This is a genomic window from Haladaptatus paucihalophilus DX253, assembly GCF_000376445.1.
In the GTDB taxonomy this organism is placed as follows: Archaea; Halobacteriota; Halobacteria; order Halobacteriales; family Haladaptataceae; genus Haladaptatus; species Haladaptatus paucihalophilus.
This window is the reverse complement of the sequence record NZ_AQXI01000001.1, coordinates 1,164,576-2,059,673: the sequence shown is the minus strand read 5'-3', so window position 1 is coordinate 2,059,673 and position 895,098 is coordinate 1,164,576. Positions and strand designations below refer to the sequence as shown.

Sequence of the window (895,098 nt, the reverse complement as noted above, 5' to 3'; positions counted from 1 at the left end):
CATCGGGATGATTTCCATCGTCTGCATGTCCATCCCGTGGCGTTCGACCGCGATACCGGCCTTGAACGCGGTGTCGCGGTCCGGCGCTTCGAAGATGAGCAGGAAATCGTACTCGCCGAGCACGGCAAAGCTTCCATCCAGTTCGACGCCGAACTCCTCGAATTCGAGGCGGATGTCGCCCCACGTCGAAACGAGGTCTTGGGCGTTCTGAACGCTCGTTCGAATGTCTACGAGTGCAACGTACTTCGCCATGAATAACGAATCGAGACGCAACGGGAAAACGGTTGTAGCCACCTTCTTAAAACAGTCGTCCGCGACGGCGGACGGGTCAGTCGCCGAGCATCGCCATCGGCTCACGGTCGCCGCTCCGGACCTCCGCCGCGACCGTGCTCACGTCCGCGAACTCGACGCCCGGTTTCGCCCGCATGTGCCCTATCAACTCCTCCAACCGGGTCGTTCGCGGTGGTTGCCCGATGACTTGCGGGTGCATCGCCAGCGTGAAAATTCCGTTTTCCACGTGTTCGTACATCCAATCGAACTGCGCCCGCCAGAGGTCGAACACCGACCGCTCGTCGGCGAAACCCCACAGAATCGACTGCTCCCAGACGAACATCAGCGCCGGGAAGTCCGCCCGTTTCCACGATATCGGCACCTCCACGATGTCGCTCTTCTCACCGATTTCGTAGGGCTTGTCCTGCGGTGCGCTCCAGTTCTTCCGGAGGTAGTACGGCCGGAAGTCGTTGCCCATCTGGCTCGAATCCCACTCGAAGCCCAGTTCGTCGAGGATGTCGAGCGTGTGCGTCGAGAACTCCCACGCGGGGGACCGAAAGCCGACCGGGGGACTACCGGTGATGTCCTCGATGTTCGTCATCGCGCGTTCGTACTCGGCCTTTTCGTCCTCTTTGCTGTCGAACGTGCTCGGGTTGACGTGCCGCCAGCCGTGACACTGGATGTCGTAGCCGCGGTCGTGGACCTCGCCGACGCGCTCGGGGAAGCTCTCGATGGTGTGGCCGGGGACGAACCACGTCGCCGGAATCCCGTGTCTGTCGTGCAGGTCGAGGAGTCGGGGTGCGCCGACCCACGCGCCGTACACCCCCCGGGACAGTTGCGTCGGTGCGTTCCCGACCTCGAAGGTGTGAATCCACACCGACACCGCGTCGAAGTCGTAGGTTAAACAGACGGTCGCGTCACTCATCGAGAACCGTGACAACGGGGAGCGGCTTACCTGTAGCTCATTGGTACAGTTCCGAGAGGAGTTGGATTACGGGTACCCGGCGGGAACCCGTCGAAGCGACGTCCCGCACCCGCACACCATGTCCACAAACCACACCCGCACAAGATATATATATCGTCCCGCGAGTACGGTTGGATGAGCAACACGATGCTAGGTGACTGCTTTACACGCCGGGTTCTCGCCCGCTAATCTAGTCACCACCATCGTCGTTTTCCCGCCCGCTTCCGACACGGAGAGCCACGCGTATCGAAGGGATAGCAGCGGCGCGAACGGGCGTTCGCGCCGCGCGCGACGGCATCCGGTCGAAGCGGGAGAGCGCTCCATCGAAATCAGAAATCACCAGTCACAACCATGAGCCAGCAATCTCAGAACGGAGTAATCGTATCGCTTCCCGACGGGTCGAAACGCGAGTTCGACGGCCCCGTTTCGGTCTCGGACGTCGCCTACGACATCGGGCCGGGACTCGGCGAGGATTGTCTCGCCGGAATCGTGGACGGCAACCTCGTCGCCCCGGAGTATCGAATCGGGTCGAACTCCGACCTCCGAATCGTCACGCCGGGCAGCGAGGACGCCGTGCGCGTCCTCCGCCATTCCGCCGCGCACGTCCTCGCACAGGCCGTCTCGCGGCTGTTCCCGGACGCGAAACTCGCCATCGGCCCGCCGACGGACGAGGGGTTCTACTACGACTTCGACGGCCTCGACATCGACGAAGACGACCTCGCGGACATCGAAGCAGAGATGCGGGACATCGTGTCGGCGGACTACGACATCGTGCGCGAGGAGGTATCCCCCGAGGAGGCGCGCGAGCGCCTCGCCGACCAACCGTACAAACTCGAACTGCTCGACGACATCGCGGCGGACGAACCGGTCACGTTCTACCGACAAGGGGAGTTCGAAGACCTCTGTGCCGGGCCGCACGTCGCATCGACGGGCGAGGTCGGTGCTCTCTCGCTCCTCGAAATAGCGGGGGCCTACTGGCGCGGCGACGAGGACGAGGCGATGCTCACGCGGATGTACGGCACGGCGTTCGAGCGCGAATCCGAACTGGAATCGTTCCTCGAACGGCGGGAGGAAGCCGCGAAGCGCGACCACCGCAAAATCGGGCGCGAGATGGACCTGTTCTCGGTGCCCGACCACTCGCCGGGATGCGTCAACTTCCACCCGAACGGAATGGCGATTCGGCGCGAACTGGAGGAGTACGTCCGCGAGAAGAACGCCGAACTGGGTTACGAGGAGGTGAAGACGCCCGAACTCAACCACACGGAACTCTGGAAGAAGTCGGGCCACTACGACCACTTCAAGGAGGAAGGCGAGATGTTCGCGTGGGAGCAAAACGGACACGAGTACGGCCTAAAACCCATGAACTGTGCAAACCACGCTCACATCTACGACGACCAGCGTCGGTCCTATCGTGACCTGCCGCTTCGGTTCTCGGAGTTCGGCATGTGCTATCGAAACGAGCAGTCCGGCGAACTCTCGGGGATGTTGCGGGTGCGCGGATTCACGCAGGACGACGGCCACGCCTTCGTCCGTCCCGAAGGGATTCGGGAGGAAATCGCCCGCACGCTGTCGGTCATCGACGGCATGTACGAGGCCTTCGGCTTGGACGCCCACCTCGTACTGGAGACGAAACCCGACGACGCCATCGGCGACGACGAACTCTGGGAAAGAGCACACGAGGCGCTCCGGAACGCGCTGGAGGACGAGGGGTTGGAGTACGACGTGGCCGAGGGCGAAGGCGCGTTTTACGGGCCGAAAATCGCCATCAACGTCGAGGACGCCATCGGGCGCGAGTGGACCATCGGAACGGTGCAGTTGGACTTCGTGCAACCCGAGCGCCTCGACATCAGCTACGTCGGCGAGGACAACGAGGAACACCGGCCTGTGATGATTCACCGCGCCCTGCTCGGGTCGATGGAGCGCTTCATGGGCGTGTTCATCGAGCACGTCGCGGGGAAGTTCCCGTTCTGGCTGGCACCGGAGCAGGTCCGAATCCTCCCCATCACGGACGACGAATCGGGCTACGCCGAGGAAATCGCGGACGAACTCGGGTCGTTCCGCGTCGAGGTGGACGACCGGGACTGGACGCTCGGGAAGAAAATCCGCGCGGGCCACGACGACCGCGTACCGTACATGATAATCGTCGGTAGCGACGAAGCCGAATCGGGAACGATTTCGGTGCGCGACCGTGAGGAGAGACAGGAGGGCGGCGTCGAACGCGACGACTTCCGACGCCATCTGGAGGCCGAGTACGGCGAAAAGCGCCTCCACCCGGACTTCCTCGACTGACCCGCGTCACGAACCGAATCCACATAGTTGTGACTAGACGAACCGAATCCAGCATCGAAGTGTTCAAGGTTGCACGATGATGAGTAGCGGGGTATGAACCGAGCAGAGAAGGCCAATCTCCAACTACAGGCCGTCTCCGTCCTTCGAATGCTCAAGGAGACTCGAACCTACGACGAACTCGCCGAGGTGACCGACCTCCCGGCGGGCGACCTGAATCGTTACGTGAACGGACACGTCCTCCCCAGTCCCGACCGCGCGGAAGCGGTCGTGGAAGGGGTCGGACGCGAGCAACTCGCGGAAGAACTGCAGGCCCGGACCCGCCTCGACCCGGAAGGGTACGTGGACAACTCCGGGGTCGTCTTCGACCAGTCGTTCCTCGACCTCGTTGCCCCCGTCGCCGTCGAGACGTTCGACTTCGACCTCCCCGACGTCGTGCTGACTGCCGCGACGGACGGCATCACGCTCGCCGCCGCGATGGCGAGTTACTTCGGCGCGCGCTGTGCCTACGCCAAGAAGTCGAAGGAAACCGCCGTCGAGGAGTTTATCGAGGCCCGCCAGCGACTCGCCTCGGGTATCGAACTCACCTACTACCTGCCCGCCTCGGCCATCGCGCCCGGCGAAACAGTGCTGGTCGTGGACGACCTCATCCGTTCGGGCGAGACGCAGGAACTCCTCTTGGACATCGCCGAGGACGCGGACGCGAACGTCGGCGGCGTCTTCGCCCTCATCGCGGCCGGAACGGAGGGAATCGAACGAGCGAAAGGACGGACGGACGCCCCCGTCGGCGCGCTTGCGTCGTTCGAATAACGTCTCGGTAGCACGCGGTAATGAGCATCGTCATGTAAATTTTGCTCGAATGTGGGCGAAGGATTCCCCGACATATACATAATTACGTATTGGTGCCTAGATTCGATGAGAACTGTTAAGTAGGTATTCGCGTTTATGCTCACTCGTGAATCATGGGGCTAAAAGACATCAACGGTAATCGGCAGGAATCGGGCGTATCCGGCATGCTAGCTGACTACTTCGGTTTCGAGGAGCACGACACGACCCTCGGGACGGAGATCATGGCAGGGATAACAACGTTCCTGACGATGAGTTACATCGTCGTCGTGAACCCGTCCATCCTCGCGGACAACCCGCAGATACCGATTCAGGACGGTATCAACCTCGCGGGCTACTCGTACAACCAGACGGTGGCGATGCTCGCGGTCGTGACCATCATCGCCGCCGCGGTTGCGACGTTGACGATGGCGTTCTACGCGAACAGACCGTTCGCACAGGCACCGGGTCTGGGCCTGAACGCCTTCTTCGCGTTCACCGTCGTCGGAACGCTCGGCGTCTCGTGGCAGACGGCGCTCGCCGCCGTCGTCGTGGAAGGTGTGCTGTTCATCCTCCTGACCGCTATCGGCGCACGAAAATACATCATTCGCCTGTTCCCCGAACCCGTGAAGTTCGCGGTCGGAACGGGTATCGGACTGTTCCTCGCCATCATCGGACTCGAAGCGATGAACGTCGTCGTCGCCGACTCGGCGACCCTCGTCACGCTCGGCCCGGTCGCCTCCGACCCCACAGCGATCCTCTCCGTTCTCGGTCTCTTCCTCACGTTCGCACTCTACTCCCGCGGAATTCCGGGTTCCATCATCATCGGCATCGCCGCGACCACCATCGCCGGTTACGCCGCCGAGTTCTTCGGTCTCGTCGGCGCGGGAACCCTCACCCCGGCGATGACGGGTGCGACTTACGACATCTCTCCCGTCGCCGGTGCGTTCGTGAGCGGCCTCGGAGCCCACGGACTGACCACGCTCGACGGACTGTTCTCGTTCGGCCTCATCGTGTTCACGTTCTTCTTCGTGGACTTCTTCGACACCGCCGGAACGCTCGTCGGCGTCGGACAGGTCGGCGGCTTCCTCAACGACGAGGGGAACCTCCCCGAAGTCGAGAAACCGCTGATGGCCGACGCCATCGGTACCACGGTCGGCGGTATGCTCGGCACCTCGACGGTGACGACGTACATCGAATCCGCCTCGGGCGTCGAGGAAGGAGGCCGAACCGGGATGACGGCGCTCGTCATCGGCGTCCTGTTCCTGCTCTCGCTCGTGTTCGTTCCCTTGGCGGCCGCGGTGCCCCAGTACGCCTCGCACATCGCGCTGGTCGTCATCGGCGTCGTCATGCTGGGCAACGTCGTTGACATCGCGTGGGACGACATCACCAACACCGTCCCTGCCGGAATGACCATCCTCGTCATGCCCTTCACCTACTCCATCGCCTACGGCATCGCCGCGGGCATCGTCTCCTACCCCATCGTCAAACTCGCCGCCGGAAAGCGCGATGATATCCGCCTCGGTCACTGGGCGCTCGCCGCGGCGTTCGTCCTCTACTTCTTCGTCCGCACGAGCGGCGTCCTGCAAGGGAACGTCTGAACGCCACCCCACTCCGCTCCGCTGTTCGAAAACCAGCGGGGTTTCTCATCGCCGGACGGATTCCTTTCGTCACTCGAAATCCGGCGGAATTCCTCGCGAACAGCACACTCTTATTTCTCACTTCCCTATGCGCTCGTATGTCGAACATCGAACTGTACGAACTCAGAGGGTGCCCGTTCTGTTCGAAGGTGACGTCCAAGTTGGACGAACTCGGGCTGGACTACGAGACGCACTCCGTTCCCCGAAGGCACTCGCAGCGAACCGAAGTGAAAGAAATCAGCGGGCAAACCGGCGTGCCGGTGCTGGTCGATACGGAACACGGCATCGAAGGGATGCCCGAGAGCGACGACATCAACGAGTATCTGGAGACAACGTACGGCGAGTAACGATGCCGAGTCGAAGCGTTCGGTGCGGAATTCCGACGTTCGGTTTCGTCCTCGTGGCGAAAATGAACGGAAAACCGGGCTGACGGGAAAACCGGGGCGACGATTTCAGGCCTCGGCGCGTTCCCGAATCAGCTTTTGCAGTTCGTCCGCGTCGTCGATTCCTTCGATTTCTTCGCGTTCGACCAGCGCGGTTCCGTCAACCGTTTCGCGCCGCGCTTCGTCCACGAAGTACACGGAGCGGGTGCGAGCGACGCGGCTGATGGAACTCATGATTCGAGCGCGCTTCTCGGCGGTTCGGGTGAACGCCGAGTGACTCGTCAGGACGCGGTCCTCGCGGTCGTCCTCGCTGACCGTCCTGAACGGGGCGCGGTTCGTCGGATGGACGGTGAACCCGACGCGGGTGAGCGCGGAGAACATGTCCTTGTCGTCGGGTTCGGCTTCCGGTTCGTCCGGTTCGTCGGCGTCCGTCAACTCCTCGGCACCGTCGAACACCTCGACCGGACTCGTCAGCTCGCGGTCGAAGAGCGCTTCGAGTTCGACCGCCACCTCGACGCTGGCGTTCATGCCGCCCTCGTACTTCGAGACGGTGCGGCGGGAGACGCCGAGTTCGGACGCCAACTGCCCGAGACTCCAGCCTCGGTCTTGGCGCTCGTCGCGGAGGATGTCGCCGTCGATGTTGACGTACAGGCCGCCGGGCGCGGCGTACACGAGCGGCGGAACGCCCTCCACGAACAGATCGACCGCCGTATCCGGGCTGAACACGGGGACGCCGTGGCGGAAGTACACCACGCCGGTTTCGAGGTCCTGATTTCGCGTCCGGAGGCCGAGCACCAACGGCGTCGCGTCGAGATACGTGCCGAGACGCCGCATCTCGACACCAGTCTGGGCGTCGAACGCGTCGATATTGCCGAGGATCTTCAACAGCAGGAGGTCTGGTCCTCGTCGCGCTGCCACGTCGAAACTCTTTGGTCGGATAGCACACCGGTCGCTGACTACGAATCCAGCGTCCTCTAACATCGCAGTCACGTTTCCGACCAGTGCAGACCGGGACATGGTGGCAGGTAAGTGATTCCAGTATAAAGGCGTTTTGGCGCGCCACATCGGCGCTGTCTTGCGATTGTCAAAATTGCCGGCGATAGATTCATATACGTTAGATTTCTTCGAAAGCGGTTAGTTCGCCACGCCGTAACCACCGGACGTGACGGTTATCGGTCTCGACGACACCGACTCCCGAAACCGGGGCATGTGTACGACCTACCTCGCGGCGCGACTCGCTGAACGGATTCGAGACGCCGGGGGGACCGTGGAGCGACTGCTCCTCGTCCGACTCAACCCCGCCGTGAAACACAAGACGCGGGGCAACGCCGCGCTGGCGATTCACACCGATTTCGACGCCGACCGGGCGTTCGAACTCGCCCGCGAAGAGTTGTCCGCCGCCGAGACCGACGACCCGAGGACGAATCCCGGCCTCGTCGTCGCTCCCCACGTCCCCGACGAGGCACCCGACGAAATCGCCGACTTCGCGCGGCGCGCCGTTCGGGAACTGCTCTCCCGCGAGGAGGCCGAACGGCGAATCGAGGCCGCGGGCTATCGCCACGCGGGATGGAAGAACGGCCGCGGGAAAATCGGCGCGGTGGCGGCCGTCGGCGCGCACGCCGCCTTCTCCGAGTGGACCTACGAACACATCTCCTACCGCGAACCCGAGCGGTGGGGCACCCCCCGCGAGGTGAACTTCGACTCGGCCTTCGCCGCCGCCGATTCGGGCTACCCGGACGTGTGGGACACCGTTGACCGCGGCACCGGCGAGGCGGTCTGCGTCCCCCACACGCCCTGCCCTATCCTCCACGGGATTCGCGGCGACGATCCGGAGGCCGTCCGGCGCGTCTCGAAGGGCATCGACGGCGAACCCGTCGCCCGAACCGCGCTGTTCGTGACGAATCAGGGAACCGACGCCCACCTGCAGGACGCCGCCCTGCACGAGGTCGAAGACGACAGCGCCTACCGGGTGACGGGGACCGTCGCCTCGGACCCGGAGACGCGGCGCGGCGGCCACGTCTTCTTCGCCGTGACAGACGGCGAGACCGAACTCCCGTGTGCCGCCTTCGAACCCACGAAGCGCTTCCGCGACCACGTTCGAAACCTCCGCCCCGGCGACCGAATCACGGTCTGCGGCGAGGTGACGAAGGGAACCCTGAAACTGGAGAAATTCGCGGTGCGGTCGCTCGACGTGACGGAACTCGTGACGCCGAACTGCCCCGACTGCGGCCGCTCGATGAAGAGCGCGGGGGCCGGACAGGGCTACCGCTGTCGGCGGTGCGGAACCGACGCGGCGGGCAAAGTCGAGCGCGAACTCGACCGCAACCTCGAAATCGGGTGGTACGAAGTCCCGCCGGAAGCGCGCCGCCACATCGCAAAACCCCTCGTCCGGGGCGGTTTCGACGCCCCGACGCATCCGGAGCAGTGACCGGTTCGAGGCGGGGGATTTCCGCGACTTTTTCTGGCGGGTCGTTCGACCGCCGCAACCTCTCAAACCAATAGAATTAACTCACCAGCGTTTGATATGTCGAGCGAAGCAACAGGGTTTCGCCGAAAGGCAGGTGATAGGCCACCTACCCTGCTTGCTTCGAGGATATCGAAGCATGTCGAACAACGAACCTTCTTCGGAAAAGCGTATCGCCACCGAACAGACGCTCCTCCGACTCGGCGGGGTTTCCCCCGAAGACGTGAATCAGGAGCTATTGGTCGATATTCACGACCTGTTCGAGGACCACAACATTCCCATGCACAGCGTTTCGGTCGAACGCTGGCGCACCGGCTACATCTGTTAGCTGGATAGGGTGATTCGGGAATTTTTTCGAGCAGATTCGATACGGCGTGGTGTCGTTGTGAACGACTGAATCGTAACTGCTGCGACGTGGACCTCAAAAGCCCCCGCCTGTTCGCTACGAGTTGGTGGTTTTTCTGTGACTGCAACATGAGTTGGTGGTACTCCTGTGACTGCTACACGAGTTGATGGTGCTTCTGTGACTACAACTACAGACGTCAATGAAACCGCACCCGCACAGCACCGCACCACTCCCTCCCCAACCGATTCCGTTCCTCACTTCGTTGCGGTACTCATCCCTCGCGTGATAACCAATCAACCCCTCGGACGGGGCGTCCTCGGGGTTGTTGGTGCACGCGCCGGGAGAGTCGATTCAGCTTCACGCTACTGAATTTCCATCGTGGCGCGCGCTGGCGAGGCGACGCGGCCATGCTCGGCCGCGTCGTCTCGGAAAAACGTGCGAAGGATGAGGCTTGCGAGACGCGTCACGTCTCGCTGACCTGCGGCCGCGGCCCGCAGGTACCGGAGGCCGAAGGCCGAGAAACGCAATCGGTTGGGGAGGGTGTGGCTGATACGGTGCGGGTGCGGTTTCATTGACGTCTGTAATAGCAATCACAGAAAAACCAACAACTCGTGTTGCAGTCACAGCAAAACCAGCATCACCTCGTAGCGAGCGTGGCGGGGGCTTTCGGGGACTGCCTCGTAGCGAGTGCAATCACACCAAAACCAGAACCCGCTCGTAACAGGAGAATTCGAAAACAGTACGCCAGCGGTTACGACGTCACCGAAGTCACATTTCGACGTCACCAAATCGACAGTACGACATCACGAAAACCGCTATCCGGTCGCCAGTTACGCTTTCAGTCCGCTGCCCGTGAGCGGGACCACCACGTCGGCGTCGTCCGCCAAACTCCCCCGGTCGCGGTACGCCGTCAGACCGGCCGCGGCGACGGCGCTGGTCGGTTCGACGTAGAAGCCGGTTCGATGGAGTTTCTCCAGGGCCGCTTCCGTGGAACCCGCGTCCAGCGCGATGGCGTCGCCGTCCGTCGCGTCGATGGCCCTCACGATCTGGTCGCGGCGGGCGGGATGCGTTATCTGAATCCCGTCCGCGACGTCGTTGCGCGCGTCGGCGTGGCCGTCGGCGTGGATGCCGTCTGCGATGGGGGAGACGCCCGCGGCCTGCACGCCGAGGAGTCGCGGCATCGAGTCGGTCCACCCCGCGTCGAGCAGGGCGCGGAAGCCGCGGTACGCGCCGAGGAAGAGCGTTCCGTGCCCGAGCGGCGTCACGACGGCATCCGGGACGTTCCAGTCGCGTTGGGCGGCGAGTTCCAGCGCGAACGTCATCGTCCCCGCGAAGAAGGCCGGGTTCCAGGCGTGGCTGGCGTACCACCCGTCGCCGTTCTCGACGGCTTCGATGCACGCGTCGGTCACGTCCTGCCTGCTCCCCTCGATTCGGACCGGGGTCGCACCGGCACACTCGATGGCCTTTAGTTTCGAAGCCTTCGCGTCCGCCGGGACGTAGATTTCGGCGTCGATACCCGCCCGAGCGGCGTACTGGGCGATGGCCGCGCCCGCGTTGCCCGAGGAGTCTTCGAGCACCGTCTCGACGCCGAGTTCGGCGGCGCGCGAGAGGGTCGTCGTCGCGCCGCGGTCCTTGAAACTGCCCGATGGGAAGACGCAATCCAGCTTGAACTGGGCGTTCCAGTCGTCGGCATCGACGAGCGGCGTGAACCCCTCGCCGAGGGTCGCCACGCGCCGGACGGGGAGAAACTCCTCGAAGGCCCACAGGCCGTCCCGCGTGTCGATGTCGGTGAACTCGGGCGCGGGACCGTCGGGAAGCGGTTGCTCGGAGAAATCCAACGGATGGCCGCACTCACAGCGCCACGGCTCGTCCGCCCCGGCGGCGTATTCGTTCCCGCAAGCCGAACAGGAGAGGGTAGTAACCATGTGTTGGTCAGTAGCGGCTGACGTCGATGCCCACCGAACAGACGTATTCGCCAGTAGCGACTTGCGGCAGGCGACGCGAGCGCCAGAAGATGCCGTTGCGGTCGGCGGTGACTTCGGCTTTCAGTCTGCCGAACACGTCGGTGATGGTGAACAGCGTCTCGCCCGGCGACACGTCGTCGCCGAGGTCCTTCTGGAAGGTGACGAGACCGCCGCTCGGCGCACCGTAACGGTCGAACCCGGTCGCTCGCGTCTGGGTGTTCACCGTCACGTCCTCGTCGAGGAAGCCGTAGTAGCGCAGGACGTTGAACACGCCGTCGACGCCGTACTGGATGCTCTCTTCGTCCCAGCCGACACAGCCGCCGAGTTCCGGGTCGATGGTCGGGACCCCCTCGTCCGGCGCGGCGCGGGCGAGTTGTCCGTCCGGTCCCTTCTGGTCGAGGACGTAGCCGCAGTCGAACACCTTGGCGAGTTCGAGACACTCGTCGTGCAGTCGGTGGCGCGGGCCACAGCGGACGCGAGCCTCGTTTATCATCCGGCTGGTCGAACCCTGGTGCAGGTCGAGCACGAGGTCGGCGCGCATCGCGGCCTCGAAGGTCGCCGCCGCGATTCGCTCGCTCGACGTTCCCGACTCGTTGCCGGGGTACGTCCGGTTCATCTTCGTGTCGTCGATGGGATTCCTGTGTTCCGCCACCTGAAAACCGTGGTAGTTGACGAGACCGGTGATGAGAATCGTTCCCGAGAGTTCCTCGGGGTCGAGTTGCGGGACGACTCGGTTGACGACACCGAGTCCGTTGAGTTCGTCGCCGTCGCTGACGGCCTGGATATAGAGCGTCTTTCCGTCGTCCGCGCCGTTGATAACGGCAACCGGGAGGCCGAACTGGCTCCCGTCGCGAGTTTCACCGACCGGGAGGCGGCCCGTGTCCATCTCCCCAGGGGCCGCGCTCGCCGTTCCGAGCGTTGTCATTACCGAAACACCGTCGCCGAAAACCCTTAGCAGTTCGGTATTCCTGTTGCCAGGTTCGGCACAGCACGTCGTTTCCGGGTGAAAATCGGTCGGCGATGCGAACGGACGATTTTTGATTGGAGGACGGCTGTCCTCTCCATGAACCGAGAAAAGATATCGCGCGGAACCGAGTGGGAAGGACGCGTCGGCTACTCGCGTGCGGTTCGCGTTGGAAACGAAGTCCGGGTCTCCGGGACCACCGCCACCGACGACGATGGGACCATCGTCGGCGAGGGAGACGCGTATCGCCAGACGAAACGGACGCTCGAAAACGTCGAATCCGCGCTCGACGAAGCGGGGGCGAGCCTCGACGACGTGGTTCGAACGCGCATGTACGTCACCGACATCGAGAACTGGGAACCGGTCGGCGAGGCGCACGCCGAATTCTTCGGCGACGTGCGACCCGCCACCAGCATGGTGGAGGTCAGCAGGCTCATCGACTCCGAGATGCTGGTCGAAATCGAAGCCGACGCCATCGTCACGGCGTGACCGACGCACCTTTTATTCGGCCGTTCCAACCACCGAGCGTGCAAGAAGAGATTCCCGAACGCCCGCCGACATCGAACCTCATCGAGGCGCTGAACGTCCGCCGAAACGCCGCGTTCGGCTTCACGATGAGCATCGTGTTCACCGCGCTCGTCTACGTCTATCGAGTCGTCCTCGTCGGGCACGTCAGGGGACAGGCGGGAACGCCGACCGCGTATCTCGCGCTCGGATTCGTGCTGGCGTTCACGCTCGGCGCGCTGTTGACGGCGGCGTTGACGCTCGTTTCGGCGCGGCGGCTCGCGCGCGACCTCGACTGACCGACTTCGGCCCGCTGACCCACCTCACACGCCGCGCGCCACACCACCCACGTCACGCTATCCGCGCCGCGCCATCCGCACCACGCCGCGCGCCTCACTCTATCCGTTCCCCACCGGACAGTTCGGTGAGCCGTTCTGCACCCAATCGCGTTCCCTTCGCCAACAGCACGTCGCCCGCGTGAACCTCGGTTTCCGGGCCGGGCGAAATCACCCAGTCGTCCGGCGGCCGCCGAACCGCGATGACGCGCATTCCCGTCTCGGTTTCGACCTGTTCCTCGCCGAGCGTCGTGTCGTCGAACGCGCTCCCGTGCGCGACGGTGACGCGAACGATGACCTCGTCGCTCTCCTGTACCGCGTGTTCGACCACCGGATGGGTTCCGAGTCCGCGGAGAACGCCCTCACTGATTTCGACGGCGGCGTCGCTGATGACCTCCGTGCTGTTGGCGAGGTGGACGAGTCCGCGCAAGGAAACGGGGTCGTCCGCGTGCGCCGCCGCCTGCAACGTCCACGCCTCGAAGCGCGACTGAAGCGCGTCCACTTCGGCTTCGAGTTCCACCACCTCTTCGGCCACGTCCGTGCTGTCGAACAGGACGCTCCCGTAGGCCAAATCGACCGCGAGTTCGCTCATGTTCTTCATCAGAACGATGGAATCGACCGCGCGTTCGAGGTCGGTGTCGTCCGCCTCCGGGGGTTCGGGTGGTCGGTACTCCCGACCGGTCGCCTCCTCGTACACGTCGGCGATGCCCTCCTCCGGCCCGCGCAACAGGAGTCGGTCGTCCACCCGGAGGTCGGTGTCGCGGTGGGGGTTCAGAATCCAGTCGCCGCCGCGATGGATGGCGATGACGCGAACTCCGGTCTCGGTTTCGAGATTCAACGCGCCGAGCGTCCCCCCGGCGAGCGGCGACGACTCCGCTATCGTGGCGTGGACGAGCGTCTCTATCGCCTCGGGAAGCGTCGCGCGCATCGCCTGCGGAAGGCCGATGTCCTCCAAGACGACCTTGGCGATGTCGCCCGCCGCGTCGGCGATTTTCTCGGCCGCGCCGACGACGCCGAGGACGGGCGCGAGTTCTTCCGCATCCTCCGGGCTTCTGGCGGCCATGAGCAGGCTCATTCTGGCCTGCATCTGGAGCACGTCCATCTTCCCTTCGAGGGCGATTACCTCCTCGGCGATGTCGTCGCTGCCGTGGAGGACGGCCGAGTACGAGAGGTCGATGAGCAGTTCCGCGGTGTCTTTCATCTCCGCCAAGACCTCCTTCACGCTCCGAGGTTCGTACTCGACGTCGCCGCTCGCGGGTTCCATACGCCGACGTTGGTCACTCTCGCGTAAAAACGTTCGCGGGTCGTTGGGGAACGACCACGAAAGATAATCCTTTTGCGGCTACCCCGTGAATCGTCCGAACATGGCAGACGAGGTTAAAAAAGGCTTAGAGGGCGTTGTAGTCGCGGAGTCGGCACTGAGCCACATCGATGGCGACGAGGGAAAACTCATCTATCGCGGATACACGATAGAAGACCTCGCTCGTGGCGCGAGTTACGAGGAAGTGTTGTACCTCCTCTGGCACGGTGAGCTGCCGAATCGTGACGAACTCGAGGCCTTCAGCGACTCCATGACGGAGGAGCGCGAGGTGGACGATGGCGTCATGGACACCGTGCGCGAACTCGCCGAATCCGATTCCGAACCGATGGCGGCGCTCCGCACCGCCGTCTCCATGCTGGCGACGTACGACCCCGACGACTCCGACACCGACCCCTCGGACCGCGAGGCGAACCTCCGAAAGGGTCGCCGCATCACCGCGAAGATTCCGACCATCCTCGCGGCGTTCACACGCATTCGGAACGGCGACGAACCCGTCGAACCGCGAGCTGACCTCGGTCACGCCGCCAACTTCCTCTACATGCTCAACGACGAGGAACCGGACGACGTGCTCGCGGACGTGTTCGACCAAGCGCTCGTGCTCCACGCGGACCACGGCCTGAACGCCTCGACGTTCTCGGCGATGGTCACGTCGAGCACCCTCGCCGACCTGCACGGCGCAGTGACGAGTGCTATCGGCACGCTCTCCGGGTCGCTGCACGGCGGCGCGAACGCCAACGTCATGCGGATGCTGAAAGAAGTGGACGACAGCGACCAGGACCCCGTGGAGTGGGTGCAGAACGCGCTCGACGAGGGGCGACGCGTCGCTGGCTTCGGCCACCGCGTCTACAACGTGAAGGACCCGCGGGCGAAAATCCTCAGCGAACAGAGCGAGGAACTCGGCGAGGCCGCGGGCGACACGAAGTGGTACGAGATGTCCGTCTCCATCGAGAACTACATGAAAGAGGAGAAGGGTCTCGCACCCAACGTGGACTTCTACTCCGCCTCGACCTACTACCAGATGGGAATCCCCATCGACATCTACACGCCCATCTTCGCGCTCTCGCGCGTCGGCGGTTGGATAGCGCACGTGCTCGAACAGTACGACGACAACCGCCTCATCCGCCCGCGCGCCAAGTACATCGGCGACGAGGACGTCGAGTTCGTCCCCATCGACGAGCGATAAGAGGATTCGCGTTCGATTTTCGATTCCAATCTTCGATTTTCGTTTTCAAGCGATTACTCCGACAGGAGGTCGTCCACCATTCCATCGACGTGTGCGATTTCTTCCTGCACGACCCCGTGGGCCATCCCCTCGAATATCCGTTCGGTGACCGAGCCGTCCAGTTCCGTCAGGACCGCCTCCGTCTCGTGGACGCGTTCGACGGGGATGTGCGGGTCGCGGTTGCCACACCCGAGGTACACCGGCGTTCCGTCGAGCGACCCCTCGTACTCGCGCGGCGTTCCCTCGGGACCGATGAGACCGCCGCTGAACGCCGCGACGCCGCCGTATTTTTGGGCGTTCCGCGCGACGAATTCGGTCGTCAGACACGCACCCTGTGAGAAGCCGAGCAGGAAAACGCGTTCCGGCGGGATACCGACCGATTCGAGGTCGGAGACGAGCGTTTCGAGGAGCGAGAGCGCGGACGAGAGGTACGGTTGGTTCGCATCGAGCGGCGCGAGAAACGACTGCGGGTACCACGTGTTTCGCGCCGCCTGTGGCGCGAGGAAGGCGACTTCCTCGCGTCGAAACTCGTCGGCGAGGTCGAGGATGCTCTGTGCGGTCGCACCGCGGCCGTGCACCAACACCATGGCCGCCGACGCCTCGTCCGGCGACGCGCCGGACGTGACGATGGGTTGTCCCGCGTGCGGGCCGTCGATGTCGCTCGTCTCGAAGTTCGAGTCGGTCATAACCGAGGAATGGGTCCCGTGTTGCCTACCACTTTCTCTCGCGGGGGAACTCTCCGGCTTTCGGCGCGGGAGGAAATCCCGAAATAGCTAGGTGCCGTCCGAACTCCCCCGCTCCTCCATCATCGCCGCGGCGCGGGTCGCCCAGTTGCCGCGATAGAATCCCATGCCGACGACGGCCAGCGCCCACACGTAGTAGAGGATGATTCCGGCGTACACGCCGACGATGCCGTACTGGAAGTGAACGCCGACAACCCACGAAAAGCCGACCATGAACACGAACATTCCCGACGTTCGGGCGATGAAGGGCGTCTTGGTGTCGCTTCCGCCCTGCAGCGCACCGGCGAGAACGACGAAGGAGACGAGGAACGGCGCGGCGAGCCCGTACACCCGGGCGAAATCTGCGGCGTAACGGAGCGTCGCCGGGTCCGAGGTGAAGATGCGCGCCAAGGGTTCGGCGGCGAGAAAGAGGACGACGCCGATGCCGCCGACTGTCAGGAGACCGAGCGCAGTCGTTGCCCACCCCTCGAACCGGGCGCGGTCCGGGTCGCCGTCACCGAGCGCCTGCCCGACGACGACGCTGGAGGCGACGCTGTACCCCCGCGAGAGCGGACCCGTCACCTGTTGGTACACCCGTCGGCCGATCTGGAACGCCGCGTTCACGTCGGTGCCGAAGGAGAGCAGAATCGCGTTGAACGGGAACTCCGCGGCGGTCGCCGCGAATCCCTCGCCGATTCGCGGGGCGCTGACGGCGAGCAACTGCTTCGTGATGGTTCGATTCCGGGGCCGCGTGAACGACGTTCGCGTCACGCCGAACGCGATAGCCAGCACGAGCACGACCGCGGTGAACAGGTTTCCGACCGCGGTGGCCACGCCGACGCCGACGATTCGCAACTCCGGGAACGGGCCGAGACCGAGCCCCAATCCGACCGTCCCGCCGATGTTGAGCACGTTGGAGACCACGTTGACGTACATCGGCGTTCGCGTGTCCCCCGTCCCCTGCAAGGAGCGAGCGGCCACCAGCGAGACGTGGCGAGCGGGCGCGGTGAGAAAGATGACGGTGAGATACGAGCCGCCCATCCGCGCGACGTTTTCGGGTGCGCCGAGCAGCGCGATTGCGGGTTCGGCGACCAGCAGACCGAAGAGGACGAACGGAACGCCGGAAACCGCACCGACGAGGATGGCTTGCGTCACCGCCTCGTCGCGGTTGGCCGTCGCACCGCCGCCCGTGTCCTGACTGGAGAGGGCAATCGCGCCGCCGCCGAGTCCGAGTCCGATTCGGAGCGGCAACCGCGCGTAGAGGTCCGCGAGACCGATCGCCGCGACGGCGGCGGGCGAAAACAGCCCGGTGACGATGATGTCGGTCGTCCGCATCATCGTTCGGAGCACCTGCTCGGCCATGACGGGCCACGAAAGCCCGAGGACCCGCCGCCAAACGGCGACGAACCGCGAACGTCCTGTCACGCGACGGAATCGTTTCCGACGGGGTTTGGCTGTATCGGAACGGGCAACCGACGCGCCGGACGTCCCCACCCGGTAGGGCTAACTGGCCGTCGTTCGTGTGGCAGGTCACATGCTGGTGTTCGTCTACGGTACCCTGACCGACCCTGAGCGCGTCGCGTCCGTCGTCGAGACGTTCGAATTCGTCGGCGACGCGACGCTCGTCGGATTGCATCGCGTCGATGGCCGCTATCCGACGCTCGCACCGGGCGGCCACACCGAAGGCAGGTTGCTCGAAACACCCGATATGGGCGCACTCGACTCGTACGAAGGCGTCGAACGGGGGCTCTACAGCAGAGTCCCGATTCCCGGGGACGGCACCTCCGAGGACGAAATCGCAGTGTACGTCGGCGACCCGACCAAACTCGACGCGACGGAATCGATTTCGTGGCCCGGAGACGGACCGCTCGAAAGTCGAATATACCAATATATTGAAAATGGCATGGTTCGGGTTAGAACGAACGATTAATTTATGTATGACATCCGTCTGACCTCGAACGTCTGCCTTCCGTCTGACACCGGTTCTACCCTCCCGCTTGCTATCGATTTTACTTTCACTCCGCCCCCCGTGCGCTTAAGTAGTACGGCGCGCTGGTTCAAAACGCGGTCACACGCTCCGCGCTCCCATTCTTTCCCCCTTTTGCAATATGAGTGATAACAATAGAGGGTAGTCGAACGAGTATCGAAACGAGTACCGGAACGGATCAGTCGTCAACGGAACTGTTGGCGCTCCGCGACGCGCGCCGGGTCATTCCGTCGCTCACTTGGAAGTAGTAGTAGATACCGAAACCGACGGCAGCCACGCAGTTCGAAAGGGTAACAGCCCAGAAGACGGCGTGAACGTCGTATCCGAGCCACAACACACCGACAGCTGCGATTGGGAGTCGAATTCCCCAATATTTCACCATATCCGCGACCATCGTCGTCTTGGTCCGGCTTGCACCGTTGAACCCGGCACCGAGGAGGTACATCACTCCGATTCCCCAGTAACCGTAGGCGAGGATGCGGAGATAATCGACCGTGAGGTCGTACGTAGCCTGCGAAACATTAGGAACGAATAGGTTCGTCAACATGCCGGGAATAAACCACTGAATGACGCCGATGACCGAGAGACCGACTGCCGCGATGGCGACGCCGACCCACGTCGTCCTACTCGCTCGCATCGGATTTTCGGCACCGATGTTCTGCCCGATGACGCTCTGTGCGGCGCTTTGAAGGCCGCTCGCGGGAATGAAAGCGATGCTGGCGACGCTCGCACCGATGGTGTACGCGGAGACGGCAGCAGGGCCGCCAGCGGCCGTCACGACGGCGATAATGAGGACGCGGACGGATTGTGCAGCAGCGCGCTGGCCGAACATCGGAAAGCCGATGTCGAACAGTTCACGGAAATCGCTCAGCCGGAACGTCATCGCCTCCCGCGTGAGGGTAAAGCCGTCCCGACCGCGAATCATCATTCCGAGGCCGAACAGGGACGAACAACCGTACCCGAGTATCGTAGCGAGGGCGGCACCCGCGATGCCGAACCCTTCGAATCCGGGGATACCAAGTCCGAAGATGAGAATCGGGTCGAGAACGATGTTGATACCGACCGCCACGACGTTGATGTAGAGGGCGGCACGCGAGTCACCCCAACCAACGAATCCCATCTCGATTGCATCGCCCATTCCCAAGATGGGAAAGCCGAGTGAGTAGGTAACCAGATAGGTGACGGCGGCAGACGCGACGGCGGATTCGGCACCGAACAGCGCGATGATATCCCGCCCGAAAACAAAGACGAGAACGGTCATCGTTATCCCGAGCGCGAACGCGAGCGACATCCCATGAAACACCGCTCGTCGAGCACGAGATAACTCGTCCGCGCCGACGCGCTGAGAGACGAGAACTTGTGTTCCGGTCACGGTAATCATGAAAACCGAGAAGATGAGCGACGTTAGGGGGATATTGACACCGACTGCGGCAACCGCGGTTTCACCGAGTCGACCGAGCCAGAAGATATCGACGATTTGTTGGGCGACTTGTACGAGATTTTGGGCGACGAGCGGTACAGCGAGAAGGACGAGAGCACGCACTAACGACCCGTTAGTGATTTCGTCCCGTGAGACATCGAGCATGGTTTTTGCCGTTACATGCGTTATAAAATCGTGATAGTATTTATAGATATGGCAATGAAGATGTGAGAAACAAGAACACGGAGATGAGAAGGAATCACTCGGTCCGTCGCGGTTCCGTCTGTTGTGCCGCCTGCTGTCGTGTCTGTCGGCTCGCACGACCGATTTTGTAACTGGTGTAGATGAAGTACAGTCCCGCCAGACCGACGAGAACGTAGATGAGGTCCGTGACTACTTGTGCGACGTTGGGGAGGAACAGGAGTCCCGCCACCTGCCGGACGACGTTGACTCGCCCGCCGGTCAGGTCGGTGATGCCGAGAATCCCCCAGTTGAGCGCACCGATGATGATGAGAAGCATGCTGAACCAGTCCAGTCCGTTCGTCCGAATGCCGTCGGACGACTCCGTGTTACGATTCGTAGCCATGGGACGGAACTAGGGAAACCACCCGTATTGTTATTTGCCAGTTGTACACGGACCGGCGCGAGTATTCGACCGTTTCCATCCCGAAACGGAAATTATGGACGAACGTGGAGCGGAACCGGACGGAGCACTTCGGACAATACCCTATCCTTTTGTCGTGGCGGGCCGAAAGCGTCGGTAATGAGTGGGCGGCGCAAACCCGACTGGTTGAAGATGCGACCCCCGTCGGGACAGGAGTTTACGGGTATCAAGCAGACGCTCCGAGAGCACGACCTCAATACGGTTTGTGAGGAGGCCAACTGTCCGAACCTCGGAGAGTGCTGGAGCGGGAGAGGTGACGACGGCGGCGGGACGGCCACCTTCATGCTGATGGGACACAAGTGTACGCGAAGCTGTGGCTTTTGCGACGTCGATACCGGCGGCGGCGAACCGCTCGACCCCGACGAACCGGTGAACGTGGCCAGCGCCATCGCCGAAATCGGCCTCGACTACGTGGTGCTCACGTCGGTTGACCGCGACGACCTCGAAGGACAGGGTGCCGAACACTTCGCGCAGACGATTCGGGAGATAAAGAAGCGCCACCCCGGAATTCTCGTGGAAGTATTGATTCCCGACTTCCAAGGCGACGAAACGCTCGTTCGGAAGATAATCGACGCGGACCCGGACGTCATCGCGCACAACGTCGAGACGGTCGAACGCCTCCAAGGGCACGTCCGCGACCCGCGAGCGGGCTACGAACAGAGCCTCGGCGTTCTCGAGCAGGTCACGCGCGAATCGGACATCTACACGAAGACGAGCCTGATGTTGGGCCTCGGCGAGTACGACCACGAGGTGTATCAGGCGCTTTCGGACCTCCGGGAGACGGACGTGGACATCGTGACGCTCGGCCAGTATCTCCAGCCGTCGCGGATGCACCTCGACGTCGAGGAGTACGTCCACCCGGCGAAATACCGAACGTGGCAGGAAGTCGCCGAAGAGGAACTGGGATTCCTCTACTGTGCGAGCGGGCCGATGGTTCGGTCGTCGTACAAGGCGGGCGAGCTGTTCGTCGATGCCATCCTCCGGGATGGGAAGACGGTCGAGCAAGCGAGACGCGAGGCGCGACGCGCCTCGGTCTGAGCGAACGGCGAAGCCGTGAGCCACGAGGCCCGGAGGGTCTCCGTATAGTGATCAGGGAGGGACGACCCGCGAGCCGCGACCCGCGAGCCGTGAGGCGTCGCGCGCGACACGCTTCGTCATAGCAAACAGGGGGTACGAGCCGCGAGAAGGGAAATTCGGCGGATTTTCTGTTTGAACGAACGGTGAAATGAGCTGAATGATGTACAACTCTGTCCGAACATATATACAATAGAATTACCGGTAAATTTCGACAGTAACCGATACGTCCATCATTCAACTGCTATTCGGCGAATAACTTTACATTGGAAAGTTATATTCGGTTTTGGATGACGATTCTGTGAAAATCGTGTGAGAGACAATTCCTATGGGAAGTTAATTACGAAAACCCTATAATGCGCGCGAGAGTTTTTTCGTGTATGTCAGGATGGGTTCGATCGTGAGCATCGTACACCAAGACCCCCAGGACCGAGTACAGATACTGGATGAAGACGGGACGGTGCTGGACGGAATGGAAGTGCCGGACCTCTCCGACGAGGAACTGGTGGACATGTACCGCCAGATGCGTCTCGCCCGCCACTTCGACGAGCGAGCGGTGAGCCTCAACCGGCAGGGACGGATGGGGACCTACCCGCCGCTCTCCGGGCAGGAAGGCGCACAAATCGGAAGCGTCTACGCGCTCTCCGACGACGATTGGATGTTCCCGAGCTACCGCGAACACGGTGCGGCACTCGTCCGCGGTCTCTCGCTCAAACGGACCATGCTCTACTGGATGGGCCACGAGGCAGGGAACGACATCCCGGACGACTCGAACATCTTCACCGTCGCGGTCCCCATCGCGACCCAGATTCCGCACGCGACCGGCGCGGCGTGGGCGTCGAAGCTCAAGGGCGAGGACAAGGCGTTCCTCTGCTACTTCGGCGACGGTGCGACGAGCGAGGGCGACTTCCACGAAGGGCTGAACTTCGCGGGCGTCTTCGACACGCCGTCCGTCTTCTTCTGTAACAACAACCAGTGGGCTATTTCGGTGCCGCGCGAGCGCCAGACGGCCAGCGCCACCATCGCCCAGAAGGCACAGGCCTACGGCTTCGAAGGCGTGCAGGTCGATGGGATGGACCCCCTCGCCGTGTATCAGGTGACGAAGGAAGCCGTCGAGAAGGCGAAAGACCCCGCGGAGGACGAGCAGCGTCCGACGCTCATCGAGGCGGTCCAGTACCGCTTCGGTGCACACACCACCGCCGACGACCCGACCGTCTACCGCGACGACGACAAGGTCGCAGAGTGGAAACAGAAGGACCCCATCCCGCGGATGGAGAAGTTCCTCCTGAATACGGGCCGACTGGACGAAGAGGACGTGGAGGAAATCGGCGAAGAGGTCAAAGAGGCCGTCGCCGACGCGATCGATGCCGCCGAGGCCGTCGAACGACCAGACGCCAAGGAAATATTCAACAATGTGTACGCGGAAATGCCGTCACGGCTCCGCGAACAGATGGAATCGTTCGAGCACCTCCGCGAGCAGTACGGTGACGAAACGCTTCTAGAGGAGTAACTATGAGTCAGGCAACTACCGAATCGGAAAATCTCACGCTCGTGCAGGCAGTCCGTGACGGACTGTACACTGAAATGAAACAGGACGAGGACGTCGTCGTGATGGGCGAGGACGTCGGCAAGAACGGTGGCGTGTTCCGCGCCACGGAAGGACTCTACGAGGAGTTCGGCGACGACCGCGTCATCGACACGCCACTCGCGGAGTCGGGCATCATCGGAACTGCCATCGGGATGGCCGCCTACGGACTGAAGCCGGTCCCCGAGATGCAGTTCTCCGGGTTCATGTACCCGGCGTTCGACCAAATCGTCTCGCACGCCGCGCGTCTCCGAACCCGCTCGCGCGGCCGTTTCACCTGCCCGATGGTCGTCCGTGCGCCGTACGGCGGCGGCATCCGAGCACCGGAACACCACTCCGAGTCGATGGAGGCGTTCTACTCCCACCAGCCCGGTCTGAAGGTCGTCATGCCGAGCACGCCCTACGACACGAAGGGCCTGCTCACCTCGGCCATCCGCGACCCGGACCCGGTCATCTTCCTCGAACCGAAACTCATCTACCGCGCGTTCCGTGACGAAGTTCCGACGGAATCCTACGAGGTTCCGTTGGGCGAGGCCGCGGTGCGCCGCGAGGGGACGGACATCTCCGTGTTCACGTGGGGTGCGATGACGCGACCGACGATGGAAGCCGCCGAGGAACTGGCGGACGAAATCGACGTGGAAGTCGTGGACCTCCGCACCGTCTCGCCGCTCGACACGGACACCATCATCGAGTCGTTCAAGAAGACCGGCCGCGCGGCGGTCGTCCACGAGGCGCCCAAGACGGGCGGCCTCGCCGGAGAAATCGCGGCGACGATTCAGGAGGAGGCGCTCCTCTACCAGGAGGCACCCGTCGAGCGAATCACCGGATTCGACACGCCGTTCCCGCTGTACAGCCTCGAAGACTACTACCTGCCCGAGCCGACCCGCATCAAAGAGGGCATCCGCGACGCGGTGAACTTCTAACATGGTACGCGAATTCAAGCTACCCGACGTCGGCGAAGGCGTCGCCGAGGGTGAACTCGTCAGCTGGCAGGTCGAGGAAGGCGACACCGTCACCGAAGACCAGGCGGTCGCGGAGGTCGAGACGGACAAGGCAATCGTCGAGATTCCCTCGCCGGTCAACGGAACCGTCCGCGAACTACTCGCCGAGGAGGGCGAAGTCGTCCCGGTCGGCAACGTGCTCCTCACGTTCAACGTGGAAGGTGAGGAAGCGGAACCCGAGGAGGAGGCGACCGAGAGCGCCGAAGCCTCGACGGATTCGCAAGAAGCGGCCGCCGAGGAATCGAGCACGTCCGCGGACGCGGAGGAAACCGAGACGCCCGAGGGTCGCGTCTTCGCGGCACCGAGCGCTCGCCGACTCGCGCGCGAACTCGGCGTGGACATCGCGTCCGTCGAGGGCACCGGCCCGAGCGGTCGCGTGAGCGAACACGACGTTCGCGCGGCGGCCGAGAGCGCGACGGAATCGGAAGCCGAGGAGGAATCCGAAGCCGTCGAAAGCGAACCCGCGGACTCCGGACCGGCGACCGAAACCGGAACGGCGGGCGGGACTGGCGCAACCACCGCGGCCGCCCCGGCACAGGTCGAATCGGCCGACCGCGAGCGGACGCTGGCCGCACCCGCGACGCGCCGTCTCGCCGACGAGCAGGGCATCGACATCAACGCCGTGCCGTCCACCGAAGAGCGCGACGGACAGGCGTTCGTCACGCCCGAAGCGGTTCGTGAGTACGCCGAGGCACAGCAGCAGGCGCAGGCCGCCGACGCCGCCGCGGTTGCGACCGGCGAAACCGGCCCGCGCGAGGAGCGCATTCCGTATCGCGGCATTCGACGCACCATCGGCAAGCAGATGCAGAAGTCGAAGTTCACCGCGCCCCACGTCACCCACCACGATTCCATCGACGTGACGGAACTGGTCGAGACGCGCGCCGAACTCAAGGAAATCGCCGAGGAGCGCGGCATCAAGCTGACCTACATGCCGTTCGTGCTGAAGGCCATCGTGGCCGCGCTGAAGGACTACCCGTACCTCAACAGCGCGCTGGACGAGGAGAACGACGAAATCGTCGTCAAGAACTACTACAACATCGGCATCGCGGTGGCGACCGACGACGGCCTGATGGTTCCCGTCCTGAAGGACGTGGACAAGAAGGACATGCTCCAGATATCCTCGGAGATGAACGAACTGGTCGAGAAGGCCCGCGACCGCACCATCTCGCGCGAGGAGATGCAGGGCGGCACGTTCACCATCACGAACTTCGGTGCCATCGGCGGCGAGTACGCGACGCCCATCATCAACCACCCCGAGGTCGGTATCCTCGGTCTGGGCGAGCTGAAGAAGCGGCCGGTCGTCGTGGACGACGAAGTGGAAGCGCGCTACACGCTCCCGATTTCGATGTCCATCGACCACCGCATCATCGACGGTGCGGTCGTGGCGTCGTTCGCCAACCAACTGCTCGAATACCTGCACAACCCGCGACTGCTCCTGCTGGAGTAGTCCGACGCGTCGCAGGGTGACTTTTTTCGCGTCGAAACTATCGAATTCGAACAGGAGTCTCTCCCCACAACCAGTCGGTAAGCCACGTCGCGGCACCGATGAGGGCTAGTAGAAACCGGATGAACCCGATGATGTTCACATCGGAGACGGGCTACAACGAGGGGTCCCTGCCGTGTTCGAACGCGATTCCGGAGACGAAGCCGAACCCTGCTAGTCCGTACCCGAGCACCGCCACGCCGAAGTTCGGCGACGGAGCGACGCCGTTCAACAGACTCAGACACCCGAACGTCATAACCCCGGCGAACGCGCCGGTGACCCATTTCGGACCGTCTTTGCTCCGGAGAATCGGCCAATATCGAAGTGCGACCGCCGTCCCGACGCCGTACACGAGTGCGATTCCGAGAAGGAGCTGAAGGGATTCGCCGGTCGGGGATTCGAAGAACGCGATGCCAGCAGTGACGACGCTCGCGACGAGGAGGCCGGTGGCGTACCGCGAAAGACGGTTCATGGTTCTAACAGATGTGGTCGAAGGATAATGGTTTCCACGCACTGTCAGACTGAGTTTGAAATCGTGGCAGTTGTTGACAATCGTCTACTTGTCAGGGCGTAATCCACCTGATTTTTTACCCGGTAGCTACTCTAGTCGCCCAATGGTCGTCGGAGATATCTCGACTGGAACTGAGGTGCTGGTTATCGGCGCGGGACCGGGCGGTTACGTCGCCGCCATCCGCGCGGGGCAACTTGGACTCGACGTAACGCTCGTGGAAAAGGACGCCTACGGCGGCACCTGCCTGAACTACGGCTGCATCCCGTCGAAGGCGATGATTACGGCGTCGGATTTGGCCTACGACGCCAGTCACGCCGAGGACATGGGCATCTACACGAAACTCGACGTGAACTACGGCGAGATGGTCGAGTGGAAGGACGGCGTGGTGTCGCAACTGACCGGCGGCGTCGAAAAGCTCTGTAAGGCCAACGGCGTCACGCTGATGGAAGGCCGCGCGGAGTTCGCGGACGAGAACTCGGTTCGCGTCGTCCACGAGGGCGAGGGACAGGGTTCGGAGACGGTCGAATTCGAACAGGCCATCATCTCGACCGGAAGCCGACCCATCGAAATTCCCGGCTTCGAGTTCGACGGCGAACACGTCCTCGACTCGCGGCAGGCACTCGCCATGGAGGACGTCCCGGAGAGCATCGTCATCGTCGGTGCGGGCTACATCGGCATGGAGTTGGCGGGCGTCTTCGCCAAACTCGGCTCCGACGTGACCGTCGTCGAGATGCTCGATTCGGTGCTCCCGGCCTACGAGGACGACCTCGCGCGACCGGTCAAGAAGAAGGCCGACGAACTCGGCATCGACTTCCACTTCGGACAGGCCGCGAAGGAGTGGGAGGAGTCCGGCGACGGCATCACCGTCATGACCGAGGACGAGGACGGCGAGGTCTCGGAGTTCGGTGCCGAGAAAGTCCTCGTGGCGGTCGGTCGCCAACCCGTCACGGACACGCTCAACCTCGAAGACGCAGGCATCGAAACCGACGAGATGGGCTTCATCGAGACGGACGACCGTGCGCGGACCGAGAAGGACCACATCTACGCCATCGGTGACGTCGCGGGCGAACCGATGCTGGCCCACAAGGCGAGCAAGGAAGGACAGGTCGCCGCGGAGGTCATCGCCGGGGAACCCTCGGCGCTCGACTATCAGGCCATGCCCGCCGCGGTCTTCACCGACCCCGAAATCGGCACCGTGGGTCTGACCGAGGACGAAGCTGAAGAACAGGGCTTCGAACCCGTCGTGGGTCGATTCCCGTTCCAAGCGAGCGGCCGTGCACTCACGACGGGCCACGCCGAGGGCTTCGTCCGCATCGTCGCCGACGAACCGAGCGGGTTCGTCCTCGGCGCACAGATCGTCGGCCCCGAGGCCTCGGAACTCGTCGCCGAACTCGGTCTGGCCATCGAGATGGGCGCGACGCTGGAAGACGTGGCCGCCACGGTTCACACCCATCCGACGCTCTCGGAGGCCGTGATGGAGTGTGCTGAAAACGCGCTCGGCCACGCGATTCACACGCTGAACCGGTAACGTAAGCGAGGTCCTACTTTTTCGTCGATATCGGCACGTAAGCGCTCGGAAACGAGGATAGGTTCCGGGGGAAGGTTGCGATGAGGAATTCGTGAGCCGACGTTAGCAGCCGTCCGAAAGCGTGATTTCCGCGTCGTCCACGACGGCCTTTCCGTCCATCGTGTACGGGCCGTCCGTCTCCCCCTCGGACGTGAGGAAGTCGTAGGACCCGTTGTCGTCGCTGTCGAAGTGCGGCATGGCGATGAGCGTGGCGTCTCCCTCCAGCATCGACATCTCGTAGTCGCCGCCGGAGACGCCCTCGTACAGCGAAATCTCGATGTCCTCGTGGGTTCCCGCGTCGAGCGCGCCGGAGACGCCGATAACGCTGTCGAACACTTTGCCGTCGAGGAGGCTCGCGTCGTGGATGGTGACGAAGCCGCCGTCCGAGAGGGTCGCCCTGTTGACCCAGACGCTCTCGCCGTCGGACTTCTGGTCGCGGAAGCAGACGTCCGCGGTCGGTTTCGAGTCCATCCCGATGGAGACCATCGCGTCGTCCACGACGGCTTCCCCGTCCGCCGTGTACGGGCCGTCCGTTTGTCCGTCGGAAGAGACGAATTCGTACTCCTCGTTGCCGTTCGAGTCCACGTGAGGCATGGCGATGAGCGTGGCATCCTCCTCGAGCATCTTCGAGTCGAACTCCGTTCCCTTCACGTCGAACAGTTCGACATCGACGGTTTCGTGTGTGCCCGCATCGAGCGCGTCGGAGACGCCGATGACGCTCTCCAGCGCCTTCCCGTCGAGGAGGCGGTCGTCGTGGATGGCGATAAAACCGCCTTTCGGGAGCGTCGCCGACGCGACGCTGACCGACGTGCCGCCCGTGGTCTGGTCGTCGAACGTGACCGACGCCGACGACTGCATCGCAATCGCGGTGCTACTGAGCGCGAGGGCCGATCCCGTTACAGCGGCACCCGCGAGAAACCGCCGACGGGAAGTCGAGTTCGAATCGCCCGGTTGGGTCGTATCGTCCGAGAGGTCTGGTACAGTCATGATAACCGACGATAGCTATTTCCGAATGTGAACGGAAGTACATTTTCGCAAATCTCACCCAAATTCATCTATATTCTACCAATCCACCGATGGCAGTTTGAGAACGCATCTGTAAGTGCGGAATCGGATTTCGGTGTTTGAAATTCGAGGCACGGCAATTTCAACCGACGAGCCACGTTCGGTTCGAAGTTTTTGGCGAGGTACTCTGGAAATCAACCCCACCATTTCGACTGGAAAACGGATAGCAGGAGCCGACTTCAACTCAGACGAACTTTCGAACGGTCACGTCGAGCGTGTCCAAATCGACGATGGGGGCGAATCCGGAGTCGGGGTCGATGTTCACGCTCTTCTGGAAATCCGTCTGGGCCTGCCAACAGCCGGAGTTCATGGCGAGGACGTTGTGGTACTTGCCGAAACCGAGTTTGTGAACGTGGCCGGTGTGGAAGATGTCGGGCACCTCGTCGATGACGAGGTAGTCTTTCTCCTCCGGCGCGACGCGGGTGTGGCCCCCGTACTGCGGCGCGACGTGGCGTTTTTTGAGGAGTTGATACATCGCCTTGTGCGGTTCCTCGTAACTCGCCTTCTCCGCGGGCAGTTCGGCGATAACTTCGTCCAGCGAAACGCCGTGGTACATCAGCACCGAGACCCCCTCAATCGTCACCGTGGAGGGGTTGCTCGTGATCTTCGCGTCGTGGACGTCCATGATGGAGCGGAGTTCGTCGTCGAATCCCGGTTGCGGTTCGGCGAGTCGAACCGCGTCGTGGTTGCCGGGAATCATGACGATCTCCAAGTCGCCCGGCACCTCCTTCAGGTACTCCGAGAACTCCTCGTACTGCTCGAAGATGTCGATGATGTCGAGTTCCTCGTCCTGATTCGGGTAGATACCGACGCCCTCGACCATATCGCCGCAGATGAGGAGGTATTCGACGTGTTCGGCCTCCTCCGTGTGAAGCCAGTTGGCGAACCGATGCCACGCGTCGGCCATGAACTCCTGACTGCCGACGTGCACGTCGCTGATGAGCGCGGCCTGCACGTGGCGGTCGGCGGTCGACGGTCGGTAGGTCCGTGGCACGTCGGGGAAGTGAAGCGAGTCCACGAACAGGATGCCTGCGTCGTCGGAGAGCGTTCCCTCGACGGCGATGGTTTCGTCCAACAGGAGCTCGTCAACGACGCTGGCGAACTCTCGGTCCTTCATAATGAGACACGGGAAGGTCCCGTTCGTGTCTTCGAGTTCGACGAGCCAGTGCCCGCTCGCCGTGGAGCGAATGTCGCTTATCATGCCGACGATGGCGGCGTCGCTTCCGCCGGGCATGCTGGCGACGGCGTTCGTCGGACGGGTGTTCACCCGGCCACGAAGTTTGCCCGAAAGGCGCTGGAACCGATCGCGGAACACCGTGACGAAATCGTCGTATTCGCCGGTCCCAGTGCTCGCGCCGGTCATGTCGTTGAGGATGTCCACCGATTGTTCGGTGGGACTTCGTGACACAGACCCCTTCGTTTCAACTGGAGATGAAGTCGCGTCTGCTGTCGATTTCGCGGCAGAAACTCCACCTGAAGCGGAGGGGTCACGCGCCCCGTCCGAGGAATCATTGAGAACCGTTCGCACGTGTTCGACGGAGAGTTTCAGGGCGTCCTCGGGGGCGGATTCGACTGCACGTTCGAGCGCCGTTCCGGGGTCAGGGGCGGACGCGAGGAGCGTCACGGCCTCGCGGTCGGCGTTGTACCCGCGACTCGTGAGTTCTCTGACGATTCGAGCCGGGGTTTCGAGTGGCACATCTCTTCAGAGACGCGGATAGGCAAAAAGGCTAGCGAACCAACCCAGAAGGTTGACAACGCGGGGAAGATTACGTAACCGTAATGAGTCCCCCAGACGAGTCGTCGTCGGACGGTATACGGGACACCGGACCCGATGGCTCCGGTCCGGTCGCGTGGATTCGTTGGTTCCGACACACCGACAACGGGACAGTCGTGTTCGTCCGTGAGATGCTGGAGAGCGCCGCCGTCGTCGTCGCAATCGGTCTCATCCTCTTCGCCGTCAGCGGCGTGTGGCCACCGATGGTGGCCGTCGAGAGCGGGAGCATGCAACCCCAGATGTATCGAGGCGACCTCATCTTCATCATGGACCAGCACCGCTTCCCGCCGGACGCCGCCCACGGCGACACCGGCGTCGTCACCTATCAGGAGGGAAAGGACACCGGCTACAAGAAGTTCAACGATTACGGTGACGTGGTAATCTACCTGCGCTACGGGAGGAGCGACGAAACGCCCGTCATCCACCGTGCTCGCTTCTGGGTAGACGAGGGAGAGAACTGGTACGACAAAGCGAACAAGGATTACATCCTCGGTGCGGAAAACTGCCAGGAGCTACCCAACTGCCCCGCACCGCACGCCGGATTCATCACCAAGGGCGACAACAACGGCGAGTACGACCAAGTGGTCCGTATCAGCGACCCCGTGAAACCGGAGTGGATTCGCGGCACCGCCGAGTTGAAGATACCGTGGCTTGGCCACGTCCGCCTGTTCTTCTCCAAGGCGGCCGTCATCGGTCCGACCGTCACGCAACAGGACGGAACCAGCTATTCGGCCGTCCCGCCGGTACAACAGACACACCCGACAGCGGACACGTCCCGATCCGCGGCCACCGTCTGATTTCCGCGTCGTTTTATGTATTTTGCGTCACATTGAGCCTTCATGAGTGACGAGAGCGACCCCGACCCTTGTGATGACTGTCAGGAACCGGTACAGAACGCGCTGGCCCGGACGATTCGATTGACCGTGGACCGCTCACAGATAGACAGCCAGCGACTCTGCCCGGAGTGTTTCGCCGATTGGATAGACCGATACGACAGCGAGATGAAACCGACCGCCGACGCCGAGAGCACGAGTTCCGAAATCATCGTCGATTGAACCCCCTTCTTTCGAGTAGAAAACGGGACACGGAAGCGGAAGACCCGCCGCTCGACCCGCTACCGAAACCGTCCCCTGAAACGGTATGGAGCCGTCAGTAGCCGAACCGAGACGGCAGACAAAACTCGGTCGCGTTCGATGGCCCAAGGTGACATAGTTCGGATACGAAACCGCTCACCAACCCCTTCGTTTCCAGTGAAAAATCGGCCACAGGCGGCGGAATTTCGGACGAACCGACCCCGGACGAAACGTACCTCCCCACGACAATAGTTGTCGTTGTCCGGCCGTGGCATTCTGGTCCACCGCGTCGTTCGTGGTCCGCGACGATCTCTCGCGTCCTACTCCTCGGTTTCGTCGTCCTCGTCGTCCTCGTTCGCGGACAATCCGTCGTCGCCGCGGTCCAGTGCCTTCGGCACGTCGCGGTGGTCGGAGTAGCCGTCGAACCAGCGGACGATACGCTCCAGTCGGTCCACGACGTGTCCCGGTTCGCCGCTCCGGGAAAGTTCGTGGCCTTCGCGGGGATAGCGCACGAGGCGCGTCTCCACGTCGTTTTTCTTGAGGAGGAGGTACAACATCTCGGCGTTGTTCACCGGGACGCGGAAGTCGTTGTCGCTGTGGATGAGCAGCGTCGGCGTCGTCACGTCCTCGACGTACGCGGTCGGCGAGCGCTCCCAGAGGAACTCCGGTTCCTCCCACGGCGTCGTATCGAAGTCCCACTCGATGAGTTTGAAGGCGTCCGTCGAACCGTAAAAGCTGCTGAGTTCGTACACGCCGCGCTGGCTCACCGCGCCCTTGAACCGATCTGTGTGGCCGACGATCCACGCGGTCATGTAGCCGCCGAAGCTCCCACCGGTGACGAACATGTCGTCTTCGTCGATGTAATCGCGCTCCGCAACGAGGTCCACACCCGCCATCACGTCGGTCATGGTCGTATCGCCCCAATCGCGTCCGATGGCGGCCATGTGTTCCTCGCCGTAGCCGGTCGAACCGCGCGGGTTGGACCAGAAGACGACGTAGCCTTCCGCGGCGAGCGTCTGGAACTCGTGCCACATCGTGCCGCTCGTGGACCACATCGCGTGCGGTCCGCCGTGGATTTCGACGACGAGCGGATACTGCTCGTCCGCATCGAAGTCCGGCGGCGTGAGGAGCCACCCCTGAATTTCGACTCCCTCGTCGGATTCGAACCGGAGTTCTTCCGGTTGTCCCACCGCGCGGTCGTTCAGGTACTCCGCGTTAGCGCGGGTGAGTCGATGCGTTTCGGCCCCCCCGGGCGTCGAAACGAACAGATCGCCCGGATGGTCCCACTCGGATTTCACGTAGGCGACGGCATCGGCACCGACCGAGAAATCGGTGATGTGCCCGTCGCCGACGACCCGCTGTAGCTCCTCGCTCCCGTCGCCCCGAGCGCGCCAAATCACTTGGTCGCCTTCGTCGGGTGTGCCGAAGTACACCCGCTCCTCCTCGGGGTCCCACTCCGGAGCGATTGCAACCGTTCTGTCGAGCGTTTCGGTGAGCGTCACCGTCTCGCCCGTGCCCCGGTCGAAGACCTTGAGGTCGGCCTGTCGGAGCGTGGCGTTCTCCTCGGGTGAGTAGATGTAGGCGATTCGGCCGTCCTCCGTCGCCGCTAACGACGCGCCCCACGCACTCGTCTGGAAGAGCGTTTCCTCCTCGTCCGCGTCGATGTCGTAGGCGACGACATCGACGATGATGTTGTCGTCCGGGTCATCTTCGCGTTCGGCACCGAAGTAGAGCGTCGTCTCATCACCCCAGTCGGGTGCCGCGAAGTCGAAATCGCCGTCCGTCAGTCGTTCGACGGAATCGTCGTCCAAATCGGCGAGGTAGACGTGGCTCCGTTTCCCGTCGAAATAGCTCGTGCCCGCCCGGTAGATTTTACGGTCGATAACGCGCGGGTCCGGCGTTTCCGGTTCGTACTCTTCGCCGTCGAGGGAGACGTCCCGCTCCTCGTCCCGGTCGTCCTCGGTGCTCGACTGGACGAACGCGATTTTCGTCCCATCGGGAGACCACGCCAACTGTGAGACGCCGCCGGCCACGTCCGTCACCTGTCGTGCCTCGCCGCCCGCCGTGGGCATGACCCACAGTTGCGGTCGGTCGTCGTCCGCTCCTCGAGTGCTCACGAACGCGAGTCGGTCCCCGCTCGGACTCCACCGCGGGCTGCTGTCCACGCCCTCGCTGATGGTGAACTGCTTCGGTTCGTCGCCACCCAGCGGAACGACGTACACCGTCGCCTCGTACTTCTCGTCGTCCTTCGGAACCGAGCGGACGAACGCCACTCGCTCGCCGTCCGGCGAGACTTGCGGGTCGGTCACGCTAACGAGGTCGTGATACTCGTTGGCACGTATCGTCTCCATATCCCTTCACTCGAAACGCGAGCCAAATATACTTTCGATTCGAAATATTCCATCGAACCAATTTATCGACAGTTACTGATGAGACATCACTCTCCTGTCACTGTGTTAGAATGAAAGTGCGCCCACGTGGCGCTCGTAGCATGGCACGCGACAAACGGTACGCGGGCGCGAGTAGAACTACGCTTTCAGCACTGTTAGGTCTATCGCCATGGTAGGATGACGATGATTTCAACCGGGTCCCCGCCTCACTCGGAGAGTTTCAAATTGGTCGACAGTTGTCGGGTTTGTGGTCAGAATCGAACAGTGGGGAGAAAGTGGCAATAAAATATAAATTTCGGAGGTCGATTCTGGGACCCGCCTACGTTCAGAAGAACTTCGAAATCGCATCCAAGAGTATCGCGAACGCTCTCGGGCCGAAAATTGCGAGGAGCGTTTCGAACGAGAGCGAACCGAGCGCGGAGAGGATGATGAAGTTTCTGTCCTTCATCTCACCGAAACCGGCCGGGACGGTCAACATCCCGCGAGTGAACGGGAGCGTGTTGCTAAGCGGAATGGCGAGCGGACCCCACCGTTCGAGCCAGTGGTCGAACCGGTCCAGCGACGAGTCGTCGATTCGGAACCACGGTTTTTCGAGGAGGTACTCACGCCCGCCGCGCTTCGCCAGCAGGAACAGCGCGTACTGTCCGGCCGTCGAAGCGATGACGGCGACGACGACGATGACTGCTATCGTCCGATAATCGCTGGGCGACTTCGCTAAGACGGTGACGCCGACCGGGACGACGGTCTCGCTCGGCGCGAAGTACAGCATCATCGCGCCTTCGAGGATGAAGATGAAAAACAGGGCGAACAAGCCGTACTGGTCGAGCCACTGTTTTGCGAGCGTTTCGTCGCCGAACAGGAAGAGGAGAATACCGGCGACGGCCACGAGCGCGACGCTGCCCGCGAGCACGAAAACGCCGTAGTTCGCGACGAACGTTCGAATCGAGCGAGAGTTCGGGGCAAACGACAGAATCGCCAACCCGAAAACTGAGAAGGTGAGGAGGGTCGGTATGGTCGTCTCGACCGCAACGAGCGAGGCGATGTGCATCAGATACGGATATTGACGGGACGGGCTAAATGCGTTGTGACCCATCCCCGGAGCGACGCGGTTTTGGGGATTCCGCGGGTAGCAGTGATATGAACTTCACCGAGCGTCCACGTCGGCTTCGTCGTGACGGAATCAGAGAGTTAGTCAGCGAGACGACCCTCGATGCGACCGACCTCATCGCACCCGTGTTCGTCGATGCCACGACGGGCGAACGGGTCGAGATCGAATCGATGCCCGGACACGAGCGCGTTCCGATAGACGAGAGCGTCGCACGTGTGCGGGAAGTGCTGGAAACGGGCGTCGGGGCCGTGATGCTGTTCGGCATCCCCGAATCGAAGGACGAACGAGGCAGTCGGGCGTGGGCCGAAGACGGCGTAGTACAGGAAGCGACGCGTCGAATCACGGCCGAGACGGACGCCACGGTCATCACCGACGTCTGTCTCTGTGAGTACACCGAGCACGGCCACTGCGGAATCGTCGAGGACGAGGCCGCGGACGACCCGCGACTCACGGTGAAAAACGACGAAACGCTCGACCTGCTGCAGAAAATCGCCGTCTCCCACGCCGAGGCAGGTGCGGAGATGGTCGCGCCGAGCAGCATGACGGACGGCATGGTAGAAGCGATTCGCACCGGACTGGACGAAGCGGGCTATTCCGACGTGCCCATCATGAGCTACGCCGCGAAGTACGAATCGGCGTTCTACGGCCCGTTCCGGGACGCGGCGGACGGCGCACCCGCCTTCGGCGACCGACGACACTACCAGATGGACCCGGCCAACGCGCGCGAAGCGATGCACGAAGTCGAACTGGACGTTGAGCAGGGTGCAGACATACTGATGGTCAAACCGGCACTGCCGTACCTCGACATCGTGCGGGACATCCGGGAGGAGTACGACCACCCGATTGCCGCCTACAACGTCTCCGGCGAATACGCGATGTTGCACGCCGCGAGCGAAAAGGGATGGCTCGACCTGCGGGAGACGGCGCTCGAATCCCTGCTGTCCATCAAGCGGGCGGGTGCGGACCTGATCTTGACCTACTTCGCTGAAGACATCGCCGAGGACCTCGCGTAAACCGACGACTTCGTGAGATAGAAATTCGTGAGACGGCAAAAGAAAGGCTCTATCGACGAACTCGTGCCGTTCTCACGCGCGCCGAATCAGCAGGGAACGTCGCGGACGCCGAGGCGTCACGAAACGTTCGTCCAGAGATGAGTCACTGAAGAGCGGTTTTCCGCCCACATTACAACCTTAAACGGATTGTATCTGATAATAAATCGGATGTTCATACAGTTGTGAGTCGAATAAATGAAAAACATTGACAGGTAGGGTTATATGCGACAGCACTGTTCTGGTTTACCATGGCACAAGATACGGGCACGGACAACTATTCGATATACCTCGACAGCCAACCCGACGACCTCGTGATCGTCCCGACAGAAGGAGACGGCGAGTGAGAAGATAGAGCGGAGCGAGGATAGAACGAGCGTGTGTAGCGACTGAGGATAGAACGGAGCGTGTGTAGTGAGTGGGGATAGAACGGGGCCGGACGGTGTTATTCCGAATTCGAATCAGAACTGGTAGCCGAATCAGAATCCGAGTTCGAATTCGAATCCGAACCCACATCGAGCGAACCAAGCGTCTTTTCGGCCCATTTGATGGCGTAGCCGACGCCGTGGTCGCGGTAGGCCTGCGTGTCGAGTGCAGAAAACGGCGCTGGCGGTTCGATACCGTGTTTGATGGCGCTACAGGCGAACTCGGTGGCGTCGGGGAAGTCGGAAGTTCCGGTCACGACTTCCCGGGTGATGCCGTCCACCCGCGGTTCGATTCGTTGACCCGCGTCCCGCCACGCCTCGAACAGCCGAGGATGCGTTCCCTGCCAGTCGGCGAACACCTCGCGTGTGTACAGCCCTTTGTACGCGTCACACAGGGCGACGGCGAGTTGGTACGTGGCCGCGGGTCCGAGCGGAACGACCTCGGCGAACTCCCGGTATCGACCCTCGAAGAATTCGAGGAAGTGTTCGGGAAGGTCGAGTCCGACCTCGACGAGCGCTTCCGCGACCAGAAAGTCGATGAACGACTCGGGCGACCCCTGGACGCGCGCTTTCACGAAGAGGACGGGTGGGTCGGTTTGGTGAGTCCACGCCACGCTACCGTCTCCCGGCATCCCGACAACGAGGTCGGTCCCGGCGAAGCGTCGGAGGAGTTCCGGAGCGTCGCTAGGTAGCCACTCGTCGGGTGCCGAAAACGGGCGGAGTTCGTCCGTCAGGAGTGCGAGGTCGTCGCGCGCCGGAATCGGGAGCGTCTCGAAATCGCGTTCGCAATCCAAGACGAGCGCGTCCGGCGCGTGGTCGTCTCGGACCGCCGCCACGTCGTCCGGCACAGACCGTTGGCGAAACATCAGGCGATGAGCCAAGCGTTCATGATGACTGCAAGTACGGCCACCATCGTCAGTACGACCGTCCCGATGACGATTTTCGTCGGAGTGTTCATACCCATTCGTTCCCACTCGATTGCTTAAAATCTGCCTACTCGGGTCGAAACCCCTTCGTTTCCACTCCAGATTGACCGTTGTTCACCAGTCGGCACGTTTGGCCACCCGGTAGGTACCGACACCGGCGGCATCGAACGTCGAGATGACGAGACGGGCGAAGTCAGAACAGAGGTAGCGAAACCGAAACAAAAGCGGCAAGAACCGAAACGGAATCAGCTATCGGCCGCACCAGTCCACGAATCGGGGACCTGAATGACGTATCGACCGTTCTCACGCATGGCGATGATGTACTCGTCGCGTTCGTACAACTCCATCAGGTTGAGTTCGTACTGCCCAGGTTCGACCACCTTGATGCTCTCGAACTGGCTGTTGAGCTCCTCGCGGAGTTCGTCGAGACTCGGCTGGTTGTCTTCGGGCGGTTTGATAACCGTACCTGTTCCCTCGTTGTCCGGCCGTTCCGGGAGTTCGTCGTCCGGGACGATTTCCGAGCGAGCGCTCGCCTGTGCGCGGTCCTCAGTCGATTCGATGCTGGGTTCCGCCGTCGGTTTTCGAGTCGGCTTCGACTGAGCCGCTTCGTTCGCCACCGCCGACTCGTTCGCCTCTGCCCGCTCGCTCGCTTTTGGTGGTTGTTCGCGGCGGTTTGTCGGTTGGGTAGGCTTCTGCGCGGGTTCGTTACGGTCCGAGTTCGTGGATTCCGATTCCGAACGACCACGCGACCCGACCCATCCTTTGACCGTATTCGCCGCTCGACCTACCGTCCCGGACCCGCCTGCACTGTCAGCGGTCGGTGCAGCGTTCGCGCTCGCACCCGCGGATTCGGTGGCCTTCGTTTCGTCTTGAGATGAACCGGACGGTCGGAATTGGAACTTGTTACCGCCACAGTCGGGACATCCCGAAAGCATCTCCTTCGACCCGTCCGCGAACGTCCGTCCACAGTTCGTACACTCGTGGGGCATTATTTGTGGGAAATGAGGGCGCTGATGAGGTTCTCGTCCTTGTGGAGCGTCTCGATTTGGTTCGCCGGACCGATGACGGTAAGTTTCGAACCGGTGGACTCACGACCCATCAATCGACCGAGGAGACTGCTGTCGGACGTCTTCGAACGGGGATACGTTTCGATTTCGATACCACTGAACTCGTCGGGGCTGATTTCGGTCATCGTCACCTCGATGAGCTTGCTCTCCTCGTCGGGGGACAACCCTTCTTCGAGAATGACAATGTTGCCGTCACGGACACCATCGAGTATCATCCGAATTTTTTCCATGCTGGTCTTCCCAGCCATCCGTTCACCACCGATGAGGTCAACTTGAACGCCGTCGTCTGAATTTTTCACTTCCGGCATTGGAATCACCCGAAGTACTCCGCGATTTTCGTGTACACTTCATCCATGTTGTCACCCTCCAGCGCAGAGAGTGGAATCGTCTCGTGTTGCGGATACGCGTTACGAATCCGCTGGACGCTCGAATCGTCGAGATCGGTTTTGTTCGCGAGGATAAGTACCGGTAGGTCCTGACTCTCGATGATGCCGATGAGCATGGTGTTCACTTGCGTGAACGGGTCGGTCGAGCTATCGAGAACGTAGATGACGCCATCGACGTCTTCACGGAGCCAGTGCATCGCTTCCGCGACACCCTCCGTGGCCTCGCGGGAGCGGCGAACGGCGTCCTCCTTGTCCATATCGTGGTCGAGGAACTCCTCGTAATCGACTTTCGTCGTGACACCCGGCGTGTCAACGATATCGATGGTGACTTTCCGTCCGTCGCGTTCGATTTCGACGTTTTCCTTCCTACGCGCGCGGCGTGTTTCGTGTGGAACGTGGCTCTCTGGACCAACGGCGTCACCCGTCCAATCACGAGCGATGCGATTGGCGAGCGTCGTCTTCCCAGCGTTCGGGGGCCCATAGATGCCGATTCGTTTCGGCTCTTCCGACGAGAAGAGCTTGTCGGTCACACGTGCAATACTTTGCCTGAGACCAGTAAACAATCCCATCCTTTTTCCTCCCAGACCCCAGTGTCGGATAATCACTCTAGACAACCGGTTGTCGAGATGAGCCGGACGTGCGGGGCTGTTGCGCGTACAAATTTACGCCATTCACTTAAACCTATGTCAGACAACTCTTGACGCAATTCCCATGCGGCAGTGGGAAAGAAATAGCGTAAGACTAACTCGAAGAAAACGAGGAACGAACTCGAAGAAAACACGAGCCGGACTCAAAGTGAACACGAGACAGGCTCCAAGAAAACACGAGACGGACCTCAAGAAAGGAACACGAAAAGGACCGGTTCGGACCCCGGTCGATGGTCGAACTGGGAGGTACTTTCGTTGCTCCTGGTCCGTCTTTTTCTCGCCGCATCGAATTTTTGTTCAACGGCCGTGCTCGGGGAACGACTTCCACTGGAAACGAAGGGGTTATCGGGTTACGTGGGCGAAAACGACTGGACGATTCTCACGCAACGGATGGAAAATAGAGACGTAAATGAAAGGAAAGAGAACGGTAGAGAACTACCGACACCCCGTGTTCTACGGTGTCAGTGAGCACGTGAAGAGATAACACGAGAAGGTGTTGCTCCAACGTTGGACTTGAGATGACTCGTTGGTGGAGACGGGTGGATGTGTTGTTGTTTTTACTCGTTGTGACACACCCCCACCCCTTCGTTTCGGGTGGAAACGGTGAAAGGTGGGGTGTGGGGTGTCGGTTGGAGGTAACTTACAGGATACACCCCACTCTAGAAAAGAAATGACTCTAGTTTGCAGATATTGTTAGCTAGATTGTGTAATAAAGGTTCCCGTCCTAGACTAGCCCCCTCCCCCCACCACACTGTTCCCGCGTTCCACCCGAAACGAAGGGGTGGGGGGGTTCAGAGACACGTGGTAACATTCAACATAGCGTCCCCCGCCACCGACTCACCCACCGACTCACCCACCGACTCACCCACCGACTCACCCACCGACTTGCTCATCGACTTGTCAATTCCGAACGGCGTCATCTCGGATAGACAACATTCCGGGTATGGTTCCAAATGAACTTCCCTTTCTCCCCTCTGACAATTCCAACTATGGCGATAGTTTGTACGTGTTCCACCCGAAATTGGGGGGTTCGGATCATATCGTCTCGGCCCCTCTTTTTCGATTCCACCCGAAATGCACGGGTTAAATCGGCTTAAACTCGAACGAAACGGACGGTTGAACCAGTCGGCCTCCGTTCCCGGTACCACCGTCTTGAATTCCCTCGCGTGCTTTCAAAATCATCTTTCGACAATTTTGACGACGGCTCTCCAACGGCTCTCGACGGAACCGCTCGAAAATCTCTCGAAAATCGATCCCTCCCAAAATCCGTGTCCAAAATTCGCGTTCAAAATTCGCGTTCAAAACCGCCACTGAATCATCAATTTTTCACAACTTCTTTTCTTTCGTTCGACCCGAAACGGTGCTCTTTCAGCGTGAAACCGGGAAAAAACCGTTTTTCGTCCATCATTCGACCGATGAGAAAGATTTTAGTACTGTGCTGTACCTCTTTTTCATCTGCATCAACTGGACGCGCTGTCGCTTCTTTGGGACGAAAATCGTGACGTTATTCCCGGTTTTCTCCCGTCTCTCTCCGCACGGCGTGCCAACTCCAGTCGAAACGAAGGGGTACCAAGCCGACGTATGTCAGACGAAAATACCGACCCGCCGAACGAACGAACCGGCCACATGAACCGTGGCTTCGAGGGCATCGATTTGGACGATGTCGTCTTGGACGACTCGGACGAGGAGGGCAATCACGGGTTGTTCGACGATCTGCTCAGCGGCGAGCCGATCTTCGAGAACAAGGAAGTGCTTCGTCCCTCGTACACGCCACACGAACTCCCCCACAGGAAGGAGCAGATCAACCGGATGGCGACCATCCTCGTCGCCGCACTACGCGGCGAAACGCCGTCGAACATCCTCATTTACGGGAAGACGGGGACCGGGAAGACGGCGAGCGCCAAGTTCGTGAGTCAGGAACTCGAACGAACCTCGCTGAAGTACGAAGTCCCGTGCGAGGTCGAGTACATCAACTGCGAGATAACGGACACGCAGTACCGCGTGCTCGCGCAACTCGCCAACAAGTTCATCGAGAACAATTTGTCCGACATCGAAAATCGAATCGAGGAACTGAAAGACATCCGCGAGGGCGTGACTGCCGAATCCGAACAGTTGGCGAACGTCGATTTTGCCTCCGTTCAGGAGATCGACGAGCGAATCGAGGAACTCGAAGCTGATTCGGAAGAGATAGAACCGGTTCCGATGACCGGGTGGCCGACCGACCGCGTGTACAATACCTTTTTCGAGGCCGTCGATTATCAGGAACGCGTCGTCGTCATCATGCTGGACGAAATCGACAAACTGGTCGAGAAATCCGGCGACGACACGCTCTATAACCTCTCGCGGATGAACTCCGAACTCGACAACTCGCGCGTGTCTATCATGGGCATCAGCAACGACCTGAAGTTCACCGATTTCCTCGACCCCCGCGTCAAGTCCAGTTTGGGAGAAGAGGAAATCGTCTTCCCGCCCTACGACGCGAACCAACTCCGGGACATCCTTCAGCACCGCGCCGAGGTGGCGTTCAAGGAGGACGCCCTTTCCGACGACGTGATTCCGCTGTGTGCCGCCTTCGCTGCACAGGAACACGGTGACGCTCGACGGGCGCTCGACTTGCTTCGGACGGCGGGCGAACTCGCCGAACGCGACCAAGCCGAACGCGTCGAGGAGGGCCACGTCCGAAAGGCACAGGACAAAATCGAACTCGACCGCGTGGTCGAAGTCGTCCGCACGCTCCCCACGCAATCCAAACTCGTCCTGTTTTCGACCATCTCGCTTGAGAAAAACGGCGTCCACAACATCAACACGGGCGAGGTGTACAACGTCTACAAACACCTCTGTGAGGAGATCGACGCGGATATCCTTACCCAACGCCGCGTCACCGACCTCATCAGCGAACTCGACATGCTCGGCATCGTCAACGCCGTCGTCGTCTCGAAGGGCCGCTACGGGCGCACGAAAGAGATCAGCCTCTCGGTACCCATCGAGGAGACCGAGGCAGTCCTCCAATCCGACTCACGGCTCGGCGACATCGACGATATTCAACCGTTCATGCAACAGGCGCGGTTCGACAGTTGACCATCGGACACGATTCGGTAGTTGACCATCGGACACGATTCGGTAGTTGACCATCGGACACGATTCGGTAGTTGAACAATAGCTACGGTTCGACGTCGGAATCCTTCGACTGCCCATCTGTCCCGTATCCGCCGTACGGTTTCCACTCGAAATATTCCCCCTCGTCGATTCGTCTTCCGAACAATCCGTAGTATTCTGTAATTTTTAGTGCAATACAGTGTAATTCAGTATTCTACAGTATACACTCCAGTACAATACAGTGAGTTCAGCGTAATTCCGATTTATTTCCCGTTAGACTATCTGTTCGCCGTCGTCGTCGTACACTTTAATCGCGTCCACGGGACAGACGCGGGCGGCCATCTCGGCGTCGAACTCTTCCCCTTCGGGAACTTCGCGGACGAAGATTCCCTCCTCGACCTCCTCGCCCTCCAGCAGGTCGGCCTTGCCTTCCTCGCGGTTTTCGACGAATTTCTCCCACTCCGCGGTGCACTGGAACATCCCCGTGCAGGTGTTCCGGTCGTATTCTATCTTCATAGCTACCACTCTGCCGTGTGCCCTCAAATGGATGACGGAGCGAAGTGGCCGATAACCAAACGATGAACCTCACGAAACGTACGTTCGAAGCGCCGCGACCGTCGGGCCCAGCATCGACGGGAGCGAGGACCGTTCGTCCGAATTCGGCACCCAGTCGTCCGCCGTGAGATAGTCGCCGATTTGGTGGACGACACCCGCATCTACGCCGCGATACTCGGCGACAGCCAGCAGAGCCGCTTCCGCCATGCCGAGCGAGAGGACGCCTTCGTTCGCGTAGTGTTCGATTTCGGGTTCCGTCTCGCGGTACATCGCTCCCATCGACCACGTCGGACCGCGGTGCGTGCCGATTCCGGTATCCGAAAGCGCCGATTCAAGATGGTCCGTTACCGCTGGCGTCGATGTCACCGTCTCCTCCGGTGGGAGATAGTGCTGTGAAATTCCGTCGTCGCGGACCGCTCGCGTCGGGAGAATCGCATCCGAGAGCGGGACGTCCGTCTGCAATCCGGCACAGCCACAGAGAACACAAACCACCTCCGCGCCCGCCGCAATCGCGTTCTCCGCGACGATTGCGGTGACGGTCGGTCCGATGCCGAAGTCGCCGATGAAGCCGACCTCCTCGGAGAGCAACCGGACCGTCTGATTTCGAACGTAGTTCACGCTCTCCGTCGCTCGCTCGTCCACCGCTTCGAACAGTTCGTCCTCGAAGCCGAGGATGACCGCTTTCGGCATCTCGGGAAGCGCGCCGCCGTGAGCGCCCACGGCTTCCTCCGGCGAGAACAACGCTGGAGCGTCGTATTTGTCGCCGTACTTTGGAATCGGCATACTCGAACATCACAATCGTCTGGAAAATAGCTTTCCTCGGCGGCCACCCGACAGTTTAAACGGGAAGACGCGCCAAACGAGGGTAATGACCGGAATCGCACCGCGCACGCAAGGTGAGCGTGCGTGAACGTCGCCGACTTGACGGGCTTGCCGGACGGCGTTCCCGAACACTTCCACGCGCAGGGAATCGAGGAACTCTACCCGCCCCAAGCGGAAGCGGTCGAAGCGGGAATCACCGAGGGTGAGAGCGTCGTCGCCAGCATTCCGACGGCGAGCGGAAAGACGTTCATCGCGGAACTCGCAATGCTGTCCAGCGTCGCCCGTGGTGGCAAAGCCCTCTACATCGTCCCCCTCCGGGCGCTCGCCAGCGAGAAGAAAGAGGAGTTCGAGGAGTTCGAACAGTACGGCGTCTCCATCGGCGTCTCGACCGGAAACTACGAGAGCGACGGGGATTGGCTCGCTTCGAGAGACATCATCGTCGCCACGAGCGAGAAGGTGGACTCGCTCGTCCGAAACGGCGCGAAGTGGATCGACGACCTCTCCTGTGTCGTCGCCGACGAAGTTCACCTCGTCAACGACGCGCACCGTGGTCCGACGCTCGAAGTGACGCTCGCCAAACTACGTCGCGTCAACCCGGACCTCCAGACCGTGGCGCTGTCGGCGACCGTCGGCAACGCGGGCGAGATGGCCGACTGGCTCGACGCCACCCTCGTCGATTCGACGTGGCGACCCATCGACCTCAGGAAGGGCGTTCTCTACGGGCAGGCGCTCCACTTCGACGACGGGACACAGCAGGAACTCGCCCGCGGAAACGAGAAGGAAACCGCCGCGCTCGTTCGCGATACGCTCGAAGACGGCGGGTCGTCGCTCGTGTTCGTCAACTCCCGCCGCCACGCGGAGGCCGCGGCGAAGCGACTCGCGGACGTGACGAAGACACACCTCACGGACGACGAACGTCGGGATCTGCTCGACATCGCCGACCAAATCCGGGACGTGAGCGACACCGAAACGAGCGACGACCTCGCGACGGCCATCGAAAAGGGAGCCGCGTTTCACCACGCGGGTCTCGCCAGTGACCATCGGTCGCTGGTGGAGGACGCCTTCCGCGACAAACTCATCAAAGTCATCAGCGCGACGCCGACGCTCGCGGCGGGCGTGAACACGCCGAGTCGACGGGTCATCGTCCGCGACTGGCGGCGCTACGACGGCGATATCGGCGGTATGCAACCGCTCGACGTGCTCGAAGTGCACCAGATGTTCGGGCGGGCCGGACGTCCCGGTCTCGACCCGCACGGCGAGGCCGTGCTCATCGCCAAGAGCCACGACGAACTGCAGGAACTGTTCGACCAATACGTCTGGGCCGACCCGGAACCGGTCCACTCGAAACTCGCCGCCGAACCCGCGCTCCGAACGCACATCCTCGCCACCGTCGCGTCCGGGTTCGCGGGGACCGAGGAGGAACTCCTCGACTTCCTCGAACGGACGCTGTACGCGACCCAGACCGACGAAACGGGGCGACTCGAAACCGTCACCCAACACGTCCTCGATTACCTCGACCGGAACGGGTTCCTCGAACGGGACGACCGATTGCGCGCCACCGGTCTCGGCCACCGCGTCTCGCAACTCTACCTCGACCCGATGAGCGCCGCCGAAATCATCGACGGACTGCGCGATGCGGACGGGAAACCGACCGCGCTCGGACTGTACCACCTCGTCTCGCGCACGCCGGACATGTATCAACTCTACCTCCGGTCGGGCGACCGCGAACGATACACGGAGATAGCCTACGAGCGCGAACCCGAGTTCCTCGGTCACATGCCCTCGGAGTTCGAGGACAACGCGTTCGAAGACTGGCTCTCCGCGTTGAAGACCGCCCGCCTGCTCGAAGACTGGGCGAGCGAACTCGACGAAGATCGCATCACCGAACGGTACGCCATCGGCCCCGGCGACATCCGCGGGAAGGTCGAAACGGCACAGTGGTTGCTCAACGCGGCCGAACGGCTCGCAGCCGAACTCCAGCGTGACGACGCCGAGGGAATTCCGTCGGCGACCACCACGGCCGTCCGGGAAGCACGGAAACGGGTCGAGTACGGCGTCGAGGAGGAACTGCTCGACCTCGCGGGCGTTCGGAACGTCGGTCGAAAACGCGCCCGTCGGTTGTACGAAGCCGGTATCGAATCCCGGGCCGACCTCCGCGAAGCCGACAAATCCGTCGTTCTCGGTGCGCTCCGCGGCCGGAAAAAGACGGCCGAAAACATCCTCGAAAACGTCGGGCGGCAGGACCCGTCGCTCGATGACGTCGAGGCGGACGCCGAGACGGCGGCGACGAGCGCCCGAGCGACGAACGACGGGGGACAACAGAGCCTCGGTGATTTCGAATGAAACTGGTCGAAGGGACCGCAACTGTCGCCGACGTGAACGAGTTCGTGGGTCGCCTCGGCAATATCGGCGACGAGTTCGACTGTGCGATACAGGCGTTCGACGCCGACTACGTGGCCGGACGGGAGCATCTCGAATCGGCGGTGGAGCACGCGAACCGGGCGTTCGAGCGCGGCGAAAACGTCGCCCGCGACCGCGCCGTCGAAATCCTCCTGTACGCGGCGGGTCGCCGTCAGATCAATCAGGCGTTGGAGATGGGCGTCTCGGAGGGAGAACGGGATGTCGTCGTCGTCGTGGACGGCGAACGGGAGACCCCCGCGAGCGAAGCCGTCGCCGATGTTCTGACGCCCGGCGGTACGCTCGACACTCCGGACCGCGAATCGGTCTTCGAGTTCTTCTCCGTCTCGGAACGCGAACTGGCGGCGACGACCGCCGACCTCACCGATATCGTCTGTGAACGCGTCGCCTTGCTCGAAGTCGAGAAGTGAGGGATGGTGGTGCGAACCGGCGAGAGTGAGAGAGAGCGAGATGTGAAGAAATGGTGGTGCGCGGAGAAGACAACGGTGAGACGGCGACCGCTGCCGCTCCGTTCGATGGCCAGTATGAATTTCAGACGGCATCGTGTAACTTGGGACAGAACCATGTCCGACGAGCATCACGACGCCGAACGCGTGCAGGAAAACGCACGGAAACGACAACGTGATCGGGCGGAACGAGTCGAAGACGCGCTCGGCGATGCGGGTCGGATGCTGGGCGAGCACAAGTATCCGACGACGAGCGAGGAGTTGGCGACGGAGTACGGCGACCAGCCACTCGACTTGCCGAACGAAACCGAGACACTGGGAAGCGTCTTCGACCGTCTCGTGGACGAACGCTACGAATCTCCCGAGGAGGCTCGGGAAGCAGTGTACAACGAGATTTCCGGCAAAGCTGGCGGCACGGCCGAGTACAACGACGAGCGGGAAGTGCGCGAGTTAGACGAAGAAGAAACCGACGCCGAGTCGGAGACGAACTGGCAGTAGGCGGTCGAATCTTCCAGTTGAAATGCAGGGGGTCCGAGGGACTGGTGTCTGTAATTCGTCCGTCACGGAACGTTCGCCGTCTTTCGGTCGAAGAGAGCCGTTCGTTTTGCTACCGCGTTTATTAGGACACCGATGCCTCCGTAGCGCCATCTATTTATTGTTATTCTGTCATATGGTCGTATTCGATAACTCGGCCGTACCGAACGCTCCAGCGGTAATTATCTGGAGACGGTAAACTGGGTTGTCGAATGACAACTTCGCGCATGGACCTATAAATCGTGCATTACCACGGTCTTCAGCAATCATTTGCTATAATATTGTATTCTATGTGGTAATATTAAGATTCACTCCTACGAATGGTCTCTTCTTCGGAAGAAATATTGTTTGTACACGAATGTTTATATGACATTGTGGTATTCCATAATCTGCATTGAAGAAAAGGAATTCTGCGAAGAATGTCTGCCGATCTGTCTCCTCTCATAGGGGTCGGATAGCGGAGGAGAAGCTCCTCGCAGAACTTCAACTAATCGCGAATCGGCTTGACGGAACTCCGAGTATGCGGGAAATGGAAATTCACGGAGCGTACTCGCCCAGCACGTACCAGTCCCGATTCGGTTCCTGGAACGACGCAATCTGTCAGGCCGGTCTCACCCCTAACTCCCGTACTCGACCCAAGTATTCGGACGCGGAACTCCTCTCGGATATTCAAACGCTTGCAAATTCGCTAGGTCGGACGCCGACGCGAGAGGATATGCGGGAACGTGGTACGCATTCTCCGTCAACGTATCTCGAACGGTTCGGCTCGTGGCAGACGGCGGTGAAAGAGGCCGGATTGACGCCGCGAACACGGGGTGTGAAAGTCTCCGAAGACGAATTGCTTCGAGCCCTCTCGGAATTGGCGGAATCACTCGATCGAATCCCGACATCGACCGAAATGGCCGAACAAGGTCGGTTTTCTCCATCGACGTACCGACGTCGATTCGGTTCGTGGAACGAAGCGATAGAGAGAGCAGAGCTTTCGGAGACGTTCGACAAGTCCACCCCCCGACGGTTTTCGAATCAGGAAATGCGTGACGAAATCCGGCGGATGGCCGGGGTTCTCGGCCGCTCACCGACATCGACCGAAATGGACGAGCTCGGTGAGTATAGCGCTGCTACCTACCGGCGCCGATTTGGTTCCTGGGTAAATGCTCTCGCCGATGCCGGATTGTGTCAGGACCGTCTCAAACGGAGTGACAGCGCTAGAATCGACGAACGGACGCTTCTGGACGAATTACGCCATCTCGCTACGGAACTGGAACACTCTCCCACCGCCGAAGAAATGTGGAAACGAGGGTCTCACAGCCCGAAGACGTATCTCGATAGATACGGCACTTGGAACGCTGCGCTGGAGGCAGCGGGATTGGAAACCCGTCACTCCCGACGAGATGGAATCGAGAATCGGGAGCTGGTACTCGGATTACGACGGCTCGCGAAGATTCTCAGTCACGTTCCTCAACGAAAGGAAATGGAAGAACAGGGCCCGTTCTCCGGGATGACGTACTACAACCATTTCGGTTCGTGGCAAAACGCCGTCGACGTCGCCGGACTCGACGCCGGTACTGGACGGAACGAGCCGACGATTCGTGCCTACTGTAACGTCTGTTGTCGTGCCCTCTCCCAACCGCTCGCCCGAATCGAGGCGAACGGAAAAATCACCTGCAGTAGCGATTGTGGTGCTATCTGTGGCGAATCGACGATTCGGTTCGACACCGACGTTCTCGGTCGAACGGAATCCCGTGACGACACGTTCAGTCGATTAGCTGCACTGATAGACTCCGACACGATTTCCGTCCCGGACGTGCTATTGTACCTCCGACATTCGATAGATATCGTCCGCTCCGGATTCAATTCGGCTGTACACGGGAACCACTACGTGACTGTAAACGGCGATTTGATCGAAGTCAAATCACAAAACTCATCGAGACGGTTCTTGGTAAAAACCGGTACCGTCGATGAACTCGTAGACCAAATCGAAACAGTGCAGCGACGGTCGATTGCGAGCTTCGACGGGACGAATCCGACGGAAGACGACCACGCGAACTCGACAAACGGATGATATACGCTGTCCGTTCCGCGACCTGGGCGATTTCTACGAGAGTCAGAAAATTTCTGATAGTCCCACACGGATTACCGAACATACCTTTGTAATCCCTGACTGCGAGACTGTCAGATAGATGGTTGATTTCGACGAAGTACAGGGCTACGGCAGGAAGTTCGAGAACCAATTGGCGAAGCTCCGCGAGGCCTCCATTTCCGATGCAGATAGAGCCGCCATCATCGCCTTCATCCAGCACGAGGAAGCGCAGGGAAAGGTGAACACCGGTACGATGGTCAACCACATCAACCGGCTCCGTCTCGCCGCTGAACGGTCTGACATTTCGCTCACTGAGATGCAGGACAAGACCGCCGTCGATGGATTGCTGTTCTCCCTGAAACATGACCACGGACTCGCTGAAGGAACGCTTCGAAACTACCGGAAAGCTCTCCGGAAGTTCTTCCGCTACCGCGACCGAGATTGGGCAGACGACATCAAAATCGGTGTCAGTCCGGAGCGGACCGTTGATCCGAACGACTTGCTCACCGACGAGGAAATCGAGGACCTGCTCGAAGCCGCGAGTCACCCGCGGGACAAGGCGCTCGTCTCGCTCATCGCGGACACCGGCCTCCGAATCGGAGCCATCGCGAGCCTTCGAATTCACGACGTCGACCTGACCAACCGCGCCGGGACGGTCAGCATCAACGAAGAAGCGAACGTGAAAGGTGCCACTGGCACCGTCCCGCTCACTTGGTCGAGGGGCTACGTCGCCAACTGGCTCGACGTCCATCCCCGAAGCGACGAGGAGGAAGCCGCGTTGTTCCACAAGGTTCGGTTCGTCGAGGACGGGGAGGACGGCGCGATGTCCTACCAGTACCTCGGTCGACGTATCAAGTGGATCGCCGACGAAGCCGGAATCGACCGGGACCGGGTGAACACCCACAACTTCCGAAAGACGGCCATCAGCCGATGGATTCGGGAAGGCTTGAACGAGCAGGCCATCAAGCATCGTGCGACGTGGGTCAAGGACTCCTCGCAGTTCGAAGTGTACTCCGGGGTGCGCGACGAGGAGTTGAACGAATCGATCCTCGCACACTACGATCTCGTCGACGAGGACGAAGAATCGTCCCGTCCCAACCTCGAAGCGTGCCCGCAGTGCCGAACGCCGCTCCGTCAGCATTCGCGGTTCTGCCCCGGCTGCGGTGCGCCACTGACGCAAGGCGCGGCGGAAACCGTCACCGACGCCGAGGACGACCTGTTTGGAGACGTGTCTTCGGGCCTCAACCCCGGGAGTCGAGCGACGATCAGGGAGTTGCATACCGCGCTTCAGGACGATCCCGGACTGCGCGACCTCCTGTTGGACTGAACTCGCGCTCATTGCCAGTCCTCCGTGTACGCGCGGAGCAGTTTCTTCGCTATCCAATCCGATCTGAAATCACCGTTTGCTATCACTTCTAGTTCCTCCTGTTTGTCTTGGACGTACTCTTCGAGGGTGTCGTACTGCGCGAGCACTTCCTTCGGGTCGTGGTCGTCGAGCCGCTGCACTCCGTGGCTCATCGGCGGTCCTCCCGTTCCTGCTCGAACTTCCAGTCGTCTATCCGCGTGAAGAACGACGTTGGCGACTGTTCGTCCTCGTCGAGAACCCACGCCAGATGGGTGAGTATCGCGTTCTGGCGTTCGAGAATCCGGTTCTGGTCGCGGATGGCCGTGATAAGATCGTCACTCATCGCCTTCACCTCCCGGCGAGCTGGCCGCGCCGCCGTCCGCCTTCAGGTCGCGTAGACCGGTGGACGGGAAGTGCGCACCGCAGGTCTGGCAGTAGTAGGAATCGGTGCCGCGATAGTATTCGATAGACGAGTGTCCGTTGGGACAGCGATAGCGCCACGGGTCGTCGTTCCATTCGTTTTTTGCCGATTCGGTACTTTTAGCTTGTTTGACGTTCTCCGAAATCATGTCTGTCTCGCGGTGGCTTTCGACCGCTTCGGGTCGAGTCGCGGTGACAGACACGCTCCCGACGTCTCTCCCGTCGGGACGTTTCACGCGCGACTCTAAGGTAATATTTCTGTCAGTGCTGGTATAAGGCTCAGCATGATGCACACTGAAAGTGAAAGTGGTGCTCGGGCGGGCGTTCGTTTCGGCGATACTAACGACGGAACCGTTATACGGCGGTGTTGCGTTGGTTTGCATGGCTTTCGGTCCTAGGAAGCCCAGAACAGACCCGTGGAACAGCACGGGTCTGACTAATCCTTTCAGTACAAATTTTGACTAGTCAGAGTTCTGTTTCGCTTCCTTGCGAGTCTAGAATAGAGCACATAAGATATATCTTTCCTAGCACGACAAGAAGCAGATTCTACTGTCATTACGAGATTCATTGGGGATATCTTCCTATGTTGTCCATATCTCATATGCGCTACTCTGGGGATTGGATGTCTCTTGTTGATGATCGCGTTCTAGAATATATCCGGGAACACGGCTCTGGCTCTCCAAAGAAGATGCAAGAGAAAGGGAAGATACGCTATTCACCTCAGTATGTTGCGGAGCGATGTCGAGTCCTTTCGGAATACGGCCTTCTAACTCATCTAGGGAACGGTGTCTACGTAATTACTGAGAGCGGAGAGCGGTATCTTGATGGAGAACTTGACACACAGGAACTTAAGGAAAGTAAATAAAAGAATAGGATGAAATAATCAAACTATTTATTTGATATCCACTCTATAGCAATCTATGGCCTCCGAAATCAATTTTAAGTATACGACAAACCACCGGATGAAAAATACATATATTGGATGTGATGACCTGATTGGGAAAACAATCGGTAGTGGCACTTGTTCTTTTTGTAAAAATGATGCCACATTTACCCAAATGAGTCCTCGTACTGCAAGCTCAATTTATGGGTATATGATCCCTGTCCGATGTAATGGTTGCGAGTCTATTCTGTCAGTAGATATCTCCGAAAGAAAGATCCTGCCAGTTGGTGGCATCGAAGGCCTTGAGGATTTGCCCGATGAAATCGACGAGTACTATCAAGAAGCTTTGAGGTGTATTTCAGCTGACGCCCCAAGTGGTGCAGTCACTCTATTCAGGAAAACGATTCACGCTCTAGCAATGCACTATGAAATCGCTGATATGAATTCTAATAAATCAATCTATGGTATGGTAAAGAAATTGAATGAAGAAGGGCACATACCTGCAAAACTACGCAGGTCTCTCCTCACGGTGAAAGACATCGGGAACGACGGTGCGCATATCAATGAGAATGAACCAGATCGCGAGCAAGCAGAGGCAATTAAGGGACTAATTGACGCGGTTCTTTCTGCAACCGTTCTTACGGACCAACAAATTGAATTTGCCCGAGAAAAGCATCCAAATCCCCACGCAGAAGACAACTAAATTCCTTCAGAGATAGTAGTTTAACAGCGTTGCCCGAATATAATCCGCTGTCGTATCATCAACTTGCTCATAGGGTGACGTAACAATTGCTTTGTCGCCATAGAATTCGACAGACCGCTCTTCCTGCTCTCCCTTGAGCAGTAAACTTGCCTCGAAGCGTTGCTCCTCCATCCAATCATCAAGCGTGAGATCGTTGTCGAGTGAGCCGATGGCGAGTTGACTGTTCGTGTAGTTCCTAATGTCGAACTCTTGGACTAGTCCTCTTCTTAGGAAATCGGCGAAATTGTTCAAGTCCATTAGTACACCCTTCAGCTCGTGAAATGCGAACTCGAACCGAACACTGATACCGATGCTTTCAAGCTTTGCATCGGAAACCGTGTTAACTTCAGCATCCAGAAGGGAGGCATTATTCTGTATAAGATCCAGCGTTACTTCAAAAGGTTCGTTATCGAGATACTCGACCGTCACCTTGGCTGTGTGATCATCAGTCCAGTTTACTGAGCCAAATTTGGTATTATCTTTGCTGAATCTCTCACAGTGGCTTGGAACTCTCTCTATGGCCTCCTTGGCGTCCTTAATGGATATCTCAGTGCGGGTATATGCAGTGAAGTTGAAGTCTGCTTTAATCGTCTTGAATCGTGTGTACTGAGCTTTGATTTTCTTTTTTATCGTGTTCCATGCTCGGTCGATGACTTTCTCCCCTGCGAGACGGACGAAAATAGCATCGGAGATTTTCTTTCCCGCCCAGAGCAACACCAGAGCTAATGAGAAGTCCGAGACTCCAACTAGTGGTAGGACTGGTATGGGGTTCATCTGATTTTTACCTTAATATCTTGCGTCTACTTATTGGATTTGGCTCAATTTCCACCGAAATTCGAGATTGTTGACTGTGACGTGATGTGTGGGAGAATATAGTCCCTTATCATACTTAGATATGAGCGTAGCGTCATATTCGAATAACTCCTAACAAGACCATCATCAGAGATACTCACCACTTTTTCACTCCCATCTCCTACTTTGGATATCGCCATCATGTGCGCATGAACTGCTCCTCGCCGCTTTTCTTCCTCATATTCTGGTTCGTTCTGGTAGCCACGTCCAGTAATACGCTTCTTGTTGATTGACGGTTGTGGATAGTCTCGGAATGTCGTATCCATCAACTCATCAGCAAGGTGATCCGCTACAGCTTCGATATCTCTTGAGTCTAGTTCTGGAATTGGGTCAATAGAGAGCTCAATTTCATCAAATTCATTGGCAACAACGTCTATAACATGTTGAACAAGATTTCGCCCAGCAATCAGAATCACATAAAAGATATCTGCATCCTCGAAAATTGCAAAATTGACCGTTTCTGTATCTAGAATTAGAACTTGTTGTTCACGAAATATCACGGAACCCGTTTCGTCCAACACAATACTTCCAGTGAGTGCTTCGAATTCAGAGGTCTCTACGTGGCGAACCTCTTCTATAGTCGTGACGATTTTTATATCGCCAGACTCATCGGTGAATACTCTTGGTACTTCCAAGTCCTCCTTGTCCAGATAGTCGTCAGGTGGGTCGAGGTGGATTGTCCTGTTGGTAAGATGCTCTTTGAGAAGGTCAAAGTTTAACTCCTCGCTAGTACTGGCGAGTTGGAAAATTTTCCCAGAATAGGTATCTTTCACAGACAAAGGATTGTCGTGTTCTTCAGCATCGTTTTCAGACATCGTTATAATTGCTTATAAAGTCATAATCCAAAACAGATATAACTAACTAAGTAGGAGATATGTCTTCTCTAAATCGACTGAAATTAGCGATTCATTGGCCACATGGGGTGAAGGCAAGCACAGGAAAACAGCTCTCACTACCAATGAATAAATGAATACACAAAGTCTCTTCTATCTCACGAAGGAATTCGAGAAATGAATCGTCCTCGTCCATCTCAAATAACTAATTTAAAGGGAAATACTCAAGTCCTTATCCTGACATATACAATCAGATGAGCAATCCCGAGGAAGTTATAGAGTCGATTTTCGTCTTAGCTGTCGGCTTGGTCGTGCTTGTTTCCTTATATAAATCCTTCTATGGGGGCGGTCTGGGTGATTTTACACTGCTCGTTGGTGATCTCGCCATACCTTTTGTTGTTGTTTTAATAGGGTTATATTTTGTATTTCGTATTAAGGAGGCAGTGTAGACACTTATGGATAGCACCGAGACAGATATTGCTGAGTCGAAAACTCGGTTGTTCGATGATAGCTCCTTGAGAATCATTCTTGCAATGATAGTCATTGCTACAGTTGTACCACCGATTGGATACAAATATTTGAATTTAGGCGAAGGATACGCAAATATTCTTCTCGGAAGTACACAGACTATGGCTTCTATAATCTTGATCCTAGTAACTTGGAAATATACACAATCAACACGAGAAAGTGTTGACATACTGTATAAGCAGCATAGGCACAAGCAGCAACAAGAACATACAGAGATACTCCGCAAGAGGGTGGAACACTGGCTGGGTGATCGAAATGAGAAAATGGCAAGAGCAGAGCGTATTCCTGATTCTGGAACTCTCCCTCGCGTTACGACGACGTCTATTGAATCAGCGAAAGGTGAGTCATTATACGGGCATGATAGCATATTCAGGGCAGCACCTCGTTTCCTTGAAGAGGACCGTTATTTCCAAGATTTGCTTGACTATCATGCATCAGATCTGAGAGAGCTAAAAGATGAAATAGAGGAAAAACACGAGAAATTTGATACACTTCGTCAACAGTTTGAGGCGGAAATTATAAATGACAAAGTATGTGAAATACTTCCATCAGGTGTTCAACCAGCTCGTAACTTTGGAGAGTGGGCATTTTGCAAAGTACTTGCTATTGAACGGTCTAACAATGATGCATCCTATTATGCAGATATTGCAAAATCTGTTGCAGAGAATAAATACCATATAAATGACCATAAGGACAAAGAAGTCTGGTATTTCTCCGGGGACAATAGCACAGAATTAGTAGTAAAATGGAATCGACCTTCTAACCCGAAAATTGGAAAACCAAATGTGGGACCGTCGTTAGAAAATATTGTTCTAAGTTTGGATGAACATCCATCATATTCTACTGGTAAGGAAGCTGCAACGATAATGGATAGTATAGCCGAGGATTGCAAGGAACTAGAAGAAACCCTGATCGAGTACAGGGGAAGGATGGTATACCCCGGCGACTGTAAATATCTTGAAGAAAGCTCTCTTTCCTAACGACATGGTTTAGTCCAACGCCGGAAACTCCTCTGGATTCGGCTTTTTCACTTCCCACGTCCCCGGCCCGGTTCGCTTTACCAACATTTGCTGCTCGACCGCCTTGCCGTCCTCGTCGATCAACCCATCAGCTCGGAGCTCGCTCTTGTCGATGGTCACTCCGACGCTGGTGCCGCCGATATCGGTCAGTTTTCGAAAGGGCATGGTGTTCTGTTCATCTACTAGACTGACATACCAATTAAATATTCCCTTCAATACCACATGACTATAGTCTGATTCCAATTTTACAGATCAATTTAATAATCCCGTGTCTCCGTCCGTTCGTATGCCAAACCAACACGAGAACCGGAACGACACCAATTCGTTGCTCGAAGTCGCCGACAGGCTACTGACCGGCGCACTCCTCGGCGCCGGGGTCATATTCACCACGCGACTTCTCGACCCTTCGACGCCCTCCAAGTCCACCGTCTACCCCCAACAGGTTGGTGACTTCTCCCTATTCCGCGGTGATTTCTACCACCTCGGATGGACTGACGAGGATACCCTGTTGTGGCACGTTCGCCGCGATGACGACCGGTGGATCGTCCACAGGAAGAACATGGACTACGACGTCGCTCCGCTCGGCTACGCCGACACTGACGTCGGCGGCTGGTCGGAGAACACCATCGAACACATCACGCCAGACAAGCGGACCGCCATTCGGGTCGCCATCACCGGGATGCTCGACGATTCCCGCAACTCGACGTCCAATCCCGGATGGGAGTCCACCGACACCGACGAGGAGGGCGCCCGATGGAACTAAAACGGACATCTGGTCCGGACGGGAGCGGCTTTCTCGCCACTTCGAACCCACCCGGAGACGACCGGTATCGGTACTATCTCGATATCGAACGGCACCCGACGGACGACACGGACGGTCGGCTGCGTGTCACGAAACGCGAGAAAACGGACGAAGACGGCTTCTGGACCGACCTGACTCCGAAGAAGACCGACGACCTCGAAGCCGAGTTCGCGGGGTTGAACTTCGAGGTGGTCGTGTGAACCACGATCTCGAAAACGACCGGCTCGCGGTGCAGCCGACAAACGAGGACGAAAAACGGTTTCTCGTCTTCGCTGGCAAGGTGGTGGAGGACGCTGACGTGGACGCGCTCGTGTTCTGGACGTACGATTGTCCCGAGTATCCCGGCCTCGACGACGAACTGTGGGAACGAGTGTCCGCAGATGACCCGGCCGCACAGGCGCTCGTCATCGACTACGATGGCGTGGTAGCATGACGAAGTGGAACGCCCTCGCCCGGTCGCCGTTCGGGCGGAAAACGCACGTCGCCGCCGCCGAAAACGGCGAGATTCGGGACGTCGCGTGCAACCACCACGCGTTCGACGAAACCGACTGGGAACTTCTCGGACCGACCAATCACGAGAACCACCGCTTGTGCGGTGTCTGCGTCAATTATTTGGCGCAAGTCGCGGGCGTCGAGGCCGTGTCGCGCTTCTCGGTCGCCATCACCGACCCGGAACGGTACGCCGCCGCACTGGGTGTGGACGTGGACGCGCCACCAACTCTAGGGGTCGCCTGATGCCTAACCACAGCATGCCCGTCATCGCCGCTACCAGCGGACTGCTGCTTGCGAGCGTAGGCGCAGTTGCCCTCGGCCGTCGCAACCGTCGTGACGATCAGGAGGAGTACGTTGACATCGAGGTGACGGAACCGTGACCGACCTCGAACTCACGGTTCCGAGCGGCAACCTTCGCGATCTCGCCCGTGCTGAAGACGTCCTGCGAACGGCGGGCGTCTCATTCACCGCCTCGACCGAGACGGAAACCCCGGCGCGTGTTCGTCGACGCTGGCACCTCGGGAAACCGACCCAGAACGTCGAACTGGTCGGTCGAACTGCGCAATCGTGCCAGTTGGAGCAGGTCTATCGGGACCGGAATCTACTGGCACTGACGAGTGCGAGACTCGCGGAGGTGGTTCGTCGACGTGGACACGTCGCGCCACACGCCGGGTGGCGCTCGCCGACCGACGACGACGATCCGGCAGGTGACGACTGGGCGGTCGTCTATCTCCAACTCCCGTCGGGGCAAGCCAGTTGGCACGTCCCGCGAACACTCGCGTCGGAATCCAGTCTCACGCCGGACGTCCGGCCGTGGGACGGGCACGACCGAGAGACGAAGAACGACCGGCTCAGGACCTTCGTCGAGACGGACCTGCTGAAGGCTCGACAGCCCCGTCTTCTTGACTAATTCTCTGACTAACTATCGGCTCTCGTCTGTCGATTTCTCACTTTCACTAATTCCCTTCGTACTGGCCGTTGTATCGTTTTCATGTATGTCTAACTCTGGCTACAATCCATCTGATTTTACCGACGGTCGACGACGGCAGTCGACACTCGACGTCGGTGCCGATGCGAATCAAACCAAACACCGCGAGAGTCGCATCGATACCGGTTCCGAGTTCGTCGATACGCGTACCGATGACGACCCGAGCGTCTCTGCACAAGCCGATATGACCGGGACGGTCCAGTGGCCGTCGCACGCGAAGCGGTGGCTCTCGACGACCGACTCGTCCGGCGATGGTATCTATCTCCGTCTCACCAAGACTGACGCCGACTCACAACGTCCGTACCGACTTGTCTTCGAAGACAAGGACTCGGACGAGAAACACCCGGTCGGGGAAGCGCTCACCGAACAGGCAGGTGAGGCCGTGCTTGAGCGAATCGAAACGGAGCTGTCACCGACCGATTTCCCGACGATCTACGACGACTCTGCTCAGTCGGCGGTTCGGCAGATCGTTCTCGACGTGAACGAAGACGTCACCGATACTGACGGTTTTGACGCGTTCACGGCCGACGGGGACGACGACCGCGATCCCGGCGAACGACCCGGCCCGAATGGTGAGACGGGACATCTTGGCTACGTTTCGGACGATGAGGACGAACCAGTCGACCGGACGGAAGATAGGGTCGAAATCACCTTCGAACGCCTCGACGCGGCGAACGACTGGCGTGATGACCATCCTGACGCCCTCGGCCCGTCCGATACCCGTCGGACGAAGACGGTGACGCTCCGCGCCGACGTGGACGACCGAACCCGCGAATCCGCCGAAGATTCCGCGTTCGTCTCGCAAAACACCGGGAAATCCTACGGCCAGATGACGCTCACGGATGCCGAGCGCGACCGCCTCGACGACAGGTCCGATTGGACGTGGGGAACGAAGGGGTTCCACGCGATGGCGTCGAAGGCCGTCCTCGTCGAGGAAGGCGCGGACAATTGGTTGGACCACTACCATCCCGACCTCGAATCTATCGAACACGCCAGCGTCATCGAGAGCGGCAAGGACGACGCCGCCCGACTCGGCCTCGCCGGTCCCGGTGAGACGGGCGAAATCGATGATTCGGACGTCGATTTGAACGACCTCGCTCGCCAGCACGACAAGGGACTCGGCGAAGCGTGTCAGCAGGCCCGTGACTACTGCGAGGAGGGCGATACGGACGCCTGCCACCATCTTCAGAAGGAATGCGACTATTCCGACGAGGATATCGACGACGTGAGGGAGGCGTTCAACCGGGTCGATGAACCGCACGATTTCGTCCTCGACCCGGGTGTGTACGACCCGATGAATGGTGAGATGGTCGAACACGTCGAAGCCGACGTCCCGAGTCAGCCGTTTGATGAGTGGGCGACCGCCCACGAACCCGATGCGGAGCGACCCAGTGACGAGGAGTTGGCCCAACTCGCACCAACTCCGACCGATGACCCCGCAGCGATGCACGAGCAGTTACCCGGCCCGGCGCTGCGGGCGCTGCGGAAAGCGTGGGGTGGCTATCGGGCAGCGCGCGCGAACGAACGGAACGCCGTCGAGAAGGCCGAACACTACGCCGAGATAATCAATGGCATCCGCGCCGTGAACGGCCAAGACCCGCTGTCGTTTGAGCGACTGGACGGCTGGGCCGGTGGTGATCCGCTCCCCGACGATCCGACCGAGACATTCCCCGGCCCAGACGGTGAGGAAACCATCGAAGAGGCAGTGATGAAAGGACGTATCTCATCGACAGTAGAGTCGCCTCTCAGTTTGCTTGGAGATGTATATGATCCCTCTATCGGAGAAAACAGTTAACACGACAGAGTATCCAAATAATAAATCATATCCATGCAATTAATATTTTCCTACATTTAATGTTGTTACTATTCCATAATTTATAAATGATGGTTGTTCGACATCATAGATATGTCTGAGAAAGACAAAAATAAACCGAACAGAAGAATATTTTTGCAATCAGTTGGTGTTGGTGCCATCGGTACTACCATTGGGACAGGTACTGTTAGCGGCTCCAGTAGTAGCTCAGAAACAACTTCGATTACAGTAGATCAGTACGAATTACTACAGACTGATGAGGTTCAGTCTGTTCTCGCTACGCTTGGTAATCCGTCTATGCAACTTGAGAAGGCGAATGCATCAGCAATTACCTTTGACTCGGGGGAGTCGTTTAAGATGGTTGAAATCCCCACTGACTTTGGGACTCTCTTCATCGGGTCGCAAGGGAGTTCTTACACTGAAGCAACAATTTTACTTAACAACCGTGCTCATCGGGCATTTAACAATCCAAATTCGAAGGCCGGTAATGGAGTTTCGTTCGGATGGAATGGGAATGCGGAAGCTCTTGCTACTAATACCGGTGATGGGGTTTCTTTCGTCCGTGAAGCAAATAAAGGAGAACAACAGCGTCTCGCTCGCATCCTTGATCAGTCCCCCAAAGACATTATTGCACTTCGAAACTCCGAGTATGACGCGTTTCTCGTAACGGAACAAGGGAAAACGAACGGTGCACGTGGACAGGTTAGTGCTGCATCCGAAGATGCAAGCCAATTCTGGGTCGATCTTTCTGAAGAGAAAATCATCGGAGAGCGGACGACCGGTGAGTCTGGAGATGTTTCGACACAGCTCAGTAAAGCAGAATGTCTCATCAGCTTCGGCTCGTGTGCAGCAGATCTTGCGTTCCCCAGCGCATGTAGTTACTGCGGTCTGGTTTGTAAATCAAGTAAACTCACCGGGTGGGCAGGTTATGCAGCCTGTTTCATCTGTATCTCACATATCTGTGGTGGAGAAGCATTCAAGTACTTCATGGATTGTGGAACAGTTGTACAGTGTATCGATAAGTACATCGTAGACGTTCCATTCGTCTAGAGTTCACAGATTACCGAAACAGCAATTATTTGGTCTCTTTTGAACAACAAATAAAACAACGAAAATGGCTATGGATACAAACCGGAAGACCGACTCGGGACGCGTCCACTGGGGAATCGAATTCGATTCATGGAGTGCTCTTCGAGTATTTACGTACGTAAAATTGTTCGGAGTGTATGGCTTCGTAGTATTTGTCCTCTCTAATATTCCACTTTTAGCAGTCGCCCCGTCTTCTGGCCGTCTCATCTCTGAACCGTGGCGTTATGTTGGATTATCTGCCGTTTCGTCGCTTGGAATCGTTGCTATCGCATTGGCGGTCTACAAATACAGCGGTTCGCAATCCTCCGGACGAGTTATTACTGTTATAGGTACTGAAATAAGTATCTCCGAATCTATCGGTATCGTCCCGCTTTCTTTTACAGTACTGCTTGGAGCGTGGGCTGCGGCGGTTCTCGTAGTATTCCTCCCAAGCGGGCTGTTTGGAATGGCAGTCATTCTCGTCCCGGTGGTTATCAAAATGACTGACACGATAGCCTCACTAGTGGTTCCACTCTCCGGGTCCGTAGACACTACGAATAAGATATATCAAGCTGATAGTTCGGAACGATCATACGATCTCTCGATAGCGAACGTAGTCGCTTCAGTTGGGATTGGTGGTGTAACTGTATTTTGTGTTCGTGCTAAAGGCGGCCCCCCACACATCCTAGTTCTGCCGACAGAATTGTATGAGAGTATCTACGAAATTTAAAAAACGAGAGGTGGGAATTCACCAGTTGTTCGTGAAAATCAAAGCTATACGGGAAGAGCTTCGTCCACAATCCCGTCATCCGAGGCGTGATGCGGACGAATTCGCGTGAGATCGTTCGTGTCGACCTGCTTCGACTCACCTGAATTCTTGTTCTCGACGATACATCGTCGCTCCCCCAGATGTTCGAGTTGGTTCGCGTCGAAACTCGTCATGTTCTGGAGCTTCTTGATGTCGTTCTCCTCGATAATCTGGAAGTAAACGCGCTTCTCTGCCTGTGAGATACACGTCTTATGGAGCAACTGCGGGCGCTGGCTGATATGCAGACATTCAACGTGGTGTTTCCGACCGCCGGTGATCATCCGCTCGACCCGCTCGTCCGGGTCGCCGCCGTTCGGCACGACGTTGTGCCCCTCGTCACAGCTGACGAAACACGACCGTTCGAATTCCTTGCCGAGCGCCATCGCCGCCGCCGCACACCGTCCATAGAGTTCTCGACACTCCGCTTTCGTCAGACCATCGGGTACGACGCGGACAGCACCGACTCGGTGAACGATACGAAGGAGGTTGATGCCCCGGTCGAAGCGCTCCTTCGTGACGTACAGCGTCTTGTAAAGCGGGTCGTGGTCCGCGTCGGACAGGCCGGTTTCCTCGTCCTCCAAATCGAAGTGAATCGCGTGGTCGAAGTTGGGGACGACCTGTTCGAGCAGCGTGCCGACGTACCAACTCTTCCCGGTCCCAGAGCGACCGAGCACGACAACACGGGCCATCTACGCCTCCGTGTCGTCGGTTTCGATGTCGATGTTCGTCCAGACCTTCTCCGCCTTGGCCTCGACGAACCGCTGATACTGCTCGTCGGTCAGCGCCTCTCGAAGCACGCGGTCGCGGCGGTTCGCTTCCTCGTTGAACGCTTCGATGAGTCCGGCCCCACCGTCGCTGAGACTTCCGGCGAGGAGTTTGCTGGCCGTCTCCGGGGTCATCCGCTCCATCCCCATGTCGATTCCCTGTGTCGCTGCCAGCGCTCGCATATCGAGGCGTTGGACGTTGAACACGTCGGCGAAGATTTCGGCGACCGAGTAGTCCATGTCGTTGTCTTCGTCCTTCTTTTGGAGCAGCTTTGCGAGTTTTTCGGGGTCGCGGACGAACGACGCGAGCTCGCGGAGCGAGAATCGTTTGCCGAACAAGTTGACAGCCATCAGGCGTCACCTCCCGTCCCGAGCAGGCCACGCACCGCGCTCGTGAGGTTCGAAAATTGTTCGTCGCTGTCGGGGCGCATCCACGCCCCGAACGCCGTACAGACGCACACGGACGCCAAGAGCGCCCACTTCGGGTCGATGTCCTCGCCGGGCGAGAACAGGTATTCGTCAGCAAACGACGAGGCGGCCGACCCGAGACGGAACGCCGCGAACACTTCCGCAAATTCTTGTTCCAACTCCGCTTTCCTCTCCTCATCGTCCAACCCCGTCACCAACAGCCGGGCGTAGCCTTCGTTGACGGCGGTTTCGATGGTTTCGGACTTTTCGCCCGACACCTCCATCGGCGACGACCCGGACGCAGACGTCTGCGTCTCACCCTCGGTGGTCGCCTCATCACCGTCCGCCTCGTCCTGTCCGTCGGTGTCGTCCCCTTCGAAGCCGAAATCCATCGACGACAGATCAACCTCGTCGATGGTCGGGTCTTCCTCGTCGACTTCCTCCTCAGCGGCTTCTTCGACGTCGGCTTCTGATTGGACGTCCACTTCGGGCGAATCGTCCTCGTCGAGGTCGGTCGAGCCATCGATGGTCGGGTCGCCCGGTTCGGGACTCTCGCGGCGGGCGTCCGTGTCGGCGTCAGCGTCCGGCGGGACGGTTTCGACCGGTGTTACCGCCATCAGTCACCACCACCGGTGAGCTTCCCAGCGTCTTGGAGGACGCGCGCCACCGCTTCGTCTTGTTCGTGCGGCTGGCCGTTCTGCGGGATGGTGTCCGCGGGCGTCTGGTTCGTCTCGATGACGGCTTCGTTCGTCATGTCCTGTACCTTCGCAAACTCCTCGTTCTCGGGGGACGGTTTGGGGTTGGTATCGGTCACATCGTCGATGTCGCTCGACGACCGTCGACGATAGAGGAGAACGACGGCGACGATAACGAGGACCGCCATTCCGAGCGTGGCGGCCGAGGGACGCGGCAGCGAGAACCCGGACTGTGGCTCTCTGGGGTCCACGCCGGTCGGAACATCCGCCGGTGTCTCCGTCGTCGTGCCGGACGTCTCTTCCTCCTTGAGGTCCTGTACGGTGTCCGCGTAGTTTTCGGGGGTATCGACATCAGACATGGGCGTCCTCCCGGTCGTCGGCGCTGGCGTCTGCTCCCCAGCGGAAGAGCGCATCACAGTTCGGACAGCGCTCGGGGTAGCCCGTCACCGCTTCCTCACAGTGGTCGCATCGGAAGCGGTTGACCGCCACCGCGCCCGTCTCCGGTTCGGGTGAGTCGTTGCCGTCAGCGGCGTCCGTGTCGTCGTTGGATCGGTTGAGGCGGTCCTGAATCGCCTTGAGTCGGTCGGCGTATTCGTCGTCCGGGTCGTCGTACTCATCGAGCGGGACGAGTGCGGCCGGATCGTCGGGGTCTTCGTCGGCCGGGAGAACGTGCGGGAGCGGATGGGCGTCGAAGTAGTCCTTCGACGTCATCGGGTTCCACGCCTCACAGTCCGGGTTGAGGCATTTCCGCCGGTATTTGTTGCCGGGTACGGTCCCGGTGCCGATGCGTTGGTCGAGCACGACGCCAACCGCCTGTTCTTCACAGTAGCGACAGGCTTCGATGTCGTGGCCGTCCTCGACGAGTCGAGAGAGAGTGTCGAGAGAGTCCATAGTCTAATCAGTCTGGATTGTAGAGAGTCAGTCGAGAGCGACGGAGTGTATCGATATCCGCGCTCACTCGTCTGTTGGGTCCGTTTCCTGATAACTGTGCGGAGGGGGTGGATACTAATTCACCAATTCGACCCCCAATTCGGCCGCCAATCCACTAATTCACCAACTAATTAGACCGAATTTATCACCGGCATCCGTACTGGGGGATGTATCATGTCCGAACTAGCAGTTTTCGACTCGCTGTCGGCACTCGTTGACGGCGACTATCTGATCGCGTTCGCGGAAATTCTACTCGGCGCACTCGTCATGGAGTTCGCCACCGGCTATCTCCGCGAAAAACTCTACGACGTCCAAATGAAGGGCGGAGACGCTATCTACGGCGTGCTCGCGGCGGTAATGGTGCTTCTCGTCCCTGTGCCCGATGGCATGGAAATCCACCAGCGAAACGTCGCGCTCGGCTGTCTCGTCTCGGGCGGCCGTGTCTTCCTCTCCGAAGTGGGGGGTATCTAGATGACGGTCACGCTCGGCAACAACGAGGAAGGCGAAATCAGCATCGACAAGGACAAGAAGTTCGTCACGGCACAGGACGTCCCGGCTGACGACGGCGACACCCCGGCGTTCATCATCGAAGGCCCGGAGAACTACGTCGTCACCGTCCTCGCCGGGACCGTCATCGCACCGGAGTTCCGGGACGCGAACGGCAACAAACTCGACAAGGACACCCGCGTTATCGTCCAGAAGTGCGACAAGAGAGGGAACCGCCTCGGTGGGTTCGTCGTCTTCAACGGCACGCTCGGGAACTTCGACTACGACAAGATGCGCAAAGACCCGGACTTCATGCGCCACACCAAGCAGACGGTGGTCCTCAAGGAGAATCAGCGTCTTCACGTCTTCGTCGAAATTCCATCCGGTGCGGCGGGCTTCTCGGCGGAGAAGTCGCGCCTCACGATTGGGGATGAAACGTCTGACTTCGGCGAACCGGTCGAAATTCTCGCGTGGGACTCGCTCGCGGCCCCCGAACAGCAGGCCGTCAGCGCGATGACGCAGGGGGCGAACTGATGCCCGGAAGTAGCGTCGAACGCACGTCCATCTCCCACACCGGGACGACCTACGGTGCAGAGCACGTCACGCTGGGACAGAACCAGCCGGACAAGATGTCCACGGTCTGTACGTGGGAACACTCCCGGCAGTACGAAGGCACCGAGATGGTTGGTAAGCGCGATGCGACGCGCTTCGTTCCGCGAACCCGGCAGAAGCTCACCGGGACGGCAGCGGACGATACGGTCGTCGTCCTCGACTCGGACATCATGCCGGTCGCTGGCAAGCACGACCTCGACAAGCAGGACTACCCGGCGGTCATCGCAATGAACGCGACCACGGATACGGAGATCGCCATCGACGCCATCGACTACGGCACGAACGAAGTCACGCTGGCCGATGACCCGGCCGATGGGGACGAGGTGTACCTGTACCCGATTCTCGCCGAGGGGAGCGTCCAATTCCGGGCGCGCAACAGCATCGGACAGGTCGAGGGTGCGGTCTACAAGTGGCCGATTCCCATCTATCGGTTCCACGACTTCCCGCAACTGGCGCGCGGGACCGAGATCAACCTGCACGGCTCCGTGACGTTCGAGGAACACGACGAGTTGGAGTTCCGCATCGACTCCCCACACCAACTCTGGTGGGAGGACAACTACTTCCCACTGGGACAGTACATCTCATCGCTCGAACAGCAAGTCGAGTTGACCTACTGATGCCGTAGAGACGGGCACCCGTCTCGATTTCTCACTTTCACTATGACATCTGATTCACCTACGAGAACACAAGCACTGGTTCGCTCGCACCCCGAGTACAACAAACTCGTGCAAGCGATGGAGGGCACGAGTGGTACGGCCGCGACCGACGGGGCGAGGACGACCGCGACGGAGGGCGCACCGACGTCCAGTCCGTCGACGGCCACCTCCACCCCCGGCCTCACGATTGAAAAGAGCGACCTCGACTTCATCGTGAACGTCGTTCAACTGCTCGTCCTGCTGCTCATCCTTGCGAGGGTCGGCCAATGATGCTCGGCCCCCGTCTCGAATCGGGCGGCAGTGGCGGCGGCCCTGTCGTCGAGGACGAGAAGAAAAAGAAGAAAGAGAAGGACAAGGAGCAGAACGACAGCGGCTCGACGCCGACGTTTTCGGATGATCGGCGACGGAACGTCGATGGTTCGGGCGAGTCGTTCGACCATCCGCAAGCCGAAGACTACCGGAGTCGGGCCGGATACGGCCACGGAGCGAAGACGAAGGTCGTCGCTGACTCCGAGTCCCAGAAGGAAAAGAATCGCAACAAGCAGAAGCAGAAAGAGCACGACGCCCACGAAGCCGAACAGAATCGCTCGGGAGCGGGTTACGGCAACGGGGCGAAGACGAAGGTCGTCGCGGATTCCAAGTCCCAGAAGGAGAAGAACCGCGAAAAGAAGAAGAGCGATGGCGTTCTCGCGGGCATCTCGCACGCTATCGACAATCCGGGCGAGACGGCCTCGGACACCGTGAAGGGTGCCCAAGAGACGTGGCACGGCGTGGACGAAGGCACGAAGGAGGTCGTCGATACCACGCTAGACAACGACACCTTCTCGGTACAGGACACGATTCGCGGCAGTGCACAGTACGCCCTCGGCTACGACGACAAACAGCAGTTCGCCCGCGAAGTGTCGAACCTTGCTGGCGTGCTCAAGGACCACACCCAAGGGAAGGTCGCGGCCGGAACGCCGCTCGACAATCCGATTACGAGCGGCGTCGTCGATGCGGGCACCTTCCTCGGCGAGAGTCTGGTCGCTGACCCGGCCAAAACCGTCGTCACGGGGTTGACTGGCCTCGACGTGGACAAGGGGACAGCCGAAGGAGAAGTCGGTGCCGCGGGGCTCGCGGACGTGGCGCTCTCGGTCGTCGGCGAGAAAGCCGCGATGAGTGGCCTGCGCGGTGCGAAGTACATCGCTGGCTCCGACGAAGCCGCCCGTGTCGCGGAGAAAATCGGCCTGAAGTACGGCGACGACGGGGTTCGCGTGCTGGACGATGCAATCAACCTCTCGGAGGACGCGCTGAAGAGCAGCGACGAGGTAGGTGACGTGGCCCGTACCGCCGAGAAGACGGGGCTGAAAAGCAGTGATAACCTCGCTGCGAATGCGGCCGAAAACTCCCGGACGGAATCGCGCCTTGCGAAGGAGATCGAGAACTACAAGAAGACCATCACCGGTGGGAGCGACGAAACCGCTGAAGCGGCGGTGAAGTCCACCGACGACGCCGTGAAAACGGCCGAGAAATCGGCCGACGACATCGCGGAAGCGACCGCGAAGTCCAGCGATGATCTCTCACGCACCGAACGGGTGGTCAAGGGTCTCACGAAAACTCGCGGCCGGAAGGCCGTCACCGCGGCGACCGCGGCCGGTGGGACGGCCGTCCTCGGCGGCACGCTCTACAGCGCTGGCGGCGGGTTCGAAACGTCCGATACCGGAACCGGTGACGGGAGCGGTAGCACGGGGACGGGTGGGAACGGTAACAGCGGGTCCGACGGGTCCGGCACCTCGGATACCGGCGGATCCGGATCTGGCGGTGCGACGTGGGGACAGTTGCGAAAGGCCGAAGTCCTCGAAAGCGGGTGGGTACTCGGCTACCAGCAGGTCTTCTCGGGGTCGCGTCGACGGTGGTTCGTGACGGGTATCATGGAGAAGGGCGGCCCGCTCTTGGCGCTCACCGCGTCCGGGACGTCCACTGAAGTACCGAAAGACGGCGAACGGTATCTCCTGAACGAAGCGCCGTCGTTCGAGACGGAAACGGCCGCCCGGAACGCGAACAAGAAGTGGATGAAAAACCGCGAGTACAACGACGGAATCCCGGACGGCACCAATGGCAACGACGACGCCGACGGGAACGGGAACGGCAACCAGCCCGGCAGTGGAAACTCCCAGTGGGGCGACTGGCATCAGATGCAGCAGGTGATGATGTGGAACATCTGGGGACGCTCGCACGTCGATGGCAAGCAAGTCCAACTGCTCGCCAGCGGCTCGCTCCCGGACCAGACGACGATCTACCTCACGGCCGACGGGATGACCAGCCAGACGCCGGTGCTGTTCGACTCGGCCGACGCGTTGCAGTCCGCGCTCGACGCCTACGCGACGAACGTCCAGAACGGGACGATTTCGAAAGATCAGCAACCGACCGGCTCCGGGCCGAACCGCGAGGAAATCTCGAAGACGGTCCGCGAGTCCCATCAAACCCAGTCGAATTCGAAATCGACGGTCGAGAAACTGATGGGGAAGAAGATCGCGCTGGCGGCGGTCGGCGTCGCGGGTGTCGCGGTTCTCGCGGCCGGTGGCGGTGACGGCGGTGCACCGGGAGGTGTCGCCTGATGGGGAAACTCGAAGTCGCAATGAAACTCTCGGACGAACTCGGCGTTACGGCCGCGAAGGCCATGCGCTACATCGACGACGTGGGGCTGAGCACGGCCGCGAAGTCGCTGGACGAGGCGGCGAAACTCGGAGACGAGGCGGTCGAAATCGGTTGGAAACCCATCGCGGCCGTCGGCTCCGTCGGAGCCATCGGCAGCGGGGCGCTCATCTGGCAGCATCAAGACGTCCAGAAGGCGAAGGCCATCGCAGGCCAGAAACAGGCCGCGAGTGACACGCTCTCGAACATCGTCGATTCGGACCTGCCGCCGTCGCTGAAACAGGAGATGGCGAACCAGTTCCTCAAGACGCAAACCCCCGATTCGAACGACTCGAACGGGGCTTCGGGCGGCCTGTTCGACGACATGCAGACGACAATCGTCGCGCTCGTCGTGCTGGCGTTCGTGCTCAAGTTCACACTGGGGGACGAGTAGATGGGCTTCACCATTCCCGACGTCTTCGACGACATCCTTGCCGAGCTACGCACGATTCGAACCCTTGTCGCCAACGACGTCGGCGCGAGCGACGCGAGCGTCGACGGGACCACGAGCGTTCACTGGTTCTCGACCGGGACCGACCGCAAGCCGCTCGACGACGAGTACACCGAGGAGAAGGGGACGTGGGAACCCATCGAGTTCGGCTTTCGGGCGAAGACGGTGACGGTCCGAACGACCGACGACGTGAATATCTGCCCGGTCGACCCGTCCGGTTCGACGCAGGGGGCGAAGATTCGGCCGGATGAGCAGGAGTCGCCCTACTCGCTGGGTGGCGACAACGGTATCGACACGGAAACGATTTGGATTCAGGCCGCCGCGAGCGCGACGAACACCCCGAAAATCGAGGTGCAGGCGTTCGCCTAACGGCGGCTTTCTCTCTTAGACCTATGACCTTTGACGACGCAATTCAGGCGGATTACGGAACGATGCTGGCCGACGTGCGCGATAAAGTCGGCGGGCAGGCGAACTGGACGATTAAAGACGATTCGAGTGGTGGCGCAGCCCAACTCGCCAAGGGCGACTACTTCGTCCTGACGAGTTCGACCCCGACCGAGGACATCTACATCGGCGTAGAGTCGGACCTCGGCGGACTGGTGCTTCAGCACGGGCCAGCGTGGGACGCCGCGAACGAACAGTGGACGGACCGCTATCAGTTCGACCCGGCACAGACCGGGCAGAACTATCCGACGTACACCACCGACTTCGCGGAAAGTGCGGTCGCCTACCCGAAGACGAATGTCGACGTGGATTTCGCCATGCAGATGGCGGATTCCGGGTCCTACTGGCTGGACTACACTGACGAGAAGGGTTTTCAGCTCTACTGGCAGCGCGAAATCGCCGACGGTGACGACGGCGAGCTCTTCCTCGGTGTCGGTAAGGTGAACCGTGCATGGGATTACACGGCCGCGGACGAACGGGAAGCCGGATGGGCGCTTGGCTTCGGTGATACCAACAACGGGCTCAAAGCCGTCCATATGTCGGCGTCTGGCTGGTTCAACAATAACTCGAACTACAACGGTAACAACCGGTACGAACACCACGTCGGGAACAACGACCAACCCGCTCACGGGCACGTCAATCCCGATGCGGCGTTCGACAACTACCCACTGACGAACTCGGTCGTTTCCTCGCGCCAGTATCGGAACGTCGAGGGCGAAGACACGGTGATCGGCGACTTCGATAATTGGGTCGAGGACCGGTCGGGCAGTTCGACGGGACACAAGGACGAGGTGCAGGACGCGGGCGGTGCGGGCGTCTATACCGTCCTGAAACGGCATAGCAACCTCTCTATCGCCTTACGGATGGACTGACCCCGCTCTGTGTTCCATCTATGACGGCACCACCAGCAGACGGTGCGGTGATCAGTGGGAATACGCTGAGTGACGACTTCGATGATGGGAATCTCGATGGCTGGACGACTGATAGCGCTGAGAAGGGAAGCGTCACCAACCCCGGTACCGAAATGCGGGTTCATGATTACAAATGTCACTGGGCGAAAGCCCGGCGTAATCTTGGCAACCAGCGCGGTCAGGTGACGTTCTCATTTGATTGGCGTACTGAAACCGATTACTGGTACGAAAGGCCGAGATTTGCGGTTTACGTCGATGATGTTGAAACCTACCTTTATGAGATTCCGAGAGGGAAAGCTACGACGAAAAGCGGATCGACCACGAAGTCGCTTGATGTCTCCGGGACGGTCGAAGTCGAATTTCGGGTGGACCCATCTGGTCCGTGCGGGTCTGGCGACCACGGTAAAACAGACCTCTTCATCGACAATTTCACCTTCTCGTGGCCGGTCGTTGACGACTCAATCGGACCGTATCAGCAGGCCCGAACAGTCGGTACACCGCACGCCTACGCGACGACCACTACCGCTACACACACCGACCAACCAACGATCAGTTCGCCGAACGTCGAAGCAACAACGACACCGGACCGGTACACTTCAGCGAAGCTCACAAGCAAACCAAGCAGTGAAGCAACGGCAACTTCGGAGCAGCAGATCGGTAATCCAATTAGGGATGTCGTATCCGTCCTCGATCTCGTGCGCTTAATGCCGATTGCCTCTGTAGACAGCAAGCCACGTACCCTTGGTGTGCACCAACAGCAGGTCTTCAACGGCGCTATCGAACACAACGACGCGGCCCGTCGGGAGGCGTTCGACATCGAGCGCACCGTTTTCCCCGGTTCGGCCCGTCGCGTTCCGTCCTCACCGGACATCCGTCTGAGGAAGTTCGAGACGGTCACGACGGGGGCACATCGCCAAACGACGCTTCCCGCGTCTCTTGTCGAACTAGCCCGCCTCACGACTGGAACACACATGGCGGCTCACCTCTCTCCCAAGATCGGGGCGCTGGTCGCAATGGATGCACGCTATCCACTCAGCCGGACCGACATCACGACTGCCGCGTTCGAGCCGATGGATTCGACGTATCTCGCGGCGCTCGAACAGCCAGTTTCGACCGCGGTATCGACCTTGACGAACGACACCTATCGATCCGTGGCTCCAGTGGTCGAGTTGTTCGCACCGTACTGGCCGATAGGAAACAGTGTGTACTCCCTGACGACGCCGGACAGTACGACGATGACCGCAACGGACGTTGGGAAGACGATGACGGGAGCAAAAGCACAGGCGGCCGTCGACGGCCGTCCGACGAAGCGGGCGACAGTCCGGCGGTTGCGAGAGGCTGGCGTGCCCCCGCTGGCGCTCGTGCTCGACGCGCGGACGCCATACCCGATGGTGCTGGTCGCGGCCGACATCTTCGGCGAGGAGAGCGGTGGGACGACGCTTCGGCCACACGATGCAGGACTGGGCGGTTTGGATACGACTGAGGACGTAATCTTCGGCAGTAGAACAAACGGTTTCTCGATGCAATGACTTCTGACTCTCCCAACTCGGAACGGAGCGGTACTGAATCGACGATGATCAACCCCGGAATCCCCTCGAACACGCAACTCGCCGAACGGATGGCGCGGGTCGAGGAGAAACTAGACCACACAACCGACGTCCTCGAACGTATCGACACGTCGTTAAACGAAGAGATGGACGATATCGAGTCCCGGGTCGAGGAGATCGAGCCGTGGTCGATACGTTTTCGTTTCCTCTATCGTGGCGGGAAATGGGTGGTGGGGCTACTCGCGGGGAGTAGTGCTGTTGGGAAAGTCTTAGGTTTGTTCTAGCCCCTATTAATTCTGTTACAGAAACTAGTTGGCATGAATTCATCATTCTGTCCTTTTATCCAAAATTGTAGGAGGATGTTGTTCGATATTCCATAATCATAATTTATTTAATATAAATATTATATAAACATAATTATTTAGTAAATTGGAACTTATAGATTAGAGTGTATTTTTAGAGTACATGGTCGAGATTAACGATGTAGATGCGTTTATGTTCATTGAGTAGCTATTGGCATAGTAATGCCCTTCCAGCGCCGAAATTTCATGAAAACTCTTCTGCCTTTTGGAGCTACTTTTATACTTACTGGATGCTCTCAGACTACACCTAACAACGGGGTCCGTCTAACTCGTATAAGACTAGTAAGCCTAAAAGAATTTGATAACACGGATGTTAGATTGACACTGAAATATGATGGGGATGAGATCATAAATAAAGTATATACCGTAAAGCATGAAGACGGCGTAAAAGCTCAACCAACGGTAATTACAGACCTACCTAAGAAACCAGGTGATTATGAACTCACTATAGAAAATGTAGAGAACGGCAATAAATCTGCAGTAAATGTTGGAAAACTATCTCCTACGAAGTGCTCCTATGTTGATGTTCTCATTCATGACTCCAATGAAACCAGTATTTATGTTGAGAAATGTGGTGAGTGAACTATAGTTCTTCTATCTTTACAGTTGGATTTCTTGCAATGTATACTGGTTCGTCAGGGTCAAGTTCCTGATCAGATAGCATAGCTGCCCTTGATTTTGCTGCAGGAACTTTTTCGACCCCGTATTTTTTCTGCTCAGATGTAGACATATTATTTGGACTTGAATTGATATACATTGACAATCCGAAAGTTTTCACATAATTATCTATCTGATTCATATTGTTATTTTGGGAATTCCTTATTGTTGAATCAAAGTAATCCTTCCCATACTCTTCTCTTGGAGGGACTTTGTGCGTATATTCGACGTAGTGTCCAAGTGAATCGGTCTTGGCACCGCTGGGATCCCAGAAGTTCCAGTAGTTTCCGACGACATCTGCATGTGATCCAGTAGGCTTTGCAGCTTCCTTCCAATAATTGACAATCTGAGCAGCAGTAGCTATTGCTCCTACAGCTGGGCTAAAGTAGGAAATTAGTGCTGTTATGGTATTTTTGGCGGCATTACTCCAATTATTATTGTAGTTATTTGGGGATTTCACACCGAGTCCCCAATCTGCATTTCCAGAAATGGAAGTACTAACCTGTCGAGGATTATCTAATTCTTTTATTGTGAATCCTTCACCGCCGGTTATAACTCCTGCTTTTTTAGACTCATCAGTGCTTGGTTTATGATCAATGGAGTATGTAGCGGCACTTGTCCTATAGACAAAATTCCACTTTCCAGCTAAGAAAGTAGAATCAACGAATTCAACGCGTGATCCTGTATCGACAATGCGCTCATCATAATAATAATGGCTTCCTAGGTCACGTGTCTGGTGTGTTGAGTGTGCTTTTGGGTCATCTGGTCCAATTGGTCTAGCTATAGAAATTCCACTTAGCCCTACCACTCCTGTTGAAATCGTTGCTCCCAATGTTCCTGTCTTCTTAAGAAATTGCCTCCTTCCTTCTGCTCTACTGGATGTATTACCTTCCGATTCTGTTTTTTTTCTAGGCATACACTCTTCACTCAGGTATAGACATCTTAAATCTTACCCATTGAAAATTTGTCAGAGACAATATTTATAGTACTAATTATTTTATATGTAAACATTATAAATCAATAGATACAGCTACTTCAAGTACCAGTTATGAAAATCAGATCCTATATTTTGAAAGACAACTACTACAAAACTCGCAGGAATTATTGGATGATTATCATTTATTGGTTGCTTCAAAACTAATGGTGGGTAAAATGTAAGAATGATGAACTTTAATCTTCTTTATTACCTATGTGATTTGTTTTTATATATAACTTAGTTTTCATCTCCAAGAGGACAATTTACGCGAGACTACTCCCGGTTTCACGCCGACGAAAATCGATTCCTCGAATTGCACATCAGAGAGCGAAGGCAATGTGCAAAATTCGTCGGTCGAGAACAGAGTGAGTCGCGGAGTATACCTGTGAGAAATCCCAAATCCACTTCCCCATATATACTGACGCGGTTTCAGTACCCCCAGCAGAACGTCTTTGTCACCCCGATGTGCAATATCAGCTATGCGAATCAAGTCGGATGGAAAGTACGAGTATCGGAAAGATCTCTACGACCAAGCTGGTGAATTACTCGGCGAATCGACGAGGAGCAAAGGCCTCGATGCGAGTGCGGAGTTTACCCGACGGATGATGAAGAATCTCGAACGAGCTGCCGACCACCCAGATATGACGGCAGAACTAGCGGAGATTCTGAGTACACCACGGGTAACGCTCGAATACCGGGTCGAATCGAGAGTACAAGTCAACGAGTGAGTCTACGGTCTGCAATAGACTTTTTGACTACGAAAGATAATCTTCTGTTATGGCAAGCAACCAAGTCACCGACGAGACCACGGTTAATGACGGTCATTCGGTGACCGTGCCGTCCCAGATTCGGGACGCACTGGACATCGAACCCGGCGATAAACTTCGATGGCGACTCGACGACGAGGAAAACCTGACTGTCGAAGTGGTAAAGCAGCGATTTGGAGCGTTTGATGACCTCGAACCGGTAGACATCGGCGAAGAGACGAATGCAGTCGAATTGGAGAAGGAGTTCGGGGCGTTCTAATGCCGGTTGTCGTCGATTCGAATATTCTCATCGGACAGCGATTAGCCCGCGACCAATACCACGACCGAGCAAACGAAATTGTCCGGGCCATCGACCACGGCGACCTTCCGGTGGCTCACGTCACGGACTACGTTCTCGGTGAAGTCTTGAACATTCTCGGACGGCGTGCAGGACACGATGCCGCTATCGCTACGCTCGACACTCTCATCGAGAGCGCGGGATTCGAAATCGTTCGCTCGCCAAAAGCGGATTTCACGAGCGGTCAAGCGCTCTACCGACAGTATCCGTCACTCACGTTCGTCGATGCTCTGACGACGGCCTATATGCAACGCGAGGGTATCGAGTACGTCTACAGTTTCGACGACGACTTCGATGTGGTCGAAGACATTCGACGACTCAATACCGCGAGCGACCCGTTTTGAAGATACTACTCGAGAACTGTTGAAATTCGTCGAGCGATTATAACGTTGTAAGAACACGAGGAACGTCCAGTTATCTCTCGTTCACACCGCAGAAACACCGCAGAAACAACCGCACTCAGCAGTAGTCGATAGATGCTTACAGAGGGTGGCTAGCGTGAATGTTTTAGCCTGTGGTTGGTGTGGTGTGGCTCACGGGGGGTCCGCCGGGACCCCCCGTATTATGATATCCTAGTCTATCCCTCCCGGTGAGCGCGGACCCACCCGCGGAGGTCGGGGTGGTTCCACTCGACGCGGATGCTCTTCTCCTTGATTTTCGTCGTCGGGTCGATCTCCGGGTTAGCGAGGTGGCCGTCGACGTAGTGAACGCCCGGCACTCGTTCGTCCATTTCCTCCATCACGCGGTACCCATCCGTGTTGTACGCACAGCCGTAGTGTGTCGCTACCTCGCGGTAGTTCAGATACACGACGTCCTCACCCGACTCCTGTGCTTTCTCCTCCGCTCGACCGAGGACGTTCAGATATTTTTCCTGAACTGTTGCCGACTCGGGACGCTTCGTCTTGAAGTTCAGCAGTCCGGCGTTCTCCTTCGACCGCTCGATGCAGTCGTACAGCTCTCCGCCGACGTTCGCCGCTTCCGCCACGAGGTTCGGCGAAGTTGCGTCGACGCTGCTCCCGTCCTCCGACGAATACTCGCGGACGTCGTTGATGATACGCGAAACTGACGCGCGCACGCGTTGGTTCTGTTCTTCCTGTTCGTCGAGTTTCGCGCGGAGCTGTTCGTTCTCGTCTTCGAGTTCCTCGACGCGTGCTTCGAGGCGGTCGCCTCGCTCCTCCTGCGCTTCGACCTTCGCTTCGAGGTCGGCGACGCGTTCCGCGAGCTGTTCGAGCAGTACCTCACCGCCCATTGCCGTCACCTCCTTTCCCGGCGAGGTCCGCACCGCATTCCGAACACCGATAGCAACACGAGGATAGCTCTCCACACGTCGAACACAGCGTTCCGGACATCACTCCTCACCTCCTTGTAGCTGGTCGGGAGCAACGGTACAGCCGCACGGATGGACGTGAGCGGTACTCGGACCACTGACTATCGTCCATGTGATTCGTCCGCCGCACCGTGGACAGGTGCGGCTCATGCAGCACCACCTCCGCGAGAGAAGCCACTATATCTCGGAGGGATTAGTGTAAAATTTCTGATAGTCCCACACGGATTACCGAACATACCTTTGTAATCCCTGACTGCGAGACTGTCAGATAGATGGTTGATTTCGACGAAGTACAGGGCTACGGCAGGAAGTTCGAGAACCAATTGGCGAAGCTCCGCGAGGCCTCCATTTCCGATGCAGATAGAGCCGCCATCATCGCCTTCATCCAGCACGAGGAAGCGCAGGGAAAGGTGAACACCGGTACGATGGTCAACCACATCAACCGGCTCCGTCTCGCCGCTGAACGGTCTGACATTTCGCTCACTGAGATGCAGGACAAGACCGCCGTCGATGGATTGCTGTTCTCCCTGAAACATGACCACGGACTCGCTGAAGGAACGCTTCGAAACTACCGGAAAGCTCTCCGGAAGTTCTTCCGCTACCGCGACCGAGATTGGGCAGACGACATCAAAATCGGTGTCAGTCCGGAGCGGACCGTTGATCCGAACGACTTGCTCACCGACGAGGAAATCGAGGACCTGCTCGAAGCCGCGAGTCACCCGCGGGACAAGGCGCTCGTCTCGCTCATCGCGGACACCGGCCTCCGAATCGGAGCCATCGCGAGCCTTCGAATTCACGACGTCGACCTGACCAACCGCGCCGGGACGGTCAGCATCAACGAAGAAGCGAACGTGAAAGGTGCCACTGGCACCGTCCCGCTCACTTGGTCGAGGGGCTACGTCGCCAACTGGCTCGACGTCCATCCCCGAAGCGACGAGGAGGAAGCCGCGTTGTTCCACAAGGTTCGGTTCGTCGAGGACGGGGAGGACGGCGCGATGTCCTACCAGTACCTCGGTCGACGTATCAAGTGGATCGCCGACGAAGCCGGAATCGACCGGGACCGGGTGAACACCCACAACTTCCGAAAGACGGCCATCAGCCGATGGATTCGGGAAGGCTTGAACGAGCAGGCCATCAAGCATCGTGCGACGTGGGTCAAGGACTCCTCGCAGTTCGAAGTGTACTCCGGGGTGCGCGACGAGGAGTTGAACGAATCGATCCTCGCACACTACGATCTCGTCGACGAGGACGAAGAATCGTCCCGTCCCAACCTCGAAGCGTGCCCGCAGTGCCGAACGCCGCTCCGTCAGCATTCGCGGTTCTGCCCCGGCTGCGGTGCGCCACTGACGCAAGGCGCGGCGGAAACCGTCACCGACGCCGAGGACGACCTGTTTGGAGACGTGTCTTCGGGCCTCAACCCCGGGAGTCGAGCGACGATCAGGGAGTTGCATACCGCGCTTCAGGACGATCCCGGACTGCGCGACCTCCTGTTGGACTGAACTCGCGCTCATTGCCAGTCCTCCGTGTACGCGCGGAGCAGTTTCTTCGCTATCCAATCCGATCTGAAATCACCGTTTGCTATCACTTCTAGTTCCTCCTGTTTGTCTTGGACGTACTCTTCGAGGGTGTCGTACTGCGCGAGCACTTCCTTCGGGTCGTGGTCGTCGAGCCGCTGCACTCCGTGGCTCATCGGCGGTCCTCCCGTTCCTGCTCGAACTTCCAGTCGTCTATCCGCGTGAAGAACGACGTTGGCGACTGTTCGTCCTCGTCGAGAACCCACGCCAGATGGGTGAGTATCGCGTTCTGGCGTTCGAGAATCCGGTTCTGGTCGCGGATGGCCGTGATAAGATCGTCACTCATCGCCTTCACCTCCCGGCGAGCTGGCCGCGCCGCCGTCCGCCTTCAGGTCGCGTAGACCGGTGGACGGGAAGTGCGCACCGCAGGTCTGGCAGTAGTAGGAATCGGTGCCGCGATAGTATTCGATAGACGAGTGTCCGTTGGGACAGCGATAGCGCCACGGGTCGTCGTTCCATTCGTTTTTTGCCGATTCGGTACTTTTAGCTTGTTTGACGTTCTCCGAAATCATGTCTGTCTCGCGGTGGCTTTCGACCGCTTCGGGTCGAGTCGCGGTGACAGACACGCTCCCGACGTCTCTCCCGTCGGGACGTTTCACGCGCGACTCTAAGGTAATATTTCTGTCAGTGCTGGTATAAGGCTCAGCATGATGCACACTGAAAGTGAAAGTGGTGCTCGGGCGGGCGTTCGTTTCGGCGATACTAACGACGGAACCGTTATACGGCGGTGTTGCGTTGGTTTGCATGGCTTTCGGTCCTAGGAAGCCCAGAACAGACCCGTGGAACAGCACGGGTCTGACTAATCCTTTCAGTACAAATTTTGACTAGTCAGAGTTCTGTTTCGCTTCCTTGCGAGTCTAGAATAGAGCACATAAGATATATCTTTCCTAGCACGACAAGAAGCAGATTCTACTGTCATTACGAGATTCATTGGGGATATCTTCCTATGTTGTCCATATCTCATATGCGCTACTCTGGGGATTGGATGTCTCTTGTTGATGATCGCGTTCTAGAATATATCCGGGAACACGGCTCTGGCTCTCCAAAGAAGATGCAAGAGAAAGGGAAGATACGCTATTCACCTCAGTATGTTGCGGAGCGATGTCGAGTCCTTTCGGAATACGGCCTTCTAACTCATCTAGGGAACGGTGTCTACGTAATTACTGAGAGCGGAGAGCGGTATCTTGATGGAGAACTTGACACACAGGAACTTAAGGAAAGTAAATAAAAGAATAGGATGAAATAATCAAACTATTTATTTGATATCCACTCTATAGCAATCTATGGCCTCCGAAATCAATTTTAAGTATACGACAAACCACCGGATGAAAAATACATATATTGGATGTGATGACCTGATTGGGAAAACAATCGGTAGTGGCACTTGTTCTTTTTGTAAAAATGATGCCACATTTACCCAAATGAGTCCTCGTACTGCAAGCTCAATTTATGGGTATATGATCCCTGTCCGATGTAATGGTTGCGAGTCTATTCTGTCAGTAGATATCTCCGAAAGAAAGATCCTGCCAGTTGGTGGCATCGAAGGCCTTGAGGATTTGCCCGATGAAATCGACGAGTACTATCAAGAAGCTTTGAGGTGTATTTCAGCTGACGCCCCAAGTGGTGCAGTCACTCTATTCAGGAAAACGATTCACGCTCTAGCAATGCACTATGAAATCGCTGATATGAATTCTAATAAATCAATCTATGGTATGGTAAAGAAATTGAATGAAGAAGGGCACATACCTGCAAAACTACGCAGGTCTCTCCTCACGGTGAAAGACATCGGGAACGACGGTGCGCATATCAATGAGAATGAACCAGATCGCGAGCAAGCAGAGGCAATTAAGGGACTAATTGACGCGGTTCTTTCTGCAACCGTTCTTACGGACCAACAAATTGAATTTGCCCGAGAAAAGCATCCAAATCCCCACGCAGAAGACAACTAAATTCCTTCAGAGATAGTAGTTTAACAGCGTTGCCCGAATATAATCCGCTGTCGTATCATCAACTTGCTCATAGGGTGACGTAACAATTGCTTTGTCGCCATAGAATTCGACAGACCGCTCTTCCTGCTCTCCCTTGAGCAGTAAACTTGCCTCGAAGCGTTGCTCCTCCATCCAATCATCAAGCGTGAGATCGTTGTCGAGTGAGCCGATGGCGAGTTGACTGTTCGTGTAGTTCCTAATGTCGAACTCTTGGACTAGTCCTCTTCTTAGGAAATCGGCGAAATTGTTCAAGTCCATTAGTACACCCTTCAGCTCGTGAAATGCGAACTCGAACCGAACACTGATACCGATGCTTTCAAGCTTTGCATCGGAAACCGTGTTAACTTCAGCATCCAGAAGGGAGGCATTATTCTGTATAAGATCCAGCGTTACTTCAAAAGGTTCGTTATCGAGATACTCGACCGTCACCTTGGCTGTGTGATCATCAGTCCAGTTTACTGAGCCAAATTTGGTATTATCTTTGCTGAATCTCTCACAGTGGCTTGGAACTCTCTCTATGGCCTCCTTGGCGTCCTTAATGGATATCTCAGTGCGGGTATATGCAGTGAAGTTGAAGTCTGCTTTAATCGTCTTGAATCGTGTGTACTGAGCTTTGATTTTCTTTTTTATCGTGTTCCATGCTCGGTCGATGACTTTCTCCCCTGCGAGACGGACGAAAATAGCATCGGAGATTTTCTTTCCCGCCCAGAGCAACACCAGAGCTAATGAGAAGTCCGAGACTCCAACTAGTGGTAGGACTGGTATGGGGTTCATCTGATTTTTACCTTAATATCTTGCGTCTACTTATTGGATTTGGCTCAATTTCCACCGAAATTCGAGATTGTTGACTGTGACGTGATGTGTGGGAGAATATAGTCCCTTATCATACTTAGATATGAGCGTAGCGTCATATTCGAATAACTCCTAACAAGACCATCATCAGAGATACTCACCACTTTTTCACTCCCATCTCCTACTTTGGATATCGCCATCATGTGCGCATGAACTGCTCCTCGCCGCTTTTCTTCCTCATATTCTGGTTCGTTCTGGTAGCCACGTCCAGTAATACGCTTCTTGTTGATTGACGGTTGTGGATAGTCTCGGAATGTCGTATCCATCAACTCATCAGCAAGGTGATCCGCTACAGCTTCGATATCTCTTGAGTCTAGTTCTGGAATTGGGTCAATAGAGAGCTCAATTTCATCAAATTCATTGGCAACAACGTCTATAACATGTTGAACAAGATTTCGCCCAGCAATCAGAATCACATAAAAGATATCTGCATCCTCGAAAATTGCAAAATTGACCGTTTCTGTATCTAGAATTAGAACTTGTTGTTCACGAAATATCACGGAACCCGTTTCGTCCAACACAATACTTCCAGTGAGTGCTTCGAATTCAGAGGTCTCTACGTGGCGAACCTCTTCTATAGTCGTGACGATTTTTATATCGCCAGACTCATCGGTGAATACTCTTGGTACTTCCAAGTCCTCCTTGTCCAGATAGTCGTCAGGTGGGTCGAGGTGGATTGTCCTGTTGGTAAGATGCTCTTTGAGAAGGTCAAAGTTTAACTCCTCGCTAGTACTGGCGAGTTGGAAAATTTTCCCAGAATAGGTATCTTTCACAGACAAAGGATTGTCGTGTTCTTCAGCATCGTTTTCAGACATCGTTATAATTGCTTATAAAGTCATAATCCAAAACAGATATAACTAACTAAGTAGGAGATATGTCTTCTCTAAATCGACTGAAATTAGCGATTCATTGGCCACATGGGGTGAAGGCAAGCACAGGAAAACAGCTCTCACTACCAATGAATAAATGAATACACAAAGTCTCTTCTATCTCACGAAGGAATTCGAGAAATGAATCGTCCTCGTCCATCTCAAATAACTAATTTAAAGGGAAATACTCAAGTCCTTATCCTGACATATACAATCAGATGAGCAATCCCGAGGAAGTTATAGAGTCGATTTTCGTCTTAGCTGTCGGCTTGGTCGTGCTTGTTTCCTTATATAAATCCTTCTATGGGGGCGGTCTGGGTGATTTTACACTGCTCGTTGGTGATCTCGCCATACCTTTTGTTGTTGTTTTAATAGGGTTATATTTTGTATTTCGTATTAAGGAGGCAGTGTAGACACTTATGGATAGCACCGAGACAGATATTGCTGAGTCGAAAACTCGGTTGTTCGATGATAGCTCCTTGAGAATCATTCTTGCAATGATAGTCATTGCTACAGTTGTACCACCGATTGGATACAAATATTTGAATTTAGGCGAAGGATACGCAAATATTCTTCTCGGAAGTACACAGACTATGGCTTCTATAATCTTGATCCTAGTAACTTGGAAATATACACAATCAACACGAGAAAGTGTTGACATACTGTATAAGCAGCATAGGCACAAGCAGCAACAAGAACATACAGAGATACTCCGCAAGAGGGTGGAACACTGGCTGGGTGATCGAAATGAGAAAATGGCAAGAGCAGAGCGTATTCCTGATTCTGGAACTCTCCCTCGCGTTACGACGACGTCTATTGAATCAGCGAAAGGTGAGTCATTATACGGGCATGATAGCATATTCAGGGCAGCACCTCGTTTCCTTGAAGAGGACCGTTATTTCCAAGATTTGCTTGACTATCATGCATCAGATCTGAGAGAGCTAAAAGATGAAATAGAGGAAAAACACGAGAAATTTGATACACTTCGTCAACAGTTTGAGGCGGAAATTATAAATGACAAAGTATGTGAAATACTTCCATCAGGTGTTCAACCAGCTCGTAACTTTGGAGAGTGGGCATTTTGCAAAGTACTTGCTATTGAACGGTCTAACAATGATGCATCCTATTATGCAGATATTGCAAAATCTGTTGCAGAGAATAAATACCATATAAATGACCATAAGGACAAAGAAGTCTGGTATTTCTCCGGGGACAATAGCACAGAATTAGTAGTAAAATGGAATCGACCTTCTAACCCGAAAATTGGAAAACCAAATGTGGGACCGTCGTTAGAAAATATTGTTCTAAGTTTGGATGAACATCCATCATATTCTACTGGTAAGGAAGCTGCAACGATAATGGATAGTATAGCCGAGGATTGCAAGGAACTAGAAGAAACCCTGATCGAGTACAGGGGAAGGATGGTATACCCCGGCGACTGTAAATATCTTGAAGAAAGCTCTCTTTCCTAACGACATGGTTTAGTCCAACGCCGGAAACTCCTCTGGATTCGGCTTTTTCACTTCCCACGTCCCCGGCCCGGTTCGCTTTACCAACATTTGCTGCTCGACCGCCTTGCCGTCCTCGTCGATCAACCCATCAGCTCGGAGCTCGCTCTTGTCGATGGTCACTCCGACGCTGGTGCCGCCGATATCGGTCAGTTTTCGAAAGGGCATGGTGTTCTGTTCATCTACTAGACTGACATACCAATTAAATATTCCCTTCAATACCACATGACTATAGTCTGATTCCAATTTTACAGATCAATTTAATAATCCCGTGTCTCCGTCCGTTCGTATGCCAAACCAACACGAGAACCGGAACGACACCAATTCGTTGCTCGAAGTCGCCGACAGGCTACTGACCGGCGCACTCCTCGGCGCCGGGGTCATATTCACCACGCGACTTCTCGACCCTTCGACGCCCTCCAAGTCCACCGTCTACCCCCAACAGGTTGGTGACTTCTCCCTATTCCGCGGTGATTTCTACCACCTCGGATGGACTGACGAGGATACCCTGTTGTGGCACGTTCGCCGCGATGACGACCGGTGGATCGTCCACAGGAAGAACATGGACTACGACGTCGCTCCGCTCGGCTACGCCGACACTGACGTCGGCGGCTGGTCGGAGAACACCATCGAACACATCACGCCAGACAAGCGGACCGCCATTCGGGTCGCCATCACCGGGATGCTCGACGATTCCCGCAACTCGACGTCCAATCCCGGATGGGAGTCCACCGACACCGACGAGGAGGGCGCCCGATGGAACTAAAACGGACATCTGGTCCGGACGGGAGCGGCTTTCTCGCCACTTCGAACCCACCCGGAGACGACCGGTATCGGTACTATCTCGATATCGAACGGCACCCGACGGACGACACGGACGGTCGGCTGCGTGTCACGAAACGCGAGAAAACGGACGAAGACGGCTTCTGGACCGACCTGACTCCGAAGAAGACCGACGACCTCGAAGCCGAGTTCGCGGGGTTGAACTTCGAGGTGGTCGTGTGAACCACGATCTCGAAAACGACCGGCTCGCGGTGCAGCCGACAAACGAGGACGAAAAACGGTTTCTCGTCTTCGCTGGCAAGGTGGTGGAGGACGCTGACGTGGACGCGCTCGTGTTCTGGACGTACGATTGTCCCGAGTATCCCGGCCTCGACGACGAACTGTGGGAACGAGTGTCCGCAGATGACCCGGCCGCACAGGCGCTCGTCATCGACTACGATGGCGTGGTAGCATGACGAAGTGGAACGCCCTCGCCCGGTCGCCGTTCGGGCGGAAAACGCACGTCGCCGCCGCCGAAAACGGCGAGATTCGGGACGTCGCGTGCAACCACCACGCGTTCGACGAAACCGACTGGGAACTTCTCGGACCGACCAATCACGAGAACCACCGCTTGTGCGGTGTCTGCGTCAATTATTTGGCGCAAGTCGCGGGCGTCGAGGCCGTGTCGCGCTTCTCGGTCGCCATCACCGACCCGGAACGGTACGCCGCCGCACTGGGTGTGGACGTGGACGCGCCACCAACTCTAGGGGTCGCCTGATGCCTAACCACAGCATGCCCGTCATCGCCGCTACCAGCGGACTGCTGCTTGCGAGCGTAGGCGCAGTTGCCCTCGGCCGTCGCAACCGTCGTGACGATCAGGAGGAGTACGTTGACATCGAGGTGACGGAACCGTGACCGACCTCGAACTCACGGTTCCGAGCGGCAACCTTCGCGATCTCGCCCGTGCTGAAGACGTCCTGCGAACGGCGGGCGTCTCATTCACCGCCTCGACCGAGACGGAAACCCCGGCGCGTGTTCGTCGACGCTGGCACCTCGGGAAACCGACCCAGAACGTCGAACTGGTCGGTCGAACTGCGCAATCGTGCCAGTTGGAGCAGGTCTATCGGGACCGGAATCTACTGGCACTGACGAGTGCGAGACTCGCGGAGGTGGTTCGTCGACGTGGACACGTCGCGCCATACGCCGGGTGGTGGTCGCCGACCGACGACGACGATCCGGCAGGTGACGACTGGGCGGTCGTCTATCTCCAACTCCCGTCGGGGCAAGCCAGTTGGCACGTCCCGCGAACACTCGCGTCGGAATCCAGTCTCACGCCGGACGTCCGGCCGTGGGACGGGCACGACCGAGAGACGAAGAACGACCGGCTCAGGACCTTCGTCGAGACGGACCTGCTGAAGGCTCGACAGCCCCGTCTTCTTGACTAATTCTCTGACTAACTATCGGCTCTCGTCTGTCGATTTCTCACTTTCACTAATTCCCTTCGTACTGGCCGTTGTATCGTTTTCATGTATGTCTAACTCTGGCTACAATCCATCTGATTTTACCGACGGTCGACGACGGCAGTCGACACTCGACGTCGGTGCCGATGCGAATCAAACCAAACACCGCGAGAGTCGCATCGATACCGGTTCCGAGTTCGTCGATACGCGTACCGATGACGACCCGAGCGTCTCTGCACAAGCCGATATGACCGGGACGGTCCAGTGGCCGTCGCACGCGAAGCGGTGGCTCTCGACGACCGACTCGTCCGGCGATGGTATCTATCTCCGTCTCACCAAGACTGACGCCGACTCACAACGTCCGTACCGACTTGTCTTCGAAGACAAGGACTCGGACGAGAAACACCCGGTCGGGGAAGCGCTCACCGAACAGGCAGGTGAGGCCGTGCTTGAGCGAATCGAAACGGAGCTGTCACCGACCGATTTCCCGACGATCTACGACGACTCTGCTCAGTCGGCGGTTCGGCAGATCGTTCTCGACGTGAACGAAGACGTCACCGATACTGACGGTTTTGACGCGTTCACGGCCGACGGGGACGACGACCGCGATCCCGGCGAACGACCCGGCCCGAATGGTGAGACGGGACATCTTGGCTACGTTTCGGACGATGAGGACGAACCAGTCGACCGGACGGAAGATAGGGTCGAAATCACCTTCGAACGCCTCGACGCGGCGAACGACTGGCGTGATGACCATCCTGACGCCCTCGGCCCGTCCGATACCCGTCGGACGAAGACGGTGACGCTCCGCGCCGACGTGGACGACCGAACCCGCGAATCCGCCGAAGATTCCGCGTTCGTCTCGCAAAACACCGGGAAATCCTACGGCCAGATGACGCTCACGGATGCCGAGCGCGACCGCCTCGACGACAGGTCCGATTGGACGTGGGGAACGAAGGGGTTCCACGCGATGGCGTCGAAGGCCGTCCTCGTCGAGGAAGGCGCGGACAATTGGTTGGACCACTACCATCCCGACCTCGAATCTATCGAACACGCCAGCGTCATCGAGAGCGGCAAGGACGACGCCGCCCGACTCGGCCTCGCCGGTCCCGGTGAGACGGGCGAAATCGATGATTCGGACGTCGATTTGAACGACCTCGCTCGCCAGCACGACAAGGGACTCGGCGAAGCGTGTCAGCAGGCCCGTGACTACTGCGAGGAGGGCGATACGGACGCCTGCCACCATCTTCAGAAGGAATGCGACTATTCCGACGAGGATATCGACGACGTGAGGGAGGCGTTCAACCGGGTCGATGAACCGCACGATTTCGTCCTCGACCCGGGTGTGTACGACCCGATGAATGGTGAGATGGTCGAACACGTCGAAGCCGACGTCCCGAGTCAGCCGTTTGATGAGTGGGCGACCGCCCACGAACCCGATGCGGAGCGACCCAGTGACGAGGAGTTGGCCCAACTCGCACCAACTCCGACCGATGACCCCGCAGCGATGCACGAGCAGTTACCCGGCCCGGCGCTGCGGGCGCTGCGGAAAGCGTGGGGTGGCTATCGGGCAGCGCGCGCGAACGAACGGAACGCCGTCGAGAAGGCCGAACACTACGCCGAGATAATCAATGGCATCCGCGCCGTGAACGGCCAAGACCCGCTGTCGTTTGAGCGACTGGACGGCTGGGCCGGTGGTGATCCGCTCCCCGACGATCCGACCGAGACATTCCCCGGCCCAGACGGTGAGGAAACCATCGAAGAGGCAGTGATGAAAGGACGTATCTCATCGACAGTAGAGTCGCCTCTCAGTTTGCTTGGAGATGTATATGATCCCTCTATCGGAGAAAACAGTTAACACGACAGAGTATCCAAATAATAAATCATATCCATGCAATTAATATTTTCCTACATTTAATGTTGTTACTATTCCATAATTTATAAATGATGGTTGTTCGACATCATAGATATGTCTGAGAAAGACAAAAATAAACCGAACAGAAGAATATTTTTGCAATCAGTTGGTGTTGGTGCCATCGGTACTACCATTGGGACAGGTACTGTTAGCGGCTCCAGTAGTAGCTCAGAAACAACTTCGATTACAGTAGATCAGTACGAATTACTACAGACTGATGAGGTTCAGTCTGTTCTCGCTACGCTTGGTAATCCGTCTATGCAACTTGAGAAGGCGAATGCATCAGCAATTACCTTTGACTCGGGGGAGTCGTTTAAGATGGTTGAAATCCCCACTGACTTTGGGACTCTCTTCATCGGGTCGCAAGGGAGTTCTTACACTGAAGCAACAATTTTACTTAACAACCGTGCTCATCGGGCATTTAACAATCCAAATTCGAAGGCCGGTAATGGAGTTTCGTTCGGATGGAATGGGAATGCGGAAGCTCTTGCTACTAATACCGGTGATGGGGTTTCTTTCGTCCGTGAAGCAAATAAAGGAGAACAACAGCGTCTCGCTCGCATCCTTGATCAGTCCCCCAAAGACATTATTGCACTTCGAAACTCCGAGTATGACGCGTTTCTCGTAACGGAACAAGGGAAAACGAACGGTGCACGTGGACAGGTTAGTGCTGCATCCGAAGATGCAAGCCAATTCTGGGTCGATCTTTCTGAAGAGAAAATCATCGGAGAGCGGACGACCGGTGAGTCTGGAGATGTTTCGACACAGCTCAGTAAAGCAGAATGTCTCATCAGCTTCGGCTCGTGTGCAGCAGATCTTGCGTTCCCCAGCGCATGTAGTTACTGCGGTCTGGTTTGTAAATCAAGTAAACTCACCGGGTGGGCAGGTTATGCAGCCTGTTTCATCTGTATCTCACATATCTGTGGTGGAGAAGCATTCAAGTACTTCATGGATTGTGGAACAGTTGTACAGTGTATCGATAAGTACATCGTAGACGTTCCATTCGTCTAGAGTTCACAGATTACCGAAACAGCAATTATTTGGTCTCTTTTGAACAACAAATAAAACAACGAAAATGGCTATGGATACAAACCGGAAGACCGACTCGGGACGCGTCCACTGGGGAATCGAATTCGATTCATGGAGTGCTCTTCGAGTATTTACGTACGTAAAATTGTTCGGAGTGTATGGCTTCGTAGTATTTGTCCTCTCTAATATTCCACTTTTAGCAGTCGCCCCGTCTTCTGGCCGTCTCATCTCTGAACCGTGGCGTTATGTTGGATTATCTGCCGTTTCGTCGCTTGGAATCGTTGCTATCGCATTGGCGGTCTACAAATACAGCGGTTCGCAATCCTCCGGACGAGTTATTACTGTTATAGGTACTGAAATAAGTATCTCCGAATCTATCGGTATCGTCCCGCTTTCTTTTACAGTACTGCTTGGAGCGTGGGCTGCGGCGGTTCTCGTAGTATTCCTCCCAAGCGGGCTGTTTGGAATGGCAGTCATTCTCGTCCCGGTGGTTATCAAAATGACTGACACGATAGCCTCACTAGTGGTTCCACTCTCCGGGTCCGTAGACACTACGAATAAGATATATCAAGCTGATAGTTCGGAACGATCATACGATCTCTCGATAGCGAACGTAGTCGCTTCAGTTGGGATTGGTGGTGTAACTGTATTTTGTGTTCGTGCTAAAGGCGGCCCCCCACACATCCTAGTTCTGCCGACAGAATTGTATGAGAGTATCTACGAAATTTAAAAAACGAGAGGTGGGAATTCACCAGTTGTTCGTGAAAATCAAAGCTATACGGGAAGAGCTTCGTCCACAATCCCGTCATCCGAGGCGTGATGCGGACGAATTCGCGTGAGATCGTTCGTGTCGACCTGCTTCGACTCACCTGAATTCTTGTTCTCGACGATACATCGTCGCTCCCCCAGATGTTCGAGTTGGTTCGCGTCGAAACTCGTCATGTTCTGGAGCTTCTTGATGTCGTTCTCCTCGATAATCTGGAAGTAAACGCGCTTCTCTGCCTGTGAGATACACGTCTTATGGAGCAACTGCGGGCGCTGGCTGATATGCAGACATTCAACGTGGTGTTTCCGACCGCCGGTGATCATCCGCTCGACCCGCTCGTCCGGGTCGCCGCCGTTCGGCACGACGTTGTGCCCCTCGTCACAGCTGACGAAACACGACCGTTCGAATTCCTTGCCGAGCGCCATCGCCGCCGCCGCACACCGTCCATAGAGTTCTCGACACTCCGCTTTCGTCAGACCATCGGGTACGACGCGGACAGCACCGACTCGGTGAACGATACGAAGGAGGTTGATGCCCCGGTCGAAGCGCTCCTTCGTGACGTACAGCGTCTTGTAAAGCGGGTCGTGGTCCGCGTCGGACAGGCCGGTTTCCTCGTCCTCCAAATCGAAGTGAATCGCGTGGTCGAAGTTGGGGACGACCTGTTCGAGCAGCGTGCCGACGTACCAACTCTTCCCGGTCCCAGAGCGACCGAGCACGACAACACGGGCCATCTACGCCTCCGTGTCGTCGGTTTCGATGTCGATGTTCGTCCAGACCTTCTCCGCCTTGGCCTCGACGAACCGCTGATACTGCTCGTCGGTCAGCGCCTCTCGAAGCACGCGGTCGCGGCGGTTCGCTTCCTCGTTGAACGCTTCGATGAGTCCGGCCCCACCGTCGCTGAGACTTCCGGCGAGGAGTTTGCTGGCCGTCTCCGGGGTCATCCGCTCCATCCCCATGTCGATTCCCTGTGTCGCTGCCAGCGCTCGCATATCGAGGCGTTGGACGTTGAACACGTCGGCGAAGATTTCGGCGACCGAGTAGTCCATGTCGTTGTCTTCGTCCTTCTTTTGGAGCAGCTTTGCGAGTTTTTCGGGGTCGCGGACGAACGACGCGAGCTCGCGGAGCGAGAATCGTTTGCCGAACAAGTTGACAGCCATCAGGCGTCACCTCCCGTCCCGAGCAGGCCACGCACCGCGCTCGTGAGGTTCGAAAATTGTTCGTCGCTGTCGGGGCGCATCCACGCCCCGAACGCCGTACAGACGCACACGGACGCCAAGAGCGCCCACTTCGGGTCGATGTCCTCGCCGGGCGAGAACAGGTATTCGTCAGCAAACGACGAGGCGGCCGACCCGAGACGGAACGCCGCGAACACTTCCGCAAATTCTTGTTCCAACTCCGCTTTCCTCTCCTCATCGTCCAACCCCGTCACCAACAGCCGGGCGTAGCCTTCGTTGACGGCGGTTTCGATGGTTTCGGACTTTTCGCCCGACACCTCCATCGGCGACGACCCGGACGCAGACGTCTGCGTCTCACCCTCGGTGGTCGCCTCATCACCGTCCGCCTCGTCCTGTCCGTCGGTGTCGTCCCCTTCGAAGCCGAAATCCATCGACGACAGATCAACCTCGTCGATGGTCGGGTCTTCCTCGTCGACTTCCTCCTCAGCGGCTTCTTCGACGTCGGCTTCTGATTGGACGTCCACTTCGGGCGAATCGTCCTCGTCGAGGTCGGTCGAGCCATCGATGGTCGGGTCGCCCGGTTCGGGACTCTCGCGGCGGGCGTCCGTGTCGGCGTCAGCGTCCGGCGGGACGGTTTCGACCGGTGTTACCGCCATCAGTCACCACCACCGGTGAGCTTCCCAGCGTCTTGGAGGACGCGCGCCACCGCTTCGTCTTGTTCGTGCGGCTGGCCGTTCTGCGGGATGGTGTCCGCGGGCGTCTGGTTCGTCTCGATGACGGCTTCGTTCGTCATGTCCTGTACCTTCGCAAACTCCTCGTTCTCGGGGGACGGTTTGGGGTTGGTATCGGTCACATCGTCGATGTCGCTCGACGACCGTCGACGATAGAGGAGAACGACGGCGACGATAACGAGGACCGCCATTCCGAGCGTGGCGGCCGAGGGACGCGGCAGCGAGAACCCGGACTGTGGCTCTCTGGGGTCCACGCCGGTCGGAACATCCGCCGGTGTCTCCGTCGTCGTGCCGGACGTCTCTTCCTCCTTGAGGTCCTGTACGGTGTCCGCGTAGTTTTCGGGGGTATCGACATCAGACATGGGCGTCCTCCCGGTCGTCGGCGCTGGCGTCTGCTCCCCAGCGGAAGAGCGCATCACAGTTCGGACAGCGCTCGGGGTAGCCCGTCACCGCTTCCTCACAGTGGTCGCATCGGAAGCGGTTGACCGCCACCGCGCCCGTCTCCGGTTCGGGTGAGTCGTTGCCGTCAGCGGCGTCCGTGTCGTCGTTGGATCGGTTGAGGCGGTCCTGAATCGCCTTGAGTCGGTCGGCGTATTCGTCGTCCGGGTCGTCGTACTCATCGAGCGGGACGAGTGCGGCCGGATCGTCGGGGTCTTCGTCGGCCGGGAGAACGTGCGGGAGCGGATGGGCGTCGAAGTAGTCCTTCGACGTCATCGGGTTCCACGCCTCACAGTCCGGGTTGAGGCATTTCCGCCGGTATTTGTTGCCGGGTACGGTCCCGGTGCCGATGCGTTGGTCGAGCACGGCGACAACCGCCTGTTCTTCACAGTAGCGACAGGCTTCGATGTCGTGGCCGTCCTCGACGAGTCGAGAGAGAGTGTCGAGAGAGTCCATAGTCTAATCAGTCTGGATTGTAGAGAGTCAGTCGAGAGCGACGGAGTGTATCGATATCCGCGCTCACTCGTCTGTTGGGTCCGTTTCCTGATAACTGTGCGGAGGGGGTGGATACTAATTCACCAATTCGACCCCCAATTCGGCCGCCAATCCACTAATTCACCAACTAATTAGACCGAATTTATCACCGGCATCCGTACTGGGGGATGTATCATGTCCGAACTAGCAGTTTTCGACTCGCTGTCGGCACTCGTTGACGGCGACTATCTGATCGCGTTCGCGGAAATTCTACTCGGCGCACTCGTCATGGAGTTCGCCACCGGCTATCTCCGCGAAAAACTCTACGACGTCCAAATGAAGGGCGGAGACGCTATCTACGGCGTGCTCGCGGCGGTAATGGTGCTTCTCGTCCCTGTGCCCGATGGCATGGAAATCCACCAGCGAAACGTCGCGCTCGGCTGTCTCGTCTCGGGCGGCCGTGTCTTCCTCTCCGAAGTGGGGGGTATCTAGATGACGGTCACGCTCGGCAACAACGAGGAAGGCGAAATCAGCATCGACAAGGACAAGAAGTTCGTCACGGCACAGGACGTCCCGGCTGACGACGGCGACACCCCGGCGTTCATCATCGAAGGCCCGGAGAACTACGTCGTCACCGTCCTCGCCGGGACCGTCATCGCACCGGAGTTCCGGGACGCGAACGGCAACAAACTCGACAAGGACACCCGCGTTATCGTCCAGAAGTGCGACAAGAGAGGGAACCGCCTCGGTGGGTTCGTCGTCTTCAACGGCACGCTCGGGAACTTCGACTACGACAAGATGCGCAAAGACCCGGACTTCATGCGCCACACCAAGCAGACGGTGGTCCTCAAGGAGAATCAGCGTCTTCACGTCTTCGTCGAAATTCCATCCGGTGCGGCGGGCTTCTCGGCGGAGAAGTCGCGCCTCACGATTGGGGATGAAACGTCTGACTTCGGCGAACCGGTCGAAATTCTCGCGTGGGACTCGCTCGCGGCCCCCGAACAGCAGGCCGTCAGCGCGATGACGCAGGGGGCGAACTGATGCCCGGAAGTAGCGTCGAACGCACGTCCATCTCCCACACCGGGACGACCTACGGTGCAGAGCACGTCACGCTGGGACAGAACCAGCCGGACAAGATGTCCACGGTCTGTACGTGGGAACACTCCCGGCAGTACGAAGGCACCGAGATGGTTGGTAAGCGCGATGCGACGCGCTTCGTTCCGCGAACCCGGCAGAAGCTCACCGGGACGGCAGCGGACGATACGGTCGTCGTCCTCGACTCGGACATCATGCCGGTCGCTGGCAAGCACGACCTCGACAAGCAGGACTACCCGGCGGTCATCGCAATGAACGCGACCACGGATACGGAGATCGCCATCGACGCCATCGACTACGGCACGAACGAAGTCACGCTGGCCGATGACCCGGCCGATGGGGACGAGGTGTACCTGTACCCGATTCTCGCCGAGGGGAGCGTCCAATTCCGGGCGCGCAACAGCATCGGACAGGTCGAGGGTGCGGTCTACAAGTGGCCGATTCCCATCTATCGGTTCCACGACTTCCCGCAACTGGCGCGCGGGACCGAGATCAACCTGCACGGCTCCGTGACGTTCGAGGAACACGACGAGTTGGAGTTCCGCATCGACTCCCCACACCAACTCTGGTGGGAGGACAACTACTTCCCACAGGGACAGTACATCTCATCGCTCGAACAGCAAGTCGAGTTGACCTACTGATGCCGTAGAGACGGGCACCCGTCTCGATTTCTCACTTTCACTATGACATCTGATTCACCTACGAGAACACAAGCACTGGTTCGCTCGCACCCCGAGTACAACAAACTCGTGCAAGCGATGGAGGGCACGAGTGGTACGGCCGCGACCGACGGGGCGAGGACGACCGCGACGGAGGGCGCACCGACGTCCAGTCCGTCGACGGCCACCTCCACCCCCGGCCTCACGATTGAAAAGAGCGACCTCGACTTCATCGTGAACGTCGTTCAACTGCTCGTCCTGCTGCTCATCCTTGCGAGGGTCGGCCAATGATGCTCGGCCCCCGTCTCGAATCGGGCGGCAGTGGCGGCGGCCCTGTCGTCGAGGACGAGAAGAAAAAGAAGAAAGAGAAGGACAAGGAGCAGAACGACAGCGGCTCGACGCCGACGTTTTCGGATGATCGGCGACGGAACGTCGATGGTTCGGGCGAGTCGTTCGACCATCCGCAAGCCGAAGACTACCGGAGTCGGGCCGGATACGGCCACGGAGCGAAGACGAAGGTCGTCGCTGACTCCGAGTCCCAGAAGGAAAAGAATCGCAACAAGCAGAAGCAGAAAGAGCACGACGCCCACGAAGCCGAACAGAATCGCTCGGGAGCGGGTTACGGCAACGGGGCGAAGACGAAGGTCGTCGCGGATTCCAAGTCCCAGAAGGAGAAGAACCGCGAAAAGAAGAAGAGCGATGGCGTTCTCGCGGGCATCTCGCACGCTATCGACAATCCGGGCGAGACGGCCTCGGACACCGTGAAGGGTGCCCAAGAGACGTGGCACGGCGTGGACGAAGGCACGAAGGAGGTCGTCGATACCACGCTAGACAACGACACCTTCTCGGTACAGGACACGATTCGCGGCAGTGCACAGTACGCCCTCGGCTACGACGACAAACAGCAGTTCGCCCGCGAAGTGTCGAACCTTGCTGGCGTGCTCAAGGACCACACCCAAGGGAAGGTCGCGGCCGGAACGCCGCTCGACAATCCGATTACGAGCGGCGTCGTCGATGCGGGCACCTTCCTCGGCGAGAGTCTGGTCGCTGACCCGGCCAAAACCGTCGTCACGGGGTTGACTGGCCTCGACGTGGACAAGGGGACAGCCGAAGGAGAAGTCGGTGCCGCGGGGCTCGCGGACGTGGCGCTCTCGGTCGTCGGCGAGAAAGCCGCGATGAGTGGCCTGCGCGGTGCGAAGTACATCGCTGGCTCCGACGAAGCCGCCCGTGTCGCGGAGAAAATCGGCCTGAAGTACGGCGACGACGGGGTTCGCGTGCTGGACGATGCAATCAACCTCTCGGAGGACGCGCTGAAGAGCAGCGACGAGGTAGGTGACGTGGCCCGTACCGCCGAGAAGACGGGGCTGAAAAGCAGTGATAACCTCGCTGCGAATGCGGCCGAAAACTCCCGGACGGAATCGCGCCTTGCGAAGGAGATCGAGAACTACAAGAAGACCATCACCGGTGGGAGCGACGAAACCGCTGAAGCGGCGGTGAAGTCCACCGACGACGCCGTGAAAACGGCCGAGAAATCGGCCGACGACATCGCGGAAGCGACCGCGAAGTCCAGCGATGATCTCTCACGCACCGAACGGGTGGTCAAGGGTCTCACGAAAACTCGCGGCCGGAAGGCCGTCACCGCGGCGACCGCGGCCGGTGGGACGGCCGTCCTCGGCGGCACGCTCTACAGCGCTGGCGGCGGGTTCGAAACGTCCGATACCGGAACCGGTGACGGGAGCGGTAGCACGGGGACGGGTGGGAACGGTAACAGCGGGTCCGACGGGTCCGGCACCTCGGATACCGGCGGATCCGGATCTGGCGGTGCGACGTGGGGACAGTTGCGAAAGGCCGAAGTCCTCGAAAGCGGGTGGGTACTCGGCTACCAGCAGGTCTTCTCGGGGTCGCGTCGACGGTGGTTCGTGACGGGTATCATGGAGAAGGGCGGCCCGCTCTTGGCGCTCACCGCGTCCGGGACGTCCACTGAAGTACCGAAAGACGGCGAACGGTATCTCCTGAACGAAGCGCCGTCGTTCGAGACGGAAACGGCCGCCCGGAACGCGAACAAGAAGTGGATGAAAAACCGCGAGTACAACGACGGAATCCCGGACGGCACCAATGGCAACGACGACGCCGACGGGAACGGGAACGGCAACCAGCCCGGCAGTGGAAACTCCCAGTGGGGCGACTGGCATCAGATGCAGCAGGTGATGATGTGGAACATCTGGGGACGCTCGCACGTCGATGGCAAGCAAGTCCAACTGCTCGCCAGCGGCTCGCTCCCGGACCAGACGACGATCTACCTCACGGCCGACGGGATGACCAGCCAGACGCCGGTGCTGTTCGACTCGGCCGACGCGTTGCAGTCCGCGCTCGACGCCTACGCGACGAACGTCCAGAACGGGACGATTTCGAAAGATCAGCAACCGACCGGCTCCGGGCCGAACCGCGAGGAAATCTCGAAGACGGTCCGCGAGTCCCATCAAACCCAGTCGAATTCGAAATCGACGGTCGAGAAACTGATGGGGAAGAAGATCGCGCTGGCGGCGGTCGGCGTCGCGGGTGTCGCGGTTCTCGCGGCCGGTGGCGGTGACGGCGGTGCACCGGGAGGTGTCGCCTGATGGGGAAACTCGAAGTCGCAATGAAACTCTCGGACGAACTCGGCGTTACGGCCGCGAAGGCCATGCGCTACATCGACGACGTGGGGCTGAGCACGGCCGCGAAGTCGCTGGACGAGGCGGCGAAACTCGGAGACGAGGCGGTCGAAATCGGTTGGAAACCCATCGCGGCCGTCGGCTCCGTCGGAGCCATCGGCAGCGGGGCGCTCATCTGGCAGCATCAAGACGTCCAGAAGGCGAAGGCCATCGCAGGCCAGAAACAGGCCGCGAGTGACACGCTCTCGAACATCGTCGATTCGGACCTGCCGCCGTCGCTGAAACAGGAGATGGCGAACCAGTTCCTCAAGACGCAAACCCCCGATTCGAACGACTCGAACGGGGCTTCGGGCGGCCTGTTCGACGACATGCAGACGACAATCGTCGCGCTCGTCGTGCTGGCGTTCGTGCTCAAGTTCACACTGGGGGACGAGTAGATGGGCTTCACCATTCCCGACGTCTTCGACGACATCCTTGCCGAGCTACGCACGATTCGAACCCTTGTCGCCAACGACGTCGGCGCGAGCGACGCGAGCGTCGACGGGACCACGAGCGTTCACTGGTTCTCGACCGGGACCGACCGCAAGCCGCTCGACGACGAGTACACCGAGGAGAAGGGGACGTGGGAACCCATCGAGTTCGGCTTTCGGGCGAAGACGGTGACGGTCCGAACGACCGACGACGTGAATATCTGCCCGGTCGACCCGTCCGGTTCGACGCAGGGGGCGAAGATTCGGCCGGATGAGCAGGAGTCGCCCTACTCGCTGGGTGGCGACAACGGTATCGACACGGAAACGATTTGGATTCAGGCCGCCGCGAGCGCGACGAACACCCCGAAAATCGAGGTGCAGGCGTTCGCCTAACGGCGGCTTTCTCTCTTAGACCTATGACCTTTGACGACGCAATTCAGGCGGATTACGGAACGATGCTGGCCGACGTGCGCGATAAAGTCGGCGGGCAGGCGAACTGGACGATTAAAGACGATTCGAGTGGTGGCGCAGCCCAACTCGCCAAGGGCGACTACTTCGTCCTGACGAGTTCGACCCCGACCGAGGACATCTACATCGGCGTAGAGTCGGACCTCGGCGGACTGGTGCTTCAGCACGGGCCAGCGTGGGACGCCGCGAACGAACAGTGGACGGACCGCTATCAGTTCGACCCGGCACAGACCGGGCAGAACTATCCGACGTACACCACCGACTTCGCGGAAAGTGCGGTCGCCTACCCGAAGACGAATGTCGACGTGGATTTCGCCATGCAGATGGCGGATTCCGGGTCCTACTGGCTGGACTACACTGACGAGAAGGGTTTTCAGCTCTACTGGCAGCGCGAAATCGCCGACGGTGACGACGGCGAGCTCTTCCTCGGTGTCGGTAAGGTGAACCGTGCATGGGATTACACGGCCGCGGACGAACGGGAAGCCGGATGGGCGCTTGGCTTCGGTGATACCAACAACGGGCTCAAAGCCGTCCATATGTCGGCGTCTGGCTGGTTCAACAATAACTCGAACTACAACGGTAACAACCGGTACGAACACCACGTCGGGAACAACGACCAACCCGCTCACGGGCACGTCAATCCCGATGCGGCGTTCGACAACTACCCACTGACGAACTCGGTCGTTTCCTCGCGCCAGTATCGGAACGTCGAGGGCGAAGACACGGTGATCGGCGACTTCGATAATTGGGTCGAGGACCGGTCGGGCAGTTCGACGGGACACAAGGACGAGGTGCAGGACGCGGGCGGTGCGGGCGTCTATACCGTCCTGAAACGGCATAGCAACCTCTCTATCGCCTTACGGATGGACTGACCCCGCTCTGTGTTCCATCTATGACGGCACCACCAGCAGACGGTGCGGTGATCAGTGGGAATACGCTGAGTGACGACTTCGATGATGGGAATCTCGATGGCTGGACGACTGATAGCGCTGAGAAGGGAAGCGTCACCAACCCCGGTACCGAAATGCGGGTTCATGATTACAAATGTCACTGGGCGAAAGCCCGGCGTAATCTTGGCAACCAGCGCGGTCAGGTGACGTTCTCATTTGATTGGCGTACTGAAACCGATTACTGGTACGAAAGGCCGAGATTTGCGGTTTACGTCGATGATGTTGAAACCTACCTTTATGAGATTCCGAGAGGGAAAGCTACGACGAAAAGCGGATCGACCACGAAGTCGCTTGATGTCTCCGGGACGGTCGAAGTCGAATTTCGGGTGGACCCATCTGGTCCGTGCGGGTCTGGCGACCACGGTAAAACAGACCTCTTCATCGACAATTTCACCTTCTCGTGGCCGGTCGTTGACGACTCAATCGGACCGTATCAGCAGGCCCGAACAGTCGGTACACCGCACGCCTACGCGACGACCACTACCGCTACACACACCGACCAACCAACGATCAGTTCGCCGAACGTCGAAGCAACAACGACACCGGACCGGTACACTTCAGCGAAGCTCACAAGCAAACCAAGCAGTGAAGCAACGGCAACTTCGGAGCAGCAGATCGGTAATCCAATTAGGGATGTCGTATCCGTCCTCGATCTCGTGCGCTTAATGCCGATTGCCTCTGTAGACAGCAAGCCACGTACCCTTGGTGTGCACCAACAGCAGGTCTTCAACGGCGCTATCGAACACAACGACGCGGCCCGTCGGGAGGCGTTCGACATCGAGCGCACCGTTTTCCCCGGTTCGGCCCGTCGCGTTCCGTCCTCACCGGACATCCGTCTGAGGAAGTTCGAGACGGTCACGACGGGGGCACATCGCCAAACGACGCTTCCCGCGTCTCTTGTCGAACTAGCCCGCCTCACGACTGGAACACACATGGCGGCTCACCTCTCTCCCAAGATCGGGGCGCTGGTCGCAATGGATGCACGCTATCCACTCAGCCGGACCGACATCACGACTGCCGCGTTCGAGCCGATGGATTCGACGTATCTCGCGGCGCTCGAACAGCCAGTTTCGACCGCGGTATCGACCTTGACGAACGACACCTATCGATCCGTGGCTCCAGTGGTCGAGTTGTTCGCACCGTACTGGCCGATAGGAAACAGTGTGTACTCCCTGACGACGCCGGACAGTACGACGATGACCGCAACGGACGTTGGGAAGACGATGACGGGAGCAAAAGCACAGGCGGCCGTCGACGGCCGTCCGACGAAGCGGGCGACAGTCCGGCGGTTGCGAGAGGCTGGCGTGCCCCCGCTGGCGCTCGTGCTCGACGCGCGGACGCCATACCCGATGGTGCTGGTCGCGGCCGACATCTTCGGCGAGGAGAGCGGTGGGACGACGCTTCGGCCACACGATGCAGGACTGGGCGGTTTGGATACGACTGAGGACGTAATCTTCGGCAGTAGAACAAACGGTTTCTCGATGCAATGACTTCTGACTCTCCCAACTCGGAACGGAGCGGTACTGAATCGACGATGATCAACCCCGGAATCCCCTCGAACACGCAACTCGCCGAACGGATGGCGCGGGTCGAGGAGAAACTAGACCACACAACCGACGTCCTCGAACGTATCGACACGTCGTTAAACGAAGAGATGGACGATATCGAGTCCCGGGTCGAGGAGATCGAGCCGTGGTCGATACGTTTTCGTTTCCTCTATCGTGGCGGGAAATGGGTGGTGGGGCTACTCGCGGGGAGTAGTGCTGTTGGGAAAGTCTTAGGTTTGTTCTAGCCCCTATTAATTCTGTTACAGAAACTAGTTGGCATGAATTCATCATTCTGTCCTTTTATCCAAAATTGTAGGAGGATGTTGTTCGATATTCCATAATCATAATTTATTTAATATAAATATTATATAAACATAATTATTTAGTAAATTGGAACTTATAGATTAGAGTGTATTTTTAGAGTACATGGTCGAGATTAACGATGTAGATGCGTTTATGTTCATTGAGTAGCTATTGGCATAGTAATGCCCTTCCAGCGCCGAAATTTCATGAAAACTCTTCTGCCTTTTGGAGCTACTTTTATACTTACTGGATGCTCTCAGACTACACCTAACAACGGGGTCCGTCTAACTCGTATAAGACTAGTAAGCCTAAAAGAATTTGATAACACGGATGTTAGATTGACACTGAAATATGATGGGGATGAGATCATAAATAAAGTATATACCGTAAAGCATGAAGACGGCGTAAAAGCTCAACCAACGGTAATTACAGACCTACCTAAGAAACCAGGTGATTATGAACTCACTATAGAAAATGTAGAGAACGGCAATAAATCTGCAGTAAATGTTGGAAAACTATCTCCTACGAAGTGCTCCTATGTTGATGTTCTCATTCATGACTCCAATGAAACCAGTATTTATGTTGAGAAATGTGGTGAGTGAACTATAGTTCTTCTATCTTTACAGTTGGATTTCTTGCAATGTATACTGGTTCGTCAGGGTCAAGTTCCTGATCAGATAGCATAGCTGCCCTTGATTTTGCTGCAGGAACTTTTTCGACCCCGTATTTTTTCTGCTCAGATGTAGACATATTATTTGGACTTGAATTGATATACATTGACAATCCGAAAGTTTTCACATAATTATCTATCTGATTCATATTGTTATTTTGGGAATTCCTTATTGTTGAATCAAAGTAATCCTTCCCATACTCTTCTCTTGGAGGGACTTTGTGCGTATATTCGACGTAGTGTCCAAGTGAATCGGTCTTGGCACCGCTGGGATCCCAGAAGTTCCAGTAGTTTCCGACGACATCTGCATGTGATCCAGTAGGCTTTGCAGCTTCCTTCCAATAATTGACAATCTGAGCAGCAGTAGCTATTGCTCCTACAGCTGGGCTAAAGTAGGAAATTAGTGCTGTTATGGTATTTTTGGCGGCATTACTCCAATTATTATTGTAGTTATTTGGGGATTTCACACCGAGTCCCCAATCTGCATTTCCAGAAATGGAAGTACTAACCTGTCGAGGATTATCTAATTCTTTTATTGTGAATCCTTCACCGCCGGTTATAACTCCTGCTTTTTTAGACTCATCAGTGCTTGGTTTATGATCAATGGAGTATGTAGCGGCACTTGTCCTATAGACAAAATTCCACTTTCCAGCTAAGAAAGTAGAATCAACGAATTCAACGCGTGATCCTGTATCGACAATGCGCTCATCATAATAATAATGGCTTCCTAGGTCACGTGTCTGGTGTGTTGAGTGTGCTTTTGGGTCATCTGGTCCAATTGGTCTAGCTATAGAAATTCCACTTAGCCCTACCACTCCTGTTGAAATCGTTGCTCCCAATGTTCCTGTCTTCTTAAGAAATTGCCTCCTTCCTTCTGCTCTACTGGATGTATTACCTTCCGATTCTGTTTTTTTTCTAGGCATACACTCTTCACTCAGGTATAGACATCTTAAATCTTACCCATTGAAAATTTGTCAGAGACAATATTTATAGTACTAATTATTTTATATGTAAACATTATAAATCAATAGATACAGCTACTTCAAGTACCAGTTATGAAAATCAGATCCTATATTTTGAAAGACAACTACTACAAAACTCGCAGGAATTATTGGATGATTATCATTTATTGGTTGCTTCAAAACTAATGGTGGGTAAAATGTAAGAATGATGAACTTTAATCTTCTTTATTACCTATGTGATTTGTTTTTATATATAACTTAGTTTTCATCTCCAAGAGGACAATTTACGCGAGACTACTCCCGGTTTCACGCCGACGAAAATCGATTCCTCGAATTGCACATCAGAGAGCGAAGGCAATGTGCAAAATTCGTCGGTCGAGAACAGAGTGAGTCGCGGAGTATACCTGTGAGAAATCCCAAATCCACTTCCCCATATATACTGACGCGGTTTCAGTACCCCCAGCAGAACGTCTTTGTCACCCCGATGTGCAATATCAGCTATGCGAATCAAGTCGGATGGAAAGTACGAGTATCGGAAAGATCTCTACGACCAAGCTGGTGAATTACTCGGCGAATCGACGAGGAGCAAAGGCCTCGATGCGAGTGCGGAGTTTACCCGACGGATGATGAAGAATCTCGAACGAGCTGCCGACCACCCAGATATGACGGCAGAACTAGCGGAGATTCTGAGTACACCACGGGTAACGCTCGAATACCGGGTCGAATCGAGAGTACAAGTCAACGAGTGAGTCTACGGTCTGCAATAGACTTTTTGACTACGAAAGATAATCTTCTGTTATGGCAAGCAACCAAGTCACCGACGAGACCACGGTTAATGACGGTCATTCGGTGACCGTGCCGTCCCAGATTCGGGAAGCAGTGTACAACGAACCCGGCGATAAACTTCGATGGCGACTCGACGACGAGGAAAACCTGACTGTCGAAGTGGTAAAGCAGCGATTTGGAGCGTTTGATGACCTCGAACCGGTAGACATCGGCGAAGAGACGAATGCAGTCGAATTGGAGAAGGAGTTCGGGGCGTTCTAATGCCGGTTGTCGTCGATTCGAATATTCTCATCGGACAGCGATTAGCCCGCGACCAATACCACGACCGAGCAAACGAAATTGTCCGGGCCATCGACCACGGCGACCTTCCGGTGGCTCACGTCACGGACTACGTTCTCGGTGAAGTCTTGAACATTCTCGGACGGCGTGCAGGACACGATGCCGCTATCGCTACGCTCGACACTCTCATCGAGAGCGCGGGATTCGAAATCGTTCGCTCGCCAAAAGCGGATTTCACGAGCGGTCAAGCGCTCTACCGACAGTATCCGTCACTCACGTTCGTCGATGCTCTGACGACGGCCTATATGCAACGCGAGGGTATCGAGTACGTCTACAGTTTCGACGACGACTTCGATGTGGTCGAAGACATTCGACGACTCAATACCGCGAGCGACCCGTTTTGAAGATACTACTCGAGAACTGTTGAAATTCGTCGAGCGATTATAACGTTGTAAGAACACGAGGAACGTCCAGTTATCTCTCGTTCACACCGCAGAAACACCGCAGAAACAACCGCACTCAGCAGTAGTCGATAGATGCTTACAGAGGGTGGCTAGCGTGAATGTTTTAGCCTGTGGTTGGTGTGGTGTGGCTCACGGGGGGTCCGCCGGGACCCCCCGTATTATGATATCCTAGTCTATCCCTCCCGGTGAGCGCGGACCCACCCGCGGAGGTCGGGGTGGTTCCACTCGACGCGGATGCTCTTCTCCTTGATTTTCGTCGTCGGGTCGATCTCCGGGTTAGCGAGGTGGCCGTCGACGTAGTGAACGCCCGGCACTCGTTCGTCCATTTCCTCCATCACGCGGTACCCATCCGTGTTGTACGCACAGCCGTAGTGTGTCGCTACCTCGCGGTAGTTCAGATACACGACGTCCTCACCCGACTCCTGTGCTTTCTCCTCCGCTCGACCGAGGACGTTCAGATATTTTTCCTGAACTGTTGCCGACTCGGGACGCTTCGTCTTGAAGTTCAGCAGTCCGGCGTTCTCCTTCGACCGCTCGATGCAGTCGTACAGCTCTCCGCCGACGTTCGCCGCTTCCGCCACGAGGTTCGGCGAAGTTGCGTCGACGCTGCTCCCGTCCTCCGACGAATACTCGCGGACGTCGTTGATGATACGCGAAACTGACGCGCGCACGCGTTGGTTCTGTTCTTCCTGTTCGTCGAGTTTCGCGCGGAGCTGTTCGTTCTCGTCTTCGAGTTCCTCGACGCGTGCTTCGAGGCGGTCGCCTCGCTCCTCCTGCGCTTCGACCTTCGCTTCGAGGTCGGCGACGCGTTCCGCGAGCTGTTCGAGCAGTACCTCACCGCCCATTGCCGTCACCTCCTTTCCCGGCGAGGTCCGCACCGCATTCCGAACACCGATAGCAACACGAGGATAGCTCTCCACACGTCGAACACAGCGTTCCGGACATCACTCCTCACCTCCTTGTAGCTGGTCGGGAGCAACGGTACAGCCGCACGGATGGACGTGAGCGGTACTCGGACCACTGACTATCGTCCATGTGATTCGTCCGCCGCACCGTGGACAGGTGCGGCTCATGCAGCACCACCTCCGCGAGAGAAGCCACTATATCTCGGAGGGATTAGTGTAAAATTTCTGATAGTCCCACACGGATTCGAACCGCGGTCGTTGCCCCCAGAAGGCAACAGGATTGGCCACTACCCCATGGGACTGTTATGCTTCAGCGATTCGATTCGCTGAATCTGCATTCAACGGTAGCACAGTTCCGTATTTCAGTGTTTCGAACCCGACCGACCCTTGCATCCCGGTATCACGGTCACGCATTCGGCTGTGAATCTATCCGTTCGGGGTCGAAAGCGCCGATATTAGCTCGATTTCGATGCGTTGTAACTGTTTGCTGACGGTTCCGGGGGCGACCGACAGTTCGTCGGCGATTTCCCGATGCGTCGTCTCGCGGGGAATCTCGTAGTACCCCTTCCGAACTGCCACCGCCAACACCTCCCGTTGGCGGTCGGTGAGCGTCGCAACCGGGTCGGAAATCCGCGACGAATAGTCGCCCATCCGTTCGAGTTCGATTCCGAAGTCGTCCGGAACGTCGCCGAGCGCTTCGCTCAAGGCCCGCTCCGTTCCGAGAAACGTCACTCGAACCCCGCGGCCGGTCGCGGTATCGACGAACTCGACCGGCCATTCGAGAACGATTTCGTGGTCGAAAAGCACCCCGAGCATCGCGTCCATGAGCGGGGCGGATTCGTAGTGGGTGTACGTGATCCCCTCGCTTCCGGACGGAACGTCGTAGTCTAACACCTCCGGTGTCGCCTGTAACACCGCTCGTATCCGAGCTGGCTCCCCACGAATTCGACTCAGTTCGGCGTACGTCCCGTCACGAACCGGATTGATGTAGTACGTCAACTCGATGGAAACGTCCGGTGCGCGCGCCACTGCATCGTCGAGCGGGTGAAGCTCCCCCTCGTCCCAGCGGACTGTGACCGTTGCGTACCTCATGTTTTCGTGACCTCCGTGGCGGACCGACGCCGGAGTGATAATCGATTATCGCCGGCAATCTCTAATAAATACCTGTGGCATGCTAGAGGATAGAGCAACGAATCTCCCTTTTGTACACGCAGCTACGATGACGACTACTATTCGATACGGGAACGATATGCGGATTCTCGTGGTCGGCGGCGGCATCGCCGGGTTGACGCTTGCGGGCCTGCTGGAACAGCGCGGATTCTCACCCGACGTGGTGGAGAAATCGAGCAACTACGGCGGCCTCGGCTACACCCTTAGCCTGTGGCCCGCGGGGTCGAACATCCTGAAGGGACTCGGCAAGTACGACGAACTCCTCGATAACGCGGACCAGTTCGAGGAGTACCACGTTCTCGACCACGACGGAACACACCTACACGGCTACGACATGGGCAGCCTCGCCGACGAGTACGGCGAGACGTATCTCATCTGGCGACCGAATCTCGTCGACGTGTTGCAGGAAACCATCTCCGAGGAGAATCTCCGGATGGGAACGACCGTCACCGAAATCGACCAACACTCGGACGAAGTTGACGTCACTTTCACCGACGGCACGACGGCCACCTACGACCTCGTTGTCGGCGCGGACGGCATCCACTCGAAGGTTCGGGACCTCGTGTTTGGCGAGGTGGAGTTGACGTATCACGACATGACCGGGTGGGCGTTCTGGGTGGACCCTTCGTTGGCGACGTCGGGCGAAGTGCAGGAGCACTGGGGCGCGGGACGGTTCGCCGGTCTGTACCCGACGGAGGACAAGTTGGCGTGTTTCCTCGCCGCGACCGCGCCCGAAGGAGCCCCCGACCCCGTGGACGAGCGCCTCGACCGCGTTCGTGAGACGTTCGACGACATGGGTGGGTTGGTCCCGGACATCCTCGGCGAGATGGACGACCCGGCGGAGATGTGGCACGACGACTTCTACGACCTGCACATGGACGAGTGGACGAAGGGCCGCGTCGTTCTCATCGGGGACGCCGGACACGCGATACTGCCGACCGGCGGTGTCGGTGCGTCGATGGCGATGGAATCGGCGGCAGTCCTCGCGGACGAACTGACCCGAACCGATTCGAAGTACCTCGAACAGGGGCTCGAACACTACGTGTCCCGTCGCCGTGACCGGGTTGATACGGTGCAGAAGAAATCGCGTCGGCTCGGTTCGTTCGTCATGGTCCAAAACCACCTGCTCGCGGAACTCCGCGACAAGAGCGTCAAGTTCTACTCCCAAGAACGGATGGAGGAGTACTTCCGGGACTTCCTTTCGAGCAAAATCTGAGACGACACCGTAACCGTGCACAAACCAGCACGTATTTCAGTCCCAATTACGCATGTTTGTGTATGTACATCGGACGCTTCATCGTCGTCGGTCCAGACGTCGGCGCCTACCGAGTTTCCTCGCGGTCGTTCCCCAACCGAAAAGCGGTCGCTCACGGTGAGACCGTCACCGTCGGCCCGACCGACGACGCACCGGAGACGGACAACCCCTACATCGCGTACAACTGCGCCCGCGTCGTCGGCGACACGGCGGTCATCGGCAACGGCTCGCAAGTGGACCCCATCGCCGAGAAGATAGAACTCGGATACCCCGCGCGTGACGCCCTCGCGGAGAGTCTTCTCGCGCTCGATTACGAAAAGGACGACTACGACACGCCGCGAATCGCGGGAACCGTCGGCGAGGAATCCTACATCGGTATCGTCCGCCGCGACGCCCTGCTCGTGAAGGAGGTCACGGAACCGACGCTCGTGGCGACCTACGAGAAGGACACGCCCGAGGCCTTCGACTTCGATGCCGCGGACGCCGAAACCGCGGCGAGTGCGGCCTACGACCTTGATTTCGAACACCCCGTCTGCGGCGTCGGCGTCGCTCGAAACGACGAGAACGACTTTTCGCTCGCGGTCGAGAACGGGAATTAAGGCTTTCCCGAACGTATCGACCGACATGAAGGTCGGTATCATCTCGGACGTTCACTCGAACCGCGTCGCGCTCGATGCCGTTCTCGACGACATGCCGCCCGTCGAGGAACTCCTCTGTGCGGGCGATGTGGTCGGCTACAACCCGTGGCCGAGCGAGTGCGTCGACAGCCTCCGCGACCGCGTTTCGGCGAGCGTGATGGGAAATCACGACCGGGCGGTCGTCACCGGCACCGCCTTCCGATTCAACAGCATGGCGGCCGCGGGCGTCGAGCACGCCCGCGATGAACTCAACGACCTACAGATCGACTGGCTCTCTCACCGCCCGGATTCGCGTCTCGCGTGCGACGGTCGAGTCAGAATCGTCCACGGCCACCCCGACGACCCCGACCACTACACCTATCCCGAGGAATTTGACCCCGACCAACTGGGTGACGAGGACGTCCTCGTCATGGGTCACACACACGTCCAACACCACGAAACGTACGACGAGGGCGTCGTGATGAATCCCGGAAGCGTCGGTCAACCGCGGGACGGCGACCCTCGCGCCGCCTACGCGATTCTCGACTTCGACGATATGAGCGTCGAGGAGCGACGCGTGGAGTACGACATCGAAGCGGTACAGGAGGCGGTGCGGGAGGCGGGACTGCCGGACAAAATCGGCGCGCGATTGACGAAAGGGCGGTAGGGCCGGAGAGACGTTTCGACCGTCGGCTCGCTTCTGACGATACCGTCGGCTCGCTACGACGGTCGCGTCGAAAAAATCGGTTGAAACTAGAAATCGCTCGGAAACGCGCTTACTCTATCTTCTCGTACTGCTCTGCGAGCTTGTCCGCCGCTTCGCCGAGCTGTTCGCGCTCGAACTCGGTGAGGTCCCACTCGACGACTTCTTCGACGCCGTTCGCGCCGAGTTTGACGGGGACGCCGAGCGCGACGCCTTCGTGGCCGTACTCGCCTTCGAGTTTGATGGAACCGGGGAGCACTTCGCCCGTGTCGCGGATGACGGCCTCGACCATGTGGCCGACGCCCGTGGCCGGGCCCCACTGGGTCGCGCCCTTCTTCTCGATGACGTTCATCGCGCTCTCTTTGAGCTCGCCGAGGATTTCTTCTTTCTCGTCGTCCGAGAACTCGGGGTCCGCGCCGTCGATGCGAACCTTGGAGAAGACGGGTACCTGTGCGTCGCCGTGTTCGCCCATGATGGTCGCTTCGACGTTCTGGACCGGCGCGTCGAAGCGTTGGCTCAGGACGTAGCGGAATCGCGCGCTATCGAGGCGGCCACCGAAGCCGATAACTTTCTCCCGTGCGCGGTCACCCGTCTCGTACAGGTGGCGGTTCAGGAGGTCGACTGGGTTGGACGTCGTGATCGTCACGAAGTCACCGTCGTTGTGCTCGGCGATCGAGTCCCCGATGTCCTCCATGATGGGCGCGTTGTCGCCCGCGAGGTCGATACGCGTCTGTCCCGGCTGACGCGGAATCCCGGCCGTGATGACGACGACGTCGGACCCGGCGGTGTCCTCGTAGGTCCCCTGTCGGACGACCGTGTTCGAGTCGTAGGCGGCCCCGTGGTTCACGTCCGCGGCCTGCCCGACCGTCTTGTCTTCCATGTCCGGAATGTCAACGAGAACGAGTTCGTCCGCGACATCACGCAGTGCGATGTTGTAGCCTGCGGCGGCCCCGACAGTGCCTGCCGCGCCAACTACGCTTACTTTCACCATGTCACCTAAAAGACGCCCTGCTGTTTGGTTAAATCCTCCGGTAGCGTGTGCTATTGCCCCGAATCGTCGCTTCGGCTGAATCCCCCAGAATCGACAGTTTGTCGGGTCGTTCCACCCGAAACGAAGGGGTTACGGCGCGACGCCGACGGTCAGCAGGGTGCCGAACTCGCGGTAGCGTTCGACCATCGCCTCGCGCGTCTCCCAGTTATCCGTCGGAAACGCGTCTTCCGCGGGTATCTCCGTCTCGCGGTCCGGTACGTTGTCCTGTTCGGCGACGTACAACCCCGCCTCATGGAACGCGTCGCGGTACTCCTCGCGGCTCCAGCGCGTCATCTCGACCGAAATCGAGTCCTGCCACGCGTGGGAGTGGACGTTCTCCTCGTAGTAGTTCACGGCGCAGAAGAACGTGCCGCCGGGACGAAGTATCCGCCGCACCTCCCGAAGCGTCTCGTGGGGGTCGTTCGCGTAGTAGAACGCTTCCATGGTGAACACGTGGTCGATGCTGTCGTCGGCGAACGGTAGGTGGTCGAAGTCGCCGACGAGGTACGAGACGTTCGAGTCGTCGGTGTACCCCCGCGCGTTGCGCGCCATCTCGGGCGAACCGTCGAGTCCGTACACCCGTCCCGCTCCCTTCGTATCGCGCACGGCACGTCCGGCGTATCCGCTTCCGCATCCCAAATCGAGGACCGTGTCGCCGTCTTCGACCGGCATCCGGGCGAGAACGTGTTTCGCCGTGTGCCAGTGTCGCTCTTCCATTCCCTTGTCGCGGCCATCCGCCGCCCAGTCGTCGAACTCCTCGCGGACGCTCATGCACGATGGAACGGCCGTCCCCGACAAAACCCGTTCGGAACGCACAGGGCTTTATTTCTCGGCCCCTTCTCGGGGATATGGTCGGTTCGAGAAAACGATTCGCCCTCGCCGATACGGCCCAGCAGGTGCTCGGCGGCTTCCTCCTCGCTGGTCCGTTCGTCGTCACGCAGGAGGTCTGGGACATCGCGGGAAACATGTCCACCATCCACGCGCTTGCGACCGTCTGTATCGTCTTCGGAATCGGATACGGCGCGCTCTACAAGGCGGACCACGAGCGCGACCCCGACCGCGAGGCGGACGTGGCCGGTGTCCCGACCCGCTTCATCTCGTTGATGGTGGTCTCCTTCGGGTCCGTCGCCATCCTCGCCGTGGTGTTCGCCGCGCCGGAGACGTTCCTTCACGACGGTTTGTTCGACGGCCACACGTCCGGGCAGGCGCTCTTCACGACGGTCAAGGCCGTCAGCGTGGGGTCCGTGTTCAGCGTCGTCGGCGCGGCCACCGCCGACAGCGTGTTCTGACGGAATCCGTCGTTCGGAAGCAAACCCCCGCCCGAATGTGTCAGAATATTATATCAGTAACAAAAATGTTAATAATAGAGAATAGTAACGTTTCCTCGATGGCAAACTCACGACTATCGTTCGGAGCACGGCTGCGCCTCGTTATCGGCGGATTGTTGTTGTTGGTTTTCGGCGCCTTCATGTCGTTCGGTCCGCTGGACTCCCTTCTGTTCGGCGGGTTGACCGCCTTCGCTGGCGTTGCGTTCGTGGTGGTTTCGTACAAGGGCCGAACTATCCAGTCGCACCTTTGAGATAGTCTGCAAACTGACTATTGACCGAACGTATCGTGGCACCAACCGGTGTTTTTGGTGACGAAACGGTCCGGTTCACCGGTTGAACAGCCACGTCTCCCTCGGACGTGTTCGGTGCTAACGTGGTGTTCCGACCCGCATTCCCGTATATTTTAAGTCGCTTCCGCTAGTTACCGGATGATATGGATTACCAACTCGATATAGAGAACACGCCAAATTCGATACCGGGCGGCACTGGCGTCCTCCTTTTACATCCGAGCACGGGAGAAACCGACCGAATCGACACCGACTTTTTGAAAACGGATACCGACCGCTTCCTCGTCATTTCGACACGGACGACGGCCCGCGAGGTAAAACAGAAACTCGACCACTACGACGTAGACGAGAACAAGGCCGACATTCTCGACACGTTGAGCATCGAACGCGGCTACTCCCGCCGAAGCACGAACGACGTTCACTACGTCTCCGCCCCTGACGACCTCGAAGGAATCCTCTCGGTCACCGAACAGTTCCTGACGAAGACCGACGGCAAACGCCGCATCAGCTTCGACTCCATCACCGAGATGGCTTACTACGCGGACGAACAGCGGGTGTACAACACCGTCGAGCAGGTGCTCGAACTGCTCGAAGAACACGATGCCGTCGGACTGTTCCACCTCTCGAAGGGGGTTCACGACGAAGTGCAGATAGAGCGATTCTTCGGTCTGTTCGACGCCGTGGTCGACTTGGACCGGGACGGCAACGTCGATACCGATTTCTCGAAACTGGACTGAAACGTCAGTTGACTTCAGCGACGCCTGTCGAAGGCGTACCGTTTCCACCCGAAACGGTGCCCTTCTCGATAGCGGCAGCGATGCCGACCGTCATCCCGGCGTATCCGATGCCGCTGAGCAACGCGCCGACCATTGACCCGACGAGTTCACCGACTACCCATCGTGTGATGGTGTCCAAACTTTCCGAACCGACCCGCGCGACGAAAACACTACGGGGAGCCAACGCTTTTGCTGACCGACGCCGTACTTACCGAAAATGGGGGGAACGAGTGACTATCGTATCGCTGTGGCGGTGGCCGACCCCGAAAACGCCGCCCAGTTGACCCGAACCGCGGTCGATATCGCACGCGAACGGGACGGTGACGTCCTCGTCTTGCGCGTTCTCGTGACCGAGCGCCAGTCGCCGTTCGCACTCTACACCGACGAGGTGATAATCCGCGAGTTCGGTGGCGAAGAACAGGAAATCCTCGACCGAGTTGTCGAAACCGCACAGGGGGCGGTTCCGGTGAGCGGGCAGTTGCTCGTCTCGTACGACGTCGCCCGCGCGCTCACGAACGCCGTTGTCGAGTTCGACTGTGACGCCCTCGTCGTCGGGTGGCAGGCGCGCGAACACCCGAGCGAAATCGTCCTCGGAAGTAACATCGACCGCATCGTGGCGCGCGCACCGTGTGACGTTCTCGTGGAGAAAATCGGCCCGGCGGAGACGGCGGACACCATTCTCGTCCCCGTCGCCGAGGGTCCTCACGCGGAACTCGCGGCAGACGTCGCGCGCGCGATTGCACTGGCGAACGATTCCGAAATCAACTTGCTCCGGGTGGGGGAGGACGACGCCACCACCGAACGGCTGCTCGCCAGCATCGCGGCTCGCGTTGCTCCCGCGACCGTCGAACAGGAGGTCAGAAGCGGCTCCGTCACCGAAACCGTCGTCGAGCGAGCGTCGGACCACGACATCACGGTCCTCGGTTCGACCCGACAGGGGATGCTCCGACGACAACTCGTCGGGTCGGTCCCACAGGCGGTCGGACGGCGCGCGGATACGACCGTCATCATCACTCGTCGGGAGGTCGGAATTCGGCCGCGGCTCACCCGATTCGTTCGGGAAACGCTGTGAGCGTGACAATCAGATGGTCGCCAGGCCGAGGACCGACAGCGCCCCCGACAGCAGGTCGCCGTACCCGACCGCGATGACCATCCCGAGGAACATCGGAACGATAAACGGGATTCCCGGCGACACCCACACTTCGTCTTTCGTCACCAGCACGTCCAGTCCCTCGCGGAGCTGTGTCGGCGTCGTCCCGTAGGCACCGCGGTCGATGCTGTCGAGGAACTGTGCGGCCCCCCACGGGTCCTCGTATCCCGTCGATTCCGTCGCCGACCGTTGTGCGACGACCGCTCCGCCGTCCGTCACCATCCCGTCCGTCGGCGAATTCGGCGTTTCGGGCAGGCTCTCCGGGTCGCGCAGGTCGGTTGCCCGCGCTCGAAGTTCGGCCAGTGTCGTCCCTCGCCATCGGAGATACATCCGAAGCGCGTCCAAATCCACGCCGTTGCGGGCCACCCCGTCGGGAGTTTCGAGCAGTCGCCCGTGGGCCGTCGGAACGGCGTCCCAGTTGATGACCCGACCGACGAACATCACCGACGAAATCCGTCCGGTGAGGAGATTCCTCACCAACAGCGCGGCGGGATAGAGCGCGCCGAGCAGGACCGTGTTGGTCAGAATCGTCAGCGAGAACACGCCCAAAACGGTTCCCTGTATCGGCAACGCCCATTCTCCGAGGTGATAGGTCGGATAGGACGGGAACAGGAGAGCGATGACGAGAAACGCCTTCGCGTCCGCGCCGCCGAACGCCCGGAACCACCAGAAGGCGATGACGAGCGGCGCGACGAACCCGAGACTCACCGCGACGTGAAAGAGGAACAACTTGCGTTGCAGCGGCGGTGCCCCCATCGCGGTCACGCCGTCCCAAACGAGCAGAACGACGGCGAGCGCCGCCAGTGGATACCACGTCTTGTTAGGCACTCGCCGAGTCTTCACGTCACGCCACGCGGCCCATCCGAAGACGGGCAGGGCAAGCAGTCGGAGGAGGTCGGGAATCGAAGTATGCACCAAACGGTAGCCCTCGGTGAGATGTTTTAGCTGTTGCGATATATGTGATGGAAATTGGAAGTTTTACATAAATTTTATTTTGACCCTATGTGTTCACAGAAGATATGAGTACGCAGGACGTCGCCCTCGTGAAGATACGAGGCGCTACCTTCATCCCGTCGGCGTGGATTTCGCGTCCCAGCGACGGCGACGGAACGCTCGAATACAAGGGCGATGCCCGCGAGTTTACGCCCCACGCCGTCAACACCGGTCGCTGTCGCGTCGAACAGGAAGCGGTCGTCGATTTCACGGACGACAGTCTCGTCTCCTACGCCGACACGGGTACGTCGGTCGAACGAATCACGGACCCCGACGGAACCGTGAACCTTCGTCGCGGCAAGGCATCGTGTGACGACATCGCCTGTACCGACCCGCTTTGGCACGACGAATACGTCGAATTCGACATGCACGCGAGCGCGAGCAATCCGCTGTCGTCGCACGCGGACCCGGTTGACTACCACCTCGAAGCCACCGTGTGGCGCGACGGAGCGGTGGATATCCGTGGCCGCCACGATGGGTTCCCGTGTTTCGAGTTCTACGTCCAGACGGATTTCGGTGACTTCCGGCCGCTGTACCGTCACGACTTCCGTGAAACCGGCGACGAACCGCTCGCGTTGGCCGGGCCGATGGACTACGAGTTCGAGCGACGCCTCTGAGCGACTGGCAATTCCACGAGGATTAGTCGGCGAACGCACCGCTTTTCGGCGTGTGGAAACCCCTAAAACCCCAGATTCGATTATATAACGCGGTTCTGCAGGTAGTCGAGGTGCTTGGCGTTGTAGACGATTTTAACTTCGTCCGTCGCCGCGCTACCGATGCAGGTGAGGCGGACGTTCTTGTCTTCCACTTCCTCGTCGCTGAGGATCTGCTGCATGTCCATGTCGATTTCGCCTTCCTTGACGATGGCGGCGCAGTTCGCACAGGCACCCGCGCGGCACGAGAAGGGCCAGTCGTAGCCCTGTGCCTCGGCGGACTCGAGGATGTATTCGCCTTCGTTGACGTCGAGCGAGCCGTAGTCTTCGCTGTCGAGACCGGCGTCTTCGGCCTTCTCGAACAGGTCGTCGTCGTCCATATCCCAGCCCTGGTCGTCCAGCACTTCGTAGTTGAGGTATTCTACGGTAGGCATCACTCGGGGTTTCGTCCGGGGGATGGTTAGTAGTTGTTGTTTCGTCCGCCTATAGTGATGAATCGGGAACGATTTGGCCTGCTGACCGAGATTAACGTCGTCAGGCGGGTGAAAGCGGGACGAAGGCGAACAGGAGATACGACGCGACGGCGGAGATAGAGGGCGTCAGAATCCAGAGGACGATGACGCGGCCGGTCGTGGACGGATCGAACAGGTCCCTCGCTTTCAAGGTCTGTGGCTCTTCCTCACCGATTTTCGCCACTTCCTCTTGCTCCTCCGGAAGGACGTTAACCGCCATTTCCGAATGCTTTTCTCCGTCGTCGCCGCGGACCGCGGCGGCGGCCGCATCGGAGATTCGAACGGTTCGCGTCGCCCGTCCCCAGCCGAGTCCGACGATGCACATCGTCGCACTCACCGCGAGACTGGCGGGGATGCCGATCGCGGAGAGGAACGTGATGAGACTCGCGCTGACGACTTCGACGATGAGCGCCGCCAACAGGGGCAGGTCCGTCAGGTCGTTTCCGACGGTATCGAGCGTTCGGCGGGCGATGGTGAACGCTCCGAGTGCGATAGCGACGCCCGCGAGCAGGACGCCTTCGCTCCCCGTAATCACGTCGCTTCCGACGAGCGGCGCGACCGCGTTGGCGACGTTCGACGCACCCGCCGAGAAGGCCATGTAACAGCCGATGCCGACGACGAGAATGGTGACCAAGACTTCCTTCGCCGACGCGTTCGCGGAGACGGTCGGGTACGGCACCGAACCGACGCGATTGAATTCGAACAGCGGCCCTTCCGACTGTTCGAGATGGAACCACACGTCGAGATACGGGTAGAGATACCGTCCGACGACGGCACAAATCCAGAAGGCGGTGATGGGGGCGAGGAGCCACGCCGAGACGATTCGAAACATGACCGCCTCATCGAGGGTTCCCGTTGCCACTCCGAGTCCCGCGATTGCGCCGACGGCCGTCATCGAGGTGGAGGCGGGCACGCCGAACAGGTTCGAGATGAGCAGCGCTAACCCGACGAAAAAGAGGACGCCGACGCTGGCGGCGAGCGTGAACTGCGAACTCGGGACGATCTCCCCACCCATCGTTTTGATGACGTTCCGACCGACCGTCCACCCGCCGAGGAGCGCAAAGGCCGTCATCAACCCGGCCGCACCGAGTTTGGAGACGGTGTTACTCCCGACCGCGGGACCGAACGCGACGCCGGTCGAAGAACCGCCGATATTGAAACCGACAAACATCGCCACGGCCAGACCGACGAGGAGTAAAATCGCGACCATACACGTACATTCGTCTGAACGTCTTAAACGGTACCGACTCGTTGGGTTTAGACACCACCCCGCCTAAAGCAGAGTATGTTCCCGACGTTCGAAGTCGTCCCGGCGGTGGATATGCAGGATGGCGAAGTCGTTCAACTCGTTCAGGGCGAGATAGGCACGGAAACGACCTACGGCGACCCCGTGGACGCCGCGGAAAAATGGGTCGAGGGCGGCGCGGAAACCCTCCATCTCGTCGATTTGGACGGCGCGTTCGACGGCGAGCGAAAGAACGCGGCCGCCGTCGAATCGATTTTGGGTGCGGTCGACGTCGAGGTGCAACTCGGCGGCGGCATTCGCACCGCCACCGATGCCACCGACCTCCTGTCGCGCGGCGTCGACCGCGTTATCCTCGGCACCGCCGCGATAGAAAATCCGGATATCGTCGCCGAAATCAGCGAGGAATACCCCGGCTCGGTTATGGTGAGTCTCGACGCCAAAGACGGGGAAGTTCTCGTCTCGGGGTGGACGGAATCGACCGGACTCGACCCGGCCGAGGCCGCGACCAGATACGAGGAACTCGGCGCTGGCGCTATCCTGTTCACCGACGTCGACGTGGAGGGTCGGATGGAGGGGGTTCAGACTGGTCCTGTTCGGCGAGTCGCCGAGGCAGTCGAAATACCGGTCGTGGCGAGCGGTGGTGTCGCGTCCGTGGACGACATTCGGACGCTCCGCGATGCGGGTGCGAGCGCCGTGGTCGTCGGGAGTGCGCTCTATCAGGGCGCGTTCTCGCTGTCGGAGGCAGTGGACGCGCTCGATTAGCGGGTCTGTCCGGCGAGGTGACCAAGCACGTCCGGCGTATCGCCGAGTCGGGGGTCTACGATGGCGTAGGCCCCGAGAGCGGCCATGGGGGCGCCGATGACGAGACCGGGCACCGTCCCGGAGAGGAGGACCCCGATGGCGACCAACAGGACGCTGAGCATATCTCGTTTTAACACATGTTCTCTTTGGAGCTCGAGGTAAATATAACTGCGTCAGACACCTGTCTAGCTTCCCGACCGGAACCACCCTGTAGCTCCCTGAACGGAACCACCTTGTAGCTCCGGCCGAATTACCCCGATATGAGCGACCGCACCGCCGCCGTGACGCGCGAGACGGCGGAGACGACCATCGAGGTGACGCTCGACGTGGACGGCGACGGCGAGTCCACCGTCGAGACGGGTATCGGCTTTTTCGACCACATGCTGGACAGCTTCGCCCGCCACGGCCTGTTCGACCTGACCGTCAGGGCCGACGGCGACCTGCACATCGACGACCACCACACCGTCGAGGACGTGGCCATCACCCTCGGCGAGGCGTTCGACGAGGCCCTCGGCGACCGCCGGGCAATCCAGCGATTCGCCGACCGAAAGGTCCCGCTGGACGAGGCCGTCGGCGACATCGTCGTGGACGTGAGCGGCCGTCCGCTCTTCCGGTTTGACGGCGAGTTCTCACAGGAGCGCGTCGGTGACATGACCAGCCACATGGCGAAACACTTCCTCCGCTCGCTGGCGATGAACGCCGGATTGACGCTTCACGCGGGCGTCGTCGGCGAGAACGCCCACCACGAAATCGAGGCGCTGTTCAAGGCCACCGCGCGAGCGATGGACGACGCGACGCAAATCGATGAGAGGAGGAGCGACGTGGCGAGTACGAAAGAGTCGTTGTAATTTCGACGGGGAATCGAACCGGTGTCGCCGTCGTTCCCGCGATTTACACTCTCTCGAAAGCAATTCTCTTCCGTCGAATCCCGTTCGGTCTATTTCACCAGTTGCCAGACCTGAACCCCGTCCCCGTCCGTGAGCGACTCCCCGTCGAACCCGCCCGAAACCGACCATCGGTCGAACGGGGAGTGGCGCGCAAGCAACTCGACTTGTTGTGGCGGGAGATGTGAGAGGACGAACTCGTCGCGGGTCAGGACGTCACCGTCCGAGTCTACGAGTTCTTGTTCCGTACTGTAGGTCTGCTTCACTTGGTCCTCGATGGTCGCTCGGGACCGTCCTCTCAGTTGCCTCCCTTCGTACTCCACTTCCCGGACCGATTGCCACTCGCCGAACGATTCGGCGATAGTGTCGTACCGCGGAACGTACACGTCGAACAGGAGACGGCCGCCGGAATCGAGGACGCCGTAAAGGGCTTCGAGTGCCGCGAGTTGGTCATCGACTCTGCGAAGATTACAGAACGAGTTGTACGGGACTATTGCCAACGAGTAGGTTCTGTCAGCGCCGATAGACCGAAGGTCGGCTTCCCAAACCGTCGGCTCCACATCCTCGGTAGCGGCCTTTTCGCGGAGGATGTCCAGCATCGCGGGTGAGACGTCGAATCCGTCGGCATCGACGCCTCGACGGAGGAGTTCGAGGTAAAGCCGTCCCGCGCCACACGCACCTTCCAGCACTGCCCCGTCCGCACCCATCGCCGCTTCGAGATAGAACGATTCGTCGCCGATATCACCGAACTCGTGAGACGCGTCGTAAAAGGCCGCTACCTCGTCCGAAAACCGATTGGCATCGTTCATATCCGTTGTCACTCCGTTCGTGTCAAAAATACTTCGGATGTATTCTCTAGCACCGAGCGGTCCCGACCACCGTTCCGTCGGCGTCGAATTCCTCCGCGAACCCGACCGTGAGGTGCGCTCCCGACGGCATCCACCGATTCCCTAACGGCGTGTCGTTCCGTGGCTTTGCGTCACCGTGTGGCGTGATGAACCCTCTCGTCCCGAGACGAACCCCAACAGGACTAAACCGTCGGGCACGTCTATCCGACAAGGATGTTCGACAGAATCATGCAGAAGTTCGAGGGCAGTCCGAGCCAACAACAGGTCATCAGACTCCTCCTCGAACGCGGGTTCTCGGTGAGTGACGAGGGACGCGTCGTCTCCGGGAGCATCGAGATTCCCAACACGCAGATCGCCCGCGAAATCGGCGTGGACCGGCGGGTGGTCGATTCGACCACGGACGCGATTCTGAAGGACGAGGAACTGCGTCGCATCTTCCAGAACATCTCCTCGATTCCGAGCCTGATGGATTTGGCCCCTGTCCTCGACCTGTCCGTTCTGACCGTCGAAGTGCGCGACGCGGACGTTCCGGGCATCGTGGCGACCGTCACGTCGCTGTTGGCGGACAACGACATCTCCATCCGCCAAACCATCAGCGAGGACCCGGAGTTCACCGACGACCCGCGGCTCTACCTCGTTACGGACGAGGACGTACCGGGCGACGTGCTCAACGAACTGAAGAACTTGGAGTTCGTTCACCGCATCCAACTCAGCTGAATCTCCCTCGTTCTCTCGTCGCGGCAAATCCACGCCTTTTCGGTGCTCCCCATCGAATCTCGACCAATGGGTGGTACGACGTATCGAACCGTGGCTGGTCGGGGCGAGTCGGCGTTCGAAGTTCGCGGTTCGGAGTTCATCGGGTACGTCGCGCCTGCAGAGAGCGTCGAAGCGGCCGAGTCGTTCATCGCCGAAATCGAAGACCTACACGCGGATGCGACCCACAACGTGCCCGCCTACCGCGTGCAGGATGGTCGAACTGCCACTTCTGAGGGGAGCGCTGACGTCGGCGGGTTCGTCCGAGAATGGTCGAGCGACGACGGCGAACCGACGAGCAGCGCGGGGAAACCCGCCCTGAACGTCCTCCAACAGCGCGACATCGAGAACGTGGTCGCCGTCGTCACGCGGTACTACGGCGGAACGAACCTCGGCGTCGGCGGCCTCGTCCGGGCGTACTCCCGCGCGGTCAAGGAAGCGGTGGACGAGGCGGGCGTCGTCGAGGAACGGCCGCACCGCCGTCTCGCCATCGCCGTCGAATACGACGACTCGGGGACTGTCAGGGGGATTTTGGAGAGCGAAGGTGTCGAGTTCGACGCCGACTACGGCGAAACCGTCGGCTTTTCGGTTCGCGTACCGGTCGAGGAAACCGACGCGCTGTGCGACCGACTTCGGAGCGCGACGAGTGGTCGGGCCGACATCGAAGACGGGTAAGTCGCGTATTCAGAGCACGGCGTCGACGGCGGTGAAGACGCCGTATCCGACGCCGAGCGCGAGCGCCAACGAGAGCACCCACGCGAGGATGGTGTAAATCATCTTTTTGCCGCTGACGCCGCCACCGCTCGCGGCGTAGCCGCTCCCGATGATGGTGCTCACGATGATTTCGTTGAACGAGACGGGGATACCGAAGAAGACGGCGCTCTGTGCGATGGCGAACGCCGGGATGAGCGCGGCGATGGACCGGCGCGGTCCGAGCGCCGAGTAGTCCTGTGCGAGCGCCTTTATCATCCGCGGTGCACCCGTCCACGACCCGGCGAGCAGGCCGAGGCCGCCGCCGATGAGCACCGGAACCACGGGTATCGAATAGGGGTCCAACAGCGGGAGCAGCGGCCCGATTGCGAGACCGACCTGACTCCCACCGGCCGAGAACGCCACGAGTCCGCCGAGCGCGAGCAGAAACCGACGCTGGCCGCGGCTCACGTCGGCGTCGAGTTCCCGCTTGAGTGCGACGGCGACCAGACCGGCCAGAACGAGCGAGGTAACGACGACGCCGAGGTCGAGACCGGCGACGGCGGGAAGCGACAGGTGCTCGCCGACGCTCTGTGCGATGGAGGCGCTCTGATGGGGCGGTCCGAGGAAGACGAACCCGACGTTGGCGATGATGAGGCCGACGAGTCCGGCGAGAAGCGGAATCGAGGTTTCCTCCGCCACGTCGTCGCGCCGGAGCACGCGAGCGGTCGCGTAGGCGATGCCGCCGCCGATGAACGGCGTGAGTATCCAGAGGGAGACTATCTGCTGGTATTTCGGCCACGCGGGGGTTCCACCGAGCGCCAACCCGACGCCGACGATGGCCCCCGTTACGGTGAACGCCGTGGCGATGGGATACCCCGTAAACACGCCGATTGCCACCAGTATCGCCGCCGTGAGGAGTCCCGTGGTCGCGGCGAGGGGCGACAGTTGGACGCCGTGAATCAGCTCCCGTCCCACCGCTTGCGAGACGTTCGCGCCTTGGAGCGCCGCCCCTAAAAATCCGAGAATGCCCACGAGAAACCCCGCACGCATCACCGAGAGGGCGTTCGCACCCACGGCTGGGGCGAACGGAGTTGACCCACTCGACCCCGCGCCGATGGCCCACGCCATGAACAGACTCGCGACCCCGGCGATAATCACCGTCAGCAACCCTCCAGCCATATCTATCCGGTATACCGTCTCACGCCAATAGTGTACCGACTCGAAAGCAAACGACTGGTCACGTCCTGTCGGCCCGCGGACCGCCGCTCCGTTTCGGCGGTTCCACGCCTTCTGCCGCTTCGACCGTCTCGGTTTCCTTCTCCGTCTCGACGTGCCAGCGGTCGATTTCGTCCTCGTAGGACGTGAGCGACTCCGACACTTCTCCTTTCAACTCGTCGTCGTTGACGTTCACCTCGAAAATGAATCCCTCCTCGCCGTCCTCCATCCGACTCGTCTGCTGGATGTTGGCACTAACGAGTTCGTTGTCGAAGTAGTACGGTGCGAGTTGCGTCATCACCTTCTGATACACCGTATCCTCGACCTTCCTGATGGCCTTCCGCCCCGCCGAGTCGGCGGCCCGAGCGACGTAGTTCACCGAGTCCTGCCACCTGTCTACGGCACCTTCCGTGTCGTCCTCTTCCAGTTTCTCGTACGATTCGGTCAGTTTTTCGCCCGCTGTTCGGAGGTCGTCGTCGGGGGACTCGCCCGCTTGCTCGCCTTTCCCTTCGCTGACGTGGGCCTGTTCCGCGGTCTTCTCAGCCACGTCTTCGCCGAGCCGTTCGTGCGATTTCGGCCGCCACTCGTCCCATTCCTCGAACGCGCTACCCGACACGTTCGCCTCACGGAGCGCTTGCGTGATGCGCTCTCCGTGCTCGACGATATCTCCCCAGCTACCTCGAAGTTTGAAGCCAGAGATGCTCTCTTCCATTCGATTACTCGCTCGTAAGTTCCACAGGGTTTTATCTTTTACCGCTAATGTCCGTGACAGCGGCTCCCATGCGCCTTTTCTCGGGGGTTACCGTTTCGAGCGTAGAATTATTAGTCTCCAATGTTTCCGTACGTTACCCGCTCCGCGAACGCGTTCAGTCGGTCTTTCGCGCGCCCGAGCAGTTCGACGTGTCCGCTCACCGACCGCATCTCGTCCTCGGACACCTCGATTCGGTCGTCGCCGTAGATGTCACGCGTCTCACCGTCACTGGTCGCGTCGACGACGGTCGAAAGACCGCACCGACCACACGCTTCCGTCCGTTTGCCACCCATGTTACGGCGTACGGACGCATCCATGTTATGTGTTACCCCGAAATACTAGCCTCCCACTCTCACCGTGTTTCCTTTCGAAGGACGGCTTTGTAGAATCCCTCTCTCGACTGAACCTCGGCGACGTGCCACGGCGTTCCGACGGTTACGTCCCGCAGTCGCTCGGGCGAAAAGAGGACGAAGTGGAGGGTTCGTCCGACCTCCCGTTCGCCGTCCCGGTCGTACTCGAAGTGAAACGTTCGGTGGGCGATTCCGCGGCGCGGGTCGGACCCGTAGCCGAGCAAGTCGTCCGGAGCGAGGTCCGTCGGGTCGTAGTTGTCCACGACGGCGACGCCCTCCTCGTCCGTGATTCGAGCGAGTTCCGAGAGGAATCGACGTACCCCGGCGAGGGAGTGTGCGAGTCCGAGTTGGGTCCCGCTCAGGAGGGCGGAACGGAATCTGTCCGGTCGGAAGTCCATCTCGAACATGTCCATCACGCGAACGTCCTCGACGCCGCGGTTACGGGTGGCTTCGACTGCGCCCGGACTCACGTCGATGGCGACGACTTCGCCTCGCTCTTGGAGAAATTCGGCGTGCTGTCCCGAGCCACAGCCGATATCGACGACGGGTGGTTCGAGCGACGCGAGGAGGGTTCGCCACTCGTCACGCCAGTCCTCCCGTGAGGCGAAGTAGTGCCCTTCGATATTTCCGTCCCGCGTCTCCGCGCCGTCCCGGTACACACAGTCACCGCGCAGTCCGCCGCGCTGGTAATCGAGTATCGCTCGACCGAGTGGGTCTGCCTCTATCACACTCTGTCACAGTGTATCAAATGTAATAAAATGATAACGAGGCTCGGTACCGACTCCCGTGCCAACAACGGATATTTATCGCTCGCTCACAACCGAATCAGTATGGATAGCGGTATCGAGTCTCACGACTCGGAACGACAATCGAATCCCGTCCCGGACTGGGACGACGAGTACGTAGACCGGGTGAGCGACCGCCTCTTCGTCAACTACGACCTCGAAAAGGAGTACGCCACTCGCGGCGAATCGTTCACGCTCTACGGACGGCTGTTGATAGAGACACAGAAGCAGTTCCTCCACCGCTCCATCAACTACGCCAACCACAGCGCCGAAGAGCACCTGTTCGTCCGGCGCGCGAATTCGGTCCGCGTCAGCGACCTCGAAGCGCTCGTCGACCTCGGCCACGAACTCGCCGACGACTGGATAGAGGCCGACGAGGAACACTTCGGAACGACGTTCACCTTCGTCGTCATCGCCCCCGACGTCCCGACCGAAGTGGACGAGTTCGTCTCCGATTTCAGCGACCGAACGCTCCTCAAATACGGACTGCACGGTCAGTACGAAGTCAACCTCGCCGTCGTCGCCCCGGAGAACGAAACGCTCGCAGCCAGCGAGAACGCCGACGTCGGAAAGGCGTTCGCTCTCTGGCAACCGTTGGTGTCCGAAAAATCGGGATTGCTACACCGCGTCGTGCGGCGACTCAAACCTTAGTCGTCCGATTCACCGCCGTCCGTCACCGGTGTGCCACCCGGTTCGCTCCGCGCCGACGTGATATTTTCGTATCCGATACGAACCAGCGAGAGCGCGAGGGCGATGAGTACCAAGGCGATTACCGTCTGTACCCCCGCGGACAGCGCGCTGCCGAGCGCCATATCCCCACCCTTGACGAACTTCTGCCAGACGTTCTGGTAGAGCGCGAGATACAGCAGGCCGAGGATGGTGACGAACGTCATCAGCGCCATCGGGACGCCCGTGCTGATGAGCTGTTTGCTCTTGTTCCAGTTCGCCAGCCAGACCGTCGCGGTCAGCAGCGCCAGCGCCGCGAGCAGTTGGTTCGCGCCGCCGAACAGCGGCCAGAGGTCCGACCACGTGCCGGACGCGACCAGCGCGTACGCGATTCCGCACTGGACGAACGCGTTGAAATACCGGTTCGACGCGACGCTCTGCACTTGCGTTTCGGGCGTTCCGACGATTTCTTCGAACATGTAGCGACCGAGGCGAAGCGCCGTGTCGGTCGAGGTGAGCAGGAAACTCACCATGACGAGCGCCATGAACGGACCGCCAAAGCCGGGGTCGATACCGAAGCTCGTGAGCATGATGCCGCCACCCTCCGCGAAGTTGGGAAGCGCTTGGCCGACACCGCCGCCAGCCTTGGTGAATCCGACCAGTGCGACGGTCGAGAGTGCGAGCGTTGCGAGAAGGCCCTCACCGAGCATGCCACCGTAGCCGATGACTCGTGCGTCCGATTCCCGGTTGAGCTGTTTCGAAGTCGTCCCGGACGAGACGAGCGAGTGGAAGCCGCTGATGGTACCACACGCGATGGTGATGAACAGCAGCGGGAAGAGGGGTTGGCCGGTAACGCCCATGAATCCGTTGTAGCCGGAAATGTTCACGGTGAGCGGTTCCGCCGGCGTGATCGCGCCGATACCGAGCCAGCCACCGACGGTTCCGACGATGACCGCCAACAGCGCGCCGCCGACGCCCGCGTACAGCAGGAACGACGATAGGTAGTCACGCGGTTGCAGGAGCGTCCACACCGGCAGGACGCTGGCGATGAACGCGTAGACCAAAATGATGGGTACCCACGTTTCCGCCGTAAGCTCGAGCGGATACGCCTGCCCGACGAAGACGCTGGCGAACACGCCGATGACGAAGACGACGGTTCCCGGCCCGAAGGGTAGGTTGAGTTGGTACAGGTACACCCCGAACACGACGGCCAGCGCGATGTACAGGATGCTCGCCGTCGCGGCGCTCGGGTACGCCTCGAACACGACGCCGACGACGAACGCGAATACGCCGACGACGAGGATGATGGTCAGGAACGCGAACCACAGCAACATGTTCTTGCCGCGCTCGCCGACGTACTCCCCGATGATGTACCCGATGGACTTCCCCTCGTGGCGGAGACTGCTCGACAACGCGATGAAGTCGTGCGTCGCGCCGAGCAGCGGATTCCCGATGGCGATCCACAACAACGCCGGAATCCAACCCCAAATCACGCCCGCCGTTATCGGCCCGACGATTGGTGCGCCTCCTGCAATACTGGAATAGTGATGCCCTAACAACACGGGCTTCTTCGCGGGCACGTATTCCTGCCCGTCTTCGTATTTGTGCGCCGGTGTCTCCCGGCTGTCATCCAATTCTACGAACTGTGCGAGATATCGTGAATAGGTTAGATACCCTATGCTGAAAAGTACCAGTACGCCGAGTACTAGCCATATGATTGCAGTCGCCATGGTATTGTGCCTCATAACAAATGGATTGATGATGCACAATAAGTGTTCCTTTACTCTCGGCGGTGTGGTACGCCTCAAATCGTCGTTTTCGGAACGATGTATCGTTGTTTTTGACAGGTGAAATTTCGATTATTCGGCCGCCGCCGCTTCGACCTCGACGTTCAATTCGTCCGCGACCTCTTCCAACAGCGTTCCTTTCACTTCCGACACCCTCGATTCGATAACCGCGACCACCGGTTCGTCGAACGACTCGCGGATGTGTTCGATTCGTTCACGTTCGGTCCGACAGCGGTCGCGGAGATACGTCGCGCCCCGTCCCGTCTCGTCCTCGTCCGGTTCCGGCGTCACCTTGTTGATGACGAGTCCCGACACGGGCAACCCGGATTCCGTCAGTTCCTCGACCGCCCTGCCGGTCTCTCGAATCGACAACTCGTCGGGATTGAGGACGAGGAAGAACGCCGCGTCGTTTCGCAACACCTCGCCCGCGAACTCGAAGCTCTCCTTTCGCTCCTGCAGGCGGGCGATGATGGGGTCGCCCTCCGCCACTCGGCGGGGTTCCCGGTCGCCGATGGCGGCCTTCTCGAACAGGTCGATGCTCCGCCGTCGTTTGTGAAGCAGACGGTCTATCCACCCTTCGAGGAACTCGGGAAGCGAGAGGAGGCGGAGCGTTCCGCCGGTCGGCGAGGTGTCGAAGACCACGCGGTCGTAGTCGTCCGAGTTCCGCATCACGTCGATGAACCGGTCGAACAGCGCCGACTCGTGGGCACCCGGTGTCTGGTGGGCCATCTCGACCTGCCGGTCGATGGCGTTCACCAACCCCGCGCTCACGTGGTCGCCCAGCGAGCGTTTTATCTCCATCAGGTGGTTTTCGACCTCCGTCTCGGGGTCGATTTCCATCGCCCAGAGGTTCTCGATGCCGTCCACGGACCGCGGGTCGTCGTCGAACTGCTGGTCGAACACGTCCGACGTGCTGTGTGCCGGGTCGGTCGAAACGACGAGCGTCCTCAGCCCCGAACGGGCGCATTTCAGGCTGTACGCGCTGGAAACCGTGGTTTTTCCCACGCCGCCTTTGCCGCCGAAAAACACGAACTTTCGCATGTTAGAAGTGGTACTGTTGGCCCTTGCGTTCGACGAGCGATTCGCGGTCCCACATCCGACGCTCCCACGCCTCGAACTCGTCGGTCAAGTAGGGGAGCAGTTCGGCGGTGTAGTACGAAACGGGACTCGGCACCCCGAAGACGTCGGGGAAGCACGCGAGCATGAATTCGTCCTCCAAATCCTCGGCCTCCTTCTCTATCAGTTCGTACGCGGGATGCGAAATCATCCCGTGATAGAGCCCCCGAAGCCACTCCTCGACGGAGCGACGGAACGTCTCGATTTGGTCCGCGAGAGACATACCCACACAGTGACGTCCTCGCTATTTAAGCGGGGCGGTCAGCCCGCGGTTCGATTGTGGCCACTTAACACGCTGGAATGTCTGTGCCACGATAACGAATGAATCAGGGGTCCATTCCGGTCACGATTCTGAGCGGCAACCTCGGTGCGGGCAAGACGACGACGCTCAACCACCTCCTCCGCGAGAGCGACGACATGGACATCGCAGTGCTCGTCAACGACATGGGTGAGATAAACATCGACGCCGAACTCCTCCAGGGCGGGACGGAACTCGTCGCCGACGAGGGCGTCGCGGAGCTCTCGAACGGGTGCATCTGCTGTGAACTACAGGACGACCTCCGAACCGAAGTCACCCGCCTCGCGCGCGAATGGGAGTTCGACACGCTCGTCGTGGAGTCCTCGGGCATCAGCGAACCCGCTCCCATCGCCCGACTGTTTACGACCGAATCCCGCGTCGCGGCGCGCTACGACGTCGATACGACCGTCACCGTCGTCAGCGCGCGGCAGTTCGACGAGTTCTTCGCCGACGGAGCGCCGGTCGAGCGCACGGAAACCGAGGACGGCGATACGCGCCCCCTCTCGGACCTCGTTATCGAACAGATAGAGTTCTGTGACGTGCTGTTGCTCAACAAATGCGACCTCGTGGACGCGGACCGTCTGGACGAAATCGAGGCCACCTTACGCGCACTGCAACCGCGCGCGGAACTGATTCGAACCGAACACGGTAGGGTATCCCCCGACCGCATCCTCGACCGCGGACTGTTCGACCTCGGCGACGTGACCGACTCCGCCGGATGGAAACGGGCGATGGACCACGCCGACCACGACGAACACGGGACTCACGCCCACGACGTTCACGACCATTCCGACCACCGTCATCCGCAGGAGGCCTACGGTATCTCGTCGGTCTCGTACCGAAGCCCCCGACCGCTTCATCCCGCTCGACTTCACGACTTCTTCGAGTCGCTCCCGAACGGCATCGTCCGCGCCAAGGGAACGTTCTGGGTCGCCGGACGGGACGACGTGAAACTGGAGTACGGACAGGCCGGGGCCGCCGCCCGCGTGGAAGTCGCGGGGCCGTGGATCGCCAGCCTTCCCGAAATCGACCAGGACCTCTACCGGAGCAACCGCTCTGCGACCTACTGGGACGAGGAGTGGGGCGACCGCCGGACCCAACTCGTTTTCATCGGAAGCGACGTGGACGAGGCGGCCATCACCGCCGCACTCGACGACTGCGTGCTGACCGACGCGGAGATGGACGAGGACTGGGACACGTTCGACAACCCGTTTCCCGAGGACGAGGGCGGACTGTTGATAGTCGGCGAATAGTCGCGTTTCGATGCCCCAGCGAGGCCTGTCACCGCGTCCCGCGGCTTCGCTCGTATCGTTAGCTTATAGCCCCTTCCCGCGCACGAATCGCATATGACTATCGAAAAACGAGGTGACGCCCACCTCATCACGCACGCGATGGCGAAGGACACCCTCTCGAAGATTCGGGACGAGGAGACCGAACAAGTCGGTTTCCGCAAGGGACTCGTAAAACTCGGCCGCATCTGTGGTTACGAAATCATCGACGGCGCGATGGACACCGAGTACGTCTCCATCGATACGCCGCTGACCGAGACGACGGGCGAGCGCGTCAAAGGGTTGGACGACGTGGTTATCATCAACGTGCTTCGCGCCGCGACGCCGTTCGTGGAGGGTCTGCTGAAGGCGTTCCCCCGCGCCAAACAGGGCGTCATCAGCGCCGGACGCGACGAGGAAGCCGGAATGAACGACGACGGCGAGTTCCCCATCACCATCGATTACGTCAAACTCCCCGAAATCACGGAGGAGGATACCGTCATCGTCGCCGACCCGATGCTCGCGACGGGTAGCACCATGTGCGCCGTCCTCGACGAGGTGCTCAACGAGCAACCGAACCCGGAGAACTTCTTCGTCCTCTCGGCCGTCAGCGCACCCGACGGCCTGCTTCACGTCCACGACCAGTTCCCCGAGGCCGACCTCCTGACGGTCAGCATCGACGACCACCTGAACGACGACGGCTTCATCGTCCCCGGTCTGGGCGACGCTGGCGACCGCGCCTTCCGAACGACGTAACGTCCCGGTCGCGTCCTTTTACAGCAGAACTCGAAGCACCCCGATGGCTAACCCCGCGCCCACGAGGCCCGCCCCCCAGAGCGTCGAACTCCCGGGGGCGACGCCGATGAGAAACGAAACGATACCAGAGACGATGAGCGAGATGCTTGCGTGGCTTCGAAGCGACATGGTATTTCATCGGCGATAGCCGTAAAAAATCGGCTGGCACAACACGAAAGCAATTCAAGTGGCACCCCGAACGCGGCGGACCGTCCGCCCCGAGCCATCACTCGTCGGCGTCGTTCTCGGCGAGGAGGTCGGAGGCCGAAAGCAGCGCCTCCATCTCGACGTCGGCGTCGGCCAGATTCTCGCGGCCGCCCTCCTCTCGGTCCACGACGACGAAGATTTTGTTCACGTCCGCACCCGCGTCGCGGAGGGCCTCCACCGCGTCCACCGCACTCTGTCCGGTCGTCACGATGTCTTCGAGGACGATGACCTCCTCGCCGTCGTCGAGTCGTCCCTCGATGAGGTTCGCCGTCCCGTACTCCTTCTGTTGCTTCCGCGCGATGACGTAGGGCGTCTCGGTCTCGACGCTCGTCACCGCGACGAGGGGAACCGCACCGAGGGCCACGCCCGCTAGCTTCGTCCCGTCCAACCGCTCCGCGAACGCTTCCGCGATGAGCGACAGACAGTGCGGGTCCGTCTCGAAGAGGTATTTGTCCACGTAGTAGTCGCTCGTCCCACCGTGGGAGAGTTCGAATTCGCCGTACTGGACGGCATCCGCCGCGCGCAAGGCCTCGATGAGTTCCTGATTCGCCATGTGCGAGTCGGGGTGGCGAGGCGGGTTAAAAGTAGTTCTTTGCCGCCGGTACCGCGGCGTTCTACCACGGTTCGTTCTTGAGTCCGAGGACGTACGCGATGACGTTCGTCACGATGTGCAGGAGGGGCGTCACCACGAGCACGACGACGACGACCGGCAGCTCGAACGTCTCGAGCGTCCACCCCGGCGCGGCGAGCAGGGTGAGCAGGAGCGACATCACGACGAAATCGAGTTGGTCGATGCCGGGAAACGCCGCGCCGCGCTCCCGGCCGGTGCGCCGCTTCAGGAACGAGGCGGTCATGTCGCCGAGCATCGCGCCCGCCGGCAGGGTGAAAACCACGATGGCGGGAAACGGGTCGGGAAGCGTGACGCCCAGCGCGCCCGCCGCCGTCGGACGAATCGCGTTCAGTAGCAGGGCCAGTATCGCTCCGGCCAGAATTCCGGCCGCCGTCCCGCGCCACGTCTTCCCGTCACCGAGAATGCGCTTGCCGTTCCACGTCCGTCCGCCGTCTATCGGCGTGCCGCCCCCCGCGAGCACCGCGAAATTGTTCGGGACGTACGCGGGCAACATCGCCCACACCGCGACGGCCACGGTTTCGAACACGTCCGCACCGAGAAGATTCATATGGGGATAGATACCCTCCGGGTCTTAAGACCCAGCGGTCTGGCCCGGAATATATGCCGATGACTGTCACGGGTGCAATATACAATGATAAGACGCGGGAGTGTGAAAGAAGATGCATGATACCACCGATTGCCAGTCGGTTCGTCGCGGGTGAAACCCCGGCGGAAGCGCTCGAGTACACGCGGGATTTGAACCAACGCAACGTCAACGTCATCCTCAACCTTCTCGGCGAGCATTACCACGAGCGAGGACCGGCAGACGAGGACGCCGAGGTGTACCTTCGGTTGCTCGAAGACATCGAGCGCTCCGACCTCTCGGCGTGCGTCTCGGTGAAACCCTCACAGGTCGGCTTGGACGTGGGCACGCACGTTTACCGCGATAACATGGAGCGAATCGCGGACGCGGCCGACGACACCTTCGTCTGGATCGACATGGAGGACCACACGACGACCGACGCGACCCTCGACCTCTTCGAACAACTCACCCTCGAACACGACGGCGGCGTCGGCGTCTGCGTCCAAGCGAACCTCAAGCGCACGAAAGAGGACCTCGAACGACTCGCCGACCTCCCCGGCAAGGTTAGACTGGTAAAAGGTGCCTACGACGAACCCCCGGAACTCGCGTACAAGGAAAAAGAGCGCGTCAACGCCGCCTACCGTGAGTATCTCGAATTCATGTTTGAGGAGTTCGACGGCGGTATCGCGGTCGGCAGCCACGACCCGGCGATGATAGAGTACGCGACGGAACTCCACGACGAGTACGGAACCGACTTCGAAATCCAGATGCTGATGGGCGTCCGCGAGGACGCACAGATGGAACTGGCGGAGGAGTACGAAGTCTGGCAGTACGTCCCCTACGGCGGCAAGTGGATGTCGTACTTCTATCGTCGCGCGATGGAGCGCAAGGAGAACCTCCTCTTCGCGGCCCGCGCCGTCCTCGGCAGGTAGCAAAAATATTGCAACTAGTTTATATTCCTGCAACCAGACGCTACACCTAAATGTCTTCGTGGAAACGCGATGCTGGAAGCGGTCTCATCGTTTTGGCCCCTCTACTGGTTACTGCGTACATCATCGCGTGGTTGTTCCTCAAAATCGCCGGGCTGCCGTTCTTGGAGGACCTGCCGAAATACGTCCTCTTCGGCGGACTGATCACAATCCCCGCCGCTCTCATCCGCGTCGGTATCGTCCTCGCGGTGTTCACCGCGCTCGTCTTCAGCATCGGCTACCTCATGCGGACGACGCTCGGCAGCGTCGTCGAGAACGCCATCGACGGGTCCATGAACCGATTGCCCGGCCTTCGAATCGTGTACAACGCGTCGAAGATGGCCGCGGAAACCGCCCTCTCCGACACCAACCAACTCCAGAAGCCCGTCAAAATCGAGACGTGGAACGGCCTTCGGATGACCGCCTTCAAAACCGGCAAGCAGGCCGAGGACGGCCGCGAACTTCTCTTTTTGCCGACCGCACCGAACATCACCACCGGATTCGTCATCGAAGTCGAATCGGACGACATAACGGAAACCGACGAGAGCGTCGAAGACGCCTTGACCCGAATCCTCAGCGCCGGGTTCGGTGAGAGCGACCAGGAAGGGATTCCCATCAACGTCACCGACGAGGCGGACGACCGCACGGAAACGCCGCCATCGACCTGAGTTCCCGCCCGCTGCTGACGAAACTATACCATCTTTTTGAGGCTTGCGCCGCTCTACTTTCGTATGGAATGTCCCGAATGCGGCGGCGAACGACGGACGTTCGCCGTTCCGTCCGAACTCCGTGCGGACGTCCCGGACCGACCGTCGTCGATTCTCCTCTGCACGCGGTGTCTCGCCTTCGAACCGGTGGAGAACCCGGACGTCGAACCGTCGAACTTCGCCACGATAAGCGACGCACTCCCGGACGAACCGGACGCCGCCGCCGGGATGGTTCTCGCCACCGCGCTCCTCTCGTCGCTCGCGCTCTATCGCCAACACGTCGATGCGCTGTTCGATCGCGTCGAAGCGGCCGGAGTCGACCCCCTGCTCGTTCTCGACCGATTGGCCGCCGACCCGAACCTCGACCCGAATTTTGACATCGAATCGCGGCGACGGCAACTGCTCCAACTGCGCGATTGATTTCGAAAGTCCCCCCTCGAACTACCGCGGGACCCTCAACTTTCATCTGGGAGTCGCACGATTACACTGACATGCCGAACGACTGCATCTTCTGTCAAATCGTTGCCGGAGACATCCCGAGCAAAACGGTCTACGAGGACGAAAGCGTCCTCGCCTTCCTCGACGTGAACCCGCTCGCGCCGGGTCACACGCTCGTCATCTCGAAGGACCACCACGAAACGCTGGACGACCTCCCGGACGACGCCGCGGCGGACCTGTTCTCGGTCCTGCACGGCCTCACGCCCGCCGTCGAAACCGCGGTGGATGCCGACGCGAGCAACGTCGCGTTCAACAACGGCGGGGCTGCCGGACAGGAAGTCCCGCACGTTCACGGCCACATCATCCCCCGTTTCGACGGCGACGGCGGCCATCCGATTCACGCCATCGCGGGGGACCGTCCCGACCTCTCGGACGAGGAACTGGACGCGATTGCGGACGACATCCGCGACGGTCGATAACTGTATATTTTTATACCAGAACGAATCTATTTAGATTCGAACACGTGAAACGAACTGCCGCACTCGTCGGTGCGACCGGCGGGGCCGGAACGACGCGCCTCTGTCTCGAAACCGCCGCCGTGCTCTCTCACGTCGGGCGTGACGTGGCGATTTTGGACGCCGCTTTCGCTACACAAGGGTTGGCGCGCCACGTTCCGGGCCGCATCGACACCGACATCACCGCACTGCTCACCGACGAGGACGACCTCGCCGACGCGCTCCTCGAACATCCGGTCCCAACCCCCGGACGGCTTTCGCTTTGTCCCGCGTACGCTCCCTTCGAGCGCCTCGCACGGGCGAAAACCGCAACTGCCGCAGAAGCCTTCGAGCGGCTCGTGGAACGAACCGCGGACGAGTTCGACCACGTTCTCATCGACGCGCCGCCCGTCGCCGCGAATCAGGCCGTCGCTGCCGTCCACGCCGCGGACACGGTGACGTTGGTCGCACCGGCCTCCCGTCTCGGTGCCGACGCCGTACAGGGAATGCGCGGCCGCCTCGCCGACCTCGGAACGGACGCGGACACCGTTCTCGCCAATCGCGCGAACGGTGAGCATCCGCTGGAGGACGCGGTACCGATTCCGACGAGCGACGAGACTGCCGTCGAGGACGTCCCGGCGAGCGCACCCGAACTCGACGCGTCGTTTTCTCCCGCCATCGTCGCCGCCGTCGAAACTGTGTTCGACGTTTCGCTCGACGTCGAGTTTCCGGAGGAGCGGTTCTTGGATATCGACCCGGAGGAGTACCTTCCCGACGACTATCTGCCGGAGTCGCTTCGAAGCTGATTTTCCCTGCGTTTCGAAATTCGCTACAATAGGTCGCCCACGTCGCTCATCGTCTCCGCCAGCGCGTCTCGCTTTTCGACGGCAGCGTCCCCGTTCATCGCCAACGCGCTTTCGAGCACTTCGGCCGCACCGTCCAGCGGCTCGTGCGTTTCGATGAACGTCGCCAGCGCGAACTCGATTTCGTTCGCGCCGGACAGCGCGAGCGCTTCGGACCGCGAGCAGTTCGCGGAGAGCCAGTCCTCGATAAGTTCGTGACCGATGGACGAAAGCGGCGAGATACCGCGCACACCCAGCAGGTGGAGCGTCTTCGCGGCCGTCATCGGTGCGACGCCTGCACGGCGGGCGCTTTCGCCGACCGAAGTCCCGGACGCGTGCGTCTCGACTATCGTTACCGCGGCGTCCGTTTCGCAGGGTAACGCGTCGCCGAACGGTGCGAGCCGTTCGCGGAGGTCCCGTCCGGTATCGTCCACGGTTGCGACACCGTACTCTTGCTGTTCGGCCGTCACCTCCAATCCGGCCGCGATATCCGACAGCGCCATGTGTTCTGCTTGTCTCCCCACTGACTTTAATCTTCTAGACAAGTATCATAGTTGGTAATTAGACGACGGCTAGAACGTACCGGTTACCGGTACGCTCGTCACTCGTAACACCGGCTCGTTTTTCGATTTCGGCGCTCGTTTAAATACCATCTCGGACGAAGTTTCAATTGTAATGAGTGCGATACAAAACTCAACCGAAACGTGTCCCGAATGCCGCGGTCGTGTTCGCACACGCGGCACCGAAGCAGTCTGTACCGAGTGCGGGTTGGTCGTCGCGGAAGACGGCTTGGACCGCGGCCCGGAGTGGCGGTCGTTCAGCGACGACGACACCGACCGTAAGCGAACTGGTGCACCACTGACGCGTTCGCGCCACGACCGCGGGTTGACGACCGAAATCGGCTACAAGAACAGCACCGTTCGACTCACGGGCCGGAAACGACGCCGCGTGATGCGGATGCGCCGCCAACACAACCGCGCTAGACTCTCGTCCAAGGCGGAACGAAATCGCGTGTACGGCTTCACCGAGATTCGCCGTCTCGTCGGCGCGCTTCAACTGCCCGAAAACGTCCGCGACCGGGCGTGCGTGCTGTTCGAATCCGCACAGTCGGAGGACCTCCTTCGCGGACGGTCGATAGAGGGATTCGCCGCGGCGGCGGTGTACGCCACTTGCCGGGCATCGGCCGTCTCCCGAACGCTCGACGAAATCGTCGAACGCGCTCGCGCCGAGCGCGCCGAACTGACGGCCGCCTACGACGCAGTGAACCGCGAACTCGGCCTTCCCATCGGTCCCATCGACCCGCGGGAGTACCTTCCCCGGTTCGCCAGCCGACTCGACCTCTCGATGGCGACCGAACGACGTGCCAAACGGTTCGTCGAACGGGCGGAGGAGAAAAACCTCGTCAGCGGCCGCAACCCCAGCGGCGTCGCCGCCGCGTGTCTCTACGCGGCGGCCCGCGACTGCGACGAACGCGTCACCCAACGCGCCGCCGCCGAAGTCGCTGACGTCACCCCCGTGACGCTCCGCTCGACGTATCACGACCTGCAGGAGTAAACCGCCCGCCCGAGTTCCGAAAACTGTTCTCTCGCCTCGCTCTCCGGTGCCAGCGTCGCGACTGGACACCCGTTCCGCTGTGCGTCGGCAATCGTCGTCGATTCCGGTAGCGTCGTCACCGGTGCCCCGAGCGTCCGCTCCACGGTTTCGACCGGCGGGTCCTCGCGGACCCGGTTCAGTACCACTCGACACAATCCCGCATCGAGTCGCCGTGCGAGCGCCTTCGTCCGCACCGCGTCCGCAAGCGCGAACGGCCGCGGAATCGTCACGAGGACGTAGCTGTCTGCCGCAACCAGCGGGAGTCCCGCATCGGCCGCCATCCCCGCCGGGCAGTCGATGACCACGTGGTCGTACTCCGACGCAACCCGCGCTATCGCATCGGCGAACTCGGTCACGTCACACGCCCGCGCACCGGCTAACGTGCGGCCGCACGGCAGCATCAGCACGTCTCCGACGCTCGAAACGGCTTCGATCGCATCCGCTCGTCCGGCGAGTACGTCGTGTAAATCGGGTCCGTGCGACCTCGGCAGGTCCGCCATTGCGAGGTCCGCATCCACGACGACGCCGCCGAGTTCCGCCCCGAGATTGAGCGCAACGGTCGATTTTCCGACGCCACCTTTCCCACCCGTAACGGCCACGATCATTTCGTTCTCCCGACCGCGTTCGATTTCTCCGTCGATTCGACCCGCTCTCGTACTCGTTGCACCCGGTTTGCAACCGCTTCGAGCGTCCGTTCGTCCGCCGCGATTCTCCGTCGCAACTCCTGTTCTTCCGCTTGCTCGGCGACCGTCCGTTTTTCCGGCCTACCGCTTCCCATCTCTTCGCACTTCCTTTCTCCCATCTTTTCTCCTCCCATCTCTCCCCCTCTCGTCTCTTTGTCCCCCGTCTCGTACCGCTCGATTCGCGTCTCGACGGCCGATAGCCACGACTTTACCGCATCGGGTATCTCCACCCGGTCGGGTGTCGGAACCGCGTCCACCGGTGGCCGGGCGTCTCCCAACGCTCGAACGACACCCGCGGTCGTCGGTTCGATGTCGAGTCCGGTGGGAGAATCGTGCCGAGTCGCACCGCCGACCGACGATTCTTCCGTCTCCGGTGCTCGTTCGGTCCAGACGATTTCGGCGGGCGGCGATTCGGTCTCGTCGGCCGCAACCGCATAGCCGAGCGAGCGTCGTTCACCCGCGCCGACGACGCCCTCGAATCCCCCTTCGTCCCATCCCGCTTCCGTGAGTCCGTGCCGCCGCGGTACCCGGAGTTCGCCGTTGAGTCGGTTTCCGACCCGAATCCTGACGGGCATCGCCGCAGAATTTTCGACCACCAGCGCGACCAACGTGACGGTCTCGACCGCCCCCGTCCGTTCGTCCGTCGTCCAGTGCAGTGTCACCATGCCCCGGGTTGGGCTCGTCTTCCGTCTTAAACCTGTAGCACGGGTGCGTTCAAGCAATCGACGGCGGCACACGGCGTCTCGAATCGCTCACACGCCAGCACGACCGGCGCTCGACCCCGCGCCAAACGAGCGATTGCGAGCGCCGCGGTCGTCGAATCGCCTTCGAACGTCCCCGGTTCCGGGACTCGTCCGCGACCCGGCACCGCTTCGACCGCCGCGACGAACCTCGCGTGCACCTGTCGAGCTAAATAGTCGCGCGCTGTTCGTTCGAGGTTCTCCTTCCGGTCACGCAGTCGTAACCGTCGCTCTCGGTCATTCCTCGCCGACCGTTGGCGTTTTCGCGCCGCTTCCAACGCTTGCTCCGCGGCGATTCGTTCCGTCTCCCTCTCGGCCAACTCCCGCGTTGCGCTCCGTAGTTTCGACTCGGCATCTTCTACGTACCCTCCCGAGTCCCGGATTGCCTGTACCCTGCCACGTAGTGCCGCGACTTCCTCCCGAAGTTCCGTTTCCGACCCGCTCACCTCGGCCACGCGCCGCCGCTCCGAACGAATCGAAATCGCTTCCACGTCGAGCGACCGCAACGATACCTCTAGGTTCGCTATTTCCTCGTCCTGCGGTGCGTCCATCCCGAGCGACCGCGCGGCGGCGGCCACTGCCGCGCGGACACGAACGGACGTCTCCGACTCGATGTATCCCACGTAGTCGTGAACCGGGTGCGGGTCGGCACACTCGATATCGAGCGCGCTCGATTCGGCGTCCGACCGAATCGCTGCGACAACATCTGCCGCCGCAACTGACTCCTCACGCAGGTCGATTGCGCGCCCCCGAAACGTCTTTTCTCGCGTTTTTACCTTCATAAATCCGCGTTTCGCATCGAATCCGGTGCCGGGTGGTTCGTCCCCACGGCGAACTTGTCGTAGGGCGTGCTCGGCCGTTCACGGTTCTCGTACGCTTTTGCGGCCTCCCGAACCGCATCCGGTACGTCACGGAACTCGTTCAGCGGTTCGGTGCGTTCGAGTTGCACGTCTGCTCCGTGTTTCTCGTAGAGACGAAGCGCGAGAAACGCACCCAGTTCCGTCTGCTGCAGCAAGGCGGCCCGTCCGAACCGTCGAACGACACACTCCTCGTGTGTCGTGCAGATGTTCCGAAGCGTCTGTCGGGCACCGCTGGAGTAGGTGATTATCAACAGCACAGACGTTCGTTCGAAACGATGTATTTTAAAATTAATTACCGCGTTTTCACGTTCCACTCGTTCCCGTCGAACTCGGCAACAGCGTCGAACAGCGTTTTGAGGGTGTTGATAGTTTGTGAGTCGTGTGCTTCGGGGTCGAGATGGAAGTGTGCGGTCACGTCGGCGGTAGTAAAGCGTCCGGTGAGGACGTGCAGGAACTTATAGACGGTCTGGACGTCCGAGTATTGGAGTAGCGCGGTCAACGAGTGGAAACACGCGACGGTTCGGTTGCCGTTTCCGTGCCACTGTTGTAACACTTCGCTGATTTTGATTCCGAGCCCCGTCAAATCGCCGGGATTCGAGAGCGTATCGACGACGGCATCCGTCGATGTCTCCTGCATCGGTGCCGATGTCGCCACCGACCGAACCGTCTCACCGACACTGATGAATCGCAAGTTCGCTGGCCGACCGTTCGCATGCGCGAGCCAATCTTGAATACACGCGTCCGGCGACCGCGTAAACGTCACCCATAGTACGTTTTCCTCCGCTGGTGGTGAATCCGTCAACATACCGACGCACGCCTCGTCGGTTTCCGAACTCATAGAAGGCGAGAGAACGAGAACGCTAGATTCGCCGTCGAGAGCCGCCGAAAGACCGCTCATCTCGGTCGTCCCTCGGCAACGTCGCACGTGCTCGCTGTGTCGTCCATCCCGTACCATCCCTCGTGTATCATTTAGCCACCTGCATTATTATGGGCCTGATAAATCCCGGAGGTTTTGTCGGCTTTGTCGCATTTGATACACCTACGCACGCTGTCGTTATACTTCTACTCTATTCCGGGCATGTTTATCTAGTTTTCCATCTCCAGAATGCTGTCATTTACTGATGTTCTCGACGTGAAATTCTACCGCTTCATCGCCGAGCAATTCGATGACCCGTCCACGCGCGTCCTCCGCCGACTCCGCGACGACGACGATACCTTCCGCCCGCTCATCTCCATATGCTCGGTAGGCGAACAAGTCACGCTCGGTTTCGAACTCGGTGGCGTACGTCTGTAGCACCGTCAACACTCGACGTTGTGTCTCTCGTAGCTCGTCCGCTCCCGACTCGAAGTCCGAGAGGGCGTCCTCGATGTTTCTGAGTGCGGAAATTCGGTCCATCTCAGGTGGTTCGAAGATGGTTTGTCGACGGCTCGTACACCTCGCCTTTCTGTTTCAGCTTGTCGATTTCGTGTTCGGCTTTCGAGGGGTCCGTGCCGATCTCGTCCGCTCGGTCGAGGACGACTTCCACGGGCGCACCGTCGTCGTACTCCTCCTCGATGTCCGCGATGAGTTGTTTGATGTTCTTGATGCGGTCTCGTTGGGACTTCGAGGTCCCCGTTTCCACCACGTCGGCGTCGAACTGTCCGGTCTCCGGGTCCACGCCGATGTCCTGTAGACACGACCGAACGATTTCGATAACGCGGTCCGCATCCTTCCGTTCGACCGTATCCGACAGTCGAACGCGAGCGCTCGCTTCGGCGAGACGAACGAGCGCCTCCAGCTTCCGGGCCGTGACCGGAATCGGGGCGTCCTCGTCCGTCCCCTTCGAGCGCAAATCGACGTAGAAATCACGAATCGCCTCGCGGGCTTCCTCGGTCATCGTCGGATAGACGTTCGATTTCGCGTAGGCGATGTACTTCCGGAGGAGTTCGGCATCTATCGCCGGTGCCACCTCCTCCGTCTGGCTGTTGACCTGTTCTTCCGTGATGTTCGGCGCGTTGATTTCCGTCCGCTGCGTGTTCAACTCGCCCGCGAAGTTGGTCTGGAGGATGTGTTCTGCCAGTTGCGAGTCGTGATCCGGGTCCGGTTTGTCCGTCACGGTGAAAATGAGGTCGAATCGGGAGATCAGCGCGGGTTCGAGGTTGATCTGCTCGCCGATGGACTCGTACTGGTCGAATCGCCCGTACTTCGGGTTCGCCGCGCCGAGAAGCGAACAGCGGGACTTTAACGTCGCGTTGATCCCCGCTTTGCTCACGCTGATTTTCTGCTGTTCCAGCCCCTCGTGCATGGCGGACCGGTCCTCCGGACTCATCTTGTCCAGTTCGTCCACCGCCGCGATACCCTTGTCCGCGAGCACCAACGCACCCGCTTCGAGCGTCCACTGCTGCCCGTCGCCGAAGTCGTCGCGTACCGCCGCAGCCGTCAGCCCTGCGGAGGAGGACCCTTTCCCGGAGGTGTAGACGGACCGCGGCGCAATATGTTGTATATAGGACAGCATCTGGGACTTACCCGTACCCGGATCCCCGATCAGGAGCATGTGCAGGTCGCCGCGAATCCGCGACCCGTCCGGGAGGTGTTTCGTCACGCCGGAGAACAACTGCAGAATCATCGCCAGTTTCTCCTGGTCGTAGCCGTAGATGGCCGGGGCGATGGAATCGACCATCTGTTCGTAGATGTTCCCCTCGTTCGAGAGTTCGATAATTTGCTCTTTGTCCTCGTCCGTGATGTCCATGTCCTCGAACTCCTCGTCCTCGATTTCCACGGACACGCCCTCCATGTACACGTCGAAGACGGCGGATTTCTCCTGGCCGCTCCCTTGCTGTTCGAGGTGGAGGACGCCCGTCACGGTCACGTGGTCGCCGGGCGAGACGTGGCCGGTGATGTCGTCCTCGATGTGCACGTCGATACTCTGTGGCGTCTCGCCGCCGCGGAGTCCCTCGGGACTCTCCTGTACGCGGAGCTTCTGTGAGTCGATGAACTCCGACTGGTCGAAGTTGATGCGGAACGGTCCCTGTCGCTCACAGCCCTGACACTCGTGGGGTTCCTGAAAATCCCCGCCCGACTGCGGAATGTAAGTCAAGGTTCCACAGCGCTGGCATTCGAACGCCGCCTCCTGAATCTTCGGTCGCACGCCGGTCGCCTTGCGGATGATCCCCTGCACGCTCACCATCGTGTTGACGTGCCGGGCACGGATCGCGCGGATATCCGTGTGCTCCGGCAGGTTCTGTAGACGGACGTGAGCCTGCCCAAGGCTCACGTCCACGGGGAGGTCGTACAGGCGGAGCGCCTCCTCGGCGTACTCCTGTAACTGCTGTGGTTGCGCGAGATAATCGTCCGCGATGTCCGCGTCGTACTGATACAGGTCGTTCCAGTTGATGTACAGCGACCGCTTTTCGTTCGGGTAGCTTTGGGCGAGCTCCCCGATTTCGTTTCGGTAATAGTTCCGATAGAACTGCTCGAACCTGTCTATCAGTTCCGTGTTTTCCGCGCGAGCCATTCATGGGTCATTGGTTCCCGATCAGGTAAGAACTTTCGCAAAGCGTCCAGACCCTCGCGCCACCGAACGCGATTCCCCGCTGCTTTCGATTTCCACCCACACGGTAGAATAAACGACTTGCACCTGCAACCACATCCCGGACATCCCCGTGAACGCAATACCCACAGGCATGTTCGGACCACTCGGACCACTCACGGTCGGCAAAAAGGCCGCGAAGGTCGGCTACCGGCGCTTCGGCAAAGCCGGGGCCGTCGCGTTCGGCATCGGTGCCGTCGGCGGCTACGTCGTGCTGAGAAAGAAAGTGAAGTCGATGATGGCGGGCGATACCGACGACAGTTCGTCGGATGACGGGACCGCGGAAGGCGACGAAGCGGCGTAAGTTCTCTCCTTCGATTTTTGTTTGCACGCGCTGTGTGCCGCTGACGCGTCGCTCGCGGTGTAGTCGTCCAAGAATGAAATCGCCCGGATTGTGAACCCCGCCGAGACGCAAGCGCCTCGATGCGAACGGCGAAGCCGTGAGCACCGCGAGGCGCTTGCGTCTCGTCTGATTCAAATTCGAGCTCAGAATAGATTTGCGACTCACGAGGATGTTCGTCGCAAAATCTATGGGATCGCTCGGATTTGAACCGAGGTTATCGGCACCCAAGGCCGAAAGGATACCAAGCTACCCCACGATCCCGTACACTTCAGTAGCGCACTCCCCGTGTAAAACGTTTCGTTTGCTCGGTACCCGTGTCACTCGTCCTCGCCGAACAGTTCGAGGTCCGCGACGATTTCGAACGGGTCCTTGTCCTTCCGGATGCCGTCCAAAATCCGGAACGCCTCGTCCGGCGCGAGGAAGTGACTCGTGACGACGCGCCCGAGGTGCGTCGGCGAGAAGCCGTGGATGAACTCGTATTCGAGCAGTTTGCCGAGCGCGTGTTTCGTCGGCACGTCGCCTATCATCCGGTCGTTCAGGCGCTTCGCGGCCTTCCCACCGACGGTGATGTTCGCCAGCGTCTCCTCGATGGCGGCGCTCTCGTCGTAGAGGGTTCGAACGTCCTCCATCTCGCCTTTGAGGAGTTTGAACGCCACCTCGTCCTCCGACATTTCCATGCTGTTGTGATAGCTGCCGTCGGGTTCGACGAGGACGTACACCTTCCCGCGGTCGTGGTAGTCGGGCCGACCCGCGCGGCCGAGCATCTGGTGGAACTCCTGTACGGTCAGCCACTCGATGCCCATCGCCAGCGAGTCGAAGATGACCTGCGAGGCCGGGAAGTCAACCCCGGCGGCGAGTGCGGCGGTCGTGACGACCGCCGCGAGGTCCTGCTCGGCGAACATGCGTTCGACCTTCTTTCGCCGTCCGTAGTCCAACCCAGCGTGGTACGGCGCGGAGTTGTACTCCAGTTTTCTGGAAATCTCGTGACAGCGCCGCCGCGAGTTGGTGAAGATGATGGTCTGGCCGCGATACCCCTTCGAGGATTCGCGGTCGAACTCGCGTTTGACGAGTTTGTTCTCCGTCACGGGCTTTTCGTGCCCCTCGGCGAAGGTGACGTGGCGCTCCAGTGCGACGGGTCGCTCCTCGAACTCCACGAGATTCGCCTCCAGCGACTGCGCCAAATCCTTCGGATTCCCGACGGTCGCGGAGAGGTACACCCACTGTGCGCCGCCGTACTCGTTCCGCTCTTTGGCGCGCTCCTCGCAGTAGTATTTTAGCCGCGAGATGAGGCCGTCGAGGCGGTGGCCACGCTCCTGTTCTTGCAGGGTGTGAACCTCGTCGATGACGACCGTTCCGATATCGCCCAAATCGCGCCCCGTCCTGAGCGCGTGGTCGATACCCTCGTAGGTCCCGACGATGATGTCCGCGTTCGGGTCGAAGTGATTGCCGTCGTCGCGGACCCGACTCGCACCGACGCGAATGGTGACGTTTGCGAGGTCACCGTACTCTTCCTCGAAATCCTCGTGCTTCTGGTTCGCCAGCGCCACGAGGGGAACGAGAAAGAGCATCTTCCCCTTCCCGTTCAGCATTCGGTCCAGCCCCGTCATCTCGCCGACGAGCGTCTTCCCGGTCGCCGTCGCGCTGACGACGAGTTGGTCGTCACCGTCGAGGAGACCGTTTTGTACCGCGAGGCTCTGTACGGGGAGCAGGGTATCGAACCGCGATTCCAGCAGGTTCTGGATTCCGGGGTGGAGGTTCAGCGAATCCACCCGCTCCATCTCGATGTCCTCGACGTTCGCGCTGATTTCGTCGAACTTCGTCAGGTCGGGGTCGAGTCGCCCCTTGAGCAGGTTCGTGATTCGCTTCAAATCCTGTACTTCCAGCAGGAGGTCTTCGAGTCGGTCCTGGGCGGCGCTCGTCAGGTTACCCCTGAACGAGAGTTCCCGCTCCAGTTCCCGCGTCGCACAGTCGGGACAGATGTACTCGTCGCCCGTATCGATGGCCGTGTCGCCGTTGATGGGCGAATACCGTCCCTTGTTAGCGCACAACCGACACGTCCGAACCGTTTTCGCGTCGAGTTGGTAGCCGTCGAGCATCTCCTTCAGCTCTTCGCGCGCCTCGGGCGAGGTCTGCTGCGAGATTCGAATCCGCTTCGCGTTCCGTGCGAGTTCGACGAACTCGTCGGGACTGCGCGGTTTCTCGCTCGACCCGTCCTTCAACAGAAACCGTCCCGGTCGCGGTCCGGCGTCCGTCTCCTTTAATTCGAGGATGGCACGGAACTGCCGCTCACCGCCCCGCTGGGCGGCGACCTGATAGCCCCTGTCCGTTTCGTGGCAGAAGAGCGTCTCCACCTGCTGGGCCTGCTTCGACACGAGACGTGCTACACACCGGAGCTATTTCAGCGATTCGAACGAGACGGTGGTGAATCGCCACTTTTCGACCGTGGTAGGTGATGTCACCGTTCGTGGAAAGCCGACGTTGAAAAACGGAAATCTCGGCCTAACACCTTCGAGCGGTCGTTATTCCGCCACTACCGCTCCGCAACCGGCACATAACAAAGCCGGTTCGACCGCTAGCGGTGGACAGCGCACGGTAGCGCTGCATGGTGGCATAATGAAAGGCACGCAAGAAGAAGACCTTCCACGGCGCTTCGACGACAACGTTATCCTCGAAATCGAGGACGGGTCCGACCGAGACCGACCGCTCGTTCGAATCACCGATACCCGCGAAGACGCGGCGTGGGTTTCCTCGTCTATCGACTCCGTTGTCTCGCTCTCCGAGTGTCGTTAGACGAGCTGAATCTCGTCGTCCCCGTTCGGCACCGCACAGATGAACGCTCCCGGTTCGTCGCTCTCGTTTCGATACCAGTGAACCGTTCCCGCCGGAATCAACAGTGAATCGCCAGCGCTGACTTCGTACTCCTCGTCGCCGATGCCGACGACGTACTCGCCTTCGAGCACGAACTGCTCGTGTTCGACTTCGTTCGTGTGTTCGGGCACCGTCGCGCCGGGGTCGAGCGTGAATCGACGGATGGCGAAGTTCGGCGCGTCCTGTTCGTCGCCGATGAGAACCCCTTTCGCCATGCCGTCGGCCGCTCCGACGGCCTCGTATTCGATGTCGTCCGCGTTTCGTACGATTGGTTTGGACATACGTTTCCATTCGAAGCCGACGTGCTAAGGTTTTCCCACCGCTTCGAGTTCTTCGTTCGGGACGAACTCCCCGTCCGGCGTCACCCGCCCGGAACCGAGCGCGCAGTATTTCGCACCGACGCCCCGCGACGACAGCGGCCCGCGCCGGATACAGCGGAACCCGACGTTCTTTGCCGCGTTGTAATCGTCGTTGGCCTCGCTGCCGCATTTCAGACATTCGAACCGGTTGTTCTCCACGTCCCGATTCTGCGGATGCGTGAACCCACACGACGTACAGCGCTGGCTCGTGTACTCAGGGTTCACCTGTACCACCGTGATATCCCGCTCGGCCGCCCGATACGCGACGAACTCGAACAATCGCTTGAACGCTTGCCCGTGGAACGGGGCCGCTTCCGTGAGCATCTCCTGTACGCCTTCGAGTTCGCCGAACGCGATGACGGAACAGCCGTGTCGCTCCGCTTCCGAGACGATTCCACCGGCAACTTCGTGGAGGGTATTGCGGGTGAAATTCTCGATTCGTTCCCCGGCTTGCCGCAGCGTTCGTCGTGCGCTCCGGGTGTTCGTCTCGCGGAGGTCCTCGCGGAGGTCGGCGAACTCGGCGTGTCGGTGGGTGAGTTCCGCGCCGGAGAAAAAGCGGGCCGTGCTCGTCACGGCGAGGTTTTCGACGCCGAGCGAGACGCCGAGGACGGTGGCGTCTTCGGTCGGAAGGTCCACGTCCGGGCGGGGGCGTCGAAATCCGAGATGGAAGTGAAACTCGCCGTCACGGTAGTGCAGCGTGCTCTTCGCTGGCTCCCAGCGGTCGTCGTCCAGATACCGCGATTGGTAGCCGTGGTCGGGAAACACGAGACGACAGCGAACCCGGTCGCCGGTCGTCGTCAGGCTGATGTTCCGATGGTCAAACAGCGTTAGCGTGCGACTGTCGTAGACCACGGTCGGACTGGTGAACTCTGGTTTTGCCGCATCGTCGTCCCGTTCCAGGGCACGTTTTATCGCTTCGGCGGCGCGGTGCGTGGCGAGAACGGCGTGCTGGCTTCCGAGGCTGGTACGCTCGCGCAACTTCTCGTACGCCAGTTTTTGCACCTCGTTTCGGGTGTGACAGACACCCCACGCGGCGTTGACCGCGATTTGGCACCCGCGTTTCCACTCGCGTACCATGGACAGCAGCCGCTCGTGGTCCTCGTCCTCCACCGCCAGGCGCGTCACCGCCGTCCGTCTGAAATATTCGGGACCGCTCACGCTATTTTCTCCCCAGAGCGCCCCCTTGAATACTTCGGGACGCCGCTCACCGCGACGAGGTTTAAGGCGGTTCCGGTGCTACAGCTAACCATGCGAAGCTTCAAAATCGGGAGCGTGCTCGGCATCCCGATAAAACTCGACCTCACTTTCCTGTTCATTCTGCCCGTGTTTGCGTGGCTCATCGGAACGCAGGTCGAACAATGGGTCCAGATAATGAACGATCTCTGGGGTCTCGGGTTAGATGCCGGTCCCCTCTCGTCGGGGATGATGCCGCTCTATCTCGGTGCCGCCGCTGCCATCGGATTGTTCGTCGGTGTCGTCCTCCACGAACTCGGCCACTCCGTCGTTTCGATGCATTTCGGCTTCCCCATCGACTCCATCACGCTGTGGATATTCGGCGGCATCGCTCGCCTCACCGACCAGCCGGAGGAGTGGTCCGAGGAACTCCTCATCGCCGTCGCGGGTCCCGTCGTCAGTATCGTCCTCGGCGTTCTCTCGTTCGCCGTGCTCTTCGTCGTCCCGACGAACCTGCAGGCCGTTCGGTTCGTCTTCGGCTACCTCGCCCTGATGAACCTCGTCCTCGCCGCGTTCAACCTCCTCCCCGGCTTCCCGATGGACGGGGGGCGCGTCCTCCGGGCGCTCCTCGCCCGGACGCGCCCGTTCGCGCAAGCCACCCAGACCGCCGCCGAGGTCGGTAAAGTGTTCGCCATCCTCCTGGGGCTGTTCGGCCTCCTCGGCGGCAACTTGTTGCTCATCGGTATCGCCTTCTTCATCTACATCGGCGCGAGCAGCGAGGCCCAACAGTCGGTCCTCTCGGCGACCTTCCGAAACGTCCGCGTCCGGGACGTGATGACCGGTGCCGAGGATTTACACACCGTCTCGTCGGACATGTCCATTGCCGACCTCCTCGAAACCATGTTCCGACAGCGCCACACCGGCTATCCCGTGATCGACGACGGCGAACTCGTCGGCATGATAACGCTGGACGACGCTCGGAGCGTCAGGCAGGTCGAACGCGACGCCTACACCGTCCGGGAAGTGATGTCCACCGACGTCAAGACGATTCCCGCCGACAGCGACGCGATGGACGCGCTCGAAACGATTCAACAACACAACATCGGCCGTCTCCCGGTCATCGATGCCGACGGGAACGTCACGGGCATCATCTCCCGCACCGACCTGATGACGGCGTTCAACATCATCAACAGCAGCGGGCGCACGGAAGACGAACTCGCCCCGCACGAACAGCCGTCGTAAACAGGTCGCAATCCGAAGGTACCTCCGATTTGCTCTGTCGGTACCTCCGACTTCCCAGTGGAGACCTCCGATTCCGACCCGTCGAACCCGTTTGCCCTCGCGTTTATTCCTCTTCGTCGCGGAGTATCGAGTATGTGTGGCCGCCTTTCGCTCTTCGCACCGCAGGACGAACTCACCGACCGGTTCGACGCCGAACCGGTCCGTCCGCTTCGTCCGCGGTACAACGTCGCGCCCGGTCAGGAACACCCGGTCGTTCGCAACGACGCGCCCGAGGAGATTCGCTTCCCGACGTGGGGACTCGTCCCCCACTGGGCCGACGAGTTCGGCGGCGGGCACATCAACGCCCGCGCCGAGACGCTGGCCGACAAGCCGAGCTTTCGGGACGCCTACCGCGACCGCCGGTGTCTCGTCCTCGCGGACGGCTTTTACGACTGGAAGAAGACCCCGACGGGTAAACAGCCCTACCGGATGACCAGAACGGACGGCGAGCCGTTCGCCATGGCTGGCCTGTGGGAACCGTGGCAGAACGGGGAGCGGAAAACGTCGTTCACCGTGGTCACCACCGAACCCAACGACGTCGTCGGCGAGATTCACCACCGGATGCCCGTCATCCTCGACCCCGACGAGGAGACGACGTGGCTCACGGGCGACGCGGACGAACGACGGGCCGTGCTCGACCCGTTCCCCGCAGGAGAAATGCGAGCCTATCCGGTTTCGACGAAAGTGAACAGCCCGGACAACGATTCCCCCGAAATCGTCGCGGAAGTCGCCGCCGAAGAGGATACACAGACGGGACTCGGCGACTTCTCGTGAACGACGGCGGTTTTCGACCGGACTTCGGTAGGCGGGAATCCGAACGTTTTCCCCGAGTTGCGTCCTTCACTCGTGTATGACCACCATCGACGAGAAGCGAGTCTACAGCGACCGGGAGGGAACGACGACGGTCTTCGTCGCCACCGAACTGGGCGTCGCTCGCGTCGAAGTCTCCGGTGACATCATCGGCGAGTTCTCGCTGGCCCACCGCTGTGCCGCCCGCGACATCGCCGCGATCGACGGAACCCTCGCCGTTGCGACCGACGAGGACGTGCTCGACGCGGCGTTTTCGCCGCTCGAATTCGGCCCCGCCGTCACCGTCGGATTCGACGGCGACGACCTTCTCGCGGCGGGGGAGGACGGCCGACTCGCGCGTTACAACGGTGAGTGGCACGAATTGGCGACGCTCGACGCCGTGCGAGCCATCGACGGCAATCTGGTCGCCACCGCCGAGGGCGTCTACCGCGTTTCGTCTGAAGGTGTGCAACACGCCGGGTTGACCGACGTTCGGGACGTCTCCGCGTCGGGTGTTCCGCTCGCCGCGACCGCCGACGGTCTCTATCGACTCGGCAACGGCTGGATGGACGTCTTGGCGGGCGATTTCCGCGTCGTGAGCGCGACGGACGGGGATGCGTACGCCGCAACCGCCGACCAAGTGGTTTCCCGAGCGGGCAACGAGTGGACGGACGTTTCGCTTCCGGTCGATGACCCTATCGCGGACATCGCGTTCGGCGACGGCGTGTACGCCGCGACCGAATCCGGGACCGTTCTGGCGACCGTCGGAGACGGCTGGCGGAGTCGCCATCTCGGGTTGACGGGCGTGACGGGGCTTTCCGTCCGCTAGTCCACGTCGAGTTCGTACAGCCCCCGATACCGCCGTCGAACGAGGCCGAGACGGGTGAGTTCGTGGAGCCGATTTTTCACCCATTCTTGCGTCACGTCGAGTTCTTGCGCGAGGTATGCGGGTATCGCTCTGCCTTCGGCGAGCAGATTCAAAATACCCCGCTCGGTCGGCCTGAATTGGTCGTCGTCGAACGGGACGTCGAAGAGAACCGCCTCCGTATTTCGATACTTTTCGTGGTCCGTTTCTTCCCCGACCTGTAACTCGTAGAGACCACGGTACGGTTTCCCGACGATATCGACATCGCGGAACCCGTCGAGAACCGACCGCGCCGTGTCCGCTCCGATAGCCAGTTCGCTACCGACGTACGCTGGCGTGCACCGACCTTCCGCGAGGAGATTCAGGACCCCCTTTTCCGCGGGGGTCAACTCGTTTTCGTCTACCGGAAGCGATGTCTCGATGCTCAACCGGGTTACCGAAACCATTGTGTGACACTACCATTTCATTGTATAAATAAAATAGTATATTGGAATATGGTGAATTCATACGTATATTTAGAATCGTGAACCGTTCTCGACGACTCCCGACCGATGCTTCCGTTTCCTTCCCGCCGTGCCCCAATCATCGGCGAGCGACGTTCGAAATCGGCGTGGTTGACGGGTGACTGTGAGGGCTTGACTCGGCACACGTGCCGACGAGTGAAAACCGGTTTAACCCGGCATATCCAGTGTCCGCGTATGATACTCAGTGGGTCCGCCTCGCAATCTCTGGCGGCCACTCTCGCCGACGAATCGAACGAACCTCTCGGGTTCGTGGAGTACGAATCGTTCCCGGACGGCGAACTGCTCGCAACCGCTCCCGAATTCGAGGGTGGTCGTGCCGTCGTCGTCGCCTCGACCGTCTCCAGCGACGCCCACCTCGAACTGCTCCAACTGCAGGACGCCGCCCGCGAGTGGGGTGCCGAGGAGGTCGTCACCGTCCTCCCCTACATGGGCTACGCACGGCAGGACAGGGCGTTCGACCGCGGCCACCCCATCTCCGCCCGAGCGGTCGCTCGCGCCATCAGCACCGGAACCGACCGCGTGCTCACGGTCAACCCGCACGAGGAGGCCATCTGTGACTTCTTCGACGTTCCCGCCGAATCTATCGACGCCGCAGGTCGTCTCGCGGAACCTCTCCCGGACGACTTGACCGACCCCGTTTTCCTCTCCCCGGACGACGGCGCGCTCGACATCGCCGAAACGGTCCGTGACACGTACGGCGACGGCGTTATCGACTACTTCGAGAAGAAACGCATCTCCGGCTCCGAGGTCGAAATCACGCCCAGCGATACCGACGTCACCGGCCGCGACGTGGTCGTCACAGACGACATCATCGCCACCGGTTCGACCATGAGCGAGGCCGTTTCCCTCCTCCAGGAGCGCGACGTGGGCCGCGTCTTCGTCACCTGCGTCCACCCGATGCTCGCGCGGAACGCACGAACGAAACTCGCACAGGCGGGCGTCGAAGCGGTGTTCGGCACCGACACCATCGAGCGGGCGGTCAGTCAGGTGTCCGTCGCGCCGACGATTGCCGACGCGCTGTAAATCCGCTCGCTCCGAACACACTCTCTAATCACGTCCCCCCTTTTATTACGTGTCCGCCGAAGGGACGCGTATGTCAATCGTGAACCGTTCGATGCGAAAACTCGACTGCGGTGATGCGGTCGCCGGTGCGTGGCTTCTGTCGGGGAGCACGCGAGCGGCGGAGGTACTCTCCCGAACGTCGGTCGATTGGGTCGCTATCGACACCGAACACGCACCCCACTCGCCCGAACGCGTGGAAGCGCTCGTTCGAGCGGTCGAACCACACGCCACGCCGCTCGTTCGACTTCCGTCCGTCGAAACAGCCGTTTCGGGCGGCGCGAAACACGCCCTCGACTCCGGCGCGAAAGGCGTCATCGTCCCCGGCGTGGAGACGCCCGAAGACGCGGATTCCGTCGTCCGAGCGACCCACTTCCCACCAGTCGGGGAGCGCGGCGTCGCTGGCACTACGCGGGCCAACACGTACGGCGAGGAGTTCGACGACTACGTGACCACGGCGAACGAGGAAACGCTCCTCACCGTCCAAATCGAATCGCCGGCGGCCGTCGAGCGAGTCGAGGAGATACTCGCAGTCGATGGCATCGACGTCGCGTTCATCGGCGAGAACGACTTGTCCGCGGCGTACGGCCATCCGGGCGAGAAGGACCATCCCGACGTGACGACGGCAGTCGAGCGAGTGTTCGAGGCGGCGAAAGCCAACGACGTGTATCCGGGAATCGCGGGACGGACACCGGAAATCAAATCCGAGCGAACCGAGCGCGGCTTTCGGTTCTTCCTCCTCGGTGCCGATTTGAGTTTCATGCGCACCGGCGTCGAGGATTTCCTGAACGATTCGTCGGCGTAACTACGTTCGACCTTTTAGGGCACCTCTATCTTTCCGGTCACCTTCGACTTCCGCGGTCGGTTTCCTCTCTTTCGCCGCCGGTAATCGCAGTCCAGTTTTCGCCACCGACGGAGCCGACGTGCCGCGACGATGTGACTACAGTAACTCCGTAACTTCTTCCGCCGACAGTTCGTCGCTCCAGTACAGTTCGCCGTCGATTTCGACCGGTGACCGCTCCATTGCGAAATATTCTTCCAACCGGTCCGGAGTGAACTCGAATGTCCCCACTTTGCCGGCTAAAAGATGATACCGGGATGCATTTTCTGCCGCGGTCTCCAAAATCGTACCTCGATGGGTGTTCCTTGTCGGATGTATATCCACTTCAATTTTAAATATTCCCGAATCGACGTCTTTGACCCGGATAACGGGAGTTACAATACTCTCACTTTGACACAGCGTTTTACTGCTGTCCCCGAGAGCTATATATCGGTAACCTGTCAATTTCACCCGGTTTAGCACCGTTAGCGCGGTCTGGAGCTGAAACCCGATGCTCAGCAACTGAACGAGTGACCGACCGATGTCCGTCGCGGTCGTGTTGCTGACCTTGGAGAGGGTGGCGATACCCGCCGTCGAGCCACGCTCGATGAGTGCAGTTCCCTGTCTGTAAGAATTGCACGCGTTGAGCAGAAACGTCGTCGCGTTTACCTCAGAGAAACCCCTTGCATCGAGATAGCCGTCCTCACACTGTATTCCGTCATCCGAAATATGGCCGATGTAGTGGAAAAAGTCGGATTGCTCGGTGAGGTGTTTTTCCAGCTCAGCTTTCGTCGTTCGGTGATGAACGGAGATGTCGAACCGTGGCAGTTCGCGGAGGTCGTAGTAGCGAACGACATCGCTTTCATCCTGCATCGCGGTGTCGTTGCAGACGATAGTGACATCGATAGTTGGGGTAGATGCGTTCTCAGTCGTCTTATTTCGGGTCGCTTCCGCGTGCAGCCCATCGTACGTCAACTTGCTCCACCGAAGCGGGTACCCCGGGCCGACCCATGCACGCTCTATCGTGTCCGGTTCGCCCTTCAACTCGAATATCTCCGGTCGCGTCTTCGATTCGATGTCCGTACTGATGGGTGAATCCGTGACCCCGGCCCGATAAAATTCGTGCATTAGCTCCGGCGATTTCTCCGTCGCTTCGGATGGCAACCGTGCCGTCCGAACGAATGCGAGCTTGTTGGCCAGAAACGGGAGATACTCGACGTTGTGCTCGGACGGCACCATATCGACGGCGAGATGCCACGGCGAAATCGCGGGTTCGAGCGTCTCGAACGGCACACCGAGATACGCCGGGAGGCGCTCTGCCACCGGTGCGTCGAAGAGCGCATCCAAATCGATGTCGAGCCGCGGTTCGACCACCTCCCGCTCGTGGAGCTGAACCGAATAAAACCCGTTCGTCCGCGTGAGACAATCGAGAAAGAACACCTGCCGAAGGACGCGTTCGACCGTCGCCTCGTAGCCATCGTCACCGTCCAACTCGTACTCGAAGCTATCGGCAACGAGGCGCGGCTGTTTTCCGGGGACGACCGACGAATTGAGATAGTAGGCGAGCGAGGTCGCCGGATAGAGATACTCCCGCTCCGGCGGAAGCACGAGCGTGGTCTCCGTCGCCGATGACGGTATCGAGGACGACACGTGGAACTCCTCGCCGCGTTCGATGAGCGGCGGATGTCCGCGGAGCGTCGGATACGACCGTTCCGGACTCGTGGTTTTCAACGCCGACCCGAACACCGACATCGCTCGCATGATGTCGTCGGCATCGTCGGTCACCGTGATGGTTCCTGGCGGCTTCTGAAACTGTGAGCGAGCGCCGATAACGATACGACGCTCACGCTCGAACGAGAACGTCGACTCCGAATGGTTTCGCTCGAACGATACCGACCCGGAAACTGAAAAGTACACTTTCATCGGCGCGTTGCTGATCTCGACTACGTAGTCGTCGCTCGGCAACCTTGCTCCATCGCTATTTTCGCCGCTCTCGAAACGAAGCCGTCCGTCGAAATCCCGAACGAAGATTCCGCGACTCAACGGTATTTCGATGGCCGAGGTCCGAATTTCGACCGCCGTTTCGACGGGGAAGTCGAGGTCGTCGACCGCCACGTCCGCAGGTGACACCCGCGTCGGCGTACGGATCGGGAATCGTGTCTTTTCGACCGGATCCGTGATTTCGATTCCCTTCGAATCCGAAAACGCTTCCAGTATCATGATTGTGAGAACTGTGTTCCGTTCTATAGCTCCGTCTGACGAACGTTGCTACTCACTTCTCGGTAATAGCTTTGGTCACTTCTCACCGTGAAATATCTCGAACGAGAGGTGCATCGAACCGGGGGGCCGTCTGTGCGAATCCCACCGTTCCGCTCCCTTGTCGCCCGAATTTCGAGGCGCTTCGCGCCTCGCACCGTTCGCGGCTCGGTGTTCTACGCTTCCGCTTCCGCCAACGGCGAGATTGCAATCCACCTTTTACTGCACTCGCTCACCGTCGTTCACTCGCTGGTAAAAGCTGGACCAAAAGCACGTCGTCACCCCCGTCCGTCGTGCCTTCGGCACTCCGTCGGGGGTTCCTCGCCCCGCTCACTCACCGAGGCGCTTCGCGCCTCGCACCGTTCGCGGTTCGGTGTTCTACGCTTCCGCTTCCGCCAACGGCGAGATGGCGATTTCCATCTCCACGCCTTCCACGTCCCACGTCTTGCGGTAGCCGTCCTCGACCTCGCCGACGCTCTCCGCGCGGACCTCCTCTTTCACGAGGTCCATGTGGCGCTCGACCAACTCGGCGACGCGTTCGTCACGCACGTCCAGTTCGAGGTCGATAGTCTCCTCGATGTCGAGGTCCTCTTCCTTTCGCATCTCCTGTACGCGGCGGATGACTTCGCGGGCGTAGCCCTCGCTCTCGATGTCCTCGGTGAGGGCGGTATCGACGTAGACGACGCCGAGGTCCGTCCCTTCGACGTCGAACGTCGCGCCGGACACGTCGTCGGGCGTCTTCGTGACGAACTCGACCATCTCGTCGGCGAGTTCCACGTCCTCGCCGAGCGCATCCGAAACCGCGTCTTCGAGCGCGGACAGGTTCTGTTCCGTGACGCGCGCCTCGTTGAGCGCGTTCATGACCCGCCCCGCGTCGCCGCCGAATGCGGGTCCGAGGACGCTCATGTCCGCCTCGGCGCTGTAGGCGAGTTCGCCCCACCCCTCGTCGGGCGAGACCAACTCGACCTCCCGGGCGTTCAGGCGGTCGGCCAGCAGGTCGCCGTGGTTCTCGACGGCGTGGACGACCGAATCGTCGCGCGCGTCCACGACGATTCGTGAGACGGGCCAGCGGAGCTTTCGCTCGGCCTGCTGGCGGGCGTTCGCACCCGCTTCCTCGACGGCGCGGAGAACGGCAACGTCTTCTTCCAACTGCTCGTCCTGCCAGAACTCGTCGGCTTCGGGCCAGTCGAGCATGTGGACACTCTCCTCGCCCTCGTCGCCCGTGAGGTTCTGGTAGATGTCCTCGCTCACGAACGGCGCGAACGGCGCGAGCAGGGCGACCAGTTCCTTCAGGACGTGGTAAAACGTCGCGTAGGCGGCCTGTTTGCTCGCGCTGTCGGCCTCGTCCCACATGCGCTCGCGGACGACCTGGATGTAGAACCGGGAGACGTCCTCGACCACGAAGTCGAGCAGCGTGCGGAGCGCCTTGTCCTGCCGGAAGTCGTCCCAGTCCTCGGTCATCTCGGTCGTCACGGTCTGCAACCGCGACAGCAACCACTCGTCCACGAGTTCTGTCTCGGCATCCTGCACGTCCACCTCATCCGGGTCGAATCCATCGAGGCGCATGTACGGCAGCGGGAACCGGAACACGTTCCAGAGGATGTTCAGGCTCCGTTGCATGTTCTGCATCTCGTCCCACGAGAAGCGCATGTCTTCGCCCTGCGGGTTTTGCGAGAGCAGGAACAGGCGCATCGGGTCCGCGCCGTGGCGCTCGATGGCCTCTTCGGGCGAGACGATGTTCCCGATGGATTTCGACATCTTGCGGCCGTCCTCGGCGAGCGCCCACCCGTGCATCAGCACCTCGTCGTACGGCACTTCGTCCAGTGCGGCGGTTCCCATGCCGAGTTGCGACCAGAACCACCCGCGCGTCTGGTCGTGGGCCTCCATGATGAGGTCGGCGGGCCACAGTTCCTCGAAGTCGTCCGGGTTGCTCGGGTAGTCGAGCGTGCCCCACGACGCCACGGAGGAGTCGAGCCACACGTCGAACACGTCCGGAACGCGGGTGTACGTCGTCCCGTCCTTCGTGATGGTCAGGTCGTCCACCGTCGGACGGTGCAGGTCCACGTCTTCGGGGTCAACGTCCTGATCGACCGCCTCGGCGAGTTCCTCGCGCGTGCCGACGACGACCACGTCGTCCATGCTCCCATCCCAATTTTCGGGTGTCCAGATGGGTATCGGAACTCCCCAGTAGCGCTGACGCGAGACGTTCCAGTCCGGCGAGTTCTCCACGAAGTTGCGGAAGCGCTCGTCGCGGGCCTCCTGCGGATGCCACTCGCTGTCGTCGATGTTGTCGAGCAGTTCCTCCTTGATGTCCGTGACCGTGATGAACCACTGGTCGGTGACGATTTGCAGGATGCCGGTGTCACACCGCCAACAGTGGCCGTAGCTGTGGTGGACGGTGCCGGACGCGAGCAGGTGCCCGCTCGCTTCGAGGTCGGCCATGATATCATCGTCCGCGTCCTTGACGAACTGCCCCTCGTACTTGCCCGCTTCCTGGCTGTACGTGCCGTCGCCGCCGACGGGGCAGAAGATGTCGAGACCGAGTTCTCGACCCCGGTTGAAGTCCTCCTCACCGTGTCCGGGCGCGGAGTGGACGAGTCCGGTACCGTCTCCCTCGACGTCCACGTAGTCGGCCTCGTAGACCTGTAGCGTCCCGTCGCCGCTCGGGTGGTTCGGCACCTCGTCGTCGAGCGGGTGTTCGTACTCCCAGCCGAGCATCTCCTCGCCGGTCAGCTCCGCGACGACTTCGTAGTCGTCGTAGCGACCTTCCTTCAGGACTTCCTCGACTTTCGGCGCGCCGACGTAGAGCGTCTCGGTCTCGCCGTCCTTCGTCGCTCGAACTTCGGCGTACTCCCCGTCGGCATCGACGGCGACGAACGTGTTCGCCGGAACGGTCCACGGCGTCGTCGTCCATGCAACTAAGCTTCCCTCTCGGTCGCGCAAGGGGAATTTCACGTAGATGGACGGGTCGTCCACGTCCTCGTACTCGACTTCGTTGTTGGCGATGGCCGTCTCACAGCGCGGACACTGGCTGATGGAGCGCATGCCCTGTTCCACGAGTCCGCGTTCGTGAGCGCGCTGGAAGCCCCACCACGCCGCCTCCATGTACTCGGGGCTGAGCGTCTTGTACGGGTTGTCCCAGTCCATCCAGACGCCGAAGGACTTGAAGTCCTCGTCCATCGCATCGAGTTGGTCGTTGGCGAACTCCTTGCACTCCTCGATGAAGTTCTCCATTCCGAACTCCTCGATGTCCTTCTTGTTCTCGAAGCCCAGTCGCTCCTCGACCTTGGTCTCGATGGGCAGGCCGTGCATGTCGTATCCCGGTCGGTCGGTCACGTCGTAGCCCCGCATCCGTTTGTAGCGGATGTAGGTGTCCTTCAGCGACTTGTTCCACGTCGTGCCCATGTGCGCCGCCCCGGAGGTGTACGGGGGCCCGTCCACGAAGAAGAACCGCTCTGCGCCCTCTCGCGCCTGCTTCGTCTTCTCGTAGGCGTTCACGTCGTCCCAGTAGTCGAACACCCGGTCTTCCACCGAGTGCGGTTCGTACTGGTCGTCTACTTCGGCGAACCTGCTCATGTGCGATGTGAGTGCTCCCGGCAATAAAGTGAGTTCGGTTGTGCAGTCCGACCAGTACGACCCGTCCGGCGGGGATTGCTCGACGAGCGTCGTCCTTGGCTTGCCAGTTATCGTAAACAACGGCAGAAAATATTTGTATTCCAACGTGAATCGATGGTTATGTCTATTCCCATTGTTACCTATCTCGCCTCCATCCCCATTCTGCTGGTAATCCTCTTCGGAATCGTGTCGTTTTCGTACTGGATGCGAAGTGACGCGACCGCCCGCGGCAGTTCATCCCCTTCCTATTGGGCGGTTTTGGGACCGATATTCTGGCCTGCCGCCCTCTACTACTTCCTCGTCGTTCGACGGGCGAACGAGCGACGATACCCACCGACGCCGTGGCAGGGTCTCGCGGCAACCTTCACCATCAGCTATGTCGGCGCGATGGTTCTCGGATTCGTACTCGGACCCCCCGACGTGTTCACGCAAATCCTCTACACACCTGTCTACTTCGTGATTCTACTTTTCATCACGTATCTCCTCGTTTACCGACGCCGATACGGACGACTTCCGGAGATTGCATGAATCGGCCGTCTCGTATCTCGAACTTCGGGCGCGCCGTGCGACCGCAGAGTGAGAATCGGTACGGAAGTAATGGAACCTAACCCGCCCCGACCGTTCGCTACTAGCGACTGCGTTTATCCCCGTGCGTGTCGGAACCCGTACTCCCGGAACGACCGTCCTTCCGAGACGGCTTGCCGTCCAACAGGTGATACACCATGTCAACCGACTTCGCCGACCTTTCGAACCGGCTGGGACAGTCCATCGAGGAGTTCGACGACGAGAACTCCCGAACGAAACTCACGACGCGGATACAGCGGGCGCTGGCGCGACTCGAAGACGCCTTCGAATCGGCCGACTCCTTCGAGGAGGTTTCCGAGCGAGCCGACACTCTCTGGACCCTCCTCGACGAAGCGGAGGACGTGTTCGACGGCTTCGACGCCGACCCGTTCCTGAAAACCGTCGATGTCGGGCAGTTACCGAACGCAATCGAGTTCGAAAACGTCCCGGATGCGGTCGAAAGCGGAAATCTGCGGGACGCGCTCGACTCGACGGAACTCGTGAAGGCCGTCAACTTCCGCGAGTTCTGGAGTTCCGAGGAAATGCAGAGCCTGTGGGAAGAGGGAACGGAATTGACGGACGCCATCGATTCCCTCTCCGACAGCGATTCCGACGACGACGAAGACGGTTCGGGCCTCGGAGATATGACCGGCGACACGGCCGAGATGGCCTCGAAGGCGACGGAAGGAAAACTCCAGTCCGAACTGGAGGAGAACGCAGAGCAGTTCCGGGAGCAAATCGACGCCGCCCGCGACCGGTTAAAGGACCAAATCGCCCAAAGCGAGCTAGGTTCCGGTGGCGAGCGGGGAGACGACAGTGCCGGGGGCGGACCGGGAGACCGCCCGGACATGAAGGTCACGTTTTCGTACTCCACGATGCCGGACGACAGACCCGACATCGACGCCACGCCGCACTACTCGACGATGCCGAAACGGGACGAAGAGTAGCGAAGAACAATCGAGAAGACAGCAGCAACGGACCCGACGGTTTACACGCCGGTCGAGTAGCGGAGGATGCCAGCGACGCCGCCGAACGCGTTCATCAGTTGTTCTCCCTTCTCGAAGTCGGTGCTGATGAACTTGGTCTCGGTGCCGCGCTGTTCGGCGATGTTCATGAGGAACTCGATGGCGTCCTCGCGCTCGGTCATCTCAGCCTCGGAACCGTTCTCGCAGGTGTGTTCCGGGTCGCCCTTTCGGCGGTCGATGAACTCGTACTCCTCCTTGTCGCCGCACTCGAAGACGGCGACGTCCTTGCGGAGGTCCTCGGAGAGGAGCAGGCGGTCCACGGACCCCATGACGAGGTTCCGGCGCGTGGGTTCGAACCCGTAGGTCGCGAGGTCGCCCTCGTGGAGTTCGCGGAAGAACTCGTTCATCTCCCGCTTGTCCTTCATGACCTCCGCGTCGGCGAGCGTGTCCTCCGCCGCGTTCACGAGGTCGTACAGGCCGGACTCGTCGGTGTAAGCGATGTCGAACTTCCCGAGTACCTTCCCGTCGAGTTCGTGGTGGAGGTAGTCTCCGTCGAGGAACTCGTCCTTCGTCGGCGACGGACCGCCGACGAGCACGCCGTCCAACTCGTGTCGCTTCGGGACGAACAGGTCGTCCGCCATCCCCGCGACCTCCTGATAGAAGTTGTCGATGGCTTCGAGGCGCAGTCGGTGAAAACGCTGGGCGGACTGACCACCTTTGCGCTGTTTGCCGGGGACGAGCGACGAGGCGGATTTGACCGGCTCGATTCGCTTGCCCTTCAACCACCCGACGGTCGCCTCGCGTCGGTCGAGGACGATGAGACCGTACAGCCCCTTGTCGCCGAGCATCTCCTCCAGCGGTTCCGTGAGGAACTGGGAGTCACAGTGGTAGCGGAACGACTCCACCGGGTCCGGCGGGCTTTCGAGCACCTTCGTCACCATGTCGGTCTGGCCGCCGCCGGTGTCGATGGCTCCGCTGAAGATGACGATTCCCCGCTCCGGCGGGAAGGTGTCGTAGTAACGCAGCCGGTCCTTGATGGACGTGAGCGCGTCCTGCACGTTAGTTCGCGTCTGCTTCGACTTGATATTGCTCGCTTCGCTGTGCTCTTGGGTGACGTGCGCAACCACGTCGCTTATCTGCTTGTCCTCCGGGATGTAGATGGTGACGAGTTGGGTCCCCGAGCCTTCGTACTGCTTCAAGTCCTCGATGACCTTCTGGAACTCGTACTTTTTCCTGTCGGACTGTTCTCCGTCCTGCTGGCTCATTACTCCCTTCTAGCCGCTCCAACTGGTAAGTAACCTTTGACCTCGCTTGCGGCGTGTTAGCGCGACATTTCGCCGTCCCGAAGCATCACGCCATCGCCGAAAGCAGGTCGTCGGTCCCGACGACCGCCGCGAACTCGCCGTCGAGGTGTGCGAGCGCGACGCGGTGGTTCGTCTCGGCCGATATTTCCGTTCCATCGGGTGCTATCCGGTCGAACGTCGCCGTCGCGTCCGAGACGAGGACGGGGCGGAAGCCGAGGTTCTCGGCCATCCGCGTCGTGGTCGAAACGCAGTGGTCCGTGGTCAATCCGACGACGACGACCGTTTCGTACCCGCCGTCGCGGAGCCACGTCTCCAGTTCCGTCCCGATGAAGCCGCTGTTGACGCGCTTTTCGAAGACCGTTTCGTCGTCGGTCGGTTCCAGCTCCGGGATGAACGCGAAGCCGTCCGAATCGCCGCGGAGTGGCGAGTTCTCCTCCGTCGAATTATGTCGAACGTGAACGACGGGGCGGTCCGCCTCGCGCCACGCGCGGAGGAGTTCTTCCGCCCGTTCCTCGGCGTCGGGGTTGTTGCGCTCGCCCCACGCGGGGTCGGAAAAGCCCTGCTGGAAGTCGATTGCCAGCAGTACGGCGTCGGTCGGGAGGTCGAAGTCGGACGTCATGCGTCGATGAGAATCGTGCTCTTCGGGTGTTCGCGGGTGGTTCGAATCGGGCACTCGTCCGGTGCCTGCTCCTCGTCCTCGGAAAACAGGTACTGGGGCCACTCGCGGTCGCCTTCGACGCCCCAGTCGCCGAGCTGTGCGTGCGGGCACACGCCGTCGTACTCCTCCAGTCGCCCCTGAATGATTTCGCGGGCCCGCTGTCCGCGCTCCGTGTCCGCCGTAACGCCCTCGAACAGGGCACGCGGTTGGAACGTGATTTCGAGGCCGACGGGACAGTAGCGGCTCTTCCTGTCCTCGTAAAACGGCGCGCGACAGGTCGGAAACATCGGCTCGCCGTTGAAACAGAACTCCCACTCGTTGTCGTCCGGGTCGGTCGGGATATCCTCCGGCCACGGTTCCGGGTCGTGGACGTGGAGGAACTGCAGAATGTGCCACATCGCCTCGTGATACTCGACTTCCGTGACCGTCTCCGCCGACGGCTTGAAGAACACGGTCAGCGGCGCGCGTTCGCTGTGGTCCTCGTAGACTTCGTGGTACTCCAGGAGGGTTTCACCGAGCGAGAGCAGCGCGTCCTTGTCCGTCATCGACGGACAGAAGGTGTACAACGAGTCACCTCGCTGTTCTGTTTCGATGCCGAAGTAACACGGAAACGGGGTGTCGTTTCGCTCTCCGAGCAGGCCGTTCCGAAAGCTCTCGTAGTGTTCGACGCCCCAGTCCGGCACTACACCGGAGTCAATGCGACGCCTGATGGTGGTTTGGTCCATCAGCACGTCGATACCCGGTTCGTTCATGATGCGCCCTTAGGACCGATTCGTACTATCAGTTGTGACCCGCGATTTCCCTGCTGGACGGACTAACTTTATATACGTGCTGTTGTTCGGTTTGACACAACAACCATGACTGGGACAGTATTCGCGGTTGCAAGCGGGAAGGGAGGTGTGGGGAAGACGACGACCGCAATCAACCTCGGGGCGATGCTTGCGGCGGCGGACCACGAGGTAATCGTCGTGGACACGGACCTCGGGATGGCGAACGTCGGCGGCTACCTCGACTTCGAGGTGGACGGTGCGACGCTCCACGAAGTTCTCTCCGGCGACGCGGACGTCGAGGACGCGGTGTACCACGCGCCGGGTGACATCGACGTCCTTCCGAGCAGCACCGACATCTACACGTTCGCACAATCACAGACGGCACAGTTGCAGCGGGTTGTCGCCGACCTCACGGAAGACTACGAGTACGTCTTGCTCGACACCGGCGCGGGTATCAGCTACGACACCATCCTCCCGCTCTCGCTCGCGGACGAGGTGCTGCTCGTCACCACGCCCGACGTGGCCGCGGTGCGCGACACCGCCAAAACCGCGGAACTAACCGACCGCGTCGAGGGAACGGTCGGCGGTGCCGTGCTCACCCAGCGCGGAAACGACATCCTGAACGCGGACAACGTGGAGGGAACGCTCGACGCCGAGGTCCTCACCGTCGTCCCGGACGACGAAACCGTTCCGATGGGAATCGACGCCGGTCGGCCGCTGGCCGCCTTCTCGCCGAACAGCCCCGCCGCGACGGCCTACCGCGAACTCGCGAATATCCTCACCGGAGAGACCGAAACCCCGGAACTGTCCGGCGAACCCAGCACCGCCGAGGCCGCCGTCCCATCGCTCGCCGACGCCGAATTCGAACTCGGAACCGCCCCCGATGAAGAGCCGTCGGCCGCGGCGTCGAATCCCGGCCCGGAAACGTCGTCGGAGGAGGCCGACGAAGCGACCCCGTGGAACGCGGACTCGTCGAAATCGGACCCGGCCAAACCGGACCCGCCGAGCGCGGAATCCGACCCTACTGCCGAATCCGACTCGGACGCGACGCCTGCTTCGCACGCTACATCCACCTCCCCCGACGCTCCCGTCTCGAACGACGACCCCGACACCGACTTCGAGCCACCGGTCGAACCCGACCTGAAGGCCGCCGAGTTGGGGATGGACGTTTCGACCGACGAACGCGAATCGTCATCCTCGGATTCCGGACCCGCCGCCGACTCCGACTCCCGTTCCGATTCCCGACCGGAACCCGCGGCGTCCGAGTCCGCCTCCGAATCCACGGCGTCCGATTCAACCCTCGAACCCGAACCCGAATCTACACCGTCCGATTCCGGACCCGAACCCACGGAATCGAGTTCCGAAACGTCCGCTCCCGAAACCGACCCTGTTCACGACCTCATCGACCGACGGGTCATCAAAACCGGCGACGACCCGCTCGAACCCGCGAACGGGGAAAACGGTCCCGCGGCGGACGACGCGACCCCGGCGGACCCCGGTGCCGCGGACGCTACTACGGAAGATTCCACCACGGCGGATTCCACCACAACGGACCGTGACGGTTCGAACGAGTTCGATACCGTCCTTTCCGACCACGATGAGACGCGAGCCGAAACGACGAGCAAGGACGCCGCACAATCGTCGCCCGACCTGCCGGACGAAATCGTCGAAGCCGAACCGAACGATGATGACGAGGTGGAGGCCGTCCCGTTTCAGGGCGAGCCTGTTCGCCCGGACTTGAACGACGACGTCGACGAGGACGAGGGTAACGAGGACGAGGACGCCGATAAGGAAACGAACGGCCTGTTCGGTCGAATCGGTTCCCTGTTCCGGTAGTCACCTTTCGAATCCCGATTTTCCCCTCGTCCCGCGCGTGCTGTCCCTATCGTCTCGAATTCATTCATAACGCGGCCAATAACCAAGTAGCCAGCGGTGGTCCCTAGTACGAAATGGCGGATGGTAATTCGGTTCCGTTCTGGTGGATCGTCCTGTTCCTGCTCGTCGCGCTCGGGTTGGCGTACGCCGGGATACTGTACGTCGGCGGAAGCCTCTCCGGAGCGGCGGGGGCCGCCTACATCGACTCCGGCGCTTCGATGCCGATGACGCCCAACGCGTTCGCGATGGTGTGCTTCGCGGCGGCGACCAACGCGAGCCGGGCGTCGCGGACCTCCTCGTCCTCGGCGGTCAGGACGGGACACTCGCGGTAGAACGCATTGAACGTCTCCGCGAACTCGCGGGTGTAGGTGGCGACCGCGTGCGGTTCGAGGTCGTCCGCGGCCTCCTCGATGACGTTCGGGAAGCGAGCGATGACCTCGATGAGGTCGCGCTCGGATTCGGAATCGAGGAGGGACGGGTCGATATCGGTCGGAATCTCCCCATCCCCTTCCGCGAGAATTCCACAACAGCGCGCGTGGACGTACTGGACGTAGGGAGCGCTCTGGGCCTCGAAATCCAGCGCGCGCTCCCACTCGAACGTGATGGTCTTCGTCGGCTGTTTCGAGATGATGTCGTAGCGGACCGCGCCGATGCCGACCTGCCGGGCGATGCGGTCTACGTCCGCCTCGGTGAGGTCGTCGTCGCGGATGCGGTCGTCCATCCGACTCTCGACTTCCTCGCGGGCGCGTTTCTCGGCCTCGTCGAGCAGGTCGTCCATGTCGATGCCCGTCCCTTCACGCGTGCTCATGCCACCTTCGGGGAGGTTGACCCACGAGTAGTGGAACGAGGTCAGTTTGTCCGTGTCGTTCCCGAGGATTTCGAGGGCTTGAGCGAGTTGGTCGGCCTGTAGCTTGTGGTCCTCGCCGATGACCGTCACGGCGCGGTCGTAGTTGTCGAGTTTCCACTCGTGGTGGGCCAAGTCGCGGGTCGTATAGAGGCTCGTCCCGTCCGAACGGAGGAAGACGAGGTTCTTCTCGAAGCCGAACTCCGAGAGGTCGAGTTGCCACGCGTCCTCCTCGTAGACGGCGTGTTCGTCCTCCTTGAGGCGCGACACCACGTCGTCGGTGCTGCCGTCGAACATGAACTGCGTCTCTTTGACGAACTCGTCGAACTCGGCCGGGAGGCGGTCCAACGTGACGCGCATGCCGGAGAGGACGGTATCGACGACTTCGCTGACGCGCTCGTAGGTCTCCTCGTCGTTCTCTTCGAGGCCTTGCAGGATTGCCGCGATTTTCGTCTCGGCCTCGTCCGCGTCCTCCGGGTCGGCCTCTTCGAGGTAGGCGTTCCCCTTGCGGTAGTAGCGCACGAGGTCGTAGTCGGCGCGTTCGCGCTCGGGTTTCGGTAGGTCCTCCTCGTCGAACGTCTCGTAGGCCCAGGTGAACACCGCGATTTGGCGACCCGCGTCGTTGACGTAGTAGTGACGGTCCACGTCGTTGCCCGCGAAGTCCAGAATGCGCGCGATGGCGTCGCCGGTAATCGGGTTGCGAGCGCGGCCGACGTGCACCGGGCCGGTCGGATTCGCGCTCGTGTGCTCGACCACGACGTTCTCGCCGGTGGGTTCGAGGCGGCCGTACTCCTCGTCCTGTGCCGTCTCGACAGTCTCGTCGTAGTAGGTGTCGCTGGGGAGGAAGTTGACGTACGGCCCCTGTCCCACCGCGGCCGCGAGGTGGTCGTAGCCGTCGGCGTCGATTTCGTCCGCGATGTCGGCCGCGATTTTCGGTGGCGGTGCGCCGACTTCCCCCGCGAGTCGGAACGCCGCGCTGGAAGCGAGTACGGCGTCCACGCCTTCCGGGGGCGTCTCGATTCCGAGGTCGTCGGTCGGAAGGTCGAGGGCGGAAAGCGCCGCGAGAAGGGCGTCCTCGACTTCTTCCCTGAACGTCAGGAACATACCCGTTCGTTCCGGGGCGGTCGGTAAAGGGGTTTCTGAACGATTCCGGTCGCGGTCCGGACGCCCTACGTCGCCACGCGACGCAACCGCTCGCCGAGCGAATCGACCCAGAGCACGGCCAACCCGAACCAGTAGGCGACCATCACCGCGGTTCCGACGAACAGCATCAACAACAGCCCACCCGGAAGCACCGCCGCGACGACCAGCACGCCGATGGAAACCTCACGCCAGCGCCGCCGCATCGTCCGGTAGGAAACGACGTCGCCGTGATGGAACAACAGCATCGTCACCGGGATTTCGGCCAGCAGTCCGACCCCGACGGTCAGCGCGAACACCAACCAGAAGAACGCCCCCGTGCGGTAGGCGATTATCATGTCCGCGGCGCGGGCGTCGGCTACGAGATAGGACATCACTTCCGGCGCGACGTAGCGGTAGCCGACGAAACTCCCGCCGAACAGCCCCACCGCCAGCGCGCCGCCCCAAACGAGGAACACGTTTCGGTCGGCATGCGCGTCCAGTCGAGTTTCGACGGCGGGCCACGCGTAGTACAGCACCAGCGGCATCACCGCCACCGCACCCGCGATGAGGCTCACCTTCATCTCGAACGCGAGGGCTTCGACCGGATGCAGGAGGACGATGTTCAACGCCTCGGGATTCACGCCTTCGGGAAGCTTCGTCAGGAAATCCCGCTTTATCGCGCCGATGCCGCCCCCGTAGAGGAACGTGAACGTCAGCGCGACGACGGACATGAACACCCCCGCGAGGCGGAACGATTTGCTCCGAAGGCTTCCGAGGACGAACCGCAGGTCGTAGTAGTAGCCGCCGATGTCGTCCTCGGTTTTCTCCTCTTCCGTGAACACCGACGCCATCCGGGCCGTGGTTCCCTCCACCGCAGTCGTCAGGCCGTTCCCGTCGTCGGCTTCGCTTTCGGAGGTTCGTTCCTCCGCTTCGTCGTCCCCGTTGTCGTTCGCGGCGTCAAAGCGGTCGAGGATGGCCGCCGCTCGCTCGTGGTCGCCCGAATCGAGCGCCGTATCCGCCAGTTCGAGCGCCTCGTGTTCCGCGAGCGAATCGAACGTTTCGGGCGGCGCGGAGCGAATCCCGGACGCGTCGAGGGACGAAAGGTCGATTTCACCCGGACGGTCTACCCCGATGCCGGTTCGACTCCCGCCGCTCCCGCGGTCCACGAGTCGCGCACAGCCGAGTCCCACGAAGTAGAGCGTCGTCATCGGTATCGCCACGAGCGACATGGAAAACGGGTCCGGCGAACCGTTCACCATCGAACTGATAACGACGATGCCGAAGACGGCGTAGCGCCATCGGTCACGGAACAGGTCGTAGGGAACGATGTCGGCGTACACCAATCCGCCCATGAGCAACGGCAGTTCGGCGGTGAACCCCAACACGATGGTCAGCAGGAGCACGAACTGCGTCCACTCCACGATGGAGTAGGTCGGTTGAAATCCGGACCGAATCGCGTTGTCGACGAGGAAATCGAACAGCAACGGGAGGAAGACGAGGTACGCGTAGGCCACGCCGCCGCCGAACAGGACGACCACCAGACCCGTGACCAGCAGTCGCGTCCGTCTCGTTCCCGGCATCGAGAGGTCCCCACCTCGCTCCGTCCGCCGTGTTCGATAGAGGAGAAAGACCGCGGCCATCAGCAGGCCAGTGATGAGTCCTATCTTCGCCTGTAGCAGGACGACATCGAACGGCGTCACCGCGACGACGATAGCCTTCGACTCCAGCAGCCGCCGCGCCAACGCGGGCCATATCCAATAGCGAAGCGCGTAGAACGTCGCCAGAAATCCCCCCACGAAGACGACGAACGCCAGCCGTAGCTCGGAGCGTACCCTCCGAAGCGCGATACCCGCCACTCCTCCCAATCTGTCGTATCCAAGTGCCCCCACGCGAACTCCCCCAATCGCATCCCTAGTAACGCCTCGCTCGGCTATCAACGTTGCTCGCCGGAATTCGTGGTTCGGCGCTAGCGGGCGGTTGTGGTTCGGCGCTAGCGGTTGCGGGCCGCCCAGCGGAGCATGTCGGCGAATGCCAGCGCGGATTCGTAGCGTTCGTCCGGGTCGGACGCGGCGGCCCGTTCCAGCACGTCCCGAAGCGGTTCGGACGGCTCGTCGGAGAGGAGCGACCGGACGAGTCCCCCGAGGCGACGAACGTCCGCGGGGACGCTCCGTTCCCTTCCATCCCCGGTCCCGGTAAACCGCCAGTCAGTGACCACCACGCCCGAATCCGTTACCACCACGTTCTCCGGCGAGAGCGATTCGTGAAACACTCCCCGTTTGTGCGCGAGATGGACGATTTCGGCCGCCCGTCCGACGACATCCACGGCGTTCCCCTCGTCGAGCGTTGCAGCGATTTCGGAGGCCGTTCGTCCGTTCACGCGTTCTACCGCTACCCACGGCTCCGGGCCGATGCCCCAGCCGAGCACCTGCTGGACGCCATCGACACCGAGCTTTTTCCACTCCTTCGCGTCTCGCTCGAATGTTTCCGGCGGATCGGTGAATCGCCGTAGGAGAACGGTATCGCCGTCCATCGTTCGAGCGAGATGCGTTTCGGCGTCCAATCGCTCGTGGAGTTCGTAGCCGTTCCACGTCGGATACTCGGGTTCGTCGGCAGACTCCCTCATCTCCCCCTCCGTCTCGTCGCCCGATGAATGGAGTTTCCACACCGCACCGGCAAGTGCCGTGCTTCCGACGACTGCGCCGAAGACGGGTATCCAATCGAGCGATTTTGCGACCTGTATCGCTCCAAATATCGGTGCTGATTCGGCCGTCCCGAGGGCGTGAATGGTCCCATCACCCGTAAGCACGTAGACGAAATCGTTCGCTACGCTCGGAGGACAGCACGGTGGACTTTCGAACCGCCGCTTCCAGCGAAGCTCTCCACTTGCGTCCAACGCGTCCAATTCCTTCCCCTGCCACGCGATAGGGCGGCCGTAATCGTCGGTTCTGCTCCTCGTTGTTCCGTCTTCTTCCGTGCCGAAGCTCCACCGTTGCGTCCCGTTTTTCCGGGCGAAACTATAGACCTCCCCACCGGTCGTTCCGACGAACACGCTGAACCCGTCGGAGTGGATGCTCCCGGATATTTCATCTGGAAGCGTGACGTGCCACCGTTCGTCTCCGGTGGCTGGCGAGAGTACGTGTAGCCGCCGACCGGCGGCGACGTAAATCCGCCCTCCAGCCATGGTTATCGTTGCGTTCGACGCTTTTCGTCCGTCGTTCGCCATGAATCGCCACCGCAGACGGCCTGTGTCCGCCGCACAGGCGGACACGCTCCCGTACGTCGAATCCCACACGAGTACGCTTCCGGTCGAATGCGTCGTGTCGTATTCCGGGATGACCCCTGCGACTGCTATGGATTGCGACGAGGAGCGATTCGGATTCTCGCTGTTGTGGAACGCATTCCATCGTTCGCTCCCGTCTTCCGTGGAAACCGCGTACAGTCCTCCACTGTTGTCCGAGACGTACACCGTTTCGTCGTGTACTACCGGTTTCCGATGTATCGGCTCGTCACCGGCGAACCGCCAGCGAAGTTTCCCGTTCCACGAAGAACGCGCATCCAGCGTTCCCGCGCCCAGATACACCATCTCTTCCGTCGTTGCGATACGGTCGCCTCCTCGGGCGCGCCAGCGTTCGTTTCCGAATGTTCCGGTCGATTCAGTCGAATTCAGGGCGTGGACGACATCGCCGTCGCTCGCATAGACGGTGCCGTCCCTGACGGCAACCGGAGTAATTCCGCCCGTATCGAAGGCGGTTTCCCATCGTCGGTCACCTGTCACCACAGAATGGCCGGCCAACCTGTCGTTCGTCGCCACGTAAACGGTCGCCCCGTCGAGAAGGAGTGATCCCGATTTCGGTTCCTCTTCCAATTCGAACGTCCACCGAACGTTCGGTTCCGGTGCGAAAGAGCGTGTGATGTCCATGCTCGGAACCCAAGCAAAGGGCGCCAGACCGACCGTGGCTAGAAATTCACGTCGATTCGAGGACCCATCTCGCATTTCTCGTCCTATTCATAACGACAATCCTACATCTTCTTTCCGATGTTCCCCTTGCCGCCAGCGTTCATCTTTCTCCGAAAATGGAGAACGATTAATGTGATTCGGAAGCTACGTGTTCCGTATGCAGCTCCGCCCTCCCCGGTTTCGCCCGTTTAGCGTCGCGCTCGGCCTCTTCGTCGGAACTGCCGTCGCGGCCGCCCTCCCGTGGCTGTGGCCCGATGCGCCCGCGAACGAAATCGAAATCGGTCTCCTCGTCACCCTCCTCGGGTGGACCGCCGCCGAGCAGTTCCGCGACGAACTCGACCGCGCGGTCTGTTCCCGCCTCCATCGGTCGCTCGCCGTCGCGGGCGTCCTCCCCTTCGCGGGCGTCTTCCTCGCCGAGGTGTTCACGGACTACGACCCCACGGCCGGAATCATCCTCCGCTTATCCGTGTTTACAGTCGTCGCGCTCGTCGCAACCTCCCTCGGTTCGGGTCGCCACGCGGAGATACTGTACCAAACCCGGTCGGTCCGGGCGAACGTCATCGGTACCAAATCGCGGCGCTACGAACTGCCGCTCACCCTGGTTTCCAGCGCAATCGGAATCGCCGTGGTCAAACTGATACTCGGCGAGTTCGTCACAGTCCAATTCCTCTCCACGACACTCATTGGGACGCTCATCGGGACGACCATCGGGACGCTGTTGACCGGCAAACAGGAGGTCGGACTCGTCGCACTGGACGACGGGTTGCTCGTCCGACCGAACAAAGAAAGCGGCGGGTCCCTCGTCCCGTGGCGGCGCATCCGCGACGTTCGAATCGACGGCGACACGTTGCGAGTTACCCGCGGTTTCCCGTGGCCGATGGTGTACGAAGCGGACCTCTCGTCGGCCATCCACCCCGAGGCGGCCCCGGAGGCGTTTCGGTCCAAGGTGCGCTCGCCGTGACGAATCGGGCCTTCGCTACGACTCGTCTATCGTCTCGATGACTCGCTGGGAGAAATCGACCTCCGATAGCTCCTCGTCCTCCAACGCTCGAAGCCACTCGGCTTCGGCACGCCACCGACCGACCGCTTCGTCGTCGAGGTCGGTCACGGACCCGTGAACGTCCCGCGGCGTCTCGGCGAGGTCCCGGACAACGTTGATAACGCGGCCGACCTCCCGGTGCGGAACCGCGTTCGTTTTCCCGGCGGCGATGGATTCGTACTCGATGTCGATTCTCCCCTCGTCCACGTCGAGTTCGGTGACGTAGACGCCGTGCGTCATCAGTCGCGCTTCGAGTTGATCCGGGTCGAGTTTCATAGCAAAAGGGCCGTCGGCGACGCCTAAAGGGATTGTGTCGAGTCGAGCGGTAACGCCCCGTCAAAGAGCGAACCGTATCGAATCGAAATTCGAATGAGTATGCTGTCGGCTCGCAAACCGACCGAGAGGAAAGAACGTTTTACCTATGGACGACATTAATCCGCCAATGAGCGAATCGGATACCGTCGAGGAGACTTCGGCGAGCAATCGGGACGCGTCGGATTCCGATGACGGACCGAAACAGGTCTCCTCCCCGAACTACCACAGCGAGAACCACACCGCCGCCCAGACCTGCGGCTGGACGGCGAACGCGCTTCGCGGGGAAGGAAAATGCTACAAGAACATCTTCTACGGCATCGAATCCCACCGCTGTATCCAGATGACGCCGGTCGTGAAGTGTAACGAACGCTGTGTCTTCTGCTGGCGCGACCACCGCGGGCACTCCTACGAACTCGGCGACGTGGAGTGGGACGACCCCGAAGCGGTCGTGGACGCGAGCATCCGCCTCCAGCGCAAACTCCTGTCGGGATTCGGCGGTAACGACGAGGTGCCCCGAGAAATTTTCGAAGAGTCGATGGAACCGCGCCACGTCGCCATTTCGCTCGATGGCGAACCGACGCTGTATCCCTACCTTCCGGAACTCATCGAGGCGTTCCACGACCGGGACATCACCACGTTCCTCGTGAGCAACGGGACGAACCCCGAGATGCTGGAACGGTGCGACCCGACGCAACTCTACGTCAGCGTGGACGCCGCGGACCGCGCCACCTTCGACCACGTGGTCCGGGCCGTGGACGACGACGCGTGGGAGAAACTCATCGACACGATGGACGTGCTGGCCGAGAAGGACGACACGCGAACCGTCATCCGAACCACGCTCGTCGGCGGGGAGAACGTCGCTAACCCCGACTGGTACGCCGCCTTCTACGAGCGCGCCGACCCGGATTTCGTCGAACTGAAGGCGTACATGCACGTCGGCCACTCGCGCGGCCGTCTCGACCGCACGTCCATGCTCGACCACGAGGAGGTCGTCGAGTTCACCGAACGGGTGGGCGAACACATGCCCGACCACGACGTGCTGAAGCAGGTTCCCGCCTCGCGGGTCGCACTGCTCTCGAAAACGGAGGATACGTGGGTGCCGAAACTGAAGAAGGACAGCGAGTTCTGGGAACGCGATTCGACGACGTGGACGCGTCTGGGCGAGTAGACGGTCTACCCGCGGTCGGTTCGCTACACCTCTTCGAGGTCCGTCTTCGTCAGCTCGCTCTCGACGTTGCCGGTGTTCGTCGTTCCCGCCGGTTCGAACAGGAGTACTTCGGCTTCCTCATCGGCGACCGGTCGGTGTTCGACGCCCCGCGGAACGACGACGAATTCGCCTTCGTCCAGCACCACGTCCTCTTCCTCCCGAAACTCGATGCGGAGTTGACCCCTCGTCACGAGGAACATCTCGTCAGCGTCGTCGTGGCGGTGCCAGACGAACTCGCCCTCCAGTTTGGCGAGTTTGACGGCTTGCCCGTTCAGTTCGGCCGCGAGTCGGGGTGACCAGTGTTCGTCGAAGGTGTCGAACGCGGCGTCGAGCGTGACTTTCTCCATGCGTAGTCGAGCGTTCCCGGCGCGGAACGGTATATCCGCGGGAAGGGGCGATTTTCGTCGCGCTCAGTTCGGCGCGTAGAACACCCAGCCTTCCGACGGGACCGTGATATCGACCCACCCGCTCCCGTCCGTGGTCACGTCGCCGGACGTGCCGCTGTAGTCGTGGAGGGTCGTGTTCGTCCACGAGGTGTACACCGACTGGGTGCGATTGCTTCCCCCGTTGTTGATGCCGACCAGCAGGTTGTTGTACCGCTCGTAGACTCCGAGGTCGCTGTCCGCGTGTCGCCAGTACGTCTCGCCCCCGGCGAGGTTCGTTTTCACCCAGACCATGTTGTTGATGTCGCTGTCGTCGAGGATGGCGTTCGGGTAGAGGTTGTAAATCATCGGGACGCCCTCGCTGGTGAGGACGAACGCGTGTGCGAGGTGGTACTGCGATGGCGCATCCGCGTCGTGGTTCTGGACGAACGGGTGGGCGTGGAACGGGTCTTGCCCGATGAGACCCGCGCCTTGCAGTTGGCTCATGTCGCCGCCGGAGAACACGTCACCGAGGGTGTAGTACAGGGGGTAGTCGAACGCGTCCATTCCGGTATCGACGTAGCCCTGTACGTAATCGATGCTGCCGCTGTACACCTCGCCGATTCTACTCATGCCGAGGTCGTCCGCCTTCGGGTTCGCGTAATCGCTCCAGTACTTCTCCTCGACGTGTTTGACCGCATCGTAGCGGTAGCCGTCCGCACCCATGGACGCTATCTTCTCCATGTAGTTCATCAACTCGCCGCGGACGTACTCCGAGGTGGACGATTCGTACTGCGCGAGGTCGGGGAGTCCGAGGAGTTCGCCGTGTTCGACCTGATGGTCGTCGCTCCAGTCGTCGATGGACCCGACGTCGTGGTGGAAGTCGTTGTACGAAAAGCGCGGGAAGTCGTAGTCGTATCCCGTCGCCATGTGGTTCATCACGCAATCGACGAACACCTCCAGCCCTTGCGTGTGCGCCTCGTCGATGAGTGCTTGGAGTTCCGCCTCCGTCCCGAACTCGCTATCGAACACGGTGTAGTCCACCGGTTGATAGCCGAGCGGCGGGTCGTTGCGTCCGCTCTGGTCGCTCCACGTCAGGTCGCTCTTCTGGGGTGCCTGTATCCACACCGCGTCGTACCCCCTGTCGGCGACCGTCGAGAGGTTGTCCGTGATGGTCGGCCACGTCTCGTGGAAGTACTGGAAGTGCACCGGTTCACCCGCCGCCGCCGCACGGTCCGAGAGTGCGGGCAGTCCCGCCCCCAAACCGACGACGGACAGGCCGCCGACGAACGCCCGGCGCGTCAGGTCCGCTCGTCTGGCCCTCCCTTCGTCCGCTGCTTCTGCTCTCTCGTTTCTCCCTTCGTCCGCCGCTGATTGCCCTTCTCGACCGTTTTCTGTGTGAGTTACGTTATCTTCTGCCACCATGCATTTGTTACGCATTATCACAACACACTTTAATCTAGCCACTAATCAACTAAATTTCAACTACAATTCAGACTCCAAATCTGGGAGAATAGCGGAGAATGCCTTCAACTTCGATTCGAGGGTTGGTGTGGCTTCGAGTCTCGTGATACATCGGTGCGTTCCCCGCCGAAAATCAGCACACTTAGATGTTGTCGCACTCTATCTTCTGCCCCAGCGGTTCATCCGCACCCACGCCATAACATTTCTGTTACGCATCTCATTTCCGGTATGCTTAAAGGACCGAAGCACGGAGTATCACGTATGTCAGCGACATCGCTCGTGGTTGGGTACGACGAACTCGCCGCGTTGAAACTGCTCGCCCTCGACGGGGCGCTCGAAAGCGAGGTCAAAGTCTCGTGTGCCGACCTCGCCGACCGCCTCGACGCGTCCAATCAGACGGCATCGCGCCGTCTCCAGCGCTTGGACGATGCGGGTCTCATCACGCGCGAAATCGTCAGCAACGGGCAGTGGGTCGCCATCACCGACGACGGCGAGTGGGAACTGAAACGCGAGTACGAGGATTACCGCAGAATCTTCGAGGACCTCTCCGGCGTCGACCTCTCGGGAACCGTCACCGGCGGGATGGGCGAAGGGAAACACTACATCTCGCTGTCGGGCTACATGGAACAGTTCATCGACCGGCTGGGCTACGAACCGTATCCGGGAACGCTGAACGTCGAACTCTCCGCCGAAAGCGTCCGCGCTCGCTCGGCGATGGACGCGCTCGACCCCGTCTCCATCGACGCGTGGGAGGACGGCGACCGAACCTACGGTCCCGCCGTCTGCTATCCCGCCGCCATCGAAGCGACGGACGGCGAGTCGTACGAACCCGTTCACGTCATCGCTCCCGAACGAACCCATCACGACGAGGACCAGTTGGAACTCATCGCGGCGACGAAACTCCGCGACGAACTCGGTCTGGAAGACGGTGACCACGTTACGGTCCACATCGAGGAGAGACAATGAGCCAAACAACCGCCGCGGCGGTCGAAGCGGCAATCTCCGCGTTCCGTGAGGGTTCGCCCGTCCTCGTCCACGACGCGGCCGACCGCGAAGGCGAGACCGACCTCATCTATCCCGCCGGTGCGGTTACCCCGGATGCCGTTTCACGACTTCGAAACGATGCCGGTGGACTGGTCTGTGTCGCCCTCTCACACGACGTCGCCGAAACCTTCGACCTCGATTACATGGACGACATCATCGACCACCCCGCGAGCGAGGGCCACGAACTCGGCTACGATTCGCGCTCGTCGTTCTCGTTGACCGTGAACCACCGCGATACCTACACCGGTATCACGGACGACGACCGTTCATTGACGATTCGGGAACTCGCAAACGTGGCCGCGACCCCCGCCGAAATCGACTTCGCCTCCGAGTTCCGTGCACCGGGACACGTCCACTTGCTCAAGGCCGCCCCCGAACTACTCGCCGAGCGACAGGGCCACACCGAACTCGGTATCGCCCTCGCGGGCGCGGCCGACCGCGCCCCCGCCGTCGTCGTCTGTGAGATGTTGGACGACGAAACCGGCGGTGCACTGTCCCCCGCGGACGCACGCGCATACGCCGAGCGCCACGAGTTCCCCTACCTCGAAGGGTCGGAGATAATCGAATCGCTCGACTGACGCTTTTCACCCGTCTTCCCGGCGAGACGGTAAGACTCCCTTTTACTAACGAAATTTCCGCCCCGAATTGCGATAATATCGGAATAGGTATCTATATTATAAAAAATGTTCATATTTCTGGGGGTCAATATGCTACGTATGGACTTCAAAGCAAAAGCTATCGCATACGGAATCGTCGCAACCATCATCGTCGGCCTCCTCAGTGGTGCTGGCATCCCGTTCACGGACATGACGCTACCGGTCGTCGGTGCTGGCCTGACTGGCATCATCGGTGGACTGGTGGCAGGGTACGTCTCCGGAACGAAACTCGACGACGGCGCGCTCAACGGCGGCGTCGCAACTGCCGCGGGGGCCATCGTCGCGCTCGTCATTCTGACTATCGGCGGACTGCTCGCCGGTCCGGTCCCGGCGATGGGCCTGTTCGCCTTCGGCGTGCTGTTCGTCGTCGTCGCGGCAATCCCCGGCATCGTCGGCGGCGCGCTCGGCTCGTGGCTCAACGGTCGCTCGGAACGGCGCGCCGCGGCGCGGCCCGCCTGATACCACCGACCCATTTTCACACCCGACTCATTTTTGCCGGCGTAAACGGTTCGAGAACGCTTTTCTGATGCCTCGCTCCGGCGAGCACCATCGATTCACGGTTCCCATGGATTACTCTTAGATGAGTAATCCTACACAATCGTCCAAAGACAATCGCCAAAACTCATTACCGTGGCCTTCGTTGGGGCGGACGTATGAGCTTTGACGAAATGGACGTGGACACTATCTGGATGGACGGCGAATTCGTCGATTGGGACGATGCGAAAATCCACGTTCTCACGCACGGACTGCACTACGGAACGGGTGTCTTCGAAGGAGTCCGATGTTACGATACTGAAAAGGGACCTGCGATTTTCCGCTGGGAGGACCACCTCCAGCGTTTCTACGACTCGTGTAAACCCTACGACATGGAGATCGAGTACAGCCCGGAGGAGCTCACGGAGGCGACCCTCGAACTCATCGACCGCCAAGACCTCCGCTCCTGTTACGTCCGGCCCATCGCCTACTACGGCTACGACAGCCTCGGCGTCAGCCCCGGCGACTGCCCGACCGACGTCACCATCGCCGCGTGGCCGTGGGGCGCGTACCTCGGCGAGGACGCCCTCGAAAACGGCGTCGAAGTGATGGTTTCCTCGTGGCGCAAGCACGCCTCCAGCCAGATTCCGACGAACGCCAAGACGACCGGCCTGTACGTCAACAGCCTCCTCGCCGGTGAGGAAGCCCGACGCAACGGCTACGTCGAAGCCATCGTCCTGAACAAGGAAGGCAACGTCGCGGAAGGTCCCGGCGAGAACATCTTCATGGTCCGCGACGGTGAAATCTTCACCCCCGGTCTCTCCCAGAGCATCCTCGACGGCATCACCCGCAACAGCGTCATCACGATGGCCGAGGAGATGGGCTACACGGTCCACGACGACGCGACCATCAGTCGCGGCGAACTCAACACCGCCGACGAACTGTTCTTCACCGGCAGCGCGGCGGAAGTCACGCCCATCCGGCAGGTCGATAACGTCGAAATCGGCAACGGCAGTCGCGGTCCCGTGACCGAAGAACTCCAATCCGCCTTCTTCGACCTCGTGAACCGTCGCACCGACGACCACGACGAGTGGTTCACGTACGTCGGGGAGTAATCCGTTCCGCGAGCGTTCTCGATTCAGAGACTCGCAACCGTTCGAGAACAGGACATCGGTCGCGTTTTCGCTTCGGCTATTTCTCTCGACGACACGACAGCTTCCAACGCTTCGCGTGACCTTCGTATCGGTACGTCACTTTTTGAAGCTGAAATTCGAATCGCGTTCGGTTTCCCTCAGACTTCCGTCTCTCCAAGGGCGTCGTTTCGGATGGAGAGTCGGGGATGCCGTGACCTTCGACGTCCACTTCATCGACTCGAAACGCACCGCTTTCTACTTCCCCAAACCGCAGCAAGAAAATATTGGTGTTAGCTCGTGACGACGACTTCGCCTTCCGCCATCTCCGGTTCGCGGGCTTCCTTCTCGGCCCGCTCTTCTTCTTCCTTCTTGGCCTTGATCTTCTTCATTCGGAAGATCTCTTCTCGCTCCTGTTCTTCGAGTTTCTGCTCGATGTAGTCCTGGGCTTCGTGGAGTTCCGGGAGCAGTTTGAATTCGAGCGCGTTGACACGCCGCTTCGTCGTCTCGATTTCGGTCAGCATCTTCTTCATCGCGGTTTCGACTTCCGCGGCGAGGATGATGCTTTCGAGCAGTTCCTCGTAGGCGTCCGCGGTCTCGTCGATGCGCGCGCTCGTTCCGAGGACACCGTAGCCCCGCTCGTCGAGTGACTTTTTGACCTTCGAGGACTCGATTTGCGGGACGACGACGCCCATGATGTTCTTCGACTCGGTCGTGATTTCGGGGTGTTCCTGCAGCGCGGCGGCGGCACCGCGAACTGCGACGTCGCCCTCCATCGCGCGGGCCATGTTGATGGTCTGTTGTGCGCGCTGGTAATCCTCTTCCAGCCCGGAGCGTACGTCCTGTGCCTGGTCGAGGATGTCCATGAACTCCATGATGAGGCCGTCACGCTTCTTCTCCAGCGTGTCGTGGCCCCGTTCGGAGAGGTCGATGCGGTCCTCAATCGCCATGAGGTTCTTCCGAGTGGGTTTGACGTCCTTGGCCATGTTGGTTGATGCTAGAAACTCGAAGGGGATAATTCTTTACAGTCGAACGCTGCTCTGCGGGGACGGCTCGGGTACTGAGAACCGGAATACTCGCGTCGCTCGTGTCGATTACGCGCGTGAGAAACAAAAATCGAAGCGGAAATCGCGTTAGTCAGCCGTGACTTCTTCCGCCTGCTCTTCGGGGTAGTACTCCTCGATGAACTCCTCGTCGATACGGTTGAGTTCCTCTTTCGGCAGCATCGAGAGGAGGTCCCAGCCGATGGTGAGCGTCTCTTCGATGCTGCGGTTCGTGTCGAATCCCTGGTCGAGGAACTCGGTCTCGAACTGATCTGCGAAGTCGAGGTACTGGTTGTCCCGCTCGCTCAGCGCTTCACGACCGACGATGTTCACGAGGTCGCGCAGGTCCTCACCTTGCGCGTACGCCGCGTACATCTGGTCGGAGACGCCGGAGTGGTCGGCACGGGTGAGTCCCTCGCCGATACCGTCGTCCATCAGCCGCGAGAGGCTCGGAAGCGGGTTGATCGGCGGTTGGATACCCTGCGAATTCAGGTCGCGGTCGATGTAGATCTGTCCCTCGGTGATGTACCCGGTCAGGTCGGGAATCGGGTGCGTGTCGTCGTCACCCGGCATCGTGAGGATGGGAATCTGCGTGACGGACCCATCACGACCCTCGATACGACCCGCGCGCTCGTACAGTTGCGCAAGGTCAGTGTACATGTATCCGGGGTAGCCACGGCGACCCGGCACCTCTTCACGCGCGGCACCGATTTCGCGCAGCGCCTCGCAGTAGTTCGTCATGTCCGTCAGGATGACCAGCACGTGGTAATCCTTCTCGAACGCGAGGTACTCCGCCGTCGTCAGCGCGAGACGCGGGGTGACCGTCCGCTCGACCGCGGGGTCGTCCGCGAGGTTCATGAAGACCACGGAGCGCTCCAGTGCACCGGTGCGCTCGAAGTCCTCCATGAACTCGTTCGCCTCTTCTGCCGTGATGCCCATCGCGCCGAACACCACTGCGAACTCGCTCTCTTCGCCTTCTTCCTCGTCTTCGAGCACGCTCGCCTGTCGCGCAATCTGGAGCGCGAGGTCGTTGTGCGGAAGCCCGGACGCGGAGAAGATGGGCAGTTTCTGTCCACGAACCAGCGTGTTCATGCCGTCGATGGCGGACACACCGGTCTGGATGAACTCTTCGGGGTACTCGCGTGCGTAGGGGTTGATCGCCGCGCCGATGATGTCGTCACGTCGGTCCGGAACGATTTCCGGTCCGCCGTCGATGGGCTGTCCCGACCCGTCGAGCACGCGCCCGAGCAGGTCTTCGGTGACGGGCATCTTCATCGTCTCTCCGAGGAATCGAACCGAGGACTCTCGGTTGATTCCTTCCGTTCCCTCGAACACCTGAATCGAGACGAGGCCGTCGCTCGATTCGAGTACCTGTCCGCGCAGCGTCTCGCCGTCCGGCGTCTCGATTTCGACGATTTCGTCGTATCCGATCGGCTCGTCGACTTCGGCGAACACCAGCGGACCGCTGATTTCCGTAATGGTCTGGTATTCTTTCATTAGTACTTCTCCCTGAGCTCGTCTTTGATCTCTTCTTCGATTTCGCCGATGAAGTCGTCCCAGTCCTCGGCCGTTCCCATGCGGTTCAGGCGCGGGGCGGCGTCGATGGCCGTGATTTCGTCCACCGGAACGCCGGCTTCGAGTGCGTTGAACGCCTCGTCGTTGAACGTCTGGATGGCTTCGAGCATCCGGTAGGTCTTCTTCGGCTCACAGAACATGTCCACGTCGTGGAACGCGTTCTGCTGGAGCCACCCTTCGCGGAGGTAGCGCGCGACTTCGAGCGTCAACTGCTGGTCTTCCGGCAGCGCGTCCTTACCGACGAGCTGAACGATTTCCTGCAGTTCGCCCTCCTCGTCGAGCACGTCAGTCGCCCACTGGCGCTTCTCCGGGAAGTCGGGTTCGACGTTCTGTTCGTACCACGGGTCGAGCTGGTCCTTGTACAGCGAGTAGGACTCGTCCCAGTTGATGGCCGGGAAGTGCCGCCGTTCCGCGAGGTCGGCGTCCAGCGCCCAGAACGTCTTCACGATACGCAGGGTGTTCTGCGTGACCGGCTCGGAGAAGTCGCCGCCCGGGGGCGACACTGCACCGATGACCGACACCGAACCCTCCGTGCCGTTGATGTTCTCGAACTTACCTGCGCGCTCGTAGAACTCCGCGAGACGGGCGGCGAGGTACGCCGGGTACCCTTCCTCGCCGGGCATCTCCTCGAGACGCGAGGAAATCTCACGCATCGCCTCCGCCCACCGCGAGGTGGAGTCGGCCATGAGCGCGACGTCGTATCCCATGTCGCGGTAGTACTCCGCGATGGTGATTCCCGTGTAAATGCACGACTCACGTGCTGCCACGGGCATGTTCGACGTGTTCGCGATGAGGCACGTCCGCGACATGAGCGGTTTGCCCGTTCGCGGGTCCTCGAGTTCCGGGAAGTCCTCGATAACTTCCGTCATCTCGTTGCCACGCTCACCACAGCCGACGTAGACGACGATGTCCGCGTCGGCCCACTTGGCGAGCGAGTGCTGGGTCACGGTCTTTCCGGAGCCGAACGGTCCCGGAATCGCGGCCGTCCCACCCTTTGCGATGGGGAACAGGCCGTCGAGGATACGCTGGCCGGACACGAGCGGCGTCCGGGGCGTCTGTTTGTCGACGGAGGGCCGTGCTTCACGGACCGGCCACTCCTGTTGCATTGCGACCTCTTCGCCGTTGTCGAGTTCGACGACGGTTTCGGTCACGTCGTAGTTGCCCTCCTTCGTGGCAACCACTTCGCCGCCCTCGTAGTCCGGCGGCACCATCACTTTGTGTTCGATGCTCTCGGTTTCGGGAACGGTCCCGACGACGTCGCCGGGTTCCACCACGTCGCCTTCGCTGACGGTCGGGGTGAACTCCCACGTCTTCCCCTGGTCGATACCGGGAGCGTCGACACCACGGTCGAGGAACGCGCCCATCTTGTCTTCGAGCACGTCGAGCGGGCGCTGCACACCGTCGTAGATGGAGTACAGCATTCCCGGTCCGAGGTCGACCGACAGCGGTTCGCCCGTGTTCTCGACGGGTTCACCGGGGGCGACGTTCGAGGTTTCCTCGTACACCTGAATGGTGGTTTGGTTTCCTTCGATTTCGATGACCTCTCCCATCAGCCCTTCTTCACCGACGTACACAACGTCGTTCATCCGGGCGCCGAGGTCCGTGGCGGTAACGACAGGTCCGCTCACGCTCTGAATGACGCCGTCCTCACGAACGACGTCGCTGTCTGTTGCCTGGCTCATTCGTTATCACCTTGTTCGTCTTCGTCCATAAGGTCGATACCGATTGCGCGCTTGATTTTGTCGCGGAGTCCGCCGCTTCCCGCGCCACCACCCAGCGTCACAAGGGTGGGTTCCACACTCGTCTCGACGTCGTTTCGGACGTTCCGCGAGAGGTGCGTGAGGTCGTCGTCGTGCATCACGATGATGCCCACGTCGTCGTCTTCCAGCGTCCGAGAAACAGCGTCGTCCAAGTTCGCATCCTTTTCGTCGTCCGGAACGTTCGCAAACTTCCGGACGCCTGCGAGTCTGAATCCGGTCGTAAAGTCCGGACTTCCGATGACGGCGATTTCTTGGCTCATAGTACCACCAGTTCCTCTTCGATTCGGTCTTCGGACAGTCCCGCTTCGCGTCCACGCGCGATGGCACGGATGTTATCGACTTCGCGCTGTTTGGCGAGAACGTAAGCGAGCACCGGACACACGGATAACGGGTACACGTGTGAAAGGTGGTCGGAGTATTCGAGTAGCGCGATATCCAATGCGTGCTCGAATCCGATGAGGCTGTCGGCTCGCTCAAGCTCGTCCAGCGCTTCGTCAAGTTCGTCACCGTAGGTGCTGTCCCGGACCTTCGCGATCAGGTCGTCGGCATTGCCGACGAGTTGGCTCAACTCGTTCGCGCTGAATATGCGACCCCCTGAGATGTAGTACTCCGAAGGGTCGATGTCCGCACCGCTTCGACTGATTCGAAGCACGTTGCGGATGTTTCGGAAGTCAATCTCCGCCTGTAGGAACTCGATGTACAATCGGTTCGCACGGTTTGCCGTCTTCGACAGTCCGTCCATCAGCCTGTCGTAATAGGCTAGATCGACCGCGTTTTCCAACGGAATCAACAGTCCAGTCGATTCGTAATCCTCGTACGCGGCTTCGAGATGCTCACCGAAAATCGTCCCGTCCAGCATCTCGACGACATCCTCGATGGTGTTCGCTTCGGCCAACCGGTTGAGGAACGCCTCCTCGAACTCTCCGGCGTGAATCAAGTCGTCGCGCACGGACTGCCTGTCGGTATCCGCGTAAATTCCCCGAAGCACCGTCTTGATGTTCCACGAATCGAACTTCCGAAGGTACCGGGCGATGAGGCCGTACAGCTTTCCGTCGGCCCAATCCAACAGGTCGTTGAAGTGCTTCGCGAGGTTGCGGTTCAGCGCGTACTCTACGAGATCGACCCCGTCGTAGCGCGCACCGAGTGCGTTCACCTCGGACTCGTATTCGGTCTCCTCCATGTAGCGGGCGATTTCGCCCGGACCCATTCGCAGGAGCTTCCGATAGTCCTCCTCGTCGAACAGGGCGGCTTTGCGCGCCCTGACTCGCGCGGTGACGTACTCGTAATTCGATGTTCCTTCGGTCGTGTTCATTGCTCGAACAACCGCGAACTGATCTGTTGGAGGTTGTCCTCCCACACGTCTTCCAGAATCGAGTCGAACGTGTTGTTCACGCGAACGCGGGAAGCTTCGCTCTCGGCGACGATGCCGCCGAGACAGTCGTACTCACCCGCGTACTCGAAGTCGTCGTAATCCGCGACGATATCGGTGAGGAGATCCTCGTCGTCGGGTCGTCCGTAGATTCGAACGGTGTTCCCCGATTCGTACTCCTCCGCGGCCGCGTCGAGCAGGGAGCGCGTCAGTTCTTCGCGCTCGTCGCCACCGAGGGTGGCGATGCTCTCTTCAGCGTCGGCGCGCACTTCCTGTAGCACGTCGCGGCGGGCTTCGAGCCGTTTCTGCTTGGCTTCGAGTTTCGCGCTGGAGAGTTTCTGCTCTCGTTCTCGCTCGATTCGGTTTGCAACCTCCTGTTCTTTCTCCGCGAGTATCTCCTCGGCTTCCGACTCCGCCTCGTCGACAATCTCGTTCGCGCGGGTTTCGCCTTCCGTGCGAATCTCTTCCGCGCGCTCGCGGGCCTCGTTTCTAATATCCTCAACTACCGTTTCCAAGCTCATTGATGAAGAGGGAAGGGGTGTGTTTAGACGAACACGACGACGAGTGCCAGAATCACGAGCGTCTCCGGCAGAACCGTCAGGATGAGACCCGTACCGAACAGGTCCTGGTCTTCCGTGACGGCACCGACTGCGGCGGCACCGATACCCCGCTCCGCGTATCCCGCACCGAGTGCGGCGAGACCGACTGCGAGGGCGGAGGCTGCGTCTGCCGGGATTGCGGGCGAAGAGGCCGCCTGAGCGGCATTTTCCTGCAGGAGCGGTGCAACTGTGCTGACGAATGCGAATATAGCTTCGAACATTGATTTGATCCTCTTGTAGGCTCTCTATAGCCGAACAAGTCGTAGTTCGAGTCACTGGATTCTTAAAACTTCCCAAAGCGTTTTGCCCGATTCGCTTGTATCGAGGGCTGTACCCGCTAAATCATGGTACCATATGCCAGTGTCCAGGGCGAAAAGAGGCCAGTCTGGTCGTGAAAGAAGAAAAACGACGGACGGAAACCGTTAGTCCTGCGTCGTGTACGATCGGTCGTAGCCGAACGGTTCGTACTTTTCGCCGCCGCCCTCGTAGAACTTGCCGAAGAACTCCACGTACTCGAGACGCACCGCCTGCAGTCCGGCGCTCGTAATACCGAGTGCCAGCACTAGAAGGTGTCCAAGGAGCAGAACGACCAGTCCACCGATGATTCCCGCGACGCCGGAGTGAACGAGTCCGGGGAACATGATGGCTGTGACTTCGTGGCCGTGAGCCATGTCACCGAGATGCGGCATGTGACCGAGCCCGAAGTGCCACGCTTCTAGCGTCTCTCCGCCGTGATGCTCTTCCGTCACGTACACGCCGAAGAACAGCATGTTAACCACGAACGCCATCGCGGCCTTCGCGAGCAGCACTGCCGCAAGACGGGTGTACGAGAGGACGTTCACGAGCACGTTGAGGAACTCGACCGCCTCGATGGGTTCGCCCACGACGAGCAGGACGAGTCCGAGGAAGAATATCCCCAGCCACAGTGAGAAGGGGAATCCGAGTACTGGTATCGTGAACAAGTTGAATGCTGGGAAACCGGTGAACCCGAACGGGAATGGGTTCCCGTTGAAGACGCTCTCGGCGCCGTAGAGAAGGCCGGGAGCGCTTCCACCTGCACCCGAGAAAATCCACGCCCAGAGGCCGAACATCATCATGATCCACGACCCGCTCTCGGTCACGGCGTCCGTGAAGCTGTGTTCCAAGTTCTCAACGAAGTCGAAGCCCCATCCGATGGTGAGGTGGGCGATACCGGCCAGCAGGCTCAGCACGAGCCAACCAACGGCGAACTCGCCTTCGACGGGCTGGAGCCCCTTGTGGAGCGGCGGCCCGTTGCTGTAGATGGTCTCTCCGAGGATGTGTAACCCGAAGACTTCACCGTACAGAACACCAAACAGCATCGTGAACGCGCCCGCCCAGATGGCGATTCCGCCGAGGCTCTTGACGGCCTCGTTGTCGAACTTGGTGTAGATGAAGTACCCGATGAGCGTGTATAGCGTCCCGTAACCGAAGTCCCCGATCATGAACCCGAAGAACAGCGGGAACGTGAGGAACAGGATGACCGTCGGGTCGAACTCGAAGTACTTCGGCCGGTTGATGGTCTGGACCAGCACTTCGAACGGTTTGACCGCGCCGGGGTTCTTCTGGACGACCGGCGGGTTTTCTCCCTCCGTGACGTGGCCGCCGTCCGTGGCGATGCCCGTCTCTTCAGCCTTTTCGAGCGGCGCGTGGTGGCCGCCCTTTTCCTCGTAGGACGCCCGTTCGAGCTCGTCCACTTCGACGTGCTCGCCGACGGCGCTGTCGAGGTTGCTCTTCAGTTCCGCGTACTTTTCCGTCGGAATCCAGCCTTCCGCGACGAAGGCGTTCTCCGTCGTCGCAAACTGGAGCGGCGCTTCCGCCTTCTGGACCTCGATGGCGAGTTTCTCCTCGGCCGCGAGGAGGAATCCCGCGGCGTCGAGCTTCACGTCGTTCAGCTCGTTTTCGACGCCGTTGAGCTTCGATTCGAGCTTCTGCTTGTCGTGTTTGAGCTCCGCGACGTACTCCTCGGGGCTGCCGGACGCGTCGGGGATTTCGAGCGACGCGAAATCGGCGCCGACGAGCGCATCGTCGAGCGCGTCGTCGTCCGCTTCACCCGTCGGATACACGAAGACGGCGACCGTTTGCCCTTGCGTGAACAGTTCGTACTCCTGAACGGCCCCGGAATCCGCGAGCGCGCGCTCGATTTCGTCCGCGTTTCCTTCGCCGACCGCGACCTGTAGATGGTCGTAGCCGGATAGCAGGTCGAGGTCGATACCGAGCGTGGCGAACGGCTCCATCGAGTCGATTCGGTCCTCGACGCTTCGAAGCTTCTCGCCGAGTTCGTTTCGGCGGTCGTCGAGTTCGTTTACCTGCGCTCGGATGTCCTCCAGTTCGTCTTCCAGCGCTTCGCCGGTGACGATTCGCTGCGGTCCGGCGTCCTCCGCGTCCACACCGAGAATGCTCTCGATGGAACGGACGGTGACGAGTTTATCGGATGCTTCGTCCGCACCGCTGACCGGGTTCCCGGGGTCGAACCCGTCCCACGACCCGTCGTAGTTCGACAGGTGGACGAGGTTCAACTCGTGGATGGTCTCGATGACGTCGGACATGACGGTGCGCGAGCCGGTCACCGAGATTTTGCTCATCTGTTCAGGTCTGAGCATGCACCGCCTCCCTGAACCTGTCGAGGACGAACTCTATCGCGTCATCGACGTTTTCCTCGGCGCGCGTTTCGAGTGTTTCGCGCTCCTCCTCGCCCTCCGCGAGGAGCTTTTTGCGCTTGGATTCGATGTCGTCCCGTGCGTTTTCGAGTTTTCTCTGCTCCAGTTCTTCGGCCTCTTCGTGGGCTTCCGAGCGGATCTCCTCCGCTTTCGTGCGCGCCTCGGAAATCCGCTCTTCGCGGGCTTCCTTAGCGTCCGCAACGATGTCGTCAGCCTCCGTTTCGGCCTCCTTTATTCGTTCGAGAACCTCTGGCCTCGGCATATACTGTAATCACGCGGAAGGTTGCGCGAGTGGCTATAAACTACTTGCGGAACCATCTCGACCCCTCCACGGGCGAAAATGGTGGGGATTCATCATCGCTCGGTCCCAACCGCCGGATAATGGGTATCCTCGAAGACAAACGTCGAGCACGAATCTTCTACAAGTACCTCTCGAAGGTGTACGACCAAGTGAATCCGTTCATCTGGGACGAGGAGATGCGTGACGAGGCCCTGTCGATGCTCGACATCGACGAGGATGATACGGTGCTCGATGTCGGCTGTGGCACCGGGTTCGGAACCGAAGGACTGCTCCAACACACCGAGAACGTGCACGGTCTCGACCAGAGCGTCCATCAACTCGAAAAGGCGTGGGAAAAACTCGGCAAATACGACCCCGTGAGCTTCTATCGCGGCGACGCCGAACGGTTGCCGTTCACAGACGACTCCTTCGATATCGTCTGGTCGTCCGGGTCCATCGAGTACTGGCCCGAACCCGTCGAAACTCTCCGAGACATCCGTCGCGTCACGAAACCCGGTGGGGAGGTCTTGGTCGTCGGTCCGAACTACCCCGGAACGAGCATCATGCAGAAAGTCGCGGACACCATCATGCTCTTTTACGACCGCGAGGAGGCGGACCGGATGTTCCGAGAGGCGGGATACGAGGACATCCGCCACCGGGAGATGGGACCGACGTACGACCCCGATATCGCCATCACGACCGTCGCGCGCGTGCCAGAGAAATAAAACCCCGAGAACGGCGCGGAAATAATAGGCACGACGGTACGAAAACGGGGAACCCCGATGTCACCGCACGGTCGTTTCGATTTCGGCGATCAGCGTCTCGTTCTCCACGATTCGAACGTCTATCTCGTCCCCCGATTCGAGCAGCGGCGCGTTCGTTCCAGCCAGTTCGAGACTTGCGACCTCCCCGGCGCTCCACGTCGAATCCGCCGCGCTGTTGAACGGTCCCGTCGGCCCCGCCCGAAATCCGTCCGCCGAAAAAAACGGGACCGGTGGCTGCTCCTTCAATGGCTCGCCGTTCACGCTAATCTCGATATCGAGTTCATCGACGTCGAGTGATTCTCCCGCGCGATGCGTGAACGTCACTCGATTCGTCGTCGCACTGGCGGACACTCCGATGGCGGCGTGCTCCGGTGCCTCCAGCGACAGTGAATGTACCGCAACAGCTCCGATTGTTCCTGCTACAACGAGCGTAACGACGAGAAGGAGGACGGTTGCGACGACGGGTGAGAGCGCGCGATTCGACACGCCGAGGAGTGGTTCGGTGTTGGTATTTCAACCTTGGCCCTACCCGGCGATGTCTTGCGGCGGCCCGTTCGTCGCGTTCGTTCGGGTAACACCGTACGGGGTTACTGTTACGTTTACCCTCTCGGAGCCGTGTCTCGCCGAGACGGTGAACGTCCGCCGCGGGGAAACCGTTAACAGAATTCCGTCTGAATCGGTCTCTCCGACCTCGTTTTCCCCGATTTCGATAGTGGACTGAACCGGGTCACCGTTCGCGTCGGTCAGGTTTATCCGCAGTGGTCCGCCCGGATACGTTCGATTGACGGCGAGGTGGAGATCGGTGCTGTTGTTCCGTATGGCCGTGCCGTAGGGTGTGTGGTTGTCTCCGGTGAGGAGCTTGTACTGTATCTCTCGATAGATTTTCTCCGTCCCGCTGTCGAGATACGCCGTGATGACGCCCTGTGGATAGACCATCTTGGTTTCCGACACGCCTTTCTTGTACTGTATGTTCGAAGACGTTCCGGGATTCTTCTCTTTTACCCACGGATAGCTGTTCACTGTGATATTGGTCTTCTCCCGCCCCGTGAGGTAACTATCCAAACTGCTGTTTCGGTAATCGGATCGATACGCTTCTCGAACGTATTTGTTGCCGAGTACGGTCGACAACACGGTTCCATCGCTCGTCGTCGCTACGTAGACGTACTTCGAACCGGTTCCACTGCGAACGCTCTCGACCACGTTGTTGCGAACCTCTCCACGGAGGGGTATCAAATCCGCTCGAAGTTCGTACTCGTGTGGCGCGAATTGGATGACGCTTTTCCCCTTCGTTTTCATGTGATCGATCGCGCGGTTTACATCGTCCGCCCTGCTATCGAGCATGGCAAGCCGTTCAACATATTCGCGTACTCCAATCTCCTGATTGTTGAACTGCTTGCTCGCGCTCCGTTCTTTGTTTTTTAGCGACGATAGTTCCAATTCGAGATCGGTTCTAAACCGAGTAAGGAGCTGATATCTCTCCTCATCGTCGTCCGCATTCGATAGTTTCTCGTCGAGCGTGTACATCTTCTGCTGCGACTGAACCTTGTTCCTGTCCATTTCGAGCGTGGTGCTGAGGCTCAGTGATGAGGTGTACGTCTCGCTCCGTTCCGGCGTTCCGAGGCTCAGGTGGGAGGATGTCTCGTTGAACCCCGGCGGTTTCGCGGGATTGTTCGCACTCGGCTGCGTCGAAGATGCGGGTTGCGAGCCGACTCCGAACGCAGCGGCAGGCGAACAGAAGAGGAGGAGGGCTACTAGCAGGATAGAGGACACCCGGCTCATATCGTTGATTACGTAACTACTCATTAAAATACGTACGGGATTCCGCGTTATTCGATGACCGGACGAAATCGCGCGAGACCTTTTAAATCGTCCCCTGACCTTTTATCGCATAGATGGAAAGTATTTTCTTGTCTGCTTAACCACAGTGGGATATGCGGTCACATTTCGCCCTCCTCGTGGTCCTCCTTTCCCTTTTAGCCTCGGGAACCGCCCTTGCGGCGGGTGATGTGCAGACTCATCCGGCTGCTACCGATTTCGTAGTGGGAGACCGCAGTGCGGTCAACGAAACGCCGACGAACGGGACGACGATACAGATTACGCCACGGGCCAATGGCGACGCTCACTGGAACGTTTCGATGGATTTCTCGCTTCACGACGAAAACGAAACGGAGGCGTTCAAGCGCTTGGGGCGTGATTTCAAGCAAGGCGACAGCAGTGTCGGCTTTTCGGCGGAAACGTTCCGAGAAATCGCAAAACGCGAGCAGGCCGAAACCGGTCGCGAGATGAAAATACGGAGCGTCAACCGCGATTACACCGTGAGCAACGAAACCGGTATGCTGACTCTCTCGTTCATCTGGACGAATTTCACCCGTGTGAACGGCGATAAAATCTATCTTGGGGACGCGTTCTTGCTCGACGACGGGGAGTCCACGTGGTTCCGTTCGCTGTCCGCGAACCAAAATCTCTTCATTCACTCCCCCGACGAGTACGAGATTCAAAACTCGAATTTCGGTCACAACAACGGGACGATTACCCTCAGTGGCCCGATGACGATTCGTTCCCCGACCGGCGGTGGTCGCTTTATTCGAGTGACGTACGCCGAAGATTCCCGCCCGGTCGAGCAATCGACTCCACTATTGGCGTATATCGCCGGATTCGTGATCCTCGTGGGAATCGTCGGTGCTGGCGTCTACGCGTTCACCCAACGAGATAGGGACGGACCGGGAACCGATTCCGAACACACGGACGAGGAACCCATCCCATCGACGACACCTGACACCGACCCCGAACCGGAAGACGACGAACCGAACCTCGAACTCCTCTCCGACGAGGAGCGCGTCGAGCATCTACTGAAACGGAACGGCGGTCGGATGAAACAGGCGACCATCGTCAAGGAGACGAACTGGTCGAACGCGAAGGTGTCCCAACTCCTCTCGGCGATGAGCGATTCCGACCGAATCGACAAACTCCGTATCGGTCGGGAGAACCTCATCACGCTTCCCGGCGAGGACGTGACCGACTTCGACGACGAGTAAGCGCTCGAACGCCGGAATTGGTAAGATTCTCGATTAGTACGGCACGTGCATTGTCGAGCGTTTCGAAAACGTTTACCCGCTACCCGGAAAGGAATTGATTATGAAGGTCCTTGTAACGGTAAAAGAAGTCGCCGAACTCGCGGATGACTTCGAAGTGGACGGGACCGAGGTAGACGACCGCTACCTCGAATATGACCTGAACGAGTGGGACGACTACGCCGTCGAGGAAGGCGTCCAGATGAACGAAGCGGGCGTCGCCGACGAAGTGGTGACCGTCACCATCGGCCCGGAACGCGCCGAGGAGACGATTCGGATGGCGCTCGCCAAGGGCGCTGACCGCTCGATTCGCGTGTGGGACGAGGCGCTCGAAGACCCCGACCTGCTCGACGTGGAGACGAAAACCAAAATCCTCTCCGCCGTCGTCGCGGAGGAGGACCCGGACCTCGTGCTGACCGGTGTGCAAGCCGGAGATGACGCGTTCGGTGCGACCGGTGTTGCACTCGCGGACGAGATCGACTTCGAGTGGGGTGCGGTCGTCAACGCGCTCGACATGGACGCCGATGAAGGCGTCGCGCACGTCCACCGCGAACTCGAGGGTGGCGTCGAGGAGTTGACGGACATCGAACTCCCCGCCGTGCTGACCATCCAGACGGGTATCAACGAACCGCGATACGCCAGTCTGCGCGGCATCCGACAGGCACAGTCGAAGGAAATCGCGCCCAAGACGCTCGACGACCTCGGCCTCGACGCCGACGCCGTTGAGAGCGACCTGAAACTGACGGACATGTACGAACCCGAGAGCGAGAGCGACGCGGAAATATTCGAAGGTGACGCCGGGGAGACGGCCGGGAAACTTGCTGACGTTCTCCGCGAGAAGGGGGTCGTCCAATGAGCGACGTCCTCGCGGTCACGGAACACCGCCGCGGCGAACTCCGCGACGAGAGCTTCGAAGTCATCTCCGCCGGGCGCGAACTCGCCGACGACGCGGGCGGCGACCTGCACCTCGCCGTCATCAGCGGCGACGTCGATTCTTACGCCGACACGCTGAACCGCGACGGTGTGGACACGATTCACACCGTCGAATACGGCGAGGAGTTCAACCACGACGTGTACGCGCAGGCCATCGAGGCGCTGTTCGCCGACCTCGAACCGACGTTCGTCCTCATGCCCAACAGCGTGAACGGACTCGACTACGCGCCCGCGGTCGCCAACAGCCTCGACCTGCCGCTCGTAACCGACGTCATCGGCTTCGAGTACGATGGCGGGCTCACGGCGACGCGCGAGATGTACGGGTCGAAAGTCGAGACCACGGTCGAAGTCGAAGGGGACCAGTTCGCCCTCACGACCCGTGGCGCGGAGTGGCCGGAAGCGGAGGGCGTCGGTGAAGCCGACGTGTCCGCGTTCGACTTCGACCCCGACGAGGATGCCATTCGCTCGACGGTCACCGGTTTCGAGGAAGTCGGCGCTGGCGACGTGGACATCAGCGAGGCCGAGTTCCTCGTCAGCATCGGTCGCGGTATCGAGGAGGAGGACAACCTCCCGCTCATCGAGGACCTCGTGGAAGCGACCGGCGCGACGCTCTCGTCGTCGCGTCCCATCGTGGACAACGGCTGGCTCCCGAAGAACCGACAGGTCGGCCAGTCCGGTTCGCAGGTGACACCGACGGTGTACCTCGCTATCGGTATCTCCGGTGCGGTTCAGCACGTCGCCGGGATGAAGGGGTCGGACACCATCATCGCCATCAACAACGACCCGAACGCGCCCATCTTCGACATCGCCGACTATGGTATCGTGGGCGACCTGTTCGACGTGGTGCCGGAACTCATCGAGCAGTTCGAATAACGACCGTTTTCTTTTCCGCTTCGGAGTCCGGTGTATGACCGACGAGCGAGAGCGTTCGAACGCGTCTCACGCGAACCGACGTTTCTGTCGGTTCGGGCGGTGATGACAGCGGACTGAACCCGTCACGTATTTGCGTCCGCCGTCCTGAAGCACAGACGAATGGAGTACCTGATGGCCCGCAGGACGCTCGTCGAAGACCGGTTGGAGGAGGTCGTCGAGCGGGTCGAACCACGCGAACTGTCGGAGCAGTTGGCCCACACGGCACTCTCGGGTGGCAAACGGGTTCGGCCGACCGTCGCCATGCTGGCCTGTGAGGCCGCGGGTGGCGATGCCGAGAACGCCGTCGATTTCGGCGTCGGTATCGAATTGGTTCACGACGCGTCGCTCGTCGTGGACGACATCATCGACCGGTCGGACGTGCGGCGCGGGACGGAGAGCGCGTGGGCTGAGTACGGTTACGGCCGGGCCATCATCGCCAGCGACGGGATGCTCGGCGAGGCGTTCGAACTGTTTTCCTCGGACCCCCGCGCGATGGAAGTCGTCGCGGAGTCGATGATTGAACTCGGGATGGGCGAGGCGTCTGAACTCGTCGCCACGCCGTCGAACCAGTCCGAGTACATGGAACTCGCCCGCCGGAAGACGGGCGCGCTGTTTCGTGCCGCCGCCGAACTCGGTGCCATCGCGGCCGACGCCGACCCGGAAACTATCGACGCCTTCGGCGAGTACGCCGAGCGCGTCGGCATCGCCTTCCAGATCCGGGACGACGTGCTCGACGCCACGGCGGACCCAGACGACCTCGGCAAACCCACAGGTCAAGACGAAGAAATCGGCCGCCCCTCCATCGTCCAAGTGACCGACCTCAGCGCGGAGGAGGCCAACGAACTCGCGCACAAACAGTCCGACGCGGCGCTGGCCGCCCTCGATAGAGTTGACGCACCCGATTCCGCCGCGCTGGACTACTTGCGCGACTTCGCCGAGTTCGTCGTCACGCGCGAACACTGAACCGAAGCAGCCGAAAGCCGAAGCTGATTTTCTCCCGTTTCTCGCATTTTCTCACCCGCTTTCAGGACGCGCGATTCGGACAGGTCGCGCGGATGGCGCGACCTGTCCGTATGCCCGGGGAGGAATGGGGACCCCGAGGGCGGTTCGCGCAATCCGCGCGAACCGCCCGAATGCGGTACGGTCATTTTCCCTAGCAACTGTCGTCGTGTCCATCGCTGTTGTCACCGCGGTCGTCGCTGTTGTCGTCGTGGTCGTCACTGCTGTCACCGCGGTCGTCGCTGTTGTCGTCGTATTCGCCGCTGTTATCGCCGTTTTCACTGTTTCCACACGTACTGCCGATACGGTATCGTCCGCGTTTCCCCTTCGTTGACGACACCCTTATCCGAACTCACCGAATAGAAATCCAACAAGCGTGGCTATCACGGACAAAATCTACGTCAAAAACCATCGGCAGATTTCCTCGCAACTGGAGACGAACATCCCGAAAGGGGCGTTCAAGGGCGCGACCCTCGACATCCTGTTTCAGGGTGACGGTCTCCAGAAACTCGACGAGGCGACGCGGGACCGCGTGCTCGACTTCGCCGAGGACTTTCTGGATTGTGACTGCCAGAGCAACCCCTACTGTGGCTGCCCGGAGCGGAAGTTCATGCGTTACCTCCTCGAACTCCGGGAGGGCGGCCTCGGCCCCGACGCCATCGTGGACGTGATGACCGACGACTATCTGGTGTACGCCTATCCGGGCGACATCCTCTCCTTTTTGGACGACTCGGTTCGGACGCTCGAAGCCGTCGAGGAACTCGCCCGCGTCGAGGGCGACGACTCGATGGAATCACGGTCGCGGCAGAAGAAACACTCGCTGTCGGGCTGAGTTCGGAACCCAACTACCCCAATCGGAACGGTTCGTCGCTCTCCAGTTCGTCGTCCAACTCCTCCAGTTGGATGACTTCCTCGTCTTCCTCGTCGCCGACCTTCGTCTGGAGGTGGCGGACGTACTCCTTGTGTTCCTGTAGCTGTTCGCGGAGGTGTTCGGCTTCCAGTTCGAGGCGCTCGTGTTCGCGGACGAAGCTCTTCGGGACCTCGACTTTCGGCGGGAACGAACTCTCGTCGCTTTCCTCCCCGATCTGATTTTCCGGAACGACTTTGACTTTCCCGTCATGGGCGACCAGCAGATCCACGTAGTCACGGAACACTGCCGACAGCGAAATGTCGCGCTTTTCGGCGATCTCCCGCAGGGTTTCGAACGCGTCCTCGTTCACCCGGAAGGAAATCGTCTTGTTTTTGTTGCCCATCCTAGCGTATATTAGCACCGTGGCGCTACTTAAGGTTTCGTCAGACGTTGCCACGGCCGCCGTAGAACGACACCATTCCGCCGACTATCTTGTTCTCCGCCCGTCGCAGGTGCTCCTCCAGTGTCCGCCGCTCGACGCCCATCTCCGCCGCGATTTCGCTCGTCGTGGTCTCGCGCGGAATCCGATAGTACCCCATCTCGACCGCCAACACCAACGCTTCCTGCTGACGCGACGAAAGGTCGGGTAACGCGGTTTCCGGCGTGAGAAGCGGTCTGTCACCCGAAACAGCCCTGATTTCGCGCTTCGATTCTATCGTCACCGGAAACGTCGTTACGAGGTCGCGGTACAGCGCTGTCAGGTTCGCCGAATCGAGCGCCAGTATCCGACACCACTTCTCACCGGCGACGTACCGCAACGGCGGGACGAGCAGGCAGTTGTGGCGGGCGAGAAACGACTCCACGGTGTCGGATTCGTGCTCTTTCAGACACGCTTCGGTCATCGCCACCCGTTCGTCGCCCTCGACCAGTAGTTCCTGCACGCCGACGAGCCGTTCGATGCGTTCGAGGACGGCTTCCCCGTCCGGGCCGCTGAGGTGCAACAGGTCACAGTGGTCGTTACACCACAACTCGACCGCCGTTTCGGTTCCCGCCGTCGCTTCCGCCGGAACGCTCGGCTGTTCGATTCGCATCACGACCTCGTGCATCACCGGGAATTCTCGCCGGAAATATTTAAAGAACCCTCCGAGAGGAGGGTCGTGGGTATTTGCGCCTCGCGTTCATACTACAAGCTAGAAACCGCATGAACGACTCATCGGACCCCGATCACGACATCGGCGACCCGAGCGCCCAGTGGCGCGACTATCAGGGTGCGCCCACCGGGACGGACATCGAGTGCAAGGGCTGGCGGCAGGAGGCGGCCCTCCGCATGCTGAACAACAACCTCGACCCGGACGTCGGCGAGAACCCCGAGGAACTCGTCGTCTACGGCGGGACGGGGCGGGCGGCCCGCTCGTGGGACGCCTACGACGCCATCATGGCCGAACTGCGCGAACTGGACGACGACGAGACGCTGCTCGTCCAGTCCGGCAAACCCGTCGGGCGATTCACGACGCACGAACGCGCGCCCCGCGTCCTCATCGCCAACTCCAACCTCGTCGGCAAGTGGGACGACTGGGAGCACTTCCACGAACTCGAAGCGAAGGGTCTCATCATGTACGGCCAGATGACGGCGGGGTCGTGGGCCTACATCGGTACGCAGGGAATCATCCAGGGGACCTACGAGACGCTGGCCGCGCTCGCCGACGAGCACTACGACGGCGACCTCTCCGGTAAAATCGTCGTCACGGGCGGTCTCGGCGGGATGGGCGGTGCCCAACCGCTCGCCGTCACGATGAACCACGGAGTCTGCATCGCGGCCGAGGTGGACGAGGGCCGAATCGACCGCCGCATCGAAACCGGCTACTGCATGGAAAAGACCGACGACTTGGACGACGCCATCGAGAAGGCGACGGAAGCCGCCGAGAACGGCGAACCGTACTCCGTCGGCGTCCACATCAACGCCGCCGACATGCTGGAGGGGATGCTCGACAGGGGATTCGTCCCGGACGTCATCACCGACCAGACGAGCGCCCACGACGAACTGGAGGGCTACTATCCGTCGGGCTATTCCGTCGAAGAAGCCGACCACCTCCGCGAGGAGGACCCCGAAACGTACGTCGAGGAGAGTCTGGACACGATGGCTCGCCACGTCCGAGGCATCCTCGACATTCAGGACGCGGGTGCTATCGCCTTCGAGTACGGCAACAACATCCGCGGACAGGTGAAAGAACACCGCGACATGCAACACGCGTTCGATTTCCCCGGATTCGTCCCCGCCTACATCCGCCCGCTGTTCTGTCAGGGCAAGGGTCCTTTCCGCTGGGCCGCGCTCTCCGGCAACCCCGAGGACATCCACCGCACCGACGAGGCCGTCGTGGACCTGTTTCCCGAGAAGGAGCAACTCCACCGCTGGATAGACCTCGCACAGGAGCAGGTCGAGTTTCAGGGACTTCCCTCGCGGGTCTGTTGGCTCGGCTACGCTACGGATGACGACGGCCTCACCGAACGCGCTCGCTTCGCCCTCCGAATCAACGAACTCGTCGCGGACGGTGAAATCGAGGCCCCCATCGTCGTCACCCGCGACCACCTCGACGCCGGGTCCGTCGCCAGCCCCAACCGCGAGACGGAAGCCATGCGCGACGACTCGGACGCCATCGCCGACTGGCCGATTCTCAACGCCCTGCTCAACTGCGCGGCGGGCGCGGACATCGTGTCCGTCCACGACGGCGGCGGCGTCGGCATCGGCAACGCGCTTCACGCGAACAACCACGTCGTCCTCGACGGCTCCGAGTTGGCCGCCGAGAAGGCCCGCCGTGTGTTCACCACCGACCCGGGAATGGGCGTGATTCGCCACGCCGACGCGGGCTACGACGAGGCGATAGAACAGGCCGAGAAATCGAACGTCGCGGTTCCGATGCGTGACCGACCATGACCGGACTGAACCCACCGTCCGAATGGCGCGGCACGTCGTCCGATCCGAACGACGAACAGTTCGGCGATGTCGTAGAACCCATCTCGGAACTGGACGACGACCGCCTTTCCGAGTTCGACGCGGTACTCCTCGGCGAACCGTTCGACCACGCCGTCATCGGCCGAAAAGGCGCGGCGGACGGCCCGGCGGCGCTCCGCGAGAGCCTCGCCGGTGTGAAAACCCACCACTTCGACGCCGGACCGGTCGGCAACGTCGGCGACGCTGGCGACCTGATGCTCATGCTCGACTCGGACGAACCGAACGAGGTCACGACTCGACTGCTCCAGCAGGAGGCCCGCATCCTCACGAACCGACTCCACGACGCCGACGCGCTCCCCGTCTTCCTCGGCGGCGACAACTCCTTCACCTATCCGAACGCCGCACCGCTCCTCGAAGATGGTTCGCTCGGCGTTGTCAACTTCGACGCGCATCTCGACGTGCGCGAAGTGCGCGACGACCCGACCAGCGGCACGCCGTACCGTCAGCTGTTCGACGCGGGCCTCGACGCCTACGCCTGCGTCGGCGCGCGCCACTTCGAGACGAGTTCGAGGTACGCCGATACCGTCCGCGAATCGGGCGGCGAAGTCGTCACGGCCGAAGAGGTCGGCGACGATGCCGTCTCCGCCATCGACACCGCGCTGGAGTCGCTGGACGACGTTGACGCGATATACGTGAGCGTCGATTTGGACGTGCTCGACGCCGCGTTCGCACCCGGCGTCAGCGCGCCGACGCCGGGCGGCATCTCCCCCCGCGAACTGTTCCGCATGCTCCGGCTCGCCGCCAGCGACGACCGCGTTGCTGGTTTCGAAGTCGTGGAATGCGCCCCGTCGCTCGACCGCGACGACCGAACGGTGAACGCCGGTGCGCGGGCGATTGCCCACTTCCTCTCCGCCGTCGGAGGTGGCCAATGACCGACTCGGAACCGAACGAAAACGACCTCACCGCCCTCGTCCACGACGCGAAACAGGTCGTCACGGTCGAAGACGACGGGTCCCTCGGAATCTACGAGGACGCCGCAATCGCGGTGGTTGACGGCGATGTCGCGCGTATCGGCGCGACGGGTCCCGTCACCCGCGAGTTCCCGCCGGAGAACGCGACCCACGTCGTCGATGCGAGCGGCAAAGCGGTGATTCCGGGGTTCGTTGACCCGCACACCCACGCGCTGTTCGCCGGGGACCGCTCGGACGAGTTCGAGGCGAAACTGCAGGGGAAGACGTATGGGGAAATCCTCTCCGACGGCGGCGGTATCCTCCGAACCGTCCGCGCGGTGCGGAAGGCGAGCGACGAGGAACTCCTCTCGAACCTGCTCTCGCACCTCGATACGATGCTCGCCCACGGGACGACGACGGTCGAGGTGAAATCCGGCTACGGGCTGGACACCGAAACCGAACTCAGAATGCTCGACGTCATCGCTCGGGCCGACGACCACCACGCGGTCGATGTCGTCCCGACCTTCATGGGGGCCCACGCGATTCCGGAAGGCCGGGACGCGGACGACTACGTGGATGAAGTCGTCGAGAAACAGATTCCGGCCGTCGTGGAACAGGGCGTCGCGGAGTTCTGCGACGTGTTTTGCGAGGAAGGCGTCTTCACAGTCCCGCAGTCCCGCCGCGTCCTGAAAACCGGCGAGGAGCAGGGATTGACCCCGAAGGTCCACGCCGAGGAACTCGCGCACATCGGCGGTTCGCAACTCGCCGCGAATCTCGGGGCGACGAGCGCGGACCACCTTCTCTACGCGACGGATGACGACATCGCCGCCCTGACCGACGCCGGTGTCGTCCCCGTCCTCCTGCCGGGAACCGCCTTCGGCCTCGGCGCGGAGTTCGCCGACGCCCGCGCGTTCCTCGATGCGGGCGCACCGGTGGCGATAGCGACGGACTTCAACCCGAACTGCCACTCCCAGAGCATGGGCTTCGCCTCGTCGCTCGCCTGCGTGGAGATGGGCATGACGCCCGCCGAGGCGCTGGTCGCCGGGACGAAACACGCCGCGATGGCGCTCGATATCGGAGACGGAACCGGGACGCTTCAACCGGGTACCCCGGCCGACATCGCGGTCATCGACGCACCGAGCTACGTTCACGTCCCGTACAACTTCGGCGTGAACACGGTCGAGACGGTGCTGAAGAACGGCGAGGTGGTCCATCATGAGTGAAATCGAAATCGACGGCGAATCGCTAACGCCCGAGGACGTCGAACGCGTCGCGCGCGACGACGCGACCGTCTTCGTCCCCGAGGACGTCCGCGAACGGGTCAGAACCGCACGGAAACGCGTCGAACAGGTCGTCGAGAGCGGCGAGGCCGTCTACGGCGTCAACACCGGCTTCGGCGAACTCGTGGACGAACGAATCCCGCGCGAGGACATCGAGACGCTCCAGACCAACCTCATCAGGAGCCACGCCGCGGGTGCGGGCAGGGAACTGCGCCGCGAGGAGGTCCGGGCCATGATGCTCGGCCGGGTCAACGCGCTCGTCAAGGGCTACTCCGGCATCCGCGAACTCGTCGTGGACCAACTCGTCACGATGCTGAACGAGGGCGTCCATCCGGTCGTCAAATCGCGCGGCAGCCTCGGCGCGAGCGGCGACCTCGCGCCGCTCGCGCACCTCGCGCTGGTCATCATGGGCGAGGGAACCGCAACGGTGGACGGCGAACGACTCGACGGTGCCGACGCGCTCGAAACCGCCGGACTCGAACCGGTGACGCTCGCGGCCAAGGAGGGGTTGGCGCTCATCAACGGCACGCAGCTCTCTGTCGGTCTCGCCGCCCTCGCCGTGCGCGACGCCGAACGAGCGATTCGAGCGGCCGACGTCGCCGGGGCGCTCACGACCGAGGTGACGATGGGAACCACCGCCTCCGCCGACCCCGTAATCGCCGACGTCCGTCCTCACGACGGCCACGCGAAGAGCGCGCGGAACGTAAAGCGCCTCACCGCCGACTCCGAAATCGTCGAGTCCCATCGCAACTGCGACCGCGTGCAGGACGCCTACTCGCTTCGTTGCCTGCCGCAAGTCCACGGTGCGGTCCGGGACGCCGTTGCCCACCTCCGCGGCGTCGTCGAAATCGAACTCAACAGCGCGACCGACAATCCGCTCATCTTCCCCGCAGATACGGTAAACAGTCGGGCCAGCGGTGCGGGCGACGCGGCTGTCCTCTCCGGCGGCAACTTCCACGGCGACCCGCTCGCGCTCCCGCTCGACTACCTGACGAACGCTGTCACGGAACTCGCGGCCATCTCGGAACGCCGGGTGGACCGCATGCTCAACCCGAACACGCAGGAACCACACCTGCCGCCGTTCCTCACCGAACACAGCGGGCTGCGCTCGGGCTACATGATCGCCCAGTACACCGCCGCCGCGCTGTTGAACGAAAATCGCTCCATCGGGCGCGCCTCGATGGACAACACGCCAGTCAGCGGGAATCAGGAGGACCACGTGAGTATGAGTGCCCAGAGCGCGTACAACGCCCGCCGTGCCGTGGCGAACGCGCTTTCCATCGTCGGTATCGAACTCCTCTGCGGCGCGCAAGCCGCGGAGTTCGTCTCCGACGACCTCTCCCACGGTGTCGGTACCGCGGCCGCCTACGAGGCTGTCCGCGAAGTCGTCCCGCCGCTCGTTGAGGACCGCCCCATTCACGAGGACATTTCAGCGGCCGAGACGCTGGTGTGGTCCGGCTTGCTCGAAGAGCGCGTTCGAGACGCGCTCTCCGAATCCCTCGACTAATCGGCCATCGTCCGATTCGAGTCCGTCGCCGTCCCGATTCGCGGCTTCCCAGTTCTGTCGAGCGCCCACACGCCGTGTTCCTCGCACTCGAACACGCGATGAAAGACGCACGCGGACTCCGCACCGCATTTCGGGCACGGGTGAACCGGCCCTTCCGCCGACGTGTCCGCCCCCATCTCCGCGTACACGTCCCGCCAATCACCGCTCGGTGAGGTTCGTTCGTCGGGCATGGGTCGGTGTGGTGTCGGTTTTATCTCCGCTCGTTTCGTCCGTAATCGAGAGCCGTCGCTCTTCGCGTCGTCTACCCGGCCCCTTCGAAATCGTATCCGCGGTCGAAAGGGTGCTCGTGGAGTTCGCTACTGTGGCGTCGTTTCGCCCTCGGTAGCCGCTCCCTCGTCCGCTTCGTCGCCGCCGTCGTCACCCGCTCCATCGACGGTGGCGAGGCTTTCGAGCGCCCGAATCGCGTTGTCGCGGTAGGTGTCGATGGGTCGCTCGTACTCCTCTTTCGCCATCGCGGCGTAGCGGTTCGTCTCGTCGTCGAACGCCTCGATGCGTTCGAGAGTTCGCTCGGCGGTTTCGACCACCCAGCGGTCCCGCGTCGATTCGTCCACCACCGTGATGGACTCCGGTCGAAGCGAGACGTTCACCGTTCCGTCGTCCATCTCGAACGTCCGGGGTTTCCCGGCGATGGCGACGTAGGCCGGTGCTTCGAGTTCTCGAAGCATGGCCGCGGCGTCCGGCTGGTACTGCCCGGCGTAGACGAAGAACGTGTCCCCGTTCGGGTCCACGACCCGTCCGCGCCAGTATTCGCTGTCCTCACCGACGTCTTCCTTCTCGGTCAGCGTTCCGACAACGAAGACTCGGTTCGCTCGCTCGCCCGTGGGGAGGAGCAAGTAGACCGGTGCGCGCTCGTCGTCCGACTCTTTGAACGTGTAACTCGCGTCGTTGAACTCCGCCGCGAAGGTGCGGCGTGCGACCTCTCGTGTTGGTGCGTTGCTCATGTTACATCGACCTCGCTTTGATAAGCGCCGCTTCGGCATCCACCGGCCCGGAGAGCAGCTCGACATCGTTCGCGAGCAGGTACCGACCCATCGTCGGTCCCGTCACGCGGTAGTAGTGACCGAGCGTCTTCTCGCGCATCTCGTCGGCCACGACCGTCGTGTCGAGCGCGTCCATCGCCATCTGCTTCGCTTCCTCCAGTTCGATGCCGGTCAGGTTCTCGGTCGATTCCTGATTGAAGATGACCTCGTGTACGTCGAGACCGTCGTCCAAGACGCCCTTGATTCGGAGGTCGAATTCGCCTTCCTGCTCGCCGTGCTCCGAACAGCGGCCGTTTTGCAGGACGCGCGTGCAGTCTTCCTTCGGACACCGCTTGATGAGCCCGCTGCCGGACTGGATGTCCACCAGCGCGCCCTCCATCTCGGTGCTGTTGTCGCCGACCTCGATGTCGGCGTCGAGTTCCTCGATGGTGGTCGTGCGGTTGAGTTTCACCGAATAGCGGCCCTGATACTCGTCCGTAACGACGTTACCGAGCGAGTAGACCGTCCCTTCCTCCAGTTCGGGGAGGTCGGATTTGGCCCACTTGGTGAACTTGATGGTGCCCGTCTCGTCGCCGAGGAGGCCGACCTGGCCCACGGCGTCGCTTCGCGGTTCCCAAAGGTCGACGACCTTCGCGGTGAGGTTCACCCACTCTTCGTCGGTTTCGATGTCCTCGACGTTCACGTCGCTGGTCCCGCCGGTTCGAATGTCGTCGCGTTCCAATCCGGCTTCGTCGAGATAATGGCTGGTGACGCTTCGTCGCGCCTCCTCCATCGGCACTTTGTACTCGTTGACGAGGCTGTCGAGACGCGAGGCTACGTCGTCTACGGTCACGTCGAGATGGTCGGAGAACTGTTCGTGTATTTCCTCTGCGTGCTGTCGCACATCGGTCATGGTTGCTCCGTCTCCACTTCGTTTTCTATGGGAGACATGCCGTGGTTGGTTCGCAATAGTATAAAAGGTTACGTGGGAGCAGAGCGGAAGTGAAAACGGCTCGTTCGGGTCGCTAGACGCGCTATTGGTGGGATTTCAACCGTCACGAACTCACCGTCTTCCTCTCGGCGGTTGTTTTGCTCCACCGAATCGGGTTAACCTTTCATTCCCCCACCACCAAGAGGGAGGTATGGACGACCGCCTCGACCGTTTCCTCCGCGTCAAACTCCGGAAGGTGGGAAAGAAGTACGCCGAAACCCGTCAATCGGCGAACCGCCAGATAGAGGAGGCGAAGGATGCGTACCGGAACGCTCACGATACCGTCCTCGCCGATTTGCCGCGGGACGAACACGGCCGGGCCAAAATCGTCTGCCGAAGGCACGTCGACCGTCGGGCAGCGCCGATAGACCAGGAGGGACGGCCGAAGTGTTTCGACCCGGACCATCCCGCGTGCGAGGGATGTGTCGAAGACATCCGCGAAGGGACCATCGAGACGTGGTGAGACGACCGATGATGCGACGGTCGTTGAACGGACGGTTCGATTTCGGAATCAAAGGCTACGTTGAAACGGTCAGATAGCAGGGGAAAAGTCGAAATCGGGACCCGAAAAGATGTGATATTTGCCAGATAATTAAAAGTTCTGCCATATTCTACGGATTCGGATTCGGTGGGTAAAACGCTTCTAACTCTTTCAATCAGGCGAAATAGGTCTGACGCTTGGAATTTCCTTCAAATAGCCAACACAATTTATATGGTTAGCTATCGAATATGTATTCGGTGAAGTTCAAATGAGCACTGAAGTACAAAGCGGTGCGGAAATGGTATCGGAGACCACCGAACAATCGTGGCGTGCTTCGATGGGGGCCGGGGCTATTATCGCCGTAATCGGCGTACTCGCCATCTTAGCGCCGTTCGCGGCCGGTGTTTCGCTATCGATTCTACTCGGAGCGTTGCTGGTCGTCGGGGCGCTGGTTCACATCGCACGCGCCTTCTCGGGTGGCTGGAAGCGGTTCTTCGTGCAGGGACTGCTCGCGGTCATCTACGCCATCGCCGGAATTTCGCTCCTGGCGAACCCGGTCATCGGACTGACGACGCTGACCATCCTGCTGGTCGCGTTCCTCGTCGTCGATGGCGTCCTCGAAATCGTCATGGGGTTCCAGGCCCGCGGCAACCGGGGCTGGGGCGCACTCGTCGTGAGCGGCGTTCTCGCGCTGGTGATTGCGGGGCTGATCTGGGCCGGATGGCCCGCAACCGCCGTCTGGGCGGTCGGCCTCCTCTTCGGCGTGAACCTCCTCGTCAGCGGCGTGTCGATGATGTTCATGGCGCAGGGCACCCGAACCGAAGCCCGCGAGGGGACGACCCCGGAAACGGAACCCCGCGGCGCGGCCTAAACACGCTTTTTTACGAACGAGAACTCGACCCCGACGTTCCGATGAGAGGAATTTAAACGCCGGAGGGTCCTGCGCAGGATATGGACCGCCCGCTCGTCGCACTGATTATGGCTGGGGGTACCGGTACCCGACTCTATCCCGCGAGTCGAAGCGACCGACCGAAACAGTTCTTGTCCCTCCTCGGAGACGATTCGTTGCTCTCCCAAACCGTGAACCGCGCCGGTTTTGCCGACGAAATCTTCGTCTGCACCGCAGAGACGCACGCCGACCTCGTTCGCGAACACGCACCCGAAGCAGGCGTGCTCGTCGAGCCCGAGCCGAAGGATACCGGTCCGGCGCTCGTCTACGCCACGCACCGAATCCGCGAGCAAGTCGGCGACTGCGTGCTCCTCTGCTTGCCGAGCGACCACTACATTACGGGCGACTTCGAGACGACCGCTCGCCGTGCCGCGTTAACTGCAGTCGAAACGGAGGGGGTCGTAACGGTCGGAATCGAACCAACTCGTCCCGCGACAGGATACGGATATATCGAACCGGGACACGATTACGGAAGCTATTTTGACGTTTCCCAGTTCAGAGAGAAACCCGACAAATCGACCGCCGAACGCTTCGTCGATGAGGGTTTCTACTGGAATGCCGGTCTGTTCGCGTGGACGCCGGACGCGTTCCTCCGGGCCGCCCGCGACTCCTCCCTCGAACCCCTCGTCTCCGCGCTCGAAGACGGCGACCCCGCCCCCGGATTCGACGCCGTATCTCCCACGAGCGTGGATTACGCCGTGATGGAGCGCACCGACGACGCCTTCGTCGTTCCCGCCGCGTTCGAGTGGGACGACCTCGGTTCGTGGGACGCGTTCGACCGGTTCGATTCGTCCACGAACGTCGTCCTCGGCGACGCGTTGACCATCGACGCCACGGGGAATATCGTGGCCGGAGACAAACACGTGAGCCTCGTCGGCGTTGACGACCTCGTGGTCGCGGCCTACGACGCCCGCGTGTTAGTCGTGCCGAAATCGGAGGCCCAGCGCGTGCGCGAAGTCGTCACGAAACTGCGCGACGACGACCGTTTTTGATCGGCCGTCAGATTTCTGCATTCGCGTCCCGAATCCGGCACGCTATGGCCGACACGCTACGCGTCAAGTCCGTCGAAACGACGGACGAGTACATCCACGTTCGATTCCGCGACCCGGACGTCTTCGACACGATTCGAACCCCCGATTGGGCCGCCGACATCGCACGGGACATTTCGAACGGGGCAGAGGTTCGAACCGGCAAACGAATCGGCAGTGACGAGTGGGAAGTCCAGAGCGTCCTCATCGAAAAGCAAGCGGGCACCGAGAAAGCCCGTGACGAAGCGAAGGAAATCGCGCAGGAAATCGAGTCTTAGTACAAATCGCAGTAGTGGAACTCGCCGTCACCCACCGCTCGGGTAACCGTCTCGCCGACGTCGACCGAGAGCGGCGAGTCGAACGTCGGCCCGTCCCAAACGAACGTGTGAAACTCGCCGTTTTCGCCGCAGGGGTCGACTTCTTCGGGAAGGTCGGCGAGGAACGCCTCGTCCAACTCCCGTCCCGCAAACGATGCGTCGAGCGTGCCGCCATCGACCGTAACGACCGTCGCGCGGAACCCGGCGTCGAGGAACGACCGAATCTGCTCGTCGGTATCGGGATTCCAAACCGGCCAACAGCCCTCGATGGTCGTTTCCGCCAGTCGCTCTTTTCGATACGCGCGGATATCTTCGAGATAGAGGTCCGCGAAGGCGATGCGCTCGATTCCGCGCGCTTCGTACTCGTCTACCACGCTCGCCATCCGTGCGGCGTACTCCTCGTTCGAACACTCCATCGGGAGTTCGACGTATCGAATCGGAATCCCGAGCGCCTCGGCTTGCGCGTCGTACAACTCCCGGCGCACGCCGTGCATGCTGCTCCTGCCGTTCTCCGAAACCGTCGTGAGCAGTTCGGTGACGTGCGGCAGTTCCAACAGGGCGTAGGCGGCGTCCTTGCCGCCGCTCCACGAGAGCACCGTGTTCTGTTGCGCCGTCATTAGCTTCGGAGTCGTCCGCCGTCGATGGGAAGCGCGACGCCGTTCACGAAACTCGCCCGCTCGCTGGAGAGGAACGCCACGGTGTCTCCGAGTTCCATCGGGTCGCCCACGCGACCCATCGGGATGTCGCTCGCCCAGTCCGCCAACCCTTCCTCGTAGCTGTCGTACTCGCCGCGTTCGAGGGCGGCCTCCACGAGGTCCTGAATCCGCGGCGTTTCGTGCGCGCCCGGAAGCACGGCATTGACGCGGACGTCGGGCGCGAACTCCCGGGCTTGCGTCTGCATCAACCCGATGACGCCCCGCCGAACCGCGTTCGAGAGGACGAGTCCGTCGATGGCCTCCCGAACGCTCGTCGAGGTGATGTTCACGACCGTTCCCGCGTCGCTTTCTACGAGGTGCGGATGTGCCCGTTTCGTCAGCCACACCACGCTCATCACCAGCAGGTCGTAGGCGGCGTACCAATCGCGCTCTAAGGTGTCGAGAAACGGCCCGCTCGGCGGCCCGCCCGCCGAGGTGACGAGGTGGTCGAGTCCGCCGAACTCCTCGACGGTCGCCTCGACCAGCGCCTCGATTTCGTCCGGGTCGGTGATGTCCGTCGGCACCGCGAGCACGTCGCCGCCGCCGAGGTCGGCGATTTCTTCCTCCGCGCTCGCCAGTCCGTCCTCGCTCCGCGCGCAGATGACGACGTTGGCTCCTTCCCGCGCCAACGCCTTCGCGCTCGCCAAGCCGAGGCCGCTCGAACTCGCCGTTACCAGTGCCGTATTACCCTCCAGTCCGAGGTCCATACGTTCGCATCCGTGGGAACCGCTAAAACTCCTCGGGACCCGGCCGTCTGACCGCTACCTCGCCGTCGTGCGTCACGCCGATGAGCAGGGCCGTTCGAATCGTCCGCCCTTTCACCGCCTCGCCCGCCTCGTCGCTGATTCGCTTCATGAGTTCGGGAGCCGCGTGGTTCACCTTTACCCCCGCCTCGTCGCACGCTTCGTACACCCGCGACGGAACGTCGTAGAGGTCGCTGTCGGATTCGACTTCGATTCGAACCGGCGCGCGGAGCGCCTCCGCGAACGCCACCGTTTCGCGCGCCTTGCTGATGTTCTCCCGAGCGCTGGCTTCGATGCTCGACACGTTCGCCCGCGAGGTACCCAGCCGGTCCGCGATGGCCGCCTGTGCGGTGTCGCGCTCGCGGAGCGCGAGCACTTCCGCTTGTCGTCGGGTCAGAACACTCGTCTCCGCGTCGAATCCCGCCCGTCGGAGAATCTCATTCACGTCCAGTTGCTCACTCATTTCGTACCTCCGACATATATCGGCTTACGCCCCCTACCCGCAAATGACTGTCCACTCGTTGGTTTATCCGCCCCAGAAGTTGTCTCGACTTCCAAGGTGTTGTCGCCGTTCCGCTTTCCTGTCGTCTTTCGTCTCGGCATCGCCGTCCGCGGCTTCCTCGCCGCCTTTGTCCGTTTCCTCCGGCTCCATTGGCAGCCGTTCGATGGGGTCCGCGAGCGCGTGGTTTCCCTTCACGTTCGTGATCTTCACCTTGGCGCGGGCGTCGGGAAGAATCCCGTCGACGAGAACGATGAACCCGTCTTCGGTTCGACCGACGCCGGAGCCGCTTTCGTGAATGTCGTCGATATCCACGACGACTTCCTCGCCCGGCTGGACCGGGGCGGTCTTCAACTCGCGGATCGGTTGGTTGTAGTGATTGCACCATTCCGCGCCGCCGCGGTCGCCGTAGTGATGACATCCCATCCCGTTGATTCGTTCTTCGAAACTGGGGCAGTCATCGGCGAGTGGACAGTCCGGCATGCTACAGGCTATAGCGGCGCGTGCCTAAACACTTCCGCAACCTTTTCTTGCGGTCGGGAACCGAATCCGGTGCAAACCGCGCCGGATTCGGTCTACCTCCCTGAGAAAAGGTTGATCAAAAGCACCGGAAGACGTTCCGGCTCACTTCGTTCGCGGGCTGCGACTTCCGAGCCTTCGTTCGCGCTGCTCACGAAGACCCTCCTCACCCCCTCCCGTCGCGTCCGAAGACTCGCGTTCGCTCGTCTTCGACGCGCCTTCGAGGGGTTCGTCGGCCCGGAAAATCGGAGATTTTCCGGAAGAGTCGCTAGTGACTAGCGGCTGTGTCACCGGTCGATTCCGGTGGTTGCGTTACCCACCGTTGCTCTCGTGTTCTTCGTGTCCGTCGCGTATCTCGAAAATAGCTACAAAAATCGCTCGCGGAACTCAGGCCAACGGCGTCCGCTCGACCACTTGCCCGTCGTAGGTCGGATACTGCTCGACGATTTCGCCTTTCTCCACGTCGCCCTCCTCTATCATCTCCTCCAGCAGCCACCACGCGACTTCGATGTGGTTCGATTTGACGGTGTAGAACTCCTCGGGGACGCCGAGTTCGGCGAACCGCTTCTCGTCGGCCCACGTCTTCCCGTAAATCAGGGTACCGTCGTCCGTCACGTCGTCGAACTCGCGGCGAATCTGTCGGGCCATCCGCTTCAGGCGGTTGCGGTGCTGGGCGGCGTCCTTGAACACCGAGGTACAGAAGTACGTTCGCGGGTGGTCACCCATCACGTCGAGGATGTCCTCCTTGGACCCATCGACGGCGGACATGTGACCCTCTTGGAGTTCGAATCCCTCGGCCTGCATCCGACGGTAGTTGCCCTGGGACATCTCGAACTCGTTGATGTTACAGAACTCCGCCGCGCCCTCGTCGAGGAAGTCGAGGAACTCCTCTTCGGCGCGGATACCCGGAATCTCGAACGCGGGGGTGAGTCCTTCCTCGCGGGCGATGTAGAGGATGTCCTCCCACTCGGTCCCGTGAAGTTCTCCCCACTGTTCGTACGGCGGATGGAAGCGAATCTCGTCCAACCCGGCCTCCGACAGTCGTCGCATGTTCTCCCGCCCGCCCGTGATACCGGTGTAGAGGTGCGTGTGGTGGTCCTCGCCGAACTCGTCTTTGAGAAGCGAGAGGTACCGACAGGTCTTGTTCATCGCCTCCTGCGGTTCGCCACCCGTGATGGACGTGCCGAGCGCGTTCATGCGCTTTGCCTCCGTAATCACGTCCTCGTCGTCCTCGACGAGGCGCTCGTTGGCGTACACGTCGGTGACGTTCTTCCGGTTCTCACCGAGGGGGCAGTAAAAACAGTCGCGCTGGTCGCAGTAGCCGTAGACGAAGAGAACCATCTTCCCTCCTTCAGCACACTGTTCACAGCCCTTGGAAATCATTCGTTGTACCGTTTTGCCCGTCGAGCCTCAAAAAGCGTGCGAATCTCGCTTTCCTCACCCGCAGACCGTCCGCAGCAGGCCGTTCATCATCGACCACATCGCGTCGGAGCTCGATTCGAACACGCGTTGGCCGTGCGCGCTTCCATCGACGGTTTCCAATCGCTTGGGGTTCGAAGCGGCGTCGCGCATCCGCTTCGTCGTTTGCACGGACTTTTCGTCGCCGCGACTCACGACGAACAGCTTCCAGCCCTGCATCTCGGCGGCGGAATCCACGCCCGCTTCCGGTGAGACGACGAGCGTCCCGTCCACCGTCCCCGACTTCGCCTGTGCGTTCGCGCGAACGACGGCGCTCGCGCCCGCACCGGCACCGACGAGGAGGACGCTTTCCACGCCGACCCGACGACGAAGGTAGCGCACCGCCGCGAGAACGTACTCCGGTGCTGCGTCCCCGTCCAGATTCAGGTCGATGGGGAGGCAAGTGTGACCGTCCTCGGCGAGTCGCTTCGCTTGGGGGAGCCAACTCTTCCTGTCGAATCCCTTTCCGTGTGCGAAGACGACGCCGCACTCGCCGTCGCCGAGCAGCGTCCCGCGAACAGTCGCCCCGCCTTCGGTCACGAACTGAACGTCGCCACCGTCCGCTGGCGGCGCGGTTCCGGTCGTGGTTTCGTTGGTCGTCGTCTCGTCTCCAGTTGTCGTTTCTGTCGTCGTCTCCCCCGCGTCGGTCGTCCCATCGGCGGTCGTCGTTCCGGTCGTCGTTCCACCCCCCGTCGTCGTCCCGCTTCCCGTCGTCGTTTCTGTCCCTGTCGGTTCGTCGTCACCGGTGGACGAACAACCTGCGAGCGTTGCCGTCGCTGCGACCCCGACCGCGTGGAGGAGGCGGCGGCGTGTCGGCGTTCGAGTCATCGGTCGAAAACTCCCGTATGAGGCCATTATTATACGCGGGCTAATGTCGGTCGAACGACGGCAAACGCACCGTTTAGACCGTTTATTCCCCCACCAATCCTATTTTATTACTTAACACTGTGTCTATTTCACATCGTGCGCTCTTCGTCTGTTCCACTGGACCACCTCTGCACCTCGGGCCCTCACTCCCGAAAACAGTTAACCATCCGCCGCGTACGCACCGCCAATGCTGCTGGTGTTGTGCGTGGACCTCGACGACGACCTCGGCCGGAAGACCCACTTCGACACGCCGGTCGTCGGTCGGGATAACGTCGAGGCCGCCGCCGTCGCGCTCGCCACCGCGGACCCGGAGGACAGCGACGTCAACGTCATGTTCGAGGGAGTCCACCTCTACGACCGAATCCGGTTCGACGAGAGCGTCGAAGTCGCCATCGTCACCGGAAACGACGGAAGCGACATCGGCGCCAACCGGGAGGTCGGCGAGGAGGTGGACACGGTGCTCGCCAGCCTCAGCACCAGCGAGGAGATAACGACCGTCATCGTTACCGACGGCGCACAGGACGAGAGCGTCATCCCCGTCATCCGCTCGCGCATCCCCGTCGATGGCGTCCGCCGGGTCGTCGTCCGGCAGGCACAGGACTTGGAGTCGATGTACTACACCATCAAGCAGGTTCTCGACGACCCCGAAACCCGCGGCACGATTCTCGTCCCGCTCGGCATCCTGATACTCATCTATCCGCTCGCGCTCGCCGCCGACCGGCTCGGCATGCCCGGTGGTGCCGTCTTCGGTGGCCTCTCCGGCCTCCTCGGCTTGTACGTCCTCTTTCGCGGCCTCGGCCTCGAACGCGTCGTGGACCGCCTCGCCGAGAAGACCCGTCGGAGCCTCTACTCCGGTCGCGTGACGCTTATCACCTACGTCGTCGCCGCCGCCCTCCTCGTCATCGGCGGCGTCAGCGGCGTCGATACCCTCGAAGCCATCCGCCAGCAGAACGACGGCCGGAGTCTCGGCGCGCTTCGCGTCCTCGCGGCACTCATCTACGGTGCCGTCGTGTGGTTTTCCGCGGCGGGCATCACCTCCAGCCTCGGTCAAATCACCGACGAGTACCTCGCCGACGAGTTCCGGTGGCGCTACCTGAACGCGCCGTTCTACGTCCTCGCCATCGGCGGCGTCCTCTACGCCGTCAGCGCCTACTTCCTGAGCCGCGCGTCGCTCGAATTCCTCGCCGGAATGCTCACGGCCGGAACCCTGCTCGGCTTGACGAGCACGCTCGTGTTCGCCATCGCCGAATCCCGCTATTCGAGGTCAGGACAGGCGCGAGCGAGCTAGAAATATTGTTTCCGCGTCCCAACTTTCCGGGCGGCGCGCGCTGACGAGGCGACGTGGCCTCTCTCAGCCACGTCGCCTCGGTGAAGTCGTGCGAGGGATGACGGAGGGAGCGTTAGCGACCGGAGAAATCGGTTGGGGAGGGTGTGGCGTGCGAGGGTTCGGAGAACCCTCGAAAACGAACGGCAACGCCGTGAGCACGCGGTGCGGTTGCGGTTTCAGTGACATCTGTACTTGCGGTCCCATGCAAATCAAATACGATTCGCCGGTTCCGGTGAGTTACATGAAGTCCGCGATTCCGGACTGCTTGTTCTTATCATTTTCAAACACGCTCTCCAACGAGCGCTCCAGAATCTGAAGCCGCTGTTTCGTGTACTCGCGGCAGTCGTACTCGTCGGCGACCTGAATCGCGGTGTCCATGTACTTGTTCACCGAGCCTTGATGAACCGTCAGGTTCACCCGGCCGCCACACTCCCGGCAATCGCCCGAGAGCGGCATCCGGCGGTACTTCACGCCGCAGTCCAGACAGCGGGTTTCCTGGCGCGAGAACGCGCGCAGGTTCCCGATGAGGTCCGGCAGGAAGTGCCCCTCGATGACGCGCTCGGCCACGTCGGTCTGGTCCACCGCGCGGGTCTTCCGGGCCAGTTCCAACTGGGCGTTCATCTTGTCCATCATCGACCCGAGGGTCTTGTACGCCGAGAGGTCCGGCCCGAGCGCGATGTTCGAGGTGTCGTGGGTGTGCCGGAACCCGGTGTACTCGCGGTCGGTGCCCAGATACTCCTCCGCGATGGTGATGTCCACGTCCTCCGGGTCCACCATCTCCAGCGTCGCCTCGTAAAACTCGCGGGGATACCGGTCCACGATGTCCATGTTGTGCGCCTCGTCGTCGATTTCCGAGGGGTCGATGCGCGAGGACATCACCAGCGGCGCGTCCATCTGCCCGCCGCGCTTGTCCGGCAGGAACTCCTTCGAGAAGTTGAGCAGGCCGTCCATGAGGAGCATCACGCAATCTTCGTCGCCGTCGCACTGCTTCGTCGCTATTCCGTTTGCGACGAGGTTGTGCGTGTCTCGAACGGTGACACAGTACGTGTTCGAAATCTCGGACTGAACGATTTCGACTCGCGTTACTTCGTCGCGCTCGAAGGAACCACCGTCCGCAACTGCTCCTGAACTCGTGTCTCCCTCCGAGAATCTGGAACCTGCTTCTCCGAGGAAACCGGGAACCGAAGCGCCGGCTTTCAGTTCTCGCGCTTCGATTTCTTCGGGGCCGTTTCCGCTCCACCGAAGCATCGAATGGTCCGGCGTCACCGTAATTTCCCGCCCGCTTCGCGTTTCGATTTCGACCAAGTGATTCGGAGCCGGATGTTTTGAAACCGCTTCGATGGGTTTTCGAACGACGTTCCCATCCTCGTCTATCGACGGCACCAAAACCTCGCAATCGAGTTCTTGGACGAGTGCACCCAAATCATCCTCTCTCGGGTTTTCCAACCGCTCTTCGACCAACTGTCGAATTTCGTCATACCGCCACTCGTCGTCCTGGTCCCGATACCACACCTTCGTCTCCGGATGGAAGCAATTCCGCCGTTTCGCCGCGTGGAAGTACGGATGTGCGTATCCCACCGCCGCGCTCGTGAAGCCGATGACGCGGCCGACGACGGCGGCGGAGGTGTGGGGTGCCATCCCGAAGACGAGTTCCCCGACCAAATCGTCGCGCTCGTCCATGTCGTAGAACGGTTCGAGGCCGTAGTAATCCTCCAGCAACTGGTCCACGAAGTCGGCGGTTTTGAGCAGGTGGGTGGCCGCGCCGTCCGAGAGCACGATGTCCTGTACCCGGAGTTCTACGAGTTGGTCGTCGTGCTGGAGTGGTTCGCCGTGGATGTCCTCCTCGTAGCCGAGCGCGCGGAGTTGCCCCGGTTCCACGTCCAGTTCGGACGCCCTGACCGAGGTGACGGGAAGGTCGGTCATGTCGTAGCGAATCGTCCCGTCCTTGAACGCGCTGACGCCGTGTTTGGCGCGGAGAACGCCCTTCTCGATGGGTTCGGGCGTCTTGTGCGCCGAGGTGAGTCCCTTGACGCCTTTGAGCGTATCGAAGACGTTCGGGCGCTCGCCGACCGATTCGAGCGCGCCCCGGAACTCGTCGTTCATCTCTATCGTCTGCCACTCGACGCTCGTGGCGGGGACCTCGCAGCGGGGGCACTCCGCCCGTCCCGCTTGGTCCGGTTCGACGCGGGTTTCACAGTCGGGACAGCGGTACACGGGATAGGTGTTGCCGCCGCACTCCGGGCACAGGCATTTGAACGTCTCGTGCCCGCACTCTTCGCACTCTCGACGTCCGATTTGGACCTCGATTTGCCCGCGCTTCCCGGACATGCCTTCGGTGTGGGCGGCGGCTTTCGCCACGTCGCGCTGATCGCCGCCCGCTTCGCCGAGCGGGAAGAGGGTGTGTACCGCGGGACTCATCTCGCGCTTTTCCGACTTCTCCGGCCGTCCCATCCGGTTCCCGATTCGCGTCGGTGCGCGCTCCCGGACGGAAAACGGTGCGACTTCGTTGACCGCTTTCACGGCGTTGTCCCCGGGTTCGTTCTCTCCCCACTCGCGCGCCTCGTCTGATAGTGATTCCCACGCGCGCGTGAGATCCGCGTCGAATCCGAGCGACCGAATGAGGGGTTCCCAGTCCGGTATCTCCAGGACCTCGCCCTGTCTGTGTTCGACGAGAAGGTGTTCGAGCGCCGTTCGTACCGTCTCGGTGTTCGAAAGGACGAGTCGCCCGTCGCGGACCTCTCCCGACTCGACGGCTTCGGCCAGCGCTTCGAAGTCCGTCACCGAAATATCGTGCCAGAGGTAGGTGTACTTCGGATGCAGCGGCGCGTCGTACTCCGTCGCCCACGCTAACGCCTCCGCTGCCGAGGGGTCTTCGAGGTCGATGTGGGGGTCGTCGCGCATGGCCTGCACGTCCGCACCGGCGTGTTCGAAGTCCTGAACCCACCACTCGAACACGTAGGATGCGGGCGGGAGCGGGTGGTTGTTCTCCACGAACTCGCCGTAGTTGACGAGGTATTCGCCGAGGTCGAGAATCTCCTCGACGCCGTTCCTGATTTCGAGCGCCTCGTCGGTGTCGTCGATGCGGCGCACGTCCCCGTTCGCCAACCTGACGGTCGGCCCCTCGATGGTATCGACGGGGATGACGCCGCCCGCTTTCCCGGGCCGCTCGGTCTTGATTTGCGTTCCGGTCGCGAGGAAGTCGTCCACGAGGTGCATCGTCGCGGGTTGGACGCCCGCGGTCGCAAAGCCGTGGTTTCGCGCCCGTCCGTAGCGAAGGCGGAACCCGCCGGGACGGCAGGGATGGGTAAAGACGGGACGCCCGGCGATGAGGTCGCGGAGGAACTTCGTCGCCTCTTCGACGCGGGGCGGACCGTGTAACTTGTGGTCGCCCTCGGCCTCGCTTTCCGCTCCCTCTTCCTCCTCATCGTCGTCGGCGTCGTCGTCCGCGTTCGCGTTGTCTTCTTTCGATTTGCCGTCGTCCTTTCCGATGGTGCCGTCGATGAGGTCCTGCAACCACGGCCAGTCGATTTCGTCCAGATTCCGCGTGTATCGCTGAATTTTCGGCGCTTTAAGCGCGATACCCTCCGCGAGAACGAGACACATTCCGCCCCGGGCGCTGTTGGTATCCACGCGGTCCAGGTCGCGGAACCCCGAAACCTCCTCGTCGCCCGTCGCTTCCCCGTCCAGCATGACGGGCATGTTCTTGGCGATGAACTTCGACTCTTTGTCCTTCGGGGAGTACTGCAATCCGGTCTCGGAATCGTAGAGGTTTATCTCCTCGGCGTACCGCTCTATCTCGTCGTCACGCGCCTTGTACTCGCCCAGTCCGATGAGCGCCCGCGTGTAGTCCGCGACGAGGACCGAAAGCGCTTGTGCGGTCCCCCCCGCGGAGCGAATCGGACCGGCGTAGTAGACGTTGACGAACTCCGTTCCGTCGTCGTTTTCGAGGAGTTCCACCCGGTCGATTCCCTCGATAGGTGCGGCGACGACACCCTCGGTCAACAGCGCGACTGCCGTTCGAACCGCGCCCTCGATTTTCCCGGCGCGCGTCTCGTAATCACCGACGTTGCCGTCCGCGAAGTCCTTCGCCAGTTCGAGGGCGGCCTCTTCGCGTGACATCTCGCCTTCGAGTTCGCGGACGCGTTCCGCGACGTTCTCGATTCCGAGGATGTTCTCCACGCGGTCGGCCATGTCCTGTGCGACCGGTATCTCGACTTCCGGTTGCGGGTCGCCGCTGCGCTCTTTAGCCGCCTCCGCGACGTCGAACGCCTCGTCGAGCCGCGACTCCAGTCGCTCGAAATACTGCCGGTCTTCGTCCCGCATGTTAGAGCCAGAGGTCGAGGTCGGTCGGCTCGTCGTGTTCCCGGACGAGCGGTTCCTCGAACGTCCGCATGTACAGCTCCCCAGCGAACACCGTCGCCGAGTCGAGGTGTCCGGCGACCGCTTGTCCCGACCGACGAGAGAGAACCGCGTGCGTGTGCGCGAACGGCTCACCGTCGAGCAGGGAGACGTTGCCTACGCACGAGGCGACTTCCAGCGGTTCGTCGAATCGGACCTCGCGGTACTCCGTTTCGTCTTGGTCGTAGAACCAAACGTCGGCGTCCTGTACCGCGCCCATCGCGACGAACCACGCCGCGTCCACGTCCTCGTCGTCGGCCAGTGATTCGATCTCTTCGCGCCAATCCGCTCCGTGTCCGAGTCGGGCAACGAACTCCTGTTCCCCGGCGACCTCCCGATAGTCCATGTCTGCATGGAACTTCGTCCGGGGACAAAAAAGGTTAGTATCGCCCCGTCAGTTCTCCGTTCCAACGAACGTATGCATCGCTTTCCCGAGTACGGTGCTCCTTTCTTGTCAGTCTTATAATTGGTTCTGACGATGGCTCACCGAGGAGTGAAAAACGTGGAGTCGTGGTGAGAGGGCTGTTCGCGGACCGCGGCGGTATGGGGGACTATCGCCAGTTCGGGAGTGCGGCAGTGTCCGATACTCGCATGCAAATCCACGCGTCGTCGCGTGACACATCCGCGATGACGAGTCGTTCCGTCTCTCCGTCATCGTCCACCGAGGCCATGACCTCGGAGTCGTTTGCAAGCGACACCGACACTGCTGCCGTATCCGGCGTCATACTTTGAGAATGAGTACCAAGGGATATAAGGCCACCGAAACGATGATACCTACTCTCGTGATGCTGTGATTTTCCTGAAAAATCGGGTAAAATCGGCGACAATGATGTATTTCACGAAAATAGCACCACGTTACCCGGTCGATTTTGCCAACGTATCACTTTCTCCAGACTTTATTCTATTTTAATTCTCTGTAAAATAACTTGGTGATATAAAAGGAGAATCGACCTCGGACTGCAATAAACCTCCTGTTTAAGACCGTAACGATGCCATTCTCAAGCGGTAAGTTTATCCGCTGTGATACACAAGCCGAGTGTGGATGACAGATACTGACAACCTGACCCGTCGGCGGTTCCTACAGGCAACTGGGGGTGCGGCATCCGCTGTCGCACTTGCTGGCTGTACTGGTGGCGGTGACGATGACAACGGTAACGGCGACGGTAACGGCGACGGTAACAACAGTGGCGGCAACAAGCTGCAACTCATCAACTCGACGATGACCACGCTGGACCCGGTCAAGGCGGCCGACACGGCGTCCGGAACGGTTATTCAGCAGGTCTTCGACTCCTTGATGAACTACCCGAACTCGGAGATTGCCGTCGAGAAACAACTCGCTAAAGGTCACGAGGTTTCCGACGACCAGAAGACCTACACCTTCCACCTCAAAGAGGGCGTTAAATTCCACAACGACAAGGAAGTCACGGCGAAAGACATCGTTTACTCGTGGCGCCGTCTCGCCGAATCGAAGAACTCCCGTCGGCAGTACTTTATTCTGAGTTCCATCGGCGTCAAACACGAGACGACGACGAAGACGTACAAGGACGACGAGGGCGAACACGAACTGACCGTTGCAAAAGCGAACTCGCTGGCGCTCAAGGCGAAGGACGACTACACGCTCGAGATGACGCTCGAAAAGCCGTTCCACGCCACGCTCGAGATGCTCGCCTACACGTCCTTCGCGGCAATCCCCGAAGGTATCGTCGGCGACATCGATGGCTACGACGGCGAGATGAAACAGAGCAAGTTCGCCACGAAGAACCCGATCGGTGCCGGTCCGTTCAAGTTCGACCACTGGAAATCCGACGTTTCCGCGGAAGTCACCAAGTTCGAGGATTACCACGGTGACGTGCCCAAGGTCGATGGCGTCCACTGGAAGATCTCTTCGAACTCCGAGGAGATGTACACCTACGGTGTCATGAACCAGAACGCGGACATGGGGTACGGGAGCAACTTCATCCCCACCTCGAAATACGACCCCGGCAAAGTCAGTGACACCAGCACCGACGACCTCGGTCGAACCGTCGGTAAGTACGGTCCCATCCAAGGGAACACGTTCGATTACCTCGGTGTCTCGACCATCAACACGTACTACATGGGCTTCAACACGGAAGCGGTTCCGAAGCCCGTCCGACAGGCTATCGCCTACGCTGCCAACCAGGAAACCATCGTCGAAGAAGTGTTCAAGGGCCGCGGTGCACCGGCGTACCACCTCACGCCTCCGATGATCTACCCCGGCGGCGCGAAGAAGTACGAGAGCCACGCCAAGAACAAGTATCCGTACAGCTACGACGAGTCCGACCGTGACAAAGCGAAGCAGATCATGGAGGATGCTGGCTACAACGAGAACAACAAGTTCAAGTTCACCTTCACGGTCTACAAGTCCTCCTCGACGTGGCCCAAGCTGGGCAAGCGCCTCCGCGCCCAGCTTCAGGCGGCACACATCGAGATGGAGATCCAGAGGACGCCGTTCTCGACGCTGCTCCAGCAGGGTCGTCAGGGTAAGCTCGAGGCCTACTCGCTCGGTTGGGTCATGGACTGGCCCAAGCCGGACAACTTCCTCGGTCTGCTCTACCCGCCGCTGACCGACACGTCCAAGGACTCGCCGCAGTCGTACACCAACTGGTCCGGAACGCCAGCAGCGAAGAAGGCGACGAACGCGTGGGATACGATCCAGAACAACACCGGTCCGACGGACAAAGAACAGACGGCTCGCGAGGAGGCTTACATCAAGATGGAGGAGGCCAACTGGGAGGACGTCACCTTCCTCAACATGTACCACGGTCTCTCCGAGCGCTTCTCCTACGAATGGGTCGACGCACCCAAGTACGGTGGCGCTGACTACAGCCGTCAGATGTACAACAAAGTCAAACTTAGCGAACGGAAATAATCAGGACAGTTCGGCGTTCATTTTTCTTTAAACGTCCCGTTAGCGGCGTCTATGTCCAAAAATTCGGGGTAATGGTATCGCAAGACATAATGAGAGGAACGCGAAATACGTACCCGTATCAGCCATGAACGCGGTTACCATTGGGTGCAACCTACCGCACGACACGACCACGCTTGAACAGGAGGTGAACTGACAGTATGAGCCGATGGCGCTACCTCGGTCGCCGTCTGTTACTGTCCATTCCGATCCTGATATTCGGGATGACGATTACGTTCGTCGCCCTCCGTATGGGTCCGATCGACCCCGTTGGGACCATTCTCGGTCCGACAGGCGACCCACAGGCATATCAGCAGATCAGGAATCAACTCGGCCTTAACAAGCCGTTATGGGCACAGTACATCGACTACATGATCAACATGGCCACCTTTAACCTGGGCAAATCGTGGGTGCTTCAACCCGACGTGAGTGCGTACTCGATCATTCTGGACTACGCACCGCGAACCATCTGGTTGGGTTTCTGGTCGGTGCTCATCGCCGTCTTCGTGGGTATTCCCCTCGGATTCTACGCCGGACTGAACCCGAACTCGTGGAGCGACTACGTCGCTTCGTTCGGTGGTATCGTCTGGCGTGCGATGCCGAACTTCTGGTTGGCGATCATCTTCATGTCGGTTCTGTCCCTCTCCGAACAGGTGCTGTTCGGCTTCGACTGGCAGAATTGGATCGTCCATACGAACGTCACCGGCGTTCCGTTTCAGGATCCCAGTAACTTGACCAACCCGCACGACCTGCTCGCGGCGATCAAGAAGATCGCACCGGCGGCCATCGTCCTCGGTTCCGCGTCGATGGGGAACGAGATGCGTATCGGTCGGACCGCCGTGTTGGAGACGGTGAACTCCAACTTCATCGAGACGGCACGCGCGAAGGGCGTCCCTCCGCGCTCGCTCGTCTGGAAACACATCTTCAGGAACGCGCTCATCCCGCTCGTTCCCATCATCACGAGCGAGGCGTTCCTGCTCATCGGTGGTTCGGTTCTCGTCGAGTCGGTGTTCGGCATCAGCGGTATCGGGCAACTGTTCTTCGATGCGATTGAAGGCGGTGACCTACCGCTCGTGGGAGCGCTGATGTTCATCTTCATCCTGCTCGTCGTGATAATCAACATCGTACAGGACATCCTGTACACCCTCATCGACCCCCGCGTCGGCTACGATGGAGGCGCGTAATATGAGTTCAAATTCGACCATTCGAGAAGAACGTCCCCTCCGCGAACGAATCGCAGACAACCCACAACCGGCCACGCTGTGGCTCGCCGGATTCCTACTGCTGATCGCGGTCGAATTCGGTGCGCTCTCGGGCATGATAATGTCGTTCCCGTGGGCGGCGCTGATGGACAAACTGCCCTTCCTCAAACCGGTCGCCGCGCCGTTTGCGACCCTCGGCGACGCGCTGGCGAACCTGCCGACGCTCCTTTCGAGGGAGATATTCGACAACACCGGATGGCAATCGCCACAGGGCGGTTGGAAGGGAACGTTCCTCGGACTCTCCCCGGCCATCGTTTGGACGATTCGGGTTACGCTCATCTACGCCTATTCGCTCGTCTTCCTGTACTGGATTTGGCGTGGCTACCTCACGTTCCGGAAGCACTATCGATACGCCGACTGGACTCCCCGTGACGACATGGTGAACCGATTCCGCGGTCACACGTGGGGTCTGTTCGGGTTCGTCATCGTCTTCATGTTCGTCGTGATGGCGATTTTCGCACCCGCACTCGGAACGACGACGGTCGAGCGCAACATCAAAAACCCGTACTCCTACGAGGTTAACTATCTCAACAAGGACACCGGGCAGGTCGAGAAAGTCAATATCGGTGACGCTAATGCGGGTTCGACATCGGAAGGTCCGAGCGGAAACGTCGCTCCGATGACCTACGACGACTACGGCCGATGGCACCCGTTCGGGACGTTACCGTTGGGGTCGGACATGTTCACCTTCATGGTACACGGTGCTCGCGTGTCGATGTTCATCGGTGTCACCGCTATCTTGGTGAGCGGACTCATCGCGACGGCGTTCGCGCTCCTGACGGCGTACTACAAGGGTCTCGTCGACCTCGGTGCCGTCATCATCGGTGACTCCATCATGTCGATTCCCCGTCTCCTGTTCCTCATCTTGCTCTCGTACGTGTTAGCGGACACCTGGATTGCGCGCATATATAACGGCGGTTTCCTGCTCGCCTTACTGTTCGCCGGGACGGGATGGCCGTATCTCTGGCGTGCGGTGCGCGGTCCCGCGTTCCAAGTGTCCGAACAGGAGTGGATCGACGCGGCGAGGAGCTTCGGACAGAGCCCCGTTACGACCATGAAAAAGCACATGGCACCGTACATCCTCGGCTACCTGCTCGTCTACTCCTCGATGACCCTCGGCGGCATCATCATCGGGGTTGCGGGACTGTCGTTCCTCGGCCTCGGTATCAACGCCCCGACGCCCGAGTGGGGTCGTGCGGTAAGTATGGGACAGGGCTACGTGGCGGGTCCATCGTGGCACATCTCGTTCATTCCGGGTGTGCTCATCGTGCTCGTCGTCACCGCCTTCAACGCGCTCGGCGACGGCATCCGCGACGCGGTTGACCCGCAGAGCGAGACTGGCGAAGACGCCGGTGCCGAAGTCGCGGCGACGGGAGGTGGCGCATAATGGCATCGAGTCAACACCCCTCGTCGATCGCCGACAGGGAACCGATGCTTCGCGTCGAGAACCTTCAGACGGCCTTCTTCACCGACAAGGAAGTCATCCGCGCCTGTGACGGCGTTTCGTTCGACATCAAACCCGGTGAGACGGTCGGCGTCGTCGGCGAATCCGGGTCCGGAAAGAGCGTCACCGCACGCTCCATCATGGGACTCATCAAGTCGCCGGGCCGCATCCTCGATGGAAGTATCCAATTCAAGGGCGAGGAACTGACGACGAAGAGCGAAAAGGAGTACCGACAGATTCGCGGCGGCGACATCGCGATGGTGTTCCAGGACCCCCTGACGAGTCTGAATCCCGTGTACTCCGTCGGAAATCAGATCAAGGAGGCGCTTCGCCTCCACCAAGGGCTGACGGGAACGGAAGCGACCAAGGAGGCCATCAACCTCCTCGAAGCGGTCGGAATCCCGGACGCCGGACGACGGGTCCGCGAGTACCCACACGAGTTCTCGGGTGGGATGCGCCAGCGGGCGGTTATCGCCATGGCGCTCGCGTGCGACCCCGAACTGCTCATCTGTGACGAGCCGACGACGGCGCTCGACGTGACGATTCAGGCCCAAATCCTCGAACTCCTCGACGAGCTTCAGGAGGAGCGCGACCTCGCCATCATGTTCATCACCCACGACATGGGTGTCATCGCGGAAATCGCTGACCGCGTGAACGTGATGTACGCGGGCGAAATCGTCGAGAGCGCTCCCGTCGTGGAACTGTTCGAAAATCCACGACACCCCTACACTCGGGGGCTTCTTCGAAGCATTCCGGGGAACAACCCGGACGCGGACCGCCTCGTCACCATCGAGGGCGACGTTCCGACGCCGAACGAACCGGCGACGTACTGCCGGTTCGCCCCCCGGTGTCCCGAAGCGTTCGATTCGTGCGACAAAGTGCATCCGGTACCCGTCGCGGTCAACGACGATTCGGAGGACCACGCCGCGGCGTGCTTGCTGTATCCGGAAGACGTATCCCAATCAGAGGCCATCGACGTGCACCGAAATGCGGCAACCGAAAGTGAGGATGAACTATGAGCGAAGTACAGCAGAGTAAATCCACCTCTGTCTCGGAAGGCGAGACGCTCGTTGAAATCAACGACCTGAAGACCTACTACGGCGACGGCGGTCTCATCGATTCGACCCCCGTGAAGGCGGTCGACGGCGTTTCGCTCGAAATCAAACGCGGCGAAACGCTCGGGCTGGTCGGCGAATCCGGCTGTGGCAAATCGACGCTCGGACGGACGCTCATCCAGTTGGAGGAAGCGACGTCCGGTGAGGTGCTGTTCGACGGCACCGACATTACCGAACTGTCGGGACAGGAACTCAAAAACTGGCGACGGAACAGCCAGATGGTCTTCCAGGACCCCGAATCCAGCCTCAACGACCGGATGACGGTCGGGGAGATCATCCGCGAACCGCTCGACGTTCACGATTGGAAGACGCCGCGCGAGCGCCGGGAACACGTTCGAGAACTGCTCGACGTGGTTGGGTTGCAACCCGAGCACTACTACCGCTATCCGCACCAGTTCTCGGGTGGGCAGCGCCAGCGCATCGGCATCGCCCGCGCGCTCGCGCTCGAACCCGAGTTCATCGTGCTGGACGAACCCGTCTCGGCGCTGGACGTGTCCGTGCAGGCCCAGATTCTCAACCTGCTCGAAGACCTGCAGGAGGAGTTCGGCCTGACGTACCTGTTCATCGCCCACGACCTCTCGGTCGTTCGGCACATCTGTGACCGCGTGGCGGTGATGTATCTCGGTCACATCATGGAACTCGGTCCGTCGGACGAACTGTTCGAAGAACCGAAAAATCCCTACACGATTTCGCTCCTGTCGGCGATCCCCGACCCCGACCCGACGAGCAGTCGGGAGCGCATCACGCTTCGGGGAACGCCACCGAGTCCCCGCGACCCGCCGAAGGGATGTCCGTTCAGCACGCGCTGTCCGATGAAGATTCGGCCGGAGGAGTTCCGGGACGCGGACGACGACCTCTGGCTCAACATCGAGATCTTCCGCGAAGTCGTGCGCGCACGAACCCGCGCGGACCGGTCGGTGACCGACCAGGTGAAGGAACTGCTCGGCATGGAGACGCGCTTTTCGGACATCGGCGAGATTCAACAGGAGTTGTTCGCCGATATCGACATCCCGCGCGACATCGAACAGCACATCGACGAGGCGACGGGCTACATCGAGAACAACGACGACCAGCAGGCCCGCGAGTATCTCCGCGACGTGTTCGGAAGCGTCTGTGACTCCGACTCGCCCGGCGACAACGTGGTGAGCAATTCCGGTCGCTTTAGTCACTGTCACCGCCACCTCGACGAGTACGACGAACCGGACGAGTTCACGCCCTACGCGAATCGGTAATGGCTGCACCGGACCGGTCTCCACGGCGGGCACGACAGGCGCTCGACGCACTCGTCTACGCCATCGCAGTGACCGGTGTGGCGTTCGTCGGCGGCGGCCTGGTAAGCTTCCCGCTCGGCGGCGGGCTGGTCGGCGTGAAGTACTTTCTGTTTCTGATCGGCTTCCTGCTGTTCGGATACGGTGCGTGGCAGTTACGACCCGACCGTCCGTGGGACGTGGATAAATCCGACGGCGAGATAGAGATCGTGCGAAACGATACCCGGGGCGAGGTCATCGGTTCGCGCGAGGAGACGCGGTTTCAAGCTACCGTGCAGCGACTGCCGCCGCTGTCGTGGTATTCGATTCCGCCCGAGGAGCGGTTTTCTCCCGGTGCGAAGCTGTTTCTGGCGAGCATCGCGATTCTCCTCGCTTCGTTCCTCATGGAAGCCGTGTTCGGCGTTGGCGCGTAGCAACAGTTTTTACCGCTTCCGCGCCTGAAGTCGCTGTATGCCAGAAACCGGCGACGAGGAAGGCAACTACGCCGAGCGAATCGCGGCGAACGCCGATGCCGAGAAGGATGCGTGGGGGATGACGCTCGAAGACATGAACGCGATGGCGGACGACCTCGAATCGGAGGGGTGGGACGTCGTTACCGTCCCCGCCAGCCACACCGCACCGGAAAACCCGGACGCGGGCGACACCGACCGGTTCGGTTTCGTTTACGTCATCCCGGACAACTACGCCGAGGACTTCAGTGAAGCGGTCGAAGCGGGGACGTTCCCGAAATATCAAGTTTTCCGCAAGGAAGTCGGCTCCCGCGTGTTCCAGCTCACGCAGTTCCTCGACCCCGACACCGAAACCGCGATTCTCATCGCGGGCTCCTACGAGATGATGCACGCGCCGCCGCTCGTCAAAACGGCGATGGAAGAAGACGAGATGTTCAGTCACGTCCAGACGCTGGACGGGACGGTTCACGGGTCGTTCCGGCACGACGACTACACGAAATTCTTCCCGGAGCCGGAAAAGTACGAAGACTACGTTGTGGAAGCGAACGTCGGAACCGACGACGAATAGTCACCGTTCGTCGGTGTCCCTCTGTCTCACCTCGATTTTGCATCCGCGCATCCGCTTCTCGTCCCCCCGCGCTTCGTAGGGTACAAGAAGGGTGAAGCCGTATCCGGCGGATATGAACGTTGCCGAAGCGATGACACCCCGGTCAGACGTGGTTACTGTCGAGCTTCCGGGCACGCGCGACGATGTGCTCGAATACTTGCAGGAACGCTCGTTTTCCTCCGTTCCGGTCGTCAAGCAGACTGACGACGGCGAGCAGTACCGCGGTCTCATCTCGCGCGATGACCTCATCGAGAACCCCGACGAAGACCAACTTGCGATGCTCATGCGCGACGTCGCGACGACGACGCAGGACGCATCCGTCGAAGACGTCGCCAAATTGATGTTGGACGAACGAACCCGCCGCGTTCCCGTCGTCGACGGCGAACTCGAAGGAATCGTCACCGTCACGGACGTCGTTCGAGCGATAGCCGAAGGCGAAGCCGATGGCGACACGGATGTCGGCGAACTGGCGAGTCCGGACGTCAACACCTGTTACGTCGACACGCCGCTGAGCGTCGCCGAACGCGAAATCTACTACGCGAACGTCCCGTACGCTGTCACGCTCGGCGAGGACGGCGAGATGAGCGGCATCCTCACCGAAGTCGATATCATCGACGTCGCCCACGTGGTCGAGGGCGAGGACGACACCGGCGGCAGTATCGCAAACGAGGACGATGCGTGGATGTGGGAGGGAATCAAATCGGTCGGCAACAGTTACATCCCGACGCGAAACGTCCAGATTCCGTCCGCCCCGGTCAGCGAGTACATGACCGACGACGTGGTGAGGGTTTCGAAACACAAGACCGCGCGCGAGGTCGCACAGATGATGCTGACGAACGACATCGAACAGGTTCCCCTCGTTAGCGGCGACCTCCTCGTCGGCATCGTGCGCGACGTGAACCTGTTGGAGGCGCTTAAATGACCGGCGAGTTGGTCGAACTCGCCAAGCGTCGTGGTTTCTTCTTCCAATCGTCGGAAGCATACGGCGGCGTGTCCGGCTTCTACGTCTACGGCCCGCAAGGTGCGGCGCTGAAGCGAAACATCGAGGACTCGTGGCGCGACCGCTTTCAGGTACAGGAGGGCCACCGGGAGATAGAAGCACCGACGGTGATGCCGGAACCCGTCTTCGAGGCGTCGGGCCACCTCGACACTTTCGACGACATGCTGGTCGAATGCCCCGAATGCGGCGAGAGCCACCGCGCAGACCATCTCATCGAGGACAACACGGACATCGAGGACGCGGAAGCCATGCCGCTTTCGGAAGTCGGCGACCTCATCGCCGAGTACGACCTCCACTGTCCGAGCTGTGAGACGCCGCTGGCGGGCGAGCCGGTCGAAGACTTCAACCTCATGTTCGAGACGGACATCGGTCCCGGCTCCGGCCACCCCGGCTATCTCCGCCCTGAGACGGCACAGGGCATCTTCGTCGAGTTCCCGCGACTCAAGGAGTACGCCCGCAATCAACTCCCGTTCGGTATCACCCAAATCGGCACGGCCTACCGGAACGAGATCAGCCCGCGGAAATCCATCATCCGCGTCCGCGAGTTCACGCAGGCGGAACTCGAACACTTCATCGACCCCGAAACCGACGAACCGCCGCTTCACCGCGTCGAGGACGTCGAAGTGACGCTGTACTCCGCCGTCGAACAGAACGACGATGACGGCGACTACCTCCGAACGACCATCGGTGAGGCGGTCGAGGAGGGCATCATCGCCAGCGACTGGGTTGCCTACTACCTCGGCGTCGGTCAGGAGTGGTACGAACGAATCGGCGTGGACATGGACCGTTTCCGCTTCCGACAGCACCTCGCGGGCGAGCGCGCCCACTACGCGAGCGACTGTTGGGACGCCGAAGCCGAAATCGACGGCGACTGGATAGAGATTACCGGCTACGCCTACCGGAGCGACTACGACCTCTCGAAGCACGACAAATACTCCGACGAGGATTTCACCATCTTCCGGCAGTACGACGAACCGAAAGTGGTCGAACGGGCGACGGTCGACCCCGACATGAGCTATCTCGGTCCGGAGTTCGGCGGCGCGGCCGCCGACATCGCCGAGGCGCTCCAGACGCTCGCGGAGCGCGACCGCACCGCCTTCGACGGCGACGTGGTGACCGTGGAAGCCGACGGCGACACCTACGCGATTCCGGTCGAGAAGACCGGTTTCAGCGTCGAGGAAGTCAAGGAGTCGGGCGAACACATCGTTCCGCACGTCGTCGAACCGTCCATCGGTATCGGCCGCGTTCTTTACACCGTCCTCGACCACGCCTACGACACGGACGAAATCGAGGGCGAAACGCGAACCCGGCTGTCGCTCGACCCCGAAATCGCGCCGACGACGGTCGGCGTCTTCCCGCTCATGGACAAGGACGACATGGGCGAGACGGCCAGAGACATCGCGGCCGAACTCCGAAGCCACGGCCTCGATGTGGTCTACGACGACTCCGGGAACATCGGCCGTCGATACCGGCGACAGGATGAAGTCGGCACGCCGTTCTGCGTCACCGTCGATTACGAGGGTCTCGAAGACGACACGGTGACGCTCCGCGAGCGAGACTCAACCGAACAAGTTCGCGTCGCCGTCGACGACCTCCCGAACCTCATCGCCGACCTTCGGAGCGGCGAGCGCGCCTTCTCCGAACTCTAACCGTGGCGGGTGAAGTCAAGCGCAGGCTGGTACACGTCAGCGGAACCGGATTTCCGGCGCTGTACCTACTGGGGTTGCTGACGTGGGAGCAGTTGCGCTGCCTTCTTCTCCTCGGTTCCGCGGTCGCGCTCGCACTCGAAATCATCCGTCTGTTCGTCGGCCTCGACTGGAAGATATACGACGAACTCACGCGGAGTTACGAACAGGACAACCTCGCGGGTTACGCCCTCTACTTCTTCGGCATGACCGCGACGGCGTGGGTGTTCGAACCGCGAATCGCCGTTCCCGCGATGCTCATGCTGACCATCGCCGACCCCATCAGCGGCCTCATCGGGTCGGGCGAACTCGGCATCAAGGCGGCCCACACTTTGCTGGTGACTTTCGCGGTCTGTCTTCTCATCGCATCCGCCTTCGGCCTCCCGCTTCCCGCCGCCGTGTTCGGTGCCGTCGCTGCGACGCTCGCCGACGGCGTGAAACCCGTCATCGCGGGCTACGTCATCGACGACAATCTCACGATTCCCATCGGTGCCGCCGTGGCTATCTTCGTCGGGTTGCGGTATCTGCCGATACTCGTTTGATCATCCGTAGCCGTACTTCGGGAGATCGCCATCGCGCTGCACCTGACCATTCTCTCCCTTGGCGAGTTCGATACTCTGACCGGTTTGGAGACGACGAACTGTCGAACACTTCCGTCGAACGATCGCTCTCAGACAGAGGAACAGCATCCGAACGACGTAGCGGAGGTGCTTTACCATTCGATTGGCGGGTTTGGTCCCGTTTTGTCTTATAAACCTTCGCCGACCACTTTCACTCCGCCACACGAATCCTTTAACCGAATGACGACCAAACTCACGACGAATGGCGACCACGGACGCTGCAACGAACTACGTGGAACACCCCTATCTCTCGCCCTCGTTCATCGAGCGGCGACTCTATCAGATTCAACTGGCCGGGACCGCGCGGAACGACCACACGCTCGTCTGCCTCCCGACCGGACTGGGAAAGACGACGGTCAGCCTGCTCGTGACGGCCGAACGATTCGACGACGTGGGCGGGAAATCGCTCCTTCTCGCGCCGACGAAACCGCTGGTGAACCAGCACGCCGACTTCTATCGGGAAGCCCTCTCGATTCCGGACGAGGACATCGTGGTGTTCACCGGCGAGGTCCGCCCCGACGAACGCTCGGAGCTTTGGAAATCGTCGAAAGTCATCATCGCCACGCCGCAAGTCGTTGAAAACGACATCGTGGGCGGGCGCATCGACCTCGGACCGGTGACGCACGTCACCTTCGACGAGTGTCACCGCGCGACCGGCGACTACGCGTACAACTACATCGCGGAGCGCTACCACGCGGACGCGGACGACCCGCTCGTTACCGGAATGAGCGCGTCGCCGGGTGGCGACAAGGAGTCGATTCTGGAGGTCTGTGAGAATCTCGGACTGCACGAAGTCGAAGTGATGACGGAGGAGGACAGCGACGTCTCGACGTACACCCACGACACCGAAGTCGAGTGGGTTCGCGTGCAACTCCCCGACGAAATCATCGAGATTCGGGACGCCCTGAACGAGGTCATCTCCGACAGACTGGAGCGCCTGAAGGACCTCGGCGTCATCAACACGACGCGCCCCGACGTCTCCCAGAAGGACCTGAACAAGGTCCGGGGTCAGTTGCAGAAACTCATCGACAACGACCAGTCGGAGGGGTACCAGGGCATGTCCGCGCACGCCGAGGTGATGAAACTCCGCCGGGCGGTCGAACTCGCGGAAACCCAGAGCGTCGAATCTCTCCGTCGGTATTTCGAACGCCAGCGCAACTCCGCCCGCTCGTCGGGCGCGTCGAAGGCGAGCCAGCGCATGGTTTCCGAGCCGAAAGTGCAGGAAGCGATGCGCAAGGCGGTCCAGTACGAGGGTCGGCATCCGAAGTTTCAGAAGGTCAGGACCTACGTCGCCGAAACGCTGGGACTGAACGACGGGGAGCGTATCATCGTCTTCACCGAATCACGCGACACGGCGGAGACGCTGACGGACTTCTTCAACGACGAACTCGGAAGCCAGTTGACCGCCCGGCGGTTCGTCGGGCAGGGCGACAAGGACGGCAGCGACGGAATGACCCAGAAGGAACAGCAGGAAACGCTCGACAAGTTCCGGGCGGGCGAGTTCGAGGTGCTCGTCTCCACCTCCGTCGCCGAGGAGGGGTTGGACGTTCCCGAAGTCGATTTGGTACTCTTCTACGAACCCGTTCCGACGGCGGTGCGGTCGATTCAGCGGAAAGGACGGACCGGCCGACAGGCACAGGGGCAAGTCGTCGTCCTTCTCGCCGAGGATACCCGCGACGAGGCGTACTTCTGGATTTCGAAGCGTCGGGAGGACGAGATGGAAGAAGAGCTACGGAAGCTCAAAGGCGTCGCCAAGGAAGTCGAGGAGGAACTGGACGACTCACAACAGACGCTCGGGTCGTTCGGCGGCGACGGTGACGGCGGCGGAAAGACGAGCGAGGTGGGCCACGGCTTACAGGAGTTCGAGACGGGGGCGGCGGGCGACACGGACGATGCCGAGGACGGTGCGGGCGACGGGGGGTCGGAACCGGATGGCGTCGTTGCGACGGCGCGCAAACGCGATAACTCCGATGCCGTCGAAATCGTCGCCGACCAGCGCGAACTCGACGCGAACATCGCCCGCGACCTCTCCGCGCGCGAAGGCGTCGATGTCCGCCTCGAAACGCTCGCGGTCGGCGACTACGTTCTGAGCGACCGAGTTGCCGTCGAGCGAAAGTCGGTGAGCGACTTCCTCGATACGCTCGTCGGAAGCGACCGCTCGATGTTCGAGCAGGTGGGGGACATGAACCGCCACTACGCCCGCCCGGTCGTCATCATCGAGGGCGACGGACTCTACGAGGAGCGAAACGTCCACCCGAACGCGATTCGGGGTGCGGTTTCGTCCCTCGCCGTCGATTTCGGTGCGAGCGTCCTCCGAACCGAGGACGAGGCGGACACGACGGACCTGCTCGAAGTCATCGCCACCCGCGAACAGGAGGTCGCACAGCGCGAGGTCTCCGTGCACGGTGACAAGCACGCGAAGACGCTCGCGGAGCAACAGGAGTACGTCGTGGCCTCTATCGCGGACATCGGGCCGGTGACCGCTCGGGCGTTGCTCTCCGAGTTCGAGACGGTTCAAGCCGTCATGACCGCCTCGAAAGACGACCTTATGGAGACCGAGGGGGTCGGCGAGATAACCGCCGACAGAATCCGCGAGGTCGTTTCGAACGAGTACGATCCGTAAGGCTGGCTTACCGCAGGACAGGAGTGGTGTTTGATACCTAATGGCACACTGTCGGTCATCACGGCCTAAATCCGCTCTTTCGACGCTCGTACGGTGACGATGACGGCGGATAAACGGGGTGAACGGTCGGGACACGTTAAACCCTCCCTGCCGTTTACCCGGATGAGAGTAAACTATGTTACCTCGCCTCATGGGGCAGGATGACGATGAGGAGCGGACAGTCGAACAGTGGTACGGAAAGCCACAGCACGAGATGGCCCCTTCGACCAGCGAACAGGAACTGTACGGTGACCCGCAGCACGACGTAGCAGACGGAGGCTCCCCGTCGGATTTCGACTTGGACCTCGGATACACGTTAAACTGGTTCGACCTCTCCGAGGAGTTGGACGCCGACGTCGAACGCCAGTTGCTTACGGAACGATAGTCACCGGCACCGCCTCGGAGCGAACTATCTTTTCGGCGGCGCTACCGAGAATTGCCCGGTCGACGGTTCCCGACCCGTGATGGCTCATGATGACGTGCTCGTAACCGTTCTCCGTCACCAGTTCGAGGACGTTCTCGCCGACTCGCTCTGCCGGTCGGAACTCCAGTCGCATATCGGTCGAGAGTTTCGGCTCCGACTCGATGTCCGCCGACTCGAGGACGTCACGAGCACGTGAGAGTATCTCGTCGGTTGCGGATGTCGCCTCGTCGGAGAAGTGCACGACGTGGAGCGTGGCGTCGAACTTCCGAACGAACTCCGCGGCGAACACGAGCGCGCGAAAACTCCCGTCGGAGCCGTCGATAGGAACCAGTACGTCCATGGGGTGACTGTCGGCCGGTTTCGGCTTAACGATTCGCCCGGTCGAGCGCGGCGAGCGCCTCCGCCGCCTCACGCGTCGCGGCCAGCAGTTCCCGCGAATAGCCGACGTCGTTCGTCCCTTCCGCCTCCCGCGCAAGGGCCGTCAGTTTCCGCACCAACGCCTCCCGCGCCGCCGAAAGGTCATCCGTTCCCGACTCCGCGGCCGTCCGCGTTCCCGCCGCTCGCGTCTCGGGTTGTCGTGCCCGTTCGCTTCGATTTTCCCCTCCCGTCTGGCTCGGGGGTACACGCCGAGACTGACGCGGAACGCTTTGCGGTGGCGTCGGCGACTGTGCGCGGTTCGGTTCCCGCGACTGACCCATCCCTGTCGATTCCGTCTGTGCGTCCTCCTCGCCGTGTCCGGGCGATTCGACCGAAATCTCGCTGGGCTCTCCGGCGGTTTCGGTTTCAGCACTCGCGTCGCTCTCGACCGTCTCCGGCGTTTCCGCCTCCGTGGTTTCTGCCTTCGACGCTTCGTTCCCGGCACCTTGGCAGGTCGGGCAGAACTCCGTCCCGTTCATTCGGAAAATAGGGTCGCCGCAGGTGTCGCAGTGTTTCCCCGTCATCGTCGCGCCCTGCAACAGCAGTTCGCTCATCCGCTGGGTCGATTTTCGCTCCTCCTTTTCGTTCTCGTACTGCTGGCGGAGCTTTTCCCGCTCCGCTTCCTTATCGAAATCGCTCATGAACGGACAGAGACCGTCCAGACTCTTGCCCCTTTCCCTCGTCTTTCGCCCCGAGATATATATACCAAATCGCGGCCAGAACCACCGTGTCGAAGATACCGTTCACCGAACTCGAAACCGTGGCGTACTGCCCACGGAAGGGCTACTACCGGCGACAGGACGACATCGAAATCCCGGACCTCGTTACCGAACGGCGACGACTCGCGTTCGAATACGACCGCCTCCTCGATGCCCCCGATTCGGAACTCGCCGACCGTCCATTGGAAGTCCCACCCGCCCGATTTCGCGCGAATCTCGAACGCGCCACCGAGTTCGATGCGTGGGACCACCTCCGCTCGCCCGAGACACGCGACAGACTGGTCGAAGGGAAGGACTGTCGCGGCATCGTCCACAAAATCCTCGACCGTGACCCGCCGATTCCGTCGATGGTGTTCACCGGAACCCCACCAGAGACCGGCGTCTGGGAATCCCAAAGCGTCCGCGCGGTCGCAGCCGCGAAGGCGCTCTCGTGGGAACACGAGCAACCTATCGAACACGCCTTTGTGGAGTATCCGGCGTGCGGCGTCGTTCGGAAGCTTCGCCTCTCGACGCGACGGAAGGCGACGTATCGACGCGCCCTCCGAACCGCTCGCGCGCTCGACGGGCCGCCGCCGCGGTTGACCAACCGGTCGAAATGCGACGCCTGCGAGTACCGCGCCGAGTGCGGCGTGAAAACCCGAACGCTTCGCTCGCTACTCGGCGGCTAGCCACGCTTCGATTTCGTCCGCGTTCTCCCCGCGCCGGAGGATTTCACCCTGCTTTACGTTCACCACGGTGCTTCCGGTTCCGCCGGTTTCGCCGCCGTCGATGACGCATTCGGCGGCGTCCCGTATCTCGTCGTCGAGGTCGTCGATGCACGTCACGCTCCCTCGGCCGCTCACGTTGGCGCTCGTGCTGGTGATGGGCGCAACGTGCCGGAGAAGGGACAGCGCGACCGGTTGGTCGGGAATTCGAACGCCGACGCGCGACCGTCCTCCGGTGAGTACGTCGGGAACGATGTCGCGTTTCTCACAGAGCACGGTGACCGGCCCAGGGAGAAACGCCTCCATGAATGCCAGTTCCCGCTCGGTCGGACGAACGTAGTTCCGCGCGGTTTCGACGTCGGGAACCGCGAGCGATATCGGCTTATCGCGCGCTCTTCCCTTCGCGTCGAACACCCGCTCTATCGCCGTCGGGTCGAGCGCGTCGGCACCGAGACCGTACACCGTCTCGGTCGGATAGACGACGAGGTGACCGTCCCGCATCGCCGTTGCCGCGCGTTCGAGTTCGTCTTCGCTCACGCCGTTTCCATCGCTCGCGTCTTCCATAACCGGGTGTTGTGGCTCCACGCGAAAAAAGCGTCGCGTCGTCCTCGATTACTCGCTCCAGTCCGCTAGCGCCTGCTTCACTTCGTCGTAGTCCGGGAAGTCGGGCCACTCCGCGGCGACCCACGCGTACTCGACCGTCCGGTCTTCGTCCAGCAGGAACATCGCCGGTCGCGGTTCGCTGATGCCTTCCATTCCGTCCAACTCGTGTTCGATGCCGTACGATTTTCCGACGTCGTTCGCCGGGTCGCTGAACAGTCGGTACTCCATCTCGCGCTCCTCGATGAACGTCTTGTGCTCGTACGGCGTCGAAATCGAGACGCCGACGATTTGCACGTCGTACTCGTCGTCCCACGCGCGGTCTCGCAGTTCGTTCCACACGTAGGTCGCCGGGAACGCGCCGTCCATACCGTGAAAGACGAGCAGCGTCCGTCCGTCGTCCGTGATGTCGGACAGAGAGACGTCCTCCCAGAGTTCGGCATCCACGAGCGGACGCGTGAAGTCCGGTGCCGTTTCGCCCACCTCGGGATGGTCCGACGGTGGCAGTTCCACGACCTCGAAATCGACCATTATTCGTCCCCTCCGTAGGTGTTCTCGATGTACTGGACGATGTTCGCGCTCTCGCTCATCGTGACGCCCGTGTTTTCGTCGACGATGGCCGGGACGGTCCGCTTGCCGCTGATGCGCTTGACGACGTTGCGGTCCGAGTGCATGGGTTCGACGAATCGCGACTGGTAGGTGATGTCGTGGTCTTGGAGTTTGCGGACGACGCGCTCACAGAACGGACACGCCTGCAATCGGTACAGCGTGAGGTCCGGTTCTGTCGTCTCGGTGCTCATATTCCTCGATTGGGACGAAACGTTCGTAAGGTCTTCGTTCTCGGCAGTTTCGCTCAAAATTTGGAACAGCACAAGAATAAAGAGTTAATCCCGCTGACGCTCAAGGTGGGTTATTGAATGACACTCTCCCCGACACTCATCGCACTTTCACAAACTGCGCCGCTGAATAGTCTGTTCAGCATCAACCCCTCCGGACAGTTGACCCTGTGGGGTGGGATCGCCTCCGTTCTCCTCCTTCTCGTACTCTCCGCGTTCTTCTCCTCCTCCGAAATCGCGATGTTCTCGCTCGCCAAACACCGCGTGGAAGCGCTCGTGGACGAGGGCGTCGACGGCGCGAAGACAGTCGATTCGCTCAAGAGCGACCCGCACCGCCTGCTCGTGACGATTCTCGTCGGTAACAACATCGTCAACATCGCGATGTCCTCGCTCACGACGGCGCTCGTTGGCATCTACTTCGACAACCCCGGCGCGACCGTCCTCATCTCGACGTTCGGCATCACCTCGCTCGTCTTGCTGTTCGGCGAGAGCGCGCCGAAATCCTACGCCGTCGAGAACACGGAATCGTGGGCACTCAAAATCGCAAAGCCGCTCAAATACTCCGAGTATCTTCTCCTGCCGCTGGTCGTCACCTTCGACTACCTGACGCGGGCGGTCAACCGCGTCACGGGTGGTCGCTCCGCCATCGAAACCTCGTACGTCACGCGCGACGAGATTCAGGACATGATCCAGACCGGCGAGCGCGAGGGCGTCATCGAGGAGGACGAACGCGAGATGCTCCAGCGCATCTTCCGGTTCAACAATACCATCGCCAAGGAGGTCATGACGCCGCGCCTCGACATGACCGCCGTTCCGCAGGACGCGAGCATCGACGAGGCCATCGAGACGCTCGTTCAGTCGGGTCACGAGCGCGTCCCCGTCTACGAGGGAAGTCTGGACAACGTCATCGGTATCGTCACGGTGCGCGACCTCGTGCGCGAGAAGAACTACGGCGAGACGAAGACCGACGGCCTGAAACTGAGCAACCTGATTCAGCCGACGCTTCACGTCCCCGAGAGCAAGAACGTGGACGAACTGCTGACCGAGATGCGCGAAAACCGGATGCAGATGGTCATCGTCATCGACGAGTTCGGAACGACGGAAGGGTTAGTGACGATGGAGGATATGGTCGAGGAAATCGTCGGTGAAATCCTCGACGGCGAGGAAGAGGAACCGATAGAGCGCGTCGACGAGGACACCGTTATCGTTCGCGGCGAAGTCAACATCGACGAAGTGAACGAAGCCATGAAAATCGAGCTCCCCGAGGGCGAAGAGTTCGAAACCATCGCCGGGTTCATCTTCAACCGTGCGGGCAGACTCGTGGAGGAGGGCGAGGACATCGACTACGAGGGCGTCCGCCTTCACGTCGAACAGGTCGAAAATACCCGCATCATGAAGGCTCGAATCACGCGGTTGGACGAGGAGGTCGAGCCGAACACGATAGAGGAAGGCGTCGAATCCGGCGCGGAATAGCGGTCGCTGTTCCGTTTTCGGTCGGTACGAAACACCGTGCGTTTCGGTTGGTGCGAAAAATCGGCGCGCGGACTCTCGAACGACAGTCAACAGTCTAACAGGATAGTCAAAACGAGACGTTCGTTTCCATCCCGTCCGTCGCGTCGTCCAACCCGTCCTGTTGGATGTCACTTGTCATTCTATCGGATATCTCTCTGTCTTGTAGAATGTTCTCGAACTCGTTGATATACTGTTGGTTCACTGTTCGCGCCTCGTCTTTCGCCTCGATAACGCGACGGTAGCGCCGAACGGTCGATTCGTCGGTATCGAGTTCCGCCGCGCAGTCGGCGGTCGTCGCGCCGTCCCGGACGAGCGTCCGAAGCGTCTCGATTTCGAACGGTGCGTCGGTGTCCGATGGTCGAAAAAGATGGAGGTCGATTCGGGCGCTGGCGACGTCTTCTTTGAGCGATTCGTCCCCGAGTTCGTCGGCGATTCCGTCGTCGCCGTCCCCGGCGTAAAATCGTCGAACGACCGTCCGTAGCTCCTCGTCGGTGAGCGGGGTATCGAAGTCGTATCGCTCGCGCATCTCCGCCACGACGGCGAGCAACTGCTCCTCGACTCTTTCTTCCGTTCCGAGCGAGCCGTGCGTCTCTTCCTGTTTTTCCGTGACTGTCTCCTCGTCGGTCATATCGAGGAACATGTCACGGAGTTCTTCGGTCTTCTTATTCATAGCGCGTACCTCATGCCGGGAGTCTATAAAAACCTGTTGGGCGGTGGGTGAAATTTCGTTCCGACGATTGAAACAAGCCCCGCCGTCAACCGAAGTCATCATGGTGGTTGACGAGCGACCCTGTTCCATGTCCACCGAAACCGGCTCCGTCGAACTGGTTGGCGAGCAAACCGTCGGAAACATCGCACGAACCGCGCTGTTCGCCGCCATCGTCGGCGCGTTCGCGCAAGTCTCGTTTCCGAATCCGCTCGCTCCCGCCATCCCCGTCACGCTCCAAGTGCTCGGCGTCTTTCTCGCTGGAATCTTCCTCGGACCGCTCTGGGGGTCCGCGTCGCTCGTTCTCTACCTCGTCGCCGGTGCGGTCGGCGCGCCCGTCTTCGCCGGTGGATCCGCCGGACTGGTCGATATTTTCGGCCGATTGACGAGCGGCTACCTGCTCTCGTATCCCTTCGCCGCGTTCGCCATCGGCGCAATCGTCCACGACGGACTGACGCTCCGTGACCCGAAGCGCGCGGGTCTCGTTCGTCTCGTCGGCGGAATGGTCGTCGGTACCGTCATCATCTACGCCTTCGGGACCGTCGGATTCTCCTACTTCGGCAACTACGGACTCACCGAGGCGTTCATGCTCTCGGCGGTCGCTTTCATCCCATTCGAGGCGTTCAAAATCGCCGCCGCGGTCGGCATCGTTCGGAGCGACCGCGTTACGGCCGAATGAAACTCGAACACTGACCGAATGATAACGACGCAAAATATCGTCCACCGCTTCGGCGACGCAGTGGCGCTCTCCGGCGTCTCGCTCACGATTCCCGACGGGGAGTTCGTCGTGATTTCCGGCCCGAACGGGAGCGGTAAGACGACGCTCGTCCGGCACTTCAACGGCCTCCTCTCGGCCGACGAGGGGACCGTTTTGGTGGACGAGACGCCGGTCGAGGAGAACCTCGTGGCCGCCCGAACTCGCGTCGGCATGGTGTTCCAACACCCGCGAGACACCTTCGTCTCCGCGACCGTCGGCGCTGACGTGGCGTTCGGTCCGGAGAACCTCGGCCTCCCGCGCGAGGAAATCGACCGTCGCGTCGAAACGTCCCTGTCCGCGGTCGGAATGGCCGACCGCAGGGACGCGCGCATCGACACGCTCTCGGGTGGCGAGTGCCAGCGCGTCGCCATCGCGGGCGCGCTGGCGATGGAACCCGCCCATCTCGTGCTGGACGAACCGTTCACCGGACTGGACGGCCCGGCCCGCGAATCCGTGGTGTCCCACCTCGAAACGCTCTCGACGTCGGGGACGGGCATCATCGTCGTCACTCACGACTTGCGGGACGTCTGGTCGCTCGCGGACCGCGCGGTCGCGCTTCGTGACGGGAAAATCGCGGTCGATGGGTCGCCCGAGGAGACGGCATCCGAACTCGCACGCATCGGCATCCGGACGCCATGACGCTCGCCTACCGTTCGACGGGGGCGTTCGCGGAACGACTCGACCCCCGCGTGAAACTCCTGTTTCAAGCGGTCTTCGCGGCCGTCGCGCTCGCGCACACGACCCCCGTCGGACTCGCAACTCTGACGCTGGTGGTCGCAGCGGTGTTCTTCGGGGCGGCCACGTCTCCCGTGTGGGTGCTCCGCGAGTTCCGCTACCTGTTCCCGTTCCTCGTCGGTGGCCCCGCGTTCGCCGCGCTCACGCTCGGCCCGCCGTGGGTGGTGCCAGGGGATGCCGTCGCGCCCGCGCTTGCGAGCTATCGCGTGCTCCTCGTCCTCTGTGTCAGCGCGGCCTACGTTCGGACGACGCCTGTCCGCGAGTCGCGCGCGGCGATTCAGTGGCTCGTTCCCGGTCGCGTCGGCCAGTTTCTCGGGATGGGCGTCGCCTTCGTCTTTCGCTTTTTTCCGGTTCTACAGGCGGATTTGCGGTCGATTCGGGACGCGATGGCCGCCCGACTCGGCGACGAGCGTTCGCTGACCGACCGGATGGAACTCGTCGGCGCGGCGGGGCTGTCGCGGGCGTTCTCCCGCGCCGATACGTTCTCGCTTGCCCTCCGCGCTCGCTGTTTCGCGTGGAACCCGACGCTTCCCCGTCTTGCGGTTTCGTCCGCGGACGTGCCCGCCATGTTTCTGACCGCGGCGCTCCTCGTCTGGGGGGTCATTTAAACTACAAACAGATTTTTTATTCTCGCACGACGGCGGCGGGACGGGTGGGTGGCAAGATTTAAGCAATTCGTCTCCTCCTGATAAAACATGGCAATCTTCGCGCTCGCGGAGGCGGCGGGTACGACGCGCCCGACGTTCTGGAGAATCGGTCTGACGGGCGAGGCGATATTCTATTACCTCGCCGCCGTGACCGTCCTCTTTTTCGTCTACGGCGTCTACAACCGCTTCGCGCGGTACACCGACGGCGAGGAGGACTGGTTCGACCGGTTGGACGACCTACCGGGACGGATGACTCGTGCGGCGAAAACCGTCATCACGAACGAGAAGCAGTTCAACCGCGACCTGTACGGCGGGTTGATGCATTCGTTCATCCTGTGGGGCTTTTTGACCTTGCTCATCGGGACGACCATCCTCGCAATCGACATGGACGGCTATCGAAAGTTCACCCACTACTTCCTCGGCGGCGAGAAATCCTTCTTCGTCGGGAGTTTCTACCTCGCGTACTCGCTCGTGATGGACGCGATGGGACTGCTGTTCGTCGTCGGCATCTCGATGGCGCTCTACCGGCGCTACTGGGTCCGTAACGAACGGCTCTGGGGCAAACACACCGGCCGCGAGGACGACCTGTTCATCTGGACGCTGTTCCTGCTCGGCGTCGGCGGCTACCTCACCGAAGGCGTTCGGATCCTCGGCACCAGCGCGGTCCGAAACGTCGATTTCGAGACGGTCAGCTTCGTCGGCTGGTTCGTCAAGGACCTGCTCTCGGCGGCGGGCGTCACCCCCGAGATGGCGATGACGTGGTACCCCGTCACGTGGTGGGCGCACGCGCTCATCGCGCTCGTCTTCGTCGCGGCGATTCCGTACGCCAAACCGTTCCACATGCTGTCGTCGTACGCCAACGTCGTCACCCGCGACGAGAAGGCGGGCAAGCGACTGCCCGGCGTCCCCTCGGACGCCAGCCCCGACGAAATCGGCGCGAGCTCCATCGACGACTTCTCGTGGAAACAGCTGCTCGACCAGGACGCTTGTACGAAGTGCGGCCGCTGTTCGTCGGTCTGTCCCGCAAAGGCGTCCGGCCGCCCGCTCGACCCGCGCGACGTGATTCTCGACCTGAAACAGTACCGCGAGAACCTCGACATGGGCGGCGACGAAAAGCCCATCATCGCCGACGGCGGTTCCAGCGTCATCGACAGCAGCACGATGGAGTCCTGCATGGCCTGTATGGCCTGCATGGACGCCTGCCCGGTCGAAATCGAACACCTCTCCTCGTTCACGGAGATGAACCGTCGGCTTACCGAATCCGGCCAGATGGACGTCAACGTGCAGGACGCGATGATGAACGTCTTCCAGAACGGCAACGCGTTCGGCGACCCCGAGCGCCGCCGTCCCGAGTGGACCGAGGAACTCGACTTCGAAATTCCCGACGCCCGCGACGAGGACGTGGAGTTCCTCTGGTACGTCGGCGACTACCCGTCCTACGACGAGCGCAACCGCCGCGTCGCCCGCTCCTTGGCGACCATCTTCCACGAGACGGGCGTCTCGTACGGCATCCTCTACGAGGACGAACAGAACGACGGCAACGACGTGCGTCGCGTCGGCGAGGAAGGGCTGTACGAGATGCTGGTCGAGGACAACGTGGCCGCCTTCGAGGAGTGCGACTACGACAAAATCGTCTGCACCGACCCGCACAGCTACAACACGTTCAAAAACGAGTACCCGGAGATGGACGAGGACTTCGACTCTCCGGTGTACCACTACACGCAGGTCGTCGAGGAACTGTTCCAGTCCGGTCGTATGGGCCTCTCGGGTACCGAACTCGACTACACGGTCACCTACCACGACCCGTGCCACCTCGGGCGCTACAACGACGAGTACGAAGCACCCCGCGAAATCGTGAAAGGAACCGGCTGTACGCTGGACGAGATGCCGCGCAACCGCGCCAACTCCTTCTGCTGTGGCGGCGGCGGCGGCGGCCTCTGGATGGACTTCGAGGAGGACTCGAAACCCAGCGAGGAGCGCATCCGCGAGGCGCTCGAAGACACCGACGCCGGGTCCGGCGTCGAGAAGTTCGTCGTCGCCTGCCCGATGTGCATGACGATGTACGAGGACGGCCGGAAAACCGGCGGCTACGAGGACGACATCGAAATCGTGGACGTGGCCGAACTCGTCGTCGAAGCCCTCGGCGCTGAAGAGAAGATCAAAGTCTCGAACTGAGCTTTCCGTTCTCGATTTCTGTTTTGCTCGTCGATTTTCCCGACAGTCAGCAGGCCGACCAACCGGCAGGACGCGCAGGTCAGTCGATTCGCACCGCTCGTGCGAATCGACCGAGCGCCCGGGGAGGTATGGGGACTCCGAGGGCGGGCGAGGTTGCGGAGCAACCTCGAAAGCGAACGGTGAAATTGCCGAGCGTTGCTCGGCAGTCAGCCGGACAAGTCCGGCGAAACCGTGAGCAGTGGCGGTCGTGCGGTTCCGGCCGCCCGTCCGCACGCGGTGCGGTCGTTTTCCCCAGCAACTGTCGTCCCGATATCCGTTCCAACAACCCTCGAATCTCTCCCCGAAGAACGCTGAATCCTGACGACAACCGACTTTCATTCTTCTTCAAACGATTGGAACCCTAACAACTATCCGAAGCGAATCCGATTGTGCGAGCGATGAACCCCCTCCTCGTCGGCGTGGCGGTGTTCAGTTTCGTCTCGCACGTCGTCACGCTCTACGTTTGGTATCTCCGAGACAAACCGCCAATCGCCCTCATCACGTGGGCCGCATACGCGCTGTTCTGGGCATACCTCGCCGTCACCGAGTTCTTCGAACTGGAGTTCGCCACCATCGGATTGGCGGTCCTCCTCGTGGTCGTTCTCTCGCTTTCGGCCGTTCTCCTCCATCGTCAGTGGGGGAGCAACAGCACACAGTCCGCCTGACGCAACGACTCCGACCGGCTACTGTTTCCTATCACTTGGCTACTGCTTCCTATCGATTGTTCCTATATCCTCCCTCAAAGTACTATTTCGAATGAAATTCTACTGAATTCTACTGAATTATACTGCTCTTTCACCGTCCCACGATAGCGACACGGTGTTTCCGCTTCCCGTCATTCCCTTTCGCCGTCGCGTTCCCGCGCCGCGCCGACGGCACGCGCGATGAGACCGGCCTGTCCGCCCGCCACGAAGCCCGCGTCGATGTTCACGGTGGAGAGCACCGTACACGACTGCAACATCCCCGAGAGCGCCGCCTCGCCGTCGCTCGCGTGGCCGTAGCCGTTCGACACCGGTAGGCCGATAACGGGGGTGTCCACGAGTCCGGCGATGACCGTGGGGAGCGCGCCCTCGCGCCCCGCGGCGACGACGAGGGCGTCCGCCGCGCGGAGGGCGTCCACCTCGTCCAGCACGCGGACCAGGGAGGCGACGCCCACGTCGTGAATCTCCTCGACGGTCGCGCCCATCTCCGACGCGATGACCGCGGCTTCCCCGGCGGGAATCGCGTCGCTCGTGCCCGCGCTGACGATGCCGACCGTCGCGTTCACCTCGGGCGGTTCGAAGGTCGGCGCGTGGGCGACGAGGACGTTCGCTCGCGTTCGAACCCGAACGTCCGCGTCCGGGTGGTCGGCGTCGAGCCTCCGCTGGACCGCCCCCGCGTGGTCGTCGTCCACCCGCGTGACTATCGCTCTGCCCGCGGTTTCGACGGCCGTGGTTGCGAGTTCCGCGACTTCGCTCGGCGTCTTTCCGTCGGCGAGTATCGCCTCCGGGACGCCGCGACGCCGCTCGCGGGCCGCATCGAACCGTCCGGCCCCGTTCGTCGCGTATCCAGATAACATCGCCTCCGCTTCGGCGACGCTGGTTTCCCCGTTCGCCACCGATTCGAGTAGTTCGCGCATATTCGCCACTCTGTGGCCCTCCTACTCCTGTCTGTCGTCCGCGGTCAATCTACTTTACTTCACTTAAAGCTTTTGGCGGCATCGACAGAGTAGGTCACATTCTTCGACTCGTGGCTGTTCACCGCATAATTTGGGAAGCTTTATTAAGCGCGCTACGGAACGTCAATCCTGTATGGCAGACCTTATTGTCAAAGCGGCTGTGAAAGAAGCGCTCGACGACAAAAACGTTGCCTCGGACTTCTACGACGCACTCGACGTTGAAGTCGAGGAACTCCTCGAGGACGCTGCACGACGCGCAGAAGAGAACGACCGAAAGACGGTCCAGCCGCGCGACCTGTAAAAACGGAACTCCCTTCATTTATTTTTTCGCCGTCCAGCGACAGCGTTCGACGCACCAGCGGTCGTCTCGGCGGGTCTGACGACCCCCCAACGGCGTTTTCCAGCTTTCTCGGGCGCGTTCCGACGCTCTTCGTTACACTCGTCTCACGTCTACACCGTCGTCGTTCCCGGCGTGTATCTCGTCGGCCATCCCGACGAACAGTCCGTGTTCCACCACGCCCGGAATCGCCGAGAAGTCGGCCGCGAGGTCCCCGGGCGAGTCGATTTCTCCGAACTCACAGTCGAGGACGAGGTTTCCGTTGTCGGTCACGACCGGCCCGTCCTTTCGCTCCGCGTCGCGCAACGTCGGGTTCCCGCCGAGACGGCGAACGTCGTCGGCCACCGTCGTCCGCGCGGCGGGTAGCACCTCGACCGGAACCGGATGGTGCAGCCGTTCTGCCGCTTTGCTCGGGTCCACGACGACGAGAAACCGGTCCGCCGCTCCGTCCACGATTTTCTCCCGAGCGTGCGCCGCTCCGCCGCCCTTGATGAGGTCGCCCCCGGCGAACTGGTCCGCGCCGTCGATGGCCACGTCGATTCTCGACACGGTATCGAGGTCGGTGAGTGGAATCCCCTCCTGCTGTGCCAGTTGCCGCGATTGGAACGACGTCGGCACCCCGCGTACGTCGAGGCCCGAATCGACCATCCGACCGAGTGCTCGAATCGCGTGAGCCGTCGTACTCCCCGTTCCAAGTCCGACTACCATGCCGTCTTCGACCGCCTCCGCCGCGCTTTCGCCCGCGTTTCGCTTCGCCTCGTCGCTTCCACCCGTCGTTTTCATGTTCGTGGAAATCGGTGCGGCCCGGAAAAAGGTTGCTAGCGCGTCCGCGAAACTTCCCCCGATAAATAAACTGGACGTTCGAACCGACAGCTACAGGCCCGCTTCCTCGTTACGTCCATTCGGATGTGGTTCCCCACATTCGGGAGGATGGGGTTCGGTTCCTCTTGTAGCCTTTCGCCCGATTCAATCCTCGAACGGGAGGGTTCCGGGCTCCTCGACGACTACCCACCAGTGGTAGTCGGCTTTGGGATGTCGCCGCTCCACGTGTTCTCGCAACTCCTCGCCCTGTTCGAAGTCGCGCCCACAGAGGTTGCACCGGTGATGTCGTTTTCGAGCCATGGGGCTAGAACGCCGTTGAACCGCTAAAACTCGTCGTCCGTTCGCGCGTCGGTAACCGTCGTTTTCTGCACCGCCCATAGCACTATTTCGCTCGCTGTCGTAGCCCCGGCCATGACACGCGAACAACTGGTACACGCGGCGGAGGAACTGAAACAGGCCAGCGCCGATACCACCGGCGAGGTCAAAGAACGTCTCGAATCGCAGGCTGACTCCCTCCACTCGCTCGCCGAGGCCGACCACGGCCCGGACCACGGCCGACTCGACCGCATCATGCACGCCCTCTCGGAACTCGAAAGCGACGTGGACGAAGAAACCGCGAAACGTATCGACAGCGCCTACGACCACGTGAAGGCCCACCGCGAAACCGTCAGCGGCGTTTAAAACTCTCTCGCTCAGCAGACCGGTTTCGGATTGACGCCCATCGACTCCAGCGAGTCGGTGTACTCCTCGTAGGCGGCGGTAATCGCGCCCTCGGCGGCCTCTTTTGCTGTCTCCCAGTCCTCGTCCGAGTCACAACGCTCGCCGAGGAGCGCGAGCGTGTCGTCCAACTGGTCGCCGAGGTCGCCTTTCAGGTCGCGGAACAACTGAGCCGTCATCGGGTCGGCCTGTCCCGTGAAAAAGCCCGTCATCTGCTTTTTCGATTTCTCGCTCGCCAGCGTCCGCCCGACAAATCCGCCGAGGCGCGCGGTGGTGTCGTCCAGTCCGCGGAGGTACTCGTGGAGCGCGGGCACGTCTCCGACGTCGTGGTCGTCCACCTTCCCGGACACACGCTCGTAGTGGTCGTTCTCTACGTCCGCGATACCCGCGAACAGTTCGCTCGCGTCGGTGTCGTCCTCGTCGTCTGCCCACCCTTCGAACGTTCGGGCGGCCGCGTGTTCGGAGTCGGCGGCGGCGCGGAACACTTCGTCGGCGTCCATCTCTCCGTTCGTCGCGGCGTACAGCGACTTCGAGGAGCCGAGGCGCGAGAGGGCGGTTTCGTTTTCCTTGCGGACGACTTCGAGAAATTCCTCCGAGTTCATGCGCCACGGTACGAAGCCGTTCGGCTTGTAATCACCGACGTCGGAAACGCTTGGTCTACCGCATGTCGTCCAACTCGACGAAAACATCCGCGTCCGCGGTTATCCAGCTCGCCATGCGTTCGAGGCGGGTGGCTTCCGTCGGGTAAATTGTACACCGGTTCGGTTTGCCGTCGTACTCGACCACGACGGAGGACAACTCGAAGGACTGCGGGGCGGCGACGTTCTGTTCCGGTTCGGACGGCTTGTCGACGGTATGGAAATGTCCGGTCATGGTGTCCTCGTGGGGGCGTCCCGACGACGCCGTACTATTGAGATTCGCCCCGCTCTCAATAATCCCTGCTAGTTGTTCTCCATAGCCCTCGATAGCGGTCGGTATCTATCGATCGTGTGGGTTATCGGCCGTCTGTGCTATTGACCGTCTGGGTTATCGGTGTCTGGGCTATCGGCCGCTTGGGATGTTACTGCCATGGGGTGTATCGGCTCGAAGAAAAACGGGTCGGTCGTTTCGGTCGTTGTGGTCAGTTTCCGGTTTCGATGGGCGCGTCCACGAGGTTGCCCCACTCGGTCCACGACCCGTCGTAGTTGGCGACGTTGTCGTAACCGAGCAGTTCCGAGAGTGCGAACCACGCGATGGACGAGCGCTCACCGATACGGCAGTAGGCAACGACCTGCTGGTCGTTGGTGACGCCTTCACTCTCGTACAGGTCGCGGAGTTCTTCGGCGGACTTGAACGTCCCGTCGTCGTTCACGGTGGCCGCCCACGAGATGTTCGATGCACCGGGGACGTGGCCACCGCGCTGGGCCGTCTCCTGCAGTCCCGGGGGCGCGAGGATTTCGCCGCTGAACTCCTCGGGCGACCGAACGTCCACGAGGGGGACGCCGCGGTCGATGGCTTTCTCCACGTCGTCGCGGTACGCGCGGATTCCCTCGAAGGGACCGCGGGCGTCGTAGTCGACTTCGGGGTACGACGGTACCTCGTCCGTCGTCGGGAAGCCGTTTTCGAGCCAGTAGTCGCGCCCGCCGTCGAGGAGGCGCACGTCGCGGTGGCCGTAGTACGTGAACTGCCAGTAGGCGTAGGCGGCGAACCAGTTGGAGTTGTCGCCGTACAGGACGACCGTGGTGTCCTCGGCGATTCCGTGTCCGCCGAGCAGGTCCTCGAAGTCGTCCTTTTCGAGGATGTCGCGCGTGGTCTGGTCCTGCAGTTGCGTTTCCCAGTTGATTCCGATTGCACCCGGCGCGTGGGCGGCGTCGTAGGCTTCGGTGTCGACGTCGACCTCTACGAGTCGATAGTTCGGTTCGTCACTTTGGAACTCGTCGAGGTGGTCTTCCACCCACTCGGCGCTGACGAGAACGTCCTTGGCGTAGTCGCTGTCGCTCATGCGTCCCCTTCTTCCCGTGCTCCGGTTATATTCTTGTTACTGCCGGAAGGTTCCGCCTTCTGTCGAGCTTCCCGGCAAAAATCTCCGCAAGTTCGGAGCGGATTCCCGACTACCCGGTCCCCGGTGGGTGGTGAACCGGACGCGACGACCAACTATCGGCAATATCAGCCGGTATCTGCAGTCAGAAGCCGGATTCGACGGTACCCGGAGGGCTAAGACGCTGGACTCGGTACCGAGGACCGATGCACGAGAACGTCGTCGTCTCGGCGGAATGGCTCGCCGACCGACTTGACGAGGTACGAGTCGTTGACGTCCGCGACGCGTGGGAGTACGACGGAATCGGCCACCTCCCCGGCGCGGTCAACATCCCGTTCGACGCCTTCCGCTCGTCCGACGCGGACGACGCCGGAATGCTCCCCGGTGTCGAGGCGTGGGAGGACCTCCTCGGAAGCGCCGGTATCGACGAAGACGACACCATCGTCGCCTACGACGACATGCACGGCGTGTTCGCGGCGCGGTTCCTCGTCACCGCCGAACTGTACGGTCACGACCGACTCCACCTGCTCGACGGCGACTTCAGTTCGTGGCAACGCGACCACGAGACGACGACCAACGCGCCGTCGCCCGACCCCGTTTCCTACTCGGCCCGTGACTCCGAGGGCACCACGCTCGTCGGACGCGAGGCGGTCGAAGCCGCCATCGACGACCTTGACGCCGTGCTGGTGGACACCCGCGACCCGGCGGAGTTCGCCGACGGTCACCTCCCGGGTGCCGTCAACGTGGACTGGCTCGACCTCGTTGACGACGAGAGCCGCGGTCTGAAATCCCCCGACGAACTTCGTGAAATCCTCGAATCCAACGGTGTCATCCCCGAAAAACGCGTCATCCTCTACTGCAACACCGCCCGGCGGATTAGCCACACCTACGTCGTCCTCTCTTCGCTCGGCTACGACGACCTCGGATTTTACGAGGGGAGTCTCACCGACTGGACCGCGGCCGACGGCGAACTCGAACGCGAGTGAGAGCGGTCCAAGTGGGAACGCGATGGCGCTTCCCCGTTCTCTTTTTCGCTCGTTTTGTCTATTTGCCAGTCAGAAAACGGTCCGCGACGAACGAAGCCCGGTTCAGTTTCCACCGCGGTAACGGGCATGGAATCCCCCGTAACCGCCAATACCGAACGGTATCGTGTACGCCCTCGTGGTGAGCCGTGATTGCCCGTCTGACCCTAACGACGATAGTTTTCCATTGGTCACTGAAACAGTCGCGGCCATTTATCTTCGGTTCCGGCCTATAGCCTGTCGCCCCGGGAGGGGGGAAAAGGGATGACTGTGAGAGAACAACAAGACGCAGAAAACGTCGAATCAGAAGAACGTCGCTCGTTTATGAAGAAAGGTGCGCTCGCAACGGGCGCACTCGCGTTGGGCTTAGGTAGCGCCGGGAGCGCCTCGGCGCAGGGCCGAAACGTGCTGGTGTACACCTACGACTACCACCCGCAAGTGGAGTTCCGGGTCGTCAACTCGTTGGAGCAAGCCACTACGGTTCGCCTGCTCCAGCGCCCTGGCGGCGGCAACGTGCCGGAGATCAGCCAGCCGGACGACTACGACGGCTACATCATCCGCTACCTGCTCGGTGGCGGTGGCGGTGACGGTCGAGGTCAGATCACCACGTTCGTCTTCGGCCGCAACCTCTCGCTGAGTCAGGGTGACACGCGTCAGTTCAGCGGTGACGCGTCGATCTTCAGCAGCACGCTCAACCTGCTCAGCACCAGCCTCCGAAGCAGCTAATCGATTCGACGTCGCATTGGGGGGTAACAACGACGCGGTTCCGTACCCATTTTTTGGCCGTCCGTCGGAGCCGACGGTACTGTTACGGACAACACGACAGATTTCGATACCTCGGAGCACACATGAGAGACGAATTCGATACCGAGCCGCCGTCGACGGACCGCTCAGCCGATTTCAGTGCCCTCGTTCGACCGTCCGCCCAGCCATCCGGGAGCGTGCTGGTGTTCACCCGCGATTTCTATCCGAACGTCCCGTTCCGAATCGTCTCCCAACTGCCCGCGTTCATCACGGTGTCCATCCTCGACGAACCGCCCGACGATGTGCAGGTAATCTCGCAACCGGACGAGTACAACGGCTACGTCATCACCTACGAGTTCTACGAGACGCCCGTCTTCGTCTTTCTGTTCTCCCGTCGCTACCTTCCGACGGGAGGCCGATTTCGATTCGCGGACGACGCCACGTACTTCAGCGCCAATTTGGACCTCCTCGAAGTGTCCGTGACGAGGGTAGAGTGAGAGGACACTTCTTGGCGTACTTCGGAACGCGATGGTTGAGGGGCCGTATCGGATTTCATATAGCACCATTTGATTCATCCGCGGGTTTCACCCGCGTTCCCTGTCCGGATGGATGATGCGCTCTTCCCGACATCACGTCCGTTAAGTACCACCGACTACAACCACCGAGTAATGAAACGACGAACCTTCCTTACGGCGAGCGCGACGGGACTCGCCGGACTCGCTGGCTGCCTCGGGAACTCCGACGATGCTGGTTCCGGCGGTGCGGGTTCGACCGGCGACCCGACCGCGACGACCACGGCACAGACCGAACTGAGCGGCACGCTGAACGTCGCAACGTACAGCGCGCTCGTGGACGCACCCAGTTCGTCGCCCGGCGCGTGGTTGAAAAAGGAGTTCGAGAAGGAGTACCCGAAAGCCACCCTCCAGTGGCAGACCCCGGAAAACGAGGTCAACTACTTCATCCAGCGGAAGGCACAGGGCGTCGGCATCGACGCGGACGTGTACGTCGGCCTAAACGTGGACCAACTCATCACCATCGACGACAAACTCGGCGGGAAACAGCTGTTCACCCCCATCGCCGACTCCCTCTCTAACTACGGCCACGTCAAAGAGGGATTGACGTTCGACCCGAAAAACCGGGCCGTCCCGTACGACACGGGCTACGTCAGCCTCGTCTACGACGAGACGAAGGTCGACGGCCCCGGAACGTTCGACGCGCTCACGAAACCGAAGTTCGAGGGGACGCTGTTGACCGAGAACGCCCAGCAAGCCGCGACCGGGCGGGCCTTCCTCCTCTGGACGATTCACCAGATGGGCGAGGATAACTACCTCGACTACTGGAAGCGACTCTCGAACAACGACGTGCAGATTCTCGGCTCGTGGGACGCGGCCTACACCGCCTTCTCGAACGGCGAACGACCCATCGTGGTCTCTTACTCCACCGACCAGGTGTACGCCCACCGCGACGGTGCGAACCTGAAGAAACACCAAATCGGCTTCCTAAACGGACAGGGCTACGCCAACCCCGAGGGGATGGCGAAGTTCGCTGACACGGACAACTCGAAACTCGCCGACGCCTTCCTCGACTTCATGCTCTCGAAGAAAGCCCAGTCGAAGATTCCGACGCTCAACGTCTCGTTCCCGGCGACCGACTGGGCCGAACCGGGCGCGGAGTTCGAGAAGTACGCCAAAGCCCCGGAAAAACCCGTCACCTACTCCTACGACCAACTAAAGGGCAACGTGGAAGGATGGGTTGATGAGTGGGCGCGCCAGATTGCGAGCAAGTAGATGAACCCCGGGCGCTGGCTCGAACGACACACACTCTCCCTCCTCGGCATCGTCACCAGCGCCGTGCTCGTCGTCTTGTTCTACTACCCCGTCGCCATCGTCTTCGCTGACGCGGGGGGACTCGACGCCTTTCTCGACGTGCTGACCGACCGATTCTACCTCTTCGACATCTTCGGCTTCACGGCGTATCAGGCCCTCCTCTCCACGCTCGCCAGCGTCGCCCTCGGTCTCCCAGGCGCGTACATCCTCGCGCGCTACGAGTTTCCGGGCCGTCGCACCATTCGTTCGCTGACCATCCTCCCGTTCGTCATGCCGTCCATCCTCGTCGCCATCGGATTCGTGGCGATGTTCGGGCAGAACGGCCTGTTCAACGACGTGGTTGGCGTTATCGGCCTCGGCCCGTACTCGCTGCTGTACAATCTCCCCGCCATCGTCGCGGCCCACGCCTTCTACAACGCGCCGCTCGTCGCTCGCGTGACGAACGCGGCGTGGGAGAGCGTGGACGCCCGCGAGGTCGAAACCGCGCGAAGCCTCGGTGCCGGACGGTTTCGCGCCTTCCGAGACGTGCTCGTCCCCCAACTGCTCCCCGCGATTCTCACCGGCGCGCTCCTCACGTTCATCTTCACGTTCATGTCGTTCCCCATCGTTCTCGCGCTGGGCGGATTCCAGTACCAGACCGTCGAGGTCTGGGTGTACGCGCTCGTCCAGCGCCTCGATTACTCCGAGGCGGCGGTCCTCGCCGTCCTCGAAACCACTCTCTCGCTCGCGCTGACCTACGGCTACCTCCGGTACGAGGCCCGCCAGAGCGCCGTCTCTCGGGCCAGTAGACCCCTCCCGCGGAAACGCCTCTTTTCGGGCGACGGCGGTCTCGCCGAGACCCTCGAACGGGCGGGCGTCGCGGTGTACCTGTTCGTCGTCCTCGTCCTCTTTCTCGGCCCGCTCGTGAGCACCGTCCTCGAAAGTTTCACCGGGCCGTCCGGGTTCACCCTGCGATACTACGAGTTCCTCGTGACGCGGCAGGTGTCCGGCGCGTCGTTCCAGACGAAACCCGGCGTCGCGGTCCAGAACTCCTTGCTTTTCGGCGTCGGAACGCTCCTCGTCGCGCTCCCGATGGGCGTCGTCATCGCCGTCCTGACGCGGGCACGGAAGAGCCGCATCGTGGAAGCCGTGGCGATGGCCCCCCTCGCCGTGAGCGGCGTCATGGTCGGATTGGGCATGCTCCGCGGCCTCGTCTTCGGGATTCCCATCGCCGGAACGCGGATACGGGTCGGCGGCGCGGTGGCGATCGTCGCGGCCCACGCCGTCGCGGCCTATCCCTTCGTCACGCGCAACGTCTCGCCCATGCTCGCCGGAATCGACCGGCGAACCGTCGAATCGGCGCGGGCGCTCGGCGCGACCCGCGTCCGCACGCTGGTCGATATCGAACTGCCGCTCGTGGCGGTCGGTCTCGCCGCCGGAGCAGCCTTCGCGTTCGCCATCAGCATCGGCGAGTTCGACTCGACAGTTATTCTTGCTACGGGGAGTAGCAGTTACACGATGCCGGTCGCAGTCGAACGCTTCCTCGGCAAGCAGACCCTCGGGCCAGCCACGGCCATGGGCACCGTCCTGCTCGTCGTCACCGCCGTCAGTTTCGTCATCATCGACCGCCTCGGCGGGAGGTGGGAAGGTGGTTGAACTCCGCCTCTCCGGCGTCCGCAAGGAGTACGACGGCGTGACCGCCCTGAACGACGTGTCGCTTCGCGTCGCCGACGGCGAGTTCTTCACCCTCGTCGGCCCGTCCGGATGCGGCAAGACGACGACGCTTCGTGCCATCGCTGGCTTCGAGGACCTCACCGCCGGAACGGTTCGGTTCGGCGACCGCGAGATGGCTGGCGTGCCGCCCGAAGAGCGCGGCGTCGGTTTGGTGTTCCAGAACTACGCCCTGTTTCCGCACATGACCGTCGCGGAAAACGTCGGCTACGGCCTCCGCTTCCGCGACCCGCCGGGTGCGATGACGGACGAGGAGCGCGTCCTCGACCTGCTCGAACTGGTCGACTTGGACGGGTTCGAGGGCCGCGACCCGGACGAGCTATCCGGCGGCCAGCAACAGCGCGTCGCCCTCGCCCGCGCACTCGCTCCCGGTCCCGACCTGCTCCTGCTGGACGAACCGATGAGCGCGCTGGACGCCCGCCTCCGCGACGACCTCCGCACGCAAGTCTCCCGCATCCAATCCGACCTCGGAATCACGACGGTGTACGTCACGCACGACCAAGAGGAGGCGCTCGCCATCAGCGACCGCGTGGCCGTGATGAACGACGGGCGAATCGAGCAGGTCGGCCGCCCCGAGGACGTGTACCGCCGTCCGGAATCCCGCTTCGTCGCGGAGTTCGTCGGCGAGAACAACCTCTTCTCGGGCGAGACCCGCGCACACGAAACGAGGGGGTCGCTGGTCGCCGTCCGCGGCCACGAGTTCCTCGTCCCCGGTTCGACCGCCGACTCGGTGACGTTCTGCGTTCGCCCCGAGGCGCTCCGTCTGGGCGGCGGCGAGAACGCCTTTTCGGCGACCGTCGAAACCGTCGAGTTCCTCGGCGAGGCGTTCCGCGTCCACCTCGATTGGGACGGGAAACCGATCACGCTTCGCGTGCCCGAGGCTCCGGACGACGAGGGCGTTCGCGTCGGCTTCGACCCCGACGACGTGCACGTCATCGACGGCGGGACGGCGGACATCGTAGAGCAGCGATAGCCACACGACGGTCGTCCCGTACGAGGATTGTCCCCGGTTTTCGAGCGTCCCGTCGCCGTCGAGGTCCCATTCGTAGGACACGACCTGGCCGTCCGGGTCGGTCGAGTTCGCGGCGTTATCGACTCGTCGTTTCGGTGGTATCGGTGGTGAACGTGCCGTCGGTGGTGTCGCTCGTAAACGTCCCATCGGTCGTATCGGTCGTGAATCTGCCATCCGTCGTAAACGTCCCGTCGGTCGTCTCCGTGGTGAACGTCCCACCGGTTGTTTCCGTGTCGAAGGTCCCTTCTGTCGTCTCCGTCCCGGTCGTTCCAGTGGTGAACGTCCCGCCGCCACCGCCGAACCGCCCCGACCTATCGATGTCCCCGCGCATGCTGTCGGGATGGTACCGGCAGCGGTACCGCCGAATCCGATCTGTCGGCTCGAACGTCAACGTCCGCGTTTCCCCTCGTTTCGACGACGAGTCCGTTCGGTAGATTACTTGGCCGAAATCGCCGTTTTTCTGGCCGAGTATCTGGAACTCGTGTCGCTTTCCGTCGAGGTTGATCCAGATGACTTTGTATCGCTCGGTCGGAATGAACCCCAGCGTCGGGTTGCGCCGTCCTTCGATGACCTTCGGTGCCAATCCGAGCCAGTGACCGACCCGTGCCCCGAGGATGATGGTTCGACGGGACTCCTGTCCCCCGTTGCCATCCGACTGGTTCGTCGTGCTCGTCGTATTCGACGTCCCGTTCGTGGTCGTCGTTCCCGAATCGGTGGTGTCCTGTGCGGTCGTCAGTCGTCCGAGAACGCCGAGTCCCGTCAGCGCACCCGCCGTTTTCAGGAGCGTCCGGCGTTGTGATTTGGGTGTCCCTGTCATATGTCTCTCCGAACGAGGGACACCGCCTCGACGCAAAAAGCGCGCACACCGTTCGAACCTACAACTCGAACTTATCTCCTCGAAACGGTCGTTATTCTCCTCAATTCCTGTCCCAGAACCGCTCCAAGCCGAACGAGAGCATGTCCGGACTGACCGGCTGGAACTCCTCGCGCTCCGTTTCCGGGAAGAACTCCCGAACGCTGTCCCACGACTCGCGGGCGTAGCGGCTGTCCACCAGCACGCGAATCCCCCGTTCGTCCGATCCGCGGATGACTCTGCCGAGCGCCTGTCGCGCCTTCCTGACCGCCGGGACGGTCAGCGCGTAGGTGAAGCCGTCGCCGAACTTCCGCTCGTAGGCGGTTCGCACCGCACGCGTCCGCGGACTGGCGGTGTTGATGATGGGAACCCCGCAGACGACTGCCGCGCGGAGTCGGTCCCCGCGATAATCGACCCCCTCCGTCAGCGTTCCGCGAAGGCTCGTCACGAGCACCTTCGACTCGCCGCCGAAGAACTCGTCCTTCAAATCCTCCGTCGCCTCGTCCGCGCTGCTCTCGTCCAACAGCACCGGTTTGTCCACGACGCCCCGAAGGTGCTCTGCGGCCCACGTCGCCTCCGCGTAGTTCGGCATGCCGACGAGGACGTTGCCCGGCGAGCGCGCCACGTCCCGAATCGCGTCCGCGTACACCTGCCGTTCCGGGGTTTCCTCGCCCGGTGCGCCCCGGTTGTCGTAGGTGAACTTCGGGGCGTCCACCGCGAAGCTCTCGCGGTTCGACTCGGGGAAGTTCAGGCCGAAGGTCCGCTCCACGACGGGCCTACCGTCGGCTTCGAGATGGCCGAGTCCGGACACCTCCTCGAAGATTTCGAGCGGTTCGAGCGTCGCGCTCATCAAAATCCCGCCGCCGAACTCCCCGAGTTGTTCGCCGATGGCACCGCTCGGCACGCAGTTCTGCATGGCGAGTTGCGCGTTGTACGCTCGTCGCCACGAATCGTCGGGTTCGCGGTCGTTCCACGTTCGTTCGAGGACGATTTCGCGGAAGTACTCCTCGTGGTCGTTGCGGTACCACTCGCCGAGCACGCGCCCGGCGGGGAGCGCGGCGCGCTCTCTGTCCTCGTCCTCCGCTTCGTTGAGGATTCGCGCCACAATCGCGCCGACCGCCTCCGCGCGAGCCCACGTCCCGCCGTCGTAGCCTGCGTCCGCCGCCCATTCGGAAATCTCGTCGGGTTGCGGGACGGTCGGGTCGCGGAGCGGTATCTCCTCGTCCGGCAGGTCGGTGAGATTCGTCTTCCACCCGCGGTGTTCGCGCTCCAGATGGGCCGTCACGCGCCGGTCGAGTTCGTCGCGTAAATCGCGGATAAAATCGCGGGTGTCCTCCAGTTCGCGGAGCGTGACGTTCGCGTCCTCCAGTTCCGTCCGAACCAACTCCGCGTCGGCGGTGGTGTGTTTCGCGTCCCGGTCATCGAATTTGACGGGTTGGATGACGCGCGTGAGTTCCGATTCGGCGTCGCGGAGCGTCGAATCGCCGACCGACTGGCTCACGAGGTCGCGGACGCGCGGTTCCAGCATGTGGGCTTCGTCACAGACGAGGAAGGTGGAGTCGTCCACCAGCGCGCCCGTGAACGTCGCCGTCGTCACCGGGTCGAAGGCGTGGTAGTAATTACCGACGACGACCTCCACATGGCCGAGGAGCGCCCCCATCATCGAGTGCGGGCAGGTGCCCCACTGGACCGAATTGGCGACGAGATCGGCGGGTTCGATGAGTCCCATGTCGTCGAAATCGAACGGAACGGCCTCTATCGGGTCGCCGTCCTCCGGCATGTCGTCCAAAAACTGCGCGTAGAACGGGCAGTACTCCACGTCGTTGTACTCGGGCATCTCGGGTGGGTACGGCGTCGGCTCGCCCGCCGTTTCGAGGAACGACGCGCCGCTTCTCCGTTTTCCTGAATCTGCCAACCCCGTCTGCTGGCTTCGGGCTTGGGACGCGAGGTTCTGGGCCGTCACCGCGCCGCCCTCGCCGGTCAGGTCCCGGGTGCGCTCCCGAAGTCCCTCACAGCGGTCGTACACCGTCTCATCGTCGATGTCCCCCGCGTTCTCGCGGCTGTAGGGGCAGACGTCCGCCTTCCCGACGAGCGTCATCGCGGAGATGGGTTTCCAATCGTCGGGGAGGTTCGCGTTGATGGTCTTCAGGTCGGTTTCGAACTGGCGGAGTTGCTGTTTGACGCTCGTGAGGACGAACACGCGTTCGTACTGACTGTCCGGGTCACGTACGAGGTCGAGACCGGCCGTCAGCGCCAGCATAGTCTTGCCAGTCCCGCAGGCACCTTCGATGACGGTGAAGCCGTCGTCGCGGGCGGTTTCGATGGCCGTCTCGATACCGTCCCGCTGCTCGTCGTAGGGCGCGTCGTGTCCGAATATCGTCCGCCAGTCCGGCATCATTCTGTTTCTGTTTCCCCCCTGCTTAGGGCTGTTGACCTGAGGTGGTCCCGTCTCGGTATTTAAACCTAAGCACGCGGCGGAAGTGATAGGGGAAAAAGGGACGAATTGGTGTGCATAGGTAGCGACGCGACGACCTTAGCCGAGAAGTAGGCCGAGACCGATGACGGTGAGGATGACGCCCATCACCCGCGTCCACAGTACTTTCCATTCCGCCGGTTCGACTTCCGATGAGCGTCGTTTGCTTCCGATGGCGTCCATCTGTTCCTGAAATCGCGCAAATCCGTACGGTTTTGCGGCCTGTGCGATACCGAGGAGGGCGATAAAGAGTCCAAGTGGATTTCCCATACGTCCTCCCGGTTCGCGTTCTCGGGTAAATTCTTTGTGGAGAATTGATGTTTTTCCCCTCGATCTCCCGCTCCCGGCGCGACTGGCGAAGGACGGAGCGTTTACCCGCCGCGAACGAGTACGCCACGGTATGACCGAGTTCGAGACCACGGAGACCGACTGGCGCGAGGAACTGCTCTCCACCCGGGCAGAGAAAGACGACTTCTTCGGGAGTCACCCGCAGTCACCGATTCCGCCGGGGGAACGAGACGATTTCGACGGCCTGTCGTACTTCGACCCGGATGCCGACTATCGCGTGACGGCGACGGTCGAGCGACACGACGACCCCGAACCCCTCGACCTCGAAACGACCGCCGGGCCGTCACAGCGCTACCTGCGGACCATGACGCTCCACCTCGACGTGGACGGCGAGGAGGCCTCGCTCGCGGTGTACCAGCAGGAGGGGCAGGACTCGCTGTTCGTTCCGTTTCGAGACAAGACGACGGGGCAACAGAGCTACGAGAACGGGCGCTATCTCGAACTGTACCCCGACCGCGAACCGGCCGACGGAGACGAGATCGTCGTGGACTTCAACCTCGCGTACTCCCCCTTCTGTGCCTACAGCGAGACGTTCTCGTGTCCGCTCCCGCCCGAGGAGAACTGGTTGGACCTGCTGATTCCCGCGGGCGAAAAGACGTGGGACGACCACTGAGCGTAGCACGACGACCTGAGAACCGACGTTCTCCACCGGAAATGAGGGGGGTCGCCGAACCGCGTTTTCCGATTCACAAAACGAATCTGTTCACACGCAATCGAACAGTGTTGTTTGAGCATATTGTTGTGAAATCGGTGAACAAATCTTTGCCATCGACGAATTTGGGTCTGATTTTGGAAAGCATATTTATGCGCTCACCGAGAAGGTTCAGTTGCCGACGAGGTAATCGTCGGCTGACAGCATGCCAAACTGTGACCACTGTGGCGCGCACGTCTCGGAACGATTTGCGCGCGTCTTCGCTGACGAATCCGGTTACATCCGCGCTTGCCCTGCTTGCTCGGCGAACGCAGGTATCGCCGAGGTGGCACGAGAGCGTGCGCAAAAAGTATAGCCCGCTGTGGCTGAACGGGGGCGGAACCGACAGGACAAAGACGAACCACGCGAAGCCTGTCAGGTGTGACCGACCACTGGGTTTACGTCGTCGAATGCAGTGACGGCACTTTTTACACCGGCTACACGACCGACGTCGACCGCCGGGTGGCGGAACACGACGCCGGAAACGGGGCGAAATACACCCGCGGCAGGACGCCCGTTACGTTGCGCCACACCGAGCGATTCGAGTCGAAATCCGCCGCGATGTCCCGCGAATACGAGATAAAACAGCTGCGCCGCGCGGAAAAGGAACGTCTTATCGACTGAGAGGTCTTATCGACTGAGAGTTTTTCGAAACCGGTTTCAGTCGTCCGCCGCCGCTTCCCCCGCCTCCGTCTCGTCGGCTTCCGCCGAGGTGACGTCGGGCGTGATGAAGGCGTATTTCGCGGCCTGTTCGCCGAGTTTTCGCGTTCGCTCTTCCAAATCCTCGTCCTTGAACTCGCCGTTCTCGAACTGGTCGTAGGCCTTCCGAATCCCGACTTGGTGTGGGAGCACCCACCCGTGGACGCCGCGAACGGTGATTCGCATGTGGTCCAGCGTGCTGCCGTAGGAGCCACCACCGGCCACCGCGAGCAGACCGACGGTGGTATCCTCGAACTCGTCGAAGCTACAGTAGTCGTGGACGTTGCGGAAGGCGGAAGTGTACGACCCGTGGTACACCGGACTGCCGAGCACGACGGAATCCGCTTCTCGAATCTTCCGCGTTATCTCCTCCGCATCCTCCGGCATCTCCTCGTCGGGGTCGAATATCGGGAGGTCGTACTCCCGAACGTCGATGAGTTCCGTCTCGGCCCCTGCTTCCGCGGCGGCGTCGAGGACGTGTTTCAGGGCTGTCCGCGTGTGACTTCCGTCGCGCATGCTGCCGCATACCGCGACGACTGTCGGTTTGGGTTGCATTATTCACCTCGTTGGTGCCGCGAACGTTTAACGGGCTTGTTCCGTCCTGGCCGTCGTTGGTATCGTTTGAACTGTCCCGTATTCCAGTAGCACGTCGATGCGGATACCGCTCGTCTTCGTCTCATGAGCGGGAATTCACGTCGAGTTCACAAAACGGTTCCCGAAAGCGCGCTTTGGTTGGGTGTTCTATACTTCTCTGGGACCACGCCACACGGTGGTTTTTTCGACCCCGGCGGTGACGAACGATGTATGGATACGCCGATTTCGTTCGGAACCGACGGCTGGCGGGCGACGCTCGACGAGTTCACGTCGCCACGAGTGCAAATCGTAGGCCAAGCGGTCGCCGACTACCTCCGCGAAGTCGAGGACCGTGCGGGCGAGACGGTCGCCGTGAGCTACGACGCACGCGAAACGTCGCGCGGATTCGCGGAGGACCTCTGTCGCGTCCTCGCCGCGAACGGGTTCGACGTGCTCATCCCCGAGCGGGACACCCCGACGCCGATTCTCGCGTGGACGCTCGTGGACCGCGACCTCGCGGGCGGACTGATGATAACCGCCTCGCACAACCCGCCGGAGTACAACGGCGTGAAGTTCATCCCGTCCGACGGCGCGCCCGCCCTCCCCGAAGTGACCGACGAGATAATGGCCCGACTCGCCGAACCCGACCCGTTGCCGGAGTCCGAACACGGCCGGGTCAGCGAGGAGGACTTGGTTGCCCCGTACGCCGACCACGCCTTCGACCTCGTGGACGCCGACTTCGAGGATCTCTCGGTCGTCTACGACGCCATGCACGGGAGCGGCCGCGGCGTCACCGACGAACTCCTCGAAGAAGCGGGTGCGAGCGTCGAATGCCTCCGCTGTGAACGGGACCCGGAATTCGGCGGGTCGTCGCCGGAACCGAGCGAGGAGAATCTTCAAGAACTCGTCGCAGCGGTCGAGGACGGCGACGCCGACCTCGGAATAGCGAACGACGGCGACGCCGACCGCATCGCCGTCGTCACGCCCGAACGCGGCTTCTTGGACGAGAACCTCTTTTTCGCCGCGCTGTACGAGTACCTCCTCGAAGCCGACTCGGGGTCGGCGATTCGCACAGTCTCGACCACGTTCCTCATCGACCGCATCGCCGAGAAACACGGCGAGGAGGTCCACGAGACGCCGGTCGGGTTCAAGTGGGTCGCACAGGCCATCGCGGACCACGACGCGCTCGTCGGCGGCGAGGAGAGCGGCGGGTTCACGATTCGCGGCCACATCCGCGAGAAGGACGGCGTGCTCATGGCGCTCCTCGCCGCGGCAATCGCGGCCGAACGCCCCTTCGACGACCGCGTGGACGACCTGCTCGCCGAGTTCGGCGAGATACACCAGAACAAAATCAGCCTCGACTGTCCGGACGACGAAAAGGAGCGCGTCCTCGCCGACCTCGAAGCCGAACTCCCCGACGAGGTTGCGGGTCACGACGTGGCCGACGTGGTGACGAAGGACGGCTTCAAAATCCTCCTCGACGACGGGTCGTGGCTCCTCGTCCGCCCGAGTGGAACGGAACCTGCGATGCGAATTTACGCCGAGGGAGAGAGCGACGACCGCGTTCGTGACCTCCTCGACGCCGGGACGGAACTGGTCGAACCGCTGATTTAGGCCTTCATCGACTTACTTTCGGACGACGCGAAGCGCCGACTCGATGGCGTCGGCGAACGTCGTCACCGCCCCCTCGCGCGTATCGAGGCTCAGATACGGCTCGATGAGTTCGAGTTCCATCAGGTGGAACTCGCCGGTCTGCTCGTCGTCACCGCCGTCCCTGTTGTCACCTCCGACCCTGTTGTCACCGCCCTCCCCGTCGTCACCGCCCCGTTCGAGACCGTCCACGCGAGCGTACGGGAGGGAAACGGGGTCGATGTCCAGAATTTCGCACGCAGTTTCGAGCACGTCTCGCGCCTGCTCGACGGGTTTTCGCGGCGGGTCGTAGGCCTCTCCCGTCCCGCCGTACCTGTTGTGGGCGCGGAAGTCCCCGTCGGCGGGATAGCGCCGCCGCGCGTGGCTGAACTCGCCGCCGAAGAAGACGAGCGACCGCTCCCCGTCAGCGATTTCCGGCGCGAACTGCTGGACGAGCACGCCTCGGTCGGCCACGAGCGTCTCGAACTCCTCTTGCCGGTCTGCCGCCTCGTCAACCGACGTGCGCCACGCGTTCGCCGAACTCGTCCCGATGGCCGGTTTCACCACGGCTTCCTGCCAGCCGTTTTCCCGAAGCACCGTCCGAAGGTTTCCGTCGCTCCCCCGCTCCACCCACGCCGTCGGAAGGATATCGACGCCCTCCGCGGCGAGTTCGCGGAGGTAGAACTTGTGCATGTTCCAGCGAACGACCTCCCCCGGATTGAGTAGCGTCACCCCCGCCTCCTCGACTATTTCCGTCCACTCGCGGAAGGCGTCCGGTCGGATGTGATAGTTCCAGCACGAGCGGACGAGCGCGACGTCGAAGCGCGACCAATCGATATCCTCGTCCATCCAGATGACGGGTTCCGCCGCCCAGCCACGGTCGCGTAACTCGGCCTGCACGGAACGTCCGTTTTCCGACAGTTCCGGTGCCCGCTCTCCCGTGACGATGCCGAGGGAGCGTGACTCCTGTCTGACCATTACGTCGAACTACCGAACGAACACAGTAAAGCGCTCCCGAAACTACATTTTTGTAACAATTGTCTCACTTGGGATTCGGGAGGACGCCGACATCGCAACCTCCCACCGACCTCCGCCGCTCCCGTTCAGTTGAACGACAGCACGTCGCCGGGATTGAAGTAGTAGAGCGCGGCCAGTCCGACGCCGAACAGGGCGACAAGAAGGCTCAATAACTCGCCGGTCGCGGCGTCGAACCCGTCAGCGAGCGCATAGTACCCCATCGCCAGCGCGAACGCCATCCAGATGAGCGAGAGACGGCGGCGTTTCGTCTCGTCCATGGTCGTCGTTGGCGAACTCGCGGTATCAGTCTTCGCTTTCGAACCGTCCCCACAACCGTCCGTCCCCTTCGGGTCCCCCGTCTGGCTTGTCCTCGTTTCGCTCCGCCATCTCCTCGATTTCGAACCCCAACGACTCGTAGAACGGCCGCACCTTCGGCGCGAAATCGGCCGTCAGCGCTCCCTCGCGTTCGACGGCGGCCGCTATCAGTTCGCCGCCGATTCCCTGCCCCCGACGCGCTCGTCGCACCGCGATTGCCCCGATGTGGGTCGGTCGGTCCGCCGCGGCGTCGAGCACCGCCGCGCCGAGGAGTCGCCCTTCGTCTTCCGCTACCAGCACGTCCCCGGACTCGATTTTCTGCTCGACTGCCGCGGCGTCGATTTCGAGCATCGCGCCGTTCACGATTCGCAACACGTCGAGGTGGTCGTCCCCGGTCGCGGCCCGGACGGTCATCCGCCCTTGATGAGCCGGAGGATTTTCACGTGTTCCGCTTCGACCGGTTGGTCCTCCGGAACCGGCCGCCCGTCCACCATCACGGACACCTCGTGTGGGCTCAGGTCCACTTTCGACACCAAGTCGGCGTAGGTTTCGTCGTCCACGTCGAACTCGTGGCTCCCCTCGCCGACCACCTCGACGGTCACGTTCATTGCCGTGTCTTACCGTTCTCGGCCCTTGAGCGTGTCGAAGACGACGACTTCGAGTTGGTTTCGCCGAAACCGTGACGACCTCGATGAGGACTTCGAAAGCCCCCGCCCGCTCGCGGTGGGGTGTCGTTAGTTTTTCTATGACTGCAACGACAGACGTCACTGAAACCGCCACCGCACAGCACCGCACCGCACCGCACCGCGTGCTCACGGCGTTGCCGTCGTCCTGCCAGCGTGCGCCGGTGTCGTTCGTTTCGATTTCGATGAGTAGCACCGCGTCGGCTCTCGAACAATAGATTGGTCAGTCGGCTGGCGTCTCCTCGTCGGTTCCCCTGCGCGTCGTTTCGACGTACTCCGGCGTGCTCCGCCGTCCGCGGTAGTGCGCCCGGAGCGCCATCGCCAGCGCGCCGAGTCCCAGCAGGAGGACGACGAACTGGACGATGCCGCCGACGATGGGTATCCGGTCGAGGACGGCGATGACGAACAGGCCGAGCACCAAGCCGATCCACCGACTTCCCTCGTCCGCCAGCGAGAGCAGCCAGACGCCGACGGTGAACGACCCGTACACCGTGGCGATCCAGAGGAAGATGGCGAAGATGATTGCGCCGAGAATCGAGATGGGGATGCCGATGAGGGTCACGGCGAAGACGAGGAGCACGATGGGGATGAGGACGAGCAGGAGGAGGCCGACTCCGACCGAAAGCACCGGGTCGGCTCGCCCCCGGTCGGCGACGCCCTCGGAGAAGCCGGGGAACGCCGCCAACAGCACGATACCCAAGAGGAGATTGACGAAGAAGCCGTACACTGCGCCGACCCAGTTGGGCACTTGCGGCACGGGTGCGGGACCCGCGTCACCCAGCGATTCGTCCTGTCGGACCGTCCCGCTGACGGTCGCCCCCTGTTGGCGGTTGAACGTTTCCGTGTCGTAGACGAGGTTGCCGCCGACGTTCGCCGTGTTGGCGAGCGTGAGCGTCTCGCTCGCAACCCGCGCGTTCCCTTCGACGGTGCCCGCGATCAGGGTGTAGCCCGCCGCGCCTTCGAGGGACCCGACGGTGGCCGACTGGGCGATGGCGAGGTTGCCGGTCTGTGCGTCGACGGTTCCGGTGACCGTCCCCTCGATTCGGACGTTCCCGGCGACCGCCGACACGTCGCCGTTGACCCGGCCGCTTTGGGCGACGAGGACGTTTCCGGAGAAGGCGCTCAGGTCGCCATCGACCGTCCCGCGAATCACGACGGTTCCGCCGGTGGCGGTGAGACCGTCGCGGACGGTTTCGCCCTGTTCGACGACGACCGTTCCGCCGGTTCGTGTCTGTTCTGCCGCCGCCGTCGCGGGCATGATGGCGAGCAGTAGCACCACGACGAGGATACTCACGTGTGCACGCATGGGCCGGTTGTCGGCGTCCGACAGGATAGTAATTGAGTCGTTGTCGCGGAGAATCGTGCGTTGTTCGCCGGAATCGCTGGCCTAACCGGCCGTTCTCCCGACGGGAAATCGTGAAGCGCGGGCGCGGAGTCTCGGGGACTTTAAGAACGATAGGTGCCTCTGCTGGACCATGAGCGAGGCCGACGCGGAAACCGTCCCCGGACGTGGAACTATCTGGGTCGAGAAGTACCGGCCCCAAACCCTCGACGACGTGGCGGGCCACGACGACATCACGGCTCGACTGAAAAGCTATATCGAGCGGAACGACCTGCCTAACCTGCTGTTCTCCGGGCAGGCGGGCATCGGGAAGACGACCTGTGCGGTCGCCATCGCCAAGGAACTGTACGGCGATAGCTGGCAGAGCCACTTCCTCGAACTGAACGCCTCCGACGAGCGCGGTATCGACGTGGTGCGCGACCAGATCAAGAACTTCGCCCGCCACGACCCCGGAGCGGTCGATTTCCAGATCATCTTCCTGGACGAGGCGGACTCCCTGACGAGCGACGCGCAGGCCGCCCTCCGCCGCACGATGGAGCAGTTCTCGGACAAGACGCGCTTTATCATGTCGTGCAACTACTCCTCGAAAATCATCGACCCCATCCAGTCCCGGTGTGCGGTGTTCCGCTTCGGCCCGATTCCCGACGATGCGGTCGCCGGGTACGTCCAGTACGTCGCCGACGAGGAGGGTATCGAAACCACCGACGACGGTATCGAGGCGCTCGTCTACGCCGCCGACGGCGACATGCGCAAAGCCATCAACGCCCTGCAAGCCGCCGCCGTCATGGGCGAGCAGGTGGACGAGGAGAGCGTCTTCGTCATCACCAGCACCGCCCGACCCGAGGACATCAAGGAGATGGTTCGACACGCCATCGACGGCGATTTCACCCGTTCCCGTTCCATCCTCGACGAACTGCTCACCGAGCGCGGCATGGCCGGTGGCGACATCATCGACCAACTCCACCGCTCGATTTGGGAGTTCGACTTGGACGACGACGACGCGGTGCGCGTCCTCGAACGCGTCGGCGAAGCCGACTTCCGCATCACGGAAGGTGCGAACGAGCGCGTGCAACTCGAAGCGATGCTGGCGTCGCTGGCGCTCGATAACTGATTCCTCGTCGCCATCTTGTCACCTTTCTATTACAAAACTAGCTGACCCTTTCAGTCGGATTTTTTACGTCTCGGTACACTCCACGGAGTATGGTTCGCACAGTCCCCACGAGCGTTGCTCTCCAATTCGAACTCGAACGGCCGGAGGGCAGTCGATGAGGCCCGCCATCGAGACGGACGGACTGACGAAGCGATTCGACGACACGACGGTCGTTTCGAACCTCGAACTGACCGTTCCGTCCGAATCCGTCTACGGCTTCCTCGGCCCGAACGGTGCGGGGAAGACGACGACGATGCGGATGCTGACGACGCTGACGCCGCCGACGAGCGGCACCGCACGCGTCGCGGGCCACTCCATCGCCGACCGGGACGCCGTCGTTCCGCACATCGGCTACATGCCCGAGGAACCGCCGCTGTACGACGAACTCACGGCCCGCGAGCAGTTGCAGTACATCGCCGGGCTTCGTAACGTTGAGGCCGACGACCGAATCGAGACACTCCTCCGTCGCTTCGACCTCCTCGACGACGCGGACGAGCGCGTCGGCACCTACTCGAAGGGGATGAAACAGAAGACGGCGCTGATTCAGACCGTCCTTCACGAACCCGACGTCGTCTTCCTCGACGAGCCAACGTCGGGTCTCGACCCGCGTGCCGCCCGCACCGTGCGCGAACTCATCTCCGAACTCACCGCCGACGGCATGACCGTCTTCCTCTCGACGCACATCCTCCCCGTGGTCGAAGAGCTCGCCGATACCGTCGGCGTGCTGTACGACGGGTCGCTCGTCGCCGAGGACTCGCCGGAGCGACTCACCCACCGCGCCGAGAAAGAACAGACGCTCGAAGACGTGTTCCTCGACGTGACGAGCGAGGAACCCGCTCCGGCACCGGTGGAACGATGAACTGGAGCCCCGGGCGGAGCGTTCGAATCGCCCGCATGGAGTACCGCCGGAGCGTCCGTGCCATCGGAAAGAAGCCGATTCAGATGCTCGCCTTCGGGCTGTTCTCCCTCATCTTCATCGGCGTTCCGACCGTCGCCGGTTCGTACCTCGCGTACAAATTCGGCGGCGAACTCGCCACGACGGACCTCCCGCTGTTGGTGGGTGCGCGCGGCGGTATCGCCGTCTCGTGGCTCATGGTCACCGTGATGATAGCCTCGCGCGTCATCGGCAAAACAGGCCGTATCGACCAGGAAGCGGGCATGTTGACGACCGTTCCCGCCCGCGACGTGGTTGGCGGACTGCTCGGCGCGGAACTCGCCCGCGTGGTCTCCATCGCGGCGATACCGCTGCTGTCGATAACCGCGGCGTTGAGTCTCTCCCTCGGCACGCCGCTCCCGCTCGTTACCGTCGTCCTCGCCCTGCTCGGACTCGTCACGACGGCCCTTCTCGCTGGTCACATTCTCGGCCTGCTCATCAAAATCGCGCTCGAACGGTCGGAACTCCTCGCCCAGTACAAATCCGTCCTCGCGGTGCTCGCGTTCGGCATCTACATGGCCGCGGTCATGAGCAACGCGCTCGGGACGGTCATGGCCTCGCTCGCCGAGGTGTTGCAGAACGCCCCGACCGCGTGGCTCGGCGACGTGCTCGTTCTCGGAATACCCGGCACGTCGCCGTCGCTCGCGCGGCTCGGCGGCGCGGTCGCCCTCGTCGTCGTCGGCCTGCCGGTCCTGTTCGCGCTCGACGTTCGGTTGGCGACGCGACTCTGGTACGGCGACCGGGTGCAACCCGAAAACAAACAGTACGACTCCAGCGAGTCGAACGCCGACTTCCTCGCGGCCATCGCGTCCAAACCGACGCGCTCCGTGGTCGCCAACGTCTGGCGGCGAACGAAACGCTCGCCGATTCGACTCCTCTACGTCGTGTACCCGGTGTTTCTCGTCTCCGGTCCGATTCAGGAGGCGGTCCAGGCGGGTCACGTCACCGAATCGTTACCGGTCGTCGTCTCGCTGTACGGCGCGTGGGCCATGGGCGGCGCGACGCTGAACCCCCTCGGCGACGAAGGTTCGATGCTGCCGGTAACGCTCATCTCGTCCATCCGCGGCAGGGAGTTCGTCAAGGGACACGTTCTCGCCGTGACCGTCGTCGGTCTTCCCATCGTCGTCCTCGCCACCGCGATTACCGGATTTTTGAGCCCCCTCGAACTGACGAGGTGGCTTTCCTTGACCGGTCTGAGCGCCCTCCTCGGACTCGCGGGGGCGGTCGTCGCCATCGGAATCGGGACCATGTTCCCGCGGTTCGGCGAAGTCAACGTCACCAAGAGTCGGACGGCCGTCGTCCCGAGCAAGACGGCGTTCGCGACGTACTCGCTCGTGGTGCTCCTCGGCTACGGCGGTGCCGTCACCGCCATCACGCCCGGCACGGCGGCGGGCGTTTCGAGCATGTTCGAGTTCATCACGGGATTCCTCGGGTACGCCGTGGCGATTTCGCCGCCCACGGTCCGCCTCATCGGCGGCCTCATCGCGGTGCTCCTCGGCGTCGTCGCGCCTCCGGCCGCCTACCGCTACTCGGTTCGACGGTTCGAATCGTACGCGCTCGACGCCGACGATTCGGGCTTCGCCGTCTTCGAGTCCGTCGGCGAACTGTTCTGACCCGTTCGACTCTTTCGCCCGTTCCCCGGCATCGCTTCCCTCGCGGGTTCGGAGCGACGACGGACGCGTTCCCCGCTTCTGACGGATGTCTCGCCCGGCCTGAACGTGCTTGCGGAACTGTTTTACGCACCGATGGGTGACAAACTACCAAGAATGAGCGAACTCGAGGAGGAGTATCGCCTCGATTATTTCGAGGAAAACGACTTCGTGCGAAAAGAGTGCTCCGAGTGTGGAGCGCACTTCTGGACGCGCGACCACGACCGACAGACGTGCGGGGAACCGCCGTGTGCGGAGTACGGGTTCATCGACGACCCCGGCTTCGAGGAGGAGTATTCCCTATCGGAGATGCGGGAGGTGTTCCTCTCGTTCTTCGAGGAACACGACCACGAACGAATCGACCCCTACCCGGTCGCGGCGAATCGCTGGCGTGACGACGTGCTACTGACACAGGCATCCATCTACGACTTCCAGCCCCTCGTCACCAGCGGGAAGACGCCGCCACCGGCCAACCCGCTGACCATCAGCCAACCCTGCATCCGCATGCAGGACATCGACAACGTTGGCAAGACGGGACGGCACACGATGGCCTTCGAGATGATGGCCCATCACGCCTTCAACGTCCGCGAGGACGCCGAGGAGGAGTACGCCTACGACGGCGAAGTCTACTGGAAGGACGAAACCGTGGCTTACTGCGACCAACTGTTCGAGTCCGTCGGCGCGGACTTGGACGAAATCACCTACATCGAGGACCCGTGGGTCGGCGGCGGCAACGCCGGCCCCGCTATCGAAGTCATCTACAAGGGTGCGGAACTCGCCACCCTCGTCTTCATGTCGATGGAGCAGGACCCCGACGGCGAGTACGAGATGAAGGACGGCAACCGGTACAGCCCGATGGACACGTACATCGTGGACACCGGGTACGGCCTGGAACGCTGGACGTGGATGAGTCAGGGAACCCCGACCGTCTACGAGGCCGTCTATCCCGACATGATCGCCTTCCTCAAGGAGAACGCCGACATAAATCTCTCCGAGGAGGAAGAGGAACTCGTCCACCGCGCCGCGAAGCTCGCGGGTCACATGGACATCGACGAGGCCGAGGACATGGACGCCGCCCGCGACAACATCGCGGAGAAGGTCGGCGTCTCGACGACGGAACTCGTCGAACTGATGGAGCCGCTCGAAACCATCTACGCCATCGCCGACCACAGCAGGGCCCTCGCCTACATGTTCGGCGACGGCATCGTCCCGAGCAACGTCGCCACCGGCTATCTCGCCCGCATGGTGCTCCGCCGGACGAAGCGCCTCTGTGATACCGTCGGCGTCGATGCGCCGCTGGACGAACTCGTGGACATGCAGGCCGAACGCCTCGGCTACGAGAACCGCGACACCATCCGCGACATCGTTCGGACGGAGGTCGAAAAGTACCGCGAGACGCTCGAACAGGGCGGCCGCCGGGTTCGTCGCCTCGCCAAGCGACACGCCGAGGAAGGCAAACCCATCCCGACCGAGACGCTCGTCGAGTTGTACGACTCGCACGGCCTACAGCCCGATATGGTCGAGGAAATCGCCGACGAGTTCGGTGCCTCGGTGTCGGTCCCGGACGACTTCTACAGCCTCGTCGCCGAGCGCCACGACGGCGGACAGGCGTTCGAGGAGGAGGAATCCGAGGACGACCGTTTCACCGACCTCCCCAAGACCGAACGCCTCTACTACGAGGACCAGTACCGGACCGATTTCGAAGCCGTCGTCCTCGACGTGTTCGACCGCGAGGAGGGCTACGACGTCGTGCTCGACCAGACGATGTTCTACCCGGAGGGCGGTGGCCAACCCGGCGACCACGGAACGCTCTCGACCGACGAGAAGACGGTGAAGGTCACGGACACCCAAATCGACGACGGCGTGGTGCTCCACCACACCGACGACCCCGTCGATAAGGGCTCCATCGTCCGCGGACAGATAGACGCTCAGCGTCGCCGTCGCCTGATGCGCCACCACACGGCGACCCACATCGTCGTCCACGCGGCGCGCCAGATTCTCGGCGACCACATTCGGCAGGCAGGTGCCCAGAAGGGAACCGACAGTTCGCGCATCGACGTGCGCCACTACGAGCGCATCGACCGCGAGACGGCGAAGCAAATCGAACTGCTGGCCAACGAAATCGTCATGGAGAACACGACGGTCCAGCAGGAGTGGCCCAACCGCCACGAGGCCGAGGAGGAGTTCGGCTTCGACCTCTATCAGGGTGGGATTCCCGCCGGGACGAACATCCGACTCATCCACGTCGCCGAGGACGTGCAGGCCTGCGGTGGCACTCACGTCCGCCGAACCGGTGACGTCGGCTGTATCAAACTCCTCAACACCGAGCGCGTGCAGGACGGCGTGGAACGTCTCACCTTCGCCGCCGGTGACGCCGCCATCGAGGCGACACAGGAGACCGAGGACTATCTCGGTGCCGCCGCCGACACCCTCGACGTTTCGCCGTCGGAGGTTCCGGAAACGGCCGACCGCTTCTTCGAAGAGTGGAAGGCCCGCGGCAAGCAGATAGAGGACCTCAAAGAGCAACTCGCCGAGGCCCGCGCCAGCGGTGCGGGCGGCGGCGAGGAAATCGAAGTCGGCGACACGACCGCCGTCATCCAGCGCATCGACACCGACATGGAGGAACTCCGCGCCACGGCCAACGCCATGGCCGAGGACGGTAAAATCGCCGTCATCGGCAGCGGTGCCGACGGCGCGCAGTTCGTCGTCGCCATCCCGGACGGCTCGTCGGTGAACGCCGGGTCGGTCGTCGGCGAACTCGCCTCCTTCGTCGGCGGTGGCGGCGGCGGCCCCGCCGACTTCGCCCAGGGCGGCGGTCCCGACGCCGACAAACTGGACGAGGCGTTGGAGAGCGCGCCCGACGTGCTCAAGCAAGTCGAGAACGCTTGAATTTCGACTTCTGAACTCTCCTCGTTTTTGCATTTTCCGAACTCCGGAGCGACATCTCCGATATTCGTCTGCTCGCATCAACAGCACGGAGTACCGGTAGCGCGAACGGGTTAATAAATGCAGAGTATAGAATAACAACTCCTATTAACTAGTTGTTCTAGATTGTTAAACCGGCATGGACACGATATCACGACGCGGACTGTTGGCAGCGACGGGAGCGGGAATGGCGGGGCTCGCGGGTTGTACCCTCGGAGGGAGCGGTAAGACGGAATCCCTCCACGTCGGGTGGGTTCCGATTTATTCGAACATCCAACACTTCGTGATGAGCGAACGCGGGTATTACGACGAACTCGACGTGAAGCTCTCGACGACGAAGTTTTCGTCCGGCCCCGCCGCCGTCAAGGCGTTCGCCGCTGGCGACATCGACGTCGGTCTCTTCGGCATCACGCCCGCGATGGTCCTGACCGACAAGGGTGTGGACGCGGACATCCTCGTGGCGAACTCGCGGAACGGATTCAAGATGGTTGCAACCGACGACTTCGCGGACCGCTACGACGAGGAAGGGAACGGAGCCTTCCAGTCGTACAGGGACGACCGCGGTTCGAAACCGGTCTGGGGGACCGCACCCGACGGTTCCGTTCCCGATATCCTCACCCGATATTGGCTCGAAGAGCACCTCGAAGCCGGTGAGACGGCAAACGTGATCAACAAGCCGAAAGTGCCGCCCGCGAAGGCTCCACAGGCGGCGCAATCGGGTGACATCGTTGGCACGACCGTTCAAGAGCCGTACGCGACTCTCGTCGAGCAACTCGACGGGTATCGGGAGATAGAGTGGTCCGGAACCGTTCTTCCGGACCATCCCGTCACCGTCGCGTTCGTTTCGAACACGATTTCGGACTCGTTGAAGCGGCAGTTCGTGGACGGACACGTTCGGGCAACGAACGCGGTTCACGACGACCCGATGGGGGCGGCGGCGGACGCCGCGACCGTTCTCGACCTCGATGAAGACCTCGCCGAGCGTGCCATGGGTTCGAAGGCGTCGGATTTCCTCTCGAATCCGAACGATATCGCGTCACAGTCCGAAACGATGTCGAAATTTGTCGCCGAAGTCGGCAACATCGGCGGGGAGATGAGTGCGGACGAACTGTTCGACGTTTCGGTGTACGAGGATGTGGCATGAGCCTCGAAACGAAACTGTCCCGTACTCCGGGCCGAACCGCCGACTCGACGGATATCGATCGAACCGTGGCGGGTACGCTGGGCATCGCCTGTTTCCTCGGCGTTTGGTCCGCGCTGGCGACGCTCGTTCATCCGGAATATCTCCTCCCGGGGCCGCTTCCGGTCCTGTCCGCACTCGGAGCCGAGTTCACCACTAGCGCGCCGTTCGTCCTCCCGGTCGTTGGCGTCCCCGTCGAGCTTCCGCGCGCACTGACGCGGCTCGCTCAGACGTCGCTCCATCTCGTCCCCGGCTTGGTTATCGGTGCGTTCGTCGGAAACGCGGTCGGCCTGTTAGTCGGCTACTCCCGTCGCATCGACGCGACCGTGACCCCCGCCATCCGCGTGCTTCGTCCGATTCCCGAACTCGCGTGGATAGCCTTCGCTATCGTCTGGTTCGGCATCGGCCACGCCGGTGCGGCGTTCATCGTCGCAATCGGCGCGCTGTGGATCAACTATTACGGCGCGTACTCGGGCGTTCACGGCGTCCGCGACGGCTACAAGGAAGTCGCAACCAGCCTCGGCGTTCGCACGCACTTGGGGATGCTCCGTCACGTGGTCCTCCCCGCCGCGTCGCCGTCGATGGTCAACGGCTTTCGAACGAGTATTGGTCGCTGTCTCATGATCGTCGTCGGCGCGGAGCTGTTCGGCGCGCCCGGCGTCGGCTACGAGATTATCAACGCGTCCAACAACCTCGACATGGCGCGAAGCATGGCCTACATGCTCCTGATCAGTGCCGTCTACATTTGCGTTGACTCGGCGTACGCGATGGTCGAAACGAGGTGGTTCGCGTGGCGTCCTTGAACGAGGGCTACGAGTCGAAGACGAACGCACCCGTCATCGAGGTCGATGGTGTTTCGAAACGGTACGATGCTCGTACGACCGTCCAGGCGCTTCGAGACGTATCACTGACGGTCGCGGACGGGGAGTTCGTCTGCCTCGTCGGACCCTCTGGGTGCGGAAAGACGACGCTTTTCCGCCTCGTCGCCGGACTCGAATCCCCGACCGACGGCGAAATTTTCGTGTCCGGCGCTCGGGTCACCGGTCCGGGAATCGACCGGGGAATGGTCTTTCAGGAGTACAATCTCTTCCCGTGGAAGACGGTCGAGGGGAACGTTCGATTCGGTCTGGACCGCCCCGCCTGTGAGTGCTCGGACTGTACGTCGCGGGTCGAGGAACTCGTCGATTTGGTCGGACTGACCGGCTTCGAAGACGCCCACCCGAAGGACTTGTCCGGGGGCATGAAACAGCGCGTCGCCGTCGCCCGCGCGCTCGCCGTGGATCCGGAAATTCTCCTCATGGACGAGCCGTTCGGAAGCATCGACGCACAGACGCGGGACCGGCTACAGCACGAATTGCTCGACATCTGGCAACGAACCGGAAAGACAGTGCTGTTCGTTACGCACGAAATCGAAGAGGCCGTCACCCTCGCCGACCGAATCGTCGTGTTCGGTCGCAATCCCGGACACGTCGTCACGACTATCGACGTGGACATGGAACGGCCGCGTGAGCGAACGGATCGGGAATTCGTGGCCGCTGTCGAGCGGATTCGAAAACGAATCGAATAACGGGGCCTCCGGAACCGTTCGGTAGCCGAAACCGACGGCCCACGTAATTCCGGTAGTCACGGTAGAACGGTCACCGTAGCAAAAATAAATCGCATATTGCGATATGAAATCGGTCGAGTTCGGAAACAAGGATTTCGATACTGATGCGAGCGCTGACTTCCCACCGCAAAATCCGTGGTAGCTCTCACGACCAACTCGGTTCGGTCAGAACGCGTCGAGAACGACGAACGAGAGATACAACTGCCCGATACCGGCCAGTATCATTAGCCCGCCCGCGACGCGTTCCAAGGCGTACGAATACCTGCCCAGTTCGCGCCACCAATCGACGCCCGCCGCCATCAGTAGCGTCACGCCGCTCAAGGGAATCACGACGCCCAGCGCGTAGCTTCCGAACGAGAGGATGCGGCCCGAGAGCGGGAGCGTGAGCGTCTGGGCGACGACGCCGAGGAAGACCGGTGCGACACAGCCCGCCGCGGCGAGCGCGTACCCGCCGCCGAAGAGGACGAATCCGGTGGTCGACGCGGGGCGTTCCGGGAGCGGAACGCGAACCGTCGGTCGTTTGCCCGCGACGACGAGCAGTCCGACGACGAGCAGGACGACGCCCGCCAGCGGTTCGAACCACTGGAGGTACCGAACGAGTTCCTGTCCAGCCACGAAGACGGCGACGCCGACCGCACCGAGAGTGGCGAGCGCCCCGACCGCGGCACCGGCGGCGGGTAAGAGTGCAGACGAAACCGTTTCGTCGTCCTGATGTTGCAGGTAGTAGCCGATGTACCCGGGAAGCAACGGAAACGCACACGGCGCAAAGAACGTGGCAATTCCCGCGCTCGCGGCGAACGCGACCGTCGGCAGGAGGGTTGACGCGCTCATTCGTTTTTGGCCGCCGTAATCTGCTCGCGGAGCGTGTCGATGCCCGCCACGCCGTGGTGCGTCCACGTGACCGTTCCGTCCGGTGCCGCGACGCCGACGAACGGGAGGCCGCCCGCGTTCAGCGCGGCCATCACCGACGAATCCGGGTCGAGACCGAGCGTCCACTTCCCGTCGTTTTCGTTCCACCACGAGCGGATGTCGTCTTTCGTCAGCGTGCCGCCGATGCGCTCGTTCGTGATGGAGACGAATCGAACCTCGTCGCCGTATTCGTCGTGCAGTTTCGTCAGCGCCTCCATCTGCTCTTGACACGGCATACACCACGTGGCGAAGAGGTCGATGACGGTGACGGTTTCGGGAGTCGGAACCTGCACCGTCCCGGCGGTCGAACCTTCCGCACGCATCGTCTCGACGCGTTTCGGCAGTCCGCCGTCGTCCGACAGGCCGTTCAGCGCGACCCACGCGCTACCGCCGGTGATGCCGAGTCCCGCGAGTCCGGTGAGGAGGCGACGTCGATTCATCCGCGGACGGTTTCGAGGTCGTCGATTATCTGCTGTTGCTTCGGCGACGTGCCGTGGTACGCCCGTTCGACGTATCCCTTTTCGTTGACGAGCAGGATGAGTGCCGAGTGGGAGAACATGTAGTCGTCCTTCGATTTCTGTTTCGTCTTCTCGAACTGGACGCCGAACGTGTCGGTGATGACGTGTTTCGCCCGCTCTTCCGATTTCGGCCGGAGGAAGCTCCAGTCGTCGATGGACTGGTCCACGTTCATCTTGTCCGTGTACGCCCGCAACTGCTCTGCGTCGTCCCGCTGGGGGTCGAACGTCGTCGGCAGAAATGTCACGTCCTTCGCGTACCCGTTCTTGGTCGCGTGCGTCTGGACGTTGCGAAGCGTCGAGATGAGCACCGGACAGATCGTCATACAGTGGGTGTAGAAGAACGTGACGATGCTCGGCGTCTCGACGTCCCGAAACGAGACGGTCCGGTCTTCGAGCGGTGCGGGAATCGTCACGTCGGGGATCTTCTCGCCCCACGCCGGGTACGGGAGATCCGAACTTTCGACGTTCCTGTCGGGTTCGCTTAGCGCCACGTTCGGGTTCGAGTCGCCGAGCGACCCCAGACAGCCCGCCGCCGAGACCGCCGCTCCCGTCGCCGCAACGGAGCGGAGGTACGTCCGTCGATGCATGTCCGTGATTTTCGACGGAAGAGCCAAATGCAATCTGGTTCATTCCTCGAAGGCGAGAATGGGGTCGTTCGAACGGCTATCCGTTCCTCACACGCTGGCGCTGGTCGCCCGTCTGAGGACGACCAACGCGATGCCGGTCAGCACGAGGTCGAGCGCGACGAGGATGGCGATGGACGGCAGAATCGTGTTCCACTCCCAGCCGGTGATGACGAGCGCCCGTGCAGCATCGACCCCGTAGGTGATGGGGTTGACGGCGCTGATGTACTGAATCCACTGCGGCAGTCGGTCCACCGGGAGGAACGCGCTGGAGACGAACAACAGCGGGAGTTGCAGGAAGTTCACCGCGATGATGGTCGATTCCGTGTCGCCGGTCTGGATGCCGACGACGTTCGAGAGCGCCGTGAACCAGATGGAAAACAGGATGCCGATGAGCATCAGCGCGAGCACGCCGAGGAAGCCGGTGGCGATGTTCGCACCGAGGAGGACGCCAACCACGACGACGATTATTATCTGGACGCAGATGCGTGCGACCTCGGCGAGTGTCTTTCCGAGGAACACCGCGCCGCGGTTCATCGGCGAGACGAGCGCCTTGGCGAACATCCCCGTCTCGATGTCGTTGACCAACCCGATGCCGGAACTCGCCGCCGCGACGAGCGACACCTGAATGATGATGGCGGGAAGGAGGAAACTGATGTACTCGACGTTTTGCCCGGGACCGCCGATAGCGCCGCCGGTGACCTGCCCGAACACCTGCGAGAACAGGACGAGGAAGATGAGCGGTTGGACGATGGAGGAGGTGACGATGAACGGGTTTCGCACCGACTTGAGCAGCCAGCGGCGCATGTTCACCCACGTGTCGCCGAGGAAGCCGTTCCCCGGCGCGAGCGTTCGGTCCTCGCTCGCCCCCAAATCGGTGCTCACGCGGCCACCTCCGTATCCGACGCCGCTTCCTTGTCGTCTTCGACGCCCTCTCCGGTGACCGCGAGGAACACGTCGTCGAGCGTCGGCGACCGCACGTCGAAGCCGTCCACCGCGACGCCCGCGTCGCGGAGTTCGGCGAAGTAGTCCGCTCCGTGCGTTCGAATCGTCGTCGCACCGACCGAAATTCCGGTGTCCGTTTCGGTCACGACGGCATCGTGGAACACGTCGCCCGATTCGGCGAGGCGCGTCGCCACGTCGACGTCCGACGGCGCGATTTCGAGTTCGAGGATGTCGCCGCCGACCTCGTTTTTGAGTTCGTCCGGGGAACCGGTCAGCGCGATTTCGCCGTCCTTGATGAGCGAGATGCGGTCACAGAGCTGGTCGGCCTCCTCCAGATACTGCGTCGTCAGGAACACGGTGGTTCCCTCGCGGTTTATCTCGCGGAAGTAGTCCCAGAGGCGGTTTCGCGCCTTCGGGTCGAGTCCCGTCGTCGGTTCGTCGAGGAAGACGACCGGGGGATGGTGGACCAGCGCGGTGACGGCATCGAGCCGCTTTTTCATCCCTCCGGAGAACGTCTTCGCCGACTTGTCGGCCACGTCGAGCAGGTCCGCGAGGTTGAGGAGTTCGTCGGCGCGCTCGGCGCGCTCCGACTTCGGAATCCCGTACGCCGCCGCCATGTATTCGACGTTCTCGCGCGCGGTCAACTCCTCGTCGATGCTCGTCTCCTGTGCCATGTAACCGACGGAGCGGCGCACGCTCTCCGGGTCGTCGCCGACGTCGTAGCCGTTCACCGTGACGGACCCGTCGGTCGGCCGCAACAGCGTCACGAGCGTTCGGATGGTCGTGGTCTTTCCGGCACCGTTCGGGCCGAGGAAGCCGAAGAATTCTCCCTCCGGCACGCGGAGGTCGACCCCGTTGACGGCGCGGGTGCCGTCCGGATAGACCACGCGCACGTCGTCGGCGCGTATCGCGTCGGTCATTGCTGTCCCTCCGCCATCTCTCGGAACTTGAATATGAGGGTGTGAGTCACACCCTTACTTTCGCTTCTGTAGCTAAATACTATCAAGTCAGTAGTCGTGTATCGACTACAGAAATTGTAGTAGTGGCGTTGTCTGGTGTTTAATCGTTCTCGTTCGGTACACCGATCTCACCATAGAGGTCGTACACTGACGCCCACTCATACAGGTGGATGAACACGGGTGCGAGACCGTTGGCCGCGTCGGTCGGTTCGTACTCGACTCGCGGAGGTATCTCGTCGTACGACCGTCGCGTCAGCAACCCCGCCTCGGTGAGTTCGGAGAGACGTTTCGAGAGCGTCGTTGGCGATACGTCGAGTCGGTCTTCGATATCCGAGAACCGGAGCGGTCCCTCGTTCATCGAAAAGAGGTGGAGAACGGGGAGGGCGTAGGCCCGGCCGAGCAGCGTGAATAGTTCCGTAACCGTCTCTTTTTGCTGGTTTTCCCCATACTCATCGAGTCGGTCCCGATACCGCCGTCCGCGTTCGATTACCGCCTCCGGGTCGGGAAACTCGTCGCCGCTCATGGTGACACTTCGTATTCCGTAGTAATAGCGTTCCCGCCCCGTTGCGAGCGAAATCCGGGGTCGAGCGCCGTGCTCTTCCGTTAAAATTCTCGGAAAGTAGAGACGTAACGGAAACGGGCGTCTTCCGCTCCCCTTCCCGTTCCTCCGCTCCAATTGTAGAACCTCATCACCGATTTGATATCGCAGAATTTGATTTATGTCTCCTTCACGCGAAGCTACTCTTCGTTTCGTAGAATCGAACGAAACGGCCGATAACCTACCGTAGAAGCGATATTGTGGGCGTTCGTCGTTCAGTGAACCAGTCCGAGCACCGACGTCGCCGCTTTCTCCACCGCATCCGTGACCGCCTCGGGTGCGTAGACGCCCAACCGCCACTGGGTTCGTTGAGAGGCTTGCAGTCCCTGGACCAGCGGCGATTGGTCCGCCAACCGCCTGATTTCTCCGTTGACGACGACGCGACTGGACGATTCGGGGATGCTCGGTTCGCCGGGTGTGTCGAGCAGGACGTGTTCCGGTTCTACTCCCGCCTTCGCCGCGATGTCTCGTTCGAACTCGCGGACGTCGGCGTGGTCAGCCGCGACCACTTCGCCGGGTACCGACTCCCACTCCGCCCACACCGCCCGCTTGAACAGGTTCCGCTCGGCGATTCGGTTCGCCATCGGTCGGGTTTCCTCGTGGTTGCGAAGCGCGGCGAGCAGTTCGGCGTCGGTGAATCGCTGGAACTCCGCGGCGCTCACGTCGCTGGAATCGAGGAGGCGCTCGCTCGTCCGCTCCAACATCGCGCCAGCGATTCTGGAGACGTGGTGGCGATACACCGTCGCGTTCATCAGCGCGCGGGCGACGAGCAGGCTTTCCGCCGTCTGGACGTTCCCCTCGGCTAGTACGAGTGTTCCGTCCGTGAACCGGAGCGCCGCGAGCAGGCGGCCGTAATCGACCGTTCCGTACGGAACGCCGGTGTGGTGGGCGTCCCGGACGAGGTAGTCCATCCGGTCCACGTCGAGTTCTCCGGCGACGATTTGCCCGAGTTCGCCCTCTCCCGCGACCAACGCGGCGATTTCGTCGGGTTCGAGGTCGTGGCGTTCGAGCGTGGCCGCGAGTTCGCCGCGGTCGAGCAGGTCCCCAACCTCGTCGTGGTGTCGGCCCAGTCGCCGCTCGATGATACCCTCGGTCTGGTGGCCGTAGGGACCGTGGCCCACGTCGTGGAGGAGCGCGGCGGCCTGCACTCCTTTCGCCCGCCGGTCGTCGATGCCGAGACGGTCGAGCGCCCGTCCCGCGAGGTGGGCGACGCCGATGCTGTGTTCGAAGCGGGTGTGGTTCGCCGACGGGTAGACGAGTCGAACCGTGCTCAACTGCTTGATGTGTCGGAGCCGCTGAACCGGTGCCGTGTCCAGCAGTTCGGCGGCGACCGGCGGGAGTTCCACGTAGTCGTGGACGCTATCCTTGATGGCCTGCATGAGGTGTGGGTCTTTCGGCGGCGAGGGGTAAAGTGACTAGATTTCCGACGGAAATCTCGAATCTCCTCGGTCGGTTTCACGCATTCGAATATCTGTTGTGGCGTGCGCTGGCGGGACGACGCGGCCACTCTCGGCCGCGTCGTCGTGCTGTAGCGTGCGAGGTCTTCGTGAGTGACAACGGAACGAGCGAATGGCTCGTCAGAGCGTTGCTCTGACGGTGGATGAGCATCACAGCGAAGCGAGAAGCGCAATCGGTTGGGGAGGGTGTGGCTGATGCGGTTTGCGGTTGCGGTTTCAATGACGTCTGCATTTGAGGTCACGGAAAAATATCAACAACTCGCAACGAGTGGACGGGGGCTTTCGAAAACTACACCTTGGAAGTTTCAACGGCACCACTATCAACGTCGTTCCATCCCGACCCATGTCGAGTTCGAAACGCACGATTTGAAACACTCCCGTGCCCTACCCCTCGCCAAGGATGCCTTTCGCTGACAACGACGGACTCTCGATATACTACGAAACGGACGGCTCGGCGAACCACGACACGGTGACGTTCATCGGGGACGCGGCCTTCGGCGCGTGGCAGTGGGGCTGGCAGCACGCGGCGGTGGCCGGTCCGTTCGAGTCGCTGGTGTGGGACAACCGCGGAACCGGGCGCTCGGACGCGCCGGAAGGTCCGTATTCGGTCGCGGCGATGGCGGGCGACCTGGAGGCGGTGCTGGCCGACTACGGGGTCAGGAAGGCCCATCTCGTCGGTGCCGGACTGGGCGGGATGGTCGCGCTCCACTACGCGAAGCAGTTCTCGCGGGCGAAGACGCTGACGCTCATCGGGACGGCGGCGAGCGGGTCCCGAATCGACCCGGCGGTTCGGGAGGAACTGCTCGCCGAGAAGACCCCCGACGCGCTCCACGAGTCGCTCCGCCCGGTCGTGAGCGAGGCGGCGTTCGCCGCCGGATTGGAGGACGTGGTGGAGTGGCGGCTCGACGACGACGCCGAACTCCCGGCCCAACGCGCCCAGTTCGCGGCGCTGGACGGGTTCGACGTGAGCGACAGCCTGTACGAAATCACGACCCCGGCGCTGGTGCTCCACGGCACCGACGACCGCGTGGTTCCCGTCGATGCCGGAACGGAACTCGCTAACGGACTGCCGCGCGGCGAGTTACGGACGTTCGAGGACGCACCCCACCTCGTGCACGTCGAGCGGTCGAAGGAAGTGAACGACGAACTGCTCGACTTCATCGCCGCGAACGCGGAGAACGCGTTCGACTGACGTCCGAACGCTCGGTTGAGTCCTCAAAATAGGAAGCGGCAACGCGTTTTTCACACGGCAACTCGGACACGAAAGGACCGCTATGAAATGACCGCTGTGCAAGCGACGCGTGAACTATCCGTCTCGACACTTCACGCACACGCCGTTTTCGAGGTACACGCTCAGCGTCGTTCGTCCACACTGGTTACACTCGTCGAGTACTTCGTCCGGCTCTGGTTCGTTCTCGGTCACTGTGCGTCACCCTGTTGTGACGTTGTGGTGCTTGCACATCAAACTATTTTATATATCGATATAGGATGACGGACGGAGGACAATTGGCGCACGGCGTTCCCCCTACCGCGTCCCCGAACTGCTAACCGCTCTCGCGTCGCAGACGGTGTATGTCACTCTTCTCGGAGCGACACGCCGACCGCTGGGGGGACCGGACGGCAATCGTGGACGGAGGCGAGCGCCTCTCCTACGCCGACCTCGACGACCGAATCACGACCGCGGCGGGGCGACTCGCAACGCTCGGTATCGACGAGGGAAATTCGGTCGCTCTCGTCTCGCGGAATCGCATCGAGGTGCTGGTCTCCATGCTCGCCGTCTGGCGCGTCGGCGGCGTGTTCGCACCCGTTTCGCATCGACTGACGCCCGCCACCGTCTCGCGGCCGATGGAGCAAATCGACCCCGACCTCGTGCTATTCGAGTCGGCACAGCGGGACCTCGTTCGGCAGTTCGACGCCCGCTCGTTCGAGGAGTTCGAACACGTCACGCCCGCCGATTTCTCAGCCGTCGAGCGCGCCGACGCGGACACGCAGCTGCTCGTCCACACCGAGGACGGCGAACGGGTCGTGGAACTGTCGAAGCGGGCCGTCGAGTGGAACTGCCGAACCGCAACCGCCGGGTGGGGTCTCGGGAGGAACGATTGCACCATCGCCCTGTTGCCGCTGTCGCGCCCGGACTGCTTGCTCGGGTTCGCGCTTCCGCTTCTCGCCGTCGGCGGTCGAGTCGTACTGCGGCGCGCGTTCGACCCGGACGACGCCGTGACCGCAATCGAAGAACGCGGCGTGACCTGTCTCGTCGCCGCTCCGACCGAGTTCCGCGAACTGGCCGACGCCGGGTTCGAAGGGTCCGCTCCGGCGCTCGATTGGCTCGCCGCTCGCGGCCGCGTTCCGCCGGAGGTGCGCGAGGGGCTTCCGATTCCGCCCGTTCACGTCTACGGCCGCGCGGAAACCGGCGTCAATGTGCTCCGCGAAACGCCGGGGTCGGGCGCGGTCGCGTACCCGTTTCCGAACTGTGGGGTCCGAATCGAGGGCGAGGGGTCGGGCGACTTGCTCGTTCGCGGTCCGACGACCGCGACGGGCTATCTCGACGGAGAGGCGTTCGAAGAGTGGGTGTCGATGGGGGACGTGTTCCGGCACGAATCGTCCGCTAGACCCGACGCGACCGATTCGCGTGGGTTCGTTCCCGTCGGTGACGGCGACGACGATGCGTCCGAAACCGGCGGTCAGCGGGTCCATCCGCGAGCGGTCGAAACCGTGCTCGAATCGCATCCGGACGTACGGGAGGTCGGCATCGTCGAAGCCGTCGCGGAGACGGGCGGAACGGCACCGAAGGCGGTGGTCGTCGGCGACGTGCCGCCGGGCGCACTCCGCGAGTTCGCGGAGGAACGACTCGAACCGCACGAGGTGCCGCGGGCTATCGAACCGGCCGCGTCGCTTCCGCGACGCCCCTCCGGCGAACTCGACCGGGCGGCACTGCGCGAGCGGTTCATGACATGGGAGTGAGCGATGAATACGACGGATGGAACTCACGTGACGTCGCGGAATCGGCGGCTAAATCCCCTGTAGCGAAACTCATTTGATGACTCGCGTCGCTAGTGTCACCCGAATGAGTCGGCTCAGAATCGCATTTTTGAACGCCGCACACGGCGACGAAAACACGCGGCGAAATTTCCGGCGCGAACTCGACGCGGACCTCGTGGAGTTCGACGCGACCGAACGCCACCTCCCCGAACACTTCGACTTCGACGCGGCCGTCATCACCGGCTCGCGGTCGTCCGTCTACTGGGACGAAAGTTGGATTCCACCCCTCAAATCGTGGGTCGGGGACGCCATCGAAACCGGGATGCCCATGCTCGGTATCTGCTACGGCCATCAACTGCTGGCGGACGTTCTCGGCGGCGACGTTCGTGACATGGGCGAGTACGAAATCGGTTACCGGACGGTCGAACACTCCGGCGATTCCGTGCTGTTCGAAGGGGTTGACCGACGGTTTACCGCGTTCACGACCCACTCGGATGAAGTCGCGGAGCTCCCGCCCGGCGCGGAACCCATCGCGGAAAACGACTATTCGAACCACGGCTTCCGCAAGGGGGACGTGTTCGGCGTCCAGTTCCATCCCGAGTACGATACGAGGACGGCGGAGGCCGTCACCCGCGGCAAGGACCTCGGGGAAGCGCGTCTCACGGAGGTCTTGGACGGCATCAACGAGGAGAACTACGCGGCGGCGTGCGAGGCGAAAGCCGTGTTCGAGAACTTCACCGAATACGTCCGAACGGTGCGGAATCCAGCTGCCGACTGACACGAAATTCCGATAGTGTGATAAATAACCTGAATACTGAACCACCAGAGTCACCCCCGTAGGACGAGTGGTTTCACTCCATGGCAGACCAGACGACAAACGACGACGGTGGTTCGTCACGCGCCACCGCTTCGCCGACCGGGCCGAGTGCCGACGTCCCCCCGCTTTCACAGGACGCGCTCTTCGACGCCCTCTCGTCCCGCCGAAGCCGATACATCCTCCACGAGTTGCGGACCGAAGACACGCCGGTCACGCTCGAAACCCTCGTTGACACCGTTGCCGCGTGGGAGACGGACAAATCCATCGACCTCGTGTCCGACGAACACCGCCGCAACGTCCTCATGTCGCTCCAGCACACGCAACTCCCGAAACTGGCGATGGCCGGACTCGTCCAGTACGACGACGATAGACGGCTCGTCGATACGGGCATCCATTCCGACCAAGCCGACGCCTATCTCGACATCGCAATCGCGCGCGACGATGCGGTTCCGACCTCCGAGTAACGCTATTTTGCGGTCGAGTCCGAAGAGTCGGTAGCGATGCGTACGGTGCTACATCCTCGTCTCGGTTTCCTCGCTCGTAGCGTCTCTTTCGTCGCTCCCGTTCTCCGCAGTAGGAGGGCTTTTTAACATCCCCTCCGGAGAGTTTTGCATGCTCGATTACGTGGATTTGGAGGCAGACCTCGGACAGGAAGAGCGGATGGTTCGGGACACCGCCCGCGAGTTCGTCGAAGAGCACGTCAAACCCGACATCGGAGACCACTACGAAGCGGGGACGTTCCCGGAGGAAATCATCCCCGAGATGGGGGAACTCGGGTTCTACGCGCCGAACCTCGACGGCTACGGCCTGCCGAACCTGAGCGAGACGGCCTACGGCCTGCTGATGCAGGAACTCGAAGCCTGCGACTCCGGCCTGCGCTCGATGGCGAGCGTGCAGGGCGCGCTCGTGATGTATCCCATCCACGCCTACGGGTCCGAGGAGCAGAAAGAACGCTGGCTTCCCGACCTCGGCGAGGGCAAGGCGGTCGGTTGTTTCGGCCTGACGGAACCCGAACACGGGTCGAACCCGTCGGGGATGGAAACCTACGCGGAAAAGGAGGGCGACGAGTACGTCCTCAACGGCTCGAAGACGTGGATTACGAACTCCCCCATCTCGGACGTGGCGGTCGTCTGGGCGCGTGACCGCTCCGCCGAGGACTCGCCGGTTCGCGGCTTCCTCGTGGAGACCGACCGCGACGGCGTGACGACGAACCAGATACACGACAAACTCTCGCTTCGCGCGTCCATCACGGGCGAAATCAGCCTCCAGAACGTCACGGTTCCGGAGGACGCCGTTCTGCCCGGCGTCGAGGGGATGAAGGGACCGCTCTCCTGTCTCACGCAGGCCCGCTACGGCATCGCGTGGGGTGCGGTCGGCGCGGCCCGCGACTGCTTCGAGACGGCCCGCGACTACGCCACCGAACGCGACCAGTTCGGCGGCCCCATCGCGCGGTTCCAACTCCAGCAGGACAAACTGGCCGAGATGGCGACCCAGATTACGACCTCGCAACTGCTCGTCCACCGTCTCGCCGACTTGAAAGAACGCGGCGACCTCCGCCCGCAGCACGTCTCGATGGCGAAGCGGAACAACGTTCGGATGGCCCGCGACCAAGCCCGCGTCGCCCGCGAGATGCTCGGCGGCAACGGCATCACGACGGACTACCCGCCGATGCGCCACATGGCGAACATGGAGACGGTGTACACCTACGAGGGAACCCACGACATCCACACGTTGGTTCTGGGGCAGGATCTCACTGGCATCGCCGCCTTCGAGTGAGTGACGAAGGAGCGAAGTCGAGCCTGCGGGAACTCTGTTCCCGCAACGTTCGAGTAGTACCTTTTTCCTTCGGGTCCTCCTCGATGCGCTTCACGCATCTCGTCGAACCGCTCGCAAAAATCTACGCTAAAAAGGCCGTCAGCGAAGTGCTGCTTCGCTGACGGTGAACCGCGCTCGCTGCGTTCGCGCGGATGCTAGTTCCGATGTTTCATTTGTCCTCGGAGTGGGTGGCCAATTCATCTGTCGAAATCTCACACCTCTCACCATGCACTCCGTCGTTGCAGGTAGAGAAACAGCAGACCGACGAGGAAGAGTGCGACGAGAAATGCGATAATCCCGCCCATCGTAGTGATGAGGCTCTGAGGACCTTCACCAGTGGTCATGAGTATCCCGAAAACGGTCAGGCCGAGGGCCGTCCCGAAGATGATTCGCAAGTCCGTCAGCGTGATTTCGGTCATGGTTCGGACAATGGTTGGAAAAGTATTAAGTCAACCCGTGTCCCTCTTGAGGTCGTCCACTCTTTTCGGTCGGAGCGACAGCGCCCGCGCTCGAAGCGGTCCTTCGTCCCGACCGGTCGTCGCACGTGACGCGACGCAACTATGAAAGAAGACGAACGAGCGGTACGCGAGCGACTCGAATCGCATACGAACGACTACGAAGTGGGACGAAAACTGCACGACGTGCCGCCGCACGTCACGCACGAAGTTCGACTGGACGGGAGGCGGGCGGTCTGCAAACGTGCGACGAGCGACGAGGGTGACCCGGCGATGGAAGCCCGAGTCATGCAGCACCTCGAAACGAACACGTCGGTTCCGGTGCCGCACGTCCTCGTGCTCGGAGACGACTACTTCGTCGCGGAGTGGTGCGACGAGATTCCCGCGGACGGGAGCGTGGACGAGGCGAGCGCGCGAACGATGGGTGCCGGACTGGCGACCTTGCACGCCGAGACGACGTTCGAGTCGTACGGCTTCTTGGGAGCGCGGGACGGCGAACTGGTCCTCGACGCGCGGGAATCGTGGCACGGGACCGTCCGCGACTTCCTCGCCGACCGACGCGATTTCTTGCGAGACGGCGGGTTCGTCGCGGACGCCAAGGCGGCGGCCGACGCGCTGACGTTCGTCCGTGAGTGCCCGGACCTGTTCCGCGACGTCGGTGAACCGGTTCTCTGTCACGGTAACTACCTCCCCGACCACGTTGGACGCGATGGGGGTGATGTGACGACCGTCATCGACTTCGAACACGCGCTCGTCGGACCGGGAGAGTACGACTACTGGCGCACGGCGATTCCGCTTTGCGCCGGGCCGGGCGGCGTGGACGAGACGGTGGCCGAGGCGTTCCGAGCGGGCTACGAATCGGTTCGGGAACTCCCGCCGGGATTCGACCGCCGGGGCGACGTGTATCGATTGATAGTCGTCGTCTCCTTCTTCCGGTCGCTTCGCCTCCAACGTCAGCAAACCGGTGCGGAAGCAACTCGAACCGCGCGCCGTTTCCGGGAACTCGTTTCCGGGACCATCGAGTCGATACGGGAGGACTGTGACGACTGGTAACGACGCACACTGTCTACCAGATTTTATGCCACCCGAACGCAATCGACGTGCATGAACGGAACGGGAGAAATCGAGGCGATTCACGTCGCCGACGAGGCGGAAACCGAACCGGAAGGAGTCGCGGAAGTGGAGGCGGTCGCAGGGCGCGGACTGCGCGGCGACCGCTATTTCACCGACGACGGAACGTTTTCGGGCGACGACATCACGTTCATCGAAGCGGAGGCGCTCGACGCTATCGAGGAGGAGGCGGGAATCGCGCTCGAACCGGGTGCCCACCGCCGAAACGTGACGACGCGAAACGCGGCGCTGAACCACCTCGTCGGCGAACGGTTTCGCGTCGGCGAAGCGGTTTGTGAGGGGGTCGAACTCTGTGAACCGTGCTCGCATCTGGAGTCGCTGACCGAGAAGGGAACGCTTTCCGCGCTGGTTCACCGGGGCGGCCTTCGCGCCAGTATCGTCGAATCCGGCGAGATTCACGTCGGCGACGGCATCGAACAACTGTAGAGGATGGCGATTGAGACTGCTCGGCGAACACGCCGGTAGGCGGTTCCTACACCGTAACCTGCCGTCGATTACGTCGAAACGTTTTCCGTGAACCGTTCGAAGGTCTCGCGTACTCGAACGTAAAAACGAGTCAACGACAGAGTGTTTATTTCCACTCTCGTACGTAAATTACCCATGCGCCGTAGAAGATTTCTGCTGACGTCCGGAGCGACACTCGCCGGGGGGGCCCTGGCGGGGTGTACCGGTTCCGAACCGAAGAACGGCGGGAATGGGGACGATTCGACTACGAACGAAACGAGCGGGTCGGGGATGTCGAACGAGACGACCACGAGCGGAGGTGGTGGCGGTGGCAAAACGACCGTCGATGGCTTCCAACTCGTTTCGACCGACGTGCCGAAGCAGGTCACGATGGGACAGCAGTTCTCGCTCTCGCTCACGCTCAAAAACGTCGGCGACGAGCCGAAAGCGTTCCAGTCCTCGGTTCAGGTGGACGGCAACTCGCCGGGGGCACAGCAGACGGGGCAGATGCAGACCGACAAAATCGACCCCGGAAAGACGACGAAGTGGTCCACCACGCTCACGTACCCGTACGTGGCGAAGGTCAACTATCGAATCGAGAAGTTGGACGAGACGTTCACCATCGATATCGTCGGCGAGAAACTCTCGTTCGGCGAGACGTTCCGTAGTCCGACTGAAGTCGCCATGACGATACAGGACATCACGCTCACCGACCATTACCGATACGAACCGAGCGGTGGGGGGTCCGAGAACGTGGAAGCGAGCGACGGCCGACAGTGGGCCTTCGTCACCGTCAAAGCCGAGAACAAGTTCCGTATGAAACAGACCCTTCCGAAGGGCGAGCAGATTCACCTGATAGTCGGCGGCGACAAGGTTTCGATGGCGGACATCGCCAAGGAAGACGGGAAGTACGAGGTCAACCGGTTCGGCGACCGAACCGTCGCGTCCGGTGAAAGCCTGACCGGCTGGCTCGCCTACGAAATCTCCGCCGATACGTCGGTGGACGACTTAACTGTCGAGTGGAAAGGCAGCGACGGTAACGGGTCGTGGTGGGCGCGCTGGAGTCAGTAGTTCAGTTCCACGCGGCCCCGTCCGGGTCGATGAGTCGCTCTTCGTTGTCGATGGCGGCGATTACCTCCATGTCCTCGTCGGCCAGTTCGGGGGCAGAGAGGTTTTCTCGGAGATGACTCTCTCCCGTGGCTTTTGGGATGGGGACGACGTTCTCTAGCCCCTGCAACCACGCGATGCTGATTTGGGTCGGCGTCGCGTCGTACTTCGCCGCGATGTCGCGGAGTTCGGGCACGTCGTCGGCGTCGCCCCGCAGTATCGGTGCGTAGGCGACGAGCGTGATGTCGTGTTCCGTGGCGTACTCGTGGAGTTCGTCCTGCTGGAGCAGCGGGTGCATCTCGACTTGGTTGGCGACGACGGGGGCATCGAGCAGGTCGCGCGCCTCGTCCAGCAGTTCGGGCGTGAAGTTGCTCACCGCCACGTTCCGTGCCGTTCCGTCGTCGTACAACGTGTCGAAGGCCGGAAGGGTGTCTTCCGCGTCGTAGGCCTTCATGGGCCAGTGGACGTAGAGCAGGTCGATGTAGTCGGTACCGAGTCTGTCGAGGCTTTCCGCCGTGCTCTCCAGCACGTCGTCGTGTGCGAGGTTGTCCGGGAGGACCTTCGTGGCGAGGAACACCTCCTCGCGGGGAACGTCCGCGGCGGCGATTCCGTCGCCCACCCCCGATTCGTTGTCGTACATCTGCGCGGTGTCGATGTGTCGATAGCCGAGCGAGAGCGCGGTCCGAACCGTCTCGGCACACTGTTCGGGGTCTTTGTTGCCGGACGTTCCCAAGCCGGGCGATGGAATCTCCGTCATGGCGTCGAGGACGGACGCGATGGCGAAAAAGGTCCGTATCGCGGAAGCGGTGGCCCGTTCGAGCGGCGGCGATGGGTTGTTACCGTCACACCCGCCGCTTTCGCGGCCGGTCATATCGACTTTCTTCGCGCCGACTTTCGTCCCGAACTCGCCACGCTTCCACTGGAAACGGTGGGGTCCTCGATGTGCCACCAACCCGCACGTCTGACGTGTGTCTGTCGCTCGGCACCCTATCCCGAACGTTCCCCTTTCGATGGTCGGCGTTCGACCACCTGGATGCGGTTTGTGAATCCTTCTCTAACCCCTCCGTTTCCGGTGGAAAAGTTATGCCGGGGTTTCGAGGGGGTTGTGTCTCGCGCGGAAACGCGCGTCAGCGGCCGGTGGCCATCGTTTCCTGTGGAACTTCGAGACGGTAGGTGCGGTCGTTCGGGCGGTCCGTTCCCGGGCGTGGTGGTCCGTGGTCGCTCAGTAGTCCCCGGCGATGACGTACGGGTTGCTCCACAGCGTCACCTGCAGGACGACCGCCTTGAACCACGCGTCGTGCATCTTTTCGACGGTTTCCTCGTCGTGGTCGCCGTTTTCGAGGAACGGCCGCATCGTCGCGGTGATGGGGTAGATGAACGCCGACATGTAGCGGAAGGGAATGTGGTTGACCGAATTCACGTCGTCGGTTTGGTTCTTCTTTCGGCGGGTGTGACGCAGGCCTATCTCCTGTTGGTACCGGAGCCAATCGTCGTCGTAGGGCGGGTTGCAGGTGTCCCGTATCCACTGGCCGAACCGGGCCCGCACCCGCTCCAGATACTCCTCGATGGGTTCGCCGCCGGGAGTGCTGAAATACTGCATCAGATGGGGGTGGTCGGCGACGAACCCGTACCACGTGTCGAGTACGTCGTCGATTTGTCCGTCGAGGACCTCGCCCGCCAGTCGAAGGTGCTCTTCGTCCTCCTCGGTGAACATCACGGTCTCCTTGAGCAGGTCGAAATCCTCGCGGTCGATGGGTGAGTCGGGAACGGACTCCTCACCGTAGGTGTAGCCGGGGATGTCTTCGTGACTCATGGGAGTTCGGACCGAGTAACGACCCCCGAGTCGATAATCGTGATGGCCGTCACGATGGTCACGCAACCGCCCTCAGTCCATCGTTCCGGTGACTGTATCGCAGGTGAGACAGTACACTTCCACTTCGTCCCCATCGTCCGTCATCCGCATCCAGTGTTGGGTCTGCGCGCCGCATTCGGGACAGTCCCTGAGGAGTTCGCCGTCCTCGCTCTCGCCCGGTGCACCGAGTGCGAGGGCGACGACACGCTCGTCGCCGTCGTTTTTGCCCATCTGGTAGTCGCCCGGCGCGAACAGGACGATTTCGCCAGCCTCGACCACCACGCTGCCGTTTTTCGTCTCGAACGTCGCGGTGCCGGATTGGACGTAAAAGACCTCCTCTTGGTCGAAGTGGGTGTGGAGGCCGGGGGAGAAGGTGTCGCCGGGCGCGAGTTCGTAGTAGTTGATGGCCATGTCTTCGGTGCCGAGTGCGTCGCCGACCGGTCGGGTCAGGTCCGCCGAACTGATGCGTCCGTCAACGTCGTCGATGGTGACTTTCTCCATACTCCCCGTCCGATGGCCGGTCGGAAAACGGTGTTCCCAACGGGGACCCACTCGGTCGAAGCGGTTCAGTCGAAGCGGCCGGTTTCCGCGCCGCAGTCCAGACAGGAGGTGACGAGTTCGTCTCGGCTGTCGGCCATCTCGATTTTGTTCCGGGTTCGCTCCCCGCACTCCTCGCAGTGGCGGTACATCTCTATCTCCTCGGTGTCGCGGGGCGCGCCGAGTGCGAGGGCGACGACGCGTTCTTCGCCCTCGTTGACGCCGCGCTGAAACTCGTCGGGCGCGAACCGAATCAGTTCGCCCGCCGAGACGACGACATCCTCGTCGTCCGTCTCGAACGTCACGGTGCCGGATTGGACGTAAAAGACCTCTTCTTGGTCTCCGTGTGCGTGGTAGCCGAACGCGAAACTGTCACCGGGCGCGAGTTCGTAGTAGTTGATGGCCATGTCCTCGGTGCCGAGCGCCTTCGAAACCGGGCGTCGAACGTCGGCCGCGCTCATCTGTCCGTCAACGTCGTCGATGGTGACTTTCTCCATGAGGGTTCCTTCGGAGGAGGCGCCCTAAAACCTCCCACCGATTCGCGTCGATATTTAAAGCTACCGTCGGGCGAAAAACCCACTCCCGGTTTTCCGGGCTTCTTCCGCTTGTTTTTAGCCCAGCCTAAAAAATCTCGTCCGCACGAAGTTTTAAGTGATGTACTGGGATTTAAGTACTACTTTCGCGTCTACCCGATAGGTGAGAGACCGATGGCTATTGACCCACAATTTCACGAAAACCGCGAGAAAGTAGACGACCACGAGGGCCACGACGTGTGGGGTCCGGTGGACGAACCCGACAAACTCGGCATCCACGGCACCCACGTCGCGGTCGACTTCGACCTCTGTATCGCCGATGGGGCGTGCCTCGAAGACTGCCCGGTCGACGTGTTCGAATGGGTGGACACCCCGGGCCACCCCGAGAGCGAGGAGAAGGCAGACCCGGCCAACGAAGCCCAGTGCATCGACTGCATGCTCTGCGTGGACGTGTGCCCGGTCGATGCCATCGACGTGGACGCTGGCCGCGCCTGAGCGGAAGCGAAAATCCTCTTTTGTGTTATCCGCGGTTATTTATATATCGGCTCACAACTAGCTGTATGAATCTTCGAAGCCCTCCAACCTCCGTGGGGCGGTGGTAGCCGTGGGTCCGACTATCGGAAGAGAGGAAGACGACGTTCTCGACCTCGACCTCGACGACGTTGAGGTTCCGTTCGAACCCGTTGACGTCCTCGGCACGGAACACGAGGACGACACGCTCACCGTCTACACCGTCACCGGCGGCGGCGCATCGCTCGTTCTGTCCGTCGAAGAACCCTCCCGAACGCGTTCGACGCCGGTGGCCGATACGGACCTGACGGCACCGCTCAGAACGGGACTTTCCTATCTCTTTCGGGACGGTATTCGAACGGTTCGCGTCCGAATCCCCCCTGAATCGGCTACCGACGCGCTCTCGTCGCTCGGCACCGCTTCCTCGTATCGATACGACGAACTCTCGTTTACCGCGAGCGTCGAAAACTAACGTTCGTCCGCGCCGTCCGACCCGTCTACTCCGTCAATTCCGTCTACTCCGTCTACGCCGAGTTCTCGCTGCAAGTTTTCCATCACGTCCGACTCCGAGAGCGATTCGAACTGCTCTCGAAAGTGGTCGTCGCAGAGGCCGACCACCACGCCGTCCATCTCGGGTTCGAACGTCGCTTCCCGATCACAGTAGTGACACCGCATGGGACTGGCTATGGGTTCCACGAAATTGAACCCACCGCTCCGGGACGCCGAACCGACGTCAGAGCGTCACTGCGCTTCTGAAATGACGATACTCTTCCTTCGAAAGTCCCGCTTTCCCGAGCACGTCCTCGTGAGCGTCGCTTCCGCCAGTCGGTACGAGGTTGTTGTCGGCGATGGCGCGTTCTATCGGTCGCGTGTCCACCTCGCGTCCGTAGGGATAGTATCGCTCCACGGCGTCCAACTCGCTCGTCAGGTCGAGCGCCGACCGCGGGTCGTCGTACCGGTACGGGTGGGCCAGTCCGACGAGGCCGCTCGCTTCCGAGAGGAGTTCGACGCCGCGCTCGAAACTCGACACGTCTCGGGCGACGTAACACGGCCTATCGGTTCCGATTAGTTCCTCGAATGCGTCGGAGAAACCGTACTTCGTCTCCGGATGCGCGGCGATGGCTCGGGCGATGTGCGGCCGTCCCAACCCCTCGCGCGATTCGAGGTCGAGGGAAATCCCGAGACGGTCCTCGACGCAATCGATGATGGCTTGGCCGCGCTGTTTTCGGTCGGTCTGCAGACGCTCCAACTCGTCGGCGAGTTCCGGCGTCGGATAGACGCCGTAGCCGAGCAGGTCGAGGTGCTGTCCGTCCGGTGCTTCGACCCGGAGTTCGATGCCGTGGACGACCGTGATGCCGTCCACGACGGAGACCGGCGTCGGCAGGTCGGGGTGAAGTCTATCGTGGTCGGTGATTGCGACGACCGAGACGCCCGCCGACCGGGCGGCCGACGGAACCTCGGATAATTCCATCGCGCCGTCGGAGTTGGTCGTGTGGACGTGAAGGTCCGCGAAAACGCTCATACTCCCTGTCGGGCGGCTCCGACGAAGGTGTTTGTGGTTCGGTCACCGTCTTTAACCCACCGTCTTCCATGATAAAAACCCGAGACGCCCCCGAGTTTATACTGATTGTACATCCTTATATTCTCCTATGACCCTTGCCGACAAAGTTTATAATGAACTTTACTGTATGACCTCTCGTAATGACGCTGAAACAGGCAAGCCAACTGCTCGACTCACACCAGTATCCGACCGACACGGAGCGGTTGATCGCGTCCCACGGCGACTACACTATCGACCTCCCCAACGGCACCGAAACGCTCGAAGAGGTGTTCAACCGCGTCGGGAACGAGACGTACGAATCGTCACAGCAGGCACAAGAAGCGATGTACAACGGTCTGAGTAGCAAAGCGATTGGCCGCCGCCACTACAGCGACCGCGACCCCACGACGATGGGGACGTTCGGGCCCGACCAGATCTCCTTCTAACCTGTCAGACCCATTCGAGGGCCCGATTCAGTGAGAGCGGAACCGACCCTTTTTCGTAGGCCTCGATGTGCCCGGACGGTCGAGCGCGGAAGACGACTGCCGGTCGGTGGCGAACACCGGGTTGTTCGCCGACGACGGCGGCCCACTCGTCGTCCCGGAAACCGGTGCAATCGACGAACAACACAGCACCGCCGCCGTGTTCGCTCAACTGCCCGTTCGTCTTCGTTTCGGCCGTCTCGCGCACCGCCGCGACGGGTGTATCGGCGGCCCGCCGCGTGGGTGGACGCGGACGGGTCACTTCGACCAACGAGGACTGGTCGCCGTCCCGCGGGTCGGCGCGAAAGTCGAGCGAGTGGCCGGTCGTCACTTCGATTTCGGGCTCCACGTCGTATCCGGCGTCGGTCAACACCTTCGCCACGGTGAACTCGCTCATCGTGGAACTCATTCGGTTCTCGTCGAAGTACTCGCTCGTCCCGAGTTTCGAGGCCATCGTGTACCGATAGTCGTCCAACGCGCCGGTGCTGAGGAACCGTTCGTAAAACGAGAGCGCCTCGTCGCGCGTCGCGTCGGGGAATCCCGCCGCGTACTTGCGGAAGAACGCCCGCGAGGTTTCCCGCCCGTCCTTCGAGAAGAAGACGGGAAGGAAGAACCACGAGAGGTAATCGTACTCGGCCAGCCACGGCGATTCGACGGCCAAATCTGCGAGGAGTTCGCGTTGACTCCATCGCGCGATGGGGTACGGAACCTCGTCGAAGGTGTGCTTGTTCGTTCGCCACAGCGCGGGCGGCGTCTCGGTGTTCCCGAGCCAATAGGCGAGGTCGTCGTTCCAGACGAACAGCGCCACGTCGCCGTTGTCCATCTCGAAGCGTCGCGCCTCGAAGCCGTTCGGTTCGACGTAGTGGGGCGTCGTCGAACGCGCCCCGAGGTTCGAGTCGAGGTGCGAATACAACTCCGTCGTTATGCGGTCGTCGTCCCACCGCTCCGTAGAGCGGCGAAAGCGGAGCGGGCTTGCCACGTTGACACCTAGTAACCGAGAATGTTTACGTGTTGTGCACCTCGTGGGATTCTCCCGCCTCCCTTTTCCGTCGTTTTCGCCGTCGTCCCGTTCGGTCCATTTTTCCTGATTCCCCCTTCCGTCTGACGATGTTCCATCGTGAAGGTATAATGTGATTATCCGTTACATTAATAACTGACCCTCGCCAAGTATGAGTGTGGTTGTCATGTCAATGGGTGCCTATGACGAAGAAGAACACGAACGTCGTGAGCGGAAGAACAGTACCGTCGATGCGGCTTTCGACGACGAACGGTCGCAGTATCACGGGACTGTCGAGTACGACTCCGGCGATTCGGCCGAAGACCTTCTCAAGCAGTTCGAGAAGATGAAGTCCGAGTAGCACGTTCCTTCTTCGCGCTTCGTTCACCAACCGGGAGGCGATGGTGCACCGGCTCCCGGTTCGATTCGCTCCGCGACCGACGGGTCCGGAACTCCGGTTTTTGTTTGCGACATCGCTTCCCACGCACGAATCGACCGACCGACCCACGAGTCGGTCTCGCGTACCGTCGCTAACACCGTTTCGTACGTTTCACGGTTGATGCTCGTCGTCCCAGGTCGATTAGCCGCGGCAGTGGCGACGAACCGTGCGCGGTCCTCGTCGGTTAGCTCGCCCGCACGCATGCGCTCGACGACTCCCGCCAGTTCGTCGGGTTCGGGATGGACGAAAACTTTTTCGCCGACGGCTTGCGGTCCGAGCAGGAGTCCCGAGAGCGCGTCCGGCGGTTCGTCGTCCACCAGTCGGTCTCCGTCGAACGCCGCCTCGACTCGTTCACACTCCGTCTCTTGTCCCAACTTCAGGTTGTGACCGGGGTACTCCGAACACTCCAGCGGATACAGGTCGTCGTCGTGAATCCGGCACTGGAGCGTTTTCGGGTCGAGAAACGCACAGGTCGGGAGCCATCTCGGTTCCTCGCTGTCGAACGGCTCGACCGGCTTGAGCGGTTTGCGAAGGCCGAGAAAGAACGCGGGCTTTCCCTCGATGGCGGCCAGTTTCACGCCGCCGACGTCCGTCCCCGAATCGTCCTGCCAGAGCCGCGGCGTCAATGCGTCGGCGAGTCCCGCTTCGACGAACGCCACCACTTCCTCGCGCATGAGCGGGACGAAATTGTGGGCGTCGTCCAACGGCTTTCGTGCGCCGCGTCGTTCGTGGTCCGGGATTTCGGGTGCGATGTCGCGCCAATCGATACAACAACCCGCACATCCCTCACAGTTCACCTCCATACCGACCGAAGTACGGTAGTCGTTCGCATAAACGGTCGGGTGGAACTATCCCGTTGTGGAACCAATCGTGCGTATGGACGACGATACCGACGTGCGCGTCTGGTTGGTCGAACGGACGTATTCGGACGACGAACAGAACCTCATCATCCTCGTCTACGCGACCCCCGACGGGTCGCGCTACTTCCGGAAGGAGCGTGCACTCACGAGTTTTACCGGTGCCGCGCGGGAAACGACCGCCGCACTCGACGTGTCGCCGAACCAACTCGGGGCGGTCGATGACCCGGAGACGCGCGAGCGATACGCGACTGAAGCCGAACGTATGGCGGACGAATACGACCCCGCGGAGTCCGTGTGAACTATTGTGCTACGGACGGATATTTTCTACAAATATCTAAATATATGAGGGCGTAGAAGATTAAATACTAAGATAAAACAGAATAATTTATATCTTACTAGCTGTATTTTCGAAGCGATGCGAAGACGAACGTTCATGTCAGCGCTCGCGGCGGCAACCGCAACGGGACCGATCACCACAACCCTCAGCTCCGAAGTACGCGCCGCTTCGGGCGATATTCCACCCCTCGTCTGTCACTCGACGTCGAGTTTCCTCGACGCCAGCGGCGGCGAGTTGACCGACAGTTCCATTATCGCGGTGTGGGCGGAGGACACCGCCACGAATCACGACGCCGACTCGAACGGCGACGCGACACTCTACAGCAGCGGAACGCCCATCCCGCTGGTCGTCTCCGACTCGAACGTCGTCGCGTTCGGGTCGATGCTGGTCGAGGACGGCACGAACTGGCAACAGGGCAACGAGGAGTTCGTCCTCAACGCGTGGGACGCCGAACTCGGCGGGTCAGGTACCGTCCTCTTCGACGAAGGTCACGGCCAGTACTACGACCTCGCGTCGTTCTCCAAGTTCGAGAGCTACGCCGAGAACAACGGCTACACGGTCACGGCCACCTCGAACCTCTCGGCCGAACTCGGGAGCGCCGACGCGGCGGTCATCACGTCGCCGAGCACCGCGTTCTCCAGTTCGGAACTCGACGACCTCGCCACCTTCGTCGCGGGCGGCGGTACGCTGTTCGTCCACGACCAATCCGACTACAACGACAACGATACCACGGCCAACCTGAACGACTTCGCCAGCTATCTGGGTCTTTCCTTCCGATTCAACGACGACGAGGTGCTCGACACCTCGAACAACGGCGGCGCGGATTACAAACCGCTCACCAGCCAGTTCAACACCGCGTTCGACTACTTCACCGACCGCGACGGGTTGGGACTGGACAAGAGCAAGACCTACACCGTCGACGTCACCAAAGTCTCGGACGGCGACACGGTGACGGTGCAGTTCGCGGACGGTTCGACCGAGAGCATCCGAATCCTCGGCATCGACACGCCGGAGAAGGCGTCGAACAGCTCCGCCGAGCGGATTCAGGAGTGGGAAGGCATCGAATCGATGACCTACCTCCAGACGTGGGGATCGAACGCCACCGACTTCGGCAAGAGCGAACTGGGCGGCGCGACCGTCGAACTCTCGTTCGACCAGAACGAACCGCTCCGCGACACCTACGGCCGCGTGCTCGGTTACATCCACTACGACGCCACGGGCGACGGCACCCGCGACGACTTCTACAACCTCCGCGCCGTCGAAACCGGTAACGCCCGCGTGTACGGTTCCGGTTCCTCGTACCACGACGACATTTGGCGCGCGGAAGACACCGCGCAGTCGAACGGCACGGGCGTCTGGGGACAGAGCGACCCCGACGCCTCCTCGGAAATCCGAAACCGGGCGGTGAACGACCTCTTCCTCCCGCAAGCCGCCAGCGTCAAGACCCCCTCCGGCGGCGTGAGCGATTCCCGCGTCCCGATTTACGCGGAGAGCACCGCTACCCAGTCCGGCGGCTACACCTATAGCGGCGACATCCCGCTCGCGGCGGTGGACGACGCCGCCAACGTGGCCGTGGTCGGTAGTCCGCTCATCGACGAGAGCTACGAGAGCTCCGAAGGTTTCGCCGTCGATACGTCGGACTACGAGAACTTCGTCTTCCTCACGAACCTCATCGACTACGTGAGCGACCGAAGCGGGGACATCCTCATCGACGGTGGCCACGGTCAGTTCGACGCGAGCTACGCCGTCTCCAACGACGACGCGGCGTACTACCAGCGCTACCTCGAAGGCGTGGACCTCTCGTTCGACCAGGCGAACGACCTCGACACCTTCGACCTCTCGCGCTGGCAGGCCATCGTCGTCACCACGCCCGCCGACGCGTTCACCAGCGCCGAAATCGACGCGCTCACCTCGTTCGTCGCGGACGGCGGCGCGGTGGTCCTCGTCGGCGCTGGCACGGCACCGTCGGGTGCACGCACCAACCTGAACGACCTCGCGTCCGCGCTCGGAACCGACCTCCGAATCAACGGCGACCACGTGACCGACGGCACGAACAACGTCAACGGCGATTCGGGCATCCCGACGACGACGGTCTTCGACACCTCTTTCCCGCTGTTCGACGCCTACGACGGCTCGACCGGCGGCGGCGACGGCGGTAGCGGCAGCGGCGACCTCTCCATCGCTCAAATCCACGAGGACGCGGCGGGCAACGACAACAACAACCTCAACGACGAGTACGTCGTCTTCGAGAATCCCGGAACTGGTTCCATCGACCTCTCGGGGTGGACCGTCGAGGACGAAGCCGCCCACACCTACGCCTTCCCGAGCGGCTTCACGCTCGACGCGGGCGCGCAGGTGACGCTTCACACCGGAACCGGTTCGGACACGAGTTCCGACCTCTACTGGGGCAACACCGGTACCGCGATCTGGAATAACGGCGGCGACACGGTGTCCGTCTACGACGACAGCGGCGCGCTCTACACGAGCGAGTCGTACTGAAACGGACGACGCGAACGACTTTTGCGGCTTTTTTGACTTGCACCGTTCCCGAGCGATTGCACCGATTTCGGATGGAACGGCCGTCTACGGACGGATATCTGTGTGCGGTCCGAATCCAGGGATGTATCGGATAGTGCTATACGAAATGATCCACCTCGTTCGATTGTCGATACCGCTTCGAAACGGCGTCCGGGTCGAGACCCGTGTCACTCCCCGTGACGGTCAGACGCGACCGTCACGTCGAACGCCGCCGGGTCGGCGTCCGCGACGGCGGGGAGATTTCGGAGCCGCGGTCGTAGAAGTACGTACAGTCCCGTGAACCCGAAGCCGAACGCGGCGAGTCCCATCGTCGTCGTCGTTCCCAGCACCTCGGCGACGACGCCGCCGACGAGCGAACCGAGCGGCAGCGTAGCTCCCGAGGCGGTTCCCTTGATGGACGACACGCGGGCGAGGCGGTCGGCCGGAAACACGGTCTGGTTCAGCGTCGCCGTGAGCACGCCGCTGATGCCCGCTGGCACCCACGCGAGTCCGAAGAGAACGACGGTGAGCGTCGTCTTCGGCGCGTACACCGCTGCGAGCCAGCAGCACGCGGCCACCGAGTGGCCGACCATGAGCAGCCGTCCGTACGAAACGCGTTCGAGATAAGGCGCGAGGAGCGAGCCGACCAGTCGGCCGATGCCGAGCGCACCGAGCAGCAGGCCGTAGACGGCGGGGCCGCCGAGCGCGTCGCCGAAGGCCGGGAGAATCGCGAGCGTCACCCCGGTCGCCAAGTTGGCCACCGCCGTGGTGAGTACCAGTTCGACGAAGACGCTCCCGCGGAGCACGTCCGCTCCGTCCCGTAGGTCGCCGACGTACGAGTCGAGTATCGACTCGTCGGTCCGCTCCGCTTTGTCGCCTCTCTCGCCGACCTTCGGGACGGCGATACCGGCGAACAACAGTCCCGCGACGGCGAACGTGGCCGAGTCGAACAGGAACAGCGTCGTCGCGCCGAAGACGGCGATGAACGCGCCTCCGAGCGCGTCGAACACCATGTCGAGTCCGAGCGTGACGGTTGCGAGCGCGGAGTTCGCCCGCGAAAGCCGCGAATCGGACACGATGCGAGGGACGAGCGTCGTCTGCATCGGTGCCATCAGCAGCGTCGCCAGCGTCAGTATCGGGACCACGGCGAGCAGGACGCCGACGCTCATCCACCCCGTCGCCGCGGCGAGCGGGAGTGCGAGAACGACGACGCCTTGGAGGACTTGTGCCCCCACGAGCACCGGTTTGAGCGGGAGTCTGTCCACGACCGGTCCGGCGAGTATCTGTAAGAGCCACGGGAGCAACAACAGCGAGTTGGCGATTCCCGTGAGGACCGTCGAGCCGCTGAGGTCGAAGACGAGCCACAGGACGGCGACGGTGTAGAGGCTGTCCCCGGCGTTCGTCACGAACTCCCCGGCGAAGAACCGCCGGAAGTCGCGGTTTCGCCACAGCGATGGCGCGGTCCCGTCCGCGTCGGCCGTGGTCATTCACGACCACCTCCGGCGGTTTCGGCGGTCGTCGGCCGTAGTTCGAGCGGTCGCCACGGCCGCGAGCGATGCGTCTGTCGTTCGAAAAGCGATGCGTTCACTGGTGAGTCGCGGCTGTGTGCCCGCGACTCGGCGGATATCGGCATATGCGTGTGTGTTCGGTCGAGAAAGTGCGGCTACGGAACGTAGCGGAACGAAACCCGAGTGCTGCGGCTATCGGGCCCCGCTCCTGGGCGTGAGCGCGAGGGGTTCGAACACCGGACGATACGCGTGCCGGCGGGTCATAGAACGGTTCGTACGGAACGTGTGTCGTATGATATATAGATTTGATGGTGCTATGCCACGGGATCGCAAACCGCTAGCCGCCCGTCCGGTGGGACTCCTCCTCGACCGTCCGCTCCCGCGAACGCGCCGAACGTTCTTTGTCCGTGACCCACCAACTCCCACCGATGAGCACCGAGAAGTGCGACGGTTGTGGGGCGGACGTACCCATCGCGGGCGGTATCGCCAACCTCTGGAGTTCGAACCCGCAAACGACGGGCGGAATGACGCTAGAGTTCGAGGACGGGAGCGAGCATTTCCTCTGCTATGCCTGCATCGAGCAGTTACCGGACCATCCGTCGGCCGCGGACGTGGCGGCGCTCGAACGGAGCGAGTAGTCGAGTCGCTCGTTCCCGCCGGTTCGGACGTTTCGACGTTAATCGTACCGCCGTCGTTCGCTGTACCATCCGCCGAAGAACCCACAGGTTTTACGCGTTCGCCGTCGTTATCACGGATAGTGAATCCCGAGCGGATTTTCGACGAGTTCCCCGCACCTTCCTTCCGTGGCAACCAGCGGGAGGCGCTATCGGACATTCGGGAAGCGTTCGAGGGGGACAACGACGTGGTGTTGGTTCGCGCACCGACGGGGAGCGGTAAGTCCCTGCTCGCTCGGGCGATTGCGGGGTGTGCCCGTCGGGTGGACGAGGCCGCCCCGACCGATTCGACGGGGGCGTACTACACCACGCCGCAGGTATCCCAGTTGGACGACGTGGCCGAGGACGCCCTGCTGGACGACCTCAAGATAATCCGAGGGAAGCGAAACTACTCCTGCATCCTGCCGGGCGAGCACGACACCCCCGTGAACCGAGCACCTTGTGCCCGCGAGAAGGGCTACGACTGCTCGGTCAGACACCGGTGTCCGTACTTCTCCGACCGCGCCATCGCCAGCAACCGCGAAATCGCGGCGATGACCTTGGCGTACTTCATGCGAACCGCCGGGTCGGAGGTGTTCCGCAAGCGGGACGCGGTGGTCATCGACGAGGCCCACGGACTCGCCGAGTGGGCCGAGATGTACGCGGCCATCGACCTGAATCCGCGCACGGTGCCCATCTGGGACGACCTGAAGATTCCCGAGATAACCGGACTCGACAGGGCGGTCGACTACGCGGACCGACTCGTCGGCACCTGCAAGCGACGGAAGGACGACCTCATCGCGCAGCCCGAACTCACGGCCGCCGAGGTCGCCCGACGGGACCGGTTTCAGGAACTCATCTCCGAGTTGGACTGGTTCGTGGACGACTACCGCGACCCGGACAGCGCGACGGAGTGGGTGGTGGACCAACCGGACGGCGCGGGCGGGCCGATAACCATCAAGCCGATGAACCCCGAGCGCTACCTCGCCCACACCGTCTGGGAACGCGGGAACAAATTCGCGCTCCTCTCGGCGACGATTTTGAACAAGGAGGCGTTCTGTCGGCAGGTCGGCCTCGACCCCGAACGCGTCGCCCTCGTGGACGTCGGCCACACCTTCCCGGTCGAAAACCGGCCGCTGTACGACGTGACGCAGGGGAAGATGACCTACGAGCACCGCGAGGAAACCCTGCCGAAAATCGCGCGGACGGTCGTCAGAATCATGCAGGAACACCCGGACGAGAAGGGTATCGTCCACGCCCACTCCTACCACATCCAGAAAAAGCTCGCGGAGCAGTTGGAGGCGTTCGGCGTCGGCGGGCGGGTGCGCGCCCACGGCCGCGATTCGCGCGACGCCGACCTCGATTCGTGGAAAGCGACCGACGACCCGGACGTGTTCCTCTCGGTGAAGATGGAGGAGGCGCTCGACTTGAAGGGCGACCTCGCGCGCTGGCAGGTGCTCTGTAAGGCTCCCTTCTTGAACACGAGCGACTCGCGGGTCGCCCACCGACTCGAACACGGGCAGTGGGCGTGGTACTACCGCGCCGCGCTCCGAACCGTCATTCAGGCCTGCGGGCGGGTGATTCGCGCGCCGGACGATTACGGCGCGACGTATCTCGCGGATTCCAGCCTCCTGCAACTGTTCGACCGCGCTCGCACCGACATGCCCGACTGGTTCGCAGAGCAGGTGGACCGCATGGCGCACCCCGACCTGCCGGAGTTCGACCCGCGTTCGGCGGGCGGTTCTGGCGGCAGCATCGGCTACGGCGATACCCGGCAGTTCGATGGTAACACCAGTGGCAACAGCGGACGCAACGATTCGTCCGACGGAAACGAGTCGGGAGGCACCGATTCCGGTTCGAACTCGCGCCGGAATTCACGTTCGCGGCGCTCCCGGAAGAAGAGTCCCATGGCGGACGTGTGGGACACGGAGTAGCCGCGATTCTTGTCGAGTCCGTCAGATGAACGTGACGGTGTAGGCCACCGCCGAACTCAACATCAGGAGCACGAAAAACAGCGAGATGAGTTTCTGTCTATCCATGCGAAAAGCGAACAGTTCTCGGGTGATAAGTATTTTCCACGACCGATGTTTCGTCACTCCACCCGAGCGTCAACCACGACGTGCCACACGCCCTCGCTGTGGCTCTTGACGCGGCGCGTATCCAGAATCTCCACGTCCCGTCCGTGCTCGTGGGCCGCCGATTCAAGCCGCGAAACCGGGCGCTCCCACAGCCGATTTTCGGGCGTCGTCTCGTGCATGTGGACGACGCCGCCGGGTTCGAGGGCGGCCAGTGCCGTGTCGAGGTACTCGTGTGCGTCGTAGTAACCCATGACGACGCGTTCGACGCGCACGTCCGCCATCTCCCGGCAGTCGGCGCGGTAGGCGTCGATGCGGTCGGGGACGTCGTTCAGCATCGCGTTCTCCACGAGGAACTTGAACGACGCCGGGTTGCGCTCAACCGCGGTCACGTTCGCCCCGGCGCGGGCCATCGGGAGCGTGAAGTAGCCGATTCCGGCGAACATGTCGAAGACGCGTTCGTCCGGCGAAACGACGTCGCCCATCCGGGAGCGCTCGCGTTGGTTTCCGGGGGCGAACATCACCTCTCGGAGGTCGAGGGCGTACTTCGTCCCGTGCTCCGTGTGGACGGTCTCGGTATCGCCAGACCCCGCGACGACGCTCACGTCGGGTTCCCGGTGCTCGCCGGAGATTCCGCCGCGGGAAAGGACGGTTTCGGCTTCGCCGTGGAGGGCGAGCAGTTCCTCGCCGACCTCCTCGGGTCGCGGACAGTCGTCGAACTGGACGAGAATCACGCTTCCGACGACGGCCCACGACTTCGGTGCGCGGTCGATGTCGTCGTCCGACCACCCGCGCTCCCGAAGCAGGGAGTCGAGGTCCGTGTGTCGAATCTCGGGGTCAGACTGTTCGACGATTTCCTCGAACCGCGTTTCGGTCGGCCGCGCGGTCACGGGCAGTTCGACCAGTTCGTCGTCGTGTTCGCTGACTTTTCTGGCGTCGTCGTAAACGCCTTCCGCCTCCAGTTCCGCGATGGTCGCTTCGGCCCGCGGTTTCGCCACGAGGACGGCGAGGTTACGCATCCGGAACCACGTACAGCCCGTTTCGACTCTTGAACACGGGGACCGTCTCCGCGTCCTCGTCCATGTACGACGGCTTGGAAATCGTCTTCGTCTGGTAGGTTTCCGGGTCGAGCACCTGCACCGCGCGCTCGTCGGTCACCGCGACGAGCGTCGTCTCCTCGGCGTCGTCGATGGTGCCCAACTTGCGCGCGTCCGAGGCGTCCTCGTCTCCGAACTGCGCCTCGTACTCGTCGCCGGTCGTGATTCGCTTGCCTTTCAGGTTTCCGCGCACGCTCCGAACGAGCACCGGCCCGTCGTCGTCCGGGCTGATGATGTCGCCGGGCGTGAACGGCGGCAGGCGGACGGAGTAGGTGACGCGATACACCTCGTTGCCGTCCTCGTCCTCCGTGACGAGGGTTTCCGAGTCGGTGAAGCTCCCGCCGAACTCCTCGACCAGTTTGTTCGAAATCTTCTTGCCGATGTTGTTGGTCGAGACCTTGATGTTCAGGCCGTCGGGCGTCGCGTCCATGTCGGTGACGAAGGCGTTTCTGTCGCCCGTCGCCTCCATGTCCGCGACGATTTCGTTGGCGATTTCGCGGGCGCGCTTCTCCTCTTCCGGCGTCGGCGTCCGGTCCACGCCGCGTACTTGCACGATGCTCGCGTAGTAGTCGCCCGCGATTCGCCCACAGCGGGTACACGTCTGGCGGGCGATCATCACGGGGACCATGATCTCCTCCTCGACCAGCGTGTCGCGGACGACGCCGGAGAAGTAACAGTGCATCCGAATCGTGTTCGGGTCTATCTGTTCGGGTTCCACCTGCCACGACACGTCGCGGGCATCGACGTGGACCGCGAGCGCTTCGCTCACTTCCTCGATGGCGATGTCGGTGTAGTCCCGCGCGCCCACGTCCACCCAGCGTCGGCCGCGGTAGACGGCACCGCACTGTGCACACACTCGGACTTCGATTCGCTCCGGGGCGTCCACGAGGTCGAATCGGTCGAAATAACACGCGTCACAGAGCTTTCGCTCGCGTGGAGAGGCGGAGGTCGGATAGTCCCGTTCCGTGATATCGACCTCGATGGGGTCGCCACAGTTCGGGCAGAATTCGCCAGAATCGGTCATTGACGGTTCTATGTCGTTCGCGCTTTTAAGCCTGTAGAAGGCTCACGGCAGGACGAACTCGTCATCGTCCACGGCATCGCGCCACGAGTGGGTCGGTTCCCAGCCGAGCATCGACTCGGCTTTCGCGGTCGAGAAGGCCGAGTCGGTCCCGGCGATATCACACCGCTCCGGGACTCCACCGAAGAACTCGACGAGGGCGTCTTCGATGGGTTCGTCGAGGTAGTTGTCGGCCGCCGAGACGATGAAGGGTTCGTGACCATCGAAGTCCGCCGTGATGGCGCGTTCGATGGCCGTCACGACGTCCCGAACGTCCACGTAGGACCAGAAGTTCCCCGCGCCCGTTGCGAGGTTGGTCCGCGCGTCGAGACAGTCGTACTCGTCGGGAAACTGCACCCACGACCCGCGCATCGACGCGACCGGAACGTCGTATCGACGGGCGACCATGCCCCCGATTTGTTCGCCGACGACTTTCGAGGTCCCGTACGGGTCTTCGGGTCGAAGCGGGTGTTCTTCGTCCAGCGGCAAGTACTCGGGGAGGGTCGGTTCGCCCGCGAGTTGGAAGCCGTAGGCGCTCTCGTTCGACGCCCACGCGATTCGGGCGTTCGTTCGCCCCGCCGCGGTGAACACGTTGTAGGCCCCGACGACGTTGTTTTCGAAGATGCGCATCCCCGCGTGGCGCTCCGGCGACGGCAGCGTCGCCCAGTGAACGACCGCATCGGGATTCTCCGTCGAAATCGCCTCCGCGGTTTCGACCTGATCAGTCAAATCCGCCGCACGAAACGAGAGCCCCCGATATCCCCCGAGTTCCCAGTTCGACCGAGAAAGACCGAGACAAGTGACGTCCCACCCTCGTTCGGCGAGGTGTTTGGCGAGCCATCGGCCAGAACGGTTGAGACTACCGGCTAAGACGACCGTACCGGTCATCGAGATACCCTCGCCGGTTCAAACGAGAACATACGCCCCTTATTCCGCCTCCGGGGGTAAGCGTTCCGGCCTCAGCGAAACTGAAATTTCAATTTTCGTTATGTTTCTCACCGGTCGGAGAAAACTCCCCCTTCCCGCTTGCTACTTATCCGCACACGACGACGAATCTTTAAACGGTCGGAATCCCTAGACTGAAGCATGAAATGGAAGGCAGATTGGGGACTTCGAGCCAGGATGGGCTTTACGATGTTCCTCCTGTTCGCCCTGTACCTCGTATTCGCCGTGATATTAACCGAGTCACTCGGTTATGCAAGCCAGTTGGTCTTCTTAGTTATGGGTGCGGTCGCATTCAGCCAGCTCTTCTTCAGCGACAAACTCGCGCTGTGGAGCATGGGCGCACACGAGGTCAGCGAGGACGAGTATCCCGACCTCCACGCGACCATCAGCCGACTCTCCCAGCAGGCCGACCTGCCGAAGCCGAAAGTCGCCGTCGCGCAAACTCGCGTCCCGAACGCGTTTGCGACCGGGCGCTCCCAGAAGAACTCCGCCGTCTGCGTGACGACGGGACTCCTCCAGACGCTGAATCAGGAGGAGTTGGAGGGCGTGCTCGCTCACGAACTCGCCCACGTCAAGAATCGCGACGTGATGGTCATGACCATCGCGTCGTTCCTCTCGACCATCGCGTTCATGATCGTTCGCTGGGGCTGGCTGTTCAGCGGCGGGCGCGACAGCCGGGACGGGAATCAGGTTCCCGTCTTCGTCGCCATCCTCGCGTCGCTCGTGGTGTGGATTATCAGTTACTTCCTCATCCGCGCGCTCTCGCGCTACCGCGAGTTCGCCGCGGACCGCGGCGGGGCGACGATTACGGGCAAGCCGTCCGCGCTCGCGTCCGCCCTGCTGACCATCGACGGCGGGATGGACCGGGTGCCACAGGAGGACCTGCGCGAGACGTCGGAGATGAACGCGTTCTTCATCATCCCCGCAAAAGCAGGCTTCATCAGCAAGCTGTTCAGCACGCACCCCAGCACCGAGGCGCGGGTCGAGCGACTCCGCGATATGGAACGCGAGATGGAGTCCTACTGACGCTACGGCGTCTTGATGTAGGCGTATCCCTCTTTGGCCTGTAGTTTCGTGAGTTCACCGACGCCCGCGGGGACGACTTCGACTCCTTCGAGGAGGTCCTCTTTCGTGTAGTTGAGCTTGTTCATGCTGTTGTGACACGCCTTTAACTTCACGCCCTTCTTTGCGAGCGATTTCACTGTCTCGGCTTGGGTGGAGTCGGTCGAGAGGAGTTTGACGCCCACGCCGTTGGCGACGAGCGCGATGGTCTCCGTGTCGGTCGAGTCGTCGTTCAACAGGTTGGCGACGTTCGCCACCGCGTGTTTCTGGTGGTCGTCCCCCTCGCTGAAGTGGAATACTGAACTCATTGTGATGTCGTTGGAAGCGTCTTCCGTGGTTTCCTCGTCAGTCTCGGTCGTCTCCGTCGTCTCGGTTTCCGTCGTGGAGGTGTCGGCACCTTCGGCGTCGCTCGGGCCGCTCGAACACCCCGCGAGCGCGACGGCGGTGCCAGCACCTGCCAGTTCGAGAAACCGGCGTCGGGAATGCGTTCCCATCGGTTTTACGGACGGGCTCGATACCCTTTATTAACTGCCACATAAGTATCGCCTCCCTTTTTCCGCACCGACTTCGTACACCTCGGTATGGGATTATTCGACGGCATCCGTGAGGTGCTCGGCATCCGCGCCGAGACGGACGCGGGACGCGAGGCCGACCCCGAAGACCTCTTCGGGATGAGCACGGCCTACGTCACGATGGAAGCCGACCTCGGCTACGAATCGGTCGGGCAGGCGGCGCTCTGTTTTTCGGAGGTCGATAGCACCGACTTTCAGGACGCGGTGGACGAAGTGCACGCCATCCTCGAAGCCGGAAAGGAGGAGACCGGCACCGAAGCGACCGCGCACGTGGACAATCACGGCTACTCGTGGTTCGTCCTCGAAGACGACGACCCCGAAGACCTCGTGACGAGCCTCCACTTCGCGGCGGACACGTTCGTCGAGGAGGGCTACGGGTCGCGTCTCCTCGCCGCTATTTTCGGCTTCCAGCGGGACGGCAACTACGTCTACTGGGTGTACTCCTTCCGCCGCGGGGCCTACTATCCCTTCGCGCCGAAGCGCGGCCACGAGCGCGACTCGGCGGCCGAGTTCAAACTCCGGAGCAACATGGACGGCGAACTCGAAATCGAGTCCGACGAACAGTACTGGTATCCGCTCTGGCCGGACCACACGAGCAAACATCCGTGGGAATAACTTCCACGCGATTTCCTTTTCGTATCTAAAGGCTTCCCTTCCTATTCTGATATCCCGACACCGCCCGCCAGTTTCACTTTCACTCCGCTGTTAACGGAGGTTTATATGATGACGGGAACAAGGCAAGAGTACAATGGCAGACGTAGACCTCGAAGCACTCCCCGGCGTTGGTCCAGCGACAGCAGAAAAACTCCGTGACGCGGGATTCGATTCCTATCAGAGCCTCGCGGTTGCGAGTCCCGGCGAACTCAGCAACACCGCCGACGTCGGCGAGAGCACGTCCGCCGACATCATTCAGGCCGCCCGAAAGGAGGCCGACATCGGCGGGTTCGAGACCGGTTCGCAGGTTCTCGAACGACGCGAGCGAATCGGCAAGCTCAGCTGGCAGATAGACGAAGTGGACGAGTTGCTCGGCGGCGGCGTCGAGACCCAATCCATCACCGAAGTGTACGGCGAGTTCGGTGCGGGGAAATCCCAGATCACCCACCAGCTTTCGGTGAACGTCCAACTGCCGCCCGAACAGGGCGGTCTCCACGGCAGCGTCATCTTCATCGACTCCGAAGACACGTTCCGCCCCGAACGTATCGACGACATGGTTCGCGGCCTGCCGGACGAGGCCATTCAGGCCACGATGGACGACCGCGAAATCGACGGTTCCCCGGACGACGAGGAAGCGATGGAGGAACTCGTCGCCGACATCCTCGACAAGATTCACGTCGCAAAGGCGTTCAACTCCAACCACCAGATGCTCCTCGCGGAGAAGGCACAGGAACTCGCGGGCGAACACGAGGACAGCGACTGGCCCGTCCGACTGGTCTGTATCGACAGCCTCACCGCCCACTTCCGCGCCGAATACGTCGGTCGTGGACAGCTCGCCACCCGTCAGCAGAAACTCAACAAACACCTCCACGACATCGACAAGGTGGGTAACCTGTACAACACGGCCGTCGTCGTGACGAATCAGGTTTCGTCCAACCCCGACTCGTTCTTCGGCGACCCGACCCAGCCCATCGGTGGCAACATCCTCGGCCACAAATCGACGTTCCGGATGTACCTCCGAAAATCGAAGGGCGACAAGCGTATCGTCCGACTCGTGGACGCGCCGAACCTCGCCGACGGTGAGGCCGTCATGCGCGTGCAGGACGGCGGTCTGAAGCCGGAATAATCGCCGACTATTTTGAGTTTTTCTCGCAATATCGAATATCGAGTGAGCGGCTGAAATCATCCGAGCGCAGTTCGATGATATCGACTGCCCCGAGTTCACCCGTCTTCACCGTTTCTCTCTGGTTTATTCCATTCCGTCCTCATATTGTTCGTGAACATGTCTTCGAATCTAGTTCTCATGCTCTTGGAATAGCATCACAATATTATGCCTGTGCGTCGCGTCTCTTCAGGTGTGATGAGCACATGAACGGCTATGCAATCGTCCTCGCGTCCGAGGACATCGAAAAAATTCAGGCGGCGAGCATGATCGGGTCCATCGCCGCGGCGTCCGACATTCCGGTCGAGGTTTTCGTAACGATGAACGCGCTCAACGCGTTCGAAACGGAGACCGTCGAACGGAACGACTTCAAAGGCGGCCGCGTCGCCGAGGCGATGATGAGCGCTTCGGACGTTCAGGTTCCCCTGTTCACCGACCAACTCGAACAGGCGAAGGACCTCGGCCCGATGACGGTGTACGCCTGCACGATGGCGATGGACCTGCTCGGAAACACGCTCGACGACTACGTGGACGTCTTCGACGACGAACTCGGCGTCGCCGGATTCCTCGAACGAGCACAGGACAAGAACGTCATATTCGTCTAAACTGGTGATTACAATGAGCGAAACAGAAATCGAACCCGACGTAACGATCGACGCGCGCGGTGCGACCTGCCCCGGCCCCCTGATGGACCTCATCGGGAAGATAAAGAGCGTGGACTCGGGCACCGTCGTCGAACTGCAAACGGAAGACAGCGGCTCGAAAAAGGACGTCCCGGAGTGGGTGGACAAGGCCGGACACGAACACCTCGATACCGTCGACCACGACGACTACTGGAGCCTCTACGTGAAGAAAGCATGAAACGAATCGCAATCGTCGGTGGCGGGACCGGCGGGACGGTCCTCGCCAATCGACTCGCCGACGAACTCGCGCCGGAGATAGACGCGGGCGACGTCGAGGTCACGCTCGTCACCGACGACCCGGACCACGTGTACAAGCCGCTCTACCTCTACGTGGCCTTCGGTGAACGAGAGGCTCAGGAAGCCCGGCGACCGATTTCGGAACTCCTCGACAGCCGCGTCGAACTCCGAATCAATCGGGTCGTCTCCATAGACACCGACGAGAAACGGCTCTCGTGTCAGGACGGGGGGACGACGCTCGACTACGACTACCTCGTCCTTTCGACCGGCGCGAAACTCACGCCGGAGGATGTCCCCGGCCTGAAGGAGGGCGGACACCACTTCTACGGTCCCGACGGGGCCGAGGCGTTGCGCGACGACTTGGCCGAGTTCACCGGCGGGCACCTCGTGCTCTCGGTCATCGGCGTCCCGCACATGTGCCCGGCCGCGCCGCTGGAGTTCGTCTTCATGGCCGACGACTGGCTCCGCGAACGGGGACGGCGCGATGACGTCGAAATCACGTACACGTACCCCATCGGACGCGCCCACGGACTCGAATCCATCGCCGAGTGGGCGACGCCGGAACTCGAAAAGCGGGACATCAACGTCGAGACGTTCTTCAACGCGGATGAGGTCGACCCGGAGGAGAAGGTCATCCGGACGATGGAGGGCACGGAGATGGATTACGACCTCTTGGTCGCCATTCCGCCCCACAGCGGCGACGACCTTATCAAGGAGTCCGGTCTCGGCGACGACGGCTGGGTGCCGGTCGATAAGGAGACGCTCGAAGCGGACGCTGCGGCGGACGTCTACGCCATCGGCGACACCGCCGACGTGCCGACGAGCAAGGCGGGTAGCGTCGCCCACTACGAGGCGGGCGTCGTCGCCGACCGCCTCGCCAGTCGGGTCCGCGGCCACACCCCGACGGCCATATTCGACGGCAAGACGGTCTGTTTCATCGAATCGGGCATGGACGAGGCGACGTTCGTGGAGTTCGAGTACGGCCGACAGCCGACGGTCCGCGACCCGTCGAAGTTCGTCCACTGGGCGAAGCTCTCGTACAACGAGTCCTACTGGCTGACCGCACGGGGACTCCTGTGAGGTGACCGAGATGGTAGAACAGACAACGCAGGACGATGCCCGGGACGCCCTCGAAACGGCGATAGATGAGAACCCGGAGGAAGTCGCCCGCCTGATGGAACGACTCGGGCTGGTAAACGGCGTCCTCGATGCGGTCGAGGTCGGGACGTCCGCCCTCGACGACCGGATGGTCGCGGAACTGGCCGGGACGGGTGAAACCCTCGCCGAGGCCGCGGACGGTCTCGCAACGAAGGAAACCGTGGAGCTGTCCGAATCGGTCGGCGCGAACGGGGCGGAACTCACAGAGGCGCTGGAGACGCTGGTACGACTACAAAAGAGCGGTACGTTGGACGAACTCGCCGCGCTCGCCGACCTCCTTCCGTTGGCGTCGGGCGCTCTGGACGACGAGATGATATCCACGCTCGTCGATGCCGGGAGTTCGCTGGGCGAGGTCGCGGATACGGCGTCCGACCCCGACACGGTTCGGGGCATGGAGACGGTGTTGCAGGCGGTCGGCGACGCCAGCGACGCCGAATCGCCGCCGGAGCGCGTCGGCGTTGTCGGCCTGCTTCGTGCGACCCGCGACCCGGAGGTGCAGGCGGGCTTAGGCTTCGTGCTCGCCATCGCAAAAGCTCTCGGCCGGGAGACGCGCCGGGAACCGGCGAGAAAGTAGTCGATGGGTCACACCATCGACCCGATTCTGGGTAGAAAACCAGTTAGTCTTCGGTCGTCGTGCGCTCTTCGTCCTTTTCGCCTTCGTAAATCTCCGCTCCGTCTTGGACGACTTTCTCGGCCAAAACGGCGCATTTCACGCGCATCGGGCTGATTTCGACGCCCAGCATGTCGATAACGTCGTCACGGTCCATCGCCGCCACTTCGTCCAGACTCATTCCGGGGAGCTTCTGGGAGAGCATGCTGGCGCTGGCTTGGCTGATGGCACAACCGTCGCCGCGGAACGCGACGCGTTCGATGGTTTCGCCGTCGTCTTCGAGGGAAACGTCGAACTCCAGTTCGTCGCCACAGGACGGATTGACCCCCTCGTGGCTGAACTGGGCGTCGGCCAACTCCCCGTAGTTTCGCGGGTTCCGATAATGGTCGAGAATCTGCTGCCGGTACATGTCCGAACCCATGCTCATAGTTGAATCTGGGTAAGAGAGAGTCACCTAAAAGGATTCCGACGATTCGGCCCCTGTTGCGGTCGTGAGGCCGTACTTCTCGGCGTCCAACTCGTCGGCCTTTGCGATGTCTCGGAGCAGCGGGTGTGCCACCCAACAGAACGCGATGCACAGGAACCCGAACCCGGCAGTCGTCATGACCGGTGCGGTCCCGAGAACGTCACCGCCGACGCCGCCGAGGAGGGACCCGAGCGGCATCGCGCCGACGGATGCGCTCGACAGGACCGACGACACGCGGCCCATGAGTTCCTCGGGGACGACGGACTGTATCATCGCCGCGAAGATGACGTTCGTCGCGCCGACCGGAATCCACGCGAGGAAGAACAGGGCCATCGTCGCCGGAAACCAGCCGATGAGGACCGCGGCGAGCCACGTGATTCCGCTGAAGATGAACCCGCCGATGCTCAGTTTGGCGAGCGAAAACCGCTTGAGCGGCGTCGCGGCGAGCGACCCGACGAGCATCCCGCCGACCACCGTGGCGAGGAGGAAGCCGTACGCGTCCGACCCGCCGTTGGCCTGCGCGTAGGCGGGCAGCACTGCGAGGGTGCTGCCGATGGTCGCGTTGACGACGAGGCTCCCGGCGAGTATCCAGACGAGCACCGACCCGCGAACGTACTGGATGCCGTCGAGGAGTTGGCTTCGGTACGCCGCGACGGCGGCGGTGATACCCTCGGATCGAGTGGGATTCGTATCTCCAGCCGAATTTGCGCCCGTCTTCGTCTCCCCATCCGAATCCGCGTCTGTCTCCGGTTCGGAATCGGTTTCCGCGGGCGGGATTCGAACGCCGAGGAAGACGAGCGTCGCGGCGAGGAAGGTCACGGAGTCGAGGACGTAGAGCGCGATCGCGCCGACCAGCGCGACGACGATGCCGCCGAGCGCGGTGAAGGCGAAATCGACGCCCTGGTAGGCGAACGAGAACGCCGAGTTGGCTTCCACGAGGTCCTCCTTCTCGACGACGCGCGGGAGGGCGGCCTGCTGTGCCGGGTAGACGAACTGGTTGATGAGCGAGACGACGGGCATCACGACGAGGACGACCCAGACCGAGAGCCACCCCATCACGTACGCGACGGGGACACAGAGAACGAGGATGCCCTCCGCGACTTGCGTGGCGACCAGAATCCGGCGGATTCGCCACCGGTCGACCAGCGGTCCGGCGAGGAACTGGAGCGTCTGTGGCAGCATGGTGAGAAACCCGGCCAGTCCGGTGTAAAACGACGACCCGCCGAGTTGGAAGGCGAGCCACATCGCCGCGACGGCGTACGCGCTGTCCCCCGCGTTCGTTATCAACCGACCGACGAACAGCCGAGTGAAGGTCCGATTTCTGAATAGGGAACGCATGAACCGAGACAGGAGCGGCGGACGGATATATGATTTCAGAATTACATTTCTGTTGCCGAAACGACCGAAAACAGGTTCTGTTGGGAATGTGGTCTATTCGACGCTGACGGCCAACTCCTCATCGACGCTCAGCCTGAGTTCGTCGCCGTCGAGTTCGATGACGCATTCGACCAGCAACGGGTCTTCGGAGATGATTCGGGCGTTCTCGGGACGTGGCCATTCGAGTTCCCACACGGGGTAGTCCGTGAGGTCGATACCGTGGTCGTAGTGGAACGCGACGACCGCCGGATGCTCCAAGAGGTACGTTCCGAGGTTGCCGACGGCGTAGTCCCCACAGCGCTCACAGCGGAATTCGATGCCCGCTTCCTGCTCGTCGGCGAAGTACTCGGACTCGGTGACGAGCGACCCGACCGTCTTCCCGGAGCAGTTCAGACACATGCCGTCGGCCATGAGCGAGAACACGTTGAGGAGCCAGCGCTCGAACGTCTGCCGCAACTCCGTCTCGTTTCTCCCCTCGAACGCCCCCGGCGGCAACCCGAACGTCGAGCGGTTCCGCTCGCACGTCTCACAGCGGACCCGAACCGTCTCCTCCTCGTACTCCGCGATGAGTTCCGTTCCGCAGTCGGGACAGTACGTATCGAGCGCGAACGTCTCGGCTTCGGCGCGCTGGGTGTAGGTTCCCGAGAGAATCGCACCCATGATTCGAAACCCAGCGTAGGTGAGTTCGTACTTCTCGTCCGTCTGCCGGACGAACAGGCCGACGAGTTTGTTCAGATGGTAGTTGAACTGTCCGCTGTCTCGAATTCCCACTCGGTCGTGCAGTTCCGAGAACGACAGCGGGTCGTCAGCGTCCCAGAGGGCTTGAATGATCTCGATTCGTGTGTCGTTCCCGAGCAGAGAGAAGGCTTTCTCGGGGGACACGTCCCGTTCATCCGCGTCCATGCCCGGTGATGGGAGGGACGTGTGAAATAGCTTTCAGCACGTGTTCGATTTTCGTTCGGTTTTCATCCCCTTTCTCCGCTTCTGTTTCCGTCCGCTTCCGTTCGCCTCTGTCCGCTTCCGTTCTCCTGTATCCGCTCCCGTCTCTATCCGCTTCCGTCCGCTTTCGGTCCCGAAGACTGACGTCTCAGCGCTCGCCCGCGGCTTCCGCTTCGAACCGCTCGACGAACGCCTCCACGAACGTCCGGCGCTCTTCGGCCATGCGTTTGCCTGCGTCGGTGTACATCCGCTCCGGGAGTCGGAGGATTTTCTTGTGGAAGTGGTTCACCGACGTCGCACCCGAACGTGTCTTGTCGGCCTCGACGGGCACGTCGGGGTCGTGCATGGGTTGGTCGTGTTCCGCGCCGTAGCAGAAGACGCGCCCGATTCCGACGGCACCGAGAGCGTCGAGGTTGTCGGCATCGGACAGCAGTTTCGCCTCCAACGTCTCGGCGTCCACGTCGTTCGAGAAGCGGTGTGCCCGAATGCAGTGCTGGACGGCCTCGATTTCCGAATCCGTCACGTCGAATCCGCCGAGGAGTTCGCCCGCCTCTTCGGCACCCCACTCGGCGTGGTCGTCGATTTCGCCGCGGTCCTCGCGCCCCCGGCCGATGTCGTGCAACCACACCGCGGAAAAGAGGATTCGCTCGTCGGGGTCGTACTCGGCGGCGAGCGTTTCGGCGAGGGCGGCGACCCGCTGGACGTGGTGCCAGTCGTGTGCGGGTGCGACGTTTTCGAAGTACTCCTCGGCGTGCGGTCGAATCTCGTCCGGGAGGGTTCGCGGTGACATGTCGTTTCCGAAGTGTTTCGATGGCGTCGATAAAAACGATGTGAAGGACGACTTCGAGGGTGAAACGGCCGGATTCGTTTCCTTCGTTTCGGTGCGTCATTCCTCGCGGAGTTCGTGATTTCGACTGCTAGGGTCCATACCGCATGCGGACGGTTCGCGCGAGTTGCGCGAACCGCCCTCGGCGTCCCCTGACCTCCCCGGGCACGCGGACACCTGCGCCGACCGCTGGCGCAGGTGTCCGCGTCGCGCGTCCAGAAAGCGGGTGCGTCGCCGTCGCTCTCCGGGATGTGCGTTGAAAACCTCGAAAGACGAAATGACGCCGCTTACTGAGCGAACAACTGCCGGGCGTCGTCCACGGCATCGACCAGTTTGTCGATTTCCTCGCGGGTGTTGTAGATGTAGAAGGAAGCCCGCGCGGAGGCCGCGATGCCGAGTTTGTCGTGGAGCGGTTGCGTACAGTGGTCGCCCGCACGGATTGCGACGGCGTGGTCGTTGAGGATGCTGGAGAGGTCGTGGGCGTGGACGCCATCGACGTTGAACGAGACGAGGCCGCCGCGGTCGTCGGCCGGGGGTCCGTAAATCTCCACGTCGCCCTCCTCGGTCAGGCGGTCGTAGGCGTATTCGGCGAGTTGCTCCTCGTGGCGCTGGACGCGCTCCATGCCGATGTCCTCCAGATAGTCCACGGCGGCCGCGAGCGCGATGCCCTGTGCGATGTTCGGCGTTCCGGCCTCGAACTTCCACGGCAGGTCCTCCCACGTCGAATCGTCGTAGGTCACCTTGCGAATCATGTCGCCGCCGTAGAGGTACGGCTCCATCTCCTCCAGAACGTGTTCCTTGCCGTACAGGCCGCCGATGCCGGTCGGCCCGACCATCTTGTGGCCCGAGAAGGCGTAGAAGTCGGCGTCGATGGCCTGCACGTCCACGGGACGGTTCGGCACCGCCTGTGCGCCGTCCACGAAGATGTAGGAATCGTGGTCGTGCGCGATGTCCGCGAGTTCGCCCACCGGGTTCGTCGTCCCGAGCGTGTTCGAGACGTGGACGACGCTGACCATCTTGGTATCGTCCGTGATGAGCTTCTCCGCGGCCTCCATGTCGAGGTAGCCCTCGTCGGTCACGGGGATGTACTTCACGTCCGCCCCGGTCTTCTTGCCGAGCTGTTGCCACGTCACGAGCGACGCGTGGTGTTCCATCTCGCTCAGGACGACCTCATCGCCCGGACCGAGTTCGTTGAGTCCCCACGCGTAGGCGACGAGGTTTTCGGATTCGGTCGTGTTCTTCGTGAACACCATCTCCTCGCGGCCGTTCGCGCCGATGAACTCGGCGAGTTTGTCGTGGGCCTCCTCGTAGGCGATGGAGGCCTCCTGGCTCAACTGGTGGATGCCGCGGTGGACGTTCGCGTTGTAGTTCCGGTAGTAGTCGCTGATGCTCTCGATGACGGGTTCGGGCGTCTGGGTGGTCGCCGCGTTGTCGAGGTACACCACCTGATTGCCGTTGAACTCCCGCTGAAGAATCGGGAAATCCTCACGGATGCGTTCCACATCCAGCGCGTCGGATTGCTGTGATTCCATTGCGTAGGAATTGGGTTTCGAGTGGGAACACTTCTTCGGTCTTCACAGGCCGTCGAAACCGTATTTGGTTACGAGAACGATGGTGTGGATTAAGTCGCTTCGACCCCACCGTTTCGGCATGGTTTCGAAACGACGGCTCGGCGCGAGCATGATATTTCTCGGCCTCACGTTCGTCGGCGTGTTCCACGCGTTCGCCGCCATCGCGTTTCATACCGGACTGCTGTCGGTCGCGGTCGGAACGGTCGTCGGGTCCCTGCTCTGTCTGGTCGCGGTGAACGTCCCGGCGTACCTCGATTGACTACATCCGCAAGAACTGCGCGTGCCGGGTCGAATCCAGTTCGAGGACGTTCGCCTCGTTCACGAACCCGGCTTCGACCGCGAGCGCCACGGCGTCGGTGCCGACGATGTTCGCCACGTCGGCGCGGTTGAGGCTGTGGACAACTTCGTCCTCGTCGGCCTCGTCGCCGCCGTAGAACTCCTCCGTCACGGTAAACGACATCTCGCCCGTCTCGAACGTCTCGCCGAGCACGTCGTCGTCGCAGACCGCGACCAACAGTCCCTCTCCGGTCTCGCGCTCCTTGAGTATCATTCCTGGACCAGCTCTTCCTCCGCCTCCTTGCGCATTTCTTTCGCCTCCTCGGCGAGTCGCTCTGCTTCCTCGTCCTCGCCTAGTTCCTCCAGCGCGCGCGCCTTCTCCTCGATGACGTGCGCGTTCCGGAAGCCGAGTCGAATCGCGTTGTCGAAGCAGTTCACCGCGTCCTCCACGAGGCCGCGTTCGAGCAGGAAGAACCCGCGGTTGAACCACGCCTGCGGGAAGCGCTGGTCGATTTCGACCGCGCGCTCCGAGTGTTCGAGCGCCTGCTCGGTTCGTCCCGACTCCCAAAGTGCGTACGCGAGGTTGGTCTCCGCCGTCGCGGCGTGTTCGCTGTCGTCGTCGATGTGGATGGATTCGCGGTACGCGCTGATGGCTTCGTCCCACTCTTCGAGTTCGGCGTGCGCGACGCCCTTGTTCGTCCACGCCTCCTGTTCCTCGCGCGACCCATCGTCGGCGAAACGCGCCGCGCGCTCGAACGTTTCCGTCGCCTCTTCGAAGCGATTTATCCGCGTGTAGCTCAGACCGACCTCGATGAGGTCGCCCACTGACACCTTGTCGCGCGGAATCGACTGCTGGTCGAGGAGGTCGGTGACGACGCGGGAGTCAACCGGGTCCACCTCTTCCGGGTTCACTTCGAGTTCCGGCGGGTCCAAATCGAACCCTTCGTACGGGTCGTCAAAGCCTGTCCCCTCCGAGAATTTATGACTTCGCTCGTCGCTCATTACCCGCCGATTGGGGCGGCGCACTGTTAAGGTCTGCGCCATGGAATATCGACGGGATTCGATTCGAAATACGGAAAACCCGACTAATAAACCTCCTACATCAGGATTTCGTTCGTCGGTCGCTCATAAAGGCCGATTTCGTCGTGTCAGTCTGGACTACCAACCTTTATAAACCTTAAATACGTCATTTAAGTCGCGCTATGACCGACCCCAAGGAAACCATCAACATTGAAAACGTGGTCGCCTCGACGGGCATCGGGCAGGAACTCGACCTCCAAAGCGTCGCTATGGACTTGGAGGGCGCGGATTACGACCCCGAGCAGTTCCCCGGTCTCGTCTACCGTACCCAGAACCCCAAATCGGCCGCACTCATCTTCCGCTCCGGCAAAATCGTCTGTACCGGCGCGAAGAGCACGGCCGACGTCCACGAGAGTCTCGAAATCGTCTTCGACAAGCTTCGTGAACTCAACATTCAGGTCAACGACGACCCCGAAATCGTCGTCCAGAACATCGTCACGAGCGCGGACCTCGGACGCAACCTGAACCTCAACGCCATCGCCATCGGTCTCGGCTTGGAGAACATCGAGTACGAACCCGAGCAGTTCCCCGGCCTCGTCTACCGTCTCGACGAACCCGAAGTCGTCGCTCTGCTGTTCGGCTCCGGCAAACTCGTCATCACCGGCGGCAAGAAGCCCGAGGACGCCGAACAGGCAGTCGATAAAATCGTCTCCCGTCTCGAAGAACTCGGTCTGCTGGAATAACGTCTCATCTCCTTTCCTTTCGCGGTCCATCGTTCCGGAGTGACATCGCCATACACAAGCCGATTCGGTCCGGAACCACGGGTATGGCACTGCTGGGTGACTTGACGCCGCTCGTCGGAACGTACCTCCTGTTGGCGGGGTTCCTCTCGTTGACGGGGTTCATCGCCGCGCGAAACGTCCTCGGGAGCATCCCGTTCAGGCGCGCGCTCGTCGTCGGCCCGCCGATAGCCGCCCTGCCGTTTCTCCTCCAACAGTACTTCCCGCCGCTCGTGGTCCTCATCGCGCTCGCGCTGGACGTCTCTCTGTTCCACATCGTCTTCCGCCTGAAGTGGCGCACGGCCGGGTTCGTCACCTTCATTCACGTCGTCGTCACCATGCTCGGCGGTATCGTCATCGGCGGACTCGCCTACCTCATCTCCATCGGGCCACCGTCGCCCCAGTGAGCGGGGAAGAAAGCATTTATTCTCAGACTGACAACCATACGGTATGTCCCTCCCTCGCCGCCTCGAACAGGTCGGCATCGTCGTCGGCAGCGTGCTGATGCTCACGCTTCCGTTTTCCGTTCTCTGGGCCGTCTTCCTCAGTGGCCCCGGTTTGGTGGACAACCTTCTCGTGTACGTTCCGGGCCTCATCGTCGGCGTGCTCGTCGCTCTCCGGATGCTTCCGGTTTCGTACGGACAGGTGTGGCTGTTCGGAATCGCCAGTTGGTTGGCAACCTTCTCCCTCTGGTGGGTTCTCGGGGCCGCAGACGTTGCGAAAAATCAACCGACGCTACTCGGCACGTGGGTCCTCGCCCTTCTCGTCGGCGCGGTCGTCGCGTGGGCGAAACCGAAACTCCGGTGGCGCGGAAGCGAGGCGTAGATGGGCACGCTCACCGACCCTTTTTGGTACTACAGCGGAACCGGGTGGGCTCTCACGGTTCCGACCTTCGGTGTCGTCGGAATCGATAGTCCGTACTACGATACGCTGTTCTTTCTCGGATTCGGCGCGACACTTTTGATGACGTGGCTGTGTCTGTCCTACCGCCCCGAAAAACCGAAACGGATCGCGCTGTTCGGCTTGCTGACCATCGTCGGAACGGCGGTTCTCGGCATCGTCACCGGCACCGACGGCGTTCGAGCGCCCGTTCCGACGCTCGCAAAGTGGGTCGTCGCCATGCTGTTCGCGGCCGCCGTCGTGCGGTTTCGAATCGACAAAAAACTCCGTGCGGCGATTCCTCACCGCTCGTAGCGAACGAAATCCAATTCCTCGCGCTCGTCGCGCTCGACTTCCGTCCACTCTTTCGGGTCCCACTCCGGGAAGTGGGTATCACCCTCGTACTCGTCGTGAATCTCGGTCAGAATCAGTTCGTCCGCGTGCGGGAGGAACTGCTCGTACACCGTCGCACCGCCGATGACGAAGGCTGTGTCGTCCAGTTCTTCGACCGTCTCTATCGCCTCCTCGACGCTGTGGACGAGGACGACTTCCTCGGGCAGGTCGGGATTCGACCGACTCAGGACGACGTTGGTTCGACCCGGAAGCGGGCCGTCGAGTTGCCCCGCGATGCTCTCGTAGGTCGTCCGCCCCATGACGACCGGATGGCCCATCGTGGTCTCCTTGAAGTGGCGCAAGTCGGCCGAGTAGTGCCACGGCATGTCGCCGTCGCGTCCGATGACGCCGTTTTCGGCGACCGCGGCGATGCAGACGAGACGGGTCATTCGGCCACGCTGAATTTGATGCCGGGGTGGGCGTCGTACTCCCGGAGCACGATGTCGTCGTAGGTCAACTCGTCGATGGAATCCGCCGCCACCTCGATTTCGGGCCGAGATTTCGGGGTGCGCGAGAGTTGGGTCAGCAGCCCCGGCACGTGGTCCATCGCCTCCGTCTCCTCCTCGGGGGCTTCGGATTCGAGCCACTCACGGACCTCCTCGTACTCGGATTTTTGGGTAACGTCGGCGAGACGCGTCTGGAGGTCTTCGAGGTTGTCGCGGTACCACTCCCCGCGGTCGCCTTCGCCGCAGTAGACGTGCGCGTCCACGATGGTGTGGGCGAACTTCCCGACCTCGAAGCCGGTCTGGCGGGCGAGCACCGTCGCCAGCAGGGCGTAGGCCGCGACGTTGAACGGGATGCCGAGCGCCACGTCGCCCGAGCGCTGGGTGAGGTGGAGGTTCAGTGTGTCGCCCTGCACGTTGACGACGAAGGTGTAGTGACACGGCGGGAGCGTCGAGACGGCCGCGTTCGCGGGATGCCACGCGGAGACGACGAAGCGACGGGAGTTCGGATTCTCGTCGAGGCCGTCGATGAGGTACTGAATCTGGTCGAACGTTCCGTCCTCGTTCATCCAGCGGTGGTCCGCCTCGGGCCACGATTCGCCCGGCAGTCCCTCCTCGGGGACCGGGAACCGTCGCCAAAATCGGCCGTAGGCCGTGTCGAGGGTGCCGTCCTCGTCGGCCCACTCGTTCCAGATGCCGGTCTTCTCGCGGAGGTTCCGGATGTGCTCCTCGCCGGAGAGATACCAGAGGAGTTCGTGGAGCATCGAGTCCCAGCGGAACCCGTCCATCTTCTTCGTGGTCAGCAAGGGGTACCCCTCGCGCAGGTCCACCTCGTAGTGCTGGCTGAAGGTCGAAATCGTGTCCACGCCGGTTCGATTGGGCTTGTACGTCCCGTCCCGGAGGACGTCCTCGACGAGTCCGAGGTACTGCTTCATGGGTGGGTGTCCCCCCTACGAGTTTGAAAAGATATTGATGCCCGACCCGTCTCACCGCTACTTCTCTGACTCCCCTGTCACCTTACTCGCCGACCGTGACCCGATACTCCGAACCGACGAACCGCGGGTTCTCCTCCGACATCGGGGACAGCTGGAAGTCGTCGAGGTCCTTTTTCACCCCGAAGGCGTTCTTCGGCTGGTATATCGGCAGGTGCACGCGGTCCTCCAGCAGGGTCGTGATGGTCTCCTCGTAGAGTTTCCTCCGCTTCGCGTGCACGTCCGATTTCCGCGCGTTCAGTATCTTCTCCATCACGTCGTCGTTCTTGTAGAACACGCCGTTCGTCTCGCCCTCCGCCCGCTGGTGGAACAGGGGATAGACGTAGGCGTCCGGGTCGGGAAACGCCGACCACTCCGTGACGAACATGTGGTAGTCGCTCGGCGACCCCGAGACGATTTTGTCGTGGAACACCGACCACGAGTACTTCTCGACGCTGGCCTGCTGGAACCCGGCGAGCGTCAGCCCCTGCTTTACGGCGTTCGCCATCATCATCAGCAGCTCGTCGCCGGAACTCTTCGACGCCGGAACGGCTATCTTCGGTGCCCACGCCTCGACGCCCGCGTCGCGGAACAGCGTTCGCGCTTTCTCGATGTTCCGCTCGTTGGGTATCCGCTTCCACTCGTTGACGGGCATGTCCCACTCCTCGGCCAACTGGTGTGGAAGCGGGCTGTACGTGCGCTCGCCCGCCGGACGGAGGATGTTCTCCACCATCTCGTCGAAGTTGACGCAGTAATCGACCGCCTTCCGGACTTTCTCCTCCGAGGTCGGCCCGCCGTTGCAGTTGAAGCCGAGGAACGTGTAATCGTAGCTCTCGCTGGATTTCACGGTCGCGTTCGGTTGGTCGTTCGTCGCCTTCCAGAGGTGGGGCTCTACCTCCTCGACTAGCTGGTTTTGCCCCGTCTTCAGGCTCATCGTCCGCGACAGCCCCGAGTACTCCGAGACGAACTTCAACCGGTCGATTGCGGCCTTCGGCGAGTCCCAGTAGTCGTCCCAGCGCGTCAGAATCGCGTACTTCTGGGGCACGAACCGGTCCACCTGAAACGGCCCGGAGCCGACCGGGTTTTTGGCGAACGTCTCGGGGTCGGGGTCGCGGGCCGATTTGGGGACGACGGCCCGGGTGAGCACCTCGTGGAAGGCGTCGTACGGGTACGACAGTTCGAACCGCACCGTGTGGTCGTCGGGCGTCTCGATGGTGTCTATCATGTCCACCTCCCACTTGTTCGGCGTCCCCCGCCGCCACGACGTGTTCCCGTCCCGGTGGCTCGGCGCTTCGAACGAGTATTTCACGTCCTCCGCCGTGACTGGGTTTCCGTTTTGGAACCGCGGTTCCGACTTCAGCGACACCTCGTACCGCGTCCCGCCGTGGCTCACCTTCGGTTCGCCGTCGGCGAGTTCGGGTTCCAACGTCGTCCCCTCGCCGTAGGTGTACAGGCCTTCGAACACCTGCGTGGCTACCTGCGCCGACGGCACGCTTTCGATGACCACGGGGTCGAGGACCGTGGCCGTGAGCGGTTGGGCGATTCGGAGTTGCGAGCCGTTTCCGCCGGACACCCGTTCGATGGCCGAACAGCCCGACAGGGCGCCCGCGCCCGCAATTCCGAGCGATGCAAGCAGTTTCCGTCGCGTCAGTCCGTTTTCCTCGTGTTTCGTCATGATTGCGCACCTCCGGTCTGCGCACCGGCGAATTTGAAGTACACCAGTTCGGAGCCGACCACGAGCAGGCCGATGACGACGACCAGCCAGAACGTGGACGAACTGTGCACGTACAGGTCGTACAGCAACACCGGGAAGAAGAGCGTACAACCGACGGTGCCCACGACGGGTATCGTCGGATGGATGTCGAGGTTGTCACGTTCCCGGTATGCGACGTAGCTCACGCCGCCGAAGACGGCGATGAACGCGAGCGACGCGAACGTCGTGATGCTCATCAGGCTCCCGTACACCGCGAACGCCATCGACAGCACGCCGAGACCGATGACGATTCCCGAGGGAATCTGATTCCCGTCGCTGTCGCTGCTTTCGTCGCTGTTTCCGTCGTCGCTGTTACTGTTGCTGTTGCTGCTGTCATTACTGCTATCGCTGTTGCTGCCGTCGCTGTCACTGCTATCGCTCCCGTCACTGCCGTCACTTCCGCTCTCGCTACTGCTCCCGTCTCCGCCGTCGCTTTCCACGCCGGTCAGGTCCGGGAGGACGCCGATTTCGATGAGTTCCCGGGAGAACTGCGCGCTGCTGAATAGCGTCGCGTTGACCGCGCTCGCGGTCGAAAACAGCGCGGAGAACCCGATGAGGAGCGCTCCGAGCTGTCCCGCGAACGGCAGCGCGGCGTACAGCAGCGACGTTTCCGGGCTGACCATGATGACGGGCAGTTCGAGGATGCTCGTCGTCGTGAACGCGACGAGGACGTACAGCAGGGTCGCCACCGGGATGGCGATGTAGATGGCTTTCCGAATCGTCTCTTCCGGGTTGCTGAACTTATCTTGGTCGTACAGCAACAACTGCCAGCCCTGAAACGCCACGAACGACATCGCCGCGCCGAGGAACGGGTCCGCGATGCCGATGGTCGGGTTGAGCATGAACTCGTAGAATCCCGGCTGGAAGATGTTGCCCGTGACGGCGAAGTAAACGCCCCAGATTCCGAAGCCGCCGATGACGGCGACTTTGAAGAACGTGAGGAAGTCCTCGGCTTTGCCGGTCGAACCGGCTCCCATCAGGTTGAGTCCGACGAACGCCCCGATGACGAGGATGGAAATCAGATTTGCGATGGGTATCTGATTGAACGCGAGCCGACCGAACAGCTTCGTGAAGAACGACGAGAACGCGTAGGCGTACAGCGCCATCGAGACGATGTATCCGAACAGGAGCGTCCACCCCACCATCCCCGTCAGCATCGTGTCGCCGAACAGGTCGTGAAAATAGGTCGGCGCGCCGCCGCGGTCGCCGACGTACTGGTTCATCTTGATGTAACTGTACCCCGCGCTGAGTGCCACGATTCCGGCGAGCAGGAACGCGATCCACGATAAGCGTCCCGAGATGGAGACGACGAGGCCGAAGGCGGAGTAGATACCACCTCCGATCATCCCGCCGACAGCCATCGCTACTGCCTCTTTGAGACCGAGCTTTCCCATGCTGTTTCCCCGTAAGCCGACTTTCAGCAAACATCCATTGCTTGCTACAGCAACCATCAAATCCCCGCCACGACGCGCTCGATATCACCGCCGTTCCCCCGGAACGAAAGCATGCCATGGCAAGCAGGGAGACTAACACGTCCTTCGGCGAAGCTATCGTGTCCATGTCAACGCAAACGTCACTTCGCGTCGAGGGACGAACCGACACCGGCATCGGGATACTGCTCAGCGGGGGCATCGCCGGACTCGTCGCCGCCGCCGTGATGGCTCCCGTTTGGATATACTTCCGCCCGTTCATCGTCACGAACGCGGCCGCGGCGCTCTACAACCTTCAGGGGTCGCTCATGGGGTGGGTCGTCCACCTCGTTCACGGAACCGTTTTCGGCGTGCTGTTCGCGTTCCTCGTCACGAAATCCCCGCTCGGGACGAAAGTCGGCGGTGTTTCCCGGAGCGTCGCCTCCGGCATGGCATACAGCCTCGTGCTCTGGGTCGTCGGCGCGGGAATCGTCCTCCCGCTCGGATTGATGATTTCCGACGTTCCGGCGGCACCGCTCGTGCCGAATCTCCATCCGTCGGGATTGTTGGCCCACCTCGTCTACGGTGCCGTCCTCGGTCTTCTCGTCCCGCCGCTGCTGTCGGCGACGGGCAAAATGAGCTGAACTCGACGCCTTCTCAGCGCGAGAGCACCACGACGTACCGCGTCAGCGACCGATGCACTCGCCGCTCGAACTGGTTTTCGACGTTCCACCCCGCGTCGGTCGCTTCGTTCGCCCACGAGCGGTCGCCGACGACGACGGCGCGGGAGGCGACTCGTCGCGCCTCCGCGAGCGCACCGGCAACGAGGTCGTCGAGGTCGAGGTTCGCTATCTTCGACTGCCTGCCGTAGGGCGCGTCGAACACCACGCCGTCGATGGCGTCGTCGGGGAACGGCAGGTGCGTCGCGTCGCCGCGAACCGTGGCCGCGGCGGCGTCCGGTGCGTAGTGGTCGAGGTTTTCGGCTGCCCCGCGGACCATCTTCTCCTGTGCGTCGGCACCGAGCGGCCGCGCACCGACCAGCGCGGCCTCGATGAGCACGCCGCCCGTCCCGCACATCGGGTCGAGGAGCGTCGTTCCCGCTCTTGCTCCGGCGATGTTCACCAACGCGCGTGCGAGCAACGGGTCCATACTTCCGGGCTGGAAAAACGGCCGGTCGGTCGGTTTGCGCGTGCCGTAGTCGCGCACGCTCTCGGTTTCCAGCCACCCCAGCGCACACAGGTCCCCGGAGAACGTCGCTCGGAGTTCGTGGTCGGGGTCGTCCAAGTCCACGGCGAAGCCGCGGTCCACGAGCACCTGCCCCAACTCGCGTTCGGCCTGCTGGGTGCTGACGTCGGCCGTCTCGCGGACCGCGCGCGCACGCACCGCAACCGTCCCCTCGCGCTCTATCGGCGCGGCGGAGAGCAACGTTCGGGCGCTCGCCACGTCGGCGTCTGTCGTTCCGACCAACTCGCTCGCGCGGTGGGTGTACGCGAGGCTGGAAACGCGCTCCGTAATCGTCGCCGCGCGCGCGAGGCCGGGCGCGACGAGTTCCACCCCGCTCGCCGCGCTCGCCGCTTCGCACGCCGCGAATTCGTCGTCTTGTCCGCCGAGTTCCAGTACGTACACGATATTTCTCCGTCGTCCGGTTTCGTTCGAGGGGAGTGGGGCCGTCGTCTTGGGGATTGCGAATCACGACGGGGACGAGGAAGTGCTCGTTCGGGGTTTGGTGGTGGTTCCGTCACTACTCCAGCGCCGTTCGATTTGGCGATCTAGACCGCAGCGACTAGGCACAATGAACGACCGCAACCGCATGCGGACGGGTGGCCGGAACCGCACGGCCACCCGCCCTCGGCGTCCCCTTACCTCCCCGGGCACGGGAACGATTCGCGCGATTGGCGCGAATCGTTCGCCATCGCGCGTCCCGAAAGCGGTTGTGTCGCCACTCTCGAACACTGCTGTCGAAAAAATCCGGAGTCGATTACTCCTCTTCTTCCTCGTCGCCGAGCAGTCGTTCGACCATCCGTTCGGGGTCGAACTGCTCGATGTCGTCGTAGCCCTGTCCGGTTCCGAGGAACAGGATGGGCTTGCCCGTGACGTGCGAGATGGAGATGGCGGCACCGCCCTTCGAGTCGGCGTCGGCCTTCGTCAGAATCGAGCCGTCGATTTCGGCGGCCTCGTCGAACTCCTTCGCGCGCTGCACGGCGTCCTGCCCGGCCACGGCCTCGTCCACGAAGATGGTCATGTCGGGGTCCACGACGCGGCCGATTTTCTCCAACTGGTCCATCAGGCCTTCGCTGGTGTGCAGGCGACCTGCAGTGTCGCCCAGCACGATGTCGATGTCGTGGGCGTCGGCGTACTCCACCGCGTCGTAGATGACGGCGGCGGGGTCGCCTCCCTGCTCGTGGGCGATGAGTTTCGTGTCGAGCGCGTCCGCGTGCTCCCGAATCTGCTGGTTCGCACCGGCGCGGTAGGTGTCGCCGTTCGCCATCACCGAGGAGTAGCCGCGCTCCTCGAAGTACCGCGATAGCTTGGCGATGCTCGTCGTCTTCCCGACGCCGTTGACGCCGGTGAAGATGATGACGAGCGGTTTGTCCGCCTCGGCGACGCGCTGGTCGAAGTCGAACTGCCCGACGCTGATGACCGACAGCAGGGAATCGCGTAGGGCGTCCTCGACGACATCACCCGTTTCGGCGCTGAACTTGCGGGTCGCGCCGACCAGGTCGTTGCGGATGCCGTCGAGCATCTCCTGTGCGACGCTCATCTCGACGTCGCTTTCGAGCAGCGCCATTTCGAGTTCCCAGAGCGGGTCCTCGACGTCCTGCTCCTCGATGACGATTTCACCGCGAGCGAACGATTTGGCCTTCTGGGCGAAACCGCCGCGCCCGTTGCCGGACTCTTCGTCCTTCGAGTCGGAGTCGTCCGTCGATTCCGGCTCGGGTGTCGTCTCCGTCTCCGCGGGTTCCGTTTCGACCGTTTCCTCGACCGCTTCAGCGTCCGCGTCGGCGTCCGCTTCGTCGGCCTCCTCGGCCTTCTCCTCGGTCGTCTCCTCGACGTCCTTACGGAACCCGCTCAGCTTATCCTTCAGACTGTCGAACATCGCCGGTTATTCGTCCTCGTCTTCCTGCTGCTGTTGCATCTGCTGCATCTGCTGTTGCATCTGCTGCTGTTGCATCTGCTGTGCTTTCTGCTCGAGCTGGTCGCTCTCGGCTTCGACCTCGCCGATTTCTTCCTGTAGGTCGGCGATCTGGTCGTCGAGAAGGTCCTTGCGGCTCTTCAGCGACGCGATTGCGCCCTCCTGGTCGCGCTCCGCGGCGTAGCCGCCGCCGAGTTCGACGACGATTTCGTCGATGTCCTCGACGTTCGTGCGGATGTACGCGCCGCCGCCGAGCGGAACCTGGACGACAGAGCCGGTGTCGAGCGATTCGATTGCCTCGATGGCCTCGTCGACTTCACCTTTCTCGTTGCGCAGGTCTTCGACTTCGCCGTTCAGTTCTTCCTTCTCAGCTTCCAACTGCTGGAGCTGCTGTTGCATCTGCTGCATCTGTTGATTGCCGCCGCCCATCATCGTGCTTCACACTCCGTTCCGCGAGTAATCGTGCTCATGTCCACACGTGCGTGAGCAAGCGGGAAGAATGTTGCTAACTCGGACCGAAAACGTAACGAGCCGAAAATCAGTCGATATAGCCCAGCGCGTCCTCGATACGGCCGAGTTCGGGACCGGTCGTCTCCTCTCCGACCACGTAGCCGTGGGCGTTGGCGAGGAGTCCGGACCCGACCAGCGGCCCACCGTAGTTGATGGTGCCGATGTCGGCCGGGACGCCGAGGATTTCCTCGATAGCGTCGAGTTCCGAGTCGGTGGCTTTCGGGTGGCAGAGAACACCTCTGTTCGTCGCCACTCCGGCCGTTCCGACCGTTTGAACGCCAGCGATGGTGCCGCGTTCGACCGGAACGTCGAGCCCGTCCGAAACCGCTTGCACGGCCTCCCGAGGGAGGTCCGGGTGGACGTAGGCCCCGGTGTCGTTCGCGAGCACGACGTTTCCGGCGGCGTTGATACGCCCCGGGAACTTCGTGAGCGGAACGTCCACGACGGCCTCGATTCGCTCGCGCTCGTGGTCGGTGATGCGACCGCTGACGAGCAAACCGTTCTCGTTGCCCGCCACCAGCGCGCCGACGGTGGACGAGCCACCAAGCGTGGTTCCGACGACATCGACTTCCAGCTCCTTGCGGAGGGAGTCGAGGAGTTCGTCGTCCAAATCCGGGCGGACGAGCAGATACTCGTCAGTCGCACGTGCGAAGACGCCGATGTACGCCGAGCCGTTGAACGCGGTACGAAGCACCGCTCTACTCTTCGTACTCCGCCTCGACGACGGACTCGCCCTCTTCTTCGAAGCGGGCGGCGTGAACGCGGAGCTTTCGCGGCGGGTTCTTTCGACCGCGCGACCAGATCGCCTCGTTGATGGAGGGGTCGAGACGCACGTCGTCCTCGTCCACCTTGAAGTGCTGGGCGAGGTGCCCGCGCACCAGTTTCATCGCCTTGTTCGCTCGCTTGTGCTTTGCCTCTGCTTTCACGTCTCGGAGCGGAACCGTCACGACTCGCTCCTCGAAATCACTTGCGCTCATTATTCGTCAGTGTCGCTACGCCGCCAGCTGCGGCGCTTCGGGTTTCGCATTACGTCGCGGTCCGTCTTCATGATGACCCACGCCGGGATGCGGCTGTTCTGCCGTTCCAGCTTGGCCAGTCGCTTCTTCTTGGCCTTCGACTTCTTGCCCATAGTGGTTGCCACTTTTCCGCCGTCGCATAAAATCTTGTTCCTTTCAAGCGGCCTCACAGGGGGAACGCCGCGACGGTCGAATAGCTCGGCCCGTTCGCGCCCAGTTCGCTCTTCGTCAGCCTGACCTCCGAAACGTCCATCCGACCGACCGTCGGGTCGAGTTCGCGGACGTTCCGCTGAACGAGCTCCTTTCCCCCCGCGTGCTTCATTCTGGCGATGGTGATGTGCGGGACGAACTCGTCGTCGTCCGGCGCGAAGCCGAGGTCGTACAACCGCGACTCGACGGCATCGTTGAGCAGGACCATCTCCTCCGCGCCGTCCCCGGCGCCGACCCACACGACCCTGATGTACTCCAAACTCGGAAAGACGCCCAAGCCGCAGACCTCGGCCTCGAACGGTCCGAAGTCGATGTCGTCATCGACGGCCGATTCGAGCGCGTCTTCGACGACGGGTACGCGGTCGTCGTCCACCTCGCCGAGGAACGAGAGCGTGACGTGGGCCTGTCTCGGATCCGTAAACGAGAGCCCGTCGGCGTCGCGGAACCTGTCTTGAACGCCGTCCACGCTTTCCGCGAGGTCGTCGGGCAGGTCGATGCTCACGAACAGTCGCATACGCGACCCTTCGTCGCCAGCGGGCTTGAACGTTGACGCCGGTGACCGGTTCGACCCGACCGCAGGGGAAGAGGATTTATGCGCTCCATTTCCTACCACTCACATGTGGACTCCCCGTTCAGCGTTCTCGGACTCGATTCGGATGCGGATGACGAGGAAGTCGTCGAGGCGTATCGACGACGGATAAAGGAGGCCCACCCGGACCACGGTGGGTCCCACCGCGAATTCCAGCGGGTCCGAGCGGCGTATCAGGCGATTCAATCGGGAGACCTCGGCGGCGAGAAAGACGAGAAAGCCGCCGACGAAGAACGCGTCGAGGAGCGGGACCGAACGCCGAAGCATCCGATGGTCGAATTTCTCAACTACGAGGTCATCGACGACTACGACTGGAACGTGGACGACGACGGACTGTTCGACAAGGCCGCCGCCATGGGGCTGGACGCCGAGGATTACGGGCAGTTCTACGTTCTCAACAACGAAACGCTTCTCGAAGCGGCGGAAAACAGGGGGTACGAGTGGCCGTTCGCCTGTCGCGGCGGGGCGTGTGCGAACTGCGCGGTTGCGGTCGTGGACGGGGAGATGGACATGCCATCGAATCACGTCCTCTCGTCCGAGATGCTGGACCGCGGGTTCCGACTCTCCTGTATCAGCGCGCCCATTACGGACCACATGCAGGTCATCTACAACATCAAGCATCTGCCGGGTCTCGACGAACTCCGACTGCCGCCCCAGCAGTTCGGGCAGGCACGCTCCGGTGACTGACGCCGACGGACTAGAAAAAGCCTTTAAACGACTACGAACCCAAGGAAGCACAACGATGGTGCTCGACAATCTCGGCAGTTCTCTTCGCGGCTCACTCGACAAGCTGAGTGGGAAATCGCGCGTCAGCGAAGACGACGTCGAGGAAATTGTAAAGGAAATCCAGCGTTCCCTTCTGCAGGCCGACGTGGACGTGAGTCTCGTGATGGACCTCTCCTCGTCCATCAAGGAGCGCGCGCTGGAGGAGGAACCGCCGGGCGGGACGACGGCCCGCGACCACGTGCTGAGTATCGTTTACGAGGAACTCGTCGGCCTCGTCGGCGAGAGCACGGAAATCCCGCTCGAAAACCAGACCATTCTCCTCGCCGGATTGCAGGGGTCGGGGAAGACGACCACCTCCGCCAAGATGGCGTGGTGGTTCTCGAAGAAGGGGCTTCGCCCCGCCGTCATCCAGACGGACACCTTCCGACCCGGCGCGTACGACCAGGCGAAGGAGATGTGCTCCCGCGCGGAAGTCGATTTCTACGGTGACCCGGACAACGAGGACCCCGTGGACATCGCGCGGAAAGGACTCGAAGAGACGGCCGACGCCGATATCCACATCGTGGACACGGCGGGCCGCCACGCGCTCGAAGACGACCTCATCGACGAAATCGAGGAAATCGAGTCCGTCGTTGACCCCGACCGGAACCTGCTCGTCCTCGACGCGGCTATCGGACAGGGTGCGAAAGACCAAGCCCAGCAGTTCGACGAGTCCATCGGCATCGACGGCGTCGTCATCACGAAACTCGACGGGACCGCGAAGGGTGGCGGTGCCTTGACGGCGGTCAACGAGACGGACTCGTCCATCGCCTTCCTCGGGTCCGGTGAGACGGTCCAAGACGTGGAGCGCTTCGAGCCGAACGGCTTCATCTCGCGCCTGCTCGGCATGGGCGACCTGAAACAGCTCACCGAGCGCGTCGAGCGCGCCATGTCCGAGACGGAGGAGGAAGAGGACTGGGACCCCGAGGACATGATGAAGGGGTCGTTCACCCTGAACGACATGCGCCATCAGATGAACGCGATGAACAAGATGGGGCCGCTCGAACAGGTCATGGACATGATTCCCGGCTTCGGCGGCGGAATCATGGACGAACTCCCGGACGACGCGATGGACGTGACGAAAGACCGGATGCGGAGTTTCGAGATCATCATGGACTCGATGACGGACAAGGAACTCGAAAACCCGCGGTCCATCGGCGCGAGCCAGATTCGCCGCATCGCTCGCGGGAGCGGGCAGGACGAGGAACGCATCCGCGAACTCCTCCAGCAGCACAAGATGATGTCCCAGACGCTCAAACAGTTCCAAGGGATGGGACAGGGCGGCGACATGGAGCGCATGATGAAGAAGATGCAGGGCGGTGGCGGCGGTGGCGGCGGTGGCGGTATGGGCGGCATGGGGCCGTTCGGATAGTCGTCTCTCTCTTCGATTTCGTCCGACCAGAACTATCGGCGCAAGCGGAACCGCGACACACCGCTTTTTTGTCCCGTGCCCGTGTCCACAGCAGTAGATGACCGTCCGGGAAGTCGCCGCCGAGGCGTACCGCGAAGCGCTCCCCGCCCTCGCCGCGAGCATGGTCGGTGGGCTGTTCGCGGGCGTCGTCCTCAGCGGAATGCGCGCCGAACTCCGTCAGGTGGCGGGGTTGCTCGTCCTCGTCCCCGCCCTCCTCGCTACCCGCGGGAACGTCTACGGGTCGCTCGGCGCGCGCCTCGCGTCCGGACTGCACCAAGGACTGGTCGAACCGTCGTTCGTCCCGGACGACGACCGGGTGTGGGCGGCCATCGTCGCCTCGCTGGCGAACGGCATCCTCGCCAGCCTGTTCGCGTCGGTGGTCGCGTTCGTCGTTCTGAAGGCGCTCTCGGATTCGGTCGCGCCGCTTCCGACTCTGCTCGCAATCGCGCTCATCGCGGGATTGCTCTCGGGTGTCGCCTTGACAGTGGCCGTCGTCCTTGTCGTCTTCGCGGGGTATCGCCGCGGGAAAAACCCGGACACGCTGGTCGGTCCGCTCGTGACGACGACGGGCGACGTGTTCGGCATCTCGTTCCTCCTGCTCGCCGTCCGAATCGTCATCGCGCTCGGGGGTGGCTAGATGCCGACGCGCTGGACGGTTCGCTCTATCATGCGAGCGATGCTCCCGGTGTTGCTCGTCCTCACGATGGTCGAAATCGGAAGCGGCCTCGTCCTCGGGTCGTTCGAGAGCACCCTGCTACAGTATCCGACGCTCCTCGCGTTGGTACCGGTAACTATCGGCACGGCGGGTAACCTCGGAAGCATCCTCGCCGCCAGACTCTCGACCGCGTTTCACCTCGGGACGCTCTCGTTCGGTCGGGGGGACGAGGTGCTCGCGGGGAACGCCGTCGCCACGGTCCTCCTCGCGGTCACGATTTTCCCGGTGGTCGGGTTCGGCGCGTGGACGCTGACGTGGCTCATCGGCGAGACGCAACTCGGCCTCTTCATCGTCGTCCTCGTCTCGCTGGTCAGCGGCATCGTGTTAGCGTTCGTCGCCATTCTCGTGACCCTCGTCGCCACGTACGTCGCCTATCGGTTCGAACTCGACCCCGACGACGTGGTGATTCCGGTCGTGACGAACGCCTGCGACGTGCTGGGCGTCATCGTGCTGTTCGTCGTGGTGCAACTGTTGGTGTAAAAACGAGCGCCGCTACTGCCCTTCGTCGGTGTCAATGGGTTTTCCGTCCTCGGTCGGCGGTGCGACGTAATCGACGAACTCCTCGACGGTCGGGTCGGTGACCCGCATGCGAACGTGGAGTTCGCCAAGTTCGTCGGGGTTGCCGACGGCGAAGTTGACCACGCCCTGAAACGCGGCCTGTTTTTTCAGGTCGAACGAGAGCGTGTCGCCGTCCCGTCCCGAGAAGAACTCGCCGCGCGCCGTGTCGAGGATTTCCTGTCGGTGGAGCAGTTCGGAGAAGTGCTCGACGCTGTGCGCTTCGGCGACGACTTCGCTCGCCTTCGATTCTGTCTCCGCGCCGGGAAAGACGTTCTCGATGGCGTCCGTGACCCGCGCTTCGATTTCGGTGTCGTTTACGGGTGCCGTGATTCGGATATCGACGCTGTATATCATCGGTTTTCACCCGCCTCTACGCTCTCCAACCCCGAAAGTCCGTCTTCGAGGAGCGCGCGAATCCGGCGGCGGAAGCCGTCGAGCGTTCCGGTGTTGTCGATGACGGCATCGGCCCGTGCCATCGCTCGGTCGAGGCCGAACCCGAGTTCACGTTCGTCGCGCTTTCGAAGGCGCGCTTCGTCGGCGTCCGAGTGGTCGCGTCCCCGCTCGCTCAACCGGTCGGCGCGGACCTCGAACGGGGCTTCGATGCTCACCAGTACGAAATCGTCGCCGAAGGCGTCCTCGAACCGTTCGACCTCGACGCCCGAGCGAATTCCATCTACGAGGACGGTTTCCGAGGTGGTCAGCGCCGCGTCGATTTGTGGGAGTGACGCCTGTGCGATGGCGTCCGGGCCGTTCTCCTCGCGGAGTGCTTTGGCGATTTCGCCGTGGTGCTCCGCCGGGTCGAGGCCCCGTTCGCGGCACGCCGCGCGGATGACGTCGCCCATCGTGACGACGGGGATTCCCATCTCCTCGGCGACGGTGGCGGCCTCGCCTTTTCCGCTCCCCGGGAGGCCGACGGTTCCGATTACTCGCATCGTCTTCGTTTTCTCGTGAACCGTGCTTAAGGGCTGTGTTTGCGGGGGAGAATCCCAACCCCTTATGAAGGCGCACCGATAATGCGGTACCGAGGGCACGTAGCTCAGTCTGGATAGAGCGTCGGACTTCTAATCCGACGGCCGTGGGTTCGAATCCCATCGTGCTCGTTCGTTAGGAACGGACGTGACGAGCGACGAGCACAGGATTCGAAGCCTGCAAGTCGCACGCCCGCGCAACGAACGGAGTGAGTGAGCAGGACCGTCTTGCTTCGGTTCGAATCCCATCGTGCTCGCTCGACTTCGCTTCCGCTCGTTTCGCTCGCACGATGTAGTCACCCTCGCTCCGCAAGAGTAACGCTCTTGCTTGCTCTCGTTCGCTCCTTTCAGTCGCTCACGAGAACACCGCTCGCGGTTCTACTTCTGGACGGCATACCGCACCGCAACCGCCAACGAATCGCTTGTGAATTCCGCTCCGGCATTCAACCGGGAGCCCATCACCGAAAAAGCAGGTCACGAACTGGGGAGGAGGCCGGGAGGGCTATCCGTCGCGGCGTCGTGGGCTAGTCGAGCATGGAGTACGAAATCACGAACCAGCCAGCGTTCGCCGAACTCCTCCTCACGCTGGACGCGGACGAGGAGATTCGGGTCGAGGCGGGGTCGCTGGTCAGCCATTCGGCGGGAGTCGAAGTGCCACCGGATTCGGAAGCACTACTCGAACGCTCCGTTCTCGGTGAGGAGACGCCGTTTTCGACGACGTTCGCCGCGGACCACCCCGGAACCATTCGGCTCGCGCCGCCGTTTCCGGGCGATATCTTTCACTACGAACTCCGGGACGAAACGCTGTACGTCCAGTCCTGTGCGTTCCTCGCGGCGGAGTCGGGTATCGATTTCGAGGAAAAAGGAAGCTTCGTGGAGTGTGCGGGGGACTTCCTTCTCGAACTCTCCGGGTCGGGTCTCGCGTTTCTTTCGAGCTACGGGGCCGTCTCGATAGTGAGCCTCGACCCCGGCGAGCGATACATTCTGGACACCGGCCACGTCGTCGCGTTCGAGGGGTCCGTGGACTTCGAGGTGACGCGCGTCGATACCGTTCACTCACATGCTGGCGGGCGGGGCGGCCTCGTCTGCGAACTCGAAGGCCCGGGGACGATTTGGACGCAATCCCGAAGCCCGGTCGCGCTTCTCTCGTGGATTGCGCCGAATCTGCCGGACGGCGAGTAGGCTCGTTATCGTTCGGCGTGGGGGCGACACCGCCCGCGGATTACTTAGGTATCGAATGATGCCTTCGGACAAGAGGCGGAATTTGCGCCCCGCACGACGCTTATTTAGGGGGAGGTAGAACGGGTGTGTATGCGAGAGGATTTTCTCCTACTCAATCCGGGTCCGGTACCCCTCGCGCGCGACGTTCGACAGGCGATGAGCGAGCCGATGGTATCGCACCGCTCCGCGGAGTTCGAGTCGGTGTACGAAAACGCACAGGACGGTCTCGATTACATCTTCGAGCGCTCCTCGCTCGACGGAACGCCGACGACGAGCGGCGGTACCAGCCTCATCTTCAACGGGACGGCGACGATGGCGATGGAGGCCGCCGTCGCCAACCTCGCCGGTGAGGACGACGAAGTGGTCGCCGTCGTGAACGGCAAGTTCGGGCGGCGGTTCAAGCGCATCGCCGACCGCTACGCGAACGTGACGCCGGTCGCGTTCGACTGGGGCCAGTCCATCGACCCCGAGGCGGTCGCGGAGGCCGTGACGGACGAGACGAAAGTCGTGACGATGGTCCACAACGAGACGAGTACGGGACTCCTCAATCCCGTCGCCGAAGTCGGCGAAATTGCGGCGGACCACGACGCCTACTTCGTCGTGGACGGCGTGACCTCCCTCGGCGGCGACGAGTTCCTCGTTGACGAGTGGAACGTCGACGTCGCGGTGACGGACGCCCAGAAGGCCCTCGCGGCCCCGCCGGGGACGAGCGCCATGTACGCCACGCCCCGCGCACAGGAGGCTTTCGACGGCGAGAGCGCACCGTTCTACGAGGATTTGGACTGGCACCTTCGCAAGGCCGACTCCCACCAGACGCCGTTCACGAGCGCCGTGCCGCTCTTCCGCGGCCTCGCGCTCGCCGTCGGCCACATCGAAGAGGAGGGTATGCCCGAGCGCATCGCCCGCCATCGCCGTCAGTCCGCCGCGTTCCGGTCGGCGTTCACCGCGATGGGGCTGTCGCTGTTCCCCGAGCGAAACGACGCCTCGGAGTACTCGAACACCCTGACGGCGGTTTCGCTCCCCGCCAGTGTCCGCGAGACTCCGACCGAATTCTTCGACGCCGTGACCGAGCGCGGCGCGAGCATCAGCGGCGGGCAGGCCCACCTCGGCGGCGAAATATTCCGCGTGAGCAACATGGGCAACCTCTCGTCCGAGCAGATTCTGCGCGGCGTTCGCACCATCGGCGAGGCGTTCCTCGACGTCGGCGAGGACGTGGACTTGGAGGCCGGAATGGCCGCCGCACGCGAACAGTTGCGATAACGCTGAAAAAGCGAGATTCGGGTTTCTTTTTTCGAAGTAGTGAGGTGCTGGTGTTCAGCCTGAGTAGTGGTATTTAGTATCTTTTAGTAAAATCCAGTAGAAGATAGTATTTCATCGTGGGGATTCGTTTTCGACCGTGAAATCCGCTCGGTGGCGGGATATTGACGGACGGTAGCACCGTCAGAGCGTTGCTCTGATGAGCTGCTTGCGAACGCTTCGCGTTTGCACATCGAGAAAATCTTCGATTTTCGGGACTTCGTTCACTCCGGAAGACGCGGAGCGTCTTTCGTGTCCTCGTTCGTTGCACTCACGAGGACACCGTTCGCAAGACCTCGAACGCTATCAGCACACCCCTTCGGACGATGGCTCGCGGCGGCGCCGCTCGCTGTCCTCAGGGCTGTGCCAGCGCGCGCCGGGGACGTTTGTGTGGCTTCACGCGACCCTCGTGCGAAATCGTCCACCGATGAGAGCTCCAAAACGGCGTCCGTTCGAATGGTCCTACTCGTCCGGGAAGGGAACGTCGATGAGGTCGCCGTCGTCGGGGGCGAAGACCTCGCCGTCGAACTCCTCGCGGGCCTCTTTCAGGTGCTCGGAGACGTTTCCGGCGTAGCGCGAGGAGACGTGCGTGATGGCGAGGCGAGCCGCATCGGCGCGCCGGGCGACGTTCCCGGCCTGTCTCGCGGTCGAGTGGGCGGTCTTCCTCGCGCGGTCCTTCCGGTCGTCGGCGAACGTCGCGTCGTGGACGAGCAAGTCGGCGTTTTCCGCCTCGGAGACGACTTGCTCGGTGGGACGGGTGTCGCCGGTGTAGACGAACCGGCGACCGGGTCGCGGTTCGCCGACGACTTGCTCGGGGCGGACGACGGTGCCGTCGTCGAGTTCGACGGGGTTTCCGGCGTGGAGTTGCTGGAACTTCGGACCGACGGGGACGCCGAGTTCCTCCGCCCGCTCGCGGTCGAAGCGGCCCTTCCGTTCGTCCTCGACCAACGCGTAGCCGAGCGAGTTCGCGTCGTGGTCGGTGCGGAAGGTGCGGACCTCGTACTCGTCGCGTCGGATGGCGACCTCGCCGGGCGCGACTTCGGTGATGTGGATGGGAAACGACGGTTGGTGACCCGCCGTGCGAACGAGCGCGTCGATGTCGTCGCCGGTTCCGCGCGGCGTGTATATCATGAGCGGGTCGTCGCGGTCGTTGAAATCCCACGTTTGCACCAGTCCGGGGATTCCGAGGATGTGGTCGCCGTGGAGGTGCGTGATGAAGAGGTCGGAGACGGTAAAGCCGGTGCCAAAGCGCATCATCTGGCGCTGGGTTCCCTCACCGGCGTCGAAGAGCAGGCGGTCGCCTTCCCGGTTGACGAGGATAGAACTCGGGTTTCGGTCCGTCGTCGGCACTGCCCCGCTGGTTCCGAGGAAGGTAACGCGCATCGACATTGACCCCAAATCGATGGCCGACGATTAAACAGCCTTCGAAAGCGTCGCTGTGGCGGTCGGAAATCGTCGGTTGTTCGTCCCGCCGCGTGTCCGCGCCGTCCGGGGAAGGAGCGACCTAACCCGACGAATCGGCGTCTTAACCTGTGAACGGTGGACGGCGTTTATCGGTCGCCTCGTCGTCGCATCGTTCGCGGAATGGGAGAGATATGACACGAATCCCGAGAACAGTAAGTGCTGTACTCGTGTCCCTTCTCGTCGTCTTCGCCGGCGGTGTTGCGACATCGCTAGCGACTTCGGGAGGGTCAAGTACGGCATCGGAAACGCAAGTTACGAACCTGAACGATGTGACACAGATGAACACATCGCAGGCAAACGTAACGATAAACGACCAACAAAGTGACGGCGAGACCATCGTCATCTCGTCCGTGACCATGCAAGAGGGTGGCTTCGTCGCCATCCACGACCAGAGCCTGCTCGACGGGAACGTCGTCGGCAGCGTGTTGGGCAACTCCGTGTATCTCGAACCGGGAACGCACGAGAACGTCACCGTGACGCTCGCGCGACCCATCAACGAGACGGAGACGCTCATCGCGATGCCGCACATGGACACGAACTCGAACCAAGTGTACGACTTCGTTATCGGTAACGGCACCGTCGACGGACCGTACACGGCGAACGGCGAGGCCGTCGTCGACGACGCTCAAATTTCGGTGGGCCAGCAAGGCCCCACGATGGGGAACGAGACGAATCAGACGGGACAGCAGTTCGTGTTCCGCATCGAATCGCTTTCCATCGCCGAGTGGTCGTTCGTGGTGGGTGACAGCACCCAGCCCGACCGCACCGAAGTCATCAGCGGCGTCGACCTGAAGGACGAGACGGTTCGCATCAACACGACGGCGCTGCTCCAGAACGGCTCGGCGGAGGAGGTCGTCCAGCGCGGACCGAGCGTCTCGCAGAGCGACGTGGACAAGGTCTCGGAGCAAGCCAACGCGGCGGCGACGACGGGCGACCTCGATACCGTCCGCGTGGTGCTCCGCGACATCACGATACAGAACACGACGCTCATCGTGGATGCGCCGCAGAACGTGACCCTTCCGCAGATGCCGGGCCAGCCCGGCGTCCCGGAACAGCCGACCCAGCAACCGCTGGACGCGAACGTCACGTTCGACAACCAGACCAGTGACGGGCAGACCGTCACGGTCGATTCCGTCACCATGTCGGAGGGTGGCTTCGTCGCCATTCACGACACGAGCCTGCTCGACGGGAACGTCGTCGGCAGCGTCGTCGGCGCTTCGGAGTACCTCGAGCCGGGAACGCACGAGAACGTCACCGTGACGCTCGATAAGCCGTTGACGGAGAGCCAGACGCTCATCGCGATGGCGCATCTCGACACCAACGACAATCAGGTGTACGACTTCGTGACGTCGGGTGGCAGCGCGGACCTGCCGTACGTGGTCGATAACAACATCGTCGTCGACCCGGCCTACGTGACCGTCGAGAACGGCGGCGGTGCGACGACTACGACGACCACGACGCCGGAAACGACGACCGCGACCGCCACCGAAACGCCGACCACCACGTCCACGACGACGGGTGCGGCGACCACGACGGCGGCAGCGACCACGACCGCACAACCGACGACTACGACGACTACGACGCAGGCCGGTGGAACGACCACCACCTCGACCGGAACGAGCGAATGTGGGTGTGTGAAGACGACGACGGAACAGCCGACCACGACGGCGGCAGAGACGACGACCACGACGCCCGAAACGACGGCGGAAATGACGACCACGACGGCAGAGACGACCACCACGACCCAAGCGGAAAGCGGTTCCGTGGAGAACGTCTCTGACCTCGGTCCGTCGTTCGAGGTGAGCAACCTCGAAGCGCCGTCGAACGCGACCATCGGGGAGACGATCTCCGTGAGCGCGACCATCAGCAACCCGACCGACCAGCAACTCACGCAACCCGTGGACTTTCGGTTGGAGGGTAACGTGGTTCAGCGCAAGAACGTCACCTTGGACTCCGGTCAGAGCACGGACGTGAACTTCGAGATAGATACCAGCGGTGCAAACCCTGGAACGTTCACTCACGGCGTGTACACCCGTAACTTCGGTGAAATCGCGTCGATAACGCTCGAAGCGGCTGGCAACGAGACGACCACGACGGCGGCAACGACGACGGAACAGCCGACGACGACAGAGACGATGACGGCGGAAACGACGACGCAGACTGGTACGGCGACCGCACAGCCGACCACGACGGCCGCTCCGGCGACGACCGCACAGGAGACCACGACGGCGCAAGCCGCGACGACGACCAGCGCAGGAAACGAAACGATGGCCGGGACTGAAACGACCAGTGCCGGAACCACGACGACGCAGGCAGGGACGACGACTAGCGCGGGAACCGACACGACGAACGCGAGCGTCTTCGCGTCGGTCTTCGACGCGTTCGGGGACCTCTTGTAACGTCCTCGGTTGTTTCTTTCGTCGAGCGTGTTCATCGGCTGCTATTTTTCGCCGCGCGACGCAACCGACCGATTCTTGTCCGGCGACTCCCTACCGATTCCCAATGGAGTCGCCGCTGTGGACCCAAACGCACGCGCCCGACCTCGCCGACCTGCCCCAACCGGAGGTACGCGACTATCTGGAGCGGGCGGTGAACGAGCCGATAAACCTCGTTCTTCACGGCCCGGAAGGGAGCGGGAAGACCGCCGCCGTGCGTGCATTGGCACGCGAGGCACACGACGACCCGGACAACGACCTCGTGGAGATCAACGTCGCGGACTTCTTCGACCGGACGAAAAAGGAGATTCGGGAGGACCCCCGATTTTCCAACTTCCTGCAGGGCCAAACCGAGTTCTCGAAACAGTACCGGCAGGGCTCGGGCAAGAAGAAGTACAAGCGCAACTGGTCGAAGCGTGAGATGATAAACCACGTCCTCAAGGAGTACGCGGGCTACGCGCCATCGACGGGTTCGTACAAGACCATCGTCCTCGACAACGCCGAATCCATCCGCGAGGACTTCCAACAGGCGCTCCGCCGCGTGATGGAGCAGTACCACGAGACGACCCAGTTCGTCATCATCACGCGCCAACCGACGAAACTCATTCCGCCCATCAAATCTCGCTGTTTCCCCGTCTCGATGCGCAAACCGACCGGTGGCGAAATCGAAACCGTCCTCCGGTCGATTCTGGACGACGAAGGGGTCGAGTACGACGAAGACGGGATTCAGTTCATCTCCGCCTACGTGAAAGGCGACGTGCGGAAGGCCATCCTGTACGCGCAATTGCTGTACGAACAGGAGGGTCGGGTTCACAGCGACGACTACGAAGTCATCCGCGAGTTCGGTATCAGCGGGCGCATCGGCGACATGCTCGACAAGGCCGAGCGCGGCGATTTCAACGACGCCCGCAAGGACTTGGACGACCTGCTCGTGGACGACGGCTACAGCGGCGAGGAAGTGCTCGAAGCCATCATGGACGCGTTCCGGCAAAACCGCTATTCGGGCGACGAACTCGCCGAACTGGTCGTCCTCGCGGCGGAAATCGACATGGACTTGGCGCGAGGAACGAGCGACCGGTTACAGCTTTCCCATCTACTGGCCGAGTTGGGCGCGTAGAAATCGGGTCGTCCTGTCCGCTTCTCCTCTGTTCGTTCTCTCCACTTTCCTCCGGTCGTTCTCTCTGCTTCTTTCCAGTCGTTCTCCTCACTACGTGTTTCGCGGACGCGAGAAAGATGGCAAAATCGCCGTCGAACTGAAACGGTCGTCAGTCCACGAGCCGTTCGATTTCCGTCACGAGGATGCCGCTGGCACCGAGTTGCTTGACCTCGTTGATGGTCTCGAACACGTCCTGCTCGTCGACAACGGTATGGACGGCGACCTTGCCGTTCCCGGCGATGTCCATGACCGTCGGCCCGCCGAGACCGGGAATCACGTCCCGAATCTCGTCGAGTTTGTCCTCGGGTGCGTTCATCATGAGGTAGCGTTTGCCCTCCGCGGAGATGACCGACTGGAGCGCCATCATCACCTGTTCGACCTTATCGTCGCCCACCACGTCCTCGCGGGCGAACAGCCGAACCGAACTCGACAGCACCTCGTCGATGATGCCGAGGCGGTTTACCTTGAGCGTCGTTCCGGTGCTCGTGATGTCGATGATGGCATCGGCCATATCGACGTGCGGGGTGAGCTCCGTCGCACCCGAGACCTCCACGATTTCGGGCGATACTTCGGTTTCGGCGAAGTACTGCTCCGCGACGTTTGGAAACTCGGTGGCGACGGTTTTACCCGCGAGGTCGGTGACTTCGTTAATGTCTCCCTCCTCGGGTGCTGCCAACACGAGCCGACACTGGCCGTAGCCCAAATCGAGGAGGTCCGAAACGTTGCCGGGGTTCGCCTCCCGCATCTGGTCGAGACCGGTGATGCCGATGTCGGCGGCGCCGTCGCTCACGTACTCCGGGATGTCGGCGGCTCGGGCGAACAACAGCGTCACGTCCGGGTCGACGGTGTTCGCGTACAGCTTGCGGTCCGCACCGTCCACGACATGCAGCCCGGCGTGTTCGAGCAATTCCATCGACGGGTCGTGCAACCTGCCCTTGTTAGGGACCGCGATTCGCATTATCTCGGGTTCGGTCGGCCAGACGGATTACTCTTGCTTTCCCGGTTCAAACTGCAAACCGTGATAAAACGTACCGTATCGCGGACTCCAATCCACCAGAGTCGTGTCGCGGACTCCAATCCACCAGAGTCATGCGAGAGCGACGACAACCCCGAGCCATGACGACGCTCCGAATCGCCGGGGGGCAGGTACTGGGACCGGACATGACCGTCGAACGAGCCGACGTACTGATAGACCAGGACGACGGGACGATTCTCGCCGTCGGCGACGTCGCGGACGCCGACGAGACGCTCGACGCCAGCGACGGCCTCGTGATTCCGGGCCTCGTGAACGCCCACTGTCACGCCGCGATGACGCTCCTTCGCGGGTATGCGGACGATAAACCGCTCGATTCGTGGCTCCGCGAGGACGTGTGGCCGGTCGAGGCCGCCCTGACGCCGGAGGACGTGCGTGCCGGAACCGAACTCGGCATGCTGGAGATGATAAAATCCGGGACGACCGGCTTCGCGGACATGTACTTCGAGGTCGACGAGGTTGCCGAAGCCGTCGAGGAGGCGGGGCTTCGCGCCCGAATCGGCCACGGCGTGGTGACCATCGGCAAGGACGAGGAAGTCGCCCGCGAGGACTTCGAGACGAGCCTCGCCATCGCCGAGGAGTTCGACGGCGCGGCGGACGGCCGCATCAAAACGGCCGTGATGCCACACAGCCTCACGACGGTCGGCGAGGAGTATCTGGACGACTACATCTCCCGAACGCGTGACCTCGGCGTCCCGCTCCACTACCACGCCAACGAAACCCGCGACGAGGTTGCCCCCATCGTCGAGGAGCGGGGAAAACGACCGCTCGAATACGCCCGCGAGAAGGGTATGACCGGCGAGTCCGATTTCGTCGCCCACGGCGTCCACGTCAACACGACGGAAATCGACCTGCTGGCGGAGACGGGCACGGGCGTCATCCACTGTCCGGCCTCGAACATGAAACTCGCCAGCGGGATGGCCCCCGTGCAGGCGATGTTGGACGCGGGCGTCACGGTCGGACTCGGGACGGACGGCGCGGCGTCGAACAACGACCTCGACATGTTCGGCGAGATGCGAGACGCGGCCATGCTCGGGAAACTCGCCGCGAACGACGCCAGCGCGGTCGCCGCCGAGTCGGTCGTGGAGATGGCGACACGCGGAAGCGCGACCGCCCTCGGGTTCGACAGCGGCCGCATCGAGGAGGGTGCGAACGCCGACCTCGCCGTAATCGACCTGTCGTCGGCCCACCTCGTTCCCCATCACGACCTCGTGAGCCACCTCGCCTACGCCGCGCGCGGCAGCGACGTGAGGCATACGATTTGTGATGGGACTGTTCTAATGGCAGATAGAGAACCACTCACGTTGGACGAAGATTCGGTGATGGAGAACGCAGAAAAGCGGGCGAAGGAACTCGTCGAACGCGCTATCGAGTAGATAGCTGCGGCTCACTTACGAGGGGTATTTCACGCCTGAGAATACATACTCTGTAGTTGTCACCAACGGTAAATTGAACGATTATATCGGTTTTTAAACTCTCTAGCGTTCTCTGAACTATTTATGTACAAATATAACGATGCCAAACGGGAATCGGGGTTTATGGGGGTATCCCCGGTGGAAGAAATCGCATGACAGCAAAACGATTTGCGATACTGCTCGCGGCGGCGGTGCTGCTCTCCGTCGCCGCGCCCGCCTTTGCAACGACTGGCACTGACGGACTGACGGTCGGTGTCTCCCAAAACGAGAGCGTCGTCGTGACTGTGACCACGAACGGAACGGCGGCCGAGAACGCCTCGGTCTCCGTCGAGGCGCTCAACAACTCCACCTACGCGGGTGCCGGGAGTTACACCACCGACGAAAGCGGAACCATTGCACTACCGACTCCTGCGAACAACACCACTATCCACGTCGTGGCGACGAAAGGGAACCTGACCGATTCGACGACCGTCGCGCTGGTCGCGCCCGCGAACGAGGACGTCGAATCCGACGACTCCTTCGGTCACGGTGTCTCCTCGTTCGTCCACAAACTGCTCTCGGGCGAGGACGTGAAACACCCGGGGAGAGTCATCTCGACGTGGGTGACGTCCCACAACCCCGGTGCACAGAAGAAAGCCGACCACGCGAAGTCGAGCCACGACGCCGACGACCATCCCGGAAACGGTCACGGTGCGGAACACGAACAGGGACACGGAGCAGACGGTGACCATCCCGGTAACGGCCACGACGACCACCCCGGAAACGGCCGTGACAACGGCCACAAACAGGGACACGACAAGGGGAAGAAGGGCCACGACGACCGCGGTGACGACTCCGACGACGAATAGGCGTTGACCGCCTTCGGTACCGTTTTGAACGCGCTCGCCCATCTCGAACGTATGGGAACCTATCCGCCGATAAGCGAGCAGTTGGACGACGTTGAGTCCGCTCGCGCCGAGGGGCACCGCAAGATGGACTGGGCGCGCCAGCACATGCCGATAATGACGACGATTCAGGAGGAGTTCGTCGCCGACAAACCGCTGGAGGGCCAGCGAATCGGCATGGCGATGCACGTCGAGGCGAAGACCGCAGTTCTCGTCGAGACGCTCGCGGAGGGTGGCGCGGAAGTCGCCGTCACCGGGTGCAACCCGCTCTCGACGCACGACGACGTGAGCGCCGCGCTGGACGAACACCCGAACATCACCAGCTACGCGAAGCGTGGTGTGGACGACGAGGGCTACTACGAGGCCATCGAGTCCGTCATCGACCTCGAACCCACCATCACGGTGGACGACGGCATGGACATGGTGGCGGCCATCCACGAGGACCATCCCGAACTCATCGAAACCGTCGTCGGCGGCTGTGAGGAGACGACGACCGGCGTGCACCGACTCCGCGCGATGGACGAGGACGGCGCGCTCGACTACCCCGTCTTCGCCGTCAACGACACGCCGATGAAGCGCCTGTTCGACAACGTACACGGCACCGGCGAGTCGTCGCTGGCGACCATCGCCATGACGACCAACCTCTCGTGGGCCGGGAAGAACGTCGTCGTCGGCGGCTACGGCTACTGTGGCAAGGGCGTCGCGAAGAAGGCGGCGGGCCAGAACGCGAACGTCATCGTCACGGAAGTCGAACCGCGCCGCGCGCTCGAAGCCCACATGGAAGGCTACGACGTGATGCCGATGGCCGAGGCCGCCGAAGTCGGCGACGTGTTCATCACGACGACGGGTAACCGCGACGTCATCACGAAAGAACACTTCGAGGTCATGAAGGACGGCGTTCTCCTCGCCAACGCGGGGCACTTCGACGTGGAGGTCAATCTGAACGACCTCGCGGACCTCGCGGTCGCCGAGCGCGACGCCCGCGACGGCGTTCACGAGTACGAGATGGAGGACGGCCGCCGACTCAACGTCATCGCCGAGGGTCGCCTCGTCAACCTCGCCGCGCCCATCGCGCTGGGCCACCCGGTCGAAGTCATGGACCAGAGCTTCGGCGTGCAGTCCGTCTGCGTCCGCGAGATGGTCGAGAACGGTGAGAAATACGACGCCGGGGTCCACGAGGTGCCCGACGAACTCGACAAGGAGATTGCGGAAATCAAACTCGACGCGGACGGCGTGGAGTTCGACTCCCTCTCGGACGACCAGAAAGAGTACATGGGTAGCTGGCAGCACGGGACGTAGGGGACGTATCGCAGTTACACCGTTCTCACACGGTGGGGAACTGACCTTACAGAAAATAATCCTTATCAAATCGACACTTCTGGGCGGCTGGCAACGGAAACGACCACCCACATTTCTCCTTCACCGTGCTATCGGCCGTTTTATTGCCCGCCACCGCCGACAATCGACCGAATGTGTGCGAATCGGAAAGGTGACAGGCGGGAGCGCGAACTCGTCAACAGGCTCGACGACACGGGATTCGCGGTCATGCGCGCTCCCGCGAGCGGGGGGGCAACGCAGCGCGAACTGCCGGACGTGCTGGCCGGAAACGGGAACGCGTTCTACGCCATCGAGGCGAAATCGAGCGCGGGCGACCCCATCTATCTGACGGGCGAGGAGGTCGAAGCGCTGGTGTACTTCTCACAGAACTTCGGTGCAAAGCCGAAAATCGGCGTCCGCTTCGACCGGGAGGACTGGTACTTCTTCCACCCGGCGGACGTCCACCAGACGAAGGGCGGGAACTACCGGGTCAAGAAGGAGACCGCGCTGGACGAGGGTGAAACGATGGACGAGTTGTGGAAAGACGACGAGGACGAGGCGTCGAAACACAGCGTCTCGGACGTTCTCCACGCGGTCGAACAGGGGGTCCTCTCGGTGGACGAGGCGACGGAGATTTTGGAGTAGCCGTCGCTCCGCGGTCGGGGGTGAAAAACCGAAAAACCGGTTCAACTACTTCGGTTCCGGGAAGTCGGACAGTTCCGACTGGTTTCCCGGACGCCCGGGGCGTTGGAGCCGCGAACGCGGGAACGAGTAGCGCCGCACGTGACGCGGCTCGACCTGTTCGGGGCGAAGCCCCGACGGAATCGGGTAGAGCACTTCGACCACCGGGTCGTCCGCCGGGTAGCCCTCGTTCGTCGGGTACTCCGCGACGGTGCAGTCGCGGCCCGGAACCTCGACTTGGTTGGCCCGGTAGTCGGTCATGGCGACGACGACCAACAGGTCGCCGGTCGCGCGGTCGACTACGGGTTCCCCGGGTTCCAGTCGGCAGCGGTCGCAGAAGTGCGGCCCGGCGGCCGCCGTCTTCTCGTCCACGAAGACGACCGACTCGCATCTCGCGCACTCGACCGCCTCTTTTCCCGGCGGCGGGACGCGACCTTCGTTGATCTCGATTGCGACCCGGCGGATGTGTTTGCACCGGACGCCCCGCATCATGTGGTCGGGGCAGGTGCAGCGACTCCCGAGCAGGTCCACGAAGTACGTGTTGTCGCTCTGGCTTTCGACTTCGTACAGTCCGCCACCGAGCGGCGTGACGGACATGCGCTCCGCTCTGGCGCGTTGGGACCGCGGATCGGTCTCCTCGGTCTCGGCCAGCGGCGTCAGCGATACTTTTCCGGAAGCGGCTGTGTCTATCATGGGTGCTTCCTCCGACGTGAAACCTGACGACGAAAATCGGCGCGTTCCGACCACACAGCGGTGGTTTCGACGTATTATCGTACGTGCCGAACGACCCTAAGGCTTTCACCTGTCAGCGCAAGTATCGAACGCGTTCTCCCGTTCGCACCGCGTGGTGTCACGAAATAACGACGATTCCCGACACCGACTTCGAAACGGAGAACTTTTGATGTAACCCCCGGAAATCCAGAACATGGATATCGAGGGCGATACGCTCCGCGACATCGTCGTCTCCGTCGTGTCAGTTGGCTTCTTTATCGTAGCGATGTTTATCGTCGGCTCGCAGTTCGAGGCCGGCGGCATCACGGGAGCGGGTGCGCTCGAAATGGTCGGCGTCATCACGCTCTTCGTTCTCGTCATGACGGGCGTCGGTTTCTGGCTGGCCAACCAACACTAACGGTCGCGCCAATCGGTCACGGTACCGCTTTCGTCCAGCGCATCCTCGTAATACACGAGCGGATGCGTCACCGTCTCACATCGTTCGTCCTTGTTCACACAGTCCCCGTACGCTTGGAGCGTCGCGCAACTCGGCGGCGCGAACTGCGTCGTCCGTTCGTCCCGAAGCCGTTCTATTCGGGCGCGTAACCGGTCTGCGCGTCCCGACGACCGAACTTCACAGAGCGAGAGGATTTCGTCCGCGTCGAGTCCGATGCTCGTGAGAAACGAGACGAGCGTGAACTCGGAGTGTGCGGGAAGCGACTCCGCGTCACGAGCGCGTGCGAGCAGTGCCGACATACACGGCGGGAACAGTTCCGGGGCGAGCGTGTCGATGTCGTGGGAGAAATCGGCGTCGGTGAACGACGACTCCAGTTCCGACAGTTCGTCGGCGAGCGCCACGCCGATTTCGTCGGGGACGGGAAGGGGAAGGTCGTCGGCGATGCGTATTTCGACCGCCGTCCGAAGCAGTTCGTGTAGCTCCGCCTGCGAGACGACCACGACGCCATCGTCGAGTTGACGCGTAACGAGTCGCCACTCGTCGCCGAACTCCCGGGCGAGCGAGATGTAGGTCGAGACGGCCACGCCGAACCCGTCACGACGGGTCACTACGTCGTCGTCGAGGTCGAAATCGGCGAGAAACGTTTCGAGCGTGAGCGACGTGCCCCGCGTGCTTTTCAGTCCATCATCCGGCGTCTCGAAGTCGGCGGTGAACCGCTCGTAGGCCGTCGTCGCCTCGGCGTTGGCGTACTTCTCGACCGCTCCCGGCGCGTCGAGGAGCGACACCAACATCCGGGCGATGGGGTACGAAAGCACCTCCGCCGACGTCGACCAGCGTCGCCCGTCGTCCGGCGCGCGCACGGTCCCGTCGAGGAGCGCCCGTCGCACGCGCTCCACGCCGCGCTCGACTGCCGGGTGGCGGTCGCCCTCCCCCGCGATGACTGCCGCGAGGTCGAGGTTCGCGTCCCGAACCGCCTCGCGAGCGGACGCGAGAAACGGGTATCGGGCATGGAGCGAATTCATTAATCGCCTTTTCGAGCGGTGCCCGATAAACGCGACGGTCGCGCGGTAACGCGAGATTTCCCCGACTCGACCCCCGCGGAAATCCCGCGTTTCCCCGGTTCGGTCGAATCCAATCACCTATTACCGGGGCGTGAGAAGCGGGGTTCGTGCCACGCTTCGCCTATCCGTGCCCCGACTGTCGAACGACGACGAACCTCCACGGCCCGGACTGCCGGTTCGACGGGGAGCCGTGGACGGACATCGAGAAAGCGTATACCGACATCATCGCGGTGCTCTCGGCCGATTCGGTGACGGAGGAGGAACTCCGCGACGCGGTTCACGGCCGTTGGAACGCCACGCACGTGGCGGCGCTCGACCGCCTTCGTCACGAAAAGCGGGTCGTGGAGAGCGACGGAACCTTACGCCTCCTCACCGCCGACGAGTTCCGGGAGACCGTCTCGGAGCCGAGCTTCGAGCCGATGCGGACGATTTACGAGAAGGGAAGCGTTCCGGGCTGTCACGACAACGCCGTCTTCGCCATGATCGCGTGGTACGAGATGGTCGGCCTGTCGTGGCCCGAGACGCGCGAGAACGTCGTCGAGTGGCTCCACAAGAGCGGAACGTGGGGACGCGGCGGGTTCGAGGAGTCCACGCCGGAGGAACTGGTCGAAACCAAGCGTCACGTCTACGAGGCCGGGTACGGGTGGAAAGAGAAGGCCCAGTCGGCGAAGGCGGTCATCGACCGGAACCTGTAGAAGCGAAAATCGAATCGAGTCGTTTTTCCTCAGTCGCTCTGGATACGCGGCGCGAGCATGTAGGTCACGTCACCCATGCCTTCCGCGATTTCGAAGTGAAGCTTGACGGGGAACTCCTCGCCGAGGTCGATGGACACTTCGCCGTCGTTCGGGATCGCCTTGTTCATGTCTTTGAGATAGTCGAGGCTGAACAGGGAGTGGGCGGGACCGGTCGTGAGGTCGATGAGGTCGTCGCGGTCGAGTTTCAGGTCGACGTTGTCGGTGTCGCCTTCGGCTTCGACGTAGAATATCTCGTCGTCCTCGTTCACGCCGAGGGCGATGTGGTCGGAAACCATGTCGGCGGCTTTGACCGCGCGGTCGATGTCGGACCCTTCGACGACGATGGTCGCCGAGAGGTCGAGGTCCGGGATGTCGGGTTCTTGGCGGATGGAATCGGGGTCGATGAGCGCGAGGGTGTATTCGAGTCCGTCGATCTTGATGTGGAGTTTGCGCGTCTCTTCGTCCAACTCCATCTCGATGAGTTGGTCGGAGCTGGCCATGCCAGCGATGCTTTCGAGACGGTCGAGGTTGACGCCGAGGACGCCCCCGTCAGCCTCGTAGGATTCGAATGCTTCGGAATCGAGTTGGAGGTCCACCATTCCGACGTTGGCCGGGTCCACTGCCTTGATGGTGAGGCCATCCTCCTCGAGGTGGATCTTGCATTCATCCACCAGAACGCCCACGGAATCGATCGTCGTCCGGAGCGTATCCGCGCTCACGATAGCCTTGAACATGTTGGTGATTCCTATGAAAGGGTGGCATAAAAAGTCACCCGTTCGCGCGCGCGAGGTGCCGTGCAGAAACAACGGACATCGGATAGGAACCGGGAGCGGCCAGAGTTTAACTCACCGCAGTCTCCCTATTATTACAGTAGATAATATAAAGATTTTTGATAAACGTTTTACGCTAGAAGGTATTCTGAACGTATATGTCGCAGGAGTGGCGGCCGGAAGAATACACGCTCGACGAAGACGACCCTCGATGGGGAGTCTGTAATTACTGTAAGAAGAAGGTCTTCGTCGGTGGCAAGAACAAATCGGATCTCATTCGGCATCAGGCCGAATGTGAGTATCGAGACGGGTAGTTTCCCGTCGGCGAATCATTCATTTTGGTCGTAACGGCCAGCGGCGGGGCGACGAACGAAGGGCGTAAACATCCGCGTAGACAACCGTCTCACAACGAATGGCCCGTAAAGACCACTACTACAACAAATCCAAGCAGCAAGGCTACCGCTCGCGGGCGGCCTACAAACTCAAGCAGTTGGACGAATCCGCACACCTCCTCCACGAGGGCGAGACGGTCGTGGACCTCGGGGCGGCCCCCGGCGGTTGGCTCCAAGTCGCCGCCGAGGAAGTCGGCGACACCGGCACCGTCATCGGGGTCGACCTGCAGCGAATCAAGGACATCGACGGCGTGGAAACCATCCGCGGCGACATGACCGAGGAGGAAACCCAAGAGGAGGTCATCGACGTCGCCGGGTCCGCCGACGTCGTTCTCTCGGACATGGCACCGAACATGACCGGCGAGTACAGCCTCGACCACGCTCGCTCGGTGTACCTCGCCCGACAGGCGTTCGAGACGGCGCTCGAACTCCTCGATTCCGGCGGCGACTTCGTGGTCAAGGTGTTCCAAGGCCCGGACTTGGACGACCTGCGCGAGGACATGGAACCCGAGTTCGAGTACGTTCGAACCATGAGTCCCGACGCCTCGCGCGACGAGTCCTCCGAGGTCTACCTCGTCGCCCGGAAACGCCTCACCGCGCCCGTCAGACCCGGCGACACCCTCGAAGTGACCATCGAAGGCGTGGGGAGCGAAGGCGACGGCGTGGCGAAAGTCGAGGAGTACACGTTGTTCGTTCCGAACACCGAGGAGGGAGAGACGGTCGAAATCCGCGTCGATGACGTGAAACCGAAGTTCGGCTTCGCACAGCGATTGGACCGAGACTGAAGTCCGCGTTCAGTCGGCCGAACTCGGCACCCTACTTGCGGACGTTTGCGACCGGAGAAACCCGACGACGGCGTAGACGAACGGCGTGTCGAGCAGCGCGACGAACAGTTTGAAGACGTACTGGCCGACGATGAGCGAGAGGATGACGTTCTCCGGGAGTATCGGCCCGATACCGGCGAAGCGCGGGAGCGCGTAGAACGCGACGCCGACGAAGATGACGGTATCGATTGCCTGACTGCTCGCCGTGGACCCGATGTTGCGAGCCCAGAGGTGGTCGCCGTCGGTGAGGTCGCGGATTCGGTGGAAGACGATGACGTCCCAGTTCTGACTGACGACGTAGGCACAGAGGCTTCCGACGACGATGTTCGTGCTCGCGCTGAGGACGGTGCGGAACTTGGCGGGGTCCACGCTGTTCTGCGCGGCGGGCGCTTCGATGGTGGACCAGACGAGCACCAGCATGGCGAATATCATGACGAAGGCGACGTTGACCAGTCGCTGGGCCGCCTTTCGTCCGTACACCTCGGCGTAGCAGTCGGAGGCGAAGAAGGTCAGCGCGTAGGCCAGCGCCGCCCCCGGAAGGACGAGCGCGTCGCCCGTAATCGGCAGGGTGAGCGGAATGGTGAACTGGAGCACCTTCGCCGCCGTGAGCTGTGCCGTCACGAGCGCCGTCACGAACAGCGCGGTGAGGCCGAGTTGCCCGGTGGCCAGTACCGAGTGAGCGTCCCGCCGCTCAGTCATCTTCAAGTCTCCCGTGGCGTTCGTCGATCTCGTCCAGAATGTCCAGCATCTTTCGAATCGAAGCGCGAATCGCCTCGCTCCTGTTGACGAACTTCCCGTCGTCGCCCACGTGGTCGTCCAAATCCGAGAGGAGTTCGTCGGGCACTTCGACGCTTATCTTGGTCATACCAGGATATTCCGGGAGGAATACTTAAGCCCAGCGTCAGGCGCGTCGTCCGCCGAGCGTCCCTATCCAGAGGACGCTCAGTCCGAAGATGTACGCGACGGAGACGGGGATGGCGACGAGGAACATCGTGTAGAGGCTGTCGGGGGTCACCAGTGCGGCGACGGCGAAGACACCGATGACGACGCCGCGCCAGTATTCGAACATCGACTCGAACGGGACGATTCCGGCCCAGTGGAACAGGAACATCGTCACCGGTACGTCGGCGAGCAACCCGATGCCGACCGTGGTGAGGAACACGAGCCAGAAGAACGCCTTCACTCGGTAGTAGATGAGCATGTCGGCGTTGTGGGCGTCGGTGACGAGCCACGAGATGATGTTCGGGGCGACGATGGTGTAGCCGACGTAGCTCCCGACGATGAGTCCGACGAACAGCGTGCCGCCCCACAGGAAGAACACGTTGCGGTTGCCCCTGACGAGTTTGCGCTCCTTCATCGCGGGCCAACTGTAGTAGAGCACCATCGGGAGCACCGACACGGCGGCGAGCAGGGTGCTTATCTTCACCTCGAAGATGAGCGCCTCGACCGGGTGCAGGGTGACGACGTTGAGCTGTTGACCGTTCGCCAGTATCGACTGTGGCACACGGCTCGTGAAGTCGCTGTTGATGTCGCCGATGCCGCCCTGGTACAGGTAGACGAACACGCTGGCGAGCACGAGCATGAACACGCCGACGATGCGGAAGAACTTCGACGTGAGACTCTGGAGGATGAACGCGAAGTCGTAGTAGTAGCCGCCGATGTCGTCCTCGGTCGTCTCGTCTTCCGTGAACGCGTTCGTCACGCCCGCGGCGGTGCGCTGGAGGACGTTGCCCTCTTCTCGGGCCTCTTGGCTCGGTTGCTGGGCGACGTCCTCGGCGAGCGGTGCGCCCTCGGCCTCGCGGACCTCCGGGTCCGATTCCGCGGCTTCCTCTTCTTCTTCCTCTTCGGCGTTCGCTTCGTCGAAACGGTCGAAGATGGCCTGCGCCTTCTCGGGTTGGTCGGCCTCCATCGCGGCGCGGGCGTAGTCGAGCGATTCGCCCTCGTCCATCTCGGTGAACACTTCGGGCGGAGCGGCCCGAACCCCGGCGGCGTCGAGCTGTTCGATGTCGATCGCGGCCGGTGCGCCACCGCGCTGCTGGCCGACTGCGGCGTTCGCTTCGAGCGAGACGAACAGGTAGTAGAGAGCGGCGACGACGAGGGCGACCAGCCCGACCGCTCCGGCGACGAGGAGGATGGCCGTTCCGCGCGGCATGCCCAGCGCCTCCTCGATGGGGGAGAACGCCGCGGGTCGGAACCCGGCCGGAAGTGCCGGGAGCAGTTGGCTGTTCACGTAGCTGACCCCGGCTCGGCTGAAGAAGAGGTACGTCGCGCCACCGGCGATGAGTGCGATACCGAGGAGGTAGTTCCACCGCTCCGCCACCGATTTTCTGATGCTCACCTTGCTGCTCCCGCGCTTGATGGTGACGAGGATTTTCGACAGATAGAGACTGAATCCGTAGAGGATGACGAGCGGAATCGCCCACATGACCTGCGTGAACGGGTCCGGCGGGGACGCTACCGCGCCGAAGACGAAGATGGTGAGGATTGCGTAGCGCCACTTGTCGCGGAACGTCTCGTATTTGACGATGCCCGAGTAGCTGAGGCCGCTCATGATGAGCGGCAGTTCCGCGGCCAGACCGAACGAAAGCGAGATAATGAGGACGAACTCGGTCCACTGCACGATACCGTACTTCGGGCTCAGGTTCGCCTGCACCGCGTTCTTGGCGAGGAACTGGAACATCAGCGGGAGATAGACGGAGTACCCGTAGGCCAGTCCGCCGATGAACAGGGCCGCCGCGAGGCCGACCAGCGGGATTATCTTCCAATAGGAGATGGAGAACTCGGGATACCATTCGCGTTGCCGAATCGAATCACGGCCGAGATAGAGCAAAACGGGGATAGCGAGAATAATACCGGAGAACATCGCTATTTTCGCTTGGAGGAGAATGACGTCGAACGGCGTCACCGCGACGATTTCGACGTGTTTCATCACTGTCTGTGACATCCCGGAGGTCGTCACGTCGCGCAGGAACGGCCACACCACCATCGACATGGCGTAGAACATGCCGATGAAGCCGAGAACGAATACGATGAAGACTTTCTGAAGGTGTGTCTGTGCCGTCGAAAGCATCGCTCCGATGGTTTCACGTCCGGAAGCGACGGTGTTGGCGGTATCCTCGTCGATGAGACTGTTCCCCGAGGTAGACATTGCTTGGGAATGGTAACCCCCTGCCAGTTATCAATCTTCCCGTCTCGCAAGATGAAGAAAGCCTATAATAACTCGGCTGCTTATCCCCGGGTGAATGGGCGAAGAATCGGAGGCGACGGCAGGCAGTAATATATCGAAGGTCCCGGCGTCGGAAGAAGCGCCGGAGCCGCCGGACGAGAACCTGTACGCGCCCGAGGACCCGGAGCCAGCAGTCGAGCGGCCGAGCCAGCCGATGGACGACGAGGAGATGCCGCTCGCCGACCACGTAGAGGAGATGATAAAACGGCTCGCCATCGTCCTCGTCATCGCTGGCGTCGTGAGTCTCATCACCCTCCCGTTCGCGGATCACGTCATCAACTTCCTCTGGAATCAAATTCTGCCGGTCGGTCCCGAAACCCGACCACGGCTCTACGCGCCGCTGGCACTCGTGATGACGAAACTCAAGGTCGCCAGCCTCGCGGGTCTCATTATCGCCCTCCCCGTCATGGTGTACGAGACGTACCTCTTCATGCGCCCCGGTCTCTACCCGCACGAGCGTCGATACTACCTCGCGGCGGTGCCGACGAGCCTCGTCCTCGCGTTCGTGGGCGTCAGCTTCGCGTACTTCCTCATCCTCCCCGCCATCTTCACTTACTTCCTGTCGTACACACAGAGCGCGAACGTCGCCGTCGCGTTCGGTCTGACGAAGACGTTCAACCTCATTCTGATGATGATGGGCGTGTTGGCCGTCGTCTTCCAGATTCCGCTCCTCATCATGCTCGCCATCATGATGGGCCTGACGACGCGCCAGTGGATGGCCAACCGACGGCTGTACTTCTGGGGTGCGTTCGCCGGGTTCGCGTTCCTGTTCAGCCCCGACCCGACCGGGATGGCTCCGTTCCTCGTCGCCATCACGATGGTCGGCCTGTTCGAAGGCACCTTGCTCCTCCTGAAGTGGACGGGCAAGTGACGGTTTTGAACCGTTCTCCCGTCCTCCTCGGATATTCGGAATCACGCAATGGCACCTTTCGACGTTCGTAACCGGGTTATAACTAAGGGAGTTTATCTCCAACGGAGCGGTAGCGTTCGTGCCTACCCTTAGCTCGCGTGCCAGCAGCTACAGACCGCAGTTCGCGTGCCAGCAGACTGCCACCCTTCGGGTGCGAACGCCCGACGCTGCTTTCTACTGACCACCGGTCGGATACTCCGTGCTGAACACGTCTTCGACCAGCGGTTCGCCTTGCGGTCCCGACTCGCTCGCATCGCCGTCGGCTTGCTCGCGGGTCGTCCCTCCCCGCTCGCCGTTCGATGCCCGCTCGTCTATCGACTCGCGCGCATCGCCTTCCGGACTTACACTCCCGGTTCGATAGCCGTGCAGGTCGAGCGTGACGTGTTCGAATCCGAGGTCCGTCAGGTGGTCCCGTGCGGCGCGAACGAACTCCTCGTCCAGCGCCCGCGACAGTTCGTCCTCGCCGATTTCGATGCGCGCCAGTCCGTCGTGGTCGCGGACGCGGAACTGGGTGAACCCCCACTGGCGGAGTACCGTTTCGGCGCGTTCGATTCGGGAGAGGCGTTCCTCGGTCACTTCCAAACCGGTCGGGATGCGCGAGGAGAGACATGCCATCGCGGGTTTGTCGGCGACGGAGAGGTCGTACGCTTCCGCGATTTCCCTGACCTCGGCCTTCGAGATGTCGTGTTGGAGGAGCGGCGAGTAGGCGTCCAACTCCTCGACGGCGCGGAGACCGGGGCGGTGCCCTGCGGATACGTCGTCGGCGTTCGTCCCGTCGCAGACGATATCGATGTCGAGTTCGGCCGCCTTGTCGAACATCGCACCGAGGCGCATCGTCCGGCAGTGATAACAGCGGTCGTCGCCGTTCTCGACGAAGTTCGGGTCGTCCAACTCGCTGAACTCGGCGACGACGTGGCGGATTCCGATTTCGTCGGCGACACGATTCGCGTCCCCGAGTTCGGCCTCGGGTAGGGTTTCGCTCTTCGCGGTGCATGCGACGGCATCGTCCCCCAGCGCATCGTGGGCGATAGCGGCGACGACGCTCGAATCGACCCCACCGCTGAACGCGACGAGCACGCCGTCGCGCTCCGCGAGGTCTGCCTTCGCGGCGGCCAGTTTCTCCTCGACGGTTGGCATACCTCGTGATTGTTGCGAACGGGCAAAAGCGCCTCGTCACGCGTCCGTGTCGTCGCAGTTCGATTCGATTTCGACGCTCCACTTCGGGTGCGGAACCGTCTTTTCACCGATGCACGTCGGGAACGTTTTTTATGTATGACGCAATATCACGGAGCGAATGGACCTTGAGGCGGTACCCGGCGTCGGTGCGAAGACCGCGGACGCGCTCGCGGAACTCGACGACGCCGAGCGAGCGTTGGAAACCGGCGATGTCGCCACGTTGGCGCGAGCGCCGGGAATCACGGAAGGGCGGGCCGCTGCCATCGCGCGCGGTGCCATCAGGATTCGACACGACGACGACGGCGGCTTTCTCGCCACCGACAGGGCGCGGGAGTTGTACCGAGACGCCCTCTCGCTCGTGAAAGCGCGGGCCGTCACGACGTACGCGAAAAAGCGTCTCGAAACGCTGTATCCCAGTTCCGCCGCATCCAGAATCGAAGAGGTACAGGCGTTCACGCGCGCGTCGATGGAACGAACGCCGACGGCGGACGTTCGGGCGGCGTTGGCCGACGTCGAACCGCTCTCGGCCCCGCAAGGCGTTCGGGTCACCGACCGCTGTCTGGCGACGACCGACGCCGAGCGGTACGCGAAAGCGCGCGAGGTGATTCCCGAACTGCCGGTCGAAGTCGTGGAGGACACGCGGGAACTGGCGGAACTCGCGCGCGGGTACTCCACCGTCGTCGCGCTGGACGAGGCGTTCGCGGGCGTCACCATCGACGGTGACGTTCGCGTCGAACCGGGTGCGCTGGAAACCCCTGCGGAACTCGTCCCCGAGCGTCCGCTCGCCTTCTTCGCCGCGAATCGGGACACCCTGCTCGCCGCCGCCGAAGTCCACCGCGTCGCGGGGATGGACGCGCTGCTCGACATCGACGGATTGGAGTCCGCACTCGCCCGCGTCACCGCGGATGGCGGGGTGACGGGCGACGACGAACTCGCTCGGTTGACGGACGCCATCGCCGACTTGGACGCCGCCGTCTCGATGGCCGAAAACGTCGCCAACGACCGACTTCGGGAGGCGATTCGGGAGCGGGACGTGACCATCGAAGGCTCCGACCTGCTCTCGCTGGTCGAGCGCGGTGCGGGCGTCGATTCGCTCCTTTCGCGCGAGTTGGGCGACGAGTACGACGCCGCCGTCGAGGCCGCCCGCGAGCATTTGGTCGAGACGCTGGCGCTGGACGCAGGTGAAACCGAACTCGCGCGGCAGGCGTTCCCGGAGGACCCGACGTTTCCCGTGGAGCACGACGAGAGCGTGATTTCGCGGCTCCGAGAACAACTGGAAGCCGAAAAGTCGCGGCGGGCGGCGCGACACAAGCGCGAACTCGCCCGCGAACTCGCGGACGAGCGCGAGGCGGCGGAAGAACTCGTTCGCGCCGCGCTCGAACTGGACGTGGAACTCGCCGTCGCCCGGTTCGCCAGCGACTTCGAGTGCGTCATGCCCGACTTCGACGGCGACGGCTTCGACATCGCGGCCGGGCGCTCCCCGTTGCTCGACGTGGAGTTCGCCGCCGTCGAACCGGTCGATTACGGCGTCTCGGGCGTGGCCCTCCTCTCGGGAGTCAACAGCGGCGGGAAGACGTCGACGCTCGACCTCGTGGCGCTCGTCGTCATCCTCGCCCACATGGGCCTGCCGGTTCCGGCGGACTCGGTTCGCTTGCGACGGTTCGAGGAACTGCACTACCACGGCAAGACGCAGGGAACTCTCGACGCGGGGGCGTTCGAGAGCACGCTCCGGGAGTTCGCGGCCCTCGCCGACGGGCAGGCGGGCCGCCTCGTGCTCGTGGACGAACTCGAAAGCATCACCGAACCCGGCGCGAGCGCGAAAATCATCGCGGGGATTCTGGAGGAGTTGGGCGAGCGCGACGTGACCGGCGTCTTCGTCTCCCACCTCGCCGACGAGATTCGGGACGTGGCGCGGTACGACGTGGCGGTCGATGGCATCGAAGCCAAAGGACTGGTCGACGGCGAACTCGTGGTCGAACGCTCCCCGGTGAAAGACCACCTCGCTCGTTCGACGCCCGAACTCATCGTGGAGAAACTGGCCGACGGGGGAGAAAACGGGTTTTACGACCGACTGCTGGCGAAGTTCGAGTAGCCCGACAGCCAGAACTGTTACCTACGAGGCTGTCGTTCCCGTTTGTGCCCCGTCGGGGGGAGGAGAGATATAATATGGCACACCAGTTCGAATGTACGCAACAGGATTGTGACTTTATGGTACGAGCCGACGACGAGCAAGAAATCGTCGATATGGTGCAGGAACACGCTCGAGAAAAGCACGGTATGTCGATGGACCGAAACGACGTCCAAGGCGCGATAGAGCAAAGCTAGTCGCTCAAACGACCGTTCATCGGCTCTTTTGTCTCTGGCGAAGGATTAAGTAGCTACGCGAGCGTGGTGAAAGTGATGGCAGACGACCCCGAGGAGGGGATGTTGTCGTGGGACGAGTCGGTGTTCCGCGAGGAGCACGTCTTCGAAATCGACTACGTTCCGGAGACGTTCAAACACCGCGAATCCCAGACACAGAGCCTTCAATACGCGCTTCGGCCAGCAGTTCGCGGGTCGCGCCCACTCAACGTCATGGCGCGCGGACCGCCGGGGACTGGCAAGACGACTTCCGTACAGAAACTGTTCGACGAACTGTCGGCCCAAACCGACGTTCGGACGGTTCGCGTCAACTGTCAGGTGGATTCGACGCGGTACGCCATTTTCTCGCGCATCTTCGAGGGGATATTCGATTACGAACCGCCGTCCAGCGGTATCTCGTTCAAGAAGCTGTTCCGCCAAATCACGGACAAACTGGTCGAGGAGGACGAGGTGCTCGTCGTCGCGCTGGACGATGTGAACTACCTGTTCTACGAGGGGGAAGCCTCCGATACGCTCTATTCGCTCCTCCGCGCTCACGAGGCCCACAGCGGGGCGAAAATCGGCGTCATCGTCGTCTCCTCCGACCTCAACCTCGACGTCATCGAGGAACTCGATACCCGCGTCCAGAGCGTCTTTCGACCCGAGGACGTGTACTTCCCGGTCTACGACCGACAGGAGATCGTCGATATCCTCGGCGAGCGCGTCAAGCGCGGCTTCCACGAGGGCGTCATCGGCCCGGACGTGCTGGAGCGCGTCGCCGAACTCACCGCCGAGAGCGGCGACCTTCGCGTCGGCATCGACCTCCTCCGGCGCGCGGGCCTGAACGCCGAGATGCGCGCCAGCCGAACCGTGAGCCTGCAGGACGTGGAGGACGCCTACGAGAAATCCAAGTTCGTCCACCTCTCCCATAGCCTGCACGCCTTGAGCGAAAACGAGGTCGCGCTCGTCCGCGTCATCGCCGAACACGACGGCGAGCAGGCGGGCGAGGTGTACGACGTCTTCCACGAGGAGACCGACTTGGGTTACACCCGATATTCCGAAATCATCAACAAGGTGGACCAACTCGGCATCATCGACGCCACCTACACCAACGTCGATGGTCGCGGACGGTCGCGGTCGCTGTCGCTGCGATACGACCCCGAAGCCGTGTTGGCGCGGTTGGACGACTGAGACATCGGCCGATTGGTTCTTTTTTCGGTGTGTTTCGACTGTCGTAGAACCGTCGGGTATCATGCAAGCGACCTTCTCAAGTACCTCGAATCCTTACGAAAGATACCATGAGCGACACCCAGTCCGGCCCGCTTCGACCGGACAACCCGGACGCCGAAACCGACTTTCGAGTTGACGCGCCGTTCGACCCGGCGGGGGACCAACCCGAGGCCATCGAGCAGTTGGCCGAGGGGTTCGACGAAGGGATGGAGAAACAGACCCTGCTCGGCGTCACGGGGTCGGGGAAGACGAACACGGTTTCGTGGACCATCGAGGAGGTCCAGAAACCGACGCTCGTCATCGCGCACAACAAGACGCTGGCGGCGCAGTTGTACGAGGAGTTCCGGAACCTCTTTCCGGACAACGCGGTGGAGTACTTCGTCTCCTACTACGACTACTACCAACCGGAGGCCTACGTCGAGCAGACGGACACCTACATCGACAAGGACGCGTCCATCAACGAGGAGATAGACCGGCTTCGACACTCCGCGACGCGCTCCCTGCTCACTCGGGACGACGTTATCGTGGTGGCGTCCGTGTCGGCGATTTACGGCTTGGGTGACCCGCAAAACTACGAGGACATGCGCCTGCGACTGGAAGTCGGCGAGGAAATCGGACGTGACGAACTCCTCGCCCGTCTCGTGGACTTGAACTACGACCGGAACGACATGGACTTCACCCAAGGTACCTTCCGCGTCCGGGGCGATACCGTCGAAATCTTCCCGATGTACGGGCGCTACGCGGTTCGCGTCGAACTCTGGGGCGACGAAATCGACCGAATAGTGAAGATAGACCCGCTCGAAGGAGAAGTCAAATCACAGGAACCCGCCGTACTCGTTCACCCGGCGGAACACTACTCGATTCCCGAGGAGACGATGGCGGAGGCAATCGCCGAAATCGAGGAGGATTTGGAGCGCCGAATCCGCTACTTCGAGCGAAACGGGGACTTGGTGGCCGCCCAACGAATCGAGGAGCGGACCACGTTCGACCTCGAAATGATGAAGGAGGCGGGCTACTGTTCCGGCATCGAGAACTACTCGGTGTACTTCACCGAGCGCGAGGTCGGCGACGCGCCGTACACGCTTCTCGATTACTTCCCCGACGACTTCCTCTGCGTCATCGACGAATCCCACCAGACGGTGCCCCAGATTCGGGGGCAGTTCGCGGGCGACAAGTCGCGCAAGGATTCGCTCGTGGAGAACGGCTTCCGACTCCCGACGGCCTACGACAACCGTCCGCTCACATTCGAGGAGTTCGAGGAGAAGAGCGCGAAGACGCTCTACATCTCGGCGACGCCCGCGGACTACGAACGCGAGCAGAGCGAGCAAATCGTCGAACAGATCGTTCGCCCGACGCACCTCGTGGACCCGAAGGTCGAAGTCGCCGACGCCTCCGGTCAAATCGACGACCTGATGGCGCGCATCGACGACCGAATCGAGCGCGACGAGCGCGTCCTCGTCACGACGCTGACGAAGCGGATGGCCGAGGACTTGACCGAGTATCTGGAGGAGGCGGGCGTCGCGGTCGAGTACATGCACGACGAGACGGACACGCTCGAACGCCACGAACTCGTTCGCGGACTCCGGTTGGGCGAGTTCGACGTGCTCGTCGGCATCAACCTGCTCCGCGAGGGGTTGGACATCCCGGAGGTGTCGATGGTCGCCATCCTCGACGCCGATCAGCAAGGGTTCCTCCGCTCGGAAACCGCGCTCGTCCAGACGATGGGCCGCGCGGCCCGGAACGTCAACGGCGAGGTGGTCCTCTACGCCGACGAGGTGACGGACGCGATGGAGAGCGCGATGGACGAAACCGGACGGCGGCGTCGGATTCAACGGGAGTTCAACGAGGAGCACGGCTACGAACCACAGACCATCGAAAAAGCGGTTTCCGAGGCGAACCTGCCGGGAAGCAAGACCGACACCGGCGGCGTCACCCGCAACTCGCCGGAGACGGACGAGGAGGCGCTCGAACAGATTTCCCGACTCGAAGACCGGATGGAGGAGGCCGCCAACAATCTGGAGTTCGAACTCGCGGCCGACATCCGCGACCGGATTCGTGAGTTGCGCGAGGAGTTCGACGTGGAGACGGAGATCGGCGGCGTCGAACCGGAGCGTGGGGAGTTCTAATCCGGAATTCTGCCTCATCGTTCCTCGATATTTTCCCGAACATCAACCTTTTTCAGTGTAACTGTGCGTGTAGCAGTCACGATGTCACGATTACATGGAGCGACCGCACCGTGTCGGTTTTCGGATATTTCCGGCGAGACCAACCGCGTTCGATACGCGCCGTTCCCGAACGAGGGTGTTAGCTGAGGATGTCGCTTCCGCTAGGATTCTCGCCGACCGGGTTGGCTTTCTTCGTCCTATTGACTTTCCTCATTGCGACGACGGTCAACACGTTCGCCATGGAAGCGGCGGTACTGTTCACGCCCGCGTTCCTGTTCGTCTATCCGGAACTGGTTCCGGCGTTCCCCGACCTCGCGTTGCAGGGTGCTATCGGTCTCGCGCTGTTCGTCGAACTGTTCGGGTACACGAGTAGCGTTTCGGCCTACTGGTTCCGCGGACAGGTGGATTGGACCGTCGCCAAAGCCGTCCTCGCGGTCAGCGTGCCGGTCGCAATCGTCGCCAGAGCGGTGTCCTACTTCGTCCCGTCCACCGCGCTCAAAGTACTGTTCGGCGGGATGTTGCTCGTGCTCTCTTTCGTCCTCTATCTCTCGCATCGGGACGGAAAATCGCTCGGCGACTTGGTTGACGCGAGCCGACTCTTTGGAGATTCGTCCCGAATACGGACGGACGGTGGAACACCGGACACCACCCAGTTCGACCGGTTCGACCGCACAATCGCGGGCGTCGGCGGGGCGATGGCTGGCCTGGTCGGTATCGCCATCGGCGAACTCGCACAGACCCTGTTGACGGTCCGAAAGAACGTGTCCATCCGCATCTCCACGGGGACGAGCGCGCTCATCCTGCACGGAACCATCGTGTCCGCGCTCGTTGCGAACCTCCTTCTCCTGCGCTACGCGCCCGAATCGTTCAGCGGCCACGACTTCACCGTCCCGTTCGAGTTCGGCCTCGTCGCCGGGGTGACCTGCGCTGTCGGCGGTCAGACGGGTGCGTTCCTCAACAGCCGCGTTCCGGAACACCGGACCGTGCAGACGATGACGGTCGTCTACTCCCTCGTCGGCGTGTTCACCCTCGTCCGCGTGTTCGCCCTCGGCTGACGCCCTTCGAAGGGAATTTCGGTCGAATCAGTTCGATTCCGGTTCGACCTTTTCACCGATACTCGCGGTTTCGACCGCCTCGGTGTCGATTTCGGAAAGCGTCTCCTCGATGTCGTCCAACCCGAGTAGTTCGCGCGTCTCGGGGTCGAATTCGTTCGATTCGAGGAACTCCGCGCCGTCGCGCACGTCGCTGCCGGTGAGGTGCTTGCCGTAGCGGCCGACGAGCGAGGAGAGTTCCTGCGGCAGGACGAACGTCGTGGATTCTCCCTCGCCGATGGTTTGGAGCGTCTCCATCCCCTTCTCGACGATGGCGCGTTCGCCCATCGACTGGGCCGACTTCGCGCGGAGAACTATCGACACCGCATCCCCTTGCGCTTCCAGAATCTGGCTCTGTTTCTCACCTTGCGCGCGGATAACGTTCGACGCCTTCTCGCCTTCCGCCCGCTCGACGGCACCGCGGCGTTCACCTTGCGCTTCGAGAATCATGGCGCGGCGTTTCCGCTCGGCGCTGGTCTGCTGTTCCATCGCGTTGACGACGGCGCGGCTCGGCATCACTTCCTGCACTTCGACGCTCTCGACGCGAATGCCCCACTCGTCCGTCGGCGGGTCTATCTCCTCGCGGATTCGCCGGTTGATGACGTCACGGCGCGAAAGCGTCTCGTCGAGTTTCATGTCGCCGATGACGGCCCGGAGCGTCGTCTGTCCGAGGTTGGCGACGGCGCGTTCGTAGTTGTCAACGCCGAGAAACGCCCGCTCGGGGTCCATCACGCGAACGTAGAGGACGGCATCCGCGATGACGGGCGAGTTGTCTTGCGTGATCGCTTCCTGTTTCGGCACGTCGAACACCCGGGTTCGCATGTCGAATCGCCGCGTGGCGCTCACGAACGGTGGGATGAAATGGATACCGGGGTCGAGCAGTTTGCGGTACTCCCCGAAAACGGTCAACGCGCGCTTTTCGTACGGACCGACGATTTCCACGGCGCTGTTCACCGTGGCAATCGCAAGGGCGAGCAGGAGGAGCCCCGCTATCGCCATCGTGTCGAGAAACGGGAGGGCGAGAAAGAAGAAGACGGCGAAACCGATGGCGAAGAGGGCTTTCCCTGCATTCATCCTCGACGTCGCCTTGCCGAGGGTGTAGAAGGGATTGTCCATACTACCCGATAGTTGTTCAGTTCGCATAACAGTTCCCACCGCGTCCGTCCCGAATCGAAGTATATAATCGGATTTGGATTATACCAAATCGATTTCGAGAGATAGAGTTAAACCCGGAACCGGCGCAGTATCCGGTGCATGATAGTCGTCGAAAACAGATTGTTCGTCGCCGAAGAGTACGCGGACCAGTTCGTCGAGCGGTTCCGAAACAGTATGGGTGAAGTGGAGTCCCAGCCCGGTTTCGTCAAGTTCGAGTTGCTGACTCCCGCTCGCCCCGACACGGATTCCTACGTCGCACAGACGTACTGGGAGTCGATGGCTGACTTCGAGGCGTGGACCGACACCGACGCGTTCCGCGAGGCGCACGCCGACCGACCGCCGAGGGAGATGTTCACCGACAAGAACCAACTGGAAGTGCACGAAGTCGCGTTCGAGCGGACGGGCGAGTAGTCGAGGCTCGTCTCTTCTGACGCTCTTTTCCGCCCGACGCACGTCTCACGGCCAGCGCTCGACCCTCTCGACGTTCGACTCACAAGCGGCGTCGTAACGCCGTCACCGTTTTTTCACCGATACCGTCCACGTCCCGGAGTTCGGCGTCGGAGGCCGCGCGAATCCCGTCCAGACTCCCGAACCGTCGGAACAGTTTTCGACGCGTCTGGGGTCCGACGCCGGACACGTCGTCCAAGGCCGTCGAAACGTCGTCGCGGAGCGTCTGGTGGTACTGCACCGCGAATCGGTGCGCCTCGTCGCGCACCCGCTGGAGGACGTGGAGGTGTGGCGCGTCGTTCGGCCAGTTGTAGGTGCCGTTCGGCGTGACGACGATTTCCTCGGCTTTGGCGAGTCCGACGGCGGGGACGTCCCAGCCGATGTCCGTCAGCGCTTCGCGCGCGGCGTCGAGTTGGCCCTCCCCGCCGTCGATGAGGAGCAGGTCGGGGTCCGGTCGTTCGTCGCGGCCTTCGACGGCCCGTTTCGCCCGCCAGCGAACGAGGTCGTGCATGTTCGCGTAGTCGTCGTTCTTCTCGGTCAGCTTCTTCCGACGGTAGTCGCGCTTCTCGGGCGACCCGCCGACGAGGACGACGTTGCTCCCGACCACCGACGACCCCTGCGCGTGGCTCACGTCGAAGCCCTCGATTCGCTCGGCGGACGGGAGGGAGAGCGCGTCCGCCAGCGCCCGGAGTTCGTCCGGGTTGCCCGCCCCTCTGCGGGCGTTTTTCAGCGCCAAATCCACGAGCGTCGCCTCCCGACCGGCACCCGGAACGCGAGTTCCGACGCCCTCCGCGTCCAACCAGTCGAGCACGTCCGCGTCGTCCGGTCGTTCGGAGAGCAACAGCGCGTCGGGCAACTCGCGTTCGGCGTAGAACTGCGGGATGAACCCGCCCAGTACCGCCGCCGCGTCGTCGCCGTCCGGCACCGACAGCGAGTGGTGGTCGCGGTCCACGAGTTGGCCGCGTTCGCTGTGCAACCGGGCGACGGTCGCCCGTTCTCCCTCGACTGCGGCACCGAGCACGTCCACGGTTCGCTCGTCCGTCCGTGACGAAATCGCGCCCGCATCTCCACCGTGGAACGATTCGACGGCTTCGAGTCGGTCCCGGAGGTTGGCCGCCCGTTCGAACTCGCGGTTCTGGGCGGCGGCCTCCATCTCGCGGCGGAGCGGGCGCGCCAACACGTCCACCTCGCCGCCCAGGAACCGCTCGACGCTCTCCACGTCGCCGAGGTACGCTTCCCGGCCGATTTCGTTCGTGCACGGCGCGGTACAGAGGCCGATGTCGTGGTCGAGGCACGGTCGGTCGCGGTTGGCGAACTTGTGGTCCGAACAGCCGCGGATGCCGTACGTCTCCCGGAGCGCCTTGACGACCGTTTCGACCGTCGATTTGTTCGTGAACGGGCCGAACACCGTCGCCCCCGTGCGGTCGGGGTCACGGGTGATCTCTATTTGCGGAAATTCGTGGCCCGTCACCTGCACCAGCGGGTAGGATTTGTCGTCCTTCAGGCGGACGTTGTACCGCGGCTGGTAGCGTTTGATGAGGTTCGCTTCCAACAGGAGCGCCTGCGTCTCCGTGTCCGTGACGGCGAAATCGAGCGCGTCGGCGCGTTCGACCATCCGTCCGATGCGGTCGCTCCGCGGGTCCGCGTACGACCGAACCCGTGCTCGGAGGTCGACGGCCTTCCCGACGTACCGAACCGTTTCGTCTTCCAAAAACTGATACACGCCGGATTCGCGCGGTAGTTCGCCCGCACGCTCCCGAACGGTGGCCGCGTCCATCGATTTCGACTAATCGGCGCTCGGCTTTGAACTTGTCCCTACCGCCGCTCGAATCCGACGGGCGGCGTCTTTCGCCTCGTCGCCATTTACGGGTACGCGAATCGGGTCCCGACCCGCACGTTCGATTATCAGTTCCTCCGACCGAGTAGTGACGTAGAGGGCGCCGAAGACGGCGGCGGCGAGCAACAACACCCCGCCGACCGGTAGTAACACGCTCGTGAGTAGGGTGAACGCGCTCACCATCATGCCGACCATCTGCTGGAGACCGAGAATAACGCCTCCCTCGGTCGGTGTCGTTCCGTCGAGGTTCGTGAGCAGACCGCTGCTGTTGAGCAGGTAGCCGCAGCCAACGAGAAGTAGGCCGTAAACGAAACTCCTGACGCTCCACGAGAGGTAGTCGGGCTTTCCGGCGGCTTGGGCGCGAGCGTCGAGAACGTTCGGTCGGTCTTCGTGGTCGAACCGTCTCTCACCCCCTTCGGGCATGAACGCGAGTAAACGATGGCTCGTCACCGCGATTCGTGCACCTTCCAACTCTATTTCCTCCTCTATTTCTTCACCCGCAAAGAGCATGTCGAGCAGGCGGTCGTCGGACGCCTGTGACAGCGGGGACTGTTCCATCGTTTACCGGGACAATCACTGCGATAAATAAGGTTGTGGCTGGGAACTCGCTCGCCAGATACAAATTCGAGACTCGCAAACGTCCCGTCATGGACGACGTTCGAGTGTGGTTGGTCGAGCGAACGTACAGCGACCGCGACCTACTGACGCTGGTGTACGCGACACCCGACGGCGAGCGATACCTCAGGAAGGAACGGGCGGGACGACTCGGCGGCGAGACGACCGCCGCAATCGACGTCGATGGTGAGCGGCTCTCCCCCGTTTCCGACGAGGACGACCAGGAGCGATACGCCGCCGAAGCGACTCGAATGAAGCGAAAACGCGACCCGAACGACACTGTGTGACACAGAACAACAATGTTATATGTTCGTTACCGAAAGCTGAAACTATGACCGCCATTCGACTCGACGGCGTGACGAAACGGTACGGTGACGTCACGGCCGTTAACGACCTCTCTCTCGACGTGAAAGAGGGGGAGGTGTTCGGCTTTCTCGGGCCGAACGGTGCGGGGAAATCGACGACCATCGACCTCGTTCTCGATTTCATTCGTCCGACGAGCGGCACCGTCACCGTCCTCGGGCACGACGCACAGGCAGAAAGCATCGAAATTCGGAATCGGACCGGCGTGTTGCCCGAGGGGTTCTCGGTCTACGACCGCTTGACCGGCATGCAGCACCTCGAATTCGCTATCGAAGCGAAGGACGCCGACGACGACCCGGCGGAACTTCTCGACAGGGTAGACATCCTCGACGCCGCGGACCGCAAGGCGGGCGGCTATTCGAAGGGGATGGCCCAACGCCTCGGGCTTGCCATGGCGCTCGTGGGCACGCCGGACCTGCTCATCCTCGACGAACCCTCGTCCGGGTTGGACCCCACGGGTGCCCGCGAGATGCGAGAAATCATCCGCGAGGAACAAGAGCGCGGGGCGACCGTGTTCTTCTCCAGTCACATTCTCGGCCAAGTCGAAGCCGTTTGTGACCGCGTGGGTATTCTCCGCGATGGCGAACTCGTCGCAGAGGACTCCATCGAAGGGCTTCGAGCGAACGTCGGCGACGGCACGACCCTTCGGGTCGAAACCACCTCGCTTCCGTCGGCGGCAGTCCAGCAGGTACGAGACATCGACGGCGTGGGGGGCGTCGAACGCGACGGCGAAACGCTCACCGTCGATTGTGATCGGAACGTCAAGACGACGGTCATCACCACCCTCGAAAACGCGGGTGCAACTGTCGCGGACTTCGACACGGAGGAAGCCTCGCTCGAAGACCTCTTCGTGGCCTACACCAGAGGCGGGGTGACGGCATGACGTGGCAATCAGTCGCACGAAAGGATTTCCGCGACTCCCTTCGGTCACGGTGGCTGTGGGTGTTGACGGCGCTGTTCGTCGTCCTCTTCGCCGTCCCACCGATTCTGGCCTTTTTGATAGAGAACGGGTCGATACAGGGTTCCGCCGGACAGAGTACGGACCAGTATCTCTACCTGATGAAACAGGAGACCGCCGTCCTCATTCCCCTCATCTCCATCGTCATCGGCTACGCCGCCATCACCGGCGAACGCGAGTCGGGAACGCTCAAGCTCATGCTTTCCCTGCCCCACTCGCGGACCGACGTGGTGCTCGGCAAGGTCCTCGGTCGAAGTAGCGTCGTCGGAATCTCCACCGTTCTCGGGTTCGTCGTCGCCGCTATCATCCTCCTGGTGACCTCTCTCACGTTCAAATTCGTCAACTACGTCCTCTTTGCCTCGCTCACGCTCCTACTCGGACTCGTGTTCGTCGGCTTGGCGGTCGGCATCTCGGCGGCCGCGAAAACCGGCCGTCGAGCGATGGTCACGACGATATCGTTCTACATCGTCTTCCTCGTGCTCTGGAGCGGGCTGGCCAAACGGGTGGCTAGCCTCCTCGGACGGTACGCCGGTGTGGGAACTGCCGGACAGATTTCGACGATTCTGTTCATCCGACTCCTGAACCCGATGACGGCCTACAAGACGTTGGTCGATACGATACTCCTGTCCAGCCAGCTCGATGCACGGGTCTTGCTGTTCAACCGCTACCTCCAGAGCACCGTCGCCACCATCCTCGGCAAACCCATTCCGATATACTTCAGCGACGCCTTCGTCATCGTCTACCTGCTGTTCTGGCTGTTCGTCCCCGTCGCGGTCGGCTACTACGTCTTCGACCGGGCGGACCTCTAACGGTCGATACCCGCCTCTTCCAACAGGTTCCAGAACTCGTCTTCGGACAGTATCGGTACGTCGTTTTCGTCCGCGTCGTTCGGCTTCGACTCCCCCGGATTCTCGCCGACGACGAGGTAATCCGTGTTGCCGGAGACGCTCCCCGTCGCGTTCGCGCCGTGATTTTCGACGAGTTCGGAGATGTCCGACCGCGGTTCCGAGAGCGACCCCGTGAACACGAACGTCAGGTCGGCGAGCTCGTCGCCGCCTGCCACCTCCTCCCGTTCGGGTTCGACGTGTTTCAACAGTTGCTCGACGACGGACCGGTTCCGTTCCGAGTCGAAGAACTCCCGAATCCCTGCGGCGACCTTCGGCCCGATGTCCGGAACGGCTTCCAGTTCGTCGCTATCGGCGTTCATCACGTCGTCCATCGATTCGAACGTCCGCGCCAACTCACGGGCCGTCTCGGTGCCGACGCGGGGAATTCCGATAGCCGAGAGGAAATCCGCGAGCGAAGGGCGTTTCGACTTCTCGATTTCGGCGAGTAGATTCTCGGCGCTCTTCTCGCCCCACCCTTCCAGTTCGAGCAGTTCCTTCTCGTCGAGTTCGTAAAGGTCGGGCAGGGATTCGAGCAGTCCCGCGTCGATGAGTTGGTTCACCCGCTCCTCGCCCAACCCGTCGATATCGAGCCCGTCGTCGCTTCCGTAGTACGCCACGGCCTGCCGAAGCTGTGCGGTACAGGCGAGTCCGCCGGTACAGTAGGCAATTGGCCCGTCGCGCTCGACCGGACTCCCACAGACGGGGCACCGGTCCGGCAGTTCGTAGTGTCCCTCGCTGTGCTTCTCGACGACTTCGGAGACGTAGGGAATCACGTCCCCCGCGCGTTTCACCTGCACCTCGTCGCCGACGTTGATGTCCTTCTCGGCGATTTCGTCTGGGTTGTGGAGACTGGCGCGCGAGACGGTGACGCCGCCGACATCGACGGGTTCGAGCAGTGCGACGGGGGTCAGCCGTCCCGTTCGTCCGACCTGCACCGTCACGTCCATGATGCTCGTTCGCTCCGAGCGAGCCGGGAACTTGTAGGCGTACGCCCAGCGGTACGAGCGCGCGGTCGTGCCGAGTTCCGCGCATTTCTCCCGGTCGTTCACCTTGATGACCGTCCCGTCGATTTCGTAGTTCAGGTCCGCGCGGTCGGCCATCAACTCGTCACGATATTCGATGCAGTCCTCGATGTCGTCCACCCGTTCGGTTCGGTCGTTCACCTTCAGACCGAACTCGGGTAACGCTTCGTACTCCGACCAGTGAGTCGGGAACTCCTCGCTCGCGGCGAGCACGTCGTAGAAGAAACAGTCGAGCGGACGTTCGGCCGTCACCGACGGATCGAGTTGTCGAAGCGACCCCGCGGCCGCGTTTCGCGGATTGGCGAACGGGTCTTCTCCCTGTTCGACTCGCTCGCGGTTGAATTCGGTGAACGCGTCCAGCGGAAGGTACACCTCTCCGCGAACCGCGAGATAGTCCGGGTAGTCGCCGCGGAGGTGGTGGGGAATGCTGGCGATGGTACGCACGTTCTCGGTGACGTCTTCGCCCGTCTCGCCGTCGCCGCGCGTGGCGGCGCGAACGAACTCCCCGTCCTCGTAGACGACTTCCAGTGATAGTCCATCGAACTTCGGATCACAGACGTACTCGACGTCCCCGACTTCCCGGTGAATTCGGTCGTCGAATCCACGGACGTCCTCGGCTTCGCCGCTCGAATCGATGGAGAGCATGGGTGCGACGTGCTCGACGCTTTCGAGTTCGTCCAGCGGTTCGCCGCCCACCCGCCGAGTGGGACTGTCCGGCGTTTGGACGTCGAATGCCTCCTCTAACTCCTGTAGCCGCGTGAAGAGTGCGTCGTACGTCCGGTCGCCGATTCGCGGGTCGTTTTCGACGTAGTAACGGTAGTCGTGATGGCGAATCGCCTCCCGGAGCAGTTCGGCTTGTTCGCTCGCTCCGGCTTCGTCCATCTCGGCTACGGGTTCGAAATCGGTGTCCGGCTCTTCGACGTACGGGTTCTCGTCCGCGCTCACCTCTGCCATCGTTCGGGCATTGTTCGTCGTCGGGTAAATATCTCGGTACCGCTGGTGCGCGGGAAACAAACCCCTGCAGTAGCAACCCCAGCGTTCACACCGCTTCCTGTTGGAATACCGCTTGATGACGGAGTACAGCGTTCACGAGCCGACGTTCAACGGAACGACCGACGACGATTGGAGTGCGCCCGAGGAGAAGGACTTCGACACGAACGACCTCTCGGACATCGCGAGCCACTTCGTCCTCTCCTCGTCCGGGTTCGATGACCCGGACCGGTACACCGACCTGACGCTCCCCGTCGTCGGCCCGGACGGACAGTTGAACAAGCACGCGGTCGAAACCGCCTACAGTGGTGCCCATAGCGTCGAACGGGTGGACGATATCGACGATGACACGAAATCGGACGCGAAGGACGTTCTCTCCGACCTCGCCGATAACTTCGACGACCTCGATGTGAACGACTGACGCGTTCGTGAGTGTCGTTGGGATTCGGTGACTGTTCCTGCGACTGGTCGCTATCGAACTGACGACGAGTAACGATGTGCGATATCGACCGTCCACTGTCGCTTCACTGCTGCTCGATAGAACGTCTCAAAGAACAGTTACAGCAGCTCAGCGACGTTCTCGATGGCGTTCCGGCAGAACGGACAGCGGTAGTTCGTCGAGAAGCCACTGGACTGAGCAATGGTTCTGGTTTCCAGTTCGTGGAACGCGATGTTCCGTCGACAGTCTGGACAGGCTACTTTTGACACGATTGTTGGTTTTCGACTGGACCCACTTAACTCCCGGGGGCCACAACAAATATATACTAACTCGTCGTTGGGCGTTGTCCTACGTGGCACTAGGATCGTCCGCAGGTACTCGAATCCGCGGCGAACGTCGAGACGACGACCCGTTCTCCCCGAATGTGTCTCTATGATTTGTCGAACTGAATGCGAACAGGCGGCACAACCGGTTTCGCGCGAGGGACGGCCACGCACCCGCCTCGACCGCTCGCGCGCCGACGATCAGGTCATGCCGGGGTTGGTCCCGGCACGGTATATAAACCCTTGCTGTGCTCCCTCGTGGACCTATCCCTCGAAGCCGTCTTCGAATTTGAAGGTCCGCATTCCACGTTTTTACGTCGTCGGGTCGGCTTCGCCGACCACTCCTCGCAAAAACCTGGACTAAAAACTCCCGCTCGGTCACGGTGCTCCCTCGCGGACCTATCCCTCGAAGCCGTCTTCGAATTTGAAGGTCCCGTTGCGCTGGACGATTTCTCCGTCCACCTCGATGAACGAGTCCTCGCTCATATCGACGATGATGTCCACGTGCACCGCGCTCTCGTTTTGCTCTCGCTCGTCGGGAACACAGATGTCGTAGGCCATGCCGACGGCGAGGTGAACGGTGTCTCCCATCTTCTCGTCGAAGAGCATGTTGTAGGTGAAGCGGTCGATGTCGCGGTTCATGCCGATGCCGAGTTCGCCGAGTCGCCGTGCGCCCTCGTCGGTGTCGAGCACGCCAGCGAGGACCTCCTCGTTCTTCTCGGCGCTGAAATCGACGACCTCGCCGTCCTCGAATTCGAGCCAGACGTTCTCCACGATGTTGCCCTGATGGACGAGTGGTTTGTCGAAGAGCACTTCACCCTCGACCGAATCGGGGACGGGTGCGGTGAACACTTCCCCGCCCGGAAGGTTGTTCTTCCCTTCGTCGTTGATGGTCTTCATTCCCGACACGGACATCGTGAGGTCGGTGGTGTCGCCGGAAACGATGCGCACCTCGTCGGCCGGGTCGAGAAGTTCGACCATCTGCTGTTGGAACTCGCGCTGTTCGTCCCAATCCTTGTTCATCGCGCTGTAGACGAACTCCTCGTAGGCTTCCGTGCTCATCTCGGCGAGTTGCGCGCTGCCGGGCGACGGGTACTGCGTGAGACACCAGCGCGACGAGAGGATTTCCTGCTGTATCGGCTGATACGCCTGATTGTACGCCGCGTGCGTTTCGGCGTCCACGTCGCTCATGTCCGAGGCGTTCTCGTGCGCTCGAACGTGGACGATGGCGTCCGCGGCCTCGAAGAGCGCCCGCTCGTGTTCGGGGGTTTCGAGGTCGTCCGGGTCGATGGCGCGAAGGAAGGCCGCCCGCTTTCTGTCTCGCCGACCCGCGGTGACGAGCGGAAACGCACCGCGTTCCCCGAGGAGTTCGGAGAGCGCAACCGCGAGGTCGTCCGCGACCGTCGGTGCGCGAACGACGACAGTATCGCCCGCTTCGACGTCGATGGAATGGTCAACTATCGTCTCGGCGTGGTCCCGAATTCGTTGGTCCATGGTGGAAAATTTTGCTGATACTGGGAACCACTTTCGATGTAATTTCTCCGGGAGCACCCTGCTCTTACCCTCGACTATTTGTCCGCCGGTGCGAAAGGAGCGCACATGCTAGACCTTCGGAGCGACACGGTAACGAAACCGAGCGAAGCGATGCGGGACGCGGCCACCGACGCCGACGTGGGCGACGACGTGTACGGCGAGGACCCGACCGTAAACGAACTGGAATCCGTCGCCGCGGAGCTGATGGGGATGGAAGCGGCCCTCTACGTTCCGACCGGGACGATGGGCAACCAGATAGCGGCGCGCGTCCACACCGAGCGCGGACAGGAGGTGCTGGTCGAGCGCGAGAGCCACATCTACAAGTGGGAACTCGGCGGACTGGCCCAGCACTCGGCGCTTCAGGTGCGAACGCTGGACGGCGGCGACCGCGGGATTCCGACGCCGGAACAGGTCCGTGACGGCTACGTCGAGGAGGACGCTCACCGACCCGGAACCGGGCTGTTGACGCTCGAAAACACGCACAACAGTAAGGGCGGCGTCGCCATCGCCCCCGAGAAGATAGACGCCGCGGCGGAAGCGGCCCACGACCTCGGCCTTCCGGTCCATCTCGACGGTGCGCGCGTGTGCAACGCGGCGGTCGCGCTCGACGTCTCGCCGTCTCGCATCACCGAGAACGTCGATTCCGTGATGTTCTGCCTCTCGAAGGGGTTGGGTGCGCCGGTGGGGTCGGTTCTCGCCGGTGACGAGGAGTTCATCGCTCGCGCACGACGCGTGCGGAAGTTGCTCGGCGGCGGCATGCGACAGGTAGGCGTGCTGGCCGGGCCGGGCCTGCTCGCGCTGGACAACGTGTCCCGACTCGAAGCGGACCACGAGAACGCCCGCGTTCTCGCGGAACTCCTCGCCGACGTGGACGGCCTCTCCGTCCAGTCGCCCGAGACGAACATCGTCCTCGTGAACACCGAAGACGCCGGACTCACCGCCGGAGAACTCCTCGACGCGTGCGAAGAACGCGGCGTTCTCGGGTCGGAATTCGGAACGCACGTCGTTCGGTTCTGCACCCACTGGGACGTGGACCGCGAGGATGTCGAAACCGCCGCAGAGCGGGTTCGAGACGCGCTCTAACTCGACAGGAGAGATTTACCGTCCGATTTGGGCGCCAGTGTACGCGAACGTCCGACTAGCTCTTGCTCGGAATCCTGTCGTCCCCGTTCGGCGGAATCGCGCTTATCCGAAACGTCGTCCTTCCTCGTCCTTCCGTACGAACGGGCGAAAGCGACGATGTGCAGTACTGTTTTCCGACCACTGTGTAGCGGCGATCTATCGAGCGACCAGGACGACACCAATAACCGCGAACGCGATACCGGCAAATTTGGTCATCGTAACCTCGTCTCCGAGGGCGACCATACCGATGATGGCTGCGACGACGAAGTACATGGCACCGAGAGTTGAGACGACCGTCGTTGACCCTTGTGCTAATCCGAAGTACATCGAGATAAGGCCGATTCCGGTGAACAATCCGGCCATGCCAGCAAGCAACCCTCCTCTCGCGGTAATGGCGATGGATGCGTCTGAAACGAGGATGAATCCGAGTGCGAGGAGTCCCGCTGTGAGATACGAGATGGCGGCTGCAGTCCTGGGGTCGATGGATTCCGACGCGGCGTTACCCAAGACGATCCAGATTCCCCACGTCACCATCGTAATCAAGCCGAACAAAACGGCCGAATCCGCTTCGATGAATTCCATTGGTGAGCGTCTCGTGTCTCCCCCCTAAGTAATCTCGTCCTCGTAATCACAGATTATTAAGTACCCTCTGCTACAGCGATATCCTCCTCGCCGTGAACGGCGTGGCTTGAGAACCGAGAAACAGCACGGCGGGCCAGCACGATAGCACGTTCGACGAACCAGCGGCGTCGTGACTTCGGCAAGGTATCGATTTCACCCCGCGCTACTCACTCGTCATGTTTCTCAGCAATGGTTTCGACAACGCCAAAATAGCGTACTATCTCGATGTCGGCTATCGCTGCCCCTTCTGCACTCCTTCCTGAAACCCCGTCAGCGTTCGGCGGATGAACAGATAGACGAAGAAGACGAAGCCGAGCATGATGACGAGAAGCGCGACGAATAGGGGGTCGTTGAGGAAGTTTTCGAAGATTCCGAGTGGTTCCATACCCAGTCTATCAGTCCACGAACCAAATTCGTTTCGCCGTTCTAGTGACAAAGTTGATTGACGAGCGGTTTCATACGGTCACTTATGGCTGATCTCTTGCCCTCCAGTTCCGACGTGGAACCCCCTTCGGGCGGCACTCCTCGGGTGCTCGGGGTGGACAGTGACGACGCCGACGATCTACTCGGGGCGCTCTCGTCCGAAACCGCACGCAGTCTTCTCTCCGAACTTCACGACCAACCGGCGACCGCTTCTGAACTGAGCGACCGCGCCGACACTTCGCTTCAGAACGCCCAGTACCACCTGAAGAAGTTGGAAGATGCGGACCTTATCTCCTCCGTCGATACCATCTACTCCGAAAAGGGCCGGGAAATGAAAGTGTACGCGCCGACGGACGGCCCGCTCATCCTCTTCGCGGGCACGGAAGAGCAGACGACCGGACTGAAAGACGCGCTCTCCCGCGTCCTCGGCGTTGCCGTCCTGCTCGGTCTCGTCAGCGCCGCGATTCAGTACGCCGTCTCCGAAGGGCTGTTACAAATCGGCAAGAGGGCCGCGGAAACGGCATCCGGCGGCGGGCAGATGGGGACGTTTTCGACCGAATCGACGGCGGACGCCGCCGGAAATGTACTGGCGACGATTCCGCCGGGAGCGTTGTTTTTCGCGGGCGGTGCGCTCGTTCTCGCCCTCGGTGCGGCGGTATATTTCGTTCGAAATCGATAACTAAAACGCTCTTTTGAGCTTACCAAGGGTACATTATGTCCCTCCGCATAGGATGAAATGGAGCCGCCTTGCTTCGGCCCTCCACTGGTACGCCATCAACTTTCCAGCCCTCCAACGGGAATCTCCCCCATGATTTTCCCGTCCTGCCTGTAAATCCTCCCAGCGAAGCCCTTCTCCCTCGGTTCGAGTTCGATGTGTGTCGGATGGTTCCCCCGCGGCTGTGCGTAGCTCCCCGGATTCAACAGCAACACCTCGCCAGCGCGCTCGGCGAGGTGTCGGTGCGTGTGCCCGAACACGACCACGTCCGCCTCTCGCTCCCGGCCGAACAGGGACAGTGCCGTGCTGCCCCCTCGTTTCCGGTGCGTGAGAGCGAACCGAATCCCGTTTTCCTCGAACGTGCGCACCTCCGGAAGCCGGTCGGCGACCGCTTCGGTCGCGTTGTTGCCGCGAACCGCCACCAACCGCGAGCTTTCCGCTTCGAACGCGTCGAGCGCCGCCGCGGTCGTAAAGTCCCCCGCGTGGACGACGAGTTCGGCGTTTCGCACGGCGTCGAGCGTTCGTCCCGAAAGCTCGTGACCGGTCGTGCTGTGGGTGTCCGAAACGATGGTTATCATGCTCCGACGTTGGTAGCCCCTCGTTTTCCGTCTTACGTCGGGTCGCGCTCGATTCTCACGGGTCGGTTCCGCGGTGTCGTCGGACTTCCGTTCGGCCCTCCGTCGTAAGGACTTTGACACCTCCTCGCCGCTAGTGGCATAATGGCGAATAGCAAGTCCGTCGTGATTGCCGCCCTCGTCGCAAACGCGGCGATTGCCGTGATGAAGTTCGTCGGTTTCGTCCTCACCCAGAGTCCGGCCATGCTCTCCGAGACGTTTCACTCCATCTCCGACACCGGGAATCAGGTGTTCCTCCTCATCGGTATCTGGTTCGGCGGGCGGAAACCGACGCGCGCTCATCCGTTCGGCTACGGCAAGGCACAGTTCTTCTACAGCTTTCTGGTCAGCGTCCTCCTCTTCGGCATCGCCGGGTGGGAGAGCGCGAAACACGGGTACGAAGCCCTGCTCCACCACGAGACGGTCAACGGTGAGGCGGTCCATTTCCTCGGACAAACGTTCCCGCCCGTCTACGTGAACTACGCGGTCCTCATCGGTGCTATCGTCTTCGAGAGCTACGCCTTCAGCAAGGCGTACCGCGCGACGAAACTCGAAATCGACCGCCGAAACTGGAGCGGATTCCGCGAGGCGTTCCACAAGACGAGCGACGTTTCGACGTTGACGGCGCTCACCGAGGACACGGTTTCCGTCAGCGGTGCCGGGTTCGCGCTGTTCGGCATCTGGCTGTCGCAAATCACCGGGAACCCGATTTACGACGCCGCCGCGGCGCTCCTCATCGGGCTTCTCCTGATGGGCTTCGCCGTCGCGCTCGCGTGGGAGAACAAGCGCCTCTTGCTCGGCGAAAGCCTGCCCAAGGAAGAGGAGGACCTCCTCCGGTCCAAGCTCGACGGCTGGGAGGGCGTCACCGAGATAATCGACTTCCGCACGGTCTACTTCGGCCCCAACCGCATCATCGTCACCGCCGACGTGGCGTTCGACCCGACGCTCGACACCGGCGAAATCGACGAACACATCACCGACATCGAAAACGAACTGTTCGAGACCAACGACAGCGTGAAGAAGGTGTACATCGAGCCGGAAGTGCAGGAGACGGCATCGGAATCGGTCGTCTAATCGCAGCACTCGAAACCGGTCCGCATCGGGTGCAAAACACGCGTTTCTCTCACGTAGGCAAGGGTTTTTGAACCAAGCCGCGAATATCCCGTATCGTGTCCACGACGAACGAGTACATGCGGTTCTTCCCGTACGATTCTCCCTACGAGAACCAACGGGAGGCGATGGACCGCATCTACAACGGATTGACGCGCGGGCAGGACGTGCTCTTCGAAGGCGCGTGCGGGACGGGCAAGACGCTCTCGTCGCTCGTCCCCGCGCTGGAGTTCGCGCGCGAGGAGGACAAGACGGTCGTCATCACGACCAACGTCCACCAGCAGATGCGCCAGTTCGTCACGGAGGCGCGCGAGATAACGCGAAAGGAACCGCTCCGCGCCGTCGTCTTCCGGGGGAAGGGGTCGATGTGCCACATCGACGTGGATTATCAGGAGTGTCAGGTGCTCCGGGACAACACCTACGAGGTCGTCGATAAAGAACGCGACAAGCGGGAACTCGAACAGCGCCAGAGCGAACTGCTCTCCGATATGCAGGAGGGCGATTCGAACGCCGCCGAGGCGCGCAGCGCGGTGATGGACGAACTCGAACAGATTCAGGACGAGGTGGAGAATCTGAAGGAGAAGAACGTCTGTGAGTACTACTACAACAACCTCACGGGGAACACCGAGGAGTTCTATCAGTGGCTCTACGACGGCGTTCGGACGCCCGACGACATCTACGAGTACGCCGAGCAACAGCACATGTGCGGCTACGAACTGCTGAAGGACGGAATGGAGGGCGTGGATTTGGTCGTCTGCAACTATCACCACCTCCTCGACCCGATGATACGCGAGCAGTTCTTCCGGTGGTTGGGCCGCGACCCGGAGGACGTCATCACCATCTTCGACGAGGCGCACAACATCGAGGGGACGGCCCGCGACCACGCCTCGCGCACGCTGACCGAGAACACCATCGACAGCGCGCTGGACGAACTCCAGGAGAGCGACGACTTCCGGAGCGAGGCGGGATTCAACGTCCTCGCCGCATTCCAGCGCGCGCTGAAAGCCACCTACGAGGATTCGTTCGGCTTCGGCGAGCGCGAAGCGGTCGGCGAGAACTGGCAGGACGTGGCCGTCGCGAACGAGAACAAACGCGACGACCTGACGCTGAACTTCTTGCAGGAGTACTCCGGGAAGGGCATCGACGCGGAGTTGGACGACGCGCTCTCGCTCGCCAAGGAACTCGACCAGAAGTACGAGGACGCCTACAAGGAGGGCGACGCGACGACGCGAAAGGAGTGCCAGACGTTGCAGGCCGCGGCGTTTGTCAAGTCCTATATGGACGAGGGGGCGGAACTCGGACAGTATCCGGTCGTCGCGGTGCGGCGCGACGAGGGAACCGACCAAGTGTACGGACGAGCGGAACTGTACACCTGCATCCCGCGCGAGGTGACGCAGGCCCTGTTCGACGAGGTGTACGCGACGGTGCTGATGAGCGCGACGCTTCGCCCGTTCGACGTGCTGTCGGACGTGCTGGGGCTCTCGGAACCCGTCACGCTGGCCTACGGACTCCAGTTCCCCGAAGAGAACCGTCGCACTTTCGCGGCCGAGACCCCGGCGTTGTTCGCCAGCGAGCGAAGCGACCCGGAGACGCAGGAGACCATCGCCGAGGCGTTGACCGACGCGGTTCGGTTCACCGCCGGGAACACGCTCGTCTTCTTCCCGAGTTACGCCGAGGCGGAGCGCTACCGCGACCTCGTTCGGAACCGCGTCGATGCGACCCTCTACTTCGACGAGGCCGGAACCCCCGTCGAGGAACTCCGCCAGCAGTTCACGTCGGACGGCAACGGCGTGCTCTTCACCTCGCTGTGGGGGACGTTGGCAGAGGGCGTCAGTTTCGACGGCGACGACGCGCGGACCGTCGTCGTGGTCGGCGTCCCGTACCCGCATCTCGACGACCGAATGGATGCGGTGCAGGACGCCTACGATACGGTGTTCGCGGACCGCTCCGGCCGGAATTCGGGCTGGGAGTACGCCGTGGAGATTCCGACGATTCGGAAGACTCGGCAGGCGCTCGGGCGGGTGATTCGCTCGCCCGAGGACTTCGGCGTTCGCATCCTCCTCGACAAACGCTACACCGAGAAGAGCGTCCGTGAGATGGGAAAGTACAGTGTTCGGGAGACGTTCCCCCCCGAGGAACGCGGGGAGACCATCGACATCGCGCCGGAAAAGCTCAAGTTCGCCATGCTGAACTTCTTCACGGACAAGGACGCGTGGGACGGCGACCCGCCGAAACCGCAGTAAAAACGGAACCGAGAGCGAATCAGACGGGAAGCGAGAGTCTGGCGGCGGTTTCCTCGTACTTTGCATCCCAGAGGTGGAGTTCCGTGACGCTCCACGAAATCGAATCGATATCGCGTTGGGCGAGTTGTCGCGCCGTCTCCACGTCCCCGCCGCGCGCCAGCGTGACGTGCGGAACGTAATCCTCGCCTTCCAACCCCTCGATGGTCCCGAACTCCTCGGTCAGTTCGTCGTGGAGGCGCTGCAGGCCGGGGCTTTCGACGCCGAGATAGACGACGGGACCCGCGCCGCGCGTCGGCGTTTCGAAGTAGTCGATGTCCGAAACTTTCGCCTCGAACGCGGGCGTTCCGACGAGCGCGGTTCGGACCCGCATCTCCAGTCGGTCGTAGCCCCCGTCGTTTCCGAAGCGCTTGACGACGAGCGTCCGTCGGTCACGAACCTTGTCGAACCCGTAGAGGGAGGGGCGTAGCTCCTCCGCGAGTCGAGCGATGTCGCCGGGAACCGGGACGTTGAGGCTGAACACTGTTCGCTTCGAGCAGTGGGAGGAATATCAGGGTGGCGTTTGTCTGTCGAGACCGGCTGAACTCATGCGGTGCTGTTGCTGTCGTTCCGTATCGCGGAACCCAAAATCGAAACCCGCCACCTCTCCGTTCGGAGGCCGATACCCGACGCCCATTTGGTGTGGTTTATCGCCGGGTTGATCGACGACGGATGGTTGATCGTCGCGTTTCCAGTGATACGGTAGGAATGTCCTTCTGTGTCTTCGAGGGAGGTGACGGTGATGTGGGCAGCGTCACCCTTTTCGAGCGATTTGGGGAGCTGAACCGTTCCCGAACCGAAGATGGTATCGTTCGAAACGGACACCCTCACATTCGTTCCTGCCGGAATACGTTTCCCGCCGTGGTGTTCCACGGTGACCTCGCTCTCGTTCCGTTGAACGGTCAATCGCGGACGGTCGTCCATCCACTTCGGGGGCGTGGGCGGGTTCGAAACCAACTCGTGCTGATAGTCGAACTCGACGGTCGCGGAGCGTGTTCCCGTCGTTTGAACCGTTCCGGATAGGTCGTGGATGATGCCGCGTTCGTCGACGAGTGCGGTCGCGGAGAGCGTCTCGACGCCCTCCAGCGTCGAGGACCCCGAGGCCTCGTATCGGTACAACTTCGTTCCGTTGCGAACCGTCGTTCCGTTCGCGAGGAAGTCCGCGCTGGAGAGGATGGTTTTCATTCGTGGAGCAACGGATCCGATGCGTTGTCGGATGAAATTGGAGTCCCACCCGGAATTAACTCGGCAGGTGTCGTCCGCGAGTCGACACCATGCTACGCTATCGTTCCACGTGTATCCTCGATACGGGTTCCCCATTTTGTTCACTACCACTCCCTCACCCGTCTCCCGTATTCCCGCGCGGCCACCTCCTACGTGCGCGGTGAGGGTCGAGTTCATCCAGTTTCTCGACCCGACGTCCTGTCTCGGGCGGATACGAACGGTCATTCGATAGGGCTCCGATTCGAGCGCCGACTCGTGGGCGGACACCAACCGCTCGGCGTCGACTATCCACTCTCCGTTCGCGCCGGGCGGCGGTGACAGCGAACCGGTCGAAGTCGCGGTCGGTGTTTCTTCACCGGAACCGGAGTCGGTCCACGGGAGAAACCCCGAACAGCCGGAGGTCAGGACGAGGAGGGCCAACAGGAGGGCGGGTAGCCGTCGCATTCCACGACGTTACCGTCGGAACACAATAAAATCTATCTACGAAGGGAACCGCTGGCAATCGTTGCCGTGCCGAAAGGCTTTAAGGGGTGAGCGACGGAAAGACTCGATAATGTCGCGGACTCGCGTTACCGGGGTCGCCCCTCTGGTGAGCGACGAGTCCGTCCGTGACTCCTTCTGCGTGCGACGACGACCGGGGCTTTTCTAGTCCCAATAATACCTATTCCACTCCGTTCCGATGTTCGTTCAAAACGCACTCACCTGTGATTAACTCGTCTTTAGTCTGCTCTCCGATTTTATTTCTCAAATACTTGAGAAGAATTTAAGTAGGTGTAGCCCCTGGCGACTCGTACAATGAAAACGGTTGCACTCGCCTTCTCGGGCGGACTCGACACGACAGTATGCGTCCCACTCCTCGAAGAGGAGTACGGCTACGACGACGTTATCGGCGTCACTGTCGACGTGGGTCAACCCGAAGAGGAGTTTGCAGAAGCGGAGGAAACAGCGGAGGCATTGGATTTGGACCACTACGTCGTGGACGCCAAGGACGCGTTCGCGGAGCAGTGTCTCGACGCGGTGAAGGCGAACGCCACGTATCAGAGCTATCCCCTCGGCACCGCGCTCGCCCGCCCCGTCATCGCCGAAGCGATTCTCGACGTGGCGAAGGAAAACGACTGTGACGCCGTGGCCCACGGCTGTACCGGCAAAGGGAACGACCAGTTGCGCTTCGAGGCCGTCTGGCGCGCCTCCGACTTGGAGGTCATCGCTCCCGTGCGCGAGATGGGCCTCACCCGCGAATGGGAGATGGGCTACGCAGACGAACACGACCTGCCCGTCGAGGGCGGCAACGAGGGCGTCTGGAGTATCGACACGAATCTCTGGAGCCGCTCCGTCGAAGGCGGCAATCTCGAAGACCCCGGCTACGTCCCGCCGGAGGACATCTACGAGTGGACCCTCGCACCCGGCGCGGAAACCGAACTCGTCGAAATCGAGTTCGAGGCTGGAAAACCGGTCGCGGTTGACGGCGAAGCGATGGACGCGGTGTCGCTCATCGAGTACCTCAACGAACTCGCCGGAAAACACGGCGTCGGTCGCACCGATCTGATGGAAGACCGCATGCTCGGCCTGAAGGTCCGCGAGAACTACGAACACCCCGCCGCGACGACGCTCCTCAACGCTCACGAGGCGCTCGAAGGATTGGTGTTGACGAAGGAGGAGCGCTCGTTCAAGACGAGTATCGACCAGCAGTGGGCCGAGAAGGCCTACGAGGGACTGCTCTCCGCGCCGCTCGTGGACGCCCTCGACGGCTTCATCGACACCACGCAGGAGAAGGTGACCGGCACTGTCACCATCAAATTCCAGGGCGGGCAGGCCCGCGCGGTCGCCCGCGAGAGCGAACACGCCGTCTACTCCGAGGACGCCGCCTCGTTCAACACCGAGACGGTCGGCAAAATCGAGCAGGCCGACGCGACAGGGGTCGCGAAATACCACGGCTATCAATCACGCCTCGCGAACGATGAGTGACGGCGGACACGCGGCGAGCGAGGACGACTTCGGGGACGGAGACGTCGTTCGCGGCGACCGCTTCAGCGGCGGTCCCGCCCGCGGGTTTCTCTCGTCGCTCGCGGCCGACGAGCGCATCTTCGCGGCGGACCTCGAAATCGACCGCGCCCACGTCGTGATGCTGGCCGAAAAGGGCATCATCGACGACGAGGTAGCGGGCGAAATCCTCACCGCGCTGAACGTGGTCGAAGTCGAAGGCCACGAGACGCTCCCCGAGGGCGAGGACGTTCACGCCGCCATCGAAACGGCGGTCGTCGGACGGGTCGGCCACGACGGCGGGAAGATGCACACCGCCCGCAGTCGGAACGACGAGGTGGCGACCTGCATCCGCTATCGCCTCCGCGAGGACGTTCTCTCGCTCCTCGAAACCACGACGGCGCTCCGCTCGGCCCTGCTCGACGCCGCGGAATCGCACGCAGAGACGGTGATGCCGGGATACACCCACCTTCAGCCCGCGCAACCGACGACCGTCGGGCACTTCCTCGCCTCCTACGAGCAGGCCGTCGCCCGCGATGCGGCGCGCCTGCTCGACGCTTACGGGAGAATCAACCAGTGTCCGCTCGGCGCGGCGGCGTTCGCCGGAACGCCCTTCGACGTGAACCGCGAGCGCGTGGCGGAACTGCTCGGCTTCGACGGCGTTCTGGATAACTCGATGGACGCGGTTTCGACCCGCGACTTTTTGGTCGAGACGGTCGCCGCCGCGGCGAACCTCGCCACGACGGTCTCCGGTGTCTCCGAGGACCTCGTGATTTACTCGAACCGCGGCTTCGTGGAACTCTCGGACGATTACGCGTCCACGTCGTCCATCATGCCACAGAAGAAGAATCCCGATACGCTTGAACTGGCTCGCGCGGTCGCGGGCGACGCTCACTCCGGACTGTCGGGGCTGCTCACCACGCTGAAGGGACTGCCCCGCGCGTACAACCGTGACCTGCAACGCGCGACGCCGCACGCGTGGGACGCCATCGACGCCGTGACCGACGCGACCGAAGTCGCGGCTGGTGCGGTGGCGACCGCGACGTGGAACGACGACGCGCTCGCGGACGCGGCCGGAGAGGGATTTTCGACCGCAACGGGCGTCGCCGACCTGCTGGCGATGTGCGGCGTTCCGTTCCGCACGGCCCACGAAGTCGTTGCGACGGCGGGCGAAGCGGACTACGACGCTCTGGACTCGGCGGCCGAGGAGGTCCTCGGCGCACCGCTCTCGGAGTTCGTCGCCCCCGAGGAAGTCGAATCAGCGCTCGACGCGGCGACGAGCGTCGCCATGCGCGATTCGGTCGGCGGTCCGGCGAGCGAGTCGCTGGCCGACTCGCTCGCCGACGCGGAAGCGACGCTCGTGGACGACGAAACGACGACGACCGAACTCGCCGAGTCGCTCGAAGCGGCCGGTGAAACGCTCCAGACGGAGGTAAACGACTATGCCTGAACTACCGCGACCCCCGCGTGGGGCACTACTTGATTACTAACGTCGAAACCGCGGTATCCGCCTTCTAACGCCGTTAGACGGCAGTCTACGCTTTTATTTCATAATTAATAACGATGGATTTAAGTTCGATAGGGCGATACGGGAGAGTACAATGGCAGAATGCGTTGAGTGCGGAGCCGACGTGGCTTTGCACGACGATTTGGAAGCGGGCGAAATCATCGACTGTGGAACCTGCGGTGTCGAACTGGAAGTCATCGACGTGAACCCGCCAGTCCTCGACCGAGCGCCGGAGCTCGAAGAGGACTGGGGGGAGTAAATTGCACAGCACAGACGTTCAGAGCTTGCTGGCTCACGCTCGCACCCAGAGTGGGGTGCTCGCATGAAGATAGGAATCCTCTACTCCAGGATTCGCCGCGACGAAAAGCTCCTCCTCGCGGAGCTCCGCGAGCGCGGACACGAGGTAACGAAGATCGACGTGCGCAAGCAGACGTTCGATCTGACCGAGCCACCTGCGGCCTTCGAGGGGCTCGACCTCGTCGTGGACCGCTGTCTGGCGACGAGCCGGAGCCTCTACGCCACGCAGTTCTGCGAGGCGTACGGGGTTCCCGTCGTCAACAGCCACGAAACCGCGGAGGTGTGTTCGGACAAGGCGAAGAACAGCCTCGCGCTCGCGGGCGCTGGCGTCCCCACGCCCGAGACGAAGGTCGCCTTCACGACCGACAGCGCGATGGAGGCCATCGAAAGCTTCGGCTACCCGTGCGTCCTCAAACCCGTCGTCGGGTCGTGGGGTCGCCTGATGGCGAAAATCGACTCGCGCAGTGCGGCGGAGGCGATTCTGGAACACAAGGCCACGCTCGGCCACTACGAGCACAAGGTGTTCTACGTGCAGGAGTTCGTGGACAAGCCGGAGCGCGACATCCGCGTCGTCGCATTGGACGGGAAGCCGGTCGCCGCGATGGTCCGCCATTCGGACCACTGGCTCACGAACGCCGCGAAAGGTGCTGAGACGGACGAGTTCGAACTCGACGCGGAAGCGAAATCGCTCGTGAAGAAAGCCAGCGATGCGGTCGGCGGCGGTCTCCTCGGCGTCGACTTGATGGAGACCGAGTCGGGCTACACGGTCCACGAAGTGAACCACACGGTCGAGTTCAAGGCGCTGAACGAGGCGGTCGAAACGGACGTTCCCGCCGCCGTCGTGGACTGGCTTGAAACGAAGGTTCCGGCGGAGGTGGTGGCCTGATGGCTACCGCGACCGACGCGGAGACGGATACGAGCGCCGAGACGCTCTCGGCGACCGTCATCGGAGCCAGCGGGTTCACCGGCGGAGAGCTGCTCCGCCTGCTCGCCGGACATCCGAACTTCGAACTCGCACAGGCGACCAGCAGGGAATACGCGAACAAGACGCTCGGCTCCGTCCACCCGAATTTACGTGGGTCCGACCTTCGCTTCTCGGAGCCTTCGGACCTCGAATCGGTGGACGTGCTGTTCGCCGCGACGCCACACGGCGTCTCGATGGAACACATCGACTCGTTCCGCGAGGCCGCCGACACGGTGGTCGATTTGAGCGCGGACTTCCGCCTCGACACGGAAGCCGAGTACGACGAGTGGTACGACGGACACAGTTGTCCCGAATATCTGGACGAGGCGGTGTACGCCCTGCCGGAACTGACGCGCGAGGAACTTCCCGGTGCGGACCTCATCGCCGCGGGTGGCTGTAACGCCACCGCGACGCTGCTCGGCCTGTCGCCGCTGTTCGACGCGGGAATCCTCTTCGGGAGCGAGCAGGTCGTCGTGGACGTGAAGGTCGGATCCTCCGAGGGTGGTGCCTCGCCGAGCAAGGCGAGCAGCCACGTCGAGCGCTCGGGTATCGTTCGCCCCTACGCGCCGACGGGCCACCGCCACGAGGCCGAAATCGAGGGGATTCTCGGAACGAGCGTGTCGTTCAGTGCACACGCCGTGGACATGGTTCGCGGAGCCTCCGCGACCTGTCACGTGTTCCCCGACTCGCCCGTCTCGAAGGGAGACCTCTGGAAAGCGTATCGGGAGGCCTACGAGGACGAATCGTTCGTCCGCCTCGTCGCGGGGGGCGGCGGCGTCTATCGCTACCCGGAACCCAAGGCGGTCGCCGGGACGAACTACGCCGAGGTCGGGTTCGAACTCGACCCGACCAATAAACGCATCGTCGTCTTCAGCGCCATCGACAACCTGATGAAAGGGTCGGCGGGACAGGCGGTCCACGCCGCCAACCTTGCGCTGGGATTCGAGGAAACAGCCGGATTGGAATTCGAGGGACTACATCCCGTGGGAAGCCCATGACTGACGAATACAGCCGCGAGGAACTGCTGGCCGCACACGACCAACTCATCGACAACGACAACGACGACGGGCTTCGAGCGGACGGCGGGGTCGTCGAGGACGACACCGCCCCCGTGGTCGTCAAAATCGGCGGCGCGCGGGCGGTGAATCCCGACGGCGCGCTGTCGGACGTGGCGCACCTCACCGCAAACGGACAGGACGTCGTGGTCGTCCACGGCGGTTCGACGGCGGTGGACGACACGCTCCACGAACTCGGCGAGGAACCCGAGTACGTCGAGTCCACCAGCGGTGTCATGGGCCGGTTCACCGACGAGAAGACGATGGAGGTCTTCGAGATGGTGATGCCGGGCAAACTCAACACCGAGTTGACGGCTAATCTGCAGAACGAAGGCGTCCGCTCCATCGGACTGTCCGGCGTGGACGGCGCGCTCCTGACCGGGCCGCGCAAGTCGGCCGTCAGGGTGGTCGAGAACGGCAAGAAGAAGATACGTCGCGGCGACCACTCCGGCAAAATCGAGGACGTGAACGCCGACCTCCTCGAAACGCTCCTCGACGGCGGATACACGCCGGTCGTGACGGTTCCCATGCTGGCCGACGACGGAACGCCGGTCAACGCGGACGCGGACCGCGCGGCGGCGGCCATCGCCGGCGCACTCGGCGGCGAACTCGTCGTTCTGACGGACGTGCCGGGTCTCCTCGAAGACCCCGACGACGAGACGACGCTCATCGAGCAAGTGGACACTCCCGAGGAGATGGAAACCGCGAAATCGGCCGCTGAAGGGTTCATGACGAAGAAGGTCATGGCCGCGACGGAGGCGCTCGAAGGCGGTGCGGAATCCGTCGTCGTCGCGGACGCGAACAACCACGACCCGATTACGACGGCCCGGAAGGGGCACGGAACTCGCTTTACGCCCGCCTCGCTGGGGGTGTCGCCATGAGCGGTTTCGTCTACAACGAGAAGCCGATTCGAATCGCGAGCGGCGAGGGACCGTACCTCTACGCGGAGGACGGAACCGAATACCTCGACTTCGGCGCGAGTTACGCGGTCACACCGGTCGGCCACTGCCACCCGGACGTGGTTTCCGCCGTCCAAGAACAGGCCGCGGAACTGCTGTTCGTCCACGCGTCGTATCCCACCGACGCCCGCGACGACCTCTACGCGAAACTGGCCGCCGTCGCACCCGAGGGCCTCGAAAACGTCTGGCTCAACAACTCGGGAACCGAAGCGAACGAGGCGGCGCTGAAGTTCGCCCGGAGCGCGACCGGGAAGTCGAAACTCGTCGCCGCGAAGCGCGGCTTCCACGGCCGGACCATGGGGTCGCTGTCGGTGACGTGGAAGAAGAAGTTCCGCGCGCCGTTCGAACCCCTCGTGGACGACGTGGAGTTCGTCACCTACGGCGACGAGGAGGAACTGGCCGACGTCATCGACGACGACACGGCGGCCGTCATCCTCGAACCCGTACAGGGCGAGGGCGGCGTCAATCCCGCCACGAAGACGTACCTTCAGGCCGCCCGCGAGTTGACCGAGGACGCTGGAACGGCCCTGATATTCGACGAGGTGCAGACAGGCCTCGGCCGGACGGGTGCCTTCTGGGCGTGCGAACACGCCGACGTCACCCCCGACGTGCTCACGACGGCGAAGGGGTTGGCGAGCGGCCTGCCCATCGGCGCGACGCTCTGTGCCGACTGGATAGCCGAGTCCGCGGGGTCGCACGGTTCGACCTTCAGCGGCAGTCCGGTCGTCAGCGCGGCGGCGGAGGCGACGCTCTCGGTACTCGTGGAGGAGAACTTGCCGGAGCACGCCGCCGAGATGGGCGAGTACCTCCGTTCCGAACTCGAAGCCGCCGACCTGCCCGTCCGCGAGGTTCGCGGCCACGGCCTGCTCGTGGGTATCGAGGTCAAACGCGGAGCGAACCGCGTGTTGAAGGAGCTGGCGCTGTCACACGGCGTTCTCGCGCTTCCGGCGGGACGGAGCGTCGTCCGCCTCCTCCCGCCGCTGACGGTGGACACGGAACACGTCGATACCGTCGTTTCCGCGCTGGCCGACGTGCTGGGAGGGAACGAATGATAGGAACGATGATGGATTCTACTTCTGTATCACAAGCCGACGCGCACGATTTGCTGGTCGAACTGGTCGAAACGCCCTCGGTTTCGGGCGAGGAAGGGGACTGTGCCGAACGACTCGCTGCCTTCCTCGAAGCGAACGGGCGCGACGTCTGGATAGACGACGTTGGCAACGTCCGCGCCCCCGGAAACGGGGTGCTCCTCACTTCGCACATCGACACCGTGCCCGGCGACGTCCCGGTCGAACTGGACGACGGAATCCTCCACGGTCGCGGAAGCGTGGACGCGAAGGGGCCGCTCGCCGCGATGGCGGTCGCGGCGGTCGAAACCGGCGCGAGCTTCGTCGGCGTCGTCGGCGAGGAGACGAACTCGCGCGGCGCGCGCCACCTCGTTTCCGACGTGGACGAACCCGAATTCGTCGTCAACGGCGAACCCAGCGGCTGGGACGCCCTGACGCTCGGCTACCGCGGCTACCTGACTGGTACCTACTCGGTCACGGTCGATTCCGTGCACACCTCCCGCCCGGAACCGAACGCGATTCAGTACGCGACGGAGTGGCTGACGAGCGTCGAATCGGCGTTCGACACGGCGGCGTCGGACGCCGACGAATCCTCGACGGCGACCTCGGTGACGGTAAAGCCCGTCGAGTTCGACGGCGGTCTGACCCCGGACGGCTTCGCCACGGAGGCGACGGTCGAAATCCAGTTCCGCATTCCGTCGGGTACGACGGCCGAAGAGATTCGGTCGGTCGCCGAAGCCGAACTCGATGCCGGTAAGCTATCGTGGAACACCCCGATTCCGCCGACGCTCTCCAGCCCGCGGACGGAGTTGGGTCGTGCGTTCCGCGTCGCCATCCGCGAGGAGGGCGGCGACCCCTCCCTGCTCCGGAAGACGGGAACGAGCGACGCGAACCTCTACGCCGAGGCCTGGGACTGTCCGGTCGTCACGTACGGACCGGGCGACTCCTCGCTCGACCACACGCCCGAAGAGCACATCGAACTGGCCGAGTTCGACAGGTCGATTTCTGTGTTGACTGCCGTCTGCGAGAAACTGGAGGTGGATGCATGACGCGTCACTTCCTCGACGTGGACGACCTGTCGCCGGAGGAGGTGGCGGAGGTGCTGGCGCTCGCGTCCGAATACAAGGAGAGCGGGTCGCCGCACGTACTTTCCGGCCAGACGCTCGCCATGCTGTTCGAGAAGCCGAGCACGCGCACCCGCATCTCGTTCGAGACGGGGATGACGGACCTCGGCGGGCACGCCATCTTCCTCGGGCCGAACGACACGCAACTCAACAGGGGCGAACCACTCTCCGACACGGGGCGGGTGCTCTCGGGCTACGTGGACGCCGTGATGGCCCGCGTGTTCGACCACGACAGTCTGGTCGAGATGGCCGAACACGCCACAATTCCGATAATCAACGGGCTTTCCGACGTGGCGCATCCGTGTCAGGCGCTCGCCGACCTCCAGACGATTCGGGAGCACTTCGGCGGGTTCGAGGACCTCACGGTCGCGTGGGTCGGCGACGGTAACAACGTCGTCAACTCCTTCGCCATCGCGGCCGCGACGGTCGGTATCGACCTGACCATCGCAACTCCCGAGGGGTACGAACCCTCGACCGATGCCATCTCGACGGCGGCCGCCCGCGGACCGAAGCCGACGGTGACGAACGACCCGGACGCGGCGGTCGCGGACGCAGATGTCGTCTACACCGACGTCTGGGTCAGCATGGGCGAGGAGGACGAACGCGAGTCGAAACTGGCCGCGTTCGACGGCTTCCAACTGAACGAGGAGTTGCTCCCCGATTCGATGCCGGTCATGCACTGTCTGCCCGCCCACCGCGGCGAGGAGATTACCGGTAACGTCCTCGAAAGCGACCGCTCGCTGTCGTGGGACCAAGCGGAGAACAGGCTTCACGCACAGAAGGCGCTCCTCGCGTTCCTCGCGGGAAAACGGTGAGTCAGCGCCGGTAGGCGATGGCGAACACCGCACCCAACAGGACGCCGTAGACGACGTGGCCGACGAGGCTCACGACGTCGAACGTCGGGACGGCGAGCGTCATGCCGACCGCGCCGAGCCAGAACGGCATGACGAAACTCGCGGCGACGACCCACAACACGATTCCGTACGCCACGCCGATTCCGGCCGTCGGGCCGGGGCGGTCGGCGTACGCTCGAAGTCGCGTCATCGTCATCACGGCCCCGAAGACGAGACCGAACACGACGCTGTTGAACAGGTGGGCGACCCACCCCATCGTCGTCCCGTCGAGTCCGTACAACGCCGCGACGGTCGGCAGCACCCCCATCGACTGCAGCAGCAGGCCGAACACGATGCCGCCGACCAGCCCCCCGAGTATCGAACTCGACCACGTTCTGTTGATAACCCCGCGCTCTCTGATTCGCTCGCCGATGGTTTCGCTCCGTTCTTGTGCCATATGTGAACGTAGGCCACGGTGGTTGATGTGGGTTTCCGCAGGAACCGAACAGGACGGTTTCCTGCCCGATTGCCGTCTCACGAGCGAGTAGCCTTTTGCCGGTGTCACGCTACCTCTAGGTGGGTGAGAAAGGGGGATGACTCGACTCGGTTTTACGGGGGACGTGATGCTCGGGCGGTTGATAAACGAACGACAGCAACGGCGGAGCGTCTCGGGGGTTTGGGGCAACGTTGAAGGGACCCTCCGCGCGCTCGACGGTCTGTTCATCAATCTCGAATGCTGTCTCTCCGCGGGTGGTACGCTGTGGACGGACACGTATCGTCCGTTTCACTTCCGGGCCGACCCGGACTGGGCGATTCCGGCGCTCGAATCGGTGGGCGTCGAGTGGGCGAATCTGGCGAACAATCACGTGCTGGACTACGGCCCGGACGCGCTCGCGGACACGGTGGGTCACCTCGACGACGCCGAAATCCGCCATTCGGGTGCGGGGGCCGATTTGGAAGCGGCCTGTTCCCCCGCGTTCGTCACCGTGGACGGGTTGGAGGTCGCGTTCGTCTCGTTCACCGACAACACGCCGGAGTTCGCGGCGAAGTCGGACAAAGCCGGGACGGCGTACGTGAACTTCGACGTCACCCACCCGCAAGCGGTGCGACGCGTCGGGCGGTCCCTCGCCCGCGCTCGAACGGAGGACCCCGACCTGCTCGTGGCGTCGCTTCACTGGGGTCCGAACATGCGAACCGAACCCACCGTCGAGTTTCGGGAGTTCGCTCGCTGGTTGGCGGAGGAGGGCGTGGACATCGTGCACGGTCACAGCGCGCACGTCTTTCAGGGCGTCGAAGTCATCGACGATACGCTCGTGCTCTACGACACGGGGGATTTCGTGGACGATTACGCGACCGATTCGGAACGCCACAACGACCGGGGTTTTCTCTTCGAAGTGACCGTCTCGGACGGTGAACTCTCGGAGCTTCGACTCCGCCCGACGGAGATTTACGACCTCGCGGTCCACGAGGCGGAACACTACGCGGGAACGTGGAGCGTCCAGCGGATGGACGCGCTTTCGTCGGCGTTCGGTACCGAGCTCCAGCGCGATAACGACGACCTCGTGCTCTCGCTTTCGTCGTAGCGTTGCCGTCGTTCGCGGCGTTTTCACGGGTCGGCGCGGTGCTTCCGACGGCCGCTGCCAGCGTTGCCACCGTCCGCGCCTTTTTCACCTCGGAACCCATCCACCCGCTCAATGAACCTGACGCTCTCGAATCCGACCGCACCCGAACCCGACGGTGCGGACGACGGCGTATGGCTCGCCTGTATCGACTGCGAGTGGACCGGCGCACCCTTCGACGAGATTCGCTACCGCTGTCCCGACTGTGACGGACTGCTCGAAGTCCGCTACGCCGACCACCCGACGTTCGACGACTTCGAGGGGAGCGGCGTCTGGCGCTACGCCGACGCCCTTCCCGTCGAGTCCGGCGTGAGCATCGAAGAGGGGAACACCCCGCTCTACGAGGTGCCGACCATCGAGGAGGAAGTCGGCGTCGACGCGCTCCGCGTCAAACACGAGGGGATGAACCCGACCGGGAGTTTCAAGGACCGCGGCATGACGCTGGGCGTCAAGGTCGCCGAAGAGTTGGGCGTCTCCCGCCTCGCCTGTGCGAGCACCGGGAACACCAGCGCGGCGCTCGCCTGCTACGGCGCACGGGCCGGAACCGAAGTGCTCGTGCTCCTCCCCGCCGGGAAAGTCGCCGCCGGAAAGGTCGCACAGGCCAGCCTCCACGGCGCGCGAATCCTCGAAGTGGACGGCAACTTCGACGACTGCCTCGACATCGTTTCCGACCTCGCAAATCGGGGCGAAGCCTATCTGCTCAACTCGCTCAACCCCTTCCGACTGGAGGGGCAGAAGACCATCGGCCTCGAAATGATAGAGCAGTTCCGCGACCAGACGGGCGAACTGCCCGACCGAATCGTCCTCCCCGTCGGCAACGCCGGAAACACCAGCGCGCTGTTCAAGGCGTTCCGCGAACTCGTCGCCGCCGGGGAACTCACGCCCGAGGAGGTGCCCGTCCTGACCGGCGTGCAGGCCGAAGGCGCGGCCCCGATGGTCGAAGCCGTCGAGAACGACGCCGAGGAAGTCCGTCGCTGGGACGAGGTGGAGACCATCGCAACCGCCATCCGCATCGGCAATCCCGTCAACGCCCCGAAGGCGCTCCCAGCGATTCGGGAGACGGGCGGCACTGCCGTCGCCGTCACCGACGAGGAAATCACCGACGCCCAGCGCGCGTTGGCGCGGGATGGCGTCGGCGTCGAACCCGCGAGCGCGGCGAGCGTCGCCGGATTGCGAAAACTCCGCGAGTCGGGTGAAATCTCGCCGGGCGAAAACGTCGTCTGCCTGACGACGGGCCACCTCCTGAAAGACCCCGACGCGGCGGCCGCGGCGGGCGTCGAGCCGGAACCGGTTCCGGCGGACACGGACGATGTGCTCGACGTGCTCAGTCAGTAGCCGAGCGTATCACGTCGAAACGTCGCTCGGTAGCCGCCCGACTGACGACGAGTCGATAGAATCCATCCGAACGTTCGATATTTTCATTATGACAATCGCAACAATATTCTCCGTCTCTCGAAAACATCATAGATATGATGGTTCGGAACCAGATATTGCAGTGGGATGATTTATCAGTCTCGATACGAAATCTGGAACGCAAAGCGATATCGAAATGCAAGTCACACCGTCCGCGACCCTCTCGGTCGTTTCGACTCTCGTCATCCTCGGCGTTACCGCGTTCATATGGCGCTATCGCTCTCGTCCGGGTGCGACGCCGTTAGTCGGATTCACGACAGCCGCGGCCGTTTGGACGGCCGGAAACGCGCTGCAGATAGCGAGCACGTCGCTCGCTGGGAAACTGTTCTGGGTCAACGTTCAGTACTTCGGCATCGTCGCAATTCCGATAACGTGGTTCGTCTTCGCGTGTGAATACACGGGCCACGATGAGTGGCTGACGCGGCGGACGTTCTCGATACTCTTCTTGTATGCTGGCGGTACGCTGGTGCTCGTCTGGACCAATCCTGTCCACCACCTCGTTCGAACGTCGAGCGAACTCGTCGTCACCGACGGCGTGGTTCGGTTGGACCGAACGTTCGGCCCGTGGTTCTGGACGAGCGTCGTCTACTCGAATCTCGTGGACGGTCTCGGGACGCTGTTGCTCCTTCGAGGATTGATACGAGCGCGCCGGTTCTTCCGGGGACAGGCGACCGCGCTGATAGTCGGGACGATGATTCCGTGGACGGCTTCCGCGCTGTTCTACAACGGGCTGTTGGGAATCGAACCGGAGGTGTTTTTCGCCGCCACGGCCATCGCGTTCGCCTACGCTATCTGGCACCACCGGTTGTTCGATCTGGTTCCGGTCGGACGCTCCGCGGTCGTGGACGAGATGACCGATGCCGTCATCGTCACCGACGACAGCGGCCGCTTGGTGGATACGAATCCCGCGGCAAACCGACTGCTCGACGTTTCGTCCGACGATATCGGCCGACGGTTCGATGACGTCTGTGCGGCGTTCCCCGAACTCGTGGAGTGTTTCCGTGCACGGCGGGTTCCCGAAACGCCCATCGTCAGCGACGTCGGTGGCGACCTTCGGTACCTCGACGTCCACTGTTCGAAGGTGTCCGACTCGGGGACGAAGCTTTCGGGGACGATACTCATCGTTCGAGACGTGACCGAGTTCGAGCGGAAAAAGCGGGCCGTAGAGCGGCACAACGAGCGACTGGAGCGGGTCGGGCACACCATCGCCCACGACCTTCGCAATCCCCTCAACGTCGCCGAAGGGTACCTCGGACTCGAACGCGAGCGCTCCGACGGCGAGTACTTCGATAACGTCGAACGCGCCCACGACCGCATGGAGGAGATAATCGATGACGTCCTTTCGATGGCACGTCACGAGCGCTCGGAACGGTTCGAATCCCTCGATCTCGAACGACTCGCCGAGCGGGCGTGGGAGAACGTCGAGACGGACGCCGCCACGGTCTCCATCGAAACCGGTCCCGTCGTCGTTCGAGCGAACGAGGGACAGTTGTCGAGCGTGTTCGAGAACCTGTTTCGAAACGCGGTCGAACACGCTGGACCGACCGTGGCCGTCGAGGTCGGGTGGAAAGAGGACGAGAACGAACAGCGGAGTGGAACGATATACGTCGGTGACGACGGGCCGGGCATCCCGCCGACCGAACAGGGTCGCGTCTTCGACCACGGCTATTCGACCCGAACCGACGGGACGGGTGCGGGACTCTCCATCGTCGCCGGTATCGCCGAACGACACGGCTGGGAGGTGAACGCGACGGACAACACTCGTCGCGGAGCACGCTTCGACATCAGCGGCGTACAGACTTCATCGCCGGGTCGAGAACTCGATTGACGGTCGCTCACCGTCGTGGTTTCCGATTTCTGGCGGCTCACGGCGCGACCCCCCGTTTCACGGTGTCACCCCGACCGCGACCACCGCGCCAGCGCGAACACGATGCTCGCGCTGACGATGAGACACGCGAGCAGTCCGGTGAACGCCGTCTCGTATCCCGACTGCCCCGCGACGTACCCGACGTACGTCGTCCCGAGGCTGCCGAAACCGATGTAGACCGTTCGCGTCGCGCCGAGGTCGCCGCCCATGCTCCCGTCGGGAAACACGTCCATCAGGTGCGCCTGCATGGCTGGCGGATAGGCCATCAACCCCGCTGCGAACAGGGCGACGCTTCCGGCGACGGCCAGCGTCCCGCTCGCCAGTACGAGCGCGGCGAGGGCGACCGTCGCCAGCACGAGCGACCCGGCGGCGACGACCGGGCGCGATATCCGGTCGCCGAGCGCGCCCGAAACCGGTTTCACCAGCGTTCCGACGATGAACAGCGCCGCGAACGCGCTTCCCGCGAGTTCGGGCGAAAAGTCCTTCGACTCCTGGAGGAACGACGGGAGGAACCCGGCGACGGACTGCCAGACGAACGCGTAGAGCGAATAGGCCACGAGGAGCGCCACGGTTCGGCGGTTGCCGAAGCGCCGCGCCGTCGCTCTGACGTCCGCGATGACCGCTCGTCTCGCGTCCGCGTCGATGGTCGGTCGGGTGTAGGCCTCTCGACTCCAGCGGTGGAGGAAAACGAGTACCAACACGGTTACCAGCACGACGGGAACGAACGCGGCCCGCCAGACGGCGACGGCGAGGACGGCGACCGCCAGCCCCGCCGCTATCACTCCGCCCGTGTCCCCCGACGCGCCGTGAAGGCCGAACGCTTGCCCTCGACGGGAGACGAACAGGTCGGAGACGAGCGCCCGCGCCGGTGTCGGATACAGTCCGGCACCGCACCCGACGACGGCCGCGCCGAGCAGAAAGACGGCGTAGGTCGGCGCGGCCGCGAGGACCGTGAATCCGACCGCGAGGAGCGAAAGCCCGGACACGAGCAGGCTTTTGCGCGAGAAGCGGTCGGACAGCCTGCCGCTCGGATACTGACCGAGCGCGTACAAGCCCCAAAGCAGGGTGAACGCGACGCCCGCCTGAAGCTCCGTGATGTGGAGGTCCTCCATCACGGCCGGGAGCATTGGCGAGAGGACGAGCCGTCCGGCCTGAATCATCATCCATCCGAGCGAGACGACGAGGAGCAGTCGCCCGGAATACCCCGTCACGAGCCGCTCCTCGCGTCCGGGTCGTTCGTCGCCGCGGTTGGATTCGACCGACGTCACGATTCGACGGTGGCGTGGCGGCTACTTGAGTCCCGCTTTCGCGGCAGGGCAAGCGGTCAAAGATTCGTTCGACTGGTCCTCACACCGACTGCTGGCCTCGTTTCCGTATAAAAAGGTTCGTCGCCCGCGGGTCGATTTTCAGTTCCCGTTCAGCGCGATGTTCCGCACTTCGATGATGCGCTCGTCCGCTTCGAGCGCTTCCTTCGCGGCCGTACTGACTTCGCTGTCCAGATTGTAGACCGACAGCGCCTCGCCGCCGTCGGTTTCGCGGGCGTTGAACATGCCCGCGATGTTGGTGTCGTGTTCGCCGAGGACGGTTCCGATGAATCCGATGACGCCGGGCTTGTCCTGATTGCGAGCCACGAGCATGTGGCCGTGGGGGATGGCGTCCACGCGGTAGCCGTCGATGCGGACGATGCGCGGGTCGTCGTCCGCGAAGAGGGTTCCTTCGACCGTTATCTCCCCGTCGTCGCTTTCGACCGTGACCGTGATGAGGCTCTGGAAGTCGGCGGCCTGCCGGGTCTTGCTCTCGGTCACTTCGACGCCGCGCTCCTCCGCGATTTGGGGGGCGTTGACGGCGTTGACCTGCCATTCGAGCGGCTGGAAGACGCCCTTCTGGGCGCTGGCGGTCACGAGGTCGACTTCCTCCTCGGCGATGTCTCCCTCGTAGTTCACCTCGATGCGCTCGATGCGCTCGTCCAGCAGTTGCGTGGCGATTTTGCCCGCGGTTTCGGCGAGTTCGATGTAGGGTCGAACGCGGGGGAACGCACTCTCCTCGACGGACGGCGCGTTGAGCGCGTTGATGACGGGTTCCTCGCGGAGCGCGGCGACCACTTGATCCGCGGTGCTGGTCGCCACGTTCTCCTGTGCGGCCTCCGTGCTCGCGCCGAGGTGAGGCGTGAGGATAACGTCGTCCACGTCGAGCAGCGGGTTGTCCTTGGGGAGCGGTTCCTCCGCGAACACGTCCACCGCTGCACCCGCCAGCACGCCGTCGGCGACCGCTTCGGCGAGCGCATCCTCGTCGATGACGCCGCCGCGGGCGCAGTTGACGATGTACCCGCCTTCGACCTGCGCGAGTTCCTCGGTGCTGATGAGCCCCTCGGTTTCGGGCGTGAGCGGGGTGTGCACCGTCAGGAAGTCGGCTTGTTCGAGACAGTCGTCCAGTTCGACCAGTTCCGCGCCGAGTTGCCTGGCGAGGTCCTCGCTGATGTACGGGTCGTACGCGACGAGGTTCATGCCGAGGCTGTCGAGTTTCTTTGCGACCTCCTGCCCGACGCGGCCGAGGCCGACGATGCCGAGCGTCTTACCGTTCAGTTCCGTTCCGAGGTAGTCGCCCTTGGCCCACTCGCCGCCCTTGAGTCGGGCGTGTGCCTGCGGGATGGAGCGCGCGGCGGCGAACGCCATCGCGACCGTGTGCTCCGCGGCGGCGCGAACGTTGCCTTCCGGCGCGTTCGCCACGATGACGCCGTTTTCGGTCGCGGCCTCGATGTCGATGTTGTCCACGCCGATACCCGCACGTCCGACGATAACGAGGTCGGACGCCGCTTCGAACACGTCTCGGTTGACGTCCGTCCCCGAGCGAACGATGAGTCCGTTCGCATCGGAAACCGCGTTCAAAAGTGCATCGCCCTCTACGTCGTATGCCGTTTCTACCTCGTATCCGCTTTCACGAAGTCGCTCGAGACCCGCGTCCGCGATGGGGTCCGTGACGAGAACCTTCATTGCTGGAGAGAATGCACCCCCCACCCGTTAACCCTTTCTCTCACAGCGAAGATTGCCAATATATTTTCGTATTCTATATTCTAAAAATATGTTGTCATTGGGGGGACTGCTACGGTCGGTGGCTACTGATTCCGCTCACGTCGGTCGGAGGACTGCCGTTCCGTCTCGTCTTTTTCGTGGGCTTCGACCGCTTCGTCGCTCGCATCGCTTCCATCGTTTTCGTTCCCATCCGACTCGGCCGCGAAACACTCACGACAGTAGTCGTTGCTCCCGCTTTCGACCAGCGCAATCGGGACGCCATCGACGACGAGTTCCTTCACGAACCGCCGTCGAACGCCGTTCCCGCCGTGCGTGCCACAGACGCCACACTCCCCGTCACCGAGCGCAATTCGCTCGGTGACGACGCGACGGCCGACGCCGTACCGCCCGCGGTCGTAGGCGCGTTCCGCCCGACTGAGACGATAGGAGAGGAGCACCGCCGGGACGAGAACGACGAGCAACAGGAGGAACGCCTTCCAACTCACCAACGACCGGACGACGACGCCGAGGAGCACCGCGAGCGAGGCGAATCCGACCGCGACGAGGACCCACTTCGTCAATCGGGCCGTGGCGTCGTTCGTCATCAGGCCGACGCGTTCGTCGAGTTGGTGGACGTCCGCGACGGCGAATCGCCGTTCGACCCGTCGATGTTTCGCACGAACTGCGGGTAGCCGTCACCGCCGACCGGAATGTAAACCGTATCCGTGTCGTCGAGTTTGTCGATGTACTGCTGTGTGAGAACCTTCTGGTCGAGCGATTCGCTCAGGATGCGGTTCGCTTCCGCCTCCCCGTTCGCCTCGATTTTCTTTCGGTCGGCTTCGAGTTTCTCGACTTCGAGTTCGTTCTCCTTCTGCTGTCGGCGCTGTTTCGTGATTTCCTTCTGTTCGACCGCCTGCTCGTACTGTTTCGGAAGGTTGACCTTCCGAATCTGGACCGCTTCGAGGATGAGGGCGTCGCGGGCGAAATCCTTCTTCAGGGCGCTCTGGGCGGCCTGTTTCAATTCCGTCTGGCCCTTTCCGGTGTATATTTCGGTCACGGGGAGGGCACCCGCCTCGGTGCGGAGCACGGAGCGAATGCTCGGGCGGATGAGTCGCTGCTCCGCGGACCCGAGCGTCCGGTAGTTCTTGTAGAATTTCACGGCCTGTCCCGCATCCACGCGATACCGCACGGTGATGTCGATGTCCACCCGGAGTCCGTCCTCCGTCAGGACGGTGATGGAGTCGTCTGTACCCGCCTTGTTTCCTTCGCCCTGTTGACTGGACATGGTGTAAGACTGGGGTCGCGTGGAGAGCGACACGGTGTCCTGCGAAACCGGGTTGATGAAGTGGGCTCCCGGTTCGAACACCGTTCCCGTCGCGGCACCCCACTTTTTGACCACTTGGACGTTCCCCTCGTCGACGGGCGTCCACGAGAGGAACCCGATTACCGGGGCGACGATGAGGACGATGACGAGGACGATGAGGAGGGTGTTGCCGAAGATGCTTCGGAGGTCGATATCGGGAATGTTCGGTCCCGAGGAACCGTCGGGGTCTATCGGAATGTCACTATCGGAACTCATTCAGGTACGACCACATGTCTCGAGAGACATGTTATATCTCTTGGCGTTTGTCGCCGACGTGCATCGAACTTTATACCGTTGGGTTGTGAACCACGACTCGAATGACGTTAGTCGCGTTCGATTTCGACGGAACGCTTTCGGATTCGGAGATGACCGTGCTCCTCGGGAAACAGGTCGGCGTGGCCGACGAGATGGCCGACATCACCGCCCGAGCGATGAACGACGAACTCAGCTACGCGGAGAGCCTGCGCGACCGCGCGGCCTTGCTCGACGGGTTGTCACTCGCGGGTGCCGAGGACGCCTTCTCCGAGGTGACGCTCCGCCCCGGGGCGGCGGAAATCCTCGACGAACTTTCGGCGAAGGGAACCCACGTCGCCATCCTCACCGGCGGGTTCGAGCGCGGGGTACAGGCCGCGCTCGACCGCGAGGGCGTCTCGGTGGACACCATCGTCGCCAACCGACTGCTCGACGACGGGGAGGAACTGACGGGCGAGGTCGAGGGGCCGCTCATCGAGGGGACGAAGGACGACGCGCTCGAAGCGCTCGCGGAAGAACAGGGCGTCGACATGGTGAACACCGTCGCGGTCGGCGACGGCGCGAACGACCTGCCGATGCTCGAAGTCGCGGGCTTGGCCGTCGGGTTCGACCCGAAACCCGCCGTCGCGCCCGCCTGTGACACCATCGTCACGCACATGGACGAACTGGACGACGTGCTGGGACGGAAGAACGCGATTTGAGCGTTCGCCGTCATTTCATATCGGGGATGTGGTGGTAGGGCGCTGAGACACGTGATATTCCGCATCTCGCTATCTTTAATATCTCAGCGAGCGTCTAATACATTCGGTGATTGTCATGGAACGATACACCCCCTTCGAGGACATGGACCGAATGTTCGAACAGATGCGTTCCCGCATGTGGGGGACGAACGCCCCGCGGAGCGAACTCCGAGGAGCATCCCACGGGACGCACGTGGACCTGAAAGAACGCGACGGCGAGTTCGTCCTCGTCGCCGACCTCCCCGGATTCGAGAAGGAGGAGATAGAACTCGCGTTCGCGGACGACACGCTGACCGTCGCCGCGAAACACGAGGTGTCCGGCGACGACTTCAGCCGCGCCCGCGAACTCTCGGAGCGCGTGACGATGCCCAAGCCGGTCGAGAAGGACGGAATCGAGGCGACCTACCGCAACGGCGTCCTCGAAGTTCGGCTTCCCATCAGCGAGGTGGAGACCGACGACGGCGACCGCATCGAGATTTCGGACTGATTTTTTTGGCGCGACCCGTCGACCAGCGACGGCACCGTCTCGCGGAGCGCGCTCGCTGGAATCGCAAAGCCGAGGTTCTCTCCGCCGACGATTCCCGCCGTGTTGACGCCGACGACGCGTCCGTTGCAGTTCACGAGCGGTCCGCCGCTGTTGCCCGGATTGATGGCCGCGTCGGTCTGCACGACGCCGGAAATCGTCGCCCCGTGCTGGGACGGCAGCGTCCGGTTGACCCCGCTGACGACACCCTGCGTGATGGTCCCCTGTAGACCGAGCGGACTGCCGAGGGCGGCGACTGACTGTCCCGGTTCCGCCCGCTGCTCCGCGAGCGAGAGCGACTCGACGTAGGACGGGACGTTTTGCACGCGGAGGACCGCGAGGTCGCGTTTCGGCGCGGCCCCGACGACCGTCGCACGTCGCCATTGACCGCGGTCGAACTGGACGCGGAGTCGAGTTGCCTGCGCGACGACGTGCTGGTTCGTGACGACGTAGCCGACCCCCTCGGTCAGTTCGTAGACGAACCCCGACCCTTCGCCTTCGCTCCGGGGCGTTTCGACGCCGACCGAGACGACGGAATCGATGCTCCGGTCGTAGAGGCTCGAAAAGTCGCACGTCGATTGCTCCGCTCCTTGTGTGCCCTGTGCTCGGACGGTTCCGTTCGACGCGACGGTCCCCCACGACGGGACGACCCCCCAACTCGCGGTGACGAGAAGAACGGCAGCCACGGAGACGATGGCGACGGTGAGCGTGCGAGACGGCGGAAGCGGTCGAGTTCCCATCTCGCACTCTGGACGTCACGCGCGCTAATCAGTGCCACGGCCGAACGACGGGGACGGCGGCGTTCACGACTGAACGACGGGGACGGTGGCGCGACGGGAACTACTGTGCGAACAGGCTGGCGTGAACGGGCGCGAAGTCGCTCGAATCGGACGAGAGGAACCGGCGAATCGGCGGGCCGACCAGTTCGGGTTCGGTGAGAAACGCGTCGTGCCCGTGGTCGCTGTGGAGGGAGCGGTGCGTCGCTTCGACGCCCGCCCGTTCGAACGATTCCATGAGGTGATTCGACTGCTCGACGGTGAAATGCCAGTCACCAGAAATCGAGATGAGGAGCGCCTCGCCGTCGAAGTCGGCGAGCGCCTCGGCGTCCGAGTCGCAGTTCGCGGCGAGGTCGTAGTTCTCCATGGCGTGCGTGAGGTGGAGGTAGCTGTTCGCGTCGAACCGCCGGACGAACTTCTCGGCCTGATAATCGAGGTAGCTCTCCACGTCGCGGTAGGAATCGGGGCCGAATCCGGCGATTCGGTCGTCCGCTCCTCGGCCGTTCGACGGAAACGTCCCCGGCGCGCTGTCGGCGAAGTCCCGGCCGAACTTCTCGCCCATCGACTCCTTCGAGAGGTACGTGATGTGGCCGAGTTGGCGGGCGAGCGCCAGTCCGCTGTCCGGGTGGTCGGGGTAGTAATCGCCGCCCTGCCACGCCGGGTCGGAGGTAATCGCCCGCCGCGCAACCGCCGACAGGGCGAGCAGTTGCGGGTCGAGTCGGGGACCGGTGGCGACGGGAATCACGCGTTCGACCATCTCCGGGTATCGCTTCGCCCATTCGAGCGCGTTCATCCCGCCGACGCTGCCGCCGACGACGGCCCGCAGTCGGTCGATTCCGAGGTCGTCGAGGAGTCGTCTCTGGACGCGAACCCAGTCGCCGACAGTCACGGCGGGGAAGTCGGAGCCGTACGGGTCGCCCGTCTCGGGGTTCGTGCTGGCCGGGCCGGTGGTCCCGTAGCACGACCCCGGCACGTTCGCGGCGACGACGAACTGCTCGTGTGTGTCGATGGCTTTGCCGGGGCCGACGATTTGGTCCCACCAGCCTTCGCCCTGCCCGTCGGCGGCCCCCGTCACGTGGTGGCTTCCGGTCAGCGCGTGACAGACGAGAATCGCGTTGTCGCCGGTGAACTCGCCGTAGGTCTCGTAGGCGACTTCCAGTTCGGGAATCTCCTCCCCGCACTCGAACTCGAACGGACCGAGCGAGAGCGAGGAATCGACGGTGGCGTCGGTCGGTTCGGTCATCGTGTCGAGTCCTCTGTTCGTGTCACCCCGTTTTTCGTCGCGGCGGCCGCCTCGTCCGTCGCCGACTCGATGGCGTTCTCGATGTCGGCAAGGATGTCCGCGGGGTCCTCGATTCCCACCGACAGGCGAATCAGGTCGCGCGTGACGCCCGCCGCCCGCTGTTCGTCGGGAGAGAGTTGTGCGTGCGTCGTGCTCGCGGGGTGGATGACGAGCGTCTTCGCGTCGCCGATGTTGGCGAGGAAGGACGCGAGGTCCACGTCCTCGCAGAACGCCTTGCTCGCCTCGAACTCCCCGAGGCCGAAGGCGATCATGCCGCCGTAGCCCCCCGACAGGTACCGACTCGCGCTGTCGTGCGTCCGGTGGTCGTCGAGGCCGGGATACGCGACCCACGCCACCTCGTCGTGGTCCGCGAGGTACTCCGCCACGATGGCGGCGTTCTCGCAGTGGCGGTCCATCCGAAGCGGCAGCGTCTCGATTCCTTGGAGGGTCTGCCACGCGTCGAACGGGGACTGTTGGTTGCCGAGGCTTCGAACCGACCGAAGCCTCGCGGCGGCGGCCAGCGGCGCGTCCGAGAAGTCTTTCGAGAAGTTCACGCCGTGGTAGGCCGGGTTCTCGCCGCCGATTTCGGGGTAGTCGCTCCAGTCGAAATCACCGCCGTCGACGAGGACCCCGCCGACCGTGGTGCCGCTCCCGTGGAGCCACTTCGTCGTGGACTCCCAGACGGCATCCGCGCCGTGTTCGAGCGGGCGACAGAGCGCGGGCGTGGCGAACGTGTTGTCCACGACGAGCGGAACGCCGTGGTCGTGGGCGATGGCCGCCACGCGCTCGAAGTCGGGCGTGACGAGCGACGGGTTGCCGACGGTTTCGACGTGAACGAAGGCCGTGTCGTCGTCGATTTCCTCCTCGTAGGCGTCGTAGTCGAGCGTTTCCACGAGACGGGCGTCGATTCCCCGGCGGGTCGCGGTGTGGGCGAAGTAGGCCGTCGTGCCGCCGTAGGTGTCGGTCGAGAGGACGACGTTATCGCCCGATTCGGCGAGGACGAGCGTGAGGGCGTCAAGCGCGGCCATGCCGCTGGCGGTGGCGACCGCATCCGTCCCGCCTTCGAGCGAGGCGATGCGGTCTTCCAGCATCTCGACGGTCGGGTTGCTCAAGCGCGAGTAGATATGGCCGTCGGCCTCCAACGCGTACAGATCTGCCGCGTGGTCGGCGTCCTCGAACGCGTAGGACGTGGTTTGGTAGAGAGGTGGGGCGACCGCCCCCGTCGCGGGGTCCGGCTCCTGTCCCGCGTGAACGCTTCGAGTATCGAATCGGGACCCGTCGTTGCTCATGTGTAATACGCATATTCTCCCAGAATTTTATAACCAGCAGTTACGGCAACGTTTGCTGTCCGTGGGGTTCCGTGTCACGGGTTTCGTGCCTGCTACTCACAGTTCACCGTCACGGCCGTGAACACCACCGCTAGAACGAGGAACACGACGCCGAGAGTGACGGTGAAAAACCAGCCGTCCCCTCTCACGCTGATACTCCCGCCGAGCGTGCGGAGGATTTCGATGGCGAAGAGGAGGAGCACCGCCACGGAGAGCCAATTCAGTTTCCGATTTACCGCCGCGAGGTTGGGGTCCGTCGTATGAAACCACTGTCAACTTTGATTCGTATCCCTTTCGAACCGCCGCTTTCGTTTCGGTCACGTGGCAAGCGGTACGAAACAGCGAAGCCTTCCGGACGCGTTTTCATCGCAATGACCGCCCCGTCTCCTCCCGCCGGATACCGTCCTCCCGAACGGTTCCGCTACTCCTCTGCCTTTCTCGCCCTCGCGTCGCTCGTCGCGTTCGTCGTCTCCGTCGTCGGCTTCGGTGCCCTCCTCTGGTTCCTGCAGGGAACCCCCGAGGGCGGGTCCGTCTCGTTCGGCTTCGCGGGAGTCGTCGCCGTCTTCCTCGTCTGTCTCGCCACGCTGGTCGTCCACGAGGCGATACACGGCCTCGTCTTTCGGTGGCTGGGCTATCGCGTCTCGTTCGGCTTCGCACCGCACGTTCCCGCCCTCTACACCGCCGCGTTCGGGCAGTTCGTCACCCGTCGGGACAATCTCCTCACCGGAGTCGCACCGCTCGTCGTCATCACCGCCGTCGCGGTTCCGCTGTTGGCAGCGCCGCTCCCCGTCGCGTCGGTGGCGTATCTCGTCCTCCTCGTCAACACCTCTGGTGCGGTGGGGGACGTCTACATGTCGTGGCGACTGTGGCGACTGCCACCCGAGACGCTGTTTTACGACGTGGATATCGAGCACAGCTACGCCTTCGAACCCGCGAACGACACCGCTATAGGTGCCGAGTAACTCGCCACAATCGATGCAAAAGCGCACGTTCACGCTCCTCGGACTCGGTGCGTTCGGCCTCACCGTCATCAGTTTCGTCCTCCTCGGGTTCGGCCGCCTCGTTCTCTCCTACCGGACGGCGCGCTATCTCTCCGCCCCGACGATGTTCCTCTCCTTCGCGCTCCTCGTCGGTCTGTTCGTCTACTCCGTGCTCGTCTACGTCGGCGTCGCGGAACTGGAGTGAGGGGAGGCGGAGTGGGGACCGTCTACCTTGCGTCGCCGATTTCCTCCACGCGACACGCTACCACCCGCGCCGGATTTATATTTCGACGGGTCCTACCACGGACCGTGAGCGAGCGCACGAGTGCCCTTGACACCCTCGTTTTCGGTGTCGATATCCAAAGCGGGGACGTTCGGGGTGATTCTCCCTCTTACGCACTGGTCGTCTACGACGGCGAGGAGTTGGACCGCGACGTCGTCTCCTACCGCAAACTCCGTCGGCTCATCGACCGCGACGAACCGACGTTCGTGGCGACGGACAACATGTACGAACTCGCGGCCGACAAGAACGCCCTCGTCCACTTCCTCGGTAGCCTGCCGGACGAAACCCGCCTCGTGCAGGTGACTGGCGCGGAACGACCCGAACCGCTTTCACGGGTCGCGTCTCGCCACGGCGTTCCCTACGGGAAGAAACCGATGCGCGAAGCGGAGGCCGCGGCCCGCCTCGCCGCGATGAACGTCGGGCAGGTCGTGTCGGCGTTCACGGACACGACGCGCGTCAAGGTCTCCCGCGGGCGCTCGACCGGAAAAGGCGGCTGGAGCGAGGACCGCTACACCCGCCGGATTCACGGGTCGGTGAAAGAACACTCTCGGACGGTCGAATCCGAACTCCGGAGCGCCGGACTCGACTACGAGCGCGAGGTGACGGAGAAGTACGGCGGCTACTCCAACGCGACGTTCGACGTGGACGCCCGTCCGGGCGACATTCCCGTCTCGTCCCGGCGCTCCGGCGATATCCGGGTCGAAATCGAGCGGCTCCGCCGCGACGGAATCGAGTTCGAACCCCTCGCAAAGCGCCGCGACCACGTTATCGTCGGTATCGACCCCGGTACCACGACGGCGGTGGCGATGACCGACTTGGACGGGACCCTCCTCGACGTGTTGAGCACGCGAACCGCCGACACCGCCGACGTCATCGAGTGGATAATCGAGCGGGGCCGACCGGTCATCGTCGCGGCGGACGTGACGCCGATGCCGGAAACCGTGGAGAAGTTCCGCCGGAGCTTCGACGCCGCCGGGTGGACGCCCGAACGCGACCTGCCGGTGGACGAAAAGCAACACCGGACGCGGGAGGACGGCTACGACAACGACCACCAGCGCGACGCGATGGCCGCCGCGTTCTTCGCGTTCGACAGCCACGAGGACCAGTTCCGGCGAATCGCCCGCAAGGTGCCGCCGGGAATCAGTCGCGGGGAAGTCACCGCCCGGGTCGTGGCGAACGACGAGAGCGTCGAGAGCGTCCTCCGGGACCTTTCGGACGACCCGGAACCGGAAGCGGAGGAATCCGAACACACGGTCCGCGAACTCTCGGCCGAGGAGAAGCGCATCAAGCAACTCGAATCGCAGGTCGAGCGCTTGCAGTCGCACACGGCGGAGTTGAACGAGACCGTCGAGAAGAAGGACGAGCGAATCGAGGAGCTGGAAACCGAACTCTCGGACACGCGTCGAAAGGAGCGCCAGAACGCCCGCGAACGTCGGGACATCTCGCGTCTCCGGCGTGAGAACAACCGACTGGAGGACGAACTCGACGACCGCGACGACAGAATCGAGGAGTTGGAGGGCAAACTCACCCGACTCAAGAAGTTGTGGAAACTCGACCATTCGAACTTCAGCGACGTGTCCGAGAAGAAGGCCGGACTCGTCGCCGTCAAACCGGTCGAGAAGTTCACCAACGACGCCATCGACGCCGCCCACGAGAGCTACGGACTCGCCGAAGGCGACGTGATATTCCTCCGCGACGCGAGCGGGGCGGGTCGTTCGACCGCCGAGCGACTGGCCGACATCGGGCCGCGCGTCGTGCTCAAGGCGGGCGGGATTTCGGATGCGGCCGACGAGGTGCTGTTCGAACACGAGATTCCCGTCGGCCCCGCCGACGAGGTGACGATTCAGGAGATAGACGAACTCGCCGTGGCGCGCGAGTCGGAAGTCGAAGCCGTCATCGACGACTGGCACGACCGCGCCGAGGAGCGACAGAAAGAGGAGAAGGCCGAGCAACTCGACCAACTCATCAGCGAACACCGGGCGGAGCGACGGGCGGACGGCCGCGGGTCGTCGTCCTCGTTCGGCAACTAACCGCTCTCGTTCTCTCTCACCTTTGCTACGTCGTCCACTCTGCCGTCAGCGTTCGGAGGACGCTCAATCCCCAGATGGCGATGCCGAACCCGACCGCCAGCAGGGCGGCGTAGAGAAAGACGTACTCGGGAAGCGTCGTCGAGACGCCCTCCTGCAGGTGAATGGCGGGATACAACGCGAGTCCACCGACGACGGCCAACCAGAGGCCGATTCGTGTTCCGTTCATACCCTCGCATTTCGACCCGGACGACTTGGCTGTTGGGACGTGCGATTCCCGGTAACACGATGACGCAACCCTAAAGCCGGTCAACACTCTTTTTCCGGGCATGGACGCCTACGAGCTAATCTCACGGAACGCCGAGGAGTTGGTAACCGAAGCGGAAGTGCGCGAACTCGCGGAGGACCCCGAGGGCAAGCGCGCCTACGTCGGCTACGAACCCTCCGGCGTGCTCCACATCGGGCACATGCTCACCGCGAACAAACTCATCGACTTGCAGGAAGCGGGCTTCGAAGTCGTCATCCTGCTCGCCGACGTGCACGCCTACCTGAACGACAAGGGCTCCTTCGAGGAGATTCGGGAGACGGCGGAACGGATGAAAGAGCAGTTCATCGCCTACGGGCTGGACGAGGAGAACACCGAGTTCCGGTTCGGCTCCGAGTTCCAGATGGACGACGACTACGTGCTTGACCTCCACGCGCTCGAACTGGAAACCACGCTCAACCGCGCGAGCAGAGCGATGTCGGAAATCCAGAGCGGCGAGTCCACGAAGGTCTCACAGGCGGTTTACCCCCTCATGCAGTCGCTCGACATCGAGTACCTCGATTTGGACCTCGCCATCGGCGGCATGGAACAGCGCAAGGTCCACATGCTCGCCCGCGACACGCTCCCGAGCATCGGCTACGAGTCGCCGACTTGCCTGCACACGCCGCTCATCGCCGAACTCTCCTCGGGCGAGGGAAAGATGTCTTCCAGCAAGGGCGTCACCATCTCGATGGAGGATTCGACCGAGGACATCGAGGAGAAGGTCAACGGCGCGTTCTGCCCGCCGACCCGCGACCCCGACGGGGACCTCGAAAATCCCGTTCTCCAAATCTTCGAGTACCACGTCTTCCCCCGCTTCGAGAACGTCGTCGTCGAGCGTCCCGACAAGTACGGCGGCAACCTCGAATACGACGACTACGAGTCGCTCGAAGACGATTTGGAGAGCGGCGAACTACACCCCGCCGACGCGAAGAGCGCGTTGGCGACGTACCTCGACGAACTCATCGCACCCGGCCGCGAGAAGCTTCGACAGGCCGAGTAGCGCGGTTTCGATTGCTATCCTTTTGCGTGTAACGGGCCGAACGGAAATCGGTTCGGGAGTTCTCGACGAGAAACTATACTATGATTCGAGAATTTGTCACGTGTGATGACGGCATCCCTACCGGACGGCCTTCGCCACATCGACTGTCGGACACGGGACAAACCGAACGCGTACATCGTCGACGACGGCGCGATTACGCTCGTGGATGCCGGTTGGCCCGGCGACGAAGCGACGGTACGGGACAGCCTCCGCGACGCCGATATCGGTCCGGGGGATATCGACCGGGTGCTGTTGACTCACTACGACGCCGACCACGTCGGGACGCTCTCCAGACTGACTCCCGAGTTGGATGCGCCGGTGTACGTCCATCGGCTGGAAGCACCGTACGTCGCCGGGAATCGACTTCCCCCGTGGACCGCCCGCCACGGAATCGAGGCACTCCACCGATTGTACTACCGGCGGCTTACGCTTCCGGACCTCCCCATCCGTTCCGTCGAAGACGGGGATACGGTCGGTGACTTGCGAGTCTATCATACGCCGGGACACACGCCCGGTCACGTGGTCTACCTTCACGAGGACCTCTCCGCCGCGTTTCTCGGCGACCTCGTGTACGGGTTAGGGGACCGCCTCCGCCCGTCGGGTCGGATTTCCAGTTACGACACCGGGCGAGTCACGGACAGCATCGAGTCGCTCTGCGACCGAACCGAGGGGTTTCGATACGCGTGTCCGGGGCACGGTCCCCCGCTCGAAGGTGGCCACGACCTGTTGTCGAGTATCGTCGGATAACCGAGCCCTCGATTACTTCTCTCGGGATTCGACCGAGTGAAACGCTCGACGTTATCGACTCCCCTCCACACGGTCCTCCGACCTGTGACTCCCGTCCCGATTATTGTCACGATGGTGATTTGATATCGTCAAAATCAGTTTATCGAGGGTACGTTTCGGACCACTCTCTGGCTTCTCCGACGTGACCTCACTGTTCGAGAAGAGAGACACCCCACGAAACCAGCTCTCTCGACGAAATCCGTGGACGATTCACTGACCCAGCGAGAATCGATGGCGTCTGATTATTCGAATCCGCCCATCATTCCGCCCATGCCGAAACTGGAGAGCATCCCCGAAACGAGTCCCCAGGCGGCTAGAACGAAGCCGATGACAACGAGGCCTATTCCGGCGGCGATAATGACGCTCTTGATAGCGATGACGCTGATTCCGGCGAGGAGGACCAATAACCCCGCGATACCTTTCGCACCGAGTTTGTCGAACATAGGCCGGATTGCGTCTGCCACTGCCTTAAAACCGACAGTTGGCGAGACGAGCGCTCGAGTTCCGTCTCCACGACGTACCCCCACCGCTCGGGGTTCGTGTTCGGCACGTGCGACCGAAGCCACGGACGGCGGATTTAAAGGTATACCACACGAACGTGGGGACGAGACATGAGTGACAGCAGTGGACGGAACAACCTCCGAATGCCGGACGACGACGAGGTATTCGCCACAGTCACAAACATGCTCGGTGCCAACCGGGTGAAAGTGCGCTGTGCCGATGGCAAGGAACGAACCGCTCGAATCCCCGGAAAGATGCAAAAGCGCGTCTGGATTCGGGAGGACGACATCGTACTCGTCGAACCGTGGGACTGGCAGGACGAGAAGGCCGACATCACGTGGCGCTACGACAAGCAACAGGCGGACCAACTTCGACGCGAAGGTCACATCAACTGATTCGGCGGCGAGCGTTTTAGTCGGACAGTGCACCGAGAGCGATTGCTGTAGCGGTTTTCAGCGTCGTCTGCTACCACACTCCAATCGGAAATCACGGCCGTTTCCGTGGTGCGGTTAACTACCCAGTCCCTTCGGTCGCGTATGTCCGAACAACTCGCTGCCGAAGACGTCGCACACGACGCGGAGTTTCCCGAACTCATCGAAGGACTGCAAACCCGCCGCTCGGGTCACAATTTCGACCCGGAGGAGGACATCTCCGACGAGACACTCGAAGCGCTCATCGAGGACGCGGCGATCGCGCCCTCCTCGTACAACCTCCAACCGTGGGAGTTCGTCGCCGTGCAGGACGACGAACGACTGGACGAAGTCGTCGAACTCGCCTACGGCCAGGAACACATCCGTGATGCGGGGACGGCCATCCTCGTCGTCGGCCACACGAACGCCAAGACGGCGGACGCCGTGTTCGAGGATTGGGTCGACGCGGGCCGCATGGACGAGGAAACCGCCCAGCAGACGAAGGCACAGACGGCCGAGATGTACGACGACGACGGAATGGGTCGGGATTACGCGATTCGGAACGCCAGCCTCGCCGCGGAGAACCTCATGCTCTCCGCGCACGCACGCGGCCTGACCGCGACGCCGATGATAGGATTCGACCAGGAAGGAATCGCGGAGTTCCTTGGCCTTCCCGACGACGAGATTCCCGTGATGTTGCTCGCGGTCGGCCCGAGCGGCGGCGAGGAACCGGACCGACTCCCACGTCGGTCCGTGGACGAAATTCTGCACCGCGAATCCTACTAACCGAACGGGCCACCCTTTTACGGTTCCTCCACATAGTCGGAAGTAGATGAACGAGGAGTACGGATTGCTCGACCCGGACAACGCGGACGCCCCCGGCGACGAGTGGGAGGAGATAGACGTCTCCGACACCGAAGCGGACCGCATCGCACGGCGGCGTGACCGCGAGTTCAACCAGTTCAGAGAACGTATCAAGGACTCCGAGCAGTTCAAAGTCGAGCAGTCCGTCTTCGATGACGCCACGCTAGCCGCGCTGTACAAACTCGTTCAGGACGGCTACGTCCAAGCGTTCGGCGGGCCGATTTCCTCGGGCAAGGAAGCCACCGTCTACAGCGCACTGGGCGACGACGACGAACACGAGGAGGTCGCGGTCAAAATCTATCGTATCAGCGCCAGCAACTTCCGCGACATGCGGGAGTACCTCGTCGGCGACCCGCGGTTCGAAGAACTCGGTGGGGACAAAAAGCGAATCGTCCTCGCGTGGGTTAGAAAGGAGTTCGCCAACCTCGAACGCGCCCGGAAGGCGGGCGTTCGCGTCCCGGAACCCATCGCGGTCCAGCGGAACGTGCTCGTGATGGAGTTTATGGGCAACGACGGCCGTCGCGCGCCGACGCTCGCGGACGCGCGACTCGAAAACCCACGGACCGCCTTCGAAGTCGTTCGGGAGTACATGCGGCGACTGTTCGATGCGGGCCTCGTTCACGGCGACCTCTCGGAGTACAACATCCTCGTCAGCAACGGCGAACTCTGCATCATCGACGTGGGGCAAGCCGTCACGTTCCACCACCCGAACAGCGGCGAGTTCCTTACCCGGGACTGTGTGAACGTCGCCTCGTTCTTCCGCCGGGAAGGAATCGACATCCACGGCGACGAACTCGAAGCGTGGATTCGGGAGAACGCCGAGTCGGAACGCTGATTTTCCACCTCTCTGGACTGTTTGCATGGGTGATATAGAGATTCGTCCCGCATGTGTGTCGGACGTGCCGGACATTCGCCGCGTGGCGAGGCGGAGTTGGTTCGATTCGTACGCTGATTTCCTTTCGACGACGGTCATCGAAGCCGAACTCTCGACGTGGTACACGCCAGATGCCGTCGAGACCGCGGTCACGGACCCTACTCGTCCGTATTTCGTCGCGGTGGACGGAGACATCGTTGTAGGCTATTCGAAAGGGGTTGCCGACACGCCGGTCGCCGACCTCTCGACCCTGTACGTCTCGCCGGACTGTCAGCACGGCGGCGTCGGAACCCGACTCCTCGAAATAGTCTCCGATGAACTCGAATCCCGTGGTGCAACGACGCTCGAACTGACCGTCTTCGCCGAAAACGACGGCGCAATCGGGTTTTACGAAGCGCGCGGATTCGAACGCGTCGGCGAGCAAATCTCGGAACTCGAAGCGGGAAGCGCCCCGGAGTACGTCTATCGGACGGAACTCGACCCGTAACGACCGGTGAGACAACCACCCGAAACGGCCGGTGAGACAACCACCCGAAACGGCCGGTGAGACAACCACCGTTGCCCCCCTTTCCCCACCGGAAAATCTTCGATTTTCCGGGCCAAGGAATCCCTAACGGCGCGTCTTTGACGCGCCGGCGGGGATGACGCAGGCTTTTGGTCCACCTTTTGTCAGGGAGGTAGACAGAGAGCGGGCGCGAATCGCGCCCGCTCTCTGTTCCCGACCGCGACAAAAGGTGGTAGGGAAGGGCTTAAACGGCCTCATGTGATAGGATTTCGTATGAAGCACGTGACGATTCCGCAGGACAGGATTGGTGTTCTCATCGGGCAGGGTGGTGAGACGATGCGCGAAATCGAAAGCCGTGCAGAGGTGCGTCTCGATATCGACTCGGACGACGGGTCCGTTCGCGTCGAGCAGACTGGCGACCCCGTTCGTGGGTTGAAAGCGCCGGAAATCGTCAAGGCGATCGGCCGCGGGTTCTCACCCGAAGAGGCCCTCGTCCTCCTCGACGACGACCTGATGCTGTTCGACCTCCTGGATATCGAAGCCGCCGCACGGAACAAGAACGACCTCCAGCGCCAGAAGGGCCGTCTCATCGGCGAGAACGGCAGAACGCGGCAGTTGATGGAGGAACTGACGGGCGCGAACGTGGTTATCTACGGCACGACGCTCGGTATCATCGGCCAGCCACAACAGGTCGAGGCCGTCCGAAGCGCCGCCGAGATGCTCCTCGACGGTGCGCCACACGGGTCGGTGTACTCCTTCCTCGAACGCAAACGCAACGAGATGAAGCGACAAGGAATGGAATACCACCAGTTCAGCGGATAACGACCTCCTTTTTCACATATAAACGCTCTGTGTTACTTTGTGCCACTCGTCCGCGAGAGTCCTGTGTGGCACGTTCTCACTGCGCCAAGAAAAGATTTATATAGAATCGCAATCAACGAACGTGATGACTATGTCACAGCCAATGGGCAACCAGCCGCTTATCGTTCTTTCCGAGGACAGCCAGCGAACCTCCGGACGGGACGCACAATCGATGAACATCACCGCCGGAAAGGCGGTCGCAGAGGCCGTACGTACCACACTCGGCCCGAAAGGGATGGACAAGATGCTCGTCGATTCGATGGGCGACGTCGTCGTCACGAACGACGGCGTAACCATCCTCAAGGAGATGGACATCGAGCACCCGGCGGCGAACATGATCGTCGAAGTCGCCCAGACGCAGGAGGACGAAGTTGGCGACGGAACGACCAGCGCCGTCGTCGTCGCGGGTGAACTCCTTCAGAAGGCAGAGGACCTCCTCGAACAGGACATCCACGCCACGACCCTCGCACAGGGGTATCGACAGGCCGCCGAGAAGGCGAAGGAAGTCCTCGAAGACAACGCCATCGAGGTCGACGCGGACGATACCGAATACCTCGAAAAGATCGCCTCGACGGCGATGACCGGCAAGGGCGCGGAAAGCGCCAAGGACCACCTCGCCAACCTCGTCGTTAACGCCGTGCAGAGCGTCGCCGACGAGGATGGTGTCGATACGGACAACATCAAAGTCGAGAAGGTCGTCGGTGGCACCATCGACAACTCCGAACTCGTCGACGGCGTCATCATCGACAAGGAGCGCGTCCACGACAACATGCCGTACTTCGCCGAGGACGCCGACGTGGCCCTCGTCGACGGCGCGCTCGAAATCGCGGAGACGGAGATCGACGCGGAAGTCAACGTCACCGACCCCGACCAACTCCAGCAGTTCCTCGACCAAGAGGAAAAACAGCTTCGTGACATGGTGGACTCCTTGGTCGATGTCGGCGCCGATGTCGTCTTCGTGGACGGCGGTATCGACGACATGGCCCAGCACTTCCTCGCGCAGGAAGGCATCCTCGCCGTCCGCCGCGCGAAATCCAGCGACATGCAGAAACTGGCCCGCGCGACGGGCGCGACCCTCGTCAACAGCGCCGACGACATCACGGAGGACGACCTCGGATTCGCCGGCAGCGTCGCACAGAAGGACGTCGGCGGCGACCAGCGCATCTTCGTCGAGGAAGTCGAAGAGGCGAAATCCGTCAGCCTCATCCTCCGCGGCGGCACGGAACACGTCGTCGATGAGGTCGAGCGCGCAATCGAGGACAGCCTCGGTGTCGTTCGCGTCACGCTCGAAGACGGCAAAGTGCTCCCCGGCGGCGGTGCCCCCGAGACGGAACTCGCACTCGCCCTGCGCGACTACGCCGACAGCGTGGGAGGCCGCGAACAGTTGGCCGTCGAAGCCTTCGCGGACACGCTCGAAGTCATCCCGCGCACCCTCGCGGAGAACGCTGGACTCGACCCCATCGACTCGCTCGTGGACCTCCGCAGCAAACACGACGGCGGCGAGGAGAGCGCCGGACTCGACGCGTACACCGGCGACATCGTGGACATGAAAGACGACGGCGTCGTCGAGCCGCTCCGTGTGAAGACCCAAGCGGTCGAGAGCGCAACGGAAGCGGCCGTCATGCTCCTTCGCATCGACGACGTTATCGCGGCCGGTGACCTCTCCGGCGGCAAGGTCGGCGACGACGATGACGAAGGCGGCGCGCCCGGCGGTGCCCCCGGCGGCATGGGCGGCATGGGCGGCATGGGCGGAATGGGTGGCATGGGCGGCGCAATGTAAATTTCGACGAAAGGAAATATTTCATTGCACGGCCGAGGTTGCCTCGGCCAAGGCTATGTAAAATCGGTCAACGACTGATTTTACATAGCCCGTCAGGCTCTGCCTGACAGAGACTATGTAAGCGAGGTTTCGAAGAAACCTCGAATGTCGAACGGGCTGTGCCCGTGAGACGGCCCCCGTACCCACTCCGACCGACGAACCGTCTTCGAGAGAAACGCCCGTTTTAACCGTTATTTTTCGTGCATCGAGTCGTACCGCTCTGCCAGCAGCAGGTATGGTTCGATGGCATCCGCATGTTCTTCGAGCGTAACGCAGTCGCCCTCGATACGTACTATCCCCGAATCTTCGAGTTTCGGGAGGTGGCTGTGGTGAAGTTGGGCGAACACGCGCCGCTGGTCGGTATCCGACTGTTGGTCGGCAATCCGCTCGGCGAGGGTCGGTACGGTGAGCGATGGTCCGTGTTCGATGAGTTGCCGAAGCACGAGTCGTCGGCGCGAACTCGCCAGTGTGGAGAAGATGACGGACGGTGCGGGCGTGTCGATGTTGTCTAAGGTGGGCATCCGTGAGGTCCTATGATTGGTGGAAATCCGTCGTTACGGTTGTGTTTCGAGTCACGAAACTTGTACTCGGAAATATGTGCGCGAACCAAACTGAATGTTGGCCTTATATTTCAGGCAGTTTATTTCATGACTGCTTTCGTTTCCCGAGAATGGTGTTCTCGACGAGGCGGGATTGTGCCCGCCGCAATCGCTCGGAAACCGACTGTTTGCTGATGTTCAGCGTCGAACTCAACTCCGAGAGCGTGGCGTCGCGTGGCACTTCGAAGTAGCCCGACTCGTGGGCCGACACGAGCGCTTCGCGCTGTGGCTCCGTGAGCTGAAACGCCGTTTCGCTGTCGCCCGGCGTGTACAACCGTTCGAGGGAAAATGCGATGTCGTTTCGGTTGCAGAACTGCTGAAACTCGACCAGCCCGGTCCGCTCGGGGAAGCGGACTCGCCGCGTCCACGTCCCGTCCGCGCCGTGGCCCGCCATTGGAACGGCACCGAGCTCCTGGTAGGCGGGGTACACCGGGAACAGCGCCTCCCGATTCATCCGAAGTCGATACAGTTTTCGAACGTCTAACTCCTCGACGATAGAGTGCGACTCTATCGTCGAGTCGTGGTGAAGCGCGTCGTTGAACGCGTCGAAGTCTCCGCCCGTCGCCCAGACGATGAGGAGCGCGGTTTCCGACGAACTCGCCATCTGCTGTTCGAGTTCGACGGTCATCTCCGGGACCGCTTCGAGCGTCGCTGTCAGTACGAGGTCCGGTGCACTGATGGTGAACTCCGCGATGACGCTCATGACCGAGGCGACTCACCCCGGGGTTAAGTAGTATTGGTCGTTTACTCGTCCTCGTCGAGTTTGAACTGTTCGTGCTCGCTCGCGGCGTTGAGCACGACGCTCGTGTTGCTCTCCTTGATGTCCGGGTCGATGAGCAGTTTCTTGATCTGTTTGTTCATCCCGTCCGTGTCGGTGAACTTTCCGATGGCGATGATGTCGTAATCTCCCGTCACCTCGTACACGCTTATCATCTGGTCGTGGTCCTGCAGTCGTTCGGTCACTTCCGGGAGCGCGTTCCCCTCGACTTTCAGCTGGACGACCGCTGTCACGTCGTATCCCAGTGCGTCGTAATCGACGCGCGGGGAGTAGCCTTGAATGACACCCTGTTCTTCGAGATGGGTCAGATGATTCGAGATGGTCGTCACCGAGACGTCCAGCTTCTCCGCCAGGCTCCGAAGGCTCGCTCGACCGTCGCCAAGTAGTTCGTTTACGAGCTTCGCATCCAGATTTTCGTACGTCATTACACCAACCAACTCACCCCACCCATTAGAATTTAACGAATATCCAATTCTGGACCAGAATCGCACAGTTGACCAACCGATACTGTTTTAATGGTGGATGTATTTGCGTAGGGTGTCTATAAAGATGACAGACGGAAATATTGCCACTGATGAGGATACAGGGCTATCCGCTGAGGAACAGGAAGTTTTGGACGCGATTGAGACGGAAAACGTCGATTTCGTCCGTCTCCAGTTCACCGACATCACGGGGACGGTGAAGAACGTTAGTATTCCTGCCCATCAAGTCGAAAAGGCCTTCGAAGAGGGAATCTGGTTCGACGGCTCGTCCATCGAAGGGTTCGTTCGCATTCAGGAAAGCGACATGCGTCTCGAACCCGACCCGTCGACGTTCGCCGTCCTCCCGTGGCGCTCGAACGGCAACTCCGCGAGCGCACGTCTCATCTGTGACGTCGTGAACACCGACGGAACGCCGTTCGACGGCGGTCCGCGCCAAGTGCTGAAACGCGTCCTCGCCCGGGCCGAGGAGATGGGCTACACGGTCAGCATCGGACCCGAACCCGAGTTCTTCCTCTTCGAGAAGGACGAGGAGGGCAACGCGACGACCATTCCGCACGACTCCGGCGGATACTTCGACCTCGCGCCAAAGGACATGGCGAGCGACGTTCGCCGCGAAATCATCTTCACGCTGGAGGAGATGGGCTTCGAAATCGAGGCCAGCCACCACGAAGTCGCGGACGGTCAGCACGAGATTAACTTCAAGTACGAGGACGCGCTCGCGGCGGCGGACAACATCGCTACCTTCCGCGCCGTCGTCCGTGCGGTCGCCGAGCAGAACGACATCCACGCGACGTTCATGCCCAAACCTATCAGCGAGATCAACGGCTCGGGCATGCACAGCCACATCAGCCTCTTCGACGAGGACGGTAACGCGTTCGACGACCCCGACGACGAGTTCAACCTCTCCGAGACGGCCTATCAGTTCATGGGCGGCATCCTGAACCACGCCGAGGCGTTCACTGCGGTCACGAACCCGACCGTCAACTCCTACAAGCGCCTCGTTCCCGGCTACGAAGCGCCCGTCTACGTCGCGTGGAGCGACACCAACCGCTCGGCGCTCATCCGCGTTCCCGACGCCGCAGGTGCGAGTTCGCGCTTCGAAATCCGTAGCCCCGACCCGTCGTGCAACCCTTACCTCTCGCTCGCGGCTGTCATCTCGGCCGGTCTCGACGGCATCGAGAACGACGCCGACCCCGGCAAACCCGTCCGCGAGGACATCTACGAGTTCACCGACGAGAAGCGCGAGGAATACGGCATCACGACGCTCCCAGGGTCCCTCGACGAAGCGGTCGACGCGCTCGAAGAGGACGACGTTATCAGGGAAGGCCTCGGCGAGCACGTTGTCGAGAAGTTCATCGAAGCCAAGCGCGCGGACTACGCCGACTACCGCGTCTTCGTCTCCAACTGGGAGAAGGAGAAGTACTTGGAGAAGTTCTAAGCGTCAATTCTCTTTCGACCTATTATTTTCGGATACGCGAGGATTCCACCCTGAACGACCGCATTGATGGCGAAGACGACGACGAGCGGTAGCGACGCCTTCAGTCCGATTACCGACAACCCACCGAAGACGAGCAGTCCGACCACGCTCGACCAGCCGCCGACCGTCCCGTCCGGCGGACCGACCAGCTCCCACGTCACGAACGCGCCGACGGTTCCGCCGAGCGCGGTGACGGCATCGACGAGGCCGGTCTCCGCGAGGGCCGTTTCGACGGGCGACAACACCACCGCGACGGCGAACGCCGCGAACGCACAGAGGACCGCGAGGGCGAACGCCGCCCGCGGTCGCCGATTCAGCCCCCAGACCACGACGGCGAGGTAGGCCACTCCGACTGCGACCCCGGCGACGACATCGACCGCGAAGTGGACGCCGAGGACGAGCCGCGAGAGGCAGACGACGGCGACCATGGCACCCGCGGCCGCGAACCGCTTCCCTCGGCTCCAGCGGTCGAGCGACAGCGCGAGGAGGAACCAGAACACCGTCGAACCGATAGCGTGACCGCTCGGGAAGCCGTACCCCGTCGCCTCGACGAAACGGACCGCATCCGGGGGTCGTGCCAGCGCGAAGAATCCCTTCAGCGCGAGCGTCAGCGAGAGTGCCCCAAGCGTCGCGCCGAGGAGGAACCCGAACGCGTCACGGTCGTCGCTGTACCAGTAGAGGAGCGCGCCGAGGAGGAAGAACAGCCACGCGTCTCCGAGTTGCGTGACGACGGAGAACGCCTCCTGTACCCAGTGCGGCAATGCCCTGTGGAGGAATTGAACGACGCCCCAACCCCGACTCATGGCTACGAGCGCCAGTCCTTGATCCGACCGCCGACGCGTCCCGGTACCCCGGCGGCGCTCACGCCGAACCCGACGAGCACCATGAGGGTGTACAGCCCCAGCGTGGAAAGCCAGACGATTATCATCGCGCCGATGGCCCATCCACCGTCGAGCCATCGGAACGCGCCGAGCGTCATCACCGTCCCGTAGAGGAGGACGAGATACGGACCCCACCCGCGTGCGTGTCCGCGACGCATCCGTCTGCGGACGTACCCCTTCAGCTCCGACTCCAGCTCGGATTTCTGAACCGTGCGCTCATCGACGTCGTGCTCGAACTCCTCGAACTCGGACTGTAGCCGTTCTACGTTGCCGTGGAGTTCGAGGATGTCCGGTGCGGACTGCTCTGTATCGTCGGTCATGTCCTCTCCTTTGACTCCCTGCTGTCTTTCTGTGGTGCCCGCCACGCCTTTAGTTTTCCTGAAGTGCCGTCCCGCGAGAACGGCGTTGATGACCGCCCCGAACAGCAGGACGATGCCGCCGAGGTAGAGCCACGTGACCACCAACAGCGCCCCGCCGAGGACGCCGTAGGCGGAAAACTGGGCCGCCGAATCGACGTAGACGCCGAATATCGCTTGGAGGGCGGTCCACCCGAGCGTGGCGAACAGCGTCCCCGGAAGGACCTCCCGAACGGTCACGTCCGTGTCGGGAAAGAAGTAGTACAGGGGTAAGAAGACCGGAATCAGCCCGAACAGGAGCGCGACGGAGACGATGGTCCGCCTGAAGGGAACCCACGAGAGCGACGGCAGGAGGATGTTGACCACCGCGACCCCGGCGACGCCGAGCGCGATGACCGCCAGTACGACGGCGGCGTCGGTCATCGTGTCGATGAACGGTTCGGTGACGTTCACGTCGTAGACCCGGGAGAACGCCTCGTCCAATCCGCGGAACACCCGCAACGTGCTCCAGACGAGGACGAGCGACCCGACGACGGTCGCGCTCCGGCGTCCGGACGCGCTAGAGAGCGAATCCTGCACGATGCTCTTCGCCTTCGGCGAGAGCAGACTCTGAACCGTCCCGACGACGGTGTTGGCGAACGCGTCGCCGCCGACGAACGACGCGATGGCGAGCGCCAACAGCAGCGCCGGGAGGATGGAGACGAACGCGTAGTACGCGATTCCCGCCGCGAGAAACGTTATCTCCTGTTCGCGCGCGTAGTCGATGGTTTCGCGTGCCGTCGTTCCGATAGTCACGACGGGTACTTCCACGAAATCGACCAAAAGCGTTGGCTACTATCGACCCCGTGCTACGGTCGCGTCGCCGCCCGAATCTCGGCGACGCTGGCGGGCGTCTTGAACGTCGTCCCGCCGTAGTGGGTGCGCGAGGCGTCGTAGCCCGCATCCCGGAGGCGCTCCAGGAACTCGTCCATCCCCGAGGCCGAACGCGTCCACTCCTTGCAAAGCCGGTGTTGGTCGTAGTGGGTCGGTCGGTGGAGTTCGCCCGAGAGTTGCGTTAGAAGTTTGTTCGCCTTCTTCGCGGTTCCCATCTCCTCGGTCACGTTCTCGCGCACCGCGTCCACGAAGTCGGCGTCGTGGGTCGGGCCGAGCCACACCGGACCGGCGGTGAGAACGCGGTTTCCCTCGCACGCCGGGCAGGTTTCGGGCGGGTCGGCGATGAGTCCGTACTCGTGATCCCGGTGCAGACAGTCCTCGCAGTGATAGAGGTGGCCGAGTTCGTCGATGGCACCGTTGGCCGTCGTCGCCCCTTCGTCGAGTTCGAGGTACGTTCGGACGTAGTGGCTCGTCGCGTGCGTCAGGAGCGGCGTGACGCCCTTGTCGTAGCGGGCGGCAGTGCGGGCGAGCGCGGAGAGGAGGATTCGAACCCCCATCTCGGCGTGGTAGTCCGTGTTGCGCGGCACCGCACTGTACTTCCGGACGCCGCTGTGGAAGTGCGCGCCACAGAGCGGCGCGGTGTCGGTCGCCGTCACGCAAACCAAATCGCGCGTGTTGGCGAAGGCGGCGTCGGCGAAGGGAATCGGCGTCCCGAACGGGTCGATGTCCACCACGTCGAACACCTCCTCGTGCATGAGCGCGTTGGCGTTCCGGTGGACGACCTCCCCCGGCAGGTCGTTGCGCTCGAAGTTCTCCCGGCAGAGTTCGATGGCGTCCGGGTCGATGTCGGCACAGGTCACGTTCCAGTCGTTCGCGGCGGCGCGGACGCCGCGAATCCCCGAGGCCGCCATGGCGTCGAGGTAGTACTCCGCCCGCGGTTCGCGGTCGCGGTACGTTCGTAGGACGGCCACCGTCAGGTCGCGGTTCAACTCCTGCACCGGATTGAAAAACACGTCGTCGATGATGGCGTCCCCCTCCTGCTCGGGAACTTCCACCTCGATTCCTCCTTCGCGGACGTTCATGCGTGCTCGTCGGCGTTCCGTCCCGAAAAGGGATACGGGTTGCCGTCGCGGCGGCCCGACCGCCTCCTCGCTATCGGAACGGGTTTATTTCGTCCGTCCGAACCGATGGCCCGTGCCCTCGGTTTCGAACTCCGTCTGTCGGTCGCATTCTCCCGGGGAGTGGATACCGTGAACCGCGTCGAGGAGTGGGAAACCGAACTGGCCGACGCGGGGTCGCTCACGCCCGACATCGTGGGAAGAATTCTCTCGACGCACGACGACAGGGGAAAACAGGCCATCGAAGCCGTTTCCGAACGGCGCGTCAAGGAGTACCGGGATTTCGTGGTCGTCGTCGGGTTCGAGGACGAGTACATCGTGGAGGAGGGGTGCACCTGCCGTGATAGCGAGTACAATCTCGACCCCGCCGACCCGACCGACCTGTGCTGGCACGTCCTCGCCGCCAAAATCGCCCGACACATCGACGCGATGGACCACCACGACATGTGGTACTCCGACGTACGCGAGTTCCTGTAATCCGCTTTAGCTATCGAGACAGATGTTCACGAAGTTCTCGAGGATTCGAAGCCCCGTGTCGCCGCTCTTCTCGGGGTGGAACTGCGTGCCGAAGACGGTCCCCGACTCGTCGGCGATGACGCTCGGAAAGTCCGTGCCGTAGTCCGTCGTCGCCACCACGGCGTCGTCGTCCTCGGGGACGGCGTAGTAGGAGTGGACGAAGTAGGCGTACTCCCCGTCCACGCCATCGACCAACGGGTGGTCGCGCTGGACGGAGAGTTCGTTCCAGCCCATCTGTGGCACCTTCTGGTCCCCGTCGAACCTGACGTTCGTCCCCGGAATGAGGTCGAGTCCGGTAACGTCGCCCTCCCCGGCGTGCTCGGCCTCCTCGCTCGTCGTCAACAGCATCTGCATCCCGAGACAGATGCCGAACACCGGCGTCCCGCTTTCGGCGGCATCGACGAGCGCTTCGCGGTACGGTCCGGCGTTTTCCACACCCTCACGGAACGCGCCGACACCCGGCAGAACGATGCCGTCGGCCGCGTCGAACGTCGCCGGGTCGTCGGACACCTCGACGTCCGCTCCCGCGCGTTCGAGACCCTTGACCGCGCTCCGGAGGTTGCCGAGGCCGTAATCGACCACGACGACCGACGCGGCCCGTTGCTTCGCGTGCGTACTGGCTTCCATACCGTCATCTACCAACTCGATCTACAAACTGTTTCGCGTTTGCGCGAAATTTGACTTCTAATCGTGGCTATGTATCTCACGATTGGGCCAAAAGGTTTGAATAGGAAGATTTAAACTACAAGTACAGAACGAATAACATGAATCCAGATGGTCAATCGACGCACGTTCATTAAATCCGCGAGCACGGCGGGACTCGTCGGACTTTCGGGCATGGCCGGATGTATCGGAACCTTCGGAAAACAAGCCTACAAGGACGGAAAAGTCAAGTTCCTGATGTCTCCGACCGAGCCACAGGAACAGATGATGGCACAGTACACGCCAATCAAAAAGCGTCTGAACAACTACATCGACGCTGTTGACACCGTGAACATGAAGTACGCGAGCGACTACAGCGCGACGCTTACCGCGCTCGATAGCGGGACGGCGGACGTTGCGGAAAGCGGTCCGTTCGCCGCCGCACTGGGCGTCAAAAATGACCGTGCGGACATCATTCTTCAGCGCCATGCCTACGGAACGTGGACGTACTACAGTGTGATTATCACGCGCGAGGATTCGGACATCTCGTCGCTGAAGGAACTCAAGGGAAAAACCGTCGCGTTCGCCGACCCCCTGAGTGCCAGCGGGTCGCTCTACCCACTGTACATGCTGAAACAGGCGGGGCTCTCGATTCCGGAGTCACCGGGCGACCCGAAGGGTGCCGACTTCACCCCAAAATGGTCCACCCACGACAAAGCGTACAACGCGCTGAAAAGCGGTCAAGCCGACGCCGCCGGTGTCGGTCGATTCATCGTCTGGGACTACGACGCGGACGATTACGTCAAGGGCGTCAAGGAACTCGATATTCGCTCCGAAATCCCGCGTGCGCCGATTATGGTTTCCCCAAAACTCTCGGACGACGAGAAGGAAAAAATCACGAAGGCCTTCACCAAAGCGCCGGACGAGATGTACTACGGAGCGGACGGCAAACAGGACACCGACGACGACATCTGGTTTGATGGCGTGAAGAAAGCCGACGCCTCGACGTACCAACCCGTTGTCGAAGTGGCCAACAAACTCGGATACGGCGAAGATATCTTCAAGAACTAACCTCCTCAAAAGATGGATCAACGACAGTAAATAATAAACTATTAGATTTTAGGACTTCGTTCAAATAATCACATGGCATCATTGACGGTATCGGACATCACCAAGGTTTACGGTGGCGAGACGGTGGCGCTCGACGACGTTTCGTTCGAGATTCCCGACGGGGAGTTCGTCGTCCTTCTCGGTCCGTCCGGGGCGGGGAAATCAACGTTGCTTCGTCTCCTGAACGGTCTCGAACGGCCGACGGAGGGAGAGATTCGGATCGGCGACGACCGGGTTTCGGGTACCCGTAGCGACGTGGCGATGGTGTTCCAGATGCACTACCTCGTCGAAAGCATGAGCGCGTATCGAAATGCGCTCACCGGGGCGCTCAACCGGACCGACACGGTCGATAGCGTCTTCACACGGTACGACGAGGACGACAAGGAAATGGCGTTGCGGTCGCTCGAAACCGTCGGGTTGCTCGAAGAAGCGAACCAACGAGCGGACAGCATGAGCGGTGGCCAGCAACAGCGCGTCGGCATCGCTCGCGCACTCACCCAGGACCCGCAACTCCTCCTCGCCGACGAACCGGTCGCGAGTCTCGACCCGAAAGCCGCCCAAGACGTAATGCACTACATGAAGCGTGCGGCGGCGGAACGAAATCTCACGTCCATCGTGAGCCTCCACCAGGTCAACATCGCCCGCGAGTTCGGCGAGCGGTTCATCGGGCTCAGGGACGGAAACGTGGTGTTCGACGGTGGAAAAGACGACCTGACGATGGAAGACGTCGACCGGATCTATTACGGCGAATCACCGGAGAATTCGGCCATCAACAACATCGCATAACATGGCTACGGACATCACCGAAATCAAACAGCGAATCGAGCACGAACAGCGCATCCGGCGAATATCCGGCGGATTGGGAATTCTTGCGGTCCTTCTGATAACCGGCTTGGGGATGACCTATCTCGGCTTCCTGCTGGCGGACCTCGTTCGCCAGTTCGGAACGTGGATCAACTTCATCGGGGCGTTCCTCAAACCCAATTTCGTCGATTTCACGAGCTACACTCACCAGCACGATATCGGCGGCCTTCGTGCGATCTGGATCAGTTTCACGCATCCACAGTATTTCGTTAGTACCATCGCCAACGCGTCCGTTTCGAGCGGCTCCGTACTAGTTTCGGCGGCGTTCGTGACGGTCCTCGTCGGCTTCTGTGGTACCGTGATCGGGTTTCCGCTCGCGCTCGTCTTCGGTATCCTCGGCTCCGAACGCGTGACCCCGTTCCCGTTCAACTTCATCTTCCGCGGGGCGATGAGTACCATCCGCGCGGTTCCGGCGTTGGTTTGGGTGCTCATCTACATCCCGCTGACAGGCATTAATCCGTATGGCGCAGTGCTCGCCATCGCAACCGATACCATTGGCAACCTCGGACGACTGTTCACCGACGAACTCGAAGAGATCGATAACGGGCCGATAGAAGCGATTCGATCGACCGGCGCGAAGCGCCCACAGGTTGTCATCTTCGGCATGCTCAGTCAAGTGTCGAACTCGTTCATCGCGTGGACGCTCTACGTCCTCGAAATCAACACCCGAATCGCCGTCAGCCTCGGTGTCGTCGGTGCCGGCGGGTTGGGGATGTACATCAACCTCCGCCTGCAGACCGTGAGTTCCGCCTCGTACGCCCGTGCGGCGGCGGGACTCGTTATGGTCGTCGTCATCGTCGTGACCGTCGAACTCCTCTCCTCGCGCATTCGTGCCCGCCTCCGGCCGGGCGAACACGAACGCTCGGGATTCTTCGAGACGATACGAGGTCTCGGAGACACGGGTCGCTGGCTCGGTTCCGGCAACAAAGATTAATCTCACTCGTTCCGTATCTCCAACTATAAATAACTCCACGCAGTGACTTCGAGTATGAATCCCTCGCCCTCCTCGCTCTCCAGACGTGGATTCTTGACGACGACGGGAACGCTCGGCGCGGCGGTCGGCGTCGGCGGTGCGACGACCACGACGACCGGAACGACGGCGTTCTCGGACGACGCGCCGAAACCGGCGTGGACGGTCCCCGAATCGCCGGAGGACTCCGACTCCCGGTACGAAGCCGCGTATCCCATTACCGTCGCCGACGGAATCGCCGTGGTCATCGTCATCTCCGATTCGACCGAATCGACCACGTACCAGTTTCGCGGGTTGGACGAATCCGACGGGACCGAGCGGTGGACGAAGGAGTTCCCCGGTATCTCCTTCCCGGTCATCGACGACGGTTCGATGTACTTCTACGTTCGGAACGTGCGGAACGACACCGACTCGGAAGGGGCGTTCGTCGCGCTCGATTTGAAAACCGGCGACGAACGGTGGCGCAAATCGACCGACACGTCCTCGACGCAGACGGCAGTGGGCGGCGGGAACGTGTATCGCCTCTCCTCCGACGACCGGTTTATCCTCGCGTTGGACGCCGAATCCGGAAAGCAAGTGTGGAGTTACCAAGCCACACAGAACGATATGCGCGCCGTCAGTTTCCAGTTCGCCAACGACACCCTCTACGCCAGTTTCAACGACGCCATCTACGCGTTCGCGCCGGACGGGACGAAACGCTGGCAGAACGTCGAAACCGACCTCACGACCCTCTACGTGCGGTCGGTCACCGATACCCACCTGTACGCCATCGAAGACGGTTCCATCTACGCGTTCGACGTCGACGACGGGTCCCGGGACTGGTCCGTCGAGAGTCTGGGACAACCCGTCGAGAAAGACGGCGTGCTCTACTCGTGGGGACCGGACCTCAAGGCCATCGACGTGGAAGACGGGGCGGTCCAGTGGCAGTACGACGACGTCGGACGCACTCGCGCCGAACCGGTCGTCGCCGACGGAGCGGTGTTCGGCGTGGACAGGGAGGGGACCGTCTCCGCGATAACGACCGACGGGACGGAGCGGTGGACGTTCGACATGGAGTCCACGGAGGAGTACAGTTTCACCACCCTCAACGTCAGCGACGGGTCCGTGTACGTCTCTTTCGAACGAACGCTGTACGTCCTCTCGACCGACGACGGTTCGTTACAGTGGTCGTTCACGGGTGCGAACCGTGCCATCAACACCATACTCGCGGACGATGTACTCCTTTTCGGGACCCGCGGTACGCTGTTCGCGTTCGACCGCCATCATTCGCTTCTCTCCACGGCCATCGACGGAACGGGTGAATTCCTCACGTCCGGTCCGGGGATGGCGCTCTCGGGCATCCTCGTCGGGACCACGGCGTTCGCGGCGTACCGACGGTGGAACGATGACGACGGGGCGGTCACGGCGGACGTCACCGAACCGACGCTCGACTACGGTCGGCTCGACCGCCTCGCTTCGGACGCGCTCACCGAGACGTATCGCGTCAGGAAACGCACCGACGACGGCCCGGAAGTCGTCCTGGAGCGACACCTGACGGACCCGCAAGTCGCGGGGACGTTCCGCTCGGCGACCGAACGCTGGGCCGAGATGAGCGACCGAACCGGCGTCGTTCCCGTCCTCGAAACCGACGGCGACAGCATCGAATTGCCCTACTACGCGGACGGGTCGCTCGCCGATTCCCACCGGCCAGTCGAGGAGCGACTCGACGCTCTCTCGGACGCGAACACGGTGGTCCACGACGCACACTCTGACGGCGTGATTCACGGCGGTCTGACTCCGAAGTCGATTCTCCTCGACGGCGACGACGTTGCCGTGGCCGATTGGGAACTGGCCGCCGCGCTGGCCGAGTTCTGCGACCGGTCGCCCTACGACGCGCCGGAGCAGATCGCGGGCGAGGCGGGTGACGAGCGAACCGACGTGTACCGCCTCGGCGCGATTGCGGCCTTCGTTCTGACCGGCGAGGACCCCGACGGGGGGTCGCTGCGCATGCTCGACCCGGAGTATCGGAAACTTCTCCTCGCCCGGGCGGACCCGAACGAGTACGAATCGCTTCGCTCGGATTCCGTCTCACCGGAACTGTACGAGGTGATATCGAAAGCGATGGCGGACGACCCGGACGACCGGTTCGAGTCGGTCGTCGCGTTCGACGACATGCTTCGCTGGGCGGCGTTTCGCGCTTGAGGTGCGAGCAAGAACGAAATAGTTTGCCACCGTTGTACGAGTGGGGGAAGAGAGTGGTCACCGCATTACTGATAGTCGGATTGTTCGTCGCCGTGTTCGTCGGCTACAACATCGGGGGGTCCTCGACGGGGGTCGCCTTCGGTCCCGCGGTCGGCAGCCGAATCATCGGGAAAGTCGGAGCGGCGGCGCTATTCACCGGTTTTGCCCTCTTGGGCGGGTGGACGGTCGGTCGAAACGTCATCGAGACCATGAGCAACGGTATCGTCCCGGCGAGCCAGTTCACGCTGGTGACGAGCATCGTCGTCCTCTTTTTCGCCGGGTTCGCGCTGCTCATCTCGAACCTGTTCGGCGTGCCAGCGTCCACCTCGATGACGGCCGTCGGCGCAATCGTCGGCTTGGGGTTGGCGTCGAACACGCTCAACGAATCGTTGATGTTCACCATCGTCTCGGCGTGGATCGTCGCGCCGCTTTCGGCCTTCTTCGTCGGGTTGGTCGTCGGTCGGTACCTCTACCCGCATCTGGACGCCCGATTCTCGTTCTCACGAATCGAGGACGGATTGCTGACGGTGGACCGTTCGGGGTCGATTCCCCGACCGAAACTCGGCGGTAACGTCGGCAAACGAGAAGCGGGCGGCGCGGCGTCGGTGCTCATCATCGCCTGTTACATGGGGTTCAGCGCGGGTGCGTCGAACGCGGCCAATGCGGTCGCCCCGCTCATCGGAAACGGGTCGATAACCGCCAGCCAAGGAATCCTCCTGGCCATCGGTGCCATCGGGCTCGGCGGCTTTACCATCGCTCGTCGGACCCTCGACACCATCAGCGACGGCATCACCGACCTGCCGATTCTGGCCGCGCTCATCGTCTCGCTCATCGGCGCGACCATCATCACGATTCTCTCGCGGCTCGGGATTCCGGCGAGTCTCGCGGTCAGCACCACGTCGTGTATCATCGGACTCGGATGGGGTCGCGCCAGTCGCGCGGTGACGGTCGCGGAGGTGGCGGACACCGCACTGCAGGGCGAACAGACGCCCACCGCGGAACTCTCCTCGGGTGCGTTGATAGCGGAGACCAGCGAATCAGAGGTGCCGCCCGGCCCGACCATCGGCGACGTGGCGGACGGCGACGTTCCCGACTCGGGCACGGTCGGCGACGGCGGTGAAACCGGCGAAGTGCCGCCCATCGGCGAGGAGAGCATCGAGGAACTGACCGCGGAAAACCTGTTCGACCCGGCGGCGACGAGCCGAATCGTCCTCCTCTGGGTCCTCTCGCCGACCCTTTCGGCGGTCGGGTCGTTTCTCATCTTCGAGTTCATCCTGAACGTCGGGTGAGTTCGTTCCCCGGGAACAGCTGTCAACGACAGAGAAAACTGTTTTACTGGCGTTCGCCCGTCCAACGTGCCATGGGGGAACACGTTCTCGTTCCGTTGGATGGTTCGCCGAAATCGGTGGAGGCGTTCGAATACGCGGCGTCGATGCCGGACGTCGAACTCACGCTCATCACCATCGTCAACCCGTTCGATATCGACCCGCTCTCGCCGGGGTATCAGTCGCCGATAGGGAAGTCGGGGATGCCCGCCTATTCCCAGGAGTGGTATCAAGAGGAGTGGGACAACGCTCACGAACTGCACGAGGAACTCGGTGAGCAGGCGAACGTTCCGGTCGAGAGCGTCGTCAAGATGGGCCAGCCCGCCCGCCAAATCCTCGTCTACGCCCGCGAAAACGACGTAGACCACATCGTCATCGGAACTCACGGAAAGGACGACATCTCGAAAATCATCCTCGGCTCGGTCGCCGACAAGGTGATGCGCCGCGCGCCGATGATGGTCACGGTCGTCCGCTGATTCGTTCGGCCGTTCACCGTTTCTCCCGGCCGTTTGCTGATTCGTGCGGCAAAGACGGGTCGCCGATTCCGATAGCGGTGGGTTGTTGATTCCGATAGCGGTGGGTCGTCGAGTGTGACGATTGTCGCGCGGATTCACCGGTTTCGGTCGCGGTGGTGGTAGGTTTCTCGTCCGTCTCGGACGTTTCTTGCCGGATGGTACTCGTTGAAACCGGGACCGTCCCGCGATTTTGTTCTCGTCGATGAGTGATAATACAACATCGGGATACGTATTCGAATCCCTACAATTTTTGTTCGTTTTACCGTTATAACTAGGTCCTACTCGCTAAGTATTGCCGACAGGCGGCTCATAACGAAATGTGAACCGATGTTTTACCAGGTTGCACTATGCGAGGAACCAACCGAAATCGCGGCAAGCTTAAACGCAGAGGCTATTTGAAGGGAATCGCGGCAACTGGCATCGGCGCCGGAGCAGTGAGCAAGTTCTCGGGCGCAACGAACGCGGCCACGGACGATGTCGTACAGGCGGACGGAGATAACGTCTACCTCATCTTCGGGGTTGACACCGACTCCACCGACCTCGAATCGTGGCTGGCAGACCACAAAAACGACCTCCAGACCAGTTCACAGGAGTCGTCGTCCCAGGTCATCCAGTATCAGGAGGTCTCCCAACTGAACGTCAACCAGCAGAAGTACGCCGTCGCCATCTCCATCGACGGTGGGGAGGCAGACGCCATCCAGCGCACCTACCAGAACAACCAGAACGTGCAGGCGGGGAAGGCGTGGTCGAAGAACGCGAAGGCCGACCACAAGAAACAGACGTTCAAGGACGTCAAGAACGCCTACATCATCTTCGCACACGAGACGGAATCGAGCGAGTTCTCTGGGTGGGTCGTCAGCGACGACGAATACCAGAGCGAACAGTCCGCCGACGCCGAAATCGACCAAGAACAAGAGGTCGATCAGGTCAACTACAGCAGTCAGAGCCGCGCCGTCGCGGTCGCGGAGGGCGGAAGCTACGCCCGTTCCTACCAGCGAAGCTACCAGCTCAACGAAAACGTGCAGGACGCGGAGGCGCTCGCGAAGAACGTCGGCGACGGCGATAACCAGAGCGCCGACTCGTCCGTCGACCAGTCACAGGAAGTCAACCAGCTGAACTACAACAAACAGGGCGTCGCGGTCGCCCTCGCCGTCGGCGAGGGCAGTACCGCCAAGGCGTGGCAGATCAGCTGTCAGTTCAACCGGAACAAGCAGATAGCGAAGGCCACGGCGCTCAACTTCGACCTGACCCCCGTCAGCGAGTACATGTCCACCGCCAAGATGACGGGCGACTACTCGGACTCCGACGTGAAACGCACGTCGGACGGGTCGATGCAGGCGAACAAGCAGGGTGCCGAATCCGAAATCGACCAGTTCCAGGACGTCAGCCAGCGTAACTCCAGCGTGCAGAACGCGGCCTTGGCGGTCGCGCTGAACGGTAGCGAGTCGACGGCAACGCAGGCCAGCTATCAGGGCAACTTCAACGCCCAAATCGCCTCGGCGACTTCAGTCAACGTGGACGAGGGAGCCCTCCAAATCGAGGGCGTGGTGAAGGGTACCGATGCGAAAGGCGACGGGTCGTGGGCGGTCGCGTACGACAAAGGCCACAACCAAGTCAACACGCAGAAAGCCATCAGCGAAATCGTACAGGAACAGTACATCGAACAACTGAACGTGAACGAGCAGAACAGCGCCATCGCATTCTCCATGGACGACGGTAACGCGACGGCGGAACAGCTCAACTACCAGCGGAACGAGAACGTCCAGTACGCAGAATCGAACGCGGGCAACTGCCAGAGCTAAACGATTCGAGACTCGGCTTCGAAACGTCTCGTCGGTGACGAAGAGAAAGCCCCGTTGATTCTGTCGTTATTTTCGCGGTTCGTGTCCGACTCCGTAGCCATGGCGTCGCCGAATCCCGTCCGTCTCGCCCGCTCAGAAATCGCCGAGGTTCGACTGGCCGCCGTTCGCGCCCGCCATCGTCGCCGCCTTGTCGAGCGCGCTCTCGAACGTGGACTCCTGACTCCGGTCGTAGAGCGTGGCGGCGGGGTGCAGGCAGACGAGCACGTCGCGTTTCGTCCCGCCGAGTTCGACGGCTTCTATCGACCCGGCTTCGTTCGTCACTGCCACGTCCCGGTCGAGGACATGCTGGCTCGGAACCTTTCCGAGCGTGACGATGACGTCGGGGTCCACGAGTTCGATTTCCCGTTCCAGATACTCCCGGCAGTTGCCGAGTTCCTCCGTCGTCGGGTCGCGGTTCTCCGGCGGGCGACAGCGAACGCAGTTGGTGATTCGAACGTCCGCCCGCGACAGTCCCCTGTCGCGGAGTTTTTCGTCCAGCACCGACCCGCTCCGACCGACGAACGGTTCGCCCCGTTCGTCTTCCCGCGCGCCCGGTGCTTCCCCGATGAACAACACGTCCGCGTCCTCCGGACCGACGCCGTTGACGATTTGACTTCGGCACTCGACTAGTGCCGGACAGCGCGTACAGTCGGTGACGTCCAGTCCCTCCATCGTACCCATGGTCGCCCGAACGGGCGGGACGTATTAAGTATCCTCGGCCTACGCCGCGACAATCGAACGGAGAGAATCGACGACGGCTCCGACCTCGTGTGACCGCTCGGGCGAGCGATCCGTTCCATCGCACTGCTCCTCAGCGATCCGTTCCATTGCACACTCTTCAGCGGTCCGTTCCGCCGCGCCACTCGTCCGCGGCGCGGGCGGCCAACCGCGCGACGCGGAGCGGTTCGGGTCGGCCGCCCTCGGGCGTAAACGCCCGGACGACATCGCGGGCCTCTCCCTCTGGAAGGCCGACCTGTCGGACGAAGACCGTCTGGTCGTTGACCGAGAGTTCGCGCCGCGGCGGTTGCCCCCGATAGCGTTCGCGCCGCCGGTCGAGCGCATCGCCGGAGAACTCGGCTTCGAGCGATTCGAGCAGGCCGTCGCTCTCCTCGAAGGTGACGGCGATGACCGGTCGGTCGGTCGCTTCGTGAAGGCGGTGCATGTCCACCACGTTGTACCACGCGAGGGCGATGCCGCCGACGAGGACGTAGCGTACGTCTTCGCGGTCCAGTCGCTCCACGAGGTCGATAATCCCGTCGGTCACGTCCGTTCCGCCGACCGTACAGTCTCCAAAAACAAAACCGTCCGTCACCCTGCTCGCGCGGGTGACCACGCCAGCGAGCGTGCTGGTGTCGCGGCGGTAAGATTCCGCGACACCGAGCGCTCGAACACCCGACTTCACGCTACTCTTCGTCTTTGATTTCGCTGAGTCGGTCCAACAGCTCGTCGTTCGATGCCCCAATCTCGAAATCTACGCTGCCTTCGTGGTCGTGCTCCGACGTTTCGACACCGCTGTCGTCGTCCAAGTCCGCGCTATACTCCCGATTTTCTTGTTCTGATTCGTCGTAGCTCCCGAAGCCCATACGATAGTTAGTATGCACTTCGAGCACTAAAAACGCTCGCCGCCCATCAGAATTTTGGTAGATGGGGCAAAACGACCCGATATGCAAGTCGTCACCGTCACCGCCGACGCCGAGACGTTCACCTGCAACGCGTATCTCGTGCTCGGCGAGCGCACCGTCCTCGTCGACGCCGGGGCGATGGATGGCGTCGTGGACGTCATCCGCGAACACACCGACACGCTCGATGCGGTCGTCCTCACTCACCAGCACGGCGACCACGTCGAACAACTCGACGCCGTGTTGGACGAATTCGACGCGGAACTCGCCGCCTACGCCCCGCACCCTCGTCGCGATACGCCCCTCTCCGACGGCGATACGGTTCGTATCGGCGACGAGGAGTTCGAGGCCGTGCACACGCCCGGCCACGCGGACGACCACCTCGCGTTCGTCAGCGATTCGACCATCTTCAGCGGCGACGTCGTGGTCCACGACGACGGCGCGTTCGACGACGGCAGTTTCGGACGAACCGACATGCCGGGGCAGTCCCGCGAGGAGCTCATCGAGAGCATCCGCGACCTCCTCGACCGCATGCCGGATTCGGTCGAACACATGTACGCCGGACACGGCGACGAATTCCACGGCGACGGTCCAGGGGGCCATTCTCCCGGGAGTCAGTCGGAACGGCAGGACAGTTCCGGCGACGTGCGCGACGTCATCGAAACCGCACTGGAGCGGGCGGAGAAACGCGAACCGAAGTATCCCGAGTGAGCGAGACACTCCGTGTCGCCGGATAGCGAGACGCTCTGCGCCGTGTGGTAGCACGCATCGAACACGCTTTTCTCCTCGGTCGAACCTCTCTCTTTCATGCCCGGACCCGTTTTTCTACGCGGCGACCGAATCGAACTCAGGACGGTCGAAGCGGACGACTTGGACTTCCTGCAGGAAACGATAAACGATCCAGACGTCCGCCGATTCCTCGGCAGTCGCTCGCCCATCAACGGCGAACAGGAACGAGAGTGGTACGAGGAGCGCGCCTCGGACGCCGACAGCGACCACACGCACCTGCTCATCTGCCGCGACGGCGAAGCGATGGGGACCATCAGCCTCCACCCGCACGACTCGACGGGCGTGAACGCCGAAATCGGTATCTCGCTCGCCGAGGAGTTCTGGGGCGAGGGCTACGGTACGGAGGCCAGTCGGCTCATCACCGACTTCGGGTTCCGCGAGCGCCGCCACCACCGAATCTTCGCCCGCGTCTTCGAAGGCAACGTCGGGTCCGCTCGCATCTGGGAAAAACTCGGTTTCCGCCACGAGGCGACACACGTCGAAGCCGAGTTCCTCGACGGCGAATACGTAAACGTCGAGCGCTACGCCGTCCTCGAAGACGAATGGTTCGGGGAAGACGAATAGCGGGACGCGGAGAAACGCGCGGCTCTCGGTTGCGATTCGAACGAAAAATCGGCGACCCGATTATGCGCTGCGCGGTTCCTTGCTCTTCGGACGAAGCTTGCTGTAGCCGCACTTGCGGCACTTCTCCGCTCGCTGCGGGTTGCGCGCGTTACAGCGCATGCAAATCATCTTTTCGAGCGTTCGTTTCTCTGCTGCGTCGAAACTGGCCATACCGTGCGTTTTCTTCCGCGCGCGTTTAAACGTTTTTGAGTCGCCCCGCCGTTACTCCTCGCCAGCGTCCAGATACTCCTGTTGTACCGCCACGACGTCGGTCGAATCGGCACAGTCGGCGTAGCGGCGGAGCGGTTCCGCGTTCAGTTCGAGGAACGTCTCCCCCCAGCGGAACTTCGAGAGTATCTCTTCCGCTTGGTCGCGCTCCCCGAGGATACAGAGTCCCGCCGCGAACGCCTCCACGGTGTTCAACCGAAACGGCTTGCCGTAGTTGACGGGGTTCGCGGCGACGAGGAACGGCAACGCTCGGTGGACGCCGGGCATCTCGAACAACGCCCGTTCCGCGCTCTCCCACGAACAATCGAGGGCGACGAGGGTGTCGGTTTCGGCGCGGTCGGCGGGCGACAGCGCCTGCTCCGCGTGCGGATTGAGGACGATGCCGTACGGCGTCGCTCGGGTCGTGCGGTGGAGTTCGGCGAGGTCGAACCGCGCGAGCTTCCGCGCCGTACACTTCTTCGGGTCGTCGTCACCCTCGTACCGGACGTGGAGGTTCACTGCCGAACGCTTGGCGTGGCTCGGTAAAAAGTGGCGCGAAGAAGGCCCCGCCGGGGGTGCGGTGCTGTGCGGAGCGGAGCCGTATGGAAACAGTTCCTCTGTCGTACTGGCGTACCGGATTCCACCGGCGAATGTACGAGTTCGCTGGGACAACATAGCCGTTTATATGACCGCTATTGTGGCCTCAAATTCATCCCGCGGACTATCGAGAACTCAATAGCTCCTGCCGAGGGGATAAAGAGGGTCGTCCGCGTTGTCCCGCGTATGGACTCCGAAGCGGTCGTTCGGGCGTACTACGATTCCATCGACGCACACGACTACGAGACGTTCGCCGGGTTGTTCACCCCGGACGTGGTACACGAGCGACCCGACCGGACCATCGAGGGACGCGACACCCTCGTCTCGTTCATGCGCGACGACCGCCCGAACAAGGAGACGAGTCACGAACTCTCGCGGGTCGAGGAGAACGAGGAAGCGACCGTCGCCGAAGGTCACCTGCTCGACGCCGACGGCGAGGAGATGTTCGCCTTCGAGGACGACTTCACCGTCGTGGACGGCCGAATCGCACGGATTCGGACGCGGACGCGGTAGCCGTCCCCCCGTTTCGAGATCCGCAGAAATAATCTCCCCCGACCGACGAAAAATCAGCGCTCGAACATTCTTTACATATCAACCCGCCGTTTTTCGACATTTGGTACCTTGGTGCACAGTTGATGGCATCTTCACGAACGTCGGCGAATCGAGGCACGCGGAACAAAGTCATGGGCACGATAGCCGTACTGGCCGTCGCACTGTTGCTCGCCGCGGCGACCGGGGCGTATCGGCTGTTTTCGTACTGCGCCGCGCTGTTCATCGTGGCGAACTTCGCGGCCGCGGCCGTCGAACGGAACGACGGCGAACTGAATCTCGCCCCCTACACGTGGTTGCTGGTCGGACTGGCCGCGGTTTTCGTGGCCGGGTTCAGCATAATCTGGCTGCAGTGGCATCCCGGCGTGACCGACTACACGTACGTCCTCGGCCTGCCGGTTTCCACGTTGGCGTACTTCGTCTTCCTCTGGTTGCTCCCGATACTCGGCGCGGTCTACTACGCCCTCGTCTTCCCGGACATCGGCAGCGACGACGTTGTTGACGACCTCATGGACGACGTGCGGCGGGTACAGGGACGCAAACAGCTTCCGCTGTCCGTCGCCAGAACGGAACCCGACGGCGGCGAATCCGGTGGTGCTGACCCCGGCGGCAAGTCGCCGCAAACGGACGGAGGTGACCGACGATGAGTCCCGTTCCGTTCGCCCCCCTACAGGAAATTCCGGTGACGGATAGCCCGTACGTCCTGCTGTTCGGTGGTGCCTATCTGCTGATCGTGTTGGCAATCGGCGTCTGGGGCTACATGCAGACCGAGAGCACCGCGGACTTCCTCATCACCGGCAAGAGCATCGGCACGTGGGTGCTCGCGCTGACGGCGTTCTCGGTCATCCAGTCCGGGTTCGGCTTCGTCGGCGGTCCCGAACTCGTCTACTCGTTCGGAACGACGGCGCTGTGGATTTTCTTCACCGCGCCGCTCGGATTCGTCATCACGTGGGTGCTGCTGGCGAAGCGGATGCGCCTGCTCGCCGACATCCGCGACGTGATGACGCTCGCCGACGGAATGTACGTCAGATACGAGAGCGCGTGGGTTCGCGGCCTCACCGCCGTCGCCGTCATCGTCGGCGTCATGGCCTATCTGGCGACGAACCTCGCCGCGCTCCAGTACGTCATGCGGGCGATATTCGGCCTGCCGGTTATGTGGGGCCTGCTCATCGGCGCGTTCATCCTCCTGCTCTACAGCATGCTCGGCGGCATGATAGCGGGCGTTTGGACGGACTTCGTGCAGGCCATCACGATGATCGTCGGTTCCCTCTTCGTCTTCGCCTTCGCGCTGTCGTTCGGCGGCGGCATGGGGTCGATTTCGCGCAACCTCGCCACCGCCGACCCGGCGTTCGTCTCGCCGTTCGGCGCGATGGGTGCGCCCGCGGCGACCATCTTCACGGCGCTCGGCTGGTGGATTCTGTTCTCCGTCGGCGCGGCGGGACAGCCACACCTCATCACCAAGTTCTACATGAGCCGCAACCTCAAAATCCTGCGCTGGGGCGCGCCAATCGCGGCGGCGACGTACGCGATTTCGAGCCTCCTCGCCTTCTCGACGGGTCTGTCGATGCGCGCCATGGTCGAGGCGGGCCAGACGGCGGCCCCGAAGAGCGCGTCGGTCGTCGGGCCGGTTTTCGTCCTCGAACACACACCCGGCGTCGTGGCCGGACTCATCCTCGCGGCCCTGCTCGCGGCCATCATGAGCACCAGCGACTCGTTCCTCAACATCGGCGCGGCGGCGGTGTCCCGTGACATCCCTCGCGCGCTCGGCCGCCCCATCGAAGACGACAAGACCGAACTTCGCGTGACACAGGCCGCGCTGGCGGGCTTAACCATCGCCTCGACGCTCATCGTCTTCTACTCGCAGACTTTGGTCGGCATCCTCGGAACCATCGGTTGGGGCTTTTTCGCAGCGGCGTTCTTCGCCATCGCGGCCCTCGGCCTGAACTGGAAGGGGGCGACGAAGGAGGGCGCTATCGCCGCGCTCCTCGGCGGGTTGGGCGTCAACCTGTTCTACAGCGCGGTGCCGCGAATCGCGGAGACCGCGGGATTCGCCGGACTCAGCGAGGCCGTCTCGGGCCTGTACCCGTTCCCCGGTTCGTTCCCGGTCGGGACGGTGGCGCTCCTCGTCGCAATCGCGCTCTTCATCGGCGTCTCGCTGGTGACGCAGGAGCGACAGACGGTTCCGGAGGACATCGCCATCCTCTTGGAGGGATAGAATGAGCATGACCGAGACACGAGACGGCGAGGACGAAACGCGAATCGCCCACCTCTCCGGGTGGTTCCGCCAGCGCCCCACGTCGATGGAGTACTGGGAACTGCTCGTCACGGACGAGCGACTCGTCTGGTGTTTCGTCGGCGAGTCGTTCAAATCCATGCTGCTGCGCGCGGACACGGGCGAACGCGGCCGGAAGGAGGTTTCGGACGCCACGGCCGACCGTGCCCTGTCGTTCAGCGACCGCAACTTCGCGGTTCCGCTCGATTCGGTTCGGTCGATTCGCCTTCGGGAGGGAACCCTGTTCCGGCGGGCGAAACTGACGGTTTCGTGGACCGACGGCGACGCCGACGAATTCGAGCTTTCGGCGACAAAATCGCGGGACCCGCAGGTCGCAGATGTGGAGGCGCTCGAAAACGACTCCCGACTCTCGCACGTCGATATCGACGTCGAATCCGCCGGGTTGTTCTGATTTCGGTTTCTGTTTTCGCTCCCGATTCGACTCTCCGCCCGCCTATTCGTGTGTCAACAGCTCTTCTGATTCGATTTCGGGGAACGACGAGACGACGCGTTCGAGCACCTTTGCCTCCGCCCGTCGGAGGTTGTTCGACGCCGCCGTCTTCGAAACGTCGAACTCCTCGGCCAACGTTCCGAGGTCCGCGTCCCGCGGCGTTCGGAAGTACCCTCCATCGACGGCTTTGCGGAGCGTTTCGCGCTCCGTCTCCGACAGTTCCCGACAGCCGTCGAGGACGTTTTTCGCCGCGCCGAGGTGCTGGATGACGTCGAGGTACTCCTCGAACGACGTGGCGTTTCGGCTCTCGACGCGGAAGTCGTTGTTCCTCTCCAAATCCGAGAGGGCGTTGTCGGTGTTGTCGGCGGAGTCGAATCCGACGTTCCAGCGTTCGCTCCCGTCGCTGATCTGAAACGGCCCCGTGATGTAGCCGTCGTGCTTTCGAATCGTCCGCATCGCGTCCGTCTGCCCGATGAACGACTTGATGACCGCGGTGTCGCCGCGGCGCGAGAGGAGTTCGAACTCCAACATCCGGTCGTGGTCCTGCAACGCGCCGAGACCGTTGGTCAGCGCGCCCCGGTCGTCCCCGCGAACGAGAATCCGCGTCTCCAACTTCCGCTGGGCGGTGTTGAAGTCCCAATGCATGGTGTGAAACGAGACGTCCGTTTCGTCCGTCACGTCGATGTATGGACAGTCATACTGCACCATGTCCATTGTTACCGAAATCATATCCCATTTCATCGTTCATTATGGAAATAAATATCGGAAACTGAACCCTCTATTGTAAATCCGTTCCGTCAGGTACCGCCCGGAAACGGGGGTGAGAACGATTGATCCTCGTTCGACCGAGGGACGACCCTCGGTCGAATTCCAACCGGACTTCAGTCGAGTTTTCCGTGGAGGACCTTCGCGGCCGTGAGCACCGGGTCCCAGACGGGACCGAACGGCGGCGCGTACGCCAAGTCGAGGTACTCGACCTCACCGACGGTCATCTCGGCGTGGAGGGCGGTCGCCACCGTGTTGATGCGCTGTGCGACTCCCTCGCGTCCGACCATGCTCGCGCCGAGCAGGCGGCCGGACTCCCGGTCGGCGGTCAACCGGACAGTGATGGGCGACCCGCCGGGGTAGTAGTGCGCCCGCGACCCCTGCTCGATGACTTGCGATACGGGGTCGTATCCGGCGGCTTCGGCTATCTCGTGGTCGATGACTCCCGTCCGTGCGGCTTCGAGGTCGAACACCTTCACCACCGCCGTGCCGACGATATCGCCGACGGGCGTCGGGGTGCCCGTGACCGTTTGTCCGATGGCGCGTCCCGCCCGGTTCGCGGTCAGCGCCAGCGGCACGTAGTCCGGTTCGCCCGTCACGGCGTTGCGCGCTTCGGCGCAGTCGCCCCCGGCGAACACGTGTTCGTCGTTCGTCCGCCCGTACTCGTCGGTGGCGATGGCCCCCGTCTCGCCCAGTTCGACGCCGTTCTCCCCCGCGAGTTCGGCGTTCGGCGCGACGCCGGTTGCGACCAGCACCACGTCGACTGGGACCGTCTCGCCGTCGGCCTCGATGCCGGTCACGCGGCCGTCCTCGCCGACGATGCGCTCGACCATCGTGTCCAGCGAGACCCCGACGCCGTTCGATTCGAGGTGGCCCTCGACCTTCTCGGCGACGTCTTCCCCGAACGGGGCGAGCACGTGCGGCAGCATCTCGAAGACGTGGACGTCCATATCGCGGGCCTCGAACGCCTCCGCCATCTCCAGGCCGATGTAGCCGCCGCCGATGATGCCCACGGAATCCGGATTCGCCGCGGCGAGGTATTCGTGAACCTGTGCGCCGTACCCCTCTTGGAACTCGTCGTCCGGCACCGCCGCCGGTGGGGAGAGCGCGCGCTTGACGGTCGCCGCCGAGTTCATGCTGTGGAGCGTGAACACTCCGTCGAGGTCCGCGCCCTCGATGGGCGGGACGACGGCGCGCGCGCCGGTGGCGACGAGCAGGTCGTCGTAGGACTGTTCGACTCGTTCTCCGTCGTGGACGGCCGTGACCGTCTGTTCCTCCCGGTCGATGGAGACGACTTCGTGGTGCTGTCGGAGGTCGATGCCACGTTCGGCGAACTCCTCCGGCGTGAGCGTCACGAGGTCGTCCAGCGACTCGATTTCTCCCTTCACGTAGTACGGAAGCCCACAGGCTCCGTAGGACACCCACTCGCCCTTCTCGAAGACGACGACTTCGAGGTCGGGGTCGTCCCGTTTCGCCTTGCTCGCTGCACTCATTCCCGCGGCATCACCGCCGACGACGACGAACGTTCGTCCCATACGTTACACTTGGTCGTCACCGATTAAAACAGTATTGCACAAATTGAACAAGACGGTTCGCGGAGCGAAACTCCCTCAGTCCCGTTCGCCCGACCCGAGCGCGCTCTCGCCGACGGGTTCGTGACCGTCGATGACTTCCTGTCCGCCCATGTACGGCCGGAGGGCTTCGGGAATCGTCACCGTGCCGTCGTCGTTCTGGTAGTACTCCAGAATGGCGACCATGACGCGGGGGAGCGCCAGCCCCGAGGCGTTCAGCGTGTGCAGGTACTCCGTCGATTCGTGGCGTTCGGGGCGGTAGCGAAGTCCCGCTCGACGGGCCTGAAAGTCCTCGAAGTTCGAAGCGGTCGAGACTTCGAGCCAGCGGCCTCCTTCCTCCGGGCCGTCGTCCAAGTCGTCGCCGGGTGCCCACACTTCGAGGTCTATCTGCTTGGTCGCCTTGAACCCGAGGTCGCCCGTGCAGAGTTCGAGGACTCGGTACGGAAGTTCGAGGCGGCGCAGGACTTCCTCGGCCTCGTCCAACAGGATGTCGAGGCGGTCGTAGCTCTCCTCGGGTTCCACGAAGTTGACCATCTCGACCTTGTTGAACTGGTGGACGCGCACGATACCGCGGGTTTCGGTGCCGTGTTCACCGGCCTCGCGCCGGAAGTTCGGCGTGTACGCCTGATGTTTCAGCGGCAGGTCGTCGCGCAGGAGGATGTCGTCCGCGTACATGTTCGTCACCGGCACCTCCGCGGTCGGGCAGAGCCAGAGGTCTTCGCCCTCGATTTTGTAGGCGTCCTCCGCGAACTTCGGCAGTTGGCCCGTTCCCGTCATCGAGTCGCTGTTGATGGGTATCGGAGGGAAGATGTCCACGTAGTCCTGCTCGCGGTGGACGTCCAGCATGAACTGCATGATGGCGTGCTCCAGTCGCGCGCCGTCGCCCTTCAGGAAGTAAAAGCCGCTGCCGGTGGTTTTCGCCGCCCGCTCCTCGTCGATGATGTCCAGTTCCTCGCCGAGTTCGTAGTGCGGAATCACGTCCGCCGGGAGGTCTCGGAGGTCGTCGAAGCCCTCGCGCCGCTGTTCCACGTTGTCGCCCTCGTCCGCGCCGACCGGGACGCTCTCGTGTGGCACGTTCGGGATTTCGAGCATCCGCTCTTCGAGCTCTTCCTCCAGTTCGCTCGCCTTCGTCTCGACTTCTTCGAGCTCTTCTTTGAGCGCGCTCGACCGTTCGATGGCCGCCTGTGCTTCCTCCTCTTTTCCTTCCTGTTTCAGCTCGCCGATGCTCCGGCTGACCTCGTTTCGTTCGTGCCGAAGGTCGTCGCCGCGCGCCTTCAGTTCGCGCCATTCGGCGTCCAAATCGAGAAAGCCGTCCAAATCTACGTCGTCGCCTCGGTTTTCGAGCCCCTCTCGAACTTCGTCCGGGTGGTCCCGGATAAACTTCCTGTCGAGCATTCCTGACTCGGGTTTCAGCACGCCTGCAAAAAACCGTGTCGCTATATCGAGACGATGTGACACTGTTCGTAATCGGACCTGAGGACGGTGTCGGTGGGCGTCTCTGAATCGTACCGACCGGGTAGGGGATGTCGAGGAGAATCCGTGGCTAACGCTCTCAACACTGATACGAAGTCTCGGAAAGCCCCCGCCACGCTCGCTACGAGGAAAACCCGTGGCCAACGCTCCCAACGACATCGATAAGAAGTCCCCGAAAGCCCCCACCCGATCGCGGTCGCTCGCCAACATATCGACTCGGCACAAACCGCGTGCCTCGTCGAGAGGGGTCGGCGAGTCGACCATGCAAGCACGCGAGCGGGTGGCCCCTTTCAGTCCACCCGGACACTGCGACCCCACAGCACCGCATCAACCACACCCTCCCCAACCGATTCCGTTCCTCACTCCGAAAGAGCACGCTCTTTCGTGCTCTCGCTCGCTCCGCTCACGAGAACTCCGTTGCGGTACCTGCGGGCCACGGCCGCAGGTCAGCGAGACGCGTCGCGTCTCGCAAGTCTCATCCCTCGCGTGATAGTCAACCAACCCCTCGGACGAAGCGTCCTCGGGGTTGGTGGCGCACGCGCCGATGTCGTTCGGTTGGTATCGCGCACGTCGGATGTCCTCGTTGTTTCGCCCGATTACGATTCCGGCAGGGTGCGCCAGCGCGTATCCGCGAGACGTGAGCGCCGCGAACGGCGAGCGCACTGCCGCGCTGGCGGGGAGGTGTGGGGACACCGGCGGTGCGGGTGCGGGTATGGGTGCCGCCAGCAATCCCTCGGAAGGCGGAACCAACGCGAGCGGAACCGAGCCGAGATGAAACGGGGAACTCCTCGCGGGTGAATCACGAAACACGTGTGACGCGAATCGTTTTTCCCGTCTCCCCACGCGAGGTACGGTATGGCAATCGGCGACCTACGGGAAGTCACGATGGGGGACTGTTCGGACCTGTACTACCTCGACACCGGAATGTACGACACGGAGGCCTACGGCGCGGTGTACATCCTCGACACCGACCGACCGGCCATCGTGGAAACCGGCATCGGGACCCACTACGAGCGAATCCTCGACGCGCTCTCCGAGTTGGATATCGCGCGGGAGGACGTGGCGGTTATCGCGCCGACGCACGTCCACCTCGACCACGCGGGCGGCGCGGGCTTTCTGGCCGCGGAGTGCCCGAACGCGGACGTGTACGTCCACGAAATCGGCGCGCGCCACCTCGTGAACCCCGAGTATCTGGTGAAGGGGACGAAGGCGGCCGTGGGCGACCAGTGGCAGTTCTACGTCGAACCGAAACCCGTCCCCGAGGAGCGCGTCGTGGAAGTGACGGACGGTGACACCATCGACTGCGGCAGTCACGAACTGGACGTCATCCACGCGCCGGGGCACGCGCCGCACCAGACGATGTTCTACGACCCGGCGAACGACGCGGTGTTCACCGCCGACGCCGCGGGGATTTGGGTGCCGAGCATCGGCGAAATCCGCGAGACGTCGCCGCCGTCGGACTTCGATTTGGACCAGTGTCTGGACGACGTGGAGACAATCCGCGACCTCGCGCCGGGGACGCTCCTCTACACCCATTTCGGGCCGCGCGAGTACTCCGAGGACGCGATGGACGAGTACGGCGAAGTCCTCTCGAAGTGGGTCGCGGCCGTCGACGCCCAGCGCGCGGCCGCGGACGACGACGAGGAGATAATCGAGCACTTCGTCGAGGAGGGTGAAATGGACGAAATCTGGGGCGAGACGAAGGCGCACGCCGAAACGGCGATGAACACCCGCGGCGTTCTTCACTATCTCGACACCCACGAAGGCATGTGAAGCGCTCGAAACCCGAACAACTGGAGTAAACTTTCGCATCGTTCTACACTACCTTAATGGGTGAGAACTTGCAAGTGACTGGTATGGAGTGGCGTGACGCCGAGAAGGAGTTTACCGACCCAGCCATCGAGCGGACGACGCTGGCCCGTATGTTCGAGGACAGCGCCGAACGACACCAAAATCGTCCCGCACAGCAGTACAAGGGCGGCGTCTACGGTCGCTCGCTGACCGAAACCGCGCTTCCGGCGGCACCGGACGGCGAGTTTCGGTCCATCTCGTACGCGACGATGCGCGACATCGTTCGCAACCTCGCCGCCGGGTTCCGCGACCTCGGCGTCGAAGCGGACGACAGAATCGGCATCTTCGCCGACACGCGGATGGAGTGGGCACAGACCGACTTCGCGTTGCTCGCGGCGGGCGCGGTCGTGACGACCGTCTATCGGAGTTCGTCCGTCTCCCAAGTCGAGTACCTCCTCGGCGACCCCGAGGCGACGGGCGTCGTCGTCGAGAACGAGAACTTGCTGGAACGCGTGTTCGAGGCGGAAGACGCACTCGACCTCGAATTCATCGTCGTGATGGACTCCCTCTCGCGGGAGTACGACCGCGACGACCTCTACACGCTCGGCGAAGTACACGACCGCGGCGAGACAGTCTTCGACGCCGACGAGTACGAGTCGTGGATCGACGCCCGCGAGTTGGACGACCTCGCCACGCTCATCTACACCAGCGGAACGACCGGCAAACCGAAGGGCGTGAGACTTACCCACTGGAACTTCCGGTCGAACGTCAACCAGTGTTATCGGCGGTTCGGCCCCCGACCCGACAAGGAGGTGCCGGTCGTCGACCAGCACTCGAAGACCGTCTCGTTCCTCCCGCTCGCGCACGTCTTCGAGCGAACCGCCGGTCACTTCATGATGTTTGCGGCCGGTGCGACGGTCGCCTACGCTGAAAGTCCCGACACGTTACAGGACGATTTCCGTGCAGTCAGGCCGACGACCGGCACCAGCGTCCCGCGCGTCTACGAGCGAATTTACGACGCGATTCGGTCACAGGCCGACGAGAGCGACCTGAAACGCCGCATCTTCGAGTGGGCGACGGACGTCGGCAAGGCGTATCACGAGGTGGACTCGCCGGGCGTCGGCCTCCGTGCGCAGAAACTGCTCGCCGACAAACTCGTCTTCGACCAGGTGAAGGACGGACTCGGCGGCAACATCGAGTTCTTCATCAGCGGCGGCGGCAGTCTCTCGGCGGATTTGTGCGCGCTCTATCACGGGATGGGACTGCCCATCCTCGAAGGCTACGGACTCACCGAAACGTCGCCCGTCATCTCGGTCAACCCGCCCGAAGCGCCGGAGATCGGGACCATCGGCTACCCTGTCGTGGACGAAAAAGTGAAGGTCGACGATTCCGTCGTCGGCGAGCAGTTCTCGGACGCGGCGGGCGAGGTCGGCGAACTCCTCGTCAAGGGTCCGAACGTCACCGACGGCTACTGGAACAAACCGGAGGAGACCGAACAGGCCTTCACCGAGGACGGCTGGTTCCGAACCGGCGATATCGTCGAAATCCGACCCGACGGGTACATCGCGTTCCGCGAGCGCGCCAAGGAACTGCTCGTCCTCTCGACCGGCAAGAACGTCGCGCCCGGCCCCATCGAGGACGCCTTCGCCGCCAGCGACATCGTGGAGCAGTGTCTGGTCATGGGCGACGGTCGGAAGTTCGTCAGCGCGCTCATCGTCCCAAACGTCGAGGAGGTCCGCGAGCGCGCCGCCCGCGAGGGGCTCTCACTCCCCGACGACGACCGCGAACTGTGCCGGGACGACACAGTGTACGAGTGGGTCGAAGCCGAAGTCGAGCGCATCAATCAGCGCTTCGAGTCCTACGAGCGGATAAAGCAGTTCAGGCTCGTCCCCATCGAGTTCACCGAGGACAACGACTTGCTCACGCCGACGATGAAGAAGAAACGCCGCAACATCCTCGACCGCTTCGCCGACGACATCGACGCCATCTACGTCGACTGAATCTCACCTCGAACCGGTCTTTTCGAAGAGAATCTTGACAAACGACCACTTTTCGGCCGAGAATCGAAACGATTGGCAATCCAGTTCGGCTCCTTTCCCGCTGCAGTGTCCCATTCAGACCATGCTATTTTATACCCGTCCAGCTTTTCCTTCCCGATACATGGAGGGCCAGCAGTGAGTGCCGAGGCAGCGAGTGCGCAGTTGCTGTACATAGTCACCGCCATCATCGGACTGGGCGTCGTCTCACAGGTGCTCGCGGATCGGTTCCAAGTGCCGAGCGTCCTGTTTCTCATCTCGGCCGGTGTTCTCTTCGGCCCGGTCGGACTCGGGCTGCTCGACCCGTCGGCGTTCGGTGACGCGCTCTCGTCCATCGTCGGCTTGAGCGTCGCCATCATCGTCTTCGAGGGGGCGTTCCACCTCAAAGTGAGCAAACTCCGGGAGGCACCGTCGGCACAGATACGCCTCATCACCGTCGGTGCCCTCATCTCGTTGCTCGGGACGGCCACCGTCGTGCGCTACGCGCTCAGGCAACCGTGGGACCTCTCCCTTCTCATCGGGTCGCTGCTCGTGGCGACCGGTCCGACGGTCATCAGCCCGATACTCTCGGTCGTGGCGGTGCGGGACCGAGTCGGTGCCGCGCTCGAAACGGAAGGTATCGCGAACGACGTGTCCGCCGCCATCCTCGCCGTGGTGATGTTCGAAGTTCTCGTCCTCACCGGGTCGAACGGGTTCGACTTCGGCGAGTTTCTGGCGTCCTTCGTTCGCCGACTCGGGACCGGCGTCCTCGTCGGTCTCGTCGTCGCCGGTATTCTCTGGTACGTACTCCACCGGCTCAACCTCTCGCGAGGGAACGCGCCACAGAACTCCCGCCTGCTGATTCTCGTCGGGGCGCTGACCGCGTACGCCGCGGCCGACTTCGTTGCCAAGGAAGCGGGCATCGCGGCCGTCGCGACGGCGGGCATCCTGCTCGGGAACGCGAACCTTCCGTACGAGGAGAAGATAGAGGAGTTCAAGGGCGACATCACGCTCGTCGTCCTCTCGTTCGTGTTCATCACGCTCGCGGCGCAGCTGAAACCGACGTACCTGTTCGACCTCGGTATCGGCGGTATCGTCGTCGTCCTCGCCGTGATGTTCGTCATCCGACCGCTGGTCATCTTCGTTTCGGCCTCCGGCGGTCGATTCACGCGGGGCGAAAAGACGTTCATGAGTCTCGTCGGACCGCGCGGCATCATTCCGGCGTCGGTCGCCACGCTGTTCGCGATTCGCATCCGGAACGAAGCCGACGTGATTCCGAACGCCGAGACGGCGGCGGCGGTGCTCATCGGTACCGTCTTCCTCGTCATCGTCGTGACCGTCGTGTTCGAGGGCGGATTCGCTCGACACATCGCAGAATATCTGAACGTGATTCCAATGCGCGTACTCATCATCGGAGGCGGAAAGGTGGGTCGGTCGCTCGCCGCACGCCTCGAAGACCGCGGAGAGAACGTCGTGATCATCGAGAACGACGAAACGATACTGCAGACCGCACGTGAGGAGGGCTACACCGTCCACGAAGGTGACGGGACCGATACGGAAGTCCTTCGGGCGGCGGGAGCCGACAACGCGAAAATCGTCGTCGCCGCGACCGGTGACGACGACGTGAATCTCCTCGTCGCACAACTCGCCGAATCGAAGTTCGACGTGGAGACCATCATCGCTCGGGCGAACAACCCGGACAACGTGGACGCCTTCGAGGACCTCGGGGTTCGGACGATTTCGTCGTCGCTCGCCACCGCGTGGGCCATCGACAACGTTATCGAACGCCCCGCGCTCTCGAACTGGATGACGGAACTCGGTCGGAGCGGCGACGTACAGGAGATAGAAGTAACCGAACCGAGCATGGTCGGCAAGACCATCGAGGAACTCGACTCCGAACTCCCGAACGGCGTCCTCATCGCGCTCGTCGGCCGCGACGGCGAGACGCAAGTTCCGAGCGAGGACTTCACGCTTCAGAACGGCGACCACGTGACCTTCCTCGGTCGCAAGTCGGCCGTCAGAAGCGCCATCTCGCTGTGTCATCCGCGATAGACGAGTCTCGTTTTCGTCGCACGAATTCCAAATTCGCCGCCGAGAGAAGGGTGAACCCTGCGAGAAGCAGCGCGACGTACACGAGGATGTGTACGAGCGAAAACGGATACATCCCGAGGAGGTTACAGACGATGGCGATCCCGCCGACGAGCGCCAGCGCGAGGTAGTATCGACTCCAGTTTTGCGTCTTCGACGACGGATTGACGAATTTGTCGAGTTCGGTCGCCGTATCGCTGAGTCGTACCTGTCCGCGCTGTCTGTCGTAGACGATGATGCCCGCGTCGGCCATCTTCGGGAGATGGGTCTGGTACAGCGAGGTGTACACCGACTTTCGCTCCTTCGAGGAGACGAGTTCGACGCTGGTGTCCTGCTCCCACGCGGCGACGGCCTCGGCGAGTTCGCCGATGGAAACCCGCCCCGACTTCGACCCGAGGTAAGAGAGGGCGTACCGACGCCGCGGGTTGGTGAGAATTTCGAACGCGGTATCCGGCGAAATCCGCCCTTCCCCAGTCGGTGGCTCGGTGGTCATTGTCGAAGACTGTGTGATGTCCCGGCCGTACGATACACTACCCGCCATTTGGATAGCTGACCGCAAAAAGATATTCGTCTGTTTACACCTTTGAAGTAGAGAAACAAGGCCGTTTCGGGTTCCCGGAACGCGACCTGTGTCTTTATCACCCTCAATCTCTCATCGTCGTTCATGTTGCACTCGACAGGTTCGCTCCTGACTATCGACGTGGGCGACCGGACGACCGTCGCCGAGGACGTTGACGACGTGCTGTCGTCGTTCATCGGCGGACGCGGCGTCGGCGTGAAACTCGCACACGACCGGATTCCGTTCGACGCGGACCCGTTCGGTCCCGAGAACAGCCTCTTTTTCACCACCGGTCCGCTCCAGTGTTCGACGATGAGTTTCACGGGACGGATGAACTGCACCGGCGTCTCGCCGCTGACGGACGGCCTGCTCTCCTCGAACGCGGGCGGATTCCTCTCGCGTCACTTCGCGGCCACAGGGTACGGCGCGGTGCAAGTCACCGGCCGAAGCGACGACCTGGTGGCGGTTCACGTCACGGACGAAGGAATCGAGTTCGAAGAAGTCCCCCAACTCGCCGGAGCGACCGTTACCGAGGTCGGCGAGTACATGGCCGACGAACACGATTTGGGCGACGAGCAGTTGGTCGTCGCCGGACCCGCGGGCGAGAATCGCGTCCGCTTCGCGTCCATCATGACGACCGAACACCGGGCGTTCGGTCGCGGCGGCCTCGGTGCGGTGCTGGGCGCGAAGGGCGTGAAGTGCATCAGTTTCGCGGGCGATTCGGCGCCGGATATCGACATCGACCCGATACAGATGGACGTCCACCGGGAGGCCGCCACCGCGAACGACCACCCGATGAAATCGGCCGGGACGACCAGCGTCACCGAGTACGCGAATCACGTGAGCGCACTGCCGACGCGCTACTTCTCCGAACTGGAGTTCGAGGGTGCGAGCGACATCGGCGGCGAGGCCGTCGCCGAGAAGAAGTACAAGAAAGGCACCTGCTCGCAGTGTGCCTTCGCCTGCAAACTCCCGACGAAGGACGAGGAGACGGGACTCGAAACCGAAGGCCCGGAGTACGAGACGGTGATGGCGTTCGGGAGCAACGCTGGCGTGGACGATATCGTCTCGGTGATGAAGTCGAACGACCTCTGTGACGAACTCGGCATGGACACCATCTCCTGCGGCGACGTGATTTCGGCCTACCTCGCCGCCAACGACGAGTTCGGCAACGACGAACTCGTCCACGACCTCGTGGAGAAGATCGCCTACCGCGAGGACGAGGGCGACCTCCTCGCGGAGGGCGTCCACCGCGCCGCGGACGACCTCGGTGTCGAGGACTGGACGGTCAAGGGACTCGAATTCTCCGCCCACGACGGGCGCACCCTGAACGGGCAGGGCCTCGCCTTCGCCGTCTCGAATCGCGGCGCCGACCACATGTACGCCGAGTTCTACTCGAAGGAGTACCCCCTCGTCGGCAAGGACGAGGCGGTGGACCCGACCGGACTCGACGGCAAACCGCCGCTCATCGTGGCGAAAGAAAACCACAACGCCGTTCTCGACAGCGGCGTCGTCTGCAAATTCTCGCGCGACTTCATGACCGAGGAGCGCCTCGAAACCCTGCTCGATACGGAGTACGAGCGGCTACAGGATATCGGCGCGGAAATCGTCGAACTCGAACGGCACTTCAACAACGAACGCGGGTTCGACCGCGAGGACGACACGCTCCCCTACGACCTGCCCGACTTCGAGGCCGCCCTCTCGGAGTACTACGCCGAACGCGGGTGGAACGACGACGGCACGGTGAAGTCCGCTTCCGCCAGCGCGGACGACTGACGATTCGTCTTTTCTCGGTCGTTGACCTGTACGACCGCCACGTCCCGATTTCGGAAGACGACCCTCGTCCCGTTCGACGTTCCGAGGCGTTCCAGCATCTCATTCCACTGTGCCCGATTCAGTGTCTCGCGGGCGGTCCAGCTCCGGGAGCCTTCGCGGGTGAGATAGACGTACTCGGGCGATACGTCGTCCCGGTCGAGAGTTTGCCGGATGCAGGTCGCCGACGCGCAGGCCGACGCGTTCCGGTATATCGAGATTTGCCGTTCGCGCTCCTCGGGCGGCAGCCACTCGGCACCCCACGGGGAGGCGACGACCGTTCGATGGGTGAACACCGGGAACCACTCCGCGGCGTCACCGGCGACGAGGACCGTCGCGTCCGCCGCCGTCCGCTCTCGAACCCACCGCATCGCCGTCATATCGTCGCCGTCGATGTACGACGGGAGCGGTTCCTTTTGAAGCCGGTGGAGCGGCCGCTCCGGGACCGGCCCGTAGTTCGCGGCGTAGAGGCCGCCGGTCGCCACGCCGTAGGTCGAAAGCAACAGGAGCAAAACGAGCGAAACGCGCGGCAATCGTCCGCCGTCGGTCGAGATGCCGTCCCGCTTCGACGCCGCCTCCGCGATGGTCGGCAACCAGTCGAACACTGCGGCGGCGACGACGAACGCGCCGACGAGCATGAGGAATCGCGGCTTTGGGAACATCACGACCGTCGCGGCGAACCAGAGCGGCAGGAAGTAGCGCTTCCGCACCGCGAGCGCGACCACGCCGACGAGCGTGAGGACGTGCCAGACGGGGAGGAACCGCGTGCGGCGGGCGTAGAGGAACTTCGAGGGGAACCAGAAGATTCCCCGACCGATTCCGAGGCGCGACCCGGCGGTCCGGGTGAGGAGGCCGATGCCGTGGACGGACGCGATGTGGCCCCACCACGGAACCGCGAGGAGCAGGCCGCCCGCGGCGACGAACGCGCCGCGCTTCAGTCCGGCGACAGAGCGGTCGAAGACGACGAAGAAGACCAGATAGCTCGTCCCGAAAAAGACGGGGTACGACGGATGGGTGAGTATCGACAGGCCGAACAGGACCGCCCCCGCCACCGCCCAGCGAACGGGGTTCTCCGGGGTCCGAAACAGCCGCAATCCGACGTACAACCCCGTCACCGTGAACAGGAAGGCCGGAGCGCGGACGATACCGCCCGCCGAGAGGTGCCATTTGAACACGGCGGGACTGACCGCGACGACGAGCGCCGCGAGGCCCGCTCGTCGGTTTCTGTCGGGTGCGTCGGCGAACACCTCGCGTCCGAGGAGATAGGCCGGAACCACGGTCAGGACGGTGACGATGCCGGGCAGGAAGCGCGTCAGGGCCAGTGGGCCGACGCCGAGGACGTCGCGGGCGAGCGCGGCGACGTAGAACGCGAGCGGCGGATAGCCGAACGGAATCCCGTTCGGCGTGTACCGCGGAACCCGCGCCGGAAGGCGATAGCCGTTGTCGCGTATCGCGTCGGCCATCGCCAGATACAGGCCGCCGCCCGTCGCGGGATACGGGTGCGTGAGCAGGTAGGCCGCGAAAACGACGAGACTGGCGAGGACGGCGGGAACCATCCACGCGAGCGTGATCGTAGAGGGACGACTTCGGGGCACGTTCCGCAACTCGACCTGCTCCGTAATTATTCTGTCCCGGAACCGTGAAAGAAGAGTGAAAAATTCAGCGGACGGTGAGTTCACTCGCGCTTCAGCGTGATTGTCGCACCCTGCCACGACGACCTTTTACGACGGTCACGAGGTCGCTCCGCTCCCTCGTTCCCTGTGAAAGCTCGACCAAAAGGACTTCCTCGTTCCTTTCGAGGTGTCCCACCTCGACAGTCACTCGTCGCCCGCGAATCGGGGATTCGCGTCGATTACTCGCGCTTCAACGTAATCGCCGCACCTTGGCCGAAGCCGACACAGAGGGTTGCGAGGCCCTTCTTCGCGTCGCGCTTTTGCATCTCGTGAGTGAGCGTCACGGGTAGGCGTGCACCGGAGGCACCCAGCGGGTGACCGATGGCGATGGCACCGCCGTTGACGTTGAACTTCTCGTCCGGGACGCCGAGTTGGCGCTGGCTGTAGAGCGTCTGGCTGGCGAAGGCCTCGTTCAGTTCCACGAGGTCGAACTCGTCGATGCTCTCGCCCGTGCGCTCCAGCAGGCCCTTCGTGGCCGGAACCGGTCCGATTCCCATCACGGTCGGGTCCACGCCAGCGACGTTGTTGTCGCCGACGGTCGCCAGCACGTCGAGGCCGTGGTCCTCCGCGAACGCCTTGCTGGTGACGAGGAGCGCCGCCGCGCCGTCGGAAATCTGGGAGGCGTTGCCCGGCGTCACGGTGCCTTCGGCTTTGAACACGCTCGGGAGGCCCTGCAGGGCTTCCATGCTGGTGTCCGGGCGGATGCCCTCGTCTTCTTCGACCAGTCCGTCCTCGGTTTCGACGGGGACGATTTCGTCGTCGAAACGCCCGGCTTCGGTCGCCTCGGCGGCGCGCTGTTGACTCCGGAGCGCGTACTCGTCTTGCTCTTCGCGGGAGACGTCGTACTTCTCGGCCACCTTTTCGGCGGTCATTCCCATCTGGAGTTCCGGGATGTTGTATTGTTCCGCCAGTCCCGGATGGACGGATTCGTACCCGCCGGACATCGGCACGCGCGACATGTTCTCGACGCCGCCCGCGATGATGGCCGTGCGCTGGCCCGCCCGAATCGCGTCGCTCGCGCTGATGAGCGCCTGCATCGAGGAGGCACACCAGCGGTTGATGCTCGTCGCGGGGACCTCCTCACCGAGGTCCGAGAGGAGTGCGATGACGCGCGCGACGTTGTTGTCCTGCTCGCCGCGCTGTTGGGCGACGCCCCACATGAGGTCGTCCACATGGTCGCTCGTCAGTCCCGTCTCGTCGAGGATGGTGTCCACGAGCGGAATCGAGAGGTCCTCGCTCCGCACGTCGGCGTACACGCCGCCTTCTTTCCCCTGCGGGGTCCGAACCGCCTTTGCGATGACTGGTGTGGTATCGCTGTCCATGGTTCACGATTCTCGCTCATGGCCCTTAAGTGGCCGTAGAACTCGGAGTAAATGGAAAACAGTTTGTAAGTTTATTGACTATCTATGCGGCTTCAGAAACTATTTGGTCGGACCCACACCATATCGTCGGTAACTCCCGACGATGCAAGGTTCCGACACCGCCCAGAAGCGTGCTCGCCCGCTCACATCGAGCGACGAATCAAGCCTCCTCCAGCGACTCACCGAACCGGTCCCCCTCGTCGTCCTCATCACCGCGTTCGGGCTCGCCCTCCGCCTCGTAAACCTCGGCGCGCGCGTCGCTCATCAGGACGAAGCCCGCGTCGCCTACTGGGCGTCCAGATTCGCCAAGAACGGTGTCTGGTACTATCGGCGCATCATCCACGGTCCGTTTTTGTTACAGATGGATTCCGTCGTGTTCTCGCTGTTCGGCGCGAACGACTTCACCATGCGCCTCATCGTCGCCCTCATCGGTGGCCTCTTCCCGCTCGCGGCGCTCCTGTTCCGGAAGCGACTCAGAGCGTCCGAGACGGTCGCTCTGGCCTTCTTCTTCGCCGCGAATCCCGTTCTCCTCTACTACTCGCGGTTCATGCGCAACGACGTGATGCTCGCCGCCGTAATGGTGTTCGCGCTCGGGTTCGTCGTCCGCTACTTCGACACCCGTCGCCTTCGGTACGTCTTCGCGGCCGTCGCGTGTTTCACGCTGGGATTCACGATGAAGGAAAACGCCCTCCTGTATGCGGCGTGTTGGGCGGGCGGGGCCGTACTGCTTTACGACCACCGTCTCTTTCTTCGACGCGTCGGCAACGAAGGCATCGGCGCGGCGATTCCGCCGCGAATCCGAAACGGTGCGCTCCGACTGTACGAGCGGGATAGGTCGGTCGTCAACTCGCTTCTCAAAGGGGTCGGTATCGCACTCGTCGCCGCGCTGGAAGCCCTCGCCATCATCGTGTTCTTCTACGCGCCGCGCTCCCAGGGCCAACCCGGACCGGGACTCTGGAAATCCTTCTCGAATCCGTCGATGATTCCGAAGGTGTTCACCGCCGCGACGACGGACGTGGCGAACGAGTTCATCGGATGGCAGGGACACACGGACCACGCCTACCTTCCCTACCTCGACCACTTCCTCACGTCGCTGAAAGTCGGCGCACTCGCGCTCTGCATCCTCGCCGTCGTGGGCTTCATCGTCGACCGCTACTCCGGCGACCGCCCGCGCGACCTCGTTTCGCTCGGCTTCTACTGGGGCGTCGTCAGCATCCTCGGTTACCCGCTCGTGATGGACATCAAGGCGGGCTGGGCGACCGTCCACGCCATCGTCCCGCTTGCGTTCCCCGCGGCAGTGGGCCTCGCGCTGATATTCCGCTGGGGCTGGGAAGCGTACGAGGACCACGACGACGTGAGCCTCGTCGCCGCCGCGGTGCTCCTCCTGCTCGTCGTCGGTTCCGTCGGGGCGACCGCCTACAGCACGTCCTATCAACATCCGCAGGACCCGGACAACCAGTTCGTCCAGTACGCCCAATCGTCCTCGACCGATGCGAAACCGCTCCTCCACGACCTTCAGCGCATCTCACGCGAGAACGAGGGAACCGACGTGCTGTTCTACGGGAGTAAGTTCTACTCGTCGAACGAGGCCGCCGACGACGTGTATCCGGTAGAAGCGGGTGAAGGCGGCGGTGGATGGTTCGCCCGTCTCCCGCTCGCGTGGTACTTCGACACCGCCGACGCGAACATTGCGAGCACGACGAACGCCTCGGACCTCAGCGGCGACAAACCGCCGATAGTCGTCGCTCCCGCGGACGTCTCTACCTGCACCAGCCAGGACAGCACCGCGCAGGACATCGAGGGTTACATGTCCGGCTACACGCGCTACGAGTTCCAGCGCTTCGGCTTCAACAGCGGGTGTCACATCAGCACGACCGTCATCTACGTCCAGAACAGCTCTCTGCACTCGAATACCACCCCGACCGCGTAGGTCGGCCCTTCTTTTCGGCTCTCGAAACGCGTAGCGAGCGGAACGTCTCCGACGGCCTTAAGATTCTCCCGTGATTACCCACGGGAGAATGAACAGCGGGGCGCTGGACGTAATCGAGTTCTTGCTCACTGCACGGGTCTACAGTGAGAACCGAAATCTGGACGAAAACGACCTGCCGCCGAAGATTCGGCAGGTGTTCTGGCACGACGGAACGATAGAGCGACCGCTTCGGACGACCGTCGAGACGGCGCGCGAGGCGACCGGCCTCGACCAACCGTGGGACGCGATCTCCGAACTGATGTTCACCGACCGGGATACGTTCTCGGGAAGCATCGAACTCACCCAACAGGAGATGGCGGAAGAGTGGTTCGTGGACCGCGACGAGGAGCGAATCGCCGCGAACCCGACGCTCGCGTACGCGCTCTCCGACCGCGACGGCGTGGACGCGTCCTACGAGGCGGTGCGAGAAGCAAACCGGCCGGTCCAGTCCGACCGGGCGTGGATAGACAGCCTGCTCGAAGAGCACTTCGACGAGGACGAAGACGAGGACGGGGAGAGCATGCTCGACCTCGTGGACATCCACGCGCCCGAGGAGGTCGAACTGACGCTGGACGACCTCGTGCTCACGGAGGACCAAGAGGCCGAAATCCACAAAATCGTCAAGGCCATCGAGCACCGCGAGTATCTGGCCGAAATCGGGCTGCGCGAAATCGGGAAACTCCTCTTCGTCGGCCCGCCGGGAACCGCGAAAACCTCGACGGCGCGCGCGCTGGGGTACGACTTGGACCTCCCGTTCGTCGAAGTCAAACTGTCGATGATAACCAGCCAGTACCTCGGCGAGACGGCCAAAAACGTCGAGAAGGTGTTCGAGGTGGCGAAGCGACTCTCGCCGTGTATCCTCTTCATGGACGAGTTCGACTTCGTGGCGAAAACCCGTCGGAGCGACGAGCACGCGGCCATCAAACGCGCCGTCAACACCCTCCTCAAGAGCATCGACAACATCTCGCTCATCGAGGACGACGTGTTGCTCATCGGCGCGACCAACCACCCCGACCAACTCGACGCGGCGGCGTGGCGGCGCTTCGACGACATCCTGAACTTCCCGAAACCGGACGAGCAGATGCGCTCGGACATCCTTCGGGTCATCACCCGGCGGATGCGCATCGCCAACTTCGACCCCGACGAAATCGCGGAGATGACCGAGGGACTCACCGGGAGCGACCTTCGACTGGTCCTCCGCGAGGCCGTGCTCGAAGCCCTGACCGAGGAACGGACGGAACTCACGCAAGAGGACCTCCACTACGCGATTCAGGACTTCGAGGAGCGCGACCACCTGAAGGATATGGACATGATAGACGGCGACCACGACGCGCTGGTCGCCGGTGGGGACATCAGCGGTCACTCCCACGACCACTGACGGCGCGACGATTTTTCCTGCAACACCATCGCGGACCGCGACATTTAGCATCCGTCGCCGTGCATCTTGTACCGATGGAAGTCACCCTCCTCGGAACCGGCGATACGACGGGCACCCCGACGGTCGGATGCGACTGTGACACCTGCCGCGAGGCTCGGGACAGCGGTGTGGAGCGCTCGCGGTTCTCGGTCCACGTCCGCAACGAGGAGACGGACGAATCGCTCCTCATCGACGCCAGCCCGGATTTTCGCTCCCAGTTTCTCGACAACGACGTTTCGCTCCCCGACGAGGTGCTCATCACGCACATCCATTTCGACCACCTCGACGGGTTGGGGAACGCCTATCGACTGTTCGATTCCCTCCCCGTCCACGCGACGGACGAAACCGACCCGAAGACGGGCGAGAGCGTCGCCGACGCGATTCGAAACAAGTTCGACTACCTCGACCGCATCACGGTTCACGGCCACGCGCCGCTCGCGTCGTTTTCGGCGTGCGGGTTCGACGTGACCTTCGTTCCGGTCGAACACCCCCCGCTCGTCTGTTACGGCGTCGTCGTGGAGAAAGACGGTTCGAAACTCGCGCTGACGGGTGACACGGGCTATTCGATTCCGGACGCGTCTCGGGAGGCCCTGTCGGACGCCGACCTCTTTCTGGCCGACGCCATCGTCCCCGCGTCGCTCTGCGAGTACCACCCGGCGGGCGGCCGCCACCACACCGAGGACGGCGTTCCGCGCACCTTCGGGCACAAGCACATGACGCGCGAGGGTGCGCTCTCGCTGGCCGACGAACTGGACGCGTCGGAGACGCGATTGGTGCACGTGTCGCACTTCTATCCCGAAGAAGAGGCGTTCGAAGAGCCGTTGGCGGTGGACGGCGAACGGTATCTGATTTAGTCTCGATTCTCTCGGACCAATAGCGCCGCCGCGGCGAGCAGGCTGACGAGCGCGACGACGACGTTGAAGCCGGGGAGCGACGTGGCGGAGTTGCCGGAGTCGTCGTCCTGCACGCCCGCTCCGTCCGCGGTGGTCGTGTTCGCCGGTTTCTGCCCGTCGGCCCACCCGTCGATGGAGTTGAGGTAGGCGTTACACTGCTTCATCGACTCCGCGTCGTACTTCTGGGTGGCTCCCTTGAACGCGTAGCTTCCCGTGGCGTTCTGGTCGGCGATGGTCGGGCTTTCGGCCCGCTCGTCGGGGAGGCGCGCCACGTCGTAGACCAACCACGGCGTGTAGAACTCCCAGACGACCTTCCCCTTCGGGGTGACTTCCATCACCCGTTCGTGTTTCGAGTCGCCGACGAGGGTGTTGCCGTTCGACAGGCGGTCCGCGTCGCGTGGCCACGAGAGGTCGTCGCCCTTCCCGAGCGACCACGTTCGGTTCCATCCGTCGCCCTCCTTTTCGTACTCGACGATGCGGTTGTTCTCGGAGTCGGCGACGAGGAGCGTCGGGGTGCCGTCCTCGCTCTCCAAGTAGTCCGGGTTGTGTTGCTTGTCGAGGGTGTCCTTCTCCCCGTAGGAACCGAGTTGCATGTCGATGTTCCCCGTCGAGCGGTTGATGACGATGGCTTGGTCCAGATTGCGCGGCGAGGCGAGATACTCGCCGGGGCCGATTTTGTCCACGTCGTTGACGTGCGTCCAGTCTTTCGTGTAGTTCCCGCCCACGTCAGAGTCGTAGTGGTCCCGGAAGTACCAGCGCCAGACCACCTCGTCCTTCTGGAGGTCGTAGACGAAGATGCTGTCGTCGTTCCTGTTCTCTTCCTCGTTGTAGTTGCGCAGGTTGGCGACGAGTAGTTGCGTCCCGTTGTTGATGAGGTCGATGTCGTGGGTGTCCTCGATGGGCAACGTCTCCCTCCAGACGTGCTCTTGCGTTCGGGGGTTGAACTCGTAGACGACCGTCTTCCCCTGCGTCGTTCCCGTCACGAACAGGTTGCCGTTCGGCATCGGGTCCACGTCGTAGCCCCAGACCATGCCGTGGTCGCCGGTGTGGTGGACCCACTTCACGGTGCCGTCCGGTCCGATGCCGACGAGTTTCGCCTCTCGCTTTTGTCCCTTGTCCAGCCATGAGTAGCCCTGCACCGCGACGACGGTCGTTCCGTTCGCGGGGCGCTCGATGGTTCCGACGCAGGGATTCGAGGCGATGCTTCCTTGGTCGTTCGACTGGGCAGTGCGGTTCGACTGCGCGGCGAGCGTCGGTGCGAACAAGGAGAGACAGCACAGGAGTATCGCGCCGACGGCCAACGACTGCCGTCGGGAGGGCGTATGCATACACCCCCCTTCTTGACCGCGGTTCTTGTATGTTTACACTTCACACGCCCGGCAAAACGGATTGTATTTTACACGTCTCGGCCGAATCTGTCGAGTCCCGCCTGCCGACGTTGCCGCCCTGTCGGGTCAGCGACCCACGGCGTCCGAACGTCTCGCTCGGCATCGGTATCGACCGCCGGCGGGTCGGCGGGGTCGTGTCCCGGACAGTCTTCTCCACAGCGCGCGGGATCGACGACGCGGCCCTTCCAGCGACAGTACGGCACCGCGCCGCCCCGCGGTTCGATTTCGCCGCAGGCCGGAAAGTCGTACGTCCGCCAGCCCTTTCCGTAGGCGCGCTCGGCCATCCGCCGTCGCCGTTTCGCTTTCCCCTCCGCACTCGCCACGCGAACGTCCGTTCGCCCGACGCGCTCCTCGATGAGTTCCGTCCCCGCTTCGTCCGTGTCGAGTGGCGTCGGCTCTCGAATCACTTCGATTCTGCCGCTCCCCTTTCCCGCTTCGCCTTTTTTCCCTTCATTTCCTCTTTCTTCCACTTCATCTCCTCTTTCTCCCACTTCATCTCCTCTTTCTCCCACTTCGTCTCCTCTTTCTCCCACTTCGTCTCCATTTCCACTTCCCTCCTCTCCGCCGTGGAACCGCCAGACGCCGACCTCCTCGGGGATGCGGTTCAGGTGCGCGCCGGTGACGTAGCTCTCGGTCGCCAGAATCACCTCGTCCACGAGGCCGAGGCTCACGTCCTTGCGGAGTTGCGTTTCGAGGTCGCCGGGGTCCGCGAGGTCGGGTTTGTTCTCGATTCCCACCAGTCGCCCGAACCAGTCGGGATAGCGGGCGACCTGCCGGACGTACTCCCGGCCGCCCCGCCGCTCGCGCTCGAAGAAGCCGATTTCGACCGCTCGGTCCACCACTCCCCGGGCGTACTCCGGCGACGTGTCGAAGGCGTCGCGCCAGTAGCGCGCTTCCCCGACGCCCACGTCGCTCTCGATTGCCGCGTCGGGAATCCGTTCCGCCGAAATATCCGTCCGGGAGCCGAAATCCGGGCCGGGTTCGACGCACAGCACGTCGATGATGCGGTTCGAGGGTGCGTGGACGCCAGCGCCGACCTGCCGGGCGATAACGTCGTCGGTCGTCGCTTCCAGATGGGCGCACAACGCCAACTCGAACGGAAACTCTCGCACGACCCTCCAGAGGGATTCAGTCGGCAAAAAAGTCGCGGGAACAGGGATGTCGAGACGTGTTCTTCTTCGTTCGACTTCTCGATTGCCGAACCTACCACCGCGGCGCGTGCTGGCGGGACGACGCGGCCAGCGAGGTTTCTCCGAAACCTCCGGGTGGAGCGGTGGAACCGCGAGCACGCGGTGCTGTGCGGTTGCGGGCGGGCTTTCGAGGGCTGTCTCGTAGCGATTGCCATCACACCAAAATCATCGTTTGTTCGTAGCGAGCGTGGCGGGACGTTCGAAGTCTGTGCGGCCGAATCGCAACTACTGGGACTCTCAACTACGACATGGGGTGAACGTATTAGGGAGTGTTCGAAAATCCCATCCATCGAACCGAACGGGAAAGCGGAACGTCAGCGGGAAGATGGCGGCGAGCTATCTAGAGTCGAAACGCGGAGAGGGCCGCGGTCACGAGGCGGACGACGAGGAACGGAAGCGCGAATACGACGCCGATGCTGGCCGCCCAGCCGAGAAGCAGTATCGGGACGCCTGCCCCGAGCAACGCCGCGCCGTAGACGAACACGGTGCCGACCGCGAGGGCGCTTGCGACGCCGAGCGCGAGAATCGACAGGGTGGCGAGTGCTCGGCGAACGATGTCGTAGCCGGGAGTCGGTTCGGCGAGTCCGGGGGTGGTCTCGTACTTCATGGGTGCTCTCCTCGTTTGAACGGAGGGGAGCCACCGACAAAACTGTTAGCTGAAAAACACTTCTGTAGAATGCGCTACTGAAACGCGTTCCTGTGTGCGAACTGTCAGACGGCGCTTTTCGCGTCGGTTGAGGACGAGCGGGTGCGCTCGATTTCGACGACGGCCATGTCGCCGTCGAGGGTCACGTCGAGCGTCTCGTCGTCAAGCGGAATCGTGACGTGGACTCGCCACGGGTCCTCCGAGCGAATCGTGGTGTTCTCGTCCTCCACGCACCACGGGAGCGCCCAGAACGGCTTCGTGCAGAGGTCGATGCCGTGGTCGCTGTAGAACGTGACGACCCGCGATTGGTCGAGGAGCGACAGTCCGGCCGTCGAGTGGAGTTGGTGGTGACACTGCGCACACTCGTGGTCCACCCGGACCTTCGTGCCGAGGAGGTTCTCGGTGTCGCGGGTCACCGTCGTCTCCATCCGTCCGTTGCACTCCGGGCAGACGCCGTCGGCGGCGAGGCAGTGGAGGTGGCGCACGCGCTGGTTGAACGCGTCCATTATTTCGTCGTCCGTCCGGTCGTTCAGGCCGCCGGGCGGGAACGGGTAGTTGCCGTGGGCTTTGCCGCAGTCGGGGCAGGCGACGGTCAGGGTCTCCTCCTCGTAGGCCGCCCGGAGATGGGCGTCGCAGTCCACGCACGTCTCGTCGAGTTCGATGGGGTCGAGGTGGGGGTGTTCGTTGAACGACCCGGCCAGCACCGCGCTCACGACCTTCTTTCCGGCCTGTCGGAAGTCGTAGCCCGCGTCGGTTCGAACGACGAAGTGGTCGGTCAACTGCTTCAGGTGATAGTTGAACTGGGCGCTGTCGCGCATTCCAACCTCCTTGCGGAGTTCCGAGAAGCCGACCGGCCGCTCCGGGGCCTGCCAGAGCGCCTCCAGAATCGAGAGGCGCGTCTCGTTGGCGATGACCGAGAACGCCTCCGCCGGTGCGAGACAGTCCTCACACTCCTGTAATCCGGTGTCGCTGCCGGTATCGCTGCTCATGCTTGTACTATCGTCCGGAGGCGAATAAAACGTTACCTGAATTACAATTTTGTAACGTCCTTGTCAAGAACGCGGGCCATACGAGAACAGTAGGTTTATCAGTCGTTCGGGCCGAATCTACGACAAATTACTTCAGGAGGTCAACGTTGACAGGAACACACAACCAACCGGAGGTGAATATCGGACTCGTCGGCCACGTAGACCACGGAAAGACGACGCTCGTGCAGGCTCTTTCCGGAGAATGGACCGACCAGCACTCCGAGGAGATGAAACGGGGGATTTCCATTCGACTCGGATATGCGGACGCGACGTTCCGGCAGTGCCCGGACGTCGATGCGCCGGAGTGCTACACGGTAGACGAGACGTGCGCCGACGGTTCGGAAAGCGACCCAATTCGAACAGTATCGTTCGTGGACGCGCCCGGCCACGAAACGCTCATGGCGACCATGCTCTCGGGAGCGTCGCTGATGGACGGCGCGGTGCTCGTCGTCTCGGCCACGGAGAACGTCCCGCAGGCCCAGACGGAAGAACACCTGATGGCGCTCGACATCATCGGCATCGAGAACATCGTCATCGCACAGAACAAGATCGACCTGGTTAGTCCCGACCGCGCGCGACGTAACTACGAACAGATTCAGGAGTTCGTGGAGGGAACAGTCGCCGAAGACGCGCCGGTCGTCCCGATCAGCGCCCAACAGGAGGTCAACATCGACCTGCTGATTCAGGCCATCGAGGAGGAGATTCCGACGCCGGACCGCGACCCGAACGACGAGCCGCAGATGTACGTCGCTCGCAGTTTCGACATCAACCGTCCCGGAACGACGTGGGACGACCTCACCGGCGGCGTTCTCGGCGGCAGTCTCGTCCAGGGGAAACTCACCGAGGGCGACGAACTCGAACTTCGACCCGGCCGCGAAATCGACGAGGGCGGCCAGACGCAGTGGGAACCCATCCAGACCGACGTCCGCTCCCTCCAAGCGGGTGGCGAGATGGTGGACGAGGTGACGCCCGGCGGACTTCTCGGCGTCGGAACCGGTCTCGACCCGAGCCTCACCAAGGGCGACGCGCTCGCCGGACAGGTCGCGGGGACGCCCGGCAGCCTCCCGCCGACGTGGGAGCAGTTCACGATGAAAATCGACCTGCTCGACCGTCTCGTCGGCATGGACGAGCAGAACGTGGACGAAATCAGCACGGGCGAACCGCTCATGCTGACGGTCGGGACGGCGACGACGGTCGGTGCCGTCACCAGCGCGCGCGACGACGAGTGTGAAGTCTCGCTCAAGCGTCCCGTTTGCGCACCCGAAGGTGCTAAAATCGCCATCAACCGCCGTATCGGCGCTCGCTGGCGACTCATCGGCATCGGGACGCTTACGACCGAGAACTGATGGTTCCCACCGTCGTCATGGATACCAGTGCCCTCATGATGCCCGTCGAATCCGGCGTCAGGGTGTTCGACGAACTCGACCGGCTATTGGGTCGGTTCGAGTGCGTCGCGCCCCGCGCCGTTCTCGACGAACTCGACGGCCTATCACAGGGCAACGGAAAGGAGGCAACCGCGGCGAGTGTGGGTGCCGACTTGGCGACGCGCTGTCGAACCATCGACCACGAGGAATCGTACGCGGACGACGCGTTGGTCGAACTCGGTCCCGAGTTCGACTTCGTTGTCACGAACGACGCACCCCTTCGGACGCGCCTGCTCGACGCTGGCGTACCGGTAATTCATATAAGGGGGAAGAACAAACTCGCAATCACTCAACCATAGCATGTACAAACGGGCCAGATTGAAGGACACGGTCGAAGTACCTCCCCAGTTCCTCGCGGACGTTACGCCGGAACTGGTGAAGCGGCTACTACAGGACAAACTCGAAGGACGGATGGACGAGGACGTTGGCAGCGTCGTCAGCGTCACCGAAGTGCACGACATCGGCGAGGGCGCAGTGTTGCCCAACCGCCCCGGCGTCTACTACGAAGCGGAGTTCGACGCGTTGACGTTCGACCCGCAGATGCAGGAAGTCGTCGACGGCGAAGTCGTCGAAGTCGTCAACTTCGGGGCGTTCGTCGGTATCGGACCGGTGGACGGCCTGCTCCACGTCTCACAGATTTCGGACGAGTACCTCGCGTTCGACGAGGAGGGCCAAGCGCTCGCCTCCCGCGAGTCCAACCGCGCCCTCGGCGTCGGCGACTCGGTTCGAACGCGTATCGTCACGAAGAGCATCGACGAGCGCAACCCGCGCGAGAGCAAAATCGGTCTCACGGCAAAGCAGGTCGGCCTCGGAAAGCACGGCTGGCTGAAAGAAGACCGACAGAAACGCCACGCGACGACGGAGAGTGAATAACCATGGCAAGCAACCGACTCGCCTGCCGCGATTGTCACGCCGTCGTCGAAGCGGACGAGGAAATTTGTCCCATCTGCAACTCCACCAGCCTCACCGAGGACTGGAGCGGCTACGTCTCCATCGCCCACCCCGAGAAGAGCGAAATCGGGCAGGAGATGGAAGTCACGAAGCCGGGGAGCTACGCACTGAAAGTCAGATAGACTCGTGACCGAAACCGTCGTCTCGCTCCCGCGCGCGTTGCGCGGCGAGTTAAAGGAGCCACTCGGACCGATTTTCACCGACGCGGAGCGACTGCTCGAAACAGCCGAGACGCCCATCGTCGCGGTCGGCGACGTCGTTACCTATCACCTCGAATCGGCGGGCGTCACGCCGGACGTCGCGCTCGTCGATGGCATCACGAAACGCGAGCGCGTCGCCCCCGAAGTGCGCGAGGCGGTCAGCGACGACGCCCGACGCGTGACGGTCGAGAACCCGGCGGGCGTCCTCACGGACGACCTCCTCACGGCCCTTGTCGCGGCCATCGAGGCGGCCGACCCGATGGTCCTCGTCGTGGAGGGCGAGGAGGACCTCGCGGCGCTTCCCGCTGTTCTCGCGGTCCCGACGGGTGCGAGCGTCGTCTACGGGCAACCCGATGAAGGAATGGTGCTGGCGCGGGTTTCACCCGAGTTGCAGGCCGAGGTCGCCGACTTGTTGGCTCGAATGGACGGCGAGACGGACCGACTGTTCTCGCTCGTCGGCTACACGGACTGTCGCTAGCTAGCAAGCCGAAACGGTTTATGGGATGACTCTCACTATTGTATCACGATGGATGGGCGTGAAACTGACGAGGTGGTTGCGACCGAGTTCGCTCGGACGCTCCAGCAGTTAAAGCTGCAGGGGTGTAACCTCCTCCTGGTCGGTTCCGTCCCGGACGCCGTGCTGTCGGCGGCGAGCCGGAAACTGTTCGGCGACCCGGACGAGCGGCGGTTCCGGGTCGCGGTCCTGTCCGGGACGCCCAGAACGACGGTGTACGAACGGCTCCCGGAGACGACGCTCGGCGAAACTGCGACCGTTATTGAACACGACACGGACGCGATGCCGCCGCACGTTCGATCCCCGGTCGTTCACGTCGAGTCGGGTGTCCGCGAACTCACCTGCTCTATCTCGGAGGCGATAACGTCGTTCGACGTTCCGGGCGGTTTCCGACCGGGGGAACTTCGTTTCGGCCTCGACTCGCTGGCGTCGATGTTGACGCGCTACGACCCGACGCTCGTTCGGCAGTTCCTCGGCATCGTCGGCGGGCAAGTCCGCGGCGCGAACGGGATGGGACACTACGTCCTTCCGCGGCCGTACGACCACGAACTCGTGGGTACCCTCGCGCCGCTGTTCGACGGAATCGTCGAATACCGGGTCGATGCGGGGCGAGAGGAGCGGTGGCACTTCCCCAATCGGGACCTTCGCTCGCCGTGGCTCCCGCTGTGATTCCGTCGGTGGAATCGCCCACTTCGAAATCCTTTTACACGCTTCGGGGAGAAGAACACTATAACTGAGTGTTACACATGGAAGTCGAAATCCTCTCACAGGAGCAAAACCCAATGCTCCACCGGACTGAAGTGCGGTTCCAGATCGTTCACGACGAGGCAACGCCGTCGCGTCTCTCCGTCCGCGACAGCCTCGCGGCGAAACTCGACAAGAACGCCGACGAAGTAGTCGTTCACGAGATGAACACCAAGTTCGGCATGCGCAAGACCGTCGGCTACGCAAAGGTCTACGACAGCTCCGAACACGCCCGAGACATCGAGCAGGACTACATGCTCGAACGCAACAAGATCACGGCCGACTCCGAAGGCGAGGCGGAACCGGAAGCCGAGGAGGCTGAATAATGCCGCGACACGAACTCTACAACGACGACGGTACGACCGAGCGCGAGCAGTGCCCGCGCTGTGGCGACTCGTTCCTCGCGGACCACGGCGACCGGCTTCACTGCGGCAAGTGCAGCTACACCGAGTGGAAGTAAATGCGAATTCTCGGCGTCGAAGGGACCGCGTGGGCGGCCAGCGCGGCTCTCTTCGATTCTGAGACGGATGCAGTTTTTATCGAAACTGACGCCTATCAACCCGAGAGCGGCGGCATTCATCCGCGTGAAGCCGCGGAACACATGAGCGATGCGATTCCGCGCGTCATCGAGACGACGTTGAACGAGGCGGCCGGGGACATCGACGCCGATGACCGAAGCTCATCGAGCAAACGGGTGTCGCCCGTTGACGCCGTTGCCTTCTCGCGGGGACCGGGACTCGGCCCGTGTCTGCGCATCGTCGGGACGGCAGCGCGAGCCCTGTCGCAATCGTTGGACGTGCCGCTCGTCGGCGTGAATCACATGGTCGCCCACCTCGAAATCGGGCGGCAACGCTCGGGCTTCGACTCCCCGGTCTGTCTGAACGCGAGCGGTGCCAACGCCCACGTCTTGGGCTACCGAAACGGTCGGTACCGCGTCCTCGGCGAGACGATGGACACGGGCGTCGGCAACGCCATCGACAAGTTCACCCGCCACGTCGGGTGGTCCCATCCCGGCGGGCCGAAGGTCGAGCAAGCCGCGAAGGACGGCGAGTACATCGACCTGCCCTACGTCGTGAAGGGGATGGACTTCTCGTTTTCGGGCATCATGAGCGCGGCGAAGCAGGCCGTGGACGACGGCCACGCCGTCGAAGACGTCTGCTTCTCGCTGCAGGAGAACATCTTCGCCATGCTGACGGAGGTGGCCGAACGCGCCCTCTCGCTGACCGATCGGGACGAACTCGTCCTCGGCGGCGGCGTGGGGAACAACGCGCGCCTCCGCGAGATGCTCGCCGAGATGTGCGAGCAACGCGGCGCGGAATTCTACGCCCCGGAACCGCGCTTTTTGAGCGACAACGCCGGGATGATAGCCGTCCTCGGCGCGGAGATGCTGGCGGCGGGCGATACGATTCCGGTCGCGGACTCGGCCGTGGACTCGAACTTCCGCCCCGACCAGGTGTCCGTCACGTGGCGCGGGAGGGAAGCCGACGCCTTCCGTTCCGACGAGGCCGACGAGGTTCGCGGCGCGGAAGCGACGGTGGACATCGGCCCGGAGCGCGTGGAAAAATGTCGGACGCCGAAATCTTACCGCCACCCGACGCTCGACGCGACGCTTCGAAAGGAGCGGACGACGCTCGAAGCGCGTCTCACCAGCGACGCGCGGCGTGCGGGCGTCCCGACGCCGGTCGTCTACGACGTCGACCTCGCGGAGTCGGCCATCGAGTTCGAGCACGTCGGCGACGCCGACCTCCGGGACGAAGTCACCGCCGACCGGGTGCGCGACGTGGGTCGGCACCTCGGAACCCTTCACCGAAACGGCATCGTCCACGGCGACCCGACGACGCGGAACCTCCGCTGTTCCGCCGACCGCACCTACGTCATCGACTTCGGCTTGGGCTACTACTCGGACGACGTGGAGGACTACGCGATGGACCTGCACGTCTTCAGCCAGAGCCTCGCCGGAACCGCCGACGACGCCGCGGAACTCCAGCGCGCCTTCGAATCGTCCTACGAGGAGGCGGGCGACGATGCGGTGCTCGACCAACTGCGCGAAATCGAAGGCCGCGGTCGGTATCAGTAGCGCCGGTTTTCGCGCCGAAACTTCCCGCGTCTGATTTCCCTTCGCAATTACCGTCCCGTTGTGTCCGTCTTCATCGCTGTCTGCCTCGATTCTCTCCGTTGGCGAACGCACCGTAGCGTCCGCGCAACCCTTCCAATCCAATGCCCCAAATGCTATAATAGGTGCGGCCCATGGCTATCACATGTCCGACAAGGAAACCTCCGGCACGCTCTTCGGTGTCCCGTACAACTTCGAACGACCCAGCATGGGCCGAATGCTCTCGGCCTACTGGAAGCCCGGCGAGGGAATGTTGGTCGAAAAGCCGTTCGGCATCGGTTACACGCTCAACCTCGCCAACTGGCGCTCGTGGGTCATCCTCGCCGTCGCCGGACTCATGTTCTGGATGGAGAGCAACAAGGCCTCCGAGACGGAATCCGAAAACGAGCCCGTCGAAGTCATCGTCGACGACGACTGATTCGACGCTTCTTTTTCCCCGCGCGACTCTCTCTCGCGTATGATTCGGTTCGTCACCGGAAACGAGGGTAAGGTCCGCGAGGCGCGCGAGTATCTGAACGACGACGTTCGCCAAATCGACTACGACTACACGGAGGTGCAGAGCGACGACCTCGCCGAAATCGCGCTCCACGGCGCGCGCGAGGCGTTCGAGGAGACGGGCGGCGAGGAACCCATCGTCGTGGACGACGCGGGCCTGTTCATCGATGCCGTCGGCGGTTTCCCGGGACCCTACTCGGCCTACGTCGAGGACACGCTCGGCGTCGAGCGCGTCTGGCAACTCGCCGAGCGCGAGGAGAACCGCCGCGCGCACTTCCGCTGCGTCGTCGCCTACTACGACGGCGAGAACGCGGAGACCTTCTCCGGCGCGGTTCCGGGGACGCTCGTCGCGCCGCGCGGCGACGGCGGGTTCGGCTACGACCCCATCTTCGAACACGAGGGCAAGACGCTCGCCGAGATGAGCACGGAAGAGAAGAACGCCATCTCACACCGCGGGCGCGCGCTGGCGAAGTTCGCGGACTGGTTGGCAGAGCAGTAACGAACCCGTTCTCTTCCGGCCGACGTGAGTTATTCCCGAGCGTCTTCGTCCGGGCCGGGGTACTCTCCGCCCACTACCACGTCGTACAGGCTTTCGGGGTCGAACAGGGTCACGAACCCGTCGGGGCGCTTCACGCTGACCGGAATCCGGCCTTGGAGCGCGCTCCCGGTCTTCGCGCTCCGCAACGAATCGTCGTAGGAGAGGATGTGCGCCGCGTTTCCGGCGTGAGCGCTGGCGAGCGCGGGGTGGTCGCCGGGCGTCTGTTCGACGCGGATTCGGAGGTCCTCGATCCGTTCGCGCCAGTCGCTTGCGAGGTCGTCGTTCGCCAGTTCGCGGATGACGGCTTCGGCGTCGGAAAGGAGGTCGTCGCTGGCGACGAGTTCGACCCACGAGTGGCCGCGCACGATGTCCATCGCGTCGCGGGCGTCGCCGCCGACTAACACGTCCGCCGCCAACACGTCCGCATCGACCGCGAGGCGGGCGGGATGCGGGTCACTCATCGCGTCGCTCCGCGAGCGTTTCCCGAATCGTTTCGACGTCGGTTTCGGCCCCTGCCACCCGCTCGAACAGTTCTCGCCACGTCATGATTCGACGTGAGGTCCCGAACGGGAAAACTGGTGTGGGTCCCTCCGTGATACTTCTCCGTCGAATCATATCGGATATCCTAATTCACGAGAAGCGGTGCCATACCGCAACGATTCGGCATAGCAGAAGTATTTTAACACTTCCACAGAATGATATCTTCATGGTACGGAACATATCGAAGTACACCGTCCTCGCCCTCGTGCAGGTACTGGTGTTACTCATTGCCCCCGTTGCGGCGACCGGACCGACTACCGGGCCGCAGTCCCCCCAGCAACGAACGCTCTCCAACAGTGCCGACCCCGCCGATTCCATCTACGTGATGGAGAACGGCGACGCGGTTCTCGCCTACAACAATTCGAATTCGGGGAACGGCACCATGGAGTTCGGAGCGAACGTGACGAGCGGTCTCGTTCACATCCTCGCCACCGACGAAACCGAGTCGGACATGGACGCCGCGGCGTCGCTCGTGATGACGCCGGACGGCTACAGCGGAAACGGGTCGCTCACCGCCAACCGCCCCGACTCGATTTCCGACCTCACGCTCGACGTCAACAGCAAGCAAAACGAGCAGACGTCGACGGGCGACCTCTCGCTCGACGCGACGTTCGACAGCGGTTCCTCGCTGTCCATGCTCAACTCCGTGAACACCGAGGGTCACGTGACGGTCACCGCCGACTCGTTCAGCACGAAGGGGTCGGGAACGGTGTCCTCGGCCATGGCGGCGGGTGCCGACAAAAAACTGAAATACGACCTCCGCGAGACGGAGAACGGCTTCGTCCTGAAGGGCACCCAAAGCGGTGCGATTTCGCCGTACATGTCCAGTTCGTGGGACAGCCGTGAGAACGCGAAGGAACACTTGAAATCCCAGTACGCCTCCGTTGCGACGCAAAACGGCGGCTCCGCGACGGTGACCATCGACAGCTACGAGTACGACGAATCGGGCGTCAAGCCGACGCTCGACATCCAGTACCACGTCGAGTTCACCGGCCTCAAGGACGCCATCGCACAGTCAATCGCACAGAGCCTGAAGTCCTCACAGCAGGTTTCGCTCTCCGACGAGGAGATAGACTCCCTCTCCGAGGACATCAAGAAGATGCGGATCGACCACGTGACGTTCGGACTGAACCAGCACGACGGTACGATGAAGCTCAGCTGGGACGTCGAGGTAGATAACTACGATTCCGCCGCCCTCGCCGCGCTCGAAGTGGCGGGGAACACGAACGCGTCGTCGATGAACGGCCAGAACATCGACCGAATGAAAAAGACGCTCGAAGCACAGCAGGCGGCGAACCTCGAACAGACGGTCGAGTGGTCCGCCGAAGCGACCCACCCCTCCTCGGAAACGACCACCGTGACGGCCGAGGTCCACTACGACAGCAAGAACTGGAAGGAGTACGTTCAGGAGCTGAAGGACCGTGACATCGAACTGGGACGCTCGTCGGTGACGCTCCACGCCGAGTCGAACGGCGACGAGGTGACCGCGCGCGGCTCCGTCGAGATGAAACAGAAGGAGATGCTCTCGAAGGTGACCGACTCGATGCTCTCCTCGTTCGGGTCCTCGAAAGCGACCTCCGGCGGGACGGAACTGGTGAAGGCGTTCCGAAGTAGCGACTTCCAGTCCGCTCGCATGGACGTGGACGTCGAGTCCGGGACCGTCACCCTCGAAGGTGGCGCGAAGTTCGACAACATGACCGCCTTCGCGGACGTGCTCGGCGACTCCTACGGCGACACGGAGGTCGCCAGCATCGTCGGTCGGACGAACAACGACACGACGACGACCTACGTCCGCGTGACGGGTCTCGTCGATGAGAACGCCACGAAGGAAGACGTTCGCGCGCTCGCCGTCGCCAACGCCGACACCGAGATTCACATGCCCGGCGAGTGGGACCGCGAGTTCCCCTCGATGGACACCGAAGACGCCGCGACGTATCTCGGCGTGCAGCAGGCGAACGGAAAGGAAACGAAGTCCGCGAGCGAATCCGGTCAGCCCGGTTTCGGCGTCGGAATTGCAGTCGTCGCCCTCGCCGGTGTGGCGCTGCTCGCGCGCCGCGACTGATTCGACTCCCGACTGAACGAAACTACGTCCGCTTTTTCCGGCTGCTTGCGTCCCACGTTCCCTCGTTGCTACGGATTCGTATCTTCGAGTTCGAGTAGCTGGCTCGCACGCGGTCACCGACTTGCGCCCGATTGAAATCGTCGCGTCCCGTCGGCGCGGTGTAGCACCCGACCGAATCCGAACCACTCGACCAGTCCGGGCTACACACGCCCACGACGTAGCCGAGGCTCTCGTACTCGTCGCGCAAGCGGTCGTCGAACGTCTCCGAAATCCGCAATCGCTTCGGATCGGGGAACCGCTGGACCCACCGTTCGGCGACGCTGACGACGGGGTCGTCGGCCAACTCGCTCAACTCCACGCTGACGACCGTCTCGTCGCGTAATCCCCCGTTCTGCCGCCGCGTTCCCGTTATTTGCTTCTTCTCGACGTAGCCGCCGACGGCGGCGAGCGCGGAACAGCCAGCGAGAGCCCCACCGGCGGCGCACGCCGAGATGGTTGTTAACACGTCTCGCCTCGAAAGCATACGAATACCTCGACCGTCGACAACTAATAAATTATGTCAGATTGTACCATGGGTTCGGGCACAACCGAACGCACGAAATAAAATCGGGTATCCTCAGGCCGACGCGTTGCCGAGGACGTTCGTTCGCACCGTCTTCCGGTAGTTGAGCGAGTCGAGAGCGATTCGCTGCGTGTGGCCGCGATATTCGACGACGACGTAGTAGCTGACTTCGAGCGTACTCTCCTCGCCGCGGCGGAGGTGGGTTTTCCACCACGGGCCGAGTTTCGCGTTGTCGAGCGCCACCGTGTCCTGAATCGTCGTCTCGCTGTGCGGACTGATTTCGACGTTCTTCGCCGTCGATTCGTCCGAGAGGACGATGCCGTTCATCGTTATCCGGGAGCCGATTTCGACGACGCGAACGGACTCGCTCCGGTCGTTTTTCACCGTCGCCGACGCCTCGATGGGCGTTTCGTCCATCGTCGCGTGGCCCCAGTCCGCCCGTATGTCCTCGATGCGTCCGATCGGTCGTCCCGCGACCGAGAACGTCTGACTCGACTCCGAGTCAACCGGCCCGAGCATGTCAGTTCGGATGGTTCCGCGGTCGGCCTTCCCGCCGACGGGGAGGCGGGCGAATCCGGCATCGACCGTCACATCGCGCTCGACCACGCGGTCGGTCTTCTCGCCGTTATTGACGTGGGTGGCCCACCACCGTTGTATCTTCTCGTCTGTGATCTCTCCGGTGAGATTGATCTCGGTCTTCCCCGGTCCGATATCCCGGGTCGTCTTACCGTCGACCAGCGGCACGTCGTTCATCAGCACGCGGTATTTCGCATCGACCGAAAGGTGTTCGGCGAACACCGACCCCGGTTCGTTCGGGTTGGTCACGGTCGCGTGGGTTCGAACGCCGGTGTTCCCCTCGTCGGGGACGACCCACTCGCTTTGAACCGACTGGAGTTCCGGCGGGGCGAACGACTGCGCTTCGTTCCGTGGCACGACCTTCGTCGTCGTCTTGCCGCCGCCGAGCACGTCGGTCGTGAACACGATGCGCTTGCTCATGAACGGGAGTCCGACCTTCCGAGTCGTCCCGTTCTCGTGGACGACCGCGTAGAACTGCACGTCCATCGTCGTCTTCTCGCCGTGCTCGATGTGGCTCTGCCACCACTCCGGTAGCTTGCCGTTGTCGAACGTCGAATCGATGCCGAACGAGGTCGTCCGGCCGGGTTCGACGTGCACTTCGCCGTCGGTCGTTCCGTCGGCGACGGTCACGTTGTTCATCGTGATGGTGTAGCCGAGTTCCGAGAAGACGACCTCGCCGCTGGTCGGATTCTCGACGGTCGCGTTGACGTTCAGGGGCGTCGTCTCCGTCGTCGCGTGCCCCCACGACGCTTCCGTCTTCGTGACCCGAAGGATTTCCCGATTTCCGGCGGTCATCGTCCGCGCTTTGCTACTGTCGAACGCGCTCAGCAGGTCGGTTTCGAAGGCTCGCTTCTCCGCGGGCAGGTCCTTCGAGAACATGGGGACGCTGATGGACGGTCGGATGCTGACCGTCGTCTTCTCGCCGTTGTTGATGTGGGTCGCCCACCACGCCGGTATCTTTCGATTGTCCATGCGGGTCGTCATCGACACCGTCGATTGTCCGGATGGCAGGCCGAGGTTCTCGACCGTTCCCGTGGCGACCGTCACCTCGTTCATCCCGACTTCGTAATCGAGGTCCGCCACCTTCGGTACGCCGACCGAACTGGGGTTGTTCACCGCGATGTCCGTTCGAATTTCCGTCGTTTTGGCGGTGACGGCGCCCCAGTCGGTCTGGACGTTCTCGACGGTCGGTTGGCCGACCGTCACGATTCCGGACGTGAGCGCGACGCCGACCCCGCCCGCCGTCACGACGAAGAGGGTCAACACGGCCACGACCAGTTTTCCGATGAGGCTACGAACCGCCATCGTCGTTCGCTTCCTGTGATGTATCTTTTGATATACAGTTCATTATGGGGTCAATTCGCACCCACCACCAAGTAAGTTTACCTGTAACTATCCACAGGAGGCGAAACTGTTGTCCTTATCCACTCATTTATCTGTCTGTTTGTTCTCTGACTCTCCCTCCGGAAACTGTCGTCACACGTACCGAATCGCCCGGCGTGAAACCTCGCTTCGCGGTCAGCGCTCGGCGGCGCGGACGAGTTCGACGACTTCCGCCCGAACCTCCTCAGAGGCGGGGCGATGCGGGCGTCGCGGCTCCCCGGCGGGTGCTCCGCGTTCGCGCATCGCCGCCTTGGCTCCGGGGACGCCGTGTTCGCTCGTGACCGCCCGATTCAACTCGACGAGACTGGCGTTCAACCGCCGCGCCTGTCCGTCGTGACCGCCTCGGTGAAGCCGGTAGATTTCGCTGGCACGCTCGGGTGCGACGCTCGCCAATGCGAGGACGCCGCCGTCGGCACCGGCGTCGAGTCCGGCGGCGTAGACGCTCCCGCTCCCGACGAGGAGGTCGAAATCGTCGTCCTCCGTGCGAGCGCGTTCCCGCTGGAGTCGCGTCAGGTTCCCGCTCGAATCCTTCATCCCGGCGACGTTCTCGTGTCCGGCGAGTTCGCCGACTGATTCGGGCGACAGGAAGACGTTGGTGTACGCCGGAACGCTGTAGAGGTATACGGGGAGCGGACTCTCGTTGGCCACCGAGCGATAGTACTCGACCATCGTGTCCTCGTCGTGGCCGTAGTAAAACGGCGTGACGACGAGCGCGGCGTCGGCACCCGCTTCCGCCGCGAGGGTCGTCTGGCGGAGCGTTTCGCGGAATCCGGGGTGGCCGGTTCCGGCGAGAACCGGCACGTCGGCCTCTTCCGCGACGATTTCGACCACGCGAGCGCGTTCCTCGACGCTCATCAGTTCGGCCTCGCTGTTCGACCCGCAGGGGACGATGAAATCGACGCCCCGTTCTTCGACCCACGCGACGAGTTCCCGGAGGTCGTCCTCTTGCAGGGCACCCTCCCCGTCGAACGGCGTCAACAGTGGCACACCAGTTCCGTGCATGGCTATCACCTCTCGCGGCGACCGTATGAATTCGAGGGTCGCGGTAGAGGCATACGGCCGTCTGACGCGGTTTTAAGTTATCACCGAACCCATCCGCGAACGGGCGCGCACAACACCCTCTCTCCCATCCTCCCACTCCGCGCGCCCGGCACACACCACCCACACCCACCCTGCACCCCGCTCTCCCACACCCTCCGCTCGGCACTCCCCCCTTTCGTCTGACGCGATGTTTCCCGTCGTAGGCAGTACCTTCGCCGTCGTAGCCGCGTCCTGATTGGGGCAAATGGTTCCTGTCCCCCGGACAAACGGCACATAACAAAGAGGTGTCCGGCCATTCGTACAGTTGCGCCCGACGGCTCGGGCGCGAAGCGTGTCGCAGTCTCGCGGTGGGTCTCCCGGCGGGGCCGGGGGCTCTGGCGACGGGTTGGCTTCCCGTTACAGTGTCACCAACCCCCCCACGAAAGTTCTCGTCCCGGACGACCCTAGAACCCCGCGCTGCCCAATCGTTTTTCGCTTCGTTGATAATCTCCCGTCGAGCGGTGTCGCCGTGGATGGCGGGTCACCGATGGTCGCGTCTCTTCCGCTCGGATAGGTCCGCTCCTCGGACAGTCACGCTGCTCGAAAACGGATACGTCGAACGTCCCTCAAGCGGTCGCCTGCAGCCGTTCGCGCACGTCCGGGAGCGCGTCCCGGGCGGCGATGAGCGCCACGCGGTCACCGCCTTCGATTTTGGTTCCCGGTAGCGGAATCGTCATCCGCTCTCGGTCACGGCCATGGGCGTAAATCCGTGCGTCGGTCGGCAACTCCACGGCGTGCACCCGCGTTCCGACGAGCGGCGATTCGCTCGGAATCGTCATCGTCGTCAACTGTAGGTTCTCGGTCAGGTCGGCGATGACGTCGAAGTCGCCGCCGAGCAGCGCCGTTTTCGCACCCGCCGCTCCCAGTCGCTCGGGGTATATCACTTCGTCCACGTCGTCCGCGTACTTGTGATAGATGTCCTCCCGGTAGTCCTCGTCGATGCGCATGACGGTCCGACAGCCGTGGTGTTTGCCGACCATGCAGGCCGCGAAGTTGACGTTCAGGTCTCCCGTCAACCCCGCGATGGCGTCCGCGGTATCGAGACCCGCGTCCACCAGAGCGTCTTCTTTCACCCCGTCTCCCTCCGTGACGGTGAATCCCTTGTCACGCGCCCGTTCCACCCTGTCCGGGTCGTCGTCGACGATAACGACTTCGTGCCCTTCTTCGGTCAGAACCCGGGCGGTTCGGAGTCCCACGCGACCGGACCCGACGATAATAAATCGCATGGGAATGAATGGCACGGCAGGGGCAAAAACGTTGGTGTCAGAGATGTGAATAGAGGAGTTCTCTCGGAGTGAAAGCAACTGCTAACGAACTGAATTCGAAGAAAGTCTAGGCCGGGATTCTAGCCACGTGGTTAAATCCTGCTCGTCCGTGGTGCTTAATACCGTATGGCCAAGCGCGAACGAATCCGGGTACTGAAAGAACGCATCCGGGATGGGGGTGCTGCCAATTACTATGACAACCCGCGATACGCAGATGACACCATCAGCGACGATGACGCCGCCACGCTGCTCACCGTCTCCGACCAGTTCGACCTTCACGACTACAGCGACAACCGCCACGAGAAGCTCCTGCGCCACCTCGTCCGCGTTGCCGAGAAGGTCGGCGGACTGACCGACGCCCTCGACGACCGCGAAGCTGCCGAGGCCCTTGTCCGTTGGATCAATCTGGAATACGATAATCCTCGCACGAAGTGTGACTACCGACTCGCTATCCGCGCCATGGGTAAGCACGCCTTCGACGCGGTACGCACGGCGAACCACCGGAGTCCATCGCCTGGATGTCCTCGAACACGCCCCGGAACTACGACCCGCAACCGTCGGGAGCCGATATGCTCGACTGGCAGGACGGCGTCCTCCCGCTCATCAACGAGGGAACCGACCCCGCACGGAACAAGGCACTGTTCGCCGTCCAGTTCGAGGGCGGGTTCCGACCGCACTGCGAACTCTACGAAATGCGGGTCGGCGATGTCAAAGATACCGACTACGGTGTCGAAATCGAAGTGGACGGAAAGACCGGTGAGCGCTCCGTGACGATGATCCTCGCCTTGCCGTATCTGAACCGCTGGCTGGGTGACCATCATCCCTGTTCTGGCGACAAAGACGCCTACCTCTGGGTGAAGTCCAACGGCGAGCGGATGAGCTACGTCACTTTCCAGCGCTATTTCAAGCGCGCTGCCAAGCGTATCGGCCTCGATAAACCCGTTACGCCGAAGAACTTCCGCAAATCGAACGCGACGTGGCTCGCCAAACTCGGCAAGAACGAGTCGTTCATCGAGGATCGCCAGGGCCGCAAACGCGGCAGTGACGCCATCTCGCATTACGTCGCGATGTACGGCGAAGACCGCGCCCGCGAATACGCCGCGATGCACGGACAGGACGTCGAAACTGAGAATCCGCAGGACTACACGCCCATGACGTGCCCCCGATGCCGGCAGCAGACGCCCCGGGACAAGGACATCTGCATGTGGTGTAATCAAGCGCTCGACCACGATACCTACGAAGACCTCGCAGAGACCGAATCGACGGTCACAGACATGGCCCTCCATCTTTTCCAACAGGACGAGGAATTCCTCGAAGACGTTCTCACGCGGAAGGCGGTCACCAAGATGCTCCTCGAGGATGACGATTTCTTCGAACAGGCAGTCGATATCGCAGACGATCTCGATGTCGATGTTCCGGCGGCTATTGAGTAGCATCAGGGATCAGCCCTCCATTTGGCCACCAATTCGAGTTCTTCGGAGAGCGTTTCAAAGTCGTTGTCTGGCGTGTAGCGGTCGAGCAACGCCCACGCGCACGCTCGGGCAAACGGGTCGTAGCTTCCGCGGATGACGGCGAGGATTTTCGTACGGTTCTCTTCGATGTATTCGGTGGGGTCAACGTCGTAAGTCATGGCCGGGGTACCTCCTGTGCCGCTCGGCGGGTAGCGATAGGGCGGTGGGTCGTGCTTAGTTCGACGCCAGATTGGGAGGACGCCGTAGTCTGCCCCTGGTTTGGTATAAGAAAATACGCCTGAGTCTCGGGGAATCGTCGGCCACTGATGCCTCTGATAGAGATTTCAAGCCCTCGATGGGTCTGGGTTACGCGTTTCTTCGGTAACGGGATAGCTTTACAAAACGTGGTCGCCAAGATGTGCTTGCTCTGGGACATGGTCATGGACTTGTAATTTGGTCATGATGCAGGTGCCAGAGATGCTCGGTGCGCCCGCGAACGAGTGATTAGAGCCCACTAGCGTTCGCGTGATTCGCGCACCGTTGGCTTTCCGTCCGGAGCCGCACGTTTTCAATTCTCGAAGCCGTCAAACCGACGGTTCAACCGGTTGATGGTCGCCGAGACGCGATCTCTGACAGCTATGGTTACCCACTACGGTATATTATTTGCACCGGCGTTTACACCGTAAAAGCGTGTGAAACACTGGAAGTTCTGCATACAAGTGCTGGGGGCGTACGAGGAATTGGAATAATCAGTCTTGTTGATTCTTCTTTGCCTATTAGAGTAATCGCGTTAACTCGCCAGCGGGTATTTCGTTCACAACTTCGAGAGAATCTCCTGCAGTTTCGCACAGTAGCGGCGAGTGACTTGATTCTGAAGGGTGCGGGGTGCTGGATGAACTCTCTGTATTCAGCAGCGTTACTGAAATCTATCTCCGATTGAGGACTTCAACAAGGCCATTGCTAGTGAGGCGCGCGACTGTTCCATGTAACGTTCAATGAAGGCCACATCTGTGAAATTCTGGATTAGAATGCTGTCGAGCACGTCATCGAATATCATTAGACGATGTTCAGACATGATCTGGAAATAGTATTACGGGTTTCTTAAACGGCTTCTACTACTTGTTAGTTGGCAGACGTATTAGCGTATGTCGGTAGAGAGTACAGATTGACGGTGGGGTACTGTAGCAGTCCGAACCATAAGCTCAGCCGTGCTATATAATATCTACACTACTAGAATATCGTCAATTATTTATTTTCGAAACATTTAACTATTAATACTCAGATATTATAATTGTAATGCAAAGGAGAAAGTTCCTGAAACTTGTAGGTGCATCGGGCGCACTGTCGGCAATCCCAGCCGTCAGTAATGCTGAACCAGACGACCTCGAGAAATTCAAACGGATTGTTGAAAAGTCATCCAAAATCCGGGCCACTGCAGGCAAGGACGCCATGATGCGATGGCTAGAGAACCAGCCGGTGGATGCCCACTTCGAGAAATACAAGCTCCCGATTTCTCTCGGCCCGAAGGCAGAAAATATCGGGATGGAAAAAATTGAGGATGGCTCTATCATTATCGACATGGGTCTATATCAATCATATTATAATCCGTATGTCTCTGCCTTTATGGAGTTCTACTACGACCTCAAGCTCGACAGCTGGACGGCTCCCTACGGCTGTGGCACCGAAAAGGTTAGCTACGGCGATAACCCCAAGGACGCTGCCGCGATGACCTGGAACACCAACCATTACGAAGCCATCAGCTACGACCGATTCGAAGCAAGCAATGGCACCGAGTACGTCGAAACCTCTGATCCGTTCCAAACCGGCCAGCTCGGCTATGACACTGGGAAAATCGGGTTCCGAATCAACGACTACCAAGCCAGTGCCGACTGGATCGACATCGACGCACTCGATGTCTACTGCGAGACAGACTCGACACGAGTATATGCAGGCCAAGCATCGCTCTTCCTGACAGCGATCGGTGACTACGACCCAAGCGAACGTATCGTGAAAGGCGGGTATGTTCACACCTACGATGCCGGGTCGCCAACCGTTGGTGCGAGTCTCTCGATTCCCGCAGGCGCTAGCGTTTCGCTCACGGGCGCGAACGAGAATATCAAACAACGCTCGGTTATCCGCGACCGGAACGGTGACGAGATCGCGGTCACCGGCGACGAAGTAGAAACCGGCCCCTGAGAACCGACCGGGTCAACATTGCCGCTACCTTTTCTCTCGTCGAGACGGTGTGAAATATTCTTCACCCGGCGGGCGACGCGCGCTATGTACTCAGTGCAGACACCAGTGTGTCTGCAACGCACGTCGTGGAAGCAGGGACTCCCACCCCCTCGATTGTGAATTGTCAATAGAGCGACAAAGTGGGTATCACCGTAGTGAATACTGTTCCAGAAGAGCCCCGTCAGTTGCTGACTGCCGTGTGAGCAAGCCACTGGAATCCGGCGTGATCCAAGTGACTTGCCTGTCAGTTCCGCGCGAGTCGATGTGTCTTCCGGTCTCAGCGTTGATAGCGGTCAGTGTCGTCCCACCTGGGGCTGTGAACACCGTATCGCCCGCGATGACCGGCGGGCACGTACTCAGTGACTGGTCTGCGCGCCACTGTTGTTCACCGGTTGCGGGATTGATTCCGAGCAGTTCCTTGTTGGTCGATACGACAGCGATGGTCTCGCTGATTGCAGGTGCCCACACAGGTGGCTTGCTGACTCGCCATCGAACCTGGCCATCGCCGGGGCTAACGCCGACGGTCGCATCGCTCGTTGAGGCGACGACCGTGGTATCACTAGCAATCACAGGGGGGAACACCGTCTTCTCCATCGAGCGCGTCCAGCGTACATCGCCCGAGGCACGGTCAATTTTGACGAGTGCGTCGCGGTGCCCGATGTAGACTCCGTCTGGGCCGATTACTGGGCGGAGGTACGAGAGGGTTTTCCGCCAGTCAAATGATTGGTCGAAGGTCTGGCGCCACACGATGGTTCCATCTGCTGTGAGGCGGTACGATTCGCGGTCTGATTGGACGTAGATGTCATCAGCGACAGCGACCGAAGCGAGGTAGTTTCCGTCAAGTGCGTGTTCCCACGCCGGCTGCTTGGTTTTGCGGTCGAGAGCGTACAGTGTTGGTCTTTGCAGGTCGATCTCCGAGTCGAAGCCTTCTCCAAACGTGTCTCTTGGGACGAGGATGTGGGTGTTGGTTACTGCTGGGGCGGCGGCCATGCCGCCGGGGAGTGGGTGTGAAAACGCAATCTTATCATCGGCTTTGTCGAATCCGATGAGTTTCGACTGGGTGCTCACGAGGGCATGGTTTGGGGTTGTGACGATGGGGCTGGCGAACTGCGAGTCGATGGATTCGCTCCAGGAGACGTCGTCGATTTTGGAACCTATTATGGCGTCGAGTCGGGATGTGTTGTGTGCGTTCTCACCGGCCATTGCCCAACTCGCGGAGGCGGGTTTTTGCGAGTTGTCTGAACTTGTTCCCCTAATCACAGAGGAGGTGCAACCACTGAGTCCGACAGCTGTAGCGGTTAGTATGGCACGCCTCCCAAGCTTGTTTGTTCCGATTCCAGTTTTCATAATTCTTATAATATCTTGTAACTGTATATGTTTTATGGGTTTTAGTGAATCAACATATTACGTTTGGGTGGACTGGTGCTCGTCGAGGATCGGATGTTCATCACTATCGGGACATCACTGTACGAACTCACTTAGCCTTCGTCGAGGGCTTGAGAACGTACTTTTCTCCCTTGGGTATTCGGCATCCCGTTGCGAACGAGCAAAGACGTTTTGCTACATACGCGCCCTGTATTCAGCACGACCATTGAATCCTGTCGCCTGTCGAGAGTTCTAACAAGGTCCAAACCGTGATATGAGCGTGTTAGGATGCCTATCTCCTATTTAGATCAACTTCGGTAGCAGGACACGCGTCTGCACGATAGGATTCGTACAAATTCGTTCCCCATTTGACCAGCCTCTTATTCGAACTCACGATCATCGCAATGTGCTTTCCACTGCCAGCCTCGTTGTACGCTGCAACAGCGACTTTCCGATCGTCATAGATTCCGATTCCGAGTGTCTGAGACTCCTCCAGCACGAAAGGGTGGTAGTGACTGTATCGTTCACTCTGGACAGCGTATCGGGTACCTGTGTTGCTAGCCGCTTTCAGCGCTGTCGGCCGATCAAGGATTGCCTCTGACTCGATACCGAGTTCGAGCAACCCACGATATGCGTGGAAGAGAACGGGATTGTACACGGAACAGAGGCATCGAAACTGGCTGATGTTTCGGTCATACAGCTTCAGACACGTCGAAAGGACCGATGCAGGATTGCGGGGGTTTGAGACGACGAATTCTCAGACGTTCCGTTGCCTTCAGTATCCAGATGTAGCTGCCTGAAATGGTAGTCACAGAGTGCTCCGGGACCAACGGAGTGGACCGCGTCTTGCGGGCAGCGGGGCATCGAACAGCCACGACTCGGTGAACTGTCGCGGCTCATAGAACCACCTCCAGATGACCGTGGTGGTCACTGAGGGGGTTTATATACGCAGGATTTAACCATGTTACAGCAAGCCTAGGCCGGGATTTGAACCCGGGCTCTCGTCCTTACCAAGGACGCGCTTTACCGCTAAGCTACCCAGGCGCGGGTATTAATTTCTACACGCCGAACCGGGTTTAGGCGTTTCGATTCGCGTCAGGGGTCGGTGGCCGACGAGGTGGTTTCGTCGCGCCAGTTCGGCCGTCGTCCCGACAGTTTCGTCAGTATGTCCACTGCCTCGTCGAAGAGCATCTCCGTCGAGTCGCGGTACGCGACCGAGGTGGCGAGTCGCTCCGCGTACCGGCGGATACCCGTCGGGACTTCGCCGCCGGTCGCCGTCGTTCCGGCGACGATTGCGAGTTCGAACACGTCGGTTTCGAGTGCGTGGTCGTCACGGCGTTCGGTCTGGTCCCGGCCGAACGATTTGACGGTTCGAACCGCCGTGTCGGCCGCCTCCGTCCGGGCCAGCAGCGAAAATCCGCGAGAAACCATCACGTCCGCGGCCAAGATGGCGACGTTGCTCTCCGTGTATGGCTGTTCGCCGTCCCACGGCTCGTCGCGTGCGAGCGTCCGCGTGAGTCCCAATCCTTCGTAGATGAGTTGTACTCCGGCGGCACGACTTTCGACCTCGCCGGTGCTGGCACCGCTCTCGACTGCTCGCGCGCTCAGTAGCGTCAACACCCCCGGGACGACCGTCGATGACTCCAGTAGTCCGTCGATGTGGTCGCGGAGATGCGCTGGCGTGATGTCTCCGATAGCCTCGCGCGCAGCTCCGCGCGCCCGGACGGCCTCTTCCATTGTCGGGTCTTACGACGGAATCGCCAAAGACCTTTGGAAAGCGTCTCCAACGTGATGGTATGATTCGCGTCACGGACGACCCGAAAATTAGAATCGTTACCATCGACCGCCCGGAACGGCGGAACGCGCTCACCCTCGACGGGTTGGATGCTCTCTCCGAGGCGGTCCGGGAAGCGGCGCAACCGGTCGTCTACCTCCGTGGCGCGGGTACGGCCTTCTGCGCGGGCGCCGACCTCGACGTGGTGGCCGGATTGGACGACGAATCGGCGACGGAACTCGCTACCAGTGGACAACGCGTGGCGAACGACATCGAAGACGCAGAAAGCGTCGTCGTCGCCGGTATCGACGGCGCGGCACGCGGCGGCGGCGTCGAACTCGCGTTGGCCTGTGACGTGCGGGTCGCTACCCCCGACGCGACGTTCGCCGAACCGGGCGTTCGCCTCGGCATCTTCGGCGCGTGGGGCGGTACGACCCGCCTCCCGGAAATCGTTGGAATGGGCGACGCGCTCGACCTCGCACTCACCGGCCGCGTCGTGACCGCCGAGGACGCCCATCGGATGGGCCTCGTCTCCCGCGTCGTAGCGCAACCGCGGAAGGTGGCCGACCGTCTCGCCGCGAACGATCCGGACGCGCTCCGCGTCGTCAAAGGTCGCGTCCGCGACCGGTCGTCCACGGACGTTCAACTCGCCCGCGAAGCCGAGTCGTTCGGCGAGCTCGTCGCGGCGAACGCGGACGATATCGCGGCGCGGCGCGAGTAGCGGAAGAGCGGGTCTACACAGAGTCTACAGCGGATCAGGCGCTGGCGGGACGCCGCGTTTGTGCTCGCTTCGGTCGTACATTTCGCCGATGCGTCGAACGTCGTCCGCCGTCGCGCCCTCGACCTGTCGCGCGGTCGCCGAAACCGACAGCGGTCCGTCAACGTGCAGCGCCAGAATCGCGTCGAGCGTGTCGTAGTCGATGCCCAGTTCCTCCTCGTCGGTCTGTCCCGCCCACAGCCCCGCTGTCGCTTCCTTTTCGGCGAGTTCGTCCGGCGCGCCGACGTGCTTGGCGAGTTGGCGCACCTGTTGCTTGTAGAGGTTGCCGATGGGGTGACAGTCAACCGCGCCGTCGCCGTACTTCGTGAAGTAGCCCACCAGCGCCTCGGTTCGGTTGCCGGTTCCGAGGACGACCGACCCCTCGTGGTTGGCGACGAGGTAGTTCATCACCGCGCGGGTTCGGGCGCGGGCGTTGCCGACCGCCATGTGGTCGCCCTCGGCTTCCGAGTAGGCGTCGAGGAACGAGTCCACGATGGGGTTGATCTCGAACACGTCGTAGGTGATTCCGAGTTCCGACGCGACCCATTCGGCGTCGCTCATGTTGTCCTCCCGACTCACCGCGCCGGGCATGACGAGTCCGTGGAGGTTCTCCGTTCCCAGCGCCTCCGCCGCGAGGTAGGCCGTCAACGTGCTGTCGATACCGCCCGACAGGCCGAGGACCGCCGTCTCGGTTCCCGCGTCCGCCACCGTCTCGCGGATGAACGATACGATGTGGTCGCGGCGTGCGTCGAGTTCCTCGTCCGACAGTTCGAGGTCTATCATGTATGGCCGTAGGAACGCGGGCGACTAAAACCTCTCCTCCGTGTCGTATTTCTGGACGAACGTCCGAAACGCTACGTTGAAGTGAGCGCGGAATGAAGGGGAAAACGAAGCAACCGCTCGCTCTCGTTCGAATGGATTCAAACATGGGTCCAAGTGCACCGGTGGTGAGCAAATCCGACGGATTTGCGAATCACGGTGCGAATGCAATGAGCACCGGTGGTCTAGTGGCAGGACATAAGCTTCCCAAGCTTATAGCCCGGGTTCAACTCCCGGTCGGTGCATTCTGCGAGGAACGAACGTGACGAGCGGATGCGCTCACGGGCGTTGTGCACGCGAGTCGCAGCCGAGCGAAGCGAGGTCGTCTCGCCCAGTTCAACTCCCGGTCGGTGCATTCCACTCTTCTACACGTCGTCGATTTCGAATCGCACGCCGTCGTTCGTCCCGTCCGTTACCGCAATCGACCAGCCGTGGGCGTCGATAATCTCTCGGACGGTGCCGAGGCCCGTGTCGTCGTCTGTTCCGTTGGGGTGGAACACCTGCCCGTGTTCGTCGGTGGAGAGTCTGTGGCCGTCGTCCTCGAAGTAGAAGCCGGGGCGGTCGGGGAGCGTGCCGACGCGAATCGTCGCGCCGGTGTCGGCGTGTTCGACCGTGTTTCGAATCAGGTTTTCGAAGGCCCGTTGGAGGTGGCTGTGGCTCCCCACGACGGGTTCGAGTCCGTCCTCGACCTCCAACGTTATGGTGTCGTTCGCGGTGGTCACCCACGCGTCCACGACGACGTGTTCGAGGTCCACCGCGGTGGCGTCGATGTCGTTCGCTTCGGCGTCGGTGAGCGAACGCGCGTCGTCGATGAGTGCCTCGATTCGGTCGAGCGCGTCCTCGATGCCGTCGAGGTGCTCGGTGTCGTGTTCCTTGCGGGCGAACTCGACGTACGCTTGCGCGACGTGTATCGGGGTCCGGAGGTCGTGGGTGACGGTGGTTTCGAACTCCGCAAGGCGGTTTCTCCGTCGGGTGAGTTCCGCCTCGCGGCGGTCGCGTTCCAGTTCGTCGCCGATCCACTTCCCGATGAGCTCGACGAGCGTGATTTCCCACTGGGTGAACTCCTCGATGCGGTTCTGATTGTCGTAAAAGCAGACGGTGCCGTACACGTCGTCGTCGATAACGACCGGCGTTCCGATGTAGCAGCGGACGCCCATGTCGGTGAACCCGGCGCGGGACGTCATTTCCGGGGCTTCGGCGGCGATGTCGGCGAGGGCGACCGTTTGCCCGGTGTCGATGGTACGCTGACAGTTCGTCTCCGCCACGGGAACGACGTCTCCCGCTTCCGTCTCGTCCGTCGGGTCGTGGACGAATTCGAAGACGTACTCCTCCCCATCGACGGCGGAGAGGGCACAGAACTCCGTTCCGAGGACGTCGCGGCCGATTTCCAACAGCGCTTCGACCTTCCGTTCGAACGATCGTCCCGTGTCCGTGATGACGCGGTAGATGTCGGTCAGAACGGGGTCGTCCCGCTTCGAATCCGCTTCGAGTCCCGCGTGCTCGGTTCGCTTGTCCTTGTCCATGTTCCGGTGTCTCCGTCTGGTCGGTCGCTTGCGACCATCGTGCGGACCGACGGACTCGGTGCCGGTCGATGAATCGGTCCGGTCTCCGTTATGACCTCGTTCCCAGTATCACAATTTAAATATGATTGTTGAATTCTCTGTTCGGTCGTTTACATTCAACCGTCATAAAAGCACTCGCTTCGACCCGTACCGCTCTTCTGAGCCGTCAAAAACAGCGTTCGAAGGCGTCGTCGTGTCGAACGGCGAGCAGTTCCTCCGTCTCGTCGTCCCCGAATTTCATGGGTCGTCGCCACCACGGACCCTTTCCCGAATCGCTCGACAGTTCGGTTACGATTCGGTTCGCCGTCACTCCCGCTTCGGGGCTGCTCAACGGAACCGCCGTCTCGTAGAGTTCCGACCCGTCTTCGCGCCCCGCCACCAACACCTTCGCGTCGAACTCCTCGCGCTTCAGGTGGGCGTTGTTCTCGAACGTCGCCCGCGTCTCCGCCGGAAGTTCCGCGAACTCCGCGCCGGAAATCGGGTCCCGCGCCAGCCGAAACTGGCCGATGATGTACGTCCCCCACTCCGGTGCGATCCACTCGCGCTTTGGTTCCCCGGCCGTCGAGAGCGTCGCGTAGAAGAAGACGTAATCGCCCGCGGTCAGCGACAGCAGCGGTCGGGCCTTCACGCCGAAGGGGTCCCCGTAGGTGTAGCGTTCACAGCAGGGGTACTCCGCGAACTCCGGGTCGAGGTGAACGGGGAGTTCCCCCGCTCCGCTCGGCAGTTCGACGGTGGTGTCGAGGTCGGCGTACGTCGGAACGGAGCGAGCGGTCGGCTCCGATTCCGGTATCGGGAGGTACTCGAACCGCCCGTCCGGGAATATCGGGCCGCGGACGCCGGGTTGGTTCGTGTTAGCGGCGACGTTGATGGCGACGGCGCGAGGCATAGCTCACGGTGGGTGCGCGGCCGGGAAAAGCGTGACTACCACACGCCGAGCGGGCCGATACACTCCCGGCAGAACGTGTACTCGGTACCGTTTTCCGTACCGCAGTGTGGACAGACGCGTCTGTCCGAGTCACTTTCGTTGAACTCCTCGAGGATGCTCTCCCGATGGATGTCGTCGGGAACCCGCCCGTCCGGTCCGGATGGTGTGGACGCGAACAGCGGTGAATCGTCCTCACTCCGGAGATACCGGTAGATGAGGAGCTGTAGGCCTACGAACAGGACGACGTACAGGATTATCCACCCCCAGACGTTCATGGGATACCATGACATACGTCGCCATGCTACTTGGTAGCTTCGCACGACAGGATTCAGAAGTGTTTTCGAACTGAACGAACTGCGGCGGTTACGCCGGCTGAAGTTTGAGAATGCGGTCGTCCTGCGGTGCCGGGTTCGACGCGCGCCCGTCTTGGTTGCTCGTCATGACGTACAAGTCCCCGTTCGGTCCGGTGAAGGTGGTCCGGAGGCGGCCGTACTCCCCGTCGAGGAGTCGCTCCTGTTCGACCACGTTCCGCCCGTCGATTCGTACCCGGTGAAGGTGCGTATCGACGAGCGACCCGAAGAAGAAGTCGCCCTTCCACTGTGATATCGGACCGTCGTAAAACGTCGCTCCGCCGGGCGCGATGGTCGGCGTGTAGGTCGCAATCGGGTTCGCGTACTCGTCGCTCTTCCCGGTCACGTCGGGCCACCCGTAGTTGTTCCCCGCTTCGAGGACGTTGATTTCGTCGTTCACGTCGCGACCGTGTTCCGTGCTGTAGAGGGTCCCCTCGTCGAACGCCAACCCTTGCGGATTTCGATGACCGTAGGTGAACACCTCGTTGTCGAACGGATTCTCCGGGTGCGGCCGTCCGTCCAACGTCAGCCTGAGGACCTTCCCGGCCAACGAGTCCACGTCCTGTGCCCGTTGGCGGTCCGACGCGTCTCCGGTGGTGACGAACAGCGCGTCGTCGTGAATCAACAGTCGTCCACCGTCGTGGTTGGACGCCGCCGGAATTCCATCGAGAACGACCGTCTCCCGTTCGAACCCGTCGCTGACGCGGTGGCGGACGACCCGGTTTTGGAGCGTTCCTCCGGACTCGTAGGTCTGGTAGGTGTACGCCAGATTCTCGTTTTTCGGGTGGAACGCGAGGCCGAGCAATCCACCTTCGCCTGCGTGCGCGATTCGGTTCGTCATGTCGGCGATTATCTTGTGGTCGTTATCTCGAATCCGACGAATCCGTCCCGGCCGCTCGGTGAAATAGAGGTCGCCGTTCGACGAGAACGCGGCACCCCACGGCACTTCGAGGTTCATGGCGACCGTCTTCACACGCACCCCCCGTTCCCCGTTCGTGGTCGTCGCTCCCGTGGACCGGCCAGGGGAGTCAATACACCCGGCGAGTCCCGTGATACCGAGTGCCATCGATTGGAGGTACGTGCGGCGTCGCATACCTCACATGACGGATTGACAGGAGAAAAGCGATACGGGTTACTCCGACGAATCGAGGGGTCGCTGGAACTCGTCGAACGGTTCGAAGTCCTCCGGGAGTTCGTAGTCGATGCGCCGCGACTCCTTTTCCGTCGGCGGAACGTCGTCCAACGGAGCGGCCTCGTCCTCCCATCCCGGCTTGATTTTGATGCTCTTTGCGGGGGTGCCGACGGCGATGTGATGGGCGGGAATATCGCTCTGGACGACGGACCGCGCCCCGACGACGGCATCTTCGCCGACCTTCATACCGGCGCGCACCATCGCGTCGTAGGTCACACGCGCGTCGTCTTCGATTATCGTGTGGAAGTTCGTCACGTCCGTCTGGTCCACGATGTCGTGGTCGTGGCTGTAGATGTGCACGTTGTCGCTGATAGAACAGCGGTTCCCGATGGTCAACTTCCCGCGGTCGTCGAGGTGCACGTCGTCGTGGATGACCGTGTTGTCGCCGACGGAGATGTTGTGGCCGTAGGTCATCGTGACGCCCTTGAAGATTCGGAGGTTGTCGCCCGCCTCCTCGAAGAGGTGGTTGGCGAGCATCTCGCGGAATCGGAGGGCGAACTCGACGTTATCGGCCATCGGCGTCGCGTCGAACTGCCGCCAGAGCCACTGGAGGTGTTTGGACGTGCGGAACTTCTCCTCGTCCTTCTCGGCGTAGTATTCGCTCTCCAGCGTCGAGTTACAGGGGTCGTAGCTCTGGAGGCGCACGCGTTCGGCGTTCGACACCGGTTCGCCGTTCTGCCACGATTCGTAGGCGTCCCGGTCGCCGTGCAGGTCGATGAGCACCTCCTTTACCACCCTGCACGTGTCCTCGTCACTTGCGAGCCGTTCGTCCACTTCGTCGATGAACCCGCGTACGCCCGCCTCAGCGGACTCCGGGAGCGTGACGTGTCGCTTTGTCATAGGCTTATTTCACTCTCGATTTTCTTATCGCTTAATAACCCACCCGTGGGGAAGGGGGTTTTGGTTGCGGCGGCGAGTGCCCGCTCTTCGAATTTTCGATACGAACCGTGATTCGAAGGACGGTATCGAGTTCTTTGTGGCCCATCTCTGTCGCTCGGAACGTGGACCCATTCGTTCTCGCCCAACCTTCACACCTCGACCGACGAGCCGTTGACCGCCACCTTTCGGCTGAACTGGCGGGACGAACGTCAGTCGCCGGGCATCGACGTCGAGTCGGTGTAAAACGAAACCGGCGGTTCGCCCGCTTACGCCAGGAAGACGTGTCGCGGTCGGTCGGCCAGAACGTCACGACCCCAGCTAACCGTGTTCCTGAAGTCGTCGCTTCGGAAGAAGTCCATCGCGTCGTCCTTCGAGCGCCACTGGCTGGCGATGAACATGTCGTTTTCGTCCTCGTAGTTCGACAGCAGTTCGGAGTCGAAATGGCCGTCCATCTCGGCGAGCACTTCGCCGACGGTTCCGAACTTCTCGACGAAATCCTCGCGGTGTTCGGGCTTGACGGTGTAGAACATCCCCATCGTGCCGAAGCCGCTCTCTTCACCAGCGCGAGCGACGACTCCGGGGAGGTCGGCGAGGAAGCCGCCCGCCGTTTCGGCCGCGCTCTGGGTGTCCCAGATACTCACGACGGCGGCGCGCGAATCGCCCTCGTACACCGCCGTTTTGACGTGCGTGTCGTAGTGGTCGAAGTTCTTCCGGAGGCCGTCGACCTCCTCGAACAGTTCGTCCGCGTCGGCCTCGGAGTACAGCACGATGGAGTACACGTCCTCGCCGTGCGGCTGTCCGGCGTAGATGTCGAGGTCTTGGAGTTCGCCGCGGATGCCTTCGGCCTCCTCCTCATCCGTTCCGTGTGGGCTGTCCGCCCCGTCGTCACCGTGTCCGTGGCTTTCGCCGTGTTCGGCGTGTCCGTGTTCATGTTCGGTGTCCCCGTGACCGTGCTCGTGTCCGGCGGCCCCGTGTGCGCCACCGTGGGGGTGTGCGTCCTCGGGCGTCGGGATTTCTTCGCCCGCCATGAACGCGGGGAGGTCCTCCGGCGGGAAGCGCCGTCCGAAGGAGAACGACCCGAACTCCGCGAAGCGGGAACTCGCCTCGTCGAAGCGCATCTCGTACAGGATGTCCTTGATGTGCGTCGGGTCGTTGCTGAACAGGTCCACGCCCCACTCGTACTCCTCCATCCCGATGCTTCCGGTGATGATCTGGGTGACCTTTCCGGCGTAGGTTTTCCCGATTTCGCCGTGACTCGCCATCATCTCCGCGCGCTCGTCGTACGGCGTGTCGTACCAGTTCGCCTCCGGCAGGCGGCGCTTGCTCATCGGGTAGAAACAGACGAACTCCGCGTCCGGGATATCGGGATAGAGTTTGCTCGCCACGTAGCGGGCCATGCCGGTGTCTTCGATGTCCTCGGGCGCTTTCACCATCTCGTCGGAAGTGTAGCTCCCGACCTCGGTGACGGAGGTGTAGGAGTCGGTCCGCTCGGTGAAGTCCGCGAACTCGGTCCGCTCGAAGGCCCGTTCCGCCGTGTCGAGGGCCGCGACGGTCGGACGGAAGTGGAGTATCAGCAGGTCCGCCTCGTGGCCCATGATGCTGAACACGGCCGAGGAACCGTCCTCCGCGTCGGTGACGCTTTCGCGCGCTTGGAGAAACTCGACGCCATCCGCGAGTGCGGCTTCCCGGGTTCGTTCCGGTGCGTCTCGCCACGCGTCCCAGTCGATGGTTCGGAAGTCGTGAAGCGCATACCATCCTTCGCGGGTCGGTGGTACCTGTTTCGGCATACGTGGAGGTTGGGAGCCACCGGACAAGGAACTTTTGAGTTTGGGCCGTCCACAGTTCCGACCGTTGATAGTACTCCGGTAGCGGTCGCCCCGACCGAAAGCCTTTCAAAATCACGACTTAAATCCCCACCCGATGCGGAAAAGTGGCCCGCCGAAAGGCCTGATATCGTACCTCGTGCTCGAACTTCTAGACGAAAAACCACGGTACGGGTACGAGATACTGAAAGAAATACGCGAGATAAGCGGCGGCCACTGGGAACCGTCCTACGGGTCGGTGTATCCCATTCTCTACAAGTTCGAAGACAAGGGATGGACCGAACGAATCGAGCGTGAGGACGAATCGGACCGGAAATATTTCAAGCTGACCGACGAGGGACGCGACGAACTCGACGAGAAGCGCAAGGAAAGCGGAACGAAAGCCCGCGAGTTCGCCGACGTCATTCTCGGCTTCTATCACGTCTACGTCTCCTTTGCGACCGACGACCGGTTCGAAGTCGAAAGTCCCGAGGGGGAATGGCAGTTCGACGAGACCTTCAGTTCGTGGATTGTCGAGCAGATAATCCGCCACCACGAGCGCGACTTCGGCGACTTCGAGCGCATCCCCGACACGCCCGAGGACTTCTACGAGCGGATGGGCCTCGAAGACTGACCGGTCGGCGATTCGACGTTCGCCGCTCTCGTTTCTTCCCGTTCGTGTTTTTCGCCGATCTCGTCGCTTCTTGTCACCGACCGCCCTTCAGTCCGCGTGACTGCCGTCCGTCGATTTTTCGCCGCCGTCGATTGTCGGCGGCGTCTCCCCGAAGTACGACTGCAGTGCACCTTTCACGCCGAAGTAGACGGACGTGACGAGGATGAACCAGCCCCCGAACACGAATCCGAGCAGTTCCAGTAGCGACATGTCATCCTCAAGCGCGACGGGAACGGTAAATCCGACGATTGTCGCGCGGGTGAGAACGATCGAACGACGGAAAATTGACCCGACGGAAACAGGGACGAGAACAGACGGAAAACGGCGGACAAAAGAACCTGACTCGTCGGCGAATGTGCGATTAGCCCGACAGCAGGCGCGGCCCGAACACCATGAGGATGAGGCTGGCGAGCATGACCAGTCCGACCGTCGTCGTTATCATCGTGGTCACCTGCCGTCCCTGTTTCGTCGGGAGGCGCGAGACGATGGCTTCGGCACCCATGCGGAGGATGTGCCCGCCGTCGAGCGGGAACGCCGGGATGCAGTTGAAGAAGCCGAGGTTGAGGTTTATCCACCCCGTCCAGAACAGCACGTTCGCCAGCAGGAAGGTGCCGCCGCCGAGGGCCGACAGCGGTCCCTGTACGACGAAGAAATTGCTGTTCCAACCGACGAAGCCAGCGAAGTTGTAGCCGACCGGCATCGAGAGGCTGGCAAACGGGAGCAACAGCGTGCCCGCGATACCGAGCAGGAACGTCGTCACCGGTCCGCCGCCACCGCCGCCGCCGAACACGGAGATGAACTGCCCCGACACGAGGTCGTGGAACGTTCCCGCCGGGTAGAGTCGGGTTCCGAAACTGCTCACCGAGATTCCCGAGACGCCGGGCGAGACGAGGATGCCGACGATGGCCTTCCCGTTGTCGTTGTCCTTGAGCGTCACGTCGTAATCGTGTCGAACGTAGGTCCCGCTCTGGTTGACGTAGGCTTCGACGCTCACGGTCTGGCCCGCCTCGTACCCGTCGAGGGTGTCGCTCAACTCGCTGCTGTTGCCGATTCGGTTGTCGTTTATCGACGTGATGACGATGGCGTCCCCGGACTGCAAGTTCGTCTGACTGGCGATGGGACCGTCCATCTGCACGGTCGAGAGCGCCCCGACCGGACCGCTCACCTGCTGTCCGTCCACGGTCAGGGTGGCGATGTTTTCGTCCGCGAGTTGCCGACGCAGCGCGCGTTCGGTGTATACGGACTGTCCGTTGGCCGCCGTGATGTTTTCTCCCTTCTCCGCACCCGCCGCGAACGGAGAGCCCTGTGCGACGCCGGTGATGAGCAGGCTGCGCTGAATCGTGGTCTCGCGTTCCTCGCCGTCGCGGTTCAGCGTCACCGACACGGACCGACTCTGGATGTCGGCGAGTTTGTCGTTGAGGTCGCCGTTGCTCTCCACGGCCGTCCCGTTGACGGCGACGATTCGGTCGCCGCGCTGGACGTTCGCGGTGTCCGCCGCGGACCCCGGGAACACCCCGCCGACCGCCGCGCCCGAGGCGACGGAAATCGAGGCCATTACCGGGCCGAACAGGAGCAGGAAGGCGACGATGGTTATCGCGAAGTTGTTCGTCACGCCCGCCGCGAACATGCGGCTTTGACTTCCCCTGTCGGCGTCCTTTCTGCTCTCCTCGTCCGGTTCGACGAACGCGCCCACCGGGAGGAACGCGAGGAGCGCCAGTCCCATCGACCGGATTTCGATGTCCTCGACGCGGCAGAAGATGCCGTGGCCCCCCTCGTGGACCACGAGTCCGATGAGGAGGCCGAGCAGGATTTCGGGGGCGACCGACAGCGGCAGGAACTCGTTGACGCCCGGGATGACGAGCACGTTCCGGGGCTGAGTAACCGCCGACGGTGCGGGTGGATTTTGCACCACGACGATGGCCTGCACGACGAGCAGGAGGAAGGTCCCGACCATCACGACGAGCGCGATTCCGAGACCGAAGTTCCCCCACGCCCGCCAGAACCGTTTCGGCCGTGCGAGGCGGTCGATGAGTTTCTTTCCTCGTTGCGTGTGAAGGGTCAGCACCGGTCCCTGCATGCCGATATAGGAGGGCAGCATATCGTTCGCCCGTAGTCCAAGCAGGATGAACCAGTAGGCGGCGAGTCCGAGGAGGACCCAGAGGAGCGTATCCATTGGTGAAACGAAGGGGGCCGTCGCTCAAAGGCGTTTGGGAACGAACGTGAAAAAATTCCGGACGGTACTCCGTTATTCCGCAGTCTGCCAGTCTTCTTCGAGTTCCTGCTGCTCTTCGTCCGTACCGCTCCGTTTCTGCTGGAGCTTTCGGGCCGCGGCGAGTCCGGCGGCGGTGCCACCGAGGACGGCCGCGCGGCGGGCGAAGGTGTGGACTTTGCTGCCGCCCTTCGTCTCCTCGACGTCCGTCTCTTCCGCTTCCGTTGTTTCGGTTTCCGTTTCTGGTTCCTCGGCCGTCTCGACCTCGGATTCTTCGACGAGTTCGGTTCGCTTCAACGCTGGCTTCTCTAGATTGAGTTCTATCAGGGCCATGATATTATATCGGTTTAGTCGTTGACGTGATTGGTCGTCAATCCGACTCTACATTGTTTCGTACGACTGGGAGGTACTTTGTTATGTCCTTGTTAGTCGGACGTAATAGGTTACTACCTGCCAATCAACTTAACTCTGTTGGCAGCTAGCGTTCGCGTCGCAGACGCCCTAAGACGAACTCCTCGTCCAGATTCGAGAGGAACGGACCGAGTTTCGGACCCTGTTCCTCGCCGAAAAAGAGCTGATATCCCACGCCGAAGAAGTCGCCGATGTCGATGTCGTGGCGCTTTGCGGTCTCGTAGATTTCGCCCTGAATCTCCTCGCCGTCGTGGCCCGCTTCGATGAAATCCGCCAGTTCCGACAGCGCGGCGTCGGTCTCGGTATCGAGGTCCACGTTCGGCATCTCGGTTCGCTTCAGGTCGTAGTCGTACTCGTTGCCCGTTCGCTTCGCCCACGCCTCCGCCTGTTCGACGCGTGCGAGGGCGGCCTCGACGGCCCACTCCGGCGCGTCGTCCGGGATGTGGCCTTCGCGCCGCGCGATTTCCTCGCGGAGTTCGGGGTCGTCCGTCATACCCAAGATGGCGGCGAATGTGTACGGGATGCGAATCCGCTCTTCCCGCGGGTCCGCCACGACCATCGGGTACACCCGCTCGGCGAGCGCCTGCTCGCGCTCGTCGGCGTCCTCTTCGCCGAAGTAAATGCGCTCGAAGCGGTCGAACTCGTCCACCAGCAGGTCGAGGCGGCCGATGTCGAAGTCGCGCGCCTTGCTCGGGTCCTTGGTGAAGAAGTAACGCAACACCTCGGGTTCGAGCAGTTCCAGCACTTCCGAGACGAGCACGATGTTCCCTTCGGAGGAGGAAAACGGCTTCCCGTTCAGCGTGAACCACTCGTAGGTCATCGGCACCGGCGGTTCGAAGTCCATCACGTTGCGGGCGATGTCCTCGCCGCTCGGCCACGAGCCTTCAGCGTGGTCCTTTCCGAACGGTTCGAAGTCCACGCCGAGCGTCTTCCACTGGGCTGGCCACTCGAAGCGCCACGGGAGTTTCCCGTCGCGGAGGGTCGCCGTCCCTTCGTGTCCGCAGCCGTCGATAACGTTGTCGCCCGCCTTCAGGTCGGTGCAGACGTACTCGACGGTGCCCGCGTCCACGTCGAACGCCGTCACCGTCTCCGTCACCTTGCCACACTCCTCACAGATGGGGTTGAACGGGATGTACTCCTCGTCCACTTTGTCCTGATACTCCGCGAGCACCTCGCGCGCGGCCTCGGCGTTGTCGAGGAGGTCGCGCGTCACGTCCTCCAACTCCCCGGACGTGTACATCTCGGTGTTCGACATCACGTCGATGGGGACGCCCAGTAGGTCCGCGCTCTGCTGGATGAGGTTCGAGAAGTGCTTCCCGTAGGAGTCACAGCAGTCGAACGGGTCGGGGATGTCCGTGTACGGTTTTCCGAGATTGCGCCCGAGCGCTCCGGCGTTCACGTCGCCCAACTCGACGATGTTGCCGTCCAAGTCGGCGAGTTTCCGCGGGAGCTTTCGGAGCGGGTCGCGGTCGTCGGCGGTGAACACCTGTCGAACTTCGTGTCCCCTGTCGCGGAGCACTTCGGCGACGAAGTAGCCGCGCATAATCTCGTTGACGTTGCCCAGATGGGGAACGCCGGACGGAGAGATACCTCCCTTGATCGTGATGGGGTCCTCGGGGTCCCGCGCCTCGATTCGGTCGGCCACCTCGTCGGCCCAGAAGACGTGGTGGTTTTCCTCGTCCACCTCGTCGCGGTCGTCGGTCGGTGCCGTCCCGGCGCTCATTCTTGTACCCAGTAGGTCATCTCGTCTTCCGCTCCCTCGGGGATGATGTCCGTACCGGTGTGGTCCCCGTTGAGGACGGCATCGGCGATTCGCTCCGGTTCAGTTCCGTCGAGGACGATGGTTCGAACGCCGGAGCGCCCGATGAGTTTCGCGGCCAGCAGGTCCACGGGTGCGGAACTGCCCGCGGTCATCTCGAGGTCGGCGATGACGTCCACGAGTTCGCTCGCGGAGAGTTCGTCGTACTTCGTCGCGTCCGCAACCTCGTTCGGGTCGTCGCTGTACACGCCGTTCACGCTCGTCGCGTAGACGAGCAGGTCGGCGTTGGTGTACTCGGCCAGCGCGGCGCTCACGGCGTCCGTCGTTTGACCGGGCATCACTCCGCCCATGACGGCGATGTCGCCGCGATGCATCGCGGTCCCCGCCTCTTCGTACGTCTCGGCCGGACTCGGCGCGGCTTGCTCGCCGAGCGCCGCGATGAGCAAGCGAGCGTTGAGTCGCGTCACGTCGATTCCGATATCGTCCAGTTCTATCTCGTTCGCGCCGAGGTTCCGCGCGGTTCCGATGTACTCTCGGGCGACGCCGCCGCCCCCGACGACCGCGCCGATAGTACACCCCTCCGTTGCGAGCGATTCGATGACTTCGGCGTGTCCGCGCACTCGTTGGGACTCCAGGTCCGGCGCGAGCACACTACCGCCGATAGAAACGACCACCTTCATGCTATCGCCGTCTTACCCGGACGCGGCCTTAAGCGTTCTCAACTTCCGACCGAAGGCTAAAAGCGACTCGCTCCCGCCTGTACGTTCATGAAGGTAGTGGGTGTCGTCGGCGACGAGGCGGATGCCGTCGCCGACCGACTTGCCGACCGATTCGCGGACCGAGGAAGAGTGGGAGCCGTCCAGCACGAATCGCACGACTCGGAGGTTCCCGAGCCATCGGACGCTTCGAGCGCCGAGACCGCGTTCGAACTCGATGCCGACGGCTGGCGAGCACGCGGGGAAGACAAATCCGTGACCGACGTTCTCGATACGCTCGCACCGACACACGATTACGCCGTCGTCACCGGATTTCCGAACGCCGACCTGCCGACCGTCGTCCTCGGCGATGCGGACCACGCGGGAACGACCCTCGTCCGCGCGGACGGTTCCGCGGAACTCGACGTCGAAGCGGTCGTGGACGAACTCGAAGCGACCGAACCCTACGAGACGCTCGAATCGCTGGTCGCGCGGGCGAAACGCGACCCGAAGGCGGAGCGCTCGGGTGCCATCGCCACGTTCACCGGACGCGTTCGGGCGAAGGACTCGGACGACGACACGCCGACCGAATTCCTCGACTTCGAGATGTACGAGGGCGTCGCGGACGCCAAGTTGGACGCGATTCGCTCCGACCTCGAAGCGCGAAACGGCGTTTTTCGGGTTCTCATGCACCACCGAACCGGTCGTATCGACTATGGTGAAGACATCGTGTTCGTCGTCGTGCTGGCCGGGCACCGCGACGAGGCGTTTCGGACCGTCGAGGACGGCATCAATCGGTTGAAAGCCGAGGTACCGATTTTCAAAAAAGAGGTGACGCTCGACGAGCAGTTCTGGGTTCACGAGCGATAACGGCGGAAAATTGTCCCTATTCTGTCCACTTTCCTCCCTTTCGGGTAGCGATCTCTCTTCTCGGAAATAAAACGCGAGAAGCGATTTTAAACATTTAGAAGCGATTAGAGGCGTCCGTAAAACGTCGTTTTTACCCGCGTTCACGCTACTTTGCGTTCAATTCTCCTAAAGATTCCCGAAACTACCCTAAGCTTCCTCCCTTTATAACATATCCCCGCTCCATGGTGAAACCGGAGTCAGCACATGAGCGCTACCACCCAAGCCGCCACCGAAAGCCCTGAACCGGAATCCAAGGAAGCCCGCCTCAAGCAGTACCTCTGCGAGAAAGCGAGCGATGGCGAGCTCTACTTCAAGAGCAAGTTCATCGCGGACGAAGTCGGCCTCTCCTCCAAGGAGATCGGCGCGCTGATGGTCAAACTGACCGACTGTGCCGAACTCGAAGTCGAGAAGTGGTCGTACACGAGCGCGACCACGTGGCGCATCGCTCCCGCGTAACTTCGGCTCGCCGCTCCCCGCGTGCGCCCCGCAATCTCTGACCGCCCTCCGAATCTCACACCCACGACCCCCGACCTGAATCAACCCCGAACTCCACCACAGCCACACCCTCCACCCCAGAACACCCGTCACAACGACGCTCCGTCACCCCACATCGCAACCTGCTCAAAAACCCCGCACCCCCGAAACACTCCACACCCGCCGAATCGCTCCCCGAACTCGCAACCTCCCCCACCGTCCCCCGAACCGATTGCCCCTCGGTTCACGACCTGAAACGGTCCCCGTCCGCTGTCCCGAGTCTGCCACGCACGCCCTCCCTCTTACTCGTCCCCTTCACCCCGCTCTCCTTCTCACTCGTCCCCTTCACCCCGCTCTCCTCCGTTCCCTGCATTCCCTCCCGCCCGTTCCGTTCTCGTCATCTCTCCTCGTTATCTTCCCCCTGCCGCCCCTCGATGTTCCACCTCTTGCCGCCTCCCGCTTTTCCGCCTTCGACGCTTTTGTAGTCGCTCGCTGTTTTCGTTCGACCAGTGTCACTCCTCTCCGCGTTGACGTCCGCGATTTTGCCAGTTCTCGCCGTTGCCGCCGTCGGATTTCTCCTCGGAACCGTGCGCGACATCGAGGTGAGCGCCCTCGGAACGGTCACGATTTACGTTTTGACGCCCGCGCTGGTGTTCCACAGCCTCACGACCTCCTCGCTCGGCGGGGAAACGGTGCTCACGCTCGCCGCGGGTGTGTTGGTCTTCACGGTCGGCATGGCCGTCGTCGCGGAACTGGTCGGCCGTGCGCTCGGCGAGACGGAACCCGTTCTCGGCGCACTCGTCCTGTCGAGCACGTTCCCCAACGCGGGTAACTACGGGATTCCGCTCTCGCAGTTCGCCTTCGATGGCGTCGGGCGGAGTACCGCGATTCTCTACATCGCCGCCCAGTCGGTCTTGACCTACACCCTCGGCGTCTACATCGCTTCGCGCGGCGACGAAACCTCGAACCTCGCCGCCGTTCGGGAGGTGTTCAAACTTCCGCTCGTCTACGCCGTCCTCGCGGCCGGGGTCGTCCGGTTCCTCGGCGTCGTCCCGCCCGCCGACTCGGCGATGATGAGCACGCTGAAACTGACCGGCGACGCCGCGATTCCCATCATGTTGCTCATGCTCGGGATTCAACTGGCGAACACCGATTCGGGGGCGGCCGTGGCACGCGTCGGCGTTTCGAACGTCTTGAAGCTCGTCGTGGCCCCGGTCTTTGCCGTCGGCGTGGTCTACCTGCTCGGGTTTTCGGACGTCACCGTCGCACGCGTGTTCGTCCTCGAATGTGCGATGCCCGCCGCCGTGACGCCGCTCATTCTCTGCATCGAATACGACCACGGGTCGAGCGGGGGGCTTTCCGGCCCGGAGTACGTAAGCACCGCCATCTTCGTGAGCACGCTCGCGAGCGTCCCGGTCCTGACGCTCCTCATCGCCGTCCTGCAGTCCGGCACCGTCGTCTAGGGGTTTATACCCATTCGTTCCGTAGTAGGACCGAATGGCTTCAACGGAGCCGCCCGAGGCAGGCCCCTCGCTAGAACGGTTACGCTCGGTGTTTCGGGTGTACGACGTTCGAGCTGATGGCGAGCAGTTGGTTTATTACGGGGAACCCCTCGTCACCCAAGAGCGGCTTATGCAGACCGTCTGGCCGCTCTTTCGTGAACAGGGATACGAGGTCTCGCTTTCGACGCGGATGGGTGAGTACGTCCTCGTCGCCGAACCCGTGCACCTCGGCCCGAACGGAGTTCCGTGGAAGAACGTCGTCCTGTTTCTCGCCACCGTTCTCTCGACGCTGTGGGCGGGGACGCTGTGGTACCACGTCAATCCCGTCTCGAACCCGGTCGGGGCCGTGATGACCGCGTGGCCGTTCACGTTCGCCGTCATGGGCGTGCTCGGGACTCACGAACTGGGTCACTACGTCATGAGTCGCTACCACGGCGTGGAAGCGAGTCTCCCGTATTTCATCCCCGTTCCGCTTTCTATCATCGGAACGATGGGTGCCGTCATCCGGATGAAGGGCCAGATGCCCAACCGAAAGGCGCTCTTCGACATCGGCGTCGCCGGCCCCATCGCGGGCCTCGTTGCGACCGTCGTCGTCACCGCGGTCGGTTTGACGCTCGACCCCGTGACCGTCCCGCAGTCGGTCATCAACAGCGCGAACACCATGGAAGTGCAGTTCGGCTACCCGCCCCTGCTCAAGGGCATCGCCGCCGTGATGGGGCAACCGCTCACCTTCGCCGACCCGTCGCGGTCGGTCAATCCGGTCGTCATCGGCGGGTGGGTCGGCATGTTCGTCACCTTCCTCAACCTCATCCCGGTCGGCCAACTCGACGGTGGCCACATCGTTCGCGCGATGATCGGCGAGCGCCAGGAAAGTATCGCGGCCCTCGTCCCCGCGATGCTGTTCGGCCTCGCCGCCTACGTCTTCTACGTCCTCGACGTGAGCAACGCGACCGTGCTGTGGGTCATCTGGGGCTTCCTGTCGATGTTCTTCGCGTACGTCGGCCCGGCGAACCCCGTCAACGAGGACGGCCTCGATGCAAAACGGATGGCGATCGGAATCCTGACCTTCATCGTCGGAGTCCTCTGTTTCACGCCGGTTCCCATCGAGATAATCGGTCCGTAGACTGAAGCAGATAATCGGTCCGTAGACTGAAGCAGATAATCGGTCCGTAGACTGAAGCAGATAATCGGTCCGTAGACTGAAGCAGATAATCGGTCCGTAGACCGAATTACCCGATGACTGAATCGTTCACTCCCCGTGCGTGTAGCCGCGGTCGGGAAGCGCCTCGTCGTCCAGTTGAATCCCGTCCTCCGTCACCGACCCGACGACGGAAATCGGCGTCGGCGATGCCTCCCGCGCGTCCTCTACGGTCGCCTTCGGCACGGTGAACACCAGTTCGAAATCCTCGCCGAAAAAGAGGCTCAAGTCGCGCTCGTCGTCGGCGTCAGTTGCGACTTCCCGGACGCTCTCCGCGACGGGAATCGATTCGCCGTCGAGCTCGAACCCGCACTCGCTCGCCTCCGCGAGTTGGTGAACCGAGCGAGCGAGACCGTCGCTCGAATCCATCATCGCGGTTGCGAACGGTGCGAGCGCTCGTCCGGCGGCCACCCGCGGTTCGAACCGGAACAGTTCGTTCGCCCGCTCGATTTCTCCCGCTTCGAACAGTCGGAGCGCCGCCCCGCTCCGTCCGAGCGTGCCGGTTACGCACAGCGCGTCTCCCGGTTTCGCACCCGAGCGTAACACCGGGTCGTCGGTTTCCCCGAGCACCGTCGTCGACGCCGTGAACTCCTCGAAGGTGTCGAGGTCGCCGCCGACGTACCGCGCGCCGACCGACTCGCACACGTCGCTCGCACCCGCGACGAACGACTCGAGGTCGTCGGGGTCGAACTCCGGTGCGGCGTAGACGGCGACGCTCGCGACTGCGTTCGCACCCATCGCGGCAACGTCGGAGAGCGAGGCACCGACCGACCGCCAGCCAGCGGTGTACCGCGTCGTCCCGTCGGGGAAATCCGTCGTCTCGTGGAGCATGTCCGTCGTCAGCACGTGTCCATCGATGACTGCTGCGTCGTCCCCCGCGTCGGAGAGGGTTCCTTCGAGCAGACGGAGCGCGGCCCGTTCGTCCATACCCGACGTTTTCTCACGGTGGGGAAAAAGACGAACGGTCTTCGTTGGCTTCAAGCCACCCGCGCGTTATTGGAAAGTTGATGCGTCTCGACCTGGGTGACGTGCAGACGATTCTCGTCGGCTTCGTAGCCGCGCTTGCCGTCCTGCTCGTCATCTTCTTCCTCGCCGGTATCGACGAGGTGATGACCACGCTCTCGATGGCCGACGGTCGCGTTATCGTGCTCGTCGCCGTCGTCGCCCTCGGGTGGCTCTTCGCGTGGTCGATGTCGCTTCGGACCGTTCTCGGCGTCCTCGGCATTCGTATCACCGTCCTCCGATCGTTTTTCCTCTACGCGGGGGCGACGTTCGCTAACAACGTCACGCCGTTCGGGCAAGCGGGCGGCGAACCGTTCGCCGCGCTCCTCATCTCGCGGACGACGAACGCCGATTACGAGTCGAGCCTCGGTGCCATCGCCAGCGTGGACTCCATCAACTTCGTTCCGTCCATCTCGTTCGCGCTGGTCGGCGTGGCCTACTACGCGACGGTGCTCACGCTCGGCGATACGGCGGTGATGATCGCGCTGTCCATCGTCGCACTCGCCGTCGCGGTTCCGACGGTCGCGGTCATCGGGTGGCGAAAGCGGGACACCGTCGAGTTGACCATCGCAACGGGCGTCGTTCGGGTCGTCGGCTTTTTCGCTCGGTTCGTGCCGCCGGTTTCCCCGACGACGAAACCCGCGGTGGTCCACCGACTCCGCGGGTTCTTCGACGCCATCGAACGGGTCGCCGGAGACCGCCGTAAACTCGCGCTCTCGGTCTTCTTCTCCGCGCTCGGGTGGCTCCTGTCCTCGGTCTCGCTGTGGCTGTCGTTCTACGCGCTCGGCTACACCGTCCCGTTCGCCGCCGTGTTGTTCGTCGTCCCCATCGGGAGCATCGCGGGTGTCGCACCGCTTCCGGGCGGTCTCGGTGCGCTCGACGCCGCGTTAGTCCTCTTGCTCGTCCCCATCGCCGGAGTTTCGGTGGCGACGGCGAGCGCGGCGGCGGTCATCCACCGCGGCGCGACCTACCTGCTCCCCATCCTCATCGGCGGCTCTACCACCGCGATGCTGGAAGCCGACAACGCGAGTACCGGCAGCGTCAGGAGCGATTGACGGGGAGACGCCCGCTCCCGTTTGAACTCCGTAACGATGGCTTTAAACGCCGCCGCACGGAAATCAGTCGTATGACGACGCTCTACGACGTTCCGGCGGATGCGCTTATCGAGGCGCTCGCCGACGAACTTGAGGATCGATTCGACCGACCGGACTGGGCCGAATTCACCAAAACCGGTTCCCAGCGCGAGCTTCCCCCCGAACAGGAGAACTTCTGGCACATCCGTGCGGGGAGCCTCCTCCGTAAGGTCGCCATGAACGGCCCGATCGGCGTCGAGCGCCTCTCGACCGAATACGGCGGCAGCAAGGGCGGTTCGAACCGCTACGCCGTCGCACCGAACCACCGCTCGGACGGCAGCAAGAAGGTCATCCGCACCATCCTCCAGCAGCTCGAAGAGGAAGACCTCATCCAGTCCAACGAGCACCGCGGCCGCGAAATTACGGCGGACGGCCGAAGCCTCCTCGACGACACGGCTGGCGAAGTCCTCTCGGACCTCGACCGACCGGAACTCGAACGCTACGCATAAACTGAGTACCGTCTTTTTCGGTTGCCGTTTCTCCCCGGCCAACCACTCGTTTTCCGACGAGTCGTGCGTCCGCTCTCGGTCCTCCGCGGGACGGACGCCTCCGTAATTGTTTTTGGTCGTGCGCGGTAAACAACCGATAAGGCATGAGTGGAAGTCCCGACGATGACCGACTCGAAGAGCTTCGAAAACAGAAGATGGAGGAGCTACAGGACCAAAAACAGCAGGAGGAGGCCCAACAACAGGCCCAACAGCAGGCCGACGCACAGAAACAGGCGCTTCTCCGCCAGTACCTCACCGACGGTGCGCGAAAGCGACTGAACTCGGTTCGGATGAGCAAACCGCAGTTCGCGGATCAAGTCGAACAGCAGATACTCGCCATCGCACAGAGCGGCCGTATCAACGGCAAAATCGACGACCAGAAGATGAAGGAGTTGCTCCGAGAGCTGAAGCCCGACAAGAAGAGCTTCAACATCAAGCGCCGCTGAGATGGACCTCGGACTCCTCTACAGCGGCGGCAAGGATTCGACGCTCGCCGCCCTCTTGCTCGCCGACTTCTACGACGTCACCCTCGTCACCGCCCACTTCGGCATCACTGACGACTGGAAAAACGCCCGTGACACCGCCGAAGCGACCGGATTCGACTTCGAAGCGGTCGAACTCGACCACGACGCCGCGGTGACGGCGGTCGAACGGATGGTCGAGGACGGCTACCCGCGGAACGGCATCCAACACGTTCACCTCCACGCGCTGGAAACCGTCGCCGCGATGGGCTTCGACGCGATAGCGGACGGTACCCGCCGCGACGACCGGGTTCCGACCGTCTCGCGCGCGCAAGCCCAAAGTCTCGAAGACCGACACGACATCGACTACATCGTTCCACTCTCCGGCTTCGGTCGCGGGGCGGTCGACCGCCTCGTCGCGGCGACGCTCGACGTCGAATCCGGGCCGAGCGACGAGATTCGAAAGGCCGACTACGAGGCCGAACTCCGGACGCTCCTGGCACGCGAACACGGCGCGGAAACCATCGACGAGGTGTTCCCTGCCCACGAACAGACGTACGTTACGGGATTTACCGAGCGGCGTTAACTCGGGTTTCTGACTATATTTTGTCGATACGCCGCTCGAACGTCGGTCCTGTGTTTCGGTACGCGTTCTCAACGAGTTCGTGAACGCGCGGTAACATCCGACGAACTATACCCTCGGATTGTGTATGGATTGGCGATGCGTGCCTTTCGAGTCGCCTATGACGGCCGCCCGTTCTACGGATTTCAGCGCCAGCCGGACGTCCCGACGGTCGAGGATTCGCTGTTCGAGTCGCTTCGCGCCCTCGGCGTCGCGGACAGGGTGCCGGACGGCTACGCCGCCGCCGGACGGACGGATTCGGGGGTGTCCGCCCTCGCACAGACGGTCGCGTTCGAGTGTCCCGAGTGGCTCACGCCGTCGGCGTTCAACAGCGAACTTCCAGCCGAGATTCGCGTCTGGGCCAGCGCCGACGTCGTTCCCGCGTTCCACGCAACTCACGACGCCTACTATCGGGAGTACGTCTATCACTGCTATGCACCTCGTGCGAACCTCGGATTGGCGAAGGAGGCGTCCGACCGCCTCTCGGGGGAACACGACTTTCACAACCTGACGTCGGACACCGAGGGGACGGTCCGGGACCTCGGCATCGACGTGGTACAGGACGGCGAGTACCTCGTCTTCACGTTCCAGGCGGGCGGTTTCGCCAGAAACCTCGTTCGACGGGTCGTCTCCTTGATTCACTCGATTGCGACCGGCGACGCCGAGATGGCGAAAATCGACACCGTTCTCGCACCGGAACCGCTCGACGGGAGAGCGGGCGTCCCGTGTGCGTCGGCACACCCCCTCTATCTAGCCGACGTGGGGTACGACTGCGAGTTCTCGGTCGACGGCGCGGCGGTAAAAAGCGTCCGCGACGTGTTCGGCGACCTCCGCGTCGAGCGGCGGACGCGGAGTCGTGTAACGCGTGATATTTGTCGCGGCGTGGAATAATTTTATACCTCCTTTCGTCTTTTCTATCTCCATGGTTAACGATGAGCTGCTGTGGGAGGTAACGACGGATATCGTGCTCGGGATAGTGGCCGTCCTTCTCGGACAGACACTCGGCGGCATCGCGGCGAGCGTGTTCGGATTCCTCGGTATCCTTCTCTACGCGCTGTTCGCCCTCGGTTCGCTCATCGTCGGCGTCTATCTCGTCGTCCGCGGACTCGGAAAGCTCGTCGAGGAAATCGTCCGGCGCGAAGTCAGGTTCTGCGCTTAGTTCCAGCCCTCCGGCCAGATTCCCGCCGCCCGCATCCCCTCCTCGTACTCCTGTTCTCTGAGGTTCGCAACGATGTCCTCGGGTGTCGGTCTCGGAATCTCCTCGCGTGCGGCCACCTCTTGGACCAGCAGCGCCGCCAGCATGGCGTGTTCGCGGAGGTTGCGGTCGTCCACCTTGTCCCGGGTGTCGGCGTGGGTGTGACCCCAGCCACGGCCGCGTTCACCGGGTGCACTGCCGTCCGGTTCGCTGTGCAGTTGCAGCGCCGGAACGCCCGCCTTCAGGAACGGCCAGTGGTCGCTGAAGGGGTGGACCCCTTCCTGGAGCAGTATCGGCTGATTCGCCTCCTCGGAGACGGTCTCGACGACCGACCGCATCGTCTCGGAGCCGTGGAGGTAGGCGCGCATGTCGCGGAACCGTCCCGCGCCATCGACGTTGACGACCGCTCGGACTCGTCCGGTATCGAGCGACTCGACCAACGCCTCGCTTCCCAGCAGGCCGGTTTCCTCACAGCCGACGCCCGCGACTCGGACGCGCGTGTCGAGGTCCAGTTTCGAGAGCAGGTGTGCCATGGCGACGACGACGGTGATGCCACACCCGTTGTCGAGCGCCCCTTCCGCGATGTCGTGTGCGTCCAAGTGGGCGACGACCACGACCTCCTCGTCCGTCTCGGGACCGAGTTCGGCGACCGCGTTGTGGCTCGTTCCCGGTTCGGTGTTCGCGTCCACGACCAGTCGCGCCGTCGCACCTTTTTCCGCGTACTCGGTCAACCACGCGCCCGACTCCTTGCTGACGCCGACTGACGGAACCGCGGCCTCGTCGCCGAAGGTGAGCGAACCGGTCGGCGGTAGCTGTCCCGGCACGTGATTGTGGAAGACGAACCCCTCCGCACCCGCGGCGGCGGCGTGGCCGAACTTCTCCATCCGATGGATGAACCGACTGCCTTTCGGCGTCGTCGTGCTGGCGACCGCTATCTTCCCGGCGACGTCCTTTTCGTCTATCTCCTCGGGCATGCCGTGACCAACGTCCACCAGTTCTCCCCGCACGTCTCCCGCGAGCGAGTACGGAAGCGCGATGGTTTCGAAGGACCGTTCGACCGGTTCGGTCAGGGCGAGTTCCGCAGACCCGCGAGTCCAGCAGTTCATGTCGAACGGTTCGATGTGTGGGTTGCGCGCCCCGGCCCGCTCGAACCCCTCGACGACCAACTCCGCCGCTCGTCGCTCGCCGGGATGACCGCCCATCCTGTTTTCGAGTTCGGTCAGTTTCGTCAGGAATTCCCACGGGTAGTCATCGGTCCACGCATCGCCAAGCGCACGTTCGACATCGCTCATACGACGAGACGTGTTGCCACGGGTCAAAAAGGTACGCTACCGCTCACGTCTCGTCCCCGTTCGCTTTCAATTCGACCCCGGACACCTCGAACCGTGCGCCGCCGTCTTCGCTCTCGCCGACGGCTATTTGCCATCCGTGGGCATCGGCGATCTGTTTCACGATAGCGAGGCCGAATCCGGTCCCCTCGGATGCGGTCGTGTACCCGGATTCGAAGACCGTCGCGCGCTCCGTTTCGGGGATGCCCGGTCCGTCGTCGGCCACGTAAATCCCCTCGTCGGTCGTTCCGACGGTGACGGACACGTCCGAACCGGCGTGGACCACCGCGTTCGAAAAGAGGTTCTCCAACAGTTGGCACAACCGCGTTTCGTCGGCGACGATTCGTCGGTCGCTATCGACCGATAGCGTTGCATCGAGCGTGTCGGTCAATTCCCACGCGTTCGTCGCCGCGTCGGTAAGCGCCACCGGTTCGGGGTCGAGCACCGCCTTCCCCTGTTCCGCGAGTTTCAGGAGTTCGTCGATCAGTCGGTCCATTCGGGAGGCGGCGCGAAGCGCGGCGTCGAAGAACCGTTCGTCGCCCCGCTCGCGTGCGAGTTCCACCTGCCCCTGAACCACGTTCAGGGGATTGCGAAGGTCGTGTGCGACCGTCCGTGCGAACGATTCGAGGCGCTGGTTCTGTTCTCGAAGTTGGTCTTCGTAGGCCTTCTGCCGCGAAATATCCCGGTTGACCGCGACGAACCTCGTCACGTCGCCGACCTCGTTGGTGATGGGAGCGATGGTCTGTTCGATGGGGTAGTGATACCCCGACCGGTGACGATTCTCCAGGCGTCCTTCCCACACTTCGCCGTTGAGGATCGTCATCCAGAGGTCAGTGTAAAACTCCCGGTCGTGCTCGCCCGATTTGAGGATGCTGGGACGGCGGCCAACGGCCTCGCTTTCGTCGTATCCCGTCGTTCGCTCGAACGCCGAGTTGACGTACTCTATCGTCCCGCTCCGGTCGGTTATCATGATGGCGTGCCCGGCGTGTTCGACCGCCTCTCGAAACCCTGCGAGGTCGCGCAATCCACGGCAGAGTTCGACCTCGCGGCGAATCCGCCTGGAAAGGAGTTCCGGGCGTCCCCAGTCGGAGAGGACGACCGGCAGTCCGGGTCGGAGCGCTCGAACGTCGGCGAGAAACGACTCCACGTCGTCCGGAAACTCCGCTCGGGCGATGACGAGGCAGTCGATGGAGCGCTCCTCGTCGAGACGGCCGAGTGCGTCGTTCGCCGAGGGCACGGTTCGCGTCGAAAGTCGATGCTCGTCCTCCAAGGCGGATGCGACCCGCTTCGTCTCCGCGTTCGTCGCAACCATCAACACCGTAAGCCTGTCCGGTTCGATACCGTCGCTCGAAACGTCCGTTGGAGTGGAACAGTGACCGTCGTCAGTCATGCTGCTCTCCGGTGGCTGCCTTCAGTGCTGCTTCGTAGTCGCTCCGGAACGATTGCAGCGACTCGTCCGTCTGCTCGCGGAGTTTCTCGAACCGAGCCGTGAGCTCGGCGAACTTCGAAGACTTCGAGAGTTCCGCCTCGTCGAGCGTATCGAGTAACGTGGCTCGTTTCGTGGCGACCGCGTACAGCTCCTGTAACTGCTCTCCGTACGCCAATCGTCGTTCGAGTGATCCGACCAGCGAGCGAAGTCCCTCCCGACCGATCGGTTTGGTGGCGTAGTCGTCGAACGGCATGTCGATAACGCTCACGTCCGGGTCCACCGCGGTCAGCATACCGACCTGAACGTCGATACCGCGTTCGTCTATCTCGTCCAGTAGTTCGTCGCCGGAGGTACCCGGCATCTTGCGGTCGAGCAGTATCACGTCGGCGGTATCGAGATACGCACGCGCCGAATCGACGTCGTTCGCCTCCTGTACATCGTACTCGTGGTCGAGCCACGCCGCGAACGTCGCCGCGAGGTCCGGTTCATCGTCCACGATCAACACGGTAGTTCGTTCGGAGTCATCTCTAGTCATCACTCATCGGTGCTCCGGAGTCCGTTGGAATCCATGTACCGATTTCGGACAGGTCTAGATTAACGCAGTGTCGAATTGTTCGGGGGTTTAAACGGCGTCGTCGAAATCAGCCGTCCTCGGAAAGTTGACACAGCAGTTTCCGAACTGCAAGCCGCACGTGCGTCGAAAACGTTGACGGCGAGATGCCGAGTTCGTCCGCGAGTTCGAGTGCGTCGGACCCTTCCGGACCGAAGTAGTCCCCGGAGATAGCGAGGTCGAGTGCGTCCCGTTGGCGACCGGTCAGGGTTCGAAGGTCGAGAACGACGTTCGACTCGGCTCCGGGTTCGCTATCGCCGTGCAGGAGGTGTTGGAGTTCGATGCTGTATCCGCCGGTCCGAAACGACTCGACCAGGGCCGACAGTTCGCGTCGGTCTCGAAGCGCGAACGAGAGACAGAGCCGTCTTTCCCGCCAGGACACTTCGTACGGGTCCGCCGGGAGCGACGGAAACCGGTTGAGGAGGCAGGTCGTGACGGTACAGTTCCGACACGACGAACAGCTGACACCGCCGTCGTCGATAGCTTGTCCGAAGCCGCTCAATCGATAGTAGGTGTGCGATGTCGTTTGTAACGTCTGGCTGAGATGCGGCCAGTCGTCTACCTCGCCCGCTCGTTCCGCTTCGACCGAGATTTGCGCGGGTATCCCCCCGCCGCTCCCGGGAACGAAGTCGGCCACGAGCCCTTCCTCCGAGATATCCACTATCGGACAATGGCCCGTCGGTTTGATTCCCACCCTCACATCGAGTCCAACAGTCACTGTCCCGTAGAGGAAATAATCACGTTTGAATGTTTTGTTATTGGGTTGTTTTAGCTCCTCCTTTCGAACAAATATGTGCTTTAGAAAGAGATATTGGTATAATAACTACATACAGACATTAAAAGTCGAAGTTCACTGTTCTGACTTCACACCACTCGACCAGCGCGACGAGTGGGTTCCGAAAGCGACGACGTTTCCGAACCGTAACCGAGAAAACCTCGTTTTCCGGTCCCGTCCCGGAATCGAATTCCGAATAACAAAGCCTTACAGTCTCGGTTTCCGTACATCGGACTATGAGTTCTGTTCCCGAACGGAGTGCTATTGATGCCCAATACAAGTGGGATTTGGAAAGTATCTACGCGACCGACGAGGAGTGGGAGGAGGCGTACGAGGACGTCGAAGAGCGACTGAGCGAGTTGGAGGCGTACGAGGGACAGGTGACGGACGACGGCGAGACGTTGCTCACCGTGCTTCAACTCTCCGACGAACTCGGACGCGAAGTCTCCATGGTCGCCTCCTACGCTCGGATGCGGAGCGACGAGGACACGTCCGATCAGGAGTATCAGGCGCTCGCCTCGCGCGCCCAGTCGCTCGCTTCGCGCGCCGGGAGCGCGACGAGTTTCATCGAACCCGAAATCCAGTCGTTGGACCGCGAGGAACTCGACCAGATGATAGCGGAGACGGACGGGTTGGAGACGTACGAACACGCCTTGGACGACGTGATTCGGATGAAAGAACACACCCGTTCGGCCGAAATAGAGAATTTGCTCGCGGAGTTCGGCGAGGTCACGGGCGCGCCGAACGACATCTACAGCATGCTCTCGAACGCCGACATGACGTTCCCGACGGTCGAGGACCCCGACGGGGAGTCAGTCGAAATCACCCAGAGCAACTTCGTCAACCTCCTCAAAAACCCCGACCGAGAGTTCCGCCAGACGGTCTACGAGAACTACTTCGACGAGTGGAGCGACGTCCGCAACGCGGTCGGCGCGGCGTACAAAAACAGCGTCAAAGCGGACGTGAAATACGCCCGCGCTCGGAACTACGACACCGCACGAGAGGCGGCGCTCGACGGGCCGAACGTCCCCGTCGACGTATACGATAACCTCCTCGACACCGTTCGGGACAACCTCGACAAGCTCCACCGACACGCGGAACTCAAGCGTCGGAGCCTCGGCGTGGACGAACTCCGGATGTGGGACGTGTACATGCCGATGACCGACACCGAGAGTCCCGACCTCGACTACGACCAAGCGGTCGAGTACGTCGTGGACGCGGTGGGTGCGCTCGGCGACGATTACCAGTCGCGCGTCGCGGAGGGTATCGAGTCCCGCTGGATAGACGTGTACGAAACCCAAGACAAGCGGAGCGGTGCCTACAGCGGTGGGACGTACGACACCCAGCCGTTCATCCTGATGAATTATCAGGACGACATCTCCTCGATGTACACGCTGGCCCACGAACTCGGCCACTCGCTTCACTCGCAGTTGACGAGCGAGTCCCAACCGTACACGTACAGCAGTTACGAGATATTCGTCGCCGAAGTCGCCAGTACGGTCAACGAGGCGCTGTTGACCCACCATCTCCTCGAAACGGTCGAGGACCCCGACTTCCGACGACACGTCCTGAACGAGTACCTCGAACGGTTCCGCTCGACCCTGTACCGGCAGACGCTGTTCGCCGACTTCGAGTATCGGGCCCACCAACTCGCGGAGGACAACGAGGCGCTCACCCCCGACCGGTTGGACGGTATCTACGGCGACCTGAAACGCGAGTTCTACGACCCCGCCGTCGTCGACGACCGAATCGAGCGCGAATGGATGCGGATTCCGCACTTCTACCGCGCGTACTACGTCTACCAGTACAGTACGGGCATCAGCGCCGCCGTCGCGCTGGCGGACAAGATTCTGGAGGAGGGCGAACCCGCCGCCGAACGGTACCTCGACTTCCTCAGCAACGGGTCGCGCGAGTATCCGCTCACCCTGCTCCAAGGCGCGGGCGTCGATATGAGTTCGCCGGAGCCGATTCAGCGCGCGCTCGACGTGTACGGAAAACGGCTCGACGAGATGGAAGAACTCATCTAACCGCCGCGGAATCTCGGTTTTTCATCGCTCGGCTTCTCGTCACGCGTACGTCTCTCGGCGAGGCACGCCGATTTCCCAACCGATACCAATCTTCTGTATCGCCCGCGACCCAAAGGCACTTTTAATGTGGTCCCATACGCTTGAACAAGAAATGTCACGCAGCCCATCCGTCCCGGACCGACCAACGCTCGAACTGGACCCCGAGATGTCCGACGAGGAGCGCCTGTCCGCGCTCAAGGAACATTTCACGGACATCACGAAGGTCAACCAGAAACTGCGTGAGCGCGTCGATGCCGCGGCCGAGCGACGAGACGATCTCGCAAACGAGGTCGACCAACTCCAGCGTGAAAACGAGATGCTGAAGACGACCTCCCTGTACGTCGCGACCGTCGAGGACGTGACCGAGGACGGGGTTATCATCAAGCAACACGGCAACAATCAGGAGGTGCTGACAGACGTGGCGGTGCAACTTCGGGAGGACATCGAGGCTGGTGACCGCGTCGCCGTCAACGATTCGTTCACCATTCAACGGTTGTTGGACACGGAAAAGGACGCACGAGCGCAGGCGATGGAAGTGGACGCATCGCCGACCGTCTCGTACGAGGACATCGGCGGCATCGACGAGCAGATTCGGGAGGTCCGCGAAGCCGTCGAGGAACCCCTCGTCAACCCCGAGCAGTTCGAAGCGGCGGGTATCGAGCCGCCGAGCGGCGTTCTGCTCCACGGCCCGCCGGGAACCGGGAAGACGATGCTGGCGAAAGCGGTCGCCAACCGGACCGACGCCACGTTCATCAAGATGGCCGGGTCCGAACTCGTCCAGAAGTTCATCGGTGAGGGCGCGAAACTCGTCCGCGACCTCTTCTCCCTCGCGGCGGAACGCGAACCCGCGGTCATCTTCATCGACGAAATCGACGCCGTGGCGTCCCGGCGAACCGACTCGAAGACGTCCGGTGACGCGGAGGTCCAACGCACGATGATGCAGTTGCTCTCGGAGATGGACGGCTTCGAGGACCGCGGCAACATCCGCATCATCGCGGCGACCAACCGCTTCGACATGCTCGACAGCGCCATCCTCCGCCCGGGCCGCTTCGACCGCCTCATCGAAGTCCCGAACCCGACCGTGGAGGGTCGCCACCGCATCCTCGAAATCCACACCGGCGACATGAATCTCGCCGACGACGTGGACTTCGACCGCCTCGCCGACGAGACGGAGGGCTTCAGCGGTGCGGAAATCGAGAGTCTGACGACCGAATCCGGCATGTTCGCCATCCGCGACGACCGGTCCGAGGTGACCATGGCGGACTTCGAGGGTGCGCTCGAAAAGATGGAAGCGGGTGACAAGTCGTCGGTCCCGAACCTGCGGTACGCGTACTAACACCCACCTTTTGCTGCACGAGAAGTCGCGGCACCGTCGCGATTTCTCGCTGGCAAAATCTGGACCAAAACCTCGGTGCTCCCTTCGAGGCACTTCGTGCCTCTCCGGTCCGCACCGAGTCCGTTCGCTTCACTCACGGGGAACAACGAAGAACCCGCGGTTGTGTCGTCGGCCTATTTCTGACGGTTGTGAAAATACGGGTTTCTGGCGGTCGTGTCGGTGGCTGACTCTGGCGGTTGTGAAAATTCGAGAAACGACGACGTTGGTCGACGATTCCTTCTCGACGGAAAATCGACCTGCCATCCGAGAACTATTTTCCCGCGTCGAAGGAGGTGTCTTTTTCACGTCTGACGGTGCGGAGTTTCGTATGCGAGTAGACCTCGGCAACGCCCTCGACTCCGTTGCCTCGCCCGGCGTCTCGCGCGATGCACTCTCCCGTTTGGACGAGCGCGTCGCCGACGCCCACGAGCGAATCGAAACCGGACGAGCGGACGACGAACACGGCTACGCGGCGCTGAACCTCCCGGAAACGACGGATACCGACGAAATCCGTTCCGCGGTCGAACCGTTCGCCGACGCCGAGACGGTTTTGACGGTCGGTATCGGCGGCAGCGCGCTCGGTGCGGCGACGCTGGCCAACGGTCTCGACTCCGACGTGGACGCCTACTTCCTCGATAACGTCGACCCGGAACACGTCTCGGCCCTCCTCGACCGACTCTCGCTTTCGGACACGGCCGTCAACGTCGTCTCGCGCTCGGGCACGACGGCCGAGACGTTGGCCAACTTCCTCGTCGTCCGCGACGCGATGGAGTCCGCGAACGTGGACTGGACGGACCGCACCTTCGTCACGACGGGCGAGGAAGGGAACCTCAGGAATCTCGCCGACCGACACGACCTGCCCGCGCTCGACGTTCCCGACGGCGTTCCGGGTCGCTTTTCGATGCTCTCGACGGTCGGCTTGGCGTGTGCCGCCATTCAAGGTCACGACATCGACGCCGTTCTCGACGGGGCGCACGCCGAGGCGGACCGGCTTGCGGGGTCGCTGTTCGAGTCGCCAGCCTACGCCTACGGTGCGGCCACCTACGCGCTCGACGAACGCGGTGCGGGCATCAACGCGATGATGCCCTACGCGGAATCGCTCGAAACGTTCGCGGAGTGGTTCGCGCAGTTGTGGGCCGAGAGCCTCGGGAAGGACGGACTGGGCCAGACGCCGGTGCGGGCGCTCGGTGCGACCGACCAGCACTCGCAACTCCAACTGTACCGCGCCGGACCCAGCGACAAGATGGTGACGTTCGTCCGACCGACGGAGCGCGCCGACCGGTCGATTCCGGAAACCGACCTGCCCGGCCTCGAATATCTCGGCGGCGGCAGTTTGGGTTCGCTCCTCTCGGCCGAGTTCGAGGCGACCGAAGCGAGCCTCGCGGCGTCGGGACAACCGAACGTCCGCCTCGAAATCGACCGCGTAGACGAGTACGGACTCGGCGAACTCTGTTACTGTCTGGAAGCGGCGTGCGTCCTCGCGGGGGAACTCTACAGCGTCGAGACGTTCGTCCAACCGGCGGTCGAGTGGGGTAAGCGCGCCGCTCGCGGCCTTCTCGGTGGCGGCAACTTCGAGGAAGCGGACGAAGTTGCAGAAAAATCGACCCTTACCGTGGAATAGCGGCGTTCACAAAGCATTTACCGACCCGCAAACTTTCATTCTATATCCCTTGCGTCGAACCCTGAACGGCGCATTTTCAGTATGAACAGGCGACATTTAATTCGGATGGTGATTGTGGCAATCGTCGCTCTCTCGACCGTCTCGGGCGTGACGAGCGCACGCGGCGGTACCGCTCTCGACGCGACGGGAAAAACCCCGCTTAGCCACGACCAAACGACCGCGAATAACAGTTCGGTTTCGATTTATCACGAGGATGTTCCTCTCGTTCTCAATGCTGCAGGCAATCAGTCTATCCGTGGAAACACGACGCTCGACCCCGGCACGGAGCTCGAAATGCAGATTCACGCCACGAATCGGTTCTTCATGTCCCGATTGGTGACCGTGGCGTCCAACGGCACCTTCGCCGCGACGTTCAACTTCTCCGAGTACGAACCCGGCACGAAGTTCGGCGTCATCGTCGGCCGTCCGCAAAACAACTCGACGGACGTCGACGCGCTGACCGTCGTCGATGGCGTCCTCCGAAACCGGACGAACGAGTCGGTACAGCGTTCGACGACCACGGCGACGACGACCGAAGCCGCGACGATGACCTCGACGACCGCCGCGACGGACGGATCTGACGCGGCCGCCAGCACAACTCGGACGACGAGCACCGAAACCGAGATGGCGGCCGAGGCACCGACCGAGAGTGAAGGACAACCCGGATTCGGCGTCTTCGTCGCCGTCGTCGCCCTCGTGGGCCTCGTCGGACTCGGTTTCGCCCGCCGAATCGACTGACCGGTCGGAGCACATTTACCGCCGGGGATACATTTTTTCGGTATGGAAGACGGTACCGCGGCGGGGGTCGGCGAGTCGTCTCCCCCGCGCTCCTTCGAGGGGATGGTGCGTGCAGTGCTCCAAAGCGGCGCGCTCGGATTCTCCGGATTGCTCGCCATCTCCATCTGGGCGTCGATACTCGTCTCGCTGGCGGGCGGTGAGAGCGTCGGCGTGATGGTACGCTCCGCGCTCAGCATCGTTTCGCTCGGCCTCGGAACCGGCACCGTCGCGCTCGTATTCCTCCGCGTACGGGGAATCGGTCGCTCGTATCTCGATTTCAAACTTCCGACCCGGCGCGACGTCGGCTACATCGTCGTGGGGATACTCTCCATCTTCGTCCTGATGTTCATCCTCTCGTTCCTGCTGACCGAACTCGGCATTCGGACGGCCAGTCACAGCGTCGAGCAACAGGCGAAAAGCGGCAACCCGGACATCCTGTTGCTCTTCGTTCCCCTCTCGTGGCTCGTCATCGGGCCGTGCGAGGAACTGCTGTATCGAAACATCATCCAAAAGTCGCTGTACGATTCGTTCTCGGACTACGGAGCGGTCGTGGTTGCGAGCGTCGTGTTCGCGCTGGCGCACGTGCTCGCCTACGCGACGGGTTCGACGCCGCTCGAACTGGCGGGGACGCTCGTCGTCATCTTCTTCCTCTCGCTCGTCCTCGGAACGGTGTATCTGAAAACGGACAACCTCACGGCGTCGGCGCTCGTCCACGGGACGTTCGACGCCATCGTGTTCGGCGTGATGTATCTCCAGTTTGCAGGATAAATCCGGTTACTCGTGGTCTCCGCTCGGTCAGTTGGGATTCTTCCGTGAGAGCGGGCTGCCACAAATCGGGCACCGGTCTTTCTTCTCGTCGAACTCCCGACCGCATCCCGAGCACTGGAACGACCAGTCGCGCTGTTCCTCGATACCGTCCTGCGCGATGACTTCGACGGAAACGTCCAGTCGGTCGGCGACGTTCTGCATCGCGTAGTCGTCGGTGACGAGGGTCCCATCCAGTTCGAACGCGGACGCGACGAGTCGGATGTCGGTGTCCGAAAGCACGTCCAAGTCGCCCGTGTGGTCCGCCGCTCGGCGTACCTTCTCGACGGCATCGTCGCGGGGGATGTGAATGTGCATTCCCGAACCCTCCATGGCGTCGAACCGGAAGGCGTGTTCGCCTTCGAGTTCCTCCTGAACCATCGGAATCGACGCTGTCTGTTGGGTGGTGTGATACTCGTTGATGAAGGCTGAGGAGTCTAAAACGTACATTTACCGCTGAACGACGATGTAGTCTTTAACCGCTTGCACTCGGTTTACGGGTAGTTCGAAATGACCGTCCTCATTCGTTTCGAGGTCGACGGTGTCGGTATCGAGCTGTTCGTCGGGTTCGACGACGAGGCTGGACAGCCCCCCCGTCTTCAGGTTCATGGTGATGTTGTAGAGCATTCCCAGTTCCGTACCGTCCGAACCCATGACGGCCTTTCCCGAGAGATTTTCCGCGAGTATGCTCGGCATACGAGGTGATTACCGACCGCTACTACATAAACTCCACGGGGAGTAGCCGCCCGCTTCGAATGAATTCGAGGCGAATCGGTGGACGGCCGGACGAGCGTGGCGATGGAGTTAAATGCCGTGCGGGGCTGTTCTGTGATAAGAACTTCTCCCGGGTGGTAGGTATGTCGGACACAGATACACACGAAACGGAAACTCGATCCCTCAGGACTCCCATCGTCGCAGTCCTCGGTCACGTCGACCACGGCAAGACCAGCCTGCTCGACAAGATCCGAGGCTCGACGGTCATCGAGGGCGAGGCGGGAGCGATTACACAACATATCGGCGCGACGGCCGTGCCGCTCGACGTGGTGTCGAAGGTCGCCGGGAAACTGGTCAACCCGGACGACTTCGACCTGCCGGGGCTGCTCTTCATCGACACCCCGGGTCACCATTCGTTTACGACCCTTCGGTCGCGTGGTGGCGCGCTGGCGGACATCGCCATCCTCGTGGTGGACGTCAACGACGGCTTCCAGCCACAGACGGTGGAGGCCATCAACATCCTCAAACAGTCACAGACGCCGTTCATCGTCGCCGCGAACAAGATAGACACGACGCCGGGGTGGAACCCCGAGATGGACGCCCCGGTCCAGCAGACGTACGAGGCCCAGAGCGACCGCGCGCGCTCGACGCTCGACAGCAGTCTGTACGAACTCATCGGCGAACTCAGCGACGCGGGCTTCTCGGCGGACCTCTACTGGCGCGTCCAGAACTTCCAGAACAACATCGGCGTCGTCCCCGTCAGCGCCGAGACGGGCGAGGGCGTCCCCGACGTGCTGACCGTGTTGATGGGTCTGGCCCAGCGCTACATGCGCGAGGACATGGAAATCGACGTGGCCGGGCCGGGTGCCGGAACCGTCCTCGAAGTCAAAGAGGAGAAGGGCTTCGGGACGACCCTCGACGTGGTGCTGTACGACGGCACCGTCCGTGCGGACGAAACCATCGTCGTCGGCGGGATGAACGAGCCCATCGTGACGGACGTTCGCGCCCTGCTGAAACCGCGACCGCTCGCCGAAATCCGAACCGAAGACCGGTTCGAGAAGGTCGATTCCATCGCGGCGGCGGCCGGGGTGAAAATCGCGGCACCGAATTTGGACGAGGCGATGGCGGGTGCGCCCGTCCGCGTCGTCCGTGACCGCGAAATCGAAGACGTCATCGAGGAGGTCCAAGCCGAACTCGCGGAAGTCGAGGTCAGCACGCAGGAGGAGGGCATCGTCGTGAAAGCCGACACCCTCGGAAGCCTCGAAGCCATCGTGAGCACGCTCGAAGAGGAGGAAATACCGGTCATGCGCGCGGAGGTCGGCGACGTCGCCCCGCGCGACATCCGCTTTGCGACGACCGCGGAGGAGCCGAAACACCGGACCATTCTGGCGTTCAACGTGGACGTGCTCGCCGACGCCGCGGACGAAGCGGAACAGCGCGACATCCGACTGTTCGACAGCGACGTCATCTACCAGCTCATCGAGGAGTACGAGGAGTACGTGGACGAGATGGAGCGCGCCCAACAGCAGACCGTCCTCGACAATATCACCCGTCCGGCCCGCTTTCGCATCCTCGAAGACCACGTGTTCCGACAGAACGACCCCGCCGTCGTCGGCGTCGAGATAATGTCAGGAACGGTACGGAACAACTCCTTCGTCGCCAAGTTCGAGGCGAACGAACCGAAACGCGTCGGCACCCTCAAGGGGATTCAAGAACAGGGCGACGACGTGGACGAAGCCCGCGCGGGAAGCCGCGTCAGCGTCGCCATCGACGGGCCGACGGTCGGCAGGCAGATCGACGAGGGCGACGAGTTGTGGATCGAACTCCCCGAGAAACACGCCAAGATTCTGGAACAGGAGCTTTCCGAGGACATCCCCGGCGACGAACTCGAAGCGCTCCGGATGTATCTCGACAAACAGCGCAAACGCGACCCGTTCTGGGGCAAGTAATTCCGCACAGTCACCACGAGGCGAGGGAGTTACGTTTTAGTTTTTCGCGGTAATAGTATCCGTCGGAGGTATCAATCGTGCGTGTGAGAAACCGATTCGGTAGCCGTATCGCTCGCGTCCCGGTTTCGTACTACGACTTCGTTCTGTTCGCCGTTCCGCTCGTGTTACTCGCGGGGTTGGTCGCGGCGGCAACTCTTCCGATTCCGCTTCACGTCGGCATCACCGTCTCCGGCATCGTGTCGGTGGTCGTCCTCGCCGACGCGATGTTCGTTCGACCGCCGTCCAATCGCCCACCTAACGGGCGGTCGGCGTGATTTTGTTCTCGACCGCCTGTTTGACTTGGAGAGCAGCACTGGCGGCGAGGCCGCGGGCTACCTCGTCGCGCTCCTCGGCGTCGATGAGTTCGTCGTCGTCGAGTTCGTGTTTCTCCGGTTCGAACCCGGCGCTGACGATGTGGCCGACGGGGGGTTGCACCGAGACGGACGCCTGCGGACCGGTGAGACTGTTCGTCACCTGCGAACCGATGACGTACTCCTCGGGGAGGTATTTGCGAGTCAACGTCGCAATATCGGCGACGCTATCCCGGAGATGGCGCCGCTGCTCGGGGGTAAGTTCGTCGACATCGACGGACGCGCGCTGTCCGGCCTGCGTCACGTCGGGAATGCCAGCGTAGGGAGTATTTCCATTCATGCGGTCTGCTACCCTTCGATAAGGGCGAGCGAGGTATAAACCCGTCGTCCCCGGAAACTAACAAATCGGCTCGCTCTCGCCGTACACCGCGAGGACGAGGGCGGTGACGTACGTCCCGGATTCGGCGTCCGCGGTGACGATCTTCGTCTCCTCGCCGGAGAAGTCCCAGTCGCGTAGCTCCCGGCCTGCTTCCAATCCGGCCCGAACCCGTTCCTCGATTTCCGCCGCGTCGGTTTCGCCCGACGCCTCGTAGAACAGTCCCGCGCCGTCGCTCTCGCTCCATCCGAGTCCGGCGGAGACGTGTCCCGGTCCGGCGCGCGTCGCCCGCGCTTCCACCACGGTTAGGCGATTTCCGGCGGGACCGAGGTCGGGCGCGGTGCCGACCGTCTCGACCGGCGTGTCGGCGGGGATGACCGACGAGACGGAGACGAGGTTGTAGTTGTGGACGTTCGCGTCCGCCAGCGCGGCGTCGTAGGACGACATCTTCGTCGGCCCGCTCGCGGTTCCCCAGACGACCCGAATCGTGCTCATGTTCGGTGGTCGGTTCGTCGCGCGAAAGGGTCTGTCGATTACCGTTGGACCTCGACCGAACTCCCGAGGTATTTCGAGACGACTTCCGACACCGAATCCGCCTTGAACGCCGCCAAATCATCGCCGATTTCGGCCTTCAGCGCGTCGTAGTACTCCTCGTCCGTCTCGAACGCGCGGTACTCGACGCTCGTCACGGGAACCCCGAGCGCCTCGCTCGTCAACTTCCGGAAGTAGCGCTCGTCGCCGATATCGCCGCGCCAGAGGTTGTCCCGGAAGAACTGCCAGCCTTCTTCCCCGGGCGGGTCGGCGCGCCGGTAGAGGCGCGTCTCGAACTCCCGCGGTTCGAGCGTCACACCCGACGCGTCGGGGTCGAGCCGGAATCGAACCGCGAAGACGTAGCGGGCGTCCATCAGCGCACGTCGTCGAAGCGCTCGGCCATCTCCACGTCGGTATCCGTGATGCCGCCCTCCTCGTGACTCGTCAACCGAACTTCGACTTCCTTGTATCCGATGATGATTTCAGGGTGGTGGAACTCCTCCTCGGCGACTTCGCCGACTTCGGAGGCGAACGCGACCCCCTTCAGGTAGTCGTCGAACTCGTAGGTTCGAACGATTTCGTCGCCGTCGCGCTCCCAGTCGTCCGGTTTCTGCTGTTCTATCTCCTCGTCCGAGAGCAAACTCGCCATAGGCTCCCGGACGGCGGGGATGCAAATAAAGGCATTCGCCAGCACCCACCTTTTGCTGCGGTCGGGAGCCGAAATCCGCGCCAAACGGCGCGGATTTCGGCCTACCTCCCTGGCAAAAGCTGGACCAAAAGCACGGCGTCATCCCGCTTCCGTCGCTCCTTTCAGTCGCTCCGTCGGGGATTCCTTGGCCCGGAAAATCGGAGATTTTCCGGTTGGGTTACTAGCGACTGACGGTTGTGTCACTGGCCGCTCTTAGCGGTTGTGTCGCCTGCCGTCCCGGAGAAAATCCTCTGTCGAGCGCTAAGCGGTCGTGAAAATGCGCGTCGCAATCGTCAATCGTCTGCGGTCGATTCGAGGTGTTCGGCCACGAACGCGGGCGGGTCGTCGCGGAACTCGGGGTCGAACAATTGGAGCGCGGTGTTGATGGTCGTCCAGTCGTCGTTCGCGGCGGCGTCGCGGAGGCTCTTGGTCGGCGGCGCGAGGAGTTGCGAGACCAGCGCGTCGGCCAGCGACTCGACGATGGCCCGCTGCTCCTCGTCGAAGTCCTCCGATTCGAGGCGCGAGAGCGCGGTCTGCAGTTCGCGCTCCTTGACCTGTTCCGCTCCCGCGTACATCTCGGCGATCACTTCGTCGGCCCGCTTTCGCTTGTACTGTTCGAGCAAGTTCTCGAATTCGCGGTCCACCATCGCCTCGACCGCTTGTGCGGCGGCGCGTCGTCGCTCGCGGGTTTCGTCCGTCACCGATTCGAGCGCCTGCATGTCGTGGACGATGATGTCGTCGAGCGCTGAGACGGCGGGGGACACGTCGCGCGGTTGGGCGATGTCCACGACCAGCGTCTCGCCGCAGTCGTCGAGCAGGTCCGCATCGAGGACGTGTCCGTCGCGTCCGGTCGCGGTGATGACGACATCCGCGCGCGGCAGACAGGCCGGGAGCGCGTCCAATCCGACGGCGCGGGTGTCGGGCAGGTACACTGCATCCGCGACCTCCTCCGCGCGCTCGATGGAGCGGTTGGCGACGATGAGCGTCTCGACCCCGGCCTCGGCGAACGCGTGGGCCGCGATGGTGCCCATCTCCCCGGCACCGATGACGAGCGCGGTCGCGCCCGCCAACTCCGAGTGGTCGCTCACGAGCGTCACGGCGGCGCTGCCCACCGAGACGACGCCCTCGTTGATGGCCGTCTCGGTTCGTGCGCGCTCGCCGACGTGGATGGCCTTCGTCAGCGCCTCCTCCAACATCGGGCCGACCGCACCGATTGCGCGCGCCGACGAGTAGGCGTCGCGTACCTGGCCGATTATCTGGTCCTCGCCGAGGACGAGCGATTCCAGTCCCGCGGCGACGCGGAGGAGGTGCCGAAGGCTCTCCTCGTGGCTCATCTCGATGACCGCCGAGCCGGTCACGTCGGTGACGAAATCGGCGAGCACCGTTCGTCCCGTTGCCGGTGCGTCCGTGACGACGTAGGCTTCGAAGCGGTTGCACGTCTGTAGGACGAACGCCTCCGAGACCTCCGGCTCCTCGGCGAGTCGCGCAACGGTGTCCTGCTGGTCGGTGTGACAAGCCGCCGCCACGTCGTCCAAACTGGCCCGGTCGTGGGAGACGCGGATGCCCGAAATAACACCAGTGCTCGGCGTCACAGGTTTTGCCTCCGGTGAATAGAAAACATACAGTTCATACGAAACACTCCGGACGTTCTTATCACGTGGTTAGGAAGGCGCGTACGTAAAGCCTTCTAACTCGTCCCGCTCTTCACTCCTCACTCGTCCCGCCCTTTACCCTTCGACGCCCGTTACCTCGAAACCGAGGTCGCGGATGTCCTCCAGTATCGCGTCCTGGTCGGCGCTGGCTTCGTAGTAAAACACGATGTCGAACGTTCCGTCGCGGAGCAACTGCTGGCACTCCCAGACGAACTCCTCGTCGTCGAGCGTCAGTCCTTGGTGTTGGTTCGACGCGAAGTTCGTGTCGTCGCTTCCGGAGTAGACGTAGGTGTCGCGCGGGTCGTGGCCCGCGTGCTCCGCGATGATGTCGCCGACGTCCACCGACGCTTGGTGCATCTCGATGTCCTCGTCGCTCCCGAGGTCGGTGTGGACGATGGCTCCGTTGAGTTCTATCTCTCCGGGTTCGAGCAGTCGCTTCGTGCGCTCGTAGAGGTCGTCGTCGATAACGCTGTCCATACTCACGGATACGTGGCTGCCGTTATACGACCTACGGTTACCGCCGCGGCTCAAAAATCGTTGTTTTCGCGCGGCAGCGTGAACTCCCGCGAGAATCAGTTTCTACTGATACGTTTACAGGCGCTGGACGTTGGTCGCCCGCGGTCCTTTGTCTGCCTGTTCGATGTCGAATTCGACTTCCTGCCCTTCCTCGAGGTCCGGGCCACCGACGTCTTCCATGTGGAAGAACACGTCTTCGTCAGAGTCCTCAGTGTCGATAAAGCCGTAGCCACCGGTGTCGTTGAAGAAGTCAACCGTACCTTTCGCCATTGCGTTCTACCAAAGTAATCCCATACTTAAAAAGCTATGCAACTCCCAATGTTCATTGTGGGCACACACCACGATATTCGGAGGACAAGGCTGATACTCGTCGGGTGAGTGGAAGGGAACAAGACGATGTTGAGGTGGGTTCGGCGACAACTGGAAACGGCCTACGAGCGGCAGTTACGGCGAAGCGTCTCGGGCGCACCCGCGCACGTCGCGGTCATTCAGGACGGCAACCGACGCTACGCCAGCAAACAGGGCGGGGAAGCGTCCGACGGGCACCGCGAAGGGGCGAAGACGACCGAGCGCGTCCTCGACTGGTGCGACGAAATCGGCGTCGAGGAACTGACGCTGTACACCTTCTCCACCGAGAACTTCGAGCGCCCCGACCACGAACGCGAGGCCCTGTTCGACCTGCTCGAAAACAAACTGTACGAGTTCGCCGACGCCGAGCGCGTCCACGACAGCGGCGTCTGCATCCGCGCTATCGGCGACGTCCAACAACTTCCGCCCCGCGTCAGGGAGGCAATCGACTACGCCGAGCGGCAAACCGGCGACTACGACAACTTCGTCCTCAACATCGCGCTCGCTTACGGCGGCAGAAACGAACTCCTCGGCGCGGCGCGCGACGTGGCCCGCGAAGTCGAGTCGGGCAACCTCGACCCGGCCGATATCTCCGTCGAAACCATCGAGTCGCGCCTCTACGCCCGACCGCTCCGCGACGTGGACCTCATCATCCGCACCGGCGGCGACGAGCGGACCAGTAACTTCCTGCCGTGGCACGCGAACGGCAACGAGGCCGCCGTGTTCTTCTGTACGCCCTACTGGCCCGAGTTCTCCAAAATCGACTTCCTCCGGGCGGTCAGAACCTACGAGTCGCGCGCACAATCGTTCAGGCAGGCGAAAGTCCAGCGCGCGCTGGCGCTCGTCCGTGCCGTCGGCGGCGTGGAGTTGGACGAAGCACGCTCCGTCTTGCACAAGTTCGCCGAGTACGTCCCCGACAGTGCGACGGTCGAGGAGATAGAGGGCGGCGACGAACGCCAAACGACCAAATAAGACTGCTTTCTACATCGAGTCCAACAACGAGTCGCCCAACCGTCTCAGCGAACCGATTCCACCCGTCTCGACGTTCTTCGTTAGCGGCGTCGTCCCTGACGCGACGATTGGGGTGCCGCTCACCCGGAGGTGCGCGTCGTGAATCTCCGTCCGTCGGCCGCTCTCGATGGTGATGCCGTCTCGACTGCCGAAATGGTGTTGAACGGTGACGTCCGACAATCGGCATCCGTCCCGTCCCGCGAGCAGGATGGCGGTCCCCTTCGGGGCGGCACCGTAAATCGAGACGTTCTCACAGGTAACTTCGTGGTTCGCCGGAAGGTGGTCCATGCTCGGCATCGTGGTCGGGTCGTATTCGGTGGTCGGCGTCCGGACGTGAATGGCCGGAACGCTGTGGTTAGTCTGAATCGCGGTGTTCGTGATTCGGGCGGTCCCGAACTGCTTTTCGACGACGATTCCCCCGGAGCTGTACGTGCCCGTCAGGTCCGTAATCTCGACGGTACAGTTGTCCACCCTCGCGTTCGTCCCTTCTTCCAACCAGATTCCCCGCATGTTCGGCTTCACCTCCGGGTTCCGCGGGCCGTCGATACGGACGGTTGCGCCTTCGACCCGCGCGCCGCTCGTCCCGCCGCCGATGCGTATCTGGTCGATGCCGTTGTTCGCGTACGTTCCGCCCCGCACGAGGAGCGGGCCGGAGTGCGGTGACGCGTACAGCCCTTCCGCCCAGTGTTCGACCCGACAATCGACGAACTGAAGCGACCCGTCGCCGCTGTGAGTGAAGATGGCGTTTCCCTTCTTCGACCCGCCACGCATGCGGACGCGCTCGACGAGCAGCGACGCGGCGCGCTTCGGAACTTCGAGTTCGAGACCGCTCCGCGGGGTCGTCCCGTGGTGCCCCTCGAACGCGAGGTCCCGGAGGACGTTTCGCTTCCCCGCGACGGAGAACGCGACGACTGGGGCCGCCGCGGGGTCCGCGTAGTCGAACGTGAACCCGTCGAACAGGAGGTTCCGAACCCGCTCGCCGTAGATCCAGTTCCCCTGCTCTTCCGGTGGAACGAGCAGCGTGGCGTCGTTGCCGACGAACCCACAGTTCGAGCGGCCGGAAAGGTCGAGCTCCGTGAGTCGATACGTTCCGGGCGGAAAGTAGAACAGCGCGCCGTCGCGCATCGACCGGTTCAGGACGTCATCGACTGGCTCGGTTCCAGTCCCGTCCGCGCCCAGTTCACCGACGTCGATGACCGCCTCGAATCGGTCGCGGTACGGACCCACGACGGACTCCTTGCTCGGGGGAGACCGTCCGCCACAGCCCGCAACCGCCGTCGAGAGCGCGACACCGGCCGCTCGGAGATACGCTCGTCTCCTCGTCCCGTCGCTCGGAGTCCCCATCCCAGTCGGTTTGACCGTCGGATTCCATTTGAGAATTGGGGACGTAACGGATGCGGACGAAGCTGTCGGGAATATAAGCGGACCCTGCAACGCCAAAATCTGAGGTGCCCCGTCGGCCTGAGTGACCCTACCGCCCGAATCGCCGTTGTCGATTCTCGTGATTCGAAGTCGCACCGACGGTCGAAACGGTCGGACGAGCTCCCCCCGCCCGTCGTACATAGCCGTTAGAGCCGCGAAGAAGCGTATACGCCGACGAGAACACAGATTCGACTGCAAAGGTACGCGGTCGCGTACAGCGCGCTCGACGACGGCTGATAGAGCAGTAAAATCGCGTACGTTCCGAAGGTGAACGAAAACCCGACCGTCCTGACGCGGACCGAATCGCTCAGTCGTGTCCGTCTATCTTCTAACTGCTGTGTGAGGAAGGGAACGACGCCGCCGAGGAGCACACCCATCGCGATTCCCACGTATGCGGGGTACGTCGGCGACGGGGGTCCGGCGTCGAACACCCGTGTCACGCTTTCCACATCGCTCAGCAGGTATGCGAGGAGGGCGAAGACGATGAGCACCCCACCCAGTTGCACGACGTTCACTACGACCGAGGGCGTTTCGGTCAGGTCGAACTCCACGTCCGAAAACCGATCCACGGTCACGAAGAACGCGGCCCCGAGAAGGACGGTTCCCGCGCCGAGGACGGCACCGACGATATCGTCGGTAATCGCGCTAAGGGCCAGGAGGGCGACGCCGAGCGGAACCAGTACCACCGAGAGGAGTCGTCCGAGTCGTGTTCTATCCACATGCGTTCTGTTGGATTGATTTATAAATACGTTCGGATAGTCGTCGAAATAGAGGGTACTCGACCGCTTTCTCGTTCGCTACCGTCCGAACCGCCGCTGTCGATTCTTGTAATCGAAAATCGCGCGCAGATAGTCTCGTTTGCGGAAATCGCGCCAGTTCACGTCGGTGAAGTACAGTTCGGAGTACACCGACTGCCAGATCATGAAGTCAGAGAGGCGCTCCGCACCGGTTTTGATAACGAGGTCGGGGTCGGTCGGGAAGACCAGTCGGGACTCGATTTCCGACTCGTCGATGTCGGCGGCGGAAACCGTCCCGGCCTCCACGTCCTCTGCGACTGCGCGGACCGCCTCGGCGAACTCGTGTTTGCCGCCGAGTCCGATACTTATCTGAATCGGCGCGTCAGCAGGCGTGAGGTCGTCGGGTCCGCGAACGGCGATGGATCGGGGCGCGCGGACGTTCTCCAGTTCGCGTTCGAGGGTCGGCACCGCGCCCGAATCCAGCACGCTCACGTAGACCGTGATGCGTTCTGCCCCGTAGTCGAACGCCCACTGGAAGAACGATTCGAGCGTCTCGTACGCGCCCTGTTCCAGCAGGTCGCGTTCCGTGATGACGACGGCGACGTGGCTCGGCGGGTCGGCGTCGTGTCGTCGCACGCGGGCCGTGAGGTACTGGTCGTAAAGTCCCACTGCGGTTAGGTTGCCGCTATCGACGCTTAAACGTCACGCCCTGCGCCGTTCGGGAAGATTAAGTGCCCGTCCGCGAAAACGAAACTCGTGACTTCGAGCATTCGGCGGGCGGCGGCGTTCGCGGCTATCGCCACGCTATCCCTCGCCGCATCGGTGCTGGTTGCGGGTGTGGCGGCGCTGTTCGCCGCGGTGGGTGCGGTCGCGCTCGTCATCGACGACGGCCCGTTGTTCGACCTCTTTGCACGGCCGAGCGACCGCAGTGAAGGACGATTGCGCGGACTCGCCGCGTTCTCCTTTGCGACCGCCGGACTCGCCATGCTCGTCATGCTCGTCGATTTACCGACGAGCGTCTTCGCCGCCGCCGTCTGCCTGCTCGCCTACGGAAATCTGACGGAACAGCTCGTCAGAATCCGGAGCAACGCGACTATCACCGCGACGGCCGGGTTCACGGTCGGCGGGTTCTTCGCGGCCGCAGTCGCACAGGTATTCGTCCGAAGCGTCCAAGGCAGTCCCGTCGAACCGGTGATCCCCGAAATCGTCTTCCTCGCCGCGAGCGGCGCTCTGTTGGCCGGGCTACTTCGGTCGGTCCTCTTCGAGCGCGACGACCCGTTGGTGATGTTCTCCGTCGCGCTCCTGCTGTGGCTCTTTACCGACCTCACGATGACCGTCACGGAGCTCGACATCGTGCTCGCCATCGCCATCACTGTCGGCTTCGGCTACGTCTCGTGGGCGCTCGATACGGCGTCCGTGACCGGCATGCTCACCGGCATCCTCCTCGCGTTGCTCACCATCGTCCTCGGCGGCTACCCGTGGTTCGCCGTCCTCATCTCCTTTTTCGCGCTGGGGGGACTGTCGACGAAGTTCAGGTACGAGCAGAAGCGAGAGAACGGCGTCGCGGAAGCCAACGAGGGCGCGCGCGGCGGCGGCAACGTCCTCGGGAACGCTGCCGTTGCGCTGGTCGCCGTCCTCGCGTTCGCCGCCAGCGACCGGCTTCCCGTTTCGGAAGCCGTCTTCCTCTTCGCCTTCGCGGGGAGCATCGCGGCCGCAATGAGCGACACTCTGTCGAGCGAAATCGGCGGCGTCTTCGACAATCCGCGACTCATCACGACGTGGCAACCGGTCGAACCCGGAACCGACGGCGGCGTGACGTGGCAAGGCGAGGTGGCCGGGGCGTCCGGCGCGACAATCGTCGCGCTCATCGCCGTCGCGCTGTTCGGGTCCATCGGTCCGCTCGGCGGTGCCGTCATCGCGCTGGCCGGTATCGGCGGCATGACGGTCGATAGCCTCCTCGGCGCGACGGTCGAAGGTGAGGGTGTCGGCAACCAGAGCGTCAACTTCCTCGCGACCCTCTCGGGGGCGCTCCTCGGTGCCGGACTCGCGTTGCTGGTGGGTCTGGCGGCGTGATTCGACCCGCCACACCGGACGACCGTCCGCGGCTACAACGGATTCGGACGTGGCTTCCCGAACCGACGCCGGGACTCCTCGAAACGGCGATTTCCGGGGTCGGGTCGGTCCTCGTCTCGACGGCCGACGGCGTGCCGGTCGGCTACGTTCTCACCATGGTCGCGGACGACGCCTACGTCGCCGAACTCGTCGTGGAACCCGCACACCGCGGGGAGGGGCGGGCGACGCGACTCCTCGGCGCGACGGCGGACATGGCCCGCGACCGAGGTTGTGATCGCGTTTCGCTGACGGTGCACGAAGAAAACGACGTCGCACGGTCGCTCTACGAGTCGCTGGGATTCGAACGCCGCGGGCGGGAACCGGACTACTACGCCGACGGCGGCGATGGATTGCTGTTCGAAAAGCGGTTGTGAGGATTACTCGTTCAGGAGGTCGTCCGCGGTGATGATGCGGACGGTCGTCGGCTTTTTGACGAACTCGCCCTCCTCCCGGGCGATAATCTGTTCGACGCCGCGCTGGGCGGACACGTCGAGGATTCGCTGGCTCAGACTGCCGTCGATGACGACGGCGTGCGGGACGGTCGCCGAGTCTTCGATGGTTGCAAACGCTTCGTCCACCGGTGCGTCCGCGAGGACGCCGAAATCGTCGTCCAGCAGGCGCACGGTGTCCGTTTTGCCGTCGATGACCGCTTTCGCGTGCCCGCGAAGCGTCATCGGTTCGCGTTCGGCGCGCGATTCGGCGACGGTTTCGGACGCATCGCGTTCGTCAGCGTGCTCCGCGGCGTCCGACTCCGAATCGTCGGCCGTCGATTCCGAGTCGGCTGTCGAAGCGTCGATTTCGTCGGCCGAGTCGGGTTCTTCCGGCGCGTCGGCTTCCTCGACGCGTCCGCTCTCGCCGTCTTCACTCTCGCGTTCGGGTTCGTCGCGGTCCGCCTCGCCCGACGGTTTCATCGGGTGGGGCACCGTTTCGCTCTCGGTTTCGGGTGCGGGGAGCGTGCTGCCGTCGGTCGCGGCCATCACGGTCCCGTCGGAGTCGAACCGCTCGAACCGTCGTTTCTGTCGGAGGGACGCCATCACCTCGTCGCGCGAAAGGTCCTCGACGGACGTCCCCCGGGGCGCGACGGCGACGTAATCGATGTCGCCCACTTGGTCGAGTTCCTTCAGAATCAGGTCTCCGCCTCGGTCGGCGTCGAGGAACGCCGTGGTCGTCCGCTCCTGCGTGAGGTCCGCGACGGTGTCGGGGACGTTCGTCCCCTCCACCGCGATGGCGTTCTTGATGCCGTATCGGAGGAGCGTCAGGACGTCGGCCCGGCCTTCCACGACGATGATGGCGTCGCTGTCGGTGACGTTCGGTCCCGCGGGAAACCCTTCGTATTCGGTGATGTCCTCGACGCGGATGCTCTGGCGAACTTCGTCCAGAATCTCCTGGCTGGTCATCACGCTGTCGTCGAACGAAGAGGAGAGCAGGTCCTTGGCGCGGTCGACCACTTCGCGGCGTTTCGCGGCCCGGACGTCTTCGATGCTGGCGATGCTCACGCTGGCCCGACACGGGCCGACGCGCTCGATGGTTTCGAGCGAGGCCGCCAGAATCGCCGTCTCTACTTTATCGAGGCTGCTGGCGATGGTGATGGTGCCGAACGACTGCCCATGTTCGCTCTCGATGTGAACGTCGATACGGCCGACTTTGGATGACTGTTGGAGGTCGCGTAAATCGAGGTCGTCGCCGAGCAGACCTTCGGTCTGGCCGAAGATCGCCCCAACGACGTCACTGCGTTCTACCACCCCGTCGGCGGTAATGTCTGCGTGAATGAGGTATTTCGCTGTATCGTCCATGAGTGATGAACTGCCCTCGGGGAGGGCGTGATTGTGATGCGTCCATGAGCGTCGCCATGGATACGTCTCATTGTGGCGCTCCGACGCCCAAATACCTGTCGTCACGGGGGTTCCGTCCGGTGATTTTACCGCATTATTCCAACTAAATTCATCGATGGTTGGAATTTGACCGATGGGAGGTTCGTTACCCGTTCAATTCCCGAAGGCGTTCCGCACCGTGGGCGAGTGACGCGAGCGGGTCGGCCGGGTTATCGTGTTCGTAGACGAGCCAATCCGCTCCGACTTCCTTCGCCGTATCCACACACGCGGTCAGGTCCACGTCGCCGTCCCCGAGTTCGACCGGCTCCCCGTCGTGCGTGTCCTTGACGTGGACGAGCGGAACGCGGTCGCCCAGCGACCGGAGGAGCGAACGCGGGTCCGCCCCCGCCGCGACGGCCCATCCGATGTCGAGTTCGATTTCGACCTCCGACTCCGAGAGGAATACCTCGAAGCCGGTTTCGCCGTCCACCGACGCGAACTCGTGGTCGTGGTTGTGGTAGCCGAGCGAGGTGCTGTGTCCCTCCATCCGCGCCGCGAGTTCGTCCAATCGGCGGGCCGTTCGAGTCGCCGCCTCCCGGCTCTCGAAGTGTGCGGCCTCGAGGTAGGGAACGACTACCCACTCGCAGCCGAGTCGATGGTATTCGCGTGCGACCCGTCCGGGGTCGTCCTCCAACTCGCCGATAGGGACATGGGCGGCGGCGGCTTCCAATCCCGCGTCGTCCAGCGCGTCGGTGACGGCCGCCGGGTCCGCATCGCCCAACCCCGCAAACTCCACGCCGTCGAAGCCAGCCTCGCCGACCCGCGCGAGCAGGTCGGGGAGCGGTTCGTTCAGTTCACGGAGCGTGTACAGTTGAATCGCGGTTCGCGTCATGGGTTCCACGTGCTACCCCGACGGCTTTAGTGGTTGTTCTCCCTGCAACGCTCGTTCCCCGTCTCGATTTCATTCCGTCGAAACCGCATCAACGGGACGGGTACGAACCCGAGTTTCGAAGAGGAATTCTCTTCGAAATCGACCTCCGAACATTTTTGGCAACTCTTATCACCGTCGGTTCATACGTTCGGATAATGATTAGCAATCTCGGGCGAATCGGTTGGGCGGTCGTGTTCGCGGTGCTCATCGCGCTCACCATCCCGTGGTTCCTCTGGGGCGACGGGCGGGTCGCGTACGGGTTGCCGGTGTGGCTCTGGTGGCACATCGGTTGGATGATCGTGGTGTCGCTCGTCTTCACGCTGTTTGCGAACCGCGCGTGGGGCACCGGCATCGAGGAGGGAGCATGAGCGACACGACGCTCCAGTTGGGCATCATCGGCGGCTATCTCGTCCTCTCGCTGTTGATCGGCCTGCTCGCGTATCGGCTGACCGACCGAACCGCGGAGGATTACTACCTCGCCAGTCGGACCTTCGGGACCGTCGTCCTGCTGTTCACGACCTTTGCGACGCTCCTGTCGGCGTTCACGTTCTTCGGCGGGCCGAACGTCGCCTACGGGTCCGGCCCGGAGTGGATTCTCGTCATGGGATTGATGGACGGCGTGCTGTTCGCCGTCCTCTGGTACGTCGTCGGCTACAAGCAGTGGCTCCTCGGGCGCGAACACGGCTACGTCACGCTCGGCGAGATGCTCGGCGACCGGTTCGGGTCGCCCGCACTCCGCGGCCTCGTCGCCGCAATCAGTCTCTTCTGGCTGTTCCCCTACGTCATGCTTCAGCAGGTCGGGGCCGGAACCGCGCTCGAAGCGCTGACCGGCGGCGACATCTCTTACGCCGTCGGCGCGGGTCTCGTGACGGTGTTCATCATCGCCTACGTCGTCCTCTCGGGCATGCGCGGCATCGCGTGGACCGACACATTACAGGGTGCGTTCATGCTCGTCATGGTCTGGGCCGCCACGCTCTGGGCGCTTACCGAGTTCGGCGGAATAAGCGCCGCAACCGCGGGGATGGCCGAGTCGAATCCCGAATTTCTCTCGCTCGGCGGCGTGCCGTACTCCCCGCAGTGGATGCTCTCGCAGGCCATCGGCATCGCCTTCGGCGTGGCGATGTTCCCGCAGGTCAACCAGCGCTTCTTCGTCGCCCGGTCGAAGAAAGTCCTGAAGCGCACGTTCTCGCTGTGGCCCATCCTCGTCGTCCTGCTGTTCGTCCCCGCGTTCATGCTCGGCGCGTGGGCGCGCGGCCTGCCCATCGACGTGCCGGAGAACGGCAACGTCCTTCCCATCGTGCTCTCCGAGTACGCCCCCGCGTGGTTCGCCGCGCTGGTCATCGCGGGTGCCATGGCCGCGATGATGTCTTCGTCGGACTCGATGCTCCTTTCCGGGTCCTCGTACTTCACCCGCGACCTCTACCGCCCGTTCGTCAATCCGAACGCCAGCGATAGCTGGGAGGACACCCTCGGACGCATCGGCGTCGCCGTCTTCGCAATCGCCGCGTTCGTCGCCAGCCTGTACACCCCCGGCACCATCATGACCATCGGTTCGACGGCCTTCGGCGGATTCGCCCAACTCGCGCTCCCCGTCATCGTCGCCCTCTACTGGAAGCGGGTGACGCGAACTGGGATGTTCGTCGGACTTCTCGGCAGTCAAGTATTCTACCTCGCCAGCGTGTTCCTGCCGTTCGTGCCGGACACCTACGGCGGGTGGCTCGCGTCCGTCGTCGGCATGCTCCTCGGTCTGGTGCTGACCGTCTCCGTTTCCGCCGTGACCGCGGCCGCTCCGAGCGAGGAGACGGACCTCTACTTCGACCTCCACGCCGACTAGCGAGGAATCGGTTTCGTCGATGTAAATCGGTGGATTCTGTTCCATCCGTCTCTGAACGTTTCACTCGTTTTGGTTTCGACTCGGACGACGATAGTTGGATGGCTGATGCCTCGAAAGCCCCCGCCCGCTACGAATTGTGATTGGGAACAGATGAATCGGAACAATCGAGAAGCAGTCCTCGAAAGCCCCCGCCCGCTCGCGGTCGATGTGCGAGATATTCTGGCCTCTCCGCCACGTTCGGCCAGAATAGTTGCCCGCACACCGACCACGCAGGCGCGAGCGGGCGGCCCCTTTCAATCCACCCACACAGACAGCACCGCGATACCCACACCCTCCCCAACCGATTGCGTTCCTCACTTCGTTGCGGTACTCATCCCTCGCGTGATAACCCGCAAGCCTTCGGCCCCAATAGCCGAAGGCTTGCTGTCGCACACGCCGAGGTGGACTGCCCAAATTCGAGCAAATCTCGTCTTTTACTCTGGCGCGCGCTGTCGGGGCGACGTGGCCAGCGGTCGGCCACGTCGTTCCGTCGTAGCGTGTGAGGGATGACTGAGCGAATGCGAAGGAATCGGCTGGGGAGGGAGTGGCTGATGCGGTTGCGGTGCTGTGGGAGGACTTCTGAAAACCTCCGCCGTTCAACTCCCCGCTCGTTCCTTGCGGGGATGAAAGAGGCCGCCCAGTCAGCGGGAGGCCGCCCGGTCAGCGGGAACTTCTCGTCGGCCCGAACGGGGAACGATTTTGAAAAATCTCCCACGCATCCCCCAAACGCGTTGACGACGACTTTAAACCCGTTTCGTGAGAATTTCCGCGCATGCAGACACACATCGTCCCGGTCGGCTTCGACTACGACCGGCTCATCGCGCCGCTCGTGCGCGACCAACTCGACGTGGACCGCGTCATCCTCCTGGAGGGCGCGGTGGGCAGCGAGGCCAACGTCGAATACTCGCGGAACCTCTCCCGCAAACTCGGCAAGGACTTCGAGAACCTGCTCGGCGCGGAAACCGAGCGTGTGATCATCGAAGACGTGTACGACTACGACACCGCGTTCGAACAGGCCTACGACCGCATCAACGCCGAACTCGACGGCGGCGGCGAGGTGTGGGTGAACGTCAGCGCCATGCCCCGAACGGTCAGCTTCGCGTTCGCCACCGCCGCTCACTCCATCATGGTCGAACGGCAGGAGGACCGCGAGCGGATTCACACCTACTACACCGCCCCGGAGAAGTATCTGGAGACGGAACTCGCCGAGGAACTCCGCGAGGAGACCGATCTGCTCGAATCCGTCTTGAACGGCGAAGTGGACGAAGGGAGCATCGAAACCCACCTCGAACGCGCCCGCGACCTGCTCTCGGAGTTCGACGAGCGCGGGACGACCATCGGCGCGAAGCGCGTCGGCTCGGGACACATCGTGGAACTGCCGGTCGCCTCGTTCTCGAACGTCAAGCCGTTCGAGGAACTCATCCTGTTCACGCTCGGCGACCACGGTCAGTTCGAGAGCGTGAGCGAACTCGCCCAGACCTTGGCCCGCGACCTGAACGAGGAGTACACCGACAGCTTCCGCTCGAAAGTCATCTACAACGTTGACCGCCTCGGACCGGGCGGAAAGGGCTACATCGAACAGGAAGAGGAGGGCAAATCCTACCGCACCCGACTCTCACGAATCGGGGAGCTGTGGGTGCGGGCACACACGAACGGGGACGCGTAGGGCGGAGGACAGACGCGTAGGGCGTAGGTCGGAGGGCGGTCCAATCGGCTGTTTTCCCTTCTACAGGTACTCTTTCCACTGCTCGCGGAGGTCTTCGAGGAACCCCTCTTCGCCCGCCGCCTCCAACTGCTCTGTCGCGAGCGTCCAGTACTGGCCGCGGTGTTCGACCAGTTCGTCGTCGGCCAACTGGCTCAACACCGGGCCGACGCTACCATCCGGGATGTCCGTGCCGTCGCGCACCTCGGACCGAGTGAACGCCTGCTGGTCGTTCACGGCGAGAAACGACATCACGCGGTGGGCGTTGGTTCCTTGTCGAATATCGAGCGCGGCGTCCGGCAGGTGTCGAAACTCGTCTCTGTCGATGGGCATGGAACGGATTTCGACGGGATTATACTAAAATATACTGGGTAGTACTGAATGCCATCGAATACTACTAGAACAGCTGTTTCGATACTGATTCCTCTCCTGTTTCACTGATTCCTCTCCTGTTTCGATACTGATTCCTCTCCTGTTTCGATACTGATTCCTCTCCTGTTTCACTGATTCCTCTCCTGTTTCACTGATTCCTCCGGTTTTCAACTGGAACGTCCCGAGAACACCGAACGCTGGTCGTGACTTTTCGCCTCGTTTTTATCATCCCGTCTCTCCCGTTCCGCTTCTATCGTCCAGTTCCTATCGCTCCGCTTCTATCGTCCCCGCCTCCAACTTCTCCACCCGCGTCGTGAGCGCCAGGAACGTCGCCAGCAGAGTGATGACGACCGCACCGGCCGCCGCGATTTCGTGGGTCGGCGACGGATGGCTGTATCCCGCGGCGAGGATTTGTTGGGCCGGAACGCCGGTGTGGTGGGGTGTACCGACGATGGGAACGAAGTAGTCAACGAGGTCGTTGAAGCCGTACCAGACGACGGCGACGAAGACGGCACCGACCGGAAAGTCGCTGTAGCGGTGGATGAGGAACGCCTCGACGACCATGGCGAGGTGGCTACAGAACAGGAAGGCGTACATCGGCCAGCCGACGCCGATGAATCCCGAGAAGAACGCGGCCAGCACGAACGGCGTCCACAGGCCGAGTTTGATGCACCCGAAGAAGGCGAGCATGTTCACCCACTCGTTGTTCCGTCCGAGTTTCCACAGGGCGAGCGACAGCGCGATGAACAGCGTCGCCATCGGGCTGTCGGGGACGAAGGGCCACATGACGGCCGGTTCGACGCCGAACTGCCACGTCATTAGCGGGTCGGAAAACGGGTACGGGTGAAAGCCGTAGTACCAGAAGCCGAACGCGGTGCCGACGAGGTTGATTATCACGATGGGCCACGCCATCCGCAACCCGAAATCCTCCAGCCATTGCGGGAGTGGTGCGACGTACCACGGAAGGCGTTCTCGCGGCGGGAGGGTCGTCATACCCACGGCGAGGAATTGTCGGGGCAAAGAGGCTTCGGTTGGCGTGTCACCGCATTAGCCGTTCCGCAATCGGTACGTCTTAACCCTCCCCTTCGTTAGGGGCATGCATGGCAGAGCCAACCGACATCGAGGAACTGAAGCGCGGCACGGAACTGGTCAAGCGCGGGTTCGCCCGCATGCAGAAAGGCGGCGTCATCATGGACGTCGTGAACCCAGAACAGGCTCGCATCGCGGAGGACGCGGGCGCGGTCGCCGTCATGGCGCTCGAAGCCGTCCCGGCGGACATCCGAAAGCGCGGCGGCGTGGCGCGGATGGCCGACCCCGCCGACGTCGAGGAGATCATCGACGAAGTGTCCATCCCGGTGATGGGAAAGGCGCGAATCGGTCACACGACCGAGGCCCAAATCCTCGAATCCATCGGCGTGGACATGATAGACGAGTCCGAGGTGCTCACCCCGGCGGACGAGAAGTACCACATCGACAAGCGCGAGTTCACCTCGCCGTTCGTCTGCGGCGCGCGCAACCTCGGCGAGGCGCTTCGCCGCATCAACGAGGGCGCGGCGATGATCCGAACCAAGGGCGAGGCCGGTACGGGCGACGTGAACCAGGCCGTCCACCACCAGCGCACCATCAAGGGCGCGATTCGAGAACTGCAGGGCAAGACCCACGAGGAACGCGAGATGCTCGCCCGCGAACTCGAAGCCCCCGCGGAACTCGTCCACGAAACCGCCGAAGCGGGCCGTCTCCCCGTCGTCAACTTCGCGGCGGGCGGCATCGCCACGCCCGCCGACGCGGCGCTGATGATGCACCACGGCTGCGACGGCATCTTCGTCGGGTCGGGTATCTTCGGTGCGGAGGACCCCGTGCTGATGGGCAACGCCATCGTGGAAGCGACGAACAACTGGGACGACCCGGAGCGCCTCGCCGAGATTAGTAAGGACATCGGCTCGGGCATGAAGGGCGAGGCCAACGTGGACCTGCCCGAAGAAGAGAAGATGCAGGGCCGCGGAAATTAATCGAGACCCCCTTTTCGCCGCGCGTTAACGCGCTTTCGATTCGAGACGGAGTGGCAACCGCGTCAGTCGGTTCGTGCGTCCATCAGTCAGTTCGTGCGTCCATCAGTCAGTTCGTGCGTCCATCAGTCGGTCTGCCGGTACGTCATTCGAACCAGCGTCTCGACGCCGCCTTCGGGGACTTCCATCTCGGGGTCGAACAGCTCGAAGCCGACCGACTCGTAGTAGGGCACCAGTCCACGGCGACAGAGCAGCGAGAGACCGACGACGCTCTGTAGGTCGGGGTGGTCCACGACGGCTTCCATGAGTATCTTACCGAACCCTTCGCCGCGGCGGTCGGTGGCCACTATCACGTCGAAGACGTTCGCGTAGTACGTGTAGTCGGTCAGGATACGTGCTGCAGCGACGAGAGTACCATTCTCCTCGACGCCGACCGCGACTTCGGTTTCGGCGAGGGCGGTTCGGACATCTCCGGCCTCGCGGTCCTCCCACCACTCGTATTCCTCGTACAGGTCGGTCAACTCCCCTGCGTCGTCGAGTTCGATGTCGCGTGTGAGCACCATCTGTTCGTTCGTTCCCTTTCTTAAATGATGGGTTTTTCGAGGGTGTGGGGGTGTGTGGCGTGGTAGTTCGTAGAATTTGCCAGCGATGGTGGCCGCATCGATCACTTCCGCAGTTCGACTTGTATCGACTTCGCCGTACTGATCACCTGACCGGTTATGTCCTCCTGGAGGTAGCGACCGGACAGTTGACCTCTGGGTCCACAGATTCCGATCGCGGCGGCTGGCGCGCGCTCGTCGAGACCGAATGAGATTCCGATGCCGACGACTCCCTCGAACTGTTCTTCTCTGGAAAACGCGATCCCCTTATCTCGAATCGACCGCAACTCCGTTTCGAGCGACTGTCGGTCTGAAATAGTGTGGTCTGTCACCGATGGCAGGCCGTGTCGCGCGACAATCTCGTCGATTCGGTCTGTTTCGAGCGCAGCGAGAATCGCCTTTCCGGGCGCGGAGACGTGTAACGGGAACGCATCGCCACAAACGTAGTCCGGTGACCAGATGTCGGTACCCGCCATGTACGTGCAGATGCCGAGTCCGTCTTCCTCGACGAGGAGCGTCACGACTTCGCCGGTCGTCGTGGCGAGGTTGTCGACGTGTGATCGTGCGACGCGGTAGGCCTCGTGGTTCGAGCGCGTCTGCTCGCCGGGCGATAGCAAGCGGAGTGACGGACAGTATTTTCGGTTTTCTTTCCGGACGTAGCCGAGTTCCGAGAGTGTCCCCAAGTGGTTGTAGGTCACCCCTTTCGAGAGTCCGACCGCGTTGGACAGTTCCGTGACTCCCATCGGTCGATCTGCCTCGACGAGCGTCTCTAAAATTTCGAACGAATGTGTCGTTGCTTCGACGATCTTCGGGCTTTGGCTCGACATCACTCGATTCCCGATAGGAGCTAGAAATCCATATCAGTTGTTCTTCAGAGGAAAACAACCCTCTCGAAAGAGTCGGTTGATAACTGGCCGAGACGTACATAATCGTTCATTATTTGGGTTTTCACTTACCATTTTTACGTTGAATTGAATCCTGTTTTTCAGAGAAGAACGATTCTGAAATGCAGATATCGTGGTTCTCGACGCGTGAAAGGCGATATTTGATTTTTGAGGGGAAACATTTAACAGGGACTTCTGAATGGGGTTGGGCAGTTAGTTCGATGAAGGCAGCAACATTCACGGACGTAAACTCGGTGGAAATCGACGACCGGCAACGACCGGAGCCGGACAGCGATGAACTGCTCGTAGAAGTCACTGCCTGCGGCGTCTGTACGACGGACGTGCACATGTACAGTGGGTCACTCACCGTCGATTACCCGATGACCCCTGGCCACGAGAGCGCCGGGGAGATAGTGGCAGTGGGCGACGACATAGACGACTACGAGGTGGGTGACCGCGTCGCGATCAACCCCTCGATCCCGTGCAACGAGTGTTCGGCGTGTAAATCCGGACGGGAAAACCTCTGCAAGGATCTCACCTCGCTCGGCGGCGCGGCCGAACACATCATCGAGGGTGCGTTCTCGGAGTACGTAACGGCCCCTGCCAGCAACGTCGAAGACATCGGCGACATGGATTACCGGACGGCGGCCTTCGCGGAACCCCTTGGTTGCTGTATCAACGGCGTCGATCAGATCGATCTCACCAGCGGTGAGACGGTCGTCATCGTCGGCGCTGGTGCAATCGGGCTGTTGCTCACGCAACTGCTCCGGGCGAGTGCTACTGGGCCCCTCGTCGTCTCCGAACCCGTCACGGAACGACGTGAGGCGGCGCTCGACATCGGTGCGGACTACGTCATCGACCCGACCGAGGAGGACCCGACGACGGTGATCCCGGACCTCGTCGGTTCCGTCGATGTGGCCATCGAAGCCGTTGGACTGCCAGACACCATCGAGCAAGCCCACGAACTCACCGGACCTGGCGGTCGAACCCTCGTGTTCGGCGTTCCGCCGGAGGATGCGACGGTCGAAATCTCACCGTTCGACGTGTTCTACGAGGAACGAGAGATTGTCGGTACCTACTCGTTGACTCCGGACTCGTTCGCCCGTGCGGTCACGCTTCTCCAGAACGGTCGCATCGATGCTGACACGCTCGTCACTGACGAGTTCTCACTCGACGACATCGAACTGGCGTTTGAACAGATGGAGGCTCGAGAAGGGCTGAAAAAGATAGTCTACCCCAATCGGTAGTGCAGTAACCACGAACACCACAGAGATACACACAGATCTGACATAATTATGAACGGAAAACACAATCGACGGACGTTTCTGACGGCGACCAGTGCAGGATTGCTCACCAGCATCGCGGGCTGCACACGCGGTGGAACCGGTTCCGATGACAGCGCTAATACCGACTCCAAATCGGACGGTGGCGCGGATATCCCACTCAAAAAGTACCAACAGGCTGATATCGACTGGAAACAGTTCGAGGACTCGAAGATCAACATCGGTGCCGTCCAGCACCCGTGGGTCGATGCAATCAAGCCCGCCGTTCCGATCTTTGAGAAACTCACCGGAATCGATGTCGTCTGGAACATCCTGCCGGAAAATCAATTCCGGACCAAGCGACAAACCGATGCCAGTACCGGTGCTGGACAGTTCGACGTGTTCTTCATGGATCAAGTCGTCAACCAGTATCGCCACGAAGGGTGGCTACAACCCCTCGATCCGTACTTCGATGACAGCAGCTTGTACGACGAGAGTTGGTACCATCCGGGCGATATGTTCGACGCGTCGAAATGGCAGGCCCACGGCGGTGGCTATAGCGACAAGTGGACCGGACTCCCGATCACCGTCGAGGTCCAGACCCAGTTCTACCGGACAGACCTATACGAGAAACACGGATTAACAGTCGCGGAGACCCTCGACCAATTCCGACAGAACGCAAAGACGATCCACGAAGCGGAGTCCGACATCGCCGGGACGGTCGGACGCGGACAGAAAGGCTACGGGATGAACATCTACATCCTGAACACGTTCCTCCGCGAGTTCGGCACATCACTCTGGACCGACTTCCCGAACAACTCCGGTCTCGATACGGACGGCACCATCGACGCCGCAAAGTGGTACGTCAACCTGCTGAAAGACTACGGTCCACAGGACGCGTCAACCCAGACCTGGTCCGACGTGCTCACGACGATGCAAGAGGGGCGCGCCGGTCACATCGTCGCGGACGCCAATCTGTTCTGGCCGGACCTGACCGGATCCGACTCCAAAGTAGGTGATAAGATCGGTATCGCGAAAGCACCGAAGCCGGCCGATGGTCAGTTCTCCCCTAACGCATACAACTGGCAGATATCGACGTCGAAGAATGCGAAGAACTCGAAGCAGGGTTTCCTCTTCATGCTGTGGGCGACGTCTAAACCGACCAACACGTGGATGCATCTCAATAACGACGCCGCATTTTCGGTTCGCCAGTCGGTTTGGAAGAACGACGAGTTCCGGTCGCGTGTCGGCGAGGACTTCGCCCAGATCACGCTCGATTCGCTGAAGGCAGCGAAACCGGACCCGTTCGACCGGAAGTATCCCCAGTGGGGCCAGCAGTACTCCGAAGAACTACAGCGAGCCATCGCCGGGCAGAAATCGGCCGAGGCAGCGATGAAAAAGGCCGCCACCGTCGCCGAAAACATTTACAGCGGGTGAGTTAGCCGTTCGGACACAGATAAAATCATGAGTACACCAACACAGACGCAATCGGAAACGCGAACAAAGCCCGAGGGAAAGATCGCGAGGGTCCGGAGATTGTGGAACGACCATCTCCCGATCTGGTTCATCGCACCGATGGCGACGGTAATGGTTCTGATTACCTTCTTCCCCGGCGCCTACGACCTCTATCTCAGCTTGATTAAAGAGCCGACGCTGAACGTATTCGCGGCCGATTTCGTCGGTCTGAGTAACTTCTCGACGGCGTTTTCCCGTGGTGGTGCGCTGCATTCGCTCATCATCACCATCACTGTCGTCGTCAGTGCGTTGATCCTCGAGAGTGTCCTTGGGTTCGTCTTGGCAGCGCTCGTTGCCGGTGTCGGCTCCGGCCGGGTCAAGTCGTTCTATCGGGTTCTGTTCATTATTCCGATGGCAGTCGCACCCGTGTCGCTCGCGACGATCGGACGAATCATGTTGAACAGCGAGGTTGGAATCATTCCGTACGTGATCAACTCCGCGACCCCGTTCACCGCACCGGCGTTCCTCTCGAAGATGCCGCTGCTAACGGTGATTCTCATGGATACGTGGAATTGGACGCCGTTCATGTTCATCATCTTCTACGCGGGCTTATCCTCGGTACCCGACACGCTGGTCGAGGCATCGCGAGTCGATGGAGCGCCACTCTGGCGTCGCTACGTCCACGTCATCATCCCGTACATGAAGCCGGTGGTGTTCGTTGCGACCCTCATCCGGATGATCGATCTGTTCCGGACGTTCGGTGTCGTGTACGGGCTGACCCAAGGTGGGCCGGGGACAGCGACGCAGCTAGTGAGCATCAATATCTACGAACAGATGTTCGTCAACAACCAGGTTACCGTCGCCGCAGCCATCGCCGTCGTCTACCTAATCATGGTCGTCGCGCTGTGTAATATCGTCATCGCAAAAGTCGGCTTTGACGGGGTGTGGGACTGATGGCGACGACAAAAGCCGAACCCGGTTCGTCCCAACGCTTCGAAAAAGACACGCGCGAGAAGATCGTTTCGGTGGTCCGACACGCCATCCTGTTAACGTGGTCATTCGTTGTGCTGTTCCCCCTCTACTGGCTCGCGTCCATGTCACTGAAGCCTCCGGGACAGGCGAACACGCTCCCGCCGGACTGGGTTTTCTTGCCGACGGTGTACAACTACCTGCAGCTCTTCCAGCGGTCGAAGTTCGTCACGGCGTTCGGTAATAGCCTGATCATGGTGGCGGCATCGGTGGTGCTCGTCCTGCTGATCGGTGTACCGGCGGCGTACGTGCTCTCTCGATACGACATCCCCATGGAACGGGACGTACTCGTGTGGATCCTCTCCTCACGGATGCTCCCGCCGATCGCCGTTGTGCTCCCGTTTTTCTTCATCTTCCGGAACCTCAACTTGTTCGACACCAGGATCGGGATGGTCCTCATGTACGTCAGCATCAACCTCTCGTTGGTGGTCTGGGTGATGAAGGCGTTCTTCGATGGTATCCCCGTGACCTTGGAGGAAGCAGCGCGGGTCGACGGCGCAACGCGATTTCAGGGGTTCCGAAAAGTCGTCCTGCCGGCGGCAAAACCCGGAATCTACTCGGTCGCCATTATCAGTTTCATCTTCGCATGGATCGAGTTGCTGTTCGGGCTCGTGCTGACCAACTCCAAAGCAGTCCCGGTGACGTTGTACGTCTACTCGTTCATCGGCTCGCGCTCGATCGAGTGGTCGATGCTTGCAGCTGCTTCGATGGCGATGATCATCCCTGTCGCGGTCTTCCTCATCTTGGTCAACAAGTACCTTGCTGCTGGACTCAGCTTCGGTGTGGTGCTAAAAGAATGAACGAAACTACGACTGTACACGGACGACACGCATCGCTCGCAAACGACACCCATGCAGCGTGGACAGACTGCTGCACAATGGCGGTACGATAATGGCAAGAATCACAATCGACGACGTTACCAAACGATTCGGTGGAGACAACAACTCAGTAGTGGCGGTCGACGACGTATCGCTCGAAATCGACGACGGTGAGTTCGTCGTGTTTGTCGGACCGTCGGGCAGCGGGAAATCGACACTCATGCGGATGGTAGCAGGGCTGGAAACCCAGACGGAAGGTGACATCACGATCGGTGACACGGTCGTCAACCAATTCGGACCACGCGCGCGCGACATTGCGATGGTATTCCAGAACTACGCGCTGTACCCGAATATGACCGTTCAAGAGAACATGTCGTTTGGACTGAAGATGTCGACGAACATGTCCGCGAGTGAGATAGAACGGAATGTCACGTCGACGGCGGAGATGATGGGTATCGCGAACCTGCTGGATAACAAACCAGGGGAGCTCTCCGGCGGGCAGCAACAGCGCGTCGCGCTCGGCCGGGCGATCGTTCGCGACCCGAACGTCTTCCTGATGGACGAGCCACTGTCGAATCTGGACGCGAAGCTTCGGACGGAGATGCGAACGGAGATCAACCGGCTCCAGAACGACCTCGGAGTCACCACGCTGTACGTTACGCACGACCAGACCGAGGCGATGACCATGGGCGACCGCCTGGTCGTTCTCAACTACGGTGAACTCCAACAGGTCGGCACGCCACTGGAATGTTTCTACCGCCCCGCCAATCGATTCGTCGCGGGGTTCATCGGGTCGCCGTCGATGAACTTCTTCGCCGGGACCGCGCGAGGGGGAACACTCCAGTGTGACGGGTTCGGGTACGACCTCTCGGAACGAATGCAGGAAAGCGTCGGGAGCTACGGAGATCTGGAACTCGGAATCCGCCCCGAGGACGTAGCCCTACACGACGAGGCCGTCGATCGGAACAGTTTCGAGGTCGTCATCGATGTGGTCGAGCCGATGGGTAGTATCTCGTACGTGTACTGCCGGGTCGCGGACCAGGAATCCGAGGACACGTTCGTCGTCGAAGTCGGCGGACAGCGGCCAATCAGTGAAGAACAGACGCTCTACGCGCATATCCCCCCCGAAGATGTGCACCTCTTCGACGGCGCTACCGGCGAAACGCTCCACCAGCGCAAACTCGACAGCGACATTGGGACGTCCGCCGCCGGACAGTCACAGAATGCAGGCGCGAGTTCCGGCACGCTATAAGTTTTCACATGAATGGATACATTCGAAGAGGCGGGTGCTGCTCGGCCGGTTCCCCGAACGCAGCTGGCGCGACTTGTCGGCCTAGTTGTTGGGCGACCTCCGTCGGGGTTTGAACCCTGTCCAGAAAAGTCAATCATTCTTACCGTTGTTCGTCCCGCTCTCTCATCTTTGTCACTTTTAACAACTGTATCGGAACTCTTTCCGTCTATTCGAGCGGGGAAGATATCGTCGTCGTTCGCGGCTGTCCCAGCATCAGTTCGGTTCGACGGCGACTGTCCCGAGAATCGCGCGTTCTAAAAATCATCGAATACTCCGTGTCTTGAAGTAGTAGTCGTCACAACGTGTAGCATGCGCATCACTGACTACGAACTCTTCGCTGTTCCACCGCGATGGCTCTTTCTCAAACTGGAGACGAGCAACGGCCTCGTGGGCTGGGGTGAACCGACCATCCAGGGACGACTCGAAACAGTCCAAACTGCTGTCGACGAGCTCGTCAGTGCGTATCTCCTCGGTGAAGACCCGTTAGAGGTTGAACGTCACTGGCGGACGATGTACCAAGGAGGGTACTATCGCGGTGGGCCGATCCTGATGAGCGCCCTAGCCGGGATCGACCACGCTCTGTGGGACATCAAGGGGAAGCACTACGGGGCACCGGTTCACGAACTACTCGGCGGGCAGGTTCGGGACCGGGTGCTGGTCCACCAGTGGATCGGCGGCGAGGACAGGGAGGCGATCGCGAAAGAGGCGATTTCCCGTCGCAATCAGGGATACAAGGCGATCAAGATGAACGCAACCGCCGAGTTCCGTGCGCTCGAACCACCGGGTACTGTTGAACGGGTGCGAAAGCGCGTCGCTACCGTCAGGGACGCCGTTGGTGACGATCTCTATCTCGGCGTTGACTTTCACGGGCGCGTCTCGAAGCCGATGGTCCGTCGGCTCGTCGAGACGCTGGAATCGTATGGTCTAATGTTCATCGACCAACCAGTGTTGCCGGAACACTCGGGGTTCCTCTCGACGCTCACGGAACAGACAAGCGTCCCCATTGCGACAGGTGAGCGATTCTACTCGCGGTACGATTTCAAACCGCTCCTCGTAGAGGGCGCAGTCACGGTCATCCAACCCGACGTGACACACGTCGGCGGGATTACAGAGCTGCGGAAGATTGCGACGATGGCAGAGGCGTTCGACGTAGCCGTCATTCCACATTGTCCGTTGAGTCCGATCGCCTTCGCAGCGACCCTACAAGTGGTCCTCTGTTCGCACAACGGCGTCATGCAGGAACAGGATTTATCCTTTCACGACCCAGCAGAGAGCGTCGGACTCCAGTATCTCGACGACCCCGAGACGTTCGAATTCGATGACGGCTACGTCAGTTGCCCGACCGAACCAGGTTTGGGAATCGAGGTGGACGAGTCGTACGTGCGTGAGCAGTCACGTGCTGACGTGAAGTGGTACAACCCGGTCTGGCGTCACGAAGACGGCGGGATAGCCGAGTGGTGAACCTGTCGTGGTTGAGCGATTCGTCTGTGATCGTTGAAAGGGTATATCGGGTCACAAAATTCTCAAGCATTGGTGCGGTAGGCCACTATTCGACAGACTACTTCCACGAAATTAATCGAAAAAACGACACAACAGGCTCTTGCGAAAGTCGCTATTCGAAATCTCGTCGCATGGCGATTTCGAACCACGGACACAGGCGAAGCTGACGGTACCAGCGCGGGTTCTCGTGCAGGCGCTCGTAGGGAACCCACATCACGCCGCCGACTTCTTCCTCAACGGGGTCGAGCGATTTGTCCGTCAGGGTGAGTTTGAGGACGGAACAGACCTCGTGTTCGACGCCCTCCTGCGGGTAGTAGCGCTTGTACTCGAACTTATCCGTCACGCGCAGATCGTCGTACTGGTCGGGCGAGATGCCGAGTTCTTCTTCGAGGCGCTGGCGCGTGGCCTCCTCTTGGGATTGGCCGGGTTCGGGGTGGGACGCGACGGTACCGTCCCAGTAGGTGTCCCAGAGGCGCTTCGTCGGCGAGCGCTGGGCGAGGAGGATGTTGTCGTCCTCGTCGAAGATGAGCGCGGTGAACGCTCGATGGCGGATGCCGTCGCCCATGTGGGCGTCGAGGCGGTTCACGATTTCGAGTTCGTTGTCGTCGCCGTCCACGGCGACGACGTTCTGGCGAGCGTTCTTGTGTCGCTCGTCGGTTTCGGCGCTCTCGTTGGCGGCTCCGCCCGACGAGTTGGCGGCGTTGTCAGTGCTCATACCGCTATAGAGAACCATCCGTTTCAAACGTTCTTCGGAAATCGTTCGACACGAAATCGTACCGTCGGTCCTCCCGACTCGAAGTCGCGCCATTTACCTTCGCGCGAGTCCGAGTGTCGTGTGATGACCGACGCCGCTACCGCCGGTGAGGACGACTACTCCGGGTTGCTTGGCGCGTTCCGCTACAGTTTCCGCGTCTCCGACTCGCTCGTTTTCCGTCTGTACGTCCTTCTCAGCTTCGTTCTCGGGGTCATCCTCGGGTTCGCGTTCGTCCTCGCACTGGTTCGCTGGTTCTACCTCACGCTCGGTCACTCCGCGCTGGAGACGACCTCGAACGCCTTCCTCGGCGTCATCGCGCTCTTCGTCCTCGGACCGCTGTTCGCGCCCGTCCTGTTCGTGGCGCGTCGTCACCGACGCGACGAAGGCGAAGACGCCCGCTACGACACGATTCTCGCGCTCTCGGGCGTCCTCTTCCTGCTCTCGCTGTACGTCGGGGTCATCATCTCCGTTCCGGCACAGTACCAGTCGGCGAACGCCGGTGCCCTCGGGAGCTTTCTCTACTCGCTCCCGCAACTGTCCGGCCTCGTCCCGCCCATCGTCTCGGCGCTGTTCATCTACGCCCTCCATCGGTTCCTCAAGTAGCGAACGGGAGCGCAACCCGGAAAAGGAACCGCGACGTACCACCTGCCATGACCGAGAAGACGAGCACGTTCCTCGTCACACACGCCGAAGACGACTCGGCGGTGTTGAAGGACGTTCACGACGGACAGGTACACACGCTTTCGAGGAACCCCGGCGTCGAAGCGGACGACGCCATCGAGGCCACGGTCGAACCCGAACCCCCGATGGAGGTGACGTGGACCGCCGTCGAAATCGACGAACGACGGTCCCTCACGGTCCACGAGAGCGACGAACCGCCGACGAGTCACGAGCGAGACATCGCCGACGAACAGGAGGTTGGCGACTTGGAACGCACCGAACGCGCCGGAATCGGCGAGATTCACGTTCTATCTGTTCCGCCGGAGGAAACCGAAGACGCCGTGGCCGACGTGCTGGACGACGAGGGAACGCTCTCGCGCGCGGCTCGACTCGGCGTGAACCGCGTCGAAGTCAGGTCCGAGGACGGAACGGTGAGCGTTCGGTACTTGCCCTAGTATTGTTTGCGGTCAATGTCTTTAATAAGTGCTACTTACTCAGTGCCACATTTGGCGCGAATCGTACTACTATCGACTCTCTTGCCATTCTGGTAGGCGACCATTTCGTACGTTTCTCCAGTAGGACGTCGATTTCTCACGTCCCAAGTAACGTCTGTTTGCTTCTCTGTCACCTTTGATGTAGAGATTTTGGAACCATTTTCCGAGTAGACCGTAATCTTCCCTACAGACTTCGGTTCGATTTCCAGAGTGGTTGTAATTTGAAACACCGTTTCCGTTCCATCGTCGGTATCTCGTTTGACAGAATCTCCCTGATACTTGAGCGCTGTAATCGCATCCGTCTTGAACGCACGTTTAGTCGAGTAGGTGCAAATGCTTTTGTCTCCACTATCTTCACCGAGACAACCTGCAAAAAAGACTGTGCATGCTCCATAGAGGACTTTTCGCCGTTTGTATAGGGCGGACATACTAGCGGTATTGCACCCATGCATAAGATTCTTATCAATTAACTTATCATAGAACTATTAATCCACACTTCATGTCTATGATATATTGTGTATTATAATGTGGCCTATATTTAAAACGCAAGAAACGAGGCGGTGACAGCCCTTATTCGTACTACGTCGCCACCTCGCTCGGAAAAGCAGTGATGAAACACGGTATCGGCGAACTCATCCGCGAGGAACACGACATCCTGACGCGTTACAGCTACTCTTTTCTACCTCACCCCAAAACCCCTCGTCCATGGCAATGCAACCGCACCTACTCGTTGACGAGGGCGACCTGAACGACATCGCGCTGATTCCCGGCGACCCGGGGCGCGTGGACCGAATCGCGGCGCAGTGTGACTCTTCGGAGGTCGTCTCCGAGAACCGCGAGTACAAGGTCGTCAACGCGGAGTACGAGGGGACGCCGCTGACCATCTGTTCGACCGGAATCGGCTGTCCGTCGGCGACCATCGCCATCGAGGAGATGCACGCCGTCGGCGTCGAAACCGTCATCCGCGTCGGGACGACGGGTGCGCTCCAGACGGACATCGAAATCGGCGATATGGTCGTCGCCACGGGCGCGGCGAAAGACGAGGGGACGACCCGTCGCTACGAGAAGGACACCTACCCGGCGGTGCCGGACTATCACGTCCTCTCGGCGCTGGTCGATTCCGCGGAATCGAACGACGAGGACGTTCACGTCGGCCCGATTGCGTCCGACGACGCGTTCTACGCGGAAACCGACGAGTACGTTCGGTCGTGGGAAGAGGCGAACATCCTCTCCGTCGAGATGGAAGCGGCCGCGGTCTTCTCCGTCGCGCGACGCAAGGGCATGCGCTCGGGGGCCATCTGCACCGTGGACGGCAACCTCGTGAAGGGAACCCAGAAGGGCACCGACACCGAGGACGACGAACTGCCCGAGAAGGCGAAGAACAACGTCGAGCGCGCGATTCGCATCACGCTCGATGCCGTCGTATCGTTGGCGTAACCGAGAGCTGATACGGGGGTGATTTTCGTAAAACCGACCACAAGAGTGTAGCGGCTCCCGGTCGTGATGCTCTCTATGGGTGGAGGGGACGGGAGCGAGGAGGCGGCGAGCGACGAGCCCATGTTAGGGAAGGTTCGTTCGCCCCTCTCCCCGCATTCCCTCCGGTCGCTTCCGGCGGACAGCGACCTTCGAATGGTGGTGTTGGCGCTCGCAATCGGGATTATCGCCGGACTCGGCGCGGTGTTCTTCCGGTTCGCCATCTGGGTCGTCCAAGAGGTCTTCTACGGCCCGGCGCTCAATCCGGGGAGCGTCGAGTTCGCGCTCGTCCCGGTTCCGAACGCCTTTTCGATACTGTCGGCGCTCGGTCCGGTTAGACTCCTCCTCCTTCCCGCCGTCGGCGGCCTCATCGTGGGCGTCATCATCAAACTGACGACGCCGGAAGTGAAGGGCCACGGCGTCCCGAAGGTCCTCGAATCCATCCTCGTTCGGAGCGGCGAAATCGACCCGAAGATTTCGGTGTACAAGACGGTCGCCTCGTCCATCGCAATCGGTAGCGGCGGGTCGCTGGGTCGTGAGGGTCCCATCGTCCAAATCGGGAGCGCGGCGGGGTCCTTCTTCGGGCGGTACGTGGACCGAAGCGCCTACACCCGGACGCTGGTGGCGGCGGGTGCGGCGGCGGGTATCGCCGGGACGTTCAACGCGCCGCTGGCGGGCGTCATGTTCTCGTTGGAAATCCTCCTGGCGGAGTACTACCTGCAGAACGTCATCGCCATCGTCTTGAGTGCGGTAATGGCGACGGCCGTCGCGCGGTCGTTGCTCGATTTCACTCCCAACCCCGGCGTCCGCGAGTTCCTCGTTCCCATTCAGTACCACCTCGTCTCGCCGGTGGTCGAATATCCGCTGTACGTCCTGCTCGGCGTGCTCGTCGCGCTCGTCGGCGCGGGCGTCGTGAAACTCCTCTACCGCACCGAACACGTCTTCGAGGGGTTCGACCTTCCCCCCGTGACGAAACCCGCGCTCGGCGGGGCGCTCCTCGGTCTTTCAGCCCTCGTCACGGCGGTCGCGTTCGGCGTCTCCCCGCTCCGCGGTGCGACGTGGCTGTTCGGCGTTGGGTACGGCACGATTCGCCACAGCATCCTCGGCGATTTCGGATTCGTCCTGTTGTTGGTGCTCGCGCTGATGAAGGCCGTCGGGTTCTCGCTGTCGGTCGGGAGCGGCAGTTCCGGCGGGGTGTTCTCGCCGTCGCTGTACATCGGCGCGATGCTCGGCGGCGCGTACGGGGCCGTCGTCCACGCGCTCGTGCCCGGCACCGCCGGACCCGGTGCGTACGCGCTCGTCGGCATGGGCGGCATCTTCGCCACCTCCGCCCGCGCGCCGCTGACGGCGACGCTCATCATCTTCGAGTTGACCGGCCAGTACACCATCATCCTCCCGCTCTTGCTCGTCTGCGTCCTCGGCAACGAACTTTCGAACCGCCTCCTCCGCGGGAGCACCATCTACATCGAAAAACTCCGGGAGCGCGGAATCACGGTGCAAGAGCGCCGTATCGGCAGTCTGGAGGACCTGACCGCGAGCGACGTGATGACGACGACCGTCGATACGCTCCCCGCGGAACTGTCGGTCGAGGACGCGATTCCGACGATTCGAACCAGCGACCACGGCGGCTTTCCGGTCGTCGATTCCGAGGGGAATCTCGCCGGAATCGTCACGCTCACCGACCTCGAACCGTTCATGTCCGGTCGCGCCGAGGGAGAAACCGAGCGTCCCGAGGCGGAACAGACCGTCGGCGACGTGTGCACGACGGACGTCCATACCGTGACGCCCGGCGAGAACTTGCTGTCGGTCGTGGACAAGATGGAGTCATTCGATATCGGACGGTTACCGGTGGTCGAAGACGGCGGGGTGGTCGGAATCGTCACCCGGAGCGACGTGTTGGATGCGTACGACCGAATGCCGTCTTTCGTTTAAGAACGTCCACTTTTTCGGTCGTCTGCATATCGAAAGGGAAATCCCCCCTCGCTCAGTATAGGCACGCAAATGGGGTTATTGAGTTCATTACCTATCCTATCAGGGTCACAATCAACTACCGGTGATAGCTCTCGGGGGTTATCACTCGGTGACGAAGAAATACAGATGAACCTTATTGCGATCGTCATCGGAATCATTGCGGGACTCGGGGCGGTCGTTTTTCGGCTGACGATTTGGGCGGCACAGGAGGTCTTTTTCGGAACGACACTCAACCCGGGAAACGTCGAGTTCGAACTGATAGACTTTCCGAACGTGTTCGGCGCGCTGTCGTTCCTCGGTAACGCGCGGTTCCTTTTGCTTCCCGCCATCGGCGGCCTTCTCGTCGGCGTCATCGTCGTGCTGACGACGCCGGAGGTGAAGGGCCACGGCGTGCCGAAAGTCATGGAATCGATGCTCGTTCGCGGCGGGAAGATAGACCCGAAGATTTCGGTGTACAAGACGGTCGCCTCCTCGCTCGCTATCGGCAGTGGTGGATCGCTGGGTCGTGAGGGTCCCATCATCCAAATCGGGAGCGCGGCGGGGTCCTTCTTCGGTCGCTTCATGGACCAGAAGTACACCCGGACGCTGGTGGCGGCGGGTGCGGCGGCGGGTATCGCCGGAACGTTCAACGCGCCGCTGGCGGGCGTCATGTTCTCGTTGGAAATCCTCCTAGCGGAGTACTACCTGCAGAACGTCATCGTCGTCGTGTTGGCGTCCGTGATGTCCACCGCCGTCGCGCGGACCATCCTCGAATTCACGCCGAATCCCGGCGTTCGGGCGTTTCTAGTTCCCGTCGATTATCAGATGGTCACGCCCATCGTGGAGTTCCCGCTCTACATCGGCCTCGGCTTCGTCATCGGCCTGTCCGGTGCCGCCGTCGTCAAGATGCTGTACGGTACCGAACACGTCTTCGAGCGCCTCGACCTGCCCGAGTACGTGAAACCCGCCATCGGCGGTCTGCTCCTCGGTGCCACCGTTCTCATCAGCACCGTCCTGCTCCACGAGTCGGCGCTGACGACCGCTGACTGGCTGTTCGGCGTCGGTTACGCGACTATCCACTCGGCCATCGCGGGCGACCTGACGCTCAAGATCATCCTCGCGCTGGCGATTCTGAAACTGCTCGCCTTCTCGTTCTCGGTCGGTAGCGGCAGTTCCGGCGGGGTGTTCTCGCCCGGTCTCTACATCGGCGCGATGATCGGCGGGGGATTCGGCATCCTCGCCAGCATGCTCTTCCCCGGCACCGCGGGACCCGGTGCGTACGCGCTCGTCGGCATGGGCGGCGTGTTCGCGGCGACCGCCCGCGCGCCGCTGACGGCGACACTCATCATCTTCGAGTTGACCGGCCAGTACACCATCATCCTCCCGCTGCTCGTCGTCACGGTCATCGGCAGCGTCGTCACCCAACGCCTGCTCAACCGCGGGACTATCTACACCGAGAAGCTCCGAGACAAGGGCATCACCGTGCAGGAACGTCGCATCGGCAGTCTGGAGGATCTGACCGCGAAAGACGTGATGACGACGAACGTGGACACGCTCACGACCGGTTCCAGTTGCGAGGACGCCCTCATGATGTTCCAGCAGACGAAACACCACGGGCTTCCAATCGTCGACGAGAGCGGCAGTCTCGTCGGTATCATGACCCTGACGGACCTCGAATCCGAACTCACCAACTCCATCATCCACACCATCGAGGGCCGCGAGGAGATCAACCTACCGGACGAGGAACTCGCCCCGGTGGAGAAGATCGGAACGACCGAGGTGCTGACCGTCCCGCCGTCCGCGAACCTGCTCTCCGTGGTCGATATCATGGAGAAGTTGGACGTCGGCCGCATCCCCATCGTGGACGAGGAAAACCACCCCGTCGGAATCGTCACTCGGAGCGACATCCTCGACGCCTACGACAACATTCCCGAGTTGTCCCGAGGGACCGAAGTCGATATTCCGGTGGTCGCCGAATCGAAGCTCCCCAACGTCAGTGCCGACAAGCAGGACTGAGAATCGATCTGACCGACCGAATCGGTCCGATTCGGCAGGAACGCATATAGTTCACGCTGGAAAACCCTTCGTTGATGCGCAACTGGTTGCGGACGATGTACGAGCGGTCGTTAGCGCGCGCTCGACGCGTCAGACGCCGCGAAACCAAGGAGTTTCGTCGCTGGTTGGAAACGAGTGCGAACCTCCGCCATCTGACGGCGTTGATAGCCCTCCCGCTGCTCATCGCCGGAATTACGGCGCTCTCCGACCGCATCGAAGAGCTTTCGTTCCTGCTCTATCCGCCGCTCGCATCGGGTACCTACACCCTCTTCAGCGACCCGGACGGACGATACGCCTCGCCCCGGAACTTCGTCGGCGGCCTCGGCACGGGCGCGGTCTGTGGCTGGTTTTCCGTTCTCTTCTCGGAGGCGTTCCTCAACGTCCCGGAGATACAGCCATTGCAGGCCCACCCCGTCACCGCGGCGCTCGCCGTCTTCCTAACCATCGCAGCGACGTGGGCGCTCTCGCTCGAACTTCCGGCGGCGTTCTCCACGTCGCTGCTCGCCGTCGTCGTCGGCGTTCACGACCCGTACTACGTGGCGAGCGTCATCGTTTCGAGCGTCATCGTCATCTCGGTCTTCGGTGCGTGGCGACGGGAATTCTATCAGAAACGGTCGCGCTATCTCTACCAATCCACGAACGGTGACGATCACGTTCTCGTGCCGATGCGGGGACAGTACGCCGAGGGAGCGGCCATGTTCGGCGCGAAGCTGGCGTCCGCCCACGACGCCGGAAAAGTCGTTCTGGTGGACATCGTGGACGATACCGCCATCGAGAACGCGAAAGGGGACGACGGGGACGGGACCGATCCGACGCTCGTCGCGCGCGAGAACGCGGAACTCGACGCCGATGGGGTGGCAGAAACGCAAGCCGCGGACGAAGCGGCCGCCCGCCTCGAACGACAGGCACAACGGATTCGAACGCGGGTTGGTGTCCCCTGTGAAGTCGTCATCGCCGGTGACGGGAGTAAACAGTCGCGGACGATACTGCGGACGGCCCGCGAGACGAACTGCGACCTCATCGTCACGCCCTACGAGGAGAAACACGGTAGCCTCTCGCCGTTCGTTCGCAAACTGTTCCGCGGGAGAATCGACGCCATCGTCTATCGACCCGCCCCGGACACCGACTCGGCGGACGCCCGGAGGTACGGGTGGAAGCGAATCCTCGTTCCCGTCCGACGGGCTGGCGACACGGCCCACGCGATGATCGACTTCGCCCAACGTCTCGTCGGTCGAACTGGGACGGTGAGCGTTTGTACCTGCATCGACCGTGAGTCGGAGCGGCGGAGAGCGGAATCGACCCTCGCCGACCTCGTAGAGGCGTTCGAGGGGTCGTTCGAGACGCGAATTTCGCGGGACCACATCGAGCAGTTCCTGACGGCGAACGACGACCACTACGACCTCATCTTCATCGGGGCGAGCACCAACCGAAGCGCCGCGTCGCGGTTCATCTCGCCGCCGACGTTCGAGCGACTGCACGAGGTCGAATGCGACGTGGCGGTCGTCCACCGCGGTTGAATCGCGCGAAACGGCTCAGAAATCGTCCAGCGTTCGGTTCGACGGCTCGCCCGCCAACTGCGCCGCTAACTCCTCGACGTGTTCGCCGCCGAGGGCCGCCTGAACCAGCATGCGACCGATGAGCGCCGGACTGACCACGATGTCCGCACCCGCCCGACGGAGCTTTCGCACGTTCTCGCGCTCGGTGGCGGCCGCCACGATTCGAATGTCCGGGTTCAACTGCCGAGCGGTCAGGACGGCGAGCGAGTCCGCGGCGTCGTCTTCGGTGGCGACGAGCACCGATTTGGCGCGGTCGATGCCGACGCGCTGAAGGACGTCTTCATCGCTCGGGTCCCCGTGGATGACGGTTTTCTTCGCCTCCCGGAGGTCCTCTACGAGGTCAGAATCCTCCGCGACGACGACGTATTCGGTTCCTCCGTCGAGTTCGTCGAGTATCGATTCCGTGAGCAGGTGGCCGTAACCGAGGACGAGCAAGTGGTCTTCCATGAGGTTGATGTTCGTGTTCGTCGATTTCCCGAGCGCGCTGGCGAAGCTGTTTTCCAGAATCGGTGCGAAGAGCACGCCCAGCGCCGCCGCGAAGCTCCCCGCGCCGAAGACGATGACGGTCATTCCGAACGCACGAGCGACCGTGGTCGTGGGGTGAATGTCGCCGTACCCGACCGTACTGGCGGTGATGAGCGTGAAATAGAACGCGTCGAACCACGTGTTTAGGTCGGCGAAGTTCGTGCGTAGCGCGTACGCGCCGATCGTCCCGTAGAGCTGTGCGCCGACGACGGCGGCGGCGGTGGCGACTTGCGCCGCCGACAGTTCGACCGGTTGCTGAAACCGCGTTCGAACGAGGAACAACGCGGGAAGCGTGAGGAGCGAGAAGACGACGAGCGGAAGCGAGTACGGTGTCGACTGGAGGAGGCCGTGAATCGCGGTGACCGGCAGCAAAATCGCGCTCGCGTACCACGCCGCGCGAAGGCCGCGACGAAGGCCGACAGCCGCGACGAGGAGCAGAAACCCCACGATGGTGCCGGTGTACGAAGTGGCCTGACGGACGGCGCGCGGAATCAGTCCCCCGAACAGGCCGCCACCGGTCGGACCTGTCGCGGTGGTCACGAGACCCGTCGCTATCGAGAGCAGCGCGACCCCGATCACCAGCCATACCACGACGCGCGCCGACGTGAACCGCCGGACCCCCCTCGCCATACGACCGTTCGTGCGACGGCCGCCGCGATAAATCGGGTGGCCGAACGGTCACGTTTCCCACTCGAGTCGTGGCCGGAACGGACCCGATTCGTGTCGCCGAATGACAAACCTCGGCGATTCGACCATCCGAATCTTTATGTCGGATACCGGGACCAATCCGCCCCGATGGTGACGGAGACGGGGCTGATACGGATTGCGACCGCGGTTGCGCTAGCGATAGTGATGAGGATAGAGATATTCGTCCCGGCGTCCGTCTGCGGGCAGTGCCTCTCCCGTCCCGAACCGCGTCCGTCACGAAGATCCTTCGCGGAAAGAAAGTCACTTGCCGTCGCCGCCCGTTCCATCGTCCATGCAGTGGAAACTCTTCGCGGACTTGGCCGAACTCGCGGGACAAAAGGAGGTGTCCGTGGACGCCGAACCGGGCGAAACCGTCGGCGACGCCTTGGACGACCTGCTTTCTCCCCGGCCCGAACTCGAAGACCGCGTGTTGGACGACGATGGCCGCCTCCGCGACCACATCAACGTGCTCCGGAACGGGACCAACGTCTTCACCGAAGACGGGTTGGACACGACCCTCGAATCGGGCGACGAGTTGGCGCTCTTCCCCCCCGTTAGCGGCGGATAGCGCGTAATTGTGGTCGTCTTCCGGACGACGGAGCCGCTGCTCTCGGCATCGACGCGTCGTCCGAGTCACGAAAGGAAAAACTGCTAACCGCCGCGGTCCGTCAACAATCGACCGTCAACAGCTGGCGCCAACAGCTGGCCGTCAACAGCTGGCCGTCAGCGGTCGTCCTTGGTCAGGTCCATCCCCATCACGAAGTCCGGCTCGTCGGAAATTTTCACCCGGCAGTAGGCCGTATCGGTGACGAACCGAGGTGTCTCGGGGATGAGGACCCGCGTTTCGTCCGCACCGCGTTCCGCGGCGTCGCGGGAAATCGCGGCGAACAGCGAGCGCGCGGCGTCCGCATCCGTCCACGCACCGACGGCGTATTCGACGAACGTCGTCGTCTCATCGTCCTCGTTCGTTCGCTCCTCTTCGCGGGAGAGACACGCGAACCCGTGCGTTCCGTCCTCCTGCACGACGAGGAGTTCGTCGTTCTCGGCGCTTCGATGGAGTCCGGAGCGGGTCAGCTCGGACACCGCCCACGACTCCTCGAAGTCGAGGGCGAGGCCGCGGAGATGTGCGCGCGCGTCGCTCTTGCTCCAGTATCCCCACGCGGCGTCCGCGTCGTCGGTCACGGTCATGACCGGGTCGGCATCGGCGTCGGGTTCGGGGTGCGCCCACCGAAACTCCGTAATCGGGTCGTAGCCCGTCGCCCGCGATTGGCCGAGTCCGGCGATGTTCCACGAAAAGACCATGTTGCGGAGCACGGTCGCCCCCTGCGCTCGCGCCCAGTCGAACAGTTCGTGGGTCATCCGGTTTGCGACGCCGTGTCCGCGGAAGTCGGGATTGACGCGCATTCCCTGTCCCCACGCTTCCCAGTCCGAAAGCATGACGCACTGGACGATGCCAGCGATGTCGTCCCCGGCATCCGCGACGACGGTGTACCGGTCGTCGCCGTCTATCCAGTCGTGGTAGACGTGCGGGATGTAGTCGCTGCCGTCCCGGTCCGCCCACGTGTTCTCCGTGAACGCCGCGACCGCATCGTAGTCGTCGTGGGTCGCCTCGCGGAGTTCTATCTCCATTACTCCCATGGCACCGACCGCTCCGTAATCTCGCCCGCGATGGGTTCCTGCATCGTCGTCGCGGGGTCGTCGCTGTTCGCCAGCGACCACATCAGCTTCACCTTCGCGGTTCCGGGGAGCATGTCCTCGCCCTCGATGATGCCCGCGTCGAGCAGGTCGCGGCCCGTGTCGTACACGCGGTCACAGACGCGGCCGCCGAGACACTGACTGGTCATGACGACGGTCGTCCCGTCGTCAACGAGTTCGCCGATTCGGTCCACCCAGTCGGAGTGGACGTGGCCCAGTCCCGTCCCTTCGAGGACGAGTCCGGCCTTCCCATCGGCGTAGTCGAGCGCTTCCACGCCCATCCCCGGCGTGAACTTCAGGAGTTCGACGTCGCTTTCGAGGTCGTCCGCGAGCGCGAGTTCCTGTGTGCCTCGTTCGTCGTACTCGCGTCGGAACGTGACCTCCTCGGCGTCGTAGTCTACTTCTCCGAGCGGTTCCGCGCCGATGGTCTCGAACGCGTCGCGGCGCGAGGTGTGGTTCTTCCGAACCCGCGTTCCGCGGTGGAGCGCGCAGGTGTCGTCGCTCTCGCTGGCGTGCATGCAGACGAGAACTTCCGCGCAGTCGGCCTTCGCGGCCTCGACCGAACAGACGGCGTTCATCACGTTGTCCGAGGACGGCCGGTCGGCCGAGCGCTGGCTTCCCGTGAACACGACCGGAACGGGGGTGTCGAGCATGAACGAGAGCGCGGACGCGCTGAACTGCATCGTGTCCGTCCCGTGCATGACGACGACGCCATCGGCGCCGTTTGCTATCTCGTCGTACACGGCCTGTGCCAACTCCCGCCAGACGTCGGGCGTCATGTTCTCCGACAGGATGTTTGCGACGACGCGACCGCGGTAGTTCGCCCGTCCGGCGAGGTCCGGTACCGCGCGAAGCACGTCCTTCGCGTCGAACTGTGCGGTCACCGCGCCGGTGCGGTAATCGACCGTCGAAGCGATGGTTCCGCCGGTGCTGATGAGCGAAATGGTCGGCAGGTCCGGGTCGAATTCGACGACCGACGAGTCGTCCGACTCCTCGTCTTCGATATCGTAGACCTCGGATTCGAGCACCTCCACGTCCGACTGGTCGCGGTCGATACCGACGTTGTATCCCCCGTCGAGTTTGACGACGAGATTGTCCGGCGTCGTGGAGGGAAGCAGTACGCCCTCGTAGGTTTCGTCCGCTCGCTCGACGCGAACGCGGTCCCCTGGATTCATACCACGGGGTAGCGCGCCGTTCGACTTGAATCCACTCGTTTCGGGGAAAGGCACATTACCCACGGGAGTCAATTCGGAAACATGACCCAGCGCACTCGGACGCGCGAAGCCGACGACGACATCTCCGACCTCCTCAGCGACATCGACGGTGATAGCGAACAGCGCACGGGGGGAAGCGAAAGCCGTCGGAGTCGCGCAAAAAAGCGCGTCGGGAATCTGTTCTCGGTTCGCTACTTCGGCCTCGCGACGGTCGTGTTGACGGTGGCGATGTTCTTCGGCGGCGTCATCCCGTTCATCGGTGGTTTGACCGGTCTCATCGCCATGTTCGCCGTGTCGTTCCTACTCGGCGCACTGACGAGCGAGTCGAAAATCGCCGAAACCGCGCTCGCCGGTGCGGTCGCTGGCGGTCTGACGTTCGCACTCAAACATATCGTCGCCCTCACGGTTGGGGGCTTCCCCGTCGCCGCCATCGGTCTCGTCTCCGGCCTGCTCGTCGCCGGTTTGGGCGCGTACTTCGGCGGCGATTTGCGCGACGGCCTGACCCGAGACCTCTAACCGGTCAACGTCCACTCGTCGTTTTCGCGGTCCCGTTCGACGACTCCCCGCTCCGCCATACTCTTGAGGTGGCTCTCGACGATTCGTTCCGGGGCTTTTATCTCTCGACTTATCTCGACCGTCGTCTCCGCACCCGCCGCGAGCGCGGCCAAGATTTCGGCTCGAATCCTGTTCTCGCCGTCTCCGTCCACAGCCTCGCTCAGCGAGTCGAGGACGCTCGTCATCCGCCCGTGAACCCATCGCTGTGCGAGCGACAGCTCGCTCTTCAGGTCCTCCAAACAGTTGAGTTCGGCGGCGAGCTCTGCCACCTCGCTCGCTTCGGAGTCGCTTATTCGCTCGACGTCGTGCTCGATGTCATCCTCGGCGTCGTCCGCGGGTTCGACGCGCTCGTTGAGATACTGGACGTTCAAGGAGAGATACTGACACGAGCTCACGTCGAGGTTCGGACTCGCGGGATACGCGCTCTTCATTCCGAACTCGTAGGGGGAAACGTCGACTTCGAGCCGGAGGTTCCGCGAGATGTTGAAATACTTGCGGCGCTGGTCGTCGGTCCGACTTTCGACTAATCCCGCCTCCTCCAGTTTCCGGAGGTGGTCGATGACCGCCTTCGGGCTGACACCGAGATAGTCGCTTATTTCGGTGACGTAGCAGGGTTTGTGTGAGAGGAGCCGCAGGATACGTCTTCGGTTTTCGTTTCCCAGTATATCGAGCAGCGCGGCGGAGTCCATTCGCGCTCACAACTTGGCAACCCGGACGGAAAAGGGTGTCTCTCGGCGTCAAACGGTGAAATCTCCCGAAAAAGAGTGGATGGACGGCGTTTCCCTGCCGCCAGCGTTAGTTTCCGTTTCCGCTGCCGTGTCCGTTTCCGTTACCGACACCGACGCTTCCGTTCCCGCCGTTGCCGTCACCGTTTCCGACGCCGATGCCGACGGTACTGTTGCCGTCACCGTTTCCGATGCTGATAGTTCCGTTCCCTCCGATTCCAGCTCCGGGGTGTTCACCACTCGCGTTTCCCGTTCCGTTTCCCACTCCCGGTGCGCTCGTGGAGTTGTTCGCGTTCTCGGCACGGAGGTTGACGCTGTGCATCGATTTGGCCACCGCGGCTATCTCGGGACCGCCCACGGTGTTGGCCTGCTTGTCGAGTTCGTTGACGTCCCTTACGCGCGCTCCGACCGTCACGGCGCGCGGTCTGGTCGCGTTGATGGAGTGTTGGACCGCGCGAATCTCACCGATCAACTGGCTCATTTCCGACTGGTACTTGAGCTGGCTGATCTGTCCGTCGTTGCGCGCCTCGACGAGCTTTTGCTTTCTGTCTCGAAGGCTCGCGAGCTGGTTTTTCATGTCGCCGACGTGGTTGCTGACGAGCGCCTTCTGTGCGGATTTGTTCTTCGTCTGGTTGAACCGGGCGACCCACATACCGGTATCGACCGTTCCTTGCGCCTGCGTGGTGCTGACCTGCATGAACGACGATATTTCTGCACCGAGGGTGCTGTTGTCGTCCGCTTGTTGGTTCGCTTGGAACGATGCCGCGGTGATGTCATCGGCCTGCGTGTTTTGCGTCGGTGCCCCGGCGGTCGGGACGGCGAGGGCGAACCCGGATAGAGTAAGGACGACTAAGAGGACGGCACGAGGGGAGTTCATCAACAGGCCATTACCACCCGCTGATTAAAAAGGGGGTAATTCGTTCGTTCTGTTCACGGGCCGAAATGAGGGTGCGAGAGACGAGAAGAACGTTTAAAAACAACGCTCAGTCGTCCAATCTCCCCATCGCGTGGGAGGCGGCGAAGACCGAGACGAAGGAGAGTGCAACAGTTATTAGGGGAAGCACAAGGCCGACCTCGTACCGAAGCGGCGGGTGGTAGCCGAAGCCGTAGTCGAGAACGTCACTGCCGAGCGACACGACGAGCGCCGCGGCCAGCGCGCCCGTGGTCGTCTTCCCGTAGTTCGGGATGAGGTACGCTTCGGCGACGAACCCGAGATGGGTGATGATGATGCCCCAGTAGTCCCAGAGGGCCTGTTGGTCCCACGGCGGGCCGAAGTAGAGCGAGAAACCGAGGTTGAGCGCGAGGAACGTCCAGAGTCCGAACTTGACCAACCAGACGAAGGCGAACGTATTGAGATACGCGAGCGGGAGGTTCTGTGGCGCGTCGGAGAGTCGATTCCCGAGATTCGGCAGGAGCGTAAAGAGCGAGGCGGCCATGAGCGCGAGCGCGGTCGGAGAATCGGCGTACAGCGGCCAGAGAAACGTCGGGAAATTCGGCATCGTCCGGATGTAGAAGTCGAGACCGACGAGGATGGCGGCGACGTTGACGACTATCAACCAGACCAAACTCGGCGTGTTCTCCAGATAGTAGCGGGCGTAGCGCTCGGGAATTGCCATATTGTATCCGCGTTGCGAGTTACTAAAAGAACTGCTATCACCGTTGCAGGTCCGAAACGGGTGGAACGAACGACGGGTAGATTTGTCCTTCTTCATAACTGTTCGGCATAACTACTATATAATTATTGGTCCTTGTGTGCTATTGACTATCATGTTTGAGTCGTTTTCCAGCGGCTACTACCTCGGGCGATTGTACGTCGAACCACACGACGGTGAACACGCGGTCATGAGCCGCGACGAACACGAGTCCGTGAACCAAGCCCTGTACTCCTCCGGTGAAGGCGTCGAGCGGTTGGACTGGCCGCTCGTGATGAAAATCGACCAGCAACACTTCCCCGTCCACGCGGAGGAGGGCGTTCCCGAGAACACGCTCGCGCTTCCCGATACCGTGCTCGAAAACACGCAAATCCGGAACCCGCCGGAGTTGAAGGAGGTTCTGCTGGCGAAAGCGGACCGCGCCGAACAACTCATCCGGTACCACCGCGAGCATCCCGGATTCGGAAACACCGGCGCGGTGTAAGCGACCGACCAGCGGGTGTAAGCGACCGCCGACCGCACGTTCTCACGGTGCCGTGCTCACCAGGATGCACCTTCTCGCGCGCCATCCGGTACGCAAAAGAGTACGGACTTCGTATCTCCGGGTATGGTTTCGGCCGCCACGATGCTCGGACTCTTCGTCATCATCCTCGTCAACACCGTCATCACGGCGGTTGTCGTTCGCTTCTTCCGTCTCCGCCTCTCGACGCGCTGGGGAGCGGTCGTCTACACGCTCCTACTCGTCCCGCTCGTCTACGTCGTCACGACCATCGTGTTGAGCGGCGTGGTCGGGTTCGGGGGCAGCGGTATCCGAGACATCGGAACCGCCCTCATCCTCATCTGGGTGCTTCCGTTCTCGCTCGGCGTCTCCATCGACCTGTTCTGGATGCCGCCGCCCGAGGAGGTCGAATTGCCGGACAACTCGCGTAAGCAACAACAGGGTCGCTGAGGGAACCACCGTCACCCATCCCACCCCGAACACGACCGCGAGGGGTTCCCAGAGGTAGAGGAGGCTCGCGGGACCTATCAGCGTCGCCGTGAGACCGACGCCGACGAGCGCGCGGAGCCACGGCGCTGGCGAACCAAGCCCCACCGCCAGTATCGCGTCCAGCAGGTCGAACAGCAACAGCGCGGCCACGAGATATTTCGTCCGCACGCGAACCTGCGAGGAACGCTCCGGTCGCTCGGGCAGCTTGAACAGCGGAACGACGAGTCGAATCTGCTCGGGAAGCGAGAGCGGCGGCAGGTGCATCGGCGGCAGCGTGAATCCGAGTCCCGAATCGTCGTCCCCCTTAGTCATAGGTGACGTACGCCCTCGACCGTCAAAACTACTCGTCCGCGTCCTCGGTGACGCGTTCGATGGTGGAGACGACGCTCTCGATGACGTCCTCCGGCGACTGGGTCGCATCGACTCGGACGAACCGACCGGGTTCCGCGTCCATCAGCCGTTCGTAGTTCGATTGTACTTGCGCGAGGAAGCCTGCCTGTTCGAACTTGTTCGTCGCGCCGCTCCGCGCCGCGCCTGTCTCGGGGTCCACGTCGAGGTAGATGGTGCAGTCAGGCGGGCGCGTCCACGGCTTGTGGACGCCGATGATGTACTCCATCGGGCGCGAGACGACCCCATCCAGCGCGACGGCCTGATAGGCGTATCGGGAATCGGAATAGCGGTCGGAGATGACGAGTTTTCCCTCTTCGAGCGCGGGACGAACGGTGTCCGCGAGGTGGGCTGCGTGGTCGGCCGTGTAGAGGAACAACTCGGCGACCGAATCCGCGTCGTCGTCCTCGATGGAGCGGTTCACGGCCTCGCCGTACCACGAGTCGGTCGGTTCGCGGGTGAACACGGCGTCGGGGAACTCCTCGTGGAGCACTTCCCAGACGGTCGTTTTTCCGCTCCCGTCGAGTCCTTCCAGCGTGAGCAGCATAGCGAGACGTTCGGGTCGCTGGGTAAAACGTTCGGGGTTTCGGACGGGAACCGTCGAACGAGTTTCTTGTTGGCAGGTATCTTTAGGTCCGTTCGTCACCTATCTGAACTATGAAGATTCTCGTGACCGGCGGCACCGGTTTCATCGGCCGACACCTCGTCCGCGAACTCCACGACCGGGGACACGAGGTGACCGCGCTCGCTCGGAGTCCCGACGAGGCGGCGTTTCCGGCGGACGTCGAGCGAGCCATGGGTGACGTGACGGCCTACGCGTCCATCGAGGGAGCGTTTGCCGGACAGGATGCGGTCATCAATCTCGTCTCGCTCTCGCCGCTGTTCGAACCGCCGCGCGGGCTCAACCACGTGCGCGTCCACCTCGGTGGAACTCGAAACGTCGTCCGGGCCGCGGAGGAACACGGCGTCGGAAAAATCGTCCAGATGAGCGCGCTGGGTGCGGACCCGACGGGGCCGACCGAGTACATTCGAGCCAAGGGACGGGCCGAGGAACTCGTGAAGGGGTCCGACCTCCGGTGGACGATATTCCGTCCGTCGGTCGTCTTCGGCGAGGGAAGCGAGTTCCTCTCGTTCACGAAGAAACTCACGCCGCCGTACCTCGCGCCGCTTCCCGGCGGGGGAAAAACGCGGTTTCAGCCCATCTGGGTGGACGACCTCGCGCCGATACTGGCCGACGGACTGGACGAATCCCACGACGGGAAGATCTACGAAATCGGCGGCCCGGAAGTGTTGACCCTGGCGGAAGTTGCGAAACTCGCTCGACGGGCCGAGGGGCAATCGGTTACCGTGCTCCCCATCCCGATGGAACTCGCGGGCGTCGGGCTGAAAGTCGGCGGCGCGATTCCGGGATTCCCGATGGGTGCGGATCAGTATCGATCACTGAAGTTCGACAATACGACGTCGGACAACGATGTTCGGAACTTCGACATTAAATCCGAAGAATTGACTACGCTGGAGGAATATCTCGGGATTGAGTCCGTCGATCCGACATAACACAAACGAGACCATTCTGGATATATGCAGACTTAAAGAGGGGGCATATGATACAAATTAGGTCGGAAAGGAAACTGCACCAAAATCCGATGCCGTATTGCGTTTTTGTGTTGTGAATGTCTGCAGTTTGAAACAGAACATACCACAAAGTTTATGTCCTCTTTCCTTCTGTTCTTCTCTCAACGGAGAACGGTACCGAAAAATGAAACTCGCGATGATCGGATTTGGTCAGGCAGGCGGGAAAATCGTTGACAAGTTCCTGGAGTACGACCAGCGAACACAGAGCGGCATCGTCCGTGCGGCTGTCGCCGTCAACACCGCCCGTGCTGACCTCATGGGCCTGCAGCACGTCCCGGAGGACAATCGGGTGCTTATCGGACAGTCCCGCGTCAAAGGACACGGCGTGGGTGCGGACAACGAACTCGGCGCGGAAATCGCCGAAGAGGATATCGACGAAGTACAGGGCGCTATCGACAACATCCCCGTTCACGAAGTGGACGCCTTCCTCATCATCGCCGGAATGGGCGGCGGTTCTGGAAGCGGTGGTGCACCAGTCGTGGCGAAACACCTGAAACGCATCTACACCGAACCTGTCTACGGGCTGGGTATCTTGCCCGGCGGCGACGAGGGGGGAATCTACACGCTGAACGCGGCGCGTTCGTTCCAGACGTTCGTCCGCGAAGTGGACAACCTGATGGTGTTCGACAACGACGCGTGGCGCCAATCCGGCGAGAGCATGGAGAGCGGCTACGAGGAGATTAACGAAGAAATCGTCACCCGTTTCGGCATCCTCTTCGGTGCCGGTGAAGTCGGCGGCGGCGATGACGTCGCGGAAAGCGTCGTCGACTCCAGCGAAATCATCAACACGCTCGCGGGCGGCGGCGTTTCTACCATCGGCTACGCCGCGGAAGAAGTGGAGATGCAGAACTCCGGCGGCCTTCTCTCGCGCTTCACCGGCGGTGGCGGCGGACGGGCCGAGGACACCGCACACACGACGAACCGCATCACGAGCCTCGTCCGAAAGGCGGCGCTCGGTCGTCTCACGCTTCCGTGTGAGATTCAGGGAACGGAGCGCGCTCTGCTCGTCATGAGCGGGCCGTCGCACCACCTCAATCGGAAAGGTATCGAGCGCGGCCGGAAGTGGCTCGAAGAGCAGACCGGCAGCATGGAAGTTCGCGGCGGCGACTACCCCGTCAACGAACCCAGCGTGGCCAGCGTCGTCCTGCTTTCGGGCGTGACGAACGTGCCACGCATCAAGGAACTCCAGCAGGTCGCCATCGAGGCGCAGGACAACATCGACGACATCCAACAGGAAAGCCAAACGAACCTCGAAAATCTCGTCGAGGATGATGAGGATGAACTCGACCCGTTGTTCTAAGCTGTTCGCCCTGCTCCTCGTCGTCACGCTCGCCCTCTCGGCGGTCGCACCCGCCACGGCGATTTCGACGGAGCAGAGCGGCGTCCCGAACGACGCGGCGGTCGGCGATTCGGTGACGGCGAAGCTGACGCTCACCGACCTCTACAGTGACTACGAGCAGTGGACCCTGAACGGGGAGACCGAACTGACCGACGTGACGTGGACCGTCACGACGTTCGACCAAGCGGGCAACCAGAAGGCGAAGGAGTCCTACGACGGCCGGTCGTTCAATCACTCCCTCGCCCTCGACACCGACGCGAGCAAGGCGGTCGTGAAGGTGTCCGGCACCGTTCCCGAGGTCGAGAACTTCACGTTCGACCCGCAGCAGGAGTTCACGTTCGCCACGCTGAGCCAGACCCGGAAGGGCGGCAACAGCGAGGAAATCGAGACGTGGACGGCGAACTACCACACCGAGGACAGCAAGAGCGCCCGTGAGGCCATCGTCGGCGCACAGGGTGCCATCGACGACGCTCCCTCGGGTGCGAACACGAAGGACGCCGAAAGCACCCTCGACAACGCCATCTCGGCCTACGAGGCGCAGAACTTCGACAACGCCATCGACCTCGCCGACAAGTCGAAGAAGAGCGCCAACTCGGCCGCGGACAAGGCCAAGCAATCCGAACAGCAGAACAAACTGCTGATGTACGGCGGCGTCGCGGTCATCGGCCTCGTCGTCATCGGCGGCGCTGGGTTCTGGTACCGCTCCCAGCAGCAGGACAACTACCGCCTGCGCTGAATCGGCTTCCCCGTTTTCGCAACCGCTGAGGTAGCCGTATTGCGACCACGCTTCCTCGTTTCGCAACCACTTAACCCGTCACCCGAGTAGCGTCGCGTATGCAGGTGGTGGTGCCGTTCGCCGCTGGCGAACCGAAGACGCGACTCGCCGAGACGCTCACGGCAGCCGAGCGCCGCGAGTTCGCGCTGGCGATGCTCGACGACGTTTGTGCGACGATTCGTTCGACCGGCCGGGAGCCGCAGGTGCTCACGACCCGCCGCATCGACATCGACGCGCCGCTCGCGGTGGACGAACGACCGTTGACGCCCGCCGTGAACGGGGTGTTGGCCGACGGCGACCCCACCGCAATCGTGATGGCCGACCTCGCGTTGGCGACGCCGACGGCGCTGGAGCGGCTCTTTTCGGCCGACGGCGACGTCGTTCTCGCGCCGGGTCGCGGCGGCGGAACCAACGCGCTCGTTTCCCGCCACCCCCAGTTTCGGGTGGATTACCACGGCACATCGTATCTCGACCACCGCGAAATCGCGCGGGAGGTGGGTGCGTCGGTCACCGAACTGGACTCACACCGCCTCGCAACGGACGTCGATGAGACCGCGGACCTCGCGGAGGTGTTGCTGCACAGCGAGGGGACCGCCCGCGATTGGCTGCTGGACGCGGGCTTTTCGCTCTCCGTGACGGGTGGTCGGGTGTCGGTCACGCGGTGAACCGCGAAGAAAAGCCGAAGCGCCCCGTCAGAGCGCCAGCTGAACCCAACCGAGCCACGGAATTCTGAGCTTCGCCTTGCCGACGATCTACGACGATTTGATAGGGCCGCTCATCGGCCCGCCGATACCACGGTAGACCTGGTCGTACTCGCCGTTGTGGTCGCCTTTGGTGATGAACCCGGCGTGCGGTGCGGGGCAGTTCGGAAGCTCCTCGCAGTCGTCGGCGCCGCCGACGTACGCCTCGTCCCGAAGCTCCAAACCCTTTTACCCCCAGTCCCGTAGCCCACATCATGATTCCGGGGGCCGACGAGTACGACATCGACATCAGCTTCGACGAAACGGACGTGGACCGACTCCTCGCCGTCACCCCGGCGGACGCCTCGCCCGCCGACGCGCTGACCTACGCGAGGAACGTCTTCGTTCCGCTGACGACGGCGTGTCGGTACACCTGCACCTACTGCACGTACTTCGACGCGCCGGGCGAGGCCTCCCTGTTGTCTCCCGAGGAAGTCCGGGAGATGCTTCGAACGGGCGCTGACTCGGGGTGTACCGAGGCGCTGTTCACCTTCGGCGACGACCCCGACGAGCGGTACACGCGGGTACACGAGCAGTTGGCCGACTGGGGTCACGACTCGATTCACTCGTACCTCCGCGAGGTGTGTGAAATCGCGCTGGAGGAGGGACTGCTCCCGCACTCGAATCCGGGCGACCAGACGCGCGACCAGATGGAACTCGTCGCGGACGTGAACGCGAGCATGGGCGTGATGCTGGAGACGACGGCGGACGTGGACGCCCACGCGGGGCCGCGGCGGAAGAGTCCGGGCCAGCGCCTCGCCACCATTCGGAACGCGGGCGAACTCGACGTGCCGTTCACGACCGGACTGCTCGTCGGTATCGGCGAGGACTGGCGGGACAGAGCGGAAAGCCTGCTGGCGATTCGTGAACTGCACGACCGATACGACCACGTACAGGAGGTCATCGTCCAGAACGTGGTGCCGAACGAACGGTCCCGCTTCGAGCGGCCGTCGGTCGAGACGATGCGCCGCGTCGTGGCGATGGCGCGGGTGGCGCTTCCCGACGAGGTGTCGGTGCAGGTGCCGCCGAACCTCTCGCCGACGCGCGACCTGCTTGATTGCGGCGTGGACGATTTGGGCGGCGTCTCGCCCGTGACGGACGACTACATCAACCCGGACTACGCGTGGCCCGCCGTACGTGAACTGGAGGACATCGCGGAATCGGCGGGCGTTCCGCTCCGCGAGCGCCTCCCCGTTTACGAGCGGTTCGTGAACGAAGGTCGGGTTTCAGACCGGATTCGAGCGGCGCTCGACGCCGACGGCGAGGCCGGGGAACGGTACCGTTCCGCGATGGACCACCCGTAATCGTCGCTTCCGGTAATCATCGTTTCCGAACGGTCGCGTCGCCGTCGTACTCCGCACCCGAACCCCGCTCGGTTCGTCAGTCGAGCAGCGGCGTTCCGTCGGCGCACGGCCCGAGCGTGGGGCCGAACGGCGGGTCGTCGGGGTCGATTTCACGGATTTGGCGATAGTCGGTCGAACGCTCCGCCGGGACGCGGCCGATGGCGGTTATCATTTCGACGTACTCCTCGAACGAGCGGAACTCGCCGAACTGCCCACCCGCCCGCTTCGTAATTTCCTCCGAGAGGATGGTGCCCATGAAGTCGTTCGCGCCACACGAGAGCATCTTCAACCCCTGTTCGTCGCCGTACTTCACCCACGACGATTGGATGTTGTCGATGTTATCCAGAAACAGGCGGGAAACGGCGATGAGTAGTTCGTCCTCGTGGGTGCTCGCGCCGTTTTCGACCATGCCGCGCTCGTACAGCGGCGTGTTCTGGTGGACGAACGAGAGCGGGACGAACTCCGTTATCGCGCCGGTTCGGTCCTGTAGCTCCCGGAGTCGTTCCAGATGGAGGACGCGGTGCATCTCGTTTTCCACGTGGCCGTACATGATGGTTGCCGTGGTGTCGAGGCCGACGTTCGCGGCGGCCTCCATCGCCTCCATCCACTCGTCCGTGCCGATTTTTCCGGGACAGATGACGCCGCGCACCTCGTCCACCAGAATCTCCGCGGCGGTGCCCGGAACGCTGTCGAGGCCGGCAGCCTTCAGCTTTCGAAAGACGTCCTCGTAGCTCCAGTCAGTGCCGCGGCGAGCGTGGTAGGCCTCCTCGGGCGTCATCGAGTGGACGTGGATTCCGCGGAGGCTCATCGCGCGTATCTGCTCGGTGTACGTCGCGGGGTCGATCGTGTACTCGTCCGGCGATTTGTAGTTCAGGTCGCCCCGTTCGCTCGCTTCGAGGAGTTCGAGGTGGTCGTCGTCCAGCGCCATTCCGGGATGCAGGCCGCTGACGGACGTCACTTCGTAAATCCCTCGTTCGCGCGCGTCGGCGACGATTTCGCGTGACTCCTCGGGCGTTTTCGTGAATCCGCCGTGCTCCTCATCCGAACCGACCTCGAAGTTCTGGGCGGTGTTCTTGAAGTTACAGAAGAGACACCCCGTGTTGCACGCCGTCGTGACGTTGTTGTTCAGGTTGGCGACGAAGGTCACGCGGTCCCCGACGACCTCCTCGCGCCGTCGGTCCGCGGCTTCCAGCACGCGCTCCTTTCGGGTGATGTCGATGCCGGGACGGTCGGTGCCGGTCGTCAGCAGTTCCACGCCGTCGGCGACCGTCAGTCGGTCGCCGTTTCGCGCCCGTTCCAGCGCGTTCTCGAACGATTGGTCGGTTTCGGGTACGTGTTCGAACCCAAACCCCTCCCGAGGTACGTTGCTCTCCGCGCGCACGTTAGTCATGCCCCATCAATCCCGTCGGACCCCCAAAAATCGCCGGGTCACGGCAGTCCGTATCGCATACATATGTACATCTTTCGGCCACATGTCGGTGCAGTTCAGCACGAAGATGGAAACTACTTAGTCGGGGGGCGGCCGACCCAACACCATGACGAGTGTGAAGGAGTTCCGGGTCGAACGCGAACCGACGCCGGACTCGCTCGGGCGCGGGTCGTTCGTGTTCACGGACGACTACTCGGTGTTCGATTGGGGCAAGATGCCCGATACGATTCCCGACAAGGGTGCCAGCCTCTGTACGATGGGCGCGTTCAACTTCGAACGACTGGAAGAGGAAGGTATCCCGACCCACTACCGCGGCGTCGTTTCCGACGACGAGGTCGTCCCCCTCTCGGACGTCACCGAACCGCCGACCGAGATGGCCATCGACCTCACGCAGGTTCCGAACCTGCCGCGCGAGGGGCGCGACTACGACTACGACCTCTTTCATAGCGGCGCGGACGACAACTACCTCATCCCGTTGGAAATCGTCTTCCGCAACAGCGTACCGGTCGGGTCGAGCCTTCGACGACGGACCGACCCGGAAGACCACGGGCTCGACTTCCCGGAGTGGCCCGACGGGGCCGTTCAACTCGAAGAACCCGCCGTCGAGTTTTCGACCAAGTTCGAGGAGAGCGACCGATACCTCTCGCGGAGCGAAGCCGACGAAATCGCCGGAAAGGCCGACGTGGACGAACTGGAGCAAATCGCTCACGAGGTGAACGACTTCGTTACCCGGCAGGCTGCCAAAGCGGACCTCACCCACGAGGACGGCAAAATCGAGTGTCTCTACTACGACGGCGAGATTCGCGTCGCCGACGTGGTTGGAACCTTCGACGAGAACCGATTCACCTTCCACGGCCAGCAGGTCAGCAAGGAGTCAATCCGCCAGTACCACAAGCGCGAGCAGACCGAGTGGGTCGACGCGGTTCGAGACGCCAAGGTCGAGGCGAAAGAGCGCGACGTGGCCGACTGGAAATCGCTGTGCTCGGTCGAACCGCAACCCCTCCCGGACGGCGTTATCACCGCCGCCCGAGACCTCTACACCGCGGGAACGAACGCCTACGTCGATAGGGACCTGTTCGACGCGCCGTCGCTGGAGGACGCGGTGATGGCCATCAAGAACCTGTAACGCGGACTTTCGAAACGACGGCACGAACGCCGTCGGCGAACCTTTTTATACGAGACCGAACCATGGAACGACAGTACGGTTTCACCGTTCCGACCCATGCCCCACGAGAGAAACGACGTTCGTCGCGCCTACGACCGAATCGCGGATGACTACCTCGCCGAGCGAAACGGCAGCGACGAGGAGAGCGAGGACATCGCCCTCTTGGCGGAGTTCCACGGCCATCTCCCCGACGACGCCCGCGTCCTCGACGCCGGATGCGGTGCGGGCCGTCCCATCGCGGAACTGTTGGCGACTCACACGAACCTCGTCGGCGTCGATTTCTCCCGCGAACAGGTCGCCCGCGCCCGCGAGAACGTCCCCGAGGGGCAATTCTGCCAGGCCGATATGACCGCGCTCGGTCTGACGGACGAGGCGTTCGACGGTATCTGTGCGTATCACTCCGTGATTCACGTGCCGACCGACGAGCATCCCGACGTGGCGAGCGAGTTCTATCGCCTGTTGCGTCCGGGTGGCCACCTCCTGCTCACGGTCGGTTCCACGGCGTGGGAAGGGAGCAACGACGATTGGCTCGGCACCGGCGTCGAGATGCACTGGAGCGTCCCGTCCCCGGACGAGAGCGTCACGACACTCGAAAACGCGGGGTTCGACGTTCTCTGGCGACAGACCGTCAACGACGTTTTAGGTGGCGACACCTGTTTCGTCTTGGCGCGAAAACTCGACCCCGAGGACTACAATCAGTAGGTCAGTCGTCCGACTTGCCCACGGTAATCGTCCCATCGACGGGTCCGTCGGGCGTCACGTCGTCGAGTTCGTCCGGCATGCCGAGGTGGTAGGTTTCGTCTCCGCCGTCGCGGAGTTCGGTCCGGCCGCGGCGAATCTCCACGTCGTCGTTCAGGTGCAGGCGCACGGCTTCGAGCAGGGCGTCGGCTTCGAGCGGTTGGCCTCGCTCGCGTAGTTCATCGACGCTCGCGCCGTCCGGCACGTTGAACGCCCGCTGGGTGATAATGGGACCTTGGTCCAAGTCGGTCGTCACGTAGTGGGCGGTGACGCCCGCTATTCGCGCGCCCGCTTCCTTCGCTTGCCGGTACGCCTTCGCGCCGGGGAAGGCCGGAAGCAGGCTCGGGTGGATGTTGATGATACGCCCCTCGTACCGGAAGACGACGTTGGGGCTGAGGATGCGCATGAACCGCGCGAGGACCACGAGGTCGACATCGTAGTCGTCCAACAGAGAGAGGAGTCGCTCCTCGTCGTGAACGCCGCGTTCGTCGCCGACGTCGTGGAACGGGATGCCGTGTTCCTTCGCAACCGGTTCGAGGTCGTCGTGGTTCCCGATGACGACCCCGATTTCGGCGTCGAATTCGTTGCGCTCATCGAGGAGTCGCCGGAGACAGTGTGACTCCTTGGTGACGAGCACGGCGACCTGTCGTGAGTCGCGCTCCGACGGGAAGCGGACGCGAACGTCCACGTTGAGGTCGTCGCCGAGTTCGGCGAGGTCGCGCCGGAGTCGGTGCTTGCTCACGGACATCTCGCTCGTCTCGACGAGTATCGTCATGCGGAAGACGCCTTCGCGGACGGCTTGGTCCACGTCCTCGATGTTGATTCCGCGCTCGAAGAGGAGGGTCGTGACGCGGGCGACGAGTCCGGTATCGTCGTCCCCGACGACGGTGATTTCGGTCAGCTCTCGGTGGTTCATCGCTTCACCTGCCGGTTACGAGGTACGGCCATGGAAGAAACGTATCGGGTCAGGGTGGCAAAAGCGTTTGTGACGGTGCAAAATTTCCCGTCCGCGTTGACAAGTAGCAGGGTGTGCCTACTCGAATACCGCCCGGCGACAACCACGGCGTGAACCGAAACAGGCGGAGCGAAAACGAGGACGAACGGCGTCGGCCGCTGGTCGTGGGGTGACGCTCCCCCGTTAGAACCACACGAACGTGCACAACGACTTCGTTCCAAAAGAGCTTTTGAACACGGACGCGCACGGTCAACCGATGACTGCTTACACCGCGACGGTGACGGTTCGGTTGAAAGGGGGCGTCCTCGACCCGGAGGCCGAAACGACGCGAGGCGCGCTCGAACGACTCGGCTTCGAACTGGACTCGCTCCGCTCTGCGGACGTGTTCGAAATCGACCTCGACGCCGAGTCGTCCGCGGACGCGGAGGAGCGCGCCGGTGAGATGGCAGAGCGCCTGCTCGCCAATCCGACGATTCACGACTACACGGTCGCGGTCGAGGAGCGATGACGGTCGCAATCGTCCAGTTCGGCGGGAGCAACTGCGACCGCGACGCGGTGCGCGCGCTCTCCCACCTCGGAATCGACGCCGAACTCGTCTGGCACGAGGACGACCTGCCCGAGGACACGACCGGCGTGATGTTGCCGGGCGGATTCTCGTACGGCGATTACCTCCGTGCGGGGGCCATCGCCGCCAACTCGCCCATCATGGCGCAGGTCCGCGAGGCGGCAGAGTCGGGCGTTCCCGTCCTCGGCGTCTGCAACGGCGCACAAATCGGCTGTGAATCCGGCCTGACGCCGGGCGCGTTCACGACCAACCGGAGCGCGCGCTTCCAGTGCGAACACGTCTATCTCCGGGTCGAAAACGCCGACACGCCGTGGACCGCGGCCTACGAGGAGGGGCAGGTTATTGAAGTCCCCATCGCGCACGGCGAGGGTCGATTCGAAATCACCGACGAGAAGTACGACGAACTCGACGCGGACGACCGGATTCTCTTCCGCTACTGCGACGAGAACGGCGTAGTGGCCGACGGAACGAATCCCAACGGGTCGAAGGGCAACGTGGCCGGAATCGTCGGCGAGTCGGATTCCGTCGCGGTCATGATGCCCCACCCCGAGCGAGCGACGCTTCCCGACATCGGTGGCACCGACGGCGAAGGCGTCCTCCTCGGATTCGCCTGAGTTTCGAGACGCGATTTTTCAGCGGCCGGACGAGAACGCGCCGGTTATCCGCGGCAGTTCGCGCGAAATCGCGCGCCGCTTCAGCAGGCAAAAGCCGGTGAAGACGATACAGAACCCAGCAACGGTCAGCGGCGTCACCGGTTCCTGCAGGAAGAACCAGCCCGTAATCGCGGCGAACACCGGCGCGACGTAGGAGACGAGGTTGATCTCGACCGCCCCGAGGCGGTCGAGCAGGTCGAAGTAGATGAGGAACCCGACGGCGCTGGCGAAGATAGAGAGGTAGGCGACGGCGGCGATTGCCTCCGGCGTCACCTCGATGGCCGAGACGGATTCGCTCGGTCGGGCGATGCTGATGCCGTGCATCATGAGCGCGCCGAGGAGCATCGACCACGCCTCCATCGTTTCGATGGGGAGTTCGGCCTCGATACGCTGGGTCAGCACGCTTCCGAGTGCGAAGGAGAACGCGGCGAGGAAGACGAGAATCTGGGGGACGATGCTCGTCGTCAGCGACTCGCTCGACCCTGCGTTGGCGAAACTCAGGACGGCGACGCCGACGAACCCGAGGAGCAGCCCCGCGATTCCGGCGGGGGTGAGTCGCTCGCTCGGGAGGAACACCCGCGCGAAACCGGTCGTGAGGATGGGACTGAGGCTGACGATGACGGCCGCCGCCGCGCTCGGCGTATCCTGTTCGCCGACGAATAGGAACGCGTGGTAGGCCGCGATCATGAGCGCGCCGCCGACGAGGACGAGTTTCCACTCGCCGCTCGTCCGCGGGCGCCACCGGTCGGTGACGTAGATGGCGTAGGCGAGCATCAGGACGCCCGCCACGTCGTAGCGAATCGCCGCGAACAACACCGGGGGGATGAACTCCAGTCCGGCCCGGATGGCCATGAACGCGGACCCCCAGAACGCGGCGAGGATGATGAACAACAGAAGGTTTCGATACCGGCTCACTCTACGAGGTCTCTTCCGTGAGGGGGAGTAGCTTTCGAAAACCCCCCTCGAATGCCGGGTTCGGTCGCGGATTCACGATGCCGGTCGGACTCCCCGCGTTCGACTCCTTACTCCTCTCGGCGCTCGTCCCGAAGCGCTCGCAGCACGTCCTGTCGAGCGATTATGCCGACGAGGCTCCCGTCCTCGACCACCGGGAGGCGGTTGATGTCCCGTTCGGTATCGACGAGCAGGTCGAGGATGTGGTCGATGTCGTCGTCGGGCGTCACCGTCACCACGTCCTCGGTCATGACGCTTCGAATCGGCTTTCCGGCGTTTTTCGCGAGGTCGAGACTGGTGTCCAGTTCGTCCCACGAGAGGTCGAAGCCGTATTCGAGGCTTTCGAGGAACGGGGGAAAACCGATGGGAATCCACAGCGTTCGGTCGCTCGGCTGAAACATGTGTACGAGGTCGTGTTGGGTGACGATGCCGACGACTTCCCCGTCCTCGGTGACGGGGAAGCCGTTGAACTGAACCCGTGCGAGACGCGTCAGCACTTCGCCGATTTCGTCGTCCGGTGCGACGGTTTCCACGTCGTTCGTCATCAGGTCGCGGGCGGTGATTGCCATACGTGAACGCTGGTGCGCACGCGGGGTAAACGTTATTACACGACTGCGCTCCGTGAGAATCCGTCGAACGCCTCTGTGGTGCGGTCAGGGGACCTCGACCGATCCGTCACCCGAACGAATCGCCGCTCACTCGCCGGAATTCTCGGGATATCGCTCGTACTCTTCGCCGACACAGAGTTCCATCGTGCGGGGTCGAACGCCGAGCGTCAATCCGTCCCATTCGCCCTTCTCGCCGTCCAGACTGAATTCGACGGGCGAATCCTGTTCGACCGCTATCTCCAGCGCGGGCGTCTTGAGGTGGGTCACGTTCTCCGTTTCGCTGCCGAACAGGCGTCGCATCGTCGCCTCCTGAAGCAGGTTCGCGGTGGGGGTCTTCTCGATGACGGTCACGTCCAGCAGACCGTCCTCCATGTTCGCCTGCGTCCGGCCCTTCGCCGGGAACCGTCGCCCGTTGCCGACGAGGACGAACACCGCGTCGCCGGACCACGTCACGTCGCCCTCGTCGGACGCCGCTATCGTGAGCGGAAGCCCCTCGTAGTCGGTCATCAACCGAAGGGTGTTCACGACGTATGCCAGCACGCCGAGGCGCGCCTTCTGCTCCGGGTCGGTTTGGTGGCTCGCGTCCGCGGTCAGCCCCCCGACACACGAGTTGACGAAGGGCCGTCCGTTCGTGGTGCCGAGGTCGATTCGCCGCCGTTCGCCCGCGTCGAGGACCTCGAAGGCGTGTTCGATTCCGGTGACGCCGACGTTTCCGGCGAAGTTGTTCCCCGTTCCGGCCGGAATCACGGCGAACGTCACGGCGTCCAGCGCGTCGGCGTCGTCCAATCCGCGGACGACTTCGTGTATCGTCCCGTCGCCGCCCGCGGCCGCGACCACGGCGGCACCGTTCTCCGCGGCGTGGCGCGCGAACTCGCGAGCGTCCCCCTCGCCCTGTGTTTCGAGGACGGTACAGTCGTACTCCGTCGCGAGGCGCTGGACCTGCTCGCGGTGGTTCGCGTTACCGCTGACGGGGTTCAACACGACGACGCGCTCGTACTCGATGGCGTCCTCGTTCGCCACGAGGTCGTCCACCGCACCCTCCTCGTCGGCTTTCATGCACTGACTGACCGGCGGAAAAACCAAAGAGCTATCGGCGGTATAGCTACGGACGTGTTCGCCCTCGACCTTCACGCTCACACGCGATTCTTCCACGGCCGTGAACGCGCCGCCGCGCTGTTCGACCCGCTGGGAGTCAGACTCCTCGAACTCGGCGCGCGCTACCGCGGACTGGACGGCGTGGCGTTGACGAACCACGATTACTATCACCCGTTCGTCGGACGCGTCGTGAAGACGATACCGGGTATCGAAATCTCCACGACGAAAGGCCACGTCCTCGTCGTCGGTCCCGACCCGCCGACGCGCACCGAACCCGGGACGCTCACGCCGAAGGAAACCGTCGCCCTCGCCCACGAACGAGGCTGTGCCGCCATCGTCGCCCATCCGTACCGGAACAGCACCGTGCGCGAAGTGGACGCCGACTTCGACGCCATCGAAATCAACGGCAAACACCCGCGAACCGAGGAGTGGGCGCGGGAACTGGCGGAGAGCTACGACCTGCCGCTGGTCGGCGGCAGCGACGCCCACTACCCGGTCGAAGTCGGGCGCGCGTACACGATGGTCGATGCGGACGTCTTGACGCCCGAGAGCGTCGTCAGCGCGATTCGGGACGGCCGCGTCGAACCGCGAGTCGAGCGGGGAACGTTCGACCAACTGGTCCGTCGCGGGTATCAGAAGGTACACGAAGGGAAGGACAACCTCCACCGCCCGGCGGAGGAGTCACCCGGCGTCGGCGAACCGCCGAAACCGGAAGACTAGCCGAGTCGCTCGTCCAAAATCAATCGAGTCTTCGTACTCACAACTTCCTCCAACTCCCGCGCGCGGGTTATGAGTTGGTTCACGCCTTGCGTGTCGGAGGCGTCCACGACGAGCACGATGTCGTCCTCGCCGCTGACCTGCCAGACGAAATCGACCTGTTCCCACTCCGCGAGCGTGTCGGACATCCTCGTCGTGTCGACGGCCACGTCCACGCCGATTTCTATCATCGCTTTCACGTTCCCCGTGTGGGTCGTAACCGTGAACCGCTCGATAACGCCGTCCTCGGTCATGCGTTCGACTCGATTTCGAACGGTCCCTTCCGACGTTCCGACCGCTTCGGCTATCTCTGTGTACGGTGTGCGGGCGTCTCGCCGGAGGAGATTCAGTATCTGTCGGTCGAGTGCGTCCATGGAGATTTGCAGGTAGTGGTGCACGCTACTTGACGATTACGAATTTCGTAACAATGCTTCGAAAGCAAGGTTTATAGGCCCGGATTGCATATGAATCTCGTAATGCCGGGTGCCTACGTCGCGCTGGAGGGTGGCCATGTGGTGGAAGCCCGTGGCCGTTCTCCGGGAACGGCTTGCGGAGAACTGGTTTTTACAACAGCATACACGGGTTACGAGGAGAGCCTCACCGATCCGTCCTACGAAGAACAGGTACTCACGTTCTCGTACCCCCTCATCGGGAACTACGGCGTCCGAGAGGAGCGCTTCGAGAGCGACCGAGTACACCCGCGCGCCGTCGTCGCGCGTGAACTGACCGAAGACGTCGCCGAGTGGCTCGAAGCCGAGGGCGTTCCCGCGGTGGACCACCTCGACACCCGCGACCTCGTCGGCGGGATTCGAGAGCAGGGTGCGATGAAGTGCGGTATCGCGGTCGGCGAGAACGCCACGCCCGAGGACGCGCTCGCGGAACTCGAACGCTGTCCGGGCATGAGCGACCACGACGACATCGGCGAGCAGGTCAGCGTCTCCGAACACGAGATTCACCCCGGTGACGGTGACGAGACCGACACGACCGTCGCGCTCATCGACTGCGGCGCGAAGGGGAGCATCATCGACTCGCTGGTCGAACGCGGTGCGGACGTCCACGTCCTCCCGCACGACGCGACCGCGGCCGACGTGGAGGGCGTCGATGCCGACGTGCTCTTCGTTTCGAACGGTCCGGGCGACCCTGCGAACTTCGAAGCGGCCCAGAAACTGGTCGAGACGTTCGTCGGCGAACTGCCGCTCGCGGGCATCTGCCTCGGACAGCAGATCATCGCCCGCGCGCTCGGCGGCACGACCGAGAAGATGGACTTCGGTCACCGCGGCGTCAACCAGCCCGTCCGCGACCTCGAATCTGGACAGGTCGTCATGACGACGCAGAACCACGGCTACACCGTCGCCGACCCCGGCGACCTCGAAGTCACGCAGATCAACGTCAACGACGACACGCCGGAAGGATTGGAGAGCGACGATCTCGATATCCTGACGCGCCAGTACCACCCCGAAGCCAACCCCGGACCGAACGACACCCTCGGATTCTTCGACGACGTTCTCTCGATGGCACCTCGACGGCGACTCGTCGCCGCGGACTAAGACTCCGACTCCACTCACCGACCGCTGATTATCGGCGGTAACGCGACGTACCGTTTTCCGATTATTCCTCGATTTCGATTCCTTTCTCGCCCGGGACGTTCCAATCGAGTTCGACCAGCCCCCGCGACGTTCCGCGGTGGCCGTCCCGACTGACGACTTCGAACGTCCGGTTCTCGGCTTCTGGCGTAAAGAGTGAGGCGAGCATCAGTCGAGCGACGTCCGCACGCGGGATGGACCCGGAGACGGTTTCGCCGCCCTCGCCGACCAACACGTCACCGGTCGCGGGCGCGTTCGTCAGTCCGCCGGGGCGGATGATGGTGTACGGAACACCCGAGGTCCGAAGCACGGATTCGGCGTGATTTTTCGCGTTGAGGACGCGCCAGAGGAGGAATCGAAACGGGGCGGGAATCCCTTCACGGGAGTCGCCGACGCCGATGGAACTCTCGAAGACGAAGTGCTCGACGTCGGCGGCGACGGCCGCATGGACGAGGTTCTCGACGCCCGTCCCGTCCACGAGGTCGCCCATCAGAGCGTGCAATCCCGGCGATGACCCGACAGCACAGAGGACGCCGTTGCAGTCGGCGACGGCGCGGGAGGCGTCCGCCGGGTCCAGCAGGTCGCCGACGATAACCTCGTCCGCACCGTCTTCCGACAGCGTTCGCTCCTTCTCGCGCGAGCGAGTCATCGCCCTGACGGTGATATCCGTATCGCGCAGTCGCCGGAGAAGTTCACGTCCCGTTCCGCCGCTGGCACCCGCGACGAGCAGTCGCTCGATTTCGTTCGACATTGTAGCGTGGGTAGGCGTAGAACCCTGAAAGGTCTCGCGGCCAACGGTGTCGTGCCGACTCACCGGGATCGCTACACGTCTCTACCCATATATTTGCATAAGTAATAAAATAATAAATTTACTAAGGTCTAGATTAATTATTTATTATTGCACTCTATTAAATAATCTGCAGCTATGAAGAGAAGCTACAACGGAGATACGGACGGAACGCAACCTGACAGGCGGGCAATTCTCAAAACCGGCGCGCTCGGACTGACGAGCATCGTCGGTGGGACCGGTCTTGCCAGTGCGGAACTGAACCAGAAGCAACCACAGGGAAGCGCGGTTTACACGGCGAAGGCGTCGGGAGGCGCGGCCATCTCCAACGAACGGCGACGAGCAGTTCGACGGCAGGCCGCCCGCGATTTCGAACGGAAAAACGGTCGCGCCCCCGCAGCCATCCCGGCGAGCGAGCAGGTGACGAGTTCCGGCGAGGTCGTGGCGTACGCCTACGGCTTCGACGCGAACGGTGTCGGGCGCTCTTACGTCGGCATCGCCGGTGAGGACATGACGGAGCCACAGGCGGAGTCGGGACGCGCTGAAGCCCAGATTCACGACCAATTCGACAGTCACGTCGCGGACATCTCCTCGGCCATCGAAACATCCGAGCAGGTTACCACGATGGCTGGTGGGATGGTCTCCGATACGAACAACATGGAGCAGGTGTTCTCACAGAAGCTCGAATACCTCGAAGACCCGTACGGCACGGTCGGTTCCACGTTCTACTGGTTCATTGACACGCTCGGCAGTTCCGAGGGCGATGTCCACGCGCTCCACTCCCCGGCGGGTTACGAACCCGGCACGTCCAAGTACGGGTCCGATTACAAGAACGAATGGGGTCGCGTATTCCACCGCTGGAACCAGAGCGAGATGGGTAACACCGACGTGGACTACGGGCAGTGGAAACCGTACGGAACCCAAGGCGGGTCGTCGTCGACCAGCTATTCGCTCAGTGTGAGCGCCGGTTGGATGACGGCGTCGGTTACGGCGGGTATAAGCTGGTCGTACTCCCAACCGAACGTCGAGGTCGTGGACGAGTCCTCGCCGACCAGCGAGTACAACCAGTGGCAGTTGAAGCTCAACTCCGCATGGGACGATGACACCCGCGAGAACTTCATCGGCTTCCAGCCGTCGAGCGCGGCGTCGATGAACCACTACGACTCATCGTCGATGGGAAAACGAACTATCTCCGGGAACGAAGTGAAAGCGCAGTTCTCGAACGGGGATTCGAGCCGCAACCTGTGGTCGAAAAACGAGTTCTACCTACAGCCGGCCTGAGTCGAACGTCGAGCGGTTAGCGACCCCACTCGCGCTCGACCTTCGGCCTGTCGCCGACCGACTGCACGCAAATCGGTTCGTCGCGCGCGCCGAGCGCTTCGACCGCCGCCGTCGCGCTGGCGGCGGTCGTGAAGTACGTGATATCCTCCTCGACAGCCATCTCCAATGCCTCGCGGTCGTCGCTCACGAGGAGGTCGATTTTGCCTTCCCGGACCGCCTTCGCGGTGTCCTCGAACTCGGCGAGTTCGTAGTAGTCGCCGAAGCCGTCCACGTCGAGTTCGACGACCGCAACGCCCTCCGTCGGAAGCGCGTTCGAGGCGGCGGATTGGGCCTTCTCGTAGGCCTTGCCGAACGAGTCGGCGGTGCCCATCACTTCACCCGTCGATTTCATCTCCGGGCCGAGGCGCGGGTCGGACCCGGAGAGGCGGTCGAACGGGAGGACGACCTCTTTCACGCTCGTCTGCTCGGGAATCTGTTCGGCGGCATCGAGGTCAGCAAGCGTCTCCCCGGCCATCACCTTCGCCGCGAGTTTCGCTATCGGGACGCCCGTCGCCTTCGAGACGAACGGTACCGTCCGCGAGGAACGCGGGTTGGCTTCGAGGACGTAGACCGTTCCGTCCTGAACGGCCAACTGGACGTTGAGCAGCCCGACCGTATCGAGGGCGCGGGCGATGTCTTCAGTCACGTCACGGACGCGAGAGAGCGTCTCCTCGGACAGCGAGCGAGTCGGAATCATGCAGGCCGAGTCGCCCGAGTGGACGCCCGCGCTCTCGACGTGCTCCATGATGCCGCCGATGACGATATTCTCGCCGTCGGAAACGGCGTCCACATCCAGTTCCACCGCGTCGGCGAGGAACTCGTCCACGAGGATGGGTTTGTCGGGCGAGACGCGGACCGCCTCCTCGATGTACTCCGTGAGTTCGTCGTCGTCGTACACGATGTCCATCGCGCGGCCACCGAGGACGTAGGACGGACGCACGAGGACGGGGTAGCCGATGTCGTGCGCGAGTTCGAGGGCTTCCTCCTCGCTCGTCGCGCTCCCGCCGGTCGGCTGTTCGATTCCCAAGTCGTCCATCAGGCGGTTGAAGCGGTCGCGGTCCTCCGCGAGGTCCATGGCATCCACCGTGGTGCCGAGGACCTTGCAGTCGAGGTCCCGGCGTTCGAGTTCTTCCTCCAGCGGGTGACCGATATCGACCGAGGTCTGACCGCCGAACTGGACCATCACGCCGTCGGCGTTCGTCGCCTCGATGACGTCGGCGACCTCTTCCGCCGTTATCGGTTCGAAGAACAGGCCGTCGGAGGTGTCGTAGTCCGTCGAAACCGTCTCCGGATTGTTGTTCACGACGTGGGCCTCGATGCCCATCTCGCGGAGCGCGCGGACCGCGTGGACCGAACAGTAGTCGAACTCGACGCCCTGCCCGATGCGAATCGGGCCGCCGCCGACGACCACGACGCTCTCCACGTCGGGATTCACCTGCAGTTCGTCGTTGCCGAACACGTTCGTCTCGCGGGCGGACCGCGCGGAGTAGTAGTACGGCGTCGAGGCGGCGAACTCGCCCGCACAGGTATCGACCTGCTTGAACGAGCGCTCGGGTGCGGCCGTCTCGACCGACCCGACGTCGGCACCGGCCATCGCTGCGACCTCCTGGTTCGTGAACCCTTTCTCGGCCGCCGGGGCGAACTCGCCGTCCTGTGCGGCCTCGACCGATTCCGCGATGCGGCCGTAGCGCTCGACGTACCACGATTCGATGCCGGTCAGGTCTGCGACCTGTTCGGCGGTGTAGCCGCGCTCGAACGCCTCGAACATGGCGTACGGGCGGTCGGGGCTCGGCCGTTCGAGATAGTGGGTTTCGAGTTCGTCGTCGGAAATTTCGTCCCACTCCGCGTCGGGTTCGTACTCGGAACTGCGGAGGGCTTTGAGGAGGCTCTCCTCGAAGGTGCGCCCGATGGCCATCGCTTCGCCGGTCGATTTCATCGCGGTGCTGAGTTCGAAGTCCACGTCGTCGAACTTGTCCTTGGGCCAGCGCGGAACCTTCGTCACCACGTAGTCGATGGCGGGTTCGAACGCCGCCGTGGTTTCGCCCGTGATCTCGTTCTCGATTTCGTGCAGGCGCTTACCGAGCGCGACCTTCGCCGTGACGCGGGCGATGGGGTAGCCCGTCGCCTTGGAGGCCAGCGCCGAGGAACGCGAGACGCGCGGGTTCACTTCGACGACGCGGTACTCGCCGCCGGGCGTGCCGTCGTCGTGCCACGCGAACTGGATATTACACCCGCCCTGAATCCCCAAATCGCGGATGACTTCGAGGGCCACGTCGCGCATCTCTTGGTGTCCCTCGTCGGGGATGACCTGCGAGGGCGTGACGACGGTGGACTCGCCCGTGTGAATCCCCATCGGGTCGAGGTTCTCCATGTTGCAGATGATGATACACGAGTCGTCGGCGTCGCGCATCACCTCGTACTCCAGTTCGACCCATCCCTCGATGGATTCCGTGATGAGCACCTCGTTGTTGCGCGAGAGGCGCAGCCCCTTCCGCACGCGCTCTTTCAGTTCGTCCATCTCGTGGACGACGCCGGACCCGGACCCGCCGAGGGTGTAGGTCGTCCGCGAGATGACGGGGAGGCCGCCGACCGTTTCCACTGCTTCCTCGACTCGTTCACCCAGCGCGTCCTCGTCCAACTCCGTGACCGATTCGCCCTCGTCGAGCGTGATGGTCGTCGAACGCGGCATCGGTTGGCCCAAGTCCTGCATCCGCTCGCGGAAGAGGTCGCGGTCTTCGGTGGCGTAGATGGTGTCGAGGGGCGTTCCCATTATCTCCACGTCGTACTCGTCGAGGATGCCCTCCTCGCTGAGTTCGGCGGTGACGTTCAGTCCCGTCTGTCCACCCAGTCCGGCGATAACGCCGTCCGGGCGCTCCTTCCGGATGATTTCGGCGATGGCTTCCGTCGTGATGGGTTCGATGTACACCTCGTCGGCCATCTCCGGGTCGGTCATGATGGTCGCCGGGTTGGAGTTCACGAGAACGACTCGCGCCCCCTCTTCCTGTAGCGCGCGGCAGGCCTGTGCGCCGGAGTAGTCGAACTCCGCTGCCTGCCCTATTTGGATGGGTCCGCTTCCGATGAGCAAAATCGTCCTGTCCTCGGTGTCCTCACTCATGGCTGTTATCGGTGTGAAGTTCGTACATCGTAATAAGCCCCACGAATCATTACGAGGAACGAAACTGAATTTCGAATTTCGGAAATCCACGAGCAGATTTGCGTTGTTCGGGAGGATTCCGGGGATTACAGGACGGAAAGCGGGGGGCGGTGTCCAGAACTGAACGAAAGAACAATTGTCGTGGGCGCAATCGGCGTTTCAGCAGGGGATTTTTCCTTCCTCACGTTCGCCTCTTCGAGTACATATCTGCAGGTAAAGGGTTTTACAGCCTGAACCACTACGTCGAATCATGTGGAAACGGTTGCTGGCGCTGTTGCTGTTGATACCGTTACTCGACGGGCTGTTCCTCATCTTCGTCGCCTCGCAGATCGGCTGGATGATCACCGTCGCGCTCGTCGTACTGACCGCCCTCATCGGCATGATGCTCGTCCGTGCCGAAGGGAGACACACCATCAGACGGATTCAAACCGACCTCGCACGCGGGGACGCCCCGACGAACCGAATCATCGACGGCGGCTTCCTGCTCGTCTCGGGTGCCTTCCTGCTCACGCCCGGCCTCATCACGGACACGCTCGGGTTCCTGTTCGCGCTCCCGCCCACGCGTGCGGTGTTCCGTACGGTGGCGAAAAAGTGGGTCATCACGCCCTACCTCGACAAACAGACCGGCGGATTCGCCACGGGCAACGTCTACACCTTCGGCTTCCCCAACGGCGGCAACGTCACCGGAACCGGAAATTCGGGCAACACGACCTCCTCGAACGGCTCCAGTGGTGACACGTACCGGGTAGATTCGGACGCCTATGATATCGATTTCGATGACGACTCGGAGGAGAAAGGAAACCCTTAAAACTCACAACCGGCAACGAGTAAATGCGTCCAACCGGGGCCAATAGCTCAGTTAGGTTGAGCGCTCGGCTGATAACCGGGAGGTCCGCGGTTCAAATCCGCGTTGGCCCATCCCAATTTCACTCGGTCTTTGACCGATCGAAAACGGGGCGCAACCTCCCCAGCCAACTAATCTTACGGTACTCACATTCTACAGCGACCCGCTTTTCGTGTGACGTTGAACTTGTTTCCCGACGGCTATCTACGCCTTCTGGCGATTTCCATAGCCAGAGGTGGTCGCTGTGAACCCCTTCCCGAAACCGGACGGGTCGTTCGATCTATCGACGTGTGCAAAAATACACGGTTTATCTTCTACTTCACGCTCTTGTCCGATTACGCAGCCGTCGTTTCGTCTTCGAGTTCGGTTTCCGCCGCACTCCGACGACTGGATACCCACGTGCTCAGGGCCACTGACACCCCGGTCAAGATGCCGATCCGCGTCCCGAGTTCTTTCCCGCCGACGATACGCGCGGCGGCTGTTGCGACGATGAATGCTACGAAACCGCTCAGAAGGCTCTTTTTCAGGGCCATGTGCCCACTACCTCAGGTAGATAAAAGGTCCCATCGATTGAGCATTGGACGGAGAACCCGTGAACGGGACTCGTGATTTCTGGAGGGACGACGAGCCTTCGAGAGTTCTCTCTCGCGGTTCGATTCTCCACCACTTTACGACCGTCAGCAACTGCTTCGGCTCTTCTGCACTTTCCGTACCACCCAGACGAACGAGATGACCGCCACCCCCGTCAGCAGGTGTTTCGCAAGTCCGCGCCAATTCGGATAGTCGGTTTCCGCCCCTTCGTTCTCCATGGGTTCTCGTCGGGAGAGTCACTGAAATCGGTTGTGGCGCTCGGTCCGTTCTTCGAAAACTCGGAAGAAACCGCCGTCAGTCGAATTACCGTTCCCGCTTCCGCCGCTCCCGTTCATGCCGCGCTGTCACGTCCCCGACCGTCTCGTTCTCCAACAGTAGGTCCGCCCGCCGTTCGAACTTCTCCACTAGAATTTGTAAAAATTCTTCCACTCGTTCGGGCGCAGGTTCTTAGCGCGTGCGACCCAATCACAACCATGGCGAACCGGGTACCATCGGGACCGGAGGGGGTACCGTTTCTGGGGTCGAGCCTGCAGTACGCGGACGACCCGCTGGGGTTCATGGAGCGCGTCGCACGCGAGTACGGCGACGTGGCCCGCATCGACGTGTACGGGACGGAGGTCTACCAGGTGACCGACCCGGCGGCCATCCGACGCGTCCTCGTGACGAACGCCGCGAACTACCGCAAGCCGAGTCTGGGCGGCGACGAGGGACTCGGTGGTCTCCTCGGCGACGGTCTGCTGACCAGCGACGGCGACCACTGGCAGCGTCAGCGTAAGGCCATGCAACCGTCCTTCTACGGCGAGAAACTGGACGAGTACGGGGAGATAATCGTCCGCGATACGACCGAGTTGGCCGACTCGTTTTCCGACGGTGAGCACACCGACATCCACGCCGAGATGTCGGAACTCACCCTCAGAATCGTCGTCGAGAGCCTGCTCGGCGCTCGAATCGACGGGATGGAACGCGCGATTCGGGAAGCCCTGATGGAAGTCGGCGAGCGCTTCCAACCCGGTCCGCAGGGATTCGTCCCCGAGGAGATACCGACGCCGCGAAACGTGCGGTATCGCCGCGCCGTTGATAGATTGGACCGAATCCTTCGAGAAATCCGACGGCAACACGAGTACACCGGCGACGAGGACGACCTGCTCGGCGTGTTGCTCGACCGACGCGACGATGGAGCGCTCTCCGACGAGAGCGTCCGCAACGAGATGATGACGATGTTGCTCGCTGGCCACGACACGACGGCCTTGACGCTCACGTACGCGTGGTATCTGCTCTCGAAACACCCCGAGGTCGCGGAGCGATTTCACGACGAACTCGATTCGGTGGTGGAGGGGACGCCGACGGTCGCCGACCTCGCGGACCTCGATTACCTCGACAACATCGTGACGGAGACGATGCGACTGTATCCGCCCGCCTACGTCGTCTATCGGCAGGCGGCAGCGGCGGACGAACTCGCCGGATTCCACGTCCCGGCGGACACCATCGTCTCCACGCCGCAGTGGGTCGTCCACCACGACGAGCGGTTTTTCTCCGACTCGTGGGAATTCCGCCCCGAGCGTTGGACGGACGAGTTCCGCCGCGACCTCCCGCCGTTCGCTTACTTCCCGTTCGGCGGCGGCCCGCGCAAGTGTATCGGCGACGGCTTCGCCATGCGCGAGGCGAAACTCGTGCTGGCGACGCTCGGCACGCGATTCGAGTTCGACCTCGTTTCCACCGCGCCGTTGGACCTCGTTCCGCTCGTCACCTTGCACCCGGCAAATCCGGTCGAGGTGACGGTGCGAGCGCGGTAAACCGTTCCTCTTTCAGTCCATCTCCCGGACGACATCGACAAGTGACTCGTGTGCAGTCGCTTACCTCTCGGCGGGCAAAACCGTGCGATTCACGCAAGTGGAGTACGAAGCCGGTGGTATGAGCACAGGGAACGCCGCGAAGAAGGTTCGGTTCGGCCTGGCGATGGCGCTCGGCGTCATCGTGCCGGGCATGCTGAAATACGTCCTGACCCAGAGCGGATACGGTCTACTCGGGTCCGTGATCTTCTACACCGGTTATCTCTCGGCCGCCGTCGTAATCTGGTACGTCTGGATCAGACCGCTGGAGTTGACCGGTTCGAGCGGGGCATAGCGGAAGTTTAAAGGAGAACTCACACCGACTTTCGGACAGGAATGTTCGAGTTCGTCCCATTACCGCTCGTCGACGACTTCCTTCTCAAAATCAACGTCGGAGACGCGATTTTCGCGCTGTTCGCGGTTTCGCTCGTGGCTTCGATTCCGCTGAAGTCACGGAAAGTACTCTCGCTGAACTCGATTCTGTTCGGCATTCTGTTCCTCCTCATCGTGTCGATGGGGGCACCGGCCACGTACGCCTATCTCGGCGTCGTGTTGCTGGTCATCGCGCCCCTGCTGTACACGACGGCCGGTCGATAGATAGAACGTCTTTTTTCCTTGGAGGCCGACCGTTCGGACATGGCAGACGACCTAACGGCCACGCTTCACACGAATCACGGCGACATCGAGGTTCGACTGTTCGACGAACGCGCACCCCGAACCGTCGGAAACTTCGTCGGTCTGGCGACCGGCGAGCGCGAATGGACGGACCCGCAGTCGGGCGACCGAATGACCGACCAACCGCTCTACGACGACGTACTCTTCCACCGCGTCATCGACGGCTTCATGATTCAGGGCGGCGACCCGACCGGAACCGGCCGCGGCGGTCCCGGCTACCAGTTCGACGACGAGTTCCACCCCGAACTCTCCCACGACGGTCCGGGCATCCTCTCGATGGCGAACTCCGGCCCGAACACCAACGGTTCGCAGTTCTTCATCACGCTCGACGCTCAACCGCACCTCGACAACCGCCACGCCGTGTTCGGCGAGGTCATCGACGGCATGGACGTCGTCGAAGAGATCGGCAACGTTGATACGAACCCGCAGGACAAACCGCTCGACGACGTGGTTCTCGAATCCGTCGAGATTCACGACTGAGCGCCGACGCGAACGTCGATTCTTTTTCGGTTCATCTTCACAGCTACCGGGTGATTTCTGCCCGTTCGATTGCGACACTCACACACCGTAACAGACATGACGACGAATTCGAACACCGAACTCGCGGAGCACAGCTGGCCGGAAGTCGAAGCCGCCCTCGACGATGGAAGACGGACCGTTATCGTAGCGGTCGGGTCGGTCGAACAACACGGTCCGCATCTCCCGCTGATAATGGACACGCTGGCGGGCGACGAACTGGCGAAACGAATCGCGGAGAAACTCGGCGACGCGCTGGCCGCACCGACTGTTCGTCCCGGCTGTTCGGGGCATCACATGGAGTTCCCAGGAACGATAACGATTCCCGCGGCGGTGCTCATGGACTTGATTCGCGCGTACTGCAAGTCGTTGGACGAACACGGCTTCGAACACATCGTCCTCGTTCCGACTCACGGCGGCAACTTCGCACCCGTCAACACCGTCGCTCCGGAGGTCGCCCGCGACATCGACGCGAACGTCATCGCGCTCGCTGACCTCGCGGACCTCATGGAACTCCAGAACGAGGGCCTCCGAAAGGGCGGCGTGGAGTACCAAGAGGACGTGATTCACGCGGGGGCCGCGGAGACGGCGATGGTACTGGCGATAGACGAGGGGCTGGTCCGAACCGACGAACTCGAAGTCGGCCACGAGGAGGAGATTTCCGTCTCTCGGTTGCTGAGCGAGGGGTTTCAGTCCATCACCGAGAACGGCGTCCTCGGCGACCCGCGCGAAGGGACTACGGAGGCCGGTGAGGAGATTCTCGATACCGTCGCGTCGGCGTACGCGGAGCGAATCGACGCGGAGCGCGAGGCTATCTGAGCGTACCGCTCGGTGGTCGGCGCCTCGAAACTCAGATCGACGCGTTGTCGAGGACGATTTCGACCAGCGCGAGGCAGACGAGAGCAGTCCCGCGAGAACGCCGCTTTCTGTAAAACCGTAGTGGAACGGGTACACGTGCAGAGAGAGAACGAGGAGGGCACCGACGACGAGAAGGCACGCGCCGAGCAGGTGTTTCGCTTTCGGACTCATATTCGAAACGACATGTCGTGTTTCTACATGTTTTTGCCCACGAACGGAGAATCCGTGCTGTTCGTCTTCTCGGTGGAATCCCGAAAATCGTTCATTTTCGACCGTTCGCCGCCGAGGGTTTCGACACGACGACCGGTTTTCACCACGATTGCTAGGGTCCACGACCGCACCGCATGTGGATGGGCGGCCGGAACCGCACGGCCGCCCATCCTCGGCGCCCCCGTTCCTTCCCCGGGCGTGGTCGCGGCGCGTTCATATCGAACGCGCCGCGACCACCGCGCGTCCCGTTGGCCGGACGGCTATCGATTTGCGGCAGTTTGTCCCCTTCCGTCGGCATGCCGATTCCGAAACCACTTCCGTCGTTCGACGCCAAGCCTCGCCATGGACGACTCTGCGGAACGGACGAAAGTCGAGTGGCGCGAGTGGGGTGACGCGGCGTTCGAGGAGGCGCGGGAGGAAGACAAACCCGTCCTGCTCTCGCTGTCGGCGCGCTGGTGTTCGTGGTGCCACGAGATGGACGAGACGACCTACGCGCTGCCGACGCTGGCGGCGAACGTCAACGACTCATTCATTCCGGTTCGGGCCGACATCGACCGTCAGCCGCGCGTCAGGGAGCGATACAACATGGGCGGCTTCCCGACGACGGTGTTCCTCACGCCCGAAGGCGAACACCTGACCGGCGCGACATTCCTCGACGCGAACACCATGCGCCAGGTCGTCGGACAGGTACGGGACCTCTGGAAGCACAAGGGACGCGAGGCGTCGCAAGTCCCGCGAACCGTCCGCGACCAGAACCCCCCAGCGGGCGAGGTCACGGACGAAATCGAGCGCCTGCTGGTCGGTCAGGTGGAAGACCGGTTCGACCCGACCAACGGCGGTTGGGGAGACGACGCGAAGTTTCCGCTTCCCCGGACCGTCGAGTTCGCGCTGAAACGGGACCGGAAGCGAGCGCTCGCCACGCTCTCGCCCATCACGGCGAACCTCTACGACGACTACGAGGGCGGCTTCTTCCGATACGCCGGAACCCGCGAGTGGAACGACGTTCACCGCGAGAAGATGCTCGACGTGAACGCCGCGCTGTTGCGCGCCTACGCGAACGCCTACCTGTACACGGGCGAGGAACGCTACCGCGACCCCGCCGCGAAGACCGTCGAGTACCTGACGACGACGCTCTGGGAGGGCGACGCCTTCGGCGGCAGCCAGCGACCCGGCGACGGCTACTACGAGGGCGACGTGAGCGACCGCGAGAGCCGGGAAGCCCCGGCGGTCGATTTCACGGCCTTCGCCGACCGGAACGCGCTCGCCGCCGACGCCCTGCTCACCTACACCGCCTATACGGACGACGAACACGCCCGCCGCTACGCCGAGCGGACCCTCGATTTCCTCGCATCGTACGTCGAGGACGGCGCGGTCGTCCACTACCGCGACGGCGACGAGGAGGGCGAGCGGGGCCTGCTCGCCGACCAAGCCACCGTGATTCGAGCGTTCGTCACCGCCGCGCAAGTGCTCGGGGATGAGGAGGGCTATCTCGACATTGCCCGCTCCGTCGCCGACCACGCCATCGACACGCTACAGACGGACGACGGCGCGTTCATCGACGGGCCGGAGGAGGGACCGGGCCTGCTCGACCGGTCGCTCCGCCCCGTGGACGACAACGCCGCAATCGCGGACGCGCTGGTCGATTTGGCCATGCTGACGGGCGAGGAAGCGTACGAAGACGCGGCACGGGACGCCATCGGCGCGTTCGCCGGTGCGGCGGACAGAATCGGCGTGCAGGTGGCTGGCTACGCAACCGCCGCGTCTCGGCTGTGTCGTCCGCCCCTGCGAGTCGTCGTCGCCACCGAACCGGGTTCGAACCTGCATCGCGCCGCGCTTCGTCTCGCCGACCACGAGAAGGTGGTCGTGCTCGCCCCCGACGGCGAGTACGAGCGGGGCACCGCCCGCCTCGTCGATGGCGAAACGGTCTCGGACGCGGCGACGTCGCCCGCGGAGTTGAGTGAACTTGCGGCGAGTTTCTTCTGAACTGATCGTGAGAAAATAAGCGGGCATTCGGTCGAACGTCCGGAAAACGCACGTAGCGTTTTTATACTGTCGCCCTAATGTCACCAGATATGGCAAATCTCCGCGATTTGGGTCTCTCCGAATACGAAGCTCGCGCGTACCGGGCGCTGTTGAACACCGGCCCGACGACGGCGAAGGACCTCTCCCGTGTGAGCGACGTTCCGATGGGGCGGATTTACGACGTTCTCAACAGTTTGGAGACGCACAATCTCGTCCGGAGTCAGAGCGCGAGCCGTCCGAAGAAGTACGTCGCGGTCGAACCCAGCACCGCACTCGACCGACTGCTGGACGACAAGCTGGACGAACTGAACGCCAAGGCGAACCAGTACGAAGATATCGTCGACGAGTTGAGCACCGAACTGGACGCCGTTGAGCCACCCATCGAGGAGGGGTTCTGGACGGCGGCGGTCGGCGCGGACGACTCGCTCGAACTGCTCATCGAGCGGTTGGACGCCGCGGAGCGTCGCATCGACATGGTCGCCGGGCGCGTCTCGCCGACGTTCGATATCGGAAATATCGGCGATACCGTTACCGAGCACCTCGAACGCGCGTTGGATCGCGGGGTGGACGTGTCCGTCCTCATGTCGCCGGAACTCGTCAGCACGCTCCCCGAGAGCGTCGGACAGCGATACGCATCGACCCTCTCCGACCATCCGCAGTTTTCGGTTCGGACGACGCCGGAAATCGACGGCACGTTCAACCTCATCGACGACATCGAGGTGTGCATCGAGGTTGCGAATCCCCTCTCACCCGGCGAGGCGTTCGCCATGATAGACCTCAAAGACCCCGAGTTCGCGGCGAACGTCAACAGCCAGTTCTCCTCGCGGTGGGAGACGGCGGAACCGCTCCACTTTTGATATCACTCGCGGCGCGCGAGACCGGCGAGGTGGCCCGCCTCTTCGAGAATGATTTCGGACAGGCCGAGTCGAACCGCGTTCTCGCTCCCGGGGAGACAACAGACCACGACGCCGTTCGCGACGCCCGCGGTCGCTCGCGTCCCGACGATCTTCGTCCCGATGTCGTCGTAGGAGAGCCGCCGGAACAGTTCGCCGAAACCGGGTAGCTCCTTCTCGAGCAGCGGGCGAACGGCCTCTACCGTCACGTCGTCCGGCGTGACTCCGGTGCCGCCGGTCGTGACGACGACGCCCACGTCGTCGCGCCCGACGATGTTGTGCACCGTCTTCTGCACCCCGTCGTGATCGTCGGCGACGAGTTCCCGCGTCACGACGTCGTGTCCCGCATCCTCGACGAGTTCCGCGATGGCGTTGCCCGCCGGGTCGTCGTCCACGGACCGCGACGAGGAGACGGTGACGACCGCGAAGCCGAGTTCGCTCACGTCGTGGCTGTGATGGTCGTGGTCGTGGTTGTGCGCGTGGTTGTGGTGGCCGTGTTCATCGTCGCTGTGGCCGTCGTGACCGTCTTCGTGGTCGTGGTGGCCGTGTTCGCCCTCGTCGTGTCCAGTGTCATCGTGGCCGTCGCTGTGGTCTCCGCCGTTATCGTCGTGATTAGTCATGTCCGACTCTTGGGCGGGCCACCCCAAAAGTCCACACGAACCCCCGATTTGCACACAGTTTTGGTCTTCGCCGCCGACGGTGCAAGCATGAAGGCCGTCCAGTTCACGGAACACGGCGGAACCGAAGTCATCGAATACGGCGATTTCCCCGACCCGGAACCGGAACGCGACGAGGTTCTCGTCGACGTGAAGGCGGGCGCGCTGAACCACTTGGACGTGTGGACGCGCCGCGGACTGCCCGGAATCACCCTCGACATGCCGCACATCCCCGGCAGCGACGGGGCGGGCGAGGTCGTGGACGTCGGCGAAGACGTGACGCGCTTCGAACCCGGCGACCGCGTTGCGCTCTCGGCGGGCGTCAGTTGCGGGAAGTGCGAGTTCTGCCGCCACGGCGAGCACTCGATGTGCGTCAACTACCACATCATCGGCGAGCACGTCCGCGGCGTTCACAGCGAACTCGCCGCCGTCCCCGAGGACAATCTGCTTTCGGTTCCCGAGGGCGTCTCGTGGGAGACGGCCGCGGCGGCCCCGCTCGTCTTCCAGACCGCGTGGCGGATGCTCATCACGCGCGCCGACGTCACGTCGGGCGAACACGTTCTCGTCCTCGGCGCGTCCGGCGGCGTCGGCCACGCGGCGGTTCAGATCGCCGACTACGCCGGGGCGACGGTGTACGCCACGGGGAGCAGCGAGGCGAAACTCGAACACGCCCGCGAACTCGGTGCCGACCACGTTATCGACTACGAGGCAGAGGATTTCGCCTCGCAAATCCGCGAGCTGACCGGCGGACGCGGCGTCGATGTCGTCGTGGACCACATCGGCAAGGCCACGTGGCAGGATTCGCTCAAGAGTCTCGCCAAGGGCGGACGAATCGTCACCTGTGGTGCGACCACCGGGGGCCAACCGGAAACCGACATCAACCGAATCTTCTGGAACCAGCTCTCGGTCATCGGTTCGACGATGGCCAGCCTCGGCGAGGCGGACGACGTGATGGAACTCGTCTGGGACGGCACCTTCGAACCCGCGATTCGGGAGGTCCTCCCGATGAGCGAGACGGCCCGCGCCCACGAGATGCTCGAAAACCGGGAAGGCTTTGGTAAAGTGGTGGTAAAACCCGATAGCGAGTTATGATGACCGAGAACAGCGAATCGAGGGAGTTCGGACGGAGCGGGTGGATTCTGGTCGGCGTAATCGTACTGGCGTTCGTCGTTTCGCCGCTGCTCATCTACCTCAATCCGCCCTATCTGCCGTTCAAGTTCGCTTACCTCATCCTGCCGCTCATCCCGGCGCTGTTGCTCGGCGGGGTGGCGGTGTGGTCGGCCCAAAAACGGGTGTAGGTGCGACCGGATCGACCCGAACGCACGTCCCGGTGTCTCATATTGTCCGACATTTTCTCGAATCGATCGTCTTCTTCTGAAATGTAATCTCCGCAATACACAAATTTTTCATGATGTGGGAGAATGACACACGCAGAATGAGCGTCATCCACGTCTCGGAGAAACACGACGGAACGACACATCGGCAAGTGGAACTCAAATTCTGGCATCCGGGATGCTGGACGCTCGAAGTCTCCGACGAGTACGACGGAACCCACATCATCGAGAAGTCGCTCTACCCGACCGACGAGATGGTTAAGGGTGACTTCATCATCGTTTCCGAGGGTGACCACGACATCGAGACGTTCGTCGAAGCCATCGACTCCCACCGTGTGGTCGAGAGCACGGCCATCCTGAAACACAGCGGCGACCGCGCCCGCGTCGTCGTCACCTACGCGCGCTCGTCCAGCATCGTCCCGGAAATCGTCAACTCGGAGTTCATGCCCATCGAACCCGTGCACATCACCGGCGGGTACGAGTACTGGACCGTCCTCGTCCGCTCGGACCAACTCGAATCCGTCTTCACCAGACTCGAAGACGAGTACGACGTGCAGTTGGAATCGATTCACGAGGTGGACCCCCACGACAACGTGGAGTTCGCCAACACCAGCGACCGGATTTACGACTCGCTTTCGGCCCGCCAGACGGAGTGTCTCTTCTCGGCGCACGAGGCGGGCTACTACAACTGGCCGCGTGACGTGACCGCGAACGACATCGCCGCCGACTTCGGCATCAGCGGCCCGACGTTCCTCGAACACCTCAGGAAGGGCGAACAGAAGGTCCTCAACGCCTTCCTCACCAAACTCGCCAAGCGAAACTACTGACCGCGCCGTCCCGTTGGCCGCATCACGAACCGATTTGAGGGTCGCCCCGAATGGTGATGCATGCCACCTTCCCTCACTATCTCCGACGTATTGGACGTGGAGTATCCCGGCCCCCCGGCGTGGTCCGCGGACGGCGACTTTCTCGCGGCGACAGCGTACGAGGACGACGGGAACGCCCTGTTCGTGACCGACCCCGACGGGAACCGCTCGTGGCGATTTTCCCCCGAGGAGTGCTACGTCTCCGACTTCGAGTGGTCGTCGACGAACTCCGAGCTTCTCGTTGCGACCGACGCGGGCGAGTTACTGCTCGCCGATCCGGAGCGACGGACGACCGAGCGACTGCTCTCCGGGCCGGAGCCCACGGAATCGTACACGTGGTCGAACGACGGGACGCGGTTCGCGTTCTACCGCGACGGACGACCGACCGTCCGCGACGCCGAAACCGGAACCGAACGCGGGTTCGACGGGCCGAAACGAGGCCCGTTCCTCGGCGAATCCCGGATGTTCGCGTGGTCCGACGACGACACCTATCTGGCCTATCGGTTCGTGGAGGACGAAACCACACACGTCGGCGTCATCGATGTCGAATCCGCCAGCGGCCAAACCGACGAACTGGTCTGGCGCACGCACGGCGAGATGGCGAATTCCTGCCCCGCGTGGCTGGCCGATGGTCGCGTCATTTTCGACCGGCGTGGTGAGGGCGGGACGATGAGACGAATCGTCGCCGCGGACCCCGAGACGGGCGAGGAGACCGTTCTCGTCGAGGAAATCGACCGCGAACGCGGTATCGTTTCGAGCGGTGCCCCGGCGGTGTCCCCCGACGGGACGAAAATCGCACTCTCGCTCCCGTTGGACGGGTGGGACCACGTTCACGTCGTCGATGTGACGTCTGGAGAGCGAACCCAACTCACTCGTGGGGCGTTCGAGGACAAGGGTGTCGCCGACGCGACGCCGCGGTGGCTGGACGACGAGACCCTCGTCTTCGCCTCCAATCGGAACGATTCCGGGCAGCGCCACCTGTTCGCCGTTACGCTCGACGGTGACACGACGCCGCTCGTCGAGACGCCCGGAACCAACGTCCACCCGCGCCCAGCACCGGACGGCGAAACCCTCGCGTACGTCCACGCCGACCGAGCGCGTTCGCCGGAGCTTCGGGTTTCGAGCGTGGTCGACGGCGAACCGAGGCGACTCACCCGCTCGTCAGTCGAGGAATGGCCGACGGCCCCCATCGACCCCGACCGAATCGAGTTCGAAAGCGCGGGACGGCGTATCGACGGCTATCTGTTGGACCCGCGGAAGTCCGATTCTGTCGCGGACGACGCCGCGGACCTTCCCGCCGTCGTCTGCGTTCACGGCGGGCCGATGCGCCAGATGCGCGACGGTTGGCATCCGTCGCGCTCCTACGGCCTCTTTTACACCTATCACCAGTACCTCGCCGCGAAGGGCTACGCCTGCCTCTTCGTCAACTATCGCGGCGGCATCGGCTACGGGAGGGAGTTCAGACAGGCCATCGCGGGGTCCCGCGGGGAGGACGAAATCGAGGACGTGGCGCGTGCGGGCGAGTTCCTGCAATCGCTGGACTACGTGGACGCCGATTCCGTCGCCGTGTGGGGCCTCTCCTACGGCGGTTACTCGACGCTCCAAGTCCTCGGGACGCACCCCGATACCTTCTCGCTCGGCATCAACCTCGCCGGATTGGCGGACCTCGAACTGTACCGCGAGTGGGCCGAGGAGACGAAATACCCGGCGGCCGTCTCGACCGAAGTGTTGCGGATGGGCGGCGAACCGTGGGAGGTCCCCGAGCGCTGGGACGAGGCTTCCCCGGTGACGCACATGGCGGACTACGAGGTTCCGCTGTACAACTTCCACGGGACGGGCGACCGGTACGTCAACTTCGAGCAACTCGACGTGGTGGTCGAAACGCTCACCGACCTCGGAAAGGAGTTCGACGCCGACCACTACCCCGGCGAGAATCACGTCTTCTCGAAGCGGGCGACGTGGAGGCGAACCTTGAGGAAGGTCGAACGAGTGTTGGAGGACGAACGATGAAGGTCTTCATTTCCGCCGACATGGAGGGAATCACGGGCATCGCCGACCCGAGCGACGTGGTGAAAGGCGAGGCAGATTACCCCGCCGGACGGGAGGCGATGGTCGCCGACGTGAACGCGGCCGTCGAGGGTGCTCTCTCTGGTGGCGCCGAGGCGGTGCTGGTCAACGATTCGCACTCCTCGATGACGAACCTGCCCCGCGAGTCCCTGCACGAATCGGCCCGCCTGATCCGCGGCGGCACGAAACCGTGGTCGATGATGCAGGGCCTGTCCGAGGACCACGACGTCGCCTTTTTCGTCGGCTATCACGCCAAGGCCGGAACGCCGGAGGCCGTCCTGAACCACACCTACTACGGACAGGTCCTCCTCTCGCTCCGCGTGAACGGCACGGAGGTCGGCGAACTCGGCTGGAACGCCGGACTCGCGGCCTCGATCGGCGTTCCGGTCGGCCTCGTTACGGGCGACGACGCGACCGAAGCGGAGGCCCTCGACCGTCTGGAGGACGTCGAAACCGCCGTCGTCAAGGACGCCGTTGACCGGTTCACCGCGAACTGCCTCCCTCCCGAACGGGCACGGGCGCGGATTCGGGACGGTGCGGAGCGGGCGGTCCGCCGGGCGTCCGACTTCGCGCAACCGACGCCGGACGAACCGGTGACCATCGAGGCCGACTGGGCGGCGACGAATCAGGCCGCCAGCGCGGCGGGGATTCCGTCGGTCGAACGCGTCGCTGGTCGGACGACTCGCATCGAAGCGGACTCGTACGTCGCGGCGTTCGAGGCGTCCGTGGCGATGTTGCACGGCGGCGGTGCGGGGAGGAACGAGTTCTACGGGTAGGCGGTGGCGGTCCCGCGTCGATGATGTTCGACGCATTTCTTCCATCCGGGTCGTGTTCGTCCGCGGACTGTACGCTCGCGGACGTTTGCCTCTTTTCGCTGTAATACCTCCGCGGGTACAACGAGACTGGAAACGAAATCGGGAACCGGAACACCACTCGAACCAGCTGCTCGACGGCTATCGTTCCGATGGATTCGAGGAACCGGTCCATGGGGCGGACTGGCCTCGTTTTTACTGAAAAACCTTCGCGCTCAGTCAGCCACTCCCGACACGAACGCGTCGATTCGCTCCCGCGCCCGCTCCTCGTCGTCGCCCACGAGTCCGCCGAGGAGGACGGAAAACAAAACGTCGGTTCCGTCCTCCCTGCGGACGATTCCCGAGAGCGTCCTGCTCCCGGTGAGCGTTCCGGTCTTCGCCCGAACGCCCGAAACGTCGGCGAATCGCTCCGCCAGCGTTCCCTCGCCGGGTGCGGGAAGCGAGTCGAAGAACGCCTCGGACCACGGCCGTTCTCCGACCCATTCGAGCGTCCGCACCAGCCCCCGCGCCGAAATCAGGTTGTAGCGCGAGAGGCCGGACCCATCGCGGATTCGAGCGCGCCCGGCGTCGCGGGCGTCGAGGAAGTCGCCGACGACGCGTTCCCACGCGTCCCACGACCCCTCGGCGCGAACTTCGCGGGCGACGGTTCGGGCGAGTTGCTCCGCGAGGAAGTTGTCCGAGGGGACGTTCATCTTGCGGACGAGTTCGGAGACGGGCGGAGAGGTCACGGTGGCGACCGTCTCGCCCGATTCGGCATCGTCCGTGACGCGAACGCCGCCGGTGTGGTTCACGCCCTTCGCTTCGAGCGCGTCACGGAACGCGAGTAGACAGTGACGAACGGGGTCACCGACCGAGACGGTTTCGGTTTGGGGTTCTCCGGGGGGCTTTCCTTCCACTCGAATCGTATTCTCGGGACAGTCGCGGAACACCCGCAACTCCGCCGCGGCTTCGTCGAATTGGGCGCGGATTTCGACGGCATCCGTGTCCGGCATCACTTCGACGTCGGTGCCGGACACCGTAACGGAAACCGTGTTGCCGGAAAGCGCCAACGGGGTGCTCTCCGCGCCGTAGCCGTATCGCCCGTCTTCCCACATCCAGCCCGGTCCGCGAGATTGGTCGCCGAACCACTCCGTATCCGCGATGATGTTCGTCACGCTCCCGATACCGGCGTCCCGAACCGCGTCGGCGAGCCGCGAGAGGTCGTCCGGCGACAGAGACGGGTTCCCCCGCCCCGAGAGCACGAGCGAATCTCCCAGCCGCGAGACGCGCGTCTCGAAGCGATAGGACGGGCCGAGGTGATGCAGCGAGAGGGCGGCGGTGAGCAGTTTCGTGTTCGACGCGGGCGGGAGCGGCACGTCCGGGTTCCGCGACGCGAGGACGGACCCGCCGCGTTCGCGGGCCAGTACGCTCGTGACGAACGAATCCGAGTCGAGGATGTCGGTGTGGGGAGCGTCGGCGTCGGGAGTGCTCGCGTCGGCGTCCATTCCGCTCACCACGAGAACGCGGCCCGGTCGTCGACGTCGAGGTGACAGGCCGATTGCTGTCCGTCGGCGACCGATTCCAGTTCCGGCACGTCGGTTTCACACGGCGACTGGTACGTATCGAGCGCCTCCCGTGCGCCGTTCCAGTCCCCGCTCGCCGCAGCCGAGACGGCCTGCTCGACCGTCTCGTCGACCGCCGTCGGGAGCGTTTCCGTGAAGTATTCCGACCGAACGGCGGCGGGTTCGGCGTCCGTTTTGAGGGACGCCGCTCGAACGTCCTCCTTGAGGTTCATGTACTCGCGGTAGGTCTCGCGCGTGAACGGATGGGGGACGATGATGTCCGGACAGCGCGTGTGGAACTTACACCCGGACGGCGGGTCGCTGGGACTCGGCACGTCGCCGACGAGTTTCGGTTCGACGGCGCGCGTGTCCGGGTCGGGGTTCGGGACCGCATCGAGCAGCGCGCGGGTGTAGGGGTGATGTGGCTCCGTGAAGATGCGCTCGACAGGTCCCGTCTCCACGAAGTCGCCGAGGTACATCACGGCCACGCGGTCGGCGACGTTCCGGACGACGCTCAGGTCGTGCGTGATGAACAGGTAGGTCAGGTCGTACTCGTCCTGAATGTCCTGCATGAGCGAGAGGATTTGGGCCTGCACGCTCATGTCGAGGCCGCTCACGGGTTCGTCGGCGACCACGAGGTCCGGGTTGATGGAGAGCGCCCGCGCGAGGTTGATGCGCTGGCGCTGCCCTCCCGAGAACTCGTGGGGGTAGCGGCCGTAGTGTTCCTCCTTCAACCCGACCTGTCCGAGCAGTTCGACGACCCGCTCCCGCCGTCGGTCCTCGTCCCATCCGGCCGCTTCCAGCGGGTCCGCGATGATGTTCCCGACCTTCCGTCGCGGGTTGAGACTCGACTGCGGGTCCTGAAACACCATCTGGGCGTTCCGGCGGAACGTCCGTTTCGCGTCCGAATCGAACGTTGTCGTCCGAGTTCCGCGGAACTCGACGGCACCGCCGGTCGGTTCCGTCAACCCGAGAAGGGTTCGTGCGAGCGTCGATTTCCCACACCCCGACTCGCCGACGACGCCGAGCGTCTCGCCGGGTTGCAGGTCGAAGCTCACGCCGTCGACCGCCCTGACGCGCTGGTCGTCCAGCGTCAGCGGAAAGCCGCCGTCGGAGTTCCACCGAAGCGAACTGATGAACCCGGTGTTCACCGGAAAGTGTTTCGTCAGGTTCTCGACCCTGAGGAGCGGTTCGTCCTTCCCTCTCGGTGGCTGTCGTACCTGTTGACTCATGGTTTTCCTCGCTGGTGCAGTCGCGGTTCGTCGGTTCCGTACCCCTCCTCGTAGAGGATGCAGGCCGAATCGTGGTCCGGCCCCACGTCGAGTCGCGGCGGTTCGATTCGCGCACAGTCGTCGACCGCGACGGGACAGCGCGTACGGAATCGACACCCGGACGGCGGGTCGATGGCGCTCGGCATCGTCCCCTCGATGGGATTGAGATTATCCACTCGTTCGTCCGGTCGAACGACCGAGCGCAAGAGCGACTGCGTGTACGGATGTTTCGGATTGCGGTACAACTCCTCGTAGGGCGCGTGTTCGACCACCTTGCCGAGGTACATCACGGCCACGCGGTTGCACACCTCGCGGACGACGCCGAGGTCGTGGGTGACGTAGACGATAGCGGTGTCGTACTTCGCCTGAATCTCGTCGAACAGGTCGAGGATTTGGGCCTGAATCGTCACGTCGAGCGCCGTCGTCGGCTCGTCCGCGATGATGAGCTTCGGGTTGCACGACAGCGCCATGGCGATGAGGACGCGTTGGCGCATCCCCCCCGAAAACTCGTGCGGGTACTGGTCCACTCGCTGTTCGGGGTCCGGGATTCCCACGTCGTCCAGCAGTTCGATGGCCCGGTCGTAGGCTTCCGATTCCGTAGCGTCGGTGTGATACTCGACGATTTCGGCGATTTGGTTCCCGACGGTGAAGACGGGGTTCAGCGCCGTCATCGGGTCCTGAAAGACGAACGAGATTTCGCTCCCGCGGACCTCCCGCCGGAGTTCCCGCTCGGAGCACTCGGTCAAGTCGCGTCCGTCGAACCGGACGGAGCCATCGACCACTTTTCCGGGCGAGTTGACGAGGCCGAGGAGGCTCTTCACCGTGACGCTCTTTCCGGCCCCGCTCTCGCCGACCAGTCCGAGCGTCTCACCCCTGTCGACCTCGAAGCTCACGCCGTCAACTGCCTGCACGATACCGCTCTCGGTGTAGAAGTACGTCCGCAGGTTCTCGACTTCGAGTAGGCTCATCGGTTTCCTCCGTCTTCGTCGGGTCGTCTATCGACGGCCGTTCCGCCGTCCGTCGCCGCGCTGTCCGTCACCGCGTCGGGTTCCTCTCTCTGTCGGTCGTCGGTGGGCAGGAAGTCGTCGCCGAGTTCGTCCCAGTCGGGCTTCCACAGCGTGGTCCGCGGGTCCATCGCGTCGCGGAGGCCGTCGCCGAGCATGTTGAATCCCATCACGGTGAGGAATATCATCATGCCGGGGAACACGGCGGCCCACGGCGCGATTATCATGGCCTGCTGTGCATCGTTCAGCATCCGTCCCCACGAGGCCGTGGGCGGCTGGACGCCGAATCCGAGGAACGACAGCGCCGCCGCGCCGATGATGACGCCGCCCATCGAGAGCGTTGCCTGAACGATAACCGCGGTCAGCCCGTTCGGAACGATTTCTCGGAAGAGGATGGTCCGGGTCGGAAGTCCGGCGGCGCGCGCCGCTTCGACGTACTCCGCCTCCCGAAGTGAGAGGACTTCCGAACGCATCACGCGGGCGTACGCCGGAATGCCGATGACCCCGTAGGCGAGAAAGAGGTTGTACACGCTCGGTCCCATGATGGCCATGAGCGTCATGGCGAGGATGAGACCGGGAATCGAGTACAACACCTCCAGCGATCGCATGATGAGGTCGTCGATTCTGCCGCCGAAGTAGGCCGCCGTCGCACCGCAGGCGACGCCGCCGAGGAAGCTGATTCCGACGGAGATGACGCCGATGGCGAGCGCGATTCTGCTCCCGTAGATAACACGCGACAGCACGTCACGCCCGAACTGGTCGGTCCCCATCGGGTGGGAAAGCGACGGTGGCGAGTAACGGTTCATCGTGTTCATCTGATGAGGGTCCGCGTGGATGGCGGTGATGAGTTGCTTATTGAACACCACGAGGTCGATGGTCGAGAAGACGGCCAGCACGACGAGAACGCCGACCATTATCGCACCGGCGATAGCCGTCGGACTGTGCCGTAACTCTCGAACCGTCCCTCGTAGGCGACTCTCCGTGTCTATTTCGGCTTCCGTAATTGGTTGATTCGTACTCATGTCAGTCGTATCTGATTCGCGGATCGATGTAGGCGTAGGCCAGGTCCGTCAACAGGACGCCCATCAGGAACAGGAACGCGAATATCAGGGTGAGACCCATGATGACGCCGTAATCCTGGTGCGTCATGCCGGTGAAGAACAACCGGCCAATGCCCGGAATGGCGAAGATTTTCTCGGCGATGACGCTGCCGTCCAGCAGGAACGACAACTGCAGTCCGATGATGGTGACGAGCGGCAACAGCGCGTTCCTGAAGGCGTGTTTGAGCAGGATGCGCCGCTCGGGAAGTCCGTAGGCGCGCGCCGTTTGGACGTAATCCTGCGATAACTCCTCGACCATGCTCGAACGCGTCATCCGCATCAGCGTCGCGGTCTGTGCGGTCGCGAGCGTGATGACCGGCATTATCAGTCGTTTCGTGGACTCGACCGGGGCTTGGGCGAACGGGACGTACCCGGACGCCGGGAGCCACTGGAACTCCAAGGCGAGGAGGAAGATGAGCATCAGTCCCAGCCAGAAGTTCGGCGTCGAGAGTCCGACCAGTCCTAAGAAGCGCGACACGTGGTCGCCGAGCTGGTTGTGCCGCGAAGCGGCGTAGACGCCGAGCAGGATCGAAATCGGCAACGCGATGGCGTAGGAAAGGCCCATCAGCGTCAGCGTGGGGGCGATGCGTTCCATCATCAGGTCGGCGACGGGTCGTTTTCGCATGAACGACTCGCCGAGGTTGCCGTGCAGGATTCGCCCGAGGTAGTCGAGGTACTGTTGCCACAGCGGTCGGTCGAAGCCATACTGGTGAATGAGTTGGTCCGCGAGCTCCTTGCTCGGGTTCAGGCCGAGGTAGATTCGAACCGGATTGCCCGGAAGGGAGTGCATCATGACGAACGTCAGCGTGAAAACCCCCAGCAGGACCGGTATCATTTGAAGGAGCCGCCGGGCGGTGTATCGATACATACTCATGATTCGTGTGTACGGAAATGGATGGGGAGTTAGTTGCTCAGCGACGAGTTCGACCACTCGTTACACAGCGGCTGTGAGACGAATGCGGTCGGCTCGTAGTCGTTCACCTTCTTGCTCCACGCGGTGGCGGACTGCTCCGAGTAGACCGGAATGTGCGGGTACTCGGACATGAACGTCTCCGCGGCGTCGATGTACAGCTGTCGGCGCTCGTCGCGGCTCTGGAGTTCTCGCGCTTTGCGGATCTTCTCGTCGGCTTTCTGGAGCTTCTTGCTGTCGGGGTGCGCCTCGTAGAGCATCCCGGCGGACGCGTTGCCCACGTAGTCGTCCGGCACCGGGCTGTCATCGTTGCGCGGGTCGCGGAACAGGTAGTAGTAGAACCCGTCCGGGTCCTGCCCGCCCGACCAACCGTAGAAGGTGACGTCGTACTCGCCCGTGTCGAGTTGGTCGAGCCACTCGCCGATAGACACCTCCTGCACCTTGGCGTTGATGCCCACCTTGTCCATCTCGTTCTGGAGCATGATGGCCATGTTCTTGAACTTCCCAGAGGAGTGGGTGGACATGTTCACGCTGAAGCCGTCGCCGTAGCCCGCCTCGTTCAGGAGCTGTTTCGCCTTGTCGTGGTCCTTTGCCGGGTAGTACTTCTCCTTCCATTCCTTCCACGGGAAGTCCCATGCCTCGTTGACTTCTTTCGGCATGAAGCCGTAGACGCGCTTGCCCAGCTCGCCCTTCGTCACCTTTAGCATCTCGTCGTAATCGACGAGGTACTGCATGGCCTTGCGCACCTTTCGGTTGCCGAACGGCTCGTGTTTCGCGTTGAAGATGAGGCCGTTGTAGTCGAACTGCGAGATGCGCTTCATCTGGATGTTGCTCTGGCCCTGTGCTTTCTTGAGGAGGTCCTTCGGGACTCCCGCCTGGTGGACGTTGCCCGTCGCCAACTCGACGAACTGCACCGACGCCTTGGGGATGATGCGGTATTTGAGCTGCTTCAGGTTCGGCGCTTCGAGGAAGTAGTCGTCGAAGCGTTCGAGCGTGAGGTCGGAGCCGGACTGCCAATCCTTGAGTTTGAACGGCCCGCTTCCGACTGGTTCCTGGGCGAACTTCTTTTGGCCCTTGCTTTCCGCGGCCTTCTTCGGGATGATGGCGGCGTTCATGCCCGCCAGCGTCAACTCGAACAGCGCGTAGGGGTGCTTGAGGTTGAACGTCACCTCGTAATCGCCCGACTTCTTGACGTTATCGATGAACGCGAGGTTCTCCTGATTCGTGGATTTGTTGTCCGGGTTGAGCACCCAGCTGAACGAGTACTCAACGTCGTCGGCAGTGAGCTTGCTTCCGTCGTGGAACGTTACGCCCTGCCGAATCGGAACGGTGTAGGTCGTCTCGTCCTGCTTTTTCGGCTTCTCCTTGGCGAGGTGGGGGACCACCTCGCTCCCGTCGGGTTTGACGGCCAAGAGGGGGTCGAAGATGTAATTCAACATCCCGTTGGCCCACGCGAGTTCGTTCATACGTGGGTCGAGGGTTGTCGCGTCCTCGGGCGCGGTGTTGACGAACGTTCCACCCTTTGCGCCGCCGTCGCCGTTTCCACCGGTGTCCGTGTTGCCAGAGTTGTCCGTTCCGGCTCCGCCGGGATTATCACCGGTCGTGCTTTTACCGCCACAGCCGGCGAGCGCGGTCGCACCGCCGAGTGCGCTCACCGTCAAAAACCGCCGTCGATTCAACGAGTATTCGTATTTGTCTGTCATGGTATCGGTCGTCGGGGTAATTGCCCCGGTTCGTGATACCTAATAGCAAAGATGGACGCGGCATATAACGCCGCCCTTTCATACTAGGGCTAACGCGAGACGACACTTATTTCCACGCTATCGGCCAGATTTTGACGGTCCGTATCCGTCGCAAGAAACGCCGAGAGGGTTTGGGTCCCCTGTATCGGTCGCCACACGTCCCCGTCGTCTCCGGCGCGACGAATCTGTCCGTCCCACGTCCCCTCGAACACTCTGACTCCCTGCCGTCGAAACGCGACCGTCCGCGGTGTCTCTGGCGGCTCGAACCCCCGCTCGTCGGCCTCCGGGATTCCGTTCACCGACCATCCCCACAGCTTGCTCGTCGGCAATCGAACGCTCAAGGGAATCGGAAACCTGTTTTCCACCCGAAACATGAACCGCGCCGGTTCTCCGACGACGATTTCACTGGGCGCGCGGAGTTCGACGGAGAGACAACGGAGCGCGACCGAATTCGGCACGAGACCCGCGACAAACCCCCCCGCGTCCTCGATTTCCCCCACCGGGTCGGGCGAAAGCCTCTCTGACGGTTTCATGGATTCGTCACCGTCCCCGCCACGCAAAGGTCTTTCTCACGGCGGGGGCCGTTGCGACTATCTTTCTCACGGCGGGGGCCGTTGCGAATGGCTTTCTCACGACGTTCGTCGCTCGGACTACTTCGCTCACTGCCGTTCGTCGCCCAGTCCTTCGGGGATCGAGTCGTTTCCGAGCACGTCGTCACACGATTCGCGTTTCCTGAGCAGGTCGTATCCGCCGTCGCTTCGGACCAACACGACCGGCGGTTTCGGCTCGGCGTTGGTGTGACTCGCGCTGCCGAGCGAGTACGCGCCGATTCTGTCCACCGCCACGAGGTCGCCGGGGCCGAGTTCGGGCAGCGGGACGTCCTCGCTCAGCACGTCGCCGGAGTAACAGAGCGGCCCGGCGACGTGGTACGTCCGCGTCGGTTCGCGGTCCTTCACCGCGTAGACGGGATACGGCCAGTACGACGACACCGCGTTCGTTCCCCCATCGAGGACTGCGAAGTCGGCGTAGGGCGTCTCCTTGACGACGCCGACCGTCCCGAGGAAGGTTCCGGCGTTGCCGACGAGGCGTCGGCCCGGTTCGACGAACAGCCGCGGCTCGTCGAGGTCGTATTGTGCACACGTTTCCCGAATCGTCTCGGCCATGTGCGCCACGATGGTTTCGGTGTCCGGCACGTCCTCGTCGTAGGGAACGGGGAATCCGCCGCCGAGGTCGAGCACGTCGATTTCGACGCCGAGTTCGTCCCGCACGTCCGCCGCGAAGCCGAGCATCTCGCGGCCCGCGACTCCGTAGGGTTCGACGCCGCGAATCTGGCTGCCGACGTGCAACTGCACGCCCGCGAGCGAGACGAACTCCGATTCGACGGCCTGCCGCGCGACCGCCATCGCCCGCCCGCTCTCGATGTCGAGCCCGAACTTGCTCTCGCGGGTCGCCGTCGCCACTTCGGGGTGGGTCGGGACCTCCATCGCGGGATTGCCGCGAATCAGCATGTCCGGCACGGTTTCGGTCGCCTCGGCGGCCACGAGTATCTTCTCCAACTCCGTCGCGTTGTCCACGAGGAGGTGGGAGACGCCCCAGTCGAGCGCCCGTTCGATGTCCTCGGGCGCTCGGTTCATCCCGGTGAGGAGCACGTCCTCGGGGTCGAATCCGGCCCGTCGGGTGGCCGTCAGTTCACAGCGCGCGTAGGCTTCCGCCTTACAACCGGCGTCCCGAAGCACCGACAGGACGCCGAGGTTGTAGTTCGCCTTCACCGCGAAGTGGACCTCGGAGTTCGGATACTGCTCGTCCAACGCGTCCCGGAGCGTCCCGTAGTTCGCGCGGAGGTCGTCCTCGAAAAAGGCGTACAGCGGCGACCCGTACGCCGACACGAGGTCGTCGGCGTGCCTCCGCAACCGCTCCGTTCGTTCCGTGAGTTCCATGCCCGAACATCCCACAAGCGGCGGATAACGGTTGACCCTCCCATGCTAGGTGGCGCTTCCCCCGATTCGTCGGTCGTTCTTTCCCAAACCCCCTCCGACACGAAACTATTTGTAGGCGCGGGCGACCAGTGTGTCGGCATGGCGACGAAATCGGGGTCGATGACCGATGCGTCCTGACACCCCCGCTATCGACACGCGCGACGAACTGGCGGCCACCATCGCGGCGTACGACGAGACCATCGACGGCGACCTCGGCGTCTTTCTCGGCTTCCCGTCCGGCCCGGACGAGTTCGACGTAGTGTGTTCTCACGACGAGACGCGCGTCTTCCAGAGCGCGAGCACCGTCAAACTCCCCGTCTTCTACGCCCTCTACGAGCGGTACGACGCCGACGACCGACTCGACGAACTCGACCGGCCCTGCCCCCTCTCGCCCGAAAACCGCGTCGGTGGGAGCGGGTTGTTGCACCTCCTCAACGCCACGCCGACGGTCGAGGACCTCGCGCGTGCGATGATTTCGGTGAGCGACAACGCCGCGACGAACCAACTCATCGACCACCTCGGGATGTCGGCGGTGAACGACGCCGCGGCCCGTCTCGGCATGGACCGAACCCGCCTCGCGCGAAAGATGATGACGACGCTCGAAGACACCGACTTCGGGGAGTTCGACGTGCACGTTCCCGCGGACGAACCGACGAACGCGACTACGCCGCTCGACTGTGCGCGGTTCTTCGCGGACCTCGCGTGCGAGACGACGCTTTCCGCGGCCGCCTACGAGCGAATGCGCGTCCCGCTCGCCGCCCAGAAGGACACGTCGATGGTCCCGCGCTATCTCCCCTACGAAACCGACGTCGCGCACAAAACCGGACGGCTTCCGACCGCCGCACTCGATACCGGCTTCCTGTCGGTTCCGGACCGCGACCGACCGCTCGTTTTTTCGGTCTTCATCGACGGGGTTGGTGGGACGGAGACGGACGGCGCGCGAGCGACGTCCGACACGGGTGCCGACGCGGCGGACGCCATCGCCGAAATCGGGGACGCCGTGTTCGCGTGGCTCAGATAAGCCGTCGCGCGAGTTCGAACTTCTCGTCCAAGTCGGGGATGTACGAATCGCTTTCCGGGTCGAGACTGTTGATGACGACGGCTTCCGCGCCGCCGTAGGCGTGGACGTATTCGTCGCCGCCGAGGCTGATGGCGACGTGACCGGGGAAAAAGAGCAGGTCGCCGGGGCGGAGGTCGTCGCGCTCGACCGACTCACCCATGGCCCGCTGTTGGTCCGCGTCGCGGGGAAGGACGAGTCCGTTGATCCGATAGGAAATCCACACCAGCCCGGAGCAGTCGATTCCGTCGCTCGTCATGCCGCCCCAGTCGTACTCCGTTCCGAGATACTCTCGTGCGATTTCGACGATATCGTCCCCAGTGGGATTCTCCGGCGGTCGCTGAATCGCCCCATCCGCCGAAGCCACCCGTTCGCCGGTTCGGAAGACGGCCGTCGTTTCGGTATCGTCCTCGACTTTGCAGGGGGTTCCGGCGTACACCGTCTCGCCCTCCGTCGTCGTGGTATCGCGGGCGACGACCGCGTTCGCGTCTTCGACTTCCATCTCGGCGAGCGCGTCCACATCGACCCACCCGAGATACCCGTCGGGCGTGAACACCCGCGCCCAGTCGCCGTCGCGGTCGAAGACGGCGACTCGCGCGCCGTACAGGACTTGCGTCACCTGTTCGCCCTCGTCGTCCGCGTCCCCGCGAACGGGGACGACGGACCGCGCGACGGTCTTCTCCGTTCGGAGCGATTCGAGGACGGTGAGGTCGCTCGTCGTCGTTCGTCCGGTCGCGCGCTCGACCGCCTCGCACGCTTCGCGTTCGTGTCGGGAGGTTGAAACCGATCCACGGAGTACGAGTTCGTCCCCGTTCGATTCTCGTCCGGCGGGAGTTACGTCGAAAACCGCGACCCGCGAGTCGGGCGCGTGTCTCGTCTCGCAGCACTGTAGCGCCAGTTTCGCGCGGTGGGTCGGGTCCATTCGGTCGGCCGCCTCGACGGGTTCCGTTTCGTCCATGCCACCTGTGTTCGAAGCGACGTAAAAAATCCCGCCCCTAGATTGCTACCGTCCTCGGTGGTTGCGGCGGTTCGCGCGGCTACGTCAGCCGCACCACTTCCGGTTCGAATCCCTCGCCGGTCCAGCGCCACGACCCGACGAACGGGTGCGAGCCGTTCAGCGAGACGATGACGTAGGAGTAGCCGTCCCACGTCGCGTCCGCCGCGTCGGTCGCGCTCGGTTCGTCCGGGCCGAGCGGGTGGGAGTGATAGAATCCGACGACCTCCCGGCCGTCCGCTTCGATTCGTTCCATGACCGCGAGTTGCTCTTCCGGGTCGATTTCGTAGTGCGTTCGCGCGTCCGCCGCGACGTTCTCTGCGTGAAACACCTCTTCGACGTTCGCGGGGTCGCCGCGGGTGCCCGCGAGGATTCCGCAAATCTCCGCGGGACGGCCGCGACGCGCGCGACTGACGAGCGTATCGTACGCTTCGCGCGAGAGGGCGAGCATGGACGGGGATTCGGTTCGAGGCGTGATAAACACGGGAGGCCACCCCTAACCGAAACCCACTTGCAGGGGAAGCGGTAATCGACTGACGCGCGAGGGTTGCCAAGCTAGGCCAACGGCGGCGGGCTTAAGACCCGCTCGTGTAGACGTCCATGGGTTCGAATCCCATCCCTCGCATGAATCGGCGCGACAGTCCGTCGCGCCGTACGAATCGGCTGAATAGGTTCGAATTAGACCGAGGTTCTGCGCGAAGCGCAGGTTCTCGGGCGTTGTTCGAATCCCATCCCTCGCATTCTCCGCGAACCACTTCGTGAGCGGAGACTGCGCTCTGGGATTCGAAGTAGACAAGACGCACGCCCGCGGAACGGAGCTCTCGTGAACGAAGTGAACGAGAGCAGGCAAGAGCTTGCTCTTGTCGAGTGAGCAGGAACGTCTTGCCGTGGTTCGAATCCCATCCCTCGCATCGCATTCTGCCTGCTGTACTTGACAACCGAGTAGACACGTTTGTCCGAGGCGCATCACCGAACTGAACGACGATTTCCACCGTACGGCCCACCAAAAAACGAACTGTCGGAACTTCCTACGCGGCGATTCGATGTCCACACGGCCACAGCCGCATGTACTCGGGGTCAGTCACCGTTATCATCCTGACCCGCTCGTCACAGCGCGGACAGGTTTTCGGGAGCGGTTGCTGAGCGGTACGCTTTTCTTGCGGAGAATCGTTGTCAAACATGCTTCGGTACGGGTCCGAAGCAAACGAGGTAGGTGTTCTAGCACCTGCCTTTGCGGCTATAACCTCGTTCGCTTCGTCCTACATATCTGATTCCGGGGGCTTAATGGTATCGACCGGCGGGTTCGAATTTCGGGTGCGACGAGCCGAAAGGATGGGTTTCGCGGCGATACTCGACCAGCATTGAACCGAATTTTGACAGTTTCGACGGCGGCTAGCGACCTGCACGTGTCTTCCCACGAGAACGATAACTGTCGTACTTGTCGTACAAATGGAACCAAATCTGATTCGACGTGCGAAATCCCATCACGTCGGTCGGATTTATCACTTATCCGCTACATACGAATTTTGAACATTTCAAACATCACTTCCGAATTTCGCACATACAATACCAATCAGAACAAATTATTGTAAGATATTTACGTTTGTTCGGAATAATCGTAACAATAATCAACCGATGACGGGAACCGATGACCAGCGACCCATGCTCCCGGTCCAGACGCGAACCTCGGTATCCCGTGTGCTCACTCTCTTACTCATTGCAGGACTTCTCATCGCAGGGAACGTCACCCCGTCCGCCGGTCGCGGCGGTGGTGCTCCGGGCGTGCTCGCCGCGACGACCAACGCGACGGCGACCGCTACCAACACGACCACCTCGTCGTCTACGACGGCCACCACGACCAACGCGACCACGACCACCGGGACGTCCACGACGACCCAGACGACCACGACGATTCCGACGACAACCACGACGACTACTCAAACAACCACGACCACAACGACCACAACCGCAACGACGACCACCACCCAAACCACCACAACAACGATACCGACCACCACGACCACCACAACAACGATACCGACCACCACGACCACCACAACAACGACGCCGACTACGACGACAACCACGACGCCGCCGCCCTCCACGACCGCGACCACGACGACTTCCACGTCCACGACGACTCCGACGACAACGACCACGACCCCAGTGACCACGACGACTACGGTACCAGCCACGACGCCGACCGACGCGACATCGGCATCATCGACGACCGCAACGGCGACCGCTATCGAGTCCGAGACGACGCGGGAGCGGACGACGGAAACCGACCGAGGGACCGAGCGCACGAGCGCCGTCCCGAACGGTTCGACGACCGATTCGGGCACGCCGGAGAACGCCGGTCGTCTCTCCCCGCCCGGCGGCGATTCGAAGCGGTGGACCCTCGGGGATATGGCGGCCCTCTTCGCGATGTGTCTCGGCGGCCTGCTCGTCGTTGTTCCGTGGATGTTCTCCCGCGCGTACGAATGGGTGGGGTGAACTGGACGGTGCGGTGAGTGGACGAGGCGATGTGGTCGGAGCGGAACGAACGTCGAGAGCGGTTTCCGCGGTTCGAGAACCGACGGAGAGCGCGACGAAAATACCTATCGGACGAAATCATTATCAGAGAAGTGACGATGGGTTTTTCACTGTCGCTCACAGAAGCTTAAAAAGTATATGACTGAGGACGGTTCCCCTGACGAGCGCGGTGTGTACCGCGTGCAACACGACCTCTCCAGCCCGCAGTCACTCAGCACGACGGTGACGGTGGCTGTCGCGGACGTGGCAGGCGTCGAACCGGCGGACATCCCCGAACAACTCTACGACGTTATCGACCCCGAGGCGCTCGACAAACTGTTCAAGTCACGCGACGACGGCACGCCGCGACGCGGCGGGCGACTCTCGTTTTCTCTGTACGGCCACCACGTAACCGTTCGCGGCGACGGGTCGATAACCATCGAGCCGGGTCTCGCACGCATCAAGCGACTCGGGGGGAATCTGCTCGTCGTCGGGTCGGTCCCGGATTCCGTCGTCGACGCCGCCAGCGTCCCGCTACTCGGCGATTCGACGCGCAACCGAACGCGGCTCTTCGCGCTCCACGACCGCAGCATCTCGACGGCGCGTACTCGTCTCTCTCGCGCCGGTTCCGCCGGGTCGGACGCGCACGTCGTGGACTATCACACCGGCGCTCGGTCCGCGGCCGCCGAATCTTCGGTACGGACCACCCCGACCGTCGAACGCGTGGACGGCGATATACACGAGTTCCGCGACGAAATCGTCGACGCAATTGAACGCCTCGACGCGGAACACGGCGGGTTCGCACCGGCCGAACTTCGCTTCTGTTTCGATACGCTCCGCCCGCTGGTGGAGACCCACGACGACGCCGAGGTCGATGCGTTCCTCGATACCCTCTGTCGCCGCATCAAGGACGTCTCCGGGATGGGCCACTACGTCCTCCCCATCGACCGCGATTCGCCGCAGGTTCGCGCCATCGCACACCGGTTCGACGCGATAATCGAACTCCGTGCGGGGGACAGCGGCCCGGAACAGCGCTGGCACCTCCGCGAGACGAGCTACACGACCGAGTGGTTCGACGTTTGAGGTCATCCGCCAATGAGTGACGTACCCGTCCCCAATACCATCGGCCGAAGCGTCGAGCCGCTTTTTCGACCGCGGGACGACCGACCCGGGGTTTCCATCATCGACCCGCTGGAACGGTGTCAGTACGCTATCGAAACGTCACAGTGTGTGGAACCCCGTCCCGTCTCCGTCGATGGGTTCGCCGCGCCGGTCAGTGCGGTGGCTCGCGTCCGAACGGACCGAATCGAGTTCCCGTTCCTCGTCTCCGCGTTCGTCCGCGACACGTCCGGCGAACTGGTCGCTACGGTCGACCACGAGACGGAGGTGACGCTCCCGTCCGACGAATATTACGTCGAACTGACGACGCCGGTGAAGACGTATCTCCGCGTGGAATCCGCGCTCGACTTCGAGGTTGGAGACGACCGGTTGACTCTCTCGTTGGGCGACGAATCCCCCCTCGAAATCGGTGCTCGGTCCGACCACACCCGCCCGGCGGGGACGGTGACGACGACGAGCGACCCGGCGGACGTGATGGCGGCCATCTCCTCGTTCGGGTCGGCGTTGAAGACGACCAGTCCGGAGCGGTCGTTCCCCACGCTCCGCGGACACCCCCCGACGGTCGAGTTCGGCGACGAACTCCACGTTCCGGACGACCTGCAACCGCCGGAAACGGGCGTGACCATCGAAGTCCCGCCGGCGTTCGAGTTCGTCTTTCCCGTCGCCTCGCTCGCGTACTATCTCGGCGCGACGGTCGTCCCCGGAGATTCCCCCCGAATCGTCACGGACAGCGGTTCCCACGCCCTCGACCACCCGGAGCGCGGGTTCGAAGGCGAAACGGCCCGCGTCCTCAAACAGACCCTGTTGCTCGACTGTCTCACCCGTACCGAGGGGTTGTATCGCTTCGACTTACACGAACGGCGGGAAGTGGAACCCTTCGTCAACCTCGACTTCGCGGCCCTCTACGATGCGTCGCTTTCGGACCGACTGCTGGCGTACCTCGACGTGCCGTTCTCGCTGCTCGATGACGTGCTTCCCACGTGGCGACTCGCGGTGCAGGCCACGGACGACCACCGGAACGCGGCCCAACTTCCGTACGTCATTCGGGACTTGCCGATAATCGGCGTGGCGACGACTGACGGAGCGTTCAGCGAGCCGGTCGCGACGGCGGCAGATATCGGCGAGTTCACGCGGACGACAGACGTGGACAGGAGGTATCCCGTGGAACCCGCCCCCGACGAGCGGTACGTCGTGCCGCCGAAGACGGAAACGCTCGAACACGCGTGGCTCGGCGACGGCGCACCGGTCGGCGGGAACAAACTCGTCGATGCCGGGTTCGAACATCGCGTGGACCGCGATGGATCGACGGACGACCCGCAGATCACTATCATCTGTAACGACCCGAAGATGGAAGCGGAGTACCGCGATTCGCTGTACTACCACCGGGACGAACTGCCGTTCGACGTGACCATCGACCGGAACTGCTCGACGGCGGACCTTCGGCGACACCTCCGCGAACCGACCGACTTCTTCCACTACATCGGCCACGTCGAAAACGAGGCGTTCGTTTGTCACGACGGACTTCTCCATCCCGACGATGTGGCGACCGTGGGCGTCGATATGTTTCTGCTGAACGCCTGTCGGTCGTACGTCCCCGGCAAACGCCTCATCGAGGCGGGCAGCATCGGCGGCATCGTCACGTACAGCGAAATCGGCAACGCCGGAGCCACCGTCATCGGCCAAACCATCGCCAAACTGCTCAACGCCGGATTCCCGCTCCGGGCGGCGCTTTCCATCGCACGCCGACGGCGACTCGTCGGCAATCAGTACGTCGTCGTCGGCGACGGCAGCATCCAAGTCGTCCAATCGGAGAGCGCACCGGTCGTGTTCTCGGTCGAACCGCTCGGCGACGACGAGTACGCGCTCGGCATTCGAACCTACCCGACGAACCAACATTCGATGGGGTCGTTCCTCCTTCCGTACATCGACGACGAGGAGTCGTACTACCTATTGGGTGGCGACCTACCGACGTTCACTGTCACGGGGGACGAGTTGCAACGATACCTAAAACTCGAAGATACGGCGGTCGTCTACGACCACGACCTGTACTGGTCGTCCGACGTCGATGTCCGCCGCGACTTCTCGTAACGCCCTTCCGTTCTCCGGCCCTACCGACGGGCAATGACGCAGACGAACGCGGTCGAACGAGCCTTCGGCCTGCACGACGGCTTCGAATCGGACGACGACGGCTACCTCGTGACCACGACGCCGTTCGACGGACGCGTTACCGTATCCGACTCCATCCGAGTGACCGTCAGAATGCCGATGCTTTCGGGCGTCGTGGCGGACGATTCGGTCGCCGACGTCGTTGAAACCGGTTGGTTCGAAACGCTCGAACTCCGACTGGAAGACGCCCACACGGTCGTTTCCTCGGACGACGCGACGCCACCGACGATAAGGCGAGACGGCGACGAAGTAGTCCTCGAAGTCGAGTTCTCGGGGTATCCCGACAAAGCGGCCGAGAACGCGAAGGCGGTCGTGGATTTCGCCGAGGGGACGTGGATGCAAGGTCTGATTCCCGGCTACGACTACGACGAACCCGCCGCGGGGATGTTGAACCGGGCACACCAATCCTACGACTAACGGTCGGCTATCGGTCGTGTCGCGGCCGGGTGTCGGTCAAATATTGGTGGAGGGGCATCCGAACGGCGTACAAAGAGGACGAGCGGCGTCGTTTTGCGATTCTCTCGGCCCCGTATGTTAGTCCATAGATATGTACGTCTGAGTGTCCTCGACGCCCTGCACGCCCTGAATTCCGTCGGCAGCGACGGTCTTCACTTCGGCGGGGTTCTCGACGTCCACCTTCACGATGAGGTCCACGTCGCCCGCGACGATGTGGGCGTCTTCCACGCCGTCGATGTCGAGAATCGCGTTCTTCAACCGGTCCGCCTCGCCCGTGTTCGCCTTGACCATGATGTATGCGGCGACCATCTCAGACACCCCCCGCTCCCGCGGCCGCTCGACTGCCGTCGCCGACGAGTATCTTCCGAACGTCGTCCAACACCCCGAAATCGGCGAGGACGGCTACCCTGTCGCCGACTTCGAGGGAGTCGTCCGGGAGCGGAATGCCGATCCGCTCGTCGTGCTTGCCGAACGCGAGGATGCGCGAGTTCGCGGGTAGTTCGAGTTCGCTGATGGAGTAGCCGCGCATGGGTGACTCCTCGGTGATGGTGAGTTCGACCACCTGCAAGTTCTGGGCGATATCGGCGATGGCGCGGATGTTCCCGCCGAGGAGGGCGTTTTTCGCACCGATGGCTCCCAGTCGCTCGGGGTAGACCACTTCGTCCACGTCGCTGGCGAACTTCCGGTAGATGTCCTCCCGGTAGTCGTTGTCGATGCGCAGAATGGTTCGACAGCCGTGGTGTTTGCCGACCATGCAGGCCGCGAAGTTGACGTTTAGGTCCCCCGTCAACCCCCCGAGGGCGTCCGCGGTGTCGAGGTCCGCCTGTTCGAGGACCGACTCGCGCGACCCGTCGCCCTCGATGACCTCGAAGTCGTCGGTGCGCGCACGCTTCACTTTGTTCGCGTCGTTTTCCACCAACACGACCTCGTGCCCCTCTTCGCGGAGGACGCGAGCGGTTCGCAGGCCGACCCTACCTGCACCTATGATAACGAATCGCATGTCACTCCGTACGATAGAGAGGTTGAATAAGCTTTCTCCGGTGACGAACCGGCCCCTCAATACCGCCGCTCGGGAGCGCGCTGGTCGGCGTCTTTGGCGGATTCGGGACGAAACGACAGTATCGGATCGTCGCCGGGCAAAGGTTTTTCTCGCATGATAGAGTATCACACGGCATAATGGTGCACGCGTTTATCATGGTTAACACGGCCGCCGGAAAGTCCCAAGGGTTGCTCGAATCGGTGCGCGGCCTGGCGAACGTGGGGGAGGCGCACATCGTCGCCGGGGACTTCGACATCATCGTCGAGGTGGACACGGACGAGGTGTACGAAGTACTCCAAACCTCCTCGTCCGATATTCAGGGACTCGATGGCGTCGTGGACACCAAAACGTACATCGCTATCGACTGATTCGTTCTCCCGAGCGCGGTTTTTTGCTATCCTTCTCAGTGTTCCAGTTCGTACACGTCGTGGTCTTCGAGGAACGAGTCCAGCCATTCGCGCTGGTCGCGGAGTCGCGGGGGCACGTCGGCGTACACCCGGTCGAACACGTCGTGCGGGTCGGGGTCCTCGACTGCTTCCGCTTCCTCGACGGCCTCCGCGAGGAGTTCGTCCGCTTCGTCGTAGGCCTCCTCGACGAACTCGTCGTCGATGACACCCTGCTCGCGGAGCCACGTCTCGTAGCGGTCGAGGGGGTCCGCCTTCCGCCATTCGGGGAGGTCCTGTTCCACGTCCTCGTACTTGCTCGGGTCGTCGCTCGTGGTGTGGGCACCTTGTCGGTAGGTGAGACTCTCCACGAGGACCGGTTTTCCCTTCCGGGCGGAGTCGAGCGCGTCGGCGACCGTTTCGCGGACCGCCAGCGGGTCGTTGCCGTCCACCTGCACGCCCTCGAAACCGTAGGCCTCCGCCTTCACGGCGATGCTGTCGCTCGCGGTCTGCTTGTGTCGCGGGAGGCTGATGGCCCAGTTGTTGTTCTCACAGAAGAAGACGACCGGCGCGTCGAACACGCCCGCGAAGTTCAGCCCTTCGTGGAAGTCGCCCTCGCTCGTCGCACCGTCGCCGAAGTAACAGAGAACGGCGTCCTCGTCGCCGCGGTAGTTCATCGCCATGCCCGCGCCCGCCGCGTGGGGGATTTGCGTGGCGATGGGTACCGCTTGGGGAAACGTCGGGATGTCGTGCTCGGAGTTGAACTCCGGTCGTCCGCGACGGAACAGCAAGATGTCGCTGATGGGGACGCCGCGTGCGACCTGCATCCCGTTCGAGCGGTAGGTCGGGAAGAGCCAGTCGTCGTCGGCCATCGCCAGCGCGGCACCGACTTGTGAGGCTTCCTGTCCGCGGTACGGCGGCCAACTGCTCATCCACCCGCGTCGTTGGAGCGCGATGGCGCGCTCGTCGAATCGCCGGGCGAGAACCATCCGTTCGAACGTCTCCCGGGCGGCTTCCGCGGAGAACGGCGTTTCATCCAATTCGCGTTCCCCGATGATTCGGTTCATGCCTGCGGGGATGTATCGCGGTTTCAAAGTCGTTCCGAAAGCGGTTACCTCGACTAGCGGACGGTGCCGTTGTTGGAGCAAACTGCAACTTCGACGGGAGTTCAGGCGACGAACCGCCGATAGCCGTCACGAGCGAGTCTCCCTGCCCCGCCCACCGTCAGCACCGTCGCGCCGACCACGACCGCGCTGTGAACGCCCGCCACGGTCGGGAACGAGGTGTACTTTCCGAGAACGAGCAGGACGGTGGCGAGAAGCCACAGGACGTAGAGCCCGAGCGCGAACCGGCGGAGGGAGTGGTTCATCGTCCGCTATTGTCGGCGAGACGGAACAAATATCTTCCGCACCGAATCCGTCGAAAAGAGTCCCGCCGCCGTCACGGAAGCGGGCAGAGGCTCGCCGTCAGCATCGCCACGTCGTCCGAGTCGTTGCGCGCGCCGTGGACGACGCCGCGCTCGTGGAGCACGACGCCGGGAGCCGAGACCGTCTCTTCCTCGTCGTCCTGAATCACCGTCACCTCGCCGGAGATGACGTGAAAGACGTTCGTGCTGTCGCCGTGTTCGTGCGGGCTGAGTTCCGCGCCGGGACCGAGCGCGAAGGCCTTCACGAGCACGTCGTCGGTGACGACCAGTTCGTCCGTCAGCACCTCTCCGTCGTCCGGGTCGAGGTCCGGTGTGCGGTCCAACACGTTCATTCCTCCGCGTATTCGGCGTTGTCGCCGACGAACCCGGATTTGAAGCTGATCCACGCCAGTACGCTGATGAAGAGCATCGGCGGCAGGATGGCAAAGCCCCACAACGGGTTGAGTCCCCATCCGAGGATGAGCACGAGGTCGAACAGTCCGAGCGCGAGAAACGGAAGGACGGCTTTCGTCGCGCGCCACCGGTCGATGTCGCGCGTCTCGGTCGGCAGTGGCGTTCCCATAGCAGGAGTTGCGTCTCGCACGACCAAAAATCACCCGTTCACGCTCAAGTGGTTGGCCGTCGTGGGTCCGATATGGTAACGCAACTCGCGGACGACGTGTGGTGGCTCGACCTCGGGAGCGTGAACTGCTATCTCGCCGACGACGGCGGCGACCTGACCCTCGTGGACGCCGGGACACCCTTCGACAGCGGCGACATCATGCGCGGCGTGCGGGAGGCGGGGTACTCCATCAACGACGTGGACCGCGTGCTGCTCACGCACTACGACTTCGACCACGTCGGGTCGCTCGCGCGCTTGCCCCTCAACGCGCCGGTGTACGCCGGGGCGGCGGACGCGCCGCTGCTCTCGCGCGCGGACGCCCCCGACTGGCACAACCACAAGGGAGCGCTCCAGCGCGTGACCCGACCGCTCCTCTCCCGTCCCGACGAGGAGATTCGTCCCATCGAGGACGGCGACGAAATCGGGAGTTTCACCGCCTACGCCACGCCGGGCCACTCGCCGGGACACACGTCGTACGTCAGCGAATCGCTGGGCGTCGCCTTCCTCGGTGACCTCGTGCGCGAGAACCACGGGAAACTCGAACCCTCCTCGTGGGCCATCAGCTACGACACCGAAGCGGTCCACGACAGCATCGTCTCGCTCGAATCCCGAACGCCGGAGTTCGAGGTGGCCGCGATGGGCCACGGCGTCCCCTTCCTCCGCGAGGGGAGCGAGCGACTGCGCGAACTGGTCGCGTCGATGTGAGTCGAACGCACGCGAGAGGGGACGGGAACCATCCCGAACGCCAGTCGAGCGAACAACGTGGCGCGCGCTGGCACCGGCCTGAGGCCAACGAGGTTTCGAAGAAACCTCTGGGTGAGCGGTGAAATTGCCGAGCAACGCTCGGCAGTCAGCCAGACGGAGTCTGGCGAAACCGCGAACCAGCGGTCGGCCGAAGGTCGATGCTGGCAGCGTGCGAGGGATGACGAAGGGAGCGCCAGCGACCGAAGGAATCGGTTGGGGAGGGAGTGGCCGATGCGGTGCGGTTTCAGTGACGTCTGTACTTGCAATCACGCGACAGCCCAAAATGCGATTTCTGTACTGGGTTGCGGTGCGGTCTCATTGACGTCTGTATTTGCAATCACCGCAACACCAACCACGAGTCAGAGAGTGGACGAGGATTTTCGAGAACGCACTTCGTATTCGTCACATTCGCTGGTACATCCCCCGCGAAGCGGGAGCCGTGTACTCGAAGCCGAACTGCTCGTAGAATCCCTCCACGTCGGCCATGAGGTTGACGTAGGCTCCTTCGGGTGCATTTTCCTCCAGATATTCCATCAATCGCTCCATCATACGGGACCCAAGCCCCTGCCGCTGGTGGTCGGGGTGGACCGCCATGTCGCCAATCTGGTACACCGACCCGCCGTCGCCGATGATGCGGGCCATGCCGACGACCTCGCCGGTTTCGCCGTCCACGACCGTCACGCCGAACACCGAGTTCGGCAAGCCTCGTTCGACCGCCTCCAAACTCCGGGGTGCCATGTCCGCGGCGTCGCGGAGGGCGATGAACTCCTCGGGTGTCGGTAGCTCGTCACGGACTTCGTAGCGCATGCAAAATCCTCGTTCGGATGGGGGATTAACCCTACCCCTTCCGACCGATACCGTCGATTCTCTTCCCGCTTCCGTCTCCTGCTTTCGCCCCTGGGCCGTCGTCGCTCAGGCCGTCAACTCCTCTGCGACTGCGTTCGCATCGAGGAGGTTCGGGTCCACGATGAGGTCGGCCTGACTCCGAGCGAATTCGGGGATGGACTGCTCGTCGTAGACGACGACGCGAACGTCCGGGTTCACGTCCTTTGCAACCGCGATGGCCGTGGCCTGTCCGACGTCCGTGAGGACGAAGAGGTCGGCCTCGGTGATGGCCGCGTCTTCGAGCGCGGGACGGGAGGCGACGCCGTTGACAGCCGTCAGTTCGACGCCCTCTGCTTCGAGGGCGCGACCGAGTTCTCCGTCGTCGGGACCTGCGATGACTGCGCGCATCACTCGTACTCGATGGTCGCCGGGGGCTTATGTGTCACGTCGTAGACGACGCGGGCGACGTTCTCGTTTTGGCCGGTGATGCGCGACTGGATACGCTGGAGCGTCTCCCAGTCTATCTCCTGCGCTCTGGCGGTCATGCCGTCGCGCGATTCGACCGAGCGCACCGCGACAATCCAACCGTGGACGCGGTTGTCCCCCTTGACGCCGGTTCCCTTGCCGACGACGGCGGCGAACGCCTGCCACGGGTCGTACTCCTCCAGTTCCTCCTCCACGACGTGGCACGCCTCGCGTGCGACCTGCGCCTTCTCGGGCGTGACCTCGCCGATGACGCGGACTGCCAGTCCCGGTCCGGGGAACGGCATGCGCTCGGCGATGATTTCTTCCATGCCGAGGGCGCGAGCGACCTCGCGCACTTCGTCCTTGTAGAGGTCGCGGACGGGTTCGACGATGCCGTCGAAGTCCACCACGTCCGGCAGGCCGCCGACGTTGTGGTGTGACTTGATACCGCCCTCGCTCTCGATTCGGTCGGGGTAGATGGTCCCCTGCACGAGGTAGTCCGCGTCCGTGACCCGCGCTTCGCGCTCGAACTCGCGGATGAACTGCTCGCCGATGACCTTCCGCTTCTCCTCGGGGTCGGTGACGCCAGAGAGCGCGTCGAAAAAGCGGTCTTCCGCTTCCACGACTTCCAGCGAACTCATGTAGGAGAACGTCTTGCGAATCTGGTTCGTCTCGCCCTTGCGCATCAAGCCGGTATCGACGTAGACCGGCGTGAGCTGGTCGCCGATGGCCTTGTACGCGAGTCCGGCGGCGACGGACGAATCGACGCCGCCCGACAGCGCGATGATGGCGTGCGAGTCGCCGACCGCTTCTCGAATCTCCGCGACCGCTTTCTCGATGAACTTGCCGGTTTCGACCATCAGGCTTCCACCTCCTCACGCTGCTCGGCTTCGTCGAGGACCGCATCGAGAAGGCCGACGAACGGCGGACTCGCGCGGTCGGGACGGGAGCGGAACTCGGGGTGGAACTGCGTCCCGAAGAAGTACGGATGGTCGTTCATTTCGAGGATTTCCATCCGGTTTCCGGCACTGCCGGAGAAAACGAGGTCCTCGCCCTCGAAGTCCTCGAAGTACTCGGGGTTCACCTCGTAGCGGTGGCGGTGGCGCTCCGTGCAACTCGTCGCGCCGTAGACTTCCTCCGCGAGCGTTCCCGATTCGATGTCGGTTTCGTGCGCGCCGAGGCGCATCGTCCCGCCCATGTCCTCCACCTCGTACTGTTCGGGGAGGATGTCGATGACGGGGTGCGGTGTGTCCGCGTCGAGTTCGGCGGAGTTCGCGTCGTCCAGTCCGAGGACGTTCCGGGCGTACTCCACGACGGCCATCTGGAAGCCGAGACACAGGCCGAGGAACGGCACGTCGTTCTCGCGGGCGTAGCGGATGGCCTCGATTTTACCCTCGGTTCCGCGACTGCCGAACCCGCCGGGGACGACGATTCCGTCGGCCTCCTTGAGGCGTTCCTCGTGGTCGTCGTCCATCTCGTCGGAATCGACCCAGAGGACGTTGACGTCCACGTTCTTCTCCAGTCCGGCGTGTTTGAGCGCCTCGTGGATGGACATGTAGGCGTCTTCGAGCGCGTACTTACCGACGAGCGCGATATCGACCTCGCCCTCGGTCTCCTGCGTGACGAGTTCGCGCCACGCGGTGCTCCGGTCGTCGCTCGGAATCGCCTGGTCCGTCAGGGAGAGTTGCTCCATGACGTACTCGTCCAAGCCCTCCTCCTCCACGACGAGCGGGACGTGGTAGATGTCCTCCACGTCGGGGTTCGAGAACACGGCGTCGGTCGGCACGTCGCAGAACAGCGCGATTTTCTCCTTCGTTTTCTCCTCCAGTCCGTCGCTACAGCGCCCGACGAGCACGTCGGGTTGCAGGCCGATGCTCCGGAGTTCCTTCACGCTGTGCTGGGTCGGCTTCGTCTTCTGCTCGCCGTTCTTCGAGTGCGGGACGAGCGTGACGTGGGTCAAGAGGAAGTCGTCGTCGTCCTGTTCCGTGGCGAACTGGCGCAGCGCTTCGAGGAACGGCATGCTCTCGATGTCGCCCACGGTGCCGCCCACTTCGACGATACACACGTCGTGGCCCTCGGCGGCCTCGCGGATGCGGCGCTTGATTTCGTCCGTGATGTGCGGGATGATCTGGACCGTCTTGCCCAGGTAGTCCCCGGCGCGCTCCTTCTCGATGACGTACTGGTAGGCCTTGCCGGTCGTGATGTTGTGGTCGAAGGTCATGTCGATGTCGAGGAACCGTTCGTAGTTCCCCAAATCGAGGTCGACCTCGCCACCGTCCTTCAGTACGTACACTTCTCCATGCTGGTAGGGATTCATCGTCCCCGCGTCCACGTTGAGATACGGGTCGATCTTCACGGCAGTCACGTCGAACCCGGCGTTTGCGAGCAGTCGCCCAGTGCTCGCGGCGGTAATGCCTTTGCCAAGTCCGGACATGACGCCCCCTGTGACGAAAATGAACTTCTTCCCCATCTCGGGGTCGTAGTCTGTCTCGGGGTCAGTCGGCATACTGACTTTCCGCAACCGTTCTTCAAAACCATTTCGGAGGCCGTCCGGTTCGACAGGAGGTGACATATGTTGGATACGTCGGAGGTCCGCCGTGAGATGAACGCGAGGCCGGAAAAACGGAAGGGAGGACGGCGGTGAAAGGACCCATCAGCGCGCGATACGGCGGAGGATCTGTCGGAGAAAAACAAACCAACGTCCCCGGCGCGTGTGTCAGTCGGTTCGAGGACTTCACGTCCGAGAGCCTACTGACTATCATGCGAGGGATGACTGAGCGGATGCGAAGGAATCGGTTGGGGAGGGTGTGGCGTGCGAGGTTTCGGCGAAACCTCGAAAGCGAGCGGCAACACCGCGAGCACGCGGCACGGTAGCGGTGCGGTCATGTGACGTCTGTAATCGCGGTCGTGGCGAACTCACGACCATTATAACGAACTCACGATCAACGTGTCCTGAACGTGGGCTTTCGAGGGCTGAACCATCCCGCTGTCTTCTCCGCCTCGGTCAGCGGAGACCCAAAAACCACCGTACCACCGCCTTTCAAAGCCGTTCGACCAAGAACTCGCCCAACCGCCCCGCCACCTTCGCTTCCTGTCCGATGAAGAAGTGGTCCGCGCTGAACTCCTCGGTTTCGAAGCCCAACTCCTTCGCGCGCTCCACGAGGGGTTTCCAGTCGGCCGTGTCGTCGCGCGTTCCGTAGAGGACTTTCAGCGGAACGTCCACGTCGTCCAGCGCCGCGGCCGCGTCCAGTTCCGTGGTCAGGCGGGACGCGGGCGCGAGCAACGCGATGGCGTCGGCGGTCTCGTCCACGCCCGCGAGCGTCGCTATCGCGCCGCCAAAGCTGAAACCGAAGATGCCGACCGAATCGTAGCGCTCGCGCGCCCAGCGGAGGGCGTTGCGCGCGTCCTCGCGTTCGCCGTACCCCTCGTCCCAATCGCCGTAATCGAAGCGCAGGCAGGCCACGCCGTGCTCCGTGAGGTAGTCGGCGAGCGCGACGAGGCGGTTGTCGCCTCTGTTGCCGTCGAATTGCGGATGTGGTGGACAGGCGACGACGACGGTATCCGTCGGTGCTTCGGGTTCGTCCAGCGACCCGCGCACGTCCCGCGCCCCGGGGACGACGACTTCGTTCAACGTCATGTGGGCGTGTTAGCTTGGTGAGGATTTTAAGGGTCGGGTTCTGAATGTAGTAGTATGGGAGTACTTTCACGCATGTCGTACGTCGTCCGCTCGAAGATAAACGCCGTCCTCAACAGGGCAGAAGACCCGACCGAGACGCTCGATTACTCCTACGAGCAGATGCGCGACGAACTGCAGGACGTAAAGCAGGGTATCGCGGACCTCACGACGCAGAAAAAGCGCCTCGAAATTCAGAAGCGCCGCCTCGAAGAGAACGTCGAGAAGCACAACCAGCAAGCGCGCCAAGCGGTCAAGCAGGACCGCGAGGACCTGGCCCGGCAAGCCCTCGAAAAGAAAAAGCAGAAGATGAACCAAATCGAGGACCTGGAGGGCCAGATCGCGCAACTCCAGAATACGCAGGACAACCTCGTCGAGAAGAAGAACGAACTCCAGAACCGTATCGAGGAGTTCCGCACGAAGAAAGAGAGCATGAAGGCTCGCTACGAGGCCGCGGAAGCCAACAGCCGCGTCTCGGAGGCCATGACCGGCGTCGGCGACGAGATGCAGGACGTCGGGATGGCCATCGAGCGCGCCGAGGAGAAGACGGAGGACATGGAAGCCCGTGCGGAAGCGATGGACGAACTGCAGGACACCGGCGCGTTCGAGGACGCGCTTTCCGATAAAAGCAGCCTCGACCGCGAACTCGAAGAGATGCGGTCGTCCGGCGAGGTCGACTCCGAACTGGAGACGCTGAAAGCCGACATGGGTGTGGAGGACGAACCCGAGGAGGAAGAAACGTCGTCCAGCGACGACGACATCGACCTCTCGGACCTCGAAGCCGATGTCGCCGCCGAGGAGACGGAAACCGAGACGGAGAGCGAAACCGAACAGGCGACCGAGGAGAACAACTCGTAATCGCCTCCGGTAAACCACCCCGCAATCACCTCCGGCCCCGCAACAACCTCTCGCCCCGCAACCACCTCCGGGAATCCCGATTCGTTCCGGGAACCCCGATTCGGAGCCATTTTTGCACGACTCCGCGCCAGACCCATCCTCCGGCAAGAGTAACTGGTTTCGGCAAGTGTCTATTTGACGCTACTCGCGTTTTTGTTCCGTATGAGCGAGTCCGACGGGAGCGCGCAACCCGGAGACACGATGCGCGAGCGAGTAGACGAGAGTCGGCTCAAACTATGGATTCTGATGGAGGCCAATCGGTGGCTCGTCGCGGCCGTCATCCTCCTCGCCGTCTTCGCGGCGTTGGTCGTCCTCGGCGTTCTCGACCCGTCGCCGCTACAGCAGTACATCGGGCCGAGCGACGACGCGGTGGACACGGTGTTTCAAGGCTTCGTCGGGGCGATCATCACCGGCGTGACGCTCGTCGTGACGCTGAATCAGCTCGTCCTCTCGCAGGAACTCGGTCCGGTCGGAGACCAGCAGAGTCGCATGGAGGGCGCGATGCAGTTCCGACGCGAAGTCGAGGACGCGCTCGACGTCCCGACCGCGCCGCCGGAACCCGCGTCGTTCATGCAGGCGCTCCTCGAAGAGACCAAATCGCGGGCGAACGCCCTCGCCGACGCGGTGGACGAGAGCCGCGACGAGGACCTGAAAGACGAAATCGGTAGCTACGTCGATGGTCTGACCGGCAACGCCGACGAGGTGAGCGACACGCTCGAAGACACGCAGTTCGGGACGTTCGACGTGCTCTCGGCCATCCTCAACTTCAACTACTCGTGGAAGATTTTCCTCGCGCGGAAGATTCGCAACGAACACGCGGACGCCCTCACCGACGAAGTGGACGAGGCGTTCGACGACATCATCGAGTCGCTGACCTTCTTCGGCCCGTCGCGCGAGCACTTCAAGACGCTCTACTTCCAGTGGGAACTGGTCAACCTCTCGCGGGCCATGCTGTACACGGCGGTCCCGGCCCTCGTCGTCACCATCTCGATGATAATCTACTTCGACGCGAAGGCGATTCCGGGGTCCACGTTCGGCATCAGCAACGACGTGCTGACGGTGAGTCTGGCTTCGACGATTGCAATCGTCCCGTTCATCATCTTGCTATCCTACATTCTGCGGATTGCGACGGTGGCAAAGCGGACGCTTTCGATTGGGCCGTTCATTTTGCGGGAGACGAAGCGGAGCGACGAGTTGGACTGAGAAGAGCGAACGAGGTCGGCAACTCTCCCGACATTCGTCAGCGGTGGTGTGCTGGATACCGAGCGTAGGTCGAACAGTGGGAACTGCAGTTTAGAAGACGATTATTTGGACGAGAAATAGCGCAGTTAATACGAGAGCGAGAATCGCCATTCCATACGCTAATAGCCCGTACTCCGTCGGCTTTCGCTCGTATTTCTCGGGATTGTACAAACGGAGGAGTCCGGTTCCCAAGATGGAGAGGCCAACGCCGAGTTGTGTAATGACAGCGATAGGAGACTCGAAGAGGAAAACGGCCTGTGCTAGTAGTACTATTCCACTATATACGAAACAGAGGGTTACGAACCGAACAGGTTTCATCTATCTCGTAGATAACAGCGAATATTCATATGGTCACCGGTGACTACTGACCACGAATCCAGTAGTCCGTGAAGTAGAATACTAAATACGCCTCCTCTATTCGTCAATACTGGTAAAATCCGACCCCCACCGAATATTTCAGCAAAACCGGAAAACCGCAGTCCAGCCGCCTCAGTCCAAGAAGCCGAGTTCCGTACTCTTCTCGTCCCGCTCTGCTTCCAGATGCTCGCGGAACGCCTCCAACGAAACGTCCTTCTCCTCGCGCTCCAGACGGTCGCGGACCGAAATCGTGCCCGCTTCCTCCTCGTCGCCGCCGACGATTATCATGTAGGGAACGCGGTCGTCGTGGGCCTGCTGAATCTTTCTCCCAACCGTCCACGAGCGGTCCTCGACTTCGACGCGGAAGTCGTCGAGTTCGTTGGCGACGCGGTGGGCGTAGCCGAGGTTGTCGTCGCTGACGGGGAGGACGCGGACCTGCTCGGGCGAGAGCCAGAGCGGGAACTTGCCGTCGAAGTGCTCGATGAGCACCATGAAGAAGCGCTCGTAGCTACCGTACAGCGCGCGGTGGATCATGACCGGGCGCTCCTCCTCGTTTTCCTCGGTGACGTACGTCAGGTCGAAGCGCTCGGGCATGTTGAAGTCGAGTTGGACCGTCGGGCCGTCCCAGACCCGCCCGAGGGCGTCCTCGAAGCCGAAGTCGATTTTGGGGCCGTAGAACGCGCCGTCGCCCGCCTCGATGTCGTAGTCGATGCCGGTGGATTCGAGGACGGAGCGGAGTTGTTCTTCGGCGTGCTCCCACAACTCGTCGCTACCGACGGACTTCTCGGGGCGGGTGGCGAGCGCGACTTCCACGTCCAAGTCGAACGTCTCGATGACCTCGAAGATGAGGTCCATGACCTGTCGAATCTCGCGCTCGATTTGGTCGGGACGGACGAACAGGTGGCCGTCGTCGATGGTGAACGACCAGACGCGCGAGAGGCCGGAGAGTTCGCCGCGCTGTTCCTTGCGATACACCTTGCCGTTCTCGAAGTAGCGAATCGGCAGGTCGCGGTAACTCCAACTGTGCTGGTCGAAGATGGTCGCGTGGCCGGGACAGTTCATCGGCTTCAGGCCGTACTCCTCGTCGTTCACGTCGAGGAGGAACATGTCGTCCACGTAGTTGTCGTAGTGACCCGATTTCTTCCAGAGTTCCGTGCGGAACAGGTGGGGCGTCTCCACCTCGTCGTAGCCCGCGCCGCGGTTGAGTTCGCCCGCGTAATCGGACAGTTCGCGGAGAATCGTCTTTCCGTGGGGGTGATACAGCGGCAGGCCCGGTCCCGTCGTCTCGTCGATGGAGAACAGGTCGAGTTCCTTGCCGAGTTTGCGGTGGTCGCGCTCTTCGGCCTCCTCCATGCGTTCGAGGTACTGTTCGAGGCCCTTCTCGGTCGGGAACGCCGTCCCGTACACGCGGGTCAGCATGTCGTTCTCCTCGTCCCCGCGCCAGTACGCCGCGGAGGTTTCGAGCAGCGTGAAGCCGCCGATTTCGCCCGTCGAGGAGACGTGCGGTCCCTTACACAGGTCCGAGAACTCGCCCTGTTCGTAGAAGGAAATCGAGTCCTCGTCGGCCGCTTCGGTGTCGAGGATGTCCTGTTTATACTCGTTGTCCTCGTACATGTCGAAGGCCTCTTCGCGCGATTTCTCGACGCGCTCGATGTCGAGGTCCTCCTCGATGATGTCGTGGCCCTCGTCCTCGATTTCCGCGAGGTCGTCGCTGTCGAGTTCGATGCCTGCGATGTCGTAGTAGAACCCCTCGTCGGTCCACGGGCCGATGGTGAGTTTCGCTTCGGGGTGGAGTCGCTTCAGCGCCTGCGCGAAGACGTGGGCCGCGGAGTGCCGGAGGACGCTCAGGTACTCGTCGCTCTGGTCGGTGACGATGACGAGTCGGCAGTCCTCGGACAGCGGCGTCGCCTTGTCGACGAGTTCGCCGTCCACGACACCTGCCACCGTGTCCTTGCCTAGTCCCGGGCCGATTTCGTACGCCACGTCCTCCACGGTTGCGCCTTCCTCCATGTCGAGTTCGGCGCCGTCCGGGAGCGTGACAACGATATCGCTCATGCGGTTTGGTACGCGCCACGCGCCAGATAAGTGTGTTGAGACGGCGCGAGCGACGGTGACGAGTCGAGGTGATTTTTCGAGGTCGGGTCGGGCGAGAAGTAGCCGGAATAACCGAGAAGCAGTCCCGGAAACCCCTCTCCACGTTCGCTACGAGTCGTGTCTGATTTTCCGTGGTCGCAAATGTCGCGGTTGGTTTTCTACGGCTGCAAATGTCGCGGTTGGTTTGTGGTGACTGCAAGTACAGACGTCACTAAAACTGCGCCGCCACCGCCCTCGTGCCTCCCCAACCGATTCCTTCGGTCGCTGGCTCCCTCCGTCATCCCTCGCGCGAACTATAGCGAGGTGACTCGGATGACCGCTATCCTCGTCACCCCGCCAGCGCGCGCCATTCGAAAACCGGGATGCGCACTACTGACTAACCGCCGTGGCGCGTGTGCCATCGGGTCCGAGGACAGCGAGGTTTCGCGGAAACCTCGAAAACGAGCGGCCGGAATTTTCGATGCAGTCATCGATTACGAGATAGAAAACTCGACCCCTCGTATCGGCGGATACGCTGATGGTGATGTCGGTCGAACGAAGGATATGCGCAAATCACCGAAACCGAAGGACGTGGACAAACCGGTGTTCAACGTGGACGACCAGAAGGTCGGCATCGTCACCGACGTTCGGGACGGTATCGCGTACGTGGACCCGCACCCCAGCCTCTTCGACGAGTACAAGATGCTCCTCGGGTGGAAAGACGAGGCGAAGGACATCTACCCGCTTCCGCACGACGCCATCCACGAGATAACGGACAAAGAAGTTCGGCTACGGACTCACGACACGGAACACGAGAAGAAGAAGTAATTACGTCGGACGGCGGCACGCGCAGTGAAAACCCACAGTCTCAAGTCGTGTGGGTGTGTGCCATGACCATCGATGCGCGTCCAGACCCTCGGCGATGGAACGCCGGACCTCGCCGTCGTCGCCTGCCTGCACGGGAACGAGCGCTGTGGCAAAACAGCAATCGAGCGCGTGCTGGCGGAGAAGCCCGCCTTCTCTCGGCCGGTTCGGTTCGTCCTCGCCAACGAGGCGGCCATCGCGGAGGGCGTCAGGTTCATCGACGAGGACCTGAATCGCGCGTTTCCCGGCGACCCCGAGGGGGACACCCACGAGTCCCGACTCGCTGCGGAACTCCTGCCCGAGATTCGGGACTGCGGCGTTCTCGACCTGCACTCCACGAGGTCACATCCGGAGGCGTTCGCGCTCCTCTCGCGGATAAACGACCGGACGAAACGGTTGGCGCGGGCGACGGGCGTCGCGCGCGTCGTCGATATCAGCTACGTCGCCGGTGGTCTCATCGACCACGTGGACGGCGTGGCGGTCGAGTGCGGCCTTCGGGGGACGGAGCGCGCCGAGCGAAACGCCGAGCGGGTCCTGCGGAACTTCCTCGGCGAAACCGGGGCGGTCGACGCGCTCTCGGAAAGCGGGGACCCCGAACTGTATCGCATCTTCGACGCCGTTGAAGGGGCCGATTACGAGTTCGTCGGCGAGAACTTCGTCCGCGTCGAGGAGGGCGAGGTGTTCGCCAGAAAGAGAGGAACGGGCGACACGGGGAGCCCAGGAAACGAACTCCGCGCCGACCGTCCCTTTTATCCCGTCCTGATGTCCACCGACGGCTACGACGAGATGGTCGGCTTTCGGGCGGAGCGGGTCGGAACGCTGGAGCGCTGACGACCTACGATTTTCGAACGCCGGTGCCCGCGCGTCCCGTTTCGAGGTCGATGACGCCGTTCGGCATCGGGACGCCCTCGTACTCGTCCTCGGCGAGCAGGAGCGACCCGTCCAAATCCGCGTAGTCGAGCAGGGGAACGAGGTGACACGCCGCCGCGATGCTGGCGTTGCTCTCGACCATGCACCCGAGCATGAGTTCCAAGCCGTGGGCGTTCGCGGCGTGAATCATCCGCATCGCCTCGCGGAGGCCGCCGCACTTCATCAGTTTCAGGTTGGCGATGTCGGCCTTGCCCGCAATTCTCGGGATGTCCTCCAGCGTGATGCAGGACTCGTCGGCCGCGATGGGGAGGGCGGCGCGTTCGCGGACGAAGGCCATTCCGTCCGGATTCTCGGCGGGGACGGGCTGTTCGACGAATTCCACGCCGAAGTCGGCGAGCGCGTCGATCTTCCGCACCGCCTCGCGCGGACTCCACGCCTGATTCGCGTCCACGCGAATCGTCGCGTCGGGCGCTTCCTCCCGAATCGCGCCGACGATTTCCTCGTCGCGGTCGGTGCCGACCTTCACCTTCAAGGTTCCGTACCCGGCCGCGACTGCCTCGCGCGTCTTCTCGCGCATTACGTCGGTCGGGTCGATACCGATGGTGAACGACGTTTCGAGCGTCTCGCGCCCGTCGAGTCCCCAGTAGCGATACAGCGGCAGTCCGGCGCGTTTCGCCACGAGGTCGTGCAGCGCGATACTCACCGCACAGCGCGCCGCCGGGTTGCGGTTCACCGTCTCGCGCATCTCCCGTTCGATTCGGGCGAGCGCGTGTGGGTCGTCCACCCGTTCGACGACGGCGAGGAGGTCCGGCATGACGGCTTCGACCGTCGCCGCCGTCTCGCCGTAGTGTTCCGAGGGGGCGGCCCCGCCGATGCCGACGTTTCCGTCGTCATCCTCGATTTTCACGACGACGTTTTCCGCGGCCGTCTGCGTGCCTCGCGAGATGGTGAAGGCGTGTTCGAGCGGGAGCGAAATCCGCTCAAACTCGGCCGTGAGGCTCACAGAATCGCCTCCAACACGGCCTCGGCGTCGAACCGAACGAGGTCCGCTGCGGGCGCTCCGAGCGCGGATTCGTACTCGGCGACCGCCGCGCGGGCGTCCTCGTCGTCCTCGATACCGGACGTGTTGATGGCTCCGGCGACGATTTCGGTCTCGTGTACCGGGTGGGCGAGGCCCTCGTAGAGCGAGACGTACTCCGAAATCGGCGGCAGGGAGACGGACTCGTAGCCGTGGATGACCTCCTTTCCGGCCTCGTGACAGAGGACGAGTTTGTCCGGCATGGATCCGTGAAGAATCCCGCACGTCACGGCCGAGTAGGCCGGGTGGACGATGCTTCCCTGTCCTTCCACGAACAGGTAGTCGTACTCGTCGCCGCGCTCCAAAATCATCTCCTCGACGGCCCCCGCGGTGAAGTCGCTCACCACGCGGTCGATAGGGTTGCCCCATCCGTCTATCATGATTCCCGTTTGTCCGGTCGGGATGAACCCGACGCTCTCGCCGCGGTCGCGGGCCGCCTGCACGAGTTCGAGCGTGGCGGTCATCTTCCCGACCGAGCAGTCCGTTCCGACGGTGAGGACGACTTCCGCGTCCACCTCGTCGGCCACGCCTTGGCTGACGGTGAGGTCGTCGCGGGGCTTTCGAACGTCCCAAATATCGCAGTCGTTCGCCTCGGCCAATCGGGCGAACTCATCGTCGTCTTCGAGGAAGTAGTGCAGTCCCGAAATCACGTCACAGCCGCGTTCGAGCGCGCTCTCCACGTCCGGTCGCCACGACTCGTCGAACCCGCCGCCGATGGGTGCGATGCCGATGACGAGCGCGTCCACGTCCCCAACGTCGTCCATTCCGGCGACTATCGGTGCGTCCTGGACGTCGGGTACGTGGTCGGTGACGCGTTCTCCGGGACGGTCGCGGTCGAGTACCGCCGCGACGTCGTAGTCAGCGTAGCGTAGAATCCCGACCGCCGTCTTCGCGCGACCGGGGAACTTTTCGTGCGCCAGTATCGCAACCTGCATGCGTGTGCGGTGGTGGCACGGTGGCTTAAACCCGTCTCTCGCGGTAACGTAGTAATCGCATCCGGTTGTCGGGTTTCGAGGATGTCGATTCCGCCCCGAGGCGAAGGTTTTTGTCCGTGCTTTCGATAGCCTTTGCATGGTCACAGTGCGGGCACCGGCTACGAGTGCCAATCTGGGGTGTGGGTTCGACGTGTTCGGATTGGCATTGGAACGTCCCGCCGACATCGTTCGGGTCGAACGAGCGGAGGAGACGACGATAGAGGTGACGGGCGTCGGGGAACAGTACATCCCGACTGAACCGCCGAAGAACACGGCGGGCGTCGTCGCCGAGGAACTCGGGACGCCCGCGCACATTCGGATCAACAAGGGAGTTCGACCGTCGTCGGGACTCGGGTCGTCCGCCGCCAGCGCGGCCGCCGCGGCCGTCGCCCTGAACGAACTCTACGACTGCGGGCTCACACGGCGCGAACTCGTCCGCGTCGCGGCGGAGGGCGAGGCCGCCGTCTCGGGCGAAGCCCACGCGGACAACGTTGCGCCGTCGATTCTCGGCGGGTTCACGATGGTCACCGACGACGCCATCACGCAAGTCGAGGCGTCGATTCCTGTTGTCGCCTGCCTGCCGGAAATCGTCGTCTCGACGCGGGATGCGAGGCGCGTCGTTCCCCAGTCGGTGGACATCGACGAACTGGTCGATACCGTCGGGAACGCCGCGACGCTCACCGCGGGGATGTTCCGCGACAACCCGGAGCTCGTCGGAACGGGTCTCGAAGACGGTTCGGTCACCGGGTCGCGGGCGTCGCTCATCGACGGCTTCGACGCGGTGCGAACCGCCGCGCTCGACGCCGGTGCGACGGGCGTCGCGGTCAGCGGGGCCGGACCGAGCGTCCTCGCCGTCTGTCACGACGACGGGCAGAGCGCGGTCGCGAGCGCGATGTTGGACGCGTTCTCCGACGCCGACGTGGAGGCGCGCGCCTATCCGACCGCCGTCGGGGGCGGAGCGACGATAGAACGTCGGTGAGTCGGTGTGAGTCGGGGAAAGCGGAACACCCACGGTTTCTCGTGAAAATGGTTCTCGTATGATGAGTCGTGACCGCTGTCCCGACTGCGACGTCTCGCTCGAACCGGTCAAGTTCGGCATGAACGACGCGTGGAAACCGTACGTGAAAACGAGCGAACGTCGAGAGGGACTTCTCGGCTCGCTCGGCATGAACGAGCGAAAGGAGGTCGAAACGGGCATGTGTCCCGAATGCGGCCGCCTGCTGTTCCACGCGAAGCTGGACTGAGAGGAGTCACACTCGAAACAGCCGCGTCGTCCAGAACTCGTAGAAAGCGTCGTCGAGTGCCTCCTTCGGTTTGCCGGTCGCGTCCACCGGTTTGGTCGCCTCGGCATCGTCGCGGAACTCCGAGAGGAGCGTTCGCTGGCCGACGACGTACAGACGCTCCGCGTCGCGGGCGTCTATCTCCTCCCGACAGCGCTCCAGATGGTCGGCAATCTGTTCGTCTCGAATCCGCTCGAACCGAGCCTGTGAGAACCCGCCTTTCGAGTGGTCCCCCTTCACGTCGCTTTCGAATCCCGCGACCGACAGGCGGTCCCGGCCGTCGTACTCGGCGATGGCGAACAGGTCGGAGCGGACGAGCGCGAACGCGAACCGACCCTCCGGCCGGAACCACGACGACTCGAACGCGAAGTCGTCGCTCCACGAGACGAACGGTTCCGGAGGATTCGGCGTGACGAGCGCCGCGCTGACGAGTCCCGCGTCGTCGGTCACGGCCAGACACGGGGCGGCGCGAGCGACGAGCGACCCGTGGTCCCCGAACGCCTCGGCCACCGCTTCGGGAAGGTCGTCGTCCACCATCGCGGTCAACGCCCCTTCCGGTTCCGTCTCGAAGCTGTCGAGTCGGGCCAACACGTCGTCCACCCGTTCTCCGTGAAGCGTTTCGGTGCCGCGGAACTCGACCGATTCCTCGTCGCTTTGCAGTCGCTCCACTCGATCTTCGAGTTCCACGATGCGGTTTTCGAGGCGGTTGACCCGCTCTTCTGCGTTCTGGCGTTCGGTGACGGCTTCCGCCCGCCGTTCCTGTTCGGCTTCCAACTGCCGTTCGAGATGATGTTTGTCGTCTTCGAGGTCGTCGATTCGCTCTTTCAGCTCCGCGCGCCCGAGCAACTCGTCCAGCATCGACTCGAAGGGGGCGTTCCGGGGTCTTGTAGTTTGGTGTACAACCGGGATTCGCGTCGCACTCAGAGTTCGTATCGATACGGCGAGGACCGAATCACGGTCACGTCGCCCGCCTGTGCCCGTCGCCCGAGGACGGTGGCGATTTCGTGTGTACTCTCGAACTCCTCGTGGGCGTCGCTCTCGTCGAGGAGGCAAAGGATTTCCCGCGCCGTCAACGGTTCACCGGTCCCGTGTTCGGTCACGACGTCCCGAATCCGTTCGAACGCACTCCCCCGAAGTGGCATGGTCGTCATATCGGTCATTAGGTACTTAAATTTCAGTCAGACAACCACCCCGGTCGGAGCGTCCCCGCTCACGCCGGTCGGTCGTGCGGCCCGGAGAAATCGCGTTCCTTCCGATACTGTTCGACGAAGGTCGGCACGTCGAAGTTCAGCATGTCCGCTTCGAACTGACTCATCGCCTCGTCGTCCTCGGCGTGGCTGACGGCGTGTTCCATCAGTTCGACGATGAGTTCGACGACGACCTCGTGAAGACGACGCGAGTCGAAGTCGGTCACCCAGACCATCGCGTAGCCGAGGTCGGGGTTTTCCGCCACGTCCTCGCTTGCGACCTCCTCGGGGAACTCCTCCATGACGACGCCCATGATGTGGAGCGTGCCGAATTCGACGTTCTCGTCGGTCGTATCGATGGTTTCGCGGAGGATATCCACGAGGAACTCGGGGACGAACCGTGACGGCGGATGGACGTCCATGACGACCGCATGCGATTCGCCACAGTCACAGTCGTACTCGCGCATCCCCATGTCGAGTTTCCCGGTCGCCACCGACTCGCCACAGGGGAGGTCGAGCGTCGCACCGTCTCCTCCCGGTACGCGCGGTTCTGCCATACGCTCCGTTTGTCCCTGACGAGTTTAAAGAACGTGATTGGTCGTCGTCGGAGCCGATTCGTTCGCCCGACACGTACCGCGACCGTACAGATAGTGCTCAATAGTCCTCCCCCGTTCCAGCCCACGATACATACCCCTCTTAGCGAGCTATTTGATGGCGGAAAAAATACTGACTGCTATGGCACAGGCCAGCGGGGTTCCCGACCGACTGCGCCCGATCGACGAACGAATCCTCCGACTGCTCGACGCGGAGGGGATACAGGTTCGAATCGACATCGAACGACGACTGTCGCTGTCCAACTGCGTCACCGCGACTCGCTGTCGTTCCCTCGTCGAGCGCGACCTCGTTCGGAACTCGAACTGGTGCTGTTATCAGATAACCGAGGAAGGGAGACGACGGTTGCGGGCGGACCGCTGACCGAGTAGCGATTCTCCGGCTACGGCCAGTCGTCGCGCACGTCCTCTTCGTTCGCCGTCCCTTCGCCGTCGTCGTCGGACGCGAGGTCCCACTCGGCCGCCTCGGCGGCGTCCTCGACGTGGAGGAACTCCCAGTCGTGCTCCTCGGCGAGTTTGCGGTCCTCGTCGGTCACGCCGACGAAGACGTGGCGGTCGGTGTCGAACTGCGATTTCACGCTGTCGAGGCTCTCGGCGCGTCCTTTCGGGCCGGAGAAGAAGTCCTGTCGGATGCGGTTCTTCCGGGTGAAGTTCGTCACCACGTAGGTCGGTTGGTCGGAGATGACGCCGACGTACCGCGTCCAGCGTCGGGCGTCTTCGAACACCGCTCCGGGACTCGCCAACGCTTTGAGCGCGGACAACTCGAACGCCAGCGTCATCTCGCCGCTTCCGCTCATGCTCATGTCCCTACATCCCGTCCTGCGGGAGAAAACGGCTTCGGTTGCTCGTTCGCCCGGTCAGGGCACGTCGATTCGGTAGTAGTCGTCGAACACCACGAGGGCGTCGGTCGTGAACTCGTTCGCCACCGCTTCGCCCATCCTCACGACTCGCTCGCGGCCGTCGATTTCCGCGAACACCTGTTGAGTCGCCTCCGAGAGTTCGTCGAAGTGGTACACCCGAACGCCCGCCGGAACGGTTTCGGTTCGGGTGATGGTAAACGCCGTCTCTCCGGTCGATGCGGACCCGAGACTACTCGTGCTGTTCGATGCCATTGATACATGTTACCAATTGACTTAGCACCTCTTAAACCTTGTGGCAATTGTCTCGAAAAAACGTGATGGTTCTCTCGCTACGCGAGCAGTACCCGGAAATAACCGGTGTACTTCACGAATTCGCCGTCACTGAACTGTCCCGCTGTCTCCCAGTCGATGAGTTGTTCGCCGCGTTCGACGACGCTCGGGAAGTGCCCTTTCGCGTCGTATTCGAGTTCGTCGTAGTGTCGAACGCGCGCGTCGTTCGGAATCGAATCCACCGGTTCGACGGCTATCTTGGGTTTCACGAATTCTCCCGACCGAGCATGGCCAATGATACCAACTGTCGTGGTAGTACTTAAATCTTCACGTCGTGACAGCTATTGATTTTATCTACATCAAACGACAAAAATACAACCTCGAACCGCTCCGCACTACGGCCTCACTGTTCCTGCTGGGGTGCGAGTTTGTCCGGGTCGAAATCCTTCTCGAGGAGGATTTCCTTCTGGTCGGCACACTCGACCTCGTTGCGGATGAGGTCCTTGTACTTGCCCTGCGGGGCGATATCGCCGATGAGGACGCCGCCGATGAGTTTTCCGTCCTTGAACGAGAGGCGACGCCATTCGGTCTCGCTGTACTTCTCCTCGCACTCGTCGTCGCCCATCGTCGGGAAGCCGAAGGAGAGGAACGGGAAGTCGAAGTGAGTGATGGAGTACGACGAAACCCAGCGGAACTCCTCTTCCTCGTCGTCCGCGACCATGTTCTTCGCGGCGATGACGCCCTGCTGTTTCGCGCTGCCCCACGACCCGTTCTGGGCGTACTCGTCCAAGATCACGTCGTAGAAGCGCGTGATGTCACCCGCGGCGTAGATGTCGTCCACGTTCGTCTGCATGTACTGGTCCACGACGACGCCGTTGTCCGTCTCGACGCCGCTGCCCTGCAGATACTCCGTGTTGAAGTTGAGGCCGATTGCGATGCCGACGAAATCGCTCTCGTACTCGTTGTCGTCCGCGTCGATGGTGGCGACGACGTTGCCGTCGTCGTCCGTCTTGAAGCCGTTGACGCCGCTTTCGAGGACGGGTTCGACGCCCTTCTCTTCGAGCGCGTCGTGAATGATCTCCGCACCGTCGAGGCTCAGGCCGTAGCGCCACCAGCGGTTGCCGCGCATGATGTACTTGGCTTCGACGTCCTGTGCGGCACAGATGGCGGCGAGGTCGATGCCGAGAAGACCCGCACCGATGACGGTCCCGGTGTCCGACGCTTCCGCGTGTTCGGCGATGCGTCGGGCGTCCTGAAACGTCCAGAAGTGGTGGATTCCGTCGGCGTCGCTGTTGTCAACCGGAAGCTGGGTCGGCGTCCCGCCCGTGGCGACGAGGAGTTTGTCGTAGGTGTAGATCCCGCTCGCGTGGGTGTGGACCTCGTGTGCGTCCGGGTCGATGTCGGTGACGAACGTGTTCAGTTCGAGGTCGATGTCGCGCTCGTCGTACCATTCCGGTTCGTGAATGGAGATGGGCGCTTCGGGGAGTTTGCCTTTGGCGAATTCCTTGATGAGAATACGATTGTACAGTGCTTCGCCCTCATCTGTGATGACGGCGATGTCGGCGTCGGGTTTTTCCTCGCGGATGGTTTCGGCCGCGGAACTGCCCGCGATGCCATCCCCGATGATCACGTACGATTCGCTCATGTTTGGGACGTTCTTCGTCGGGGTTAAAGTGGATTGCTATCTCGATATCGCTGTCAAACGCCAACACACGCCTGAGTCGGGACGTTGAAGACCGTCGCGTCCCAAACACGGGTATGAAAATCCGTCAGAACGCGCGCCACTTCGCGTCGAGAAAAGCTCTCGAACTGCCCGTCGTCAGCGACGTGGTGAAGTCGAAACTGGTGGACATGCACACGGGTATTTTCCTCAAAAAAGCCGAGGAGGGACGTCGAGAGGAACGCAAGGAACGACTCGACGCCTTCTTCGACGCGACGATGGATTCGTACCTCGCGGCCCTACAGGCCGGTGCGCCGGAGGCGGAAGCCCGCGAAATCACACACATCCAGTCGAACTTCGACTTCTACAACCACGGCTGGACGGAGATGATGGAGTTCCCGAGCGACGAACTCGAAGAACACTACGAGCGCTACGAGACGTTCTTCGCCGAGCACGACATCACCATCGCCGACCCGCTGGGCGAGTTCGCCCCCGACGAGATGCCCGACGCGCCGTCCACGCCCGAAAAACTGGACGACCCGGAACACCCGTTCGCGGAAGGCGGCTTCGCCGACGACGTGTACGTCCAAGGCGACGACGGTGAAATCCGAGTCGGCGGCCAGGACGACCCCGAGAACGTGGACATCTCGGATGCGGTCGGCGTGGACGAAGGCGAAGCCTGAATCCGTCCACCTACTCCTCCGCTTCCCCCAAGCGAATCGTCAACACAGGAACGTCCGCCCGCCTGAGGACCTTCTCCGTGACGCTCCGACGAAGCGGATAGCGAATGCCGCCTCGTCCGTGCGTTCCCATCACGATGAGGTCGATGTCCTGCTCGTCCGCGTACCGTAAAATCGCGCGGTGCGGTTTTCCTTCGGCGATGGACCCCGCCGCCGTTCTGATTCCCTTCTCACGCGCCCGGTCGAGCAGCTCCTCTACCTGCCGCTTCGACTCCGGGCCGAACTTCTCGTACATCGACGTGCGTTTTTCCCCATCCTCGCCGCCGCTCGCACCCACGACGGAAAGCGTGTAGAGCGCGGCGTCGTACGTCTCCGCGACATCGAGTGCGTACGGAATCGCGTTTTTCGCCGCCGTGCTGCCGTCGATGGGAACGAGGATTCGGTCGAACATGATAGCTCATCCACGCTCCGGCCATCAATAGAAGTAGCGTCGAGTTCCGAGCCCCGACCGACGAACCAAACTCCGTCACTCTACCGGGTCGATTCCCTCCGCGGCCTCGACGGACTCGGTTTCCTTTTCGGTTTCGCCGCGCCAGCGGTCTATCTCCTCGTCGTACCGCTTCAGCCGGTCGCTGACGCGGGCCTTGAGGTCGTCGTCGTTGACGTTCACCTCGAAGGTGTATCGGTTTTCGCCCCGGCCGCGTTCGACGTTCGCGCTCACCAGTTCGTTGTCGAAGTAGGCTGGCGACACCTGCGTCATGACGTGTTTGTACACCGTCTCCTCGACGGTTCGAAGCGCCTTCCGTCCCGCCGTGTCGGCCGCCCGAGTCGCGTACTCGATGGTGCCTTTCCCTTCTTTCAACGCATCGTCGATGTCGCCCTCCGCGAGTTCGGACACCGTGTCTTCGAGTTCTTCGCGCGCCGTTTCCGCGTCTTCCGTGGACGACTTCCCCGCCTTCTCCCCCTCGCCACGCGCCGCACTCGCCTGCTTCGCCGTCTTCTCGTTCACGTCCTCCCTGAGTCGCTCGCCCGCTTTCGGCCGCCACTCGTTCCACTCGTCGAAGTCGTGACCCTCGATTCCCTCCTCGTCGAGCGCTTTCGTGATTCGCTCGCCGTGTTCGACGATGGCCACCCAGTCCCCCGTCTCCTTGAAGCCAGCAATACTCTCCTCCATACGTCGAGGTATGTCAGCGACGGCTATCTACGTTTCCGACGGGTTCTTGCCGGTTCAAGGTTGAGATAACGCTCCTCCGCGAATCGTTAGCCTCGATACGTCGGACTATAGCATTCCGACCCCGAGGACCGCCCCGTAGGCGAGCGCGAACGAGAGGAGCAACGAGACGAGCCATCCGAAGACGGTGTAGGACATCTTTCGCTTGCTGATGCGTCCGCCTCCTGCGGCGTAGCCGCTGCCGATGATGGCGCTGACGACGATTTCGTTGAACGAGACGGGGATGCCGAACAGGACCGCAGTCTGTGCGATGGCGAACGCTGGGATGAGCGCGGCGGTGGCCCGCCGTGGTCCGAGCGAGGAGAAGTCCCGCGCGAGGGCTTTTATCATCCGCGGCGCACCCATCCACGCGCCGAACATCACCCCGAGACCGCCGAACAACAACACGACGGCGAGCGAGAGTCCGATGGGTATCACCAGCGGCGCGAGCGGTCCCACGGCGAGTCCGACCTGACTGCCCCCCGCGGAAAAGGAGACGAGCGCGCCGATGCCGAACAGGAGGTGTCGCTGCCCCGCCCGTACGTCCGCGCGAACGTCCACCAGGAGCAGACCGCCGATGACGAGCGCGACGAACAGGGTCGCCACGGCGACGCCGGTGAACTCCGGGAGCGGTAAACGCTTCGCGGCTACCGCCGCAATCGACGCGCCGCCCGACTCCGGAGCGAGGACGGTGAACGGCGAGTTCGCGAGGACGAGTCCCACGATGGCCCCGAACAGGGGAATCGAATACTCGTCGGGCACGTCGTCGCGGCGAATCAACCGAGCGAGGAGATACGCGATGCCGCCACAGAACAACGGTGTCAGGACCCACAGCAGCAGTATTTGCTGATATTTCGCGTAGGCTGGCGTCCCACCGAGGGCCAGACCGACGCCGATGACCGCGCCCGTCGCCGTGAACGCCGTCGCCAGTGGGTACCCCGTGAATATCCCGACGGCGACGAGTCCGGCGGCGACGAGGAGCGCGATGACGGCCGCAATCGGGGTGAGTGCCACGCCGTTAATGAGTCCGGCGGAAATCGCTTCCGTAACGTTCGCGCCCTGTAAAATCGCTCCCAGTATCCCGAACAGACCGGTGAAGAACGCCGCCCGCATGACCGTCGTGGTTCGAGCGCCGACGCCCGGTGCGTACGGTGTCCATCCGGCCCCGACCGTCCACGCCATGAAGAAGCTCGCCACCGCGCCGATACCCACGACCGCCAGCTGCGCTGTCCCCACCATGCAGACTACCGGCGACGAACTGGCAAGACCCTACCCGTAGCGTATTCCGGGAGGTTATTACCGGTACTACTCGTCGTCCGGACTGACGACCACTTTCTTCCCGGAAATTCGGTCGGCACACTCGTAGCCAGCGACGATGCCGCCGTTCAGACTGCGCTCGGGATACTGGGCCTTGCTCGCCATTCCGGCGTAGTAGATGCCGTCCGCAATGTCGTCGCCGAGGTCGTAGGGGACGACCATATCGAGGTAGCCGCGCTCGTACACCGGCGCTGCGCGCGGGTTGCGCGCGAGGCGGAAGTTCGTCACCGACGAGCGGTCCCACTCGGGGAACATCTCCTCGATGTGACTCAACCACAGTTCCTCAACCTCGTCGTCGTCCAGTTGCCACAACTCCTCCTCGTAGTCCTGAATGTAGCTGGCGACGTAGAGCAGGTGGTCGCCGCCGTACTGCTCCGGCGGGATGTAGTTGGTGTGTTCGATGAGCGCGCCGAACGGCGCGTCGTGGCCGATGTTGAGCCAGTAGGTGTCGGTCAGCGGTTCGTCCATCGTCACGAGCGCACAGACCGCGCCTTGGAAGTCGATGTCGCACTCGTAGCCGGTTAAGTCTTCGAGGACGTTCGGCATCGCGGCGACGACGACGCTCTCCACGTCGTGCGTTTCGGTTGCGGTGCCGCCGTCGGCGGCCGCGACCTCGGCGCTTTCGGTCGCTTCCGTCGTCAGGGAGGTGACGTGCCCGTCCTCGGCATCGAGGTCGGTGACGTACACGCCGGTCGTGATGTTCTCTCGTCCGACTTCTTCGACGAGCGCGTCGATGAGCCGTCCGAAGCCGCCGCGGAGGTAGCCGAGCGGTTCGCCGCGGAGCAGGTCGCGCTCGCCGCGGAATTTGATGCGGCCGAGCAGCCACGCGGCGCTCACCTTCTCCTTTTTGCTCCCAAACTTCGCGTCCAGCAGCGGGCCGAAGAAGTTCTCGTAGACGCCCCGCGAGGTGTGTTCCACCAGGAAGTCCTTGATGGGAACGTCCTCGTAGTCCTCCAGTCGCTCGTAGCTGTCGAACTTCGGAATCCCGCCGCGAACGTCGATTTCCTGCGTGAGCATGCCGAGGCGGAACTTGTCGTAGAAGCTCATGTGCGGGTAGGCGAGAATCTCCCACGGCTTGTCGAGGGGATGGACCACGCCGTCCATGTAGTAGGCGTTCTTGCCGATGGGCCAGTCCAAATCGTCGTCCAGTCCGAGTTCCTCGATGAGGTCGATGATGGTCTGCTCGGACGCGGAGAGGTGGTGATAGAACTTCTCGATGCGGTCCCCGTTCGTCTCGTAGGTCGCGGCGAGTCCCCCGAGGTCGTCGCTCGCTTCGAATACTTGCACGTCGTAGCCGTGCTGTTGGAGGCGGTAGGCGGCGGCCAATCCGGCGATTCCCCCGCCGACGATACCTATCATAAAAGACGGATTCGTTGTCGCATGGAATACGTCTTACGACCCCGCAATCCGGGAGGTTCGTTTTTCGGACGGGTCGCTCACGCGAAGATTCCACGCCCGGTGCTGAACGAAAGACCGCCGCGGGCCTCCTTCCCGCTGTTCTCGTGGCGTTCGAGCGACTCTCGAACTCTCGTACTGATGCACAACGTATTTGGTACTGTCACATCCTCCAGTATACAATGTCACCCGATACACCCGCGTCCCCTTCCTCCCGTTCGTTCGGCCCACTCCTCGTCCTCCGGCGGTCCCTCGGTCGGCACCTCTTCGGTCTCTTCCTCGCGTTCATCGCGGTCGAAATCATCGATTGGGCCATCGACCCGCATACGGTTCCCACTTCGGGCGTCATCTACGGCGCTATCGGCGTGTTCGTCCTCTGCAACGGCCTGTACGTCGGCGGCGTCCGAATCCGGTAGCGACATCGTGGTGAACGTCGGGACCACGACTACCGAGCGAAAGCGACCGAACCGAGGGCGAAACGCCGTTTTCACGGCCGCCTTCGGGATGCGCGGTGAGGACGCCCGAGCCATACGGCGATGGCGTCCGAGCACCGGGGAGGTCAGGGGCCGAGCGGACGGACGGCCGTGCGGTCCCGGCCGTCCGTCCGCGGTGCCGGTGCGGTCACGGTCCCCCGAAGTTGCAATTACGGTCCCCCGCAGTTGCGGTCACGGCGGACGAGTTCGCTCACGATACCGAACAGCCACGTGCCTCCAAAACGCTACACGTTGTCGCCGAAAAGAAGGATACCTCGGGAAAGAAACGGCGAAAATCTACGTCACTCGCTCGATTCGGCGACTTCCTCGCGCAACGTGGCCACTTCGGCCACGCGCTCGGCGTGGGCGTTGTGCTGGTGGATGGATTCGTCGTTGCTCTGTTTCATCGTCACGACGGCGTCGTCGGGCAGGTCGGAGAACGTCTCCACGACGCCGTGGGCCATGTCGCGCACGCAGTCCTCGACGAACTTCGCGTCGGCGTGCGCCTGAAACGTCATGTGGTCCTCGTCCGGGCGCTTGGCGAGGTTGTAAATCCGGGCGCTCATCGAGTCGCGGGCGACCTCGATGAGTTCGTGGAGGTCCACTTCGGGCGCGCCGGAACTCTCGACGGTGAGGGTCGCGTGGCCGCGTTGGGAGTGGCCCGCCTGCGGAATCTCCCGTAGGAACTCCTTCACTTCGCGCTCGCCGACGCCGAGGTCGAGGAGTTTCTCCTTCGCGCGGCCGCTCATCATACCCTGCGAGCAGGGACAGACCGTCATGCCCGTGACGCGCGCGCCGATTTCCTCGGTCGTCTCCTCCTCGGTCGCGGTCGCGCTGGCGATGATGTCCACCATGGCCTGCGTGGGGCGCTCGCTCTCGGGCGTCGTGTCGCGTACCATGAACTCCGCCTCCATGCTGACCTCCGCTTTCGAGGTGTACTCGTGCTTTTCGAGCAGTCGCTCGGCGGCGTCGCCGCACACGTCTTCGAGTCGGTAGGTCGGTTCGCTCACCGCGTCTTCGAGCACTTCGTCCACGACCTCCATGTTTCGGCTCATGTCCGCGCCTTTCCGCCAGCTCGGGAGGTCGACGAGCACGTCGAACTCCGCGGTGAGAACGTAGGGTCGTTTGTCAGGTCGGGCGACTTCGACCAACTTCTCGACCCCCGTCACGCCGACCCGATTCAACCCGACGGTCACGTCGGGTTCCGTTGCCTGTACGTCTGGGAGTTGCCCTTTCATTGTCGTTCCCTTGTGAGCAACGGAATTAGAGGCTTCCGCTTCCGGCAGTCAGTCTAACTTTCCGAGGGCTTCGAAGAAGTTCGGCGACGGCCCGGCGATTCGGGCGGGTTCGGACGCGAGCGAGACGGTAATCGTCTCCGGCGGTTCGATGTGTACTTGCGTCCCGTCGCTGCCGACGACGGCGGCGTCCGCGTTCGACACCTCGACCACCACCTCGTGGTCCGGTTCGAACACCAGCGGCGGCATGGGATGTGACGCGCACATCTCGGTGAGTATCAACCCGTTCACGCCGGGGTGGACCAGCGGCCCGCCTTCGCTGAGATTGTACGCGGTGCTCCCCGTCGGCGTCGAAACCAATAGGCCGTCCGCGTGGCCGCTGTTGTACTCCACGTCGTCCACGTGAACTTCGTAGTCGAGTCCCTGTCCGTGTCCGCGCTGTGCGCCCTGTATCACGATTTCGTTCAGCGCGGGGTGGACCGACCAGTCGCCCTCCCCGTTCGCACGGAGGCGGGGCACTTCCCAGGACGGTATCTCGCCCGTCTCCAGATACTCCGCGACGACCGCGCCGACTTCGGCCACGGCGTCTTCCGGCGCGACCGCGTTCAGAAATCCGACTTCGCCGAGGTTGACGCCGAGTATCGGCGTCCCGCCCGCACCGCTCGCCGAAAAGAGGAAGGTGCCGTCGCCGCCGATGCTGACGACCAGATCGTTTTCGGCCATCCGGCTCACGTCCACGCCGTCGACGCCCAACCGCTCTGCGGTCGCGGCGTCGATGTACACCGCCACGGAATCGTCTCTGAGCGTTTCTCGGAGCCGTCCCGCGAGTGTCGCGGCCCGCTCGTTTCCCCGCTGTGCGACGATACCGACGTTCATCACGGCCTCGTTCTCTCCCGGTGCTCAAAAAGCCGCCGACACGAACATTAATTTACGACGGGTGCCAGTGACAGGACGATGAGAACTGTCGCTCGGAACCGGACGCGGACGACCGGGTTATCGGTCCGCGGTTCACGCCGAATCGAAGCCGATGCGGAGGGACTGACGTGAGCGACGACGACGATTGGTTCGAGGCCGCACTGCGCGACGACGAGGAATCCGATGACGAGGAATCCGTCAGCAAGGAATCCGTCGATAGGAAAGCGGACGGAACGGAAGCGGACAGTGACGCCGATGAAAACGCGGTCGAGGGAAATGCGACCGACGACGCACCGGACACCGGCGACGACCCGCTGTTCGAGGACGATTTCGCCAGCGCGTTCGCCAGCGCTCCCGGTGCCGGTGGAGGAAGCGAACCGGACTTCGACGGCGGTGACGGATTCGACGGCGGCGAATTCGGCGGTGGCGGTTTCGACGACGGATTTGGTGGCGAAGGCGGGTTCGACGCTGGCGGTTTCGGCGGTGGCGGCAGTAGCTTCGACGACGAGGCGTTCGAATCCGCCATCCCGCGCATCGACATCGGCATCGACGGCCTCGACAGCATGATCCACGGCGGCGTCCCCGAACGAACCCTGATGGTCGCCATCGGCAACGCGGGGACCGGGAAAACCACGTTCGGACTGCAGTTTTTGAACCACGCCCTCTCGAACGGCGAAAAGGCGGTCTACGTCACGCTGGAGGAGAGCCACGAGCGAATCGTCGCCAGCGCGACCGAGAAGGGCTGGCCCTACGACGAGTACGTCGAGAAGGACCGCCTCGCGGTCGTGGACTTGGACCCCATCGAGATGGCCAACTCGCTGTCGAGCATTCGAAGCGAACTCCCCGGCCTCGTCCGCGACTTCGGCGCGTCGCGGCTCGTCCTCGACTCCGTGTCGCTCCTCGAAATGATGTATCAAGGGCAGGCCACCCGCCGCAACGAGATTTACGACTTCACTCGAAGTCTCAAGGAAGCGGGCGTGACCACCATGCTCACGAGCGAAGCCAGCGACGAGAACCCCTACTCTTCCCGCCACGGTATCATCGAATACCTCACCGACGCCGTGTTCGTCCTCCGCTACGTGCGCAGCACCGACGACTTCCGCGAGACGCGACTCGCCATCGAAATCCAGAAAATCCGGGACGCGAACCACTCCCGCGAGATCAAACCCTACGACATCACGAACGAGGGCATCAGCGTGTATCAACAGGCCAACCTCTTCTGACGCACCTTTTTATTGCGAGGGTCGCTCCGCGACCCTCGATAAAAATCTGCACCAAAAGCACTCCTCACCCCCTCCGGAAGACCGGGGGTCTTCCGTGCCTTGCTTCACTTCGTTCAGCAAGACTCTGGGGGTTCGTCGGCCCGGAAAATCTCCGATTTTCCGGAGGACGTGCTAGCGACTGGCGGTTGTGTCACCTGCTGTTTCCGGTAGCTGTGAAAATGAAGATTCCAGCGGTTGCGAAGGGGCTGTTTCTGGCGGCTGTGTCGTTGGCTATCGTCCGCGATTGTAAAAATCCCGACCCTCTTGGAACCGCTAGGCGTGACGGAAATGGTGTGCTGAATACGGAGGACGGTCAATCGCTCGGTTCAGTCTATCGAGAACGTCGTCAACGGATAGCGTCGGCTACCTGTGAAATAGAGGAGCAGAAGCGCTACACCGATCAGAAAGCCAGTTGCGAGGTTCACCGCGAGCCATTCGTACGGAGAGACCGCGACCGGCCGGGGCTTGATGACCTGAAAATACACGTATCTCAGTTGACTCGAAAATACGTGCGGGACGAGGAATCCAACGAAACTGAGGGCACCAAATACGACTGTCTGAAGGAGTCGTCCTTTCACCGGTATCTCCCGCCGAGCGCAGTCCAGATACACGATACTCGAAACGGCTGCACCGACGACAAGTCCTCCTATAAATAAAATTTCGGGGATGGCCATGGCTGTAGTCGAGTTATCAAATGGTATTCATTATATAAAAACCATACATTCTGACCCTTCCGGTTCAGTTATGAATGATTATCGAACGACCGTCACGGGGACGGGCGACCGCCTGACGACCGTTTCGGCGACGGACCCGAGCAGGATGCGCGAGACGCCCGAGCGTCCGTGGCTTCCCATGACGATGTGGTCGAACTCCTCGCCGAACTCCACGATGGTCTGGGCGGGTTGCCCGACTTCCGTCGCCGTCGAGACGCTGGTTCCGTGTTCGGCGGCCATCTCCTGTGCCTCCTCGAAGAGCATGGCGGCGTTCTCCTTCGACTCCTCGTACCACTCCTCCGAATAGCCGGGCATGCCGACCGTGGACGTGTAGCCGACGTCGATGGGGTCGATGACGTTGATGACGGTGATATCGGCGTCCGGAAACTCAGAAAACGTGTACGAAAGTGCCTCGGTCGCCTGTTCCGACCCGTCCAACGGAACGAGGATTTTCTTTCCCATATCGAATATTACGCGTTCCTGTTACATAGCGTTTTGTCTCTCCGCGCGCTCAAACGATTCAGTCTCGGCCGTGCCGGGTGACACATTTCGGCAATCCGGTGATCTCGACCGGCTCGGAGTTGTCCGGTGAATAGACGACCATCTGACCCTTCTCCATGTACGGCACCTTCTTCTCCAGACTGGTCGGGATGTTCACGCTCTTGATGGCGTCCTCGTCGCCCAGATTGAGGACGACGGTCGTGTTTATCTGCTTGAACACGGATTCGGCGATGTCCTGCGGGTCCTGCGTGATGAGGAACAGGCCGAGTCGCTCCTTGCGGCCCTGCTTCGCCGCGTCGGTGAACTTGCCGATGACCTTCCGGGCCTGCACGCTGTCGGCGTTCGAGAGGAAGTTGTGCGCCTCGTCCATCCCGACGAGGAGCGGCGTCTCCTTGATGGTCGGGAACTCGGGCGCGTTCGAGAGCTTCTCGTCGATGAGGAGGCTCGACACGGCGAGGACGACCATCTCCTTCGCCCGACTCGACGGCAGGTGGTAGGTCGGCACGACCGAGAGCCTGCCGGACCGGACGAACTGGGGAACGAGTTCGGTGATGGACTTCGCCGACTGGTCGAACACGCCGCTCGGCACGGAGCGGGCGCGGCGCTTCACCGCGTCGAACGTCGCCTCGTGGACGCGCCCGGTTTCGTCCAACTCCTCGCGGAGCGCCGGGTCGTCGAGGTAGGAGAGGAACTCCTGATACGTTCCGCCGTCGCCGTGGCTCCGGAAGAACCGATTCAGGAGGTGCGTGAGAGCGCCGTACTGGTTGTCGTTGAGGCTCGCGCCCGCGACGAGCCACTGGTTGTCCCTGACCATCGAGAACGGTATCGTGAACTCGATTTGCTCGGCGTCGTGGTGGCTCGCGGCGTACGTCGAACCGCCGACCTTCGGGACGAACGCGACGGTTTCGTCGTGGCCGCCGTGGGCGATGCCCTCGCGCTCCCACGCGCGCTCGTCGCTCGCCGTCACGTCCGGGTTGTCGTCGTGCATCTGGGCGTACTCGTCCTGCGGGTCGAACTGCACGACGGCCATCCGTGCGTCGCGGCCGTCCTCCATCGGATACGTGCGTTCGTCGGCGAGGTACTGCCGGAGGATGTTCTTCGCGCCGTGGGTCTTCCCGGACCCGGTGCCGCCCGCAACGAGCGAGTGGCGGAAGACGAGCGGGTCGCCCGAGTCGTAATCGTCCGTCACGCGGTAGTCGATGGTCGGCGGCTCCGCGGCGGTTCGAACCTTCTCGCCCCCGACGGAGAGGTGCCCGAGGAACACGCCGTCCTCGGGAATCTTCAGCCCCGTCTTGATTTCGCGCTTGTCGCTCGCCTGTCGGACCACCGTCTCGGGTTTCGGCACGCGGTCGGTCATCCGCCGCTTTAGCTCGCCGCCGTCGGAAAAGAGGACCGCGATGGGTTCGAGCGTCGCCATGAACTTGTAGTCCGTCTCGTCTATCGTCCCGTTGCGCATCGCTCGCCGGGCGTGAATCTCGGTGGCGTCGTCGCTGTGGAACTCCTGTGCGTACTCCAGCGTCGTGATGCGACAGAAGAGCTTCTCGCCGTCGGGATACGGCACGAGCAGGTACTTCCCGATTCGTACGTCGCCGCGGTTCGGCGCGGTGATGTACGCCCGGAGGCAGGTGTCGTCGCTGTCCTCGCCGATTACGAGGCCCTCCGATACGGCGAGACTGCCGAGGCCGCGGTCCTCGCCGATGGGGTCGAGGTCCATGCGGTCGAAGTCGTCGTTTGCCTCCGTCGCGCTCGTTTCGTCCGTCCGCCCTTCGTCGGTTCCTGACGACGTTTCCGACCCCGACGAGTCGTCGGTGTCGCTCCCGTAGTTCGAGAAGTCGCCCAAATCGCTCATGGACCTGCCATCTCGGGCGCGAGTGAAACGTGTTTCGCACGGGACCGGACGTGCGAGTTACTGGCCGACGGCGTGAAACGAACCGAAACGCCCCGTCTTTACCACCGATTGTCGTGATTTGGCACCAAATTCCCCACTTGCCTTTTATTCTCCCACCGCCTATCTATGGGTATGTTGCTCGTTCGTGGTGAGGCAGGCGGGACGACCCTCACGGGGACGTTGTACGAGCGGGGCGAACGCTCGCCCTCGTTCAAGGGCGCGCCGGACGAAGACGCGCCGTACGTCTGGGTCTGTGACGAGTTCTATCAGGTCGAGAGCGGCGGCACCGCCCAGATGGTATCCGGCGAGGAGGTCCACGTCGCGTTCGAGACGCCGATGCCGCGCGGGTTCGACACCCGCGAGCAGGCCCTCGACGCCGCGGAAGAACACGTCAGAACGCAGTTCGCTCGCATCGGCGTGAACGCGGACGACGTGGAGTTCTCGATAGAGAAAGCGGAGCTTCAGTAGTCGAGCCCCCACCGGATGTCGTTGTAGTTCCGGTCGAGTTCGGTATCGAACGACCTTTCGAAGCTCGTTATCAGCGAATCAGTGCTATTTCGACCGATTTGCGCCAGCGAATCGGCCTTCGTGATGACCGTCGGCGGTCCCTTCGAGATGGCGATTTCTTTCAGGAGTTGGCGCTCGATACGCCGCCGACACGTCTCGTCCTCGGTGAAGATCCGCGGTGCTTCTATCTTGAACAGCAATCGCCGCCGAGGGTCGTAGACGACGCAGAACGTCAGTTCGTACTGCTCCGGCGCGTACTCTCGCTCGACGTGCCGTGCGGCCTCCGTGCTCCCGAAGAAGGCGTCGGACCCGGCGCGGGAGACGAACCAGTTCGTCAGGGTCATGTCGTCGGTGAACCGCTCGTACTCCCCGTTTTCGTACTCGCCGCGTTCGAGGACTTGCGAGAAGAAGGCCGCGTCGTGCACCCACGGCGTGTTCACCCCTTTCGCCCGAAGCGTGCGGATGATGGACTTCGCGGAGATGTTCTTGACGAACCCCGCGAGCGGCACGTCGCGCTCGGCGAACGTCTCCACCAGTTCGACGTAGTTCTGCAGAATGGTCCGCACCTCGTCCGACTCCTCGAACAGGTCGGGAAGTATCGACCCGCGGTCGCGCCAGCGGATGATGCCTTTCGGGTACACCGGCCCGTCCAGCAGGAGGAAGTCCGACACGTCGTCGGCGTGGTCGAGCGCGTGCCGACTCTCGGCGCGGTACAGCGCCAGCGCGTGCACGATGTCCCGTTCGTAGTCGTCCCGGCGCGGCGCGTGGACGATGCGTCGCTTGCTCCCCTCGCTGTAGGACTCCCAGTCCGTGCCGAACTCCGTCGTCGCGTCGTTGGTGTGGACCGCCTTGACGATGGTCCGCGACCCGTGCAGGTCGAGGTCCGACGGCGACGAACTCATCGCGGCGTGCGCCACGTCCACCACCAACCCGTTCTTGAACGGTTGCGGGTTGATGGTCCCCGAATCGAGGCCGTGCATCGTCCCGAACTGGTCGGCTTCGAGCGCCAACTCCTCGATGTTGGCGCGCTTCCGACGGAGGTCCGAGAGCGGTTCGAGTATCTCCGTCCCGTCGTGAAACAGCGGGTCGAGGTAGTTCTCCCAGACGTTCCGTGCGAGTTCCCGATGGTCGCGCTCTTCCCCTTCGTACTCAATCCTGTCCGCCAGTTCGGCGATGCCGTCGAAGTGAACGGGGTCGAGTGTCATGCCCGCTTCAACCCGGTCCACCCCGAAAAAAGGTACCGTTCTCCGATTCCCGCGCGTAATCGAATCCGACCGCTTCCGAACCGACGACTGGTCGCTTCCGAACCGACGGCCGACGCTCGGCGTGACCGACGTCCCCGCCGCTACGAAACGATTCGTTTCGGGCGAACGATAGCCCTGCGGCGTCAGTCGCCCGGTCTCTGCCTCGCGAGTATCACCCCCACGACGATGAGTATCCAACCGACGTCGTTTCGATTGGCAATTATCGTCGCACCGGCGGTGATGAGCGCCACGGAAACCCCGTTTGATGGTGCCCTGTTGGGCATAGTATCACCCGTCCCTGTGAACGAGCGACTACAACCAGCACCGCCACCGTAGTTAACGGAATTCTTACGCGGAGTGAAAGTGAACGGAAAACGACCGAGGGGAGACGCCTCCGTTTCAGCGACGCAGGCGAAGAATAGTTACCCCGCGGTGCCGTCGGTTCGCCCATGAAAGCGGGACTCATCGTGCTCGACGGATGGGGACTGGGTAGCGAAGACGGCGGCCGGAACGCAATCGAGGCCGCGGACACGCCGAATTTCGACCGCCTCGCGCGGGACGGCGCGTACGGGACGCTCGACGTGACGGGGCGGCGGGTCGGACTCCCGGACGGCCAGATGGGTAACAGCGAAGTCGGCCACCTCAACATCGGCGCGGGTCGCGTGGTCAAACAGGAGTACACCCGCATCAGCGACGCCATCGCGGACGGCGAACTTGGCGAGAACGAGGCCATCAACGGCGCGTTCGACTACGCCGAGGAACACGGCGGGCGCGTCCACTTCATGGGATTGGTGAGCGACGGCGGCGTCCACTCCGACCAGGAACATCTCTACTCGCTCATCGAACTCGCGGCGGACCGCGGTATCGAGGCGACGACGCACGCCTTCACGGACGGGCGGGACACGCCGCCGAAGAGCGGGGCGGGCTTTCTTTCCAGTCTGGAAGATGTGGTCGAGGAACAGGGGACGGGCGAGATAGCGACCGTCTCGGGGCGCTACTACGCGATGGACCGCGACCAGAACTGGGAGCGGACCCAGCGGGCCTACGACGCAATCGTGAATCGGGAGGCCGAGTACGAGAAGGGGAGCGCCGTGGAGGCCGTGGAAGCGTCCTACGAACGCGGCGACACCGACGAGTTCGTCAAGCCGTCGCTCGTGAGGGGCGGGCACGCGCTGGAGGACGGTGACGCGGTGGTGTTCTTCAACTACCGCTCCGACCGCGCCCGACAGCTGACGCGCATGATTGCGGACATCGACCCGGCGTGGTCGTTCGACACGCACCCGCCGGACGTCGAGTTCGTGACGATGACCCAGTACGACCCCGAGTTCGACCTGCCGGTGGCGTTCCCGCCTCATCAACCCGAAGAGACGCTGGGGGAGGTACTCTCGGAGAACGGCCTGACGCAGCTTCGGCTTGCGGAATCGGAGAAGTACGCCCACGTCACCTACTTCCTAAACGGCGGGCGGGAGGTCGAGTTCGACGGCGAGATTCGGCGCATCATCGAGAGTCCCGACGTACCGACCTACGACCAGCAACCCGAGATGAGCGCCGAAGGCGTCACGGACACCGCTATCTCGGTCATCGACGCCGAGGACCCCGACGTGCTCGTCCTGAACTACGCGAACCCGGACATGGTGGGCCACACCGGGGACTTCGACGCCGCCGTGGAAGCCGTCGAAGCGGTGGACGAACAACTCGGACGACTCGTGGACACGCTCGAAGCCCACGGTGCCCACGTCCTCATCACCGCGGACCACGGCAACGCGGACGACATGGGGATGCCGGACGACCCGCACACGGCGCACACGTACAATCCCGTTCCGCTCGTCTACGTCTCCCCGGAGGGCGACGACGGCGGAAAGAGGGTTCGGAGCGGCGGGTCGCTCTGTGACCTCGCGCCGACGCTCCTGTCGCTCATCGGCGTCCAGCAACCGGCGGAGATGACCGGCGAGTCGCTGTTGGAAAACTAGTCGTACCGGAGGATGCGCGTGTCGATGGCGTCACAGCGCGGGCAGAGGTGTTGGTAGTGGATTTCCCGTCCTCGTTTCGTGACGCGCCAGTTACCTTCCGTATCGACGTAACCGCACTCGATGCACTTGCGCTCCTTGTCCTCGTAATGCTGTCGTAGCCGGTCGAACGGGGAACGGCTGGATTTGGCTGCCATGTGGTAACGTATGGTATGGCACTGCATAACTATAACGATTTTTTGATACTTGTTGGATAATCAACCAGAATGGTCGTTGCTCACCGGCATTCCCTACTCACAACAGCGTTCGCAGCGTCTCGAAGGTCTCGTCGCTCGCCGCCGCGAGGAACAGGTCGTCGTCGTTCGCCAACCGCGCGCCGCTCTCCTCCGCCAGCAACCACCCCGCGTGCTGTTCCACCGCGTCCGGGTGGACGGAGACGACGGCTTCGAGTTTCCCCCGCGCGAGCAGGCCCCAATCCAACGCGGGTGCCCAACTCTCCCAGACTCGCTTGCAGCGTTCGGCGACCTCATCGTTCAACGCGTCCGCTTTCACCCGCAACTCCTCGTCCCGAACCGCGTCCAGCCCGAGGACGAACGAAACCGTCGCGTGGTCGCTCGCCATGTCGCTCTCGGCCCGAATCGGTTCGCCGTTCAGCGTGACCCCGCCGCCCCGCCTGGCGACGTAGGTGTCGTCGTGAAGCGGGTCGCGGACCACCGATAGAACCGGCACGTCCTCCCGGAGGAGCGCGAGCGCGGTGCCGAAGTACGGAATCCCGGAACAGAAGTTGTTCGTGCCGTCGAGCGGGTCCACCACCCACCGGTACTCGCCCGCGCCGGACCGCTTTCCCGACTCCTCGGCGTAGATGGCGTGGTCGGGGAACGCCTCGGTCAACACGTTCAGCACGCGACGCTCCGCCGCACGGTCGGCGAGCGCCTTCACGTCGTCCGGGCCGTGCTCCGCCGCGAGCGAGTTCGTTTCGAACTCGGAAGCCAGATACCCCCCGGCGGTGTCACACGCCCGCACCGCGACCGCCTCGAACGAATCGAGGTCACTCTCGTCCATACCGATACGTATCACCGCGGCGTAAAATCCGTCCCGGTTGCGGTTCGTCCCTTCTCAGCCAGTGTGGAACGAGAAATCCACCGACGGCGCGCTGTGGGTCAGCGCGCCGATGGAAATCACGTCCACGCCGGTCCCGGCGTAGTCGGGTACGTCCTCGATACCGATGCCGCCGCTCGCCTCCGCGAGGACGCCATTCGGGAGCAGTTCGACGCCGCGCTCCACGTCCGCCGCCGGGAGGTTGTCGAACATCACGATATCCGCCCCCGCCTCGGCCGCCCGGCGGCCGTCGGCTGGGCGCTCCACTTCTACCTCGATTTTCGTGGCGAACGACGCCGACTCGCGGAAGTGTGCTATCGCGTCGTCGAGTCCCATCTCCTCGATGTGGTTGTCCTTGACCATGACCATCCCCGAGAGCGTGAGCCGGTGGGTGTCGCCCCCACCGGCCGCGATGGCCCGTTTCTCGATGCCGCGAAGGCCGGGCGTCGTCTTTCGCGTCCCCGCAATCGCCACGTCGTCGCTGACGGTTCGAGCGGCGGCCACCGCGTTCGCCGTCTTCGTTGCGACGCCCGACGCGTGGCCGACGAGGTTGACCGCGACTCGCTCCCCGCGGAGGACGTCCGTCGCCGGACCGTGAACCTCGAACACCGTGTCGCCCGCCTCGACGCGGGTCCCGCTCTCGACCGCCTGTTGGGAGTCGCAACCGAGGTAGTCGAACACGGCCAGCGCGGCGTCCAATCCGGCGACGACGCCGGACTCCCGCGCGACGAGTCGCCCGACCGTCTCGCCGGGGACGTGGTTGGTCACGTCGCGGTGGCCCACGTCCTCGCGGAGCCACCGTTCCACGTCGCCGTCAGTCAGCATGGACCTCCTCCACGTGGTGACAGCCGACTGATTCGGCGTCTAGCGCGTCCCGTGCGACCAGCAGGGCGACGACGGTCGCGTTCCTGAGTTCGTAGAGGTCGCGCGCGGTTCGGGTTCTGGCGTAGGCGTCGACCTCGCCCTTCAGTCGCCTGAGCACCGCCGTCGCCCGCCGAAGGTCGTCCGGTGTTCGGGTGAGGCCGACGCACTCGTCCATCACCGCCCGCAGTCGGGCGAACTTGTCGCGGGCGAATCCGTCCGGAAGCGCCGGGTCGCTGTTCAACAGATCCGGCGCTTCGACGGGTTCGGGCTTCGCTCCGCCGGTCGCCGCCGTCTCCCCGGCGCGGAGTCCCCACACCAACCCTTCGAGCAGGCTGGTCGAGGCGAGTCGGTTCGCGCCGTGCACGCCGGTTCGTGCGCACTCGCCGACCGCGGACAGGCGGTCGAGGCTCGTCCGTCCGCGGTCGTCCACGTCGATACCGCCACAGAGGAAGTGCTCGCTCGGCGCGACCGGAATCGAATCGCGCGGAACGCCGCGCTCGTCGCACTTCTCGGCGAGATCCGGGAACGTCCCGGCGAAGTCGAGCGGCGTCGTATCGAGGACGACCTCGCCGGTTCGCTCGCGTTCGCGCTGGACCGCGCGGGCCACCACGTCCCGCGGCGCCAACTCGGCGTCGGGGTGCACGTCCGTCATGAACCGCTCGCCGTCGGCGTTCCGGAGGACCGCGCCCTCGCCGCGAACCGCCTCGCTGACGAGGAAGGAGTCGTCTCGCGGCGTCGCCGCTCGGTTCGTGGAACGTGGTTCCACGCGTCCCGAATACGCGGTCGGATGAAACTGCACGTAGGCCATGTCGGCCGTCTTTGCCCCGGCGAGCGCGGCCATGGCGATGCCGTCACCCGTCGCCGACGCCGGATTCGTCGAGTGGCCGTACAGCGCCCCGACGCCGCCGGTTGCGAGTACCGTCGCCCCCGCGAAGACGGGACGGCGGTCGCCCTCGCGTTCGAGCATCGCACCGTGAACCCGTCCCTCGCGGGTCACGAGCGACAGCGCGGCGGTGCCATCGTGAATCGTCACGCGCGGGTGGTCGTCCAGATGGGACAGGAACGGCCCGAGAACGTGCTGGCCCGTGCTGGCATCGACGTGGAGGATTCGCTTCTCGGAGTGAGCGGCCTCCCGTCCGTAGTCGTATTCTTCGCCGTCCGTGTCGAAGGAAACGTCGAGCGTGTCGATGAGCACGTCCGTCACCGCGTCGTTCGCGTTCTCGACCAGCATGTCCACCGCGTCCGGGTCGGCCGTGTTTGCGCTCGCCGTCAGCACGTCCGCGCGGAGCGATTCCGGGTCGTCGCGGGTCACGGCGATGCCGCCCTGCGCCCAGTGCGTCGAGGCGTTTTCGGGGCGGGTCGCCTTGGTGGCGACGAGCACGTCCGCGCCCGCACGCGCCGCGGCGAGCGCGGCGCTACAGCCCGCGATGCCGCTGCCGACGACCAGTACGTCCGTCGTTTCGGCGTCGTTTTTCGTCCCGCTCATAGGTCCAACATCCTGTCGAGCGCCAGCATTGCGAGGTCCTTTTCCTCCGGTGCGACCTCGATGACGTTTCGTTCCCGTCCGCTGACCAACTCCTCCAGCACCCACGTCAGGTAGTTCGGGTCGATTTGGCGCATCGCGTTGCAGTCCATGCACGCGTCGCCACAGAGGGGGAGCACGTTCACCTCCGGATGCCAGCGCTCGAGGTGCTCGACGAGGTGAATCTCCGTCCCGACGGCCCACGTCTCGCCGGGGTCGGCCTCGGCGATGGACTCGCAAATCGTCGCCGTGCTGCCAACGACGTCGGCCGCCTCCACGACTTCGCGGCGACATTCGGGGTGGACGACCACATTCGCGTCCGGATGCCCCTCGCGGACGCGCTCGACGTGTCCCACGTCGAAGCGCTCGTGAACCTGACAGTAGCCGTCCCAGAGGACGATTTTCGCGTCCGCCACGGACTCCGAATCCTGTTCCTCGGGGTCCCACGGATTCCACAGCACCGTCTCGTCCTCCAATCCGAGTCGGTGAGCGGTGTTCTCGCCGAGGTGCTTGTCGGGCAGAAAGAGAACCTTGTCGCCCCGTTCCAGGGCCCACTCGAAGACGCGGTGGGCGTTCGAGGAGGTACAGACCGCGCCGCCCTGCTCGGCGCAAAACGCCTTCAGGTCGGCGTAGGAGTTCATGTACGTTATCGGAACGATGTCGTCGTCGGGCGCGGCCGCCTCGATACGCTCCCAGGCGGCGTCCACCTGCAGCGCCTCCGCCATCCCGGCCATCGGGCAGGACGCCTCCATCGACGGGAGGATGACCGTCTGGTCGTCGTCCGTGATGATGTCCGCCGACTCGGCCATGAACGTGACGCCGCCGAAGACGACGTATTTCGCGTCGGCCTCCGCCGCTTGGACACTCAACTGGTAGGAGTCGCCGACGAAATCCGCGTGTTCGACGATTTCCCGCCGCTGGTAGTTGTGACCGAGGACGACCACGTCGTCGCCCAGTTCGTCGAGCGCCCGCTCGATGCGCTCCGTTCGCTCTTCTTCACTCAGTCCTCGATATTCGGAGGGAAGTTGCTCTAAATTGTCGTACTTGAACAGACTGAGTTCCGTTTCGAGGTTTGCTGTCTCCATTTTTGGCACGTCGTTCCACCTGTGGTTGCACTAGCCCACAACAGCAGGTATTGAAAATATTTTCTCTTCAAAGGTGGCTATCTGATTTCGGTAGCGACTGGTGGGCCATTTCGTCGGCTAATCACTCGAAAATACCACTCGAAAATGAGTTCCGCGTTCCCTATCGGCGGTCGCGCGTGTCGCGGCGCGCGGCGCGTTCGGCGCTCGACCAATCCCGATGTTCGGATTCCTCGCCGTCGCTTTCCGTGTCGATGAGCCACCACAGGAGGAGCGGACCGCCGATTGCGAGGACGAAAAACAGCGGGAATACGACGGCGATTCCGGCGTCGAGTAGGGGCTGGAACATGACAGAAATCGGTGTCGACCCGGCTTAATCGTTCCGTCCGTCGAAGACGACAGTACCGTCCACCACCGTCATCGCCACGTCGATGTTCTCGATGTCGTCCTCGTGTTCCCACGGCGAGCGGTCGAGGACGGTGAAATCCGCCCGCTTACCCGTCTCGACGGTTCCGAGGTCGTCCTCGTCGAACCCGGCGTAGGCCGCCCCGAGCGTGTACGCGCGGAGCGCCTCCGTCACGGACAGGCGCTGTTCCTCGACGGGCGCGTTGACGGTCTGGTGAATCCCGAGGAGCGGGTCGAGGGGCATGCAGTCGCTCCCGAACGCGAGGTGGGCACCGGCGTCGAGCAGGGTGCGGTAGCGGTTGGTCTGCCGTCGTCGCTCCTCGCCGAGTCGGACGTCGTACAGGCCGTCCGGTTGCGCCCACTTCAGGAAGTTCGGTTGGACGGACGCGATGACGCCCGACTCCGCGAACCGCTCTATCTGTTCGTCCGTCACGAGTTCGACGTGTTCGACGCGGTGGCGCTTTTCGCCCGCATCCCCGGTTTTCTCGAAGGCGTCCAACACGGCCTCGATGGCTTCGTCGCCGATGGCGTGGGCCGTTACCTGAAAGCCCGCGCCGTCAGCCCGCTCCACGATGTCGTCCAGTTCTTCCGGGGAAACGACCCACTGGCCCGTCACGTCGCCGTCGGTGTCCGCGGCGTCGTCCGCGTCGGCGTACGGTTCCGAGAGCTTCGCCGTCCGGCCGCCGAAACTGCCGTCGGTGAAGGACTTTATCGCGCCCGTCGTCACCAGCGAACTGCCGTGGTTCGTTACGAGGCCGATCTCGTCCGCGGCCTCGATGTGGTCGCTCCAGTAGTTGATTCGGACCCGCAAGGAGAGGTCGCCGTCCCGTTCGAGGCGGCGGTACACCTTCGGCGCGCGCGACTGGCGAACCATGTCGTGGACCCCGGTGACGCCCTTCTCGTGGGCGTCCCGCTGTGCCGCGAGCAGGAGTTCTCGCGTCGTCTCGGCGTCGGGTTCGATGGCTTCGTACACCGCGTTGACCGCATCCTCCACGATGACGCCGGTCGGGTCGCCGTCCTCCGTTTCGACGTCTTCGTCCGGCATCTCGTCGCCGAGTCGGTCGAGGGCGACGCCGTTGACGGAGGCGACGTGGAGGTCCTCGCGGAACGCGACCACGGGGCGGGTTTCGCTCACTGCATCGAGGTCCTCGCGGGTGAGGTAGCGCGATTCGTCCCACATGCTCTCGTCGAACCCGTAGCCGAGTATCCACTCGCGGTCGCCCTCCAACTCGGCCAGCAGGTCCACGCAATCGCCCGGCGAGTCGGCCGCCGAGAGGTCGGCGTTGACGATGTAGCTCCCGACCGTCTGCATGTGCGTGTGGGCGTCGATGAATCCCGGCAGGAGGACGCGACCGCCGAGGTCGATGACCTCGGTTTCGATGCCTTCGAGGAACGCGACTTCGTAGGCGGAATCCACGCGAACGATTTTCCCGTCGCGGACGGCGACCGCTTCGGCGGTCGCGTCGCCGTCCGACAGGGTGTGTACCTCGGCGTTCGTGAGAATCACATCCGCTGGCGCTGTCATGCTTTCGTGGTCTGCTCCGACGCCGATAACTGTTCGGGGTCCGGTAGAACGCGGGATAGGGATGGGTTCGTTTCTGCCCGCAGACTGATGTACGTCGCTCCCGTCTTTCCGTCCATGAGCGTGACCGGCCTGTGTCAAATCTGCGAGGCGGCCGAGGCGACGCACGACTGTGACCGCTGCGGTGCCCTCGTCTGTGACGAACACTGGAACCGGCAGAGCGGCTTCTGCGTCGAATGCGCGGCGGAACTCGGCGTCGGCGAGGGCGAGAGAACGCCGAACGGGCCAGGAGCGGAAGACATCACACCCCCGGACACCGAGGACGAAACGCACCGATTCTGACGACGCGATTCGCGGTAATCCGTATCGCGGCTATCGATAATCCGTATCGCGACTATCGATAATCCGTATCGCGGCTATCGATAATCCGTATCGCGGTTACCGGTACTGATTCAGCCGTTTCTTCAGTCGCTTCGCGGCCTGTCCCGACGCCTCGGCGAACTGCTCTCCGGCGTCCTCGCCCGCGAAGATGATGCCGCGCGAGGAGTTCACCAGTCCCGCGCCGTCCGCGAGGGCGTAGGTCGCCGCCGCTTCGACGTCGCCGCCCTGCGCGCCGACGCCGGGGACGAGGAACGGGAGGTCCGGGACGCGCTCGCGGAGTTCTTCGAGTTCGTCCGGCGTCGTCGCGCCGACGACGAGGCCGACGTTGCCGTTACCGTTCCACAGGTCGGCGAGCGAGGCAACCCACTCGTAGAGGGTCTCGCCGGACGCGAGTTCGAGGTTCTGCATGTCCGACCCGCCGGGATTCGAAGTCCGACAGAGGATGAAGACGCCCTTGTCTTCCCGCGAGAGGAACGGGTCGAGCGAGTCGCGGCCCATGTAAGGGTTGACCGTGATGGCGTCCGCCGAATCGAGGAGTTTCGCGTACTGTCGCGCCGTGTTGCCGATGTCGGCGCGCTTCGCGTCGAGCAGGACGGGAACGTCTTTTCCGTGCGCGTACGCGATGGTCTCCTCCAGCGCCGCCCACCCGTCCGCGTCCTCGTAGAACGCGACGTTGGGTTTGTACACCGCCGCGTGTTCGTGTGTCGCGTCGATGATACGACGGTTGAACGCCCAGCGGGGCAGGTCGTACTCGTGCAGATGGTCCGGAATTCGGTCGATGTCGGCGTCGAGTCCGACGGAGACGATGCTGTCCGTCGCCGCGATGCGGTTCGCGAGGCGGTCGAAGAAGTTCATATTCGGAGATTTTCGCCGGGGGTCATGGAGCTATCGAACTGGTAAAGGTACTCCGCTCCTATGTATCCCCCATGTGCGTGACCGCCGTGGGGTTCGACCTCGATGCCACCCTCGCCGTGACCGATAGACCGCGGGCGAAACTGCTCGCGGACGCGACGACGGCGGTGGACGCGCCGTCGCTGTCCCGTCAGGCGTATCTCGACGCCCACAGTCGCCACCTCGCCAGCGAGACGCGCGAACCCATCTTCGCCGACTTGCTCGCGGACGGGTGCGGCACCGACGCCGACGAACTCGCCGCCGCCTATCGACGGGCGATATTGGACGCGCTGTCGCCGCTCGATGGCGTCCCGGACCTGCTCTCGTCCCTCCGTCGGGAGTATCGCGTCGGCTTGCTTACGAACGGCCCGGTCGTCGCCCAACGCGGCAAACTCGCCCAACTGGGGTGGGAAGACAACTTCGACGTCACGGTCGTCACCGGCGAACTGGAGGCGGGAAAGCCGACCCGTCACGCGTTCGACGCGTTCTGTGAGAAACTCGGGGACCCACCCGCCGACACCGTGTACGTCGGCGACGACCCGAAAATGGACGTTCGGGGGGCGAACGATGCCGGGATGAAGACGATACAAGTGCTGTTTCCCGACGGGCCGGACCCGGAGCCGTCGGCGGACGCGTACGTCGAGCGCGACGAACTCGTCACCGCGCTTCCGGACGTGATTGCATCGCTCGAAGCGCGAGACGACGGATAAGAGAACACGGAGACGACTATAGCGATTCGATCACGGCGTCCACGGCGCGTTTGACCTCCGCGCCGCTCTCGACGAAGACGAGGACGCGGGGCGGACGGACCGCCTTCGGTCGGACGCGGATGCCCGACTCGGCCGCTTTCCGCTCGACGGCCTCGATTTCGTCGGTCAGTTCGATACGAACCCTGTCCGGGTGGACGAACACTTTCGCGGCGGGGTCGCCGTTCCGTTCGAGTTCGTAGGCCAGTGCGCCGTCCTCGCTCGGTTCGACGTCCGGGTCCGCGTTCACGACGGCGACCGAATCGAGCGGCGGGTCCTCGCGGCCGTCGAATTCGGAGGAGAGCAGTTGTGCGATGCGCACCCCGTCGGTAATCCTATCCTCGACCATACTCGGCGTTGGCGGGGCGGCGGTTTACGCTTTGAGGTCCGCGAGCGCTTCCCGCGCTTCGTCGCTCACGTCGATACCCTTCCGTCGCGCGTAGACGACGGCGGCGGCCTCGACCGAAACGGCGACCTCCGCTTGGAGCTCGTTGATTTCGGCGACCGCGGTCTGTTTCGTCGTTCCGTGGGAGACGACCTTATCCAGCACTTTCTCGAACGTCGATTGCTCCTGGAGTAGGCTCTCGTCGGGAACGAAATCGTCGGGAATCTCGACGCTCGCCGGGTCGAACTCGGTGATCAGTTCGTCGTCCTCGTGGGACAGCAGTCCCTGCCCGCTGGCGACATCGACGAGACGCTTCGCTTGGTCGGGGGAGAACCAGTCTCGGTCGAGCGACAGCGACACCACGAACTCGCTTTCACGCATCCGTTCGCGGCCCTTCTGCTGAAACGGCGCGGCGACGGCGATCCGCAAACTCATCGTCCGGCGAAACTGGACACGGCGGCCTAAATCTGCCGATGTGGGATTGCGAACCGAGTCATTGAAGTATTTCGTAGGCTACTTTCCCGATATGAAAGACCAAGGACGCTCCACGCGAAAGCGAACGGGTGGACGACTGAAGCCCCTCGACAAGAAAAAGAAACACCAACTCGGCCGTGAACCCACCGAAACGCAGGTCGGAGAACCGCGCTACCGCACCACGGACGCCCGTGGCCGCAACTCGAAGATTCGCGCGCTCACGACCGACGTCGCCAACGTGACCACCGACGGCGAGACGGTCAGCGCGACGATTCAGGACGTGCTCGAAAACGGCGCGAACCCGAACTACGCCCGCCGAAACATCATCACGAAGGGCGCCATCATCGTCACGGACGAGGGCAAGGCTCGCGTGACCTCGCGTCCCGGCCAGACCGGTCAGGTCAACGCAGTTCTCCTCGACGACGAATAATCGGCGTCGATTTTTTCGATTCGCGAACCGCCGAGCGGCGGCACTGCTCTACATGTTTCGCCCGGAAACGTCCGCGGTCAGAACCAGTCTCGGCTCGGGTTCAGCGAGAGTTCGATTTTTCTCCACCCTCAGGGTCGCGGTGCGGCCTTCTGCAATGCCGTCTCGGCGATGTTGCCGCCGTAGTCGGCACACCGGGACAACGAGTCCACGACGAGGCCGAGCAGTTGGGCCTGCTGTGGGTCCTGTTTTCGTAGGAGTTTGTCTATCGCGCGCGCGTGCTCGTCGATGTCGAGGATGGACTCGCGCGCCTCGTTCGCCAATTCGGTGGCTTTCTCGCTGTCGTCCATGAGCAGCGCGTCCATCGCCTTGTCGATGACCGCGGTCGAATCCTCGTGAAGCGCCTCGTAGCTCTCGATGACGTCCTCATCGACCTCGGGCAACTGGAGCGTGAGCTGGCCGATTTTGGCGGCGTGGTCGGCGATGCGTTCGAGCTGGCGGGCGCTCGAATGGTAGTCGAAACACACCTCGCGGGACATACCGAGTTCCTCGGTCGCCTTCGCCGTGCGGAGCGTCGCGCGGAAGATGCGCGAGACGACGAACCAGAGTCGGTCGACGTCCTCGTCGCGCTCGATGACGTCGCGCGCGATGTCGTCGTCGTTCTCCGCGATGGCGGTGATGGCGTCGTCCAACATCGAGAGGGCGATGAGACGCATGCGCGTGACCGCGTTGTGAATCGACAGTTCCGAGGAGTCGAGCAGGTCCTGAATGACGACCTTGTTCCCGGTCTCTTCGAGGACTTCGAGACCGACGAGGCTCTGGGTCGCCGCGCTGATGGTGCGGCGCTGTTCGGTCGTGATGCGGCTCGCCTCCAACGTGATGATATCGAACCCGCTCACGTACATCGTGAACACCGCGCGTCTGAGTTCCTCGTCCTTCAGGTTCGTGATGTCGATGGACCCCTCCAGCTGTCCGCGGTCGTTTTTCGGCGTGAGCAACAGCGAGTCGGACTCGGGATAGAACTCCACGACGCTTCCGGCTTCAACGCCGTTATCCGTCGCCCACGACTTCGGAAGCGAAACGGTGTACGTCGAACCGCCCGTCACCTGAACTTTGCGCGTCTCCATACCGACAGGTTGGTTCGGCCGAGACTATAAATCCAACTATCTCTATATACTCGTTCGGAACAGAGATTATTTCCGTACATAATATGGTATTCCATCGAACCGTTTCCCTCAAGATATGTTTTCAACATCTTGGAACGGCAAAATTATAGAATACATACGTAGTACAAACGGCGAGCTCTCATCGAAACTGCTGAATTCGCCGGAATAGGGCATCTAAGACGGTCGTGTGAGAATCATATGCATCCGTAGAATAGTAGCAAACGTAGAGATATATAGAAATAATAGCAACGTATTATTACGTTCTGTTCATGGATTGCAGTGTATGTCAGGTAAGTCGTCAAGCGGCGTTTCGCGGCGGAAATTCCTCGTGGCAGCGGGAACTTCGAGTGCACTCGCGCTCGCTGGATGTACAGACAACGGATCGAGCGGGGAAACCACGGACGGCGACGGTGGGAACAACGATGACACCGGCAACAACGGCGGAAACGACTCGTCCGGGGCCCTCACGGCGGGAGGTTCCTCGACGGTGTACCCCATCACGAACAAGGCGGCGTCCGTCTGGGGCTACAACCCACCGGCGGACGACAAGGAGTACTGGCCGCAGGAGAAGTACGGCATCAGTACCGACAAGAACCTCGCCGACTACTGGGCGAGCAAATACGGCTTCGAGGCGGGCAAAGACGGTCAGCCCCCGTTCAACGTCAGCATCGGTCTGAGCCACTCCGGTGTGGGTCTGACGAAGCTTCAGAAGGGACAGGTCGACATCGGTGACGCCAGCGCGCCGGTCGACGCCGAACTCGACGCTAGCAAGTCCGAACTCGAGAAGTTCAAGAACCACGTCGTCGGCGTGGACGCCCAGCCCATCGTCGTCAGCAAGTATCTCTACGAGAACGGCGTCAAGAAACTGAAAGCCGACACCGTTCGCAAAATCTACACGGGCAAGATCAAGAAGTGGAGCGAAGTCGACGGCTACACCGGTAAGGACATGGAAGTTCAGGCCATCGGCCGCTCCGTCGGTTCGGGGACGGACACGTCGTTCCGCGCGAACATGCTCGGCAGCGGCGACGCCAAGATGCCCGGCGTCGATATCCGTAAAGGCGAGAACCAGGAGGTCGCAAAGGCGGTCGGCAACGCCAACAACGCCATCGCGTACATGGCGCTCGCGTTCGTCTCGAAGGACGTTCCCGCCATCGCGCTCAACTTCGACGGAACGACCTACGAACCCGGCAAGAACCTCTCCGACAAGGGATACCCGCTCTCGCGTGACCTTCACTGCTACACGTACGAGGGGACCTCGAAGAAGGAAGCCGCGTTCCTCCGAATGATCCTCACCGAATTCGGTCAAGGTCAGTTCGTCGACCCGGCCGGGTATGCGACGCTCTCGGACAGCCGACGCAAAGAGGAACTTTCAAAACTCCCTGAGACGACCAACTAACCACTCGATAATTTATGGTTGACGCACCCAGTTTTTCGGCGGTTCGACGCTCGGTCGATGAACTTGAGACACCGGCCCAAATCGCGGCCGCCGTGGGTGCGCTATCGCTCGTTGCCGCGTTTACCGCGTTCATCGCGGCACCGACGTACGTGGCCTTCCCGCTCGCGGCGTTCATCGCCGTCGTCGTGTACGGATGGGTCACGTATCAGGCGGAAACGGCCCGAGCGCTGTCGCTGCTGACGACTGTTTCGACGGTTATCATCCTGGGCCTCATCACCGCCTATCTGTTCATCCAATCCGTTCCGGTCGTCCGGAAGATGGGACTCTCCATCGTTACCGACACCGTCTGGCGGACGTCCACGAACCGGTACGGACTCCTGACGATGATGTGGGGGACGCTCGTGACGACCATCATAGCGACGCTCGTCTCCGCACCGCTCGGTATCGCGGGCGCAATCTTCATCAGCGAACTCGCGTCCGACATGGTTCGGGAAGTGACGAAACCGGCTATCGAACTGCTCGCCGGTATCCCGTCCATCGTGTACGGATTCATCGGCTTCATGGTCCTCAACCCGTACCTGTCGAACGAACTCTTGTTGCCGACCAGCGGAAGCCTGTTCTTGGTCGGAGTCATGATCGGATTCATGGCGCTCCCGACGGTCGTGTCCGTCGCGGAGGACTCGCTGACCGCCGTCCCCAACTCGATGAAGAGCGGGTCGGTCGGCCTCGGCGCGACTGACTGGCAAACGACGAAGAGCGTCACGCTTCCGGCCGCCATATCGGGAATTTCGGCGGCCGTCATCCTCGGCGTCGGTCGTGCCGTCGGCGAGACGATGGCCGCAACCGTCATTCTCGGGAACGTGACTCGACTTCCCGACCCGCTGTACGACGTGTTCGGGAACACCATTACGCTCACGTCCGCCATCGCCAGCCAATCCGGCGTGGCAATCGGGCGACCGACCCAACTCAGCGCGCTGTTCGCCGCCGGTGTCGTGTTGTTCGTCATCGTCCTGACGCTCAGTATCGTGTCACAGGCCATCGAACGCCGCATGGCGCGGAAACTGGGAGGTGAACAATGAGCGAAGCGTACTCACAGGACAGTGAAATCGTCACCGAGACCGGTGTTCTCGGGCAACTTGCAACCGTACCGTTCGTGCTCGCACTCGGCATGATTCTGCTGGGAGGGGCGCTCCTCTTCCAGTGGGTGTCATTGACCACGACGGTGGCGGGAGTCAGCGTGGCGACCGTCTTCGGCGGTCTTCACGTCGTCATCGCGTTGTCGTTGTTCGCCCTCGGCGCTCTCTCGTGGCAAGGGTCGGTCGATACGACGCCGAGTCCGAGCGTCAGTAGCGTCGTCGCGTTCATCGATGGCTCGATTGCGGCCGTCATCTCCGGTCTGGTCGTTTCCCAGACGTTCGGACTGGGATGGTTCGCGTGGATTCCCGCCGCACTCGTCGCCGGTGTCGCCGTCTTCGTCGGAACCCTGCTTCTCCGCGAGGACATCGGCGTCACGGTTCCGGTCGGTATCTTCGAACTCGTCTTCGGCCTCGTCGTGTTGACCGGCGTCATCGGCTCGGGATGGTCGTGGACGCCCGAGGGCTTCTCGGCGACGTTTCCGGGATTCATCGCCATCGCAATACTCGGCCTGTTCGGCGGGCTGTTGACCGCGTGGTCTTCGGCAGCCGCCTACCGCGGCTTCGGTGCCCGCGGCCGCGAGTTCGGCGCGTACGTGCTCATCAGCATCAACACCGCCATTCTCCTGTTCATCCTCGCGCGAATCATCCTGTTCATCGTCCAGAAGGGACTCGACCCGATGCTGAAAGGGGCCACCCTATGGCCGCCGGCGATTCCGTTCATCACGAACGGAAATGGGTTGCAGTACGACATCAACGGCATCTTCCCCGCCGTCGTCGGGACCATCTGGCTCGTCATCGGTGCGATTTGCTTCGCCGTCCCGCTTGGAGTCGGTGCGGCGGTGTACCTGACCGAGTACGCGGAACAGGGCCGATTCACGTCGATAGTCGAAATCGCAACGAACGGTCTGTGGAGCACGCCGAGCATCATCTTCGGCCTGTTCGGGTACGCGTTCCTCGTCCCTCGACTCGGAAATACACCGTCGCTGCTGGCTGGGCAGGTCGTTTTGGGCGCGATGCTCCTCCCGCTGGTGCTCATCACCAGCCGGGAGTCGCTGCAGAACGTCCCCGACGAGTACCGGGATGCGAGCGCCGCGCTCGGGGTGAACCAGTGGGAAACCATCAAGAGCGTCGTCCTTCCGGCGGCGATACCGGGCGTCCTCACGGGCGTCATCCTCGGCGTCGGTCGAATTGCCGGGGAGACGGCACCTATCTTGCTTATCCTCGTGCAGGACCCGTTCCCGTCGGAAGCGCCGAAGGTTCTATCGTCGTTCACGCTGCAGGCGACGCCACCGTTCGTCGTCAACGACGCGCTGTTGCAACCCGCGAGCGCGCTTCCGTATCAACTGTTTGCAGTCATCACGGCGGGTGTCTCCGCGCCCGAATCGGTCGGATGGGCGACGGCACTCGTCCTGCTCATCGTGGTGATGTCGTTCTACGTGGTTGGCATTGCGATGCGCATCTACTTCAGGAGGAAACTTCAACAATGAGCGAGACAATCAAGGAGATGGATTCAGAGCAGAACAGTTCCGGGTCGCAAACGACCAAGGGCGAAACCGAGGAGCGGATTCGCGCCGATTGGGTCGAGTACGACTTCGACGGACAGCCAGCGTTGTCGGTGGAAGACTTGGACGTCTACTACGGCGACGAGCAGGCGATTCAGTCCGTTTCGATGGACATCCCCGAAAAGAGCGTGACCGCCCTCATCGGGCCGTCCGGGTGCGGTAAATCCACGTTCCTCCGGTGTCTCAACCGGATGAACGACCGCATCAAGGCCGCCCGAGTCGACGGAAACATCGAGTTCCACGGGCAGAACATCTACGACGACGACGTGAACCTCGTCGAACTCCGCAAGCGAATCGGGATGGTGTTCCAGCAACCGAACCCGTTCCCGAAGTCCATCCGGGACAACATCGCCTACGGGCCGCGAAAGCACGGCGAACTCGACACTGGCCTGCTCGCCCGATTGCTCGGGCGCGACGACAGCGAGGAGGAAGAAGAACTCGTCGAGCGCTGTCTGAAACAGGCCGCGATTTGGGACGAGGTGAACGACCGCCTCGACGACAACGCGCTCGGTCTCTCCGGCGGTCAACAACAGCGCCTCTGTATCGCCCGCTGTCTGTCGGTCGAACCGGAAGTCATCCTGATGGACGAACCGGCGAGCGCGCTCGACCCCATCGCCACCTCGAAGATCGAGGACTTGATTCAGGACCTCGCCGAGGAGTACACCGTCGTCATCGTCACCCACAGCATGCAGCAGGCGGCCCGCATCTCCGACCAGACCGCGGTGTTCCTCACGGGTGGCGAACTCGTCGAGTACGACAACACGGACAAAATCTTCGAGAACCCCGAGAGTCAACGCGTCGAAGATTACATTACGGGGAAGTTCGGATAACAATCTATGCCACGAGAAGACTATCAGACGCAACTCGAAGACCTTCGAGAGAACGTCCTCTACATGAGCGAGGTCGTGATGGAACGCCTCCGGCTCGGTCTCAACGCCCTGGAGCAGAAGGACCGCGAACTCGCCCACGAAGTCATCGAGGGCGACGACGAGGTGAACGAACTCTACCTCTCGCTCGAAAAGGACTGTATCGACCTGTTCGCGCTCCAGCAACCGGTCGCAACCGACCTCCGAATGATCGCGGCGTCGTTCAAGATCATCACCGACCTCGAACGCATCGCCGACCTCGCCGTCAACCTCGGCGAGTACACGCTCGAAGCGGACCACGACGTGTTCCCCGAGGTCGATATTCAGGAGCTGGGCACCCTCACGCTCGACATGCTCGAAGTCACGATGGACGCCTACGCCGAGGAGAATTCCGAGGACTGCTACGCCGTCGCCGACCGCGACGAGGACCTGGACAACCTCTGTGAGCGTGCCAGCGCCCTCGTCGTCCGCGACCTCATCGAGACCGAACTCGAAGAGAACACGGAAGCGGAAATCGAGCGACTGCTGCAGGACGTTTCGCGCCTCCTCCTCACCATCCGCGACCTCGAACGCATCGGCGACCACGCCGTCAACATCGCCGCCCGCACGTTCTACATGGTCGAGAACGACGACGAGCTAATATACTAGCACCTTTTTCTGCGGTCGAGAAACGAAGCCAGCGCGAATCGCGCTGGCTTCGTCCGTCTCCCTGGAAAAATCTGCACCAAAAGCACAGCGTCACCCCCTTCGGCGCGTCGAAGACGCGCCTCCGAGGGTTCCTCGGCCCGGAAATCGGAGATTTTCCGGAGAGGGCGCTGGCCTCCGCGGTTTTGTCGCTGGCCGATTTTCGGTGGTTGACTCGTTTGCTCTTCCGTTCTGGGAACCACTATAGACAAAATATTTGTTTGATTACTACGGAATCAGTGCATGAAATCCCCGTCCCGACGGTCCCTCCTCCGACAGGTTAGTGTGCTCTCCGCAGGTGGTGTGGTCGGTGGATTGAGCGGTTGTTCGGCGCTCGCTCGACCCGAAACGACGCGTCTCGCGGAACTGATACTGCTCAATCTCGATGAATCCCCACACACAGTTCACGTTCGAATTTCTCGGGACGGTGAGCGAGTTCATACCGCAGACTACGCTCTTGACGAGGGTTCAGAGTTCGGAACTCGTGAAAATCCGGCACCGGTCATACAGGAGGAATGGATGTCCACGGCGGGTAAATACGCCGTCGCGGCGCGAGTCGATGACCGGACCGACTGGTACGAACATCGGTTTCCAGCGAAGAATCGGCAAGGAGATTGTTTTTCCGTGACCATCCGTATTCGTCAAGGCGGACTATTTGACATGCCGTCGAACGAAACGGATTCCTGTGGTAACTAAGCGGATAGCGAAGCAAATATCCCAGAATCAGCAGGGATACAGCCGTCGGTCGCTAGCATTCTCACCGCGAACGAGGCGAACGGCGTAGCCGTGAGCCAAGTGAGCGGGCCAAGCGACGACCAACGGGAGGAGCGCCGTGCTTTTGATGAACCTTTTACAGGGAGCCGTCAGAGACGACGACAGAAGTCGTCGTCTCTGACCGCGACCGTCGTAAAAGGTTCTATTGGAAACCGATGCGGCCGCCGGTCTGGCGCTGTGGGCCGGACGAACCGCCCTTGAACTCCTGTTCCATGTCGGCGTAGTAGTCGAGGAGGTCTTCCGTGACGGTGGCGCGGACGCTCTCCATCGCGGCGCGGAAGTGTCGCATCTCGACTTCCTCCGCGTCGTCGTCCTCGCGCAGGGCCTCGATTGCGGCCTCGCGGGCGATGGATTCCAAGTCGCTGCCGACGTAGCCGTCGGTCATCTCCGCGAGTTCGCGGAGGCTCACGTCGGGCGCGAGCGGGCTGTCCTCGGTGTGAATCTTGAGGATCTGCTCGCGGCCCTCCTCGTCGGGTTGGCCGATCATGACGAGGCGGTCGAAGCGACCGGAGCGGATGAGCGCCGGGTCGATCATGTCCGGGCGGTTGGTCGCGCCGATGACCATCACGTCGCCCTTGTCCTCCAACCCGTCGAGTTCGGTGAGGAGCTGGTTGACGACGCGCTCCGAGACGTTGCTCCCGACTTCCTGTCCCCGACCGGGGGCGAGGCTGTCGAGTTCGTCGAAGAAGATGACCGTCGGGCTGACCTGCCGCGCCTTGCGGAACGTCTGCCGGATGGCCTTCTCCGACTCGCCGACCCACTTCGACAGCAGTTGTGGGCCGCGCACGCTGATGAAGTTGGCGTTCGTCTCGTTGGCGACCGCCTTCGCCATGAGCGTCTTCCCGGTTCCGGGCGGCCCGTAGAGCAGGACGCCGGACGGCGGTTCGATGCCCATGCGCTCGAACTTCTCGGGCGAGGAGAGCGGCCATTCGACGCTCTCTTTGACTTGACTCTTGGCGTCTTCGAGGCCGCCCACGTCGTCCCACGACACCTTCGGGAGTTCGACCAGCACCTCGCGCATCGCCGAGGGTTCGACCTCGTTCAGCGCGCCGCGGAAGTCCTCGCGCTTGACGATCATCCGGTCGATTAGCGACGGCGGGATGGACTCCTCGTCGAGGTCGATTTCCGGCAGGTAGCGCCGGAGCGCCTTCATCGCGGCTTCCTTCGTCAGGCTCTCGATGTCGGCTCCGACGAAGCCGTGCGTGTCGTTCGACAGGCCGGGGAGGTTCACGTCGTCCGAGAGCGGCATCCCGCGCGTGTGTATCTGCAGAATTTCCGTGCGGCCTTCTTCGTCCGGCACGCCGATTTCGATTTCGCGGTCGAAGCGGCCGGGGCGGCGGAGCGCCGGGTCCACCGAATCGACGCGGTTCGTCGCGGCGATGACGATGACCTGTCCGCGCGCTTCGAGGCCGTCCATCATCGTCAACAACTGGGCGACGACGCGGCGTTCGACTTCGCCGGTCACGTCCTCGCGTTTCGGCGCGATGGAGTCGAGTTCGTCGATGAAGATGATGGAGGGAGACTCCTCGGCGGCGTCCTCGAAGATTTCACGGAGTTGCTGTTCGGATTCCCCGTAGTATTTCGAGATGATTTCCGGACCAGCGATGGAGAAGAAACTCGCGCTGGTTTCGTTGGCGACCGCTTTCGCCAACAGCGTCTTCCCGGTCCCCGGCGGGCCGTGCAGGAGAACACCCTGTGGCGGCTCGATGCCGAGCTTCTGGAATATCTGCGGGTGCTTCATCGGGAGTTCGACCATCTCCCGCACGCGTTGGATTTCGTTCTGGAGGCCGCCGATGTCCTCGTAGGTGATGCCGCCGCCGGTCTTCTCGAAGCCGGAAATCGGCTCTTCGCGCAACTCGACTTCCGTGTCCTCGGTAATGAGACAGACGCCCTGCGGGTCGGTTTCGACCGCGATGAGCGGGATTGCCTGTCCCGGCGACCGCATGAACGGGTGGTTCGTGCTCGACATGACGGGCACGATGTCGCGCTCGACGACCGGCCGCTTCAGGATCTGTCGCTTGACCATTCCGGCGGCGTCGCTGCCGAACTGGACGCTCGCTTCTTCCGGCGGTGCGAGGACCAGTTTGTCGGCCTTGTCGGCCTCCGCTTTGCGGATTTCGACGCGTTCGCCGATACCGACGTCGGCGTTTTGGCGGGTGAACCCGTCGATACGTACCGTATCGGTGTTCCAGTCCTGCCGGTCGGCACGCCAGACTTTCGCGGCGGTCGTATCGCCTCCTTCTATCTCGATTATATCTCCGGGGCTCAGCTTCAGATGCAAGAGCGTATCCGGGTCGAGACGGGCGATGCCGCGTCCCGAATCGTTCGGATACGCCTTCGCCACCTCCAGTTGCACTTCGTTCATGATTGTTCAGTCACGGGGGATAGTTGTGGATGATAGTTCGCGGGGCATAAGTCCTGTGCTACCGGGAGGTTTAGCCACGTCGCCGATAGCGATGGATGGTGCCCGCGTGCGATGACCGTCAATACGTGGGGGCAGTACAAAGGGATAGTGGTGGCGACACGACCGCAGGGGTTTTCGCGTCTCGGAACAGGAACGACGTATGAGAACGCTTGCGTTCGACGGCCGAATGGGGGCCAGCGGCGATATGATTCTCGGAGCGCTGCTCGACGCGGGAGCGAATCGGGACGCGCTGGAACCGGTCGAAGACGCCCTCGACGTGGAGTACGAGGTCGAAACCGTCGTCAAAAACGGGATTTCAGCGACGAGCGTCGCCGTTCTTCTGACCGACGGTGGGGACGAATCGGAAGACGGGGACGACAACGCACGCGACGACGGTCACGACCAGCACCACGGAAACGGGGAGATACACGACCACGGCGACCACCATCACGGGGACGACGGCGACCACGAACACGACCACGATGACGACGACGGCCATCACGGCCACGATGAGCACACACACCAGCACGACCACAACCATCACCACAACCACCAGCATGCCGAGGGTTCCGGTCCGGCCCGGACCTACCGCGAGGTCATCGACGTGCTCGAATCCATGGGTCTCGACGTCCCTATCGAACGCGACGCCAAAGCCGTCTTTCGAATTCTCGGCGAGGCGGAGGCGAGCGTCCACGACACCGACCTCGATTCGACCCACTTCCACGAGGTCGGGACCGACGACGCGATCGCGGATATCGTCGGCGCGTCCCTGCTGTTCGCCGACCTCGACGCCGACCGAATCGTGACGACGCCCCTGGCGACCGGCGGCGGCGAAGTCGGCATGAGCCACGGAACGTTCCCGATACCCGCACCGGCGGTCGTGGAAATCGCGGCGGGTGCGGACTGGTCGCTGTCCGGCGGCCCCGTCGAAGCGGAACTGCTCACGCCGACCGGTGCCGCGATTTTGGCCCACTTCGCCGATGGCGTCGAAACGCTTCCGACGCTGAACGTCGACGGCTCTGGATACGGCGCTGGCGGCCACGATTTCCCCGACCATCCGAACGTGTTGCGCGTCCTCGCCGGTGAGTCGAGCGGTGGTCTCGTGCGCGACGACATCACCGTCCTCGAAACCAATCTGGACGACGCCCCGCCGGAGGTGCTTGGCGGGCTTCAAGAAATCCTCGCGGACGCAGGCGCACGCGATGTCTCGATTCTCCCCGCGACGATGAAGAAGGCCCGACCGGGGCACGTCGTGAAGGTCGTCGTCAAACCCGAGGACGCAGAACGGGTCGCCCGGAAACTCGCCGAGGAGACCGGGACGCTGGGCGTCCGCGAGACGGGTGTCCGCCACCGCTGGATTGCCCACCGGGAGTTCGAGACGGCGACGCTGGAAATAGACGGAGAGGAGTTAGACGGAGGGGAATTCGACGTGTCGGTCAAAGTCGCCCGCGACGAGTCCGGGACGGTCTACGACGTGAGCGCGGAGTTCGACGACGCGCTGGCCGTGGCGACGGAAACCGGACTCGCGGTTGGTGAGGTTATGCGGCGGGCGGAAGGGACGATTCACGAAAACCTATAACCGACGATAGGTCCTCGTTCGAAGTATGGCTCGTGTGCGCGTCCAGTGTCCGTACGAGGGATGTGACGGCATGGACGAGTTCGAAACCGACCCCGAAAGCGAGGTCATCGCCCGAGAGAAGGGACACGTCGAGGTCGATAGATTCCAGAAAATCGGCAAGCAACTGCTCTCGGGAACCATCGTGAAGGAAGAACACCTCCAGTGTCCGAAGGACGAGTCGCATCAGTACACGGTTCTGGTCGAGCTATGACCGCCCGGGTCATTCCTCGCGGTGTTTCGCCAGCGCCTCCTCGATGGTCAACTCCCCGGCGGCGACCCGCCGGGCGAGTTCCTCGTCGATTTCGCGGTTGTCGGCCGACCGTTCGCGCGACCGGCGTTTGATGACGCCGAGTTCGCCCGCCGTCGGTTCGATTTCGCGCTCCTCCACGATTTCGCCCTCCAACCGTGCGATGTTGACCGCCGCGAGCACGTCGCCCATGCCGCGGGCGCCGGTGCCGAGGTACGGCGTCGTCCCGGTTTCGTCCACGAGTTCGACCCGCACGTCTTCGAGTTCGCGGATGAGTTGCGACCCCTGAAGTCGCGCGCCGTCGCCGATTCGAACCACGGGGTCGATGGCGTCCTTCGCCTCCTCCCGAACCACGTCCGCGGCGTCAGCGATGGGGACGTGGAACGACGCGACCACCATGTCGCCCGAGAGCACGGCGATTCCGGGTCGCGTTCCGGGGTCGATGCCGATGACGGTGCGGCCGTTCTCGCCGCGGAGCAGCCCCAACGCTTCCTCGACCGCTTTTCGGGGACGGTTCGGGTCGGCGACGACCACGGGTAGGTCGGTGGCGATGTCGTCGTCCGCACCGCGAATGACGATTCGAGCGCCGTCGGGGAGTTCGCCGTCCGGTTCGACCGTCGTGAACCGGACGCCCCTGTCGCGGAGTTCGCCCACCACGTCGTGGTACACTTCGAAGTCCTCGGTCGCAACGACGATTGTCACTACGCTCCCTTCGATCGGGTGGAATAAAGTCGGCTCGGTCTCCCCGAAAAACCGGAACCTTTTGCGTGAGAAGCGCCAAGCCCGGCATGTGACCGACGCCGAGAAACTGACGACAGGGTGCCCGCCGGTGGACGACTTGCTCGGGGGCGGCTTGGAGCGCGGAACCGTGACACAGGTGTACGGCCCGCCCGCCGCCGGGAAGACGAACGTCGCGCTGGGTGCCACGGTCGAGACCGCACGGGATGGCGGTACCGTGGTGTACATCGACACCGAGGGGCTGTCCATCGACCGCTTCGAACAGATCGCCGCCGCGCGCGCGGACGACGTGGACGAAGTTGCCTCCCGAATCGTCATCAAGGAGGCCCTCGATTTCGGAGAACAGCAGGAGGCAGTCAAGGACGTCTCCGAGTTCGCGGAACGGGCGGACCTCGTTGTCCTCGACAGCGCGACCGGATTTTACCGCCTCGAACGCGGCGACGACCGAGAGGGCGGCGAGGCGCTTCGCGGGGTCGCCCGCCAAGTGACGCACCTGCTTTCGCTCGCGCGCAAACACGACATCGCTGTTCTGCTGACGAATCAGGTGTACACCGACCCGGATTCGGACGGAACGCGGCCGCTCGGAGGGCATACGCTCGAACACTGGACGGGTGTCGTCCTCCGCGTGGACCGCTTCCGCGGCGGTAATCGCCGGGCGACCCTCGAAAAGCACCGGTCGAAACCCGCTGGCGGCCGCACTCAGTTCCGAATCACGGATACGGGACTCGAAGGCGCACAGGAAAGCGTTTGAGACGACGGAATCGACCGAGAGCCGGGACTTGCCGGTGAAACAGAAAAATCGCGGTGAACGACAGCGGGTCGGCGGACCGAACGACGCGAGTCGTGCGGTTACAGTTCGTTGAGTTTTCGGAGCAGTTGGCCTTCGTACTCGCGGTCGCTCTGGACGCCCTTCAGTTCGAGGACGTTGCGCTCCAACACGTCGCGGGCGACGTTGAACGCCTGTTCGGAACCGTAGCCTTCGCCGGTTCCGGCGACCTGTCCGCGGTTGGTGCGGAGGCGGATTTTACACTGGATGAGCGGCGTTCCGCGGAGTTTCTCCTTGTGCTCGTGGAATCGCACGTGCGCGTGGCGCACCTGCATGTCCTGATACTTGTCCGTGATATCCTCGACGCCCTCACGGATGTCCTGTCGGGAGATGGTGTCGAGCAGGTCGATGTTCGTTATCTGGACGTCCATGTGGTCCTCTTCGGTGTAGGTGAGGGCGCGAAGCACGTCGGTCTTCGTGAGGACGCCGCCGACCACGCGGTCGTCGTCCTCGGCCGTGACGACCAGTCCGGCGTAGTCTTTCTCGAACATGCGTTCCACCGCATCCTCCACGGTGTCGGTGAGCGAGATGGTTTCGACGGGGTTGTTCATCACGTCGTACACCGGCAGGTCGAGCATCCGGTCGCTGTCGCCCATCCGCTCGCCCGTCGTCGGTTTGTCCATGTTCCGGGTGACGAAATCCACGATGTCGTGAGTCGTGACCATCCCGGTGAGGTAGCCGTTTTCGTTCACGACCGGAAGCCGGGAGATGCTGTGCTCGCGCATGAGATTGATGACGCGTCCGAGCGTCGCGTCCTCCGGAATCGTGACTGGGTTCTCGGTGTAAATCTGCTGAACGGTGAGGGCGTCCAGATTTTCGAGGACGCCTTCGAGGATGATGTCCTCGTCGATGATGCCCCACAGTTGCCCGTCCTCGAAGACGGGTGCGACCTTGGTCCCGCCTTCGACGAGCGCGCGGGCGACGTCACGCACGTCGTCGGTACGGTTTACCTTCGGCGCGGGTTTCGTCAGCGTCGCCACCTTCGTCTGGTCCTCGATATGGGATTGGAGGAGTTGTTTCTGGGTGATGACACCGTTGTACGTGCCCGCTTCGGTGACCACGATTCCTTTCGGGTTCTCCTCTTCGAACATCGAGCGGGCTTTGCCCAGTCGCTCTTCCGCTTCGATTTCGAAGTAATCGGTGGTCGCAATGTTAGAGATATCCATCGGCATTTAGAATGACGAGGCCACCCGTCTTGAACTTTGTCGCGGAATAGGCATTTTGACGGGATTTTTTTGCACTACGCGTCGTAGACCGACCGTGCTCCCTGACATCGGCGCGGTGTTCGGTCCCTACACGTACATTGTCAGCGAACTGGTGTTCGGCTCGTTCGCGCTGTGGTTGCTCGTTCGAGCGGACGCCCTCACGCGCGCCGGGAAAACCATCCTCGTTCTGTATCCGTTGGCCTACGTCTGGGATTGGTACACCCTTACTATCGGCGTGTTCGCCATTCCACTTCGAACGGGCATCGAACTGGTCGGTATCCCCCTCGAAGAGCACATTTTCATGGTCGTCGTCCCCGCACTCGTGCTGGGGATTCACGAGAACCTGCACCGTCGCTGAGAGGTCGCCGAAAAACCGCCAGTAACTGGCGATTACCGCATGACGGCGGCGAGGTAAAATTCATTTCTCGTCGTCCGTAACCGGTCGTTTACGGCTGGTAAATGGTGAATAACAAAGAACAAACCCGGCAATGTTCGAATCCATGCTGGGTTACGAGCAAGGGGTGGCATAGTAATGAGCACAATCGGTGATTCCTCCGGCACCGGGGACAGCGACACCGGTAACGAAACAAGCGAGGCGGACTCGACGGTTGCGAAACAGGTCTCGGATATCCTCGATTCGAATCGCTCGAACGACGAACGCGCGACGCCGCTCTCCCGCGATATGGTCTTCGACGTATTGAAAAATCAGCGACGACGGTACGCCCTGCACTACCTGAAGCAGGCGGACGAAACCGTCCAGTTGAGCGACCTTGCGGAGCAGGTCGCCGCGTGGGAGAACGAAACCACCGTCGGCGCGATTTCGGCGGCCGAGCGAAAACGAGTCTACACCGCGCTTTACCAATCCCACCTCCCGAAACTCGACGACGCAGGAATCGTGGATTATAACCAAAACAGGGGTATCGTAGAACTCTCCACGGCGGCCGAGCAACTCGACCCGTATCTCGAAACGAACACGCGGGACGACATCTCGTGGTGCAAGCGATACCTCGGCATCGCGGCCATCGGATTCGCACTCCTTACCGCGGCGTGGCTCGAAATCCCGCCCCTCGCGGGAATCGGCGACATCGGACTCGCGCTCCTCGTCGTCGTCGCGTTCACCATCGTCGCCGTAGCGCACACCTACGACGCACGACGCGCGCCGACGACCGGCGAGCAAGCACCGGAAATCGTGGACGACTAGGGGGGTCCGTTTCTCCTTTCTTCTCCGCTCTTCGACGGGCGACGGAAGACCGACGGCGACCGACTATCGAAATCGGAAATCGCGTAACCAGTCCCGACGATTTCTCGAAACTCTCGTTACCGCGCGGTAGACTCCCCGTGAGTGCCGTCGGTATCGTCGAATAGGTTCTGTTTCAACACGCTCATCATTTTCACAAAGTAGATACCGACAGGCGTGAAAAATCCGAGCATGTCGCACCTGATAAAAGACGGCGGGTTCTCAAGTCGTCCGAACCTCCTCGACCCCATCGCCTTCGGAGCCATCGGCGGCGGCCTGATGCGCGAGGTCCACAAGCGCGGCGTCCGAGAGGGTGCGCCCGTCGCACGCTGACATGGTGTCCCACGAAAACAAGGTCATCCTGTTCGCCATCCTCGTCGCCCTGCCGGTGACGCTGGGGGCGCTCCGGGTGGTCAACGACTACTGGTTCGACGTCCCCGCGTGGGCCGGTGGGGCCGCCGTGATTCTCGTGGCCGTCATCGTCCCGCAACTGTACCTCGGCTATTCCGAAGGCTAGCCGGTATCAAGATTCCCGCCGCTCGTTCGCGTACCTGTCGATTTTCGATTCATTCAGGACCAATAGAATTAACTCACCGGGACGTGATACGTCGGACGAAGCAACAGGGTTTTGCCAAACGGCCGGAGGTGGAAGCTCCGACCCTGCTTGCTTCGACGGACTCGAAGCATGTTCACAAATGATTCTGCGCAAGAAAAGAGTACCGCTCAGCGACCGCTCCCGAAAACCTGCCCGCGCTGTGACGAGCGGGTCTCGATGATAACGGTCACGGACCCCGAGTACATGCGGGTGTGGCCGTGCGGCCACCGGATTCCGGTGTAGGACGTTCCGCGAGTCGAGTTTATTTTTTGCCGAAATGGCCTCGTCACCCGAATTCCTCGTCGTCGGGTGGAGAGCGAAGCAGTCAACGCTCTATTTCTGTTCTCCGCTCACGGACGGCCGTCGAGTTTCGACAGGCTTAACAGCGTTATTGTGCAATGTCCACAATACAGCCCAATACCGAAATGGTCCATTGGGTATCCAACAACCATGCAACGCAGAACGTACCTCTCGAAGCTCGGTGCTGTTGCACTCGCTGGCGGAGCCGCCGCCGTCGCCACCACTCCTGCGTCCGCGCAGGACAGTTACGACATCGAACTCGCGCCGGACACGACGATTTCGTACGCGAAGACGTATCTCGGCGAATCGCTCATCTACGCGGACCTGCCGGATGGTAGCACGTACTACCTGTTCCAGAACTACAGCCAGTGCTGTCAGGTCGATGACGTCGTGATGGTCCTCTCCGAGACCGGCGAAGTGCTGTACCTCGAAAGCCTCGACGGCGTGCTGTACACCGAAGACCAGATCGGGCAGATGGCGGACCGTATCGGCGAGATGGCGGACCGCATCGTCTACACCGAGGAACTCATCGTCGAAACGGAGTATCTCATCGTCGATGTCACGAAGTACACGCAGGACAGCGTTCTCCAGTTCGTGGATATGCTGAATCCGCTCAACCTGTTCTGACCGACCGAAAACCGCGATTCGACCACGTTTTTACCCCGGAGCTATCGATTGTTCGGAGTCCCAACGCTCGGTCGCTGGGGTCGGTGTGAGTGTCGTGTCTCGCCACGCTCTCGCTGTGATAATGTGTTATATGTACAATACTGTGGCGAAAACACACGGATTTAACCCCGAAGCATCACGGTCCGACTCGGATTCGTTGCTTCGACAGCAACCGCTGAAAGAGTAGGTCCGTAGGTGTTTGAATAGGGTTTGGGCAGATTTGAACCTCGCCGAGACGTTCCTGCTCGCTCCACTTCGTTGCGCTCCGCGGGCTTTCGTCTCGTCTGGTTCAAATCTGCCAAAGAAGATTTTCCGCGCTACCGCGACTCGCTACGCTCGTCGGTTGGTAGCGCGGAAAAGTATGGGTTTGGGCAGATTTGAACTGCCGGCCTCCTCCATGTCAAGGAGGTGTCATAACCAACTAGACCACAAACCCAGTCGGCTTCGTTTGAACGCATTCATCAGTTACCCGCAAGGGTAATTGAATGTTTCGAAACGCGCCTCCGTCCCTCGGTTTTATTCATGACCCTCCCGACGACAGCTTTAAGTTGATGTACGTATGTGTTCATTACAACCCAAACACGTTCATTGGTGTTCCACTATGCAGGATTACATCGAACTCGTCACCGACGGGCAGGACCTCACGATATCGCAAGCACGGGAGGCGGCGACGGCCGTCTTCGACGGGGCAACGGAGGCTCAAATCGGCGCGCTCCTCACCGGATTGCGGGCCAAGGGGGAGACGGAGGCCGAAATCGCCGGTTTCGCGCAGGGGATGCGCGGGGCGGCGCGGACGATTTCGCCCGACCGGACGCCGCTGGTGGACACCTGCGGCACCGGCGGCGACGACTACGACACCATCAACGTCTCGACCACCTCGGCCATCGTCGCCAGCGGCGCGGGCGTTCCGGTGGCAAAACACGGCAACTACTCCGTCTCCTCCTCGTCCGGGAGCGCCGACGTGCTCGACGAGGTGGGCGTCGTCGTGGATTCCGAACCGCCCGCGGTCGAGCGCGCCATCGAGGAGCAGGGAATCGGCTTCATGCTCGCGCCCGTGTTCCACCCCGCGATGAAGGCCGTCATCGGCCCGCGCAAGGAACTCGGCATGCGCACCGTGTTCAACGTCCTCGGACCGCTGACGAACCCCGCCGGGGCGGACGCGCAAGTCGTCGGCGTCTACGACCCCGACCTCGTTCCCGTTCTGGCCCGCGCCCTCTCCCACATGGACGTCTCCCACGCGCTCGTCGTCCACGGCTCCGGCATGGACGAAATCGCGGTCCACGGCGAGACGACGGTCGCCGAAGTCGAAGGCGGAACCATCGAGGAGTACGCGCTCTCCCCGACCGACCTCGGCGTCGAGGAACACGACGTGTCCGCCGTCTCGGGCGGCACACCCGCCGAGAACGCGCGGGACCTCGAAGGAATCGTGGAGGGAACCGTCGGCGGGGCCAAGCGGGACATCGTGCTGGCGAACGCCGGGGCCGCGATTTACGTCTCCGGGCAGGCGGATTCGCTCGCGGATGGCGTCGAACAGGCCCGAAACGCCATCGACTCGGGACGCGCTGGCGAGCAACTGTCGGCCATGACGGGGGCGCTGTCGGCATGACGCGCGTGAAAATCTGCGGCCTGACGGACGAGGACGACCTCGCGGCCGCCGTCGATGCCGGGGCCGACGCCATCGGCCTGCTGGTGGACGTGCCGGTCGATTCGCCGCGCGAGATACCCCCCACTCGGGCCGCCGAACTCGCCCGCGAAGTCCCGCCGTTCGTCTCGACTGTCCTCGTAACGATGCCCGAGACGACGGAGCGAACCGTCGAAATCGCCGAACTCGTCGAACCCGACATCGTACAGGTCCACGGGACCAGCGTGGGCGACCTCGCGTACCTCACGGCGAACGTGGACGCGAACGTGGTCTGTTCCATCGACCCGTCGACCGACCGCCCGGAGCGGTACGACAGCGTGGCCGACGCGCTGTTGCTCGACGCCGCGGAAACCGGCGGCACCGGCGAGACCCACGACTGGGACCGTGCACGGGAGTTGACCGAATCGCTCTCCTCGCCGGTCCTGCTGGCCGGGGGACTGACCCCGGAGAACGTCGCGGACGCGGTTCGGGCGGTCGAACCCTTCGCCGTGGACGTGGCCAGCGGCGTCGAATCGACCGGCGGGCGAAAGGACCCCGACGCCGTCGAGTCCTTCATCACGAACGCGAAACAGCGCCAACGGGCGGTTCTCCAACGATGAACCGGGACGAGTTCGAAACGCTGGCGACCAGTGGCCACGATGATAACGACGGCACCGATAGCAACGGCGGCGACGATAGGAACGACGGAGACGGAAATCACGACGGCGCGGTCGTCTACGTCTCTACCGACCTCGACGTGTCCATCGACCCGCTGGCGGCGTATTCGGTTCTCGGCGGGGAAAAGTACGATTTCCTCCTCGAAAGCGCGGACAAAATCGCCTCCAGCGACCCTTCCGGCGCGTTCGACGCCGAACGGAACGACGGGTCGAGGTCCGCCCAGACGAGCCGGGCGCGCTACTCCTTCGTCGGCTACGACCCCGCCGCGGTGATTTCCGTCGCCCCGGGCGAAACCCGCGTGGAAGTGTTGAACGACGAGTGGGAGTCGAACCGGTTGGACGAGGGACCGAACCGGACGGGCGGCGACCCCCACGCCGACCGTGACGTCCTCGACGCGCTCCGCGAGACGCTCCCTGACGCACCGCGTCGCGGGTTCCCGGACGGCGAAGGGTTCTGTGGCGGGCTGGTCGGATTCCTCGCTTACAACGCCGTCTACGACCTCTGGTTGGACGAACAGGGTATCGACCGTCCCGAAACCGACCTGCCCGACGCGCAGTTCGTCCTGAGCACGAAGACCCTCGTCTTCGACCACGTGGAAGGGACGCTCTCGCTCGTGTTTACGCCGCTCGTGTCGTCGGACGATGACATCGACGACCGCTACGACGAGCTGGTCGCGGAGCGCGAGCGCGTCGCCGAGCTCCTCGAAGCGGCGAACCAGCCGTCGTTCGGCGAGTACGACCCGACGGACGGGACGGCCGGGCCGCAAGCGGAGTACGAGGAGGCCGTGAAGCGGGCGAACGAACACGTCGCGGCGGGCGACATCTACCAGGGCGTCATCTCGCGCAAGCGGACCGTCGAGGCCGACATCGACTCGCGGGCGCTGTACGCGGCGCTTCGGGACGTGAACCCATCGCCGTACATGTACCTCCTCGGCCACGACGATTTGAGCATCGTCGGCGCGAGTCCAGAGACGCTGGTGTCGGTACAGGACGGCGAAATCGTCTCGAACCCAATCGCCGGAACCTGCCCCCGCGGCGGGAGTCCGATGGAGGACCGCCGTCTCGCGGGCGAACTCCTCGCCGACGAAAAGGAGCGCTCGGAACACGCCATGCTCGTCGATTTGGCGCGAAACGACGTGCGCCGGGTCGCCGAGTCGGGGAGCGTCCGCGTCGAGGAGTTCATGAACGTCATCAAATACAGCCACGTCCAGCACATCGAGAGCACCGTGACGGGAACGCTGGCCGAGAACCGCGACGCCTTCGACGCGGTGCGCGCCTCGTTCCCCGCGGGGACGCTGACGGGAGCACCCAAAATCAGGGCGATGGAGATAATCGACGACCTCGAACGGACCCCCCGCGGCGTCTACGGCGGCGGCGTCGGTTACGTCTCGTGGACGGGCGACGCCGACTTCGCCATCGCCATCAGGACGGCGACCGTCTCGCACGGACCGACGGACGAAATCACGGTGCAGGCGGGGGCGGGAATCGTCGCCGACAGCGACCCGACCGCCGAGTTCGAGGAGACCGAACAGAAGATGGGCGGCGTGCTCGCCGCGCTGGAGGCCCTCGAACAACCGCCGGAGACGGAACTCGCGGAGGTGCCGAAATGACTCGCGTGCTGTTCGTGGACAACTACGATTCGTTCACGTACAACCTCGTGGAGTACACCGAGGACGCGCTCCGGGCCAGCGGCGCGGCGTTCGAGACGAAAGTCGTCAAGAACACGGCCTCGCTGGACGACATCCGCGACTTCGACCCCGACGCCATCGTCATCAGTCCGGGGCCGGGCCATCCCGCGAACGAGCGCGACGTGGGTGTCACGGCGGCCGTGCTCCGCGAACTCTCGTCCGACATCCCGACGCTCGGCGTCTGTCTCGGACTGGAAGCCGCGATCCACGAGTACGGCGGTGAAATCGGGAGGGCACCCGAACCGGTTCACGGCAAGGCGTTCCCCGTCGAACACGACGAGAAGGGGGTTTTCGAGGGAATCGAGCAGGGCTTCCGGGCCGGACGGTACCACTCGCTCGTGACGACGAGCGTCCCCGACCCGTTCGAGGTGAGCGCGACGACGACCCACGACGGGACGGAACTCGTGATGGGGATTCGCCACCGCGAGTACCCCATCGAGTGCGTGCAGTTCCACCCCGAGAGCGTTCTCACGGCGTGCGGCCGGGAGCTAATTGGGAACTTCTTCGCGTCTTATATCGTCAGTACGCCCGCCGCGTAGAGTGCGGCGGCAACGAGGACGCCGACGATGACGACGCGAAAGAGGATGCTGATGGCGAATCGGATGGCGGCGATGAGGAGGATGACCGCGATAACGGCCACCACGATTCCGACGGGTTCGATGGCGAGGGGAAGCATGCGAGAAATGACTCCCTACTGAATCGTAAACGTATCGGTGGTGTCGATTCCCGAGCGACCGAAAATCGGCCGACGTGACCCGAGTAACGGGACATTACCGCGGGAATGTTCGGCATTCCGGTCACTTTCGCTCCGGTCTGAACACTCTTATATTCCTCCGCGCCTTACTAGTGGATAGGCCGAAGAAAATTCGCAGAGGCATCACTATCCAACTACACTTGAAATAAAGAAAGTAAACTTAATTGGGGTTGGGGTAAATGGATTCTTCGTCACGAATGAAACGGGTCTACGTGCGAAACCAAGTGAGAATCGACGTGCAGAGTAACGAACGAACGGTGGTGGCGCGCACATGAGCGGCGCGCACGAGGCGGACGCCGACGACGTAACCCTCCCGGTCAAGCGAACCGAGGGCGACACCCTCGAAGACCGGATGACGGGCAACGCCTATCAGAACATCCTTCCGGCCCGGTATCTCCGGAAGAACGCGGAGGGCGAACTGGTCGAATCACAGGACGACTTGTTCCCGCGCGTGGCGAAGAACATCGCGCTCGCCGAGGCCGTCTACGAGGCCGAAAAGCAGGGCGTCGAACTCACCGTCACGCCCGAACAGTTGAAACCCGACCACCCCCGGCGCGACGAACTCGCGGCCGAAGTGTTCGGTAAAGGGACAACGGCGGCAGACGACGCCGAAACGACGCTTTCGGTCTACAACGTCAACAAGTTCGCCTACGAGACGGTCGTCCCCGAACTCCCCGACGACATCCGCGACCACGTGGAGTCCGTCCGGGATGAGTTCGGCGACCTGATGGAAGGGCTCTCGTTCATCCCCAACTCGCCGACGCTGATGAACGCGGGCGACGAACTCCAGCAGCTTTCGGCGTGTTTCGTCGACTCGCCCGGCGACGACATCACGGACATCCACCAGACGGCCAAGGAGGCCGCCGAGGTGTTCCAGTCCGGCGGCGGCATGGGCTACGCCTTCTGGCGACTCCGGCCGTACGGCGACGCGGTGGGTTCGACGGGCGGCATCGCCTCCGGTCCGATCACCTTCATGCGCACGTACGACCAGATGTGCGAGACCATCGCGCAGGGCGGTGCCCGGCGCGGCGCACAGATGGGCGTCATGCGCGTCTCGCACCCGGACGTCATCCAGTTCATCCACGCGAAGAACAAGGACGTGAGCCTCGCCAACACGCTCCGCCTGAACGACCCCGACGACTACACGCACACGTCGTTCAAGGAGGCGCTCGAAGAGGCCCGCGAACTCATCGACGACGACGGACGCGTCCCGAAACACCTCCGCAACGCCGCCGAGGGACACCTCTCGAACTTCAACATCTCGGTCGGCGTGACCGACGACTTCATGGAGGCGCTGTACAACGACGAGGAGTTCGTCTTCACCAACCCGCGGACGGAGGAACCGCACGTCGCCACCGAACACACGAAGGAGATGTACGACATGTTTGGCCTCGGCGACTACGTTACGCCCGGCGAAGTGCTCTCCATCCCGGCGAAGGTCCTCTGGGACCGCATCGTTGAGGGCGCGTGGGAGAACGGCGAACCCGGAATCATCTACCTCGAACGGGTGAACAAGCAACACTCCTTCGACGTCGAGAAACACCCGGACCACCGGATTCTGGCGACGAACCCGTGCGGCGAACAGCCGCTCGAAGAGTACGAAGCTTGCAACCTCGGCCACATCAACCTCTCGACGCTCGCCGACCTCGACGCCCCCGACTGGCGCGTCTGGTACGACGAGAACGGCGACAACTACGGGTCGCTCTCGGAGGCCGTCGACGCCTTCCTCCGCGAGGGCATCGACTGGGAGGAGTTCGACCACCGCATCGAGTACGGCACCCGCTTCCTCGAAAACGTCGTCACGATGTCCGACTTCCCGGTCGAGAAGATAGAACAGAAGGTCCGGGACATGCGCAAAATCGGACTGGGAATCATGGGACTGGCCCAGCTGTACATCCAACTCGGCGTCCGCTACGGCAGCGAGGAGGGCAACGAGATTGCAAAGCAGTTGATGACCCACATCAACCACGAGTCCAAGTGGGCCTCCCACGAACTCGCCGAGGAGCGCGGGTCGTTCAACGACTGGGAGGACTCGAAGTACGCGAACCCGACCGAGTACGCCGAGTGGTTCGAAAAGCAGACCGGCCTCGACGCCGAGAAGTGGAAGGACGGCTTTGCAGTCCGCAACCACAACACGACCACCATCGCGCCGACGGGCACCACCTCGATGGTCGGCAACACCACGGGTGGCTGTGAGCCGATTTACAACGTCGCCTACTACAAGAACGTCTCCGACGACGTGCAGGGCGACGAGATGCTCGTCGAGTTCGACGACTACTTCCTCCGCACGCTGGAGGCGAACGACATCGACGTGGACGCGGTGAAAGAAGAGGCCCAGACGCAGATGGCGAACAACGAGTTCTCCGGCGTCGAAGGGCTGGAAACCGTCCCGGACGCCATCGGCGAACTGTTCGTCGTGACGGGCGACCTCACCGGCAAGCAACACGCCGCGGTGCAGTGTTCCTGTCAGCAGGGCGTTGACTCGGCCATCTCGAAGACCTGCAACTTCCCGAACTCCGCCAGCAAGGAGGACATGGACGAGGTGTACCGCTACATCTACGACCACGGCGGCAAGGGCGTCACGGTCTACCGCGACGGCACGCGCTCGAAGCAGGTGCTCACCACGCGCGCCGACAACGCCGAGTTCGCCGACGAGGAGGAGGCGGCGGAAACCATCGTCGAGCAGATAGAGGAGGTCTTCGGCGGCGTCGAAGGCTTCATCGAGAACGAGGACGTGCAGACCGCGCTCGGCACCGAACTCGACGACCTCGTGGGCGAGGGCGTCACGGGCGGCGCGTACGCCCAAGAGCGTCCCCGGCCCGACGTGCTCCACGGCGTGACTCAACGCGTGGACACCGGCTACGGCAAGATGTACATCAACATCAACGAGGACGAGAACGGCGAACCGTTCGAACTGTTCGCCACCATCGGCAACTCCGGCGGGTTCACCAACTCCTTCACGGAAGCGTTGGCGAAGGTCATCAGCTACGCGCTCCGCAGCGGCGTTGACCCGAACGAAATCGCCTCCGACCTGCAGGGCATCCGCAGTCCGAAGGTCGCGTGGGACAAGGGCGAGCAGATCAACTCCATCCCGGACGCCATCGGCGTCGCCATGCGGCGCTACCTCGACGGCGAAATCGAGAAGGCATCCTACCCGCAACAGAAGACGCTCGAAGAGACGGCCGACGACACCGAAGCCGACGGCGGTGCGGTGGAGACGGAGACGCAAAAGGACGCCTCGCAGTCGCTCATCGACGCGGGCGAAAGCCCCGAGTGTCCCGAGTGTGGCTCCCTCTCGCTGTACTTCTCGGAAGGCTGCAAGACCTGCGAGTCGTGTGGCTGGAGCGAGTGCTCGTAAATAGCATCCGAAGGAACTAGCCGATTTTCCGTTTCTCCCGCTCTTCCTGCTCTTCTCTCCGTTCTTCTCTCCGTTCTTCTCGATTCCGCGTCCCCGCTACTTCACCGTCACCCACGTCAGGAACACGAGCGCGACGAGTTGGAGCGCGCGGAGCACCAGCACGGCCTGCTGAACCGCCGGGTCGCCGGAGTAGAACATCTTCATGCCGAAGAAGTAGTAGATGGCGACGGCGTTCTCGGCGAGCATCACGAGGGCGAAGGCAAGCAGGCCGAGGACGAGCGAGGTGCGGAACTTCAGATAGCTTCGTACCCAAACGGCAACCAACACTGCCAGCAGGAGGATGTTCACGACCGCGAGTCCGCTTGCGAGTTGTATCGAGTTCATTCTATCTGCTCCATTATCTCCTCGAACGCGTCCCGATGGTGTTCGAACCGGTCGGTGAGAAAGTAGAGTTTCCCGTACTCGTTGTCACCGGGCTCGACGACGCCGTGGTCAACGAGCATGTCGAGGTGGTGTCGAACCGTCTTGTACTCCACGTCGAGCGATTCCGCCAGCTGGTTCGCGTTCCGTGGGCGCTCCGAGAGGGCGCGAATGATGCGCGCGCGGTTCTCGCCGCCGCGCGTCGCCGTGAGTAGGTACCAGAGCGCCTTGTCCATCGAACGGTCACTTGGGAGAGGGTCATGCAGCCAGATATATCTACGGCTCGATACGCTCCGACACCCACCCGGACGCGCCGTTCGGATAGGCTTCCGTCTCGTTTGCGGACTGTAGATTTCCCTCCCCGTCCGTCGCTCTGACGACGACCTCGTGCGACCCCGACGGTTCGTAGGTGTGCTCCCACTGCCGCCACACGTCGGTTCCGGGAAGCGGTTCGGAGAGGCGGGCGTCGGTCCACGACGCGCCGCCGTCGGTGGACACCTCGACGCGTTCGATGCCGCGCGTCCCGGCGTAGGCGTGCCCGCCGACTTGCACACGACCGTCGTCGAGGTGGTTGACGGCGTGCAGTTTGGCGACGATGTTGACCGGTCCCGTCCCGTGCCAGCCGCGTTTCTCCCAGTACCCCTCCGCCTCCCGTTCCAGCACTTCGATTTCGGTAATCCATTTGACGTTGATTTCGCCCCAGTGACCTGGAATCAGCGCCCGGACGGGGTGGCCGTGCGAGCGCGGAAGCGGGTTGCCATTCATCTCGTAGGCCAAAAAGCCGTCTTCGAGCGCCGAGAGCGGGAACTCCTCGTAGTAGTCGTCCGCGGCGCGGAACATGACGCAACATTCGTCGGGCATCGTCGTTCCCTCGAACAGCGCCGAAATCGGCACGCCCGTCCAGAGCGCGTTGTCCATCTTCATCCCGTTCAGCGATTCACCGACGCAACGTAGCGTGATGAACCGGTGTTCCTCGGGCATCGATTCGAGGTCGTCGAGGGTAAAGCGCAGTTCCTCCTCGACGGCCCCCGTCACCCGGAGGTCCCAGTCTTCCGCGGACACCACCGGGTCCACGCTGTTGATGTCCACCTGATAGAACTCTTGGCTCACTAGCCCTTCGAGACCGTCGATGGAGAGCGATTTCGCGTCGGCTTCGTCGAGGAGCGACTCCACGTCAGCGCTGACTGGTCCCGTCTGCTTCGGCGCGTCGCCGCCCTTCCCGGACCCGAGCGCGCCGCCGACGGCACCGACCGCGACCGCCCCGGCGATGGCTCGGAGGATGCTCCGCCGCGTTTCGGAGACCGATTCCGTCTCCGTCGCACCGAATCGAGCCACCGCGACGACGAACCCGGCACCCGCTCCGGCGGCCAGCGCGGAACCGGGAGCGCCGGTCAACGCCAGCGCGGGTGCGACACAGAGGAGTCCGGCGACCGGCGCGGCAGGGAGGTCGGCGGCGTCGGCTATTCGCACGCCGACCGCCGCCGTCACCGCGAAGAGGAGAGCGGTCAGGACGAGCGCCAGCAGGAACCCGAGTTGGTCGCCGAGGTCGCCGAGCGTCTGTATCGACCACGCGATGACGGCGCTGGGCGTCGTTGCGACCACGAAATCGCTGACCGGCGCGGCGACGAACGACGGGGTGAAGCCGACCACGGCGTACGACCCGGCGACGGCGGCGACGCCCGCGGCGAGAGCGACCGCTCCGTCGGCCGCCACGTCCGCGAGCGAGTTCGTGGGGGACTGTTCTGCGGTCATGGTTCACCGGTTCCGTGCGATGTACAGCGCGCCGCCGACGAGCGCGACGAGCGCGACCACGATGCCGAATCCGGGCAAGGAAGTGTCCGAGTTTCCGCCCTCCTCGCCGTCGTTCATTCCGTCGGTCGTGGTGTCACTCATGTTGTCATCGGTCATGTTGTCATCGGTCATGTTGTCATCGGTCATGTTGTCATCGGTCATCGTCCCGTCCGTCATGTTGTCGTCGCCCATGCCGTCGTCCATCGTCTCGGTCGTCGTCATCTGGTCATCGCTCATCCCGTCGTCCATGGAGTCCGTCGTCGTGGTCATGTTGTCGTCCATGGTCCCGTTGCCCATCGTGTCCGTGGTGGTCGTCTGTTGCGCGAGCGGCGCGCTCGAAACGTCGTTCGCGGCCGTCGCCGCGCTCACCGTCGCGGGGACGGCACAAATCATCAGTACGACTGCCAGCACGTGTATGCGTTTGAATCGCATATCCGAACCGACCGCGTCCCGTTAGATAGCCGTTTTTCGAACTCTCGCCCACTCTCTTCCAAATCTCTCCTACTCTTTTCCAAATCTCTCCCAACTGTGTGATGCTAACCGAATATGGGATGGTTGAAGATAAACCGAGCGGCGACCCGACGCGACGCTCGCGGACGGAAAACGTGATACCGGTCGGGCGTCGTTGTTCCCCCATGGAGGAGACGCCGAAGGGACGGCCCTGTCCGCTGTGCGGTGCGTCGATGTTCCACCGCCACTGCAAGTACGTCTGCCCGCAGCACGGCGTCGTCTACGACTGCGCGGACACGTTCTACTAGTCGTCGATTGCGCGGACGCGTTCGACTAATCGTCGGTGACGGCGCGGTAGGCGGGTCCGGCCAACAGGAACAGTCCGCCGATACCGACGACGGCGACGACCGCCCAGTTCTTCCCGATTTCGTGGACCGAGAGCGTGTCGAGCGAGCCACCGGCGAGGACGGCGACGACCATCCACGGCACTTCGCCGATGGCGGTGCCGAGGAGGAACGAGCGGTCCGGGACGTTCGACAACCCGGCGGCGGCGGACACCGCGTCCGAAGGGGCGGGGACGAGGCGCGAGGCGACCATGCCGCGAAGGTCGCCGGTCGCGTCGAAGAACCGTTCTCCCGAGTCGCCGAGGCGACCGAACACCCCCGAATCGACGCGGAAGTAGCGCGCCGCGGCGAAGGGAAGGTAGGCGCTCATCACGGTTCCGCCGAGCGCGACCGGAAACCCGACGACCGGCCCGTACACGTAGCCGACCGCGACGGCGACCACCGTGGTCGGCCACGCGAACAGCGGTCGGACGAGGTAGACGCCGAGAAACAGCCCCGCGGCGAGAAGCGGGTCGTGCGTCACGCGCCGAACCCGCTGCAGGACGACTTCCGGCGAGAGGAGGACGCCAGCGACGACGACCAGCGCGACCAACCCCACTCCGGCCACCTGTCGTCTGTTCCCCGAGAACTCCATTCGACCCAAGGTAGCCCGAGGAGTGGCTAAGTTCTTTCCACCCGACCGCGCAACGTTTAATCCGCTTCACGCGAGATTCGTAGACGATGGAATCGGACGACGACCCCGTGGCGATGGGGGTCGAACTGTTGAGCAAGGTCGAACACCCGGAGCTGTCGGTCGCGGAAGCGGTGGACCGCATCGAAACCATCACGACCGACCCGACGACGACGCGGACGATTCTGGACGAGGCGGAAAAACGGGGCGTCATCGAGCGGGAAAACGGCATCATCCGCCCGACCGGTGGCGGGTTCGTCCGATTCGAAAGCCAAGTCGTGACCAAGGAAGGCGACTTCACCTGTCGGCGCTGTGGCACCGGCATCTCGACCGGGCACTTCATCAAACTCGACGCGGGCGAACTCGGTCCCTTCGGGTCGTCGTGCATCCGGAAGGTCACCGGTCGGGAATAACGTCTCGCCCGCCGACGGAGAGGAAACTTATCGACCGCGGCTGAGTTCGGAGATGAGTCGCTCTATCGTCTTCTGTTGCCGTTCGAGTAGCTCGTTCTGTCGCTCGACCGTCTCGGTGAGCGCGGCGAGTTGAGCCTCCACGGGGTCGTCCAGATTCTCGCTCGCCGATTCGAAGCCCGAGTCTGCGAAGACGGTTTCGTCCGGTTCCTCCCCGTCGGTCTGCATCCCGTCGGCTACGGTGTTCGTCGCGGTTCCGGAGCTGGCGGACGGCGAGTCTGCCGGTGTAGCTTCGGCGGCGACGGTCCCTGCCCCACCGCCGTTCACGCTCTCGCTTTCGCCGCCAAGCGGGTCGGCGGTCGGCGTTTCGACGATTTGTCCGCTGTCGTTCAGCTCGGGGGGGTTCGCGTTGAGGGGTTCGACGCCGCCGCCGAACACGTCGTCGTCGTCCTCCGCGAACGAGACGTTCTCGTCGGCGTCCGGTTCGGGGTCGTCGGGGACGACCGTCTGCTCGAATTCGGCGTAGCTTCCCACGTCGTGGTAGGAGAGCAGTCCCTGCTCGATTCGCTCGCGGACCTCCCGCGTCCGGTCGCTCGGGGTTTTGATGCGCTGCGGTCGTCCGTCCGCTTCGATGATGATTTGCGAGGAGACGTTGCCCTCCTCCACGTCGAGGCTCGTCACGTCCGCGAAGTGGAACTGCTCGAAATCCGTGTCCCAAATCGCTTCGCCGACGTGTTTTACCACGCGTGCGCTGGTGAGAACGAGCGTCAGTTCGCTGAACTGGTAGGTTTGGAGGACCTGTTCGTTCGAGTCGGTGACGCCCGCACCGTTCAACACGCCCGCGATGACGGGGTGCAGGGCGTCGTGCAGGCGCTTCGTCGGAATCTTGAACTTCTCGGTGCCGTCGATACCGTAATCGAGCGTGATGGTCGATTTTCGTCGGCCCTCGGACACCGTGATTCGCTCCGCGTCGTGCGGGTACTCCTCGACGGATTCGTCGCTGAGCAGGCCGTCAGCGCGATAGATAAGCGTCCGCGTCGGTGTCACGTAGAGGATGTCTTCCCCCCCGAGGGACACTTTCGCCGCGACGTGTTCGTCTCCGAGGCTGGACTGGACGATTCCCGGAATGCTCATGGTGGGAATGGTCAGGCCCATGTCTTAAAACCGATGGGTAGACACGACAGTGACAAAACGGGTGTCTTTTCGAACATGTTTTGCGATATCGACCGCTCGAAATCGCGTGACGGGGTGGCAATGGACACTGTTCAGTCCCGTATCATCCTCGATGGAGATGGGAACTTTAAAGAGTACCAGTTCCCTACCCGTAATCGAGCCCGGGTGGCTTAGCTGGACATAGCGCCGCACTCATAGGGTTCTGAGATTTGGCGCTCAGGCCTTGGAAGCCTCCCATGCGCCCGCGAGGCCCTGCCAGGTCTCGAATCTGGGACATGCGGAGATCGAGGGTTCGGAGCCCTCCCCGGGCATTTCGAAATTTTCACTCCCGTTTTTCACTCCCGTAGTCGAACGGATACTCCCGCAACGGTTACCATCACGCTCGCGGTGCGACCAACCAGCAGTACGTTTGCACGCTTCCGAACACCAGCGTCAGCGCGCCGTTTTCGACGAGTAACAGCGCGTCGCTACCCCACGCGTACTTCGTTCCCAGCGTGAGCAGGCCGAACAGTGTCGTGAGCAGTAAGTTGTACTTCGCCAGTGCGATCCAGCTCTCTTCGTCCAAATCGATGAGCAAGTCCCCACCCATACCGACTGCATGCGCTCCGAGGCGATAAGCGGATGCTTGCGTATCGTCCAGAAACCGTCATCGCCGTCGAGAACGACGGCAAAAAATAGTCCGTGTCCCGTCACCAATGACGGGAACCTGTCGGGAGGGGAATCAGGCGCTCAGCGGCGTGAGCGTTCGCTTCGCTTTCTTCTTCCCCGTCTTCTCCTTCCCCGAATCGGTCGAATCGTCGCCGGTTCGCGCTGCCGACCCCGATTTCACCGTGAGGTGGACCGATTCGACCGCGCCCGGTTTCCACGTGACGCTGGAATCGGCCGCGGCGGCGGTGCCGTCCACGGAGAACGTCACGGGTTCGCCCGCGTCGTCCGCCGTCCCGGAGACGACGAGTTTCTTCGCCGTTCCGCTCGCGGCACCGAGCGTGCCGTTCTCGCCGACCGTGAACGTGCCGCGCGTCTCGCCGCCGACGTCCACCGTGACGGTCGTTCCGGCGGACGCCGGTTCGCCGTCAACCGTCACCGTTCCGTGAACGGTCATCGGGAGAGTTGGAAGCGGTTCGACGGCGGCCCCGTTCGCATCGACCGAGACGTCGGTGGGCGACACCGCGTCCGTCATCGTCGCCGAGACGTCGGTGACCGGCAGTCCGCGGTCGTCGGTCGGGATATTCAACCCGTCGTACAGCTCCGTCATCGTCGGGTTACTCGTGAGGTACGTCGGGAGCGTGCCCGCGGACTCCGAGTAGACGTAGTACCCCGCGAACGCGCTCACGTTCGGACCGGGGTTCGAACTGCCGAGTTCGTACGTCCCGCTGAGTTCGCTCCGCGGACCGGGTTGACTCGTCGGCTGCGTGGCGTACTCCTGCACGAGCGTCGGGTTTCCGGAGGAGACGCCGAACGCCTCGTCAGCGCCCGCGTACTGCGGTGCGGCCACGAAGTTCCAGCCTTCCACGAGCGTCGCCTGTCCCGGCGGGGACGGCGGTCCTTGCGTGTGCTCGAAGGTCAGCATCCCGCGCGCGTCGGTCGTGGTACCGACCAACAGCGCGTCGAGCGCATCGACGGACGAATCGGCCGTCAACTGCTCCCACTGCCCGGCGGCGGCGTCGTAACCGTAGACGGTGCCGTCGAACGAACCCAGAATGTCGCCGACGGTCTGGTCCGTCGGACCGGGGATGCCGACAGTGTAGTACGTCGCCTGTCCGTCACCCGCGGTCGCGGGCATGTCGAGGTCGATACCGATCTTCGTCGGCGCGTCAGTATCGACGTTCTCCGGTCGTGCGGTCAGGAAGGGTTCGTACGCGACGTCCCCGTCGAACGTCGTGTCGGCCGGACCGCGGTCGCCGAAGTAGTTCAGCCGCGCGTCGAACGTCGCGTCCGCCGTCGAAGCGACGGCGACGTCCGTCGCTTCGAGGTCGTTGAACCGAAGCGACACGGCCGTCGCGTTCGCGCCCTCGATGCCGACGCCCGTCTCGGCCGCGACCTCGTTCTTCCGCACCTCGGTCGGGGTCGCCGCGTCGTTGCCGTTTCCGAACCGAAGCCCGGTCGCGGCGTCCTCGATGCGGTTGTCGGTGACGGTCGCACCCGGCGCGTTCGCGTCGATGCCGACGGATGCGTTTCGAACGACGTTCCCGTCAACGACCGCGCCGTTCGCGGTATCGACCGAGATGCCCGTCGTCGCGTTGCGAACCGTGACTCCCCGGACGGTCGCGTTGTCCGCGCCGTCGACGGAGAGGCCGCTCGTTCGTCCGCCCGCATCGACCGTAACGCCGGTCACGGTGACGTCGGGTGCGTCGACCGCGATGGTGTCGCCGGTCGCGTTTTCGGGTGCGGCGATGACCGAAGTCGCTCCGTCGGCACCGCGGATGGTGACGCCGGGCGTATCCACCGTCACCTGCTCGGTGTACGTGCCGCTACCGACGACTATCTCCGCGCCCGGTGGCGCGAGGTCGACCGCTTCCTGAACGGACTCGACGTCCTCGGGTACGTTTATCGGGGCGTCGTAGACGGCGGTCGGTCCGGTTCGAATCGTGACCCGTTCCGCGTCCGGTCCAGCGGTCGCCGTGGTTTCGAGCGAGAACGAACCGACAGCGTTCTCGTCGGGAACGACCCTGATGGTGTACTCGTCGGTCGTCTCCGGTGGTCGTTCGAGGATGGGGAGGCCGAACGGAATCGGTCCCCACCCGTCGATGTAGAGCGTGAGGTCGTCCTCGCTCAGCGTGGAGTTCTCGCTCAAATCGACTTGCACGTCGCGGAGTTGGTTCACGGAGAGGTTCACTTCGACTTCCTCGCCCGTGCTCACGTGGCGGGGTTGACCGGATTTGACGATGACCGCCGGAGCGGTGCTCACGTACTGGACCGCGTTCGCCAGTATCGCGTCCGCCTCCTCGGTGTAGTCGCCGTTTTCGACGTACGACGTGCGGCCGAGCGACGATGCGAGCACCGTGCCCGTCTGTCGGTCGACGCCGATGGCGGATCCTTTGGTGCCGTCGTCGTCGCCGACCGTGGCGACGGTTTGGCCGCTGTATCCGTCGTACCACGCGTGGTCGCCCCAGCTTCCGGTGTGGATGGTCACTTGGTCACCGACCGAGCCGACCCCTTCGAACAGGGGACTCGACTCCGTGATGGTGAAGTACGGGTTTCCGGCCCCGAACCCTTCGTCGGCGGTACTCGCGGGGTCGCCGACCGCGGCTGACCGTCCCGCGATGCCGTTGCTGTTGTCGCCCCACTGTTCCAACCAGACGACGCCGGTGCTCGGGCTGTTCGTCGCGTCGACGAACGCCTGCGCGTCGAGTTGGGCGGGGTCGAAGTCCTGAATCACGAACGAGTCGTACTCGCCGACGGCCTCCATGGCGTTCTCGTCCTGCACGACCGTCACCTGATAGTTCGCGGGAAGCGACCCGTCGAGGGCGTCCGCGGTCTGCTCGCCGAACCCGTCGTCCGAATCGACCACGGCGATGGTCGTGTACTCCTCGAAGATTTCCGTCGGGCCGGTCGTCGCCGTCACGCTGTCGTTCGTCCCTTCGAAGGTGTGAGAAAGCGAGAACGAGCCGTGCGTTCCCGACGTCGTTTCGACTGTCACGGTGAGTTCACCGGAGTAGCCACCCAAGTCGATGGCCTCGCCGAACGCGTGTTCCTCGCCGTTGACGACCAGCGTCGCGTTGTTCGTCTCGTAGTCGCCGTCGAGTTCGACGGTGTACGTTTCCAGATTTCGCACGTCCGCGGTGACGGTGACGGACTCGCCGCCTTCTATCGCATCGGGTTGCCCGTCGAGGATGCGAACGCCGAGCGCGGGCGACAGCGAGAAGTCCTGTCGCGCGAACGACCCGTTTTCGACGGTGACCGTCGATGTCGTCGTCCCGTATCCGAACGCGCTCGCGGTGACGTCGTACGTTCCGGGTTCTTCCAGGAGCGTGTATCCACCGGAGGCGTTCGTCTCTGTCGTGCGACCGGTGTCGAGGGAAACGGTCGCACCGTCGACCGGCGCGCCGCTCTCGTTGGTCACCGTTCCGGTGATACCGTTTTCGAGCGCGACCGTATCGGTCGCCGCTTTCACGTCGATGATTCCCGCGCCGTATCGGGTGTCGTTTCCGTCGCGGGGCGAGCAACTCGGCGAACAGTTCTCCGGTTTGAACGCCGTTTCGCGGAAGGCGGACCGGATGTCCGACGGCTGTAAGTCGCCACCGGCCGCGGCGATCATCAGCGCCGCGGCACCGGCGGTATGCGGGGTCGCCATCGACGTTCCGTCGTATCGGGAGTAGCCGCCGCCGGGGACGGAACTCTTGACGTCAACGCCGGGTGCGGCGACGTCGGGGACGACGTAACTGTCCGGCCACGAGGCGGGTGCGTCGCTTCCCCAGTCGTTTTCGGTGTCTATCTCTTCGCCGCTGGAGAACGACGCGATGCCGAGGTCTTCGTTCGACGCGCCGATGGCGAACGATTCGTACACGTTGCCGGGCGAGCCGCTCGTCCCTTCGCCGCTGTTTCCGGCCGCGGCGACGACGATGGTACCTGCCGATTCGGCGTTCCGGACCGGCTCTATCATCTGACTGTAGTAGCCGGTCGCGCCGAGGCTCATGCTGATGACGTCGGCGTCCTGCTCGACGGCCCACTGCATCCCCGCGGCGACTTGCGTGAAGGAGCCGCTACCGCTGGGGAGGATGAGCCCGTGCATGAGTTCGACGTCGGGCGCGACGCCGATGTATTCGCCGCTGGCGTTGCCGCCGGAGACGGTTCCGCTGGTGTGCGTCCCGTGCGTGTCCGTGTCGTGTGGCACGCTGCCCTGAACGCGGTTGCCGCCGTCGTCGAACTCGGCCCACCCGCCGGGGTAGGTCGGGTCGCTCTCGTTTTCGGTGTAGAGTTCGATGTCCGGGTGGTCGATGTCCACGCCCGTATCGAGCACTGCCACCTTAACGCCGTCTCCTCTCGTCCCGTAGTCGTCCCACACGTCCGTCGCGTTGATCTGGTCGAGACCGTAGGTGGTGTTGTAGTCCGTCCCGCCGACGCTTTTGGCGGCGTCGTACAGACCGACGGGCGTCTCGTCACCGCCGGAGTCGGCGGGCTTCGGAAGCGTGAGTTCGAAGTTCTTGTGCAGCCGTGTGACGCCTTCTATCGACGCGAGTTTCTTCAGGTCGGCGTCGGAGGTATCGACGCGGAGCACGACGGCGTTGGTTATCCACAGCCGATTGAGGACTGTAACGCTGTCCGCGTGTCGCTTCGCGTACGAGAGAACGGGCCGCTGGCTCCGTTCCGCGTGCGTCTGTAGCGTCTCCAACGTCGTGGCCCGGTCCGCGGTCACGTCCGGGTTCGCCTCCTCTAAGCGCACGACGACGGTCACGGTTCCGTCCGCGTCCGTCAGCGCCGGGTCGATTGGCGCGGCGGAATCGACGGACGTGGACGCTTCCATCGTGTCGAGACGCGTGGTTGTTTCCTGTGCCGATACGGACGCACCGAGGAACGGTGCGATACACGAAATCGTCAGCACCCATACGAGCGCGAGTGCTAGTATTCTCTTTTTTCTATGCAGCACATTATCATCAACACACATAATTAATATATAGTTAGGGAATGAAAAAATCCTCAGTAGATGAAGATGATTCAACAGATGAAACGACGTTCAAATCGTGACACAACCGGTAACAACTGCCACTCTTCGGTACCGACCGGCGACAGTCGTGCGGAGCGTCCCGACGCACAGCGTTCGAGCGGGACGGCGTTGGAAAACGGATGACGTCTCACGAGTACGCGACGTTTCTCGCCGGTTCGGCCAACCGTGCCCGCGTCGTCACTGCCCTCCACGAAGACGGAACGGGGACCGTTGGAAGCATCTCCGACCGCCTCTCGATGTCGCGTTCGACCGTGCACCGGTCCCTCCGAACGTTCACCGAGTACGGGTGGACGCGACGCGTGGACGGTACCTACCGCCTCACGGAGGCCGGGGAACTCGTGTTGGACGCGTACGAAACGTTGATTCGGACGATAGAGTGGGTCGAGGAGTACGAGGAGTTTCTCACGCATCTCGACGACGCCGACGGGACGTTTCCGATACACGGCACCACCTGTGCGAACATGGTATCGGCGACGAAAGACGACCCGTACAGGGCAACCACGTACATCATCGACGCGCTCACGGAAACGTCGGCCGACCGAATCCGCTGTATCACGCCCATCGTCAGTCCGCTGTTCGCCGACGCGGCGCGACGGCTGCTCGACCGAGGAGCGCGGATCGAACTGATAGTCTCGGAACCCTCTCTGGAATCGGCGGTCCAACGGTCGGCCGAGCAGCAATCGCCGGATTCGGTCGCGGGGTTCGACCTCTACAGCGTTCCCGAAGATCTCCCGTTCGGCGTGACGATTCTCGACGGCGAGCGCGTGCTCGTCTCCGCGTTCGACGACCGCGGCAACTTACGGGCGTGTCTCGACGGCAAGAACCCCGATTTCGTCGAATGGGCGACGAGTACGTACGAGACGCGACGCGGAGAAAGTCGTCGGGCGAACGTGATTCCGGACCTGTGACGGCGAGCCGAGTACGACGTTCGACCCGTCGCTCATGCTGCTAATCCGAAACGGTCACTCCGCGTATCTTCGACGTGACGTGTCGTGTTCGATTGACCGACTGATTCCGATCGTATCGTCGAGAATATCATCGATTGGTCGCTTTGGCCTCAGAACCAGATAGTGGGATTAGAGGAGTTTGTGAAAGGTCTAAAGATTTTTGAGGCGTTTATAAAACGTCGTCGAACCGGCATTTGGGGCTGAAATGTCGTGAATTCTGCTTTACTCTCGACTTGTTATATTACCCCTCCAGTCATAGAGAGAAATACATCCCCGAGAAATCATGTCGAGTCCTCCAACGATACGGAAGGAAGGTGCATCGAACTTCGAATTCCTATCCCGTCACACCGTCGAAGCAGCGGGAAAGAAGCTCCTCGCTCCAGTGCAGTTCGTCGGCTTTTGGTCAGCCATCGCGCTCCCGTTCGGCTACCTCCCCCTCCTCTACAGCGGCCCTGTCTCGGACTCCGCCGACGCGTTGGCGCTGCTCTTCGTCCTCAATCTCGTCGCGATGGTCGTCGGTCACGGCTACAAACGCGATTGAAACTCCCGGCATCGGTGTGAACGACCGTTTGCCCTGAACGGCACGCGCCGACCACTCCCGGCATCGAACCTCGACGCCCTGACCTCCCCTTCGACTCGATGTGTGTTCGTTCCGCCAGTCGTCCGCTTCCCCCTGTTCTTCGTTTCCTCTGTTCACTTCTTCTTTCTATCTCAGTCTCTCGTAATTTCCGCGTCTCTATCGCGCTGTCCGTCGTTTACGCTTCTCGCCCCCATCCCGATTCCTGATAGCCAAACAATAGAACCGGAAATTTATTTTTACTTTTCGGGAAATTCTCTTCCAGTAAATCTCCAATACGTTTTAGGCCCGCCAAAAATAGTAATGGAAGTGATAACTATTAACCCCTTCGAGTACCAACGGCAAGTATGACCTTACTCGCTAATCTCGTATTGGTGTTCATTGCGGGGCTGATTACGGCGCTGGCGACGGGTATCGGCGCGCTCCCGTTCTTCCTCGTCAAGGACGTAAACGACCGCTGGAACGTGGGGCTCTGGGGGCTCGCGTCCGGAATCATGGTCTCGGCGTCCGTCTTCGGACTGATATCCGAGGGTCTCTCCAGTGCGAACGGCGGTAGCGTAATCGGCGTCGTCATCGGTATGCTGGTCGGCGTGGCACTCGTCGTCGTCAGCGATTACATTATCTCCGGTACCGACGTGAATCCGAAGAAGTACGAACAGGCGGACTTCAAGAAGCTCATCCTCATCCTCGGCGTGCTTACCGTTCACAGCTTCCCGGAGGGCGTCGCCATCGGCGTTTCGTTCGCCGACCTCGGCTTTCAGGGCGGCTATCAGTTCGCCGGATTCGTCGTCCCGCTGTTGGCGATATTCATGACCATCGCCATCTCGATTCACAACATTCCCGAGGGCGTGGCCATCTCCATTCCGCTCCACTCGATGGGCGTGCGCAAGTGGCGGATGGTCTGGTGGTCGATATTCTCCAGCCTCCCGCAACCCATCGGCGCGGTCATCGCGTTCTACTTCGTGCGAAGCGCACGCGCGTTCCTGCCGATGGGATTCGGATTCGCGGCCGGAGCGATGATCTACCTCGTCCTCTCGGAGTTCATCCCCGAGGCGCTCGAAGTCGGCGAGGGTCTCCCGGGCGACGGCTACCGCGAACTGCTCTCCGGTCTTACGCTCGGCGTACTGTTGATGTTGCCATTGGCGTTCATCTGAGGTCGGTCCCCGACGTTCAACGTCGTCGGCTCCGGAGCGTTCGGCGGACTTTTACCGCCGCAAAAACGGTTTTAAATCGAATAGGACGTTCTCCCCCCGCAGTTCTCGAATCGACAGGTCTGTTCATCGACGCTAAACGGTGTGAATTCACCCCAACGCTCGGCCCGTTATAAGATATCCCTCGGCAATGATTTAGCCGGGCACGGGTGTGCTACTATGCCGGGAACAACCACCTACGAGAACGACGGCGAATCCATCGCCGTCGATCGCCGGAAACTCACCGCACTGCACGCGAGATTCAACGAGCATTCGCTGACGACGCCAGTCCAGTTCGTTGGCTTCTGGTCGGCGGTCGTCTGCCCCCTCTTCTATCCGGTCTTGCTCCTGAACGGTCTCTCTGACGCGGAGGTCTCCCTCTTTCTCGCCCTGCTTGGCTGCAACGTCATCGCGCTCTTCGTCGGACACGCCTACGGTCAGGAGTAGTCCATCCCCGCTCGTTCTCCCCCCGTCACCCCGCTGTCGCGCCACCACTACTACCCTGCTGGCACGCCTCCACCGTCTCCCCGCTGACATGCCTCCACTGTCACCCCGCTGTCGCTCCGTCGTCTCTCCTTCGGTCGATTTAACCGCCACCCACGAATAGACCCGAACATGGGACTCGAAACCGTCTCGTTGGGGACGACCGGCACGAAAGTCAGCGAAATCGCGTTCGGAACGTGGCGATTCGGCCGCGAAAACGACGAGGGGACGGTCGAAATCGGCGAGGACCGCGCCCACGAACTCCTCGACGCCTACGCCGAAGCGGGCGGCAACTTCATCGACACCGCCGACATGTACGGCGGTGGCGAGAGCGAGAAATACATCGGCAACTGGCTCGCCGAGCGCGACCGCGAGGATTTCGTCATCGCATCCAAAATCTACTGGCCGACGCGGACGGACGACCCGAACGGCCGGGGTCTCTCCCGGAAGCACCTCCGGCGGCAGATGGACCTCATCCTCGACCGCCTCGGGACGGACTACGTGGACCTCCTCTACATCCACCGCTGGGACGACGACACGCCCGCCGACGAGTTCATGCGAACCCTCGACGGCTTCGTCCGCGACGGAAAAGTGAACTACCTCGGCACCTCGACGCTCGACCCCAACGCGTGGAAGGTCGTCAAGGCGAACGAGATGGAGTACGAACCGTTCCGCCTCGCGCAGCCGCGATACAACCTCGTCAACCGCGAAATCGAACCGAACTACATCCCGATGTGCGACGACTACGACATCGGCATCATTCCGTGGTCGCCGCTGGGTGGCGGGTTCCTGACGGGCAAATACTCCCGGAACGAGGAACCGGCAGACGGCACCCGCGGCGCGACCGACCAACAGTTCCGCGACAGCTACCTCACCGAGGAGAACTTCGACGTGCTGGAAGTCGTCGAGGACGTCGCCGACGAACTCGGGACGACGCCCGCCAAGGTCAGCCTCGCGTGGTTGCTGAAACACGACGCCGTGACCGCGCCCATCATCGGTGCGCGAACCGTCGAGCAGTTGGCGGAGAACCTCGCCGCGACCGAGGTATCGCTGTCCGACGACCAGTTCGAACGGCTGACGAACGCGAAGTCCGCGTAAGTCGCCGGACCCGAAAAGTCCACATAAATCCCCCGTCCCGAAAATCGAGCCAAGCGTTTTTGACGAAGAGCGAACAATCGAGTAGCATGGACGAAATTTCGCTTTCGGTACCCGAGGCCATCATCAGTTCGCTCCCGGAGGACGGCGATTCGGCGGCGCGCGATATGCAGGAGGCCGTCGCCGGGTGGGAACGGCGACTCAACCGACTCGACGAGAACGACGAACTCGCCAGCGCCGCCGTGGACGTTCTCGAACGGTTCGAGAGTCGCTGGGAGCAGTACGACGATTTCGTCGCCGAACTCCGCGCGTGGGGACAGTCGCCCATCTACGCGATGGCGTGGCGGGACCTCCACGCGTCGCTCATCCAGCAGTTGTACGACCACGAGGAGCTGTCGTCGCACATCGACCGCGAGCGGAACGCCCGTCTCGTCACCGACGGTATCCGCCCCGGCCGATGAGCGACGACGACGGCGACGCACCGCTGACCCGCGTCCGTCGGGCGAAAAGCCGGGCGTCGCCCTCGTCACGAATCGACGGCGGAGCCGTCGCAGTCGGCATGGTCGTGGCGCTCGGTGCGCATCTCGTTCCTGCGCTCCTCGTTCTCCTCCGCGTTTCGGACACCCTCGTCGGCGGGATGGCACTCGCGAGTACCCTCGCGTTTCCGCTCGGCAGCTACGCCGCGGGACGGTTCGCGGGCGGGGATTCGACCCGCGGCGGTATGCACGGCCTTCTGGCGACGGTGCTCTCGCTCGCCGTTCTCGGCGGCGGTGCGGTGCTGTTCGTCGGTACCGGCGGCGCGCTCGCGGAACTCGGCCGACTGCTGGTCGGCGACGGTGGTACCCCCGTGCTCGCGGGGACGGTCGTCTGCCTCCTGCTGGCTGGCGTCGTCGTCGGTGCGCTCGGCGCGAAGCGACCGTGAAACCGCTCGCCGCGAACTGGACGTTTATGGTCGCCGCGGGTCATTGTCCGATATGGAACTCACCCTTCGGTTCTTCGCGAACTTCCGCGAGGCGGTCGGACAGAAGACGCTGGAACGGGAGTACGAGGACGATACGACGGTCGGCGAGGTGCTCGAATCGCTGACCGAGGAGTACCACGACCTCGATTTCTTCGAGGACGGCGACCTCAGACCACAGCTCTCCATCATGCGAAACGGAAAGGACGTCGTGCACATCGACGGTCGAGAGACCTCCCTCTCGGACGGCGACAGGCTGAGCATCTTCCCGCCGGTTGCAGGTGGATAGATGCGACGCGAGAAGTCCTTCCGTGGAATCAGTGAACGACTCGCGCGGAAGTACCTCGAAAACCTCGGCGGGGAGGTACGTGACGACGGGACAGTCGTCGCCGAGGAGTGGGAGGCCTCGCTCTCCTCGGAGACGGTGAGCATCGGCCCGACGGTGGAGTTGACCGAGGTGACCATCGCCTTCGAGGGCGACGAGGAGTCCCTCGATTCCGTCGTCCCGAAGTTTTCACAGAAAGCGATGCGGGCGGGCGGATAGCACCGGAGGAAGACGACCCATGACTCCCGACGCCCATCCCATCGACGGGCAAATCGTCGTACTTGCGGGTGCCAAAGCCAGCGTGCCGCTCGAACGTCTCTCGGAACTCCTCCCCGTAGTGCAGGCCGACCTCGGACCGCGAATCGACGACTATCGACGGGAGTACGAGCGGATTCACGAAACGCCCGAGCGGAGCGTCTTCCTCGTGGAGACGGGTCACTGGAAGACGGTCGGCGACCGCCTCGGCTTCGAACGCCGCGAGCGGGACGCGGTTCGACGGGCACACGAGGAGCAGTTTCGACGAATCGGACGGGACGAAGGTCGGACGGAGGAGTTCGAGAACGCGCTGGAGATTCGGGACGCGGTGCTCGTCGGCACGGCGGACTAGCGCGGCCGGTCCCCGAAAAATACCGTTTCGAGGTCCTTCCATCCTATTCTATCGCGTCGAACGCGGACTCCAAGTCGGCGATGAGGTCCTTCGGGTGTTCGACGCCGACCGAGACGCGGAGCAGCGAATCCGAGATACCGATTTCGGCGCGCTCCTCGGGCGTCAGCGGCGCGTGGGTCATGCTCGCCGGGTGTTCGATGAGCGACTCCACGCCGCCGAGGCTGACGGCCAACGGGAACTCGTTCAGCTCGGCGACGAAGCGTTCCACGTCGGGCAAGTCGCCGTCGAGTTCGAACGAGAGGACGCCACCGGCACCCTCCATCTGTCGCTGGGCGAGGTCGTACTGCGGATGGGATTCGAGTCCGGGGTAGTAGACGGTCGAAACCTTCTCGTGTTCGTCCAGATAGGCGGCGATTTCGGCGGCGTTGGATTCGTGCTGACGCATGCGGAGCGGGAGCGTCTTCAACCCGCGGAGGGTCAAGAAGGCGTCGAAGGGCGCGAGCATGTTACCCATTCCGACCTGCTGGAGGAAGCCGATTTCGTCGGCGAGGTCGGCGTCGTCGGTGACGACGGCGCCGCCGATGGAGTCGCTGTGGCCGTTCAGGTACTTCGTCGTGCTGTGGACGACGACGTCGGCACCGAGTTCGAGCGGGTGCTGGAAGTACGGCGAAAGGAAGGTGTTGTCCACGCCGAGGGTCGCATCGACCGACTCGGCGACCGAAGCGATGGCTTCGATGTCACAGAGTCGGAGGAGCGGGTTCGTCGGCGTCTCCATCCAGATGAGTGCGGTTTCGTCGCGCACGGCGTCGGACACGGCGTCGGTGTCGCGGGCGTCCACGAAGTCGACGGCAACGTCGAGGCGCTCTCGGAACAGGTCCTTGAGCATCGTCTTCGTTCCGCCGTAGAGGTCGTCGAACGCGACGACGTGGTCGCCGGGGGTGACGGACGCCGTAATCGTGGCGACGATGGCGGACGTGCCGGAGGCGAAGGCCATGCCGTAGTCGCCGCCTTCGAGCGCCGCGATGCGCTGTTCCAGCGCGTGGCGGGTCGGGTTGGCGAGCCGCGAGTAGAGATACTGGTTCTCGTCGGGGTCCAAATCCTCCAGCCCGACGTCCGGGTCGATGCCGCCAGCTTCGTAGGTCGATGCGAGGTGGATGGGCATCGTCACGTCGCCTGCTCGCTCGTGGTGGGGCGGTTGTTCGGCGTGCGTCACCGCCATCGTTTCGAATTTCGGAGAGTCGGAAGACCGGTCAGTCATGCCACCGTCACGTTCGACGACCAGACTTAGTAGCTTTCGATGCGGTAGATGTTGCCATGCGCCGCGAGAATCGCCGTTCCCTGTGAATTATCGTGAAACATAGTGGTGAAATATTGCCGACGTGTTTCGGCTAAACTCAGGCCGAATCGTCGGGGTTTCGCCCCCGAATTTTCTCGCGCGCGGTGGTCGAGGTGGAGAAAGAGAGACTCGAAAGAGAGCGTCCGGCCCGTTCCCGGAACCCCCGCCGACGAAAATGAAAGGTGGACCTTAGTCGTCGCCCGAAGCGGCCGCGCCGCCGCGACTGACGCCGGTTCCGGGGCCGACGTCGATGCCGAGTTCTTCGAGCTTCTCGTCGGGGACCACGCCGTCCTCCCAGCCGCGAACCTCGTAGTACTCCTCTTTCATCTCGTCCAGTTCGGCGAGCGAGCCCTCGGAGCCGCCCTTGCCGGGGATGGCGTCCGGGTGGCCCTTCACGAACCGGGCCGGGAGCGAGTCGTCGTCGCCGTCGAAGCCGACGAGGTTGTTGTAGTAGCGTTCGAGGTTGTAGACGCGCTCACCGGCTTCCAGCAGGTCGTCCTCGGTCACGTCGAGGCCGGTCATGCCGTTGTACTGGAGGACGTACTCCTCGATACCTTCCGCGAAGGCGTTGAACTTGCAGATGTCGAAGGAGTCGCTGATGGCGTGGAGGTCCTGGAAGGTGGCACAGAGTTCGCCCTTGCCCTTCCACTCGGTCGGCTCGGCCTTCTCCGGGATGCCGAGGATTTCCGCGGCGGGAGTGTAGCCGCGCAGGTGGCAGGCACCGCGGTTGCTCGTCGCGTAGCCGATGGCCATCCCCTTCATGCTCCGCGGGTCGTAGGCGGCCATCGTCTGGCCCTTCACGTCGAGCGACATCTCGGGGTCGCCGAGTTCGGACGCCGCGCGGCCCGCGCCCTTGGCGAGCAGGTCCGCGAGGTCGTCACCCTCCTCGCGCTGGGCGATGCGCTCTATCATGTCTATCATGGTGTCGGCGTCGCCCCAGTCGAGGCCTTCGTCCAGATAGCCCTTCTCGGTGGCCTCCATCGCCATCGCCATGGTGTTGCCAGCGTCGATGGTGTCGATGCCCATCGCGTTACAGCGGTCTATCATCGCCGCGATTTTGTCGCGGTCGTCGTTCATCGAGTTCGGACCGAGCGCCCACGCGGATTCGTACTCGTAGGACTCCATCCGAACGTTCATGTCCTCGCCCTTGTGGTGGACCTGCACTTCGACTTCCTTCTTGCAGGCGACCGGGCAGGAGTGACAGGTGGGTTCGTCCACGAGAATGTTCTCGCGGACGTTCTCGCCGGAGACGTTTTCGGAGTCTATCTGTCGTCCCTCGGGGTTCTCCTCGCCCTCGCTGTGCGTGCTGGTGAACTTCCCGTTCCGGGTCGGAAGGCCGTCCATCTCTTCGGTGAGGTTCATCAGGACGTTCGTCCCGTACAGCGACAGGCCGCCCTCGTTCGGGGCGGTCACGTCGGACTCCTGAATGACCTGCATGGCCTGCTGGTGGCCCTTCTGGAACGTCTCTTGGTCCGCCGGTTTCGGCATCTTCGTCGTGGATTTGATGACGATTGCCTTGAGACCCTTCGAACCCATGACAGCGCCGGTCCCGCCGCGACCGGACGCGCGGTCGTCCTCGTTCATGATGCAGGCGTACCGAACGGTGTTCTCGCCGCCCGGTCCGATGGCCATCATCGAGAGGTTCTTGCCGTACGACCCTTCGACCTCCTCTTCCAAGGTGTCGCGCGTCTCGTGGACGGTCTTGCCCCAGAGGTGGGAGGCGTCACGAAGTTCGATTTCGCCGTCCTCGACGACCGCGTACACCGGGTCCTCGGACTGTCCTTCGAACAGCAGGCCGTCGAATCCGGCCCACTTCAGTCGCGCTCCCGACCAGCCGCCGTGGTGCGAGTCCGTGACGGTGTTGGTCAGCGGCGACTTCGTACACACCGCGATGCGACCGCTCATCACGACTTGCGTCCCCGTGAGCGGACCGTTCATGAACGCCAGGAGGTTGTCCGGACCGAGCGGGTCCACGTCCGGGCCTTGGTCGAACACGTACTTTACACCCAGTCCACGCGCGCCGATGTACTTCTTCGCGTCCTCGTCGTCGACGCTTTCGTAGTCCACCGACCCGTCCGAAAGGTCCACGCGGGCAACGTGGTCTTGGAATCCGCCTAGTTCGGTCATGGTAACGTCTAGTGATTATATAGGGGCGCTATCATGTTAGTCGTTATCAGTCTAGAGTAATCGAAAATGGTTACGTCGTAGGGTGGGCGGGCGAGGTGTTTGGACCGCTTGGCTACTCTTCGATGTCGAACGAGTACACTCGGTTTTCGTCAACGGTGTAAACTGTATCGTCGTGGAGGGCGGGTGTGTCGCGTGCGTCTCCGAACAGTTCGAACCGCTGGAGCGTGTCGCCATCGTCCGCATCGAGAGCATACACCCGACGGTCGTCGCTTGCGATGTAGACCGTCCCGTCTTCGACGGTTGGTTCCGTTAGCGTGGCCTGGTAGTCGTAGCCGTACGTCGGGTAGGTATACTTCGTATCGAACGTCCAGCGTTCGCTTCCATCGGCGGTGTCCAGCGCGAACAGTTTCTGCGCGTCGCTGGGACCCCCCGAGACGACGTACAGCGTATCGTCGGCGAGCGTCAAGGTCTCCCCGTCGTGATTGGAGGACCAGTTCTCGGTTCCGTCCGCCGGGTCGAGTGCGACGACGTTCCTATCCCTAACGGAACCGCCACCGACGATGAATACGGTTTCGTCGTTAGCGGCTACCGCCTCCGCGTCCCGGTCGTCGGTCCACTTTTCGCTGCCGTCCGTTGCATCGAGTGCGTACGTCCCTTCGGTGGTGGCGGCGTACACCGTCTCGTCCTGTACGGCGACGGGACCGGTCATTTCGACCGATATCGAGGGGTCGTCCGAATCGAATTCGCTGCTCCAACGTATCGACCCGTCGCCCGCGTCGTATGCGGTCACGTACGCACTGCCGTAAAGGGAACTCTCGGTGCCGACGTAGACGACGCCATCCACGACGACTGGCCTCCCGGTTCCCTCCGGGGCCTTCTCGTGCCACCGCGTCGTCCCTGTCGCGTCGTCGATGGCGTAGACGAAGTTGTAGCTACTGCCGCCGTCCCCGCCGAGCGAACAGTAAACCGTCCCGTCCACTACGGTCGTCCAGACGTGTCGGAACGTGTCGTTCTCGTTCTCACCCAGCGAAATACTCCATCGTTCGGTTCCCTTTTCTCGGTCGAACGCTCGGAGCGTGCTGTTCGTGGCGGCGTAAACGGACGTGTCGTCGGCGCTGGCCGTTCTGAACGACTCGCTGCTTCCGAAGTCGAGGGTTCGTCGCCAGTTGGTGGTCTCCGTCGGTCCGCTGATAGCGTACAGGACACCGATATCGTCCACGACGTAGACGGTCTCCCCGACGAGCGCACACCCCGTCGGCGCGTTCACGGACGCGCGAAGCGGAACCTGCCACTTCAGAGAGCCATCTCCGGTGTCGAACGCGGCGATTTCCTGTGAGTCTTCGTCATCGACTTCACGCGGATAGTAGACGGTGGACCCGCTGACCGATAGTTCGGCGACGGTGGTGTACCGGAACTCGTCGGTTTCGCTCCCCTTCCAGCGGACGCTTCCGTCGTCTGCAGCGAGCGCCCAGACTGTTTGAGTCTCGCCCACATAGACGGTCTCGTCGGCGACCACCGGTGAGGTGAGATGAATATCGCCCGCCAGTTCGTGTTGCCATCGTGTCCCCCCATCGTCGGCGGAGAGGGCTGTCACGAACGTCCGTCGGTCGGGATTGCTCCCGCTGTCGTCACGATAGTTCATCGTGACGTAAACGGTGCCATCGACGACCGCTGGTGCGTTCGGTTCCGGGCCATACACGTCGGAACCGACATGCACCGGTGCGTTCCACAGCAGCGTCCCATCTACCACATCGAACGCGTAGACGGTGCCACCCTCCGTGAAGTAGACGCCGCCGTCGCCGACTGCAGGAACGTGGTCCGCGGTGTCCATCTGCCCGCCGTAGTTGGCGGCGTACTCGACGTCTCCGCCGGACATCTCGACGCTCCACTGGAGTTCTCCGGTGTCTGCTGAGAGGGCGAACCCGTAGGCTTGCGTTTCGATCCGCATCTTCAGGAAAACGGTACCGTCGCTTACGGTCGTCGAGGACGCACCGAGTTTCGGCGCATCACAGCCGTTCGCGGGCGAACCGGTCTCGGGATTCTCGAATGTCCACACCAACTCGCCGGTTTCGGTGTCGAGCGCGAACACCTGCCATCCGTAGCTGATATACATCGTTCCGTCGGCGACGGTCGGTGCTTCGTCCGTGTGGGTAGACCGGTCCGTGTACTCGTTTTGCCATAGAAACTCCCGCTCCTCCAAATCGAAGGCGGCGGCCCGTCCGTACTCTGACGCCAAATAAGCGACGCCATCGACGATGGTAGGGGTCGAAATCTCGCTTGCGAGTTCGTCGGACAGGGATTCGCTCCACTCGATCCACGGCGTCTCCCCAACTTCACGTGCATCGGGATTGTACCCCGTGTTCCGGGCATCGAACTGGAACGTCGCCCAGTCCGACGAATGCAACTCCGTCGAAGCGTTGGTCTCGGTATCCGCGGCTTGGGAGGATTGCTTCGTCATCGTACCGGGCGTGTCTGTGGCCGTTGCTCCCGCAACACCGGCGACACCGGCTGCGAGGCCGACCGTCTTCAGGAACGTGCGACGTGTATCCTTTGACATGCGGATTATTCATTCGAGAGAGACGTATTTGCTATCAGGTCGCTAATCGTCTTTTCGTCCATTTCACGTCGTTTCACCCGTGGGATTCCAGACAGGATGGACTCTCCCTATCGGTGGATGTCATGTCTAGAAAATGTAATAACCACCCGACGAAGAAATGCAGCGCTTCGTTCGCACAAACTGTATTTTTCACCGAAACCTCTCACGATCAAACACCGATCCGAGATATCTGACAAATTTTCTGAACCAATAGCAACTGGATAAATATCTGATAACATATGGGTTCGGACGCGGAATACGGCTACTCGCGGTCGAAGGAGTAGACGAACCCGTAGTCGCCGTTGGACCGGTCCGAACTCCCGGCGTACGCCGGGTCTAAATCACCGCGTTTTAGCCCGGTTGTCCCCAATCGTCGGGCCGATGTCTTCATCTCGCGCCCGAACGCCCACGCGACGCTGGCTCGTCGCCGTCCTCGTGGCGGCCGTCATCTGTTATTTCTCCGTGTTCGCGTCGCCCGACGTCGGCGTTGAGCGGTTGGGACCGCTCTCCCTCTTCGGTCGGGACAAGTGGTTTCACGCGGCGGGATACGCCGTCCTCGCCGTCTCCATCGCCGCCGCCGTGGGGGTGAGAAATCACCTCGACGGCCGTTCCGACCGGTACGGACGCGCGGTTCTCCTCGCGGTCGTCGGTGCGGTCGGTTTCGGCATCGCCATGGAGTTCGCACAACTGGCGGTGCCTCTCCGCCACACGTCGGCCATGGACGTCGGCGCGGATACGGTCGGGGCGGTGATTGGCGCGGTCGGGTGGTGGCTCGTCGCACGCCGAGACGAAGCCGATTTACGCTCGTAACCGTTCTCTCCGACAATGAGTACGCCGACTCCCGAGAGCTACGAGCGGGGCAAGGGTATGGACGCCCACAACTCCGTGATGCGCGATATTCGCGCCCGGAAGGAGAAACACTACGACCCGCACGAACCGACGCGGGTGTGGCTGGACGAGGACAACACGCCCGATGGCGTCTACCAGAGTCTCACCATCATCCTCAACACCGGCGGCTGTCGCTGGGCGCGCGCCGGTGGCTGTACGATGTGCGGCTACGTCGCCGAATCCGTCGAAGGCGGAAGCGTCCCCCACGACGCCCTGATGGACCAAATCGAGGTCTGTCTGGACCACGAACGCGAGGGAGCCGACGAGAAGAGCGGTCTCATCAAAATCTACACCTCGGGGTCGTTCTTGGACGAGCGCGAGGTCGGCGCGGAGACGCGCGAGGCCATCGCCGAGACGTTTTCCGACCGCGACCGCATCGTCGTCGAGAGCCTGCCGGATTTCGTCACCCCCGAGAAACTGCGCGACTTCCGCGACGTCGGCCTCGAAACCGACGTTGCCATCGGACTGGAGACGGCGAACGACCGCGTGCGCCACGACAGCGTGAACAAGTACTTCGACTTCGACGACTTCATTCAGGCCAGCGAGAACGCCGAATCCGTCGGCGCTGGCATCAAGGCGTATCTGCTGATGAAACCGCTGTTCCTCTCCGAAGCCGAGGCGGTACAGGACATGAAGGAGTCCATCCGAAAGTGCGCCGAGTACGCCCACACCGTCTCGATGAACCCGACCAACGTCCAGCGCTACACCATGGTCGACGAGTTGTACTTCCGCGACGGCTACCGTCCGCCGTGGCTCTGGAGCGTCTGTGACGTTCTGGAGGACACGGCGGACGTCCCTGCCATCGTCGTCTCCGACCCCGTTGGCCACGGCAGCGACCGCGGCGCGCACAACTGCGGCGAGTGCGACGACCTCGTACAGAAGGCGATCAAGGACTTCGACCTTCGCCAGGACCCCTCCGTCTTCTCGGAGGTCTCCTGTGAGTGTGAGCACACGTGGGAGGCCGTCATGGAGCGCGAAACGAGCTATAGCCTCCCGCTGGCGCGGTAGTCAGGCCGACCTTATCGGGGCTACGGCGTGGATAACAAAGTACGTACCACCCGAGTCGTCTCTCGGGGGGAGGGCAGCGGCCCGAAGGAATGACGAACACAGGTGGGACGTACGAAACGGTGTTCTGTTCGAACGGCTGGATAGAGATCCGGCATCCGGAGCGGACGGCACAGTGGATCGCCACGGACTCACCGACAGAGGTACGGCGCTAATGTACGCCGGACCGGTCATCCTCTGGCCGCTGGTCCTGCTCTTCGTGGGGGGACTGCTGGTGTCCGTCGCGTGGCGACTCCTCGCACGCCAGCGACGGAAGTAGCAGTTACCGGGCGCGTCGAGTCTCGACGGGACGAGAATTTTTCGAAACGTTCAGCTCAGAGCTTCCGCGCCATCATCACCTCGTCGACGAACTCGTCGCCGACGAGATAGTGGTCCGCGCGGGTGGCCTCGGTTTCCCACCCGTACTCCTGCAGCAGCTCGATTGCGGTCTCGTTCGTTGCTGGAAGGCTCTGATAGACCTTCGTGTAGCCCGCGTCGCGCGCCCAGTCCATCGCGCGTTCCAGTAGCCGTCCGCCGATGCCGTGTTCGCGGAAGGGGCCGCGCACGCCGACGGTCAACTCGGCGGTATGGCGCAGTTGGTCGAGTTCCGGCGCGTCGAGGTGGACCCATCCGGCGACCTCGCCGTCGTTTTCGCCGCCCTCAACGGTGGCGACGTAGAACATCCGCGAGCGGCGGTCGTTGCGGCGCAAGAGCGCTCCCTCGTCGCTGATGTCGGCGGCGACGCGCTGGGCGGAAATCGACGCCCCCTCGTCGGCGACCTCCCGAATCGCCGTCTCGATGCCGCTCCAGTCGGACTGCCGCGCCTGCCGGATGCGATACGAGAGGTCCTCTTCCTCGTACGTCTCGACCTCTTCGTCCAGCGCGAGGTGGAGTTCGCCCTCGTCTCGGACGAGCAGACCGGCGTCCACGAGGTCGGCCACCGTCTCGTGGAACTCCTCCGGTGGAATCCGAACCCGCGGCTCCGTCGTTCCCGACCGGGCCGGTTTCGACCCGGACCGCGAGTCGATGCGAACCTCGTCGCGGACCTCTTCGACGGTGGCCGAACCGCTCCGCTCGACGTGGTGGTAGATGCGTTGCTGAATCGTGTCCTCGAACTCGAGGTCAGCGGGTGCTCCCATAGGTGTGGGTACCACTCCGAAGGGATTTATTATTTATCGCCTAAAAAAGCGCACCTCGGATTATAAACTCGCGAACGAATAAATCTATTTTTCTTCGACGTGCCGCACTTCGGTGGCGATGCCGCGGGTGGATTCGGCCATCTCCGGGCCGCTCATCTCGGCGCGGCCGATGGCGAACGCCTTCGGGCCTTCGATGACCACCTCGTCGCCGGGGCGGATGTCGTCGTCGGCGTCCACCACCCCGGGCGCGAGGACGCTCCCGTGAGGCGCGAACGCGTCGATTTCGACCCGCTTTACCGGCGCGTCGCTCTCGACCCATCGGCGGGCACCCGCGAGCGTGAACGAGAGGGTACCGTACTGGGGAACCATCGCCGCGAGTTGTTCGCCGTCGTCGTCGTGCACTCTGAGTTTCGGATAGCGACTCTGGATGTTGAGTTCGGAAAAGAGCGCGTCGCCAGCGCCGTCGCCGAACTGGTAGTCCGCCATCGCCCGGACGGTGTTGTGCTGGCGGTCGCGCTTGCCGTACTTCGACTCGCCCGTGAGCGTGCTGGCGAGATTGCCGAGCGATTCCGTCGTCGTCGGGTGGTCCTCGACGGTGTACTCGAACTCCACGTCGAGCGCCTCCTCGACTCGCTCGCACACGTCGCGGTACCCCTCCTCGGGCACGTGGGCGATGATTCTCGGGTATTCGTTTCGCTCCAGATAGCGCCGGAGGACCTCCGCCACGAACTCCTTTTCGTCCTCGCTCCAGCGGCCGGTAACCACGGAATCGTAGTGCTGTGCGGGGTAGGTCAGTTCGAGTTCCTGCGGGACGACGCCGATGGGACTCGTCATCGACACCTTGTGCGCGCGGAACTGGATGGCGTCGTGGTACTGGCCGTGACTCTGGGATTCGCTGTAGGGCTTTTTCGCCGAACACGGCAGGAGTACCAGCGGGCGGTCGAACCGATTCCGATAGCGCGTCGTCACGCGGTCGGCGAAGCGCTGAATCTCCACGCGGCGAAGGCTGTCTTCGGTCGCGGCGGCGAGTTCCGCGTTCCGGATGACGGGCGTTCGCTCCTCGACGTAACTCCACTGCTGGTCGAACTCCCGGAAGGCGGCCGTTAGCCACTGCTCGTGGCGGGCCTGTCCCTCGATGTAATCGCGGAGTCGCCCCGAGCGGATTCGCTCGCGGACGATGCCCAACTCGGCCCGGAGCGCGTTGACGTTGTGTTCGACGCAGTGTTCGCGCGTGAACTCGTCGACCGGGCGCTGGCAGGCCGGGCAGGAACACGGCAGTTCGTGGAGGTCGTCCAAGTAGTGTTGCCCTTCCGTCGTCAGGTACTTCCCTTGGGTTCCCTTGACGACCGCCAAATCCGAGTCCACGAGGTCCACCCCGGCGTACACCAGCGTGGCGACGTTCTCCGGCGTGGCGACCCCCGACAGCACGAGCGCGCTGTCGGCGGGAATCGCTTCGCGGGTGTCGATGATGGCGTCCTTGAACCCGGCCCCGTGCCCCACGACGCCGCGCGCACCAGAGAGGACGTAGGCGTCCGCTCCGTAGTCGTCCGCCGTCTCCGGCGCGACGACGGCGGCGCTCGGATAGTCCACGTCCGGGTAGTCCACCGCGAACGACTCCATCACTTCCTCGTCGGTCCCGCTCGGGAACGACCGGTGGGGCAGGACGGTCAGTTTCGACTCGTCACCCTCAGGCAGGTCGCGGTCCTTGAACCAGAGACTCCCGGCATCCGAAATCACGTCGTCCGCCAGCGCGGGCGTCGTCAGGGACTCCGAAAGCCGGAGTTCCCCGATTCGGGCCGCCCCATCGCGGCCGTGAATCTCGAAATAGTCAGTCATACCCGTTGTTCGGGGAAGCGGATTGAACTATCTTGCGTAACACCGTGAGTGCCGCCTTCCGCGTCGTCCGCGGTTCGACCGGCGACGGGGACCGGACAGCAGTCATCCGAGAGAAGAGTCGTGCGGCCGTCGAGTCCGGGTGAGTTGACGCCGTTATCGACTCGGGTGGGCCAACACGGTGCCACGGTGAACCGCACACGCCCTCCACAGCGAGTCCGTGGCACAGCCGATAGATTCGTCCAATACCGGAACACACCGTCCCGGCACGTCGAAGAAACGGCGTGGTCTCCCCCAATCGTTTCGCTTTCGAATTAATGGAATATATACCGTCGTGTAACGACACCGGCGCCGCCCACCCTCAGACGGTCGTGAGGTCCACGGTTCGAACCGCGTCGGGAACGAGCGTGAGCGCCGATTCGGGCCACCCCTCGTGTGCGAGCGTGAAGTCGGTTTCCGGGTTCTCGTCGACCAACCGCGCCACGCCGCGGGCCGCCGATTCGTATCCCGCAGCGTCCATTCGGTCCGGGATTTCGGCCGTGAGCGGATACGTCTCCGAGAGCGCGCGCGGGAACGGACCGAACGGCGGCACGACGTTCCACGATTCGTCGTAGCGACTGCTCGGGTTCCCCTCCGTCAGGAGCACCTTTCCTTCGGGATTCAACCGCGAGAGGCGCTGGTGGTGGCGGACGACCTCGGGGCGTGCGGCGCTCTCGCCCGAGAGGTAGAAGAACGCGCCCTTCGAGGCCGGGTCGGTGCGTTCGAGCTGTGCGGCGTGGTCGCCGAGCGCGCGATAGCCGTCGAGCATCGCGGGATGGGCGCGGGCGCGGTTCTCGACCAGTTCGAACAGGTTGCCCGTCCGAATCGCCTGCTTGATGGTTCGTATCTCCTCGAACGTGACGTGGAGGTTGTGCTCCGCCAGCAGTCGCTCCCGCTCCCGCTCGCCCTCCTCGCGGATTTCCTCGGGCGTGTGGTTCGCACAGATTGGACACGAACAGGGGAAGTAATCGAGGTCGTCCAACTGCTCCGTGCCGCGAACCGTCAGGTAGCGGCCGTCGCGGGCGTACAGCGCGTACGCCGCGGAGTCGAACAGGTCACAGCCCATGGCGACCGCAAGCGCGAACATCATCGGGTGGCCCGCGCCGAACAGGTGCACCGGCGCGTCCGCGCCCAGTCCGCGTTTCGCACCCGCCACGACGTCCACCATGTCGCCGTACCGGTATTCGTTCATCAGCGGGACGACCGCGCCGACGGGGAACACGTCGAGCGACGTGTCTTCCGCGTGGCGGCCCGCCTCCTCGCGGAGGTCGGGATACGTCGACCCCTGCACCGGCGCGTTGACGAGCATGTCGCCGACATCGACGGTTTCGGCGAATTCGAGGCGTTCCTGCGTCGTCGCCAGTTCCTCCTCGGCCTGCTCGCGGTCCACGTCCGGGGGCGTCGGGATGTCAACGGGCGTCCCGATGTCCGACCCGATATCGTGTTGGAACCGGAGGATTTCCTCGGTCGTTACGGTGATTTCGCCGTACTCGGCCAGTTGGAACGACCCGGAGTCGGTCATGATGGCCCCGTCGAAGTCGAGGAGTTCGTGCAGGCCGACGTCGAGCGCTTCGTCGCGGAAGTCCTCGCTCTTGTAGAGGATGTAGGAGTTGGTGATGAGGATGTCCGCGCCGAACTCGCTTTCGAGGCGGGACGGCTCGACCGTCTGCATGTGCGGGTTGACGACCGGCAGGAGCGCGGGCGTCTCGACCGTCACACCCGCGCGCGGGACGGTGAGTTCCCCGATTCGCCCCGCCCCGTCTTGGTCGCGGATTTCGAAGTTGTCTCGTTCCATTACCGCCGCGTAGCCGCGGTGTCGGTGTAAGAATTCCGCTCTCGGATTCTCGGATGCGACGGAAACGGTCTCGGTTTGAGCGGTCGGTCAGCGACGAACCGGGTTGGAGCGCCATCGTACCGCCGTTGGCCGCCGTCTCGTATTTAAACCCTCGCCCGGGGATTTAGGAGGGTCGAATGCGAGTACGTCGCATGGACTCGATTGCCTTATCGGACCGTGAAGCGACGGAAGTGACTGACGGCGTGTACCTCGCGCAACTGGCCGCCGGAGAACGGATGAGTATCCAGCACTTCCACATCGAACCCGGCGCGACCGTGCCGGAGCACAGCCACGAACACGAGCAGACCGGATTCATCTACGGGAGCGCGCTGACGTTCATCGTCGACGGCGAGGAGTTCGTCATCGAGGAGGGGGACTCCTATGCGATTCCGGGCGACGAACCGCACGCGGCGGAGAACAGGACTGACGTTCCGGTTCGGGGCATCGACGTGTTCAGTCCGCCGCGGCTCGACGTGCCGTGGAAGTGAGACGGTTCGCACCGCAGCGTAACTGAAACTTATTATCGTGATGGTTGTAGGCACCTGCGGTAGTGTGCCATGATAGGAGTTACCGAATTGGAGGAGATGCTGGAAAACATGGTGACGGCGCGTCACTACGAGGAGCGATTACAGGAGGAGTATCTGGAGGGGAAACAACCGGCGTTCGACATCTCCGCCGGGCCGATACCGGGCGAGTTGCACCTCGCCGCGGGGCACGAGGCATCGGGCGCTGGCGTCTGCCAGCACCTCCGCGACGACGATACGGTGACGGGACCGCACCGTCCGCATCACGTCGCCATCGCCAAGGGCGTGGACTTGAAGCGGATGACCGCCGAGATATTCGGCCGGGAGACGGGCCTCTGTAAGGGGAAGGGCGGACACATGCATCTGTTCGACCCCGACGTGAACTTTTCGGCGAGCGGCATCATCGCCGAGGGCTGTCCGCCCGCGGTCGGTGCCGCGCTCGCGTCGAAGAAGCGAAACGAGGACAGCGTGGCCGTCGCGTTCCTCGGGGAAGGGGCCATCGACCAAGGCGGTTTCCTCGAATCGCTGAACCTCGCCAGCGTTCACGACTTGCCGGTCATCTTCGTCGTCGAGGACAACGACTGGGCCATCAGCATGCCCAAAGGGCGGGTGACGGACGTTGAAAACGGTGCCCAGCGCGCGGACGGGTTCGACATGCCGGGCCACCGCGTGGACCACGACGACGCGACGGCCGTCTACGAGGCGGCCGGCGAAGCGGTCGGCCGCGCCCGCGACGGCAACGGGCCAACCCTGTTGGAAGTGCAGGTCCACCGCCGAATGGGACACTTCATGGGAGACGCCGAGGCCTACCGCCCGGACACGGACACCGAACGGGCACAGCACCTCGATTCCATCGACCGACTCGAGGCCGACCTTCGCGCGACGGGCGCGGACGAGGGGACCATCGAGGAGATTCGTTCGCGTGCGAAAGAGCGCGTCGAGGACGCCATCGAGTGGGCCAAAGAGCAACCCGAACCGGATCCCGAGGAGGCCTACGAGGACGTGTTCACGAATCCGCCGGACGGCTACGCGGAAACCCTGCGAGGTGGTGAGTGATGGCGGCGTCGGACGGCAAGGAACTGACGATGAGTCGCGCCATGGTGGACGCCATCGCACACGAGATGCGCGAGAGCGACGACGTGTTCGTCATGGGCGAGGACATCGCCGATTACGGCGGCATCTTCGACAGCACGCAGGGGCTTCTCGACGAGTTCGACCGCGACCGAATCATGGACGTGCCCATCAGCGAAACCGCCTTCCTCGGTGCGGCGGTCGGCGCGGCCCAGTCCGGGATGCGCCCGATTGCCGAACTGATGTTCGTGGATTTCTTCGGCGTCGCCATGGACCAGATATACAACCAGATGGCGAAGAACACCTACATGAGCGGCGGAAGCGTCAGCGTCCCGATGGTGTTGATGACGGCCGTCGGCGGCACGTACAACGACGCCGCCCAGCACTCCCAGACGCTCTACGGGACGTTCGCCCATCTGCCGGGCATGAAGGTGGTCGTCCCGTCCACGGCCTACGACGCCAAGGGGCTGATGCACGCCGCCATCCGCGACGACGACCCGGTCGTCTTCATGTTCCACAAGCGCCTGATGGGAATCGGCTGGATGCCCGCCCCCGAGGGACCGAAGACCGCCGTCCCCGACGAGGACTACACGGTCGAGTTCGGCGAGGCGGACGTGAAGCGAGAGGGTGACGACGTGACCGTCGTCACGCTCGGTCTGCACGTTCACCGCGCCATCGAAGCCGCCGAGGACCTCGCGGACGAGGTGGACGTGGAGGTCGTGGACCTCCGCTCGTTGGTGCCGCTCGACACCGAGACGATAGTCGAGTCGGTGTCGAAGACCGGCCGACTCGTCGTGGTGGACGAGGATTACCGTTCGTTCGGCGTTTCGGGTGAAATCATCGCACGCGCGGCGGAGAACGGTCTCTCCGACCTCACCGCGGTCGAACGCGTGACCATGCCGGACACGCCGATTCCGTACGCCCGTCCGCTGGAACAGGAGGTCAACCCCGGGACCGACGACATCATCGAGGCCGTCCGCTCCGTCAACGATGAGTGAGGACCTCGTTCCCGTCGATTCGGCCGCGGTCTGGCCCGAGGACGCACAGGACGTGACGGAGGCGATCGTCGCCAACTGGTTCGTCCGCGAGGGAAGCGACGTCGAGGAGGGTGACACCATCGCCGAGATTCAAATCGAGAAGGTGAGCGTGGACGTGCCCGCCCCCGCGACGGGCGAACTGGTCGAACGACTGGTGGACGAAACCGAGGAGTTCGAACGCGGCGACGCGCTGGCGCGGATTCGGCCCGCGTAACGCGTCGCAATCGGATTCCGGGAGTGAGACCGATTTAGCGCATCGCATTTCGTCTCTCGAGGAGTTCTGGTGCGTTTCGGACAAATCCCGGATTTATTGAGATATGGGGAGATTGTCTTTTTAACTAACCATTAGTTAATATGAGGGGTCGTGACAGGTATTCTACCGTGACGGCTCGACCGTATGCGACGGTCGAGTCCGAACGCGAACGACAATCATACCTGAGATCAATCCATGAAAGGAACGAATCGAACGAAAGCGGTCGTGACCGTGTTCGTGCTATCGTCCGTCGTAATTGCCGCCGCGTTCGCCGGGAGCGCGTTCGGTCTCCAGGCGAATCGTGAAACCACCACCTCGGCATCGCCGGACGGTCCAGCTACGCTGGACGACTCCCCCGCAGCGGAGGAGTTCACCTGTGATAGCGGTGAAAACGCCACCGTGCCGGGCAACTGTGATGTGTACCTTACCGTCGTCCCGTTGGGCGTCGATAAGGAGGACGACCTCGCGGCCTTCACCATCCGCAACGACGGCAGCGGGGATTCCGTCGCCGACCTCACGATACGGTACGAGACGAGTCAGGGTGAATCCGGGACCTTCGACGGGAACTACCTCGAAACCAACACTACCGACGACGGGTCGGTGACGGTCAGCGTCTACTACGACGGGAACCTCGTCGGTGAAGTCCAAAGCGATACGGACGCGACGATGGACCTCGGCCAACCGAACGATTCCGGAGATGACAACGCCGACGACGGAACGGACGGTACCGACACGTCGGACGGAGACGAAAGAAAGGACTGCTGAATCGAGGGTAGTCACCCTGTAGTAACGCGATTTCAGCGATGCGGTACGCTCGGAAAAGTGCGAGAGTAACGTTCCGTTCACTCCTTTTTTGAGGGACCGAAAATCGGAGATTTTCAGGTGCCAGAAAAACGCTCTGCGAAAGTTTTTCGATGTCTTCGCGGCTCTGCCGTGAAGGTTCGAGAATTGGTTACGCTAATTTCTCGATATTCTCGACGATGGCGTCGGCGTACTCGCTCGTGGCGAGTTTCTCGCCGCCTTCGATCTGGCGTTCGAGGTCGTAGGTGACCTTACCGGAGGAGATGGTCTCTTCGACGGCGTCGCGGACGAGTTGACCGGCGTCCTTCCAGCCCATGTATTCGAGCATGAGACGACCCGAGAGGATCATCGCGGTCGGGTTCACTTTGTCCTCACCGGCGTACTTCGGCGCGGAGCCGTGGACCGGTTCGGCGAGACAGCGGTGGTCGCCGAAGTTCGCACCGGGTGCGATGCCGAGGCCGCCGATTTGAGCGCCCGCGGCGTCGGACATGTAGTCGCCGTTCAGGTTCATCGTGGCGATGACGTCGTACTGGTCCGTGCGGGTGAGAAGCTGCTGGAGCATGTTGTCCGCGATGCGGTCCTTGACGACGAGCTTGTCCTCGGGCTGTTCGCCGTCGTACTCGTCCCACAGTTCGTCTTCCGTGATGGTGACGTCGCCGAACTCCTCCTCGGCGAGTTCGTAGCCCCAGTCGCGGAACGCGCCTTCGGTGAACTTCATGATGTTGCCCTTGTGGACGAGCGTGACGGAATCTCGGTCGTTCTCGAGGGCGTACTCGATGGCCTCGCGGACGAGGCGCTTCGTTCCGTACTCCGTGATGGGCTTGATACCGATGCCGACAGGGCCGTCGTGGATGACGCCGTCCTGGCCCATGTCCTCCTCGACGAAGGCCTTGACTTGCTCGACTTCCTCGGTTCCGGCTTCCCACTCGATACCGGCGTAGACGTCCTCAGTGTTCTCACGGAAGAAGACCATATCCATCGCCTCGGGGTGTTTGACGGGCGACGGAACGCCGTCGAGGTGGTAGGTCGGGCGGACGTTCGCGTACAGGTCGAGCGTCTTGCGGAGCGCGACGTTCAGGCTGCGGAAGCCAGCGCCGACGGGGGTCGTGAGCGGTCCCTTGATGGCGATGTTGAACTCCTTGATGGCTTCGACGGTGTCGTCCGGGAGGTTCTCGTCGTACTTCTCGCGGGCGCTCGCACCGGCGTAGACGCGCATCCAGTTGATTTCGCGGCCGGTCGCTTTCGCGGCGGCGTCGAGCACTTTCTGTGCGGCCGGGCCGACGTCCGTCCCGATTCCGTCCCCGTGGATGATCGGAATGATGGGGTTCTCCGGCACGTCGAGTTCGCCTGTCTCCTCGTCGTACGTGATCTGGCCCCCGTCCTCCGGTACCTCTACTTTGTCGTACTCGTAGCTCATGAACGTGTGAACATCCGAACGACGAGGATAAAAGGCCTGCCGTTTGGCCCCCGTATGGGCCTTATACGCCCTTAAACAGTTAGGTGTTCGGCGGGGTAATCGGGCCTAGCAACGGCCGTCGAAATCGCCTTCGTTCGCCCCGTCGTCGGCGCGCTCGTGTGCGAACTATCGTTCGTTTTTCCGTCGTCGTAGCCGTACATCGGCCACGAACTCGCAGCGAGGTCGTCGTCCGCGTCGCCCCGCTCGTACATCGGCATCGTTTGACCAACCATTTCGTTCAGTTCAGTTATATTCTCCGCTGTCATCTCCGCGGGATTCGACCCGGACTGCCGTTTGACGTGAACTTAAGCCGTCGCACGCGAGACGGGTGCGCATGCAAGTCATCGTTCACGGCGGTGCTGGCGGCGAACCGGACGAACCGACCCCTCGACAGGCCGTCCTCGACGAAGCGGCGAGCGTCGGCGGCGACCAGGAGACGGTCGTCGATGCCGTCGAAGCGGCGGTTCACGTCCTCGAATCCTCACCGCGGTTCAACGCGGGCGTCGGCGGCGCGGTTCAGAGCGACGGGGAGATTCGAACCGACGCCGGAATCATGACGAGCGACCGCGAAGCGGGCGCGGCCTGTTCCATGCCCGGCGTCGAACACGCCGTCAGCGCGGCCCGCGTCGTCATGGAGGAGACGCCGCACGTCCTCGTCAGCGGCGAGCACGCCGTCTCGCTCGCGGCCGATTTTGGCGTCGAAACCGACATCGACCTCTGGACAAAAAAGAGCCGGGAGCGGTGGGCAGGCCACGACACGCCCGAGGGGTCGCCGAGCCAGCACCTCGATTTGCTCCGCGAGAAGTTCGGGGGGAACGCGGCGCGCAGCGCCGCGGAGAAGTCGAGCGGGGGCGACCCGCGAGACCACGATACGGTCGGGGCGGTCGCCTACGACGGCGAGGAGTTCGCGGCGGCCACCTCGACCGGCGGGCGGTGGCTCGCGCTCGCGGGTCGGGTCGGCGACGTTCCCCAAATCGGAAGCGGGTTCTACGCGGCCCCGGCGGGTGCGGCGAGTTCGACCGGTGCCGGTGAGGACATCGCCAAATCGACGCTGACCCGGCGGGCGGTTCGCCACCTCGAATCTGGATTCGACGCACAGGAGGCGGCGGACCGCGCCATCGAGGAGTTCGCCGAACTCACCGGCTCGAGTGCGGGCGTCATCGTCCTCGACCGGGACGGAAATGCGGGCAGTGCGTTCAACAGCGACGCGATGCAGACCGCAGCGACTCGGTAGTCGCTCCGTCGCCCGGTTTCGCCGTAACGCAAACTCTTTCCGGCGTTCGGGAGAATAACGAGGCATGAGCGAGCAGGACGTAGACCTCTCGGCCGAAAAGTACGAAAAACATCGGGAGGCCGGTGAAATCCTCGCACAGGTGCGAGCGGAAGCCGCCGAGAAAGTCGATGTCGGCGTGACCCACCTCGAAGTCGCGGAGTTCGCGGAGGACCGCATCCGCGAACTCGGCGGGAAGCCCGCGTTCCCCGTGAACATCAGCATCGACGAGGAGGCGGCTCACGCGACGCCGGGAATCGACGACGAGACGACCTTCGGCGAAGACATGGTGAACCTCGACATCGGGGTCCACGTGGACGGATGGCTCGCCGACACCGCCATCACCGTGGACCTCTCGGGCCACGACGAACTAGCAGAGGCCAGCGCCGAAGCGCTCGACGCCGCGCTCGAACTCGTCGAACCCGGCGTCGAGACCGGCGAAATCGGGGCCGAAATCGAGTCCGTCATCGAGGGTTACGGCTACAATCCGGTCGTCAACCTCTCGGGGCACGGCCTCGCCCACTACGAACAGCACACGGAGCCGAACATCCCGAACCTCGGCGTCGAGCGCGGCGTCGAACTCCAAGTCGGTGACGTGGTTGCCATCGAACCGTTCGCCACGGACGGAACGGGAAAGGTCGGCGAAGGTGCCGAAGAGGAGATTTTCGCCCTCGAACGAGAATCCTCGGTCCGCGACCGAAGCGCCCGCCAGGCGCTCTCCCAGATCACCGAGGAGTTCCGAACGCTCCCCTTCGCTACCCGCTGGCTGGACGTCTCCCGACCGAAGATGGCGCTTCGACGCCTGAAGATGAACAACATCGTTCACGGCTACCCGGTGCTCAAAGAGGAGGACGGTTGTCTCGTCAGCCAGAAGGAACACTCGGTCATCGTCACCGAGGACGGGTGTGAAGTGTTCACCGAATAATCAGCGTCACCGCAGTCGTTATCTTCTGATACGTTCGCGTCGAACGAGCGTGAGAACGAGCGTAGCTTCGTCGGCAGTATGTATCGGTCGTCCCGTTACGCGTTGTTCATCCGCTGACTCTTCTCCTCACCACACGACTGACACCGTGTGACACGGTACGGCTCACGCGAGAACTCGGCGTTTTCCCGTTTTTTGCTCTCCGTTCGTATCTCGACGGAGACCGAGTGTGACGTTTCGCGGCCGCAGTTGTCGCACAGTTCCACCATCGCCGAGAACCCCTGATTTTTTGTTGCCATAGTGACTTCCTGTTCAGTTCGTACAACCCTTGACACGAGCATAAAAACCCCTCTCTGTTGGAGGGCGTTCGAACCGTTTATTCGGCCGCCGTCTTGCGATTTGACCAGATTATGGGTTCTGAGCGTCCCATTTCGTTTATAGACGCTGCTGAATCGTTAATGAGGGCGCAACGCTCTACAACAGCCGAATTATTTATATACCAGTTCAGGGGTTTAGACCGAGCAAGGCCGAGCGAATGAATACGAGCACCGGGATTATTTCGAGGCGGCCGATCCACATGTTCAGGATGAGCATTCCCTCACCAAACGACGACATCTTCGGGCCGACGATACCGGTCGAAAGGCCGACGTTTCCTTGGGCGCTCGCCACCTCGAACAGCGCATCCGCGTAACCGAATCCGGGAGCAACGTTGACGAGAAGGACGCTTCCGGTGATGAGGAGGATTATCCACAACATGCTCACGATGGCCGCCTCGCTGAACTCCTCGAACATCTGATCGCGTTTGAGAACTCGGTCGCCGATTCGCGTGTTGATAACCGCCGAGGAGGGGAGGAACACCCGGGTGAACTCCCACTGAATCCCCTTGCTGATCATGTAGCCGCGAATGATTTTGATGCCGCCGACGGTGCTTCCGGCGGCACCGCCGAGCACCATCGCGCCGCTGACGATGAGTTTCCCGCCCGGTCCCCAGTCGCCGATGTTGGACGACTGAAACCCCGTGCAGGTTAGCGCGCTCACGAACTGGAACGTGGAGTCGCGGGCCGCGTCTGCCGCCAGCGGCGACAGGCCGATGTCTTCGAGTCCGGCCCAGCCGATGGGGTGAAAGGCGGCGCTCGCGGACGGCAACGAGACGATGTTCTGGACCGAGAGCACGACGACACCCGCGCCGAAGATGATGAAGAGCCAGCGCGTCTGGGTGTCCGAAACCAGCGGCTTCGGGTCCCTATCGTGGAGCATGACGTAGTGAATCGGAAAGGCGATGGCACCGAGCGCCATTATCGGCAGGAGCACCGCCTCGACCAGCGGCGAGTGGTAGGATTGGATGGAGTTGTCCGTGACGCTGAACCCACCCGTCGAAAGCCCCGTCATGGCGTGATTGAGCGCCTGCCAGAACGCGTCGAACAGGGGGAGGTGCGGCTTGGCGACGACGATGGCGACGAACAGCGCCGCCACGGAGAGTACGGTGTAGAGCAGGAAGATACGCCACACCGTCTGGACGGTGTGAATGATGCTCGGATGAATCCGCTCTTCCCGCGCTTCCGCCCGGTAGAGCGCGTAACTCCCGCTCCCCGGCCGGGCGAGAATCGCCGTCGTGAGGACGATGACGCCGACCCCGCCGACCCACTGGATGAGCGACCGCCACCACTGGACCGCCCGCGGAAGCGTCGGTTCGTGCACCGCCATCGTCAGTCCGCTCCCGGTCCACCCGGACATGCTCTCGAAGACGGCGTGAAGCGGGTTCTGGAAGTACGCGAGGCTGGACATCGTGGTCGCGCCGCCGACGCGAATCGGGTCGTACGCCGCGCCGGACGGGACGTAGGTGTTCATCACCGAAACCGGCGTCAGATGCGCGGCGAAGAACAGGGGCAACGACCCGAAAATCGCGGTGGCGAACCAGCCTCCGGCGGCGATGACCATACCGTGTTTCATCACGGGGTCCGGCGCGTCCTCGAAGACGATGCGCGCCGCGCCACCGGCCGCGGCCGTGATTCCTCCGGCGATCAGGAACGCGAGCGCCGCGTACCACTCTTCGAACGCCAGCGCGAGGACGACGGTGAACGTCATCATCGCCGCCTGCATCAGTACGAGCGCACCCACGTCCCGAAGGATGGTTGCGAGGTGCGCCGGAACCCCGGCGACCGTTTTCCGTCGAACCATGTCAGTTGTGGTCCTCGTAGTGACCGAAGATGTCGGTCACTTCCGGCGTTGCTCCCTTCTCGGAGAAGACGGTGATGAGGTCGCCACCCCGAATCTCCGTGTTCCCGCGCGGGGTGATAACCTCGTCGTCCCGCTCGATTGCGACGACGAGCATCCCCTCGTCGAACAACTCGTCGTCCGCCGCGGCGGATAGGGTGAGTCCGGCGATGGGCGCGTAAGAGTCGACCGTGATTTCGAACACTTCTGCTCGGTCGCCGACCTTCATGTAATCCTTGATAGACGGGCGTTTGACGGCCCGATAGAGGTAATCCGCGATGAGTCGCTGGGGGTTCTCGATGACGTTCACGCCGATTTGGCGGAAGATGCTCATGTGTTCGGGATTGTGCACCACCGAGACGAGCGACGGGACTTCGAGTTCCTGTCCCAGCAGGCTGACCATGATGTTCGTCGCGTCCTGGTCGGTCGTGCTGATGAGCGCGTCCGCGCGTTCGGCACCCGCTTCCTCCAGCGTATCGAGGATGGTCGCGTCGTTGTTGAGGACGAGGCAGTCGAACTCCATCGAGGCGCGTTCCGCCCGCTCCGCGTCCTTCTCGATTACCACCACGTCGTTGCTGTTCTGTGTCGCAATGCTGATGAGCTGCGAGCCGATGTCGCCCGCACCGACGATGATGAGATACATTCGTTATGCCCCTCTCCGAAGCCATCGTTTGAAAAGATACTGTTGTCGCGTCATTCGGCTGAAACCCCGTCACAGGGTGGCAATCGGCGATGAGAGACGCGGTAAGACCCCCTTTCGACGCGGTTATGCACGAGTTAAACGGGCCATAACGCCGGTTTCTCGACGAGTCGAGGACATCGGAACCGTCCGTATCCATTTTTAAGTGAGGCGAGGAGCGTTCATTCGGGAAACCGGACGATATGGTGCGCTGGCGCGGGTTCGAGGTCCCCGCCCGGACGTACCAGCGACGAACCGATTTCGGCGGCCGCGCCGCGAGTCTGAAAACCTAAACCGGAGCCATGCGACATGCGGGTATGCAACAGGTCTTCGCACCGTGGCGGATGGAGTGGGTCGAACGCGACACCGACGAGGAGTTCGAAGGCTGTGTCTTCTGTGCCTTCCCGAAGCGGGACGACGACCGGGAACACCTCGTCGTCGCGCGGAACGACCACGCGGTGGTCATGCTGAACAACTACCCGTACAATCCGGGGCACGTGATGGTCATCCCGAACGAGCACGAACGCGACTACGCGGCGCTCGGCGAGGAAACGCTGCTCGGTCACGCGCGAATGAAACAGCGAACGTTCGACGCGATGGAAGCGGCGTTTTCGCCCGACGGCTTCAACGCCGGGCTGAACATCGGCGAGGGAAGCGGCGGTTCCATCGACCACCTCCACACGCACGTCGTCCCGCGCTGGACCGGCGACACGAACTTCATGCCCGTCATCTCGGACACGAAGGTCATCGTGGAAGGACTCGACGACACCTACGACAAACTCCACGCCGCGTTCGCCGAACAGGACGGCGCGACCGTTCCGGACGCGGATTCGGCGGTGTCGTTCGTGGACTGAGCGGGGTCTTCCGGGGGTCGCCGATATACCCATACGGCGGGCGGTCCAACTACGGACGATGAACCGGGCGGGGGCGATTCGGACCGCGGGTGCCGTCATCCTCACGGCGAACCTCATCTTAGCGCTCGCCAAGGGTGGCGTCTGGTTTCAGACCGGGAGCCTCGCGGTCGGGTCCGAGGCCATCAACAGCCTCTCGGACGCGATTTACAGTCTCGTCGTCCTCGCGGGACTGTACCTGACGACGCAACCGCCGGACTTCGAGCACCCGCACGGTCACGAGCGAATCGAGCCGTTCGTCTCATTGTTCGTCGCGCTCGGCGTGTTCGCGGCGGGTGGCTTGGTGCTCTACCGAGCCGCGAGTGCGATTTTCTCCGGGGACATCACGACGACGACGAGCTACCTCGCCGTGGGCGTCCTCGTCGGGAGCGGCGTCGTCAAGTACGCCCTCTTCCGCTACTGCTTGCGAATCGGCGAGGCGGTCAACTCGCCCGCCGTAATCGCGGCCGGACTGGACAACCGAAACGACATTTTGACGGCCGGGGCGGCGCTGGTCGGCGTTCTCGGCGGTCGAATCGGACTGCCCATCCTCGATCCGCTCGCGGCGGGAGTCGTCTCGTTCGGTATCCTCTACACCGGGTGGGAGATCGTCCGTGACAACGTTGACTATCTGGTCGGGCGGGCACCGCCGGAAGACCTCCGCGCGACAATCGTCCGGCGGGCGCTCTCGAACCCCGACGTGGAGGGCGTCCACGACGTCGTTGCCCACTACGTCGGCCCCGAAATCGACGTGAGCATGCACATCGAGGTCGAGGGCGACCGAACGCTCATCGAAGCCCACAACATCGAAACCGACGTCATCCGGTCCATTCGGGATATCCCGGAGGTGGACGACGTGTTCATCCACGTTGACCCGAAGGAACTCGGCGAGTGGAAATCCGACACCGAGGCCGACCGACTGGCGGAGACGACGATTCCGGAGGATGCGGAACGCCGTGAGGAACTGTCGGAGTGAGAGCATTCCGCACGCTTTTCATCCCTCGGGAATCGGGTATCGGTCTTTTCTACCGTGAATTAGTAGTTTCGAGCGTACTGCTATGACCTCCATCTTCGACAGACGAGCGATGTTGAAAGCGACGGGTACCGTGCTCGTCGGTGCTTCTCTCGGCGGCTGTTTGGCGGACGGAAACTCCGGGTCGGAGTCGGACGACTCACCCGCCGACGTCACCGTCGTCGTCGGTCCCGGCGGCGACCTGACGTTCGACCCCGACGACCTCGAAATCACCACCGGAACGACGGTCGCGTGGAAGTGGGAAGGGAACAACCACAACATCGTCGTGGAAGACCAACCCGACGGCGCGGACTGGAACGGCACGCCCGGCGCGGACACCAAAATCTACAACGAGGGCTATCGCTACACCTACACCTTCGACGTACCCGGAACGTACGACTACTACTGCAACCCCCACCGAGCGGCGGGCATGGTCGGCAGCATCACCGTCACGAAGGACGGAAAAGGTACGAACGGAACCGAAGACGGAACGGGAACCGACCCCGACAGGAAAGGAATCGAAGACGATGGGAAGGGGAGCGAAACCGGCGGACCCACGATTCCCGAAGACCACGCGACGACGGCCGACCTCCCCGTTCGGGTCGGTCTCGACGGCGACCGGACGTTCACGCCCGGAACGGAGCGCCCGCTCGTCGTTCCCGCGGGAACGGAAGTCACGTTCGTCTGGGAGACGGACGGGAACAACATCGTCGTGGAGGACCAGCCCCACGACGCGAGTTGGACCGGCACGCCCGGCGGCATGAGCAGGGTCTACGACGCGGAGTATCGCTACACGCACACCTTCGACGTGCCCGGAAAATACGAGTTCTACAGCGCCCCGTACGAGAGCGCGGGCATGACGGGAACGATATACGTCTCGAAGTGATGGTCTGACCGCTCCGAGAATCGTGCCGCGTCTTAGTCTCCGAGATCGACTTCGATTTTGTCACTGACAGCCCCGTCGAGGCGGGTCGTCACCACGCCGTCGGTGTACTCCGTGTCGAACGACCCCGACCACTCGACGCGCTCGCCCGCCGCGACGGCGCGCTCGATTATCGTGGACTCGTCATCGTCGGCGATGCCGGTCGTCGGCCAGTAGAGCGCGGCGAGGAATCGACCGTCGTTTTCCGAGACGTTTTTCACCACGAACGACAGGTCCACGCTGTACTGCTCGACCGTCGCGTCGAACGATTCGAGTTCGAACGTCGGCGCCGGTCGGCCGAGCGTCGCTACCGCATCGTCCGAAAGCTCCCACTCCGCCGTCTCGCCGCCGTACCGACAGCGAATCGCGGCCTCGCTCGCCTCGAGCGGCGACGGCGGTTCGAACGCCAGCCAGCCGACCGTCCCGGCGGCCATGGCATACGTGTTTCCGTACCGGATGTCGCCGCGTTCGGCGAGCGAACTCGTGTACGCACCCGTCGTCCGGTCCTCGATTTCGACCGCCGAATACGTCTTCCCGTCCGCGACGAGTTCGAAGGCGTCGTACGCCGGGTCGCCTCCGGCATCGACCGCGTTCCCCTGTTGGCTCTGCACCTCGGCGACGACGAACTGCGTTCCGTCCGACTGTAGCACCCCACCCGAACCCATGATGGACTCGTAGGTAATCGCCTTTCCGACGGTCGGGTTTGCAACGGCAACGCGCACCTCGCCGAGGGACTTCACCGACGACTCCGGCAGGGAAAAGGAGGCGTTTTCGGCGGTGGTCGTGTCGGGCGGGACGTCGCCGGTCGTCGATTCGTCCGTGGTGTCGGTCGATGTGGTCTCGGTGTCGGTCGGTACGGACGATTGGCTTCCGGTCCCGCCCGGACTCTCGCCGAGACAGCCCGCGAGTCCGGCGGACAGCGCGCCGACCGTGGCGAGGAGTTGGCGTCGGTTGGAGGGCATCGGTCACGAATTTTACGTATCCGGGTATATGTTTTCTGTCTGTGACTGTCCCGAAACTGTCTCCTTCGGTCTCGTTCTGGTGGGTCCGTTGCTGATGGTTTCGATGACGAAGAATCGTTCTCGAAAGCCCCCGTCCACTCGCTACGAGGTGGTGTTGGTTTTTCTGTGACTACAAATACAGACGTCAATGAAACCGCAACAGCACCGCGACAACCACACCCTCCCCAACCGATTCGCTTCGCTCATCCCTCGAGCGCTTCACCGGGGCGACTCGGACGAGATGTCCTCGTCGTCCCGCCAGCACACGCCAGAATGGATAACTCGATTCCACGAAACTCTCTCAAAATCGGCTTTCGAAAAACATCGTTTCAGAATGGCTCTGTTCCTCAGACCGGCGTTCCGAACGCGTAGACGGTCTGGTGGCTGGTGACTTCCACGTCGAGGAAGTCGCCGGGTTCGATGCCGTGTTCGGTGGCGTTCTGGACGATGATTTGGCGGTAGGCCTCGTCGCGGCACTTGACGGAATCGCCGGTGCCCTCCTCGACGACCATGACGCGCTTTTCGGTGCCGACCATCTCGTCGTAGGCCGCGCCCACGATGTCCATCTTGAGTTCGGACATCTCCTTGGAGCGCTCCTTTTTCTTGGTGCCGCCGAGACCCTTCATCTTCGCAGCGTCGGTGTTCGGGCGCTTCGAGAAGCGGGTGACGTTCAGCTTCTCGGGGCGCGTCTCGCGGAGGAGCGCCATGCTCTGTTCGTGGTCGTCGTCGGTTTCGGTCGGGAAGCCGACGATGAAGTCCGTCGAGAGCGTCCAGTAGTCGAGGTACTCGTCGAACGTTTCGACGATTTCCACGTACTCCTCGACCTGGTGCTGGCGGCGCATGTCACCGAGCACGTCGTTCGACCCGGACTGGACTGGCGCGTGGATGAAGTTGTACAGTTCGTCGTTCTCGGCGAACACTTGCGCGAGTTCCTCGCGGATGCCGTGGACGCCCTTCGGGTTCGCCATGCCGACGCGGACCCGGAAGTCGCCCTCGATTTCGTTGCAGATGCGGTCGAGCAGGACGTGGAGTTTCCGCTCGCCGCGGTCCCAGCCGTAGACGCCGGTGTCCTGTCCGGTAATCCTGAGTTCCTTCGCACCCGCGTGAACGAGCGCGCGGGCCTTCTCGACGTTTTCCTCGACGGAGGGCGAGTCGATTTTGCCCGTCGCGTGCTTCGTGATGCAGTACGAACAGTCGGACATACAGCCGCGGGCGATGGGCAGGATGCCGACCACGCCGTCCAGCACGGGTTCGACGCCCGGTCCGGGGGTCGGACACTCGCCGTTCGTGACCGCCGTCGGAACGTCGTCCCAGTGCATGATTTGGGCGTCCACGTCCTCGGTTCGGAATTCGTCGCCCTGCGCCAGCGCCATACACCCCGTGATGATGAGGTCCGCCGTCTCCGATTGCAGTTCTTTCGCCCGGCGAACCATGTTCCGCTCCGTCTTCTCCACGACAGTACATGTGTTCATTATCGCAACGTCGGCCTGCTCGGGACCCTCGACGCGGTAGTGGCCAGCGTCGCGCAGTGCGGACTCTATCTGGCGACTCTCGCCGCGATTCGAGGTACAGCCGTACGTTTCGATGTGATACCGGGCCATTCACTCCTCGATTTCGGCTACGCGGGCAAAAGGGCGACGGTTGTGTGCCAAACCGTGCGAGAAGCGCGCGACGAATCGTGAAGAAAGCTTATTATTTCCTATTGGGAAGCGGGTGTAATGCGCTCTCCATCACGGCGGGATTTTCTCGCCGCCCTCGGCACTACCGCGACCATCACCGCGACCGCTGGTTGTGCGTCCACCGAATCGCGGTCGGACGACGCCGCCTACGCAGCGGGTGACCGACCCGACTGGCCGACGGCCGGACACGACGGGGTGAACACCGGCTACAATCCGAAGGGCCACGGCCCGCGTTCAACCCCGAAAATAGCGTGGAAGACGCGCCTCGGGATGACGACCGGGCCGCCGGTCGCCGCCGCCGACCGGGTCTTCGTCCCGGACGCGAAGAAGCTCGTCTGCTACGACGCGGCGGACGGAACGCAACGCTGGGAGTACGAACCCCCGGGCGACGGAAACATCTGGTCGGCACCGACCGTCAGGGACGGAACCGCCTACGTGAGCGGCCCCGACGAATCGGTGACGGCGGTGGACGTGAAATCGGGAACGAAACAACTGATGTTCGAGACCACGGGCTACGTCTCCGGTTCGCCGCGGCTCGATTCCGACGGCGAGTCGCTGTTCGTCGGGACGAGCGACGGCTGGATTCACTGCTTCGATTTGGAGGAGAACGAGGAGCGCTGGCGACAGCAGGCGTACGGGGAGATAGACGCGCCGCTGGCGGTGGCCCACGACCGAACGCTGTTCGCCACGACGTACTGGGGGGAGGTGTACGCCTTTTCGGCCACGAACGGCGGCCGGATGTGGCGGCGGAAACTCCCGAGTATCATCACTGCCGCGCCGACGCTCGTCGAGCAGTCGCTGTACGTCCCCGGTTTCAAGGGACAGGTGTTCTGTCTCGACACCAACGCGGGGGCGGGCGGCACGAAGTGGAAGACGGAACGCGGTGGCAACGTTTCGACGCACCTCGCCATCGCTGGCGGGACGATTTTCGGCGTCACGGGCGACAAACTTCACGCCATCGACGCCGACTCCGGGGAGTCCCGCTGGTCGTTCGGACTGACGGACACCAGTTCGTGTTCACCGGCGGTCGCGGGGGATACCGTTTACGTCGGTGACGGAAGCGGGACCGTGTACGGCATCAAAACGAACGGCGGGTCCGGCGTCGGCGACACCCGATTCGGCGCGAAGCGGTGGAAACTCCGTCTCGACGGACGGATTCGGGACGCCTTCGCCGTCGCGGATGGAACGCTGTTCGCCGCCACCGATTCGAGCGACAACGCGCCGATGTTGTACGCGCTCCGAGAGGAGTGAGTTCCCGGCGAATCCTGTCATCGGTCCCGCAGTTGACGGTAATGGTTCGTATCCTCGGACCCGGAGGGGGTTGAATTCGGGGAGAAAGCTGACTTTTCCGGAGTCTTTCGTTTTCGTTTCGATTGTTCGATTTCTGCCACCTCCTCGAAACGTGTTCCTTCTTTCGAACAGTAACGGCCGCGGAATGGTGCCGAACTCATTCGCCGTTACTTCGCCACGTCCCCGATTTAGGCGGCCAACAACAAACTGGCTGTAGTCCAAGCATATGTGATGAACCACGCGCCTGCGTGGGGAGAGAAACGAACATGACACAGCACGATATCTTCACCGGTACCGTCTTACAAGCAGGTGGGCTTCCACCGTGGGTCCAAGACCCCCTCACGGGGTTCGTCGCGTTCCTGCCGCGACTGGTCGGGGCGGTCGTCGTCCTGCTCATCGGGTGGGTCATCGGCCGCGGCGCGGCGGCCGTCGTCCGCCGGGTTTCGGACCGAATCGAACTCGACAGGATGGTCCTCGACACGCCGCTCGGGCGGATGCTCGGGGGAACCGAAGGGTCGGTCGCTAGTGCGTTCGGCAAACTAGCCGCGTGGTTCGTCTACGCGCTCGCCATCCTCGCGGCAGCGAACGTGCTCGCCATCCCCAGACTATCGTTGTGGGTCGCAACGGCGGTGTCGTACCTGCCAGCGCTTATCGCCGGACTGTTGGTCATCATCCTGGGGTTCATCGTGGCCGACTTCATCGGCGACGCCATCATGCGAACTCGCGCGGCGACCCACACCGACTACACGGTCTGGTTCGCCACGGGAACTCGGATGTTCCTGTACTTCACCGCCATCGTCATCGGGTTGGACACGATGGGCATCAGCGTCGGCATCCTGTACGTCTTCGCGCGTGCCCTGGCGTGGGGCCTCGCGGCCGCCATCGCCATCGGCGTCGGCGTCTCCTTCGGTTGGGGTGGCCGCGATTACGTGGCGAGCCACATCGACGGGTGGATGAGCAGCGCACGCGAGGGAACGCCCAGTCCGCAACCGAGCGACGACGACTGAAACGGGACGGTCCGCGGGTGACCTCCCGCGGACCCATCCGAGGACCCTATCCGCGGAAATCCTCGACGATTTCGACGCCGCTGCTCGCGCCGATGCGCTCGGCACCGGCGTCGAGCATCGCCTTCGCTTTTTCGTAATCGCCGATGCCGCCGCTCGCCTTGACGGGGAGGTACTCGGCCATCAGTTCCACGTCCTCGACTTCCGCGCCACCGTCCGCGAATCCAGTGGAAGTCTTGACGAACGCCGCGTCCGCCTCCTTCGCCAATCGGCAGGCGTCGTGTTTCTCCTCGTCGGTGAGGAGCGCCGTCTCGATGATGACCTTCACCGGAATCGGGACGGCGGCGACGACTTCCTCGATATCCGCCCGCACCGCGTCGTGGTCGCCCGCCGTCAGTCGCCCGACGTTGATGACCATATCCAGTTCGTCCGCGCCGTCGTCCCACGCGCCGACCGCTTCGTCGCGCTTGGCGTCGGTCGCGTGCTGGCCGTGCGGGAACCCGACGACGGTTGCGAGCGTCACGTCCGGGGCGTACTCGGCGGCCTCCGCCACGTAGCACGGCGGGATGCAGGCGTTCATTCCGTACTCCTCGGCGTCATCGAGCACGGCTTCCACGTCCGCGAGGGTCGTCTCCGGTCCCAACACCGTGTGGTCGATTTTTGCAGCGAGTTCTGATTCGTTCATAGCGGGGAGGATGGCCCGCCCCGGTAAAAATCCCGCTATCGTCGGGACACGACCCACAGCACCGTCCCGAGTCCGACGAGCAACAGCGTGTACGACCCGGCGGCGATGGCGGCGTTCGTGACCGACGAATAGCCGTCGATTTGGAACGTGATTGCCTTGCGGACCAGCGCGATGATGCCCGCGTAAACCGTCGCTCGCACGACGCCGACTTCGCCCTCGGACTCCACGTAGGCGATGACCGTCCGATAGATTTCGGCGACGATGAACAACAGCAACACGATATCGACCAGTTCGATGAGGGTTCGCGGGTCGGTCGCACGACCGGCGCGAAGAAAAGAGAGCGCGAGGAACCCGAAATCGAGGAGGCCGACGACGAACAGGCCGACGAGCAGATAGGCGGCGACGAGTTCGGCGACGCGCATCACCGACTCCGAGGCGGCTATCGGCGTGTCGAGGTCCATGTTTCCCGTGCAACTGCCGCCACCGTAGAATTTCCGCCGGACTATCTTTTTCACTCCGATAGTCGTAGGGGTTCACATGAACGACCCTGCTATCACGCCCGCCGTCACCGCCGTCGCGGACGACATCGCCGAGATGGAGATCCGCGGCGCGGCGGCCATCGCCGACGCGGCGGCCGCGGCCATCGGCGAGCAGGCGCAAGCCAGCGAGGCCGACACCCCGGAGGAGTTCCGGGCGGAGATTCGCGCCGCCGCCCGGCGACTCCACGAAACCCGGCCGACCGCGGTGAGCCTCCCGAACGCCCTGCGCTACGTCTTGCAGGGGATGGAAGGGAACACCGTGGCGGAACTGCGAGACAGCATCGTGGCGACCGTCGTGGAGTTCCGTCGGGAACTCGACCAAGCGCAGGACAACCTCGGGCAAATCGGCGCGAACCGCCTCCGCGACGGCGACACCATCATGACCCATTGTCACTCGACTGACGCGCTCTCTTGCGTCCGCCACGCGCTGAACGACGGCAAGGATATCAGCGCCATCGTGAAGGAAACCCGACCACGGAAGCAAGGCCACATCACCGCCCGCCAACTGCGCGACTGGGACGTGCCCGTTACCCTCATCGTGGACAACGCGGCCCGACGGTATCTGAACGACGCGGACCACGTTCTCGTCGGCGCGGACTCCATCGCCGCCGACGGGAGCGTCATCAACAAGATCGGCACGTCTGGATTGGCCGTCAACGCCCGCGAACGCGGCGTTCCCATCATGGTCGCCGCACAGACGCTGAAACTCCATCCGGGGACGATGACGGGCCACACCGTCGAAATCGAGATGCGAGACGAGCGGGAGGTCCTCCCCGACGCGGAACGCGAGGCGGTGGGCGACGTGCGCGTCGAGAACCCGGCGTTCGACGTGACGCCGCCGCGATACGTGGACGCCATCGTCACCGAACGCGGACAGTTTCCGCCGGAGAGCATCGTGACGCTGATGCGCGAGCTGTTCGGGGACCAACAGAACGGTGAACCGTGGGACGAACGATCCTGACGCGACTGATTCACCCGAGTCGATGCTCTTCTCCACGGGCGGAGCACCACCGAACGGAACGGATTCCGCCGAGTCGTTAAGTCGGTAGCAGTGCTAAAGGGAACGGTACCATGGCTGTCATTGCAGAACTCACCCTCCAGTCGAAGAGCTTTCCGCTCGGGGACCTCCTGACCACGGGAACGGACATCCACATCGAGTTCGAGCGCGTCGTTCCGGTCGGCCCGCGCGTCGTTCCGGTTTTCTGGGCGTGGGGGGACGACCTGTCGGATTTCGAAACGCGGGTACGTGACGGGTCGTACGTCAACGACCTCACGGAACTCGACCGCGTGGACGACCGCGTTCTCTATCTAATGGATTGGGAGATTCCCGACGAAGCCTTCCTCGAAGGGTTACAGGAGACGAACAGCATCATCAGAACCGCGGAAGGCTACGACGACGAGGACTGGTCGTTCGAACTGCTCTTTCCGTCGTACGACGACCTCTCCGAGTTCCACAACTACAGCCTCGAAAACGACGTCGAGTACACCCTCGGTCGCATCTATACGCTCAGGGAAGTCGGGAAAAATCGACCGCCCCTGTCGCTGACCGAGGAACAACGGGAGGCGTTGCTCCTCGCACTCCAACGGGGATATTTCTCCACGCCGAGTCGTGTGACCCTCGACGAGTTGGCGACGGAACTGGACATCAGCCAACAGGCGCTGTCCGAGCGGATTCGTCGCGGAAACGAGTCCCTCCTCGAACAGACGCTTTTGGGAGCGGACGACGGCAACAAGCATGAATGACTTGTCACGACCGATCTCGCTTATAAATGTATTGTTCGAACAAGCAGACCCTTGAACAGAAACCATCCGCTAGCGTAGACATAGATACACGATGGTGAACTCCGACTCTCGGCGACGTTCCGCGCTGTCGGTGGACGACATCATGGACATCACGGCCGAACCGTATCGGCGCCGGATTCTCTCTCACCTGTCGTCCATCCCCGAAGATCGGTGTTCGGTCGCAGAACTGATCGACGCTCTCCAGTCGAAGGGAACCGGAGACGACCCCTCCGAAAAGCGGTTGCGCCAACGACTGCACCACATCCACCTCCCGAAACTCCACGACCTCGGCCTCATCGGGTACGACGACGAGGAAAACGACGTTCGATACATCGGGTCTCCGCGGCTGGAATCCTTTCTCGACCAGATGGAGTCGCCCGGTGACGATGCCCCGGACGAGGATTCGTAACGCGGTGCGCTCGCCGTCGGTGGTTCGTAGCGCCTGACGTGACACACGCGGGGAGTGCAGCGAGGGGGCGAGTGGAGCCGAGCGGTCGGCACGAAGGGAGCACACAGACCGCAAACCTTTCCATACCTCCGTTCGCGTGTCGGTGTATGGTACTGCCGGACGGGTTCGCGTTCCCCCCCATTTCGTATCTTCTCCCGCTTTTGCTGGCGGTCGGTGTCGTCATCTGGCTGCTCTGGCGTTCGGAACCGACCATCTCGGAGCGGACCGTCGTGTCGCTCGCGCCGTGGATGGTCGTCGGTGCGGGGCTGAACGCGCTGTATCAACTCCCGGAATCGCCGATTCCGGACGTCTTCCTCCCGTTCTTCGGGACTCCCGCGGTCTATCTCACGACGTTCGCCGTAGCCGGGGCCGTCTGGTTGCTCTCGATTCATCGTCTCCGAGCCCCCGTTCCCCGTGTGCTCGCCGGTACCGGGCTCGTGGGCGTCGCGGTCGTCCTCCTCGTCGCACTCTGGTACGGCGTCCAGCACGACAGTCTCCGCCTGTTCTGGCCGTTCGTGGCGCTCGTCGTCGCGGTGATTCTGACCGGACTCCTCTGGGCGGCGACCCAGTTCTTCTATCCCGACGTCGCCATCATCACGGGAGCGGTCGGCGTCCTCACGCTGTTCGCCCACGCCTTGGATTCCGTCTCGACCGCGGTCGGTATCGACGTGCTCGGCTTCGGCGAGCGCACGCCGCTCTCGCAAGCCATCCTCGAAATCGCCCACTCGCTCCCGACGGCGGACTCGTTCGGCGTCGGGTGGCTGTTCGTCGTCGTGAAACTCGCCATCGCGGAGTTCGTCGTCCTGCTATTCGCGGATTACGTCTCCAGCGAACCGACCGAGGGCTACCTCCTGCTCGGCGTCGTCGCGGCGGTCGGACTGGGGCCGGGCGCGCACAACCTCATCCTGTTCGCGGTCACGGGCTGATAGGGATTCTCGTAGCCAACTGGACTGTTCTCCATCGAGGGCCCACGCCGCGTTTCGATTCCGGGACGGGAAATAGACTTCTACGATACTCCCCGTGAGTCGTCACGTTCCCGGCCACGGAGAAAGTCGTCAGGATTTTTTACTACTGCGGGGTAACAAGAGGGATATGCCGCCCACGAACCGCTTTAGGAGTGTGCTATGGTTCGAGTCGTAACCGCGGGCCACATCAACTGGGACGTGACGCTCAGAGTGGACGCCCTCCCCGACCCCGACGGCGAAGCCCGTATCTCCTCACAGCGGCGCTCCGGCGGCGGCAGTGCCGCGAACGTCGCCGCCGCCCTCGCGGGGATGGACGTCTCGACCGGGCTGGTCGGGAGCATCGGCTCCGACGAACACGGCTTGCTGGTTCGAAACGAACTCACGAGCGTCGGGGTGGACTGCACGCACGTCATCGAAGTCGCGGGTGTCGAGACCACGACGAAGTACCTCATCGTGGACGAACGCGGCGAGGTGATGGTGCTCGGAAACGAGGGAGCGAACGAAATCATCTCGCCCGAGGACATCGACTCCGAGTACGTCAGGTCGGCGGAACACCTCCACCTGACCAGCCAGCGCCCGGACACGGCGGCCGAACTCGCTCGAATCGCCACCGAGGCGGACATGTCAGTGAGTTTCGACCCCGGCCGTCGTCTCGGCGAACGGGACTTCTCGCGGGCGTTGGCCTACTCGGATATCGTCTTCCTGAACGACCGCGAAGCGGCGACCATTTTGGACAGCGATTTGGAACACCCGTCGTCGGAGCTACACGGCCGGGTCGTCGTCATCAAGCACGGACGCAAGGGCGCGCGGGTCGATACGACCGACGGCGTTTACACCCATCCCGGGTTCGTCGTCGAATCGGTCGATTCGACCGGCGCTGGCGACGCTTTCGCGGCCGGGTTCATCACCACTCTACTCGATTCGCACGACTACGAACAAGCGCTGGAGTTCGCCAACGCCTGCGGCGCGCTGACTTCGATGGCGTCCGGGGCGCGAACGGCCCCCACGCGCGAGCGCGTCGAGGCGTTTCTCGATGAACAGTTCTGACTGCTCGGCGAACGGTTCTACACTTCGTTCGGTCCGTCCGCGCTCTGTACCTGCCAGCCGCCCTTAATCCCACAGGCCTCCCGCACCTCGTATTCTATGTCCGTCTCGGGTCCCATTCGATCACCGCCTTCGATGCGCTCGACGCGGAGCGGTACGTCGAGCGTGTTTCCACAACACCCCACGTCGAGGAACTCGTTCCACGTGTCTCCCTCGTGGAGTTGACCCTTGGTCTTCCGGAGGTACGCTTTGAAATACCTCGTTCCGACCTGAAACCGACCCCAGTTGCTCAGGTCCTCGGGATACGAGACGACGACCGTCGTCGCCGAGTCGTTCGCTGCGTTCGTCTTTTCCACCGACATAGTGGAGGATAGGGACCGAGGATAATTATGCCTTCGTCCGATTTTTGCCGCCCTTCCTTCGGTTTCGCGTGACCTCTTCGGCCGTAGTAATTAAGAAGGCTTATTCAGGGTCGCCCCGCACCCAACGGATATGGTAGAGTTTCAAGTACCGGAGGTCGATTACACCCGGTACTCGAATCGGCAACTCGCGGGGGTTCCCCTCGCTATTCTCGTGCTGGCGTTGCTTGTCATCGCCGGTTGGTATGCCGCCACCGGCGCACCAGTGACACCGGGTATCGATTTTACGGGCGGAACCGAAATGAGAATCCAGACGACTGCATCGCAACAGCAGATCACAACCTCGTTCGATTCCGAGGTCGCGTCGGTGACTCCGGCGCAGTCTTCGAACAACGTCTATATCGTCACGTTCCAAGACACTGATACGAACTCGCTCACGTCGCAAGCGGAGGACCTCGGATACGACGTGCTCTCCATTCAGAGTACGTCGGCGAGTTTCGGGTCGAGCGCCCAACAACTCGCACTCTACGGCATCGTCGCGGCGTTCGTCGGCATGAGCATCATCGTCTTCCTCATGTTCCGGTCGTTCGTTCCCTCTATCGCGGTCGTGCTCTCCGCATTCAGCGACATCGTGATTCCGGTCGCGCTGATGAACCTGTTCGGCATCAAACTCTCGCTGGGGACCGTGGCCGCGCTCCTGATGCTCATCGGATATAGCGTGGACTCGGACATCCTGCTCAACAACCACGTCCTCCGGCGGTCCGGCGGCTTCTACGAGAGCACCTACCGCGCGATGCGGACGGGTGTGACGATGACCGTCACGTCGCTCGCCGCGATGGCGGTGATGACCATCGTGGCGTTCATCTTCCAAATCGGCCTGCTCACGGCCATCGGCGTCGTCCTCGTGATGGGACTGGCGACCGACCTGATGAACACGTACATGCTCAATCTGAGCCTCCTTCGCTGGTACAAGTACGAGGGGGTGGGACGATGAGCATGCGCGACCAATGGCGCGTCGGCCTGCTTCTCGTCCTCCTGCTCGGAAGCGCCTTCGCGCTGTTCGTCCCGCAGGGCGGAAGCGGCGGAAACGCCAACCTCGCCGCGTCCAGTTCCGGCCCGACCAACCTGAAGTACGGTCTCGAACTGGCGGGCGGGACGCGAATTCGCGCGCCCGTCAACGGCGTCACGGCCGAGCAAGTGAGCGCACCGAACGGAACGTCCCGAACGGACATCCAGAAGGCCGTCGCCGGGGGCATTCCCGGCGTCAGTCAGTCCGACGTGGCGATTCGAACCACGAAAACCCAGAGCACCGTCGAGGTCTTCTCGGACAACGTGACCACCGAACAGGTCAAGTCGGCGCTGGACGGTGCGAACATCGAGTACGAAACCGTCCGCGAAGGCGTGACCGCACAGACGCGCGACAATATCGTTCGCACGCTGAGCGATAAGATCTCCAAGGCGGGACTCGCCGGGGGTCGCGTCCAGCAGGTCACGGCGGCGAACGGCAGGCATTTCATCCAAATCGAGATGCCAAACGCCAACCAGTCCCAGATGGAGAGTCTGGTCACGAAGCGCGGGAAGGTCTCTATCGTCGCTCACTACCCGACCGGCAACGGGACGCAGGCGAACACGACGCTGTTCACCCAGCAGGGAATCTCCAACGTCGGACCCGCACAACAAGCCGGTACCGATAATCGGTGGGGCGTCTCCGTTTCGCTCTCCGACGAGTCCGCGAACAAGTTCGTCCGCGTGATGAACGAGAAGGGCTTCACGAGTTCGCAGGGCATCCTCGCCTGTAACTATCCGCAACAGTCCGCCGACAAGGCGGGATACTGCCTCTACACGGTCACGGACGGCCGCGTAGTCTACGGTGCGGGAATGGGGAGGAACCTCGCCCCGTCCGTCAAAAGCGGCGAATTCAAAAACAACCCGACGTTCAGAATTACCGCTTCCAACGCCTCCGAGGCGCGCCGTCTGCAGATCAACCTGCAAGCGGGTGCGCTTCCGGCGGCACTCGACACGCAGGAGGGGACCACGACCTACCTCCAGCCGAGTCTCGCGAGCCAGTTCAAAGTCGATTCCCTCATCGCCGGTATCGCGGCCGTGCTCGCGGTCAGCGGCGTCGTCTTCCTCCGCTACGGAAAGCGCGAGGTCGCGCTGCCGATGATTCTGACCGCCCTCTCCGAGGTGTTCATCCTGCTCGGGTTCGCCGCCGCGGTGAAACTCCCGCTCGACCTCTCGCACATCGCCGGGTTCATCGCGGTCATCGGGACCGGGGTGGACGACCTCATCATCATCGCCGACGAGGTGATGAGCGAAGGGGACGTCAACTCCTCGCGCGTCTTCCAGTCGCGCTTCCGCAAGGCGTTCTGGGTCATCGGGGCCGCCGCCGCGACGACCATCATCGCCATGAGTCCGTTGGCGGTGCTCGGACTCGGCGACCTGCAAGGGTTCGCTATCATCACTATCCTCGGCGTGCTCATCGGTGTGCTGGTCACGCGACCGGCCTACGGTGACATCCTCCGCTACCTGCTGACGGACAAATAACCGTCGGCTATCGAATCGGTCGCTGTTTTCTCTTCGAGCCCATCCGAGTTTCTGAGCGGTACCTTCGGTCGAATCGAGCGCCACGTCGGTGAGCGGTTGATACGACCTTCTATATTTCCTAGAAATATACTAAAATAAAGATATCTAGACTATGAATTTATATCGGTGCGGTATCCATCTGGAGTTGCGATGCAACGAGATTCCGACGACGATATCAGACGAAGCGATGTGCTCCGAGACGTTCACGAATCGGCGCGCGAGACGGAAACGAAGCGACGTGGATTCCTCCGTTCGTCGGGGGGACTCGCCGCGTCGCTCGCTGCCCTGCCGCTGATTTCGAACGTCACGTCGGCGGAGCCCGACCTGACGCCGACCAAGGAGCGGCTCAATTCGATCGCAAAGAAACACGAATCACCGGCGGTCGCCCGCAAGGCGGTTCGAGCGACCGGTGGGGAGCTGTTGCGTGCGCTTTCTGACCGCGGACTGTTGGAGGATGCGAGCGTGGACTCGCTCGGCATCGACGAAGTACTTCCCCATCAAGACAGCAGCAGGGTCGACAACGGCGTCATCGTCCTCTCCTACGACCACAAGGGGACGGCGACGGCGCAGGTCCAGATTATCAAGCGCCTCTCGGACCGCAGACTGCGCATCATGGTCGAACCCCACGTCGACCGCAGCTTCGCGCTGGTCGAACCCGACGCCGACGACGAGCCGACGAAGGTCATCACGACGAACGACGATGGCGTGACCGTCCAGCGAAACTGCGATACGAGCTGGTACGGCGACTGTAACCACAATCCGTCGGACGACTGCGGTTGTACGGAGAACAGTGTCTGCGGCTGTTACCAGACCGAGGTCCAGTGCTGTCAGCTCCTCGACTGCTCTATCACCGGCTACAAGGCCGGAAACTGCGTCACGACGACGAGCGGGTGCTGTATCCACGAAGGCTGTGACTCCTTCTGCTGACGAACTCGGTCGTCAGTGGCGGTCTTTTTTGTGCGAGTTATCGTCGCGTTAGTCGTAATCGCGTCCTGTTCCCGTTGTAGGTGCTGTCTACTCCCGAAACGATGGTTCAATTATAACAGCAAGAGCGTCGAACCGGGGACGATGTTAGAACACCTCCAGCACGGCAAACGACGGCTCGCCGTGGAGATGGAGCGGCTACGGTTACGGCCGGACGCGCAACCCAGAGACACGGCCGACGCTGTGCGAACGCTTCCGCCCGAACCCGCGGTCCTCTTCCTCTGTCTCGGAAACATCTGCCGAAGCCCGATGGCCGAGCGCTATCTCCGGGACCGCCTGCAGGAAGCGGAGTACGACTGTTCCGCGGTTCGCTCCGCCGGGTTCATCGAAAAGGAAGGGCGGTCGAGTCCCGACGCCGCCGTGACCGTCGCGTCCGAGTTCGGCGTGGATTTGACCGACCATCGCTCGCAGTGCGTGGACGAGGACCTCCTCCGGGAGAGCGACCTCGTGTTGCTGATGGACGCGTGGAACTACTGGTACCTGAAGCGAAACCACCCCGATTCGCTCGGGAAGGCGTGTTTCGTCAGGTCGTTCGACGCGTCCCCGGAGTACGAAATCGAGGACCCGTACGACGCCGACGAGGACACCTTCCGCCGCGTGTACGGCGAAGTCACGGACGCGGTGGACGCGTTCCTGTCCGCGGTGGAGGACGAATGAGCGTCGTCGTCCCGGCCATCGCGGCGGGCAGCAGCCTCGCGTGCATCCGGTCGCTCGGCCGCAAGCGGATTCCGGTCATCGCGGCGGGCGAATCCCCCGACTCCCCCGCGTTCGCGTCGAAATACGTCACCGAGCGCGCCTCCCTCCCCGCGCCGAACGAAGACCTCGACGGCTACCGGGACGGCCTGCTCTCGCTCGCCGAGCGCCCGGACGTGGAAACCATCGTCCCGCTCCGGGAACCCGAGAGTTACGTCCTCTCCGAGAACCGGGCGACGTTCGCCGAACACGTCGCAACGCCGTGGCCCGACGCCGAGACGATGGCGTCCGCCCGCGACCGAAGTCGGCTGTTCCGACGGGCGGAGGAAGTCGGCGTTCCCACCCCGAAAACGGCCCTGCTCACGGAGTGGGACGACTGGGACGACGAAACGGTCGTCAAATCCCGCTACACGGTGTGCGTGGAGGACGGCAAAACCGCGTACCCCGGCGTGCGCTTCCTCTCCGAGGAACCCGACGCGGACCGCATCGCCGACGAGATGGGACACGTCCCCATCGCACAGGAGTGCATCCCGGACGGGACCGAGTACGGCTTTTTCGCCCTGTTCGACCACGGCGAACCGGTCGTCACGTTCCAGCACCGGCGGATTCGAAGCTACACCTACTCCGGCGGGGCGAGCGTCTTCCGCGAATCCGTGTCGAAGCAGAAGCTCCGCGAGCACGGCGTCCGGCTCCTGTCGGCGCTCGACTGGCACGGCCCGGCCATGGTCGAGTTCCGGCGCGACCCGCGCGACCAGCGGTTCAAACTGCTCGAAGTGAATCCGCGCTTCTGGGGGTCGCTCCAACTCGCGGTGCACGCGGGCGTGGACTTCCCGTACCGCTACTACCAACTGGCGAACGGCGTTCGAAACCCCGACTACGGCTACACGGTCGGCACGGGCAGTCACATCCTCCGGGGGGAACTCGTCTACCTCGTCAGCCTCCTCCGCGACGACTACGAACACGTCGAGCGCCCGTCGGTCCCGCTGGAAGTCGCTCGCGTCCTCCGTTCGCTGCTCACCGACCCCAACTTCGACTACCTCTCGACGGACGACCCGGACCCGTTCCGGCGCGACGTCTCGAATCTCGTCTCGGAGTTCGCGCCGTCGGGGGCGAAGCCGGTTCGACGGGCGGTGTCGGCGGCCCTCGGAAAATAGCTCAGAACTGGTCGAGTCCCGCCTGCTCGCGGGCGGCCAGCGCGTCCTTGCTGGTCTGCCACGACGCCCGGGCACACTCCGGGAGTTCGCCGTGCGCTTCGACGTACTCGCGGAGGAACTCGCGGGTGTTTGGGTCGCTCGGATAGCCGCTGCCGACCCCGCCGTGTTGTTCGGCGAGTCGGGCGACGTGGGCGTCGCGCTCGACCTTGGCGACGATGCTCGCTGCGCCGACGATGGCGTGGGTTTCGTCCGCCCCGTGCTCCGCCTCGACCGTTATCTCGGGACCGACTGCCGCCGCGACACGCCGGGCGAACCGCGATTCGCTGGTGTCACAGGCGTCCACGATGCCCCGCTCGCCGCCGGAGACGATTCGGGAGATGGCCTCCCCGTGGGCCGCGACGGTCAGCGTGTTCATGTCCGTCTCCGGGTCGTCGATTCGCGTCGTCGTGATTTCCGCGACGCCGACCGCGACGGCCTCGTCCGCCCGGAGCGCCGCGGCCAATTCTTCCCGGCGCTCCGGCGAGAGGTTCTTCGAGTCGTCGATGCCGTCCGGCAGGTCGTCGGGGTCGTCGATAGCCACCGCCGCGGCGAACATCGACCCCAACACCGGCCCGCGTCCCGCTTCGTCTACCCCGAACACGCTCGGATGCTCGTCGTCGGGTCACATGGTCGTTACTGATTGGGGACGGAGCGTCGTGAAACGGCCGCGCCGACGATGCGGAACGAGCGACAAAAAATGCGGTTCGGCTCCCGTTCAGGGTCGATGCGGTCCCGACTGCCGCGGAACGAACGGCTTTCGCGGTTCGACCGAGATGCTGCTGACGGGTAACCCCTGCTCGTCGAGGACGGCGTGAATCGAGCCGAGAAGCTCCTTGTCAACGTCGTCAGCGTCGATGCCACGGAACCGGAGGCCGACCTGTTTGATGGCGGTACGTTTTTCTTGAGAAGGTTCGTTGTCGGACATGCTTCGTAGCTGGCGAAGCACACGAGGTCAGTGTTCCAGCACTGGCCTTTCGGCGGAACCCCGTCTGCTTCGTCCGAGGTATCTGTCCAGAATGAGTTAATTCTATTAGTTTGGTGGGTCGCGGATGAAAAATTCGGTCGCCGGAATCGCAGACGTACGGCGTTACTCCAGCAAGAAATCGTCGTGGTCGAAGGGTTCGTCCTCGCCTTCCACCGCAACGACGTCCAGCGCGGTCACTTCCGCGCCGACGCCGAGCAGACCGGCCAAACTCGGTTCGGTTCGTCCCTCGTCGCCGCTGACGAGTTCCTTGATGTACAGGCCGCCCTGTCCGTGAATCTCGACTTCGCCGTGGCGCTCGTCGTCGAGGTGGCCGTCGATGTCGTACACCTCGCGGACGCGGGTGAGGCTGGCGCGGCGGTGGTCCACCCGGTTCGGGGTGAACTGCTCGACGGTCGCGCCGTCGAGTTCCGCCATCGCCTCCGCGAGGGCCGACTCCGTAACGGGGTCGTCGAACTCGACCTGCGCGCGGTAGGTCTTGCTGGCGTCGAGTTCCTTCACGCGCTCCACCATGTCGTGCGTGGCGAGGCGAAGCCCCTCGACTTCGGCCTTTCCGTCCGCGAACTCGTTGATTTCGCGTTCGAGTTCGTCCGTGTCCGGGTTCCGTCGCCGCGGCTTTTTCACCTCGATGGCGAACGGGCGACCCGTCCCGAGCATTAGCGCGTCCACGTCCTCCCGGCCAGCGCCGTGGAAGATGGCTTCCGTCCCTTCCATCGCGTCGAGGACCGGCGGCGTCGTGAGCTGTTCGACGCTCTCGTCGTAGAGGAAGCCGCTGCCGCCGCAGTAGTCACACGGTTCCTCGCCGCCGCCCTCGGCGAGTTGCTTGCCCGACCCGCCGCACTCCCGGCAGGGCCACTTCGTCTGGGGGATGTCCCGCTCCAGTTTGCGGTAGCGCCCGAAGACGAACGCCGGGTTCACCTGCACGTCCACGTCGCCGCGTTCGAGGTTGAGCAGCGCGAGCACGTCCGGGCGCTCGAAATCGACTTCCGTGTCCGTGAGCCGTCCGACGCGTTTGCCGACCTCGCGGTTGAACTCCGATTTGAACAGTTCGCCCGTGTCCTCGGGAAGGTCGGCCAACTCGCGGAGCAGGCGCTCGTTCTCCTCGACAAGCGGCGGTGCCCGCGTGCCGACTTGGTACGTCTCGAATCCGACGTCTGCAAGCGCCTCGGCGACCTGTTCCGCGTAGTCGTCGTACTCGTCGGTGAGGCCCTCACAGACCCAACACTCCTCGTCGGGGTCCTCGAAATCCTCGTCGTCTTCCAAGGCGACCGCGACCCGGAGGGAGCGCCCCCGTTCGTCGTTCGTCAACCCGAAACTCCGGTCCGCGAACTGCCGACCCAGACAGGCGTCGCACACCGGGTCCTCCGCGATGACCCGCCGCGCCGCCGAAAGTACGTCCATGTCTCACCCGTGGGAGTCACGCGGTAAACCGGTTTCCGATTCGAGCGGGCGGATACCGGACGTCTCGACCCCGACCCGTCGTCGTGTCACATCCCGCCAATACTTCTAGACTGATATAAATCCATCACGATGAACGTTCTCTCAAGGGCAAGAGTGTTGCAAACACATTTGTCAAGGCGTGTACGTTCGGTGTACGAGGAATCGAAGGGGCTATATGCGTGGTGACGCAGTGTGACGATATGCCTTTCGAGCCGCCGTCTGTCTCCGTTATCATTCCTGTCTACAACGACCCACGGGGCATTCGGATGACTCTCGACTCCGTTCTCGACCAGACGTATCCGGAGACGGACTACGAAGTGTTGGCCGTGGACAACGGCTCGACCGACGAGACGCGGGACGTCATCGGGACCTACTGCGAGGAGTATCCCGACCGCGTTCGGCTGTTGGTCGAGGACGAGATACAGGGTCCCGCCGCCGCCCGGAACAAGGGGGTCGCCGAGGCGAACGGCACGATTCTGGGGTTCATCGACGCCGACATGACCGTCGAGGAGACGTGGCTCGAACACGCGGTTCAGTCGATGGAATCCAACGACTGGAGCTACATGGGGTGTAACGTCGAGATATACGTCGAAGAGGACAAGGACACCCTCACCGCGACGTACAACCAGATATTCGGCTTTCCCATCCAGAAGTACATCGAGGAACAGCACTTCTCGGGAACCGGCTGTCTTTTCGTCCGTAGCGAGGTGTTCGACGAGGTGGGGAACTTCGACGACCGACTGTTCTCCGGCGAGGACCAGGAGTTCGGTAACCGAGTGTACGACGCCGGGTTCGACCAGCACTACCAGCCCGCGATAACGATGTATCACCCCGCCCGTTCGTCGCTCCCCGCGCTCCTGAAAAAGCACTTCCGTCACGGCCGCGGCCGAGCGCAGATGCAGCGCTATCACCCCAGTCGGGTACAGAAGCCGAGCGTTCTCAACCCGCGAAACTACCTTCCGCCCCATCCGATTCGATTCTACAAGAACGTCACCGACGTCGCGTCGCTCTCGTGGAGCGACGTCATCCTCCTCTTTTTCATCGCGTACATGAAACGCCTCAGCGCCACGGCGGGCTGGGCCTACGAGCACTTCGGCGAAGGCGAATAGGGCCCCCGTCACCGAACGCGCGATTTCCGCCGCCGACGTTCAGAAGCGACTTACGCACCCCGAAACGAGTGGGAGTATGCGACAGTTCATCGTTCTCGGTCACGATGCCCCGACGACACCCGACTTCTCGCTGGACGACTTGGCGGGTGCGGCGGGGCGACTCGACGCCCTCTGTCGGTGCGTCAACAGCGCCTTCTTCCTCTCGCACGATTTCCGAAGCGACGTGCGCCTCTTTCTGGTCATGCAGGACGAACTGACGATTCGGTTCGAGGGGAGCGAACTCCGCCGTCTCAACCCGGACGAGCGAAGCACCGCGGCGCTCATCCGCAAAGCGCTGGAGGCGAAATCCGAAGCCATCGGCCACATGGAGGCCGAAAGCACGCCCGGCGTCTTCGTCTCGAAGCGCGACTTCGAGACTATCCTCGACGAGGCGAGTCGGCGGGCGACCGTGGTCGAACTCCACGAGGATGGAACCCCCGTGGTGGACCTCGAACCGCCGGAAGACCCGCTGTTCGTCCTCTCCGACCACGGCGACTTCACCGACGAGGAGGCCGACCTGCTGGCCGAGGCGTCCGACGAGCGGGTTCGACTCGGCCCGGCGCTCCTCCACGGCAATCACGCGATGACGGTTGCTCACAACTACCTCGATACGGACGGCTACACCGAGTATTGACGCCCCCGTTTCGCAACCGTTAAAGGGAGGTGTCTCCATCTTTCAATCGCGGGCCGGTGGGGTAGCCTGGTATCCTTCGGCCTTCGGGTGGCCGTAACCGCGATTCGAATTCGCGCCGGCCCACTACCTTTCCCGCATCTCTGTATTTTTCGAATGACTTCTTTCGGGTGGCCGTAACCGCGTCCCCGCGAGCGAAGAGAGCGGGGGCTCGCGGAGCTTGCTCCGCGGCGATTCGAATTCGCGCCGGCCCACTACCTTTCCCGCATTCTCAAACCGTCGAGCGATAGCGAGACGTTTCGACTGCGGGGAAGACGGTCGTCGCAAGAATTCGAGCAAGCGAGACGCACGCTCGGGAAGCGAACGGAAGTGAGCGACCCGGAACGTCTTGCCCGGTTCGAATTCGCGCTAAACCGAGTTCTACCGTTTCGATGCACGAATACACACGAATGTCGGTCGCTTCAGCCGCTTCTCGTACGATTCCGGCTTTTTCTCCTCGAACGTCGCCGTCGGTATGGGTTCGACCAGTTCATCCAGTTGAAAACCGGTTTCGACGAGCGGGTTGATTATCTCCGAGAACGGTCGGTGGTAGAACGGGACGTCGATATCCGTACCGGAGGCTGTCCACGTCATTCGCTCTCGTTCGGTTTCGAAGTAGTTCACGTCGTACGCGAGGTAGTCGTCGAGTGGATGATGGGCCGAAAACGCGAGGAACCCTCCCGGTCGGAGGAGACGGGAAAACTCCGTGAACGGTTGCCGCCAGTCCTCCACGTAATGGAGAGAAAGACCACTGACGATACCGTCGAACGTACCGTCGTCCGCGATGTCGAGAGGCCTCTCCAAATCGGCTTGGTGGACGGTCGCTCGGTCGCCGACTCGTTCTCTCGTTTGTTCGACCATGTTTTCGCTCGTATCGACGGCAACGACGTCCGCTCCGTTGTCGAGCAACCACTCCGTGTATCGACCGCAGCCACATCCCGCATCGAGGATTCGTTTTCCGTTCACCTCCGGAACGAGGTTTACCATCGCGGGGAATTCCAAATCCGTGCAGTATGGGTCGTCTTCGTGTTCCAGATACGCCTCCGCCAGTTCGTCGTATGCGTCCCCCGCGATGGGTTTCTCGTCGGATGGCATGGACACGATCGTTCGTTGTTTCTCACAGTAACTGTTCTGATTTATATCCGTTCGTGCTCACAGGTCGTCGAGTGACGCCGACGAGCGGGGCGGTTCGAACCACCGAGTCACCACGGTTAACCCTCCCCCACTCCTAACCCTACCAACATGACCGAGGGAATCGACTTCGAGGTCGCCGAAACCGAGGACATCGCCGGGCAGCGGGACGAAGTTGTCGCGGCGGTCACGGACCACGCGGGGACCATCGCGCGCGAACTCGCGCTGTTGCAGGGCGGTGATTACGGACAGGAGACGTTCAACACGAACGCCGGGGAGTGGACGCTCAAGTACGAGGCCGGGAACATCCAGTACCTTCGCTTCGAGGGGAAGGCGGGCGGCGAGACGTACGTCGTCTCCGCCAAGCAACCGCCGGACCCGGACGACCTCGCGGCGGCGATGCGGGATTACGACGCGTTCGTCGCGGCGTACAACGCACACGTCGAATCGAAGGAGGGCGTTCTGGACGACGTATCGACGGACTTCCCGGCGGTTGAATCGACCGATACCGTCGTCTCCGAGCGAAACCGCGTCGTCGGCCGGATTCGGGAGGTGTCGGACGTGATGGCGGGCGAACTGCACCGCTACGATGGGGTCGATTACGGCACGTTCACGGCCAGGGTCAACGGCAAGCGCTGGGAGCTGAAACGCGAGGAGAGCAGGGCGTCCTACCTCCGCGTCGGCGGACAGGGCGGCACGTACCTCGTCTCGCAGTACGAACCGCCGTCAGCGCCCGACGTGCGCGAACTCGCCGACGACTTCCGGGGGTTCGTCGAGGCGTTCAACGACCACGTGGACGAACTGGAAGCCGACCTCTCGAACGTCTCCCTCTAACGGTTCTCGCAACGCTTCGTTTGCCCGCTTCCCCAACGCACAAATCCGTCGCCGGTGAGTATCGACTATGACCGCCGAAAAAGTGGCAATCGTGACCGCCGCCGGGCGCGGCATCGGCGAAGCGTGCGCACGACGACTCGCCGACGACGGGTACACGCCTGTCCTGCTCTCGAAATCGGGTGCCGCGGTCGACGTCGCCGAGGACCTCGGCGGCGTCGGGTTCGAAGGCTCCGTGACGGACACCGACGACCTCGCCGCGCTGGTCGAGGCGGCGACGGAGCGATACGGACGCATCGACGCGCTCGTGAACAACACCGGCCACCCCGCGACGGGCGACCTGCTCGACATCTCCGACGAGGAGTGGCACGCCGGACTCGACCTCGTGCTCCTGAACGCGGTTCGAACCGCGAGGCTCGTCACGCCGGTCATGCAGGAGCGAGGGCAGGGTTCCATCGTCAACATCTCCACCTTCTCGGCGTTCGAACCGAGCCACGAGTTCCCGGTCTCTTCCGTCCTCCGCGCCGGACTCGGCAGTTTCACGAAACTGTACGCCGACCGCTACGCCGCGGACGGTATCCGCATGAACGCGGTGCTTCCCGGCTTCGTGGACAGCTACGAAGTGGACGACGAGACGCAGGCGGAGATTCCGATGGACCGCCCCGCGGCCACGTCGGAAATCGCGGATACCGTCGCCTACCTCGTCTCGCCGTCGGCGAGCTACGTCACCGGGCAGAACATCCGCGTCGATGGCGGGTTGACGGATTCGGTCTGAGTTCGATTCGTTTCAGCTTCCGAGAACGACCCGCTTTACTCGCTTTCGTTGCCGCTCGCTCCGTTGCTCGTTCCGCTCGCTTCGCTCTCTCCCGTTCCTGCACCGCTCGTTCCACTTCCACTCCCGCTCGTCCCTCCTGCGCTCTCGCTCGACGTTCCACCCCCAGTGTCAGTCGCTTCGGCTGGGGTGTCGTTCGCCGTGCTCTCCTCCGGCGTGCTCGGTTCTCGTGACGTACGGGATGCACCGTCAGACGTCTCTCCCCGTTGCGCCGTCGTCGGTTCGGACGTCTGCCCGCTGGTCTCCGGTTCCCGCGTCGTTCTCCCCTGTGTTTCGGTCTCAGTCGTCTGACCCGTCGTTTCCGTGGTCTCGGTCGTTTCGGTCGTTTCCGTGGTCGGACGAATTTTCCTGTTGCACGCTTCCGTGTTCGGGTTGCGCTTCGATATCGTCGGCTCGGCGCTCCCCGACTCGTAGGCGGCGATGGTGACGATGACGAACCCGGATTCCCCGATGTCGCCGACGTTCGACCTGTCGATTTGCGTCCGGCCGCTCACCGGACCGATTTCGTTGTACGAGGTGGCGAACCCGCCCGGCCCGTACCACGACGTATCGATAGTCACCCGTTCGAAGTCGCCCGTCACTACCGCCCGTTCGCAACCGAGGAATTCGATGCGCTTCGACGATTTTCCGTTCTTGTCGTCCATTTCGTTACCTCCCGTCTCGTCGCCGGTCCCGTTGTTTTCTCCACCGAGTTCGTCCGGGTTCACTCGCCGCCCGTTGAGGTAGACGGTCGCGTCGCCGTCGATTTCGAACGCGGTGATGTCCCCGGAGAATCGGTAGGCGTCGCCGCCGCCCGCGACCGCTCCGCGGGCGCGTTTCCCTGACAGTTCGTCTTCCCGGTCAATGGTGACGTAGCGGTCGGCGATGGGCGCGCCGTCGCTCCGCCCGCTCTTCCGTAGCCGACCGCTCACGGAGAACTGGTAGCGAACGGCGTTGCCCGGAGCCCCGCCGAAGATGACGAGGTGGTTCGGTAGTTTCCCGTTCGGTGCTCCCGTCTCCCGACACCACGGTCCCGCGTACGGATTGTCCGCGGTGAACGTCGCCGGTTGCCCCGGCGTCTCCAGTTTCCGGGTGTCGAGGCTCACCGAGTCGATGGCGAACGGATATGAGTCGTGTGCCGCCGCCGGATGCAGGACGGTGGTTCCGCTGATTGGACCCGGGAACAACCAGTTCGTGCCGAGTCCCGCCTCGTCCCAGAAGCTGGTGTGCATCCGAACCCCCCGGAACGTCCCGGTCACCCGCGCGGTGTTGCAGTCCAAAAACTCGACGGGCGTCTTGGCGGCGGGCGCATCGCCGAGTTCGTCCGGCCGAACCCGCCGACCGTCGAGATAAACCGAGACATCGTTCCGCCGGGCGGCCGAGAGGGAGACTCGAAATCGGGTGATGCGCCCGGTGAAGCGATACGCGTCGCCGCCGCCCGCGACGGCACCGCTGGCGTGCTGTCCCCGATTCGAGATGCCGTCCTCCCGGTCGACGGTGACGTACCGGTCGGCGATGGGTGCACCGCCGCTCCGCCCGCTCTTTTGTAGCCGACCGCTCACCGTGAGTCCGTATTCGATGACGTCGTTCGGACTCCCCCCGAAAATGACGATGTGGCTGATAGTTCCGTTTTGGTTCCCGTCCATTCCCGCCGCTTCGGCCGAGGATGTCGTCCGAACCGTTCCCGCCGTCCCGACCACTCCGGCCGTCGCCGCGAGTACCCCACGTCTGCTGACCCGCTCGAAATTCATGAATCCCCGAAAGGATTCGACGCCGAATCGAATAAAACACGACAACCGTTCTCTTCGGGATACGACGGCAACGACGGCTTAACGAGCGACCATCATGACATCACAGAGCACTTTGCAATACGTTGACGTTCGAAAACCGAAGTGCCTTTGCCGTCGCTCGAAACAACTCCGGTATGGCTCCCCAGAACGACTCCCTCGCGTGGGAGACGCTCGAATCAGGCGTCGCTTACTCGTGTCCGGGATTCGATGTCCGTAACGAAGACGTTCGACTGCCGGACGGCACCGAAACCGACTTCGACTACATCACGGAACCGGAGAGCGTGGTCGTCCTCCCCTTCACCGAAGACGGCGATGTCGTCATCATCGAGGAGTGGCGACAGGCGGTGTCGCGGGTTTCGCGGGGACTGCCGGTCGGCGGCGTCGAACCGGCCGACGACGATCTCGCGGCCGCGGCCCGGCGCGAACTCGTCGAGGAGACTGGCTACGAGGCGGCGCGGGTCAGCCACCTCACGACGGTCGAACCGGCGAACGGGTTCGCGGACAGCGTGCATCACTACTTCGTCGCGTACGACTGCGTGCCGACGGGCGAGCAGGAGTTGGACCACAACGAGACCATCCGACCGACGACGACGACCTTCGACGGCCTCCGCGAGGAAATCGCCGACGACGGCGTGTACGACGGTCGGACCGTGCTCGGCGTGCTCTACTACGAACTGCTCGGCGAATAGGGGCGCTGACACGAGCGGAGGGTTGAACAGGGAGGGCGCGGAACGAAACGGTATGTACAGCGTCGTGGGGTGTAACGGCTGTAGCAACCTGTGGATCGTCGACGGACGGCCCGAAACGACGCAGTGTCCGCGCTGTGGGAAACGCCGAACGTTCAAGAAGCTGAAGAAATTCGTCGAGACGGACGACGAGGATCACGCCCGCGAGATGCGCGCGTCCATGCTCGCCAACCGACAGGGCCACGGCGAGGCGTTCGCCGAACTCGACTCGTTCGCGGAGATGGATTCGCAAGCCGATTCGGCCGGAATGGACGACGAGGAGTTCCTCGACCGCTCCGGGGTCGATACCGAGGCGGTCAGCGCGGCCGCGAACCGCGATTCGAGCCAGAGCGCCAGCAAAAGCAAAAAACAGGTGGTTCTGGACGCGCTCGCAACCCTCGACAGGCCGACCGAAGCGGAAGTGGTCGGATACGCGGACGAGCGCGGGGTTTCGAGCGACTACGTGGAACGGGCACTCGACAAACTCGCTCGGCGCGGCGAGGTCAGCGAGAGTCGAGGACGCTACCGTCGCGTTTGAACCCACGGCCGATTTCGGGTCCGAAAGTCGGGGGGACGGTCCCGACTCAGGGGAGCGCACCGTTCAGCGCCTTCCAGACGGCGACGAGCAACGTGACGACGGTGAGCAACAGCTTCAGAAACTGGAGGACGTAATACGCTTGGGATTCCGTTATCGGTGCGTCCCCGTCGGAGGGTGATGTTGCCATCGGGAGTCACCATTGGGTGGCACGCCGCGGGGGGCGTCCCCGCGAGTGCCAACAAATAGTCGTCGCCCAGCCTAATAAATTTCTCGCAAAAATGGTTTGGTCTTATGGACAAAATCGACACACCGATTTACAGCCGAGGACGGTTTACCGCCCCAGTTCCTCGTGCGCGCTGGAAAGGTGCCGGGACGCGAGGGCGGCGAGGAGGGAGAGTTCGCCCGCCAGCGCGCCGACCGTGATTATCTCCGCGAGCGCGTCGGCGTTGCTCCCGGCGGGGTCGCCGCCGCCGCGGAGTCCCAGCACGTCGAGCGCTTCCGCTTGCGTGGGCAGCTTCGTGCCGCCGCCGACGGTGCCGACTTCGAGGCTGGCGATGCTGACGCTGGCGTACAGTTCGTCTTCGCGGGCTTCGACGGTCGTGATGGCGTTGCTCCCCTCGACCACTTGCGCGGCGTCCTGTCCGGTCGCGAGGAAGGCGGCGGCGACGACGTTCGCCGCGTGGGCGTTGAACCCGAGTGCCCCGGCCTTCGCGCTGCCGACGAGGTTCTTTCGCGTGTTCGCCTCCTCGATGGCTTCCGGGGTGGTGTGGAGTCGCTCCTCGACGACCTCGCGCGGAATCTTCACGTCGGCTGTGACGCTCCGGCCGCGGCCCTCGACCGCGTTGATGGCGGCCGGTTTCTTGTCGGAACAGAGGTTCCCCGACAGCGCGACGAGACTCGCGGGCGTCTCTTCCTCCACGAGCGAGGCCGCTTCGCGGGTGGCGATGGTCGCCATGTTCATCCCCATCGCGTCCTTGGTGTCGTAGACGAACCGCAGGAACACGGAGTCGCCGACGACGTAGGTCGTCACGTCCAGCAGTTCCCCGTGGTTGGTCGTGGATTCGGCGGTCTCGGCGAGCGCGTCACGGTTGTCTCGAACCCAGTTCACGACCTCCTCGGCCTCCGTGATTCCCTGCACGCGGAAGACGGGTGCGCGGGTCATCCCCTGTTTCGTCACCCGTGCGTCCGCCCCACCCGCGGAATCGATGACGGAACAGCCACGGTTGACGCTGGCGAGGAGTGCCCCCTCCGTCGTGGCGAGCGGGAGGTAGTACTCGCCGTCGGCCGACCCGCCGCTGACGGCGACCGGCCCGGCCACGCCGAGCGGAACCTGAATGGTCCCGACCATGTTTTCGATGGCAGTCTCGGCGTCCTCGGCCGGGAAGGCGTACTGCCCGACGGTATCGAGCGTCGCATCCGTTTCCGATTCGAGGAGTTTCCGGCGTGCCGCCGCCGCCGTATCGTGGTCCGCGTGGTCTTCGAGTTCGTATAGGCGCAGGTCGCCCGCCAGTACCTGCTCTGCGAGGTCGTCTGCATCGGTCATGATTCGCCGGTTGTCGTCCCAACCCCTAACAGTTGCCCATTCGGTCGGGGCGGCCGCCGCCAGTCACCTGGCTCCTGAGCGTCCCCGAAAACTGGCCAGCAACCATTTTATTCGTCGTGGATGTTCTGTCCATATGGAAATCAGACCGGCGACGGTAGACGACGTGGACGACATCCGTCGTATCGTTCGTTCGGCGTGGGACCACACCTACGGCTTCCTCTCCGAACGGGAACAGGAGGTCGCGTTCGAAGAGTGGTACGGTTCCGACAGACTCGAAACGCAACTCAACGACGACGATGCGATATTCCTCGTTTCCGCCGCGGATAGTGAACCGGTCGGGTTCGCGTACGCCACCACCGACATCGACCCCGAACGCGTCGGGGAAAGCGAGATACGGAGTATCTACGTCGACCCCGACGAGTGGCGAACGGGCGTGGGAAGCGACCTCCTCACCGCGATAGAGGACCGCGTGAGCGACCGCGGGTTCACGCAGTTGTCGGCCCCCATCTTCACCGAGAACGAACGCGGACGCGCGTTCTTCGAGGCCAACGGGTTCGAACGAATCGAGGAGCGCGTCGTCGACCTGTTCACCGGCGGCACGTACGATGCAATCGTCTACTACCACCAGTTCTCGAAGTGACGAAAGCGAGTCGCTTCGGGTTCCCCCGGCGAACTCGTAGCGGCGAGAGGCTTAACACTCATCCACCCGTAGCGAAACCGTGCACAGGTCGCGTCTCTTGCTCGGCATTGCCGCCATCTTCGCCGGGATTACCGTTTCGATGGTTTCGTTGGGATTCGCGTACAACCTGGTTCTCGTCATCTTCGCCGTCCCGTTCGCCATCACGACCGGCATCCTCTGGTATCACGCTACGGGGCGACTCGCCAAGAAGGTCGAGCGGGAGGCGTACCGAGAATCGAGCCGCGGCTTCGGACCGTCTCCGGGTGCGGCACGCGAGCAGGCGCGACGGCAAGCGAGCGAGCGAGGGCGCTGGCAAGCCGCGGGACGACAGGAAGCGACCGGACAGGGCCGCGGACGAACCGGCGGTCGAGCGGCAGGCGGGCGCACTACCGTCAATGGGTCGTCCGGTCCGAGTCCGACGGAAGCCTACCGAATCCTCGGCGTCGATGCGGACGCCGACGAGGATGCGGTCCGGCAGGCGTACCGCGAGAAGGTAAAGCGCGTCCATCCCGACCGGGCGGACGGGAACGAGGAGGCGTTCAAGCGTGTCAACCGGGCGTACGAACGGGTTCGGAACGACCGCTGATTATCAGCCGCGGTACTGACGGACGAATTTATTACGGATGGTTCATAACACATCTCGTACTAAACCATGCCGACACTAACGCCACCGGCCATCAGGTCCCAGATGTGCCGGAATCTCGAACCTCACACCGAGAGGCCCATATTCTGTCGTGAGGTTGTCAGCTAATGCGGGTCTCCAGAGCCGTTTCGCTGCTGGCCGTCACGGTCCTCCTCTGTTCGCTCGCCGTCGGTCCCATTTTGTCCGTCGGTGCGAGTAGCCAGAGCGCCAACTTCTCGTCGGATACGCCCTCGGACAATCGGGGAGATGTGATTCCGATAACCGTTCACGCCTCCAAATCGGCGACCGTCAACATCTGGTCGCCGGGACACGGATTTTGGGTCCAAATCAACGTGACCGGGGGGACCACAACGCTCGACCTCAATACCTACCGGGCCGACGACCCGACCGAAGTCGTCTCGCTCGAAAAGGGTGGTATCAAGGGGTCACCGAAGGTCGCTCCGGCAGCGGGTCCGCTGCAACCCGGCGTCTACAACATGAACGTCACAGTAAACGGCGTCACGCAGGATATCAGTTCGTTCACGGTGGAAAAGCGTTCGACCGGGAACATGCGCACGTTCGTCCTTCCGGCGGCGACCGACGTCTCGACGTTCGAAACCCCGAAAGAACTGTTCAAAGCGGCGTCACCGGCGGAAAACGGGACGGTCGCGGAGGGCGACAAACTCGTGCTCGCGCTCAACGCGTCCGGCCTGTCTGGATTCCTGAAAAAGTCGATGCTCGACGGAAGCGATGAGAACGTCAGCATCCGTTTCCGTGAAACGAACGCCGAGCGGAACACCGTCCCGAACGAGTTCGACGGCGATACGGCGACGCGGTTGGTGATGGACGACGAGAACGACGTGCTCTATTTGGTCGTCGATACCGACGACCACGGAATCGAGGCGGGGGACAGGTACGAAGCGACGTTCGAAATCGGCGAGGAAAACGCGTTAGTTTCCAAACCGGAGCGAGCGACCACGAACGTCTCCGTCGAGAAACGCCGCGTCTCGCTCGATTACTCCGGTGACGTGCTTATCGTCGGGAAACATCCCACGATTGGTGGAACGACCAATCTCGCGCCGGGAACGACGGTCAACGTGACCGCGTACAAGGAGGGGTCCGGGTCGTTCTTCCAGCCGAAGACGCCGACGGTGACACAAGACCGGACGTTCGGTGCGACGTTCGATTTCGGCGGCGTCGAGCCGGGTACGTCGTTCTACGTCGAACTCCGCGACCAAGACACGACCGTTCCCGCCGTCGTCGCGTCGGCCCAGCCGCCGACGACAACGACGACCACGACGACCACGACGACGACCACCACTAACACGACCACAACGACCACCACGACCACAACGACCACAACGACGGCGACGAACGCGACGACGACCACGACGATGTCGCTTCCCTCCGTCGTGACAGAGCAGACCATCACCGCACAGTCGGTGTCCGAGGGCGGGCTGCCGGGATTCGGCGTTCCCGTCGCGCTCGTCGCGCTCGTGGCGACGGCCGTCCTCGTCCTCCGACGGGGCCGATAGACGTGTCCGATAATATTTATACGATGACTGAGCATACCTGCAGTAACCGGGAGCCCCGCTTCAGACCATGATACGACACATACCCGAGTCCGAATTTCCGGAGTTCGTCGCCGCCCTCTGGGGGAAACAGGGTTGGCAGACGACGGTGACGGAGAAATCCGGAAAGTCGTTCGTCGCCCTCCAACGCGACGGCGCGGAAGGGCTCATCTGGACCAAGCCGGGAACGGGGAACGCCGTTAGCGGACAGGAACTCCAGCAGTTCGTGGGAATCTGCAAGAAGTTCGGCGTCAACGAAGGTGCCGTGGTGACGCCGGGCACGTTCAGCGAGGACGCCGAGAAGCTCGGCTCACAGGCTGGCGTGCAGTTGGTGGACGGCGAGAAACTCCGGACCATCGTCGAGGCGCGCGAGCTCCACGACCTCGTGGAACGGTTCGCCGACGGCGGGGGCGACGAACCGGACTCCGACGAAGACGGCTTTTCCCTCCCGATTTCGATTCCGGAATCCGTTCCTCTTCCCGACGAGGTTCCGCGGAAAGCGGTGACCGTCGTCTTCGTCGCCATCCTCGCCATCGTGGCCGCGACGGTCGTCGCGCCGATGATCCTCGGCACCGGCGGTACGGTGCAGACGAACGGCGGATGGAACGTTACCGCGAACTCCACAGCCCCGACCGACGCGACAGGAGCGCTCGACGTGCGATGGAACGCGAAACGAGTCTCGAAGCTGAACCCGGAAAGCGGCGACGACGGTGTGTACAAGCCGGATGACGGTGAGGAGTTTCTGCTCGTTTCGATGAACGTCACGAACGCCGGGAGCGATTCGCTGGGTCTCAGACCACAGGCGTTCGCGCTCCGGTCGAACGGCACGCTTCACGGCCATCAGCCGCTCAAGAACGCGACCGGCTTTCAGCCGAGCGTCCTCGACGGCGGCGAATCGACGTCCGTGTGGCTCGTCTTCTCCATCGACGCCGACGCGCCGAACGCGACCATCGTTACGACGGGGCGGCTCCGACGTGACCACGTTCGAACCGAGTTCAGCCACGACGAGACGCTGACCGTCGAGACATAAATATAACTCCCGAGTGCATCGTATCGATTCGGTGCGAACCGGCCTGTAACGCGGGTAACCCTTTTGACCTATCGTCCCTAATTCGCGTCCATGAGCGCCGACCGCGCCGCCTTACAGCGCGCTCTCGACCGGGGAGAGCAGGAGGGCGGCAGCGTGGAGTTCAAGGAACGACTCACGAGGGAAATCCACCTCGCCCACGGGCGGATGGAAAGTCTGGCCGCGCAACTACGACACCGCGTCCTTTCGGGCGACGGCGTGGCGACGTACGTCGTCGGAGTGACCGACGACGGCGGCTTGGCGGGTATCGACCCGGACGCCTTTTCCGAATCGATGGACGTGCTGTCGCTGCTCGCCGAGGAAGCGGGTGCGCACATCGAGGACGTACAGACGTGGGGCATCGACGAAAGCGAGACCAGTATTCGCGCCTCGACACGGAACGGGAGCGGCGGGCTGGTCGGCGTCGCAACCATTCGGGAAGGGGGGGTCCTCGACATCGACAGCGAACACATCGTCGTCGGGACGGCGGGCCACGTGGACCACGGCAAGAGCACGCTGGTCGGTAGCCTCGTCACCGGGCAAGCGGACGACGGCGAAGGTGGGACGCGGGGGTATCTCGACGTCCAACCGCACGAAGTTCAGCGCGGTCTCAGCGCCGACCTCTCCTACGCGGTGTACGGCTTCGACGACGACGGACCGGTCCGCATGGACAACCCGCATCGCAAGTCCGACCGTGCGCGGGTGGTCGAGGAGAGCGACCGCCTCGTCTCCTTCGTGGACACCGTGGGACACGAACCGTGGCTTCGAACCACGATTCGCGGCCTCGTCGGGCAGAAACTCGACTACGGCCTGTTGACAGTCGCGGCCGACGACGGCCCGACGAAGACGACGCGCGAACACCTCGGAATCCTGTTGGCGACCGAACTCCCGACCATCGTCGCCATCACGAAGACCGATGCAGTGAGCGAGGAGCGGGCCACGGAGGTCGAACGCGAAGTCGAACAGCTCCTCCGTGAGGTCGGCAAGGTACCGCTTCGCGTCGAACGCCATGGCGTCGACGTGGCAATCGAGGAAGTGGACGAGAACGTCGTCCCGATTCTGCTGACCAGCGCGGTCACGATGGACGGCCTCGACATGCTCGATACGATGTTCGAGCGGTTGCCGAAGACGACGGCCGACAGCGGCGAGTTCACGATGTACATCGACCGGAGCTACAGCGTGACCGGCGTCGGCGCGGTCGCCAGCGGCACCATCAACTCCGGGTCGGTAGAGACGGGCGACGAACTGCTCCTCGGCCCCATGTCGGACGGGCAGTTCAGGACCGTCGAAGTCCGCTCCATCGAGATGCACTACCACCGCGTTGACGAGGCCAAGGCGGGCCGAATCGTCGGCATCGCGTTGAAGGGCGTCCGGGAACCCGAGATAGAACGCGGGATGGTCCTGCTCCCGGTGGATTCCGACCCCGAACCCGTCCGCGAGTTCGAAGCCGAGGTGATGGTGCTCAACCATCCCACCCGAATCGGAACGGGCTACGAACCCGTCGTCCACCTCGAAACCATCAGCGAAACCGCCGTCTTCGAACCCGAGGGCGGCCACCTCTTGCCCGGAGATAAAGGCACGACGCGAGTCAGATTCAAGTTCCGCCCCTATCTCCTCGAGGAAGGCCAGCGGTTCGTCTTCCGCGAAGGACAGAGCAAGGGCGTCGGCACCGTGACGGACGTGAATCCGGGCAAGTAGGTTGTTTCGAATCTCCGGCCAAATCTACAGTGTCCGCCACGGGTGGTCCCGGAGCGGGCGGAGCGTTTCGAACGCGAAATCAGGGATCGGTTCGGGTGTCACGTTCGGGTCGGCCGGAGCCCACACCGCGCCGAGTCCCGCGGCTTTCGCGCCGCGCATCGCCGTTGACCACCGAAAATCCGTCGTCGGTGGCCCGTTGACATCCCGTCTCCTTCGTTTCTATCACCACCACGTCGCGGTCCGCGTCGAGTCGGGCGGCGATGGTCTTTCCGAACGTTCCGTACCCACAGATGACGATGTGGTCTTCCAAGCGGTCGATTTCGCGTTGCATTTGCATGTGTCGTAGTTCCTCGTGTATCTGCCCGCCGAACGTCGCCGAAACGACCGTCTCGCCTATCCAGAGGCCGACGACGACGAGTCCCGAAAGGACGACGATGGCGTAGGATTTGACGAGGGTTTCCGGCCCCTCGTGCGTCTGAAAGTGAAGTTCGATGCTCGTGGGGTCCAACAACCAGAACAGCGCGTCCACGACGCCGACGCCGTGAACCATACTGAACCCCGCCACGCCCGCCACGACGAGAAACGCGAACGCCGCGACCGGTCGCAACAGTCGGCGCAACAGCGTTCTGTGAACGAACGCGCCGAGCGGAATGGACGTGGCCTTCATGACGCGTCGCCGGTGCTCTCGGGCGGACGCCCGACGGAATCCCCGGATTCGCCGGGCCGTCCTCCATCCGTGGCGGATTCGGCAGCGGGGACGGTCGTACCGATCTGGTCCAGTTTAATTCCAAATATGGATACTCTTGACCAACTTCTCGTGACATTCGAACACTTACTCACGGTTTAGTTGGGTGTATCGGATACATATAACGCTATTCGAAATAGTATTTGTATTCTATAACTGCGGTTAAACTGTATAATGTCGAACTCCTCGTTCGCCCCGTGATTTTATATACTAAATCGGGACCAATCCACGACATGACATACCTTCGTGACGCGGCGGCCGGACTCGCCGACGAAATCGTCGCGGCGGACGACGTTCTCGGTGTTCTGCTCCACGGTTCGGTCGCGCTCGGGCACGCGGACGACCACTCGGACGTCGAACTCCGCGTCGTCGCCACGCCGGACGCGGTTGCCGCCCGCGATAGCACCGGAGAAACGCGCCAACACGACGGCGTGTTCGTCGAACTCGACTGGACGACCCTCGACCGTATCGAAGCCGACCTCGCCGATTGGGACGACGACACCGCGCTGTACGTTCACGCGAACGCGGACGTGCTCGCCGACCCGACCGGTGTCGTGACCGACCTGCTCGGCCGATACGACGACTATCCGGCGACGGTGCGCGAGGAGAAGTGTTTCAGCTACTGGTATCACGCGACCGGCAACGCACCGTTGGATTCCGGATTGGCGTTCCGACGCGACGACTCACTGACGGCGGAACTGTCCCTCCGTCGGGCGGTCGAGGGGTACATGGCGCTCCCCTTCCTGCTCGACGGTCGATTCGTGCCCTACCGGAAGTGGCGACGCGCGGAACTTTCGACCCTCTCGTGGACGCCGACGGCGTTCGAATCTAGGCTCGAAACGGTCGTTCTGGGGGACGACGCGGAGGAAAAGCAAGCGGTGGTCTCGAAGCTCATGACCGACTTCGAACGTCGGTTACTCGATTTCGGCCTGTCGGAACGCCGCGTGCTGAAACCGTATCTGTTCGAACCGGAGTACGACCCCGTATGAGGACGACATCTGCCTCGCTCTCCGTCACGTCCGTCGATAGCCGTCCTCCGACCGCTCCGCGAGGCCCAACAGCACCGCCCACTCCAGCATGTTTCCGACGCGTTCGCGCCACACATCTTCTACCCGCGTCGGGTCCTTGTACCGCTCCCACGTGGGAATCTCGTCGCTGAACCGCTCGAAGACGGCTTCGGATTCGAGCCACTCGTCCTCGGGAAGGACGTCGAGAACGGTCGAGACGCCGTACACGCGGGTTTGGAATGCTTCGGCGAGCGCTTCCTCGTCCGGGTCGCGTCGAATACGGACGAATCCGCTGTCGGTCTCCTTTGCCAGTTCGAGCGCGCGCAAGAACGTGAGCCACGTTCGCGCGACGTCCCGGCTCTGGAACCCGATACGTCGCATCAACCGGGCACAGCAGTCGTCTTCCGTGCCGGGAATCAGCGGAACCGCACGCTGGACGTCGCTCACGAAGTCGAGGCTGTCGGGCGCTTCGGGAATGGGTTTGAACTTCACAGGTCGAAACTGGTCTTCAAGAGGTCGTCGTTCGTTTCCCCGAGGACGTGCGTCGGCCCGTTCACCACGTCCACCGTCACCTGTGCCGGGGCGAAGACGCTTTCCGGGATTTCCTCGAAGTTCCAGTCCGCGTCGTCGAAGAACGTCTCGAACGTCGTGCCGTACTCCTCGCTCGCGCTGGACGGCAGTTCGTCGAAGCGGTCGAACTCCTCGGCCACGGTGAGGTGGACTTTGCCGCCGTAGGCCAGCGCGTCGTTCGTCCGGCCGATGGCCGTCGCCTCGTCGTAACTGACGGGTGCGACCGGAGCGGACCCCATCGCGGAGCGGATGTCGAGCGGGTCGTATCCGAGTTCCGTCAGGCGGAAGACGGCGAGTTCGGCGGCCCGCGACGCGACGGTGATGCTTCCCGCCATGCTCCCGGTTGCGAACGTCGGCAGGTAGACCGAGTTCGGTTTCACCTCCGCGAGGTCGGCGACGTGCTCCGCGACGTCCTCCGTCGGGAGCGTGTCGGATTCGACGGCGAGAACGGCGAAGTCGAACGCGTCCGTGTAACCGACGCGGCGGTATTCGTCCTCTTCGGCGACCAGCGCACGTGCGGGGCCGCTTCCGAGCCCCTCGAAGCCCTCGACGCCGAGTTCCCAGCCCGCCTTCTGCGAACAGAGCAGGGCGACCGCTGGGTGGTCGGTCGAGAGTTCGACGTGCGGAATCGGTGCACCCGCTACGTCGCCCATCCGGGTCTGTATCGTCGCCAGTCCGGCCGTCTGGAGTTCGGCGAGGAGGAGTCCCGCCTCCATTCCGCCGTTCTCTTCGACGCCGAAGTCGAGGACGGTTGCCTCGTTGTCCAGTTCGTACGCGGCGACGTTCAGTTCGTCCGCGAAGTCGATGGCCTCGTCAACGAGTTCGAGCGCCATCCGGTTGAGACTCTCCATATCACGGGATTGGTGGTCGTCCGGTAAACCGTTCCGGGTTCGGATCCGAATTCAGCGCTCGCGTTTCGCCTCCCGTCCCAGTTCGGCCTCGACGGCTTCGACCTTCTCGCGTGCGCGCTGGTCGCGGGCACGCTTATCGTCTATTTTAAGCACCGTACTCACGCGGTCGCCGTCAACGGCTTCGTGGGCGGCCTGTGCCGCCGCGAACAGTTCGTCCGTCGAATCGGCTTCGATAACGGTGCCCATCGGATTCGTCTCGTAGGAGACGTCGAAGTCGTCCAGCGCGGCCACCGCCTTTGAGACTTCGCTCGCCATGCTTCCCTCGATGACCGGTGCGACCGACAGCAGTGCGATTACCGTCATATGTCACGCGTCGGCTTCGATGCTCCTGTACGTGTGGGTTGCGCACCGAATGTATCCAGTTCCGCGTATTTGACCCGCTCGTTCCGGTCGTTCAGTCTTCGGACGGTACTTCCTTCCGACCCGACACCCGATTGGGAACGAGGCGGAACTGGTAGAACTCCACCTCCGAGGGCGGCTGTTCGAAGATATCCACGAGCGGAATCTTCACGCCCCACATTTGCTGGACGGCGGCCGAATCGTACGGCAAGTCGGCCACCTCTTCGAGTCGGCCGGTCGCGACGACGCTTCGATACCCCTCGTCCGTCTCCTCGTACGTGACGAACGACATGGGTCGGTCGATCCAATCCGTCTTTTCGCTGCTCGGCGGCACGGCGAGACGGAAGTAGAAATCGCCCGTCTCCCCGTAGTAGCCGTACGACACCGGCAGTGAGAACGGCGACTTCTCGTCCGCCGTCGAAAACGAAATGACGCCCGTTCCGCCGATTCCGAGGAAGTCGTTCAGCTCTTCGTCCGTCATCTGCACCCACCGAAGCCCCTGCATGCGAATCCGTACGACTCGATGGTAGAAAACGACTCGGCTGGATTTTCGCAGATAAGGTGGATGATGTTGCCCCGTCGCGCCGTGGAGAGAATTCGTTCGCGCGAAATGGCAGTCGCTTACGGGGTTGTGTCAGTGAAAAGTGGCGCTGGCTGGGATTGTGAACCGGGGCAAGACGGTCCGAGATGCTCACTCCCCTTCGGTCGTTGCGCTTCCGGGCGTGCGACTTGCAGGGTTCAAATCCACAGAACGACTTTCGCACGCAGTCGAGCGAGAGGAACACCTCTCGCTCGACGTATTGTGCTCGGTAAAAGTGCGCTGGCTGGGATTTGAACCCAGGTTGTGACCATGGCAAGGTCACGTGATACCACTACACTACCAGCGCGTTTCGTTCGTCGCCTGTTGCGACATTACAACCTTGCCACGGGTAGGTATAAATGCGTTACGCAAGCGAGGTGATAGGGTCGTCTCGGTCACACGATTTCGACGCGATAGGTCGTGCTTGACCGTGGGCAACACGATTCGGTGTCGATGCGCCGCTTGCGCGACAGCAGTGGCTTGGAGAAGTGAGTCCGGTAAAAGTGCGCTGGCTGGGATTGTAAACGACGTCCAGACGGTCCTGCTCACTTCGTTCGCGGGCGTGCGCCTGGTCTCATTCAAATCCAGGAACGATTTCATCGCTCGCGTTTTGACGAGCACACGCTACGCGGTGCTCGTCGATTTGCTCCCGATAGAAATGCGCTGGCTGGGATTTGAACCCAGGTTGTGACCATGGCAAGGTCACGTGATACCACTACACTACCAGCGCAGGGTTGCTTGCACTTCTCCGTATTCCCGACTACTGTATAAGACTTGCGAGTCGGTGTGCCGTTCGTGTGAAACTCACTCTCACACATCTCTTGATTCCGATGATTTGGGGCGTGTGAATACGTCACGCGCCCAAATACGAAGCGGCACTCTTTTAACCGTCACTACGAAAACTTCGCTACAGTCTAGTGATGAGGCGTCGAAGCGTAACGGTATGACCGTCAGCATACTCGTACCATCGTCCCTCGTCCGGGAAGCCGAAGACAAACGCGAGGCAACTCGCAAAATCGGCTACGTCGCCCGCGCGGCGACCGTATTCCGGGCGGACCGCTTGGTCGTCTTCCCCGACGGGGAAGGCGAACGCAAGTGGGGCGCTGGATTCGTCGAAACCATACTGAAGTACGCCGCCACACCGCCCTACCTTCGAAAGGAGGTATTCGGAAGGCGGGACGAATTGGAGTACGCGGGCATCCTACCGCCGCTCCGCGCCACATCACAGACCGGCTCCGAATCGGAGGGTTCGGGGTCGTTAAGACAGGGAATCGTGACCGAGGTCGGACCTGAAGGGCGCGTTCGGGTCAATTGCGGACTGCAACACCCGATCTCACTCGTCGTTCCGTCGCAAATGACGGTCGGCGAGGGAGAACGCGTTACCGTCAGGATCTCTTCGAGAAGACCGGTCCGTGCGAAGCTCGTGGACGCCCCCGTTCCGGGGCTCACAGTGACGCGCATGGACCTCTCGGCGGCCCTCGACCGCGACGATGCTGGCGTCAGAATCGCCACATCGCGTTACGGAGAACCGCTCTCCGTCGGACGGCTTGAAGAAGTCGTCACGCGAACGAACCGCGACGGAATGACCGTCGCGTTCGGTTCGCCGGGTCGAGGACTGCCGGAGATATTCGGGGTCCCCCCCGAAGGTATCTCCGCGGTCGAATCCGGCGTACCAGCCCGGTTCGACCTCTGGCTGAATACGGTTCCGAACCAAGGCAGCGAGGTCATACGAACTGAAGAAGCGATGTTCGCCTCCCTCGCAAGCCTTACCCTCAACATCGAGTGATACGATGCCAGAAACAAGCAGACCACGCAAAGGTTCGCTGGGCTTCGGCCCCCGTAAGCGCGCGACGAGCGAAGTTCCGCGCTTCAACTCGTGGCCCGACAGTGACGGTCAGCCGTCGCTGCAGGGATTCGCGGGTTACAAGGCTGGAATGACCCACGTGGTGATGGTCAACGACGAGGCAAACTCCCCCCGAGAAGGGATGGAGGAGACCGTGCCGGTCACCATCGTCGAAACGCCCCCGATGCGGGCCGTCGCTCTTCGAGCCTACGAAGACACGCCGTACGGGAAGAAACCAATGACGGAAGTGTGGGGTTCGGAGTTCCACGACGAACTCGACCGCACGCTCAACGTTCCGGAGAACCACGACGCCGACGCCGCGGAGGACGAACTCCGCGCGGCCATCGAGGCAGGCGACGTGGCTGACCTCCGGGTCATCACACACACCGTTCCCAGCGACCTCAAGAACGTGCCGAAGAAACGACCGGACGTCATGGAAACGCGAGTCGGCGGCGGCTCCATCTCGGACCGCGCCGATTTCGCCCTCGAACTACTCGAAGACGGCGGGGAACACGACATCACAGACGTGTTCCGCGCGGGCGAGTACCTCGATACCAGTGGCGTCACGAAAGGAAAAGGAACGCAGGGTCCCGTCAAGCGATGGGGCGTCCAGAAGCGGAAGGGCAAACACGCCCGCCAAGGCTGGAGACGCCGCATCGGTAACCTCGGCCCGTGGAATCCGTCGCGCGTTCGCTCGACGGTTCCGCAGCTGGGTCAGACCGGGTACCACCAGCGTACCGAACTCAACAAGCGTCTCATCTCCCTCGGCGACGACGACGAGGCCTCCGTCGACGGTGGCTTCGTCAACTACGGCGAGGTGGATGGTCCGTACGCGCTGATCAAGGGTTCGGTGCCGGGCCCGAACAAGCGCCTCGTGCGCTTCCGCCCTGCCGTTCGACCGACCGACCAACCGCGCCTCGACCCCGAGGTGCGCTACGTAAGTACGGAGTCCAACCAGGGATAATCCATGCAGGCAACAGTACGTGACCTGAACGGCGAGGACGCTGATACGGTCGACCTGCCGGACGTGTTCGACACGACCGTCCGCACCGACCTCATCAAGCGTGCCGTGCTCGCCGCACAGGCAAACCGGAAACAGGACTACGGTACCGACCCCCACGCCGGGATGCGTACGTCCGCCGAGTCGCCGGGAAGTGGCCGCGGTATGGCCCACATCCCGCGAACGAACGGCCGGGCCGCTCGTGTGCCCAGCGCCGTCGGTGGCCGACCCGCACACCCGCCGAAAGCGGAGAAAGACCGCTCCCTCTCCATCAACAAGAAGGAGCGCAAACTCGCAGTCCGCAGCGCCATCGCGGCGACCGCGGACGCGGAACTCGTCGCGGAGCGCGGACACGACTTCGACGAGGAGACGGAACTCCCCCTCGTCGTGAGCGACGACTTCGAAGACCTCGTGAAGACGCAAGAGGTCGTCTCCTTCCTCGAAGCGGTCGGCATCGACGCCGACATCGAACGCGCGGAGGAGAACAAGAAGGTTCGCGCCGGACGCGGGAAGACCCGTGGCCGCAAGTACAAGACGCCGAAGTCGATTCTGTTCGTCACCAGCGAGGAACCGTCGCGCGCAGCGCGGAACCTCGCCGGTGCCGACGTCGCGACGGCGCGTGAGGTCAACGCGGAAGACCTCGCCCCCGGGACGCAGGCAGGACGACTGACCGTCTGGACCGAGAGCGCACTCGAAGAGGTGGCAGACCGATGAGCGTCGTCGAATATCCGTGGGTTACGGAGAAAGCGATGAACGAGATGGACTTCGACAACAAGCTCCAGTTCATCGTCTCGCTCGACGCGACGAAGCCGGAAATCCGCGACGAGATCGAGGACCGCTACGATGTCACCATCGAGAAGATCAACACCCAAGTCACAATGAACGGGAACAAGAAGGCGACCGTCTCGTTGTCGGACGACGACGACGCACAGGACGTCGCCTCCCGAATCGGGGTGTTCTGATAATGGGACGCAGGATTCAGGGACAGCGACGTGGCCGCGGTGGACCGACCTTCCGCGCACCGTCGCACCGATACAAGGCAGAACTGAGCCACAAGAACGCCGAAGACAGCGATCTGGTCACGGGAACGGTCGTCGGTATCGAACACGACCCCGCCCGCAGTGCACCGGTCGCGGCCATCGAGTTCGAGGACGGCGAGCAGCGTCTCGTCCTCGCACCCGAAGGCGTCGGCGTCGGAGAGGAAATTCAGGTCGGCGTTTCCGCCGAAATCAAGCCGGGCAACACGCTCCCGCTCGCCGAAATCCCGGAAGGGGTTCCGGTGTGCAACGTCGAGCGCCAGCCCGGAGACGGCGGCAAGTTCGCCCGCGCATCCGGCGTCGGCGCAAACCTCATCACGCACGACCGAGAGGCCGCCATCGTCGAACTCCCGAGCGGCGAAGTCCGACGACTTTCGCCCCAGTGCCGTGCCACCATCGGCGTCGTCGCCGGTGGCGGACGGACGGAGAAGCCGATGGTCAAGGCCGGTAACAAGTATCACAAAATGAAAGCGCGCGGCACGAAGTGGCCGAACGTGCGTGGTGTGGCGATGAACGCCGTGGACCACCCGTTCGGTGGCGGTGGCCGCCAGCACCCCGGACGCCCGAAGAGTGTCTCCCGAGACGCTCCGCCGGGACGAAAGGTCGGAGACATCGCGTCCAAGCGAACCGGACGTGGAGGTAACAAATGAGCGGAAGCGATTATCGAACAGGACGCGAGGGTGAGTTCACCTATCGCGGCTACGATCTCGACGAACTGCAGGACATGAGTCTTGAGGAAGTCGCGGAACTGCTGCCCGCACGAATGCGGCGAAGCATCCTTCGCGGGTTGACCGTCGAGCAGGAGAAACTGCTCGAAAAGGCCCGGAACACGACGGCACAAGAATCGGCGAACAGCCCGATTCGGACGCACCTGCGCGACATGCCGGTGCTCCCATCGTTCGTCGAAAAGACGTTCGCCGTCTACAACGGCAGCGACTTCGAGCGCGTGCGAATCGAGCCGGAGATGTTGGGACACTACCTCGGTGAGTTCCAGCTGACCCGTACCTCCGTCGAACACGGGCAAGCGGGAATCGGTGCGACCCGCTCCTCGAAGTTCGTGCCACTCAAATAAACCATGGGAATCAGCTACAGCGTCGATGCCGACCCGGAGACAACCGCCAAGGGGATGCTCCGAGATCGGCACATGAGCCACAAGCACAGCAAGGCGATTGCCCGCGAGATAAAGGGCAAGACCGCCGGGGACGCGAAAGCGTACCTCCAGCAGGTCGTGAACGAAGAGCGGTCGGTGCCGTTTAAGCAGCACAACAGCGGCGTCGGCCACCGTTCGGACATCGACGGCTGGGACGCGGGTCGCTACCCCGAGAAGGCGAGCAAGGCGTTCATCGAACTCATCGATAACGTCACCGCGAACGCGGACGCCCAAGGGTTCGACGGCGAATCGATGGAGATCATGCACGTCGCCGCCCACAAGGTCGGCGAAGTGCAGGGACGAAAACCCCGTGCGTTCGGCCGCGCATCCGCGTGGAACACGCCCGAGGTCGACGTCGAACTCATCCTTGAGGAGGTCGACAACTAATGGCAGACGAACATCAGTTCATCGAAGACGGGCTTCAGCGCTCGCAGATAGACGAGTTCTTCGCGGAAGAACTCGGCCGAGCGGGCTACGGCGGCATGGACGTCGCCAAGACGCCGATGGGGACCCAGATCGTCCTCAAGGCCGAAAAGCCCGGTATGGTCATCGGAAAGGGCGGGAAGAACATCCGGAAGATCACCCGAGAACTCGGTGAGCGGTTCAACCTCGACGACCCGCAGATCGACGTTCAAGAGGTCGACGAACCGGACCTGAACGCTCGTATCGTCGCGGATCGACTCGCCAACGCGCTCGAACGCGGATGGTACTTCCGCAAGGCGGGTCACACGACCATCGACCGAATCATGGACTCCGGCGCACTCGGCGCCGAAATCGTCCTCTCCGGGAAGGTCACTGGTGCACGCTCGCGCGTTGAGAAGTTCAACCGCGGCTACATCAAGCACAACGGCGAACCCGCCCAGACCATCGTGGACCACGGGCAGGGCGTCGCGGTGATGAAACTCGGCACCATCGGTGTCGACGTAAAGATCATCCCGCCGGGAGCGGACCTGCCGGACGACTTCCAGATCGAAGAGGGTGCGAACCCCGAAGAACTCGTTCCCGATGCCGTCGAGGCCAACGAGGCCGCCGACCTCATCGAGGAACCGAGCGAGGACGAACTCGAAGAACTTCGCGCCGACGAGGCCGAGGAATCGCCGGAACCCGGCGAGGCCGACGTCGACGAAGAGGTCGTCGAGGAAGTCATCGAGGACGAGTCCGAAGCTGACGCCGACGAATCCGAACCCGAGTCCGTCGAGGAAGAACTCGACGAACTCGAAGAGGAAGTCGAGGCGGAAGCCGAGGAACTCCTCGAAGAAATGGAAAGCGAGGAGCAGGGCTCCTCGGAAAGTTCGAGCGGTGACGAACCGCGAGAAGACGAAGAGACGGACGAGGAGGCTGAAGAATAATGGCTATTCTTCACACCTCGGAAATCCGCGATATGACGCCCGCAGAGCGCGAATCCGAACTCGAAGAACTCGAGACGGAACTGCTCAACGCGAAGGCCGTCAAAGCCGCGGGTGGTGCGCCGGAGAACCCCGGCCGCATCAAGGAACTCCGTCGAACAATCGCTCGAATCAAGACGATTCAGCAAGAAGAAGGCGACCTCGAATAAGATGCCACTGACACCCGAGACGCTCACGAAACACGAACTCGTCGGCCTGCACGTGCGGGTCGTTTCGGCGGCGAATCCGTCCCTCGAAGCCATCGAAGGGCGGGTCGTTTCCGAGACGATGCGTACGCTTACCGTCGAGTCCGCGTCTCGGTCGTGGCAGGTACCGAAGCAGGGCACGACGTTCGAATTCGAACTCACAAATGAAGCCGCCGCACCCTGTAAAGGGGCGGGGACCGCGTCCGAACTGCCAGCGGAAACTGCCGGAGGTCGCTCCGGTCAGTCTGGTGGTGTCTCCGGGAGTCATCCGGGGACTCGTCGGCATTCCGACGACGGCGAGGGCGTGGCTTACGTTACGGTGGATGGCACGAATTTGCTCTCACGACCCGCATTGCGTACCGAAACTGGAGGTAATTCGAAATGGCGTTAGGATTGAATGTATCAGAACCGGAGGGGACCTGCTCCCACGAGGACTGCCCGTTCCACGGATCGCTTTCCGTGCGCGGACAGATCATCGAGGGCGAAGTCGCCTCCACTGACATGGACAAAACCGTTGTCGTCGAGCGAGAGTACGACGTTACAGTGCCGAAATACGATCGGCAGATGAAGCGTCGCTCCCGCGTTCCGGCTCACGCGCCGGAGTGCATGACGCTCGAAGTTGGCGACACGGTTCGTATCGCAGAAACCCGACCGCTCTCGAAGACGAAATCACACGTCGTCGTCGAGAACCTGACCGAGGAGGGTGACGACTGATGGAAGCACTGAAGGCTGACGTGACCCAGGGCGTCGAGAAAGGCTCCCTGCTCAACTGTGCCGACAACACCGGCGCACGAGAACTGAAGGTCATCAGCGTTTCCGGCTACCACGGCACGAAGAGCCGCCACCCCAAGGCGGGTATCGGTGACAAGATCACCGTGTCCGTCACGAAGGGGACGCCGGAGATGCGCCGTCAGGTGCTCGAAGCTGTCATCGTTCGACAGCGCAAATCCATCCGTCGCCCCGACGGCACGCGTGTCAAATTCGAAGACAACGCGGCCGTCGTCATCGACGACGTGGAAGAGCCGCGAGGGACCGAAATCAAGGGTCCCATCGCGCAGGAAGTCGCAGAGCGGTTCGGAAGTATCGCAAGCACAGCTACGATGATAGTATGACTCGACAACCACGCAAACAGCGAAACCAGACCGAACGCGCACCGCTCCACGAGCGGCACAAGCAGGTCAAAGCCACGTTGTCGGACGACCTCCGCGAGGAGTTCGACCAGCGCAGCGTCCGCGTCAACGCGGGCGACACGGTCGAAGTCATGCGCGGCGATTTCGCCGGTGAAGAAGGCGAAGTCACCTCCGTCGACCTGAAGAAGGCAGTCGTCTTCGTCGAGGACGTTACCCTCGAAAAGGCCGACGGTGAGGACGTCCCGCGACCGCTCGAAGCGAGCAACGTCCGCGTGACCGACCTCGACCTGTCCGATGACCGCCGTGAGGCGCGTCTGGAAGGTGATTCCGAATGAGCAACCATCAGAAACGACTCTCCGTTCCGAAATCCTGGCCGGTCGAGCGAAAGACCGCCACGTTCACCGTGAAGGCCGGTGCCGGTCCGCACGGTCGTGACGGCGTTCCGCTCCTCATCATCATGCGGGACGTACTGGGCTACGCGGCATCGAAGAAGGAAGCCCGCTACGCGCTCAACCAGGATGCCGTTCTCGTGAACGGACAATCAGTGAGTGACGAACAGCGACCCATCGGTATGTTCGACATCCTCGCGTTCACCGAACGCGAAGAGTACTACCGCGTCTTCCCCGACGAGGGCGGTCGCCTCGCGCTGACCCCCATCGACGAGGATGCGGCGGACGGCCGACTGGCGAAAATCGAGGACAAGACGAACGTCCCCGGTGGCGAAACGCAACTCAATCTCCACGACGGCAGCAACCTTCGTGTCGAGTCCGATTCGGACTACAACACGAAAGACTCCATCGTCCTCGGGAACGAGGACAAGGACATCCTCGCACACTTCCCGTACGAGGAAGGCTGTCTCGTCACCGCCGTTCGCGGGCAGCACGCCGGCGAAATCGGCGAAGTCACCGACATCACGGTGACGCCCGGCAGCGGTTCGAACACCGTCGCCGTCGAAGGCGACGACACCGCGTTCGAAACCGTCGAGGAGTACCTCGTCGTCATCGACGAGAACTTCACGGGTGATGACGAATGAGCGAAGCCGAATTCCACGAGATGCGAGAGCCGAAAGTGGAGAAGGTCGTCGTCCACATGGGCGTCGGCGAAGGTGGTCGCGAACTCGCCAACGCCGAGGAGATCCTCGAAGACGTGACGGAACAACAGAGCGTCCGCACGTTGGCGAAGTCCACGCTCCCCGACTTCGGCATCCGTCAGGGTGACCCCATCGGTGCGAAGGTGACGCTCCGTGGCGAGGACGCACACGACTTCCTCGAAACGGCGCTCCCGCTCGTCAGCCTCTCGTCGAACCAGTTCGACGACACTGGCAACTTCAGCTTCGGTATCGACGAGCACACCGAGTTCCCGAGTCAGGAGTACGACCCGAACGTCGGAATCTACGGGCTTGACGTCACCGTCAACCTCGTTCGACCGGGCTACCGCGTCGCCAAGCGCGACAAGGTCACCCGCAAGATTCCGTCGAACCACCGTCTGACGGCCGAGGACGCGCTCGCGTTCCTGCAGGCCAACTTCGACGTTGAGGTGGATGAATGAGCGAAAGTGAGAACGACTCGACCGGCGAGCATTCGACCAAGCGCACTGGCCAACTCGAAACGTGCCAACGATGTGGTCGAAAGCAGGGACTGGTCGGAAAGTACGATATCAATCTGTGTCGCCAGTGCTTCCGCGAAATCGCACGCGACATGGGATTCAGGAAGTACCGATAACTATGGCAGGAAACGACCCCCTCAGCAACGCACTCTCCGGCGTGGACAACGCCGAAGGTGTCGGTCATCTGTCCCACACGGTACAGCCCGCCTCGAACGAGATCGGCAGCGTGCTCGAGGTCTTCTACGACCACGGGTACATCGACGGCTTCGACTTCGTCGACGACGGTAAAGCCGGTCGCTTCGAGATCGAACTAAAAGGCGCTATCAACGAATGTGGCGCGGTCAAGCCCCGCTATTCGGTGGGCAAAGACGACTTCGAGAAGTGGGAGAAGCGGTTCCTCCCCGCCCGAGACTACGGGGCACTCGTCGTCACGACCAGCCACGGCGTCATGAGCCACTACGAGGCCCGCGAGAAGGGAATCGGTGGCCAAGTCATCGCATACGTCTACTAGAATCATGCCACGAGTAGAAATAGAAATCCCGGACGAGGTGTCCGCCGATGTGGACCACCTCGACGTGACCATCGAAGGGCCGGAAGGGTCCGTCACGCGACGGCTCTGGTACCCGGACGTGAGTGTCACTGTCGAGGACGACGCAGTGGTCGTAGAGAGCGACGCCACCGACGCCAAAACGAAGGCGACGATGGGCACGTTCGAGAGCCACGTGCGAAACATGATCCACGGCGTCAGCGAGGAGTGGGAGTACAAGATGGAAGTCTTCTACTCTCACTTCCCGATGCAGGTACGTTCCGAGGGCGACGAAGTCGTCATCGAGAACTTCCTCGGTGAGAAAGCGCCGCGACGAACGGGTGTCCACGGGGACACCGTCGTCGAGGTCAACGACGAGGAACTGTTCCTGCGCGGCCCGAGCATCGAGGATGTCGGCCAGACCGCCGCAGACATCGAACAACTCACCCGCGTGTCGGGCAAAGACACGCGCGTATTCCAAGACGGCGTTTACATTACGGAAAAGCCGTCCACGGGAGGTGCCTGATAGATGGCAGACGAACCAGAAGGAATCGAAGATATCAGCGGTGTCGGCGAGAGCAAGGCCGAGTCGCTCCGTGAGGCAGGCTACGAGTCCGTCGAGGACATCAAGGCGGCCAGTCAGGACGACCTCTCGGAAGTCGACGGCATCGGCAACGCGCTCGCTGCCCGTATCAAGGCGGACGTCGGTGGCCTCGAAGTCGAAGAGGAGACCGAAGCCGAGATCGAAGAGGAAGAACCGGAGGCCGAGGAAGAACCGGCCGAAGACGTCGAAACCGAACTGCAGCCGCGCGGGCTGACCGAGAAGACGCCCGAACTCGACGACGAGGAAGCGCGACTTCTCGAACAGCGACGACGCGTCGGCAAACCGCAGTTCAATCGACAGGACTACCACAAGAAAAAGCGCACGCCGGAATCGTGGCGCAAGCCCCGCGGAAACCTCAGCAAGCAGCGCCGAGGTATCAAGGGCAAGGGCGACATGGTTCAGGCTGGCTACCGCACGCCGAAGTCCGTTCGGGGCAAGCACCCGAGCGGCTTCGAGGAAGTTCGCGTTCACAACGTCGACGACCTCGACGGCGTGGACGGCGACGTCGAAGCGGTCCGAATCGCCTCGAAAGTCGGCGCTCGCAAGCGCGAGCGTATCGAGGAAGTCGCTGAAGAAGAAGGCATTCGCGTTCTCAATCCGACCTACGTCGAAGTGGAGGTAGAAGAATGAGTGACCTGAGTGCACAGAAGCGACTCGCCGCAGACGTACTCGACGTCGGAAAGAACCGCGTTTGGTTCGACCCCGACGCGCAGGGTGCCATCGCGGACGCGATCACCCGCGAGGACATCCGCGAACTCGTCGACGACGGGTCGATTCAGTCGAAGGACGCAAAGAGCAACTCCCGCGGTCGTGCCCGTGAGCGCAACGAGAAGCGCGCCTACGGTCACCGAACCGGCCCCGGCACCCGCAAGGGGAAGAAGGGCGGCCGCAAGGACTCGAAAGAGGAGTGGACGAACCAAATTCGCGCACAGCGACGCAAACTACGCGAACTCCGTGCCGAGGGCGAAATCACGCGGACGCAGTACCGCGCCCTATACGATAAGGCCAAAGGCGGGGAGTTCCGTAGCGTGCAATACCTGCTGAACTACATAGAGAACAACTACTAACAATGGCAACTGGACCACGATACAAGGTGCCGATGCGCCGCCGCCGTGAGGTCCGGACTGACTACCATCAAAGGTTGCGCCTGCTGAAATCGGGCAAGCCACGTCTGGTCGCTCGGAAGAGCAATCAGCATGTCAGGGCACAGCTGGTCACGATGGGTCCCGACGGCGACAACACAGTTGCGAGTGCGTACTCCGGCGATCTGGAGGAGTACGGCTGGGAAGCCCCCACGGGCAACCTCCCCAGCGCGTACCTCACCGGATATCTGCTCGGCAAACGCGCACTCGACGCTGACTACGAGGAGGCAGTCCTCGACATCGGTCTGAACACGGCGACGCCCGGCAGCAAGGCGTTCGCAGTACAGGAAGGTGCAATCGACGCTGGCCTCGACATCCCGCACAACGAAAGCGTGATGGCGGACTGGTCGCGCAACCGCGGCGAGCACATCGCCGACTACGCTGAACAGCTGGACGAGCCGCTGTACAGCGGGGATTTCGACGCCACAGAACTACCCGAGCACTTCGACGAAGTGCTCTCGAACCTGCAGGAGGACGAATAATATGAGTAACAGAAACGGCTGGCAACCCCAGACCCGTCTCGGCCGCAAGGTCGCCGAGGGCGACATCGAGACGATGGAGGAAGCGCTGAACTCCGGGCTTCCGCTCAAGGAACCGGAGCTCGTCGACCAGCTCCTCCCCGGCCTCGAAGACGAAGTGCTGGACATCAACATGGTCCAGCGCATGACCGACTCCGGTCGGCGGGTGAAGTTCCGCTGCGTCTGTGCTATCGGCAACCGCGACGGCTTCGTCGGCTACGCGGAAGGCCGAGACGATCAGGTCGGTGGTGCCATCCAGAAGGCTATCGACATCGCAAAGCTGAACATCATCGACGTTCCCCGCGGCGCAGGGTCGTGGGAGGACCGAAGCGACCGACCGCACTCGCTCACCCACCGGACGACCGGCAAGGCGGGCAGTGTGGAAGTCGAACTCATCCCGGCACCCGCCGGACTGGGACTTGCGGCGACCGACACCGTCCGCAAAATCCTCGAACTCGCGGGCGTCGAGAACGCGTGGACGAAGAGCCACGGCAACACGCGAACGACTCTCAACCTCGCCAAGGCGACGTACAACGCGCTGGAGAACGCCTCCCAGGCGCGCGGCCCGCGGGCCCGTCCCGACGAGGAACCGGAGGTGGCTGACTGATGGAAGCAGTCGTCCAGATTCGCGGCGAGGTCAACATGGACCAGGACGTCCGTGACACCCTCTCGATGCTCAACATCCACAAGGTGAACCACTGTGCGCTGGTCCCGGAATCCGAGACCTACCGCGGCATGATCACCAAGGTCAACGACTTCGTTGCCCACGGGGAACCCGACCAGGACGTTCTGGAGACGGTTCTCTCGAAGCGAGCACAGCCGCTCGAAGGCAGCGACGACGTGGACGACGAGTGGATCGCAGAGAACACCGACTACGACGACATTGCCGACCTCGCGGGCGCGCTCCTCGACGACGAGACGACGCTCCGCGAGCAGGGCCTGACGCCGGTCCTCCGACTTCACCCACCGCGCGGTGGACACGAGGGCATCAAACACCCCACGAAAGAGGGTGGCCAGCTCGGCAAACACACGACCGAGGAGATCAGCACGCTCCTCGAGGCGATGCGATAACCATGACGAGCAAGAAACGACGACAGCGTGGCTCGCGGACGCACGGGGGCGGAACCCACAAGAACCGTCGCGGTGCCGGTCACCGCGGTGGTCGCGGACGCGCAGGTCGCGCCAAACACGAGTTCCACAACTACGAACCGCTCGGAAAGCACGGGTTCTCCCGACCCGAAGACGCACAGGAGACGGTGCTCACCGTGTCCGTGCAGAAACTCGACGAAGACGCCGCGCTCTACGCGGCCGAGGGAGTCGCCGAGGAGACCGACGACGGCTACCAGCTCGACGCACGCGATGTCGTCGACGACGGCTGGGACGTCGACGCCGTGAAGGTGCTCGGCGACGGGCAGGTTCGCAACAGCCTCGACATCACCGCGGACGCCTTCTCGGCGAGCGCGGTCGAACTCATCGAGGAAGCCGGTGGCGACGCCGTGCTGAGCGAGCGAGCCGAAGAAGAGGAATTCGGCGGCAGCGACGACGAAGACGACGCGGAATAATCCCGTTCGTCGGCCGTATTTTTTGCGACGTCGTTTCGGTCAGTGGCGACGCTCCGTGCGGTGTCGCGTTCGCTCATCTCGGTGTGGGCGACATGTCGAACCACGGCGCTGACACGCCGACGAGCAAAAACGTGAGACCGGATTCTGTAGGTGTCTCCGTACTTTATGGTATCCATCTTCGTCGGTGACGCGAGTCGAAGGAGATACATGTAGGGAGCTTCGAATTGATGTTGAACATGGGTTGGAAAGAGACTGCTGAACCAGTCCTCACACGGATGCCTGCCGTCCAGCGCCCGGAGGGTCACATACCCTTCAAGCGCAAGCTAATGTGGACGGGAGGCGTGTTGCTGCTGTATTTCTTCCTGACGAACGTCTACCTCTACGGAGCGGACCAAAGTGCTGATATCTTCGGCAACTTCCGGTCGCTCCTCGCCGGTGGACAGGGAACCGTCCTACACCTCGGTATCGGACCGATAGTCACCGCGAGCATCGTCTTGCAGTTGCTCGGCGGTGCCGACCTGTTGGGACTGGACACCAGCGACCCCCGCGACCAGGTGCTCTATCAGGGCCTCCAGAAGCTGCTGGTCGTCGTGATGATCTGTCTCACCGGTCTCCCGATGGTCTTCGTCGGCGGCTTCCTTCCGGCCAACGAAGCCGTCGCACAGAACCTCGGTATCGGTACGTTTGGCGTCCAGTGGCTCATCTTCGCCCAGATCTTCGTCGGTGCGATTCTCGTCCTGTTCATGGACGAAATCGTCAGCAAGTGGGGCGTCGGGAGCGGTATCGGGCTGTTCATCGTCGCCGGTGTCAGCCAGCGCCTCATCGGGGGTCTCATCTCGCCGCAGGGCATCGGCTCTACCGTCGGTGTCATTCCGCAGTGGATCAGCATCATCACCGGAAGCGCACAAAACGTCCCGTCCCTGCTCACGTCGGGCGGGATTCAGTACATGCTGTTCGGCGGCGGCCAACTGCTTGCCCTCGCCACGACGATACTCATCTTCGTCATCGTCGTGTACGCGGAGAGCGTGCGGGTCGAGATTCCGCTGAGCCACGCACGGGTGAAAGGTGCCCGTGGTCGCTTCCCCGTGAAGCTCATCTACGCGAGCGTCCTGCCGATGATCCTCGTCCGCGCCCTGCAGGCGAACATCCAGTTCCTCGGGCGCATCCTGAACAGCCAGCTCGGGGGTCTACCGGCGTGGCTCGGCACGTACAACCAGTACGGCAGTCCCACCGGTGGATTGTTCTACTACTTCGCGCCCATCCACAGACCGCAGGATTGGATGTGGTGGGCGGGCGGCGCTGGCGGTCACGCGGCGTGGGAGGTCCTGCTCCGCGTCGCCATCGACCTCGGCTTCATGGTTGTCGGCGGGGCCATCTTCGCCATCTTCTGGGTGGAGACGGCCGACATGGGTCCCGAATCGACCGCGAAACAGATTCAGAACTCCGGGATGCAGATTCCCGGCTTCCGCCAGAACACCGGCGTCATCGAGAAGGTGATGGAGCGGTACATCCCGCAAGTCACCGTCCTCGGCGGCGCGCTGGTCGGCCTGCTGGCCGTCATGGCGAACATGCTCGGAACCATCGGTGGCACCTCCGGGACGTCGCTGCTGCTCGCCGTCTCCATCACGTACAAGCTGTACGAGGAGATCGCAGAGGAGCAGCTGATGGAGATGCACCCGATGATGCGCGAGATGTTCGGCGGATAGAACGAACCTCCTTCTCGACGTATTGTGCGACCGTGACGCGGTATTTTACGTCGCGTCGGCGATTAGGCGAGTGAATGCGAATCACTCGACGCCACTGCTGTAGAACGGTCACATTCTTGCGGAACGTCTTCCGAGGTTTCGGTTCGTCTCCGCGGAATCATCCGCTCTCTCGGTTCGCGTCACTTGTTTCCGCTCCGCTCTCGTCTTCGGAGGTGGAAATGGGCGATAAGTGTCGTCTCTCTGATTTGGGTGCGGAGACACCGCTCCTGTACATCGACATCTGTTTCGAACGTCGGAGAACGAGATTAGCGGCGAAGACGTCGAATGAAACGGGAGAGCGACGGTGCAACCCACTCTCTGACGGTGTTCGACTGAACATCGGCATCCTTCGTGCTTGCCTCGGTAGTCGTCACCTCGGCCGTCGAAGTCGATTGTTGAGTGGCCGCCATTATAACAGGTTTCCGCTGCCACCAATATAAAGCTTTCAATCGTTCAGCCATTCGGGACGAACGCCGCGTCAGTCGTTCGCCCCGTTGGATGCACGATCTCGAACGTGGTCGTAGACGACGTACGTGATGGCGACCATCACGCCCCCCATCAGTAGATGGTCCATCGTATCGAGGGTCGATATCTCACTCGCTAAGACGGAGCCGACGACGAAATAGAGGAGGCTGAAAAATATGCACATCTTACAGTTGAACAGTCGCGTGTGGTCCAACTCGATTTCGTTGTCGTTGTTCCGAACCCACCCGGGAACTTTCTTGTTTATTTCACGCTTCGCGTCCTCTACGGACGTCTCTTCGCTAATCTCGTTTCTGAGGTACTCGGCGCTCGGACCGCTCGCGATACTCGTTCGGTGGTACGCGAGAACCGCGTAGAGAAATGCAGCCGCCAGAAACGCGAGACAGAGAACCGTGTACTCGTTTACGAAGAGGCCGAGCTTTAGCCCGCTATTCGATGGTTTTGCGCTGATCCGCGCGACGACGAGGATCGCACCCGAGTAGAGCGTGAAGATGACGCCGAGTAATCGGATGAGATTGGCCGCTTTCTCGTTCTGTTGTTGGCTCTCCCGTTTGCGGCGTCCGAGAATATTCATGTTCTCGGTATAGACGAACCCGACGAGCGTCTCTTCGTCGGCGTCGCGTGCCCCCTTCGAATCGGGGGAGCCTGTCGTCGGTGCCGTTTCAACGGATTCTTCCGCCATCCTTCGTTCGAGACTCAGAGTGAATCATAAAAAAGAAGTCGAATTTGTGGTTCGATACTCGATTTCCGATTCCATAGTCTCGTCTTCGGAGGTGGAACCCTCACCGGTGTTGGAAATCGCGGAAGCTTCTTCATTCGTGGCCGAAATGCATGAAACATGGATTCGGAGGCCGCGTTTCGCACACGTCTTCGCGCCGCGATAGCGGGCGTCGTCTCGTCGCACGAAACGCGGTTCGAAACGCCGTGTGAGGAGTTGCCCGACGGCGGACTCCTCGTTCCCGCTTCGGAACGCGACGGTATCGTCCTCGAAACCACCGCGGCGGACGTGGATCCGCATTCACCGGCCGCCATCCGGCGCGGAAAGCGGCGCGCTCGGGAACACGGCACGTTCGCGTTCGTGACTGCCAATGAAACCGACGCGTTCCTGTTCCGCGGTGCCGAAACCGACGCTGACACCCCCGCTCCGAACTTCGACCGACGGTGGTACGATTTGCGGTCCTCGACGCTTGCGGAGTTCGGCGAGCGGGTCCTCGACGACGCGGTTGCGCTACGGGACGACGACGAGTCGCCGACCCGATACGAGGAGTTCGTCGTCGGTCGCCTCCGGAGTTTTCACGCCAGTCTTTACCCGCGGTACGAGTCGTCCATCCGCGACGCGTTCGCGGAGGACGATCGATTTCGCGATTCGTTGGTCTCGTGGGCGCGCGAGAACGGTTATCCGGTCGCGGAGCCGGACGTGGAGCGGACGGTTCGTATCGCCGCTCGACTGTCCGCGTATCTGGCGATGGCTCGGCTCGTGTTCGCCGAACGCCGCCGGGAGGGCGATTCCGACGAACCGGGAGCAATCGGCGCGCTGTTCGCGGGACGAACGGACGTCGGACTGGACGGTACCGAACTCTTCGACGCGGTTCCGACCGACGCGGAGACGAACGAGCGGTTGCGTGCGTTCGCGGACAGCATCGAGCGGGAACCGCTTTCGGAGGTCGATATCGACATCGCCGGGTGGGTGTACGAGCGACTCATCCCGGACGACGAACGGACGCGACTCGGCCAGTTCTACACGCCGGACGAAATCGGCCGCCTGCTCTCCCGGTGGGCCATTCGCTCCCCCGACGACCGCGTTCTCGACCCGGCGAGCGGTACCGGGTCACTTACCGTCCACGCCTACGACCGGTTGGACGAGTTGGGGACGCGTTCGCACTGGGACCCGCTCGAACGTTTGACCGCGGTAGACGTGGACGGATTCTCGCTCCGACTGCTGGCGTTGAACCTCGCGTCCCGGGGCGGTCACGACCCGGCGAACGGCCCCTTCGCGGCCGACCGTTTCGCGTACCACCGCGATTTCTTCGATCTCGACCCGGATACCGTCGGAAGATTCGACGCGACGGTTGCGAACCCGCCCTACGTTCGACAGGAGTGCCTCGCCGCTGACCGCGAGCACTTCCGCGAACACCTCGCGGATTTCGGTCCGGGGTCGGACGGCATCTACGCCGACGGCGAGAAGGAAATCGACGGGCGAAGCGACCTGTACTGTTACTTCCTGACACACGCCACGGGGTTCCTCCGCGAGGGCGCTCGACTGGCGTGGGTGGTCCCGACGAAATGGATGGTCGCGGATTACGGTCCCTCGCTGCAGCGGTTCCTCTACGACCACTACACGGTCGAAGCCGTGGTCGGCTTTCGAAACCGTCTGTTCGACGACGCGCTCGTCGATACGGTGTTGTTGCTGTTGGAGCGGACGGACGACGAGGCGGTGCGACGGGCGACGGAGACGAACTTCGTCCGCATCAACGAGCGGATGGACTCGGACGACATCCTCGACGTCATCGACCGAACGTACGACATCGATGACGGCGATCACCTGACGATTCGGGGGGAATCGAGCCATCGGGTGGTCGCCGTGCGCCAGTCGCATCTGGCGGACCACCTCGGCGAGAAACTCCACCGGTACATCACCGCTCCCGCGCTTCACACCGCCGTCGTGGAACACGACGCGACCGTCCCGCTATCCGAGGTCGCAACGATAACGCGCGGGAAGAAGACCGGCGCGAACCCGATTTTCGTCCTCGATGCGGACGACGTTCGCTCCCGAGACGTCGAGGAGCGGTTTCTCCGCCCGGCCATCAAGAGCGTACGGGAGATAGACGGCTACGAATACACGACGGACGACGCGGAGAAATGGATGCTCGACGTGGCCGACTACGTGGAGCGTGTCCTGTCGGACGCGGGCGGGGACGTGGATTCGGACACGGACGCGGACGACCGCGCAGCCTTCGTCACGTCGGCGCTCGAACGGGACGGTTACAGCGGCATTTCGTCGTACCTCCGGTGGGCGGAAACCCACCCCTCTCGGACGAACGCGTCGCTCGCCAGCAACGACCCGTGGTTCGACATGGGTTCGCTGGACTCGAAAACCGCACCCATCGTCTGCCCGCAAGCGATGGATACGCGCCGGTTTTTCGCCCGTACAGACGGGGAGGTCGTCGCCAGTAATCGGTTTCTGCTCGTCCGGCCGCGGACCGTCGATTCGACGCTCCTGCTCGGCCTGTTGAACGCCAGCCTCACGAAAATCGTCGTCGAGAGCCACGGCAGGGTCACCGGCGGCGGCGCGGTCAACCTCTCCAGTTCCGACCTTCGGACCCTGCGCGTCGTGGACCCGTCGTCGCTGACGGACGAACAGCGGACGGCGGTTCGGGACGGATTCGAATCGTTGGTCGCGGGCGACGGAGACGGGCAAAACGCCATCGACGGCGCGGTCATCGACGTCCTCGACCTCGACCTCGACCTCGGTGTGGATGAACTGCAGGAGGTCGCCCGGACGCTGAAGCGAATCCGCCGGACGAAGGGACGCGAGGTCGAGTCGCCCGTTCGGAAACTGGACGCGCTGGAGGACCGCATCGAGATGGGTCTGGGAGAGTGACTGCTTTCGGATTCAGTCGTGCTGATTTATACGCCTCGGGTTCCATTTTCCGACATGAATCGGCAACGCGGATTTCTACTGTTTCTCATCGCCGTTTTCGGCGTCCTCGCAACCCTCCTCGTCAAACCGTTTCTCCAGTACGTGTTGGCCGCGATTCTGTTGGGGTACATCCTTCACCCGGTCCAAACGCGATTCGAATCTCGCGTCAGCGCCCGGGTTTCCGCGCTCTCGCTCATCAGCCTCACCACGCTCGTCGTTATCGTTCCGGTCGGAGCAATCGCGGTTATCGCGGCGCAACAGGCGTTCACGCTCGTTAGAGCCATCGTTCAAGGGGACCCACGGTTCGCCGAACTGATAGCCCTCGTCGAACGGTACACCGGCGTCACAATCCACGGACGCACGTTACAGGAACTGCTACCCGCGGGGAGTTCCTCGCGTCTGATCGAAAACGCGCTCGGCATCTTCGGCGGCCTCTCGGACGCGCTCATCGGTCTCACGGTGATGGTGTTCATCCTCTACTACCTCCTCACGGACGGCGAGGAGTTCGTGGCGTGGATTCGCCGCTGTACGCCGCTGCCCGACGACGTGCAGGACGAACTCTACTCCGAGATGGACCGGGTGATGTGGGGCGTGTTGGTCGGCAACCTCCTCGTCGGCATCGTTCAGGGGATTCTGACCGGTATCGGCTTCGTCATCGCTGGCGTTCCGGGCGTCGTGTTCTGGACCGTCGTGACGACGGTGCTCTCGTTGCTCCCGCTCATCGGTGCCTCCGTCGTCTGGCTTCCCGCCTCGCTCTACCTCTTCCTCGTCGACCGCCCGATTGCGGCGGCGTTTCTGTTCGTCTACGGTACCCTCGTCGTCAGCCTCTCGGACAACTATCTCCGGCCGCTGGTCAGCGGACACGAGGCGAAACTCAACCCCGGCATCCTCGTCGTCGGCATCTTCGGCGGCGTCTACGTGTTCGGCTTCATGGGGCTGTTCTTCGGCCCCATCGTCCTCGGCATCTTCCGGTCGCTCCTCACCGTCTTCGCCCGCGAGTACGCCGAGTAGTACCGATTTCACCGACGCGACTTCGCCGTCACGCTTCTCCCACCGAGTTGTTCGAGCGGACGTTCCCCGACGAGGATTTCGAGACGACGATTCCCCGTCTGTTTTCCGCTCCGCGATTGCCGACGACGCGGTTGTCGTCGCTCGAAATGAGGAGGATACCCGTGTCGCTGCTGTCCGTGACGCGGTTACGGAGAATCGCGTTGCGGTCGCTCGCCCGCAACCGAACCCCGACCGAGTTGTTCACGGCGTCGTTAGATTCGACCGTGTTGTTCTCCGCGCCGTCCGCGAGGTACACGCCGTAAAACCGGTTCGAAACGCGATTCTCCCGGATTCGGTTGTCGCTGGCCGCGGACAGCCAGAGTCCGGCGATGTGGTTTCCGCTCGCCACGCTGTCGCGGACGACGTTTCCGTTCGCGCCCAACAGGGCGACGCCGAATTCGTTACCGCGGACCTCCGTTCCGACGACGGTCGTTCCCGTTGCTTCGACGAGTTGTACGCCGACCAACGCGTTCTCGCTCGCGGTCGTGTTCCGGAGCGTGTTGTTCGAACTGCTCCCGACGAGGAAGACGCCAGCGACCGCGTTCGAGCGGGCGACGTTGTTCACCGCTCTGCTATCCCGGAGCGACACGAGGGACAACCCGACGCGGTTCCGTGCGGTCGTCGTGTTCGCGGCGACGGCGCGGCGCGTGCCCACGAATCGTACCCCGTCGTCCCAATCGGTCGCTTCCACGTTCCGTACCGTCACGTTCGACCCACCCTCCACGCGGACGCCGGTGGTACCGAAATCGCCGATGCCATCGACGAGATTGCCCCGCCCGTCGAGGGTTACGTCGCTTGCCGTGATGCGAAGGCACGTATCGACCGTCGCGTTTCGAACGTCCTCGGTGAGGACGTACCGACCGGACGACGAAATCGTCCGACAGGAGTCGATTTCGGTTCCGTTCGCCGGTTGGGACTGTCCCGCCGCAACGCCGATGGTCGGGTCGTGGAGGGTCATCGAGAGCGCCCCGCCGACCGCCGAAACGACGAGCAATCCGACGACCACTACGGTCGCAAGCGAGACCGCGGTCCGTGTCGGACGTTCGACGCGCATGCCCGCACCTCGTTTCGCTCATAGTTCGTTATTTACCCGTCACTCTACAGCAATCGTCCGTTGCGTTCGGGTTGTAGCGACAACCGATGCTCGAATCGCGATTCCAATATTCGAATCACTGTTCCGGCGCTCGAATTCGGTTCCGATACTCGAATCACGGTCGTAATCGCTGGAGGAGCGGAATCTCCTCGATTTTCTCGTCGGGTAGCGCGTCCCAGTCGATACCCGTCGGGCGCTCGTAGGGGGATTCCGTCCTGACGACGCGTTCGGGCGTCACCACCACGTCCATCGGCACGTCGTGTGCTTCGACCGCCGGAGCCTCCTCGACGACCTGCACTTCGTGTACCGTCGTGGCAATCGTCGTCTCGTCGTCCACCGCACCCAGCGCCCGGAGAACGGCGAATTCGAGGTCGCTGTATCCCTCTCCTTTCCCGACGCGGGCACCGTCCTCCGTCACCGCGACGCTCCCCGAGACGACGAAATCCACGTCCGGCATCTCGTCCGGTGCGACCGGTTCGGCGTAGCGGTCCATCTTCGACACCGTTGCGGCGGCGTCCGTATCCTCGATTTCGGTCGGGTCGAGCTTCATGAACGGTTTTTCGTCCCGCAGCCGCGGCTGAGCCATGTAGACGACCTTCCCCTCGCGGAGCGCCCGCCGCCGAACCGGCAACTGGGGGGCGTCGGGGTTGGCCTTTATCACCGACGCATCCTTCCATTCGGGGAGTTCCGCGAGGCGGTCGGCCGCCTTCCCGGCGCTCGCGAAGTTCGGGATCCGTCCGTGCGGCGGGAACGGGAACCGAGCGATGCCCTCGTCCTCCAACCGCGACCAGATGCGGTCGCGGAGGTCGGCTTTGTCCATAGCGGGACTGGTGTGTCACGATATAAAAAGCGATGGTGAGCGGCTCGGAGGCGTTCGGCTTCGAACCAACTCTCGGTGGTAGATACGGGAAAGCGACCGACTACGACGCGGTAACGACGATTTGACGTCCCGTTCCGTCGGCCTACTCTTGTCACCCAGTGTACTTATTGACGGTATCGCCGTCACTTCCGTGCGGTCGCTCGTCCGCAAGCTATCCGTTCCCGTGCGCAGGGAGGAGATAACAAAGCCCGTCCCTCGCGTCTCGCCGTGTCGTGTTCAGCCTCCGACGATTGCTCGCTAGCGTGGTCGCACTCCTTCTCGTCCTGAGCGTGCTCTTCGTCGCAACGCTGGGCGTCTGGCCGCCCGCGTACACCGTCATCAGCGGAAGCATGTCGCCGCACATCAACACGTCCGACGTGGTCGTGGTAATGGACAAACACCGCGTCACGCCGCCGGACAGCCGCGATGGGGTCGTCTCCGCACGAAACGGTAAACGGGACGGGTTCCAGACGCTCGGCGGTCCCGGCAACGTCCTCGTCTATCGACCCTACGGAAACGAGTCGGCGATTCCGGTCCTTCATCGGGCGCGATTTTGGGTTTCGTCGGGAGAGAACTGGTACGACGAGGGGGACCCTGCGTATCTCGCGGGTGCCGACAACTGCGCCGAACTCCGGAACTGTCCGGCACCGCACGCCGGATTCATCACGAAGGGGGACGCGAACGGTTACTACGACCAAGCGGTCGGTATCTCCTCGCCGGTTCGCCAGAGCTGGATTCTCGGGGTGGCGGTCGCCCGCGTCCCGGAACTCGGAAAACTCTCTCCGTCGATGGCTCACTCCTCGCGGAGTAGCGCGACGCTCAGCAACTTCCCGCCTCCGCAAACGGTCGATTCGCGGGTCAACGAGTACAGGATGCCGTCGCGGTCGGTTTCGACTTCCTGTCGAATCTCGTAGGTCGCCGGGTCGTACAGGGTTCCGACGCGCTCTCCCGCTTCGACGGAATCGCCGATTTCGTGACCCGATTCGACGACGAACAGCCCGGAATCGGCGGCATCGACGCGGCCGAGGTGGTTTCGCGCGAGCACCGGGTCGCCGTTCTCGACGGGTGCCGACGGGAGCATGTCGAGGTGGCGACAGACGTTGACGACGCCCGTCAGCCCGGTTTCGACCGCGCTTTCGACGATTTCCTTGTTGTGCGCGAGTTCCGGCGTGATGGACGGAATTCCTTCGCGCGTGGCCGCGACGCGGAACTTGCCGCCGAAGTCCCGTTCCTCCCACTCGACGTCGGCGTCGTCGCCCGCTTGCTCGGAGAGCAGGAGGTCGGTACCGAACGCCTCGGCCAGCGCGCGGGATTCCCGGTCGCCTTCCATGAACACGACGTGGGTCAGCATGTCGCGGCTGCCGGTGTGGAGGTCCACGATGGCGTCCGCTTCGCTCGCGTACTCCCAGAGCGCGGCCGCCATGCGCTCGTGGAGCGTTCCGTCCTCGTCGCCGGGCCAAACCCGGTTCATATTCGGATTGATGCTGTCTAGCTGTTCGGGCGTGGTGTAGGACACGCGGTCGAACGTGAGCGGGTCGGCGACGGGCACCGCGACGATTCGCCCGGCGAGGTGCTCGGTGTCGAGTTCCTCGTGGAACCGTCGGAGCACTTCGCTTCCGTTGATTTCGCGGCCGTGCTGTGCGGCCTGCACGTAGAGCGTCGGGCCGTCGTCCGCGCCGTCGTACGTGTGAACGGTCGTTTCGAGTTCGACGCCCGACGGCAGTCGAGCGAGCGTGATGCGTTCCGCGGTGTGACCTTCCATCGGGTGCAGGACTGTATGGGAGACACTATCAATCTAGCGAACCTCGATAGCGTGTCTTACGAGACCATTTCACACGGAATCTCGTAGTTATATAAATACCTACGCCAAATGGTGAAAGTGGTGGACGCCATCTTTTAGCCCTCCCGCCGTGTCGGATTCGAGCGATGTACTCGCGGGAACACTTCCTCATCGGCGCGGTCGCGTCCGCGCTCCTCCTCGTTCCGCTTTCGAGTCGGTTCGGGACGCCGCTGCTCGCCGCCCTGTTCGTCTACGGCGTGCTGTTGAGCGTCTTCATCGACTTGGACCACTTCGTCCTTACGCGCGTCGAAACCGGGAGTTGGCGACACCTCCGGGCGTGTCTGGCGAACCCCACCGATGCCTTCGGTGATCAAGACTGGGTGTTCGAGGACGTGGACAGCGCGGAACTGGAACACATGCGCATCCTCTCGCACGTCGCAATCGGAGGCGTCCTCGTCGGTGCCTTGGTCCTCCTGTGGCCGCCCGTCGCGGTTTTCACCGCGGTCGTGCTCTACTGTCACGTCCTCGCGGACCTCCTCCGGGACAACGGAGTTGCGTAATCCTTCCGGATGTTTTCGCCGCGAAAAGGGGATGAAACGACCGTTCTCCACGAATATTTCTACAGCTTTGGCAACAAATCTTTTGAACGCTCCCGATGTTGCCTGTGATGGAGAGATCGACGATGACATCCACGTACCAGCGATTGGAAGACGGTTTGGAAGAAAAGGGAGAGATAATGGTGAAGCTCGCTGGCGGCGAGGAACTCGAACTCCACACGCACAACGTCGAGTTCGAGGAGGAGCCGTACATCCGCATCGACGCGGACGACCAGGTTCACTGGGTCGATGCGTCTAAAATCGCTCACTACTGGATTCACGAGGAACTCTGACGACGTACTGACAGGGCGCTGAAGCGTGTCGTCTCAGCGCTCGAAACGCCTTCGTACGGTTCCTCCGACGGGACCGACCCTTACAATAATCATTCATGACAATGTTTGCTAACGATTACGGTAGAACTTTCCTTACTGGAATACGATGTGAGAGCGATGGACCATAGTTCGACAGAGGCAGAAGCGGGTGGCGGTTCGACGGGGGACGGCTCCGTCGAGACCGAACTCTCCCGCGACATGAGTCTGTTCGACATCACGTTTATCGGTGTCGGCGCGATGATAGGGGCGGGCGTGTTCGCCCTCACCGGGTTCGCGGCGGGTATCGCCGGTCCGGCCCTGACCATCGCGTTCATTATCAACGGATTCGTCGCGATGTTCACCGCCGTTTCGTATGCGGAACTCGGCGCAGCGTTCCCCGAGGCCGGTGGCGGTTACCTCTGGGTGAAAGAGGCACTTGTCGACCCGAACGGCTTCTACGCCGGGTGGATGAGCTGGTTCGCCCACGCGGTCGCGTGTGCGCTGTACGCCGTGACGTTCGGGACGTTCTTCGTCGAATTCCTGCGCATCGGATTCGGCCTCCCGACCGAGTTCGCTCTGTTGGGCTTCATCACGCCCATTATGGCCGAAAAGGGGCTGGCGGCGTTGGTCGTCGTCGCGTTCGCGTACATCAACTTCCGCGGGGCCGAAGAGACGGGAAAGGCCGGAGTCATCGTGACCGGTATCAAGGTCGTCATCCTCGGCATCTTCGTCGCCTTCGGATTGACGACGACGTTCAACAACCCGAACTGGACGGCGAAGTTCCTCGACAGTCCGAGTTTCGCACCGAACGGCTTCATCGGCATCGTCGGCGCGATGGGATTCACCTACATCGCCTTCGAGGGGTACGAAATCATCGTCCAGTCCGGTGAAGAGGTCGTCAACCCCGGGAAGAACGTCCCCAAGGCCGTCTTCTACTCGATGGCCATCGTCGTCCCGATTTACGTGCTGGTCGCGTTCGCGGCCATCGGCGGCATCACGCCGACCGCCGACCTCATCAGCAAGGCGGCCGGTGTCAGTGGCTCGGCCGCGAGCGTCCCGACGTGGGAACTGCTCGGCGGGCTCGGCGAACTCGGCATCATCGAGGCGGCGGGGCAGTTCGTGCCGTACGGCGCGTTCCTCCTGCTGTTCGCCGGACTCGCGGCGACCATGAGCGCGCTGAACGCCACGGTGTACTCCTCCAGTCGTGTCTCCTTTGCGATGGGCCGCGACCGGGCGCTTCCCGCGTTCTTCGACCGGATCCACCCCGACAAGCGAACGCCCCACTGGGCGATTTTGCTCTCGGGTATCCTCATCATCCTGATGGCGATTTCCTTGCCGATAGAGAGCGTCGCCGCCTCCGCCGACCTGATGTTCATCCTGCTGTTCGTGCAGGTGAACTGGACGGTCATCCGGATGCGCCAGACGCACCCCGACCTGCCGCGCACGTACAAGGTTCCGTACATGCCGTGGCCGCCGCTCATCGGCATCGGGTTGCAGTTCCTACTCACGCCGTTCCTCGTCTACGAACTCGGCCTGAAACCGGGTATCGGCCCGGGGTCCGAAGGGTTCGTGGCGCTCATCACGACCGCGGTCTGGATGATCATCGGGCTGGGCGTCTACTACGGTTACTCCAAGCAGAAGGAAGCCGAGCAGATGGAGGAGGAGACGCCGACCGTCGTCACCGAGCGCGTCCCCTCGGAAGCCGACAACCAGATCGTCGTCCCCATCGCCAACCCGGAGAGCGCGCCGCAGTTGATGCGGACCGCGACCGACATCGCGCGCGACCGGAACGGCGAAATCCTCGTCATGAGCATCGTCACGGTGCCACAACAGACGCCGCTGTCCGAGGGTCGGAAGTTCATCGACGACCAGCGTAACGTGTTGGACGAGGCGATGGCCATCGCGGAGGACGAGGACGTCCCCGTCAGCGGGACGATTCGTATCGGTCACGACGTGTCGAAGGCCATCCTCAACACCGTCGAACAGTACGACAGCGACGCGGTATTGATGGGCTGGAAGGGACAGCACAAGAGCCAACGGCGGGATATCGTCCTCGGAAGCAACGTGGACGAAGTGGTTCAGAACGCCGACTGTGACGTGTTGGTCGAGCGCATCGGACCGGACGAGGGTGCGGCCGAATCCATCCTCGTCCCGACGGCGGGCGGTCCGCACGCCGAACTCGCCGCCGAAGTGGCGGACAACATCGCCCGCTCGAACGGCGCGACCGTGGAAGTCATCCACGTCGTCGGTCCCGACGCGAGCGAGAGCGAGCGCGCGAACGCACAGACCGTGCTCGACGAGGCGAAAGACGACTTCAGCGAGGGGACGACCGTCACGACCGAACTGCTGACCGGCGACGACGTTATCGACACCATCGTCGAACGCACCGGCGAGCACGACCTGACCATCATCGGCGCGACCCGCGAGGGACTGCTCCAGCAGTTCGTCTTCGGCGCACTCCCCGAACAGGTCGGATGGCGCTCGAAGAGCACCATCATCATGGCGAAGCGCAACCTCGGTATCACCTCTCGCCTCTCGCGCTGGCTGCGATAGACAATCGTCGGTTTTTCGTCGTTACGGGTTTCCGGCTATCTGCTCGAAGAACCGTCCCGTCAGCACCTCGCTCACGAGTTCGACGAGCGCGTCGTCGCGGTCGTCGAGCGCGCCGAACAGGCCGAGAGAAATCGCCCCGCCCGCCATTGCTCGGTGGCCGCCGACGCTACCCATGTCGTCGAAGGCACCCACCAGAAGGTCGCCAGCGTGAACCCGAGGGTTGCGGGTCCGCGCGCTCAGGTGCACCGTGTCGTCGATGATGCCGAAGACGAGGGTGGTCGAAACCCCTTCGAGGTTGAGCAGGTAGTCGGCCGCTTGTGGGAGCGTGTCCCGCTCGGTGGTTCGCCCCGCGTGCGAGACGAGGTGCGAGCCTCGAACGACGCGATTTTGAATCGTGTCGGCGATGGAGTCGAGCGTCTCGTGAGTGAACAGCGAGTCCGAGAGCCGACGGAGGAGGTCCACGTCCGCGTGCGGGTGGAGGTGCCGGGCGTTCGTGTACTCCGCCTCGGTCGCATCCCGCGTGAATTCGAGCGTTTCACGACGGATTCCGAACAGCAGGGCGGTCGCCAGTCGAGTGTCGAGTTCGACGTCGAGTTCCACCAGATACTCCGTCAGCATGGAGGCCGTCGCGCCGACGTCTTCCCGGTGGTCCACGTGCACGCCTTCGACGTTCTCGTTCGGATGGTGGTCGATGACGATATCGGGGACGTATTCCGCGGGGACGCGGTTGTTCTGTCCCGGAATCGCGTGGTCCACGAATCCGACGATATCCGTCGAATCGAGACACTCCTCGGCGAACGGGTGTAACTCCACGTCCAACAGGTTGACCATCGCCCGGTTTTGCTGGTGTGTTATCTCGCCGCCGTAGTAGAGGTCGGTTTCGGCGACGTCCGCGGACTCGGCGATGGCGGCGAGTGCGAGCGCGCTGCTGATGCTGTCCGGGTCCGGGTTGTCGTGACAGACGACCGCGAGCGAGTCGGCACCGCCGAGCACGGCGAGGAGCGAATCGCATCGGTCGGTCGGTCGATGGCGGGGCGTATCGAGGGACATCGTTCATCGGTGTCCCGACCGTTTCACCGCGGTCGAGAACGTGACCGACGCTATCGACGACGAGTCTTGTAGTTGTTATTGATTATATTATTGACACCGGCGGATTCAGCATCGGCCTACCACGCGCCGACGAACGGGTAGCGCTCCCCTTCTGACGGAGGTATTTCGGGATATCTCCCGACACGAGCCGTTTACTGGCTGTTTTTGCCATTCTCGTTTCGCATCGAACCGTGCGACGAAGAACGATAGCTTCTCGGTGGAGAGGAACGCGAGGAACGAACGAACTCATGCGAATCGTCATCGTCGGCGCGGGTGAAGTCGGCTCGTCCATCGCGGCCAGCCTCTCCGATACGCACGAAGTCGTGGTCGTGGACCGGGACGGTGAACGAGTGGAATCGCTCACGTACTCGCTCGACGTGCTTCCGATACAGGGGGACGGAACCTCGCTCGACACGTTGCGTGACGCGGGCATCGAACGCGCCGACATGGTTATCGCCAGCACCGACGACGACGAGACGAACCTCGTCGTGTGCGGGACGGCGAAGACCGTGGACGACCCGTTTACCATCGCGCGAGTGAAGAAGGTCGATTACCTTCAGACGTGGGAAAACGCGGACCCCGGCGCGTTCGGCGTGGATTTCCTGGTGTGTACGAACCTGCTCACGGCGACGGACATCGTTCGCGTCATCGGCCTCCCCGCGGCGCGCGACGTGGACCCCTTCGCGGGTGGGAAGGTCCAGATGGCGGAGTTCGAAGTGCGAGGGGACAGTCCGCTGGCGGAACAGACGATTCGGCAGGCCGACCGCTTCGATTCGCTCACGTTCGCCGCCGTCATCCGCGACAGGGACGTCGATATCCCGCGCGGAGAAACGGTCATTCAGGCCGACGATAAGGTCGTCGTCATCGGCAGTCCCGAGAGCGTCCAGCAGTTCGCCAAGGAAGTCGCTCCCGACGAGACGCCGAGCACGGAGAAGGACGTCGTGGTAATCGGCGGCAGCGAAATCGGCTTCCACACCGCTCGACTGCTCGAAAATCGTAACCTCAAGCCCAGACTCGTCGAACAGAACTCCACCCGCGCCCGCTCGCTGGCCGAAGCGCTGCCGGGAACCGTCGTCATGGCGAGCGACGCCACGGACACGGACTTCCTGATGCGCGAACACGTCGATGAGGCCGATGTCGTCGTCGCGGCGCTGGAAAACGACGAGAAGAACCTCCTCGTCTCCCTGCTGGTTCGCCAACTCGGTGCCGAACGAGCCATCGCCATCGTCGAGAACACGGAGTACGTCTCGCTGTTCGAAACGGTCGGCATCGACGTGGTGATCAATCCGCGCGAGGTCACGGCCGAAGAGATAACGCGGTTCACCCGCGAGGAGCGCGCCGAGAACATCGCGCTCATCGAGAACGACCGCGCGGAAGTGCTCGAAATCGAAATCGACGCTAACAGCGTGCTCGTCGATAGACCGATCAGCGAGGGCGTCGCTAATCTCCCCGACGGCGTGGTTATCGGTGCGATAACCCGCAACGGCGAATTCATCGTTCCGCGCGGCGATACGGTCGTGAAACAGGGAGACCACATCGTGGTGTTCGCCCATCGAAACGTGGTTTCGGAAGTGAGTGGCGCACTATGACCCTCCGCGTCGATTGGCGGGCGAGCGTGAGTCTCGTCGGAACGGTCGTCAAGTGGCTCTCCGTCCCGCTGGTGTTCCCGCTGCTCGTCGGACTCTACTACGGGGAAGGTATCAGCACGTTCGTCACGACGATGGTCGTCGCCGTCGTCGTCGGGTGGTCGCTCGAACGCGTCGAACCCGACCCCGAGATGGGTGCGCGCGAGGGGTTCCTGATGGTCGCGCTGACGTGGTTCGCGGTGTCCATCGTCGGCGGCCTCCCCTACGTCATCGCCGGAAACGACATCTCGTTGCTGAGCGCCTATCCCTACCTCGCCGTCCAGTCGGGGCCGTCCACGCTCGCGCACCCCGTCAACGCGCTGTTCGAGAGCATGAGCGGGTTCACGACGACCGGCGCGACCGTGATGGGCGACATCTCCTTCGAGACGCACTCGCGCGCGCTGTTGATGTGGCGGCAGTTGACCCAGTGGCTCGGTGGGATGGGAATCGTCGTCCTCGCGGTGGCGATTCTGCCGGAACTGTCGGTCGGTGGTGCGCAGTTGATGGACGCGGAAGCGCCCGGCCCCGGCATCCAGAAGCTCACCCCGCGAATCGCGGAGACGGCGCGGGCGCTCTGGAAGGCGTACCTCGGCATCACCGCGCTCGAAATCCTCCTGCTGTTCGGCCTCCACGTTCTGGGGAACGTGCTCGGGACGCCGCTCGCGCCGCAGATGACGTTCTACAACGCCGTCGCGCACGGTTTCACGACGATGGCGACCGGGGGGTTCTCCCCCGAGGCGCGGAGCGTCGAGGCCTTCTCGGCGGTCGTTCAGTGGGTCATCGTTCCGTTCATGATCGCGGCGGGGACGAACTTCGCGTTGTTCTGGCACGTCCTGAACGGGAATCCGCGACGACTGTTCGAGGACGTCGAGTTCCGCTTTTACATCGGCATCTTGGCCGTCCTCTCCGCGATTTTGTCCGTCCTGCTGTACACCCATCAGGGGTTGGTGTTCGTCCCGAACGGCCCGGCTGTCGCCGGGAACATCGAATCGTCGATTCGTCACGCCACCTTCCAACTCGTCTCCATCGTCACGACGACGGGGTACGCCAGCATGGACTTCAACACGTGGAATAGCTCCGCCCAATACCTCATGCTGGGCGCGATGCTCATCGGTGGCTGTGCGGGTTCGACCGGCGGTGCCATCAAAATCGTGCGCTGGCTCGTCATCCTGAAATCCTTCCGCCGGGAACTGTTCACGAACGTCCACCCCGAAGCGGTTCGTCCGGTTCGACTCGGCGGCCGCGCACTCGACGAGCGCGCGGTTCGCGGTATCTACGCGTTCACGCTGCTCTACGTGGTCATCTTCCTCGTCGCCACGCTCCTCCTCTTCCTCGACATCGAGCGGACCGGCCCGAACATCAACACGCTCGAAGCCATGAGCGCCATCGCTTCGACGCTCGGGAACGTGGGGCCGGGATTCCAACTCGTCGGCCCGATGAACAACTATCTCCCCTTCTCGAACAGCGCGAAACTCCTCATGGTCGTCCTGATGTGGGTCGGACGACTCGAAATCTTCCCGGTGTTCGTCCTACTGACGAGCGCGTACTGGCGGTCGTAGGGATTCCGAGAAACCAACGTCGAATTCGGGAGGATTACCCGATGAGTCGCTCTCGCATCGACCGCTTTCGCTGCTTTTCCGCGAGCAGGACGGAACAGTCCACGTCGTCAACGATGTCGAGCGCGAGCGACCCCCGGACGAGACGGGAAAGGAGGCCTTCCTCGGTCGCGCCGATGACGAGCAGCGAGCAGTCGCCCGCCGCACGTTCGATGGCCGCTTCGACGTCCTCGTCGTCCACCACGACGAGATTCGCGTCCTCGATGCCGTGTTCCGTGGCCCAGTCGGCGAGGAACTCCTCGCCCGCGTCACGCGATTCGTCGGTGACGTGGAGGAGCGAGAGTTCGGAGTCGTACTCCGCCTGCAGCATCTGCGCGATGGCCGCGCTGAGCTCGGAGTCCGGCCCGCCAGCGGTGGGAACGAGCACGCGACCGGGGTCGAATCCCCTATCTCGGAGAACCACCACGTCGCACGGAAGCCCGTTCGTCAGTTCGTCGATGGCGCTCTCGGCCCGGCCGGGGGAGCCGTGGCTGTCCTCGCCCCACCCCATGACCACGAGGTCCGCGGCGTGGGTTCGGGCCGCGTCGAAAATCTCCTCGAACGAGCGGTGCGAGAGGATGGTGTGCGTTTCGACGGGGACGCCGAACGTCTCGGCATCCGCGCGCGCTCGTTCGAGGAGTTCGGCCGATTCGGCGTCGAGTTCCTCGACGTGCGCCGCGCCGCTCGCCAGCGGCGTCTGGTCAGGCACCTGCACGATGTGCGTCGCGACGACCGTTCCGCCGCGTTGGCTCGCCACGGCGCTGGCGAGCGAGATGAGGTCCGTCTCGTGTTCGGGGTTGGCCAACGGCACCATCACGCGGTAGTCGCCGCCGTCCGGTTTCACCGACGACACGGCGGAGACGGCCGATTCGGGCATCGCCTCCGGTTGGCTAAGGACGTGATCCGTGAGGACGCCCTGTTTTTCGGTCTTTCTGCGGGCGTAGAGGAAGTACCACCCGACCGCGCCGACGACGAAGGCGACGGCGAGCGTCGGCGCGACGATGTCGGCGGACGCCATGAAGCCGATGAGGCCGAACGAGGTGAGCGCTCCGAGAATCGGGGTGTACGGGTACAGCGGCACACGATAGTCGGGATGGTAATCATCCGTGTCGGCCTCCCGCATCACGATGAGCGCGACGTTGAGCAGGCCGTAGATGACGAGGTGGAGGACGCTCCCGGCCGTGGCGAGCACCTCCACGTCGCCGATGACGACGAACAGGAGGATGAGGCCGCCCGTGACGCCGATGGAGCGGTACGGGGTGGTGAACCGGTCGTGGATGTCGTTGAGCCAGTTGCTCACCAGTTTGTCCCGGCCCATGGCGAAGTTGATGCGCGAGGACGCGAGAATCGAGGCGTTCGCGCTGGAGGCCGTTGCGAGTAGGCCGCCGAACGTGAGGGCGACCGCCCCGGCCGGACCCATCAGCATGCTCGCCACTTCGACCACCGCGGTGTCGTTGTTCGCCACGACGTTGAGTTCGACCACCGAGAGGAGGACCAGCAACACCAGCGCGTAGATGATCGTCACGATGACGACGCTCCCGATGACGGCGCGGGGAAGGTTCTTTCCGGGGTTCTGAATCTCCTCCCCGACGGACGTGATTTGGACGAAGCCGAGGTACGAGACGAAGATGAGTCCCGTCGTCGGCAACAGCGGCGTGATGCCGTTGGGCGCGAACGGTCGAAGCGTCGAGAGGTCGGCGTGGAACGCGCCGACGACGGAGAACACCGTCAGAATCCCGACGAGCGTCACGACGATGATGTTCTGCAGTCGCCCCGTCTCCTTCGCGCCGACGTAGTTGACGAGGACGAACAGCGACCCGGCCACCAGCGCGCCGAGCTGTGACGGCGAGAGGAAGCCGACCGACGGGACCGACAGGAACTCGGTGACGTACTGGCCGAAGCCCAGCATGTAGAACGCCGAGGCGAACGCCAGTCCCATCCAGTTACCCCACCCCGCGATGGAGCCGAACAGCGGCCCGAGCGCGTGGTTGATGTAGTAGTACGCGCCGCCCGCTTTCGGCATCGCGGTGCCGAGTTCGCTCGCCGAGAAGGCCGTTAGCACCGCGACGCCGCCACCGACGATGAACGAGAGGATGACGAGCGGCCCGGCTTCCGCGGCGGCGACGCCGGGAAGCACGAAGATGCCCGCGCCGATCATCGTCCCGACGCCGATGGTGAGCGCGGCGAGCGGTCCGAGGTCCTTTGCGAGTTCCTCGTCCGCCATCAGTTCGCCTCCGTGTCGGGGAGGACGACTATCGGCCTGTCCGACTTCGTGACGAGCGAGTGAGCCACGTCCCCCGTGAGCAGTTGTATCCATCGGCTGCCGTGCCGCGGCGAGAACACGATCGCCGTCGCGTCCACGTCCTCGGCCACGTCGAAGATGGCGTCAGCGATGTCCGTGCCGTAGGTGAGTTTCGTCTCGACCGGAACCCCGGCGGCGTCACAGCGGTCCGTGACGACGGAAAATATCTCGTCCGCACGTTCTTCGCGCTGTTCGACCGACGCCTTGTCGGGAATTCCGCCGCCCTTCTCGACGACGTGCACTGCGACCACGCGGCCGTCGGCGTCGGCAACGCGGTCGAGCGCCGCGTCGCACGTCGTCTCCGCGTCCTCTTCGGTCACGACCGGGAGGACGATGCGTTCGAACAGCCCCGTCATGTGACGTACCACCCGGTGTCGATTACCTGTCGGGTGTACCGTCGCGTCGGGTCGGTCCAGTGTTCGATATCGGACGTATCTCGAATGGCGTGTCGGTGTGTCATGCGTCCCCGTAATCTCCGAGCAAGGTGATAACGACTACGAAACCAGCCACGGACTCACACCTCCACCGCCCAGACCGTCACCGACTCGGAGCAGCCGTACACGTCGCGGAACGCCCGCTCTACGAACTGTGCGATGCGGTTCGCGTCGGCTTTCGCGCTGATGCGCACGTTCGTCCCCTCCGCGTTTTCCGGGCTCTCCAACTGCTCGATTTTGAACGCCGGGAACTCCCGGACCAACTCCGTGAGCGCGTCCAGTTCCTCGTCCGTGCAGTCCACGTTGAGCGTCCGGTCGCCGAACTGTATCCACGGCGGGAGTTCGGTTTCCTCGTCGTCCGTCTCGTCGCTCGTCCCGTCCTCCACCGCGGCCGTCGGTTCCGCTTCGGAACCGAGGTCGGGTTCGGGTTCCGGTTCGAGGTCGGCCACCAGCGTGCAGAAGGCGCTCCCGCGCTCGCGGTGTGCGGTGATGGCGTCCACGACGAGTTTCCGCCGCTCAGTCGGCGTCGAAGCACTGAATCTGGTCATATCGGACGTTCGTCTTCGGACGACAAAAACCGGGTGCTCCGCTCGGTTTCCGTAAGCCTTTATGCGAGGACGGCGCAGGTGAGTGCATGAACCCGAACATCCTGATTTTGGGTGCTCCCGGTGCTGGGAAAGGGACACAGAGCGCACGAATCGCCGAGGAATTCGACGTGGAACACGTCACGACCGGCGACGCGCTCCGCGCGAACAAGCACATGGAGACGGAACACGGTACCCCCGCGAGCTTCATGGACGCGGGCGAGCTCGTTCCCGACCCAGTGGTGAACGAAATCGTGAACGCCGCCCTGTCCGAGGCTGACGGCTACGTCCTCGACGGCTACCCGCGGAACCTCTCGCAGGCGGAGTACCTGGACGACATCACCGACCTCGACGTCGTTCTGTACCTCGACGTGGACGAGGACGAACTCGTCGGCCGTCTCACCGGCCGCCGTCTCGACCCCGAGACGGGCGACATCTACCACATCGAGTACAATCCCGCCGAGGACGAAGCGGTAAAAGAGCGACTCGTCCAGCGCGACGACGACACCGAGGAGACGGTGCGCGAGCGCCTCCGCGTCTACCGCGAGAACACGGAACCCGTCATCGAGCACTACGAGGAGACGGGCGAACTCGTCCGCATCGACGGCGAGCAGACGCCCGACGAGGTGTGGGACGACATCAAGGAAACAGTCGAAGAAGAGGCCTGAACGCGGCTACTCGAACGACAGTTCTTTTTCCCGCGGTTCGCTCGGTTCCGCTTCGAGGAGCGTGTCGAGTCGCCGTTCGAACTCCGCCTCGTCGATGTCGCCGTTGGCGTACCGCGCCCTGAGCATCTCCACGGCGTCGAGTTCCGCTTCGTCCTCGTCGTCCTCGACGGCCGTTTCGTCGCCGTCGCGCAGGTACCACACGAGGAATCCGAGAACGGCGATGATTCCGAGGAGGTAGGGTGCTTGCGTAGCGACAACCGTGATGATTCCCGTCAGAAAGATGGCGAACCCTCCCAATACGACCGCACGCCAAAAATCGTGCTCCGGGAGGATTTCACTCAGTTCGCTCATACCCCGTATTACGTGACAGCTGTAAAAAATTTATCTTCAGTCATGCCGCCGCGCCGGTCGTTTTTCGCGTGTTCGTCGTCGGGACGCTTCGCGTCCGTCCGTGCCGATGGCGAAGGTTGATTAACGCCGAATTCCAAACGTGCTACAATGGCACGGACAGCGCAGAAGGTAGAATCGCTCATCGCCGAGGACCCGGCGATGGCCGACGCCCTCTCGGTCATCTACGAACGGACCGACGAAGGGTCGGATGAAGTCCAATGGCAGGACGTGAGCGACGACCTCACCAGCGGTCAGTGGGGTCGCCTGATAGAGAAGGGTATCCTCGTGGACGGTATCCACGGGTTCGAACTCGCGGACCCCGATGAAGTCGCGGACGCCCTCGACGACTCCGGGTCGGCGACGACCAGCACGACTTCCTCGTCCAGCGATGTGGACGACATCGAGACCACTACGTGGTCGAAGTGGGACAAACTCGCGGCGGTGGCGAGCATCGGTCTGTTCTTGGGCTACTCCCAGAACGGCATCCGCGCCGCCGTCGGGCAGGTCGTCGACGTGGTGCTCGGTCCCATCGACGCCGCGCTCCCGTTCTACGTCGTCATCATGATCGTCGCCATGCTGACTGGCCTGTACACCACGCTCCTGCAGGACAACCTGATGGACATGGAGAAGATGAGCATGTATCAGGAGCGCATGAAGGACATCCAGAAGCGCCAGAAGGAAGCGAAGGAGAAGGGCGACGAGCAGGCGATGGAGCGCATCCGACAGGAGCAGATGGAAGCCATGGGCGACCAGACGGGCATGTTCAAAGAGCAGTTCCGCCCGATGGTCTGGACGATGTTCATCACCATCCCTGCCTTCCTCTGGATGTACTGGCGCATCGGCAGCAATACGCCGGCGGTCGTTCCCAATAAATTGGTCCTTCCGATGGTCGGCGCGACAGGATGGTCCGAGGGCGTTATCGGGCCGATGATGGCGTGGATCGTCTGGTACTTCCTGTGCTCGATGGCGTTCACGCAACTCATCCGCAAGGCGTTGAACATCCAGACGACGCCGACGTAAGTTCAAAACCTCTTTCTTGGTGCCCGTTCGAGAGTACATATGTTATTGACCGTCTCAGGCCCACCGGGGAGTGGGAAGAGCACGACTGCGCACGGACTCGCGGACGCGTTCGGATTGGATCACGTGAGCGGCGGCGACATCTTCCGGGAACTCGCCGCCGAGCTCGACCTGACCCCGCTCGAATTCAACAAGCTGGCCGAAGAGGACGAGGAGATAGACCTTGATTTGGACCGACGCCTCCGGGAAATCGCCACCGAGGAGGACGACATCGTGCTCGAATCCCGACTCGCCGGGTGGCTCGCCGGTGAACACGCCGACTTTAGAATCTGGCTCGACGCGCCGCTCGACGTGCGCGCGGCCCGCATCGCGGACCGAGAGGACAAATCGGAAAAGCAGGCCGCGACCGAGACGCGCGCCCGCGCGGGCAGTGAGGCCCAACGCTACGAGGAGTACTACGGCATCGACATCACCGACCTCACCATCTACGACTTGAGCATCAACACCGCGCGTTGGAATCCCGACGACGTTCTCGCCATGCTGACGACGGCCGTCGAGAACTACGAACCGGACTCCGACGAGGGTAAGTATCCGATTACCGGCGTTACCTACGACTTCTGATGACGCTTCGCGGCCCACCATCCGAGCGTTCGCCCGCGGAACTCCTCGAATTCGGGGTCATCAACCTCGACAAACCGCCCGGCCCGTCAGCCCATCAGGTCGCGGCGTGGGTTCGGGACCTCTGCGAGGTCGAACAGGCGGCCCACGCGGGCACCCTCGACCCCAAGGTCACCGGGTGTCTGCCGACGCTGACCGGCTCGGCTACCCGCCTCTCGCAGGTCTTCCTCGAAGGTTCGAAGGAGTACGTGTCGGTCCTCGAACTGCACGAGACGGCCCCGGCCGACATCGAGGCCATCGTCTCCGAGTTCGAGGCACCGCTGTATCAGAAGCCGCCGCGGAAGAGCGCCGTCTCGCGGAAGCTTCGCGTGCGCGAGATTTACGAGTTGGACGTGCTGGAAGTACAGGACAGAAAGGCGCTCCTCGGGATTCGGTGCGAGAGCGGAACCTACATCCGAAAGCTCTGTCACGACATCGGCCTCGCGCTCGGAACCGGGGCGCACATGGGCCACCTCCGCCGGACGGCGACCGACCCGTTCGACGACACCGACCTCGTGGCCCTCCACGACCTCTCGGACGCGCTGGCGCGCTGGCGGGAGGAGGACGAGGACGATTGGCTTCGGAAAATCGTCCGCCCCGCGGAGGACGCCCTGACCCACCTCCCGAGCGTGACCATCGCCCCGAGCGCCGCCGAGCAGGTCGCACACGGCGCGCAGGTGTACGCGCCGGGCGTCATCGAGGCGGAGGAGGCCGAACGGGACCAACTCGTCGCCTGTCACACGCCGAACGGCGCGGCGGTCTGTCTCGGCCGAATGGTCGGCGACGCGGACGCCGACGAGGGAACCGTGGTCGAACTGGAACGCGTGTTGGTTTAGGACTCACATCCCGTTTTCCCTGTCTGCCGGTTCACGCTGCTTTTTGTCGCGTGCGAATCACCTCCCGGTATGCAAGTCGGCACCGCGGAATCTGCGCCCGGCGAACTCGTCACCGGATGGTTGGACGTCACCGACCTTCCGACAGGAACGCCCGAACGCCTCCCAGTCCTCATCGCGGAGGGGGAGGAGGACGGCCCGACGCTTTGGATTACGGCGTCGATTCACGGCAACGAGGTGACCGCCCTCGCCACCGCGCAGGACGTTATGCATGAGGAGTTGGCGTCGAAGATTCGCGGGACGGTCGTCTGTCTCCCAAATTTGAATCCCGCCGGACTCCGCCGGACGACCCGCACCTCCTACTACCACGGTGACGACCCGAACCGTTATTTCCCCGACCCGGACGCGGACGGGTCGCGTCCCCCGCGCGTGCAGGAACTCATCGACGAACGGGTGTTCGACGCTTTCGCCGACTCGGCGGATGCGCTCGTGGACCTCCACACCGCGCAGGTCGGGTCGATTCCGTTCGTGATTCGGGACAGGGTGCTTTACGGAACTCAGCGAGACGAGGACGAAGCCCGCGACCTCGCCGACGAACTCGAACGCCTCGTGGACGCCTACGACTTCCCGGTCATCAACGAGTACGTCGCGGAGGAGTACGTCGAGCAGAACCTCCAGCGCTCGACGGCGGGCGCGGCGCTGAACAACGCCGGAATTCCCGCGTTCACGGTCGAACTCGGCGGCTTCGAGGTCGTCGAGGAGGACACCCGCGAGAAGGGCGTCGTCGGCCTGTTGAACGTCATGCGCGAACTCGATATGCTACCCGGCGACGCGGAACCGACGGGACTCGCCGCGCCCGTCGACTTCCCGGTCAAGCGCGCGGTCCATCCGCACACCGAGACGGCCGGAATCGTTCGCCACCGCGTCGAGGCGGGGGACGCCTTCGAAGAGGGGGACGTCATCGCGGACATCGTGACGCCGCACGGCGAGCCGAAGGCGACGGTCGAAACGGACCACGACGGCTACGTCGTCGGGCGCTATCACGGCGTCGCAGCCTACGAGAACGACCCGCTCACGAGTCTGGCGGTGCGGGACGACGGCGACGTGGTAGTCCCACGCTCGCAGGAGTGAAACGAAGGGCTTAACATAGGCACTCTCCTTTTGCAGAATGTAGCGGGACCGTGGGGTAGTGGTATCCTCTGCGGATGGGGTCCGTAGGACTCGAGTTCGACTCTCGGCGGTCCCATACTTCTGTTGGGAGCAGGAAAGACGAGCGAAGCGAGTCTTTTCCGTGGTCCCATTCTTTGATTGGACTACGAACGGCGAGCGGAGCGAGTCGTTCGGTGGTCGCTCATCCGTCAACGATGCTCGTACGCTGACGGATTACTTCGGAGTTCGATGTACCGTGTTGTTCCGTGAGTGTCGAGTATGTCTGGGTATTACCACCATTGGACATATTTGTTTCCATAGTTTATAATATTAAGAGAAGATTGAAATAACGGTGGTACAACCAGTTAGATATGTCGAAAAAAGAACCAACCGGAGCGGCCGGTAGGGATGGCAGACGCGACGCCCTCCATCGAAATCTCTACGACGATTTGTCGTTCGACGAACTCGAATCGTCGCCGACGTTCACTCCCGAGATGGCGAAGGAGTTCTTCCCGGTCCACCGCGAGGAGCCGATCGACACGATGGGCGGGCCGGTCGTCATCGAATGCGCCTACCCCGGATGGCAGGCCGGTGGCGAGCACTACCCCGCCGTCCCGGACACGCTCGAAGAACAGAGTCTGGGACTCATCGAGGGTATCGAGGCGGGTGCCGCCGCGGTGCACGTCCACCCGCGAAACGAGGAGCGGCGGCCCCAGTGGGAGAGTCCGGAACTGCTCGCCGAGGTGCTGGACCCCGTGTTCGAGGCGTGCGGTGAGGTGATTACGACGAGTCAGACGTGGATGACCGGCCCGCACGCCGATTACGTGACGGCGACGGAGAAACTGCTCCGCATGGGCGACGGGAACAAGTACTGCCAGGGTTCGGTCGTCCTTCCGATGGGGTTGTTCGGCGCTGGTACCTATCACTCTCCGTCGGCCATCACGGAGGGCGTTCGGTTCTTCCAAGAAAACGGGGTCAAACCGGTGTTCCAGTTGTACGACACGCACGTCCTCTACGACTTGAAACATCGACTGTTCGAGAAGGGCGAGGTGGAGGAGGATTCGCACATGTTGAACCTCTATCTGGGCGCACACCACTCCCAGACGACGAACAACGACCCGTGGTCGTATCTCAACGTCATCTCCTCCATCTACAACGCCCGCGAGACCATCGACGACGCCATCGTCGGCGTCAACCCCGGCGGGCGAAACTGGCTTCCGACGCTCGTCCTCGGACTGCTCGCGGGTGCGAACGTTGTCCGCGTCGGTATCGAGGACACCTACTGGCGATACCCGCACCGGAACGAGGTGATTCAGGACAACACCGAAATCATCGAACTCGCCGTGCAGTTCGCCGAGTTGCTCGGCCGAGAGGTCATCACGGACCCCGACCAGGCCCGCGACTTTCTCGGCATGGAGTACACCTCGCCACGCTGATGTCGGGTGTCGGCTACTGCCACGAAACCACGTACGTCACCAGCTGCATCCCGTCTCTCGACCCCCGAAATACCGCCTCGACGTCGGCGTCCTCGTCACCCCACGTCTCGACGACGCCGGTGATGAGACCCCTGTTCAACTCCGGTGGATACGGATTCACGCACACCATTCGTCCCTCGGTTTCGCCCGTCTTCTCGAACTCGTAGTAGCCGACCTCCCCGCCGCGGTGGTTCATCTGGTACACGTCGTCCACGCTCGAGAGGGCACTCTCCACCGAATCGACCGCCGACGGCCACTCCACGACGTCGGGTATTTTCGTCCCTATCTTCGTCACCGTCCTCGGTCCGACCGTCTCGGCCAGTTTGTCGAATGCGTCGAGATACGACTCCATCGGATACCACTCGCCGGGTTGTGGTTTCGGGATTCCGTTCTCTTCGAGGATGGAAAGCGCCCGCCGCTCGTACGCATCGGAGAAGGACCCGACTCCCCTGACGATGGAAGAAACCGCTCGCCCTTCTACTTCGATGCTACTGATGTCCGTTCCGCGTCGTTCCGAAATATGCACACGAGGATAGTTTTCATCTGTAGAATATTTGTTTTATTATAAGAAAATATACAATAGAATTCGGTTGGTAATTGGCGTGCGCTCGATTACCACGAAACGTCGAACGTTCGTTTGCTCGCCGTTTCGTCCCGCTCGACTTCGACGAATGCGCCGCTGTCGTTGAACTTCTTGACGATACCTTCGACGATTCCTTGATCCATCGGGGACGGGTACGGAGTTTCACAGATCATTCGTCCCTCCGTTTCGCCGGTCTTCTCGAACTCGTAGTAGCCGACGTCTCCACCGCGGTGATACATCTGATACACGTCGTCGAGCCCGGTCAATCCGGCCTCTACGGAGTCGATTTGTGGTGGCCACTCTACGGTTTCGGGGATCTCCTTCCCGATGGTCTTGACGGTTCGCGGGCCGATACCGTCGACGAGTTCGTCGAGCGAATCTATCGCTGCCGGGAGCGAGTACCATTCACCCACCTGTGGTTCAGGAACGCCGTTTTTGTCCAACACGTCGAGAACGCGCTTCCGGTACGCTTCCGATAGCCGAGAGACAGCTTGTACGACGGATGTGAGAGAGTCTCCTTTTACTTGCGTGTTTGCCGCTGCCATTTGAGGCATGAAAATTATTTCAGAAACGTATATTAAATAACTTACTATTATCAGATTAAATAACTAGAAATAGTAAATATTTTGTAACCACTGGATTGGCAAGCAAGCGGAGAGAACTCCTTACTCATACAATATATGATTCCTGCTCTTGTTCTTTGATATCATATATGTGTGAACCCCTAGGTTTATTATTTACAATATTCAAATTCTTAATATGATCACCGATGACGAATCGTTTGAATCCTCGTCGGACGATGAAACGTACGAAATCGAGGATGTGGCGTTCATCGGGCGAACGTTCGAGGAGTACGTTCGAATGTTCGATCTCGACCTCCACCGACTCGACGGGGGGCGGATACTCGACTGTCCCTCCGGCGCGTGTGCGTTCGTCGCGGAGGCGACCCAACGGGGACTCTCTGCGGTCGGCGCGGACGTCATGTATCGGGGTGACTACGGCGAGCTCGATACGCGCGGCGAGCTCGACATCGAGATGGCACTCGAGGGGTTCGACGACGCGGAGGAGTTGTTCGAGTGGGACTACTACGGCGACGTTGACGGCCTTCGAGACCACTGGACCGAGGCCTACGAGACGTTCCTGAAGGACTACCCCGCCGGACTCGCCTCCGGTCGGTACGTTCCCGCCAAACTTCCCGACCTCCCGTTCGAGGACGACGCGTTCACGCACACGCTCTCGGCGCATTTGCTCTTCCTGTACGCCGACCGACTGAGCCACGAATTCCACGTTGAGTCGCTCCGCGAACTCGCTCGCGTCACCGCCGATGAAGTTCGCGTCTACCCTCTCGCGGACTTCGAGGGAACGCCGTACCCGCGGCTGGACGACCTCCTCGATTCCCTTCGGTCGGACGGGTACGGCGTCGAGATTCGCTCCGTTCCGTTCGAGTTCCAACGCGGTGCGACGGAAATCCTCGCCATCGACTGCGACTGATTTTCTTCCAAAACAGGAAATCCAAATATACTTCCCACGGCAGGGAGGACAGTTGGCCATGAGCCGGACCGTTGCTGTCGCACATTATCCGGAAGGCGCGGGGCACGCGACCCGGATGCTTGCGGTGGCACAAGCATTGGAAGGGCCGGAGACGGATGTCGTCCTCGCAGGCGGTGGTCCGGGGTCCCAGTTCATCGAGCACAACGGCTACGAGGTCTACCGTCCGGCGACGGTCGATTACATTGGTGACTATCAGGGCGGGTCGATTCTCGACGTGGTGACTCGAAGCGTTCCGAACAGCGGTCGGCGGGTGTTCGACTTCGTTCGATGGCTCCGCCGCGAAGACCCTGCCGCCCTCGTGACGGACGACATGTTCGCCGCGATGGCGGCCCACTGCACCGATACGCCGCTGTACGTTCTCACCCACAACGCCGCATCCTACTACGACGCCGCCATCGAAGAGGTGTTCACGTGGATTCTCAACCGCTACCAGATTTCGGTGTCGCACGCGTTCTTCTATCCCGCCGTGTGGCCGCCGGACCGCGGCGACCCGCCGGGCGTCGTCCACATCCCTCCCATCGCCCTCGAACCCAACGGCGAGGAGCCTCCCGACGACATCGACGTGCTCCTCGTTCCGAGCACCTACACGACCAACTTCGCGGAACTCGCCCGCGCCCTCGAAGACGACGGCAACGACGTGACCCTCGTCGGTCACGACGGCTGGGAGTCGGTGCCGTCGCTCCTTCCGTGGATTCAGGCCGCGAACGTCGTCGTCTGCTCGGGCTACTCCACCGTGATGGAGGCCGCCGTCGCCGGGACGCCCTGTATCATCTACCCGTTCACCGACGAGCAACACGGCGTCTCGCGGGTCATCGAACGCCGCGGCCTTCGCGGGTTCCAAATCGAACACTCGATTCCGCACGTCACCCGCGCGGTGCGCCATCCCCCCGAATCACCCGAGTACGAAAACGGCGCGGACCGCGCGGCGGAGTACGTTTTGGACCACATGGAGTAGCGCTTCTTTCACGCGCACCGGGAGATAGCGCGGTAATTTGCCACTGCCGAAATCGCCATCCTGCTCTCGACTGACCGCTAGGTATGGCACAGGTGACGGTCGGGGGGCGACTCCATTTCGGCTTTCAGAACCTCTCACTCGCCCACGAGCGATTGTACGGCGGGTTGGGGGTCGCTCTCTCCTCGCCGACCGTCTCCGTCGAGGCGACACCGGCAGACGAGGTGCGCTGTGACGACCCGTGTGCACGCGAGTACGCGAGCAGGGCTACGGACTTGCTCTCCGTCCCCGGCGCGGACGTTCGAGTTCACCGGACGCTGCCGAGACACGTCGGACTCGGGAGCGGGACGCAACTCGCGCTGGCCGTCTTCGCCACCGTCGCCCACGCCTACGGCGACGACCCGGCGGTCCGCGAGCACGCGCCCGCCCTCGACAGGGCGGGGAGGAGCGGAATCGGCGTCTCGACGTTCGAGCGCGGTGGTTTCGTCGTTGACGCCGGACATCCCACGGAACGCTTTACCACGGCTCGTCCCGCACGCGGCGACTGGTCGGTCCCCCCCGTCGTCGCGCGACACGACGTTCCCGACGACTGGCGGTTCGTGCTCGTCCTCCCGGACGCCGAACCCGGTCGGAGCGGCGACGACGAGGACGCGAGCATGCGCTCGGTCGTCGAACGCGCGGACCCGACAATCGCCGAGGACGTCTCCTCGATACTCCTCCGTCGGTTGCTTCCGGCGATTGCGGACGGGGACCCGGACCGGTTCGGCAGTGCGGTCGCGGAGATCGGTCGCCGAAACGGCGCGTGGTACGCCGACGAACAGGGAGGCGTCTATCGGCCACCCGTCGGCGAACTCGTCACCGCCATGGAATCCTCCCCGTCGGTGTTCGGTGCCGGGCAGTCGTCGTGGGGACCCGCGGTGTACGGCGTGACCACGCGGACGTTGGCCGACGGAGCCGTCGAGGCGGCTCGAAACGCGCTCGATTCCGCGGGCGTCGCCGGAGACGTGTTGCTCACTTCGCCCCGAAACGCCGGAGCGAGCGTAAACGGTAAGCGTCAGGAATGAGAGGGGAACGCATGGACCGCATCCCGTTCGGCGTCTCGCAGTTCGACTCGCTCATCGGCGGGGGGTCCCCGCCGGGGAGCGTCGTCTTGTTGGCTGGCGACGCCGGGGCAGGCGCACGCGAGTTCGCGTACACGAGCGCGACCATCAACGCCCTCGGTCACGTCGATTCGGACCTGTTCGAACTTCACTACGGGCCGATAGACTCGCACTCGGACCTCCCCGACGAAGTTCACTACGTCTCGTTTACCGCCAACGAACCCGAAATATTCGACGAACTCACGCACACCATCGACGAGACGCTCGTCGGTCCGGCGGCGGACGCCATCTCGTTCGAGGATCTCTCGGCCGAGTACTTCCAACTGAGTCCGATTCCGAACGACTGGTACGTCGAGAAGCGTCGCACCATCACCGACCTCGGGAGCAGTCACGACCGCCGCGGCGTCCTCGAAGCGCTCGGCGAATACCTCTCCGAGAACGCGCCCCGAAACCTCGTCGTCGTCGATTCGCTGACCGACCTCTCGTCGCTTCCGGACGAGCAGGTGGATTGGAACCAGATGGTCATGCTCCTCAAGGGCATGAAGAAGGCGGCCAAGGCGTGGGGCGGCCTGATACTCGTCCTCGTCGCACAGGAGAGTCTGACGGAGCGCCAGATGGGTGCCCTGATGAGCGCGACAGACGGCACCATCACCTTCGAGTGGGAGAGCGGCGGCAACGAGCGCGCTCGGACCATGTTCGTCCGCGAGTACCGCGGCGTCCTCTCGCGCATCGAGGAAGAGAGCATCATTCGCTTCGAAACGGAGATACAGAGCGACGGGTTGGACATCAGCAACGTTCGTAAAATTCGATAGCGTCCATACGCTCGCCTCGACCGTCGTTTCAAAATTCGTTCCTCTTTTCCGGAATCCGGCCCCCGTCGAGGCGAAACGTTAAGTCAGCGCTGTGAGAAATGGATATTCACCCGAATGGAGAGCGAAGACGCGGGTCACGTCCCAGCGGAAGAGGTTCCGGCAGCGGTCGACCAGTGGCTAACCAACACGGCCGACGAACTCGGCGTCTCCCGCCAGCGCCTCCTCTCCGAACTGGTCGCGGGGCACGGGACGCTCCACGAGAGGAACGGTTCCGACGAAAGGCTCGACGAACTCCGCGACGATTTTATGCAGAAGTTGACCGACGTGCGCGAGCGCGTCGTCCAGATAAAGCGCGAAGCCGACGATAAGGCCCCGGAAGACCACGAACACCCCGAACTCCGCGACGAGCTCGCCGGTCTTCACGACGAACTCGCCGACCTCCGTCGGACGGTGGACGACGGGGACGGCGACGACCTCGAACCGGAACTCGACGCCCTCCGTGAACGAGTGGCCGAGAACCGGAAACGACTGGACTCCGGATTCGAGAACTACGAGGAGGTGCTCGACTACCTCACCGAGACGACCGACGAACTGGACGAGCGACTCGACGTCCTCGCGCGTGCGCTCGTTTCCGTCCGCGACCAAGCGCGCACGCTCGCCGCACAAAACGCGACGCGGGCGGCCACCGCCGAACTCGCCCGGACCGCCAACCGTCACGGCGTCACGAGCGCCAAGTGCTCCGAGTGCGAGACGAGCGTGACCATCGCGCTGCTGACCGAACCCGCCTGCCCGCACTGTGGCGCGACGTTCGAGGACATCGACCCCAAGCGGGGCTTTTTCGGGTCGAACTGGCTCGTCGTGGGGCGTCCGCCCGCGCTGGAAGGCGACACCACCGACCCGGACTTCGAATCGCGGTCGAAGTCCGGCGTTGACCTCGACCACGACCTCAACTTCGACGGCGCCCTCGACCCCGACTCCGACCTCGACGTTGACGACCTCTTGAACGAGGTGATGGGCGAGTGAGCGACCGACCGCCCGAGGACGACCGGGACGAACCCCTCGCCGACCTCGCCGCCGACATCGAGGAGCGCAGGAAGCGAAAGTCCACGTCGGTCGATGATGCCTTTCGAGAGGAGAACGTCGGCGACATCGATACCGACGAACTCTGGGCGGACCTGCTGCGCGAGGACAGCGGCGAACTCGTCGTGAGCGCCCCCCGAGAGGCGGGTCGGGACGACCGCGACGTTCGCACGATTCCGAAAGCGACCTGCCACGGTTGTCCGCACGTCGGCGACCCGCCGTCCCTCCACTGTACCCACGAGGGAACGGACATCCTGTCGATGCCCGACACCGACCACTTCCGGGTGGCCGACTGTCCCATGGTCGCCGACGAGGACAACCTCGACACGGGGAGCGGATGACCGCGAGAGTCGCTACGATTCCGTCGCGTCGCCCGTAGTTTCCGGTGCGAAGGCGGAGTCCTCGTCTACCCAGCAGTTGAAGTCCACGACGAGCTCGTCGGTTTCTTCGCCGTTTTTCATCGAGACGACTCGAAGCCGCCCGTGCTGTGGCCGCGGGCCGATGGTTTGGAGATAGTTCCGCCGCTTCCCGGTCGGAATCTCGTATTCGAGGTCGCCCGACGAATCGTACACCCGAAGCCGGTCGGTGGACGCTTGCTTGCCGTTCGAAAACGAAACGGAGAGGAGCACGCGCCCGTCTTCGGGGACGGCGGACACCGATTGCAGGATTTTTCCATCGCCGTGTGCGACGGCGGTCGTTTCACAGTCGGCGCTCGACGAACTGTTCGCACCGGAACACCCCGCGAGTCCGGTGACCGCCAAACCCGCTCCCGCGGCGAGCAGCGTTCGTCTCGATAGGTCAGAGGTCATCTCACTGGGTTGATGTATCCCACGAAAATAACGCTTCCCGAATCGGTACGTGGCGCTTTTCACGCTCCGCATCCAAGCCGGGGTATGCAATTTTGCGACGAATGCGGTTCCATGATGCGGTCGATGGGGTCGAAGATGGTCTGTACGAACGACGACTGTCAGGCGACGGTGGCGAAGGACGAGGAGCGCGCCGCCGAGTTCGTCTCCACCGAAGCGCAGGACGATTCCGACGTCATCGAAACCGAGGAGGGCGCGAATTTCGAGGGGAAACCGACGGCGAACGACGTCACCTGTGAGGAGTGCGGCCACGGCGTCGCGTGGTACACCATCAAACAGACCGGCTCCGCAGACGAACCGCCGACGCGATTTTTCAAATGTAAGGAGTGCGGCTATCGCTGGCGCGAATACAATTAATTATCGTTCAAAACACTTCGCATATTTTACCCGCAGACCGACGTTTTACGTGGCGTGACCCCGACCCTCTGGTATGCGATTGCATACCCGGGACGTTCGACAGGACGTCCGCGAACTCGGCGGGTTGCTCGGCGACGTACTGTCGCGGCTGGCCTCTCGAGAGGCGTTCGAGTCCGTCGAGACGGTTCGAACCGGTTCCATCGACTACCGACGCGGGGACGCGGAGTCCCGCGCCGTCCTCCGCGACGAAGTGGCCGACTTATCGCCCGAACTGGCTGGTCACGTCGCACGAGCGTTCGCCACCTACTTCGAACTCATCAACCTCGCCGAGGAGCGACAGCGTGTGCGCGCCATCCGCGAGGGGACGCAGGAGGGAACGCTCGAAGACAGCCTCCGCGCGACCGCCGAAACCCTCGCCGAGGCCGACGCGGACCCCGAAACCGTCGAACGAGTGTTGGAGGACGTCAACGTCGTTCCGACCTTCACCGCACACCCGACCGAGGCGCGCAGGAAGACGGTCAAGGCGAAACTCCGCTCCGTCGAAACCCTGCTCTCGGAACTCGACGAACGAAGGCTCACCGACCGCGAGCGGAATCAACTCGAACGCCGATTGGAGAGCGAAGTGACCGGCCTCTGGGAGACGCGGCAGGTCAGAAAGCGCCGCCCGGAGGTGGCGGACGAGGCGCGAAACGTCCTCTGGTACCTCGAAAACGTTCTCTTCGACATCGTGGGCGACGTGTACGACGAACTCGACCACACCGTCGGCGAGGAGTTCGACGTGGACGTGCCGAAGCTGTTCGGCTTCCGGTCGTGGGCCGGGAGCGACCGCGACGGCAACCCCCACGTCACGCCGGAGGTGACCGCCGAAACCCTCGACCGCCAGCGCGACGTCGTGTTGGAGCGCTACCGCGACGAACTGAAGCGACTGTCCGGCGTCCTCAGTCAGGACGGCGACCGAATCGAGACGAGCGCTCTGTTCGATTCGAGCCTCGACACGGACCGCGAACAACTCCCCACCATCGCGGAGCGCGTGACGGACCGCTACCCGGAGGAACCGTACCGCCAGAAACTCGCGTTGATGCGCGAGCGGATCGACCGCGTTGGCGACGTTCGACCCGGCGGATACCACGACGCCGAGGAACTCCTCGCGGACGTGGACGCCATCGCGGACAGCCTTCGGAAGGACGGCGCGGAGAGCGTCGTCGAAACGGAAGTCGAACCCCTTCGCCGCCGCGTCGAAACCTTCGGATTTTCGCTCGCCGCGCTCGATTTGCGCGACCACCAGGAAAACCACACAACGGCAATCGCGGAGGCGCTGGCCCGCGAGGGCTTCGACTACGATTCGATGAGCGAGGACGAACGGGTCGAACTGTTGACCGACGCCATCCTGCAGGACGAACCCATCATCGACCTCGACACCGAAGGCCTCTCCGAGACCGCGAGTCGGGTTCTGACCCTCTTTTCGGAGACGGCCGACTGGCAACGCGAGTACGGCGCGGAGACCATCGACACGTACTGCATCAGCATGACCGAGGAGGCGAGCCACGTCCTCGAAGTGCTGTTCCTCGCGGATCAAGCCGGAATCGTTGACCTGCCGGGCTACTCCGGCCTCGACGTGGTTCCACTGCTCGAAACCGAGTACGCGCTCTCGGGCGCACGGCGCATCGTCGGCACCCTGTTCGAGAACGAGGCCTACGCCGCGGCGCTCGAAGCGCGCGGCGGGACGCAGGAAATCATGCTCGGGTACTCCGATTCGAACAAGGAGAACGGCTTTTTGGCCGCCAACTGGAGCCTCTATCGGAATCAGAAACGACTCGCCGAAATCACCGAGGAGTACGACGTCACCCTCCGCCTGTTCCACGGCCGCGGCGGGTCGATTTCCCGCGGCGGCGGCCCGATGAACGAGGCGCTGCTGGCGCTCCCCCGCGAAACCGTCTCGGGACAGGTCAAGTTCACCGAACAGGGCGAGGCCATCGCGGAGAAGTACGCCAACCCCGTCATCGCGGAGCGGAACGTCGAACAGATGCTGGACGCTCAGATTCGTGCCCGGTACGCCGCCTTGGAGGACGACGAGGAGACGATTCCCGACGAGTGGGTCGAGGCGATGGACGTCGCCGCCGACGCCGCCCGCGACGCCTACCGCGACCTGCTCGAATCGGACGGCTTCGTCTCGTACTTCGAGGAGACGACGCCGATAACCGTCATCGAGGACCTGAACCTCGGGTCTCGGCCCGCCTCCCGCTCCGGCGAGCGAACCGTGGAGGACCTCCGCGCGATTCCGTGGGTGTTCTCGTGGACCCAGAGCCGGTGTATCCTCCCCGGGTGGTACTCGCTCGCCAAGGGATTGGATGCCTACGGCGACGTCGAAACCCTCCGGGAGATGTACGAGGAGTGGCCGTTCTTCCGCACGACCATCGACAACGCCGCGATGGCGCTCGCCCGAACCGACCTCGAAATCACGGCTGAGTACGCCGACCTCGCGTCGCCCAAGTTGCGCGAGCAGTTCTTCCCCGAACTGGAAGCGGAGTACGAGCGTTCCGCCGAACTCGTCTTGGACATCACCGGACGCGACGACCTCCTCTCGCGCGAGTGGCTTCGAGAGAGCCTCGACCGACGGAACCCCTACGTGGACCCGCTCAACCTCCTCCAAGTGCGTCTGCTTCGCCAGTCACACCTCACCGAGACGGAGCGCCGGACCCTCCGGCTGACCGTCACGGGTGTCGCGGCCGGAATGAAAAACACAGGCTAGTCGGTCGGTTCGTTTCTTCTCACCCGTCGTTCGGGGTCGTCCGTCCTCAGATTCGTCCGATATCGCTCTCTTCTTTCCCGAGATTGGCGACGATTTCGTCCAATTCCTCGATGGTCCGTGCCTGTTGCTCGTTCGTCTCCGCGATGGACGACACCTCGGTCGAGATACGGGCGGACGTCTCCGCCGCCTCGTCGATCATGGTCGCAACCTCCTGGGTGCTCGACGCCTGCTCGTCCGTCGCGGCGGTAATCTGCTCCATGCCGACCGCGGTTTCCGTGGCCGAGTCCACGATTCGTTCGAGCTTTTCACTGGTCCGCTGGACGGCGGTGACCGTTTCGGAGATGGAGGCTTCGCTCTCGCCGAGGCTGTCGAGCGTGCTCTCGGTTCGGTTCTCGATGCGTTCGCCCATCGCCTCGATTTCGGCGGCCCGAGCCTTCGACTCCTCGGCGAGCGATTTGACTTCCTCGGCGACGACGGCGAACCCGTCGCCAGCCTCTCCGGCGCGCGCCGCCTCGATGGAGGCGTTCAACGCGAGGAGGTTCGTCTGGTCCGCGACGTCGTTTATCATCCGCACCGCGTCGCCGATTTCGCTGACCGCGTTCTGGAGTTCCTCCGCGTCGTCCACCATGCTCTCGCGGGCGTCCTCGGTGGATTCGGTCGCGCTGATCGCGCGCTGGCCGAGTTTCTTCCCCTCCTCGGCGAGTTCCTGGGATTCGCGGCTCTTCTGTTCCACTTCGTTCGCGCTGGCGGCGATCTCCTCGACCGTGGCGCTCTGGGTGGACACTTCGCTGGCGATTCGCTCCATGTTCTCCGACTGCTCCTCGGTGAGTTGGTTGATTTCGACGGAGCTCTCGGCGACGTCGGCGGCGGACTCGTGTGCGTCGAGAACGTGCTCTTCGGTCGACTCCCGAAGGGTGCGCGAGCGCTCTATCTCCTCTTTCATCTGCTGGCTGTGCGAGTGGACGTAGGTGTCCGCCGCTATCTGCATGTCGAGGTTGAGCACGCGGAGCACCGAGAGCATGTCCTCGAAGCGCTCGTGTGCCGACTCCCGGACCTCGGAGACGAGTTCGTCCACGTCGGTCGTGGTCCCGGCGAGTTGCCCGCCGTCGGTCGCCGCGGGCGAGACGTGCTCTCGAATCGTCGCTTCGAGGTCATCCTCCAGTCGCTCTTTCAACAGACACCCGATGAGGTCGTAGTAGATGCTGTACTGACCGATGTAGTGGTTCAACGGCATGTCCAGCATGTCGTGGAGCTTTCCGATTCGCGCCCGGTTTCGGACGTACTCCTCGTCGTAGGTCGCGTCGGCGAGGGTGACGAGGTACTCCCCCTGTGTCGATTTTAGCGATTCGATACCGCGCGTGGAGTTCGCGAGTATTTCGTGTGTCTCCTCGTGTTCCTGCAAATTCTCGTAAAATTGGTCGGCCACCGTCCCGCGGTTGGCTTCGAACGTCGGGCGGAGGGCGGACAGTCGGCTGACGTCCTCCGCGTCGAGGCCGAGAAACGACTTCCGTCGCTCTATCTCTTCCATATCGAGACCCATCTCGTCGAGTTGCGCGTCGATATCGACCCGTTTCCCGAGTTCGGAGTTCCCGAACACGTCGCCTGTGCTGTTCATGGCGTGTACTGTGGTCAAGTATTTAAATTATTACCGTTATCGGCGTCCGGGAAACGGCCCCAAACACAGCACCACGGCGGTCGTATGGTGTGTATCTAAACGGAGGGGGGAGACGGATTATCAAATAACGCTCATCTCTCGGATTCGGTGTCTGTCCCTCCAAAAGGACTTTCGTTCCGACGACCAAATCATCGAAACGATGGACGAGTACGTCGAGCGGCGCTTCGAACGAACCGACGTGGCGTACGAGGAGACGCTGACGGCGTGGCGGCCGAAATCGGATGACCTTTCCGCGAGCGCGACCGAAGCGCGGACGTGAGCGCAGACACTCCGGTTCGCGTCGAAGTGCATCCGGGCCGCGAGGCGGTCGTGGAGTTCGACCCCGACCTCACCTTCGAGTGCGTCGATAGCTGTACGTGGTGTTGCCACCACGGCGTCATGCTGTACGACCGCGAGTTCTTCGAGTTGGGAGAACACGCAGACCTGAACGATGCGACTACCGAGTTCCGCTGCGAGGATTTCGTGCGCCGCGAGGAGAAAGACCACGACGAAACCGCAGAAGACGGCTGTGCCTGTCACTTCCTCCGCGGGGACGGCCTCTGTGAGTTGCAGGCCGAAAACGGCTGGAAGCCCGCCCGCTGTTTCGTCTACCCCGTCTCGATTCGCACGGAAAACGGCGAGATGCACGTCGATATCCGCGAGTCGGCGTGGGACCACTGCGAGGGAATGAACGCCAGCGACCGCAAAATCATCGACCACTTGGACGCCTTTTTACCGGAATATCTGTGGGACGTGGAGAACCCGGATTCGGCGCGGGAACTCTGACCTGAGGAATTTCGCTCTTCGACCCGCATCGTACCACAGTTCCGTTCCTATATATATTCGCATATTTTTGAATAATTATAATTAATATGATTTGAGCTAGAAAAGATTTAACCCTCTGTTCATTGTGTAATATACTACAGAGATGGAAATAAACAACAGAAGAACCAAAATTGCGCTCGCGTTGGTAGTCATCGTCGGTGGTATTCTCGCTGGTGTCGGTACATGGGCGTTCTGGAGCGACACGGACTCAAGCACGGGGAACACGGTCGAAGCAGGAACGATGGATCTCGCAATTAACGGCAGCGCGAATGGCACAACGGAGGATTTCAACCTGATCAATGCACAACCAGGTGACCAGGTGAATCACACGTACGCGCTGACGAACGAAGGCTCGACGGAGGCGGATCATCTCGAAATCGGCTTCAACTATACGGAAAACGACCTTCGCGCCGAACCGAACGACTCCGAGCTCGCCAACGAGTTGAACGCGTCCGAGACGGGGAGCCTCATTCGCGTTCAGGCGATGCAGTACGAGAACCCGCAGGGGACCGTCCTCAACGACATCACGACCAACGTGACGGACACGAATGGTAACGGGTACGTCGACCTTCAAGAGGTGAACGAACAGACGAACGTGCTCGACAATCTGCAAGCACCCGCTCCGAACGGTTCGAGTACGACGTACTTCACTCTCGACCTCGAAGTCGCAAACGACAACGCTGCGTACTGGACCGGTGCCGATACGACCGGTAATCTGACCGGAGCCGACGAGGACGTGATGGCCGACGGCGTGGACATCGCGGTCAACTTCACGCTCAATCAGGACAGTAGCCAATAATCGAAAAGTCTCATACTTATTTTAAATATGTTGCAGTCGTATTCTGTTTGATGAGGTTCTTCCGTCCCTCCCGACTCGGTTGGATCGTTATCGGAATCCTCCTACTCCCGATAGTCGGACAGATCCTGTTCACGCTGTTGCCCGGCGTGGGAAGCTATGTCGTCCTGAGCGGCAGTATGACGCCATCGCTCAAGCCCGGGAGCGTGGTTTACACACACGACTCGAGCCACTACGAATCCGGGGATGCGATCACCTTCGTACAGAACGGTGAACTCATCACTCATCGAATCGTTCGGAAGACGACCGATGGATTCGTGACGAAAGGCGATGCTCGAACGTATCCGGATTCCTTCGTCGTCCATCGGGACCAAATTCGTGGCGAAGTCGTCCTATCGGTTCCGCTATACGGCTATCTGGTTCACCCGGTTTTCTCGCGTAGTGCGTATCTCTACGCTATCGTCCTTGGTGGCGTGCTCATCGGTAGTGCAGGGTATTTTTTCATCCAAATGGAGTAGATTCTATTTTAGTGGGAAAGGAACAAATATCTGGGTTCCATAGTCGCTCAGGGTGACGATGAGGAAGCTATCGAGACGGCGCGCTCTCCAACTATTCGCGGTCGGTGCCAATTCGTGGTCGATGACGAGAACGGGCACCGCGACATATGACGTCTCCGATTCGACGGGTGGATCGACCGACGAGGATGATCTCGATCTTAAACTCCAGGGTGGCGATGCCGACCGAATCCCTGCCGCGGGAGACTTCGTTCTCGCTTCCGGCGGTTCGTACACACACCAAACACAACTCACGAACGACGGGAGCATCGGTGGCGAGTCGATCAGCCTCGGCGTATCGACGGTGACGACTGGCGAGGGGACGACGGAACCCGACGAGTCGAACACGTCCCCCGCCGACGGGGGCGAACTCGACGACGAACTACAGTTCAGGGCGTCTCTCGAACGGGACGGGACGTTACTCGGCTACTTCTTCGGCAGTAGCACTTCGCTCGCGTCGTACAGCACGGTCGCCACACAACCCGACCAGACGATACAGCTTTCTCCACCACTCGGGTCGGCTCCGGTCGATTTCGTGTTCGAGTTGGAGTATCCGACGGGTTCGACCGCCGCATACGGCGACCGCCTCGCCTTCGACCTCGATCTCACGTTGAATTCGCGCGTTTCCCCGGCCGGGTGGAGCGACGTGGATACGACACGGGTATCGCTACAGGCCGGGGCTGGACAGACGTCCGACCCCACGATAACGACGCTCACACAACAGGAGTACAACTCGATTCGGATGCAGCAGTCGTTCATCGCGCAGGGGCGTATCGGGGGACACGGGTCCGGCGTGAAAGAGCACCGACTGGGTCCAACGATCAACAACCCGAAAAACCGAGCGAACAAGGACTGGCAAAACAACGAGACCCGTCCGTTCACGCTTACGTACGATCCACGGTCCCAAATCGTCACTTACAGCAATCAGGGCACAAACGACTTGACCTACTCACCGCTCGATACCGGGCCGTATACCGACTTACTGATCTATGCTCGCGCACAGTCCGCGGCAACCACACGGTTGAGCAACATGCGCCTCAACGGCGATTCGGTGGGACAGGACATTCAAGTCACGAACGGCGGTTCCGCGATTCGTGTGTCGAACGTTTCGCTCGAAGAAGGGTTCACGCTGGAGGGGGATGCCATCATACAGTGGTCGCGTAAGAAACCGTCGCAGAATAAACAATACTACCGGTTGCGGGTCGGTCGTGTAACTTCGAGGTCAAGGTCGACCGGCAGTAATTCGACCGAAAACAGCCCACAATCGTTGGTTTTCGGGACGCGAAACGGGCCGTATATCGTTCGGTAGGGAGAAGCGTGCCTCGTCCCGTGTCGTAGACGTACGATTGGATGACCGTGGTATCCTCGACGGGAATCGGTCGTTGGAAGTCCATCTGGTCCACGTTGGCGGTGACGCACGTCTCCCCCGCGAGTCGCATCGCCGACATCGCCCCCGATTTCGTCCATCCACTTCATCACGATTCCCCCGTGGGCGGTCTCGTAGTTGTTGGCGTGCTTCGGTTGCACGCGTTCGCGGTTTTCGATGTAGGTGTCCATCAACGTCGGCATGCGCGTGGCTACTGCAAGCGGGCGAATAGTCGTTGTGTGGTTGCCTGTGTGATGGCACGCCGACGGTCACATCGGGCGGCTGATGACCGCCCAGAGCGCGAACACAACCAGCCCGCCGAGGGCGGTGCTCGCGACGGCGTGCGTGCGGAGTTCGTCGAGGAGGTGGTGGGCGTTGTCGCTCAACTGTGCCACCTCGTACACCTCGCCGCCGAGTTCACAGCGCGGGAGGAAGTCCATGGCGACGTGGAGGAAGACGCCCGCGGCGAACCCGAAGACGAGGCCGTTGACCGCGGCGCTGGAGGGCAACTGGAGCAGCGCGGAAATGATAGCCGTGATGCCGATGCCCGCGGCGGGGAGGAGCAGGACGGACGGTGTACTGCCGCCCTCTCGGAGTCGGTGGGCCGCGACGTACCCCGCGGGTCCCTTGTGCGAGACGATGGCGAGGCCGAGGAGCAACCCGAGTTCCGGCATGTTGCCGTAGACGAGACCGATGATGGCACCCGCGGCGAACGAGTGGGCGGTCAGTTCGACCGACGTGTGGTCGAGCGCCGTTTCGAGGTGGGTCGCCCGGTGACCGATGGTGTGGGCGCTGAAGCCGACCAGAATTCCGGCGGCGATACCGAAGCCGCCGTACTCCGGGTGGTGGGATATCGCGCTCGGGACGAGGAAGACGGCGGCGCTGGTTATCATCGCGCCGCTCGCCAACCCGAAGGCCCAGACGAGCTTTTTCGCGTGCATGGAGTCGTTCGACCGACCCCCGAGCACGGCACCCGCGGCCATGGCCGCGAACGCGACCCACGCGATGACGAGGACTTTGGACAGCCCCGCCGTCACCCCCACCCCGGTGAGGACGACGAGGGCGACGAACCCGGCGAGGCCGAGCCGTGACAGTCGTGGCATGGTTATTAATCCTCAATCAGAAGTTATTAACCCGTCGGTTGGTCGTCGCGAACCACCACAAAGCTATTGCCGAGCGGCGACACGTAGAGTGACCATGGAGACGAAGACGGTTCGCGGCGCGGGATTGCTCGTTCGGGCGGCGCAAACGCTGGTCGCGTACGTCCTGTTCCGGCTCACCGCCCCGTTTGCGGGTGACGCGGTGTACGGAACGCTCTCCGCTCTCGGACTGGACGTCTTCGTCACCGGGTCGCTCCGATTCCTGCCGATACTTCCCGTCCTCGTCATCTCCTTCGGCGTCCCGTTCTGCTGTTTCGCCTGCTGGTACTACCGGCGGTCGTGACCGTGCGCGTACTCCGATTCACGTGGCGCGATTGTCTGTTCGCCCACTGGTCGGTCGATACCGCCGCGCTCGAAACCGCGATTCCCGATTCGCTGGCGCTCGATACGTTCGACGGGCGGGCGTGGGTCAGCGTCCTCGCTTCGACCGTCGAAAACGCCCGCCCGCCGGGAACGCCGCACCTCCTCGGTGCGACGTTCCCACAGGTCAACGTCCGAACCTACGTCCGCCTCGGCGATGCCGTCGGCGTCTACTTTCTCAGCCTCGACACCGGCAGTCGGCTCGCGGCGCGTGTCGCGCGGCGGCTCTATCGTCTGCCGTACTACGATGCCGACATAACCGTCGAAACGGACGGAATACACCGGATTCACGCCCACCGACGCCGTCCCGAAACGCTTCCCGTCGAGTTCGAGGCGACGTACCGTCCGAAAAACGGCGCGACCGTTCCCGAGACCGGCTCGCTCTCTTACTTCCTCTCGGAGCGCTATCGACTGTTCGTCCCGCAAGCCGGAATGACCGCCCGCGTCGAGCACGACCCGTGGCCGCTTCACTCCGTCGAGGCCGACGTGTGGGTCGACTCGCTGTTCGATGCCGTCGGACTGCCTCTCCCCGACGCGGAACCTCGGGTCCGGTACTGCCCGGCGATGGTGTTCCACGTCCACGCGCCGAAACGACTCGACTGACTCACTCCCGCGTCGCCTGCCGCCACCGCTTCAGCCCGACGATTTCGCCGTTCACGTCCTCGGCGTCCGTGGCGGCCCAGACGAACAGACCGGCCACGTCCTCCGGGTCGCGTCCCTGCTCGCCCATCATCTCCGTTCCGACGACGCCGGGGTCGATGCCGACCACCGTCCCGTCGAGTTCGGTCGAAAACCCGCGAACCAGTCCTTCCGCGGCGGCTTTCGAGACGGCGTAGGAGCCGTATCCGGCGTGCGTTTCGTGGCCGATAGAACCAGTCGAAACGAGGATTCGACCGTCCTCGGCGAGGTGCGGAAGCGATTCCCGAATCGCCGTGTACACCCCCCGGCAGTTCGTTCGGAGGGTGTCGTCGAAGGCGGCGTAGGATTCGGTCGTCAGGGGCGTTTCCCCCGGCGTCCCGTGGTAGACCCCGGCGTTCGCCACCACCACGTCGATGCCGTCCTCGCCCTCTCTGGCGGCGGTTTCCACCAACCGCTCCACGTCGAACTCGTCGCGCACGTCGGCGCGCACGCCGACCGCGTTACCTCCCGCGTCTTCGATGGTCTCGACGGTCGCATCGACTTCTCCAGCATCGCGTCCGCAGAGGGCGACGGTCGCGCCCTCGTCCGCGAACGACTCCGCGACCCGTCGCCCGATTCCTCGCGTCCCGCCGGTGATGACCGCCGTCAATCCGTCCATGGGAGAACGTCGGACGGGAGCGTGAAATCGGTTTTCGTCGTCGCCCGTACCCCCCGTTGCAGTTAACCGCCTGCGGTGTAAGTGAGAAACATGTATCAGCCGGGTCACTGCGGCGTGGCGCTCGCGCTCTATGCACCCATCTGTTGCGTCCTCGTCGCGGCCGGGTCTCCGACGTTCGCGCTTCTCGGCGGCGGTGTCACCGTCGCGTTGACCATGATTCCCGACCTCGACACGCGGACGAACCGACTCCGCCATCGGGGAGCGACACACACCGTCGCCTTCGCCGGTGCCGTCGGCGTCCTCTCCGCCCTCGTCGGCGGGATTTTCGGGGGGACGACGGTCGCCGAGTTCGGCCTGCTGGTCGGTACGCTCTCTATCGTCTCCCACCTCCTCGCCGACGTCATCACGCCGATGGGGGTCCGTCCGTTCTGGCCCCTCTCGGAGCGGACGTTCACCCTCGATATCGTCCCCGCGAGCGACTTTCGTGCGAACGTCCTGCTGTTCGTCCTCGGCGTCTCGGCCGCGGGTGGCGCGTGGACGCTCGGCCACCTGCTCCGTTAAACGGTCGCGTCGATGGCCCGCGTGCGGTGGTCGTCCTCGGCCGCGAATCGGAGGTACCGCTCGAACTGCCGCGGAATCTGCCCCAACTCGACGGTTTTCTCCGCTCGGTCGTAGGTGACGAGTCCGGCCTGCTGGAGCTTGGGGAGGTGGATGTGGTCCAACGCGATGGCAACCGTCCTCCGGTTCGCCGCCGTCACCTCCGCTTCGTTCGTCTCGTTCGTCACCTCCGCTTCGTTCGTCTCGTTCGTCACCTCCGCTTCGTTCGTCTCGTTCGTCACCACCGTTTCAACCGCATCGACGGATGCGGCGAGGTCGGTCAGCGTCATCGGTTCCGACCGTCCGTGGAGTTCGTACAACACCGCTCTCCGACGCGGAGCGACCAGTACTTCGAAGATTTCGTCGAGCGAGAGGGAGACAGGCGGTGTCTCGGATGGTTTCACCATTATTCTATTTTGTTACATTAGGTGTAGATGAATAAAACTAGCTACATCCTCGCGGACACCACCGGTGCGGAGTACATCACTCCCGCACTTCTCGGTCGAGGAACGCCGCTTCGTATCCGACCACCGCGTCGAACGCGTCGTCGTACACGTCGAAGTGGCCGATTGGGAGTTCGATGTACGTCGCGTCGGCCCGTTCCGCCGCGGACCGAATCGACGAGACCGGAACGATGTCGTCGTCCCGGCCGCCGATCAGGAGCAACGGACACGGAACGTCCTCCACGACCGAAATCGGGCGGTAGAACGGAATTTCGAGGAAGACGCGGGCCGGAACTTCGTTCTCCCAGACCGGCGGGTCGGGCACGATGGTTTCCATCCCTTCCATCGCTCCCGGCGCGTTGAGCACCGCGAACTCGTCGGGATACCCGGCGACGGGAACCGTGTGTGGACCGCGGAACGTGTACTTTCGTACGAGGTCGCGGACGCCCGCGAACGTCCCCTTCAACACCTTCTTCGCGCCGGACGCGCGGGCAACCGTCCGTCCGTCGACGAACGGGACTTGGGCGATCACGGCGGCGATTCGATGGTCGTCCGCCGCCGCTTCGATGACGTGCCCGCCGCTGTAGGACGTTCCCCAGAGCGCTATTTTCCGGCGGTCGATGGCGTCCAACCCGCGAACGTGGTCGATGGCGGCCTCCCAGTCTTCGACGTGCCGACTCGCGCTCACGAGATTGCGCGGTTCGCCGTCGCTGTCGCCGAAATTCCGGTAGTCGAAGAGGAAAACGGCGAACCCGCGGGCGACGAACTCCTTCGCGATTTTCGGCAATCCGAAGGTTCGTTCGCCCCCCAATCCGTGAGCCATCATCACCACGGGCGGGTCCGCGACGCCTTCCGGGGTGTACAGCCATCCCGCACAGCGCGTTCCCTCGCTCTCGAAATCGGCGTCGTTCTTCGCGTACCGCAACCGCGATAGCTCGCGTGCCCGTGTCTTCGTCATTATCCGTTACGAGGACGACGGGGAACATAAAAGTCGTCTCACGGGTTCATGAACGACAGTTCCTCCTTCTTTCCGGTGACGGCCCGCATCATGCACCCCCGGCACACCCACAACTCGCCGGTCCGTCCGACGAGATGCGTCCCGTTCGACTTGCGCTGTTCGCAGATGTCACAAACCCCCATACTGAAGCCGTCGACGCCCGTGAATGTCAAACCCGTGCCTCCTCACAGCGTTAGCGCCGTTTCGAACGAGCGAGTGGTACTAAATACCGAGGAACGCGTATCCCCGTTTGACTGAATATTCGGTCAGTACGGTGCCGAGCGATGCCGAACCCGTCGGCGACTCGACGGAATCGTGACCGACCGCGAACACGGACCGGACGAGCTATCGAACACGCTATCACGACCTCATGCCTGATTCACGCCCACGAACCCAACCGAAATCGACCGCCGCGGTGACCCTGACCGACGTCCGCAAGACCTACCATCGCGGCGAACCCGTCCACGCCCTCGACGGCATCGACCTGTCCATCGAAACCGGGTCGTACACCGCCGTCATGGGGCCGAGCGGGTCGGGAAAGAGCACCCTGATGAACGTCGTCGGTTGTCTCGACACGCCGACCGAGGGGACGATAACCGTGAACGGAACCGAAGTCACGACGCTTTCCGACGCCGAGCGGACGAGGCTTCGGGGTGACGAAATCGGCTTCGTCTTCCAGACGTTCAACCTGATGCCGAAACTCACCGCCGCGGAGAACGTCGCTCTGCCGATGCTGTTCCAGGGAGCCGGAACGAAGCGACGGACCGAGCGGGCGAGCGACCTCCTCGAACGGGTCGGCTTGGGCGAGCGACGCGACCACCGGCCGAACGAACTCTCGGGCGGGCAACGCCAGCGCGTGGCCATCGCCCGCGCGCTGGCGAACGACCCCGCCATCATCCTCGCCGACGAACCGACCGGCAACCTCGACAGCGAGACGGAACGCCGGATTTTGGCCCTGTTCGAGGAACTCAACGACGAGGGCAACACCATCTTCCTCGTCACCCACGAGCGCACGGTCGCGGAACACGCGGACCGAATCGTCCACCTGCTGGACGGCGAAGTGGAGCGCATCGAACCCGTCGAGTCGCCGCGACGCGTGGAGGCGAGGCCATGAACTTCCGCCAGAGTTTCCAGATGAGTTGGCGGTCCATCCGCGACCACAAACTCCGGTCGGTGCTGACGACGCTCGGCATCATCATCGGCGTCGGGTCGGTCATCACCTTCGTCACGCTCGGCGCGAGCCTTCAAGCCGCCATCGTCGGGCAAGTCTCGGCCGATTCCAACCCCTCCATCGTGGCGAGCGTCGGCCCGCCGAGTGCCAACGACGGACCGGGTGGACCGTCGAGTCAGGGCGGCTCGGTGCCGGTGTTCACCGAACACGACATCGAACAGTTGCGGGGTCTCTCGGACGTCGATTCCGTCGTCCCACAGGGTAGCGTGCAAGTGTCCTCGCTGGGTCACGACGGCCAAACCATCGGCTGGGAGAGCGTAACCGCGACGACGCCGGGGGCCTTCTCGTCGGATTCGTTCGAGTCGGGACGGACGTTCTCGTCCGGTTCGGAGGAGGTCGTCCTCAACGAACCCGCCGCGACGCTGTTCTCGACGAACGTCACGACCGGCGACAGCCTCACGCTCCAGTTCGCAAACGGCACGCGGACGGTGACGGTCGTCGGCATCCTCAACGCCTCGGCAACGGCGAGCGCGTTCGGTACCTCGCGGCCCCAAATCTACGTCCCGACCGACCCGTTCTACGGCACGACGGTCCGGAGTCCGACGACGGGCACACAGCAACGCGCCTACCCGCAAGTCACGGTTCGGGCCGTCGATTACGACCACGTGGATAGCGTCCAACCCGCGGTCGAATCGTATCTGACCAACGAATCCGACGCGAGCCAACTCAAACCCGCGTCCTACGAGGTGTCCCTCCAGACGAACCAGCAACTGGTCGAGCAGATTCAGGAGGTCATCGGGACGTTCACGAGTTTCATCACCGGTATCGCCGTCATCTCGCTCATCGTCGGGGCCATCGGCATCGCCAACATCATGCTGGTGAGCGTGACCGAACGGACCCGCGAAATCGGCATCATGAAAGCCGTCGGCGGGCAGAAACGCGACATCATTCAACTGTTCATCGTCGAGGCGATAATCCTCGGCGTCATCGGGTCCATCGTCGGCACCGTCGTCGGCATCGCGGGCGGGTACGTCGCCGCGCAGGCTATCGGCTTCGACCTCGCGTTCGCGCCGAAATGGTTCGGCGTCGCCATCGTCGTCGGTATCGGCGTCGGTCTCGTCTCGGGTCTCTACCCGGCGTGGAACGCCGCACGCATCGACCCCATCGACGCGCTCCGACACGAATAGCGGCGCTTTTTACTCGGCCATCAGGACCGATTCGACGTACTCCCGGGCGGTCCGTCGCGCCTCTTCGAGCGCGTTCTCGTCCCCGATGGAGCCGTACCGCGTCCGAGCACCATCGACGATGAGCATGAGCGAGTTAGACGCGTGTTCCGGGTCCTCGGCGCTGAACACGCCCGAATCCGTCCCGTCGGCGATGACCGTTTTGAGCAGATAGCGGGTGTACTCGTCGTTGCGCTGGAACTGCTCCCGCACCGCCTCGTTGTAGGGCGCTTGGGCGCGCATCTCCAGCATGGCGATCATGAAATCTCGGGAGCCCTCGCGGTGAGTCAGCAGTCGGTCCAACAGAAGGTCGAGTCGCTCTTTCGGGGCGGTCGTCTCGACTTCGTGAACCCGGTCGATGAACTTGTCCAACAGGTAGCTCAGAAACGCCGCGAGGAGGTCGTCTTTCGTGTCGTAGTAGTAGTGAATCGCGGCGGTCGATTTGCCGTACTCCTCCGCTATCGCCTGCATCGTCAGGTTCGCGTAGCCGTGCTCACAGAGTGCCCGATAGGTGGCCCCCATTATCTTCAGTTCGGCTTCGGAACGCTCGTCACCATCGGAAGGCTCTGCCATTAACTAAACAACTAGTTATCTCCCCAAAACGCTTGTGGTCGTCGCGCGCAATCGAGCTATCGCCCCGTCTGCCGCTCCGTTTCGTGGTATTCTGTCTCTCCTCCCGTCATTCTCGTCGGACAACACAACGCTTAACACGGGTGACTAACTATTCAGTCAGTACATGGAAACACAGCGGTCGAACGGGCCCCCGCCCGAGACACACGAAGCCATCATGGACGCCACGTGTCGGGCGCTCTGTGAGCACGGCTACGCGAATCTCACGATGCAACGCATCAGCGACGAGCTCGACAAGAGCAAGTCGCTCCTCCACTACCACTACGACAGCAAAGAGGAGTTGCTCGTCTCGTTTCTCGAGTACCACCTCGACGAGTTCGCCACGAGGCTTTCGCTGGACGAGTACGACAGCGCGGCCGACGCGCTCGCGTTCACCGTCGATGCGCTCTTTCCCGACCCGGACGATTCGAACGATTTCGAGGTCACGATGTTGGAGATGGGGATGCAAGCGCCCTACAACGACGCCTTCCGGGAACAGCTACAGGAGAACAACGCCCGGCTCAAGGACCTGTTCACGCGCATCTTCGAGGACGGTATCGAACGCGGCGAGTTCGAGGACATCGACCCCGAGCGAGCGGCCGAACACGTACTGATTCTGCTCGACGGCGTTCGAGGACGGAGCGTCGTCCTCGGCTCCGACGAGCCGAACGAAGTAGGCCGCGACGCCATCCGCGAATTCATCCAAGCCATCACCGTCGGAGATGAAGCCCAATGAGCGCCGGAAATCGTGACGTGAACCTCACCGACGGAGACTTGTTCAAACCGCTATTATTGCTGTCGGCACCCATCGTCGCCAGCCAGTTGATGCAGGTCGTGTACAATCTCGCGGACACGTTCTGGGTCGGCCAGATCGGCCCCGGTGCCGTGAGCGCCGTCTCGTACGCGTTCCCGCTCGTCTTCCTCCTCATCAGCCTCGGAACCGGCTTTTCCATCGCCGGGACGGCGCTCGTCTCGCAGAACAAAGGAGCGGGCAACCACGACCGCGTTAACCACGTCGCCGGGCAGACCATCTCGTTCACGCTGCTCGCATCGTTGGTTTTCGCGGTCGTCGGCTACTTCGCCGTGCCGACCCTCGTTTCGCTTATCGGAACGACGCCGGGTACGCAGATATATCGCTGGACCGTCGAGTTCACGCGAACGACGTTCCTCGGCGTGTTCTTCATGTTCGGCTTCTTCATGTTTCAGGCGCTCCTCCGCGGCTGGGGAGATACGAGGACGCCGATGTATCTGATGGCGTTCGGCGTCTCGCTCAACATCCTCCTCGACCCGTTCTTCGTCTACGGGTTCACCGACAACCTGCTGTTGGAGTTCCTCGGTCTCGGCGGACTCCAGACGACACTGTTCAACCTTACCGGATTCACCGGGTTCGGGGTACAGGGCGCGGCGATTGCCACTGTTCTCTCGCGCGGCATCGGCGCGGTCATCGGACTCTCCATCCTGTTCAGCGGCCGCGTCGGCATTCACCTGTCGATAGACGACATCATCCCGGAACCGAAGACGGTGAAGAAGATCATCCGCATCGGCGGTCCGTCCAGCATCGACATGTCGACGCGGGCACTCGGCGTCACGTTCCTGACCGCCATCGTCTCGATGGCAGGCGACCCAGCGGTCGCCGCTTTCGGTATCGGTAACCGGCTGAACTCGCTCGTTTTCCTCCCGAGCATCGGACTCGCACAGGGGACGACGACAGTGGTCGGGCAGAACCTCGGCGCGAACAAACCCGAGCGCTCGGAGCGAGCGGTGTACTACGCGTCCGCCACATTGGCGGTTGTACTTGCCGTCGTGAGCATCCTCGCATGGTACTTCGCGGAACCCGTCGTCGGGATATTCGTCGGATCCAGCGACAACTACAGTCGTGCGAAAGTCATCCATATCGGCGCGCAGTACCTCCGCACTATTGGTCCAACGTTCCTGTTCCTCGGCATCTTCCGAGTCGTCACCTCGGCGTTCCGCGGGGCAGGTGATACGACCACCGCGATGGCGTTTACCATCCTCTCGCTCTGGGTGTTCCGCATCCCCGTGGCGTACGGCCTGTTGACGTACACCGCGATGGGCGCGACGGGCGTCTGGTACGCCATCGCCTTCTCGAACACCGTGACCGCCATCCTCGCGTTCGTCTGGTTCCGCCGCGGAGCGTGGAAGTCGAACGAACTCGACGACGTGAAACAGCCGTCTCCGGCGGACTGAGACCGACCGACGGCTCGAACGTTTTCGCTCGTCGCCATCGAAACAACTGTTACTGTTCGGCATCGATACACGACGTATGTCCCGTCGAATTCTCGTTCCCGTTGACAACGCACCGCAATCGGACACGGCGCTCGAACACGCCATCGAAGTCTATCCCGACTCGACCATCGTTCTGCTCCACGTTGTCGACCCCAGTGGGTGGATTTCCTCGGACGAGTTCGGGGACATCCTCTACGACGATTCCGTCGAAAAGGCGGAGAAAGCGGCCGCGGACGAGTTGCTCTCGGATATGCAGGAGACGGCCGTCGAATCTGGTACCACGGCGGAGACCGTCCGGTTGATCGGTCGTCCGGCACACACGATAATCGACTATGCGGCCGACGAGGACAACGACATCGACGCCATCGTCATGGGTAGCCACGGGCGAACCGGCCTCAACAGAATTCTCCTCGGAAGCGTGGCGGAAACGGTGACGCGACGGTCTCCGGTTCCCGTCACCGTCGTTCACTGAGGTGGGACGGCAGTTCCGCGACCTTCGTCGTACGCCCGAATCTCCCGTTATCCCTCGTCCGAATCGTCCATTATTACTCGCCTGAGTCGCCCATTATCGCTCAGTCGAATCGCCCGTTTCGCCCGCGAGCAGGCGAAGACGAACGTACTCGTCGAGTTCCTCACGGACGTCCTCGATGATGTCCCCGTTCGTCGTCACGCGCCGCGTCATCACGCCCGTGATGGTCGTCTGGAGGTACGCCGCCGTTCGTTCGGGGTTCACCTCGCGGAAGACGCCGTCGTCGATACCGGACCGGACGACGTTGGCGAACAGTTCTCGGAAGAACTCGTCGCTTCGCGTGAAGTGGTCCCGATACTTCTCGTCGTGGGCGGCCTGTGCGCGCAGTTCGACCATCGCCCGCCAGAAATCGCGGTAATCGTCGGTCATCGGCGTGCGAAACACGCGGTCGAAGATGGCGTTCAGGTGGTCGTCCGCGCTGCTCGTCGGTTCGGCGGGGATCCGCTCCCGCTGGTGTTCGAGCATGAACTCCAGAAAGTCGAGCAGGAGGTCGTCCTTCCCGTCGTAGTGGTGGTAGAGCAACGACTTGCTCTTCGGGAACTCGTCGGCGATACGCTGAATCGTGAGGTCGGCGTAGCCGTGCTTGCAGAGGGCCAGATACGTCGCCCGCATGATGGTGTCCCGCGTGTCGGTCGGGTCTTCGAGGAACGTCGGCGTCTCCGTCATCGTTGGTCGACCCCGTCGTTCGTGGTCGTTCGTGCCATCGGTCGGAACGATACGGCGGGGGCACCCCGTTTCGTGCGTCGTTCTCCGAACACGAGGGCCGTCCCGTCGAATCTGTGCATACTGTCCCTACGAATTCGACATATAAAAATTGAATGAACATTCAGTAGCGACCGTCGTACTCCGGGGGGAGGGTGAACCGGAGCGAGTCCAGTCGATGCGGTCGGATCATCCGCTCGTGGCAATACTCTTCTCGGAAGGTTTATCACTAACTAACTGTTCAGTAAGCCATAGGTGACTGAATGTTCATTCAACTTCGAGCTTCATCGCGCGCACGGAGGGTGCGGGCATGAGCACTGAAACGAGCGACGGTATCGGCCGTGAACGCCTCGTTATCCTCGGCGGACTGATGCTGGGGATGCTCCTCGGCTCCATCGACCAGTCCATCGTCTCGACGGCGCTTCCGACCATCGTCGGCGACTTGGGCGACGCGAGCAAGATGTCGTGGATCGTCACGGCCTACCTCGTGACCGTCACGGTGACGACGCCGCTCTACGGAAAGCTAAGCGACCTGTACGGACGCTCCATTATCTTCGAGACGTCCATCTCCATCTTCCTGCTCGGGTCCATCCTCTCCGGCCTCGCCGGGGAGTTCGCCGCCATCAACGACGCCGTTGGCCCGATGACTCAACTCGCGCTGTTCCGCGCGCTGCAAGGTATCGGCGCGGGCGGTCTCATCGCCATGGCGACGACCATCCTCGGCGACATCTTCTCGCCCCGCGAACGCGGGAAGTACATGAGCTACATGATGCTCATCTTCGGCGCGGCGACCATCGGTGGACCGCTCCTCGGCGGCTACCTCACCGACCACTACAGCTGGCGCTGGATCTTCTACATCAACGTCCCCATCGGGTTGGCGGCCATCACCATCACGCACTTCAAACTCGACCTCCCGACGCCGGAGGCCGACCACGACATCGACTACCTCGGAGCCGCGCTCCTCGTCTTCTCGGTCGGTGCCCTCATGCTCGTCACGACGTGGGGCGGCGACAGGTACGCGTGGGACTCCGTGGAAATCTTCTCGCTCGCCGCCGCGACGGTCGTTTTCGGCGTCCTGTTCGCCCTGCAGGAACTTCGGGTGGACGAACCCGTGTTCCCCATCCACCTGCTCGACAGGCACACCGTCGTCGGCGTCATGACGCTCAGCTTCTGTCTCGGTATCGGAATGTTCGGGGCGACCATCTACCTCCCCGTCTTCCTCCAGACCGTCTTGGGCGCGAGCGCGACGAACTCCGGGTTGCTCCTCTTCCCGCTCGTCGGCGGAATGCTCGTCACGAGCGCGGTCACGGGGCAACTCATGACCCGCCTCGGACACTACAAGCTGTTCGCCGTCGTCGGCACCGTGGTCGGCACCGTCGGCTACTGGTTGCTTCACACCATGTCCCCGGCGACGACCTCCACGGAATCGACCGCGTTCATGTTCGTCACCGGGATGGGTCTCGGGTTCGTCATGCCCGTCCTCACCGTCGCGGTGCAGAACGCCGTCGAGCGCGAGGACCTCGGCGTTGCGACGACCTCCGTCACGTTCAGTCGGAGCCTCGGTAGCTCCATCGGGGTCGCCGTCTTCGGTGCGCTCCTGACGAACCAGCTCACCCACCGCCTCTCCGACGCCTTCGGCGCGAAGGCCGGTTCGGGAACCCTCGCGGCGTCCGGCGGCAGCATCGACCCGAAGACCATCAGCGCGCTCCCGGCGGGGATACACAATGTCGTCGTCACGGCGCTGGCCAACAGCATCGACACGGTGTTCCTCGCCGGAACCGGCGTGCTCGCGCTCGCGTTCGTCGTGGCGCTCACGCTCCCCAACACGGAACTCAGCGAAGAGGCGCACGTCTCGATGGGCGAGGGTGCCGCCGAACCGATGGACGACTGACCGGCGAACTAGTCGTTTCAACGCGTTTTAGGTCGGTTCGTTTTTGAATTTTCACCGCCCTCTCGCGCCGCCGCAACCGCTTCACTCATTCATCAATTAACTCACATTCTACCGACTACCTCGACGGGACGCTGTGGACGGTAGGATGTGGAAAATTTGCGTTTCCGAACGGGTAGAATCGTCCCAGTTCACTCCACCGGCGACGGACAATCGTAGGTATCCCGGAGCGTCCCCGCGAACTGGCCGCCCTTCCGGAGCGCGATGGTGACGATGACGTACGCCCCGTCAGCGGGTCGGAGGACGAACACCTCCCGCGGCGCGTCCCCTTCCTCCTCGTTTACTCTCTCCACCAGCGGTTCGACCGGGCGGGTGCCCTCGCGGAACGCCTCGAAGACGCTCCCCCTGTCGTCCTCGGCGAACACGTAGAGGACGCCGTTGACCTCGTTGTCCGTGTTGCGCGTCACGCGACTGTTCATCGAATCGCCAGCCATCTGTGCCTCCGTCCACGTTTGCTGGGCGGCCTCGAAGACGGGTTCGATTCCGTCGGCGAAGGCGTACAGCGTTCGTCGAACCACCGAGAACGACCGAATCGTCGGTTCGCTCGTCGTCCAATCGAGGTCGGCGTCGATGCAGTAGCCGGGGTGCAGTTCGGCGACCGACGCGCCGTGGCCGTCGGTGGCGGTGACGACGGGTTCGTACGTCTCCCGGTTCAGCAGGCGGAGCGGTCCCTCCTCCGGCGCGGCGAGGACGCGGAATCGCGTGTCTTCACTCATGGTGGACGGTCCGCCCGGACGCGGGAAAAGACGCTCGCATCCGGTTCCGGTTTTCGTCACGCGACGACCGTCCGATGCGGCCGACCTATTAGGTCCCCCGTCGTACTACCCGTATGGAACACGTCGAGTTCGTCTACACCTTCGGCATGGACAAAACGGAGATCGAACGGAAGCTACGCGAGGCCGAAACCGGTGTCCTCTCGCTCGCCCGCGGCGACGACGCCTACTCCATCCCCGTCGCGTTCCACTACGACGGCGAGCGCATCCTGCTCCGGTTCGGCGTCGAGGAGGGGGGCGAAAAGCTGTCGTTCGTGGAGGGAACCGACACCGCCAGTTTCGTCGTCTACGAGTTCGCGGACGACGACTCGTGGAGCATCCTCGTGACGGGACGCCTCGTCCCGGCGTCGGATTCGCTCGACGACACGGCGATAAACGAACGGTTCATCCCGCTCAGGATCTTCGACGAGTCGATTTCGGACGTGGAACCCGAACTGTACGAACTCCGCATGGAATCGGTGACGGGACGAAAAACGTGACGAGCGGCGGGAGCGAACGACGGTGGGTTGACGGCGATGTAACGTGCGTGGACAGACGATGGGCCGAAATTCCTCGAACGGTGTCCTTTTCAGTATCGTTTCTGTCACGACTGGTATGGTTCGGACGTACGACAAGCTGGTGCGCGACCACATCCCCGACATCATCGAGGAAAACGACGAACGGCCGGTGACGCACGTCGCCGACTCGGACGAACACGAACGACGACTCGCCGAGAAGTTGGACGAGGAGGTCGCGGAGTTCCGCGAGTCGGGCGAGGTGATGGAACTGGCCGACGTGCTCGAAGTCGTCTACGCGCTGGCCGAGGGGAAGGGAATCTCGCCCGACGAACTGGAACGCCTCCGGGCAGAGAAGGCGGCCGAGCGGGGCGGTTTCGATGACGGAATCGTCCTCGAACGGGTCGAGTAAAAGCCCCTGCGTGTGCAACCCCGGCGTGGATGGCCGACGACGACGAACGTCCGTCCATGTCACGCACGACGTACACGCTCGTCGTTCGAGAGGGAGCGGGTAACGAGGGGATCATCGGCGAGGTTCGCGCCGACGGAACCATCGAGGAGTCGACTCGTCTCACCTACGGCGATTTCGGCTTGACGGCTATCCGCGACGACTGGCTCCCGAACGAACGACGGACCGAAGTCGAGGCCGACGTTCGGACGATTCGACTCCAGACAGAACGGAGCGGCGACGGCTTCTCGTTCCGTCTGCTGGGCGACGGCGAAACCATCGCAGAACAGCGAATCTCGGACGACGAGTGGCGAGTCGCCGCGGTACGATAATTCTCAGAAGAACAGCGCCGGAACAGTCTTCGAGAAGATTTTCAGCGAGATGACCAGCAGGATGCCGACAACCAGCCAGTTGAACTTTCGTTCGTCTATCTCGACGCGCCGAAGGTAGGTCCCGGCGAACAACCCGACGAGGGTGACGACGGCGAGCGTCGAACCCAGCCAGAGGTGGTAGGAAGTCATGACTCCAGTTGCCAACATCTGGGCGATTTTCGCGGTGAACACCAGACCGAGCACCATCGAGAGGCCGCCGACGTACCGTTCCGTGTCGCGCTCGAACGTGTGGAGGTACGTCGGCAAGAGCGGGCCGAGATTGGCCGCGCCGAGGAGGAACCCCTCCAAGAGGCCGACGACGCCGAGGGCGACGGGATTGTGCGTTCCCTCCACGGAGACGAACCCCTTGCCGAGTTGGAACAGGACGTAGCCGAACAGGACGAGGCCGATGAGGAACGTCACCAGCGCGCTGGTTTTGAACGCGGAGAAGAAGAAGACGCCCGCGATGCTCCCGACGAGCGCGAGGCCGATGAGCGACCACTCCCGGCGGACGAATTCGAGGCCGGTGTCCGTCTCGCCCACCTGAAAGACGTTTATCATCCACGGCGGAATCGCGAGGACGACGACGGCGATTTCGACGTTCATCACCGACGCCGCGAGCGGCGTGGCGATGAGCGCGAAGCCGAACCCGACCATCCCCTTCACCATCGCGGCCAACACGATGAGGGCGACGAAGAGCGCGAGGTCCGTCGTCGTCGCGTTCGTCTTCAGCCCGTTCGTCACGTTCTCCACGCCGGGGAAGAGACCGATTGCGGCGACGACGACCGCCACGGTCGCTATCGCCATCAGCAGTTCCCGGTACCGGAATCGACGCAAGTTCCTGACGAATTCCCCGGGGCGAATTGCTGGTTCGCTCGACATCAGTACACACCCCGCGGTGGTCGCGCGTTCGTTCTCATTACCCGTGATTGTTCCCCCGCGTAGTTAGGTGCCAGAAATCGGGAAACCGTCTCCGCGAGCGATGACGCCCCGTCTCGGGGGAGACGCCCGCGGAGACGACGGGACCGGTGAAAACGGCGAATCGGCCGCTCGTGGGGCGTCCCAGAAACCGGCAGTCCTTGCGAAACCACCCCGTCGAACCGGTTTCACACCGACAGCCGAACCGTCTCGTCGGTGATGGTGGCGATGAACTGCCGTCGCAACTCGTGAACCGACTGGTTGACGACGCCGCCCCACCCGAGTTCGTCGATGGTGTCCGGGTTCGGGTCCGCGCCAACCTCGACGTACAGCGTTCCGTTTCGAACCTCCTTTACGACGCCGAGTCCGGTTCCGTCGGCCGCGACGACGCGTTTTCCGGCCTGTTCGTCCGAGAAGTCGGAGTCCGGGTCCATCGCCCACACTTCGTGCTCGACGCCCAAACTCACTTCGGCCGCCGAAAATGGGAACACATACCCTCGCTCGCTGATGAGACTCAACAAATGTACGATGCGGTGTTGTTCGACAACGACGGCGTGCTCGTGAGACCGCCGAAACGCGAGTTGCTCCGCGAAGCGGCGGTTTCGGCGTTCGAAGAATTCGACGTGGACCCCGCGGAGGACCACCTCGACGCGGTGACGCACAGCGCCACTCCCGACGGGTTTCGGCGGGTCTGTGAGGTGTACGGGTTCGACCCGGACGCGTTCTGGAAGGCCCGCGACGGCGCCGCCTCCGAGACGCAACGTCAGGAGATAAGAGCGGGCCGGACCACGACCTACGACGACGTTGGAACGCTCTCGGATTTCGACCGACCGCTCGGCCTCGTCAGTTCCAACCAGCAGGCGACGGTGGAGTTCATGCTCGACTACTTCGAACTCGGACGCCACTTCGAGACCTACTACGGCAGACCGCCGACCGTCGAGGGAATCCGCCGCAAGAAACCCGACCCGCACTTCCTCGAACTCGCACTGTCCGACCTCGGTGTGGAAGACGCCCTCTTCGTCGGCGACAGCGAGAGCGACGTGGTCGCCGCACACAACGCCGGAGTGGACTCCGCGTTCATCCGCCGACCGCACCGCGCCGACTACGACCTCACCGTCGAACCGACGTACGAAATCGAAGGACTCCCCGAGATTTTCGACGTACTGGACTGAGGGGTGGAGGACCGAGGGTGGACCGCGGGGACGCCCGTCAGTAGCCCACCCGCGAAAGCGTCCGGTCGAGTTCCGGCAGGTACTCGTCCCCGAAGTGGTAGACGTGTGAGAGCAACGGATAGACCACGTACACGTCGCGGCGCGAGTCGAACCCGGAATCGATGCCGCGGATGTCGTCGTAGCGTTCGAAGAAGGCATCGCCGACGGTCCCCGTCCAATCCACGTACGCGAGTTCGATTTCCGCGTGGGCGTAGTACGTCGCCGGGTCGAGGAAGGCGCGGAGTTCCCCGTCGGCCGCGAGGAGGTTCGTCGTCCACACGTCGCCGTGTATCAACGAGGGTGCCTCGGGTTCGACCAGCAGCGACTCGAGGTCGGCGGCGAGCGCTTCGACCCGCTCGAACGCGGACTCCGGCAGTTCGCCGGTCTCGCGGGCGACGGACGCGGCGTGAACGAGTCGCCGGTCGCGGTAGAAATCGACCCACGAATCGGTCCACGGATTCGGCTGGCGGAGCGACCCCGTGAGCGTGTCGCATTCGAAACCGTAGGCCGGTGCGGTTTTCTCGTGGAGGGCGGCGAGGTGCGCCGCGACGTCCCGTTCGATTTCGCGGGTGATGGTCGAGTCGCCTTCGACGTACTCCAGCACGAGGAGGTCGTCCGCCCCGTATAAAACGTCGGGAACGGGAAGGCCGTGGTCGGCGAGGTGGGACAGCATGGTCGCTTCGACGGCGAGCGACGTCTCGCTCGTCTTGACGACGAGCGGCGCTCGGGAGTCGAACTCGACGCGATGCACGGTGCCGATTTCTCCCCCATCGAGTTCGCGGATGTCGGTCGGCCGTTCGTCGATGACCGTCGAGAGGCGGGACACGAGTTCGTCCATCGATTCGGATACACCCTGACGCGCGGTAAAACGCCGTTGTTTCGCCCCGCCGCGGGCGACAGGGCGACGATACCCTAGTTATTCGGAGCTTCGAGCGTTACTTCGTAGCATGGTCTACACGTGGCAGTACTACGACCTCGTGCTGGGTGGCATCCTCGCCAGCATGGTCTTCGGCGTGAGTATCGGCTATCTGACCGCCGTTTCCCTGTCGCTGTCCGTCATCGGTGCCGGGTTCGTCGCCGTCGCCATAATCGGCCACGGGCTGTTCGTGAACGGTCCGGTGGACGAACCGAGCGACTTGACGAACGAAGTCGAGACGCTGAACTGAGGGAGAATTGAGTCAGTCCGTCAGTAGACGGCGTTTCGGATGTCCTCGTCCAAATCGTCGAACGTCGAGAGGTGCACCCGACGCTCGGTCCGGAGTCGTTCCAGTTCGGACTCGTAGTCGGAAACGTTGTCCGCGACGGCGAACTCCTCGATGTCGATGCCGGGGACGGAACTCGGGACCGTGAGACCCGTCGCCTCGTCGTCCGTCCACTCGACCGTTCCGCGGGCGATTTCGCGGAGGAGGGTCACCGACTCCGTGACGCCGATGTCCTTGCCGCCGAGGTGACCGGTGTTGAGGATGTAACACTCGACGCCGAGGTCGTCGATGAGCTCGCGGAAGCGGTTGCCCTCCTCGCCTTTCGACCCGACGATGAAGGGGTTGGTGCCGACGACGCGGATGGACTCTCCGGCTTTCGACGGGTCGCCCGCGCTGGTTTCGATGGATTCGCCGAGCATGAACGCCACCGCGGCCTCCTCCGGCGTGAGCTTCGAGACCGGCGGCATCGTCGGATTGCGCGTGATGAAAAACAGTTGGTCGACCCTATCGAGGTCGATGTCGTCGCCCGACGATTCGAGCTGGTCGCGGCGGATGACGGCGCGTCCGTTGGACGTGTGGCAGTCGCTGTCGAAATCGACGGTCCCGTCCTCGTCCACGTCCACGTTTTCGAGGACCGCGGATTCGTGGGTTACCGCGTCGTACATCGCGGGCTGTTCCTCCTTGTCCAGTCCGATAGTCTTGACGTAGAGACCGTGCCCCTCGCTTCCGGCGACGCTTCCGTCGGGGAGCAGCGCGCACACGTCGTCCTGTAGCATCGTCGCCGATTCGGGGTCGTCCAGCCAGAGGCCGTGGGCGGTCAGCGTGGATTTTCCGGTCGCCGACAGGCCGAGGAACACCTGTCCGACGTCACGAAGCTCGTCGTCTTCGTCCTGTAACGTGACCCGCTTGCTTCCCGCGTGCAGTCCGAGTCCGCCCTTCTTCTTGGCGTGGAACATGAACAGCCGGAGGAAGGACTTCTTCGCCTCGCCGGTGTAGTCGCTGCCGAGTACGGCGGTCATCCCCTCCTCGGGGCGAATGCGGACGGCGATTTCGTCCCAGTCGGGTACCTGCACCGTAACGAAATCGGGTTCGCCCGGTCCATCGACCGGTTCGAAGAGGTTCGCCCACGCGAGGGCGATTCGACCGTACTTCGTCGGAACGTAGAGTCGGCATCGGTAGGAGTGGTCGGCGTGTCGGCCCATCATACGGTCGATGCATAGCATCTCGTGTTCTCGGGCGTACGTCACCGCATCCTCGATGTGCGCGAAGTCGTCCGCGTCGAACTCCTCGTCCACCGCGTTCTTCGTCTTGTCGGCGTTGCGCGACCGCTCGCGGCTGACGTAGGACGCGGAGCCGAACTCGGCCGTCGTCTCCAGCTCCCGAGAGAATTCGCGGAGCTGTTCCAAGGACGGATTGTATCGTACGTTATCGGCCTCGGTCGGATCGGGGAGTGTCGACTTCAGGGATTGGACTGACTGCCCAGTGTCTGACATCGTGCTTGAACGCCCCATCCCGAGACGTATAATTATGCACGGTTTACGGCCGTCTTAGTGCCCTCATAACCTCGATATCGGCGGAATTGTGATTTCGGACGCGAGTAAATAATCCGCGTTTCGACGGTCGGACGACCCGGGGAGAGGTCGGGGAAACGACGAGCCACGGACGCGATTCGTTCGGAATGATGTCGCCCGTGACACGCGGTATCGAGCGACACCTACCACTTAACCGTGTCCGCCACATATTCCACCTGTGAGTGAAGAAACAGGGCGTCGGAATCTCCGAATGCCAAACAACGACGAGATGTTCGCGGTCGTCACCCAGCACAACGGTGGCAACCACGTACAGCTCCGATGTAACGACGGAAAGGAACGAATGGGCCGCATTCCCGGTCGCATGAAATACCGGACGTGGATCGAAGAGGGCGACATCGTGCTCATCGAGCCGTGGGACTGGCAGGACGAAAAGGCCAACATCGAGTGGCGCTACACGAGTCAGGACGCGGACCAACTCCGTCGCGAAGGCCACATTCAATGACGCCTTCGGCGAACTGAAGCGGACTTCTCACCGGTCAATTCCGGGACACAGGATTTTCCAGCGATCGCTATTTTCGTGCGAGGATGCGATTCTGCGCACTCGGGGACCCATCGGACACGCTCGTCTCGGCCATGCCGATGACGTCAGGGCTTTAACGACTCGGTACGATTGTGGGCATGATGAGCAAGATTCGTCCCGACGAACTGGACGAGCGACTCGACGCCAACGACGCGCCGTTCGTTCTCGATATTCGACCGAGAAAGGCGTTTCAGTCGGACCATATCGACGGGAGCCGCAACGTCCCTGTGTACGACGAGCTTCGCGCGGGTAACGAGGACGCACTTCGCGGCCGTCTTGGTAAAATCCCACAAGACAGACCCGTCATCACGGTCTGTAAGATGGGCGTCGTCGCTACGCGCGCGACCAGCGTCCTCGACGACGAGGGGTACGACGCCACGACGCTCGCGGGCGGCATGAGCGGGTGGCGCGGCTATCGAAACGGGTCGCTCGGCTACCGACTTCGGTCGCTGCTCTGGCGACTGTTCTGACCGTTGAATCCGATTCGAGAATGCGTTTTCCTTCCCGTGAACGTACCGTCAGAGCCATCGCTCTCGGAGAGCGAGTGCATTGAAAGAAACGAAAGTGCGCCCTGTCGCCGTGTGGCGACGGTGCGAAAATTCGAGTTTACTGTCGAACGACGTTCTTCGCGCGCGGACCCTTGGGGGCCTGCTCGATGTCGAATTCGATTTCGGTACCTTCCGTGAGATCCTCGCCGCCAACGTCTTCCATGTGGAAGAAAACGTCCTCGTCCGCGTCGTCCGTCTCTATGAAACCGTAGCCGCCTGTGTCGTTGAAGAAATCAACTTTACCGTTTGCCATTACGATTATACACAGTCCCACGACACGGTTAAGGGTTCCGCATTCGTTTTCAAAAATCACGTTTTTTTAGACGAATTCAGTTTCTAGCCACCGGTATCTGGTCATCCGGACACGTATGGTGGGTTATTCGTGGATATGGTGACCGATTCGTCACAAGGAGCGCCGACTTCCGTGGTATCCACATAATCGTCTCGCTCCCATGGATGGGTCGCTTTCTCTCGATAGCAACTCACCGCACACGTCTCACGAGGAGCGCCACGAGAACGGCGACGACGGCGAGGCCCGCGAACAGCCAACCGTTGGGACCGCCGCCCGTCTGCCGCGTGGTGCCTGCATCGAACGCCTTCTCGGTCGTTCCGGGCGTCGCCCGCAACGTCGCCGTTGAGGTTTCCTTCGTCGTCCCGACGTCGGTGGTCGTCGTTCGAGACGTCTCCCGGTTCTCGTCGGCCGCCCTGGAGAAGGCGACGGTCCCGGCCGATACGTCGTCGATGGCGATGCCGTAAGTTCCGGGGTGGTCGCGCGTCACGTCGAACGTGACCGTTACCGTCTCCCCGGCCGGAATAGTGACGGTTCGAGCGGCCAGCGTCGTCCCGTTGGCCGTCACGGCGAGCGAGTCGTTCGCCAACCAGTTCCCTCGATTCGTGATCGTCGCGGACGCCGTGACGGGAGCGCCGACCGCGGCGGACGGTTTCGAGAGGCTCGCACCCGTCACCGAGAGCAGGTCCGCGTCCCGAAGTCCGACCGCGAACACCGACAGGCCGGGGGAGTCGGCCCGCAAGACGTACTCGCCGCCGTCTCTGCCGACCACGCTGGTGTCGAGGGCGTTCCACCTGCCGCCGTGGTACCGGTAGACCACCGCCTCGGTGGCGTCCATACCGGTCTCCTCGAAGCGGCGGGTGTCGATTCGGAATGTGAGTCCCGCGCCGTCGATGTCGGCGTCGCGGACCGAGTGGTCGACCTCGACGAACCCGACCGCGTGGCCGCCGAAGTCGGACGCGTCGCCGAGCCGGGCGGCGGAGGCGTTGACGGTCAGACTGTAGTCCATCGGCCGCTCGACGGTGAGGTTCAACCGGCTGAGGTTCACGCCGTTCGAGCCGGTCTCGTTGCCGAACGCCACGCCGACCCGCTGGTTCGCATCGGCGTTTCTCACGGAGACGTTCGTCGTCTCGTTCGTCCCGCGCGTGACATCCACGGAGAGTTTCGGGTCGTGCGCGTCGGCGTCGGTTCCCGTGGAATCGGACCCGGAACCGGTTCCGGGGCTACTGCCGTTTCCGCCGCCATCGTTTCCGCTTCCGCCGCTCCCATCACTTCCATTTCCGCCGCTCCCACCGCCGCCCCCATCGCCGCCACCGGTCCCGTTTCCTCCCGTTCCGGTTCGTGTCGTGTTGATGGTGACGCTGGCGACTTCTCCCGACGACCCGTCGTTGCCCGCGTCGTCGAGCGCTTGGTCGAGCGTCGCCGTGTAGGTACCGTCCACGCTGCCGTTGTAGGTCGCGGTGTACGACGTCCCGTTTTCGGTGAAGTCGGGCAACGTCAACGTGGCGTTCTCCGCACCGCCGATGGTGACGGTGGCGGCCGAAAGGTGGTCGGAGCTATCGAAGCCGACGACAACACGCCTGTCGGCTGGGTTGGTGGCCACGAAGTTCGAGATGGTCGGCGGGCGCGCCTGCAACGTCACGGAATCCGTCTGTCCCGCCGTTCCCTCGTTGTCCGCGGTATCCGCGAACCCGACGAGCGTCACGTCGTACTGACCGTCCGAACTCCCGTCGTAGGACGCGGTGTACGTCGTGTCGTTCTCGGCGAAGTCCGCGAGCGTCAGGGTCTCGTTCTCCGCGCCGGAGATGGCGACGTCGAGGGACGAGAGTTGCTCCGAGCTCTCGATTCGAACCCGAATTTCGTTCCCGGCGGGGTTCGTCGCGTTGACCGTCGAGACGCTCGGCGGTGTGGCGTCCACCGTGACGGTCCCAGATTCGCCGCTCGAACCGTCGTTGCCCGCGTCGTCGAGCGCTTGGTCGAGCGTCGCCGTGTAGGTTCCGTCCACGCTGCCAGTGTACGTGACGACGTAGGTCCCGCCGTTCGCCGACGGATTGCTCCGGGTCAGCGTGGCCGTTTCGGCACCGGAGACGGTGACGCGGACCGCCGAGAGCCGTTCCGAGCTATCGAAGCGCAGGCGCACCTCTTGGCGCGTCGGATTCGAGACGGAGACGTTCGAAATCGTCGGCGGCGTCGTGTCGATGCCGATGCCGTCCGTCTCGCCGGACGCACCGTCGTTGCCCGCGCCGTCCGCCGCCGCGTTCAGCGTCGCGGTGTAGTTCCCGTCGGCCCCCGAACGGTACGTCGCGGTGTACGTGGTGCCGGACCGCGAGAAGTCCGCGAGCGTCAGCGTCGCGCTCTCCGCGCCGGAGATGGCGACCTCGAGCGTCCCGAGGGGTTCGTCGCTGTCGAACGCGACCGTCAGGTTTCGCCCGCTGGGATTGGTCAGGCGGAAGTTGGACAACGACGGCGTAGTGGTATCGACGTCGGCGCTCTCTGACTGCCCGGACGCACCGTCGTTGCCCGCGTCGTCCGCCGCTACGTTCAGCGTCGCGGTGTAGTTCCCGTCGCTCGACCCCGCGTAGGTCGCCGCGTAGGTGTACGTCCCGCTTCCGGTCGCCGTCTCGGAGAAATCCGCCCTCGTCAGCGTCCCCGACTCGCTCCCCGAGACGGCCGCGGAGATAGTCGCCAACCGTTCGTCGGCGTCGAAGGTGACGGTGACGTCCTGCCCGCCGGGGTTGGTTACGGTGTAGTTTCCGACCGTCGGTGCGGTCGAGTCGATGGCGAACGTCGCGTCGCTGGCGTCGCTGCCGACGTTGCCGCTCGTGTCAGTCGCGCTGACGCGAACCGATACGGACCCGGAATCGACGGCGGGTATCGTCCAGTCTTCGGTTCCGTCATTCGCCGTGTCGGACCGGACTGTCGTCCAGTTTCCGCCGCCGTCGGTGCTGTACGCGATGGAAACCGTGTCGACGCTCACGGAATCCGTCGCGGTCCACTCGATGGGTATCGCCTCCCCGCCGCGGACGGTCGCCCCGCCGTCGGGTGCCGAGAGGGTCACCGCTGGTGCCGTGTCGTCGACGAGCACGGTTTCCGTTTGGCCGGTCGCGCCGTCGGTCCGGCCGTCGTCCGCGGTGACCAACTCGAACGTGTAGTTTCCGTCGGTCCTCCCGGTGTACGTCGCCGCGTAGGTGTATCCCCCGGTTCCGTCCGGTGTCGCGGTGAAGTCGCTCGTCGTGAGCGTGCCGCTCTCCGCGCCGCTCACCGCGACCCCCACCGCGTCGAGTTGGTCCGTCGAATCGAACGACACGTCAACGTCCATGCCTCCGGCCTTCGTCGCCGCGAAACCGCTGATGTAGGGCGGCACGTCCACGCCGAACGCGTACCCGGTCGTTCCCTCGTTCCCGACCGTATCGTTCGCCGAGACGTTCACGGTGACGGTACCGTTCGGCAGCGTCGGAATCCCCGTTCCCGTCGGGTCGATGGTGAGCGTCCCGCCGCCGAAGGACACGCCGTCAGTTGCGGTTCCGCCGCCGAACAACTGTCCGCTCGCGTTGCTGAGCGTCACCCGGATGCTCCCCTCGTCCACGTTCGTCGTCGCGTCGGCGATGTCCACGTTAATCGCCGTCCGGTTGTCCGTCACCGTTCCGGTCGGAACGGGGTCGGCGAACGTCGGTGCCGTCGTATCGACGACGAACGAGAACTCGGTCGCGTTCCCGTTGCCCGCCGTGTCGTTCGCCGAGACGGTGACGTTCACGCCGCCGTCGGCCAACCTGATTCCGGCCCCCGTCGGGTCGATGGTGAGCGTCCCGCCGCCGAAGGACACGCCGCCGTGGGCCGTTCCGACGGCGGCGAGCTTCGTTCCGTTCGCGTCGTCCACCGTGACGCGAATCGAACCGCCATCGACGCTCCCGGTCGCGTCGGCGATATCGACGGAGAGCACGGACTCGTTGTCGGTGACGGTCGCACCCTCGGGCGTCGGATTCCCGAACGTCGGGGGCGTCGTGTCCACGGTCACGCCGTCGGACTGCCCCGTCGCCCCGTCGTTGCCCGCCGCGTCCCGCGCCGCGTCCAGCGTGGCCGTGTAGGACCCGTCGCCGCCGCTCGAATACGTCGCGGTGTACTCGTACGGACCGCTCCCGGATTCGGTGAACGACCCCAGCGTCGTCGTCCCCGACGGCGTATCGAGAGCGACGGACGCCGCGTCGAGGGATTCGCTGGCGTTGAACGACACCGCGACCGTTCCGCCGCCGGTGTGCGTCACGCCGAACCCGGTTATCGTCGGCGTCTCCGTATCGACCGAGAACGCGTGGGTCGCCGCCACCAGTCCGTTGCCGATGCTGTCCGCCGCACCGGACACCGTGACGTTCCCCGTCGTCGTCTCGTCGTCGTCCGCGATGGTGACCGTCCCCGTCCACGTCGTGTCGCTGTCGAACCCGCCGCTGACGGTGTACGTTCGATTGAGGTCCGTGACTGCCACGGTCGGACTCACGCTCCGGTTCATCGCCTCGTCGAACGTGACCGTCACCGTCCGTGCGGTTCCGGCGTCCGCATCGTTGATTTCGCCGTCGCCGATGGTTATCGACGACGCGCTCGGCCGTTTCGTGTCCTTCGTCACCGTCGTCGGGGCGGCGTACCCCTCCGTGTTGGCATACCCGCCGTCGAGCGCCAGCGCGGTCGCCGTAATCGCGCCGTCGTCCAGCGAGGACACGTCGATTCCGGTGACGGTCACCGTCTCGGTTCCGGGCGTGATGCTCCGATTGGAAACGACTGCCGTCGTTCCGTCCGTCACCTTGACGCTCACTTCGTCGGCCTGTGAATTGGTAACGAAGGTCACCGTGACGTTGTAGTCGGTTCGGTTGCTCCGCGTGACGTTGCCCGCGGCGGTCGAATCGGGCTTCGCCGGTCCCGTGCTATCGACCTGAAACGTGTTCGACCCGTCGGGGGTCATCACGTTCCCCACCGTGTCGGTCGCGTTCGATACCGCGATGGTCGCCGTCCGCTGTTCGTCGTCGTCCGCGATGGTGACCGTCCCCGTCCACGTCGTGGCGTCGTCGAACCCCCCGCTGACGGCGTAGGTCCGGTTGAGGTTCGTGATTTCGACCGTCGGGGAGATGCTCTGGTTCAGGGCCTCGTCGAACGCGACGGTCACGGTCTGCTGGGTCCCGGTATCGTACGTCCCGATCGGCGCGTTCGAGATGCTGGCGTCGACCACTCCCGGGAGACCGGTGTCCTTCGTCACGCTCGCCAGTCCCGGCGCGGCGTTCGAATTCCCGCCGTAGTCGGTGAACGTCGCACCTATCGAAATCGACCCCTCGGCGAGGCCGGACGCGTCGAGGTTGCCGAACGTGACCGTCTCGCCGCTCGAATCGGCGTCGGATTCGGCCGCGACCGTCGTGCTGTTCGTCACCGCTCCGCCGTCGAGCGACAGTTGTACCGTTCCTGCCTCGTGGTCGTCCGGCAGCGTCACCGAGACGGTGTAATCGCCCTGATTGCTCGCGTTGATGTCGGACGCCGACGCGCCGGTCGGCGCGTTCGGTCCCACCGTATCCCGCAACGATTTCGCCGCCGTCACCGCGGCGTTCCCGTACGGGTCGTACACGCGACTCGCATTCGGGGCGATGGTGTCGTTCCCGAGGTCGGTCGCCGAAACGGCGGCGTCGAACGTCACCGTCGCCGTGTCCGACCCGGCCGTGTGACTCACCGAACTGATGCTCGTCGCGCCACCCCCGTTGCCGTCCGTGAACTGCAGGTCGCCCGCGGTGAGCGCGTTGCCGCCCTCATCGACGACGCTCTCGTTGAACGTGAGCACCGCGGTGGTGCTCCCGACTTCCGTCTCGATACTCTGTAGCCCTGGCGGAACCGTATCGACGGTAACGCTGTCCGTCAGCGCCGACGCCGACTGGTTGGTCGCGGCGTCGTTGCCGACCGTATCGTTGGCGAGCGTGACGTCCGCCGTGTAGTCGCCGTCGCTCGCCCCCGCGTAGGAGACGGTGTACGTGTAGGTTCCGCTGTCGTTGGTTTCGGTGAAATCGCCCTTGGTGAACGTCGTCGTCGGTTCCGGGCCGGTGAGCGAGACGGACGTTCCGTTCAACTGCTCGTTCGTCGTGAAGGAGAATTCGAGCGTTTGGCCCGACGGGTTCGTGAGGTTCACGTCGGAGACCCACGGCGCGCTGCCGTCGATGGTGACTTGGGCTGGTGTCCCGCTCGTCAGGTTATCGCCAGCGTCGAGCGTTTTATCGGGGAAGGAATTGTCGCTAACCGCATACACGTCGTACGTTCCATCCAAGCCAGCGGTCTTTCCGGCAGGAAAACGGTCGTTAAAGGAGTTATCGCTCGTGGAAACTGAGACGTTCATGTATTGTTCAGTAGCGTTGTAAAACCCGTCACCATTCTCGTCGAGGACGACGTAGATGTAGTGATCCCCGGAGAGACCGACCGTATAATAGCCAAAGGACTCTGACGGAGCAATCACCCGATCTTCGTTATTTATATAGGTGGTTATATTGGTTGCACCCCTCACCGCTGGTGGGCCAGTCCCGACGACCACCATCAAAACAAGTATAATTGAAATAAAAACTACACGAATGCGGGCGTGATTTTGTATCATGATTGTGAATTGGGTTGTGTGGTGCAATTATCAGATTCGATACTAAAGATTCGTTCATACGCTGAAGTCAGTACAGGTACAAATCAGTTGGGGTATGAAGTCGACCGAATCGTCGCCACAAATATCAACATTGCATTGTGACTTGCGGGGGGTTTCGAACTGCTCCCGTTGCCGCCGGAGGGGTGGCCGAAGATATCGGGAACGTATGCGGTTTCTCTATCTTCTACCCTACTGCCGCGAGTCGTACTCCTGATAGATGACGTGCCCGCACGCTTTACAGTGCGACGCATCCGGGTCGTGGTAGGAGAGACCACACTGGGGACACGTGACGTTGACTTTCTCCCGGTGCGCCCATTCTCGAACTATCTTCCCGGCCTGCCACGGGACGAGGATGATAGCGGCGAGCACGCCAGCCACCGTCACCCACCGGCCCATCCAGGTGAGCGGAATTATGTCTCCGAACCCGACAGTCGTGAGGGTTACGACCGTGTAGTAGAACGCGTCACCGAAGTTGTTCACGGCGGGATTTACCCGGTGCTCGACGCTGAAGAACAGGCCCGCGGAGACAAAGAAGATGACCAACACCGTCAGCAGGAGTTTCATGGTCCGGAGGGTGCCGACCGACACGGTTCCGAAGAAGAACTCCTCGTCCTGCGTAAATCGGTAGAACCGAAGCACCCGAACGACGCGAATGACCCGGAGGAACCCGATATTGATGATGATCACGGGAATAGGCAGGAACAACACGGCCATCGTCGGGAACACCGATAGCAAGTCGACCATCGTATACGGGTTCGTGAACTCCGCAAGGCGGTTCTGGGCACCGTACAGCCTGAGGACGTACTCCGCTACGAACACGAGTGCGATGCCGACTTCGAATCGCCACAGCCACGCCTCCATCGTCGCCGAAACGGAGTACGTTTGTGCGACGAAGACGCCGACGAACAGCAGGTTCAACACCAGTAGCCAGATATCGATCGCCTTCCCGAGCGGCGTTCGGTGGTCTACGAGGTAAAACTGCACCCGCTCTCGAAAATCGCGTGGTGCTCGTAGCGCTCCGTGACTCCCCATACTATGGAATACAGAGCGGGAGATAAAGAATAGCACCGACCAGTCGCTGGGTTTCCGGGGACAGGTGGGGGAGTCGTGTGAGCGAGTCGGCGGGCGCTCTTTCCTTCCGCGGCGTCCCCGTTGTGGCGCGAATTTTGCCCGAATTCCTGCTCGCTTTTCGGAATCGCCTATCCAGACTGCGCTGTCGAATCGAGTGTATCTGCCCGATGCCTGTATCGACGGTAGAGTCTATCGGCCCATGCACGGGCGTCGGGGCTATCCGTGATAGCGACGGCAGCCAGCGTTCCGCGGTCGCTGTCGAAGCCAGTGAGCACGAGCGTGTCGTCGTAGAGGGAGAAGTCGACCACCGCGTCCTCAACGATGTGCACAGTGGTATTCTGATGGGCTCGAACCGTTGTGTGCAAGTCGCCGTGCTGGTTTTCGAGGCGATCGAGTACCGCTCGTGGGAGGCCCCACTCGAACTCGACGCCAGCCTCGACTCGGTCGACCGTTCGGGTGAGGGTTATCGGTGAGCCGAAACTCGTCGAGACGCCGTAGATGCGCTCGTTGGTGTTGGCAATGATGGACTCTAGGTGCTGTTCGATGGCGTAGGGTGCCTCGGAGTCAGCCTCGATGACCGTCGCGTCCGCGAACAGATGGGCGTTTGCACGCAACACTGGGGCGTCGATATAGTCCAACACCGGCCGGAGTTGTCTGGCTCCATCGAGTGCCGCCCGGAACTGTTCGATGCGATCGAGCGTCGTCGTCCCGAAGCCAGTGAGTCGATAGCCGTCGTCGACTTTTCCGAGTAGCCCCTCTTCGACGAGTTCAGTCGTCGCCCGGTACGCTGTTGTCCGCGAACAGTCCGCCCGTTCTGCGATAGTCGAGCGACTCACAGGATCATTACGACAGGCAGCCAGCATCGGAGCCCGTCGCAGCAACTGAATGTCGTCATCGAGTGCCGATTGATCCATACGCTCACATCTTCACTGTCCGATATAACGTTTCAGGAATCACCGGACTGTTCAGCTGTGAAACATTGTCCCACCGGTGACTATAACCGCGGAAATCAACCACCTGACACCATGGATGGTATGGTGCTACACAGGACGACACCCGTTCCCACTGTGGCTACGGCGGCAATATGCAGAGGGGAACGATGACCACCGACTACGACGTAATCGTGGGCGGATCCGGCATCGCCGGATCGACGACGGCGACGATCCTCGCCGACGCCGGGCTGGACGTGCTGCTGGTCGAGGCGGGTGCACATCCACGCTTCGTCATCGGTGAAGGACTGTTACCACAGAGTTCGATGTGGATGTGGATAGTCGGCGAATACTTCGATATCCCGGAGATACGGTATCTGAGCGACGCAAACGAGGTCGTAAACAACATCACGTCGTCGTGCGGGATCAAACACTCGATTGCGTTCAGCTACCACCGAGAGGGCGAGTCGTTCGACGGCGACGACGTCCACCAACTCATCCCGCCGCAGTTGCCGTTCTACAGCGAGAGTCACTTCCTGCGCGCCGATATCGACCACTACCTCGTCGAGACCGCCGAGGCGTATGGCGTCGAATACGTCGAAGAGATGCCCATCGTCGATGTCGATATCGATTCCGATGAGGTTACCGTCACCACCGACGACGGGACGACGACAGCCGCCTTCTACGTCGACGCGACCGGTGGCAACTCGGTCCTCGCCGAGGAGCGCGGCTACCGCGAGGACGCGCCAGCGTTCGCCACCGACTCTCGGGCCATCTTCGCACACGTAGAGGGACTGGAGCCGTTCGACGACGTGATCGCCGAAGCCGACCGTCCCGGACAGTCGAACCGTCTCCACGACGGGACACTCCACCACGTCTTCGACGGCGGCTGGATGTGGGTCATTCCGTTCGATAACTTCGAGCGCTCGGACGCGACGAAGGCGAGCGTCGGGTTAGTGCTCGACCGCGACGCCTACCCGGTCGATGAGTCCGTGACCCCTGAGGAGGAGTTCTTCGGCATCGTCGAGCGGTTCCCCGGTATCGCGCATCACCTCGAGGGTGTCGAGCCGACGATGCCGTGGATTCGAACGGGACGCCTCCAACGCAGCGCCAGTCGCTCGTCCGGCCATCGCCACTTCCTGACGGGAAGCACGTACGGCTTCGTTGACCCGCTGTACTCCCTCGGCCTGGTGCACACCTTCGAGTCGGTGTTCGTCTCGACGAACCTCCTATTGGACGCGTTCGAGGCCGAAGACTTCTCGGCCGAGCGCTTCGAGCGGCTCGACGAGCTCCACCGCGAGCAGACCGAGACGGTCGATGCCACCGTCAGCAACGCGTACAAGGCGCTCGGTGACTTCGCCGTCTGGAACGCGTGGGCACAGTTCGCGCTCGCACAGATGTTGTTCGAGGACCTCTACATCCAGCGCCACTGTTTCGACTACCTCGAATCGGGCGAGTGCGCGGTCTTCGACGGCCTGCTCACCGAACGCAGACCGGGCGACGAAGCGCCGTTCGCCCCTGATGCGAGTGCGATATTCGAGATCACATCGGTCGCACTCGACGACTACGCGACCGGAGAAGTGTCGGCCGAGGCGGCGGCCGAGGTCATCCTCGGCGAACTGCGCGACGCCGAGTGGCTGCCGAAGCACGTCTACGACTGGGGGAACGAGGATGCCCGTCACGTCGATTTCAGCGATCCGGAACTCGTCGAGGCGTTCATCACGTGGGGGAAGACCGAATCGCCGGACCATCTCCGCGAGCAACTCTTCGACTTCCAGCTTCCAGAGATGGAGTAAGCCGCGTTCTCTCGTATTAGTAAAAAACGGATGTCGGTTCGGTTGCCGTTCGTTCGAGTTCTGTTTCTAGAGCGATCGGATTTCTGTCTCGATATCGGCCGGAACGTCGATGGGATTCACGTCGCCCGGGTCGCCGTCGAAGAGAATTCGGTCCTGACCGCTACCGACGTATCCGTAGGCAATCGCAGTACCGTGACTTGTCACTTCGAGATGGTCTCGGTCGAGTAGCTCTTTGTCCTTGTATACCACACCCGAATCCGGAACTTCGATATCGAATTGTCCGCTGCCGTTGCCCGGTGCCGTCACGATGAGTTCGTTTTCCTTTGCGGCGGCGGCCGTTCCGGTCGCCGCTATACCACCGACGACCAACGACGCGGCGGCCTTTTTCACAAACGATCTTCTGCCTTCTGTATTTTCATCAGATATGCATTAGATAAAATATAGTTTATAAATATATATCTTTTCTAGATTAAATTATGAAACAATATGTTCACGGAATTGATTCCTTCGTTGTGCTATCCGTGTTGATAACGACCCAACCGTCGACACGAGACGAGTAAACGCGGTGGCCTCGGCACTCATAGGGTTCGTCATAACCAGCCGCCACGCCGGTTCGGAACGCCGTTCTCGTCATCGGCCATCCGGCGATAGGGACACCGGGGAAAAGAGCGTTTCCGTCGCCCTTCGTCGGGTTGCGGGTGCCCCGTCCGTTCTCGGGAGCCGGGAACTACTGTCAGTGTACAAGGCCGCGGAGGTCGAATATAGCCGCATGCACGTAGACGAATCCGGGTCGGAACACGCCGTTTCCGAGTCGGGGCGGACCGAACGGGTCTGGATGGTCGAACGGACGTTCTCGGCAGATTCGCCGCACATCTTGGTGACGGTCTACGCGACGCCGGACGGTGCTCGCTACCTGCAGAAAGAGCGGGCGTTCAATCGGTTCGGAACCGCGCCGGGACCGGAAGTGACGGCGGCAATCACGGTCGAATCGGAGCGTTTGACGCCCGTCACCGACGCCGAAACCAGTGATCGGTACGCGAAGGAAGCGGAGCGCATGCGCGACCGTCACGACCCGGACGACGCGGTGTAACCGGCACTTCTCGAACGAAACTGTCAGGAATAGAGTCGCTACGAAACCGCTTTTCTTCTCCCGTCCCTCTCTTCAACTATGGCAGACGTTCTCCCCGACGACGCCGAAGCGTGCCTCGCGGAGGAATCCGTGATGGCGCACCTCGCAACGTGTTCCGACGACAGACCGCACGTCGCGCCGGTCTGGTACCACTACGACGACGGAACGGTCTCGATTCTCACCGGCGGTCGGAAACTGGCGAACATCCGTGAGAACCCGCGCGTCGCGGTTTCGGTCCAGCAGGACACCGCCGGACGGGCGGAGTGGAAGGTCACGATGCAGGGAACGGCGATGGTCGTCGAGGACGAGGAGGAGACGCTCAAAGCCGCCGAGCGAATCAACCCGCGATACGGTGCGGATGCGGACGCTTACCCCGAGAACACGCTCGTGAAAATCGAAGTCGGGTCGGGGACGTTTACCCGCTACTGATTTTCGATTACTCTACTCGATTCGCTCCCGCGCGGCGGCGACGACCAGCGGAAGCGTGATGGTCGCGTCGGCGTAGACGGAGACGTTTCGGGCGGCCTTTTCGAGTTTGCCCCACGAGCGCGCTTCGTCCAGCGTGGCACCGGAGAGGCCGCCGGTCTGTGGCGGGTCCATCGTCAACTGGACGGCGTAGTCGTAGGCCTTGGGCGAGACGAGCATCGTCTGAAGGACGTAGTTTTTGGGCACGCCGCCGCCGACCACCATCGCGCCGGAAGTCTCTGCCTCGAACGCGAGGTCCGTGAGGTGGGTCATGTCTTTCAGCGCGTCCAGTTGGAAATCGGAGGTCTGGGAGTACATCCACGCCTGCAAGCCGAGAACTGAATCCTGCACTGCCGGACAGTAGATGGGAACGTCGTTCTCGTAGGCCGCCGCCGCGATTCCGGCGTCCTCCTCGATTCCCTCGCGTTCGTTCACCTCGCTGTTCGCGCGGCCGAGTTCCTCGACCATGCGCTGGATGGTGACCGTCTCCTCGATGTTCGGGAACACTTCAGAGCGGAGGTGGGACTCGAACAGCGCGAAGTGCTCTTGTGGAAGATAGACGTTGTAGATTCGGTCCACTTCCTCGTCGCGCAGTTGCTCGTCGTGTTCGCGCATGGATTTGTCGTCCTGCTCATCTCTCCCGTGGTGGTGCTTTCCCCCGATGCCCTCGATGGCGTCGTGGGTAAGGTTCGCGCCGGTCGTCACCAGCGCGTCGATGTGCCCGTCTCGGATGAGGTCTGCGACGATTTTGCGCATGCCGGTCGGCACCATCGCGCCCGCGAGGCCGAAGAAGTTGGTCACGTCGTCGGAGAGCATGTCGGCGTAGATGTCCACGGCCTTGTGGAGGTTCGCAGCACCGACACCCGCGGCCCCGTACTCGTCGGCCAGTTCGCCGACGGTCATGCCCGCACGCACTTCCGCGTGGGCTATCGGGTCGTGGTGAAACTCCTCGCGGTGGACGTGATGTTCGTCGTGGTCGTCTCCGTCGCCGTGGTCGTCGTTCATACTCCACAGTGTCGGCTACAGGCGATTCAATGTCCCGGTTAGAAACTGTGTTGCCGACTGCCACGAGGGCGCGCGTGGCGCGAGGTCAGCGGCCAGCGGCGCTTCGATTAGCCGTAACCGAAGTTCGGCTATCGGGGCCGGTCGGCGGCGGCCCGTGTCCGGCGAGACCGGAACGTGACCTCGATGGTTCCGGCGGTCCTCTCGGGCCGTAGAAACCCGCAGGACACGTCCGTTTCCTCGTCGCCACCCCTTTTAATACCTCCTGTTTCGACGAAATCGTATGACGAACGACGAAAAATCAGCTACCGAACACGAGTAGTTGTATGTCAGTGGAGGAGTAGTTGTACGTGGTCGCGTGAGTAGTTGTAGGTCGGCGACTGTGTAGTTACAGACCAGTTGGCGCGTCGATGAAGGTTGTCACCATGCCCCAGTCCTCGGCGAGCGATTCGAGCGAGCGCACGCCGAACGTCTCCGTCGCGTAATGTCCCGCGAGGAAGACGTTCAGTTCGGCCTCTCGCGCCTCGTGGTAGACCTTCTGTTTCCCTTCGCCGGTAACGAGCGCGTCCGCTCCGACGTCGACGGCCTCGTCCAACCAGTCCGCACCGCTGCCGGTGACGATGGCGACGTGTTCGATCTCGTCGGGACCGAAATCGAACCCTCGTACGCCTTGCCCGCCGGTGTCGAGTTCGTCGGCCAACAGCTCGCCCAGTTCCTCCCTCGTGAATTCGCCGTGACCCTGTTGGCCGATGTGTTCCGGTCCCATCCGACCGAACGGCTCGCGCGATTCGAGTCCGAGCAGGTCGGCGATGCCTGCCGCGTTGCCGAGTTCGGGATGGGAGTCGAGCGGGAGGTGGGACACGTACAGCGCCACGTCGTTCTCGATGAGCGGCGCGATTCGTCGGTAGTCGCGCCCCGTCACGCGCTCGATACCGCCCCACGAGAGTCCGTGGTGGACGACCAGCGCGTCCGCACCCCACTCCACCGCTTCCTCGATGGTCTGTTCCGCGGCGTCCACGGCGAACGCGACGCGTTCCACGGTGACGGACTCGGGGTCGTCCGGGCCGACCTGTAGCCCGTTCGCGCTGGCGTCGATGTCGGCGAAGTCCCCTGTTCGAAGTTGGTCGTCGTACCGCTGGGTGAGTTCGGCGAGGTTCATGCGTGACACTCGTGGTTCCGGCGGCTTGTATGCCCCGGCTTTCACGCGGCCTGCCATCACGGTTAAGGGGTTTCCGGGACGATATTTAGGTCCCCATCAGGGGAAAAGCGACAGACGAGGTGTTCGTTATGAGCAAGCTCCGTAAGGCCATGTCCACGTGGCGACGTCTTCCACGACGGTTCAGGCGACGTATCATGCGCAAAGTACGGCGCGCGCTCTAACCGCGCCTCTCCGCTTTTCGGGACGACCGTTTCGACTACGGAGCGGCATCTCTGCAATCCGCTCTCGTTCGCTGTCTTGCTGTCTTTCAAAAATGACTGCAAACTCCCGTTTCGGGTACGATGCTCAGTCCGTCGTTCCGGCGTGTGAAAACACGAACTCGCGCAACAGCTTTCCGGCGAGGGAGGCCGCTTGGCCGTCGTCGCGGTCGTTCACTTCGACGACATCGAAGCCGACGACGTCCGTCGTTTCGGCGACGTCGCGCACGACGTCGCGCATCTCTCGCGGCGACAGGCCGAACGGTTCCATCGTGCCGGTGCCGGGCGCGAACGCGGGGTCGGCGCCGTCGATGTCCACGCTGAGGTACGCGGTGCCGTCGAAATCGGGCTGCCAGTCGGCCACGTCTTCCGGCGGCACGACGGTCACGTCCGATTTCGCGGCGCGCTCCCACTCTTCTTCGCTGCCGGTTCGAGCGCCCAAGATAATCGCTTCGTCGGCGACGTCGAGGACGTGGCGGGTGACGGTCGCGTGGCTCAACGGGTTGCCGTCGTACTCCTCGCGCAAGTCGAGGTGGGCGTCGAGGCAGACGAACACGTCGGGGTCGGTCGCGCGAACGGCCGCCCCCGTGACGGTGTGTTCGCCCCCGAGGAGGAGCGGAACGGCGTCGTCCCAAACCACGTCGGTGACGACGCCTTCGAGGTACTCCACGTACTCCTCGGCGTCGTCCCACGCGTACACGTCACCGTGGTCGTGCACTGAACAATCGGAAAAATACTGCCCGGTTCGGTGGTCGTAGTCGTCGAACGTCCGAGCAAACTTCCGGATTTCGTCGGGACCGAACCGTGTACCGGGTTGAAACGTGGTGGACACGTCGAGCGGCGCACCCACCACCACGAAGTCCGCATGTCCGCGGTCGGTAGACGCGCCGGGGAACATTTAACGTACGATTTTACGTTGTTCTTCCATCTCGAGGTACTCGATGGTGTCGTCGGGCGAGATGTCCATTCCCTCGGGCGTCTTGATGGTGATGGTCTCGTAGGTGTCGAGGTCCATGACCTGTGCGACGGTTTCGCTTTCGACGCTGACGACCTGTCCCTGTTTACGGTTGATGATCGGGACCCAGATCTTCGCGTCAACGGGCTGGCTCAGGCTTCGCTTCTTGCCGTCGAAAACGCCTTTGCCCTCGATTCGGGCCTTCGCGCTACCGTGTTTGCCGGGCTTTGCCGTGCTGTAGGAGTTGATGACGCACGCGGCATCGTCCATCATCAGGTAGTTGCCTTCTTTAAGCTCGCGGACTTCCTTTTGCTCTTTCGCCATATCGCGGAATTGCCCTCCCGTCGGTATAAACCGTTTGGAAACGCTCCGCTGTCGCTCCATCGGTGTCGAGAGTGAAGAATACACAGGAACCCCGAATAGAACCCGGATGGGAAACGTTTTCCACGACGCCTACGACCGTGGCTGGCTTGCGCCAGTTTCACGAACGCCGTTTTCACGCCGTCCGTTACTTGGTCTTCACGACCGTCCTTGCGGACGATTATCGCGTCGCTTCGGTTTTCCGTCGGAGCGTTGACCTCGTTGTCGTTTGACCGACGACTTGGTGTTTGCTCCGCGTTTCTGCCTAATCGACGGAAACCATCCGGTTTGTTCTCGGAGTTCCTGCTACAACTGAACCTTGGTCATCGATGGTTATGAACCTTTTTCAGGAGTTCGCACATGTTGAATGTGAACAAATGTCATGGAAGGGCTTTTGCTTCTCGGCTCGAATCGCCACATATGCCGGAACATCCGCTGAAACAGCGGTTCGTCCTCGATACATCCGTCTTCCTCTCCGAGGAAATCCGCGTCGGAGACGAGGGATTGGAGGACGCCATCGAACGACTTCTCGACTCCATCGCCACCGCGAAACTCGCGCTCAACATCTCCTGTTACATTCCGCCCTCCGTTCACGACGAACTCACCGCCATCCTCGAAGAGCGCGGCGTCTCGGAGCCCGTCCTCTCGAAACTCGAAACGTGGGTCATCAAGAAGAACCCCGCCCGCTTCGAGGTGATGATTCCCGCCGATCTCGTCTACCGGTTCATCGACGAGATGAGCGGCCGCGTGGACAAGGGCCTCCGCGTGTCCGAAAACGCCGTCAGGGAAGCGTCCGACAACGGACAGGCCGACGTGGGGACGGTCATCTCCGACCTCAGAAGCCAGTACCGTTCCACGCTCCGCCGCGGCGTCCTGGACTCCCGCGAGGACTTCGACCTGCTCATCCTCGCCCGCGAACTCGACGCGGGCGTCGTCACCGAGGACACCGGCATCATCAACTGGGCCGAGGATTTCGGCCTGCGCTACCTCCGCGGCCGCGACTTCCCGCCGCTCCTCGAATCGTACCTCGACGCGAGCGAAGAGATGTGATTTCGAATTAAACGGAACGAACTCCCTCTCGTCGCCAAAATCCGGTTACGCGTGCCGTTCGAGGAACGATTCGACGCGTCCTAATCCGTCTTCTAACTCCTCGGCGGGCAGTCCGAACCCGATGCGGAAGTACCGGTCGTAGCCGAACAGGGTCCCCGGCGCGAGGACGACGCTCTCCTCTTCCACGACGCCGCGACAGAACGCCTCGGCGTCTTCGAACCCGTCCGGAATCCGAACGAACCCGTTGACGCCGACCGGGTCGTACCACTCCAGTCCGTGTTCGTCCACGAACTCGCGCACGCGGTCGCGGTTGCTCGCCGCCAACTCGCGGTTTTCCGCGAGAATGTCGTCTTCGTGCTCGCCGAGCGCCTGCCGAGCGACGTGCTGGTCGATGATGCCCGGCGAGATGGTGGTGTAATCCTTCCACTCCCACGCACCTTCGACGACCTCTTCCGCCCCGACGAGCCAGCCGAACCGCAGGCCAGCGAGTCCGTAGGCCTTCGTGAGACTCGTCGTGCTGATGCCGTACTCGCCCATGCTGGCCACGGGGTCCACGGGGTCGGACGCGAGCAGTCGGTACACCTCGTCACAGAGCAGGTACGCCCCGGCGTCTTCCGCGAGGTCGTAGACGGCCTCGACCTTCTCCTGCGGATGGTACCGGCCGGTCGGATTGTTCGGGTTGTTGAGGACGACGACGTTCGTATCCTCCCGAATCGCGTCGGCGACGGCGTCCACGTCGAGTTCCCACTCCGGCGGTTCGAGCCACACCCTGCTCACCTCGCCCATCGACTCGGGGACGGCGTGGAGTGCTTGGTAGGTCGGCGTGACTACTACCGCGTGCGCACTTCGCGCACGGGGCGAAGAGGCGGCGTCGCCGCCGACTGCGTGTCCGTCGTCGTCCAGCAGGCTCAGGAACGCCAGAAAGTTCGCTTCCTGCGTCCCGCAGGTGAACAGCACTTCGTCTTCGCTCCGACCGTAGCGCTCGCCGACCTCGGCGCGGAATTCGGGGTCCCCGTTCGTCGGGATGACGTAGCCCAACTCGCCGGGGTTCAAATCGAAGCGGTCGGCGTCGAGGCTTCGGATGCCGCTCTCGGCCAGCATGATGTCGGCCTCGTGTTCGTACTCGGCGAACCAGCGCTCCAAGCCGAAGGGTTCGATGTTCATACCCGGACTTGGGCGCGGTCGGTCGAAAAGCTACGGAATGTGGCAGGGAGGGAATTGAGAGAACAATCGCGGTGACGGGACGGATTTCTCTGGACGGGTCGTACTGTTTGTCGTGACCGATGGTCGAACCGGTGGGGAAACGGACGCTGACGAGGAAGCGCGAATCGGTCGGAGAAAGAACGCTTGCTTCGGCGAGGATGGCGCTCCAATCGATTTCACTGCCACATATTGCACTAAGCGGGTGTGGACACCTGTTTTGAGTAAGATGTTGATTATAGAATAATGACCTAAGAGAGTTCTCACTCAATTCATCCCAGGCCTAATGAGATGAGGGATAAAATCGCTGCTAATACACAAGCATACGTTATCCAACTCTGTTTGGCTGGTCCATTTATTTTCGCAGCTCGGAATACACCATAAACACCAGTGATTGCCATTATCAGTGCCCCAATGAGACCAATTACTACCCAGAGTGAGAGGGGCTCTGTCTGAAGCTCAAGTACGGACTGAATGACCCAGGTACTTCCCGTAATGGCGATAGCAAACCAACAGACTCGAGATGAGGCCATAGATTGAAATTGGTTTGGGATCGAAAAGTTCTTTCGTTCAATATTAAAGTCGAGACAATTGGGCGAGAGCTACTGCCGCTTATACTGCCCACAGGAAGTCAACCGCCCAAATCGGCCAAATTCGAGGAATCGACCTCGCTTCCGTCTTACGTTCTACTTCGGTTATCAAATCAATCACGCATCTTAAAACGTTCCGAAATCCCAGAAAACAGACGTCTTTCCCCAGAATTGTTCGGGATAGCCGAACCAAATCGGCAATCCCGTGTCTGATTTGTATTCAGACACGTGATAGAAATGCAGCAATCCTGAATGTTTTTATTACCGTACAGAGAAGTTTTGAAATACCATGTCTGGTCCACCAGGACGCACCCCCCGACCAGCAGAGACCAACACCCGACGCTCATTCAGTGGCCATGGCACCCTCACAACCGTCGAAAAAGATGGCCTTGGCCTCCTCATCGACGACACCGTCTATGCATTTGCCGATATCTCCGTCCCCTGTATTCCATTGCTCTACGTCATTATGGTCACTACCGCAGTCGAATTTGGCGGAATCAAAAGCGCGGCCATGATTGGATGGCTAACAATGGTCCTCGGAACAGCCTTGATCCGTGGTGGCTGGATACAGCCGCTCTTTACTGACATCCCCGGCTGGGTTTCGCTAACTCCACTGCTGATCGGCCTCCGGTTCCTCTATTTCAACCTCGCGTTAGCCGTCATCGCCTATGGCGGTGATTTGCTCGGCAAAACAATCCAACTTCCCTTACTCCCAATGGGGTGGGCAGTCGTGATTGGCGGACTTGCCGTTGGAAGTTTCCCATCGCTCGCTGGAGCAATTGCGACCCGGCGGCACACGTGATCTAATACCAATGACTCTACCGGCCCATCAAGAATTGGCCAAAGTCCAGTATGAAATTCACCGATCAATCATTGTATAGGAAATGAACACGACGACTTCGATGTCTGCACGAGTCTAATAGCTCGGTGAAACGCCTCCAGAAGAATTCATAGACATAGTAATAGAAAATAACAATAATTTTTTGACGTACGCCCCCGAAGTTCGAGACTGAGAGTGTGAGTACCAATGTCATCCTCAACGCCCCGAAAATCAGAGCAGAGATTTCCAACCATCTCAGCTACCGATCCCGTTGGTGACCTGGTGTACGCGGTATTCGATATCTCAATCCCTGCACTGCCAGTCCTCGTTCTCATTCTCAATTTAGAGCCGATTTCTGCGATTGGTGTTAAAAATGCGCTTGTTTTTGGGTGGGGAACCGCCGTTGTCGGTATTGCTCTCTTCTATGGTGAATGGGTGACACCACCAACGCGAACAGAGCCTGGCTGGCTTTCGCTGACACCCTCGTTGTTTGGCGTGAGAATACTCTACTATAATGTGCTGCTGTTAGTGGCGGGGTATTGTGGTGGCTACATTGGGTCGTTTTCCCATTCGATGTATCTCTCAGCACTCGTCGGGATTACCATCAGTACAATTGCGATCAGCTTCTTCCCTTGGGTCGTTGATCACTACTGGTCGTCCTCCTCAAAATGACCTGTTGCTAGCTCCAACGCGCCTGATTCAAGCACTTAACCATCCATCCGCCGCCAGTAGATATGCCAGCACCCGTCGCCATCGAATCAAGCAGTCTCAATTGGCGTTTGCGTGATCGAATTCAGTTATCCGATTGAATGTGAGTTCCACTGTTATCCGCCTAATGACGCCAATCAGCAGCTGTGTGTTCCCATCATTTTCGAGTATTCGCGTTGCAAGTCGCTCAACGTCAGTCGTCTCGTGTCTCGTCCAACACGATAGCAAGCTCGTTATAAGCGTATCGAACAGGGCCATTTCAGGAGCATACACAGACACTTCGCTATGAATCGCTGTGAACAATCGCCAGACAGATCGGAAGTGAAGACGTAAGTTGATATAATATACTAACCTTCGTGAGAGTCTGAATTAGTCAAAAACGAGCGATTGAGAAGATGGGAGGGCTGAAAGCGTCGGTAGATGGAAAAATAATGGGAGGAACAAATGGAACTTCCGTTTTTAAACAGGTTTCGTGGTCCGGAATTATCATGGGGTTTCGGCCACGTAATGCACTATGGATCGACGGTCTGCCGTTCGAATGCTAGGGATACTGGTGGTTGTCCTTCTGGCTGCTGGATGTCTCACACAATCGATCAGCATCGGAATGACAGCCGAGAATAACACTAGCAAGGACAAATATGTCTGGATCGGGTTACGAGATGCAAACAACGAGTCGATAGGCAGCTACGACTTTCTCCTGCAACCAAATGAGCGCAAGGAGGCTAATATGAATCTTGATACGAACACTGCGTCAGTGCTCATTGAGGCAAACAGCAGTACAAAACGACTGAATTTCACTGGGTGTTCGCCAAAACAGATCGATGTCACCATCACACCTCCCGAGAAGATTCATGCCACTACGAACTGTAACAAGTCGTGAACCGAAACACTGTACCCCAAGTCGTATCACACCCGGTCGGTTATCGGCTGTCATTCGCTATTGGCCTCTTTAACCTGCAGTGATCCGCCGCAGTCACCGGAGCTGTACTTCTCAGGGTGCTTTACGACTTTTGAGCGCCGATAGCATGCGAACAGTTCGTTACAATCCTCTAAGATCACCCACCAGTCCAGGGTGAGAAAGCGTTGCGCATAGATTGATTCGGGGGGTCCGTGGGGAGCTACTTCCGCTTATTAAATCAACAAGGAATGGGGTTACAGGTTCCGGTCATAGACGTTCTTTCGATGGCCGACTGCAAGCACCCGCAGCACATCGGTATCCCGCTTCCAATCGATAATGACGCGATAATCACCGGCTCGAAGTTTGTAATAGGGATAATTAGTCAATGGTTCAAGTCTGTGTTCTGTCCACTCAGTGGCTTCGTCGAGTTTATTGAGAATTCGATCTTGAATGTCATGTTCCAAGTCTTCTATCTGCTCTACTCCTCTATCAGACCACTCGACTGTGGTCATTCTTCGCTATGTCCAAGTCGTTCACGCACTTCATTGTGAGAGACGGTCTTGCCTTCCTCGAATTGCTTTTCACTGATTCGGATGTCCTCAAGCGTCTGGTCTGAGAGCGTGATTGGGTTCTCCTCCATGTACCGACGGATGGTATGACGGGCGAAATCGCTTTTATTGACGAATTTACCGGTCTCTTCGATATATTCGTTGATATCGTCATCCATTCCATCGGGGACTTTGATTGTCAGTGTTGTCATCGTAGTACGATAGTAGTTCTATCGTATTGAATATTGTGTTGACGGTCACTGTGAGCAATGAGTCGCCCGATGTGAGAGGCCTAACGCTTCCGCTTATGAGATCATGGGGCAAAAGCCCGACTTCATGCTGAGTGGAGAGCGTGTAATCAGATGAATTGTGATGGAACACCCGTAGATTGCCGTGTCTATCTCTTCTGGTCTTGTTGGTGGGCGATACGCTGTTGAGCGTCGGCAATGGCTTCTATCGCGACGAGAAGTCGCCACAGTAAGTAGAGCGGAATGATGATTAGTGCGGGAAGCAGTCCAAGTAGAGGTTGACCCGCTAACAGAATTGATTATAGTAAAAATAGTATATATAGAACAATTATCGTGGTAGCCCAACTTCGCGGAATGGACGGCGGTGACGAGTTAGCCATACCTTCCCTCTATTCGCTGTTATCTTAACCATTCTCCTGACCGTTTCTTTTCACTCACCGTTAACCACCACCTCTCCCTGTAACCGATACGCATCCTCTATGCAAAACGACGTGACGAACAGTATCCTCGGTTGAGAGTCTGGTCGATGATCGGACCACACTACGATCCGCGCACAGATCCATTCGGGGGTCCCGGGGTGGTGTTACTTCCGCTTATGGATTCAAGGATCAGAAACCGACTTCACGCTGATTAGAGCGCGTTTTATCAGTCCAAACCCGGCCCACGATCGAACAGCAGTACTGGAACACTCACCAGAACCGCGAGCAACAGACCCGATCCGATGATAGCGAAAAACGCGTCTGAAACCGCCTCTGTTGTCACATAATCGTACGACAAAGCAATCGTCGTGACTACAGAAAACCCGATGAAAAGTAGTTGGCGAAACTCAGAAGATCGGTGCACAGAGGGCACATTCATGCTATCTATCAGAACACTCGTGAATAAATAAGTATAGGTGGTGATTGATAGATCGTCACCATCCCGACTACTAGATATCGTGAATTCGACTCAGGGAACGCCGACGTACTTGTGACGGCGGTAGAGGTACAGCAGACCGAGCGGGATGCCGATACCGAACCACATGGCGAGGCCGAGGAGGGTGTATTCGGACCGAGGTTCCCACTCTGACACCGACGCGATGTACCGCCGGTCGAAGTGAATTCCGACTGCGACGGCGGCGGGGGCGGTGAAATACGCGAGAGCGAGAACGAGTCCGACCAGCGGCGGAAGGTACGAGAGGGTACTCGACGGTTCGAGGCGGAAGGCAATCGCGGAAACCGATAGGCCGAGCGCGGCGGAAATCGACAGTAGCAGACTCGGGAGGAGGAGTATCCACCAGTGGCTCTCGGTGCTGGTGGCGGAGGGATGGGCGGTTGTAGTCACAGTTGCAACGTGTCTCCGCCGTGGAAAAAGGATATTGGAATTTCGCTGACATTGGGTGGCGGACGACGAACCGCAAGACAGCAACGGTGTCAACGAGTTCCTACTCCCCGCCTCGATCCCGCAGGTTCTGGCGCGTGAACTGCGGCGTCGCCCGAATCCCGCGCCGTTTGCGGAACGAGCGGTAGAGCAGGAGGGTGATGAACAGCGAGATGACTCCGGCCACCGCGGCGGCGGGGAACGCTTCCGCGGCGTACAGCACCGCCGTCGTCAACCCGCCGAAGGCGAGGAGGATGCCGTAGATGAGGCGTTTGGCCAGCAGGTCGAACACGTCGTTGTTGTCCTCGATGCTGACGCGGGCGTAGAGGTCGTCGCGGTCGATGCGGTCCAGCGCCCGTTCCAGTTTCGGCGGCGTCCGAACGAGCGACTGGGCCGACGCTTGCAGTTGGTCGCCCGTTTCGGAGACGTACTGCTTGATGGACTCCTCGCGGTAGCCCTCCTCGGTGAGGTACTCCGTCGCCACCGCGATGAAGTCGAAGCCGGGGTCGAGCGTGACACAGACCCCTTCCACGACCGTCGCCACGCGGAGAACGAGCGCGAGGTTCGACGGCAACCGGAGCGGGAACTCGTAAATCGTGTCTTCGACTTGCGAGACGATTTGTTGGACGCGGTAGGTCTCGATGTCCTCGCCCCGCGCGTCCTCGATGGCGAGTTCCATCACCTTCCCCATCGTCACCCGGTCGGCTTCCGGGCTGAGGGTCCCCATCTCGATGAGGGCGTCGAGGATGCCCTCGATGTCCTGGTTCGCCACCGCGATGTAGAAGTCCACGATTTTGCGCTGGATGAACTCGTCCACCCGCCCGCTCATGCCGAAGTCGTAGAAGATGATGCGCCCGTCGTCCGTGACGGCGAGGTTGCCCGGATGGGGGTCGGCGTGGAACACGCCGTCCTGAATTATCATCTGGAGGTACGCCCGCTGGAGCGTCTCGGCGAGTTCGTGGCGGTCGAGTCCCTCCTCGTCGAGTTCGTCGACGCGGTTTATTTTCGTCCCGCCGAGGTACTCCATCGTGAGGACGCGGGACCCGGAACGACTCGTGATGACGCGCGGAATGGCGATGTCCGGGTCGTCCGCGAAGTTCTCGCGGATTTCGGTCAACATCGACGCCTCGCGGCCGTAATCCATCTCCTCCCGAATGGTGCGGCCGAACTCGTCGGCGAGGTTTTCGAGCGAGAAGGCTCGCGCCTGTCCGATAAAGCGCATGAGGAGCGGGAGCGACCAGCGGATGACCCGCAGGTCCGCCTCGACCAACTCCTCGATGCCGGGGCGTCTGACCTTCACGGCGACGCGCTCGCCGTCGATTTGCGCGGCGTACACCTGTCCGAGACTCGCGCCGCTTATCGCCTCGGTGTCGAACTCGTCGAAGTGATCCTCGACGGGGCCGAGTTCGGCCTCGATGACCCGTTCTGCGTCCTCCCACGGCGCTGGCGGCACTTCGTCCTGAAGCTTCGAGAGTTCGTCCACGTACTCCGGCGGGAGGATGTCGGGGCGCGTCGAGAGCAACTGCCCGAGTTTGATGAACGTCGGGCCGAGGGTGAGCAGCGATTCGAGGAGCGTGTTCGCCCGCTCGATTCGCATCTCGCTGGTCACCCGTCGGGACGACCCGAAAAACAGGAATCGGTTCCGGTCGCGGGCGTAGCTCACCAGCAGCGGCAGGAAGTGCCATGCGACGACGACGAACCGACGGTATGCGCGGAGGAATGCCAGTGTGACCACCCGCGCTTAGCGGCTCGTGACCGGCACCGACTCGTCGGGAGCCGACGACTGTTTGGGGAGCGTGATTTCGAGGACGCCACGACCCACCGCGGCTTCCGCACCCGCGCCGGTCGCGTCCGGCGGGAGCGGGAGTTCGGCGTCGAGGAACAGGGGCCGCTCCTCGCTCACGTAGTCGAACTCCATGGGGACGTTCTTCTCGCGCCGCGCTTCTATCTGGAGGCGGCCATTCGTCACGTCGATGTCGATAGTTTCCTCGGTGACGCCGGGCATATCGAGGACGAGGAGATACGCCTCATCGTTCTCCAACAGGTCCGCGAACACGGCGTCCGGGAGTTCTCGCAACGCATCGCGCAGCGCTGACATAGTTCCGTGTTAGGAGGCAGGACCGAAAAAGGGTACGGTATCGACGGTCGTGTTACCATCCGAGCACGAACGCGCCGATGGCGAAAAACAAGACCCCGGCGACCACGAAGGGAAGTCCCTTCCACGCTACGCGCAACGTCGCGCCGCGTTCGTCCGTGTCGGAAACGAGGAACCGGGTATCCTCCCCGTGGCCGATGACGACGTTCACCTCGCCCGCGTCGTGTCCGGCGCTCGCGTCGTAGCGCGCCTCGCCGAGGATGTGAACCGACTCGTCGGGGTCGAGCCGCCGTTCGATGTATTTGCGGTCCTTTCCCGTGTTCAACTCGACCACCTTCAGGTCGAGGCTTCGTTCCTCGGAGTCCACGTCGTCGTTTCGCCGGATGAACTCCACGACCCGTTCGGGCGGCCGCGTCCCGCCGCGGACGTCGATGGAGCGTTCGGCGCTGAAGCGAAAGTCGGCCGCGCGCGGATCGACGAGCGCGCTCGCCGTCTCGTCCTCGATGCGGAAGGGCGTGTGGTTCCGCCCCGAATCGATGGTCTCCCAGTGGCGACCGTTCTTCGAGTTGCGCTCTTCTTTCACGACGTACTCGTAGGCGAGACACTCCGTTCCGGTGAACGGCGACGTGACGGTCCCCCGTTCGGGCTGGGCGGTCCCTTCGACTTCGACCGGGCCGCCGTCGCCCAACGACATCACGTCGCTCGGGTCGTTGGTGAGGATACGATACGCGAGCACGAGTTCGCGCCCGCCGTACCAGATCATCACGCAGCCGAGAACGACGGCGACACCGGCGAGGGCGAGGGCGAACGGGTGGTTGAGGAGGGCCATGCGGGACGATGCTGTCTACGGAACGATAAGTGTTCCCCGCTCCCTTTTTGCCCATCGTCCCGAACGGGTTCATATGAGCGACCATCAACCGGACAGAAAACGGTCCGGGTTCAAGGAAACGACGCGCGTGTCGGCGGCGCGCGACCGATTGCGCGAGGTCGTCGCCGGTCACGACCGAACCGATTCCATCCCGCTCCGGGACGCGGACGGACGGATCCTCGCGGAACCGGTCGATGCCCCGCGAAACGTCCCCCACTACTCGCGGGCGGCGATGGACGGCTACGCGGTTCGTGCGCAGGACACCTTCGGAGCCAGCGGCCGGTCGCCCGAGGTCCTCCGCCGCGCGGAGGAGATGGCACCCGGCGCGGCGGTTCGAGTGCACACCGGGAGCGAGGTACCGGAGGGCGCGGACGCCGTGGTGATGATAGAGCAAATCGACGAGTTCGGCGAGGAGGTCGAGGTGTTCGACGCCGTGGCGGAGGGCGAAAACGTCGCTCCCGTCGGCGAGGACGTGGAGGCGGGCCAATCGCTGTACGAGGCCGGACATCGACTTCGCCCGTCGGACCTCGGCATGTTGAAATCCGTCGGCGTGAGCGAGGTCACGGTGTACGACCGGCCGCGCGTCGCCGTGATTCCGACCGGCGAGGAACTGGTGCAGGCCGACCCGGAACCGGGCGAAGTCATCGAGACGAACGGCCTCACCGTCTCCCGTCTGGTCGAGCGGTGGGGCGGCAGCGCGACCTACCACGACGTCGTGACCGACGACGAGGACCGACTCCGCGAGGCCATCGAGTCGAACCTCGACCACGATATCGTCGTCACGACCGGCGGGTCCTCCGTGGGGGCACGCGACCTGCTCCCGGAAGTCGTCTCCTCCATCGGCGACGTCGTCGTCCACGGCGTCGCGCTGAAACCGGGCCATCCCGTCGCGCTCGGCATCGTCGAGCACGGCTCGGCGAACAGTCGGAACGCTTCGAGTTCCGAGGGTGCGGTCGAAGGGACGCCGGTCGTGATGCTTCCCGGCTATCCCGTCGCCTGTATCATCAACGCGATGCAGTTCCTCCGCCCCGCGCTGAAGTGGTCCGGTCACCTCCCGCTGGAGGACCCCCCGACGACCGCCGCCCGCCTCGGACGCAAGATTCGGAGCGAACCCGGCGTCCGGTCGTTCGTCCGGGTGACGCTGGACCGCGAGGGCGACGAACCGGTCGCAACCCCGACGCGAGCCAGCGGGTCCGGCGTCCTCTCCAGCGTCGCGCTGGCCGACGGCTGGGTCGAGGTTCCCGAAGGACGCGAGGGGATTCCCGAGGGCGAGACGGTCGCCGTGGCGAACTGGGAGTGGTCCGCATGACTTCGACCGGACAATCCGCGTCCGATAGCGTCACGCTCACCGCGGGGGGATTCGCGTGACCGACCGAAAGGAGTTCCGCGACCTCGCCGAACCGGAACGAGCGCACGAGGCGATTGCATCGCTCGACCTCTCACCCGAACCGGAGTCGGTCGCGCTCACGGAGGCGCGCGGTCGCGTGCTGGCCGAGCGGTTCGACGCGGAGCGCGACGTGCCGGGGTTCGACCGCGCGAGCATGGACGGCTTCGCGGTCAAAGCGCGGGATACCTTCGGAGCGGACGAGGCCGACCCAACCGTCCTCGACCTCGTTGGGGAGGTTCACGCCGGGACGGAACCCGACGTGGAAGTCGGCGAGGGCGAAGCCGTCGAGATCTCCACCGGGGCCGTGATGCCGCCCGGCGCGGACGCGGTGGTGATGGTCGAGCGAACCGACTACGTGGACCGCGACGACGGGACGGGCGTCGAAATCCGAACCGCCGTGGCACCCGGCGACCACACCATGCTGGCCGGGGCGGACATCGCGGCGGGCCAGCGCGCCCTCGGCCCCGGAACGCGACTCACCGCCCGCGAAATCGGCTTGCTGTCGGCCCTCGGCGTGGACGAGGTGCCCGTCCGCGGAACGCCCCGCGTCGGCATCATCTCCACGGGCGACGAACTCGTCCGCCCCGGCAACCCGCTGTCGGACGAGGCGGGCCAAATCTACGACGTGAACAGCTACACCATCGCCGCCGCCGTCGAAGAGGCGGGCGGCGACCCCGTTCTGTACCCCCACGCTGGCGACGACTACGAGGAGATGGAGCGCCTGCTGTTGGAGGCTTCCGAGGAGTGCGACCTCGTGCTCTCTTCCGGTTCGACCAGCGCGAGCGCCGTGGACGTCATCTACCGCGTCATCGAATCGCGCGGCGAACTCCTGCTCCACGGCGTCGCCGTCAAACCCGGCAAACCGATGCTCATCGGGCGGTTCCCCGATTCCGCGTACGTCGGCCTGCCGGGCTACCCCGTCTCCGCGCTGACCATCTTCCGGGCCTTCGTCGCGCCCGCCATCCGCGAGGCGGCCGGACTCCCCGCCCCCGCCACCGCGACCGTCGACGCGCGGATGGCGACCGAGGAGCGCTACGGCGAGGGCCGAATGCGACTCATGCCGACCGGTCTGGTCGAGGACGAACACGGCCGCACGCTCGCCTACCCGGTGGACAAGGGCAGCGGGGCCACGACCAGCCTCGTGGAGGCCGACGGCGTGGTGACGGTGCATCCCGACACGGCCTATCTTGCGGAGGGTGAGGAGGTTTCCGTGCGACTCTTCTCGCCGGACGTTCGCCCGCCGTCCGTCCTCGGCGTCGGCGAGGACGACCCCGCCCTCTCCCGACTGCTCGATTCGCTGGACTCTCCACGGTACCTCCCGTTCGGCAGTCGGGAAGGGTTGCGCCGCCTCCGGAATGGCGTACCCGACTTCGCGGTGGCGACCGGGGAGGCGGAACCACGGTCCGACGAACGTGCGAGCGGCGACGCCGCGAGCGATGCGGAATCGCGGTCCCCGAGCACGGGCACCGAACTCGCCTCCTACGTCCGCGAGTGGGGACTCATCGTTCCTCCCGACAACCCAGACGACATCGAGGGCTTGGCCGACCTCGTGGACCGCGACCTCCGATTCATCAACCGCGGGACGAACTCCGGCCTTCGGACCACGCTCGGGAACGCCGTCGCCGACCTCGCCGAGGAGCGCGAAACGACGCGCCACGAACTCGTCGAATCCATCACCGGATTCGAACTCACGGTGAAGGCCCACGAAAGTCCGGCCAGAAAGGTCGCCGCCGGGACAGCGGACGCCGGACTCGGGTTGCGCTCGACGGCGGAGAACTCGACCTCGGGTTCGTCCCGCTCGGCGAGGAGCGAGTTCGCATCCTCGTCAATCCGAACCGCGAGGAAAAGGCGGGCGTCGAGGAACTGGCGGCCGCGCTCGACTCGACGTTAGTCGGTGTTCTCGAAGGTCTGTCCGGCGTTCGACCATAGCTCGTCGAAGCTGTTCACGCGGTAGTCGCCGAGGACGCACTGTCTCCGACGGGTCGGGTCGTGTCGCTCGACGTGGACCGCATCCAGCCCCGCGTTCCACGCCGCGCCGATGTCGCTCGACCCGTCGCCCGCGAGGACGCCGCGGTCGGTGCCGTTGACGTCGAGTTGTCCCATCGCGTGTTCGACCGGTTCGGGGTCGGGTTTCCAGCCCAGTTGTTCGTCACAGCAGACGACGGTATCGAACCAGTCGCGGATGTCGAGTCCGTCGAGCACCGGGTCGGTGAGGAATTGCTGACAGTGGGTCACCAATCCGACCGGGCAGTCGAGGTCGGCGACGAACGCGGCGTCGTCGTAGAGGAAGGTGTTTTCGGCGCGAACTTCCGGGTCCTCGATGGAGTGGAACGCCTCCCAGAACTCCACCGGGTCGAGACCCCACCGTCGGAGTTGGGCGTCGCGAGACCCGCCGAGACCGTGCCAGATGATTTCGGATTCGTAGTCCGTAAACTCGTAGCCGAGGCGGTCACTCACCCGCTCGAACACCGAGCGAACGTACGACGGGTCGATGTCGATGAGCGTCCCGTCCAAATCGAGCAGCCAAAAATCGTACTCACGGGCGACCATTGGGGTTCATACAGTAGTGCTCCTTTGCTTATAAGTCTTCGTCTAGAGCCACTCGTCCGGCGCGCGAAAAATAGGCGTCGTGACCGGCCGTTCAGTCCGCCGACGACTCCACTTCCCGTTCCGCCTCTCGCTCCGACTCCGGCGGTTGGTCGTAGAGGTGACAGGCCGCGGGGTGTTCGCGGCTCTGGAGCATCGGGGTCCGGCGCTCACAGATGCTCTCGAAGCGTTCCGCCATCACGGCGATGGCACCGTCGCGGTCGCCCGCGACGAACCGGTCGAACGATTCGGAGACGGTCGCGCGGTTTTCGCCCTCCAGTTCGTCGTCGAACAGTTCGTCCCACAACTCGGCTTCGAGGGCCTCGTCGTCTACGTCTTCGGGTTTCTTCTCCGCACCGGCGGCCAACTCCCGAACGCCCTTCAGGGTGAGTTCGCCCGATTCGAGCCGTTCTCGGTAATCCATCACCTCGCGGTACGCGGATTGGGAAATCTCGATGTCGTCGGGAGGAATGACGTTCGGACACCGCGTTCGGAAGTGACACCCGGACGGCGGATTGCGCGGCGACGGCACGTCGCCCGAGAGCGTGTGGATGTCGCGCTCTTGCTCGCTCGTATCGGCGCGCGGCACGCTCTCCAGCAGGGCCTTCGTGTAGGGGTGTTGCGGGGCGGTGAATATCTCGTCCACCGGCCCGAGTTCGACGATTTCGCCGAGGTACATCACCGCCACGCGGTCGGAGATGTGCCGAACCACCGAGAGGTCGTGGGCGATGAACAGGTACGTCAGGCCGAGTTCGTTCTGGAGGTCCTGCAGGAGGTTCAACACCTGCGCCTGCACGGACACGTCCAGCGCCGAGACGGGTTCGTCCAGCACGATGAAGTCCGGTTCCAGTGCCAGCGCGCGGGCGATGCCGATGCGCTGGCGCTGCCCTCCGGAGAACTCGTGGGGGTAGCGGTCTATCTGCTCCGCCGACAACCCGACGCGTTCCATGAGGTCTTCGACGCGCTCGCGGCGTTCCGTCCGCGACCCGACGCCGTGAACGTCCAGCGGTTCGCGGATGATTTCGCCCGCCGTCATCCGCGGGTCGAGGCTGGAGAAGGGGTCCTGAAAGACGACTTGCGCCCGCTTTCTGAACTCCGTCAGGTCGTCCATGTCGTAGACGTTCCGACCGTCGAAGACGACCTTCCCGTCCGTCGCGTCGCGGAGGCTCAACAGGGTCTCCCCCGTCGTTGATTTGCCACACCCGGACTCGCCGACTAATCCGAGGGTTTCGCCCTCTTCGATGGCGAACGAGATGCCATCGACGGCTTTCACGCTCTTCGGCTCACGACCGAGGATTCGGTCGGTCAGGGTGTTCTGTTCGAAGTAGTACTTCTGCAGTTCCTCGACGCGAACGAGATGGTCGGTCATCGTTTCTCCTCCGTTTGGGATTCTCCGAAGTGGTTCGACGAGAGCGCGCGCGACTCGTCGTACTCGGTTTCGGTGAGAACGCAGCGCGCTTCGTGTTCGGTGCTACCGCCCGCGTCGTGCATCGACGGATGGGAGAGACACTCCTCCATCGCCTTCGGACAGCGGTCGGCGAAGTAACAGCGCTCGCCCATCTCCGAATCCAGCAGGTCGGGGACGTTCCCCTCGATGGGTTGGAGACGCGGTGCCGGGTCCTCCAAGTCGGGAAGCGACCCGAGCAATCCTTGCGTGTACGGATGGACCGGCGCGTCGAACACGTCTTCGAGGGTTCCGCGTTCGACCAGTTCACCGGCGTACATCACGCCGACGCGATCACACATCCGCGCGACGACGCCGAGGTTGTGCGTGATGAGCATGATGCTCATTCCGGTGTCGGCCTGCAAGTCGCGGAGCAGGTCGAGGATTTGGGCCTGTATCGTCACGTCGAGCGCCGTCGTCGGCTCGTCCGCGATGAGCAGGTCCGGTTCACCGGCGAGCGCTTGGGCGATCATCGCCCGCTGGAGCATCCCGCCCGAGAACTGGTGGGGATACTCGTCGGCGCGGTCCGCCGGGTCGGGGATACCGACCTGTTCGAGCAGTTCGATCGCCTTCGCGCGGCTCGGTTCGCTGACGTAGCTTTGGGAGGGGAGCACCGTGCCCGCGACGAGGCTCGCGAGGCCGTACCCTTGCGTCCGCGAGCGGGTCGAACGCGGGTTCGACCTCGCCCGGCGCTGCACCTCGACGGCTTCGGCTATCTGCTCGCCGACGGGTATCGACGGGTTCAGGCTGCTCATCGGGTCCTGAAATATCATGCTGAACGACGGTCCGCGCAAGGCGCGGCGCTCGCGCGTCGTCAGCTGACGGATGTCCACGAACTCGCCGTCGACCGCCTCGGGACGGTCGCCCTCGACTTCTTCGGCGAGCGTGGCGTTTCGATACCACACCTCGCCCGACGTGATTTTGCCGGGCGACTCCACGAGGTCGATGATGGAGAGCGCGGCGACGCTCTTCCCCGACCCGGACTCGCCGACCACGCCGAACACCTCTTCCTCCTGCACGTCGAAGCTGATGGACTCACAGGCGTTGACCTGCCCCTTCTCCGTGAAGAAGCGGGTAGAGAGGTCGCGCACGCGAAGCAGGTCGCTCATACGCCACCTCCTTCGCCCTCGATACCGGGGTCGAGCGCGTCGCGCAACCAGTCACCGACGAGGTTGATGCCGATGACGGTGATGACGATGGCGAGCCCCGGAACCGTCGAAATCCACCACGACGTGGCGAGGTAGTCTTTCCCCTGTGCGATGTCGAATCCCCACGAGAGGTTCACCCCGGAGAAGCCGAGGTACGAAAGCGAGCTTTCGAGGAGGATGATGGCCGCGATTTGGATGGTGGCGAGCACGATGATGGGCGTCACGCTGTTCGGCAGGATGTGCTTTCGAAGGATAAAGGAGTCCTTCGCGCCGACCGAGCGGGAGGCTTTGACGTACTCCTCGCCGACCACCGTTAGAGCCTCGCCGCGCGAGACGCGGGCGAACCAGACCCAGTTCACGAGCGCGACGACGATGACGACCGTTCCCGGAATCGCGATTTGACCGGGCATCCCCGAGACGAGTCCGGCGGCGACTACCGGGTCGGGTATCGTGAACACCGACCGCCTGAACATGCCGACCAGCGCTATCGCTAACACCAGCGACGGGAACGCCAGCATGATGTCCGCGCTCCGCATCAGCGCGTCGTCCACGATTTCGCCGTAGTACCCCGCGACCAACCCGACGGTGACGCCGATGAGCATCGCCAGCACCGTCCCGAAGAGACCGACGAGGAGCGACGTTCTCGCACCGTAAATCACCCGCGAAAGCATATCGCGCCCGAGTTGGTCCGTTCCGAGCGGATGCGACGGCTGTGCCTTGACGTACGTCGTGTTGTTGGTTATCTGTATCTCGCCGTCGACCATCTCCGAACTCGTTTGGGTCGTCTTCTTGCTGAACCCGAGCGGCGGCAGTTTCGAGTTGTCGAGGTTCTGCCGGTTCGGATTGTGCGGTGCGATAACCGGGGCGAACACCGCGACGAGTACCACCGCGATGACGACGACGATGCCGATTTTCGCCAAGAGGCTCTGACGGAACTCCCGCTTGAGGTTCCGAAGCGTCCGCGGCGAAATCATTCGTAGACCACCTGCGGGTTGATGTACGCGTACAGGAAGTCCACGAAGATGTTCACGAGGACGAATCCGGTGCCGATGACGATGAGCGACCCCTGAATCAGCGGCCAGTCACGGGCGTTGATGGAGTTGATGACCAACGTCCCGAGCCCCGGCCACGCGAACACCGATTCGGTGATGACGGCACCGCCGATGAGCGTCCCCAACTGCAGGCCGAGGACGGTGATGACGGGAATGAGGGTGTTTCGGAGCGCGTGTTTGTACCGCACCAGCGTCTCCGGGAGTCCCTTGGCCCGCGATGCTCGGATGTAGGTCTTGCCCAGTTCGTCGAGCATGCCGCTCCGGGTGAGCCGCGTGATGAGCGCGGTGAAGTACGTTCCCAGCGTTATCGCCGGGAGGAAGATGTGTTTCGCCCAGGTTACGAGTCCGCTCACGCTTCCCTGCGAGAACAGCATTTCCACCGCGGGCACGAACCCGATACCGCGATGGCTCGTCGGGAACGGTCCCCCGACCGCGAGGAGCAACACCAGCATGATGCCGAGCCAGAAGTTCGGCGTGCTGATTCCCGCGAGCGAGAACGTCGTCGCGGCGTAGTCCACCGGGTCGTGACGCCGCGTCGCGCTGATGACCCCCAGCGGAATCGAGAGCACGATTGCGACGATGCTCGACGCGACCGCCAACTCGACCGTCGCCGGGAGGCGAGCGAAGATGCGCGTGCTGGCTTGCGTTCCCGAGATGAACGAATAGCCCATGTCCCCGTGGAGCAGGTTCCAGATGTACTCGCCGTACTGGACGTACAGCGGTTGGTTCAGCCCGAGTTCGACCGCGATTCGATGTTTCAGCGCCGGACTGGCATCCAAGGGGGCGATGACCGTAATCGGGTTCCCGGGCGTGACGAATCGGAGCAGAAACACCACGGTCACGACCCCCCAGATGACGAAGATTCCTTGGACGCTCCGTCGGAGCAGAAATCGTCCCATCGACATCTATAACCACCCCATCGATAGTGCGTTCATCTACTTTGGAGAGATAGCGTATGCGTTGATGCGTTCGTCCGTACGGGCCTTCCACTTGAGGCGCTGGCTGACGCCGTACACGCTGTACTGCTGGTTGAGGAATATCCACGGCGCTTGGTCGTGGAGGAGTTTGTTCACCTCCTTCAGTTTCCCGTTACGCTTGTCGCCGTCGGGCATGTTCTGTGCCTCCTTCATCAGCTTGTCCACCTTCTCGTTGCTGTAGGAGGTCAGCGCGCCGTCGGTCGTGAGCAGCGGAATGATGGTTTGGCTCGCATCGAACGTCGCGTTCCCCCAACCGATGAGGTAGAAGTGCGGTCCCGTCTTTATCTTCCCGTCCGTCAGCTCTCCCGCGAGCGCGTTGAAGTCTCGCTGTTGAACCGAGCAGTTGACGTTCTTGAGTTGGTCTATCTGCTGGGCCACCGCTTGCGCTATCTCCAAGTCCTTCAGGTACCGTCCGACGGGCGTGTGAAGGGTAATCGTCGCTCCGGCGTTGCCGCTCTCCTCGACCAGTCGTTCCGCCTTCTTCTTGTTCGCCGGGTACGGTTCGACGTTAGAATTGTAGCCGGTGAACTCCTTCAGCGTGGGCTGACCGGTCTGGTCCGCGAAGCCCGAAAGCACGTTCTTGATGATGCTCTGGAGGTCGATGGCGTAGTTCATCGCCTGCCTGAACTTCGGACTGTCGAACGGTTTCACGTCGTAGCGCATCGCGTTGTAGATGATGCGCGTGCTCGGAACCGCCGCGAGGCGGGATTTCGAGTTCCCCTTCACGCGTCCCGCGTCCTGCGGCGGCACGTTGACGATGATGTCCGTCTCGCCGTTGACGAGTTGGTTCACCCGCGTGCTGGACTCCTTCGCCGCGTTGAACGTGAGTTCCGAAACCGAGGCCGGTTCCTGCCAGTAGTCCTCGTTGCGCTCGAAGACGACCTTCACGTCCTCCGTGTAATCCTTGAGTTTGAACGGTCCGGTCCCGTTCATGTTCTTCGCGACGTAGTTCTTGTCGTGGCTTTCGACCCACGACTTCTGCATGATGTCACAGTAGGACGCGAAGAGGGCGAAGATGATGGGATTCACCCCGTCCGACGTGACTTCCACCGCGCCGTCCATGGCTTTCGCACCCGTCACGCCCGACAACTGGTCTTTCTGTGGGCTTTCGAGCCCGCCGACGCCGGACTTCACGATGCGGTTGATGCTGAAGGCCACGTCCTCCGCGGTCAGCGTGTCGCCGTTGTGGAACTTCACGCCGTCGCGGATGGTGAATTTGACCGTCTTGTCGCCGGTCCGCTCGTACTTCGTCGCCAGCTTTTTGATGATTTTCCCGTCCGCGTTGCGCGAGAGCAGACCCTCGTAGGCCTGTAGGACGACGTTATCCGTGGTCGTCTCCCGGTGGTTATGTGGGTCGAGCGTGGACGGCATCTGTCCTTGCGTGATGGTCGCGGGGAAATCCCCTGTCGTGTTTCCGCCGCCATCCCCTCCGCTGTCGGTACTGGACGTTTGACCGTCGGTTCCATCCTGATTCTGGTTGTCCCCACCGCCAGTACAGCCCGCCAGGGCCGCTGACGCCGCTGCGCCTCCTGCAAACTTCAAATACGTCCGCCGATTTAGTCGCTCATCGGGCATACCCTGACATGGCGGGTAATTGCATATATATCTGTGGTATGGGACAACATCGCCCGCGTCCCATTATCTCATGACACTTTATAACGAACCTAACCGCAGATTTATGTGACCCGATACCGAACCGGGAAATATGGCCGTTCACGGCCGTCATCCCTCATTACGTGATCTGTTCGATGAGTCGCCCACCCCACACATCGCCCACCCACCTCACACCCATCACCGTGATTTCTACGTCACGAGCGACGGGTCGTTCGACCGGGAGTCCGGTGCCGGTGGACTCGGCGTAATCATCGAAACGCGCGACGGCAGGCGCGTCGCCCGTCTCTCCGTCCCCGATAGTGACGTGCCCGACAACAACGTCGCCGAGTATCGGGCGCTCCACCTCGGCCTCGACGTGTTGGCCGTCCGCGCACCCAGAAACGCACGCGTCGGCGTGCTAGTGGACCACGACCAACTGGCCGCCAACGTCAACAACGCCGTCCTCGCCCACAACCGGACGGATTGCCGACCGCCGAAACCGTTCTCCGTCCCGCTCGCGGGCAAACACCACTGGCGGGGTATCCGCGCCAGAATCGCCGGGTTCGGCGAACTCCGTGCCGCACGGATTCGAAGCGAGCAGAACCCCGCTCATCCGCTGGCGAACGCACCCGAGCAGTACGCGCACGTCAACCGCGAACCCGAGCGGTGTCTCCTCCCCGACGTTCCGGAGTCGAGCGAACCGCAGATTCCGCCGCCGTCCCGCGCCGACAGACACGCGAGCGGGTGAGACAGCGACGAGATTCGCGTTTCCTCGTCGATTTCCGGCAGACGAACGCGGCCGAGTAGCCTGCTGACCCGGTTTCCGCCGGCCCGGTTTCCACTGCCCCGATTTCGAGTCACCGAAACCGATAGCTAATTCAAACGAGACGAGCGATTTCAGCCAGAGACGCATGCCGTCGAATCGAAGCCGGAGAGTCCTCGCTTTCGTGCTCGCGCTCGCACTGATCGGCTATGGTGGCAATTCGCTGTACAGCCAGCACCGAAAGATCACCACCTACGAGACGACGGACGGAACCGTCGTTTCGACCGCCGTCCACTCGGAGCGGACGGGGAAACCCAGTATATTCGGCGATTCGAAGTCGTACTATCCCACCATCGACTACCGCTATTCGGTCGCCGGGACGACCTACCGGAACGATAACGTCTACTCGTCGAGCAAAATCCCCGGCGGGGAGCGACCGGAGGCCACCGCGCTCGTGAATCGGTACGCGGAGGGCAAACGAGTCACCGTCCACTACGCGGCGGACGACCCCTCGAAGTCGTTCCTGTCCGGCAACTACACCTTCTTCCCGGCGTACCTCGTCCTGCTCGCCGGGTTGGTCCTCCTCCGCGACAGTCTGAACCCCGGTTCCGTTTGGGTTCGGAAGCTACTCCCGAACCGGGACACCGGACGCCAAAAGGGGAGCGAGTCGATACTCACCGACCCGCCGTCCCTCGACGCGGACGAGTGGGACGACGACTGGCCGACGCGCCGGTCGGACTCGACGGCGGCCGACGTGAACGCGCACACGGACACCCCGATAACCGACGACCGTCACCTGCTGGCGCTCTCTGCGGGGTTCTACGTCGCCGTCGTCGCCGTCTTCGCGCACTACTTCCTCGTTTCGGGCCGCCCCTACAGTTCCGTCGCGTACGTGAGCCTCCTCGTCGGCGCGGTCGCGTTCGCGTTCGAACTCCGGTCCGACTTCTGATATGTTCGGGTCCCGGTCCCGTTCGGCCGCCGATTCGCGTTCGGTCCGATACTAGAATTACTCACGAATCCGGGAGATACGAACAGCGAAACGCCTACTATCTCCGTTTGAGTGGGACATCACGGTGGCACGCGAATGGGCACGCGGATACTCGATTGGTTCTCGCGGTACTGGAAGCGCAAGACGGATCGGCCGGACTACAGACAGGCGTACGTCAAACTCCCCCTCGACACGGACCTGCCGTCGTTGGCGTCCGAGTTCGAACGCGTTTGCGAGGGCAGACTCGACCGCGTTCCGCGGCGGGATTCGTTGGTCGTCGATACCGATTTCATCCCCGAAGCGCGGTTCGACGGGGAGCGGTTCGCGGAGTTGGTCGCCGAACTGAAAGCCCGGTCCCCCGAGCGGTACGCACTCCACGACTCCACGAAGTGGCGACGGCACGAGGGCGGCGTAGCGAAGATGCACACCGTCGTCCCGGTAAAACGGTTGTACTCGGTCGATGAGGAATCGACGGCGTACGAACCCTCCGTCAGCGACCGACCGCGGTAGATGGAAGTAGTTAGTATCATTTAGTAGATATCAGTACCTTCCAGTTCATTTTAGTGATACACTTTCGGCCGTCGTTTTCGACGGCCAGAGATGGTTCTGGCGCGATGGCATTCGCGTCCCCGAAAAAGAGCCGCTCACGTCCGAGGCGCTCCGCGCCTCGTCGTTCGCGGAAATTATTCTTGCTGAGCGTCAACGACCGCAACGCCCGCCAGATTCACGATGTCGTTTGGACCTTTTTTCCGCTCGGGCGTCCTCACGCCTCCGGCGTTGCGGGTGCCACTCGCGCAAAAAACCTCCACGAAAAAAGAGCCGCTCACGTCCGAGGCGCTCCGCGCCTCGTCGTTCGCGGAAATTATTCTTGCTGAGCGTCAACGACCGCAACGCCCGCCAGATTCACGATGTCTTTAACCTCGTCGCCGCGCTGGAGGACGTGGACGGGTTTGTCCATGCCGACGAGCATCGGGCCGATGGCCTCCGCGCCGCCGAGTCGCTGGAGGAGTTTGTAGCCGATGTTACCCGCTTCGAGGTTCGGGAAGACGAGCACGTTCGCGGGTTGGTCCAGTTCCGAGAACTCGTAGGTGCCGTTGAGGATTTCCTCGACGACGGCCGTATCGGCCTGCATCTCGCCGTCGACGGGGAAGTCGACCTCGGGGTCCTCGCGGAGCATCTTGGAGGCCTTGCGCGGCTTGCGCGTGCCCTCGTTATCGACGCTGCCGAAGTTGGAGTACGAGAGGAGCGCGGCCCGCGGTTCGACGTTGAACCGCCGAGCGAGTTTGGCGGTCTGCTTTGTCACTTCGGTCAGCACGTCCTCGTCGGGTG

The 895,098-nt window shown here is 62.3% G+C and carries 963 protein-coding genes, 13 tRNA genes and 4 pseudogenes (2 of these 980 running past the window's edge); 532 read left to right on the top strand and 448 right to left on the bottom strand.

The window, feature by feature from the left end; genetic code table 11:
• Both B208_RS0111555 and B208_RS0111550 read right to left on the bottom strand, forming a co-directional pair.
• On the bottom strand, positions 1-252 hold the 5' portion of the coding sequence (locus B208_RS0111555) for a GYD domain-containing protein (protein ID WP_007982209.1). 30 nt of this gene lie to the left of the window's left edge; the window shows 252 of its 282 coding nt (coding positions 1-252); it begins with the start codon at positions 250-252; the stop codon falls past the left edge of the window.
• Between the two features lie 76 nt (positions 253-328).
• Complete coding sequence (locus B208_RS0111550; protein ID WP_007982207.1) at positions 329-1,195, bottom strand: polysaccharide deacetylase family protein; 867 nt, start codon at positions 1,193-1,195, stop codon at positions 329-331.
• A 390-nt stretch (positions 1,196-1,585) separates the two neighbouring features.
• On the opposite strand from B208_RS0111550, the gene thrS (B208_RS0111545) reads away from it, so the two are divergent.
• From thrS (B208_RS0111545) to B208_RS0111530, 4 genes are all read left to right on the top strand, one after another.
• The gene (gene thrS / locus B208_RS0111545) at positions 1,586-3,523 is read left to right on the top strand and encodes a threonine--tRNA ligase (RefSeq protein ID WP_007982205.1); all 1,938 of its coding nucleotides are present in this window, start codon (positions 1,586-1,588) and stop codon (positions 3,521-3,523) included.
• 93 nt (positions 3,524-3,616) lie between these two features.
• Positions 3,617-4,330 carry a phosphoribosyltransferase family protein gene (locus tag B208_RS0111540; protein WP_007982204.1) on the top strand — a complete coding sequence of 238 codons (714 nt, stop codon included), beginning with the start codon at positions 3,617-3,619 and terminating at the stop codon, positions 4,328-4,330.
• A gap of 152 nt (positions 4,331-4,482) precedes the next feature.
• Positions 4,483-5,946, top strand: a complete 1,464-nt coding sequence (locus B208_RS0111535) for an NCS2 family permease (RefSeq protein WP_368085862.1) — start codon at positions 4,483-4,485, stop codon at positions 5,944-5,946.
• Positions 5,947-6,083: 137 nt separating this feature from the next.
• Positions 6,084-6,332: a glutathione S-transferase N-terminal domain-containing protein gene (locus B208_RS0111530; RefSeq protein WP_007982202.1), complete on the top strand. Its 249-nt coding sequence runs from the start codon at positions 6,084-6,086 to the stop codon at positions 6,330-6,332.
• 105 nt (positions 6,333-6,437) lie between these two features.
• On the opposite strand, the gene B208_RS0111520 is transcribed toward B208_RS0111530, so the two are convergent.
• Complete coding sequence (locus tag B208_RS0111520) at positions 6,438-7,385, bottom strand: transcriptional regulator (RefSeq protein ID WP_026177817.1); 948 nt, start codon at positions 7,383-7,385, stop codon at positions 6,438-6,440.
• Between the two features lie 145 nt (positions 7,386-7,530).
• On the opposite strand from B208_RS0111520, the gene B208_RS0111515 reads away from it, so the two are divergent.
• Both B208_RS0111515 and B208_RS0111510 read left to right on the top strand, forming a co-directional pair.
• Positions 7,531-8,796, top strand: a complete 1,266-nt coding sequence (locus tag B208_RS0111515; protein ID WP_007982200.1) for a tRNA(Ile)(2)-agmatinylcytidine synthase — start codon at positions 7,531-7,533, stop codon at positions 8,794-8,796.
• 175 nt (positions 8,797-8,971) lie between these two features.
• Positions 8,972-9,160, top strand: coding sequence for a hypothetical protein (locus B208_RS0111510; protein WP_007982199.1), 189 nt, complete (start codon positions 8,972-8,974; stop codon positions 9,158-9,160).
• A 380-nt stretch (positions 9,161-9,540) separates the two neighbouring features.
• On the opposite strand, the gene B208_RS0111505 is transcribed toward B208_RS0111510, so the two are convergent.
• The 3 genes from B208_RS0111505 to B208_RS0111495 form a co-directional block, all read right to left on the bottom strand.
• Positions 9,541-9,750, bottom strand: coding sequence for a hypothetical protein (locus tag B208_RS0111505; protein ID WP_007982198.1), 210 nt, complete (start codon positions 9,748-9,750; stop codon positions 9,541-9,543).
• 258 nt (positions 9,751-10,008) lie between these two features.
• Entirely contained in the window at positions 10,009-11,103 is a 1,095-nt protein-coding gene (locus B208_RS0111500; protein ID WP_018128882.1) for a pyridoxal-phosphate dependent enzyme, read from the bottom strand.
• Between the two features lie 7 nt (positions 11,104-11,110).
• The gene (locus B208_RS0111495; RefSeq protein WP_007982196.1) at positions 11,111-12,067 is read right to left on the bottom strand and encodes a succinylglutamate desuccinylase/aspartoacylase family protein; all 957 of its coding nucleotides are present in this window, start codon (positions 12,065-12,067) and stop codon (positions 11,111-11,113) included.
• A 138-nt stretch (positions 12,068-12,205) separates the two neighbouring features.
• Between B208_RS0111495 and B208_RS0111490 the strand changes: the two genes are divergently transcribed.
• Together B208_RS0111490 and B208_RS24370 are read left to right on the top strand one after the other, a co-directional pair.
• Positions 12,206-12,595, top strand: coding sequence for a RidA family protein (locus tag B208_RS0111490; RefSeq protein ID WP_007982195.1), 390 nt, complete (start codon positions 12,206-12,208; stop codon positions 12,593-12,595).
• Positions 12,596-12,633: 38 nt separating this feature from the next.
• The gene (locus B208_RS24370; RefSeq protein WP_018128881.1) at positions 12,634-12,909 is read left to right on the top strand and encodes a DUF7536 family protein; all 276 of its coding nucleotides are present in this window, start codon (positions 12,634-12,636) and stop codon (positions 12,907-12,909) included.
• 94 nt (positions 12,910-13,003) lie between these two features.
• On the opposite strand, the gene B208_RS0111480 is transcribed toward B208_RS24370, so the two are convergent.
• The gene (locus B208_RS0111480; RefSeq protein ID WP_007982193.1) at positions 13,004-14,209 is read right to left on the bottom strand and encodes a potassium channel family protein; all 1,206 of its coding nucleotides are present in this window, start codon (positions 14,207-14,209) and stop codon (positions 13,004-13,006) included.
• A gap of 100 nt (positions 14,210-14,309) precedes the next feature.
• Between B208_RS0111480 and citZ the strand changes: the two genes are divergently transcribed.
• A complete protein-coding gene (gene citZ, locus B208_RS0111475; protein ID WP_007982192.1) occupies positions 14,310-15,449 on the top strand; it encodes a citrate synthase in 1,140 nt (379 codons plus the stop codon).
• Between the two features lie 53 nt (positions 15,450-15,502).
• On the opposite strand, the gene B208_RS0111470 is transcribed toward citZ, so the two are convergent.
• Together B208_RS0111470 and B208_RS0111465 are read right to left on the bottom strand one after the other, a co-directional pair.
• Entirely contained in the window at positions 15,503-16,174 is a 672-nt protein-coding gene (locus tag B208_RS0111470) for an alpha/beta hydrolase (RefSeq protein WP_007982191.1), read from the bottom strand.
• An 87-nt stretch (positions 16,175-16,261) separates the two neighbouring features.
• A complete protein-coding gene (locus B208_RS0111465; protein WP_007982190.1) occupies positions 16,262-17,572 on the bottom strand; it encodes an MATE family efflux transporter in 1,311 nt (436 codons plus the stop codon).
• 172 nt (positions 17,573-17,744) lie between these two features.
• Here B208_RS0111465 and B208_RS0111460 point away from each other — a divergent pair, with 172 nt between their 5' ends.
• Entirely contained in the window at positions 17,745-18,140 is a 396-nt protein-coding gene (locus B208_RS0111460; protein WP_007982189.1) for a gamma-glutamylcyclotransferase family protein, read from the top strand.
• A gap of 235 nt (positions 18,141-18,375) precedes the next feature.
• On the opposite strand, the gene B208_RS0111455 is transcribed toward B208_RS0111460, so the two are convergent.
• The gene (locus tag B208_RS0111455) at positions 18,376-19,782 is read right to left on the bottom strand and encodes an MATE family efflux transporter (protein ID WP_026177816.1); all 1,407 of its coding nucleotides are present in this window, start codon (positions 19,780-19,782) and stop codon (positions 18,376-18,378) included.
• A 94-nt stretch (positions 19,783-19,876) separates the two neighbouring features.
• Positions 19,877-20,203: a DUF378 domain-containing protein gene (locus B208_RS0111450; protein ID WP_007982185.1), complete on the bottom strand. Its 327-nt coding sequence runs from the start codon at positions 20,201-20,203 to the stop codon at positions 19,877-19,879.
• Positions 20,204-20,380: 177 nt separating this feature from the next.
• Between B208_RS0111450 and lipA the strand changes: the two genes are divergently transcribed.
• The 4 genes from lipA to B208_RS0111430 all read left to right on the top strand — a co-directional run bounded on the left by lipA (position 20,381) and on the right by B208_RS0111430 (position 25,388).
• Positions 20,381-21,319 (top strand): lipoyl synthase, encoded by a 939-nt coding sequence (gene lipA, locus B208_RS0111445; protein ID WP_007982183.1) that lies wholly within the window; start codon positions 20,381-20,383, stop codon positions 21,317-21,319.
• A 424-nt stretch (positions 21,320-21,743) separates the two neighbouring features.
• Positions 21,744-22,865: a pyruvate dehydrogenase (acetyl-transferring) E1 component subunit alpha gene (pdhA, locus tag B208_RS0111440; protein WP_018128879.1), complete on the top strand. Its 1,122-nt coding sequence runs from the start codon at positions 21,744-21,746 to the stop codon at positions 22,863-22,865.
• Between the two features lie 2 nt (positions 22,866-22,867).
• The gene (locus B208_RS0111435; RefSeq protein WP_007982179.1) at positions 22,868-23,863 is read left to right on the top strand and encodes an alpha-ketoacid dehydrogenase subunit beta; all 996 of its coding nucleotides are present in this window, start codon (positions 22,868-22,870) and stop codon (positions 23,861-23,863) included.
• Between the two features lies 1 nt (position 23,864).
• Complete coding sequence (locus B208_RS0111430) at positions 23,865-25,388, top strand: 2-oxo acid dehydrogenase subunit E2 (RefSeq protein WP_007982177.1); 1,524 nt, start codon at positions 23,865-23,867, stop codon at positions 25,386-25,388.
• Between the two features lie 151 nt (positions 25,389-25,539).
• Here the strand turns inward: B208_RS0111430 and B208_RS0111425 are convergent, their stop codons facing one another.
• On the bottom strand, positions 25,540-25,896 hold the full coding sequence (locus B208_RS0111425) for a hypothetical protein (RefSeq protein WP_007982175.1): 357 nt from the start codon (positions 25,894-25,896) through the stop codon (positions 25,540-25,542).
• A 142-nt stretch (positions 25,897-26,038) separates the two neighbouring features.
• Between B208_RS0111425 and lpdA the strand changes: the two genes are divergently transcribed.
• Entirely contained in the window at positions 26,039-27,463 is a 1,425-nt protein-coding gene (gene lpdA / locus B208_RS0111420; RefSeq protein ID WP_007982173.1) for a dihydrolipoyl dehydrogenase, read from the top strand.
• Positions 27,464-27,565: 102 nt separating this feature from the next.
• On the opposite strand, the gene B208_RS0111415 is transcribed toward lpdA, so the two are convergent.
• Together B208_RS0111415 and B208_RS0111410 are read right to left on the bottom strand one after the other, a co-directional pair.
• Entirely contained in the window at positions 27,566-28,489 is a 924-nt protein-coding gene (locus B208_RS0111415) for a twin-arginine translocation signal domain-containing protein (protein ID WP_007982171.1), read from the bottom strand.
• Positions 28,490-28,751: 262 nt separating this feature from the next.
• Entirely contained in the window at positions 28,752-30,263 is a 1,512-nt protein-coding gene (locus tag B208_RS0111410; protein WP_026177815.1) for a DNA-directed DNA polymerase II small subunit, read from the bottom strand.
• An 83-nt stretch (positions 30,264-30,346) separates the two neighbouring features.
• Here B208_RS0111410 and B208_RS0111405 point away from each other — a divergent pair, with 83 nt between their 5' ends.
• Together B208_RS0111405 and B208_RS0111400 are read left to right on the top strand one after the other, a co-directional pair.
• Positions 30,347-31,138 (top strand): S24/S26 family peptidase, encoded by a 792-nt coding sequence (locus B208_RS0111405; RefSeq protein ID WP_007982166.1) that lies wholly within the window; start codon positions 30,347-30,349, stop codon positions 31,136-31,138.
• A gap of 42 nt (positions 31,139-31,180) precedes the next feature.
• On the top strand, positions 31,181-31,396 hold the full coding sequence (locus tag B208_RS0111400) for a DUF7569 family protein (RefSeq protein WP_007982165.1): 216 nt from the start codon (positions 31,181-31,183) through the stop codon (positions 31,394-31,396).
• A 338-nt stretch (positions 31,397-31,734) separates the two neighbouring features.
• On the opposite strand, the gene B208_RS0111395 is transcribed toward B208_RS0111400, so the two are convergent.
• Positions 31,735-33,765: a S9 family peptidase gene (locus tag B208_RS0111395; RefSeq protein WP_007982164.1), complete on the bottom strand. Its 2,031-nt coding sequence runs from the start codon at positions 33,763-33,765 to the stop codon at positions 31,735-31,737.
• A gap of 364 nt (positions 33,766-34,129) precedes the next feature.
• On the bottom strand, positions 34,130-34,852 hold the full coding sequence (locus tag B208_RS0111390) for a DedA family protein (protein WP_007982163.1): 723 nt from the start codon (positions 34,850-34,852) through the stop codon (positions 34,130-34,132).
• A gap of 89 nt (positions 34,853-34,941) precedes the next feature.
• Here B208_RS0111390 and hemB point away from each other — a divergent pair, with 89 nt between their 5' ends.
• Positions 34,942-35,925, top strand: a complete 984-nt coding sequence (gene hemB / locus B208_RS0111385; protein ID WP_007982162.1) for a porphobilinogen synthase — start codon at positions 34,942-34,944, stop codon at positions 35,923-35,925.
• Positions 35,926-36,406: 481 nt separating this feature from the next.
• Here the strand turns inward: hemB and B208_RS23000 are convergent, their stop codons facing one another.
• The 4 genes from B208_RS23000 to B208_RS0111350 all read right to left on the bottom strand — a co-directional run bounded on the left by B208_RS23000 (position 36,407) and on the right by B208_RS0111350 (position 39,334).
• Positions 36,407-37,252 (bottom strand): DUF7089 family protein, encoded by an 846-nt coding sequence (locus B208_RS23000; protein ID WP_049805639.1) that lies wholly within the window; start codon positions 37,250-37,252, stop codon positions 36,407-36,409.
• A gap of 305 nt (positions 37,253-37,557) precedes the next feature.
• Positions 37,558-38,301, bottom strand: coding sequence for an OapC/ArvC family zinc-ribbon domain-containing protein (locus B208_RS0111360; protein WP_007982154.1), 744 nt, complete (start codon positions 38,299-38,301; stop codon positions 37,558-37,560).
• Positions 38,301-38,687 carry a DUF2073 domain-containing protein gene (locus tag B208_RS0111355; RefSeq protein ID WP_007982153.1) on the bottom strand — a complete coding sequence of 129 codons (387 nt, stop codon included), beginning with the start codon at positions 38,685-38,687 and terminating at the stop codon, positions 38,301-38,303. Before B208_RS0111355 ends, B208_RS0111360 begins: the two co-directional genes overlap by 1 nt.
• A gap of 5 nt (positions 38,688-38,692) precedes the next feature.
• Positions 38,693-39,334 carry an Era-like GTP-binding protein gene (locus B208_RS0111350; RefSeq protein WP_007982151.1) on the bottom strand — a complete coding sequence of 214 codons (642 nt, stop codon included), beginning with the start codon at positions 39,332-39,334 and terminating at the stop codon, positions 38,693-38,695.
• A gap of 1,659 nt (positions 39,335-40,993) precedes the next feature.
• Between B208_RS0111350 and B208_RS0111335 the strand changes: the two genes are divergently transcribed.
• Complete coding sequence (locus B208_RS0111335; RefSeq protein ID WP_007982146.1) at positions 40,994-42,490, top strand: Cdc6/Cdc18 family protein; 1,497 nt, start codon at positions 40,994-40,996, stop codon at positions 42,488-42,490.
• A 291-nt stretch (positions 42,491-42,781) separates the two neighbouring features.
• Here B208_RS0111335 and B208_RS0111325 read toward each other — a convergent pair whose 3' ends face one another.
• Together B208_RS0111325 and B208_RS0111320 are read right to left on the bottom strand one after the other, a co-directional pair.
• Positions 42,782-43,024: a ferredoxin gene (locus B208_RS0111325; RefSeq protein WP_007982143.1), complete on the bottom strand. Its 243-nt coding sequence runs from the start codon at positions 43,022-43,024 to the stop codon at positions 42,782-42,784.
• A 69-nt stretch (positions 43,025-43,093) separates the two neighbouring features.
• Positions 43,094-43,846, bottom strand: coding sequence for a phosphorylase family protein (locus B208_RS0111320; protein WP_007982141.1), 753 nt, complete (start codon positions 43,844-43,846; stop codon positions 43,094-43,096).
• A 123-nt stretch (positions 43,847-43,969) separates the two neighbouring features.
• Between B208_RS0111320 and B208_RS0111315 the strand changes: the two genes are divergently transcribed.
• From B208_RS0111315 to B208_RS0111295, 5 genes are all read left to right on the top strand, one after another.
• Positions 43,970-46,228, top strand: coding sequence for an ATP-dependent DNA helicase (locus tag B208_RS0111315; protein WP_018128875.1), 2,259 nt, complete (start codon positions 43,970-43,972; stop codon positions 46,226-46,228).
• Positions 46,225-46,713, top strand: a complete 489-nt coding sequence (gene cgi121 / locus B208_RS0111310; RefSeq protein WP_007982137.1) for a KEOPS complex subunit Cgi121 — start codon at positions 46,225-46,227, stop codon at positions 46,711-46,713. The genes B208_RS0111315 and cgi121 overlap by 4 nt, the downstream gene beginning before the upstream one ends.
• 153 nt (positions 46,714-46,866) lie before the next feature.
• Positions 46,867-47,247, top strand: coding sequence for a DUF5789 family protein (locus B208_RS0111305; protein ID WP_007982136.1), 381 nt, complete (start codon positions 46,867-46,869; stop codon positions 47,245-47,247).
• A gap of 430 nt (positions 47,248-47,677) precedes the next feature.
• Positions 47,678-49,345: a homing endonuclease associated repeat-containing protein gene (locus B208_RS0111300; RefSeq protein WP_268741694.1), complete on the top strand. Its 1,668-nt coding sequence runs from the start codon at positions 47,678-47,680 to the stop codon at positions 49,343-49,345.
• A 118-nt stretch (positions 49,346-49,463) separates the two neighbouring features.
• A complete protein-coding gene (locus B208_RS0111295; protein ID WP_007982511.1) occupies positions 49,464-50,690 on the top strand; it encodes a site-specific integrase in 1,227 nt (408 codons plus the stop codon).
• Between the two features lie 8 nt (positions 50,691-50,698).
• Here the strand turns inward: B208_RS0111295 and B208_RS0111290 are convergent, their stop codons facing one another.
• Genes B208_RS0111290 through B208_RS0111280 form a run of 3 tightly spaced genes read right to left on the bottom strand, consistent with a single transcriptional unit; the run spans position 50,699 to position 51,364 of the window.
• Positions 50,699-50,881 (bottom strand): hypothetical protein, encoded by a 183-nt coding sequence (locus tag B208_RS0111290; RefSeq protein ID WP_007982512.1) that lies wholly within the window; start codon positions 50,879-50,881, stop codon positions 50,699-50,701.
• Positions 50,878-51,051 carry a hypothetical protein gene (locus B208_RS24365; protein WP_007982514.1) on the bottom strand — a complete coding sequence of 58 codons (174 nt, stop codon included), beginning with the start codon at positions 51,049-51,051 and terminating at the stop codon, positions 50,878-50,880. Before B208_RS24365 ends, B208_RS0111290 begins: the two co-directional genes overlap by 4 nt.
• Entirely contained in the window at positions 51,044-51,364 is a 321-nt protein-coding gene (locus B208_RS0111280; protein WP_232423780.1) for a hypothetical protein, read from the bottom strand. Before B208_RS0111280 ends, B208_RS24365 begins: the two co-directional genes overlap by 8 nt.
• A 365-nt stretch (positions 51,365-51,729) precedes the next feature.
• Between B208_RS0111280 and B208_RS25035 the strand changes: the two genes are divergently transcribed.
• Positions 51,730-51,993 (top strand): winged helix-turn-helix domain-containing protein, encoded by a 264-nt coding sequence (locus tag B208_RS25035; protein WP_073096835.1) that lies wholly within the window; start codon positions 51,730-51,732, stop codon positions 51,991-51,993.
• Between the two features lie 55 nt (positions 51,994-52,048).
• A complete protein-coding gene (locus B208_RS24705) occupies positions 52,049-52,714 on the top strand; it encodes a DUF4145 domain-containing protein (protein WP_232423779.1) in 666 nt (221 codons plus the stop codon).
• A gap of 6 nt (positions 52,715-52,720) precedes the next feature.
• Here B208_RS24705 and B208_RS0111270 read toward each other — a convergent pair whose 3' ends face one another.
• Both B208_RS0111270 and B208_RS0111265 read right to left on the bottom strand, forming a co-directional pair.
• The gene (locus tag B208_RS0111270) at positions 52,721-53,527 is read right to left on the bottom strand and encodes a hypothetical protein (protein WP_232423778.1); all 807 of its coding nucleotides are present in this window, start codon (positions 53,525-53,527) and stop codon (positions 52,721-52,723) included.
• A gap of 44 nt (positions 53,528-53,571) precedes the next feature.
• On the bottom strand, positions 53,572-54,420 hold the full coding sequence (locus B208_RS0111265; protein WP_007982522.1) for a hypothetical protein: 849 nt from the start codon (positions 54,418-54,420) through the stop codon (positions 53,572-53,574).
• Positions 54,421-54,692: 272 nt separating this feature from the next.
• Between B208_RS0111265 and B208_RS23860 the strand changes: the two genes are divergently transcribed.
• A complete protein-coding gene (locus B208_RS23860) occupies positions 54,693-54,887 on the top strand; it encodes a hypothetical protein (protein ID WP_007982523.1) in 195 nt (64 codons plus the stop codon).
• A 6-nt stretch (positions 54,888-54,893) separates the two neighbouring features.
• Positions 54,894-55,946, top strand: coding sequence for a hypothetical protein (locus tag B208_RS24360; protein WP_171970549.1), 1,053 nt, complete (start codon positions 54,894-54,896; stop codon positions 55,944-55,946).
• Positions 55,947-55,955: 9 nt separating this feature from the next.
• Here the strand turns inward: B208_RS24360 and B208_RS0111245 are convergent, their stop codons facing one another.
• Entirely contained in the window at positions 55,956-56,150 is a 195-nt protein-coding gene (locus tag B208_RS0111245) for a hypothetical protein (protein ID WP_026177813.1), read from the bottom strand.
• Between the two features lie 121 nt (positions 56,151-56,271).
• On the opposite strand from B208_RS0111245, the gene B208_RS0111240 reads away from it, so the two are divergent.
• The 9 genes from B208_RS0111240 to B208_RS23855 all read left to right on the top strand — a co-directional run bounded on the left by B208_RS0111240 (position 56,272) and on the right by B208_RS23855 (position 61,878).
• Complete coding sequence (locus B208_RS0111240) at positions 56,272-56,748, top strand: hypothetical protein (protein WP_007982531.1); 477 nt, start codon at positions 56,272-56,274, stop codon at positions 56,746-56,748.
• Positions 56,739-56,987: a hypothetical protein gene (locus B208_RS0111235; protein ID WP_007982533.1), complete on the top strand. Its 249-nt coding sequence runs from the start codon at positions 56,739-56,741 to the stop codon at positions 56,985-56,987. Before B208_RS0111240 ends, B208_RS0111235 begins: the two co-directional genes overlap by 10 nt.
• A complete protein-coding gene (locus tag B208_RS0111230; RefSeq protein ID WP_007982535.1) occupies positions 56,984-57,220 on the top strand; it encodes a hypothetical protein in 237 nt (78 codons plus the stop codon). Before B208_RS0111235 ends, B208_RS0111230 begins: the two co-directional genes overlap by 4 nt.
• Positions 57,217-57,522 carry a hypothetical protein gene (locus B208_RS0111225; protein WP_007982536.1) on the top strand — a complete coding sequence of 102 codons (306 nt, stop codon included), beginning with the start codon at positions 57,217-57,219 and terminating at the stop codon, positions 57,520-57,522. Before B208_RS0111230 ends, B208_RS0111225 begins: the two co-directional genes overlap by 4 nt.
• The gene (locus B208_RS24355) at positions 57,522-57,659 is read left to right on the top strand and encodes a hypothetical protein (protein WP_007982537.1); all 138 of its coding nucleotides are present in this window, start codon (positions 57,522-57,524) and stop codon (positions 57,657-57,659) included. Before B208_RS0111225 ends, B208_RS24355 begins: the two co-directional genes overlap by 1 nt.
• Positions 57,656-58,189, top strand: a complete 534-nt coding sequence (locus B208_RS0111215) for a WDGH domain-containing protein (protein ID WP_018128874.1) — start codon at positions 57,656-57,658, stop codon at positions 58,187-58,189. Before B208_RS24355 ends, B208_RS0111215 begins: the two co-directional genes overlap by 4 nt.
• Before the next feature lie 85 nt (positions 58,190-58,274).
• Positions 58,275-60,062, top strand: coding sequence for a hypothetical protein (locus B208_RS0111210; RefSeq protein ID WP_018128868.1), 1,788 nt, complete (start codon positions 58,275-58,277; stop codon positions 60,060-60,062).
• Between the two features lie 111 nt (positions 60,063-60,173).
• A complete protein-coding gene (locus B208_RS24350; RefSeq protein ID WP_171970548.1) occupies positions 60,174-61,130 on the top strand; it encodes a hypothetical protein in 957 nt (318 codons plus the stop codon).
• A 64-nt stretch (positions 61,131-61,194) separates the two neighbouring features.
• A complete protein-coding gene (locus B208_RS23855; protein ID WP_139025538.1) occupies positions 61,195-61,878 on the top strand; it encodes a hypothetical protein in 684 nt (227 codons plus the stop codon).
• Between the two features lie 44 nt (positions 61,879-61,922).
• On the opposite strand, the gene B208_RS0111200 is transcribed toward B208_RS23855, so the two are convergent.
• Genes B208_RS0111200 through B208_RS0111180 form a run of 5 tightly spaced genes read right to left on the bottom strand, consistent with a single transcriptional unit; the run spans position 61,923 to position 64,714 of the window.
• Positions 61,923-62,645 (bottom strand): hypothetical protein, encoded by a 723-nt coding sequence (locus B208_RS0111200; protein WP_007982541.1) that lies wholly within the window; start codon positions 62,643-62,645, stop codon positions 61,923-61,925.
• Positions 62,646-63,071, bottom strand: a complete 426-nt coding sequence (locus B208_RS0111195) for a hypothetical protein (RefSeq protein WP_007982542.1) — start codon at positions 63,069-63,071, stop codon at positions 62,646-62,648.
• Positions 63,071-63,745, bottom strand: a complete 675-nt coding sequence (locus B208_RS0111190) for a hypothetical protein (RefSeq protein ID WP_007982543.1) — start codon at positions 63,743-63,745, stop codon at positions 63,071-63,073. The genes B208_RS0111195 and B208_RS0111190 overlap by 1 nt, the downstream gene beginning before the upstream one ends.
• Positions 63,745-64,182: a hypothetical protein gene (locus B208_RS0111185; RefSeq protein ID WP_007982545.1), complete on the bottom strand. Its 438-nt coding sequence runs from the start codon at positions 64,180-64,182 to the stop codon at positions 63,745-63,747. Before B208_RS0111185 ends, B208_RS0111190 begins: the two co-directional genes overlap by 1 nt.
• A complete protein-coding gene (locus B208_RS0111180) occupies positions 64,175-64,714 on the bottom strand; it encodes a hypothetical protein (protein ID WP_018128873.1) in 540 nt (179 codons plus the stop codon). Before B208_RS0111180 ends, B208_RS0111185 begins: the two co-directional genes overlap by 8 nt.
• A gap of 213 nt (positions 64,715-64,927) precedes the next feature.
• On the opposite strand from B208_RS0111180, the gene B208_RS0111175 reads away from it, so the two are divergent.
• The 11 genes from B208_RS0111175 to B208_RS23850 all read left to right on the top strand — a co-directional run bounded on the left by B208_RS0111175 (position 64,928) and on the right by B208_RS23850 (position 73,477).
• Positions 64,928-65,224: a hypothetical protein gene (locus B208_RS0111175; RefSeq protein ID WP_007982550.1), complete on the top strand. Its 297-nt coding sequence runs from the start codon at positions 64,928-64,930 to the stop codon at positions 65,222-65,224.
• Positions 65,225-65,773, top strand: coding sequence for a hypothetical protein (locus B208_RS0111170; RefSeq protein WP_007982552.1), 549 nt, complete (start codon positions 65,225-65,227; stop codon positions 65,771-65,773).
• Complete coding sequence (locus B208_RS0111165; protein WP_018128872.1) at positions 65,773-66,468, top strand: hypothetical protein; 696 nt, start codon at positions 65,773-65,775, stop codon at positions 66,466-66,468. The genes B208_RS0111170 and B208_RS0111165 overlap by 1 nt, the downstream gene beginning before the upstream one ends.
• A gap of 42 nt (positions 66,469-66,510) precedes the next feature.
• Positions 66,511-66,777, top strand: a complete 267-nt coding sequence (locus tag B208_RS0111160; RefSeq protein ID WP_232423777.1) for a hypothetical protein — start codon at positions 66,511-66,513, stop codon at positions 66,775-66,777.
• Positions 66,774-69,104 (top strand): hypothetical protein, encoded by a 2,331-nt coding sequence (locus B208_RS0111155; protein WP_232423776.1) that lies wholly within the window; start codon positions 66,774-66,776, stop codon positions 69,102-69,104. Before B208_RS0111160 ends, B208_RS0111155 begins: the two co-directional genes overlap by 4 nt.
• Positions 69,104-69,574, top strand: coding sequence for a hypothetical protein (locus tag B208_RS0111150; protein WP_007982561.1), 471 nt, complete (start codon positions 69,104-69,106; stop codon positions 69,572-69,574). The genes B208_RS0111155 and B208_RS0111150 overlap by 1 nt, the downstream gene beginning before the upstream one ends.
• Positions 69,575-70,000: a hypothetical protein gene (locus B208_RS0111145; RefSeq protein WP_007982563.1), complete on the top strand. Its 426-nt coding sequence runs from the start codon at positions 69,575-69,577 to the stop codon at positions 69,998-70,000.
• A 23-nt stretch (positions 70,001-70,023) separates the two neighbouring features.
• Positions 70,024-70,947: a hypothetical protein gene (locus B208_RS0111140; RefSeq protein ID WP_007982564.1), complete on the top strand. Its 924-nt coding sequence runs from the start codon at positions 70,024-70,026 to the stop codon at positions 70,945-70,947.
• A 785-nt stretch (positions 70,948-71,732) separates the two neighbouring features.
• Complete coding sequence (locus tag B208_RS24700; RefSeq protein WP_232423775.1) at positions 71,733-72,515, top strand: hypothetical protein; 783 nt, start codon at positions 71,733-71,735, stop codon at positions 72,513-72,515.
• Positions 72,516-72,559: 44 nt separating this feature from the next.
• Positions 72,560-72,817 (top strand): hypothetical protein, encoded by a 258-nt coding sequence (locus B208_RS0111130; protein WP_007982567.1) that lies wholly within the window; start codon positions 72,560-72,562, stop codon positions 72,815-72,817.
• A gap of 240 nt (positions 72,818-73,057) precedes the next feature.
• A complete protein-coding gene (locus B208_RS23850) occupies positions 73,058-73,477 on the top strand; it encodes a hypothetical protein (RefSeq protein ID WP_139025539.1) in 420 nt (139 codons plus the stop codon).
• 1 nt (position 73,478) lies between these two features.
• Here the strand turns inward: B208_RS23850 and B208_RS23845 are convergent, their stop codons facing one another.
• Positions 73,479-74,468: a twin-arginine translocation signal domain-containing protein gene (locus tag B208_RS23845; RefSeq protein WP_139025540.1), complete on the bottom strand. Its 990-nt coding sequence runs from the start codon at positions 74,466-74,468 to the stop codon at positions 73,479-73,481.
• A 539-nt stretch (positions 74,469-75,007) separates the two neighbouring features.
• On the opposite strand from B208_RS23845, the gene B208_RS0111125 reads away from it, so the two are divergent.
• Genes B208_RS0111125 through B208_RS0111115 form a run of 3 tightly spaced genes read left to right on the top strand, consistent with a single transcriptional unit; the run spans position 75,008 to position 75,976 of the window.
• The gene (locus B208_RS0111125; protein ID WP_007982569.1) at positions 75,008-75,256 is read left to right on the top strand and encodes a DUF7692 domain-containing protein; all 249 of its coding nucleotides are present in this window, start codon (positions 75,008-75,010) and stop codon (positions 75,254-75,256) included.
• Positions 75,257-75,305: 49 nt separating this feature from the next.
• Positions 75,306-75,554, top strand: coding sequence for an AbrB/MazE/SpoVT family DNA-binding domain-containing protein (locus tag B208_RS0111120; protein ID WP_007982571.1), 249 nt, complete (start codon positions 75,306-75,308; stop codon positions 75,552-75,554).
• Entirely contained in the window at positions 75,554-75,976 is a 423-nt protein-coding gene (locus B208_RS0111115) for a type II toxin-antitoxin system VapC family toxin (RefSeq protein WP_007982573.1), read from the top strand. The genes B208_RS0111120 and B208_RS0111115 overlap by 1 nt, the downstream gene beginning before the upstream one ends.
• A gap of 233 nt (positions 75,977-76,209) precedes the next feature.
• Here B208_RS0111115 and B208_RS0111110 read toward each other — a convergent pair whose 3' ends face one another.
• Positions 76,210-76,881 (bottom strand): hypothetical protein, encoded by a 672-nt coding sequence (locus tag B208_RS0111110; RefSeq protein WP_232423774.1) that lies wholly within the window; start codon positions 76,879-76,881, stop codon positions 76,210-76,212.
• A 350-nt stretch (positions 76,882-77,231) separates the two neighbouring features.
• On the opposite strand from B208_RS0111110, the gene B208_RS0111105 reads away from it, so the two are divergent.
• Positions 77,232-78,458, top strand: coding sequence for a site-specific integrase (locus B208_RS0111105; RefSeq protein WP_007982511.1), 1,227 nt, complete (start codon positions 77,232-77,234; stop codon positions 78,456-78,458).
• Between the two features lie 8 nt (positions 78,459-78,466).
• On the opposite strand, the gene B208_RS0111100 is transcribed toward B208_RS0111105, so the two are convergent.
• The 3 genes from B208_RS0111100 to B208_RS0111090 are packed head-to-tail and all read right to left on the bottom strand — an operon-like array spanning position 78,467 to position 79,132.
• Positions 78,467-78,649 carry a hypothetical protein gene (locus B208_RS0111100; RefSeq protein WP_007982512.1) on the bottom strand — a complete coding sequence of 61 codons (183 nt, stop codon included), beginning with the start codon at positions 78,647-78,649 and terminating at the stop codon, positions 78,467-78,469.
• Positions 78,646-78,819, bottom strand: a complete 174-nt coding sequence (locus tag B208_RS24345) for a hypothetical protein (protein WP_007982514.1) — start codon at positions 78,817-78,819, stop codon at positions 78,646-78,648. The genes B208_RS0111100 and B208_RS24345 overlap by 4 nt, the downstream gene beginning before the upstream one ends.
• A complete protein-coding gene (locus B208_RS0111090; protein ID WP_232423780.1) occupies positions 78,812-79,132 on the bottom strand; it encodes a hypothetical protein in 321 nt (106 codons plus the stop codon). The genes B208_RS24345 and B208_RS0111090 overlap by 8 nt, the downstream gene beginning before the upstream one ends.
• A gap of 365 nt (positions 79,133-79,497) precedes the next feature.
• Here B208_RS0111090 and B208_RS25030 point away from each other — a divergent pair, with 365 nt between their 5' ends.
• A complete protein-coding gene (locus tag B208_RS25030) occupies positions 79,498-79,761 on the top strand; it encodes a winged helix-turn-helix domain-containing protein (RefSeq protein WP_073096835.1) in 264 nt (87 codons plus the stop codon).
• A gap of 55 nt (positions 79,762-79,816) precedes the next feature.
• Positions 79,817-80,482, top strand: a complete 666-nt coding sequence (locus B208_RS24695) for a DUF4145 domain-containing protein (RefSeq protein WP_232423779.1) — start codon at positions 79,817-79,819, stop codon at positions 80,480-80,482.
• 6 nt (positions 80,483-80,488) lie between these two features.
• On the opposite strand, the gene B208_RS0111080 is transcribed toward B208_RS24695, so the two are convergent.
• Complete coding sequence (locus B208_RS0111080) at positions 80,489-81,295, bottom strand: hypothetical protein (protein WP_232423778.1); 807 nt, start codon at positions 81,293-81,295, stop codon at positions 80,489-80,491.
• Between the two features lie 44 nt (positions 81,296-81,339).
• A complete protein-coding gene (locus tag B208_RS0111075) occupies positions 81,340-82,188 on the bottom strand; it encodes a hypothetical protein (RefSeq protein WP_007982522.1) in 849 nt (282 codons plus the stop codon).
• A 272-nt stretch (positions 82,189-82,460) separates the two neighbouring features.
• Here B208_RS0111075 and B208_RS23840 point away from each other — a divergent pair, with 272 nt between their 5' ends.
• Together B208_RS23840 and B208_RS24340 are read left to right on the top strand one after the other, a co-directional pair.
• Positions 82,461-82,655 (top strand): hypothetical protein, encoded by a 195-nt coding sequence (locus B208_RS23840; RefSeq protein WP_007982523.1) that lies wholly within the window; start codon positions 82,461-82,463, stop codon positions 82,653-82,655.
• Positions 82,656-82,661: 6 nt separating this feature from the next.
• On the top strand, positions 82,662-83,714 hold the full coding sequence (locus B208_RS24340) for a hypothetical protein (RefSeq protein ID WP_171970549.1): 1,053 nt from the start codon (positions 82,662-82,664) through the stop codon (positions 83,712-83,714).
• A 9-nt stretch (positions 83,715-83,723) separates the two neighbouring features.
• Here B208_RS24340 and B208_RS0111055 read toward each other — a convergent pair whose 3' ends face one another.
• Complete coding sequence (locus B208_RS0111055; RefSeq protein ID WP_026177813.1) at positions 83,724-83,918, bottom strand: hypothetical protein; 195 nt, start codon at positions 83,916-83,918, stop codon at positions 83,724-83,726.
• A 121-nt stretch (positions 83,919-84,039) separates the two neighbouring features.
• Between B208_RS0111055 and B208_RS0111050 the strand changes: the two genes are divergently transcribed.
• From B208_RS0111050 to B208_RS23835, 9 genes are all read left to right on the top strand, one after another.
• Positions 84,040-84,516 carry a hypothetical protein gene (locus tag B208_RS0111050; protein ID WP_007982531.1) on the top strand — a complete coding sequence of 159 codons (477 nt, stop codon included), beginning with the start codon at positions 84,040-84,042 and terminating at the stop codon, positions 84,514-84,516.
• Positions 84,507-84,755 (top strand): hypothetical protein, encoded by a 249-nt coding sequence (locus B208_RS0111045; RefSeq protein ID WP_007982533.1) that lies wholly within the window; start codon positions 84,507-84,509, stop codon positions 84,753-84,755. Before B208_RS0111050 ends, B208_RS0111045 begins: the two co-directional genes overlap by 10 nt.
• Positions 84,752-84,988 (top strand): hypothetical protein, encoded by a 237-nt coding sequence (locus B208_RS0111040; protein ID WP_007982535.1) that lies wholly within the window; start codon positions 84,752-84,754, stop codon positions 84,986-84,988. The genes B208_RS0111045 and B208_RS0111040 overlap by 4 nt, the downstream gene beginning before the upstream one ends.
• Positions 84,985-85,290, top strand: a complete 306-nt coding sequence (locus tag B208_RS0111035; RefSeq protein ID WP_007982536.1) for a hypothetical protein — start codon at positions 84,985-84,987, stop codon at positions 85,288-85,290. Before B208_RS0111040 ends, B208_RS0111035 begins: the two co-directional genes overlap by 4 nt.
• On the top strand, positions 85,290-85,427 hold the full coding sequence (locus B208_RS24335) for a hypothetical protein (protein WP_007982537.1): 138 nt from the start codon (positions 85,290-85,292) through the stop codon (positions 85,425-85,427). The genes B208_RS0111035 and B208_RS24335 overlap by 1 nt, the downstream gene beginning before the upstream one ends.
• Positions 85,424-85,957: a WDGH domain-containing protein gene (locus B208_RS0111025; protein ID WP_007982538.1), complete on the top strand. Its 534-nt coding sequence runs from the start codon at positions 85,424-85,426 to the stop codon at positions 85,955-85,957. Before B208_RS24335 ends, B208_RS0111025 begins: the two co-directional genes overlap by 4 nt.
• Positions 85,958-86,042: 85 nt before the next feature.
• Positions 86,043-87,830, top strand: a complete 1,788-nt coding sequence (locus B208_RS0111020; protein WP_018128868.1) for a hypothetical protein — start codon at positions 86,043-86,045, stop codon at positions 87,828-87,830.
• 111 nt (positions 87,831-87,941) lie between these two features.
• Positions 87,942-88,898, top strand: coding sequence for a hypothetical protein (locus B208_RS24330; protein WP_171970548.1), 957 nt, complete (start codon positions 87,942-87,944; stop codon positions 88,896-88,898).
• Between the two features lie 64 nt (positions 88,899-88,962).
• The gene (locus B208_RS23835) at positions 88,963-89,646 is read left to right on the top strand and encodes a hypothetical protein (RefSeq protein WP_139025538.1); all 684 of its coding nucleotides are present in this window, start codon (positions 88,963-88,965) and stop codon (positions 89,644-89,646) included.
• 44 nt (positions 89,647-89,690) lie between these two features.
• On the opposite strand, the gene B208_RS0111010 is transcribed toward B208_RS23835, so the two are convergent.
• Genes B208_RS0111010 through B208_RS0110990 form a run of 5 tightly spaced genes read right to left on the bottom strand, consistent with a single transcriptional unit; the run spans position 89,691 to position 92,482 of the window.
• Complete coding sequence (locus B208_RS0111010; protein ID WP_007982541.1) at positions 89,691-90,413, bottom strand: hypothetical protein; 723 nt, start codon at positions 90,411-90,413, stop codon at positions 89,691-89,693.
• The gene (locus B208_RS0111005) at positions 90,414-90,839 is read right to left on the bottom strand and encodes a hypothetical protein (protein WP_007982542.1); all 426 of its coding nucleotides are present in this window, start codon (positions 90,837-90,839) and stop codon (positions 90,414-90,416) included.
• The gene (locus B208_RS0111000) at positions 90,839-91,513 is read right to left on the bottom strand and encodes a hypothetical protein (protein WP_007982543.1); all 675 of its coding nucleotides are present in this window, start codon (positions 91,511-91,513) and stop codon (positions 90,839-90,841) included. Before B208_RS0111000 ends, B208_RS0111005 begins: the two co-directional genes overlap by 1 nt.
• Positions 91,513-91,950 carry a hypothetical protein gene (locus tag B208_RS0110995; RefSeq protein WP_007982545.1) on the bottom strand — a complete coding sequence of 146 codons (438 nt, stop codon included), beginning with the start codon at positions 91,948-91,950 and terminating at the stop codon, positions 91,513-91,515. Before B208_RS0110995 ends, B208_RS0111000 begins: the two co-directional genes overlap by 1 nt.
• Positions 91,943-92,482 (bottom strand): hypothetical protein, encoded by a 540-nt coding sequence (locus tag B208_RS0110990; RefSeq protein ID WP_007982547.1) that lies wholly within the window; start codon positions 92,480-92,482, stop codon positions 91,943-91,945. The genes B208_RS0110995 and B208_RS0110990 overlap by 8 nt, the downstream gene beginning before the upstream one ends.
• 213 nt (positions 92,483-92,695) lie before the next feature.
• On the opposite strand from B208_RS0110990, the gene B208_RS0110985 reads away from it, so the two are divergent.
• The 11 genes from B208_RS0110985 (at position 92,696) to B208_RS23830 (ending at position 101,245) form a co-directional block, all read left to right on the top strand.
• Complete coding sequence (locus tag B208_RS0110985; RefSeq protein ID WP_007982550.1) at positions 92,696-92,992, top strand: hypothetical protein; 297 nt, start codon at positions 92,696-92,698, stop codon at positions 92,990-92,992.
• Positions 92,993-93,541 carry a hypothetical protein gene (locus B208_RS0110980; RefSeq protein ID WP_007982552.1) on the top strand — a complete coding sequence of 183 codons (549 nt, stop codon included), beginning with the start codon at positions 92,993-92,995 and terminating at the stop codon, positions 93,539-93,541.
• On the top strand, positions 93,541-94,236 hold the full coding sequence (locus B208_RS0110975; protein ID WP_007982555.1) for a hypothetical protein: 696 nt from the start codon (positions 93,541-93,543) through the stop codon (positions 94,234-94,236). The genes B208_RS0110980 and B208_RS0110975 overlap by 1 nt, the downstream gene beginning before the upstream one ends.
• 42 nt (positions 94,237-94,278) lie before the next feature.
• Entirely contained in the window at positions 94,279-94,545 is a 267-nt protein-coding gene (locus tag B208_RS0110970; RefSeq protein ID WP_232423777.1) for a hypothetical protein, read from the top strand.
• Complete coding sequence (locus tag B208_RS0110965) at positions 94,542-96,872, top strand: hypothetical protein (RefSeq protein ID WP_232423776.1); 2,331 nt, start codon at positions 94,542-94,544, stop codon at positions 96,870-96,872. The genes B208_RS0110970 and B208_RS0110965 overlap by 4 nt, the downstream gene beginning before the upstream one ends.
• Positions 96,872-97,342: a hypothetical protein gene (locus B208_RS0110960; RefSeq protein ID WP_007982561.1), complete on the top strand. Its 471-nt coding sequence runs from the start codon at positions 96,872-96,874 to the stop codon at positions 97,340-97,342. Before B208_RS0110965 ends, B208_RS0110960 begins: the two co-directional genes overlap by 1 nt.
• On the top strand, positions 97,343-97,768 hold the full coding sequence (locus B208_RS0110955; protein ID WP_007982563.1) for a hypothetical protein: 426 nt from the start codon (positions 97,343-97,345) through the stop codon (positions 97,766-97,768).
• A 23-nt stretch (positions 97,769-97,791) separates the two neighbouring features.
• On the top strand, positions 97,792-98,715 hold the full coding sequence (locus B208_RS0110950; protein ID WP_007982564.1) for a hypothetical protein: 924 nt from the start codon (positions 97,792-97,794) through the stop codon (positions 98,713-98,715).
• Between the two features lie 785 nt (positions 98,716-99,500).
• Positions 99,501-100,283, top strand: a complete 783-nt coding sequence (locus B208_RS24690) for a hypothetical protein (protein WP_232423775.1) — start codon at positions 99,501-99,503, stop codon at positions 100,281-100,283.
• Positions 100,284-100,327: 44 nt separating this feature from the next.
• Positions 100,328-100,585, top strand: a complete 258-nt coding sequence (locus B208_RS0110940; protein WP_007982567.1) for a hypothetical protein — start codon at positions 100,328-100,330, stop codon at positions 100,583-100,585.
• A 240-nt stretch (positions 100,586-100,825) separates the two neighbouring features.
• On the top strand, positions 100,826-101,245 hold the full coding sequence (locus B208_RS23830) for a hypothetical protein (RefSeq protein WP_139025539.1): 420 nt from the start codon (positions 100,826-100,828) through the stop codon (positions 101,243-101,245).
• A gap of 1 nt (position 101,246) precedes the next feature.
• On the opposite strand, the gene B208_RS23825 is transcribed toward B208_RS23830, so the two are convergent.
• Positions 101,247-102,236, bottom strand: a complete 990-nt coding sequence (locus B208_RS23825) for a twin-arginine translocation signal domain-containing protein (RefSeq protein WP_139025540.1) — start codon at positions 102,234-102,236, stop codon at positions 101,247-101,249.
• A gap of 539 nt (positions 102,237-102,775) precedes the next feature.
• Between B208_RS23825 and B208_RS0110935 the strand changes: the two genes are divergently transcribed.
• From B208_RS0110935 to B208_RS0110925, 3 genes are read left to right on the top strand one after another with little or no spacing between them, the layout of a single operon-like run.
• Entirely contained in the window at positions 102,776-103,024 is a 249-nt protein-coding gene (locus tag B208_RS0110935; RefSeq protein ID WP_007982569.1) for a DUF7692 domain-containing protein, read from the top strand.
• Positions 103,025-103,073: 49 nt separating this feature from the next.
• Positions 103,074-103,322, top strand: a complete 249-nt coding sequence (locus B208_RS0110930; RefSeq protein WP_018128867.1) for a hypothetical protein — start codon at positions 103,074-103,076, stop codon at positions 103,320-103,322.
• The gene (locus tag B208_RS0110925; protein ID WP_007982573.1) at positions 103,322-103,744 is read left to right on the top strand and encodes a type II toxin-antitoxin system VapC family toxin; all 423 of its coding nucleotides are present in this window, start codon (positions 103,322-103,324) and stop codon (positions 103,742-103,744) included. Before B208_RS0110930 ends, B208_RS0110925 begins: the two co-directional genes overlap by 1 nt.
• Positions 103,745-103,977: 233 nt before the next feature.
• Here B208_RS0110925 and B208_RS0110920 read toward each other — a convergent pair whose 3' ends face one another.
• The 3 genes from B208_RS0110920 to B208_RS0110910 form a co-directional block, all read right to left on the bottom strand.
• Positions 103,978-104,649: a hypothetical protein gene (locus B208_RS0110920; protein WP_232423774.1), complete on the bottom strand. Its 672-nt coding sequence runs from the start codon at positions 104,647-104,649 to the stop codon at positions 103,978-103,980.
• 289 nt (positions 104,650-104,938) lie between these two features.
• Positions 104,939-105,011, bottom strand: a tRNA-Gln gene (locus B208_RS0110915).
• A gap of 124 nt (positions 105,012-105,135) precedes the next feature.
• Complete coding sequence (locus B208_RS0110910; protein ID WP_007975955.1) at positions 105,136-105,801, bottom strand: helix-turn-helix domain-containing protein; 666 nt, start codon at positions 105,799-105,801, stop codon at positions 105,136-105,138.
• A gap of 127 nt (positions 105,802-105,928) precedes the next feature.
• Between B208_RS0110910 and B208_RS0110905 the strand changes: the two genes are divergently transcribed.
• The 3 genes from B208_RS0110905 (at position 105,929) to B208_RS0110895 (ending at position 108,418) form a co-directional block, all read left to right on the top strand.
• Positions 105,929-107,095 carry an FAD-dependent monooxygenase gene (locus tag B208_RS0110905; RefSeq protein ID WP_018128866.1) on the top strand — a complete coding sequence of 389 codons (1,167 nt, stop codon included), beginning with the start codon at positions 105,929-105,931 and terminating at the stop codon, positions 107,093-107,095.
• Between the two features lie 62 nt (positions 107,096-107,157).
• Positions 107,158-107,733, top strand: coding sequence for an IMP cyclohydrolase (locus B208_RS0110900; protein WP_007975960.1), 576 nt, complete (start codon positions 107,158-107,160; stop codon positions 107,731-107,733).
• Positions 107,734-107,758: 25 nt separating this feature from the next.
• A complete protein-coding gene (locus tag B208_RS0110895) occupies positions 107,759-108,418 on the top strand; it encodes a metallophosphoesterase family protein (protein WP_007975962.1) in 660 nt (219 codons plus the stop codon).
• A gap of 109 nt (positions 108,419-108,527) precedes the next feature.
• Here B208_RS0110895 and mdh read toward each other — a convergent pair whose 3' ends face one another.
• A complete protein-coding gene (gene mdh / locus B208_RS0110890; protein WP_007975964.1) occupies positions 108,528-109,445 on the bottom strand; it encodes a malate dehydrogenase in 918 nt (305 codons plus the stop codon).
• Between the two features lie 129 nt (positions 109,446-109,574).
• Positions 109,575-110,255 carry a class I SAM-dependent methyltransferase gene (locus B208_RS0110885; RefSeq protein ID WP_007975966.1) on the bottom strand — a complete coding sequence of 227 codons (681 nt, stop codon included), beginning with the start codon at positions 110,253-110,255 and terminating at the stop codon, positions 109,575-109,577.
• Between the two features lie 77 nt (positions 110,256-110,332).
• On the opposite strand from B208_RS0110885, the gene B208_RS0110880 reads away from it, so the two are divergent.
• From B208_RS0110880 to B208_RS0110870, 3 genes are all read left to right on the top strand, one after another.
• Complete coding sequence (locus tag B208_RS0110880) at positions 110,333-110,773, top strand: DUF2391 family protein (RefSeq protein ID WP_007975968.1); 441 nt, start codon at positions 110,333-110,335, stop codon at positions 110,771-110,773.
• Positions 110,774-110,871: 98 nt separating this feature from the next.
• On the top strand, positions 110,872-111,063 hold the full coding sequence (locus B208_RS0110875; RefSeq protein ID WP_007975969.1) for a hypothetical protein: 192 nt from the start codon (positions 110,872-110,874) through the stop codon (positions 111,061-111,063).
• 182 nt (positions 111,064-111,245) lie between these two features.
• Positions 111,246-111,836, top strand: a complete 591-nt coding sequence (locus B208_RS0110870; protein ID WP_007975971.1) for a DUF7090 family protein — start codon at positions 111,246-111,248, stop codon at positions 111,834-111,836.
• A gap of 4 nt (positions 111,837-111,840) precedes the next feature.
• On the opposite strand, the gene B208_RS23820 is transcribed toward B208_RS0110870, so the two are convergent.
• Entirely contained in the window at positions 111,841-112,014 is a 174-nt protein-coding gene (locus B208_RS23820; protein WP_154652459.1) for a hypothetical protein, read from the bottom strand.
• Positions 112,015-112,092: 78 nt separating this feature from the next.
• Between B208_RS23820 and B208_RS0110860 the strand changes: the two genes are divergently transcribed.
• A complete protein-coding gene (locus B208_RS0110860) occupies positions 112,093-112,947 on the top strand; it encodes a universal stress protein (RefSeq protein WP_007975975.1) in 855 nt (284 codons plus the stop codon).
• 9 nt (positions 112,948-112,956) lie between these two features.
• On the opposite strand, the gene B208_RS0110855 is transcribed toward B208_RS0110860, so the two are convergent.
• Positions 112,957-113,940, bottom strand: coding sequence for a prepilin peptidase (locus B208_RS0110855; protein ID WP_171970546.1), 984 nt, complete (start codon positions 113,938-113,940; stop codon positions 112,957-112,959).
• A 104-nt stretch (positions 113,941-114,044) separates the two neighbouring features.
• Between B208_RS0110855 and B208_RS0110850 the strand changes: the two genes are divergently transcribed.
• On the top strand, positions 114,045-114,635 hold the full coding sequence (locus B208_RS0110850) for a DUF3238 domain-containing protein (RefSeq protein ID WP_007975978.1): 591 nt from the start codon (positions 114,045-114,047) through the stop codon (positions 114,633-114,635).
• Positions 114,636-114,715: 80 nt separating this feature from the next.
• Here B208_RS0110850 and fer (B208_RS0110845) read toward each other — a convergent pair whose 3' ends face one another.
• Positions 114,716-115,105: a ferredoxin Fer gene (fer, locus tag B208_RS0110845; protein WP_007975980.1), complete on the bottom strand. Its 390-nt coding sequence runs from the start codon at positions 115,103-115,105 to the stop codon at positions 114,716-114,718.
• A 100-nt stretch (positions 115,106-115,205) separates the two neighbouring features.
• Positions 115,206-116,393 (bottom strand): inorganic phosphate transporter, encoded by a 1,188-nt coding sequence (locus B208_RS0110840; protein ID WP_007975982.1) that lies wholly within the window; start codon positions 116,391-116,393, stop codon positions 115,206-115,208.
• A gap of 75 nt (positions 116,394-116,468) precedes the next feature.
• On the opposite strand from B208_RS0110840, the gene hisA reads away from it, so the two are divergent.
• Positions 116,469-117,191: a 1-(5-phosphoribosyl)-5-[(5-phosphoribosylamino)methylideneamino]imidazole-4-carboxamide isomerase gene (gene hisA / locus B208_RS0110835; RefSeq protein ID WP_007975984.1), complete on the top strand. Its 723-nt coding sequence runs from the start codon at positions 116,469-116,471 to the stop codon at positions 117,189-117,191.
• Here hisA and B208_RS23815 read toward each other — a convergent pair.
• On the bottom strand, positions 117,188-117,367 hold the full coding sequence (locus B208_RS23815) for a hypothetical protein (RefSeq protein ID WP_139025478.1): 180 nt from the start codon (positions 117,365-117,367) through the stop codon (positions 117,188-117,190). The genes hisA and B208_RS23815 overlap by 4 nt on opposite strands.
• Before the next feature lie 123 nt (positions 117,368-117,490).
• Between B208_RS23815 and hisB the strand changes: the two genes are divergently transcribed.
• A complete protein-coding gene (hisB, locus tag B208_RS0110825; RefSeq protein WP_007975987.1) occupies positions 117,491-118,078 on the top strand; it encodes an imidazoleglycerol-phosphate dehydratase HisB in 588 nt (195 codons plus the stop codon).
• An 89-nt stretch (positions 118,079-118,167) separates the two neighbouring features.
• Here hisB and B208_RS0110820 read toward each other — a convergent pair whose 3' ends face one another.
• Positions 118,168-118,923, bottom strand: a complete 756-nt coding sequence (locus B208_RS0110820) for a class I SAM-dependent methyltransferase (protein ID WP_007975989.1) — start codon at positions 118,921-118,923, stop codon at positions 118,168-118,170.
• 252 nt (positions 118,924-119,175) lie between these two features.
• Here B208_RS0110820 and B208_RS0110810 point away from each other — a divergent pair, with 252 nt between their 5' ends.
• The gene (locus tag B208_RS0110810) at positions 119,176-119,679 is read left to right on the top strand and encodes an ACT domain-containing protein (RefSeq protein WP_007975990.1); all 504 of its coding nucleotides are present in this window, start codon (positions 119,176-119,178) and stop codon (positions 119,677-119,679) included.
• 66 nt (positions 119,680-119,745) lie between these two features.
• On the top strand, positions 119,746-120,390 hold the full coding sequence (locus tag B208_RS0110805; protein ID WP_007975991.1) for an IMPACT family protein: 645 nt from the start codon (positions 119,746-119,748) through the stop codon (positions 120,388-120,390).
• A 9-nt stretch (positions 120,391-120,399) separates the two neighbouring features.
• On the opposite strand, the gene B208_RS0110800 is transcribed toward B208_RS0110805, so the two are convergent.
• From B208_RS0110800 to B208_RS0110785, 4 genes are all read right to left on the bottom strand, one after another.
• Entirely contained in the window at positions 120,400-121,587 is a 1,188-nt protein-coding gene (locus B208_RS0110800; protein ID WP_007975992.1) for an inorganic phosphate transporter, read from the bottom strand.
• A gap of 58 nt (positions 121,588-121,645) precedes the next feature.
• Positions 121,646-122,335 carry a DUF5828 family protein gene (locus tag B208_RS0110795; protein WP_007975993.1) on the bottom strand — a complete coding sequence of 230 codons (690 nt, stop codon included), beginning with the start codon at positions 122,333-122,335 and terminating at the stop codon, positions 121,646-121,648.
• 110 nt (positions 122,336-122,445) lie between these two features.
• Positions 122,446-122,667 carry a hypothetical protein gene (locus B208_RS0110790; protein ID WP_007975994.1) on the bottom strand — a complete coding sequence of 74 codons (222 nt, stop codon included), beginning with the start codon at positions 122,665-122,667 and terminating at the stop codon, positions 122,446-122,448.
• A 59-nt stretch (positions 122,668-122,726) separates the two neighbouring features.
• Positions 122,727-123,452, bottom strand: a complete 726-nt coding sequence (locus B208_RS0110785) for a class I SAM-dependent methyltransferase (protein ID WP_007975995.1) — start codon at positions 123,450-123,452, stop codon at positions 122,727-122,729.
• 102 nt (positions 123,453-123,554) lie between these two features.
• Between B208_RS0110785 and B208_RS0110780 the strand changes: the two genes are divergently transcribed.
• The gene (locus tag B208_RS0110780) at positions 123,555-124,160 is read left to right on the top strand and encodes a hypothetical protein (RefSeq protein WP_007975996.1); all 606 of its coding nucleotides are present in this window, start codon (positions 123,555-123,557) and stop codon (positions 124,158-124,160) included.
• On the opposite strand, the gene B208_RS0110775 is transcribed toward B208_RS0110780, so the two are convergent.
• The 3 genes from B208_RS0110775 to B208_RS0110765 all read right to left on the bottom strand — a co-directional run bounded on the left by B208_RS0110775 (position 124,157) and on the right by B208_RS0110765 (position 127,301).
• Positions 124,157-125,905, bottom strand: coding sequence for a carbon starvation CstA family protein (locus B208_RS0110775; protein ID WP_049805638.1), 1,749 nt, complete (start codon positions 125,903-125,905; stop codon positions 124,157-124,159). The genes B208_RS0110780 and B208_RS0110775 overlap by 4 nt on opposite strands.
• Before the next feature lie 129 nt (positions 125,906-126,034).
• Positions 126,035-127,003 (bottom strand): ArsA family ATPase, encoded by a 969-nt coding sequence (locus B208_RS0110770; RefSeq protein ID WP_007975998.1) that lies wholly within the window; start codon positions 127,001-127,003, stop codon positions 126,035-126,037.
• Position 127,004: 1 nt separating this feature from the next.
• Complete coding sequence (locus B208_RS0110765) at positions 127,005-127,301, bottom strand: hypothetical protein (RefSeq protein ID WP_007975999.1); 297 nt, start codon at positions 127,299-127,301, stop codon at positions 127,005-127,007.
• Between the two features lie 98 nt (positions 127,302-127,399).
• On the opposite strand from B208_RS0110765, the gene B208_RS0110760 reads away from it, so the two are divergent.
• The gene (locus tag B208_RS0110760) at positions 127,400-128,629 is read left to right on the top strand and encodes a GTP-binding protein (protein ID WP_007976000.1); all 1,230 of its coding nucleotides are present in this window, start codon (positions 127,400-127,402) and stop codon (positions 128,627-128,629) included.
• 93 nt (positions 128,630-128,722) lie between these two features.
• Positions 128,723-129,400 carry a uracil phosphoribosyltransferase gene (gene upp / locus B208_RS0110755; protein WP_007976002.1) on the top strand — a complete coding sequence of 226 codons (678 nt, stop codon included), beginning with the start codon at positions 128,723-128,725 and terminating at the stop codon, positions 129,398-129,400.
• 18 nt (positions 129,401-129,418) lie between these two features.
• On the opposite strand, the gene B208_RS24325 is transcribed toward upp, so the two are convergent.
• The 3 genes from B208_RS24325 to B208_RS0110740 form a co-directional block, all read right to left on the bottom strand.
• A complete protein-coding gene (locus B208_RS24325; protein WP_007976003.1) occupies positions 129,419-129,568 on the bottom strand; it encodes a hypothetical protein in 150 nt (49 codons plus the stop codon).
• Positions 129,569-129,665: 97 nt separating this feature from the next.
• Positions 129,666-130,199 carry an orotate phosphoribosyltransferase gene (gene pyrE, locus B208_RS0110745; RefSeq protein ID WP_007976005.1) on the bottom strand — a complete coding sequence of 178 codons (534 nt, stop codon included), beginning with the start codon at positions 130,197-130,199 and terminating at the stop codon, positions 129,666-129,668.
• 61 nt (positions 130,200-130,260) lie between these two features.
• Entirely contained in the window at positions 130,261-130,824 is a 564-nt protein-coding gene (locus B208_RS0110740) for a CDP-2,3-bis-(O-geranylgeranyl)-sn-glycerol synthase (RefSeq protein ID WP_007976007.1), read from the bottom strand.
• 116 nt (positions 130,825-130,940) lie between these two features.
• Between B208_RS0110740 and B208_RS0110735 the strand changes: the two genes are divergently transcribed.
• The 5 genes from B208_RS0110735 (at position 130,941) to B208_RS0110715 (ending at position 134,252) form a co-directional block, all read left to right on the top strand.
• The gene (locus B208_RS0110735) at positions 130,941-131,771 is read left to right on the top strand and encodes a proline dehydrogenase family protein (protein ID WP_007976009.1); all 831 of its coding nucleotides are present in this window, start codon (positions 130,941-130,943) and stop codon (positions 131,769-131,771) included.
• Positions 131,772-131,821: 50 nt separating this feature from the next.
• Complete coding sequence (locus tag B208_RS0110730; RefSeq protein ID WP_007976011.1) at positions 131,822-132,475, top strand: DUF502 domain-containing protein; 654 nt, start codon at positions 131,822-131,824, stop codon at positions 132,473-132,475.
• Between the two features lie 63 nt (positions 132,476-132,538).
• Positions 132,539-132,934, top strand: a complete 396-nt coding sequence (locus B208_RS0110725; protein ID WP_007976013.1) for a DUF6276 family protein — start codon at positions 132,539-132,541, stop codon at positions 132,932-132,934.
• A gap of 71 nt (positions 132,935-133,005) precedes the next feature.
• Positions 133,006-133,431 (top strand): HIT family protein, encoded by a 426-nt coding sequence (locus B208_RS0110720; protein ID WP_007976015.1) that lies wholly within the window; start codon positions 133,006-133,008, stop codon positions 133,429-133,431.
• Positions 133,432-133,475: 44 nt separating this feature from the next.
• Positions 133,476-134,252 carry an AAA family ATPase gene (locus tag B208_RS0110715; protein ID WP_007976016.1) on the top strand — a complete coding sequence of 259 codons (777 nt, stop codon included), beginning with the start codon at positions 133,476-133,478 and terminating at the stop codon, positions 134,250-134,252.
• 23 nt (positions 134,253-134,275) lie between these two features.
• Here B208_RS0110715 and B208_RS0110710 read toward each other — a convergent pair whose 3' ends face one another.
• A complete protein-coding gene (locus tag B208_RS0110710; RefSeq protein ID WP_007976017.1) occupies positions 134,276-134,791 on the bottom strand; it encodes a DUF7858 family protein in 516 nt (171 codons plus the stop codon).
• Positions 134,792-134,972: 181 nt separating this feature from the next.
• Here B208_RS0110710 and B208_RS0110705 point away from each other — a divergent pair, with 181 nt between their 5' ends.
• Entirely contained in the window at positions 134,973-135,842 is an 870-nt protein-coding gene (locus tag B208_RS0110705; RefSeq protein ID WP_394324850.1) for a transcription initiation factor IIB, read from the top strand.
• On the opposite strand, the gene B208_RS0110700 is transcribed toward B208_RS0110705, so the two are convergent.
• The 7 genes from B208_RS0110700 to B208_RS0110670 form a co-directional block, all read right to left on the bottom strand.
• A complete protein-coding gene (locus tag B208_RS0110700) occupies positions 135,824-136,486 on the bottom strand; it encodes a MinD/ParA family ATP-binding protein (protein WP_007976020.1) in 663 nt (220 codons plus the stop codon). The two genes, B208_RS0110705 and B208_RS0110700, sit on opposite strands and share 19 nt — an antisense overlap.
• Positions 136,483-137,229: a DUF7857 domain-containing protein gene (locus B208_RS0110695; RefSeq protein WP_007976022.1), complete on the bottom strand. Its 747-nt coding sequence runs from the start codon at positions 137,227-137,229 to the stop codon at positions 136,483-136,485. Before B208_RS0110695 ends, B208_RS0110700 begins: the two co-directional genes overlap by 4 nt.
• 26 nt (positions 137,230-137,255) lie before the next feature.
• Positions 137,256-138,086, bottom strand: a complete 831-nt coding sequence (locus B208_RS0110690) for a DUF7856 family protein (RefSeq protein ID WP_007976023.1) — start codon at positions 138,084-138,086, stop codon at positions 137,256-137,258.
• Entirely contained in the window at positions 138,083-138,421 is a 339-nt protein-coding gene (locus tag B208_RS0110685) for a DUF7855 family protein (protein WP_007976025.1), read from the bottom strand. Before B208_RS0110685 ends, B208_RS0110690 begins: the two co-directional genes overlap by 4 nt.
• 35 nt (positions 138,422-138,456) lie before the next feature.
• Positions 138,457-139,062, bottom strand: a complete 606-nt coding sequence (locus tag B208_RS22995; protein WP_007976027.1) for a DUF7504 family protein — start codon at positions 139,060-139,062, stop codon at positions 138,457-138,459.
• A gap of 213 nt (positions 139,063-139,275) precedes the next feature.
• Positions 139,276-139,560 carry a DUF7854 family protein gene (locus tag B208_RS0110675; RefSeq protein WP_007976029.1) on the bottom strand — a complete coding sequence of 95 codons (285 nt, stop codon included), beginning with the start codon at positions 139,558-139,560 and terminating at the stop codon, positions 139,276-139,278.
• A 1-nt stretch (position 139,561) separates the two neighbouring features.
• Positions 139,562-141,658, bottom strand: coding sequence for a minichromosome maintenance protein MCM (locus tag B208_RS0110670; RefSeq protein WP_007976031.1), 2,097 nt, complete (start codon positions 141,656-141,658; stop codon positions 139,562-139,564).
• 169 nt (positions 141,659-141,827) lie between these two features.
• On the opposite strand from B208_RS0110670, the gene B208_RS0110660 reads away from it, so the two are divergent.
• Positions 141,828-142,037, top strand: coding sequence for a hypothetical protein (locus tag B208_RS0110660; protein ID WP_007976033.1), 210 nt, complete (start codon positions 141,828-141,830; stop codon positions 142,035-142,037).
• Positions 142,038-142,264: 227 nt separating this feature from the next.
• Here the strand turns inward: B208_RS0110660 and B208_RS0110655 are convergent.
• Together B208_RS0110655 and B208_RS0110650 are read right to left on the bottom strand one after the other, a co-directional pair.
• Positions 142,265-142,337, bottom strand: a tRNA-Pro gene (locus B208_RS0110655).
• Positions 142,338-142,393: 56 nt separating this feature from the next.
• Positions 142,394-144,448 (bottom strand): DEAD/DEAH box helicase, encoded by a 2,055-nt coding sequence (locus B208_RS0110650; protein WP_007976035.1) that lies wholly within the window; start codon positions 144,446-144,448, stop codon positions 142,394-142,396.
• A gap of 241 nt (positions 144,449-144,689) precedes the next feature.
• Between B208_RS0110650 and B208_RS24320 the strand changes: the two genes are divergently transcribed.
• Complete coding sequence (locus B208_RS24320; protein WP_007976037.1) at positions 144,690-144,866, top strand: hypothetical protein; 177 nt, start codon at positions 144,690-144,692, stop codon at positions 144,864-144,866.
• Here B208_RS24320 and B208_RS0110640 read toward each other — a convergent pair.
• Both B208_RS0110640 and B208_RS0110635 read right to left on the bottom strand, forming a co-directional pair.
• The gene (locus tag B208_RS0110640; protein ID WP_007976039.1) at positions 144,863-145,225 is read right to left on the bottom strand and encodes a cupin domain-containing protein; all 363 of its coding nucleotides are present in this window, start codon (positions 145,223-145,225) and stop codon (positions 144,863-144,865) included. The genes B208_RS24320 and B208_RS0110640 overlap by 4 nt on opposite strands.
• Positions 145,226-145,249: 24 nt before the next feature.
• Positions 145,250-146,461 carry an RNA-guided endonuclease InsQ/TnpB family protein gene (locus tag B208_RS0110635; RefSeq protein ID WP_018128861.1) on the bottom strand — a complete coding sequence of 404 codons (1,212 nt, stop codon included), beginning with the start codon at positions 146,459-146,461 and terminating at the stop codon, positions 145,250-145,252.
• Positions 146,462-146,551: 90 nt separating this feature from the next.
• Between B208_RS0110635 and B208_RS0110630 the strand changes: the two genes are divergently transcribed.
• The 3 genes from B208_RS0110630 (at position 146,552) to B208_RS0110620 (ending at position 149,375) form a co-directional block, all read left to right on the top strand.
• On the top strand, positions 146,552-147,718 hold the full coding sequence (locus B208_RS0110630) for a CBS domain-containing protein (protein ID WP_007976043.1): 1,167 nt from the start codon (positions 146,552-146,554) through the stop codon (positions 147,716-147,718).
• A gap of 132 nt (positions 147,719-147,850) precedes the next feature.
• Positions 147,851-148,531 (top strand): SOS response-associated peptidase, encoded by a 681-nt coding sequence (locus tag B208_RS0110625; RefSeq protein WP_007976045.1) that lies wholly within the window; start codon positions 147,851-147,853, stop codon positions 148,529-148,531.
• 76 nt (positions 148,532-148,607) lie between these two features.
• On the top strand, positions 148,608-149,375 hold the full coding sequence (locus B208_RS0110620) for an HVO_0234 family beta-propeller protein (RefSeq protein WP_007976047.1): 768 nt from the start codon (positions 148,608-148,610) through the stop codon (positions 149,373-149,375).
• Here the strand turns inward: B208_RS0110620 and B208_RS0110615 are convergent.
• A complete protein-coding gene (locus B208_RS0110615) occupies positions 149,372-149,857 on the bottom strand; it encodes a helix-turn-helix domain-containing protein (protein ID WP_007976049.1) in 486 nt (161 codons plus the stop codon). The two genes, B208_RS0110620 and B208_RS0110615, sit on opposite strands and share 4 nt — an antisense overlap.
• A gap of 252 nt (positions 149,858-150,109) precedes the next feature.
• Between B208_RS0110615 and B208_RS0110610 the strand changes: the two genes are divergently transcribed.
• Together B208_RS0110610 and B208_RS0110605 are read left to right on the top strand one after the other, a co-directional pair.
• Positions 150,110-150,958 (top strand): ribose-phosphate diphosphokinase, encoded by an 849-nt coding sequence (locus B208_RS0110610; protein WP_007976051.1) that lies wholly within the window; start codon positions 150,110-150,112, stop codon positions 150,956-150,958.
• Between the two features lie 70 nt (positions 150,959-151,028).
• Entirely contained in the window at positions 151,029-151,799 is a 771-nt protein-coding gene (locus tag B208_RS0110605) for an HpcH/HpaI aldolase family protein (protein ID WP_007976053.1), read from the top strand.
• A 135-nt stretch (positions 151,800-151,934) separates the two neighbouring features.
• Here the strand turns inward: B208_RS0110605 and B208_RS0110600 are convergent, their stop codons facing one another.
• Both B208_RS0110600 and ileS read right to left on the bottom strand, forming a co-directional pair.
• On the bottom strand, positions 151,935-154,034 hold the full coding sequence (locus B208_RS0110600; protein WP_007976055.1) for a hypothetical protein: 2,100 nt from the start codon (positions 154,032-154,034) through the stop codon (positions 151,935-151,937).
• A 414-nt stretch (positions 154,035-154,448) separates the two neighbouring features.
• Positions 154,449-157,646: an isoleucine--tRNA ligase gene (gene ileS / locus B208_RS0110595; RefSeq protein ID WP_007976057.1), complete on the bottom strand. Its 3,198-nt coding sequence runs from the start codon at positions 157,644-157,646 to the stop codon at positions 154,449-154,451.
• Positions 157,647-157,805: 159 nt separating this feature from the next.
• Here ileS and B208_RS0110590 point away from each other — a divergent pair, with 159 nt between their 5' ends.
• Both B208_RS0110590 and B208_RS0110585 read left to right on the top strand, forming a co-directional pair.
• Positions 157,806-158,213: a hypothetical protein gene (locus tag B208_RS0110590; protein ID WP_007976059.1), complete on the top strand. Its 408-nt coding sequence runs from the start codon at positions 157,806-157,808 to the stop codon at positions 158,211-158,213.
• A 194-nt stretch (positions 158,214-158,407) separates the two neighbouring features.
• Complete coding sequence (locus B208_RS0110585) at positions 158,408-159,196, top strand: hypothetical protein (protein ID WP_007976062.1); 789 nt, start codon at positions 158,408-158,410, stop codon at positions 159,194-159,196.
• Positions 159,197-159,237: 41 nt separating this feature from the next.
• On the opposite strand, the gene prf1 is transcribed toward B208_RS0110585, so the two are convergent.
• The 3 genes from prf1 to B208_RS0110570 all read right to left on the bottom strand — a co-directional run bounded on the left by prf1 (position 159,238) and on the right by B208_RS0110570 (position 161,928).
• Entirely contained in the window at positions 159,238-160,479 is a 1,242-nt protein-coding gene (gene prf1 / locus B208_RS0110580; protein ID WP_007976063.1) for a peptide chain release factor aRF-1, read from the bottom strand.
• Between the two features lie 85 nt (positions 160,480-160,564).
• The gene (locus B208_RS0110575; RefSeq protein WP_007976065.1) at positions 160,565-161,137 is read right to left on the bottom strand and encodes a cysteine hydrolase family protein; all 573 of its coding nucleotides are present in this window, start codon (positions 161,135-161,137) and stop codon (positions 160,565-160,567) included.
• Positions 161,134-161,928 (bottom strand): YqcI/YcgG family protein, encoded by a 795-nt coding sequence (locus B208_RS0110570; protein WP_007976066.1) that lies wholly within the window; start codon positions 161,926-161,928, stop codon positions 161,134-161,136. Before B208_RS0110570 ends, B208_RS0110575 begins: the two co-directional genes overlap by 4 nt.
• Positions 161,929-162,033: 105 nt before the next feature.
• Here B208_RS0110570 and minD point away from each other — a divergent pair, with 105 nt between their 5' ends.
• The gene (gene minD / locus B208_RS0110565; RefSeq protein ID WP_081610524.1) at positions 162,034-163,782 is read left to right on the top strand and encodes a cell division ATPase MinD; all 1,749 of its coding nucleotides are present in this window, start codon (positions 162,034-162,036) and stop codon (positions 163,780-163,782) included.
• A gap of 235 nt (positions 163,783-164,017) precedes the next feature.
• Here minD and argS read toward each other — a convergent pair whose 3' ends face one another.
• The 3 genes from argS to B208_RS0110550 all read right to left on the bottom strand — a co-directional run bounded on the left by argS (position 164,018) and on the right by B208_RS0110550 (position 169,706).
• Entirely contained in the window at positions 164,018-165,769 is a 1,752-nt protein-coding gene (argS, locus tag B208_RS0110560; protein ID WP_007976068.1) for an arginine--tRNA ligase, read from the bottom strand.
• A gap of 65 nt (positions 165,770-165,834) precedes the next feature.
• A complete protein-coding gene (locus B208_RS0110555; RefSeq protein ID WP_232423773.1) occupies positions 165,835-167,676 on the bottom strand; it encodes a twin-arginine translocase subunit TatC in 1,842 nt (613 codons plus the stop codon).
• Positions 167,677-167,777: 101 nt separating this feature from the next.
• Positions 167,778-169,706, bottom strand: a complete 1,929-nt coding sequence (locus tag B208_RS0110550) for an outer membrane protein assembly factor BamB family protein (RefSeq protein WP_007976070.1) — start codon at positions 169,704-169,706, stop codon at positions 167,778-167,780.
• A gap of 196 nt (positions 169,707-169,902) precedes the next feature.
• On the opposite strand from B208_RS0110550, the gene B208_RS0110545 reads away from it, so the two are divergent.
• Positions 169,903-170,706, top strand: a complete 804-nt coding sequence (locus B208_RS0110545; RefSeq protein WP_007976071.1) for a hypothetical protein — start codon at positions 169,903-169,905, stop codon at positions 170,704-170,706.
• 15 nt (positions 170,707-170,721) lie between these two features.
• Here the strand turns inward: B208_RS0110545 and B208_RS0110540 are convergent, their stop codons facing one another.
• Positions 170,722-171,060 (bottom strand): hypothetical protein, encoded by a 339-nt coding sequence (locus tag B208_RS0110540; protein WP_007976072.1) that lies wholly within the window; start codon positions 171,058-171,060, stop codon positions 170,722-170,724.
• Positions 171,061-171,226: 166 nt separating this feature from the next.
• Between B208_RS0110540 and twy1 the strand changes: the two genes are divergently transcribed.
• A complete protein-coding gene (gene twy1 / locus B208_RS0110535; protein WP_007976073.1) occupies positions 171,227-172,267 on the top strand; it encodes a 4-demethylwyosine synthase TYW1 in 1,041 nt (346 codons plus the stop codon).
• A 23-nt stretch (positions 172,268-172,290) separates the two neighbouring features.
• On the opposite strand, the gene B208_RS0110530 is transcribed toward twy1, so the two are convergent.
• Both B208_RS0110530 and B208_RS0110525 read right to left on the bottom strand, forming a co-directional pair.
• A complete protein-coding gene (locus B208_RS0110530; protein WP_007976074.1) occupies positions 172,291-172,653 on the bottom strand; it encodes a cupin domain-containing protein in 363 nt (120 codons plus the stop codon).
• Between the two features lie 63 nt (positions 172,654-172,716).
• Positions 172,717-174,093 carry an alpha-amylase domain-containing protein gene (locus B208_RS0110525; RefSeq protein ID WP_232423772.1) on the bottom strand — a complete coding sequence of 459 codons (1,377 nt, stop codon included), beginning with the start codon at positions 174,091-174,093 and terminating at the stop codon, positions 172,717-172,719.
• 300 nt (positions 174,094-174,393) lie between these two features.
• On the opposite strand from B208_RS0110525, the gene B208_RS0110520 reads away from it, so the two are divergent.
• The 4 genes from B208_RS0110520 to B208_RS0110505 all read left to right on the top strand — a co-directional run bounded on the left by B208_RS0110520 (position 174,394) and on the right by B208_RS0110505 (position 177,421).
• Positions 174,394-175,098 (top strand): DUF120 domain-containing protein, encoded by a 705-nt coding sequence (locus B208_RS0110520; RefSeq protein WP_007976076.1) that lies wholly within the window; start codon positions 174,394-174,396, stop codon positions 175,096-175,098.
• Complete coding sequence (ribB, locus tag B208_RS0110515; RefSeq protein WP_007976077.1) at positions 175,095-175,754, top strand: 3,4-dihydroxy-2-butanone-4-phosphate synthase; 660 nt, start codon at positions 175,095-175,097, stop codon at positions 175,752-175,754. Before B208_RS0110520 ends, ribB begins: the two co-directional genes overlap by 4 nt.
• Positions 175,755-175,892: 138 nt before the next feature.
• Positions 175,893-176,291: a DUF5518 domain-containing protein gene (locus B208_RS0110510; protein WP_007976079.1), complete on the top strand. Its 399-nt coding sequence runs from the start codon at positions 175,893-175,895 to the stop codon at positions 176,289-176,291.
• A gap of 194 nt (positions 176,292-176,485) precedes the next feature.
• A complete protein-coding gene (locus tag B208_RS0110505; RefSeq protein WP_007976081.1) occupies positions 176,486-177,421 on the top strand; it encodes a branched-chain amino acid transaminase in 936 nt (311 codons plus the stop codon).
• Between the two features lie 308 nt (positions 177,422-177,729).
• On the opposite strand, the gene B208_RS0110495 is transcribed toward B208_RS0110505, so the two are convergent.
• From B208_RS0110495 to ahaH, 9 genes are all read right to left on the bottom strand, one after another.
• The gene (locus tag B208_RS0110495; RefSeq protein ID WP_007976084.1) at positions 177,730-178,422 is read right to left on the bottom strand and encodes a V-type ATP synthase subunit D; all 693 of its coding nucleotides are present in this window, start codon (positions 178,420-178,422) and stop codon (positions 177,730-177,732) included.
• 147 nt (positions 178,423-178,569) lie between these two features.
• A complete protein-coding gene (locus B208_RS0110490; protein WP_007976085.1) occupies positions 178,570-179,976 on the bottom strand; it encodes an ATP synthase subunit B in 1,407 nt (468 codons plus the stop codon).
• Positions 179,976-181,736, bottom strand: a complete 1,761-nt coding sequence (locus tag B208_RS0110485; RefSeq protein ID WP_007976086.1) for an ATP synthase subunit A — start codon at positions 181,734-181,736, stop codon at positions 179,976-179,978. Before B208_RS0110485 ends, B208_RS0110490 begins: the two co-directional genes overlap by 1 nt.
• Positions 181,733-182,074, bottom strand: a complete 342-nt coding sequence (locus tag B208_RS0110480) for a V-type ATP synthase subunit F (protein ID WP_007976087.1) — start codon at positions 182,072-182,074, stop codon at positions 181,733-181,735. The genes B208_RS0110485 and B208_RS0110480 overlap by 4 nt, the downstream gene beginning before the upstream one ends.
• Positions 182,071-183,126: a V-type ATP synthase subunit C gene (locus tag B208_RS0110475; protein ID WP_007976088.1), complete on the bottom strand. Its 1,056-nt coding sequence runs from the start codon at positions 183,124-183,126 to the stop codon at positions 182,071-182,073. The genes B208_RS0110480 and B208_RS0110475 overlap by 4 nt, the downstream gene beginning before the upstream one ends.
• Positions 183,123-183,704: a V-type ATP synthase subunit E gene (locus B208_RS0110470; RefSeq protein ID WP_007976089.1), complete on the bottom strand. Its 582-nt coding sequence runs from the start codon at positions 183,702-183,704 to the stop codon at positions 183,123-183,125. The genes B208_RS0110475 and B208_RS0110470 overlap by 4 nt, the downstream gene beginning before the upstream one ends.
• A 23-nt stretch (positions 183,705-183,727) precedes the next feature.
• Positions 183,728-184,003, bottom strand: a complete 276-nt coding sequence (locus B208_RS0110465) for a F0F1 ATP synthase subunit C (RefSeq protein WP_007976090.1) — start codon at positions 184,001-184,003, stop codon at positions 183,728-183,730.
• Positions 184,004-184,204: 201 nt separating this feature from the next.
• Positions 184,205-186,403 (bottom strand): V-type ATP synthase subunit I, encoded by a 2,199-nt coding sequence (locus B208_RS0110460; RefSeq protein ID WP_007976092.1) that lies wholly within the window; start codon positions 186,401-186,403, stop codon positions 184,205-184,207.
• Positions 186,390-186,722: an ATP synthase archaeal subunit H gene (ahaH, locus tag B208_RS0110455; protein WP_007976093.1), complete on the bottom strand. Its 333-nt coding sequence runs from the start codon at positions 186,720-186,722 to the stop codon at positions 186,390-186,392. The genes B208_RS0110460 and ahaH overlap by 14 nt, the downstream gene beginning before the upstream one ends.
• A 119-nt stretch (positions 186,723-186,841) precedes the next feature.
• Between ahaH and B208_RS0110450 the strand changes: the two genes are divergently transcribed.
• A complete protein-coding gene (locus tag B208_RS0110450; protein ID WP_007976095.1) occupies positions 186,842-187,465 on the top strand; it encodes a methyltransferase domain-containing protein in 624 nt (207 codons plus the stop codon).
• A 60-nt stretch (positions 187,466-187,525) separates the two neighbouring features.
• Here the strand turns inward: B208_RS0110450 and B208_RS0110445 are convergent, their stop codons facing one another.
• Together B208_RS0110445 and B208_RS25195 are read right to left on the bottom strand one after the other, a co-directional pair.
• Complete coding sequence (locus B208_RS0110445) at positions 187,526-187,990, bottom strand: type IV pilin (RefSeq protein ID WP_007976097.1); 465 nt, start codon at positions 187,988-187,990, stop codon at positions 187,526-187,528.
• A 39-nt stretch (positions 187,991-188,029) separates the two neighbouring features.
• Positions 188,030-189,283 carry a DUF7096 domain-containing protein gene (locus B208_RS25195; RefSeq protein ID WP_455550047.1) on the bottom strand — a complete coding sequence of 418 codons (1,254 nt, stop codon included), beginning with the start codon at positions 189,281-189,283 and terminating at the stop codon, positions 188,030-188,032.
• 152 nt (positions 189,284-189,435) lie between these two features.
• On the opposite strand from B208_RS25195, the gene B208_RS0110435 reads away from it, so the two are divergent.
• The 4 genes from B208_RS0110435 to B208_RS0110420 all read left to right on the top strand — a co-directional run bounded on the left by B208_RS0110435 (position 189,436) and on the right by B208_RS0110420 (position 193,383).
• Entirely contained in the window at positions 189,436-190,539 is a 1,104-nt protein-coding gene (locus tag B208_RS0110435; protein ID WP_232423771.1) for a helix-turn-helix transcriptional regulator, read from the top strand.
• Between the two features lie 100 nt (positions 190,540-190,639).
• Positions 190,640-191,431 (top strand): electron transfer flavoprotein subunit beta/FixA family protein, encoded by a 792-nt coding sequence (locus B208_RS0110430; RefSeq protein ID WP_007976106.1) that lies wholly within the window; start codon positions 190,640-190,642, stop codon positions 191,429-191,431.
• Positions 191,428-192,381, top strand: a complete 954-nt coding sequence (locus B208_RS0110425) for an electron transfer flavoprotein subunit alpha/FixB family protein (protein WP_007976108.1) — start codon at positions 191,428-191,430, stop codon at positions 192,379-192,381. Before B208_RS0110430 ends, B208_RS0110425 begins: the two co-directional genes overlap by 4 nt.
• 159 nt (positions 192,382-192,540) lie before the next feature.
• A complete protein-coding gene (locus tag B208_RS0110420) occupies positions 192,541-193,383 on the top strand; it encodes a polyprenyl synthetase family protein (protein ID WP_018128857.1) in 843 nt (280 codons plus the stop codon).
• Positions 193,384-193,573: 190 nt separating this feature from the next.
• Here the strand turns inward: B208_RS0110420 and B208_RS0110415 are convergent, their stop codons facing one another.
• The gene (locus tag B208_RS0110415) at positions 193,574-193,759 is read right to left on the bottom strand and encodes a hypothetical protein (protein ID WP_007976112.1); all 186 of its coding nucleotides are present in this window, start codon (positions 193,757-193,759) and stop codon (positions 193,574-193,576) included.
• Between the two features lie 36 nt (positions 193,760-193,795).
• On the opposite strand from B208_RS0110415, the gene B208_RS0110410 reads away from it, so the two are divergent.
• The gene (locus tag B208_RS0110410; RefSeq protein WP_007976114.1) at positions 193,796-194,251 is read left to right on the top strand and encodes a DUF5814 domain-containing protein; all 456 of its coding nucleotides are present in this window, start codon (positions 193,796-193,798) and stop codon (positions 194,249-194,251) included.
• A gap of 13 nt (positions 194,252-194,264) precedes the next feature.
• Here B208_RS0110410 and B208_RS0110405 read toward each other — a convergent pair whose 3' ends face one another.
• Both B208_RS0110405 and B208_RS0110400 read right to left on the bottom strand, forming a co-directional pair.
• On the bottom strand, positions 194,265-194,672 hold the full coding sequence (locus tag B208_RS0110405; protein ID WP_007976117.1) for a ribbon-helix-helix protein, CopG family: 408 nt from the start codon (positions 194,670-194,672) through the stop codon (positions 194,265-194,267).
• 40 nt (positions 194,673-194,712) lie between these two features.
• Positions 194,713-195,375, bottom strand: a complete 663-nt coding sequence (locus B208_RS0110400) for a helix-turn-helix domain-containing protein (RefSeq protein WP_007976119.1) — start codon at positions 195,373-195,375, stop codon at positions 194,713-194,715.
• A 95-nt stretch (positions 195,376-195,470) separates the two neighbouring features.
• Here B208_RS0110400 and hutU point away from each other — a divergent pair, with 95 nt between their 5' ends.
• The 4 genes from hutU to hutH are packed head-to-tail and all read left to right on the top strand — an operon-like array spanning position 195,471 to position 200,956.
• Positions 195,471-197,201, top strand: coding sequence for a urocanate hydratase (gene hutU / locus B208_RS0110395; protein ID WP_007976121.1), 1,731 nt, complete (start codon positions 195,471-195,473; stop codon positions 197,199-197,201).
• Complete coding sequence (gene hutG, locus B208_RS0110390) at positions 197,198-198,151, top strand: formimidoylglutamase (protein WP_007976123.1); 954 nt, start codon at positions 197,198-197,200, stop codon at positions 198,149-198,151. Before hutU ends, hutG begins: the two co-directional genes overlap by 4 nt.
• Positions 198,148-199,392, top strand: a complete 1,245-nt coding sequence (hutI, locus tag B208_RS0110385; protein ID WP_007976124.1) for an imidazolonepropionase — start codon at positions 198,148-198,150, stop codon at positions 199,390-199,392. Before hutG ends, hutI begins: the two co-directional genes overlap by 4 nt.
• Positions 199,385-200,956, top strand: coding sequence for a histidine ammonia-lyase (gene hutH / locus B208_RS0110380; protein WP_007976126.1), 1,572 nt, complete (start codon positions 199,385-199,387; stop codon positions 200,954-200,956). The genes hutI and hutH overlap by 8 nt, the downstream gene beginning before the upstream one ends.
• Here hutH and B208_RS0110375 read toward each other — a convergent pair.
• The 3 genes from B208_RS0110375 to B208_RS0110365 form a co-directional block, all read right to left on the bottom strand.
• Positions 200,953-201,186 carry a hypothetical protein gene (locus B208_RS0110375; protein WP_007976129.1) on the bottom strand — a complete coding sequence of 78 codons (234 nt, stop codon included), beginning with the start codon at positions 201,184-201,186 and terminating at the stop codon, positions 200,953-200,955. The genes hutH and B208_RS0110375 overlap by 4 nt on opposite strands.
• A 126-nt stretch (positions 201,187-201,312) precedes the next feature.
• Entirely contained in the window at positions 201,313-201,957 is a 645-nt protein-coding gene (locus B208_RS0110370; RefSeq protein ID WP_007976131.1) for an RPA family protein, read from the bottom strand.
• A gap of 1 nt (position 201,958) precedes the next feature.
• Positions 201,959-202,888 carry a hypothetical protein gene (locus tag B208_RS0110365; protein ID WP_007976133.1) on the bottom strand — a complete coding sequence of 310 codons (930 nt, stop codon included), beginning with the start codon at positions 202,886-202,888 and terminating at the stop codon, positions 201,959-201,961.
• 229 nt (positions 202,889-203,117) lie between these two features.
• On the opposite strand from B208_RS0110365, the gene B208_RS0110360 reads away from it, so the two are divergent.
• The 4 genes from B208_RS0110360 (at position 203,118) to B208_RS0110345 (ending at position 205,702) form a co-directional block, all read left to right on the top strand.
• Positions 203,118-203,429, top strand: a complete 312-nt coding sequence (locus tag B208_RS0110360) for a DUF7091 family protein (RefSeq protein ID WP_007976136.1) — start codon at positions 203,118-203,120, stop codon at positions 203,427-203,429.
• A 286-nt stretch (positions 203,430-203,715) separates the two neighbouring features.
• Positions 203,716-204,318, top strand: a complete 603-nt coding sequence (locus B208_RS0110355) for an HdeD family acid-resistance protein (RefSeq protein WP_073096761.1) — start codon at positions 203,716-203,718, stop codon at positions 204,316-204,318.
• An 80-nt stretch (positions 204,319-204,398) separates the two neighbouring features.
• Positions 204,399-205,388 carry a mannose-1-phosphate guanylyltransferase gene (locus B208_RS0110350; protein WP_018128856.1) on the top strand — a complete coding sequence of 330 codons (990 nt, stop codon included), beginning with the start codon at positions 204,399-204,401 and terminating at the stop codon, positions 205,386-205,388.
• Between the two features lie 44 nt (positions 205,389-205,432).
• A complete protein-coding gene (locus B208_RS0110345) occupies positions 205,433-205,702 on the top strand; it encodes a hypothetical protein (protein WP_007976144.1) in 270 nt (89 codons plus the stop codon).
• Here B208_RS0110345 and B208_RS0110340 read toward each other — a convergent pair.
• From B208_RS0110340 to B208_RS0110315, 6 genes are all read right to left on the bottom strand, one after another.
• Entirely contained in the window at positions 205,699-206,358 is a 660-nt protein-coding gene (locus B208_RS0110340) for a Dph6-related ATP pyrophosphatase (RefSeq protein WP_007976146.1), read from the bottom strand. The genes B208_RS0110345 and B208_RS0110340 overlap by 4 nt on opposite strands.
• Positions 206,358-207,143, bottom strand: coding sequence for an SDR family oxidoreductase (locus B208_RS0110335; RefSeq protein ID WP_007976148.1), 786 nt, complete (start codon positions 207,141-207,143; stop codon positions 206,358-206,360). Before B208_RS0110335 ends, B208_RS0110340 begins: the two co-directional genes overlap by 1 nt.
• 22 nt (positions 207,144-207,165) lie before the next feature.
• Positions 207,166-207,642 carry a Tfx family DNA-binding protein gene (locus B208_RS0110330; RefSeq protein ID WP_007976150.1) on the bottom strand — a complete coding sequence of 159 codons (477 nt, stop codon included), beginning with the start codon at positions 207,640-207,642 and terminating at the stop codon, positions 207,166-207,168.
• A 63-nt stretch (positions 207,643-207,705) separates the two neighbouring features.
• The gene (locus tag B208_RS0110325; protein WP_007976152.1) at positions 207,706-208,161 is read right to left on the bottom strand and encodes a TRAM domain-containing protein; all 456 of its coding nucleotides are present in this window, start codon (positions 208,159-208,161) and stop codon (positions 207,706-207,708) included.
• A 423-nt stretch (positions 208,162-208,584) separates the two neighbouring features.
• Positions 208,585-209,580, bottom strand: coding sequence for a radical SAM protein (locus B208_RS0110320; protein ID WP_007976153.1), 996 nt, complete (start codon positions 209,578-209,580; stop codon positions 208,585-208,587).
• 54 nt (positions 209,581-209,634) lie between these two features.
• Positions 209,635-210,483: an alpha/beta hydrolase family protein gene (locus B208_RS0110315; protein WP_007976155.1), complete on the bottom strand. Its 849-nt coding sequence runs from the start codon at positions 210,481-210,483 to the stop codon at positions 209,635-209,637.
• A gap of 226 nt (positions 210,484-210,709) precedes the next feature.
• On the opposite strand from B208_RS0110315, the gene B208_RS0110310 reads away from it, so the two are divergent.
• Positions 210,710-211,810 carry a DUF373 family protein gene (locus tag B208_RS0110310; protein ID WP_007976157.1) on the top strand — a complete coding sequence of 367 codons (1,101 nt, stop codon included), beginning with the start codon at positions 210,710-210,712 and terminating at the stop codon, positions 211,808-211,810.
• A gap of 276 nt (positions 211,811-212,086) precedes the next feature.
• On the opposite strand, the gene B208_RS0110305 is transcribed toward B208_RS0110310, so the two are convergent.
• From B208_RS0110305 to B208_RS24315, 3 genes are all read right to left on the bottom strand, one after another.
• Positions 212,087-216,172, bottom strand: coding sequence for a DNA-directed DNA polymerase II large subunit (locus B208_RS0110305; protein ID WP_007976159.1), 4,086 nt, complete (start codon positions 216,170-216,172; stop codon positions 212,087-212,089).
• A 1-nt stretch (position 216,173) separates the two neighbouring features.
• A complete protein-coding gene (locus B208_RS0110300; protein WP_007976160.1) occupies positions 216,174-216,593 on the bottom strand; it encodes a PPC domain-containing DNA-binding protein in 420 nt (139 codons plus the stop codon).
• 205 nt (positions 216,594-216,798) lie between these two features.
• Positions 216,799-216,972, bottom strand: a complete 174-nt coding sequence (locus B208_RS24315) for a DUF7556 family protein (RefSeq protein WP_018128854.1) — start codon at positions 216,970-216,972, stop codon at positions 216,799-216,801.
• Between the two features lie 317 nt (positions 216,973-217,289).
• Between B208_RS24315 and B208_RS0110290 the strand changes: the two genes are divergently transcribed.
• From B208_RS0110290 to B208_RS0110245, 10 genes are all read left to right on the top strand, one after another.
• The gene (locus B208_RS0110290) at positions 217,290-219,137 is read left to right on the top strand and encodes an ABC transporter substrate-binding protein (RefSeq protein ID WP_026177807.1); all 1,848 of its coding nucleotides are present in this window, start codon (positions 217,290-217,292) and stop codon (positions 219,135-219,137) included.
• A gap of 197 nt (positions 219,138-219,334) precedes the next feature.
• Positions 219,335-220,357, top strand: coding sequence for an ABC transporter permease (locus tag B208_RS0110285; RefSeq protein ID WP_026177806.1), 1,023 nt, complete (start codon positions 219,335-219,337; stop codon positions 220,355-220,357).
• A complete protein-coding gene (locus tag B208_RS0110280; protein ID WP_007976164.1) occupies positions 220,344-221,822 on the top strand; it encodes an ABC transporter permease in 1,479 nt (492 codons plus the stop codon). Before B208_RS0110285 ends, B208_RS0110280 begins: the two co-directional genes overlap by 14 nt.
• The gene (locus tag B208_RS0110275; protein WP_007976165.1) at positions 221,822-222,898 is read left to right on the top strand and encodes an ABC transporter ATP-binding protein; all 1,077 of its coding nucleotides are present in this window, start codon (positions 221,822-221,824) and stop codon (positions 222,896-222,898) included. The genes B208_RS0110280 and B208_RS0110275 overlap by 1 nt, the downstream gene beginning before the upstream one ends.
• Entirely contained in the window at positions 222,895-224,226 is a 1,332-nt protein-coding gene (locus B208_RS0110270) for an ABC transporter ATP-binding protein (protein WP_007976166.1), read from the top strand. Before B208_RS0110275 ends, B208_RS0110270 begins: the two co-directional genes overlap by 4 nt.
• Positions 224,226-224,675, top strand: a complete 450-nt coding sequence (locus tag B208_RS0110265; protein ID WP_007976168.1) for a DUF7555 family protein — start codon at positions 224,226-224,228, stop codon at positions 224,673-224,675. The genes B208_RS0110270 and B208_RS0110265 overlap by 1 nt, the downstream gene beginning before the upstream one ends.
• Before the next feature lie 37 nt (positions 224,676-224,712).
• Positions 224,713-225,279: a DUF7529 family protein gene (locus tag B208_RS0110260; protein ID WP_007976170.1), complete on the top strand. Its 567-nt coding sequence runs from the start codon at positions 224,713-224,715 to the stop codon at positions 225,277-225,279.
• A gap of 112 nt (positions 225,280-225,391) precedes the next feature.
• Complete coding sequence (locus tag B208_RS0110255) at positions 225,392-226,240, top strand: CBS domain-containing protein (protein ID WP_007976172.1); 849 nt, start codon at positions 225,392-225,394, stop codon at positions 226,238-226,240.
• Positions 226,237-227,967 (top strand): glycine--tRNA ligase, encoded by a 1,731-nt coding sequence (gene glyS / locus B208_RS0110250; protein WP_018128853.1) that lies wholly within the window; start codon positions 226,237-226,239, stop codon positions 227,965-227,967. Before B208_RS0110255 ends, glyS begins: the two co-directional genes overlap by 4 nt.
• Positions 227,968-227,969: 2 nt before the next feature.
• The gene (locus B208_RS0110245; protein ID WP_007976176.1) at positions 227,970-228,545 is read left to right on the top strand and encodes a diacylglycerol/polyprenol kinase family protein; all 576 of its coding nucleotides are present in this window, start codon (positions 227,970-227,972) and stop codon (positions 228,543-228,545) included.
• On the opposite strand, the gene B208_RS24310 is transcribed toward B208_RS0110245, so the two are convergent.
• The gene (locus B208_RS24310; protein ID WP_007976177.1) at positions 228,546-228,722 is read right to left on the bottom strand and encodes a hypothetical protein; all 177 of its coding nucleotides are present in this window, start codon (positions 228,720-228,722) and stop codon (positions 228,546-228,548) included. It lies immediately after the preceding gene.
• A 103-nt stretch (positions 228,723-228,825) separates the two neighbouring features.
• On the opposite strand from B208_RS24310, the gene B208_RS0110235 reads away from it, so the two are divergent.
• Both B208_RS0110235 and B208_RS0110230 read left to right on the top strand, forming a co-directional pair.
• Entirely contained in the window at positions 228,826-231,246 is a 2,421-nt protein-coding gene (locus B208_RS0110235) for a DEAD/DEAH box helicase (protein WP_007976179.1), read from the top strand.
• 190 nt (positions 231,247-231,436) lie between these two features.
• Positions 231,437-231,670: a hypothetical protein gene (locus tag B208_RS0110230; RefSeq protein WP_007976181.1), complete on the top strand. Its 234-nt coding sequence runs from the start codon at positions 231,437-231,439 to the stop codon at positions 231,668-231,670.
• Here B208_RS0110230 and B208_RS0110225 read toward each other — a convergent pair.
• Both B208_RS0110225 and B208_RS0110220 read right to left on the bottom strand, forming a co-directional pair.
• Entirely contained in the window at positions 231,657-232,049 is a 393-nt protein-coding gene (locus tag B208_RS0110225) for a universal stress protein (RefSeq protein ID WP_007976183.1), read from the bottom strand. The two genes, B208_RS0110230 and B208_RS0110225, sit on opposite strands and share 14 nt — an antisense overlap.
• 25 nt (positions 232,050-232,074) lie before the next feature.
• Entirely contained in the window at positions 232,075-232,767 is a 693-nt protein-coding gene (locus tag B208_RS0110220) for an Sjogren's syndrome/scleroderma autoantigen 1 family protein (protein ID WP_007976185.1), read from the bottom strand.
• Between the two features lie 86 nt (positions 232,768-232,853).
• Here B208_RS0110220 and B208_RS0110215 point away from each other — a divergent pair, with 86 nt between their 5' ends.
• A complete protein-coding gene (locus tag B208_RS0110215) occupies positions 232,854-233,513 on the top strand; it encodes a CRISPR-associated protein Cas4 (RefSeq protein WP_007976188.1) in 660 nt (219 codons plus the stop codon).
• Here B208_RS0110215 and B208_RS0110210 read toward each other — a convergent pair.
• The 3 genes from B208_RS0110210 to B208_RS0110200 are packed head-to-tail and all read right to left on the bottom strand — an operon-like array spanning position 233,499 to position 234,949.
• Positions 233,499-234,113, bottom strand: a complete 615-nt coding sequence (locus B208_RS0110210; protein ID WP_007976190.1) for an L-threonylcarbamoyladenylate synthase — start codon at positions 234,111-234,113, stop codon at positions 233,499-233,501. The genes B208_RS0110215 and B208_RS0110210 overlap by 15 nt on opposite strands.
• A gap of 48 nt (positions 234,114-234,161) precedes the next feature.
• The gene (locus B208_RS0110205) at positions 234,162-234,680 is read right to left on the bottom strand and encodes a redoxin domain-containing protein (protein ID WP_007976192.1); all 519 of its coding nucleotides are present in this window, start codon (positions 234,678-234,680) and stop codon (positions 234,162-234,164) included.
• The gene (locus B208_RS0110200) at positions 234,680-234,949 is read right to left on the bottom strand and encodes a glutaredoxin family protein (protein ID WP_007976196.1); all 270 of its coding nucleotides are present in this window, start codon (positions 234,947-234,949) and stop codon (positions 234,680-234,682) included. The genes B208_RS0110205 and B208_RS0110200 overlap by 1 nt, the downstream gene beginning before the upstream one ends.
• A gap of 117 nt (positions 234,950-235,066) precedes the next feature.
• Between B208_RS0110200 and B208_RS0110195 the strand changes: the two genes are divergently transcribed.
• Complete coding sequence (locus B208_RS0110195) at positions 235,067-236,458, top strand: hemolysin family protein (RefSeq protein ID WP_007976198.1); 1,392 nt, start codon at positions 235,067-235,069, stop codon at positions 236,456-236,458.
• 106 nt (positions 236,459-236,564) lie between these two features.
• Here the strand turns inward: B208_RS0110195 and B208_RS0110190 are convergent, their stop codons facing one another.
• Positions 236,565-237,167 (bottom strand): hypothetical protein, encoded by a 603-nt coding sequence (locus tag B208_RS0110190; protein ID WP_007976200.1) that lies wholly within the window; start codon positions 237,165-237,167, stop codon positions 236,565-236,567.
• Positions 237,168-237,294: 127 nt separating this feature from the next.
• Between B208_RS0110190 and B208_RS0110185 the strand changes: the two genes are divergently transcribed.
• From B208_RS0110185 to B208_RS0110165, 5 genes are all read left to right on the top strand, one after another.
• Positions 237,295-237,882 carry a biotin transporter BioY gene (locus B208_RS0110185; RefSeq protein WP_018128852.1) on the top strand — a complete coding sequence of 196 codons (588 nt, stop codon included), beginning with the start codon at positions 237,295-237,297 and terminating at the stop codon, positions 237,880-237,882.
• An 18-nt stretch (positions 237,883-237,900) separates the two neighbouring features.
• Positions 237,901-238,599, top strand: coding sequence for an energy-coupling factor ABC transporter ATP-binding protein (locus B208_RS0110180; protein ID WP_007976203.1), 699 nt, complete (start codon positions 237,901-237,903; stop codon positions 238,597-238,599).
• A complete protein-coding gene (locus tag B208_RS0110175; protein WP_007976205.1) occupies positions 238,596-239,303 on the top strand; it encodes an energy-coupling factor transporter transmembrane component T family protein in 708 nt (235 codons plus the stop codon). The genes B208_RS0110180 and B208_RS0110175 overlap by 4 nt, the downstream gene beginning before the upstream one ends.
• A gap of 87 nt (positions 239,304-239,390) precedes the next feature.
• Positions 239,391-241,517, top strand: a complete 2,127-nt coding sequence (locus tag B208_RS0110170; RefSeq protein WP_007976206.1) for a heterodisulfide reductase-related iron-sulfur binding cluster — start codon at positions 239,391-239,393, stop codon at positions 241,515-241,517.
• A 437-nt stretch (positions 241,518-241,954) separates the two neighbouring features.
• Entirely contained in the window at positions 241,955-242,221 is a 267-nt protein-coding gene (locus B208_RS0110165) for a hypothetical protein (protein ID WP_007976210.1), read from the top strand.
• A 170-nt stretch (positions 242,222-242,391) separates the two neighbouring features.
• On the opposite strand, the gene larB is transcribed toward B208_RS0110165, so the two are convergent.
• Positions 242,392-243,174, bottom strand: a complete 783-nt coding sequence (larB, locus tag B208_RS0110160; RefSeq protein ID WP_007976212.1) for a nickel pincer cofactor biosynthesis protein LarB — start codon at positions 243,172-243,174, stop codon at positions 242,392-242,394.
• A gap of 172 nt (positions 243,175-243,346) precedes the next feature.
• Between larB and B208_RS0110155 the strand changes: the two genes are divergently transcribed.
• On the top strand, positions 243,347-243,514 hold the full coding sequence (locus B208_RS0110155) for a DUF1931 family protein (protein WP_018128851.1): 168 nt from the start codon (positions 243,347-243,349) through the stop codon (positions 243,512-243,514).
• Positions 243,515-243,646: 132 nt separating this feature from the next.
• On the opposite strand, the gene rpiA is transcribed toward B208_RS0110155, so the two are convergent.
• Both rpiA and B208_RS24305 read right to left on the bottom strand, forming a co-directional pair.
• Entirely contained in the window at positions 243,647-244,333 is a 687-nt protein-coding gene (gene rpiA, locus B208_RS0110150) for a ribose-5-phosphate isomerase RpiA (protein ID WP_007976217.1), read from the bottom strand.
• A gap of 183 nt (positions 244,334-244,516) precedes the next feature.
• Positions 244,517-244,672: a hypothetical protein gene (locus tag B208_RS24305; protein WP_007976219.1), complete on the bottom strand. Its 156-nt coding sequence runs from the start codon at positions 244,670-244,672 to the stop codon at positions 244,517-244,519.
• 111 nt (positions 244,673-244,783) lie between these two features.
• Between B208_RS24305 and B208_RS0110140 the strand changes: the two genes are divergently transcribed.
• Entirely contained in the window at positions 244,784-245,053 is a 270-nt protein-coding gene (locus B208_RS0110140; protein WP_007976221.1) for a DUF7553 family protein, read from the top strand.
• 11 nt (positions 245,054-245,064) lie between these two features.
• Here the strand turns inward: B208_RS0110140 and B208_RS0110135 are convergent, their stop codons facing one another.
• From B208_RS0110135 to B208_RS0110125, 3 genes are all read right to left on the bottom strand, one after another.
• Positions 245,065-245,691: a hypothetical protein gene (locus tag B208_RS0110135; RefSeq protein ID WP_007976223.1), complete on the bottom strand. Its 627-nt coding sequence runs from the start codon at positions 245,689-245,691 to the stop codon at positions 245,065-245,067.
• A 55-nt stretch (positions 245,692-245,746) separates the two neighbouring features.
• Positions 245,747-245,962 carry a DUF7511 domain-containing protein gene (locus B208_RS0110130; protein WP_007976225.1) on the bottom strand — a complete coding sequence of 72 codons (216 nt, stop codon included), beginning with the start codon at positions 245,960-245,962 and terminating at the stop codon, positions 245,747-245,749.
• A gap of 247 nt (positions 245,963-246,209) precedes the next feature.
• A complete protein-coding gene (locus B208_RS0110125; RefSeq protein WP_007976226.1) occupies positions 246,210-247,070 on the bottom strand; it encodes a sulfurtransferase in 861 nt (286 codons plus the stop codon).
• Between the two features lie 242 nt (positions 247,071-247,312).
• On the opposite strand from B208_RS0110125, the gene B208_RS0110120 reads away from it, so the two are divergent.
• From B208_RS0110120 to B208_RS0110095, 6 genes are all read left to right on the top strand, one after another.
• Complete coding sequence (locus B208_RS0110120; protein ID WP_007976228.1) at positions 247,313-248,092, top strand: sulfurtransferase; 780 nt, start codon at positions 247,313-247,315, stop codon at positions 248,090-248,092.
• Positions 248,093-248,392: 300 nt separating this feature from the next.
• Positions 248,393-248,854, top strand: coding sequence for a twin-arginine translocation signal domain-containing protein (locus B208_RS0110115; RefSeq protein WP_232423770.1), 462 nt, complete (start codon positions 248,393-248,395; stop codon positions 248,852-248,854).
• Positions 248,855-248,976: 122 nt separating this feature from the next.
• Entirely contained in the window at positions 248,977-249,369 is a 393-nt protein-coding gene (locus B208_RS0110110) for a hypothetical protein (protein WP_007976231.1), read from the top strand.
• A 171-nt stretch (positions 249,370-249,540) separates the two neighbouring features.
• The gene (locus B208_RS0110105) at positions 249,541-250,659 is read left to right on the top strand and encodes a thiamine ABC transporter substrate-binding protein (protein ID WP_007976233.1); all 1,119 of its coding nucleotides are present in this window, start codon (positions 249,541-249,543) and stop codon (positions 250,657-250,659) included.
• On the top strand, positions 250,660-252,333 hold the full coding sequence (locus B208_RS0110100) for an ABC transporter permease (protein ID WP_007976235.1): 1,674 nt from the start codon (positions 250,660-250,662) through the stop codon (positions 252,331-252,333).
• A complete protein-coding gene (locus B208_RS0110095) occupies positions 252,326-253,381 on the top strand; it encodes an ABC transporter ATP-binding protein (RefSeq protein ID WP_007976237.1) in 1,056 nt (351 codons plus the stop codon). The genes B208_RS0110100 and B208_RS0110095 overlap by 8 nt, the downstream gene beginning before the upstream one ends.
• A 115-nt stretch (positions 253,382-253,496) precedes the next feature.
• Here the strand turns inward: B208_RS0110095 and B208_RS0110090 are convergent, their stop codons facing one another.
• The 3 genes from B208_RS0110090 to B208_RS0110080 form a co-directional block, all read right to left on the bottom strand.
• Positions 253,497-254,237: a hypothetical protein gene (locus B208_RS0110090; protein ID WP_007976238.1), complete on the bottom strand. Its 741-nt coding sequence runs from the start codon at positions 254,235-254,237 to the stop codon at positions 253,497-253,499.
• 100 nt (positions 254,238-254,337) lie between these two features.
• Entirely contained in the window at positions 254,338-256,671 is a 2,334-nt protein-coding gene (locus tag B208_RS0110085) for an ATP-dependent DNA helicase (protein WP_007976239.1), read from the bottom strand.
• Positions 256,672-256,806: 135 nt separating this feature from the next.
• A complete protein-coding gene (locus B208_RS0110080) occupies positions 256,807-257,016 on the bottom strand; it encodes a hypothetical protein (protein WP_007976240.1) in 210 nt (69 codons plus the stop codon).
• A 130-nt stretch (positions 257,017-257,146) separates the two neighbouring features.
• Here B208_RS0110080 and B208_RS0110075 point away from each other — a divergent pair, with 130 nt between their 5' ends.
• From B208_RS0110075 to B208_RS0110070, 3 genes are all read left to right on the top strand, one after another.
• Complete coding sequence (locus B208_RS0110075) at positions 257,147-257,707, top strand: DUF1684 domain-containing protein (RefSeq protein ID WP_007976241.1); 561 nt, start codon at positions 257,147-257,149, stop codon at positions 257,705-257,707.
• 244 nt (positions 257,708-257,951) lie between these two features.
• Entirely contained in the window at positions 257,952-258,101 is a 150-nt protein-coding gene (locus tag B208_RS25190; RefSeq protein ID WP_423743696.1) for a DUF7563 family protein, read from the top strand.
• A 65-nt stretch (positions 258,102-258,166) separates the two neighbouring features.
• Positions 258,167-258,409, top strand: a complete 243-nt coding sequence (locus B208_RS0110070; protein WP_007976242.1) for a GIY-YIG nuclease family protein — start codon at positions 258,167-258,169, stop codon at positions 258,407-258,409.
• A gap of 36 nt (positions 258,410-258,445) precedes the next feature.
• On the opposite strand, the gene B208_RS0110065 is transcribed toward B208_RS0110070, so the two are convergent.
• Positions 258,446-259,039, bottom strand: a complete 594-nt coding sequence (locus tag B208_RS0110065; protein ID WP_026177802.1) for an NADPH-dependent FMN reductase — start codon at positions 259,037-259,039, stop codon at positions 258,446-258,448.
• Between the two features lie 249 nt (positions 259,040-259,288).
• On the opposite strand from B208_RS0110065, the gene B208_RS0110060 reads away from it, so the two are divergent.
• Positions 259,289-260,671 (top strand): phosphoglucomutase/phosphomannomutase family protein, encoded by a 1,383-nt coding sequence (locus B208_RS0110060; RefSeq protein ID WP_007976244.1) that lies wholly within the window; start codon positions 259,289-259,291, stop codon positions 260,669-260,671.
• Positions 260,672-260,683: 12 nt separating this feature from the next.
• On the opposite strand, the gene B208_RS0110055 is transcribed toward B208_RS0110060, so the two are convergent.
• From B208_RS0110055 to samp2, 4 genes are all read right to left on the bottom strand, one after another.
• The gene (locus B208_RS0110055) at positions 260,684-261,664 is read right to left on the bottom strand and encodes an ATP-grasp domain-containing protein (RefSeq protein WP_007976245.1); all 981 of its coding nucleotides are present in this window, start codon (positions 261,662-261,664) and stop codon (positions 260,684-260,686) included.
• Between the two features lie 125 nt (positions 261,665-261,789).
• A complete protein-coding gene (locus B208_RS0110050) occupies positions 261,790-261,981 on the bottom strand; it encodes a hypothetical protein (protein ID WP_007976246.1) in 192 nt (63 codons plus the stop codon).
• A 25-nt stretch (positions 261,982-262,006) separates the two neighbouring features.
• On the bottom strand, positions 262,007-262,432 hold the full coding sequence (locus tag B208_RS0110045) for a GNAT family N-acetyltransferase (protein ID WP_007976248.1): 426 nt from the start codon (positions 262,430-262,432) through the stop codon (positions 262,007-262,009).
• Positions 262,429-262,626 carry a ubiquitin-like small modifier protein SAMP2 gene (gene samp2, locus B208_RS0110040; RefSeq protein WP_007976249.1) on the bottom strand — a complete coding sequence of 66 codons (198 nt, stop codon included), beginning with the start codon at positions 262,624-262,626 and terminating at the stop codon, positions 262,429-262,431. The genes B208_RS0110045 and samp2 overlap by 4 nt, the downstream gene beginning before the upstream one ends.
• A gap of 137 nt (positions 262,627-262,763) precedes the next feature.
• Between samp2 and B208_RS23810 the strand changes: the two genes are divergently transcribed.
• Positions 262,764-262,919 carry a hypothetical protein gene (locus B208_RS23810; RefSeq protein ID WP_154652460.1) on the top strand — a complete coding sequence of 52 codons (156 nt, stop codon included), beginning with the start codon at positions 262,764-262,766 and terminating at the stop codon, positions 262,917-262,919.
• Between the two features lie 5 nt (positions 262,920-262,924).
• On the opposite strand, the gene B208_RS0110035 is transcribed toward B208_RS23810, so the two are convergent.
• Positions 262,925-264,007, bottom strand: a complete 1,083-nt coding sequence (locus tag B208_RS0110035) for a polymer-forming cytoskeletal protein (RefSeq protein ID WP_007976251.1) — start codon at positions 264,005-264,007, stop codon at positions 262,925-262,927.
• 169 nt (positions 264,008-264,176) lie between these two features.
• Here B208_RS0110035 and B208_RS0110030 point away from each other — a divergent pair, with 169 nt between their 5' ends.
• The 7 genes from B208_RS0110030 to B208_RS0110000 all read left to right on the top strand — a co-directional run bounded on the left by B208_RS0110030 (position 264,177) and on the right by B208_RS0110000 (position 273,448).
• Positions 264,177-265,154 carry a replication factor C small subunit gene (locus B208_RS0110030; protein WP_007976252.1) on the top strand — a complete coding sequence of 326 codons (978 nt, stop codon included), beginning with the start codon at positions 264,177-264,179 and terminating at the stop codon, positions 265,152-265,154.
• A gap of 154 nt (positions 265,155-265,308) precedes the next feature.
• The gene (locus tag B208_RS0110025; RefSeq protein WP_007976254.1) at positions 265,309-266,052 is read left to right on the top strand and encodes an ABC transporter ATP-binding protein; all 744 of its coding nucleotides are present in this window, start codon (positions 265,309-265,311) and stop codon (positions 266,050-266,052) included.
• A complete protein-coding gene (locus B208_RS0110020; RefSeq protein WP_049805637.1) occupies positions 266,049-267,740 on the top strand; it encodes a hypothetical protein in 1,692 nt (563 codons plus the stop codon). The genes B208_RS0110025 and B208_RS0110020 overlap by 4 nt, the downstream gene beginning before the upstream one ends.
• Positions 267,741-267,893: 153 nt before the next feature.
• A complete protein-coding gene (gene alaS, locus B208_RS0110015; protein ID WP_007976258.1) occupies positions 267,894-270,665 on the top strand; it encodes an alanine--tRNA ligase in 2,772 nt (923 codons plus the stop codon).
• Positions 270,666-270,840: 175 nt separating this feature from the next.
• Positions 270,841-271,845: a CmpA/NrtA family ABC transporter substrate-binding protein gene (locus B208_RS0110010; RefSeq protein WP_007976260.1), complete on the top strand. Its 1,005-nt coding sequence runs from the start codon at positions 270,841-270,843 to the stop codon at positions 271,843-271,845.
• Complete coding sequence (locus tag B208_RS0110005) at positions 271,842-272,684, top strand: ABC transporter permease (RefSeq protein WP_007976262.1); 843 nt, start codon at positions 271,842-271,844, stop codon at positions 272,682-272,684. The genes B208_RS0110010 and B208_RS0110005 overlap by 4 nt, the downstream gene beginning before the upstream one ends.
• On the top strand, positions 272,663-273,448 hold the full coding sequence (locus tag B208_RS0110000; protein ID WP_007976264.1) for an ABC transporter ATP-binding protein: 786 nt from the start codon (positions 272,663-272,665) through the stop codon (positions 273,446-273,448). Before B208_RS0110005 ends, B208_RS0110000 begins: the two co-directional genes overlap by 22 nt.
• Before the next feature lie 204 nt (positions 273,449-273,652).
• Here the strand turns inward: B208_RS0110000 and B208_RS0109995 are convergent, their stop codons facing one another.
• The 7 genes from B208_RS0109995 to B208_RS0109965 all read right to left on the bottom strand — a co-directional run bounded on the left by B208_RS0109995 (position 273,653) and on the right by B208_RS0109965 (position 279,418).
• On the bottom strand, positions 273,653-274,318 hold the full coding sequence (locus B208_RS0109995; protein WP_007976265.1) for a cytochrome c biogenesis CcdA family protein: 666 nt from the start codon (positions 274,316-274,318) through the stop codon (positions 273,653-273,655).
• Positions 274,315-274,836 (bottom strand): TlpA family protein disulfide reductase, encoded by a 522-nt coding sequence (locus B208_RS0109990; protein ID WP_007976267.1) that lies wholly within the window; start codon positions 274,834-274,836, stop codon positions 274,315-274,317. Before B208_RS0109990 ends, B208_RS0109995 begins: the two co-directional genes overlap by 4 nt.
• Positions 274,833-275,501 carry an SCO family protein gene (locus B208_RS0109985; RefSeq protein ID WP_018128849.1) on the bottom strand — a complete coding sequence of 223 codons (669 nt, stop codon included), beginning with the start codon at positions 275,499-275,501 and terminating at the stop codon, positions 274,833-274,835. Before B208_RS0109985 ends, B208_RS0109990 begins: the two co-directional genes overlap by 4 nt.
• Before the next feature lie 87 nt (positions 275,502-275,588).
• Positions 275,589-276,422: an ABC transporter permease gene (locus B208_RS0109980; RefSeq protein WP_007976271.1), complete on the bottom strand. Its 834-nt coding sequence runs from the start codon at positions 276,420-276,422 to the stop codon at positions 275,589-275,591.
• The gene (locus B208_RS0109975) at positions 276,419-277,402 is read right to left on the bottom strand and encodes an ABC transporter ATP-binding protein (RefSeq protein WP_007976273.1); all 984 of its coding nucleotides are present in this window, start codon (positions 277,400-277,402) and stop codon (positions 276,419-276,421) included. Before B208_RS0109975 ends, B208_RS0109980 begins: the two co-directional genes overlap by 4 nt.
• Before the next feature lie 139 nt (positions 277,403-277,541).
• Complete coding sequence (locus B208_RS0109970) at positions 277,542-277,964, bottom strand: winged helix-turn-helix transcriptional regulator (RefSeq protein WP_007976275.1); 423 nt, start codon at positions 277,962-277,964, stop codon at positions 277,542-277,544.
• Between the two features lie 290 nt (positions 277,965-278,254).
• A complete protein-coding gene (locus tag B208_RS0109965; RefSeq protein ID WP_007976276.1) occupies positions 278,255-279,418 on the bottom strand; it encodes an HD domain-containing protein in 1,164 nt (387 codons plus the stop codon).
• A gap of 478 nt (positions 279,419-279,896) precedes the next feature.
• On the opposite strand from B208_RS0109965, the gene B208_RS0109960 reads away from it, so the two are divergent.
• From B208_RS0109960 to B208_RS0109935, 5 genes are all read left to right on the top strand, one after another.
• On the top strand, positions 279,897-280,688 hold the full coding sequence (locus B208_RS0109960) for an alpha/beta fold hydrolase (protein ID WP_007976278.1): 792 nt from the start codon (positions 279,897-279,899) through the stop codon (positions 280,686-280,688).
• Between the two features lie 380 nt (positions 280,689-281,068).
• On the top strand, positions 281,069-282,457 hold the full coding sequence (locus tag B208_RS0109950; RefSeq protein ID WP_007976283.1) for a class I adenylate-forming enzyme family protein: 1,389 nt from the start codon (positions 281,069-281,071) through the stop codon (positions 282,455-282,457).
• A gap of 103 nt (positions 282,458-282,560) precedes the next feature.
• Positions 282,561-283,253 carry a type 1 glutamine amidotransferase gene (locus B208_RS0109945; protein ID WP_007976286.1) on the top strand — a complete coding sequence of 231 codons (693 nt, stop codon included), beginning with the start codon at positions 282,561-282,563 and terminating at the stop codon, positions 283,251-283,253.
• A gap of 80 nt (positions 283,254-283,333) precedes the next feature.
• Positions 283,334-283,756: a DUF7344 domain-containing protein gene (locus B208_RS0109940; protein WP_007976288.1), complete on the top strand. Its 423-nt coding sequence runs from the start codon at positions 283,334-283,336 to the stop codon at positions 283,754-283,756.
• A gap of 148 nt (positions 283,757-283,904) precedes the next feature.
• Complete coding sequence (locus B208_RS0109935; protein ID WP_007976292.1) at positions 283,905-285,068, top strand: acyl-CoA dehydrogenase family protein; 1,164 nt, start codon at positions 283,905-283,907, stop codon at positions 285,066-285,068.
• A 260-nt stretch (positions 285,069-285,328) separates the two neighbouring features.
• Here the strand turns inward: B208_RS0109935 and B208_RS0109930 are convergent, their stop codons facing one another.
• Entirely contained in the window at positions 285,329-285,526 is a 198-nt protein-coding gene (locus B208_RS0109930) for a hypothetical protein (RefSeq protein ID WP_007976294.1), read from the bottom strand.
• Between the two features lie 141 nt (positions 285,527-285,667).
• Here B208_RS0109930 and B208_RS0109925 point away from each other — a divergent pair, with 141 nt between their 5' ends.
• From B208_RS0109925 to B208_RS0109915, 3 genes are all read left to right on the top strand, one after another.
• Complete coding sequence (locus tag B208_RS0109925) at positions 285,668-286,615, top strand: phosphotransferase family protein (RefSeq protein ID WP_007976296.1); 948 nt, start codon at positions 285,668-285,670, stop codon at positions 286,613-286,615.
• Between the two features lie 51 nt (positions 286,616-286,666).
• Complete coding sequence (locus B208_RS0109920; RefSeq protein ID WP_007976298.1) at positions 286,667-287,119, top strand: MOSC domain-containing protein; 453 nt, start codon at positions 286,667-286,669, stop codon at positions 287,117-287,119.
• 174 nt (positions 287,120-287,293) lie between these two features.
• On the top strand, positions 287,294-288,208 hold the full coding sequence (locus B208_RS0109915; RefSeq protein ID WP_007976300.1) for a twin-arginine translocation signal domain-containing protein: 915 nt from the start codon (positions 287,294-287,296) through the stop codon (positions 288,206-288,208).
• 1 nt (position 288,209) lies between these two features.
• Here B208_RS0109915 and B208_RS0109910 read toward each other — a convergent pair whose 3' ends face one another.
• From B208_RS0109910 to B208_RS0109895, 4 genes are all read right to left on the bottom strand, one after another.
• The gene (locus tag B208_RS0109910; RefSeq protein WP_007976302.1) at positions 288,210-289,193 is read right to left on the bottom strand and encodes an aldo/keto reductase; all 984 of its coding nucleotides are present in this window, start codon (positions 289,191-289,193) and stop codon (positions 288,210-288,212) included.
• Positions 289,194-289,466: 273 nt separating this feature from the next.
• Complete coding sequence (locus tag B208_RS0109905) at positions 289,467-290,057, bottom strand: protoglobin domain-containing protein (protein ID WP_007976304.1); 591 nt, start codon at positions 290,055-290,057, stop codon at positions 289,467-289,469.
• A gap of 72 nt (positions 290,058-290,129) precedes the next feature.
• Entirely contained in the window at positions 290,130-290,597 is a 468-nt protein-coding gene (locus tag B208_RS0109900; RefSeq protein WP_007976306.1) for a cupin domain-containing protein, read from the bottom strand.
• Positions 290,598-290,662: 65 nt separating this feature from the next.
• Positions 290,663-291,130, bottom strand: a complete 468-nt coding sequence (locus tag B208_RS0109895; RefSeq protein ID WP_007976307.1) for a cupin domain-containing protein — start codon at positions 291,128-291,130, stop codon at positions 290,663-290,665.
• Between the two features lie 210 nt (positions 291,131-291,340).
• Between B208_RS0109895 and B208_RS0109890 the strand changes: the two genes are divergently transcribed.
• Positions 291,341-291,661, top strand: coding sequence for a 4Fe-4S dicluster domain-containing protein (locus B208_RS0109890; protein ID WP_007976309.1), 321 nt, complete (start codon positions 291,341-291,343; stop codon positions 291,659-291,661).
• A 100-nt stretch (positions 291,662-291,761) separates the two neighbouring features.
• Complete coding sequence (locus tag B208_RS0109885) at positions 291,762-292,148, top strand: hypothetical protein (RefSeq protein ID WP_232423769.1); 387 nt, start codon at positions 291,762-291,764, stop codon at positions 292,146-292,148.
• Here the strand turns inward: B208_RS0109885 and B208_RS0109880 are convergent.
• The gene (locus B208_RS0109880; RefSeq protein WP_232423768.1) at positions 292,145-292,372 is read right to left on the bottom strand and encodes a DUF6757 family protein; all 228 of its coding nucleotides are present in this window, start codon (positions 292,370-292,372) and stop codon (positions 292,145-292,147) included. The two genes, B208_RS0109885 and B208_RS0109880, sit on opposite strands and share 4 nt — an antisense overlap.
• 37 nt (positions 292,373-292,409) lie before the next feature.
• On the bottom strand, positions 292,410-293,198 hold the full coding sequence (locus B208_RS0109875) for a PHP domain-containing protein (protein ID WP_007976315.1): 789 nt from the start codon (positions 293,196-293,198) through the stop codon (positions 292,410-292,412).
• Positions 293,199-293,377: 179 nt separating this feature from the next.
• Here B208_RS0109875 and B208_RS0109870 point away from each other — a divergent pair, with 179 nt between their 5' ends.
• Positions 293,378-293,662 carry a DUF5789 family protein gene (locus B208_RS0109870; protein ID WP_007976317.1) on the top strand — a complete coding sequence of 95 codons (285 nt, stop codon included), beginning with the start codon at positions 293,378-293,380 and terminating at the stop codon, positions 293,660-293,662.
• Positions 293,663-293,666: 4 nt separating this feature from the next.
• Here B208_RS0109870 and B208_RS0109865 read toward each other — a convergent pair whose 3' ends face one another.
• The gene (locus tag B208_RS0109865) at positions 293,667-294,677 is read right to left on the bottom strand and encodes a DUF5784 family protein (protein ID WP_007976319.1); all 1,011 of its coding nucleotides are present in this window, start codon (positions 294,675-294,677) and stop codon (positions 293,667-293,669) included.
• Between the two features lie 205 nt (positions 294,678-294,882).
• Between B208_RS0109865 and B208_RS23805 the strand changes: the two genes are divergently transcribed.
• Positions 294,883-295,056: a DUF5786 family protein gene (locus B208_RS23805; protein WP_007976321.1), complete on the top strand. Its 174-nt coding sequence runs from the start codon at positions 294,883-294,885 to the stop codon at positions 295,054-295,056.
• Between the two features lie 23 nt (positions 295,057-295,079).
• Here B208_RS23805 and B208_RS0109855 read toward each other — a convergent pair whose 3' ends face one another.
• Positions 295,080-295,937 (bottom strand): YkgJ family cysteine cluster protein, encoded by an 858-nt coding sequence (locus tag B208_RS0109855; protein WP_007976323.1) that lies wholly within the window; start codon positions 295,935-295,937, stop codon positions 295,080-295,082.
• A 73-nt stretch (positions 295,938-296,010) separates the two neighbouring features.
• Between B208_RS0109855 and B208_RS0109850 the strand changes: the two genes are divergently transcribed.
• Complete coding sequence (locus tag B208_RS0109850; RefSeq protein WP_007976324.1) at positions 296,011-296,292, top strand: hypothetical protein; 282 nt, start codon at positions 296,011-296,013, stop codon at positions 296,290-296,292.
• Between the two features lie 117 nt (positions 296,293-296,409).
• Positions 296,410-298,830 carry a DUF4350 domain-containing protein gene (locus B208_RS0109845; RefSeq protein ID WP_018128846.1) on the top strand — a complete coding sequence of 807 codons (2,421 nt, stop codon included), beginning with the start codon at positions 296,410-296,412 and terminating at the stop codon, positions 298,828-298,830.
• 206 nt (positions 298,831-299,036) lie between these two features.
• Here B208_RS0109845 and B208_RS0109840 read toward each other — a convergent pair whose 3' ends face one another.
• Entirely contained in the window at positions 299,037-300,335 is a 1,299-nt protein-coding gene (locus B208_RS0109840) for an MFS transporter (RefSeq protein ID WP_007976326.1), read from the bottom strand.
• 449 nt (positions 300,336-300,784) lie between these two features.
• On the opposite strand from B208_RS0109840, the gene B208_RS0109835 reads away from it, so the two are divergent.
• Together B208_RS0109835 and B208_RS0109830 are read left to right on the top strand one after the other, a co-directional pair.
• Positions 300,785-300,994: a DUF7561 family protein gene (locus tag B208_RS0109835; protein WP_007976328.1), complete on the top strand. Its 210-nt coding sequence runs from the start codon at positions 300,785-300,787 to the stop codon at positions 300,992-300,994.
• 119 nt (positions 300,995-301,113) lie between these two features.
• Positions 301,114-302,943 (top strand): helicase C-terminal domain-containing protein, encoded by a 1,830-nt coding sequence (locus B208_RS0109830; protein ID WP_007976329.1) that lies wholly within the window; start codon positions 301,114-301,116, stop codon positions 302,941-302,943.
• A 158-nt stretch (positions 302,944-303,101) separates the two neighbouring features.
• Here the strand turns inward: B208_RS0109830 and B208_RS0109820 are convergent, their stop codons facing one another.
• From B208_RS0109820 to B208_RS0109810, 3 genes are read right to left on the bottom strand one after another with little or no spacing between them, the layout of a single operon-like run.
• Positions 303,102-304,103 (bottom strand): class I SAM-dependent methyltransferase, encoded by a 1,002-nt coding sequence (locus tag B208_RS0109820; RefSeq protein ID WP_007976331.1) that lies wholly within the window; start codon positions 304,101-304,103, stop codon positions 303,102-303,104.
• Complete coding sequence (locus B208_RS0109815; RefSeq protein WP_007976332.1) at positions 304,096-305,205, bottom strand: 60S ribosomal export protein NMD3; 1,110 nt, start codon at positions 305,203-305,205, stop codon at positions 304,096-304,098. The genes B208_RS0109820 and B208_RS0109815 overlap by 8 nt, the downstream gene beginning before the upstream one ends.
• Positions 305,206-305,247: 42 nt before the next feature.
• Positions 305,248-306,129, bottom strand: a complete 882-nt coding sequence (locus tag B208_RS0109810) for an NAD-dependent epimerase/dehydratase family protein (protein ID WP_007976334.1) — start codon at positions 306,127-306,129, stop codon at positions 305,248-305,250.
• Between the two features lie 198 nt (positions 306,130-306,327).
• On the opposite strand from B208_RS0109810, the gene htpX reads away from it, so the two are divergent.
• A complete protein-coding gene (htpX, locus tag B208_RS0109805) occupies positions 306,328-307,212 on the top strand; it encodes a zinc metalloprotease HtpX (protein ID WP_026177800.1) in 885 nt (294 codons plus the stop codon).
• A 2-nt stretch (positions 307,213-307,214) separates the two neighbouring features.
• On the opposite strand, the gene B208_RS22980 is transcribed toward htpX, so the two are convergent.
• Entirely contained in the window at positions 307,215-307,742 is a 528-nt protein-coding gene (locus tag B208_RS22980; RefSeq protein WP_007976338.1) for a DsrE family protein, read from the bottom strand.
• An 87-nt stretch (positions 307,743-307,829) separates the two neighbouring features.
• On the opposite strand from B208_RS22980, the gene pspAB reads away from it, so the two are divergent.
• The 6 genes from pspAB to B208_RS0109770 all read left to right on the top strand — a co-directional run bounded on the left by pspAB (position 307,830) and on the right by B208_RS0109770 (position 312,288).
• The gene (gene pspAB / locus B208_RS0109795) at positions 307,830-308,435 is read left to right on the top strand and encodes a PspA-associated protein PspAB (RefSeq protein WP_007976340.1); all 606 of its coding nucleotides are present in this window, start codon (positions 307,830-307,832) and stop codon (positions 308,433-308,435) included.
• A gap of 133 nt (positions 308,436-308,568) precedes the next feature.
• Entirely contained in the window at positions 308,569-309,600 is a 1,032-nt protein-coding gene (radA, locus tag B208_RS0109790) for a DNA repair and recombination protein RadA (RefSeq protein ID WP_007976343.1), read from the top strand.
• Between the two features lie 242 nt (positions 309,601-309,842).
• Positions 309,843-310,241, top strand: a complete 399-nt coding sequence (locus B208_RS0109785) for a DsrE/DsrF/DrsH-like family protein (RefSeq protein WP_007976346.1) — start codon at positions 309,843-309,845, stop codon at positions 310,239-310,241.
• 13 nt (positions 310,242-310,254) lie between these two features.
• Entirely contained in the window at positions 310,255-310,497 is a 243-nt protein-coding gene (locus B208_RS0109780; protein ID WP_007976347.1) for a sulfurtransferase TusA family protein, read from the top strand.
• A complete protein-coding gene (locus B208_RS0109775; RefSeq protein ID WP_007976349.1) occupies positions 310,494-311,636 on the top strand; it encodes an NAD(P)/FAD-dependent oxidoreductase in 1,143 nt (380 codons plus the stop codon). Before B208_RS0109780 ends, B208_RS0109775 begins: the two co-directional genes overlap by 4 nt.
• Positions 311,637-311,646: 10 nt before the next feature.
• Positions 311,647-312,288 carry a DUF1641 domain-containing protein gene (locus tag B208_RS0109770; protein WP_007976351.1) on the top strand — a complete coding sequence of 214 codons (642 nt, stop codon included), beginning with the start codon at positions 311,647-311,649 and terminating at the stop codon, positions 312,286-312,288.
• A 43-nt stretch (positions 312,289-312,331) separates the two neighbouring features.
• Here B208_RS0109770 and sufU read toward each other — a convergent pair whose 3' ends face one another.
• The 5 genes from sufU to B208_RS0109740 all read right to left on the bottom strand — a co-directional run bounded on the left by sufU (position 312,332) and on the right by B208_RS0109740 (position 317,464).
• Entirely contained in the window at positions 312,332-312,751 is a 420-nt protein-coding gene (gene sufU, locus B208_RS0109765) for a Fe-S cluster assembly sulfur transfer protein SufU (protein ID WP_007976353.1), read from the bottom strand.
• 27 nt (positions 312,752-312,778) lie between these two features.
• Positions 312,779-314,128, bottom strand: a complete 1,350-nt coding sequence (locus B208_RS0109760) for an MFS transporter (protein ID WP_007976354.1) — start codon at positions 314,126-314,128, stop codon at positions 312,779-312,781.
• A 93-nt stretch (positions 314,129-314,221) separates the two neighbouring features.
• Positions 314,222-315,070 (bottom strand): ArsR/SmtB family transcription factor, encoded by an 849-nt coding sequence (locus B208_RS0109755; RefSeq protein WP_007976356.1) that lies wholly within the window; start codon positions 315,068-315,070, stop codon positions 314,222-314,224.
• 184 nt (positions 315,071-315,254) lie between these two features.
• A complete protein-coding gene (locus tag B208_RS0109750) occupies positions 315,255-315,896 on the bottom strand; it encodes an HD domain-containing protein (protein ID WP_007976358.1) in 642 nt (213 codons plus the stop codon).
• Between the two features lie 323 nt (positions 315,897-316,219).
• Positions 316,220-317,464 (bottom strand): aminotransferase class V-fold PLP-dependent enzyme, encoded by a 1,245-nt coding sequence (locus B208_RS0109740; protein ID WP_007976362.1) that lies wholly within the window; start codon positions 317,462-317,464, stop codon positions 316,220-316,222.
• Between the two features lie 118 nt (positions 317,465-317,582).
• Here B208_RS0109740 and B208_RS0109735 point away from each other — a divergent pair, with 118 nt between their 5' ends.
• Positions 317,583-317,762, top strand: a complete 180-nt coding sequence (locus tag B208_RS0109735) for a hypothetical protein (RefSeq protein WP_007976364.1) — start codon at positions 317,583-317,585, stop codon at positions 317,760-317,762.
• On the opposite strand, the gene B208_RS0109730 is transcribed toward B208_RS0109735, so the two are convergent.
• Together B208_RS0109730 and B208_RS0109725 are read right to left on the bottom strand one after the other, a co-directional pair.
• Positions 317,763-318,053: a DUF424 domain-containing protein gene (locus tag B208_RS0109730; protein WP_007976365.1), complete on the bottom strand. Its 291-nt coding sequence runs from the start codon at positions 318,051-318,053 to the stop codon at positions 317,763-317,765.
• Complete coding sequence (locus B208_RS0109725) at positions 318,050-318,781, bottom strand: tetratricopeptide repeat protein (RefSeq protein WP_007976367.1); 732 nt, start codon at positions 318,779-318,781, stop codon at positions 318,050-318,052. Before B208_RS0109725 ends, B208_RS0109730 begins: the two co-directional genes overlap by 4 nt.
• A gap of 200 nt (positions 318,782-318,981) precedes the next feature.
• Here B208_RS0109725 and B208_RS0109720 point away from each other — a divergent pair, with 200 nt between their 5' ends.
• The 4 genes from B208_RS0109720 to B208_RS0109705 all read left to right on the top strand — a co-directional run bounded on the left by B208_RS0109720 (position 318,982) and on the right by B208_RS0109705 (position 320,772).
• The gene (locus B208_RS0109720; RefSeq protein ID WP_007976369.1) at positions 318,982-319,542 is read left to right on the top strand and encodes a TATA-box-binding protein; all 561 of its coding nucleotides are present in this window, start codon (positions 318,982-318,984) and stop codon (positions 319,540-319,542) included.
• A gap of 83 nt (positions 319,543-319,625) precedes the next feature.
• Complete coding sequence (locus B208_RS0109715) at positions 319,626-319,985, top strand: DUF7473 family protein (protein WP_007976371.1); 360 nt, start codon at positions 319,626-319,628, stop codon at positions 319,983-319,985.
• Positions 319,986-320,028: 43 nt separating this feature from the next.
• The gene (locus B208_RS0109710; protein ID WP_007976373.1) at positions 320,029-320,403 is read left to right on the top strand and encodes a hypothetical protein; all 375 of its coding nucleotides are present in this window, start codon (positions 320,029-320,031) and stop codon (positions 320,401-320,403) included.
• Positions 320,404-320,772: a hypothetical protein gene (locus B208_RS0109705; RefSeq protein WP_007976374.1), complete on the top strand. Its 369-nt coding sequence runs from the start codon at positions 320,404-320,406 to the stop codon at positions 320,770-320,772.
• Here B208_RS0109705 and B208_RS0109700 read toward each other — a convergent pair.
• From B208_RS0109700 to B208_RS0109685, 4 genes are all read right to left on the bottom strand, one after another.
• On the bottom strand, positions 320,760-321,239 hold the full coding sequence (locus B208_RS0109700; RefSeq protein ID WP_007976376.1) for a dihydrofolate reductase: 480 nt from the start codon (positions 321,237-321,239) through the stop codon (positions 320,760-320,762). The genes B208_RS0109705 and B208_RS0109700 overlap by 13 nt on opposite strands.
• Positions 321,236-322,228, bottom strand: coding sequence for a thymidylate synthase (gene thyA, locus B208_RS0109695; protein ID WP_007976378.1), 993 nt, complete (start codon positions 322,226-322,228; stop codon positions 321,236-321,238). Before thyA ends, B208_RS0109700 begins: the two co-directional genes overlap by 4 nt.
• An 82-nt stretch (positions 322,229-322,310) precedes the next feature.
• Positions 322,311-323,939, bottom strand: coding sequence for an ABC transporter substrate-binding protein (locus B208_RS0109690; protein ID WP_007976380.1), 1,629 nt, complete (start codon positions 323,937-323,939; stop codon positions 322,311-322,313).
• Positions 323,936-325,411 carry an APC family permease gene (locus tag B208_RS0109685; RefSeq protein WP_007976382.1) on the bottom strand — a complete coding sequence of 492 codons (1,476 nt, stop codon included), beginning with the start codon at positions 325,409-325,411 and terminating at the stop codon, positions 323,936-323,938. The genes B208_RS0109690 and B208_RS0109685 overlap by 4 nt, the downstream gene beginning before the upstream one ends.
• Positions 325,412-325,575: 164 nt before the next feature.
• On the opposite strand from B208_RS0109685, the gene B208_RS0109680 reads away from it, so the two are divergent.
• Entirely contained in the window at positions 325,576-326,070 is a 495-nt protein-coding gene (locus B208_RS0109680; RefSeq protein ID WP_007976383.1) for a hypothetical protein, read from the top strand.
• Between the two features lie 13 nt (positions 326,071-326,083).
• On the opposite strand, the gene B208_RS0109675 is transcribed toward B208_RS0109680, so the two are convergent.
• From B208_RS0109675 to thpR, 7 genes are all read right to left on the bottom strand, one after another.
• Positions 326,084-327,052: a methyltransferase domain-containing protein gene (locus tag B208_RS0109675; RefSeq protein ID WP_007976385.1), complete on the bottom strand. Its 969-nt coding sequence runs from the start codon at positions 327,050-327,052 to the stop codon at positions 326,084-326,086.
• Between the two features lie 352 nt (positions 327,053-327,404).
• Positions 327,405-328,523, bottom strand: coding sequence for a signal recognition particle-docking protein FtsY (gene ftsY / locus B208_RS0109670; protein ID WP_007976387.1), 1,119 nt, complete (start codon positions 328,521-328,523; stop codon positions 327,405-327,407).
• Between the two features lie 6 nt (positions 328,524-328,529).
• A complete protein-coding gene (pfdA, locus tag B208_RS0109665) occupies positions 328,530-328,988 on the bottom strand; it encodes a prefoldin subunit alpha (protein WP_018128839.1) in 459 nt (152 codons plus the stop codon).
• A gap of 109 nt (positions 328,989-329,097) precedes the next feature.
• Positions 329,098-329,763: a translation initiation factor IF-6 gene (locus tag B208_RS0109660; RefSeq protein ID WP_007976391.1), complete on the bottom strand. Its 666-nt coding sequence runs from the start codon at positions 329,761-329,763 to the stop codon at positions 329,098-329,100.
• 4 nt (positions 329,764-329,767) lie between these two features.
• Positions 329,768-330,046, bottom strand: coding sequence for a 50S ribosomal protein L31e (locus B208_RS0109655; protein WP_007976394.1), 279 nt, complete (start codon positions 330,044-330,046; stop codon positions 329,768-329,770).
• The gene (locus B208_RS0109650) at positions 330,046-330,198 is read right to left on the bottom strand and encodes a 50S ribosomal protein L39e (protein ID WP_026177798.1); all 153 of its coding nucleotides are present in this window, start codon (positions 330,196-330,198) and stop codon (positions 330,046-330,048) included. Before B208_RS0109650 ends, B208_RS0109655 begins: the two co-directional genes overlap by 1 nt.
• Before the next feature lie 53 nt (positions 330,199-330,251).
• A complete protein-coding gene (gene thpR / locus B208_RS0109645; RefSeq protein WP_007976398.1) occupies positions 330,252-330,809 on the bottom strand; it encodes an RNA 2',3'-cyclic phosphodiesterase in 558 nt (185 codons plus the stop codon).
• A 105-nt stretch (positions 330,810-330,914) separates the two neighbouring features.
• Here thpR and fer (B208_RS24930) point away from each other — a divergent pair, with 105 nt between their 5' ends.
• The 4 genes from fer (B208_RS24930) (at position 330,915) to B208_RS0109625 (ending at position 334,255) form a co-directional block, all read left to right on the top strand.
• Positions 330,915-331,571 carry a ferredoxin Fer gene (fer, locus tag B208_RS24930; RefSeq protein ID WP_007976401.1) on the top strand — a complete coding sequence of 219 codons (657 nt, stop codon included), beginning with the start codon at positions 330,915-330,917 and terminating at the stop codon, positions 331,569-331,571.
• A gap of 55 nt (positions 331,572-331,626) precedes the next feature.
• On the top strand, positions 331,627-333,021 hold the full coding sequence (locus B208_RS0109635) for a signal recognition particle protein Srp54 (protein WP_007976403.1): 1,395 nt from the start codon (positions 331,627-331,629) through the stop codon (positions 333,019-333,021).
• A 97-nt stretch (positions 333,022-333,118) separates the two neighbouring features.
• On the top strand, positions 333,119-333,697 hold the full coding sequence (locus tag B208_RS0109630; protein WP_007976405.1) for a magnesium transporter: 579 nt from the start codon (positions 333,119-333,121) through the stop codon (positions 333,695-333,697).
• Positions 333,698-334,255 carry a magnesium transporter gene (locus B208_RS0109625; RefSeq protein ID WP_007976407.1) on the top strand — a complete coding sequence of 186 codons (558 nt, stop codon included), beginning with the start codon at positions 333,698-333,700 and terminating at the stop codon, positions 334,253-334,255. It abuts the gene before it with no gap.
• Positions 334,256-334,267: 12 nt separating this feature from the next.
• Here the strand turns inward: B208_RS0109625 and B208_RS0109620 are convergent, their stop codons facing one another.
• Entirely contained in the window at positions 334,268-334,687 is a 420-nt protein-coding gene (locus B208_RS0109620) for an RNA-binding domain-containing protein (RefSeq protein WP_007976409.1), read from the bottom strand.
• Positions 334,684-335,265, bottom strand: coding sequence for an AAA family ATPase (locus B208_RS0109615; RefSeq protein ID WP_007976411.1), 582 nt, complete (start codon positions 335,263-335,265; stop codon positions 334,684-334,686). The genes B208_RS0109620 and B208_RS0109615 overlap by 4 nt, the downstream gene beginning before the upstream one ends.
• A 93-nt stretch (positions 335,266-335,358) precedes the next feature.
• Between B208_RS0109615 and B208_RS0109610 the strand changes: the two genes are divergently transcribed.
• From B208_RS0109610 to B208_RS0109600, 3 genes are all read left to right on the top strand, one after another.
• Positions 335,359-335,433: transfer RNA gene (locus B208_RS0109610), tRNA-Arg, on the top strand.
• A gap of 402 nt (positions 335,434-335,835) precedes the next feature.
• Entirely contained in the window at positions 335,836-336,483 is a 648-nt protein-coding gene (locus B208_RS0109605; RefSeq protein WP_007976414.1) for a TIGR00266 family protein, read from the top strand.
• A gap of 129 nt (positions 336,484-336,612) precedes the next feature.
• Positions 336,613-337,782: a pyridoxal-phosphate-dependent aminotransferase family protein gene (locus tag B208_RS0109600; protein WP_007976416.1), complete on the top strand. Its 1,170-nt coding sequence runs from the start codon at positions 336,613-336,615 to the stop codon at positions 337,780-337,782.
• Between the two features lie 498 nt (positions 337,783-338,280).
• On the opposite strand, the gene rnz is transcribed toward B208_RS0109600, so the two are convergent.
• A complete protein-coding gene (gene rnz / locus B208_RS0109595; RefSeq protein WP_007976418.1) occupies positions 338,281-339,207 on the bottom strand; it encodes a ribonuclease Z in 927 nt (308 codons plus the stop codon).
• Positions 339,208-339,560: 353 nt separating this feature from the next.
• Between rnz and B208_RS0109590 the strand changes: the two genes are divergently transcribed.
• Complete coding sequence (locus B208_RS0109590) at positions 339,561-341,681, top strand: DUF7282 domain-containing protein (RefSeq protein WP_018128837.1); 2,121 nt, start codon at positions 339,561-339,563, stop codon at positions 341,679-341,681.
• Between the two features lie 103 nt (positions 341,682-341,784).
• Positions 341,785-342,834: an AAA family ATPase gene (locus tag B208_RS0109585; protein WP_007976422.1), complete on the top strand. Its 1,050-nt coding sequence runs from the start codon at positions 341,785-341,787 to the stop codon at positions 342,832-342,834.
• A gap of 148 nt (positions 342,835-342,982) precedes the next feature.
• Here B208_RS0109585 and hisG read toward each other — a convergent pair whose 3' ends face one another.
• Positions 342,983-343,831 (bottom strand): ATP phosphoribosyltransferase, encoded by an 849-nt coding sequence (hisG, locus tag B208_RS0109580; protein ID WP_007976424.1) that lies wholly within the window; start codon positions 343,829-343,831, stop codon positions 342,983-342,985.
• 158 nt (positions 343,832-343,989) lie between these two features.
• On the opposite strand from hisG, the gene B208_RS0109575 reads away from it, so the two are divergent.
• From B208_RS0109575 to hjc, 4 genes are all read left to right on the top strand, one after another.
• Positions 343,990-345,282: an amidohydrolase gene (locus B208_RS0109575; protein WP_007976426.1), complete on the top strand. Its 1,293-nt coding sequence runs from the start codon at positions 343,990-343,992 to the stop codon at positions 345,280-345,282.
• Positions 345,283-345,473: 191 nt separating this feature from the next.
• The gene (locus B208_RS0109570) at positions 345,474-346,169 is read left to right on the top strand and encodes a hypothetical protein (RefSeq protein ID WP_018128836.1); all 696 of its coding nucleotides are present in this window, start codon (positions 345,474-345,476) and stop codon (positions 346,167-346,169) included.
• Between the two features lie 51 nt (positions 346,170-346,220).
• Positions 346,221-347,504, top strand: a complete 1,284-nt coding sequence (locus tag B208_RS0109565) for an adenosylhomocysteinase (RefSeq protein ID WP_026177797.1) — start codon at positions 346,221-346,223, stop codon at positions 347,502-347,504.
• A gap of 171 nt (positions 347,505-347,675) precedes the next feature.
• Positions 347,676-348,167 (top strand): Holliday junction resolvase Hjc, encoded by a 492-nt coding sequence (hjc, locus tag B208_RS0109560; RefSeq protein WP_007976433.1) that lies wholly within the window; start codon positions 347,676-347,678, stop codon positions 348,165-348,167.
• A gap of 45 nt (positions 348,168-348,212) precedes the next feature.
• On the opposite strand, the gene B208_RS22975 is transcribed toward hjc, so the two are convergent.
• The gene (locus B208_RS22975; RefSeq protein ID WP_018128835.1) at positions 348,213-348,896 is read right to left on the bottom strand and encodes an SWIM zinc finger family protein; all 684 of its coding nucleotides are present in this window, start codon (positions 348,894-348,896) and stop codon (positions 348,213-348,215) included.
• A 232-nt stretch (positions 348,897-349,128) separates the two neighbouring features.
• Here B208_RS22975 and B208_RS0109545 point away from each other — a divergent pair, with 232 nt between their 5' ends.
• Complete coding sequence (locus B208_RS0109545) at positions 349,129-349,332, top strand: DUF7472 family protein (protein WP_007976439.1); 204 nt, start codon at positions 349,129-349,131, stop codon at positions 349,330-349,332.
• On the opposite strand, the gene B208_RS0109540 is transcribed toward B208_RS0109545, so the two are convergent.
• The gene (locus tag B208_RS0109540; protein WP_007976440.1) at positions 349,329-350,393 is read right to left on the bottom strand and encodes a DNA primase large subunit PriL; all 1,065 of its coding nucleotides are present in this window, start codon (positions 350,391-350,393) and stop codon (positions 349,329-349,331) included. The two genes, B208_RS0109545 and B208_RS0109540, sit on opposite strands and share 4 nt — an antisense overlap.
• 146 nt (positions 350,394-350,539) lie before the next feature.
• On the opposite strand from B208_RS0109540, the gene B208_RS0109535 reads away from it, so the two are divergent.
• The gene (locus B208_RS0109535; protein ID WP_007976442.1) at positions 350,540-351,127 is read left to right on the top strand and encodes a DUF7474 family protein; all 588 of its coding nucleotides are present in this window, start codon (positions 350,540-350,542) and stop codon (positions 351,125-351,127) included.
• A gap of 29 nt (positions 351,128-351,156) precedes the next feature.
• Here the strand turns inward: B208_RS0109535 and B208_RS0109530 are convergent, their stop codons facing one another.
• Positions 351,157-351,900 carry a DNA polymerase sliding clamp gene (locus B208_RS0109530; protein ID WP_007976444.1) on the bottom strand — a complete coding sequence of 248 codons (744 nt, stop codon included), beginning with the start codon at positions 351,898-351,900 and terminating at the stop codon, positions 351,157-351,159.
• Positions 351,901-352,348: 448 nt separating this feature from the next.
• On the opposite strand from B208_RS0109530, the gene B208_RS0109520 reads away from it, so the two are divergent.
• The gene (locus tag B208_RS0109520; RefSeq protein WP_007976447.1) at positions 352,349-353,113 is read left to right on the top strand and encodes a 23S rRNA (uridine(2552)-2'-O)-methyltransferase; all 765 of its coding nucleotides are present in this window, start codon (positions 352,349-352,351) and stop codon (positions 353,111-353,113) included.
• Between the two features lie 9 nt (positions 353,114-353,122).
• Here the strand turns inward: B208_RS0109520 and B208_RS0109515 are convergent, their stop codons facing one another.
• Genes B208_RS0109515 through B208_RS0109505 form a run of 3 tightly spaced genes read right to left on the bottom strand, consistent with a single transcriptional unit; the run spans position 353,123 to position 356,300 of the window.
• Positions 353,123-353,851 (bottom strand): queuosine precursor transporter, encoded by a 729-nt coding sequence (locus tag B208_RS0109515; protein ID WP_018128834.1) that lies wholly within the window; start codon positions 353,849-353,851, stop codon positions 353,123-353,125.
• On the bottom strand, positions 353,844-354,017 hold the full coding sequence (locus tag B208_RS0109510; RefSeq protein WP_007976451.1) for a ribbon-helix-helix domain-containing protein: 174 nt from the start codon (positions 354,015-354,017) through the stop codon (positions 353,844-353,846). The genes B208_RS0109515 and B208_RS0109510 overlap by 8 nt, the downstream gene beginning before the upstream one ends.
• A 36-nt stretch (positions 354,018-354,053) precedes the next feature.
• Positions 354,054-356,300: a twin-arginine translocase subunit TatC gene (locus B208_RS0109505; RefSeq protein ID WP_007976452.1), complete on the bottom strand. Its 2,247-nt coding sequence runs from the start codon at positions 356,298-356,300 to the stop codon at positions 354,054-354,056.
• 94 nt (positions 356,301-356,394) lie between these two features.
• Here B208_RS0109505 and tatC point away from each other — a divergent pair, with 94 nt between their 5' ends.
• Positions 356,395-357,249 carry a twin-arginine translocase subunit TatC gene (gene tatC, locus B208_RS0109500; protein WP_007976453.1) on the top strand — a complete coding sequence of 285 codons (855 nt, stop codon included), beginning with the start codon at positions 356,395-356,397 and terminating at the stop codon, positions 357,247-357,249.
• 213 nt (positions 357,250-357,462) lie between these two features.
• Here the strand turns inward: tatC and larE are convergent, their stop codons facing one another.
• Positions 357,463-358,425, bottom strand: a complete 963-nt coding sequence (gene larE, locus B208_RS0109495; RefSeq protein WP_007976454.1) for an ATP-dependent sacrificial sulfur transferase LarE — start codon at positions 358,423-358,425, stop codon at positions 357,463-357,465.
• Positions 358,426-358,582: 157 nt separating this feature from the next.
• Here larE and B208_RS0109490 point away from each other — a divergent pair, with 157 nt between their 5' ends.
• From B208_RS0109490 to B208_RS0109470, 5 genes are all read left to right on the top strand, one after another.
• Positions 358,583-360,556: a MutS-related protein gene (locus tag B208_RS0109490; protein ID WP_007976455.1), complete on the top strand. Its 1,974-nt coding sequence runs from the start codon at positions 358,583-358,585 to the stop codon at positions 360,554-360,556.
• A 74-nt stretch (positions 360,557-360,630) separates the two neighbouring features.
• Positions 360,631-360,789 (top strand): DUF1059 domain-containing protein, encoded by a 159-nt coding sequence (locus B208_RS23320; RefSeq protein WP_007976456.1) that lies wholly within the window; start codon positions 360,631-360,633, stop codon positions 360,787-360,789.
• A gap of 75 nt (positions 360,790-360,864) precedes the next feature.
• Positions 360,865-361,995, top strand: a complete 1,131-nt coding sequence (locus B208_RS0109480) for an ORC1-type DNA replication protein (protein ID WP_007976457.1) — start codon at positions 360,865-360,867, stop codon at positions 361,993-361,995.
• Between the two features lie 107 nt (positions 361,996-362,102).
• Positions 362,103-364,160 carry an excinuclease ABC subunit UvrB gene (uvrB, locus tag B208_RS0109475; protein ID WP_007976458.1) on the top strand — a complete coding sequence of 686 codons (2,058 nt, stop codon included), beginning with the start codon at positions 362,103-362,105 and terminating at the stop codon, positions 364,158-364,160.
• 188 nt (positions 364,161-364,348) lie between these two features.
• Positions 364,349-365,254 (top strand): sulfite exporter TauE/SafE family protein, encoded by a 906-nt coding sequence (locus B208_RS0109470; RefSeq protein WP_007976459.1) that lies wholly within the window; start codon positions 364,349-364,351, stop codon positions 365,252-365,254.
• A gap of 27 nt (positions 365,255-365,281) precedes the next feature.
• Here the strand turns inward: B208_RS0109470 and B208_RS0109465 are convergent, their stop codons facing one another.
• Positions 365,282-366,289, bottom strand: coding sequence for an SPFH domain-containing protein (locus tag B208_RS0109465; RefSeq protein WP_232423832.1), 1,008 nt, complete (start codon positions 366,287-366,289; stop codon positions 365,282-365,284).
• 255 nt (positions 366,290-366,544) lie between these two features.
• On the opposite strand from B208_RS0109465, the gene B208_RS0109460 reads away from it, so the two are divergent.
• On the top strand, positions 366,545-366,856 hold the full coding sequence (locus tag B208_RS0109460) for an antibiotic biosynthesis monooxygenase family protein (protein ID WP_007976461.1): 312 nt from the start codon (positions 366,545-366,547) through the stop codon (positions 366,854-366,856).
• A 79-nt stretch (positions 366,857-366,935) separates the two neighbouring features.
• Here the strand turns inward: B208_RS0109460 and B208_RS0109455 are convergent, their stop codons facing one another.
• Complete coding sequence (locus tag B208_RS0109455; protein WP_007976462.1) at positions 366,936-368,669, bottom strand: excinuclease ABC subunit C; 1,734 nt, start codon at positions 368,667-368,669, stop codon at positions 366,936-366,938.
• A gap of 9 nt (positions 368,670-368,678) precedes the next feature.
• Positions 368,679-369,287 (bottom strand): hypothetical protein, encoded by a 609-nt coding sequence (locus B208_RS0109450; RefSeq protein WP_007976464.1) that lies wholly within the window; start codon positions 369,285-369,287, stop codon positions 368,679-368,681.
• Positions 369,288-369,376: 89 nt separating this feature from the next.
• Here B208_RS0109450 and B208_RS0109445 point away from each other — a divergent pair, with 89 nt between their 5' ends.
• The 3 genes from B208_RS0109445 to B208_RS0109435 are packed head-to-tail and all read left to right on the top strand — an operon-like array spanning position 369,377 to position 371,474.
• Positions 369,377-369,631, top strand: a complete 255-nt coding sequence (locus B208_RS0109445; RefSeq protein WP_007976466.1) for a hypothetical protein — start codon at positions 369,377-369,379, stop codon at positions 369,629-369,631.
• 44 nt (positions 369,632-369,675) lie between these two features.
• Positions 369,676-370,590 carry an ABC transporter ATP-binding protein gene (locus B208_RS0109440; protein WP_007976468.1) on the top strand — a complete coding sequence of 305 codons (915 nt, stop codon included), beginning with the start codon at positions 369,676-369,678 and terminating at the stop codon, positions 370,588-370,590.
• On the top strand, positions 370,587-371,474 hold the full coding sequence (locus B208_RS0109435) for an ABC transporter permease (RefSeq protein WP_007976470.1): 888 nt from the start codon (positions 370,587-370,589) through the stop codon (positions 371,472-371,474). Before B208_RS0109440 ends, B208_RS0109435 begins: the two co-directional genes overlap by 4 nt.
• On the opposite strand, the gene ligA is transcribed toward B208_RS0109435, so the two are convergent.
• Positions 371,471-373,528: an NAD-dependent DNA ligase LigA gene (gene ligA / locus B208_RS0109430; protein ID WP_007976472.1), complete on the bottom strand. Its 2,058-nt coding sequence runs from the start codon at positions 373,526-373,528 to the stop codon at positions 371,471-371,473. The two genes, B208_RS0109435 and ligA, sit on opposite strands and share 4 nt — an antisense overlap.
• Before the next feature lie 115 nt (positions 373,529-373,643).
• On the opposite strand from ligA, the gene B208_RS0109425 reads away from it, so the two are divergent.
• The gene (locus tag B208_RS0109425) at positions 373,644-373,985 is read left to right on the top strand and encodes a hypothetical protein (protein ID WP_007976474.1); all 342 of its coding nucleotides are present in this window, start codon (positions 373,644-373,646) and stop codon (positions 373,983-373,985) included.
• A 740-nt stretch (positions 373,986-374,725) separates the two neighbouring features.
• Here B208_RS0109425 and B208_RS0109420 read toward each other — a convergent pair.
• Positions 374,726-375,820, bottom strand: coding sequence for an aminopeptidase (locus B208_RS0109420; protein ID WP_007976476.1), 1,095 nt, complete (start codon positions 375,818-375,820; stop codon positions 374,726-374,728).
• A gap of 105 nt (positions 375,821-375,925) precedes the next feature.
• Between B208_RS0109420 and B208_RS0109415 the strand changes: the two genes are divergently transcribed.
• Positions 375,926-376,942, top strand: coding sequence for a threonine aldolase family protein (locus B208_RS0109415; RefSeq protein WP_007976478.1), 1,017 nt, complete (start codon positions 375,926-375,928; stop codon positions 376,940-376,942).
• Between the two features lie 195 nt (positions 376,943-377,137).
• Here the strand turns inward: B208_RS0109415 and B208_RS0109410 are convergent, their stop codons facing one another.
• From B208_RS0109410 to B208_RS24300, 3 genes and pseudogenes are all read right to left on the bottom strand, one after another.
• Positions 377,138-377,563, bottom strand: coding sequence for an EamA family transporter (locus tag B208_RS0109410; protein WP_007976480.1), 426 nt, complete (start codon positions 377,561-377,563; stop codon positions 377,138-377,140).
• 104 nt (positions 377,564-377,667) lie between these two features.
• A pseudogene (locus tag B208_RS25160) lies at positions 377,668-377,754 on the bottom strand (IS5/IS1182 family transposase); the annotation flags it as partial.
• An 80-nt stretch (positions 377,755-377,834) separates the two neighbouring features.
• Positions 377,835-377,987, bottom strand: coding sequence for a DUF7859 family protein (locus B208_RS24300; RefSeq protein ID WP_007976483.1), 153 nt, complete (start codon positions 377,985-377,987; stop codon positions 377,835-377,837).
• A gap of 84 nt (positions 377,988-378,071) precedes the next feature.
• Here B208_RS24300 and B208_RS0109400 point away from each other — a divergent pair, with 84 nt between their 5' ends.
• Entirely contained in the window at positions 378,072-378,704 is a 633-nt protein-coding gene (locus tag B208_RS0109400; RefSeq protein WP_026177796.1) for an ArsR/SmtB family transcription factor, read from the top strand.
• A gap of 95 nt (positions 378,705-378,799) precedes the next feature.
• On the opposite strand, the gene B208_RS0109395 is transcribed toward B208_RS0109400, so the two are convergent.
• Entirely contained in the window at positions 378,800-379,318 is a 519-nt protein-coding gene (locus B208_RS0109395; RefSeq protein ID WP_007976485.1) for a metallophosphoesterase, read from the bottom strand.
• A 141-nt stretch (positions 379,319-379,459) separates the two neighbouring features.
• On the opposite strand from B208_RS0109395, the gene B208_RS0109390 reads away from it, so the two are divergent.
• Together B208_RS0109390 and B208_RS0109385 are read left to right on the top strand one after the other, a co-directional pair.
• A complete protein-coding gene (locus B208_RS0109390) occupies positions 379,460-380,428 on the top strand; it encodes a cation diffusion facilitator family transporter (RefSeq protein WP_007976487.1) in 969 nt (322 codons plus the stop codon).
• Between the two features lie 95 nt (positions 380,429-380,523).
• On the top strand, positions 380,524-382,707 hold the full coding sequence (locus B208_RS0109385; RefSeq protein ID WP_007976488.1) for an ATP-dependent DNA helicase: 2,184 nt from the start codon (positions 380,524-380,526) through the stop codon (positions 382,705-382,707).
• 19 nt (positions 382,708-382,726) lie between these two features.
• On the opposite strand, the gene B208_RS0109380 is transcribed toward B208_RS0109385, so the two are convergent.
• Both B208_RS0109380 and B208_RS0109375 read right to left on the bottom strand, forming a co-directional pair.
• Entirely contained in the window at positions 382,727-383,227 is a 501-nt protein-coding gene (locus B208_RS0109380; RefSeq protein ID WP_007976490.1) for a 2'-5' RNA ligase family protein, read from the bottom strand.
• A 62-nt stretch (positions 383,228-383,289) separates the two neighbouring features.
• Positions 383,290-384,411, bottom strand: a complete 1,122-nt coding sequence (locus tag B208_RS0109375) for a hypothetical protein (RefSeq protein ID WP_007976491.1) — start codon at positions 384,409-384,411, stop codon at positions 383,290-383,292.
• Between the two features lie 351 nt (positions 384,412-384,762).
• On the opposite strand from B208_RS0109375, the gene B208_RS0109370 reads away from it, so the two are divergent.
• The 9 genes from B208_RS0109370 (at position 384,763) to argF (ending at position 393,735) form a co-directional block, all read left to right on the top strand.
• On the top strand, positions 384,763-385,932 hold the full coding sequence (locus tag B208_RS0109370; protein ID WP_007976492.1) for an argininosuccinate synthase: 1,170 nt from the start codon (positions 384,763-384,765) through the stop codon (positions 385,930-385,932).
• Positions 385,925-387,397 (top strand): argininosuccinate lyase, encoded by a 1,473-nt coding sequence (gene argH, locus B208_RS0109365; protein ID WP_007976493.1) that lies wholly within the window; start codon positions 385,925-385,927, stop codon positions 387,395-387,397. The genes B208_RS0109370 and argH overlap by 8 nt, the downstream gene beginning before the upstream one ends.
• A 151-nt stretch (positions 387,398-387,548) precedes the next feature.
• The gene (gene lysW / locus B208_RS0109360) at positions 387,549-387,713 is read left to right on the top strand and encodes a lysine biosynthesis protein LysW (protein ID WP_007976494.1); all 165 of its coding nucleotides are present in this window, start codon (positions 387,549-387,551) and stop codon (positions 387,711-387,713) included.
• A gap of 63 nt (positions 387,714-387,776) precedes the next feature.
• Positions 387,777-388,637 (top strand): lysine biosynthesis protein LysX, encoded by an 861-nt coding sequence (gene lysX, locus B208_RS0109355; protein WP_007976495.1) that lies wholly within the window; start codon positions 387,777-387,779, stop codon positions 388,635-388,637.
• Positions 388,637-389,713 (top strand): N-acetyl-gamma-glutamyl-phosphate reductase, encoded by a 1,077-nt coding sequence (argC, locus tag B208_RS0109350; RefSeq protein WP_007976496.1) that lies wholly within the window; start codon positions 388,637-388,639, stop codon positions 389,711-389,713. Before lysX ends, argC begins: the two co-directional genes overlap by 1 nt.
• Positions 389,710-390,651: an acetylglutamate/acetylaminoadipate kinase gene (locus B208_RS0109345; RefSeq protein WP_007976497.1), complete on the top strand. Its 942-nt coding sequence runs from the start codon at positions 389,710-389,712 to the stop codon at positions 390,649-390,651. Before argC ends, B208_RS0109345 begins: the two co-directional genes overlap by 4 nt.
• Complete coding sequence (locus B208_RS0109340; protein ID WP_007976499.1) at positions 390,648-391,781, top strand: aspartate aminotransferase family protein; 1,134 nt, start codon at positions 390,648-390,650, stop codon at positions 391,779-391,781. The genes B208_RS0109345 and B208_RS0109340 overlap by 4 nt, the downstream gene beginning before the upstream one ends.
• Complete coding sequence (locus B208_RS0109335) at positions 391,778-392,845, top strand: [LysW]-lysine hydrolase (protein ID WP_073096596.1); 1,068 nt, start codon at positions 391,778-391,780, stop codon at positions 392,843-392,845. The genes B208_RS0109340 and B208_RS0109335 overlap by 4 nt, the downstream gene beginning before the upstream one ends.
• Positions 392,842-393,735: an ornithine carbamoyltransferase gene (gene argF, locus B208_RS0109330; protein WP_007976501.1), complete on the top strand. Its 894-nt coding sequence runs from the start codon at positions 392,842-392,844 to the stop codon at positions 393,733-393,735. Before B208_RS0109335 ends, argF begins: the two co-directional genes overlap by 4 nt.
• A 1-nt stretch (position 393,736) precedes the next feature.
• Here the strand turns inward: argF and B208_RS0109325 are convergent, their stop codons facing one another.
• Positions 393,737-394,210, bottom strand: coding sequence for a hypothetical protein (locus B208_RS0109325; RefSeq protein WP_007976504.1), 474 nt, complete (start codon positions 394,208-394,210; stop codon positions 393,737-393,739).
• Between the two features lie 136 nt (positions 394,211-394,346).
• Between B208_RS0109325 and B208_RS0109320 the strand changes: the two genes are divergently transcribed.
• The 3 genes from B208_RS0109320 (at position 394,347) to B208_RS0109310 (ending at position 398,613) form a co-directional block, all read left to right on the top strand.
• The gene (locus tag B208_RS0109320) at positions 394,347-395,336 is read left to right on the top strand and encodes a CapA family protein (protein WP_026177795.1); all 990 of its coding nucleotides are present in this window, start codon (positions 394,347-394,349) and stop codon (positions 395,334-395,336) included.
• 111 nt (positions 395,337-395,447) lie between these two features.
• A complete protein-coding gene (gene thrC / locus B208_RS0109315; RefSeq protein ID WP_007976508.1) occupies positions 395,448-396,707 on the top strand; it encodes a threonine synthase in 1,260 nt (419 codons plus the stop codon).
• Positions 396,708-396,921: 214 nt separating this feature from the next.
• Positions 396,922-398,613 carry a histidine kinase N-terminal 7TM domain-containing protein gene (locus B208_RS0109310; RefSeq protein ID WP_007976510.1) on the top strand — a complete coding sequence of 564 codons (1,692 nt, stop codon included), beginning with the start codon at positions 396,922-396,924 and terminating at the stop codon, positions 398,611-398,613.
• A 65-nt stretch (positions 398,614-398,678) separates the two neighbouring features.
• Here the strand turns inward: B208_RS0109310 and B208_RS0109305 are convergent, their stop codons facing one another.
• The 4 genes from B208_RS0109305 to B208_RS0109290 all read right to left on the bottom strand — a co-directional run bounded on the left by B208_RS0109305 (position 398,679) and on the right by B208_RS0109290 (position 403,239).
• Entirely contained in the window at positions 398,679-399,920 is a 1,242-nt protein-coding gene (locus B208_RS0109305) for an MFS transporter (protein ID WP_007976512.1), read from the bottom strand.
• Between the two features lie 138 nt (positions 399,921-400,058).
• Positions 400,059-401,642: a phosphoglycerate dehydrogenase gene (gene serA / locus B208_RS0109300; protein WP_007976514.1), complete on the bottom strand. Its 1,584-nt coding sequence runs from the start codon at positions 401,640-401,642 to the stop codon at positions 400,059-400,061.
• Positions 401,643-401,764: 122 nt separating this feature from the next.
• Positions 401,765-402,265 (bottom strand): hypothetical protein, encoded by a 501-nt coding sequence (locus tag B208_RS0109295; protein ID WP_007976517.1) that lies wholly within the window; start codon positions 402,263-402,265, stop codon positions 401,765-401,767.
• Positions 402,265-403,239: a prohibitin family protein gene (locus tag B208_RS0109290; RefSeq protein ID WP_007976518.1), complete on the bottom strand. Its 975-nt coding sequence runs from the start codon at positions 403,237-403,239 to the stop codon at positions 402,265-402,267. The genes B208_RS0109295 and B208_RS0109290 overlap by 1 nt, the downstream gene beginning before the upstream one ends.
• Positions 403,240-403,340: 101 nt before the next feature.
• Between B208_RS0109290 and serB the strand changes: the two genes are divergently transcribed.
• Complete coding sequence (serB, locus tag B208_RS0109285; protein ID WP_007976520.1) at positions 403,341-403,976, top strand: phosphoserine phosphatase SerB; 636 nt, start codon at positions 403,341-403,343, stop codon at positions 403,974-403,976.
• A 115-nt stretch (positions 403,977-404,091) separates the two neighbouring features.
• Complete coding sequence (locus B208_RS0109280) at positions 404,092-404,502, top strand: Hsp20/alpha crystallin family protein (protein ID WP_007976521.1); 411 nt, start codon at positions 404,092-404,094, stop codon at positions 404,500-404,502.
• Here B208_RS0109280 and B208_RS0109275 read toward each other — a convergent pair.
• From B208_RS0109275 to B208_RS24295, 4 genes are all read right to left on the bottom strand, one after another.
• On the bottom strand, positions 404,418-405,278 hold the full coding sequence (locus B208_RS0109275; protein WP_018128832.1) for a S1C family serine protease: 861 nt from the start codon (positions 405,276-405,278) through the stop codon (positions 404,418-404,420). The two genes, B208_RS0109280 and B208_RS0109275, sit on opposite strands and share 85 nt — an antisense overlap.
• 100 nt (positions 405,279-405,378) lie before the next feature.
• The gene (gene metX / locus B208_RS0109270) at positions 405,379-406,557 is read right to left on the bottom strand and encodes a homoserine O-acetyltransferase MetX (protein WP_007976524.1); all 1,179 of its coding nucleotides are present in this window, start codon (positions 406,555-406,557) and stop codon (positions 405,379-405,381) included.
• On the bottom strand, positions 406,554-407,885 hold the full coding sequence (locus B208_RS22970) for an O-acetylhomoserine aminocarboxypropyltransferase/cysteine synthase family protein (RefSeq protein WP_007976526.1): 1,332 nt from the start codon (positions 407,883-407,885) through the stop codon (positions 406,554-406,556). The genes metX and B208_RS22970 overlap by 4 nt, the downstream gene beginning before the upstream one ends.
• Before the next feature lie 92 nt (positions 407,886-407,977).
• Positions 407,978-408,133, bottom strand: coding sequence for a hypothetical protein (locus B208_RS24295; protein ID WP_007976528.1), 156 nt, complete (start codon positions 408,131-408,133; stop codon positions 407,978-407,980).
• A 162-nt stretch (positions 408,134-408,295) separates the two neighbouring features.
• Between B208_RS24295 and B208_RS0109255 the strand changes: the two genes are divergently transcribed.
• The 3 genes from B208_RS0109255 (at position 408,296) to B208_RS0109245 (ending at position 411,217) form a co-directional block, all read left to right on the top strand.
• Complete coding sequence (locus tag B208_RS0109255; protein ID WP_007976529.1) at positions 408,296-408,886, top strand: DUF3267 domain-containing protein; 591 nt, start codon at positions 408,296-408,298, stop codon at positions 408,884-408,886.
• A gap of 13 nt (positions 408,887-408,899) precedes the next feature.
• Positions 408,900-409,109, top strand: a complete 210-nt coding sequence (locus tag B208_RS0109250) for a hypothetical protein (protein WP_007976530.1) — start codon at positions 408,900-408,902, stop codon at positions 409,107-409,109.
• Between the two features lie 104 nt (positions 409,110-409,213).
• The gene (locus B208_RS0109245; RefSeq protein ID WP_007976531.1) at positions 409,214-411,217 is read left to right on the top strand and encodes a DUF460 domain-containing protein; all 2,004 of its coding nucleotides are present in this window, start codon (positions 409,214-409,216) and stop codon (positions 411,215-411,217) included.
• Between the two features lie 25 nt (positions 411,218-411,242).
• On the opposite strand, the gene B208_RS0109240 is transcribed toward B208_RS0109245, so the two are convergent.
• Positions 411,243-411,443 (bottom strand): hypothetical protein, encoded by a 201-nt coding sequence (locus B208_RS0109240; protein WP_007976532.1) that lies wholly within the window; start codon positions 411,441-411,443, stop codon positions 411,243-411,245.
• 100 nt (positions 411,444-411,543) lie between these two features.
• Here B208_RS0109240 and B208_RS0109235 point away from each other — a divergent pair, with 100 nt between their 5' ends.
• Complete coding sequence (locus tag B208_RS0109235) at positions 411,544-412,521, top strand: tyrosine--tRNA ligase (RefSeq protein WP_007976533.1); 978 nt, start codon at positions 411,544-411,546, stop codon at positions 412,519-412,521.
• Positions 412,522-412,626: 105 nt separating this feature from the next.
• Complete coding sequence (locus tag B208_RS0109230) at positions 412,627-413,307, top strand: MBL fold metallo-hydrolase (protein WP_007976535.1); 681 nt, start codon at positions 412,627-412,629, stop codon at positions 413,305-413,307.
• A 281-nt stretch (positions 413,308-413,588) separates the two neighbouring features.
• Here the strand turns inward: B208_RS0109230 and B208_RS0109225 are convergent, their stop codons facing one another.
• Positions 413,589-413,789, bottom strand: a complete 201-nt coding sequence (locus B208_RS0109225) for a DUF7470 family protein (RefSeq protein ID WP_007976538.1) — start codon at positions 413,787-413,789, stop codon at positions 413,589-413,591.
• Positions 413,790-413,957: 168 nt separating this feature from the next.
• Between B208_RS0109225 and eif1A (B208_RS0109220) the strand changes: the two genes are divergently transcribed.
• From eif1A (B208_RS0109220) to thsA, 6 genes are all read left to right on the top strand, one after another.
• Positions 413,958-414,242: a translation initiation factor eIF-1A gene (gene eif1A / locus B208_RS0109220; RefSeq protein ID WP_007976539.1), complete on the top strand. Its 285-nt coding sequence runs from the start codon at positions 413,958-413,960 to the stop codon at positions 414,240-414,242.
• 141 nt (positions 414,243-414,383) lie between these two features.
• Positions 414,384-415,043 (top strand): nitroreductase family protein, encoded by a 660-nt coding sequence (locus B208_RS0109215; protein WP_007976540.1) that lies wholly within the window; start codon positions 414,384-414,386, stop codon positions 415,041-415,043.
• A gap of 46 nt (positions 415,044-415,089) precedes the next feature.
• Positions 415,090-415,956: a serine/threonine-protein kinase Rio1 gene (gene rio1 / locus B208_RS0109210; protein WP_007976541.1), complete on the top strand. Its 867-nt coding sequence runs from the start codon at positions 415,090-415,092 to the stop codon at positions 415,954-415,956.
• A 25-nt stretch (positions 415,957-415,981) separates the two neighbouring features.
• Positions 415,982-416,482 (top strand): GNAT family N-acetyltransferase, encoded by a 501-nt coding sequence (locus B208_RS0109205; RefSeq protein WP_073096593.1) that lies wholly within the window; start codon positions 415,982-415,984, stop codon positions 416,480-416,482.
• A 291-nt stretch (positions 416,483-416,773) separates the two neighbouring features.
• Positions 416,774-417,322 carry a KH domain-containing protein gene (locus B208_RS0109200; protein WP_007976543.1) on the top strand — a complete coding sequence of 183 codons (549 nt, stop codon included), beginning with the start codon at positions 416,774-416,776 and terminating at the stop codon, positions 417,320-417,322.
• A gap of 142 nt (positions 417,323-417,464) precedes the next feature.
• Positions 417,465-419,141: a thermosome subunit alpha gene (gene thsA / locus B208_RS0109195; RefSeq protein WP_007976545.1), complete on the top strand. Its 1,677-nt coding sequence runs from the start codon at positions 417,465-417,467 to the stop codon at positions 419,139-419,141.
• Between the two features lie 230 nt (positions 419,142-419,371).
• Here thsA and B208_RS0109190 read toward each other — a convergent pair whose 3' ends face one another.
• The 3 genes from B208_RS0109190 to lrp all read right to left on the bottom strand — a co-directional run bounded on the left by B208_RS0109190 (position 419,372) and on the right by lrp (position 420,982).
• Positions 419,372-419,701, bottom strand: a complete 330-nt coding sequence (locus tag B208_RS0109190; RefSeq protein WP_007976547.1) for a DUF7344 domain-containing protein — start codon at positions 419,699-419,701, stop codon at positions 419,372-419,374.
• 124 nt (positions 419,702-419,825) lie between these two features.
• Entirely contained in the window at positions 419,826-420,482 is a 657-nt protein-coding gene (locus B208_RS0109185; RefSeq protein ID WP_007976549.1) for a helix-turn-helix domain-containing protein, read from the bottom strand.
• Positions 420,483-420,523: 41 nt separating this feature from the next.
• Entirely contained in the window at positions 420,524-420,982 is a 459-nt protein-coding gene (gene lrp / locus B208_RS0109180) for an HTH-type transcriptional regulator Lrp (RefSeq protein WP_007976550.1), read from the bottom strand.
• A gap of 124 nt (positions 420,983-421,106) precedes the next feature.
• Here lrp and glnA point away from each other — a divergent pair, with 124 nt between their 5' ends.
• Entirely contained in the window at positions 421,107-422,477 is a 1,371-nt protein-coding gene (gene glnA, locus B208_RS0109175; protein ID WP_026177794.1) for a type I glutamate--ammonia ligase, read from the top strand.
• Here the strand turns inward: glnA and B208_RS0109170 are convergent.
• The 3 genes from B208_RS0109170 to B208_RS0109160 are packed head-to-tail and all read right to left on the bottom strand — an operon-like array spanning position 422,474 to position 425,708.
• Complete coding sequence (locus B208_RS0109170; RefSeq protein ID WP_232423767.1) at positions 422,474-423,319, bottom strand: phosphatase PAP2 family protein; 846 nt, start codon at positions 423,317-423,319, stop codon at positions 422,474-422,476. The genes glnA and B208_RS0109170 overlap by 4 nt on opposite strands.
• 2 nt (positions 423,320-423,321) lie before the next feature.
• Complete coding sequence (locus B208_RS0109165) at positions 423,322-424,548, bottom strand: YihY/virulence factor BrkB family protein (RefSeq protein ID WP_232423766.1); 1,227 nt, start codon at positions 424,546-424,548, stop codon at positions 423,322-423,324.
• 53 nt (positions 424,549-424,601) lie between these two features.
• Positions 424,602-425,708 (bottom strand): tRNA (guanine(26)-N(2))-dimethyltransferase, encoded by a 1,107-nt coding sequence (locus tag B208_RS0109160; RefSeq protein ID WP_007976554.1) that lies wholly within the window; start codon positions 425,706-425,708, stop codon positions 424,602-424,604.
• 168 nt (positions 425,709-425,876) lie between these two features.
• On the opposite strand from B208_RS0109160, the gene B208_RS0109155 reads away from it, so the two are divergent.
• Positions 425,877-426,221 carry a hypothetical protein gene (locus B208_RS0109155; protein WP_026177792.1) on the top strand — a complete coding sequence of 115 codons (345 nt, stop codon included), beginning with the start codon at positions 425,877-425,879 and terminating at the stop codon, positions 426,219-426,221.
• 6 nt (positions 426,222-426,227) lie between these two features.
• On the opposite strand, the gene hisH is transcribed toward B208_RS0109155, so the two are convergent.
• On the bottom strand, positions 426,228-426,887 hold the full coding sequence (hisH, locus tag B208_RS0109150; RefSeq protein ID WP_007976556.1) for an imidazole glycerol phosphate synthase subunit HisH: 660 nt from the start codon (positions 426,885-426,887) through the stop codon (positions 426,228-426,230).
• 147 nt (positions 426,888-427,034) lie between these two features.
• On the opposite strand from hisH, the gene B208_RS0109145 reads away from it, so the two are divergent.
• The 7 genes from B208_RS0109145 to B208_RS0109115 all read left to right on the top strand — a co-directional run bounded on the left by B208_RS0109145 (position 427,035) and on the right by B208_RS0109115 (position 435,708).
• Positions 427,035-427,973 (top strand): phosphate/phosphite/phosphonate ABC transporter substrate-binding protein, encoded by a 939-nt coding sequence (locus B208_RS0109145; RefSeq protein ID WP_007976557.1) that lies wholly within the window; start codon positions 427,035-427,037, stop codon positions 427,971-427,973.
• A 72-nt stretch (positions 427,974-428,045) separates the two neighbouring features.
• Positions 428,046-428,798, top strand: a complete 753-nt coding sequence (gene phnC / locus B208_RS0109140) for a phosphonate ABC transporter ATP-binding protein (protein ID WP_007976558.1) — start codon at positions 428,046-428,048, stop codon at positions 428,796-428,798.
• Position 428,799: 1 nt separating this feature from the next.
• Positions 428,800-429,810: an ABC transporter permease family protein gene (locus B208_RS0109135; RefSeq protein WP_007976560.1), complete on the top strand. Its 1,011-nt coding sequence runs from the start codon at positions 428,800-428,802 to the stop codon at positions 429,808-429,810.
• 54 nt (positions 429,811-429,864) lie between these two features.
• Entirely contained in the window at positions 429,865-432,027 is a 2,163-nt protein-coding gene (locus B208_RS0109130; RefSeq protein WP_007976562.1) for an outer membrane protein assembly factor BamB family protein, read from the top strand.
• 53 nt (positions 432,028-432,080) lie between these two features.
• Entirely contained in the window at positions 432,081-433,355 is a 1,275-nt protein-coding gene (locus B208_RS0109125) for an inorganic phosphate transporter (protein WP_007976564.1), read from the top strand.
• Between the two features lie 71 nt (positions 433,356-433,426).
• Positions 433,427-433,867 (top strand): universal stress protein, encoded by a 441-nt coding sequence (locus B208_RS0109120; protein WP_007976566.1) that lies wholly within the window; start codon positions 433,427-433,429, stop codon positions 433,865-433,867.
• 473 nt (positions 433,868-434,340) lie between these two features.
• Positions 434,341-435,708: a hypothetical protein gene (locus B208_RS0109115; RefSeq protein WP_007976568.1), complete on the top strand. Its 1,368-nt coding sequence runs from the start codon at positions 434,341-434,343 to the stop codon at positions 435,706-435,708.
• 132 nt (positions 435,709-435,840) lie between these two features.
• Here the strand turns inward: B208_RS0109115 and B208_RS0109110 are convergent, their stop codons facing one another.
• The 3 genes from B208_RS0109110 to B208_RS0109100 all read right to left on the bottom strand — a co-directional run bounded on the left by B208_RS0109110 (position 435,841) and on the right by B208_RS0109100 (position 437,330).
• Positions 435,841-436,428 (bottom strand): uracil-DNA glycosylase, encoded by a 588-nt coding sequence (locus B208_RS0109110; RefSeq protein WP_007976570.1) that lies wholly within the window; start codon positions 436,426-436,428, stop codon positions 435,841-435,843.
• A gap of 157 nt (positions 436,429-436,585) precedes the next feature.
• On the bottom strand, positions 436,586-437,149 hold the full coding sequence (locus B208_RS0109105; RefSeq protein WP_007976572.1) for an endonuclease dU: 564 nt from the start codon (positions 437,147-437,149) through the stop codon (positions 436,586-436,588).
• A 1-nt stretch (position 437,150) separates the two neighbouring features.
• Positions 437,151-437,330, bottom strand: a complete 180-nt coding sequence (locus B208_RS0109100; protein ID WP_007976574.1) for a DUF5786 family protein — start codon at positions 437,328-437,330, stop codon at positions 437,151-437,153.
• 81 nt (positions 437,331-437,411) lie between these two features.
• Here B208_RS0109100 and B208_RS0109095 point away from each other — a divergent pair, with 81 nt between their 5' ends.
• Both B208_RS0109095 and B208_RS0109090 read left to right on the top strand, forming a co-directional pair.
• Positions 437,412-438,077 (top strand): MBL fold metallo-hydrolase, encoded by a 666-nt coding sequence (locus tag B208_RS0109095; RefSeq protein ID WP_007976576.1) that lies wholly within the window; start codon positions 437,412-437,414, stop codon positions 438,075-438,077.
• A gap of 96 nt (positions 438,078-438,173) precedes the next feature.
• Positions 438,174-438,719: a GNAT family N-acetyltransferase gene (locus B208_RS0109090; protein ID WP_007976578.1), complete on the top strand. Its 546-nt coding sequence runs from the start codon at positions 438,174-438,176 to the stop codon at positions 438,717-438,719.
• 60 nt (positions 438,720-438,779) lie between these two features.
• On the opposite strand, the gene B208_RS23315 is transcribed toward B208_RS0109090, so the two are convergent.
• Together B208_RS23315 and B208_RS0109080 are read right to left on the bottom strand one after the other, a co-directional pair.
• Positions 438,780-438,929 carry a 50S ribosomal protein L40e gene (locus tag B208_RS23315; protein WP_007976579.1) on the bottom strand — a complete coding sequence of 50 codons (150 nt, stop codon included), beginning with the start codon at positions 438,927-438,929 and terminating at the stop codon, positions 438,780-438,782.
• Between the two features lie 51 nt (positions 438,930-438,980).
• Positions 438,981-439,484: a DUF367 family protein gene (locus B208_RS0109080; protein ID WP_007976580.1), complete on the bottom strand. Its 504-nt coding sequence runs from the start codon at positions 439,482-439,484 to the stop codon at positions 438,981-438,983.
• Positions 439,485-439,748: 264 nt separating this feature from the next.
• On the opposite strand from B208_RS0109080, the gene B208_RS0109075 reads away from it, so the two are divergent.
• From B208_RS0109075 to B208_RS0109060, 4 genes are all read left to right on the top strand, one after another.
• Complete coding sequence (locus B208_RS0109075; protein ID WP_007976581.1) at positions 439,749-440,075, top strand: nuclear transport factor 2 family protein; 327 nt, start codon at positions 439,749-439,751, stop codon at positions 440,073-440,075.
• A gap of 122 nt (positions 440,076-440,197) precedes the next feature.
• The gene (locus tag B208_RS0109070) at positions 440,198-440,758 is read left to right on the top strand and encodes a hypothetical protein (RefSeq protein ID WP_232423765.1); all 561 of its coding nucleotides are present in this window, start codon (positions 440,198-440,200) and stop codon (positions 440,756-440,758) included.
• Positions 440,755-442,326: a sodium:solute symporter family transporter gene (locus B208_RS0109065; RefSeq protein ID WP_007976583.1), complete on the top strand. Its 1,572-nt coding sequence runs from the start codon at positions 440,755-440,757 to the stop codon at positions 442,324-442,326. Before B208_RS0109070 ends, B208_RS0109065 begins: the two co-directional genes overlap by 4 nt.
• Position 442,327: 1 nt before the next feature.
• Positions 442,328-442,795, top strand: coding sequence for a hypothetical protein (locus B208_RS0109060; RefSeq protein WP_007976585.1), 468 nt, complete (start codon positions 442,328-442,330; stop codon positions 442,793-442,795).
• Between the two features lie 42 nt (positions 442,796-442,837).
• Here the strand turns inward: B208_RS0109060 and B208_RS0109055 are convergent, their stop codons facing one another.
• From B208_RS0109055 to serS, 3 genes are all read right to left on the bottom strand, one after another.
• The gene (locus B208_RS0109055; RefSeq protein ID WP_026177791.1) at positions 442,838-443,563 is read right to left on the bottom strand and encodes a helix-turn-helix domain-containing protein; all 726 of its coding nucleotides are present in this window, start codon (positions 443,561-443,563) and stop codon (positions 442,838-442,840) included.
• 152 nt (positions 443,564-443,715) lie between these two features.
• Complete coding sequence (locus B208_RS0109050; RefSeq protein WP_007976589.1) at positions 443,716-445,134, bottom strand: FAD-dependent oxidoreductase; 1,419 nt, start codon at positions 445,132-445,134, stop codon at positions 443,716-443,718.
• A 75-nt stretch (positions 445,135-445,209) separates the two neighbouring features.
• The gene (serS, locus tag B208_RS0109045) at positions 445,210-446,565 is read right to left on the bottom strand and encodes a serine--tRNA ligase (RefSeq protein ID WP_007976591.1); all 1,356 of its coding nucleotides are present in this window, start codon (positions 446,563-446,565) and stop codon (positions 445,210-445,212) included.
• 652 nt (positions 446,566-447,217) lie between these two features.
• Here serS and B208_RS22965 point away from each other — a divergent pair.
• From B208_RS22965 to B208_RS0109030, 4 genes are all read left to right on the top strand, one after another.
• Positions 447,218-447,418: a hypothetical protein gene (locus tag B208_RS22965; protein ID WP_073096589.1), complete on the top strand. Its 201-nt coding sequence runs from the start codon at positions 447,218-447,220 to the stop codon at positions 447,416-447,418.
• Between the two features lie 80 nt (positions 447,419-447,498).
• A complete protein-coding gene (locus B208_RS0109040) occupies positions 447,499-448,416 on the top strand; it encodes an MBL fold metallo-hydrolase (protein WP_007976608.1) in 918 nt (305 codons plus the stop codon).
• Positions 448,417-448,499: 83 nt separating this feature from the next.
• Complete coding sequence (locus B208_RS0109035) at positions 448,500-450,434, top strand: AMP-dependent synthetase/ligase (protein WP_026177790.1); 1,935 nt, start codon at positions 448,500-448,502, stop codon at positions 450,432-450,434.
• A gap of 174 nt (positions 450,435-450,608) precedes the next feature.
• The gene (locus tag B208_RS0109030) at positions 450,609-452,501 is read left to right on the top strand and encodes a cation:proton antiporter domain-containing protein (protein ID WP_007976612.1); all 1,893 of its coding nucleotides are present in this window, start codon (positions 450,609-450,611) and stop codon (positions 452,499-452,501) included.
• On the opposite strand, the gene B208_RS0109025 is transcribed toward B208_RS0109030, so the two are convergent.
• Positions 452,467-453,030, bottom strand: a complete 564-nt coding sequence (locus B208_RS0109025; RefSeq protein ID WP_007976614.1) for a DUF7344 domain-containing protein — start codon at positions 453,028-453,030, stop codon at positions 452,467-452,469. The two genes, B208_RS0109030 and B208_RS0109025, sit on opposite strands and share 35 nt — an antisense overlap.
• Positions 453,031-453,201: 171 nt before the next feature.
• Between B208_RS0109025 and B208_RS0109020 the strand changes: the two genes are divergently transcribed.
• Positions 453,202-454,872 carry an aldehyde ferredoxin oxidoreductase family protein gene (locus tag B208_RS0109020; RefSeq protein ID WP_007976616.1) on the top strand — a complete coding sequence of 557 codons (1,671 nt, stop codon included), beginning with the start codon at positions 453,202-453,204 and terminating at the stop codon, positions 454,870-454,872.
• Here the strand turns inward: B208_RS0109020 and B208_RS0109015 are convergent.
• Together B208_RS0109015 and B208_RS0109010 are read right to left on the bottom strand one after the other, a co-directional pair.
• Positions 454,806-456,503, bottom strand: coding sequence for an ArnT family glycosyltransferase (locus B208_RS0109015; RefSeq protein ID WP_232423763.1), 1,698 nt, complete (start codon positions 456,501-456,503; stop codon positions 454,806-454,808). The two genes, B208_RS0109020 and B208_RS0109015, sit on opposite strands and share 67 nt — an antisense overlap.
• A 257-nt stretch (positions 456,504-456,760) precedes the next feature.
• Positions 456,761-457,903: a thiolase family protein gene (locus B208_RS0109010; protein WP_007976619.1), complete on the bottom strand. Its 1,143-nt coding sequence runs from the start codon at positions 457,901-457,903 to the stop codon at positions 456,761-456,763.
• A gap of 142 nt (positions 457,904-458,045) precedes the next feature.
• Between B208_RS0109010 and B208_RS0109005 the strand changes: the two genes are divergently transcribed.
• From B208_RS0109005 to B208_RS0108995, 3 genes are all read left to right on the top strand, one after another.
• Positions 458,046-459,872: a flippase activity-associated protein Agl23 gene (locus B208_RS0109005; RefSeq protein WP_007976621.1), complete on the top strand. Its 1,827-nt coding sequence runs from the start codon at positions 458,046-458,048 to the stop codon at positions 459,870-459,872.
• 88 nt (positions 459,873-459,960) lie between these two features.
• On the top strand, positions 459,961-461,289 hold the full coding sequence (locus tag B208_RS0109000) for an ATP-binding protein (RefSeq protein WP_007976622.1): 1,329 nt from the start codon (positions 459,961-459,963) through the stop codon (positions 461,287-461,289).
• A 74-nt stretch (positions 461,290-461,363) separates the two neighbouring features.
• Complete coding sequence (locus B208_RS0108995; RefSeq protein WP_007976623.1) at positions 461,364-462,182, top strand: MBL fold metallo-hydrolase; 819 nt, start codon at positions 461,364-461,366, stop codon at positions 462,180-462,182.
• On the opposite strand, the gene B208_RS0108990 is transcribed toward B208_RS0108995, so the two are convergent.
• From B208_RS0108990 to B208_RS0108975, 4 genes are all read right to left on the bottom strand, one after another.
• Entirely contained in the window at positions 462,179-463,549 is a 1,371-nt protein-coding gene (locus B208_RS0108990) for an arylsulfotransferase family protein (RefSeq protein ID WP_232423762.1), read from the bottom strand. The two genes, B208_RS0108995 and B208_RS0108990, sit on opposite strands and share 4 nt — an antisense overlap.
• Before the next feature lie 68 nt (positions 463,550-463,617).
• Complete coding sequence (locus B208_RS24675; RefSeq protein WP_018128828.1) at positions 463,618-464,721, bottom strand: DUF5787 family protein; 1,104 nt, start codon at positions 464,719-464,721, stop codon at positions 463,618-463,620.
• Positions 464,722-465,139: 418 nt separating this feature from the next.
• The gene (locus B208_RS0108980) at positions 465,140-465,406 is read right to left on the bottom strand and encodes a hypothetical protein (protein WP_007976626.1); all 267 of its coding nucleotides are present in this window, start codon (positions 465,404-465,406) and stop codon (positions 465,140-465,142) included.
• Positions 465,407-465,510: 104 nt separating this feature from the next.
• Complete coding sequence (locus B208_RS0108975; RefSeq protein ID WP_007976627.1) at positions 465,511-466,434, bottom strand: winged helix-turn-helix domain-containing protein; 924 nt, start codon at positions 466,432-466,434, stop codon at positions 465,511-465,513.
• Positions 466,435-466,580: 146 nt separating this feature from the next.
• Between B208_RS0108975 and B208_RS0108970 the strand changes: the two genes are divergently transcribed.
• The 11 genes from B208_RS0108970 (at position 466,581) to B208_RS0108920 (ending at position 473,413) form a co-directional block, all read left to right on the top strand.
• The gene (locus B208_RS0108970) at positions 466,581-467,819 is read left to right on the top strand and encodes a translation initiation factor IF-2 subunit gamma (RefSeq protein ID WP_007976628.1); all 1,239 of its coding nucleotides are present in this window, start codon (positions 466,581-466,583) and stop codon (positions 467,817-467,819) included.
• 17 nt (positions 467,820-467,836) lie between these two features.
• Entirely contained in the window at positions 467,837-468,196 is a 360-nt protein-coding gene (locus tag B208_RS0108965; protein ID WP_171970521.1) for a PIN domain-containing protein, read from the top strand.
• A 1-nt stretch (position 468,197) separates the two neighbouring features.
• Complete coding sequence (locus tag B208_RS0108960) at positions 468,198-468,770, top strand: DNA-directed RNA polymerase (RefSeq protein WP_007976630.1); 573 nt, start codon at positions 468,198-468,200, stop codon at positions 468,768-468,770.
• 2 nt (positions 468,771-468,772) lie between these two features.
• The gene (gene spt4 / locus B208_RS0108955) at positions 468,773-468,970 is read left to right on the top strand and encodes a transcription elongation factor subunit Spt4 (RefSeq protein ID WP_007976631.1); all 198 of its coding nucleotides are present in this window, start codon (positions 468,773-468,775) and stop codon (positions 468,968-468,970) included.
• Positions 468,971-468,974: 4 nt separating this feature from the next.
• Positions 468,975-469,526, top strand: coding sequence for a GTP-dependent dephospho-CoA kinase family protein (locus B208_RS0108950; RefSeq protein WP_007976633.1), 552 nt, complete (start codon positions 468,975-468,977; stop codon positions 469,524-469,526).
• A gap of 48 nt (positions 469,527-469,574) precedes the next feature.
• Positions 469,575-470,231, top strand: a complete 657-nt coding sequence (locus B208_RS0108945) for a DUF7504 family protein (RefSeq protein ID WP_018128826.1) — start codon at positions 469,575-469,577, stop codon at positions 470,229-470,231.
• 77 nt (positions 470,232-470,308) lie between these two features.
• Complete coding sequence (locus B208_RS0108940; protein ID WP_007976637.1) at positions 470,309-470,632, top strand: 30S ribosomal protein S24e; 324 nt, start codon at positions 470,309-470,311, stop codon at positions 470,630-470,632.
• Positions 470,632-470,766: a 30S ribosomal protein S27ae gene (locus B208_RS0108935; protein WP_007976639.1), complete on the top strand. Its 135-nt coding sequence runs from the start codon at positions 470,632-470,634 to the stop codon at positions 470,764-470,766. Before B208_RS0108940 ends, B208_RS0108935 begins: the two co-directional genes overlap by 1 nt.
• Entirely contained in the window at positions 470,767-472,383 is a 1,617-nt protein-coding gene (locus B208_RS0108930) for a bifunctional N(6)-L-threonylcarbamoyladenine synthase/serine/threonine protein kinase (protein ID WP_007976641.1), read from the top strand. It begins immediately after the preceding gene.
• Between the two features lie 181 nt (positions 472,384-472,564).
• Positions 472,565-472,837 carry a DUF5808 domain-containing protein gene (locus B208_RS0108925; RefSeq protein ID WP_007976643.1) on the top strand — a complete coding sequence of 91 codons (273 nt, stop codon included), beginning with the start codon at positions 472,565-472,567 and terminating at the stop codon, positions 472,835-472,837.
• A gap of 39 nt (positions 472,838-472,876) precedes the next feature.
• A complete protein-coding gene (locus B208_RS0108920; RefSeq protein WP_007976645.1) occupies positions 472,877-473,413 on the top strand; it encodes an XTP/dITP diphosphatase in 537 nt (178 codons plus the stop codon).
• 29 nt (positions 473,414-473,442) lie between these two features.
• On the opposite strand, the gene B208_RS0108915 is transcribed toward B208_RS0108920, so the two are convergent.
• Positions 473,443-473,913 (bottom strand): DUF7384 family protein, encoded by a 471-nt coding sequence (locus B208_RS0108915; RefSeq protein ID WP_007976648.1) that lies wholly within the window; start codon positions 473,911-473,913, stop codon positions 473,443-473,445.
• Between the two features lie 245 nt (positions 473,914-474,158).
• Here B208_RS0108915 and B208_RS0108905 point away from each other — a divergent pair, with 245 nt between their 5' ends.
• Positions 474,159-476,054 (top strand): PGF-CTERM sorting domain-containing protein, encoded by a 1,896-nt coding sequence (locus B208_RS0108905; protein WP_007976651.1) that lies wholly within the window; start codon positions 474,159-474,161, stop codon positions 476,052-476,054.
• Positions 476,055-476,076: 22 nt separating this feature from the next.
• Here the strand turns inward: B208_RS0108905 and B208_RS0108900 are convergent, their stop codons facing one another.
• From B208_RS0108900 to B208_RS0108880, 5 genes are all read right to left on the bottom strand, one after another.
• The gene (locus B208_RS0108900) at positions 476,077-476,577 is read right to left on the bottom strand and encodes a hypothetical protein (protein WP_007976653.1); all 501 of its coding nucleotides are present in this window, start codon (positions 476,575-476,577) and stop codon (positions 476,077-476,079) included.
• 93 nt (positions 476,578-476,670) lie between these two features.
• A complete protein-coding gene (locus B208_RS0108895) occupies positions 476,671-478,497 on the bottom strand; it encodes an LEA type 2 family protein (protein WP_007976656.1) in 1,827 nt (608 codons plus the stop codon).
• Positions 478,498-478,710: 213 nt separating this feature from the next.
• Positions 478,711-479,577, bottom strand: a complete 867-nt coding sequence (locus B208_RS0108890) for a dihydrodipicolinate synthase family protein (protein ID WP_018128825.1) — start codon at positions 479,575-479,577, stop codon at positions 478,711-478,713.
• Between the two features lie 644 nt (positions 479,578-480,221).
• Positions 480,222-480,881 carry a potassium channel family protein gene (locus B208_RS0108885; RefSeq protein WP_007976660.1) on the bottom strand — a complete coding sequence of 220 codons (660 nt, stop codon included), beginning with the start codon at positions 480,879-480,881 and terminating at the stop codon, positions 480,222-480,224.
• An 81-nt stretch (positions 480,882-480,962) separates the two neighbouring features.
• Complete coding sequence (locus B208_RS0108880) at positions 480,963-481,421, bottom strand: hypothetical protein (protein ID WP_232423761.1); 459 nt, start codon at positions 481,419-481,421, stop codon at positions 480,963-480,965.
• Between the two features lie 17 nt (positions 481,422-481,438).
• Between B208_RS0108880 and B208_RS0108875 the strand changes: the two genes are divergently transcribed.
• The gene (locus B208_RS0108875) at positions 481,439-482,353 is read left to right on the top strand and encodes a tyrosine-type recombinase/integrase (protein ID WP_018128824.1); all 915 of its coding nucleotides are present in this window, start codon (positions 481,439-481,441) and stop codon (positions 482,351-482,353) included.
• A gap of 2 nt (positions 482,354-482,355) precedes the next feature.
• Here B208_RS0108875 and B208_RS0108870 read toward each other — a convergent pair whose 3' ends face one another.
• A complete protein-coding gene (locus tag B208_RS0108870; protein WP_007976666.1) occupies positions 482,356-482,550 on the bottom strand; it encodes a hypothetical protein in 195 nt (64 codons plus the stop codon).
• 1,117 nt (positions 482,551-483,667) lie between these two features.
• Here B208_RS0108870 and B208_RS24670 point away from each other — a divergent pair.
• The gene (locus B208_RS24670; RefSeq protein ID WP_232423760.1) at positions 483,668-484,567 is read left to right on the top strand and encodes a hypothetical protein; all 900 of its coding nucleotides are present in this window, start codon (positions 483,668-483,670) and stop codon (positions 484,565-484,567) included.
• Between the two features lie 186 nt (positions 484,568-484,753).
• Here B208_RS24670 and B208_RS0108850 read toward each other — a convergent pair whose 3' ends face one another.
• From B208_RS0108850 to B208_RS0108835, 4 genes are all read right to left on the bottom strand, one after another.
• Complete coding sequence (locus tag B208_RS0108850; RefSeq protein ID WP_007976674.1) at positions 484,754-485,809, bottom strand: outer membrane protein assembly factor BamB family protein; 1,056 nt, start codon at positions 485,807-485,809, stop codon at positions 484,754-484,756.
• Positions 485,810-486,263: 454 nt separating this feature from the next.
• Positions 486,264-486,656 carry a transcriptional regulator FilR1 domain-containing protein gene (locus B208_RS25185; RefSeq protein ID WP_449404115.1) on the bottom strand — a complete coding sequence of 131 codons (393 nt, stop codon included), beginning with the start codon at positions 486,654-486,656 and terminating at the stop codon, positions 486,264-486,266.
• Positions 486,657-486,943: 287 nt separating this feature from the next.
• Positions 486,944-487,015 (bottom strand) — tRNA-Thr (locus B208_RS0108840).
• A 51-nt stretch (positions 487,016-487,066) separates the two neighbouring features.
• A complete protein-coding gene (locus B208_RS0108835) occupies positions 487,067-487,708 on the bottom strand; it encodes a DUF7114 family protein (RefSeq protein WP_007976677.1) in 642 nt (213 codons plus the stop codon).
• 59 nt (positions 487,709-487,767) lie between these two features.
• Here B208_RS0108835 and B208_RS0108830 point away from each other — a divergent pair, with 59 nt between their 5' ends.
• Positions 487,768-488,466: an enoyl-CoA hydratase/isomerase family protein gene (locus B208_RS0108830; protein ID WP_007976678.1), complete on the top strand. Its 699-nt coding sequence runs from the start codon at positions 487,768-487,770 to the stop codon at positions 488,464-488,466.
• Between the two features lie 24 nt (positions 488,467-488,490).
• Here B208_RS0108830 and B208_RS0108825 read toward each other — a convergent pair whose 3' ends face one another.
• Complete coding sequence (locus B208_RS0108825; RefSeq protein WP_007976680.1) at positions 488,491-489,285, bottom strand: NAD+ synthase; 795 nt, start codon at positions 489,283-489,285, stop codon at positions 488,491-488,493.
• Between the two features lie 210 nt (positions 489,286-489,495).
• Here B208_RS0108825 and B208_RS0108820 point away from each other — a divergent pair.
• Positions 489,496-489,566, top strand: a tRNA-Gly gene (locus tag B208_RS0108820).
• A gap of 120 nt (positions 489,567-489,686) precedes the next feature.
• Here the strand turns inward: B208_RS0108820 and B208_RS0108815 are convergent.
• The 6 genes from B208_RS0108815 to B208_RS0108790 form a co-directional block, all read right to left on the bottom strand.
• Positions 489,687-490,844, bottom strand: coding sequence for a GAF domain-containing sensor histidine kinase (locus tag B208_RS0108815; protein ID WP_007976683.1), 1,158 nt, complete (start codon positions 490,842-490,844; stop codon positions 489,687-489,689).
• Positions 490,845-491,049: 205 nt separating this feature from the next.
• Positions 491,050-491,769 (bottom strand): Nmad3 family putative nucleotide modification protein, encoded by a 720-nt coding sequence (locus B208_RS0108810; RefSeq protein WP_007976685.1) that lies wholly within the window; start codon positions 491,767-491,769, stop codon positions 491,050-491,052.
• Positions 491,770-491,804: 35 nt separating this feature from the next.
• A complete protein-coding gene (locus B208_RS0108805) occupies positions 491,805-492,098 on the bottom strand; it encodes a zinc ribbon domain-containing protein (protein ID WP_232423759.1) in 294 nt (97 codons plus the stop codon).
• A gap of 73 nt (positions 492,099-492,171) precedes the next feature.
• Positions 492,172-493,251, bottom strand: a complete 1,080-nt coding sequence (locus tag B208_RS0108800; protein WP_007976689.1) for a PQQ-dependent sugar dehydrogenase — start codon at positions 493,249-493,251, stop codon at positions 492,172-492,174.
• Positions 493,252-493,290: 39 nt separating this feature from the next.
• The gene (locus B208_RS0108795) at positions 493,291-494,190 is read right to left on the bottom strand and encodes an acyltransferase (protein ID WP_007976691.1); all 900 of its coding nucleotides are present in this window, start codon (positions 494,188-494,190) and stop codon (positions 493,291-493,293) included.
• 305 nt (positions 494,191-494,495) lie between these two features.
• A complete protein-coding gene (locus tag B208_RS0108790; RefSeq protein ID WP_007976693.1) occupies positions 494,496-496,016 on the bottom strand; it encodes a heme-binding protein in 1,521 nt (506 codons plus the stop codon).
• Positions 496,017-496,149: 133 nt separating this feature from the next.
• On the opposite strand from B208_RS0108790, the gene B208_RS0108785 reads away from it, so the two are divergent.
• Positions 496,150-496,665 (top strand): PadR family transcriptional regulator, encoded by a 516-nt coding sequence (locus B208_RS0108785; RefSeq protein ID WP_007976695.1) that lies wholly within the window; start codon positions 496,150-496,152, stop codon positions 496,663-496,665.
• 87 nt (positions 496,666-496,752) lie between these two features.
• Here the strand turns inward: B208_RS0108785 and B208_RS24285 are convergent, their stop codons facing one another.
• The 5 genes from B208_RS24285 to pyrH all read right to left on the bottom strand — a co-directional run bounded on the left by B208_RS24285 (position 496,753) and on the right by pyrH (position 501,763).
• Positions 496,753-496,914, bottom strand: coding sequence for a hypothetical protein (locus B208_RS24285; protein WP_007976696.1), 162 nt, complete (start codon positions 496,912-496,914; stop codon positions 496,753-496,755).
• A 151-nt stretch (positions 496,915-497,065) separates the two neighbouring features.
• Positions 497,066-498,877 (bottom strand): site-2 protease family protein, encoded by a 1,812-nt coding sequence (locus B208_RS0108775; protein WP_007976698.1) that lies wholly within the window; start codon positions 498,875-498,877, stop codon positions 497,066-497,068.
• A 72-nt stretch (positions 498,878-498,949) separates the two neighbouring features.
• Positions 498,950-499,246 carry a hypothetical protein gene (locus tag B208_RS0108770; protein WP_007976699.1) on the bottom strand — a complete coding sequence of 99 codons (297 nt, stop codon included), beginning with the start codon at positions 499,244-499,246 and terminating at the stop codon, positions 498,950-498,952.
• Positions 499,247-499,391: 145 nt separating this feature from the next.
• On the bottom strand, positions 499,392-501,047 hold the full coding sequence (lysS, locus tag B208_RS0108765; protein WP_007976701.1) for a lysine--tRNA ligase: 1,656 nt from the start codon (positions 501,045-501,047) through the stop codon (positions 499,392-499,394).
• The gene (pyrH, locus tag B208_RS0108760) at positions 501,044-501,763 is read right to left on the bottom strand and encodes a UMP kinase (protein ID WP_007976704.1); all 720 of its coding nucleotides are present in this window, start codon (positions 501,761-501,763) and stop codon (positions 501,044-501,046) included. Before pyrH ends, lysS begins: the two co-directional genes overlap by 4 nt.
• 87 nt (positions 501,764-501,850) lie before the next feature.
• Here pyrH and B208_RS0108755 point away from each other — a divergent pair, with 87 nt between their 5' ends.
• From B208_RS0108755 to B208_RS0108735, 4 genes are all read left to right on the top strand, one after another.
• On the top strand, positions 501,851-502,648 hold the full coding sequence (locus B208_RS0108755) for a molybdopterin synthase (RefSeq protein ID WP_007976708.1): 798 nt from the start codon (positions 501,851-501,853) through the stop codon (positions 502,646-502,648).
• A 243-nt stretch (positions 502,649-502,891) separates the two neighbouring features.
• Positions 502,892-503,143: a DUF7123 family protein gene (locus tag B208_RS0108750; protein ID WP_007976710.1), complete on the top strand. Its 252-nt coding sequence runs from the start codon at positions 502,892-502,894 to the stop codon at positions 503,141-503,143.
• Between the two features lie 527 nt (positions 503,144-503,670).
• The gene (locus B208_RS0108740) at positions 503,671-504,624 is read left to right on the top strand and encodes an AEC family transporter (RefSeq protein WP_007976714.1); all 954 of its coding nucleotides are present in this window, start codon (positions 503,671-503,673) and stop codon (positions 504,622-504,624) included.
• 34 nt (positions 504,625-504,658) lie between these two features.
• Complete coding sequence (locus tag B208_RS0108735) at positions 504,659-505,786, top strand: site-2 protease family protein (RefSeq protein WP_026177789.1); 1,128 nt, start codon at positions 504,659-504,661, stop codon at positions 505,784-505,786.
• A gap of 126 nt (positions 505,787-505,912) precedes the next feature.
• On the opposite strand, the gene thiL is transcribed toward B208_RS0108735, so the two are convergent.
• Positions 505,913-506,788, bottom strand: a complete 876-nt coding sequence (gene thiL, locus B208_RS0108730) for a thiamine-phosphate kinase (RefSeq protein WP_007976718.1) — start codon at positions 506,786-506,788, stop codon at positions 505,913-505,915.
• An 80-nt stretch (positions 506,789-506,868) separates the two neighbouring features.
• Between thiL and B208_RS0108725 the strand changes: the two genes are divergently transcribed.
• From B208_RS0108725 to B208_RS0108695, 6 genes are all read left to right on the top strand, one after another.
• Positions 506,869-507,918, top strand: a complete 1,050-nt coding sequence (locus B208_RS0108725; RefSeq protein WP_007976721.1) for a lysylphosphatidylglycerol synthase transmembrane domain-containing protein — start codon at positions 506,869-506,871, stop codon at positions 507,916-507,918.
• A 71-nt stretch (positions 507,919-507,989) separates the two neighbouring features.
• Complete coding sequence (locus B208_RS0108720; protein ID WP_007976723.1) at positions 507,990-508,445, top strand: 30S ribosomal protein S19e; 456 nt, start codon at positions 507,990-507,992, stop codon at positions 508,443-508,445.
• 143 nt (positions 508,446-508,588) lie between these two features.
• Positions 508,589-508,930 (top strand): DNA-binding protein, encoded by a 342-nt coding sequence (locus B208_RS0108715; protein WP_007976725.1) that lies wholly within the window; start codon positions 508,589-508,591, stop codon positions 508,928-508,930.
• 1 nt (position 508,931) lies between these two features.
• A complete protein-coding gene (locus B208_RS0108710) occupies positions 508,932-509,531 on the top strand; it encodes an alpha hydrolase (protein ID WP_007976728.1) in 600 nt (199 codons plus the stop codon).
• A 135-nt stretch (positions 509,532-509,666) separates the two neighbouring features.
• Complete coding sequence (gene truA / locus B208_RS0108700) at positions 509,667-510,458, top strand: tRNA pseudouridine(38-40) synthase TruA (RefSeq protein ID WP_007976730.1); 792 nt, start codon at positions 509,667-509,669, stop codon at positions 510,456-510,458.
• 31 nt (positions 510,459-510,489) lie between these two features.
• Complete coding sequence (locus tag B208_RS0108695; RefSeq protein ID WP_007976731.1) at positions 510,490-510,726, top strand: hypothetical protein; 237 nt, start codon at positions 510,490-510,492, stop codon at positions 510,724-510,726.
• On the opposite strand, the gene B208_RS0108690 is transcribed toward B208_RS0108695, so the two are convergent.
• The 4 genes from B208_RS0108690 to B208_RS0108675 form a co-directional block, all read right to left on the bottom strand.
• On the bottom strand, positions 510,723-512,054 hold the full coding sequence (locus B208_RS0108690) for a M28 family metallopeptidase (RefSeq protein ID WP_007976734.1): 1,332 nt from the start codon (positions 512,052-512,054) through the stop codon (positions 510,723-510,725). The genes B208_RS0108695 and B208_RS0108690 overlap by 4 nt on opposite strands.
• Before the next feature lie 43 nt (positions 512,055-512,097).
• Positions 512,098-513,480 (bottom strand): two-component system sensor histidine kinase NtrB, encoded by a 1,383-nt coding sequence (locus B208_RS0108685; RefSeq protein WP_007976736.1) that lies wholly within the window; start codon positions 513,478-513,480, stop codon positions 512,098-512,100.
• Positions 513,473-514,054, bottom strand: coding sequence for a response regulator (locus tag B208_RS0108680; protein ID WP_232423758.1), 582 nt, complete (start codon positions 514,052-514,054; stop codon positions 513,473-513,475). Before B208_RS0108680 ends, B208_RS0108685 begins: the two co-directional genes overlap by 8 nt.
• A gap of 106 nt (positions 514,055-514,160) precedes the next feature.
• Positions 514,161-514,847 carry a helix-turn-helix domain-containing protein gene (locus B208_RS0108675; RefSeq protein ID WP_232423757.1) on the bottom strand — a complete coding sequence of 229 codons (687 nt, stop codon included), beginning with the start codon at positions 514,845-514,847 and terminating at the stop codon, positions 514,161-514,163.
• Positions 514,848-515,140: 293 nt separating this feature from the next.
• Between B208_RS0108675 and pepF the strand changes: the two genes are divergently transcribed.
• The 5 genes from pepF (at position 515,141) to B208_RS0108650 (ending at position 521,550) form a co-directional block, all read left to right on the top strand.
• Positions 515,141-516,931 (top strand): oligoendopeptidase F, encoded by a 1,791-nt coding sequence (gene pepF, locus B208_RS0108670; RefSeq protein ID WP_007976742.1) that lies wholly within the window; start codon positions 515,141-515,143, stop codon positions 516,929-516,931.
• Positions 516,932-517,082: 151 nt separating this feature from the next.
• On the top strand, positions 517,083-518,306 hold the full coding sequence (gene pan2 / locus B208_RS0108665) for a proteasome-activating nucleotidase Pan2 (RefSeq protein ID WP_007976744.1): 1,224 nt from the start codon (positions 517,083-517,085) through the stop codon (positions 518,304-518,306).
• A gap of 367 nt (positions 518,307-518,673) precedes the next feature.
• The gene (locus B208_RS0108660) at positions 518,674-519,966 is read left to right on the top strand and encodes a hypothetical protein (protein ID WP_007976749.1); all 1,293 of its coding nucleotides are present in this window, start codon (positions 518,674-518,676) and stop codon (positions 519,964-519,966) included.
• 114 nt (positions 519,967-520,080) lie between these two features.
• Positions 520,081-520,743, top strand: coding sequence for a BGTF surface domain-containing protein (locus tag B208_RS0108655; protein WP_007976751.1), 663 nt, complete (start codon positions 520,081-520,083; stop codon positions 520,741-520,743).
• A gap of 42 nt (positions 520,744-520,785) precedes the next feature.
• On the top strand, positions 520,786-521,550 hold the full coding sequence (locus B208_RS0108650) for a CPBP family intramembrane glutamic endopeptidase (RefSeq protein WP_007976753.1): 765 nt from the start codon (positions 520,786-520,788) through the stop codon (positions 521,548-521,550).
• A 27-nt stretch (positions 521,551-521,577) separates the two neighbouring features.
• Here the strand turns inward: B208_RS0108650 and B208_RS0108645 are convergent, their stop codons facing one another.
• On the bottom strand, positions 521,578-522,036 hold the full coding sequence (locus tag B208_RS0108645) for an NOB1 family endonuclease (RefSeq protein ID WP_007976755.1): 459 nt from the start codon (positions 522,034-522,036) through the stop codon (positions 521,578-521,580).
• A complete protein-coding gene (locus tag B208_RS0108640; protein WP_007976757.1) occupies positions 522,037-522,282 on the bottom strand; it encodes a PRC-barrel domain-containing protein in 246 nt (81 codons plus the stop codon). It abuts the gene before it with no gap.
• 161 nt (positions 522,283-522,443) lie between these two features.
• On the opposite strand from B208_RS0108640, the gene infB reads away from it, so the two are divergent.
• Both infB and B208_RS0108630 read left to right on the top strand, forming a co-directional pair.
• Complete coding sequence (gene infB, locus B208_RS0108635) at positions 522,444-524,249, top strand: translation initiation factor IF-2 (protein ID WP_007976759.1); 1,806 nt, start codon at positions 522,444-522,446, stop codon at positions 524,247-524,249.
• A gap of 77 nt (positions 524,250-524,326) precedes the next feature.
• Positions 524,327-524,563 (top strand): hypothetical protein, encoded by a 237-nt coding sequence (locus B208_RS0108630; protein ID WP_232423756.1) that lies wholly within the window; start codon positions 524,327-524,329, stop codon positions 524,561-524,563.
• On the opposite strand, the gene B208_RS0108625 is transcribed toward B208_RS0108630, so the two are convergent.
• From B208_RS0108625 to B208_RS0108595, 7 genes are all read right to left on the bottom strand, one after another.
• Positions 524,544-524,939, bottom strand: a complete 396-nt coding sequence (locus B208_RS0108625) for a DUF5811 family protein (RefSeq protein ID WP_007976763.1) — start codon at positions 524,937-524,939, stop codon at positions 524,544-524,546. The two genes, B208_RS0108630 and B208_RS0108625, sit on opposite strands and share 20 nt — an antisense overlap.
• 57 nt (positions 524,940-524,996) lie before the next feature.
• Positions 524,997-525,470, bottom strand: a complete 474-nt coding sequence (locus tag B208_RS0108620; protein ID WP_007976767.1) for a pyruvoyl-dependent arginine decarboxylase — start codon at positions 525,468-525,470, stop codon at positions 524,997-524,999.
• A 38-nt stretch (positions 525,471-525,508) separates the two neighbouring features.
• Positions 525,509-525,880, bottom strand: coding sequence for an LWR-salt protein (gene lwrS, locus B208_RS0108615; protein WP_007976769.1), 372 nt, complete (start codon positions 525,878-525,880; stop codon positions 525,509-525,511).
• A complete protein-coding gene (locus B208_RS0108610) occupies positions 525,880-526,155 on the bottom strand; it encodes a 4a-hydroxytetrahydrobiopterin dehydratase (RefSeq protein ID WP_007976771.1) in 276 nt (91 codons plus the stop codon). Before B208_RS0108610 ends, lwrS begins: the two co-directional genes overlap by 1 nt.
• Positions 526,156-526,487: 332 nt before the next feature.
• Positions 526,488-527,786, bottom strand: a complete 1,299-nt coding sequence (gene hemA / locus B208_RS22960; protein WP_049805636.1) for a glutamyl-tRNA reductase — start codon at positions 527,784-527,786, stop codon at positions 526,488-526,490.
• 135 nt (positions 527,787-527,921) lie between these two features.
• On the bottom strand, positions 527,922-528,323 hold the full coding sequence (locus B208_RS0108600) for a DUF5778 family protein (protein WP_007976775.1): 402 nt from the start codon (positions 528,321-528,323) through the stop codon (positions 527,922-527,924).
• 114 nt (positions 528,324-528,437) lie between these two features.
• Positions 528,438-528,632, bottom strand: coding sequence for a cold-shock protein (locus B208_RS0108595; protein ID WP_007976778.1), 195 nt, complete (start codon positions 528,630-528,632; stop codon positions 528,438-528,440).
• Between the two features lie 126 nt (positions 528,633-528,758).
• Between B208_RS0108595 and uppS the strand changes: the two genes are divergently transcribed.
• Positions 528,759-529,682, top strand: a complete 924-nt coding sequence (uppS, locus tag B208_RS0108590; protein WP_026177788.1) for a polyprenyl diphosphate synthase — start codon at positions 528,759-528,761, stop codon at positions 529,680-529,682.
• A gap of 9 nt (positions 529,683-529,691) precedes the next feature.
• Here uppS and B208_RS0108585 read toward each other — a convergent pair whose 3' ends face one another.
• From B208_RS0108585 to B208_RS0108575, 3 genes are all read right to left on the bottom strand, one after another.
• On the bottom strand, positions 529,692-531,065 hold the full coding sequence (locus B208_RS0108585; protein WP_007976781.1) for a pectate lyase family protein: 1,374 nt from the start codon (positions 531,063-531,065) through the stop codon (positions 529,692-529,694).
• Between the two features lie 224 nt (positions 531,066-531,289).
• A complete protein-coding gene (locus B208_RS0108580) occupies positions 531,290-531,862 on the bottom strand; it encodes a hypothetical protein (RefSeq protein WP_007976783.1) in 573 nt (190 codons plus the stop codon).
• Between the two features lie 78 nt (positions 531,863-531,940).
• Entirely contained in the window at positions 531,941-532,549 is a 609-nt protein-coding gene (locus B208_RS0108575) for an undecaprenyl diphosphate synthase family protein (RefSeq protein WP_007976785.1), read from the bottom strand.
• Between the two features lie 87 nt (positions 532,550-532,636).
• Here B208_RS0108575 and B208_RS0108570 point away from each other — a divergent pair, with 87 nt between their 5' ends.
• Both B208_RS0108570 and B208_RS0108565 read left to right on the top strand, forming a co-directional pair.
• Positions 532,637-533,953 carry a DUF92 domain-containing protein gene (locus B208_RS0108570; RefSeq protein WP_007976787.1) on the top strand — a complete coding sequence of 439 codons (1,317 nt, stop codon included), beginning with the start codon at positions 532,637-532,639 and terminating at the stop codon, positions 533,951-533,953.
• Positions 533,950-534,366 carry a GNAT family N-acetyltransferase gene (locus B208_RS0108565; protein ID WP_007976789.1) on the top strand — a complete coding sequence of 139 codons (417 nt, stop codon included), beginning with the start codon at positions 533,950-533,952 and terminating at the stop codon, positions 534,364-534,366. Before B208_RS0108570 ends, B208_RS0108565 begins: the two co-directional genes overlap by 4 nt.
• 3 nt (positions 534,367-534,369) lie before the next feature.
• Here the strand turns inward: B208_RS0108565 and dnaG are convergent, their stop codons facing one another.
• Both dnaG and B208_RS0108555 read right to left on the bottom strand, forming a co-directional pair.
• Positions 534,370-535,785 carry a DNA primase DnaG gene (dnaG, locus tag B208_RS0108560; RefSeq protein ID WP_007976790.1) on the bottom strand — a complete coding sequence of 472 codons (1,416 nt, stop codon included), beginning with the start codon at positions 535,783-535,785 and terminating at the stop codon, positions 534,370-534,372.
• 184 nt (positions 535,786-535,969) lie between these two features.
• Positions 535,970-536,695 (bottom strand): sugar phosphate isomerase/epimerase family protein, encoded by a 726-nt coding sequence (locus B208_RS0108555; RefSeq protein ID WP_007976793.1) that lies wholly within the window; start codon positions 536,693-536,695, stop codon positions 535,970-535,972.
• Between the two features lie 194 nt (positions 536,696-536,889).
• On the opposite strand from B208_RS0108555, the gene B208_RS24660 reads away from it, so the two are divergent.
• The 3 genes from B208_RS24660 to B208_RS0108540 all read left to right on the top strand — a co-directional run bounded on the left by B208_RS24660 (position 536,890) and on the right by B208_RS0108540 (position 540,273).
• A complete protein-coding gene (locus tag B208_RS24660; protein ID WP_232423755.1) occupies positions 536,890-537,102 on the top strand; it encodes a DUF3311 domain-containing protein in 213 nt (70 codons plus the stop codon).
• Complete coding sequence (locus B208_RS0108545) at positions 537,099-538,568, top strand: sodium:solute symporter family protein (protein ID WP_007976797.1); 1,470 nt, start codon at positions 537,099-537,101, stop codon at positions 538,566-538,568. Before B208_RS24660 ends, B208_RS0108545 begins: the two co-directional genes overlap by 4 nt.
• Positions 538,569-539,379: 811 nt before the next feature.
• Complete coding sequence (locus B208_RS0108540) at positions 539,380-540,273, top strand: HFX_2341 family transcriptional regulator (RefSeq protein ID WP_007976798.1); 894 nt, start codon at positions 539,380-539,382, stop codon at positions 540,271-540,273.
• 60 nt (positions 540,274-540,333) lie between these two features.
• On the opposite strand, the gene B208_RS0108535 is transcribed toward B208_RS0108540, so the two are convergent.
• Both B208_RS0108535 and B208_RS0108530 read right to left on the bottom strand, forming a co-directional pair.
• Positions 540,334-540,642, bottom strand: a complete 309-nt coding sequence (locus tag B208_RS0108535) for a hypothetical protein (RefSeq protein ID WP_007976799.1) — start codon at positions 540,640-540,642, stop codon at positions 540,334-540,336.
• A 303-nt stretch (positions 540,643-540,945) separates the two neighbouring features.
• Positions 540,946-541,674, bottom strand: coding sequence for a DUF1405 domain-containing protein (locus B208_RS0108530; RefSeq protein ID WP_007976800.1), 729 nt, complete (start codon positions 541,672-541,674; stop codon positions 540,946-540,948).
• Between the two features lie 107 nt (positions 541,675-541,781).
• Here B208_RS0108530 and pdxS point away from each other — a divergent pair, with 107 nt between their 5' ends.
• A complete protein-coding gene (pdxS, locus tag B208_RS0108525; protein WP_007976801.1) occupies positions 541,782-542,690 on the top strand; it encodes a pyridoxal 5'-phosphate synthase lyase subunit PdxS in 909 nt (302 codons plus the stop codon).
• Between the two features lie 122 nt (positions 542,691-542,812).
• On the opposite strand, the gene B208_RS0108520 is transcribed toward pdxS, so the two are convergent.
• Positions 542,813-543,250, bottom strand: a complete 438-nt coding sequence (locus B208_RS0108520; protein WP_007976802.1) for a GNAT family N-acetyltransferase — start codon at positions 543,248-543,250, stop codon at positions 542,813-542,815.
• 101 nt (positions 543,251-543,351) lie between these two features.
• On the bottom strand, positions 543,352-544,113 hold the full coding sequence (locus B208_RS0108515) for an IclR family transcriptional regulator (protein WP_007976803.1): 762 nt from the start codon (positions 544,111-544,113) through the stop codon (positions 543,352-543,354).
• Positions 544,114-544,391: 278 nt separating this feature from the next.
• Between B208_RS0108515 and B208_RS0108510 the strand changes: the two genes are divergently transcribed.
• From B208_RS0108510 to dgoD, 6 genes are all read left to right on the top strand, one after another.
• Positions 544,392-545,417 (top strand): zinc-dependent alcohol dehydrogenase family protein, encoded by a 1,026-nt coding sequence (locus B208_RS0108510; RefSeq protein ID WP_007976804.1) that lies wholly within the window; start codon positions 544,392-544,394, stop codon positions 545,415-545,417.
• 48 nt (positions 545,418-545,465) lie between these two features.
• Entirely contained in the window at positions 545,466-546,869 is a 1,404-nt protein-coding gene (locus B208_RS0108505; RefSeq protein WP_007976805.1) for an ABC transporter substrate-binding protein, read from the top strand.
• A 27-nt stretch (positions 546,870-546,896) separates the two neighbouring features.
• Positions 546,897-547,841, top strand: a complete 945-nt coding sequence (locus B208_RS0108500) for a carbohydrate ABC transporter permease (protein ID WP_026177785.1) — start codon at positions 546,897-546,899, stop codon at positions 547,839-547,841.
• Positions 547,841-548,716, top strand: coding sequence for a carbohydrate ABC transporter permease (locus B208_RS0108495; protein ID WP_007976807.1), 876 nt, complete (start codon positions 547,841-547,843; stop codon positions 548,714-548,716). The genes B208_RS0108500 and B208_RS0108495 overlap by 1 nt, the downstream gene beginning before the upstream one ends.
• Positions 548,717-548,807: 91 nt before the next feature.
• On the top strand, positions 548,808-549,986 hold the full coding sequence (locus tag B208_RS0108490; RefSeq protein ID WP_018128819.1) for an ABC transporter ATP-binding protein: 1,179 nt from the start codon (positions 548,808-548,810) through the stop codon (positions 549,984-549,986).
• Positions 549,987-550,334: 348 nt separating this feature from the next.
• Positions 550,335-551,486: a galactonate dehydratase gene (gene dgoD / locus B208_RS0108485; protein ID WP_007976809.1), complete on the top strand. Its 1,152-nt coding sequence runs from the start codon at positions 550,335-550,337 to the stop codon at positions 551,484-551,486.
• Between the two features lie 151 nt (positions 551,487-551,637).
• On the opposite strand, the gene B208_RS0108480 is transcribed toward dgoD, so the two are convergent.
• On the bottom strand, positions 551,638-552,240 hold the full coding sequence (locus B208_RS0108480; RefSeq protein ID WP_049805654.1) for an NUDIX hydrolase: 603 nt from the start codon (positions 552,238-552,240) through the stop codon (positions 551,638-551,640).
• A gap of 123 nt (positions 552,241-552,363) precedes the next feature.
• On the opposite strand from B208_RS0108480, the gene B208_RS0108475 reads away from it, so the two are divergent.
• From B208_RS0108475 to B208_RS0108450, 6 genes are all read left to right on the top strand, one after another.
• Complete coding sequence (locus B208_RS0108475; protein ID WP_007976813.1) at positions 552,364-552,882, top strand: hypothetical protein; 519 nt, start codon at positions 552,364-552,366, stop codon at positions 552,880-552,882.
• 47 nt (positions 552,883-552,929) lie between these two features.
• Positions 552,930-553,394, top strand: a complete 465-nt coding sequence (locus B208_RS0108470) for a DUF5812 family protein (protein ID WP_007976816.1) — start codon at positions 552,930-552,932, stop codon at positions 553,392-553,394.
• 744 nt (positions 553,395-554,138) lie between these two features.
• On the top strand, positions 554,139-554,870 hold the full coding sequence (locus B208_RS0108465) for a nucleoside phosphorylase (protein ID WP_026177784.1): 732 nt from the start codon (positions 554,139-554,141) through the stop codon (positions 554,868-554,870).
• Positions 554,871-554,945: 75 nt separating this feature from the next.
• Positions 554,946-556,838, top strand: a complete 1,893-nt coding sequence (locus tag B208_RS0108460; RefSeq protein ID WP_007976820.1) for a chloride channel protein — start codon at positions 554,946-554,948, stop codon at positions 556,836-556,838.
• A gap of 165 nt (positions 556,839-557,003) precedes the next feature.
• Entirely contained in the window at positions 557,004-558,872 is a 1,869-nt protein-coding gene (locus B208_RS0108455) for a chloride channel protein (protein WP_007976823.1), read from the top strand.
• Between the two features lie 74 nt (positions 558,873-558,946).
• Positions 558,947-560,428, top strand: coding sequence for an HPP family protein (locus B208_RS0108450; protein ID WP_007976825.1), 1,482 nt, complete (start codon positions 558,947-558,949; stop codon positions 560,426-560,428).
• Positions 560,429-560,443: 15 nt separating this feature from the next.
• Here B208_RS0108450 and B208_RS0108445 read toward each other — a convergent pair whose 3' ends face one another.
• Positions 560,444-561,622, bottom strand: a complete 1,179-nt coding sequence (locus B208_RS0108445; protein ID WP_007976827.1) for an NAD-binding protein — start codon at positions 561,620-561,622, stop codon at positions 560,444-560,446.
• A 349-nt stretch (positions 561,623-561,971) separates the two neighbouring features.
• Between B208_RS0108445 and B208_RS0108435 the strand changes: the two genes are divergently transcribed.
• On the top strand, positions 561,972-562,247 hold the full coding sequence (locus tag B208_RS0108435) for a ubiquitin-like small modifier protein 1 (RefSeq protein WP_007976830.1): 276 nt from the start codon (positions 561,972-561,974) through the stop codon (positions 562,245-562,247).
• Between the two features lie 155 nt (positions 562,248-562,402).
• Here B208_RS0108435 and B208_RS0108430 read toward each other — a convergent pair whose 3' ends face one another.
• On the bottom strand, positions 562,403-563,308 hold the full coding sequence (locus B208_RS0108430) for a GNAT family N-acetyltransferase (protein ID WP_007976832.1): 906 nt from the start codon (positions 563,306-563,308) through the stop codon (positions 562,403-562,405).
• Complete coding sequence (gene gatD, locus B208_RS0108425) at positions 563,308-564,549, bottom strand: Glu-tRNA(Gln) amidotransferase subunit GatD (RefSeq protein ID WP_007976834.1); 1,242 nt, start codon at positions 564,547-564,549, stop codon at positions 563,308-563,310. The genes B208_RS0108430 and gatD overlap by 1 nt, the downstream gene beginning before the upstream one ends.
• A gap of 81 nt (positions 564,550-564,630) precedes the next feature.
• Between gatD and B208_RS0108420 the strand changes: the two genes are divergently transcribed.
• Positions 564,631-565,104: a hypothetical protein gene (locus tag B208_RS0108420; protein WP_007976836.1), complete on the top strand. Its 474-nt coding sequence runs from the start codon at positions 564,631-564,633 to the stop codon at positions 565,102-565,104.
• Here the strand turns inward: B208_RS0108420 and B208_RS0108415 are convergent.
• From B208_RS0108415 to B208_RS0108405, 3 genes are all read right to left on the bottom strand, one after another.
• Positions 565,101-565,832, bottom strand: a complete 732-nt coding sequence (locus B208_RS0108415) for a metalloregulator ArsR/SmtB family transcription factor (RefSeq protein ID WP_007976838.1) — start codon at positions 565,830-565,832, stop codon at positions 565,101-565,103. The two genes, B208_RS0108420 and B208_RS0108415, sit on opposite strands and share 4 nt — an antisense overlap.
• Before the next feature lie 106 nt (positions 565,833-565,938).
• Complete coding sequence (locus B208_RS0108410; protein WP_007976840.1) at positions 565,939-566,745, bottom strand: hypothetical protein; 807 nt, start codon at positions 566,743-566,745, stop codon at positions 565,939-565,941.
• A 106-nt stretch (positions 566,746-566,851) separates the two neighbouring features.
• Positions 566,852-567,484: a DUF1405 domain-containing protein gene (locus tag B208_RS0108405; RefSeq protein WP_007976841.1), complete on the bottom strand. Its 633-nt coding sequence runs from the start codon at positions 567,482-567,484 to the stop codon at positions 566,852-566,854.
• A gap of 151 nt (positions 567,485-567,635) precedes the next feature.
• Between B208_RS0108405 and B208_RS0108400 the strand changes: the two genes are divergently transcribed.
• Complete coding sequence (locus tag B208_RS0108400; RefSeq protein ID WP_007976843.1) at positions 567,636-568,004, top strand: DUF5802 family protein; 369 nt, start codon at positions 567,636-567,638, stop codon at positions 568,002-568,004.
• 252 nt (positions 568,005-568,256) lie between these two features.
• On the opposite strand, the gene B208_RS23800 is transcribed toward B208_RS0108400, so the two are convergent.
• The gene (locus B208_RS23800) at positions 568,257-568,820 is read right to left on the bottom strand and encodes a hypothetical protein (protein WP_007976844.1); all 564 of its coding nucleotides are present in this window, start codon (positions 568,818-568,820) and stop codon (positions 568,257-568,259) included.
• Positions 568,821-568,848: 28 nt separating this feature from the next.
• Positions 568,849-569,442: a dTMP kinase gene (tmk, locus tag B208_RS0108390; RefSeq protein WP_007976846.1), complete on the bottom strand. Its 594-nt coding sequence runs from the start codon at positions 569,440-569,442 to the stop codon at positions 568,849-568,851.
• A gap of 110 nt (positions 569,443-569,552) precedes the next feature.
• On the opposite strand from tmk, the gene B208_RS0108385 reads away from it, so the two are divergent.
• The 4 genes from B208_RS0108385 (at position 569,553) to cofC (ending at position 573,306) form a co-directional block, all read left to right on the top strand.
• Positions 569,553-570,449, top strand: coding sequence for a complex I NDUFA9 subunit family protein (locus tag B208_RS0108385; RefSeq protein ID WP_007976848.1), 897 nt, complete (start codon positions 569,553-569,555; stop codon positions 570,447-570,449).
• A 202-nt stretch (positions 570,450-570,651) separates the two neighbouring features.
• Positions 570,652-571,827: a tubulin/FtsZ family protein gene (locus tag B208_RS0108380; RefSeq protein WP_007976849.1), complete on the top strand. Its 1,176-nt coding sequence runs from the start codon at positions 570,652-570,654 to the stop codon at positions 571,825-571,827.
• Positions 571,805-572,602 carry a hypothetical protein gene (locus B208_RS0108375; protein WP_007976852.1) on the top strand — a complete coding sequence of 266 codons (798 nt, stop codon included), beginning with the start codon at positions 571,805-571,807 and terminating at the stop codon, positions 572,600-572,602. Before B208_RS0108380 ends, B208_RS0108375 begins: the two co-directional genes overlap by 23 nt.
• Positions 572,603-572,700: 98 nt before the next feature.
• Positions 572,701-573,306, top strand: coding sequence for a 2-phospho-L-lactate guanylyltransferase (gene cofC / locus B208_RS0108370; RefSeq protein ID WP_007976854.1), 606 nt, complete (start codon positions 572,701-572,703; stop codon positions 573,304-573,306).
• Between the two features lie 87 nt (positions 573,307-573,393).
• On the opposite strand, the gene B208_RS0108365 is transcribed toward cofC, so the two are convergent.
• Positions 573,394-573,564 carry a hypothetical protein gene (locus tag B208_RS0108365; protein WP_007976856.1) on the bottom strand — a complete coding sequence of 57 codons (171 nt, stop codon included), beginning with the start codon at positions 573,562-573,564 and terminating at the stop codon, positions 573,394-573,396.
• A 32-nt stretch (positions 573,565-573,596) separates the two neighbouring features.
• Here B208_RS0108365 and cofG point away from each other — a divergent pair, with 32 nt between their 5' ends.
• Positions 573,597-574,685 (top strand): 7,8-didemethyl-8-hydroxy-5-deazariboflavin synthase subunit CofG, encoded by a 1,089-nt coding sequence (gene cofG, locus B208_RS0108360; RefSeq protein WP_007976859.1) that lies wholly within the window; start codon positions 573,597-573,599, stop codon positions 574,683-574,685.
• Positions 574,686-574,761: 76 nt separating this feature from the next.
• Here the strand turns inward: cofG and cofH are convergent, their stop codons facing one another.
• Positions 574,762-576,114, bottom strand: coding sequence for a 7,8-didemethyl-8-hydroxy-5-deazariboflavin synthase subunit CofH (gene cofH, locus B208_RS0108355; protein WP_007976861.1), 1,353 nt, complete (start codon positions 576,112-576,114; stop codon positions 574,762-574,764).
• Positions 576,115-576,259: 145 nt separating this feature from the next.
• On the opposite strand from cofH, the gene B208_RS0108350 reads away from it, so the two are divergent.
• On the top strand, positions 576,260-577,279 hold the full coding sequence (locus B208_RS0108350) for a phosphoribosylaminoimidazolesuccinocarboxamide synthase (protein ID WP_007976865.1): 1,020 nt from the start codon (positions 576,260-576,262) through the stop codon (positions 577,277-577,279).
• 96 nt (positions 577,280-577,375) lie between these two features.
• Positions 577,376-578,020 carry a class I SAM-dependent methyltransferase gene (locus tag B208_RS0108345; protein ID WP_007976867.1) on the top strand — a complete coding sequence of 215 codons (645 nt, stop codon included), beginning with the start codon at positions 577,376-577,378 and terminating at the stop codon, positions 578,018-578,020.
• Between the two features lies 1 nt (position 578,021).
• Here the strand turns inward: B208_RS0108345 and B208_RS0108340 are convergent, their stop codons facing one another.
• The gene (locus B208_RS0108340; protein WP_007976869.1) at positions 578,022-578,972 is read right to left on the bottom strand and encodes a formyltetrahydrofolate deformylase; all 951 of its coding nucleotides are present in this window, start codon (positions 578,970-578,972) and stop codon (positions 578,022-578,024) included.
• A 295-nt stretch (positions 578,973-579,267) separates the two neighbouring features.
• Here B208_RS0108340 and purS point away from each other — a divergent pair, with 295 nt between their 5' ends.
• Positions 579,268-579,519, top strand: a complete 252-nt coding sequence (gene purS, locus B208_RS0108335) for a phosphoribosylformylglycinamidine synthase subunit PurS (protein ID WP_007976870.1) — start codon at positions 579,268-579,270, stop codon at positions 579,517-579,519.
• The gene (gene purQ / locus B208_RS0108330) at positions 579,516-580,190 is read left to right on the top strand and encodes a phosphoribosylformylglycinamidine synthase I (RefSeq protein WP_007976872.1); all 675 of its coding nucleotides are present in this window, start codon (positions 579,516-579,518) and stop codon (positions 580,188-580,190) included. Before purS ends, purQ begins: the two co-directional genes overlap by 4 nt.
• A gap of 18 nt (positions 580,191-580,208) precedes the next feature.
• On the opposite strand, the gene B208_RS0108325 is transcribed toward purQ, so the two are convergent.
• The 3 genes from B208_RS0108325 to B208_RS0108315 form a co-directional block, all read right to left on the bottom strand.
• Positions 580,209-581,144, bottom strand: a complete 936-nt coding sequence (locus B208_RS0108325; RefSeq protein ID WP_018128816.1) for a DMT family transporter — start codon at positions 581,142-581,144, stop codon at positions 580,209-580,211.
• 107 nt (positions 581,145-581,251) lie between these two features.
• Positions 581,252-581,749: a CBS domain-containing protein gene (locus B208_RS0108320; RefSeq protein ID WP_007976876.1), complete on the bottom strand. Its 498-nt coding sequence runs from the start codon at positions 581,747-581,749 to the stop codon at positions 581,252-581,254.
• Positions 581,750-581,875: 126 nt separating this feature from the next.
• Positions 581,876-582,844 (bottom strand): diacylglycerol/lipid kinase family protein, encoded by a 969-nt coding sequence (locus tag B208_RS0108315; protein ID WP_007976878.1) that lies wholly within the window; start codon positions 582,842-582,844, stop codon positions 581,876-581,878.
• Between the two features lie 54 nt (positions 582,845-582,898).
• On the opposite strand from B208_RS0108315, the gene B208_RS0108310 reads away from it, so the two are divergent.
• The gene (locus tag B208_RS0108310) at positions 582,899-583,603 is read left to right on the top strand and encodes a PHP-associated domain-containing protein (RefSeq protein WP_007976880.1); all 705 of its coding nucleotides are present in this window, start codon (positions 582,899-582,901) and stop codon (positions 583,601-583,603) included.
• Here the strand turns inward: B208_RS0108310 and B208_RS0108305 are convergent.
• Positions 583,600-584,013, bottom strand: a complete 414-nt coding sequence (locus tag B208_RS0108305) for an Lrp/AsnC family transcriptional regulator (RefSeq protein ID WP_007976883.1) — start codon at positions 584,011-584,013, stop codon at positions 583,600-583,602. The genes B208_RS0108310 and B208_RS0108305 overlap by 4 nt on opposite strands.
• Positions 584,014-584,115: 102 nt before the next feature.
• Between B208_RS0108305 and carA the strand changes: the two genes are divergently transcribed.
• Positions 584,116-585,186, top strand: coding sequence for a glutamine-hydrolyzing carbamoyl-phosphate synthase small subunit (gene carA, locus B208_RS0108300; protein ID WP_007976885.1), 1,071 nt, complete (start codon positions 584,116-584,118; stop codon positions 585,184-585,186).
• A gap of 61 nt (positions 585,187-585,247) precedes the next feature.
• Here carA and B208_RS0108295 read toward each other — a convergent pair whose 3' ends face one another.
• The gene (locus B208_RS0108295) at positions 585,248-585,973 is read right to left on the bottom strand and encodes an SDR family oxidoreductase (protein WP_007976887.1); all 726 of its coding nucleotides are present in this window, start codon (positions 585,971-585,973) and stop codon (positions 585,248-585,250) included.
• 174 nt (positions 585,974-586,147) lie between these two features.
• Here B208_RS0108295 and B208_RS0108290 point away from each other — a divergent pair, with 174 nt between their 5' ends.
• Complete coding sequence (locus tag B208_RS0108290; protein WP_007976889.1) at positions 586,148-587,290, top strand: hypothetical protein; 1,143 nt, start codon at positions 586,148-586,150, stop codon at positions 587,288-587,290.
• 16 nt (positions 587,291-587,306) lie between these two features.
• Here B208_RS0108290 and carB read toward each other — a convergent pair whose 3' ends face one another.
• A complete protein-coding gene (carB, locus tag B208_RS0108285) occupies positions 587,307-590,444 on the bottom strand; it encodes a carbamoyl-phosphate synthase large subunit (protein ID WP_007976891.1) in 3,138 nt (1,045 codons plus the stop codon).
• Between the two features lie 289 nt (positions 590,445-590,733).
• Here carB and B208_RS0108280 point away from each other — a divergent pair, with 289 nt between their 5' ends.
• The gene (locus tag B208_RS0108280; protein ID WP_007976892.1) at positions 590,734-591,291 is read left to right on the top strand and encodes an FxsA family protein; all 558 of its coding nucleotides are present in this window, start codon (positions 590,734-590,736) and stop codon (positions 591,289-591,291) included.
• A 36-nt stretch (positions 591,292-591,327) separates the two neighbouring features.
• A tRNA-Ile gene (locus tag B208_RS0108275) sits at positions 591,328-591,401 on the top strand.
• Between the two features lie 261 nt (positions 591,402-591,662).
• On the opposite strand, the gene B208_RS0108270 is transcribed toward B208_RS0108275, so the two are convergent.
• On the bottom strand, positions 591,663-591,860 hold the full coding sequence (locus B208_RS0108270; protein ID WP_007976894.1) for a hypothetical protein: 198 nt from the start codon (positions 591,858-591,860) through the stop codon (positions 591,663-591,665).
• Between the two features lie 144 nt (positions 591,861-592,004).
• Complete coding sequence (locus B208_RS24925) at positions 592,005-592,136, bottom strand: hypothetical protein (protein WP_007976896.1); 132 nt, start codon at positions 592,134-592,136, stop codon at positions 592,005-592,007.
• A 255-nt stretch (positions 592,137-592,391) separates the two neighbouring features.
• Between B208_RS24925 and B208_RS0108255 the strand changes: the two genes are divergently transcribed.
• The 7 genes from B208_RS0108255 to B208_RS0108220 all read left to right on the top strand — a co-directional run bounded on the left by B208_RS0108255 (position 592,392) and on the right by B208_RS0108220 (position 598,885).
• The gene (locus B208_RS0108255; RefSeq protein WP_007976900.1) at positions 592,392-593,711 is read left to right on the top strand and encodes a cytochrome P450; all 1,320 of its coding nucleotides are present in this window, start codon (positions 592,392-592,394) and stop codon (positions 593,709-593,711) included.
• A gap of 118 nt (positions 593,712-593,829) precedes the next feature.
• Positions 593,830-594,042, top strand: a complete 213-nt coding sequence (locus B208_RS0108250; RefSeq protein ID WP_018128813.1) for a hypothetical protein — start codon at positions 593,830-593,832, stop codon at positions 594,040-594,042.
• 41 nt (positions 594,043-594,083) lie between these two features.
• Positions 594,084-594,344, top strand: a complete 261-nt coding sequence (locus B208_RS0108245; RefSeq protein WP_007976904.1) for a hypothetical protein — start codon at positions 594,084-594,086, stop codon at positions 594,342-594,344.
• Between the two features lie 39 nt (positions 594,345-594,383).
• The gene (locus B208_RS0108240; protein WP_026177782.1) at positions 594,384-594,902 is read left to right on the top strand and encodes a peptidylprolyl isomerase; all 519 of its coding nucleotides are present in this window, start codon (positions 594,384-594,386) and stop codon (positions 594,900-594,902) included.
• A 96-nt stretch (positions 594,903-594,998) separates the two neighbouring features.
• Positions 594,999-595,757 carry a creatininase family protein gene (locus B208_RS0108235; RefSeq protein WP_007976907.1) on the top strand — a complete coding sequence of 253 codons (759 nt, stop codon included), beginning with the start codon at positions 594,999-595,001 and terminating at the stop codon, positions 595,755-595,757.
• 591 nt (positions 595,758-596,348) lie between these two features.
• Entirely contained in the window at positions 596,349-597,989 is a 1,641-nt protein-coding gene (locus B208_RS0108225) for a DUF255 domain-containing protein (protein WP_007976911.1), read from the top strand.
• A gap of 89 nt (positions 597,990-598,078) precedes the next feature.
• On the top strand, positions 598,079-598,885 hold the full coding sequence (locus B208_RS0108220) for a TrmB family transcriptional regulator (protein WP_007976913.1): 807 nt from the start codon (positions 598,079-598,081) through the stop codon (positions 598,883-598,885).
• Positions 598,886-598,887: 2 nt separating this feature from the next.
• Here the strand turns inward: B208_RS0108220 and B208_RS0108215 are convergent, their stop codons facing one another.
• Entirely contained in the window at positions 598,888-599,541 is a 654-nt protein-coding gene (locus B208_RS0108215; protein ID WP_007976915.1) for a MogA/MoaB family molybdenum cofactor biosynthesis protein, read from the bottom strand.
• 87 nt (positions 599,542-599,628) lie between these two features.
• Between B208_RS0108215 and B208_RS0108210 the strand changes: the two genes are divergently transcribed.
• From B208_RS0108210 to B208_RS0108190, 5 genes are all read left to right on the top strand, one after another.
• A complete protein-coding gene (locus tag B208_RS0108210) occupies positions 599,629-600,669 on the top strand; it encodes a zinc-binding dehydrogenase (RefSeq protein ID WP_007976917.1) in 1,041 nt (346 codons plus the stop codon).
• Complete coding sequence (locus B208_RS0108205) at positions 600,669-600,875, top strand: hypothetical protein (protein ID WP_007976919.1); 207 nt, start codon at positions 600,669-600,671, stop codon at positions 600,873-600,875. The genes B208_RS0108210 and B208_RS0108205 overlap by 1 nt, the downstream gene beginning before the upstream one ends.
• A gap of 137 nt (positions 600,876-601,012) precedes the next feature.
• Complete coding sequence (locus tag B208_RS0108200; protein WP_007976921.1) at positions 601,013-601,738, top strand: helix-turn-helix domain-containing protein; 726 nt, start codon at positions 601,013-601,015, stop codon at positions 601,736-601,738.
• Positions 601,739-601,798: 60 nt separating this feature from the next.
• The gene (locus tag B208_RS0108195; RefSeq protein ID WP_232423753.1) at positions 601,799-603,787 is read left to right on the top strand and encodes a S9 family peptidase; all 1,989 of its coding nucleotides are present in this window, start codon (positions 601,799-601,801) and stop codon (positions 603,785-603,787) included.
• Entirely contained in the window at positions 603,784-604,620 is an 837-nt protein-coding gene (locus B208_RS0108190; RefSeq protein WP_007976923.1) for a M55 family metallopeptidase, read from the top strand. The genes B208_RS0108195 and B208_RS0108190 overlap by 4 nt, the downstream gene beginning before the upstream one ends.
• 251 nt (positions 604,621-604,871) lie before the next feature.
• On the opposite strand, the gene dacB is transcribed toward B208_RS0108190, so the two are convergent.
• The 8 genes from dacB to lysA form a co-directional block, all read right to left on the bottom strand.
• A complete protein-coding gene (gene dacB / locus B208_RS0108185) occupies positions 604,872-606,140 on the bottom strand; it encodes a D-alanyl-D-alanine carboxypeptidase/D-alanyl-D-alanine endopeptidase (protein WP_232423830.1) in 1,269 nt (422 codons plus the stop codon).
• A gap of 5 nt (positions 606,141-606,145) precedes the next feature.
• Positions 606,146-607,429 (bottom strand): ABC transporter ATP-binding protein, encoded by a 1,284-nt coding sequence (locus B208_RS0108180; protein ID WP_007976925.1) that lies wholly within the window; start codon positions 607,427-607,429, stop codon positions 606,146-606,148.
• Positions 607,426-608,436 (bottom strand): ABC transporter ATP-binding protein, encoded by a 1,011-nt coding sequence (locus tag B208_RS0108175; RefSeq protein ID WP_007976926.1) that lies wholly within the window; start codon positions 608,434-608,436, stop codon positions 607,426-607,428. Before B208_RS0108175 ends, B208_RS0108180 begins: the two co-directional genes overlap by 4 nt.
• Positions 608,433-609,494: an ABC transporter permease gene (locus tag B208_RS0108170; protein ID WP_232423752.1), complete on the bottom strand. Its 1,062-nt coding sequence runs from the start codon at positions 609,492-609,494 to the stop codon at positions 608,433-608,435. Before B208_RS0108170 ends, B208_RS0108175 begins: the two co-directional genes overlap by 4 nt.
• Before the next feature lies 1 nt (position 609,495).
• Positions 609,496-610,446: an ABC transporter permease gene (locus B208_RS0108165; protein WP_026177781.1), complete on the bottom strand. Its 951-nt coding sequence runs from the start codon at positions 610,444-610,446 to the stop codon at positions 609,496-609,498.
• Positions 610,447-610,475: 29 nt separating this feature from the next.
• Positions 610,476-612,185 (bottom strand): ABC transporter substrate-binding protein, encoded by a 1,710-nt coding sequence (locus B208_RS0108160; protein WP_007976929.1) that lies wholly within the window; start codon positions 612,183-612,185, stop codon positions 610,476-610,478.
• An 89-nt stretch (positions 612,186-612,274) separates the two neighbouring features.
• Positions 612,275-612,757, bottom strand: a complete 483-nt coding sequence (locus tag B208_RS0108155) for a hypothetical protein (protein WP_018128809.1) — start codon at positions 612,755-612,757, stop codon at positions 612,275-612,277.
• 126 nt (positions 612,758-612,883) lie between these two features.
• The gene (gene lysA, locus B208_RS0108150; protein ID WP_007976933.1) at positions 612,884-614,161 is read right to left on the bottom strand and encodes a diaminopimelate decarboxylase; all 1,278 of its coding nucleotides are present in this window, start codon (positions 614,159-614,161) and stop codon (positions 612,884-612,886) included.
• Positions 614,162-614,327: 166 nt separating this feature from the next.
• On the opposite strand from lysA, the gene B208_RS0108145 reads away from it, so the two are divergent.
• A complete protein-coding gene (locus tag B208_RS0108145; protein WP_007976935.1) occupies positions 614,328-615,221 on the top strand; it encodes a serine hydrolase in 894 nt (297 codons plus the stop codon).
• On the opposite strand, the gene B208_RS0108140 is transcribed toward B208_RS0108145, so the two are convergent.
• A complete protein-coding gene (locus B208_RS0108140; RefSeq protein ID WP_007976937.1) occupies positions 615,214-616,215 on the bottom strand; it encodes an NlpC/P60 family protein in 1,002 nt (333 codons plus the stop codon). The genes B208_RS0108145 and B208_RS0108140 overlap by 8 nt on opposite strands.
• 79 nt (positions 616,216-616,294) lie before the next feature.
• Positions 616,295-616,702: a desampylase gene (locus tag B208_RS0108135; RefSeq protein WP_007976938.1), complete on the bottom strand. Its 408-nt coding sequence runs from the start codon at positions 616,700-616,702 to the stop codon at positions 616,295-616,297.
• An 89-nt stretch (positions 616,703-616,791) separates the two neighbouring features.
• Here B208_RS0108135 and B208_RS0108130 point away from each other — a divergent pair.
• Positions 616,792-616,876: transfer RNA gene (locus tag B208_RS0108130), tRNA-Leu, on the top strand.
• 1,003 nt (positions 616,877-617,879) lie between these two features.
• Here B208_RS0108130 and B208_RS0108125 read toward each other — a convergent pair.
• Together B208_RS0108125 and B208_RS0108120 are read right to left on the bottom strand one after the other, a co-directional pair.
• On the bottom strand, positions 617,880-618,179 hold the full coding sequence (locus B208_RS0108125; protein ID WP_007976941.1) for a hypothetical protein: 300 nt from the start codon (positions 618,177-618,179) through the stop codon (positions 617,880-617,882).
• A 9-nt stretch (positions 618,180-618,188) separates the two neighbouring features.
• Complete coding sequence (locus tag B208_RS0108120; protein WP_007976943.1) at positions 618,189-618,425, bottom strand: hypothetical protein; 237 nt, start codon at positions 618,423-618,425, stop codon at positions 618,189-618,191.
• Here B208_RS0108120 and B208_RS0108115 point away from each other — a divergent pair.
• From B208_RS0108115 to B208_RS0108100, 4 genes are all read left to right on the top strand, one after another.
• A complete protein-coding gene (locus tag B208_RS0108115) occupies positions 618,418-618,747 on the top strand; it encodes a hypothetical protein (protein ID WP_007976946.1) in 330 nt (109 codons plus the stop codon). The two genes, B208_RS0108120 and B208_RS0108115, sit on opposite strands and share 8 nt — an antisense overlap.
• Before the next feature lie 177 nt (positions 618,748-618,924).
• Complete coding sequence (locus B208_RS0108110; RefSeq protein WP_232423751.1) at positions 618,925-619,848, top strand: DUF7504 family protein; 924 nt, start codon at positions 618,925-618,927, stop codon at positions 619,846-619,848.
• 12 nt (positions 619,849-619,860) lie between these two features.
• Positions 619,861-621,972: a hypothetical protein gene (locus B208_RS0108105; RefSeq protein WP_007976949.1), complete on the top strand. Its 2,112-nt coding sequence runs from the start codon at positions 619,861-619,863 to the stop codon at positions 621,970-621,972.
• A 33-nt stretch (positions 621,973-622,005) separates the two neighbouring features.
• Complete coding sequence (locus B208_RS0108100; RefSeq protein ID WP_007976951.1) at positions 622,006-622,467, top strand: DUF5813 family protein; 462 nt, start codon at positions 622,006-622,008, stop codon at positions 622,465-622,467.
• Positions 622,468-622,584: 117 nt separating this feature from the next.
• Here B208_RS0108100 and B208_RS0108095 read toward each other — a convergent pair whose 3' ends face one another.
• Both B208_RS0108095 and B208_RS0108090 read right to left on the bottom strand, forming a co-directional pair.
• Complete coding sequence (locus B208_RS0108095; protein WP_007976954.1) at positions 622,585-622,815, bottom strand: Lrp/AsnC family transcriptional regulator; 231 nt, start codon at positions 622,813-622,815, stop codon at positions 622,585-622,587.
• Position 622,816: 1 nt separating this feature from the next.
• The gene (locus B208_RS0108090; protein WP_007976956.1) at positions 622,817-623,506 is read right to left on the bottom strand and encodes a potassium channel family protein; all 690 of its coding nucleotides are present in this window, start codon (positions 623,504-623,506) and stop codon (positions 622,817-622,819) included.
• 176 nt (positions 623,507-623,682) lie between these two features.
• On the opposite strand from B208_RS0108090, the gene B208_RS0108085 reads away from it, so the two are divergent.
• Positions 623,683-623,913, top strand: coding sequence for an Lrp/AsnC ligand binding domain-containing protein (locus B208_RS0108085; protein ID WP_007976958.1), 231 nt, complete (start codon positions 623,683-623,685; stop codon positions 623,911-623,913).
• A gap of 35 nt (positions 623,914-623,948) precedes the next feature.
• Here the strand turns inward: B208_RS0108085 and pdhA (B208_RS0108080) are convergent, their stop codons facing one another.
• The 4 genes from pdhA (B208_RS0108080) to B208_RS0108065 all read right to left on the bottom strand — a co-directional run bounded on the left by pdhA (B208_RS0108080) (position 623,949) and on the right by B208_RS0108065 (position 625,916).
• Positions 623,949-624,995, bottom strand: a complete 1,047-nt coding sequence (gene pdhA / locus B208_RS0108080; RefSeq protein ID WP_007976960.1) for a pyruvate dehydrogenase (acetyl-transferring) E1 component subunit alpha — start codon at positions 624,993-624,995, stop codon at positions 623,949-623,951.
• A gap of 101 nt (positions 624,996-625,096) precedes the next feature.
• Entirely contained in the window at positions 625,097-625,297 is a 201-nt protein-coding gene (locus B208_RS0108075; RefSeq protein WP_007976963.1) for a hypothetical protein, read from the bottom strand.
• A gap of 71 nt (positions 625,298-625,368) precedes the next feature.
• Positions 625,369-625,686, bottom strand: coding sequence for a cupin domain-containing protein (locus B208_RS0108070; protein ID WP_007976964.1), 318 nt, complete (start codon positions 625,684-625,686; stop codon positions 625,369-625,371).
• Entirely contained in the window at positions 625,683-625,916 is a 234-nt protein-coding gene (locus B208_RS0108065; protein ID WP_007976967.1) for a hypothetical protein, read from the bottom strand. Before B208_RS0108065 ends, B208_RS0108070 begins: the two co-directional genes overlap by 4 nt.
• Positions 625,917-625,988: 72 nt before the next feature.
• On the opposite strand from B208_RS0108065, the gene B208_RS0108060 reads away from it, so the two are divergent.
• On the top strand, positions 625,989-626,660 hold the full coding sequence (locus B208_RS0108060; RefSeq protein WP_007976969.1) for an MBL fold metallo-hydrolase: 672 nt from the start codon (positions 625,989-625,991) through the stop codon (positions 626,658-626,660).
• A gap of 441 nt (positions 626,661-627,101) precedes the next feature.
• Here B208_RS0108060 and B208_RS0108055 read toward each other — a convergent pair whose 3' ends face one another.
• From B208_RS0108055 to B208_RS0108035, 5 genes are all read right to left on the bottom strand, one after another.
• The gene (locus B208_RS0108055) at positions 627,102-627,506 is read right to left on the bottom strand and encodes a GNAT family N-acetyltransferase (protein ID WP_007976970.1); all 405 of its coding nucleotides are present in this window, start codon (positions 627,504-627,506) and stop codon (positions 627,102-627,104) included.
• Between the two features lie 105 nt (positions 627,507-627,611).
• The gene (locus B208_RS0108050) at positions 627,612-627,932 is read right to left on the bottom strand and encodes a DUF7126 family protein (RefSeq protein ID WP_007976972.1); all 321 of its coding nucleotides are present in this window, start codon (positions 627,930-627,932) and stop codon (positions 627,612-627,614) included.
• A complete protein-coding gene (gene guaA / locus B208_RS0108045; protein ID WP_007976974.1) occupies positions 627,932-628,849 on the bottom strand; it encodes a glutamine-hydrolyzing GMP synthase in 918 nt (305 codons plus the stop codon). Before guaA ends, B208_RS0108050 begins: the two co-directional genes overlap by 1 nt.
• Positions 628,849-630,495: a CTP synthase gene (locus B208_RS0108040; protein ID WP_007976976.1), complete on the bottom strand. Its 1,647-nt coding sequence runs from the start codon at positions 630,493-630,495 to the stop codon at positions 628,849-628,851. Before B208_RS0108040 ends, guaA begins: the two co-directional genes overlap by 1 nt.
• Positions 630,496-631,029: 534 nt before the next feature.
• Entirely contained in the window at positions 631,030-631,626 is a 597-nt protein-coding gene (locus tag B208_RS0108035; protein WP_007976977.1) for an alpha/beta hydrolase, read from the bottom strand.
• 54 nt (positions 631,627-631,680) lie between these two features.
• On the opposite strand from B208_RS0108035, the gene B208_RS0108030 reads away from it, so the two are divergent.
• Positions 631,681-632,520: a PspA/IM30 family protein gene (locus B208_RS0108030; RefSeq protein WP_026177780.1), complete on the top strand. Its 840-nt coding sequence runs from the start codon at positions 631,681-631,683 to the stop codon at positions 632,518-632,520.
• 201 nt (positions 632,521-632,721) lie between these two features.
• Entirely contained in the window at positions 632,722-633,762 is a 1,041-nt protein-coding gene (locus B208_RS0108025) for a hypothetical protein (RefSeq protein WP_007976982.1), read from the top strand.
• Positions 633,763-634,290: 528 nt separating this feature from the next.
• Here the strand turns inward: B208_RS0108025 and thrS (B208_RS0108015) are convergent.
• Positions 634,291-636,213: a threonine--tRNA ligase gene (gene thrS / locus B208_RS0108015; RefSeq protein ID WP_007976987.1), complete on the bottom strand. Its 1,923-nt coding sequence runs from the start codon at positions 636,211-636,213 to the stop codon at positions 634,291-634,293.
• A 351-nt stretch (positions 636,214-636,564) separates the two neighbouring features.
• Between thrS (B208_RS0108015) and B208_RS0108010 the strand changes: the two genes are divergently transcribed.
• Together B208_RS0108010 and B208_RS0108005 are read left to right on the top strand one after the other, a co-directional pair.
• The gene (locus B208_RS0108010) at positions 636,565-637,059 is read left to right on the top strand and encodes a hypothetical protein (RefSeq protein ID WP_007976989.1); all 495 of its coding nucleotides are present in this window, start codon (positions 636,565-636,567) and stop codon (positions 637,057-637,059) included.
• Between the two features lie 72 nt (positions 637,060-637,131).
• Positions 637,132-637,926 carry a M14 family metallopeptidase gene (locus tag B208_RS0108005; protein ID WP_007976990.1) on the top strand — a complete coding sequence of 265 codons (795 nt, stop codon included), beginning with the start codon at positions 637,132-637,134 and terminating at the stop codon, positions 637,924-637,926.
• A gap of 4 nt (positions 637,927-637,930) precedes the next feature.
• Here the strand turns inward: B208_RS0108005 and B208_RS0108000 are convergent, their stop codons facing one another.
• Together B208_RS0108000 and B208_RS0107995 are read right to left on the bottom strand one after the other, a co-directional pair.
• Positions 637,931-638,968, bottom strand: coding sequence for a dipeptide epimerase (locus B208_RS0108000; RefSeq protein WP_007976991.1), 1,038 nt, complete (start codon positions 638,966-638,968; stop codon positions 637,931-637,933).
• Complete coding sequence (locus tag B208_RS0107995) at positions 638,965-639,978, bottom strand: DUF1611 domain-containing protein (protein ID WP_007976992.1); 1,014 nt, start codon at positions 639,976-639,978, stop codon at positions 638,965-638,967. The genes B208_RS0108000 and B208_RS0107995 overlap by 4 nt, the downstream gene beginning before the upstream one ends.
• A 136-nt stretch (positions 639,979-640,114) precedes the next feature.
• Between B208_RS0107995 and B208_RS0107990 the strand changes: the two genes are divergently transcribed.
• Together B208_RS0107990 and B208_RS0107985 are read left to right on the top strand one after the other, a co-directional pair.
• A complete protein-coding gene (locus tag B208_RS0107990) occupies positions 640,115-640,996 on the top strand; it encodes a homoserine kinase (protein ID WP_007976993.1) in 882 nt (293 codons plus the stop codon).
• A gap of 58 nt (positions 640,997-641,054) precedes the next feature.
• Positions 641,055-641,261, top strand: coding sequence for a hypothetical protein (locus tag B208_RS0107985; protein WP_007976994.1), 207 nt, complete (start codon positions 641,055-641,057; stop codon positions 641,259-641,261).
• A gap of 6 nt (positions 641,262-641,267) precedes the next feature.
• On the opposite strand, the gene B208_RS0107980 is transcribed toward B208_RS0107985, so the two are convergent.
• From B208_RS0107980 to B208_RS0107970, 3 genes are all read right to left on the bottom strand, one after another.
• Positions 641,268-642,155 carry a Vms1/Ankzf1 family peptidyl-tRNA hydrolase gene (locus B208_RS0107980; protein ID WP_007976995.1) on the bottom strand — a complete coding sequence of 296 codons (888 nt, stop codon included), beginning with the start codon at positions 642,153-642,155 and terminating at the stop codon, positions 641,268-641,270.
• 62 nt (positions 642,156-642,217) lie between these two features.
• Positions 642,218-642,448 carry a hypothetical protein gene (locus B208_RS0107975; RefSeq protein ID WP_007976996.1) on the bottom strand — a complete coding sequence of 77 codons (231 nt, stop codon included), beginning with the start codon at positions 642,446-642,448 and terminating at the stop codon, positions 642,218-642,220.
• Positions 642,449-642,507: 59 nt separating this feature from the next.
• Positions 642,508-643,041, bottom strand: a complete 534-nt coding sequence (locus B208_RS0107970; protein WP_007976997.1) for a DUF5815 family protein — start codon at positions 643,039-643,041, stop codon at positions 642,508-642,510.
• Between the two features lie 178 nt (positions 643,042-643,219).
• Between B208_RS0107970 and B208_RS0107965 the strand changes: the two genes are divergently transcribed.
• Entirely contained in the window at positions 643,220-643,459 is a 240-nt protein-coding gene (locus B208_RS0107965; protein ID WP_232423750.1) for a hypothetical protein, read from the top strand.
• A gap of 19 nt (positions 643,460-643,478) precedes the next feature.
• Here B208_RS0107965 and B208_RS0107960 read toward each other — a convergent pair whose 3' ends face one another.
• The 4 genes from B208_RS0107960 to B208_RS0107945 all read right to left on the bottom strand — a co-directional run bounded on the left by B208_RS0107960 (position 643,479) and on the right by B208_RS0107945 (position 645,870).
• Positions 643,479-643,892: a DUF7124 domain-containing protein gene (locus tag B208_RS0107960; RefSeq protein WP_026177778.1), complete on the bottom strand. Its 414-nt coding sequence runs from the start codon at positions 643,890-643,892 to the stop codon at positions 643,479-643,481.
• A gap of 60 nt (positions 643,893-643,952) precedes the next feature.
• A complete protein-coding gene (locus tag B208_RS0107955; RefSeq protein WP_007977003.1) occupies positions 643,953-644,207 on the bottom strand; it encodes a hypothetical protein in 255 nt (84 codons plus the stop codon).
• A gap of 77 nt (positions 644,208-644,284) precedes the next feature.
• A complete protein-coding gene (locus B208_RS0107950; protein WP_007977006.1) occupies positions 644,285-644,494 on the bottom strand; it encodes a hypothetical protein in 210 nt (69 codons plus the stop codon).
• Positions 644,495-644,628: 134 nt separating this feature from the next.
• On the bottom strand, positions 644,629-645,870 hold the full coding sequence (locus B208_RS0107945) for an NAD(P)/FAD-dependent oxidoreductase (protein ID WP_007977007.1): 1,242 nt from the start codon (positions 645,868-645,870) through the stop codon (positions 644,629-644,631).
• Between the two features lie 113 nt (positions 645,871-645,983).
• Here B208_RS0107945 and B208_RS0107940 point away from each other — a divergent pair, with 113 nt between their 5' ends.
• A complete protein-coding gene (locus B208_RS0107940; RefSeq protein ID WP_007977009.1) occupies positions 645,984-646,568 on the top strand; it encodes a DUF6149 family protein in 585 nt (194 codons plus the stop codon).
• A gap of 10 nt (positions 646,569-646,578) precedes the next feature.
• Here the strand turns inward: B208_RS0107940 and B208_RS0107935 are convergent, their stop codons facing one another.
• The 4 genes from B208_RS0107935 to B208_RS0107920 form a co-directional block, all read right to left on the bottom strand.
• Entirely contained in the window at positions 646,579-647,016 is a 438-nt protein-coding gene (locus B208_RS0107935) for a universal stress protein (RefSeq protein ID WP_007977011.1), read from the bottom strand.
• Positions 647,017-647,091: 75 nt separating this feature from the next.
• Positions 647,092-647,739 (bottom strand): DUF5828 family protein, encoded by a 648-nt coding sequence (locus tag B208_RS0107930; protein ID WP_007977013.1) that lies wholly within the window; start codon positions 647,737-647,739, stop codon positions 647,092-647,094.
• Between the two features lie 105 nt (positions 647,740-647,844).
• Positions 647,845-649,014, bottom strand: coding sequence for an inorganic phosphate transporter (locus B208_RS0107925; protein ID WP_007977015.1), 1,170 nt, complete (start codon positions 649,012-649,014; stop codon positions 647,845-647,847).
• 66 nt (positions 649,015-649,080) lie between these two features.
• Positions 649,081-650,451, bottom strand: a complete 1,371-nt coding sequence (locus tag B208_RS0107920; RefSeq protein ID WP_007977017.1) for an NAD(P)/FAD-dependent oxidoreductase — start codon at positions 650,449-650,451, stop codon at positions 649,081-649,083.
• A gap of 218 nt (positions 650,452-650,669) precedes the next feature.
• Between B208_RS0107920 and B208_RS0107915 the strand changes: the two genes are divergently transcribed.
• The gene (locus B208_RS0107915; RefSeq protein WP_007977019.1) at positions 650,670-650,903 is read left to right on the top strand and encodes a hypothetical protein; all 234 of its coding nucleotides are present in this window, start codon (positions 650,670-650,672) and stop codon (positions 650,901-650,903) included.
• Positions 650,904-651,262: 359 nt separating this feature from the next.
• Here the strand turns inward: B208_RS0107915 and mptA are convergent, their stop codons facing one another.
• Positions 651,263-652,198 carry a GTP cyclohydrolase MptA gene (mptA, locus tag B208_RS0107910; protein WP_007977022.1) on the bottom strand — a complete coding sequence of 312 codons (936 nt, stop codon included), beginning with the start codon at positions 652,196-652,198 and terminating at the stop codon, positions 651,263-651,265.
• 48 nt (positions 652,199-652,246) lie between these two features.
• The gene (locus tag B208_RS0107905) at positions 652,247-653,071 is read right to left on the bottom strand and encodes an NAD(+)/NADH kinase (protein ID WP_007977023.1); all 825 of its coding nucleotides are present in this window, start codon (positions 653,069-653,071) and stop codon (positions 652,247-652,249) included.
• Positions 653,072-653,238: 167 nt separating this feature from the next.
• Here B208_RS0107905 and B208_RS0107900 point away from each other — a divergent pair, with 167 nt between their 5' ends.
• A complete protein-coding gene (locus B208_RS0107900; RefSeq protein ID WP_007977025.1) occupies positions 653,239-654,333 on the top strand; it encodes a KaiC domain-containing protein in 1,095 nt (364 codons plus the stop codon).
• Positions 654,334-654,698: 365 nt separating this feature from the next.
• Here the strand turns inward: B208_RS0107900 and B208_RS0107895 are convergent, their stop codons facing one another.
• The 3 genes from B208_RS0107895 to B208_RS0107885 form a co-directional block, all read right to left on the bottom strand.
• Positions 654,699-655,046: a hypothetical protein gene (locus tag B208_RS0107895; protein ID WP_007977028.1), complete on the bottom strand. Its 348-nt coding sequence runs from the start codon at positions 655,044-655,046 to the stop codon at positions 654,699-654,701.
• A 78-nt stretch (positions 655,047-655,124) separates the two neighbouring features.
• Entirely contained in the window at positions 655,125-655,547 is a 423-nt protein-coding gene (locus B208_RS0107890) for a universal stress protein (RefSeq protein ID WP_007977030.1), read from the bottom strand.
• A 58-nt stretch (positions 655,548-655,605) separates the two neighbouring features.
• Positions 655,606-657,435 (bottom strand): ATP-binding protein, encoded by a 1,830-nt coding sequence (locus B208_RS0107885; protein WP_007977032.1) that lies wholly within the window; start codon positions 657,433-657,435, stop codon positions 655,606-655,608.
• 171 nt (positions 657,436-657,606) lie between these two features.
• Between B208_RS0107885 and B208_RS0107880 the strand changes: the two genes are divergently transcribed.
• Positions 657,607-657,942: a DUF7113 family protein gene (locus tag B208_RS0107880; protein WP_007977034.1), complete on the top strand. Its 336-nt coding sequence runs from the start codon at positions 657,607-657,609 to the stop codon at positions 657,940-657,942.
• Here the strand turns inward: B208_RS0107880 and B208_RS0107875 are convergent.
• Positions 657,936-659,186: a DNA double-strand break repair nuclease NurA gene (locus tag B208_RS0107875; protein WP_007977036.1), complete on the bottom strand. Its 1,251-nt coding sequence runs from the start codon at positions 659,184-659,186 to the stop codon at positions 657,936-657,938. The genes B208_RS0107880 and B208_RS0107875 overlap by 7 nt on opposite strands.
• Between B208_RS0107875 and B208_RS24280 the strand changes: the two genes are divergently transcribed.
• Both B208_RS24280 and gpmI read left to right on the top strand, forming a co-directional pair.
• Entirely contained in the window at positions 659,185-659,358 is a 174-nt protein-coding gene (locus B208_RS24280; protein WP_007977037.1) for a hypothetical protein, read from the top strand. The two genes, B208_RS0107875 and B208_RS24280, sit on opposite strands and share 2 nt — an antisense overlap.
• Positions 659,359-659,674: 316 nt before the next feature.
• Entirely contained in the window at positions 659,675-661,195 is a 1,521-nt protein-coding gene (gpmI, locus tag B208_RS0107860; RefSeq protein WP_007977041.1) for a 2,3-bisphosphoglycerate-independent phosphoglycerate mutase, read from the top strand.
• On the opposite strand, the gene B208_RS0107855 is transcribed toward gpmI, so the two are convergent.
• The 7 genes from B208_RS0107855 to B208_RS0107825 all read right to left on the bottom strand — a co-directional run bounded on the left by B208_RS0107855 (position 661,192) and on the right by B208_RS0107825 (position 667,688).
• On the bottom strand, positions 661,192-661,389 hold the full coding sequence (locus tag B208_RS0107855) for an HVO_0649 family zinc finger protein (protein ID WP_007977043.1): 198 nt from the start codon (positions 661,387-661,389) through the stop codon (positions 661,192-661,194). The two genes, gpmI and B208_RS0107855, sit on opposite strands and share 4 nt — an antisense overlap.
• 97 nt (positions 661,390-661,486) lie before the next feature.
• Positions 661,487-662,254, bottom strand: coding sequence for an inositol monophosphatase family protein (locus B208_RS0107850; protein ID WP_007977046.1), 768 nt, complete (start codon positions 662,252-662,254; stop codon positions 661,487-661,489).
• Positions 662,255-662,308: 54 nt separating this feature from the next.
• Positions 662,309-663,115 (bottom strand): carboxylating nicotinate-nucleotide diphosphorylase, encoded by an 807-nt coding sequence (gene nadC / locus B208_RS0107845; protein ID WP_007977048.1) that lies wholly within the window; start codon positions 663,113-663,115, stop codon positions 662,309-662,311.
• Positions 663,105-664,640, bottom strand: a complete 1,536-nt coding sequence (locus B208_RS0107840; RefSeq protein ID WP_018128803.1) for an L-aspartate oxidase — start codon at positions 664,638-664,640, stop codon at positions 663,105-663,107. Before B208_RS0107840 ends, nadC begins: the two co-directional genes overlap by 11 nt.
• The gene (gene nadA / locus B208_RS0107835; RefSeq protein ID WP_026177777.1) at positions 664,637-665,770 is read right to left on the bottom strand and encodes a quinolinate synthase NadA; all 1,134 of its coding nucleotides are present in this window, start codon (positions 665,768-665,770) and stop codon (positions 664,637-664,639) included. The genes B208_RS0107840 and nadA overlap by 4 nt, the downstream gene beginning before the upstream one ends.
• 151 nt (positions 665,771-665,921) lie before the next feature.
• Entirely contained in the window at positions 665,922-666,107 is a 186-nt protein-coding gene (locus B208_RS0107830; protein WP_007983737.1) for a hypothetical protein, read from the bottom strand.
• Positions 666,108-666,131: 24 nt separating this feature from the next.
• Positions 666,132-667,688, bottom strand: coding sequence for an amidohydrolase (locus tag B208_RS0107825; protein ID WP_026177776.1), 1,557 nt, complete (start codon positions 667,686-667,688; stop codon positions 666,132-666,134).
• Positions 667,689-667,802: 114 nt separating this feature from the next.
• Between B208_RS0107825 and B208_RS0107820 the strand changes: the two genes are divergently transcribed.
• Positions 667,803-668,027, top strand: coding sequence for a hypothetical protein (locus tag B208_RS0107820; RefSeq protein WP_026177775.1), 225 nt, complete (start codon positions 667,803-667,805; stop codon positions 668,025-668,027).
• 96 nt (positions 668,028-668,123) lie between these two features.
• On the opposite strand, the gene pyrF is transcribed toward B208_RS0107820, so the two are convergent.
• A complete protein-coding gene (gene pyrF, locus B208_RS0107815; RefSeq protein ID WP_007983731.1) occupies positions 668,124-668,921 on the bottom strand; it encodes an orotidine-5'-phosphate decarboxylase in 798 nt (265 codons plus the stop codon).
• A gap of 71 nt (positions 668,922-668,992) precedes the next feature.
• On the opposite strand from pyrF, the gene B208_RS0107810 reads away from it, so the two are divergent.
• Complete coding sequence (locus tag B208_RS0107810) at positions 668,993-669,667, top strand: HAD family hydrolase (protein ID WP_007983729.1); 675 nt, start codon at positions 668,993-668,995, stop codon at positions 669,665-669,667.
• A gap of 16 nt (positions 669,668-669,683) precedes the next feature.
• Here B208_RS0107810 and B208_RS0107805 read toward each other — a convergent pair whose 3' ends face one another.
• Positions 669,684-670,052, bottom strand: coding sequence for a hypothetical protein (locus B208_RS0107805; protein WP_007983727.1), 369 nt, complete (start codon positions 670,050-670,052; stop codon positions 669,684-669,686).
• A 24-nt stretch (positions 670,053-670,076) separates the two neighbouring features.
• On the bottom strand, positions 670,077-670,523 hold the full coding sequence (locus B208_RS0107800; protein ID WP_007983725.1) for a DUF2240 family protein: 447 nt from the start codon (positions 670,521-670,523) through the stop codon (positions 670,077-670,079).
• A 91-nt stretch (positions 670,524-670,614) separates the two neighbouring features.
• Between B208_RS0107800 and B208_RS0107795 the strand changes: the two genes are divergently transcribed.
• Positions 670,615-670,992 carry a 30S ribosomal protein S8e gene (locus B208_RS0107795; protein ID WP_007983723.1) on the top strand — a complete coding sequence of 126 codons (378 nt, stop codon included), beginning with the start codon at positions 670,615-670,617 and terminating at the stop codon, positions 670,990-670,992.
• A 128-nt stretch (positions 670,993-671,120) separates the two neighbouring features.
• Here B208_RS0107795 and B208_RS0107790 read toward each other — a convergent pair whose 3' ends face one another.
• Positions 671,121-672,116 (bottom strand): phosphate signaling complex PhoU family protein, encoded by a 996-nt coding sequence (locus tag B208_RS0107790; RefSeq protein ID WP_007983721.1) that lies wholly within the window; start codon positions 672,114-672,116, stop codon positions 671,121-671,123.
• Positions 672,117-672,438: 322 nt separating this feature from the next.
• Between B208_RS0107790 and B208_RS0107785 the strand changes: the two genes are divergently transcribed.
• From B208_RS0107785 to phoU, 5 genes are read left to right on the top strand one after another with little or no spacing between them, the layout of a single operon-like run.
• On the top strand, positions 672,439-673,551 hold the full coding sequence (locus B208_RS0107785; RefSeq protein WP_007983719.1) for a PstS family phosphate ABC transporter substrate-binding protein: 1,113 nt from the start codon (positions 672,439-672,441) through the stop codon (positions 673,549-673,551).
• Between the two features lie 14 nt (positions 673,552-673,565).
• Positions 673,566-674,630, top strand: coding sequence for a phosphate ABC transporter permease subunit PstC (gene pstC, locus B208_RS0107780; RefSeq protein WP_007983717.1), 1,065 nt, complete (start codon positions 673,566-673,568; stop codon positions 674,628-674,630).
• Complete coding sequence (gene pstA, locus B208_RS0107775) at positions 674,627-676,174, top strand: phosphate ABC transporter permease PstA (RefSeq protein WP_007983716.1); 1,548 nt, start codon at positions 674,627-674,629, stop codon at positions 676,172-676,174. The genes pstC and pstA overlap by 4 nt, the downstream gene beginning before the upstream one ends.
• Positions 676,171-677,079, top strand: a complete 909-nt coding sequence (gene pstB, locus B208_RS0107770; protein ID WP_007983714.1) for a phosphate ABC transporter ATP-binding protein PstB — start codon at positions 676,171-676,173, stop codon at positions 677,077-677,079. The genes pstA and pstB overlap by 4 nt, the downstream gene beginning before the upstream one ends.
• Positions 677,080-677,085: 6 nt before the next feature.
• A complete protein-coding gene (phoU, locus tag B208_RS0107765) occupies positions 677,086-677,763 on the top strand; it encodes a phosphate signaling complex protein PhoU (RefSeq protein ID WP_007983712.1) in 678 nt (225 codons plus the stop codon).
• A 952-nt stretch (positions 677,764-678,715) separates the two neighbouring features.
• Here the strand turns inward: phoU and B208_RS0107760 are convergent.
• Positions 678,716-680,938 carry a CDC48 family AAA ATPase gene (locus B208_RS0107760; RefSeq protein WP_007983710.1) on the bottom strand — a complete coding sequence of 741 codons (2,223 nt, stop codon included), beginning with the start codon at positions 680,936-680,938 and terminating at the stop codon, positions 678,716-678,718.
• Positions 680,939-681,137: 199 nt separating this feature from the next.
• Between B208_RS0107760 and larC the strand changes: the two genes are divergently transcribed.
• Both larC and B208_RS0107750 read left to right on the top strand, forming a co-directional pair.
• Positions 681,138-682,556, top strand: coding sequence for a nickel pincer cofactor biosynthesis protein LarC (larC, locus tag B208_RS0107755; protein WP_007983708.1), 1,419 nt, complete (start codon positions 681,138-681,140; stop codon positions 682,554-682,556).
• Positions 682,557-682,581: 25 nt separating this feature from the next.
• Positions 682,582-682,806 carry a hypothetical protein gene (locus tag B208_RS0107750; protein WP_232423749.1) on the top strand — a complete coding sequence of 75 codons (225 nt, stop codon included), beginning with the start codon at positions 682,582-682,584 and terminating at the stop codon, positions 682,804-682,806.
• A 9-nt stretch (positions 682,807-682,815) separates the two neighbouring features.
• Here the strand turns inward: B208_RS0107750 and B208_RS0107745 are convergent, their stop codons facing one another.
• A complete protein-coding gene (locus B208_RS0107745; protein ID WP_007983703.1) occupies positions 682,816-683,544 on the bottom strand; it encodes a RuvC family protein in 729 nt (242 codons plus the stop codon).
• A gap of 88 nt (positions 683,545-683,632) precedes the next feature.
• Here B208_RS0107745 and radB point away from each other — a divergent pair, with 88 nt between their 5' ends.
• Positions 683,633-684,331: a DNA repair and recombination protein RadB gene (radB, locus tag B208_RS0107740; protein ID WP_007983701.1), complete on the top strand. Its 699-nt coding sequence runs from the start codon at positions 683,633-683,635 to the stop codon at positions 684,329-684,331.
• Positions 684,332-684,429: 98 nt separating this feature from the next.
• On the opposite strand, the gene B208_RS0107735 is transcribed toward radB, so the two are convergent.
• Positions 684,430-685,572: a CBS domain-containing protein gene (locus tag B208_RS0107735; protein WP_007983699.1), complete on the bottom strand. Its 1,143-nt coding sequence runs from the start codon at positions 685,570-685,572 to the stop codon at positions 684,430-684,432.
• Positions 685,573-685,666: 94 nt separating this feature from the next.
• Between B208_RS0107735 and B208_RS0107730 the strand changes: the two genes are divergently transcribed.
• From B208_RS0107730 to B208_RS0107705, 6 genes are all read left to right on the top strand, one after another.
• The gene (locus tag B208_RS0107730; protein WP_007983697.1) at positions 685,667-685,969 is read left to right on the top strand and encodes a lycopene cyclase domain-containing protein; all 303 of its coding nucleotides are present in this window, start codon (positions 685,667-685,669) and stop codon (positions 685,967-685,969) included.
• A 174-nt stretch (positions 685,970-686,143) separates the two neighbouring features.
• Positions 686,144-686,812, top strand: coding sequence for a DUF7344 domain-containing protein (locus tag B208_RS0107725; RefSeq protein WP_007983696.1), 669 nt, complete (start codon positions 686,144-686,146; stop codon positions 686,810-686,812).
• A gap of 228 nt (positions 686,813-687,040) precedes the next feature.
• Positions 687,041-687,181 carry a hypothetical protein gene (locus tag B208_RS24275; RefSeq protein ID WP_007983692.1) on the top strand — a complete coding sequence of 47 codons (141 nt, stop codon included), beginning with the start codon at positions 687,041-687,043 and terminating at the stop codon, positions 687,179-687,181.
• Position 687,182: 1 nt separating this feature from the next.
• Complete coding sequence (locus B208_RS0107710; RefSeq protein WP_007983691.1) at positions 687,183-687,365, top strand: hypothetical protein; 183 nt, start codon at positions 687,183-687,185, stop codon at positions 687,363-687,365.
• Positions 687,366-687,533: 168 nt separating this feature from the next.
• The gene (locus B208_RS23790; RefSeq protein WP_154652473.1) at positions 687,534-687,686 is read left to right on the top strand and encodes a hypothetical protein; all 153 of its coding nucleotides are present in this window, start codon (positions 687,534-687,536) and stop codon (positions 687,684-687,686) included.
• A gap of 207 nt (positions 687,687-687,893) precedes the next feature.
• Positions 687,894-688,370 carry a hypothetical protein gene (locus tag B208_RS0107705; protein WP_007983689.1) on the top strand — a complete coding sequence of 159 codons (477 nt, stop codon included), beginning with the start codon at positions 687,894-687,896 and terminating at the stop codon, positions 688,368-688,370.
• 401 nt (positions 688,371-688,771) lie between these two features.
• Here B208_RS0107705 and B208_RS0107700 read toward each other — a convergent pair.
• A tRNA-Val gene (locus tag B208_RS0107700) sits at positions 688,772-688,845 on the bottom strand.
• Positions 688,846-689,010: 165 nt separating this feature from the next.
• On the opposite strand from B208_RS0107700, the gene trpD reads away from it, so the two are divergent.
• The 4 genes from trpD to trpG are packed head-to-tail and all read left to right on the top strand — an operon-like array spanning position 689,011 to position 692,934.
• A complete protein-coding gene (gene trpD, locus B208_RS0107695; protein ID WP_007983687.1) occupies positions 689,011-690,015 on the top strand; it encodes an anthranilate phosphoribosyltransferase in 1,005 nt (334 codons plus the stop codon).
• On the top strand, positions 690,012-690,650 hold the full coding sequence (locus tag B208_RS0107690) for a phosphoribosylanthranilate isomerase (protein ID WP_007983686.1): 639 nt from the start codon (positions 690,012-690,014) through the stop codon (positions 690,648-690,650). The genes trpD and B208_RS0107690 overlap by 4 nt, the downstream gene beginning before the upstream one ends.
• Complete coding sequence (gene trpE, locus B208_RS0107685; protein ID WP_007983684.1) at positions 690,647-692,317, top strand: anthranilate synthase component I; 1,671 nt, start codon at positions 690,647-690,649, stop codon at positions 692,315-692,317. The genes B208_RS0107690 and trpE overlap by 4 nt, the downstream gene beginning before the upstream one ends.
• Positions 692,314-692,934 (top strand): anthranilate synthase component II, encoded by a 621-nt coding sequence (trpG, locus tag B208_RS0107680; RefSeq protein WP_007983682.1) that lies wholly within the window; start codon positions 692,314-692,316, stop codon positions 692,932-692,934. Before trpE ends, trpG begins: the two co-directional genes overlap by 4 nt.
• Here the strand turns inward: trpG and B208_RS24270 are convergent.
• The gene (locus B208_RS24270) at positions 692,907-693,071 is read right to left on the bottom strand and encodes a hypothetical protein (protein WP_007983679.1); all 165 of its coding nucleotides are present in this window, start codon (positions 693,069-693,071) and stop codon (positions 692,907-692,909) included. The genes trpG and B208_RS24270 overlap by 28 nt on opposite strands.
• A gap of 349 nt (positions 693,072-693,420) precedes the next feature.
• On the opposite strand from B208_RS24270, the gene B208_RS0107670 reads away from it, so the two are divergent.
• Positions 693,421-696,507 carry an adenosylcobalamin-dependent ribonucleoside-diphosphate reductase gene (locus B208_RS0107670; protein ID WP_007983677.1) on the top strand — a complete coding sequence of 1,029 codons (3,087 nt, stop codon included), beginning with the start codon at positions 693,421-693,423 and terminating at the stop codon, positions 696,505-696,507.
• Positions 696,508-696,603: 96 nt separating this feature from the next.
• Here B208_RS0107670 and B208_RS0107665 read toward each other — a convergent pair whose 3' ends face one another.
• The 4 genes from B208_RS0107665 to B208_RS0107650 are packed head-to-tail and all read right to left on the bottom strand — an operon-like array spanning position 696,604 to position 699,150.
• Positions 696,604-696,891 (bottom strand): hypothetical protein, encoded by a 288-nt coding sequence (locus tag B208_RS0107665; RefSeq protein WP_007983675.1) that lies wholly within the window; start codon positions 696,889-696,891, stop codon positions 696,604-696,606.
• On the bottom strand, positions 696,888-697,163 hold the full coding sequence (locus tag B208_RS0107660; protein WP_007983673.1) for an ArsR/SmtB family transcription factor: 276 nt from the start codon (positions 697,161-697,163) through the stop codon (positions 696,888-696,890). Before B208_RS0107660 ends, B208_RS0107665 begins: the two co-directional genes overlap by 4 nt.
• Positions 697,164-697,203: 40 nt before the next feature.
• On the bottom strand, positions 697,204-698,679 hold the full coding sequence (locus B208_RS0107655; RefSeq protein WP_007983671.1) for a molybdopterin-dependent oxidoreductase: 1,476 nt from the start codon (positions 698,677-698,679) through the stop codon (positions 697,204-697,206).
• Between the two features lie 3 nt (positions 698,680-698,682).
• Positions 698,683-699,150: a PGF-CTERM sorting domain-containing protein gene (locus B208_RS0107650; RefSeq protein ID WP_007983669.1), complete on the bottom strand. Its 468-nt coding sequence runs from the start codon at positions 699,148-699,150 to the stop codon at positions 698,683-698,685.
• A 203-nt stretch (positions 699,151-699,353) separates the two neighbouring features.
• Between B208_RS0107650 and B208_RS24920 the strand changes: the two genes are divergently transcribed.
• Positions 699,354-699,476, top strand: coding sequence for an HVO_2523 family zinc finger protein (locus B208_RS24920; protein ID WP_256388496.1), 123 nt, complete (start codon positions 699,354-699,356; stop codon positions 699,474-699,476).
• A 25-nt stretch (positions 699,477-699,501) separates the two neighbouring features.
• Here the strand turns inward: B208_RS24920 and B208_RS0107640 are convergent, their stop codons facing one another.
• The gene (locus tag B208_RS0107640) at positions 699,502-700,146 is read right to left on the bottom strand and encodes a TVP38/TMEM64 family protein (protein ID WP_007983664.1); all 645 of its coding nucleotides are present in this window, start codon (positions 700,144-700,146) and stop codon (positions 699,502-699,504) included.
• Positions 700,147-700,232: 86 nt separating this feature from the next.
• On the opposite strand from B208_RS0107640, the gene B208_RS0107635 reads away from it, so the two are divergent.
• A complete protein-coding gene (locus tag B208_RS0107635) occupies positions 700,233-700,595 on the top strand; it encodes a DUF5830 family protein (RefSeq protein WP_007983661.1) in 363 nt (120 codons plus the stop codon).
• A 27-nt stretch (positions 700,596-700,622) separates the two neighbouring features.
• On the opposite strand, the gene B208_RS0107630 is transcribed toward B208_RS0107635, so the two are convergent.
• A complete protein-coding gene (locus B208_RS0107630; RefSeq protein ID WP_026177773.1) occupies positions 700,623-701,726 on the bottom strand; it encodes a DUF7115 domain-containing protein in 1,104 nt (367 codons plus the stop codon).
• Positions 701,727-701,924: 198 nt separating this feature from the next.
• Between B208_RS0107630 and B208_RS0107625 the strand changes: the two genes are divergently transcribed.
• Positions 701,925-702,076 (top strand) — tRNA-Met (locus tag B208_RS0107625).
• Between the two features lie 65 nt (positions 702,077-702,141).
• Here B208_RS0107625 and B208_RS0107620 read toward each other — a convergent pair.
• Positions 702,142-702,354 (bottom strand): hypothetical protein, encoded by a 213-nt coding sequence (locus B208_RS0107620; RefSeq protein ID WP_007983654.1) that lies wholly within the window; start codon positions 702,352-702,354, stop codon positions 702,142-702,144.
• A 132-nt stretch (positions 702,355-702,486) separates the two neighbouring features.
• Entirely contained in the window at positions 702,487-707,229 is a 4,743-nt protein-coding gene (locus tag B208_RS0107615; RefSeq protein WP_232423748.1) for a S8 family serine peptidase, read from the bottom strand.
• Between the two features lie 320 nt (positions 707,230-707,549).
• Here B208_RS0107615 and B208_RS0107610 point away from each other — a divergent pair, with 320 nt between their 5' ends.
• From B208_RS0107610 to B208_RS0107565, 10 genes are all read left to right on the top strand, one after another.
• On the top strand, positions 707,550-708,338 hold the full coding sequence (locus tag B208_RS0107610; RefSeq protein WP_007983650.1) for a helix-turn-helix transcriptional regulator: 789 nt from the start codon (positions 707,550-707,552) through the stop codon (positions 708,336-708,338).
• Between the two features lie 322 nt (positions 708,339-708,660).
• Positions 708,661-708,918, top strand: a complete 258-nt coding sequence (locus B208_RS23785) for a hypothetical protein (protein ID WP_007983649.1) — start codon at positions 708,661-708,663, stop codon at positions 708,916-708,918.
• A gap of 383 nt (positions 708,919-709,301) precedes the next feature.
• Positions 709,302-710,108 carry a ZIP family metal transporter gene (locus B208_RS0107600; protein ID WP_007983647.1) on the top strand — a complete coding sequence of 269 codons (807 nt, stop codon included), beginning with the start codon at positions 709,302-709,304 and terminating at the stop codon, positions 710,106-710,108.
• Positions 710,109-710,324: 216 nt separating this feature from the next.
• On the top strand, positions 710,325-710,591 hold the full coding sequence (locus B208_RS0107595) for a hypothetical protein (RefSeq protein ID WP_007983645.1): 267 nt from the start codon (positions 710,325-710,327) through the stop codon (positions 710,589-710,591).
• Positions 710,592-710,759: 168 nt separating this feature from the next.
• Positions 710,760-711,725: an aldo/keto reductase gene (locus B208_RS0107590; protein WP_007983644.1), complete on the top strand. Its 966-nt coding sequence runs from the start codon at positions 710,760-710,762 to the stop codon at positions 711,723-711,725.
• Between the two features lie 86 nt (positions 711,726-711,811).
• Positions 711,812-712,183: a hypothetical protein gene (locus tag B208_RS0107585; RefSeq protein WP_007983643.1), complete on the top strand. Its 372-nt coding sequence runs from the start codon at positions 711,812-711,814 to the stop codon at positions 712,181-712,183.
• Positions 712,180-712,644, top strand: a complete 465-nt coding sequence (locus tag B208_RS0107580) for a hypothetical protein (RefSeq protein ID WP_007983641.1) — start codon at positions 712,180-712,182, stop codon at positions 712,642-712,644. Before B208_RS0107585 ends, B208_RS0107580 begins: the two co-directional genes overlap by 4 nt.
• A 52-nt stretch (positions 712,645-712,696) precedes the next feature.
• Positions 712,697-712,969 carry a ubiquitin-like small modifier protein 1 gene (locus tag B208_RS0107575; RefSeq protein ID WP_007983640.1) on the top strand — a complete coding sequence of 91 codons (273 nt, stop codon included), beginning with the start codon at positions 712,697-712,699 and terminating at the stop codon, positions 712,967-712,969.
• A complete protein-coding gene (locus B208_RS0107570; RefSeq protein ID WP_007983638.1) occupies positions 712,970-713,224 on the top strand; it encodes a hypothetical protein in 255 nt (84 codons plus the stop codon).
• Between the two features lie 19 nt (positions 713,225-713,243).
• Entirely contained in the window at positions 713,244-713,612 is a 369-nt protein-coding gene (locus B208_RS0107565) for a hypothetical protein (RefSeq protein WP_007983636.1), read from the top strand.
• 43 nt (positions 713,613-713,655) lie between these two features.
• Here the strand turns inward: B208_RS0107565 and B208_RS0107560 are convergent, their stop codons facing one another.
• The 4 genes from B208_RS0107560 to B208_RS24915 all read right to left on the bottom strand — a co-directional run bounded on the left by B208_RS0107560 (position 713,656) and on the right by B208_RS24915 (position 720,062).
• On the bottom strand, positions 713,656-714,870 hold the full coding sequence (locus B208_RS0107560; protein WP_018128799.1) for a trans-sulfuration enzyme family protein: 1,215 nt from the start codon (positions 714,868-714,870) through the stop codon (positions 713,656-713,658).
• Positions 714,871-715,137: 267 nt separating this feature from the next.
• Positions 715,138-717,075, bottom strand: a complete 1,938-nt coding sequence (locus tag B208_RS0107555) for an aldehyde ferredoxin oxidoreductase family protein (protein WP_007983633.1) — start codon at positions 717,073-717,075, stop codon at positions 715,138-715,140.
• A 112-nt stretch (positions 717,076-717,187) separates the two neighbouring features.
• A complete protein-coding gene (locus B208_RS0107550) occupies positions 717,188-719,632 on the bottom strand; it encodes an outer membrane protein assembly factor BamB family protein (protein ID WP_007983631.1) in 2,445 nt (814 codons plus the stop codon).
• A 301-nt stretch (positions 719,633-719,933) separates the two neighbouring features.
• Complete coding sequence (locus B208_RS24915) at positions 719,934-720,062, bottom strand: hypothetical protein (RefSeq protein ID WP_269745655.1); 129 nt, start codon at positions 720,060-720,062, stop codon at positions 719,934-719,936.
• Here B208_RS24915 and B208_RS0107545 point away from each other — a divergent pair.
• The 3 genes from B208_RS0107545 to B208_RS23780 all read left to right on the top strand — a co-directional run bounded on the left by B208_RS0107545 (position 720,053) and on the right by B208_RS23780 (position 721,883).
• Positions 720,053-720,481: a VanZ family protein gene (locus B208_RS0107545; RefSeq protein WP_007983629.1), complete on the top strand. Its 429-nt coding sequence runs from the start codon at positions 720,053-720,055 to the stop codon at positions 720,479-720,481. The two genes, B208_RS24915 and B208_RS0107545, sit on opposite strands and share 10 nt — an antisense overlap.
• Before the next feature lie 15 nt (positions 720,482-720,496).
• On the top strand, positions 720,497-721,567 hold the full coding sequence (locus B208_RS0107540) for an archaeosine biosynthesis radical SAM protein RaSEA (RefSeq protein WP_007983627.1): 1,071 nt from the start codon (positions 720,497-720,499) through the stop codon (positions 721,565-721,567).
• A 172-nt stretch (positions 721,568-721,739) separates the two neighbouring features.
• Positions 721,740-721,883, top strand: coding sequence for a hypothetical protein (locus B208_RS23780; RefSeq protein ID WP_154652472.1), 144 nt, complete (start codon positions 721,740-721,742; stop codon positions 721,881-721,883).
• Positions 721,884-721,938: 55 nt separating this feature from the next.
• Here B208_RS23780 and B208_RS0107525 read toward each other — a convergent pair whose 3' ends face one another.
• The 3 genes from B208_RS0107525 to tgtA all read right to left on the bottom strand — a co-directional run bounded on the left by B208_RS0107525 (position 721,939) and on the right by tgtA (position 726,409).
• Complete coding sequence (locus tag B208_RS0107525) at positions 721,939-722,742, bottom strand: GNAT family N-acetyltransferase (protein ID WP_007983623.1); 804 nt, start codon at positions 722,740-722,742, stop codon at positions 721,939-721,941.
• Positions 722,743-722,826: 84 nt separating this feature from the next.
• On the bottom strand, positions 722,827-724,578 hold the full coding sequence (arcS, locus tag B208_RS0107520) for an archaeosine synthase subunit alpha (RefSeq protein WP_007983620.1): 1,752 nt from the start codon (positions 724,576-724,578) through the stop codon (positions 722,827-722,829).
• 358 nt (positions 724,579-724,936) lie between these two features.
• Positions 724,937-726,409, bottom strand: coding sequence for a tRNA guanosine(15) transglycosylase TgtA (gene tgtA / locus B208_RS0107515; RefSeq protein ID WP_007983619.1), 1,473 nt, complete (start codon positions 726,407-726,409; stop codon positions 724,937-724,939).
• 191 nt (positions 726,410-726,600) lie between these two features.
• On the opposite strand from tgtA, the gene B208_RS0107510 reads away from it, so the two are divergent.
• The 5 genes from B208_RS0107510 to B208_RS0107490 all read left to right on the top strand — a co-directional run bounded on the left by B208_RS0107510 (position 726,601) and on the right by B208_RS0107490 (position 730,098).
• Positions 726,601-726,936, top strand: coding sequence for a cupin domain-containing protein (locus B208_RS0107510; RefSeq protein ID WP_007983617.1), 336 nt, complete (start codon positions 726,601-726,603; stop codon positions 726,934-726,936).
• Between the two features lie 96 nt (positions 726,937-727,032).
• Positions 727,033-728,028, top strand: coding sequence for a thiamine pyrophosphate-dependent dehydrogenase E1 component subunit alpha (locus tag B208_RS0107505; RefSeq protein ID WP_007983615.1), 996 nt, complete (start codon positions 727,033-727,035; stop codon positions 728,026-728,028).
• The gene (locus B208_RS0107500; RefSeq protein ID WP_007983613.1) at positions 728,028-729,041 is read left to right on the top strand and encodes an alpha-ketoacid dehydrogenase subunit beta; all 1,014 of its coding nucleotides are present in this window, start codon (positions 728,028-728,030) and stop codon (positions 729,039-729,041) included. Before B208_RS0107505 ends, B208_RS0107500 begins: the two co-directional genes overlap by 1 nt.
• Entirely contained in the window at positions 729,034-729,294 is a 261-nt protein-coding gene (locus B208_RS0107495) for a lipoyl domain-containing protein (RefSeq protein ID WP_007983611.1), read from the top strand. The genes B208_RS0107500 and B208_RS0107495 overlap by 8 nt, the downstream gene beginning before the upstream one ends.
• Positions 729,295-729,528: 234 nt before the next feature.
• Positions 729,529-730,098, top strand: a complete 570-nt coding sequence (locus B208_RS0107490; protein ID WP_007983609.1) for a hypothetical protein — start codon at positions 729,529-729,531, stop codon at positions 730,096-730,098.
• A gap of 187 nt (positions 730,099-730,285) precedes the next feature.
• On the opposite strand, the gene icd is transcribed toward B208_RS0107490, so the two are convergent.
• Positions 730,286-731,551, bottom strand: coding sequence for an isocitrate dehydrogenase (NADP(+)) (gene icd, locus B208_RS0107485; RefSeq protein WP_007983607.1), 1,266 nt, complete (start codon positions 731,549-731,551; stop codon positions 730,286-730,288).
• A 71-nt stretch (positions 731,552-731,622) separates the two neighbouring features.
• On the bottom strand, positions 731,623-731,823 hold the full coding sequence (locus B208_RS0107480) for a hypothetical protein (RefSeq protein WP_232423746.1): 201 nt from the start codon (positions 731,821-731,823) through the stop codon (positions 731,623-731,625).
• Between the two features lie 101 nt (positions 731,824-731,924).
• On the opposite strand from B208_RS0107480, the gene B208_RS0107475 reads away from it, so the two are divergent.
• Both B208_RS0107475 and map read left to right on the top strand, forming a co-directional pair.
• Positions 731,925-732,824, top strand: coding sequence for an isoaspartyl peptidase/L-asparaginase (locus B208_RS0107475; protein ID WP_007983603.1), 900 nt, complete (start codon positions 731,925-731,927; stop codon positions 732,822-732,824).
• A 64-nt stretch (positions 732,825-732,888) separates the two neighbouring features.
• A complete protein-coding gene (gene map / locus B208_RS0107470) occupies positions 732,889-733,785 on the top strand; it encodes a type II methionyl aminopeptidase (RefSeq protein ID WP_007983601.1) in 897 nt (298 codons plus the stop codon).
• Between the two features lie 95 nt (positions 733,786-733,880).
• On the opposite strand, the gene B208_RS0107465 is transcribed toward map, so the two are convergent.
• The 3 genes from B208_RS0107465 to B208_RS0107455 form a co-directional block, all read right to left on the bottom strand.
• Positions 733,881-734,081, bottom strand: a complete 201-nt coding sequence (locus B208_RS0107465; protein ID WP_007983599.1) for a DUF7835 family putative zinc beta-ribbon protein — start codon at positions 734,079-734,081, stop codon at positions 733,881-733,883.
• Between the two features lie 205 nt (positions 734,082-734,286).
• Positions 734,287-735,960, bottom strand: coding sequence for a TrkH family potassium uptake protein (locus B208_RS0107460; RefSeq protein ID WP_007983597.1), 1,674 nt, complete (start codon positions 735,958-735,960; stop codon positions 734,287-734,289).
• A 1-nt stretch (position 735,961) separates the two neighbouring features.
• On the bottom strand, positions 735,962-736,639 hold the full coding sequence (locus B208_RS0107455; RefSeq protein WP_007983596.1) for a potassium channel family protein: 678 nt from the start codon (positions 736,637-736,639) through the stop codon (positions 735,962-735,964).
• A 353-nt stretch (positions 736,640-736,992) separates the two neighbouring features.
• On the opposite strand from B208_RS0107455, the gene B208_RS0107445 reads away from it, so the two are divergent.
• From B208_RS0107445 to B208_RS0107435, 3 genes are all read left to right on the top strand, one after another.
• On the top strand, positions 736,993-737,529 hold the full coding sequence (locus B208_RS0107445) for an HIT family protein (RefSeq protein ID WP_007983594.1): 537 nt from the start codon (positions 736,993-736,995) through the stop codon (positions 737,527-737,529).
• A 58-nt stretch (positions 737,530-737,587) separates the two neighbouring features.
• Entirely contained in the window at positions 737,588-738,541 is a 954-nt protein-coding gene (locus tag B208_RS0107440) for a cation diffusion facilitator family transporter (protein WP_007983591.1), read from the top strand.
• Positions 738,542-738,623: 82 nt separating this feature from the next.
• Positions 738,624-739,463 carry a plastocyanin/azurin family copper-binding protein gene (locus tag B208_RS0107435; protein ID WP_007983590.1) on the top strand — a complete coding sequence of 280 codons (840 nt, stop codon included), beginning with the start codon at positions 738,624-738,626 and terminating at the stop codon, positions 739,461-739,463.
• Positions 739,464-739,495: 32 nt separating this feature from the next.
• On the opposite strand, the gene B208_RS0107430 is transcribed toward B208_RS0107435, so the two are convergent.
• Both B208_RS0107430 and B208_RS0107425 read right to left on the bottom strand, forming a co-directional pair.
• A complete protein-coding gene (locus B208_RS0107430) occupies positions 739,496-740,461 on the bottom strand; it encodes a hypothetical protein (RefSeq protein ID WP_007983588.1) in 966 nt (321 codons plus the stop codon).
• Positions 740,462-740,847: 386 nt separating this feature from the next.
• Positions 740,848-742,101, bottom strand: a complete 1,254-nt coding sequence (locus B208_RS0107425) for a tRNA (N(6)-L-threonylcarbamoyladenosine(37)-C(2))-methylthiotransferase (RefSeq protein ID WP_007983585.1) — start codon at positions 742,099-742,101, stop codon at positions 740,848-740,850.
• 117 nt (positions 742,102-742,218) lie between these two features.
• On the opposite strand from B208_RS0107425, the gene B208_RS0107420 reads away from it, so the two are divergent.
• Positions 742,219-743,430, top strand: coding sequence for an outer membrane protein assembly factor BamB family protein (locus B208_RS0107420; RefSeq protein WP_007983583.1), 1,212 nt, complete (start codon positions 742,219-742,221; stop codon positions 743,428-743,430).
• A 305-nt stretch (positions 743,431-743,735) separates the two neighbouring features.
• Positions 743,736-744,476: a mechanosensitive ion channel family protein gene (locus B208_RS0107415; RefSeq protein ID WP_007983581.1), complete on the top strand. Its 741-nt coding sequence runs from the start codon at positions 743,736-743,738 to the stop codon at positions 744,474-744,476.
• Positions 744,477-744,522: 46 nt separating this feature from the next.
• Here B208_RS0107415 and deoC read toward each other — a convergent pair whose 3' ends face one another.
• Positions 744,523-745,158 carry a deoxyribose-phosphate aldolase gene (gene deoC / locus B208_RS0107410; RefSeq protein WP_007983578.1) on the bottom strand — a complete coding sequence of 212 codons (636 nt, stop codon included), beginning with the start codon at positions 745,156-745,158 and terminating at the stop codon, positions 744,523-744,525.
• A 35-nt stretch (positions 745,159-745,193) separates the two neighbouring features.
• Positions 745,194-745,619, bottom strand: a complete 426-nt coding sequence (locus tag B208_RS0107405; RefSeq protein WP_018128795.1) for a phosphate-starvation-inducible PsiE family protein — start codon at positions 745,617-745,619, stop codon at positions 745,194-745,196.
• 76 nt (positions 745,620-745,695) lie between these two features.
• Between B208_RS0107405 and B208_RS0107400 the strand changes: the two genes are divergently transcribed.
• From B208_RS0107400 to B208_RS0107380, 5 genes are all read left to right on the top strand, one after another.
• Entirely contained in the window at positions 745,696-746,658 is a 963-nt protein-coding gene (locus B208_RS0107400) for a ribose 1,5-bisphosphate isomerase (protein WP_007983574.1), read from the top strand.
• Positions 746,659-746,768: 110 nt separating this feature from the next.
• Positions 746,769-747,440: a helix-turn-helix domain-containing protein gene (locus tag B208_RS0107395; RefSeq protein WP_007983572.1), complete on the top strand. Its 672-nt coding sequence runs from the start codon at positions 746,769-746,771 to the stop codon at positions 747,438-747,440.
• Positions 747,441-747,531: 91 nt separating this feature from the next.
• The gene (locus tag B208_RS0107390) at positions 747,532-747,888 is read left to right on the top strand and encodes a DUF7344 domain-containing protein (protein WP_007983570.1); all 357 of its coding nucleotides are present in this window, start codon (positions 747,532-747,534) and stop codon (positions 747,886-747,888) included.
• Positions 747,889-748,034: 146 nt separating this feature from the next.
• Complete coding sequence (locus B208_RS0107385; protein ID WP_007983568.1) at positions 748,035-748,853, top strand: DUF63 family protein; 819 nt, start codon at positions 748,035-748,037, stop codon at positions 748,851-748,853.
• Positions 748,854-749,051: 198 nt separating this feature from the next.
• Complete coding sequence (locus tag B208_RS0107380; RefSeq protein ID WP_007983567.1) at positions 749,052-749,939, top strand: carbohydrate kinase family protein; 888 nt, start codon at positions 749,052-749,054, stop codon at positions 749,937-749,939.
• Between the two features lie 17 nt (positions 749,940-749,956).
• Here B208_RS0107380 and B208_RS0107375 read toward each other — a convergent pair whose 3' ends face one another.
• Positions 749,957-750,298 (bottom strand): hypothetical protein, encoded by a 342-nt coding sequence (locus tag B208_RS0107375; RefSeq protein WP_007983565.1) that lies wholly within the window; start codon positions 750,296-750,298, stop codon positions 749,957-749,959.
• A gap of 130 nt (positions 750,299-750,428) precedes the next feature.
• On the opposite strand from B208_RS0107375, the gene secF reads away from it, so the two are divergent.
• The 5 genes from secF to B208_RS0107350 all read left to right on the top strand — a co-directional run bounded on the left by secF (position 750,429) and on the right by B208_RS0107350 (position 755,712).
• A complete protein-coding gene (gene secF, locus B208_RS0107370) occupies positions 750,429-751,289 on the top strand; it encodes a protein translocase subunit SecF (protein ID WP_007983564.1) in 861 nt (286 codons plus the stop codon).
• A complete protein-coding gene (locus B208_RS0107365; RefSeq protein WP_007983563.1) occupies positions 751,286-752,842 on the top strand; it encodes a preprotein translocase subunit SecD in 1,557 nt (518 codons plus the stop codon). Before secF ends, B208_RS0107365 begins: the two co-directional genes overlap by 4 nt.
• Positions 752,843-753,031: 189 nt before the next feature.
• Positions 753,032-753,808: a hypothetical protein gene (locus B208_RS0107360; protein ID WP_007983562.1), complete on the top strand. Its 777-nt coding sequence runs from the start codon at positions 753,032-753,034 to the stop codon at positions 753,806-753,808.
• 141 nt (positions 753,809-753,949) lie between these two features.
• On the top strand, positions 753,950-754,522 hold the full coding sequence (locus B208_RS0107355) for a low molecular weight protein-tyrosine-phosphatase (RefSeq protein ID WP_007983561.1): 573 nt from the start codon (positions 753,950-753,952) through the stop codon (positions 754,520-754,522).
• A complete protein-coding gene (locus tag B208_RS0107350; RefSeq protein ID WP_007983560.1) occupies positions 754,519-755,712 on the top strand; it encodes a carboxylate--amine ligase in 1,194 nt (397 codons plus the stop codon). The genes B208_RS0107355 and B208_RS0107350 overlap by 4 nt, the downstream gene beginning before the upstream one ends.
• A 1-nt stretch (position 755,713) precedes the next feature.
• Here B208_RS0107350 and rnhB read toward each other — a convergent pair whose 3' ends face one another.
• From rnhB to B208_RS0107335, 3 genes are all read right to left on the bottom strand, one after another.
• Positions 755,714-756,352 (bottom strand): ribonuclease HII, encoded by a 639-nt coding sequence (gene rnhB, locus B208_RS0107345; RefSeq protein ID WP_007983559.1) that lies wholly within the window; start codon positions 756,350-756,352, stop codon positions 755,714-755,716.
• A gap of 114 nt (positions 756,353-756,466) precedes the next feature.
• Positions 756,467-756,676, bottom strand: coding sequence for a hypothetical protein (locus tag B208_RS0107340; RefSeq protein ID WP_007983558.1), 210 nt, complete (start codon positions 756,674-756,676; stop codon positions 756,467-756,469).
• A 162-nt stretch (positions 756,677-756,838) separates the two neighbouring features.
• A complete protein-coding gene (locus B208_RS0107335; protein ID WP_007983557.1) occupies positions 756,839-758,134 on the bottom strand; it encodes a tRNA pseudouridine(54/55) synthase Pus10 in 1,296 nt (431 codons plus the stop codon).
• 239 nt (positions 758,135-758,373) lie between these two features.
• Here B208_RS0107335 and B208_RS0107330 point away from each other — a divergent pair, with 239 nt between their 5' ends.
• The 3 genes from B208_RS0107330 to B208_RS0107320 all read left to right on the top strand — a co-directional run bounded on the left by B208_RS0107330 (position 758,374) and on the right by B208_RS0107320 (position 760,078).
• A complete protein-coding gene (locus B208_RS0107330; RefSeq protein WP_268741696.1) occupies positions 758,374-759,282 on the top strand; it encodes a glycosyltransferase in 909 nt (302 codons plus the stop codon).
• Positions 759,283-759,358: 76 nt separating this feature from the next.
• Positions 759,359-759,955 carry a tRNA (pseudouridine(54)-N(1))-methyltransferase TrmY gene (gene trmY, locus B208_RS0107325; protein WP_007983555.1) on the top strand — a complete coding sequence of 199 codons (597 nt, stop codon included), beginning with the start codon at positions 759,359-759,361 and terminating at the stop codon, positions 759,953-759,955.
• 50 nt (positions 759,956-760,005) lie between these two features.
• Positions 760,006-760,078 (top strand) — tRNA-Pro (locus B208_RS0107320).
• A gap of 294 nt (positions 760,079-760,372) precedes the next feature.
• On the opposite strand, the gene B208_RS0107315 is transcribed toward B208_RS0107320, so the two are convergent.
• Positions 760,373-761,086, bottom strand: coding sequence for a class I SAM-dependent methyltransferase (locus B208_RS0107315; RefSeq protein ID WP_007983554.1), 714 nt, complete (start codon positions 761,084-761,086; stop codon positions 760,373-760,375).
• A gap of 147 nt (positions 761,087-761,233) precedes the next feature.
• On the opposite strand from B208_RS0107315, the gene B208_RS0107310 reads away from it, so the two are divergent.
• Complete coding sequence (locus B208_RS0107310) at positions 761,234-761,956, top strand: hypothetical protein (RefSeq protein WP_007983552.1); 723 nt, start codon at positions 761,234-761,236, stop codon at positions 761,954-761,956.
• A 67-nt stretch (positions 761,957-762,023) separates the two neighbouring features.
• Positions 762,024-762,728 carry an SDR family oxidoreductase gene (locus B208_RS0107305; protein WP_007983550.1) on the top strand — a complete coding sequence of 235 codons (705 nt, stop codon included), beginning with the start codon at positions 762,024-762,026 and terminating at the stop codon, positions 762,726-762,728.
• A gap of 35 nt (positions 762,729-762,763) precedes the next feature.
• Here B208_RS0107305 and B208_RS0107300 read toward each other — a convergent pair whose 3' ends face one another.
• Entirely contained in the window at positions 762,764-764,515 is a 1,752-nt protein-coding gene (locus B208_RS0107300; RefSeq protein WP_007983548.1) for a hypothetical protein, read from the bottom strand.
• 173 nt (positions 764,516-764,688) lie between these two features.
• Between B208_RS0107300 and B208_RS0107295 the strand changes: the two genes are divergently transcribed.
• Both B208_RS0107295 and B208_RS0107290 read left to right on the top strand, forming a co-directional pair.
• Entirely contained in the window at positions 764,689-765,243 is a 555-nt protein-coding gene (locus B208_RS0107295) for an NUDIX domain-containing protein (protein ID WP_007983546.1), read from the top strand.
• Between the two features lie 52 nt (positions 765,244-765,295).
• Positions 765,296-765,817: a DUF5817 domain-containing protein gene (locus B208_RS0107290; RefSeq protein ID WP_007983544.1), complete on the top strand. Its 522-nt coding sequence runs from the start codon at positions 765,296-765,298 to the stop codon at positions 765,815-765,817.
• Between the two features lie 46 nt (positions 765,818-765,863).
• Here the strand turns inward: B208_RS0107290 and B208_RS24265 are convergent, their stop codons facing one another.
• Positions 765,864-766,004, bottom strand: coding sequence for a hypothetical protein (locus B208_RS24265; RefSeq protein WP_007983542.1), 141 nt, complete (start codon positions 766,002-766,004; stop codon positions 765,864-765,866).
• A gap of 144 nt (positions 766,005-766,148) precedes the next feature.
• The gene (hmgA, locus tag B208_RS0107280) at positions 766,149-767,360 is read right to left on the bottom strand and encodes a hydroxymethylglutaryl-CoA reductase (NADPH) (RefSeq protein WP_007983540.1); all 1,212 of its coding nucleotides are present in this window, start codon (positions 767,358-767,360) and stop codon (positions 766,149-766,151) included.
• Between the two features lie 133 nt (positions 767,361-767,493).
• Here hmgA and B208_RS0107275 point away from each other — a divergent pair, with 133 nt between their 5' ends.
• The 5 genes from B208_RS0107275 (at position 767,494) to B208_RS0107255 (ending at position 772,996) form a co-directional block, all read left to right on the top strand.
• Positions 767,494-768,000, top strand: coding sequence for a GNAT family N-acetyltransferase (locus tag B208_RS0107275; protein ID WP_007983538.1), 507 nt, complete (start codon positions 767,494-767,496; stop codon positions 767,998-768,000).
• A 79-nt stretch (positions 768,001-768,079) separates the two neighbouring features.
• A complete protein-coding gene (locus B208_RS0107270; RefSeq protein WP_232423745.1) occupies positions 768,080-768,625 on the top strand; it encodes a J domain-containing protein in 546 nt (181 codons plus the stop codon).
• Between the two features lie 164 nt (positions 768,626-768,789).
• A complete protein-coding gene (locus B208_RS0107265; protein ID WP_007983534.1) occupies positions 768,790-770,196 on the top strand; it encodes a BGTF surface domain-containing protein in 1,407 nt (468 codons plus the stop codon).
• 67 nt (positions 770,197-770,263) lie between these two features.
• Positions 770,264-771,262: a restriction endonuclease gene (locus B208_RS0107260; RefSeq protein ID WP_007983532.1), complete on the top strand. Its 999-nt coding sequence runs from the start codon at positions 770,264-770,266 to the stop codon at positions 771,260-771,262.
• Positions 771,263-771,352: 90 nt separating this feature from the next.
• On the top strand, positions 771,353-772,996 hold the full coding sequence (locus tag B208_RS0107255) for a GTPBP1 family GTP-binding protein (RefSeq protein WP_007983529.1): 1,644 nt from the start codon (positions 771,353-771,355) through the stop codon (positions 772,994-772,996).
• Between the two features lie 121 nt (positions 772,997-773,117).
• Here the strand turns inward: B208_RS0107255 and B208_RS0107250 are convergent.
• Positions 773,118-773,663: pseudogene (locus B208_RS0107250) on the bottom strand (NAD-binding protein); the annotation flags it as partial.
• Positions 773,664-773,974: 311 nt separating this feature from the next.
• Between B208_RS0107250 and B208_RS0107245 the strand changes: the two are divergent.
• Positions 773,975-774,730 (top strand): DUF4037 domain-containing protein, encoded by a 756-nt coding sequence (locus B208_RS0107245; protein WP_007983523.1) that lies wholly within the window; start codon positions 773,975-773,977, stop codon positions 774,728-774,730.
• Positions 774,731-774,754: 24 nt separating this feature from the next.
• Here the strand turns inward: B208_RS0107245 and B208_RS0107240 are convergent, their stop codons facing one another.
• The 6 genes from B208_RS0107240 to B208_RS0107215 all read right to left on the bottom strand — a co-directional run bounded on the left by B208_RS0107240 (position 774,755) and on the right by B208_RS0107215 (position 777,878).
• Positions 774,755-775,240 (bottom strand): hypothetical protein, encoded by a 486-nt coding sequence (locus B208_RS0107240; protein WP_007983521.1) that lies wholly within the window; start codon positions 775,238-775,240, stop codon positions 774,755-774,757.
• Positions 775,237-776,169, bottom strand: a complete 933-nt coding sequence (mch, locus tag B208_RS0107235; RefSeq protein WP_007983519.1) for a methenyltetrahydromethanopterin cyclohydrolase — start codon at positions 776,167-776,169, stop codon at positions 775,237-775,239. The genes B208_RS0107240 and mch overlap by 4 nt, the downstream gene beginning before the upstream one ends.
• A gap of 51 nt (positions 776,170-776,220) precedes the next feature.
• Positions 776,221-776,532, bottom strand: coding sequence for an MTH1187 family thiamine-binding protein (locus B208_RS0107230; protein WP_007983516.1), 312 nt, complete (start codon positions 776,530-776,532; stop codon positions 776,221-776,223).
• 91 nt (positions 776,533-776,623) lie between these two features.
• On the bottom strand, positions 776,624-777,073 hold the full coding sequence (locus B208_RS0107225) for a pyridoxamine 5'-phosphate oxidase family protein (protein WP_007983514.1): 450 nt from the start codon (positions 777,071-777,073) through the stop codon (positions 776,624-776,626).
• Positions 777,074-777,384: 311 nt separating this feature from the next.
• Positions 777,385-777,455, bottom strand: a tRNA-Gly gene (locus tag B208_RS0107220).
• 352 nt (positions 777,456-777,807) lie between these two features.
• Positions 777,808-777,878: transfer RNA gene (locus tag B208_RS0107215), tRNA-Gly, on the bottom strand.
• 213 nt (positions 777,879-778,091) lie between these two features.
• Here B208_RS0107215 and B208_RS0107210 point away from each other — a divergent pair.
• The 25 genes from B208_RS0107210 (at position 778,092) to secY (ending at position 792,562) form a co-directional block, all read left to right on the top strand.
• Positions 778,092-778,934: a putative RNA uridine N3 methyltransferase gene (locus tag B208_RS0107210; RefSeq protein WP_007983512.1), complete on the top strand. Its 843-nt coding sequence runs from the start codon at positions 778,092-778,094 to the stop codon at positions 778,932-778,934.
• Between the two features lie 4 nt (positions 778,935-778,938).
• The gene (locus B208_RS0107205; protein ID WP_007983511.1) at positions 778,939-779,955 is read left to right on the top strand and encodes a 50S ribosomal protein L3; all 1,017 of its coding nucleotides are present in this window, start codon (positions 778,939-778,941) and stop codon (positions 779,953-779,955) included.
• Positions 779,956-779,958: 3 nt separating this feature from the next.
• Positions 779,959-780,705, top strand: a complete 747-nt coding sequence (gene rpl4p, locus B208_RS0107200) for a 50S ribosomal protein L4 (RefSeq protein ID WP_007983508.1) — start codon at positions 779,959-779,961, stop codon at positions 780,703-780,705.
• Positions 780,702-780,953 (top strand): 50S ribosomal protein L23, encoded by a 252-nt coding sequence (locus tag B208_RS0107195; protein ID WP_007983507.1) that lies wholly within the window; start codon positions 780,702-780,704, stop codon positions 780,951-780,953. Before rpl4p ends, B208_RS0107195 begins: the two co-directional genes overlap by 4 nt.
• 2 nt (positions 780,954-780,955) lie before the next feature.
• Positions 780,956-781,678, top strand: coding sequence for a 50S ribosomal protein L2 (locus B208_RS0107190; RefSeq protein ID WP_007983505.1), 723 nt, complete (start codon positions 780,956-780,958; stop codon positions 781,676-781,678).
• Positions 781,675-782,100: a 30S ribosomal protein S19 gene (locus B208_RS0107185; protein WP_007983503.1), complete on the top strand. Its 426-nt coding sequence runs from the start codon at positions 781,675-781,677 to the stop codon at positions 782,098-782,100. Before B208_RS0107190 ends, B208_RS0107185 begins: the two co-directional genes overlap by 4 nt.
• Positions 782,101-782,103: 3 nt before the next feature.
• On the top strand, positions 782,104-782,565 hold the full coding sequence (locus B208_RS0107180) for a 50S ribosomal protein L22 (RefSeq protein WP_007983500.1): 462 nt from the start codon (positions 782,104-782,106) through the stop codon (positions 782,563-782,565).
• Positions 782,565-783,527, top strand: coding sequence for a 30S ribosomal protein S3 (locus B208_RS0107175; protein ID WP_007983499.1), 963 nt, complete (start codon positions 782,565-782,567; stop codon positions 783,525-783,527). Before B208_RS0107180 ends, B208_RS0107175 begins: the two co-directional genes overlap by 1 nt.
• The gene (gene rpmC / locus B208_RS0107170; protein WP_007983497.1) at positions 783,527-783,733 is read left to right on the top strand and encodes a 50S ribosomal protein L29; all 207 of its coding nucleotides are present in this window, start codon (positions 783,527-783,529) and stop codon (positions 783,731-783,733) included. Before B208_RS0107175 ends, rpmC begins: the two co-directional genes overlap by 1 nt.
• Position 783,734: 1 nt before the next feature.
• Positions 783,735-784,160 carry a ribonuclease P protein component 1 gene (locus B208_RS0107165; protein WP_007983495.1) on the top strand — a complete coding sequence of 142 codons (426 nt, stop codon included), beginning with the start codon at positions 783,735-783,737 and terminating at the stop codon, positions 784,158-784,160.
• Positions 784,151-784,483 carry a 30S ribosomal protein S17 gene (locus B208_RS0107160; protein ID WP_007983493.1) on the top strand — a complete coding sequence of 111 codons (333 nt, stop codon included), beginning with the start codon at positions 784,151-784,153 and terminating at the stop codon, positions 784,481-784,483. The genes B208_RS0107165 and B208_RS0107160 overlap by 10 nt, the downstream gene beginning before the upstream one ends.
• Positions 784,483-784,881, top strand: a complete 399-nt coding sequence (locus B208_RS0107155; protein WP_007983491.1) for a 50S ribosomal protein L14 — start codon at positions 784,483-784,485, stop codon at positions 784,879-784,881. The genes B208_RS0107160 and B208_RS0107155 overlap by 1 nt, the downstream gene beginning before the upstream one ends.
• Positions 784,878-785,234, top strand: a complete 357-nt coding sequence (rplX, locus tag B208_RS0107150) for a 50S ribosomal protein L24 (RefSeq protein ID WP_007983489.1) — start codon at positions 784,878-784,880, stop codon at positions 785,232-785,234. The genes B208_RS0107155 and rplX overlap by 4 nt, the downstream gene beginning before the upstream one ends.
• Entirely contained in the window at positions 785,231-785,932 is a 702-nt protein-coding gene (locus B208_RS0107145; protein ID WP_007983488.1) for a 30S ribosomal protein S4e, read from the top strand. Before rplX ends, B208_RS0107145 begins: the two co-directional genes overlap by 4 nt.
• The gene (locus tag B208_RS0107140) at positions 785,929-786,447 is read left to right on the top strand and encodes a 50S ribosomal protein L5 (protein ID WP_007983486.1); all 519 of its coding nucleotides are present in this window, start codon (positions 785,929-785,931) and stop codon (positions 786,445-786,447) included. The genes B208_RS0107145 and B208_RS0107140 overlap by 4 nt, the downstream gene beginning before the upstream one ends.
• Positions 786,444-786,620 carry a 30S ribosomal protein S14 gene (locus B208_RS0107135; protein ID WP_007983484.1) on the top strand — a complete coding sequence of 59 codons (177 nt, stop codon included), beginning with the start codon at positions 786,444-786,446 and terminating at the stop codon, positions 786,618-786,620. The genes B208_RS0107140 and B208_RS0107135 overlap by 4 nt, the downstream gene beginning before the upstream one ends.
• A gap of 2 nt (positions 786,621-786,622) precedes the next feature.
• Positions 786,623-787,015, top strand: a complete 393-nt coding sequence (locus tag B208_RS0107130) for a 30S ribosomal protein S8 (protein WP_007983482.1) — start codon at positions 786,623-786,625, stop codon at positions 787,013-787,015.
• Between the two features lie 4 nt (positions 787,016-787,019).
• Positions 787,020-787,556 carry a 50S ribosomal protein L6 gene (locus B208_RS0107125; protein ID WP_007983481.1) on the top strand — a complete coding sequence of 179 codons (537 nt, stop codon included), beginning with the start codon at positions 787,020-787,022 and terminating at the stop codon, positions 787,554-787,556.
• A gap of 3 nt (positions 787,557-787,559) precedes the next feature.
• Positions 787,560-788,264: a 50S ribosomal protein L32e gene (locus B208_RS0107120; RefSeq protein ID WP_007983479.1), complete on the top strand. Its 705-nt coding sequence runs from the start codon at positions 787,560-787,562 to the stop codon at positions 788,262-788,264.
• Positions 788,261-788,701: a 50S ribosomal protein L19e gene (locus B208_RS0107115; RefSeq protein ID WP_007983477.1), complete on the top strand. Its 441-nt coding sequence runs from the start codon at positions 788,261-788,263 to the stop codon at positions 788,699-788,701. Before B208_RS0107120 ends, B208_RS0107115 begins: the two co-directional genes overlap by 4 nt.
• Before the next feature lie 2 nt (positions 788,702-788,703).
• On the top strand, positions 788,704-789,258 hold the full coding sequence (locus tag B208_RS0107110) for a 50S ribosomal protein L18 (protein WP_018128790.1): 555 nt from the start codon (positions 788,704-788,706) through the stop codon (positions 789,256-789,258).
• Position 789,259: 1 nt separating this feature from the next.
• Complete coding sequence (locus B208_RS0107105) at positions 789,260-789,901, top strand: 30S ribosomal protein S5 (RefSeq protein ID WP_007983473.1); 642 nt, start codon at positions 789,260-789,262, stop codon at positions 789,899-789,901.
• Positions 789,901-790,365 (top strand): 50S ribosomal protein L30, encoded by a 465-nt coding sequence (rpmD, locus tag B208_RS0107100; RefSeq protein ID WP_007983471.1) that lies wholly within the window; start codon positions 789,901-789,903, stop codon positions 790,363-790,365. The genes B208_RS0107105 and rpmD overlap by 1 nt, the downstream gene beginning before the upstream one ends.
• 2 nt (positions 790,366-790,367) lie before the next feature.
• Positions 790,368-790,856 carry an uL15m family ribosomal protein gene (locus B208_RS0107095; protein WP_007983470.1) on the top strand — a complete coding sequence of 163 codons (489 nt, stop codon included), beginning with the start codon at positions 790,368-790,370 and terminating at the stop codon, positions 790,854-790,856.
• A 236-nt stretch (positions 790,857-791,092) separates the two neighbouring features.
• A complete protein-coding gene (gene secY / locus B208_RS0107090) occupies positions 791,093-792,562 on the top strand; it encodes a preprotein translocase subunit SecY (RefSeq protein ID WP_026177771.1) in 1,470 nt (489 codons plus the stop codon).
• A gap of 517 nt (positions 792,563-793,079) precedes the next feature.
• On the opposite strand, the gene B208_RS0107085 is transcribed toward secY, so the two are convergent.
• Positions 793,080-793,766 (bottom strand): hypothetical protein, encoded by a 687-nt coding sequence (locus B208_RS0107085; RefSeq protein ID WP_007983465.1) that lies wholly within the window; start codon positions 793,764-793,766, stop codon positions 793,080-793,082.
• A 156-nt stretch (positions 793,767-793,922) separates the two neighbouring features.
• On the opposite strand from B208_RS0107085, the gene B208_RS0107080 reads away from it, so the two are divergent.
• Together B208_RS0107080 and B208_RS0107075 are read left to right on the top strand one after the other, a co-directional pair.
• Positions 793,923-796,685, top strand: a complete 2,763-nt coding sequence (locus B208_RS0107080) for an N-6 DNA methylase (RefSeq protein WP_007983463.1) — start codon at positions 793,923-793,925, stop codon at positions 796,683-796,685.
• A 54-nt stretch (positions 796,686-796,739) separates the two neighbouring features.
• Positions 796,740-797,735, top strand: coding sequence for an AI-2E family transporter (locus B208_RS0107075; RefSeq protein ID WP_007983462.1), 996 nt, complete (start codon positions 796,740-796,742; stop codon positions 797,733-797,735).
• Between the two features lie 28 nt (positions 797,736-797,763).
• On the opposite strand, the gene B208_RS0107070 is transcribed toward B208_RS0107075, so the two are convergent.
• The 3 genes from B208_RS0107070 to B208_RS0107055 form a co-directional block, all read right to left on the bottom strand.
• On the bottom strand, positions 797,764-798,828 hold the full coding sequence (locus B208_RS0107070) for a right-handed parallel beta-helix repeat-containing protein (RefSeq protein ID WP_007983461.1): 1,065 nt from the start codon (positions 798,826-798,828) through the stop codon (positions 797,764-797,766).
• Positions 798,829-798,982: 154 nt separating this feature from the next.
• Positions 798,983-799,687 carry a 5-formyltetrahydrofolate cyclo-ligase gene (locus B208_RS0107065; protein WP_007983460.1) on the bottom strand — a complete coding sequence of 235 codons (705 nt, stop codon included), beginning with the start codon at positions 799,685-799,687 and terminating at the stop codon, positions 798,983-798,985.
• An 832-nt stretch (positions 799,688-800,519) separates the two neighbouring features.
• Entirely contained in the window at positions 800,520-801,488 is a 969-nt protein-coding gene (locus tag B208_RS0107055; RefSeq protein WP_007983457.1) for a succinylglutamate desuccinylase/aspartoacylase family protein, read from the bottom strand.
• 164 nt (positions 801,489-801,652) lie between these two features.
• Here B208_RS0107055 and B208_RS0107050 point away from each other — a divergent pair, with 164 nt between their 5' ends.
• The 3 genes from B208_RS0107050 to B208_RS0107040 all read left to right on the top strand — a co-directional run bounded on the left by B208_RS0107050 (position 801,653) and on the right by B208_RS0107040 (position 804,966).
• Entirely contained in the window at positions 801,653-802,066 is a 414-nt protein-coding gene (locus B208_RS0107050) for a hypothetical protein (RefSeq protein ID WP_007983456.1), read from the top strand.
• Between the two features lie 122 nt (positions 802,067-802,188).
• Entirely contained in the window at positions 802,189-802,395 is a 207-nt protein-coding gene (locus tag B208_RS0107045; protein WP_007983455.1) for a hypothetical protein, read from the top strand.
• Positions 802,396-802,551: 156 nt separating this feature from the next.
• Positions 802,552-804,966: an amino acid permease gene (locus B208_RS0107040; RefSeq protein WP_007983454.1), complete on the top strand. Its 2,415-nt coding sequence runs from the start codon at positions 802,552-802,554 to the stop codon at positions 804,964-804,966.
• A gap of 21 nt (positions 804,967-804,987) precedes the next feature.
• On the opposite strand, the gene B208_RS0107035 is transcribed toward B208_RS0107040, so the two are convergent.
• Complete coding sequence (locus B208_RS0107035) at positions 804,988-806,016, bottom strand: DHH family phosphoesterase (protein ID WP_007983453.1); 1,029 nt, start codon at positions 806,014-806,016, stop codon at positions 804,988-804,990.
• 287 nt (positions 806,017-806,303) lie between these two features.
• Here B208_RS0107035 and trkA point away from each other — a divergent pair, with 287 nt between their 5' ends.
• Together trkA and B208_RS0107025 are read left to right on the top strand one after the other, a co-directional pair.
• Positions 806,304-807,644: a Trk system potassium transporter TrkA gene (trkA, locus tag B208_RS0107030; RefSeq protein WP_007983452.1), complete on the top strand. Its 1,341-nt coding sequence runs from the start codon at positions 806,304-806,306 to the stop codon at positions 807,642-807,644.
• A complete protein-coding gene (locus tag B208_RS0107025; protein WP_007983451.1) occupies positions 807,641-809,239 on the top strand; it encodes a TrkH family potassium uptake protein in 1,599 nt (532 codons plus the stop codon). Before trkA ends, B208_RS0107025 begins: the two co-directional genes overlap by 4 nt.
• Before the next feature lie 34 nt (positions 809,240-809,273).
• Here the strand turns inward: B208_RS0107025 and B208_RS0107020 are convergent, their stop codons facing one another.
• The 3 genes from B208_RS0107020 to B208_RS0107005 all read right to left on the bottom strand — a co-directional run bounded on the left by B208_RS0107020 (position 809,274) and on the right by B208_RS0107005 (position 812,559).
• The gene (locus B208_RS0107020; protein WP_007983450.1) at positions 809,274-811,499 is read right to left on the bottom strand and encodes an amino acid permease; all 2,226 of its coding nucleotides are present in this window, start codon (positions 811,497-811,499) and stop codon (positions 809,274-809,276) included.
• Positions 811,499-811,933 carry a universal stress protein gene (locus B208_RS0107015; RefSeq protein ID WP_007983448.1) on the bottom strand — a complete coding sequence of 145 codons (435 nt, stop codon included), beginning with the start codon at positions 811,931-811,933 and terminating at the stop codon, positions 811,499-811,501. The genes B208_RS0107020 and B208_RS0107015 overlap by 1 nt, the downstream gene beginning before the upstream one ends.
• Before the next feature lie 158 nt (positions 811,934-812,091).
• A complete protein-coding gene (locus B208_RS0107005) occupies positions 812,092-812,559 on the bottom strand; it encodes a hypothetical protein (RefSeq protein WP_007983444.1) in 468 nt (155 codons plus the stop codon).
• 86 nt (positions 812,560-812,645) lie between these two features.
• On the opposite strand from B208_RS0107005, the gene B208_RS0107000 reads away from it, so the two are divergent.
• On the top strand, positions 812,646-813,263 hold the full coding sequence (locus B208_RS0107000) for an adenylate kinase (protein ID WP_007983442.1): 618 nt from the start codon (positions 812,646-812,648) through the stop codon (positions 813,261-813,263).
• Between the two features lie 6 nt (positions 813,264-813,269).
• Here the strand turns inward: B208_RS0107000 and B208_RS0106995 are convergent, their stop codons facing one another.
• Complete coding sequence (locus B208_RS0106995) at positions 813,270-813,614, bottom strand: SHOCT domain-containing protein (protein WP_007983441.1); 345 nt, start codon at positions 813,612-813,614, stop codon at positions 813,270-813,272.
• Between the two features lie 147 nt (positions 813,615-813,761).
• Between B208_RS0106995 and B208_RS0106990 the strand changes: the two genes are divergently transcribed.
• The 6 genes from B208_RS0106990 to B208_RS0106965 all read left to right on the top strand — a co-directional run bounded on the left by B208_RS0106990 (position 813,762) and on the right by B208_RS0106965 (position 818,745).
• A complete protein-coding gene (locus B208_RS0106990) occupies positions 813,762-814,673 on the top strand; it encodes a DUF106 domain-containing protein (RefSeq protein WP_007983438.1) in 912 nt (303 codons plus the stop codon).
• A 39-nt stretch (positions 814,674-814,712) separates the two neighbouring features.
• On the top strand, positions 814,713-815,291 hold the full coding sequence (gene cmk, locus B208_RS0106985) for a (d)CMP kinase (RefSeq protein WP_007983436.1): 579 nt from the start codon (positions 814,713-814,715) through the stop codon (positions 815,289-815,291).
• Complete coding sequence (locus tag B208_RS0106980; RefSeq protein WP_007983434.1) at positions 815,291-816,163, top strand: RNA-guided pseudouridylation complex pseudouridine synthase subunit Cbf5; 873 nt, start codon at positions 815,291-815,293, stop codon at positions 816,161-816,163. The genes cmk and B208_RS0106980 overlap by 1 nt, the downstream gene beginning before the upstream one ends.
• 69 nt (positions 816,164-816,232) lie before the next feature.
• Entirely contained in the window at positions 816,233-817,291 is a 1,059-nt protein-coding gene (locus tag B208_RS0106975; protein WP_007983432.1) for a succinylglutamate desuccinylase/aspartoacylase family protein, read from the top strand.
• Positions 817,292-817,335: 44 nt separating this feature from the next.
• Positions 817,336-817,406, top strand: a tRNA-Pro gene (locus B208_RS0106970).
• Positions 817,407-817,680: 274 nt separating this feature from the next.
• Entirely contained in the window at positions 817,681-818,745 is a 1,065-nt protein-coding gene (locus B208_RS0106965) for a 3-keto-5-aminohexanoate cleavage protein (RefSeq protein ID WP_007983431.1), read from the top strand.
• Between the two features lie 13 nt (positions 818,746-818,758).
• Here B208_RS0106965 and B208_RS0106960 read toward each other — a convergent pair whose 3' ends face one another.
• Entirely contained in the window at positions 818,759-819,310 is a 552-nt protein-coding gene (locus tag B208_RS0106960; RefSeq protein WP_007983429.1) for a hypothetical protein, read from the bottom strand.
• Positions 819,311-819,396: 86 nt separating this feature from the next.
• Positions 819,397-819,921, bottom strand: a complete 525-nt coding sequence (locus B208_RS0106955; protein WP_073096576.1) for a hypothetical protein — start codon at positions 819,919-819,921, stop codon at positions 819,397-819,399.
• Positions 819,922-820,126: 205 nt separating this feature from the next.
• On the opposite strand from B208_RS0106955, the gene B208_RS0106950 reads away from it, so the two are divergent.
• The 6 genes from B208_RS0106950 to B208_RS0106925 all read left to right on the top strand — a co-directional run bounded on the left by B208_RS0106950 (position 820,127) and on the right by B208_RS0106925 (position 825,203).
• A complete protein-coding gene (locus B208_RS0106950) occupies positions 820,127-820,858 on the top strand; it encodes a hypothetical protein (RefSeq protein WP_007978035.1) in 732 nt (243 codons plus the stop codon).
• Positions 820,859-820,916: 58 nt separating this feature from the next.
• Positions 820,917-821,873: a glycosyltransferase gene (locus B208_RS0106945; RefSeq protein WP_026177769.1), complete on the top strand. Its 957-nt coding sequence runs from the start codon at positions 820,917-820,919 to the stop codon at positions 821,871-821,873.
• An 83-nt stretch (positions 821,874-821,956) separates the two neighbouring features.
• On the top strand, positions 821,957-822,934 hold the full coding sequence (locus tag B208_RS0106940) for a beta-ribofuranosylaminobenzene 5'-phosphate synthase family protein (protein WP_007978030.1): 978 nt from the start codon (positions 821,957-821,959) through the stop codon (positions 822,932-822,934).
• An 11-nt stretch (positions 822,935-822,945) separates the two neighbouring features.
• Positions 822,946-823,782, top strand: a complete 837-nt coding sequence (locus tag B208_RS0106935; RefSeq protein ID WP_007978027.1) for an RAD55 family ATPase — start codon at positions 822,946-822,948, stop codon at positions 823,780-823,782.
• 114 nt (positions 823,783-823,896) lie between these two features.
• Positions 823,897-824,805, top strand: a complete 909-nt coding sequence (locus tag B208_RS0106930; protein ID WP_007978025.1) for a hypothetical protein — start codon at positions 823,897-823,899, stop codon at positions 824,803-824,805.
• Complete coding sequence (locus B208_RS0106925) at positions 824,802-825,203, top strand: hypothetical protein (RefSeq protein WP_007978023.1); 402 nt, start codon at positions 824,802-824,804, stop codon at positions 825,201-825,203. Before B208_RS0106930 ends, B208_RS0106925 begins: the two co-directional genes overlap by 4 nt.
• Positions 825,204-825,215: 12 nt before the next feature.
• Here the strand turns inward: B208_RS0106925 and B208_RS0106920 are convergent, their stop codons facing one another.
• A complete protein-coding gene (locus B208_RS0106920) occupies positions 825,216-825,671 on the bottom strand; it encodes a hypothetical protein (protein WP_007978022.1) in 456 nt (151 codons plus the stop codon).
• 84 nt (positions 825,672-825,755) lie between these two features.
• Here B208_RS0106920 and B208_RS0106915 point away from each other — a divergent pair, with 84 nt between their 5' ends.
• Together B208_RS0106915 and ppc are read left to right on the top strand one after the other, a co-directional pair.
• Positions 825,756-826,085, top strand: coding sequence for a transcription factor S (locus tag B208_RS0106915; RefSeq protein WP_007978021.1), 330 nt, complete (start codon positions 825,756-825,758; stop codon positions 826,083-826,085).
• Positions 826,086-826,158: 73 nt separating this feature from the next.
• Positions 826,159-828,834 carry a phosphoenolpyruvate carboxylase gene (gene ppc / locus B208_RS0106910; RefSeq protein WP_007978020.1) on the top strand — a complete coding sequence of 892 codons (2,676 nt, stop codon included), beginning with the start codon at positions 826,159-826,161 and terminating at the stop codon, positions 828,832-828,834.
• Between the two features lie 46 nt (positions 828,835-828,880).
• Here the strand turns inward: ppc and B208_RS0106905 are convergent, their stop codons facing one another.
• Positions 828,881-830,449 carry a globin-coupled sensor protein gene (locus tag B208_RS0106905; RefSeq protein ID WP_007978019.1) on the bottom strand — a complete coding sequence of 523 codons (1,569 nt, stop codon included), beginning with the start codon at positions 830,447-830,449 and terminating at the stop codon, positions 828,881-828,883.
• Between the two features lie 315 nt (positions 830,450-830,764).
• On the opposite strand from B208_RS0106905, the gene B208_RS0106895 reads away from it, so the two are divergent.
• From B208_RS0106895 to B208_RS24260, 4 genes are all read left to right on the top strand, one after another.
• Complete coding sequence (locus B208_RS0106895) at positions 830,765-831,274, top strand: hypothetical protein (RefSeq protein WP_007978017.1); 510 nt, start codon at positions 830,765-830,767, stop codon at positions 831,272-831,274.
• Positions 831,275-831,416: 142 nt separating this feature from the next.
• A complete protein-coding gene (locus tag B208_RS0106890) occupies positions 831,417-832,112 on the top strand; it encodes a TasA family protein (protein WP_049805634.1) in 696 nt (231 codons plus the stop codon).
• Positions 832,113-832,162: 50 nt separating this feature from the next.
• A complete protein-coding gene (locus B208_RS0106885; protein ID WP_007978014.1) occupies positions 832,163-832,627 on the top strand; it encodes a signal peptidase I in 465 nt (154 codons plus the stop codon).
• A gap of 121 nt (positions 832,628-832,748) precedes the next feature.
• A complete protein-coding gene (locus tag B208_RS24260; protein ID WP_007978012.1) occupies positions 832,749-833,972 on the top strand; it encodes a choice-of-anchor W domain-containing protein in 1,224 nt (407 codons plus the stop codon).
• A 13-nt stretch (positions 833,973-833,985) separates the two neighbouring features.
• Here B208_RS24260 and B208_RS24255 read toward each other — a convergent pair.
• Positions 833,986-834,232: pseudogene (locus B208_RS24255) on the bottom strand (acyl-CoA thioesterase); the annotation flags it as partial.
• 66 nt (positions 834,233-834,298) lie between these two features.
• On the bottom strand, positions 834,299-835,132 hold the full coding sequence (locus B208_RS0106875; protein WP_007978009.1) for a ZIP family metal transporter: 834 nt from the start codon (positions 835,130-835,132) through the stop codon (positions 834,299-834,301).
• Between the two features lie 94 nt (positions 835,133-835,226).
• Between B208_RS0106875 and B208_RS0106870 the strand changes: the two genes are divergently transcribed.
• Both B208_RS0106870 and B208_RS0106865 read left to right on the top strand, forming a co-directional pair.
• Complete coding sequence (locus tag B208_RS0106870; RefSeq protein WP_007978007.1) at positions 835,227-835,472, top strand: hypothetical protein; 246 nt, start codon at positions 835,227-835,229, stop codon at positions 835,470-835,472.
• Positions 835,469-836,152, top strand: a complete 684-nt coding sequence (locus B208_RS0106865) for a YqjF family protein (protein ID WP_007978005.1) — start codon at positions 835,469-835,471, stop codon at positions 836,150-836,152. The genes B208_RS0106870 and B208_RS0106865 overlap by 4 nt, the downstream gene beginning before the upstream one ends.
• Before the next feature lies 1 nt (position 836,153).
• Here the strand turns inward: B208_RS0106865 and B208_RS0106860 are convergent, their stop codons facing one another.
• A complete protein-coding gene (locus B208_RS0106860) occupies positions 836,154-836,846 on the bottom strand; it encodes an SDR family NAD(P)-dependent oxidoreductase (RefSeq protein WP_007978002.1) in 693 nt (230 codons plus the stop codon).
• A gap of 90 nt (positions 836,847-836,936) precedes the next feature.
• On the opposite strand from B208_RS0106860, the gene B208_RS0106855 reads away from it, so the two are divergent.
• Positions 836,937-837,407 (top strand): metal-dependent hydrolase, encoded by a 471-nt coding sequence (locus B208_RS0106855; RefSeq protein WP_007977999.1) that lies wholly within the window; start codon positions 836,937-836,939, stop codon positions 837,405-837,407.
• Here B208_RS0106855 and B208_RS0106850 read toward each other — a convergent pair.
• The 3 genes from B208_RS0106850 to B208_RS23770 form a co-directional block, all read right to left on the bottom strand.
• Positions 837,404-837,850 (bottom strand): DUF7344 domain-containing protein, encoded by a 447-nt coding sequence (locus tag B208_RS0106850; RefSeq protein ID WP_007977997.1) that lies wholly within the window; start codon positions 837,848-837,850, stop codon positions 837,404-837,406. The genes B208_RS0106855 and B208_RS0106850 overlap by 4 nt on opposite strands.
• A 76-nt stretch (positions 837,851-837,926) precedes the next feature.
• Positions 837,927-838,844 carry an alpha/beta hydrolase gene (locus B208_RS0106845; protein WP_007977994.1) on the bottom strand — a complete coding sequence of 306 codons (918 nt, stop codon included), beginning with the start codon at positions 838,842-838,844 and terminating at the stop codon, positions 837,927-837,929.
• A 38-nt stretch (positions 838,845-838,882) separates the two neighbouring features.
• Entirely contained in the window at positions 838,883-839,056 is a 174-nt protein-coding gene (locus B208_RS23770; protein ID WP_018128785.1) for a hypothetical protein, read from the bottom strand.
• A 197-nt stretch (positions 839,057-839,253) separates the two neighbouring features.
• Here B208_RS23770 and B208_RS0106830 point away from each other — a divergent pair, with 197 nt between their 5' ends.
• Complete coding sequence (locus tag B208_RS0106830) at positions 839,254-839,997, top strand: ABC transporter ATP-binding protein (RefSeq protein WP_018128784.1); 744 nt, start codon at positions 839,254-839,256, stop codon at positions 839,995-839,997.
• The gene (locus B208_RS0106825; protein ID WP_007977986.1) at positions 839,994-841,241 is read left to right on the top strand and encodes an ABC transporter permease; all 1,248 of its coding nucleotides are present in this window, start codon (positions 839,994-839,996) and stop codon (positions 841,239-841,241) included. Before B208_RS0106830 ends, B208_RS0106825 begins: the two co-directional genes overlap by 4 nt.
• Positions 841,242-841,250: 9 nt before the next feature.
• Here B208_RS0106825 and B208_RS0106820 read toward each other — a convergent pair whose 3' ends face one another.
• Positions 841,251-841,850, bottom strand: a complete 600-nt coding sequence (locus B208_RS0106820; protein WP_026177768.1) for a TetR/AcrR family transcriptional regulator — start codon at positions 841,848-841,850, stop codon at positions 841,251-841,253.
• A gap of 163 nt (positions 841,851-842,013) precedes the next feature.
• Between B208_RS0106820 and B208_RS0106815 the strand changes: the two genes are divergently transcribed.
• From B208_RS0106815 to B208_RS0106805, 3 genes are all read left to right on the top strand, one after another.
• The gene (locus B208_RS0106815; RefSeq protein WP_007977981.1) at positions 842,014-842,622 is read left to right on the top strand and encodes a TetR/AcrR family transcriptional regulator; all 609 of its coding nucleotides are present in this window, start codon (positions 842,014-842,016) and stop codon (positions 842,620-842,622) included.
• A complete protein-coding gene (locus B208_RS0106810) occupies positions 842,619-844,094 on the top strand; it encodes an MATE family efflux transporter (RefSeq protein ID WP_007977978.1) in 1,476 nt (491 codons plus the stop codon). Before B208_RS0106815 ends, B208_RS0106810 begins: the two co-directional genes overlap by 4 nt.
• Positions 844,095-844,170: 76 nt before the next feature.
• Positions 844,171-844,605, top strand: a complete 435-nt coding sequence (locus B208_RS0106805) for a universal stress protein (RefSeq protein WP_007977976.1) — start codon at positions 844,171-844,173, stop codon at positions 844,603-844,605.
• Between the two features lie 93 nt (positions 844,606-844,698).
• Here B208_RS0106805 and B208_RS0106800 read toward each other — a convergent pair whose 3' ends face one another.
• Entirely contained in the window at positions 844,699-845,328 is a 630-nt protein-coding gene (locus tag B208_RS0106800) for a TetR/AcrR family transcriptional regulator (RefSeq protein ID WP_007977974.1), read from the bottom strand.
• A gap of 346 nt (positions 845,329-845,674) precedes the next feature.
• Here B208_RS0106800 and B208_RS0106790 point away from each other — a divergent pair, with 346 nt between their 5' ends.
• Positions 845,675-847,255 carry an MDR family MFS transporter gene (locus B208_RS0106790; RefSeq protein ID WP_007977971.1) on the top strand — a complete coding sequence of 527 codons (1,581 nt, stop codon included), beginning with the start codon at positions 845,675-845,677 and terminating at the stop codon, positions 847,253-847,255.
• A gap of 188 nt (positions 847,256-847,443) precedes the next feature.
• Here B208_RS0106790 and B208_RS0106785 read toward each other — a convergent pair whose 3' ends face one another.
• On the bottom strand, positions 847,444-848,028 hold the full coding sequence (locus tag B208_RS0106785; RefSeq protein ID WP_007977969.1) for a DUF6663 family protein: 585 nt from the start codon (positions 848,026-848,028) through the stop codon (positions 847,444-847,446).
• Positions 848,029-848,141: 113 nt separating this feature from the next.
• Here B208_RS0106785 and B208_RS0106780 point away from each other — a divergent pair, with 113 nt between their 5' ends.
• The 3 genes from B208_RS0106780 (at position 848,142) to B208_RS0106770 (ending at position 849,359) form a co-directional block, all read left to right on the top strand.
• Entirely contained in the window at positions 848,142-848,564 is a 423-nt protein-coding gene (locus B208_RS0106780) for a pyridoxamine 5'-phosphate oxidase family protein (RefSeq protein ID WP_007977967.1), read from the top strand.
• A 115-nt stretch (positions 848,565-848,679) separates the two neighbouring features.
• Positions 848,680-848,991, top strand: coding sequence for a nucleoside triphosphate pyrophosphohydrolase (locus B208_RS0106775; RefSeq protein WP_007977965.1), 312 nt, complete (start codon positions 848,680-848,682; stop codon positions 848,989-848,991).
• A gap of 56 nt (positions 848,992-849,047) precedes the next feature.
• Positions 849,048-849,359, top strand: a complete 312-nt coding sequence (locus B208_RS0106770; protein ID WP_232423744.1) for a hypothetical protein — start codon at positions 849,048-849,050, stop codon at positions 849,357-849,359.
• 3 nt (positions 849,360-849,362) lie between these two features.
• Here B208_RS0106770 and B208_RS0106765 read toward each other — a convergent pair whose 3' ends face one another.
• Both B208_RS0106765 and B208_RS0106760 read right to left on the bottom strand, forming a co-directional pair.
• Positions 849,363-850,280, bottom strand: a complete 918-nt coding sequence (locus tag B208_RS0106765; protein ID WP_018128782.1) for a sulfite exporter TauE/SafE family protein — start codon at positions 850,278-850,280, stop codon at positions 849,363-849,365.
• Positions 850,281-850,504: 224 nt separating this feature from the next.
• The gene (locus tag B208_RS0106760) at positions 850,505-850,807 is read right to left on the bottom strand and encodes a hypothetical protein (protein ID WP_018128781.1); all 303 of its coding nucleotides are present in this window, start codon (positions 850,805-850,807) and stop codon (positions 850,505-850,507) included.
• Positions 850,808-850,837: 30 nt separating this feature from the next.
• Between B208_RS0106760 and B208_RS0106755 the strand changes: the two genes are divergently transcribed.
• Positions 850,838-851,488 carry an HAD family hydrolase gene (locus B208_RS0106755; protein ID WP_007977958.1) on the top strand — a complete coding sequence of 217 codons (651 nt, stop codon included), beginning with the start codon at positions 850,838-850,840 and terminating at the stop codon, positions 851,486-851,488.
• Positions 851,489-851,525: 37 nt separating this feature from the next.
• On the opposite strand, the gene B208_RS0106750 is transcribed toward B208_RS0106755, so the two are convergent.
• Positions 851,526-852,365, bottom strand: a complete 840-nt coding sequence (locus B208_RS0106750; protein ID WP_007977956.1) for a fructosamine kinase family protein — start codon at positions 852,363-852,365, stop codon at positions 851,526-851,528.
• 109 nt (positions 852,366-852,474) lie between these two features.
• Here B208_RS0106750 and B208_RS0106745 point away from each other — a divergent pair, with 109 nt between their 5' ends.
• On the top strand, positions 852,475-852,693 hold the full coding sequence (locus B208_RS0106745; protein ID WP_007977954.1) for a hypothetical protein: 219 nt from the start codon (positions 852,475-852,477) through the stop codon (positions 852,691-852,693).
• Positions 852,694-852,713: 20 nt separating this feature from the next.
• On the opposite strand, the gene B208_RS0106740 is transcribed toward B208_RS0106745, so the two are convergent.
• Entirely contained in the window at positions 852,714-854,222 is a 1,509-nt protein-coding gene (locus tag B208_RS0106740; RefSeq protein ID WP_026177766.1) for a phosphoenolpyruvate carboxykinase (ATP), read from the bottom strand.
• 256 nt (positions 854,223-854,478) lie between these two features.
• On the opposite strand from B208_RS0106740, the gene eif1A (B208_RS0106735) reads away from it, so the two are divergent.
• Both eif1A (B208_RS0106735) and B208_RS0106730 read left to right on the top strand, forming a co-directional pair.
• Positions 854,479-854,763 (top strand): translation initiation factor eIF-1A, encoded by a 285-nt coding sequence (gene eif1A / locus B208_RS0106735; protein WP_007977950.1) that lies wholly within the window; start codon positions 854,479-854,481, stop codon positions 854,761-854,763.
• Positions 854,764-854,942: 179 nt separating this feature from the next.
• Positions 854,943-855,311, top strand: coding sequence for a rhodanese-like domain-containing protein (locus B208_RS0106730; protein WP_026177765.1), 369 nt, complete (start codon positions 854,943-854,945; stop codon positions 855,309-855,311).
• A 136-nt stretch (positions 855,312-855,447) separates the two neighbouring features.
• On the opposite strand, the gene B208_RS0106725 is transcribed toward B208_RS0106730, so the two are convergent.
• The 4 genes from B208_RS0106725 to B208_RS0106710 form a co-directional block, all read right to left on the bottom strand.
• A complete protein-coding gene (locus B208_RS0106725; protein ID WP_007977946.1) occupies positions 855,448-855,642 on the bottom strand; it encodes a cold-shock protein in 195 nt (64 codons plus the stop codon).
• 229 nt (positions 855,643-855,871) lie between these two features.
• A complete protein-coding gene (locus tag B208_RS0106720; protein ID WP_232423743.1) occupies positions 855,872-862,033 on the bottom strand; it encodes a PGF-pre-PGF domain-containing protein in 6,162 nt (2,053 codons plus the stop codon).
• A 480-nt stretch (positions 862,034-862,513) separates the two neighbouring features.
• A complete protein-coding gene (locus B208_RS0106715) occupies positions 862,514-863,356 on the bottom strand; it encodes an ion transporter (RefSeq protein WP_026177764.1) in 843 nt (280 codons plus the stop codon).
• A 167-nt stretch (positions 863,357-863,523) separates the two neighbouring features.
• Positions 863,524-864,309: a helix-turn-helix transcriptional regulator gene (locus tag B208_RS0106710; RefSeq protein WP_232423742.1), complete on the bottom strand. Its 786-nt coding sequence runs from the start codon at positions 864,307-864,309 to the stop codon at positions 863,524-863,526.
• A 185-nt stretch (positions 864,310-864,494) separates the two neighbouring features.
• Here B208_RS0106710 and B208_RS0106705 point away from each other — a divergent pair, with 185 nt between their 5' ends.
• Positions 864,495-866,120: an NAD(P)/FAD-dependent oxidoreductase gene (locus tag B208_RS0106705; protein WP_018128779.1), complete on the top strand. Its 1,626-nt coding sequence runs from the start codon at positions 864,495-864,497 to the stop codon at positions 866,118-866,120.
• A 66-nt stretch (positions 866,121-866,186) separates the two neighbouring features.
• Here B208_RS0106705 and B208_RS0106700 read toward each other — a convergent pair whose 3' ends face one another.
• The gene (locus tag B208_RS0106700; protein WP_007977936.1) at positions 866,187-866,510 is read right to left on the bottom strand and encodes a hypothetical protein; all 324 of its coding nucleotides are present in this window, start codon (positions 866,508-866,510) and stop codon (positions 866,187-866,189) included.
• 379 nt (positions 866,511-866,889) lie between these two features.
• On the opposite strand from B208_RS0106700, the gene B208_RS0106695 reads away from it, so the two are divergent.
• Together B208_RS0106695 and B208_RS0106690 are read left to right on the top strand one after the other, a co-directional pair.
• Positions 866,890-867,210, top strand: a complete 321-nt coding sequence (locus B208_RS0106695; protein WP_007977934.1) for a hypothetical protein — start codon at positions 866,890-866,892, stop codon at positions 867,208-867,210.
• Between the two features lie 78 nt (positions 867,211-867,288).
• The gene (locus B208_RS0106690; protein ID WP_007977932.1) at positions 867,289-867,678 is read left to right on the top strand and encodes a pyridoxamine 5'-phosphate oxidase family protein; all 390 of its coding nucleotides are present in this window, start codon (positions 867,289-867,291) and stop codon (positions 867,676-867,678) included.
• Positions 867,679-867,690: 12 nt separating this feature from the next.
• On the opposite strand, the gene B208_RS0106685 is transcribed toward B208_RS0106690, so the two are convergent.
• From B208_RS0106685 to B208_RS0106670, 4 genes are all read right to left on the bottom strand, one after another.
• On the bottom strand, positions 867,691-868,719 hold the full coding sequence (locus B208_RS0106685; RefSeq protein ID WP_007977930.1) for a deoxyhypusine synthase: 1,029 nt from the start codon (positions 868,717-868,719) through the stop codon (positions 867,691-867,693).
• Positions 868,720-869,104: 385 nt separating this feature from the next.
• On the bottom strand, positions 869,105-869,875 hold the full coding sequence (locus B208_RS0106680) for a Nif3-like dinuclear metal center hexameric protein (RefSeq protein WP_007977929.1): 771 nt from the start codon (positions 869,873-869,875) through the stop codon (positions 869,105-869,107).
• A gap of 345 nt (positions 869,876-870,220) precedes the next feature.
• A complete protein-coding gene (gene speB, locus B208_RS0106675) occupies positions 870,221-871,030 on the bottom strand; it encodes an agmatinase (protein ID WP_007977928.1) in 810 nt (269 codons plus the stop codon).
• Entirely contained in the window at positions 871,031-871,411 is a 381-nt protein-coding gene (locus B208_RS0106670; protein WP_007977927.1) for a translation initiation factor IF-5A, read from the bottom strand.
• 456 nt (positions 871,412-871,867) lie between these two features.
• Here B208_RS0106670 and B208_RS0106665 point away from each other — a divergent pair, with 456 nt between their 5' ends.
• A complete protein-coding gene (locus B208_RS0106665) occupies positions 871,868-872,497 on the top strand; it encodes an RNA ligase partner protein (RefSeq protein ID WP_007977926.1) in 630 nt (209 codons plus the stop codon).
• Positions 872,498-872,542: 45 nt separating this feature from the next.
• On the opposite strand, the gene B208_RS0106660 is transcribed toward B208_RS0106665, so the two are convergent.
• Positions 872,543-873,661, bottom strand: coding sequence for an aminotransferase class I/II-fold pyridoxal phosphate-dependent enzyme (locus tag B208_RS0106660; protein WP_007977925.1), 1,119 nt, complete (start codon positions 873,659-873,661; stop codon positions 872,543-872,545).
• A 915-nt stretch (positions 873,662-874,576) separates the two neighbouring features.
• Between B208_RS0106660 and B208_RS0106655 the strand changes: the two genes are divergently transcribed.
• Complete coding sequence (locus B208_RS0106655) at positions 874,577-875,089, top strand: hypothetical protein (RefSeq protein WP_018128778.1); 513 nt, start codon at positions 874,577-874,579, stop codon at positions 875,087-875,089.
• 225 nt (positions 875,090-875,314) lie between these two features.
• Complete coding sequence (locus B208_RS23765; RefSeq protein WP_139025488.1) at positions 875,315-875,779, top strand: hypothetical protein; 465 nt, start codon at positions 875,315-875,317, stop codon at positions 875,777-875,779.
• A gap of 1,188 nt (positions 875,780-876,967) precedes the next feature.
• On the opposite strand, the gene B208_RS0106640 is transcribed toward B208_RS23765, so the two are convergent.
• The 6 genes from B208_RS0106640 to B208_RS0106610 all read right to left on the bottom strand — a co-directional run bounded on the left by B208_RS0106640 (position 876,968) and on the right by B208_RS0106610 (position 881,792).
• On the bottom strand, positions 876,968-877,225 hold the full coding sequence (locus tag B208_RS0106640; RefSeq protein ID WP_007977921.1) for a type II toxin-antitoxin system RelE family toxin: 258 nt from the start codon (positions 877,223-877,225) through the stop codon (positions 876,968-876,970).
• The gene (locus B208_RS0106635; RefSeq protein ID WP_007977919.1) at positions 877,222-877,473 is read right to left on the bottom strand and encodes a ribbon-helix-helix domain-containing protein; all 252 of its coding nucleotides are present in this window, start codon (positions 877,471-877,473) and stop codon (positions 877,222-877,224) included. The genes B208_RS0106640 and B208_RS0106635 overlap by 4 nt, the downstream gene beginning before the upstream one ends.
• 984 nt (positions 877,474-878,457) lie before the next feature.
• Positions 878,458-878,832 (bottom strand): hypothetical protein, encoded by a 375-nt coding sequence (locus tag B208_RS0106625; RefSeq protein ID WP_007977918.1) that lies wholly within the window; start codon positions 878,830-878,832, stop codon positions 878,458-878,460.
• 100 nt (positions 878,833-878,932) lie between these two features.
• A complete protein-coding gene (locus tag B208_RS0106620; protein WP_007977917.1) occupies positions 878,933-880,603 on the bottom strand; it encodes an ABC1 kinase family protein in 1,671 nt (556 codons plus the stop codon).
• Between the two features lie 6 nt (positions 880,604-880,609).
• The gene (locus B208_RS0106615; RefSeq protein WP_007977916.1) at positions 880,610-880,966 is read right to left on the bottom strand and encodes an Hsp20/alpha crystallin family protein; all 357 of its coding nucleotides are present in this window, start codon (positions 880,964-880,966) and stop codon (positions 880,610-880,612) included.
• 52 nt (positions 880,967-881,018) lie between these two features.
• Positions 881,019-881,792, bottom strand: coding sequence for a GIDE domain-containing protein (locus B208_RS0106610; protein ID WP_007977915.1), 774 nt, complete (start codon positions 881,790-881,792; stop codon positions 881,019-881,021).
• A gap of 73 nt (positions 881,793-881,865) precedes the next feature.
• Here B208_RS0106610 and B208_RS0106605 point away from each other — a divergent pair, with 73 nt between their 5' ends.
• Both B208_RS0106605 and B208_RS0106600 read left to right on the top strand, forming a co-directional pair.
• Entirely contained in the window at positions 881,866-883,140 is a 1,275-nt protein-coding gene (locus tag B208_RS0106605; RefSeq protein WP_007977913.1) for a molybdopterin molybdotransferase MoeA, read from the top strand.
• A gap of 55 nt (positions 883,141-883,195) precedes the next feature.
• A pseudogene (locus tag B208_RS0106600) lies at positions 883,196-885,147 on the top strand (molybdopterin biosynthesis protein).
• On the opposite strand, the gene B208_RS0106595 reads toward B208_RS0106600, so the two are convergent.
• From B208_RS0106595 to B208_RS0106570, 6 genes are all read right to left on the bottom strand, one after another.
• Positions 885,106-885,768, bottom strand: coding sequence for an HAD family hydrolase (locus B208_RS0106595; RefSeq protein WP_007977909.1), 663 nt, complete (start codon positions 885,766-885,768; stop codon positions 885,106-885,108). The pseudogene B208_RS0106600 and the gene B208_RS0106595 overlap by 42 nt on opposite strands.
• Positions 885,769-885,859: 91 nt before the next feature.
• On the bottom strand, positions 885,860-887,173 hold the full coding sequence (locus B208_RS24910) for an ABC transporter ATP-binding protein (protein ID WP_007977907.1): 1,314 nt from the start codon (positions 887,171-887,173) through the stop codon (positions 885,860-885,862).
• Positions 887,170-888,357, bottom strand: coding sequence for an ABC transporter ATP-binding protein (locus B208_RS0106585; RefSeq protein ID WP_007977905.1), 1,188 nt, complete (start codon positions 888,355-888,357; stop codon positions 887,170-887,172). Before B208_RS0106585 ends, B208_RS24910 begins: the two co-directional genes overlap by 4 nt.
• A complete protein-coding gene (locus B208_RS0106580; protein WP_007977904.1) occupies positions 888,354-889,370 on the bottom strand; it encodes an ABC transporter permease in 1,017 nt (338 codons plus the stop codon). The genes B208_RS0106585 and B208_RS0106580 overlap by 4 nt, the downstream gene beginning before the upstream one ends.
• The gene (locus tag B208_RS0106575) at positions 889,367-890,353 is read right to left on the bottom strand and encodes an ABC transporter permease (RefSeq protein ID WP_007977902.1); all 987 of its coding nucleotides are present in this window, start codon (positions 890,351-890,353) and stop codon (positions 889,367-889,369) included. The genes B208_RS0106580 and B208_RS0106575 overlap by 4 nt, the downstream gene beginning before the upstream one ends.
• Positions 890,354-890,383: 30 nt before the next feature.
• Positions 890,384-892,000, bottom strand: coding sequence for an ABC transporter substrate-binding protein (locus B208_RS0106570; RefSeq protein WP_026177761.1), 1,617 nt, complete (start codon positions 891,998-892,000; stop codon positions 890,384-890,386).
• Positions 892,001-892,130: 130 nt separating this feature from the next.
• On the opposite strand from B208_RS0106570, the gene B208_RS0106565 reads away from it, so the two are divergent.
• The 3 genes from B208_RS0106565 to B208_RS0106555 all read left to right on the top strand — a co-directional run bounded on the left by B208_RS0106565 (position 892,131) and on the right by B208_RS0106555 (position 894,279).
• Positions 892,131-892,766 carry a reverse transcriptase-like protein gene (locus B208_RS0106565; protein WP_007977899.1) on the top strand — a complete coding sequence of 212 codons (636 nt, stop codon included), beginning with the start codon at positions 892,131-892,133 and terminating at the stop codon, positions 892,764-892,766.
• Positions 892,767-892,965: 199 nt separating this feature from the next.
• Entirely contained in the window at positions 892,966-893,730 is a 765-nt protein-coding gene (locus B208_RS0106560) for a DUF3592 domain-containing protein (RefSeq protein ID WP_007977897.1), read from the top strand.
• Between the two features lie 135 nt (positions 893,731-893,865).
• A complete protein-coding gene (locus B208_RS0106555) occupies positions 893,866-894,279 on the top strand; it encodes a hypothetical protein (protein WP_007977894.1) in 414 nt (137 codons plus the stop codon).
• A 352-nt stretch (positions 894,280-894,631) separates the two neighbouring features.
• Here the strand turns inward: B208_RS0106555 and B208_RS0106550 are convergent, their stop codons facing one another.
• Positions 894,632-895,098, bottom strand: partial view of an NADP-dependent malic enzyme gene (locus B208_RS0106550; RefSeq protein WP_007977893.1) — the 3' portion only. 1,789 nt of this gene lie beyond the right edge of the window; 467 of the gene's 2,256 nt are visible here — the last part of the coding sequence; the start codon falls outside the window, past its right edge; the stop codon is at positions 894,632-894,634.

Coding starts and splice junctions, on each gene's coding strand:
- B208_RS0110710 (WP_007976017.1), bottom strand. CDS start 134,791: ATGGCGCTGTCGGATATCGCGGCCGGATTGGAGGTGACGGCCGAACAG.
- B208_RS0110840 (WP_007975982.1), bottom strand. CDS start 116,393: ATGGTCGCGATTTTACTCCTCGTCGGTCTGGCCGTGGCGATGTTTGTC.
- B208_RS0110900 (WP_007975960.1), top strand. CDS start 107,158: ATGTACATCGGACGCTTCATCGTCGTCGGTCCAGACGTCGGCGCCTAC.
- B208_RS0110980 (WP_007982552.1), top strand. CDS start 92,993: ATGACGGTCACGCTCGGCAACAACGAGGAAGGCGAAATCAGCATCGAC.
- glnA (WP_026177794.1), top strand. CDS start 421,107: ATGACAGACGGAAATATTGCCACTGATGAGGATACAGGGCTATCCGCT.
- B208_RS0107435 (WP_007983590.1), top strand. CDS start 738,624: ATGACCTCCATCTTCGACAGACGAGCGATGTTGAAAGCGACGGGTACC.
- B208_RS0110930 (WP_018128867.1), top strand. CDS start 103,074: ATGGCAAGCAACCAAGTCACCGACGAGACCACGGTTAATGACGGTCAT.
- B208_RS0109940 (WP_007976288.1), top strand. CDS start 283,334: ATGGCAGACCAGACGACAAACGACGACGGTGGTTCGTCACGCGCCACC.
- B208_RS0111470 (WP_007982191.1), bottom strand. CDS start 16,174: ATGACCGACTCGAACTTCGAGACGAGCGACATCGACGGCCCGCACGCG.
- B208_RS24915 (WP_269745655.1), bottom strand. CDS start 720,062: ATGAAGACATCGGCCCGACGATTGGGGACAACCGGGCTAAAACGCGGT.
- B208_RS0110525 (WP_232423772.1), bottom strand. CDS start 174,093: ATGGTGGCAGAAGATAACGTAACTCACACAGAAAACGGTCGAGAAGGG.
- B208_RS0110230 (WP_007976181.1), top strand. CDS start 231,437: ATGGGGCAGGATGACGATGAGGAGCGGACAGTCGAACAGTGGTACGGA.
- B208_RS0108350 (WP_007976865.1), top strand. CDS start 576,260: ATGACGAGTGTGAAGGAGTTCCGGGTCGAACGCGAACCGACGCCGGAC.
- B208_RS0108980 (WP_007976626.1), bottom strand. CDS start 465,406: ATGAAGTACGAGACCACCCCCGGACTCGCCGAACCGACTCCCGGCTAC.
- B208_RS0111305 (WP_007982136.1), top strand. CDS start 46,867: ATGTCCGACGAGCATCACGACGCCGAACGCGTGCAGGAAAACGCACGG.
- B208_RS0110335 (WP_007976148.1), bottom strand. CDS start 207,143: ATGGACCTCGGACTGGAGGGTAATACGGCACTGGTAACGGCGAGTTCG.
- B208_RS24345 (WP_007982514.1), bottom strand. CDS start 78,819: ATGAGTGACGATCTTATCACGGCCATCCGCGACCAGAACCGGATTCTC.
- B208_RS0110960 (WP_007982561.1), top strand. CDS start 96,872: ATGGGGAAACTCGAAGTCGCAATGAAACTCTCGGACGAACTCGGCGTT.
- B208_RS0107405 (WP_018128795.1), bottom strand. CDS start 745,619: ATGGACCTCGACACGCCGATAGCCGCCTCGGAGTCGGTGATGCGCGTC.
- B208_RS0110155 (WP_018128851.1), top strand. CDS start 243,347: ATGGCAGACCTTATTGTCAAAGCGGCTGTGAAAGAAGCGCTCGACGAC.
- B208_RS0107690 (WP_007983686.1), top strand. CDS start 690,012: ATGACGCGCGTGAAAATCTGCGGCCTGACGGACGAGGACGACCTCGCG.
- B208_RS0107000 (WP_007983442.1), top strand. CDS start 812,646: ATGAACCCGAACATCCTGATTTTGGGTGCTCCCGGTGCTGGGAAAGGG.
- B208_RS0107495 (WP_007983611.1), top strand. CDS start 729,034: ATGAGTGAGGACCTCGTTCCCGTCGATTCGGCCGCGGTCTGGCCCGAG.
- B208_RS0111170 (WP_007982552.1), top strand. CDS start 65,225: ATGACGGTCACGCTCGGCAACAACGAGGAAGGCGAAATCAGCATCGAC.
- B208_RS0111500 (WP_018128882.1), bottom strand. CDS start 11,103: ATGGTTACTACCCTCTCCTGTTCGGCTTGCGGGAACGAATACGCCGCC.
- B208_RS24670 (WP_232423760.1), top strand. CDS start 483,668: ATGCAAAGGAGAAAGTTCCTGAAACTTGTAGGTGCATCGGGCGCACTG.
- B208_RS0108320 (WP_007976876.1), bottom strand. CDS start 581,749: ATGGCAATCACCGCCCGCGACCTGATGACGAACGACGTGGAAACCGTC.
- B208_RS0110050 (WP_007976246.1), bottom strand. CDS start 261,981: ATGGACGAGACGAAACGCCGCCGTCTCTCGCTCATCTGGATGGCGTTC.
- B208_RS0111510 (WP_007982199.1), top strand. CDS start 8,972: ATGTCGAACAACGAACCTTCTTCGGAAAAGCGTATCGCCACCGAACAG.
- speB (WP_007977928.1), bottom strand. CDS start 871,030: ATGTTCCCCGGCGCGTCTACCGACCGCGGACATGCGGACTTCGTGGTG.
- B208_RS0109455 (WP_007976462.1), bottom strand. CDS start 368,669: ATGGACGCGGCCACCGTTCGGGAGCGTGCGGGCGAACTACCGCGCGAA.
- B208_RS0106950 (WP_007978035.1), top strand. CDS start 820,127: ATGATCACCGATGACGAATCGTTTGAATCCTCGTCGGACGATGAAACG.
- B208_RS0110165 (WP_007976210.1), top strand. CDS start 241,955: ATGAACCCCCTCCTCGTCGGCGTGGCGGTGTTCAGTTTCGTCTCGCAC.
- B208_RS0109530 (WP_007976444.1), bottom strand. CDS start 351,900: ATGTTCAAGGCTATCGTGAGCGCGGATACGCTCCGGACGACGATCGAT.
- B208_RS0106810 (WP_007977978.1), top strand. CDS start 842,619: ATGAGCGCCGGAAATCGTGACGTGAACCTCACCGACGGAGACTTGTTC.
- B208_RS0110305 (WP_007976159.1), bottom strand. CDS start 216,172: ATGCGGGACGAAGACCGGCAGTATTTCGAGCGACTGGAGTCGCGGCTC.
- B208_RS0108435 (WP_007976830.1), top strand. CDS start 561,972: ATGCAGTGGAAACTCTTCGCGGACTTGGCCGAACTCGCGGGACAAAAG.
- B208_RS0106670 (WP_007977927.1), bottom strand. CDS start 871,411: ATGGCGAAAGAGCAAAAGGAAGTCCGCGAGCTTAAAGAAGGCAACTAC.
- upp (WP_007976002.1), top strand. CDS start 128,723: ATGACTATCGAAAAACGAGGTGACGCCCACCTCATCACGCACGCGATG.
- B208_RS0107400 (WP_007983574.1), top strand. CDS start 745,696: ATGAACGACCCTGCTATCACGCCCGCCGTCACCGCCGTCGCGGACGAC.
- serS (WP_007976591.1), bottom strand. CDS start 446,565: ATGCTCGACAGGAAGTTTATCCGGGACCACCCGGACGAAGTTCGAGAG.
- B208_RS0110615 (WP_007976049.1), bottom strand. CDS start 149,857: ATGGTTTCGGTAACCCGGTTGAGCATCGAGACATCGCTTCCGGTAGAC.
- B208_RS0108650 (WP_007976753.1), top strand. CDS start 520,786: ATGGAAGACGGTACCGCGGCGGGGGTCGGCGAGTCGTCTCCCCCGCGC.
- hutG (WP_007976123.1), top strand. CDS start 197,198: ATGACCGGACTGAACCCACCGTCCGAATGGCGCGGCACGTCGTCCGAT.
- lipA (WP_007982183.1), top strand. CDS start 20,381: ATGAGTGGGCGGCGCAAACCCGACTGGTTGAAGATGCGACCCCCGTCG.
- B208_RS0107665 (WP_007983675.1), bottom strand. CDS start 696,891: ATGAACTCGATACAACTCGCAAGCGGACTCGCGGTCGTGAACATCCTC.
- B208_RS0109110 (WP_007976570.1), bottom strand. CDS start 436,428: ATGGGTACGATGGAGGGACTGGACGTCACCGACTGTACGCGCTGTCCG.
- B208_RS0106745 (WP_007977954.1), top strand. CDS start 852,475: ATGGTCTACACGTGGCAGTACTACGACCTCGTGCTGGGTGGCATCCTC.
- B208_RS0109505 (WP_007976452.1), bottom strand. CDS start 356,300: ATGTCTACCTCGGGGAACAGTCTCATCGACGAGGATACCGCCAACACC.
- B208_RS0109680 (WP_007976383.1), top strand. CDS start 325,576: ATGTCAACGCAAACGTCACTTCGCGTCGAGGGACGAACCGACACCGGC.
- B208_RS0108135 (WP_007976938.1), bottom strand. CDS start 616,702: ATGCTCGCCCTCTCGCGCGAAGCGTACGATACGCTCGTCAGTCGCGCG.
- B208_RS0107710 (WP_007983691.1), top strand. CDS start 687,183: ATGGTGTCCCACGAAAACAAGGTCATCCTGTTCGCCATCCTCGTCGCC.
- B208_RS0106610 (WP_007977915.1), bottom strand. CDS start 881,792: ATGGCCCTCCTCAACCACCCGTTCGCCCTCGCCCTCGCCGGTGTCGCC.
- B208_RS0109750 (WP_007976358.1), bottom strand. CDS start 315,896: ATGTCACCGCGAACCCTCCCGGACGAGATTCGACCGCACGCCGAGGAG.
- B208_RS0107275 (WP_007983538.1), top strand. CDS start 767,494: ATGGAAATCAGACCGGCGACGGTAGACGACGTGGACGACATCCGTCGT.
- B208_RS0111390 (WP_007982163.1), bottom strand. CDS start 34,852: ATGCACATCGCCTCGCTCGTTGCGGTCGAGACGACCATACCGACCCTC.
- B208_RS0109490 (WP_007976455.1), top strand. CDS start 358,583: ATGGACCTTGAGGCGGTACCCGGCGTCGGTGCGAAGACCGCGGACGCG.
- hjc (WP_007976433.1), top strand. CDS start 347,676: ATGTGTGCGAATCGGAAAGGTGACAGGCGGGAGCGCGAACTCGTCAAC.
- B208_RS0108620 (WP_007976767.1), bottom strand. CDS start 525,470: ATGAGCACGATTCGGGTCGTCTGGGGAACCGCGAGCGGGCCGACGAAG.
- hisH (WP_007976556.1), bottom strand. CDS start 426,887: ATGGAAGCCAGTACGCACGCGAAGCAACGGGCCGCGTCGGTCGTCGTG.
- B208_RS0108065 (WP_007976967.1), bottom strand. CDS start 625,916: ATGGGAACGCCACTGCCGACCGAGACGCGCGACATCGACCGGTGGCGC.
- B208_RS0109785 (WP_007976346.1), top strand. CDS start 309,843: ATGAACGGCTATGCAATCGTCCTCGCGTCCGAGGACATCGAAAAAATT.
- B208_RS0109970 (WP_007976275.1), bottom strand. CDS start 277,964: ATGAGCGGCGACGAGTTTCCCGACCCGGAGGCGGTAATCGAACGCGGA.
- guaA (WP_007976974.1), bottom strand. CDS start 628,849: ATGGTCGAAACCGGCAAGTTCATCGAGAAAGCGGTCGCGGAGATTCGA.
- B208_RS0111165 (WP_018128872.1), top strand. CDS start 65,773: ATGCCCGGAAGTAGCGTCGAACGCACGTCCATCTCCCACACCGGGACG.
- ahaH (WP_007976093.1), bottom strand. CDS start 186,722: ATGCCGAGGCCAGAGGTTCTCGAACGAATAAAGGAGGCCGAAACGGAG.
- B208_RS0106870 (WP_007978007.1), top strand. CDS start 835,227: ATGGAGACGAAGACGGTTCGCGGCGCGGGATTGCTCGTTCGGGCGGCG.
- B208_RS0107895 (WP_007977028.1), bottom strand. CDS start 655,046: ATGGCCATCCCCGAAATTTTATTTATAGGAGGACTTGTCGTCGGTGCA.
- B208_RS24335 (WP_007982537.1), top strand. CDS start 85,290: ATGCCTAACCACAGCATGCCCGTCATCGCCGCTACCAGCGGACTGCTG.
- B208_RS0109925 (WP_007976296.1), top strand. CDS start 285,668: ATGAAAGAAGACGAACGAGCGGTACGCGAGCGACTCGAATCGCATACG.
- B208_RS0108975 (WP_007976627.1), bottom strand. CDS start 466,434: ATGAGCAGCGATACCGGCAGCGACACCGGATTACAGGAGTGTGAGGAC.
- B208_RS0107810 (WP_007983729.1), top strand. CDS start 668,993: ATGTGCGTGACCGCCGTGGGGTTCGACCTCGATGCCACCCTCGCCGTG.
- secF (WP_007983564.1), top strand. CDS start 750,429: ATGGTAGAGTTTCAAGTACCGGAGGTCGATTACACCCGGTACTCGAAT.
- B208_RS0110725 (WP_007976013.1), top strand. CDS start 132,539: ATGGAATGTCCCGAATGCGGCGGCGAACGACGGACGTTCGCCGTTCCG.
- B208_RS0108505 (WP_007976805.1), top strand. CDS start 545,466: ATGAACGGAAAACACAATCGACGGACGTTTCTGACGGCGACCAGTGCA.
- B208_RS0107140 (WP_007983486.1), top strand. CDS start 785,929: ATGAGCGAAGCCGAATTCCACGAGATGCGAGAGCCGAAAGTGGAGAAG.
- B208_RS0111550 (WP_007982207.1), bottom strand. CDS start 1,195: ATGAGTGACGCGACCGTCTGTTTAACCTACGACTTCGACGCGGTGTCG.
- B208_RS0110450 (WP_007976095.1), top strand. CDS start 186,842: ATGGGTATCCTCGAAGACAAACGTCGAGCACGAATCTTCTACAAGTAC.
- B208_RS24300 (WP_007976483.1), bottom strand. CDS start 377,987: ATGGAACCACTCGGAATCTTCGAAAACTTCCTCAACGACCCCCTATTC.
- B208_RS0107945 (WP_007977007.1), bottom strand. CDS start 645,870: ATGAGCGAATCGTACGTGATCATCGGGGATGGCATCGCGGGCAGTTCC.
- B208_RS0110280 (WP_007976164.1), top strand. CDS start 220,344: ATGGAGGCGCGTAATATGAGTTCAAATTCGACCATTCGAGAAGAACGT.
- B208_RS0108290 (WP_007976889.1), top strand. CDS start 586,148: ATGAAGAGAAGCTACAACGGAGATACGGACGGAACGCAACCTGACAGG.
- B208_RS25030 (WP_073096835.1), top strand. CDS start 79,498: ATGCGCTACTCTGGGGATTGGATGTCTCTTGTTGATGATCGCGTTCTA.
- B208_RS0106850 (WP_007977997.1), bottom strand. CDS start 837,850: ATGGTGAAACCATCCGAGACACCGCCTGTCTCCCTCTCGCTCGACGAA.
- B208_RS0110465 (WP_007976090.1), bottom strand. CDS start 184,003: ATGTTCGAAGCTATATTCGCATTCGTCAGCACAGTTGCACCGCTCCTG.
- phnC (WP_007976558.1), top strand. CDS start 428,046: ATGGCATCATTGACGGTATCGGACATCACCAAGGTTTACGGTGGCGAG.
- B208_RS0107165 (WP_007983495.1), top strand. CDS start 783,735: ATGCCACTGACACCCGAGACGCTCACGAAACACGAACTCGTCGGCCTG.
- B208_RS0107935 (WP_007977011.1), bottom strand. CDS start 647,016: ATGTTCGACCGAATCCTCGTTCCCATCGACGGCAGCACGGCGGCGAAA.
- B208_RS0108720 (WP_007976723.1), top strand. CDS start 507,990: ATGACGACGCTCTACGACGTTCCGGCGGATGCGCTTATCGAGGCGCTC.
- B208_RS0108090 (WP_007976956.1), bottom strand. CDS start 623,506: ATGCGATTCGTTATCATAGGTGCAGGTAGGGTCGGCCTGCGAACCGCT.
- B208_RS0106815 (WP_007977981.1), top strand. CDS start 842,014: ATGGAAACACAGCGGTCGAACGGGCCCCCGCCCGAGACACACGAAGCC.
- ileS (WP_007976057.1), bottom strand. CDS start 157,646: ATGAGCAGGTTCGCCGAAGTAGACGACCAGTACGAACCGCACTCGGTG.
- B208_RS0107555 (WP_007983633.1), bottom strand. CDS start 717,075: ATGACCGAACTAGGCGGATTCCAAGACCACGTTGCCCGCGTGGACCTT.
- B208_RS0109615 (WP_007976411.1), bottom strand. CDS start 335,265: ATGCGAGTAATCGGAACCGTCGGCCTCCCGGGGAGCGGAAAAGGCGAG.
- B208_RS0111080 (WP_232423778.1), bottom strand. CDS start 81,295: ATGAACCCCATACCAGTCCTACCACTAGTTGGAGTCTCGGACTTCTCA.
- B208_RS0107365 (WP_007983563.1), top strand. CDS start 751,286: ATGAGCATGCGCGACCAATGGCGCGTCGGCCTGCTTCTCGTCCTCCTG.
- B208_RS0106875 (WP_007978009.1), bottom strand. CDS start 835,132: ATGCCACGACTGTCACGGCTCGGCCTCGCCGGGTTCGTCGCCCTCGTC.
- B208_RS0108480 (WP_049805654.1), bottom strand. CDS start 552,240: ATGAGCACTGACAACGCCGCCAACTCGTCGGGCGGAGCCGCCAACGAG.
- B208_RS0107160 (WP_007983493.1), top strand. CDS start 784,151: ATGGCGTTAGGATTGAATGTATCAGAACCGGAGGGGACCTGCTCCCAC.
- B208_RS0108165 (WP_026177781.1), bottom strand. CDS start 610,446: ATGAGTATGTATCGATACACCGCCCGGCGGCTCCTTCAAATGATACCG.
- B208_RS0111050 (WP_007982531.1), top strand. CDS start 84,040: ATGCCAAACCAACACGAGAACCGGAACGACACCAATTCGTTGCTCGAA.
- B208_RS0107120 (WP_007983479.1), top strand. CDS start 787,560: ATGGCAGACGAACCAGAAGGAATCGAAGATATCAGCGGTGTCGGCGAG.
- B208_RS0110355 (WP_073096761.1), top strand. CDS start 203,716: ATGAGCACTGAAGTACAAAGCGGTGCGGAAATGGTATCGGAGACCACC.
- B208_RS0107340 (WP_007983558.1), bottom strand. CDS start 756,676: ATGTCCGACAACGAACCTTCTCAAGAAAAACGTACCGCCATCAAACAG.
- B208_RS0107330 (WP_268741696.1), top strand. CDS start 758,374: ATGCCTTTCGAGCCGCCGTCTGTCTCCGTTATCATTCCTGTCTACAAC.
- B208_RS0108155 (WP_018128809.1), bottom strand. CDS start 612,757: ATGAAACCGTCAGAGAGGCTTTCGCCCGACCCGGTGGGGGAAATCGAG.
- B208_RS0109920 (WP_007976298.1), top strand. CDS start 286,667: ATGAACGGAACGGGAGAAATCGAGGCGATTCACGTCGCCGACGAGGCG.
- B208_RS0107175 (WP_007983499.1), top strand. CDS start 782,565: ATGGCAGACGAACATCAGTTCATCGAAGACGGGCTTCAGCGCTCGCAG.
- B208_RS0109715 (WP_007976371.1), top strand. CDS start 319,626: ATGGCACTGCTGGGTGACTTGACGCCGCTCGTCGGAACGTACCTCCTG.
- B208_RS0107050 (WP_007983456.1), top strand. CDS start 801,653: ATGTACTCGCGGGAACACTTCCTCATCGGCGCGGTCGCGTCCGCGCTC.
- B208_RS0107375 (WP_007983565.1), bottom strand. CDS start 750,298: ATGTCGGTGGAAAAGACGAACGCAGCGAACGACTCGGCGACGACGGTC.
- B208_RS0108025 (WP_007976982.1), top strand. CDS start 632,722: ATGAGCGAGTCCGACGGGAGCGCGCAACCCGGAGACACGATGCGCGAG.
- B208_RS0107445 (WP_007983594.1), top strand. CDS start 736,993: ATGCAACAGGTCTTCGCACCGTGGCGGATGGAGTGGGTCGAACGCGAC.
- B208_RS0108530 (WP_007976800.1), bottom strand. CDS start 541,674: ATGACGACCCTCCCGCCGCGAGAACGCCTTCCGTGGTACGTCGCACCA.
- B208_RS0110425 (WP_007976108.1), top strand. CDS start 191,428: ATGAGCGACGTCCTCGCGGTCACGGAACACCGCCGCGGCGAACTCCGC.
- trpG (WP_007983682.1), top strand. CDS start 692,314: ATGACTCGCGTGCTGTTCGTGGACAACTACGATTCGTTCACGTACAAC.
- B208_RS0109835 (WP_007976328.1), top strand. CDS start 300,785: ATGAGCACCGAGAAGTGCGACGGTTGTGGGGCGGACGTACCCATCGCG.
- B208_RS24315 (WP_018128854.1), bottom strand. CDS start 216,972: ATGACGCCGGATACGGCAGCAGTGTCGGTGTCGCTTGCAAACGACTCC.
- B208_RS23835 (WP_139025538.1), top strand. CDS start 88,963: ATGGCTATGGATACAAACCGGAAGACCGACTCGGGACGCGTCCACTGG.
- B208_RS0109975 (WP_007976273.1), bottom strand. CDS start 277,402: ATGACCGACGCGATACGCGCCGACGACGTGCGCGTGGTCTATCCGGAC.
- B208_RS0107585 (WP_007983643.1), top strand. CDS start 711,812: ATGGACGAAATTTCGCTTTCGGTACCCGAGGCCATCATCAGTTCGCTC.
- B208_RS23320 (WP_007976456.1), top strand. CDS start 360,631: ATGGCACACCAGTTCGAATGTACGCAACAGGATTGTGACTTTATGGTA.
- B208_RS0107960 (WP_026177778.1), bottom strand. CDS start 643,892: ATGAGCGGAAGCGGCGAGATGACGCTGGCGTTCGAGTTGTCCGCGCTC.
- B208_RS0109445 (WP_007976466.1), top strand. CDS start 369,377: ATGGACGACGTTCGAGTGTGGTTGGTCGAGCGAACGTACAGCGACCGC.
- hisA (WP_007975984.1), top strand. CDS start 116,469: ATGTTCCCGACGTTCGAAGTCGTCCCGGCGGTGGATATGCAGGATGGC.
- B208_RS0108785 (WP_007976695.1), top strand. CDS start 496,150: ATGCGGAAAAGTGGCCCGCCGAAAGGCCTGATATCGTACCTCGTGCTC.
- B208_RS0109815 (WP_007976332.1), bottom strand. CDS start 305,205: ATGACCGATTCTGGCGAATTCTGCCCGAACTGTGGCGACCCCATCGAG.
- B208_RS0106915 (WP_007978021.1), top strand. CDS start 825,756: ATGCAATTTTGCGACGAATGCGGTTCCATGATGCGGTCGATGGGGTCG.
- prf1 (WP_007976063.1), bottom strand. CDS start 160,479: ATGAGCCAGCAGGACGGAGAACAGTCCGACAGGAAAAAGTACGAGTTC.
- B208_RS0110965 (WP_232423776.1), top strand. CDS start 94,542: ATGATGCTCGGCCCCCGTCTCGAATCGGGCGGCAGTGGCGGCGGCCCT.
- B208_RS0106930 (WP_007978025.1), top strand. CDS start 823,897: ATGGAGAGCGAAGACGCGGGTCACGTCCCAGCGGAAGAGGTTCCGGCA.
- B208_RS0107575 (WP_007983640.1), top strand. CDS start 712,697: ATGGAACTCACCCTTCGGTTCTTCGCGAACTTCCGCGAGGCGGTCGGA.
- B208_RS0107905 (WP_007977023.1), bottom strand. CDS start 653,071: ATGAACGTCGGTATCGTCGCACAGCGGGGAAACGAGCGGGCCGCGACA.
- B208_RS0106990 (WP_007983438.1), top strand. CDS start 813,762: ATGGCACGGACAGCGCAGAAGGTAGAATCGCTCATCGCCGAGGACCCG.
- truA (WP_007976730.1), top strand. CDS start 509,667: ATGCGTGCCTTTCGAGTCGCCTATGACGGCCGCCCGTTCTACGGATTT.
- hemB (WP_007982162.1), top strand. CDS start 34,942: ATGAACTTCACCGAGCGTCCACGTCGGCTTCGTCGTGACGGAATCAGA.
- B208_RS0109395 (WP_007976485.1), bottom strand. CDS start 379,318: ATGATAACCATCGTTTCGGACACCCACAGCACGACCGGTCACGAGCTT.
- B208_RS0107105 (WP_007983473.1), top strand. CDS start 789,260: ATGAGTAACAGAAACGGCTGGCAACCCCAGACCCGTCTCGGCCGCAAG.
- B208_RS0107620 (WP_007983654.1), bottom strand. CDS start 702,354: ATGGGTGGGGACTTGCTCATCGATTTGGACGAAGAGAGCTGGATCGCA.
- B208_RS0109075 (WP_007976581.1), top strand. CDS start 439,749: ATGGACTCCGAAGCGGTCGTTCGGGCGTACTACGATTCCATCGACGCA.
- B208_RS0109035 (WP_026177790.1), top strand. CDS start 448,500: ATGGAGTGGCGTGACGCCGAGAAGGAGTTTACCGACCCAGCCATCGAG.
- pepF (WP_007976742.1), top strand. CDS start 515,141: ATGAGTTCTGTTCCCGAACGGAGTGCTATTGATGCCCAATACAAGTGG.
- B208_RS0110360 (WP_007976136.1), top strand. CDS start 203,118: ATGGACGACCGCCTCGACCGTTTCCTCCGCGTCAAACTCCGGAAGGTG.
- rnz (WP_007976418.1), bottom strand. CDS start 339,207: ATGTCGATGCGCGTTACCTTCCTCGGAACCAGCGGGGCAGTGCCGACG.
- B208_RS0110255 (WP_007976172.1), top strand. CDS start 225,392: ATGAACGTTGCCGAAGCGATGACACCCCGGTCAGACGTGGTTACTGTC.
- B208_RS0106775 (WP_007977965.1), top strand. CDS start 848,680: ATGGTTCGGACGTACGACAAGCTGGTGCGCGACCACATCCCCGACATC.
- B208_RS0110935 (WP_007982569.1), top strand. CDS start 102,776: ATGCGAATCAAGTCGGATGGAAAGTACGAGTATCGGAAAGATCTCTAC.
- B208_RS0108095 (WP_007976954.1), bottom strand. CDS start 622,815: ATGGTCGCCGCATACATCATGGTCAAGGCGAACACGGGCGAGGCGGAC.
- B208_RS0108800 (WP_007976689.1), bottom strand. CDS start 493,251: ATGCGACGCCGCACGTACCTCCAATCGATGGCACTCGGTATCACGGGA.
- tatC (WP_007976453.1), top strand. CDS start 356,395: ATGGGCGAAGAATCGGAGGCGACGGCAGGCAGTAATATATCGAAGGTC.
- B208_RS0109400 (WP_026177796.1), top strand. CDS start 378,072: ATGGCTGATCTCTTGCCCTCCAGTTCCGACGTGGAACCCCCTTCGGGC.
- B208_RS0108930 (WP_007976641.1), top strand. CDS start 470,767: ATGCGAATTCTCGGCGTCGAAGGGACCGCGTGGGCGGCCAGCGCGGCT.
- B208_RS0108755 (WP_007976708.1), top strand. CDS start 501,851: ATGAAGGTAGTGGGTGTCGTCGGCGACGAGGCGGATGCCGTCGCCGAC.
- B208_RS0108685 (WP_007976736.1), bottom strand. CDS start 513,480: ATGACTGACGACGGTCACTGTTCCACTCCAACGGACGTTTCGAGCGAC.
- B208_RS0107335 (WP_007983557.1), bottom strand. CDS start 758,134: ATGGACGTACTTTCGGCGGCGCGGCGGGTCATCGCGGAGGACCCGGTG.
- B208_RS0108750 (WP_007976710.1), top strand. CDS start 502,892: ATGAGCGCTACCACCCAAGCCGCCACCGAAAGCCCTGAACCGGAATCC.
- B208_RS0109060 (WP_007976585.1), top strand. CDS start 442,328: ATGAGCATGACCGAGACACGAGACGGCGAGGACGAAACGCGAATCGCC.
- B208_RS0110660 (WP_007976033.1), top strand. CDS start 141,828: ATGTTCGGACCACTCGGACCACTCACGGTCGGCAAAAAGGCCGCGAAG.
- rio1 (WP_007976541.1), top strand. CDS start 415,090: ATGAACGAGGAGTACGGATTGCTCGACCCGGACAACGCGGACGCCCCC.
- B208_RS0109740 (WP_007976362.1), bottom strand. CDS start 317,464: ATGGAATCACAGCAATCCGACGCGCTGGATGTGGAACGCATCCGTGAG.
- B208_RS0109875 (WP_007976315.1), bottom strand. CDS start 293,198: ATGAGCGTTTTCGCGGACCTTCACGTCCACACGACCAACTCCGACGGC.
- B208_RS0111495 (WP_007982196.1), bottom strand. CDS start 12,067: ATGACAACGCTCGGAACGGCGAGCGCGGCCCCTGGGGAGATGGACACG.
- thiL (WP_007976718.1), bottom strand. CDS start 506,788: ATGGACGAACGGGCCGCGCTCCGTCTGCTCGAAGGAACCCTCTCCGAC.
- rpiA (WP_007976217.1), bottom strand. CDS start 244,333: ATGAAAACGACGGGTGGAAGCGACGAGGCGAAGCGAAACGCGGGCGAA.
- B208_RS0109240 (WP_007976532.1), bottom strand. CDS start 411,443: ATGAACGGAACACGAATCGGCCTCTGGTTGGCCGTCGTCGGTGGACTC.
- B208_RS0107655 (WP_007983671.1), bottom strand. CDS start 698,679: ATGACCGCAGAACAGTCCCCCACGAACTCGCTCGCGGACGTGGCGGCC.
- B208_RS0107940 (WP_007977009.1), top strand. CDS start 645,984: ATGAAAATCCGTCAGAACGCGCGCCACTTCGCGTCGAGAAAAGCTCTC.
- B208_RS0108535 (WP_007976799.1), bottom strand. CDS start 540,642: ATGCCCATCGACAGAGACGAGTTTCGACACCTGCCGGACGCCGCGCTC.
- B208_RS0110090 (WP_007976238.1), bottom strand. CDS start 254,237: ATGACAGGGACACCCAAATCACAACGCCGGACGCTCCTGAAAACGGCG.
- B208_RS0106855 (WP_007977999.1), top strand. CDS start 836,937: ATGTATCAGCCGGGTCACTGCGGCGTGGCGCTCGCGCTCTATGCACCC.
- B208_RS24305 (WP_007976219.1), bottom strand. CDS start 244,672: ATGGCTCGAAAACGACATCACCGGTGCAACCTCTGTGGGCGCGACTTC.
- B208_RS0109690 (WP_007976380.1), bottom strand. CDS start 323,939: ATGACGAAACACGAGGAAAACGGACTGACGCGACGGAAACTGCTTGCA.
- B208_RS0107600 (WP_007983647.1), top strand. CDS start 709,302: ATGACCTTACTCGCTAATCTCGTATTGGTGTTCATTGCGGGGCTGATT.
- B208_RS0111200 (WP_007982541.1), bottom strand. CDS start 62,645: ATGGCCCGTGTTGTCGTGCTCGGTCGCTCTGGGACCGGGAAGAGTTGG.
- B208_RS0110135 (WP_007976223.1), bottom strand. CDS start 245,691: ATGAACTCGGAGGAATTTCTCGAAGTCGTCCGCAAGGAAAACGAAACC.
- B208_RS0107455 (WP_007983596.1), bottom strand. CDS start 736,639: ATGTATCTCATCATCGTCGGTGCGGGCGACATCGGCTCGCAGCTCATC.
- thrS (WP_007982205.1), top strand. CDS start 1,586: ATGAGCCAGCAATCTCAGAACGGAGTAATCGTATCGCTTCCCGACGGG.
- B208_RS0109870 (WP_007976317.1), top strand. CDS start 293,378: ATGACGCTGAAACAGGCAAGCCAACTGCTCGACTCACACCAGTATCCG.
- B208_RS0111045 (WP_007982533.1), top strand. CDS start 84,507: ATGGAACTAAAACGGACATCTGGTCCGGACGGGAGCGGCTTTCTCGCC.
- B208_RS0107085 (WP_007983465.1), bottom strand. CDS start 793,766: ATGGCGGAAGAATCCGTTGAAACGGCACCGACGACAGGCTCCCCCGAT.
- B208_RS0111100 (WP_007982512.1), bottom strand. CDS start 78,649: ATGAGCCACGGAGTGCAGCGGCTCGACGACCACGACCCGAAGGAAGTG.
- mptA (WP_007977022.1), bottom strand. CDS start 652,198: ATGAAAGGGCAACTCCCAGACGTACAGGCAACGGAACCCGACGTGACC.
- B208_RS0109900 (WP_007976306.1), bottom strand. CDS start 290,597: ATGGAGAAAGTCACCATCGACGACGTTGACGGACGCATCAGTTCGGCG.
- B208_RS24920 (WP_256388496.1), top strand. CDS start 699,354: ATGGAGGAGACGCCGAAGGGACGGCCCTGTCCGCTGTGCGGTGCGTCG.
- B208_RS0111335 (WP_007982146.1), top strand. CDS start 40,994: ATGTCAGACGAAAATACCGACCCGCCGAACGAACGAACCGGCCACATG.
- B208_RS0108145 (WP_007976935.1), top strand. CDS start 614,328: ATGCGTCCTGACACCCCCGCTATCGACACGCGCGACGAACTGGCGGCC.
- B208_RS0110340 (WP_007976146.1), bottom strand. CDS start 206,358: ATGACGGCGCAACAGAACACGGTGCTCTCGTGGAGCGGCGGCAAGGAC.
- B208_RS0108770 (WP_007976699.1), bottom strand. CDS start 499,246: ATGGCCCTGATAGAACTCAATCTAGAGAAGCCAGCGTTGAAGCGAACC.
- B208_RS0106710 (WP_232423742.1), bottom strand. CDS start 864,309: ATGGATCAATCGGCACTCGATGACGACATTCAGTTGCTGCGACGGGCT.
- B208_RS0108105 (WP_007976949.1), top strand. CDS start 619,861: ATGAGTGACGTACCCGTCCCCAATACCATCGGCCGAAGCGTCGAGCCG.
- B208_RS0110175 (WP_007976205.1), top strand. CDS start 238,596: ATGACGCTCGCCTACCGTTCGACGGGGGCGTTCGCGGAACGACTCGAC.
- B208_RS0108990 (WP_232423762.1), bottom strand. CDS start 463,549: ATGCATACGCCCTCCCGACGGCAGTCGTTGGCCGTCGGCGCGATACTC.
- B208_RS0108455 (WP_007976823.1), top strand. CDS start 557,004: ATGAACCTTATTGCGATCGTCATCGGAATCATTGCGGGACTCGGGGCG.
- B208_RS0107385 (WP_007983568.1), top strand. CDS start 748,035: ATGGTACTGCCGGACGGGTTCGCGTTCCCCCCCATTTCGTATCTTCTC.
- trmY (WP_007983555.1), top strand. CDS start 759,359: ATGCGACAGTTCATCGTTCTCGGTCACGATGCCCCGACGACACCCGAC.
- rplX (WP_007983489.1), top strand. CDS start 784,878: ATGACTCGACAACCACGCAAACAGCGAAACCAGACCGAACGCGCACCG.
- B208_RS0110505 (WP_007976081.1), top strand. CDS start 176,486: ATGAGCTTTGACGAAATGGACGTGGACACTATCTGGATGGACGGCGAA.
- B208_RS0109010 (WP_007976619.1), bottom strand. CDS start 457,903: ATGGACAGCGATACCACACCAGTCATCGCAAAGGCGGTTCGGACCCCG.
- B208_RS0110880 (WP_007975968.1), top strand. CDS start 110,333: ATGGTCGGTTCGAGAAAACGATTCGCCCTCGCCGATACGGCCCAGCAG.
- B208_RS0111415 (WP_007982171.1), bottom strand. CDS start 28,489: ATGACTGTACCAGACCTCTCGGACGATACGACCCAACCGGGCGATTCG.
- B208_RS0106565 (WP_007977899.1), top strand. CDS start 892,131: ATGGCCGTTCACGGCCGTCATCCCTCATTACGTGATCTGTTCGATGAG.
- B208_RS0107790 (WP_007983721.1), bottom strand. CDS start 672,116: ATGGAGACGCGCAAAGTTCAGGTGACGGGCGGTTCGACGTACACCGTT.
- B208_RS0109225 (WP_007976538.1), bottom strand. CDS start 413,789: ATGTTCGACAAACTCGGTGCGAAAGGTATCGCGGGGTTATTGGTCCTC.
- B208_RS0106825 (WP_007977986.1), top strand. CDS start 839,994: ATGAACTTCCGCCAGAGTTTCCAGATGAGTTGGCGGTCCATCCGCGAC.
- B208_RS0111490 (WP_007982195.1), top strand. CDS start 12,206: ATGAACCGAGAAAAGATATCGCGCGGAACCGAGTGGGAAGGACGCGTC.
- B208_RS0110820 (WP_007975989.1), bottom strand. CDS start 118,923: ATGAACGATGCCAATCGGTTTTCGGACGAGGTAGCGGCCTTTTACGAC.
- B208_RS0109545 (WP_007976439.1), top strand. CDS start 349,129: ATGGATATCGAGGGCGATACGCTCCGCGACATCGTCGTCTCCGTCGTG.
- B208_RS0111455 (WP_026177816.1), bottom strand. CDS start 19,782: ATGCTCGATGTCTCACGGGACGAAATCACTAACGGGTCGTTAGTGCGT.
- B208_RS0109520 (WP_007976447.1), top strand. CDS start 352,349: ATGGCCCGTAAAGACCACTACTACAACAAATCCAAGCAGCAAGGCTAC.
- B208_RS0106980 (WP_007983434.1), top strand. CDS start 815,291: ATGACGCTTCGCGGCCCACCATCCGAGCGTTCGCCCGCGGAACTCCTC.
- B208_RS0110770 (WP_007975998.1), bottom strand. CDS start 127,003: ATGCGAAAGTTCGTGTTTTTCGGCGGCAAAGGCGGCGTGGGAAAAACC.
- ribB (WP_007976077.1), top strand. CDS start 175,095: ATGAGCCAAACAACCGCCGCGGCGGTCGAAGCGGCAATCTCCGCGTTC.
- B208_RS0111295 (WP_007982511.1), top strand. CDS start 49,464: ATGGTTGATTTCGACGAAGTACAGGGCTACGGCAGGAAGTTCGAGAAC.
- B208_RS0108450 (WP_007976825.1), top strand. CDS start 558,947: ATGCGCAACTGGTTGCGGACGATGTACGAGCGGTCGTTAGCGCGCGCT.
- B208_RS23845 (WP_139025540.1), bottom strand. CDS start 74,468: ATGCCTAGAAAAAAAACAGAATCGGAAGGTAATACATCCAGTAGAGCA.
- B208_RS0107565 (WP_007983636.1), top strand. CDS start 713,244: ATGACTCCCGACGCCCATCCCATCGACGGGCAAATCGTCGTACTTGCG.
- B208_RS0107290 (WP_007983544.1), top strand. CDS start 765,296: ATGTACAGCGTCGTGGGGTGTAACGGCTGTAGCAACCTGTGGATCGTC.
- B208_RS0110780 (WP_007975996.1), top strand. CDS start 123,555: ATGGATAGCGGTATCGAGTCTCACGACTCGGAACGACAATCGAATCCC.
- B208_RS0109345 (WP_007976497.1), top strand. CDS start 389,710: ATGACTGACGAATACAGCCGCGAGGAACTGCTGGCCGCACACGACCAA.
- B208_RS0107885 (WP_007977032.1), bottom strand. CDS start 657,435: ATGAGCGATTTGGGCGACTTCTCGAACTACGGGAGCGACACCGACGAC.
- B208_RS0110300 (WP_007976160.1), bottom strand. CDS start 216,593: ATGGACTATCGGGAGGTCGCCGGGGAACAGGAGTTCGTTGCCCGACTC.
- B208_RS0110350 (WP_018128856.1), top strand. CDS start 204,399: ATGGACCGCCCGCTCGTCGCACTGATTATGGCTGGGGGTACCGGTACC.
- B208_RS0108610 (WP_007976771.1), bottom strand. CDS start 526,155: ATGGCGAGTTTGCTCTCGGACGAGGAGATAGAACAGCAGAAACCGGAC.
- B208_RS0107670 (WP_007983677.1), top strand. CDS start 693,421: ATGAGCGGCGCGCACGAGGCGGACGCCGACGACGTAACCCTCCCGGTC.
- B208_RS0111210 (WP_018128868.1), top strand. CDS start 58,275: ATGTCTAACTCTGGCTACAATCCATCTGATTTTACCGACGGTCGACGA.
- B208_RS0107035 (WP_007983453.1), bottom strand. CDS start 806,016: ATGTCCCTCGATACGCCCCGCCATCGACCGACCGACCGATGCGATTCG.
- B208_RS0107205 (WP_007983511.1), top strand. CDS start 778,939: ATGCCAGAAACAAGCAGACCACGCAAAGGTTCGCTGGGCTTCGGCCCC.
- thyA (WP_007976378.1), bottom strand. CDS start 322,228: ATGAAGCAGTACCTCGGACTCGTCGAGGACGTCCTCCGGGACGGGACG.
- B208_RS0110885 (WP_007975966.1), bottom strand. CDS start 110,255: ATGAGCGTCCGCGAGGAGTTCGACGACTGGGCGGCGGATGGCCGCGAC.
- B208_RS0106635 (WP_007977919.1), bottom strand. CDS start 877,473: ATGACAACACTGACAATCAAAGTCCCCGATGGAATGGATGACGATATC.
- B208_RS0109190 (WP_007976547.1), bottom strand. CDS start 419,701: ATGCCCACCTTAGACAACATCGACACGCCCGCACCGTCCGTCATCTTC.
- B208_RS0110550 (WP_007976070.1), bottom strand. CDS start 169,706: ATGGACATCACACGCTCTTTCGCACCGGAACCGAACGTTCGGTGGACG.
- B208_RS0106595 (WP_007977909.1), bottom strand. CDS start 885,768: ATGGTCGCCCGTGAGTACGATTTTTGGCTGCTCGATTTGGACGGGACG.
- B208_RS0110600 (WP_007976055.1), bottom strand. CDS start 154,034: ATGATACTGGAAGCGTTTTCGGATTCGAAGGGAATCGAAATCACGGAT.
- larC (WP_007983708.1), top strand. CDS start 681,138: ATGAGAACGCTTGCGTTCGACGGCCGAATGGGGGCCAGCGGCGATATG.
- B208_RS0106935 (WP_007978027.1), top strand. CDS start 822,946: ATGGACCGCATCCCGTTCGGCGTCTCGCAGTTCGACTCGCTCATCGGC.
- B208_RS0108935 (WP_007976639.1), top strand. CDS start 470,632: ATGCCGCGACACGAACTCTACAACGACGACGGTACGACCGAGCGCGAG.
- B208_RS0111185 (WP_007982545.1), bottom strand. CDS start 64,182: ATGTCTGATGTCGATACCCCCGAAAACTACGCGGACACCGTACAGGAC.
- B208_RS0110700 (WP_007976020.1), bottom strand. CDS start 136,486: ATGATCGTGGCCGTTACGGGTGGGAAAGGTGGCGTCGGAAAATCGACC.
- B208_RS24310 (WP_007976177.1), bottom strand. CDS start 228,722: ATGGTAAAGCACCTCCGCTACGTCGTTCGGATGCTGTTCCTCTGTCTG.
- B208_RS0107295 (WP_007983546.1), top strand. CDS start 764,689: ATGGCTCCCCAGAACGACTCCCTCGCGTGGGAGACGCTCGAATCAGGC.
- B208_RS0108250 (WP_018128813.1), top strand. CDS start 593,830: ATGAGCACAGGGAACGCCGCGAAGAAGGTTCGGTTCGGCCTGGCGATG.
- B208_RS0107195 (WP_007983507.1), top strand. CDS start 780,702: ATGAGCGTCGTCGAATATCCGTGGGTTACGGAGAAAGCGATGAACGAG.
- argS (WP_007976068.1), bottom strand. CDS start 165,769: ATGTTCCTGACGTTCAGGGAAGAAGTCGAGGACGCCCTTCTCGCGGCG.
- B208_RS0108680 (WP_232423758.1), bottom strand. CDS start 514,054: ATGACTAGAGATGACTCCGAACGAACTACCGTGTTGATCGTGGACGAT.
- B208_RS0107360 (WP_007983562.1), top strand. CDS start 753,032: ATGCAACGAGATTCCGACGACGATATCAGACGAAGCGATGTGCTCCGA.
- B208_RS0109515 (WP_018128834.1), bottom strand. CDS start 353,851: ATGACTGAGCGGCGGGACGCTCACTCGGTACTGGCCACCGGGCAACTC.
- rpl4p (WP_007983508.1), top strand. CDS start 779,959: ATGCAGGCAACAGTACGTGACCTGAACGGCGAGGACGCTGATACGGTC.
- B208_RS0110925 (WP_007982573.1), top strand. CDS start 103,322: ATGCCGGTTGTCGTCGATTCGAATATTCTCATCGGACAGCGATTAGCC.
- B208_RS0110970 (WP_232423777.1), top strand. CDS start 94,279: ATGACATCTGATTCACCTACGAGAACACAAGCACTGGTTCGCTCGCAC.
- thrC (WP_007976508.1), top strand. CDS start 395,448: ATGAACCTGACGCTCTCGAATCCGACCGCACCCGAACCCGACGGTGCG.
- B208_RS0109770 (WP_007976351.1), top strand. CDS start 311,647: ATGGTAGAACAGACAACGCAGGACGATGCCCGGGACGCCCTCGAAACG.
- B208_RS0109420 (WP_007976476.1), bottom strand. CDS start 375,820: ATGGACCAACGAATTCGGGACCACGCCGAGACGATAGTTGACCATTCC.
- B208_RS0109415 (WP_007976478.1), top strand. CDS start 375,926: ATGCTAGACCTTCGGAGCGACACGGTAACGAAACCGAGCGAAGCGATG.
- B208_RS0109325 (WP_007976504.1), bottom strand. CDS start 394,210: ATGGCACAAGAACGGAGCGAAACCATCGGCGAGCGAATCAGAGAGCGC.
- B208_RS24330 (WP_171970548.1), top strand. CDS start 87,942: ATGTCTGAGAAAGACAAAAATAAACCGAACAGAAGAATATTTTTGCAA.
- B208_RS0108175 (WP_007976926.1), bottom strand. CDS start 608,436: ATGAGCCTACTCGAAGTCGAGAACCTGCGGACGTACTTCTACACCGAG.
- B208_RS25195 (WP_455550047.1), bottom strand. CDS start 189,283: ATGAGCCGGGTGTCCTCTATCCTGCTAGTAGCCCTCCTCCTCTTCTGT.
- B208_RS0107020 (WP_007983450.1), bottom strand. CDS start 811,499: ATGGCGGACGAGGAACTCGCAAAGGACCTCGGACCGCTCGCCGCGCTC.
- B208_RS0111120 (WP_007982571.1), top strand. CDS start 75,306: ATGGCAAGCAACCAAGTCACCGACGAGACCACGGTTAATGACGGTCAT.
- B208_RS0110370 (WP_007976131.1), bottom strand. CDS start 201,957: ATGAGCAACGCACCAACACGAGAGGTCGCACGCCGCACCTTCGCGGCG.
- B208_RS0107465 (WP_007983599.1), bottom strand. CDS start 734,081: ATGGCAACAAAAAATCAGGGGTTCTCGGCGATGGTGGAACTGTGCGAC.
- B208_RS0109230 (WP_007976535.1), top strand. CDS start 412,627: ATGACGGCATCCCTACCGGACGGCCTTCGCCACATCGACTGTCGGACA.
- B208_RS0109950 (WP_007976283.1), top strand. CDS start 281,069: ATGTCACTCTTCTCGGAGCGACACGCCGACCGCTGGGGGGACCGGACG.
- B208_RS0107475 (WP_007983603.1), top strand. CDS start 731,925: ATGCAAGTCATCGTTCACGGCGGTGCTGGCGGCGAACCGGACGAACCG.
- B208_RS25035 (WP_073096835.1), top strand. CDS start 51,730: ATGCGCTACTCTGGGGATTGGATGTCTCTTGTTGATGATCGCGTTCTA.
- htpX (WP_026177800.1), top strand. CDS start 306,328: ATGAAATGGAAGGCAGATTGGGGACTTCGAGCCAGGATGGGCTTTACG.
- trkA (WP_007983452.1), top strand. CDS start 806,304: ATGCGAATCGTCATCGTCGGCGCGGGTGAAGTCGGCTCGTCCATCGCG.
- B208_RS22965 (WP_073096589.1), top strand. CDS start 447,218: ATGTCCTCGTTGTTTCGCCCGATTACGATTCCGGCAGGGTGCGCCAGC.
- B208_RS0107135 (WP_007983484.1), top strand. CDS start 786,444: ATGAGCGAAAGTGAGAACGACTCGACCGGCGAGCATTCGACCAAGCGC.
- B208_RS0107560 (WP_018128799.1), bottom strand. CDS start 714,870: ATGACTGACCGGTCTTCCGACTCTCCGAAATTCGAAACGATGGCGGTG.
- B208_RS0110265 (WP_007976168.1), top strand. CDS start 224,226: ATGGCTGCACCGGACCGGTCTCCACGGCGGGCACGACAGGCGCTCGAC.
- B208_RS0107825 (WP_026177776.1), bottom strand. CDS start 667,688: ATGACAGCGCCAGCGGATGTGATTCTCACGAACGCCGAGGTACACACC.
- B208_RS0108790 (WP_007976693.1), bottom strand. CDS start 496,016: ATGCCGAAACAGGTACCACCGACCCGCGAAGGATGGTATGCGCTTCAC.
- B208_RS0107245 (WP_007983523.1), top strand. CDS start 773,975: ATGACATACCTTCGTGACGCGGCGGCCGGACTCGCCGACGAAATCGTC.
- B208_RS0109710 (WP_007976373.1), top strand. CDS start 320,029: ATGTCCCTCCCTCGCCGCCTCGAACAGGTCGGCATCGTCGTCGGCAGC.
- B208_RS0110940 (WP_007982567.1), top strand. CDS start 100,328: ATGATCAACCCCGGAATCCCCTCGAACACGCAACTCGCCGAACGGATG.
- B208_RS0111535 (WP_368085862.1), top strand. CDS start 4,483: ATGGGGCTAAAAGACATCAACGGTAATCGGCAGGAATCGGGCGTATCC.
- thpR (WP_007976398.1), bottom strand. CDS start 330,809: ATGCGACTGTTCGTGAGCATCGACCTGCCCGACGACCTCGCGGAAAGC.
- B208_RS0108430 (WP_007976832.1), bottom strand. CDS start 563,308: ATGGAGATAGAACTCCGCGAGGCGACCCACGACGACTACGATGCGGTC.
- B208_RS0109930 (WP_007976294.1), bottom strand. CDS start 285,526: ATGACCGAAATCACGCTGACGGACTTGCGAATCATCTTCGGGACGGCC.
- B208_RS0108585 (WP_007976781.1), bottom strand. CDS start 531,065: ATGGGGACTCCGAGCGACGGGACGAGGAGACGAGCGTATCTCCGAGCG.
- deoC (WP_007983578.1), bottom strand. CDS start 745,158: ATGAACGAATCAGAACTCGCTGCAAAAATCGACCACACGGTGTTGGGA.
- B208_RS0107155 (WP_007983491.1), top strand. CDS start 784,483: ATGGAAGCACTGAAGGCTGACGTGACCCAGGGCGTCGAGAAAGGCTCC.
- B208_RS0109280 (WP_007976521.1), top strand. CDS start 404,092: ATGGAACGATACACCCCCTTCGAGGACATGGACCGAATGTTCGAACAG.
- B208_RS0108340 (WP_007976869.1), bottom strand. CDS start 578,972: ATGAACCACCGAGAGCTGACCGAAATCACCGTCGTCGGGGACGACGAT.
- B208_RS0109935 (WP_007976292.1), top strand. CDS start 283,905: ATGCTCGATTACGTGGATTTGGAGGCAGACCTCGGACAGGAAGAGCGG.
- B208_RS0109620 (WP_007976409.1), bottom strand. CDS start 334,687: ATGATATACAGCGTCGATATCCGAATCACGGCACCCGTAAACGACACC.
- B208_RS24660 (WP_232423755.1), top strand. CDS start 536,890: ATGATTAGCAATCTCGGGCGAATCGGTTGGGCGGTCGTGTTCGCGGTG.
- B208_RS0109575 (WP_007976426.1), top strand. CDS start 343,990: ATGACGACGCTCCGAATCGCCGGGGGGCAGGTACTGGGACCGGACATG.
- B208_RS0109510 (WP_007976451.1), bottom strand. CDS start 354,017: ATGACCAAGATAAGCGTCGAAGTGCCCGACGAACTCCTCTCGGATTTG.
- dacB (WP_232423830.1), bottom strand. CDS start 606,140: ATGGACGCCGACGCGAGCACTCCCGACGCCGACGCTCCCCACACCGAC.
- B208_RS23765 (WP_139025488.1), top strand. CDS start 875,315: ATGTCATCCTCAACGCCCCGAAAATCAGAGCAGAGATTTCCAACCATC.
- B208_RS0107110 (WP_018128790.1), top strand. CDS start 788,704: ATGGCAACTGGACCACGATACAAGGTGCCGATGCGCCGCCGCCGTGAG.
- B208_RS0109290 (WP_007976518.1), bottom strand. CDS start 403,239: ATGAGTTCCGATAGTGACATTCCGATAGACCCCGACGGTTCCTCGGGA.
- B208_RS24360 (WP_171970549.1), top strand. CDS start 54,894: ATGGATAGCACCGAGACAGATATTGCTGAGTCGAAAACTCGGTTGTTC.
- B208_RS23825 (WP_139025540.1), bottom strand. CDS start 102,236: ATGCCTAGAAAAAAAACAGAATCGGAAGGTAATACATCCAGTAGAGCA.
- B208_RS0106790 (WP_007977971.1), top strand. CDS start 845,675: ATGAGCACTGAAACGAGCGACGGTATCGGCCGTGAACGCCTCGTTATC.
- B208_RS23000 (WP_049805639.1), bottom strand. CDS start 37,252: ATGTTTCGCCAACGGTCTGTGCCGGACGACGTGGCGGCGGTCCGAGAC.
- argC (WP_007976496.1), top strand. CDS start 388,637: ATGGCTACCGCGACCGACGCGGAGACGGATACGAGCGCCGAGACGCTC.
- B208_RS0108200 (WP_007976921.1), top strand. CDS start 601,013: ATGAGCGTCATCCACGTCTCGGAGAAACACGACGGAACGACACATCGG.
- B208_RS0110955 (WP_007982563.1), top strand. CDS start 97,343: ATGGGCTTCACCATTCCCGACGTCTTCGACGACATCCTTGCCGAGCTA.
- B208_RS0107970 (WP_007976997.1), bottom strand. CDS start 643,041: ATGGCAGAACCGCGCGTACCGGGAGGAGACGGTGCGACGCTCGACCTC.
- twy1 (WP_007976073.1), top strand. CDS start 171,227: ATGAGCGAATCGGATACCGTCGAGGAGACTTCGGCGAGCAATCGGGAC.
- B208_RS0109340 (WP_007976499.1), top strand. CDS start 390,648: ATGAGCGGTTTCGTCTACAACGAGAAGCCGATTCGAATCGCGAGCGGC.
- B208_RS0109630 (WP_007976405.1), top strand. CDS start 333,119: ATGACCGTCCGGGAAGTCGCCGCCGAGGCGTACCGCGAAGCGCTCCCC.
- B208_RS0107615 (WP_232423748.1), bottom strand. CDS start 707,229: ATGGAAGCGTCCACGTCCGTCGATTCCGCCGCGCCAATCGACCCGGCG.
- argF (WP_007976501.1), top strand. CDS start 392,842: ATGACGCGTCACTTCCTCGACGTGGACGACCTGTCGCCGGAGGAGGTG.
- icd (WP_007983607.1), bottom strand. CDS start 731,551: ATGAGCTACGAGTACGACAAAGTAGAGGTACCGGAGGACGGGGGCCAG.
- B208_RS0108545 (WP_007976797.1), top strand. CDS start 537,099: ATGAGCGACACGACGCTCCAGTTGGGCATCATCGGCGGCTATCTCGTC.
- B208_RS0106605 (WP_007977913.1), top strand. CDS start 881,866: ATGAGCGACCATCAACCGGACAGAAAACGGTCCGGGTTCAAGGAAACG.
- radA (WP_007976343.1), top strand. CDS start 308,569: ATGGCAGACGTAGACCTCGAAGCACTCCCCGGCGTTGGTCCAGCGACA.
- B208_RS0110490 (WP_007976085.1), bottom strand. CDS start 179,976: ATGAAAGAATACCAGACCATTACGGAAATCAGCGGTCCGCTGGTGTTC.
- B208_RS0110570 (WP_007976066.1), bottom strand. CDS start 161,928: ATGAACGAACCGGGTATCGACGTGCTGATGGACCAAACCACCATCAGG.
- B208_RS0110480 (WP_007976087.1), bottom strand. CDS start 182,074: ATGAGCCAAGAAATCGCCGTCATCGGAAGTCCGGACTTTACGACCGGA.
- B208_RS0110625 (WP_007976045.1), top strand. CDS start 147,851: ATGTGTGGCCGCCTTTCGCTCTTCGCACCGCAGGACGAACTCACCGAC.
- B208_RS0111355 (WP_007982153.1), bottom strand. CDS start 38,687: ATGCCGGAAGTGAAAAATTCAGACGACGGCGTTCAAGTTGACCTCATC.
- hmgA (WP_007983540.1), bottom strand. CDS start 767,360: ATGACCGATGCAGACGACCTCGCAGAGCAGGTACTGGCGGGCGACCTG.
- B208_RS0107855 (WP_007977043.1), bottom strand. CDS start 661,389: ATGGCAGCCAAATCCAGCCGTTCCCCGTTCGACCGGCTACGACAGCAT.
- B208_RS0107505 (WP_007983615.1), top strand. CDS start 727,033: ATGCTGGAAAACATGGTGACGGCGCGTCACTACGAGGAGCGATTACAG.
- B208_RS0106920 (WP_007978022.1), bottom strand. CDS start 825,671: ATGACCTCTGACCTATCGAGACGAACGCTGCTCGCCGCGGGAGCGGGT.
- B208_RS0111160 (WP_232423777.1), top strand. CDS start 66,511: ATGACATCTGATTCACCTACGAGAACACAAGCACTGGTTCGCTCGCAC.
- B208_RS0108940 (WP_007976637.1), top strand. CDS start 470,309: ATGGAAGTCGAAATCCTCTCACAGGAGCAAAACCCAATGCTCCACCGG.
- B208_RS24365 (WP_007982514.1), bottom strand. CDS start 51,051: ATGAGTGACGATCTTATCACGGCCATCCGCGACCAGAACCGGATTCTC.
- B208_RS0111150 (WP_007982561.1), top strand. CDS start 69,104: ATGGGGAAACTCGAAGTCGCAATGAAACTCTCGGACGAACTCGGCGTT.
- B208_RS0110055 (WP_007976245.1), bottom strand. CDS start 261,664: ATGGTCAGACAGGAGTCACGCTCCCTCGGCATCGTCACGGGAGAGCGG.
- B208_RS0110905 (WP_018128866.1), top strand. CDS start 105,929: ATGACGACTACTATTCGATACGGGAACGATATGCGGATTCTCGTGGTC.
- ligA (WP_007976472.1), bottom strand. CDS start 373,528: ATGGCAGAGGTGAGCGCGGACGAGAACCCGTACGTCGAAGAGCCGGAC.
- B208_RS0110085 (WP_007976239.1), bottom strand. CDS start 256,671: ATGATGCCGGACTGGCGGACGATATTCGGACACGACGCGCCCTACGAC.
- B208_RS0107025 (WP_007983451.1), top strand. CDS start 807,641: ATGACCCTCCGCGTCGATTGGCGGGCGAGCGTGAGTCTCGTCGGAACG.
- B208_RS0109025 (WP_007976614.1), bottom strand. CDS start 453,030: ATGACCACCGAGCCACCGACTGGGGAAGGGCGGATTTCGCCGGATACC.
- B208_RS0108885 (WP_007976660.1), bottom strand. CDS start 480,881: ATGCGATTTATTATCGTCGGGTCCGGTCGCGTGGGACTCCGAACCGCC.
- B208_RS0106640 (WP_007977921.1), bottom strand. CDS start 877,225: ATGACCACAGTCGAGTGGTCTGATAGAGGAGTAGAGCAGATAGAAGAC.
- B208_RS23860 (WP_007982523.1), top strand. CDS start 54,693: ATGAGCAATCCCGAGGAAGTTATAGAGTCGATTTTCGTCTTAGCTGTC.
- B208_RS0109435 (WP_007976470.1), top strand. CDS start 370,587: ATGACGTGGCAATCAGTCGCACGAAAGGATTTCCGCGACTCCCTTCGG.
- B208_RS24280 (WP_007977037.1), top strand. CDS start 659,185: ATGCCCGCTTCAACCCGGTCCACCCCGAAAAAAGGTACCGTTCTCCGA.
- B208_RS0109895 (WP_007976307.1), bottom strand. CDS start 291,130: ATGGAGAAAGTCACCATCGACGACGTTGACGGACAGATGAGCGCGGCC.
- B208_RS0108005 (WP_007976990.1), top strand. CDS start 637,132: ATGCGCGTCCAGACCCTCGGCGATGGAACGCCGGACCTCGCCGTCGTC.
- B208_RS0109065 (WP_007976583.1), top strand. CDS start 440,755: ATGAGTCCCGTTCCGTTCGCCCCCCTACAGGAAATTCCGGTGACGGAT.
- B208_RS0109390 (WP_007976487.1), top strand. CDS start 379,460: ATGGCGAATAGCAAGTCCGTCGTGATTGCCGCCCTCGTCGCAAACGCG.
- B208_RS0110995 (WP_007982545.1), bottom strand. CDS start 91,950: ATGTCTGATGTCGATACCCCCGAAAACTACGCGGACACCGTACAGGAC.
- B208_RS0109160 (WP_007976554.1), bottom strand. CDS start 425,708: ATGAACGTCCGCGAAGGAGGAATCGAGGTGGAAGTTCCCGAGCAGGAG.
- B208_RS0108805 (WP_232423759.1), bottom strand. CDS start 492,098: ATGTCATGGTATCCCATGAACGTCTGGGGGTGGATAATCCTGTACGTC.
- B208_RS0107830 (WP_007983737.1), bottom strand. CDS start 666,107: ATGTTCCAGCCCCTACTCGACGCCGGAATCGCCGTCGTATTCCCGCTG.
- B208_RS0109655 (WP_007976394.1), bottom strand. CDS start 330,046: ATGAGCGCAAGTGATTTCGAGGAGCGAGTCGTGACGGTTCCGCTCCGA.
- B208_RS0109700 (WP_007976376.1), bottom strand. CDS start 321,239: ATGACCCGTCTCGTCTGCATCGCCGCGGTCGCCGAAAACGGCGTCATC.
- B208_RS24285 (WP_007976696.1), bottom strand. CDS start 496,914: ATGTCGCTACTGGAACTGCTCGGATTCGTGTTCGGGGGCTGGTTCATC.
- B208_RS0108775 (WP_007976698.1), bottom strand. CDS start 498,877: ATGGATACGCTCCTCTGGGTCCTCCTCGGACTCGCCGCCTACTGGTTC.
- B208_RS0108895 (WP_007976656.1), bottom strand. CDS start 478,497: ATGGCGGTTCGTAGCCTCATCGGAAAACTGGTCGTGGCCGTGTTGACC.
- B208_RS0108210 (WP_007976917.1), top strand. CDS start 599,629: ATGAAGGCCGTCCAGTTCACGGAACACGGCGGAACCGAAGTCATCGAA.
- B208_RS0106575 (WP_007977902.1), bottom strand. CDS start 890,353: ATGTCGATGGGACGATTTCTGCTCCGACGGAGCGTCCAAGGAATCTTC.
- B208_RS0107875 (WP_007977036.1), bottom strand. CDS start 659,186: ATGACACTCGACCCCGTTCACTTCGACGGCATCGCCGAACTGGCGGAC.
- B208_RS0111110 (WP_232423774.1), bottom strand. CDS start 76,881: ATGGGCGGTGAGGTACTGCTCGAACAGCTCGCGGAACGCGTCGCCGAC.
- B208_RS0107650 (WP_007983669.1), bottom strand. CDS start 699,150: ATGCGATTCAAACGCATACACGTGCTGGCAGTCGTACTGATGATTTGT.
- secY (WP_026177771.1), top strand. CDS start 791,093: ATGGGTTGGAAAGAGACTGCTGAACCAGTCCTCACACGGATGCCTGCC.
- B208_RS0107380 (WP_007983567.1), top strand. CDS start 749,052: ATGGTTCGAGTCGTAACCGCGGGCCACATCAACTGGGACGTGACGCTC.
- B208_RS0111425 (WP_007982175.1), bottom strand. CDS start 25,896: ATGAACCGTCTTTCGCGGTACGCCACCGGCCTCCTCGTCGCGAGCGTC.
- B208_RS0109905 (WP_007976304.1), bottom strand. CDS start 290,057: ATGAGTCACGAAGACATCCCCGGCTACACCTACGGTGAGGAGTCCGTT.
- B208_RS0108170 (WP_232423752.1), bottom strand. CDS start 609,494: ATGAGTACGAATCAACCAATTACGGAAGCCGAAATAGACACGGAGAGT.
- B208_RS0106890 (WP_049805634.1), top strand. CDS start 831,417: ATGGAAATAAACAACAGAAGAACCAAAATTGCGCTCGCGTTGGTAGTC.
- B208_RS0106995 (WP_007983441.1), bottom strand. CDS start 813,614: ATGAGCGAACTGAGTGAAATCCTCCCGGAGCACGATTTTTGGCGTGCG.
- B208_RS23805 (WP_007976321.1), top strand. CDS start 294,883: ATGTCAATGGGTGCCTATGACGAAGAAGAACACGAACGTCGTGAGCGG.
- B208_RS0109635 (WP_007976403.1), top strand. CDS start 331,627: ATGGTGCTCGACAATCTCGGCAGTTCTCTTCGCGGCTCACTCGACAAG.
- B208_RS25190 (WP_423743696.1), top strand. CDS start 257,952: ATGCCAAACTGTGACCACTGTGGCGCGCACGTCTCGGAACGATTTGCG.
- B208_RS0107800 (WP_007983725.1), bottom strand. CDS start 670,523: ATGAGTTTGCGGATCGCCGTCGCCGCGCCGTTTCAGCAGAAGGGCCGC.
- B208_RS0111360 (WP_007982154.1), bottom strand. CDS start 38,301: ATGCCCCACGAGTGTACGAACTGTGGACGGACGTTCGCGGACGGGTCG.
- B208_RS0110205 (WP_007976192.1), bottom strand. CDS start 234,680: ATGGTCGATTTCGAGGTCGTGGAACTGCCACCGTCGGACCATCCCGAG.
- B208_RS0108725 (WP_007976721.1), top strand. CDS start 506,869: ATGCGTCTCGACCTGGGTGACGTGCAGACGATTCTCGTCGGCTTCGTA.
- B208_RS0107490 (WP_007983609.1), top strand. CDS start 729,529: ATGAAAGGAACGAATCGAACGAAAGCGGTCGTGACCGTGTTCGTGCTA.
- B208_RS0108490 (WP_018128819.1), top strand. CDS start 548,808: ATGGCAAGAATCACAATCGACGACGTTACCAAACGATTCGGTGGAGAC.
- B208_RS0107265 (WP_007983534.1), top strand. CDS start 768,790: ATGCGGGTCTCCAGAGCCGTTTCGCTGCTGGCCGTCACGGTCCTCCTC.
- B208_RS0107500 (WP_007983613.1), top strand. CDS start 728,028: ATGGCGGCGTCGGACGGCAAGGAACTGACGATGAGTCGCGCCATGGTG.
- B208_RS0108235 (WP_007976907.1), top strand. CDS start 594,999: ATGACGACGAATTCGAACACCGAACTCGCGGAGCACAGCTGGCCGGAA.
- B208_RS0106730 (WP_026177765.1), top strand. CDS start 854,943: ATGAGCAAGATTCGTCCCGACGAACTGGACGAGCGACTCGACGCCAAC.
- B208_RS0107735 (WP_007983699.1), bottom strand. CDS start 685,572: ATGGATATCTCTAACATTGCGACCACCGATTACTTCGAAATCGAAGCG.
- B208_RS0107660 (WP_007983673.1), bottom strand. CDS start 697,163: ATGGACAAGGCGCTCTGGTACCTACTCACGGCGACGCGCGGCGGCGAG.
- B208_RS0107580 (WP_007983641.1), top strand. CDS start 712,180: ATGAGCGACGACGACGGCGACGCACCGCTGACCCGCGTCCGTCGGGCG.
- B208_RS0108305 (WP_007976883.1), bottom strand. CDS start 584,013: ATGGACGCACTCGACCGACAGATACTGAATCTCCTCCGGCGAGACGCC.
- B208_RS0108140 (WP_007976937.1), bottom strand. CDS start 616,215: ATGGACGAAACGGAACCCGTCGAGGCGGCCGACCGAATGGACCCGACC.
- B208_RS0110585 (WP_007976062.1), top strand. CDS start 158,408: ATGTCAACCGACTTCGCCGACCTTTCGAACCGGCTGGGACAGTCCATC.
- alaS (WP_007976258.1), top strand. CDS start 267,894: ATGAGCGAACTCGAGGAGGAGTATCGCCTCGATTATTTCGAGGAAAAC.
- B208_RS0109425 (WP_007976474.1), top strand. CDS start 373,644: ATGACGGAGTACAGCGTTCACGAGCCGACGTTCAACGGAACGACCGAC.
- nadC (WP_007977048.1), bottom strand. CDS start 663,115: ATGCTGACTGACGGCGACGTGGAACGGTGGCTCCGCGAGGACGTGGGC.
- B208_RS0110140 (WP_007976221.1), top strand. CDS start 244,784: ATGACACGCGAACAACTGGTACACGCGGCGGAGGAACTGAAACAGGCC.
- B208_RS0108240 (WP_026177782.1), top strand. CDS start 594,384: ATGGCAGACGACCTAACGGCCACGCTTCACACGAATCACGGCGACATC.
- B208_RS0109720 (WP_007976369.1), top strand. CDS start 318,982: ATGACCGACCCCAAGGAAACCATCAACATTGAAAACGTGGTCGCCTCG.
- pdhA (WP_018128879.1), top strand. CDS start 21,744: ATGGGTTCGATCGTGAGCATCGTACACCAAGACCCCCAGGACCGAGTA.
- B208_RS0107760 (WP_007983710.1), bottom strand. CDS start 680,938: ATGAACGAAGTGCAACTGGAGGTGGCGAAGGCGTATCCGAACGATTCG.
- B208_RS22995 (WP_007976027.1), bottom strand. CDS start 139,062: ATGAGCGGTCTTTCGGCGGCTCTCGACGGCGAATCTAGCGTTCTCGTT.
- B208_RS0107610 (WP_007983650.1), top strand. CDS start 707,550: ATGACGTCTCACGAGTACGCGACGTTTCTCGCCGGTTCGGCCAACCGT.
- pdxS (WP_007976801.1), top strand. CDS start 541,782: ATGGCAGAGCCAACCGACATCGAGGAACTGAAGCGCGGCACGGAACTG.
- B208_RS0109440 (WP_007976468.1), top strand. CDS start 369,676: ATGACCGCCATTCGACTCGACGGCGTGACGAAACGGTACGGTGACGTC.
- mdh (WP_007975964.1), bottom strand. CDS start 109,445: ATGGTGAAAGTAAGCGTAGTTGGCGCGGCAGGCACTGTCGGGGCCGCC.
- B208_RS0108690 (WP_007976734.1), bottom strand. CDS start 512,054: ATGAGCGATGTCGAACGTGCGCTTGGCGATGCGTGGACCGATGACTAC.
- B208_RS0108710 (WP_007976728.1), top strand. CDS start 508,932: ATGGACCTCGGACTCCTCTACAGCGGCGGCAAGGATTCGACGCTCGCC.
- B208_RS0109370 (WP_007976492.1), top strand. CDS start 384,763: ATGAAAACGGTTGCACTCGCCTTCTCGGGCGGACTCGACACGACAGTA.
- B208_RS0108795 (WP_007976691.1), bottom strand. CDS start 494,190: ATGACAAAGCGACACGTCACGCTCCCGGAGTCCGCTGAGGCGGGCGTA.
- B208_RS0111265 (WP_007982522.1), bottom strand. CDS start 54,420: ATGTCTGAAAACGATGCTGAAGAACACGACAATCCTTTGTCTGTGAAA.
- B208_RS24925 (WP_007976896.1), bottom strand. CDS start 592,136: ATGGAGAACGAAGGGGCGGAAACCGACTATCCGAATTGGCGCGGACTT.
- B208_RS0110675 (WP_007976029.1), bottom strand. CDS start 139,560: ATGGACCGAATTTCCGCACTCAGAAACATCGAGGACGCCCTCTCGGAC.
- B208_RS0106860 (WP_007978002.1), bottom strand. CDS start 836,846: ATGGACGGATTGACGGCGGTCATCACCGGCGGGACGCGAGGAATCGGG.
- B208_RS0110190 (WP_007976200.1), bottom strand. CDS start 237,167: ATGAATAAGAAGACCGAAGAACTCCGTGACATGTTCCTCGATATGACC.
- B208_RS0110275 (WP_007976165.1), top strand. CDS start 221,822: ATGGCATCGAGTCAACACCCCTCGTCGATCGCCGACAGGGAACCGATG.
- B208_RS0108965 (WP_171970521.1), top strand. CDS start 467,837: ATGGATACCAGTGCCCTCATGATGCCCGTCGAATCCGGCGTCAGGGTG.
- B208_RS0111225 (WP_007982536.1), top strand. CDS start 57,217: ATGACGAAGTGGAACGCCCTCGCCCGGTCGCCGTTCGGGCGGAAAACG.
- thsA (WP_007976545.1), top strand. CDS start 417,465: ATGGGCAACCAGCCGCTTATCGTTCTTTCCGAGGACAGCCAGCGAACC.
- B208_RS0110005 (WP_007976262.1), top strand. CDS start 271,842: ATGAGCCTCGAAACGAAACTGTCCCGTACTCCGGGCCGAACCGCCGAC.
- B208_RS0107975 (WP_007976996.1), bottom strand. CDS start 642,448: ATGACGACCATGCCACTTCGGGGGAGTGCGTTCGAACGGATTCGGGAC.
- B208_RS24325 (WP_007976003.1), bottom strand. CDS start 129,568: ATGTCGCTTCGAAGCCACGCAAGCATCTCGCTCATCGTCTCTGGTATC.
- B208_RS0106580 (WP_007977904.1), bottom strand. CDS start 889,370: ATGATTTCGCCGCGGACGCTTCGGAACCTCAAGCGGGAGTTCCGTCAG.
- B208_RS0109480 (WP_007976457.1), top strand. CDS start 360,865: ATGGCAGACGACCCCGAGGAGGGGATGTTGTCGTGGGACGAGTCGGTG.
- B208_RS0110460 (WP_007976092.1), bottom strand. CDS start 186,403: ATGCTCAGACCTGAACAGATGAGCAAAATCTCGGTGACCGGCTCGCGC.
- B208_RS0107460 (WP_007983597.1), bottom strand. CDS start 735,960: ATGGTTCGACGGAAAACGGTCGCCGGGGTTCCGGCGCACCTCGCAACC.
- B208_RS0111180 (WP_018128873.1), bottom strand. CDS start 64,714: ATGGACTCTCTCGACACTCTCTCTCGACTCGTCGAGGACGGCCACGAC.
- B208_RS0108905 (WP_007976651.1), top strand. CDS start 474,159: ATGGTACGGAACATATCGAAGTACACCGTCCTCGCCCTCGTGCAGGTA.
- B208_RS0110210 (WP_007976190.1), bottom strand. CDS start 234,113: ATGGAAGACGCGAGCGATGGAAACGGCGTGAGCGAAGACGAACTCGAA.
- B208_RS0108385 (WP_007976848.1), top strand. CDS start 569,553: ATGAAGATTCTCGTGACCGGCGGCACCGGTTTCATCGGCCGACACCTC.
- B208_RS0107995 (WP_007976992.1), bottom strand. CDS start 639,978: ATGCAGGTTGCGATACTGGCGCACGAAAAGTTCCCCGGTCGCGCGAAG.
- B208_RS0108410 (WP_007976840.1), bottom strand. CDS start 566,745: ATGAACTCCCCTCGTGCCGTCCTCTTAGTCGTCCTTACTCTATCCGGG.
- B208_RS0108995 (WP_007976623.1), top strand. CDS start 461,364: ATGGAAGTCACCCTCCTCGGAACCGGCGATACGACGGGCACCCCGACG.
- B208_RS0108495 (WP_007976807.1), top strand. CDS start 547,841: ATGGCGACGACAAAAGCCGAACCCGGTTCGTCCCAACGCTTCGAAAAA.
- B208_RS0108870 (WP_007976666.1), bottom strand. CDS start 482,550: ATGACTTACGACGTTGACCCCACCGAATACATCGAAGAGAACCGTACG.
- larB (WP_007976212.1), bottom strand. CDS start 243,174: ATGCGCGAACTACTCGAATCGGTGGCGAACGGGGAAACCAGCGTCGCC.
- B208_RS0107930 (WP_007977013.1), bottom strand. CDS start 647,739: ATGGAGGAGAGTATTGCTGGCTTCAAGGAGACGGGGGACTGGGTGGCC.
- B208_RS24910 (WP_007977907.1), bottom strand. CDS start 887,173: ATGACCGACCATCTCGTTCGCGTCGAGGAACTGCAGAAGTACTACTTC.
- B208_RS0110025 (WP_007976254.1), top strand. CDS start 265,309: ATGAGGCCCGCCATCGAGACGGACGGACTGACGAAGCGATTCGACGAC.
- B208_RS0108010 (WP_007976989.1), top strand. CDS start 636,565: ATGACCGCTATCCTCGTCACCCCGCCAGCGCGCGCCATTCGAAAACCG.
- B208_RS0108625 (WP_007976763.1), bottom strand. CDS start 524,939: ATGAATGGAAATACTCCCTACGCTGGCATTCCCGACGTGACGCAGGCC.
- dgoD (WP_007976809.1), top strand. CDS start 550,335: ATGCGCATCACTGACTACGAACTCTTCGCTGTTCCACCGCGATGGCTC.
- pyrE (WP_007976005.1), bottom strand. CDS start 130,199: ATGGCGAATCAGGAACTCATCGAGGCCTTGCGCGCGGCGGATGCCGTC.
- B208_RS0108645 (WP_007976755.1), bottom strand. CDS start 522,036: ATGTACGTTTTAGACTCCTCAGCCTTCATCAACGAGTATCACACCACC.
- B208_RS0109070 (WP_232423765.1), top strand. CDS start 440,198: ATGGCATCTTCACGAACGTCGGCGAATCGAGGCACGCGGAACAAAGTC.
- B208_RS0111055 (WP_026177813.1), bottom strand. CDS start 83,918: ATGCCCTTTCGAAAACTGACCGATATCGGCGGCACCAGCGTCGGAGTG.
- B208_RS0107420 (WP_007983583.1), top strand. CDS start 742,219: ATGCGCTCTCCATCACGGCGGGATTTTCTCGCCGCCCTCGGCACTACC.
- B208_RS0107230 (WP_007983516.1), bottom strand. CDS start 776,532: ATGACGGTAATCGCACTGCTGTCGGTCGCACCGGTCATCGAGGGAAGC.
- B208_RS0107480 (WP_232423746.1), bottom strand. CDS start 731,823: ATGGTTGGTCAAACGATGCCGATGTACGAGCGGGGCGACGCGGACGAC.
- minD (WP_081610524.1), top strand. CDS start 162,034: ATGACTGGGACAGTATTCGCGGTTGCAAGCGGGAAGGGAGGTGTGGGG.
- B208_RS0110310 (WP_007976157.1), top strand. CDS start 210,710: ATGCTGCTGGTGTTGTGCGTGGACCTCGACGACGACCTCGGCCGGAAG.
- B208_RS0108460 (WP_007976820.1), top strand. CDS start 554,946: ATGGGTGGAGGGGACGGGAGCGAGGAGGCGGCGAGCGACGAGCCCATG.
- B208_RS0108470 (WP_007976816.1), top strand. CDS start 552,930: ATGACCGAGAAGACGAGCACGTTCCTCGTCACACACGCCGAAGACGAC.
- B208_RS0108925 (WP_007976643.1), top strand. CDS start 472,565: ATGTCCGACAAGGAAACCTCCGGCACGCTCTTCGGTGTCCCGTACAAC.
- B208_RS23850 (WP_139025539.1), top strand. CDS start 73,058: ATGCCCTTCCAGCGCCGAAATTTCATGAAAACTCTTCTGCCTTTTGGA.
- B208_RS0109020 (WP_007976616.1), top strand. CDS start 453,202: ATGTTGCACTCGACAGGTTCGCTCCTGACTATCGACGTGGGCGACCGG.
- B208_RS0109055 (WP_026177791.1), bottom strand. CDS start 443,563: ATGATTTCGGTAACAATGGACATGGTGCAGTATGACTGTCCATACATC.
- lysS (WP_007976701.1), bottom strand. CDS start 501,047: ATGAGCGCCGGGACGGCACCGACCGACGACCGCGACGAGGTGGACGAG.
- B208_RS0110605 (WP_007976053.1), top strand. CDS start 151,029: ATGTCAATCGTGAACCGTTCGATGCGAAAACTCGACTGCGGTGATGCG.
- B208_RS0108280 (WP_007976892.1), top strand. CDS start 590,734: ATGTGGAAACGGTTGCTGGCGCTGTTGCTGTTGATACCGTTACTCGAC.
- B208_RS0108315 (WP_007976878.1), bottom strand. CDS start 582,844: ATGAAAGCCGACGAGGAGGGTGCGGTGGACGACCTCGTGGCGAACGAG.
- B208_RS0109600 (WP_007976416.1), top strand. CDS start 336,613: ATGCGAGAGGATTTTCTCCTACTCAATCCGGGTCCGGTACCCCTCGCG.
- B208_RS0110540 (WP_007976072.1), bottom strand. CDS start 171,060: ATGAAACTCGACCCGGATCAACTCGAAGCGCGACTGATGACGCACGGC.
- B208_RS0109960 (WP_007976278.1), top strand. CDS start 279,897: ATGCCTTTCGCTGACAACGACGGACTCTCGATATACTACGAAACGGAC.
- B208_RS0107130 (WP_007983482.1), top strand. CDS start 786,623: ATGGCAGGAAACGACCCCCTCAGCAACGCACTCTCCGGCGTGGACAAC.
- B208_RS0111405 (WP_007982166.1), top strand. CDS start 30,347: ATGAGTCCCCCAGACGAGTCGTCGTCGGACGGTATACGGGACACCGGA.
- B208_RS0110125 (WP_007976226.1), bottom strand. CDS start 247,070: ATGAGCGACAGCGACTACGCCAAGGACGTTCTCGTCAGCGCCGAGTGG.
- B208_RS0108415 (WP_007976838.1), bottom strand. CDS start 565,832: ATGGACTCCGCCGCGCTGCTCGATATACTGGGAAACGAAAACCGAAGA.
- B208_RS0110735 (WP_007976009.1), top strand. CDS start 130,941: ATGATACCACCGATTGCCAGTCGGTTCGTCGCGGGTGAAACCCCGGCG.
- B208_RS0109650 (WP_026177798.1), bottom strand. CDS start 330,198: ATGGGCAAGAAGTCGAAGGCCAAGAAGAAGCGACTGGCCAAGCTGGAA.
- B208_RS0111130 (WP_007982567.1), top strand. CDS start 72,560: ATGATCAACCCCGGAATCCCCTCGAACACGCAACTCGCCGAACGGATG.
- B208_RS0108920 (WP_007976645.1), top strand. CDS start 472,877: ATGATTCGGTTCGTCACCGGAAACGAGGGTAAGGTCCGCGAGGCGCGC.
- B208_RS0111195 (WP_007982542.1), bottom strand. CDS start 63,071: ATGGCTGTCAACTTGTTCGGCAAACGATTCTCGCTCCGCGAGCTCGCG.
- B208_RS0109170 (WP_232423767.1), bottom strand. CDS start 423,319: ATGAGTCGGGGTTGGGGCGTCGTTCAATTCCTCCACAGGGCATTGCCG.
- ftsY (WP_007976387.1), bottom strand. CDS start 328,523: ATGTTCGACAGTCTGAAGGATAAGCTGAGCGGGTTCCGTAAGGACGTC.
- B208_RS0106805 (WP_007977976.1), top strand. CDS start 844,171: ATGTCCCGTCGAATTCTCGTTCCCGTTGACAACGCACCGCAATCGGAC.
- B208_RS0108245 (WP_007976904.1), top strand. CDS start 594,084: ATGTTCGAGTTCGTCCCATTACCGCTCGTCGACGACTTCCTTCTCAAA.
- B208_RS0109945 (WP_007976286.1), top strand. CDS start 282,561: ATGAGTCGGCTCAGAATCGCATTTTTGAACGCCGCACACGGCGACGAA.
- B208_RS0110800 (WP_007975992.1), bottom strand. CDS start 121,587: ATGGCTGGAGGGTTGCTGACGGTGATTATCGCCGGGGTCGCGAGTCTG.
- B208_RS0107785 (WP_007983719.1), top strand. CDS start 672,439: ATGTCAGGTAAGTCGTCAAGCGGCGTTTCGCGGCGGAAATTCCTCGTG.
- B208_RS0111020 (WP_018128868.1), top strand. CDS start 86,043: ATGTCTAACTCTGGCTACAATCCATCTGATTTTACCGACGGTCGACGA.
- lwrS (WP_007976769.1), bottom strand. CDS start 525,880: ATGGACGCCCGCTACGTCTTCGCGGTTCGATTCCGGCTCGACCCCGAC.
- B208_RS0106725 (WP_007977946.1), bottom strand. CDS start 855,642: ATGGCAAACGGTAAAGTTGATTTCTTCAACGACACAGGCGGCTACGGT.
- uppS (WP_026177788.1), top strand. CDS start 528,759: ATGTTGAGGTGGGTTCGGCGACAACTGGAAACGGCCTACGAGCGGCAG.
- B208_RS0106905 (WP_007978019.1), bottom strand. CDS start 830,449: ATGAACAGCACAGGCGACGTGTTCGGGAACTCCGAACTCGGGAAACGG.
- gatD (WP_007976834.1), bottom strand. CDS start 564,549: ATGAATCCAGGGGACCGCGTTCGCGTCGAGCGAGCGGACGAAACCTAC.
- B208_RS0111465 (WP_007982190.1), bottom strand. CDS start 17,572: ATGGCCGAGCAGGTGCTCCGAACGATGATGCGGACGACCGACATCATC.
- B208_RS0108270 (WP_007976894.1), bottom strand. CDS start 591,860: ATGGCCCTGAAAAAGAGCCTTCTGAGCGGTTTCGTAGCATTCATCGTC.
- B208_RS0111010 (WP_007982541.1), bottom strand. CDS start 90,413: ATGGCCCGTGTTGTCGTGCTCGGTCGCTCTGGGACCGGGAAGAGTTGG.
- B208_RS0109755 (WP_007976356.1), bottom strand. CDS start 315,070: ATGGACGCGGATGAACGGGACGTGTCCCCCGAGAAAGCCTTCTCTCTG.
- B208_RS0107920 (WP_007977017.1), bottom strand. CDS start 650,451: ATGATAGGTATCGTCGGCGGGGGAATCGCCGGATTGGCCGCCGCCTAC.
- B208_RS0109120 (WP_007976566.1), top strand. CDS start 433,427: ATGGGGGAACACGTTCTCGTTCCGTTGGATGGTTCGCCGAAATCGGTG.
- B208_RS0108375 (WP_007976852.1), top strand. CDS start 571,805: ATGAACTCGACCCGTTGTTCTAAGCTGTTCGCCCTGCTCCTCGTCGTC.
- B208_RS0109005 (WP_007976621.1), top strand. CDS start 458,046: ATGCAAGGTTCCGACACCGCCCAGAAGCGTGCTCGCCCGCTCACATCG.
- B208_RS23810 (WP_154652460.1), top strand. CDS start 262,764: ATGACTGCAACGACAGACGTCACTGAAACCGCCACCGCACAGCACCGC.
- B208_RS0110010 (WP_007976260.1), top strand. CDS start 270,841: ATGGACACGATATCACGACGCGGACTGTTGGCAGCGACGGGAGCGGGA.
- B208_RS0106690 (WP_007977932.1), top strand. CDS start 867,289: ATGGCAGACGTTCTCCCCGACGACGCCGAAGCGTGCCTCGCGGAGGAA.
- B208_RS0110695 (WP_007976022.1), bottom strand. CDS start 137,229: ATGGTGACACTGCACTGGACGACGGACGAACGGACGGGGGCGGTCGAG.
- B208_RS0108715 (WP_007976725.1), top strand. CDS start 508,589: ATGAGTGGAAGTCCCGACGATGACCGACTCGAAGAGCTTCGAAAACAG.
- B208_RS0107510 (WP_007983617.1), top strand. CDS start 726,601: ATGGACTCGATTGCCTTATCGGACCGTGAAGCGACGGAAGTGACTGAC.
- B208_RS0111240 (WP_007982531.1), top strand. CDS start 56,272: ATGCCAAACCAACACGAGAACCGGAACGACACCAATTCGTTGCTCGAA.
- B208_RS0109985 (WP_018128849.1), bottom strand. CDS start 275,501: ATGCATCGACGGACGTACCTCCGCTCCGTTGCGGCGACGGGAGCGGCG.
- B208_RS0109000 (WP_007976622.1), top strand. CDS start 459,961: ATGAACAGCGGGGCGCTGGACGTAATCGAGTTCTTGCTCACTGCACGG.
- glyS (WP_018128853.1), top strand. CDS start 226,237: ATGACCGGCGAGTTGGTCGAACTCGCCAAGCGTCGTGGTTTCTTCTTC.
- B208_RS0107590 (WP_007983644.1), top strand. CDS start 710,760: ATGGGACTCGAAACCGTCTCGTTGGGGACGACCGGCACGAAAGTCAGC.
- B208_RS0110860 (WP_007975975.1), top strand. CDS start 112,093: ATGGGGGGAACGAGTGACTATCGTATCGCTGTGGCGGTGGCCGACCCC.
- B208_RS0109460 (WP_007976461.1), top strand. CDS start 366,545: ATGATAGTCGTCGAAAACAGATTGTTCGTCGCCGAAGAGTACGCGGAC.
- B208_RS0108520 (WP_007976802.1), bottom strand. CDS start 543,250: ATGGTGCTCACACGCGACATCGAACTCGACGACGCAGGGGAGTTGACC.
- B208_RS0110105 (WP_007976233.1), top strand. CDS start 249,541: ATGAAACGACGAACCTTCCTTACGGCGAGCGCGACGGGACTCGCCGGA.
- B208_RS0110670 (WP_007976031.1), bottom strand. CDS start 141,658: ATGGCTCGCGCGGAAAACACGGAACTGATAGACAGGTTCGAGCAGTTC.
- B208_RS0109890 (WP_007976309.1), top strand. CDS start 291,341: ATGGCTATTGACCCACAATTTCACGAAAACCGCGAGAAAGTAGACGAC.
- B208_RS0110260 (WP_007976170.1), top strand. CDS start 224,713: ATGCCAGAAACCGGCGACGAGGAAGGCAACTACGCCGAGCGAATCGCG.
- B208_RS0110285 (WP_026177806.1), top strand. CDS start 219,335: ATGAGCCGATGGCGCTACCTCGGTCGCCGTCTGTTACTGTCCATTCCG.
- B208_RS0110365 (WP_007976133.1), bottom strand. CDS start 202,888: ATGACCGATGTGCGACAGCACGCAGAGGAAATACACGAACAGTTCTCC.
- B208_RS0110690 (WP_007976023.1), bottom strand. CDS start 138,086: ATGAAGGTAAAAACGCGAGAAAAGACGTTTCGGGGGCGCGCAATCGAC.
- B208_RS0107015 (WP_007983448.1), bottom strand. CDS start 811,933: ATGACGGGGCTGTTCGAACGCATCGTCCTCCCGGTCGTGACCGAAGAG.
- cmk (WP_007983436.1), top strand. CDS start 814,713: ATGTTATTGACCGTCTCAGGCCCACCGGGGAGTGGGAAGAGCACGACT.
- B208_RS23830 (WP_139025539.1), top strand. CDS start 100,826: ATGCCCTTCCAGCGCCGAAATTTCATGAAAACTCTTCTGCCTTTTGGA.
- B208_RS0110920 (WP_232423774.1), bottom strand. CDS start 104,649: ATGGGCGGTGAGGTACTGCTCGAACAGCTCGCGGAACGCGTCGCCGAC.
- B208_RS0111190 (WP_007982543.1), bottom strand. CDS start 63,745: ATGGCGGTAACACCGGTCGAAACCGTCCCGCCGGACGCTGACGCCGAC.
- B208_RS0106945 (WP_026177769.1), top strand. CDS start 820,917: ATGAGCCGGACCGTTGCTGTCGCACATTATCCGGAAGGCGCGGGGCAC.
- B208_RS0109585 (WP_007976422.1), top strand. CDS start 341,785: ATGGAGTCGCCGCTGTGGACCCAAACGCACGCGCCCGACCTCGCCGAC.
- gpmI (WP_007977041.1), top strand. CDS start 659,675: ATGAAAGCGGGACTCATCGTGCTCGACGGATGGGGACTGGGTAGCGAA.
- B208_RS0108070 (WP_007976964.1), bottom strand. CDS start 625,686: ATGAACGTGTTGGACCGCACACCGGACCTCGACCCGGACGACGGAGAG.
- B208_RS0110895 (WP_007975962.1), top strand. CDS start 107,759: ATGAAGGTCGGTATCATCTCGGACGTTCACTCGAACCGCGTCGCGCTC.
- B208_RS0108735 (WP_026177789.1), top strand. CDS start 504,659: ATGGCTTCAACGGAGCCGCCCGAGGCAGGCCCCTCGCTAGAACGGTTA.
- B208_RS0110080 (WP_007976240.1), bottom strand. CDS start 257,016: ATGGGAAATCCACTTGGACTCTTTATCGCCCTCCTCGGTATCGCACAG.
- B208_RS0108255 (WP_007976900.1), top strand. CDS start 592,392: ATGGCGAACCGGGTACCATCGGGACCGGAGGGGGTACCGTTTCTGGGG.
- pstA (WP_007983716.1), top strand. CDS start 674,627: ATGAGCGAAGCGTACTCACAGGACAGTGAAATCGTCACCGAGACCGGT.
- B208_RS0107595 (WP_007983645.1), top strand. CDS start 710,325: ATGCCGGGAACAACCACCTACGAGAACGACGGCGAATCCATCGCCGTC.
- B208_RS0110760 (WP_007976000.1), top strand. CDS start 127,400: ATGAATCAGGGGTCCATTCCGGTCACGATTCTGAGCGGCAACCTCGGT.
- B208_RS0107630 (WP_026177773.1), bottom strand. CDS start 701,726: ATGAGCATTCCGGGAATCGTCCAGTCCAGCCTCGGAGACGAACACGTC.
- lysX (WP_007976495.1), top strand. CDS start 387,777: ATGAAGATAGGAATCCTCTACTCCAGGATTCGCCGCGACGAAAAGCTC.
- B208_RS0106940 (WP_007978030.1), top strand. CDS start 821,957: ATGGCACAGGTGACGGTCGGGGGGCGACTCCATTTCGGCTTTCAGAAC.
- B208_RS0108465 (WP_026177784.1), top strand. CDS start 554,139: ATGGCAATGCAACCGCACCTACTCGTTGACGAGGGCGACCTGAACGAC.
- B208_RS0108850 (WP_007976674.1), bottom strand. CDS start 485,809: ATGGCCGGTGAGAACGCACACAACACATCCCGACTCGACGCCATAATA.
- tgtA (WP_007983619.1), bottom strand. CDS start 726,409: ATGGAACGAGACAACTTCGAAATCCGCGACCAAGACGGGGCGGGGCGA.
- B208_RS22980 (WP_007976338.1), bottom strand. CDS start 307,742: ATGGGAACGCATTCCCGACGCCGGTTTCTCGAACTGGCAGGTGCTGGC.
- B208_RS0110590 (WP_007976059.1), top strand. CDS start 157,806: ATGTCTATTCCCATTGTTACCTATCTCGCCTCCATCCCCATTCTGCTG.
- B208_RS0110195 (WP_007976198.1), top strand. CDS start 235,067: ATGACACTCTCCCCGACACTCATCGCACTTTCACAAACTGCGCCGCTG.
- hutH (WP_007976126.1), top strand. CDS start 199,385: ATGAGTGAAATCGAAATCGACGGCGAATCGCTAACGCCCGAGGACGTC.
- phoU (WP_007983712.1), top strand. CDS start 677,086: ATGCCACGAGAAGACTATCAGACGCAACTCGAAGACCTTCGAGAGAAC.
- B208_RS0107210 (WP_007983512.1), top strand. CDS start 778,092: ATGACCGTCAGCATACTCGTACCATCGTCCCTCGTCCGGGAAGCCGAA.
- B208_RS0110610 (WP_007976051.1), top strand. CDS start 150,110: ATGATACTCAGTGGGTCCGCCTCGCAATCTCTGGCGGCCACTCTCGCC.
- B208_RS0111450 (WP_007982185.1), bottom strand. CDS start 20,203: ATGGCTACGAATCGTAACACGGAGTCGTCCGACGGCATTCGGACGAAC.
- B208_RS0106695 (WP_007977934.1), top strand. CDS start 866,890: ATGCACGTAGACGAATCCGGGTCGGAACACGCCGTTTCCGAGTCGGGG.
- B208_RS0111430 (WP_007982177.1), top strand. CDS start 23,865: ATGGTACGCGAATTCAAGCTACCCGACGTCGGCGAAGGCGTCGCCGAG.
- B208_RS0110220 (WP_007976185.1), bottom strand. CDS start 232,767: ATGAGCGATTTCGATAAGGAAGCGGAGCGGGAAAAGCTCCGCCAGCAG.
- B208_RS0108875 (WP_018128824.1), top strand. CDS start 481,439: ATGTCCTCGAACACGCCCCGGAACTACGACCCGCAACCGTCGGGAGCC.
- lysA (WP_007976933.1), bottom strand. CDS start 614,161: ATGGAACTCACGGAACGAACGGAGCGGTTGCGGAGGCACGCCGACGAC.
- B208_RS0107305 (WP_007983550.1), top strand. CDS start 762,024: ATGACCGCCGAAAAAGTGGCAATCGTGACCGCCGCCGGGCGCGGCATC.
- B208_RS0106740 (WP_026177766.1), bottom strand. CDS start 854,222: ATGTCAGACACTGGGCAGTCAGTCCAATCCCTGAAGTCGACACTCCCC.
- B208_RS0107390 (WP_007983570.1), top strand. CDS start 747,532: ATGGTGAACTCCGACTCTCGGCGACGTTCCGCGCTGTCGGTGGACGAC.
- B208_RS0111400 (WP_007982165.1), top strand. CDS start 31,181: ATGAGTGACGAGAGCGACCCCGACCCTTGTGATGACTGTCAGGAACCG.
- B208_RS0109725 (WP_007976367.1), bottom strand. CDS start 318,781: ATGAGCGACGAGCGAAGTCATAAATTCTCGGAGGGGACAGGCTTTGAC.
- B208_RS0109820 (WP_007976331.1), bottom strand. CDS start 304,103: ATGCGTAACCTCGCCGTCCTCGTGGCGAAACCGCGGGCCGAAGCGACC.
- B208_RS23855 (WP_139025538.1), top strand. CDS start 61,195: ATGGCTATGGATACAAACCGGAAGACCGACTCGGGACGCGTCCACTGG.
- B208_RS0106655 (WP_018128778.1), top strand. CDS start 874,577: ATGTCTGGTCCACCAGGACGCACCCCCCGACCAGCAGAGACCAACACC.
- dnaG (WP_007976790.1), bottom strand. CDS start 535,785: ATGGACGATACAGCGAAATACCTCATTCACGCAGACATTACCGCCGAC.
- pan2 (WP_007976744.1), top strand. CDS start 517,083: ATGTCACGCAGCCCATCCGTCCCGGACCGACCAACGCTCGAACTGGAC.
- B208_RS0109845 (WP_018128846.1), top strand. CDS start 296,410: ATGCGAAGACGAACGTTCATGTCAGCGCTCGCGGCGGCAACCGCAACG.
- B208_RS0109465 (WP_232423832.1), bottom strand. CDS start 366,289: ATGGCGATAGCGGGGCTCCTCCTGCTCGCCCTTGCGATTGCCACGGTG.
- B208_RS0107260 (WP_007983532.1), top strand. CDS start 770,264: ATGATACGACACATACCCGAGTCCGAATTTCCGGAGTTCGTCGCCGCC.
- B208_RS0107635 (WP_007983661.1), top strand. CDS start 700,233: ATGGAATCGGACGACGACCCCGTGGCGATGGGGGTCGAACTGTTGAGC.
- B208_RS0109995 (WP_007976265.1), bottom strand. CDS start 274,318: ATGAGCGCGTCAACCCTCCTGCCGACGGTCGCGTTCGCCGCGAGCGCG.
- B208_RS0108400 (WP_007976843.1), top strand. CDS start 567,636: ATGTTTGAGTCGTTTTCCAGCGGCTACTACCTCGGGCGATTGTACGTC.
- B208_RS0110100 (WP_007976235.1), top strand. CDS start 250,660: ATGAACCCCGGGCGCTGGCTCGAACGACACACACTCTCCCTCCTCGGC.
- B208_RS0108295 (WP_007976887.1), bottom strand. CDS start 585,973: ATGTCGAACGAAATCGAGCGACTGCTCGTCGCGGGTGCCAGCGGCGGA.
- B208_RS0108660 (WP_007976749.1), top strand. CDS start 518,674: ATGCGAGTAGACCTCGGCAACGCCCTCGACTCCGTTGCCTCGCCCGGC.
- trpD (WP_007983687.1), top strand. CDS start 689,011: ATGCAGGATTACATCGAACTCGTCACCGACGGGCAGGACCTCACGATA.
- B208_RS0108060 (WP_007976969.1), top strand. CDS start 625,989: ATGGTAACGCAACTCGCGGACGACGTGTGGTGGCTCGACCTCGGGAGC.
- B208_RS0107985 (WP_007976994.1), top strand. CDS start 641,055: ATGATGAGTCGTGACCGCTGTCCCGACTGCGACGTCTCGCTCGAACCG.
- B208_RS0111350 (WP_007982151.1), bottom strand. CDS start 39,334: ATGGGATTGTTTACTGGTCTCAGGCAAAGTATTGCACGTGTGACCGAC.
- B208_RS0109135 (WP_007976560.1), top strand. CDS start 428,800: ATGGCTACGGACATCACCGAAATCAAACAGCGAATCGAGCACGAACAG.
- B208_RS0107190 (WP_007983505.1), top strand. CDS start 780,956: ATGGGACGCAGGATTCAGGGACAGCGACGTGGCCGCGGTGGACCGACC.
- B208_RS0109450 (WP_007976464.1), bottom strand. CDS start 369,287: ATGGAACAGTCCCCGCTGTCACAGGCGTCCGACGACCGCCTGCTCGAC.
- rpmC (WP_007983497.1), top strand. CDS start 783,527: ATGGCTATTCTTCACACCTCGGAAATCCGCGATATGACGCCCGCAGAG.
- metX (WP_007976524.1), bottom strand. CDS start 406,557: ATGACCGAACCGACCGACGCCACCGTCGATTCCTCGCTCTCGCTCGGT.
- B208_RS0106585 (WP_007977905.1), bottom strand. CDS start 888,357: ATGAGCGACCTGCTTCGCGTGCGCGACCTCTCTACCCGCTTCTTCACG.
- B208_RS0106785 (WP_007977969.1), bottom strand. CDS start 848,028: ATGAGTGAAGACACGCGATTCCGCGTCCTCGCCGCGCCGGAGGAGGGA.
- B208_RS0107820 (WP_026177775.1), top strand. CDS start 667,803: ATGAGCGTGACCGGCCTGTGTCAAATCTGCGAGGCGGCCGAGGCGACG.
- B208_RS0110740 (WP_007976007.1), bottom strand. CDS start 130,824: ATGAATCTTCTCGGTGCGGACGTGTTCGAAACCGTGGCCGTCGCGGTG.
- mch (WP_007983519.1), bottom strand. CDS start 776,169: ATGGAGAGTCTCAACCGGATGGCGCTCGAACTCGTTGACGAGGCCATC.
- B208_RS0110020 (WP_049805637.1), top strand. CDS start 266,049: ATGAACTGGAGCCCCGGGCGGAGCGTTCGAATCGCCCGCATGGAGTAC.
- B208_RS0107705 (WP_007983689.1), top strand. CDS start 687,894: ATGCAACGCAGAACGTACCTCTCGAAGCTCGGTGCTGTTGCACTCGCT.
- B208_RS0109470 (WP_007976459.1), top strand. CDS start 364,349: ATGTCGCTTCCGCTAGGATTCTCGCCGACCGGGTTGGCTTTCTTCGTC.
- B208_RS0107095 (WP_007983470.1), top strand. CDS start 790,368: ATGACGAGCAAGAAACGACGACAGCGTGGCTCGCGGACGCACGGGGGC.
- B208_RS0106555 (WP_007977894.1), top strand. CDS start 893,866: ATGGGCACGCGGATACTCGATTGGTTCTCGCGGTACTGGAAGCGCAAG.
- B208_RS0108815 (WP_007976683.1), bottom strand. CDS start 490,844: ATGGACAAGGACAAGCGAACCGAGCACGCGGGACTCGAAGCGGATTCG.
- B208_RS0108380 (WP_007976849.1), top strand. CDS start 570,652: ATGAAACTCGCGATGATCGGATTTGGTCAGGCAGGCGGGAAAATCGTT.
- B208_RS0107890 (WP_007977030.1), bottom strand. CDS start 655,547: ATGGGAAAGAAAATCCTCGTTCCGTTGGACGGGTCGGAACAGGCGACC.
- B208_RS0111175 (WP_007982550.1), top strand. CDS start 64,928: ATGTCCGAACTAGCAGTTTTCGACTCGCTGTCGGCACTCGTTGACGGC.
- B208_RS0109100 (WP_007976574.1), bottom strand. CDS start 437,330: ATGGGCTTCGGGAGCTACGACGAATCAGAACAAGAAAATCGGGAGTAT.
- B208_RS0106660 (WP_007977925.1), bottom strand. CDS start 873,661: ATGAACATCGAACCCTTCGGCTTGGAGCGCTGGTTCGCCGAGTACGAA.
- B208_RS0108405 (WP_007976841.1), bottom strand. CDS start 567,484: ATGGCAATTCCCGAGCGCTACGCCCGCTACTATCTGGAGAACACGCCG.
- B208_RS0107045 (WP_007983455.1), top strand. CDS start 802,189: ATGACATCCACGTACCAGCGATTGGAAGACGGTTTGGAAGAAAAGGGA.
- pdhA (WP_007976960.1), bottom strand. CDS start 624,995: ATGAACCGAATCATCGGGGAACGCGAATTGGATGAAACGCCGTTCTCC.
- B208_RS0108810 (WP_007976685.1), bottom strand. CDS start 491,769: ATGCCTCGCGCCGTCGCCATCAACGTCGCCGCTAACACGAACCAACCC.
- B208_RS0110575 (WP_007976065.1), bottom strand. CDS start 161,137: ATGACGTCCGACTTCGACCTCCCGACCGACGCCGTACTGCTGGCAATC.
- B208_RS0110475 (WP_007976088.1), bottom strand. CDS start 183,126: ATGAACACGACCGAAGGAACATCGAATTACGAGTACGTCACCGCGCGA.
- B208_RS0108600 (WP_007976775.1), bottom strand. CDS start 528,323: ATGGACAGCGTTATCGACGACGACCTCTACGAGCGCACGAAGCGACTG.
- B208_RS24695 (WP_232423779.1), top strand. CDS start 79,817: ATGGCCTCCGAAATCAATTTTAAGTATACGACAAACCACCGGATGAAA.
- B208_RS0111435 (WP_007982179.1), top strand. CDS start 22,868: ATGAGTCAGGCAACTACCGAATCGGAAAATCTCACGCTCGTGCAGGCA.
- B208_RS0106965 (WP_007983431.1), top strand. CDS start 817,681: ATGTCGAAAAAAGAACCAACCGGAGCGGCCGGTAGGGATGGCAGACGC.
- B208_RS0110290 (WP_026177807.1), top strand. CDS start 217,290: ATGACAGATACTGACAACCTGACCCGTCGGCGGTTCCTACAGGCAACT.
- B208_RS0108075 (WP_007976963.1), bottom strand. CDS start 625,297: ATGAACCACTCCCTCCGCCGGTTCGCGCTCGGGCTCTACGTCCTGTGG.
- B208_RS0110225 (WP_007976183.1), bottom strand. CDS start 232,049: ATGGACGTACTGGTTCCTATCGACGGCTCCGACGGGAGTTTTCGCGCG.
- B208_RS0107310 (WP_007983552.1), top strand. CDS start 761,234: ATGACCGAGGGAATCGACTTCGAGGTCGCCGAAACCGAGGACATCGCC.
- B208_RS0110990 (WP_007982547.1), bottom strand. CDS start 92,482: ATGGACTCTCTCGACACTCTCTCTCGACTCGTCGAGGACGGCCACGAC.
- B208_RS0110420 (WP_018128857.1), top strand. CDS start 192,541: ATGGAGTACCTGATGGCCCGCAGGACGCTCGTCGAAGACCGGTTGGAG.
- B208_RS0109320 (WP_026177795.1), top strand. CDS start 394,347: ATGACTCGACTCGGTTTTACGGGGGACGTGATGCTCGGGCGGTTGATA.
- B208_RS0107070 (WP_007983461.1), bottom strand. CDS start 798,828: ATGCGCGTCGAACGTCCGACACGGACCGCGGTCTCGCTTGCGACCGTA.
- purQ (WP_007976872.1), top strand. CDS start 579,516: ATGACGGTCGCAATCGTCCAGTTCGGCGGGAGCAACTGCGACCGCGAC.
- B208_RS0108345 (WP_007976867.1), top strand. CDS start 577,376: ATGCCCCACGAGAGAAACGACGTTCGTCGCGCCTACGACCGAATCGCG.
- B208_RS0111520 (WP_026177817.1), bottom strand. CDS start 7,385: ATGTCCCGGTCTGCACTGGTCGGAAACGTGACTGCGATGTTAGAGGAC.
- B208_RS0110075 (WP_007976241.1), top strand. CDS start 257,147: ATGACCGAGTTCGAGACCACGGAGACCGACTGGCGCGAGGAACTGCTC.
- B208_RS0111480 (WP_007982193.1), bottom strand. CDS start 14,209: ATGGAACCCGCGAGCGGCGACGTCGAGTACGAACCTCGGAGCGTGAAG.
- B208_RS0109735 (WP_007976364.1), top strand. CDS start 317,583: ATGGTTTCGAAACGACGGCTCGGCGCGAGCATGATATTTCTCGGCCTC.
- B208_RS0111145 (WP_007982563.1), top strand. CDS start 69,575: ATGGGCTTCACCATTCCCGACGTCTTCGACGACATCCTTGCCGAGCTA.
- hutU (WP_007976121.1), top strand. CDS start 195,471: ATGAACGACTCATCGGACCCCGATCACGACATCGGCGACCCGAGCGCC.
- B208_RS0106830 (WP_018128784.1), top strand. CDS start 839,254: ATGCCTGATTCACGCCCACGAACCCAACCGAAATCGACCGCCGCGGTG.
- B208_RS0109855 (WP_007976323.1), bottom strand. CDS start 295,937: ATGGAGGTGAACTGTGAGGGATGTGCGGGTTGTTGTATCGATTGGCGC.
- B208_RS0107425 (WP_007983585.1), bottom strand. CDS start 742,101: ATGGCCCGGTATCACATCGAAACGTACGGCTGTACCTCGAATCGCGGC.
- B208_RS0107115 (WP_007983477.1), top strand. CDS start 788,261: ATGAGTGACCTGAGTGCACAGAAGCGACTCGCCGCAGACGTACTCGAC.
- lysW (WP_007976494.1), top strand. CDS start 387,549: ATGGCAGAATGCGTTGAGTGCGGAGCCGACGTGGCTTTGCACGACGAT.
- B208_RS0108220 (WP_007976913.1), top strand. CDS start 598,079: ATGGCAAATCTCCGCGATTTGGGTCTCTCCGAATACGAAGCTCGCGCG.
- B208_RS0106845 (WP_007977994.1), bottom strand. CDS start 838,844: ATGACGAAGACACGGGCACGCGAGCTATCGCGGTTGCGGTACGCGAAG.
- B208_RS0110510 (WP_007976079.1), top strand. CDS start 175,893: ATGGACTTCAAAGCAAAAGCTATCGCATACGGAATCGTCGCAACCATC.
- B208_RS0107415 (WP_007983581.1), top strand. CDS start 743,736: ATGACACAGCACGATATCTTCACCGGTACCGTCTTACAAGCAGGTGGG.
- B208_RS0109310 (WP_007976510.1), top strand. CDS start 396,922: ATGCAAGTCACACCGTCCGCGACCCTCTCGGTCGTTTCGACTCTCGTC.
- B208_RS0109090 (WP_007976578.1), top strand. CDS start 438,174: ATGCCCGGACCCGTTTTTCTACGCGGCGACCGAATCGAACTCAGGACG.
- purS (WP_007976870.1), top strand. CDS start 579,268: ATGACTGCTTACACCGCGACGGTGACGGTTCGGTTGAAAGGGGGCGTC.
- B208_RS0110345 (WP_007976144.1), top strand. CDS start 205,433: ATGGCCGACACGCTACGCGTCAAGTCCGTCGAAACGACGGACGAGTAC.
- B208_RS0110065 (WP_026177802.1), bottom strand. CDS start 259,039: ATGCAACCCAAACCGACAGTCGTCGCGGTATGCGGCAGCATGCGCGAC.
- B208_RS0107750 (WP_232423749.1), top strand. CDS start 682,582: ATGGCTCGTGTGCGCGTCCAGTGTCCGTACGAGGGATGTGACGGCATG.
- B208_RS0110870 (WP_007975971.1), top strand. CDS start 111,246: ATGGATTACCAACTCGATATAGAGAACACGCCAAATTCGATACCGGGC.
- B208_RS0109775 (WP_007976349.1), top strand. CDS start 310,494: ATGAAACGAATCGCAATCGTCGGTGGCGGGACCGGCGGGACGGTCCTC.
- larE (WP_007976454.1), bottom strand. CDS start 358,425: ATGCCAACCGTCGAGGAGAAACTGGCCGCCGCGAAGGCAGACCTCGCG.
- eif1A (WP_007976539.1), top strand. CDS start 413,958: ATGAGTGACAGCAGTGGACGGAACAACCTCCGAATGCCGGACGACGAC.
- pspAB (WP_007976340.1), top strand. CDS start 307,830: ATGGGATTATTCGACGGCATCCGTGAGGTGCTCGGCATCCGCGCCGAG.
- B208_RS0109040 (WP_007976608.1), top strand. CDS start 447,499: ATGGCAATCGGCGACCTACGGGAAGTCACGATGGGGGACTGTTCGGAC.
- fer (WP_007975980.1), bottom strand. CDS start 115,105: ATGCCTACCGTAGAATACCTCAACTACGAAGTGCTGGACGACCAGGGC.
- B208_RS0111530 (WP_007982202.1), top strand. CDS start 6,084: ATGTCGAACATCGAACTGTACGAACTCAGAGGGTGCCCGTTCTGTTCG.
- cofC (WP_007976854.1), top strand. CDS start 572,701: ATGCAGGTGGTGGTGCCGTTCGCCGCTGGCGAACCGAAGACGCGACTC.
- B208_RS0110060 (WP_007976244.1), top strand. CDS start 259,289: ATGGATACGCCGATTTCGTTCGGAACCGACGGCTGGCGGGCGACGCTC.
- B208_RS0111290 (WP_007982512.1), bottom strand. CDS start 50,881: ATGAGCCACGGAGTGCAGCGGCTCGACGACCACGACCCGAAGGAAGTG.
- B208_RS0110115 (WP_232423770.1), top strand. CDS start 248,393: ATGACTGTGAGAGAACAACAAGACGCAGAAAACGTCGAATCAGAAGAA.
- B208_RS24350 (WP_171970548.1), top strand. CDS start 60,174: ATGTCTGAGAAAGACAAAAATAAACCGAACAGAAGAATATTTTTGCAA.
- trpE (WP_007983684.1), top strand. CDS start 690,647: ATGAACCGGGACGAGTTCGAAACGCTGGCGACCAGTGGCCACGATGAT.
- B208_RS0107925 (WP_007977015.1), bottom strand. CDS start 649,014: ATGGTGGGGACAGCGCAGCTGGCGGTCGTGGGTATCGGCGCGGTGGCG.
- B208_RS0107725 (WP_007983696.1), top strand. CDS start 686,144: ATGAGCACAATCGGTGATTCCTCCGGCACCGGGGACAGCGACACCGGT.
- serB (WP_007976520.1), top strand. CDS start 403,341: ATGACGTTAGTCGCGTTCGATTTCGACGGAACGCTTTCGGATTCGGAG.
- B208_RS0110235 (WP_007976179.1), top strand. CDS start 228,826: ATGGCGACCACGGACGCTGCAACGAACTACGTGGAACACCCCTATCTC.
- B208_RS0109590 (WP_018128837.1), top strand. CDS start 339,561: ATGAACACATCGCAGGCAAACGTAACGATAAACGACCAACAAAGTGAC.
- B208_RS0109275 (WP_018128832.1), bottom strand. CDS start 405,278: ATGGGAACTCGACCGCTTCCGCCGTCTCGCACGCTCACCGTCGCCATC.
- B208_RS0107915 (WP_007977019.1), top strand. CDS start 650,670: ATGTCACCCGATACACCCGCGTCCCCTTCCTCCCGTTCGTTCGGCCCA.
- B208_RS0107430 (WP_007983588.1), bottom strand. CDS start 740,461: ATGCCCTCCAACCGACGCCAACTCCTCGCCACGGTCGGCGCGCTGTCC.
- B208_RS0110630 (WP_007976043.1), top strand. CDS start 146,552: ATGCGAAGCTTCAAAATCGGGAGCGTGCTCGGCATCCCGATAAAACTC.
- lrp (WP_007976550.1), bottom strand. CDS start 420,982: ATGACGTACGAAAATCTGGATGCGAAGCTCGTAAACGAACTACTTGGC.
- B208_RS0110130 (WP_007976225.1), bottom strand. CDS start 245,962: ATGACCGGACATTTCCATACCGTCGACAAGCCGTCCGAACCGGAACAG.
- spt4 (WP_007976631.1), top strand. CDS start 468,773: ATGGCAAGCAACCGACTCGCCTGCCGCGATTGTCACGCCGTCGTCGAA.
- B208_RS0110400 (WP_007976119.1), bottom strand. CDS start 195,375: ATGCACGAGGTCGTGATGCGAATCGAACAGCCGAGCGTTCCGGCGGAA.
- B208_RS0109850 (WP_007976324.1), top strand. CDS start 296,011: ATGGACGACGATACCGACGTGCGCGTCTGGTTGGTCGAACGGACGTAT.
- B208_RS0110330 (WP_007976150.1), bottom strand. CDS start 207,642: ATGAGTGAGCAACTGGACGTGAATGAGATTCTCCGACGGGCGGGATTC.
- B208_RS0106765 (WP_018128782.1), bottom strand. CDS start 850,280: ATGTCGAGCGAACCAGCAATTCGCCCCGGGGAATTCGTCAGGAACTTG.
- B208_RS0111460 (WP_007982189.1), top strand. CDS start 17,745: ATGCTGGTGTTCGTCTACGGTACCCTGACCGACCCTGAGCGCGTCGCG.
- B208_RS0108055 (WP_007976970.1), bottom strand. CDS start 627,506: ATGCGCTACGAAGTCCGTGACGAGCTACCGACACCCGAGGAGTTCATC.
- B208_RS0107850 (WP_007977046.1), bottom strand. CDS start 662,254: ATGGACGAGAGTGACCTCGATTCGTTCGAGGCGGTCGCGGTGCGGGCG.
- B208_RS0107570 (WP_007983638.1), top strand. CDS start 712,970: ATGCGACGCGAGAAGTCCTTCCGTGGAATCAGTGAACGACTCGCGCGG.
- B208_RS0106750 (WP_007977956.1), bottom strand. CDS start 852,365: ATGGACGAACTCGTGTCCCGCCTCTCGACGGTCATCGACGAACGGCCG.
- B208_RS0106685 (WP_007977930.1), bottom strand. CDS start 868,719: ATGAACGACGACCACGGCGACGGAGACGACCACGACGAACATCACGTC.
- B208_RS0106770 (WP_232423744.1), top strand. CDS start 849,048: ATGTCACGCACGACGTACACGCTCGTCGTTCGAGAGGGAGCGGGTAAC.
- B208_RS24260 (WP_007978012.1), top strand. CDS start 832,749: ATGACGAGAACGGGCACCGCGACATATGACGTCTCCGATTCGACGGGT.
- B208_RS0109095 (WP_007976576.1), top strand. CDS start 437,412: ATGCAAGTCGTCACCGTCACCGCCGACGCCGAGACGTTCACCTGCAAC.
- samp2 (WP_007976249.1), bottom strand. CDS start 262,626: ATGAACGTGACCGTCGAGGTGGTCGGCGAGGGGAGCCACGAGTTCGAC.
- pstC (WP_007983717.1), top strand. CDS start 673,566: ATGGTTGACGCACCCAGTTTTTCGGCGGTTCGACGCTCGGTCGATGAA.
- B208_RS0107075 (WP_007983462.1), top strand. CDS start 796,740: ATGAATCGGCAACGCGGATTTCTACTGTTTCTCATCGCCGTTTTCGGC.
- B208_RS0109565 (WP_026177797.1), top strand. CDS start 346,221: ATGGGAACCTATCCGCCGATAAGCGAGCAGTTGGACGACGTTGAGTCC.
- B208_RS0108915 (WP_007976648.1), bottom strand. CDS start 473,913: ATGAGTGACCCGCATCCCGCCCGCCTCGCGGTCGATGCGGACGTGTTG.
- B208_RS0109255 (WP_007976529.1), top strand. CDS start 408,296: ATGACCGCCCCGTCTCCTCCCGCCGGATACCGTCCTCCCGAACGGTTC.
- B208_RS0109130 (WP_007976562.1), top strand. CDS start 429,865: ATGAATCCCTCGCCCTCCTCGCTCTCCAGACGTGGATTCTTGACGACG.
- B208_RS0109540 (WP_007976440.1), bottom strand. CDS start 350,393: ATGAATTCGCTCCATGCCCGATACCCGTTTCTCGCGTCCGCTCGCGAG.
- B208_RS0110910 (WP_007975955.1), bottom strand. CDS start 105,801: ATGAGGTACGCAACGGTCACAGTCCGCTGGGACGAGGGGGAGCTTCAC.
- B208_RS0107005 (WP_007983444.1), bottom strand. CDS start 812,559: ATGACCAGATTCAGTGCTTCGACGCCGACTGAGCGGCGGAAACTCGTC.
- B208_RS0111125 (WP_007982569.1), top strand. CDS start 75,008: ATGCGAATCAAGTCGGATGGAAAGTACGAGTATCGGAAAGATCTCTAC.
- B208_RS0109235 (WP_007976533.1), top strand. CDS start 411,544: ATGGACGCCTACGAGCTAATCTCACGGAACGCCGAGGAGTTGGTAACC.
- rpmD (WP_007983471.1), top strand. CDS start 789,901: ATGGAAGCAGTCGTCCAGATTCGCGGCGAGGTCAACATGGACCAGGAC.
- B208_RS0110850 (WP_007975978.1), top strand. CDS start 114,045: ATGAGTACGCAGGACGTCGCCCTCGTGAAGATACGAGGCGCTACCTTC.
- B208_RS0111270 (WP_232423778.1), bottom strand. CDS start 53,527: ATGAACCCCATACCAGTCCTACCACTAGTTGGAGTCTCGGACTTCTCA.
- B208_RS0110950 (WP_007982564.1), top strand. CDS start 97,792: ATGACCTTTGACGACGCAATTCAGGCGGATTACGGAACGATGCTGGCC.
- B208_RS0107185 (WP_007983503.1), top strand. CDS start 781,675: ATGAGCGGAAGCGATTATCGAACAGGACGCGAGGGTGAGTTCACCTAT.
- B208_RS0107955 (WP_007977003.1), bottom strand. CDS start 644,207: ATGGCATCGAACAGCACGAGTAGTCTCGGGTCCGCATCGACCGGAGAG.
- B208_RS0110545 (WP_007976071.1), top strand. CDS start 169,903: ATGCAGCTCCGCCCTCCCCGGTTTCGCCCGTTTAGCGTCGCGCTCGGC.
- arcS (WP_007983620.1), bottom strand. CDS start 724,578: ATGACTGACTATTTCGAGATTCACGGCCGCGATGGGGCGGCCCGAATC.
- B208_RS0110790 (WP_007975994.1), bottom strand. CDS start 122,667: ATGGGTGGCAAACGGACGGAAGCGTGTGGTCGGTGCGGTCTTTCGACC.
- B208_RS0110030 (WP_007976252.1), top strand. CDS start 264,177: ATGAGCGAGGCCGACGCGGAAACCGTCCCCGGACGTGGAACTATCTGG.
- lpdA (WP_007982173.1), top strand. CDS start 26,039: ATGGTCGTCGGAGATATCTCGACTGGAACTGAGGTGCTGGTTATCGGC.
- B208_RS24320 (WP_007976037.1), top strand. CDS start 144,690: ATGAAAGGCACGCAAGAAGAAGACCTTCCACGGCGCTTCGACGACAAC.
- B208_RS0111505 (WP_007982198.1), bottom strand. CDS start 9,750: ATGAAACCGCACCCGCACCGTATCAGCCACACCCTCCCCAACCGATTG.
- serA (WP_007976514.1), bottom strand. CDS start 401,642: ATGAAGGTTCTCGTCACGGACCCCATCGCGGACGCGGGTCTCGAGCGA.
- B208_RS22970 (WP_007976526.1), bottom strand. CDS start 407,885: ATGAGCAACGACGGGTCCCGATTCGATACTCGAAGCGTTCACGCGGGA.
- B208_RS0110795 (WP_007975993.1), bottom strand. CDS start 122,335: ATGGAAGAGAGCATCTCTGGCTTCAAACTTCGAGGTAGCTGGGGAGAT.
- B208_RS0108540 (WP_007976798.1), top strand. CDS start 539,380: ATGCAGACACACATCGTCCCGGTCGGCTTCGACTACGACCGGCTCATC.
- B208_RS24270 (WP_007983679.1), bottom strand. CDS start 693,071: ATGCTTCCCCTCGCCATCGAACCCGTCGGAATCGTGGTGGCCGTTATC.
- B208_RS0110180 (WP_007976203.1), top strand. CDS start 237,901: ATGATAACGACGCAAAATATCGTCCACCGCTTCGGCGACGCAGTGGCG.
- infB (WP_007976759.1), top strand. CDS start 522,444: ATGTCGGACACAGATACACACGAAACGGAAACTCGATCCCTCAGGACT.
- B208_RS0110975 (WP_007982555.1), top strand. CDS start 93,541: ATGCCCGGAAGTAGCGTCGAACGCACGTCCATCTCCCACACCGGGACG.
- B208_RS0108030 (WP_026177780.1), top strand. CDS start 631,681: ATGGGAGTACTTTCACGCATGTCGTACGTCGTCCGCTCGAAGATAAAC.
- B208_RS0111155 (WP_232423776.1), top strand. CDS start 66,774: ATGATGCTCGGCCCCCGTCTCGAATCGGGCGGCAGTGGCGGCGGCCCT.
- B208_RS0109335 (WP_073096596.1), top strand. CDS start 391,778: ATGATAGGAACGATGATGGATTCTACTTCTGTATCACAAGCCGACGCG.
- B208_RS0111035 (WP_007982536.1), top strand. CDS start 84,985: ATGACGAAGTGGAACGCCCTCGCCCGGTCGCCGTTCGGGCGGAAAACG.
- B208_RS0107125 (WP_007983481.1), top strand. CDS start 787,020: ATGCCACGAGTAGAAATAGAAATCCCGGACGAGGTGTCCGCCGATGTG.
- B208_RS0108445 (WP_007976827.1), bottom strand. CDS start 561,622: ATGGCGAGGGGGGTCCGGCGGTTCACGTCGGCGCGCGTCGTGGTATGG.
- B208_RS0109840 (WP_007976326.1), bottom strand. CDS start 300,335: ATGACCACGGCCGACGCGGACGGGACCGCGCCATCGCTGTGGCGAAAC.
- B208_RS0107965 (WP_232423750.1), top strand. CDS start 643,220: ATGGCACAGGCCAGCGGGGTTCCCGACCGACTGCGCCCGATCGACGAA.
- B208_RS0109205 (WP_073096593.1), top strand. CDS start 415,982: ATGGGTGATATAGAGATTCGTCCCGCATGTGTGTCGGACGTGCCGGAC.
- B208_RS0110620 (WP_007976047.1), top strand. CDS start 148,608: ATGACCACCATCGACGAGAAGCGAGTCTACAGCGACCGGGAGGGAACG.
- B208_RS0110805 (WP_007975991.1), top strand. CDS start 119,746: ATGGGTGGTACGACGTATCGAACCGTGGCTGGTCGGGGCGAGTCGGCG.
- B208_RS0109685 (WP_007976382.1), bottom strand. CDS start 325,411: ATGGGAAAGCTCGGTCTCAAAGAGGCAGTAGCGATGGCTGTCGGCGGG.
- B208_RS0106885 (WP_007978014.1), top strand. CDS start 832,163: ATGAGGTTCTTCCGTCCCTCCCGACTCGGTTGGATCGTTATCGGAATC.
- B208_RS0107395 (WP_007983572.1), top strand. CDS start 746,769: ATGGCTGTCATTGCAGAACTCACCCTCCAGTCGAAGAGCTTTCCGCTC.
- B208_RS0108160 (WP_007976929.1), bottom strand. CDS start 612,185: ATGACAGACAAATACGAATACTCGTTGAATCGACGGCGGTTTTTGACG.
- B208_RS0110730 (WP_007976011.1), top strand. CDS start 131,822: ATGTCTTCGTGGAAACGCGATGCTGGAAGCGGTCTCATCGTTTTGGCC.
- B208_RS0109185 (WP_007976549.1), bottom strand. CDS start 420,482: ATGAGCGTCATCGCGGAGTTCACCATCAGTGCACCGGACCTCGTACTG.
- B208_RS0106820 (WP_026177768.1), bottom strand. CDS start 841,850: ATGGCAGAGCCTTCCGATGGTGACGAGCGTTCCGAAGCCGAACTGAAG.
- B208_RS0109145 (WP_007976557.1), top strand. CDS start 427,035: ATGGTCAATCGACGCACGTTCATTAAATCCGCGAGCACGGCGGGACTC.
- cgi121 (WP_007982137.1), top strand. CDS start 46,225: ATGAAACTGGTCGAAGGGACCGCAACTGTCGCCGACGTGAACGAGTTC.
- B208_RS0110765 (WP_007975999.1), bottom strand. CDS start 127,301: ATGTCTCTCGCGGACCAAATCGAGACGTTCCGTCGCTCCGTCGAGGAG.
- B208_RS0110120 (WP_007976228.1), top strand. CDS start 247,313: ATGCACGAGAACGTCGTCGTCTCGGCGGAATGGCTCGCCGACCGACTT.
- B208_RS0108945 (WP_018128826.1), top strand. CDS start 469,575: ATGGATGGGCGTGAAACTGACGAGGTGGTTGCGACCGAGTTCGCTCGG.
- B208_RS0108190 (WP_007976923.1), top strand. CDS start 603,784: ATGAAGGTCTTCATTTCCGCCGACATGGAGGGAATCACGGGCATCGCC.
- B208_RS0108205 (WP_007976919.1), top strand. CDS start 600,669: ATGACCGAGAACAGCGAATCGAGGGAGTTCGGACGGAGCGGGTGGATT.
- B208_RS0111105 (WP_007982511.1), top strand. CDS start 77,232: ATGGTTGATTTCGACGAAGTACAGGGCTACGGCAGGAAGTTCGAGAAC.
- B208_RS0111005 (WP_007982542.1), bottom strand. CDS start 90,839: ATGGCTGTCAACTTGTTCGGCAAACGATTCTCGCTCCGCGAGCTCGCG.
- B208_RS0107145 (WP_007983488.1), top strand. CDS start 785,231: ATGAGCAACCATCAGAAACGACTCTCCGTTCCGAAATCCTGGCCGGTC.
- B208_RS0107805 (WP_007983727.1), bottom strand. CDS start 670,052: ATGGTCGAGGATAGGATTACCGACGGGGTGCGCATCGCACAACTGCTC.
- B208_RS0111320 (WP_007982141.1), bottom strand. CDS start 43,846: ATGCCGATTCCAAAGTACGGCGACAAATACGACGCTCCAGCGTTGTTC.
- B208_RS0107225 (WP_007983514.1), bottom strand. CDS start 777,073: ATGCAGGGGCTTCGGTGGGTGCAGATGACGGACGAAGAGCTGAACGAC.
- pyrF (WP_007983731.1), bottom strand. CDS start 668,921: ATGAACTTCTTCGACCGCCTCGCGAACCGCATCGCGGCGACGGACAGC.
- B208_RS0106780 (WP_007977967.1), top strand. CDS start 848,142: ATGGAACACGTCGAGTTCGTCTACACCTTCGGCATGGACAAAACGGAG.
- B208_RS0106665 (WP_007977926.1), top strand. CDS start 871,868: ATGCCGGAACATCCGCTGAAACAGCGGTTCGTCCTCGATACATCCGTC.
- B208_RS0107980 (WP_007976995.1), bottom strand. CDS start 642,155: ATGCTGGACGAGTTGCTCGGGCGCGCGGAGCTGAAAGAGCGAATCGAC.
- B208_RS0111325 (WP_007982143.1), bottom strand. CDS start 43,024: ATGAAGATAGAATACGACCGGAACACCTGCACGGGGATGTTCCAGTGC.
- B208_RS0111235 (WP_007982533.1), top strand. CDS start 56,739: ATGGAACTAAAACGGACATCTGGTCCGGACGGGAGCGGCTTTCTCGCC.
- B208_RS0107040 (WP_007983454.1), top strand. CDS start 802,552: ATGGACCATAGTTCGACAGAGGCAGAAGCGGGTGGCGGTTCGACGGGG.
- B208_RS0111540 (WP_007982204.1), top strand. CDS start 3,617: ATGAACCGAGCAGAGAAGGCCAATCTCCAACTACAGGCCGTCTCCGTC.
- B208_RS0110045 (WP_007976248.1), bottom strand. CDS start 262,432: ATGACCGTCCGGGCCGCGACCGGGGACGACCACCTCGACGTGTTGCGA.
- B208_RS0108085 (WP_007976958.1), top strand. CDS start 623,683: ATGGTGCACGCGTTTATCATGGTTAACACGGCCGCCGGAAAGTCCCAA.
- B208_RS0110485 (WP_007976086.1), bottom strand. CDS start 181,736: ATGAGCCAGGCAACAGACAGCGACGTCGTTCGTGAGGACGGCGTCATT.
- B208_RS0110315 (WP_007976155.1), bottom strand. CDS start 210,483: ATGACTCGAACGCCGACACGCCGCCGCCTCCTCCACGCGGTCGGGGTC.
- B208_RS23840 (WP_007982523.1), top strand. CDS start 82,461: ATGAGCAATCCCGAGGAAGTTATAGAGTCGATTTTCGTCTTAGCTGTC.
- B208_RS0108960 (WP_007976630.1), top strand. CDS start 468,198: ATGTACAAACGGGCCAGATTGAAGGACACGGTCGAAGTACCTCCCCAG.
- B208_RS0110270 (WP_007976166.1), top strand. CDS start 222,895: ATGAGCGAAGTACAGCAGAGTAAATCCACCTCTGTCTCGGAAGGCGAG.
- B208_RS0109050 (WP_007976589.1), bottom strand. CDS start 445,134: ATGGGACGAACGTTCGTCGTCGTCGGCGGTGATGCCGCGGGAATGAGT.
- B208_RS0107255 (WP_007983529.1), top strand. CDS start 771,353: ATGAGCGCCGACCGCGCCGCCTTACAGCGCGCTCTCGACCGGGGAGAG.
- B208_RS23785 (WP_007983649.1), top strand. CDS start 708,661: ATGTCGAGTCCTCCAACGATACGGAAGGAAGGTGCATCGAACTTCGAA.
- B208_RS0110200 (WP_007976196.1), bottom strand. CDS start 234,949: ATGAGCACCGAGACGACAGAACCGGACCTCACGCTGTACCGATTGCAG.
- B208_RS24265 (WP_007983542.1), bottom strand. CDS start 766,004: ATGGCAACATCACCCTCCGACGGGGACGCACCGATAACGGAATCCCAA.
- B208_RS24355 (WP_007982537.1), top strand. CDS start 57,522: ATGCCTAACCACAGCATGCCCGTCATCGCCGCTACCAGCGGACTGCTG.
- B208_RS0108215 (WP_007976915.1), bottom strand. CDS start 599,541: ATGACTAATCACGACGATAACGGCGGAGACCACAGCGACGGCCACGAT.
- B208_RS0107350 (WP_007983560.1), top strand. CDS start 754,519: ATGAGCGTCGTCGTCCCGGCCATCGCGGCGGGCAGCAGCCTCGCGTGC.
- B208_RS0108830 (WP_007976678.1), top strand. CDS start 487,768: ATGATTCGCGTCACGGACGACCCGAAAATTAGAATCGTTACCATCGAC.
- B208_RS0111075 (WP_007982522.1), bottom strand. CDS start 82,188: ATGTCTGAAAACGATGCTGAAGAACACGACAATCCTTTGTCTGTGAAA.
- B208_RS23790 (WP_154652473.1), top strand. CDS start 687,534: ATGTTCACAAATGATTCTGCGCAAGAAAAGAGTACCGCTCAGCGACCG.
- B208_RS23315 (WP_007976579.1), bottom strand. CDS start 438,929: ATGGCCAGTTTCGACGCAGCAGAGAAACGAACGCTCGAAAAGATGATT.
- B208_RS0108890 (WP_018128825.1), bottom strand. CDS start 479,577: ATGCACGGAACTGGTGTGCCACTGTTGACGCCGTTCGACGGGGAGGGT.
- B208_RS0109410 (WP_007976480.1), bottom strand. CDS start 377,563: ATGGAATTCATCGAAGCGGATTCGGCCGTTTTGTTCGGCTTGATTACG.
- B208_RS23800 (WP_007976844.1), bottom strand. CDS start 568,820: ATGACTAAGGGGGACGACGATTCGGGACTCGGATTCACGCTGCCGCCG.
- B208_RS0109215 (WP_007976540.1), top strand. CDS start 414,384: ATGTCCGAACAACTCGCTGCCGAAGACGTCGCACACGACGCGGAGTTT.
- B208_RS0109810 (WP_007976334.1), bottom strand. CDS start 306,129: ATGACCGGTACGGTCGTCTTAGCCGGTAGTCTCAACCGTTCTGGCCGA.
- B208_RS0107440 (WP_007983591.1), top strand. CDS start 737,588: ATGAACCGGGCGGGGGCGATTCGGACCGCGGGTGCCGTCATCCTCACG.
- B208_RS0108040 (WP_007976976.1), bottom strand. CDS start 630,495: ATGCCGACTGACCCCGAGACAGACTACGACCCCGAGATGGGGAAGAAG.
- B208_RS0108420 (WP_007976836.1), top strand. CDS start 564,631: ATGACCCAGCGCACTCGGACGCGCGAAGCCGACGACGACATCTCCGAC.
- B208_RS0111115 (WP_007982573.1), top strand. CDS start 75,554: ATGCCGGTTGTCGTCGATTCGAATATTCTCATCGGACAGCGATTAGCC.
- B208_RS0109965 (WP_007976276.1), bottom strand. CDS start 279,418: ATGCAGGCCATCAAGGATAGCGTCCACGACTACGTGGAACTCCCGCCG.
- B208_RS0110435 (WP_232423771.1), top strand. CDS start 189,436: ATGCGGTCACATTTCGCCCTCCTCGTGGTCCTCCTTTCCCTTTTAGCC.
- B208_RS0108640 (WP_007976757.1), bottom strand. CDS start 522,282: ATGCCGAGCATACTCGCGGAAAATCTCTCGGGAAAGGCCGTCATGGGT.
- B208_RS0107055 (WP_007983457.1), bottom strand. CDS start 801,488: ATGGAAGGTCACACCGCGGAACGCATCACGCTCGCTCGACTGCCGTCG.
- B208_RS0106615 (WP_007977916.1), bottom strand. CDS start 880,966: ATGTCAGCGCTGCGCGATGCGTTGCGAGAACTCCCGGACGCCGTGTTC.
- B208_RS0106955 (WP_073096576.1), bottom strand. CDS start 819,921: ATGCCTCAAATGGCAGCGGCAAACACGCAAGTAAAAGGAGACTCTCTC.
- B208_RS0108835 (WP_007976677.1), bottom strand. CDS start 487,708: ATGGAAGAGGCCGTCCGGGCGCGCGGAGCTGCGCGCGAGGCTATCGGA.
- B208_RS0109295 (WP_007976517.1), bottom strand. CDS start 402,265: ATGACGAACGACGCCACGGCCCGATTGACGAAGTGGGTCCTCGTCGCG.
- cofG (WP_007976859.1), top strand. CDS start 573,597: ATGATTCCGGGGGCCGACGAGTACGACATCGACATCAGCTTCGACGAA.
- hutI (WP_007976124.1), top strand. CDS start 198,148: ATGACCGACTCGGAACCGAACGAAAACGACCTCACCGCCCTCGTCCAC.
- pfdA (WP_018128839.1), bottom strand. CDS start 328,988: ATGGGCGGCGGCAATCAACAGATGCAGCAGATGCAACAGCAGCTCCAG.
- B208_RS0110325 (WP_007976152.1), bottom strand. CDS start 208,161: ATGCCGGACTGTCCACTCGCCGATGACTGCCCCAGTTTCGAAGAACGA.
- B208_RS0110520 (WP_007976076.1), top strand. CDS start 174,394: ATGTCAGCGACATCGCTCGTGGTTGGGTACGACGAACTCGCCGCGTTG.
- B208_RS0109200 (WP_007976543.1), top strand. CDS start 416,774: ATGAAGCACGTGACGATTCCGCAGGACAGGATTGGTGTTCTCATCGGG.
- B208_RS0108100 (WP_007976951.1), top strand. CDS start 622,006: ATGACGCAGACGAACGCGGTCGAACGAGCCTTCGGCCTGCACGACGGC.
- B208_RS0106715 (WP_026177764.1), bottom strand. CDS start 863,356: ATGGGGAGTCACGGAGCGCTACGAGCACCACGCGATTTTCGAGAGCGG.
- B208_RS0109760 (WP_007976354.1), bottom strand. CDS start 314,128: ATGCGTTCCCTATTCAGAAATCGGACCTTCACTCGGCTGTTCGTCGGT.
- hisG (WP_007976424.1), bottom strand. CDS start 343,831: ATGCGAATCGCGGTCCCTAACAAGGGCAGGTTGCACGACCCGTCGATG.
- B208_RS0107545 (WP_007983629.1), top strand. CDS start 720,053: ATGTCTTCATCTCGCGCCCGAACGCCCACGCGACGCTGGCTCGTCGCC.
- B208_RS0109780 (WP_007976347.1), top strand. CDS start 310,255: ATGAGCGAAACAGAAATCGAACCCGACGTAACGATCGACGCGCGCGGT.
- B208_RS0106975 (WP_007983432.1), top strand. CDS start 816,233: ATGCAAGTCGGCACCGCGGAATCTGCGCCCGGCGAACTCGTCACCGGA.
- B208_RS0110775 (WP_049805638.1), bottom strand. CDS start 125,905: ATGGCGACTGCAATCATATGGCTAGTACTCGGCGTACTGGTACTTTTC.
- B208_RS24275 (WP_007983692.1), top strand. CDS start 687,041: ATGTCGCACCTGATAAAAGACGGCGGGTTCTCAAGTCGTCCGAACCTC.
- B208_RS0106800 (WP_007977974.1), bottom strand. CDS start 845,328: ATGACGGAGACGCCGACGTTCCTCGAAGACCCGACCGACACGCGGGAC.
- B208_RS22975 (WP_018128835.1), bottom strand. CDS start 348,896: ATGATAGACACAGCCGCTTCCGGAAAAGTATCGCTGACGCCGCTGGCC.
- sufU (WP_007976353.1), bottom strand. CDS start 312,751: ATGAGCATGGGTTCGGACATGTACCGGCAGCAGATTCTCGACCATTAT.
- B208_RS0106680 (WP_007977929.1), bottom strand. CDS start 869,875: ATGAACCTCGCCGAACTCACCCAGCGGTACGACGACCAACTTCGAACA.
- B208_RS0110035 (WP_007976251.1), bottom strand. CDS start 264,007: ATGCGTGCACACGTGAGTATCCTCGTCGTGGTGCTACTGCTCGCCATC.
- B208_RS0109915 (WP_007976300.1), top strand. CDS start 287,294: ATGCGCCGTAGAAGATTTCTGCTGACGTCCGGAGCGACACTCGCCGGG.
- B208_RS0108500 (WP_026177785.1), top strand. CDS start 546,897: ATGAGTACACCAACACAGACGCAATCGGAAACGCGAACAAAGCCCGAG.
- B208_RS0110170 (WP_007976206.1), top strand. CDS start 239,391: ATGGCAATCTTCGCGCTCGCGGAGGCGGCGGGTACGACGCGCCCGACG.
- B208_RS0107640 (WP_007983664.1), bottom strand. CDS start 700,146: ATGGAGTTCTCGGGGAACAGACGACAGGTGGCCGGAGTGGGGTTGGTC.
- B208_RS0107880 (WP_007977034.1), top strand. CDS start 657,607: ATGTTGCTCGTTCGTGGTGAGGCAGGCGGGACGACCCTCACGGGGACG.
- B208_RS0110495 (WP_007976084.1), bottom strand. CDS start 178,422: ATGGCCAAGGACGTCAAACCCACTCGGAAGAACCTCATGGCGATTGAG.
- B208_RS0109605 (WP_007976414.1), top strand. CDS start 335,836: ATGGAGTACGAAATCACGAACCAGCCAGCGTTCGCCGAACTCCTCCTC.
- B208_RS0108900 (WP_007976653.1), bottom strand. CDS start 476,577: ATGCTTTCGAGGCGAGACGTGTTAACAACCATCTCGGCGTGCGCCGCC.
- B208_RS0108475 (WP_007976813.1), top strand. CDS start 552,364: ATGACCGACGCCGCTACCGCCGGTGAGGACGACTACTCCGGGTTGCTT.
- B208_RS0106570 (WP_026177761.1), bottom strand. CDS start 892,000: ATGCCCGATGAGCGACTAAATCGGCGGACGTATTTGAAGTTTGCAGGA.
- cofH (WP_007976861.1), bottom strand. CDS start 576,114: ATGACTAACGTGCGCGCGGAGAGCAACGTACCTCGGGAGGGGTTTGGG.
- B208_RS0106705 (WP_018128779.1), top strand. CDS start 864,495: ATGACCACCGACTACGACGTAATCGTGGGCGGATCCGGCATCGCCGGA.
- B208_RS0110320 (WP_007976153.1), bottom strand. CDS start 209,580: ATGATTTCCAAGGGCTGTGAACAGTGTGCTGAAGGAGGGAAGATGGTT.
- pyrH (WP_007976704.1), bottom strand. CDS start 501,763: ATGAAGGTGGTCGTTTCTATCGGCGGTAGTGTGCTCGCGCCGGACCTG.
- carA (WP_007976885.1), top strand. CDS start 584,116: ATGCCGGGTGCCTACGTCGCGCTGGAGGGTGGCCATGTGGTGGAAGCC.
- B208_RS0109730 (WP_007976365.1), bottom strand. CDS start 318,053: ATGATACTCAAGGAGCGCGAGACCGGAGAGGGACTGTTGGTCGCGGTC.
- B208_RS0109570 (WP_018128836.1), top strand. CDS start 345,474: ATGACAGCAAAACGATTTGCGATACTGCTCGCGGCGGCGGTGCTGCTC.
- carB (WP_007976891.1), bottom strand. CDS start 590,444: ATGAGTGAGGACACCGAGGACAGGACGATTTTGCTCATCGGAAGCGGA.
- map (WP_007983601.1), top strand. CDS start 732,889: ATGAGCGAGCAGGACGTAGACCTCTCGGCCGAAAAGTACGAAAAACAT.
- B208_RS0111140 (WP_007982564.1), top strand. CDS start 70,024: ATGACCTTTGACGACGCAATTCAGGCGGATTACGGAACGATGCTGGCC.
- citZ (WP_007982192.1), top strand. CDS start 14,310: ATGGCAGACGAGGTTAAAAAAGGCTTAGAGGGCGTTGTAGTCGCGGAG.
- B208_RS24340 (WP_171970549.1), top strand. CDS start 82,662: ATGGATAGCACCGAGACAGATATTGCTGAGTCGAAAACTCGGTTGTTC.
- B208_RS0109705 (WP_007976374.1), top strand. CDS start 320,404: ATGGGCACGCTCACCGACCCTTTTTGGTACTACAGCGGAACCGGGTGG.
- B208_RS0109375 (WP_007976491.1), bottom strand. CDS start 384,411: ATGCGACGGCTACCCGCCCTCCTGTTGGCCCTCCTCGTCCTGACCTCC.
- B208_RS0110375 (WP_007976129.1), bottom strand. CDS start 201,186: ATGCCCGACGAACGAACCTCACCGAGCGGTGATTGGCGGGACGTGTAC.
- B208_RS0108555 (WP_007976793.1), bottom strand. CDS start 536,695: ATGACGCGAACCGCGATTCAACTGTACACGCTCCGTGAACTGAACGAA.
- B208_RS0107540 (WP_007983627.1), top strand. CDS start 720,497: ATGAGTACGCCGACTCCCGAGAGCTACGAGCGGGGCAAGGGTATGGAC.
- B208_RS0108110 (WP_232423751.1), top strand. CDS start 618,925: ATGACTGAGGACGGTTCCCCTGACGAGCGCGGTGTGTACCGCGTGCAA.
- B208_RS0106755 (WP_007977958.1), top strand. CDS start 850,838: ATGTACGATGCGGTGTTGTTCGACAACGACGGCGTGCTCGTGAGACCG.
- B208_RS0107525 (WP_007983623.1), bottom strand. CDS start 722,742: ATGGGAGCACCCGCTGACCTCGAGTTCGAGGACACGATTCAGCAACGC.
- B208_RS0108035 (WP_007976977.1), bottom strand. CDS start 631,626: ATGACGTTGAACGAAGTCGTCGTCCCCGGGGCGCGGGACGTGCGCGGG.
- B208_RS0107180 (WP_007983500.1), top strand. CDS start 782,104: ATGGGAATCAGCTACAGCGTCGATGCCGACCCGGAGACAACCGCCAAG.
- hisB (WP_007975987.1), top strand. CDS start 117,491: ATGAGCGACCGCACCGCCGCCGTGACGCGCGAGACGGCGGAGACGACC.
- B208_RS0107840 (WP_018128803.1), bottom strand. CDS start 664,640: ATGAGCGGGACGAAAAACGACGCCGAAACGACGGACGTACTGGTCGTC.
- B208_RS0110430 (WP_007976106.1), top strand. CDS start 190,640: ATGAAGGTCCTTGTAACGGTAAAAGAAGTCGCCGAACTCGCGGATGAC.
- B208_RS0110810 (WP_007975990.1), top strand. CDS start 119,176: ATGTTCGACAGAATCATGCAGAAGTTCGAGGGCAGTCCGAGCCAACAA.
- pstB (WP_007983714.1), top strand. CDS start 676,171: ATGAGCGAGACAATCAAGGAGATGGATTCAGAGCAGAACAGTTCCGGG.
- B208_RS0108050 (WP_007976972.1), bottom strand. CDS start 627,932: ATGCGCGCAGTCATCGCAGGTCCCGACGACGGAGAACTCGGTCGCGCC.
- B208_RS0107065 (WP_007983460.1), bottom strand. CDS start 799,687: ATGGACAAAGCCGACCTCCGCGACCGCATCTGGTCGCGGTTGGAGGAC.
- B208_RS0110110 (WP_007976231.1), top strand. CDS start 248,977: ATGAGAGACGAATTCGATACCGAGCCGCCGTCGACGGACCGCTCAGCC.
- ppc (WP_007978020.1), top strand. CDS start 826,159: ATGCGATTGCATACCCGGGACGTTCGACAGGACGTCCGCGAACTCGGC.
- tmk (WP_007976846.1), bottom strand. CDS start 569,442: ATGCTGCTCACGCTGGAAGGACTCGACGGGAGCGGAAAAACGACCGTC.
- B208_RS0107795 (WP_007983723.1), top strand. CDS start 670,615: ATGAAAGACCAAGGACGCTCCACGCGAAAGCGAACGGGTGGACGACTG.
- B208_RS0110985 (WP_007982550.1), top strand. CDS start 92,696: ATGTCCGAACTAGCAGTTTTCGACTCGCTGTCGGCACTCGTTGACGGC.
- B208_RS0111000 (WP_007982543.1), bottom strand. CDS start 91,513: ATGGCGGTAACACCGGTCGAAACCGTCCCGCCGGACGCTGACGCCGAC.
- B208_RS0110530 (WP_007976074.1), bottom strand. CDS start 172,653: ATGGAGAAAGTCACGCTCGACGCCGCGTTCGACACCTTCGACGAACAC.
- thrS (WP_007976987.1), bottom strand. CDS start 636,213: ATGAGCGATATCGTTGTCACGCTCCCGGACGGCGCCGAACTCGACATG.
- B208_RS0107080 (WP_007983463.1), top strand. CDS start 793,923: ATGGATTCGGAGGCCGCGTTTCGCACACGTCTTCGCGCCGCGATAGCG.
- B208_RS0108825 (WP_007976680.1), bottom strand. CDS start 489,285: ATGATAGACCTCGAACTGTCGGACGAGGAACTCGACGCACGCCGCGAC.
- B208_RS0108510 (WP_007976804.1), top strand. CDS start 544,392: ATGAAGGCAGCAACATTCACGGACGTAAACTCGGTGGAAATCGACGAC.
- B208_RS0108595 (WP_007976778.1), bottom strand. CDS start 528,632: ATGGCGAAAGGTACGGTTGACTTCTTCAACGACACCGGTGGCTACGGC.
- B208_RS0107550 (WP_007983631.1), bottom strand. CDS start 719,632: ATGTCAAAGGATACACGTCGCACGTTCCTGAAGACGGTCGGCCTCGCA.
- B208_RS0110405 (WP_007976117.1), bottom strand. CDS start 194,672: ATGGGCAACAAAAACAAGACGATTTCCTTCCGGGTGAACGAGGACGCG.
- B208_RS0110470 (WP_007976089.1), bottom strand. CDS start 183,704: ATGAGCTTGGAAACGGTAGTTGAGGATATTAGAAACGAGGCCCGCGAG.
- B208_RS0109625 (WP_007976407.1), top strand. CDS start 333,698: ATGCCGACGCGCTGGACGGTTCGCTCTATCATGCGAGCGATGCTCCCG.
- B208_RS0111245 (WP_026177813.1), bottom strand. CDS start 56,150: ATGCCCTTTCGAAAACTGACCGATATCGGCGGCACCAGCGTCGGAGTG.
- B208_RS0107355 (WP_007983561.1), top strand. CDS start 753,950: ATGTTAGAACACCTCCAGCACGGCAAACGACGGCTCGCCGTGGAGATG.
- uvrB (WP_007976458.1), top strand. CDS start 362,103: ATGAGCGACACCCAGTCCGGCCCGCTTCGACCGGACAACCCGGACGCC.
- B208_RS24705 (WP_232423779.1), top strand. CDS start 52,049: ATGGCCTCCGAAATCAATTTTAAGTATACGACAAACCACCGGATGAAA.
- B208_RS0108180 (WP_007976925.1), bottom strand. CDS start 607,429: ATGAGTCAACAGGTACGACAGCCACCGAGAGGGAAGGACGAACCGCTC.
- B208_RS0110185 (WP_018128852.1), top strand. CDS start 237,295: ATGTCCACCGAAACCGGCTCCGTCGAACTGGTTGGCGAGCAAACCGTC.
- B208_RS0108225 (WP_007976911.1), top strand. CDS start 596,349: ATGGACGACTCTGCGGAACGGACGAAAGTCGAGTGGCGCGAGTGGGGT.
- B208_RS0110720 (WP_007976015.1), top strand. CDS start 133,006: ATGCCGAACGACTGCATCTTCTGTCAAATCGTTGCCGGAGACATCCCG.
- B208_RS0107990 (WP_007976993.1), top strand. CDS start 640,115: ATGGTCACAGTGCGGGCACCGGCTACGAGTGCCAATCTGGGGTGTGGG.
- B208_RS0107300 (WP_007983548.1), bottom strand. CDS start 764,515: ATGAATTTCGAGCGGGTCAGCAGACGTGGGGTACTCGCGGCGACGGCC.
- B208_RS0109250 (WP_007976530.1), top strand. CDS start 408,900: ATGCAAAAGCGCACGTTCACGCTCCTCGGACTCGGTGCGTTCGGCCTC.
- B208_RS0106720 (WP_232423743.1), bottom strand. CDS start 862,033: ATGAACGTCTCAGTTTCCACGAGCGATAACTCCTTTAACGACCGTTTT.
- B208_RS0108515 (WP_007976803.1), bottom strand. CDS start 544,113: ATGTCGAGCCAAAGCCCGAAGATCGTCGAAGCAACGACACATTCGTTC.
- argH (WP_007976493.1), top strand. CDS start 385,925: ATGAGTGACGGCGGACACGCGGCGAGCGAGGACGACTTCGGGGACGGA.
- B208_RS0110875 (WP_007975969.1), top strand. CDS start 110,872: ATGGCAAACTCACGACTATCGTTCGGAGCACGGCTGCGCCTCGTTATC.
- B208_RS0108695 (WP_007976731.1), top strand. CDS start 510,490: ATGGTTAACGATGAGCTGCTGTGGGAGGTAACGACGGATATCGTGCTC.
- B208_RS0108195 (WP_232423753.1), top strand. CDS start 601,799: ATGCCACCTTCCCTCACTATCTCCGACGTATTGGACGTGGAGTATCCC.
- B208_RS0109990 (WP_007976267.1), bottom strand. CDS start 274,836: ATGAATCGACGTCGCCTCCTCACCGGACTCGCGGGACTCGGCATCACC.
- B208_RS0107315 (WP_007983554.1), bottom strand. CDS start 761,086: ATGCCATCCGACGAGAAACCCATCGCGGGGGACGCATACGACGAACTG.
- B208_RS0111395 (WP_007982164.1), bottom strand. CDS start 33,765: ATGGAGACGATACGTGCCAACGAGTATCACGACCTCGTTAGCGTGACC.
- B208_RS0110640 (WP_007976039.1), bottom strand. CDS start 145,225: ATGTCCAAACCAATCGTACGAAACGCGGACGACATCGAATACGAGGCC.